General features: G+C 70.1%; 830 protein-coding genes, 3 tRNA genes, 11 pseudogenes and 2 riboswitches (1 of these 846 running past the window's edge). Of the genes and pseudogenes, 421 read left to right on the forward strand and 423 right to left on the reverse strand.

Features of this window, described 5'->3' with window-relative positions; translation table 11 throughout:
- A protein-coding gene (locus KIK09_RS03450) for a hypothetical protein (protein WP_214317135.1) crosses the window boundary here: on the forward strand, nt 1-16 show its final stretch. 404 nt of this gene lie to the left of the window's left edge; 16 of the gene's 420 nt are visible here — the last part of the coding sequence; its start codon lies beyond the left edge, outside the window; it ends in the stop codon at nt 14-16.
- A gap of 32 nt (nt 17-48) precedes the next feature.
- The gene (locus tag KIK09_RS03455; RefSeq protein ID WP_372455495.1) at nt 49-1,521 is read left to right on the forward strand and encodes a helix-turn-helix domain-containing protein; all 1,473 of its coding nucleotides are present in this window, start codon (nt 49-51) and stop codon (nt 1,519-1,521) included.
- Here the strand turns inward: KIK09_RS03455 and KIK09_RS03460 are convergent.
- Nucleotides 1,511-2,299: a hypothetical protein gene (locus tag KIK09_RS03460; protein WP_214317137.1), complete on the reverse strand. Its 789-nt coding sequence runs from the start codon at nt 2,297-2,299 to the stop codon at nt 1,511-1,513. The genes KIK09_RS03455 and KIK09_RS03460 overlap by 11 nt on opposite strands.
- Nucleotides 2,300-2,385: 86 nt before the next feature.
- Between KIK09_RS03460 and KIK09_RS03465 the strand changes: the two genes are divergently transcribed.
- Nucleotides 2,386-3,312, forward strand: a complete 927-nt coding sequence (locus KIK09_RS03465) for a glucosyl-3-phosphoglycerate synthase (RefSeq protein WP_214318012.1) — start codon at nt 2,386-2,388, stop codon at nt 3,310-3,312.
- A gap of 176 nt (nt 3,313-3,488) precedes the next feature.
- Here the strand turns inward: KIK09_RS03465 and aceA are convergent, their stop codons facing one another.
- Nucleotides 3,489-4,775, reverse strand: coding sequence for an isocitrate lyase (gene aceA, locus KIK09_RS03470; protein ID WP_214317138.1), 1,287 nt, complete (start codon nt 4,773-4,775; stop codon nt 3,489-3,491).
- Nucleotides 4,776-4,997: 222 nt separating this feature from the next.
- On the opposite strand from aceA, the gene KIK09_RS03475 reads away from it, so the two are divergent.
- Nucleotides 4,998-6,431: an OmpA family protein gene (locus KIK09_RS03475; protein WP_214317139.1), complete on the forward strand. Its 1,434-nt coding sequence runs from the start codon at nt 4,998-5,000 to the stop codon at nt 6,429-6,431.
- On the opposite strand, the gene KIK09_RS03480 is transcribed toward KIK09_RS03475, so the two are convergent.
- The 4 genes from KIK09_RS03480 to KIK09_RS03495 all read right to left on the reverse strand — a co-directional run bounded on the left by KIK09_RS03480 (nt 6,415) and on the right by KIK09_RS03495 (nt 10,847).
- On the reverse strand, nt 6,415-7,248 hold the full coding sequence (locus KIK09_RS03480; RefSeq protein ID WP_214317140.1) for a M50 family metallopeptidase: 834 nt from the start codon (nt 7,246-7,248) through the stop codon (nt 6,415-6,417). The two genes, KIK09_RS03475 and KIK09_RS03480, sit on opposite strands and share 17 nt — an antisense overlap.
- 54 nt (nt 7,249-7,302) lie before the next feature.
- A complete protein-coding gene (locus KIK09_RS03485; RefSeq protein ID WP_214317141.1) occupies nt 7,303-8,796 on the reverse strand; it encodes a serine/threonine-protein kinase in 1,494 nt (497 codons plus the stop codon).
- Nucleotides 8,797-8,984: 188 nt separating this feature from the next.
- Nucleotides 8,985-9,824, reverse strand: coding sequence for a siderophore-interacting protein (locus KIK09_RS03490; protein WP_214317142.1), 840 nt, complete (start codon nt 9,822-9,824; stop codon nt 8,985-8,987).
- 54 nt (nt 9,825-9,878) lie between these two features.
- Nucleotides 9,879-10,847, reverse strand: coding sequence for an alpha/beta hydrolase (locus KIK09_RS03495; RefSeq protein WP_214317143.1), 969 nt, complete (start codon nt 10,845-10,847; stop codon nt 9,879-9,881).
- Nucleotides 10,848-10,933: 86 nt separating this feature from the next.
- On the opposite strand from KIK09_RS03495, the gene KIK09_RS03500 reads away from it, so the two are divergent.
- Genes KIK09_RS03500 through KIK09_RS03515 form a run of 4 tightly spaced genes read left to right on the forward strand, consistent with a single transcriptional unit; the run spans nt 10,934 to nt 13,696 of the window.
- Nucleotides 10,934-11,317 carry a DUF3052 family protein gene (locus KIK09_RS03500; RefSeq protein WP_214317144.1) on the forward strand — a complete coding sequence of 128 codons (384 nt, stop codon included), beginning with the start codon at nt 10,934-10,936 and terminating at the stop codon, nt 11,315-11,317.
- Nucleotides 11,318-11,377: 60 nt separating this feature from the next.
- Nucleotides 11,378-12,175 carry an ABC transporter permease gene (locus KIK09_RS03505; RefSeq protein WP_214317145.1) on the forward strand — a complete coding sequence of 266 codons (798 nt, stop codon included), beginning with the start codon at nt 11,378-11,380 and terminating at the stop codon, nt 12,173-12,175.
- Nucleotides 12,168-12,956, forward strand: coding sequence for an ABC transporter permease (locus tag KIK09_RS03510; RefSeq protein ID WP_214317146.1), 789 nt, complete (start codon nt 12,168-12,170; stop codon nt 12,954-12,956). Before KIK09_RS03505 ends, KIK09_RS03510 begins: the two co-directional genes overlap by 8 nt.
- A gap of 2 nt (nt 12,957-12,958) precedes the next feature.
- A complete protein-coding gene (locus tag KIK09_RS03515) occupies nt 12,959-13,696 on the forward strand; it encodes an ABC transporter ATP-binding protein (protein ID WP_214317147.1) in 738 nt (245 codons plus the stop codon).
- Here the strand turns inward: KIK09_RS03515 and KIK09_RS03520 are convergent.
- On the reverse strand, nt 13,690-14,163 hold the full coding sequence (locus KIK09_RS03520; RefSeq protein ID WP_250572499.1) for a hypothetical protein: 474 nt from the start codon (nt 14,161-14,163) through the stop codon (nt 13,690-13,692). The genes KIK09_RS03515 and KIK09_RS03520 overlap by 7 nt on opposite strands.
- A 132-nt stretch (nt 14,164-14,295) precedes the next feature.
- Between KIK09_RS03520 and KIK09_RS03525 the strand changes: the two genes are divergently transcribed.
- Complete coding sequence (locus KIK09_RS03525) at nt 14,296-14,898, forward strand: MFS transporter (RefSeq protein ID WP_214317148.1); 603 nt, start codon at nt 14,296-14,298, stop codon at nt 14,896-14,898.
- 46 nt (nt 14,899-14,944) lie between these two features.
- Nucleotides 14,945-15,658, forward strand: a complete 714-nt coding sequence (locus KIK09_RS03530; RefSeq protein ID WP_214317149.1) for a YcnI family copper-binding membrane protein — start codon at nt 14,945-14,947, stop codon at nt 15,656-15,658.
- A 40-nt stretch (nt 15,659-15,698) separates the two neighbouring features.
- Here the strand turns inward: KIK09_RS03530 and KIK09_RS03535 are convergent, their stop codons facing one another.
- From KIK09_RS03535 to KIK09_RS03545, 3 genes are read right to left on the reverse strand one after another with little or no spacing between them, the layout of a single operon-like run.
- Nucleotides 15,699-16,652 (reverse strand): ABC transporter permease, encoded by a 954-nt coding sequence (locus tag KIK09_RS03535; protein WP_214317150.1) that lies wholly within the window; start codon nt 16,650-16,652, stop codon nt 15,699-15,701.
- Nucleotides 16,639-17,613: an ABC transporter ATP-binding protein gene (locus KIK09_RS03540; protein ID WP_214317151.1), complete on the reverse strand. Its 975-nt coding sequence runs from the start codon at nt 17,611-17,613 to the stop codon at nt 16,639-16,641. Before KIK09_RS03540 ends, KIK09_RS03535 begins: the two co-directional genes overlap by 14 nt.
- Entirely contained in the window at nt 17,610-18,770 is a 1,161-nt protein-coding gene (locus tag KIK09_RS03545; protein ID WP_214317152.1) for a LolA family protein, read from the reverse strand. Before KIK09_RS03545 ends, KIK09_RS03540 begins: the two co-directional genes overlap by 4 nt.
- Before the next feature lie 128 nt (nt 18,771-18,898).
- Here KIK09_RS03545 and KIK09_RS03550 point away from each other — a divergent pair, with 128 nt between their 5' ends.
- Nucleotides 18,899-19,573, forward strand: coding sequence for a response regulator transcription factor (locus tag KIK09_RS03550; RefSeq protein ID WP_214317153.1), 675 nt, complete (start codon nt 18,899-18,901; stop codon nt 19,571-19,573).
- A complete protein-coding gene (locus KIK09_RS03555; RefSeq protein ID WP_214317154.1) occupies nt 19,566-20,912 on the forward strand; it encodes a sensor histidine kinase in 1,347 nt (448 codons plus the stop codon). The genes KIK09_RS03550 and KIK09_RS03555 overlap by 8 nt, the downstream gene beginning before the upstream one ends.
- A gap of 70 nt (nt 20,913-20,982) precedes the next feature.
- Here the strand turns inward: KIK09_RS03555 and folP are convergent, their stop codons facing one another.
- Nucleotides 20,983-21,825, reverse strand: a complete 843-nt coding sequence (gene folP, locus KIK09_RS03560) for a dihydropteroate synthase (RefSeq protein WP_214317155.1) — start codon at nt 21,823-21,825, stop codon at nt 20,983-20,985.
- Between the two features lie 829 nt (nt 21,826-22,654).
- The gene (locus KIK09_RS03565) at nt 22,655-23,524 is read right to left on the reverse strand and encodes a LysR family transcriptional regulator (RefSeq protein ID WP_214317156.1); all 870 of its coding nucleotides are present in this window, start codon (nt 23,522-23,524) and stop codon (nt 22,655-22,657) included.
- Nucleotides 23,525-24,095: 571 nt separating this feature from the next.
- Here KIK09_RS03565 and KIK09_RS03570 point away from each other — a divergent pair.
- Both KIK09_RS03570 and KIK09_RS59890 read left to right on the forward strand, forming a co-directional pair.
- Nucleotides 24,096-25,106: a neutral zinc metallopeptidase gene (locus tag KIK09_RS03570; RefSeq protein WP_250572500.1), complete on the forward strand. Its 1,011-nt coding sequence runs from the start codon at nt 24,096-24,098 to the stop codon at nt 25,104-25,106.
- Nucleotides 25,107-25,241: 135 nt separating this feature from the next.
- Nucleotides 25,242-26,756 (forward strand): LCP family glycopolymer transferase, encoded by a 1,515-nt coding sequence (locus tag KIK09_RS59890; protein ID WP_214317158.1) that lies wholly within the window; start codon nt 25,242-25,244, stop codon nt 26,754-26,756.
- 438 nt (nt 26,757-27,194) lie between these two features.
- Here KIK09_RS59890 and KIK09_RS03580 read toward each other — a convergent pair whose 3' ends face one another.
- Both KIK09_RS03580 and atpB read right to left on the reverse strand, forming a co-directional pair.
- Complete coding sequence (locus KIK09_RS03580; RefSeq protein WP_250572501.1) at nt 27,195-27,635, reverse strand: PaaI family thioesterase; 441 nt, start codon at nt 27,633-27,635, stop codon at nt 27,195-27,197.
- Nucleotides 27,636-27,906: 271 nt separating this feature from the next.
- On the reverse strand, nt 27,907-28,668 hold the full coding sequence (gene atpB, locus KIK09_RS03585; protein ID WP_214317160.1) for a F0F1 ATP synthase subunit A: 762 nt from the start codon (nt 28,666-28,668) through the stop codon (nt 27,907-27,909).
- A gap of 84 nt (nt 28,669-28,752) precedes the next feature.
- Here atpB and KIK09_RS03590 point away from each other — a divergent pair, with 84 nt between their 5' ends.
- Nucleotides 28,753-29,454 (forward strand): TetR/AcrR family transcriptional regulator, encoded by a 702-nt coding sequence (locus KIK09_RS03590; protein ID WP_214317161.1) that lies wholly within the window; start codon nt 28,753-28,755, stop codon nt 29,452-29,454.
- Here the strand turns inward: KIK09_RS03590 and KIK09_RS03595 are convergent.
- A complete protein-coding gene (locus KIK09_RS03595) occupies nt 29,443-31,479 on the reverse strand; it encodes a spermidine synthase (protein WP_214317162.1) in 2,037 nt (678 codons plus the stop codon). The two genes, KIK09_RS03590 and KIK09_RS03595, sit on opposite strands and share 12 nt — an antisense overlap.
- A gap of 182 nt (nt 31,480-31,661) precedes the next feature.
- Here KIK09_RS03595 and KIK09_RS03600 point away from each other — a divergent pair, with 182 nt between their 5' ends.
- Both KIK09_RS03600 and KIK09_RS03605 read left to right on the forward strand, forming a co-directional pair.
- The gene (locus KIK09_RS03600; RefSeq protein WP_214317163.1) at nt 31,662-33,020 is read left to right on the forward strand and encodes a S8 family peptidase; all 1,359 of its coding nucleotides are present in this window, start codon (nt 31,662-31,664) and stop codon (nt 33,018-33,020) included.
- A gap of 4 nt (nt 33,021-33,024) precedes the next feature.
- Entirely contained in the window at nt 33,025-33,255 is a 231-nt protein-coding gene (locus KIK09_RS03605; protein WP_214317164.1) for a hypothetical protein, read from the forward strand.
- Here the strand turns inward: KIK09_RS03605 and KIK09_RS03610 are convergent.
- Both KIK09_RS03610 and KIK09_RS03615 read right to left on the reverse strand, forming a co-directional pair.
- Nucleotides 33,236-33,958 carry an ABC transporter permease gene (locus KIK09_RS03610; protein ID WP_214317165.1) on the reverse strand — a complete coding sequence of 241 codons (723 nt, stop codon included), beginning with the start codon at nt 33,956-33,958 and terminating at the stop codon, nt 33,236-33,238. The genes KIK09_RS03605 and KIK09_RS03610 overlap by 20 nt on opposite strands.
- On the reverse strand, nt 33,951-34,682 hold the full coding sequence (locus KIK09_RS03615; RefSeq protein WP_214317166.1) for an ABC transporter ATP-binding protein: 732 nt from the start codon (nt 34,680-34,682) through the stop codon (nt 33,951-33,953). The genes KIK09_RS03610 and KIK09_RS03615 overlap by 8 nt, the downstream gene beginning before the upstream one ends.
- A gap of 66 nt (nt 34,683-34,748) precedes the next feature.
- Between KIK09_RS03615 and KIK09_RS03620 the strand changes: the two genes are divergently transcribed.
- Nucleotides 34,749-35,429 carry a TetR/AcrR family transcriptional regulator gene (locus tag KIK09_RS03620; RefSeq protein WP_214317167.1) on the forward strand — a complete coding sequence of 227 codons (681 nt, stop codon included), beginning with the start codon at nt 34,749-34,751 and terminating at the stop codon, nt 35,427-35,429.
- Here the strand turns inward: KIK09_RS03620 and KIK09_RS03625 are convergent.
- Complete coding sequence (locus KIK09_RS03625; protein ID WP_214317168.1) at nt 35,372-35,686, reverse strand: DUF4190 domain-containing protein; 315 nt, start codon at nt 35,684-35,686, stop codon at nt 35,372-35,374. The genes KIK09_RS03620 and KIK09_RS03625 overlap by 58 nt on opposite strands.
- A gap of 100 nt (nt 35,687-35,786) precedes the next feature.
- Here KIK09_RS03625 and KIK09_RS03630 point away from each other — a divergent pair, with 100 nt between their 5' ends.
- Both KIK09_RS03630 and KIK09_RS03635 read left to right on the forward strand, forming a co-directional pair.
- Nucleotides 35,787-36,260 (forward strand): nitroreductase family deazaflavin-dependent oxidoreductase, encoded by a 474-nt coding sequence (locus KIK09_RS03630; RefSeq protein WP_214317169.1) that lies wholly within the window; start codon nt 35,787-35,789, stop codon nt 36,258-36,260.
- Nucleotides 36,261-36,307: 47 nt separating this feature from the next.
- Nucleotides 36,308-37,114: an ion transporter gene (locus KIK09_RS03635; RefSeq protein WP_214317170.1), complete on the forward strand. Its 807-nt coding sequence runs from the start codon at nt 36,308-36,310 to the stop codon at nt 37,112-37,114.
- Here KIK09_RS03635 and KIK09_RS03640 read toward each other — a convergent pair.
- Both KIK09_RS03640 and rpsD read right to left on the reverse strand, forming a co-directional pair.
- Complete coding sequence (locus KIK09_RS03640; RefSeq protein WP_214317171.1) at nt 37,078-38,310, reverse strand: low temperature requirement protein A; 1,233 nt, start codon at nt 38,308-38,310, stop codon at nt 37,078-37,080. The two genes, KIK09_RS03635 and KIK09_RS03640, sit on opposite strands and share 37 nt — an antisense overlap.
- A 2-nt stretch (nt 38,311-38,312) precedes the next feature.
- Nucleotides 38,313-38,927, reverse strand: a complete 615-nt coding sequence (gene rpsD / locus KIK09_RS03645) for a 30S ribosomal protein S4 (protein ID WP_214317172.1) — start codon at nt 38,925-38,927, stop codon at nt 38,313-38,315.
- A gap of 68 nt (nt 38,928-38,995) precedes the next feature.
- Here rpsD and KIK09_RS03650 point away from each other — a divergent pair, with 68 nt between their 5' ends.
- The 4 genes from KIK09_RS03650 (at nt 38,996) to KIK09_RS03665 (ending at nt 42,971) form a co-directional block, all read left to right on the forward strand.
- On the forward strand, nt 38,996-39,697 hold the full coding sequence (locus KIK09_RS03650; protein WP_214317173.1) for a DUF2470 domain-containing protein: 702 nt from the start codon (nt 38,996-38,998) through the stop codon (nt 39,695-39,697).
- A gap of 89 nt (nt 39,698-39,786) precedes the next feature.
- On the forward strand, nt 39,787-40,272 hold the full coding sequence (locus KIK09_RS03655; protein ID WP_214317174.1) for a hypothetical protein: 486 nt from the start codon (nt 39,787-39,789) through the stop codon (nt 40,270-40,272).
- Nucleotides 40,269-42,395, forward strand: a complete 2,127-nt coding sequence (locus tag KIK09_RS03660) for a bifunctional polysaccharide deacetylase/glycosyltransferase family 2 protein (RefSeq protein ID WP_214317175.1) — start codon at nt 40,269-40,271, stop codon at nt 42,393-42,395. Before KIK09_RS03655 ends, KIK09_RS03660 begins: the two co-directional genes overlap by 4 nt.
- Nucleotides 42,396-42,452: 57 nt before the next feature.
- Nucleotides 42,453-42,971 (forward strand): hypothetical protein, encoded by a 519-nt coding sequence (locus tag KIK09_RS03665; protein WP_214317176.1) that lies wholly within the window; start codon nt 42,453-42,455, stop codon nt 42,969-42,971.
- Nucleotides 42,972-43,365: 394 nt separating this feature from the next.
- Here KIK09_RS03665 and KIK09_RS03670 read toward each other — a convergent pair whose 3' ends face one another.
- Nucleotides 43,366-44,553: an ROK family transcriptional regulator gene (locus KIK09_RS03670; protein ID WP_214317177.1), complete on the reverse strand. Its 1,188-nt coding sequence runs from the start codon at nt 44,551-44,553 to the stop codon at nt 43,366-43,368.
- A gap of 142 nt (nt 44,554-44,695) precedes the next feature.
- Between KIK09_RS03670 and zwf the strand changes: the two genes are divergently transcribed.
- From zwf to eda, 4 genes are read left to right on the forward strand one after another with little or no spacing between them, the layout of a single operon-like run.
- The gene (gene zwf, locus KIK09_RS03675; RefSeq protein ID WP_214317178.1) at nt 44,696-46,141 is read left to right on the forward strand and encodes a glucose-6-phosphate dehydrogenase; all 1,446 of its coding nucleotides are present in this window, start codon (nt 44,696-44,698) and stop codon (nt 46,139-46,141) included.
- Nucleotides 46,141-48,084, forward strand: a complete 1,944-nt coding sequence (gene edd, locus KIK09_RS03680) for a phosphogluconate dehydratase (protein ID WP_214317179.1) — start codon at nt 46,141-46,143, stop codon at nt 48,082-48,084. The genes zwf and edd overlap by 1 nt, the downstream gene beginning before the upstream one ends.
- Nucleotides 48,081-49,088: a glucokinase gene (gene glk, locus KIK09_RS03685; RefSeq protein WP_214317180.1), complete on the forward strand. Its 1,008-nt coding sequence runs from the start codon at nt 48,081-48,083 to the stop codon at nt 49,086-49,088. Before edd ends, glk begins: the two co-directional genes overlap by 4 nt.
- Nucleotides 49,075-49,686, forward strand: coding sequence for a bifunctional 4-hydroxy-2-oxoglutarate aldolase/2-dehydro-3-deoxy-phosphogluconate aldolase (gene eda / locus KIK09_RS03690; protein WP_214317181.1), 612 nt, complete (start codon nt 49,075-49,077; stop codon nt 49,684-49,686). Before glk ends, eda begins: the two co-directional genes overlap by 14 nt.
- A 14-nt stretch (nt 49,687-49,700) precedes the next feature.
- On the opposite strand, the gene KIK09_RS03695 is transcribed toward eda, so the two are convergent.
- Nucleotides 49,701-50,957 (reverse strand): MFS transporter, encoded by a 1,257-nt coding sequence (locus tag KIK09_RS03695; protein WP_214317182.1) that lies wholly within the window; start codon nt 50,955-50,957, stop codon nt 49,701-49,703.
- 186 nt (nt 50,958-51,143) lie between these two features.
- On the opposite strand from KIK09_RS03695, the gene KIK09_RS03700 reads away from it, so the two are divergent.
- The gene (locus KIK09_RS03700; RefSeq protein ID WP_214317183.1) at nt 51,144-52,850 is read left to right on the forward strand and encodes a serine/threonine-protein kinase; all 1,707 of its coding nucleotides are present in this window, start codon (nt 51,144-51,146) and stop codon (nt 52,848-52,850) included.
- On the opposite strand, the gene KIK09_RS03705 is transcribed toward KIK09_RS03700, so the two are convergent.
- From KIK09_RS03705 to KIK09_RS03740, 8 genes are all read right to left on the reverse strand, one after another.
- The gene (locus tag KIK09_RS03705; RefSeq protein WP_250572687.1) at nt 52,847-53,707 is read right to left on the reverse strand and encodes a D-isomer specific 2-hydroxyacid dehydrogenase family protein; all 861 of its coding nucleotides are present in this window, start codon (nt 53,705-53,707) and stop codon (nt 52,847-52,849) included. The genes KIK09_RS03700 and KIK09_RS03705 overlap by 4 nt on opposite strands.
- 41 nt (nt 53,708-53,748) lie before the next feature.
- Nucleotides 53,749-54,450: a FadR/GntR family transcriptional regulator gene (locus KIK09_RS03710; protein WP_214317185.1), complete on the reverse strand. Its 702-nt coding sequence runs from the start codon at nt 54,448-54,450 to the stop codon at nt 53,749-53,751.
- A complete protein-coding gene (locus KIK09_RS03715; RefSeq protein WP_214317186.1) occupies nt 54,447-55,067 on the reverse strand; it encodes a bifunctional 4-hydroxy-2-oxoglutarate aldolase/2-dehydro-3-deoxy-phosphogluconate aldolase in 621 nt (206 codons plus the stop codon). The genes KIK09_RS03710 and KIK09_RS03715 overlap by 4 nt, the downstream gene beginning before the upstream one ends.
- A gap of 7 nt (nt 55,068-55,074) precedes the next feature.
- A complete protein-coding gene (locus KIK09_RS03720) occupies nt 55,075-55,992 on the reverse strand; it encodes a sugar kinase (RefSeq protein WP_214317187.1) in 918 nt (305 codons plus the stop codon).
- A 126-nt stretch (nt 55,993-56,118) separates the two neighbouring features.
- Entirely contained in the window at nt 56,119-57,438 is a 1,320-nt protein-coding gene (locus KIK09_RS03725; RefSeq protein ID WP_214317188.1) for an MFS transporter, read from the reverse strand.
- 64 nt (nt 57,439-57,502) lie between these two features.
- Nucleotides 57,503-58,369 (reverse strand): carbohydrate kinase family protein, encoded by an 867-nt coding sequence (locus KIK09_RS03730; protein WP_214317189.1) that lies wholly within the window; start codon nt 58,367-58,369, stop codon nt 57,503-57,505.
- Entirely contained in the window at nt 58,366-59,391 is a 1,026-nt protein-coding gene (locus KIK09_RS03735) for a LacI family DNA-binding transcriptional regulator (protein WP_214317190.1), read from the reverse strand. The genes KIK09_RS03730 and KIK09_RS03735 overlap by 4 nt, the downstream gene beginning before the upstream one ends.
- 5 nt (nt 59,392-59,396) lie before the next feature.
- On the reverse strand, nt 59,397-60,857 hold the full coding sequence (locus KIK09_RS03740; protein WP_214317191.1) for a glycoside hydrolase family 13 protein: 1,461 nt from the start codon (nt 60,855-60,857) through the stop codon (nt 59,397-59,399).
- A gap of 252 nt (nt 60,858-61,109) precedes the next feature.
- Here KIK09_RS03740 and KIK09_RS03745 point away from each other — a divergent pair, with 252 nt between their 5' ends.
- Both KIK09_RS03745 and KIK09_RS03750 read left to right on the forward strand, forming a co-directional pair.
- Entirely contained in the window at nt 61,110-62,390 is a 1,281-nt protein-coding gene (locus tag KIK09_RS03745) for an ABC transporter ATP-binding protein (RefSeq protein ID WP_214317192.1), read from the forward strand.
- Between the two features lie 230 nt (nt 62,391-62,620).
- On the forward strand, nt 62,621-63,244 hold the full coding sequence (locus KIK09_RS03750; RefSeq protein WP_214317193.1) for an FMN-dependent NADH-azoreductase: 624 nt from the start codon (nt 62,621-62,623) through the stop codon (nt 63,242-63,244).
- On the opposite strand, the gene KIK09_RS03755 is transcribed toward KIK09_RS03750, so the two are convergent.
- The 5 genes from KIK09_RS03755 to KIK09_RS03775 form a co-directional block, all read right to left on the reverse strand.
- Nucleotides 63,241-64,419: a hypothetical protein gene (locus KIK09_RS03755; protein ID WP_214317194.1), complete on the reverse strand. Its 1,179-nt coding sequence runs from the start codon at nt 64,417-64,419 to the stop codon at nt 63,241-63,243. The genes KIK09_RS03750 and KIK09_RS03755 overlap by 4 nt on opposite strands.
- A gap of 109 nt (nt 64,420-64,528) precedes the next feature.
- Nucleotides 64,529-65,683 carry an acyl-CoA dehydrogenase family protein gene (locus KIK09_RS03760; RefSeq protein ID WP_214317195.1) on the reverse strand — a complete coding sequence of 385 codons (1,155 nt, stop codon included), beginning with the start codon at nt 65,681-65,683 and terminating at the stop codon, nt 64,529-64,531.
- 2 nt (nt 65,684-65,685) lie between these two features.
- Nucleotides 65,686-66,204, reverse strand: a complete 519-nt coding sequence (locus KIK09_RS03765) for a MaoC family dehydratase (RefSeq protein WP_214317196.1) — start codon at nt 66,202-66,204, stop codon at nt 65,686-65,688.
- Nucleotides 66,205-66,402: 198 nt separating this feature from the next.
- Complete coding sequence (locus tag KIK09_RS03770) at nt 66,403-67,017, reverse strand: ACT domain-containing protein (protein ID WP_214317197.1); 615 nt, start codon at nt 67,015-67,017, stop codon at nt 66,403-66,405.
- A gap of 115 nt (nt 67,018-67,132) precedes the next feature.
- Nucleotides 67,133-68,050, reverse strand: coding sequence for an ROK family protein (locus KIK09_RS03775; protein ID WP_214317198.1), 918 nt, complete (start codon nt 68,048-68,050; stop codon nt 67,133-67,135).
- Between the two features lie 53 nt (nt 68,051-68,103).
- On the opposite strand from KIK09_RS03775, the gene KIK09_RS03780 reads away from it, so the two are divergent.
- The 6 genes from KIK09_RS03780 to KIK09_RS03805 are packed head-to-tail and all read left to right on the forward strand — an operon-like array spanning nt 68,104 to nt 74,785.
- Nucleotides 68,104-69,297 (forward strand): ABC transporter substrate-binding protein, encoded by a 1,194-nt coding sequence (locus KIK09_RS03780; protein ID WP_214317199.1) that lies wholly within the window; start codon nt 68,104-68,106, stop codon nt 69,295-69,297.
- Nucleotides 69,290-70,183: a carbohydrate ABC transporter permease gene (locus KIK09_RS03785; RefSeq protein ID WP_214317200.1), complete on the forward strand. Its 894-nt coding sequence runs from the start codon at nt 69,290-69,292 to the stop codon at nt 70,181-70,183. The genes KIK09_RS03780 and KIK09_RS03785 overlap by 8 nt, the downstream gene beginning before the upstream one ends.
- Nucleotides 70,180-70,980 carry a carbohydrate ABC transporter permease gene (locus tag KIK09_RS57355; protein ID WP_214317201.1) on the forward strand — a complete coding sequence of 267 codons (801 nt, stop codon included), beginning with the start codon at nt 70,180-70,182 and terminating at the stop codon, nt 70,978-70,980. Before KIK09_RS03785 ends, KIK09_RS57355 begins: the two co-directional genes overlap by 4 nt.
- Complete coding sequence (locus tag KIK09_RS58955) at nt 70,980-72,008, forward strand: SIS domain-containing protein (protein ID WP_214317202.1); 1,029 nt, start codon at nt 70,980-70,982, stop codon at nt 72,006-72,008. The genes KIK09_RS57355 and KIK09_RS58955 overlap by 1 nt, the downstream gene beginning before the upstream one ends.
- Before the next feature lie 3 nt (nt 72,009-72,011).
- A complete protein-coding gene (locus KIK09_RS03800; protein WP_214317203.1) occupies nt 72,012-74,015 on the forward strand; it encodes a glycoside hydrolase 5 family protein in 2,004 nt (667 codons plus the stop codon).
- Complete coding sequence (locus KIK09_RS03805; RefSeq protein WP_214317204.1) at nt 74,012-74,785, forward strand: GntR family transcriptional regulator; 774 nt, start codon at nt 74,012-74,014, stop codon at nt 74,783-74,785. The genes KIK09_RS03800 and KIK09_RS03805 overlap by 4 nt, the downstream gene beginning before the upstream one ends.
- On the opposite strand, the gene KIK09_RS03810 is transcribed toward KIK09_RS03805, so the two are convergent.
- Nucleotides 74,778-76,289: a hypothetical protein gene (locus tag KIK09_RS03810; protein ID WP_214317205.1), complete on the reverse strand. Its 1,512-nt coding sequence runs from the start codon at nt 76,287-76,289 to the stop codon at nt 74,778-74,780. The genes KIK09_RS03805 and KIK09_RS03810 overlap by 8 nt on opposite strands.
- Before the next feature lie 82 nt (nt 76,290-76,371).
- Here KIK09_RS03810 and KIK09_RS03815 point away from each other — a divergent pair, with 82 nt between their 5' ends.
- From KIK09_RS03815 to KIK09_RS03825, 3 genes are read left to right on the forward strand one after another with little or no spacing between them, the layout of a single operon-like run.
- On the forward strand, nt 76,372-79,470 hold the full coding sequence (locus tag KIK09_RS03815) for an AfsR/SARP family transcriptional regulator (protein ID WP_214317206.1): 3,099 nt from the start codon (nt 76,372-76,374) through the stop codon (nt 79,468-79,470).
- 38 nt (nt 79,471-79,508) lie between these two features.
- The gene (locus tag KIK09_RS03820) at nt 79,509-80,672 is read left to right on the forward strand and encodes an FAD-dependent monooxygenase (protein WP_214317207.1); all 1,164 of its coding nucleotides are present in this window, start codon (nt 79,509-79,511) and stop codon (nt 80,670-80,672) included.
- 35 nt (nt 80,673-80,707) lie between these two features.
- The gene (locus KIK09_RS03825) at nt 80,708-81,496 is read left to right on the forward strand and encodes an SAM-dependent methyltransferase (protein ID WP_214317208.1); all 789 of its coding nucleotides are present in this window, start codon (nt 80,708-80,710) and stop codon (nt 81,494-81,496) included.
- Between the two features lie 3 nt (nt 81,497-81,499).
- Here the strand turns inward: KIK09_RS03825 and KIK09_RS03830 are convergent, their stop codons facing one another.
- Both KIK09_RS03830 and KIK09_RS03835 read right to left on the reverse strand, forming a co-directional pair.
- Entirely contained in the window at nt 81,500-81,895 is a 396-nt protein-coding gene (locus KIK09_RS03830) for a VOC family protein (protein WP_214317209.1), read from the reverse strand.
- A gap of 64 nt (nt 81,896-81,959) precedes the next feature.
- A complete protein-coding gene (locus KIK09_RS03835; protein WP_250572502.1) occupies nt 81,960-83,186 on the reverse strand; it encodes a right-handed parallel beta-helix repeat-containing protein in 1,227 nt (408 codons plus the stop codon).
- A 126-nt stretch (nt 83,187-83,312) separates the two neighbouring features.
- On the opposite strand from KIK09_RS03835, the gene KIK09_RS03840 reads away from it, so the two are divergent.
- From KIK09_RS03840 to KIK09_RS03850, 3 genes are all read left to right on the forward strand, one after another.
- Nucleotides 83,313-83,744, forward strand: a complete 432-nt coding sequence (locus KIK09_RS03840; protein WP_308163902.1) for a MarR family winged helix-turn-helix transcriptional regulator — start codon at nt 83,313-83,315, stop codon at nt 83,742-83,744.
- 198 nt (nt 83,745-83,942) lie between these two features.
- Complete coding sequence (locus tag KIK09_RS03845) at nt 83,943-85,154, forward strand: sensor histidine kinase (protein WP_250572503.1); 1,212 nt, start codon at nt 83,943-83,945, stop codon at nt 85,152-85,154.
- 14 nt (nt 85,155-85,168) lie between these two features.
- The gene (locus KIK09_RS03850; RefSeq protein WP_214317211.1) at nt 85,169-85,978 is read left to right on the forward strand and encodes an SAM-dependent methyltransferase; all 810 of its coding nucleotides are present in this window, start codon (nt 85,169-85,171) and stop codon (nt 85,976-85,978) included.
- A gap of 4 nt (nt 85,979-85,982) precedes the next feature.
- Here KIK09_RS03850 and KIK09_RS03855 read toward each other — a convergent pair whose 3' ends face one another.
- The 3 genes from KIK09_RS03855 to KIK09_RS03865 all read right to left on the reverse strand — a co-directional run bounded on the left by KIK09_RS03855 (nt 85,983) and on the right by KIK09_RS03865 (nt 88,379).
- Nucleotides 85,983-86,585, reverse strand: a complete 603-nt coding sequence (locus tag KIK09_RS03855; RefSeq protein ID WP_308163903.1) for a GNAT family N-acetyltransferase — start codon at nt 86,583-86,585, stop codon at nt 85,983-85,985.
- 129 nt (nt 86,586-86,714) lie between these two features.
- Nucleotides 86,715-86,785: transfer RNA gene (locus tag KIK09_RS03860), tRNA-Ala, on the reverse strand.
- A 271-nt stretch (nt 86,786-87,056) separates the two neighbouring features.
- Nucleotides 87,057-88,379, reverse strand: a complete 1,323-nt coding sequence (locus KIK09_RS03865) for a cation:dicarboxylate symporter family transporter (protein ID WP_214317212.1) — start codon at nt 88,377-88,379, stop codon at nt 87,057-87,059.
- A 125-nt stretch (nt 88,380-88,504) separates the two neighbouring features.
- Between KIK09_RS03865 and KIK09_RS03870 the strand changes: the two genes are divergently transcribed.
- The 5 genes from KIK09_RS03870 to KIK09_RS03890 are packed head-to-tail and all read left to right on the forward strand — an operon-like array spanning nt 88,505 to nt 94,983.
- Nucleotides 88,505-89,977, forward strand: a complete 1,473-nt coding sequence (locus KIK09_RS03870) for an ATP-binding protein (RefSeq protein WP_214317213.1) — start codon at nt 88,505-88,507, stop codon at nt 89,975-89,977.
- On the forward strand, nt 89,974-90,639 hold the full coding sequence (locus KIK09_RS03875) for a response regulator (RefSeq protein ID WP_214317214.1): 666 nt from the start codon (nt 89,974-89,976) through the stop codon (nt 90,637-90,639). The genes KIK09_RS03870 and KIK09_RS03875 overlap by 4 nt, the downstream gene beginning before the upstream one ends.
- A 60-nt stretch (nt 90,640-90,699) precedes the next feature.
- Nucleotides 90,700-92,736, forward strand: a complete 2,037-nt coding sequence (locus KIK09_RS03880; RefSeq protein WP_214317215.1) for an N-acetylneuraminate synthase family protein — start codon at nt 90,700-90,702, stop codon at nt 92,734-92,736.
- Complete coding sequence (locus tag KIK09_RS03885; RefSeq protein WP_214317216.1) at nt 92,733-93,713, forward strand: glycosyltransferase family 2 protein; 981 nt, start codon at nt 92,733-92,735, stop codon at nt 93,711-93,713. The genes KIK09_RS03880 and KIK09_RS03885 overlap by 4 nt, the downstream gene beginning before the upstream one ends.
- Nucleotides 93,714-93,741: 28 nt before the next feature.
- On the forward strand, nt 93,742-94,983 hold the full coding sequence (locus KIK09_RS03890) for an alpha-2,8-polysialyltransferase family protein (protein WP_214317217.1): 1,242 nt from the start codon (nt 93,742-93,744) through the stop codon (nt 94,981-94,983).
- 63 nt (nt 94,984-95,046) lie between these two features.
- Here the strand turns inward: KIK09_RS03890 and KIK09_RS03895 are convergent, their stop codons facing one another.
- Nucleotides 95,047-96,207, reverse strand: a complete 1,161-nt coding sequence (locus KIK09_RS03895) for a DUF6716 putative glycosyltransferase (RefSeq protein WP_214317218.1) — start codon at nt 96,205-96,207, stop codon at nt 95,047-95,049.
- Entirely contained in the window at nt 96,204-97,157 is a 954-nt protein-coding gene (locus KIK09_RS03900; RefSeq protein ID WP_214318017.1) for a hypothetical protein, read from the reverse strand. The genes KIK09_RS03895 and KIK09_RS03900 overlap by 4 nt, the downstream gene beginning before the upstream one ends.
- Nucleotides 97,158-97,223: 66 nt before the next feature.
- Between KIK09_RS03900 and KIK09_RS03905 the strand changes: the two genes are divergently transcribed.
- From KIK09_RS03905 to KIK09_RS03960, 12 genes are all read left to right on the forward strand, one after another.
- Nucleotides 97,224-98,048: an aldo/keto reductase gene (locus KIK09_RS03905; protein ID WP_214317219.1), complete on the forward strand. Its 825-nt coding sequence runs from the start codon at nt 97,224-97,226 to the stop codon at nt 98,046-98,048.
- Between the two features lie 5 nt (nt 98,049-98,053).
- Nucleotides 98,054-99,010, forward strand: a complete 957-nt coding sequence (locus KIK09_RS03910; protein WP_214317220.1) for a Gfo/Idh/MocA family protein — start codon at nt 98,054-98,056, stop codon at nt 99,008-99,010.
- Between the two features lie 75 nt (nt 99,011-99,085).
- A riboswitch (cyclic di-AMP (ydaO/yuaA leader) is annotated at nt 99,086-99,221 on the forward strand.
- Between the two features lie 13 nt (nt 99,222-99,234).
- The gene (locus KIK09_RS03915; protein WP_214317221.1) at nt 99,235-99,915 is read left to right on the forward strand and encodes a CHAP domain-containing protein; all 681 of its coding nucleotides are present in this window, start codon (nt 99,235-99,237) and stop codon (nt 99,913-99,915) included.
- Nucleotides 99,916-100,082: 167 nt separating this feature from the next.
- Nucleotides 100,083-101,321 carry an RNA polymerase sigma factor gene (locus tag KIK09_RS03920; protein WP_214317222.1) on the forward strand — a complete coding sequence of 413 codons (1,239 nt, stop codon included), beginning with the start codon at nt 100,083-100,085 and terminating at the stop codon, nt 101,319-101,321.
- 224 nt (nt 101,322-101,545) lie between these two features.
- A complete protein-coding gene (locus KIK09_RS03925; protein ID WP_214317223.1) occupies nt 101,546-102,865 on the forward strand; it encodes an ABC transporter substrate-binding protein in 1,320 nt (439 codons plus the stop codon).
- Nucleotides 102,866-102,937: 72 nt separating this feature from the next.
- On the forward strand, nt 102,938-103,876 hold the full coding sequence (locus KIK09_RS03930; RefSeq protein ID WP_214317224.1) for a carbohydrate ABC transporter permease: 939 nt from the start codon (nt 102,938-102,940) through the stop codon (nt 103,874-103,876).
- Entirely contained in the window at nt 103,873-104,703 is an 831-nt protein-coding gene (locus KIK09_RS03935) for a carbohydrate ABC transporter permease (RefSeq protein WP_214317225.1), read from the forward strand. The genes KIK09_RS03930 and KIK09_RS03935 overlap by 4 nt, the downstream gene beginning before the upstream one ends.
- On the forward strand, nt 104,700-106,061 hold the full coding sequence (locus KIK09_RS03940) for a GH1 family beta-glucosidase (protein WP_214317226.1): 1,362 nt from the start codon (nt 104,700-104,702) through the stop codon (nt 106,059-106,061). The genes KIK09_RS03935 and KIK09_RS03940 overlap by 4 nt, the downstream gene beginning before the upstream one ends.
- Complete coding sequence (locus KIK09_RS03945) at nt 106,033-107,040, forward strand: LacI family DNA-binding transcriptional regulator (RefSeq protein ID WP_214317227.1); 1,008 nt, start codon at nt 106,033-106,035, stop codon at nt 107,038-107,040. The genes KIK09_RS03940 and KIK09_RS03945 overlap by 29 nt, the downstream gene beginning before the upstream one ends.
- Before the next feature lie 42 nt (nt 107,041-107,082).
- Nucleotides 107,083-107,925, forward strand: coding sequence for an aldose 1-epimerase family protein (locus tag KIK09_RS03950; protein WP_308163904.1), 843 nt, complete (start codon nt 107,083-107,085; stop codon nt 107,923-107,925).
- A 17-nt stretch (nt 107,926-107,942) separates the two neighbouring features.
- Complete coding sequence (locus KIK09_RS03955) at nt 107,943-108,902, forward strand: phosphotransferase family protein (protein ID WP_214317229.1); 960 nt, start codon at nt 107,943-107,945, stop codon at nt 108,900-108,902.
- An 11-nt stretch (nt 108,903-108,913) separates the two neighbouring features.
- Nucleotides 108,914-109,708: a glycerophosphodiester phosphodiesterase gene (locus tag KIK09_RS03960; protein WP_214317230.1), complete on the forward strand. Its 795-nt coding sequence runs from the start codon at nt 108,914-108,916 to the stop codon at nt 109,706-109,708.
- Here KIK09_RS03960 and KIK09_RS03965 read toward each other — a convergent pair.
- Nucleotides 109,689-111,869, reverse strand: coding sequence for a M64 family metallopeptidase (locus KIK09_RS03965; RefSeq protein WP_214317231.1), 2,181 nt, complete (start codon nt 111,867-111,869; stop codon nt 109,689-109,691). The two genes, KIK09_RS03960 and KIK09_RS03965, sit on opposite strands and share 20 nt — an antisense overlap.
- A gap of 77 nt (nt 111,870-111,946) precedes the next feature.
- Between KIK09_RS03965 and KIK09_RS03970 the strand changes: the two genes are divergently transcribed.
- Complete coding sequence (locus KIK09_RS03970; protein WP_214317232.1) at nt 111,947-112,918, forward strand: LysR family transcriptional regulator; 972 nt, start codon at nt 111,947-111,949, stop codon at nt 112,916-112,918.
- On the opposite strand, the gene KIK09_RS03975 is transcribed toward KIK09_RS03970, so the two are convergent.
- Nucleotides 112,865-113,659: an anti-sigma factor gene (locus KIK09_RS03975; RefSeq protein ID WP_214318018.1), complete on the reverse strand. Its 795-nt coding sequence runs from the start codon at nt 113,657-113,659 to the stop codon at nt 112,865-112,867. The genes KIK09_RS03970 and KIK09_RS03975 overlap by 54 nt on opposite strands.
- Nucleotides 113,660-113,833: 174 nt before the next feature.
- Here KIK09_RS03975 and KIK09_RS03980 point away from each other — a divergent pair, with 174 nt between their 5' ends.
- Entirely contained in the window at nt 113,834-115,039 is a 1,206-nt protein-coding gene (locus KIK09_RS03980) for an FAD-dependent oxidoreductase (RefSeq protein WP_214317233.1), read from the forward strand.
- Nucleotides 115,040-115,092: 53 nt separating this feature from the next.
- Here the strand turns inward: KIK09_RS03980 and KIK09_RS03985 are convergent, their stop codons facing one another.
- Nucleotides 115,093-116,352: a S53 family peptidase gene (locus KIK09_RS03985; protein WP_214317234.1), complete on the reverse strand. Its 1,260-nt coding sequence runs from the start codon at nt 116,350-116,352 to the stop codon at nt 115,093-115,095.
- A 119-nt stretch (nt 116,353-116,471) separates the two neighbouring features.
- Complete coding sequence (locus KIK09_RS03990; RefSeq protein WP_308163905.1) at nt 116,472-117,122, reverse strand: carboxymuconolactone decarboxylase family protein; 651 nt, start codon at nt 117,120-117,122, stop codon at nt 116,472-116,474.
- A gap of 73 nt (nt 117,123-117,195) precedes the next feature.
- Here KIK09_RS03990 and KIK09_RS03995 point away from each other — a divergent pair, with 73 nt between their 5' ends.
- From KIK09_RS03995 to KIK09_RS04005, 3 genes are read left to right on the forward strand one after another with little or no spacing between them, the layout of a single operon-like run.
- Nucleotides 117,196-117,792, forward strand: a complete 597-nt coding sequence (locus tag KIK09_RS03995; protein WP_250572504.1) for a TetR/AcrR family transcriptional regulator — start codon at nt 117,196-117,198, stop codon at nt 117,790-117,792.
- Between the two features lie 30 nt (nt 117,793-117,822).
- Nucleotides 117,823-118,413: a TetR/AcrR family transcriptional regulator gene (locus KIK09_RS04000; protein WP_214317237.1), complete on the forward strand. Its 591-nt coding sequence runs from the start codon at nt 117,823-117,825 to the stop codon at nt 118,411-118,413.
- 10 nt (nt 118,414-118,423) lie between these two features.
- Nucleotides 118,424-119,278 carry an NAD(P)-dependent oxidoreductase gene (locus tag KIK09_RS04005; RefSeq protein ID WP_214317238.1) on the forward strand — a complete coding sequence of 285 codons (855 nt, stop codon included), beginning with the start codon at nt 118,424-118,426 and terminating at the stop codon, nt 119,276-119,278.
- Here the strand turns inward: KIK09_RS04005 and KIK09_RS04010 are convergent.
- Entirely contained in the window at nt 119,275-120,543 is a 1,269-nt protein-coding gene (locus KIK09_RS04010) for a pentapeptide repeat-containing protein (RefSeq protein WP_214317239.1), read from the reverse strand. The genes KIK09_RS04005 and KIK09_RS04010 overlap by 4 nt on opposite strands.
- Before the next feature lie 220 nt (nt 120,544-120,763).
- On the opposite strand from KIK09_RS04010, the gene KIK09_RS04015 reads away from it, so the two are divergent.
- The 3 genes from KIK09_RS04015 (at nt 120,764) to KIK09_RS04025 (ending at nt 124,000) form a co-directional block, all read left to right on the forward strand.
- Nucleotides 120,764-122,410 (forward strand): ExeM/NucH family extracellular endonuclease, encoded by a 1,647-nt coding sequence (locus KIK09_RS04015; RefSeq protein ID WP_214317240.1) that lies wholly within the window; start codon nt 120,764-120,766, stop codon nt 122,408-122,410.
- A 665-nt stretch (nt 122,411-123,075) separates the two neighbouring features.
- Nucleotides 123,076-123,459, forward strand: a complete 384-nt coding sequence (trxA, locus tag KIK09_RS04020; RefSeq protein ID WP_214317241.1) for a thioredoxin — start codon at nt 123,076-123,078, stop codon at nt 123,457-123,459.
- A 70-nt stretch (nt 123,460-123,529) separates the two neighbouring features.
- A complete protein-coding gene (locus KIK09_RS04025; RefSeq protein ID WP_250572505.1) occupies nt 123,530-124,000 on the forward strand; it encodes a LysR family transcriptional regulator in 471 nt (156 codons plus the stop codon).
- A gap of 235 nt (nt 124,001-124,235) precedes the next feature.
- Here the strand turns inward: KIK09_RS04025 and KIK09_RS04030 are convergent, their stop codons facing one another.
- The 7 genes from KIK09_RS04030 to KIK09_RS04060 all read right to left on the reverse strand — a co-directional run bounded on the left by KIK09_RS04030 (nt 124,236) and on the right by KIK09_RS04060 (nt 129,776).
- Nucleotides 124,236-125,501 (reverse strand): MFS transporter, encoded by a 1,266-nt coding sequence (locus tag KIK09_RS04030; RefSeq protein WP_214317243.1) that lies wholly within the window; start codon nt 125,499-125,501, stop codon nt 124,236-124,238.
- Nucleotides 125,502-125,513: 12 nt separating this feature from the next.
- Nucleotides 125,514-126,839, reverse strand: a complete 1,326-nt coding sequence (locus KIK09_RS04035; RefSeq protein WP_308163906.1) for a class II 3-deoxy-7-phosphoheptulonate synthase — start codon at nt 126,837-126,839, stop codon at nt 125,514-125,516.
- A 116-nt stretch (nt 126,840-126,955) separates the two neighbouring features.
- Nucleotides 126,956-128,002, reverse strand: coding sequence for a S8 family serine peptidase (locus KIK09_RS04040; RefSeq protein WP_214317244.1), 1,047 nt, complete (start codon nt 128,000-128,002; stop codon nt 126,956-126,958).
- A complete protein-coding gene (locus KIK09_RS04045) occupies nt 127,996-128,634 on the reverse strand; it encodes a hypothetical protein (RefSeq protein ID WP_214317245.1) in 639 nt (212 codons plus the stop codon). Before KIK09_RS04045 ends, KIK09_RS04040 begins: the two co-directional genes overlap by 7 nt.
- A 24-nt stretch (nt 128,635-128,658) precedes the next feature.
- Nucleotides 128,659-129,102, reverse strand: coding sequence for an SRPBCC family protein (locus tag KIK09_RS04050; RefSeq protein WP_214317246.1), 444 nt, complete (start codon nt 129,100-129,102; stop codon nt 128,659-128,661).
- Nucleotides 129,095-129,412 carry an ArsR/SmtB family transcription factor gene (locus KIK09_RS04055; protein ID WP_214317247.1) on the reverse strand — a complete coding sequence of 106 codons (318 nt, stop codon included), beginning with the start codon at nt 129,410-129,412 and terminating at the stop codon, nt 129,095-129,097. The genes KIK09_RS04050 and KIK09_RS04055 overlap by 8 nt, the downstream gene beginning before the upstream one ends.
- Before the next feature lie 10 nt (nt 129,413-129,422).
- Nucleotides 129,423-129,776: a VOC family protein gene (locus KIK09_RS04060; RefSeq protein ID WP_214317248.1), complete on the reverse strand. Its 354-nt coding sequence runs from the start codon at nt 129,774-129,776 to the stop codon at nt 129,423-129,425.
- A gap of 94 nt (nt 129,777-129,870) precedes the next feature.
- Between KIK09_RS04060 and KIK09_RS04065 the strand changes: the two genes are divergently transcribed.
- Nucleotides 129,871-130,530, forward strand: a complete 660-nt coding sequence (locus tag KIK09_RS04065) for a permease prefix domain 1-containing protein (RefSeq protein WP_214317249.1) — start codon at nt 129,871-129,873, stop codon at nt 130,528-130,530.
- Here the strand turns inward: KIK09_RS04065 and KIK09_RS04070 are convergent.
- Nucleotides 130,514-130,849 carry a helix-turn-helix transcriptional regulator gene (locus tag KIK09_RS04070; RefSeq protein ID WP_214317250.1) on the reverse strand — a complete coding sequence of 112 codons (336 nt, stop codon included), beginning with the start codon at nt 130,847-130,849 and terminating at the stop codon, nt 130,514-130,516. The genes KIK09_RS04065 and KIK09_RS04070 overlap by 17 nt on opposite strands.
- A 73-nt stretch (nt 130,850-130,922) precedes the next feature.
- Between KIK09_RS04070 and KIK09_RS04075 the strand changes: the two genes are divergently transcribed.
- From KIK09_RS04075 to KIK09_RS04110, 8 genes are all read left to right on the forward strand, one after another.
- Nucleotides 130,923-132,080, forward strand: a complete 1,158-nt coding sequence (locus KIK09_RS04075; protein WP_214317251.1) for a cytochrome ubiquinol oxidase subunit I — start codon at nt 130,923-130,925, stop codon at nt 132,078-132,080.
- Nucleotides 132,081-132,090: 10 nt separating this feature from the next.
- Nucleotides 132,091-132,846, forward strand: coding sequence for a cytochrome d ubiquinol oxidase subunit II (locus KIK09_RS04080; RefSeq protein WP_214317252.1), 756 nt, complete (start codon nt 132,091-132,093; stop codon nt 132,844-132,846).
- A 30-nt stretch (nt 132,847-132,876) separates the two neighbouring features.
- Nucleotides 132,877-134,508, forward strand: a complete 1,632-nt coding sequence (gene cydD / locus KIK09_RS04085; protein WP_250572506.1) for a thiol reductant ABC exporter subunit CydD — start codon at nt 132,877-132,879, stop codon at nt 134,506-134,508.
- Nucleotides 134,505-136,187, forward strand: coding sequence for a thiol reductant ABC exporter subunit CydC (cydC, locus tag KIK09_RS04090; RefSeq protein WP_214317254.1), 1,683 nt, complete (start codon nt 134,505-134,507; stop codon nt 136,185-136,187). Before cydD ends, cydC begins: the two co-directional genes overlap by 4 nt.
- Nucleotides 136,188-136,260: 73 nt before the next feature.
- Nucleotides 136,261-136,878, forward strand: coding sequence for a hypothetical protein (locus tag KIK09_RS04095; protein WP_214317255.1), 618 nt, complete (start codon nt 136,261-136,263; stop codon nt 136,876-136,878).
- Nucleotides 136,866-137,183, forward strand: coding sequence for a transcriptional regulator (locus KIK09_RS04100; RefSeq protein ID WP_214317256.1), 318 nt, complete (start codon nt 136,866-136,868; stop codon nt 137,181-137,183). The genes KIK09_RS04095 and KIK09_RS04100 overlap by 13 nt, the downstream gene beginning before the upstream one ends.
- Entirely contained in the window at nt 137,180-138,073 is an 894-nt protein-coding gene (locus KIK09_RS04105; RefSeq protein ID WP_214317257.1) for an ABC transporter ATP-binding protein, read from the forward strand. The genes KIK09_RS04100 and KIK09_RS04105 overlap by 4 nt, the downstream gene beginning before the upstream one ends.
- Nucleotides 138,066-138,806 carry an ABC transporter permease gene (locus KIK09_RS04110; protein WP_214317258.1) on the forward strand — a complete coding sequence of 247 codons (741 nt, stop codon included), beginning with the start codon at nt 138,066-138,068 and terminating at the stop codon, nt 138,804-138,806. The genes KIK09_RS04105 and KIK09_RS04110 overlap by 8 nt, the downstream gene beginning before the upstream one ends.
- A 72-nt stretch (nt 138,807-138,878) precedes the next feature.
- On the opposite strand, the gene KIK09_RS04115 is transcribed toward KIK09_RS04110, so the two are convergent.
- A complete protein-coding gene (locus KIK09_RS04115; protein WP_214317259.1) occupies nt 138,879-140,123 on the reverse strand; it encodes a S1C family serine protease in 1,245 nt (414 codons plus the stop codon).
- A gap of 246 nt (nt 140,124-140,369) precedes the next feature.
- Between KIK09_RS04115 and KIK09_RS04120 the strand changes: the two genes are divergently transcribed.
- Nucleotides 140,370-141,977, forward strand: a complete 1,608-nt coding sequence (locus KIK09_RS04120; RefSeq protein WP_214317260.1) for a tyrosine-type recombinase/integrase — start codon at nt 140,370-140,372, stop codon at nt 141,975-141,977.
- Nucleotides 141,978-142,006: 29 nt separating this feature from the next.
- On the opposite strand, the gene KIK09_RS04125 is transcribed toward KIK09_RS04120, so the two are convergent.
- A complete protein-coding gene (locus KIK09_RS04125) occupies nt 142,007-142,297 on the reverse strand; it encodes a hypothetical protein (protein WP_214317261.1) in 291 nt (96 codons plus the stop codon).
- A 57-nt stretch (nt 142,298-142,354) separates the two neighbouring features.
- Here KIK09_RS04125 and KIK09_RS04130 point away from each other — a divergent pair, with 57 nt between their 5' ends.
- Nucleotides 142,355-142,861 carry a helix-turn-helix domain-containing protein gene (locus KIK09_RS04130; RefSeq protein WP_214317262.1) on the forward strand — a complete coding sequence of 169 codons (507 nt, stop codon included), beginning with the start codon at nt 142,355-142,357 and terminating at the stop codon, nt 142,859-142,861.
- The gene (locus KIK09_RS04135) at nt 142,858-144,117 is read left to right on the forward strand and encodes a PBSX family phage terminase large subunit (protein WP_214317263.1); all 1,260 of its coding nucleotides are present in this window, start codon (nt 142,858-142,860) and stop codon (nt 144,115-144,117) included. Before KIK09_RS04130 ends, KIK09_RS04135 begins: the two co-directional genes overlap by 4 nt.
- A 526-nt stretch (nt 144,118-144,643) precedes the next feature.
- On the opposite strand, the gene KIK09_RS04140 is transcribed toward KIK09_RS04135, so the two are convergent.
- Nucleotides 144,644-144,805, reverse strand: coding sequence for a hypothetical protein (locus KIK09_RS04140; RefSeq protein ID WP_214317264.1), 162 nt, complete (start codon nt 144,803-144,805; stop codon nt 144,644-144,646).
- Between the two features lie 111 nt (nt 144,806-144,916).
- Between KIK09_RS04140 and KIK09_RS04145 the strand changes: the two genes are divergently transcribed.
- Nucleotides 144,917-146,497 (forward strand): hypothetical protein, encoded by a 1,581-nt coding sequence (locus tag KIK09_RS04145; protein WP_214317265.1) that lies wholly within the window; start codon nt 144,917-144,919, stop codon nt 146,495-146,497.
- Entirely contained in the window at nt 146,497-147,621 is a 1,125-nt protein-coding gene (locus KIK09_RS04150) for a phage minor capsid protein (protein ID WP_214317266.1), read from the forward strand. The genes KIK09_RS04145 and KIK09_RS04150 overlap by 1 nt, the downstream gene beginning before the upstream one ends.
- On the opposite strand, the gene KIK09_RS04155 is transcribed toward KIK09_RS04150, so the two are convergent.
- The 4 genes from KIK09_RS04155 to KIK09_RS04170 form a co-directional block, all read right to left on the reverse strand.
- On the reverse strand, nt 147,618-148,667 hold the full coding sequence (locus KIK09_RS04155; RefSeq protein ID WP_214317267.1) for a hypothetical protein: 1,050 nt from the start codon (nt 148,665-148,667) through the stop codon (nt 147,618-147,620). The two genes, KIK09_RS04150 and KIK09_RS04155, sit on opposite strands and share 4 nt — an antisense overlap.
- Complete coding sequence (locus tag KIK09_RS04160; protein ID WP_214317268.1) at nt 148,664-149,488, reverse strand: hypothetical protein; 825 nt, start codon at nt 149,486-149,488, stop codon at nt 148,664-148,666. Before KIK09_RS04160 ends, KIK09_RS04155 begins: the two co-directional genes overlap by 4 nt.
- Nucleotides 149,489-149,709: 221 nt before the next feature.
- Nucleotides 149,710-149,913: a hypothetical protein gene (locus tag KIK09_RS04165; protein WP_214317269.1), complete on the reverse strand. Its 204-nt coding sequence runs from the start codon at nt 149,911-149,913 to the stop codon at nt 149,710-149,712.
- A complete protein-coding gene (locus tag KIK09_RS04170; protein WP_214317270.1) occupies nt 149,910-150,098 on the reverse strand; it encodes a hypothetical protein in 189 nt (62 codons plus the stop codon). The genes KIK09_RS04165 and KIK09_RS04170 overlap by 4 nt, the downstream gene beginning before the upstream one ends.
- Before the next feature lie 179 nt (nt 150,099-150,277).
- Here KIK09_RS04170 and KIK09_RS04175 point away from each other — a divergent pair, with 179 nt between their 5' ends.
- Nucleotides 150,278-150,520 (forward strand): GntR family transcriptional regulator, encoded by a 243-nt coding sequence (locus KIK09_RS04175; protein WP_214317271.1) that lies wholly within the window; start codon nt 150,278-150,280, stop codon nt 150,518-150,520.
- A 227-nt stretch (nt 150,521-150,747) separates the two neighbouring features.
- On the opposite strand, the gene KIK09_RS04180 is transcribed toward KIK09_RS04175, so the two are convergent.
- The 7 genes from KIK09_RS04180 to KIK09_RS04210 all read right to left on the reverse strand — a co-directional run bounded on the left by KIK09_RS04180 (nt 150,748) and on the right by KIK09_RS04210 (nt 157,917).
- On the reverse strand, nt 150,748-152,277 hold the full coding sequence (locus tag KIK09_RS04180) for an acyl-CoA synthetase (RefSeq protein WP_214317272.1): 1,530 nt from the start codon (nt 152,275-152,277) through the stop codon (nt 150,748-150,750).
- A 92-nt stretch (nt 152,278-152,369) separates the two neighbouring features.
- Entirely contained in the window at nt 152,370-152,945 is a 576-nt protein-coding gene (locus tag KIK09_RS04185) for a hypothetical protein (protein WP_214317273.1), read from the reverse strand.
- 107 nt (nt 152,946-153,052) lie between these two features.
- Nucleotides 153,053-153,883: a MetQ/NlpA family ABC transporter substrate-binding protein gene (locus KIK09_RS04190; protein WP_214317274.1), complete on the reverse strand. Its 831-nt coding sequence runs from the start codon at nt 153,881-153,883 to the stop codon at nt 153,053-153,055.
- A gap of 9 nt (nt 153,884-153,892) precedes the next feature.
- A complete protein-coding gene (locus KIK09_RS04195) occupies nt 153,893-154,549 on the reverse strand; it encodes a methionine ABC transporter permease (RefSeq protein WP_214317275.1) in 657 nt (218 codons plus the stop codon).
- 37 nt (nt 154,550-154,586) lie between these two features.
- Nucleotides 154,587-155,537 (reverse strand): methionine ABC transporter ATP-binding protein, encoded by a 951-nt coding sequence (locus KIK09_RS04200; RefSeq protein WP_214317276.1) that lies wholly within the window; start codon nt 155,535-155,537, stop codon nt 154,587-154,589.
- A gap of 264 nt (nt 155,538-155,801) precedes the next feature.
- Nucleotides 155,802-156,950, reverse strand: coding sequence for an alpha-amylase family protein (locus tag KIK09_RS04205; protein WP_214317277.1), 1,149 nt, complete (start codon nt 156,948-156,950; stop codon nt 155,802-155,804).
- The gene (locus KIK09_RS04210) at nt 156,934-157,917 is read right to left on the reverse strand and encodes an FUSC family protein (protein ID WP_214317278.1); all 984 of its coding nucleotides are present in this window, start codon (nt 157,915-157,917) and stop codon (nt 156,934-156,936) included. Before KIK09_RS04210 ends, KIK09_RS04205 begins: the two co-directional genes overlap by 17 nt.
- 86 nt (nt 157,918-158,003) lie before the next feature.
- Here KIK09_RS04210 and KIK09_RS04215 point away from each other — a divergent pair, with 86 nt between their 5' ends.
- The 3 genes from KIK09_RS04215 (at nt 158,004) to KIK09_RS57365 (ending at nt 162,844) form a co-directional block, all read left to right on the forward strand.
- Entirely contained in the window at nt 158,004-158,444 is a 441-nt protein-coding gene (locus KIK09_RS04215) for a MarR family winged helix-turn-helix transcriptional regulator (RefSeq protein WP_214317279.1), read from the forward strand.
- A gap of 96 nt (nt 158,445-158,540) precedes the next feature.
- The gene (locus KIK09_RS04220) at nt 158,541-159,236 is read left to right on the forward strand and encodes a hypothetical protein (protein WP_214317280.1); all 696 of its coding nucleotides are present in this window, start codon (nt 158,541-158,543) and stop codon (nt 159,234-159,236) included.
- Between the two features lie 83 nt (nt 159,237-159,319).
- Nucleotides 159,320-162,844, forward strand: a complete 3,525-nt coding sequence (locus KIK09_RS57365; RefSeq protein ID WP_250572508.1) for a histidine kinase — start codon at nt 159,320-159,322, stop codon at nt 162,842-162,844.
- Between the two features lie 76 nt (nt 162,845-162,920).
- Here the strand turns inward: KIK09_RS57365 and lon are convergent, their stop codons facing one another.
- A complete protein-coding gene (gene lon, locus KIK09_RS04230) occupies nt 162,921-165,281 on the reverse strand; it encodes an endopeptidase La (protein WP_214317281.1) in 2,361 nt (786 codons plus the stop codon).
- 165 nt (nt 165,282-165,446) lie between these two features.
- On the opposite strand from lon, the gene KIK09_RS59895 reads away from it, so the two are divergent.
- From KIK09_RS59895 to KIK09_RS04260, 6 genes are all read left to right on the forward strand, one after another.
- Nucleotides 165,447-167,282, forward strand: a complete 1,836-nt coding sequence (locus KIK09_RS59895) for a sensor histidine kinase (protein WP_214317282.1) — start codon at nt 165,447-165,449, stop codon at nt 167,280-167,282.
- Nucleotides 167,279-167,941 carry a response regulator gene (locus KIK09_RS04240; RefSeq protein ID WP_214317283.1) on the forward strand — a complete coding sequence of 221 codons (663 nt, stop codon included), beginning with the start codon at nt 167,279-167,281 and terminating at the stop codon, nt 167,939-167,941. Before KIK09_RS59895 ends, KIK09_RS04240 begins: the two co-directional genes overlap by 4 nt.
- 9 nt (nt 167,942-167,950) lie before the next feature.
- Nucleotides 167,951-169,351, forward strand: a complete 1,401-nt coding sequence (locus KIK09_RS04245; protein ID WP_214317284.1) for a phenylacetate--CoA ligase family protein — start codon at nt 167,951-167,953, stop codon at nt 169,349-169,351.
- Nucleotides 169,352-169,420: 69 nt separating this feature from the next.
- On the forward strand, nt 169,421-170,134 hold the full coding sequence (locus KIK09_RS04250) for an alpha/beta hydrolase (protein WP_214317285.1): 714 nt from the start codon (nt 169,421-169,423) through the stop codon (nt 170,132-170,134).
- Nucleotides 170,127-171,194, forward strand: a complete 1,068-nt coding sequence (locus KIK09_RS04255) for an acyltransferase family protein (protein WP_214317286.1) — start codon at nt 170,127-170,129, stop codon at nt 171,192-171,194. The genes KIK09_RS04250 and KIK09_RS04255 overlap by 8 nt, the downstream gene beginning before the upstream one ends.
- Before the next feature lie 25 nt (nt 171,195-171,219).
- Nucleotides 171,220-171,864: a biliverdin-producing heme oxygenase gene (locus KIK09_RS04260; protein WP_214317287.1), complete on the forward strand. Its 645-nt coding sequence runs from the start codon at nt 171,220-171,222 to the stop codon at nt 171,862-171,864.
- Here KIK09_RS04260 and KIK09_RS04265 read toward each other — a convergent pair.
- A complete protein-coding gene (locus KIK09_RS04265) occupies nt 171,835-172,356 on the reverse strand; it encodes a TetR/AcrR family transcriptional regulator (RefSeq protein WP_214317288.1) in 522 nt (173 codons plus the stop codon). The two genes, KIK09_RS04260 and KIK09_RS04265, sit on opposite strands and share 30 nt — an antisense overlap.
- Before the next feature lie 126 nt (nt 172,357-172,482).
- Between KIK09_RS04265 and KIK09_RS04270 the strand changes: the two genes are divergently transcribed.
- Both KIK09_RS04270 and KIK09_RS04275 read left to right on the forward strand, forming a co-directional pair.
- Nucleotides 172,483-173,079: a TetR/AcrR family transcriptional regulator gene (locus KIK09_RS04270; RefSeq protein WP_214317289.1), complete on the forward strand. Its 597-nt coding sequence runs from the start codon at nt 172,483-172,485 to the stop codon at nt 173,077-173,079.
- A 13-nt stretch (nt 173,080-173,092) separates the two neighbouring features.
- Entirely contained in the window at nt 173,093-174,490 is a 1,398-nt protein-coding gene (locus KIK09_RS04275; RefSeq protein ID WP_214317290.1) for an MFS transporter, read from the forward strand.
- Here KIK09_RS04275 and KIK09_RS04280 read toward each other — a convergent pair.
- A complete protein-coding gene (locus tag KIK09_RS04280) occupies nt 174,472-175,701 on the reverse strand; it encodes a cytochrome P450 (RefSeq protein ID WP_308163907.1) in 1,230 nt (409 codons plus the stop codon). The genes KIK09_RS04275 and KIK09_RS04280 overlap by 19 nt on opposite strands.
- A 66-nt stretch (nt 175,702-175,767) precedes the next feature.
- Between KIK09_RS04280 and KIK09_RS04285 the strand changes: the two genes are divergently transcribed.
- Nucleotides 175,768-177,141, forward strand: a complete 1,374-nt coding sequence (locus tag KIK09_RS04285) for an FG-GAP and VCBS repeat-containing protein (RefSeq protein ID WP_214317292.1) — start codon at nt 175,768-175,770, stop codon at nt 177,139-177,141.
- Here the strand turns inward: KIK09_RS04285 and KIK09_RS04290 are convergent.
- A complete protein-coding gene (locus tag KIK09_RS04290; RefSeq protein ID WP_214317293.1) occupies nt 177,134-177,517 on the reverse strand; it encodes a PPOX class F420-dependent oxidoreductase in 384 nt (127 codons plus the stop codon). The two genes, KIK09_RS04285 and KIK09_RS04290, sit on opposite strands and share 8 nt — an antisense overlap.
- Before the next feature lie 31 nt (nt 177,518-177,548).
- Between KIK09_RS04290 and KIK09_RS04295 the strand changes: the two genes are divergently transcribed.
- Nucleotides 177,549-178,184: a maleylpyruvate isomerase N-terminal domain-containing protein gene (locus KIK09_RS04295; protein WP_214317294.1), complete on the forward strand. Its 636-nt coding sequence runs from the start codon at nt 177,549-177,551 to the stop codon at nt 178,182-178,184.
- A 308-nt stretch (nt 178,185-178,492) separates the two neighbouring features.
- Nucleotides 178,493-179,170, forward strand: coding sequence for an RraA family protein (locus KIK09_RS04300; RefSeq protein ID WP_214317295.1), 678 nt, complete (start codon nt 178,493-178,495; stop codon nt 179,168-179,170).
- Between the two features lie 440 nt (nt 179,171-179,610).
- Here KIK09_RS04300 and KIK09_RS04305 read toward each other — a convergent pair whose 3' ends face one another.
- The 6 genes from KIK09_RS04305 to KIK09_RS04330 form a co-directional block, all read right to left on the reverse strand.
- The gene (locus KIK09_RS04305) at nt 179,611-181,053 is read right to left on the reverse strand and encodes a sensor histidine kinase (RefSeq protein ID WP_214317296.1); all 1,443 of its coding nucleotides are present in this window, start codon (nt 181,051-181,053) and stop codon (nt 179,611-179,613) included.
- A gap of 374 nt (nt 181,054-181,427) precedes the next feature.
- The gene (locus tag KIK09_RS04310; protein WP_214317297.1) at nt 181,428-182,120 is read right to left on the reverse strand and encodes a response regulator transcription factor; all 693 of its coding nucleotides are present in this window, start codon (nt 182,118-182,120) and stop codon (nt 181,428-181,430) included.
- Nucleotides 182,117-182,602, reverse strand: coding sequence for a hypothetical protein (locus tag KIK09_RS04315; protein ID WP_214317298.1), 486 nt, complete (start codon nt 182,600-182,602; stop codon nt 182,117-182,119). The genes KIK09_RS04310 and KIK09_RS04315 overlap by 4 nt, the downstream gene beginning before the upstream one ends.
- An 11-nt stretch (nt 182,603-182,613) precedes the next feature.
- Entirely contained in the window at nt 182,614-183,849 is a 1,236-nt protein-coding gene (locus KIK09_RS04320) for an ABC transporter permease (RefSeq protein WP_214317299.1), read from the reverse strand.
- Entirely contained in the window at nt 183,846-184,577 is a 732-nt protein-coding gene (locus tag KIK09_RS04325; RefSeq protein WP_214317300.1) for an ABC transporter ATP-binding protein, read from the reverse strand. Before KIK09_RS04325 ends, KIK09_RS04320 begins: the two co-directional genes overlap by 4 nt.
- Entirely contained in the window at nt 184,574-185,665 is a 1,092-nt protein-coding gene (locus tag KIK09_RS04330; RefSeq protein WP_308163908.1) for an efflux RND transporter periplasmic adaptor subunit, read from the reverse strand. The genes KIK09_RS04325 and KIK09_RS04330 overlap by 4 nt, the downstream gene beginning before the upstream one ends.
- Before the next feature lie 147 nt (nt 185,666-185,812).
- Here KIK09_RS04330 and KIK09_RS04335 point away from each other — a divergent pair, with 147 nt between their 5' ends.
- Nucleotides 185,813-187,135, forward strand: a complete 1,323-nt coding sequence (locus KIK09_RS04335) for an efflux RND transporter periplasmic adaptor subunit (RefSeq protein ID WP_214317301.1) — start codon at nt 185,813-185,815, stop codon at nt 187,133-187,135.
- Nucleotides 187,136-187,165: 30 nt separating this feature from the next.
- Here the strand turns inward: KIK09_RS04335 and KIK09_RS04340 are convergent, their stop codons facing one another.
- From KIK09_RS04340 to KIK09_RS04360, 5 genes are all read right to left on the reverse strand, one after another.
- A complete protein-coding gene (locus KIK09_RS04340) occupies nt 187,166-188,656 on the reverse strand; it encodes an alkaline phosphatase D family protein (protein WP_214317302.1) in 1,491 nt (496 codons plus the stop codon).
- 84 nt (nt 188,657-188,740) lie between these two features.
- A complete protein-coding gene (locus KIK09_RS04345; protein WP_214317303.1) occupies nt 188,741-190,456 on the reverse strand; it encodes a hypothetical protein in 1,716 nt (571 codons plus the stop codon).
- On the reverse strand, nt 190,449-192,224 hold the full coding sequence (locus KIK09_RS04350; protein WP_308163910.1) for an HSP90 family protein: 1,776 nt from the start codon (nt 192,222-192,224) through the stop codon (nt 190,449-190,451). The genes KIK09_RS04345 and KIK09_RS04350 overlap by 8 nt, the downstream gene beginning before the upstream one ends.
- 254 nt (nt 192,225-192,478) lie before the next feature.
- The gene (locus KIK09_RS04355; RefSeq protein ID WP_214317305.1) at nt 192,479-193,060 is read right to left on the reverse strand and encodes an HAD family hydrolase; all 582 of its coding nucleotides are present in this window, start codon (nt 193,058-193,060) and stop codon (nt 192,479-192,481) included.
- Nucleotides 193,057-193,611: a PadR family transcriptional regulator gene (locus KIK09_RS04360; RefSeq protein ID WP_214317306.1), complete on the reverse strand. Its 555-nt coding sequence runs from the start codon at nt 193,609-193,611 to the stop codon at nt 193,057-193,059. Before KIK09_RS04360 ends, KIK09_RS04355 begins: the two co-directional genes overlap by 4 nt.
- Before the next feature lie 46 nt (nt 193,612-193,657).
- On the opposite strand from KIK09_RS04360, the gene KIK09_RS04365 reads away from it, so the two are divergent.
- On the forward strand, nt 193,658-194,362 hold the full coding sequence (locus tag KIK09_RS04365) for a bleomycin resistance protein (protein ID WP_214317307.1): 705 nt from the start codon (nt 193,658-193,660) through the stop codon (nt 194,360-194,362).
- A 63-nt stretch (nt 194,363-194,425) separates the two neighbouring features.
- Here KIK09_RS04365 and KIK09_RS04370 read toward each other — a convergent pair whose 3' ends face one another.
- Nucleotides 194,426-195,244, reverse strand: coding sequence for a hypothetical protein (locus KIK09_RS04370; RefSeq protein WP_214317308.1), 819 nt, complete (start codon nt 195,242-195,244; stop codon nt 194,426-194,428).
- Nucleotides 195,245-195,401: 157 nt separating this feature from the next.
- Between KIK09_RS04370 and KIK09_RS04375 the strand changes: the two genes are divergently transcribed.
- The gene (locus tag KIK09_RS04375; protein WP_214317309.1) at nt 195,402-195,674 is read left to right on the forward strand and encodes a helix-turn-helix domain-containing protein; all 273 of its coding nucleotides are present in this window, start codon (nt 195,402-195,404) and stop codon (nt 195,672-195,674) included.
- Nucleotides 195,675-196,407: 733 nt separating this feature from the next.
- Here KIK09_RS04375 and KIK09_RS04380 read toward each other — a convergent pair.
- On the reverse strand, nt 196,408-197,181 hold the full coding sequence (locus KIK09_RS04380; RefSeq protein WP_214317310.1) for a hypothetical protein: 774 nt from the start codon (nt 197,179-197,181) through the stop codon (nt 196,408-196,410).
- Between the two features lie 125 nt (nt 197,182-197,306).
- Here KIK09_RS04380 and arfB point away from each other — a divergent pair, with 125 nt between their 5' ends.
- The 3 genes from arfB (at nt 197,307) to KIK09_RS04395 (ending at nt 199,677) form a co-directional block, all read left to right on the forward strand.
- Entirely contained in the window at nt 197,307-197,714 is a 408-nt protein-coding gene (gene arfB / locus KIK09_RS04385; RefSeq protein WP_214317311.1) for an alternative ribosome rescue aminoacyl-tRNA hydrolase ArfB, read from the forward strand.
- 389 nt (nt 197,715-198,103) lie between these two features.
- On the forward strand, nt 198,104-198,754 hold the full coding sequence (locus KIK09_RS04390) for a RibD family protein (protein ID WP_214317312.1): 651 nt from the start codon (nt 198,104-198,106) through the stop codon (nt 198,752-198,754).
- Complete coding sequence (locus KIK09_RS04395) at nt 198,751-199,677, forward strand: GTP cyclohydrolase, FolE2/MptA family (protein WP_214317313.1); 927 nt, start codon at nt 198,751-198,753, stop codon at nt 199,675-199,677. Before KIK09_RS04390 ends, KIK09_RS04395 begins: the two co-directional genes overlap by 4 nt.
- 609 nt (nt 199,678-200,286) lie before the next feature.
- Here KIK09_RS04395 and KIK09_RS04400 read toward each other — a convergent pair.
- On the reverse strand, nt 200,287-200,856 hold the full coding sequence (locus tag KIK09_RS04400) for a dihydrofolate reductase family protein (protein ID WP_214317314.1): 570 nt from the start codon (nt 200,854-200,856) through the stop codon (nt 200,287-200,289).
- 78 nt (nt 200,857-200,934) lie between these two features.
- Here KIK09_RS04400 and KIK09_RS04405 point away from each other — a divergent pair, with 78 nt between their 5' ends.
- The 3 genes from KIK09_RS04405 to KIK09_RS04410 are packed head-to-tail and all read left to right on the forward strand — an operon-like array spanning nt 200,935 to nt 202,812.
- Complete coding sequence (locus tag KIK09_RS04405) at nt 200,935-201,864, forward strand: FAD-dependent oxidoreductase (protein WP_214317315.1); 930 nt, start codon at nt 200,935-200,937, stop codon at nt 201,862-201,864.
- A 4-nt stretch (nt 201,865-201,868) separates the two neighbouring features.
- Nucleotides 201,869-202,186 carry an aldo/keto reductase gene (locus tag KIK09_RS61000; RefSeq protein WP_250572510.1) on the forward strand — a complete coding sequence of 106 codons (318 nt, stop codon included), beginning with the start codon at nt 201,869-201,871 and terminating at the stop codon, nt 202,184-202,186.
- The gene (locus KIK09_RS04410; protein ID WP_250572511.1) at nt 202,186-202,812 is read left to right on the forward strand and encodes an aldo/keto reductase; all 627 of its coding nucleotides are present in this window, start codon (nt 202,186-202,188) and stop codon (nt 202,810-202,812) included. Before KIK09_RS61000 ends, KIK09_RS04410 begins: the two co-directional genes overlap by 1 nt.
- Before the next feature lie 126 nt (nt 202,813-202,938).
- Here KIK09_RS04410 and KIK09_RS04415 read toward each other — a convergent pair whose 3' ends face one another.
- Nucleotides 202,939-204,873: an ABC1 kinase family protein gene (locus tag KIK09_RS04415; protein ID WP_214317316.1), complete on the reverse strand. Its 1,935-nt coding sequence runs from the start codon at nt 204,871-204,873 to the stop codon at nt 202,939-202,941.
- A 9-nt stretch (nt 204,874-204,882) separates the two neighbouring features.
- Complete coding sequence (locus tag KIK09_RS04420; RefSeq protein WP_308163911.1) at nt 204,883-205,797, reverse strand: acyl-ACP desaturase; 915 nt, start codon at nt 205,795-205,797, stop codon at nt 204,883-204,885.
- Between the two features lie 63 nt (nt 205,798-205,860).
- Here KIK09_RS04420 and KIK09_RS04425 point away from each other — a divergent pair, with 63 nt between their 5' ends.
- On the forward strand, nt 205,861-206,304 hold the full coding sequence (locus KIK09_RS04425) for an NUDIX domain-containing protein (RefSeq protein ID WP_214317318.1): 444 nt from the start codon (nt 205,861-205,863) through the stop codon (nt 206,302-206,304).
- Here KIK09_RS04425 and KIK09_RS04430 read toward each other — a convergent pair.
- Together KIK09_RS04430 and KIK09_RS04435 are read right to left on the reverse strand one after the other, a co-directional pair.
- A complete protein-coding gene (locus tag KIK09_RS04430) occupies nt 206,301-206,918 on the reverse strand; it encodes a hypothetical protein (protein WP_250572512.1) in 618 nt (205 codons plus the stop codon). The two genes, KIK09_RS04425 and KIK09_RS04430, sit on opposite strands and share 4 nt — an antisense overlap.
- Nucleotides 206,919-206,954: 36 nt before the next feature.
- A complete protein-coding gene (locus tag KIK09_RS04435) occupies nt 206,955-207,734 on the reverse strand; it encodes an HAD-IIA family hydrolase (protein ID WP_372455554.1) in 780 nt (259 codons plus the stop codon).
- A gap of 61 nt (nt 207,735-207,795) precedes the next feature.
- On the opposite strand from KIK09_RS04435, the gene KIK09_RS04440 reads away from it, so the two are divergent.
- Genes KIK09_RS04440 through KIK09_RS04450 form a run of 3 tightly spaced genes read left to right on the forward strand, consistent with a single transcriptional unit; the run spans nt 207,796 to nt 209,675 of the window.
- The gene (locus KIK09_RS04440; protein WP_214317320.1) at nt 207,796-208,989 is read left to right on the forward strand and encodes a M20 metallopeptidase family protein; all 1,194 of its coding nucleotides are present in this window, start codon (nt 207,796-207,798) and stop codon (nt 208,987-208,989) included.
- Between the two features lie 49 nt (nt 208,990-209,038).
- A complete protein-coding gene (locus tag KIK09_RS04445) occupies nt 209,039-209,359 on the forward strand; it encodes a hypothetical protein (protein ID WP_214317321.1) in 321 nt (106 codons plus the stop codon).
- Nucleotides 209,360-209,363: 4 nt separating this feature from the next.
- On the forward strand, nt 209,364-209,675 hold the full coding sequence (locus KIK09_RS04450; protein WP_214317322.1) for a hypothetical protein: 312 nt from the start codon (nt 209,364-209,366) through the stop codon (nt 209,673-209,675).
- On the opposite strand, the gene KIK09_RS04455 is transcribed toward KIK09_RS04450, so the two are convergent.
- The gene (locus KIK09_RS04455; protein WP_214317323.1) at nt 209,672-210,145 is read right to left on the reverse strand and encodes a GNAT family N-acetyltransferase; all 474 of its coding nucleotides are present in this window, start codon (nt 210,143-210,145) and stop codon (nt 209,672-209,674) included. The two genes, KIK09_RS04450 and KIK09_RS04455, sit on opposite strands and share 4 nt — an antisense overlap.
- Before the next feature lie 46 nt (nt 210,146-210,191).
- Between KIK09_RS04455 and KIK09_RS04460 the strand changes: the two genes are divergently transcribed.
- The 8 genes from KIK09_RS04460 (at nt 210,192) to KIK09_RS04495 (ending at nt 218,552) form a co-directional block, all read left to right on the forward strand.
- The gene (locus tag KIK09_RS04460) at nt 210,192-210,932 is read left to right on the forward strand and encodes an aminotransferase class IV (protein WP_214317324.1); all 741 of its coding nucleotides are present in this window, start codon (nt 210,192-210,194) and stop codon (nt 210,930-210,932) included.
- Nucleotides 210,917-211,897: a zinc-binding alcohol dehydrogenase family protein gene (locus tag KIK09_RS04465; RefSeq protein WP_372455555.1), complete on the forward strand. Its 981-nt coding sequence runs from the start codon at nt 210,917-210,919 to the stop codon at nt 211,895-211,897. The genes KIK09_RS04460 and KIK09_RS04465 overlap by 16 nt, the downstream gene beginning before the upstream one ends.
- A gap of 125 nt (nt 211,898-212,022) precedes the next feature.
- Entirely contained in the window at nt 212,023-213,840 is a 1,818-nt protein-coding gene (locus tag KIK09_RS04470) for an ABC transporter substrate-binding protein (protein ID WP_214317325.1), read from the forward strand.
- 3 nt (nt 213,841-213,843) lie between these two features.
- Entirely contained in the window at nt 213,844-214,854 is a 1,011-nt protein-coding gene (locus tag KIK09_RS04475) for an ABC transporter permease (RefSeq protein ID WP_214317326.1), read from the forward strand.
- A complete protein-coding gene (locus tag KIK09_RS04480; protein ID WP_214317327.1) occupies nt 214,851-215,750 on the forward strand; it encodes an ABC transporter permease in 900 nt (299 codons plus the stop codon). The genes KIK09_RS04475 and KIK09_RS04480 overlap by 4 nt, the downstream gene beginning before the upstream one ends.
- A gap of 2 nt (nt 215,751-215,752) precedes the next feature.
- Nucleotides 215,753-216,727, forward strand: a complete 975-nt coding sequence (locus KIK09_RS04485) for an ABC transporter ATP-binding protein (protein WP_308163912.1) — start codon at nt 215,753-215,755, stop codon at nt 216,725-216,727.
- Nucleotides 216,724-217,734: an ABC transporter ATP-binding protein gene (locus tag KIK09_RS04490; RefSeq protein ID WP_214317328.1), complete on the forward strand. Its 1,011-nt coding sequence runs from the start codon at nt 216,724-216,726 to the stop codon at nt 217,732-217,734. The genes KIK09_RS04485 and KIK09_RS04490 overlap by 4 nt, the downstream gene beginning before the upstream one ends.
- On the forward strand, nt 217,734-218,552 hold the full coding sequence (locus tag KIK09_RS04495) for a GNAT family N-acetyltransferase (protein ID WP_214317329.1): 819 nt from the start codon (nt 217,734-217,736) through the stop codon (nt 218,550-218,552). Before KIK09_RS04490 ends, KIK09_RS04495 begins: the two co-directional genes overlap by 1 nt.
- A gap of 2 nt (nt 218,553-218,554) precedes the next feature.
- On the opposite strand, the gene KIK09_RS04500 is transcribed toward KIK09_RS04495, so the two are convergent.
- A complete protein-coding gene (locus KIK09_RS04500; RefSeq protein ID WP_214317330.1) occupies nt 218,555-219,658 on the reverse strand; it encodes an exo-beta-N-acetylmuramidase NamZ family protein in 1,104 nt (367 codons plus the stop codon).
- 57 nt (nt 219,659-219,715) lie between these two features.
- Between KIK09_RS04500 and murQ the strand changes: the two genes are divergently transcribed.
- The 3 genes from murQ (at nt 219,716) to KIK09_RS04515 (ending at nt 222,325) form a co-directional block, all read left to right on the forward strand.
- A complete protein-coding gene (gene murQ, locus KIK09_RS04505) occupies nt 219,716-220,627 on the forward strand; it encodes an N-acetylmuramic acid 6-phosphate etherase (RefSeq protein ID WP_214317331.1) in 912 nt (303 codons plus the stop codon).
- Nucleotides 220,620-221,651, forward strand: a complete 1,032-nt coding sequence (locus KIK09_RS04510; RefSeq protein WP_308163913.1) for a serine hydrolase domain-containing protein — start codon at nt 220,620-220,622, stop codon at nt 221,649-221,651. The genes murQ and KIK09_RS04510 overlap by 8 nt, the downstream gene beginning before the upstream one ends.
- Nucleotides 221,652-221,848: 197 nt before the next feature.
- Nucleotides 221,849-222,325, forward strand: coding sequence for a cupin domain-containing protein (locus tag KIK09_RS04515; RefSeq protein ID WP_214317332.1), 477 nt, complete (start codon nt 221,849-221,851; stop codon nt 222,323-222,325).
- Here the strand turns inward: KIK09_RS04515 and KIK09_RS04520 are convergent.
- Nucleotides 222,310-223,614 (reverse strand): FAD-binding oxidoreductase, encoded by a 1,305-nt coding sequence (locus KIK09_RS04520; protein WP_250572513.1) that lies wholly within the window; start codon nt 223,612-223,614, stop codon nt 222,310-222,312. The genes KIK09_RS04515 and KIK09_RS04520 overlap by 16 nt on opposite strands.
- A gap of 70 nt (nt 223,615-223,684) precedes the next feature.
- Nucleotides 223,685-224,575: a TIGR03619 family F420-dependent LLM class oxidoreductase gene (locus tag KIK09_RS04525; protein WP_214317334.1), complete on the reverse strand. Its 891-nt coding sequence runs from the start codon at nt 224,573-224,575 to the stop codon at nt 223,685-223,687.
- A gap of 18 nt (nt 224,576-224,593) precedes the next feature.
- Between KIK09_RS04525 and KIK09_RS04530 the strand changes: the two genes are divergently transcribed.
- Both KIK09_RS04530 and KIK09_RS04535 read left to right on the forward strand, forming a co-directional pair.
- The gene (locus KIK09_RS04530; RefSeq protein WP_214317335.1) at nt 224,594-225,445 is read left to right on the forward strand and encodes a phosphotransferase; all 852 of its coding nucleotides are present in this window, start codon (nt 224,594-224,596) and stop codon (nt 225,443-225,445) included.
- 32 nt (nt 225,446-225,477) lie between these two features.
- Nucleotides 225,478-225,741 carry a TFIIB-type zinc ribbon-containing protein gene (locus KIK09_RS04535; protein WP_214317336.1) on the forward strand — a complete coding sequence of 88 codons (264 nt, stop codon included), beginning with the start codon at nt 225,478-225,480 and terminating at the stop codon, nt 225,739-225,741.
- Nucleotides 225,742-225,777: 36 nt separating this feature from the next.
- Here the strand turns inward: KIK09_RS04535 and KIK09_RS04540 are convergent, their stop codons facing one another.
- The 4 genes from KIK09_RS04540 to KIK09_RS04555 form a co-directional block, all read right to left on the reverse strand.
- Nucleotides 225,778-226,767, reverse strand: a complete 990-nt coding sequence (locus KIK09_RS04540) for a hypothetical protein (RefSeq protein WP_214317337.1) — start codon at nt 226,765-226,767, stop codon at nt 225,778-225,780.
- Between the two features lie 37 nt (nt 226,768-226,804).
- Nucleotides 226,805-228,397 (reverse strand): ABC-F family ATP-binding cassette domain-containing protein, encoded by a 1,593-nt coding sequence (locus tag KIK09_RS04545; RefSeq protein WP_214317338.1) that lies wholly within the window; start codon nt 228,395-228,397, stop codon nt 226,805-226,807.
- 201 nt (nt 228,398-228,598) lie between these two features.
- On the reverse strand, nt 228,599-229,120 hold the full coding sequence (locus tag KIK09_RS04550) for a CGNR zinc finger domain-containing protein (RefSeq protein WP_214317339.1): 522 nt from the start codon (nt 229,118-229,120) through the stop codon (nt 228,599-228,601).
- 164 nt (nt 229,121-229,284) lie between these two features.
- Complete coding sequence (locus KIK09_RS04555) at nt 229,285-230,928, reverse strand: flavin monoamine oxidase family protein (protein ID WP_275955991.1); 1,644 nt, start codon at nt 230,926-230,928, stop codon at nt 229,285-229,287.
- Nucleotides 230,929-231,076: 148 nt separating this feature from the next.
- Between KIK09_RS04555 and KIK09_RS04560 the strand changes: the two genes are divergently transcribed.
- The gene (locus tag KIK09_RS04560; RefSeq protein ID WP_214317340.1) at nt 231,077-232,828 is read left to right on the forward strand and encodes an AMP-dependent synthetase/ligase; all 1,752 of its coding nucleotides are present in this window, start codon (nt 231,077-231,079) and stop codon (nt 232,826-232,828) included.
- Between the two features lie 155 nt (nt 232,829-232,983).
- Here KIK09_RS04560 and KIK09_RS04565 read toward each other — a convergent pair whose 3' ends face one another.
- From KIK09_RS04565 to meaB, 5 genes are all read right to left on the reverse strand, one after another.
- The gene (locus KIK09_RS04565; RefSeq protein WP_214317341.1) at nt 232,984-234,075 is read right to left on the reverse strand and encodes an acyltransferase family protein; all 1,092 of its coding nucleotides are present in this window, start codon (nt 234,073-234,075) and stop codon (nt 232,984-232,986) included.
- Nucleotides 234,072-234,692, reverse strand: a complete 621-nt coding sequence (locus tag KIK09_RS04570; protein WP_214317342.1) for a TetR/AcrR family transcriptional regulator — start codon at nt 234,690-234,692, stop codon at nt 234,072-234,074. The genes KIK09_RS04565 and KIK09_RS04570 overlap by 4 nt, the downstream gene beginning before the upstream one ends.
- 48 nt (nt 234,693-234,740) lie before the next feature.
- Nucleotides 234,741-235,685 carry an acyltransferase domain-containing protein gene (locus KIK09_RS04575; RefSeq protein ID WP_214317343.1) on the reverse strand — a complete coding sequence of 315 codons (945 nt, stop codon included), beginning with the start codon at nt 235,683-235,685 and terminating at the stop codon, nt 234,741-234,743.
- Nucleotides 235,686-235,689: 4 nt separating this feature from the next.
- Nucleotides 235,690-237,735: a CehA/McbA family metallohydrolase gene (locus KIK09_RS04580; RefSeq protein ID WP_214317344.1), complete on the reverse strand. Its 2,046-nt coding sequence runs from the start codon at nt 237,733-237,735 to the stop codon at nt 235,690-235,692.
- Between the two features lie 90 nt (nt 237,736-237,825).
- Nucleotides 237,826-238,791: a methylmalonyl Co-A mutase-associated GTPase MeaB gene (meaB, locus tag KIK09_RS04585; RefSeq protein WP_214317345.1), complete on the reverse strand. Its 966-nt coding sequence runs from the start codon at nt 238,789-238,791 to the stop codon at nt 237,826-237,828.
- A 105-nt stretch (nt 238,792-238,896) separates the two neighbouring features.
- On the opposite strand from meaB, the gene KIK09_RS04590 reads away from it, so the two are divergent.
- Together KIK09_RS04590 and KIK09_RS57380 are read left to right on the forward strand one after the other, a co-directional pair.
- Nucleotides 238,897-240,342, forward strand: a complete 1,446-nt coding sequence (locus KIK09_RS04590) for a serine/threonine-protein kinase (RefSeq protein ID WP_214317346.1) — start codon at nt 238,897-238,899, stop codon at nt 240,340-240,342.
- Nucleotides 240,342-241,847, forward strand: coding sequence for a serine/threonine protein kinase (locus KIK09_RS57380; protein WP_250572514.1), 1,506 nt, complete (start codon nt 240,342-240,344; stop codon nt 241,845-241,847). Before KIK09_RS04590 ends, KIK09_RS57380 begins: the two co-directional genes overlap by 1 nt.
- A gap of 34 nt (nt 241,848-241,881) precedes the next feature.
- Here KIK09_RS57380 and scpA read toward each other — a convergent pair whose 3' ends face one another.
- From scpA to KIK09_RS04625, 6 genes are all read right to left on the reverse strand, one after another.
- Nucleotides 241,882-244,017, reverse strand: a complete 2,136-nt coding sequence (gene scpA, locus KIK09_RS04600) for a methylmalonyl-CoA mutase (RefSeq protein ID WP_214317347.1) — start codon at nt 244,015-244,017, stop codon at nt 241,882-241,884.
- Nucleotides 244,014-245,669: a methylmalonyl-CoA mutase family protein gene (locus KIK09_RS04605; protein ID WP_214317348.1), complete on the reverse strand. Its 1,656-nt coding sequence runs from the start codon at nt 245,667-245,669 to the stop codon at nt 244,014-244,016. Before KIK09_RS04605 ends, scpA begins: the two co-directional genes overlap by 4 nt.
- A 45-nt stretch (nt 245,670-245,714) precedes the next feature.
- Complete coding sequence (locus KIK09_RS59900) at nt 245,715-246,485, reverse strand: peptidoglycan recognition protein family protein (RefSeq protein ID WP_214317349.1); 771 nt, start codon at nt 246,483-246,485, stop codon at nt 245,715-245,717.
- Between the two features lie 85 nt (nt 246,486-246,570).
- A complete protein-coding gene (mtnA, locus tag KIK09_RS04615; RefSeq protein ID WP_214317350.1) occupies nt 246,571-247,494 on the reverse strand; it encodes an S-methyl-5-thioribose-1-phosphate isomerase in 924 nt (307 codons plus the stop codon).
- A 30-nt stretch (nt 247,495-247,524) separates the two neighbouring features.
- Nucleotides 247,525-249,978 (reverse strand): excinuclease ABC subunit UvrA, encoded by a 2,454-nt coding sequence (gene uvrA / locus KIK09_RS04620; protein WP_214317351.1) that lies wholly within the window; start codon nt 249,976-249,978, stop codon nt 247,525-247,527.
- 555 nt (nt 249,979-250,533) lie between these two features.
- Nucleotides 250,534-252,399: a CASTOR/POLLUX-related putative ion channel gene (locus KIK09_RS04625; RefSeq protein ID WP_214317352.1), complete on the reverse strand. Its 1,866-nt coding sequence runs from the start codon at nt 252,397-252,399 to the stop codon at nt 250,534-250,536.
- Between the two features lie 80 nt (nt 252,400-252,479).
- Between KIK09_RS04625 and KIK09_RS04630 the strand changes: the two genes are divergently transcribed.
- Nucleotides 252,480-253,916, forward strand: coding sequence for a serine/threonine-protein kinase (locus KIK09_RS04630; RefSeq protein WP_214317353.1), 1,437 nt, complete (start codon nt 252,480-252,482; stop codon nt 253,914-253,916).
- Between the two features lie 613 nt (nt 253,917-254,529).
- Here the strand turns inward: KIK09_RS04630 and KIK09_RS04635 are convergent.
- Nucleotides 254,530-255,711, reverse strand: coding sequence for an amidohydrolase (locus KIK09_RS04635; protein WP_214317354.1), 1,182 nt, complete (start codon nt 255,709-255,711; stop codon nt 254,530-254,532).
- A gap of 74 nt (nt 255,712-255,785) precedes the next feature.
- On the opposite strand from KIK09_RS04635, the gene KIK09_RS04640 reads away from it, so the two are divergent.
- From KIK09_RS04640 to KIK09_RS04655, 4 genes are read left to right on the forward strand one after another with little or no spacing between them, the layout of a single operon-like run.
- Entirely contained in the window at nt 255,786-256,898 is a 1,113-nt protein-coding gene (locus KIK09_RS04640; protein ID WP_214317355.1) for a DUF5925 domain-containing protein, read from the forward strand.
- A 50-nt stretch (nt 256,899-256,948) separates the two neighbouring features.
- Nucleotides 256,949-257,992, forward strand: coding sequence for a C39 family peptidase (locus KIK09_RS04645; RefSeq protein ID WP_214317356.1), 1,044 nt, complete (start codon nt 256,949-256,951; stop codon nt 257,990-257,992).
- Between the two features lie 7 nt (nt 257,993-257,999).
- Complete coding sequence (locus KIK09_RS04650) at nt 258,000-259,850, forward strand: S9 family peptidase (protein ID WP_250572515.1); 1,851 nt, start codon at nt 258,000-258,002, stop codon at nt 259,848-259,850.
- Nucleotides 259,847-261,109 (forward strand): M20/M25/M40 family metallo-hydrolase, encoded by a 1,263-nt coding sequence (locus KIK09_RS04655; protein ID WP_308163915.1) that lies wholly within the window; start codon nt 259,847-259,849, stop codon nt 261,107-261,109. Before KIK09_RS04650 ends, KIK09_RS04655 begins: the two co-directional genes overlap by 4 nt.
- Here KIK09_RS04655 and KIK09_RS04660 read toward each other — a convergent pair.
- On the reverse strand, nt 261,102-263,750 hold the full coding sequence (locus KIK09_RS04660) for an AfsR/SARP family transcriptional regulator (RefSeq protein WP_214317357.1): 2,649 nt from the start codon (nt 263,748-263,750) through the stop codon (nt 261,102-261,104). The genes KIK09_RS04655 and KIK09_RS04660 overlap by 8 nt on opposite strands.
- Nucleotides 263,751-263,816: 66 nt before the next feature.
- On the opposite strand from KIK09_RS04660, the gene KIK09_RS04665 reads away from it, so the two are divergent.
- A complete protein-coding gene (locus tag KIK09_RS04665; protein WP_214317358.1) occupies nt 263,817-264,935 on the forward strand; it encodes a serine hydrolase domain-containing protein in 1,119 nt (372 codons plus the stop codon).
- 4 nt (nt 264,936-264,939) lie between these two features.
- Here KIK09_RS04665 and KIK09_RS04670 read toward each other — a convergent pair whose 3' ends face one another.
- The 6 genes from KIK09_RS04670 to KIK09_RS04695 form a co-directional block, all read right to left on the reverse strand.
- Nucleotides 264,940-265,761 carry an alpha/beta fold hydrolase gene (locus KIK09_RS04670; protein ID WP_214317359.1) on the reverse strand — a complete coding sequence of 274 codons (822 nt, stop codon included), beginning with the start codon at nt 265,759-265,761 and terminating at the stop codon, nt 264,940-264,942.
- Nucleotides 265,762-265,832: 71 nt separating this feature from the next.
- Nucleotides 265,833-266,231 (reverse strand): TIGR03668 family PPOX class F420-dependent oxidoreductase, encoded by a 399-nt coding sequence (locus KIK09_RS04675; protein WP_214317360.1) that lies wholly within the window; start codon nt 266,229-266,231, stop codon nt 265,833-265,835.
- Nucleotides 266,221-267,132: an ABC transporter permease subunit gene (locus tag KIK09_RS04680; RefSeq protein WP_214317361.1), complete on the reverse strand. Its 912-nt coding sequence runs from the start codon at nt 267,130-267,132 to the stop codon at nt 266,221-266,223. The genes KIK09_RS04675 and KIK09_RS04680 overlap by 11 nt, the downstream gene beginning before the upstream one ends.
- Before the next feature lie 10 nt (nt 267,133-267,142).
- The gene (locus KIK09_RS04685) at nt 267,143-267,511 is read right to left on the reverse strand and encodes a YciI family protein (RefSeq protein WP_214317362.1); all 369 of its coding nucleotides are present in this window, start codon (nt 267,509-267,511) and stop codon (nt 267,143-267,145) included.
- 11 nt (nt 267,512-267,522) lie between these two features.
- Nucleotides 267,523-268,266, reverse strand: coding sequence for a DUF427 domain-containing protein (locus KIK09_RS04690; protein WP_214317363.1), 744 nt, complete (start codon nt 268,264-268,266; stop codon nt 267,523-267,525).
- Nucleotides 268,267-268,294: 28 nt separating this feature from the next.
- On the reverse strand, nt 268,295-268,882 hold the full coding sequence (locus KIK09_RS04695) for a hypothetical protein (RefSeq protein WP_214317364.1): 588 nt from the start codon (nt 268,880-268,882) through the stop codon (nt 268,295-268,297).
- 23 nt (nt 268,883-268,905) lie between these two features.
- Between KIK09_RS04695 and KIK09_RS04700 the strand changes: the two genes are divergently transcribed.
- A complete protein-coding gene (locus KIK09_RS04700; RefSeq protein ID WP_214317365.1) occupies nt 268,906-269,862 on the forward strand; it encodes a helix-turn-helix transcriptional regulator in 957 nt (318 codons plus the stop codon).
- Here the strand turns inward: KIK09_RS04700 and KIK09_RS04705 are convergent.
- Complete coding sequence (locus KIK09_RS04705) at nt 269,859-270,284, reverse strand: ATP-binding protein (protein WP_308163916.1); 426 nt, start codon at nt 270,282-270,284, stop codon at nt 269,859-269,861. The two genes, KIK09_RS04700 and KIK09_RS04705, sit on opposite strands and share 4 nt — an antisense overlap.
- 162 nt (nt 270,285-270,446) lie before the next feature.
- Here KIK09_RS04705 and KIK09_RS04710 point away from each other — a divergent pair, with 162 nt between their 5' ends.
- Nucleotides 270,447-270,911, forward strand: a complete 465-nt coding sequence (locus tag KIK09_RS04710; protein WP_214317366.1) for an adenylyltransferase/cytidyltransferase family protein — start codon at nt 270,447-270,449, stop codon at nt 270,909-270,911.
- A gap of 116 nt (nt 270,912-271,027) precedes the next feature.
- A complete protein-coding gene (gene thrS, locus KIK09_RS04715) occupies nt 271,028-272,227 on the forward strand; it encodes a threonine--tRNA ligase (RefSeq protein WP_214317367.1) in 1,200 nt (399 codons plus the stop codon).
- On the opposite strand, the gene KIK09_RS04720 is transcribed toward thrS, so the two are convergent.
- From KIK09_RS04720 to KIK09_RS04745, 6 genes are all read right to left on the reverse strand, one after another.
- On the reverse strand, nt 272,205-273,176 hold the full coding sequence (locus KIK09_RS04720; protein ID WP_214317368.1) for a magnesium transporter CorA family protein: 972 nt from the start codon (nt 273,174-273,176) through the stop codon (nt 272,205-272,207). The genes thrS and KIK09_RS04720 overlap by 23 nt on opposite strands.
- Nucleotides 273,177-273,890, reverse strand: a complete 714-nt coding sequence (locus KIK09_RS04725; protein WP_214317369.1) for a DUF72 domain-containing protein — start codon at nt 273,888-273,890, stop codon at nt 273,177-273,179.
- A 41-nt stretch (nt 273,891-273,931) separates the two neighbouring features.
- On the reverse strand, nt 273,932-274,756 hold the full coding sequence (locus KIK09_RS04730) for a sugar ABC transporter permease (protein ID WP_308163918.1): 825 nt from the start codon (nt 274,754-274,756) through the stop codon (nt 273,932-273,934).
- Nucleotides 274,753-275,655 carry a carbohydrate ABC transporter permease gene (locus KIK09_RS04735; protein ID WP_308163919.1) on the reverse strand — a complete coding sequence of 301 codons (903 nt, stop codon included), beginning with the start codon at nt 275,653-275,655 and terminating at the stop codon, nt 274,753-274,755. The genes KIK09_RS04730 and KIK09_RS04735 overlap by 4 nt, the downstream gene beginning before the upstream one ends.
- Complete coding sequence (locus tag KIK09_RS04740; RefSeq protein ID WP_214317370.1) at nt 275,655-276,944, reverse strand: extracellular solute-binding protein; 1,290 nt, start codon at nt 276,942-276,944, stop codon at nt 275,655-275,657. The genes KIK09_RS04735 and KIK09_RS04740 overlap by 1 nt, the downstream gene beginning before the upstream one ends.
- Before the next feature lie 88 nt (nt 276,945-277,032).
- Nucleotides 277,033-278,259 (reverse strand): amidase, encoded by a 1,227-nt coding sequence (locus KIK09_RS04745; RefSeq protein ID WP_214317371.1) that lies wholly within the window; start codon nt 278,257-278,259, stop codon nt 277,033-277,035.
- Between the two features lie 147 nt (nt 278,260-278,406).
- Between KIK09_RS04745 and KIK09_RS04750 the strand changes: the two genes are divergently transcribed.
- Complete coding sequence (locus tag KIK09_RS04750; protein WP_214317372.1) at nt 278,407-280,572, forward strand: peroxidase family protein; 2,166 nt, start codon at nt 278,407-278,409, stop codon at nt 280,570-280,572.
- Between the two features lie 51 nt (nt 280,573-280,623).
- Nucleotides 280,624-281,433, forward strand: a complete 810-nt coding sequence (locus KIK09_RS04755; RefSeq protein ID WP_214317373.1) for a response regulator transcription factor — start codon at nt 280,624-280,626, stop codon at nt 281,431-281,433.
- 83 nt (nt 281,434-281,516) lie between these two features.
- Here the strand turns inward: KIK09_RS04755 and KIK09_RS04760 are convergent, their stop codons facing one another.
- Both KIK09_RS04760 and KIK09_RS04765 read right to left on the reverse strand, forming a co-directional pair.
- Nucleotides 281,517-282,866: an FAD-dependent oxidoreductase gene (locus KIK09_RS04760; RefSeq protein ID WP_214318032.1), complete on the reverse strand. Its 1,350-nt coding sequence runs from the start codon at nt 282,864-282,866 to the stop codon at nt 281,517-281,519.
- A gap of 3 nt (nt 282,867-282,869) precedes the next feature.
- Entirely contained in the window at nt 282,870-283,475 is a 606-nt protein-coding gene (locus KIK09_RS04765) for a PadR family transcriptional regulator (protein WP_250572516.1), read from the reverse strand.
- Between the two features lie 89 nt (nt 283,476-283,564).
- Between KIK09_RS04765 and KIK09_RS04770 the strand changes: the two genes are divergently transcribed.
- From KIK09_RS04770 to KIK09_RS04795, 6 genes are all read left to right on the forward strand, one after another.
- Nucleotides 283,565-284,404 (forward strand): DUF72 domain-containing protein, encoded by an 840-nt coding sequence (locus KIK09_RS04770; protein WP_250572517.1) that lies wholly within the window; start codon nt 283,565-283,567, stop codon nt 284,402-284,404.
- A gap of 48 nt (nt 284,405-284,452) precedes the next feature.
- Nucleotides 284,453-285,112, forward strand: coding sequence for a hypothetical protein (locus KIK09_RS04775; RefSeq protein WP_214317374.1), 660 nt, complete (start codon nt 284,453-284,455; stop codon nt 285,110-285,112).
- A gap of 301 nt (nt 285,113-285,413) precedes the next feature.
- Entirely contained in the window at nt 285,414-286,937 is a 1,524-nt protein-coding gene (locus tag KIK09_RS04780) for a TIGR02677 family protein (RefSeq protein ID WP_214317375.1), read from the forward strand.
- Entirely contained in the window at nt 286,934-288,172 is a 1,239-nt protein-coding gene (locus KIK09_RS04785; protein WP_214317376.1) for a TIGR02678 family protein, read from the forward strand. The genes KIK09_RS04780 and KIK09_RS04785 overlap by 4 nt, the downstream gene beginning before the upstream one ends.
- Nucleotides 288,169-292,323, forward strand: a complete 4,155-nt coding sequence (locus KIK09_RS04790) for a TIGR02680 family protein (RefSeq protein ID WP_214317377.1) — start codon at nt 288,169-288,171, stop codon at nt 292,321-292,323. The genes KIK09_RS04785 and KIK09_RS04790 overlap by 4 nt, the downstream gene beginning before the upstream one ends.
- A gap of 65 nt (nt 292,324-292,388) precedes the next feature.
- Complete coding sequence (locus tag KIK09_RS04795) at nt 292,389-293,597, forward strand: TIGR02679 family protein (RefSeq protein WP_214317378.1); 1,209 nt, start codon at nt 292,389-292,391, stop codon at nt 293,595-293,597.
- Between the two features lie 105 nt (nt 293,598-293,702).
- Here KIK09_RS04795 and pruA read toward each other — a convergent pair whose 3' ends face one another.
- Nucleotides 293,703-295,328 (reverse strand): L-glutamate gamma-semialdehyde dehydrogenase, encoded by a 1,626-nt coding sequence (gene pruA, locus KIK09_RS04800; protein WP_214317379.1) that lies wholly within the window; start codon nt 295,326-295,328, stop codon nt 293,703-293,705.
- Between the two features lie 3 nt (nt 295,329-295,331).
- Nucleotides 295,332-296,249: a proline dehydrogenase family protein gene (locus tag KIK09_RS04805; RefSeq protein ID WP_214317380.1), complete on the reverse strand. Its 918-nt coding sequence runs from the start codon at nt 296,247-296,249 to the stop codon at nt 295,332-295,334.
- A 76-nt stretch (nt 296,250-296,325) separates the two neighbouring features.
- Here KIK09_RS04805 and KIK09_RS04810 point away from each other — a divergent pair, with 76 nt between their 5' ends.
- Nucleotides 296,326-297,375 carry a PucR family transcriptional regulator gene (locus KIK09_RS04810; RefSeq protein ID WP_214317381.1) on the forward strand — a complete coding sequence of 350 codons (1,050 nt, stop codon included), beginning with the start codon at nt 296,326-296,328 and terminating at the stop codon, nt 297,373-297,375.
- On the opposite strand, the gene KIK09_RS04815 is transcribed toward KIK09_RS04810, so the two are convergent.
- The 4 genes from KIK09_RS04815 to KIK09_RS04830 all read right to left on the reverse strand — a co-directional run bounded on the left by KIK09_RS04815 (nt 297,360) and on the right by KIK09_RS04830 (nt 301,799).
- The gene (locus KIK09_RS04815; RefSeq protein WP_214317382.1) at nt 297,360-298,079 is read right to left on the reverse strand and encodes a glycoside hydrolase family 16 protein; all 720 of its coding nucleotides are present in this window, start codon (nt 298,077-298,079) and stop codon (nt 297,360-297,362) included. The two genes, KIK09_RS04810 and KIK09_RS04815, sit on opposite strands and share 16 nt — an antisense overlap.
- A gap of 59 nt (nt 298,080-298,138) precedes the next feature.
- The gene (locus KIK09_RS04820; RefSeq protein ID WP_214317383.1) at nt 298,139-298,732 is read right to left on the reverse strand and encodes an FMN-binding negative transcriptional regulator; all 594 of its coding nucleotides are present in this window, start codon (nt 298,730-298,732) and stop codon (nt 298,139-298,141) included.
- A gap of 81 nt (nt 298,733-298,813) precedes the next feature.
- Entirely contained in the window at nt 298,814-299,875 is a 1,062-nt protein-coding gene (locus tag KIK09_RS04825) for a glycosyltransferase (protein WP_214317384.1), read from the reverse strand.
- A gap of 103 nt (nt 299,876-299,978) precedes the next feature.
- Nucleotides 299,979-301,799, reverse strand: coding sequence for a SpoIIE family protein phosphatase (locus KIK09_RS04830; protein WP_214317385.1), 1,821 nt, complete (start codon nt 301,797-301,799; stop codon nt 299,979-299,981).
- Nucleotides 301,800-301,857: 58 nt separating this feature from the next.
- On the opposite strand from KIK09_RS04830, the gene KIK09_RS04835 reads away from it, so the two are divergent.
- Nucleotides 301,858-302,574 (forward strand): ANTAR domain-containing protein, encoded by a 717-nt coding sequence (locus tag KIK09_RS04835; RefSeq protein WP_214317386.1) that lies wholly within the window; start codon nt 301,858-301,860, stop codon nt 302,572-302,574.
- Here the strand turns inward: KIK09_RS04835 and KIK09_RS04840 are convergent.
- Nucleotides 302,571-302,900, reverse strand: a complete 330-nt coding sequence (locus KIK09_RS04840) for an STAS domain-containing protein (protein ID WP_214318035.1) — start codon at nt 302,898-302,900, stop codon at nt 302,571-302,573. The genes KIK09_RS04835 and KIK09_RS04840 overlap by 4 nt on opposite strands.
- A gap of 178 nt (nt 302,901-303,078) precedes the next feature.
- Between KIK09_RS04840 and KIK09_RS04845 the strand changes: the two genes are divergently transcribed.
- On the forward strand, nt 303,079-303,840 hold the full coding sequence (locus KIK09_RS04845) for a SigB/SigF/SigG family RNA polymerase sigma factor (protein WP_214317387.1): 762 nt from the start codon (nt 303,079-303,081) through the stop codon (nt 303,838-303,840).
- Nucleotides 303,837-304,244 (forward strand): ATP-binding protein, encoded by a 408-nt coding sequence (locus KIK09_RS04850; RefSeq protein ID WP_308163921.1) that lies wholly within the window; start codon nt 303,837-303,839, stop codon nt 304,242-304,244. The genes KIK09_RS04845 and KIK09_RS04850 overlap by 4 nt, the downstream gene beginning before the upstream one ends.
- A 37-nt stretch (nt 304,245-304,281) precedes the next feature.
- Here the strand turns inward: KIK09_RS04850 and KIK09_RS04855 are convergent, their stop codons facing one another.
- The 5 genes from KIK09_RS04855 to KIK09_RS04875 form a co-directional block, all read right to left on the reverse strand.
- The gene (locus KIK09_RS04855) at nt 304,282-304,719 is read right to left on the reverse strand and encodes a hypothetical protein (RefSeq protein WP_214317388.1); all 438 of its coding nucleotides are present in this window, start codon (nt 304,717-304,719) and stop codon (nt 304,282-304,284) included.
- A gap of 605 nt (nt 304,720-305,324) precedes the next feature.
- Entirely contained in the window at nt 305,325-305,516 is a 192-nt protein-coding gene (locus tag KIK09_RS04860; RefSeq protein ID WP_214317389.1) for a hypothetical protein, read from the reverse strand.
- A 6-nt stretch (nt 305,517-305,522) separates the two neighbouring features.
- Complete coding sequence (locus KIK09_RS04865; RefSeq protein ID WP_214317390.1) at nt 305,523-306,104, reverse strand: hypothetical protein; 582 nt, start codon at nt 306,102-306,104, stop codon at nt 305,523-305,525.
- Between the two features lie 7 nt (nt 306,105-306,111).
- On the reverse strand, nt 306,112-306,657 hold the full coding sequence (locus KIK09_RS04870) for a hypothetical protein (RefSeq protein WP_214317391.1): 546 nt from the start codon (nt 306,655-306,657) through the stop codon (nt 306,112-306,114).
- A 58-nt stretch (nt 306,658-306,715) separates the two neighbouring features.
- A complete protein-coding gene (locus KIK09_RS04875) occupies nt 306,716-307,141 on the reverse strand; it encodes a helix-turn-helix domain-containing protein (RefSeq protein ID WP_214317392.1) in 426 nt (141 codons plus the stop codon).
- A 94-nt stretch (nt 307,142-307,235) separates the two neighbouring features.
- Between KIK09_RS04875 and KIK09_RS04880 the strand changes: the two genes are divergently transcribed.
- The 3 genes from KIK09_RS04880 to KIK09_RS04885 all read left to right on the forward strand — a co-directional run bounded on the left by KIK09_RS04880 (nt 307,236) and on the right by KIK09_RS04885 (nt 308,652).
- Nucleotides 307,236-307,312: transfer RNA gene (locus KIK09_RS04880), tRNA-Pro, on the forward strand.
- A gap of 258 nt (nt 307,313-307,570) precedes the next feature.
- Nucleotides 307,571-307,696, forward strand: coding sequence for a hypothetical protein (locus tag KIK09_RS58960; protein ID WP_275955993.1), 126 nt, complete (start codon nt 307,571-307,573; stop codon nt 307,694-307,696).
- Nucleotides 307,690-308,652, forward strand: a complete 963-nt coding sequence (locus KIK09_RS04885) for a helix-turn-helix domain-containing protein (RefSeq protein ID WP_214317393.1) — start codon at nt 307,690-307,692, stop codon at nt 308,650-308,652. Before KIK09_RS58960 ends, KIK09_RS04885 begins: the two co-directional genes overlap by 7 nt.
- Before the next feature lie 3 nt (nt 308,653-308,655).
- On the opposite strand, the gene KIK09_RS04890 is transcribed toward KIK09_RS04885, so the two are convergent.
- From KIK09_RS04890 to KIK09_RS04900, 3 genes are all read right to left on the reverse strand, one after another.
- Nucleotides 308,656-312,165, reverse strand: a complete 3,510-nt coding sequence (locus tag KIK09_RS04890) for a S8 family peptidase (RefSeq protein ID WP_214317394.1) — start codon at nt 312,163-312,165, stop codon at nt 308,656-308,658.
- A gap of 100 nt (nt 312,166-312,265) precedes the next feature.
- A complete protein-coding gene (locus KIK09_RS04895; protein WP_214317395.1) occupies nt 312,266-312,925 on the reverse strand; it encodes a DUF3159 domain-containing protein in 660 nt (219 codons plus the stop codon).
- A 51-nt stretch (nt 312,926-312,976) separates the two neighbouring features.
- Entirely contained in the window at nt 312,977-314,218 is a 1,242-nt protein-coding gene (locus KIK09_RS04900; RefSeq protein ID WP_214317396.1) for an alkyl sulfatase dimerization domain-containing protein, read from the reverse strand.
- Nucleotides 314,219-314,339: 121 nt separating this feature from the next.
- On the opposite strand from KIK09_RS04900, the gene KIK09_RS04905 reads away from it, so the two are divergent.
- The 5 genes from KIK09_RS04905 (at nt 314,340) to KIK09_RS04925 (ending at nt 319,346) form a co-directional block, all read left to right on the forward strand.
- Nucleotides 314,340-315,506 carry a PucR family transcriptional regulator gene (locus KIK09_RS04905; protein ID WP_214317397.1) on the forward strand — a complete coding sequence of 389 codons (1,167 nt, stop codon included), beginning with the start codon at nt 314,340-314,342 and terminating at the stop codon, nt 315,504-315,506.
- A gap of 82 nt (nt 315,507-315,588) precedes the next feature.
- Complete coding sequence (locus KIK09_RS04910; RefSeq protein WP_214317398.1) at nt 315,589-316,374, forward strand: alpha/beta fold hydrolase; 786 nt, start codon at nt 315,589-315,591, stop codon at nt 316,372-316,374.
- Between the two features lie 129 nt (nt 316,375-316,503).
- Entirely contained in the window at nt 316,504-317,058 is a 555-nt protein-coding gene (locus KIK09_RS04915) for a WD40 repeat domain-containing protein (protein WP_214317399.1), read from the forward strand.
- A gap of 244 nt (nt 317,059-317,302) precedes the next feature.
- Nucleotides 317,303-318,787 carry a serine hydrolase domain-containing protein gene (locus KIK09_RS04920; protein WP_214317400.1) on the forward strand — a complete coding sequence of 495 codons (1,485 nt, stop codon included), beginning with the start codon at nt 317,303-317,305 and terminating at the stop codon, nt 318,785-318,787.
- Nucleotides 318,788-318,935: 148 nt separating this feature from the next.
- A complete protein-coding gene (locus tag KIK09_RS04925) occupies nt 318,936-319,346 on the forward strand; it encodes a DUF6234 family protein (protein WP_214317401.1) in 411 nt (136 codons plus the stop codon).
- Nucleotides 319,347-319,397: 51 nt separating this feature from the next.
- On the opposite strand, the gene KIK09_RS04930 is transcribed toward KIK09_RS04925, so the two are convergent.
- The 6 genes from KIK09_RS04930 to KIK09_RS04955 all read right to left on the reverse strand — a co-directional run bounded on the left by KIK09_RS04930 (nt 319,398) and on the right by KIK09_RS04955 (nt 327,521).
- Nucleotides 319,398-319,940 carry an SMI1/KNR4 family protein gene (locus KIK09_RS04930; RefSeq protein ID WP_308163922.1) on the reverse strand — a complete coding sequence of 181 codons (543 nt, stop codon included), beginning with the start codon at nt 319,938-319,940 and terminating at the stop codon, nt 319,398-319,400.
- Nucleotides 319,941-320,035: 95 nt separating this feature from the next.
- A complete protein-coding gene (locus KIK09_RS04935) occupies nt 320,036-322,738 on the reverse strand; it encodes a bifunctional YncE family protein/alkaline phosphatase family protein (protein WP_214317402.1) in 2,703 nt (900 codons plus the stop codon).
- Between the two features lie 89 nt (nt 322,739-322,827).
- Nucleotides 322,828-324,171, reverse strand: a complete 1,344-nt coding sequence (locus tag KIK09_RS04940; RefSeq protein WP_214317403.1) for an ABC-2 transporter permease family protein — start codon at nt 324,169-324,171, stop codon at nt 322,828-322,830.
- Entirely contained in the window at nt 324,168-325,139 is a 972-nt protein-coding gene (locus KIK09_RS04945) for an ABC transporter ATP-binding protein (RefSeq protein ID WP_214317404.1), read from the reverse strand. Before KIK09_RS04945 ends, KIK09_RS04940 begins: the two co-directional genes overlap by 4 nt.
- Nucleotides 325,140-325,335: 196 nt before the next feature.
- The gene (locus KIK09_RS04950; RefSeq protein WP_214317405.1) at nt 325,336-326,166 is read right to left on the reverse strand and encodes a carbohydrate deacetylase; all 831 of its coding nucleotides are present in this window, start codon (nt 326,164-326,166) and stop codon (nt 325,336-325,338) included.
- A complete protein-coding gene (locus KIK09_RS04955) occupies nt 326,163-327,521 on the reverse strand; it encodes an MFS transporter (RefSeq protein ID WP_214317406.1) in 1,359 nt (452 codons plus the stop codon). Before KIK09_RS04955 ends, KIK09_RS04950 begins: the two co-directional genes overlap by 4 nt.
- Before the next feature lie 116 nt (nt 327,522-327,637).
- Here KIK09_RS04955 and KIK09_RS04960 point away from each other — a divergent pair, with 116 nt between their 5' ends.
- From KIK09_RS04960 to KIK09_RS04975, 4 genes are all read left to right on the forward strand, one after another.
- On the forward strand, nt 327,638-328,234 hold the full coding sequence (locus tag KIK09_RS04960) for a PadR family transcriptional regulator (protein WP_214317407.1): 597 nt from the start codon (nt 327,638-327,640) through the stop codon (nt 328,232-328,234).
- A 133-nt stretch (nt 328,235-328,367) separates the two neighbouring features.
- The gene (locus KIK09_RS04965) at nt 328,368-329,498 is read left to right on the forward strand and encodes an ROK family transcriptional regulator (RefSeq protein ID WP_214317408.1); all 1,131 of its coding nucleotides are present in this window, start codon (nt 328,368-328,370) and stop codon (nt 329,496-329,498) included.
- Nucleotides 329,499-329,778: 280 nt separating this feature from the next.
- Nucleotides 329,779-330,507, forward strand: a complete 729-nt coding sequence (locus KIK09_RS04970; protein WP_214317409.1) for a PIG-L family deacetylase — start codon at nt 329,779-329,781, stop codon at nt 330,505-330,507.
- A gap of 27 nt (nt 330,508-330,534) precedes the next feature.
- Nucleotides 330,535-331,287: a DinB family protein gene (locus KIK09_RS04975; RefSeq protein ID WP_214317410.1), complete on the forward strand. Its 753-nt coding sequence runs from the start codon at nt 330,535-330,537 to the stop codon at nt 331,285-331,287.
- A 26-nt stretch (nt 331,288-331,313) separates the two neighbouring features.
- Here the strand turns inward: KIK09_RS04975 and KIK09_RS04980 are convergent, their stop codons facing one another.
- Nucleotides 331,314-332,693 (reverse strand): extracellular solute-binding protein, encoded by a 1,380-nt coding sequence (locus KIK09_RS04980; protein ID WP_214317411.1) that lies wholly within the window; start codon nt 332,691-332,693, stop codon nt 331,314-331,316.
- Nucleotides 332,694-332,771: 78 nt separating this feature from the next.
- Between KIK09_RS04980 and KIK09_RS04985 the strand changes: the two genes are divergently transcribed.
- From KIK09_RS04985 to KIK09_RS05020, 8 genes are read left to right on the forward strand one after another with little or no spacing between them, the layout of a single operon-like run.
- Nucleotides 332,772-334,397, forward strand: a complete 1,626-nt coding sequence (locus KIK09_RS04985) for an ABC transporter substrate-binding protein (protein ID WP_214317412.1) — start codon at nt 332,772-332,774, stop codon at nt 334,395-334,397.
- A 3-nt stretch (nt 334,398-334,400) separates the two neighbouring features.
- Nucleotides 334,401-335,390, forward strand: coding sequence for an ABC transporter permease (locus tag KIK09_RS04990; protein WP_214317413.1), 990 nt, complete (start codon nt 334,401-334,403; stop codon nt 335,388-335,390).
- Nucleotides 335,387-336,223, forward strand: coding sequence for an ABC transporter permease (locus KIK09_RS04995; RefSeq protein WP_214317414.1), 837 nt, complete (start codon nt 335,387-335,389; stop codon nt 336,221-336,223). The genes KIK09_RS04990 and KIK09_RS04995 overlap by 4 nt, the downstream gene beginning before the upstream one ends.
- Nucleotides 336,220-337,170, forward strand: a complete 951-nt coding sequence (locus KIK09_RS05000; protein WP_214317415.1) for an ABC transporter ATP-binding protein — start codon at nt 336,220-336,222, stop codon at nt 337,168-337,170. Before KIK09_RS04995 ends, KIK09_RS05000 begins: the two co-directional genes overlap by 4 nt.
- Nucleotides 337,167-338,099, forward strand: coding sequence for an ABC transporter ATP-binding protein (locus KIK09_RS05005; protein WP_214317416.1), 933 nt, complete (start codon nt 337,167-337,169; stop codon nt 338,097-338,099). Before KIK09_RS05000 ends, KIK09_RS05005 begins: the two co-directional genes overlap by 4 nt.
- Nucleotides 338,096-339,037, forward strand: coding sequence for a glycoside hydrolase family 3 N-terminal domain-containing protein (locus tag KIK09_RS05010; protein ID WP_214317417.1), 942 nt, complete (start codon nt 338,096-338,098; stop codon nt 339,035-339,037). Before KIK09_RS05005 ends, KIK09_RS05010 begins: the two co-directional genes overlap by 4 nt.
- A 44-nt stretch (nt 339,038-339,081) precedes the next feature.
- A complete protein-coding gene (locus KIK09_RS05015) occupies nt 339,082-340,269 on the forward strand; it encodes a glycoside hydrolase 5 family protein (protein WP_214317418.1) in 1,188 nt (395 codons plus the stop codon).
- Nucleotides 340,266-341,489, forward strand: coding sequence for an alpha-L-fucosidase (locus KIK09_RS05020; RefSeq protein ID WP_214317419.1), 1,224 nt, complete (start codon nt 340,266-340,268; stop codon nt 341,487-341,489). Before KIK09_RS05015 ends, KIK09_RS05020 begins: the two co-directional genes overlap by 4 nt.
- A 132-nt stretch (nt 341,490-341,621) precedes the next feature.
- On the opposite strand, the gene KIK09_RS05025 is transcribed toward KIK09_RS05020, so the two are convergent.
- On the reverse strand, nt 341,622-342,206 hold the full coding sequence (locus KIK09_RS05025) for an ArsR/SmtB family transcription factor (protein ID WP_214317420.1): 585 nt from the start codon (nt 342,204-342,206) through the stop codon (nt 341,622-341,624).
- 219 nt (nt 342,207-342,425) lie between these two features.
- On the opposite strand from KIK09_RS05025, the gene KIK09_RS05030 reads away from it, so the two are divergent.
- The 3 genes from KIK09_RS05030 to KIK09_RS05040 all read left to right on the forward strand — a co-directional run bounded on the left by KIK09_RS05030 (nt 342,426) and on the right by KIK09_RS05040 (nt 345,387).
- Nucleotides 342,426-343,643: an MFS transporter gene (locus KIK09_RS05030; protein ID WP_308163924.1), complete on the forward strand. Its 1,218-nt coding sequence runs from the start codon at nt 342,426-342,428 to the stop codon at nt 343,641-343,643.
- Between the two features lie 57 nt (nt 343,644-343,700).
- On the forward strand, nt 343,701-344,507 hold the full coding sequence (locus KIK09_RS05035; RefSeq protein ID WP_214317422.1) for a serine/threonine-protein kinase: 807 nt from the start codon (nt 343,701-343,703) through the stop codon (nt 344,505-344,507).
- Between the two features lie 85 nt (nt 344,508-344,592).
- On the forward strand, nt 344,593-345,387 hold the full coding sequence (locus KIK09_RS05040; protein ID WP_214317423.1) for a hypothetical protein: 795 nt from the start codon (nt 344,593-344,595) through the stop codon (nt 345,385-345,387).
- Here the strand turns inward: KIK09_RS05040 and KIK09_RS05045 are convergent.
- The 4 genes from KIK09_RS05045 to KIK09_RS05060 form a co-directional block, all read right to left on the reverse strand.
- The gene (locus KIK09_RS05045; protein WP_214317424.1) at nt 345,377-348,904 is read right to left on the reverse strand and encodes an NACHT domain-containing protein; all 3,528 of its coding nucleotides are present in this window, start codon (nt 348,902-348,904) and stop codon (nt 345,377-345,379) included. The two genes, KIK09_RS05040 and KIK09_RS05045, sit on opposite strands and share 11 nt — an antisense overlap.
- Nucleotides 348,905-348,968: 64 nt before the next feature.
- Nucleotides 348,969-350,321: an MFS transporter gene (locus KIK09_RS05050; protein ID WP_214317425.1), complete on the reverse strand. Its 1,353-nt coding sequence runs from the start codon at nt 350,319-350,321 to the stop codon at nt 348,969-348,971.
- A gap of 56 nt (nt 350,322-350,377) precedes the next feature.
- Nucleotides 350,378-351,124, reverse strand: coding sequence for a lysophospholipid acyltransferase family protein (locus KIK09_RS05055; protein ID WP_214317426.1), 747 nt, complete (start codon nt 351,122-351,124; stop codon nt 350,378-350,380).
- The gene (locus KIK09_RS05060) at nt 351,117-352,301 is read right to left on the reverse strand and encodes a cytochrome P450 (protein WP_308163926.1); all 1,185 of its coding nucleotides are present in this window, start codon (nt 352,299-352,301) and stop codon (nt 351,117-351,119) included. Before KIK09_RS05060 ends, KIK09_RS05055 begins: the two co-directional genes overlap by 8 nt.
- A gap of 18 nt (nt 352,302-352,319) precedes the next feature.
- Here KIK09_RS05060 and dhaK point away from each other — a divergent pair, with 18 nt between their 5' ends.
- From dhaK to KIK09_RS05075, 3 genes are read left to right on the forward strand one after another with little or no spacing between them, the layout of a single operon-like run.
- A complete protein-coding gene (gene dhaK / locus KIK09_RS05065) occupies nt 352,320-353,300 on the forward strand; it encodes a dihydroxyacetone kinase subunit DhaK (RefSeq protein WP_214317427.1) in 981 nt (326 codons plus the stop codon).
- Nucleotides 353,300-353,914 carry a dihydroxyacetone kinase subunit DhaL gene (gene dhaL / locus KIK09_RS05070; protein WP_214317428.1) on the forward strand — a complete coding sequence of 205 codons (615 nt, stop codon included), beginning with the start codon at nt 353,300-353,302 and terminating at the stop codon, nt 353,912-353,914. The genes dhaK and dhaL overlap by 1 nt, the downstream gene beginning before the upstream one ends.
- Before the next feature lie 5 nt (nt 353,915-353,919).
- Nucleotides 353,920-354,285: a PTS-dependent dihydroxyacetone kinase phosphotransferase subunit DhaM gene (locus tag KIK09_RS05075; RefSeq protein WP_308163927.1), complete on the forward strand. Its 366-nt coding sequence runs from the start codon at nt 353,920-353,922 to the stop codon at nt 354,283-354,285.
- Here KIK09_RS05075 and KIK09_RS05080 read toward each other — a convergent pair.
- The 10 genes from KIK09_RS05080 to KIK09_RS05125 all read right to left on the reverse strand — a co-directional run bounded on the left by KIK09_RS05080 (nt 354,279) and on the right by KIK09_RS05125 (nt 363,973).
- A complete protein-coding gene (locus KIK09_RS05080; protein ID WP_214317430.1) occupies nt 354,279-355,937 on the reverse strand; it encodes a thiamine pyrophosphate-binding protein in 1,659 nt (552 codons plus the stop codon). The genes KIK09_RS05075 and KIK09_RS05080 overlap by 7 nt on opposite strands.
- Nucleotides 355,934-356,707 (reverse strand): cyclase family protein, encoded by a 774-nt coding sequence (locus KIK09_RS05085; RefSeq protein WP_214317431.1) that lies wholly within the window; start codon nt 356,705-356,707, stop codon nt 355,934-355,936. Before KIK09_RS05085 ends, KIK09_RS05080 begins: the two co-directional genes overlap by 4 nt.
- A gap of 38 nt (nt 356,708-356,745) precedes the next feature.
- Complete coding sequence (locus tag KIK09_RS57390) at nt 356,746-357,558, reverse strand: carbohydrate ABC transporter permease (protein WP_214317432.1); 813 nt, start codon at nt 357,556-357,558, stop codon at nt 356,746-356,748.
- Nucleotides 357,555-358,463: a carbohydrate ABC transporter permease gene (locus tag KIK09_RS05095; protein ID WP_214317433.1), complete on the reverse strand. Its 909-nt coding sequence runs from the start codon at nt 358,461-358,463 to the stop codon at nt 357,555-357,557. Before KIK09_RS05095 ends, KIK09_RS57390 begins: the two co-directional genes overlap by 4 nt.
- Nucleotides 358,460-359,722: an ABC transporter substrate-binding protein gene (locus tag KIK09_RS05100; RefSeq protein WP_214317434.1), complete on the reverse strand. Its 1,263-nt coding sequence runs from the start codon at nt 359,720-359,722 to the stop codon at nt 358,460-358,462. The genes KIK09_RS05095 and KIK09_RS05100 overlap by 4 nt, the downstream gene beginning before the upstream one ends.
- A complete protein-coding gene (locus KIK09_RS05105) occupies nt 359,719-361,002 on the reverse strand; it encodes an alpha-glucosidase/alpha-galactosidase (RefSeq protein ID WP_214317435.1) in 1,284 nt (427 codons plus the stop codon). The genes KIK09_RS05100 and KIK09_RS05105 overlap by 4 nt, the downstream gene beginning before the upstream one ends.
- Nucleotides 360,999-361,898, reverse strand: coding sequence for a carbohydrate kinase family protein (locus KIK09_RS05110; protein WP_214317436.1), 900 nt, complete (start codon nt 361,896-361,898; stop codon nt 360,999-361,001). Before KIK09_RS05110 ends, KIK09_RS05105 begins: the two co-directional genes overlap by 4 nt.
- The gene (locus tag KIK09_RS05115) at nt 361,888-362,748 is read right to left on the reverse strand and encodes an endo alpha-1,4 polygalactosaminidase (RefSeq protein WP_214317437.1); all 861 of its coding nucleotides are present in this window, start codon (nt 362,746-362,748) and stop codon (nt 361,888-361,890) included. Before KIK09_RS05115 ends, KIK09_RS05110 begins: the two co-directional genes overlap by 11 nt.
- A 210-nt stretch (nt 362,749-362,958) precedes the next feature.
- The gene (locus tag KIK09_RS05120) at nt 362,959-363,522 is read right to left on the reverse strand and encodes an Rv1352/Rv1906c domain-containing protein (RefSeq protein WP_214317438.1); all 564 of its coding nucleotides are present in this window, start codon (nt 363,520-363,522) and stop codon (nt 362,959-362,961) included.
- Between the two features lie 22 nt (nt 363,523-363,544).
- The gene (locus KIK09_RS05125) at nt 363,545-363,973 is read right to left on the reverse strand and encodes a CBS domain-containing protein (RefSeq protein WP_214317439.1); all 429 of its coding nucleotides are present in this window, start codon (nt 363,971-363,973) and stop codon (nt 363,545-363,547) included.
- A 196-nt stretch (nt 363,974-364,169) separates the two neighbouring features.
- On the opposite strand from KIK09_RS05125, the gene KIK09_RS05130 reads away from it, so the two are divergent.
- A complete protein-coding gene (locus KIK09_RS05130; protein ID WP_214317440.1) occupies nt 364,170-365,513 on the forward strand; it encodes an aminopeptidase P family protein in 1,344 nt (447 codons plus the stop codon).
- Here KIK09_RS05130 and KIK09_RS05135 read toward each other — a convergent pair.
- Complete coding sequence (locus tag KIK09_RS05135; protein ID WP_214317441.1) at nt 365,510-366,334, reverse strand: phytanoyl-CoA dioxygenase family protein; 825 nt, start codon at nt 366,332-366,334, stop codon at nt 365,510-365,512. The genes KIK09_RS05130 and KIK09_RS05135 overlap by 4 nt on opposite strands.
- Before the next feature lie 55 nt (nt 366,335-366,389).
- Between KIK09_RS05135 and KIK09_RS05140 the strand changes: the two genes are divergently transcribed.
- The 12 genes from KIK09_RS05140 (at nt 366,390) to KIK09_RS05195 (ending at nt 377,240) form a co-directional block, all read left to right on the forward strand.
- Nucleotides 366,390-367,232, forward strand: coding sequence for a helix-turn-helix domain-containing protein (locus KIK09_RS05140; protein ID WP_214317442.1), 843 nt, complete (start codon nt 366,390-366,392; stop codon nt 367,230-367,232).
- A gap of 234 nt (nt 367,233-367,466) precedes the next feature.
- Complete coding sequence (locus KIK09_RS05145; RefSeq protein ID WP_214317443.1) at nt 367,467-368,258, forward strand: MlaE family ABC transporter permease; 792 nt, start codon at nt 367,467-367,469, stop codon at nt 368,256-368,258.
- On the forward strand, nt 368,258-369,112 hold the full coding sequence (locus KIK09_RS05150; protein ID WP_214317444.1) for an ABC transporter permease: 855 nt from the start codon (nt 368,258-368,260) through the stop codon (nt 369,110-369,112). Before KIK09_RS05145 ends, KIK09_RS05150 begins: the two co-directional genes overlap by 1 nt.
- Before the next feature lie 4 nt (nt 369,113-369,116).
- On the forward strand, nt 369,117-370,136 hold the full coding sequence (locus KIK09_RS05155) for an MlaD family protein (protein WP_214317445.1): 1,020 nt from the start codon (nt 369,117-369,119) through the stop codon (nt 370,134-370,136).
- A complete protein-coding gene (locus KIK09_RS05160; protein ID WP_308163929.1) occupies nt 370,109-371,197 on the forward strand; it encodes an MCE family protein in 1,089 nt (362 codons plus the stop codon). The genes KIK09_RS05155 and KIK09_RS05160 overlap by 28 nt, the downstream gene beginning before the upstream one ends.
- The gene (locus tag KIK09_RS05165; RefSeq protein ID WP_214317446.1) at nt 371,197-372,222 is read left to right on the forward strand and encodes an MlaD family protein; all 1,026 of its coding nucleotides are present in this window, start codon (nt 371,197-371,199) and stop codon (nt 372,220-372,222) included. The genes KIK09_RS05160 and KIK09_RS05165 overlap by 1 nt, the downstream gene beginning before the upstream one ends.
- A complete protein-coding gene (locus KIK09_RS05170) occupies nt 372,219-373,259 on the forward strand; it encodes an MCE family protein (RefSeq protein ID WP_214317447.1) in 1,041 nt (346 codons plus the stop codon). The genes KIK09_RS05165 and KIK09_RS05170 overlap by 4 nt, the downstream gene beginning before the upstream one ends.
- Entirely contained in the window at nt 373,256-374,287 is a 1,032-nt protein-coding gene (locus tag KIK09_RS05175; protein ID WP_214317448.1) for an MCE family protein, read from the forward strand. The genes KIK09_RS05170 and KIK09_RS05175 overlap by 4 nt, the downstream gene beginning before the upstream one ends.
- Nucleotides 374,284-375,636: an MlaD family protein gene (locus KIK09_RS05180; protein WP_214317449.1), complete on the forward strand. Its 1,353-nt coding sequence runs from the start codon at nt 374,284-374,286 to the stop codon at nt 375,634-375,636. Before KIK09_RS05175 ends, KIK09_RS05180 begins: the two co-directional genes overlap by 4 nt.
- Nucleotides 375,633-376,436 carry a hypothetical protein gene (locus KIK09_RS05185; RefSeq protein ID WP_214317450.1) on the forward strand — a complete coding sequence of 268 codons (804 nt, stop codon included), beginning with the start codon at nt 375,633-375,635 and terminating at the stop codon, nt 376,434-376,436. Before KIK09_RS05180 ends, KIK09_RS05185 begins: the two co-directional genes overlap by 4 nt.
- Nucleotides 376,437-376,446: 10 nt before the next feature.
- Nucleotides 376,447-377,058, forward strand: a complete 612-nt coding sequence (locus KIK09_RS05190) for a 4'-phosphopantetheinyl transferase family protein (RefSeq protein WP_250572519.1) — start codon at nt 376,447-376,449, stop codon at nt 377,056-377,058.
- 5 nt (nt 377,059-377,063) lie between these two features.
- Nucleotides 377,064-377,240: a hypothetical protein gene (locus KIK09_RS05195; RefSeq protein WP_214317451.1), complete on the forward strand. Its 177-nt coding sequence runs from the start codon at nt 377,064-377,066 to the stop codon at nt 377,238-377,240.
- Here KIK09_RS05195 and KIK09_RS05200 read toward each other — a convergent pair.
- Nucleotides 377,233-378,153 carry a cation diffusion facilitator family transporter gene (locus KIK09_RS05200; protein ID WP_214317452.1) on the reverse strand — a complete coding sequence of 307 codons (921 nt, stop codon included), beginning with the start codon at nt 378,151-378,153 and terminating at the stop codon, nt 377,233-377,235. The genes KIK09_RS05195 and KIK09_RS05200 overlap by 8 nt on opposite strands.
- A 34-nt stretch (nt 378,154-378,187) precedes the next feature.
- Between KIK09_RS05200 and KIK09_RS05205 the strand changes: the two genes are divergently transcribed.
- The 3 genes from KIK09_RS05205 to KIK09_RS05215 are packed head-to-tail and all read left to right on the forward strand — an operon-like array spanning nt 378,188 to nt 380,865.
- Nucleotides 378,188-378,646, forward strand: coding sequence for a MarR family winged helix-turn-helix transcriptional regulator (locus tag KIK09_RS05205; RefSeq protein WP_214317453.1), 459 nt, complete (start codon nt 378,188-378,190; stop codon nt 378,644-378,646).
- A gap of 60 nt (nt 378,647-378,706) precedes the next feature.
- On the forward strand, nt 378,707-379,348 hold the full coding sequence (locus KIK09_RS05210; protein ID WP_214317454.1) for an LppX_LprAFG lipoprotein: 642 nt from the start codon (nt 378,707-378,709) through the stop codon (nt 379,346-379,348).
- Nucleotides 379,345-380,865: an MFS transporter gene (locus KIK09_RS05215; RefSeq protein ID WP_214317455.1), complete on the forward strand. Its 1,521-nt coding sequence runs from the start codon at nt 379,345-379,347 to the stop codon at nt 380,863-380,865. Before KIK09_RS05210 ends, KIK09_RS05215 begins: the two co-directional genes overlap by 4 nt.
- On the opposite strand, the gene aspS is transcribed toward KIK09_RS05215, so the two are convergent.
- Nucleotides 380,857-382,086: an aspartate--tRNA(Asn) ligase gene (gene aspS / locus KIK09_RS05220; protein ID WP_214317456.1), complete on the reverse strand. Its 1,230-nt coding sequence runs from the start codon at nt 382,084-382,086 to the stop codon at nt 380,857-380,859. The genes KIK09_RS05215 and aspS overlap by 9 nt on opposite strands.
- An 897-nt stretch (nt 382,087-382,983) precedes the next feature.
- On the opposite strand from aspS, the gene KIK09_RS05225 reads away from it, so the two are divergent.
- A complete protein-coding gene (locus tag KIK09_RS05225) occupies nt 382,984-383,427 on the forward strand; it encodes a DUF6220 domain-containing protein (protein WP_214317457.1) in 444 nt (147 codons plus the stop codon).
- Between the two features lie 149 nt (nt 383,428-383,576).
- Nucleotides 383,577-385,532, forward strand: a complete 1,956-nt coding sequence (locus KIK09_RS05230; protein WP_214317458.1) for a multicopper oxidase family protein — start codon at nt 383,577-383,579, stop codon at nt 385,530-385,532.
- A gap of 1 nt (nt 385,533) precedes the next feature.
- Here KIK09_RS05230 and der read toward each other — a convergent pair whose 3' ends face one another.
- Nucleotides 385,534-386,925 (reverse strand): ribosome biogenesis GTPase Der, encoded by a 1,392-nt coding sequence (gene der, locus KIK09_RS05235; RefSeq protein ID WP_214317459.1) that lies wholly within the window; start codon nt 386,923-386,925, stop codon nt 385,534-385,536.
- Nucleotides 386,926-386,955: 30 nt separating this feature from the next.
- Nucleotides 386,956-387,591 carry a (d)CMP kinase gene (gene cmk / locus KIK09_RS05240; RefSeq protein WP_214318041.1) on the reverse strand — a complete coding sequence of 212 codons (636 nt, stop codon included), beginning with the start codon at nt 387,589-387,591 and terminating at the stop codon, nt 386,956-386,958.
- Nucleotides 387,592-387,709: 118 nt separating this feature from the next.
- Here cmk and KIK09_RS05245 point away from each other — a divergent pair, with 118 nt between their 5' ends.
- From KIK09_RS05245 to KIK09_RS05255, 3 genes are all read left to right on the forward strand, one after another.
- Complete coding sequence (locus KIK09_RS05245; RefSeq protein WP_214317460.1) at nt 387,710-388,852, forward strand: NAD(P)/FAD-dependent oxidoreductase; 1,143 nt, start codon at nt 387,710-387,712, stop codon at nt 388,850-388,852.
- A 105-nt stretch (nt 388,853-388,957) separates the two neighbouring features.
- Nucleotides 388,958-389,575, forward strand: coding sequence for a TetR/AcrR family transcriptional regulator (locus KIK09_RS05250; RefSeq protein ID WP_214317461.1), 618 nt, complete (start codon nt 388,958-388,960; stop codon nt 389,573-389,575).
- On the forward strand, nt 389,572-390,942 hold the full coding sequence (locus KIK09_RS05255; protein WP_214317462.1) for a carotenoid oxygenase family protein: 1,371 nt from the start codon (nt 389,572-389,574) through the stop codon (nt 390,940-390,942). Before KIK09_RS05250 ends, KIK09_RS05255 begins: the two co-directional genes overlap by 4 nt.
- 317 nt (nt 390,943-391,259) lie before the next feature.
- On the opposite strand, the gene KIK09_RS05260 is transcribed toward KIK09_RS05255, so the two are convergent.
- The 10 genes from KIK09_RS05260 to pyrG form a co-directional block, all read right to left on the reverse strand.
- Complete coding sequence (locus KIK09_RS05260) at nt 391,260-392,339, reverse strand: prephenate dehydrogenase (protein ID WP_214317463.1); 1,080 nt, start codon at nt 392,337-392,339, stop codon at nt 391,260-391,262.
- A 30-nt stretch (nt 392,340-392,369) separates the two neighbouring features.
- A complete protein-coding gene (gene aroH / locus KIK09_RS05265) occupies nt 392,370-392,729 on the reverse strand; it encodes a chorismate mutase (protein WP_214317464.1) in 360 nt (119 codons plus the stop codon).
- Between the two features lie 65 nt (nt 392,730-392,794).
- Nucleotides 392,795-394,642, reverse strand: a complete 1,848-nt coding sequence (locus KIK09_RS59905; RefSeq protein ID WP_308163930.1) for a pseudouridine synthase — start codon at nt 394,640-394,642, stop codon at nt 392,795-392,797.
- Nucleotides 394,639-395,223 carry an SMC-Scp complex subunit ScpB gene (gene scpB, locus KIK09_RS05275; RefSeq protein ID WP_214318043.1) on the reverse strand — a complete coding sequence of 195 codons (585 nt, stop codon included), beginning with the start codon at nt 395,221-395,223 and terminating at the stop codon, nt 394,639-394,641. Before scpB ends, KIK09_RS59905 begins: the two co-directional genes overlap by 4 nt.
- A 664-nt stretch (nt 395,224-395,887) precedes the next feature.
- Nucleotides 395,888-396,700, reverse strand: a complete 813-nt coding sequence (locus tag KIK09_RS05280; RefSeq protein ID WP_214317465.1) for a segregation and condensation protein A — start codon at nt 396,698-396,700, stop codon at nt 395,888-395,890.
- Complete coding sequence (locus KIK09_RS05285; RefSeq protein WP_214317466.1) at nt 396,697-397,638, reverse strand: ParA family protein; 942 nt, start codon at nt 397,636-397,638, stop codon at nt 396,697-396,699. Before KIK09_RS05285 ends, KIK09_RS05280 begins: the two co-directional genes overlap by 4 nt.
- A gap of 115 nt (nt 397,639-397,753) precedes the next feature.
- Nucleotides 397,754-398,659, reverse strand: a complete 906-nt coding sequence (gene xerD, locus KIK09_RS05290; RefSeq protein ID WP_308163931.1) for a site-specific tyrosine recombinase XerD — start codon at nt 398,657-398,659, stop codon at nt 397,754-397,756.
- 5 nt (nt 398,660-398,664) lie between these two features.
- Complete coding sequence (locus tag KIK09_RS05295; protein WP_214317468.1) at nt 398,665-399,276, reverse strand: NUDIX domain-containing protein; 612 nt, start codon at nt 399,274-399,276, stop codon at nt 398,665-398,667.
- A 22-nt stretch (nt 399,277-399,298) separates the two neighbouring features.
- Nucleotides 399,299-400,528: a TIR domain-containing protein gene (locus KIK09_RS05300; protein WP_214317469.1), complete on the reverse strand. Its 1,230-nt coding sequence runs from the start codon at nt 400,526-400,528 to the stop codon at nt 399,299-399,301.
- 87 nt (nt 400,529-400,615) lie between these two features.
- Nucleotides 400,616-402,277 (reverse strand): CTP synthase, encoded by a 1,662-nt coding sequence (gene pyrG / locus KIK09_RS05305; protein WP_214317470.1) that lies wholly within the window; start codon nt 402,275-402,277, stop codon nt 400,616-400,618.
- A gap of 110 nt (nt 402,278-402,387) precedes the next feature.
- On the opposite strand from pyrG, the gene KIK09_RS05310 reads away from it, so the two are divergent.
- The 4 genes from KIK09_RS05310 to KIK09_RS05325 are packed head-to-tail and all read left to right on the forward strand — an operon-like array spanning nt 402,388 to nt 407,204.
- A complete protein-coding gene (locus tag KIK09_RS05310; RefSeq protein WP_214317471.1) occupies nt 402,388-403,026 on the forward strand; it encodes an acyltransferase in 639 nt (212 codons plus the stop codon).
- Between the two features lie 9 nt (nt 403,027-403,035).
- Nucleotides 403,036-404,160, forward strand: coding sequence for an NAD(P)H-dependent flavin oxidoreductase (locus KIK09_RS05315; RefSeq protein WP_214317472.1), 1,125 nt, complete (start codon nt 403,036-403,038; stop codon nt 404,158-404,160).
- A 34-nt stretch (nt 404,161-404,194) separates the two neighbouring features.
- Nucleotides 404,195-404,941, forward strand: coding sequence for a GntR family transcriptional regulator (locus KIK09_RS05320; protein WP_214317473.1), 747 nt, complete (start codon nt 404,195-404,197; stop codon nt 404,939-404,941).
- Between the two features lie 10 nt (nt 404,942-404,951).
- The gene (locus KIK09_RS05325) at nt 404,952-407,204 is read left to right on the forward strand and encodes an ATP-binding cassette domain-containing protein (RefSeq protein ID WP_214317474.1); all 2,253 of its coding nucleotides are present in this window, start codon (nt 404,952-404,954) and stop codon (nt 407,202-407,204) included.
- Nucleotides 407,205-407,208: 4 nt separating this feature from the next.
- Here KIK09_RS05325 and KIK09_RS05330 read toward each other — a convergent pair whose 3' ends face one another.
- Complete coding sequence (locus KIK09_RS05330) at nt 407,209-409,266, reverse strand: ATP-binding protein (RefSeq protein ID WP_214317475.1); 2,058 nt, start codon at nt 409,264-409,266, stop codon at nt 407,209-407,211.
- Complete coding sequence (locus KIK09_RS05335; protein ID WP_214317476.1) at nt 409,263-411,590, reverse strand: ATP-binding protein; 2,328 nt, start codon at nt 411,588-411,590, stop codon at nt 409,263-409,265. The genes KIK09_RS05330 and KIK09_RS05335 overlap by 4 nt, the downstream gene beginning before the upstream one ends.
- 155 nt (nt 411,591-411,745) lie before the next feature.
- Between KIK09_RS05335 and KIK09_RS05340 the strand changes: the two genes are divergently transcribed.
- Nucleotides 411,746-414,073: a LuxR C-terminal-related transcriptional regulator gene (locus KIK09_RS05340; protein ID WP_214317477.1), complete on the forward strand. Its 2,328-nt coding sequence runs from the start codon at nt 411,746-411,748 to the stop codon at nt 414,071-414,073.
- A 113-nt stretch (nt 414,074-414,186) separates the two neighbouring features.
- Here KIK09_RS05340 and KIK09_RS05345 read toward each other — a convergent pair whose 3' ends face one another.
- From KIK09_RS05345 to KIK09_RS05355, 3 genes are all read right to left on the reverse strand, one after another.
- Nucleotides 414,187-414,621, reverse strand: coding sequence for an ATP-binding protein (locus KIK09_RS05345; RefSeq protein ID WP_214317478.1), 435 nt, complete (start codon nt 414,619-414,621; stop codon nt 414,187-414,189).
- On the reverse strand, nt 414,618-414,812 hold the full coding sequence (locus KIK09_RS05350; RefSeq protein ID WP_214317479.1) for a DUF5999 family protein: 195 nt from the start codon (nt 414,810-414,812) through the stop codon (nt 414,618-414,620). Before KIK09_RS05350 ends, KIK09_RS05345 begins: the two co-directional genes overlap by 4 nt.
- A gap of 128 nt (nt 414,813-414,940) precedes the next feature.
- Complete coding sequence (locus KIK09_RS05355) at nt 414,941-417,295, reverse strand: GcvT family protein (RefSeq protein WP_214317480.1); 2,355 nt, start codon at nt 417,293-417,295, stop codon at nt 414,941-414,943.
- A gap of 104 nt (nt 417,296-417,399) precedes the next feature.
- On the opposite strand from KIK09_RS05355, the gene KIK09_RS05360 reads away from it, so the two are divergent.
- Together KIK09_RS05360 and KIK09_RS05365 are read left to right on the forward strand one after the other, a co-directional pair.
- Complete coding sequence (locus tag KIK09_RS05360; protein ID WP_214317481.1) at nt 417,400-418,305, forward strand: choline kinase family protein; 906 nt, start codon at nt 417,400-417,402, stop codon at nt 418,303-418,305.
- 4 nt (nt 418,306-418,309) lie between these two features.
- Nucleotides 418,310-418,921 carry a DUF4126 domain-containing protein gene (locus KIK09_RS05365; protein ID WP_214317482.1) on the forward strand — a complete coding sequence of 204 codons (612 nt, stop codon included), beginning with the start codon at nt 418,310-418,312 and terminating at the stop codon, nt 418,919-418,921.
- On the opposite strand, the gene KIK09_RS05370 is transcribed toward KIK09_RS05365, so the two are convergent.
- Genes KIK09_RS05370 through KIK09_RS05380 form a run of 3 tightly spaced genes read right to left on the reverse strand, consistent with a single transcriptional unit; the run spans nt 418,890 to nt 421,384 of the window.
- The gene (locus KIK09_RS05370; RefSeq protein WP_214317483.1) at nt 418,890-419,684 is read right to left on the reverse strand and encodes an alpha/beta fold hydrolase; all 795 of its coding nucleotides are present in this window, start codon (nt 419,682-419,684) and stop codon (nt 418,890-418,892) included. The two genes, KIK09_RS05365 and KIK09_RS05370, sit on opposite strands and share 32 nt — an antisense overlap.
- A 1-nt stretch (nt 419,685) precedes the next feature.
- Nucleotides 419,686-420,609 carry a LipP1 family hormone-sensitive lipase gene (lipP1, locus tag KIK09_RS05375; protein WP_214317484.1) on the reverse strand — a complete coding sequence of 308 codons (924 nt, stop codon included), beginning with the start codon at nt 420,607-420,609 and terminating at the stop codon, nt 419,686-419,688.
- Complete coding sequence (locus KIK09_RS05380; RefSeq protein WP_214317485.1) at nt 420,599-421,384, reverse strand: glucose 1-dehydrogenase; 786 nt, start codon at nt 421,382-421,384, stop codon at nt 420,599-420,601. Before KIK09_RS05380 ends, lipP1 begins: the two co-directional genes overlap by 11 nt.
- A gap of 83 nt (nt 421,385-421,467) precedes the next feature.
- Between KIK09_RS05380 and KIK09_RS05385 the strand changes: the two genes are divergently transcribed.
- Both KIK09_RS05385 and KIK09_RS05390 read left to right on the forward strand, forming a co-directional pair.
- On the forward strand, nt 421,468-422,073 hold the full coding sequence (locus KIK09_RS05385) for a hypothetical protein (protein WP_308163933.1): 606 nt from the start codon (nt 421,468-421,470) through the stop codon (nt 422,071-422,073).
- A gap of 207 nt (nt 422,074-422,280) precedes the next feature.
- Nucleotides 422,281-423,162: a serine protein kinase RIO gene (locus KIK09_RS05390; RefSeq protein ID WP_214317486.1), complete on the forward strand. Its 882-nt coding sequence runs from the start codon at nt 422,281-422,283 to the stop codon at nt 423,160-423,162.
- Here KIK09_RS05390 and uvrB read toward each other — a convergent pair.
- Nucleotides 423,159-425,267 (reverse strand): excinuclease ABC subunit UvrB, encoded by a 2,109-nt coding sequence (gene uvrB / locus KIK09_RS05395; protein WP_308163934.1) that lies wholly within the window; start codon nt 425,265-425,267, stop codon nt 423,159-423,161. The two genes, KIK09_RS05390 and uvrB, sit on opposite strands and share 4 nt — an antisense overlap.
- Before the next feature lie 145 nt (nt 425,268-425,412).
- Between uvrB and KIK09_RS05400 the strand changes: the two genes are divergently transcribed.
- The 3 genes from KIK09_RS05400 to KIK09_RS05410 all read left to right on the forward strand — a co-directional run bounded on the left by KIK09_RS05400 (nt 425,413) and on the right by KIK09_RS05410 (nt 430,335).
- The gene (locus KIK09_RS05400; RefSeq protein ID WP_214317487.1) at nt 425,413-426,957 is read left to right on the forward strand and encodes an SPFH domain-containing protein; all 1,545 of its coding nucleotides are present in this window, start codon (nt 425,413-425,415) and stop codon (nt 426,955-426,957) included.
- A complete protein-coding gene (locus KIK09_RS05405; protein ID WP_214317488.1) occupies nt 426,957-428,174 on the forward strand; it encodes an SPFH domain-containing protein in 1,218 nt (405 codons plus the stop codon). The genes KIK09_RS05400 and KIK09_RS05405 overlap by 1 nt, the downstream gene beginning before the upstream one ends.
- Before the next feature lie 109 nt (nt 428,175-428,283).
- Entirely contained in the window at nt 428,284-430,335 is a 2,052-nt protein-coding gene (locus KIK09_RS05410; protein WP_214317489.1) for a phosphocholine-specific phospholipase C, read from the forward strand.
- On the opposite strand, the gene KIK09_RS05415 is transcribed toward KIK09_RS05410, so the two are convergent.
- From KIK09_RS05415 to KIK09_RS05435, 5 genes are all read right to left on the reverse strand, one after another.
- Complete coding sequence (locus tag KIK09_RS05415; protein ID WP_214317490.1) at nt 430,322-430,459, reverse strand: hypothetical protein; 138 nt, start codon at nt 430,457-430,459, stop codon at nt 430,322-430,324. The genes KIK09_RS05410 and KIK09_RS05415 overlap by 14 nt on opposite strands.
- Entirely contained in the window at nt 430,456-430,716 is a 261-nt protein-coding gene (locus tag KIK09_RS05420; RefSeq protein WP_214317491.1) for a hypothetical protein, read from the reverse strand. Before KIK09_RS05420 ends, KIK09_RS05415 begins: the two co-directional genes overlap by 4 nt.
- A gap of 81 nt (nt 430,717-430,797) precedes the next feature.
- Nucleotides 430,798-431,610 (reverse strand): inositol monophosphatase family protein, encoded by an 813-nt coding sequence (locus KIK09_RS05425; protein ID WP_214317492.1) that lies wholly within the window; start codon nt 431,608-431,610, stop codon nt 430,798-430,800.
- 9 nt (nt 431,611-431,619) lie between these two features.
- Nucleotides 431,620-432,234 (reverse strand): hypothetical protein, encoded by a 615-nt coding sequence (locus KIK09_RS05430; RefSeq protein WP_214317493.1) that lies wholly within the window; start codon nt 432,232-432,234, stop codon nt 431,620-431,622.
- Nucleotides 432,231-433,283: a hypothetical protein gene (locus KIK09_RS05435; RefSeq protein ID WP_308163935.1), complete on the reverse strand. Its 1,053-nt coding sequence runs from the start codon at nt 433,281-433,283 to the stop codon at nt 432,231-432,233. The genes KIK09_RS05430 and KIK09_RS05435 overlap by 4 nt, the downstream gene beginning before the upstream one ends.
- Before the next feature lie 205 nt (nt 433,284-433,488).
- Here KIK09_RS05435 and KIK09_RS05440 point away from each other — a divergent pair, with 205 nt between their 5' ends.
- A complete protein-coding gene (locus KIK09_RS05440; RefSeq protein WP_214317494.1) occupies nt 433,489-434,328 on the forward strand; it encodes a PIG-L family deacetylase in 840 nt (279 codons plus the stop codon).
- A gap of 5 nt (nt 434,329-434,333) precedes the next feature.
- On the opposite strand, the gene KIK09_RS58965 is transcribed toward KIK09_RS05440, so the two are convergent.
- Together KIK09_RS58965 and KIK09_RS05450 are read right to left on the reverse strand one after the other, a co-directional pair.
- Nucleotides 434,334-434,720, reverse strand: a complete 387-nt coding sequence (locus tag KIK09_RS58965) for a LuxR C-terminal-related transcriptional regulator (protein WP_308163936.1) — start codon at nt 434,718-434,720, stop codon at nt 434,334-434,336.
- Between the two features lie 33 nt (nt 434,721-434,753).
- The gene (locus tag KIK09_RS05450; RefSeq protein WP_214317495.1) at nt 434,754-434,969 is read right to left on the reverse strand and encodes a hypothetical protein; all 216 of its coding nucleotides are present in this window, start codon (nt 434,967-434,969) and stop codon (nt 434,754-434,756) included.
- A 177-nt stretch (nt 434,970-435,146) separates the two neighbouring features.
- Here KIK09_RS05450 and KIK09_RS05455 point away from each other — a divergent pair, with 177 nt between their 5' ends.
- Complete coding sequence (locus KIK09_RS05455; RefSeq protein WP_214317496.1) at nt 435,147-435,890, forward strand: dienelactone hydrolase family protein; 744 nt, start codon at nt 435,147-435,149, stop codon at nt 435,888-435,890.
- 718 nt (nt 435,891-436,608) lie between these two features.
- Here the strand turns inward: KIK09_RS05455 and KIK09_RS05460 are convergent.
- Nucleotides 436,609-437,775, reverse strand: a complete 1,167-nt coding sequence (locus tag KIK09_RS05460) for an ArsB/NhaD family transporter (protein WP_308163937.1) — start codon at nt 437,773-437,775, stop codon at nt 436,609-436,611.
- Between the two features lie 57 nt (nt 437,776-437,832).
- Here KIK09_RS05460 and KIK09_RS05465 point away from each other — a divergent pair, with 57 nt between their 5' ends.
- Nucleotides 437,833-443,385, forward strand: a complete 5,553-nt coding sequence (locus KIK09_RS05465) for a WD40 domain-containing protein (RefSeq protein WP_214317498.1) — start codon at nt 437,833-437,835, stop codon at nt 443,383-443,385.
- Here the strand turns inward: KIK09_RS05465 and coaE are convergent.
- Nucleotides 443,362-443,961, reverse strand: coding sequence for a dephospho-CoA kinase (gene coaE / locus KIK09_RS05470; RefSeq protein WP_214317499.1), 600 nt, complete (start codon nt 443,959-443,961; stop codon nt 443,362-443,364). The two genes, KIK09_RS05465 and coaE, sit on opposite strands and share 24 nt — an antisense overlap.
- A gap of 9 nt (nt 443,962-443,970) precedes the next feature.
- Nucleotides 443,971-444,417 (reverse strand): GNAT family N-acetyltransferase, encoded by a 447-nt coding sequence (locus KIK09_RS05475; RefSeq protein WP_214317500.1) that lies wholly within the window; start codon nt 444,415-444,417, stop codon nt 443,971-443,973.
- 27 nt (nt 444,418-444,444) lie between these two features.
- On the opposite strand from KIK09_RS05475, the gene KIK09_RS05480 reads away from it, so the two are divergent.
- A complete protein-coding gene (locus KIK09_RS05480) occupies nt 444,445-445,191 on the forward strand; it encodes a maleylpyruvate isomerase family mycothiol-dependent enzyme (RefSeq protein WP_214317501.1) in 747 nt (248 codons plus the stop codon).
- A gap of 176 nt (nt 445,192-445,367) precedes the next feature.
- Here the strand turns inward: KIK09_RS05480 and rpsA are convergent, their stop codons facing one another.
- The 5 genes from rpsA to KIK09_RS05505 all read right to left on the reverse strand — a co-directional run bounded on the left by rpsA (nt 445,368) and on the right by KIK09_RS05505 (nt 451,082).
- Nucleotides 445,368-446,846 (reverse strand): 30S ribosomal protein S1, encoded by a 1,479-nt coding sequence (gene rpsA / locus KIK09_RS05485; RefSeq protein ID WP_214317502.1) that lies wholly within the window; start codon nt 446,844-446,846, stop codon nt 445,368-445,370.
- Between the two features lie 202 nt (nt 446,847-447,048).
- Entirely contained in the window at nt 447,049-448,101 is a 1,053-nt protein-coding gene (locus KIK09_RS05490) for a polysaccharide deacetylase family protein (RefSeq protein WP_214317503.1), read from the reverse strand.
- A gap of 130 nt (nt 448,102-448,231) precedes the next feature.
- A complete protein-coding gene (locus tag KIK09_RS05495) occupies nt 448,232-449,356 on the reverse strand; it encodes an alpha/beta hydrolase family protein (protein ID WP_214317504.1) in 1,125 nt (374 codons plus the stop codon).
- Between the two features lie 23 nt (nt 449,357-449,379).
- Nucleotides 449,380-450,174 (reverse strand): ABC-2 transporter permease, encoded by a 795-nt coding sequence (locus KIK09_RS05500; RefSeq protein ID WP_214317505.1) that lies wholly within the window; start codon nt 450,172-450,174, stop codon nt 449,380-449,382.
- Nucleotides 450,171-451,082 carry an ABC transporter ATP-binding protein gene (locus tag KIK09_RS05505; RefSeq protein WP_214317506.1) on the reverse strand — a complete coding sequence of 304 codons (912 nt, stop codon included), beginning with the start codon at nt 451,080-451,082 and terminating at the stop codon, nt 450,171-450,173. The genes KIK09_RS05500 and KIK09_RS05505 overlap by 4 nt, the downstream gene beginning before the upstream one ends.
- A gap of 124 nt (nt 451,083-451,206) precedes the next feature.
- Between KIK09_RS05505 and KIK09_RS59910 the strand changes: the two genes are divergently transcribed.
- From KIK09_RS59910 to KIK09_RS57410, 3 genes are all read left to right on the forward strand, one after another.
- Nucleotides 451,207-452,427, forward strand: coding sequence for a sensor histidine kinase (locus KIK09_RS59910; RefSeq protein ID WP_214317507.1), 1,221 nt, complete (start codon nt 451,207-451,209; stop codon nt 452,425-452,427).
- Complete coding sequence (locus tag KIK09_RS05515) at nt 452,424-453,074, forward strand: response regulator (protein WP_214317508.1); 651 nt, start codon at nt 452,424-452,426, stop codon at nt 453,072-453,074. Before KIK09_RS59910 ends, KIK09_RS05515 begins: the two co-directional genes overlap by 4 nt.
- Before the next feature lie 336 nt (nt 453,075-453,410).
- The gene (locus tag KIK09_RS57410; protein ID WP_308163938.1) at nt 453,411-453,617 is read left to right on the forward strand and encodes a DUF6247 family protein; all 207 of its coding nucleotides are present in this window, start codon (nt 453,411-453,413) and stop codon (nt 453,615-453,617) included.
- Between the two features lie 231 nt (nt 453,618-453,848).
- Here KIK09_RS57410 and polA read toward each other — a convergent pair whose 3' ends face one another.
- Nucleotides 453,849-456,539: a DNA polymerase I gene (polA, locus tag KIK09_RS05525; protein WP_214317509.1), complete on the reverse strand. Its 2,691-nt coding sequence runs from the start codon at nt 456,537-456,539 to the stop codon at nt 453,849-453,851.
- A 140-nt stretch (nt 456,540-456,679) separates the two neighbouring features.
- Here polA and KIK09_RS05530 point away from each other — a divergent pair, with 140 nt between their 5' ends.
- The 6 genes from KIK09_RS05530 to KIK09_RS05555 all read left to right on the forward strand — a co-directional run bounded on the left by KIK09_RS05530 (nt 456,680) and on the right by KIK09_RS05555 (nt 461,944).
- Complete coding sequence (locus KIK09_RS05530) at nt 456,680-457,024, forward strand: PaaI family thioesterase (RefSeq protein WP_214318048.1); 345 nt, start codon at nt 456,680-456,682, stop codon at nt 457,022-457,024.
- 424 nt (nt 457,025-457,448) lie between these two features.
- A complete protein-coding gene (locus KIK09_RS05535; RefSeq protein ID WP_250572520.1) occupies nt 457,449-458,777 on the forward strand; it encodes a branched-chain amino acid ABC transporter permease in 1,329 nt (442 codons plus the stop codon).
- Between the two features lie 10 nt (nt 458,778-458,787).
- Entirely contained in the window at nt 458,788-459,777 is a 990-nt protein-coding gene (locus KIK09_RS05540) for a branched-chain amino acid ABC transporter permease (protein WP_214317510.1), read from the forward strand.
- Nucleotides 459,767-460,702: an ABC transporter ATP-binding protein gene (locus KIK09_RS05545; RefSeq protein WP_214317511.1), complete on the forward strand. Its 936-nt coding sequence runs from the start codon at nt 459,767-459,769 to the stop codon at nt 460,700-460,702. The genes KIK09_RS05540 and KIK09_RS05545 overlap by 11 nt, the downstream gene beginning before the upstream one ends.
- A complete protein-coding gene (locus tag KIK09_RS05550) occupies nt 460,699-461,484 on the forward strand; it encodes an ABC transporter ATP-binding protein (protein ID WP_214317512.1) in 786 nt (261 codons plus the stop codon). Before KIK09_RS05545 ends, KIK09_RS05550 begins: the two co-directional genes overlap by 4 nt.
- A 58-nt stretch (nt 461,485-461,542) precedes the next feature.
- Nucleotides 461,543-461,944, forward strand: a complete 402-nt coding sequence (locus KIK09_RS05555) for a hypothetical protein (RefSeq protein ID WP_214317513.1) — start codon at nt 461,543-461,545, stop codon at nt 461,942-461,944.
- A gap of 45 nt (nt 461,945-461,989) precedes the next feature.
- Here the strand turns inward: KIK09_RS05555 and KIK09_RS05560 are convergent, their stop codons facing one another.
- The gene (locus tag KIK09_RS05560; RefSeq protein ID WP_214317514.1) at nt 461,990-463,285 is read right to left on the reverse strand and encodes an ABC transporter substrate-binding protein; all 1,296 of its coding nucleotides are present in this window, start codon (nt 463,283-463,285) and stop codon (nt 461,990-461,992) included.
- A gap of 187 nt (nt 463,286-463,472) precedes the next feature.
- Here KIK09_RS05560 and KIK09_RS05565 point away from each other — a divergent pair, with 187 nt between their 5' ends.
- Nucleotides 463,473-464,315 carry a hypothetical protein gene (locus KIK09_RS05565; RefSeq protein ID WP_214317515.1) on the forward strand — a complete coding sequence of 281 codons (843 nt, stop codon included), beginning with the start codon at nt 463,473-463,475 and terminating at the stop codon, nt 464,313-464,315.
- A gap of 3 nt (nt 464,316-464,318) precedes the next feature.
- Here KIK09_RS05565 and KIK09_RS05570 read toward each other — a convergent pair whose 3' ends face one another.
- The 3 genes from KIK09_RS05570 to KIK09_RS05580 all read right to left on the reverse strand — a co-directional run bounded on the left by KIK09_RS05570 (nt 464,319) and on the right by KIK09_RS05580 (nt 467,776).
- On the reverse strand, nt 464,319-465,614 hold the full coding sequence (locus KIK09_RS05570; RefSeq protein WP_214317516.1) for an ABC transporter substrate-binding protein: 1,296 nt from the start codon (nt 465,612-465,614) through the stop codon (nt 464,319-464,321).
- A gap of 173 nt (nt 465,615-465,787) precedes the next feature.
- Complete coding sequence (locus tag KIK09_RS05575) at nt 465,788-467,074, reverse strand: ABC transporter substrate-binding protein (RefSeq protein WP_214317517.1); 1,287 nt, start codon at nt 467,072-467,074, stop codon at nt 465,788-465,790.
- 111 nt (nt 467,075-467,185) lie between these two features.
- Complete coding sequence (locus KIK09_RS05580; protein ID WP_250572761.1) at nt 467,186-467,776, reverse strand: ANTAR domain-containing response regulator; 591 nt, start codon at nt 467,774-467,776, stop codon at nt 467,186-467,188.
- Nucleotides 467,777-467,811: 35 nt separating this feature from the next.
- Here KIK09_RS05580 and KIK09_RS05585 point away from each other — a divergent pair.
- A tRNA-Leu gene (locus KIK09_RS05585) sits at nt 467,812-467,885 on the forward strand.
- Nucleotides 467,886-468,550: 665 nt separating this feature from the next.
- Here the strand turns inward: KIK09_RS05585 and KIK09_RS05590 are convergent.
- The 4 genes from KIK09_RS05590 to KIK09_RS05605 form a co-directional block, all read right to left on the reverse strand.
- Nucleotides 468,551-468,928: a hypothetical protein gene (locus tag KIK09_RS05590; protein WP_214317518.1), complete on the reverse strand. Its 378-nt coding sequence runs from the start codon at nt 468,926-468,928 to the stop codon at nt 468,551-468,553.
- 92 nt (nt 468,929-469,020) lie between these two features.
- The gene (locus KIK09_RS05595) at nt 469,021-470,145 is read right to left on the reverse strand and encodes a DUF4236 domain-containing protein (protein ID WP_214317519.1); all 1,125 of its coding nucleotides are present in this window, start codon (nt 470,143-470,145) and stop codon (nt 469,021-469,023) included.
- Nucleotides 470,146-470,443: 298 nt separating this feature from the next.
- A complete protein-coding gene (locus KIK09_RS05600) occupies nt 470,444-470,713 on the reverse strand; it encodes a sulfurtransferase TusA family protein (protein WP_214317520.1) in 270 nt (89 codons plus the stop codon).
- The gene (locus tag KIK09_RS05605; protein WP_214317521.1) at nt 470,710-471,354 is read right to left on the reverse strand and encodes an ArsR/SmtB family transcription factor; all 645 of its coding nucleotides are present in this window, start codon (nt 471,352-471,354) and stop codon (nt 470,710-470,712) included. The genes KIK09_RS05600 and KIK09_RS05605 overlap by 4 nt, the downstream gene beginning before the upstream one ends.
- A gap of 49 nt (nt 471,355-471,403) precedes the next feature.
- Between KIK09_RS05605 and KIK09_RS05610 the strand changes: the two genes are divergently transcribed.
- From KIK09_RS05610 to KIK09_RS05665, 12 genes are all read left to right on the forward strand, one after another.
- The gene (locus tag KIK09_RS05610) at nt 471,404-472,666 is read left to right on the forward strand and encodes an MBL fold metallo-hydrolase (RefSeq protein ID WP_214317522.1); all 1,263 of its coding nucleotides are present in this window, start codon (nt 471,404-471,406) and stop codon (nt 472,664-472,666) included.
- Nucleotides 472,663-473,874, forward strand: coding sequence for an MFS transporter (locus tag KIK09_RS05615; RefSeq protein WP_214317523.1), 1,212 nt, complete (start codon nt 472,663-472,665; stop codon nt 473,872-473,874). The genes KIK09_RS05610 and KIK09_RS05615 overlap by 4 nt, the downstream gene beginning before the upstream one ends.
- 40 nt (nt 473,875-473,914) lie before the next feature.
- A complete protein-coding gene (locus tag KIK09_RS05620; protein ID WP_214317524.1) occupies nt 473,915-474,265 on the forward strand; it encodes an aminotransferase class V-fold PLP-dependent enzyme in 351 nt (116 codons plus the stop codon).
- Complete coding sequence (locus KIK09_RS05625; protein ID WP_250572762.1) at nt 474,163-474,960, forward strand: cysteine desulfurase family protein; 798 nt, start codon at nt 474,163-474,165, stop codon at nt 474,958-474,960. Before KIK09_RS05620 ends, KIK09_RS05625 begins: the two co-directional genes overlap by 103 nt.
- 131 nt (nt 474,961-475,091) lie before the next feature.
- Nucleotides 475,092-475,421: an ArsR/SmtB family transcription factor gene (locus tag KIK09_RS05630; protein WP_214317526.1), complete on the forward strand. Its 330-nt coding sequence runs from the start codon at nt 475,092-475,094 to the stop codon at nt 475,419-475,421.
- Between the two features lie 14 nt (nt 475,422-475,435).
- On the forward strand, nt 475,436-476,638 hold the full coding sequence (locus KIK09_RS05635) for a GNAT family N-acetyltransferase (protein WP_214317527.1): 1,203 nt from the start codon (nt 475,436-475,438) through the stop codon (nt 476,636-476,638).
- 54 nt (nt 476,639-476,692) lie between these two features.
- Nucleotides 476,693-477,037, forward strand: a complete 345-nt coding sequence (locus KIK09_RS05640) for an ArsR/SmtB family transcription factor (protein WP_214317528.1) — start codon at nt 476,693-476,695, stop codon at nt 477,035-477,037.
- Nucleotides 477,034-477,744, forward strand: coding sequence for an aquaporin (locus KIK09_RS05645; protein WP_214317529.1), 711 nt, complete (start codon nt 477,034-477,036; stop codon nt 477,742-477,744). The genes KIK09_RS05640 and KIK09_RS05645 overlap by 4 nt, the downstream gene beginning before the upstream one ends.
- 33 nt (nt 477,745-477,777) lie before the next feature.
- The gene (locus KIK09_RS05650) at nt 477,778-478,449 is read left to right on the forward strand and encodes an arsenate reductase/protein-tyrosine-phosphatase family protein (RefSeq protein ID WP_214317530.1); all 672 of its coding nucleotides are present in this window, start codon (nt 477,778-477,780) and stop codon (nt 478,447-478,449) included.
- A gap of 3 nt (nt 478,450-478,452) precedes the next feature.
- Nucleotides 478,453-479,103, forward strand: coding sequence for an arsenate reductase ArsC (locus tag KIK09_RS57415; RefSeq protein ID WP_214317531.1), 651 nt, complete (start codon nt 478,453-478,455; stop codon nt 479,101-479,103).
- Between the two features lie 13 nt (nt 479,104-479,116).
- The gene (locus KIK09_RS05660) at nt 479,117-479,515 is read left to right on the forward strand and encodes an arsenate reductase ArsC (RefSeq protein ID WP_275955995.1); all 399 of its coding nucleotides are present in this window, start codon (nt 479,117-479,119) and stop codon (nt 479,513-479,515) included.
- 174 nt (nt 479,516-479,689) lie between these two features.
- Entirely contained in the window at nt 479,690-480,436 is a 747-nt protein-coding gene (locus KIK09_RS05665; protein WP_214317533.1) for a PIN domain-containing protein, read from the forward strand.
- 3 nt (nt 480,437-480,439) lie between these two features.
- Here KIK09_RS05665 and KIK09_RS05670 read toward each other — a convergent pair whose 3' ends face one another.
- The 9 genes from KIK09_RS05670 to KIK09_RS05710 form a co-directional block, all read right to left on the reverse strand.
- Entirely contained in the window at nt 480,440-480,727 is a 288-nt protein-coding gene (locus KIK09_RS05670; protein ID WP_214317534.1) for a hypothetical protein, read from the reverse strand.
- Nucleotides 480,711-481,823, reverse strand: coding sequence for a M28 family metallopeptidase (locus KIK09_RS05675; RefSeq protein ID WP_214317535.1), 1,113 nt, complete (start codon nt 481,821-481,823; stop codon nt 480,711-480,713). Before KIK09_RS05675 ends, KIK09_RS05670 begins: the two co-directional genes overlap by 17 nt.
- Complete coding sequence (locus KIK09_RS05680; RefSeq protein WP_214317536.1) at nt 481,820-482,032, reverse strand: hypothetical protein; 213 nt, start codon at nt 482,030-482,032, stop codon at nt 481,820-481,822. The genes KIK09_RS05675 and KIK09_RS05680 overlap by 4 nt, the downstream gene beginning before the upstream one ends.
- A gap of 74 nt (nt 482,033-482,106) precedes the next feature.
- Nucleotides 482,107-483,114: an ArsO family NAD(P)H-dependent flavin-containing monooxygenase gene (locus KIK09_RS05685; protein ID WP_214317537.1), complete on the reverse strand. Its 1,008-nt coding sequence runs from the start codon at nt 483,112-483,114 to the stop codon at nt 482,107-482,109.
- Nucleotides 483,111-483,431 carry a metalloregulator ArsR/SmtB family transcription factor gene (locus KIK09_RS05690; protein ID WP_443678874.1) on the reverse strand — a complete coding sequence of 107 codons (321 nt, stop codon included), beginning with the start codon at nt 483,429-483,431 and terminating at the stop codon, nt 483,111-483,113. Before KIK09_RS05690 ends, KIK09_RS05685 begins: the two co-directional genes overlap by 4 nt.
- A 20-nt stretch (nt 483,432-483,451) precedes the next feature.
- Nucleotides 483,452-484,705, reverse strand: coding sequence for an MFS transporter (locus KIK09_RS05695; RefSeq protein ID WP_214317538.1), 1,254 nt, complete (start codon nt 484,703-484,705; stop codon nt 483,452-483,454).
- Nucleotides 484,702-484,971 carry a hypothetical protein gene (locus KIK09_RS05700; protein ID WP_214317539.1) on the reverse strand — a complete coding sequence of 90 codons (270 nt, stop codon included), beginning with the start codon at nt 484,969-484,971 and terminating at the stop codon, nt 484,702-484,704. The genes KIK09_RS05695 and KIK09_RS05700 overlap by 4 nt, the downstream gene beginning before the upstream one ends.
- Before the next feature lie 14 nt (nt 484,972-484,985).
- Complete coding sequence (locus KIK09_RS05705; protein WP_214317540.1) at nt 484,986-486,371, reverse strand: FAD-dependent oxidoreductase; 1,386 nt, start codon at nt 486,369-486,371, stop codon at nt 484,986-484,988.
- 71 nt (nt 486,372-486,442) lie between these two features.
- Nucleotides 486,443-486,736 carry an ArsR/SmtB family transcription factor gene (locus KIK09_RS05710; RefSeq protein ID WP_214317541.1) on the reverse strand — a complete coding sequence of 98 codons (294 nt, stop codon included), beginning with the start codon at nt 486,734-486,736 and terminating at the stop codon, nt 486,443-486,445.
- A 55-nt stretch (nt 486,737-486,791) separates the two neighbouring features.
- Between KIK09_RS05710 and KIK09_RS05715 the strand changes: the two genes are divergently transcribed.
- The gene (locus tag KIK09_RS05715; protein ID WP_214317542.1) at nt 486,792-487,823 is read left to right on the forward strand and encodes a flavin-containing monooxygenase; all 1,032 of its coding nucleotides are present in this window, start codon (nt 486,792-486,794) and stop codon (nt 487,821-487,823) included.
- Here KIK09_RS05715 and KIK09_RS05720 read toward each other — a convergent pair.
- Together KIK09_RS05720 and KIK09_RS05725 are read right to left on the reverse strand one after the other, a co-directional pair.
- On the reverse strand, nt 487,820-488,392 hold the full coding sequence (locus KIK09_RS05720) for a hypothetical protein (RefSeq protein ID WP_214317543.1): 573 nt from the start codon (nt 488,390-488,392) through the stop codon (nt 487,820-487,822). The genes KIK09_RS05715 and KIK09_RS05720 overlap by 4 nt on opposite strands.
- Nucleotides 488,374-488,706: a PadR family transcriptional regulator gene (locus tag KIK09_RS05725; protein WP_214317544.1), complete on the reverse strand. Its 333-nt coding sequence runs from the start codon at nt 488,704-488,706 to the stop codon at nt 488,374-488,376. The genes KIK09_RS05720 and KIK09_RS05725 overlap by 19 nt, the downstream gene beginning before the upstream one ends.
- A gap of 86 nt (nt 488,707-488,792) precedes the next feature.
- Here KIK09_RS05725 and KIK09_RS05730 point away from each other — a divergent pair, with 86 nt between their 5' ends.
- Genes KIK09_RS05730 through KIK09_RS05745 form a run of 4 tightly spaced genes read left to right on the forward strand, consistent with a single transcriptional unit; the run spans nt 488,793 to nt 491,994 of the window.
- Nucleotides 488,793-489,275 carry a DUF2306 domain-containing protein gene (locus KIK09_RS05730; protein ID WP_214317545.1) on the forward strand — a complete coding sequence of 161 codons (483 nt, stop codon included), beginning with the start codon at nt 488,793-488,795 and terminating at the stop codon, nt 489,273-489,275.
- A complete protein-coding gene (locus tag KIK09_RS05735; protein ID WP_214317546.1) occupies nt 489,272-491,278 on the forward strand; it encodes a PEP/pyruvate-binding domain-containing protein in 2,007 nt (668 codons plus the stop codon). Before KIK09_RS05730 ends, KIK09_RS05735 begins: the two co-directional genes overlap by 4 nt.
- A gap of 9 nt (nt 491,279-491,287) precedes the next feature.
- Complete coding sequence (locus KIK09_RS05740) at nt 491,288-491,614, forward strand: hypothetical protein (protein WP_214317547.1); 327 nt, start codon at nt 491,288-491,290, stop codon at nt 491,612-491,614.
- Entirely contained in the window at nt 491,611-491,994 is a 384-nt protein-coding gene (locus KIK09_RS05745) for a MerR family transcriptional regulator (RefSeq protein ID WP_214317548.1), read from the forward strand. The genes KIK09_RS05740 and KIK09_RS05745 overlap by 4 nt, the downstream gene beginning before the upstream one ends.
- 3 nt (nt 491,995-491,997) lie before the next feature.
- Here the strand turns inward: KIK09_RS05745 and KIK09_RS05750 are convergent, their stop codons facing one another.
- The 4 genes from KIK09_RS05750 to KIK09_RS05765 all read right to left on the reverse strand — a co-directional run bounded on the left by KIK09_RS05750 (nt 491,998) and on the right by KIK09_RS05765 (nt 496,489).
- Nucleotides 491,998-492,330: a YnfA family protein gene (locus KIK09_RS05750; RefSeq protein ID WP_214317549.1), complete on the reverse strand. Its 333-nt coding sequence runs from the start codon at nt 492,328-492,330 to the stop codon at nt 491,998-492,000.
- A gap of 469 nt (nt 492,331-492,799) precedes the next feature.
- Nucleotides 492,800-493,165, reverse strand: coding sequence for a hypothetical protein (locus KIK09_RS05755; protein WP_214317550.1), 366 nt, complete (start codon nt 493,163-493,165; stop codon nt 492,800-492,802).
- A gap of 1,162 nt (nt 493,166-494,327) precedes the next feature.
- The gene (locus KIK09_RS05760; protein ID WP_214317551.1) at nt 494,328-494,699 is read right to left on the reverse strand and encodes a hypothetical protein; all 372 of its coding nucleotides are present in this window, start codon (nt 494,697-494,699) and stop codon (nt 494,328-494,330) included.
- Between the two features lie 503 nt (nt 494,700-495,202).
- Nucleotides 495,203-496,489: a hypothetical protein gene (locus KIK09_RS05765; RefSeq protein WP_214317552.1), complete on the reverse strand. Its 1,287-nt coding sequence runs from the start codon at nt 496,487-496,489 to the stop codon at nt 495,203-495,205.
- 187 nt (nt 496,490-496,676) lie between these two features.
- Here KIK09_RS05765 and KIK09_RS05770 point away from each other — a divergent pair, with 187 nt between their 5' ends.
- From KIK09_RS05770 to KIK09_RS05790, 5 genes are read left to right on the forward strand one after another with little or no spacing between them, the layout of a single operon-like run.
- On the forward strand, nt 496,677-498,734 hold the full coding sequence (locus KIK09_RS05770; protein WP_214317553.1) for a metallophosphoesterase family protein: 2,058 nt from the start codon (nt 496,677-496,679) through the stop codon (nt 498,732-498,734).
- Nucleotides 498,731-502,063: a DUF6603 domain-containing protein gene (locus KIK09_RS05775; RefSeq protein WP_214317554.1), complete on the forward strand. Its 3,333-nt coding sequence runs from the start codon at nt 498,731-498,733 to the stop codon at nt 502,061-502,063. Before KIK09_RS05770 ends, KIK09_RS05775 begins: the two co-directional genes overlap by 4 nt.
- On the forward strand, nt 502,063-504,585 hold the full coding sequence (locus tag KIK09_RS05780; protein WP_214317555.1) for a hypothetical protein: 2,523 nt from the start codon (nt 502,063-502,065) through the stop codon (nt 504,583-504,585). The genes KIK09_RS05775 and KIK09_RS05780 overlap by 1 nt, the downstream gene beginning before the upstream one ends.
- Nucleotides 504,582-508,196, forward strand: a complete 3,615-nt coding sequence (locus KIK09_RS05785; RefSeq protein ID WP_214317556.1) for a hypothetical protein — start codon at nt 504,582-504,584, stop codon at nt 508,194-508,196. Before KIK09_RS05780 ends, KIK09_RS05785 begins: the two co-directional genes overlap by 4 nt.
- A gap of 8 nt (nt 508,197-508,204) precedes the next feature.
- Entirely contained in the window at nt 508,205-509,677 is a 1,473-nt protein-coding gene (locus KIK09_RS05790; RefSeq protein WP_214317557.1) for a hypothetical protein, read from the forward strand.
- Nucleotides 509,678-509,716: 39 nt separating this feature from the next.
- On the opposite strand, the gene KIK09_RS57420 is transcribed toward KIK09_RS05790, so the two are convergent.
- A complete protein-coding gene (locus tag KIK09_RS57420; protein WP_250572522.1) occupies nt 509,717-510,040 on the reverse strand; it encodes a hypothetical protein in 324 nt (107 codons plus the stop codon).
- 1,057 nt (nt 510,041-511,097) lie between these two features.
- Complete coding sequence (locus KIK09_RS05800; RefSeq protein WP_214317558.1) at nt 511,098-511,754, reverse strand: class I SAM-dependent methyltransferase; 657 nt, start codon at nt 511,752-511,754, stop codon at nt 511,098-511,100.
- 518 nt (nt 511,755-512,272) lie between these two features.
- Here KIK09_RS05800 and pstS (KIK09_RS05805) point away from each other — a divergent pair.
- The 4 genes and pseudogenes from pstS (KIK09_RS05805) to KIK09_RS05820 all read left to right on the forward strand — a co-directional run.
- A complete protein-coding gene (gene pstS, locus KIK09_RS05805; protein ID WP_214317559.1) occupies nt 512,273-513,328 on the forward strand; it encodes a phosphate ABC transporter substrate-binding protein PstS in 1,056 nt (351 codons plus the stop codon).
- Between the two features lie 248 nt (nt 513,329-513,576).
- A complete protein-coding gene (locus KIK09_RS05810) occupies nt 513,577-514,185 on the forward strand; it encodes a TetR/AcrR family transcriptional regulator (RefSeq protein ID WP_214317560.1) in 609 nt (202 codons plus the stop codon).
- Nucleotides 514,182-515,084 (forward strand): alpha/beta fold hydrolase, encoded by a 903-nt coding sequence (locus KIK09_RS05815; protein WP_214317561.1) that lies wholly within the window; start codon nt 514,182-514,184, stop codon nt 515,082-515,084. Before KIK09_RS05810 ends, KIK09_RS05815 begins: the two co-directional genes overlap by 4 nt.
- Nucleotides 515,085-515,154: 70 nt before the next feature.
- Nucleotides 515,155-515,513: pseudogene (locus KIK09_RS05820) on the forward strand (helix-turn-helix domain-containing protein); the annotation flags it as partial.
- Here the strand turns inward: KIK09_RS05820 and KIK09_RS05825 are convergent.
- Nucleotides 515,514-515,993, reverse strand: coding sequence for an integrase core domain-containing protein (locus KIK09_RS05825; protein WP_214317562.1), 480 nt, complete (start codon nt 515,991-515,993; stop codon nt 515,514-515,516).
- Nucleotides 515,994-516,490: 497 nt separating this feature from the next.
- On the opposite strand from KIK09_RS05825, the gene KIK09_RS05830 reads away from it, so the two are divergent.
- The 3 genes from KIK09_RS05830 (at nt 516,491) to KIK09_RS05840 (ending at nt 518,222) form a co-directional block, all read left to right on the forward strand.
- A complete protein-coding gene (locus KIK09_RS05830) occupies nt 516,491-516,988 on the forward strand; it encodes a hypothetical protein (protein WP_214317563.1) in 498 nt (165 codons plus the stop codon).
- A gap of 62 nt (nt 516,989-517,050) precedes the next feature.
- Nucleotides 517,051-517,557, forward strand: coding sequence for a hypothetical protein (locus tag KIK09_RS05835; RefSeq protein WP_214317564.1), 507 nt, complete (start codon nt 517,051-517,053; stop codon nt 517,555-517,557).
- A 200-nt stretch (nt 517,558-517,757) separates the two neighbouring features.
- Nucleotides 517,758-518,222: a hypothetical protein gene (locus KIK09_RS05840; RefSeq protein WP_214317565.1), complete on the forward strand. Its 465-nt coding sequence runs from the start codon at nt 517,758-517,760 to the stop codon at nt 518,220-518,222.
- A gap of 87 nt (nt 518,223-518,309) precedes the next feature.
- Here the strand turns inward: KIK09_RS05840 and KIK09_RS05845 are convergent, their stop codons facing one another.
- Nucleotides 518,310-518,447 (reverse strand): hypothetical protein, encoded by a 138-nt coding sequence (locus KIK09_RS05845; protein WP_214317566.1) that lies wholly within the window; start codon nt 518,445-518,447, stop codon nt 518,310-518,312.
- A gap of 513 nt (nt 518,448-518,960) precedes the next feature.
- Here KIK09_RS05845 and KIK09_RS05850 point away from each other — a divergent pair.
- From KIK09_RS05850 to KIK09_RS05880, 6 genes and pseudogenes are all read left to right on the forward strand, one after another.
- Nucleotides 518,961-519,461 (forward strand): sigma factor-like helix-turn-helix DNA-binding protein, encoded by a 501-nt coding sequence (locus tag KIK09_RS05850; RefSeq protein WP_214317567.1) that lies wholly within the window; start codon nt 518,961-518,963, stop codon nt 519,459-519,461.
- Nucleotides 519,462-519,501: 40 nt separating this feature from the next.
- Nucleotides 519,502-520,770: an IS630 family transposase gene (locus KIK09_RS05855; RefSeq protein ID WP_250572523.1), complete on the forward strand. Its 1,269-nt coding sequence runs from the start codon at nt 519,502-519,504 to the stop codon at nt 520,768-520,770.
- Between the two features lie 419 nt (nt 520,771-521,189).
- Nucleotides 521,190-521,624 (forward strand): annotated as a pseudogene (locus KIK09_RS05860) (transposase); the annotation flags it as partial.
- Between the two features lie 177 nt (nt 521,625-521,801).
- Nucleotides 521,802-522,176: a DUF6193 family natural product biosynthesis protein gene (locus tag KIK09_RS05865; protein WP_214317568.1), complete on the forward strand. Its 375-nt coding sequence runs from the start codon at nt 521,802-521,804 to the stop codon at nt 522,174-522,176.
- A 374-nt stretch (nt 522,177-522,550) separates the two neighbouring features.
- A pseudogene (locus tag KIK09_RS57425) lies at nt 522,551-523,154 on the forward strand (recombinase family protein).
- A 76-nt stretch (nt 523,155-523,230) separates the two neighbouring features.
- Complete coding sequence (locus KIK09_RS05880) at nt 523,231-525,006, forward strand: serine/threonine-protein kinase (RefSeq protein ID WP_214317571.1); 1,776 nt, start codon at nt 523,231-523,233, stop codon at nt 525,004-525,006.
- A gap of 108 nt (nt 525,007-525,114) precedes the next feature.
- On the opposite strand, the gene KIK09_RS60510 is transcribed toward KIK09_RS05880, so the two are convergent.
- Complete coding sequence (locus KIK09_RS60510; protein WP_214318053.1) at nt 525,115-525,360, reverse strand: integrase core domain-containing protein; 246 nt, start codon at nt 525,358-525,360, stop codon at nt 525,115-525,117.
- A 445-nt stretch (nt 525,361-525,805) separates the two neighbouring features.
- Between KIK09_RS60510 and KIK09_RS57430 the strand changes: the two genes are divergently transcribed.
- The gene (locus KIK09_RS57430) at nt 525,806-526,147 is read left to right on the forward strand and encodes a hypothetical protein (RefSeq protein ID WP_250572526.1); all 342 of its coding nucleotides are present in this window, start codon (nt 525,806-525,808) and stop codon (nt 526,145-526,147) included.
- 76 nt (nt 526,148-526,223) lie between these two features.
- Here KIK09_RS57430 and KIK09_RS60515 read toward each other — a convergent pair.
- Nucleotides 526,224-526,469, reverse strand: a pseudogene (locus KIK09_RS60515) (transposase); the annotation flags it as partial.
- 110 nt (nt 526,470-526,579) lie between these two features.
- Between KIK09_RS60515 and KIK09_RS05895 the strand changes: the two are divergent.
- The 6 genes from KIK09_RS05895 (at nt 526,580) to KIK09_RS05920 (ending at nt 536,264) form a co-directional block, all read left to right on the forward strand.
- A complete protein-coding gene (locus KIK09_RS05895) occupies nt 526,580-526,744 on the forward strand; it encodes a response regulator transcription factor (RefSeq protein WP_214317573.1) in 165 nt (54 codons plus the stop codon).
- A 447-nt stretch (nt 526,745-527,191) separates the two neighbouring features.
- Nucleotides 527,192-530,095, forward strand: a complete 2,904-nt coding sequence (locus tag KIK09_RS05900; RefSeq protein WP_214317574.1) for a TIM-barrel domain-containing protein — start codon at nt 527,192-527,194, stop codon at nt 530,093-530,095.
- Between the two features lie 2 nt (nt 530,096-530,097).
- Complete coding sequence (locus KIK09_RS05905) at nt 530,098-531,930, forward strand: DUF4091 domain-containing protein (protein WP_214317575.1); 1,833 nt, start codon at nt 530,098-530,100, stop codon at nt 531,928-531,930.
- A gap of 14 nt (nt 531,931-531,944) precedes the next feature.
- The gene (locus tag KIK09_RS05910; protein ID WP_214317576.1) at nt 531,945-535,022 is read left to right on the forward strand and encodes an alpha-N-acetylglucosaminidase; all 3,078 of its coding nucleotides are present in this window, start codon (nt 531,945-531,947) and stop codon (nt 535,020-535,022) included.
- A gap of 152 nt (nt 535,023-535,174) precedes the next feature.
- Nucleotides 535,175-535,951, forward strand: coding sequence for a hypothetical protein (locus KIK09_RS05915; RefSeq protein WP_214317577.1), 777 nt, complete (start codon nt 535,175-535,177; stop codon nt 535,949-535,951).
- A 37-nt stretch (nt 535,952-535,988) separates the two neighbouring features.
- Nucleotides 535,989-536,264: a hypothetical protein gene (locus KIK09_RS05920; RefSeq protein WP_214317578.1), complete on the forward strand. Its 276-nt coding sequence runs from the start codon at nt 535,989-535,991 to the stop codon at nt 536,262-536,264.
- A 4-nt stretch (nt 536,265-536,268) separates the two neighbouring features.
- Here KIK09_RS05920 and KIK09_RS05925 read toward each other — a convergent pair whose 3' ends face one another.
- Nucleotides 536,269-537,495, reverse strand: coding sequence for a tyrosine-type recombinase/integrase (locus KIK09_RS05925; protein ID WP_214317579.1), 1,227 nt, complete (start codon nt 537,493-537,495; stop codon nt 536,269-536,271).
- Between the two features lie 473 nt (nt 537,496-537,968).
- On the opposite strand from KIK09_RS05925, the gene KIK09_RS05930 reads away from it, so the two are divergent.
- Nucleotides 537,969-538,307: an SbtR family transcriptional regulator gene (locus tag KIK09_RS05930; protein ID WP_214317580.1), complete on the forward strand. Its 339-nt coding sequence runs from the start codon at nt 537,969-537,971 to the stop codon at nt 538,305-538,307.
- A gap of 6 nt (nt 538,308-538,313) precedes the next feature.
- Here the strand turns inward: KIK09_RS05930 and KIK09_RS05935 are convergent, their stop codons facing one another.
- Nucleotides 538,314-539,063: an IclR family transcriptional regulator gene (locus KIK09_RS05935; RefSeq protein WP_214317581.1), complete on the reverse strand. Its 750-nt coding sequence runs from the start codon at nt 539,061-539,063 to the stop codon at nt 538,314-538,316.
- A gap of 87 nt (nt 539,064-539,150) precedes the next feature.
- On the opposite strand from KIK09_RS05935, the gene KIK09_RS05940 reads away from it, so the two are divergent.
- From KIK09_RS05940 to KIK09_RS06000, 13 genes are all read left to right on the forward strand, one after another.
- Nucleotides 539,151-539,798, forward strand: coding sequence for an ABC transporter permease (locus KIK09_RS05940; protein ID WP_214317582.1), 648 nt, complete (start codon nt 539,151-539,153; stop codon nt 539,796-539,798).
- The gene (locus KIK09_RS05945) at nt 539,791-540,735 is read left to right on the forward strand and encodes an ABC transporter ATP-binding protein (RefSeq protein ID WP_308163941.1); all 945 of its coding nucleotides are present in this window, start codon (nt 539,791-539,793) and stop codon (nt 540,733-540,735) included. The genes KIK09_RS05940 and KIK09_RS05945 overlap by 8 nt, the downstream gene beginning before the upstream one ends.
- A complete protein-coding gene (locus tag KIK09_RS05950) occupies nt 540,725-541,444 on the forward strand; it encodes an ABC transporter permease (RefSeq protein ID WP_214317583.1) in 720 nt (239 codons plus the stop codon). The genes KIK09_RS05945 and KIK09_RS05950 overlap by 11 nt, the downstream gene beginning before the upstream one ends.
- A gap of 10 nt (nt 541,445-541,454) precedes the next feature.
- Entirely contained in the window at nt 541,455-542,372 is a 918-nt protein-coding gene (locus KIK09_RS05955; protein ID WP_214317584.1) for a glycine betaine ABC transporter substrate-binding protein, read from the forward strand.
- The gene (fae, locus tag KIK09_RS05960) at nt 542,372-542,857 is read left to right on the forward strand and encodes a formaldehyde-activating enzyme (protein ID WP_250572770.1); all 486 of its coding nucleotides are present in this window, start codon (nt 542,372-542,374) and stop codon (nt 542,855-542,857) included. Before KIK09_RS05955 ends, fae begins: the two co-directional genes overlap by 1 nt.
- Nucleotides 542,854-543,960 carry a mandelate racemase/muconate lactonizing enzyme family protein gene (locus tag KIK09_RS05965; protein WP_214317586.1) on the forward strand — a complete coding sequence of 369 codons (1,107 nt, stop codon included), beginning with the start codon at nt 542,854-542,856 and terminating at the stop codon, nt 543,958-543,960. The genes fae and KIK09_RS05965 overlap by 4 nt, the downstream gene beginning before the upstream one ends.
- On the forward strand, nt 543,960-545,369 hold the full coding sequence (locus KIK09_RS05970) for an aldehyde dehydrogenase (RefSeq protein ID WP_214317587.1): 1,410 nt from the start codon (nt 543,960-543,962) through the stop codon (nt 545,367-545,369). The genes KIK09_RS05965 and KIK09_RS05970 overlap by 1 nt, the downstream gene beginning before the upstream one ends.
- On the forward strand, nt 545,366-546,229 hold the full coding sequence (locus tag KIK09_RS05975) for an NAD(P)-dependent oxidoreductase (RefSeq protein WP_214317588.1): 864 nt from the start codon (nt 545,366-545,368) through the stop codon (nt 546,227-546,229). The genes KIK09_RS05970 and KIK09_RS05975 overlap by 4 nt, the downstream gene beginning before the upstream one ends.
- Entirely contained in the window at nt 546,226-547,326 is a 1,101-nt protein-coding gene (locus KIK09_RS05980) for an iron-containing alcohol dehydrogenase family protein (RefSeq protein WP_214317589.1), read from the forward strand. The genes KIK09_RS05975 and KIK09_RS05980 overlap by 4 nt, the downstream gene beginning before the upstream one ends.
- Nucleotides 547,323-548,696, forward strand: coding sequence for an NAD-dependent succinate-semialdehyde dehydrogenase (locus KIK09_RS05985; RefSeq protein WP_214317590.1), 1,374 nt, complete (start codon nt 547,323-547,325; stop codon nt 548,694-548,696). Before KIK09_RS05980 ends, KIK09_RS05985 begins: the two co-directional genes overlap by 4 nt.
- A gap of 396 nt (nt 548,697-549,092) precedes the next feature.
- A complete protein-coding gene (gene pstS, locus KIK09_RS05990) occupies nt 549,093-550,139 on the forward strand; it encodes a phosphate ABC transporter substrate-binding protein PstS (protein ID WP_214317591.1) in 1,047 nt (348 codons plus the stop codon).
- A 472-nt stretch (nt 550,140-550,611) separates the two neighbouring features.
- Nucleotides 550,612-552,213, forward strand: coding sequence for an FAD-dependent oxidoreductase (locus KIK09_RS05995; protein WP_250572527.1), 1,602 nt, complete (start codon nt 550,612-550,614; stop codon nt 552,211-552,213).
- A 35-nt stretch (nt 552,214-552,248) separates the two neighbouring features.
- On the forward strand, nt 552,249-553,466 hold the full coding sequence (locus tag KIK09_RS06000) for a cytochrome P450 (RefSeq protein ID WP_214317592.1): 1,218 nt from the start codon (nt 552,249-552,251) through the stop codon (nt 553,464-553,466).
- A gap of 393 nt (nt 553,467-553,859) precedes the next feature.
- Here KIK09_RS06000 and KIK09_RS06005 read toward each other — a convergent pair.
- A pseudogene (locus KIK09_RS06005) lies at nt 553,860-554,138 on the reverse strand (AMP-binding protein); the annotation flags it as partial.
- Between the two features lie 74 nt (nt 554,139-554,212).
- Here KIK09_RS06005 and KIK09_RS06010 point away from each other — a divergent pair.
- The gene (locus tag KIK09_RS06010) at nt 554,213-555,118 is read left to right on the forward strand and encodes an AraC family transcriptional regulator (protein ID WP_250572528.1); all 906 of its coding nucleotides are present in this window, start codon (nt 554,213-554,215) and stop codon (nt 555,116-555,118) included.
- Between the two features lie 17 nt (nt 555,119-555,135).
- Here KIK09_RS06010 and KIK09_RS06015 read toward each other — a convergent pair whose 3' ends face one another.
- The 6 genes and pseudogenes from KIK09_RS06015 to KIK09_RS06040 all read right to left on the reverse strand — a co-directional run bounded on the left by KIK09_RS06015 (nt 555,136) and on the right by KIK09_RS06040 (nt 559,680).
- Nucleotides 555,136-556,479 (reverse strand): xanthine dehydrogenase family protein molybdopterin-binding subunit, encoded by a 1,344-nt coding sequence (locus KIK09_RS06015; protein ID WP_214317593.1) that lies wholly within the window; start codon nt 556,477-556,479, stop codon nt 555,136-555,138.
- Nucleotides 556,368-556,895, reverse strand: coding sequence for an FAD binding domain-containing protein (locus tag KIK09_RS06020; RefSeq protein ID WP_214317594.1), 528 nt, complete (start codon nt 556,893-556,895; stop codon nt 556,368-556,370). The genes KIK09_RS06015 and KIK09_RS06020 overlap by 112 nt, the downstream gene beginning before the upstream one ends.
- A pseudogene (locus KIK09_RS06025) lies at nt 556,892-557,426 on the reverse strand ((2Fe-2S)-binding protein). The gene KIK09_RS06020 and the pseudogene KIK09_RS06025 overlap by 4 nt, the downstream one beginning before the upstream one ends.
- On the reverse strand, nt 557,423-558,622 hold the full coding sequence (locus KIK09_RS06030; protein ID WP_214317595.1) for a low temperature requirement protein A: 1,200 nt from the start codon (nt 558,620-558,622) through the stop codon (nt 557,423-557,425). Before KIK09_RS06030 ends, KIK09_RS06025 begins: the two are co-directional and overlap by 4 nt.
- 19 nt (nt 558,623-558,641) lie before the next feature.
- Nucleotides 558,642-559,265 carry a class I SAM-dependent methyltransferase gene (locus KIK09_RS06035; RefSeq protein ID WP_214317596.1) on the reverse strand — a complete coding sequence of 208 codons (624 nt, stop codon included), beginning with the start codon at nt 559,263-559,265 and terminating at the stop codon, nt 558,642-558,644.
- A gap of 109 nt (nt 559,266-559,374) precedes the next feature.
- Entirely contained in the window at nt 559,375-559,680 is a 306-nt protein-coding gene (locus tag KIK09_RS06040) for a putative quinol monooxygenase (RefSeq protein ID WP_214317597.1), read from the reverse strand.
- A gap of 287 nt (nt 559,681-559,967) precedes the next feature.
- Between KIK09_RS06040 and KIK09_RS06045 the strand changes: the two genes are divergently transcribed.
- Nucleotides 559,968-560,570: a ferritin-like domain-containing protein gene (locus KIK09_RS06045; protein WP_214317598.1), complete on the forward strand. Its 603-nt coding sequence runs from the start codon at nt 559,968-559,970 to the stop codon at nt 560,568-560,570.
- Here the strand turns inward: KIK09_RS06045 and KIK09_RS06050 are convergent.
- From KIK09_RS06050 to KIK09_RS06060, 3 genes are all read right to left on the reverse strand, one after another.
- On the reverse strand, nt 560,548-563,289 hold the full coding sequence (locus KIK09_RS06050; protein ID WP_214317599.1) for an AAA family ATPase: 2,742 nt from the start codon (nt 563,287-563,289) through the stop codon (nt 560,548-560,550). The genes KIK09_RS06045 and KIK09_RS06050 overlap by 23 nt on opposite strands.
- A 344-nt stretch (nt 563,290-563,633) precedes the next feature.
- Nucleotides 563,634-564,398 carry a LuxR C-terminal-related transcriptional regulator gene (locus tag KIK09_RS06055; RefSeq protein ID WP_214317600.1) on the reverse strand — a complete coding sequence of 255 codons (765 nt, stop codon included), beginning with the start codon at nt 564,396-564,398 and terminating at the stop codon, nt 563,634-563,636.
- 506 nt (nt 564,399-564,904) lie between these two features.
- On the reverse strand, nt 564,905-565,465 hold the full coding sequence (locus KIK09_RS06060; RefSeq protein WP_214317601.1) for a TetR/AcrR family transcriptional regulator: 561 nt from the start codon (nt 565,463-565,465) through the stop codon (nt 564,905-564,907).
- 175 nt (nt 565,466-565,640) lie between these two features.
- Here KIK09_RS06060 and KIK09_RS06065 point away from each other — a divergent pair, with 175 nt between their 5' ends.
- Nucleotides 565,641-566,846, forward strand: a complete 1,206-nt coding sequence (locus KIK09_RS06065) for a trypsin-like serine peptidase (protein ID WP_214317602.1) — start codon at nt 565,641-565,643, stop codon at nt 566,844-566,846.
- Between the two features lie 302 nt (nt 566,847-567,148).
- Here KIK09_RS06065 and KIK09_RS06070 read toward each other — a convergent pair whose 3' ends face one another.
- From KIK09_RS06070 to KIK09_RS06080, 3 genes are all read right to left on the reverse strand, one after another.
- A complete protein-coding gene (locus KIK09_RS06070; protein WP_214317603.1) occupies nt 567,149-568,429 on the reverse strand; it encodes an MFS transporter in 1,281 nt (426 codons plus the stop codon).
- Entirely contained in the window at nt 568,426-568,965 is a 540-nt protein-coding gene (locus KIK09_RS06075; RefSeq protein ID WP_214317604.1) for an ArsR/SmtB family transcription factor, read from the reverse strand. The genes KIK09_RS06070 and KIK09_RS06075 overlap by 4 nt, the downstream gene beginning before the upstream one ends.
- Nucleotides 568,966-569,442: 477 nt before the next feature.
- Entirely contained in the window at nt 569,443-570,273 is an 831-nt protein-coding gene (locus KIK09_RS06080; protein ID WP_214317605.1) for a phytanoyl-CoA dioxygenase family protein, read from the reverse strand.
- 182 nt (nt 570,274-570,455) lie between these two features.
- On the opposite strand from KIK09_RS06080, the gene KIK09_RS06085 reads away from it, so the two are divergent.
- The 4 genes from KIK09_RS06085 (at nt 570,456) to KIK09_RS06100 (ending at nt 579,353) form a co-directional block, all read left to right on the forward strand.
- Nucleotides 570,456-571,226 (forward strand): helix-turn-helix domain-containing protein, encoded by a 771-nt coding sequence (locus KIK09_RS06085; RefSeq protein WP_308163974.1) that lies wholly within the window; start codon nt 570,456-570,458, stop codon nt 571,224-571,226.
- 503 nt (nt 571,227-571,729) lie between these two features.
- Complete coding sequence (locus KIK09_RS06090; RefSeq protein ID WP_214317607.1) at nt 571,730-574,048, forward strand: glycoside hydrolase family 20 protein; 2,319 nt, start codon at nt 571,730-571,732, stop codon at nt 574,046-574,048.
- 281 nt (nt 574,049-574,329) lie between these two features.
- The gene (locus KIK09_RS06095) at nt 574,330-578,706 is read left to right on the forward strand and encodes an alpha-L-fucosidase (RefSeq protein ID WP_214317608.1); all 4,377 of its coding nucleotides are present in this window, start codon (nt 574,330-574,332) and stop codon (nt 578,704-578,706) included.
- Between the two features lie 227 nt (nt 578,707-578,933).
- The gene (locus KIK09_RS06100; RefSeq protein WP_214317609.1) at nt 578,934-579,353 is read left to right on the forward strand and encodes a hypothetical protein; all 420 of its coding nucleotides are present in this window, start codon (nt 578,934-578,936) and stop codon (nt 579,351-579,353) included.
- 51 nt (nt 579,354-579,404) lie between these two features.
- Here KIK09_RS06100 and KIK09_RS06105 read toward each other — a convergent pair whose 3' ends face one another.
- The 3 genes from KIK09_RS06105 to KIK09_RS06115 are packed head-to-tail and all read right to left on the reverse strand — an operon-like array spanning nt 579,405 to nt 580,889.
- Nucleotides 579,405-580,148, reverse strand: a complete 744-nt coding sequence (locus KIK09_RS06105) for an SDR family NAD(P)-dependent oxidoreductase (protein WP_214317610.1) — start codon at nt 580,146-580,148, stop codon at nt 579,405-579,407.
- On the reverse strand, nt 580,145-580,300 hold the full coding sequence (locus KIK09_RS06110; protein ID WP_214317611.1) for a hypothetical protein: 156 nt from the start codon (nt 580,298-580,300) through the stop codon (nt 580,145-580,147). The genes KIK09_RS06105 and KIK09_RS06110 overlap by 4 nt, the downstream gene beginning before the upstream one ends.
- 49 nt (nt 580,301-580,349) lie before the next feature.
- Nucleotides 580,350-580,889, reverse strand: a complete 540-nt coding sequence (locus tag KIK09_RS06115) for a ricin-type beta-trefoil lectin domain protein (protein WP_214317612.1) — start codon at nt 580,887-580,889, stop codon at nt 580,350-580,352.
- A gap of 428 nt (nt 580,890-581,317) precedes the next feature.
- Here KIK09_RS06115 and KIK09_RS06120 point away from each other — a divergent pair, with 428 nt between their 5' ends.
- Together KIK09_RS06120 and KIK09_RS06125 are read left to right on the forward strand one after the other, a co-directional pair.
- Nucleotides 581,318-582,457, forward strand: a complete 1,140-nt coding sequence (locus KIK09_RS06120) for a sensor histidine kinase (protein WP_214317613.1) — start codon at nt 581,318-581,320, stop codon at nt 582,455-582,457.
- Complete coding sequence (locus tag KIK09_RS06125) at nt 582,445-583,098, forward strand: response regulator (protein ID WP_214317614.1); 654 nt, start codon at nt 582,445-582,447, stop codon at nt 583,096-583,098. The genes KIK09_RS06120 and KIK09_RS06125 overlap by 13 nt, the downstream gene beginning before the upstream one ends.
- A gap of 118 nt (nt 583,099-583,216) precedes the next feature.
- Here the strand turns inward: KIK09_RS06125 and KIK09_RS06130 are convergent, their stop codons facing one another.
- The 3 genes from KIK09_RS06130 to KIK09_RS06140 form a co-directional block, all read right to left on the reverse strand.
- Nucleotides 583,217-584,377: an alpha/beta hydrolase gene (locus KIK09_RS06130; RefSeq protein WP_214318057.1), complete on the reverse strand. Its 1,161-nt coding sequence runs from the start codon at nt 584,375-584,377 to the stop codon at nt 583,217-583,219.
- Nucleotides 584,378-584,724: 347 nt separating this feature from the next.
- Nucleotides 584,725-585,837: a Gfo/Idh/MocA family protein gene (locus KIK09_RS06135; RefSeq protein ID WP_214317615.1), complete on the reverse strand. Its 1,113-nt coding sequence runs from the start codon at nt 585,835-585,837 to the stop codon at nt 584,725-584,727.
- Nucleotides 585,822-586,490, reverse strand: a complete 669-nt coding sequence (locus tag KIK09_RS06140) for a ThuA domain-containing protein (protein WP_214317616.1) — start codon at nt 586,488-586,490, stop codon at nt 585,822-585,824. The genes KIK09_RS06135 and KIK09_RS06140 overlap by 16 nt, the downstream gene beginning before the upstream one ends.
- A 148-nt stretch (nt 586,491-586,638) precedes the next feature.
- Between KIK09_RS06140 and KIK09_RS06145 the strand changes: the two genes are divergently transcribed.
- Nucleotides 586,639-587,754, forward strand: coding sequence for a LacI family DNA-binding transcriptional regulator (locus KIK09_RS06145; RefSeq protein WP_214317617.1), 1,116 nt, complete (start codon nt 586,639-586,641; stop codon nt 587,752-587,754).
- A 62-nt stretch (nt 587,755-587,816) separates the two neighbouring features.
- Here KIK09_RS06145 and KIK09_RS06150 read toward each other — a convergent pair whose 3' ends face one another.
- Nucleotides 587,817-589,163, reverse strand: a complete 1,347-nt coding sequence (locus tag KIK09_RS06150; RefSeq protein WP_214317618.1) for an aminotransferase-like domain-containing protein — start codon at nt 589,161-589,163, stop codon at nt 587,817-587,819.
- A 145-nt stretch (nt 589,164-589,308) separates the two neighbouring features.
- Here KIK09_RS06150 and KIK09_RS06155 point away from each other — a divergent pair, with 145 nt between their 5' ends.
- The 4 genes from KIK09_RS06155 to KIK09_RS06170 are packed head-to-tail and all read left to right on the forward strand — an operon-like array spanning nt 589,309 to nt 593,215.
- Nucleotides 589,309-590,208: an ABC transporter substrate-binding protein gene (locus KIK09_RS06155; RefSeq protein WP_214317619.1), complete on the forward strand. Its 900-nt coding sequence runs from the start codon at nt 589,309-589,311 to the stop codon at nt 590,206-590,208.
- Between the two features lie 22 nt (nt 590,209-590,230).
- Nucleotides 590,231-591,208 (forward strand): amino acid ABC transporter permease, encoded by a 978-nt coding sequence (locus tag KIK09_RS06160; RefSeq protein ID WP_214317620.1) that lies wholly within the window; start codon nt 590,231-590,233, stop codon nt 591,206-591,208.
- The gene (locus KIK09_RS06165; protein WP_275955996.1) at nt 591,205-591,969 is read left to right on the forward strand and encodes an amino acid ABC transporter ATP-binding protein; all 765 of its coding nucleotides are present in this window, start codon (nt 591,205-591,207) and stop codon (nt 591,967-591,969) included. The genes KIK09_RS06160 and KIK09_RS06165 overlap by 4 nt, the downstream gene beginning before the upstream one ends.
- Before the next feature lie 25 nt (nt 591,970-591,994).
- Nucleotides 591,995-593,215, forward strand: coding sequence for an amidohydrolase (locus KIK09_RS06170; protein WP_214317621.1), 1,221 nt, complete (start codon nt 591,995-591,997; stop codon nt 593,213-593,215).
- 232 nt (nt 593,216-593,447) lie between these two features.
- On the opposite strand, the gene KIK09_RS06175 is transcribed toward KIK09_RS06170, so the two are convergent.
- Nucleotides 593,448-593,855, reverse strand: a complete 408-nt coding sequence (locus KIK09_RS06175; protein ID WP_214317622.1) for a hypothetical protein — start codon at nt 593,853-593,855, stop codon at nt 593,448-593,450.
- 12 nt (nt 593,856-593,867) lie between these two features.
- Between KIK09_RS06175 and KIK09_RS06180 the strand changes: the two genes are divergently transcribed.
- The gene (locus KIK09_RS06180; RefSeq protein WP_214317623.1) at nt 593,868-594,047 is read left to right on the forward strand and encodes a hypothetical protein; all 180 of its coding nucleotides are present in this window, start codon (nt 593,868-593,870) and stop codon (nt 594,045-594,047) included.
- A gap of 149 nt (nt 594,048-594,196) precedes the next feature.
- On the opposite strand, the gene KIK09_RS06185 is transcribed toward KIK09_RS06180, so the two are convergent.
- The gene (locus KIK09_RS06185; protein ID WP_214317624.1) at nt 594,197-594,922 is read right to left on the reverse strand and encodes a DUF998 domain-containing protein; all 726 of its coding nucleotides are present in this window, start codon (nt 594,920-594,922) and stop codon (nt 594,197-594,199) included.
- A 115-nt stretch (nt 594,923-595,037) separates the two neighbouring features.
- Between KIK09_RS06185 and KIK09_RS06190 the strand changes: the two genes are divergently transcribed.
- Both KIK09_RS06190 and KIK09_RS06195 read left to right on the forward strand, forming a co-directional pair.
- Nucleotides 595,038-595,928 (forward strand): alpha/beta fold hydrolase, encoded by an 891-nt coding sequence (locus KIK09_RS06190; protein WP_214317625.1) that lies wholly within the window; start codon nt 595,038-595,040, stop codon nt 595,926-595,928.
- The gene (locus KIK09_RS06195) at nt 595,925-596,581 is read left to right on the forward strand and encodes a TetR/AcrR family transcriptional regulator (protein ID WP_214317626.1); all 657 of its coding nucleotides are present in this window, start codon (nt 595,925-595,927) and stop codon (nt 596,579-596,581) included. The genes KIK09_RS06190 and KIK09_RS06195 overlap by 4 nt, the downstream gene beginning before the upstream one ends.
- A 328-nt stretch (nt 596,582-596,909) precedes the next feature.
- Here KIK09_RS06195 and KIK09_RS06200 read toward each other — a convergent pair whose 3' ends face one another.
- From KIK09_RS06200 to KIK09_RS06235, 8 genes are all read right to left on the reverse strand, one after another.
- Nucleotides 596,910-597,908, reverse strand: a complete 999-nt coding sequence (locus tag KIK09_RS06200) for a hypothetical protein (RefSeq protein WP_214317627.1) — start codon at nt 597,906-597,908, stop codon at nt 596,910-596,912.
- Nucleotides 597,909-598,046: 138 nt separating this feature from the next.
- The gene (locus tag KIK09_RS06205; RefSeq protein WP_214317628.1) at nt 598,047-599,195 is read right to left on the reverse strand and encodes an alcohol dehydrogenase catalytic domain-containing protein; all 1,149 of its coding nucleotides are present in this window, start codon (nt 599,193-599,195) and stop codon (nt 598,047-598,049) included.
- Nucleotides 599,195-600,049, reverse strand: coding sequence for a DMT family transporter (locus KIK09_RS06210; RefSeq protein ID WP_308163943.1), 855 nt, complete (start codon nt 600,047-600,049; stop codon nt 599,195-599,197). Before KIK09_RS06210 ends, KIK09_RS06205 begins: the two co-directional genes overlap by 1 nt.
- A 270-nt stretch (nt 600,050-600,319) precedes the next feature.
- On the reverse strand, nt 600,320-600,931 hold the full coding sequence (locus tag KIK09_RS06215; protein ID WP_214317629.1) for a glycerol-3-phosphate responsive antiterminator: 612 nt from the start codon (nt 600,929-600,931) through the stop codon (nt 600,320-600,322).
- A gap of 9 nt (nt 600,932-600,940) precedes the next feature.
- Nucleotides 600,941-602,491 (reverse strand): FAD-binding oxidoreductase, encoded by a 1,551-nt coding sequence (locus tag KIK09_RS06220; protein WP_214317630.1) that lies wholly within the window; start codon nt 602,489-602,491, stop codon nt 600,941-600,943.
- Entirely contained in the window at nt 602,488-604,161 is a 1,674-nt protein-coding gene (locus tag KIK09_RS06225) for a glycerol-3-phosphate dehydrogenase/oxidase (protein ID WP_214317631.1), read from the reverse strand. Before KIK09_RS06225 ends, KIK09_RS06220 begins: the two co-directional genes overlap by 4 nt.
- Nucleotides 604,158-605,693, reverse strand: a complete 1,536-nt coding sequence (locus KIK09_RS06230; protein ID WP_214317632.1) for an FGGY family carbohydrate kinase — start codon at nt 605,691-605,693, stop codon at nt 604,158-604,160. Before KIK09_RS06230 ends, KIK09_RS06225 begins: the two co-directional genes overlap by 4 nt.
- A 39-nt stretch (nt 605,694-605,732) precedes the next feature.
- The gene (locus KIK09_RS06235; RefSeq protein ID WP_214317633.1) at nt 605,733-607,169 is read right to left on the reverse strand and encodes an MFS transporter; all 1,437 of its coding nucleotides are present in this window, start codon (nt 607,167-607,169) and stop codon (nt 605,733-605,735) included.
- Between the two features lie 196 nt (nt 607,170-607,365).
- Between KIK09_RS06235 and KIK09_RS06240 the strand changes: the two genes are divergently transcribed.
- Both KIK09_RS06240 and KIK09_RS06245 read left to right on the forward strand, forming a co-directional pair.
- A complete protein-coding gene (locus KIK09_RS06240; protein WP_214317634.1) occupies nt 607,366-607,659 on the forward strand; it encodes a putative quinol monooxygenase in 294 nt (97 codons plus the stop codon).
- A gap of 236 nt (nt 607,660-607,895) precedes the next feature.
- Nucleotides 607,896-609,182: a cation:proton antiporter gene (locus KIK09_RS06245; protein ID WP_214318060.1), complete on the forward strand. Its 1,287-nt coding sequence runs from the start codon at nt 607,896-607,898 to the stop codon at nt 609,180-609,182.
- A 33-nt stretch (nt 609,183-609,215) separates the two neighbouring features.
- Here the strand turns inward: KIK09_RS06245 and KIK09_RS06250 are convergent, their stop codons facing one another.
- The 9 genes from KIK09_RS06250 to KIK09_RS06290 are packed head-to-tail and all read right to left on the reverse strand — an operon-like array spanning nt 609,216 to nt 637,760.
- Nucleotides 609,216-610,574: a DHA2 family efflux MFS transporter permease subunit gene (locus KIK09_RS06250; RefSeq protein WP_214317635.1), complete on the reverse strand. Its 1,359-nt coding sequence runs from the start codon at nt 610,572-610,574 to the stop codon at nt 609,216-609,218.
- Complete coding sequence (locus KIK09_RS06255) at nt 610,564-610,962, reverse strand: hypothetical protein (protein ID WP_214317636.1); 399 nt, start codon at nt 610,960-610,962, stop codon at nt 610,564-610,566. Before KIK09_RS06255 ends, KIK09_RS06250 begins: the two co-directional genes overlap by 11 nt.
- Nucleotides 610,963-610,966: 4 nt before the next feature.
- Nucleotides 610,967-611,716, reverse strand: coding sequence for a thioesterase II family protein (locus KIK09_RS06260; RefSeq protein WP_214317637.1), 750 nt, complete (start codon nt 611,714-611,716; stop codon nt 610,967-610,969).
- Complete coding sequence (locus tag KIK09_RS06265) at nt 611,713-612,870, reverse strand: acyl-CoA dehydrogenase family protein (protein WP_214317638.1); 1,158 nt, start codon at nt 612,868-612,870, stop codon at nt 611,713-611,715. The genes KIK09_RS06260 and KIK09_RS06265 overlap by 4 nt, the downstream gene beginning before the upstream one ends.
- Nucleotides 612,854-614,071: an FAD-dependent oxidoreductase gene (locus KIK09_RS06270; RefSeq protein WP_214317639.1), complete on the reverse strand. Its 1,218-nt coding sequence runs from the start codon at nt 614,069-614,071 to the stop codon at nt 612,854-612,856. Before KIK09_RS06270 ends, KIK09_RS06265 begins: the two co-directional genes overlap by 17 nt.
- Nucleotides 614,072-614,084: 13 nt before the next feature.
- Nucleotides 614,085-621,353 (reverse strand): non-ribosomal peptide synthetase, encoded by a 7,269-nt coding sequence (locus KIK09_RS06275; protein WP_214317640.1) that lies wholly within the window; start codon nt 621,351-621,353, stop codon nt 614,085-614,087.
- Nucleotides 621,350-624,523, reverse strand: coding sequence for a non-ribosomal peptide synthetase (locus KIK09_RS06280; RefSeq protein ID WP_214317641.1), 3,174 nt, complete (start codon nt 624,521-624,523; stop codon nt 621,350-621,352). Before KIK09_RS06280 ends, KIK09_RS06275 begins: the two co-directional genes overlap by 4 nt.
- Nucleotides 624,520-631,833 (reverse strand): non-ribosomal peptide synthetase/type I polyketide synthase, encoded by a 7,314-nt coding sequence (locus tag KIK09_RS06285; RefSeq protein WP_214317642.1) that lies wholly within the window; start codon nt 631,831-631,833, stop codon nt 624,520-624,522. Before KIK09_RS06285 ends, KIK09_RS06280 begins: the two co-directional genes overlap by 4 nt.
- Nucleotides 631,830-637,760, reverse strand: coding sequence for a non-ribosomal peptide synthetase (locus tag KIK09_RS06290; RefSeq protein ID WP_214317643.1), 5,931 nt, complete (start codon nt 637,758-637,760; stop codon nt 631,830-631,832). Before KIK09_RS06290 ends, KIK09_RS06285 begins: the two co-directional genes overlap by 4 nt.
- A 215-nt stretch (nt 637,761-637,975) precedes the next feature.
- On the opposite strand from KIK09_RS06290, the gene KIK09_RS06295 reads away from it, so the two are divergent.
- The 5 genes from KIK09_RS06295 (at nt 637,976) to KIK09_RS59915 (ending at nt 642,745) form a co-directional block, all read left to right on the forward strand.
- Nucleotides 637,976-638,983: a methyltransferase gene (locus KIK09_RS06295; protein WP_214317644.1), complete on the forward strand. Its 1,008-nt coding sequence runs from the start codon at nt 637,976-637,978 to the stop codon at nt 638,981-638,983.
- A gap of 18 nt (nt 638,984-639,001) precedes the next feature.
- The gene (locus KIK09_RS06300) at nt 639,002-639,523 is read left to right on the forward strand and encodes a flavin reductase family protein (protein ID WP_214317645.1); all 522 of its coding nucleotides are present in this window, start codon (nt 639,002-639,004) and stop codon (nt 639,521-639,523) included.
- Nucleotides 639,520-640,311, forward strand: a complete 792-nt coding sequence (locus KIK09_RS06305; RefSeq protein ID WP_214317646.1) for a tryptophan 2,3-dioxygenase family protein — start codon at nt 639,520-639,522, stop codon at nt 640,309-640,311. The genes KIK09_RS06300 and KIK09_RS06305 overlap by 4 nt, the downstream gene beginning before the upstream one ends.
- Before the next feature lie 13 nt (nt 640,312-640,324).
- Nucleotides 640,325-641,872 carry a tryptophan halogenase family protein gene (locus KIK09_RS06310; protein ID WP_214317647.1) on the forward strand — a complete coding sequence of 516 codons (1,548 nt, stop codon included), beginning with the start codon at nt 640,325-640,327 and terminating at the stop codon, nt 641,870-641,872.
- A gap of 231 nt (nt 641,873-642,103) precedes the next feature.
- Nucleotides 642,104-642,745 (forward strand): response regulator transcription factor, encoded by a 642-nt coding sequence (locus KIK09_RS59915; protein ID WP_214317648.1) that lies wholly within the window; start codon nt 642,104-642,106, stop codon nt 642,743-642,745.
- A gap of 6 nt (nt 642,746-642,751) precedes the next feature.
- Here the strand turns inward: KIK09_RS59915 and KIK09_RS06320 are convergent, their stop codons facing one another.
- Nucleotides 642,752-643,363 (reverse strand): class I SAM-dependent methyltransferase, encoded by a 612-nt coding sequence (locus KIK09_RS06320; RefSeq protein WP_214317649.1) that lies wholly within the window; start codon nt 643,361-643,363, stop codon nt 642,752-642,754.
- Between the two features lie 229 nt (nt 643,364-643,592).
- Here KIK09_RS06320 and KIK09_RS06325 point away from each other — a divergent pair, with 229 nt between their 5' ends.
- Nucleotides 643,593-644,309: a helix-turn-helix transcriptional regulator gene (locus KIK09_RS06325; protein ID WP_214317650.1), complete on the forward strand. Its 717-nt coding sequence runs from the start codon at nt 643,593-643,595 to the stop codon at nt 644,307-644,309.
- Nucleotides 644,306-645,508 carry a kynureninase gene (gene kynU, locus KIK09_RS06330; protein ID WP_214317651.1) on the forward strand — a complete coding sequence of 401 codons (1,203 nt, stop codon included), beginning with the start codon at nt 644,306-644,308 and terminating at the stop codon, nt 645,506-645,508. Before KIK09_RS06325 ends, kynU begins: the two co-directional genes overlap by 4 nt.
- A 115-nt stretch (nt 645,509-645,623) precedes the next feature.
- Here kynU and KIK09_RS06335 read toward each other — a convergent pair whose 3' ends face one another.
- Nucleotides 645,624-646,472 (reverse strand): D-alanyl-D-alanine carboxypeptidase family protein, encoded by an 849-nt coding sequence (locus KIK09_RS06335; protein WP_214317652.1) that lies wholly within the window; start codon nt 646,470-646,472, stop codon nt 645,624-645,626.
- Between the two features lie 199 nt (nt 646,473-646,671).
- Here KIK09_RS06335 and KIK09_RS06340 point away from each other — a divergent pair, with 199 nt between their 5' ends.
- The 3 genes from KIK09_RS06340 to KIK09_RS06350 all read left to right on the forward strand — a co-directional run bounded on the left by KIK09_RS06340 (nt 646,672) and on the right by KIK09_RS06350 (nt 649,578).
- Nucleotides 646,672-646,959 (forward strand): hypothetical protein, encoded by a 288-nt coding sequence (locus KIK09_RS06340; protein ID WP_214317653.1) that lies wholly within the window; start codon nt 646,672-646,674, stop codon nt 646,957-646,959.
- 55 nt (nt 646,960-647,014) lie between these two features.
- Nucleotides 647,015-649,084 carry an acetate--CoA ligase gene (locus KIK09_RS06345; RefSeq protein WP_214317654.1) on the forward strand — a complete coding sequence of 690 codons (2,070 nt, stop codon included), beginning with the start codon at nt 647,015-647,017 and terminating at the stop codon, nt 649,082-649,084.
- Between the two features lie 161 nt (nt 649,085-649,245).
- Nucleotides 649,246-649,578 (forward strand): ArsR/SmtB family transcription factor, encoded by a 333-nt coding sequence (locus KIK09_RS06350; protein WP_214317655.1) that lies wholly within the window; start codon nt 649,246-649,248, stop codon nt 649,576-649,578.
- Between the two features lies 1 nt (nt 649,579).
- Here KIK09_RS06350 and KIK09_RS06355 read toward each other — a convergent pair whose 3' ends face one another.
- The 4 genes and pseudogenes from KIK09_RS06355 to KIK09_RS06370 form a co-directional block, all read right to left on the reverse strand.
- The gene (locus KIK09_RS06355; RefSeq protein ID WP_214317656.1) at nt 649,580-650,089 is read right to left on the reverse strand and encodes a universal stress protein; all 510 of its coding nucleotides are present in this window, start codon (nt 650,087-650,089) and stop codon (nt 649,580-649,582) included.
- A 54-nt stretch (nt 650,090-650,143) separates the two neighbouring features.
- Complete coding sequence (locus KIK09_RS06360) at nt 650,144-651,811, reverse strand: SulP family inorganic anion transporter (protein WP_214317657.1); 1,668 nt, start codon at nt 651,809-651,811, stop codon at nt 650,144-650,146.
- A gap of 5 nt (nt 651,812-651,816) precedes the next feature.
- Nucleotides 651,817-651,948, reverse strand: a pseudogene (locus KIK09_RS06365) (transcriptional regulator); the annotation flags it as partial.
- A gap of 2 nt (nt 651,949-651,950) precedes the next feature.
- A complete protein-coding gene (locus tag KIK09_RS06370; RefSeq protein ID WP_214317658.1) occupies nt 651,951-652,133 on the reverse strand; it encodes a hypothetical protein in 183 nt (60 codons plus the stop codon).
- Nucleotides 652,134-652,285: 152 nt separating this feature from the next.
- Between KIK09_RS06370 and KIK09_RS06375 the strand changes: the two genes are divergently transcribed.
- Nucleotides 652,286-652,438, forward strand: coding sequence for a DUF3073 domain-containing protein (locus KIK09_RS06375; protein WP_214317659.1), 153 nt, complete (start codon nt 652,286-652,288; stop codon nt 652,436-652,438).
- Between the two features lie 514 nt (nt 652,439-652,952).
- On the opposite strand, the gene KIK09_RS06380 is transcribed toward KIK09_RS06375, so the two are convergent.
- The 6 genes and pseudogenes from KIK09_RS06380 to KIK09_RS06400 form a co-directional block, all read right to left on the reverse strand.
- On the reverse strand, nt 652,953-653,645 hold the full coding sequence (locus KIK09_RS06380; RefSeq protein ID WP_214317660.1) for a chromate transporter: 693 nt from the start codon (nt 653,643-653,645) through the stop codon (nt 652,953-652,955).
- A 53-nt stretch (nt 653,646-653,698) separates the two neighbouring features.
- Nucleotides 653,699-654,142 carry a chromate resistance protein ChrB domain-containing protein gene (locus KIK09_RS06385; protein WP_214317661.1) on the reverse strand — a complete coding sequence of 148 codons (444 nt, stop codon included), beginning with the start codon at nt 654,140-654,142 and terminating at the stop codon, nt 653,699-653,701.
- Nucleotides 654,139-655,311, reverse strand: coding sequence for an MFS transporter (locus KIK09_RS06390; RefSeq protein WP_214317662.1), 1,173 nt, complete (start codon nt 655,309-655,311; stop codon nt 654,139-654,141). Before KIK09_RS06390 ends, KIK09_RS06385 begins: the two co-directional genes overlap by 4 nt.
- Complete coding sequence (locus KIK09_RS06395) at nt 655,308-655,559, reverse strand: chromate resistance protein ChrB domain-containing protein (RefSeq protein WP_214317663.1); 252 nt, start codon at nt 655,557-655,559, stop codon at nt 655,308-655,310. The genes KIK09_RS06390 and KIK09_RS06395 overlap by 4 nt, the downstream gene beginning before the upstream one ends.
- A pseudogene (locus KIK09_RS60520) lies at nt 655,541-655,603 on the reverse strand (chromate resistance protein ChrB domain-containing protein); the annotation flags it as partial. The pseudogene KIK09_RS60520 and the gene KIK09_RS06395, both read right to left, overlap by 19 nt.
- Nucleotides 655,604-655,628: 25 nt before the next feature.
- Nucleotides 655,629-656,069 carry a Chromate resistance protein ChrB gene (locus tag KIK09_RS06400; RefSeq protein WP_214317664.1) on the reverse strand — a complete coding sequence of 147 codons (441 nt, stop codon included), beginning with the start codon at nt 656,067-656,069 and terminating at the stop codon, nt 655,629-655,631.
- Between the two features lie 318 nt (nt 656,070-656,387).
- Here KIK09_RS06400 and KIK09_RS58970 point away from each other — a divergent pair, with 318 nt between their 5' ends.
- Nucleotides 656,388-656,510, forward strand: a complete 123-nt coding sequence (locus KIK09_RS58970; RefSeq protein ID WP_275955997.1) for a hypothetical protein — start codon at nt 656,388-656,390, stop codon at nt 656,508-656,510.
- Here the strand turns inward: KIK09_RS58970 and KIK09_RS06405 are convergent.
- Together KIK09_RS06405 and KIK09_RS06410 are read right to left on the reverse strand one after the other, a co-directional pair.
- On the reverse strand, nt 656,497-657,180 hold the full coding sequence (locus tag KIK09_RS06405; RefSeq protein ID WP_214317665.1) for a response regulator transcription factor: 684 nt from the start codon (nt 657,178-657,180) through the stop codon (nt 656,497-656,499). The two genes, KIK09_RS58970 and KIK09_RS06405, sit on opposite strands and share 14 nt — an antisense overlap.
- Before the next feature lie 174 nt (nt 657,181-657,354).
- Nucleotides 657,355-658,290 (reverse strand): sensor histidine kinase, encoded by a 936-nt coding sequence (locus tag KIK09_RS06410; protein WP_214317666.1) that lies wholly within the window; start codon nt 658,288-658,290, stop codon nt 657,355-657,357.
- 274 nt (nt 658,291-658,564) lie between these two features.
- On the opposite strand from KIK09_RS06410, the gene KIK09_RS06415 reads away from it, so the two are divergent.
- Both KIK09_RS06415 and KIK09_RS06420 read left to right on the forward strand, forming a co-directional pair.
- Entirely contained in the window at nt 658,565-659,641 is a 1,077-nt protein-coding gene (locus KIK09_RS06415; RefSeq protein ID WP_214317667.1) for a lipocalin-like domain-containing protein, read from the forward strand.
- A 629-nt stretch (nt 659,642-660,270) separates the two neighbouring features.
- Complete coding sequence (locus KIK09_RS06420; protein WP_214317668.1) at nt 660,271-661,173, forward strand: LysR family transcriptional regulator; 903 nt, start codon at nt 660,271-660,273, stop codon at nt 661,171-661,173.
- Here KIK09_RS06420 and KIK09_RS06425 read toward each other — a convergent pair.
- Nucleotides 661,159-661,947 (reverse strand): SDR family NAD(P)-dependent oxidoreductase, encoded by a 789-nt coding sequence (locus KIK09_RS06425; RefSeq protein ID WP_214317669.1) that lies wholly within the window; start codon nt 661,945-661,947, stop codon nt 661,159-661,161. The genes KIK09_RS06420 and KIK09_RS06425 overlap by 15 nt on opposite strands.
- A 222-nt stretch (nt 661,948-662,169) precedes the next feature.
- Here KIK09_RS06425 and KIK09_RS06430 point away from each other — a divergent pair, with 222 nt between their 5' ends.
- From KIK09_RS06430 to KIK09_RS06440, 3 genes are all read left to right on the forward strand, one after another.
- On the forward strand, nt 662,170-662,376 hold the full coding sequence (locus KIK09_RS06430; RefSeq protein ID WP_214317670.1) for a Rossmann-fold NAD(P)-binding domain-containing protein: 207 nt from the start codon (nt 662,170-662,172) through the stop codon (nt 662,374-662,376).
- Between the two features lie 84 nt (nt 662,377-662,460).
- Nucleotides 662,461-663,669, forward strand: a complete 1,209-nt coding sequence (locus KIK09_RS06435; protein ID WP_214318061.1) for an ATP-binding protein — start codon at nt 662,461-662,463, stop codon at nt 663,667-663,669.
- Complete coding sequence (locus tag KIK09_RS06440; protein ID WP_214317671.1) at nt 663,666-665,348, forward strand: tetratricopeptide repeat protein; 1,683 nt, start codon at nt 663,666-663,668, stop codon at nt 665,346-665,348. Before KIK09_RS06435 ends, KIK09_RS06440 begins: the two co-directional genes overlap by 4 nt.
- Before the next feature lie 349 nt (nt 665,349-665,697).
- Here KIK09_RS06440 and KIK09_RS59920 read toward each other — a convergent pair whose 3' ends face one another.
- From KIK09_RS59920 to KIK09_RS06460, 4 genes are all read right to left on the reverse strand, one after another.
- Nucleotides 665,698-666,399, reverse strand: coding sequence for an integrase core domain-containing protein (locus KIK09_RS59920; RefSeq protein WP_214317672.1), 702 nt, complete (start codon nt 666,397-666,399; stop codon nt 665,698-665,700).
- A 122-nt stretch (nt 666,400-666,521) separates the two neighbouring features.
- The gene (locus tag KIK09_RS06450) at nt 666,522-666,797 is read right to left on the reverse strand and encodes a hypothetical protein (protein ID WP_214317673.1); all 276 of its coding nucleotides are present in this window, start codon (nt 666,795-666,797) and stop codon (nt 666,522-666,524) included.
- Nucleotides 666,798-666,823: 26 nt separating this feature from the next.
- Nucleotides 666,824-667,090, reverse strand: a complete 267-nt coding sequence (locus KIK09_RS60525) for a bifunctional DNA primase/polymerase (RefSeq protein WP_214317674.1) — start codon at nt 667,088-667,090, stop codon at nt 666,824-666,826.
- 144 nt (nt 667,091-667,234) lie between these two features.
- Nucleotides 667,235-667,801, reverse strand: coding sequence for a hypothetical protein (locus KIK09_RS06460; protein ID WP_214317675.1), 567 nt, complete (start codon nt 667,799-667,801; stop codon nt 667,235-667,237).
- 67 nt (nt 667,802-667,868) lie between these two features.
- Between KIK09_RS06460 and KIK09_RS06465 the strand changes: the two genes are divergently transcribed.
- Nucleotides 667,869-668,039, forward strand: coding sequence for a hypothetical protein (locus tag KIK09_RS06465; RefSeq protein ID WP_214317676.1), 171 nt, complete (start codon nt 667,869-667,871; stop codon nt 668,037-668,039).
- 51 nt (nt 668,040-668,090) lie between these two features.
- Nucleotides 668,091-668,384: a hypothetical protein gene (locus KIK09_RS06470; RefSeq protein ID WP_214317677.1), complete on the forward strand. Its 294-nt coding sequence runs from the start codon at nt 668,091-668,093 to the stop codon at nt 668,382-668,384.
- Nucleotides 668,385-668,728: 344 nt separating this feature from the next.
- On the opposite strand, the gene KIK09_RS06475 is transcribed toward KIK09_RS06470, so the two are convergent.
- The gene (locus KIK09_RS06475; RefSeq protein WP_214317678.1) at nt 668,729-669,109 is read right to left on the reverse strand and encodes an adenine nucleotide alpha hydrolase family protein; all 381 of its coding nucleotides are present in this window, start codon (nt 669,107-669,109) and stop codon (nt 668,729-668,731) included.
- Nucleotides 669,110-669,246: 137 nt separating this feature from the next.
- On the opposite strand from KIK09_RS06475, the pseudogene KIK09_RS06480 reads away from it, so the two are divergent.
- A pseudogene (locus KIK09_RS06480) lies at nt 669,247-669,447 on the forward strand (cytochrome P450); the annotation flags it as partial.
- Between the two features lie 284 nt (nt 669,448-669,731).
- Here the strand turns inward: KIK09_RS06480 and KIK09_RS06485 are convergent.
- From KIK09_RS06485 to KIK09_RS06500, 4 genes are all read right to left on the reverse strand, one after another.
- Nucleotides 669,732-670,085 (reverse strand): hypothetical protein, encoded by a 354-nt coding sequence (locus KIK09_RS06485; protein ID WP_214317679.1) that lies wholly within the window; start codon nt 670,083-670,085, stop codon nt 669,732-669,734.
- A gap of 320 nt (nt 670,086-670,405) precedes the next feature.
- Nucleotides 670,406-672,583: an MMPL family transporter gene (locus tag KIK09_RS06490; protein WP_214317680.1), complete on the reverse strand. Its 2,178-nt coding sequence runs from the start codon at nt 672,581-672,583 to the stop codon at nt 670,406-670,408.
- A 64-nt stretch (nt 672,584-672,647) separates the two neighbouring features.
- Nucleotides 672,648-673,220, reverse strand: coding sequence for a QcrA and Rieske domain-containing protein (locus tag KIK09_RS06495; RefSeq protein WP_214317681.1), 573 nt, complete (start codon nt 673,218-673,220; stop codon nt 672,648-672,650).
- On the reverse strand, nt 673,217-674,368 hold the full coding sequence (locus KIK09_RS06500) for a monooxygenase (protein ID WP_214317682.1): 1,152 nt from the start codon (nt 674,366-674,368) through the stop codon (nt 673,217-673,219). Before KIK09_RS06500 ends, KIK09_RS06495 begins: the two co-directional genes overlap by 4 nt.
- Nucleotides 674,369-674,685: 317 nt before the next feature.
- On the opposite strand from KIK09_RS06500, the gene KIK09_RS06505 reads away from it, so the two are divergent.
- The gene (locus tag KIK09_RS06505; RefSeq protein ID WP_250572536.1) at nt 674,686-675,900 is read left to right on the forward strand and encodes a sensor histidine kinase; all 1,215 of its coding nucleotides are present in this window, start codon (nt 674,686-674,688) and stop codon (nt 675,898-675,900) included.
- Nucleotides 675,897-676,595, forward strand: a complete 699-nt coding sequence (locus KIK09_RS06510; RefSeq protein ID WP_214317683.1) for a response regulator transcription factor — start codon at nt 675,897-675,899, stop codon at nt 676,593-676,595. The genes KIK09_RS06505 and KIK09_RS06510 overlap by 4 nt, the downstream gene beginning before the upstream one ends.
- A 172-nt stretch (nt 676,596-676,767) precedes the next feature.
- Here the strand turns inward: KIK09_RS06510 and KIK09_RS06515 are convergent, their stop codons facing one another.
- Nucleotides 676,768-677,142: an integrase core domain-containing protein gene (locus KIK09_RS06515; protein WP_214317684.1), complete on the reverse strand. Its 375-nt coding sequence runs from the start codon at nt 677,140-677,142 to the stop codon at nt 676,768-676,770.
- Between KIK09_RS06515 and KIK09_RS06520 the strand changes: the two genes are divergently transcribed.
- The gene (locus KIK09_RS06520; protein WP_214317685.1) at nt 677,141-677,554 is read left to right on the forward strand and encodes a hypothetical protein; all 414 of its coding nucleotides are present in this window, start codon (nt 677,141-677,143) and stop codon (nt 677,552-677,554) included. The two genes, KIK09_RS06515 and KIK09_RS06520, sit on opposite strands and share 2 nt — an antisense overlap.
- A 696-nt stretch (nt 677,555-678,250) precedes the next feature.
- On the opposite strand, the gene KIK09_RS58975 is transcribed toward KIK09_RS06520, so the two are convergent.
- Nucleotides 678,251-678,469: a transposase gene (locus KIK09_RS58975; RefSeq protein ID WP_275955998.1), complete on the reverse strand. Its 219-nt coding sequence runs from the start codon at nt 678,467-678,469 to the stop codon at nt 678,251-678,253.
- Nucleotides 678,470-679,377: 908 nt separating this feature from the next.
- Here KIK09_RS58975 and KIK09_RS57445 point away from each other — a divergent pair.
- Nucleotides 679,378-679,563, forward strand: a complete 186-nt coding sequence (locus KIK09_RS57445) for a helix-turn-helix domain-containing protein (RefSeq protein ID WP_275955999.1) — start codon at nt 679,378-679,380, stop codon at nt 679,561-679,563.
- A gap of 45 nt (nt 679,564-679,608) precedes the next feature.
- Here KIK09_RS57445 and KIK09_RS06530 read toward each other — a convergent pair whose 3' ends face one another.
- From KIK09_RS06530 to fdxA, 4 genes are all read right to left on the reverse strand, one after another.
- The gene (locus KIK09_RS06530) at nt 679,609-679,878 is read right to left on the reverse strand and encodes a cupin domain-containing protein (RefSeq protein ID WP_250572537.1); all 270 of its coding nucleotides are present in this window, start codon (nt 679,876-679,878) and stop codon (nt 679,609-679,611) included.
- Nucleotides 679,879-680,011: 133 nt separating this feature from the next.
- A complete protein-coding gene (locus KIK09_RS06535) occupies nt 680,012-680,407 on the reverse strand; it encodes a hypothetical protein (protein ID WP_250572538.1) in 396 nt (131 codons plus the stop codon).
- Between the two features lie 75 nt (nt 680,408-680,482).
- Nucleotides 680,483-681,214 carry a helix-turn-helix transcriptional regulator gene (locus tag KIK09_RS06540; RefSeq protein ID WP_250572539.1) on the reverse strand — a complete coding sequence of 244 codons (732 nt, stop codon included), beginning with the start codon at nt 681,212-681,214 and terminating at the stop codon, nt 680,483-680,485.
- Nucleotides 681,215-681,221: 7 nt separating this feature from the next.
- Nucleotides 681,222-681,566 (reverse strand): ferredoxin, encoded by a 345-nt coding sequence (fdxA, locus tag KIK09_RS06545; RefSeq protein WP_214317688.1) that lies wholly within the window; start codon nt 681,564-681,566, stop codon nt 681,222-681,224.
- Nucleotides 681,567-681,622: 56 nt separating this feature from the next.
- Between fdxA and KIK09_RS06550 the strand changes: the two genes are divergently transcribed.
- From KIK09_RS06550 to KIK09_RS06560, 3 genes are all read left to right on the forward strand, one after another.
- A complete protein-coding gene (locus tag KIK09_RS06550; RefSeq protein WP_214317689.1) occupies nt 681,623-682,216 on the forward strand; it encodes a DUF2249 domain-containing protein in 594 nt (197 codons plus the stop codon).
- 81 nt (nt 682,217-682,297) lie between these two features.
- Nucleotides 682,298-683,149, forward strand: coding sequence for a class I SAM-dependent methyltransferase (locus KIK09_RS06555; protein ID WP_214317690.1), 852 nt, complete (start codon nt 682,298-682,300; stop codon nt 683,147-683,149).
- A gap of 16 nt (nt 683,150-683,165) precedes the next feature.
- Nucleotides 683,166-683,558, forward strand: coding sequence for a hypothetical protein (locus KIK09_RS06560; RefSeq protein ID WP_214317691.1), 393 nt, complete (start codon nt 683,166-683,168; stop codon nt 683,556-683,558).
- A 630-nt stretch (nt 683,559-684,188) separates the two neighbouring features.
- Here KIK09_RS06560 and KIK09_RS60960 read toward each other — a convergent pair.
- The 8 genes from KIK09_RS60960 to KIK09_RS06600 form a co-directional block, all read right to left on the reverse strand.
- Nucleotides 684,189-685,466, reverse strand: coding sequence for an aldo/keto reductase (locus tag KIK09_RS60960; RefSeq protein WP_214317692.1), 1,278 nt, complete (start codon nt 685,464-685,466; stop codon nt 684,189-684,191).
- 91 nt (nt 685,467-685,557) lie between these two features.
- Nucleotides 685,558-689,076, reverse strand: a complete 3,519-nt coding sequence (locus KIK09_RS06570) for a discoidin domain-containing protein (RefSeq protein WP_214317693.1) — start codon at nt 689,074-689,076, stop codon at nt 685,558-685,560.
- A 75-nt stretch (nt 689,077-689,151) separates the two neighbouring features.
- The gene (locus KIK09_RS06575) at nt 689,152-689,925 is read right to left on the reverse strand and encodes an RraA family protein (protein ID WP_214317694.1); all 774 of its coding nucleotides are present in this window, start codon (nt 689,923-689,925) and stop codon (nt 689,152-689,154) included.
- A complete protein-coding gene (locus KIK09_RS06580) occupies nt 689,922-691,901 on the reverse strand; it encodes a DUF8034 domain-containing protein (RefSeq protein WP_214317695.1) in 1,980 nt (659 codons plus the stop codon). Before KIK09_RS06580 ends, KIK09_RS06575 begins: the two co-directional genes overlap by 4 nt.
- 65 nt (nt 691,902-691,966) lie before the next feature.
- Nucleotides 691,967-693,271, reverse strand: coding sequence for a Gfo/Idh/MocA family protein (locus KIK09_RS06585; RefSeq protein ID WP_214317696.1), 1,305 nt, complete (start codon nt 693,269-693,271; stop codon nt 691,967-691,969).
- Between the two features lie 8 nt (nt 693,272-693,279).
- Complete coding sequence (locus KIK09_RS06590; RefSeq protein ID WP_214317697.1) at nt 693,280-694,113, reverse strand: carbohydrate ABC transporter permease; 834 nt, start codon at nt 694,111-694,113, stop codon at nt 693,280-693,282.
- Complete coding sequence (locus tag KIK09_RS06595) at nt 694,110-695,087, reverse strand: carbohydrate ABC transporter permease (protein ID WP_214317698.1); 978 nt, start codon at nt 695,085-695,087, stop codon at nt 694,110-694,112. The genes KIK09_RS06590 and KIK09_RS06595 overlap by 4 nt, the downstream gene beginning before the upstream one ends.
- A 31-nt stretch (nt 695,088-695,118) precedes the next feature.
- The gene (locus KIK09_RS06600) at nt 695,119-696,426 is read right to left on the reverse strand and encodes an ABC transporter substrate-binding protein (protein WP_214317699.1); all 1,308 of its coding nucleotides are present in this window, start codon (nt 696,424-696,426) and stop codon (nt 695,119-695,121) included.
- Between the two features lie 158 nt (nt 696,427-696,584).
- Between KIK09_RS06600 and KIK09_RS06605 the strand changes: the two genes are divergently transcribed.
- Nucleotides 696,585-697,778 carry an ROK family protein gene (locus KIK09_RS06605; RefSeq protein WP_214317700.1) on the forward strand — a complete coding sequence of 398 codons (1,194 nt, stop codon included), beginning with the start codon at nt 696,585-696,587 and terminating at the stop codon, nt 697,776-697,778.
- 326 nt (nt 697,779-698,104) lie between these two features.
- Here the strand turns inward: KIK09_RS06605 and kstD are convergent, their stop codons facing one another.
- The gene (gene kstD, locus KIK09_RS06610) at nt 698,105-699,880 is read right to left on the reverse strand and encodes a 3-oxosteroid 1-dehydrogenase (RefSeq protein ID WP_308163945.1); all 1,776 of its coding nucleotides are present in this window, start codon (nt 699,878-699,880) and stop codon (nt 698,105-698,107) included.
- Between the two features lie 248 nt (nt 699,881-700,128).
- On the opposite strand from kstD, the gene KIK09_RS06615 reads away from it, so the two are divergent.
- On the forward strand, nt 700,129-700,608 hold the full coding sequence (locus KIK09_RS06615; RefSeq protein WP_372455559.1) for an ABC transporter permease: 480 nt from the start codon (nt 700,129-700,131) through the stop codon (nt 700,606-700,608).
- Nucleotides 700,609-700,687: 79 nt separating this feature from the next.
- On the opposite strand, the gene KIK09_RS06620 is transcribed toward KIK09_RS06615, so the two are convergent.
- Nucleotides 700,688-701,611: a GlxA family transcriptional regulator gene (locus tag KIK09_RS06620; protein ID WP_214317702.1), complete on the reverse strand. Its 924-nt coding sequence runs from the start codon at nt 701,609-701,611 to the stop codon at nt 700,688-700,690.
- A gap of 74 nt (nt 701,612-701,685) precedes the next feature.
- Here KIK09_RS06620 and KIK09_RS06625 point away from each other — a divergent pair, with 74 nt between their 5' ends.
- Complete coding sequence (locus tag KIK09_RS06625; protein ID WP_214317703.1) at nt 701,686-702,279, forward strand: MBL fold metallo-hydrolase; 594 nt, start codon at nt 701,686-701,688, stop codon at nt 702,277-702,279.
- On the opposite strand, the gene KIK09_RS06630 is transcribed toward KIK09_RS06625, so the two are convergent.
- Together KIK09_RS06630 and KIK09_RS06635 are read right to left on the reverse strand one after the other, a co-directional pair.
- On the reverse strand, nt 702,276-702,419 hold the full coding sequence (locus tag KIK09_RS06630; protein ID WP_214317704.1) for a hypothetical protein: 144 nt from the start codon (nt 702,417-702,419) through the stop codon (nt 702,276-702,278). The two genes, KIK09_RS06625 and KIK09_RS06630, sit on opposite strands and share 4 nt — an antisense overlap.
- Before the next feature lie 313 nt (nt 702,420-702,732).
- The gene (locus KIK09_RS06635) at nt 702,733-703,686 is read right to left on the reverse strand and encodes an NAD-dependent epimerase/dehydratase family protein (RefSeq protein ID WP_214317705.1); all 954 of its coding nucleotides are present in this window, start codon (nt 703,684-703,686) and stop codon (nt 702,733-702,735) included.
- A gap of 778 nt (nt 703,687-704,464) precedes the next feature.
- Between KIK09_RS06635 and KIK09_RS06640 the strand changes: the two genes are divergently transcribed.
- A complete protein-coding gene (locus tag KIK09_RS06640; RefSeq protein WP_214317706.1) occupies nt 704,465-705,343 on the forward strand; it encodes a potassium channel family protein in 879 nt (292 codons plus the stop codon).
- 32 nt (nt 705,344-705,375) lie between these two features.
- Here the strand turns inward: KIK09_RS06640 and KIK09_RS06645 are convergent, their stop codons facing one another.
- Nucleotides 705,376-706,251, reverse strand: a complete 876-nt coding sequence (locus tag KIK09_RS06645; RefSeq protein WP_214317707.1) for a hypothetical protein — start codon at nt 706,249-706,251, stop codon at nt 705,376-705,378.
- A 163-nt stretch (nt 706,252-706,414) separates the two neighbouring features.
- Between KIK09_RS06645 and KIK09_RS06650 the strand changes: the two genes are divergently transcribed.
- From KIK09_RS06650 to KIK09_RS06670, 5 genes are all read left to right on the forward strand, one after another.
- Nucleotides 706,415-707,143, forward strand: coding sequence for an SDR family NAD(P)-dependent oxidoreductase (locus KIK09_RS06650; RefSeq protein ID WP_214317708.1), 729 nt, complete (start codon nt 706,415-706,417; stop codon nt 707,141-707,143).
- 87 nt (nt 707,144-707,230) lie between these two features.
- Entirely contained in the window at nt 707,231-707,650 is a 420-nt protein-coding gene (locus tag KIK09_RS06655) for an SDR family oxidoreductase (RefSeq protein WP_250572795.1), read from the forward strand.
- On the forward strand, nt 707,647-708,867 hold the full coding sequence (locus KIK09_RS06660; protein ID WP_214317709.1) for an NAD(P)/FAD-dependent oxidoreductase: 1,221 nt from the start codon (nt 707,647-707,649) through the stop codon (nt 708,865-708,867). The genes KIK09_RS06655 and KIK09_RS06660 overlap by 4 nt, the downstream gene beginning before the upstream one ends.
- 129 nt (nt 708,868-708,996) lie before the next feature.
- Nucleotides 708,997-709,554 carry a sigma-70 family RNA polymerase sigma factor gene (locus KIK09_RS06665; RefSeq protein ID WP_250572540.1) on the forward strand — a complete coding sequence of 186 codons (558 nt, stop codon included), beginning with the start codon at nt 708,997-708,999 and terminating at the stop codon, nt 709,552-709,554.
- A 138-nt stretch (nt 709,555-709,692) separates the two neighbouring features.
- Complete coding sequence (locus tag KIK09_RS06670) at nt 709,693-710,037, forward strand: NAD(P)/FAD-dependent oxidoreductase (protein WP_214317710.1); 345 nt, start codon at nt 709,693-709,695, stop codon at nt 710,035-710,037.
- Between the two features lie 741 nt (nt 710,038-710,778).
- Here the strand turns inward: KIK09_RS06670 and KIK09_RS06675 are convergent.
- Complete coding sequence (locus tag KIK09_RS06675) at nt 710,779-711,630, reverse strand: SDR family NAD(P)-dependent oxidoreductase (RefSeq protein ID WP_214317711.1); 852 nt, start codon at nt 711,628-711,630, stop codon at nt 710,779-710,781.
- A 251-nt stretch (nt 711,631-711,881) separates the two neighbouring features.
- On the opposite strand from KIK09_RS06675, the gene KIK09_RS06680 reads away from it, so the two are divergent.
- The 3 genes from KIK09_RS06680 (at nt 711,882) to KIK09_RS06690 (ending at nt 715,549) form a co-directional block, all read left to right on the forward strand.
- Nucleotides 711,882-712,820: an RNA polymerase sigma-70 factor gene (locus KIK09_RS06680; RefSeq protein ID WP_214317712.1), complete on the forward strand. Its 939-nt coding sequence runs from the start codon at nt 711,882-711,884 to the stop codon at nt 712,818-712,820.
- 430 nt (nt 712,821-713,250) lie between these two features.
- Nucleotides 713,251-714,195 (forward strand): hypothetical protein, encoded by a 945-nt coding sequence (locus tag KIK09_RS06685; RefSeq protein ID WP_214317713.1) that lies wholly within the window; start codon nt 713,251-713,253, stop codon nt 714,193-714,195.
- Between the two features lie 130 nt (nt 714,196-714,325).
- Complete coding sequence (locus KIK09_RS06690; protein ID WP_214317714.1) at nt 714,326-715,549, forward strand: cytochrome P450; 1,224 nt, start codon at nt 714,326-714,328, stop codon at nt 715,547-715,549.
- Nucleotides 715,550-715,632: 83 nt separating this feature from the next.
- Here the strand turns inward: KIK09_RS06690 and KIK09_RS60540 are convergent.
- Nucleotides 715,633-715,815: pseudogene (locus KIK09_RS60540) on the reverse strand (hypothetical protein); the annotation flags it as partial.
- 184 nt (nt 715,816-715,999) lie between these two features.
- Between KIK09_RS60540 and KIK09_RS06700 the strand changes: the two are divergent.
- The 6 genes from KIK09_RS06700 to KIK09_RS06725 all read left to right on the forward strand — a co-directional run bounded on the left by KIK09_RS06700 (nt 716,000) and on the right by KIK09_RS06725 (nt 722,910).
- Nucleotides 716,000-716,386 carry a VOC family protein gene (locus KIK09_RS06700; protein ID WP_214317715.1) on the forward strand — a complete coding sequence of 129 codons (387 nt, stop codon included), beginning with the start codon at nt 716,000-716,002 and terminating at the stop codon, nt 716,384-716,386.
- Nucleotides 716,387-716,999: 613 nt separating this feature from the next.
- The gene (locus tag KIK09_RS06705) at nt 717,000-717,515 is read left to right on the forward strand and encodes an IPT/TIG domain-containing protein (protein ID WP_214317716.1); all 516 of its coding nucleotides are present in this window, start codon (nt 717,000-717,002) and stop codon (nt 717,513-717,515) included.
- A 10-nt stretch (nt 717,516-717,525) separates the two neighbouring features.
- Entirely contained in the window at nt 717,526-718,233 is a 708-nt protein-coding gene (locus KIK09_RS06710; protein WP_214317717.1) for a hypothetical protein, read from the forward strand.
- A gap of 3 nt (nt 718,234-718,236) precedes the next feature.
- Entirely contained in the window at nt 718,237-718,593 is a 357-nt protein-coding gene (locus KIK09_RS06715) for a hypothetical protein (protein WP_214317718.1), read from the forward strand.
- Nucleotides 718,594-718,631: 38 nt separating this feature from the next.
- Nucleotides 718,632-721,337, forward strand: a complete 2,706-nt coding sequence (locus tag KIK09_RS06720) for a hypothetical protein (RefSeq protein ID WP_214317719.1) — start codon at nt 718,632-718,634, stop codon at nt 721,335-721,337.
- A gap of 1 nt (nt 721,338) precedes the next feature.
- Nucleotides 721,339-722,910 (forward strand): hypothetical protein, encoded by a 1,572-nt coding sequence (locus tag KIK09_RS06725; protein ID WP_214317720.1) that lies wholly within the window; start codon nt 721,339-721,341, stop codon nt 722,908-722,910.
- A 462-nt stretch (nt 722,911-723,372) separates the two neighbouring features.
- Here KIK09_RS06725 and KIK09_RS06730 read toward each other — a convergent pair whose 3' ends face one another.
- From KIK09_RS06730 to KIK09_RS06765, 8 genes are all read right to left on the reverse strand, one after another.
- Entirely contained in the window at nt 723,373-723,987 is a 615-nt protein-coding gene (locus KIK09_RS06730; protein WP_214317721.1) for a M48 family metalloprotease, read from the reverse strand.
- 17 nt (nt 723,988-724,004) lie between these two features.
- On the reverse strand, nt 724,005-724,880 hold the full coding sequence (locus KIK09_RS06735; protein ID WP_214317722.1) for a CU044_5270 family protein: 876 nt from the start codon (nt 724,878-724,880) through the stop codon (nt 724,005-724,007).
- A 2-nt stretch (nt 724,881-724,882) separates the two neighbouring features.
- Nucleotides 724,883-725,467, reverse strand: a complete 585-nt coding sequence (locus tag KIK09_RS06740; RefSeq protein WP_214317723.1) for an RNA polymerase sigma factor — start codon at nt 725,465-725,467, stop codon at nt 724,883-724,885.
- Between the two features lie 252 nt (nt 725,468-725,719).
- Nucleotides 725,720-727,027 (reverse strand): formimidoylglutamate deiminase, encoded by a 1,308-nt coding sequence (locus KIK09_RS06745; protein ID WP_214317724.1) that lies wholly within the window; start codon nt 727,025-727,027, stop codon nt 725,720-725,722.
- Nucleotides 727,024-728,172, reverse strand: coding sequence for an allantoate amidohydrolase (locus tag KIK09_RS06750; RefSeq protein ID WP_214318065.1), 1,149 nt, complete (start codon nt 728,170-728,172; stop codon nt 727,024-727,026). The genes KIK09_RS06745 and KIK09_RS06750 overlap by 4 nt, the downstream gene beginning before the upstream one ends.
- A 35-nt stretch (nt 728,173-728,207) precedes the next feature.
- On the reverse strand, nt 728,208-729,881 hold the full coding sequence (gene hutU / locus KIK09_RS06755) for a urocanate hydratase (RefSeq protein WP_214317725.1): 1,674 nt from the start codon (nt 729,879-729,881) through the stop codon (nt 728,208-728,210).
- A 70-nt stretch (nt 729,882-729,951) separates the two neighbouring features.
- Nucleotides 729,952-730,812 carry a MurR/RpiR family transcriptional regulator gene (locus tag KIK09_RS06760; RefSeq protein WP_214317726.1) on the reverse strand — a complete coding sequence of 287 codons (861 nt, stop codon included), beginning with the start codon at nt 730,810-730,812 and terminating at the stop codon, nt 729,952-729,954.
- A 14-nt stretch (nt 730,813-730,826) separates the two neighbouring features.
- Nucleotides 730,827-732,332, reverse strand: a complete 1,506-nt coding sequence (locus KIK09_RS06765; RefSeq protein ID WP_214317727.1) for an aromatic amino acid ammonia-lyase — start codon at nt 732,330-732,332, stop codon at nt 730,827-730,829.
- A 101-nt stretch (nt 732,333-732,433) separates the two neighbouring features.
- Between KIK09_RS06765 and KIK09_RS06770 the strand changes: the two genes are divergently transcribed.
- The 5 genes from KIK09_RS06770 (at nt 732,434) to KIK09_RS06790 (ending at nt 737,737) form a co-directional block, all read left to right on the forward strand.
- Nucleotides 732,434-733,522, forward strand: a complete 1,089-nt coding sequence (locus KIK09_RS06770; protein WP_214318066.1) for an ABC transporter ATP-binding protein — start codon at nt 732,434-732,436, stop codon at nt 733,520-733,522.
- On the forward strand, nt 733,519-734,166 hold the full coding sequence (locus KIK09_RS06775; RefSeq protein ID WP_214317728.1) for an ABC transporter permease: 648 nt from the start codon (nt 733,519-733,521) through the stop codon (nt 734,164-734,166). The genes KIK09_RS06770 and KIK09_RS06775 overlap by 4 nt, the downstream gene beginning before the upstream one ends.
- Nucleotides 734,163-734,825 (forward strand): ABC transporter permease, encoded by a 663-nt coding sequence (locus KIK09_RS06780; RefSeq protein WP_308163946.1) that lies wholly within the window; start codon nt 734,163-734,165, stop codon nt 734,823-734,825. The genes KIK09_RS06775 and KIK09_RS06780 overlap by 4 nt, the downstream gene beginning before the upstream one ends.
- Before the next feature lie 10 nt (nt 734,826-734,835).
- On the forward strand, nt 734,836-735,768 hold the full coding sequence (locus KIK09_RS06785) for an ABC transporter substrate-binding protein (protein WP_214317729.1): 933 nt from the start codon (nt 734,836-734,838) through the stop codon (nt 735,766-735,768).
- A 139-nt stretch (nt 735,769-735,907) separates the two neighbouring features.
- Nucleotides 735,908-737,737 (forward strand): ABC transporter ATP-binding protein, encoded by a 1,830-nt coding sequence (locus tag KIK09_RS06790; protein ID WP_250572543.1) that lies wholly within the window; start codon nt 735,908-735,910, stop codon nt 737,735-737,737.
- Nucleotide 737,738: 1 nt separating this feature from the next.
- Here KIK09_RS06790 and KIK09_RS06795 read toward each other — a convergent pair whose 3' ends face one another.
- The 7 genes from KIK09_RS06795 to KIK09_RS06825 all read right to left on the reverse strand — a co-directional run bounded on the left by KIK09_RS06795 (nt 737,739) and on the right by KIK09_RS06825 (nt 747,094).
- Nucleotides 737,739-740,708, reverse strand: coding sequence for an aminotransferase (locus KIK09_RS06795; RefSeq protein ID WP_214317730.1), 2,970 nt, complete (start codon nt 740,706-740,708; stop codon nt 737,739-737,741).
- Nucleotides 740,709-740,766: 58 nt separating this feature from the next.
- Nucleotides 740,767-741,207, reverse strand: coding sequence for an Lrp/AsnC family transcriptional regulator (locus tag KIK09_RS06800; protein WP_250572798.1), 441 nt, complete (start codon nt 741,205-741,207; stop codon nt 740,767-740,769).
- 120 nt (nt 741,208-741,327) lie between these two features.
- The gene (locus KIK09_RS06805) at nt 741,328-743,097 is read right to left on the reverse strand and encodes an HAD-IA family hydrolase (RefSeq protein WP_214317732.1); all 1,770 of its coding nucleotides are present in this window, start codon (nt 743,095-743,097) and stop codon (nt 741,328-741,330) included.
- Nucleotides 743,098-743,138: 41 nt separating this feature from the next.
- On the reverse strand, nt 743,139-744,239 hold the full coding sequence (locus KIK09_RS06810; protein WP_214317733.1) for an ABC transporter ATP-binding protein: 1,101 nt from the start codon (nt 744,237-744,239) through the stop codon (nt 743,139-743,141).
- A gap of 7 nt (nt 744,240-744,246) precedes the next feature.
- On the reverse strand, nt 744,247-745,083 hold the full coding sequence (locus tag KIK09_RS06815) for an ABC transporter permease (protein WP_214317734.1): 837 nt from the start codon (nt 745,081-745,083) through the stop codon (nt 744,247-744,249).
- On the reverse strand, nt 745,071-745,961 hold the full coding sequence (locus KIK09_RS06820; protein ID WP_214317735.1) for an ABC transporter permease: 891 nt from the start codon (nt 745,959-745,961) through the stop codon (nt 745,071-745,073). The genes KIK09_RS06815 and KIK09_RS06820 overlap by 13 nt, the downstream gene beginning before the upstream one ends.
- A complete protein-coding gene (locus KIK09_RS06825) occupies nt 745,958-747,094 on the reverse strand; it encodes an ABC transporter substrate-binding protein (RefSeq protein ID WP_214317736.1) in 1,137 nt (378 codons plus the stop codon). The genes KIK09_RS06820 and KIK09_RS06825 overlap by 4 nt, the downstream gene beginning before the upstream one ends.
- 325 nt (nt 747,095-747,419) lie before the next feature.
- On the opposite strand from KIK09_RS06825, the gene KIK09_RS06830 reads away from it, so the two are divergent.
- On the forward strand, nt 747,420-747,860 hold the full coding sequence (locus tag KIK09_RS06830; protein ID WP_214317737.1) for an Lrp/AsnC family transcriptional regulator: 441 nt from the start codon (nt 747,420-747,422) through the stop codon (nt 747,858-747,860).
- A 17-nt stretch (nt 747,861-747,877) separates the two neighbouring features.
- On the opposite strand, the gene KIK09_RS06835 is transcribed toward KIK09_RS06830, so the two are convergent.
- From KIK09_RS06835 to KIK09_RS06845, 3 genes are read right to left on the reverse strand one after another with little or no spacing between them, the layout of a single operon-like run.
- A complete protein-coding gene (locus tag KIK09_RS06835) occupies nt 747,878-749,113 on the reverse strand; it encodes a hypothetical protein (RefSeq protein WP_214317738.1) in 1,236 nt (411 codons plus the stop codon).
- Complete coding sequence (locus KIK09_RS06840; protein WP_214317739.1) at nt 749,106-751,031, reverse strand: NAD(P)/FAD-dependent oxidoreductase; 1,926 nt, start codon at nt 751,029-751,031, stop codon at nt 749,106-749,108. The genes KIK09_RS06835 and KIK09_RS06840 overlap by 8 nt, the downstream gene beginning before the upstream one ends.
- Nucleotides 751,028-752,137, reverse strand: a complete 1,110-nt coding sequence (locus KIK09_RS06845; RefSeq protein ID WP_214317740.1) for a molybdopterin-dependent oxidoreductase — start codon at nt 752,135-752,137, stop codon at nt 751,028-751,030. The genes KIK09_RS06840 and KIK09_RS06845 overlap by 4 nt, the downstream gene beginning before the upstream one ends.
- Nucleotides 752,138-752,476: 339 nt before the next feature.
- Here KIK09_RS06845 and KIK09_RS06850 point away from each other — a divergent pair, with 339 nt between their 5' ends.
- Nucleotides 752,477-754,282 carry a glycoside hydrolase family 15 protein gene (locus KIK09_RS06850; RefSeq protein ID WP_214317741.1) on the forward strand — a complete coding sequence of 602 codons (1,806 nt, stop codon included), beginning with the start codon at nt 752,477-752,479 and terminating at the stop codon, nt 754,280-754,282.
- 63 nt (nt 754,283-754,345) lie between these two features.
- Here KIK09_RS06850 and KIK09_RS06855 read toward each other — a convergent pair whose 3' ends face one another.
- The gene (locus tag KIK09_RS06855) at nt 754,346-754,693 is read right to left on the reverse strand and encodes a hypothetical protein (protein WP_214317742.1); all 348 of its coding nucleotides are present in this window, start codon (nt 754,691-754,693) and stop codon (nt 754,346-754,348) included.
- Between the two features lie 272 nt (nt 754,694-754,965).
- Nucleotides 754,966-756,363, reverse strand: coding sequence for an FAD-binding oxidoreductase (locus tag KIK09_RS06860; RefSeq protein WP_214317743.1), 1,398 nt, complete (start codon nt 756,361-756,363; stop codon nt 754,966-754,968).
- 683 nt (nt 756,364-757,046) lie between these two features.
- On the opposite strand from KIK09_RS06860, the gene KIK09_RS06865 reads away from it, so the two are divergent.
- Nucleotides 757,047-758,513 (forward strand): serine/threonine-protein kinase, encoded by a 1,467-nt coding sequence (locus KIK09_RS06865; RefSeq protein ID WP_308163947.1) that lies wholly within the window; start codon nt 757,047-757,049, stop codon nt 758,511-758,513.
- 360 nt (nt 758,514-758,873) lie between these two features.
- On the opposite strand, the gene KIK09_RS06870 is transcribed toward KIK09_RS06865, so the two are convergent.
- Nucleotides 758,874-759,830 carry an alpha/beta hydrolase gene (locus KIK09_RS06870; protein WP_214317745.1) on the reverse strand — a complete coding sequence of 319 codons (957 nt, stop codon included), beginning with the start codon at nt 759,828-759,830 and terminating at the stop codon, nt 758,874-758,876.
- Between the two features lie 213 nt (nt 759,831-760,043).
- Between KIK09_RS06870 and KIK09_RS06875 the strand changes: the two genes are divergently transcribed.
- The 4 genes from KIK09_RS06875 (at nt 760,044) to KIK09_RS06890 (ending at nt 764,701) form a co-directional block, all read left to right on the forward strand.
- Complete coding sequence (locus KIK09_RS06875) at nt 760,044-760,745, forward strand: 2-phosphosulfolactate phosphatase (RefSeq protein WP_214317746.1); 702 nt, start codon at nt 760,044-760,046, stop codon at nt 760,743-760,745.
- A 448-nt stretch (nt 760,746-761,193) separates the two neighbouring features.
- Nucleotides 761,194-761,949: an SDR family oxidoreductase gene (locus KIK09_RS06880; protein WP_214317747.1), complete on the forward strand. Its 756-nt coding sequence runs from the start codon at nt 761,194-761,196 to the stop codon at nt 761,947-761,949.
- 49 nt (nt 761,950-761,998) lie between these two features.
- Nucleotides 761,999-762,418 carry a cupin domain-containing protein gene (locus tag KIK09_RS06885; RefSeq protein WP_214317748.1) on the forward strand — a complete coding sequence of 140 codons (420 nt, stop codon included), beginning with the start codon at nt 761,999-762,001 and terminating at the stop codon, nt 762,416-762,418.
- Nucleotides 762,419-762,904: 486 nt separating this feature from the next.
- A complete protein-coding gene (locus tag KIK09_RS06890; protein WP_214317749.1) occupies nt 762,905-764,701 on the forward strand; it encodes a glycosyltransferase in 1,797 nt (598 codons plus the stop codon).
- A 276-nt stretch (nt 764,702-764,977) separates the two neighbouring features.
- Here KIK09_RS06890 and KIK09_RS06895 read toward each other — a convergent pair whose 3' ends face one another.
- Both KIK09_RS06895 and KIK09_RS06900 read right to left on the reverse strand, forming a co-directional pair.
- Complete coding sequence (locus KIK09_RS06895) at nt 764,978-765,667, reverse strand: nitroreductase (protein ID WP_214317750.1); 690 nt, start codon at nt 765,665-765,667, stop codon at nt 764,978-764,980.
- 228 nt (nt 765,668-765,895) lie between these two features.
- Complete coding sequence (locus KIK09_RS06900) at nt 765,896-766,585, reverse strand: TetR/AcrR family transcriptional regulator (RefSeq protein ID WP_214317751.1); 690 nt, start codon at nt 766,583-766,585, stop codon at nt 765,896-765,898.
- 85 nt (nt 766,586-766,670) lie between these two features.
- Here KIK09_RS06900 and KIK09_RS06905 point away from each other — a divergent pair, with 85 nt between their 5' ends.
- Entirely contained in the window at nt 766,671-767,684 is a 1,014-nt protein-coding gene (locus KIK09_RS06905; protein ID WP_214317752.1) for an amidohydrolase family protein, read from the forward strand.
- Nucleotides 767,685-767,711: 27 nt separating this feature from the next.
- Here KIK09_RS06905 and KIK09_RS06910 read toward each other — a convergent pair whose 3' ends face one another.
- On the reverse strand, nt 767,712-769,046 hold the full coding sequence (locus tag KIK09_RS06910) for a helix-turn-helix domain-containing protein (RefSeq protein WP_214317753.1): 1,335 nt from the start codon (nt 769,044-769,046) through the stop codon (nt 767,712-767,714).
- Nucleotides 769,047-769,057: 11 nt separating this feature from the next.
- On the opposite strand from KIK09_RS06910, the gene KIK09_RS06915 reads away from it, so the two are divergent.
- The gene (locus KIK09_RS06915; RefSeq protein ID WP_214317754.1) at nt 769,058-769,711 is read left to right on the forward strand and encodes a DUF4267 domain-containing protein; all 654 of its coding nucleotides are present in this window, start codon (nt 769,058-769,060) and stop codon (nt 769,709-769,711) included.
- Nucleotides 769,712-769,842: 131 nt separating this feature from the next.
- Entirely contained in the window at nt 769,843-770,409 is a 567-nt protein-coding gene (locus KIK09_RS06920; RefSeq protein WP_308163948.1) for a cupin domain-containing protein, read from the forward strand.
- A 397-nt stretch (nt 770,410-770,806) separates the two neighbouring features.
- Here the strand turns inward: KIK09_RS06920 and KIK09_RS06925 are convergent, their stop codons facing one another.
- Nucleotides 770,807-771,685: an MBL fold metallo-hydrolase gene (locus KIK09_RS06925; protein WP_214317755.1), complete on the reverse strand. Its 879-nt coding sequence runs from the start codon at nt 771,683-771,685 to the stop codon at nt 770,807-770,809.
- 12 nt (nt 771,686-771,697) lie between these two features.
- Nucleotides 771,698-771,765: riboswitch (guanidine-III (ykkC-III) riboswitch) on the reverse strand.
- Between the two features lie 574 nt (nt 771,766-772,339).
- Here KIK09_RS06925 and KIK09_RS06930 point away from each other — a divergent pair.
- Genes KIK09_RS06930 through KIK09_RS59925 form a run of 3 tightly spaced genes read left to right on the forward strand, consistent with a single transcriptional unit; the run spans nt 772,340 to nt 774,153 of the window.
- Nucleotides 772,340-773,134, forward strand: coding sequence for an alpha/beta hydrolase (locus tag KIK09_RS06930; protein ID WP_214317756.1), 795 nt, complete (start codon nt 772,340-772,342; stop codon nt 773,132-773,134).
- Nucleotide 773,135: 1 nt separating this feature from the next.
- Complete coding sequence (locus KIK09_RS06935; protein WP_214317757.1) at nt 773,136-773,897, forward strand: oxidoreductase; 762 nt, start codon at nt 773,136-773,138, stop codon at nt 773,895-773,897.
- 10 nt (nt 773,898-773,907) lie between these two features.
- The gene (locus KIK09_RS59925) at nt 773,908-774,153 is read left to right on the forward strand and encodes an MmyB family transcriptional regulator (protein WP_214317758.1); all 246 of its coding nucleotides are present in this window, start codon (nt 773,908-773,910) and stop codon (nt 774,151-774,153) included.
- 2 nt (nt 774,154-774,155) lie between these two features.
- Here KIK09_RS59925 and KIK09_RS06945 read toward each other — a convergent pair whose 3' ends face one another.
- From KIK09_RS06945 to KIK09_RS06960, 4 genes are all read right to left on the reverse strand, one after another.
- Entirely contained in the window at nt 774,156-776,906 is a 2,751-nt protein-coding gene (locus KIK09_RS06945; RefSeq protein WP_214317759.1) for a helix-turn-helix transcriptional regulator, read from the reverse strand.
- Between the two features lie 78 nt (nt 776,907-776,984).
- Nucleotides 776,985-779,696, reverse strand: coding sequence for an ATP-binding protein (locus KIK09_RS06950; RefSeq protein WP_214317760.1), 2,712 nt, complete (start codon nt 779,694-779,696; stop codon nt 776,985-776,987).
- Nucleotides 779,697-779,894: 198 nt separating this feature from the next.
- The gene (locus tag KIK09_RS06955) at nt 779,895-780,383 is read right to left on the reverse strand and encodes a DUF5946 family protein (RefSeq protein WP_214317761.1); all 489 of its coding nucleotides are present in this window, start codon (nt 780,381-780,383) and stop codon (nt 779,895-779,897) included.
- A 168-nt stretch (nt 780,384-780,551) separates the two neighbouring features.
- The gene (locus KIK09_RS06960) at nt 780,552-780,899 is read right to left on the reverse strand and encodes a helix-turn-helix transcriptional regulator (RefSeq protein ID WP_214317762.1); all 348 of its coding nucleotides are present in this window, start codon (nt 780,897-780,899) and stop codon (nt 780,552-780,554) included.
- Between the two features lie 181 nt (nt 780,900-781,080).
- Between KIK09_RS06960 and KIK09_RS06965 the strand changes: the two genes are divergently transcribed.
- The 4 genes from KIK09_RS06965 (at nt 781,081) to KIK09_RS06980 (ending at nt 784,201) form a co-directional block, all read left to right on the forward strand.
- On the forward strand, nt 781,081-781,440 hold the full coding sequence (locus KIK09_RS06965) for an STAS domain-containing protein (protein ID WP_214317763.1): 360 nt from the start codon (nt 781,081-781,083) through the stop codon (nt 781,438-781,440).
- A 283-nt stretch (nt 781,441-781,723) separates the two neighbouring features.
- The gene (locus tag KIK09_RS06970; RefSeq protein ID WP_214317764.1) at nt 781,724-782,113 is read left to right on the forward strand and encodes a PPOX class F420-dependent oxidoreductase; all 390 of its coding nucleotides are present in this window, start codon (nt 781,724-781,726) and stop codon (nt 782,111-782,113) included.
- A 187-nt stretch (nt 782,114-782,300) separates the two neighbouring features.
- Nucleotides 782,301-783,110, forward strand: a complete 810-nt coding sequence (locus KIK09_RS06975; protein WP_214317765.1) for a maleylpyruvate isomerase family mycothiol-dependent enzyme — start codon at nt 782,301-782,303, stop codon at nt 783,108-783,110.
- Between the two features lie 170 nt (nt 783,111-783,280).
- Nucleotides 783,281-784,201 carry an alpha/beta fold hydrolase gene (locus tag KIK09_RS06980; RefSeq protein WP_308163949.1) on the forward strand — a complete coding sequence of 307 codons (921 nt, stop codon included), beginning with the start codon at nt 783,281-783,283 and terminating at the stop codon, nt 784,199-784,201.
- Between the two features lie 4 nt (nt 784,202-784,205).
- On the opposite strand, the gene KIK09_RS06985 is transcribed toward KIK09_RS06980, so the two are convergent.
- Nucleotides 784,206-784,514 carry a hypothetical protein gene (locus tag KIK09_RS06985; protein WP_214317767.1) on the reverse strand — a complete coding sequence of 103 codons (309 nt, stop codon included), beginning with the start codon at nt 784,512-784,514 and terminating at the stop codon, nt 784,206-784,208.
- 63 nt (nt 784,515-784,577) lie between these two features.
- Between KIK09_RS06985 and KIK09_RS06990 the strand changes: the two genes are divergently transcribed.
- From KIK09_RS06990 to KIK09_RS07015, 6 genes are all read left to right on the forward strand, one after another.
- Complete coding sequence (locus tag KIK09_RS06990) at nt 784,578-785,213, forward strand: TetR/AcrR family transcriptional regulator (protein ID WP_308163950.1); 636 nt, start codon at nt 784,578-784,580, stop codon at nt 785,211-785,213.
- 214 nt (nt 785,214-785,427) lie between these two features.
- A complete protein-coding gene (locus tag KIK09_RS06995; RefSeq protein ID WP_214317769.1) occupies nt 785,428-786,609 on the forward strand; it encodes a lanthionine synthetase C family protein in 1,182 nt (393 codons plus the stop codon).
- Entirely contained in the window at nt 786,606-786,821 is a 216-nt protein-coding gene (locus KIK09_RS07000; RefSeq protein WP_214317770.1) for a hypothetical protein, read from the forward strand. The genes KIK09_RS06995 and KIK09_RS07000 overlap by 4 nt, the downstream gene beginning before the upstream one ends.
- Complete coding sequence (locus tag KIK09_RS57455) at nt 786,821-788,269, forward strand: class III lanthionine synthetase LanKC N-terminal domain-containing protein (protein WP_214317771.1); 1,449 nt, start codon at nt 786,821-786,823, stop codon at nt 788,267-788,269. Before KIK09_RS07000 ends, KIK09_RS57455 begins: the two co-directional genes overlap by 1 nt.
- Nucleotides 788,270-788,531: 262 nt before the next feature.
- Nucleotides 788,532-789,254, forward strand: coding sequence for a DUF4142 domain-containing protein (locus KIK09_RS07010; RefSeq protein ID WP_214317772.1), 723 nt, complete (start codon nt 788,532-788,534; stop codon nt 789,252-789,254).
- Complete coding sequence (locus tag KIK09_RS07015; RefSeq protein WP_214317773.1) at nt 789,239-789,853, forward strand: class F sortase; 615 nt, start codon at nt 789,239-789,241, stop codon at nt 789,851-789,853. Before KIK09_RS07010 ends, KIK09_RS07015 begins: the two co-directional genes overlap by 16 nt.
- 169 nt (nt 789,854-790,022) lie before the next feature.
- On the opposite strand, the gene KIK09_RS07020 is transcribed toward KIK09_RS07015, so the two are convergent.
- Nucleotides 790,023-790,718, reverse strand: coding sequence for an SDR family NAD(P)-dependent oxidoreductase (locus KIK09_RS07020; protein ID WP_214317774.1), 696 nt, complete (start codon nt 790,716-790,718; stop codon nt 790,023-790,025).
- A gap of 86 nt (nt 790,719-790,804) precedes the next feature.
- Between KIK09_RS07020 and KIK09_RS07025 the strand changes: the two genes are divergently transcribed.
- Nucleotides 790,805-791,404, forward strand: coding sequence for a TetR/AcrR family transcriptional regulator (locus KIK09_RS07025; RefSeq protein ID WP_214317775.1), 600 nt, complete (start codon nt 790,805-790,807; stop codon nt 791,402-791,404).
- A 440-nt stretch (nt 791,405-791,844) separates the two neighbouring features.
- Here KIK09_RS07025 and pafA read toward each other — a convergent pair whose 3' ends face one another.
- A complete protein-coding gene (gene pafA / locus KIK09_RS07030) occupies nt 791,845-793,203 on the reverse strand; it encodes a Pup--protein ligase (protein WP_214317776.1) in 1,359 nt (452 codons plus the stop codon).
- A 656-nt stretch (nt 793,204-793,859) separates the two neighbouring features.
- Between pafA and KIK09_RS07035 the strand changes: the two genes are divergently transcribed.
- Entirely contained in the window at nt 793,860-794,816 is a 957-nt protein-coding gene (locus KIK09_RS07035; protein WP_214317777.1) for a C40 family peptidase, read from the forward strand.
- Nucleotides 794,817-794,907: 91 nt separating this feature from the next.
- On the opposite strand, the gene KIK09_RS07040 is transcribed toward KIK09_RS07035, so the two are convergent.
- From KIK09_RS07040 to KIK09_RS07050, 3 genes are all read right to left on the reverse strand, one after another.
- Complete coding sequence (locus tag KIK09_RS07040; RefSeq protein WP_214317778.1) at nt 794,908-795,504, reverse strand: dihydrofolate reductase family protein; 597 nt, start codon at nt 795,502-795,504, stop codon at nt 794,908-794,910.
- A gap of 74 nt (nt 795,505-795,578) precedes the next feature.
- Nucleotides 795,579-796,421 carry a helix-turn-helix domain-containing protein gene (locus KIK09_RS07045; protein WP_214317779.1) on the reverse strand — a complete coding sequence of 281 codons (843 nt, stop codon included), beginning with the start codon at nt 796,419-796,421 and terminating at the stop codon, nt 795,579-795,581.
- Nucleotides 796,422-796,556: 135 nt separating this feature from the next.
- Nucleotides 796,557-796,976, reverse strand: a complete 420-nt coding sequence (locus KIK09_RS07050; protein WP_214317780.1) for a MarR family winged helix-turn-helix transcriptional regulator — start codon at nt 796,974-796,976, stop codon at nt 796,557-796,559.
- A gap of 61 nt (nt 796,977-797,037) precedes the next feature.
- Between KIK09_RS07050 and KIK09_RS07055 the strand changes: the two genes are divergently transcribed.
- Nucleotides 797,038-797,790 (forward strand): alpha/beta fold hydrolase, encoded by a 753-nt coding sequence (locus KIK09_RS07055; RefSeq protein ID WP_214317781.1) that lies wholly within the window; start codon nt 797,038-797,040, stop codon nt 797,788-797,790.
- Between the two features lie 73 nt (nt 797,791-797,863).
- On the opposite strand, the gene KIK09_RS07060 is transcribed toward KIK09_RS07055, so the two are convergent.
- Nucleotides 797,864-798,256 carry a DUF1003 domain-containing protein gene (locus KIK09_RS07060; RefSeq protein WP_214317782.1) on the reverse strand — a complete coding sequence of 131 codons (393 nt, stop codon included), beginning with the start codon at nt 798,254-798,256 and terminating at the stop codon, nt 797,864-797,866.
- A gap of 317 nt (nt 798,257-798,573) precedes the next feature.
- Between KIK09_RS07060 and KIK09_RS07065 the strand changes: the two genes are divergently transcribed.
- Nucleotides 798,574-799,347, forward strand: coding sequence for an oxidoreductase (locus KIK09_RS07065; protein WP_214317783.1), 774 nt, complete (start codon nt 798,574-798,576; stop codon nt 799,345-799,347).
- Nucleotides 799,348-799,387: 40 nt separating this feature from the next.
- On the opposite strand, the gene KIK09_RS07070 is transcribed toward KIK09_RS07065, so the two are convergent.
- On the reverse strand, nt 799,388-800,782 hold the full coding sequence (locus KIK09_RS07070) for an FAD-dependent monooxygenase (protein ID WP_214317784.1): 1,395 nt from the start codon (nt 800,780-800,782) through the stop codon (nt 799,388-799,390).
- Nucleotides 800,783-800,825: 43 nt separating this feature from the next.
- Here KIK09_RS07070 and KIK09_RS07075 point away from each other — a divergent pair, with 43 nt between their 5' ends.
- The 4 genes from KIK09_RS07075 (at nt 800,826) to KIK09_RS07090 (ending at nt 803,765) form a co-directional block, all read left to right on the forward strand.
- On the forward strand, nt 800,826-801,410 hold the full coding sequence (locus tag KIK09_RS07075) for a TetR/AcrR family transcriptional regulator C-terminal domain-containing protein (protein WP_308163951.1): 585 nt from the start codon (nt 800,826-800,828) through the stop codon (nt 801,408-801,410).
- A gap of 60 nt (nt 801,411-801,470) precedes the next feature.
- Nucleotides 801,471-801,911, forward strand: coding sequence for a hypothetical protein (locus KIK09_RS07080; RefSeq protein WP_214317785.1), 441 nt, complete (start codon nt 801,471-801,473; stop codon nt 801,909-801,911).
- A 58-nt stretch (nt 801,912-801,969) separates the two neighbouring features.
- On the forward strand, nt 801,970-802,491 hold the full coding sequence (locus tag KIK09_RS07085; RefSeq protein ID WP_214317786.1) for an HdeD family acid-resistance protein: 522 nt from the start codon (nt 801,970-801,972) through the stop codon (nt 802,489-802,491).
- A 290-nt stretch (nt 802,492-802,781) separates the two neighbouring features.
- Complete coding sequence (locus KIK09_RS07090; RefSeq protein WP_214317787.1) at nt 802,782-803,765, forward strand: alpha/beta fold hydrolase; 984 nt, start codon at nt 802,782-802,784, stop codon at nt 803,763-803,765.
- Here the strand turns inward: KIK09_RS07090 and KIK09_RS07095 are convergent.
- The gene (locus KIK09_RS07095; protein ID WP_308163952.1) at nt 803,743-804,606 is read right to left on the reverse strand and encodes a helix-turn-helix transcriptional regulator; all 864 of its coding nucleotides are present in this window, start codon (nt 804,604-804,606) and stop codon (nt 803,743-803,745) included. The two genes, KIK09_RS07090 and KIK09_RS07095, sit on opposite strands and share 23 nt — an antisense overlap.
- A 123-nt stretch (nt 804,607-804,729) precedes the next feature.
- Here KIK09_RS07095 and KIK09_RS07100 point away from each other — a divergent pair, with 123 nt between their 5' ends.
- From KIK09_RS07100 to pstS (KIK09_RS07120), 4 genes are all read left to right on the forward strand, one after another.
- On the forward strand, nt 804,730-804,945 hold the full coding sequence (locus KIK09_RS07100; RefSeq protein ID WP_214317789.1) for a tautomerase family protein: 216 nt from the start codon (nt 804,730-804,732) through the stop codon (nt 804,943-804,945).
- A gap of 34 nt (nt 804,946-804,979) precedes the next feature.
- Nucleotides 804,980-805,342 carry a DUF1304 domain-containing protein gene (locus KIK09_RS07105; protein WP_308163954.1) on the forward strand — a complete coding sequence of 121 codons (363 nt, stop codon included), beginning with the start codon at nt 804,980-804,982 and terminating at the stop codon, nt 805,340-805,342.
- Nucleotides 805,343-805,935: 593 nt separating this feature from the next.
- Nucleotides 805,936-806,109 (forward strand): hypothetical protein, encoded by a 174-nt coding sequence (locus KIK09_RS07115; protein WP_214317790.1) that lies wholly within the window; start codon nt 805,936-805,938, stop codon nt 806,107-806,109.
- A 135-nt stretch (nt 806,110-806,244) separates the two neighbouring features.
- The gene (pstS, locus tag KIK09_RS07120) at nt 806,245-807,381 is read left to right on the forward strand and encodes a phosphate ABC transporter substrate-binding protein PstS (RefSeq protein ID WP_214317791.1); all 1,137 of its coding nucleotides are present in this window, start codon (nt 806,245-806,247) and stop codon (nt 807,379-807,381) included.
- 59 nt (nt 807,382-807,440) lie between these two features.
- On the opposite strand, the gene KIK09_RS07125 is transcribed toward pstS (KIK09_RS07120), so the two are convergent.
- The 4 genes and pseudogenes from KIK09_RS07125 to KIK09_RS07135 form a co-directional block, all read right to left on the reverse strand.
- Nucleotides 807,441-808,697, reverse strand: coding sequence for a glycosyltransferase (locus tag KIK09_RS07125; RefSeq protein WP_214317792.1), 1,257 nt, complete (start codon nt 808,695-808,697; stop codon nt 807,441-807,443).
- A 308-nt stretch (nt 808,698-809,005) separates the two neighbouring features.
- Entirely contained in the window at nt 809,006-809,218 is a 213-nt protein-coding gene (locus KIK09_RS57460) for a hypothetical protein (RefSeq protein ID WP_250572858.1), read from the reverse strand.
- A 46-nt stretch (nt 809,219-809,264) separates the two neighbouring features.
- Nucleotides 809,265-809,372: pseudogene (locus tag KIK09_RS57465) on the reverse strand (SDR family NAD(P)-dependent oxidoreductase); the annotation flags it as partial.
- Nucleotides 809,373-809,507: 135 nt separating this feature from the next.
- Nucleotides 809,508-809,873, reverse strand: coding sequence for a winged helix-turn-helix transcriptional regulator (locus KIK09_RS07135; RefSeq protein WP_214317793.1), 366 nt, complete (start codon nt 809,871-809,873; stop codon nt 809,508-809,510).
- A gap of 105 nt (nt 809,874-809,978) precedes the next feature.
- Here KIK09_RS07135 and KIK09_RS07140 point away from each other — a divergent pair, with 105 nt between their 5' ends.
- Nucleotides 809,979-810,914, forward strand: a complete 936-nt coding sequence (locus KIK09_RS07140; RefSeq protein WP_214317794.1) for an NADP-dependent oxidoreductase — start codon at nt 809,979-809,981, stop codon at nt 810,912-810,914.
- A gap of 110 nt (nt 810,915-811,024) precedes the next feature.
- On the opposite strand, the gene KIK09_RS07145 is transcribed toward KIK09_RS07140, so the two are convergent.
- Complete coding sequence (locus KIK09_RS07145; protein ID WP_214317795.1) at nt 811,025-812,248, reverse strand: esterase-like activity of phytase family protein; 1,224 nt, start codon at nt 812,246-812,248, stop codon at nt 811,025-811,027.
- A gap of 302 nt (nt 812,249-812,550) precedes the next feature.
- On the opposite strand from KIK09_RS07145, the gene KIK09_RS07150 reads away from it, so the two are divergent.
- The gene (locus KIK09_RS07150) at nt 812,551-814,110 is read left to right on the forward strand and encodes an alkaline phosphatase PhoX (RefSeq protein ID WP_214317796.1); all 1,560 of its coding nucleotides are present in this window, start codon (nt 812,551-812,553) and stop codon (nt 814,108-814,110) included.
- 517 nt (nt 814,111-814,627) lie between these two features.
- Here KIK09_RS07150 and KIK09_RS07155 read toward each other — a convergent pair.
- Nucleotides 814,628-814,930 (reverse strand): hypothetical protein, encoded by a 303-nt coding sequence (locus KIK09_RS07155; protein ID WP_214317797.1) that lies wholly within the window; start codon nt 814,928-814,930, stop codon nt 814,628-814,630.
- 611 nt (nt 814,931-815,541) lie between these two features.
- On the opposite strand from KIK09_RS07155, the gene KIK09_RS07160 reads away from it, so the two are divergent.
- Nucleotides 815,542-816,900, forward strand: a complete 1,359-nt coding sequence (locus tag KIK09_RS07160) for a sialidase family protein (protein WP_214317798.1) — start codon at nt 815,542-815,544, stop codon at nt 816,898-816,900.
- Between the two features lie 57 nt (nt 816,901-816,957).
- On the opposite strand, the gene KIK09_RS07165 is transcribed toward KIK09_RS07160, so the two are convergent.
- Both KIK09_RS07165 and KIK09_RS07170 read right to left on the reverse strand, forming a co-directional pair.
- Entirely contained in the window at nt 816,958-819,210 is a 2,253-nt protein-coding gene (locus tag KIK09_RS07165) for a leucine-rich repeat domain-containing protein (protein ID WP_214317799.1), read from the reverse strand.
- A gap of 73 nt (nt 819,211-819,283) precedes the next feature.
- Nucleotides 819,284-820,171, reverse strand: coding sequence for a LysR family transcriptional regulator (locus KIK09_RS07170; protein WP_214317800.1), 888 nt, complete (start codon nt 820,169-820,171; stop codon nt 819,284-819,286).
- Between the two features lie 72 nt (nt 820,172-820,243).
- Here KIK09_RS07170 and KIK09_RS07175 point away from each other — a divergent pair, with 72 nt between their 5' ends.
- On the forward strand, nt 820,244-820,834 hold the full coding sequence (locus tag KIK09_RS07175; RefSeq protein WP_214317801.1) for a short chain dehydrogenase: 591 nt from the start codon (nt 820,244-820,246) through the stop codon (nt 820,832-820,834).
- 102 nt (nt 820,835-820,936) lie between these two features.
- On the opposite strand, the gene KIK09_RS07180 is transcribed toward KIK09_RS07175, so the two are convergent.
- Nucleotides 820,937-821,932 (reverse strand): SDR family oxidoreductase, encoded by a 996-nt coding sequence (locus KIK09_RS07180; protein ID WP_214317802.1) that lies wholly within the window; start codon nt 821,930-821,932, stop codon nt 820,937-820,939.
- A gap of 302 nt (nt 821,933-822,234) precedes the next feature.
- On the opposite strand from KIK09_RS07180, the gene KIK09_RS07185 reads away from it, so the two are divergent.
- On the forward strand, nt 822,235-822,531 hold the full coding sequence (locus tag KIK09_RS07185; protein WP_214317803.1) for a hypothetical protein: 297 nt from the start codon (nt 822,235-822,237) through the stop codon (nt 822,529-822,531).
- Between the two features lie 37 nt (nt 822,532-822,568).
- On the opposite strand, the gene KIK09_RS07190 is transcribed toward KIK09_RS07185, so the two are convergent.
- Nucleotides 822,569-823,126, reverse strand: a complete 558-nt coding sequence (locus KIK09_RS07190) for an SRPBCC family protein (RefSeq protein ID WP_214317804.1) — start codon at nt 823,124-823,126, stop codon at nt 822,569-822,571.
- A gap of 215 nt (nt 823,127-823,341) precedes the next feature.
- On the opposite strand from KIK09_RS07190, the gene KIK09_RS07195 reads away from it, so the two are divergent.
- Nucleotides 823,342-823,686, forward strand: coding sequence for an STAS domain-containing protein (locus tag KIK09_RS07195; RefSeq protein WP_214317805.1), 345 nt, complete (start codon nt 823,342-823,344; stop codon nt 823,684-823,686).
- A 12-nt stretch (nt 823,687-823,698) separates the two neighbouring features.
- Here KIK09_RS07195 and KIK09_RS07200 read toward each other — a convergent pair whose 3' ends face one another.
- The 4 genes from KIK09_RS07200 to KIK09_RS07215 form a co-directional block, all read right to left on the reverse strand.
- Nucleotides 823,699-824,073: a low affinity iron permease family protein gene (locus KIK09_RS07200; RefSeq protein WP_308163955.1), complete on the reverse strand. Its 375-nt coding sequence runs from the start codon at nt 824,071-824,073 to the stop codon at nt 823,699-823,701.
- 150 nt (nt 824,074-824,223) lie between these two features.
- Nucleotides 824,224-824,460 carry a hypothetical protein gene (locus KIK09_RS07205; protein ID WP_214317806.1) on the reverse strand — a complete coding sequence of 79 codons (237 nt, stop codon included), beginning with the start codon at nt 824,458-824,460 and terminating at the stop codon, nt 824,224-824,226.
- 29 nt (nt 824,461-824,489) lie between these two features.
- Complete coding sequence (locus KIK09_RS07210; RefSeq protein WP_214317807.1) at nt 824,490-825,143, reverse strand: DUF6766 family protein; 654 nt, start codon at nt 825,141-825,143, stop codon at nt 824,490-824,492.
- Nucleotides 825,144-825,225: 82 nt separating this feature from the next.
- Complete coding sequence (locus KIK09_RS07215; protein WP_214317808.1) at nt 825,226-825,585, reverse strand: hypothetical protein; 360 nt, start codon at nt 825,583-825,585, stop codon at nt 825,226-825,228.
- A gap of 206 nt (nt 825,586-825,791) precedes the next feature.
- On the opposite strand from KIK09_RS07215, the gene KIK09_RS07220 reads away from it, so the two are divergent.
- Complete coding sequence (locus KIK09_RS07220) at nt 825,792-826,163, forward strand: hypothetical protein (RefSeq protein WP_214317809.1); 372 nt, start codon at nt 825,792-825,794, stop codon at nt 826,161-826,163.
- A gap of 296 nt (nt 826,164-826,459) precedes the next feature.
- Here KIK09_RS07220 and KIK09_RS07225 read toward each other — a convergent pair whose 3' ends face one another.
- Nucleotides 826,460-830,020 (reverse strand): WD40 repeat domain-containing serine/threonine protein kinase, encoded by a 3,561-nt coding sequence (locus tag KIK09_RS07225; RefSeq protein WP_250572546.1) that lies wholly within the window; start codon nt 830,018-830,020, stop codon nt 826,460-826,462.
- A gap of 49 nt (nt 830,021-830,069) precedes the next feature.
- On the opposite strand from KIK09_RS07225, the gene KIK09_RS07230 reads away from it, so the two are divergent.
- Nucleotides 830,070-830,240: a hypothetical protein gene (locus tag KIK09_RS07230; protein WP_214317811.1), complete on the forward strand. Its 171-nt coding sequence runs from the start codon at nt 830,070-830,072 to the stop codon at nt 830,238-830,240.
- Here the strand turns inward: KIK09_RS07230 and KIK09_RS07235 are convergent.
- Nucleotides 830,237-831,046 carry an MBL fold metallo-hydrolase gene (locus KIK09_RS07235; RefSeq protein ID WP_214317812.1) on the reverse strand — a complete coding sequence of 270 codons (810 nt, stop codon included), beginning with the start codon at nt 831,044-831,046 and terminating at the stop codon, nt 830,237-830,239. The genes KIK09_RS07230 and KIK09_RS07235 overlap by 4 nt on opposite strands.
- A gap of 75 nt (nt 831,047-831,121) precedes the next feature.
- Between KIK09_RS07235 and KIK09_RS07240 the strand changes: the two genes are divergently transcribed.
- Nucleotides 831,122-831,619, forward strand: coding sequence for a winged helix-turn-helix transcriptional regulator (locus KIK09_RS07240; RefSeq protein ID WP_214317813.1), 498 nt, complete (start codon nt 831,122-831,124; stop codon nt 831,617-831,619).
- A gap of 25 nt (nt 831,620-831,644) precedes the next feature.
- Here KIK09_RS07240 and KIK09_RS07245 read toward each other — a convergent pair whose 3' ends face one another.
- The 10 genes from KIK09_RS07245 to KIK09_RS07290 are packed head-to-tail and all read right to left on the reverse strand — an operon-like array spanning nt 831,645 to nt 836,792.
- Nucleotides 831,645-831,962, reverse strand: a complete 318-nt coding sequence (locus KIK09_RS07245; RefSeq protein WP_214317814.1) for a gas vesicle protein K — start codon at nt 831,960-831,962, stop codon at nt 831,645-831,647.
- Nucleotides 831,963-831,972: 10 nt separating this feature from the next.
- Nucleotides 831,973-832,206 (reverse strand): gas vesicle protein, encoded by a 234-nt coding sequence (locus KIK09_RS07250; RefSeq protein ID WP_308163956.1) that lies wholly within the window; start codon nt 832,204-832,206, stop codon nt 831,973-831,975.
- Complete coding sequence (locus KIK09_RS07255) at nt 832,203-832,976, reverse strand: GvpL/GvpF family gas vesicle protein (RefSeq protein ID WP_214317815.1); 774 nt, start codon at nt 832,974-832,976, stop codon at nt 832,203-832,205. Before KIK09_RS07255 ends, KIK09_RS07250 begins: the two co-directional genes overlap by 4 nt.
- Nucleotides 832,966-833,307 (reverse strand): gas vesicle protein GvpJ, encoded by a 342-nt coding sequence (gene gvpJ / locus KIK09_RS07260; RefSeq protein ID WP_214317816.1) that lies wholly within the window; start codon nt 833,305-833,307, stop codon nt 832,966-832,968. The genes KIK09_RS07255 and gvpJ (KIK09_RS07260) overlap by 11 nt, the downstream gene beginning before the upstream one ends.
- A gap of 11 nt (nt 833,308-833,318) precedes the next feature.
- Nucleotides 833,319-833,657, reverse strand: coding sequence for a gas vesicle protein GvpO (gvpO, locus tag KIK09_RS07265; RefSeq protein ID WP_214317817.1), 339 nt, complete (start codon nt 833,655-833,657; stop codon nt 833,319-833,321).
- Nucleotides 833,658-833,661: 4 nt separating this feature from the next.
- Nucleotides 833,662-833,910 (reverse strand): gas vesicle protein GvpG, encoded by a 249-nt coding sequence (locus KIK09_RS07270; RefSeq protein WP_214317818.1) that lies wholly within the window; start codon nt 833,908-833,910, stop codon nt 833,662-833,664.
- Nucleotides 833,911-833,913: 3 nt separating this feature from the next.
- Nucleotides 833,914-834,672 (reverse strand): GvpL/GvpF family gas vesicle protein, encoded by a 759-nt coding sequence (locus KIK09_RS07275; protein ID WP_214317819.1) that lies wholly within the window; start codon nt 834,670-834,672, stop codon nt 833,914-833,916.
- Between the two features lies 1 nt (nt 834,673).
- Complete coding sequence (gvpJ, locus tag KIK09_RS07280) at nt 834,674-835,072, reverse strand: gas vesicle protein GvpJ (RefSeq protein WP_214317820.1); 399 nt, start codon at nt 835,070-835,072, stop codon at nt 834,674-834,676.
- 19 nt (nt 835,073-835,091) lie between these two features.
- Complete coding sequence (locus tag KIK09_RS07285; protein ID WP_214317821.1) at nt 835,092-836,321, reverse strand: SRPBCC family protein; 1,230 nt, start codon at nt 836,319-836,321, stop codon at nt 835,092-835,094.
- 6 nt (nt 836,322-836,327) lie between these two features.
- Complete coding sequence (locus tag KIK09_RS07290; protein ID WP_214317822.1) at nt 836,328-836,792, reverse strand: hypothetical protein; 465 nt, start codon at nt 836,790-836,792, stop codon at nt 836,328-836,330.
- A gap of 255 nt (nt 836,793-837,047) precedes the next feature.
- Between KIK09_RS07290 and KIK09_RS07295 the strand changes: the two genes are divergently transcribed.
- The 3 genes from KIK09_RS07295 to KIK09_RS07305 all read left to right on the forward strand — a co-directional run bounded on the left by KIK09_RS07295 (nt 837,048) and on the right by KIK09_RS07305 (nt 838,798).
- Nucleotides 837,048-837,233, forward strand: coding sequence for a hypothetical protein (locus KIK09_RS07295; RefSeq protein ID WP_214318091.1), 186 nt, complete (start codon nt 837,048-837,050; stop codon nt 837,231-837,233).
- A 69-nt stretch (nt 837,234-837,302) separates the two neighbouring features.
- Complete coding sequence (locus tag KIK09_RS07300; protein ID WP_275956002.1) at nt 837,303-837,824, forward strand: DUF6328 family protein; 522 nt, start codon at nt 837,303-837,305, stop codon at nt 837,822-837,824.
- 59 nt (nt 837,825-837,883) lie between these two features.
- Nucleotides 837,884-838,798, forward strand: coding sequence for a cation diffusion facilitator family transporter (locus tag KIK09_RS07305; protein WP_214317824.1), 915 nt, complete (start codon nt 837,884-837,886; stop codon nt 838,796-838,798).
- 88 nt (nt 838,799-838,886) lie between these two features.
- Here KIK09_RS07305 and KIK09_RS07310 read toward each other — a convergent pair whose 3' ends face one another.
- The 16 genes from KIK09_RS07310 to KIK09_RS07385 form a co-directional block, all read right to left on the reverse strand.
- A complete protein-coding gene (locus KIK09_RS07310; protein WP_214318075.1) occupies nt 838,887-840,464 on the reverse strand; it encodes a dipeptide ABC transporter ATP-binding protein in 1,578 nt (525 codons plus the stop codon).
- Nucleotides 840,464-841,267, reverse strand: a complete 804-nt coding sequence (locus KIK09_RS07315; RefSeq protein WP_214317825.1) for an ABC transporter permease — start codon at nt 841,265-841,267, stop codon at nt 840,464-840,466. Before KIK09_RS07315 ends, KIK09_RS07310 begins: the two co-directional genes overlap by 1 nt.
- A gap of 6 nt (nt 841,268-841,273) precedes the next feature.
- Nucleotides 841,274-842,179 (reverse strand): ABC transporter permease, encoded by a 906-nt coding sequence (locus KIK09_RS07320; RefSeq protein WP_214317826.1) that lies wholly within the window; start codon nt 842,177-842,179, stop codon nt 841,274-841,276.
- Nucleotides 842,176-843,771: an ABC transporter substrate-binding protein gene (locus KIK09_RS07325; protein WP_308163957.1), complete on the reverse strand. Its 1,596-nt coding sequence runs from the start codon at nt 843,769-843,771 to the stop codon at nt 842,176-842,178. The genes KIK09_RS07320 and KIK09_RS07325 overlap by 4 nt, the downstream gene beginning before the upstream one ends.
- Entirely contained in the window at nt 843,768-844,862 is a 1,095-nt protein-coding gene (locus KIK09_RS07330; protein ID WP_214317827.1) for an LLM class flavin-dependent oxidoreductase, read from the reverse strand. The genes KIK09_RS07325 and KIK09_RS07330 overlap by 4 nt, the downstream gene beginning before the upstream one ends.
- Complete coding sequence (locus tag KIK09_RS07335; RefSeq protein WP_214317828.1) at nt 844,859-845,893, reverse strand: LLM class flavin-dependent oxidoreductase; 1,035 nt, start codon at nt 845,891-845,893, stop codon at nt 844,859-844,861. Before KIK09_RS07335 ends, KIK09_RS07330 begins: the two co-directional genes overlap by 4 nt.
- A complete protein-coding gene (locus KIK09_RS07340) occupies nt 845,890-847,023 on the reverse strand; it encodes an LLM class flavin-dependent oxidoreductase (protein WP_214317829.1) in 1,134 nt (377 codons plus the stop codon). The genes KIK09_RS07335 and KIK09_RS07340 overlap by 4 nt, the downstream gene beginning before the upstream one ends.
- Nucleotides 847,020-848,339 (reverse strand): NtaA/DmoA family FMN-dependent monooxygenase, encoded by a 1,320-nt coding sequence (locus tag KIK09_RS07345; protein ID WP_214317830.1) that lies wholly within the window; start codon nt 848,337-848,339, stop codon nt 847,020-847,022. The genes KIK09_RS07340 and KIK09_RS07345 overlap by 4 nt, the downstream gene beginning before the upstream one ends.
- Nucleotides 848,336-849,247 carry a glutathione S-transferase C-terminal domain-containing protein gene (locus tag KIK09_RS07350; protein ID WP_308163958.1) on the reverse strand — a complete coding sequence of 304 codons (912 nt, stop codon included), beginning with the start codon at nt 849,245-849,247 and terminating at the stop codon, nt 848,336-848,338. The genes KIK09_RS07345 and KIK09_RS07350 overlap by 4 nt, the downstream gene beginning before the upstream one ends.
- A 15-nt stretch (nt 849,248-849,262) precedes the next feature.
- A complete protein-coding gene (locus KIK09_RS07355) occupies nt 849,263-849,553 on the reverse strand; it encodes a flavin reductase family protein (RefSeq protein ID WP_308163975.1) in 291 nt (96 codons plus the stop codon).
- 433 nt (nt 849,554-849,986) lie between these two features.
- Nucleotides 849,987-852,305 carry a cation-translocating P-type ATPase gene (locus KIK09_RS07360; RefSeq protein ID WP_308163959.1) on the reverse strand — a complete coding sequence of 773 codons (2,319 nt, stop codon included), beginning with the start codon at nt 852,303-852,305 and terminating at the stop codon, nt 849,987-849,989.
- A complete protein-coding gene (locus KIK09_RS07365) occupies nt 852,302-853,096 on the reverse strand; it encodes a universal stress protein (protein ID WP_214317831.1) in 795 nt (264 codons plus the stop codon). Before KIK09_RS07365 ends, KIK09_RS07360 begins: the two co-directional genes overlap by 4 nt.
- Nucleotides 853,093-854,478, reverse strand: coding sequence for an MBL fold metallo-hydrolase RNA specificity domain-containing protein (locus KIK09_RS07370; protein ID WP_214317832.1), 1,386 nt, complete (start codon nt 854,476-854,478; stop codon nt 853,093-853,095). Before KIK09_RS07370 ends, KIK09_RS07365 begins: the two co-directional genes overlap by 4 nt.
- A gap of 71 nt (nt 854,479-854,549) precedes the next feature.
- Entirely contained in the window at nt 854,550-855,644 is a 1,095-nt protein-coding gene (locus KIK09_RS07375) for an acetate/propionate family kinase (protein ID WP_214317833.1), read from the reverse strand.
- Nucleotides 855,641-856,609 carry an Acg family FMN-binding oxidoreductase gene (locus KIK09_RS07380; RefSeq protein ID WP_214317834.1) on the reverse strand — a complete coding sequence of 323 codons (969 nt, stop codon included), beginning with the start codon at nt 856,607-856,609 and terminating at the stop codon, nt 855,641-855,643. The genes KIK09_RS07375 and KIK09_RS07380 overlap by 4 nt, the downstream gene beginning before the upstream one ends.
- 50 nt (nt 856,610-856,659) lie before the next feature.
- Nucleotides 856,660-858,936, reverse strand: a complete 2,277-nt coding sequence (locus KIK09_RS07385) for a phosphoketolase family protein (protein WP_214317835.1) — start codon at nt 858,934-858,936, stop codon at nt 856,660-856,662.
- Nucleotides 858,937-859,104: 168 nt separating this feature from the next.
- Here KIK09_RS07385 and KIK09_RS07390 point away from each other — a divergent pair, with 168 nt between their 5' ends.
- Together KIK09_RS07390 and KIK09_RS07395 are read left to right on the forward strand one after the other, a co-directional pair.
- On the forward strand, nt 859,105-860,148 hold the full coding sequence (locus tag KIK09_RS07390; RefSeq protein ID WP_214317836.1) for a zinc-dependent alcohol dehydrogenase family protein: 1,044 nt from the start codon (nt 859,105-859,107) through the stop codon (nt 860,146-860,148).
- A gap of 100 nt (nt 860,149-860,248) precedes the next feature.
- Nucleotides 860,249-860,776 carry a DoxX family protein gene (locus KIK09_RS07395; RefSeq protein WP_214317837.1) on the forward strand — a complete coding sequence of 176 codons (528 nt, stop codon included), beginning with the start codon at nt 860,249-860,251 and terminating at the stop codon, nt 860,774-860,776.
- Between the two features lie 83 nt (nt 860,777-860,859).
- Here the strand turns inward: KIK09_RS07395 and KIK09_RS07400 are convergent, their stop codons facing one another.
- Nucleotides 860,860-861,255: a pyridoxamine 5'-phosphate oxidase family protein gene (locus KIK09_RS07400; protein WP_214317838.1), complete on the reverse strand. Its 396-nt coding sequence runs from the start codon at nt 861,253-861,255 to the stop codon at nt 860,860-860,862.
- Between the two features lie 146 nt (nt 861,256-861,401).
- On the opposite strand from KIK09_RS07400, the gene KIK09_RS07405 reads away from it, so the two are divergent.
- Together KIK09_RS07405 and KIK09_RS07410 are read left to right on the forward strand one after the other, a co-directional pair.
- Nucleotides 861,402-862,241 carry a universal stress protein gene (locus KIK09_RS07405; RefSeq protein ID WP_214317839.1) on the forward strand — a complete coding sequence of 280 codons (840 nt, stop codon included), beginning with the start codon at nt 861,402-861,404 and terminating at the stop codon, nt 862,239-862,241.
- A 5-nt stretch (nt 862,242-862,246) separates the two neighbouring features.
- A complete protein-coding gene (locus tag KIK09_RS07410; RefSeq protein WP_214317840.1) occupies nt 862,247-862,897 on the forward strand; it encodes a CBS domain-containing protein in 651 nt (216 codons plus the stop codon).
- An 8-nt stretch (nt 862,898-862,905) separates the two neighbouring features.
- On the opposite strand, the gene KIK09_RS07415 is transcribed toward KIK09_RS07410, so the two are convergent.
- From KIK09_RS07415 to KIK09_RS07430, 4 genes are all read right to left on the reverse strand, one after another.
- Nucleotides 862,906-863,532 (reverse strand): CBS domain-containing protein, encoded by a 627-nt coding sequence (locus tag KIK09_RS07415; RefSeq protein ID WP_214317841.1) that lies wholly within the window; start codon nt 863,530-863,532, stop codon nt 862,906-862,908.
- A 3-nt stretch (nt 863,533-863,535) separates the two neighbouring features.
- The gene (locus tag KIK09_RS07420) at nt 863,536-864,216 is read right to left on the reverse strand and encodes a CBS domain-containing protein (RefSeq protein WP_214317842.1); all 681 of its coding nucleotides are present in this window, start codon (nt 864,214-864,216) and stop codon (nt 863,536-863,538) included.
- 88 nt (nt 864,217-864,304) lie between these two features.
- Nucleotides 864,305-866,908: a bifunctional acetate--CoA ligase family protein/GNAT family N-acetyltransferase gene (locus KIK09_RS07425; RefSeq protein ID WP_214317843.1), complete on the reverse strand. Its 2,604-nt coding sequence runs from the start codon at nt 866,906-866,908 to the stop codon at nt 864,305-864,307.
- Between the two features lie 121 nt (nt 866,909-867,029).
- Entirely contained in the window at nt 867,030-867,608 is a 579-nt protein-coding gene (locus KIK09_RS07430) for a TetR/AcrR family transcriptional regulator (RefSeq protein WP_214317844.1), read from the reverse strand.
- Between the two features lie 75 nt (nt 867,609-867,683).
- On the opposite strand from KIK09_RS07430, the gene KIK09_RS07435 reads away from it, so the two are divergent.
- Entirely contained in the window at nt 867,684-868,652 is a 969-nt protein-coding gene (locus KIK09_RS07435; protein WP_250572547.1) for an alpha/beta hydrolase, read from the forward strand.
- A gap of 10 nt (nt 868,653-868,662) precedes the next feature.
- Here KIK09_RS07435 and KIK09_RS07440 read toward each other — a convergent pair whose 3' ends face one another.
- The gene (locus KIK09_RS07440) at nt 868,663-869,019 is read right to left on the reverse strand and encodes an ArsR/SmtB family transcription factor (RefSeq protein WP_214317846.1); all 357 of its coding nucleotides are present in this window, start codon (nt 869,017-869,019) and stop codon (nt 868,663-868,665) included.
- Nucleotides 869,020-869,066: 47 nt separating this feature from the next.
- On the opposite strand from KIK09_RS07440, the gene KIK09_RS07445 reads away from it, so the two are divergent.
- Nucleotides 869,067-870,128, forward strand: coding sequence for a cation diffusion facilitator family transporter (locus tag KIK09_RS07445; RefSeq protein ID WP_214317847.1), 1,062 nt, complete (start codon nt 869,067-869,069; stop codon nt 870,126-870,128).
- On the opposite strand, the gene KIK09_RS07450 is transcribed toward KIK09_RS07445, so the two are convergent.
- A complete protein-coding gene (locus KIK09_RS07450) occupies nt 870,115-870,648 on the reverse strand; it encodes a TetR/AcrR family transcriptional regulator (RefSeq protein WP_214317848.1) in 534 nt (177 codons plus the stop codon). The two genes, KIK09_RS07445 and KIK09_RS07450, sit on opposite strands and share 14 nt — an antisense overlap.
- A gap of 127 nt (nt 870,649-870,775) precedes the next feature.
- Between KIK09_RS07450 and KIK09_RS07455 the strand changes: the two genes are divergently transcribed.
- Nucleotides 870,776-871,447 carry a class I SAM-dependent methyltransferase gene (locus tag KIK09_RS07455; RefSeq protein WP_214317849.1) on the forward strand — a complete coding sequence of 224 codons (672 nt, stop codon included), beginning with the start codon at nt 870,776-870,778 and terminating at the stop codon, nt 871,445-871,447.
- A 96-nt stretch (nt 871,448-871,543) separates the two neighbouring features.
- Here the strand turns inward: KIK09_RS07455 and KIK09_RS07460 are convergent, their stop codons facing one another.
- The gene (locus KIK09_RS07460) at nt 871,544-872,107 is read right to left on the reverse strand and encodes an RICIN domain-containing protein (protein ID WP_214317850.1); all 564 of its coding nucleotides are present in this window, start codon (nt 872,105-872,107) and stop codon (nt 871,544-871,546) included.
- A gap of 279 nt (nt 872,108-872,386) precedes the next feature.
- Nucleotides 872,387-873,172: a helix-turn-helix transcriptional regulator gene (locus KIK09_RS07465; RefSeq protein WP_214317851.1), complete on the reverse strand. Its 786-nt coding sequence runs from the start codon at nt 873,170-873,172 to the stop codon at nt 872,387-872,389.
- A gap of 87 nt (nt 873,173-873,259) precedes the next feature.
- Between KIK09_RS07465 and KIK09_RS07470 the strand changes: the two genes are divergently transcribed.
- Nucleotides 873,260-873,652, forward strand: coding sequence for a nuclear transport factor 2 family protein (locus KIK09_RS07470; protein WP_214317852.1), 393 nt, complete (start codon nt 873,260-873,262; stop codon nt 873,650-873,652).
- 135 nt (nt 873,653-873,787) lie between these two features.
- Here KIK09_RS07470 and KIK09_RS07475 read toward each other — a convergent pair whose 3' ends face one another.
- The gene (locus tag KIK09_RS07475) at nt 873,788-874,423 is read right to left on the reverse strand and encodes a response regulator (RefSeq protein WP_308163960.1); all 636 of its coding nucleotides are present in this window, start codon (nt 874,421-874,423) and stop codon (nt 873,788-873,790) included.
- A complete protein-coding gene (locus KIK09_RS59930; protein WP_214317854.1) occupies nt 874,410-875,588 on the reverse strand; it encodes a sensor histidine kinase in 1,179 nt (392 codons plus the stop codon). Before KIK09_RS59930 ends, KIK09_RS07475 begins: the two co-directional genes overlap by 14 nt.
- A gap of 160 nt (nt 875,589-875,748) precedes the next feature.
- Between KIK09_RS59930 and KIK09_RS07485 the strand changes: the two genes are divergently transcribed.
- From KIK09_RS07485 to KIK09_RS07500, 4 genes are all read left to right on the forward strand, one after another.
- On the forward strand, nt 875,749-876,462 hold the full coding sequence (locus KIK09_RS07485; protein ID WP_214317855.1) for an ABC transporter ATP-binding protein: 714 nt from the start codon (nt 875,749-875,751) through the stop codon (nt 876,460-876,462).
- Nucleotides 876,459-877,253, forward strand: coding sequence for a hypothetical protein (locus KIK09_RS07490; RefSeq protein WP_214317856.1), 795 nt, complete (start codon nt 876,459-876,461; stop codon nt 877,251-877,253). The genes KIK09_RS07485 and KIK09_RS07490 overlap by 4 nt, the downstream gene beginning before the upstream one ends.
- Before the next feature lies 1 nt (nt 877,254).
- The gene (locus tag KIK09_RS07495) at nt 877,255-878,502 is read left to right on the forward strand and encodes an erythromycin esterase family protein (RefSeq protein WP_214317857.1); all 1,248 of its coding nucleotides are present in this window, start codon (nt 877,255-877,257) and stop codon (nt 878,500-878,502) included.
- Nucleotides 878,503-878,600: 98 nt separating this feature from the next.
- The gene (locus KIK09_RS07500) at nt 878,601-879,155 is read left to right on the forward strand and encodes a putative immunity protein (protein ID WP_214317858.1); all 555 of its coding nucleotides are present in this window, start codon (nt 878,601-878,603) and stop codon (nt 879,153-879,155) included.
- A 12-nt stretch (nt 879,156-879,167) separates the two neighbouring features.
- Here the strand turns inward: KIK09_RS07500 and KIK09_RS07505 are convergent, their stop codons facing one another.
- Both KIK09_RS07505 and KIK09_RS07510 read right to left on the reverse strand, forming a co-directional pair.
- Nucleotides 879,168-879,929, reverse strand: coding sequence for an SDR family oxidoreductase (locus tag KIK09_RS07505; RefSeq protein ID WP_214317859.1), 762 nt, complete (start codon nt 879,927-879,929; stop codon nt 879,168-879,170).
- Nucleotides 879,916-880,596: a VOC family protein gene (locus tag KIK09_RS07510; RefSeq protein WP_308163961.1), complete on the reverse strand. Its 681-nt coding sequence runs from the start codon at nt 880,594-880,596 to the stop codon at nt 879,916-879,918. Before KIK09_RS07510 ends, KIK09_RS07505 begins: the two co-directional genes overlap by 14 nt.
- A 155-nt stretch (nt 880,597-880,751) precedes the next feature.
- Here KIK09_RS07510 and KIK09_RS07515 point away from each other — a divergent pair, with 155 nt between their 5' ends.
- Nucleotides 880,752-881,099, forward strand: a complete 348-nt coding sequence (locus KIK09_RS07515) for a luciferase domain-containing protein (protein WP_214317860.1) — start codon at nt 880,752-880,754, stop codon at nt 881,097-881,099.
- Here the strand turns inward: KIK09_RS07515 and KIK09_RS07520 are convergent.
- A complete protein-coding gene (locus KIK09_RS07520) occupies nt 881,096-883,792 on the reverse strand; it encodes a helix-turn-helix transcriptional regulator (protein WP_214317861.1) in 2,697 nt (898 codons plus the stop codon). The two genes, KIK09_RS07515 and KIK09_RS07520, sit on opposite strands and share 4 nt — an antisense overlap.
- A gap of 93 nt (nt 883,793-883,885) precedes the next feature.
- Between KIK09_RS07520 and KIK09_RS07525 the strand changes: the two genes are divergently transcribed.
- On the forward strand, nt 883,886-885,013 hold the full coding sequence (locus KIK09_RS07525) for an epoxide hydrolase family protein (RefSeq protein WP_214317862.1): 1,128 nt from the start codon (nt 883,886-883,888) through the stop codon (nt 885,011-885,013).
- Between the two features lie 55 nt (nt 885,014-885,068).
- Here the strand turns inward: KIK09_RS07525 and KIK09_RS07530 are convergent, their stop codons facing one another.
- Nucleotides 885,069-887,975, reverse strand: a complete 2,907-nt coding sequence (locus KIK09_RS07530; RefSeq protein WP_214317863.1) for a DUF11 domain-containing protein — start codon at nt 887,973-887,975, stop codon at nt 885,069-885,071.
- A gap of 153 nt (nt 887,976-888,128) precedes the next feature.
- Between KIK09_RS07530 and KIK09_RS07535 the strand changes: the two genes are divergently transcribed.
- Complete coding sequence (locus tag KIK09_RS07535) at nt 888,129-889,283, forward strand: glycoside hydrolase family 15 protein (protein WP_214317864.1); 1,155 nt, start codon at nt 888,129-888,131, stop codon at nt 889,281-889,283.
- A gap of 7 nt (nt 889,284-889,290) precedes the next feature.
- On the opposite strand, the gene KIK09_RS07540 is transcribed toward KIK09_RS07535, so the two are convergent.
- The gene (locus KIK09_RS07540; RefSeq protein WP_214317865.1) at nt 889,291-890,613 is read right to left on the reverse strand and encodes a chloride channel protein; all 1,323 of its coding nucleotides are present in this window, start codon (nt 890,611-890,613) and stop codon (nt 889,291-889,293) included.
- A 141-nt stretch (nt 890,614-890,754) separates the two neighbouring features.
- On the opposite strand from KIK09_RS07540, the gene KIK09_RS07545 reads away from it, so the two are divergent.
- The 4 genes from KIK09_RS07545 (at nt 890,755) to KIK09_RS07560 (ending at nt 894,713) form a co-directional block, all read left to right on the forward strand.
- Nucleotides 890,755-892,272: an FAD-dependent monooxygenase gene (locus tag KIK09_RS07545; RefSeq protein ID WP_214317866.1), complete on the forward strand. Its 1,518-nt coding sequence runs from the start codon at nt 890,755-890,757 to the stop codon at nt 892,270-892,272.
- A complete protein-coding gene (locus KIK09_RS07550; RefSeq protein ID WP_214317867.1) occupies nt 892,242-892,838 on the forward strand; it encodes a TetR/AcrR family transcriptional regulator in 597 nt (198 codons plus the stop codon). Before KIK09_RS07545 ends, KIK09_RS07550 begins: the two co-directional genes overlap by 31 nt.
- A 90-nt stretch (nt 892,839-892,928) precedes the next feature.
- Nucleotides 892,929-894,215, forward strand: a complete 1,287-nt coding sequence (locus KIK09_RS07555) for a glucose-1-phosphate adenylyltransferase (protein ID WP_214317868.1) — start codon at nt 892,929-892,931, stop codon at nt 894,213-894,215.
- 135 nt (nt 894,216-894,350) lie between these two features.
- On the forward strand, nt 894,351-894,713 hold the full coding sequence (locus KIK09_RS07560; RefSeq protein WP_214317869.1) for an isoamylase early set domain-containing protein: 363 nt from the start codon (nt 894,351-894,353) through the stop codon (nt 894,711-894,713).
- Between the two features lie 203 nt (nt 894,714-894,916).
- Here the strand turns inward: KIK09_RS07560 and KIK09_RS07565 are convergent, their stop codons facing one another.
- The 6 genes from KIK09_RS07565 to KIK09_RS07585 all read right to left on the reverse strand — a co-directional run bounded on the left by KIK09_RS07565 (nt 894,917) and on the right by KIK09_RS07585 (nt 899,998).
- Nucleotides 894,917-896,344, reverse strand: a complete 1,428-nt coding sequence (locus tag KIK09_RS07565) for an MFS transporter (RefSeq protein ID WP_214317870.1) — start codon at nt 896,342-896,344, stop codon at nt 894,917-894,919.
- Nucleotides 896,345-896,491: 147 nt separating this feature from the next.
- Nucleotides 896,492-896,752 carry a DUF6069 family protein gene (locus KIK09_RS60545; protein ID WP_372455580.1) on the reverse strand — a complete coding sequence of 87 codons (261 nt, stop codon included), beginning with the start codon at nt 896,750-896,752 and terminating at the stop codon, nt 896,492-896,494.
- A 107-nt stretch (nt 896,753-896,859) separates the two neighbouring features.
- Nucleotides 896,860-898,095 (reverse strand): RNA polymerase sigma factor, encoded by a 1,236-nt coding sequence (locus KIK09_RS07570; RefSeq protein ID WP_214317871.1) that lies wholly within the window; start codon nt 898,093-898,095, stop codon nt 896,860-896,862.
- Nucleotides 898,092-898,415, reverse strand: coding sequence for a YciI family protein (locus KIK09_RS07575; protein WP_214317872.1), 324 nt, complete (start codon nt 898,413-898,415; stop codon nt 898,092-898,094). The genes KIK09_RS07570 and KIK09_RS07575 overlap by 4 nt, the downstream gene beginning before the upstream one ends.
- A gap of 52 nt (nt 898,416-898,467) precedes the next feature.
- Nucleotides 898,468-899,064, reverse strand: coding sequence for a dihydrofolate reductase family protein (locus KIK09_RS07580; RefSeq protein WP_214317873.1), 597 nt, complete (start codon nt 899,062-899,064; stop codon nt 898,468-898,470).
- A gap of 235 nt (nt 899,065-899,299) precedes the next feature.
- On the reverse strand, nt 899,300-899,998 hold the full coding sequence (locus KIK09_RS07585; RefSeq protein ID WP_214317874.1) for an SDR family NAD(P)-dependent oxidoreductase: 699 nt from the start codon (nt 899,996-899,998) through the stop codon (nt 899,300-899,302).
- A 70-nt stretch (nt 899,999-900,068) separates the two neighbouring features.
- On the opposite strand from KIK09_RS07585, the gene KIK09_RS58985 reads away from it, so the two are divergent.
- The 9 genes from KIK09_RS58985 (at nt 900,069) to KIK09_RS07630 (ending at nt 906,725) form a co-directional block, all read left to right on the forward strand.
- Nucleotides 900,069-900,533 carry a LysR family transcriptional regulator gene (locus KIK09_RS58985; protein WP_214317875.1) on the forward strand — a complete coding sequence of 155 codons (465 nt, stop codon included), beginning with the start codon at nt 900,069-900,071 and terminating at the stop codon, nt 900,531-900,533.
- Complete coding sequence (locus KIK09_RS07595; protein ID WP_214317876.1) at nt 900,533-900,754, forward strand: LysR substrate-binding domain-containing protein; 222 nt, start codon at nt 900,533-900,535, stop codon at nt 900,752-900,754. Before KIK09_RS58985 ends, KIK09_RS07595 begins: the two co-directional genes overlap by 1 nt.
- Nucleotides 900,745-901,164, forward strand: coding sequence for a pyridoxamine 5'-phosphate oxidase family protein (locus KIK09_RS07600; protein WP_214317877.1), 420 nt, complete (start codon nt 900,745-900,747; stop codon nt 901,162-901,164). The genes KIK09_RS07595 and KIK09_RS07600 overlap by 10 nt, the downstream gene beginning before the upstream one ends.
- An 18-nt stretch (nt 901,165-901,182) precedes the next feature.
- The gene (dapD, locus tag KIK09_RS07605; RefSeq protein WP_308163962.1) at nt 901,183-902,130 is read left to right on the forward strand and encodes a 2,3,4,5-tetrahydropyridine-2,6-dicarboxylate N-succinyltransferase; all 948 of its coding nucleotides are present in this window, start codon (nt 901,183-901,185) and stop codon (nt 902,128-902,130) included.
- Between the two features lie 493 nt (nt 902,131-902,623).
- Entirely contained in the window at nt 902,624-903,472 is an 849-nt protein-coding gene (locus KIK09_RS07610; RefSeq protein ID WP_214317878.1) for an NAD(P)H-binding protein, read from the forward strand.
- Between the two features lie 111 nt (nt 903,473-903,583).
- Entirely contained in the window at nt 903,584-903,913 is a 330-nt protein-coding gene (locus KIK09_RS07615; RefSeq protein ID WP_250572838.1) for a YciI family protein, read from the forward strand.
- On the forward strand, nt 903,906-905,138 hold the full coding sequence (locus tag KIK09_RS07620; protein ID WP_214317880.1) for an RNA polymerase sigma factor: 1,233 nt from the start codon (nt 903,906-903,908) through the stop codon (nt 905,136-905,138). Before KIK09_RS07615 ends, KIK09_RS07620 begins: the two co-directional genes overlap by 8 nt.
- A gap of 84 nt (nt 905,139-905,222) precedes the next feature.
- Nucleotides 905,223-905,855 (forward strand): DUF998 domain-containing protein, encoded by a 633-nt coding sequence (locus KIK09_RS07625; RefSeq protein ID WP_214317881.1) that lies wholly within the window; start codon nt 905,223-905,225, stop codon nt 905,853-905,855.
- A gap of 87 nt (nt 905,856-905,942) precedes the next feature.
- Nucleotides 905,943-906,725, forward strand: coding sequence for a class I SAM-dependent methyltransferase (locus tag KIK09_RS07630; protein ID WP_214317882.1), 783 nt, complete (start codon nt 905,943-905,945; stop codon nt 906,723-906,725).
- 8 nt (nt 906,726-906,733) lie between these two features.
- On the opposite strand, the gene KIK09_RS07635 is transcribed toward KIK09_RS07630, so the two are convergent.
- Complete coding sequence (locus tag KIK09_RS07635; RefSeq protein ID WP_214317883.1) at nt 906,734-907,837, reverse strand: ABC transporter substrate-binding protein; 1,104 nt, start codon at nt 907,835-907,837, stop codon at nt 906,734-906,736.
- Nucleotides 907,838-908,029: the final 192 nt, after the last annotated feature.

The following is a 908,029-nucleotide window of genomic DNA, read 5'->3' on the forward strand; positions in this document are numbered from 1 at the left end:
CTGCGTAGGAGGCTAGAAAATGGGCGGAATTTCTGTCTAAGATTCCCTATGGCCTCCTTGCTCGGTGAAGAACCGCTGTCTTTGACGCAGGAGCTGGATCTCATCGCGTTTGGGCAGCGGCTTCGCCACCTGCGCAAACAGCGCGGCCTCACCCTGTCCGACCTGGGTGAACGCGTGCACAGGGCGCCGAGCCAGCTGTCGCTGCTGGAGAACGGCAAGCGCGAGCCCAAGCTGTCGCTGCTCAAGTCGCTGGCGACCGCGCTCGGCGTCCCGGTCGAGGAGCTGCTGCGCCGCCAGCCGCCCAACCGCCGCGCGCAGCTCGAGATCGCGCTGGAGGAGGCCCAGCGCGACCCGATCTACAGCGCGCTCGGCCTGGCACGGCTCAAGGTCTCCGCGCGCGTGCCCAACGACGTGCTCGAGCACATCCTCGGCCTGTACGGCGAGCTGCGCGCGCGGCAGGCACGGGGGACGGCGACGCCGGAGGAGGCCAGGGTCGCCAACGCCGAGCTGCGGCGCAGGCAGCGGGAGCTGGGCAACTACTTCCCCGACATCGAGAAGGCGGCGGCCGAGGCGCTGTCGGCGGTCGGCTACCGTACCGGCGCCCTGTCGCAGAGCACGGTGCAGGCGCTGGTCACCCACTTCGGGTACACGGTGCACACCGCGCAGGACCTGCCCAGGTCGGTGCGTTCCATCACCGACCTCCGCAACCGCCGCGTCTACGTCAAGCACGAGCAGCTGGGCATGCACACGCCGCGCACGATCCTGCTGCAGACGCTCGGCCACCTGGCGCTCGGCCACGGCAAGCCGCGCGACTTCGCCGACTTCCTGCGCCAGCGGACCGAGGCCAACTACTTCGCCGCCGCGGTGCTCGTGCCGGAGAAGGCGGCCGCGCTCTACCTGCAGGAGGCCAAGGCCGACAGGGCGCTGTCGGTGGAGGACCTGCGCGACGTGTTCGCCGTCTCCTACGAGATGGCCGCGCACCGCTTCACCAACCTGGCCACCCACCACCTGGATCTGGTCTGCCACTTCGTCCGCAACGACGCGGGCGGCACGATCTACAAGGCGTACGAGAACGACGGGATCGTCTTCCCCGCCGACGAGCAGGGGGCGATCGAGGGTCAGCGGATGTGCCTGCAGTGGTCGGGACGGCAGGTGTTCCTGTCGCCGGACAGGTTCTCGGTCTACTACCAGTACTCGGACTCGCCGACGGGCACGTATTTCTGCGTGGCGCACGTGGATCCGTCGCGGGAGCGGGACTTCGCGATCACGCTGGGCGTGCCGTTCAAGGAGTCGCGCTGGTTCCGCGGCCGGGAGACGACGAACCGCACCAAGTCCAACTGCCCCAACGGCGACTGCTGCCGCCGCCCTCCGGCGGAGCTGGCGGAGCGCTGGGAGGGCTACGCCTGGCCCTCGGCCAGGGCCAACTCCCACGTCCTCGCCGCACTTCCGCCGGGCTCGTTCCCCGGCGTCGACGAGGCGGACGTCTACACCTTCCTCGAACGCCACGCCATCACGGGATAGCCGCATCGGCGTTGATCACGGCTCGGCTGCCCAGCGGCGCCTTCAGCGTCACCGTGCGCGTGTCGATGCGGAGCATCATGTCGCACATGGTGTCAGGAGCGGACATCCGAACCTCGGCCCCGACGACCACCACGTCGCTCTCCTCACGCACGAAGATCCTCCGCACGCTATCGCACGACCCGTGGGTGACCTCAAAGGTCAGCGTGGACCCCGGGCCTGGGCGGTAGCTCCGGAAGGGCATGGCATCTCTCGAGACAGCGATCCTCTCCTCATCCACGGCCGCCTGGTAGACCGTGCCGGGGACACCCTTGACCCAGAGCCGCCAGGCGGGCACGGTCGCGGGGCCGCGGTTCGTCTCCACCCGCATCGTGGTCATGTGGGCCCTGGTCACCTCGTAGATGTCACATTCGGGTGGGCCGCAGATCGGCCTCGGCGCGCTCTGCGCGAGCTCGGTTACCACGTAGCCGGCCGTGAGAAGAGGGACGCGCAGACTGGAGCCGTCGTCCCAGCGGATCTCGCCGTAAGCCGGGCCGCGGGGGTTCCCGGCGCGCAGCCGCCACGTGAGCTCGTCCTCCAGGGCCTTGGCCGTCCTCGGGGACATCGCCGTGGTGTCGCCGACCGGGACGTAGCCGTGCCGCCAGGTCTCGGCCGCGCCGCTGCTGCGCCAGCGGGCGATGGCGGCGTCGGCGCGCTGGGAGAAGGTGGGTTCGGGGATCGCGCTCGCGCTGGCCGTGGCCGCCAGAAGCGTGAGGATGCACGCAAGCACGTGTCTGATCATCGCGCCAGACCCTACCGCGTGCCTGGTCACGTCCGGGTGCTGCGTAAGGTTGGGGCGTGACTGACGGGGTATCGGGGTGGCACGGCATGCCGGCTGAGGTGGAGGCCTGGCTGCGACGCCGTACCTCGGCGACCGCGGACTGGCCGCTGGGCGCGCTGATCGAGGCGAAGGCCGCGACGTCCGTGAGCGTGGTGCTGCCCGCGCGCGACGAGCAGGAGACCGTGGGCGAGATCGTCGAGGCGATCCGCCATGAGCTCGACCGGGTCGTGGACGAGGTCGTGGTGATCGACTCGCGTTCGCGCGACGACACCGCGCAGGTGGCCTCGCGGGCGGGGGCCAAGGTGTTCGCCCAGGACGACATCCTGCCGCACCTGGCGCCGCTGGACGGCAAGGGCGAGGCGCTGTGGAAGTCGCTGGCCGTCACCTCGGGCGACGTGCTGGTCTTCGTCGACGCCGACATCCGCAACTTCCAGACCTCGCTGGTGACCGGCCTGCTCGGGCCGCTGCTGACCGACCCGACCGTCGCGTACGCCAAGGGGTGCTACGACCGCCCGCTGCGCGGGGCCCCCACGGGCGGCGGCCGGGTGACCGAGCTGGTGGCGCGGCCGCTCATCAACCTGCACTGGCCGCAGCTGGCGGGGTTCATCCAGCCACTGGCCGGTGAGTACGCGGGCCGCCGCTCGGCGCTGGAGCGCGTGCCGTTCATCACCGGCTACGGGGTGGAGCTCGGCCTGCTGGTGGACCTGCTCGAGCTGGCGGGGCTGGACGGGCTGGCCCAGGTGGACCTCGGCGCGCGCGAGCACTCGCACCAGTCGACCGAGGCGCTGGGCGGGATGGCGGCCCAGATCATGCTGGCCGCCTGGTCGCGGCTTGAGCGCCAGGGCAAGATCCACGCCTCTCACGAGCCCGCGGTACGGCTGGCCCAGTTCCACCGCACCGATTCCGGTTACGAGGCCTTCACGAGGGACGTCTCGATCGACGAGCGCCCCCCGATGCTCACGATCCGCGCGTAAAACCACAAAGGACCCACCCAGGTGGGTCCCGTTCGTGACGTTACGGTGCTCGCCTGCGCGCCCGAATGGCGTGGAAATGACGGGCGGGCAGGGCGTCGGCGGGGGGTGGGTGGTGCGGCCCGCCGTACAAGATCAGCGGGCCGCATCAGCGACATCAGTCGGCCGCAGCAGCGAGATCAGTGGGCGGCGGCGAACTGCTCTTCCTCGGTTGAGCCCTTGAGGGCCGTGGTGGAGGAGTCGGGGGCGATCGCGGTGCTGACCAGGTCGAAGTAGCCCGTGCCGACCTCGCGCTGGTGGCGGGTGGCGGTGTAGCCGCGCGACTCGGCGGCGAACTCCGCCTCCTGCAGGTCGACGTAGGCCGTCATGCCGTCGTTGGCGTACCCCTGGGCCAGGTCGAACATCGAGTAGTTCAGCGAGTGGAACCCGGCCAGGGTGATGAACTGGAACTTGTACCCCATGTGCCCGAGCTCCTTCTGGAACTTGGCGATCGTGGAGTCGTCCAGGTGCTTCTTCCAGTTGAACGACGGCGAGCAGTTGTAGGCCAGCATCTGGTCGGGGTACTCGGCCTTGATCGCCTCGGCGAACTCGCGGGCGACGTCCAGGTCGGGCGTGCCGGTCTCCATCCACAGCAGGTCGGAGTGGGGCGCGTAGGCCAGGCCGCGCGCGATGCAGGCCTGCACGCCGTTGCGCACCCGGTAGAAGCCCTCGGCGGTACGGTCGCCGGTGGTGAAGCGCTGGTCGCGGGGGTCGACGTCGCTGGTCAGGAGCGTCGCGGCCTGAGCGTCGGTCCGCGCGATGATCAGCGTCGGCACCCCGCACACGTCGGCCGCGAGGCGGGCCGCGTTGAGGGTCTTGATGTGCTGGCCGGTCGGGATGAGCACCTTGCCGCCCAGGTGGCCGCACTTCTTCTCAGAGGCCAGTTGGTCCTCCCAGTGGACGCCCGCGGCACCGGCGGCGATCATGCCCTTCATCAGTTCGAAGGCGTTGAGCACGCCGCCGAACCCGGCCTCGGCGTCGGCCACGATCGGCGCGAGCCAGTTACCCGGGTTGCCCTCGGACCAGGTGATCTGGTCGGCGCGCAGCAGCGCGTTGTTGATGCGGCGCACGACGGCCGGCACGGAGTTGGCCGGGTACAGGCTCTGGTCGGGGTAGGTCTGCCCGCCGAGGTTGGCGTCGGCCGCCACCTGCCAGCCGGACAGGTAGATGGCGCGCAGCCCCGCCCTGACCTGCTGCACGGCCTGGTTGCCCGTCAGCGCGCCGAGCGCGTGCACGTAGTCCTCGCTCTGCAGCAGGTCCCACAGCCGGTTGGCGCCCAGCCGCGCCAGCGTGTGCTCTTCCTGGACCGTGCCGCGCAAGCGGATCACGTCTTCGGCGCTGTAGGTGCGCTCCACGTTCTGCCAGCGGGGGTCGTTGTCCCACTCGTCCTGCAGCTGCTCGGCAGCTCCCTTGAGGCGATCGCTCATTATCCGCTCCTTTGTCGTCCCCTGGGGCTTGTGTCGAGTCTGTGCCCTCGCCTGGCCTGTCGATAAGCCACGATGCGCGAGAAGATTCGCGAATTTTCTCGCCAGGAAATGACTGGCCGGTATTCAGTAGAGAAGAATTTGCAGGTTTTCCCGATGGACTAGACCAATGTCGTGAGACGCCGGTGAGACGCCCGTGGAACGGCCCGCCGACACGCTGAAGCAATGCGAACTCTCACCGCGCCGCTCGCCTGCGGAGCTGCGCTCGTGCTCGGACTTACGGCCTGCAACCCGGTACGGCAGGCCCAGCCTGAACCGCCGACCAGCCAGTCCCCCGCCAAGGCCGCCTTACCGCCGGACAAGACCCCGGACGCCCCCGCGACCACCCCCTCGGCGCAGCAGGCGGAAGGCGTCACCGCGGGTCCCGTCTCCACCGCCTACCCGGTGGAGGGCAGGAACCTCAAGCTGGTCAGAACCGGCGACACCCTGGCGCTGCAGTTCGACTTCTACAACGGCACCCAGGACCCGCTGTCGATCGACAGCTTCGGCCTGGACGCCCGCGAGCAGCTGATGGCCCTGGTCGACCTGCCCAGGGGCACCGCCTACGGCCCGGTCGGCGACTCGGGCGCCGACGCCCGGGTGGCCGCCTCCTCCGACGAGCGGATCGAGCCGGGCGGGTCGGTCACGGTGACCGCCGTGTTCGCGGCCCCGCCGAAGGAGGCCAGGGAGATGCTGGTGCTGCTGGACGGGCTGCTCCCGGTGAAGGTCCCGATCACGGAGGGCGGCCTGGCCGACAGCCCGGCGCTGCACGGCGGCCCGGCGGACAAGCCGCGGACGGGTCCGTTGCTGTGCAAGGCGAGCGGCCCGCAGACGGAGACGTTCAAGCTGCCCAGCGACGTGCTGTTCGCCTTCGGCAGCGCCCAGCTCTCACCGGCGGCCAAGGCGGCGCTGGCCGCGCTGCGCAACCGGGTGGAGGCCGAGTCCGGCTCCGTCACGGTCAACGGCCACACCGACGCCATCGGCGACAACGCCTCCAACCAGCGCCTGTCGCAGCAGCGCGCCGCCGCCGTCGACCAGGCGCTGCGCGCGGGCCTGGGCGGCGAGTTCAGCTACGCCGACAAGGGCCACGGCGAGAGCGAGCCCGTCGCCCCCAACACGCTGCCCGACGGCAGCGACAACCCCGACGGCCGCGCGCAGAACCGCCGCGTCGAGGTCGAGATCAAGAGCGGCACCCAGGTCAAGCAGCGCACCACCGACACCTCGCTCAGCGACGCGGGCCTCGACGTGCAGGTGGCCGGCCTGCGACGGATGTCCGGCTACGTACTGGCCGGCGTCAAGGTCACCAACCCCGGCTCCGAACCCGCCATGATCGACTACGACAACTCGTTCACCCCGCACGAGCTGACCGCCGGGCAGGTGTCGCTGGCGGGCAAGTCCGGCACCTACGACCTGTGCGCGTTCGACCCGCCGACGTACTTCGACTTCATCGGCACGCTCAGCCAGCGCTTCAGCCCCGGCAAGCTCGGCATCATCCCCGCCGGGGCCAGCGTGACGCTGTGGGGCCTGTTCCCCGCCCCGCCCGCCGCCACCACCTCGTTGCAGGTCCAGATCGGCGGGTACGGCGAGCGGCTCCCCGCCGAGATCACCCAGGAAGGGTGAGCCCCGGCCGCAGCACCAGCAGGTAGAACGCGACGATCGCGATGTACAGCACGAACCCCCAGGCGGGAGTGGGCCACTCCGCCCGCTCCCCCGCCCGCGCGGGCCGCTCGTAGGGCCGCCTCGCCCACATCGTCATGAAGCCGACCAGCGCCATCCCCGGGCCCCAGCACCCGAACAGCCCCACCAGCACGATCACCGGGTCGCCGCCGATCCCTGCGGGGATCAGCAGCACGAACCCGATCAGGTAGGGGATCCACAGCCGGCTCACCGTCCGCCGCCGGTCGTCCGCCGTGGTCAGCGGCACCCCGGCGGGCAGCGTGTCCAGCCACATCGTGGCCAGCGGCCGGCAGGCGAAGTACAGCGCGACCATCGACCCTGCCGCGATGACGTACCTGGCCACCACCGGGATGCCGAAGGTGTCGGCGATCACGGCGGTGTCGCCGATGGTCAGGAACGGCATCACCACCACGTAGCCGACCGCCGACACGATCCCGGTCATGGCCAGCCACATCATCAGCATCCCGCCGAAGCCGTGACGCCGCGACGGCCTGCGGTACACGGCGCAGAACAGCAGGCCGACCACGAGGCTGCCGACCGGCCCCGCCGCCGCGATCACCGCGTGCGCGCCGGACGTGGAGCCCTCCACCGTGGAGTTCTCCACGAATTGGCCGATCGTCGGCGGGTAGCCCAGCACCAGCGCCGCCACGGCGTGCGACCCCTCGTGCAGGAAGACCTCGATCAGCTGCGCGATCGCGAAGGTCAGCGCCAGCGGCACCCACGAACGGGTGCCCTGGGAGGTGCTCACAGTGGTGGTCATGCCACGGACGCTAGCCACCCCCGACATCCCAAAATATCCACCGATCGGTGGACGTCACTGTCCGGTCGAGGGCGCGGTAGCCGTGGGCGTCTGCGACACCGTGGGCGTCACCGAGGGCGACTCGCCGGGGCCGTCCTGCGGGATCGTGGTGATCGACGTCGAAGGCTGCGGGCAGTCGTGGCGGGCCGACTTGCCGCGCTGCTTGCCCGCCGGGTTCATGCAGTCGCCCTGGTCGCCGGTGCCCGGCTCGCCCGGCCGGTTGTCGACCACGGGCGGCTGGCCGCCCTGCCGGTCGGGCGTCGGGATCAGGGTGGTGACCATGCCCCTGGTCGGCGACTGGGTGACGAACACCGTGGGCGCGGTGGCGGTCGCGGTGACCGTGCCGTAGGAGGCGGGCAGCGGGCTCGTCGGGCGCAGCGTGGAGTCGACGGTGCCGTGCGGCTGCACCATCGGCGGTACGGCGGGCAGTTGCGAGCTGCCGCCGATCCGCATGCCGTCGCCGGTGCCGGCCGCGATCACGGTCACGGCCGCGATCGACACGGTGGCCAGGGCGGCGAAGCTGGCGTGCGACAGGTGGGCTCCCGCCTTGGCCCTGCGGCGACGGGGCGCGGCGGTCTCCTGCTCGGCGGCGGGTCGCGGCGCCAGCCGTACCCTGCCCGCACCGGCCGGATAGGGGACGGGCGTCCAGATCTCCTCCAGGACGCCCGTCACCGCGTCGCGCAGGTCCCAGGGGTCGCCGACACCCCCGGCGGCCAGCAGCGCGCGTAACAGGTCGGCCGCCTTGGGCCGCTCGGCGGGCGCCTTGGCCAGCGTCGCCTCCACGGCGGGCCGCAGCAGCGCGGGCACGCCCTCGAGCCGCGGCGGCTCCAGCAGGATGCGCCGCGTCAGCACGTCCGCCTCGCCCCCGCCGAAGGGATGCTCGCCCGAGGCGGCGAAGGCGACCAGGCACCCCCAGGAGAAGACATCGGAGGCCGGTACGGCAGCGCCGCCGGTGAGCCGCTCGGGCGCCACCCAGCCGGGGCTGCCCATCACCTGGCCGGCCTGCGTGTGCGCGGCGAGCGTGTCGACGTCGCGGGCGATGCCGAAGTCGATCACGCGCGGCCCGTGCGTCGACAGCAGCACGTTGCCCGGCTTCAGGTCGCGGTGGACGAGCCCCGCCTCGTGCACCGCGACCAGCGCGGCCGCCACGCCCAGGGCCACGCCGTAGGCCAGATCGGGGGTCAGCGGCCCGCGCGCCATCACCACCTGTGACAGCGCGGGACCCGGGATGTACTCGGTGACCAGGTAGGGCCGGTCCTTGTCGGTGCCGTCCTCGATGACCGCGGCCGTGCAGAAGGGCACCACTCGCCGGGAGAAGGACACCTCCTCGGCGAAGCGGGCCCGCAGCGTCGGGTCGTTCAGGTGCACCGCGTGCGGGGTCTTCAGCGCGACCAGCCCGCCCTGCGGGTGCTCGGCCAGGTAGACCACGCCCATGCCGCCTGTGCCCAGGCGGCCGAGCAGGAGGTATCGGCCGATGATGACCGGGTCGCCCACCGTAAGCGGTCGCACGCCTGGAGGCATGTCGCTCGAACCACGCGCCATCCGGTTTTCGCCTCTCCTGTCTGGGACACGGCAAAGCACACTGTGGTCCCAACCGAGAGGCGATTCCGCATGTCTTTCACAAGGGGTATCGCAGGTAAGGCGTTCCTACCCTCCAGGTAAGTAAGAGCTGTGACTCGACGGTCTGAAGTGGCGTTTTACGACGAAGCGAGCTCCGCCGACTCCTCCGCCTCGATCTGTCGGTTCCAGTCCTTCTTGACCGCGCGCCAGCCCTCGTCGTCGACGCCCAGCCGCCAGTAGCCGGAGATCGACAGCCGCTCGGCCGGGACCCGCCGCTCCACCCGCAGCAGGTGCCGCAGCTGCTTGACGAAGGCCGCCTCGCCGTGGACGAAGGCGTGTACGTCCTGGCCAGGGAACTCCAGCTCCCGCACCGCGGCTACCAGCGCCTCGCCCGCCTTCGCGCCGCGCCTGTGTACCCAGGTGATGCGGGCGTCGGCGGCCGTCTCCAGCTTCTGCTCCTCCTCCGACGCCTCCACCTCGACGAACACGTGCGCGAGCGCGCCCGCGGGCAGCGCCTCGAGCGCGGTGGCGATCGCGGGCAGCGCGCTCTCGTCGCCCGCCAGCAGGTGCCAGCCCGCGGCGGGATCGGGCGCGTAGCCACCGCCGGGGCCGAGCATCATCAGCACGTCGCCCGGCTTGGCGTTGGCCGCCCACGGGCCCGCCAGGCCCTCGTCGCCGTGGTAGACGAAGTCCAGCGTGAGCTCGCCCGCGTCGGGGTCCCAGGCGCGCACGGTGTAGGTGCGCAGGCGCGGCCACAGCTCGCGGGGCATCGTCTCGCGCACGTTGCGCACGCTGAACGGCTCCGGGTAGTCGACCCCCTCGTGCGGGAAGACGAGCTTGACGTAGTGGTCGGTGAGCCCCTCGGTGGCGAAATCCTTCAGCCCGTCACCCCCGACCACGACGCGGATCATGTGCGGAGTGATCCGCTCTGTACGCAGCACGATGCCGCGGTGGTGGTCTGTGGGCTTGTCGGCCATCCCGTGCTCCTCCGGCTAGTTAGGCTTGCCTAACTCAACCGTACCGTACCGCGATCAGGCCGCGGCAGCCGTATTCTCGCCCGCGGGCGGTTCGAGCGCGGACAGGAAGCCCGCCATGTGGCGGAAGGCCAGGCGCGCCTCCGGCAGCACGTCGGCCAGGATCGGGAACACGTGCGGCATCCGCGGCCACTCCTCGTAGGTGACCGGCACCCCCGCCTGGCGGGCGCGCAGCGCCACCCTACGTCCCTCGTCCCGCAGCACCTCCGTCGAACCCGTCACGATCATCAGCGGCGGCAGCCCCGTGTAGTCGCCGAGCACCGGCGAGACCAGCGGATCGCGCGCATCCAAGCCGGCGGTCCAGCGCCGGGCCAGCCAGCGGATCCTGCTCTCCGGCAGCATCGGGTCCTGCCACCGGTTCGCGCGGCGCGGCACGTCGGTCAGGTCCGCCCACGGCGACAGGCAGATCGCCGCCGCCGGCACCGGCAGGCCGCGGTCGCGCAGCGCCAGCAGCGTCGCCAGCGTCAGGTGCCCGCCGGCAGAATCCCCGGCTAACAGCACGTCACCCGGCTCGTAGCCGCGATCGAGCAGGCAGCGGTAGGCCTCGACGGCGTCGCTCAGCGAGGCCGACAGCGGGTGCACCGGCCCTTGCCGGTAGTCCAGCGCCAGCACCGGGCGCCGCGCGGTCACCGACAGCCGCCAGGTGATCGGCCGGTGCGTGCGCGGCGAGCAGGCGAAGTAGCCGCCGCCGTGGAAGTACAGCAGCACCTTGCGCTCGTCCAGGCCCTGCCCGGCGCGGATCCACTCGCCGCCGCACGCCGTGAATCTGGCCGGCGCCACGCCCACGTGCGCCGGCAGCGGCAGCGGCCTGGCCAGGCCGCCCAGGCGGGAGGCCCCGTGCAGCGCCAGCGGATGGCGCATCAGCAGGCTCGAGGCGGGCTTCAGCGTGGTACGCATCAGGCCCGTGAGCGCACGGGCCTGCCAGCTGAGGGGGTAGTCGGGGATCACGTCCCTGTCGATCTGCATGGGATCCCTCCGATGAATATCCTTCCCCGTAGAACATCGCTCTACTCGTTACGCGCGGATTTCGGACGTGTGCCACGCTGTCCTTCATGGCCGGATACTCGGGGACTCCCCTGCCGCGCAAGCTGGGCATCAAGGACGACTCCCGCGTACTCGCCGTCGGCATGCCCGCCGGGCTCGACGTCGGCCTCGTCGACGAGCGTCCCGACGGCCTGCCGTACGACGTCATCCTGATCTTCTGCCCCGACGAGGCGACGCTGCGCGCGGAGTTCCCCTCGGCGGCCGGGCGGCTGGTCAAGAACGGCGGGCTGTGGGTGTGCTGGCCCAAACGCTCCAGCGGCGTGCCCACCGACCTGTCGGAGAACCCCATCCGCGACTACGGGCTGTCCATGGGCCTGGTCGACAACAAGGTCGCCGCCGTGGACCAGACCTGGTCGGCGCTGCGTTTCGTTTATCGCGTTGCGGACCGCTGACGACCCGGCGGATAATTCCACCTCCCCATCGATCGGCCCGCGCGAAAGCGTCGTGCCGTCATGCCCTGGAGGTGCGCCCTCATCCCGTTGTACGTCCGGCTCGTCCGGTACGGCTTCCGCAAACACGCCACCTACGTCTGGGCGGCGCTGGCAGGCGCGTTCACCAACAGCGTCTTCGGCATCCTGCGCGCCTACATCCTCATCGCCCTCTGGCAGGCCAGGCCGGGCCTGGCCGGCTACGACGTCACCGACGCCGTCACCTTCTGCTTCCTCACGCAGGCCTTCATCGGGCCGATGCAGCTGTTCGGCGGCGGCCTGACCCTTCCTGAGCGCATCCGCAGCGGCGACATCGCGCTCGACCTCGTCCGTCCAGCCTCGCTGCAACTGTGGTCGCTGGCCGAGGACCTGGGCAGGGCGGGCTACCTGTTCCTGGTGCGCGGCATCCCGCCGACGCTGCTCGGCGCGGTCGTGTTCGGCATCACGCTGCCGCGCGAGCCGGTCGCGTTCCTGGCCGGCTTCACGCTGGGCGTGCTGGTCAGCTTCGGCTGGCGCTACCTGGTGGCGCTGTCGGTCTGCTGGCTCGTCGACGACCGCGCGGTGTCCACGCTGTCGCTGGTGCTGACCACGTTCATGTCCGGGATGATGATCCCTCTGGCGATCTTCCCCGGCTGGGTGGGCGAGACGGCCAGGGCGCTGCCGTGGGCGGCCATGGTCCAAGCGCCATCCGACCTGTATCTCGGCAAGGCTCCCGCCGGGCAGACCCTGGCCTTCCAGCTGTTCTGGGCCGTCGCGCTGCTCGCCCTGGGCGCGCTCGGCACCCGCGCGATCCGCCACAAGGTGGTGATCCAGGGTGGTTAGAAGCTATGTCCTGCTGGCCTGGACCTGGACCCGCGCGGCCTCTGGGTATCCCGTGTCGTTCGTCATGCTGCTGGTGACCGGCTTCGTCATCGCCGGCCTGGACCTCGGCGTCATCCTGGTGATCTTCGCCAACACCACGACGCTGGCCGGCTTCTCCCGCGAGGAGGTCCTGTTCCTGTACGGCACGGCGATGGTCGCCTTCACCGTGGCCGACACGTTCTTCGGCAACCTGGACCGGATCAGCATCCATATCAAGGCGGGCACGCTCGACACGATGCTGATCAGGCCCGTCAGCGCGTGGATCCAGGCGGCCACCGACCGGTTCATGCCCACCCGGGCGAGCCGCGTCCTGCAGGCGCTGCTCGTCCTGGGATATGCCATGTCCGCGCTGCGCCTGGAGGCCGGGCGGCTGTGGATGATCCCGGTGATGATCGGGTGCGGGATCGTCATCTACGCCTCGCTGTGGACGATGGCAGGGGCGGTGCAGTTCGTGCTGACCGACGCGCCCGAGGTGGTCAACGCCTTCACCTACGGCAGCGGGGAGATGTCGCAGTACCCGTTCAGCGTCTACGGGCGCGACCTGGTGCGCGGCGTGACCTACGTGCTGCCGCTCGCCTTCATCAACTGGCAGCCGGCGCTGTACGTGCTGGGGCGCGAGGACCCGTTCGGCACGCCGTACTTCATGCGGTTCCTCGGGCCCGTCGCCGCCCTGCTGCTGGCCGTGCCGGCCGGGGCGGCCTGGCGGTGGGGCATCCGCAAGTACCGATCGACGGGGAGTTAGGGATGATCGAACTCGAAAAGGTGGGACGCTCCTTCAAGGTCAAGGGCGAGCTGGTGCACGCCGTACGAGATCTGAGTTTCAGCGTGGACGCCGGGGAGTTCGTCGGCTACCTCGGGCCGAACGGCGCGGGCAAGTCGACCACGATCAAGATGCTGTGCGGCATCCTCACGCCCTCCTCCGGGCGGGTGCGGGTGGCCGGGCTGGATCCCTCGCGCAAGCGGACCGTGCTGGCCCGGCGCATCGGCGTGGTTTTCGGGCAGCGCACCACGCTGTGGTGGGATCTGCCGCTCAAGGACAGCTTCGAACTGATCCGGCTCCTTTACAAAGTAGATCGCAAGGTGTTCCGCGACCGGCTCGACGAGCTGACGCAGACGCTGGACCTGGGCGGGTTCATGGCGCGGCCGGTGCGCCAGCTCAGCCTGGGCCAGCGCATGCGCGGCGACCTGGCCGCCGCGCTGCTGCACGAGCCCGCCATCCTGGTGCTCGACGAGCCCACGATCGGGCTCGACGTGGTCAGCAAGGCCGCCATCCGCGAGTTCCTGCAGCGGCTCAACGCCGAGAACGGCACCACCGTGCTGCTCACCACGCACGACCTGGGCGACATCGAGCGGCTGTGCCGCCGGGTCATGCTGATCGACCAGGGCCGCCTGGCCTTCGACGGCACGCTGGAGGACCTGATGGCGGGCGAGACCTCACTGGAGGAGGTCATCACCCGCCTCTACACCGCCGGCGCTCAGTAGTAGCTGCCCTCGGGGGTCGCCTCGTACTCCTCGTCCACGTCGTAACGGCTGCGCGCCCAGCGGGACGGGATCAGCACGGGGATGAACATGGCGACCCCGAGCAGCGCGAACACGCCCGTGGTCAGCAGTGTCTTGTCGCCGAACCCGGCGTCCCTGATGATCGCGTTGACCGAGGGCTGGTCGGGGATGAAGGACAGGGCCCTGTTCATGTCCAGGGCGTACACGACGGTCCAGGCGAGCAGGACCAGGGACGGGACGAACGTGGCCAGCGGCGAGACGCGCCCCGCCACCACGAGTCCGACGATCAGGCCGACGGCCGCCATCGCGCCGAGGGCTATCCAGAGCTTCTGACCCCCGGCCGGGCTGGCGGCGGCGCTACCCAGGGCCTGCTGAACGGCCCATCCGCCGCCTCCGAGCAGGGCCGCGGTAGCGACCAGACCGATGATTAATCCAGCAAAGTGCCGCAACGTCATCACCTTCTATGTCAACGAGGTCGGCACGACCCTAGCGACAAATGGCACAAATCGACCAGGCATTGAGCAGCTTGGGCGTCGAAGTCCACCCCACCCCTGCCCCGTGAGACGATGGCCCACACACCCATGCGCGCACGACTACCCTTCCGGCTCACGCGTTCGGCCGCCTTCGCCGCCGTCTGCGTGGGTCTCGGCGCGCTCGCCCACGTGGTCGGCGGCGGTTCGAGCCCCGGTCCCGCGGCCGTCGTGGTGGCGCTTCTCGCGGCATTCGCGCTGGCCCTGGCCGTGTCCGGGCGCGAGCGGTCGACCGCGGCGATCAACGTGGCGCTGGTGGGGGCACAGGTCGTGCTCCACGAGCTCTTCGCGATCACGGGCTCGCTCGAGGCGTCTTCCGGACTCGACGGGCTCAGGGGGGCTCTGCTCGGGCGGTTCTCGCCCGGAGGGATCTCCCAGGTCGCCGACGGGCACGCGCAGGGGCTGAGCGTCGGGCTGGGGATGTGGGTGGCGCACCTGCTGGCCACGCTGGTCACCGGCTGGTGGCTGGCGCGCGGCGAGGCCGCGCTCTGGTCGCTGCTGCGCCGCCTCGGCCGCCGGCTCACGCTGCTGCGGCCGCTGCCCAGGATCCAGCCGGTACGGCGGGCCGTGCCGTACTTCTACCTGCTCGCGGTGCCGATGCGGGCGCCAGTCGAGCACTCCGTCAGCAGGCGTGGTCCTCCGCTCCCCGCCTGATCCTCTGACGCCCCTTTTCTTTCGTTTCTTCGAGTGGAGTTCCACCATGTCCATGCTTCGCCGTGGCGCGACCGTGCTGGCCGCCGCCACCGCCGTCACCTTCGGGCTCGCCGTACCGGCGCTCGCGCACGTCACGATCAATCCGGGCACCGCCGAGCAGGGCGGGTTCACCAAGGTCGCCTTCCGGGTGCCGAACGAGCGGGACGACGCCTCCACCGTCAAGGTGGAGGTCGCCTTCCCGACGGATCACCCGCTGCTGTTCGTCTCGGTCAAGCCCGTGCCCGGGTGGACCGTCAAGGTCGTCGACGGCAAGCTCCCGCAGCCGGTCAAGACCGACGAGGGCACGGTCAACGACGCCGTCACCAAGGTCGTCTGGTCGGGCGGGAAGATCAACGCCGGCGAGTTCCAGGAGTTCGAGGTGTCGATGGGCCAGATGCCCAAGGACACCTCCGAGCTGACGTTCCCCACGACCCAGACGTACTCCGGCGGTGAGGTCGTCAAGTGGGCCGACCCGCCCAAGGCAGACGGCTCCGAGGCCGAGCACCCGATCCCGACCCTCAAGCTCGTCGCCTCCACCGGCGACGACGACCACCACGCGGCGGCGCCGTCCACCGCGGCGGCCGCTCCCACGGTGAAGCAGGTGGCGACCGCATCCTCCACCTCGGACGGCACGGCCCGCGTCCTGGGCGGCGCGGGCGTCGTCGTGGGCGCGATCGGTGTCATCGTCGCCCTGCTGGCCCTGCGCCGCCGCCCCTCCTGACGCCCGCGGGGGTGGGCCGCACCTGGCCCGCCCCCCTGCGTCAGCTCGTGATGTCCTTGCCGGAGAAGCGGGCCCAGGCGATCGAGAAGAACAGCACGATGTAGGAGCCGAACGCCAGCAGCCCCTGCGCGAGGTCGCCCACGGAGATCGGGCTGCGCAGCACCGCGTCGAAGCGGGTGAACCAGGTCGGCAGCAGGTACGGCGTGAGCCCGTCGAGCTGCGGGATCGCCCGCAGCACCTGGCAGACGATGACCAGGACCATGGTGGCCGCGATCGCCCCGATGGACACCTCGGTGAACGTCGACAGCGCCAGCGCGACCGCGGCCAGCGCCGCCATGCCCGCGCCCACGTAGCCGATGGTGATCAGGATCCGCAGCAGCCCGTCGGCGACCGAGATCGTCGTGCCTGACAGCAGCGTCACCTCCCCCACCGGGAACAGCACCAGCCCGGTCAGCAGCGCCGACAGCGCCACGACGGCGGTCACCGCGTAGGCGAACACGACCGCGTTCAGGTACTTCACCACCAGCAGCCGCGTACGGCCGGCCGGCGCGGCCAGCAGGTACCGCAGCGTGCCGCCGCCCGCCTCTCCCGCGATCGAGTCGCCGGCCACCACGCTGACCGCGACCGGCATCAGCAACAGCACCAGGAACGAGAACGACAGGAACGTCAGCATCAGCCCGTTGCCCGCCACGGCGCCGATCAGCCCGCCCATCCGGTCGTCACTGCCGGCGGCGAGGCGCAGGCCGACGCCGAACAGGATCGGCACGCAGGCGAGCACGGCCAGGATGCCCAGGTTGCGCGGCCGGCGGAACGTCAGCCCCAGCTCGGAGCCGAGCAGCCGCCAGAACGCCCACGGCGTGCGCGCGGGCGGCAGCGGCGCGACGGCCCCCTCCTGCGGGTGCCGCTCGGCGGTGCGCAGCGTCTCGACCACGGGCACCAGGCCAGGCGTGCGCCGGGTGTCCACGTCGGCGTGCGCCGTCTCAGCCGTCGACATCGAAGCCCTCCCCCGTCAGTCCGACGAACACGTCCTCCAGGCTCGGCCGCACCACGGACAGCCCGCGCACGGCCACGCCCTCGCCCACCAGGGCGGCGTTGACCCGTTCCGGCGCCTGGGCGCCCAGCTCGGCGGTGACGTCGGCCGTCCCGGCGCGCACGTCCTCGAGCCCGAGCGAGCCGAGCACCCGGGCGGCGTCGGCCACGTCGGGCGTCTCGATCCTGATCCTGACCGTCTGCCCGCCGTTCAGCGAGGCGATCGTGCCCTGCGCGACGAGCTTGCCCGTGCGCATGATCGCCGCGTGCGTGCACATCTGCTCGACCTCGGCCAGCAGGTGCGAGGAGACGAACACGGTGGTGCCGTCGGCGGCGATCTCCTTGACCAGCGCGCGCACCTCGCGGGTGCCCTGCGGGTCGAGCCCGTTGGTCGGCTCGTCCAGGATGAGCAGCTCGCGCGGCCCGAGCAGGGCGGCCGCGATGGCCAGGCGCTGGCGCATGCCGAGCGAGTAGTTGCGGTAGCGCTTGCCCGCGGCGGCCGACAGGCCCACCCGCTCGAGCGCCTCGCCCGCGCGCCTGCGGGCGGTGCCGCCCGGCGCGGTGGGGTCGGCGGCGTCGTAGCGCAGCAGGTTGGCCTCGCCCGACAGGTACGGGTAGAAGGCCGGGCCCTCCACCAGGGCGCCCACCCGGGGCAGCGCCTCGGCCAGCGGCAGCCCGAGCATCGCGTGCTCGCCCGAGGTGGGCGAGATGAGGCCGAGCAGCATGCGGATCGTGGTGGTCTTGCCCGAGCCGTTCGGCCCGAGGAAGCCGTAGACCGATCCGCGCGGCACGACCAGGTCGAGCGCGTCGACCGCGACCTGCCCGCCGTGGAAGCGCTTGGTCAGGCCGCTGGTGACGATCGCGGCATCGGCGGCGGGCGGGGCCGCCCCGAAGGGCGACCCCGCTTCCTGCGTGAGAACACTCACTTGATCCCTGCCGCCTTCTCGATCTCCGCCGGCGTGACCGCGCCGACCAGCAGGCGGCCGTCGTCGGTCAGCAGGGCGGTGACGAGCTTGGTGGTGATCAGCTTGCCCGACCCCCACGATCCGCTCACCGGGGTGGCGGTCTTGAGCACGGTGTCGGCCATGGACCCGAAGTCGGGCGCCTTGCCGTCCCACTTGTCCTCGCCGCCCTTGTCGATGCCGCCCTGGTCCTGCTGCGGCTTGGCGGCCAGCTCGGCGGCCGACACCGGCAGCACCGCGACCGTGGTCCAGCCCTCGCCGACGGACTTGACGGCGCCGCGCGCCTTCTCCGCCTCGGCGTGCTCCTTGCCCAGGTCCTTGCCGGAGATCGTCTTGTCCTCCACCTTGGCGCCGGCGGGCGGGGTGAACCGGAAGTTCTCCTCCGCCGGGGCGCTGAAGGTCACCTGGGTGAAGCCGACCTGGAAGGCGGGCTCCGCCGACCCCTTGGCGTACACCTGGACCTGCAGCGGGACGTACGTCTCGCCGTCGAGGGCGATGCGCACCTCCTGCACCAACGAGCCCTCCTCCTTGGGAGCCAGGACGAGCTGGTAGGCCGGGCGGCCGGCGACCTCGGCGTTGTTGATCACGCGGATCGCGGTGTGCTGGTCGGCGTTGGCCAGCAGCCGCTCGGCCGCCTGCTGCGGCGTCAGGTCGGTCGGCCGCGGCGCCAGGTCCTCGGGCTTCTGCGTGCCGGCGTCGAACTTGAGCTTGGTGGCCGTCTTGGTGCTGCTGTCCCAGTACCAGGTCTGGTCACCGTTGACGATCAGGTTGGACTCGCTCATCTGGGTGGGGAAGGCCACCCTGAGCTTGTTCCGCGCGCCGTACCAGACCTTCACCTCGTGCGAGCCGGACAGCAGGTTCAGCGGCGAGCTGCCGCCCGACTCAGGCAGCGCCGGCAGGCCGAGCGACGCTGTCTGCTGGACGGTGCCCGACATGGGCGGCGGGCCGCCGGCCTTGTGGCTGGCCGCGACCGCGTCGGCCAGCAACTGCTGGGCCGAGCGCTCCGGCAGCTGCGGGTCGCCGCTCACCGCCGCGATGACCGGGCCGGCTCCGATCGCGCCGCCGATCACCGCCGCCACGGCGATCGGGACTCCCCACCTCACGAACGTGCCTCTACGCATGTCACTCCTTAACCGTATGTCGATGACTCCAGAGTGCGTGGGGCATCCTTAGGCGAGCCTGAGACAGTCTGAGATGGCTCTCAGGCTTCTCAGCGTTGTCTCAGGCGGGGCAGTGGAGGATCGCAGGCATGAGAGTACTTGTCGTCGAGGACGAGCGGCGGATGGCGGCCGCGCTGCAGCGCGGGCTGCAGGCCGAGGGCTTCGCCGTGGATCTCGCCCACGACGGCGAGCAGGGCCTGCACCAGGCCAGGCACGGCGAGTACGACGTGGTCGTGCTGGACATCATGCTGCCCAGGCTGTCCGGCTACAACGTGTGCAAGCAGCTGCGCGCGGAGGAGAACTGGGTGCCGATCCTGATGCTGTCGGCCAAGGACGGCGAGTACGACATGGCCGACGGGCTGGACCTGGGCGCCGACGACTACCTGACCAAGCCGTTCTCCTACGTGGTGCTGGTGGCCAGGCTGCGGGCGCTGCTGCGGCGCGACTCGGGGCGCCGGCCCGCGGTGCTGACGGCCGGGGACCTGACGCTCGACCCGGCGCGGCGCAAGGTCGAGCGCGCGGGCGGTCCCGTGGAACTGACTCCGCGGGAGTTCGCGCTGCTGGAGTTCCTCATGCGCAGGCGGGACGAGGTGGTGTCGAAGGCCGAGATCCTCGAGCACGTGTGGGACACCTTCGACACCGACCCGAACGTGGTCGAGGTGTACGTCGGCTACCTGCGCCGCAAGATCGACACCCCGTTCGGCAGGAACGCCCTGCAGACCGTGCGCGGCGCGGGTTACCGGCTGGCCGGCGACGGTGGCTGACTCCCCGCTGACCTGGTGGCGGCGGCAGAGCCTGCGCTTCCGGCTGACCTGCGCGGCCGCCGCCGTGCTCGCGCTGGCGCTGGCCGTGTCGGCGTCGGTGCTGCTCAGCGTGCTGTCCAGGACGCTGATCGACGGGGTGGACGACTCGACCAGGCAGCAGGCGCAGACGGTCAGGGTGCAGGCCGACGCCGGCACGCTGACCACCCCGATCGGCGCCCACGACGGCACGATCGTGCAGGTCATCGACGCCAAGGGCCAGATCACCGACGTCACCTACGGAGCCGACCGGCTGGTGCCGCTGCTCGGGGCGCAGGCACGGGCGGAGCTGCTGCGCACCGGGGAGGCGGCCTACCTGGACGGCCGGCCGTACGCCATCCCGGGGCCGCTGCGCGTGGTGGTGATCAGCGCCGACCACGGCGTGACCGTGCTGGCGGCCAGGCCCATCAGCGAGATCCAGAAGAGCCTGGGCACCGCGGGGCGGGTGCTGTTCGTCGGGACGCCGCTGCTGATCATCCTGCTCGCGGCGGCCAGCTGGCTGATCATCGGCAGGACGCTGCGGCCGATCGCGGCGCTGCGCAGGGGCGCGGCCGACATCACGCACACCGCGCGCTCGCGGCGGCTGCCCGTGCCTGAGGCGCGCGACGAGGTGCATTCGCTGGCGACCACGCTCAACGACATGCTGGCCCGGCTGGAGGAGGCCGAGCAGCGGCAGCGCGCGCTCGTCTCCGACGCGGCGCACGAGCTGCGCAGCCCGCTGGCCAGCATCCGGCTGCAGCTGGAGGTGGCGCTCGGGCATCCACAGGGCCAGGACTGGCAGGAGACGGCCGAGGGCGTGCTGGAGGACGCGATGCGGCTGTCGCGGCTGGCCGAGGACCTGCTCGCGCTGGCCCGCCTGGACGAGCGCGGCGGCGTGCCGGGGCGGCGCGAGCCGGTGCAACTGGACACGGTGGTGCGGCAGACGGTCGAGAGGTACGGCGAGGCCCGCCTGACCGTGTGCGACCCGGTGCTGGTGACCGGGGACGCGCTCGACCTCTCACGGGTCCTGACGAACCTCGTCGACAACGCGATCCGCCACGCCTCCGGCAAGGTCGAGGTGGCGCTGACGGCCGACGGCGTCCTGACGGTGACCGACGACGGGCCCGGCATCCCGCCTGAGGACCGCGAGCGGGTCTTCAACCGTTTCACCCGGCTCGACTCGGGCCGCAGCCGGGACGAGGGCGGGGCCGGGCTCGGGCTGGCGATCGTCAGGGAAACGGTCCGCGCCCACGGCGGCACGGTCCACCTGGAGGACGCCTCCCCCGGCCTCCGCGCGGTGGTACGGCTACCGCCCGTCCGGTAGGCGGCGCTTCCTGCCGCCACCTGTCCATTAGGCGGCTGCTTCCTGCCACCGCCTTTCCGGTAGGCGCCTCTTACCGCCTTTCCGGTAGTAGGCGGGTCACTTCCGCGAGAGCCGTACGGGCGGAGGCGGCGTCGTGGACGCGGAAGACCCTCGCGCCCTGCAGGGCGGAGACGGCCAGGGTGGCGATCGTGCCCGCGTGCCTCTGATCGACAGGGAGCCCGCCGAGCGTCTCGCCCACGAAGTCCTTGTTGGACACCGCCACCAGCACCGGCCACCCGGTGGCGGCCATCTCGTCCAGCCGACGGCTCACCTCGAGCGAGTGGAAGGTGTTCTTGCCGAAGTCGTGCGCCGGGTCGATCAGGATCGCCTCGCGCGCCACCCCCGCGGCGACGGCCCGCTCGGCCAGCTCCGTGGTGTAGGCGATCACGTCGGCCACCACGTCGTCGTAGGCGATCCTGTGCGGCCGGGTCCGCGGCGTGACCCGGCCCGCGTGCGCGCACACCAGCCCGATCCCGTGCCGCGCCGCCACCTCGGCCAGCCCCGGGTCGACCCCGCCCCAGGTGTCGTTCAGCAGATCGGCACCCGCCGCGGCCACGACCTCGCCCACCTCGGCCCGCCAGGTGTCGACGCTGATCACCAGCCCGGGATGCCGCTCGCGCACGGCCGCCACCAGGTCGGCGACCCGCCGGATCTCCTCCTGCGCGTCCACCTCGTCGCCGGGCCCCGCCTTGACGCCCCCGATGTCCACGATGTCGGCTCCACCGGCCACAGCGGTGTCCACGGCCCGCATCGCGGCGTCGAAGCCGTAGGTCCTGCCCTTGTCGTAGAACGAGTCGGGAGTGCGGTTGACCACCGCCATGATCGCGTACTCCCCCGGCGGAAACTCCCGACGCCCCAGGCGCAAAGTGCTCATCACCGGCGACACTACCTCCCCACCCCCAAACCCCAACCACCCAGCACACCTGAGACCGGCAACCCTCAGCGCTCGGCCACGCGACCACGCGACGCACGCGGAGCGCAACGCACGCGGAGCGCAACGCACGCGGTACCGCGAAAGCACGGGCGCGGAACCGCAGTGAGCGCGTGGATCGCCGGAGCGCGGAGAACGCCGCAGGACCGCGAGCCCGGAAGCGCGGGCGCGCGCGCTGCCAGGCGCCGGGTCGGCGGGGAGGTGTACGGCGAAGTGGGCGCCCTGTACGGCGAGCAACAACGTGGGCGCGGGCAGGGTTCGTGGGGCCTCGGGTGCGCACATTGCGCGTGGAGCGGGGAAGCGCGGAGGCGCAAGCGTGGAGGAGCGGGGAAACCCGGAGCGGCGGAGGGTGCGGACGCGAGGAACCCGGGAGACGCGGCAAGAGGCGCGAGCGTGGAAGCGGCGAATGGGGCGCGGAGCCAGGAAGCCATGCTGCGGGGCGCGGACGCGAGAAGCGGAGGCGTGGAGGGTGGGTTTGAAGCGTTCAGGTGGGTAAGGGCGGAGTCGTGGCGGCGGGAAAGGGCACCGACTCGCCGGAAGCGCCGGTCGCGGGTCCTCAGCCGGAGTACGGCGGGCGGCCGGTTGGGCGGCTTGCCGTACAGAATCAGGAAGGCTGTGCCGTACAGAATCAGAAGGCTGTGCCGTACAGATTCAGGAAGGCTGTGCCGTACAGCATCAGGAAGAGCCGTACAGAAGAAGTGCCGTACAGGGGCGAGAAGTCGGGGACCGGGTGGCGCGGGACCCGGTCCGTGGGGGCCGCAACCCCCCGGGGTCAGGCCGCTGAGCCGCGTTCCGCGGTGGCCAGGAAGTCCTGGGCGATGAGCGGGAGGCGGCGGCGGGCGTGGATGACGGCGATGACGCGGCGGACCGCGGGTTCGAGCGAACGGACCACCAGTCCGGCCCGGCTGGCCTGCTCGGCCAGGCCGCGGTACCACAGCAGGGATGCCTGCCCGTTGCGGACCGCGTTGAGCCAGCCGTTGCGCTCGTCGGTTTCCAGGACGACCACGGGGTTGACGGCGTACTTGCCGAACATGGCGTCGAGCTCCCTGCGGCGCAGGCTGCCCCTGGCCGGAAGTGCGAGGCGCATGCCGTCGAGGTGGCGCATCGGCACCGGGTTCGGCAGGTCCAGGCCCGGCGGGGAGATCAGGACGATCTCCTGTCGTTCGAGCGGATGGGTGATCAGGTCGGTGGGCACCGGCAGGTCGGTCAGGCCGAGATCGGCCCGCTGGTCCCTGATGGCGCTGACGACGGCGTCCCTGCCGTCGCAGCGCACGATGTGCACGCGGACTCCCGGATGCTCGGCGGCGTAGGCGGGCAGCAGCCGCCCTGCCAGACCGGGCTCGAGGCTGGGGGTCGAGGCGATGCGGAGTTCCGCCTCGGTGGCGCCGCCGTGGTTGGCCAGGCCCTCGATCTCGTGTACGGCGTCGAGCGCCTCCCTCGCCAGCTTGACCACTCGGCGGCCTTGCGCGGTGACCACCACACCGCGTCCTGAACGGGCGAACAGCGTCATGCCGAGCTCCCGCTCCAGATCCCGGATCGCGCGCGAAAGCGCAGGCTGCGCGATGTAGAGCGACCTGGCCGCGTCAGTCATGGTGCGGTGCTCCGCAGTCGCGACCACGTAGCGGAGCTGCTGCAGATTCATGTCATTGAAGCTAGGACACCGCCTGCCGCGCGGTCCGGGACATAGCGGAGATCACCTCGAATGATTTCGGACTGTAACCGAGTACCGCTACATCCGTGACGGGTGATAAATCAGTATGCTTCTGCCCCAAATTCGGCAAAGGTCCGGAGAGTGATAGTCCAAGTCCACTCATTACGGACAACCGCGTAAAGGGGGATACACGGTGACAGGCAACGGGCAGTACCCACCCCCGCCACAGGGGCCAGGGCAGCCCCAGCGGCCACCGTCGCTGCCCTGGCCTCCGCCGGGGCACCGCCAGCCGCAACCTCAGGGGGGTGGGTACGGCCAGCCGTACCCACAGCAGGCGCCTCCTCAAGGCCCGCCGTACCCGCCGCAGGGACCGCAAGGCCCGCAGTACCCGCCGCAGGGACCGCAAGGGCCGCAGTACCCGCCGCAGGCGCAGCCGTACCCGCAGCCGTTCCAGCAGCAACCCCCGCCACAGCAGTGGGCGACGCCACCACCGCCGCCGCCACCGATGCCGCCGGGCCCGCCGCGCGGGCCGTGGGGGCCGCCGCCGCGCAGGAAGAAGGGGATGGGCGCGGCCGGGATCCTGGGCATCGTGCTGGGCTCGGTAGCCGCGTTATTCGTGCTGATCGTGGTCGCGGGGGCGATCTTCAAGAGCGCGAGCCACCCGATCTACCAGCCGGTGGCGCTGCCGACCGAGAGCTCGTACGACCCGTACCACCCGCCGACCGAGTACTCGACGCCGACGCATTCGACGGCGCCGACGGAGGACTCGACGCCGACGGAGGACTCGACGCCGACGCAGACGCCCACCCAGGACACGAACCCGCCGCAGCAGGTCACCGTGAACCGGACGCTGAAGGGCAACACGCTCTACCGCGCCGGTGGGCTGCCGAAGTCGAGTTGCCCCGCGGGCAACGGCAGCATCTTCAGCCACAGCCAGCTCAAGGCGCTGATCATCAAGACCGGGCAGTGCATGAGCCGTGTGTGGGGCCCGGCGCTCCAGCGCCAGGGCATCCAGTTCCGCGCGCCGAACTACGCGATCACCCCCAAGGGTGGCAGGGGCGCGTGCGGCGACTTCCCCTCGCCGGGGAGCATGGTGCCCTACTACTGCCCGCGCAACAACACGATCTACGCCTCCACCTCGGCGATGGCCAGGGGCAACGGCAACGCCCGCGGCTACGGCGAGATCATCCAGTGGAACGGCGGGATCATCAGCATGATGGCCCACGAGTACGGTCACCACGTGCAGGAGATGGCCGGAATCATGGACTCCTGGTGGGACAAGACGCTGGACTCCTCCAACCAGAGCGCGAAGCTTGCGCTGAGCAGAAGGTTGGAGCTCCAGGCTACGTGTCTCGGTGGCATGTGGATGAGGTCCGTGGCGGACTCCTATCCGGTCAGCCCGGCCAACCGCAGCCGCCTGTTCACGTTCTACGGTCAGGTGGGCGACTACCCCGGATGGCCCCGCGACCACGGGGCTCCCGTCAACAACAACCGGTGGTTCCGGCAGGGGTGGCTGCGCAACCAGGCCTACCAGTGCAACACCTGGGCAGCCGACTCTTCCACGACGTCCTGAGGCCATGTGGCGTTCATCTCAGGTTGGGCACATGTCTCGGATGTCCCTATATGGGGGCTAGAATCCTGGCAATCTTCTGTCCAACGGGGGGCAAAACCACGTTTTGCCAGGTAGGCGTGTGAAGGAGCCGATGGGGTGGACTCAACCAGAAAACGGCGAGCGCCCCGGCGCACGTCCGCTCCGGCCGCCCCACGGTTCGCCAGACCGCTGACGCTCGGCTCCGTCATCGGCTGGACAGCCCTTTCGGTCATCCTGCCCGGCGCCGCGCATCTGCGGGCCGGGCATCGCCGTACCGGGATCGCGCTGGTCGGCGTCTACGCCGTACTGCTCCTGACCGCCCTGGCCTACGGCCTGACCAGGAACATGGACAACCTCACCGCCTTCGCCGGTGAGGGCGCGCAGACGGCGGTCATCGCCGTCGCGTCCGGGCTGGCGCTGGCCTGGTTCGCGCTGATCGTCGTTTCCTACGTGGTGCTGCGGCCCAACCGGCTCCCCCAGCTCGGCCAGATCCTCTCCGGCTTGGCCGTCGGCGTGCTGAGCGTGGCGGTGATGGCGCCGTTCGCCCTGACCGCCAACACGATGCTGACCGTCAAGGACACCATCGACAACATCTTCCCCTCGGGCAACGACGCCGAGGCAGCGCCGGTGCCCACGGACCCGGCCAACCCGTGGGAGAGCAGGGATCGGGTCAACTTCCTGCTGATCGGCGGCGACGCGGCGGGTGACCGTACCGGCGTGCGGACCGACAGCATGACGGTGGCCAGCGTCAACACCAAGACCGGCAACACGGTGCTGCTGAGCCTGCCGCGCAATCTGCAGCACGTGCGCTTCCCGCCGACCTCGCCGCTGCACAAGCAGTTCCCCAACGGCTTCATGGCCGAACTGCCCAACGGCGGCCTGCTCAACGAGGTGTGGCAGTACGCCAACGACAACCCGCAGCTCATGGGCGGCAAGAACAAGGGCCCGCGCGCGCTGATGGACGCCCTCGGCTACACGCTCAACCTGAAGATCGACTACTACGCCCTGATGAACATGTACGGCTTCGCCGACCTCGTCGACGCGATCGGCGGGCTCAAGATCCGCGTCGAGCGCGATATCAAGTGGGGCGGTCACTTCGGTACGGCCGGCACCATCAAGGCCGGTTACCGGCGCCTCGGCGGAGAGGAGGCGCTCTGGTACGGCCGCTCCCGCGTCGAAAGCGATGACTTCTCCCGCATGGCCCGCCAGCGCTGCGTCATCGGCGCCTTCGCCCAGCAGGCGACGCCCGACAAGATCCTGCTGAACTTCTCCAAGATCGCCAAGGCGACGAAGCGGCTCGCCCAGACCAACATCCCCAAGCCGCTCGTCCAGCCACTCGCGGAACTCGCGGTCAAGGTCAAGAACGCCCGCATCACCAGCCTGCAGTTCGTGCCGCCCGAGTTCTACTCGGGGCGCCCAGACTGGGTCAAGATCCGGCGTGCCACGGCCAAGGCCATCCAGGACTCGGGCAGGCCCACCCAGCGCGCCCAGGCGGCCGACGTCACGGCCTCCCCCGGCCAGCCCACGGCCACCCCCACCCGCACCCACCTGGCCCAGCGCCCCTCCGAGACGCCCACCCAGAACGGCAGCAGCAAAACAGCCAAGAGCCTCAGCGAGGTCTGCGGCCTCTGAAGGCTGTTTCACACGGTCCGCACCCCGTGCCGCGCAGACGGACTTGATGCCGCGGAAACGAATCGCGTTGGCTCGCCCGTCGTGCCTATGCTTGTCCCGCCGTCACGGGCAAAGGCGAATGGGAAAGTTCGTTACTAACGCCTCACAGCGTTAACGCTCAGTAAAGAGATGAGCCGGTTCGAGTCCGGTAGCCCGTGACGGACACCCTTGCCAGGCCACGGGCAACGACCCCGCGGGAACCGCGCAGGGGGCACTAGATCGCCCCATAGAGGGCAATACGCGGAGGCAGAACCCGCTCGGCCCGCGTCCTCGGCGGAAGCGGCCCACGGCCCGTCACGCCCTGACCGAGCCGCACCCAAGGCCGCCACGACCCTGCCGGCAGTAACCGCAAGACGTACCCCGAAACGCCACGTCCCCGGGCGCGCCAAAGCCTGGGTCTTACGGGCGGACCGTTTGGATCCTGGTTGTGGCCGTGGCTGTGGCCACGAGCTTTCCGTCGGGGTCCACGAGTTCCCCGGACAGGAAGCACACCTCCTTGCCCCGTTGCACGACCCGCCCCCGCCCCACCAGTCGCCCGGGCCGCGCCGGGCGCAGGAACTGCACCTGCAGGGCCAAGGTGGGCGCGAACTTGTCCGGCGGCAGGGTCGCCACCAGCGCGGGCCCGAGCGTGTCGTCGAGCATCGCGGCGAGGAACCCGCCCTGGATCACCCCCACCGGGTTCGCGAACTGCTCACTCGCCTGGAACGCCACCTCGATGGTCCCCTGGTCGGGGTCGATCTCGACGAGCTCCCACCCTAAGAGCCGCGCCGCGGGCGGCTGCGGGGCCCGCCCTTCGAGCATGTCCCAGAACGGGCCACTCCTCTTGGTCTCCGTTTCCATGCGGGCCATTGAACAAGACCCCACCGACAATTCTCGGAGCTCGGACTGCGCCCCCACTCCATGACAAGCCGATGCCGTCACGCGCCCAGGCCTCCGCGAGCAGGACTCGCGCGGCCGGCGAACACGAGCAGGCGACGCCCAAGAGCCCCACTGATCATCAGCGCTTCGGAGTGCCACGGCCGGCCGCCGAGTTGGCAGCGCTCGATGGGCGTGACAGGTGCCGGGCTCGCCTGGCGCCGGCCGTACTGGATCATGTGGCAAGCCCTGGGGGTCAGTGGGCGGGGCGGAGGGCATCGCCCAGGTACATCGCGGCCAGCATGGTGAACAGGTAGGCCTGCAGGAACTGGATGAACATCTCGAAGGCCGTCAGTAGGCACGTCACCGCCACCCCCAGGACGCCGACGGGGAAGCCGGGCAGTGTGGGGTGGGCGATGGTGAACCAGAAGCCGACCGCGCTGAAGAACGCCAGCAGCATGTGCCCGGCGAACATGTTGGCGAACAGCCGCACCGCGTGGGTGAACGGCGCCGTGACGAAGATGTAGATGAGCTCGATCGGGGCGTAGAGCACCAGCGCCAGCGCCTTGGGCAGCCCGGGAGGGAACATCGCGTTCCTGAAGAACCCGGCGAAGCCCTGGTGTTTGAAGCCGAGGTACAGCTTGATCGCGTACACGACGGCGGCGAGCACGGCGGGGAAGGCGATGTGGGAGGCGACGGGGAACTGGATCAGGGGCACGACGCCCATCAGGTTCCAGGTCAGCGTGAGCAGGAACAGGGTGAGCAGGAACCCCATCCAGCGGTCGGCGTCCGCGCCGAGGAACGGCCGGGCGATCTGGTCGCGGACGAAGACGTAGGCGTACTCCCCCGCGTTCTGCAGGCCGCGGGGCACCAGGCGCGGGCGGGCGAAGGCGGCCCACCCCAGGCCGCAGACGATCACGGCGGCGAGTAAGGCGAGCAGCACGGGCTTGGTGAGCCAGGCGGGCGCGCCGTCCCACAGGGGAGGGAACTCGAACAGGTCCGTGCCGGGGATGGGCATGGGCGGCTCCAGGTAGAAGGGGGAACCGAGTACGCCGTACCCGGTTTCTGCGACCAGCCTACAAAACCGGGTATGTTGTACGCAATGACGAGCGTGTGGATGCGGCCCGAGGAACCCGCGCGGGGGCCGAGGCCGAGCTTCAGCAGGGCGCAGCTGACCGAGGCGGCGATCCGGGTGGCCGACGCCGAGGGGCTGAAGGCGATCTCGATGCGGCGGGTGGCCACCGAGATCGGCTCGGGCACGATGTCCCTGTACCGGTACGTGTCAGGCAAGGACGACCTGATCGACCTGATGCTGGACGCGGTGGCCGTGGAGTACATGCCCGCCGAGGTGAGCGGCGACTGGCGGGCGGATCTGCGCGGGCTCGCCGTACGGACCAGGCAGGTGATGCTGCGGCACCCGTGGATCGCGCCGCTGACCGTGGGCCGCCAGGCGGCGGGGCCGAACCGGATCCGGCTGATGGAGACCGGCCTGCGGATGGTCGACGGGCTCGGGATCTCCATCGACGGGATGCTGACGATCACCGGGACGGTGATGGCGTTCGTCAGCGGGTTCGTCTCGGCCGAGGTGGCCGAGGTGGAGGCGTCGCGGCTGACGGGGATGGACGTCACCGAGTGGATGGCGCGCCAGGCGCCGTTCATCCAGTCGCTGCTCGAGACGGGCGAGTATCCGCTGTTCTCCCGCATGACCCAGGAGGCAGGGCGGCGCTACGTGAGCTGGGACGAACGGTTCGCCTACGGGCTCGATCGCCTCCTGGACGGCGTGGCCGCCCGGCTACCCGGCTGAAAGACGCCGGGGCTTCAGCGCGAAGGCCCCCAGGTACAGGACGGCCGCGACGATGAGCAGGCCGCGGTAGCCGATCACGAGGGCCAGGTACTCCAGGCAGCCGCCCACCATCGCGCCGAGCAGGTTCGCCCCGAACGACGTGGTGGCGTCGGCCGTGTCGGAGAAGCGCTTGGCGAAGACCACGTTGGCGGCGAAGATCGGCAGGAACGCCACGACGACCGCGGCCACGGCCCGCACGGGCAACGGCAGCGACAGCAGCCACGCGTTGGGCACCAGCCAGGCCAGCGCCAGCCCGGCGAGCAGCACGCCGTACATGACGGGCAGCGGCGGCGTGCGGAAGCGGCGCGTCACCTCGACGGCGGCCAGCACCGCGACCAGTACTCCGGCGAAGACGATCGCGTTGACCACCCACGTGGTACCGAACAGCAGCGCGAACCCGGTCACGCTCTTGGTCTCCAGCAGCATGAACGCCACGCCCAGCAGGAACAGGTCGGCGTAGGGACGCATCCGCGCGAAAGGTCCGGCGACCACGCGCACGGCCAGCAGGCTGACGATCAGGATCAGGCCGAGCGTGATCAGGTAGATCGAGGGGATGTTACGGTCCTTGAGGTACAGGAAGGGCCGGTCGTCACCGGTCGGCGCGGGCGTGCCCGCCGCGGCGCCCGCCCACTGCGTTTCGCACCGCTGCGCGGACGGCGAGGCCCCCGCGGTGATGACGGCCTGCTGCCCGGCCTGGCTGACGACGTCGACGCACGGCTTGTGGCCGAAGGCGGCCTGCACGGTCGAGGCGAGCCGGTCCACCAGCCACGGCTCGCGGTAGTAGTTGTACATCGAGAACGCGCCGCCGGGCTTGAGGTGGGCGCGCGCCGCCTTCATGGCCTCCTCGGTGAACAGGTAGCTCTCCAGGCGCAGCGAGCTGGCGCCCGACACCAGCGTCAGCGAGTCGGGCAGCGCGAACAGGATCAGGTCGTACTTCTTGGAGGTCCGCTCCAGGTAGGCGCGCCCGTCGGTGATCGTGGTGGTCACGCGCGGGTCGGCGTAGGGCTTGTCGGGATGCACCGAGCCGCCCAGCTCGCGCAGCTTGGGGTCGATCTCGACCGCGTCGACGTGCTTGGCGCCCTTCAACAGCGCGATCGCCACGTCGGTGCCGCTGCCCGCGCCCACGATCAGCACGTCGTCGAGCGGCGCGCTCGACCGCTCGTACGGCAGGCCGTACTGCCGCTCCCACTGCAGCCGCGCGGCGGCGGGGACGGCCTGCTGGTGCGGGATGCCGTTGACCGAGATGTCCGTGACGGGCACCCCCAGCTGCCGGAACTGCTGGAAGGTGACCTTGTAGTAGGGCGACCAGATCGCGCCCGCGGTGAGCGTCTCCGACAGCAGCAGCGTGACGATGGCCAGCGACGGCACCGTGACCAGGAACAGGTAGTACGCCAGTGGCCTGGGCGTCAGCAGCAACCCGTAGCAGATGGCCACGACGAGCCCCCAGAACACCGGCGGCGCGCTCAGGTACGACAGGGCGGTGAACGCGGCGATGCCGCTGAGGCTGCCGATCAGGTCGTAGCGGTAGGCCTCGAGCCGCGGCAGCTCGGGGAAGCAGCGCCCGACCAGCTCGGCGGGCCCCATCAGCGTCAGCGCGGCCGCCGCGAAGATCACCGGCAGGATCGCCCACGCGGGCGGCCCGGTGGTCGCCAACGACGTCCAGTACAGGACGCCCTCGGTGTTCCTGTCGACGGTCACGGGGAACATCAGCACGACGACCACGAGCCCGAACAGCACCACGGGCGAGTAGTACGGCTGGCGCCGCGACCTGCCCACGCGCAGGAACCCGAGCCCGATGCCCAGGAACGAGCCGAGCAGCACGAAGTTGGTGAAATAGCTCAGGTGGACGATGTTCGACCCGGTCCACCGGATCAAGGCCAGCTCCAGGAAGAGCATGAAGGCGGAGGCCAGGACGAGCCGTGGCCGCACGGCCAGCCAGTGCTCACGGGTGGGCTGCGAAGGGGCCAGCGAGGCCTGCGCCGTCATGGTGATTCACCGTAGTGAACAGACCGAAATCACGGAAGCATGATGGCCGAGATTGAATGTCGCCCGCTTCGCGCATTTTGCGGCATTCCAGCAGGTCAGAAACCCTTCGATGTGCTGGACGCGCCCCCGCCGATGAAGGAATGTTGGTGCGTTCGTTCCCTCCAAACGTTCGGTGGTGCCTCATGCGCGTCCTCATCCAGCTACGCCCCTCTCCAGATCTTGTGGCGGCCGTCGCCGATCCCGGCCAGACGGCCACCACGGCCGACGTCGCCGATTCCCTGCCGGGGGTGGAGCTCGACTCCGCCTTCACGCCGGTGGCCGTCCCCCGCCCGATCCCCGCGGCGGGCGGCGACCCGCTCTCGCTCAACCAGCCGCTCGACTTCTCGCTGGCCGCCGAGGACGCCTCGGTGCTGGTGCGCGGCACGATCTCCGACGACGAGCTGGCCACCAGGGTGACGCTGCTGCCGACCCTGCGGCCCGACGTGGTCGGCGTGTTCGCCGACCCGGTCGTGCAGTCGTCGCTGACCTGCGGCGGCGATCCGCCGCTCGGCGACTGGCACGACGTCGAGCGCCTGCTCAACGTGGCGGGCCTGCACGCCGAGGGCCTGGACGGCGCCGGGGTGCCGCTGGCCGTCTGCGACACCGGGATCAACGCCGCGCACGTGGCCAGGCAACTGGGCAGGGGCGTCACGCTGGACGCCGAGCGCAGCTGGAACCCGGCCGGCGTCAAGGGACGCCCCGGCGAGTTCGAGGTCGACCACGGCAGCATGTGCGCCTTCGACGCGCTGATCGGCGCGCCGCAGGCCTCGCTGATCGACATTCCCGTGCTGCGCTCCACCCGGCCGGGCGGCTCGGCGATGGACGGGCTGCTGTCAGACGCGGTGGCCGCCTTCGCCCACCTGCGGGACGTGCTCGACCTGCAGCCCGCGGGCACCAGGACGCTGGTGGTCAGCAACTCCTGGGGCTCGTTCTCCCCCGAGTGGGACTTCCCCGTCGGGCATCCGGGCAACTACTCCGACAACGCCGCGCACCCGTTCAACCTCATCGTGGCCAGCCTCGACAGGGCCGGCGCCGACGTGCTGTTCGCGGCGGGCAACTGCGGGCGCGAGTGCAAGGACGCCCGCTGCGCCTGGCCGACCAGGCCCATCGGCGGGGCCAACTCCCACCCGCGGGTGCTGTCCATCGGCGGCGTCGACACCAACGGCGAGCGGGTGGGCTACTCCTCGCAGGGGCCGGGCCGGCTGACCGCGCGCAAGCCGGACGTGTGCGGGTACACGCACTTCTCCGGCTCCAAGGCCTTCGGCGACACCGAGCCCGACTCGGGCACCTCGGCGGCCACGCCGGTCGTGGCGGGTCTGGTGGCGGCCATCCGCTCCCACTGGCCCGCCTCGCGGCTGTCGCCCGCCCAGTTGCGCGCGTTGCTGCGCCGTACCGCCGAGGACCGCAGCGACGTGGGTTTCGACTACGACTACGGCTACGGGATCGTGGACCCGGCCGGCATCATCGCCGCGCTGCAGCGAAGGGCCAAGAGCGTAGCGTGAGGGTATGGTCCTCATCACGGTACGGCTTCCGCGGGGCGCCACCCTCGCCGACGCGATCGACCGGCTCGACCTGGCCGAGGAGGACGTCGACACCTCCTACGGCCTGGTCGCGGTCGACCCCGACGAGGGGCTGTACGCGCTGCGGGTGACCGACAGGGCGGGCCGCAAGGCGGGCCCGCCCTTCGCCGATCCCAAGATCGAGCCGTTCGGCCCGCCTAGGCGTTCTCGCGATTGAACACCCGGGTCCCGATCCACAGGCTCGCCACGGCGAACACCGCGGTCACAGCGACGCCGGCGATGACCGTGCCGGTCAGGTAGCGCCCGGCGAACAGGTCGCGCATGGCCTCGAGCACGTAGCGGAACGGGCTGGCGTGCGAGATGGCGTTCAGCCAGGCCGGCGCCATCGACATGGGCAGGAACGAGCCCGACAGCAGCACCAGGGGCACCACGACGGTGGTCATGATCGGCGCGAAGAGCTGGTCGTTCATGGTCAGCGCGACCGCGTAGGACAGCGAGGCGAGGCTGACGCCGAGCACGACCATCAGCACGAGGCTGACCAGCACGCCCAGCGGAGCCGCCCGCAGGCCGAACGCCACCCCGGCGGCGATCAGCAGCACCGTCTGGATGATCAGCGTGACCGCGTTGTTGAGCACGCGGCCGAGCAGCAGCGACAGCCGCCCTGCCGGGGTGACCCGCATCCGCTCGAGCACGCCGGAGCGCTTCTCGAAGACGACGCCGAAGCCGGCCAGGCCGGTGCTCAGCAGCCCGAGCTGGATGATCAGGCCGGGGACGAGCGTCTCCCAGGTGCCGATCGTGGCGAAGATCGGGCCGAACAGCACCAGGAAGAGCAGCGGCTGGACCGCGCCGAAGACGATGCCCACCTTCTGCTGCAGCGTGATGCGGAAGTTGTGGTGGAACAGCACCCAGGTGTCACGCAACGCCTGCCTCCTCGCGCAGGGAGCGGCCGGTGATGTCGAGGAACACGTCGTCGAGCGTGCGCCCGCCGGTCTTGAGCTCGGCGGGGGTGCCCTCGGCCACGATCCGGCCGTGGTCAATGATCAGGAGCCGGTCGCAGAGCGCGTCGGCCTCGTCCAGGTAGTGGGTGGTCAGGAACACGGTCGTGTCCAGCGCCCTGATGTGGTCCCACAGGTTGGCCCTGCTCTGCGGGTCCAGACCGGTCGTGGGCTCGTCCAGGAAGATGAGCGGGGGCCGGTGCAGCAGGCCGAAGGCGATGTCGAAGCGCCGCCGCTGGCCGCCGGACAGTGCGCCGCCCGGTCTGCTCTCCATGCCTGACAGCTCCAGTTTCGCCAGTACCTCGGCGGTCCTGGTCTCCGCCTCGGCGCGGCGCATGCCGTACAGCATCGCCTGCAGGATCAGTTCCTCGCCGACCGGGGTGACCGGGTTGATGCCGCCGCCCTGCGAGACGTAGCCGATGCGGCGGCGCACGCCGCGCGGGTCGGCCAGCAGGTCGTGGCCGGCCACCGTGGCCGTGCCCGACGTGGGGGTGAGCAGCGTGGTCAGCATGCGCATGGTCGTGGTCTTGCCGGCGCCGTTGGGGCCGAGGAACCCGACGATCTCCCCCGCCTCCACGGATATGTCCACGCCTTTGACGGCTTCCACGCCGCCTTTGAAGGTCTTGCTCAGACCCGAAGTCTTGATCATTTCATCGCCTCCAAATTTAGAGTAACTGAAAGTTTGGACTGACTGCAACATTGGTAGCATGGAGGCGTGGAAGAGGGACTGCGGGAGCGGAAGAAGCGGGAAACCCGGCAGCGCATCGCGGACATGGCGATGGGCCTGTTCATGATTCACGGCTTCGACAAGGTGACCGTGGCCGACGTGGCCAGGGCGGCCGACGTGTCGGTGAACACGGTGTTCAACTACTTCGGCACCAAGGAGGACCTGTTCCTCGACCGGCAGTCGGAGGTCGGGTTCCTGCCGAGCGGTGTGGTGCACGGGCGCAGGCCGGGCGAGAGCGTGGTGGCGGCCTTCCGCCGCGACTTCCTGCAGGCCATCGAGGAGCGCGACTGGCGCTACGGCCTCAACGACGGCTCCGACGTCTTCGGGCGCCTGGTGGGCGACAGCCCGTCACTGATGGCGCGGATGCGGGAGCTGGAGCACGAGCGCAACACGAACCTGGCGAACACGCTGGCGGAGGTCACCGACGCCGACCCGGACGACCTGACGCCGCAGCTCGTGGCGGCGCAGATCCTGGAGGCGACGCGGCTGCTGTCCAGGAACGCGGTGCGGCGCAAGCTGGCGGGTGAGAGCTGGAGCGAGATCCTGCCGTGGCTGCGCGAGCAGGCCGAAGCGGTCTTCGACCTGCTGGAGAAGGGGATCGGCGACTACGGTCAGGTGTTGGCGGAGAAGATCGCGAGCCCGCCGAAGAAGACGAACATGAGCACATAGAGGCCCACCACGCCGATCATCAGCCAGGTGGCGACCATGCCGCAGATGCGGCCGGCCTGGATCTGGCCGCGGTTCTCGTAGTAGTAGCCGCTGCCGTCGATCTCGCGCAGCGCCTTGTTGCCCATCGACCAGGCGAAGGGGCCCAGGATCGAGCAGATGACCAGGCTGAGGATGCCCAGCACGAGGATGGTCGTGCCGTTGGGGTGCGTCTGCTGCGGCGGACCGTAGTAGGACGGGCCGTAGTTCGGATACGACATGCTGGCTCGGGACCCCCGTCGGATGCGCGATTTTAGGTGGGTTTTATACCACAGGGCCGAGCCTGCTCGCATTTGACCTAGCGCTTGCTACACTCCCGGCATGCTCGGGTTCCTCAAGCCCTTCTTCCAGTGGTTGGCCGGGACCGACTGGTTCATGCGGGTCGGTCCGCGATTCGTGCCGCAGCTCGACCGGGCGGTGCACCGGATCTTCAAACGGCTGGGCAGCAGCCAGGTGATCCCCACGCTGGTGCTGTTCCACACCGGCGCCCGCAGTGGACTGCCGCGCAGTACGCCGCTGGCCTGCCTGCCGGTCGACGGAGGCTTCCTGGTCGTGGGGAGCAACTTCGGGCTCCCCCAGCACCCGGCCTGGACGGCCAACCTGCTCGCCGCGCCGCAGGCCAGGGTCAGCTACGCGGGGCGCGAGTTCCCCGTCGAGGCCAGGCTGCTGACCGGGGCCGAGCGGGAGGCGGTCTGGCCGGGCCTGCTCGCGCTGTGGCCGGTGTACGCGGCTTACACCCGCAAGTCGGGGCGGGAGCTGCGGGTTTTCCGATTGACCAGCTGTCAATCCGGATAAGCCATGATTGGGGGGCATTTGATCAAGAACTAGTAGGAGTCCCCCAAGTGCGCGACCGTGTCCGCCATGTCATCGAGCATCCGCGCTTCCAGCGGTTCATCGTCGGCCTGATCCTCGTCAACGCCGCCACGCTGGGCCTGGAGACGTTCCCGGCCGTGCTGAGCCGCTTCGGCGCTGAGCTGCACGTGATCGACCACGCGGCCCTGTACATCTTCGTGGCCGAACTGCTGGCCAAGATCTACGTCGAGCGCTGGCGCTTCCTGCGCGACCCGTGGAACATCTTCGACGCCCTGATCATCGGCATCGCCCTGGCACCGGCCACCGGTGAGCTGTCGGTCCTGCGCTCGCTGCGCATCCTGCGCGCCCTGCGCCTGCTGTCGGTCGTCCCCAGCCTGCGCCGCGTGGTCTCCGCCCTGCTGCGCGCCCTGCCGGGGATGAGCTCGATCGTGGTGCTGCTGTCGCTGGTGCTGTACGTGGCCGGCGTGATGGCCACCAAGATGTTCGGCGGGGCCGCGCCCGACTACTTCGGCTCGCTCCAGACCTCGCTGTTCACCCTGTTCCAGACGATGACCGGCGAGGCGTGGCCCGACATCGCGCGCGAGGTGATGTCCGCGCACCCCTCGGCGTGGATCTTCTTCGTGGTCTTCATCCTGATCTGCTCCTTCGTGGTGCTCAACCTGTTCATGGCGGTCGTGGTGAGCGCCATGGAGGAGGAGTCGGCCGAGGAGCGGGCCGAGCTGGAGTCGGACTCGGCCACCTCGACGCAGCTGATCCTGGACGAGCTGGCGGCGCTGCGCCAGGAGGTGGCCGCCCTGCGTCAGGCCTCGGCGGGCGCGGGCGTGGACGCCCTGTAGATCACCCGCCACAGGGCGACCAGGGCTAGCAGTGCCACCACGAGCCACGCCTGGACCAGCCCCGCGATGGCGGCCACGACCGGCGGAGCGACCACCGTGGGCAGCGCCCAGCCCCACAGCCAGCGCCGCTCCGCCCGGTTGGCCACGCCGAGCACGGCCGAGGCCAGGAAGTACAGGGCCAGCCCGCCGCACAGCACCCAGACGATGCCCCCGTGCAGGTGCGCGGACGGGGCCTCGGCGACCACGCCGAGGCCGGCGGCGGTGGCGGTGATCCCGGCGGTCATCACGTAGTGCGCGGGCAGCGCGACGGCGGGTTTGAGCCCCTTCTCGCTGGCGTCGGGCACGGCGCTCAGCCCGTACTGCAGCGTCAGCCACCACAGCGCCACGATCAGCCCGAACCCGCCGAGCGCGGCCAGGCCGAGCTCCTTGACCCAGCTCTTGCCCGAGGCGGCGACCACCACCTGCATGACGGCCTCGCCGAGCACGATGATGACGAACAGGCCCAGCCGCTCCCCCAGGTGCGCCGGGTGCAGGATGGCGGCGGTGGGCACCGTGATCTCCTGGGTCCGCAGCCCGTGCCCCCTCCTGCTCTCCTCCCGCTTGCGCAGCCGCTCGGCCTGCTCCTGCGCCTGCTTCACCACCCTGTCCGGGCTCAGGCTCGCGTGGATGGTGAAGGTGAGGTCCAGTACGACACCCAGCCCCCACAGCACGTACCGCCACGCCACCGGGTCGCCGGGGGCGGGCGGGTCGATCCAGAGCGAGGCCACCCACGGGATCACGCCCACGCCGATGTGCACCGAGGGCCAGGAGATCAGGATATTGCCGGACCCCTGCAGGGAGCGGGCCGCGACGGCGCGGCAGAAGACGTAGGCGGCGATGAACCAGGGGTCGTGGGTGTTGTCACCGGTGCCGGAGCCCAGCGCGTGGCCGACGTCGGGTGCGGCGGCGGCCATGACCGCGATGCCGAACATGCACAGGAGCATGCTGCGCACGCGCGTCTTGTCGCCCCTGACGTTGGCGTAGAGCGACATCGACGTCCAGACGCTCCACACCGCGTAATACAGCAAGGCGAACAGCGCCACGTCGAGCCAGGTCGGATGCTGCAGGCGGTGCGCCAGCTGGGCGACCGCCACCACCGCGACGAGGTCGAAGAAGAGTTCCAGCCAGCTGGCGTGCCGCTCACCCGGGTCAGTCACGGCTAACGAGAATAGAACTCAACCACGAGTTGCTCATCCACGGGGACCGCGATCTGCTCGCGCTCGGGCCTGCCGGTCAGCGTGAAGCGCAGCTCGGCCAGGTCGACCACCAGGTAGGGGGCGGTCCGCTCGTCGGCGTGGACGCCTTCGGCGGCGGCCACGAACGGCTGCATCCTCTTCGATCGCTCGCGCACCGCGACGACCTGCCCCGGCTTGACCAGGTAGCTGGGGATGTCGACCTTGCGGCCGTCGACGGAGATGTGGCCGTGGCTGATGTACTGCCTGGCGGCGTAGATCGAGGGCGCCAGACCGGCCCGCAGCACCAGCGAAGCCAGCCGCGACTCGAGCAGCGTGACCAGCTCCGCGCCGGAGGCGCCCGGCTTGCGGACGGCCAGGTCCCAGTAGCGGCGCAGCTGGCGCTCGGACACGTCGTAGTACCAGCGCAGCTTCTGCTTCTCCATCAGGCGCATGCCGTAGTCGCCGGTGCTGCGGCGGTTGGTCTTGCGGCCGTGCTCGCCCGGCGGGTACGGGCGCTGCTCGAAGTAGCGGACGGCTTTCCTGGTCAGCGGCACGCCCGCGCGACGCGACAGCCGCACCTTCGGACCGGTGTAGCGCACATTCACCTCAATGTGATTAGGTAATCCTTACTTAGGTAAGCCTAACCTAGCATGCCAAGGAGTCACCCATGCTGCCGATCCCCGAGCGGATCCGCACCCTCGCCGCGACCGCGAGCCTCGCCCGGCTGTCCGTGGACGGCGTGCCCTCCCCCGCCCGCGGCGGCGTGGACGGGCGCGGCCGCCCCGTGCTGCTGGTGTGTCCGGGCGAGCCGCTGCACGGGCTGCGCGAGGACGCCGTGGTGTCGGTGAACCTGACGGCGATGCGCCTGCTCGGCGAGGTGGAGCACCCGCGCGGCCTGCTCGAGGTGCAGGGCTGGATCGAGCCGGTGCCCGCGGAGCAGGCGCGCGAGGCGGCCGTCTCGGTCGCCGCCCGCCATGCCGACGAGAGCCTGTTCGACGCACTCGAGCGGTACGGCGAGCCGGACGTGCCCCGCCTGCTCAGGCTCGACGTGGGCCAGGTCGTCTACCTGACGGGGCAAGAGTCCGGCGTGCTGGACGCCGACGACTACCTGGCGGCGGCGCCCGACCCGCTGACGGAGACCGCCGAACGGGTGCTGGCCCACGTCAACGGCTCGCACCGGGCGCAGCTCGCCATCGGCGTGGCCAGACAGCTCGGCGAGCACGTGGGCGAGGCGTGGCTGTGGGAGCTGGACAGGTTCGGCGCGACGGTGCGCGCGGACGAGGCGCTGATCCGCTTCCCCTGGCCCACACCCGCGCACAGCGCCCCCTGCCTGGAGACAGCCCTGCGTGGCCTGCTGTGCACGTGCTGATGAGCGAAGCTGAAGATTCGCTGTGAATCAGCCAAGGGTCCTGTCACTTTGGCCGGATCCGTCCCCACCTGTCACTAGCATCTCCGCCTGTGAACGACCCCCACCCCACGGCTGTCTTCGTCGACCACAGCGGCCGGCGCAGGCGCCTGCTGATGGTGGCAGCCGTGGCCGGCGCCATCCTCCTGCTGGGCATGGCGGCGATCCTGATCGGCGGGGCGTTCTCCAACACCACCCTGGACGTGGTGGGCTGGCCCGGCGGGGGCCCGCAGGGTAAGCCGGTTCCCGGCGCGAGCACGTCGGCGCCCGCCACCCGGACCCCGACCCGCCGCCCCACCTCCTCGCCGGCACCTGAGCCGACGCCCTCGCGGTCCCGGAGCACCACGCCCACACTCACGCCGACGCCGTCCAGGAGTCGCACGCCGACGCGCACGCCCTCCCCGACGCCCACCGCCAGGCGGACCTCGGCCACTCCGACGCCCACGCCCACGCAGACGGCCACCACGGACCCGCCGCCCGGCAGGACCAAGGAGCCTCCGGGCCTGGACCCGACCAAGACGCACGGCCCGAAGAAGTGAGCACGACCGCCACCACGCGGCTCCAGGCTCCGCGCAGGCAGCCGGACCCGCGCGGTCACTGGTTCCTCGTCCTGACCGGCCTGCTGCTGATGACCGGCGCGCTGGTGCTCAACGGTTACGCCACCAACGCGGTCGGAGAGACCCACGCCGCCCCCGCGGCCTCCGCCGACGAGGACCTGGCGGGTGTCGACCGCGGCGGCCCGCTCGTCAACCTCACCGGCAAGGGCTCGCAGAGCGCGCGCGTGCCCGCCAAGACGGTCGCGCTCACCTTCGACGACGGGCCCGACCCCGTCTGGACGCCCAAGCTGCTCGACGTGCTCAAGCGCCACGGCGCCAAGGCCACGTTCTTCGCCGTCGGAGCCCGGGTCGCCGAGAACCCCGACCTGGCGCGGCGCATCGTCGCCGAGGGGCACGAACTGGGCAACCACACCTACGCCCACGCCGACCTCACCGGCGTGTCGGCCTGGCGGCTGCGGCTGGAGGTGTCGCTCACGCAGAAGGTGATCGCGGGCGCCACCGGGTTCCAGACCAGGCTGGTGCGCCTGCCGTACTCCTCCACCCCGGAATCCGTCACGGGCCCGCAGGTGGCCGCGATGCGCGAGCTGGGCAGCGCCGGTTACCTGGTGGCGCTGGCCGACCTGGACACCAAGGACTGGAGCAAGCCGGGCGTCGACAAGATCGTGAAGGCCGGGATCCCGTCGCAGGGGCGCGGCGCGGTGATCATGATGCACGACTCGGGCGGTGACCGCGCGCAGACGGTCGCCGCGCTCGACCGGCTGCTCACCCGGCTCGACCGCGACGGCTACCGCGCCACGACGCTGACGCTGGCGCTCGGGCTCGGCTCGGCCTACCTGCCCGCCGGCGGGTTCGACCGGGTGACGGGGTCGGCGCTGAGCGACGCGCAGCGCGTGTCCGCCGCGTTCACCCTCACGCTGTCGTGGGTGCTGGCGATCGCGGGCGTGCTCACGCTCGCCCGGCTGCTGTTCTTCCTGGTGCTCGCCTGGCTGCACGTACGGCGGGCCAGGCGCGGCAGGCGCCGGGCCGGCGCGGCCCCGCCCTGGCCCGCACCGCCGGCGGTCAGCGTGATCGTCCCCGCCTACAACGAGGAGGTGGGCATCGAGGCGACCATCCGCTCGCTGGTGAACACCGCCTACCGCGGGCCGGTCGAGGTGATCGTCGTGGACGACGGCTCCAGCGACGCCACGGCCGAGCGGGCGACCGGGCTCGGCCTGCCGCAGGTCCGGGTGCTGCGGCAGCCCAACGGCGGCAAGCCGGCCGCGCTCAACACCGGCATCGCGCACGCCTCGCACGAGATCCTGATCATGGTGGACGGCGACACCGTGTTCCAGCCGGACACCATCGGCCATCTGATCGAGCCGCTGCGCGATCCCGGGGTCGGCGCCGTCAGCGGCAACACCAAGGTGGGCAACCGGCGCGGGATGCTCGGCCGCTGGCAGCACATCGAGTACGTGATCGGCTTCAACCTGGACCGGCGCGCCTTCGACCTGCTGGGATGCATGCCGACCGTGCCCGGCGCCATCGGCGCGTTCCGCCGGACGGCGCTGGCCCAGGTGGGCGGGCTGAGCGTGGACACGCTCGCCGAGGACACCGACCTGACGATGGCGATCTGCCGGGCCGGTTGGCGGGTGGTCTACGAGGAGAAGGCGCTGGCCTGGACCGAGGCGCCCACCTCGATCGGCCAGCTGTGGCGCCAGCGCTACCGCTGGTGCTACGGCACGCTGCAGGCCATGTGGAAGCACCGCAGGGCGGCCGTGGAACGCGGCACGTTCGGCCGCCGCGGGCTCGGCTACCTGACGCTGTTCCAGGTGCTGCTGCCGCTGCTGGCGCCGGTCGTGGACGTCATGGCGGTCTACAGCGTGCTGGTCGGCGACCCGCTGCCCGTCGTGGCGGTGTGGGCGGGGTTCGTGCTGGTACAGGCGCTGGCCGGCTGGTACGCGCTGCGGGTCGACAGGGAGCGGGCCTCGGTGCTGTGGGTGCTGCCGCTGCAGCAGTTCGTCTACCGCCAGCTGATGTATTTCGTGGTGATCCAGTCGGTGGTCACCGCGGTGCTCGGCGTGCGGCTGCGCTGGCAGACGATCCGGCGCGAGGGCACATTTTCTTGATCACGATTAGCCCGGTCCGGTGCCATTCGGTGCGCGGCGTCACTATCATCGACGGTCGTGGGACTGACCGAGCAACGCAGACGCATCGTGATGGCGGTCAGCGTGCTGGTCGGCACGCTCATGCTGGCCTTCTCCGCGGTCCTGGTCGGTGAGGCGTTCACCGGCACCTCGCTCAACCTGATCGGGATGCCCGGCGCCGATTCGCCCCGGAGCCACCGCTCGGAGGCGGCCGCGATCGAGTCGAAGTCGGGCTCCTCGCCGCGCACGTCTCCCGCGCGCCGCCAGCCGGCCGTACCGCCTGCCACGATCAGGAATCACACGCGGGCCACCCAGCAGCCCGACCAGCCCCTGCGGACCGTCTCCCCCCGGCCTGCCGCCACGCCCAGCCCGGTGGGGACCACGCCGCGGCCGGTGTCGGCCGCGCCGATCCCGCCCGGGCAGGTGACGTTCCTGCCCGCGCCGCAACGCACCGTCAAGCCGCGCAAGTCCCCCAGCCCGAGCCCGTCGTGGACGCGCCGCCCCAGAACCCCCAAGCCCACGACCAAGCCCCGCGTCCAACACGAAAGCGACGAGTAACCCCAGGCGCCGGCTCTCGCCGTACCCCGGCTCTGCTTGCCCGCCGCACGGGCGCCGACCTTCGCCCTACCGCGGGCCCTGGTTGCTCGCCGTACAGGGCGCCGGTCTTCGCCATACCTCGACTCGCCGACGCGGCGCCTGGCCATGCTCGGGGCCGAGGGAAGCTGCGGCGCCTGCTCGTCCCGGGAGCGTGGAGCGCGGTGCAGGGTGCCGATTTCGCCCTACTGCGGGGTCCTGGTTGCTCGCCGTACAGGGCGCCGGTCTTCGCCGTACCACGGCTCGCCGACGCGGCGCCTGGTTGGGCTCGGGCCGAGGGAGGCTGCGGGGCTCCCGGCGTTCGTTGCGGGAGCACGGGGCGCGGTGCAGGATGCCGACCGCGGGCTCTGGTGTGGGGCTAGACGACCGCGGGGCGGTGGGTGAGGGAATCGTCCACCGCGTCGGGGGAGAGGACGTGGTCGAGGACCATCACCGCGCATCCGGTGATGCCGGCGCCCGAGCCCATGCGTGACGGCTCGATGCGCAGGCGGCGGGTCGCCAGGGCGGTCGAGCGGCGGTAGACGACCTCTCTGATGCTGGACACCAGCGGCCCGAACGCCTCGGCCACGTCGCCGCCGAGCACGACCACCGACGGGTTGAGAATGTTGACGGCCCCGGCGAGCACCTCGCCGATACGCCGCCCGGCCTCGCGCACGATCGCCATCGTGCCCGCGTCGCCCGCGCGCACCAGCTTGGTCACGTCGGCGATGGTCTTGACGTCGCGCCCGGCCTCGCGCAGTTCGCGCAGCAGCGCCGTACCGCTGGCCACCGAGTCGACGCAGTCGATGTTGCCGCAGCGGCACAGCACGCCGCCGCCGTCACGCACGGGGATGTGCCCGATCTCCCCCGCCGCGCCGAGCGCTCCGCGCAGGATCTCGCCACCCGCGATCACGCCGGCGCCGATCCTGGTGGAGACCTTGACGAACATCAGATCGCCCAGCTCCGGATAGACGCCGCGGTGCTCGCCGATGGCCAGCACGTTCACGTCGTTGTCGACCAGCACGGGCACGTCGAAGCGGGCCCGGATCAGCGGCGGGATCACCACGCCCGTCCACGAGGCCATCACCCTGGCGCTCTCGGTGCGTCCCTCGGCGAACTCGACGGTGGCGGGCACGCCCATCCCCACGCCGCGCACCATCGCGTGCGGCCGGTCGCCGAGCAGCTCCTCCCAGGTGTCCATGAGCAGCGGCAGGACGACTTCCGGCCCCTCCTCGACGTCGATGGCGAAGTCGCGCCCGTCGATCTCGCGCCCTGCCAGATCGCAGACCGCCACCCGGGTACGGCTCGCGCCCAGCGCGGCCACCAGCACCACGCCGCCCGCGGCGTTGAACTCGAGCCTGACGGGCGGCCTGCCTCCGGTGGAGGGGGCGTCGGCACGCTCGACGACCAGGCCGCGTTCCAGCAGCTCACCCACCCGCAGCTGGACCGCGGGACGGGACAGGCCGGTCACCCTGCCGAGGTCGACCCGCGTGACGGCCTCACCCGTGCGGATGAGTCGGAGCACGTCGCCGCTGGTGGCCAGGTGCCCGGAGGTACGTCGAGACATCGGCTAAGTGAATCACAAGAGGTTAGGTCATGAAAAGTCGCTACTTTCTTATCTCAAATAGCAAAACTCTGCTTGTGTGGGCACTAAACCCTCGCTAGTGTCCGTTCTGTCCTTGCTTGGTAGATCATCGGAGTTCTCTGCCATGTCCTCCCCCTCCGCGCACGCTGTCGATTTGGTGGTTTTCGGCGGCACAGGCGACCTGTCCATGCGCAAGCTGATCCCCGCCCTGTACCACTGCGACAGGGACGGACGGCTGGCGCCCGAGTCGCGCATCGTGGCCATGTCCCGTGGCGGCCTGACCGACGCCGACTTCCGCGGCAAGGTGGACGCCGAGGTACGCGGCCTGGTGCCCGTTGACGACCCCGAGCTGTGGGACCGCTTTCTCGGCCGGTTGCACCACGTGTCGGTGGACGTGGGAGGTGCGGACAAGTCGGGATGGGCCGCGTTGAACGCTCTGCTCGGCGGGTTCGAGCAGCGTGACAGGGTGTTCTATCTGGCGAGCCCGCCGATGACGTTCGGGCCGTTCTGCCGTGAGCTGGAGGCCGCCGGGCTGGTGACGCCGCGCTCGCGGGTCGTGCTGGAGAAGCCGCTGGGCCGTGACCTGCACAGCGCGCAGCTCATCAACGACGAGGTGGGCGCCATCTTCGACGAGCGGCAGATCTTCCGCATCGACCACTACCTGGGCAAGGAGACCGTGCAGAACCTGCTCGTGCTCCGCTTCGCCAACGCCTTCCTCGAGCCGATCTGGAACTCGCTGTGGATCGACCACGTGCAGATCACCGTGGCCGAGACCGTGGGCACGCCGGGCAGGCGCGGCTACTACGACCAGGCGGGCGCGCTGCGCGACATGGTGCAGAACCACCTGCTGCAGCTGCTGTGCCTGACCGCGATGGAGCCGCCCGCGCGCAACGACAAGGAGGCCATCCGCGACGAGAAGGTCAAGGTGCTGCAGGCGCTGCGGCCGCTCGACGAGGCCTCCGAGGCCGCCCGTTTCACCGTGCGCGGCCAGTACGACGGCTACCTGGACGAGCCGAGCAGCACGCCGCCGACCGCCGCCTCCAAGCGGGTGGAGACGTTCGTGGCGATCAGGGCCGAGGTCAAGAACTGGCGATGGGCCGGGGTGCCGTTCTACCTGCGCACCGGCAAGCGGCTGCCCCGCCGTACGTCGGAGATCGTGGTGCAGTTCAAGGACGTGCCGCACTCCATCTTCCCCGGCGGGTCGCCGAACCGGCTGGTGCTGCGGTTGCAGCCGGAGGAGGGCATCCAGCTGCACATCATGGCCAAGGAGCCGGGCGCGGGCGAGGTGGCGCTGAAGCCGGTGCCGCTCAAGCTCAGCTTCGGCGAGACGTTCACCACGCGGGTTCCCGAGGCCTACGAGCGGCTGCTCAACGACGTGCTGGCCGGCAATCCGACGCTGTTCATGCGCCGTGACGAGGTGGAGGCCGCCTGGCGCTGGATCGATCCGATCCTGGCCGCCTGGGAGTCGTCCGGCGACCTGCCCGAGCCCTACGCCCCCGGCACGGCCGGTCCCGCCGGCGCCCACGAACTGCTCGGCCGCAGCGGTCGCGCCTGGCACGAGGAGGCCTGATGAACAGCGTCATCCAGGAGATCACCGACCGGATCGCCGAGCGCAGCGGCGCCAGCCGTACCGCCTATCTCGCGCGGATCCGCCGCGAGGGCGAGGCGGCGCGCGCCAAGGGCCCGGCCCGCGCGCATCTGGGCTGCGCGAACCTGGCGCACGGCTTCGCGGCCGCGCCGGATGAGGACAAGAACCTGCTCAGGGGTACGGCCAAGCCGGGCGTGGCGATCGTGACCAGCTACAACGACATGCTCAGCGCCCACCAGCCGTACGAGACGTACCCGGCCGAGCTGAAGCGGGCGGTGCGGAAGGCGGGCGGCGTGGCGCAGGTCGCGGGCGGCGTGCCCGCGATGTGCGACGGCATCACGCAGGGCCGTGCCGGCATGGAGCTGTCGCTCTACAGCAGGGACGTGATCGCGATGTCCACGGCGATCGCACTGTCGCACGACATGTTCGACGCCACGCTGCTGCTCGGCGTCTGCGACAAGATCGTGCCCGGCCTGCTGATCGGGGCGCTGCACTTCGGGCACCTTCCGGCGATCTTCGTGCCGGCCGGGCCTATGACCTCGGGCCTGCCGAACAAGGTCAAGGCCCGCACCCGGCAGTCCTTCGCCGAGGGCAAGGTCGGCAGGGAGGAACTGCTCGACGCCGAGGCGAAGTCCTACCACTCCCCCGGCACCTGCACCTTCTACGGCACGGCCAACTCCAACCAGGCGCTGATGGAGGTCATGGGCCTGCACCTGCCCGGCTCGACGTTCGTCAACCCGCACACCGAGCTGCGGCACGCCCTGACCGAGGCGGCCGGGCGGCGGGCGGTGGAGATCACCGCGCACGGCGGCGAGTACACGCCGGTCGGCGAGCTGGTCGACGAGCGGGCCATCGTGAACGCCTGCGTGGCGCTGCTGGCCACCGGCGGGTCGACGAACCACACGATGCACCTGGTCGCCATGGCGGCCGCCGCCGGGATCGTGCTGACCTGGGACGACCTGGCGTGCCTCTCGAAGGTGGTGCCGTCGCTGACCAGGATCTACCCCAACGGCCAGGCCGACGTGAACCACTTCCGCGACGCGGGCGGCATGCAGGTGCTCGTCGGCGACCTGCTCGACGAGGGGCTGCTGCACGCCGACGTGCTGACCGTGGCGGGGCGCGGCCTCGACCACTACCGTGAGGCGCCCTGGCTGGAGGGCGGGGAGCTGGCCTGGCACCGGGTCAACGGCGGCAGCGCCGACCCGGACGTGCTGCGGCCGGTGTCGGACCCGTTCGCCTCCGACGGCGGCATCCACATGGTCTCCGGCAACCTGGGCACCGCGGTGTCGAAGGTGTCGGCGGTCAAGCACGAGCACCTGGTCATCGAGGCGCCGGCCAAGGTGTTCGACGATCAGCTCGAGCTGCTGGCCGCCTTCGAGGCGGGCGCGCTGGACGGTCAGGACTTCGTGGCCGTCATCCGTTACCAGGGGCCCTCGGCCAACGGCATGCCCGAGCTGCACAAGCTCACGCCGCCGCTGGCCGTCCTGCTCGACCGGGGCCAGCGGGTGGCGATCGTCACCGACGGCCGGATGTCGGGCGCGTCGGGCAAGGTGCCCGCGGCCATCCACCTGTCGCCGGAGGCGGCCGACGGCGGGCCGATCGCGCTGGTCCGCGAAGGCGACGTGATCAGGCTCGACTCGGCCGCGGGGACGCTGGAGCTGCTGGTGCCGGCCGAGGAGCTGGCCAGGCGCGCGCCCGGCGGGCGGCCGCTGAACGACGCCGAGTGGGTGGGGACGGGGCGCGAGCTGTTCGCCGCGTTCCGCCGCATGGCCGGGCACGCCGAGCAGGGCGCGGGCATCTTCGGCGTCAGCGGCGCCGAGTCGCCCGACCACGGTCCCGGTCTCGCCTTCGTGGCCCAGGCGGGAACCTCCCACCTGGAGACCGGCACGCCGGCGCACGCGAGTCCCGCCGGGGTCGCCCGATGAACCGGATATATCCGGAAAAGGGCGGTGCGCTGCCCTGGCTCGTCGCCGACATCGGCGGCACCAACGCCCGGTTCGGGCTCGTCACCTCCCCCGGCGCGGCACCCGAGCGGATCGCCGTGCTCGCGGGGGCCGACCACGCCACCCTCCCGGAAGCCGTAGCCGCCTATCTCGCGGATCACGCGGGCGGAGTGCGGCCGGGGGCGGCCTGCGTGGCCGTGGCGGGTCCCATCGAGGGCGAGTCCTACCGGCTGACGAACCTGCCGTGGGAAGGGTCGGTCCGCGACCTCGGCATCCCGTACGCCGTGCTGCTGAACGACTTCGAGGCGCTGGCCGTCTCGCTGCCGCACCTGTCCGGCGACGACCTGGTCTCGCTCGGCGGTCCCGCGCCGGCGCACGGCGTGAAGGCGGTGCTCGGCCCGGGCACCGGGCTGGGCGTGGCGGGGCTGGTGCCGGCCGAGCACGGCTGGACCCCGATCCCCGGCGAGGGCGGCCACGTCACCGTGCCGGTGCTCGAGGCCCGCGAACTGGAGATCGTGCGCGTGCTGCACGCGCAGGGACTGACGCACGTGCAGGCCGAGCACGTGCTGTCGGGCCCCGGCCTGGTGCGGTTGCACCGCGCGCTGGCCGCCGTCAACGGCGTGGCCGCACCCGAGGTGAGCGCTTCGGACATCGTGGCGCGGCTGGACGACTCGCTGTGCGCCGAGACCGTCGAGGTGTTCTGCGCGATACTGGGGAGCTTCGCCGGGAACGTCGCCCTGACGCTGGGCGCCCGCGGGGGCGTCTATCTCGGCGGCGGCGTGCTCCCCCGTATCGTGGACCGCGTGCGCGCCAGCCACTTCCGCGCCCGCTTCGAGTCCACGCCCAACCTCACCGACTACCTGTCGGCCATCGCGACGACGCTGATCGTGGCGCCGCAGCCCGCGCTCACCGGCGCGGCGGCGTGGCTGACCCAGCAGCTGACCCCAGCCCCCACCCACCGGAGGAAGACCTATGAGCCTGCTTGACCTGGCCCCCGTGATCCCTGTCGTGGTGATCGACGACGCGGCCGGCGCCGTGCCGCTGGCCAGGGCGCTCGTCGCGGGCGGCCTGCCGGCGATCGAGGTCACCCTCCGTACGGCCGGCGGCCTGGAGGCCATCGCCCGCATCGCCGCCGAGGTGCCGGACGCCGTGATCGGCGCCGGGACGGTCCGCACGCCCGCGGACGTGGCGGCGTCGGTGGCGGCGGGCGCGAAGTTCCTGGTCTCCCCCGGCACGACCCCGGCGCTGGCCGACGCGATGGCCGCGAGCGGCACGCCGTTCCTGCCCGGCGTGGCGACGGCCTCGGAGGCCATGGCGCTGGCCGAGCGGGGCATCACGGAGCTGAAGTTCTTCCCCGCCGAGGCGGCCGGCGGCCGGCCGTACCTGAAGTCCCTGGCCGGGCCGCTGCCGGAGGTGCGCTTCTGCCCGACGGGCGGGGTGCGGCCCGAGACCGCGGCCGACTACCTGGCGCTGCCGAACGTGGGCTGCGTGGGCGGCACGTGGCTCACCCCGGCCGACGCGCTGGCCTCCGGCGACTGGTCGCGCATCGAGAAGCTGGCGGCCGAGGCCGCCGCCCTCCGCTAGACGAGGGCGACGATCTAGCGGCCCAGGGTCGCGGCGCGGATGCCGCGGCGGAACAGGGCGGGCAGGCACAGCACCGTGCCCAGGCCGCCGATCCAGACCGCGCCGCGCAGCCCGGTCAGCTCGATCGCCAGCGAGGCGAGCAGGCTGCCGAGCGCGATGGCACCCCAGATGAGGAAGCGCTGCACCGAGGCGACCCGGCCGAGCAGCTCGGCCGGCGTCTCGGTGTGCCGCTGCGTGACGGAGGTCGGCCCGAACGCCCCGTCGCCCACGCCGTGCAGGATGCTGCCGGCCACCAGGCCCACGGTGCCGAGCAGCCCGCCGTACGAGCCGAACAGCGGCATGAGCACGATGCCGGACACCGACACCGAGGCGGCCACCACCAGGCCGCGTGCGGTGCCGAAGCGGCGGATCAGGCGGGCCGACAGGATGTTCCCGATCGGGAAGCCGGCCGCGGCGGCGCCCACCACGACGCCGATGCCCAGCGTCGACAGGCCGAGCACGTCGCGGCCGTAGAGCACCAGGCTGGTCTCGATCATGCTGAGGAACAGCACGTACACGGTGCCGCACGTCAGCACCGGCTCGAGCAGCGGGTGGCCGATCGCGAAGCGCAGCCCGGCGGCGATGTCCCTGCGCAGCCAGCCGCGCTCGCGCGCCACGGCGGCGGGCCGCTCCTCCCTGTGCCGGATCGACGTCAGCGACAGCACCGAGACCAGGAAGCTGACCGTGTTCGCCGCGACCGCCCCGGCCAGCCCGATCACCGCGATGACGGGGCCCGCCACGATCGGCCCGACGGCCTTCGCGGTCGACTCCGACAGCGCCAGCCGCGTGTTGCCGCGGTGCAGATCACGCTCGTCGTGGAACAGCGAGGGCAGGTAGGAGGTGTAGGCCACCTGGAAGAACACCACCGCCGACCCGCTCAGCAGCACCAGGCAGAACAGCAGCGGGAACGTCAGCGCGCCCGTCGCGGCGAGCACGAAGATCGAGCCGAACGCGACGATCTGCACACCGTCGCACACGAGCATCGTCGTCCTGCGCGGCAGCCTGTCCACGATCGCGCCGGCGGGCAACCCGAGCGGCAGGAACGGCAGGAACAACGCGAACGGCAGCAGCGCCGCCTGCGCGGGCGACGCCCCGAGCAGCGTCACGGCCAGCAGCGGCAACGCGAGCGTCATGAACTGGTCGCCGAACAGCGAAAGGGACTGCCCGGCCCACAGCAGCGCGAAGTCGCGCCGGACGGTCGGCACGCGGGGAGTCATGGTCACGGTGGTCATGGATCAAGTTTCCGCGCAGGCCAGGATGGCGGGCTGGCGGGAATCGGACGCTGCGGCGCGAGGTCCGATTCCCGCCAGGGCCCTCGAGGCGCGTTCCTCCGTTAGAGTCTTGGGGGAAAAGGGCATGCCGGGCGGAGGATCGGTCGGTTGAGGCGGCGGGATCACGACGTTGAGAGGACGAAGACGTTGGGGCAGCAGGGGCGCTCCGCCGGTTCGCCGCTGACGCCGGACGACCCGCCGGGGATCGGCCAGTACGAGCTGGTCAGCCGGCTCGGCTCGGGCGGCATGGGCACCGTCTACCTGGCGCGCGCCGCCGACGGGGCGAAGGTCGCGGTCAAGGCGATCCGCCGCGACTTCACCGCCGACCCCGTCTACCGGGCGCGGTTCCTCGAAGAGGTGTCCAACGCGCGCAAGGTCGCCTCGTTCTGCACCGCCCGGGTCCTGGACCACGGCGAGGACGCGGGCAGGCTGTTCCTCGTCACCGAGTACATCGACGGCATCTCGCTCGAGGACCAGCTGATCGAGCACGGCCCGCTGCCGCATTCGGTGCTGCACTCGATGGCCGTGGGCGTGGCGGCGGCGCTGACCGCGATCCACGCCGCTGGCCTGGTCCACCGCGACCTCAAGCCGGCCAACGTGATGCTGACGCTGGCGGGGCCGCGGGTGATCGACTTCGGGCTGGCCAGGTCGACGCACGTCAGTGGCGGCCACACGAACGCCGGGATGGTCATGGGCACGCCCGGCTGGATCGCTCCCGAGCAGGTCTTCGAGGGCCGCACCAGCCCCGCGGGCGACGTGTTCGCCTGGGGCTCGCTGGTGGCCTACGCCGGGCTGGGCGGGCACCCGTTCGGCGAGGGCGACGCGTACGTGATGGCGGCCAGGGCGCGCACCGCGCCGCCCGATCTGCGGGGCCTGCCCGCGCCGCTCGACCGGCTGGTGGCCGCGGCCATCCACCCCGATCCCGCGCGCCGGCCGCCGGCCAAGCAGCTGCTGCTCGAGCTCGTGGGCGCCGCCGACGAGCCGGCGGCGCAGCTGGCCGCCACGCGCCACCTGACGAACTCGTGGAACCCGGCCGCGTTCCCGCCTCTCAACACCCAGGTACGGCCGGCCGCCCCGCCGCCCCACCCGAACCAGACCGCCAAGGGCCCGCTGCCCCCGCCACCGAACCAGGCCCCCCAAGGCCCGCCACCGCCGCCGAACCAGGCCCCCCAGGGCCCGCCACCGCCGCCGAGCCAGACCGTCAAGGGGCCGGTTCCCCCGCCGTCCGGCCAGACCGGCCAGGGGCCGCTTCCTCCGCCGCCGAGCCGGACCGTGCAGGGACCGCCGCCCCCGCAGCACCCGAACCAGACCGGTCAGGGGCCGCTGCCGCTGCCGGGCGGTCACACGGGCCGGGTGCCGCTGCCGCCGTTCACCCCGCCGAGGCAGAAGCGCAGCGTGCTGGGCGGCTGCATGACGGCGCTGGTGATCGTGGTGGTGCTGCTGCTGTTACTGGTCGCGCTGGTCATCTGGACCTTCCGTCCGCCCGAGGTCAGCGCGACGGGCCCGGTACAGGACGGCAAGCTGACGTTCACGGTGACGGGCACGAACTGCCTCAAACCCGCCAAGCAGGCCACGCAGCGCTCCTGCCGGATCGCGCTGAAGGTGGGCAATGGCGGCATCGAGGGCCGCGTGCTCTACCCGGGCCAGCAGAAACTCCGCGACGAGGACGACGGCCAGTACGCGGCCACGAAGCTGCTCGACAGGAACGGCACCGAGATCACGCCGATCAGGATCGGGCCGGGCGAGTCGTTCGTCGGCGCGCTCCAGTTCGATCTGCCCAAGACGGCCAAGCCGGCCTCGGTGGAGCTGCACGACTCGGCGCTGAGCACCGGCGCCCAGGTCAAGCTGGACTAGAAGCCCTCAGCCGGGGAGACCCTGCCCTCGAGCGGCGAGCCCTCGCCCAGGTGCCTCACGTTGGCCGTGACGCGGCCGGCCAGCCCGCGCCAGTAGGACGAGCGCGGGTTCGCGGCGTGCGGCGTGATCAGCACGTTCTCCAGGTCCCACAGCGGGTGCCCGGCGGGCAGCGGCTCGGGGTCGGTGACGTCGAGCGCGGCGCCGCCGATGACGCCCTCGCGCACCGCCGTGACCAGGTCGTCGGTCACGACCAGGCCGCCGCGGGCCACGTTGACCAGCCAGGCGTCCGGCCGCATCAGCGCGAACTCGGGCGCGCCCATCATGCCGCGCGTGCCCGGCGTGGCGGGCGCCGACATGACCACGTAGTCGGCCCATGGCAGCACCTTGCGGTAGGCGGCCCTGGGCACGACCCGGTCGGCGCCGTCGACGTGGCCGCTGTCGGTGACCGCCAGGATGTGGCAGCCGAACGGCTGCAGCAGCCGGATCAGCGTCCGTCCGATGCCGCCGCAGCCGACGATCGCCACCGTGGACCCGGCGAACTCCCTGGTCTGGTTCGGCCCCCAGCACTTGGCTCCCGCGAGCCGGTGCAGGTCGCGGGCGGCGGAGAGCATCATGGCCAGCGCGTGTTCGGCGACGGCCATGCCGTACGAGCCGGTGGCGGCGGTGAAGACCGGGTGCTCGGCGATCACTCCGGCGTCGGCCCACTTTTCGATGCCGGCGGCCGGCAACTGAACCCAGCGGATCCGCTCGTGCAGCATCGAGCGGATCTCCTCGGGGTCGTCGTTGCCGAAGTAGACGATGGCCTCCGCCTGCTCCAGCGGGACCACCTCACCCCCGGCCCGCAGGACGGCGTCCATCAGCAAGGGCACAGGTTCAGGTCCGACATGTACAGCAATACTCACAGCAGGGACTCCACCTCGTGGTCGGCGATTGCCAGAAGGGCGCGGACACCCGCGGCCGCCCCTGCGGCGTCCGCGGCGTGGATGGCGTCGGCCACGAACCGGTGCTGGTCGACGGCCGTGAGGGAAAGATGTTGCGGCAGCAGGGAGAGTTCCTCCCTGGATTCGAGCAGTTCCTGGGTGACCTCGGCGAACTGGGCGAACATGCCGTTGCCCGAGGCGGACAGCAGCACCCGGTGGAAGGCGGCGTCGGCGGCCACGTACCCCTTGCGGTCGCCGGCCGTCGCCGCGGTCCCCATGGCCCCCGCGTGCCGGTAGAGGGCCTGTCTGGCCAGATCGTCGGCGTTGGAGGCGGCGAGTATGGCGGCTGACACCTCCACGGCCGCACGCAGCTCCGACAGCTCGCGCAGCTGCTCGGCCCGGTACGGCGAGGCCAGCCGCCACCGGATGATCTGCGGGTCGTACAGGTTCCACGCGCTCAGCGGCAGCACGGTGACGCCGATGCGCGGCCGGCTGGTGACCACCCGCATGGACTCCAGCACGCGCACCGCCTCGCGGGCCACGGTGCGGGAGACGCCGTAGTTCTCCTGGACGTCCTCCAGGCGCAGGACGCCGCCCTCCGGGATCTGCCTGGCGGCCAGGGCGCGGCCGATGCGGTCGACCACCTGCCCGTGCAGGCCCTGCAGTCTCGTCCCGTTCATCGCGCCCTCGCCAGCCGGTCGAGCAGCGCGGTCACCCGCTCGCCCGCCGCGTGAGCTCCGCCCGAGGTCAGGGCCGAGCCCATGCCGCAGGCGACGGCGCCGGCCGCGATCCAGTCGGCCGCGTTGTCGATCGTCACGCCGCCGGTGGGGATCACGGGTGCCTGCGGCAGCGCGGCGCGCACGTCCTTCAGCCATGCCGGGGCGAGGCCGGAGGCGGGGAAGAGCTTCAGCGCGTCGGCGCCCTCCTCCAGGGCGCGCACCATCTCACTCGGCGTCGCGGTGCCGGGGAAGACCGGCACGCCGTACCTGTGACCGGTGCGGATCACCGCGGGGTACAGGCCGGGCGAGACCAGGAAACGGGCGCCCGCCTCGATCGCGGCGCGCGCGGCGGCCTCGTCGAGCACGGTGCCCGCGCCGATCAGCGCCTCGGGCCGTTTCTCGGTGAGCCTGGCGAGCGCGCTCACGGCGCCGGGCGTGCTCAGCGCCACCTCGACGGCGCGCAGCCCGGCGTCGAGCACGGCCTCGGCGGCGGCCACCGCCTCCTCCGGCCGCGCGGCACGGACGATGCCGAACACGCGCTGCGCGGTGACGGCCGCCACGATCTCCCAGCGGTACATCCCTCTCCTATCGGTGAACCATCTCGGCGCCGGCGAACGCCGCCAGCGCCCGCTCGAGCTCTTCGCGGTGCGGCAGCCCGTCGGTGTCGTCGGCGCACTGCACGACCAGCGCCGCCACCGCCGCCGCCTCCCGCAGGCAGTCCTCGTACGGCAGGCCGCGCAGCATCCCCGACAGGAACCCGACGGCGAACCCGTCGCCCGCCCCGACCGGATCGGCCACGGTCACGGGGAACGGCTCCTGCCTGATGCCCTGGCAGGTGGCGGACTTGTCGCGGTGCTTGACCACGAGCAGGGGCCCTGGGCCGGGCTCGCCGACCAGCTCCAGCTCGTCCTCGCCCGCCAGCACCACGTCGGCCATGGCCATCAGCGGCGCGATCCGCTCGCGCCACCGGGTAGGCGTGCCGAGCTTGAGCCGGACATTCGGGTCGAAGCTCACGGTGGCTCCGGCCTCGCGGGCCAGCTCGACCAGGCGCAGCGCGGCCAGGTGGGCGGACTCGGAGAGCATCGCGGTGATGCCGGTGAAGTGCACCAGCCGGGCTCCGGCCACCATCTCGGCCGTCAGCTCGCCGGGGCTCAGCCGCGAGGCGGCCGATCCTGCGCGGTAGTACTGCACGTCGATGCCGCGCGCCGGATGGCTGTCACGCAGCAGCAGCCCGGTCGGCGCGTCCCGGTCGACGACGGCGTGGGAGGTGTCGATGCCGTCGGCCCGCAGCCGAGCCAGCACCGAGCGGCCCGCCGGGTCGGCGCCGACGCGGCCCAGCCAGCGCGTCCGGTGGCCGAGCCTGGACAGCCCGGCGGCCACGTTGGTCTCAGCTCCGGCGACCGATGCGCGGAACGCGCGGGCGCGCTCCAGCGGGACTCCCGGCTCGGAAACCATGAGCAGCATCGCCTCGCCGCAGACCACGACCTCGGGGGGCACAGACATCCTCCTTAATGGTGCTATCAAATGACGATACCGGCATTTAATGGTGCTATCAAATGATGATGCCGCCTCCCGGGACATGGCGGCGGCGCGAGACAGGGTCCCGCGCCGCCGTGCCGTACGAGAAGGTCAGGTGGTGTAGGCCGCCTCGTCGCTGATGTCGATCTTGGAGCGGTCGGGCAGCGCCAGCGTGGCGAGGAAGCCGATGGCCGCACCGATGATCATGAAGATGGAGATGGCCTGCCACCCGAAGCTGTGCAGCAGCCACACCGCGATGAGCGGCGCGGGCCCGCCGGCGACGACCGAGGCGAGCTGGTAGCCGAGCCCGGCCCCGCCGTAACGCAGCCCCGTGGGGAAGCTCTCGGCGATGAGGGAGGCCTGCGGGCCGTACTCCATCGAGTGCTGCACCTGCGTCACCATGATCGTCAGCAGGATGACGATGGCGATTCCGGTGTTGAGCAGCATGTAGTAGGGGAACGCGACCACTGCCAGCAGCGCGGCCCCGATCAGGTAGATCCGCCGGCGGCCGACCCGGTCACTGAGATGACCGAAGTACGGGATGGCGAACAGCTCCACCGCGGCCGCGCAGGAGACCGCCAGGAACGCGAACGTCCTGGACATCCCGATGTCCTCGGCGGTGATGTAGGTGATGACGAACGTGGTGTAGAGGTAGAACGGCATCTGCTCCGAGAACCGCAGCAGGGCGCTGAGGACGACCTCCTTCGGGTGCTTCTTGAGCACCGCGACCACCGGCAGCTTCGCGATCTGCCGGGTTTCCAGCGCCCGGGCGAACATCGGCGTCTCCAGCACCCGCAGCCGGACCCACAGCCCCACGCCGACCAGCACGAGGCTGGCCAGGAACGGGATGCGCCAGCCCCAGTCCGTGAACGAGTCGCCCGCCGCGGCGGCAAGCAGCGACATCATGCCGGTGCCGAGTATCAGCCCGATGGGGACGCCGACCTGCGCCCAGCTGGCCATCAGGCCGCGCCTGCGCTGGTCGCCCCACTCCATCGACAGCAGCACCGAGCCGCTCCACTCGCCGCCGACCGCGATGCCCTGCAGGATGCGCAGGGCGACGAGCAGGATGGGCGCCCAGACCCCGATGGCGGCGGTGCCGGGCAGCAGGCCTATCAGCGCGCTGGAGACACCCATCATGACCAACGTGACGATGAGCGTGGCCTTGCGCCCGATGCGGTCGCCCCAGTGGCCGAAGATCGCCGCACCGATGGGCCTGGCCGCGAAGCCGACGGCGTAGGTCGCGAACGCCGACAGCGTTCCCGCGTAGGGAGAGGACTTGGGGAAGAAGACCTGGGCGAAGACGGTCGCCGCGGCCGTGCCGTAAAGGAAGAAGTCGTACCATTCGATGGCGGTTCCCACGACGCTGGCCGTGGCCGCCTTCCGGATCTGGGAGCGGTGTTCTTCGGCTGTGAGTCCGCTGGTGTCACTCATGTGCGCCTCCCGCTTTGAGGCTTACCCCCGGTAGTGGGGTGTGCACAAGTGCGTTGTCAGATCGTTAGAAGGCCCGCTCGAGCAGGGCTTCCTCGGTGATGGGCGCCTCGTGGGTGCCTGGAACGGTGCAGGCGTGCGCCCCGGCGACGGCGCCTTTCCTGACGCACGACTCCAGCGGCTCGCCGCGCAGCATGCCGTACAGAAAGCCGGAGACGAACGCGTCGCCGGCGCCGTTGGTGTCGGCGATCGGCCCCGGCGCGGGCACGGCGGGGAAGGCGCGCAGCGGCCCCGAGCGGGTGAGCGTGAGGCAGCCGCCGGCGCCGCGGGTGCAGACGACGGTGTGGGCGCGGCCCCTGTCGAGGATGGCGCGCATGGCCGCCTCGGGGTCCCGCAGCGCCGTGGCCGACAGGAAGACCAGGTCGGAGCGGTGGGCGAAGTCCTCGTGGTAGGGATTGACGCCGTCCCAGTCGTGCAGGTCCGTGGAGGTCGGCGTCCCGTCCAGGTCGGCGTAGACGTGGCGGGCGAAGTCGGTGATCGAGACATGGACGTGCCGCGCGGGCACCCGGTAGAGCGCGGGGTCGAGCCGCTCGCCCGGTGTGGCGCGCGGGTCGAACAGCGACGTGCGCCGGCCGTCGGGTCCCACGAGCAGCACGCTGCGCCGGGTCCCGGCCGCCGCGGGGCCGAAGCGGCACTCCACGCCGGACAGGGCCCGCCGTACCAGCTCGCCCTGCGGGTCGTCGCCGACGAGGTCGGCGAAGGCGACCTTCAGCCCGAGCGCGGCGCAGCCGAGCGACACTCCGGCGCCGGTGTTGCCGATCCTGTCGATCACCGGCGGCACCGCGTAGGTGTCGGCGTACGGCAGGGGCAGCTCGGGCACGTAGACGGTGGTGTCGACCCCGGCACCGCCGATGACCAGGACGTCGCGCGTCACCGGTTCACCAGCGGCCCCGACCCGGTGGAACCGCGCACCACCAGCTCCGGCTGGAAGATCAGCTCGACGTGCTTGGCCTGGGTGCCGTTGACCTCTTCGAGCAGCGTCTGGACGGCGGCGGAGGCCATCGCGCCGATCGGCTTGCGCACGGTCGTCAGCGGCGGGTCGGTGAAGGCGATCAGCGGCGAGTCGTCGAACCCGACCACCGACACCTCGCCCGGCACGGCCATCCCCTTCTCGCGGCAGGCCCTGATCGCGCCGAGCGCCATCAGGTCGCTGGCGCACACGATGCCGGTGCACCCGCGCGACAGCAACTGCGCGGCCGCCGCCTGGCCGCCCTCGACGGAGAACAGCGAGTGCGCGATCAGGTCGTCCACGTCGGCCGCGCCGAGCAGCTGCGCCATGGCCTGACGGTAGCCCTCGATCTTCCTGATCACCGGGACGAACCTGCGCGGGCCGAGCGCCAGCCCGATCCGCTCGTGGCCCAGGTCGACCAGGTGCTGCACGGCCAGCCGGGCCGCGAGCCGGTCGTCGGGCGAGATGAACGGCGCGTCGATGTGCTCGCTGTAGCCGTCGACCAGCACGATCGGCAGGCCGCGGTCGACGAGGCGGGTGTAGCGGTCCATCCGCGCGGTGGTGTCGGCGTGCAGCCCTGAGACGAACACGATCCCGCTGACGCCCCTGTCGACCAGCAGCTCGGTGAACTCGTCCTCCGGCGCGCCGCCCGGCAGCTGGGTGCACAGCACCGGCGTGTAGCCGTGCTGGGTCAGCGCCTTCTCGATGGCCTGCGCGAAGGCGGGGAAGATGGGGTTGTCCAGCTCGGGGGTGACCAGGCCCACCAGGCCGTTGCTGCGCTGGCGCAGGCGTGGCGGGCGCTCGTAGCCCATCAGGTCCAGGGCGGTCATCACCGCCTGCCGGGTGCCGGAGGAGACTCCCGGCTTGCCGTTGAGCACCCGGCTTACGGTGGCCTCGCTCACCCCGGCCTGGGCGGCGATGTCGGCGAGGCGAGCGTGACCGTTCATGGCGCTTACTTTACTTTCCACCAGGCCGCAGAATCGGGTGCGCCGGGCGTGTCCGACGCGATCACGAGTTCACCGTCGATCGCGAAGTCCACCGGCTCGCCCGTCAGGTTGACGGCGCAGACATGGTCGCCGCGCGAGAAGAGCAGCGTGCCCGCAGGTGACTCGCGCCAGACCAGGTCGCCCTGGAGCTCGCGCCTGGCGTGCAGCGCCGTCCTGTAGAGCTCCAGCGTGGAGGCGGGGTCGCCGGTCTCGGCCTCGACGCTCAGGTCCGACCAGTCCGACGGGATCGGGAGCCAGGGGTTCCTCCAGCCGAGGTCGCGCGTCCAGGGCAGCGGAACGCGGCAGCCGTCGCGGCCGCTGTCGGGGTCGCGCAGCCGCTGCGGGTCCTGGCACACCTCGGCGGGCAGGTCGAGCACCTCGGGCAGGCCGAGCTCCTCACCCTGGTAGAGGTAGGCCGAGCCGGGCAGCGCCAGCGTCAGCACCGCCGCGGCGCGCGCCCTGGCCAGGCTGCCGTAGCGGGTGACGTGCCGCTTGACGTCGTGGTTGGACAGCACCCAGGTGGTGGGCGCGCCGACGGAGCCGGAGGTGGCCAGCGACTCGTCGATCGCCCTGCGCAGCTCCGCCGCGTCCCACGGCGCGAACAGGTAGTGGAAGTTGAAGGCCTGGTGCAGCTCGTCGGGCCGGATGTAGAGGGCCAGCCGCTCCGGGCTGGGCGCCCACGCCTCGGCCACGCCGATCCGCTCGCCGGGGTAGGAGTCGAGGATGCGCCGCCACGAGCGGTGGATGTCGTGCACGGCGTCGTTGTCGAAGTAGGGGACCTTCTGGCTGCCGACCATCCGCACCTGGTCGGGGTGGCCGATGTCGGGCAGGTCCGCGGGCTTGACCATGCCGTGGGCGACGTCGACGCGGAAGCCGTCCACTCCCAGGTCAAGCCAGAAGCGCAGGATCTGCTCGAACTCCTCGCGCACCGCCGGGTTGTCCCAGTTCAGATCGGGCTGCTCCGGCGCGAACAGGTGCAGGTACCACTGCCCGTCCTCGGTCTGCGTCCAGGCGGACCCGCCGAAGATCGACTCCCAGTCGTTCGGCTCGTCGCGGAAGATGTAGCGGTCGCGCAGGCCTTCCTGGAACCACGGGTGCCGGTCGGAGGTGTGGTTGGGCACGATGTCCACGATCACCCGGATGCCGAGCCCGTGCGCGTCGTCGACCAGCGCCTTGAAGTCGCCCAGCGTGCCGAACAGCGGATCGACGTCGCGGTAGTCGGCCACGTCGTAGCCGAAGTCGGCCATCGGCGAGGGGTAGAAGGGGGTCAGCCAGATCGCGTCCACACCCAGGCTCTTCAGGTACGGCAGGCGATCACGGACCCCGATCAGGTCACCGACGCCGTCACCGTCGCCGTCGGCGAAGCTGCGGACGTACACCTCGTAGATCACGGCGTCACGCCACCAGGCGGTCACATCGGCCCCCATAGGTCATATTTACGGCAAATTTCCGCAAGAGATTACAGCATCGGGCACCCTGCCATATAGCTGGGAAAGCGCTGTTACGTAACCGCTGGTAAGTGGATGGTGCGCCTCCGTACGGTCCGACCGAAAACCAGTCCGAAAACCGACTAGAAGGAGATTCTTCAGGCCAAGGGTGGACATGCGCCGTAAGGGCGCGATGTACTACCTCTTCAATCAGCCCCCGTCACTGGTGACACGCGTGCAAGGTGTGGGCCCATGAGCTCGGTCGTTCTGGACAAAGTGACCAAGGTGTACCCGGGCGACCACCTCGCGGTCGACCAGCTGAGCCTCAAGGCGGGGGACGGCGAGTTCCTGGTGCTGCTCGGGCCCTCAGGTTGCGGAAAGTCCACGCTGCTGCGGATGATCGCCGGGCTGGAGGAGATCACCGAGGGCGACCTGTGGCTCGACGGCCAGCTCGCCAACCACCTGGCTCCCCGCGACCGCGACGTGGCCATGGTTTTCCAGAACGGCGCCCTCTACCCGCACAGGACGGTCCGCGGGAACATCGCCTTTCCTTTAGAGATCGCCAAGTCGGACCCGGCGACGGTGCGCGAGCGGGTGACCGAGCTGTCCAAGGCGCTGCACATCGACGAGACGCTCGAACGCCGGCCGGGCACGCTGTCGGGCGGGCAGCGGCAGCGGGTCGCGATGGGCAGGGCGATCGTGCGGCAGCCCAAGCTGTTCCTCATGGACGAGCCGCTGTCGAACCTGGACGCGGGCATGCGGACCGAGCTGCGGATGGAGATCTCCGCCCTGGTCAGGTCGCTCGGCGTCACCACGATCTACGTCACCCACGACCAGGTCGAGGCGCTGACCCTGGCCGACCGCATCGCCATCCTCAACCGCGGTGTGCTGCAGGACGTCGGCACCCCCGCGCAGATCTACAACGACCCCGCCACCGCCTTCGTCGCCGCGTTCCTCAACTCGCAGCAGCTCAACCTGCTGGCGGCCACGGTTCGCACGCCGCAGAACCAGTACGTGCTGCTCGACTTCGGGCCGCACCGGCTGACGATCCCGTGGAGCGATCCGCGGGCCTACGCCATCTCGCAGCACACGGGCGGGCAGGTCCTGATCGGCATCCGGCCTGACGGCCTGGCTCCGGTGCCGGAGTCCTACGACGGGCCCTCCTTCTTCGGGCGGGTGCGCACGCTGGAGTACCACGGGCACGAGTGGCTCGCCTACGTCGAGTGCGGGGTGCCCTCGGCGCCGGTGCCCGAGCCACCGGACACGCGCGCCCGGCTCAACGGGAACGGCAGCGGCTCCGGCGGGCTCGGTGGCCTGGTGCGCCGCCTGTTCGCCAACCGCGAGGAGCACCAGGAGCAGGAGCACGTCGGGCCGCACGCGGGCAGCGGCATCCACCGCCGCGCCGACCTCATCGTCCGCCTCGGCGGCCGGCCCGCCTGGCGCCCCAACGACGCGGCCCGCGTCGGGGTGGACCTCTCCCGGATCATGATCTTCACCGAGTCGGGCGCCCGCATCGACCCTCCACGCCGCTGACTCTCATCTCTGGATCATCAAGGGCTTGATCCTGTACGGCGAGCCGCGCCACCGCCAGTCACCGCACTTCGGCTGAGGACCTCCAGGGATACGCCCGCTGACCGGGTGTCGGCGGGCCGCCGTCACGACTCCGCCCTGGGCCTTTCCATGCACCCCTTGACCAAGCGGACCACAGTCCGTATCTTTGCATGTGCATCGATAACCGGACCGCAGTCCGAAAGGAAGCATTGATGAGCAAGTTGCTGCATGTTTCAGCCTCGCCACGGGGCGAGGAGTCGATCTCGAGCGCCATCGCGGAGGTCTTCGTCGAGGAGTACCGCCGCACGCACCCGGGGGACGTGGTGGACCGGTTCGACCTGTGGGACGGGTCGCTGCCGGAGTTCGGGCCCGACGCGGCGCGGGCGAAGATGACGGTCTTCGGCGGTGGCACGCCCGAGGGTGCGCAGAAGGCGGCGTGGGACGCGGCCATCGCCACGTTCGAGCGCTTCGACGCCTACGACAGGTACGTGTTCAGCGTGCCGATGTGGAACGCGAGCGTGCCGTACAAGCTCAAGCAGCTCATCGACGTGATCAGCCAGCCGGCCAGGATCTTCGACGTGCATCCGGAGACGGGCTACCGCGCGCTGCTGACGGACAAGCGCGCGGCCGTCGTCTACACCAGCGCGGTGTGGGGTCCCGGGCTCGGCTCGGAGTTCGGCACGAACTTCCAGTCGACGTTCTTCGGCGACTGGCTCCGCTGGGCCGGCATCACCGACGTCCAGGAGGTCCGCCACCACCCCACCCTCACCGGCGACTACGACGAGGCCCGCAAGCAGGCCGACGAGTCCGCCCGCCACATCGCCCGCACCTTCTAGGACCAGCGCGTGCCGTCGGGGGTGTCCTCGACGGTGATGCCGCCGGCGAGCATGGCGGTGCGGAGGGCGTCGGCGAGGTCGTAGGCGCCGTCGCGGCGCAGCCGGTCGCGCAGGGTCAGGAGCGGCTCGACCAGGACCCGGACGCGTTTGGCCGAGGCGAGCTCGCCGAGCTCGCCGATGAGCAGGCGCAGGAGCTGGCGGGCCTCGTCCACGCCGCCCGCGTCCTCCTCGGTGTCGGCGGCCCAGGCGACGAGCGCCGCCTCCAGATCGAGCACCGCCCTGGCGCCCGCGACCGGGTCGGCCTCCTCCGCCGCCCGCCTGAAGCCCTTCTCGCACGAGCCGCAGACCTCGGCCAGCGTCTCCTGCGGAGCCGCGGCGGTGGCCGGGACCCGCGCCGGGGCCGGCCGGGCCGTGGTGGAGCCCCGGGCCAGGCGGCGGACCTCCTCGAGCGAGGTGGCCGTCCCCGCGGGCAGCACGACCTGCGAGCCGCGCACCCGCACCGTGAGCCGGCCCCGCCCGGCCACCTCCACCTCCCGCGTGCGCAGGTCGACCAGGACCGCGGTGTGCTCGTCGACGCCCAGGACGGCGGTGCCGTCAGGCAGCTCCCGCTCCATCTTCGCCAGGCGGCGCTCACCCAGATAGCAGTAGCGCGTGTCGTGGGTGCCGCCCTCGGCGTTGTCGTAGTGCGGGATCAGCACGGCCCGCAGGTCCAGCTCCGCCAGCAGGTCGAGCCCTGGACACCAGTGCGGCTCCGCGCCCACCTTGTAGATCTCGTAGACGGGCACCGTGGCCGCGCCCGCCGTGCACGCCGCGGCCGAGGCCAGCACGGTCACCCCGCGCCCCGCCCGCACGCGCGCCCGCAGGTCACCCGCCACCGGCGTGGCCAGCCACCGCTCGAGCGCGTAGGTCGGGCTGCCCGGCCCGGAGAACACCCAGTCGGCGCCGGCCACCTCGGCACCGACCTCCACCTTCAATCCGACGCTGCGCGCGAAGTACGCGCGCGCCCTGGCCGAGATGTCGTCCGCGTTCTCCTGGAAGGCGTAGGGCGTGTCGAGCAGGATCGCGCGCGGCCCGGGACGCAGCGAGCGCACCGCCCGGCGATGGATCTCCACCATCGTCGGGCTGGTCTCGCCCGAACCCATCAGCACCAGCAGCCCCGGTTGTTCGCGCATCACGGGCGCCTCTTCTCACACACTCTTTCGACTACAGCGACCCGAGCCGAACTCTTCAAGGGGTGGCCGCTTGATGCGAGAAGAATGCTGCTGCGAATCAAAGGCACAAACCTCACCAGCCGATGTGCCCCTTGCCCGACACCAGGGACTTGGCGATGACGAGGCGCTGCACGTCGTTGGTGCCCTCGCCGATGGCCATCAGCGGCGCGTCGCGGTAGAGCCGCTCGACCACGAACTCCTGCGAGTAGCCGTACCCGCCGTGGATCCGCATGGCCTCCAGCGACGCCTTGAGCGCGACCTCGGAGGCGAAGTACTTGGCCATACCGGCCTCCATGTCCACCCGCTTGCCGCCATCGGCCTGCGAGGCGGCCCAGTACGTGAGCAACCGCGCGGCCTGGATCTCGGTCGCCAGGTCGGCGATCTTAAGCTGGATGGCCTGGAAGTCGGCGATCGGCTGCCCGAAGGCGGTCCGCTCACGCGCGTAGGACAGCGCGGCGTCGTAGGCGGCCTGCGCCACCCCGACCGCCCTGGCGGCGATGTTGATCCGCCCGATCTCCAGCCCGCCGAGCACCTGCTGCATGCCGCGCCCCTCGACGCCGCCGAGCAGGTTGGCCGCGGGCACCCGCACGTCCTCGAGCACGACCTCGCACGTCTCGGTGCCCTTGTAGCCGAGCTTGGGCAGGTCGCGGCTGACGCCGAAGCCCTCGTCGATCAGCAGCACCGACATGCCCTTGTGCGCGGGCTCGGTGATCGAGGTCTTGACCAGCACGGGCAGCGGCGAGGCGTGCCTGGCGTTGGTGATCCACGTCTTGGTGCCGTTGACCACGTAGTGGTCGCCGTCCCGTACGGCGCGCGTCTGGATCCCCTGCAGGTCCGTGCCCGCGCCGGGCTCGGTCAACGCCAGCCCGGTACGGCGGGCCCCGGTGGCCAGGTCGGGCAGGTAGCGCCGCTTCTGCTCCTCGGTGCCGTGGCGGGCGATCATCCAGGTGGACAGCGAGTGCGAGCCGATCGTGCCCGCCACGCCCATCCAGCCCCTGGCGATCTCCTCGAAGACCAGCGCGAAGGAGACCATGTCCGCGCCCAGCCCGCCGTACTCCTCCGGCACGGTCAGCCCGAACAGGCCCATCTCCTTCATCTTCTCGACGATCTCCGTGGGATACCGGCCCGAGTGCTCCCACTCGGTCGCCACGGGCACGATCTCCTTGTCCACGAACGCGCGCAGCGTCTCGCGGAAGGCCTTCTGCTCCTCGTTCAGCTCGAAATCCATGGCTATCGCTCCAGGGGTCCGGTCTTGGCGCGCGGGAAGTAGCCCTTGTCGTGCGGGGCGTCGCGCTTGTAGACCATGACGGTCCGCGTCCACGACATGAGCTCGTCGCCCTCCTGGTTCAGCCCGCGGGTGCGGCAGGTGACGATGCCCGCGTACGGCCGCGACTTCGACTCCCGCTTGGCCACCACGATGGACTCCGCGTACAGCGTGTCGCCGACGAAGACCGGATGGGTGAGCCTGATCTCGTCCCAGCCGAGGTTCATGATCGCCGTCTGGCTCACGTCCATGACCGACAGCCCGAGGACGATCGCCACCGACAGGCCGGAGTTCACGATGATCTTCCCGACCGGGGCCTTGGCGGCGAAGTGGGCGTTGAAGTGGTTCTGGTTGGTGTTCATGGTCAGCAACGTGAACCAGGTGTTGTCGGCCTCGCTGATCGTGCGGCCGAGCGGGTGCTGGTAGACGTCGCCGACCACGAAGTCCTCGTAGTAGCGGCCGATCTGGGCTTCGTGCAGCGTCACGGGCGGCTCCTCGCGCATCCAGGTTCCAGAACATTGTTTCAGTCCTGGTCCCGCGCGGCAACGAACCGCGCCCGCGACGCGCGCGCCGTTACGGCGGGCCACCGTCACCGACTCGCCGTCAGCGCCGGTCACAGGCCCTCGGCTGGAGTACGGCGGGCGGCCGGTGGGCGGCCCGCCGTACAAGAGGACCGGCCCGCGTCAGGACGGCGGGGCGAAGGTCGGGGTCAGGGCCGCGACGATGCTGACGATGCGCGAGGCGCGGTCGAGTTCGGCGCGGTGGAAGCCGGGCCCCTCCGAGCGGGCGATCACGAGGTGCAGCCCCTCGCTCTCCACGGGCAGCAGCATCAGGCGCAGGTCGTCCGAGGTGCGGATGGTGGGCCGCATCGGCGGGTCGGGCAGGGTGAAGACGTCGGGCGCCGACAGGCTGGCGTGGCGCACCGCGTCACCGGCGAGGGCGAGCGACCACTCGGCCCCGCAGAGCCCCGGCAGGGCGTCCACCAGCGTGGCGAACCCGCGGCCCGGCTCGGCCACGACGTGCATGAGCAGGTCGTAGTCCGGCGCGGACCCCGGCACCTCCTTGGTCGGCCAGACCCCTTCCACGCGCACGCCCGGCACGGCCGACATCCTGTCGCGCACCTCGGCGGATGTGGCGTTGCCCGGCCACGACACGGTGAAGTCGTCGACGGCCCGGCCGGCTTCGCGTTCGAGCACGGTCACCTGCATGATGTCCGCGCCCAGCGCGCCCAGCGCCCGCGCCACCTGGCCCAGGCCACCCGGCCGGTCCGGCAGCGATACCCTCAGTCGTAGCAGCATGCGTGCCTCCTTCCAGGTGGTCCACAGTGCCCTGGCAACGTTTCGGAAATGTTCCACGGACATTTCCGGCATTTCCCAGGATGAAGATGCCCTTTCGGATTGCCGATAACCCGGCTCACCACTGTGTTCTGCTCAGGGCGACCAGCGGGATCGCGCCGAGCAGGCCGCCGTCGGCACCGAGGGCGGCGGGGACGATGCGGGTGTCGCGGGCGGCCGCGCCGTAGGCGTGGCGCCGCACGGCCCGGCGGGCCGGGTCCAGGAGGCGTTCGCCCTGGCCCTCGGCGACACCGCCGCCCACCACGACCAGCCCCGGATCGTAGGCGTTGACCAGGCCGACCAGGCCGGCGGCGAACGCGGTCCTGGCCCGTTCCATGATCGCGGCGGCGGAGGCGTCGCCCTCGAGTTCCCGCGCCGCGACCGTGGGCGCGGGCACGCCGCCGGCTGCGGCGATCCCCGAGCCGGACGCCAGGGCCTCCAGGCAGCCGTGATTCCCGCAGCCGCACCGCGGCCCGCCAGGGTCGACGGGGAAGTGGCCGAGCTCGCCCGCGTACCCGTGGACGCCGGTGAGCAGCCGCCCGCCGTACACGATCGACGCGCCGATGCCGGTGGAGACGGTCACGTAGGAGAAGTCCTCGGCGCCGCGGGCCGCGCCGAAGGTCCCCTCGCCGAGCGCGGCCACGTTGGTATCGCGTTCGACGACGACCGGCGGCCCGAGCGCGCCGAGCGGTTCCGCGAGCGGCACGGCGGGCAGGTTGGCCGACACCTCGATCGCCCCCGAGGCCCGGTCGAGCGGCCCGGGCGCGGAGACCCCGATGGCCAGCAGCCCGGGCCGCAGCAGGGCCCTGGCCTCGGAGACCACCTCCTCGACCAGCTTGGCCGCGTCCCCGGGCGTGGGGGTCTCGCGGCGGTGATGGACGGTTCCCGCGCCGTCGACGACGGCGGTCCTGACGCGGGTGCCGCCGATGTCGATCGCGAGGACCAGGCCGTCGAGCGGCGGCGCGGGAAGGAACAGGGGCTTGACGTAGCGACGCACGGCGCCAATGCTATGAAGCTCATAAGCTTCTAATCAATACCCCAGGAGATCCCATGCACCGCAGCATCGGTGCGCTGGCCCTGCTGACCTGCCTGGCCGCGTGCGGCACGGCGACGCCGCAGAAGGGCCCCACGACCATCACGGTCTGGGACTACTACGGCAGTTCCACGCCCATCAAGCCGGTCGTCGGGGAGTTCGAGCGCACCCACCCGGGCATCAAGGTCGACTACCAGGCCTACGACTACGAGACGATGCGCCAGAAGTACGCCACCGCGGTCTCCAGCGGCACCGCGCCCGACGTGGCGACGCTGGACATGACGTGGATCCCGGCGTACGCGGCGAAGAAGACACTGGCCGAGCTGCCGGACAAGCCGCTGGACACGCTCTACGGCAAGGGCGCGCTGGAGGCGATGCGCTTCGACGGCCACTTCGTGACCGCGCTGTACGACTTCGACGCCTACGCCCTGTACTACCGCAAGGACCTGATCAAGGATCCGCCGAAGACCTGGAACGATCTCATCAGCACGGCGTCCAGCCTCAGGAAGGGGAAGTTCCAGGTACTCCCGGACACCTTCCACTTCGCCCAGTTCCTCTACCAGGCGGGCGGCGACCTCGTGCAGAACGGCAAGGCGGTCTTCCAGGGCCCGCAGGGCGTCAGGGCGCTGACCCAGCTGCGCGAGCTGCTCAAGCGCGGCGGCGTCTACTGGGGCGACGACCAGGGCGACTCCAGCGGCATCGCGGGCGTGAAGGACGGCAGGATCGCCATGTTCCTCAACGGCCCGTACATGATGGGCGTGCTGAAGGACGGCGCGCCCGACCAGAAGGGCAAGTGGGCCATCGCGCCCGCCCCGATCGACGTCCAGCCCGGCTCCTACCTCGGCGGCACCGGCCTGAGCATCCCCGTCTCCTCCGAGCACAGGGACGCCGCCTGGCAGTTCATCCAGTTCCTGCTCCAGCCGCCGCAGCAGGTCAAGGTCTTCACGCAGGCGGGCGCGGCGCCCGCGACCGAGGCGGCGCTCAAGGACCCGGCCCTGACCATGCCCGACCCGTACTTCGGCGGCCAGCAGACCTTCCCGGTCTTCCAGCAGGCGCTGGGCACCGCCCACCACTACCCCTACGTCAAGCAGTGGACGGACGTCGACAGGGCCGTCCAGGACGCGGTCACCGCCGCGCTGCTCGACAAGAAGTCCCCGCAGCAGGCGCTGTCGGACGCGGCGAAGGAGGTCGACGATCTACTCGTTGACTGAGCCGGCCGTCCGCCCGGCGAGCAAGCACCGCGTGACGCGCAAGAAACGACCCGACCCGACGCCCTACCTGCTCATCGCGCCCGCACTCCTGGCCGCGGCTGCCTTCCTGTACCTGCCGATGATCGTGTCCGCCTACTGGAGCATGACCGACTACAGCGGCGTCACCGCGCCCGTCTTCACCGGGCTGCAGAACTACGCCGAGCTGTTCGGCTCGGCCAGGTTCCGCCAGGCGCTGCTCAACACGGCGGTCTTCACGATCGTCGGCATGGGCGTCGGCCCCGCGCTCGGCCTGGGCGCCGCCCTCCTGCTCAACCAGCGGATCAAGGGGGTCGGCTTCTTCAGGACCGTCTACTTCCTGCCGGTGACCACATCGCTGGTCGTCACCGCCACGGTCTGGAAGATGATCCTCAACGAGGACGGCATCCTCAACACCGCCCTCGGCCTGTTCGGCGTGCCCGGCCACCCCTGGCTGGCGGATCCGTCCACCAGCCTGCTCGGCGTCGCCGCGGCCAGCATCTGGCAGGGCTTCGGCTTCGAGACGGTCGTCTTCCTGGCCGCGCTGCAGTCCATCCCGCGGGACCTGTACGGCGCGGCAGCGGTGGACGGCGCCGGCGCGCTTCGCCGCTTCTGGCACGTCACGCTGCCGGGCCTGCGGCCCACCCTGCTGTTCGTGTACGTGATCGGCGTCATCGGCAGCTTCCAGGCCTTCGACCAGATGTTCGTGATGACCCACGGCGGTCCCGCGGGCTCGACGACCACGCTGGTGTACTACCTGGTCGACCGCTTCAAGGACCTGGAGCTCGGCAAGGCCTCCGCGGTGGCGTACGTGCTGTTCCTCATCCTGGCCGTGCTGTCCTACCTGCAGCTCAGAGGGGAGCGTCGGTGAAGCGCGCGCTCGTGTACGCCACGCTGGCGCTCACCGCGGTGGCGATGGCCTGGCCGTTCCTGTGGATGGTCCGCACCTCGCTGCGCACCCCTGCCGACGTGTGGACGCCCGGCTGGCTGCCGCAGACCTTCGACGCCTACGGGCGGGTGTTCACCGAGCTGCCGTTCGGGCGCTTCCTGCTGAACAGCTCGATCGTGACGGCGGCGGTGGTGCTGCTGAACGTGGTGTTCGACACGGCCGCCGCCTACGCCTTCGCCAAGCTGCGCTTCCGCGGCAGGACCGCGCTGTTCTGGCTGCTGCTGATCACGCTGATGGTGCCCTTCCAGGTGAACCTGGTGCCGCTGTACCGGCTGATGGTGGAGCTGCACGCCACCGACACCTACTTCGGGCTGATCGCGCCGAGCGCCGTGCAGGTGTTCGGGGTGTTCCTGATGCGCCAGTACCTGCAGTCCATCCCGGACGCGGTGCTGGAGTCGGCCCGGCTCGACGGGGCCAGGGAGCTGCAGATCCTTCGCAAGATCGTCTTTCCGGTGGCCAGGCCCGCGATGGCGGCGCTGGCCATCTTCACCTTCCTCGGCGCGTGGAACGACTTCCTGTGGCCGCTGATTGTGACCGATTCGGAGCAGATGCGCACGCTGCCCGTCGGGCTCGCCCTGCTGGCCAGGAAGAACAGCGTGAGCTGGACCGACAGCATGGCCGGGGCCGTGATCACGATCCTGCCCATGGTGGCGTTCTTCGCGGTGCTGCAGCGCCGCTTCGTCGAGGGTCTTACCGCAGGCGCAGTAAAGGACGGCTGATGCACGACATCTTCCTCAACGAGATCCTCGGCCAACCGGCCGCGATCGAGCGCTCGGCGCGGGCGCTGGAGTCCCAGCGCCCGCAGCTGGTACGGCTGGCCGCGCTGGCCTCCGGGGCGCGCCACGTCCTGCTGACGGGCATGGGCGCCTCCCACGACGCGTGCCTGGCGGCGGCCAGCGTGCTCGGCTCGGCCGGGATCCTGGCCACCACGGTCAACACGGCCGAACTGGTCCACTTCCGGCTGCCCGCGCTGTCGGAGGACACGCTGGTGGTGGCGATCAGCCAGTCGGGCCGCAGCGCCGAGCTGGTCCGCCTGACCAGGTCCGGCATCCGCGCCCGCCTGGTCACCATCACCAACGGCGTGGACAACCCGCTGGCGGCCGCAGCCAACGTCGCCCTGGACACGGCGGCGGGTCCCGAGCTCGGCCCGTCCACGATGACGTTCGCGGCCACGTTCCCGACGCTGGGCGCGGTGGTGGGCGCGATCACGGGGGCCGGCTCCCAGGACCCGGCGGCGGCGCGGGTGGCTGCGGACGCGGCGCGGCGGGTCCTGGACAGGCCCGACGAGCTCGCCGCGACCATGGCGGGGTGGGCCGGCGATCGTCAGGGAGCCGTGCTGGTGGGGCGCGGCACCGCCAGGGCGGCCGCCGACCTGGGCGCGCTGGTGCTGAAGGAGGCTGCGGGGTTCGCCGCGGAGTGCCTGGACGCGGCGGAGTTCCGGCACGGGCCGCTGGAGCTGGCAGGCCCCGGGCTCGCGGTGGCCGTGGTGGCCACGGAGCCGGAGACGTTCGCGCTGGACGTGGCGCTGGCGCGGGAGGTGGCCTCGCACGGCGCCGCCGTACTGCTGCTGGCGGGCGAGCCGGTGGAGGCGGGGGTCAGCGTGGTGCCGGTCGGCACGGCGGACAGGCTGCTGATGCCGGGGGTGGCGGCGATCCCGTTCCAGGTGCTGGCCTGGCGGCTGGCGGTCGCGCAGGGCCGCGATCCCGGCCGGTTCACGGTGGGCAACAAGATCACGACGAGGGAGTAGAGGTTGCGTTATCTGCAGATCGACGGGCGTCCGATCATCCCGGTGGGCACCCACGTGGTGCCGCCCGAGGGGCCGGACTGGCCGTGGCGGACCTCGGCGAAGGCGTTCGACGAGGCGTTCGCCCGGATGGCCGCGCTGGGACTGAACATCGCCAGGATCGACCTGATCTGGGCGGCCGTCGAGCCCTCCCCCGGCAGCTACGACGAGGAGCACGCGAAGGTCCTCGACGAGATCCTGGAGTCCGCCGGGCGCCACGGCGTGTACCTGCATCCGACGCTGTTCGTGGGCGGCGAGGTCGGCGACGCGTTCTGGGACGTGCCGTGGCGCGAGGGCCGCAACCCGCACGCCGACGCGGACCTGCGCGCGGCGCAGGAGGCGCACGCCAGGCGCTTCGCCGAGCGGTGGGCGGGCCATCCGGCGATCATCGCGTGGGACCTGACCGACGAGCCGCCGTTCTGGGCCGTGGAGGGCACCACCGACGACGACGCCAGGGCCTGGACGTCGGGCCTGGTCGAGGCGCTGCGCCCGGCGGGACACCCGATCACGGTCGGCACCGCCTCGCAGGAGGTGGACCACGGGCCGTTCCGCGCGGACGTGGTCGCGCCGCTGCTCGACTTCGCCTGCGTCCACCCGTATCCGATCTACTCGCCCGAGCTGTACCCGGACGGGCTGCTCGACCCGCGGATGACCCACGCCGCCGCCTTCGAGGTGGCGCTGGCGGAGGGGGCGGGCAGGCCGGTGATGCTGCACGAGTTCGGCGCCTCCTCCACGCAGTTCGACCCGGCCCGCATCGCCGCCTACGACCGGCTGCTGTGCTGGTCGGCGCTCGGCCGCGGGGCGATCGGGTTCGTGTCGTGGTGCTGGAGCGACTGCGAGCCGGCCGCGTACCGCCGCGTGCCGTACTCGCGGATGCCGCACGAGACCCAGTTCGGCATGGTCACCGCGGGCGGCGAGCTGCGCCCCCGCGGCCAGGTGCTCGCCGACCTGGCCGCCACGCTGCAGGACCTCGACCTGGTACGGCACGCCGCCCACGGCCCGTCACCGCGGGCCGCGATCATGGTCCCGCACGAGTACGTCCACCCCTACGACCCCGCCTCCTACGGCCTGGAGGCCCCGCACGGCCCTTACGTGCCCGCCGAGCTGACCTGGCGCCCGGACCCGAGCGTGAAGCCTCTGGTCCGGGCCTGGCTCAACGCGTTCGTGCTGGCGGCGGGGGCGGGCATGGCCGTCTCGTTCCCCCGGGAGCGCCTGGACGAGGTGTGGCCGTCGGAGCGCCTGGTGATGCTGCCCGCCCCGCTGGCCTCCACCACGACGTCGCTGTGGCACGTGCGCGCCTCCTTCTGGGACGGCGCGCCCGCGTACCTGGCCGGCGGCGGCACGATCTACGCCTCCCTGTCGGCCGACGTCGCCATCCCCGACCTGGACCGGCTCACCGGCTGCGCGATCGCCGACCGCGCCCCCGCCGCCGACACGGTCACCCTCCGCTTCGTCGAGCCGTGGGGTCCGCTGGAGCCGGGCGCCGTCCTCACGCTCCCCGCGGCCGACGACGACCCGACCCTGCGAGGGGTACGGCTGGCCGTCACGGACCCGTCGGCCCGGGTGGTCGCCGTCGACGCGGACGGCGAGCCGGCCCTGGTCGTTTCGCCGGGGCAGGAGGCCGGCCGGGTCGTCCTGTGCGCCTACCCGGTCGAGCTCCTGCTGGCCCGCGTCCCGGACGCCCACCGCCGCCACGCCGGGTGGAAGGCGCTCTACCAGGGCCTGGCCGACCTGGCCGACGCCCGCGAGGAGGCCTGGGCCGAGGGGGTCACCGGTGGCGCGCTGCACGGCCCCGAAGGCGGGGTGCTCGCCCTCACCAACCACTCCCCCGATCCCGTCGAGGCCACCCTCCACCTGCCCGGGGCGGCGAAAGCCGTACATCTCCTCGAACCCCACGGGAGGCGGCCGATCGGCGAGGCGCGCGTCCGAGTGGCGGGGCACGGCGCCGCTCTGGTTGTGTGGGACACGTGAGCGTCTTCAGCGGCGGACCCATCAAGCTCGAACAGGGTCCGATCCCCCTGCACTACCAGGTGTACCAGCACATTCGCGACGCGCTCGACCGCGGGGCGCTCCGCCCGGGCGACCGGCTGCCCGGCGAGCGGGAACTGTGCGACTTCTACAGCTGCAGCCTGATCACCGTGCGGCGGGCGCTGGACGAGCTCACCCGCGACCGCCGCCTGGTGCGTATGCGCGGCCGCGGCACCTACGTCACCGAGGCGCCCGTCGAGCGGAACCTGCAGCTGCTCGGCTCGTTCACCCAGGAGATGCGCGCGGCCGGGATCGAGCCCTCCTCCCGGCTGCTGGCCGCCCGCGAGGAGCCCGCCTCCGGCGTGGTGGCCGCCGCGCTGCGCCTGGAGCCCGGCGCGGCCACCATCTACCTGGAGCGGCTGCGGCTGGCCGACGGCGAACCCCTGGTGGTCGAGGAGGTGCACCTGCCCGCCGCCCGCTTCCCCGGGCTGCTTGAAGAGGACCTGGAGGGCGGCTCGCTGTACGGGCTGCTGGCCGACCGCTACGACACGCGGCTCGACCACGCCGAGGAGACCATCGAGCCGGTGGCGCTCGGCACCCGCGAGGCCGAGCTGCTCGACCAGCGGCGCGGCAGGCCCGCCCTGCTGATCGAGCTGCTCGCCTTCGACCAGCAGGGCAGGCCGGTCGAGCACTGCCGCAGCGTGGTGCGCGGCGACCGGGCCCGCTACCGGGTCGCCGCGCAGGGTTCACGCGCGATCCTGGACCTCAGGTGAGCCGGTCCGTCACGCCGCGGATGGCGGACTGAAGCTGGGAGTCGCCCGGCACCTCCTGGACGAAGTACCACCAGAAGCAGCCGCCGACGCTGCGCGCGTAGCCGAGGGCGGCGGCGTAGTACTGGGCCGCCACCGCGCGCCTGCCGGCCAGTGTGTCGCTCTGGTTGAAGGCCCAGTACGCCTTGGTCGTGTCGGACGACCAGTAGTCGAGCTCCCCGACCGCGATCTTCTGGGCGGGGAACTCGGCCTGCATGGCCCGCATGACCTGGTCGAAGGCCAGCCCCATGGGCGCGTCCTCGACGTAGGTGGACAGGGTGACCACGTCCAGGTCCTGCCGGGTCGAGGCGGACAGGTTGGCCCGCGCCCAGTTGAACGTCGACCACTTCGCCGCGTCCGTGCCCAGCTGCCAGTACAGCGTGAGCACCACCTTGGCCGAGCCCTTGGACCTGATGTAGGCGGCCGCGTCGGCGATCTTGTTCTTGATCCGGTCGTTGGCCGGCACCAGCGTGCCGTTGCAGGTGCCGGAGCTGTCGGTGTAGCCGTCCACCCAGCAGCCGTTGACCTCGTTGGCCACCTCCCACGCCTCGACGCCCGGGTAGGCGTCCACGTAGGCCTTGATCCGCGCCAGGTACTGGGCCCGCGTGTAGCCCGAGGCGAAGGCCGAGTCGATGGGCTGGGCGACGACCTTCAGCCCGGCCGCGTGCGCGGCGTTCACGGCGGCCCGGTAGTGCTCGACGTCGCCGTGGTCCACGCCCGGGTCGAACACGATCCGCACCCAGCCGAACGGGCTGGTCAGCGTGCCGGCCAGCGACGCCCAGCCGGGGTAGGCGGTCACGTTGTCGACGGTCAGCCCCATCCACGGGTCCGTGCCGTGCGCCTTGGCGTAGGCCGGGCCGTACTCGCTCAGCAGCAGGTCGTAGGCCGTGTTCACGGCGCTCAGGGCCCGCTGGCCGTATTTGCCCCTGTCGGCGTCGGTGGTGGCGGCGTCGGCCGAGCCCAGGTTGCTCGCCGCGCTGGCGTAGGCGTTGTCGAAGGCGGCCGAGTGCACGTAGTCGGTCCGTACGGCCAGCGCCGCGTCGAGCCGCCGCTTGGCGTCCTTGGCGGCCTGGTGGTTGAACACGATCGTGCTGCCCGAGGTGAAGCCGCCGCCGCCGTTGTCGACGATGACGGTGGAGTAGCCGCGCGTGGTCGGCCAGTTCACCGCGAAGGCCACCGCCTGCCCCGGGATGTCGAAGCGCCAGCGGGCCGGCGATCCGCTCTTGTACAGCGGGTACTCCGTGACGTCCTGCAGAGTGGCGGGGTCGAGCAGCGCGTCGCTGTCGCTGCCGCCGCTGCCGTGCATCGCGGTCTTCACCTGGGTGGCGGTCAGCTCGGTGCCGTTGCCGGCGGTGTCGTAGAACTTCAGCACCACCGTGCCGCTCGCGGCGTTGGCCGCCAGCGTGTTGGCCTGGGCGGCCACGAGGGCCGCGACCAGGAGGATGAGAGCGAGTAAGGCGCGTCTCATGCGATCATCTCCCTTCGATCGCATCGAAGATTATAAGTTTATGAGAAGGATGCCTAGCCCCCCATGCGGCAGAATCGGCGTCGTGCGATTCTGCGTCCTGGGTCCCCTGGAGGTGCGCTCGTCCGACGGAGAGCTCCTCCCCCTCGGCGGGCCCCGGCCGCGCGCCGTCCTGGCCATGCTGCTGCTCGAGGCCGGGCGGATGGTGCCGGTCGAGCGGCTCATCGACGGCCAGTACGGCCAGGAGCCCCCGGCGGGGGCCGCCAACGCGGTGCAGGCGCAGATCTCCAGGATCCGCCGCAACCTGCCCGCCGACCTGGTCGAGTTCCACGGCACCGGCTACCGGCTGGCGGTCGAGCCGGAGGACGTTGACGTGCACCGCTTCGAGCGGCTTGCCCGCGAGGGGCGGCGGCTGCTGGCCGCCGGGCAGCCCGCCGCGGCGGCGGCCGAGCTGCGCGAGGGGCTGGAGCTGTGGCGCGGCCCCGCGCTGGCCGACGTGGCCGACGTGCCGTTCGCCGCCACCCAGATCACCAGGCTGGAGGAGCTGCGGCTCGACGCCACCGAGGACCTCCTCGAGGCCGAGCTGGCCCTGCCTGACGCCAGTCCCGTCGCCGGGCTCCAGCGCCTGGTCGCCGAACACCCGCTGCGGGAGCGCCCGCGCGGGCTGCTCATGCGCGCCCTGCACGCGGCGGGCCGCTCCTCCGAGGCGCTGGCCGGCTACGAAGAGGCGCGCAAGCTGCTGGCCGAGGAGCTGGGCGCCGACCCGTCACCCGAGCTGCGCGCCGTCCACCTGGCGATCCTCCGCGGCGACCAGCAGCGCGAGCGCGCCGCCCGCCCCGGGCTGCCCACCCAGCTGACCAGCTTCGTCGGCAGGGAGCGCGAGCTGGCCCGCCTCGCCGAGCTCGGCCAGGCACGGCTGATCACCATCACCGGGCCAGGCGGCACCGGCAAGACCCGGCTGGCGCTCGAGTACGCCGCCGCGCGCCACGGCGAGGCCTGCCTCGTCGACCTGTCCCTCGTGGACGACCCCGGGCAGGTGGCGCCGGCCGTGCTCGGCGCGCTCGGGCTGCGCGAGAGCGGGCTCGGCCCGCCCGCGCCCAGCGGCGCGAGCGCCACCGAGCGCCTGCTGGCGGCGCTGGCCGGGCAGGAGCTGCTGCTCGTGCTCGACAACTGCGAGCACGTCATCGACACCGCCGCCACGCTGGCCCGGCGCCTGCTGGCCGCCTGCCCGGGCCTGACCGTGCTGGCCACCAGCAGGGAACCCCTCGGCCTCACCGGCGAGCACCTGCTCCCCCTGCAGCCGCTGCCCCTGCCTGCCGAACCTCCCGGCGAGGCCGGGGCCGCGCTGGCCTTCCCCGCGGTGCGGCTGTTCGCCGATCGGGCCTCGGCCGTGCGGCCGGGGTTCCAGGTCGAGCCGGGCAACCTGGCCGCGGTGCTGCGGATCTGCACGGCGCTCGAGGGGCTGCCGCTGGCGATCGAGCTGGCCGCCGCGCGGGTGCGCACGTTCGCGGTGGAGGAGATCGCCGCCCGGCTGGCCGAGCACGGCCGCTTCCGACTGCTGTCGCGCGGCGACCGCACGGCCGCCGCGCGCCACCGGACGCTGCACGCCGTGGTCGAGTGGAGCTGGGACCTGCTCGACACCGACGAACAGACACTGGCCAGGCGCTTCTCGGCGTTCTCCGGCGGCGCGCGGCTGGCGGCCATCGAGCGGGTGTGCGGGCGGGACGGGGCCGATCTGATCGCCGACCTCGTCGACAAGTCGCTGGTCGAGACCGACGGCGAGCGCTACCAGATGCTCGACACGATCCGGCTGTTCTGCGCCGACCGGCTCGCCGAGTCCGCCGAGCACGACCGGGTACTCGCCGCGCACGCCGCCTACGTCCTCGACCTGGCCGAGGGGACCGAGCCGCACCTGTTCACCGCCGACCAGCTGGACTGGCTGGCGCTGCTCGACGCCGACGAGGCCAATGTCAGGGCCGCGCTGCGCTGGACCGTGCGGCACGACCACGAGACGGCGCTGCGGCTGATCACCACGCTGGCGATGTACTGGTGGCTGAGCGGGCGCCGCGGCCAGGCGGTACGGCCTGCCGTACGGCTGCTCGAGGAGCTGGGCGAGACGGTGCCGGCGGGCATGGAGGAGGAATACCTGGTCACCGTGCTGCACGCGGGACCCGAGGCCGGGGCGCGGTGCTGGGAGCGGGCGAGGGCCATCGTGCGCGAGCGTGACGCGCCGCCGCGCCACCCGTTCTCCGCGGCGCTGTGGGGAATGGTGGCCGGGCCGCCCGAGGAGGGCACCGAGATAGCGGCGCTCGGCTCCGACCCGTGGAGCAGGGCGCTGGAGCGGCTGAGCGTCGGGCTGCTGCGGACGCTGAGCGGGGAGATCGCCGACGCCGAGCCCGAGCTTGCGGCGGCGCTGGCGCAGTTCAGGGACGTGGGCGAGCGATGGGGCACCGCGCAGGCGCTGGACGCGCTCGCATCACTGGCCGGCTGGCGCGGCGAGTGGGAGCGGTCGCGCGCCCTCTGGGACGAGGCGCTTGACCTGCTGGGACAGCTCGGCGCCGACGAGGAGATCGTGGACGTGCTGTGCCGCCAGGCCGACGGGCTGTGGCGGTCGGGCTCGGCGCAGGCCGCGTGGGCGGCCGCGCATCGCGCGCTCGAGCTGGCCCGGCGCACGGGCAGCGCGTTCAGCGTCGCCGTGGCGCAGCTCGCCCTCGCGGAGCTGGCCCGCTGGCAGGCGGACCATGCCCAGGCCGCCGAGCGCTACGACGCCGGGCTGGCCGCGCAGGCGGGCGGCTTCACCACCGGCGGGCTCAGGGCGCGTTGCTTCCTCGGCCACGCCCGGGTGGCGCAGACCCGGGGGGACCTGCGAGAGGCGGAGCTTCGCCTCCGCCAGGCCCTGGAAGAGGCGAGCGGGTCACCGATCACCTCGGACCAGGCCGCGGTCGCCGAGGGGATGGCCGGGCTCGCCCTGCTGGAAGGGGCCGCGGAGCGCGCCGCCCTGCTGCTCGGCATCGGCGTGGCCCTGCGGGGCACCACCGTGGCGGGCGACCCCGACGTGGCCGCGGTGGCCGGGCAGGCCACCGCCGCGATCGGCGCCGAGGCCTTCGCCGCCGCCTACGCTACGGGCTCGGCGATGACCCGCGATGAGGCCCTGACAGTGCTCGGGGCGACTGTCAGCCGGTAGTCCATGGGCTGTCAGCGGGGGCGGCGAACCTTCATGGCATGAAGAACACCAACGTCCTCATCTCCGGCGCCAGCATCGGCGGCCCCGCCCTGGCCTACTGGCTCACCCGCTTCGGCTTCAACGTCACCGTGGTCGAGAAGGCCCCGTCCCTGCGGCCCGGCGGACAGAACGTCGACTTCAAGGGCGGCCCGCACTTCGAGGTCCTGACCAGGATGGGCGTCCTGGACGAGGTCAGGCGGCTGCAGACCGGCGGGATCGACGTGGAGATCATCGACGCCGACGGCCGCAGGCTGACCCTGATGCCGGGCGAGTTCACCGGCGGCGAGCTGGAGATCCAGCGCGGCGACCTGGCCCGCGTCCTGTACGACAGGACCAGGCAGACCTGCGAGTACGTCTTCGGCGACTCGATCACCTCGCTCACCCAGACGCCCGGCGGCGTGCACGTCACCTTCGAACGCGGCGGGCCGCGCACCTTCGACCTGGTCGTCGGCGCCGACGGCATCCACTCCAACGTGCGCCGGCTGGCCTTCGGCCCCGAGTCCGACCACGTCCGCTTCCTCGGCCACTACTACGCGCTGGTGGACATCTCCGCCGGCGACTTCGGCCCTGTCGGCAAGATGTACAACGAGCCCGGCAGGATGGCCTCCCTCGGCGGCCCGAAGGCGCCCGGGTTCTTCGTCTTCCGCTCCGAGCCGCTCGAGTACGACCGCCACGACATGGAGGAGCAGCGCCTGGTGCTGCTGCGCGCCTACGAGGGCCTGAAGTGGCGGGGCCCGGCGATCCTCGAGGCGATCAAGGAGTCCAAGGACGTCTACCTCGACACCGTCAGCCAGGTCAGGGTGGACACCTACGGCAAGGGCCGGGTCGCGCTGCTCGGCGACGCCGCCTACGGCAACACCCTGGCCGGCTTCGGCACCGGGCTGGCCCTGGTCGGGGCGTACGTGCTGGCGGGCGAGCTGGCCCTGGCGGGCGGCGACCACCGAGTGGGCTTCCAGCGCTACCACGACGAGTTCAGCACCTACGCCAAAATCTCCAAGAACGGCAACGCGGGCCCGTTCCTCGCGCCCGCCACGCCGGCCAGGATCCGGATGCGCAACCTGATGTTCAAGAGCAGCTTCGTCTTCGGGGCGATGATGAAGCTCACCGACAAGTTCGCCACCAACATCACACTGAAGGACTACGAATCGCTCCTTTCACGCTAAAGTCGATCATCGCGATGATCGTGAAGGAGCCCCCCATGGCCGACCCGACCGGGATCGACACCACCCGACCCAGCATCGCCAGGGCCTACGACGTGGTCCTGCACGGCAAGGACAACTTCGAGGTCGACCGGGCCTTCGTCGCCGAGATCGTGAAGGTCGTCCCGGAGATCTACGACGTTGCCGCCTACAACAGGCAGATGCTCGGCAGGGGCGTGCGCTACCTGGTCGGCCAGGGCCTGACCCAGTTCCTCGACCTGGGATCCGGCCTGCCCACCGTGGAGAACACCCACCAGGTGGCCCAGCGCGCCGACCCAGGGGCCAGGACCGTGTACGTCGACAACGACCCGATGGTCCTGGCGCACGGCCGGGCCCTGCTGGCCGACAACGACAGGACCGCGGTCCTGGCCTCAGACCTGCGCGACCCGGCCGCCATCCTGGCCGACCCCAAGCTCCAGCGCCTGATCGACCTGGACAGGCCGGTGGCCGTCATGCTGGTCGGCATCCTGCACCACCTGCACGACGACGAGGACCCGCGCGGCATCGTCGAGGCCTACATGGCGGCCGTGCCCTCGGGCAGCCACCTGTTCATCACCCACTTCTGCGACTCGAGCCAGGACGCCCGCGACGCCGAGCGCAAGTTCCTCGCCCTGCTCGGCACCGGCCGCTTCCGCACCCCCGAGGAGATCACCGCCTTCTTCGACGGGTTCGACCTGGTGGAGCCGGGTGTGGTGGCGCTCCCGCGGTGGCGGCCTGAAGAGCCGGTGCCGAGCGAGCTCACGGTCGGTCAGCGCCTGATGTACGGCGGCATCGCCCGCAAGCCCTAACCGTCAGCCCTGCTCCTGCAGGATCCAGCCGTTGCCGTCCAGATCGTTGAAGAAGACGAAGGAGTTCCACCGCTCGCCCCTGCCCTCGGACAGGGTGCCGTCCTTCTCGTAGTGCTTGACCGGGCTGACCTCCACGCCCCGCTCCGCCAGCTCGGCCCTGGCGGCCTCGATGTCGTCCACAACGATCTGCACCCCCTGCACCGATCCGGGCGCCGCGCCGGTGGGGACGCCGATGACGATGGAGCACCCCGACCCGGGCGGGGTCAGCTGCACGAACCGGTTGTCCTGGTTGACCTGGGTGTCGTGGTCGACGTTCCAACCGAGCTTGTCGCTGTAGAACGCCTTGGCCTTGTCGATGTCGGTGACAGGGATCGGGATGACCTCGATCTTCCACTTCATGCCTGTGTCCTTTCTCTCTGACCATGCGTCGAACGACAGGCGGGGCAATCGACAGCGATTCCCATCAATGTTGGTAGGCGCCCGCGTCCGGGGTGGAGGGCAGCGCCTTGGACAGGGACGACTTGGCCCCGCCGTACCAGTCGGGCGACAGGGAGACGCCGCGGCCGATCGCCGGTGAGCCGGAGCGCAGGTGCAGGTCGGACGTGGAGACGAAGCGCGGGTCTGCCTTGACCGACCTGGGGCCGAGCTTGAACTTGAAGCTGCGGGCCTGGTAGACGCTGCCCGCCTCATCGGCGCCCTTGCCGTCCTCGTACCCGGCCTGGCCGCCGACCGAGATGACGTTGTTGCGCAGCTTGAGTATCGAAGGGCCGCACCCGTCGCCGCAGGACCAGCCGATCGTGTCGCGGGCGGGCAGGGAGACCGAGTTCTGCACGGCGATCGTGCCGAGCACCGGGCCGACGACGTGGCCGGAGCCGCGGGTGACCAGGAAGGAGCCGCGTTTCCTGGTGGAGGTGACCACGTTGAAGGCGAACACGTTGCCGGTGGCGGTCCTGCCCTTCTGCGCGCCCAGCTCGGTGAAGGTCTCGTTGTTCCTGGCGATGTTGTGCAGCACCAGGTTGCGGTCGCCGTTGAACACCTCGACCGCGGCGCCGTCGGTGCTGTAGTCGTGGCTGCTCGCGTAGCTGCCGGTGATGGTGTTGCCGGTGACCAGGTTGTCGTCGCCGTTGAGCAGCACGCCGAACGCGCCGGAGTCGTTGTCGGGTGTGTCGTCGTCGACGCTCATCCTGTTGTTGCCGGTGAGCTTGCTGTCACGGATCGTGTTGTGCGTCCCTGACGGCGTGACCCAGACCCCGGCGATGTTCTTGTCGGCCTGGACCTCGCTCAGCACGTTGCCGTCGCCCGCGACCTCGAAGCCGGCCCAGCGGCAGCCGGTGGCGCGCAGCCCGCTGATGCGCCAGTGGGAGCCGTCGACCAGGACGCACTCCCCCGTGATCTTCGCCAGCGGCCCCTTGCCGTAGGCCTGCGCCACGATCGGCCTGGCCGCGGTGCCCTTGGCCGACAGCTTCAGCTCGCCGTCGAAGCTGCTGCCGCGCTTGAAGCTGATCGCGTCGCCGGGCTTCAGATCGGCCGCGTTGACCTTGTCCAGCGACTTCCACGGCGCCGTGGCACTCGTGCCCGAAGCGTTGTCGCTACCCGCTCTGGAGTCGACGTAGTACGTGGTCCCGGCCCGCTGCTGCAAGGGGACGGCCGGCAGAAGCGCGGCCATGACGGCCACGGACAGCAACCTCATGAGAGCACACCACTATCCAGTTTGGAACGAGAGAAAACGGCAGGCGCCAACGGTAGCGTGATCACCCCTGTACCGCCATAGCTCCGTTCAGCCCTTGAATGATATTTGGGCGATACCATCGGTTCCGTGAACCGAGTCCAGTCGACCTACTCCTTCCGCATGGGCGTGCTGGGGGCGATGGCCGAGGCGCGCTTCGCCGCCCGCATCGACGCGCTGGCCCTCAAGCCCAAGCACGTCGGGCTGATGCTGGCGCTGCAGACCGGCGGGCCCGCCGTACAGCTGGACGTCGCCAGGCGGCTCGGCGTGGCGCCCAGCCTGGTCGTGTCGCTGGCCGACCATCTGGAGGCGCTCGGCGCGATCCAGCGCGTGCGCGACCAGGACGACCGGCGCCGGCAGCTGCTGTCGATCACCGAGGAGGGCGGGCGACTGCTCGGCCGGTGCGCGGAACTGGCCGCCGAGCTGGACGAGGAGCTCACCGAGGGGCTCAGCGAGGCCGAGCGGGACGCGCTCGACGGCGCCCTGCGGACGCTCGCCGCGCGGGCAGGGCTGCCCGCCTGACCCAAGGGCTCATTGAGGAAACTTTTCTTTCTCTCGACATCCGGCTGGGATACCGATTAGTAGCCTCGGGACGTGTCACGCATATGGGCGAGGTCCCTCCGTGGACGGGTCACGCTCATTGCGACCGCCGTAGCCGCGTCCGTCCTGATTCCCGTCGGGGTGGGCGGTGTTCTTGTCGCCCGGTCCGTGGTGGCCGGCATGGTGTGGAAACAGACCAGGGACGCCGCCGCCCACGTCACGTCCGAGCTCAGGGACGGCGACCTTCCCTCCGGCCTGATCCCGCTGTCGGACTCCAGCGTGGATCTGCTGCAGGTGGTCAACCCGGGCGGCACGGTGGTCGCCACGAGCGAAGCGGCGCGAGGGCTCCCGCCGCTCAGTGACGTATGGCCGAGTCCGGACGACCGGATCGTCAGCACCACCAACTGCCTGCGTTCCCGGTGCTTCCATCTCACGGCCGTCCGCCTCAACACCGCCGCCGACTCACCTGTCGTCTACGCCGGACGCACGACTCCCGGCATCCTTTCCACTCGCGTACTGGAGGCCATCGTCTTCATCCAGGTCGCCATACTGACCGGCATCGCAGCCTGGGCCACCTGGCTGGTGACCGGCCGCGCGCTGCGTCCCGTCGCCGAGATGCGCTCGGAGCTGGACGAGGTCAACGCCAGCGACCTGAGCCGCCGCGTCACCGAGCCGTCGGGCGAGGACGAGGTGGCTCAGCTGGCCCGCTCGATAAACGGCACGCTGGCCCGGCTGGAACGTTCCGCCGAGCAGCAACGCCAGTTCGCCTCCGACGCCTCGCACGAGCTGCGCACCCCCATCGCCGGGCTGCGCGCCCAGCTGGAGAGCGCCCAGCTCTACCCCGAGGACACCGACATCAACATCCTGGTGGAGAGCGCGCTGCGCGACACCGACAGGCTCGAGGCGATCATCACCGACCTGCTGCTGCTCGCCCGCATCGGCTCGCGCGTGGACGTCGTCAAGGAGCGGGTCGACCTGGGGGGCCTGGTCCGCGAGGAGCTGTCCGGCCGCGACGACAAGCATCCCGTACGGCTGGCCGTGACGGACGGCGTCATCGTGGAGGGCGTCAGGCTCCAGCTGGCCCGCCTGCTCACCAACCTGCTCGACAACGCCGAGCGGCACGCCGAGTCGCTGGTCACCATCGAGGTCGCGCGGGTGGACGGCACCGCGATCCTGGCCGTGGAGAACGACGGCTCGAAGATCGCCCCTCAGGACCGCGACCGGATCTTCGAGCGGTTCACCCGCCTGGACGCCGCCCGCAGCCGCGACGCCGGCGGCACCGGGCTGGGGCTGGCCATCGCCAGGGACGTGGCACTGGCCCACCGCGGCACGATCACGGCGGAGGAATCGACCCTAGGGCCCCGTTTCGTGCTGCGCCTGCCCGCCGTATAGGGAAAAATGAGGGGATGATCCCCCGCGGCGTGGACCCGCACATCCCCAACGCGGCCCGCATGTACGACTACTTCCTCGGCGGCAAGGACAACTTCCAGGCCGACAGGGACTTGGCCGAGCTGGTCTTGAGCGTGCTGCCCGACGCCAGGGAGGGCACCAGGCAGAACCGCAAGCTGATCGGGCGGGTGGTCCGCTACCTGGTGGAGGCGGGCGTCAGGCAGTTCCTCGACCTGGGCTCAGGGCTGCCCGCGGCGGAGAACGTGCACGAGGTGGCGCAGCGGTACGCGCCGGACGCCCGGGTGGTGTACGTGGACGTCGACCCCGTCGTGTGCGCCCACGGCCGCGCCCTGCTGGCCGGGCCCGGCCAGGTGGCGATGGTGGAGGCGGACGCCAGGACGCCCGCGGCCATGCTCGGGCATCCCGCCGTGCGCGAACTGCTCGACTTCTCCCAGCCGGTCGCGGTGCTCATGATGTTCTTCCTGCACCTGGTGCCCGACGAGGACGAACCGCAGAAGTTCGTCGCCGCCTACCGCGAGGCGCTGGCGCCGGGCAGCTACCTGGCGATCTCGCACGTGGGCTCCGACACCGCGCCGGAGCGCACGACCCGCATCACCGACTTCTACCGGCAGGCCAACCAGCCCTTCTGCCCGCGTCCCCGCGCCGAGATCGAGGCCTTCTTCGGCGACTTCGCCTTCATCGCGCCCGGCCTGGCGACGGGGCTCGGACCCGAGGTCGTCTGGCCCTTCGCCGACCGTGACGACATGCTCTTCCTCGACGAGGAGCTGGCCCGCATGGGTTACGCCGGCATCGCCCGCAAGCCCTGACCGGTCAGCGGGGCGGCAGGCTGGCGTGCGGGGTCCAGGAGGCGTCGCCGGCCATGATGCCGGTGATGGCCCAGCGCTCGTGGTCGCGCCAGGCGCCGTCGATGAACAGCAGGTCGGGCGAGACCCCCTCGTAGCGGAAGCCGAGACGCCTGACGAGCTTGATGGAGGCCTGGTTGTCCGGCTGGATCTGCGCCTCCAGCCGGTGCAGCCGCAGCTGCGAGAAGGCGTAGCCGAGCACCAGCCCGACCCCCTCGGCCATGAGCCCCTGCCCGGCCGACGGCGCGAAGGCCGCGTAGCCCAGGGAGCCGTTCTGGAAGCGGCCGCGGATGATGCTGTTGATGTTGACCGATCCCGCGATGGCGCCCGTGTCGCGGCGGCAGACCAGCAGCCCCTGGTTGGTCGTGTGGTCGAAGCGCCGCAGGTAGGTCTGGAACTCCTCGGCCGTGCCCGGCAGCGACATCCACGGATGGTGCAGCGCCGTGCTGGCGTGCACCAGCTCCACGAACTCGTCCTGGTCCGCCGGCCCGATCGCGCGCAGCGTGACCCGCGAACCGTCGTCCACTCCGGCCAGAAAGGCCTCGATCTCCCGTGCCGTCTCAGAATTCACAAAACGGCATGGAACCAGAGACGCGGGTGAGAGTCGAACTCGTTCAGGCCGCGGTCGCGGGCGGGTGGTTACGGCGGTGCCGTGGTGACCATCCTTCGCCGGCCGTGCACCTGTCGGCGACCGCGGCAGTGGATCGGCAGGGACTCGAACCCTGAACTCCTGCTTGCAAGGCAGACATGATTCCTTTTCACCATCGACCCAGGAGAATGCCCGTCGCGGATCCCGGCCGATCGGGTCCCACGGGCTCTGCCTCAGAGACGGCAGCTTCCGAGGTGGCAAAGACAAAGCCGCCCGGAGCGGTGCTCCGGGCGGCTTCGCGATGACGTCATCGGGTCATACGGAAGCTCTCCGGAGCATGCGGCCGCACGCGTGTTCGGCGCTCAGCGGGAAGGCCGGGTTCGGCACGGTCAGCTCCTTTCCTGTAAGAACGTGATCTACGGTAGCCCCGGGATTCCGCGGCCCGCCACGCATTTATCGCGCGGCGGCGGTGACTAGTTCCGGCTTGTCCTCGGGTCCCTCGTCCAGCAGGGTCGCCTCGTCGAAGGGCAGGTCGCCCGCGAGCACCCGGTCGAGGCGTTCGCGGTCCAGCTCGCGGGTCCAGGTCCCGATGAGGACGGTGGCGACCGCGTTGCCCGCGAAGTTGGTCAGCGCCCGCGCCTCGGACATGAAGCGGTCGATCCCGACGATGAACCCGACGCCGTCGACCAGGTCGGGCCGGTGCGACTGCAGCCCGCCGGCGAGCACGGCCAGCCCGGACCCGGTGACGCCGGCGGCGCCCTTGGACGCGATGACCATGAACACGAGCAGCCCGACCTGCTCGCCGATCGCCATCGGCTTGCCGCTCGCCTCGGCGATGAAGAGCGTGGCCATGGTCAGGTAGATGGCGGTGCCGTCCAGGTTGAAGGAGTACCCCGTCGGCACGGTGATCCCGGCCACCGTACGGCTGACGCCCAGGTGCTCCATCTTGGCGATCAGCCGTGGCAGCGCGGCCTCCGACGAGGAGGTCGACAGGATGAGCAGGAACTCGCGGCCCAGGTACCGCAGCAGCGACCAGAGGTTGATCCGGGTCATCGCCCACAGCAGGCCGCCGAGCACGACGCCGACGAACAGCAGGCAGGTGACGTAGAAGCCGATCATGATGATGGCCAGCGACTTGAGCGCGTCCAGCCCGGTGGCGCCGACCACGGCCGCCATGGCGCCGAACGCGCCGACGGGCGCGGCCCACATGACCATGGCCAGGATGCGGAAGACGAGCCGCTGGACGTGCTCGACGGCGCGCAGGATCGGCGCCCCCTTCTCGCCGAGCGCCAGCACGGCGAAGCCGGCCAGCAGCGCCACCACCAGCGTCTGCAGCACCTGCCCCGAGGTGAACGCCGACACCAGCGTGGTCGGGATGATGCCGAGCACGAACGTGGTCGTGTCGGTGGCGCCGCCCTCGGCGGCCGAGGACTCGGCGACCTTCTTGCCGGCGTCGGTCAGGTGGAGCGTGGCGCCCGGCTCCAGCACGTTGCCGACGAGCAGGCCGATGATCAGCGCGACGGTCGACATGACCAAGAAGTAGCCGATGGCCAGTCCGCCGACCTTGCCGACGCGGGCGGCCTTGGTGACCGAGCCGACGCCGAGCACGATCGTGACGAAGATGATCGGGCTGATCATCATCTTGATCAGCGAGACGAAGCCGGTGCCGAGTGGTTTGAGCGCCTTGCCGACATCCGGCCAGATGAAGCCGACGAGGATCCCGAGCAGGACCGCCGCGATGACGGCCAGGTACAGGTAGCGGGTGCGATCACGCATGGGGGGTTCTCCGGGCTGTGCGGGAAGTTCTGGCGCTGCGACTATGCGCCCGGGCGTGACGCAGGTCACCATTGCGTAAGTTTCGTTCACAACCGGACCCGTGAACGCGTGAAGGGAGGGGTCGGATGCGCCGCCTGAGCCTGGCGGGACAGATGCTGGTCCTGCAGTTGCTGGTGGTCGCCGTGGCCGTCGTCGGCGGCGCCGTGCTGGCCCTGGTGCAGGCGCACGAGCTGCTCACCGACGAGGCGGGCGGTACGGCTCGCGCGGTCGCGGTGAGCGTGGCGAACTCCCCCGAGGTGCTGGCCGCGCTCGACGAGCCCGACCCGACCGCCGAGCTGCAGCCCTACGCGGAACGGGTGCGGCTGGCGACCGGCGTGGACTTCATCACGATCATGAAGCCGGACGGCACCCGCTACACGCACCCGAACCCTGCCGAGATCGGCAAGCGGTTCCTCGGCCACACCGAGGCCGCGCTGGCGGGCCGGACGTTCACCGAGACGTACCGGGGCACGCTTGGCCCGTCGCGGCGGGTGGTGACGCCGGTCATGCGGAACGGCGAGGTGCGGGCGCTGGTGAGCGCCGGGATCAGCATCGACCGCATCAGCGCGCGGCTGCGCGGCCAGCTGGCCTGGGGCGCGCTGATCGCGCTGCTCGCGCTGGCGTTGGGCGCCGGGGGCACGTGGCTGGTGACCGTACGGCTGCGCAGGCAGACGCACGGGCTCGGCCCGGTGGAGCTGGGGCGCATCCACGGGCACCACGACGCGGTGCTGCACGCCGTACGGGAGGGTCTGCTGCTGGTCGGCAAGGACGGGACACTGACGCTGTGCAACGACGCGGCCAGGACGCTGCTCGACCTGCCGCCCGACGCGGAAGGGCGGCCCGTGGCGGAGCTGGGACTGCCCGACCACGAGGAGGAGCGCATCCTGCTGATCGGCGAGCGGGTGCTGGCCGTCAACTCGGCGCCCAGCAGGCTCGGTACCGTGGTCACCGTGCGCGACCACACCGAGCTGCAGGCGCTGACCGGGCAGCTGGACGCCGAGCGCGGCTTCGCCGACTCGCTCAGGTCGGTCGCGCACGAGTCGGCCAACCGGCTGCACACGGTGATCACGCTGGTGGAGCTGGGGCGGTCCGGCGAGGCGGTGGCGTTCGGCACCAAGGAGCTGCGCACGGCCCAGCAGCTGACCGACAGGGTGATGGGCGCGGTGCGCGAGCCGGTGCTGGCCGCGCTGCTGCTCGGTAAGAGCGCCGAGGCGGCCGAGCGCGGCGTGGAGCTGGTGATCGGGCACGACACCGAGGTCGACGACGTGGGCGTCGACCCTGGCCAGCTGGTGACCATCGTCGGCAACCTCCTCGACAACGCCATCGACGCCGCGTCCAAGGTCGAGGTGGACATCCAGGTCAAGGCCGAAAATTTGATCATAAAAGTCAGCGACGACGGTCCTGGGCTGACGGGGTCCGACGCCTTCACCAAAGGGTGGACGACCAAGGGCGACGGGCACGGGCTCGGGCTCGCCCTGGTGGGGCAGGCGGTCAGGAAGCTGGGCGGGACGATCGAGGTCGCCGGGTCGGCCTTCACCGTGAAGGTGCCGGTCGGATGATCGACGTGCTGGTCGTCGAGGACGAGGAGATCACGGCCGAGGCCAACCGCATCTACATCGAGCGGGTGCCGGGCTTCCGGGTGGCAGGGGTGGTCCGCTCGGGCGGGGAGGCGCTGCGCTTCCTGCGGCACACGCCCGTCGACCTGATCCTGCTCGACCTGTACCTGCCGGACATGCACGGGCTGGAGGTGTGCAGGGCGGTGCGCGCCGGCGGGCTGATGTGCGACGTGATCGCCGTGACCTCGGCCCGCGACCTGGCCATGGTGCGTTCGGCGGTGTCGCTGGGCGTGGCGCAGTACCTGCTCAAGCCGTTCACCTTCGGCGCGCTGGCCGAGAAGCTCACCCGCTACGCCCGCTTCAGGCAGGAGGCGGGGCAGATCGTGGCGCAGGGCGACGTGGACCGCATGCTGGCGACCCTGCGCGGCAGCTCGGAGCTGCCGAAGGGCATGACGCGGGACACGCTCGACACCGTCGCCGCCCACCTGCGCGACCACCCCGACGGCCTGTCGGCGCAGGCCGTGGCCGACGCCACCGGGGTCTCCCGGGTGACGGCCCGGCGGTACCTGGAACATCTGGTGGACACGGGCGCGGCGGTACGGCTGCCGCGCTACGGCGGGGTCGGACGGCCAGAACTGCTCTACCGGATGCCCACACGCAGTTAAGACGCAGTTAAATTCGGGCCGTTAGCTTCCCAGTGCACGTAACGCACTTGAGGAGTCACATTGCGAGTCCTGGCCGTAGTTCCCGCCCGCGGAGGTTCGGCGGGCGTACCCCTGAAGAACCTCGCACCGGTCGGGGGGATCCCGCTGGTGGCCCGCGCGGTTCGGGCGTGCCTGCGGGCCGAGCTGATCGACCGGGTGGTCGTCTCGACCGACCACGCGGGGATCGCCGAGGTGGCCCGGGAGGCCGGGGCGGAGATCGTGGAGCGGCCCGCGGAGCTGAGCGGCGCGACCGCCTCCAGCGAGTCCGCCGTGCTGCACGCGCTTGCCGCGATGGACGAGGAGCCCGAGGTCGTCGTGCTGGTGCAGTGCACCAGCGCGTTCATCAACCCGGCCGACCTGTCGGCGGCCGTGCGCATGGTCCTGGACGGCGAGGCCGACTCGGTGGTGTCGGGCCTGCCCACGCACGAGTTCCTGTGGACCGCCGCGGGCACCGGGATCAACCACGACCCGGCCGTCCGCCCGCGCCGGCAGGACCGCGAGACCCAGTTCAGGGAGAACGGCGCCTTCTACGTGATGCGCACCGCCGGACTGCGCGAGTCGGGCCACCGCTTCTTCGGCAAGGTCGCCGTCCAGCCCGTGCCCGCCCAGCACGCCATCGAGGTGGACGACCCCGAGGACCTGGAGCTCGTGCGCGCCCTGGCGCCGTTCCTGGACGAGCCCGAGCCCATCGACGTCGACGCCGTCATCACCGACTTCGACGGTGTGCACACCGACGACCGCGCCTACGTCGACTCGGACGGGCGCGAGATGGTGCTGGTCAGCCGCTCCGACGGGATGGGCATCGCGCTGCTGCGCCGCTCCGGCGTGAAGCTGCTCGTCATGTCGACCGAGCACAACCCGGTGGTGGCCGCGCGCGCCCGCAAGCTGGGCGTGCCCGTGCTGCAGGGCCTGGCCGAGAAGCGGACCGTGCTGCGTGACTGGCTGACCATCGAGGGCCTCGACCCGGCGCGGGTGGCCTACGTCGGCAACGACGTCAACGACCTGGGCCCGATGGCCGAGGTGGGCTGGCCGATCGCGGTTCCCGACGCGCACCCCCGGGTCCGGGCGGCCGCGCGCGTGGTGCTGTCCAAGCCCGGCGGCGAGGGAGCCGTACGCGAGCTGTGCGACCGGGTGATCGCGGCGCGGCCCGAGCCGCCCGTGGCCGAGGTCAAGACGCGGCCCAGACTGGGCCCGGTGGAGATCGGCGACGTGCGCGTGGGCGACGGCGAGCCGGTCTACATGATCGGCGAGATCGGCATCAACCACAACGGCGACCTGGACATCGCCCGCAGGCTGATCGACGTGGCGGCCGACGCCGGCTGCCAGGCGGTCAAGTTCCAGAAGCGCACGCCGGAGATCTGCGTGCCGCTGGAGCAGCGCGACCAGATCAGGCAGACGCCGTGGGGCGAGATGACCTACCTGGAGTACAAGAAGCGGACCGAGTTCGGCCGCGACGAGTACCGCCAGATCGCCAAGTACGCCGACGAGCGCGGGCTGCACTGGTTCGCCTCGCCCTGGGACGTCCCCTCGGTGGAGTTCCTTGAGGAGATGGACGTCCTGGTGCACAAGGTGGCCTCGGCCAGCGTCGCCGACCACGAGCTGCTCCGGGCGCTGGCCGCCACCGGCAAGCCGATCATCCTGTCGACCGGCATGTCCACGCTGTCGGAGATCGACGCGGCGGTCGAGATCCTCGGCACCGACAAGCTGATCATGATGCACTCGACCTCCACCTACCCGCTGCCTCCCGAGGAGGCCAACCTCCGCACGATCACCACGCTCAAGGAGCGGTACGGCGTGCCGGTCGGCTACTCCGGGCACGAGCGCGGCCTGCAGATCTCGCTGGCCGCGGTCACGCTGGGCGCGGTCTGCGTCGAGCGGCACATCACGCTGGACAGGACCATGTGGGGCTCCGACCACGCGGCCTCGCTGGAGCCGGCCGGGCTCGAGCACCTGGTGCGCGACATCCGCATCATCGAGCAGGCGCTCGGTGACGGCGTGAAGCGGGTCTTCCCCGGCGAGGAGGCCCCCAAGGCCCGGCTGCGCAGGGTCACGGTGTGATCGCTCTTTCCGTCGTCGTCCCGGTGCGTGACGGGGAGCGCTTCATCGCCGACGCGCTCGGCTCGCTCTGCCGCAACACGCGCCGGGACTTCGAGTTCATCGTGGTGGACGACGGGTCGGTCGACTCGACCGCGGCGATCGTGGAGGACTTCCGCGCCGACCTGCCGGGACTGTCCATGATCCGCAACGCGTCCCCGGTGGGGCTGGCCGACGCCCGCAACGTGGGCCTGTCGGCCGCCACCGGCCGGTACGTGACGTTCATGGACGGCGACGACTGGCTCGCCCCCGGCTACCTGCACGACCTGGTCGCGGCCATCGACGGCCTGGGGTGCGACTTCGTCCGCGCCGACCACGTGCAGGTGGAGGGCCGCAAGCGGGTCGTGCACCGCGCTCCGCTGGCGCGGCGGGGCGTGGTGCTCGACCCACGCGAGGCGATCCTGCCCGCCGGGGTGCGGACCATGGTCGACTACCCCTACGCCTGGGCCGGGGTCTACCGCCGCTCGCTGCGTGACCTGCTGCAGTTCCCCGGCTCGCTGCACACGGCCGAGGACCGGCCGTGGATCTGGCGCCTGCACAGGGAGGCGGCCACGTTCGCCGTGGTGTCGCTGGCCGGGGTGTTCTACCGCAGGCAGGTGGCCGGGTCGCTGACGCAGGTGGGCGACGAGCGGCAACTGCACTTCTTCGACGCGTTCGAGCTGGTCTTCAAGGACGTGGAGCCGGAGTTCCTGCCGAAGGCGGCCAGGAACTTCCTGGCGCTGCTCGCCCACCATCTGGAGATCGCCGACCGGTTCACGCCGCCGCTGCGCGCCCGCTTCACCGAGCGCGGCGCGGCGATGGTGCGGGACATACCGGTGGAGCTGGCGGTGGAGGCGATCTCGCGGATGGCGGTGGAGCGCGAGACCGCGATCCGCGCGCTGGTCCCCGACCTGCCGCCGGGCCCGTCGGTGCGGGTACGCCGCGACAAGGAGGAGCCGTGAGCGGCACGGCGACGACGAGGGGGGCCTCATGACGCAGGTGTTCTACGCCTCGACACTGTTCGGGGCGATGTCGCTGGCGGCCGCGATCGACGCGGGCGAGTTCGGCCCGCCGGAGCGGCGGCTGCTGATCGTGTCGACGAACTCGGCGATCCCCGAGGTGACCGTGCCGCTGGACCGCACGCCCGGCTTCGCGGTGCTGCGGTCCCGCTTCGCCGAGGTGCACTCGTGGAACGACCTGATCGCGCCGCTGCACCCGTCGGACTGGAAGGCGCGGATCATCGAGGTGCCCATGCTGGAGCGCCTGATCCGTTCCCACCTGAAGCTCGACGAGGTCAACGAGCTGGTCCTGGAGTCGATCGCGGTGCCTCCTGCGCGGACGATCGCCGGGCTGGTGCGGGACTGCCCGATCACGGTCTACTCCGACGGGCTGATGAGCTACGGCCCGACACGCGACCCGCTGCCCGCCGAGATCTTCCGCCGCATCACCCGCCTGCTCCACCTGGACCTGGTGCAGGGGCTCAAGCCGTTACTGCTCAGCGAGTACGGCGTGCCCGCCTCGCCGCTTCCCGACCGGGCCTTCCTCGAGGTGGTCGACCAGGTGGCGGCCACGGCGCCCGACATGATGGCCGGGCAGGCGGTGATCCTGGGCCAGTACCTGTCGGCCCTGGAGATCGTCACCCCCGAGGAGGAGGCCGGCCTGCACGAGTCGATGCTGCGCGGCCTGGCGGCCAGGGGGTACGCGACCGTGGTGTTCAAGCCGCATCCCGCGGCCGGGCGCCGCCACGCGCAGTTGCTGCGGGGCGTGGCCGACGAGCTGGGCGTGAAGCTGGTCGTGGCGGGCGAGAGCGTGCCCGCCGAGGTGTGCTTCTCCGCGCTGCGGCCGGACCTCGTGGTGGGCTGCTTCTCGACCGGGCTGGTCACGGCCAGGCGGCTGTTCGGGCTGGAGGTGGCCGCGCTGGGCACGGAGCTGGTGCTCGATCGGCTCGCGCCGTACGAGAACAGCAACCGCGTGCCGGTCACCATCGTGGACGCGATGCTGCCGCGGCTGGCGGCCGACGGGTCGATCAGGCAGCCGCCGCCCGTCGACCTGGCGCGGCTGGTGCACGCCGTCGGCTACTGCATGCAGGCCGAGGCGTACCCGGAGCTGCGGCCGGAGGGGATGGAGCTGGATCCCCGCTACTTCAAGCGCAAGCGGCTGGAGACACTCGGACTGGCGCCCAAGCCGTCCACGATCACCCGCCTGCGCAGGAAGCTCACCTCGACGCGCTGAGCAGCCGGGCAACGCGAACGGCGGCGACCGGAAAGGTCGCCGCCCTTCGCGGGGCCGGGGAGGTCAGCGCCGGACGATGTACCGCGTGATCTTGCGCTTGGCCCGGTAGCCGACGCGCAGGAGCCCTGGCCGCACCTCCACCCGCAGCCGCGCCCTGCGCCGGGCGGCGGCGTGCTCGGGGCCGTCCATGAGCGAACGGGCGGGCACGAGCGGCCCGATGACCAGCGCGGTCAGCAGCGCCACCCAGCTGTCGCGGTCCGCGGGGTGGAAGTAGTTGGCCGCGCACCAGGCCGGCGAGGCCGTCCTGAAGTCGCCCCGCTCCAGGTCGTCGAGCGTGCCGAGCACGCCGCTGCCCTCGAACACCAGGTTGATCATCTCGGCGCTGACGCCGAAGTCCTCCAGGACCAGCAGCGGCACGTCCTGCGCGATGGCCTCCAGCGCGGCCGTGGAGCTGACGGTGACGAAGCCCTCCGCCCTGGAGAGCTGCTCGTGCATCGGCCCGGCCGCGAAGGCCAGCCTGCCCGGCTCCCCCAGCTCGCGCCAGAGCCGCTGGTAGTGGTGGCGCTCGTTGTGCGTCTGCCGCTCGTCCTCCAGGGCGCGCAGCTTGACCACGACCTCCAGGTCGGGCCTGCGCTCGGCCAGCGCCGCCAGCGACAGCAGGATGCGCTCGCGCTCCTCCCGCTCGCGCGGCACCTTCGCCTGCGTGGCGAACACCACCCGTTCCTTGGTCCGGCCGCCGGCGGCGGCGCGCAGGAACGGCAGGCGGGCCATCCCCACCGCCCCGCCTCCCCCGAGCCTGGCCGCGATCTCGCCGAACTCGGCCACCTCCCGCTCGCTGTGCACGACGAACAGGTCGCAGCCGCTGCGGTAGAGCCAGGCCTTCTCGGTGGCGGGCACGGAGATGCCGGGCAGCCCGGTCACGAACACCGGCCGCGGCCGCAGCCCGGCCAGCACGTCGGCGGCCAGCACGTCCACCACGGGTCCCGTGCAGGCCAGGATGATCACTTCGGGTCTGTCGCGTTCCGCCGCCCGCCTGAGCGCGCGCGCCGACAGCACCGGCGGCACGGGCCGCTCGCCCACCGCGGCGGCCAGCTGCGCGGGCGAGGGCGCGATCGGGGTGCGCACGACCGCCAGGTCGGTCACGCACCCGTCGGGCAGATCGTCGAGCAGGCTGGCCACCCACTTCAGATACGAGTCCGAGTCGGCAACGGCCAGCACTCTCACCTGGGCACTCCTGTCAAATGCGATCTCAGGGCCGGGGCGGCCCTGCTGGTCCACCACTCGTCGGGCACGTCCACCGGTTCGACCGCGACGCCGCGCGGCCCGAGCAGGACCCGCAGCGAGGTGATCGCGGTGGACGGCAGGCTCACCACCCGCTGGCCCGCCTCCAGCCCGCGCAGCGTCAGCTCGGCCGGGGCGCCCGCCTCGTGCACGGTGATGCCGGGCCGGTCGCGGATGATCGCCACGTCGCCGGGATCCTCGCGCCGGTGCGGGAAGTAGGCCAGCGGCTCGCTGTCGGCCAGCTCGGCCAGCCAGCGCAGGTAGCTGTCGCGGTGCACCAGGCCGTTGCGGACCAGCGAGGTGCCGAGCACCACGGTCCGCTCGGGCGGCGTCGGCGTACTCTGCGGCTGCGCGCGCAGCCAGCCGAAGTCGTGCTTGACCAGGTTCACCCCGGCCGCCGCGACGCCCTGGGCCAGCTCGGCGGGGACGGGCAGGGCGGTGAAGACCGACACGCGGCTGGCGTGCAGCCGGATCGCCGCGGCCAGGCCGAGCAGCTTGCGCAGCCGTCCCGGCTGGGCGCGCGCCCGCAGCAGCGGCTGGTACGGCCCGGCCGCCAGCAGCTCGAGCAGCCGCAGCGTCGCCAGCCCGTCGTCCACGATCACGATGGGGCCGGGCCCCGAGAGCAGCCAGCGCACCTGCACCCGCCCGGAGAACGCGTCGCCCACCGCCTGCACCTTGCGCGGCATCCGCTCGAGCGGCTCGGCCAGCTCCAGCCCCTTGGGCAGGGCGAGCTTGGCCAGCTCCCTGCGGGTGACCTTGAGCGGGCGCAGCCCGGCGCGCGGCACCACCCTGGTCTCCTGGCCGAGCAGTCCGGCGTGGTGGGCCTCGACGGCGCACAACATCTGCAGCGGCGACTCCACCCAGGCCGACGCCGGCTTGCCCCATTGGTTCATCACGACGGCCCCAAGGTAGCCAGGTCACCTGAAGCCGCAGGGAACGCCGCGTGAACAATGGATCGCATGAACTCGCTCATGCTCAACACCGACGGCGTGCAGATTCCGCAGCTCGGGTTCGGCGTCTGGCAGATTCCCGACCAGGAGGCGGAACACGCGGTGACGACCGCGCTCGAAGCGGGTTACCGGCACATCGACACCGCCCGCATCTACGGCAACGAGGCGGGCGTCGGCCGGGCCATCGCGGCATCGGGCATCCCGCGCAAGAAGCTGTTCGTCACCACCAAGCTCTGGAACACCGACCACGGCAGGGTCGAGCAGGCCTACGACGAGAGCCTGGCCACGCTCGGGCTCGACTACGTCGACCTGTACCTGATCCACTGGCCGGCACCCAAGCAGGACCGATACGTGCAGGCTTGGCGAAGCCTGGAAAAGATCTACCGCGAGGGCCGGGTCAAGGCCATCGGTGTGTCGAACTTCACTCTCGACAACCTGGAGCGGCTGGACCGCGAGGCCGAGCTCACGCCGTCGATCAACCAGATCGAGCTGCACCCGTACTTCCCGCAGAAGCAGTTGCGCGCCTACCACACCGCCAACGGCATCCTCACCGAGGCGTGGAGCCCGCTCGGCCAGGGCCGCGGGCTGCTCGAGGAGCCCGCGCTGACCGTGCTCGGCGACAAGCACGGCAAGTCGCCCGCCCAGATCGTGCTGCGCTGGCACCTCCAGCTCGGCAACGTGGCGATCCCCAAGTCCGCCACGCCCTCGCGGATCCGCGAGAATGTCGACGTCTTCGACTTCCTGCTCGACGACGAGGACATGGCGGCCCTCGGGGCGCTGAGCAAAGGCACACGGCTGGGGCCCGACCCGGCGACCTTCAACTGGATGGGCTGATCTACATGGCGGACTTAGGGTGGGGCATCGCGGCGACCGGCGGCATCGCCAGGACGGTGGCCGAGGTCATCGCGGCCGAGCCGGGGATGCGGATCGCGGCCGTCGCGTCGCGCTCCCTGGAGCGGGCGGCCGCCTTCGCGGCCGAGTTCGGCGGCACGGCGTACGACTCCTATGACGAGCTGTGCGCCGACCCCGCGGTGGAGGCCGTCTACGTGGCCACCCCGCACGCCCAGCACCTGGCGGTGGCCGAGGCCGCGATCGCGCACGGCAAGGCCGTGCTGTGCGAGAAGCCGCTGACCACCTCCGCCGCCGACACCGAGCGCATGGTACGGCTGGCCCGCGAGGCCGGGGTCTTCCTGATGGAGGCCATGTGGATGCGCTTCAACCCGCTGATCCGCCTGGTCAAGGAGTCCGTGACCGACATCAGGTCGGTGCAGGCGTCGTTCGGCTTCGCGCTGCCCTTCGACGCGGCGCACCGGCTCTACGCGCCGGAGCTCGGCGGCGGTGCGCTGCTCGACCTGGGCATCTACCCGTTCGGGCTGGCGCAGCTGCTGCTCGGGCAGCCCGCGTCGGTGCACGTGACCGGTTCACCGGCACCCACGGGGGTGGACGCGGAGGCGGGCGGCGTGCTGATCTACCCGTCCGGCGCCCGGGGGCTCGTGGACGTTTCTTTGCTCGCCGACTACCCGAACACGGCCAGCGTCGTGGGAGCTTCCCTGCGCGCGGAGATCGACGCGCCCTTCTGGGCACCCCGCCGGATCGTGCTCTCAGGGCCCGGCGTGGAGCCGTCCGAGCACCTGCTCGATCCGGCCCAGAACGGCTACGTGGGCGAGGTTCGCGAGGTCCGGGACGCACTGGCCGAGGGACGCACGGAAAGCCCTGTCATGCCGCTTGATGAGAGCCTCGCGATGGCCCGGTTGCTGGACGACGCCCGAGGTCAAGTCTCTAAACTTTACCTTTAGGGATTTGTCATCCTCTTGCCATCTGTATTACTTTTTCCAAGTCCGGGCAACCAATTCGTTGCCACATCACAGGAAACCCTGTGACCGCTGAGTCCGCCAAGTGCGGAGCCGGGGACCCACGTCCTTGGGGTGAATCGGCACCACGGTGCCGTAGGGCAGCTTCCACGCCCGAACCCGTCAGCTAACTCGGTAAGCGGCATGGAAGCAAGGAGAACCCCCACCAGATGGTGAAGCATCGTCTTACTCGTGCCCCCAAGCTTGGCTACGCTCGCGCCGTTCTCGGAGCAGCGGTCCTGACCACCGCCTTCGGCGCCCACGCGGCCGCCCCCGCCAGCGCCTCGGTGAAGTCCCCCGCCGCGTACGTGATCACCGACGAGAAGCACACCACCCAGTCGCACACCCTCAAGGCCAAGGTCACCGCGGCCCAGGTGCTGTCAGTGGCTGCCAAGCAGATCGGCACGAAGGAAAACGCCAACGGTGGTGGGACCAAGTTCCAGAAGTGGTACATGAACTCCCCCCGGGCCATGGAGACCGTCAAGCGTGACGGCGGCAGCAAGCGGGACTACCTCAACGCCGCCTGGTGCGCCATGTTCGTCTCCTGGGTGGGCGAGCAGACCGGCGCCCGTCCCACCGTCGGCTGGGACGCCTACACCGTCACCTACGCCAAGTGGTTCAAGAACAACCACCGCTGGGGCCAGACCCCCAAGCCCGGCGCGGTCGTGTACTACGCCTGGAGCGGCAGCAAGGACCTGGACGACATCGACCACGTCGGCTTCGTCGTCAAGAACAACCACAACGGGACCATCACCACGATCGAGGGCAACACCGGCAACGGTGAGGTCGAGCGCCGCGTCAGGCCCACCTCCCAGGTCGTCGGCTACGGCTACCCCGACTACGCCTCCTGACTTCCCCCGCTTCGAGCCCCCGGCCTGCCCCCAGGCTGGGGGCTTCTGGCTGAAAAGAGCCCCTCGAGGCGTCCTCCCAGGGTGTCCTGCCGATCGAGATCCTGTCGCCCCGTACCAGCGCGGGCTCGCGGTTGCCAGTGGGGGCGGTGAGCTGCTGAGATGGGCCGGTGACCGACGCTCATCGCACGGTTGAGGCCGTCTGGCGGGACGAGGCGGCCAGGCTGATCGCCGGGTTGACCGGGCTCGTGCGGGATCTGGGGCTGGCCGAGGAGCTGGCGCAGGACGCCCTGGTGGCCGCGCTCGAACAGTGGCCGGAGACGGGCGTGCCACGCAACCCGGGCGCGTGGCTGATGACGGTGGCCAAGCGGCGGGCGATCGACCTGATCAGGCGGCAGCAGAACTACGAGCGCAAGCTGGCCGAGATCGGTCACGCCCTCGACGACTCCGAGCACCTGCCCGAGGTCGACGAGATCGAGGACGACCTGCTGCGGCTGGTGTTCACCGCCTGCCATCCGGTGCTGTCGACCGAGGCGCGGGTGGCGCTCACGCTCAAGGTGCTGGGCGGCCTGACCACCGAGGAGATCGCCCGGGCGTTCCTGGTGCCGGAGCCGACGGTGGCCCAGCGGATCGTGCGCGCCAAGCGGACGCTGGCCGACAAGGGCGTGCCGTTCGAGGTGCCGCAGGGCGCGGAGCTGGCGGGCCGGCTCTCGTCGGTCCTCGAGGTCATCTACCTCATCTTCAACGAGGGCTACTCGGCGACCGCCGGCGACGACTGGATGCGGCCCGGGCTGTGCGAGGACGCGCTGCGCCTCGGCCGGGTGCTCGCCGGGCTGATGCCCAAGGAGTCCGAGGTGCACGGGCTGGTGGCGCTGATGGAGATCCAGCAGTCGCGTTCGGCCGCCCGGTCGGGACCGTCGGGCGAGCCCGTGCTGCTGCTCGAGCAGGACCGCACCCGCTGGGACCGCCTGCTCATCGCGCGCGGCCTGGAGTCGCTGGAGCGCGCCGAGGGGCTCGGTGGCGGGCACGGCCCCTACGCGCTGCAGGCCGCCATCGCCGCCTGCCACGCCAGGGCGCTGACGCCCGAGTCGACGGACTGGCCGCGCATCGCCGCCCTCTACGAGGAGCTGGCCCACCTGTCGCCCTCCCCCGTCATCGAGCTGAACCGCGCGGTCGCGCTGTCGATGGCCTACGGCCCGGCCGTGGGGCTCGAGCTGATCGACCAGCTCGTGGACGACCCCTCGCTCAAGGCCTACCACCTGCTGCCGAGCGTCCGCGGCGACCTGCTGTTCAAGCTCGGCCGTCTGGCGGAGGCACGCGCGGAGTTCGAGCGCGCGGGCACGCTCACACGCAACGAGCGCGAGAAGGCACTCCTCGCCGCCCGCGCCGAAGCCTGCGACCCCGCCTGACCCACCGCCCTGGCGCGGATGCGCGGTAACAGCACGAATGAGATGGGAGCGCTCCCAACTACATCTTTGGGGCCTTTCTCCCCAAATCTCCTGTTCGATGGCACGTTCGGTAACGGTTGCGTTGCGGTGGATTGACGTGTCTGGGCGTCGCGGGCACTCTTGCTGGGAGCGCTCCCAACTCCTCCCACCTCCCACCCACGACCCACCCAGAGGGGCAAGGAATCATGACCTACAAGCGCTTTGCCGCGGCTGGAGCCGTGGTCGCCGTGCTTGCCGCCACCGTCTCGTGCGGCAGCGGCTCCACCTCCGCACCCAAGACCTCCGCGGCGGCCGCGCAGCCAGTCACGATCCGGGTGCAGACCTTCGGCGGCGGCAGCAACTTCGGCTACAAGAACGCCATCACCAAGTGGAACGCCGAGCACAAGGACATCCAGATCAAGGAAGAGCACCTGACCGACCAGTTCGAGCAGCAGTACTGGCCGCAGATGATCCAGTGGCTGCAGGCCGGCAACGGCGCCGGCGACGTGGTCGGCATCGACGAGGGCGGCATGGGCCTGGCCAAGGCGCACCCCGAGTGGTGGGCCGACCTGAAGGAGTACGGCCTGGACGCCCGCAAGGCCGACTTCCCCGCCTGGAAGTGGGAGAACGGCGTCAGCGCCGACGGCAAGCTGTTCGGCCTGGGCACCGACATCGGCGGCATGAGCGTGTGCTACCGCACCGACCTGTTCAAGAAGGCGGGCCTGCCCACCGACCGCGAGAAGGTGAGCGCGCTCTGGCCGACCTGGGACGACTTCATCAAGGTCGGCCAGCAGTTCCAGGCGAAGGTCAAGGACAGCAGGTTCGCCGACGGCACCAACACCCTCTACCAGGTGGTGCTCTACCAGGAGGCCGCGAAGAACGGCAACGTCATGTACTTCGACACCTCCAACAACCTGATCGTCGACAAGAACCCCGCGGTCAGGACGGCCTTCGACTTCGCCACGAAGATGAGCAAGCTCGGCCTGACCGCCAAGCTGCGCAACTTCACCGACGAGTGGGCCGCGGGCACGCAGAAGGGCGCCTTCGCCACGCTCGGCTGCCCGTCCTGGATGCTCGGCGTGGTCAGCGGCAACGCCGGTGACGGCGGCAAGGGCAAGTGGGACGTGGCCGCGGTCCCGGGCGGCGGCGGCAACTGGGGCGGCTCGTGGCTGGCCGTACCCAAGCAGACCAAGCACCCGAAGGAGGCCGCGCAGGTCGCCGACTACCTGACCAGCGCGCAGACCGAGGCGAGCATCTTCACCGACTTCGGCAACATGCCCAGCAACGCCAAGGCGCAGCAGGACGCGGCCGTGCAGGGCGCGAAGAACGAGTTCTTCAACGACGCGCCCGTGGGCGACATCTTCGCCAAGTCGGCGGCCTCGCTGCAGCCGGTGTTCCTCGGCGTCAAGCAGGCGCAGGTCAAGAACGCCATCGAGTCGGTGATCCAGGGCATGGACGACGGCTCGGTCGCCTACGACAAGGCCTGGCAGCAGCTCGTGGACGACGCGGTCAAGGCCGCGGGCTGACGGGTACGGCGGACCGCTCCCCATCGTGGGAGCGGTCCCACCCAGTTCCCACCGCGCACCGAAAGGTCTTCCATGAGCCTCGACACCCTTCCCAGGGCCGCACGCCAGCACCGCCCGGCCCCGCGGCACCGCTGGCGGTCGACGCTGGATCTCAGGGCCATGCCGTACGCCCTGGTGTCCCCCTACTTCCTGCTCTTCGCCGCGTTCGGGCTCTTCCCGCTGGCCTTCACGCTGTGGTACTCCCTCTACGACTACGACCTGGCGGGCACGGTCACGTGGGCCGGGCTCGGCAACTACGCCAAGCTGCTGGCCGATGAGGACTTCTGGAATGCCGTGGTCAACACGGTCGGCATGTTCGTCCTGGCCACGGTCCCCCAGCTGCTGCTGGCGCTGCTGCTCGCCAACGCGCTGAACAAGCGGCTCAGGCTGCGCCTGGCGATCCGGATGAGCGTGCTGCTGCCGCTGGTCACCTCGGTGGTCGCGGTCGCGGTGGTGTTCACCCAGCTCTACGCCCGCGACTGGGGGCTGGTGAACTGGATGCTGAGCTGGTTCGGCGTGGAGAGGACGAATTTCAAGGCCGAGCGGATCCCGTCGTGGATCGCGATCGCCACGATGGTCGACTGGCGCTGGACCGGCTACAACGCGATCATCTTCCTGGCCGGGATGCAGACGATCCCGCGCGACCTGTACGAGGCGGCTGCCATCGACGGGGCCTCCAGGCGCAGGCAGTTCTGGCAGATCACGCTGCCGATGCTGCGCCCGACGATGATCTTCGTGGTGCTGAACTCGACGATCGGCGGGCTGACGCTCTTCTCCGAGCCGACCACGTTCTACGGCGGCAACGTCGACGGCGGCTCGCAGGGCCAGTTCCAGACGGTCGCGATGTTCATCGTCAAGCAAGGCTTCCGCGAGTTCGACTACGGCTACGCGGCCGCGGCGGCGTGGCTGCTCTTCCTCCTCATCCTGATCGGCGCGCTGATCAACTTCCTTCTCGTCAGGGGCAGGCGATGAACACCTGGTCTCCCACGCTCATCACCCGGGTCATGCTCGCGGTCGCGGTCGTGCTGTCGGCGTTCCCGCTGTACTGGATGCTGGTGATCGCCTCGCGCGACAACGCCGACGCGGTGGCGGTGCCGCCGCCGCTGCTGCCGGGCGGCAACCTCGGCGAGAACATCCAGGCGGTGCTGAACAACGAGGACGCCCACTTCCTGCTCGGTCTGACGAACTCCTTCGTGGTCGCCTCGATCGTCACGGTCTCCGTGGTGGTCATCTCGACGCTGGCCGGGTTCTCCTTCGCCGCGCTGCGCTTCCGCGGGCGCAACGTGCTGCTGGTGGCGGTCCTGCTGACGATGGCGGTGCCGCTGCAGCAGATGGGCGTGGTGCCGCTCTACCGGCTGATGGTGGCGCTGGGCTGGACGGGCACGCTCAAGGCGGTCATCCTGCCGTTCCTGCTCAACGGGTTCGGCGTGTTCCTGATGACGCAGTACACGCGGCAGGCCGTACCGGCCGAGCTGGTCGAGGCGGCCAGGGTGGACGGCGCGGCGACGCTGCGCATCTGGTGGAACGTGGTGCTGCCGGCGGTGCGGCCGGGCATGGCGGTGCTCGGGATCAACACGTTCATGCTCATGTGGAACGACTTCATGTGGCCGCTGATCGTGCTGACCCCGGACAACCCGACCGTGCAGATCGCGATCACGTCGCTGAACGCGCGGTACTCCACCAACTACACGCTGATCTTCGCGGGGACGGCGCTGTCGATCATCCCGCTCGTCGCGGTTTTCGTCGCATTCGGCCGCCAGATCGTCGGCGGACTCATGGAAGGTGCTGTCAAAGCGTGAGGACACAGTTTCCCGCCGGCTTCGCGTTCGGGGCGGCCACGTCGGCCTACCAGATCGAGGGCGCGGTGGACGAGGACGGCCGGGGGCCGTCCATCTGGGACACGTTCGTCAGGCGACCGGGGCGGGTGGTCGGAGGGCACCACGGGGACGTGGCCATCGACCACTACCACCGCTTCGCCGAGGATGTCGCGATCATGGCGGAGCTGGGGCTGACGGCCTACCGGTTCTCGGTGTCGTGGCCGCGCATCCAGCCTGACGGGTCGGGCGGCATCAACCCGAAGGGGCTCGACTTCTACAAACGCCTGATGGACGAGCTGCTGGCCAGAGACATCCAGCCCTGGCTGACGCTCTATCACTGGGACCTCCCCCAGGCCCTGGAGGACAGGGGCGGCTGGCCGGAGCGCGACACCGCCTACCGCTTCGCCGACTACGCGGCGGCCGTGCACGAGGCGCTGCACGACCGGGTGCACACCTGGGCGACGGTGAACGAGCCGTGGTGCGCGGCGTTCCTGGGCTACGCCTCGGGCGAGCACGCGCCGGGGCGCAGGGAGCCGGGCAACGCCCTCATGGCCGCCCACCACCTCAACCTGGCCCATGGGCTGGCCGTCCAGGCGATCAGACCGTCGCGGGTCGGCGGCTGCGTCAACCTCTACGCCATCACGCCCGCCGGCGACGACCCCAGGGACGTCGCGGCGGCCAGCAAGATCGACGGGCTGCAGAACCGCCTGTTCCTGGACGCCCTCCTCACCGGCCGCTACCCCGACGACATCCCGATGCGTCCCCGCGAAGGGGACATGGAGCTCATCAGCGCGCCCATCGACGTGCTGCTGGTCAACTACTACAGCCGTTACACCGTCTCGGGCACCGCGCCGGGCAGGGCGTCGGCGAGCGCCGCCCCCACCGACGCGGGCTCCCCCTGGGTCGGCGCCGAGGACGTGGCCTTCCTCGACGGCGGCCGGCCGGTCACCGCAATGGGCTGGGAGATCGACGCCGACGGCCTGCGCGAGGTGCTGGCCAGGGTCGCGCGCGACTACCCGCCGATCCCGCTGGTCGTCTCCGAGAACGGCGCCGCCTTCGACGACGTCGTCGAAGGCGGCCGGGTGCGCGACCCCGACCGCATCGCCTACCTGGAGGCGCACCTCGAGGCCTGCCGCCGGGCGATCGACGAGGGAGTCCCGCTTGAGGGCTACTTCGCCTGGTCCCTGATGGACAACTTCGAGTGGGCCTGGGGGTACGGCAAGCGGTTCGGACTGGTACACGTTGACTTCCAGACGCAGCGGCGCCTGCCCAAGGACAGCGCCCGCTGGTATGCGCAGATCATCCGGCAGAATGGGCGCCATGAACCGACCGACTCTTGAGGCCGTGGCCGCCCTGGCAGGGGTGGGCCGGGGGACCGTATCGAGGGTCATCAACGGCTCGCCCAACGTCAGCAGGAAGGCCCGCGAAGCGGTACAGCACGCCATCGAGGAGCTGGGCTACGTCCCCAACAGAGCGGCCAGGGCGCTGGTCACCCGCCGCACCGACACGGTCGCGCTGGTCGTGTCGGAGTCCGAGCTGCGCGTCTTCGACGAGCCGTACTTCGCGGGCACGATCCGCGGCATCGGCTCGGCGCTGTCGGAGACCGGGCTCCAGCTGATCCTGGCCATGGCCCAGTCGCGCGAGGAGCACGCGCGGCTGGAGCACTACCTGACCAGCCAGCACGTCGACGGGGTGCTGCTGCTGTCGCTGCACGGCGCCGACCCGCTGCCGGGCAGGCTGGAGGCGATGGGCGTGCCGACCGTGCTCGGCGGCCGCCCCGTCGGCCTCGACCCCTACAGCTACGTGGACATGGACAACAGGGCCGGCGCCCGGCAGGCGGTGAAGTACCTGGCGGGCCTGGGCCGCACCAGGATCGCCGCGATCGCCGGTCCGCAGGACATGGCCGCCGGTGTCGACCGTCTGGCGGGCTACCGCGACGTGGTGCTGCCCGCCGGCCTGCCGGAGCTGGTGGCCTACGGCGACTTCTCCGAGGACAGCGGGGTCGCCGCGATGCGGGAGCTGCTTGCGGCGCATCCCGGGCTTGACGCGGTGTTCGCCGCCTCCGACCCGATGGCGATGGGCGCGATGCGGGCGCTGCGGGCGGCCGGCCGGACCATCCCCGGCGACGTGGCCGTGGTCGGCTTCGACGACTCCAAGGCGGCCGCGCACACCGAGCCGCCGCTGACCACGGTCCACCAGCCGACCGAGCTGATGGGCCGGCAGATGGCGCAGCTGCTCGTGGCCCGGATCAACGGCGAGGAGCTGCGCCAGCCCGTCGTCATCCTCGACACCCACCTGGTGCGCCGAGAGTCGGCTTGACCAGCGGATATGCTGCACTTGAAAGATCGAAAGGATTCCCCTGTGCCCGAGCTCGTCGGCGGCGGCTACACCGCGCGCATCAGCGAGCGCGGCGCCGCGCTGAGCATGCTCAGGCACGGCGGCCGTGACCTGATCACCACCTGGCCCGATGACGGGCCGATCCCCTTCTTCGCCGGCACGATCCTGGCCCCCTGGCCCAACCGGGTGGCCCGGGCCCGCTACACCTTCGACGGCCTTGCCCACGAGCTGGCCGTCTCCGAGCCGTCGCGCGGCCACGCCCTGCACGGCCTGGTCGCCTCGGCGCGGTGGCGGGTGGTGGAGTGGCTGGCCGCCGAGGACGACCACGCCTTCGTACGGCTGGCCCACACCCTCACCGGCGCTCCCGGCTACCCGTTCCCGCTGGCCCTGCAGGTCACCCACCGGCTCGACCGGCACGGCCTGACCACGACGGTCACCGCCGAGAACGTCGGCGACCGGCCCGCCCCCTACGGCTGCGGCCCGCATCCGTGGCTGCTCGGCGAGCACGTCCAGGTGCCCGCCTCGAAGGTGCTGCTGACCGACGACGACCTGCTCCCCGCCGAGGTGGCCGGCGTCGCTGGCACGCCGTACGACCTGCGTGAAGGCCGTCAGGTGGCGGGGCTGGAGGTCGACCACGCCTTCACCGGGCTGTCGGAAGGGTGGGCGCGGGTGGGCGACGTGCGGATCTCGTGGGATCCGGCGGTGCTGCCGTGGGTGCAGGTGTGCGCGGGGGAGCCGCTCGGCTACCAGGGGGTGGCGGTGGAGCCGATGACGTGCCCGCCGGACGCGTTCAACTCCGGGGTCGATCTGGTGACGCTCAAACCGGGCGGCCGCCACGAGGCCCGCTGGACGATCTCCGTCGCCTGACGACAGAATGCCCTTCCGTGGATAGCAGGACGAAGCGCCGCTTAACGCCCGGGCAGCTGGACAATCTGGCGCGCCGGGCCCTCGGCGTGGGCGCCGGGGTCATCGAGGAGCTGACCGACGGCTTCGCCAACGCCGTGTGGCGGCTGGAGCTGGACGACGGCAGGGCCGTGGTGCTGAAGGTGGCGCCGCCGCCAGAGCTGGAGCAGCTCAGCTACGAGCGCAACCTGCTGCGCATGGAGGCCGCCGCGCTCGAGCTGGCCGGGGCGGCGGGCGTGCCGGTGCCGCGGCTGCTGCGGGCCGGGTTCGACGATCCGATGCTCGGCGGCGACTACCTGGTGCTCGAGGCGCTCGACGGTGTGCCGTGGAACCGCACGCAGCCCGCCGACCAGGACGGGCTGCGCAGGCAGCTGGGCAGGCACCTGGCCGCGCTGCACTCGGTGACCGGCGAGACGTTCGGCTACCCGCACGCCGGGATCACCGGCTCGACCTGGCGGGAGGCCTACCTGGCGATGGTGGGGGCGCTGCTCGACGACACCGAGCGCTATCCCACGCCGCTCCCCCGGCCCGCGGGCGAGATCCGCGCCGTCATCGAGGCCGCCTCCCCCGCGCTCGACGAGGTGAGCGAGCCGCGGCTGGTGCACTTCGACGTGTGGCCGGGCAACGTGTTCCTGGACCTGTCGGGCACGCCCAGGATCCAGGCGGTCATCGACCACGAGCGGGCCTTCTGGGGAGACCCGCTCGCCGAGCTGATCACGCCCACCATCTTCGGCGAGCTGACCGAGGACGATCCACTGCTGGCCGGGTACCGCGAGGTGCGGCCGCTGGAGCTCTCCCCGGTCCGGCTCGACCTCTACCGCGCCTACCTGTACCTGATCCTGCTGGTGGAGAACGGTCCCCGGCAGTATCCGGAGGACGACTACGCCCCCTTGCGCGACCTCGCCACGGCCTCGCTGGTGAAGGCCCTCGACCGACTCTGAAAGGCCCGCTCTTGGCATTCCCCCACGCGGTGGCCGCGATGGCCCTGCTGACCTCGCTCACCCCCGCGACCTCCGCCCAGCTGCCGGCGTGCCCGCAGATCTTCGGGCACGGCGGCTACCCCACCGGCGCGAACGGCTGGCAGCGCGACCAGGTCCGCCAGCCCAACAACCCCACCGCGATCAGGCAGTACCGGGCATGGGGCGCCGCGGGCGTCGAGGCCGACCTGCAGCTGACCAAGGACGGCACCAAGGCCGTCATGTGGCACAACACCTCGACCTGGGGGCTGAGCGGCCCCAAGCGGGACGTCAACGCCATCTGGTGGGCCGCGGGCGCCGACCAGCTCAAGGGCCGCACGATCACCCGAGGGATCTTCAAGGGCGAGTCCGTTTACACCTTCCGCGACTGGCTGACCGCGATGAAGGAGAACGGCATGGTCGCCCTGGTGGAGATCAAACCCGAGACCCGGCAGTCGCTGCTCAGCGCCGACGCCTCGATCAGCTCGCGTGCCTGGTCGGAGGTGCTCGGCCCGGTCAAGGAGCACTACACGGGCCAGGAGTTGATCCTCTACTCGCACGACACGGGCATCGCCGCCGAGCTCAGGCGGCGGGTCCTGGCCGCGGGCCTGCCGTCGAAACTGCTGACCGGCGGGCCCGTCTGGCCCGAGGTGACCAAGTGGGAGGAGCCGCCGCCCTCGTGGACCCTCAACAAGGGCGCGTGGGCGGCGGCTCTCAACGGCGGCGCCAGGCGGATCGCGACCGACTACACGCCGCAGTTCGCCGCATGGCTCAAGGGGAAGTGCCGCTGACCACGGCCGCGTAGTCCTGCTGCTGCTTGTCGGCCTTCTGTACGGCGCAGCCGCCCGTGCTCGCCGTGTTCGGCACGCCGAGGTCGTCGGCTCCGCCGGTGCACGACAGGGCGCCCTTGACCGTGGCGCCCGACAGGATGCCCGGACCCGTGAAGGCGGCCGCCCCGCGGATCTGGGCGCCGACCACGGTGTAGGGGCCGGAGGCGATCAGGGCTCCGTTGAGCGTCGCCTTCAGCAGCTGCACCTCGCCGGCGGCGTTCAGCGCGCCGGTGATCGAGCCGCCGTTGACCACCAGGGTTCCGCCCTTCTTGACCGTCACGGGGCCGTTGACCTGGGCGTTGTCCAGGCAGGTGATCCCGTTGGCCACGGTCAGGGTTCCCGCGTACGCGCCGGTGACGGTCCTGGCGCAGGCGGGCGGGGGCGCGATGGTGGTGACCTTGAACGTGCCCGCCTCACCGTGGTTGCCCGCGGCGTCGGTCGAGCGGTACTCGATCGTGTGGCGGCCTCGGGGCAGCTTGCCGTACACGAGGTGGTCGATCTCGGTGCCGGTCTCGCTGAACGTCCAGGGCAGGGCGGAGGAGGTCGGCCAGCCGAAGTAGTCGAACCAGCCGTCGCCGTCGACCCGCGACTCGGACACGACGTAGCCGGGGCGCTCGTCGGTGCCGGTCAGGCGCATGGTGAACGGGCCGTTGTAGACGTAGGTGTCGCCGGAGCGGGCCAGCGGCTCCGACAGCTCGTACCCGGTCTTGGGAAGTGCGCCGTCGATCGTCCAGGTGAGCGTCTGGCCGCCGAGCGACGCCGTCAGCGTGGTGCCGGTGAGCCCGGACAGGTTCAGGTCGCTGCCGGAGTCGCCGACCTGCTTGCCGTCCAGGCGCCAGGTGACCGCGGGGACGGTCGCGGCCGGATGGGTGGTCTCCACGTAGACGACGTCGTTCTTGCCGACGGGCCTGCTCGTCGGGGTCGAGGAGACGAATCCCGGGGTGAGGCCGTCGGGCGGGGTGGTGATCGAGGTGTCGACCGTCCACGTGCGGGTCCTGGTCATCGCGGCGCGGATCGCGGGGTCCCTGACGAAGTCCGTCGGGTCGGTGACGGTGGCGGACACGGTGTGCGTGCCAGGTGTCAGGCCCAGGGTGCGCAGGTCGAGCGCCTGTTCGTGGCCCGCCTGCTTGCCGTCGACGGTCCAGGCGACGGTGAGGGCGTGATCGACCGGGCGCATCGGCTCCACCCAGAGCACGCGGTCGGCGCCGACCGGTGCGCCGGTGGGCGTGGAGTCCTGCACGACGTCGGTCTTGGCGGTGATACGGCGGGCCATCACCTCGCGGCCGACCTGGTCGTAGTAGTAGCCGAGCGTCTTCATCATCGAGTGCCTGCTCGGGCGCCAGATGCCGGTCTGGTAGTACATGCCGCCCTCGTAGCGGCCGATCGGGCCGCCGGCCTCGCTGGGCTCGCCGAGCCAGCGCCACCACTTCTTCTGCTGGTCGCGCATCTGCTGTTCGGTCAGCAGCGTGTGGTGGGCGCTGGACGGCTCGGGGCCGGTGTAGGCGCCGCCGGGCACGCCGCGCTGGTAGTAGTCGTACTCGTCCTGCAGGCCGCCGAGCGAGTGGCCCAGCTCGTGCGGGCTGATCAGGGCGGACATGGCGTTGCTGCCTGAGGCGGTGGCGTAGGAGCCGCCCGCCCCGCCGTAGGTGCCGCTGTTGGCCAGCGCCAGGATCTGCCGGTTGCCGCTCGTGGTGCCGGTGACCAGGTTGGCGTACTTGGTGGCGGCCGTGTTGTCCATCGTGATGAGGCGCTGGACGCTGCCGGGGTTGCACTGACCCCAGAAGCCCATGCTGAGCGGGGTCGTCTTCTTCGGGCTGGTGAGGTCGGGGTCGCAGCTGATGCCGGACTCGCCGGAGACGATGTCCACCCGGTAGACGTTGATGTAGTTCCGGTAGGTCTTGAACGGCTCGAGAGACCACATCACGTTCAGGTGCCGGTCCACGTCGGCCTGGAACTTGGCCTGTTCGGCCTGGGTGTAGCCGTCTCCCATGATGATCAGGTTGAACCGCTTCGCGGGCGCGCCCGTGACCTGCACCGGCGTGACCGTGGCGGTGCCGGGCTCGGCGGCGGCGGGTGTCTGTAAGAGGCTCGCGACGAGCGTGAGGGCGGCGATACTTCGCATGTCATGCACTATCGGCCGCTTCGCGCCGCTGGTCTCATCTCATCTGGGTATAACTCGGGCGTGATACCTTCGGCGGCGTGCAGCTGGAGCTGAGGCACCTGAGGACGCTGCGGGCCATCGCCGACCAGGGCAGCGTCACCAAGGCCGCCGCCGCGCTCGGCGTTTCCCAGCCCGCGCTCACCGCCCAGCTGCGCCGCATCGAGCGGCTGCTCGGCGGCGCCGTGTTCACCCGCGACCACCGCGGCGTGACGGCGACCGCGTTCGGCGAGTTCGTGCTGGCCAGAGCGCGGGCGGTGCTGGCCGGGGTGGACGATCTGCTGGCGGCGGGGCCCGACGAGCTGGCGGGCAAGGAGATCAGGGCGGGTAGCTTCGAGCATCCCGTCGTGGTGCCGCTGGTCGACCGGCTGGCCGCCGCGCTGCCCGAGGCGCGGATCACACTGCAGACCGAGCACTTCGTCAGGGTGCTGGTGGACATGGTGGCCAACGGGCGGCTCGACGTGGCGCTGGTGGCCGACTACCCGGATCACGAGCTGCGGCCGAACCCGTCTTTCGGCATGGGGGTGGTGGCGGTCGAGCCGGTGTTCGTCGCCGTGCCCGCCTCGCATCCGCTCGCCGTACGGGAGGAGCTGGAGCTGGCCGATCTGGCGCACGAGCCGTGGGTGGTGCCGCCGTCGGACGGGATGGGCTGGCCCGAGCACCTGCTGGAGGCGTGCGAGCGGGCCGGGTTCGCGCCACGGGCGCGCTACCAGCTGGTCGAGGCCGGGGTGCGGCGGGAGCTGATCGGGTCGGGGCACGCCGTGTCGGCCTGCCAGGCGCACTACGAGCCCGGCGAGCGGGTGGCGGTGCTGCCGCTGCGCGGGGATCCGCTGTGGATGCGGCAGGTGCTCATCTGGCGGCACTCGCTCGCGGCCCACGCGCCCGCGCTGCTCGAGGCCGCCCGCGCGGCGCACACCTCGGTGGCCGCGCGCGGCGCCGCCTACGCCGCGTGGCTGGGCTCACGCGGCCGGAAGGTCGGCGAGCATGACGGGCTGGGTGGTCGGCCGCTCTGACCCGCCGGCGGGCTCGACGGTGAGGCCGATCCTGGCGTCGTCGCCCGCGGGGCGCAGGATCAGCACGTCGCCCGCGGCGACCAGCCCGGCGGCCCGGGCTCCCGCGGGGCCCATCAGCCACAGCTCGTAGACCTTCGCGGCGGGCGGCCTGGGCAGGTTCGCGGCGGTGAAGACCATGCCGCCCCGCCTCCTGGACAGCAGGACCGCCGCGGTGCCGCCGCCGGTGACGGGCTGGGTGATCGTCTCGGCGTCCGGGGCCGACAGCAGGGCGAGCATCGTGTCGTCGCGCCTGGCCAGGTCGCTCAGCTCGCGCCTGGCCTGGATGGTCAGGACGCCGAGCGCGACCGCCGCCGCCGCTGACACCGCCGCCAGTCCCGCCAGCACCCTGGTACGGCGGCGCGGTCGCAGCGGGGTGACGCCGGGCTCCGGCGTCACCGGGATCTCGGGGAGCAGGATGACCGTGCCACCGCCGCGGCCGTGCCAGACCGTGGCGTCGCCCGGCTCAGGATCCCCGACCGCCTGCCGTACGTCTCGGGCGGCGGCGAGCACGCGGGCGCGCAGGGCGGGGGGCGGGGCCTGGGCGGTGGCCTGGGCGAGGCGGGCGGCGGTCTCGCGCAGCGCGCGGACCTCGGCCGCACAGGAGGGGCAGCCGGCCAGGTGGCGCTCGAACGCCTTGCCCTCGGCGGCGGGCAGGGCGTGCACGGCATAGGCGCCGGACAGAGCGTGGGGTTCGTCGGTCATCGGACGGCTCCCGGGAGGTGGTTCGGAGCGTCGGGAGCACCCGGATTCGGCGGCGTGTGCTGGGGTATCCGGTGGGTGCTCACGTCTGTACTTCGGCGCGTCGGACTCGCCGGATGATGGCGGGGGCTTTGCTCATCTCCCGGCATGTGCGAGAATCTCATCAGGTGATGAATTATGCGTTGTGTGATCGCGGGCGGTGGGCCCGCAGGCGCCGTGCTGGCGCTGCTGCTGGCCAGGGCCGGCGTCGAGGTGACGTTGCTGGAGAAGCACGCCGACTTCCTGCGGGACTTCCGCGGGGACACGATCCACCCCTCGACGCTGCAGGTGCTCGACGAGATCGGGCTGGCCGAGGAGTTCATGAAGATCCCGCACAGGAAGACCTACCAGATGGATCTGGTGGCCGACCGGGGCAAGGTGACGCTCGCCGACCTGCGGGGGCTGCCAGGGAAGTACAACTACATCGCGTTCGCTCCGCAGTGGGACTTCCTCAACCTGGTCACGTCGGCCGCGGCGCGGTACCCGTCGTTCCACCTGCTGATGGAGGCGGAGGCGTACGACCTGATCCGCGAGGGCGGCGTGGTCAGGGGCCTCCGGTATCGCGACAAGTCGGGAGAGCATGAGATCCGGGCGGATCTGACCGTGGCGGCCGACGGGCGGCACTCCACGTTGCGGGCCGCCGCCGGGCTTGTGCCCCAAGAGCTGGGCGCGCCGATGGACGTGCTGTGGTTCCGGCTGCCGCGCGAGGACTCCGACCCCGGCGAGACGTTCCTGCGGGTGTCGGCCGGGCACCTCATGGTGGCGATCAACCGGGAGACGTACTGGCAGCTGGCCTACGTGATCCCCAAGGGCGGCTACTCGCGGCTGCGGGAGCAGGGCCTGGAGGCCTTCAGGCAGCCGGTGGTGGAACTGCTGCCGTTCCTGGCGGGGCGGATCGACGAGATCAGGTCCTACGACGACGTCAGCATGCTGACGGTCGCGCTCAACCGGCTGCGGCGCTGGCACAGACCCGGCTTCCTGTGCATCGGGGACGCGGCGCACGCCATGTCGCCGGTGTTCGGGGTCGGCATCAACCTCGCCGTCCAGGACGCGGTCGCCACCGCCAACCTGCTGGCCGGCTCGCTGCGGTCGGGCGCGCCGATCCCCGAGTCGACGCTCCACCTGCTGCAGAAGCGCCGCATGACGCCCACGCGGGTGACGCAGTTCGCCCAGCGCGTGGTCCAGAACCGGGTCATCAGCCCCGCACTGGAGAACAAGTTCAAGACCCCCGAGATCCCGCCGAACCTCTCGCGGATCCCCGTCCTCAGCCCCCTGCTCCGCCGTTTCGTGGGCACGGGCATCCGCCCGGAACACGTCACGACCCCAGAGGTACGGCAGGCCTGAACCCGCCCAGGCCGGGCCCGGCGCGACGTGACCGGGCCCAGCCGCAGGAGGCCCTACCCGGCGTAGCCGGCCAGGGCGGGGACGAGGTGGGCGGCGTCCACGGTGCCCAGCCCCGACGCGAGGTCGTATCCGGGCCGGGCCGGGTGCCCGTGCTTGCCGTTCGTCCCGGTGGTGATGTCGACGATCCCGGCGTTGCGCGCGTTGGCCAGGTCGTACAGGGCCGGGTTGAGCGAGCCGAGCCGCTTGCCCGCGTGCTGGGCCGCCAGCGCGACGACACCGGCGAACATGGGCGTCGCCAGGCTCGTGCCGTACACCGGCCACCAGGAGGCGGCCTTGTCGTCGGTGAGGTAGGCCATCGTGCTCCCGTCGCCGGCCGCGCTGAGCGAGATGTCCGGCACGGCGCGCCGCCCGGTGGCCACGGCGGCGACGGTGCGCTGGTAGGCGGGCCGGGTGAAGATGGCCGACAGCCCGCCGCCCGAGGCGCCGCCCTCGTCGCTCCACACGGTGTCGGGCTTGCGCCGCTTGCCGGCGTCGTCGAGGTCGAGCCGGGTCCCGCCGACCGCCGTGACGAGCGGGTCGCTGGCGGGCCAGTCGACGGAACGCACCTGCTTGTCGCCGGTGCCGTCGAACGCGCCGCCGTCTCCGGCCGCCGCGACCACCGTGATGCCCTGGCGGGCCGCGTCGGCCAGCAGGCGGTGTCCCTGCTTGATCCTGGCGGCGTTTTCGCCCTTGGCGCCGCCCTCGGGCAGCCCGAAGCTGATCGACACGACGTCGGCCATGTGCTTGCCGATGATCTGCTTCAGCCCTCTGAGGACGTCGTCGAAGTCGTCGCGCTTGGCGGTGACGTCCACCTGGTAGAGGAGCAGGTCGGCCTCGGGGGCCATGGCGTGCGCGGCCTGCACGTCCATGGTCGCCTCGCGGGCCATGCCCGTCAGTTCCTCGTCCTTCCAGTCGATCTTCGAGGCCTTGCCGTGTGACGGCTTCTGCTCGACGATCTTCAGGTGGGGCTTGGGCAGGCCCAGCTGGGTGCTGGCGGCCTCCAGGTCGGTCCGCAGGTGCGGCGCGCCGAGCGGCGCCAGGATCGCGATGGTCCTGCCCTTGCCGGTGATGCCCTGACGCTGGAGCGCGTCGACGCCGTAGGCGGCGCGCACCTGGTTGAAGGTGTAGCAGGCCGTTTTGGTCTCGGCCTGGCAGGCCTTGCGGTCCATGCCTGCCTGCTGCTTCACGGGCTGCTCGGCGGCCTGCTGGGCGGACTGCTGCTGCCCGCCCGACGAGCACCCGGCCGCCAGGGCCAAGGCCACGACCACCAGCATGTGTTGACGATGTATCACGAGAAACTCTCCCCCCGTACTCAAGGGGGGACTTTCCGCAGCTTAGGCCGTGTGCGCTCGCGATCTCTGCACAAGCGCGGGCGTGTCGCCAAACGCACGTTTCATGACGAGGCGGCCAGGAGGCCGTCGACCACGTGCAGAGCACGCCACGCCTTGGTCATGCCGAAGCGGGCCGAGAAGCGGACGACGGCGCGGACCGCCTCCGGCGAGGCGCCGGCCGACAGAGCCCGCCCGACGTGCGCCCGCAGGCTCTCCTCCAGCGTCTGGAACAGCACGTCCACCGTGATCGTGGCGAACGCCCGCTCCCTGACGGCCAGCAGACTCATCCCCGCCCGCATCCGCGACTGCAGGTCCATGTAGTCGCCGAAGCGGTCGTCGAGCGCGTGCACCTCGTCCCTGATCTGGGCCGGGATTGGGCTGCCCGTCCCGGCGAGGTCGAGGTCGTGCCCCCGGCCGGTCGGCTGCGGCAGGCCGTACTCCTTCTCGATCTCCTCCAGCCTGGCCAGCGCCGCCCGCGCGGCCGGGTAACCGCTGTCGTAGGCGATGAAGCGCAGCAGCTCCCGCAGGTCGTCGGCGCCGACCCCGTGCTCGTGCGCCATCCGCACGTGCTGCTCGTACGGCTGGCCGAGCGTCTGCAGGCAGACGTCGGCGACCAGGCTGAGCAGGACCTTCTCCCGCATCGACAGCTCGGGCTCGCCCTCCCACAGCTGCCGGTCGGTGGCCAGGCTCATCTCCTCGAAGATCGCGTCCACGATCGCACTCCTTAAGTTAACGACTGTAGCGCTACGACTGTAGCGCAACGGCTGTCCCTCTACAATGGGCGTCATGAACGCGACCCGTGGCCGCAACCGGCGTGGCGAGGGCGAGCGGCTGCGGGAGGACATCCTGGCCGCCGCGATCCGGCTGCTCGACGAGCTCGGCGACGACCAGGCGCTGTCCTTGCGGGCCGTGGCGCGCGACATCGGCATCGCCGCCACCTCCGTCTACATCCACTTCGGCGACCGCGACGAGCTCGTGCTGGCCGCGATGGAGCGCTGCCACGACGACCTGCTGAGCGCGGTCGAGCGGGCCGAGGAGGTCTCCGACGACCCGGTGGCCAAGCTGCGCGCCCGCACGCTGCTGCTCGGCCGGTGGGCCTACGAGCACCCCGGCCTGTACAAGGTGATGCACGAGAGCCTGCTCAACCGGAGCGGCACGGCGCCGTTCCGCGAGGAACTGGGCGAGCGGACGGCCGCCGCGATCCAGCGGTGCATGGACGCCGGGCTCGCCGCCGACGGCGACGCCGCCACCGCCTCGCTCGATCTGCGGGCGGCCGTGCACGGCGCGGTGTCGATGCGGCTCAACCGGCCCGACCGTCCGTGGCAGCCGCTGGAGGAGCAGGTCGAGCGCTTCCTGGTCAAGCTCGTGGGCATACCTGACTGATCGTTCCAGATACTTGCTAGAGTGGGCCGCATGGCCAGGACGAGGGAGTTCGACACCGAGGCGGCCGTCGAGGCCGCCATGGGCGTCTTCTGGCGCAAGGGCTACGCGGCGACCTCCATCCACGACCTGGTGGAGGCCACCGGCGTGGGGCGCGGCTCGCTGTATGCCGCCTTCGGCAGCAAACAGGGCCTCTACGAGGCCGCGCTGACCCGCTACGCCGAGCGTTCAGGCGCGGCCAACGCCGCGCGGCTCGATCGCGCGGCGCCGGTCCGCGAGGTCCTGCGCGGTCTGCTGCTGGCCCTGGTGGACGCCACGGTGCTGGATCCGGAGCGGCGCGGCTGCCTGATCACCAACACCGCGACCGAGCGCGTGCCGCATGATCCGGTCGCCGCGCGGGTAGTGGGACAGGCACTGGACCGGCAGGCCGAGTCTGTCACCGCCGTGTTGCGCCGCGCCCGCGACCAGGGCGAGCTGGCGCCGGGCACCGACGTGACCGCGCTGGCCGACCTCGTCGTCACGACCGTGCAGGGCGTGCGCGTCCTTGGCAAGGCCGGCGCCGACAGGCGCCGCCTGGTCGCCGTCGTCGACCTGGCCCTATCTGTACTGCCCGTTAAAGATTAGGAGTTTCGAGATGACCACCGTCGCGCTGCTCGGCACCGGCATCATGGGTGCCGCCATGGGCCGCAACCTGCTCAAGGCCGGCCACGACCTGCGGGTGTGGAACCGCACGATGGAGAAGGCGCGGCCGCTCGAGGCCGACGGCGCCACGCTTGCCGCCGATCCCGCGGAGGCCGTGGCGGGCGCCGACGTCGTGATCACCATGCTGAACGACGGCGACGCGGTCCAGCAGGCCATCGAGGCCGCCGCTCCCGGGTTGCGGGCCGGTCAGGTGTGGGCGCAGATGAGCACGGTCGGCGTGGCCGCCGTCGAACGGCTCGCCGGGTTCGCGCGCGAGCACGGCCTGGTGTTCGTGGACGCGCCCGTGCAGGGCACCCGGCAGCCGGCCGAGGCCGGCACGCTGGTCGTCCTGGCCGGCGGGCCGGCCGATCCGCGGCTCGACCCGGTCTTCTCCGCGGTCGGCAGCAAGACGCTGTGGGTGGGCGACGTGGGCGCGGCCACCCGGCTCAAGCTCACCACGGTCGGCTTCGGCATCGCGCTGACCTCGGTGCTGGCCGAGGTGCTCGGCCTGGCCAAGGGCCTCGGGGTCGACGTCGGGCACTTCCGTGAGGTGATCACCGGCGGCCCGATGGACAGCCCCTACCTCCAGGCCAAGCTCAAGGCCATCAGCGAGGGCGACTTCACGCCGTCCTTCTCGGTCACCAACGCCGAGAAGGACACGCGTCTCATCGCCGAGGCCGCCGAGCAGGCCGGCGTCGCGGTGGACCTGGCCCGCGCCGCCGGCGACCGCTTCCGCCGCGCCGAGGCCCAGGGCCACGGCGAGGAGGACATGGCCGCCTCCTACTTCGCCGGCTTCCCCACGGCCTAGGTGTGAACGGCGGGGCGGGGATGGGAGGCCCGCGGGGCGGCGTGGGAGGTGGAGGTCCACAGGAGGGCTCCCCCGGTGATCGCCGCGATGAGGGTCACCCAGGCCGCCGCCCTTCCCATGCGCATGCCGTACCCCCAGAGCAGCCATGACAGGGACAGCCACCAGTGGCGGCTGGCCTTGCGGCGCATCTCCATCGCGGCGAAAGCGAAGTCGGCCGAGGTGCCCGAGTCGTCGACGTGGGGCCGCAACTCGGCGTAGAGGGTGGCCAGCCGGTCCGCGGTGGCCTGGCGGTCGGCGGCGGCGGCCGAGTCGGCGGCGCTCCAGCCGCGCAGCCCGTGCTCGTCGGCCAGCGCGCGGCGCCGGGAGAACCAGCGCAGCATCGGCCAGCGCAGGCTGAGCCGCACGCCGCGCGGCGTGAGCGCGAACGTGCAGTCGCGCAGCCGGACCCCGGCCGGATGGGCCAGCCCGGCGAAGCGGCAGGCCGACAGGTCGAGGGCGGCCAGTTCCAGGCTGGGCGCCTCGACGTGGCGCAGCGAGCTCACCATGGCGCGCCCGCGCCCCTTGATGGCGGCGTGGCCGCGCAGCACCGCGCCCTCCAGGTCCGCCTGCGAGTCGGCGAGCCTGATCGTGGTCGTCCCGGCCACGTCGATCCTGCGCAGGTCGACGCCGCAGTCCTCCACGGACAGGTCGAGGACGCCGTCCGCGCGGCACCGGGCGGCCGAGAAGCGTCCGGTGCCCGACAGGTAGGCGTCGGCGGCGAAGTGCGCGCCGTCGAACCAGGCGGACCCGGCGACCTTGCGGAAGGAGACCGTGCGCCCGAACCTGGCGCCGCGGAAGACGGCCCCGCCCAGCCTGGCGCCGTCGAAGGTGGCGTAGCCGTCGAAGCGGGACCGCTCGCACGACAGCCCGTGGCCGAACCCGGCCTGGCTGAACAGCGCGTCGCGGGCCATGACCGCCCGGTCCAGCCGCACGTGGCCGTGCACCCGCACCCCGTGGAAGGACAGCTCGCGCCCGAAGCGGGCCCCGGCCAGCGACACGTTCCCCTCGAAGCGGGTGCCGAAGAACGAGGCGAGCCTGTCGAACCTGGCCTCGTCCAGCGTGACGTCACCGGAGAACGTCACCCCCGCTAAGCGGACGTCGCCCGTGAAGCGCACCCGGTCGAGCTTGGCCCGTCCCGGGCGATGACAGGTGGCCTCGAGCACGCGGGCCAGCAGGTCGCTCGTGAGCGTGGTCCCGCGCAGGTCGAGCAGGCGGCCGGGAGACATCTCCGCGAGCTCCCTGTCGAGATCATCGGGCGGCAGGTGTGACAGACAGAGACCGTACGGCTGACGAGCGATTCCTGTGCAGGCAGCCGAATGTGCGCAGGTGACCCAGTCCATGCTGTCGTCATACCCGCAAAGCCGTGCTGTCAAGGTTCGATAATTTAACGCTCTATCCACTTTCTTGGCGAAATATGCAAGCACTAAAACCTCTAAAGTGCCCGTCATGCGCCTTTTATCCGTGACAACAATTACCGCCCTCGTCCTGTCCGCCCTCGCCGCCCCCGCCCACGCGGCCACCGCGACCTCCTGCGACGCCCCGCCCACCCAGCGGATCTCGCAGGTCCAGGGCGGCGGCGAGGCCAGCCCGCTGGCCGGGCAGACCGTCAGGGTCGAGGGCGTGGTCACCGGCGACTTCCAGAAGAGCGACCAGCTGAGCGGATTCTTCCTGCAGGATCCGAAACCCGATTCCGACCCCGGGACCTCGGAGGGGCTGTTCGCCTTCGCCCGCGAGTCGGTCAAGGACGTCAAGGCGGGCGACCGGGTCCTCGTCACGGGGAAGGTGACGGAGTTCAACGGGCTGACCGAGCTGTCGCCCGTCTCCGCGATCGACGTGTGCGGCACCGGGTCCGTGGCGGCCCTGCCGTACAAGGTGCCGGTGGACGAGTCGGTGGAGGGCATGCTGCTGACCTTCCCGCAGCCGCTGACCGTCACCGAGCACTTCAACCTGGGCCGCTTCGGCGAGGTCACGGTCTCGGAGGGCGGCCGGCTGTTCCAGTCGACGGACCGGCCAGGCGTGCCCGCCAAGCAGGGCAGGCTGCTCATCGACGACGGATCGACCAGGGAGAACCCGGCGACGCTGCCGCCGATCGTGCGGACCGGCGACTCCGCCACGGGGATCACCGGCGTGCTCGGCTACGGGTTCGGCAGCTACCGGCTCGAGCCCACCAAGCCGATCGACTACCGGAAGACGAACCCGCGTCCCCTCAAGCCTGCGCCCGTCGGCGGGAACGTCCGGGTGGCCAGCATGAACACGCTGAACTGGTTCACCACGCTCGGCTCGCGCGGCGCGAGCAACGCCGAGGAGCTCAAGCGGCAACTGGCCAAACTGGTGGCGGCGCTCAAGGGCCTGGACGCCGACGCGGTCGCGCTCATGGAGGTCGAGAACAACGGCGGCGCCTCGGTGCAGGCCCTGCTCGACGCGCTCGGCTCCGGCTACACCGCGATCAAGCACCCCTACCCCGGCACGGACGCCATCCAGGTCTCGATCATCTACAAGAAGGATGTCCTGTCGCCCGTGGGCGAGGCCAGGTCGTCGCAGGACCCGGTCTTCAGCCGGCCGCCGCTGATCCAGACGTTCCGCAGGTCGGGGGGCGGCCAGCCGTTCACCATGGTGGTCAACCACTTCAAGTCCAAGGGCAGCTGCCCCGCCGACGGCCCCGACGCCGACCAGGGCGACGGGCAGAGCTGCTGGAACCCCACCCGCGTCAAGCAGGCCCAGGCCGTGCTCGGCCTGATCGCCGACCTGCCCAACCCGCTCGTCCTGGGCGACCTCAACGCCTACGGCGAGGAGGACCCCATCCACACGCTGGAGCACGGCGGCCTGACCAGCCTCACCAAGCGCTTCGTGCCCGCGCCGCAGCGCTACAGCTTCCTGTTCGACGGCCTGGCGGGTGAACTCGACCACGCCCTGGCCGGGCACCAACTCGCCAAGCGGGTGACAGGCACCACGATCTGGCACATCAACTCCGACGAACCCCGCATCCTCGACTACAACACCGAATTCAACCCACCCGCCCTCTACCAGCCCGACGCCTTCCGCGCCTCCGACCACGACCCCCTCCTGCTCGGCCTCAACCTCCCCGGCCACTGACCTCCCCTTCTCTCGTACGGCAAGCCCCAAGGGGCCGGGAGCCCGAGAGCTCCAGGCCCCACCGGGTTTCCCGGCGCCGGGGTCACGAGAGCTCCGGACCCCGCCGGGTTTCCCCGCGCCGGGGTCGGCGAGCCGAGGTACGGCGGTCGTCCGGCGCCTCGTACGACGGCCCAGGAACCACGGTGCCCGGCCAACGAACCGCCAAGACGCCCGCCCGCGTGAACACACAGCACCCCAGGCCGGGAGCCCGGGACTCGCGTGGATTTCCCGCGCCGGGGTCGGCGAGGCGTGGTGCGGCGGAGGGCCGGCGCTTCGTACGGCGAGATAGGGGGCCGTGGTGCCCGGTTGCCGGACGTCGTTACGGCGGGCGAGGATCATCGACTCGCCGGAAGCGCCGGGCACGGGTCCTCAGCCGGAGTACGGCGGGCGGCCGGGGGGCGGCGGCCTGCCGTAGGGCAGAAAGCTCGCCGCACGGCAGAAAGCTCGCCGCAGAGAGAAGGCTCGCCGTACGGCAGAAGCTCGTCGTAGAGGGGGATGGCGTTGTAGGAGAGGAAGCTTCTGGGGGTGGGGGCGTGAGGACGCGGGTGGAGTGGGAACGTGGAATGCTGTGGCGGGGTAGGTGGTTTACACCGTTGCAACTTCAACGACGATATGAGGAGCCACTTGTGGCGACCATCGAAGTAACCGAGAAGAACTTCAACGACATCGCCGACAAGGGGATCGTCCTGCTCGATTTCTGGGCCGAGTGGTGTGGCCCGTGCCGTATGTTCGGGCCGATCTTCGAGAAGGCGTCGGAGACGCATGACGACATCACGTTCGGCAAGATCGACACTGATGCGGAGCAGGCGCTGGCTCAGGGGTTCGACATCAACTCGATCCCGACGCTGATGGCCATCCGCGATGGCATCGTGGTCTACGCCCAGCCGGGGGCGATTCCGGCGCCGGCCCTTGAGGACCTGATCAGCCAGGTGCGGGCGCTCGACATGGACGCGATCCGTTCCGAGCTGGCCGAGGAGCTCAAGCAGGCCGAGGAGCAGAGCAACAACTGACCTCGTCCCGGGCCCCGCATGCGTAGCGGGGCTCTCGACTGTCACGGGGATCGCTGTGGAGCCACGGCAGTTGACCTATTTCGTGGCCGTGGCGGAGGAGTGCGGCTTCGGCAGGGCGGCCGAGCGGCTCCACATCGTGCAGTCGGCAGTGAGCCAGCAGGTCTCGCGGCTCGAACGCGAGCTGGGGGCCCTCCTGTTCGACCGCTCGACGCGGCAGGTCCGGCTCACGGAGGCGGGTGAGCGCCTGCTGCCCGAGGCGCGCAACGTCCTGGCCGCCGCCGACGCGGCCCGCCGGGCCGTCGCGGGACGTATCGAGCCGGACACGCTCCGGCTCGGCACCAGCCGCGCGCCTGGCCAGCGCCTCTACCCGCTGCTCGACCAGCTCGCGGCGATCGCGCCCGACCTGCGCGTGCGCCTCACCAAGGCGCCCGTGTCAGAGCGCCTGGCCGCCGTCCGCTCGGGCGCCCTGGACGCGGCCTGGTCCGCTTCGTCGACGCGGCCCCCGGCCTGGAGATGCTCCCCATCTGGTCAGACCACCTGATCGCTGCCTTTGCGGCTGGCGGGCAGGGAGCGTAATCCGCCCTTCCACGACCTTGTCACGACCGCGCTGGGCAAGGCTGGGGTGGCGCCGCCTGCGGGGCCGGCTTTCACCGGGCTTCAGGACACCCTCATCGACCTGGCCGCCGCCGCGCCGTCGTGGACGCTCTTCTACCCGGTCGGCGAGCTGCCCCCGGTGCGCGGCGTGGCCTATCTCCTGCTCGAGGAGCCTGTCGCGGTCACCTATCTCGCGGTGCCCCCGGGCCCTCCGTCGCCTCGGGTACGCCAGTTGCTGCGGGCTCTGCGGCACCTCCCGGCACTCTCGCCCGCCGCAGCTCCCGGCTCCCCAACGCCACCACCCCCGTCAGAGCCACCAACCCGCCCGCCAGCGTCATCGTCGGCGCCAGTCCGAGCCCGTCGATGAGCACCCCTGTCACCGCGAACGAGAACGCCACGAGCCCCTGCAGGGCGATCGACATCAGGCTCATCACCCGCCCGAGATACTCCCGCTCGGCACTTGCCTGCAACACCGGTATGAAGATCGATCCCAAAGCCCCCGCTACCGACCCGGCCACGACGACCAGCAGCGCGGTACCCACCAGCTGGGTCCCGAACCCGAGCCCCACGTAACAGGCGGCCACCACGAGGCACCCGGTCAGCGCCGGTCCTCCCACCCTGCCGAGGCGCCGGTTGAGCAGCGTCACGGCGAGAGTCCCCGCCAGCGTGCCCACCCCGAGCGCCGACATCAGGACGCCCTGGCCCGAGGCGCCCCACGCGTGCGCTCTGGCCATCACGGGGAAGCCCACGTTCACCGGCCCGCTCAGCGCGAACTCCAGCACGGCGAAGAGCACCAGCGTCACGCGGATCAGCGGCTGCCTTGCCACGTAACTCAGCCCGTCCCAGGTGTCGCGCAGCACGCCCGTGCCCCGCGGTTGCGGTGTGATGTGCACCCGGAGCGTAGCCAGGGTCACCGCCGAGACCGCGAACGAGGCCGCGTCCACCCCGAAGGCGAGTGCGGCCCCGCCGTACCCGACCGCGAAACCCGCGGCGGGCGCGCCGGCGATGAGGGCGACCCTGGTCAGTGAGGTCCTGATTCCCTGCAGCCTGGTCAGCTGACCCTCGGCGACGAGGTGGACGGGCAGGGTGTTGGTGGCGGGCTGGAAGACGGAGTCGACCAGCCCGAACACCAGCGAGAACGACGCGAGCACCACGACGCTCGGCGCGTTGAACTGCGCGTAGACCGCCAGGCCCGCGGCCAGTGCGGTCCTGACGGCGTCGCTGCCGACCATGAGCAGCCGGGGCCCGAGACGGTCCACGAAGGCGCCGCCGAAGAGCATCAGGACGATCTTCGGCAGCGTTCCGACCGTCAGCACCAGGGCGGCGCCGCGGGCACCGGCCGCCATCGTGGCGATGTAGGTGACCGCGACGATGTAGAACTGATCGCCGAGGTTCGACAGGAACTCGCCGCTCAGCCAGCCGATGACCCGTTTGTCACGTAAGCCCACCGGCCGATTGGATCACCCGCGGTAGAGCTCCGCCACCCGGAATGCCAGATCGAGCGACTGTCCGCGGTTGAGGCGCGGGTCGCAGGCCGTCTCGTAGCGCAGCGCCAGGTCGTCCTCGGCGATCTCCCGGCCGCCGCCGACGCACTCGGTGACGTCGTCGCCGGTGAACTCGATGTGGATCCCGCCGGGGTGCGTGCCGAGCGATCGGTGCACCTCGAAGAAGCCCGCCACCTCGTCGAGCACGTCGTCGAGCCGACGCGTCTTGTGACCGCTGGGCGCCTCGAAGGTGTTGCCGTGCATCGGGTCGCACACCCACGCGATCTGCGCGCCCGACGCGGTGACCTCCTTGACCAGCGTCGGCAGGTGCTCGCGGATCTTGGAGGCGCCCATCCGGGTGATGAACGTCAGCCGTCCGGGCTCGTTGTCGGGGTTGAGCTTCTCGACCAGCGCCAGCGCCTCGTCCGTCGTGGTCGTCGGGCCGAGCTTGACGCCGATCGGGTTGCGGATGCGCGAGAAGAACTCGACGTGCGCCCCGTCGAGCTGCCGCGTGCGCTCGCCGATCCACACCATATGGGCCGACACGTCGTACGGCCGGCCGGTGCGGGAGTCGATGCGGGTGAGCGCCCGGTCGTAGTCCAGGATCAGCGCCTCGTGCGAGGAGTAGAACTCCACCGTGTGGAACTCCTCGGGGTCGGCCCCGCAGGCCCGCATGAAGGCGAGCGCCTGGTCGATCTCCCTGGCCAGCTGCTCGTAGCGGCGCCCGGCAGGCGACTCGGCCACGAAGTCCTGGTTCCAGGCGTGGACCTGGCGCAGGTCGGCGTAGCCGCCCTTGGTGAAGGCCCTGGCCAGGTTGAGCGTGACGGCCGAGGAGTGGTAGGCCTTCAGCAGCCGCCACGGGTCGGGCATGCGCGACTCGGCGGTGAAGTCGAACCCGTTGACCATGTCGCCCCGGTAGGCGGGCAGCTCGACGCCCTCGCGGGTCTCGGTGCCCTTGGAGCGCGGCTTGGCGAACTGGCCTGCCAGCCGTCCGATCTTCACCACCGGCACCCGGCCGGCGTAGGTGAGCACGATCGCCATCTGCAGCAGCGTCTTGAGCTTGTTGCGGACGTTGTCGGCGGTCGCCCCGGCGAACGTCTCGGCGCAGTCGCCGCCCTGCAACACGAAGGCCTCGCCCCGGGCCACGGCGGCCAGCTGGTCCTTCAGCTGGTCGCACTCGCCCGCGAAGACGAGAGGGGGCAGGCCGCCGAGTTCGGCGACGACCTTCTCGAGCTCACCCGGGTCGGGCCACGTGGGCTGCTGTGCCGCCGGGAGGGTACGCCAGGAATCGAGGTTGCTCACGGCATACGAGGGTATTCCACCGCGCACCCTGCACCGCCTCCTGTGTCCACGGATTGAGAACGGACTTTTCCCTTGACACGCATGAAATTGACCCAAGGTTCACCGCGACCTGGTCATCAGAGCCTTCGGCGCCTCAACCAGGCCAGCCCGAGCGCGGCGAGCCCGAGCAGGATCGCGGCCGAGTAACCGGCGACCTTCAGCGGATCCGGCCGCACCACCGTGATCGCCTCCGGCGGCCGCCACCGGACCGGCTCGGCCGCCGGTTTCATGGCGGTGAGCCTGCCCGCCTCCTCCAGCGCCCCGGCGGGATTGACCAGCCCGAAGCCCCCCGCGGGATCGTAACGGTGCCCGGCGCCGCGGGCCGAGGCACCGAGCGCGGAGGCGACCAGCGCGGGCCGCAGGCTGGGGAACTTGGACTTGACCAGCGCGGCGGCAGCCCCCACGTGGAGCGAGGCGGCGCTCCCTCCCCACATGGTCCACGACGTGCCCTCGGGGCCGGCGGCGTGGATCTTGGCACCGGGCGCGGAGACGAGCACGGGGTCGGTGCGCTCGCGGCTGCCGAGCGCGACCACGCCCTTGCCGTTGGCGGTGCCGACCTCGATCGCGCCCGGCAGGTCCAGCGAGCGGGGGTAGTCGTCAGGATCGTTGCCGGGCTTGGCCACCCACACGGTGGCCGCCGCCACCACGACGGCGCCGTGCTCGGCCGCGTAGTCCACGGCGTCGGCCGCTTCGGAGTCGTAGCCGTCCGGGCCGTAGTCGGTCCAGATCACGTTCGCGCCGTGGTCGGTGGCCCACCGGACGCCCGCGGCGAAGATCTTGTCGCCGAAGACGTTGTCGCTCCACTTCCTCAGCCCCTTGGCCCCGTCGGGGAAGTCCTCCTCCTCGGGCCGGATCCGTACGGACAGCAGCCGGGCGCCGGGCGCGAGGCGCGACAGCACCGACGCGGCGAGCGTGCCCGAGATCCTGGCCTCTCGTGGCCGCTTGACCAGGTCCTTGCCGCGGTCCAGGTTCCTGAGGCCGGGCCGTACGCCTGCCGACAGGACGGCAACGGTCGTCCCGCGCCCGTCGGTCGTGCGGCGGGCCTCGGCGAAGTCCTCTGACAGTTGCTGGGCGGGCGACACCATCAGGGCGCACAGCCCCGCGGCCACGAAGGTGGTCAGCATTCCACTGGCTCCTTGGCAGGGCACGGCACGTCCAGCCGCGCGGCGAGGTCCTCGACGGCGATGACGGAGCCCGGCATGTCCTCGTACTCGCCCTCCGCGCTCCCCCTGCCGTCGGCGAAGCCGGCGGTGGAGAGCACGAGGTATGAGCCCCGGTGGTCCACCGCGTAGCCCTGGCGCTGGGCGTCGCCGAACCGGTGGGCCAGGGTCCCCGGCACGGTGAGCGCCCGGACGCCGCCGTCGAGCCAGTTCCCGGCGAACCTGGCTTCGGAGGCCGCGGTGGGGTCCCTCATCGACAGCACCACGACGGTGCCGACGACCAGGCCTGAGCTGTCGGCGTAGGTGGCGCGGACGGCGCCGCGGCAGCCGAACTTGCGCGCCAGCGGCAGCTTTTCCGTGTCCAGCACGGCGTCGCACGTGGTCTGCTGGACGGCGCCGAGCCGGGTGGCGTCGTCCAGGACAGCAGGGAAGATCTTGTCAGGCGGCCAGCGCCGCCAGCGATCGGCCTTGGCCGCCTTGGCCGCCGCGGCGAGTTCCGCCCCGGTGGGCGCTCGGGTCATCTCGTGTAACAGTCCGGCGATGCCGGCGCCGGTCGCGGCGAGGCCGAGGAGGACGAGCGCGATGATCATTCGCACGAATCCCGCATCCTAGGCGGGCGATCATGCCGCGTCCAGGTCCTCCAGGATGGCTTCGATGGCGCGGAAATGGCCCGAGCGCCAACCGCCGCCCATGATGCGGCGCGACATCTGCTGCACAGGATCGTCGGGGTCGAAGCCCTCGTGGTCGAGGAAGAGGCGCGTGCCCTTGCCCTCGGCCTCCAGGCGCCAGGTGACGGTCCAGTCGGCCTTCCCGCCGTCGCTCCAGCTGATCTTGAGCAGCCGCTCCGGATCCAGCTCGAGCACCTGGCAGTACACGATCCCGTCGAAGCCCGCGTTGGGCCGCGGATGGGTGGTGAAGGTGAAGCGGTGACCGACCTCGGCCCTGAAGTCGTTGGGCATCAGCCAGCGGGCCAGGAGCTCGGGTTCGGTCAGCGCCCGCCACACCTTGGCGGGCGGGTGCGCCAGGTACTGGTCGAGCCGGATGGCGCGGAGCTCGTCAGTCATCCAGCGAGTCCAGCAGGCTGTCGAGCGAGGAGAGCTTCTCGCGCCAGAAGCGCTCGTAGGGCGTGAGCCAGTCGCGGATCTCCATGAGCGGCGCCGCCTCGAGCCGGTAGTGCCGTTCCCTGCCGTGCCGGGTCTCGGCGACCAGCCCGGCGTCCTTGAGCACCTTGAGGTGCTCGGAGACGCTGGGCCGGCTCATGTCGAAGTGCTCGGCCAGGCGCCCGGCGGGCTGGGCTCCCTCCTCGCGCAGCAGGCGAAGGAGTTCCCTGCGCGCCGGGCTGGCGAGCGCGGTGAACACGTGGTCGGCGGTCACACGGGAGATCCTATGGCTGGGTGACGGCGTACCCGTTGCCGAAGGGGTCGTGGAAGAGCAGCTGGCGGCCCCAGGGCTCGTCGGTGGGCCCCTCGAGGTCCACGCCGTTGTCGCGGAGCCTGGCGGCGAGCCCGTCGATGTCGGAGGTGTACAGCACGGTGCCGCCGAGCGGCTGCTTGCCGGGGAACCAGGAGGCAAGCAGCAACGTGGTCTCGCACCCCTTGGGCGCGACGGTTAGCCAGCGCCCGTGCGGGAACGGGTTGTCGGACCGCACTTCGAACCCGAGCACGTCGCTGTAGAACTCGAGCGCCCGGTCCTGGTCGGAGACGGGCACCGTCAGCGCGGCTATGGAGGAGATGTACATGCCGACCAATATACGTAGGAAAATTCCTACACATCAAGCATCTCAGGGAAAACCCGGATGGATCTCCGAACCCACCCTCCGTAGACTTGTCCCCATGCTGATCGACGACTACATGGCCGATCTCGGGCGAGCTCTGTCAGGACCGGAGGGCCCCAAGCGCGACCTGGTCGTCGAGGCCCGTGACAGCCTGGCCGACGCCGCGGAGGCGCTGGAGGCCGAGGGGCTCGACCGGCTGGAGGCCGAGCGCCGCGCGGTCGCCGACTTCGGCGCCGTGGCAGAGATCGCGCCCGGCTACCAGAGCGAGCTGACCGCCTGCGCGGGGCGGCGCATGGGGCTGCTGCTGTTCATCAGCGTGCCGCTCACCGTGATCATGTGGTCGGTGGTCTGGCGCATCTTCCCCGGCGACCCGGTGGCGTGGGCGCACAAGCCGGGCTGGTACTCACTGGTCTCCCGCCTGATCGACGTCCTGCAACTGGCCACCGGCCTGTACGGCGGGCTGGCGCTGCTGGCGCTGGCCAGGGGCGCCCGCTGGATCCGCAGGCCGCACCTGGTGACGCGGTCGCTGGGGATCCTGGTGTGGGCGATGCTGCCGATCGTCGGAGGGCTGGGCCTCCTGCTGTCGTACGGCCCTGGCGTGCCGCCGAACGCCTCGACCTTCCTGCCCGCGCTGCTGGCGAACCTGGTCACGTCCGCCTTCTGGGGCCTGCAGCTCTACGGCGCGGTGCGCTGCATGCGCATCACCCGGACGGCTTGACCTCCGGCCCGAGCACGCTCCCGATCACCGCGGTGAACTCGGCCCAGGCCGACCGCTCGCCCTCCAGTTGCTTCCTGCCCGAGTCGGTCAGCCGGTAGGTGCGCCGCTTGCGCCCGCCCACCGTGGCCCACTCGCTGGCCAGGAACCCGATCCGCTCCAGCCTGCGCAGCGCGGGATACACCGTGCCCGTCGGCACACTCAGCGCTCCCCCGCTGCGCTCCTGCAACGCCTCGATGATGGCGTAGCCGTGCAGCGGCTCGTGCTCCACCACTGACAGCAGCAGTGCGTCCATGTGCCCGCGGAGCGCATCCGAGTTCATGTGTGCATCTTATAGCCTCCCTACATGTAGGCTACCTACATGTAGACAGGCACACTGAAGACGGAGTGACGCGATGGATGTACTCGATCTGGCGCGGTTGCAGTTCGCGGCGACGGGAAGCCTGCACTTCCTGTTCGTCGTGCTCACGTTGGGGCTGGCGCCGCTGGTGGCGTTGCTGAACACGCGCTGGGTGCTCACGGGCAGCCCCCTGCACGAGGGCATGACGCGGTTCTGGGGACAGATCTACGTCGTCAACTACGCGCTGGGCATCGTCACGGGGCTGGTGATGGAGTTCCAGTTCGGCCTGTCGTGGGCGGGCCTGTCGCACTACGCGGGCGACGTGTTCGGCGCGCCGCTGGCGATGGAGACGCTGGTGGCCTTCTTCCTGGAGTCCACGTTCCTGGGATTGTGGATCTTCGGCTGGGGGCGGCTGCCCAAAAAGCTGCACCTGGCGTGCATCTGGCTGGTGACGCTGACCGCCTACGCCAGCGCCTTCTACATCATGGTCGCCAACTCCTTCCTGCAGAAGCCGGTGGGCGCCGTGCAGGTGGGCGACCGGCTGCAGCTGACCGACTTCGGCGCGCTGCTGACGAACTCGACGCTGGTGGCCTCCTTCCCGCACGTCATCGGGGCCGCGATCTTCACCGGCGGCATGGTGATGGTGGGCGCCAGCGCCTACCAGTTGCGCCGCCGTACCGAGGAGAAGGTCTTCTTCACCAAGTCGATGCGGACGGGCGTGGTCACCGCGGCGATTGGCATTTTCGTGGCCGTCGTCGCCGGATACGCCCAGTTCGTCGGGCTGCAGGAGGGCAAGTTCAAGGAAGGCTCGATGGGCGGGATGCCGCTGGCCATCATGCTGCTCGCGGGCGACCTGCTGATGCTCCTCGTGCTGTTCGTCATGCTGCCGCTGGTGTACTTCCTGCCGCGCTGGCGGTGGACGCACCCGCTGCTGATCGGGCTGACGCCGGTGCCGTTCCTGGTGTCGACCCTCGGCTGGCTGGCCAGGGAGCTCGGGCGGCAGCCGTGGATGGTGTGGAAGAAGCTCAGCGTGGCGGACGCGATGACGCCCGGGTTGACGCCGGGCATGGTCACGGTCTCGCTGGTCGGCTTCGTGGGCGTGCTCGGGCTGCTCGCGGTCGTCGACTACCTGCTCATCGCGCGGCTGGTACGGCGCGGCCCTTCGAATCTGTCACTGGGCACCGCCGTGGAAGAACCGGCGCTGAGCTACTAGGAGGTTCACGATGGAAGCGGTGTGGTTCGTCCTGTTCGCGGTGCTGCTCGGCGGCTACTTCGCGCTCGAGGGGTTCGACCTGGGGGTGGGGCTGCTGCTGCCGTTCCTGGGCGAGTCGAAGGCCGACAAGGACCGCATGGTCGCCTCGATCGCGCCGTTCGTGCTGGCCAACGAGGTGTGGCTGGTCGCGACGGCGGGCGCGCTGCTCGGCGTCTACCCGATGCTCGAGGGTGAGATGCTGTTCGGCCTCTACCCGGTCGTGGTGGGGATGCTGGTCGGCTGGATCCTGCGCGATGCCGGGCTGTGGTTCCGCCGCAGGATCGACGCGCCCGGCTGGCAGCGGTTCTGGACCTCGATGATCACGCTCGGCTCGCTGGGGCTGGCCTTCGGCTGGGGCGTGGCGCTGTACGGCGTGGCCACCGGGTTCGCCGCCTGGCCCGTCGCGTTGATGAGCGGGCTGGTCACGACCGGGCTGTTCGCCTTCCACGGGTGGACGTTCCTCGGCTGGCGGCTGCCCGGGTTCCTCGGCCTGGGAGCCGACCGGTCAGGCAGGGCCCTGGTGGTCTCCGGGTTGCTGGCGGCGGCTCCCGCGCTGGTGGTGCTCGGCGCCGCCGCGCCGTACCTGGTGGGGCACAGCGCACCGGCGGAGACGCTGAATGTGCTCAGTGTCATGGCGTTGCCGTTCGCGCCCATCGTGCTCATCGCGCAAGTATGGGTGTGGCGCACCTTCGCCAAGGGCGCCGTAAGGACACCGTCGTTCTTCTGAGGGCACGTGCATAAAGATCTTCTGCGGCTCATGCGAGCCGAGCAGTCGGTGCGACGCCACCTGATGGTGACGCTGGCAGCGGCCGTACTCGCGGGCCTGCTGGTCCTGGTGCAGGCGGAACTGCTGGCCGGGGTGCTGTCGGGCAGGTTCACCACCGTGGCGCTGGCTGGGCTGGCGGCCGTGGTGGGCGTGCGGGCACTGCTGGCCTGGACACAGGGCGCGTTCGCGGGGCGCACCGCCACCGGCGTGAAGTCGGCGCTGCGCGGACGGCTGCTCGGCAGGCTCGGCGAGCTGGGCCCCGCCCGCCTGGCCGGCCACCGCTCCGGCGAGCTGGTCACGCTCGCCGGGCGCGGCCTGGACCGGCTCGATCCCTACCTGACCGGCTACCTGCCCTCGATCGCGGTGGCCGCGGTGGTGCCGCTGGCGGTGCTGATCAGGCTGTTCGCCGCGGACCTGACCAGCGCGCTGATCGTGCTGGTCACGCTGCCGCTGATCCCGATCTTCGGCGCGCTGGTCGGCATGACCACCAAGACCGTGACGGAGCGGCAGTTCCACGCGCTGTCGCGGCTGGGCGGCCACTTCCTCGACGTGGTGCGCGGGCTGCCCACGCTGCGCGCCTTCGGCCGGGCCCGCTACCAGGCCGAGGTGATCAGGCAGGTCGCAGACGCGCACCGCTCGGCCACGATGCGGACGCTGCGGGTGGCGTTCCTGTCGTCGCTGGTGCTCGAGCTGTGCGCGTCGCTGTCGCTGGCGCTGGTGGCGGTCCCGATCGGGCTGCGGCTGCTCGGCGGCTCGCTCGACCTGACCACCGGGCTGCTGGTGCTGCTGCTCGCCCCGGAGGCCTACCTGCCGCTGCGCATGATGGGCACCCGCTTCCACGCCTCGATGGAGGGCGTGGCCGCGGCCGACGCCGCCTTCGCCGTCCTGGACGCCTCCGCGCCGGACCAGGAGGGGACACTGCCGAGCCCCACGGGCACGCCGGAGATCCGGCTGGAGAACGTGACCGTCCAGTACCCCGACCGCGACGCCCCCGCCCTGGAGGACGTCTCGCTGACGATCTCGCCGGGCGAGCGGGTGGCGCTGGTGGGCGAGAGCGGCGGCGGCAAGAGCACGCTCCTGCATCTGATCCTCGGCTTCGTCATACCGACGCGGGGCCGGGTGCTGGTCGACGGCGTCGACCTGGCCACGCTCGACCTGGACTCCTGGCGGGCCCGGCTGGCGTTCGTCCCGCAACGGCCGCACCTGTTCACCACGTCCGTCCTGGACAACATCCGCCTCGGCGCCCCCTCCGCCTCCCTGGAGTCGGTACGGCAGGCCGCCGCGGCCGCCCACGCCGCCGGCTTCGTCGAGGCCCTGCCCGGCGGCTACGACACCGTGGTCGGCGAGCGCGGCGCGAACCTGTCGGCGGGACAGCGCCAGCGCATCGCCCTGGCCAGGGCCTTCTGCCGCCCCGACACCTCGGTGCTGCTGCTCGACGAGCCCACCGCCCGCCTGGACGGCCGCAGCGAGGCGGCCGTCGTCGCGGCCACCAAGGCGCTGGCCCAGGACCGCACCGCGGTGATCGTGGCCCACCGGCCCGCCATGATCGACCTGGCGGACCGGGTGATCCGCATCCATGAGGGCCGCGTGGTCTCCGGGACGACCGCGGGGAGGACGGCATGAAGGGCCTGCTGAAGGGGATGGGCCGGCGGCTGGTGTGGGCCGTGCTGGCCGGGGCCGCCGCCGATCTGGCTGGGCTCGGCCTCATCGCGGCGGCGGCGTGGCTGATCACGCGCGCCGCCGAGCAGCCGCCGCTGGCCGCGCTCAGCGTGGCGATCGTGGCGACCAGGGCGTTCGCCACGAGCAAGGGCGTCTTCCGCTACGCCGAACGCCTCACCGGGCACGACGTCGCGCTGCGCGCCCAGGCGGGCACCCGCGAACGCCTCTACCAGGCGCTCATCCCGCCCAGGCAGCCCCGCCAGGGCGGCGCCGACCTGCTCAGCCGGATGGTCGACGACACCGAGGCGGCCCAGGACCTGCTGGTGCGGTGCCTGCTGCCCGCCTCGGCCGCGCTGATCGCGGGGCTGGCCGCCGTCGGCGTCGCGCTGTCGGTGCTGCCGGTCGCCGCGCTGGTGCTGCTGGCCGGGCTGGCCCTGGCCGGGCTGCTGCTGCCCGCGCTCACCGCGGCCGCCGCGCGCCGCTGGGCCTCCAGGATCGCGCCCGCCCGCGCCGCGCTGGCGGCCCGCGTGGCCGACCTGGTGCACGGCTCGGCCGACCTGGCCGCCTACAACGCCACCGACCGCGCCCGGGCCCAGGCCATGGACGCCGACGCCGAGCTGGCCGCGCTGGAGAAGCGCCAGGCCCGCGTGCACGCGCTCGCCCTGGGCGGCGGGACCCTGCTCCAGGGCCTGACGGTGGCCGCGATCGTGCTGCTCGCCCAGTCCACGGGCGCGGACACCGTGGCCACGGCCGTGCTGGCGCTGACCGCCCTGGTTTCCTTCGAGCCGGTGCTGCCGCTGGCCGCCGCCGGCGAGCGGCTGGCCGGGATCACCGCCGCGCTGCGCCGCCTGCGCGAGATCGGCTCCGCCCCCGCCGCGATCACCGAGCCGGCCTCCCCGGCGCCGGTCCCCGCCGCGCCGCTCACGGTCGAGGTCCAGGACCTGGTCGTACGGCACGCCGAGACGCTCGCCGTGGACGGGGTGTCGCTCACGCTGACGCCGGGCAGGCGGGTGGCGATCGTCGGGCCGAGCGGGGCGGGCAAGAGCACGATCCTGGCCGCGCTGATGCGCCTCGTCGAGCCCGAGTCCGGAAATATCCGGATCAATGGGGTCGATGCTCGCGCGCTGGACTCCGACGACATCCGGACGCTGATGACCGGGCTCACGCAGGACCCGTACATCTTCCAGACCACGCTCAGGGACAACCTGCGCCTGGCCGGTCCCGGGTCCGGCGACGGCGAGCTGGCGGCAGCCGTACGGGATGCCCGGCTTGACCGGTGGGTCGAGCGGACGGGATGGGACGCGCAGCTGGGCGAGGACGGCAGGACCGTGTCCGGCGGGCAGTTGCAGCGGCTGGCGCTGGCCCGCGCGCTGCTGTACGACCCGCCGGTGCTGCTGCTCGACGAGCCCGCCGAGGCGCTGGACGAGCAGACCGCCGACGCGCTGATGGCCGACCTGCTCGACGTGACGCACGACCGCACGACGCTGCTGGTCACGCACCGGCTCAAGGGGCTCGAGCAGGTCGACGAGATCATCGTGCTCGAGGACGGGCGGGTCATCCAGCGCGGGCGGCACGACGAGCTCGTGGCCGTCCCCGGCTACTACCGCGACCTGTGGGAATCCGAGGTCCTGACCCGGCGGTGACAGCCTGGTATCTCCCGGCTTGAGTTTGCGATGCAGGCAGGTTTATATTGCAAACCAGTTTGAGGAGGTTGTCGTGAACGATCAGCTGCCGTCGACTCCGGCGGAGATGATGCGGCTCATCGAGCAGCAGCAGGCAGAAGCCGTGCGGCGGCTGTCGCCCGACCCGCTGCTGACGTACGTGCCGTGGGGCGTGGCCTGGCTGGTCGGCTTCGGCGCGTTCTTCCTGACCTACGGCCTCGACGGGCACGCACTGGTCCCGATCGGCTGGCAGCTCTCGCTCACGGTGCTGATGGGCCTGCAGGTCGTGGCGCTGGCCGTGATGATCCTGGCCATCCGCCGCTCGGCGGGCCGCATCCGTGGCGAGTCCTCCAAGAGCTGGGCGATGTGGGGCTCGATCTGGATGGCGGGCTTCCTCGTCGTCGGCTTCGTCGACATGCGCCTGGGCCCGATGCTCTCCGACACCCAGATGGCCCAGATCTCCACCGCGCTGGCCATGCTGGTCACCGGGATGCTCTACATGGCGGGCGGCGCGCTCGGCCGCGAGTGGCCGATGTTCCTGCTCGGCTGCTGGGTCATGCTGGTCGACGGGGTGGCCGTCAACTTCGCGCCGGGCGTGCAGGCGCTGCTGCTGTCGCTCCTGACGGGCGGCGGCACGATCGTGGCGGGCAGCCTGATGCGGTGGCGGGCGTGATCCCGGAGCTCGACCCGGTCATTCACGCGCAGGCCAGGCTGCGCGTCGTGGCCACGCTCAACACGCTCGCCGAAGGCGACAGCCTGGCCTTTCCCGGGCTGAAGGACGTGCTCGGGATGACCGCGGGAAACCTCTCGGTGCACCTGACCAAGCTGGAAGAGGCCGGCTACATCGAGATCACCAAGACGCACAAGGGCCGCACCCCCGTCACCTACATCGCTCTCACCCGCCGCGGACGGCTGGCCTTCGAGGAGTACACGCTGGCCATCCGCGCCCTGCTCGACACCGCTGGAGGTACCCCTTGACCACATTGGCCAGGACCGTCGAGGTCAGCCGCCGCTACGGCGACGTGCTCGCGCTCGACCGGGTCTCGCTCGACATCCGCGCGGGCGAGCTGGTCGGCTTACTCGGCCCCAACGGGGCGGGCAAGTCCACGTTGATCAACCTGTTCGTCGGCCTGCGCAAGCCCACGTCCGGGCAGGTCGAGCTGCTCGGCGGCGCGCCGTCGGACCCCGCGGTACGGCGGGGCATCGGCGTGACGCCCCAGGAGACCGGGCTGCCCGAGGCGCTGCGCGTGGGCGAGGTGGTGGACTTCGTGGCCGCCCACTTCTCCGGCGCCGGCCGTACGCCGGAGGCCAAGGCCGCGCTGCTGGCCAGGTTCGGGCTGGAAGACCTGGTGAAGCGGCAGATCGGCGGGCTGTCAGGCGGGCAGAAGCGGCGGCTGGCGGTGGCACTGGCCTTCACGGGCGAGCCCAGGATCGTCTTCCTCGACGAGCCCACCACCGGCCTGGACGTCGAGGCCCGCCGGGCGCTGTGGGACGGGATCAGGGCCTTCCACGCCGACGGCGGCACCGTGGTGCTGACCAGCCACTACCTGGAGGAGATCGAGGCGCTCGCGCAGCGGGTGGTGGTCGTGGGGCACGGCCGGCTGCTGGTGGACGACACCATGCAGGCCGTGCGCGACATGGCGGGGGTGCGCAAGGTCACGCTGAGCGCCGACAGCCTGCCTCCGCTGCCCGGCGTGCTCGGCTCCACCCGCGAGGACGGGCGCTTCCACCTGGTCACCGGCGACTCCGACCGGCTGGTGGTCGACCTGGTGCGCAGCGGCGTGCCGTTCACCGGGCTGGAGATCCAGCCGACCACGCTCGAGGACGCCTTCCTCGCCATCACCGCCAAGGAGACCGCCGATGTCTAGCCTGATCCTCAGCCACACCCGCTACCAGTTCCTGGAGCAGCTCAGGGTGCCGATCGGGATCGTGGCGAGCGCGTTCTTCCCCGCGGCGGCGATGCTGGCGTTCGTGGTGCCCTTCGCGGCCGACGATCCGCTCGCCTCGACGCTGGCCACCGGGTCGATGATGGCCTTCGGCGCGATGTCGTCGTCGCTGATCGGGCTGGGCATCTCGGTGGCGCAGGACCGCCTGCAGCCGTGGGACGCCTACCTGCGGACGCTGCCCGCCGGCCCGTTCCCGCGCTTCGCCGGGCGGATCCTGACGACGATGGCGATCTCGCTGCTGTCGGTCATCCCGGTGCTGGTGATCGCCGGGGTGCTGACCTCGGCGCGGATCACCGTGCTCGGGCTGGTGGCCGGGGTGGTGGCGCTGCTGGCGGGGTCGGTGCCGTTCATGCTGCTCGGGCTGCTGGTGGGCTACCTGCTGCCGCCCAAGGCCGCCATCGCGGTCTCGCAGATCCTGTTCTTCCCCATCGCGATCCTGGGCGGGCTGCTCGGCAACCCGATGCAGATGCCGTCGCTGATCGCCGCCGTGTCGCCGTACGTGCCCAGCCGCGGCATGGTCGAGCTGATCTGGTCGGTCACCACCGACCACCCGGTCAAGGCGCTGCCCATCGTGATGCTGGGAGTGTGGACCGTGGTCGCCGGGGCGGCCGCCGCCTGGGCCTATCGCCGTGACGAGGGCCGCCGCTTCTCGTGAGACCGCTTACGGGGGGTGCGTCGCCGAGTCCGCAGCGATCTCGACGACGCACCCGTCCATGAGGGGGTCCAGTTATTTCTTCTCTTCGAGGGTGACGGTCACCTCGTTGGGCTTGCCGTCCCTCATATATGTGATCTTGACCTGTTGGCCCGGTTTGAAACCTCTGACCTGGCCAACAACGGTATCGCCACCGTCAACCGTCTTGTCGCCAATCTTGGTAATCAGGTCGCCTTGTTTGAGGCCCGCCTTGTCGGCGGGGCTTCCCGAGGTGACCTGACGGATCAGCGCTCCCGGCACGTCGCCCGTGGCGTCGGTGACGCTGACGCCGAGGAAGGCGTGGGTGGCCTTGCCGTCCTTGACCAGCTGGTCGGCGACCTGCTTGGCCGTGTTGACGGGGATGGCGAAGCCGACGCCGATGTTGCCGGTGCTGCCCTGCGTGGCGATCGCGGTGTTGATCCCGACGAGCTGCCCGGCGGCGTTGACCAGGGCGCCGCCGGAGTTGCCCGGGTTGATGGCGGCGTCGGTCTGGATGGCGTCGCCGATCGTGGTCGGCTGCGACGGTTCCTGCTGCTGTTGCTGGGACTGCCCCCAGCCCGGCGGCACCTGCTGCTGCTGCTCGTCGTCTCCCTCCCTGAGGGTGCGGTTGAGCGCGCTGACGATGCCGGCGGTGACCGACCCGTCCAGGCCGAGCGGGCTGCCGATGGCCAGCACCGCGTCACCGACCTTGAGGTTGTCGCTGTTGCCCAGCGGGAGCGGGGTCAGGTCGGAGACGTCCTGCGCCCTGATGACGGCCAGGTCCGTGGCCGGGTCGGTGCCGACGACCTTCGCCTTGGCGGTCTTGCCGTCGCTGAACTTGACCGTGATGGGGCTGCCGTTGGCCGCCGAGGCCACGACGTGGTTGTTGGTCAGGATCAGGCCGTCCGGGGACAGCACCACACCCGAGCCGCCCACGTTGGCCAGCTGGATCGCCACGACCGACGGCTGCACCTTGGCCGCCACCTGGGCCACGGTGTACTGGTTCGACGCCGACTTGAACACCGGGCTCGGCGCCGCGGCCACCACGGGCTCGCTGCGGAAGGAGTTGGCGACGACGGCCCCTGCGACGCCGCCGCCGAATGCCACGGCCGCCAGCGCGAGCCCGGCGACCGCCTTCTGCGTGCCCGTGAAGCCCGGCTTCCTCGGCGGCGCGGGAGGCGGCGGCGCGGGCACGTCCATGATCACCGTTTCCCGCCGGGGGAAGCCCCCGGCGGAGGGCGGCGTGGCACCGAACTGGCTCCAGCCGCCCGTCCCCTGCTCGTGAGGCTCGTTCGCGTTCATCTCATCTCCTCAAGTCCCGATGACCCAAGGGTGTCAAGAGCCGCGTAAGTGCAGGTTAAACCGTTGATCGGAGGAGTCTGAGAGCCCTGACGCGGTTCTTATCGTGCCTGGTCGAGGGCAGCATCCGGGGCGCAAATCGCCTCCAAGAATTTTGGCGGCGAGTCGCACACAGGTGATGGAACGAATAATCAGCCCTCCCCGGCTTAAGCGAAAACCGGTCCATCGCCACGACACGAGGAGCCGAGCATGCCCGACAACGTCATCGACTTCGTCTCGCGCGAACGCCGCCGCCCCGCCAAACGCAAGCAGCCCACCGTGCCGCGTGGCACACCCATGAGGGCCCTGATCCCCTCGTGGGAGCTGGCCCTGCGCGCCGCGAACAAGGCCCCTACCACGATCGAGGCGTACCTGCGGGTCGCGTACCGCTTCGCGGGCTTCCTCGAGGACCAGGCCGCCGTGGACGACGCGGAGCGCGTCGCTGCCGACGAGGTGCGCGCGTTCCTGGTGCATGAGCGGGAGCGGGCCGGCCTGCCGACAGCGGCGGCCGCCCACTCGTACCTCGGTGTGTGGTTCTCCTGGATCATCGCCGAGGACGAGCGGAGCACCTTCTCCCCCGTGCTCAAGGCCGACCGGCCGCGCGTGCCGCGCAAGGCCCGCAAGTACCTCACTCTCGAGGAGATCGGGCGGCTCCTGGAGGTGTGCAAGGGGCGCGACTTCGCGTCTCGCCGCGACACGGCGATCATCCTCACGCTGATCGACAACGGTATGCGGGTGAGCGGGATCGCCGGTCTCCGCCTTGACGATGTAGATCTGCGAGGCAAGCGGCTGTGCATCACGGAGAAGGGCGGAGACGAGCACTGGGCGCCCATCGGCAACACGACGGCTCAGAGCTCGGCGAGTTCAGCATCGGCCCGGCGCCGGCCCCGCCCGGCCTGGGCAACCTCGACGCCCGCCCGTACCTCGCTTACGCCCGCGCCCGCCTGGTCGACGAGCACGACGACCTCGGCGAGCCCGGCCCATGGCACGACTGGGCCGAACCCCGCATCCACGGCATGTACGAGCAGGTGGCCCGAGCGTTGGCCATGCTCTACACCGGCCAGCTGGTCAGGGTGGTCTGCCCCTGGTGCGGCGGCCGTACGCCCGAGACACCCGCCGGCGGCACACACACCTGGCGCGTGGTCGACCTTCCCGGCGGCCAGATCGCCATCGTCTGCCACGGCATCTGTGAGCCGCCCCAGCGCGAGGTGGGCACGTGGTGGGCGGGCAACCCTGCTGGCCGATATCGGAATGGGCACGGTTGGCGAGACACGTGCGCGCTGCAGAGACGGACCGAGGACATGCCAGGACGATTACCTCATGAACCTCGTGTCGTTAGCTGCAACTGCGGAACCGGACGCGTTCGCCAGGATCCTTGGAGCCGCAGGCATCCTGATCGCAGCAGGAAGCTTTTTCGTCGCATGGCTCGCGTTCAAGCGAGGCGGATACAAGATCAAAGTGTCTGCGACAGCTACGACCGAGACGCTCGAAGACTATCCCCATGGTTCACGCCGAATGACGTACGTCAACGTGATCGTGAGCAACCACCGCGCCGGAGAAGTCCAGGTCGTACGATTCCACGGTGATGACGGCCTCAACCCGCCGCGCGAGATCGGCCTGATCGGCGACACCCAGCACACGCTCAAGGGGATTTCGCAAGCCAAGTGGCGCACCCACGGGGTCGAATCTCCGGCCCATCCCGCCCATGGCGGGCGTTGCCGCATCGGCGTAGAGCTGGCGAATGGCCGGATCGTCTGGAGCAACTGGATGACGATGGGCTCTGAAGCCACCAAGCAGGTGCTGACTTCCAGGTACTGATGTGGCTTGACACCAAGCCTGTGGATAACTCATGATCGAGGCGTCTTCGGCGTGCGCGAAAACGGGCCGGTGTAGTACGACTGCTCCGGTTCCGGCGGTCGCGGCGTTCGATCCCGCCACACCCGAGGCAGCCCACCACCTCGGCAGTGCTCATCGAGCGAGTCCCACAGCGTCTTGACCGCCGCAGCCAAGATCATCAGCTCCGCAACTTCCTCATCATCGCCCTGGCGAGCATCGTCGAGCAGATCCAGACGTCGGCACAATTCTGCGATCTCCGTGTCGAGGCGGCCGTAGTTGGCATCGGGCATGTTGAAGGCCATGTTCGAACGTAACTCGGCATGGGACCTGCTCGCTTGAGAACTAGGCAGGAGGTGCACGTGGCCTCCACCCCCCTCACCGACGACGAGCGCCAGCAGATCCGCGACCTCCACGCCGCGGGCCACGGCTGCAACCAGATCGCGAGAGAGCTCGGCCGCGACCGCTCCACCATCAGCCGAGCCGCCGCCGACATGAGCCTGAGCTTCGACCGCAAGCAGACCCGGCAAGCCACGCAGGCCCGCGTCGACGACGCCCGCGCACGCCGCAGCAAGCTCGCCCTCGACCTCCTCGGCGACGCCGAGCGCCTCCGCAAGCAGCTCTGGGAACCCTGCACCATCCACTCGTTCGGCGGGCGCGAGAACGTCTACAGCAGCGAGCTGGTCAACGAGCCGCCATTCCGCGATAAGCGCGACATCCTCGCCAGCGTCGGCCTTGCCGTCGACAAGAGCATGCGCCTCCTCGACTACGACGCGAACAGCGGCGCGAGCGAAGCCCGCAGCATGCTCAGCGCGATCGCCGAGGCGCTCGAGGTGGCCGCCGAGCACCTGCCGCCGGACGAGGGATGAACCTCGACAAGCTCGGCCGCGTCCTGTCGCCCAAGCAGCTGCGCAGCGTCGTCGGCGCCCTGGCCACGCCGCAGATCGCGCTCTGGGCCGGCGCCGTCTCCTCTGGCAAGACCATCGCCTCGCTCCTGGCCTTCCTGATCGCGGTCATGCGCGCCCCCGACCACGGCCTGGTCGTCATCGTCGGCCGCACCCTGCAGACCATCGAGCGCAACATCATCGACCCGCTCCAGTCCAGCGTGCTGTTCGGCTTCCTGGCCGGGCAGGTCCACCACACCACCGGCTCGACGACCGCGGTCATCCTCGGCCGCACCGTCCACCTCATCGGCGCCAGCGACGTCCGCGCTGAAGGCCGCATCCGCGGCTCGACCATCGCGCTCGCCTACGTCGACGAGGCCACGCTGGTGCCGCAGTCGTTCTGGATGATGCTGCTCTCCCGCCTGCGCGTCCCGGGCGCGAAGCTGCTGGCGACGACGAACCCGGACGGGCCGGCGCACTGGTTGCGCACCGACTTCATCCTCCGCGGCGCTGAGGTCGGGGTACGGCACTGGCACTTCACGCTGCACGACAACCCGAGCCTGGAGCGGTCGTACATCGACCTGCTCATGGCCCAGTACGTTGGCCTGTGGCGGCGCCGGTTCATAGACGGCGAGTGGTGCCTGGCGACGGGCGCTATCTACGACATGTGGGACCCGGCCCGGCACATCGTCAGTGTGGTGCCGCCGATCGTCCAGTGGATCAGCGCGGCGGCCGACTATGGCACGACGAACCCGTTCCACGCCGGGCGGCTCGGCCTCGCGGCGGATGGGCGCCTGTACCTGACCCACGAGTGGCGGTACGACAGCAAGCGCCAGTACCGACAGCTGACGGACGTCGAGTACAGCTCCCGATTCCGGGCCTGGCTCGACTCGACTGGGGAGCGCCCACCGTACGTCGTCGTCGACCCGAGCGCGGCAAGCTTCCGGGTTCAGCTGCACCAGGACGGGCTCGCCTCAACGCTCGGGGACAACGAGGTGCTGCCCGGCCTCCGCACCGTGGCCTCGCTGCTGGCCACCGACCGACTGAAGATCGCCGCCACGTGCCCGGAGATCATCGCCGAGTTTCCTGGCTACTCCTGGGATGAGGAGAAGGCCGAGAAGGGCGAGGACGCGCCCGTGAAGGTGGCTGACCACGGCCTGGACATGATCCGGTACGCGGCTCACACGACGCAGTCGATCTGGCGCCACCATCTGCGCGAGCCCGTCCTCGCCACTGCCTAGGTCGGTGCGGGCTAGAGCATCCTCATAAGCTGCACCCCGTTCCACAAGATCGTCAGGAGCGCCGCAGTGACCTGGACGGCTACCCAGAGGCGCCTCCGCCAACGGGCCCGGCGGGCAGCGACCTCGACGGAGACAGGACGACTACGACCCCAGAACCCGTGCATGACGCACACCTTCCGTTGGGCCACGCCGAATTGGCCGTGGCTCATCGTGGTGTGTGTCTCGCCTGCCTATCGGGGATGGACGGTCGCTCACTCGGCAGCTTGATCACATCACAGGACATCGTCGGTCGCAGTTGTGCTCCTGGTGACCGATCCCCTCGTCACCTTCAGCATGGAGGACGCGCAGAGTGTGCGCGTGCCGAGTAACTGGACCGTGGCTGCGCGGCCAGACGGGCATTAAGCGAGCACCGCTCTACGCGCCGGTAACTTGGGGAATCTTTACTTCCCGCAAGCAATCCCCAAGGCCATGAAGTCCGAGGTCGGCCGACACCCACAGCGTCGGCCGACCCGAATTCGGTGGCGGACTACCCGAGCTGCGTGATGCCGTCGACCGAAGCCCTCCGGACGCTCTTGACCACCTGACCGTCGCGGTAGAAGTCGTAGAAGCCGTACCGCGGGTCTACGCGGTCGGCCTGGACCCTCTCCCGGCGACGAGGCGAGCGCCACAGAATTTCAAAACAGTGCATTTTCGAGTTCCTATTCAATTGCGCTAATAGAACGCCTTAATTGTCCCGGGAATTCGTTGAAAATTGATAGTGTGCGGCATCGCCGCAGCTCAGCCTCTCTAGGAGAACCCGATGCCGCTGCCGAGCGGCGGCACCTGGCCGCCCCCAGCAATCGCACCCATCATCCCCAAGCTCGCCGAGTGGAGCGCCTGGTACAGCGGCGACCCCGACGCCCTCGCTGGCGTCTACGGCGGCCAACGCGCCAACGACACCACCGGATTCTTCGCTAGCGAGCGCGGCGGCTGGCGGGCCACCGTCGGACGCAAGCTGGAGCGCTGGTTCTGGGGCACCCGCCCCACCGGAGCCCAGCCCCGCACGAAACTGCACGTGCCGCTGGCGAGCGATATCGCGGCCACCAGCGCGAACCTGCTCTACGGCGAGATGATCTCCATCAAGTCAGACGACAAGACCACCCAAGCCCGCCTGGAACAGCTCATCGAGGACTCAGACCTCCACTCCACCCTCCTGGAGTCCGCCGAGCTCGCCTCAGGCCTCTCCGGCGTCTACCTGCGAGTCTGCTGGGACAAGAAGCTCCGCCCCGAAGGCCCATGGCTCGCCGCCGTCCACGCCGACAGCGCCATCCCCGAGTTCCGCTACGGCGTCCTCACCGCGGTCACGTTCTGGCGCGTCCTAGCCGACGACGGCGACATCGTCGTCCGCCACCTCGAGCGGCACGAGCCGGGCGTGATCCTGCACGGCCTGTACGAAGGCACCTGTGACGACCTCGGCCACCAGATCCCGCTCACCGAGCACGAGGCCACCGCCTACCTCGCCGAAGTGGTGACGGAGCAGGGCGCGATCGAGACCCGCATCCCGATGCTGACCGCCTCCTACATCCCGAACATCAGACCCAATCGGATCTGGCGCAACGTCCCCGCCGCGGCCTATCTCGGCCGCAGCGACCTCCAGGGCATCGAGCCCATGCTCGACGGCCTCGACGAGGTTTACTCCTCCTGGCGCAGGGACATCCGCCTGGCCAAGGCGAGACTGATCGTCCCGACCTCGTACCTGCAGAGCCAGGGCCGCGGCCAGGGCGCCGCGTTCGACGTCGAGCAGGAGCTGTACGAGAGCCTCAACGTGCTCGGCGGCGACGACAAGATGGAGATCTCGCCGCAGCAGTTCCTCATCCGGCACGAAGAGCACCGCGCCACCGCCGCCGACTGGCTGGAGCAGGCCGTGCGCGGCGCCGGCTACTCGGTGCAGACCTTCGGCGGAGAGGGCGACGCCGCCGTCACCGCCACCGAGGTCGTCGCCCGGCAGGAGCGCTCCTACACGACCCGGTCGAAGAAGATCGGCTACAACAAGCGCGGCGTCGGCGACGCCGTGACCGCGTTGCTCGCCATCGATGACGTCATCTTCGGCTCCGGCGTCGTCCCCGAGCGGCCGTCTCTGGAATGGCCCGACGGGGTCGCCACCGACCCGAAGGCGCTGGCTGAGACGCTCAATCTGCTCGCGCAGGCCGAGGCGGTCTCCACCGAGATCAAGGTCAGGCTCCTCCATCCGGACTGGGATGACCCCGAGGTGCAGGAGGAAGTCGACCGGATCACCGAATCGCAGCAGGCCATGGTTCCCGATCTGTCGACGGCCTTCCAGCAGGATCCTGGCCAGCAGACCGGGCCGCCGCAGCAGGATAGACCGCCTGAGGGGGCGTGATGGCCGCGCCCACCGTCGACGACCTCGTCGCCACCCTCGTCGAGCTGTACCAGCGCGCCGAACTCCGGCTGGCCCGCGACATCGCCACCTCGCTCAAGGCCGGGATCGACTCGCCACGTTGGGCCTCCGAGAAGCTCATCGCGCTCACCGCGCTGCGTATGCAAGCCCAGCGGATCCTCGCCAAGTTGGCCATCGACTCAGACGACGCTGTACGGCAGGCCATCGCCCTCGCCGTACAGCGCGGCGGACGGCGGGCCGACGAAGAGCCCGGCCGCCTCGGCGACACCCCCGCGCGCGGCCAGGGCGCCCGGCTGGTACGGCAGGCGCTCCCCGGCAACCCGGCCCTGGTACGGCTGGCACGCGAGCTGGCGCTGACCCTGCGTTCCACACATGTGCAGATCCTGCGCTGGCAGCTCGACGCCTACCGCAAGGTGATCGCCGAGGCTGCACTCCCCGACGTGCTCCTCGGCCTCCAAACCAGGCGGCAGGCCGCCCAACACGCGTGGGAGCGGCTGCTTGACCGCGGCATCGCCGGGTTCGTCGACCGCGGCGGGCGCCGGTGGGAGCTCGCCTCCTACGTGGAGATGGCGGCACGCACCGGTACCATGGCCGCTGCGGTCCAGACTCACGCCGACCGGCTCATCGAGGCTGGCGACGACCTGGTCATCGTGTCCGATAGCCCGCGCGAGTGCCCGAAGTGCCGCCCGTGGGAGCGCAAGGTGCTCTCCCTCTCCGGCAAGAACCGCGGCGATGTCCAGGTCGAGCACGCGACCCGCGACGGCGAGATGGTCACCGTCCACGTGGCCGGATCTCTGGTTGAGGCGCGCGCGGCCGGGCTCATGCACCCCAACTGCACACACTCCGTGAGCCGCTGGACGCCCGGCATCACCAAGGTCGGCAACGCGAACTCGAACCCGGAAGGGTATGAGGCCAAGCAGAGGCAACGCGCCATCGAGCGGCATATCCGCCGGTGGAAGCGCCGCGAGCAGGCGGCGATCGACCCGGCCGCCGAGAAGGTCGCCCGCGCGAAGGTCCGCGAATGGCAGGCCGCGTTGCGTCAGCACATCGACGAGCACGGGCTGAAGCGTCTGCCGTACCGCGAGCAGATCGGCCGCGCCCGCTAGCGGCACCACACCTTGACCGCCTTGATCACCTGCCGAGCCTGTGCCTGGTCGATCGTGGCGTTGCCGCCGGACAACTCCTGCACGACGTACTGCTCGAGCGTCAGCTTGCCGCCATCGGCCCCGTCCAGGATCCGGCCACAGATGTTCTCGGCACGACGGATCGCCCGCTCGGTGTTCACCACCAGGCCCGGATCGATCGCCTTCAGCTTGGCGAGGTAGACGCGCTCCTGCGCCTCCGACGGCGTGCGCGACGCGACGCTCGGCTGCGCTCGCGGGCTCGGCGTCGACTGCGGCAGCGAGGCGGCCAGCTTGGCGAACACCTGCGCCATGACAACCAGGCCGACGAGCAGCACGACGACGAAGATGGCCAACCTGCCCGCGTGCTCATCGATCAGCTCGAACACCACCTGCGACTCGCCGGCGCCGAGCGCGGACGCGAAGTCGGCCTCTCTCCCCAGTGCGCTGCGGGCGCGTTGGCCGGGCGGCAGCTGCAGGATGGTCGACCAGCCGCCGTCCTCGGTGAGCACGGGCGCGGCCAGGCGCATGCCTTCGGCGCGGCCGAGCTTGGCGTCGATCGCTGCGCGCACCACCACGCTCTCCTGCGGGGTGCCGCCCTTCCGGCCGGGAATCTTGAACGGGATCGGCCGCGCCGCGATCCGCTTGTGCACCTCGACCACGGTGCCGAGCCCGGCGACGGCGGCGAGCGCCACGAGCGGCGTCGTGGTGCTCCACCAAGCGGTGCCCGCCGCGGTCGAGCCGAGGTAGGCCAGGCCGAGCATCCACGCCTGTCGGCGGCGGCGGGTGCGGACGCTCTCGCGGAAGATGTGGTCGTCGGTGCCTGCGTAGTCGTCGGCGCGGATCCACCGCCAGGCGGTGGTCGCGAGTCGTGCGGTCCCGGCCGCGGGGGCGGTGGTGGAGCGGGCGACGAACTTGATGGTGCGCCTGCCGTACTTGCCTTGGCGCAGGAGGTGGACCACGCGCCGGGTACGGCTGGGCTTGACCCAGAACTCGGGCGGTGTCTGGGGGCGCTCGAAGGTGTCGCTCACGGAGTCACCGCTAGCGCCTCGCGCCGGTCGACGAGTGCGGACAGGTACGCCTGCACCTGGGCGGCACGGTCCTGGCCGATCCGAAGCTCCTTCTTCAGCTGCCGGATCGACGGAATCTCTCCTTGCGCGAGCATCGCCCGGTAGTGGTGACCTGCGGAAGTACACACTTCGTCGACCTCGGGTACAGGGTCGAGTACGCGCACCTCTCCAAGCGGCGGGAGGGGCGGGATGCCGCCGCTGACGCGGTGCGTCCAGGCGATCAGATCCTCGACTGCGCGGGCCGCCTCGGCATCGTCCGGGCCCGGCTGCGCCGGCTCGGATACGTCCACGGGTACGGCCGGTGCGGGGTCGGGTACGGCTGGCGCGTGCAGATCACGGCTGATCATGTGGGAGAGGCCGGCGCCCATCCCGAGCACCAGGACGGGCAGCGCGGACACCGCGGTGGTCACTTCCCAGGGGGCGAGAGCCTGCTGGAAGACCTCCAGCAGGTGGTAGGCGACCTGGCCGAGCATGCCGAGCACCAGCGACCCGATCGCGGACCACTTGGCGAAGCGGCGGGTGCCGTCGCTGATCCGCGGAGACCGGTTGAGCCAGGCGCCGAGCGCGTAGGCGGCGTACGTCTCGACACCGATCGGCAGGGTGACCGCGGTGTTGATTTCCAGTGAGTCGAGGATGCCGGGCAGCGGCTTGACGAGTCCGAATCCGGTGCGTTCGCCGAGGCCGACCCAGCCAGACCAGGTGGCGACGCCGGCGGGGAGGGCGAGAAGGATGAGCGGCCAGCGTGCTGGCGCACGGCCGGAAGCGATCGTAAGGTCTTGCATGGCGAGGACTCCTAGTCAGATTAGGCGTCTGAGCTGGAAGAACCCCACCGGCGCTCCAACGCCGGTGGGGGCCTTCTGTTGTCTGGGGCCTCCGCCCAACCCGGAATGAGCGGAGGCCTACCCGCGGCGCCCTCGACTGCGCGTAAGGGTGCGCGGGCGTGGATGCCCGGCCGCCGCGGAGCTATGGGTGTGGCCAACGCGGCGACCGGGCGGCTCAGGGGTCAGGCGGGCGTGTGCTCTCCGAACGTCGAGCGGTAACCGGCGACCGGCTTCCCGGGGCATTCGATCGGCAGCGCGACGCCCTTGGCGGGCGGCTCTCCGAGAGGGGTGGACCAGTGCCCGCCCACGAGACCGTTGACCCTGACGATCTCGTATCCGCAGTGCGCGCAGATCTCCGCGCTGTTCGCGTCGTCGACGATAGTCACGCGGCGCTCCAGGTTCTGGCGATGCCGAGCGCGGTGGCCCAGATGTGGGCGGCGCGCCAGCTGGCGGCGACGGTGGAGCGGCCGGCCACGATGTAGGTCACGCGCACACGGCCGTCGTCGAGCTCCTGTGTGGAGCAATCGGGGATGTATTGGGGGACCGTGAGGGTCGTCGTAGGCTTTGCCACGGGTCGCACTCCGATGCGATCAAGGGCCCGGAGTCCAGGCGTTCGCGCGCCTGCCGGGCCCGCTCTATTGCAGGGCCTTTCGATCGGATGCTACGCCTCTTCATCATGGTTCACCATGGTGAACCTTGGTGATGTGTGGGTATCCGCAGGTCAACAGGGATGCCTACTGTTCGACTGTGATGATCGAATGGCGTCTGAATGCACCGAAGTGGGAGCAGGTCGCGGACGTCCTGAAGGCCAGGATCGCCGACGGCACGTACCCGGTGGATTCGCCGCTGCCGTCCGAACACCAGTTGGTCGCCGAGTTCGACATCGCCCGCGGCACGGCCCGCAAGGTGCTGGTGCGGTTGCGCGAGGAGGGTGTGGCGTACTCGGTGCGCGGGATCGGGACGTTCGTCAAGGCACCGAAGGACGAGGACTGAGCAGCGGCTTGACGTGCGGTGACACGCCCCTAACCAAGATCGGTTAGGGGCGGCTTAATTGTTCCGCTTTCAGGTGGGGCCGTTCCTGCTTACACTCCTGAGTGCACACTGGTTGCTGCCCACTAAGTGCAGGCTAAGGCGCTGATCAGAGCTTCCTGAGAGCTCTCACGGGATTCTTATCGGTGCTGCTCAGGGACACGGCGCCCGAGGCCGCCGCACCAAGAAATTCACGAGGTTTTGCCAGGCCAGTACTCTTCACGCAGGAGGCGCTTGTAGAGCTTGCCCGTCGGGTGGCGCGGGAGTTCCTCGCGGAAGTCGACCGACTTGGGGCACTTGTAGTGGGCCAGGTGGGCTCGGCAGTGGGCGATGAGCTCCGCCTCCAGGGCCGGGCCCGCCTCCTTCAGGTCGGCGGGCTGGACGACGGCCTTGACCTGCTCGCCCATCTCCTCGTCCGGCACGCCGAACACGGCCACGTCGGCGACCTTGGGGTGCAGGGCGAGCAGGTTCTCCGCCTCCTGCGGGTAGATGTTCACCCCGCCGGAGATGATCATGTAGGAGCGGCGGTCGGTGAGGTAGAGGAAGCCGTCGGCGTCGAGGTGGCCGATGTCGCCGAGCGTGGTCCAGCCGCGTCCCTGCGGATCCTGGACCGACCTGGTCTTCTCGGGGTCGCCGTGGTACTCGAAGCGGGCGCTGTCGGCGAAGTAGACCGTGCCGTCCTCCCCGGTCGGCAGGTCGTTGCCGTCCTCGTCGCACACGTGCACGGTGCCGAGCAGCGACCGGCCGACCGTGCCCTTGTGCGCGAGCCAGTCCTGGGAGTTGGTGTAGAGGAAGCCGTTGCCCTCGGTGCCCGCGTAGTACTCGTGGATGATCGGCCCCCACCACTCGATCATCGCCTCCTTGGCGGGGATCGGGCAGGGCGCGGCCGCGTGGATGGCACATCGCAGCGACGAGACGTCGTACTTGGCGCGGGTCTCCTCGGGCAGTTTGAGCATCTTGATGAACATCGTGGGCACGAGCTGCGAGTGCGTGACCCGGTAGCGCTCGACCGCCTCCAGGTAGCGCTCGGGATCGAAGCGTTCCATCACCACGACGGTGCAGCCCAGCCGCTGGAACTGCATGCTGTAGCGCAGCGGCGCGGCGTGGTAGAGCGGCGCGGGCGAGAGGTAGACGCTGTCGCCGGTGGGCGCGAACAGCCCCTGAATCAGCCTCAGCAGGACGCTTGGCTCCTCCAGCGGCCGGCCGCCGAGGGCGGGCTTGACGCCTTTGGGGCGACCGGTGGTGCCGGAGGAGTAGAGCATGTCGCCGCCCTGGACCTCGTCCTCGATCGGCGTGACCGGCATCCCGGCCACCGCCTCCTCGTAGGACTCGAAGCCCGGCGTGACGCCGTCGAGCATCAGCTTGCGCTCCACCCGGGGGCCGATCGCCTCGATCGACGGCGAGAGCGCGGCGGAGGTGACGAAGATCCTGGCCTCGCAGTTGTCGACGATGTAGGCCAGTTCGTCGGTCTGCAGGCGGGAGCTGATCGCGGTGTAGTACAGGCCTGCCCGGTGCGCGGCCCAGGCCACGGCCAGGAACAGCGGATGGTTCTCCAGCATGAACGCCACGTGGTCGCCGGGCCGCAGCCCGGCCGCGCGGAACAGGTGGGCCAGCCGGTTCGACTCCTCATCCAGCCGGCGGTAGGTGACGACCTGCCCGGAGCCCGCCAGGATCACAGCGGGCTTGTCGGGGGTGACTGCTGCGATGGCTCCCGGATGCATGAACCGAACACTATTCGGTTATCTGCCGGCCCGAAAGGCCTCCGGGTACGGCGAAGCCGCGGCCCCCCTCCGAGGCCGCGGCTTTGCGCGGGTCAGGCGTGATACACGTCCATCCAGCCCGAGTGGTACCCGGTCGGGTGGAACTTGTTCCCCCGGCTCACGTCCACCCAGATGTGGGCGGCGTTCTTACCGGAGAAGGAGTAGTCCTGCGGGTACGACGAGCAGTTGTAGAAGCTCTTGAAGTAGGAGGAGCCGTCGTAGTTCACGACCTTGAACGTCTCCCACGCGCACTTGTTGTAACCCCACCACTTGTAGTCGGTGAGAGTGCTGTCGACGGTGTAGAAGTAGTTGTACTTCCACACCCACACGTGCTTCTTGATCTTCTTGACCACGATCTTGCAGTGCTGATTGCCGTGGCTGTCGAACCAGCAGACCTTCTTCTTCACGAAGAACGTCTTCCAGTACCAGTACTTGTAGGCCTGCTTGTCCACGGTGACGTGGCCCTCGGCACTGGCCTTGTGGTTACTGGAGTAGTACGGCCCCCAGTCGGCCTCGTAGAAGTGGGACGAGGTCGTGGAAGCGGGCGCCGCGTTCGCGGCCACCGGGGCGCCGACCGCCATTGCTGTGACGGCTGCGACACCGATGAGGATTCGTGAAACGAATCGCACTTTGGGGCCTCCTCGGGAGAGGTGGAGTTGTCCCCGTATTCGTACGCCTCGCGAATTGCTGCCCGCTTACAAAGCACTTGATAAGGTCGTTTTCCAGATTTATCCCACTATTCTGCGGGAATCACTGAACCCTCATACTTCGTCTTGATGAACTCCTTGACCTTCGGGTCCTGGAGCAGCTTGCCCAGGGTCACGATGTTCGGGTCCTTCTCGTGCCCCGCCTGCACCACGAGCCCGTTGGCGTACGGGTTGCCCTCGCTCTTCTCCAGCAGCAGCGCCTGGGAGGCGGGCTTGAGCCCGGCCTCGATGGCGTAGTTGCCGTTGATCACGGCGGCGTCCACGTCGTCGAGGGCGCGCGGCACCTGGGCGGCCTCCAGCGGCTTGAACTCCAGCTTCTTCGGGTTGCCCGTCACGTCGCGCTCGGTGGCGGCGGTGCCGGCGCCCTCCTTGAGGGTGATGATCCCGTTGTCGGCCAGCAGCTTCAGCGAGCGGCCGAGGTTGGTGGCGTCGTTGGGCACGGCCACGGTGGCGCCGTTCGGCAGCGCGGCCACGCTGGTGATCTTCTTGGAGTACAGGCCGAGCGGCTCCAGGTGCACCGGGGTCACGAAGCTGAGCTTGGTGCCCTTGGAGGCGTTGAAGTCGTCAAGGTAGGGCTTGTGCTGGAAGAAGTTGGCGTCCAGCTGACCCTCGTTGAGCTGCACGTTCGGCTGCACGTAGTCGGTGAACTCCACGACCTCCAGCTTCAGCCCTGCCGCGGGGGCCAGGTTCTGCTTGACGAAGTTCAGGATCTCCGCGTGCGGCACCGGGCTGGCGCCCACCTTCAGCACGGCGTCCGCGGGTTTCTCCGGCGAAGCGCTGTTCGTCGCGGACTGCGACGTTCCGCATGCGGCGAGCAACAGCGACAGGCCGATAGCGCCCACAAGGCTACGAAGCTTCATGATTTTTCCTTACTTGTGTGATAGCCGCCGGGCGACCAGGTCGCCCAGGCTCTGGATGAGCTGCACGATCACGATGAGCAGCACAACGGTGACGATCATGACCAGCGTCTCGAAACGCTGGTAGCCGTAGCGGACGGCCAGGTCCCCCAGCCCGCCGCCGCCGACGGTCCCCGCCATCGCGGAGTACCCGATCAGCGCCACGACGGTCACGGTCAGCCCGGCCACCAGCCCCGGCAGGGCCTCGGGCAGCAGCACCTTCCGCACGATCGCGGTACGGCCTGCGCCCATGGCCTGGGCCGCCTGGACCACGTCGGTGCCGACCTCCCGCAGCGCGGTCTCCACCAGGCGGGCGAAGAACGGCACGGCGCCCACGGTCAGCGGCACGACCACGGCGGCGGTGCCGATGGTGGTCCCGACGACGAGCCGGGTGAACGGGATGATCGCGATCATCAGCACGATGAACGGCAGGGATCTGCCGACGTTGACGATCATGCCGAGGACGGACTTGACCGCGGGTGCGGGCGCCAGGCCGCCCCGGTCGAGCACGACCAGGGCGACGCCGAGCGGCAACCCGAAGATCACGGTGAACAGGGTGGACCAGCCGACCATCACCGCGGTCTCGCCCGCCCCCTCGATGAGCAGGGGCCAGATCTCGTCCCAGGTCATGCGCCCTCCCTCGAGGCCTGCCGTACGGGGTGAGAAGTCATGCGGCGACCTCCACCAGCAGGCCGCGGCTGCGGAAGTGGTCGAGTGCGGCGGGGACGTCGCCGGTGAGGGCGACGCGCAGGCGGCCGACGGATCCGGCGGGGAGCTCCTCGATGGCGCCGCCGAGGATGCTCAGCTCCACGTCGAACTTCCTGACCACCTCGGACACGACCGGCTGTTGCGGGTCTCCGGTGAAGGTGAGGGTGACCGAGCCCGAGGGGGCGGGTTCGGGGAGCGGGAAGATCTCGCGGGTCAGCCGCGAGCCGGGGGCGCGGATCAGGTCGGCGATCGTCCCCGACTCCTCGATGCGGCCGCCCGCCATGATGGCCACCGAGTCGCAGACGGCCTTGACGACGCTCATCTCGTGGGTGATGAGCAGGATCGTCAGGCCGAGCTCGGTGTTGAGGCGCTTGAGCAGGGCCAGGATCGACTGGGTGGTGGCCGGGTCGAGGGCGGAGGTGGCCTCGTCCGACAGCAGCACCGACGGGTTGCCGGCCAGGGCGCGGGCGATGCCGACGCGCTGCTTCTGGCCGCCGGACAGCTGGTGCGGGTGGTCCTTGCCGCGTCCCGCCAGGCCGACGACGTCGAGCAGCTCGGCGACGCGGCGCTCGCGCTCGGCCCTTGGCACGCCCATGACCTCGAGCGGGAAGGCCACGTTGCCCGCGACCGTGCGGGAGGACAGCAGCGCGAAGTGCTGGTGGATCATGCCGATGCGCTGGCGGGCGCGGTTGAGCTCGCGGCCGCCCAGCGCGGTCAGGTCCTGTCCTGCCACGGTCACCGTGCCTGCGTCGGGCCGCTCGAGCAGGTTGACGCAGCGCAGGAGCGTGCTCTTGCCCGCGCCGCTCTGGCCGAGCACGCCGTAGATCTCACCCTCGCGCACGTGCAGGTCGACGCCGTCGAGCGCGACGGTATCGCCGTACAGCTTGCGCAGGCCTGAAGCCTGGATCACCGAAAAATCCCCACGAAGTAGCTGTTAAACAGAAATTTCGAGCTTTGGTGGGGTGTGTTAGTGCGTGCCGGGGTGGAAGGGCAGGTGTGACAGCCTGCGCAGCACGAAGCTGGGAACGATCATGGTCTACCTATCGACGATGGGCGGGCGGATTGCTCAGCGGGCTCGACAGCCCGTGGCGCGCATTCGTCGACACATCTCGTTCACGTGCGTGCTAACGATCCCTTTACCCACCGATATTCCCGGGAATTGGTGTGAGCTGAGTCACGCCAGGTGCCAGGCGTGCGGCGGCACCTCGATCCCGTCGATCACCTGGGCTTCGTCGTCGAGGTTGAGCAGCAGCCGCACGTCGGCGGTGGTGAGCGAGGCGGTCCTGTTGGTGAGGTGGTCGACCTTCGTGCGTGCCCTGACGACGCCGGGGTGGCGGCGCCGGTTGCCGATGAGGCGCTGGTGCAGCCGGAAGACAGGCCCCCGTTCGCCGGGGGTTTCCGGGAAGGCGGGCCTGATCGCGTCGTCGCCGCCCTCGCGTTCCTCCTTGAGCCCGGTGAGGCCCTCCTCGTCGCCGTAGTACACGCTCGGGATGCCGGCCACGGTGAACAGGATCGCCAGCGCGTGCCCGAGGTGGCGGGGGTCCTCCAGGCGGGTGGCCAGCCTGGAGACGTCGTGGTTGCCGGCGAAGGTCTGCGGCACGAAGGTCTCGAGCATCCCGTTGTGCCGGTCGAGCGCCCAGGCCAGCTCGAACAGGTTCCTGTCGTTGAGCGAGCTCCAGATGGCCTTCCACAGCTCGTACTGCGTGACGGAGTCGAGGCCCGAGCGCTCGACGTATCCGGCGTAGTCGCCGTGGATCATCTCCCCGACGAACCAGCTCTCCGGGTGCCGGTCCCTGACCTGCGGCAGCACCCCCGCCCAGAAATCCGCGGGTACGGCATAGGCCGCGTCGAGCCGCCAGCCCGCCGCTCCCCTGCCGAGCCAGTGGTCCATCACCCCCGCGACGTACTCCTGTACGGCGGGCCGCCCGTGATCCAGCACCACCAGCCGGTCATGCCCCTCGAAGGCGCGGTCCGTCAGGAACTCCCGCGGCCCGGCGAAGGAGCGGCCGACGTGGTTGAACACGCCGTCGAGCACGATCCTGAGCCCCCGCTCGCGGGCCTGCTCGACCAGGGAGTCGAAGTCCTTCTCGTCCCCGAGGCGGGGGTCGATGCGGAAGTGGTCGACGGTGTCGTACCCGTGGGTCTCGGCGGCGAAGATCGGCCCCAGCATGAGGCCGGAGCAGCCGAGCTCGACGGCGTAGTCCAGCCACGGCTCCAGCCGCCGCAGCCGGTGCACGACGCGCTGCTCGGCCTGCTTCGGGGCGCCGGTGAAGCCCAGGGGGTAGACGTGCCACCAGATCGCGTGGTCAGTCCACGACGGCATGTGCTCTCCTTCTGATCGTCCAGGGGAGATACCCGATCGCGAGCGCCACCGCGCATCCGATGACGGTGTCGGCGAGCCGGTATCCGATGGTGGCGAGCGTGATGCCCGCGCCGCCCTGCATCAGCAGCAGCACCAGCGGGGTCATGACCATCGCGTACAGCGTGTAGTTCCGCTCCTTGAGCAGCGGCCTGACGCCCGCGAGCACGGCCACGACGGGCACCAGCGTCCAGGCGGGCGGCACCCACAGCAGCATCGCCGATCCGGCCGCCACTCCGACCGCGGTCCCCGCCGCGCGCTCGACCGGCCGCCGCAGCGCGCCGTCGGTGTATCTGCCGACCACGATGACCACGGTGACGGTGATCCAGGCCGGGCTCGGCTGCGGCCACAGGACGGCGGCCACTTCGGCCGCGGCCAGGCAGAGGGCCAGCCGTACCGGGTACTGCCATCCGGCCCACGTCCCCAGCCGCCCCCACCACAGCCGCACGATCCCCCGCCACCGGCGCAATCCGGCCCGCGGGCCCAGTACCTCGGGCTTCGGGGAGCCGTCATCCCTGTTCCCGGCGAGCAGGCCGGTGAGAGCCGCCCAGGCGGCTCCCCCGCCGACCAGCACCGCGACACCCAGCGGGTGGCCGCCGAGGCCGGTGGCGATCACCATGAGCGTCACGAAGCGGACGCTCAGCTCCGCCGCCGGCCTACTCATCCCGCCGAGCAGCACGACGAGCCCCACGACGGCGACCACGGCCCAGCCGTGCCCCGCGAGCGCGGCCCCGAGCCCGCCCGCCAGTGCCGCGCAGGCCACCCGCCCCACCGCGTTCCCCACCCCGGTCCGCGCCGATCCCACGGTCATGGCGCCGATCGCGGCCAGGGTGCCCAGCGCGGGGTGGCCCACCAGGACGCCCCAGGCGACGGGCGCGCCCATACCGAGGGCCGCCACGCCCATGCTGCGCGCCTCCCGTAGAACAGCCATGACATCAGATCGTACGCCATGCGTAGTTAATTCCGCCTGAACAGCAGGAGATAGGGGCGAAGTCAGTAAGTGCTAGCGTAGTAAATGTGAACGACGAGCAGACGGCCGTAGCCCTGCGCAGAGCGGCCACCGCCCTGGGCAGACGCCTCAGGGAGGAGCGCGCCGCCGAAGGCCCGGGCAGGCTGGGCCTGGCCCTGCTCGGCCACCTGCACAGGCGGGGCGCGATGACGGCGGGCGAGCTGGCCGCCGCCGAGCACCTGCAGCCCCAGTCGGTGACCCGGGTCCTCGCCTCGCTCGACGCCCACGGGCTGATCCGCCGCTCCCGCAACCCCGACGACCGGCGGCAGCACCACATCGTCATCACCGACCAGGGCTCGGCGGTGCTGCTGGAGCAGGTGGCCGACTCCGACCGGTGGCTGGCCCGCCGGATGGCCGAGTCGCTCACTCCCGCGGAGCGGCAGATCCTCCAGATCGCCGCCGACCTGCTCGGAAAGCTCCTCGACCGGCCGGGTCCGCCGGGAGGGTGAGGCCCGGTCGGCCACGCGGGGGACGCGGCGGGCGCGACTGGAGGCCTACCTTCCAGGCTGACGCAAGAAAAGCCCGTTCGTGTGAGGACCCCTGCCATGCTCGACAACCCGGTCACCCCTCGGCCGACCCTGCTCCGCTCCCCCGCCAGGTTCCGGCGGATCGCCACCGGAACGCTGCTCATCCTGGCCCCGCTGCTGGCGCTGGTCGCCGTCGTGGTCGACCCCGGCACGTGGGGCGACGACCGCGAGACCGTCAGCTACGGGGCGAACCCGGCGATGGCCCAGCTCGAGTCGGTGCTCTATCACTGGAGCTGGCTGCTCACGGCGCTCGCCGTGATCGGCATGCTCCGCCTGCTGTCCCGCAAGTGGGTGGTGTTCGGCCACGTGGTCGGGGCGCTGACCGTGCTGGGCGCGATCAACCTGTCGGCGATGATGCTGACCGACCCGGTGGAGTGGTGGTTCGGGCAGCACTATCCGCCCGCGGAGGCCGAGCGGCTCACCGAGGAGATGCTCAGGCTGCCAGGGACCACGTTCGGTTACCAGGTCCCGTGGATGTTCTTCGCGGTGTTCGGGGTGCCGCTGCTGGTGGTGGCGGTGTGGCGGGCGGGGTTCGCGCACTGGTGGGTGCCGCTCGCCGCGGTTGTCGCCTACCTGGGATTCATGTTCGTCCCCTACGGCCCGGCCAGCGTGGCGCTCATGGTGCTGGCGGTGCTGGCCCTGGGCACGATCGGGCTGCGCGTGCTGCGGATGCCCGAGCTGGAGTGGGAGTCGCTCCCCACCGGGTCCAGATGAGCCACGTGCCATGACCGGGTGAAGAAGTGAGCGCACCCTACCCTGCCGTCAAGGCACCCACGACCCCTATGATCTCGCCTGAAATGGGGCGGAAATTCATCCTGGGAGTGACGGCTGCCGCCGGCCCGCTGATGGGCCTGGCGGCGGCCGTCTTCCTGCTGCGGACACCTTGGGGCGTGATCCACGCCTTCTCCTGGACCCTGGCCGTGGGCGGTGTGGTCCTCCCCGTGGTGGGGTTGCTGCTGCTGGCGGCCAGGCCGCGCCTGGTGACCGGCCCGCTGCTGCTGGTGTCCGGGCTGAGCTTCGCGGCCTGCACGCTGGCCACCGCCCTGCCGGTCGCCGGGTGGCCGGCCTCCTGGCTGTGGGTTCCCGGGTACGTGCTGCTGTGCGGGCCGCTGCTGCTGACGTTCCCCGACGGGCGGGGCCCGCGGCGGGTGATCGCGGCCGTGCTGGGCTTCGGCGCCCTGCTCACGACGGCCGTGGTGATCACGCCGGGCCGTTTCCCGCCGGAGTCCGTCACCTCCCTCGGGGACATCGCTCGCCTGGGCCTGCTCGTGCCGCCCGTCGTGGGGCTTGCGGGGATCGTCGCCAGGGCCTGGCGCTCCGACCGGACGGTCAGGCGGCAGATCGCCTGGCTCTGCTATCCGCTGCTGGTCGGCGGCATGATCGCCGCCCTGGCCCCCGAGCCCGTCGGCTCCATCGCCGGGATCGCCACCGCGGTGGCCGCGCCCGTCGCGCTCGCGGTCGGCATCCTGCGCTACCGGCTGCACGCCATCGACGTGATCATCAACCGCACGCTGGTCTACACGGTGCTGGCCGCGGTCATCGGGGCGGTCTACTTCGGGCTGATCGCCCTGGCTCGGCTCGCCGGGGTCGGGCTCGGCTCGGGCGAGGGCCTGGTGGCCGCGCTCGCCGCGGGCGCGCTGTTCCATCCGGTACGGCGGCGCCTCCAACTGGTCGCGGACCGCCTGTTCAAGGTGGAGCGCGACCCGTACCGGCTGGTGGACGCGGTCAGCCAGACCGTGCAGACGGCCGGCGGGCCCGCCGAGGCGCTGGCCTCGGGCGCGGCCGCGATCAGGCAGGCGCTGCGGGTGCCGGGCGTCAGGGTCGAGGTCGACGGCGCCGACGCGGTCACCGACGGCGTCCTCGAGGGCGATCCGGTGGTGACGCCGCTTGTGTGGCACGGCCGCGCCGTCGGGCGCCTGCTGGTGTCCGGGTCCCCGCGGCGCGCGGCGGCCGGGCTGCCCGACATGCTGGCCAGGCACCTGGCCGAGGTGGCGCACGCCGTACAGCTCACGCAGGAGCTGCGGCGGTCGCGCGAGAAGCTGCTGGCCGCGCGCGAGTTGGAACGTGCCCGCCTGCTGCGCGTCCTCGGCGACGGGCTCGGCACGACGCTGGGGACCCTGGCCACCGAGGTCGGCACCACCCGCGCCCGGCTCGTGGAATCCGCCGCCTCGCGGGCGGACGGCGAGCTGGAGCGGGTCGACGGGGTCCTGCGGCGGGTGCGCGAGGAGCTCGCCGGGGCGGTCACCGACGTCCGCGACCTGGTGTACGGGCTCCATCCGCCCGCTCCCGGCGACCGGCAGGCACCGCCCTCGCGGCCCGCACGGCCGACACCCGAACCGGAGGAACCCGAGGAGGAGGAGCAGGGGCGGCCGTGGGTGCGGCGGCTGGTGGTGGGGATCGCGTGGGCCGGAGGCGTGCTGGCGCCGCTGGCCGTGCTCGCCGCCACCTGGATGGCCTGGAAGACGAACTGGCCGGGCGGGCTGCAGCCGCTCGACCCGCTGGGCACGCTGTTCCCCGCGGGGGGCGCGTTCGTCATCACCTTCCGCAGGCGCCTGCTGGTCCCCTGGCTCATGTGGAGCGTGGGCGTGACCTGGTCCTTCTACGAACTGGTCTACACGCTGTCGCACTGGATGTACCACGAGACACCGGGCAACCCACTCCTCCCCTACCTCAGCTGGGTCTCGATCTTCGGCTGGGTCTACCCGTTCATGACCTTCAGCGGGATCATGCCGCTGCTCTTCCCTGACGGCCGGCTGCCCTCGCGTCGCTGGCGGTTCGTCCTGTACGGCCTGCTGGCCGTGATCGTGGTCCATACGACCGAGATGGCGCTGATGCCCAACTCGCAGCTCGAGACCGAGCTCCCCCTGGCCAACCCGTTCGGCGTCGAGGCGCTGGGCGGCTTCCCGTGGTGGATGGAGCAGAACCTCGGCTGGGTGTACCTCCCGCTGTGCCTGGCGGCCATCGGCTCGGTCGGCATCAGGTACTGGAAGGGCGACAGCGTCACCAGGCGGCAGATCGCCTGGTACGTCGCCACCATGGTCGGCTACGCGGTCGTCTGGGTGCTCAGGCAGCCCCTCGACTTCGGCACGACCGCGGTCTTCGTGCATCTGATGATCACCGCGGGCGTCCCCATCTCCGTGGTCGCGGCCGTGCTGCGGCACCGCTTCTACGGCATCAGCGTGATCCTCAACCGCGCCCTGGTCTACGGCGCGCTCGCCACCCTCCTGACCATCCTGTACGCCGCCCTCATCTGGGCCGGAGACCGGCTGGCGGGCGAGCTCGGCCCGGGTGCCGGGCTGGTGGCCGCCCTGTCGGTCGGCGCGCTCTTCCATCCCGTGCGGCTGCGCCTGCAGCGGTCCGTCGACCAGTTGCTCGGCGTCGAACGCGACCCCCATCGCGCCGCCGACAAGCTGAGCAGGAGCGTGCAGCAGGCGGACGAGCCCTCCGAGGCGCTGGCCACCGCCACGTCCCTGCTGCGCTGGGCCGTCGGCGCGCGCGGGGCGGGCGTGGAGGTGGACGGCGAGCTGTACGCCGACGGGCGGCTCGGCCGTACCCCCGAGGTGGTCACGCTGGCCTGGCAGGGCGAGCCGGTGGGCAGGCTGCTGCTGAGCAGGTCCCGGCTGGCCGGCGCCAGGCGGGAGCCGCTGGAGGTGATGGCCAGGCACCTGGCCGAACTGGCGCACGCCGTCCATCTGGCGGCGGACCTGCGGCGCTCGCGCGAGCGCATCGCGGCGGCGCGCGAGGAGGAGCGGCGGCGCCTGGGCAGGGAGCTGCACGACGGGCTCGGCCCCGCGCTGACCAGCGTCACCATGACGCTCGACGCGGCCCGCCGGTCGCTGCCCGGCGACCCGGGGCGGGCGGCCGAGCTGCTCACCCTGGTGTACGACGGGATGGGCGCGACGCTGGTGTCGGTGCGGGAACTGGTGGACGGGCTGCGCCCGCCCGCGCTGGACAACCTGGGGCTGGCGGGCTCGCTCATCGAGTTCGCCAAGGCGCCGGGGCCGCGGGTGGAGGTCCAGGTGAGCGAGCGGCTGGGCGAGCTGCCCGCCGCCGTCGAGCTGGCCGCCTACCGGATCGTCCAGGAGGCGCTCACCAACGTCAGGCGGCACGCGGCGGCCGACTCCGCCCGCGTGCACCTGAGCAGGACCGCCGACGCGCTGCACATCTCGATCCACGACGACGGCGCGGGCCTGCCCGCCGCCCCGAGAACCGGCGTCGGCCTCACCTCGATGCGGGAACGCGCCACGGAGGTGGGCGGCTGGTGCGACATCGCCTCCCGCACCCGCGGAGGCACCAAGGTCACGGCCCGCCTTCCCCTGTGACCCGGCTCTCCCGCGCTGTCGCCGTACGAGAAAGACCCCGCCGCGCAGGACGCGGCGGGGTCTTCTCTGTGGACGCTCAGGCGGCGACGGTGGTCGGCACCTGGGCGGGTGAGAGGGCGATATCGAGGACTTCCTTGACGTCGCTGACCGCGTGGATGGTCAGCTCGTTGCGGACCTCCTCGGGCACGTCGTCCAGGTCGGGCTCGTTGCGGGCGGGGATGAGCACCGTGGTGATGCCCGCCCGGTGCGCCGCCAGGAGCTTCTGCTTGACGCCGCCGATCGGCAGGACGCGGCCGGTGAGGGAGATCTCACCGGTCATCGCCACGTCGCCGCGGACCTGCCGGCCCGACAGCAGCGAGGCCAGCGCGGTCGTGAGCGTCACACCGGCCGAGGGACCGTCCTTGGGCACGGCTCCCGCGGGGAAGTGGACGTGCACCGACCGGTCCTTCAGCGCGGTGACCGGCAGCTCCAGCTCCGCGCCGTGCGAGCGCAGGTAGGACAGCGCGATCCGCGCCGACTCCTTCATGACGTCGCCGAGCTGGCCCGTCAGGGTCAGTCCTGTCTCGCCGGTCTCCGGGTCGGCCAGGGACGCCTCGACGTAGAGGACGTCGCCGCCCGCTCCCGTGACGGCCAGGCCGGTGGCCACGCCGGGCACCGAGGTGCGCTGCTTGGACTCCGGCAGCGACGACTCCGGCACGAACCGGGGCCTGCCCAGGTAGTCCACCAGCGACTCGGCGGTCACCGTGACCGGGGTCTCGTCCTTGGCCGCGACCTTGCGGATCACCCGGCCGACCGCCCGCTCCAGCGAGCGGACCCCGGCCTCGCGGGTGTACTCGGCCGCCAGGCGGCGCAGCGCGTCGTCCTCGAAGGCGATCTCCGCGGGCTCGAAGCCGGCCTGCTTGAGCTGCTTGGGCAGCAGGTGGTCGCGGGCGATCGACAGCTTCTCGTCCTCGGTGTAGCCGTCGAGCGTCACGACCTCCATCCGGTCGAGCAGCGGCCCGGGGATGGCCTCGAGCACGTTGGCGGTCGCCAGGAACAGCACGTCCGACAGGTCCAGCTCGACCTCGAGGTAGTGGTCGCGGAACGTGTGGTTCTGCGCCGGGTCGAGCACCTCGAGCAGGGCGGCCGTCGGGTCGCCGCGGTAGTCGGCGCCGACCTTGTCGACCTCGTCGAGCAGCACGACCGGGTTCATCGAACCCGCCTCGCGGATCGCGCGGACGACGCGGCCGGGCAGCGCGCCGACGTAGGTGCGCCGGTGGCCGCGGATCTCGGCCTCGTCGCGGACGCCGCCCAGGGCGACGCGGACGAACTTGCGGCCCATCGCGCGCGCCACGGATTCGCCGAGCGAGGTCTTGCCCACGCCGGGAGGTCCGGCCAGGGCGAGTACGGCGCCGCTGCGCCTGCCCCCGACCACGCCGAGACCCTTGTCCTGGCGGCGCTTGCGCACGGCCAGGTGCTCGATGATGCGGTCCTTGACGTCGTCGAGGCCGGTGTGGTCGGCGTCCAGCACCGCGCGGGCGCCGGTGATGTCGTAGTTGTCCTCGGTCCTGGTGTTCCAGGGGATGTCCAGGACGGTGTCGAGCCAGGTGCGGATCCAGCCGGTCTCGGGGGACTGGTCGGAGGTCCGCTCCAGCTTGTCGACCTCCTTCAGCGCCGCCTCGCGCACCTTTACGGGCAGGTCGGCGGCCTCCACGCGGGCCCGGTAGTCCTCTTCCTCGGTCTCGGCGGAGTCGCCCTTGAGCTCCCTGAGCTCCTTCTGGACGGCGGCGAGCTGCTGGCGCAGCAGGAACTCCCGCTGCTGCTTCTCCATGCCCTCCTGGACGTCCTTGCGGATCGTCTCGGCCACGTCCAGCTCGGCCAGGTGGTCGCGCGACCACTCGACCAGCTTGGCCAGCCGGTCGGCGGGGTCGGCCGCCTCGAGCAGCTCGACCTTCTGCGCCGTGGTCAGCCACGGGGTGTAGCCGGAGCTGTCGGCCAGGACGGACGGGTCGTCGATCTGGTTGACCTGGTCCACGACCTGCCACGCGCCGCGCTTCTGCAGGATCGTGGTGGCCAGCGACTTGTACTCCTTGGCCAGTTCCTGCGCGCGCTCGCCGGACTGCACCGGGTCGATCGTGTGGACCTCCACCCACAGCGCCGCGCCGGGGCCGGTCGTGCCGGTGCCCACCTTGGCCCTGTTGACGCCGCGGACCACGGCGGCGGGCTCCCCGCCGGGAAGCCTTCCGACCTGCTCCACCACTGCCTGCACGCCGATGGCGCCGTACCGTCCGTCGATGCGGGGAACGAGCAGGACTCGTGGCTTGTTACGCCCAGTGGCCTGTGCCGCGTCTATGGCCGCCCGCACCTCAGAGTCGGACAGATCCAACGGAACGACCATGCCGGGCAGCACGACCTCGTCGTCCAGCGGCAGGACCGGGAGGATCAAGCTCTCACTCATGCGAACTCCAAAGGGTTGAGTTATACGGACTCAAGTCATTGGAGTCCAACATTGTTCCCAAGCTTGCCGATGTTCGCTCACGGCGATCGTAATCATGTAAGCGATACCCCTGGGTTAGCTCCCGGGGGTGACGTCCCGCAGGTCGATCGGCCATAGGGTGGACAGGTGATCGCGGCAGTGGTGAGGCCATTCCGGCTCGCCCTGTTCGAGGGCGAGGCCGATCCGCCTCCTGCTCGTTCCCGCGTCCACGTCGGCACGCTCCAGGTCCTCGACCTGGTGCTGGCGGTGATCCTCTATGCAGTCGTCGCCACCCATTCCTCCGCCGACGCCAACGACACCCTGACGAACATGATCGCGATCGCGATCGCGCTGCCGATCGTGCTGCGCGGCCGCTGGCCGCTCGGAGCCTGGCGGACGAGCCTGGCCCTGCTCCCCCTCATCGCCATGGCCGCCGGTCTGGGCAGCTCAGCCTCCTTCGCGCTGTGGCCTGCCGCCATCATGTACGGGCTGGTCATGTACGCCGTGGGGGTGCGGTGCGACCGGCGGGTCACGATCGCCGCGGGCGCCGTCACCATGGTGGGCATCCTGGCCGCCGCCCCGTCCAGCGCGCTGATCGGGGCGACTGTGGTGGCGGTGGCGGGGCTGTTCAGCCACGGCGTCCGCGCCATCCGCGAGGAAACCCCCATCCCCGCCCCGTCGCAGCCGGTCCTGTGGACGTGGCCGGGCAAGCTGAAGCGCAGGCTGGCGGCGGCGATCCTGCCTTTCAGGCTGGCCCTGTTCGAGGGCGACGCCGACCCGCCACCTCCGCGCGGACGGTGGCTGCGGGTCCCGCTGCCGAGCTGGGCCCCCGCCAGATCCTTCGACCTGGTGCAGGCGCTGGACCTGGTGGCGATGTGGGTGCTGTTCGGCACGACGCTCAGCGAAGCGCTGATATGGAACGAGGGCCCCCCGTTCCAGCTCCCGTTCCGGCTGCCACTGGGCCTGGTCTACTTCGCCGCCGCGGCCGTCTCGCTGCCACTCGGGTTGCGCAACCGCTGGCCACTGGCCGCCTGGCGGACCGCGCTGGTGATGACGCCGCTGGCCCTGTACGTGCTCGGGAAGCTCGGCGGCGGGCCGTACATCGCGCAGATGTCGATCATGTACCTGCTCGTGACGTACGCGGCCGCGGTCCGGAGCGACCGGAAGATCACGATCGCCATCTGGTTCATCACGTTCGCGGTCACCTGGATCGTCGATCCGAACTCCATGCCGATCACCATGGTCGTGGTCAGCATCGCCCTGCTGTTCGGCTACAACGTGCGCGCCCGCCGCCTGGCCGCCGCCCGCCTGAGCGAGGAGGAGCTGAAGACCCACCAGGCCGAGGAGGCGCAGGCCGTACTGGAGGAGCGCGCCAGGATCGCGCGCGAGCTGCACGACATCGTGGCGCACCACATGTCGGTGATCGCGATCCACGCGGAGGCGGTGCCGCTGAAGGCGGCCGGCGACCCGGCGCAGCTCGAGGCGGGGCTGGCCGAGATCAGAGGCCTCTCGCTCGACGCGATCGCGCAGCTGCGGCAGGTGCTCGGCGTGCTGCGCGACGAGGAAGGCCGCGTCGACACCGCGCCCCAGCCCGGGCTGGACCGCATCGAGGAACTGGTGGCCAACGCGCGCGCCACGGGGCTGAAGGTGCGCGTCGAGCAGCCGGACTCGGACGGCGTGCCGCCCGCGGTCGGGCTGTCGGCCTACCGGATCGTGCAGGAGTCGCTGAGCAACGCCATGCGGCACGCGCCCGGCGCGACGGTGACCGTCCGGATCGCCCGCGAGCAGGGAGAGATAAGGCTGAGCGTCGCCAACGGCCCTGGCACGCGTCCCGGCGGGCCCGCGGGGGCCGGGCAGGGCGTGGTGGGCATGCGGGAGCGGGCGGTGCTGCTCGGCGGCACACTTGAGGCGGCGCCGAGGCGGGACGGCGGCTTCGAGGTCCTGGCCGTCCTGCCGGTCGCCGACGAGATGGAGGACAAGTGACGATCCGGGTGGTGATCGCCGACGACCAGGGGATGGTCAGGACCGGCTTCACCGTGTTCCTGGCCAGCCAGGGGGACATCGAGGTGGTCGGCGAGGCGGCCGACGGCGCCGAAGCCGTCGCGCGCGCCCGCGAGCTCAAGCCGGACGTGATCCTCATGGACGTGCGGATGCCCGTCATGGACGGGCTGGAGGCCACCCGGCAGATCACCGCCTCCCCCGACCTGTCGGCCAAGGTGCTGATCCTGACGACCTTCGACCTGGACGACTACGTCTACCAGGCGCTCCGGGCGGGGGCCAGCGGCTTCCTGCTCAAGGACGCCTCGGCCGCGCAGCTCGCCGAGGCCGTCAGGATCGTGGCCGCCGGCGACGCCCTGCTGTCCCCCGGCGTGACCAAGCGCCTGATCCACGAGTTCGCCCGCCTCGGCGCGCCGCGCGCGCCCACGACCCGGCGCCTGGCCGACCTCACCGAGCGCGAGACGGAGGTGCTCTCGCTGGTCGCGCAGGCGCTGTCCAACCAGGAGATCGCCGGCAAGCTGGTGGTGGCAGAGCAGACGGTCAAGACGCACGTCGGGCGCGTGCTGATGAAGCTGGGGCTGCGCGACCGGGCCCAGGCGATCGTCTACGCCTACGAGACGGGCCTGGTGCGCCCCGGGGAATAGAGTCGACGGGTGGACCCCGTCGAGCTCTTCCACCGCGTCGCGGCGACCGTGCCGGCGTACCAGGAGTTTCTCGCCGAGCACGGCATCAAGCCCTCCGAGATCACGACATTTCAGGACTTCAAGCGGCTGCCCTTCACCACGAAGGACAACTACACGCGCCGCCACCCGCTCCCCCGGCTGTGCCGTGACGGCGTGATCGGCGACGTGATCGCCGTGTCGTCGGGGTCGACGGGCGTGCCGTCCTACTGGCCGCGCTCCGCGGCCGACGAGCGGGTGATCGCCGACCGCTTCGAGGAGGTGTTCCGCGACGCCTTCCGCGCCCGCGAGCGCACCACGCTGGCCGTCGTCTGCTTCGCGCTCGGCACCTGGGTGGGCGGGCTGTTCACCCTGAACTGCCTGCGCCACCTGGCCGAACGCGGCTACCCGATCACCGCCGTCGCGCCCGGCAGCGACCGGCGCGAGATCGCGCGGGTCCTGCCCGACCTGGCGCCGCACTTCGACCAGGTGGTGCTGCTCGGCTACCCGCCCTTCCTGAAGGACGTGATCGACTCCTGCGCCCTGCCGTGGGCGGAGTGGGACGTCAAACTCGTCACCGCGGGCGAGGTCTTCAGCGAGGAGTGGCGGACGCTGATGGCCGAGCGCACCGGCATGGCCGACCCCGTCCACGGCACGGCCTCGCTGTACGGCACGGCCGACGCGGGCGTGCTGGGCAACGAGACGCCGCTGTCGATCGAGATCCGCCGGTTCCTGGCGGGCAGGCCCGGCACGGCGCGCGAGCTGTTCGGCGAATCCCGGCTGCCGACCCTGGTGCAGTACGACCCGGACGTGCGCTTCTTCGAGGAGCACCAGGGCACGCTGCTGTTCTCGGGCGACAACGGAGTCCCGCTGGTCCGCTACCACATCGCCGACGAGGGCGGCCTGATCGAGCACGGCCGGATGCTGGAGTTCGTGCGCGGGCACGGCTTCGAGCCGGAGGCGACCGGCCCCGAGCGGCCCTTCGCCTACGTCTTCGGCCGCAGCCACTTCACCGTGTCCTACTACGGCGCCAACATCTACCCGGAGAACATCGCGATCGGCCTGGAGCAGCCCGAGGTGGCGTCCGCGGTGACCGGCAAGTTCGTGCTGGAGGTGCTGGAGGACGCCGAGCGCGCCAGGCACCTGACCGTCACGGTCGAGCTGCGGCCCGGCCTGGCGGGCGACGAGGACGACCCGCCCCCGGGCGTCCCGTCCGACGGCGAGCTCGCCGACATCGTCGCCCGCGTGATCATGCTCCAGCTCCAGCGGCTCAACAGCGAGTTCGCCGCCTACGTGCCGGTCGAGCGGCAGCTCCCCGTCGTCAGGCTGCGCGCCGCGGGCGACCCCGGCTACTTCCCGCCCGGCGCCAAGCACCGCTACACGCGATCATCCTAGGGAGCTACCCGCAGAGATCACTCCTGCTGGTGACGCCGGATACGGGGCGCCGTTCGTAGCGTCGCCGCCATGCTCAGGAACTTCGTCGTGGCGGCGGCCACGCTAGCGTGCCTGACCGCGTCCGTCCCCCAGCCGCACGGCGAGCGGCTGGTGCGGGTGTACGGGGATCTGGCCACCGCGGACCACGTGGCGATCTACGTGCCCGGGTCCGACACCACCGTCGCGACCTTCGACGACAGCTTCCGCCGTCCCGGCGGCGCCGCCCGCGCGCTGCTGGCCGAGGCGGCGCGGCTGGATCCCTCGGCGCGGGTCGCGGTGGTGGCGTGGCTGGGCTACGACAGCCCGCGGATGCTGAGCCTGGACGCCGCGACCGACGTCGCTGCCGCCGGCGGAGTCGCCGCGCTGCGCAGGACCGTGGCGGACCTGCGCGCGCGCACCTCGGCCCCGATCACCCTGCTGTGCCACAGCTACGGCTCGGTCGTGTGCGCCGAGGCGGCGCCCGGGCTGCCGGTCAGCCAGGTGGCGGTGTTCGGCAGCCCCGGTCTGGGGGTGACCGGCCGTACCGGGTTCTGGGTGGGGCGGGGGGCGCGGGACCTGATCAAGTACGTCCCGCACGTCAAGCTCGGGGCCCTCGGCTTCGGCGCGGACCCGATGGAGACGGAGTCGCGGATCTTCGACGCGGGGTCCGGCGGGCACAGCGACTACTTCAGGCCGGGCGGCGTGTCGCTGCGCAACCTGACGCTGATCACGCTGGGCAGGACCGGCGAGGTGACCCGTGGCTGAGCTCGGCTTCGCCCAGCGGATCGAGGCGGCCACGCCGGCCGGGCGTGACCGCGGCATCGACGCGCTGCGCGCGGTGGCCATCGGGTGCATCGTGCTGGGCCACTGGCTGGGCACGGCGTGGGAGCTGAACCCGTACCTGGTGATCTCCAGCCCGCTCGCCTACCTGCCCGGACTGGCGCCCGCCACCTGGGTCTTCCAACTGCTCTCGGTGTTCTTCCTGGTCGGCGGCTATGTGGCCGCGCGGAAGGCCCGCCCGCTGACGGCCCGGCTGCGCAGGCTGCTGCTGCCCGTCGTGCCGCTGCTGCTGGCCTGGGCGGTGCTGGCCGTGCTCCTGGTCGAGCTGAACGGCCAGCCGCTGCGGACCGTGCGGGTCGTGGCGATGCCCGCGCTCGGCCCCCTGTGGTTCCTCGCGGTCTACACGGCGCTCACCGTGGCGACGCCGCTGCTGGTCAGGGCCCGGTACGGGCTGGTGATCGCAGCCGTGTGCGCGGTGGCCGCGGCCGACGCGGGCAGGTTCTGGCTCGGCGGGCCGCAGTGGCTGGGCTGGGTCAACGTGGTGGCCGCGTGGGCCGTGCCGTACCAGCTGGGGGTGATCTGGGGGCGCGGCGGGCTGCGCGGGCGCGGGACGGCGCTCGCGCTGCTGGCGGGAGGCTTCTGCGCGGCGGTGGCGCTGGTCGTGTGGGCCGGCTATCCGGCGAGCATGGTCGGCGTGACAGGGGCGCCGCTGTCGAACCTGTCGCCGCCCACGCTGGCCGCGACCTGCTTCGCCGTCGGCCAGGTGGGGCTGGCGCTGCTGCTGAAGGATCCGCTGGCCCGGCTGATGCGGCGGCCGCGGCTGTGGGCGGCCACAACGCTGGTCAACCTGGAGGCCATGTGGATCTTCCTGTGGCACCAGACGGCGCTGGTGCTGGTCGTGGTGGTGGCCTTCCAGCAGTTCGGCAGGCCGGACTCGGCCGGATGGATTCTGCAGCGGCTGGCATTGATTCCGGTCTTCGCGGGCACGCTAGGTTTGATGACATGGTGTCGCCATCGGTTTGACGGGAGGACCCCGCGTTTGTGACACTGTGTCATGAAAGGGGTGTGCGGTGACGTCGTTCTCTGAGATCTTGAAGAGTGCCACCTGGGGCGATCACGAGTCGGCCGAGTCCGAGAGCTATCTCACGGAGCTGATGGCCGGCCGATTGGCGCCGCAGGAGTACGGGGAGATGGTGGCCCAGCACTACTTCGCCTACATCGCCCTCGACGGGGCGGCGCGGGGGCTGGCCGGCCACCCGGTGGCGGGCCGGTTCGTCTTCCCCGAGCTGTACCGGGAGGAGGCGCTCGAGCGGGACCTGCACGCCGTCTACGGGCCGTCGTGGCGCGACAGGATCGCCCCCTCGCCCGCCACCCGGACGCTGGTGGCCAGGATCGAGCAGGTGGCGAACTGGCCAGGCGGCTACATCGCCCACCACTACACCCGCTACATGGGCGACCTGTCGGGCGGGCAGTTCATCCGGCAGGAGCTGCAGAAGATCTACGGCTACACCAAGGGCGGCGGCGGCATCGACTTCTACGTCTTCGACGAGGTCGGCAGCCTGCCCCGCTTCAAGAACGAGTACCGCGCCCGCCTGGACGCCCTCGACCTGGACGAGCGCGAGCGGCAGCGGATCATCCGCGAGGTGCACCTGGCCTACCAGCTCAACACCGAGGTGCTGGCCGAGCTACTGGACGTGGTCAAGGCCGCGGCGTAGCCGCTGCGGCTCGTCACAGGCCAGCAGGTCGAGCAGGAGCCCGCGCAGCAGCGCCAGCGTGCGCGTCGCCCGGGCCTCCGCGACGTCGGGGGCCGCGGCGGGCTGCGCCTCGCGCAGCAGCCGCAGCCAGTCGCGCACCGACTGGTGGGCGAAGTCCTGCCAGGGTCCGGGATCGGCCGACAGCGAGGCCACGTACGCCTCGAAGAACAGCCTGACCGTGCCGCGCCGCTCGTCGGCCGAGATGTGCTCCCACAGCCGCTCGACCACCTCGTCGAAGGGCGCCCCGCGCAGCGAGTCGAGCAGCGTGAGCTGGTCCCGCCGCCCGCGCGCCAGGATCTCCCGCACCAGCTCGTCCTTGGAGCCGAACAGGTACAGCAGCACCCGCGGGCTGGTGCCCGTGGCCCTGGCCAGCGGGCGCAGCGACATGCCCGCCAGGCCGTGCTCGAGCACGTAGGTGTAGGCCGCGTCGAGCAGCTCCGATCGACGGGTCATGGTCACGGATCCGTATCCCTCCGGTCACAGAGACGAACGCCAGGAGGGTATACCGAACCGCCCTGGTCAGGGGTGCGGGACGGCGAGTCGAGATAGATGACGACCTTGTGAAATAGCATGGGGCCTATGCCCCGGATCTCCGCCGCCACGATCGGCGAGCACCGTGCCCAGACCCAGGACAAAATCCTGCAGGCCGTCGCGCGGTTGTCGCGCGTGCAGGGGATCGACGGCATCTCGATGACCGACGTGGCCAACGAGGCGGGCATCACCCGCACCGTCCTGTACAACTACTACCCGGACAAGGCCGCGCTGCTGCTGGCCTTCACCGAGCGGGTCACGCGCTACTTCATCGACAGCTACGAGCGTGACCTGCCGGAGGGCGCCTCTCCCGCCGAGCGGCTGCGCGCGTTCGTCCGCCTGCAGCTGGCCGGGCTGCTCGCGCATCCGCACCCCGGCGCCGCCGACCTCAGCGCGGCCCTGGGGCCCGATGCCTACCAGCAGCTGGCCGAACACGTGGCGCCGATGCAGCGGATCCTGGTGGAGATCCTCGACAGCGGCGTCGAGTCGGGCGACTTCCGGGTGGCGGAGGTGGCGGCGACCGCCAGGATGATCCTCGCGGTCATCGGCGCGGAGCGGCTGCCGCTCATCAGCGGCGCCGTGACCGTCGAGTCCGCCACCGAACTGGTGTCCGGATTCGTCCTGCGCGCACTGGGCAGCGCCTGACAGGATTGCCCCCATGGACAACGGCCACATCGTGCTCAAATCCGCCCAGGGGCGATGGATCCTCGGGGCGACCGTGCTCGGCTCGGGGCTCGCCTTGCTCGACAGCACGGTGGTCAACGTCGCTCTCCCCTTTCTCGGCAAGGATCTGCACGCCGGCATGGCCGGCCTGCAGTGGACGATCAACGCCTACACCCTCACCCTCGCCGGGCTGATCCTGCTGGGCGGCTCGCTGGGCGACCGGTACGGCAGGCGCAAGATCTTCCTGATCGGCACGGTCTGGTTCGCGCTCGCCTCGGCGATGTGCGGCCTGTCGCCGAACATCGAGTTCCTGGTGGCGGCCCGCGCGCTGCAGGGCATCGGCGGGGCGCTGCTCACGCCGGGTTCGCTGGCGATCATCCAGGCGTCCTTCGCCAAGGCCGACCGGCCGCGCGCCGTCGGCGCCTGGTCCGGGCTTGGCGGCGTGTCCGCCGCCATCGGGCCGCTGCTCGGCGGCTGGATGGTGCAGACGGCGGGCTGGCGGTGGGCGTTCCTGATCAACCTGCCGTTCGCGGCGATCGTGGTGCTCGTCACGCTGCGGCACGTGCCGGAGACCAGGGACGAGCAGGCGGCGGGCAAGTTCGACGTGCTCGGATCGGTGCTGGCCGCGCTGGCGCTGGCCGGGGTCACCTACGGCCTGACCGAGAAGGGCGCCGCCGTCCCGCTGGTCGCCGGCCTGGCGCTCGGCGCGCTGTTCGTCGTGGTCGAGATCCGCAGGTCGCCGGACGCGCTGGTGCCCGTCGGGCTCTTCCGCAACCACGTCTTCGCCGCGGTGAACGTCGTCACCCTGATCATGTACGCGGCCATGGGCGTGGTGTTCTTCCTGCTGGTGGTGCAGCTGCAGGTGGTCTCGGGCTTCAGCCCGACCCAGGCGGGCCTGTCGATGCTGCCGACCACGATCCTGATGCTGCTGCTGTCGGCCAGGGCGGGCGAGATCGCCAAGCGGATCGGGCCGCGCCTGCCGATGACGGGCGGGATCCTGGTGGCCGGGGTCGGCTTCATCTGGATGAGCACGATCGGCCCGAGCGCCAACTACCTGCTGCAGGTCCTGCCGGCCGTGACGATCTTCGGCCTGGGCCTGTCGTTCGCGGTGGCCCCGCTCACGGCCACCGTCCTGGCCACGGCCGACGAGCGCTACGCCGGTACGGCCAGCGGCGTGAACAACGCGGTGGCCCGCACCGGCAGCCTGCTGGCCGTGGCCGCGATCCCGCCGCTGGTGGGCCTGGTGGGCAACGCGTTCCAGGACCCGGCCCAGTTCAACGCCGGGTTCCACAGCGCGATGGTGATCAGCGCGGCGATGATGGGCGTGGCGTCACTGATCACGTTCTTCACGATCAGGACGAACGTCCTCGACCCTCAGAACGTGAACGCCTGACTGCGGACGCTGTTGTCGAAGTTCGACAGCAGCAGCTCGGGCTCGCCCACCGAGCGGATGCCGGGCAGGCGGGTCAGCAGCTCGCGGAACATGGTCCGCATCTCCTGCCTGGCCAGGTTGGCGCCCAGGCAGAAGTGCGGGCCCGGCCCGCCGAAGCCGACGTGCGGCTTGGTCTCGCGGGTGATGTCGAAGCTGTCGGGATCGGGGAAGACGCTCTCGTCGCGGTTGGCCGAGCCGTAGAAGAGCACGACCTTGTCGCCCTGCTTCAGCTCCAGCCCGCGCAGCGAGTAGTCCTGGGTCAGGGTCCTGCGGAACTGCATGATCGGGGAGACGAAGCGGACCATCTCCTCGATGGCGTTGTTGATCCGGCCGTCGAAGTCCTCCATCAGCAGCTCGCGCTGGGCCGGGTTCTCCGTCAGCAGCCTGATGCCGTGCGCCATCGTGTTGCGGGCGGTCTCGTTGCCCGCCACCAGCAGCAGCGCGAAGAACGAGCCGAGCTCCTTGTCGGTGAGCTTCTCGCCGTCGGGGTTGGCGTTGACCAGGAGCGAGACCAGGTCGCCCGTGGGGTCGGCGATCCGCTCGTGGCCCAGCCTGATGACCATGCGCTGCAGGGCGAGCAGGGCGAGCATGTTCTGCCCGGCCATCTGCACGCTGCGGGCCAGGCTCGGCCGCACGCCGGTGTAGGCGGTGGAGATGTCGACGTGCTGGTGGACCTTCTCCCGCAGCTCCTCCGGGATGCCCATCATGTCGCAGATGACGTGGATGGGCAGGCGGGCGGCCACCTGCGAGACGAAGTCGCGCGGGCCCTGGGCCACGACGTCGTCGACGATCGCGGCGCATGCCTTCTCGATGTCGTCCTGCAGCCCGGCCAGCAGCTTCGGGCTGAACGAGCGGGTGACGATGCGGCGCAGCTTGGCGTGGCGCGGGTCGTCCATGTTGACCATCGACTCGCCGAACACCTGCTTCACCCAGCCGGGCGGCTCGGGGTTGGTGACGGCGGGCTCGCTGGAGAACACCTTGGCGTTACGGCTGGCCTCCACGACGTCGGCGTGCCGGACGAGCGCGTAGAAGCCCTTGCCGGAGCGCAGCAGCGGCACCTTCTTCTCGGGGAAGAACACCGGATGCTCCAGCTGGCGGAGCCGGGCGAACGCCTCGTGTCGTTCCTTGAGGGGTTTGCGCCAGAAGTCAAGGTCCGCGAGGTCGATGTCCACCCGTCTATCCTGGCACGTTCCCGCGGTGTTAAGGCCGGGTTGGGATGCGTTGGACATGACTGAAGCATGAACGCTCTGCTGGCCGCCTGCCTGGTCATCCCGCTGGCCGCCAACCCCTCGCACGCCGCCGCCCGCTCCTGTGGCGGCTTCCCCTCCGACTTCGACGGCGACGGGCGCGCGGACCTCGCGGTGGCCGCCCCCTACGACAACGAGCGGGCCGGATCGGTGACCGTCATGTACGGCGACGGACGCTCGGACAAGCTGGCGCAGGGCTCTCGCGGAGACTCGTTCGGCTCGGCGCTCGCGGTGGGCGACTTCGACGGCGACGGCTGCGCCGACCTGGCGGTGGGCGTTTCCGAAGAGGTCGCGGGTAAGCGGCAGCCGGGGGCCGACGGGCACGGTGCGGTGCGGATCTACCACGGTTCCGTGGGCGGGCTGCATGCCGGTGAGCGGCTGGCGCTGCCCGGTGTCCACGGCGACCGGTTCGGCGCGGCGCTGGCCGCCGGGGATTTCGACGGCGACCATCGGGACGAGCTGGCCGTGGGCGCGCCGGGTCTCGCCACCGGCGGAGGGGTCACGATCTATTGGCTCAAGGGGCGCAAGCCGTACACGATCACTCAGAAGACCGGCTGGGTGGGACAGCGCGCGAACGTCACCGACCAGTGGGGGGCGACGCTGGCGACCGGCGACTTCGACGGCGACGGGGTCGACGAGCTCGCGGTCGGCGCGCCCACCGACACCGTCACGCTGGACGGGCAGGGCTCGGTCACGCTGCTCGACCCGCATCGCCGGGAGGCCAGGCAGCTGACACAGAGCACGCCCGGCATCACGGGCAAGTCCGAGAAGTGGGACTCCTTCGGGGCGGCGCTGGCCGGCGGCGACTTCAACGGCGACGGCCGCGCCGACCTGGCCGTCGGCGTGCCCGGCGAGGGGCTCAGCGCCAACCAGCGGGAGATGGACTACGGCGACGGCACGGTCGACGTGCTGTACGGCACCGCGCACGGGCTGAGCGCCTCCCGCAGCGAGGCGTGGTCGCAGCGTTCGCTGGAGGGCGTGCCGCGCTACTACGACCGGTTCGGCGCGGCGCTGGCGGCGGCGGACCTCAACGGCGACGGGTTCGACGAGCTGGCCGTGGGCGTGCCCGGGGAGCGCGGCGTGCAGGTGCTGGCGGGGTCGAAGTCGGGCGGCCTGACCCATAAGGGCAACCTGCTGATCAAGGGCAAGGGGCGGGACTTCGGCGCCACGCTGGGCACGCTGCCCGCCACCGGCGGGCGTTACCGGCTGCTGTCCAAGCAACCCTCTTCCTACGGCCTGGTCGTGGCCTCACCGGACAACGGGACGGTCTCCTACCTGCCGCTGCGGCAGTCGTCCCGGCTGCGTCCCGGCAAGCTGCGGCCGCTGGGCACCGGGTTCGGGCTGTTCGGCTACGCGCTCAGCTGATGCGCTCGGGCTTGATCACGAAGATCACGCGTTGCTGGTCACGCCCGCCGTACCAGGGGTAGGGCTTGCCCAGGTACTTGTGGGACAGCCGCTCGATGTGGTCGGCCGCGCCCTCGGTGGTGATCTCGACCACCACGCCGCGCACCTGGAAGTAGCGTGAGGGCCTGCCCGGGTCGGAGATCGCCAGCGCCACGCGCGGGTCCCGTTCCAGGTTGCGGGTCTTGACGTGGGTGCGGACGCTGTTGATCAGCACGTGCTCGCCGTCGGTGTCGACCCACGTCTGGGTCACCTGGGGCGAACCGTCCGGCATCGACGTGGCCAGGAAGCATAGGCTGGGCCGGCGCAGCAGCTCGAGCTGCTCTTCATTGAGTATCACAACGGTTCCCACCTTACTCAGGAGTGTCGCCATGGCCGGAGTCAGGGACGATTTCCTCGCCACGGCCCGCGCGGCCGCGCTCCTGCTGCGCGATCCCGCTGTCCTGGCCGCGTGGGACGAGCCGAGCGCGCTGCCGGAGTTCAGCGTGCGCGGGCTGGCCGGACACCTCGCTTACCAGGTCCTGGCCGTCTCCCAGGCGCTCGCGGAACCTGCGCCCACCGAGCCGGTCGTGCCGCTGCTCGAGCACTACGCGCGGGTGGCGTGGATCGGCGCGGACCTCTCCGCCGACATCAACGTCCGCATCCGCGACGGCGGCGAGGCCCTCGCGTCCGACGGCCCATCCTCTCTTCTCGCGCGGGTGGACTCGGCCCTGTCGTCCCTCGAGCACGACCTGGCCGCCGCGGGCGGGCCCGTCCGGATCCCGCTGTGGGGACCATGGGCTCTCACCCTGGACGACCTGCTGATCACCCGCATGATGGAACTCGTGGTCCACACCGACGACCTCGCGGTCTCCGTCGACATCCCCACCCCTCCGGTGCCGCCGTCGGCCATGGAAACCGTCCTCGACCTCCTGACCCGCCTGGCCGTACGCCGCCACGGCCCCACCAACGTCCTACGCGCCCTCACCCGCACCGAACGCGCCCCCACTACGATCACCGCCTTCTGACTTCGCCGAGAGCGGTGTGCGGTCGGCGGGGCCAGTGCGCAACCCCGCAGTGCGGGGGCAGCTGGCGGGCGGCGGTGTCCTGGGAGCGGGGTTGTGCGGTGTGCGGTCGGCAGGGACGGTGCCCTACTCGCGGCGCGGGGGTCAGCGGTCGAGCAGCGGTGTCCTGGCAGCAGCGTTGCGCGGTGTGGGTCGGTAGGGACGGTGCCCAGCCTGCAGTGCGGGGGTCAGCAGGCGAGCGGCGGTGTCCTGGCAGCGGGGTTGTACGGACGGCGGTGTGCGGAGCGCGGTGTGCGAGGCTGGTGGGCGTGATGTTCGAATCGCTTACCACTGCGCACCTGGCTGACGCGTGCATCCGCGCGCAGGTGCCCGTCCGTACCCTCTCGCTGCGGGCCGTGACGCCGGGCGATCGGGTGGCGGGCCGGGTACGGCCTGCCAGGCATGTCGGCAGCGTCGACGTCTTCCTGGAGGCCTACGAGCTGGCCGAACCGGGCGACGTCCTGGTGGTCGACAACGGCGGGCGACTGGACGAGGCCTGCGTAGGCGACCTGGCGGTCCTGGAGGCCAAGGGCGCAGGCTTGTCCGGCGTGGTGATCTGGGGCCTGCACCGCGACACGGCCGACATTCGCGCCATCGGCCTGCCGGTCTTCAGCCTCGGCTCGATCCCCACGGGCCCCCTGAGCGTCGGCGACCGCCCCAAGGACGCCCTGGAATCAGCCACCGTAGGCCCCTGGACCGTCACAGCCGACGACCTCGTGGTAGCCGACGACGACGGCGTAGTCTTCCTCCCTGCCTCCCGCGCCGCCGAACTACGCACTCTGGCCGAATCGATCCGCGACACAGAACGCCGCCAAGCAACCCGCATCCAGTCGGGCGAGTCCCTACGCAGCCAGGTCCGCTTCACCGACTTCCTAACAGCCAGAAACCACAACCCATCCCTCACCTTCCGCCAACACCTCCGCACCATCGGCGGCGCCATCGAGGAATAACCTCCCGACTCCCCTGCATGCGCCTTCGCCACCCCATCCCCGGCACGGCGCACGGGCCGGGGCCCCAAGCGCCCACCCCTCACCCGCCTCGCCACACACCCCACCCCCGGCCCCCTCACCACCCACCACGCCAGCCCTCCGGCAACCCACCACCCCGAGTCCTGGGGTGCCCGCCGTACAAGGCGCCGACCCTCGCCGCACCACGTCCCGCCGACGCGGCGCCTGTGCCGGGCGCCGTACGCGCACGCCCGTGCCCGCCGCACCGTGCCCACCACGACGTGCCCGCCGCGACGGGCCCGTCGCGGCGTCTCCGCCGCCGGACCCCCGCCGCGCCGTGGCCGGGTCCCTCGGGTGCTCGCCGTGCGAGGGGGCGGGCTCGCCGTACCGCCTCTCAGGGAGTTAGGGGTGGGTCAGACTCCGGCAAGGGAGGTGCTCACCTGTCAGGGGGTGGGGAGGGTTATGCGGAAGAGGGCGCCTTGGCCGGGGGTGGCGGTGGCGGTGATGGTGCCGGAGTGGGCTTCTATGAGGGTGGCGGCGATCGAGAGGCCGAGGCCTGAGCCGCCGGGGCTGCGGGCGGGGTCGGCGCGGTAGAAGCGTTCGAAGACGCGTTCCGCGACCTCGGCCGGGAAGCCGGGGCCCTCGTCGGCGACCTCCACGACGGCTTGGCCGTCGAAGACGCCTACGCCGACCGTGAAGGGGGTGCCGGGTGGGGTGTGGGTGAGGGCGTTGGTGACGAGGTTGTTGAGGACCTGGGCCAGGCGCGGCTCGTCGCCCGTGACCAGGACGGGTCCCTCGCCGCCGTCGAGGCGTAGCAGGTCGATCGTGCGGTCGGGGGCCAGGGTCTGCGCGTCGATGACCGCGCTCGCGGCCAGGCTCAGCAGGTCCACGGGCCGCGGATCGAGCGGGCGGCGCTGGTCGAGGCGGGCGAGCTGGAGCATGTCCTCCACCAGCAGGCCCATCCGCGCCGCCTGGTCCTCGATGCGCTGCAGCAGCCGTACCGCCTCTGCCAGGTCCTGCTCGCCGCTCAGCCGGTAGAGCTCGGCGAAGCCGCGGATGGAGGTGAGCGGGGTACGCAGTTCGTGCGAGGCGTCGGCCATGAAGCGGCGCATCAGCTCCTCCGACCGCCGCGCCTGGGTGGCCGACTCGCGCGCCGAGACGGCCGCCGCCTCGCGTTCGCTGACGGCCTCCTCGATGCGGCCCAGCATGTGGTTGAGGGTACGGCCGAGCCGCCCCACCTCCGTGGTCGCCGGCCACAGCGGGACCCGGCGGGTCAGGTCGCCGTGGGAGATGTGGCGGGCGGTGCGTTCGATGGTGGCCAGGGGGCGCAGGCTCCGCCGTACCAGCCAGAAGCAGGCGAAGCCCAGGACGGCCAGCGTCGCGCCGCCGCCCACCACCACGATGAGGGCGAGCTGGGAGACCGTGGCGTCGACCTCTCCGAGGCTGACCGCGATGACCCGGGTGCCCTCGGGCACGAAGAAGGCGATGACCCGCCAGGCGGGGCCGCTCGGGGAGTCGACCGTGAAGGGACGCTCGGCGCGGCTGGTCACGTCAGCGGCGGTCAGCCTGGGCAGGCGGGGGGTGCTGTCCTCGGTGGACTCGGCGTCGGTCCTGATGAGGGAGCCGTCGGCGGCCAGGACCGAGGAGTGGAACAGGCCGGGGAACCTGCGTGGCTTGGGATCGGGGCGGAGTTCGAGCTTGGGCGGGCGTGGTGAGTGCCACGGGATCGTGGCGGCGTGCAGTTGCCGGTCGACCCGCTCGACCAGGTATCCGCGCAGCAGCCGCACGGCGAACAGGCCGGTCAGTGTGATGGCCAGCGTCACCAGCAGCAGGGTCGCCGTCACCAGGCGCAGCCAGATGGGGGCCCGGGCCAGATACCTCCGCACCCTGGCCAGCCGCTTCCTGACGCCCGCGAGTCCCCTCCGCCCGGCGGCCCCGCGTGTTTCCTTCCCGCCGGATGACGCCGCGGACCCACCGGAGAGCACCGGTCCGCCCGAAGCCGCGGGACCGCCCGTGACCGCAGGAGCGCCCGATTCGGTGGCCGACTCCCCAGGCGCCGACGTGGACGCGTCCGAGAACGCGGTAGGCGTACGCGAGGGCGCGGACGGGCTGGGGCGTGGGGTGGGCGTGTCAGAGGGCGGGGTGGGGTGGGGGCGCGCGTTGGGGGGCCGCGGCGTGAGGTGGGGCGCGGCGGCGGGTGGGTGGGTGTTCGGTTGTGGGGCGGCGGGGTTGGGGGCCGCGGGGTGGGTGGGGTTGGTGGTCATTCGCGTGGGGGACGGAGGATGTAGCCGACGCCGCGGAGCGTGTGGAGGATGCGGGCATCCTCGGTGTCGATCTTGCGGCGCAGGTAGGACACGTACGATTCGACTAGTCCGACGTCCGTCCGGTCGTCCGCGTTCCACACATGGTCGAGGATCTGCGTTTTGGACAGCACCCGGCCCGCGTTGAGCATGAAGTAGTGCAGCAGGCGGAACTCCGTGGGCGACAGCCTGACCTGCGTCCCGGCCCGCCAGACTTCGTGGGTCTCCTCGTCGAGCTCCAGGTCGGCCAGGCGGAGCCGGTTGGGCGGCGGCGCGCCGCGGCGGGTCCTGCGGAGCACGGCGCGGATCCTGGCGATGACCTCCTCCAGGCTGAACGGCTTGGTCACGTAGTCCTCGCCGAGCCCGAGCCCGGCGATGCGGTCCTCGGGCGTGTCCTTGGCGGTCACGAAGAGCACGGGCACGCGACGCCCGCCCGAGCGGAGCCGTCCCGCCACCGCCAGGCCGTCCAGGTCGGGCAGCATCACGTCGAGCATGACCAGGTCGGGCGCGCTCTGCTCGGCCACCCGCAGCGCCTGCCTGCCGTCGGCGGCCGTCAGCACCTCGAACCCGGCCATGCGCAGGCTCGCGGAGAACAGCTCCCTGATGTTGGGCTCGTCGTCCACGACCAGCAGCCTGGCCTCAGGTACGGTCACCTCCCGCCTCCCCCCTGGCTGATGGACACGGCCGAGACGGACCCATCGGCCGCCTTCTGCCCGCGGACCACGATCGTGCCGCCGGTCTTCAGGTCGGACAGCTTGCCGGGCCGGGCGATCTCGACCGTGGTCGCGCCGGTGGTGGTGACCTTGACCGTGGAGCCGTCCATGGTCCTCAGGTATACCTGTTCGCCGGATATCTTCTCGACCGTTCCCACAGTGGCCCCGCCGAAGCCCTGCCGCCCGCCGAAGGACTGCCCACCAGGAGACTGCCCGCCGTACCCGGAAAAGCCGGAAAAGCCGGAACGCTGACCAGAGGGCAGAGCGGACGAGCCGAAAGCCTTCTGCGCCTGGATCCCGATCAGCACCCCGGCCACCAGCACCACCGCCGCGGCCAGGGCGAGCGTCAGCCTGGACGGCCCGCGGCGCGGCGGCGCGACGGGCAGGTCGTCGGGGAAGGGCGAGGCGTCCAGCTGAGCCATGAAAACTCTCCTTACTCGTGGCGCAGGGCCTGGATGGGCCGGAGCTTGGCGGCTCGGTTGGCGGGGTAGCTGCCGAAGAACAGCCCGATGGCCACCGAAACGCCCAGCGCAAGCGCCACGGACGAGGGAACGAGCACCGGTTGGATGCCCGCGACGGTGAAGCGGGTGCCGACGAAGGCGACCAGTACCCCTGACAGCCCGCCGACCAGGCTCAGCAGTGTGGCTTCGAGCAGGAACTGGCCGAGTATGGCGCCGCGCGGCGCCCCGATGGCCTTGCGGATGCCGATCTCCCGGGTCCGCTCGGTGACGGTGACGAGCATGATGTTGGTGATCCCGATGCCGCCCACCAGCAGCGAGATGGCGGCGACCGCGGCGAGCAGCACGGTGAAGGTCCCGGTGGCGGCGCTGACGGTCTCCTGCAGCGTGGCCTGGTTGAGGATGCGGTAGTCGGCGGTCGAGGTGGCGGTGATCCCGTGCCGCTGGTCGAGGATCGCGGTGACCTCCGACTGCGCGGCGGTGGTCGTGCCGGACCCGGTGGCCTGCACGACGATCGAGTTCAGCGAGGTGAACCCCGTCAGGCTCTGCTGTACGGCCGGCAGCGGCGCGATGGCGACGTCGTCGGCGTCCTGCATGCCGGTGGACCCGGCCTCCTTCAGCACACCGACGACCGTGAACGGCACGCCGGAGATCGTGACCTGCCTGCCGACCGGGTCGAGCGCGCCGAACAGGTCCTCGACCACGGTCTGCCCGAGCACGACGACCTTGCGGGCGGCCGTCACGTCGTCGTTGAAGAAGTACGTGCCGCGGGTGACGGGCTTGTTGGTGGCCTCGAAGTAGCTGGGGTAGGTGCCGACGAGCTGGGCGATGGTGTGCGAGGAGCCCTGGTAGGCGGCGGTGGCGGAGGAGGCCCCGACCACGGGCGAGACGGTCTTGACCGACGGCGCCAGCGTCCTGTCGGTCATCGTCTTGGCGTCGGCCAGGGTCAGCTGCCTGGCCTGGGAGCGGGGCCCGTTGTTCTCGCCGCCGCGCCCGTTGAAGGTGGGTGAGATCGTCAGCGTGTTGGCGCCGAGGCGCTGGATGTTGCGCTGGATGTTGCGCTGGATGCTCTGCGACGAGCCCTCGCCGACGGCCACCAGCATGATGACCGCGGCCACGCCGATGAGGATGCCGAGCGTGGTCAGGGCGCTGCGCAGCTTGTTGGCGGCCAGGCCGCGCAGCGCGAAGCGCAGGACGTCGATCGGGTTCATCGGCCCGCCTCCGCCGGCCGCGGCGGCGGCCCGTCCACCGGCGCGCGCCTGCGGTCCTCGACGATCTCGCCGTCGACCAGCCGGATGACGCGCTTGGCGTGCGCGGCCACGTCGTTCTCGTGGGTGATCAGCACGATGGTGCGTCCCGAGTCGCTCAGCCTGTCCATGATCTCCAGTACGTCGGCGGTCGAGGCGGTGTCGAGGTTGCCGGTGGGCTCGTCGGCCAGCAGCAGGGCGGGCGCGGTCACCAGCGCCCTGGCCAGGGCGACGCGCTGCTGCTGGCCGCCGGACAGCTGGTTGGGCTCGTGGTGGGTCCTGTCGCTGAGGCCCACCTGCTCCAGCGCCTCCAGTGCCCGCTTGCGGCGCTCGGCCATGCCCAGCCCGCCGTACACGAGCGGGAGCTCCACGTTGGCGAGGGCGGTCATGCGCGGGATGAGGTTGAAGGACTGGAAGACGAACCCGACGCGACGGTTGCGCAGCACCGCGAGCTGGTGCTCGTCGAGGCTGCCGGCGTCGGCGCCGTCGATCAGGTAGCGGCCGGAGGTGGGCACGTCGAGGCAGCCGAGGATGTTCATCAGCGTCGACTTGCCCGAGCCGGAGGCGCCCATGATGGCGACGTAGTCGCCGCGCTCGACGTCCATGTCGACGCCGCGCAGGGCCTGGACCTTGGCGTCGCCCTCGCCGTACTCCTTGACGAGGTCGCGCACGCGCAGGACGGGAGCGCTCATCGGCCGCCTCCCGGGCCGGGCCCGCCGCCGCCGGGGAAGAACCGGAACCCGTTGCCGCCGGTGGTCGAGGTGGCGGGCGGGACGAGCTGGTCGCCTTCCTGCACGCCGGACTTGATCTCGGTCAGCGACGTGCCCTTGACGCCCACCTCCACCGGGGTCCGCACCTGCTGGCCGCCCCGCAGCAGAGTGACCGTAGTCTGGCCGCCGGCGGTGGAGACCGCGGTGGAGGGGACTGCGATGACGTTCTCCGCCCTGCCTGTCTCCACCTCGACGGTGGCGGTCTGGCCGAGCCGTACCCGGGCGGGCACCTTGGTGAAGGAGATCGTCACCGGGTACTGGACGACGTTGTCGCTCGTGGCGGCCGTCGGGTCGATCTGGGTGATCTTTCCGGTGGCGGTGACGCCCGGCAGCGCGTCGAAGGTGACGGTGGCCTGTTCGCCGACCTTGAGCCCGGCCACGTCGGACTCGGTGAAGGAGCCGACGAGCTGCAGCTTGCCGGTGTCGGCCAGGTCGATGAAGCCACCGGAGGCCGTCTGCGTCGAAGCCTGAGCGGTCTGTCCTGACTGGCTGGACTGCGCGGATGAGGATCCGCCGACGCTGCCGTTGACCGCGGTGACCGTGCCGCTGAAGGGCGCCCGCAGCACCGTGCCCTGCACCGCGCGTTCGGCCTCCCGGTAGCCGTTGCGGGCCTTGACGTAGGCCGCGTGCAGCTGGGCGGTGGAGGTCCCGTCGTCCTGCGCGCTCTGGTAGGAGGCCTGGGCCGCCGACAGGCTGTCCCTGGCCGCGTCGTCGTCCACCTTGGCCAGGATGTCGCCCTTGGACACGGTGTCCCCGGCCTTGACGTAGATCTTCTCGACGGTGCCCGAGGTGGCGAAGTTCAGCGAGCGGCTGCGGGAGCTCTCGATCGCGCCCGAGGCCGACACTGCGGCCACGACCGCGCCGCGGGTGGCGGTCACGGTTCGCACGCTCGTCCGGCCGGCCGCGCCTCCCGTGCCGAGCTGGGCGTAGGCGAGCGCGAGGCCGCCCAGCAGGAGCACGCCGAGCGCCCCGTTGGTCATCAGCGCTCTGCGCCTGGTCGACACCTTCACAGCCGGTGACCCTGGCACACCAGACTGGTGCGCAGCCGGGAGTCGGCTGAAGGTTCGCTGACAGCCCCGCCCGCCCCCGGCCGCCCACAGGTAACTCTGAGTTCGCTCGCAGCCCGCCTCGATCCCTGCCCGGCATGCTGGTCGCCCATGAAGCTGATTACGGGCGGGCTCGCGCTGGCGGTCCTGGCGGCCGGGTCGGGCCTGGCGTTCGCGATGCGTGACGACTCGCCGCCGCCCGTCCAGGTACGGCTGGCCACCGCGCAGCGCGGCACGGTCACCTCCACGGTCACCGCCGCGGGGAACACGGCCGACGGTTCCCGCCGCGACCTGGCCTTCGGCACGCCCGGCACGGTCACCAAGGTCTACGTCAAGGTGGGCGCGCACGTGCGCAAGGGCCAGGTGCTCGCCCGCACCGACAGCCGCGCCGCCCGCGAGTCCTACACGGCCGCGGAGGCCGACGTCAGCGCCGCCCGTGAGGCGCTCGACAACGCCTGCTCCAGTACGGCGGGCGGCGCCCTCGGCCCCTCCTCCCCGCCCCAGACAGAGCACCCGACGCAGCCCCCGACCCTGGCTCCCACCGACGAGCCGGAGCCGCAACCCACGGTCACCGTCACCGTGACCGCCACGGAAACCGTCACCGTCACGGCCACCCCGAAGCCGTCCGCGACGGGAAGGCCCACGCCGACGGGGAAGCCCACCCCCAAGCCCTCAGGAACGGCGAAGCCGGCCGTCCGTCCCTCAGGCAAGCCGTCCACCCGCCCGTCAGGCAAGCCGAGCGCCCGCCCGTCAGGGCAGCAACCCACCGGATGCGCGAAGGGCGCCCTCACGCCGGACCAGGCCCAGGCCAACCTCGACCGCGCCGAGTCCGCCCGGGAGCAGGCCGCCGACCAGGTGCGCGGCGCCAAGATCGTGGCCCCCGCGTCAGGCACCGTCCTGTCGCTGGCCGCAGGGGCGGGCGACGCCTCGGGCAGCGGCACCTTCGTCAGCCTCGGCGACCTCAACGAACTCCAGGTCGAGGCCATGGTCACCGAGTCGGACGTGAACCGGCTCAAGCTCGGCCAGCACGCCCAGGTCACCCTGGCCACCAGCCCGTCGGACGCCCGTCGCGCCACGGTCACCCGCATCGCGCCGACGGCCACGGTCTCCGACCAGCTCGTCCGCTACTCGGTGACGCTCTCCTTCGACGCGCCGCCGAAGGGCCTGATGCTGGGCCAGACGGCCGCGGTGTCGATCACCACGGGCACCGCCGAGGACGCGGTCTACGTCCCCGCCCAGGCGGTCCACCCTCGCCAGGACGGCAGCTCGGAGGTCACCGTGCGGGCCGCGGGGCGGGACACGGCCAGGGCGGTGCGCACCGGGGTCCGCTCGGACCAGTACGTGCAGATCACCGACGGGCTCGCCGACGGCGACCAGGTGGTGCTGCGGAGCGGCACGTCAGGGGAGTTCCCCGACGGCTCCTGGCCGGATTGAGCGGATCTTCAGCGACTTCACAGGCGGCTCTCAGGCTTGCTCGGCCGGGATCACGACGGTCCTGGCGGTCTTGGCGGGCGCGCCGCGGCGCGAGATGTAGTCCAGGGTCCTGAAGTCCACGGAGATCTCGGACGCGGTGAGCCTGCCGTACAGGTAGCCGCGCCGCTGGTCGATGAAGGAGATGTGCGGGTTCTCCGCCAGCGCCTCGGCGATCCACGTCTTGTCCCGGTAGCCGTCGCCGTCGCTGGCGATGGAGGTGGTGACCAGTTCCTTGGCCACGACGGGCGAGTCGGGGTCGTCGAAGTCGGTCTTCAGGTCGGCCAGGTGGTGCATGTGCGCGTCGCCGGTCAGCACGACCGGGTTGGAGGTGGCCGCCAGGTGCCCGAGCACCCTGGTCCGCTCGGCGGCGTAGCCGTCCCACGAGTCGAGGTTGACCTCGCGGCCCGGCCCCACCTTGTAGTCGCGCTGCGCCATGAGGATCTGCTGGCCGAGCAGGTTCCACCGGGCGTCGGAGCCGCGCAGCCCCTCCTCCAGCCAGCGCCACTGGTCGGCGCCGAGCAGCGTCCGCCTGGCTGACAGCCGGTCGTCGCAGCCGGCCCGCACGCCGTCCATGCAGGCCTGGTCGTCGCGGAACTGCCGGGTGTCGAGCAGGTGGAAGCGCGCCAGCGTCCCCCACGAGATCCGCCTGTTCACCCTGAGCACCGCCCCCTGCAGCGCGGTACGGCGCAGCGGCATGTTCTCGTAGTAGGCGCGGAACGCCTCGGCCCTGCGCCGCTTGAAGTCGGGGGCGAAGGTGCTGGAGATGCCGCTCGCCCAGTTGTTCTCCACCTCGTGGTCGTCGAAGACGACCACCCAGGGCGCGACCGCGTGGGCGTGCTGCAGGTCGTGGTCGCTCTTGTACTGCGCGTGCCGCAGCCGGTAGTCGGCCAGCGTCGCGCACTTGCCCGGCGTGTGGGTGCGCACCCGCCCGGCCAGCGCCGTGTAGCCGCTCGGCCCGTACTCGTACATGTAGTCGCCGAGGAAGACGACCAGGTCGGGCTCCTGCTCGGCCAGGCGCCGGTAGGCGGTGTAGTAGCCGTGCTCGTAGTGCGCGCACGCCGCCACGGCGAACGCCAGCGGCGAGGCCCCGCTCGGCGCGGTCCTGGTACGGGCGGCGGGCGAGAGCCGTCCTTCGGTCTTGAAGCGGTAGAAGTAGTCGCGCCCCGGCTGGAGCCCCGCCACCTCGACGTGCACGCTGTGCGCGTCGGCCGCCCTGGCGGTGGCCGTGCCGGACTTGACGATCGTGGCGAAGCGCTCGTCGGCGGCGACCTGCCAGTCGACGTCGAGGTCGCGCCCGGGCATGCCGCCGCGGCCGTCGCCGGCCAGCGGCTGGAGGGCCAGGCGGGTCCACAGCACGAACCCGTCGGTGGACGGGTCGCCCGAGGCGACGCCGAGCGTGAACGGGTCCGCGCTCAGCGCCCTGGTCTTGGGGGTCGGCAGGAGGAGAAGGGACGCGGCTGCGAGGAAGGATCTGCGGTCCACGCTCCAGGTATGTCCGTCTCCGCTGACACGGCCATGACCCCTGAGTCAAAGGTGGATGAACAACGCCAGTCGGGTCATCTGACGTCAGTCGTCCTGCTGCTCGATCCACTCCCTCGCCACGCGCTCGTCCTCGGCCAGCTCCTCGAGATCCCCGGCGGCCGCGTCGCCCGCGGCGGCCAGCGCGGCTCTGGCCCGGTCGTAGGCCGCCATGATCTCCTGGCTGTCGTCGGTCGCGTAATAGACCGACTTGGCGTGCCTGGCCAGCGCCCGCCCGGCGGCGAGCGGGTCGCCCTCGGCGTCGAACAGCCGCGCGGCGCGGTCGAAGGCCTCGGCCGCCTCCTGGTCGCGGTCCAGGTCGCTGAGCAGCTCGGCCGCCTCGAGCAGGTCGGCGCCCCGCGCCAGCCCGGTGTAGGCGGCGACGGCGCCGTCGTGGTCGCCGAGCTCGCGCAGCGCCCGCGCCAGAGTACGGCGGGCCCTGGCGACCGCGTCGGTCTCGGAGGCGTCGAGCAGCGCCAGCGCCTCCTCGGCGGTCTCGGCCGCCTCGTGCTCGCGCCCGTCGTCCAGGTAGGCCTGGCAGAGGTCGGCCCTGGCCAGGGCGGCCTTGCGCAGGTCTCCCCTGGCCGTGAACCCGGCCACGGCGTCGGCCAGGTCGTCCACGCCGCCGGCCCGTCGCCAGCTGGCGTCGGGGTCGCCGCCAGGGTCGCGGCGGGCGTGCGGCACCAGCGGCAGGTACTCCACCAGCGGCTCGGCGGCCAGCGTCCGCTCCAGCCTGGCGGTGTTCACGGTGCCGCCGTTGCGGGCGTCGAACCTGGCGGCGATCGCGCGCGCCCCGGCCTCCAGCTCGGCGCGCAGCTCCCGCACGGGCACGTCGCGCTCGGCCCGCCGTACGGTCAGGTCCGCGTAGCCCGTCTCCTCCAGGCGGCGCAGCACCAGCGCGGCGCCCGACATGAAGCGCCGCGCCGCCGCCGGCGAGGGCGCGCGCTCGAGCAGCGGCAGCTCGCGCCGCAGGATCTCCAGGCCGCGCGCGTGGTTGCCGGTCAGCGCGAGGAACTCCAGATGGTCGCCGAAGTCGTCGAGGTAGCCGGGCTTGCCCTGCACGATCCGGTAGGCCCTGCGGTGCGCGGCCGCGGCCTCCTCCAGGCGGCCCGCGCGGACGTAGGGCAGGAGCAGCGTGCACAGCACGCCCTGCGGCTGGGAGCTGCAGGTGATCTCCCCCGCCAGGACGGGCCCCGCGGCTTCGACGGCCTCGGCGTCCCTGCCCAGGCCCGACAGCACGTACGCGCGCCCGCTCAGGTCGCACGCCTCGCAGTCGGACAGGTCGTCGCGCGGCGTCGTCTCCCAGCGGCGCAGCCACGCCCGGGTCTCGTCCTCCTCGCCCAGGTGCCAGGCGATCAGGCAGCGCTGGGCGTGCACGGCGTGCAGGGTGCCGCCCGCGATCCGGTAGCGGCGTTCCATGTCGTCGAGCGCGTCCATGGCGCGTGACAGCGGGATCTCGGGGAACTTCCGCATGTCGTTCATGATCCACTTGAACTGCCAGAGCAGCCGCCAGGCCTGCCACTCGCCGAACGAGCCGGGATTCGCGTCGTAGGCGGCCACGTTGCGCGAGAACGTGGCGAACGACTTGGCCGGCTCACCGCCGTGCTGGTAGGCGGCCGTCAGGTCGAACCTCGCCTCGACGATCAGCTCGGCGTCGCGCCCGGCCTCCGCATCCTTCAGCGCCCGCTCCACCAGGATCGTCCTGGCCTCGCCGTACGGCATGCCGCCCGCCCGCGCGAGCAGCGCCTTGACGTCCTCAGCCACGCTCCTCACCCCCGACGGCCCAGTCGAGCAGGCCCAGGAAGGACCTGTTGAGCGCCGCGGAGTCGGCGGGACGCAGCGGATGATGCCCGTGCAGCAGCGCCATCCCGTACAGCGCCTGCACGGCCGTGGCGGCCAGCGACAGTTCCGGCAGTCCTGTGACCCGGCGAACCAGCGGGTTGCGGTGGTTCAGCACCAGGCGGGGCCGGTCGGCGGCCATCGTGCGCTCGAGCGCGCCGAGCACGTCGGCCCACAGCTCGTCGCCGGCGTCCCTGGCCTCGCGCAGCTCCGCGTGGTGCTCGGCGGCACGGCTGGTCAGGTAGAGGGCGGGCAGCGAGGCGGGATCGAAGTCGCGCAGCACGACCTCGCACCCGAGCGGGTCGAGCGCCTTGGCCGCCGCCTCGAGGAACGGCCGGGCGGCCAGCTCCTCGCGCGGGTCCACCGGGCCCAGGTGGGTGGCCAGGTCGGCCGGGTCGAGGGGTTCGAGCCGGGCGTCGGGGTCGATCCTGGCCAGGCGCTGGAGGATCTCGCTGTCGTAGACGTAGCCGCCGTTGACCAGGCCGACGCCCTGCGCGCCCGACACTGCGGCGAGCTGGCGGAACTCGTCGACGCTCGCGGTGTAGCGGCCGCCGGGGTGGCGGGTGCGGAACTGGGCCAGCGTCATCGGGCCCGCGCTGGTCTCGAACTCCAGCCAGCGGTCCACCAGCCTGAGCATGTCGTCGTCGTGCAGGGCCAGCGCCTTGACGCCCAGGTGGTGCAGGCGCAGGAAGTCGCGCAGGCCGTCGGGGTCGGTCTCGGCCAGCCGTACCAGCCACAGCCGCAGCGCGCGGCCCAGCTCCTCGCGGGTGTGGTCGAGCAGGTCGTCCTCGTAGAGCGCCTCGCGGCTGGCGGTGGGGCGCAGCTCGGCGGCGTCGACCACGCAGCGGGCGAAGAACGCCCAGTCGGGCAGCAGCCCGTCGGCTCGCTCGGTGAGCAGCATGCGCTTGAGGTAGACGCGGTGGGCGCCGCGCACGGCCGGGTTGGCGGGGCTCGGCAGGATGAACGCGACGCCCGTCAGGCCCGCCTCCTTGACGTGGAGGTCCACCAGGTCGAGCGGGCGGAAGCCGAACAGCCGCTCGCCGTGGTCGAGCAGGGCGTCCCGCCTGGCGTCGGGCGTGGCGTGCCGCTCCGCCCACGGCAGCGCCTCCAGGGTGGTGCGGCGGCCGTTCACCGTGACGTCGATGGGCAGCAGGGAGCCGTACAGCTCGGCCAACTCGGTGACCGTCCGCGCGGTCACCCACTCGCCGGCGTCCTGCCTGGCCCGCAGGGTGACCGTGGTGCCCGGCTCGTCGCGCTCTGTCTTTGTGACCTGGTAGCGGCCATCGGAGCGGCCGGTCCACAGGACGGCGGGGCCGCCCTTGGCCGAGCGGGTCTCCACCTGGATCTCGTCGGCCACCAGGAATCCGGACAGCAGGCCGATGCCGAACTGGCCGAGGAACTCGTGCCGGGCGAAACCGAGCTCGTCGCGCTTGGAGGAGCGCCCGATCGTGGCCAGCAGCGTGTGCACCTCGTCCTCGGTCAGGCCGATCCCGGTGTCGCGCACCTCGACCTCGCCGTCGCCGACGCGGATCTGCACCCTGGCCTCGGCGCCGGGCTCCTCAGCACGTCTGGCCGTGATCGCGTCGGCCGCGTTCTGCAGGAGTTCTCGGACGTAGACGCGGGGGCTCGAGTACAGGTGCCTGCTCAGCAGGTCTACGACGCCTCGTAGGTCGACTTGGAACGCATTCTCCACCCGCGTCACCATAAATCACATAACCGACACTCTGCCCCTGATTTCCCCGCACCACGCCCTGCCCCGCCACCGTGCCACGCCCTGCCCTGGCTACCGTGCCACGCCCTCCCCTGGCCACCGTGCCACGCCTATCGGGCGCCGTAGCGGCGGGTGAGCATCCCCGACTCGCCAGTAGCGCCGGTCGCGGGCCCTCAGCCGGAGTACGGCGGGCGGCCGGTGGAGCGGCCCGCCGTACAAGCGCCTAAAAAGGAGGCCTAAAGAGAAAGCGCCGCGCGGAGGGAGGGCGCGTCGGTGAAGTGGTGGGCGGTGAGGCCGGCGCGCTCGGCGCCCTCGACGTTGTCCTTGCGGTCGTCGATGAAGACGATGTCGGCGGGGGCGGCGCCGAGGCCCTCGGCCAGGGCGGCGTAGATCTCGGGGTCGGGCTTCACCAGGCCCATGCGGGCGCTGTAGAAGCGGTGGCCGATGGCGGCGATCCAGGGCAGGCGGTCGAGGCCGTCGGCGATGCAGGCGGGGGCGTTGGACAGCAGGGCCACGCCCGAGCCCCCGGTGAGCAGCGCGTCGAGGATCGCGACCGTGCCCTCGTCGGGGTGCGACCAGCTGGCGACGTCCAGCTCGACGAGCCTGGCCACCTCGGCCGCCGTCGCGGGCCGGCCGAGCACGGCGCTCCAGTACGTCTCGGGCGTCAGCGTGGCGCGGTCGAAGTCGAGGCGGTGGTCCCAGTAGCCGCGCTTGAACGTCTCCGGGTCGGCGCCGACTGCTTCGGCCATCGCGTCTGCGTCGGACTCCGGCTGCGGCAGCGACAGGACGCCGCCGTAGTCGAACACGGTCCACCTCATGCAGGCTCCCCTTCGAATCTGTAGGCTCCGGCCTCGATCCGCCGGATGAGGCCCCGGGTCCAGTCGGCACCCGCGTCGGCCGAGTGGACCCAGAGGTTCATGATCTCATCGATGTGGTCGGCGGGCTCGGGCCCCTGGTAGTAGCGGGCGACGGCGGCGTGCCAGGCCTCCAGTCCCTGCACGCGGCGTCGCAGCAGGTCGAGTACCTCGTCACGTGACAGGTCGACGATGAAGCCGAGCGCCGCCGACAGCACGTCCAGCTGGGTGTCGAAGGTGGACAGCGCCGTGCGGAGCAGGGCGAAGTACTCCTCCTCCCCCTTGCCGGTCAGCTCGTACTCGGTGCGCGGCGGGCCGGTCGTCGAGGGCGCCGTGTCGTGGGCCAGCAGGAGTCCCTGCTTGGCCAGTTGCTTGAGCGCGTGGTAGATCGAGCCGGGTTTGGCGTTGGACCACTCGTGCGCGCCCCACGACTCCAGGTCGCTCCGCACCTGGTAGCCATGGGTCCGGCCGTGCCGGCGCACCGCGCCGAGGACCAGGAGCCGGATCGCCGACATGCCCTTCACCGTATCGGTAGTCAAGTTTGACTAGTAGGCTCGGGGCATGGCTGAGAAGTTGTCCGCGATGCTGCCGTGCCCCTCGATCCGCGAGATCGTCGACTTCTACGAGGCGCTCGGCTTCTCACTCACCTACCTGCAGGAGCGTCCCTACGGCTACGCCGTCGTCGCGCTCGGGGAGATCGAGCTGCACTTCTTCCCGATCAAGGGCTTCGACCCCGCGGCCTCCTACGGCGCGTGCTACATCATGACCACCGACGTCGACGACCTCTACCGGCGCTTCCGCGAGGGGCTCAAGCAGGCGCTCGGCCGGGTGCCGACGCGCGGGATCCCCCGGATCGGCCCGCTCAAGAACACCGCTTACGACGTCCGGCAGTTCATCATGGCCGACCCCGGCGGCAACAGCATCCGGGTCGGCCAGCCGATCCCGTCCGCGCCGCCGCCCACGGATCCCGTGGCGCGGGCGCTCAGGCTCGCCTCGCTCCTGGGCGACTCCAAGGAGGACTACCCGGCGGCGGCCCGCATCCTCGACCGCCTCCTCACCGGCGACGCCCTCCCGGCGGCGGACCGGGTCCGCGCCCTCATCCTCCGCGCCGCCATGGCCATGCACCTCGCCGACCCCACCCTCGCCACCCACCTCCTCAACGAAGCCACCCAGATCCCCCTGGACACTCCCACCCGCCAATCCCTGACCGACGACCTGACCCGCGCCCAAGACCTCCGCACAACCCTCAGAGACCTCCCCTCATGAGCAACGACCAGCCCTCACCACCACCCACACCCCGGCCGAGAACCCGCACCCCGGATCGGAGGGCTAGGCGAGGAAGGGCTGGAGGTAGGGGGTGAGGGCGGGGCAGCCGAGGTACTTCTCGGCGGTGTGGAAGTCGATCCAGTCGAGGTTGACGAGTTCCTCGACGTCGATGCCGTCGAAGCTGTCCCGTAGGTCCGGGGGGATGGCGGCGATGTCGTCCTTGTCGGCGATGTTGACCCAGCGGCCCACGCCCTTGGGACGCTCCCCGCGGCCGTTGATGGGCGCCGGCAGGAGGCGTTCGAAGACGACGTTGCGCATGCCGAGCGGGCTGCCGAGGGTGATGAGGAGGTCGACCTGGAGATCCGGGTTCGCCCACAGGGTCTCGTAGGTGACGACGCTGCCGAGTGAGTGCGCGATGAGGACCTTGGGCTGGTTCCGCCGGATCACGTCGGCCACGATCGCCTGGGCCTTCTCGCGCTTGGCCGGGTTGGTCAGGTAGGCGGCCACCTCGGGCGCGAACAGCTTGGCGAACGAGGCCGACCTGCTGTCGAGCTTGGCCAGCAGCCAGCCGGTGAACGCCTTGAGCGACCGCGTCAGATCCTCGCCGAGCCCCAGGTGCTTGGCCCAGTCGATGAGGACCTGGTGGGTGGGCGCGTCCATGGCCGCGAACCCCAGTGGGTGCCCGCCGGCGGGCCCGTCGTGCAGGACGTGGGCGTAGTAGGCGACCTCGCTGAAGTAGTCCTCGGTCTCGCCGCCCTGGGAGACGTGCAGGTAGCGGTCCCATTTCTGGCGCATCGCCTCGGCCGCGCCGCCGACCGACTGGCCCGCCTCCATGAAGTACTTGTACTTGCCGATCCCATGCACGCCGACGATGCCCGCCATTACGGCCTCCCCACCTTGATCCGTAATTTCACGCGATAGTGACATACGCCACTTGCATCCGGACGTCAACCCGCCTGCGGGGCTTTAGGCTTGCCTAAAGGTTTAGATAGAGCTAAAGTCAAGGCATCGAGAGCTGACCGGCGAGAGCGAGCCCGCTATGGCCTTCCGTCGCAACACCCCGGACGTCGACACGGGCAGGCCAGGAGGCCTCACCGCGGAAGTGGTCGACGAGATCACCTGGTACATGCGGGAGCACAAGATCACACGCGCGGATCTGGCGGCGTCCATGCACGTGTCTCCGGGCCGGGTCAGCCAAATCCTCTCGGGCGACGAAAACCTCACCCTCAAGACACTCAGCGCCGTCATCGACGCCCTCGGCGCCCGCCTCGACCTCACCCTCACCGACCTCGAGCCCCCAGACCTGACCTAGCTTCGCCCACCGCACGCCAAGCCCCCTTCCTCACACCCAAAGGCCTTTCCCTGCTACGGCGAGCTTCGTGCGCCCACACAGGCCTTTCCCTGCTACGGCGAGCTTCGTGCGCCCACGCAGGCCTTGCGCTGTTACGGCAAGCCGCCCCACCGGCCGCCCGCCGCACTTCGGCTGAGGACCCGCGACCGGCGCTTCCGGCGAGTCGGTGACAGTCACCCGCCGCCACGACGCTTCCTTCACCGGGCACCGTGGCTCCACCGGCCCCACCGTCCATGGCGCCGAACCCCACTTGCACACCACCTCACCGCCCCGGCGCCTGCAAGGCGACCCGCGGGCTCTCTACTCCCCGAGCTCACCGCGTCCCGAGACGGGTCCCGTGGTGCGTTGGGTGATCGTGGTGTCGTGGCCGGCCGGGGCGTGCCGTGGTTGGGCTGGGGACCGTGGTGCCTGGGCTTCGGGCGTCGTTGCGGTGGGTGAGGTGGCCCGACTCGCCGGAAGCGCCGGGCGCGGGCCCTCAGCCGAAGTGCGGCGGGCGGCCGGTGGGGCGGCTTGCCGTAACAGCGCAAGGCCTGCGTGGGCGCACGAAGCTCGCCGTACGGAAGAAGATCCCGCGACACAGGACAGGGCTATGGGCGGCGGCTCGCCGTACAGGAGACCTCGAGACAAGGCCGTACAGAAGGCCCCGACACAAAAGCCCTACAGATCGCGGCGCAAGAGAGACGCAAGGCAGTGGCTACGGGTGGGGGCGGTCGGTGGTGAGGGTGGCGCGGGCTGGGGGCGCGAAGACGGGCAGGGAGCGGTAGCCGGCGCGGAAGGCGATCGCGAGCAGGCGGAGGAGTTCGTTCTCCGCGTCGTGGCGGAGGATGCCGTGCATGCGTGTCAGGTCGTTGAGGTAGCGCTCGTAGCGGGGCGTCTTGGTGTGGCGGGAGCCGCGCAGGGCCGTGACGACCTTGGATCTGGGTGCGCCGTCCTCGATGAGGGCGGCGACGTCGAGGCGGCGTTCGATGGCGTCGAGCCGGGCGTGGATGCGGGCACGGCGGCGTTCCTCGGGCGTGAGGCGCTCCCTGATCCGCTCGTGGTAGCGGAAGGCGGCGAGGCTGAGTTCGTAGACGCTCCAGGAGTCGTCGACCCGCCGCTCGCACCACACCAGCTGGTCCTCGGCCATCGCCTGGTCCAGCCGGGCCAGCAGCGTCACCAGCCAGAACGTGGCCGCCTCCCTGGCCAGCGACCGCCGGTCCTCCTCGCGCTCCCGTACCTGGCTCAGCCAGAGTCCGCTGGGCGCGATCGCCCCCAGGGCCGTGGACAGGTACTGGTTGAGCAGGAACCCGCTGGCCAGCGCCACGGCGGCCGACGCGCACCCCGTCAGCAGGACCACCGATAAGGCCAGCCAGCGCGCCTGGGGGCCGAAAGGCCGCCCGCGCGCCTGGCACCGCAGCAACAGGAACGCCACCGCCGACAGGATCGCCAGCCCCGCGGTCAACCCGATCTGCCCCGGACTGACCTGCATGGAATCCGCCTCTCCCCCAGGGTGTTGCCTCCATAGTCGCAGCGGCAACGGATGTTGAAAATCCCGTTGCCGTCGGCATATGTCCCTCAGATACGGTGAAAACCCACCACAAAGGAGTTCATGCCATGCCCGGCCCGCTGATCGTCAACGACTCGGTCGTCATCCCCGACGCCGAGCTCATCTGGCGTTTCTCGCGTTCGTCGGGCCCCGGCGGCCAGGGGGTCAACACCACCGACAGCCGGGTCGAGCTCACCTTCGACGTGGCGGCCACGACCGCGCTGCCCGACGAACTCAAGGCCCGCGCGCTGTCGCGCCTGCCAGGCCCCACGATCACGATCGCCGCCTCGGAGTACCGTTCGCAGCTGCGCAACCGCGAGGCCGCCCTGCAGCGCCTGGCCCAGCGCCTGCGCGAGGCCATCGTCCCGCCGCCCAAGCACCGCCGCGCCACCAAGCCCACGCGCGGCTCGGTCGAACGCCGCATCGCCACCAAGAAGCAGCGCTCCGACCTCAAACGCCTCCGCCGCTCCCCGTAGACGCCACTGAAGGCGCGCCCCTCCGCAAAGGCCACGCCGTACGGCTAACGCCGCGCCTGTCCCACAAAGGCCATGCCGTACGGCCGCCGCCGCGCCTATCCCGCCGCCTCCGTAGTGGCCACGTAGTACGACCACGGCTGTCCCACAAAGGCCATGCCGTACGGCCACCGCCGCACCGCCTCCGTAGTGGCCATGCCGTACGGCTGCCGCCACCCCCGCCCACCCCCCGCCGCCGTGCGCGGGCGCCTGTCCTTCACGCCACTCCGGTGATGACGCGTCCCGCCGTTACGCCGTCACCGAAACCACCCCCCGGGACCGCCGGGCACTCGTGGCACCGCAATACAATCCACAACTGTGTTGTATTGAAAGCCCGAGAGAAAGGTGCCGAAGTGGCGACCGATGACGAGGAACGACCCAGGGTGGCCGTGTGCCTGGCGGGCTCATTAGACGGCCGCATCTGGCATCCCGACCAGCAGGTGCTGGGCAGCCGCCGTGACCGCCTGGTCCTCGAGCGGCTGCGCTCCCAGGCCGACCTGCTGCTCTACGGCGCGGGGACCGCCCGCGCCGACCGCAGGGAGATCCGTTTCACGTATCCGGGACTACGGGCGGAGGTGCCCCCGATCGCCGTCGTGGCCACGCGGGCGGACTTCGACTGGGAGAATCCGTTCTGGTCCACCAAATCCCGAAAAATCCTGGTATTGCCGAAGAAGGCCGAGGTCCCGCCCGGCATCGAGGTGCTCGAGGTGGACGACACCCAGGACCTGGCAGGCGTGATCGAGCGCCTCGGTTTCCGCCGAGTGCTGTGCGAGGGCGGCGGGCGCCTGTTCGCCTCGCTCGCCCGCCAGAACCTGGTGGACGAGCTCTTCTACACCGTCACCCCGTGGCTGCTCGGCGGCGACGCCACCCCCGCGGCCGCGTCCGGCCTCGCGCCCCACCGCTACACCCTGGTCGAGGCGAACGTCGCCGACCAGGAGATCTTTCTCCGCTACCGCAGCCCCAACGGCCGTGCCTGGCCGATCGAGGAGGACCTCCGACCATGACCGTTACCACCCAGCCCTATACCGACGACTTCTACGACGTGCCCGCCCAGCAGCCCGCCGTCGGCATCGCGCTCGACCGGGTGGGCGTGCACGGCCAGCGCGCCAGGATCAACGCGGCCGACGACCTGTTCGGCGGCCCGTTCGACCTGCTCTGTGACGTGAACGCCGAGGTCAGCCTGGGTTCCGACCAGCGGGGCATCCACATGTCCCGCATCGAGCGCGCCATCGCCGGGGCGCCGACCGGCCTGTCGCTGCCCGCCGCCGCGCTGGCCATCGCCCGCGAGGTGCGCGACGGCCAGGCGCAGGACTCGGCCCGCGTCACGCTCGCGGCCACGGTCCCGCTGTCCACGCGCACGCCGGTCACCGGCCAGCTCTCCCCCGACACGGCCGACGTCTCGGCGCTGGCCGTCGCGGGCCCGAACCCGTACGTCGAGCTGGCCCTGTCGGCGACCAACATCACCGCCTGCCCCTGCATGCAGGGCTACGCCCTCACCGAACTCGTCACCGAACTGGGCCTCTCCCCCGACGACGGCCGCGCACTGCTCGGCCGCATCCCGATCGCCACCCACAGCCAGAAGGGCAAGGTACGGCTGGCCGTCCGCGCCCCCGCCCCGGAGCAGCTACCCGACTACGCCCTCCTCTACCGAACGCTGTCCGAAGCCACAGCGCTGACGCAGGAACTACTGAAGCGCCCCGACGAATACGAACTGGTCAGGCGCTCCCACCTACGCCCCCAGTTCGTCGAGGACGTAGTCCGCACGACCACCCTCACCCTGGCCCGCGCCCTGTCGAACTCCCCCGCCGACGACATCGAACTCAACATCTCAGCAGAAAGCCACGAATCCATCCACGGCCACAACATCCACGCCACCCTCCACCTCCCCCTCTCCACAGCCCTCACCCACCTCAGCCCCTCGTCCTAGAGCCAGCGAGACGGCATCCGCCCCGGGTCGGCGAACAAGGCGCAAGGCAAACATCCAGCGCCCGTACGGCGGACCAGGACAACCAAGACCACGGCACGGGAGACCACTTCCCGCGCCGGGGGACGGCGAGGACACATGCGGCGGTCGTCTCGCGCCCCGTACGGCGACCCAGGACGACGCCAACCCCGGCACGGACGCTACCCGCGCCGGGGACGGCGAAGAGACGTGCGGCGGTCGTCCGGCCCCCCGTACGGCGGGCCAGGAGGATCACTGTCACGGCACGGGAACCACCTCCCGCGCCGGGGTCGGCGAAGAGCCGTACGACGGTCGTCCGGCGCCCCGTACGGCGGGCCAAGACGACCGGTGTTGCGATGCGGGAGCCCGCCCCCACGCCGAAGGACGGCGAGGAGGGCGGCGGGCGTCCGGCGTCCTGTACGGCGGGCCGTGGGGGCCGGGGTGCCTGGGGTGCGAAGCGCCGTGACGGCGAGAAAGGGGCATCGACTCGCCGGGAGCGCCGGGCGCGGGTCCTCGGCCGGAGTACGGCGGGCGGCTGGTTGCGGCGGCCTCGCCGTACCGGCAATCGCTCAAACTCGCCGTACCGGCGATCCCTCAAGGGCGCGCGTAGGCGGCGATGGTGACGCCCGTGGGCGTGGTTGAGGACTCGGTCAGGCGTAGGGACGTGTACGGAGCACCGTCGGGGAACAGGCGGCGCCCCTGCCCGAGCACCAGCGGGTGGATCATGAAGAGGTATTCGTCCACGAGGTCGTGCCGCATCAGCGTGCGGACCAGGTCGCCGCTCCCGAACACGATCAGCGTCCCGTCGAGCTTGCCGACCGCCTCGGTCACGTCGCCGCGCAGCAGCGTGGAGTTGGCCCATGGCAGCGGCTCGGCCAGGGTGGTCGAGGCGACGTACTTGGTGACGCGGGTGAGCGCCTCGCTGAACGGGTTGCTCTGCTGCGCAGGCCAGAAGGCGGCGAAGTCCCCGTAGGTCCGCCGCCCGGCGAGCAGCGACCATGATCGGCCCATCCGGCGGCCCATGGCCTGCTGCATGGCCGGGTCGTTGCGCTCGGCCGCCCATCCGCCGTGCGGGAAACCGTCGCGCGGGTCCTCGTCGGGCCGTCCCGGGCTCTGCATGACTCCGTCGAGCGTCAGGTGCTCGATCACCACGATCCTGTTCATGCCTCCTACACGAATGTCCTTCTTCCACATCGACACGCCGCCCCGAAAACGTCAGTGGTCTGTGGTGAGGTGGGCGGTATGACGGGCGTGGTGGTGATCGGGGCGGGTGTCAGTGGGCTGACGACGGCGATCTGTCTGGCCGAGGCCGGGGCCGAGGTGCGGGTGTGGGCCGAGCGGCCGCCGCTCGAGACGACGTCGGCGCTGGCCGGCGCGATGTGGGGGCCGTCGTTCCAGCAGCCGGTGGACAAGACGCCGGCCTGGACCGAGCAGTCGCTGCGCGACTTCACCGCGCTGGCGGGGGTGCGGGGCAGCGGCGTGCGGATGGCGCCGGTGCTGACCGTCGGGGAGCTCCCCCCGGTCGACCAGTTGCCGCCGCAGGCGACGATGATCCCCGGCCTGCGGTCCTGTACGGCGGGCGAGCTGCCGGACGGCTACCCGGCGGGCTTCCGCGCCACGATGCCGGTGATCGACATGCCCGTCTACCTGCGTTACCTGACAGGCAGGCTGGCGGAGGCCGGCGTGGAGATCGAGATGCGGCGGGCGTCCGCGCTGTCCGAGGCGGGACCCGTCGTGGTCAACTGCGCGGGGCTGGGCGCCAGGGAGCTGGCGGGCGACGACAGCGTCCGCCCGATGCTCGGGCAGCTGGTCGCCGTGGCGAACCCGGGGCTCGACGAGGTGTTCCTCGAGCTGGCCGCGGCCCGGGAGACCACCCAGTACGTGCCGCACCACGACCGTGTGGTGTGCGGCGGCATCGCGGTGCCCGACGTGTGGGACACCACCCCCGACCCCGGCGTGACCGAGCGCATCCTGGAGCGCTGCGGCCGGGTCGAGCCCCGGCTGCGCGAGGCGAAGGTGCTCGATGTCTGGGTGGGCCTGCGTCCCGACCGGCCCGCCGTGAGGGTGGAGGCCGAGGGCGGCGTGGTGCACAACTACGGCCACGGCGGCAACGGCGTCAGCCTGTCGTGGGGCTGCGCCAGGGAAGCGGCGGCGCTGACCCTGCAAGGATGATCACATGCGATACACCCGCGTAGGTTCCTCCGGGTTGTCGGTGTCGCGGATCGGGCTGGGCATGATGAGCTACGGCGACCCGACCGCCCAGCCCTGGTACCTGGACGAGGAGGCCGCTGAACCGATCGTGCGCAAGGCGGTCGAGTCGGGCGTCACGTTCTTCGACACCGCCGACATGTACTCCGACGGCGCCGGCGAGCGCGTCACGGGACGCCTGCTGGCCCGGCTGTTCCGCCGCCGCGACGACTACGTCCTGGCGACCAAGCTCTACTACCCGACCGGCGCGGGCCCCAACGACCGGGCCTGTCGCGCAAGCACGTGATGGACGCCGTCGACGCCTCGCTGCGCCGCCTCGGCACCGACCACATCGACCTCTACCAGGTGCACCGCTGGGACGACGGCACGCCGATCGAGGAGACGATGACCGCGCTGCACGACGTCGTGCGCGCGGGCAAGGTCCGCTATCTCGGCGCGTCCCTGATGTACGGCTGGCAGCTCGCGAAGGCGCAGTTCACCGGCCCGATCGGGTTCGTGGCGATGCAGACGCGTTACAACCTGCTCTACCGGGAGGAGGAGCGGGAGGTCGTGCCGTTCTGCGCCGACCAGGGCATCGGCGTGCTCCCCTACAGCCCGCTGGCGCGCGGGCGGCTGGCGGGCGTGCGCGACACGGCCCGCGCCCGGCACGAGTCCCCGGCCGAGGCGGGACCCGGGGGCGCGGACATCCTGCGCGCCCTGGACAAGGTCTCCTCCGAGCGGGGCGAGCCGCATGCCCGGGTCGCGCTGGCCTGGCTGCTCGCCCGCCCCGTGGTGAACGCCCCCATCATCGGCGCCACCAAGCTGTCGCACCTGGACGACGCGGTCGCCGCCGTCGACCTGCGCCTCTCGGAGGAGGAGATCGCCGCCCTGGCCGCGCCGTACCAACCTCGCACCCCGTTCGGCTACACCTGAGAAAGACCACCCCCGAGAAAGGCGACGCCCTGAGAAAGGCGACGCCTTGGGGAAGGCCACCCCTGGGGAAGACCACCCCCTGGGGCGGGGCACCGCCTTGAGGGCGGGCATGGCCTGGGGCTGGGGCTATGTTCTGGGGCGGCGGAAGACGACGACCAGGACGCGTAGCGCCAGAATGGCGGCGATGACCAGCAGGTTGTAACCGATCAGCTGGTAGAGGGTGGTGCCCGCGGTGGTCAGGACGGGACCGCCCTCGATGCTGAGCAGGAGCACGCCCATCAGGCCGGACGTCGCCCCCAGCACCGTCAGCAGCACCTGGTGCACCAGGCCGGTGAGATAGCCGCGGTCCCGCTCGTCGGCCAGGAGGCGGACGTTCATGGAGAAGCGGCCGTGCTCGGCCGCGCTGGCGATGCGCTCGACCCGGCGCGGCAGGCGGCGCAGCATCGGCAGCAGCGCCGCCACCTCCTGCGACACCGCCTCCTTGACCCCGCCGGCGGCGGTGAGCTGCTCGGTCAGCGCCCGCTCGCCGAACGCGCGGGCCTCGCCGATCAGGTTGAAGCCGGGCGAGAGGGACACCAGCGTGCCCTCCAGCGTGGCCAGCGCCCGGAAGACGGCCGCGACCTCGGGCGGGATCGACAGGCCGTACTCCGACACGATCCTGAACAGGTCGGTGAACATCTGCACGCTGTCGGTGCCCGGCGCCAGGTGCCTGGCCATGAACTGCCCGAGCGCCCGCTCGAGCGCGGCCTCGTCGATCTCCTCGGGCCTGGGCACGACCTCGAGCAGGGCGTCGGTCACAGCAAGCGGGTCCTGGCGGTTCATCGCCAGCAGGAAGCGCTGCAGCGCCGAGCGGACCGAGGCGTCCAGGCGCCCGACCGAGCCGAAGTCGAGCAGCCCGAGCGTGCCGTCCTGGAGCAGCAGCAGGTTGCCGGGGTGCGGGTCGGCGTGGAAGACGCCCTCGAGCAGGATCTGCCGCAGCAGGCAGTCGAGCAGGTCGCGGGCCAGGCCGGGCCCCTGCTCGCGGGTGGCGTTGATGACCGCCCGGCCCGACAGGCGGGTCATCACGAGCACGCGCTCGGTGCACAGGGCGGGGACCGGCGAGGGGTAGGTGACGGCGCCCGCGCCCGAGGCGGAGACGGCGGCCATGTTGCCCGCCTCGACCCGGAAGTCCAGCTCCTCCCTGATCGCCACCGCGAAGCCCTCGGCCAGGTCGCGCATGCCCAGCGTGCTGCCCCAGCGGGTGCGCGACTCCAGGGTGGCCGCCAGGCGGCGCACGATGTCGAGGTCCTTGGCCACGACCCGGCCGATGCCGGGCCGCTGGACCTTGACGACGACCTCCTCGCCCGAGTGCAGGCGAGCCGTGTGGACCTGCGCGATCGAGGCGGCGGCCAGCGGCGTGCGGTCGACGGAGGCGAAGGCGTCGGCGCCCAGCTCCTGCCGCAGCACCGCCTCGATCTCCTGCCACGGCACGGGCGCCACCTGGTCCTGCAGCTTGCCGAGCTCCTCCACGAACTCCTGCGGCAGCAGGTCGCGCCGGGTGGACAGCACCTGGCCGAGCTTGACGAAGGTCACGCCGCCGTCGTCCAGCGCCTCACGCAGGGATACGGCCAGCCGTACCTTGCCCGAGCGGTCGTCGACCCGGTCGCCGCGCCCGCGCAGGTAGGGGCCGAGGCCGTGGCGGAAGGCGATCCTGGTGATCTGCGAGTAGCGCCTGGCCCGGGAGATCCGGCCGCGCAGCGACCGGAGGAACTCCACGGGCCCCGGGATGGAGCCGGGCGGGATCAGGGCCTCGGCGATCACCAGGACGATCATCGGGATCAGCACGACGCACATGACCCCGAGCAGCAGCACCCACACCGCGCCGACGCCCGGCGCCTGATCGGTATCCGGCTTGCCGAACAGCGAGAAGATCGGCGTCAGCACCGGCTGGGCGATCGAGAACGCCAGCAGCGCGGCGAGGAAGGTCCTGACCGCGCCGAAGCGCACCCCGAGCAGGCGCTGCGCCACGACGGCCAGCGCGATGATCGTGAGGAGTGCGAAGAAAGAGACGATCAGACCCATGAGTCCCGATCATCCCATGCGGGCGCGGCGCTCTTCCCTTCGAGCGACGAAACGGGCGGCCGTCGTCTCGGTCCTCTCCAGGAACGCGGCCAGCTCCTCGCGGGCCTGCTCGCCCTCGGCGTCCAGACCGGTCTTGTCGAACACCGACCACTGCCGCAGCACCGGCATGAGCACGTCGTCCAGGTGCAGGCGCAGGTCATAGATGCCCTCGTTGGCGATGATCATGGCCTTGCGGGTGAAGCCCTCGATGGTGGAGCCCGGCATCTGGAAGGTGGTGACGACGTCGGTGACGGCCCGCATGGTCTGATTGGGGTCCAGCTCGAAGGCCGCGTTCAGCAGGTTGCGGTAGAAGAGCATGTGCAGGTTCTCGTCGGCGGCGATCCTGGCCAGCAGCCGCTCGCAGCCCTCCTCGCCGGAGGCCTTGCCGGTGTTGCGGTGCGCGATGCGGGTGGCCAGCTCCTGGAAGGAGACGTAGGCCAGCTGCCCCAGCATCGTGGTGTACTCGGTCTGGAAGCCGCCCTCCATGTGGACCATGCGGGCGCGCTCGAGGGCGACGGGGTCCACCGCGCGGGTCACGGTGAGGTAGTCGCGGATGGCCACGCCGTGCCGGTTCTCCTCCGCCGTCCAGCGGTGCACCCAGGTGCCCCAGGCGCCGTCGCGGCCGAAGGTGGTGGCGATCTCGTGGTGGTAGCTGGGCAGGTTGTCCTCGGTCAGCAGGTTCACGATCAGTGAGATCCTGGCGGCCTCGGGCAGCTTGGAGTCGCCCTCTTCCCAGGCCCTGCCGCCGTAGGGGCCGTCGAAGTCGCGGCCCTCGCTCCACGGGATGTACTCGTGCGGGAACCACTCCTTGGCCACTTTGTGATGGCGGTCGAGCTCTCCGGCCACGACCGGCTCGAGCTCGTGCAGCAGTTCCGTCTGAGTCATCGCCATGAAGATCGTCTCCCTATGTGGTTACGGGACCGTAGGTAAGGGTACCCTACGGACATTATGCGACCCAGTGTCCGAGGTGTCCTACTTGATCGTGACGAGCAGCTGATCATCTTCAGACGCCTCGTCCCCGACCGCGAGATCTACTGGTCGATCCCCGGCGGCCACGTCGAGCCCGGTGACGACTCGCTGGAGCATACTTTGCGCCGCGAGCTGCTCGAGGAACTCGGCGCGACCGTCACGGGCGTGACCCCGCTGACCTCGCTCAGCTACCCCTGGAAGGACGAGGTTAAAACCCAGCACGTGTACGGCTGCCGCCTGGCCACGCTGGATCCGTCGCTGCGCCACGGTCCGGAGTTCGAGGATCCCTCGCGCGGCGTCTACGAGGTCGTCCGCGTCCCGCTGGATCCGGTGGAGATCACCTCGCGCCACCTGATCCCCGAGCCGGTCGCGGCCTACCTGGCGGAGAACATCACGTCGTTACCCCGGCTGATCCGCACCTAGACCGACTTGTCCTCGATCTCCCACAGGTGGTCGATGACGTGCCAGGCGGTACGGCGCAGCGCGTACGGGACCGGCCAGCCCGTCTCCCCGGGCGGGCGCAGGAACGCCCCCACGAGCTCGGCCCGCATGACGTCGCGGTCGGCGACCGACTTGTACGGCTTGTGGCGGACGCCGAGCTTGCGGGCGTAGGCGCGCTCCGCCTCCGTGACATGGTCGACGACCTTGTCGCGGTCGCGCCCGCCGCCGCGCGGCCCCTTGCGCAGCTCGGCCGGGGCCGTAGCGGCGACCTCGTCGAACAGCTCCCAGGCCGCGCGCAGCAAGGCGACCTGCCGCTCGGCGGCCTGCGGCGACAGCGGCTCGCGGTCGAGCTCCGGGACCGCGAAGGGGGCGCCGAAGTCGGTCATCTGGCTGCCGGGCACGCGCTCCACCACGACCGGGTCTCCCGGCGCGAAGCCGACCCCCGCGCGGGCGGCGATCAGCGCGTAGCGGGGCACGTAGTCCATGAACGTGTCCAGCGCCAGTTCCTCGGACTTGCCGATCCTGCACCAGCCGGGCCAGTCGGCCGAGCAGGCGAACACTTTCTTGGGTCCGAGCTCCAGGTACACGCGGTTCATGCGGCTCAGCCTGCCAGCCATACCTGTCAGGGTGTGTCAGATCAGGTCGATGAGGTCGGCCACCGACTCCACCACCAGCGACGGCCGGTAGGGGAAGCGGTCGATCTGGTCACGCTGGGTGACGCCCGACAGCACCAGGATCGTGTAGAGGCCGGCCTCCATGCCGGAGACGATGTCGGTGTCCATCCGGTCGCCGATCATCGCGGTCGTCTCGCTGTGGCCCTCGATGGCGTTGAGCGCGGAGCGCATCATGCGCGGGTTCGGCTTGCCGACGAAGTACGGCTCCACCCCGGACGCCTTGGTGATCATGGCGGCGACGGCGCCGCAGGCAGGCAGGGAGCCCTCGGTCGAGGGGCCCACCGGGTCGGGGTTGGTGGCGATGAAGCGGGCGCCGCCCTCGATGAGGCGGATGGCGCGGGTGATCTGGGTGAAGCTGTAGGTCCTGGTCTCGCCGAGCACGACGTAGTCAGGGTCGAGGTCGGTCAGGATGTAGCCGACCTCGTGCAGCGCGGTCGTCAGCCCGGCCTCGCCGATCACGTACGCCGAGCCGCCGGGCCGCTGGTCGTCCAGGAACTGGGCGGTGGCCAGGGCGGAGGTCCAGATCGACTCGGGCGGGACCTCCAGGCCCGCCTGGCCGAGCCGCACCGACAGGTCGCGCGGCGTGTAGATCGAGTTGTTGGTCAGCACGCGGAACTTCTTGTCCGAATCGCTCAGCCGCTTGATGAACTCCTCGGCGCCGGGAACCGGCCGCCCCTCGTGCACCAGGACGCCGTCCATGTCGGACAGCCATGAGTCGATCCGCTTACGCTCGGTCACCCGCCCATGGTAGCGAGCCACACATATCGACATTGGTACCGGCATATGAAGAATGTTCTCCATGTCGTTCACTGAATCCGCGCAGGACCTGCGCGACGAGCTCGTCCAGCTGCGCCACTCGCTGCACACCACGCCGGAACTCGGGCTCCAGCTCCCGATGACCCAGGAGAAGGTGCTCGCGGCGCTGGACGGGCTCCCGCTGGAGATCACCACGGGCACGGCGCTGAGCTCGGTCACGGCGGTGCTCCGTGGCGGCGGGAACGGCCCCGCCGTACTCCTGCGTGGCGACATGGACGCACTGCCGGTCACCGAACGTAACGATCTGCCCTTCATCTCCCGGCACGAGGGGCAGATGCACGCCTGCGGGCACGACCTGCACACCACGATGCTGGTCGGCGCGGCCAAGCTGCTCAGCGCCCGGCGCGAGGAGCTGGCCGGGGACGTGGTGTTCATGTTCCAGCCGGGCGAGGAGGGCCATGAGGGCGCCAAGGTCATGATCGAGGAGGGTGTGCTCGACGCGGCAGGCGAGCGGGTCGTCGCGGCGTACGGCATGCACGTGGTGTCCTCGATGCTGCCGCCGAGCCTGTTCGCCAGCCGGCCTGGGCCGGTCATGGCGGCGGCCGACGTGTTCGAGGTGACGGTGAAGGGCCGCGGCGGCCACGGCTCGAGCCCGCACCGGGCGCTTGACCCGATCCAGGCGGGCTGCGAGATGGTGGGCGCGCTGCAGACGATGGTGACCAGGACGTTCGACGTGTTCGACCCCGTCGTGGTGACGGTCGGCAGCTTCCACGGCGGCACCGCCGACAACGTCATCCCCGACGAGGCCCGCTTCGAGGCGACCGTGCGCACCTTCTCCAAGGAGAACCGGGCGCTGGTCAAGCGGCGGCTGGTGGAGGTCGTGGAGGGCATCGCGGCCGCGCACGGGCTGAGCGTGGATGCCTCGTTCGGCATGGGCTACCCGGTCACGGTCAACAATCCGGGTGAGGCCGACTTCGTGGCCGGCACGGCCGACGAGCTGTTCGGTCCCGGCCGGTTCCTCGTCACGCCGAACCCGGTGATGGGCTCGGAGGACTTCTCCTACGTGCTGGAGAACGTGCCGGGGGCCTTCGTGTTCCTGGGCGCGTGCCCGCCTGACAGGGATCCGGCGACGGCCCCCTACAACCACTCCCCGGAAGCCAGGTTCGACGACGCCGTACTGCCCGACGGCGCCGCCCTCTACGCCGCGCTGGCGGCGGGCAGGCTGGGCAGGGGCTGAGTAGCCCCTACTCATGACGGTGGCCCCGGCCTCCGCCGACCATCGGGGCATGGCATTCGCAGACGAGTACGCCTCGAGGCTGGCGGACGCCGGGATCAGCGTGGACCCGGGGTCACTGCCCGACGAGGAGACGGTGAGGCAGTCGCTCGACGCCTGCTTCACCTGGTTCTTCGCACTGAATCCCGCGCTGCGGGAGGGGTTCGACGAGGGCACGGTGGAGTTCGCGCTGTGCCACGTGCTCGCCGAGCCTGAGTTGAACGTCGCGCCGGCCCTGGCGGGCCTGTTCGAGGCGTTCGATCAGGTCTCCGGCAAGTCGCTGTCGGAGCTGCTGCAGATCGCGAACGACGCGATCCCGTCCGGAGTGGGGTGAGGACATGGCCGTCCAGGAATTCGGCGAGTGCTACGCCGAGCGCGTCGGCACCACCGTCGACTCGATCATCGACGACCTCAACCGGGCGGGCGCCGAGGACATCAAGCGCTTCCTGACCTGGTGGCGCAGCCTCAGCGACGCCGACCGCGCGCTGGCAGGAATCCTGGCCAGCATCGCGACGGCGGTGCTGCTGAAGGTGCTGACCAAGGCCGTCTCGCAGGTGCTCGGGATGTGCATCCTGGGCCTGCTCGGGGGCGCCTCCTGGGTCCTGCTGATCAAGTCGGCGGTGGAGTGCGAGCCCAGGCTGGACGTCTAGCTCTTGGCGAAACGCTCCAGCGCCTCACCGTCCAGGCGGCACGGGACCCACTCGGGCAGCTCGCGGGCGCCGATGGCGCGGTAGAAGTCGCGCGAGGGCGAGTTCCAGTCCAGCACCTGCCACTCGAAGCGGCCGTAGCCGCGCTCGACCGCGAGCGCGGCAAGCGCCTTCAGCAGGTCCCTGCCGAAGCCTGAGCCGCGGTGCTCGGGCCGCACGAACAGGTCCTCCAGGAACAGCGTGCGCAGCCCGGTCCAGGTGGAGAACGTGACGTACCAGAAGGCGAACCCCGCCACGCGCCCGTCCTCGACCTCGGCCAGGTGGCAGCCGGCCACCGCCTGCGGCCCGAACAGCGCCCCTGCCAGCTGATCCTCGGTGACCCGCACCTGGTGCGCCTCGCGCTCGTAGGCGGCCAGGTCGGTGATCAGGCCGCGGATCGCGGGCACGTCATCGGGCGTTGCGGGACGAATCATGCCTACCAGGACACCCGGCTCGCCCGGCTGGCGTCAAACTGGAGACATGATCGATCGTGTCGCCATTGACGGACGGCCCGCCGGCGCCGCCGACCTGGGCCTGGCCGTCTCGGCCCGCTGGGGCCACTTCACCGCCATGCAGGTACGGCAGGGCCGCGTACGAGCCCTGGACCTGCACCTGGCCCGCCTGGAGGCCGCCAACCTGGAACTGTTCGGCGAGCCCCTGGACACCGGGCTGGTGCTGGAGTCCATCAGGCAGGTGCTGGTGCCCGACGCCAGCGTCCGCGTCTACGTGGTGGACCGGGGCGGCCTGCACATCGTGGCCACCGCGCAGCCACCGCGCGGCTGGCCGGACGGGCCGCTGACCACCTCGACCTACGGCTACCAGCGTTTCGTCCCGCACATCAAGCACGCCAGCGGCTTCGCGCAGAGCTACATCGCCCGCCGGTTCCCCGCCGCCGACGAGGTGCTCCTCACCGCCCAGGACGGGCGCATCTCGGAGGGCACGATCTCCAACCTGGGCTGCTTCGACGGCGAGCGGATCGTCTGGCCCGACGCGCCGATGCTGCGCGGGATCACCATGCAGATCCTGGAGCGTAGCCCGCTGGAGTTCGTCCGCCGGCCGCTGACCGCCGCCGACCTGCCAGGCTTCCCCGCGGTCTTCTTGACCAATTCCTGGGGCGTGGTCGCGGTGGGCCGGGTTGACGATCTCGCGCTGAAGGTGGACGAAGGAGCCATGGGACGAGTGATCGAGGCGTTCGAGAGCACACCGTGGGATCCGATCTGATGCGCGCCTGGGCCGTCTCCGGCGACGACAGGCTGCTGGAACCGCTCGAGCGCCCGGTGCCGGAGCCGGACCCCGGCGAGGTGCTCATCCGGGTGGAGGCGTGCGCGGTCTGCCGCACCGACCTGCACCTGGCCGAGGGCGACCTGCCCGCGAGGAAGCCGCTGACGACTCCCGGCCACGAGGTGGTCGGGCGGGTGGTCTCCGGCCCGCGGCGGGGCGAACGCGTGGGCGTGGCCTGGCTCAGGTCCACCTGCGGCAGGTGCCGCTACTGCCTGCGCGGCGACGAGAACCTCTGCCCGTACTCCACCTACACCGGCTGGGACGCCGACGGCGGGTACGCCGAGTACCTGACCGCCAGGCCCGACTACGTCTACCCGCTGCCGGAGGACGTGCCGGCCGAACGGCTGGCGCCGCTGCTGTGCGCGGGCATCATCGGCTACCGTGCGCTGCTGCGCTGCGACCTGCCGGAGGGCGGCAGGCTGGGCATCTACGGCTTCGGCGCCTCGGCACACCTGACCGCGCAGGCGGCCATCGCCCAGGGCGCCACCGTGCACGTGGTGACCCGGGCGGCCGCGGCGCGCACGCTGGCCCTGGAGCTGGGCGCCGCCTCGGCCACCGCGGACGAGCCGCCCGAGCCGCTGGACGCCGCGATCCTCTTCGCCCCCGTCGGCACCCTGGTACCTCCGGCGCTGGAGGCGCTGGACCGCGGGGGGACGCTGGCGGTGGCCGGGATCCACCTGACCGACATCCCGGTGCTGAACTACGAGCGGCACCTGTTCCAGGAGCGGACGCTGCGCAGCGTGACCGCCAACACGCGGGCCGACGGGCGCGCCTACCTGCGCCAGGCGATCGCCCATCCGCCCGAGGTGACCACGACGCCCTATCCGTTCGAGGCCGCGGACCGCGCGCTGGCCGACCTGGCCGGCGACCGCGTCCGTGGCGCCGCCGTACTGCTGCTGTCGTGACATGCCCGGACGTCCATGAAGGAAAGTTACATTCACCTCACAACATCTGGAGATTATTGACGCAACCGTTGCGTGACCATAGGGTCCGGGTCATCCCCAGGAACTAACCCCCGGAGCCGTACAAGATGAAGCGACTAGCAGCGGTAGTGGCGTTGCTGGGCATGGCCACCGCAACGGCGGCGTGCAGCGGTGGATCCACCGGCAAGTCCCCCTCTGGCGGCGGTGGCGGGCTCTTCACCGCGATCGACGTGAACCGCCCTGGCATCGACGCCAGCGCACCGGCGAACCCGTACAACCCCAAGGGCAACTCGTTCTTCGGTTACAACGGCTGGAAACTCGCCTGGTACAAGAACGACCTGACCAACCCGAACGTGTTCAACCCGGGTGCGGCGGCCAGCTGGGACATCGCTCCGGACAACTCCTCGGTCACCATCCACCTGCAGCCGGGCGGCAAGTGGTCCGACGGCAAGCCGGTCACCGCCGAGGACGTCAAGATGTCCATCGGCATCGCCTACACCCAGGGCAGCACCGCCTTCTCGATCACGCCTGGCGCCGCCGGCGTGGCCGCCGACGTGCAGGTGGTCGACGACCACACGGTCAAGGTCACCCAGGACATGAAGAACCCGAGCGTGAAGTTCGCCAGGGGCGTGCTCGACATCTGGGTCCTGCCGCAGCACGTCTGGAGCAGCCAGCTGCCCGCCGACTTCTGGGACAAGCTGAAGGCCGCCCGCGGCACCGGCGCCGACGCCGACAAGGCGCGCGAGGAGGTCCAGGGCCTGGCCGAGAAGATCATCGCCTTCAACCCCGGCAAGGACGTCACCGCCGGCCCGTTCGTCCTCGAGCGGGTCAACCCGGGCGAGGCACTGCTGGTGAAGAACAAGAACTTCTACAACGCCGCGAACGTGGCGCCCGACCAGGTCAAGATGCTCAACTACTCGGGCAACGAGCAGATCTGGAACTACCTGATCGCCGGCAAGCTCGACCACGTGGGCTTCACCGCGGCCCCGGCCGACGTGATGAACCGCATCAAGCAGGCGCCCGGCAGCAACATCATCAAGGGCTTCTCCCCGGTGTCGGTGGGCATGGCGTTCAACCAGTCCAAGAAGCCCTACGACAACGTGCACGTACGGCGCGGCCTGGCCTACCTGATCGACCGCGACCAGGTCACCAAGGTGGCCTCGCCCGAGGGCGGCACCCCGGCCGCCACGACCTCCGGCATCCACCAGAAGCCGGCCCAGGCCTGGCTGGACGGCGAGCTGTCCAAGCTGAACCCCTACCAGCACGACCAGGCCAAGGCCGAGGAGGAGTTCAAGGCGGCCGGCCTGCAGAAGAAGGACGGCAAGTGGGCACTTGCCGACGGCACGCCGTGGAAGGTCTCGATGACCGCGCCCAACGGCTTCTCCGACTGGATCTCCGCCCAGGACAACATCAAGAGCCAGCTCATCGCCGGCGGCGTCGACGCCGAGGTCAAGACCGTCGCCGACTACCCGCTCTACCTGCAGGAGCTCTCGGCAGGCAAGTACGACGTCGGCTTCTGGCTGATCGCGCTCGGCCCCGCGCCGTACGACATCTTCGCCCGCCTGTACGGAGTCTCCAACGGCTGGACGAACGTGGCAGGCAAGATCGCGCACAGTGCGCCCGGCAAGGGCGGCAACTGGATGGGCGGCCCGGAGACGATCGACGTCGACGGCGTCGGCAAGATCAACCCCGGTGAGCTCGCCGGCAAGCTGAACAGCGTCTCCGCCGAGGAGGCCAAGCCGGTCATGCTGCAGCTGGCCAAGGCCGCCAACCAGGACCTGCCGGTCATCCAGCTCTGGGACTACATCAACACCCAGTTCACCAACACCAGCCGCTGGACCGGGTGGCCCGAGCAGGACAGCGACATCCTCCGCACCCCTGCGGGCGTCTGGATCGCGCTCGGGATGATCAAGAAGAAGCAGTAGTTCATGACGGTTCTCATCAGGCGCCTCGCGGGCCACCTGGCCCGCGGGGTCGTCATGATCCTCGTAGTGGCGACGATCAGCTTCTTCATCGTGCGGAACATCCCCGGTGACCCGATCGCCGCCCACTACCAGAAGCTGGTCGAGACGGGCATGTCGCCGGAGGCGGCCAAGCAGGCCACCGCCGTCATGTACGGGTTCCTGCCCGACGGCAGCATCTGGGAGCAGTACCGCGACTTCATCGGCGGCCTGTTCAGGCTGGATCTCGGCGTGTCGGTCACCCACCCGGGCCAGCCGGTCACCGCGGTGCTGGCCGAGGCCACCAAGTGGACCGTTCTACCGGTGCTGGCGGGAACGCTGCTGAGCTTCCTGGTCGGCATCATCATGGGCGTCTACGCCGCGATCAAGCGCACCGGCAAGCTGGGCGACGCGCTGGCCATCTCCGGCTCGCTGCTGCACGGCATCCCGCAGTACGTCATCGCGCTGGTGCTGAGCGCCATCTTCGCCACGCTGATCCCGATCCTGCCCGCCGACGGCCCGGTCGACATCCTGTACGAGCCGGGCTTCAACGCCGGGTACATCGGCTCGCTGATCCAGCACGCGATCCTGCCGGTCTGCACCTACGCGCTGTCGGCCTACGGCGGCTGGATCCTGGCCATGAAGTCCAGCGTCGTCACCGTGCTCGGCGACGACTTCATCCTGGCCGCCGAGCTGCGCGGGATGAAGCGGTCGATCGTCTTCCGCTACGTGGCGCGCAACGCGATCCTGCCGCTGTTCACGATCCTGGCGCTCTCGCTCGGGCTGCTGCTTGGCGGCGCGGTGTTCATCGAGCGGATCTTCAACTACCCGGGCCTGGGCCAGCTGCTCATCGACAGCATGAGCGACCGCGACTACGCCCTGATGGGCGGCGCGTTCCTGCTGATCACGGTGGCCATCATCGTGGCCAACATCCTGGCCGACCTGTTCTACTCGGTCATCGACCCGCGGGTCCGCTCCAGCGAGGAGGTCAGCTCATGAGCGTTCTGTTGGAGAGCTCGGCGACGGCCTCGACGCTGCGGCGCAACTTCTGGGCCGGCGTGTGGCGGGTGATGAGGCGCAAGCCCAGCCGCATGGTGGGCGTGGTCATCCTGGTCGGCTTCGTGTTCATGGCCGTGTTCGGGCCGATGTTCTACCCCGACCACCTGCCCGGCGATCCCAACCAGATCACCAGGCCGCCCAGCGCGGAACACTGGCTCGGCACCGACGACCAGGGGCGTGACGTCATCGCCCTGGTCATCACCGGCTCCCGGTACGTGCTGACCGCCGCGCTGGTGACCGCGGTCATCACGGTCGTGCTCGGCACCGCGATCGGGCTGTTCTCCGGCTTCAAGCGCGGCCGATGGGACACCGTGCTCATGCGGCTGACCGACATGAAGCTGACCATCCCCGGCCTGCCGCTGCTGCTGGTGCTGTCCACGGTGTGGAAGTTCGGCAGCGCGCTCACCATGGGCCTGGTGCTTGGCCTGCTCAGCTGGGGCGGCGTGGCACGAGCCGTACGGTCGCAGACGCTGTCGCTGCGCGAGCGCGGCTTCATCGAGGCGGCGCGCGGGCTGGGGCTGTCCACGAACCACATCGTGGGCAAGGAGCTGCTGCCGAGCATGGCGCCCTACATCGCGATGAACATGCTCATCGCGGTAACCGGCGGCGTCTACTCCCAGGTCGGCCTGTTCTTCCTCGGCGTGCTGCCCTATGAGGCCAACAACTGGGGCCAGATGCTCAACACCGCGGTCTTCCGCTCCGGCGCGCTGACCACCCCGCAGGGGCTGGGCTTCCTGCTCGGCCCGCTGCTGGCGATCCTGCTGCTCACGCTCGGCATCGTGCTCGTGGTCGACGCCATGGACGAGATCTTCAACCCCAGGCTGCGTGAGGAATAAGAGTGACCGAACAAGCACCGGGAGTGCGGATCAGTGGCCTGACGGTCACCTACAACGACCTGCCCGCCGTCCGCGACGTCAGCCTGACGCTGGAGCCCGGCTCGATCACCGGCATCGTCGGCGAGTCGGGTTCCGGCAAGTCCACGCTCGCGCTGTCGCTGCTGAACGCCGTGCAGCCGCCCGGCAGGATCGCGGCGGGCAGCGTGGAGATCGACGGGCTCGGCGACGTGGTCGGGTTCCGGGGCGAGCAGCTGCGCAAGGCCAGGGGCGCCAAGATCGGGTACGTCTTCCAGGCGGCGCAGAACTCCCTCAACCCGCTCAAGACCGTCGGCAAGCAGCTGCTCGACCTGGGCCGCTCGCACGGCGTGGAGGACCTGCGCGGCCTGGTCAGGGAGGCCAAGGAGCTGCTGGCCAGGATGGGCCTGGACGGCGCCCGCGTCCTGGACTCCCACCAGCACGAGCTGTCGGGCGGCATGCGCCAGCGCGTCGGCATCATGCTCGCGCTCGTTCTCAACGCCCACCTGGTCGTGCTGGACGAGCCGACGACCGCACTCGACATGATCACACAGGCCAACATCCTGAAGATCGTCCGTGAGGTGCACGCCGAGCGCGGCCTGACCACGCTGGTCATCACCCACGACATCGGCGTCGTCGCCGAGGTCGCCGACAGGCTCGCGGTCATGTACGGCGGGCGGCTGGTGGAGCAGGGACCCACCCGCGACGTGCTGGCCAAGCCCAGCCACCCCTACACCGCGGGCCTGATCCGCGCCATCCCGCGCCTGGTCGGCGACCTGGACGAGGCCAGGGCGCTGCCCGGCAGGCCGCCCACGCTGGCCACCGTGCCCAAGCAGGGCTGCGTGTTCAGGGAGCGCTGCGCGCTGCGGATGGACGTGTGCGACACCGTCGACCCCGACGCCGTCGCGCACGGGCCGCGGATCGTGGCCTGCCATGCGGTGACCGTGAAGGAGCACGCGTGATTACCGGCGAAGGCATCGTCAAGACGTTCAAGCAGCGCGGCAAGGTGCTCGGCGCACGCGAGGTGCGGGCGCTGCGCGGCGTCGACTTCGCCATCCCCAAGGGCGGCGCGGCCTCGTTCATCGGCGAGTCCGGGTGCGGCAAGACCACGCTCGGCCGGATCATCGCCGGGCTGGAGACCTACGACGGCGGCGAGATCACCATCGACGGCACCGCGATGTCGCCGCTGAAGCCCAAGCGGCGCCAGCCGCACTTCCGCAAGATCCAGATGATCCACCAGGACCCGTACTCGGCGCTGAACCCGACGCGGACCATCCATCAGACGCTGCACGCGCCGCTGAAGCTGCGCGCCGGGCAGACGGGGCGGGACGCCCGCTGGATGGAGGAGCGGGCCGCCGAGGTGCTTTCGCTGGTCGGGCTGGACCCCGGCACGGTGCTGTCGCGGTATCCGCACCAGCTGTCGGGCGGCATGCGCCAGCGCGTGGTGATCGCCCGCGCGCTGACCGTCGACCCGGAGATGCTCGTCGCCGACGAGGCGGTCTCCATGATCGACGTCTCGCTCCGGCTCGGCATCCTGGGGCTGCTGAAGGACCTGCGCGAGCGGCTCGGCGTGAGCGTGCTGTTCATCACCCACGACGTGGCCACCGCCCGCTACATCGGCGGCGACGGCGAGCTGTACGTCATCTACCGCGGCCAGGTCGTCGAACGCGGGCCCGTCGACACGGTGATCGCCGACCCGGTGCACCCCTACACGCAGTCGCTGCTGTCGGCCATCCCGGTGCTGCACGGGCTGGAGCGGCCCGGCTCGCAGCCGGTCACGCCGGTCGAGGCGCTCGACGCCGACCAGGAGCCCACCGGGTGCCTGTTCGCCAGCCGCTGCCCCTTCAGCACCGAGCGGTGCGTGTTGGAGGCGCCGGCCCTGGGGATCTCCGACGGGTACCCGCAGGAGCACGCCTGCTTCTACCCCGAGCGGCGCGACGTGATCGCCCGTCCGATGAGCGAGGTGTGATGGAGGCCGCCGACATCGCACGGGCGGCGCTGGTGTTCGACGCCGACTCCGCCGCCGCCCTCCCCCGCCGGCTGGGCGCGCCCCCGGACGGGCGGCGGTGGACCTCCGTGGTCACCGACGCCGGGCTGGTGTTCGCCTCGGTGTCCGGGCGCGACCCCGGGGTCGGGCACATCGACCTGCTCGCCGTACATCCCGATCAGCAGGGCAAGGGGCACGGGCGGGAGCTGGTGCGCGCGGCCGAGGAGTGGCTGCGCGCGCAGCCGGTCAACGAGGTGCGCTTCGCCGGCAATCCGCCGTGCTACGCCTGGCCGGGGATCGACGTGCGCTACACCGCCGCCGCCTGCCTGGCCGAGAGCCTGGGCTACGAGCGCTACCACGTCGCCTGGAACATGACGGCCGACCTGAGCGCGGACCTGTCCGTCGAGGACGACCTGGTACGGCTGGCCGCGCAGGGCGTGACGGTGGGCAGCGGGGAACGCGAGCGGGTGGCCGAGTTCGCCCGCGAGCACTGGAACGACAACTGGGCCTGGGAGGCCGCCAACGCGGCCGGGCTGCACCACGCCGAGCGGGACGGGAAGATCCTGGCCTTCGCCGCGTGGGGCGCGCGCCCGGCGTGGTTCGGGCCGATGGGCACCGCGCCCGAGGCCCGCGGGCTGGGCCTGGGCGGCGTGCTGCTCAAGCGCTGCCTGGCCGAGCAGCGCGCCGCCGGGCAGTCCCACGCCCAGATCGGCTGGGTCGGGCCGCTGCGGTTCTACTCGCGCGCCGTGGGCGCGCGAGCCGAACGCGTCTTCTGGCTCTACCGTCGCGAACTGGCGTGATGTCAGTAGAGGAGCGGTCCATCGGGGTGGGAGGGCGCCGGGCACAGGTCCCGTGGGTCCTGCCCGGCGTCCAGGCTTCGGGTGAGCGTGTCCGAGCCCCACAGGTGGTCCATGAACAGCTCGGGCCCCCACCAGGCCAGCTCGCCCGGGTAGAGCGTGCGGGCCACGTGCAGCATGGACAGCCCGGTGTGCACCGGCCTGAAGGCGGACCTGTCCGTCACGTGCAGCTGCACCCCGCGGACCGGCACGCCGGCGTGCTTGTGGAAGGTGGGCGTGAACCACGTCTCCCTGAAGCGCACCCCGGGCAGGCCCAGCTCGTTGAGCGCGGGCGCGAAGCGCTCGTCCACGTACGGGGCGCCGATCAGCTCGAACGGGCGGGTGGTGCCGCGGCCCTCGGAGAAGTTCGTCCCCTCGAACAGCCCGGTGCCCGGGTAGACGGTGGCGGTGTCGACGGTCGGCATGTTGACCGACGGCATCACCCAGGGCAGCCCGGTCTCCGCATACGTCATGTGCCGCAGCCAGCCGCGCATCTCGATCACCTCGGCGCCCAGCCCGAAGGCCAGCGCCAGCTCGCCGGGGGTCCTGCCGTGCCTGATGGGCAGCGGGAAGCGACCCACGAAGCTGGCGAAGGCGGGATCGAGCAGGGGGCCTTCGGCCACCTCGCCGCCCAGCGGGTTGGGCCGGTCGAGCACGACGAAGCGGACGCCGAGCCTGGCGGCCGAGGCCATCAGGTCGTACATGGTCCACACGTAGGTGTAGAAGCGGGCGCCCACGTCGGCGATGTCGAACACCAGCGTGTCCACCCCGGAGGCGGCCACCACCTCGTCCAGGGCCTCGCCCTCGACCTTGTGGGTGTCGTGGACGGGCAGCCCGGTCCCCGGGTCGACGCCGTCCGGCTCACTGCCCGCGGCCTGGGCGGTGCCGCGCATCCCGTGCTCGGGCCCGAACAGCGCGGTCAGCGGCACGCCCGCCGCCAGCAACGCCCGCGTGGTGGGGGTCAGGTCGCGCAGCACGCCCGTGGGGTTGGTGATCAGTCCAAGGCGGCGGCCACCGGCCAGTCCGGGATCCGCGGCCAGCCGTTCGGCTCCGGTTCTCACATATGACACTCGGGTATTGTCTGAAAGATATTTACAAAAGAGAAGCAGAGGGTGGAAATTAGCGTCATGATTGATCCGCTACGCGAGCCGTCCACCGAGCAGAGCGACCCCCGCTACAGCCAGATCGACCGGCTGCCGACCGAGCAGATCGCCCGCTTGATGAACGAGGCCGACGCCGCGGTGCCCGCCGCGGTCGCGGTGGTCGTGCCGGCCATCTCCGCGGCCGTCGACGCGATCGTCGCGCGCATGGCCTCGGGCGGGCGCCTGCTCTACGTCGGCGCCGGCACGTCAGGACGGCTCGCGGTGCTCGACGCCTCGGAGTGCCCGCCCACGTTCGGCACCGACCCGTCGCTGGTGCAGGGCATCATCGCGGGCGGGCTCGACGCGCTGACCCGCTCGGTCGAGGGCGCGGAGGACGACGCGGAGGCGGGCGCCGCGGCCATCGCGGAGCTGGCGGTCGGCCGGCTCGACAGCGTGGTGGGCATCTCCGCCAGCGGACGGGCCCCTTTCGTGCTGGGCGCGCTCGCCGAGGCGACCCGGCGTGACGCGCTGACCGTTGGCCTGTCGTGCAACGAGGAGGCGCCGCTGTCGGCCGCCGCCGAGCACGGCATCGAGGTCGTGGTGGGACCCGAGGTGGTGACCGGCTCGACGAGGCTGAAAGCGGGCACCGCGCAGAAGCTGGTGCTCAACATGATCTCGACCATCTCCATGATCAAACTTGGCCGGACCTATGGCAACAAAATGATCGAGATGTCGGCCATGAACTCCAAGCTGGCCGAACGGGCCGTGCGCATGGTCGCCGACATCACCGGCACCGACGCCGACACGGCCCGCAAGGCGCTGGACGAGGCCGACGGGCAGGCGAAGGTGGCGGTCGTGATGATCGAGCACGGGGTGGCGGCCGACGCCGCGCGCGCCCTGCTCGAGTCGCACGGCGAACGGCTCGGCGAGACGCTGGAGCAGGTGCAGGGTGGCTGACCGGCTGGCGGAGATCCTGGCCGACGCCGTGCCGCGGGTCGCCCCGGCCGCCGTCGCGCTGATCGCCGTGGACGGCGCCGTGGTGGCCTCGCACGCCGCCGGCGAGCTGGTCCGCTACACCGGCACCGACTTCACCCTGGCCGCGCAGCGGCCGCCCGCCGGGCGCGACTCCGTCTTCGACCTGGCCTCCATCAGCAAGCTCTTCACCACGGCGGCCATCCTGTCCCTCGTCGAGGACGGCGTCCTGGCCCTGGACACGCCCGTCGCCGAGTGGCTGCCGGGCCGCGACCCGCGCATCACGCTGCGCCGCCTGCTCACCCACACCGCGGGGCTGCAGCCCACCCGCCGCATCGACCTGGAATTGCCCGACGCCGACCCGGCCACCCGGATGGCCGCCATCGTCGACACGCCCGTCACGGGGCCGGTCGGCGGGCCGTACCTCTACACCGACGTCGGCATGGTCACCGCGGGACGCGTCGCCGAGATCGCCGCGGGCCTGCCTTTGGACGAGCTGGTGCGCGCGCGGGTCACCGCGCCGCTCGGCCTGGACGACACCGGCTACCGGCCCGGCGCCTCGCCGCGGGTGGCGGCCACCGAGTGGAAGCCCGAGCGCGGCGGCATCGTGCGCGGCGACGTGCACGACGAGACCGCCTACGGCCTGGGCGGGGTGGCCGGGCACGCGGGGCTGTTCTCCACCGCGGACGACGTGCTGCGCTTCGGCGAGACGGTGCGGCTGGGCGGCGGGCCGATCCTGCGCCCCGCGACGGTCGCCGAGATGCTGCGCGACCAGGGCGCCGAAGGCGCGGCCTTCCGGCACGGGCTGGGCGTGCGCCTCGGTGATCCGGCCATCGTGGGGCCGCTGACCGATGCGTTCGGGCACTCCGGATTCACCGGCACCTCCCTGGTCGTCACCGCCCGCACCACGGTCGTCCTGCTCACCAACGCCGTCCACCCGATCCGCGGCCGCGACGGGATCCGCTCCCTGCGCCACGCGGTCGCCGCCGAGGCCGCGCGTCTCTCCTGAGGTACGGCGAGCCCCCGCCACCGGCCGCCCGCCGTACTCCGGCTGAGGGCCCGCGACCGGCGCTCGCGGCGAGTCGGGGATCCTTGCCCGCCGTCACGGCGATGCGTGATCCGGGCACCACGGTTCTCCTGGCCGGCGTGTGCCGGTGACGCGGCTAGGGTGGCCGGTGTGGAGTCGGTGATCGTGAAGGAGCAGGCATGACGTACGCGAAGGACATCGGTGAGGTCTCCGCCGCCTTCCACCCCGTGTCGAAGGTCCGCTCGCTCACCAGCAAGGCGGGCACCGTGATGCGCTTCGTGGCGCCAGGCTCGGCCACCGAGGGCCGCTACGGCCTGTTCGAGTGGAACATGCCCGCCCAGGCAGGCGGCGCGGGCCCGCACTTCCACAAGACCTTCTCCGAGGCCTTCTACGTGATCTCCGGCACCGTCGGCCTCTATGACGGCGCCTCCTGGGTGGACGCCACCCCGGGCGACTTCCTGTACGTCCCCGAAGGCGGCGTGCACGGGTTCCGCAACGACCACGACGAGCCGGCCAAGATGCTGATCCTGTTCTCCCCCGGCGCGCCCAGGGAGAAGTACTTCGAGGAGCTCGTCGAGGTGTCGCTGTCAGGCCGCACGCTGTCGGAGGAGGAGTGGCGCGAGCTCTGGGCGCGCCACGATCAGTTCCCCGCCTGAAGGTTGCGGTTGAAGCGGAACAGGTTGGCCGGGTCGTGGGTGGCCTTCAGCTCGAGCAGCCGGTCGCGGGTCTCCGGCGCGTAACCGGAGCGCGGGTCGGCCACGCCCTGCCCGTAGACGAAGGTCATGGCCTGGCCCAGCGTCCACGGCGCGAGCGCCTGCCGGATCTCGGCCTGCCTGGCGACGTCCAGCGTGATCACCCGCACCGCGTACCCGGCGTCCCTGTGGTCGACGGCGATCTCGCCCTTGCCGCGCTCGCGCAGCTCGCCGCCCAGGTGGCGGATGTCCAGCACGCACGGCTCGGCCAGCGGCAGCAGCGTCTCCAGCGCCTCGGGGGTGAGCTCGCCGAGCAGCGCGTTGGTCGCCGCGTAAGGGTGCGGGAAGTCGGGGTCGCTGTGGATGGTGTGGCTCTCGGCGTACGGCATGGCCCGCAGGTCGTCCCTGACCCGCTCGCCGACGGCACGCAGCGGCGCCACCAGGCGCTCCCCCTCCTCGGCGGGGCCCGCGTAGGCGATGCGGACGGAGGCCACGTAGCGTCCCCGCAGCGGCTCGGGCACCTGCGGGATGTCGGGGAAGCGCATGACCGTCACCGAGGAGGTCAGCTCGTAGGGCACCCCGGCGGCCGTCCAGGCCCGCCACGCCTCCACCGCCCGGTGCACGAGCGGCTCGCCGAAGACCAGCTGCCCGCCGTACACGTGCGTGATCGGGAACAGCTCCACCTCGAGCGCGGTCACCACTCCGAAGTTGCCGCCCGTGCCCAGCACGGCGCCGAACAGCTCGTCACCCGGCTCGAGCCGCCGCAGCCGCCCGTCGGCCGTCACGATCTCAATCGCGAGCACGTGCTCGGCCGCGTAGCCAACCCGCCGCGCCAGCAACCCGAACCCGCCTCCCAGCGTGTATCCCACCACGCCTACCGACGGTGACGACCCGTTCAACGGCGCGAGCCCGTGCGCGGTGGCCGCCTCGATCAGGGCGCCCGCCCGCACGCCTGCGGCCACCCTGGCCGTCCTGGCCTCCGGGTCGACGCTCACCTCGGTCATCCTGCGGGTGCTGATCAGCACGCCGCCGTCGGCCGCGGCCGACAGGCCGTGCCCGGTGGCCTGCACCGCCACCGGCGATCCCGTGGCGGCGGCGTACTCGACCGCCAGCCGTACGTCCTCGGCGGAGGCGGCGCCCACGACCAGGGCGGGCCTGTGCGCGTAGGCGGCCTGGAACCCGGAGACCTCCTCGTCGTAGCCGGCGTCGCCGGGACGGAAGATCGGACCCTCGAAAGCTGGAATCTGAGTCATAGATCCCAGCATGCCCAGAAGGCGACCCATAAGTCCAAGACCTAGTTCGTCCACGAGCCAGAAGCGACGCTTATGGAGCGAGCGCCTCCAGAGCCTCCTCCGCGCGGCGCATGGCCTCCTTGCCGTCCATCGTGACGATCTCGGGGTCGAAGTTGAGGTCGTGGAAGACGTCGGTCACGCCCTGCTCGGCCAGGGCCTCGACGTCCGCCCTGATCTCCTTGTAGGAGCCGGTCAGCGGGGGCCTGTCCGGGTCGCCCGCCGGTCGTACGCGGGTGACGCCGCGGCAGACGAAGCGGAAGCCCGAGGGGTCACGCCCGGCCTCCCGGGCCGCCTCCTTTACAATGTAGATTCTTTCGGCGATGCCGGTCAGGTCCTCGCGGCTGGCGCTCACCCAGCCGTCGCCGATCCGCCCCGCCCGCCGCAGCGCGCGCTCGTCCATGCCGCCGAGCAGGATCGGCGGGGGCGAGTCCGGCCTGGGGTCCTGGTGGGAGGGCGGGATCTGGTAGAAGTCGCCCTGGTGCTCGACCACGTCCTGGCTCCAGCACTCGCGCAGCACCTCGACGAACTCCTCGGCGCGGCGCCCCCTGCGCTCGAACCCCACGCCCGCCGCCTCGAACTCCTCCGGCAGCCAGCCGAGCCCCACCCCGGCCGTCAGCCTGCCGCCGGAGACGATCTGCAGCGAGGCCAGCTGCTTGGCCAGCACGACCGGCTGCACGAAGGCGTTGACCACGGCGAGGCCGAGCCTGATCGTGCCGGTGATGCCGGCCACGTACGACAGCGTCACCAGCGGATCGTGGACGCTGCGGTAGGTCGGGCCCATCGGGTGGCCGACCGGGTAGAGCACCCGCTGGAAGGTCCAGAGTTCCGAATAGCCGAGTTCCTCGGCCCGCACGGCGACCCGGCGCATGTTCTCCGGCGTGGCCCACGGCCCTGACTGCGGTACGGCGAAGCCCACTCTCATGGCCCCTAGTCTGTACCAGTGACACTCCAGGACGAGCTGGCGGGGGTTGCCGCCGCCCACGGCGGTTCCGGGCCTCCCGCCTTACACCCCACCAGGACCGACGTGCTGGTGGTGCGCAGGGGCGAGGTCGTGGTCAAAGCCCACTCGGTGCGCGACGACCCGGTCGCGCTCGGCGTCCGGCTGCGGGCCGCCGCCTCGGCGGCGCTGCACGGGCTGATGCTGGCGCCGCTGCGCCAGGAGGTGCTCACGGTCCAGGGCCGCGCCGTCACCGTGTGGCCGGCCGGCACACCCGTCTCGCACGACGACCCAGGCTCGGCTCCCTGGGAGGAGGGCGCGCGCCTGCTCGCCATGCTGCACGCCGTACCGCTGACCCCGCTGCCCGAGCTGCCCGCAGCGGGAGGTCCCGCGCGGGCGGCGCGCGCGGTGCGGCGCATGACCGGCGACGGCGCCGTCGAGCGGCTGGTACGGCGGGCCTTCACCGACCTGCCGCAACCCGGAGCGGCACCGGGGCTGCTGACCCACGGCGACTGGCACCTGGGCCAGCTCGTCCACCGCGACAGGTGGCTGCTGATCGACGTGGACGACCTGGGCGTCGGCGACCCCGCCTGGGATCTGGCCAGGCCGGCCGCCTGGTACGCGGCGGGCCTGCTCGAGCCGGAGGTGTGGGAACGCTTCCTGGGCGCCTACCTGGCCTCGGGAGGGCCGGCGCTGGGGGCGGGCGACCCGTGGGCGCGGTTGGACGTGCCCGCCAGGGCGCTGACCGTCCAGCTGGCCGCGGTGGCCGTGGTCAACGCGGAGCGTGAGGGCCGGGAACTGGACGAGGTGGAGCATTCGTTGGTCGAAGCGTGCGACAGAATCGTCAGAACCTGACGATGAACCCTTACCGCTAGGAGACCGAGCAGATGCAGTGCCCCAAGTGCCGCGGCAACATGCGCACCTACGAGCGCAACGGCGTCCACATCGAGCAGTGCGACAACTGCCGCGGGATCTTCCTTGACTACGGCGAGCTGGAGACGCTCTCGTCGATGGAGTCGCAGTGGCACGGCGGCCCGCCGCCCGCGCCGCGCGGACCGTCCTGGGGCGCGCCGCACCACGGCGGCCACCACGGTGGCCACTACGGCCGTCACCACCAGCGCAGCTGGATCGGGATGCTGTTCTCGAGCTGATGTCCCAGGCGAGGGCCCGCGCCGCGGGCCCTCGGCTCACTTGGGGAAGGAGTCGGGGTCGACGTCGTCGGTCTTGGCGTTGCCCCCGGTGATGGCGTGCAGCGTGACCGTCCAGTCGTGCCAGCGGATCTGCGTGGCCGTGTAGGTGGTCTTGAACTTCACCGACTCCTGGAAGCGCTCGTAGCTGCACCGCCGGGTGAAGGAGCGCGCCTTGCCGTCCCAGTCGACGCCGTGCGTGAAGAAGATCTTGTACGTGCCGTCGCGCACGCCCCTGACCTTGAACTTGGACCTCTTGCGCACGTAGACGGTGAAGGCCTTGCTGCCGCCGCGTATCAGCGTGACGACCGCGTCCCTGGTGGCGCCGTTGTCGATCTCCAGGAAGCTGCGGCCGGTCAGGCTGTCGCGCTTGATGAACGCGCCGTTGCTCAGCCGCCTGTTCTGCTTGGCGCCCGCTTTCACGGTCACCACGTCGGCCGGGTAGTCCCCCGCGCCCTGCAGCGCCTGCCCGGCGGTGTCGAGCGTCTTCAGCGGGGCGCCGAGGTCGCTGAGCACGGCCGCGGAGGTGCACAGGTCGCGCCCGCTCACCTTGCCCGCGGTGGAGCCGAGCTCGCTGGCCAGGTCGCGCAGGCCCGCCACGTAGCTGTCGTGCTGGGCGCGGATCTCGGCCGGCGGCGTCACGGCCGACAGCGCGTCGGCGGCCTCGTTCAGCGCCGTCTCGGCACGTTCCACGTTCTGGTTGAGCGACTTGGGGGTGCGCGCGCCGGCCATCGCGTTGATCGCGGCGAGCACGGTCTTGCGCCTGCTGTCGAGCTCGCCGCGGTACGCCTCGGCGGTCAGCGGGCTGGCGCTCGGGCTGGCCGCGGGCTCGCTTCCCGCCGGTGCCGAGGCCGCCGGGCTCGCGCCCGCGCCGGCGATGCCGCTGGCGGTCGGCTCGCCGCCGACCGGGCCGAGCTGCGGAGAGGTGCAGCCGGCGAGCGTCAGCGTCGCCAGGGCGAGGGTGCAGGAGATCAACCGGGGGGCAGCCACCTGCCACACTATCGCCCGGTTGATCCCCACACGTCAATCATGATTCGGACACTCCGGCCTCCCTGTTCTGTTCGAGCCGGCGGGTGATCCCCAGCGTCTCCAGGAACGGCAGGTCGTGGCTGACCACGATCAGCGCGCCCCGGTAGGCCGACAGCGCCTGCGACAACTGGCGGACACTGGCCATGTCCAGGTTGTTGGTCGGCTCGTCGAGCAGGAGCAGCTGCGGAGGCGGCTCGGCCGACAGCAGCGCGGCCAGCGTGGCGCGGAACCGCTCCCCGCCCGACAGCGTCGCCACCGGCCGCAGCGCGCGGTCACCGCGGAACAGGAACTGCGCCAGGAGCCCGCGGACCTCGGTGACCGTGGCGCCCGGAGCGTGCGCGAGCACGTTGTCGACCACGCTCAGCGAGTCGTCAAGCAGGTCCAGCCGCTGCGGCAGGTACCTGACGGGCACGTTGGCGCCGTGCTCCAGGATCCGCCGCAGCAGCGTGGTCTTGCCCGAGCCGTTGCGCCCGAGCAGCGCGATCCGCTCGGGGCCCTGGATGACCAGGCGCTCCAGCGGGTGCGTCCCCGCCTCGGGTTCGCCGGCCGCACCGGGATCGAGGGGCAGGTCCAGGACCACGCGGCCGGCCGGGACCGCGGTGCCGGGCAGCTCGATGCGGATCTCCGCGTCGTCGCGCACGGCCTGCTCGGCCTCGGTCAGCCTGTCACGGGCCTCCCCCAGCTTCTCGATGTGCATGTTGCGGTGCTTGCCCGCCGCGACCTGGGCCTGCCGTTTCCGCTCCTGCATGATGATCTTCGGCTCGCGCTTGTCGGCGTACATCTTCTTGCCGTAGCGCTGCCTCCTGTCCAGCTTGGTCCTGGCCTCTACCAGTTCGCGTTGCTGGCGTTTGACGTCGGCCTCCGCCACGCGGACCATGCGCTCGGCGGCCTCCTGCTCGGCGGCCAGTTGCTCCTCGTAGGCCTCGAGGTTGCCGCCGTACATGCGGACCGTGCCCTCGCGCAGGTCGGCGACCTGGTCGACGAGCTCGAGCAGCGCCCGGTCGTGGCTGACGATCACCATCACCCCCGGCCAGGCCTGCACCGCGGCGTACAGCCTGCGGCGCGCGTCCAGGTCGAGGTTGTTGGTGGGCTCGTCGAGCAGCAGCACGTCGGGCCTGGCCAGCAGCTTGGCGACCAGCCCCACCAGCACCACCTCCCCGCCCGACAGCGTGGCGACGGTCCTGTCGAGGCCGACGTGATCGAGCCCGAGCCGGTCGAGCTCGGCCCGCGCCCGCTCCTCGACGTCCCAGTCGTCGCCGATGACCGTGAAGTGCTCCTCGGCGACGTCGCCGCTCTCGACGGCGTGCAGCGCCCGCCGCTTGTCGCTGATGCCCAGCAGGTCGCAGACCGTGTGGGCGGCGGCGAGCGGCAGGTTCTGTGGCAGGTGGCCGACCTCGCCCGCGACGCTCACGGACCCCGACTGGCGCCTGAGCTCGCCGGCGATGATCCGCAGCAGCGTGGACTTGCCCGACCCGTTCGTCCCGATCAGCCCGGTACGGCCGGCCGGGAAGGCGGCGTCGAGGTCCTTGAGCACAGGGGTGCCGTCGGCCCAGGCGAACGAGACATCGTCTACGACGATAGAAAAAGACATAAGGCGGTCTCCCATCACAAAAATCGAAATTTCGTGACTTAGCGGGAAACACCGCACGACGCACGCGAAGCGTGAGGCATGTACCGAGGTCCGAGTGCGCCGATGTCACAAAGACGGCGCGGTGCCCGCGACCTCAGTTCCTCACGTCAACTGCCCCCAGGGCTCGGCGATACGACGTCGAAAACGGTACTCGACCCAAGATTATCCGGCAACCCCTCGCGCTCGATGCGCCGCCACGTTGACCCGGTTGGCGCAGTTCAGCGAGCAGAACCGGCGCCTGCCGTTGCGCGAGGTGTCCACGTACACGGTCTCGCATCCGGGCCGGTCGCAGCGGCCGAGCCGCTTGCCGTCGGAGAAGGAGATGGCCATGGCCAGCCCGCCCGCCGTGGTGTCCTTGGCCCTGGCCACGATGTCGGCGTCGATGGAGAAGAAGTGCAGGTGGGGTTCCTTGCCGTCGTGGGCGCTGACGTAGGGCTTGGAGGCGGTGACGTCGAGCAGGTCGTTGATCAGCTGGATCTGCCTGTCCTGGTCGAGTTCGCCGAAGACGGGATCCAGCCGGCGGGCCCAGTCACGCAGCACCTCGGCCTGGGCGGGGGTGCAGGCCGGGCGGAGCATGCCGTTGGCCGACAGCACGGGCTCCAGGCTCTCGGGGCTGAAGTCGGTCAGGTTGACCAGCGCCGCCGCGAGGGCCGCCCCGTTGCCGCCGTAAGCGTTGAAATGCACAAGGCCATTACATCAGGCTTGAGTCATGCACTCCAGACCTCCTCACGAGACCACCCTCGTCTCCTCGCATCCCACCTCCGACGGCCTGGTGTCCTACCTGCGCTGCGAGTGCGGGGCGTGGGAGGTGCGCACGTCCACGATGGTCGTGAGCACCTCCCCGCGCCCTAGCGCAGCTTCGCGATGACCTCGTTGGCGGCCCGCTCGCCCTCCACGGCTCCGCCGTTCATGTAGCCCTGGAAGTCGTAGGAGGTGTGCTCGCCCGCGATGTGCACGTTGCCCTGGGCGACGCCCTCGTAGCCGGCGTAGCGGTGCAGGTAGCCGACGGGCCAGTAGGAGTAGGCGCCCAGCGAGTAGGGGTTCTTGTGCCAGGCCGACAGCTGGGCGCGGCCGTTCCACTGGGCCTTGGTGCCGGGGAAGACCTTCTCGACGCCGGTGAGGACGTTGCCCACCAGGGTGCGGACGTAGGGGTCGGAGTCGGTGGAGAACGGCCCCGCCGGGTTGAGCGCCTTGGCCAGGCTGCCGCCGCCGTACTGGAGGAGGATGCCGGTCGACCCCGGCTGGCACTTGGTGGTGTCCCACACCTGCTGCCAGGACTCGTCGGTGAAGCTGTCACCGGCCGAGATGCCGGGCCAGGGACCGGTGCCGACCCAAGGGCGAGTGTTGAACTGCATGTTGAGCTTGGTGCAGTAGCCCATCCGCGCGTCGCGCAGCAGGTTCGTCATCCGGGCGTCGAAGCCCGCCCTGGACAGGTCGAGCCCCTGCAGGATCGGCAGCGGCACGGTCAGGATCGTGTGGTCTGCCGTGACGGTCTTGGTGGTGCCGCCGTTGTCGAAGGTCAGCGTCTGCGTCCCGTCCGCGTTGGCCCGTACGGCCAGCAGCTTCCAGCCCATCTGGATGCTCCCGGACGGCATCGTGGCGGCGATGGCGTTGGGCACCTGGTCGTTGCCGCCGACGACGTGGTAGCGCTCGTTCGACAGCCCCCAGACGTTGAAGTGGCCGGGGTTGGGCTGGAAGCCGAGCAGGAGCACGAGCGCCAGCGACGACTGATCCACGCTGTCGGCCCCGTACTCGACGTTGTAGGCCACGTCGAGGAACTGGCCCAGGGGCGAGGTGTGGCCGCCCGGCACCCGGGACTCGATCCAGTCGTAGAGGGACAGGTTGTCCAGCGCGATGCCCTCGGGGGTGGCGCTGTTCCACATGACGTCGCCGGCGCCGACCAGGTCGGCGTGGAGCTGCTGGTAGATGTCCTTGAAGTCGGCATCGGCCTGGTCACGCGGGTAGTACTTCCCGTCGATCCGGAGGATCTCCTCCGCGCCGCTGGGCCCGGAGTGCACGAAGTCCACGACGGGCAGGTTGAACCGGCGGCACAGCTCCAGCATCTTCTTGTGACCGGTGTCGATCAGCTCGCCGCCGATCTCGGACGTCTGGCCGTTCAGCCAGATCGACCGCTGCGAGTACATCCGGCCGCCCACCCGCGACGGGTTGGCCTCGTAGACGGTCGGGTTGCCGCCCGCGTCGCGCAGCGTGAGCGCCGCCGTCAGCCCGGCGATCCCGCCGCCCACGATGGCGATCCTGGCGGGCTTGATGGGCTTGGCCACCACGTCGGCGCGGGCCGGACGCGGGAGTGCGGCGGCGGCCGTGACGCCGAGGCCGAGCAGCGCGGCCCGCTTGAACAGCTCGCGGCGGCCGAGGCCGGTGGGGTCGGCGCGCAGGCCGCGCAGCTCCGCGACCGGCATGCCGAGCTTGGCGGCGTCGTGGTGCTCGGCGGCGAGGCGCTGCAGGGCGCGCAGTGAAGAGGTACGTGGCATGGGGGGTGCCCTTTCCTGCTCGATTTTCCCAACAGCTTGAAGATCGGCGGCAGGCATCGGAAGTCGGCAGGGCGTAACCGATCGGGACCATCGACTGACACTGTGCGTTCGCCTATGGTCGGCAGATCACCCCCTTCAGGAGGTCAGGATGTCGAGCATCCCCGCCCTGCTGCGCGACCGGATCGCGGCCACCCCGGACGCGGACGCGTACCGATTCCCCGACGGAGAGCAGTGGAGGTCGCTGTCCTGGCGGGAGGTGGGCGAGCGGGTGCGGCCGCTGGCGCTGGGACTGGCCGCGCTGGGCGCGGGCCCCGGCAGGCGGGTGTCGATCCTGAGCTCGACGCGGCTGGAGTGGGTCCTGGCCGACCTGGCGGTGCTGGCGACGGGCGCCGCCACGACCACGATCTATCCGTCGAACACCGCGGCCGAGTGCGCGTTCGTCATCAACGACTCCGGCAGCACGATCGTGGTGGCCGAGAACGACGACCAGGTCGCCAAGCTCCGCTCGGTGCGCGAGGAACTGCCCGGCGTCACGCACGTCGTGGTGATCGACGGTACGGCGGGCGACGACGGCTGGGTGGTGCCGCTGTCAGGCGTCACCGGCGAGGGCGACTACGACGCCATGATCGACAAGCTCGGCCCCGAGGACCTGGCCACGCTCATCTACACCTCCGGCACGACCGGCCGGCCCAAGGGTGTGGAGCTGACCCACGACAACTGGCTGTACGTGGCGGGCGCGGTGCGCGAGCTGGACCTGATCTCCGGCTCCGACCTGCACTTCCTGTGGCTGCCGCTGTCGCACTCCTTCGGCAAGCTGCTCGAGGTCGTGATGATCGACATCGGGGTGCCGACGGCGATCGACGGGCGGCTCGACCGGATCGCCGCCAACCTGGGCGAGCTTCGGCCCACGTTCATGGCGGCCGCGCCGCGCATCTTCGAGAAGATCCACAACACGGTGGTGGCGACCGTGCGCGGCGACGGCGGCCTCAAGTTGCGCATCTTCACCTGGGCGCGGGCCACGGGCCTGCGGGTCAGCCGGGCCAGGCAGCTCGGCGCGCGGATCCCGCTGACGACCCGGCTGGAGTACGCGCTGGCCGACCGGCTCGTCTTCGCCAAGCTCAGGGCCCGCTTCGGCGGGCGGCTGCGCTACCTCATCTCCGGCGCGGCGCCGCTCTCGCGCGACGTGGGCGAGTTCTTCGACGCGGCCGGGCTGACGATCCTCGAGGGGTACGGCCTGACCGAGTCGTCGGCGGGCAGCTGCATCAACCGGCCCGGCTCGGTACGGCTGGGCACGGTCGGCCCGCCGCTGCCCGGCACCCAGGTCCGCATCGCCGAGGACGGCGAGATCCTGCTGGGCGGCCGCGGCATCATGCGCGGCTACCACGGCCTGCCGCGGGAGACCGCCGAGGCGCTCGAGGACGGCTGGCTGCTCACCGGCGACATCGGCGAACTCGACTCCGAGGGCCGGGTGCGCATCACCGACAGGAAGAAGGAGCTCATCAAGACCTCGGGCGGCAAGTACGTGGCGCCCAGCTACCTGGAGGGCAGGATCAAGGCGGCCTGCCCGTACCTGTCGCACGTGTTCGTCCACGGCGACCTGCGCAACTACTGCACGGCGCTGGTGACGCTGGACATGGAGGTGGCCGGGCCGTGGGCGCGAGCCGAGGGGCTGCCCGACGACGCCGAGGCGCTGCGCGAGCACCCGCGCATGCGCGAGGAGGTCCAGCGGGCCGTCGACCAGGTCAACGCCGACCAGGCGAGCTACGCCACGATCAAGAAGTTCGCCATCCTGGCCGACGACTTCACCGTCGAGTCGGGCGAGCTCACCGCCAGCCTCAAGATCAAGCGCAAGTCCGTCGAATCCCGCCACGCCGCCGTCCTCGACGCCTTCTACACCTGACAGCCAGGCTGTACGGCGGGCCAGGAGAACCGTGGTGCCCGGATCACGCATCGCCGTGACAGCGAGCAAGCGTCCCCGACTCGCCGGAAGCGCCGCCCGCGGGCCCTCAGCCGAAGTACGGCGGGCGGCCGGTGGCGGCCGCCCGCCGTACAAGATCAGAGAATCCGCTTGGCGCCGGGGATCGAGCGGGCCAGGTAGGCCAGGCCCCAGCAGAGCGGCAGCGCGATGAGCGACAGGATCGCGAACTTGACCACCGCGATCGTGTGCAGGTCACGCAGCCCGACCGCGACGCCCACCAGCACCAGCGGATGGAGGATGTAGACGGTGTAGGCCTGCCCGGACAGGAAGGCGCCGAAGCGCCCCTGGTGGTTGAAGCGCTCGCGGAACAGCACCACCAGCCCGATGACGATCGCCGTGGCGAACGTCGACTCCCACGTGGCCTCGACCAGGTCGGCGAGCATCCCGCTTGTCACCGACTTCAGCGGCAGCAGCACGGCGGTGTTCGCGCCCGCCGCCGCGAACCCGATCCAGCCCGCCCGCGGCGACAGCGTCGCGTACCAGCCGCGCCTGACGGCCAGCACGCCCACCGCGAACATCGCGGCATACTGCGGCAGGTAGTCCGGCGTGGGCAGCCCGAGCACCGGGATCATGGTCCCGGTCGGCACCAGGAACCGCCACAGCCAGGTGGCCACCGACAGCCCGAACGCGAACAGCACGATCGTGCGCCCCCGCAGCACGCTCGCCCGCTCCCCCACCGGCTCGGCCGTCCTCACCCGCCGGTTGAGCACGTACAGCGCGGCGAAAACGATCAGCACCTCGACGAACCACATCGGCCCCGGATCCCACGAGCCGATGTAGAACTGCCAGTACGGCAGGTCGGACATCCGCCCGTAGATCGGCATCAACGCGAACGGCCGCAACACCAGCAGATAGACCAGCAGCGGGATGCCCAGCCTGGTCAGCCGGTCGCGCATGAAGGCGCGCCCGCCCTTGCGGTCGTAGGAGCCGGGCGTGAAGAACCCGGAGATCAGGAAGAAGAACCCCATGAAGAACGCCTGGTCGAAGACGACCAGCACGTCCAGCAGCCCGCCCGAGGGGTCCTTGGGCGGCTCGTTGTAGTACCAGACGGGGATGTTGCCATAGGTGATCGCGGCGTGGTGCAGCACCACGAGCGCCGTTAACACGATCCGCAGGTTGTCGACCGCGTACAGCCTGGTCGTGGCCGCAGCGCGGGTCTCGGTCTTCACTTCTTCACAGCCCTTTCGAACAGATCGGCCAGCTCGTTGGCGTGCGCGTCGAGGTCGTGCTCGGGGTAGGCCACCCAGTAGGCGAACATGCTGTCGATGGCCGAGGAGTGCGTGACGGCCATGACCCGGGTGTCGAACTCGCGGAACTCCCCGTTCTGCTGGCCGAGGCGGTAGATGCTCTCCATCGCCTCGTAGACCGCCTCGTTGGCCTTGACCCCGTAGCGCGGCTGGCCGTCGGCGGTGCGCAGGTTGTAGAAGATCTCGCCGAGTGCCTTCAGCTGTGTGCGGTGCCCGCGCATGTGCTCGGCGACCGACAGGATGTGCCCCCTGAGCAGCCCGGTAGCGGACTCGACGCCCTCGATCTTGGCCATGACGTACTCGGCGATGGCGTGGTAGGTCCGCTCGACGACCTCCTCCATCAGCTCGTCCTTGCCGGCGAAGTGGTAGGAGATGACGCCCTTGCTGATGCCCGCGTGCTTGGCGATCTGGGCCAGGGAGGCCCGGGCGAACCCCAGCTCGGCGATCACCTCGACGGCCGAGGCGACGATCTGCGCCCGCCTGGCCTCCTCGATGAACGAGCGGTCCTTCTGGCCGCTCGACTTATTTTCTGACCGCATGGCCAAAATTTAGCACATGCGGTTAAGCGACGCGCGCGGGGTGAGTCGTCAGACCCTGATCCAGCCCGCCCTGCCGTACCAGGTGCCGCCCGCGGCCAGGTGCCCGGCGATGATCCGCTCCAGGCTGGTACGGCGGGGCAGCTCGGGGTCGTGGGCCTGCCCGCCGTACACGAAGGCGAGCATGTCGCTCTCGTCGAAGCGCTGCAGCAGCCGGAAGCGGCGCTGGAAGGAGAGGATGTTGGAGCCGGCCGGCAGGTGGTCGGCGAACTGGTCGTCGAGCAGCCAGGAGTGGCAGGTGAAGACCTGCGGCTTCTCCTCGGGGAAGTGCCGCGGGAAGAAGCTCCTGGCCTGCTCGAACGACTCGTCGCACGCCCGCGGCGTCATCGGCCCGAGGAAGTCGGGGATGTGCACGGCCAGCGACGGCTCGCCGGGCAGGCCGGGGCCGCCCTCCGCCCTGATCGCCTGGCCGGTGGTCTCGCCGAGCCTGGCCCTGGCGAACTGCAGCCTGCCCAGCTGGTAGAGGCTGCCGACGGCGTGCTGCTGGAACCACCACGGCGCGTGCAGCCCGCCGGCGCCGTGCCGCTTGCGGTGCACGGCCATGTTCCGCCCCAGGTCGGCGAGCGTCGCGTCGGACACCTGCGCGGAGATCCCGCGCTCGCGGTGGAATTGCCTGGTGTACGGCAGGGCCGCCAGGTAGACGTGGACGTAGAAGTAGCGGCCTGCCTGCGGCAGTTCGGGGAACATGGGCGGCCTGTCGACGCGGCCCATGGCCTCCACCAACGAGTGCACGCAGCGTTCGAGCAGCCACCAGTGCGGCGTGCCCGGCTCGGGGCGGCCGGCGATCACGGGGCCGATGTCCTCGTGCGGGACGGTCAGCCGGAGCAGTTCGCCTGCCATGGCCGTGGGTTCGGGCAGCCTGATGTCCAGGCCGCCGAGGGATTCGAGGTGGTCGAGCCAGTGGGGGTGGGAGAGCCTGAGCGCCGAAAGGTCCACGGGATCAGCGTAACCGGGCCCGGTAGACGGCCCTGGCCTGATCGAGGAGGGCCAGGTGGTCGGCGAGCCGGTCGCGGGAGTCCAGGCGGGCGTGCCGTTCGATCAGGTCCTGCAGCAGGTCGAGCCACTCCAGGCACCAGCGCACGTCCTGCGGCCTGGCCACCCGCCTGCCGCCGACGTCCACGAGCACGGGACTGGTCAGTGCGTGGCCGATGGCGGTCTGGGTGCGCGGGTGCGGCTCGCACAGCGCCTCGGCCAGCACGTAGGTGGGCTCGGAGGCCTCCAGCCTGACGGTCACCGACAGCGCCTCGCCCGGCCCGGTGGCCAGGCATTCGGCGCCCGCGATGACGCCCGAGGCGGTCCTGACGCGCACGGCCCGCACCTCGGGCCCGATCGCCGAGGCGGTCACGGTCAGCCGCTGTCCCGGGCGAGCGTCGACGACGTGCCCGGGGCCGTGCCCGTCGACCGACAGCTCCAGCCACGGGCCGGTGGTGGCGAACGTGCGGCCCGCCCTGACCGCCTCGGCGAAGGACGCCGCGGTCAGCGCGCCGTCCACCCGGGCGTAGACGCGGGCCCAGCCGGGCGGGCTTGACTGCCGGTCGGCCCTGGTGAAGGAGAGCATCGTGTCGGTGCCCGCGGTGACGGCCAGCCGGTTGCCCGCGCCGATCAGGCGGCGATAGACGGCCGCGCTTGCGGCGATGTCGGCGTGGGTGAGCACGTCCATGCTGTCGACCAGGCCGAGCGCGGCGTCGGCGACCAGCTCGCGGGCGGCGCAGGCGCGCGGGACGGGCCCGATGACCGCCGACGGCGGGTCCTGCTCGCCGATCGCCAGGCTGAAGGGGTGGCTGTAGCCGACGAGCGCGCCCAGCTCGCGCAGTTCCCGCAGCCCTTCCGCGTTGGGCGGCCAGTCGGCCTGGCCGTCGAACCCGGTGTGGAAGCGGCCCGGCACCTTGTCGGGAGCGAAGGCGGAGACGTGGCCGAGCAGGTCGTTGCGGTACTCCACGCCCATCCGCGCCACATGGGTGGCGTCGGACCAGGGCAGGTCGCGGCCCACCCAGTGCTCGAGCGCCGCCAGGTCGTGGACGCGGGCGCCGGACACGTTGCCGGCCAGCAGGTTGAGCACGTGCAGGTCCTCGCCGTGCTGGGCGGCGGCCGCCGCGGAGGGCGCGGCCACGGTGTCGCCCGCCCAGTTCAGGTGGACGTGCAGGTCGCCGCCGTACCAGCCGCGGGCGGCGGCGTCGTAGATCCGCCGCGGGGTGAGCTCGACGGTGGTGGGCGGCCGGACGGTCGCGGTGGCCTCGCCGTACTCCATGCCCCTGGTGACCGTGACGGTCAGCGGCTCGTCGGGGACCTCCAGCTCCAGGTCGTCGCCGTGGAAGTACGGCCGGCCGCGGAAGTCGTGGCGGTGCGGCACGCCCGCGGGGAACCAGCCCTGGCCGTCCTGGCTTGTCACGCTCCACCGGCAGGGGAACCCGGCCCGCACCCTGAGCCTGGCCGGGCGGGCGGTCCTGTGCAGGCCACCCAGCCGCACCCGGGCGCCGTCGACGGTGACCTGGCTGCCCGGACCGACCTCGACCAGCCAGGCGCCGCCTGCGCGCAGCTCCCTCGCCGTGCCGTCGACCTCGACCTCGACGGGGCTGTCGCGGCGCACGTCGATGAGCAGGGGGACGCGCTCGCCGGGATCCCTTCCCTGGAGCACGGTGTGCGTCCCGCCGGCGAGCTCGACCCCGCCGCCGGTGATCCGCAGGGCCGCCGCGTGCGCGGGCAGCGCGCCGTCGAGCGTGTCGCGCAGCACCTCGTCGTAGTCGGCCTCGGCCAGCAGGGCGCCGAGCTCGTCCGGCGGCCGGCCGGGGTGGCGCCGGGCCAGCGCGCGGAAGGCCACGACCCAGAAGCGGCCGGACAGCTCGGGTGGCAGCACCCGGCGCGTACCGAACAGCTTGACGTAGAAGTTCTCCGGCTCGCCCCTCGTGATGCCGTGCCGGTCCAGCAGGTCCTGGTACTCCCGTAACGCCCCCGCCACCGTCTCAGGCAGCATCGGATCCTGTGTCATGCGCGCCATGCTTACATGGATCATGCCGGGTCTGCCGAAGGCCGGATGGGCATCTTTCCCCTGTGGGGGAGGTATTTCCGCCCGAGTGCGTCAGCGGGGTTGTTTGAAGGCCTCCAGGAGGCGGTCGGCGGCCAGGGCGGGGGTGAGGGTGCCCTCCTGGACCTCGCGTTCCACGTCGGCGGTGATGGCGGCGACCGCGGGTGAGGCGTGCAGCTCCGACAGCAGGCGGTTGCGGACCAGGGTCCAGGTCCACTGGACCTGCTGGCCACGGCGCTTGGCGGCCAGGTCGAGGCCGTCCTGGTGGGCCAGGACGTGCCGCCACAGCTCGTCGAGGCCGGCGCCCGTCAGTCCGCTGCAGGTCAGGACCGGGGGCGGCACGCTGTCGGAGCGGAGCATGCGCAGCGCCCCCGCCAGTTCCCTGGCCGCCTTGCGGGCGGCGGGCTCGTGCTCGCCGTCGGCCTTGTTGACGGCGATGACGTCCGCCAGCTCCAGGACGCCCTTCTTGATGCCCTGAAGCTGGTCTCCCGTGCGGGCCAGGCTGAGCACCAGGAACGTGTCGACCATGTCGGCGACCGCGGTCTCGGACTGCCCGACGCCGACGGTCTCCACCAGCACCACGTCGAACCCGGCCGCCTCGACCACGACCATGGCCTCCCTGGTGGCCTTGGTGACGCCGCCGAGCGTGCCGGAGGTGGGCGAGGGGCGGATGAAGGCGTGCGGGTCGGTGGCCAGGCGCATCATGCGGGTCTTGTCCCCCAGGATGCTGCCGCCCGTCCGTGTCGAGGAGGGGTCGACGGCCAGCACCGCCACCCGGTGGCCGTCGCCGGTCAGCATGGTGCCGAGCGCGTCGATGAACGTGGACTTGCCCACGCCGGGCACGCCCGAGATGCCGACCCGCCTGGCGTTGCCCGACAGCGGGGTCAGCTCGACGAGCAGGCGCTGGGCCAGCGCGATGTGATCGGGCCTGGTCGACTCGACCAGGGTGATCGCGCGGGCGATCCACGTCCGGGATCCGGACTTCACGCCGTGGACGTAGTCCTCAAGCGAGCGCGTCATTCCCCGCCTTTCTCCCGCTTGTCAGCCTAACTTCCGACAAATCCTTACTTTTGCCGCTAGGGTGCGGAAGGTCTGATCACACCTGTCACAGGAGTCCCTCCCCTCATGCCCCACGTCGAACCCCTTCGCGAGGGCGATCCGGCAGCGGTGGGACCCTACCGGCTCATGGGCCGGCTGGGCGCGGGCGGGCAGGGGATCGTCTACCTCGCGCAGGGCCGCAACGGCGTGCCCGTCGCGGTCAAGGTGCTGCGTGACGGGCTGGCCGACGACCGCTTCGCCAAGGAGATCGCCGCCGCGCGGCGGGTGGAGCCGTTCTGCATCGCCCAGGTGCTCGACGCGTCGCTGGGCGGCCGGCCGTACATCGTGACCGAGTACGTGGAAGGGCCGTCGCTGCAGCAGGCGGGGCGGCACGGCGGCGCGGAGCTGCAGCGGCTGGCGGTGGCGACGGCGACCGCGCTGGCCGCGATCCACCAGGCGGGCGTGGTGCACCGCGACTTCAAGCCGGCGAACGTGCTGCTCGGCCCCGGCGGGCCGCGGGTGATCGACTTCGGGATCGCGCGGGCGGCGGACGCGGGGCTGACGGCGACAAGCAGCATCGTGGGCACGCCCGCGTACATGGCGCCCGAGCAGCTGGCGGGCGCGGCGGTGGGTCCGGCGGCGGACGTGTTCGCGTGGGCGTCGGTGATCGTGTTCGCGGCGAACGGGACGCCGCCCTTCGGCGACGACTCGCTGCCGGCGGTGATCAACCGGATCCTGCACAACGAGCCGATGCTGGGCGACCTGCCGCAGCCGCTGCGCTCGATCGTGCTCGGGTGCCTGGCCAAGGATCCCGCGCGGCGGCCGCCGATGCAGGAGGTGCTGCTGCAGCTGCTCGGCGGGCAGGCGCCGGCCAGGCCGGGGCCGACCACGGTGCCGACCAAGGTGCGCGGGGGCACCAGGACGGCCGTCATCGCCGGGTTCTCCGGGGTGTCGGCGCTGGCGCTGGCGGGCGCGATCGTCTGGCTGACGCCCACGGTCGCCGCGCCGCACTCGGGCAACCCGTCGGTCGCGAACACCTCCACAGGCGTCGCCATCTCGCAGCACTCCCCCACCGACGGCAGCACGCCCCGGCATCGTCCCAGGCGGACCAGGACCCCTCGATCGACCCCGTCCACGTCTCCGTCCACGTCGCACACCGCGACGCCCACGAAGTCCTCGACCCCGACGGCCAGCCCCAAGTCCAGCTCGTCCGGTGGCGGGTCCCTGCGGATCGTGTGGGTGCACGTCCAGGGCGCCCGCAAGGCCAACACGCAGGACTGCGAGATCGGCGAGTCGCTCACGTCCGGCCTGGTCGAGGGCACCAAGCTGCACACGCTCTTCCGTTACTCGTGGATCATCGACGGCCGCGTGAAGGAGAGCTCGGAGGCCTACATCGCCGACTCCTACACCCAGAACCTCACCGGCCCCAACATCAAGACCACCGGCGTGCACACGGTGACCCTGCGCCTGACCTCGCCCAGGACGATCAGCAAGCAGGTGACGGTCAAGATCTGCCCTGTCGGCACCGAGTGATGGCGCCGCTCCAGCCCGATGACCCGCCCGGCGTCGGCCCCTACCGGCTGCTCGGCCGGCTCGGCGTGGGCGGCCAGGGCGTGGTCTACCTGGGTGAGGCCCCGGACGGGCGGCGGGTCGCGGTCAAGGTGCTGCGTGACGGGCTGGCCGGGGACGGGCGCTTCGCCAAGGAGATCGACGCGGCCAGGCGGGTGGAGCCGTTCTGCATCGCGCAGGTGCTCGACGCCTCGCTGGGCGGCATGCCGTACATCGTGACCGAGTACGTCGAGGGGCCGTCGCTGCAGGAGGCCGGGCGGCACGGCGGGGCAGACCTGCAGCGGCTGGCGGTGGCGACGGCGACCGCGCTGGCGGCCATCCACCGGGCGGGCGTGGTGCACCGCGACTTCAAGCCCGGCAACGTGCTGCTCGGCAGGGACGGGGCGCGCGTCATCGACTTCGGCATCGCCCGCGCCGCCGACGCCTCGCTCACGGTGACCAGCAGCATCGTCGGCACGCCCGCCTACATGGCGCCCGAGCAGCTGGCGGGTGTGGCGGTGGGTCCCGGGGTGGACGTGTTCGCCTGGGGATCGGTGATGGTCTTCGCCGCCACCGGGACGCCGCCGTTCGGCAACGACTCGCTGCCCGCGGTGATCCGGCGCATCCTGCACGACGAGCCGATGCTGGGCGACCTGCCGCAGCCGCTGCGCGCGATCGTGCTCGCGTGCCTGGCCAAGGACCCGGCCGCGCGGCCCGCCATGCAGGACGTCCTGTTCCAGCTCATCGGCGCCCAGCCCCCGCCCAGGGGTACGGCGGTCCGCTCCCGTACCCGCCGCCCCGCACGGGCGCTGCTGGTGGGCGCGGGCGCGGTCGGGCTGTCGGCGGCCCTGGTGGCGGGGGCGGTGGCCTGGGGCTCCTCGGGCGACGGCCACGTGACCGCGGGCCAGTTCTCGTCATCCCCGGGGTCGGCCGCCCCGCCCACGTCCCCCACGGGCAGTCCGACCAGGACGCCCGGCGGCAAGCCGCACAGCACGCAGGGCAGCAAGCCCCACGGCTCTCCCACCATCAAGCCCACCGCTACCGCGAGCGGCAAGCCCACCGCCACCGCGAGCAGCAGGCCCCGGACCACCCCCACCTCCCACCGGCCCACCGCCACACCCACCCCGACGAAGTCGACGGCCAAGCCGAGCACCTCCCCCACCCGCGCGACCGGCACCTTCCGCGTGGCGTCGATCAGCCTGAACGGCGCGCAGGGCACCGGGAAGTCGTGCTGGACCTCCAGCGTCTACCCCGAGGTCGTGATCACCGGCCCGTCGGGCAGGCAGGTCGAGTACACCTACCGGTGGATCATCGACGGCGAGGACTCGGGACGCACCACCGGCTGGCTGAGCGGCGGCAGGGGCAAGGTCGAGCACGGCGTCGGCAGCGCCTTCGAGGAGGGCAGGCACACGGTCGTCTTCCGGCTGGTGTCACCGTCGGCCTCGTCGCGCAGCGTCAGCTTCACCGTGTGCCCGCCCTACACGCACTAGCCCTCGCCGAGTACGGCAAGCCGCCCTTCGGGGGCTAGTGGTGGCGGAGTTGGGTGATGAGGTCGAGGGCCGCGTCGGCGATGACCGTGCCGGGCGGGAAGATCGCGGCGGCGCCGGCGGCTCGGAGCTCGTCGAAGTCGCCCGGCGGGATCACGCCGCCCACGACGATCATGATGTCGGCGGCGTCCAGGTCCGCGAGCGCCCGCCGCAGATCAGGCACGAGCGTGAGGTGCCCGGCCGCCAGCGACGAGACGCCGACGATGTGCACGTCGGCCTCGACGGCCTGACGGGCGACCTCCTCGGGCGTCTGGAACAGCGGGCCGACGTCCACGTCGAACCCGAGGTCGGCGAAGGCGGTCGCGATGACCTTCTGGCCCCGGTCGTGGCCGTCCTGGCCCATCTTGGCGACCAGGATGCGCGGCCGCCGCCCCTCGGCGCGCTCGAAGTCGGCGCACGCCTGCCGCGCCCGCTCGATGTTGGCGGACGGGCCTGCTTCGTCGCGGTACACCCCGGAGATGGTACGCACCTGCCCGGCATGCCTGCCGTACACCTTCTCCAGCGCCTCGGAGATCTCGCCCACGGTGGCCTTGGCCCTGGCGGCGTCGACCGACAGCTTGAGCAGGTTGTGCTCCAGGCCGGGCGCCGGGTTGTCGGCGGCCTTGGTGAGCGCGTCGAGCGCCCTGGCGACGGCGTCGGGATCGCGTTCGGCGCGCAGCCTGCGCAGCTTGTCGGCCTGCTGGGCGCGGACGGCGGAGTTGTCCACCTTGAGCAGTTCGGTGGCCATGTCCGCCTCGGCGCGGTACTTGTTGACGCCGATCACCGGCTGCCTGCCGGAGTCGATCCTGGCCTGGGCGCGCGCGGCGGCCTCCTCGATGCGCAGCTTGGGCAGCCCGGCGTCGATCGCGGCGGCCATCCCGCCGGCGGCCTCGACCTCCTGGATGTGCGCCCAGGCCCGCGCGGCCAGCTCGTGGGTGAGCCGTTCGACGTAGTACGAGCCGCCCCACGGGTCGGCCGGCGCGGTCGTGCCCGACTCCTGCTGCAGCAGCAGCTGGGTGTTGCGGGCGATGCGGGCGGAGAAGTCGGTGGGCAGCGCGAGCGCCTCGTCCAGGGCGTTGGTGTGCAGCGACTGGGTGTGGCCCTGGGTGGCGGCCATGGCCTCGACGCAGGTGCGGGCCACGTTGTTGAAGACGTCCTGGGCGGTCAGGGACCAGCCGGAGGTCTGCGAGTGCGTCCGCAACGACAGCGATTTCGGGTTCTTCGCCCCGAAGCCGGAAACGAGCTCGGCCCACAGCAGCCGGGCGGCGCGGAGCTTGGCGACCTCCATGAAGAAGTTCATGCCGATGCACCAGAAGAACGACAGCCGCGGCGCGAACCGGTCGACGTCCATGCCCGCGGCGACGCCCGCCCGCAGGTACTCCACGCCGTCGGCCAGCGTGTAGGCCAGCTCCAGGTCGCAGGTCGCCCCGGCCTCCTGGATGTGGTAGCCGGAGATGCTGATCGAGTTGAACTTCGGCATCTTCTCGCTGGTGTAGGCGAAGATGTCCGAGATGATGCGCATGGAGGGCGCGGGGGGATAGATGTAGGTGTTGCGGACCATGAACTCCTTGAGGATGTCGTTCTGGATCGTCCCCTGGAGCTGTTCCGGCTTCACCCCCTGCTCCTCGGCGGCCACGATGTACAGCGCGAGGATCGGCAGCACGGCGCCGTTCATCGTCATCGACACCGACATCCGGTCGAGCGGGATCCCGTCGAACAGCTGCCGCATGTCGTAGATCGAGTCGATGGCCACGCCCGCCATGCCCACGTCGCCCGCCACGCGCGGGTGGTCGGAGTCGTAGCCCCGGTGGGTGGCCAGGTCGAAGGCCACCGACAGCCCCTTCTGCCCGGCGGCCAGGTTGCGCCGGTAGAAGGCGTTGGAGTCCTCGGCGGTGGAGAAGCCGGCGTACTGCCTGATCGTCCACGGCTGGGTCACGTACATGCTGGGGTACGGCCCGCGCAGGAACGGCGCGATCCCCGGGTAGGTGTCCAGGAAGTCCAGCCCGCGCAGGTCGCCGGTCGTGTACACCGGCTTGACCCCGATCCCCTCGGGCGTGTCCCAGATCTCGCCCCCGGGCAGGGCGTGCTCGCCCGCGGGCCCGTCGAGCGGGATCTCGGTGAAGTCCGGGATCATCGGGCCACCTCCAGGTCGTCGAGGGTCGTGCGCAGGACGCCGAGCGCGTCGCACCCGGTGAACAGGTGGCCGTCGACGCCCTCGTAGTCACCCTTCCCCGCCAGCCACACCCTTCTCGCCCCGGCGCGCCTGAGCGCGGCGGCCACGGCCTCGGCGTGCTCGCCGTACAGCCTGTCGCTCGAGCACAGGCACGCGACCGTGGTGCCGCTGACGGCGAAGGCGGTGGCGATCTGCTCGGGGTCGGTGGACACGCCGGCCGTCTCGGTGGCCAGCCCGCCGGTGGCGAAGAGGTTGGCGGCGAACGCGGCCCTGGCCGTGTGCTCGGCCAGCGGCCCGATCGTCGCCAGGAACACCTTGGGCCGCTCGAGCTGCGCGTCCGCCAGGTCTCTGAGCCGCTCGTACGGCTCGGCGTAGCGGTACCCGGCCGGCAGGGACCGCACGGGCCCCTCGGCGAGGTCGGGGAACTCGCTCACGCCGGTGATGGGGAAGCGCCGGTGGGCGATGTCGTCGTGGCGGCGGGCCCTGGTGGCGGCGATGCGCTCGGCGGCCAGCGCGGCCGGGTCGGCGGCGGCCTCCAGCTCCTGGAACCAGGCCCAGGCCCGCTCGGCCAGGTCGGCGGTGCGCCGCTCGACGTACCAGGAGCCGCCCGCGGGGTCGGCGACGTGGCCGACGCCCGCCTCCTCCAGCAGCAGCGCCTGCGTGTTGCGCGCGATCCGCCGGGAGAAGGCCTCGGGCGGGCGCAGGCAGGCGTCGTAGGGCTGCGTGGTGACCGCGTCGGCCCCGCCGACCCCGGCGGCGAAGGCGGCGACCGTGGTGCGCAGCATGTTCACCCACGGGTCGCGCGCGGTCATCATGGCCGAGCTGGTGACCGCGTGCTGCGCCTGGGCCGCGGCGTCCGGCGCCCCGCAGGCGGCGGCGACCCTGGCCCACATCCGGCGGGCGGCCCGCAGCTTCGCGATGGTGGCGAACTGGTCGTCGGTGGCCGCGTAACGGAACTCCAGCTGCCCGAGCGCCTGCTCGAGGCTCATCCCGGCGGCCGTGAGCACCCGCAACTGGGCGACGCCCGCGGCCATGGAGCAGCCCAGCTCCTGCGCGTCGCTCGCGCCCGCGTCATGGTGGGGCAGCGCGTCCACGGTGATCGCCCTGAGCCCCGGATGGTCCGCGGCGCAGATCAGCGCCAGCTCGACGGCGACCTCGTCGGCGGCCGGGTCGCCGGAGATCGCGGCGCCCAGGTTGCCCCGCGGGCTCAGATCCCGGGACGCGGCCAGGCCGAACAGGGCGTTGGCCGCCTGGCCGGTCAACGGACCCGCGTCGAGGACGATGGGCGCGAGGTCCAGGTAGACGTCCTTCAGCACCTGGCGCAGCGCGGAAACCGGGATCGCGTCGGGGCCCACCACCAGCCACAGCGAGGTGACCCCGTTCTCCAGGTCGGCGAGCACGGCCTCGGCGTCGGCCACCGCGTGCCGCTGCCTGACGTCCCAGCCCGTGCCCGCGCGCACCACGCGCGGGGCGGCGGGCAGGTCGGAACGGTCGTAGAGGGGCGCGATGACGAGGCCGTCGTAGGTGGTGCGGGACAGGTCCGCCTCGGGCACCCCGACCAGCGCCCGCCACTCCTCGCGGCTCGTGGGGGGAAACTCCGCAGCCAGTTCCATGTCTGGGATAGTAAGCGGAGTCCGTACAGAACAATCCTTCGGGGGTTAGGGGAGCGGAGCCTCCCAGGCCAGCCGCCAGGTCTGCGGTCCGACGACGCCGTCGTCGGGGATGCCCTGGTTGCGTTGGAAGCGGCGGCACACGTCGCGCGAGTCGGGCCCGTAGGCGCCGTCGACGGCGATGTTCCAGCCGCGCTTGTGCATCTGCCGCTGCCAGGTCTGGACGTCCTCGCCGGTCATGACCGGCGGGTACTTCAGCAGCCGCCCGGGGAACGGCGGCGCGGTGGGCGGAGGGTGCGGGGTGCCGCCGTTCGGGCGGGGCGCGCCCTTCTTGATCCACGCGTAGAGCGGGTCGCCGGGGCAGTCGGTCTGGAAGCCGTCGCGGTGTCCCTTGATCTCGCGACCGGCGTTGCCCCTGTCGCGGCAGTACTGGATCGCGTCGAGGATCCCGCTGAGCACGCCGTCGGGAGGCTGGACGAGCCCGGCGTTCCCGACGAGCCCGAGGACCGCGTAGTGGCCCGCGTTCAGCCCCGCGCCATTCGCCGCAGGCAAATGGTGCAATCCCCGGCCTTCAAAGACTTTTTCGTGCGGGCAGGCGATAAACGAATAACCAATGTCTATCCATCCATTGCCGTCCATGTGGAAGTTCTGAATGGATTGGACGAGCTCGACGCAGCCCTTGTGCTCGCGCACGATCCCCGGGTCGACCTTGCCACCGGTGTAATGAACCTTCACGCCCTTGGTGGAATCGAGCTGGGTGTAGTCGCCACGCGGGTCGCGGGCGTGCCAGTCGCGCCTTAACACGAGGTCGATGGCCACGATGATCTCCGGGGATCGGTGAATTGTGCCGACCGGAGCGTAACGCGCGCCACACGGACGAGTCCGTGGAATCCCGATAATCGGTCTAGGGCCGGATCACTCGCGATTCCGTGACGATCGCGGTAATCAGATCGTGCGGTGTCACGTCGAAGGCCGGGTTCAACGCCTGAGTGCCCTCGGGGGCCAGCCGTACACCTCGGATCGCGATGATCTCCTCGGTTCCGCGGTCCTCGATCTCGATGTAGTCGCCCGACGGCGTGGCGGCGTCGATCGTGCTCTCGGGGGCCACCACGTAGAAGGGCACGCCGGCCCGTTCGGCGCCGAGCGCCAGCGCGTACGAGCCGATCTTGTTGGCGGTGTCGCCGTTGGCGGCGATCCTGTCGGCGCCGATGAGCACCGCGTCCACGCCGCCCCTGGCCAGCAGGTACGGCCCGGCCGAGTCGGCGACCAGCCGGTGCGGCGCGCCCATCCGGCCCAGCTCCCAGGTGGTGAGCCGGGCCCCCTGCAGCAGCGGGCGCGTCTCGAGCGCGTACACCTCGGCCAGGCGGCCCTGCTCGTGCAGGGTCTGGACGACGCCGAGCGCGGTGCCGCGCTCGACGGCGGCCAGGCCGCCGGTGTTGCAGACCGTCATGATGCGCAGCCGCTCGCCCTCGATCAGGCCGGCGCCGCGCTCGCCCATCGCCCTGCAGGCGGCGATGTCCTCGTCGCGGATGCGCAGCGCGGTGGCCAGCGGGTCGGCGGCGGCGCTCGCCTGGTCCACGCCCCAGGCGAGGTTGACCGCGGTGGGCCTGGCGGCGCGCAGCCGGGCGACCGCCTCCTGGTCGCCGCGGGCCAGGGCCACGCCGAGCGCCCCTGCCACGCCCAGGGCGGGGGCGCCGCGCACGGCCAGCCGTCTGATGGCCTCGACCAGCTCGTCGACGGTCTCGACGCGGAGCAGGACGTACTCGTCGGGCAGCCGGGTCTGGTCGACGAGCTCGATGGCGCCGTCCACCCAGTCGATGGTCCTCACCCGACCATTGTCGGCTAAAGAAACTGTCCGCTAAAGAAACGGTCCGGTCTTCGATCCCGCGGCGGCGGCGACCCGCGCGGGCGGCCCTTCGGCCACGAGCTCGCCTCCGGCGGCGCCGCCCGCGGGGCCGAGCTCGACCACCCAGTCGGCGGCGCGGATCACGTCCGGCTCGTGCTCGATGGCGATCACGGTGTTGCCCGCGTCGACCAGCCGCTGCAGGACGCCGAGCAGCCTGGCGGTGTCGGCGGCGTGCAGCCCGGTGGTGGGCTCGTCGAGCAGGTAGAGGGTGCGGCCGGTGGCGCGGCGGCCCAGTTCCTTGGCGAGCTTGACGCGCTGGGCCTCGCCGCCGGACAGCGTGGTGGCGGGCTGGCCGAGGGTCAGGTAGCCGAGCCCGACGTCGGCCATGCGGCGCAGCCGCGACGCGACCGCGGGCACGTCCTCGAACAGGGCCAGGGCCTCCTCGACGGTCTGGTCGAGCACCTGGGCGATGTCGTGGCCGCGGTACTCGACCGCCAGCACCTCCCGCTTGAAGCGCCTGCCGTGGCAGGCCGGGCAGCGTACCTCGACGGCCGGCAGGAAGTGCATCTGTACGGCCAGCACCCCCGCCCCCTGGCACCGCTCGCACCGCCCTCCGGCCACGTTGAAGGAGAAGTGGGCGGGCGTGAGCGTGGCCGACGCGGCGGCGAAGACCTCCCTGATCGGGGTGAAGGCGTCGCAGTAGGTGGCGGCGTTGGAGCGGGGAAGCCGGCTGATCGCCTGCTGGTCGATGGTGACGACCTTGTCCAGGTGCTCCCAGCCGTCGATGCCGTCGTGCTCGGCGGGCGGCTGGGCGGCGCCGTGGAAGCGCTGCCTGGCGGCCCGGTCGAGGATGTCGAGCAGCAGCGACGACTTGCCCGACCCGGACGGTCCCGCCACGGCCACGAGCACGCCGAGCGGCAGCCGTACCGTCAGGTTCTTGAGGTTGTGCGCGCGGGCGCCGCGGATGACCAGGTGCCTGCCGTCGCCGAGGCGGCCGCGCGAGGCGGGCATGGGCAGCCGTCCTGCCAGGTAGTCGCCGGTGAGCGAGCCGCCGGTCCCGGCCACCCGGTCGGGCGGGCCGGCGGCCACGACGCTGCCGCCGTGCCGTCCTGCTCCCGGGCCGATGTCGACGAGGTGGTCGGCGGCGCGCAGCACGGCCAGGTCGTGCTCGATGACGAGCACGGTGTTGCCCAGGTCGCGCAGCCTGCGCAGCACGTCGATCAGGCGGCGGGTGTCGGAGGGGTGCAGGCCGATGGTGGGCTCGTCGAGGACGTAGAGCACGCCGGTCAGGCCGGAGCCGAGCAGGGCGGCCAGCCGCAGGCGCTGGGTCTCGCCGGCCGACAGGCTGGGCGTGGCCCGCTCCAGCGTCAGGTAGCCGACTCCGACGTCGACCAGGCGGCGCACCCGCTCGCTCAGGTCGGCCACGATCGGCTCGGTCAGCGCGTCGAGCGGCAGCCCGTCGATCCAGGCGGCGAGCCGGTCGAGCGGCATCCTGGCGGCCTCGACGATGCCGATGCCCGCCACGGTGACGGCGCGGCTCTCGGGGCGCAGCCGGGTGCCGCCGCAGTCGGGGCAGGTCCTGTTGACCAGCAGGCGCTCGGTCTTCTCCCGGTAGCCGGCGTCCTCGATGCGGTCGGCGTAGCGGCGCAGCACGTTGGTGGCCACGCCCTCGAAGCGGCCGTCGGAGACGCGGGCGGGCGGCTCGGTCCCGGCGAAGCGCGGCGCCTCGACGCCGTGCAGCAGCAGGTCGCGCTGGGCCTCGCCGAGGTCGCCGACCGGCAGGTCGGGGTCGAAGTCGAAGCCGTAGTGCTTGGCTGCGGCGCGCAGCACCGGGATGTTGCGCTCGGTCAGCACCGGGTGCCAGCCGAGCACCGCGCCGCCCGCCACGCTCTTGCCGAGGTCGACCAGGCGGTCAGTGTCGGCCTGGAACACGGTGCCGATGCCGGTGCAGGTTGGGCAGGCGCCCGCGGGCTTGTTGAAGGAGAAGTTCCCCATGACCAGCTCGGGCACGGGGGTGCCGCAGTGCGGGCAGGGCACCGACTGGCCCTCCTCCTCGTCCCAGGCCTGCTCGCCGCCCACGTCGTGAAGCGGGGCGAGGTCCTGGCCGCAGCCGGGGCAGGGGCGGTGGCCGAGCCGGGCCCACAGCACCCGCAGGTAGGTGAACACCTCGGTGACGGTGCCGACGGTCGAGCGCGGGCTGCGGTTGGTCAGGTGCTGGTCGACGCTGATCGACGCGCACAGGCCGGTGATCGAGTCGACCTCGGGCTTGCTGGCTCCCCAGGTGACCATGCCGACCGATTCCAGGTACTGCCGCTGGCCCTCCCTGTGCAGCGTGTCGAGGGCCAGGGTGGACTTGCCCGAACCGGACAGGCCGGTCAGGACGACGAGTTTGTTCTTGGGTACGGCGAGCGTGACGTTCTTGAGGTTGTGCAGGCGGGCGCCCTTGATGAGAATCTCGTCAGCCATGGCTTCAAGTATTTCATTGAAGTTCCCATTGAGACTTCGGCGCGCATATCGCGCAAACGATCGGCTAAACCCTCAACAAGAGGTGATGGCGGTCTGCTCGGTCGCCCTCGCGAGACAGGTGCGATTGGGAGTGCGCCTCGCCCCTCGGAAGCGCGCCGCGCCTCAGGTGTGTGCCGCGCGCTCGGGAGTGCGCCGCGCCCCGGGGGTGTCCCGTCTCAGGAGCGTGCCGCGCGCCGGGGAGTTTCCCGCGCCGGGGTCGGCGAGGAGGTGGACGCCGTCGTCCGGCGCGTTGTACGGCGGGGCGGGGAGACCGTGGCGCCCGGGAAACGCGAGGCGGCCAGGGTGGCGGCGCCAGGGACCGTGGTGCCTGGTTACCGGATCGCCGTGACGGCGGGCAAGGATCCCCGACTCGCCGTAAGCGCCGGTCGCGGGCCCTCAGCCGAGGTACGGCGGGCGGCCGGTGGCGGCGGCCCGCCGTACAAGATCACCGCGAAGATCGGCCCCAAGCCAAGGTACGGCGGGCGGTGGCGGCCCGCCGTACAGCAGAAGAGACGGTCACCCCTCGGAGAGGACGATGACGGAGTCGCGGTCGGTGAGGGTGATCTTGGCGGATTTGGGTGGGTTGAGGACGATCCCATAGCGGGGCGGCGTGTTCATGCCCGCCGCGTTCCGATACCCGATCGCCGTCTCCCCGCGCCGGCGGGCCGACTCGACGACCGTGGCGAAGGTGACCGGCGTGCCGGTCTTGACGTAGTCGGAGGCCGGCCGCGGGTAGATCTCCGAGCCGCTGGAGTCGAAGAGGTAGCCGAAGACGTCGGCCAGGTGCCGGTTCTCCGCCAGCTGGGCCAGCAGCAGCCCGATGACCGTGTCGCTGATCACGATGTCGTCCGCCTCGGTGACCTCGGCGAGCGTGCGGTTGTTCTCGTCGTGCATCTCGCTGACGATCGAGTAGTGCTCGCCGAGCGTGCTCTGCATGTCGCGCAGCTGCAGCAGCGTCATGAGCGTGCGCGTGTCGGCGTGGTCCGGCCTGAACCGGTCGTCCGACAGCACGATGACGTGCTGGAACAGCCCGAGCCCCAGCGACTCCAGCTCGTGGCGGTCGGTGGTGTCGCACTCCTTGACGTTCACCGTGAGGTTGCGCAGCCCGCCCAGGTTCATCCCGGCCTTGGGGTGGTCGGCGGCGACCTCGAGTACGGAACCCTGCGCCACGTACCCGTCGAGGTAGCGGATGATCTGCTCGGCGCGGCCGTTCCAGTTGAGCAGCAGCGTACGCTCCGGCGTGAGGTTGGCACGTTCCGTGTCGACCATCGCGGACTCGTCAAGCGACGGCTTGCCCGTCGCCAGGCCGATCGCGGAGTCGTCCTGGGCGATCACGACGACCTGGTCCGCCGCCTCGATCACGGTGTCGGCCGGCGGGTTGAGCGCGACGCCCGACGGGCGGCGCAGCCCGAGCACGGTGGCGGTCTGGTAGGCGTGCAGCGCCTGGCCGTAGGTGCGCCCGGCCAGCTCGGCGCCGGGGCGCAGGTAGATCTCGCCGCCGTCGAAGTTCAGCAGGTCCATGCAGACCACCGACATGCCCGACTGGCGCGAGGACTGCACGATCAGCCGGGAGGCGGTGTCGTCGGAGTCGACCAGGTGCACCTCCTTGCCGCCGGCCAGCCTGGCGGCGGCCAGGTTGCGGCTGGAGGCCAGCGCGGCCACCACCGGCGGGTGCGGTCCCGTCCGCTTGTTCAGCGCCAGCAGGATCTTGATGACGTGCGCGTCGGGGTCCTCGCCCTCCGGCGACAGCACGACCACCGAACGGGCCGTGGCCAGGTTCATCAGGCCCAGGTCGCGCGGCTCCGTCGGCCGTCCGGTCCTGCACACCAGCCGGGTCGCGCCCAGGTCTCCGACGCGCTCGCGCAGGTCCTCCTCCATGGCCAGCTTGTCGTGCTCGGCCAGGATCGCGATGACCGAGCCCTTCTGGCTGGCGTGCGCCTTGGCCAGTTCGGTGACGATCGTGAAGACCTGGTCCGACCAGCCGAGCACGACCGTGTGCCCCGACTCGACGATGCGCGAGCGGCCCCTGCGCAGCCGGTCGACGCGCAGCTTCAGCCCGTTGGACAGCAGGCCGACGAGCATGCTCACGATGAAGATGCCGCCGAGCGACCCGACGAACATGACCGCCATGTACGCCAGCGAGCCCTTGTCGCTGGCCACCTTGGCCGGGCTGAGCGCGTGCATGAGCGCGATCCAGAGGACCTTGCCCGGCCCGTCGATCCCGTCCGGCTCGCCGGGAGCCAGCCACAGCGTGAGCCCGGCGACCACGGCGATGAGGGCGATCGACACCAGCGCCAGCCAGCCGATCAGCGAGGCGGTCCCCCGAGACATGGTGTTGTCGAACCAGTACCGGACCCGCTCACGGAACGTCACCCTCGACACCCCGAAACCTCCACTTGAACCCCATTTGCCCCAGCGCACAAAGATACTTGGCGATCAGCCAACGCTGTAACGTATCCGCCATGGTGACCCCCTTGACGCCGGATGATCCGGTAGAGCTGGGTTCCTACCGGCTGGCCGGCAGGCTCGGCGAGGGTGGCCAGGGGGTCGTCTATCTGGGCTTCGACGCCATCGGCGAGCGGGTCGCGGTCAAACTCCTCAGCACGGGCGACCCGCAGACGCGGGCGCGCCTGGCCCGCGAGCTGTCCGCGCTGGAGAGCATCGCCTCGTTCTGTACGGCACGCGTCCTGGACGCCGCCACGCAGGGGCAGCGCCCGTACGTGGTGAGCGAGTTCGTCGACGGCCCCTCGCTGTCCGACCGGGTCCGCGAGCGGGGCCCGCTGCGCGGCGGCGAACTGGAGAGGCTGGCGGTCGGGACGGCCACCGCGCTGGCGGCCATCCACGCGGCAGGGGTGGTGCACCGCGACTTCAAGCCCGCCAACGTACTGCTCGGCCCGGATGGGCCGCGGGTGGTGGACTTCGGCATCGCCCGCGCGGAGGACGCGGCGACGCACACCTCGGGGCTCATCGGCACGCCCACGTACCTGTCGCCCGAGCAGATCGGCGGCTCGCCCGCCACGGCCACGTCGGACGTGTTCGCCTGGGGCGCCACGATCGTCTACGCGGCCACCGGCGCCAGCCCGTTCGGCGCGGACACGGTGCCGGCGGTGCTCCACCGGGTCCTGCACTTCGACCCCGACCTGTCGGCGCTCCCGCCGCGCCTGCGCGCCATCATCGCCTCGACCCTGTCCAAGGACCCCACCCGCCGCCCCACGGCCCGCGACCTCATGGTCTCCCTGGTCAACCCCACCACCCCACCCCACCAGCCACCGCCCGACCCCCATCCGTTCGACGGCACGCATCCCCGCGCGATAGCCACCACCGGCCTCCCACGCCGCCGCACCCTCCTCTTCGGCACGGTGGCCGCCGCCTTAGCCCTGGCAGCAGGCGGCGCCACCCTCTGGTGGGCCAACCGCTCCCCCGCGACCGGCACCACCACGACCACGCTGTCCCCGGCGCCCAAACCCTCGACATCGAAACCCCAGGACACCGAACCCTCGGACCACCCCACTCAGGCTCCGCAACCGAACGCGAAGATCCCCGCCGCGTTCGCAGGCACCTGGAAGGGCACCGCCAGCGGCAAGATCCTTGACCGTGAGTTCAACAACGACCCGGTGACCCTCACGCTGCACGCCGGAAAGCCCACCGGCACCTGGGAGTCGCCGGGCGAGGACCCCGGTTGCAGCAAGGGCACGCTCACGCTCACGCGCGTGACAGCGGCCAAGCTGACCTTCACTCTCGGTGGCCTCGGCGGCAGCTGCTCGATCATCGATGAAGCGGGCGCGATCGGCGGAATCGTGGTCACCGTGGCGAAGAAGGCCCCCGACACGGTGGCCTACTCACTCACGTTCTCGATGCTGGGTGACAGCAAGGGCGACCTCAACCGGGCCGGCTCGTAAATCGTCTGCCCGCCCCAGGCCGTTGCCAGGGGCAGGCGGCGAACAACTGCATGTACGAGCGCGCTCCTCCTGCCGAAACAACGCTTCGGGAGCCTAAATGCCACATGCCGCCGTGGCATGCTTAACTGCCACGTTCAGATCACGCAGAATGGTGTAACAGGTACCAGGATCGCCATTTTGGCGAGCCCGGCACGCGGCCTTCGATCCCGAGCCAACGGAGTACCCGTAGTGCTTCAGTACAAATACGCAGTACTCGTAGGCAGTAGCCGCGGACGCCGGAGCAGGCGCGGACGCGGTGTACAGGATCGGGCCTGCCAGAGTGGCCGCCAGTACGCCGGCGAGCTTGGTACGGAACCTCAAGGAGTCTCCTAAGATCGCTGACACATGTCGGCTTTGACCATAATCGTGGCGCTTGAGGCTGACAAGACTCTTTGTTTCATTGACTCTTTATCAGGACATCGGAGCTGATGGCGTCCATCACATTGAGGCGCCAGTCAGGAAATCCGTCGAAGCCTTCTCTCCGGCAAGACAAGCAGGCGTTGCGAAGCAGCGAAACAGGCGTCTTTTCACACGCCCGCTGTTCCGAACGCAAAGCATGATCTGACAGCTCGAACTAGCAGAGCTGACCGTCGCGGGCGACGATGCGGCCTGACTTGACGACCAGGGAGCGGGTGGGGCGCAGGCAGACCGCTTCGGCGGGGGTGCGGGTGTCGAGGGCGACGAAGTCGGCGGGGGCGCCGGGGGTGAAGCCGGCTCGGCGGCCGGCGAGCTTGGCGCCGCCGTACGTGGTGATCTCGAGGGCGTGCTCGAGCTCCTCGTCCCGCACGAACCGGGAGCGCTGCGCCAGGAAGAGGGCGCGCTCCAGCATGTCGCCCGTGCCGTAGGGGCTCCACAGGTCGCGGACGCCGTCGTTGCCGGCCCCGACGGGGACTCCGGCCTCGCGCAGCCGTACCAGGGGAAGGGGCGCGGCGGAGGCGGGGGCGACGGTGGCGAGGGAGACGCCCGCCGAGGACAGGCCGTCGATGAGGCGGTCCTGCTCGGCCAGGGGGAGCTCGCCGAGGGCGTAACCGTGGGAGATCGTGACCTTGCCCGCCAGGCCGAGCGCCTTCGTGCGCTCGATGATGAGGTCGTACTGCCAGCCGCCGAGGGGGCCGCCGTCGTGCAGGTGGATGTCGACGCCCGCGCCGTGCTTGTCGGCCAGGCCGAAGACGAGGTCGAGGTGGCGTACCGGGTCGCCGTCGAGGCCCGCGGGGTCGATGCCGCCGACCAGTTCGACGCCTTCGGCGAGGGCGGCGTCCATGAGCTCGGCGGTGCCGGGGCTGATCAGCACGCCGGTCTGGGGGAAGGCGACGAGTTCGGCCGTGATGCGCCCGTCCATGCCCGCCAGGGCCTCGCGCAGGGCTTCGACGCCCTTGAGCCCGACGGCGGGGTCGATGTCGACGTGCGACCTGACGTGCGTGGTGCCGTCGGCGACCATCCGCTCGAGCAGGGCCGTCATGTAGCCGGCGCTGGGGATGCCCAGCTCGGCGCGGCGCTCGACGCCGTTGCGGATCTTGCCGGCGAGGCCGGGAGGCGCGTCGTGCGGCACCCACGGGCCGCCCCACAGGGTCTTGTCCACGTGCGCGTGCGCGTCGACGAACCCGGGTACGAGCAGCTTGCCCCGCAGGTCCTCGACGGGCGCGCCGCCGGGGTGGAGTCCCGGCCCGGTGGCGGCCACGACGCCGTCGCGGATGAGCAGGTCGGTGGCGGTGGCGGAACCCCACAGGCGGGCGTCGCGGAGCAGCAGGTCGGTCATGACTTAACGGTATACCATTGTGATTCGGGCAAATGGTTCGACAGGCACGCACGTTGACCAGGATCATTGACGGCATGTCTGTGATCAGGGAGGTGCCCTTCCCCAGCCAGGACTCGCCTGACCTGCCGATGAACATCTGGATCGACGACGCCGACACCACGCTCGACGTCATCGACGCGCTCGCGCTTTCGCCGTTCGCGACCGGCGTGCAGCCGTGGGCCAGGCAGGCCAGCCTCGAGCGCGTCCGTCCCGACGCCCCGCTGCGTCCCGCGCACGGCCGCGTCGTGCGCACCGCGCAGGTGGAGGAGGGCTCGGAGTCCCGGCTGATCTGCGGTGACGGCTGGACCCTGCGCGTCCTGCGGCACCGCAACCGCACCGCCCTGGTCGCGGTCACGGCGGTCAGCGAGGAGCTGGCCCGCTCGGTGCTCAAGGAGTCCGTGGACGGCGCCGAGGAGCCCGAGCCGGAGGCCGACCACGTCGAGATGGGCTTCTGGTGGCGCGGCGCGCACGGCGGCACCCGCTCGGACAAGCCGATCACCGCCCAGCCGTGGGAGGAGATCAGCGGCAACTACTCGGGCAAGGTCCGCACCCAGATCGACCGCCTCATGAAGGTGACGCCCGCCGAGATCAGCGGCCGCCTCATCCTGCTGCACGGCGCCCCGGGGACGGGCAAGACGACGCTCCTGCGCTCACTGGCCAAGCAGTGGAGCTCCTGGTGCCAGGTCGACTGCGTGCTGGACCCCGAGCGGCTCTTCGACGAGCCCGGCTACCTCATGGAGGTGGCGGTCGGCTACGACTGCGACGAGGAGGAGGAGCAGCGCTGGCGCCTGCTGGTGCTGGAGGACTGCGACGAGCTCATCCGCGCCGGCGCCAAGGCGGCCGCGGGCCAGGGCCTGTCGCGCCTGCTCAACCTCACGGACGGCCTGCTCGGGCAGGGCCGCGACGTGCTCGTCGCGATCACCACCAACGAGGACCTGGCGCACCTGCACCCCGCTGTCGTACGGCCGGGCCGCTGCCTCACCCAGCTGGAGATCGGCCCGCTCACGCGCGACGAGGCGGTCTCCTGGCTCGGCACCACGGAAGGCGTGGGCCCCTCGGGCGCCACGCTCGCCGAGCTGTACGCGACCCGGGCGGGCCGCACCGTCTCTCCGATGGTGTCCACCGAGTCGACCGGGCTCTACCTGTGACGAGGGGTTACGTAAACCGTCCGATGTGAGGGTGTGCGGCGGGCACCAGAATGGGTCCGGTGCTGACCGTCGATCTGGCGCGCGTGGCGTTCGCGCGTTTCTCCGTCTCCGGGCAGGCGTGGACCGGAGATGAACGCCGGATCGGATTCGCCGCCACGCAACTGGTGGCCTCGTGGACCGCGCACACCCCGCCGGGCACCTGGGTCGAGGTGGAGCTGCAGGCCAGGAGCGCCGCGGGGACGCTGACCAAGTGGTACGTGATGGGGCGCTGGTCCAGCGACGACGCGTTGCGCACGTCCGTGCCCGGGCAGGGCGACGACGACGGGGACGTGGCCGTCGACTCGTTCGTGGCGCGCCGGCCCGTGGTGGCCTACCGGGTGCGCGTCACGGCATACGGGCAGGGCGCGCGGGTGAACGAGCTGGCCGTGATGGCCTCCGCCGTCCCGCAGCGGCCCGCCGTTCCGAGCCGGGCGGGTACGGCGTGCGGGGTCGAGCTCGCCGTGCCGGCCAGGTCGCAGCACGCGCACGACGGCAGCCACACCGAGTGGGACGGCGGCGGCGCGAACTGGTGCAGCCCCGCCTCGGTGGCGATGGTGCTGGAGTACTGGGACCGCTCCCCCGGCCCGGCCGAGCTGGCGTGGATCCCGGCCGGCGACCCGCATCCCGGGCTGGTGCACGCGGCGCGCGGCACCTACGACCCCAGCTACCAGGGCACGGGCAACTGGCCCTTCAACGTGGCCTACGCGGGTCTGTCCGGCCTGACCGGGTTCGTGACCAGGCTGAGGTCGGCGGCCGAGATGGAGCGCCTGGTCGCCGCGGGAGTCCCGGTGATCGCGTCGCTGTCGTTCAAGGAGCACGAGCTGCCCGGCGCCGGGTACTCCACCGGCGGCCACATCCTGGTCGTCACCGGGTTCACCGCGGAGGGCGACGTCATCGTCAACGACCCGGCCGCGCCGGTGGACGCCGACGTGCGCAGGGTGTATCCGCGGGCGGCCTTCGAGCACGTGTGGCTGCGGGCCTCCGGCAGCGGCGGTGTCGTCTACGTGCTGCATCCGCCAGGGCACCCGCTCCCCCCGTCCGACGGCAATTGGTGAGAGGTTCATGAGTATTCGTCCGATCGATGTGGCCAGGACCGACGGCGGCCCCCAGTGGGTGGAGGCGGTGGTCACACCCTCGGGAGTAGAGGTGTGGTGGGATGAGCCGCGCCCGCACGAGGGCGGCCGCCGCTGCGTGGTCCGCCGCCTGCCGGGCGGCGCCCGCGCCGACGTCCTGCCCGAGGGCTGGAACGCGCGCAACAGGCTCGTCGAGTACGGCGGGCGTTCCTGGCGCCCGCTCCCCGGCGGTGGCCTGGTCTTCACCGACTGGCAGGACCAGCTCGTCCACCGCCTGGACCCGGGAGAAGAGCCCGTGGCGATCACGCCGGAGGGCAGGGCCAGGTACGGCGACCTGTATCTGCCGCCCGGCCGCGCGGAGGTGTGGGCGGTCAGGGAGCTCGACGACGTCAGGGACCTGGTCGCGATCCCGCTGCACGGCGGCCGGGTGCGGGTGATCGCCAAGGCCCAGCACTTTCTGATGAACCCGCGTATGTCCCCGGAAGGCGGCCACGTCTCCTGGATCGGCTGGGACCACCCCAACATGCCGTGGGACGGCACGGAGCTCTGCGTGGCCGCGCTGGACGGCGACGGGACGGCCGGGCCGTACCAGGTGATCGCGGGCGGCCCGGAGGAGTCCGTGGTGCAGGCCGAGTGGCGCGACGAGGACACCCTGTACGCCATCACCGACCCGCAGGGCTGGTGGAACCTGCACCGCGTCGCCCGCGACGGCTCCGGGGCGCGCAACCTCGCCCCGATGGACGCCGAGTTCGGCGGCGCCCCGTGGAAGCCGGGCAACACCTGGTTCGCGGTCACGCGCCAGGGCCTGGTGGCCACCTACGGCCCGCCGCACGATCGCCGCCTCGGCCTGATCGACCCGGACCACGGGACGATCAGGGACCTGGGCGGCGCCGCCACCCACTGGGGCCCGACGGTCTCGGCGGTGGACGGCACGGCGGTGGGGGTGGCGGCCACGCCGTACTCCCCCATGGAGGTGACGGCGATCGACCTGGCCACCGGCGAGCACGCGCCGATGTCGGCGCCCAAGCCCGTCCCCGACCGGGCGCTGCTGCCCGAGCCGCGGCCGATCGTCGTGGAGGGCGTGCACGCCCACGTCTACCGGCCCGAGCGCTCCCCCGCCCCCTACGTGATCTTCGTGCACGGCGGGCCGACCGGGAACCACCCGGTCATGCTGGACCTGGAGATCGCCTACTTCACCAGCCGCGGGCTGGGCGTCGCCGTGGTCAACTACGGCGGCTCGACCGGGTACGGCAGGGCCTACCGGGAGCGGCTGCGCCACCAGTGGGGCGTGGTGGACGTGCACGACTGCGCCAGGGTGGCGCGCGGCCTGGTCGAGCGCGGCCTGGCCGAGGCCGCCAGGATCGCGGTCAGGGGCGGCAGCGCGGGCGGCTGGACCACGGTGGCGGCGCTGGTGCACAGCGACGTGTTCGCCGGCGGCGTGGCCCACTACGCGATCACCGACCCGGAGAACTGGGCCGCCGAGACCCACGACTTCGAGTCGCGCTACCTGGACGGCCTGGTCGGGCCGCTGCCGGAGACCCGCGCCCGCTACGCCGAGCGTTCGCCGCTGCTGCACGCCGGCCGCGCGTCGGGGCCGTGCCTGATGCTGCACGGCCTGGAGGACGCGATCGTGGACGTCGGGCAGGCCGAGCGGTTCGTCGCGGAACTGGACAGGCACGGCAAAGAGTGGGCATTACTCACGTTTCCCGGCGAGCAGCACGGCTGGCGCAGGGAGGAGACTATCGTCGCCGTGCTGGAGGCCGAGCTGGCCTTCTACGGATTGATCTTCGGGTTCGAGACGCCCGAGGTGCCACCGCTCAAGCTCGAGGGGAAGCCGTGAAGAGCGTTGCCGAGATCTGCTCGGATCTGATCAGGTTCGACACCACCAACCCGGGTTCGGGCGAGCGGCCCGCCGCCGAGTACGTGGCCACGCTGCTGGCCGACGCGGGGCTCGAGCCGGAGGTGTTCGAGTCGGCGCCCAGGCGCACCACGGTCGTGGCCAGGATGGAGGGCGAGTCGAAGGACGCGCTGCTGATCCACGGCCACCTGGACGTGGTGCCCGCCGACCCGGCCGAGTGGGAGCTGCACCCGTTCTCCGGCGAGATCGTCGACGACTGCGTCTACGGCCGGGGCGCGGTCGACATGAAGGGCTCGTGCGCGATGACGCTGGCCACCGTGCTCGGCATGCGGGCGGGCGGGGTACGCCCGAAGCGGGACCTGGTGCTGGCGTTCCTGGCCGACGAGGAGGCGACCGGCGACTACGGCTCGCGCCACGCGGTCACCGAGCACCGCGAGCTGTTCGACGGCGTCACCCAGGCCATCTCCGAATCCGGCGGCTTCTCGGTGCAGTCGGGAGACGTCCGGGTCTATCCGGTGGCGGTGGGCGAGCGCGGCACGGCCTGGATGAAGCTGACCGCGCACGGCGTGGCGGGCCACGGGTCCCGCCCCGCCGTCGACAACCCGGTCGCGACGCTGGTGCACGCCCTGTCCAGGATCGCGAGCCACCGGTGGCCGGTACGGCTGACGCCGTCGGTGGCCGCGCTGCTCGACAGCCTGTCGGAGATCACCGGGCAGCCGATCGACCTGGACCGGCTCGACGCGGAGGCGCAGCGGCTCGGCTCGCTGGGCAGCCTGTTCCGCGGGCAGATCCGCAACTCGGCCAACCCGACGATGCTGGAGGCCGGTTACAAGGTGAACGTGGTGCCCTCCACCGCCGAGGCCCACGTCGACGGCCGGTACCTGCCGGGGCTGCAGGAGGAGTTCCTGGCCACGATCGACGAGCTGCTCGGCCCCAAGATCACGCGGGAGTTCGTGAACCTGGAGGACGCGCCGGCCGCGCCGTACCCGTCGGTGTTCTTCGACGAGCTGGCCGCCTCGCTGGTGGCCGAGGACCCGCTGGCCAGGCCGGTGCCGTACGTGATGAGCGGCGGCACGGACGCCAAGTCGTTCGCCAGGATCGGAATCGAGGGGTACGGCTTCGCGCCGCTGATGCTCCGGCCGGACCTGGACTACTTCGGCATGTTCCACGGCAAGGACGAGCGGGTGCCGGTGGAGGGCCTGGAGTTCGGCACCCGGGTGCTCACCCGCCTGCTCACCTGAGCCCGCGCAGCGCCCTGGCCTGCTCGGGGCGCAGGTCCAGCTCGCGGGCCAGCGCCAGGGCCGCGCGGTGCTGCTCGGCCGCGCCGTCGGGGTCTCCCGCGGCCCGCAGGGTCTCGGCCAGGCCGTTGAGCACGACGGCCTCGCCGGTCCTGTAGCCGATCTCGCGGTGCAGGCTCAGGGCCCGCCGGTGGTGGCCGAGCGCCTCGTCGTGGTGGCCGCGGCGCCGCTGGACGGCCGCCAGCCCGTCGAGGGCGTCGCCGATGCCGCCGCGGTCGTCCAGCTCGCGGTACAGCTCGAGCGCCTGGGCGTGGCGGGCGGCGGCCTCGTCGGGCCGGTCGAGCCGTTCGGCGGCCAGGCCGAGGCCGACCAGCGCGCCCGCGGTGCCGATCCGGTCGCCGAGCTCGCGGTAGAGGTCGAGGGCGCGCACGAAGTCGGCGTGGGCGTCCTCGTGCTCGCGGCCGCCCGCCTGCTCGTCGCCGCGGCGCAGGCGGACGTGGCCGAGACCCTGCAGCGCCCTGGCCTGGCCGTACCGCTCGCCGATCTGGCCGCTGAGCTCGAGCGCGCGCTCGAACTCCTCCGCCGAGTGGTCGTAGTCGGCGTGCCGCCACCGCACCCAGCCCAGGTCGATGAGCGTGCGCGCCTCGGCGGAGCGGTCGCCGCGGGTGCGGGCTGCCTCCAGCGCCCCGGCGTACAGCGCCAGGGCGTCGGCGTGGGCGCGGTCGTAGAGGTGGCGGTGGAGCGCGGTCACGTCGTGGCCGGTGTCGCCGGGCAGCTCGTGGTCGGTGGCGTGGACGGCCACCGCGATGAGATTGGCCCGCTCGGCCTCCTGCCAGCTCTCCCCGCGGGCGGTGACGCCGCGCAGGTAGTGGCCGAACAGCCGGGCCAGGGCCTGCTCGCGCTCGCCCTCGTCCTCCTCGGCGGCGGCGGTCTCGCGGGCGTGCTCGCGCAGCAGGTCGTGGAAGGTGTAGCGGCCCGGTTCGTGCTGCAGCATGACGTGCGTGTCGAGCAGTCCCTCCAGCAGGTCCTCCGCCTGGTCCTGTGAGAGATCGGCCAGCGCCGCGGCGGCCTCGGCGTCGACGTCGGGCCCGGGGTGCAGGCCGAGCAGCCGGAACATGCGCCGCTGCGCGGGCTCCAGGTGCTCGTAGGACAGCGCGAACGCGGCCGCGACGCCCTTGTCTGAGGTGGACAGTTCCGACAGTCGGCGCCGGTGGTCGCGCAGCCGGTCGGCCAGGTAGGCGACGGTCCAGCGGGGCCGGTGCTGCAGTCTGGCGGCGGCGATGCGCACGGCCAGCGGCAGGAACCCGCACAGCCGCAGCACCTCCAGCACGGCCTCCGGCTCGGCCGCGGCACGCTCGCCCACGATGTCGCCGAACAGGGCGCGGGCGTCGCCGTCGGGCAGGACGTCGACCGACAGGGCGTGCGCGCCGTCCAGGCCGGTCAGCCTCCTGCGGCTGGTGACCAGGACCAGCGCGGTGGAGGCGCCGGGTAGCAGCGGCCTGACCTGGTCGGCGTCGGCGGCGTTGTCCAGCACGACCAGGACGCGGCGGCCTGCCAGCTCGGCCCGCCACAGCGCGGCCCGTTCCTCGGTCGTGGGCGGGAGCCGGTCGGCGGGCACGCCGAGCTGCCGAAGCAGGGTCTCCAGCGCGCCGCCCGGGTCGAGCGGCGACTGCCCGGCGGTGTGGGCGCGCAGGTCGACGAAGAGCTGGGCGTCGGGGTAGCGGGCGGCGAGCCGGTGCGCGGCGTGGACGGCGAGCGTGGTCTTGCCGCTGCCCGCCATGCCGTCGACGGTCCACAGGGTCACGCCGTCGCCGGCGGGCGCGATGCCGGCGAGCTCGCCGGAGCGCCCGGTGAAGTCAGGGGTGTCGTAGGGCAGGTGGTTCGCGCTCCTGGCCGCGGGGGGCGCGTCCATGACGGGGTCGTCGCGCAGGATGCCCTCTTCCAGCGCGGTGAACGCGCGGCTGGGGTCGAGCCCCTGCTCCTCGGCGAGCGTCGCCCTGAAGGTCCTGGCGACCGCGAGCGCGTCGGTCTGGCGGCCCGAGCGGTGCAGGGCGAGCATGAGCTGGCCGTTCAGCTTCTCGCGCAGCGGGTGGGCGGCGACCTGGGCGAACAGCTCGTCGACGAGCTCGGCGTGGTGGCCGAGGTCCAGCTCGAGGTCGGTCAGGCGCTCCACGGCGGCCAGGCGCCGCTCCTCCAGGCGGGCCCTGGCCGACTCGACGTAGTCGGCGTGCACGTCGGCCAGCGCCTGGCCGCGCCACAGCCCGAGCGCGGCGCGGATCCGCCGGGCGGCCTCCTGCTTGTCGTCCACCTTCTGGGCGGCGGCCACCTCGGCGGTGAACTCGGACAGGTCGAGCCGTTCGGCCGCGATGACGTATCCGGCGCTGCGGGTCTGCAGCAGCTCGGCCGCGCCCGCCTGGCGCAGCACCCGGCGGATCACCGCGATCGTGGCCTGGATCTGGGCGCGGGCGGTGTCGGGCGGCGTCAGGCCCCACATGGCGTCGGCGAGCTGGTCGGCGCTGATCACCGTGGGCGCGTTCAGCAGCAGGTAGGCCAGCACCGCCCGGTGCCGGGGCGCCACGGCGGGTAACGGCCGCCCGTCCGCCGTGATCTCAACGGGCCCCAGGACGGCGAACCGGACGCCCAACTCTGCTCCCTCGACGTATGGCGATCGCATGGCGAATGTATCAACCCGCAGCCGGACGATCGTCGCATGGAAGCACTGATGAACCAGGTGCACGGCACTGTCGCGCCCGGATACGAGACGGTTCTGGAAAAGTTCGCCGCGGTGGAGCCGGGCGCGCAGCTGGCCGCCTACGTGGGCGGCCGGCAGGTGGTGGACCTGTGGTCGGGCGAGGGCGTCGGCGGCGACTCGCTGACCGGGCTGTACTCCTCCACCAAGGCGGCCGCCTACCTGGTGGTGGCGCTGCTGGTGCGGGAGGGCGCGCTCGACCTGGACCGTGCGGTGTCCGCGTACTGGCCGGAGTTCGCCGCCGCGGGGAAGTCCGCGATCACGCTGCGCGAGCTGATCAGCCACCGGTCGGGGCTGGTCAACGTGGACGGCGGGTTCACCGTCGCGGAGCTGGCAGACGATGAGCTGGTAGCCGGGCGGATGGCCGCCCAGCGGCCCCTGTGGCGGCCCGGCACGGCCTACGGCTACGGCGGCTTCGTCATCGGCGCCATGCTGGGCGAGGTGGTGCGCCGGGTCACCGGGCGCTCGATCCAGCGGCTGTTCGAGGAGCGCGTACGGTCACCGTACGAGCTGGACCTCTACCTGGGGCTGCCCCAGGAGCTGGAGCCGCGCTTCCTCCAGGTGCTGCCGTGGATCGCCACGCCCGAGCAGGAGGCCGCCTTCCAGGCGTACGCGCCGGGGCCCGACAGCGTGGCGGGCATGGGCTACAACCTGAACGCGACGCCGCCGTTCAACCCGCTCGACTTCCCCAACCACCGCGTCGTGCGGGCAGGCGGCCAGGCCTCGGCCGGTGGGGTGGGCAGCGCGCGCGGACTGGCGGGCATGTATCAGGCGATCCTGGACGGGCTGCTGGATCCGGGCACCGTCGCCGAGTTCGCCACGATCCACTCCACCGGCGGCGACCTGGTGGGCGGGCCCGGGGTGAGCTACGCGCTCGGGTTCCAGGCCAAGGGGCTGGAGTACCGGTGCCTGAGCGCGTACGCGTTCGGGCACAGCGGGTCGGCAGGGTCGGACGGTTTCGCCGATCCGCGCCGGGGCATCGCCTACGGCTACACCAGGCGGCGGGCGGCCTTCGGCTACCAGGCGCCGGAGAACCAGCGCCTGGCGGCCGCGATCGCCGAGGCGGCCGCCCGCGCCTAGCGGGTCAGGACTCGCGCAGCACCCGGTCGAGCACGGCGGCGAAGCCCTCGGGCTCGCCGCCGAAGCCGCCGTGGTCGCCGGGGAAGACGGCCGGCTCGCTGCCCAGCCTCTCGGCCAGCGCGACGCCGGTGTTGTAGGCGAGCTGCCCGGCCGAGGTGGTGCCGATGCCGACGACCACCCGGGGCGTGCCGGAGCGCAGCGTTTCCACGTCGGGCTCGTAGTGGGCCAGCGACATGCCGTGGCTGAAGAAGTAGTCCATGTTGCCCATCATGCGGTTCATGCCCTCCTGGACCTCGGGGGGCAGCTCGCCCTGCGGCGGCTCGTAGTCCTCCATGCCGATGAGCTTGTTGAAGATGGCCCCGGCCGCCATCCAGCCGGTGGTCCTGCTGGTCTCCTGGACCTGCTGCATGCCCTGGAGGATCTCCTCGGCGTCGGGCAGCAGGCGCACGCAGGGCGGCTCGTGGGCCACCAGGGTCCGTACGTGCTCGGGGTACAGCGCGGTCAGCGCGAGCGCGATCTGGGCGCCGCCGCTGCTGCCGAGCACGTGCACGGGCCCGCCGCCGATGGCCTCGATGAGCCGGCGGGCGTCGTCGGCGTGCTGCGGCACGTCCTGGTCCTGGGGCGGGCCGTCGAGCGTGCTGCGGGAGTTGCCCCGCGGATCGTAGACGACGGTCGTGTAGCGGTCTTTCAGGTAGGGCACCAGCATGTCGAAGGCGCCGGTGTCGGACGGGCCGCCGGGGATGATCAGCAGCAGCGGGCCATCGCCCTGCACCTCGTAGTAGATCTGCGCGCCGGGGACCTTGATGGTGTCGCTCTTCTTCGCCATTGTTCGCCCTTTTCCGGGATGGGATGTCGTCTCTTCGTTGCCCCCGATCCTGCTACCGACAAACTTTTTTGTCAAGCTTCCCATCCGCTCCAGCGGGTCACGGTGATCGCGAGGAAGGGGCCGGGCGGCGGCCGGTCGCGGTACTGCGGGTACTTGCGGACCAGCGCCTCGACGCCGTCCGGCGGCGTGGCGAGCACCTCGGCGAGGCCGTCGGCGCGGACCCACCACAGCCGGGTCCAGTCCTCGTCGTAGTGGTCGGCCAGCAGCGCCACGCGGGGGTTCTCGCGGATGTTGCGCAGGCGGCGCAGCGCCCTGGTGGTCTTGGGCTTGTCGTCGACCGCCGACACGACCAGGTCGCCGACCACCGCGAACGTCACCGGCACCAGGTGCGGCTGCCCGTCCGCGCCGGTGGTGGCCAGGTGCGCCACGCGCGCCCGGCCGAAGAGGCTCCTGGCCCGGTCAGGGTCCATCGCCGGGCCGCAGGCTTTCGACGCCTCGGTTGACGACCAGTCCCAGCGCCGCCGCCAGGCCGGTGACCAGGAGGGTGATCCAGGTGGGCACGGCGTGGTAGGCGAGCAGCGTGCCCGCCATGGCCAGGATCAGCACGCCGAGCAGGGTGCCCGCGATGCCGCCTCGCCTGCCGTACAGGCTGACGCCGCCCAGCAGGACGGCGGCCAGCGCCGCCGCGGTGGTGGCCCAGTCGGCGGTGGGGACGGAGATCTGCAGGCGCATCAGCTGGGCGAGCCCGCCGAGCCCGGCCAGCAGGCTGGAGCCGGTCAGGCCGATCAGCGCGCCGATGCCGGGGCGAAGGCCGGCCCAGCGGCCCTGGTCGCCCTCGCGGCGGGAGGCGGACAGGGTGTCGCGTACGGGCTGGACCAGCCAGAGCAGCCCGCCGCCGACCGACACGACCGCGAACAGCGCGAACCACGTGTAGGACGGCACCGATGGCGGGAAGGTCCAGGTGCGCGGACCCTCCTGGGTGAGCCCGAGCAGCAGCCCCTGGCACATGACCGCGGTCACGATGGAGGCCGCCCAGGCGGGCACCGAGACGACCGCGACGAACAGGGCGAGGACGATGCCGAGCACCAGCGCCACGAGGATCGCGATGGTCAGCGCGACGGGCTGCGGCCAGCCGTAGCCGCCGCCCAGGTAGGCGGCGACGGCGCCGGTGAGGGCGGCGAGCGGGCCGACGGCCAGGTTCGGCGTGGCGGTGCGCAGCGACAGCGCCAGCCCGGTGGCGATCAGCCCGGCCGGCGCGGCCTGCGCGAGCACGACCGAGAACCCGGCACCGGTGGCCACCACCGCGACGGCGAGCGCGACGGCACAGAGCGCCAGCACGCCTTCCCAGATGAGATGAACGCCCAAACGCACGCGATCAAGCCTAGTCGGGCATGTCGAAGACTTCCCGGACTTCCACCACAGCTTCCTGGCCCGGTTTGATTGCCAGCTCGACCGGGACGCGCCGAGCCCACTCCACGGCCTCGGCCAGGGAGGCGGCCCTGATCAGGTAGTAGCCGGCGATGAGCTCCTTGGACTCGGCGAACGGCCCGTCGATCACCCGCTTGGCGCCGCCGGACGCGATCACGCGGGCGGCGCTCGCGGCGGTGGGCTGCAGTCCCTCTGCGGCGATGAGCGCCCCGGCGTCCTCCAGCTCCTTGCTGAAGCGGTGCATCGCCGCCACGACGTCCGAGTCGCGGGCCGCCACCTCGTCGGGTTGCGGATCGCCTTTGAGGATCAGCATGTAGCGCATGCCACAGGAACCTAGCTGAACTTGGTCCTCGGGCGCTCCTGCAGCACCTCGTCGACGTAGATGTCGACCTTCTCGTTGTAGAAGGACACGAGCCCGGCGATCTTCTGGCTCTCCGGCAGCGGGGTGCGGTAGGACCAGGCCAGGTCGGCGTGGCCGTTGACCGACCAGTACTCCGCGGTCCCCTTGTACGGGCAGTGCGTCGCGGTGGCGGTGGACTCGAGCACGTCGAACGTGATGTCGGTCTTGGGCAGGTAGTAGCGGGCGGGCAGCCCCGTCTCGAACAGGATCCTCGGCCTGACGGAGTCGGCAACGGTCACGCCGTCCACCTCCACGCGCACCCGCCGGGAGCTGGGCAGGATGTCGACCCTGGTGTAGGGGTCGCGCGGGTGGAAGAAGACCTCCTCGTCCTCCTCGAACCAGGCGTCCATGCTGTCCCAGTCGAAGCGGACGTGGCCGCGGATCTCCTCCAGCGGCGACTCGGGGTAGGCCAGCGCCGCCTCGGCGGCCTGCTTGCCGCCCGCGGTGACCGTGTAGACGACGGCCTCGCCGCGGCTAGGCGAGTGCTTGCCGGTGCCGGTCTCCTTCAGCGCGCCCTGGTCGACGTCCTCCAGGGGGATGTAGTACGCGGGGTAGTAGGGGATCTCCCAGACCAGCAGGGCCCGGGTGGTGTCGGCGACCACGCGGCCGCCCAGGTAGGTTCTGACGCGCTTGCCCGTGCGCTCGACGCGCACCCGGCCGCGGTTCGCAGCATCCATGCACGCCGCAACCAGGAGGCGTGCCCGGCTATTCCAGCCCGAACGCGGCCAAAGTACCCCAGGTCGCCGCTACGCCCACGAGCGCGCCCGCCAGGACCTGCGGCCACGTGTGGTGGGCCAGCCGTACCCTGGCCCAGCAGATCAGCCCCACCACCAGCACCCCCGCCGCGACGACGGGTACGGCGGGCAGCACGTGCGCGACGACCACCACCGTGCCGGAGGAGACGGCGGCGTGGAAGGAGATCTTCCAGCGCAGCGTGATCGGCACGGTCACGGCCAGCGCCACCAGCATCGCGGTGACGGTGGCCACCAGCAGCCGGGGCGCGCCCAGCGTCACCAGCAGCACGAGCGCGGCCACCACGGCGGCGACTGCGGCCAGGAGCGGCCCCGTGCGCCGGGCGCGCTCCACGATGTGGTGGGAGTCCAGGCGTCCGGAGCGGACGCCCGCGGCGATCACCACGGCGGGCACGCCGCCGCACAGCAGCGAGGCCATCAGCCCCCACGCGGCGCCATTCCAGCCCTGGCCCAGCAGCCCCACCACCGGCGGCATCGCGATCACCAGCACCTGCGGCGCCAGCAGGTCGGTGACCCTGCGCGCCAGGGCATCCCCAGTCATGGGTCGAATGGTATAAAAACCGAGTGGCCGAGATCCCCTTGCTGCAGGCGTTCGCCGAGGTCGGCTACCAGGTCGCGGGCGGCGGGGGACACGGCGCGATGGCGGCGCTGCGGCGGGTGGTGCCGGTGGACGCCTACGAGTTCGTCGCCTACGACCCGGCCACCGGCCGGCACCAGAGCGTGTTATCCGACGGCCACCGGCGCATCGACGGCGACGCGGCGCAGGAGTACGCGGGGCTGGCCGCCTACCGGCGGGCGATGGCCACCCGGTCGCCGGTGCTGATGCCGCAGCCGGGCACCGAGCGGTACTTCCGCCGCCACCTGGAGCCCTACGGCTGGCGCTGCGGGCTGACCGCGCCGCTGTTCCTGGCCGAGGGGCGCTACACCGGGCTGCTGCACCTGGCCTCGCGCGACCGTTTCCGCGACGGCGCGGCGGACCTGGTTGGGGCGGCCGCGCCGATGCTGGCGCACGTCACGGACCTGACCAGGTGCGTGATCGACCCGGTCGGCGTGCCGCCGGGCTTCCGCGCGGCGGCCTTCGACCGGCTGGGCACCACGCGCGACCTGCCGGGCGTGCCGGGGTCGCCGGACCTGGCGGGCGAGCCCGCGATGGCGGCCTACGCGCGGGAGTTCATCGACTCGCGGGAGCTGAGCAGGCGCGGGCTGTGGCTCGATCGGCGCGGATGCTGGCACGAGGTGCACCTGACCAGGGCGGGAGTCGGGTTCCACGGGAAGCTGCAAGGAACGGTGGTGGCCGAGCGGGTGTGCGGCCTGCCGTACGAGCTGACCGGGCGCGAGGTCGACGTGCTGACACGGGTGGCGGCCGGCGACTCCAACCCGCAGATCGCGGCGGCGCTGGTGCTGAGCGTCAGGACCGTGACCACGCACCTGGAGCACATCTTCGCCAAGCTCGGCTGCGACAGCCGTACCCGCCTGACCACCAAGGCGCTGGCCGAGGGCCTGTGCCGCCTGGACGTCTAGCTCGTCGTGCAAACGAGGGCGGGCACGGCGACAGGAACCAGCTCGAACCAGACCGTGGTGGTGCCGTTCTCGCGGGTGTAGCCCCAGCGGTGGCTCAGCGCCTCGATCAGCGGCAGCCCCCGCCCGCTCGTGGCCTGCAACCCGGTCGTACGGCAGGCGCACGGCGGCCCGTCCGATCCCCCGTCCTCCACGCAGACCCGCACCAGCGTCCCCGAGGCGTGCACGCTCACCGTGAACGAGCCGCCGTCGCCGGACTGGGAGTGCAGGATCGCGTTCGTGGCCAGCTCGCTCGTCAGCAGCACGCAGTCGTCGTACAGCGGATGATCACGGCCGAGCACGGCGGCCACCACTCCCCTTGCCTTCGACACCTGCGCGGGGACCCCCGGGAGCCGGACGACGAGATCGTTGCGGGATTCCGACACGATGACCTCCCCCGATTGGCGAACGTTATGAGACGCGCCACACCGAGGCCGCGGACTATCGCGAAAAGGTAGGAATGCCCTTTCCCATGGTCACGTGCGCGACCGCTGCCGGGGGTCGAGTACGCTGCGATCGACGCGTCGACAAGGAGGGGTGCCTGCCGGATGAGCAGCCTGGAGGCCGTCTGGGTGCGGCCGTACGACCAGCCGGGGGCGGCGATCGTGACCGGGGTGTTCGACATCCTGCACGTGGGGCACGTCCGCTTCCTCGACGCGGTCGCCGAGCGGGGCTTGCCCCTGATCGTCGGCGTCGAGGACGACTCGCGGGTGCGGGCGTGGAAGGGGCCGAGCAGGCCGGTCAACACCGCCGCCGAGCGGGCCGAGGTGCTGGCGGCGCTGCGCGCCGTGCAGGGCGTGTTCATCGTGACCGGGCCGCCCGAGGCGCACGGGCCCGAGGACTACATCGACCTGCTCGTGCCGATGGGTCCCGGCGCGCTGGCGCACACCGCCGGCGATCCGCACGCGGGAGGCCGGTGCGCGGCCGCCGCGCTGCTCGGCGCCGAGTGCTGGGAGCTCGAGGCGATTCCCGGCCGGTCCACCACGCGGATCGTGAATTCGATACGCTACTGAGCATGCAGCGCGCTTACGTCACGACGACGCCGGACACCGTCCCGGCGCGCTGAATCCTGTTGCCCCGGGCGAACGCCCGGGGTCTGGTCGTTCGCCCTTTTCCGTAAAGGATGATCATGAACGACCATCGCAGACTCGGCCGCGAGCTCGACCTGTTCGACACCGACCCGCTGATCGGCTCCGGCCTGCCATACCTGTTGCCCGACGGCGCGGCCGTCCGCAAGGCCGTCGAGGACTACGTCTTCGAGCTGGAGCGGCGCCACGGATACCGGCACGTCAGCTCGCCCGTCCTCGGCAAACGCGAGCTGTACGAGCGATCGGGCCACTGGTCGCACTACAGCCAGGACATGTTCCCGCCGATGGAGGTGGGCGGCGAGCAGTTCGTGCTGCGGCCCAGCCTGTGCCCGCACCACGCGCTGATCTTCGCCGCGCGTCAACGCAGCCACCGCGACCTGCCGCTACGCCTGGCCGAGCTGGGCGGCCAGTACCGCGCGGAACTGTCGGGGGTGCTCGGCGGGCTGGTCAGGGTCAGGTCCATGCAGCTCAACGACGGGCACGTGTTCTGCCCGCTGGACCGGGCGGCCGAGGAGATCTCCGCGGCGCTCGACCTCATCCAGGCCGCGCACGCCCAGCTCGGCGTGCGCGCCTCGCGTTACCGCCTGTCGCTGGGCGGCGACGGCGCCAAGTACGTCGACGACCCGGCGCTGTGGGCCCGCGCGGAGGCCGTCCTGCGCGACGTGCTCGCCCAGCGCGGCCAGCCCTACGACGAGGAGAAGGGCGAGGGCGCCTTCTACGGCCCGAAGATCGACGTCCAGCTCGTCGACCCGTCTGGCCGGGAGTCGTCCATCGCGACCGTGCAGGTGGACTTCTTCCAGCCGGGCCGCTTCGACCTGAGCTACGTCGGCCCCGACCAGCGCGACCACCGTCCCGTGATGGTGCACCGCAGCGTGATCGGCAGCGTCGAGAGGATGCTGTCGCACCTCATCGAGGTGCACGGCGGCGCGTTCCCCGCGTGGCTGGCACCCGTGCAGGCGGTGGTGCTGCCGGTCTCCGACGCCGAGCTGCCCGCGGCCCGGGATCTGGTACGGCGGGCCGTCGAGGCCGGGCTGCGGGCCGAGCTGGCCGAACCGGACCGCGGCAGCCTGGGGGCCAGGATCCGCGCGCACCGGCTGGTGCCGTACCAGCTGGTCGTGGGCGCGCGGGAGGCGGCGGCGGGGTCGGCGGCGGTGCGGCTGCGCGACGGCTCGCAGGCCGGCGAGCTGCCGGTGGGCGAGCTGGTCGCGTTCCTGCGCGCTAGAGCCACTCCTTCTTTTTGAACACGGCGTACAGCCCGACGGAGGTGAGCGCCACGACGACGGTGGACATCCAGAACCCCCACGGCTGTCCCTCGCCGGGATAGGGCACGTTCTGGCCGTAGAAGCCGGTGATGGCGGTGGGGACCGCGATGATCGCCGCCCAGCCGGTCAGCCGCTTCATGATCTCGTTGAGCCGGAAGCCCTGCTGTGACAGGCGGGTCTCGCGCAGGTTGGCCAGCAGGTCGCGCAGCGAGTCGACCCACTCGGTGGTGCGCAGCACGTGGTCGTTGACGTCCTCGAAATAGGGGGTCAGCGCCTCGTCGGCCACCACCACGTCCTGGTCGCGGCGCAGCAGCCTGCTGACGACCTCGCGCATCGGCATCGTGATCTTGCGCAGCCGGACCATGTTCTTGCGCAGCGTGAACATGGTCCGCTGCATCTCCCTGGCGTTGGTGGGCACCTCGTCGAACAGCGCCTCCTCCAGATCCTCGGCGTGCGTGTCGAGGTCCTGGACGTAGTCGAACTGGCCGTCCACCACGTAGTCGAGCAGGCCGTGCAGCAGGAACGCCACGCCGTGCACGGCCAGGTGGGGGCTGGCGTCCCAGCGCCTGACGACCTGCTCGATGTCGAAACGGTCGCTCTCCCGTACGGTGACCAGCGCGTTAGCCGTGACGAAGGCGTCCACCTCGACGGGATCGAGGCTGTCGTCCTCGACGTGCACGCCGTAGACGACGAGGAACAGGTGGTTGTCGTAGACGTCGAGCTTGGGGCGCTGGTGGTGGGACAGGACGGCGTCGACGGCCAGCTCGTGCAGGCCGAGCTCCTCGCCGATCACCTTCAGGTCCTCGGCCGTGGGCGAGCAGAGGTCGAACCAGACGACGCAGCCGGGCTCGGCCAGGTGATCGGAGACCTCCTCGACCGGGAAGCCCTCCTTGTCCAGGACACCATTCCTGTAGAGACGCGTATGCACCTACAGGAGTGTGGCAAAGCGGCGGGCGTTGCGCACGGCCGCTCCCCCGAAATCGTTGTTGAAGTACACGTACGCCTCGTGCCATCCCGCCTCGCTCAGCCGCTTCGCCCACGTCCTCAGCGCGGCGTCGCCGTACTCGGGGTAGGGGGTGGCGCGGCCCTCGTGCAGGCGGAGGTAGCCCCAGCGGGCGGTGCGCCAGAGTGGGCTCAGCGGGCGGCCGCCGCGGTCGGCCCAGCACAGGGCGGCGCCGTGGTCGCGCAGGACGCCCTCGACGTCGGCGGTCCACCAGGAGGGGTGGCGCGGCTCGACGGCCACGCGCACGTCGTCGGGGAAGCAGGCCAGGCAGCGGGCCAGCTTGTCAGGGTCGGCCTTGAGGGTGGGCGGGAGCTGCAGCAGGATCGGGCCGAGCTTGTCCTTCAGCCCGGAGGCGGCCTCCATCAGGCGCCTGACCGGCTCCTGCGGGTCGGCCAGGCGCTTGATGTGGGTGAGGTAGCGGCTGGCCTTGACCGCCATCACGAAGCCGTCGGGGGTGCGATCGCGCCAGCCGGCGAAGTTCTCCTCGGTGGGCAGGCGGTAGAAGGCGTTGTTGCTCTCCACGGTGGGGAACGTCTCGGCGTAGGTCTCCAGCCACAGCCGCTGCGGCACCCCTTCGGGATACAGGACGCCGCGCCAGTCCCTGTACTGCCAGCCGGACGTGCCCACGAGCGTTCCCATGTCGAGGGACCTACCCGTGGGGTCTCGACCGAATCAGCAGGTCAGGCCTTCGTGGACCCGGCGGTCAGGCCGGTGACCAGGTGCCGCTGCACGAGCAGGAACACCGCCGAGGCCGGCAGCGCGATGAGCACCGAGGCGGCGGTCATCAGCCCCCACTCGGTCTTGAACTGGGCCACGAACGTCTGCAACCCGACGGCCAGCGTGTACTTCTCGTCGCCCGTCATGAAGGCGGTGGCGTAGGCCACCTCGCCCCAGGCGGTGACGAAGGAGTAGAACGCCGTCACCGCCAGTCCCGGCTTGGCCAGCGGCAGGATCAGCCTGGTGAACGCCCCGAAGGGGGTGAGCCCGTCGACCATCCCCGCCTGGTCGATCTCGTAGGGAACGGTGTCGAAGTAGCCCTTCATCATCCACGCGCAGAACGGCACCGCCACGGTCAGGTAGCAGACGGTCAGCCCGGCGAACTGGTTGATCAGCCCCAGCCTGGCCAGCAGGTTGTACAGCGGCACGATGAGGATCGCCACCGGGAACATCTGCGTCACCAGCAGCATCCACAGGAACGGCCGCTGCCCGGGGAAGCGGAAGCGCGAGGCGGCGTAGCCCGCCGAGGCCGCCAGGATCACCCCGATCACCATCGTCAGCAGCGACACCAGCAGCGAGTTGCCCGCCCAGCGCAGGAACGGGCTGCGCGTCAGCAGGTCGGTGTAGTTGGACAGCGTCGGATCGTGGAAGAGTTCGATCTCGGTGGAGGTCCACGCCCCGCGCGGCTTCAGCGACGTCAGCACGAGCCACAGCAGCGGGAACACCGAGATCAGACTCGCCGCGATCAGCGTGGCGTGCAGCGCGACCGACCGTACCCGGCTTCTCACCAGACCTCCCCTTGCTTGCGCAACGACCGGCTGTAGACCACGGCCATCAGCACCAGGATCAGCAGGATCAGCACGCCCCAGGTCGCCGAGCCCGAATAGTCGCGCAACCCCTCGAAGGCCTGCCGGTAGGCGTAGGTCACCAGGATCTCGGTCGAGTCACCCGGACCGCCCCTGGTCACCAGGAAGATCACGGCGAACATGTTGAACGTCCAGATCGTGCCGAGCAGGATCACCGTGTTGCTGACGCTGCGCAGCCCGGGCAGCGTGATGTTGACGAAGCGCTGCCAGGCGTTCGCGCCGTCCACCTCGGCGGCCTCGTGCAGTTCCTTCGGGATCGACTGCAGGCCGCCGAGCATGGCCAGCATCATGAACGGCACGCCCAGCCAGACGTTGACCCCGATCACCGCGATCTTGGCGGTCAGGGGCTCGTCCAGCCAGCCGATCCTGGGCAGGCCGAGGCCGTCGAGCATGGCGTTGAAGACGCCGTAACGGCTGTTGTACAGGTAGCGCCAGGCGAAGGCGGACACGAACGGCGGCACCGCCCACGGCAGGATGAGCAGCACCCGGTACAGCCCGCGCAGGCGCATCGGCCGGTTCAGCAGCATCGCCAGGCCCAGCCCGATGCCGTAGTGCAACCCCACGCAGGCCACGGTCCACACGATCGTCCAGCCGAGGCGGCCGCCGAACAGCCCGCTGGTGAGCGTGTCGACGTAGTTGTCCAGGCCGACGAAGTGGAAGCGGTCCGGGATCACGTTGGCGCCGATGGTCCTGCCCACGTTGGACTCGCGGGCGTCGGTGAAGGACAGGTAGACGCCGCGCACCAGCGGATAGCCGACGAGGACCCCCGTCACGATCACGACGGGGGACACCATCGCCCAGGCGTACCAGTGCCTCTTCACTAGCTCCAGCCCTGCAGGAGCTTGCGGTACTCGTCGGCGACGCCCTTCAGCGCGTCGGGCGCCTGTGCCTGCCCTGACATGATCTTGGCGTAGGCCTGGTCGAGCGGGGTGAACAGCTGGCCTCCCTCCGGGATCCACGGCCGCTCGTGCGCTCCCTCGACCACGGGCTTGAACTGGCCGACCATCGTGTTGGCCGTCACCTGCGGGTCGGTGTAGGCCGACGTGCGGGCGGGCAGCAGCCCGAGCTTCCCGGCGATCTTCGCCTGGCTCTCGGCGGAGGCCATGAAGCGGACGAACTCATACGAGGCGTCCAGCGACTTCGAGCCCGCGTAGACCGCGTACCCGTGCCCGCCCACCGGAGCGCCGGACTTGCCGGAGCCGCCGGTCGGGACCGTGGCCACGCCCAGGTTCTCCTTGTCCTTGAACGCCTTGCCCGTCAGGTCGTCGGCCACCGACCAGGGACCGTTGAAGATCATCGCGACCTTCCCGTCCTTGAAGGCGGTCTGCACGTTGGCGTAGCTGTCCTGGATGGTGGGCTTGGCCGCGGCGCCCGACTTGACCAGGTCCTGCACGCGGGCCACGGCCGCCTGCGCCTGCGGGGAGTCCACGGTCACCTTCTTGCCCGCCACGTCGAGCAGGTCGCCGCCCTCGCCGTAGATGAACGGCAGCAGGAAGTAGCCCTGGACGTTGACGCCGAAGCCGTCCGCGCCCGCCTTCTGCTTGACGTCGAGGGCGACCTGCTTGAGCTCGTCCATCGTGGTGGGCGGCTGGTCGTGGCCGGCCTTCTTCAGCAGGTCCTTGTTGTACAGCAGCGCCAGCGAGTCGGTCACCTGCGGCACCGCGTAGGTCTTGCCGTCGAACTTGACGCTGGCCGCCGGGACCGGCAGGAAGTCCTCGGGCTTGTCCAGCGCGCGCGTGCCGTCGAGCGCCTGCAGGTAGCCCAGCGAGGCGAACTCCGGCGTCCAGGCCACCTCGGACCTGATCACGTCGGGCGCGCCCGCGCCCGACTGGGCGGCGGTCTTGAACTTGTTCTGCGCCTCGCCGAAGGGGACGTTGACGTAGTTGACCTTGATCTTCGGATGCTGGGTCTGGAAGGCGGCGATGAGATCCTGGAACGCCGGGGCCTCGTTCGTCGCGTCGGAGGTGTCCCACCAGGTGACTTCTCCGGAAATGTCGGTTGGACTCTTGGGCGGCGGGCTCGCCGTCTGGTTACCCGCGCTTCCGCCGCACCCTGAGAGCGCCAGCGTGAGGGCCGCGACGATCGCCGCAGCCGGTAAGACTCGCCGCATGTCTTACTCCTAGATCTGGGGAACGGAGGGACAGTACGTCGAAGCGCGGGCCCATTGAAAGAGTCTTGCAGGAATTTCTGAAATTTCGTTACAAAGACCGATCCAGGGCGTTCTCCAGCCACGCGGCCGCGGCCAGCACCCTGGTCTCGTCCAGGCCCACGACCTGAAGGCCCGCGGGCAGCGGCCCCTCGACCGGCATCGGCAGGCTGACGGCCGGGAGCCCGGTCAGGCTGGCGAACCTGGTGTTGCGCAGGAGTGCCGGCCGTACGCCCGGCTCCCCGAGCAGGGGCGCCAGGATCGGCACGGTCGGCATCACCACGGCGTCGACGTCTTTCAGCGCCTCCTCGGCCGCCCTGACGATCTGCCTCCTGCGTTCCAGCGCCCGCACGTACCGCCATCCCGGCACCTGTCTCGCCGCTTCGAGCAATGCGCGGGTCTCGGCCTGATAGTCATCCGCTTTCTCCGGAAATATCCCTGCATGTACGGCTGCCGCCTCGGGGCCTTGCAAGTCCGTCAGCGCCTCCTCCGCGTCGGGCAGCCACACCTTCTCCGTCACGAACCCCGTCGCCCTCGCGAACGCCTCCGCCACCTCCGGCGCGCACTCCTGACTCCGCGCCGGTACGGCCAGCCGCGGCGTGATCGGCCCGCGCCCGCCCACCAGCCGCCCGAGCACCCGCACGGCGTAGGCCGCGTCCTCGACGTTGCCCGCCAGCACGCCGACGTGGTCGAGGCTGGGCGCGAGCGGGAACACCCCCCGGGTGGGCAGCGTGCCGAAGGCGGGCTTGACGCCCACCACGCCGCACAGCGCCGCCGGGATCCGCACCGACCCCGCCGTGTCAGTGCCAATGGCCAGCGGCACGACCCCGGCCGCCACGGCCGCCGCGGAACCGGAGCTGGACCCGCCGGCCATCCTGGTGCGGTCGCGCGGATTCCTGCACGGGCCGCGCCGGTTCGCCGCGCCGGTGCAGCCGTAGGCGAACTCGTGGGTATAGGTCAGCCCGATCACCACCGCGCCGGCCGCCCTGAGCCGTGCCACCATCTCGGCGTCGGCCTCCCCGACCCGGTCGGCGAAGACGTCCGAGCCGCAGGTGAACGGCAGCCCTTCGACCTCGATGAGCTCCTTGACCAGCACGGGGACGCCCGCCAGCGGCCCGCTCCGTACCTGCCTGGCCGCCCTGAGCGCGCCTTCGGGATCCAGGTGCACCACCGCCCCCAGGTCGGCCGCCCGTTCGGCTCTCGCCAGGGCGTTCTCGGCCAGCTCCACGGGGTCGATGTCACCGGCCCGCACGCCGCGGGCGATATCTTGCAGTCGCATGAGCGTAGGGGAACACAAATCCCTTAGAAGCGCATATATCTCTTAAGAGGATTGCCCGGAGATCGCGACCGGCCGGACACTGCGCGCGCGGTGCTACCCCTCACGCAGGCCACCCCCCACCTGCGGGCGCCGCGACGGAGGTCGAGTATGCACACCGGCAAACTCGCCACGGCTCTGGTGCTGACCCTCGCGGCAGCCGTACCCCAGGACGTCCAGAGCCTCGACGGCAGCGGCAACAACCAGGCCAACCCCACCTGGGGAAAGACAGGAACCCCCTACGCGCGGATCGCGGCGCCACGCTACGCCGACGGCAGCGGCGCACCCGTCACCGGGCCCAACGCCCGCCTGATCAGCAACCGGATCTTCAACGACACCAATCAGAACATCTTCTCCGAGCGGCGGGTGAGCCAGTGGGGCTTCACCTGGGGCCAGTTCCTCGACCACACCTTCGGGTTACGCGACGGCGCCGGCGAGACCGCCGACATCCCCTTCGACTCCCACGATCCGCTGGAGAGCTTCACCAACACGCTCGGCCACATCCCCTTCGCCCGTTCCAAGGGCGTCGGCTCTCCGCGGCAGCAGATCAACACCGTCAGCTCCTACCTCGACGCGTTCGCCGTCTACGGCGGCACGCAGGACCGGCTGTCGTGGCTGCGCGACGGCGCCAAACTGCTGATGCCGGGCGGCTACCTGCCGCGCAGGGACAGCCGCGGCGATCCCGCGTCCGCGCCCCCGATGGACGTGGACGGGCGGCTGCGGGCGCAGCCGAACAGGGCGGCGGTCGCCGGTGACGTGCGCGCGAACGAGAGCCTGGCGCTGACCGCGACGCACACGCTGTTCGCCCGCGAGCACAACAGGATCGTCTCGCTGCTGCCGGGCAGCCTCACGCAGGAGCAGAAGTTCCAGATCGCGCGGCGCGTGGTCATCGCCGAGCAGCAGTACATCACCTACAACGAGTTCCTGCCCTCGCTCGGCGTCCGGCTGCCCCCGTACTTCGGCTACCGGCCGAACGTGAACGCGAGCCTGGGCAACGAGTTCGCCACGGTCGGCTACCGGGCGCACAGCATGATCCACGGCGAGGTCGAGGTGAAGACCGAGGCCGCCCGCTACAGCTCGGCCCAGCTGGACGCCTTCCGCGCGCAGGGCATCGAGGTGGAGCCCGACGGCGACGAGGTGGAGCTGACGATCCCGCTGAACGTCGGGTTCTTCAATCCCGACCTGGTCCCGTCCGTCCAGCTGGGGCCGCTGCTGAAGGGGATCGGCGCCGAGTCGGAGTACAAGAACGACGAGCAGATCGACAACCAGCTGCGCAGCGTGCTCTTCCAGATCCCCGTCTCCGGCAACCCCGACTGCCTGGACGGGCCGACACTCCCGCAGTGCTTCAAGGGCGTGCTCGACCTGGGCGCCGTCGACATCGAGCGCGGCCGCGACCACGGCATGCCCAGCTACAACCAGCTGCGCTCCGCCCTCGGCCTGTCCACCAGGAGCAGTTTCGCCGCCGTCACCGGCGAGGGCACCGAGACCTTCCCCTCTGATCCGCTGCTGACCCCCGGCAACGAGATCAACGACCCGAACAGCCTCGACTTCGTGCGGCTCTTCGACATCAACGGCAAGGAGGTCGCGCTCACCGATCCCAACGCCAACAACGTCGCCACCCGCGGCGTCCGGCGCACCCCGCTGGCCGCCCGGCTCAAGGCCGTCTTCGGCGGCGTCGACCAGCTGGACGCCTTCACCGGGATGCTGTCCGAGTCGCACCGGCCCGGCACCGAGTTCGGCGAGCTGCAACTGGCCCTGTGGCAGAAGCAGTTCCAGGACCTGCGCGACGGCGACCGCTTCTTCTACGGCAACGACCCCGGGCTCAGCACGATCCTGCGGCAGTACGGCATCGACTACCGGCGTACCCTCGCCCAGGTCATCGCCGCCAACACCGACATCCCGCTGTCGCAGCTGAACCCCAACGTGTTCTTCGCGCCCGGCACCCCCGCGCCTTCCTGCAAGGTCGCGTACTCGGTCGACAGCCAGGTGGGCGGCGTCTTCGCGGGCTCGGTGGTCATCACCAACACCGGCTCCACGCCGATCGACGGCTGGACGCTCGAGTGGAACTACGCCAACGGCCAGCGGATCTTCCTGCTCTGGGACGGCATCGCCACCCAGGGCGCGGCCAACGTGCCTGTCACCAACGAGTACTACAACCGCGTCATCCCCGCGGGGCGCAGCGCCTCGTTCGGCTTCCTGGCGACCTCGAGCGGCTCCGTCAACGCGCCGCCGACCGCCTTCACGCTGAACAACCAGCCGTGCGCCCTGACCTCGTGACGCAAGAATCCTTTAATGGACAAGTAATGTAATAGTTAGGATAATCGGGCCATGACCGGCATCCGCGTGGCGGTGCGATCCTTGGATCGGCTGTATCGGGAGGCGCTCGCCACGCTGCTGGCCGGTCAGGAGGGCATGGTCGTCATCGGCGCCACCGGCGACCTGGCCGAGTTCTCGCGGCTGTGCCGGCTGTGCCCGCCGGACGTCGCGCTCATCGACTTATCCTGCGCCTCCTCCGGCCTGGGTGAGCTCGCCGAGGTACTGCCGCTCCTGGAGGACGTGGGGATCGTCCTCACCTACGAGCGGCTGTCGGAGGAGGCGGTAGCGACGATCACCCGGGCGGGCCTGACCAGGCTCGTACCCCACTCGCGGGGCCTGACCGCGGTGATCGTCGCGGTCCGCGAGGGCCGCGGCGAGTCCCGGCCCCGGCGCCCGCGCCCACCCGGGCTGACCGAGCGGGACCTGGAGGTCGTCGCGCTGATGAGCGCCGGGTACTGCGTGACGGAGATGGCCGCGGCGCTCGGCATCTCGCCCGCCACGGTGCAGAACCACAAGCGGCGCATCTTCACCAAGATGAGCGTCGGGAGCCAGGCGCACGCGGTCTCGCTCGCCGCCCGTTGCGGCATCCTGTGGTCGCAACGCCGCACGGTGGCCGACAGGTCGGGCCTCACGCCCCGGGAGATCGACATCCTGCGCTCGATCGCCCGCGGCCACTCGGTCAGGCAGACGGCGGCGGCCCTCGGCATCAAGAGCAAGACGGTGGAGGCCACCCAGGGCCCCCTGTTCCGCAAACTCTCGGTCCACAACCGCGCCGAAGCCCTGGCCGTCGCCTACGACCTCGGCCTGGTCCACGACGCCTGACCCCGCGCTCCCCTCCCCCTTCAGTGGGTCAGGTCGTCAGCGCCACGGGTCGGGGGTGGCGAGCCGTGGGAATCCGGCGACTTTCAATCCTCGCGGCCCTCGCCGCGGTAGGCGGCCTGGGACTGTTCCATCTTGCGCTTGACCGGCGGCAGATGGTTGATCGTCCGCATCGCCGTACGCATGCCTGCCAGCGCCAGCCGGCCGATGACCGGCCTGTGGACGGGGCCGTCAGCGCTCATCTGCTTGCGCGACTCGCGGACGGCGTCGAAACCGTACTCGCGCATCCGGTCCTCGTAACCGCCGACCGCCTCAAGGAGCGTGGCCTCGCCGTCGCGGACGCCCGCCAGGTTGCGCGCCAGCAGGCGGGCATCGCGTAGTGCGGTGTTCGCGCCCACGCCACGGCCCGGGGTCATGGTGTGGATGGCGTCGCCGATCAGGGTGACGTTGCCGGCCGGCCACGGGCCGGGCGGGACCGAGGTGCGGATGTTGATCGGGAAGCAGCTGCCGGGGTCGGCCAGCTCGAACAGCCTGCGCAGGTTGGGATGCCATCCCGCGGTCCGCTCCAGCACGAGCCTCTGCAGGTCGGGGCCCTTGAGGTCGAGCACGTCCGCCGGCAGCCGGCGAGCGGCCGCGGCCCAGCCCCACATGATGTAGTCGCGCGTGTTGTCGAAGGTGAGGCCGGGCCAGCCGGAGATGAGCCGGGCGTCGGTCGCGCCGATGCCTTCCCTGGGCCGTCCCCGCTCGTCCCACGGGAACTCCATGACGTGGTAGACGCAGAAGTAGCCCTTGGGCGCGAACACCATGGACACGCCGTGCAACATCTTCGGCGTGACCAGCTCGCGGGTCTCCGCCGTCAGCGCGATCTTGCCGGTGATGCCGACCAGCCCTGAATCCTCCAGTACGGCGTGCGGCAGGTACTGCCGGCGCACGCGCGAGTTCGTCCCGTCGGCGCCCACCAGCAGATCACCGGTGGCCTGGGTGCCGTCCTCGAAGAACGCGGTGACGGTGCCGTCGGCGTCGCGCTCGTACCCGCGGAAGACCTTGTCGAAGTGGACGACGTCCTCCAGCCCGGTGAGCAGCACCTGGCGAAGCGTCATCCGCGACACCGACTTCTCGCTGTCGACGGGGTCGTCGCCGGGCGGGCGGCCGTCGCCGAACGACAGCACTTCCCTCAGATTCTCGGTGAGTATGTTCGAGTAGCGCGGCGGCCGCGCGCAGGTCGCCAGGAACGTCTCGTACAGCTCGGGCGGCAGGCAGTCGTGCAGCGCGCGGCTGCCATCGGGGCTGATGCCGACGCGGTAACCCTGCAGCCCGTCGGCGCGGGTGCGGTCGCGCTCGTAGACCGCGACCTCGATGCCCGCCTGCTTGAGCCCGTGTGCCAGGCACAGCCCGCCGGTGCCTGCGCCGATGACGATGACCTTGATCGTGGGCATGGTTCAGTCCTCCGGGATCTCGAGATGGTCGGAGGCGAAGGCGCGCAGGCGCTCCTCGCTCCAGGTCAGGCGGCCGGCGCGCAGGTCGTCGAGAACTCCGGCGACCCAGCGCAGCTCGGTCTCCGTGGCGGCACGCAGGTACTCGGTCTCCAGCAGCGAGACCCGGGGCACGCCCGCCTCCCCGAGCGCCGCCTCCAGTTGGGCCAGCCGTACCTGGAGGAGGTCGTGGCGCTCGCGCAGGAAGGCCAGCGTCTGCTCCGGGGTCAGTATCGGCAGGATCGACAGCGCGGCGGGGAACTCGGGGAACTCGTTGCGTGGCGTCGTCAGCATCTCGCCCATCCACCGCTGGAGCGCCTCGCGGCCCTGTTCGGTGAGCGCGTAGACGGTGCGCTCGGGGTACTGCTGGTCGCGCTCGGTCTGGTGGACGGTGATCAGGCCCGCGTCGTGCAGCCGGTTGATCGTCTTGTACAGCGTGGTCCGCTGACCGACGTTGATCACCTCGTCCTTGCCCCACTGCTTGATCAGGGACTGCATGCCGTACGGATGTAGCGGCTGGTAGGCGAGAAGGCCGAGGACGGCCATCGCCAGCGGTGATCGGCGTGTGGTCATAGTGAAAAGATAACTAGTGTTCTGGACACTATGCAAGCCGGACGGTGGGTGGGTCTGCGGTGGATGGGGGTTTTCGGTAGCGTCGGGGGATGCGGCTTCATGTGGGGGGTGCGATGTGGACGCACGCGGCGTGGCCGGTGGCGGCGGAGCCCGCGGCCTCGCGACTGCGCGCGTACGCGGGCTGGTGTGACGCCGTCGAGGGCAACACGACCTTCTACGCCACGCCCTCCAGGAGCACCGTCGAGTCCTGGGCGAGCCAGACCGACCCGGACTTCCGCTTCGTCGTCAAGCTTCCCAAGGTCATCACCCACGAGCGCCGGCTGAACGGCATCGACGAGGACGTACGAGCCTTCCTCCACGCGATCGAGCCCCTCGGGCCCCGAGCGCACGCCCTCTGGATCCAGCTCCCACCCGCCTTCGCGCCCACCGACGTGGCCGCCCTGGCGGCCTTCCTCCGCCGCCTCCCCCGCACCTACCGCTACGCCGTCGAGGTCCGCCACCGCGCCTTCTTCGAGGACGACCGCTCGATCTCCCTCCTGGAACGAGCCCTGGAAACCGTCGAGGCCGAATGGATCCCCTTCGACACCACAGTCCTGTTCGCATCCCGCCCCACCAGCGACGCCGAACGCGACGCCTGGACCAAGAAGCCCCGAGTCCCCCGCCGCACCCGCGCCCTCACCGCCCACCCCATCATCCGCTACCTGGGCAGAGACGACCGCGAAACCACCATCGACGGCTGGCGCCCCTGGATCACCACGGTCACCGACTGGCTACGAGAAGGCCGCTCCCCCACCGTCTTCATCCACACCCCCGACAACGCCCAGGCCCTCGACCTGGCCCGCCTCTTCCATACCCAGGTCCGCACCACCCTCCCCACCCTCACTCCCCTGCCGGACCCCCCACCCACCGAACCCCTCACCCTTTTCTGACCTGAACCCTCTCGCCACGGAATCGGCCCCTCGCCTAGAGTTCCCGGCGTGATCATCAAGCCTTCCCTCCTGGCCACGGGGCTCGTGGCCGGGGCGCTCCTCATGCCTCCACCCGCGGCCTCGGCCACATCTCCGTCCCCGGATCAGCTCAAGGCGGCGCTGCTCACGCCGGAGGATCTGGGTTCCGACTTCACCCGCACCACCCTGTCGCCGCTGAGTCCGCTCGACTCCTCGGACGCTCACACGAAGTCCTGCACCAGAGCGGTCAAGAGCATCGCCCCGCTCCATCGGACCAAGATCGCGGCAAGGTTCGAGCGCGCGGACGGCTGGGAGTGGATCAGCGAGTACCTCGTGAGCGGCACTCGAGGCAAGATCTCCAGACTGGAACGCTCGGCCAAGGCCCTGACCCGCGACTGCCCGGGCGTCAGGTTCGTCACGAAGGACACCAAGGACACGATCCGCAAGCTTTCTGTCGGAAGGCTCGGCGACGCCATGTACGCGATCAGGTACCGCAGCGGGTTCCCGGACAGCGACCTGGACAAGGACTCGATGGTCGCGACCGACATCGTGATCATCAGAGTACGGAACACCATGATCACGCTGGCCCACACGGGCAACGTCAACGCCTTCGACCCCGCTGCCACCAAAACCGCCGCCGAAGCGGCAACCCGCCGCCTCCAGAGCACCCTCGAGCAGACCACGGGCTGAGCCCCGAGCCGGGCTCACCCGCTCAACAGGCCGGCGTACGGCGGGCAGCCATGAGCGCCTACACCACGATCACCGCCAACCGCGACGGCATCCCCACCACGTTCGGCGGCAGGAACTAGGTCGAGCCATGGCTGTGGCACCAGGTCGACGGGCCCGCCGTCCTGGCCATCCGCCTCTGGCTGTCCTGGACGAACAACTTCCTCAGCCCCGACATCTCCTGGTGACATCTATTTCGGCGGTAATTGTCAGTCTGTCGTTTTAAGGTCTCTCTTGAAATCGCGATGACGCGGCTGGGAGGGGCATGGCCGACCACGACGGAGCACCATTCGATCCTCGACTGGATTTGTACCGCTACGCGATCGCCGATAAGTGTGCCGACGAGTACATCGCCTTGATGCGCCTGTTCACCGAGACGCTGCTCACGGATCTGTCCGCCCAGGAGGCCGCGGCTCTGCTGGCCGACAGGGGATTCGAACTGTCATCGGACAATGTCGAACTCCGCTGTCGCCAGCTGGAGAAGTGGGGAAATCTCGTGCGATCGGTGCGCGATGCCCGGGTGGCCACCGTGGCCGAGTGGGTGCGGTCGCGGTCCCGCTACCAGGTCTCCAAGCTGGGTGGGCGCGTCCACCGGCAGGTCGAGGAGATTCTCCGGGCAACCGACGGCGCGCGGGAGGTCGCCCGTGAACTCCTGGGCGGAACGGTGGAGATTCTCGACCGCATCATCGGCAGGCTCGAATCCGGCGACCCGATCGACGCCGATGCCATGGCCGCCGATGTCACCACCGTCTTCAATAACCAGCGCTTCTTCACCGACAGCGTCCGCGATTTCTATGCGTATCTGCATCAGGTGCTGTCGCGATACGACCTGGTCGGCGCGGAATACGGCGAATTCAAATCTCTGCTTTTGGACTACGTCGATCTCATAACGGCGGATGTCTCCCGGCACGCCCCCGCGGTCGCCGACCGGGTCGCGCGCATCATCCCGCGCCTCGACCGCATTCTCCAGGCGTTCACCCAGCTGCCCGCACTGACCAGTCAGGACGGCAGTCCGGCGGAACGGTCGCCGGGCCGTACGCACGCTGAATGGGAGGAGCTGGCGGCCTGGTACGGCGCGCGGGATGGGCGCTCGGGTCCTGTCCAGCTGCGCGCCGCCGCGGAACAGGCTCTGGGGCAGCTGATCGCGAACGCCAAGCGGATGCTGGCCGCCTCGAGCACGGGCGTGTCCCGGCGGGCCGATCTGCTGCGGCTGGCCCGCTGGTTCGCCGAGGCGGACACGAAGGCGGCGCACCGCATCTTCGCCGCGGCGTTCGGCGCCTACCCCGCACGGCATCTCCTCATGGGCCCGGACGAACCGGACGCGCACGTGACGGCCGCGACGTCGTGGTGGGAGGCCGCTCCCGTGCACGTCCCCGTCTCGCTTCGCGAGCGCGGCGATCGTGCCGCCCGGGGTCGGACGTCCCGTGTTCCCGACCCCGGGCTCGAGCACGAGCTCATGCGCCGCCAGGCCGAGCAGGCACACGCCCGCTCCCTCACCGCGGCGACGGAGTTGATCGCCGTCGGCGACCTGCGTCATGCTCACATCTCACCGGCCGCCAGGAACCTCCTGCTCGATCAGCTGGCCCAGCTGTTCGCCACCGGCTATGACGGGACGACTCCCCGGAGCGCGCAGAACTCCGACCTCGGCTTCGCCCTCCATGCCTGCCCCAGCAGCGGCTCGCTGACCGTCATTCACAGCGAAGACGGCGATCTGACAGTGCACGACGTGATGCTCAAGGTCACCGAATGGCCGCAGGCAGGTTCGGCCGTGCGGGAGGTCCGGAGATGACCACCGCGGCCCTGGCCGCCGAGGAACGCCGGACCGCGGCGCGTGCCCTGCTCAGCATGCCGATTCTCACCGCACACCGCCATCCTGACGAGTTCACGCTGGTCCGCCGCCATGCCTCGGCGCTGAAGTCCACGTTCGCGACGCTTCTCGGCTACACACTCGTTGTCGAATCCCGCTTCGCCCGCCTGGTGAAGGCGCCGCTGGCGCCGCACGCGCCGGTCCGTCCCGTGCGGCGCCCGTCAGGCAGCGAGTTCAGCCCCAGGACCTACACCCATCTTGCTCTGGTGTGCGCGGGCCTGCTGGCTCCTGACGTCGGCGCGCAGATCCTCATGTCGCAACTGGTCGAACAAGTACGGGCAGATGCCGTCACCGCGGGTATCACGCTCGACGACACCCTGGCAGAGCGACGCAGTCTCGTCGCCGCGATCGAGTTCCTCATCGACGCGGGAGTGATCATAGAGACGGACGGCACCGTTGTGGGATGGGGAGAACGAAAGGACGAGGCACTGATCACCGTCACCAGGGGGCTCCTCCCGTACCTGGTGACCAAGCCGCTCCACGCTTTGGAGAGCCCCGAGCAGCTGTGGGCGACCGTACCGGAAGACCCGGAGCAACCCAGACGGACACTCCGCCGCAAACTCGTCGAGAATCCCCTGATCCACCGCGTCGATCTGAGCGACGCCGAGCGGGACGTCCTCAGCCGCGAGCGCACGGAGCTGACGCGGATGCTGGATGAGGCCTTCGGGCTGAGCCTCGAAGTCCGGGCCGAAGGCGCGCTCGTCTACGATCCCGACGAATCTCTGTCCGACCTCGAGTTTCCCGGATCGGGCAGCGTACGGCAGGCGGCGCTCCTCCTCACCGACGCCCTCATCACCCGCATCAGCCCGAAAGCCGGCACGCACGTCGATCTCGAGGGGCGCCGAGTACCCGGTGTGCCGGCACCCTGGCCGTTGGTCGACGAGGCTCTGCGGGCCCTCACCAAGGAGCACGCGAAGGCGTGGCGAACCGATGCCCAGGATGATCTCCCGCGCCTGCGGGCCGATGTGGTCGCCGTGCTGGAAGCCATGGGCCTGGGGACCGAGACGCCCGCCGGGCTGGTGCTGCATCCGGCCGCTGCGCGCTACCGCCCGCAGGTCCGGCTCGCATCCCCGGTCACGCGTGCGAGGCGGCGCCTCGACGAACCGCAAGCCGCAGCGACAGAGCCGCTGTTCCCCCTCGACGAGGAGCCCACGTGACGGCCGGATCGATCGACCAGACGGCGCCCAAGCATCACCCCGACCGGCTGAGGCTGAACCGGGCCGGGATCGTCAACGTCTGGTACTACTACAACACGGAGTTCGCGATGACGGGCGGCCGGCTCGTCCTGCGGGGCACCAACGGATCGGGCAAGTCCCGTGCCCTGGAGATGCTGCTGCCCTTCCTTCTGGACGCCGATCGGCGCCGGATGGACGCGACAGGCTCGGGCCGGGTCCGGCTGGAAGAGCTGATGCGCAGCGGCGGCGAGGACCAGCCCAACCGGCTCGGCTACCTGTGGCTGGAACTGGTTCGCCACGCACCCGAACCCGAACACCTGACGCTCGGCGCGCTCATCCGCTTCGCGCACTCCACCGGCGAAGCCAAGGTCTGGTACTTCACCACCCCGCTACGCGTCGGACACGAGCTCATCCTGCTCGGCGATGATCGAACGCCGCTGTCCAGGGAAGGGCTCGCGGAGGTGATCGGCGCAGACCGCATGACCACCTCGCCGGAGGTCCACCGGGATCGGGTCCGCGGCACGGTCTTCGGGCTCGCAGGTGAGACCGGCGGTGACCGATTCGGCGGCCTTCTTCAACTGCTGCGCACGCTTCGTGCGCCGGACATGGGCAACCGCATCGACGAAGGCAAGCTGCCGCAGATCCTTTCCGACGCGCTTCCCCCGCTCGGCGAGACCGCGATACTCCAGGCGGGTGAGAAGCTCGACGGGCTCACCGAGACCCGAGCGGCGCAGCAGCGGCTGGCCGCCGCTCACCGGCAGGTGGCGGACTTCCTGGCGGTCTATCGGCGATACGCGGCCGGTGTCCTGCGTGCCGCGGCGGGCGACGCCCGCGACGCCGCGCACGCCAACAGCCAGGCTGCTCAGGACGAGGTGAAGGCCAGACAGGACCTCGATGACCTGGTCACTCAGCAGGGGAACCTGAAGCGCAAGCTCGAGGAGCTCGACGACCTCGCGAGCGAACTGTCGAACACCATCATCGGCATCCGGGAGTCCAAGGAGTACGCCGCCGTCCGTGACCTCGACGACCGCGAGAAGAAGCTCGATGCCCTGGGCAGAGCAGCCGGATCTGCCATCGGGCTCGCAGCCCACACGCGCGACGCGGAAACGGGCAAGGCGACCGACGCCGACAGGCGCGGCGACGAGGTCGTCGCGGCCGCGAGGACCGCGTCCCGGGTCCTGACTGAGGCTCGCGCGATCCTGCTGGCGGCGGGCATCCATCCGACGCTGCCGGACGCGATCAGCGCCGAGCCCGTTCAGCAGCCCGCGGTGGTGGATGTCGTCCGCACCGATCTGCTGAGAGACCCGGAGTCCGTGGTACGGCCCGCCCCTTGCCGGATCGTGGTGGCTCCGTCCGATCTGGAGACCGCTGTCACGCAGGTGACCCGTGTGGAGAAGGCCGCCAAGGAGTACGCGGCGCACGCGGAGACGCGGCGGCAGCAGGCACGTGTCGTGGACAGAAAACGGGCCGAGGTCAACTCGGCCGACAAAGCCGCCGAGGACGCGGGTCAGCTGGCCGAAGACGAACGATCGGCGATGGCCGCAGCGCAGGCCGAGCGCGACGAGGCCGCGCTCGCGCTCGCGCGTTCCTGGCGGACGTGGGTCGCGAGCGGATCGACGCGGAGCCTGCTGCCCGACGTGGACTGGGCCGGGACGGCGGCAGGACCGCTCCTCGCCGACGTGGCCGCTCTCCTCGGCGAGGACGCACTCGTCTTGCTGCCGGAGCTGGACGAGGCCGCCCGCGAGGCCGCCCTCACCGCGCAGAACCGTTTCGCCAGGCTCCTGAGCGAACTCGAGGCAGCGGAAGGGATCGATCGCGAGAAGCGCGACAAATTGGCCGCGGAAGCAGACGGACTCCGCGACCAGCGCGACCCCGACCCGCCGGCCCCGCCCTGGGTGCGTCAGGGGCACGCCGGCCGACCCCCGCTGTGGCAGATGATCGACTTCGCGCCGCATCTCGATGCGGTGCAGCGTGCCGGCCTCGAGTCGGCCATGCTCGCCTCGGGCTTGCTGACCGCCACGCTGGCATCGGACGGTGGGCTGGCCGTGCAAGAGGGCGATCTCCTGGTCAGCCCTGTCGGCCCCGTCGCCGAGACGCCGCTCGGCGCGGTGCTGGTTCCTGATACGGCTTCCGTGACGACCGCACAGCGGATATCGGCGGTCCTGGCCCGGATCGCCTTCGGCGCCGGTGACCACCCGATCTGGGTGGATGCTCAGGGGAACTGGCGCAACGGGCCGCTCAGCGGACGGCATGTGGCCCCGGCGGCCCGCCACATCGGAGCCGCGGCACGTGCCGCGGCTCGAGCGGCGCGGCTGGCGGAGATCGAGCAGCTCCTCGCCGAACTCGAGCAGACCTCGACCGCTCGAGAAGCGGAGCGGGGAAGACTCCGGGACGATCAGGAGGCGCTGAATCTGCACCTGAGGAGGGCACCGAGGAGCCAGCCGCTCCAGACCTCGCACGCTCTGGTCGTCGAGGCTGCCAAACGTGTCGCGACCGCGGAGGAGAACCACCGGAGACTGGCCGCATCGGCGCGCGAGCTCCGCGACGCATGGACCACGATGCTGCGAGCTCACCGCAGCGCGTGCCAGAACTTCGGCCTGCCGCACGAAGCGGAGGCACTCGAGGCCGTTCAGAAACGAGCCGAGGAAGGGGCCGGAGCCTGCGACCGCGCCGCGGAACGCCTCCGCGAGCTACGCGAAAGGATCGCCCGGCATGACGCGGTCGTCGCGGAGTGCGAAGGCAAACGTGAGGGCCGGCGCGAAGCCGAGAACGCCGCCGACAGTGCCTGGCGCGACTGGCATCTCGAGGCCGCCGAGCTGGCCGCGATCCGAGATCACCTCGGTGCGAGTGCCGAACGAATCCGTGCCGAACTCGAGGCCGCGGAACGGGAGTACAACCAGTGCGACCGCCAGCAGAAAGGCCTGCGCAGAGCGGTTTCCCAGATCGATGAGAAGAAGGGGGCTGCCTCGGCCCAGGTCGCGTCCGCCCAGGACAAGGCCCTCAGCACGCGGGTCACGCTGACGCAGGCCGCTGGACGGCTGACGACGACACTTCGGCTGCCGGGGGTCTTCGACGCGGTCACCGACACGCCGCCGTCCGCGGCCGATCCGCGGGAGATCGACTCATCGACGGTCCTGGCCTTCGCCGACGCCGTCATCGCCGCCGTGGGCCCGGCGGGCGCTCCCGTGGACGAAACCACCCTGGTGCGCGCCCAGCAAGTCCTCGAGCGCGAACTCGCGGGCGGCTTCGACGTCATTCCCAGCGTGCAGGACGGAGTCCGGTTGCTCGCGATCGCCGACGGAGCGGGGCAGCACACGCTCCGGCAAGCCGCGGACGACCTGCGGCGCAGGCACGAGGAAGGGCAGATCGCGCTCAGCGAGCACGAGCACCTGGTGTTCACCGAATTCGTCCTCGGCGGTGTCGCCGAAGAGCTGCGCAATCGCCTCACCCAGGCCAACGACCTCATCAAGGCGATGAACGCCAGCCTGGCCGGCATCCGTACCAGCCATGGCATCGGCGTCAGGCTGCGCTGGAACCTCGTCGACACGGCGGGGGCCGACATCGCCCGCATCCGCACGCTGGTGGCCACCGCGGGGGAGGTCCGCACACCGGAACAGTCGGCCGAGCTGATCGAGCTCATGAACGCCAGAGTCAACCAGGAGTTCACCACCGATGAGACCGCGGGCTACGCCGCCCACCTGAAGGCCGCGCTGGACTACCGGGCCTGGCACGAGGTCGAGGTCGTGATCACCGGGCCGGAACCCGGCCGTGAACGGCGGATCAGCCGGCGGGCCAAGCTCAGCCAGGGCGAGACGCGCTTCGTCTCGTATGTGACCTTGTTCGCCGCGGCGGACGCCTATCTGTCGAGCCTGCCGGACACGGCACGCGCGCTGCGGCTCATCCTGCTCGACGACGCCTTCGCCAAGGTCGACGAGCAGACCATCGCCGAGCTGATGGGTCTGCTCGTCAAGCTCGATCTCGACTTCGTGATGACCGGGCACGCGCTCTGGGGGTGCTATCCCCAGGTACCCCGGCTGGACTGCTACGAGATCATGCGAGGCGACGGCACCGCCGCCGGCGCAGCTCACACGCATTGGGACGGGCGCAACCGCCACCTGCGGGCCGCCACATGAATGCGATCCCGGACGATCTTCACCGTTATCTGGCGCATCCGGGGCTTGAACCGTTGTGGGAGGCCGTGCGCAGGAAGCTGGAGCGCGATCGCCTGGCCGTGCGCGGCCATGTCTCCATCGCCCTGGACGAGAACGGGGCGAGCAGGCTGTCCGGGCTGCTTGCCGAGCCGATCTCGGCAGGCCGTGTCAGGGTGTCCCTGGCGGCGCTCGACCATGCCCTTCGCTCCTCCGCCGCGGCTGCCGGGCTGGTTTCGGTCACAGCTCAGGTGACGGGCCACGCAATGGTGGACCGGGTGGCGGCGCGCGACGCGGCACGCGCCACGTGGGCGGAGGTCTGGACCCGGGTCGATCAGATGCTCGAGAAAGCCGGCCTCGCGACCTGCGGGTGGGCCCAGGAGTACGTGGCAGGACTTCGGCGCTCCGGTCTGCTGACACGGGCGGGGCCGGATTCGGCGATGGCCGCCGTCGACCAGGCCGGGACTGTGCTCGCCACCGTTGCCGCGGTCGAGCCGACCGGCGACCGCTGGCCGGAACCGCGATGGGAGCTGGCGGAGCTGGCCGCACGCTGCCTGGGGGACGCGCATGGCCTGGACGAGGGCCGGCTCGCCGGCCTGCTCGTGTTGCGGGCCGTTGCGGCCGCGCACGGCGTCCCCGCTCCTGAGTCCGCCGCGGCGCGGCGTGACCTGTGGGCTCGCGTCGGTGTGCTGCCGGATCTCGTCTCGGGAACGGTCCTGGTCTGGGAACTGCGCCCGCCTGGTGGCGACGCCTGGTCGGCGATGATGCGGAGCAGGGCCGACCTGGGGCTCGTCACCCACCTGACGATGCAGGAGTTGCGGCTGGCCGACGTCCCGCCTGCAGGTCCCGGCGACCTGGTGCACGTCTGCGAGAACCCTCAGGTGCTGCAGGCCGCGGCCCGAGCAGGCGTTCCCCGTTCCCTGATCTGCCTGTCAGGTAACCCTGCGGGAGCGGGGACGACGTTGATCCGAAGGCTGTGCGCCGGGTCCGCGGTGGTGCGATATCACGGGGACTTCGATTGGCCGGGAGTGGCCATCGCACGCCGCGTGTACGCCATGGGGGCGGTGCCGTGGCGCATGGCGGCCTCGGACTACGAGGAGGCCGTCATGGCGGGACCGCGGGTGCCGCGGCTGGCCGGGGAACCGGGGACGACGCCGTGGGATCCGGGGCTGGCAGCGGCGATGGCGCATCATGACATCGCGGTTCACGAGGAGACGGTCCTCCCCGTCCTGCTCAGCGATCTTCAAACTCCCGGTTGACAAGCTGACGCCCCCGGGCTCGGCAGGGAGCCCGGGGGCGTCGGGTGGGCGGTGCGTTCGGGGTGCAGGAAGGTCCCCGAAGGCGCCGGCCGTACAGGAGAAGCGTCAGCCCATGTGCGGGTAGCGGTGGTCCGTGGGCGGGACGAAGGTCTCCTTGATGGTGCGGGCGTTGACCCAGCGGATCAGGTTGAAGATCGAGCCCGCCTTGTCGTTGGTGCCGGAGGCGCGGGCACCGCCGAAGGGCTGCTGGCCGACCACCGCACCGGTGGGCTTGTCGTTGACGTAGAAGTTGCCGGCCGCGAAGCGCAGCCGCTCGGAGGCCGAGGCGATGGCGTAGCGGTCCTGCGCGATGATCGAACCGGTCAGCGCGTAGGGCGCGATGCCCTCCATCTGGTCGAGCACGCGGTCGAAGTCGGCGTCGTCGTAGACGTGGACGCCGAGGATCGGGCCGAAGTACTCCTTGACGAAGATCTCGTCGGTCGGGTCGGCGCACTCCAGGATGGTCGGCTTCACGAAGTAGCCGGTGGTGTCGTCGTAGGACCCGGTCAGGACGTTGATGTCCGCCGCGGCGCGGGCCCGGTCGATGGCGGCCTTGTGCTTGGCGAAGGCCCGGTCGTCGATGACGGCGCCCATGAACGTCGACAGGTTGGCGGCCACGTCGCCCACGGTCAGCGACTCGGAGGCGGCGACGAAGTCGTCGCGCATCCTGGACCAGACCGAGCGCGGCACGTAGGCCCGCGAGGCGGCCGAGCACTTCTGGCCCTGGTACTCGAAGGCGCCGCGGACCAGCGCGGTCGCCAGCACCGCCGGGTCGGCCGACGGGTGGGCGAGCACGAAGTCCTTGCCGCCGGTCTCGCCGACGAGGCGCGGGTAGCCGTGGTAGCCGGTGATGTTGGCCCCGATGGTCGACCACAGGTGCTGGAAGGTCGCGGTGGACCCGGTGAAGTGGATCCCGGCCAGCGCCGGGTGGGTCAGCGCGACCTCGGACACGGCCTGGCCGTTGCCGGTGACCATGTTGATGACGCCCGGCGGGAGCCCGGCCTCCTCGAGCAGCCGCATCGTGAAGTGCGCCGCGAACTGCTGCGTAGGCGAGGGCTTCCAGACCACCACGTTGCCCATCAGCGCCGCGGCGGTCGGCAGGTTGCCGGCGATCGCGGTGAAGTTGAACGGCGTGATCGCCAGGACGAAGCCCTCCAGCGGCCGGTACTCCATCCGGTTCCACACGCCGGGCGAGGAGATCGGCTGGTCGGCGTAGAGCTGGCGGGCGAAGGCCACGTTGAAGCGCAGGAAGTCGATCAGCTCGCAGGCCGAGTCGATCTCGGCCTGCTGCACCGACTTGGACTGCCCGAGCATGGTCGCGGCGTTCAGCGTGGCGCGCCACGGCCCGGCCAGCAGGTCGGCCGCCTTGAGGAAGATCGCCGCGCGCTCGTCGAAGGACAGCGCCCGCCAGGCGGGGGCCGCCTCCAGCGCCGTGGAGATGGCGTCCTGCACGTCCTGAGCCGTAGCGTCGTTGGTACGGCCCAGGACGGAGGCCTTGTTGTGCGGCTGCACGACGTTGATCGGCACGCCGCCGCCCATGCGCTGCTCGCCAGCGATGGTCATCGTCAGGTCGATCGTGGTCCCGGCCAGCTCCTTGACCCGGTTCTCCAGCGCGGTGCGCTCGGCGCTGCCCGGCGCGTAGCCGTAGATCCGCTCGTTGCCCGGCACGGGAACGTTGCTGATGGCATCCATGTGTTACTTACCCCCAAGGGCGCGAAGGAAGAAGGCGACGTTGGCCGGGCGCTCGGCGAGGCGGCGCATGAAGTAGCCGTACCAGTCGTCGCCGTAGGGAACGTAGACGCGGACCGTGTGCCCGGCACCTGCCAGGGCCTCCTGCCGGTCGGTCCTGATCCCGTAGAGCATCTGGTATTCGTAGTCGCCGACGGTGCGGCCGAAGCGGTCGGCGAGGAGTTCGGTGATGGAGATCAGCCGGTCGTCGTGCGTCGCCACCATGGGGTATCCCTTCCCCGCCATGAGGATCCGCAGGCATCGCACGTAGGCCTTGTCCACCTCGCCCTTGCCCTGGTGGGCGACGGAGGCGGGCTCGCGGTAGGCGCCCTTGACCAGGCGGACCCGGGAACCCTCGAGGGCCAGGTCGCGGCAATCCTGCTCGCTCCTGAACAGGTAGGCCTGGATGGCCACGCCCGTCGAGGGGAAGTCCTCACGCAGCTTGCGCAGGATCTCCAGGGTCGAGTCGACCGTGGTGTGGTCCTCCATGTCGAGCGTGACGGTCGAGCCGTTCAGTGCGGCGGCTTCGCAGATCTGACGGGCGTGTTCGAGCGCCATCCCGTCGTCGAGCGCCTGCCCCACGGCCGACAGCTTCACCGACACCTCACCACGCGTGCCGAGCTCGAGCGGCCGCAGCGCCTCGAGAAGCTCGACGTAGGCGTGTGCGGTGCCCGCGGCGGCGCGAGCGTCGCGGACCTCCTCGCCCAGGTGGTCGACGGTGACGGTCAGCCCGGCGTCGACGAGCCGCTCGATGGCGTCGCGCGCTTCAGCGGCGCTCTCCCCGGCGACGAACCGGTCCACCACCTTGCGTGTGAGCGGGAATCCTGACACGGAGCGGCGTACGAGCCTGCTCCTGGATGCCGCGAGTAGCAGTTGACCGAGCATGAATCCAGCGTAAATCCGCTGTTCACGGGGCAGCCATCGACGTAAGTAACGCGGGTTGTGGCAGGCTGTCATACACATGTACAACACGGCCGATCTACAGGAAACCGTCGACGAGATAGCCCGCGTCCTGGGGGCGTCCGCGACGCTGGAGGACCGTTCGTTCCGGCTGCTGGCCTACGGCGCGCAGCACGGCGACATCGACACGGTCCGCCAGGAGTCCATCCTGCGCAGGCGCGCCTCACGGCAGGTGCGCGACTACTTCGAGGGCTTCGGCATCGCCACCGCCGACGGCCCCGTCAGGATCCCCGCCTCGCCCGAGGTCAGGGCCCGCGTGTGCTGGCCGCTGCGGCACCGCGAGGTGACCTACGGCTATCTGTGGCTGCTCGACTCGGGCGAGCTCTCCGACGCCGTGCTGCACAGGGCCGCGCCGCTGGTGGCCAGGGCGGCCGCCCAGCTCGCCCAGGAGGCGCGCAGCCGCCAGGACCTCGGCCGTGACCTGCTCGCGCTGCTGTCCGCCGACCCGGAGGAGCGGTCGGCCGCCTCGATCGAGCTGCGCGGGCCCATCGCCGCGATAGCCGTACGCGAGTCGTCCGAGCGCGTGGCCGAGCTGTGGACGCTGCCGCGCGGCGTGCTGGCTCGCGCGGGCTCGCCGGTCGCGGTGCTCGCCCCGGCGCACCTGGCGGGCGAGGTCGCGCAGACCCTGCAGGCGGCGTACGGCACGGCCGCCGGGCTGGGCGCCTCCCGCCCCGACCCGTCGGAGGCGTGGCAGAGCTGGCGCGAGGCCCGCCAGGCGCTGCGGATCGCCGAGCACTTCCCGCGCTTCGCGCCGATCGCCCGCTGGGAGGACCTGGGCGTGCACCGGCTGCTGGCCAGGCTGGGCCAGGCCGACCTGCGCGAGCTGGCGGCGGAGGCGGTCGCGCTGGACGACGAGCTCGCCCGCACCGTCGAGATCTACCTCGACCACGGCGGCCACGCCCAGAAGGCCGCGGCCGAGCTGGGCATCCACCGCCAGACCCTGTACTACCGGCTGGGCAAGGCCGAGCGGCTGCTCCACCGCGACCTGTCAGAGGGCGACGACCGGCTGGTCGTCCACCTGGCGCTGAAGGCCGCTCACCTGGCCCTGTAGATCTTCACCCAGTCGACGTACATGGAGACCGTGGCGGGGGTGGAGGCGTCGCGGCACCTGGGCTCGCACACCACGTCGTTCTGCAGCGCCAGCCCCATCCTGCTGCCCTGCGGCACGTTCGGCCCGCGGTAGTCCCACACCTTCGCGCCGTCCAGCCAGAACGTGAGCCGCCCCGGCAGCCAGTCGACCGCCACCGTGTGCCAGCGGGTGAAGTCGGTCCGCAGCTGGTGCTGGGAGCGGGAGCGGCCGCTGTGCACGAAGATGCCGCCGCCCTGCCGGCGCGGGTCGACGATCTCGGCGAAGTCGATCTCGGCGTAGCCGGAGCCCTCGCTCTGCGCGGTGGGCCACAGCAGCGCCACCGGCGTGTACCCGGCGCCCGCCTCGGAGCGGAACCTGACCTCCCACCGGCCGTACTCCTGTGCCAGCTTGCTGGCGATCCCGCCGGACAGGTCCCGCCCGCCGTACATGCCGCCCTTGAGGCGCAGCACCCCGTTCAACACGGTCGAGGCCCGGCCGGTGCGGGGGTTGGTCTGCGCGGTGGGCGAGTGGTAGATCATCCACTTGCCCGTGTCGACCGAGGTGCCGTCGAAGTTCTCCACCAGGACCGGGGATCCCCAGTCCTGCGCCTGTGCCTGCGCCGTCTGCGGGAGGCCTGCCACCGTCACCAGCGCGGCCGCCGCCAGGATCGAACTGCGTCTGGACATGCCGCCTATGGAAGCAAAGATTTCACTCTCGTAACAGAGATATGGAATTTTCGCATCTGTCAGCCCAGGTAAGGCAGCGCCGCCGCGTCGCCCGGCCCGCGCCGCTCGGCCAGGCGCTCGGCGACCCTGGCGCGGTGCGCGGCGTCCTTGTGGCCGTCGTACTTGAACTTGCCGCGGACCTCCTCGATCGCCAGGCGCAGGCCGCGGATGCCCGTCAGCAGCCGCGGCATCGCCGACGGGTCGCCCTGGCCGGGGTCCAGGTCCGCGAGCTGGCCGCGCAGCACGTCCAGCTTCTCCTCGGCCTCGGTGAGGATCTCGGCCCGGCACAGCAGCTGGACCGCCGAGTAGTACGTGGTGGGCACGCCCAGCTCGGGATCGGTGCCCGGCTCCGCCCGCCACGACCCGGGGATGTAGGACCACGGGCCGGCCACCGACAGCACCACCTTGGGGTTCTCCTCGATGGCCGCCCAGACCGGGTTGGGCCGGGCCAGGTGCAGCACGACCGTTTCGTCGTCGGCCAGCAGGAACTGCGTCGGCACCACGACCGGCACGTCGCGCCCGCGGCCCGCGGCGATGAGCTGCCCGAACTGGTTGGCCCGGACAAAGGCCAGCGACTGCTCCTCGGTGCCCGCATCCCAGGGGTGAATCAGCATGCCGATAACCCTATCCACGCCATGCTTTATCCCGATTTGTACGGCTTGGCGCATGATCGGGTCGCGGGTTGTACGGTCCCGTCAGGCGCGGGCCGACTCGTAGACCCGCAGCAGCTCCTGGCCGACCCGCTCCCACGAGTAGCGCGAGCGGGCGCGGTCGGCGCCTGCGTAGCCGAGCGCGGTGCGCAGCGTCTGGTCCGACAGCAGCCTGCGCGCCTGCTTGGCCACCAGGTCGGGCCGGTCGGGCGGGACGAGCAGCCCGGTCACGCCGTCGACGACGGAGTCGAGGTGCGCGCCCACGGCCGAGGCGATCACCGGGACGCCGCAGGCCATGCCCTCCATCGCCACGACGCCGGAGGTCGCCTGCCTGGGCACCGTGATCAGGCAGTCGGCGCTGCGCATGAGCTTGGGCACGGAGGCCGGCCGTACCCGGCCGAGGAACGTGATGCGGTCGGCCACGCCCAGTTGCCGGGCCAGCGAGCGCAATCCGGCAGCGTCCCTGTCCTGCTCCAGTTCGCCGAGCTCGGGGCCGCCGGCCAGCACCAGCTCGGCGCCGGGCAGCGTGGGCAGCGCGCGGACGGCGGTGTGCGCGCCGCGCTCGGGAGACAGCGGGCCGACGTGCAGCAGCCGGTGCCGCGCGTCGCGCGGGGCTGCGGCGCCCTGGCGCTGGAACCTGCAGGTGTCGACACCGCAGGGCACGACGACGATGTTGGCGCGGGGCACGCCCATCCTGATGAGCACGGCCTCCTGGTCGCCCGAACCGGCGATGACCGCGTCGGCGCGCCGGCCGAGCGCCCGCTCCACCTTGAGGCGGCCCGCGTCGAAACGGTAGAAGGTCTGCGTGATGGGCACGTCGAGGCCCTCGGCGCCGGCGATCGAGACGAGCCCGGCGCTCCACGAATGGGCGTGGATGATGTCCGGGCGCTCCCTGCTCCAGCGCTCGCGCAGGTACTCGCCGACCTCGCGCAGATCACCCATGTCGAGCTGGTCGACGGTGACGCCGTGCGCGACTCGCGTCCTGGGCCTGCGCTCGGAGCCGCCGTTGTAGACGGTGACCTGGTGCTCGCGGCCGAGTTCGCGGGCCGCGGCGAGAACATGGTGACGCTGGCTGCCTGAGACGGGGGCGACGATGGCGATATTCATGGCACACCTCAGCGTGGAAGCTGTTCAAGGTGTGCCTGCGTCTTAGGCACAAGAGCTACCCGTTACTTTACCCACCCTGTGCCTGGCCGCAAACCTTTCCTGGTCAGACCGCCCGCAGCGCCAGGATGACGATCTCGTCCCACACCTCGCCGCCGGAGAAGGCCTGCCGGTCCGCCTCCACCGCCTTGATCACGGTCGCCGGGGGCTGCCCCGCGAAGCGGCCGAGCACGTCCGCCAGCCGGTCCTCGCCGTACAGCTCGCCCGCGGTGTTGCGGGAGGAGATCAGGCCTTCGGAGTAGAGCACCAGCGTCTGGCCGCGCGCCAGCGTGACCTCCTCCACCTCGGTGGCCGCCTCGGCGCCCAGGCCGAGCGGCACGCCGCCGCCCTTGGCGAAGCGGACGCCGCCGCCCTCCGGATACACCAGCGCCGCCGGGTGGTGCCCGGCCGCGGACAGGCTGATCTCGCGACCCCGCACGAAACCGGCGAGCGCCATCACGAACATGCCGCTGTCCTGCGCGAACAGCGCCTCGTTCACCTTGCGCATCACCTCGTCGGGATCGGACTCCCAGACGCTCAGCACCCGCAGCCCGCCCCTGACCAGCGCGCTCACCGAGGCCGCCGCCTCGCCCTTGCCCACCGCCCCGCCCACGGCGAACCCCCAGCCGCCGGCCACGGGGAACACGTCGTAGAACTCGGCGCCCACCGACGAGCCCGGACGGTAGATCGCGGCTGCCTCGAATCCCGGCACGTCGGGCAGGTCGCGGGGCACCACGCTGGCCGACAGCGCGTCGGCGGCCCGCGAGCGGCTCTGGAAGCTGTCCTGGGCGCGCAACGCCAGCCCCAGCGCCGTGCCCACCTCCTGCATCACGCCGAGGTCGGCCAGCGCGTACGGCTCCTTGTCGTGCGCCCGTACCAGCGTCAGCACGCCCTGGCCGGTGCCGATCGGCACCGACAGCAGCGAGCCCGCCTCCATCGCCGTCAGCAGCGGCCCTTCGGCGGCCGAGCCGAGCAGCGTCTCGTCCTCGACCATCTCGTGCACCACGCCGGAACCGCGCTCGAGCACCTCCGCCACCAGCGGCGCCGCCCCCGGGTCCGCCGCCTCCACCTGCCTGGCCAGCTCGCCCAGCGGCTGGTCCCTGGGCGCCACCACGATCGCGCGGCGCGCCTGGCGGTCGCGCACCACGTCGGCGACGACCCAGTCGGCCCAGTCGGCGGCCAGCAGCCTGGTGGCCCGCGGCAGCGCCATCTGCTTCTGCAGCCCCTCGTCGTCGAGCAGCAGCGCGATCATCCTGGCCAGCAGGTCCTGCCGCCTGGCCGCCGCCACCAGCAGTTCGCCGTCGGCCAGCCCCAGCCGTTCCCTGCCGGGCCGGGGCGGCTGCACCTCGATCGGCAGCGCCACGGCGGCCACCATGTGCCGCGCCTCGCCCGGCATGGTCAGCCTGGTCAGCGCGAGCTGGACCGTGTGCGCCCTGCCCTGGTGGGCCAGGCGCGTCTCCAGCGCCGACGGCTGCCCGGTCTGCAGCACTGACGTCAGGTGGGACCGGAATGCCGCCCGCCGCGACACGTCCACGAGCAGCGGGAACGAGCGGCCCACCAGGTAGCCCTCGGGGCTGCCGAGCAGGCGCGAGGTCTCGGGGTTGATCCGCCTGACCATGCCGCCGCCGTCGAGCAGCACCACCGGCACGGGGAACGCGCGGAACACCTGGCGCAGCAGCTTCAGCTCGCGCTGCGGCCCGTCAAGCCTGCCCCGCGGCTTGGCCTTGGCCAGCTCGGTGCGGGCCTCGGCCAGCAGTTCCACCGCCGTGTCGAGCTCGGCGAGCGCCGCCTCGAGTGTCGGCTCGAGGTCGGCGGGATAGGCCGACCTGGCCTCGCGCAACGAGGCCACGCGCGCGCCCAGCGCATCCAGCGCCTGCTCGAGATCCATTCTTCGACGCTACGCCATCGCGGATAAACCCATCCAGACAGGGAAGGGGCCTGTTGCCATGGAATCCACGTCTCTGATCACGGCCTCGCTGGCCCGCGACCTGGCCAAGCTCGGACGGCTCGGCGAGGACACCTCGACCGAGACCCTGCTGCGCGATCTGACCACCGCGCTGGCCTGGGGCGTGCCAGGCTGCTCAGGCGGTTCGGCCGAGCACTGGCGGGACGAGCGGGTCCTGGTCTCCGGCTCGCACAGCGAGCTCATCATGCTGGTCGAAGGCGAGCGCGAGCTCGGCGCCGGCCCTTCGATCGAGGCGCGCGCCCACGCCTGCCGCGTCATCGTGGCAGATCTGCTGCGCGACGCGCGCTGGCCCCTCTACGCCCGCCTGGCCACCTGCTGCGGCGTCCGCTCCGCCCTGATCGTGCCCGTCCCGCTGGCCCAGTCCATGGTGGTGGTGGGGCTCTACTCCGTACGGCCCGCCGCGTTCGCGCCGCCGTACTCGCATGCCCTGGCCGACATGCTCACCCAGCAGGTGGGCGTGGCGATGGCCAATCTGTGGGACTTCGACGAGGTGCGCACCGGCGCGGCGCAGATGCAGGAGGCGCTGGCCGGGCGGTCGGTCATCGACCAGGCCAAGGGCATCATCATGCAGACCAGCGGGTGCACCGCCGAGGCCGCCTTCGAAGAGCTGCGCAGGATCTCGCAGCACCACCAGGTCAAGGTGGCCGACCTGGCCAGGCTCCTGGTCGAGGAGCACCAGCGCAAGTCGCGCGGCTAGCCGAGCGCCTGCAGCGCGTCGTCGAGCGTGTCGTACAGCGGCAGCCGATCGGCGAGCCCGGTGATCCACATCACCTTGGACCTGGCGTAGTCCACCCCGATCAGGGCGAAACGGTTGTCGCTCGCGAGGCTGGTCTGCCAGGTGTGCACGATCAGGCCGAGCGCCCTGGAGTCCATGAAAGTCACACCCGACAGGTCGAGGATGAGATCGGCGCCCGCCGAGGCGAGGAAGTCGGCGAACTGCTCGCGGGTCGTGGCGTCGAGCACGCCGTCCACGCGCACCACGGTGATCCCGTCCGTGGCCGACGAACTCAGGGTGAGCGGCATTGTCACGTGGCAACCCTACTGTCACCGGCCCAGGGTGGAATACATCGCCGGAGAGGGGGGATACTGGCAGTGAAGTCCAGCAGAGGGCTTCCGGCTCTGAACCTGAGCAAGGTGTGCCTCTGCCTGGGCTTTTGTCGTTTAAGGCGGAGGTCACCTGCCCATCCATAAGGGAGCAGCGATGACTGTCCTAGTCGAGGAGATGACCGCCGAAGACCTGCTCGCCGAGATCAACGCCGAGCACACGTCGGAAGACCAGATGGAACGGCTGCGCGAGCGCATCGTCGAGCTGCACAGGCCGCTCGCCGTCGAGATCGCCCGGCGCTACCGCTACCGCGGCGAACCCATGGAGGACCTCCTCCAGGCCGCCTACGTGGGCCTGATGAAGGCGGTCAACGGCTTCGACGCCTCACTCGGTCATGCCTTCCGCGGCTACGCCGTGGTCACCATGACCGGCGAGGTCAAGCGGCACTTCCGTGACCGGACCTGGGCCATCAGGGTCCCCAGGCTCTTCCAGGAACGCCGTTCCGAGCTCAACCGGCTCGTCGGCGACCTGAGCCAGGACCTGGGCCGCTCGCCCACCGTGGCCGAACTGGCCGCGCGGATGAACATCAGCGAGGAGGACGTCCTGCTCACGCTCGACGCCTCCGCCGCCTACAGCACGCTCTCGCTGGACGCGCCGCTCGGCTCCACCGACGACGCCACGTCACTGGGCGATGTCATCCCCGAGGACGACGACACGCTGACCACCATGGTCGACAGCGAGTCGGTCAAGCCGCTCATCGACGCGCTCCCGCAGCGTGAGAAGCGCATCCTGCTGTTGCGGTTCTTCGGGAACCTGACGCAGGCCGAGATCGCCGCCGAGTTCGGCATCTCTCAGATGCACGTCTCCCGGATCCTGCGCAAGGTGCTCGACCACCTGCGCGGCGAACTGGTCGGGTGAGTGGGCACGAGGCCTTCACGGCGGGCCGCGCCGGCCCGCCGTTCGGCATGCCCATCACCTTCCGGCTGCCGGACCTGCCGCTGGTGCGGCACCTCGCCCAGGACTACGCGCGACGGCTCGGGCTGGACGAGGAGACCGTGGGCGACCTGGTCATCGCCGTCAACGAGGTGGCCACGAACGCCGTCACCCACGGCTCCCAGGCCGGGCGGCTGCGCACCTGGCTGGACGGCACCGACCTGGTCATCGAGATCCACGACGACGGGACGTGGAAGCCAGGCCCCAAACCGGGGGCCGTCGGCGGGATGGGACTGTGGGTGGCCAGGCGGCTGTCCGCGCACCTGACGGTCCGGGCCGGCGCCGCGGGCAGCACCGTGGTGATGCGCTTCCCCGCCAGGACGCACTGAGCCCGGACCCTTCCGGTTGCTTACTGGTCGGCGACACTCAGCAGGTGTCGAAGTAGCGCTGCTTGACGATGCTCTCTCTAACGCGGTTGCGGCCGCTCTCGGCTGAGCTCGAGTCGGCGGATGTGCCGGTTACCGTGAAATAGACCGGGGATATCTGGTTTGGGCTGTAGTTGGTCTGTGCCGGGGTGTAGGAAACCTCGACCATGGTGGTCCAGTCGCCGCTTCTGCCCAGAACGGCGTTGGGCGTGGTGTAGATGGCGACAAAACTGTTGTTCTCCAGCGCCCTCTTGGCGAACGAGCGGGCATCCTTGGGGCACATGTTCTTGGCGAAGTAGCCCGCGTGCCAGGCCAGCGTGGCGCTGTTCGTGGTCGTCGAGGTGGTAGCGGTGGCGATATTGGTCGCGGCACTTGCCGAGACGACCGCAGTGATCGCCGCGAAAACCAGCGTCAGGTGGGACCTTTGGCGGATGTTCATCGGTTGCTCCGTCCCTTCGGCCAGCGTGATCTGACAGCCTTATTTGATTTGATGAGCCAAGGATGAATACGTCCGATCCGGTAGGCGTGAGAGGCGTATCGCTACGCAATCAATTACGCTCATGGCCGCCTGAGGCGGTCAATGACGAAAGAGTAAAACGGCAACCAATGCTGAGCAAGTCTGCGGCTCGGCAATTATTGAGCCTGGAATTGTTTACCCGTTGCCCGGCTGCAAGCTTTTGGCTATCAATTCTGTTGGACATCCTTTGTGGTCGAGCCGTTCAGGGTGATGCAAAATCGCTTGCATAGCATCGTCGCTACCGTTCGAATGGCTCAAGCCTTTGACAGTGCTTCAAAGAGATCGTTCATATTGACTTTTGCCTCACGCGGATTGTCCAGCATCTCAATCGGGATATCACCGTCGACCTCTGCACGGACCCGCCACACGGCGAATCAGCAGGCGTCTGCCGTGAAACGTCAGCCGGGCGTTGGCGTGACACACCAAGACCTCCGAGCGTTGGTGAAGCGGCAAGCTCCACTACGCCCGGAGGTCTTCATGATCAACGCACTATCGCCAGGCTTCATCAAGATCTTGGCCAGGTACGGCTAGCGCCTGGCCCTGCTCCGCCAGCCGGAGCCGCGGAAGCTGGCCGTACCGATGCCCGCCTGGTGTAGCGCGAGCAGCGTCAGTCCGAGCAGCACCAGCGTCATGCCGCTGATGCCGCCGGGGATGCGGACGTTGACCAGGTCGAGCAGGAAGCCAAGACCGAAGATGATCGCCGCGACCACTGCGAGCATGGCAGCTCACCTCGTCCCTGACAGCGTCATGAGGCGCTCCAGGACGCCACGGTAGTCCTGCAGGGCCTGTCGCATCTGCTCGGTGTCGCCGTCCCGCCAGCTCTCGCGCAGCCTGCTGGTGCGGGCGTGCAGCGAGCTGGTCAGCGACTCCACGACCTCCTCGACCAGGCCGTCGGCCTGCTGGACGGCTTCGGTCGGGTTGTCGACGAAGGCCGACTGCACGTCCCGCCAGCGCTGCTGCAGCACCTCGGGGTCCTGCTCGATCAGCTGCGCCTCACCCGTCATCCCCTCGTGCTCTCCCATGTACGGCATGCCCGTCGTGTCCCGGTCGGCTTCCGCGTACGGCATGTCCGGGTCGGCTTCGGCGTACGGGTCGGCGTCGTCCTCAGGTTTTGCCTGCGGTGTGCCGAGCGGCTCCGGGTCCGGGTCCATCCGGGGTCTGGCCTCGGGGCCGGAGTGCATGCCTGATTCGGGCTCGTGGTCCGGGTCCCTCCGGGGCCGCGCCTCCGGACCGTTGTCCAGGACGTCGCCCGGCTGGTCGTAGTCGTCCGTCCGCTGGGGCGGGACCTCGTACTCTTCCCTGCGCATATGTTCGTCACCGTCCTTGGGTGGTCTCTTGGAGCAGCTCGTCGAACAGCACGCGGTAGTGCACCATCGCCTGGCGGAGATCCTCGGTGGAGGCCTCCTTCCTGGCGGCGTGCCCGCTGATCTCGTGAGCCTTCCTGTAGTGGTCGAGCGTCTCCGCGTGCCCGACCGACAGGTCGGACAGTTTCTGCTCGAAGTTCTCCGTCGGGTATCCGCGCTCGGACATGACGGCCGTGACCAGCTGGTCGGCCTCGGTCACCGCGAACCCGGGCGCGTCGACGAAGCGCTCCTGCACCTCGCTCCAGCGCTGCGCGTAGCCGTCGCGTGACTCCTCGGCCAGCGGACGGATGTCCAGCTCGGAGTGGCGTTGCTCGCGGGCGAGGAGCTCCTGCTCCGCCTCCCGCCTGTTGTCGTGCTCGGCGATCAGCCGGTCGTATTCGGGGCCGAAACGTGAGCGCAGCTGGTCGCGCCGCCGCTGCCTGATGACGAGGGCCGCCACCAGCGCCACGGCGACCAGCGCGATCACGACGACGGCCACCCAGATCAGGGTGGTCATATCGGTTCGCCTCCCGGTCGTTTCCCTGAACCGGGCGACTGCCCTCAGAAAGCCGGAACTAACGCTCTTCGAGCCCTCGTTCGGCCGCGTCCAGCACGGCTGCGATGTGAGAGCCCGATGGTGCCGCCGGGACCTCGACGAATCCCCCGGCCGGGTCGTAGTCGACGTCCAGCCCCGCCTCGACCAGCCGCCGCGCCCACCGCAGCGCCGTGTTCAACCGCTCGGCCGCCGGCGCCTTCCCCTGCGCCGCGGCGGACAGGTTCCGCAGGTTCGTGGCGGGCCCCGACTGGGAGTGCGCCCGCGTCAGCTTCCACGGCAGGGCGGCGCTGTGGTCCAGCATCGGCTTGGCCAGCCCCGCGGCACGCTTGGCCTGCAGCACACCCGACTCGCTCACGCCGAAATGCGCGGCCAGCTCCTGCACGCTCATGCCCCTGGCCACCAGCCGGACCAGCTCGTCCCGATCGATGGTCGCCCTGCGCCCCACCGCCACCTCCGCTCGCTCCCGCCGTTGTACGCGGGTGGTTCCGATGTGCGCTAAGGTTATGACGTCCCGCCCCGCAGGGGGCGCCGGACACGACCGGGACGTAGCGCAGCTTGGTAGCGCACTTGACTGGGGGTCAAGGGGTCGCAGGTTCAAATCCTGTCGTCCCGACCAGGTTTTCACTGGTCGAGCAGGGTGTCGCCCATCAGGGTGGCACCCTTTCGCATTGCTGAGTGACCAACTGGGTGACCATCACTTGAAGATCTTGCCCATCGCCGCAGCTCCGTCGACGATCTGCTTGCGTTAGACGGTCTCACGCGAGGATTCAGGCCGCGCCGGCCTCGTGAAGCTCCCTGAGGACGGTGGGTTACGGCCGTGCGAGGCCAAGCTCGCGGTGGCGAGGTGCCAGCACATCCCGCTTAACATGCATGGATGAGGTTTTCGCCAGGCGCACTGTTCGAAGTCGAGGCCACCGTGTCCGCCTGGCGGCAAGGCGACGCCCGGCTGACGCTGACCATGCGGGAGATCCTCGACGGAATCTCCCGACCGACGTGCTGAGCGCGGCAGGGCTGAGCGTCGAGGAGGAGGCCGCCTACCGGCTTCTGGTCAGGACCGCCGGGGTCGAGCCCGCCGAGCTGGCAGAAGAGCTCGGCGTCGAGAGCGAGGCGGCGCGACGGGCGCTCGGTTCCCTGCTCGCCAAAGGCCTGGCACGCGCCATACCGGGAGAGCCCGACAGGTTCACCGCCGTCGCACCCGACGTCGCGCTCGCGGCCCTGCTGCACAGGCGGCAGGAGGAGGTGGACCGGGCCAGGCAGGCCGTGGAGCAGCTCACAGGGGAATACCTGGCCCATTCGCGGCGCCGCGAGGCCGCCCAGCTGATCGAGGTGATCACCAGCAGGACGGCGCTGCGCGAGCAGTTGCGCCTGCTGCAGGACAACGCCCGCCACGAGGTCGTCAGCCTCTGCCGGGCTGGGCACGTGGCGATGACCTCGCAGGAGAACACCGAGGAACTGGCCGCGCTGCGACGTGGGGTGGGCTACCGCGTCCTGTACGAACGCGCCCTGCTCGAGGAGCCTGGCATGCTGATCAACCTCGCCGACGGGATCAAGCTGGGCGAGCAGGCGCGTGCCCTGCCCGCCCTGCCCGTGCGGATGATCATCGCGGACGGCGAGCTGGGCGTGCTCCCGCTGATCCAGCACACCGGTGGGCTGACCCAGCTCACCGCGGCGCTGATCAGGCCCAGCAGCCTGCTGGACGCGCTCAAGGCTCTGTTCGAGAGCCTCTGGGAGCGGGCCACCCCCGTCAGTCTCACCACGCCAGGCAGCCCGCTCGACTCCGACCACCTCTACCTGCTGTCGCTGCTGGTGGCGGGTGTGCCTGACAAGTCGATCGCCACGCAACTGAAGGTGTCGCACAGGACCGTCCAGCGCCGGATCACCCACCTGATGGAGCAGGCGGGCGCCCAGACCAGGATGCAGCTGGCCTGGCACGCCGCCCGCGAGAACTGGCTGTGACGGTCAGTACGCCCTGATCACCGTCTGCGTGACCTGGTTGCCGCCGGAGTCGGTGGCGGTGACGCGAAGTGACGGATGCGGGCGGAGGACGACCGCGTTGTAGCGGCCGTGGCCGAGCGGGAGAACCGCCTGCCTGTGCCAGGTCGCGCCGTCGTCATAGGACAGCTCCAGCCGCAGGTCCTTGGCGGTCAACCCGCTCACGCCCTGCTGGTGCCGTACGGCCAGGCCGAGCAGGCCGGGCCGCACGTCGTAGTCGACCTGCAGCAGCGGCAGCACCTGCTGGCCCTGCTTCGACCTGAACGTCCAGGCTGTCTCTGTCGCGATCGCCCGCGTCCATTCCTCGGAGGTCCGCTTGGTGGACAGTTCGAGGCGGTATTCGGCCTCCTGCGGCACGGCGGGGAAGGCGCCCCAGGCGGCGTCGCGTTCCTCGACGAGCTTGCCGTCCCTCAGGAACCTGGCCGAGGTGCTGTCGTTGTCGACCCCTGCGCGGGAGACGTGGCCGGAGGCGTCGACGAACTCGGGGACGCGGATCTCCAGGGTGTCGCCCTTGCGGATCGAGGGGGCCAGCCAGTCGGGGATGGCGGGCCGTACAACGGGCGCGTGCCAGCTCTCGCTGACCTGCTGACCGGGCTGGTAGGTGCGGGGCGGCTCGGTCAGCCCGTCCCGCAACTGGTTCATGTCGTCCCAGATGAACTGGTGGTTGACGATGTGCTGCCAGAAGGAGCCGTCCGCGCTGACGTACTCGGCCCGTCGCAACGGCGTCTTCACGATCCGCTGCGTCTCCATCTGGTTGCCCAGGGAGTAGGCCTGCCAGGGCCGCCAGCCGAACCGCTGCTCCTTGGCCCACTCGAAACCGCCCGTGTCCTGATATTTCGTATCCACGCGTGCGGTGTTGCGGTTGCTCACCTCGTGCACGATCTTGTCCGGGATGTGCCCGCTGGAGACCTGCATGACGTCATAGAGGTACGGCGAGGCCATCGTCCCGCTGATGTCCAGCAGGGCGTGCCCCTTCCTGACCTGTTCGAGCAGCCGTTGCCCGTGATCGTTGGTGATCAGCATGACCGGGATGGGCAGCGACACGTTCTTCGGGTTCCATCCACGCGCGAGCGCGTCGTCGGGACTCATCACGATGATCGCGGCGACCGCTCCCGCCTTCACCGCCGCCTCAGCGGCGTCTTCCCAGGTAACCGACGGGTCGCTCATCACGGCGACCTTGCCCCGAGCGCCGTCCGCCCCCTCTGCGAGCTGCCACAGGTGACGGCCCTCCAGGCCGGGCGAGCCGCCCAGAAAGCCCATCGGGTACGAGGTGGCCGCCACCCGCGCGGAGATCTTCGGCGCGACCAGTTGCCAGCGGGAGGCGAACTCGAACGTGCCCTCGCTGACCGGCTGGGTCGGCGAGACGTTGAGCCCCTCGACGACGTCGAAGTCCATGACGCCCTGGGAGATCTTGCGCGAGCCGAAGGCGCGGTAGGTGAAGTAGGTGAAGATGCCCACCTGCTCCGCCGGCTCGCTCACCTTGACGGTGACGGGGCTGGTCTTGCGGTAGTCGAGGACCACTTCCAGGTCGCGGTCGACCTTGAGCTCAGGAATGACGACGAGCCCGTCGCGCGGGTGCATGCGGCCCCACCCCCCGCTCGCGAGGTTGATCGCCTGTGTCATGTACGTGCCCTCGGAGACCTCGACGGTCAGACCCTGCTCGGGCACCCAGGTGAAGACGTCGTCCTGCTGCGAGGCGCCGAACATCGACAGGGTGTCGGTGCCGGTGGGCTTGCCGGCCGCGTCCACGGCGGTGAAGTGGACGCTGTGCTGGGGCCCCTTCCAGGTGAGTGCGAGGGTGGTGTGCACGCTCTCGGACCCCGCGGTCGCGGTGACAAGCCCGCCGTACCTGCCGAAGGGCAGCTTGGCCAGGTCCACGCGGACCTGGACGTCAGCGGTGCCACCGGCCGCGACGGTGACGCTCTGCGCGCTGAGCACGGCGCTGTCGAGGGTGCTGGAGAGCGCAAGCGTGACCGGCGCCGCCGTGCCGTTGGTGTAAGTGATCGTGCCCTCGGCTGTGCCTGTGCCCTCACCCTTCTGGTGCTTGCCGAGGTTGACCACGCCCGTGGCCGTCACGCCCTGCCGTACTGCCCGCGCCACATCGAGCCTGCCCGCGCCCGCGTCGTCGACCTGCTGGCCGGCGATCAGCTTGGCCGAGTCCACCAGGGCGTCCTTGATCTGCCCCGCCTTCCACTCCGGATGGCGTTGCTTGAGGATCGCGGCGGCCCCCGCCACGTGCGGGGTGGCCATGGAGGTGCCCGACGCGGCCGTGTAGTTCTCGTCGACGGGCTGGCCCATGCTGGTGCCCTTCGCCCTGGCCGCGACGATGCCCACGCCCGGCGCCGTGAGGTCCGGCTTGGGCGCGTCGTCCAGACGCGGACCCCTGCTGGAGAAGGCCGCGAGGGCGTCGTTGCGGTCCACGGCGCCGACGGTAAGCGCGGAGGTCGCCGCTCCCGGGCTGCCCACGGAGTAGGACGTGCCGTTGTTGCCCGCCGCGACCACGAAGAGCGCACCGGTCCGCTCGGTGAGATTGTCGACGGCAAGGCTGAGCGGGTCTGTGCCGTCGGTGACGTCACCGCCGAGGCTCATGTTGATCACCGACGCGCCCTCGGCGGCGGCCCACTCCATGCCCTCGATGACGCCGGACATGGTGCCGGACCCGTCGTCGCCGAGCACCTTGCCGATGATCAGCTCGGCGCCCGGGGCAACGCCCTTCTTACCGTCCCCGCCCGCGATGGTGGCGGCCACGTGGGTGCCGTGCCCGTAGGCGTCGTTCACGTCCGGGTCGCCGGTGAACACCTTGGTCTCCTTGACCCGGCCCACGAGATCCTGGTGGGTCGCGTCGACTCCGGTGTCGAGTACGGCGACCTTGACGCCCTTGCCGTCGTAGCCGGCCTGCCATGCCTCAGGCGCGCCCACCTGCGGCACGCTGTGATCGAGCGAGGCCTTGACCTTGGCGTCGAGCCAGATCTTCGACACGCCCTGGGCCAGGCTCACCCGCTCCGCGTCCAGGGACTTCCACAGCTGGCCGATCGTGCGCTTGTCCGCCGAGACGGCGCGCCCGTTGATGCTCTCCAGCGGAGTGGTGGTCCTGGTGGACATGCCGTCGTAGACGAACAGCAGTGGCAGCTTGTCCGTCGTCGCGTCGTCGTAGCCCTGCTCGATCAGGTCGGTGACGGAGAACAGGCTCGGGTCCAGCCGCTTGGCCGCCAGGTAGGGCACCATGTCGGTCGGAACGACCCGCAGCTCGCCGTTCTCCTCGGTGGTCTGGAAGCCCATCCGGTCACGGCCGGGCCCTGGCTTCACCTCTACCGTGTGCCTGCCCTGCTCCGCCTCCCTGACGGTCACCACGTCGCCGGTGATCAAGGTGACGCGGTGGACATCAGAAGCGGCGGGCTGCGCCGCCGCCGGTAACGGGGAACTCAGCAGGGCGGCGGCGGATACTCCCACCGCCGCCACATGTGCGGACCAGTGCATGGGGGGTGAACCTCTCGTATCAACAACTAGTGATCACGAGAGTGGGCGATGGCGGACCTTGCTCGCCAGCACTCAGACCTGCCGTTTATCTGCCATGTCGCTAATGCGACAGCGTGGTCGTCATTCCGCCCCTCCCCCCGAGAGTGAGGTGATAGGGGCAGAGTTCGCCGTGGCAGGGGCGATTCGTGAGGCGCCGGTAGATCAGCCAGAGTACGATCGCCGCCAGAAGGTGGGCGGGCACCTCGACCAGGAGTTTGAACACGCCCATGGCCACCGCCTGGCCCTCGTGGTACAGCCGCAACTGGTTCGTGAGCAGTGATGCTTCCAAGGCGAACCAGATCGAGTTGACGATCGTGAAAGCCCGCAGGCGGACCGGGCACCGTCGCCAGGCGAGGCCCCGGCCGGTGATCAGCCCGGCCACCAGCCCGGCCGGGGGGAGCCTGAGCAGCATCAGGATCGGCGTCGCCACGGCGATCACGGTGCGGGCGACGATCAGCGGCAGGAAGTAGTCGGCCGCTTCCCCGGACAGCGTGGCCAGGGCTCCCGCGAGGGCGGCGAGGGAGAAGCCGCCGAGTGCCGGCCAGATACTGCGGGCCTGCCTGAGCCGGTAGAGGGCGACCAGCGCCGCCAGGAAGAGGGCGATGCACAGCGAGAGCAGCAGCTTGCCGGTCGTCGCGTACGACACGGTGAAACCCAGCGCCGGTGCCGCCGTCTCCGCCGTGTGGAGCCCTGCCTTGCGCAGCATGTCGGGGTGGTTCATCGGATTCCCATCCAGGTCCGGCCTCCTTCGAAACTCGCCATCGCGGTCGAGTCACTCCGAACGCTTGCGTGATTCGTTGGCGGCCCAGGTGAACACGCCCTTGGCCATCAAAGAGGCCTCGGACCGCGCACGCGCCGCGAACACCTCGGCCCGGATCCGGTGCAGGCCGGCGTCATCGGGGGCGGCCTGGACGGCCATCTCGGCCAGGTGCCCGGCGAGCCGCCGGTCTCCCGCCTCGAGCGCGCGCAGTGCCGCCTCGCCCACCTTCCCCGCGCCGCCGGCCAGTTCGGCCACCGCGCCGGCCAGCACGGCGTCCGGGGCAGGCTTGAGGTTGGCCGGGTTGCCGTCATACCAGCCGCCGTACAGCCGCCAGATGTTGCGCACGATGAACTCGGGCTCGTCGTAGTGCGGTCGCAGGTACGGCCGGCCGGCCAGGTGGGCCGGCGGCTTGACCTCCTGGACGACGGCGTCGAGCCTGGCCCCCTCGTTGAGCATGGCGAGCGTCTGCTCGATCAGGCTCTCCAGCCATTCGGCCGTCTCGATCAGCGCCTGCTCGATCCGGTCGGCGCCGAAGACGGGCGCGCCATGGCTGGGAAGCATGATCTCGGCGTTCAGCGCCGCCATCCTGCGCAGCGCGATCGCCCACTCGCGCGGGTAACGCTGCACCTTCTGCGGATTGCCGCAATTGGGGGTGAGCCAGATGAACAGGTCGCCGGGCAGCAGCACCCGCTGCTCAGGCACGAATCCGATGCTGGCGTCGTCGGTCTCGCCCTTGCCGTGGAAGAGCTCGAAGGGTCCGGCGGTCAGCGTGGAGCGGTATTCCACGTCCGGGTAACGGAACTCCGACGGCCAGCTGAGCTCATCCAGCTGGAACTGCCTGCGGTTGATCACCGCGTTGTAGCCGCGAGTCATCAGATAGCGGTCGAACCGCGCGGCCACGGCCTCGTGAGCGGCCACCACCGGCCGGGGGCGTCCGGCCGCGTCGGCCTCGGCGTCGAACGGGCCCACACCGGAGACGTGGTCGATGTGCCCGTGGGAGTAGACCACGGTCGTCACCGGATCGGCCGTCCACTTCCGTACATCCTGGTGAAGTCTCACCGTGTCGAAGTGGTTGCCCGTGTCGAACAGGGCCGCCTCGCCCTCGCCCCTGACGACGATCGTGTGGCCGAACCCGGTGCGGAAGCCCACGCCGTCCGCCACCTCGATGACGCCGCTCCCGGGCAATCCGACCTGCACGATGCTGTCGGTGACCGCCCCGGACCATACCTGGTCGGCGTATTTCACGATGTCCATCGGACGGCTCCTTCGTCGAGATCCGCGGGTGAGCCCACTGTGGCCGGCCAGATCAGGTGCACACAATCACCTCTGATCCCACCGCCGGCCCTCGCGGATTGTGAGATGTCACAATCACGAGATGGACGACGACCCGGCGCTCAGCGCCGCCAGGATCGCGGCCCGCTGCGAACCCGGAGTGAACCGGCTGACCCGGCAGATCGTCGCGGAGCAGGCGACCGCCATCCCCGGCCTCGCGATCCTGCCTGCGAGGCTGCGGGATGTGGAGATGGCGGCCAGCATCCGGCATGGGCTCCGCCTGTTCCTGCGCTTCGCCCAGGGCGGCGCCGCTGCCGATCGCGACCTGCGGCTGTTCCGCGAGCGGGCGGCGCAGCGGATGACCGAGGGCGTGCCGCTCGCCACCTTGCTCAGCGCCTACCTGCTGGCCTACCGGTCGATGTGGCGCACGCTGTGCGCGGCGGCGCTGCCCGGCGAGGAGTACGGCCTGCGCCTGCTCGGCGAGCTGATGTTCCAGACGCTCGAGCGGGTCACGAACGCGGTCAGCGAGGCCTATCTCGGCCAGGCCGCACTGGCTGAACGCGGCGAGGCGCTGCGGGCGGTGGCCAGGACCCTGCTGAGCGGTCAGTCCGCCGACGACGTGGCGGCCAGGCACGGGGTGCCCCTCGAACCCGGATATCGCGTGCTGCATCTGGCGATCGGCCCGGACGGGCTCTCTCCCGTGGAGGTACGGCGCCGCCTGCACACCGCCCAGGCGGAGCTCGACCGCCACGCCGGAGAACCGGTCATGACCTGGTTCGGCCCGGAGGGCGGCCACGCCCTGCTGCCCCTGCGGCTACCCCCTCCCAACGACCGGCTGCCCCGCCATCTCGCTGAGGCCGATGTCTGCGTCCACATCGGCCTGAGTGTCGCCGAGCGGCGCGAAGACGTCGCGGCCGCGGCCGGGCAGGCCACCAGGATCGCCGAGGTCGCCAGGGCGGCCGGCCGTCCCGAGGGCCTCTACGAGCTGAGCGACGTCCTGCTGGACTATCATCTGAGCGCGCCGGGCGCGAGCGGCGCGGAGCTGGCCGGGCTCCTGGACGTGCTCGACCCGTCGTTGCTGGAGACGTTGGAGGCCTACTTCGCCGCCGACTTCGATCGCCGCGCCACCGCGCGGGCGCTGAACGTGCACCCCAACACCGTCGACAACCGGCTGGCCAGGGCGAGTGCCCTGCTCGGCGCCGACCTGCGCGCCTCCCACGGCATTCTCCTGGTCGGCACCGCACTCACCACCCGCCGCCTCGCCGGCTGACTCGTCAGGTGGCGAGCACGCTTGGGGAGGCCGTCCCTTTATTGAGTGGGCACGTGCAGCGTCGTCCTGCGAGTATCGGCGGATGCTCACACTCGCTGATGATCTTGGACATCTTTCCTACGTCGTCGCCGGCGACGGACCGCCCGTCGTACTCGTGCACGCAGGCGTCGCCGACCACCGTATGTGGGACGCGGTCGTGCCCGACCTGGCAGAACGGCACACCGTCATTCGGTATGACCTGCGCGGCTTCGGGCAATCCGCACCACCGACCGGCCCGTTCAGCGAGACTGACGATCTACGCCGTCTGCTGGACCACCTCGGCTACGAACGTGTCCGGCTCGTGGGCTCGTCCTGGGGCGGCCGCGTGGCCGTGGACTTCAGCCTCACCCACCCGGGCCGGGTGCACTCTCTTGCGCTGCTCGCCCCGCCATGGCCGGGATACCACTGGTCCGCGGAAATGGTCGCGTACGACGAGGCGGAAACGGCGGCCCTGGCCTCGGGCGACGTGGACGCCGCCGTCCGCATCAACCTGGACATGTGGCTGCGCGGGCCGGCTCGAAGGTGGGAGGACGTCGCCGCTGGGCTGGCCGACCGACTCCGCGGCCCGATGCGAACGTCGCTGGTGAACCAGGGCATCGTCGCGGAGTATTCCCAGGGCGCCGCGGCGGGCGACATCGCCGCCATCTCCGTCCCCACACTGGTCGGAATCGGCAAGCTCGACGTCGCCGACTTCCAGGACATCGGACGGCGCTACGCCTCCGAGATCCCCGATGCCACCCTGGTCGAGTTCGCCACCGCTGCTCACCTCATCGCAATGGACGCGCCCGCCGAACTCACCGCGCTACTCGGCCCGTTTCTCGCCCGCTAGTGCTGTGACCTGAGCCGCTTCGGCAACGGGCCGCCCTCCCGGTCAGTCGGATCGAACGTCACCGCCCACCCGACGCCCTCGTGGCTCCCTGCCGAGCCCGGGGGCGTCCGCGTCCTCCCCACGAACGAGGTGACCCGCCGCAAGCCCAGGACCACGCGCGGCGGGAAGCCGGTGGCGGTCATCGCCGACATCGACGGGGTGATCGTCCACGACCTCGCCACGGGCAGGAAAGTCGACCAGGCCCCGATCCGGGTCTACGCCAGGGCCCGCATGTCGGCGGACGGTCCGGTCGTGGCCGCCATCTCGCGGGAAGGCGAGGCCATGCTCTGGGATCTGTCCGGGAAGGGCGGACTCAGGACACTGGAGGAGAGCGAGTACGTCGACGCTGTCGCCGTCGGCCGCGGCCTGGCGGCCACCGCTTCGGGCGATCGGATCCAGCTGTCGGACCCGGCCACCGGTGAGCGGTACGGCAAGCCGATCACGAGCCCGACCGAGGTGGACGCCATGGCCATCGGCCAGGTCGGCGACAGGACCATCCTGTTCACCAGGGGCCGCTACCAGCCCGAGTACGGCTACGTCCGCCTGTGGGACGTGGCCACCGGCAAGCCGTACGGCAAGGCGCTGGCCCTCAGGACCACCGCGATGGCGCTCGCGCGGGTGAAGTCCACGGCGTCTCGGTGGTGACCGCGAAGGGCCGGCCGATCGTCGTCTCCGCCGGCGCGGACGGCAGCGTGCGCTCCTGGGACCTGTCCTGACCACCCGCACTCGCCCGGACCCGCTGTTCAGCTGAGGATGGCCACCTGACGAAAGTCAGGGTGCGAGCTAGACGATAGTGCGCTGTGCCGTACCTGTGTGGACTTCTACCGTTTGGCTCCCGGTAAGCGGAGACCTCGGAAGGAACCCACTGAAGATGCGGAAGGTTGCGGCGATGGCCAGCCTGGCTGGTGTGCTGCTGGCGACGGGGATGACGGCGGCGCAGGCTTCGGCGGCGACGCCGCGGACCAGGGACCTGAGTCCGAGCGTGATCGACGGCTACCTGCGTGACTATGTCGAACGGACCCATCTGCCCGGCGCCATGATCGCCGTCACCAAGGGCGACCAAGTCGTTCATGTCGCGGGTTATGGCCACACGGCCGGCGGTGAGACGATCACGAAGGGCACTCCGATGCCGCTCGCCTCGCTCTCCAAGTCGTTCACGGCCGTCGCGGTGCTTCGTCTCGCCGATCAGCGCAAGATCAGCTTGGATGCTCCCGTACGGACCTATCTCCCCGAATTCACCATGGCCGACCCGCGCGCCGCGAAGATCACCGTGCGCCAGTTGCTCCAGCAGACCTCGGGGATGAGCGACCAGAGCTTCCCGGAGTTGACGCTCCCCGCACCGGACACGCTCAAGGACGCCGTCGGGATGCTGCGAACCGCCCGGCTGTCCACCGAGCCCGGCACCAGGATGGCCTACCACAACCCCAACTACGCCGTCGCGGCGCGACTCGTCGAGGTGGTGGCAGGAGTGCCGTTCGCCGACTACATGGCCGCCGCCGTGTTCCGGCCGCTCGGCATGACGCACACCACGACCGTGAACACCACCGGGGATCTCCCCGGCCAGGGTGCGGGTTACATCCGAGCCTACGGCCAGGTCATCGAGCGCCCCCATCCGAAATGGTTCCTCAATGGCTCCTTCGGAGTTGTCAGCACCGCCGAGGATCTGGCCAAATGGCTGATCGCACAGAACGGCGCCGGCCGTACCCTGCCCGAAAAGATCTTGAAGACCGCCCAGACCCCGTCCGGCGTGGCCGGCAGCGGGTACGGCATGGGCTGGTACGCGGGGAAGACCGAGGGCGGGGCGCCCCAGCTTCAGCACACCGGCTGGCTGCTCACCCACAACTCCGCGCAGACACTCCTGCCCGAGAGCAAGTACGGCATCGCCGTCGTCACCAACACAGGGATGATCTCCGGCGACGACGCGCTCCTCATCACCAACGGCCTGATCGACATCGTTGAGGGCCGCCCCGACGCGGGAGCGGCGCCCTTCACCATGACCGCGGACCTCTGGCTGGCCGGCCTGACCGTGCTCAACCTCGGACTCGGTGTCCTGGGGGTCTGCCGTGCCCGCCGTTGGGCCCGCCGACGCGAGGGCCGCGCTGCCTGGCGGGTGATCGTGAGGCTGATTCCGTACGCGGTGCCGATCGTGTTCTTTTTCGGCCTCGCGGACCTGAGCGAGCTCGTGATGCACAGGGTGGGCACGCTGGAGCTGATCACCTACGTGTGGCTCGCGCTGTATGTCTGGGCTGCCACAGGCGCGCTCGCCGCTGCCGTCGTCGTGGTCTCTCGTTTCATCCACGTCGTTCGAGGCCTCTCGTGGACGCACCGGCGGGTCACATCCGGACCGGGGGAAACGATCACGTCCCGCGCGTGAAGGGTGCTTTCGCCCTTGAGCTCCTCAGGGTCGCCGACGCCTGCTCGCCATGACCGCGACCTGCCAGACCGGTCCGATGTCATGCCGTGTCCGTGTTGATGCACAACGCTGCTGGTCACCGCAGTGCGCGGAGCACACACTTTCGATCATGGGGACGGTTGTCGGGGACAGACGACGGGCATGGGGGGATGGCATCCTCGTCATCCTGACCTTCGCGTGGCCTCTCGCATCGGTGTGGTTGATCCAGGCGCTCATCGCCCAAGGGCTCGGAGCAGCCCTCGGCGGACCGGTCGACGAGCGGCAGACCGCGGCCTACGTAAGGACACTTGCGATCGTCGTGGTGGCGGGGCCGGCGCTGGCGACCCTCACGGCCATCATCATCCGCCGCCGCGTGGCCGTATGGATCTATGGACTGATCGCCACGTGCTCGATCCTTGCGGTCCTGACTCTCGTCAGCATGGACGCCTACTACGCCAACCGGCACCGACCGCCCGAGCCGCTCCCGTCCGGCTACTGCGCCGCCTACAGCGGCGGCACCAACCACTGCCCCGGAGGGTGATCGACGACAGGACAGGGGCCCTCCGACTCGTACCGGTCGCCGAGATCCCGCTCAGCGGCACATCGCGTCGATGAGATCCGAGAAATGCGGGAACTCTGCTCGTGCGGCAGCCACGATCTGGGTGGGGGAACGGCGGCGGCCGGGTGCGTGTCGCTCGGCGATGGCGGTGAAGGCCTCGTTCGGCTCTACGGAGGAGTCGGGGTCGTCGAAGGCCTCGGCAGGGCCCAGACCGGCGGCGAACAGCCAGAGGAGGTCACCGAGATCGCGGGCGATCACACCACGCTCACCCTCGGACCCGATGTAGACGACGGGCTGGTCAGTGATCGCCGCATCGGGCCGTACCAGCCAGAACCCGGTGTAGTCACCCGCCCCGGTCGTGCCGAAGAAGCGGAACTCGCTGCCGTCGACCTCTTGGTTGCCGGTCCACAGGCGGAACCACCATGCCGTCCTGCCGGGCTCCTCGAACTGCGCGTAGGGCTCGAAGTCGCAGCCGCGGGCTTCGTCGGCGTCCTCGTCCCATTCCCACTCGAAGCCGACCTCAGCCACCTCCGCCAGGGCAGCGGGCAATGCGAGATCCTCAGACGTGTTCGCCACCCCCGAAAGATTAGACGATCACTGGAGACGTGGTGCCAACGCGTCGGCCGGGATTCGACCGACCTCCGCGGGATGGCGGAGGTCGGTCTTGGCGGTCAGCCGTCGCGCTCGGACGACGGCAGGAAGCCGCCGGGCACCTCGACCGGGGTGAGGATCCTGACCTCACCCGGGTAGGGGGTGTCCCAGTTGTGCGCCTGGTACCAGGTGAAGTGGTCCATGAGCGCGGGGCTGGCGTAGTCGGGGATCGCGTTCTTCCCGGTGAAGCGCTGGTCCTTCTGCCAGGCGGTCCACTTGTCGATGGCGTCCTGCTTGTCGGAGGACACCGTCGAGGCCGTGGTGGTCGCCGAGGCCGTGGCGTTCCCGCCCGGGTTGTCGTTGCCACAGGCCGGCGGGGTGGCCAGGCCGTCGGTGAGCGGCACCTGGTTGGGCACCACGGAGTACGGGGTGAAGTCGGGCTTGTGGGTGAAGGCCCGGCTCATCGGAGTGGCGGCGCTGTCCTTCTGGTTCATCGGCTGGATCCCGAGGATCTGCTCGATGGTGCGGATCATGGTGATCTGCGTGTAGTAGTGGCTGTCCACCTTGCCGTGCTGGGCCCAGGGGCTGATGATCTGCACGGGCCCGCGCGCGCCGTCGACGTGGTCGACGCCGTTCTGCGTGTCGTCCTCGATCACGAAGATCGCGGAGTCCTTCCAGTACGGGCTGTGCGAGATGGTGTCGACGATCTTGCCGACGGCCAGGTCGTTGTCGGCGACACCTGCCACCGAGTTCGGCGGCCCGCCGGTGTGGTCGCTGGAGAGCCAGAACATGTTGAGGTTGGCGGGGCCGTTGGCCTGGAAGTCGCGCTTCCAGATCTCGTACCGGTAGATGTCGGGGATGTTCAGGTCGTACTTCGGATACGCGTGCACCGTGATCGCGTTGAGCGACGGGATCGGCGACTGGGTGTCGGTCTTCATGGCGGTGTCCTGGCCGGTGGTCGCCATGTTCTTGGCGTCGCAGTAGAACTGCTGCCACGTCGCGCCGGGAGGAACGGTCTCGAACATGGTGAACTCGCCGAAGTTGCGGGCAGTCTTGCCCGCGGCCTGGGCGCCGGTCCACAGGAAGCCGGTCCGCTGGTGACCCAGCGCGTCGTCCTCTGTGTCGTAGCTGCGCTGGTACAACCCGGCGCTGGACTCGGTGTACTCCGGGTTGTCGGCCTGCATCAGCCAGTTGTGGCCCTCGGCGGAGTTGGTGCCGATGTCGTAGGTGTTGTCGTAGAGGCCGAACTGGCGGGCCAGGGCGTGCTGGTTCGGCGTGACCTTCTGGCCGAACTGCGCCAGCGACGGGTCGCCGTTGCCGCGCGGGTCGTCGCCGAACACCTGGTCGTAGGTGCGGTTCTCCTTGACCAGCAGGAAGACGTGCTTGATGGTCGAGGGGTCGCCCAGGCGCTTGGGGACGGGTACGGCGTGCTGCTTGTTTCCCTCGGCCTGCTTGACGTCGTGCCTGCCCCAGCCGTTCTGGGTGAAGACCGTGGCCGTGGACCTGGCGATCACCTGGTCGGCCGGCAGCTTGAAGCGGAGCAGCGAGCCGGTGGAGTCGTGGGTGTTGTGGCCGGTGGCCGGGGTGGTGCCCGGTCCCTTGTCGATGGTGCGGGTCGGGCCGCGCTCGCCGATGCCGCGGAGGTTGGTGACGATCACGTCGTCGCCGACGGTGGTCACCTCCTCCGGGTAGTAGTCCGTCGGGAGCAGGCCGATGTAGCTGACCGGCTCCTGCGGGCTGGTGTAGCGGTAGACGGCGACCGCGTTGGCCCGGCCGAGCGTGACCAGCAGGTGACCGTCCTTGGTCAGGGTCACGCCGTTGGGGGCGTAGCCGACCTTGGACTGCGGCCACGGCTGGGTGGCGATCGTCTGGACGACCTTGTCACTGGCGGTGTCGATGACCGAGACCTGGTCGTCGAAGGTGTTGGTGACGAACAGGGCACCGCCGGCGGCGTGCAGCGCGGTCGGGTGGAGGCCCACGTCGATGGAGGCGACCGCGGCGGCCGGGTCGGCGACGTTGATCACGCTCACGGTGCCGGTGGTCGTCGCTCCGGTGACCGGGTTGGCCGGCACCTGCGTGCCGTAGGAGTTCATGGTCGTCTCGCCGGGGTTGGCCGGCCGGCCGCCCTCGTTGCTGACGTACAGCTTGTCGCCGACCAGTGCCAGGCCGCGCGGCGCGGTGCCCACCGTCCAGCTCCGCTGGATCGCGCCGCTCGCCGCGTCCATGGCCACGACGCGGTTCTGGCCGTTGACGGCGGCGTACACGGTCTTACCGTCAGCAGAGAAGATCGCCTGGGCGGGCAGCGCCCGCTTGGCGCCCTGCGCGGCGATGGTGATGAACGTCGGCGCGCCGAGGGTCCCGTCGGCGTTGACCGGGAAGCGGTTGAAGCCGTTGATCTGCGGCAGCCACAGGGTCTTGCCGTCCGGGGAGTAGGCGGGGCCCTCCTGGCCGACGTTGTCGTTGGAGATGCGCACTCCGGCGGTGGCAGCGGTGCCCGCCTGCTGCAGCACCTTGTAGCTCTGCAGGTCGACGATGGTCAGCGCGATCGAGCGGTCGTTGGTGAGCGCCGCGAGGAAGCGGCCGTCCGGGCTGATGGTCGAGGCGAGCAGCTTGCCGTTCTCCACGAGCAGCCGGCTGCCGATCGACGCGATGGTCTGGTCGCTGGCGAGTTGCAGGCCGTTCTTGTACGTGGATCCGACCTGCTGGGAGTCGAACACCTCGGTGGAGGCGTAGGCGATGCCGCCGCCGGTGACGGCGAGGGCCACGGTGCCCGCGACCGCCATGCGGACTCGGCGGCCGGAGCGCCACGCTAATAAACGTCGGGAGTTCTTGGTGATGCGATTGCGCGTGACGTGCACGGATCATCCGCCCTTCAGCGTGCTCGTAGCAGGTCGAGGTTCACGTCGAACTGCCACAGGGGGTTGGGCGCGTCCCCGGCTGGGGTGCGTACCTGGAAATAGCCGTTGACCTCCTTGGGGCCGTCGCCGTCGGCGATGTAGCGGCCGTCAGAGGTGATGTCGAGCTGGTAGATGGCGCTGCCGAGGGCGGTGGCGCCGGGCAGATGCCAGGAGACCACGCACCGCCAGTCGTTGCCCGCGTCCTCGTCCAGGACCCGCGAGCCGCCCTTGTCACAGGAGGCCGACGCCTGCAGCTGCGCCTCGGTGACGTCGGGGCGGTGCAGCTCGCGCGTCTGCAGCCGGTAGAGGTGGGCGAATGCCGTGGCGAGCGAGTCCTGCACCTTCGTCTTCTCGATCCCCGAGCCCGTGGCCGGGGTCGCCACGGCGATCACGCCGTAGGCGACCACGACCAGCGCGGCCACCGGCAGGACCCCCGCCAGGATGTTCCTGGCCGACCCGTCGTAGGTCAGGTCGGTGAAGTCGCGGCGCAGGAACAGCCGGTAGGCGAGCGCGGTGGCGGTGACCGTCCAGGCCAGGCTCACCAGCAGGCCGATGAGGAGGGGTCCTGTCTGCGCCGGGGAGGTGAAGAGCCCGCGCCAGGCCAGGAAGCCCTCGCTCGGCAGGGCCAGCCGTACGGCCGCCGGCAAGGGAAGCAGTTGCGCGAGCTGGAGCACCAAGGCCAGCAGCGCGGGCACCAGCAGGCCCATCGGGGAACGTCCCAGGACGATCGAGCCGAGGAGTCCGACCGCGGCGAAGGCGAGCGTGGGCGCCAGCGCGCAGGCCCAGGCGAGCAGGACCGTGCTTGCCGCGTCCGCCGGGAGGATGAGGTGGCCGTCCAGGCCGACAAGCTGCCCGTTGCCGACCGCGGCCAGGCCGCCGGCGATGCCCGAGGCGGTCAGCCCGGCCACCAGCAGCAGGATCACGGTGAGGCTGGCCAGGCTCTTGGCCACGAAGATCCGGCGCGGGGAGCGTACCGCCACCAGCAGGTGGCGCCACGTGCCGAGCCGGTCCTCCACCGCGAAGACGTCGCCGGCGACCAGCGAGGTCAGCAGCGGGAGCGCCCAGGTGCAGGAGAAGTCCAGCACGACCAGGGATCCGGCCCAGCCGGTCGCGTTCATCCAGCGGCCGAAGACCGTGTCGGTGGGGAGCGAGCTCTGCAGGCTCACCACGGCCGCGAAGGCCGCCGGGCCGAGCCAGCAGACCGCGAGCAGCAGGCGGATCCGCCACTGGGACAGGAGTTTGACCAGTTCGAACCGGTAGCCGTTCAGGACGGGCGCGGGGCGGGCAGCGGCCCGGGGTTCGGCTAAGGCCGCGGTCATCGCGACTCCTCCTGACCGGTTTGTTGGGATAAGTCCGCAGGCTGTTCCGTCAGAGACAGGAAGGCGGCCTCAAGCGGCGGCACCACCGGTCCCAGTTCGCGGAGCGCCACCCCGGCCCCTACCAGCCGGACGACCAGCTCGTCCAGGGCGGGTGCCGGTCCATGCACGACGAGCTCGGCGTCCGTCCGGCGGCCGTCAGGGCCGGGCACCACGCGGAGCCCGGGCGTCTCCCCCGCCAGCCGCTTGGCGGCCTCGGGGTCGGTGGTGACCAGCCGGTAGTCCAGATCGCCGCTCTCCGCGGCCAGCTTGCTCACCGGCCCGGAGAACACGGCCCGCCCGGTGGCGAGGATCGTCACCTCCGAGCACAGCGCGGCCAGGTCGTCCATCCGGTGGCTGGACAGGACCACCGCGGCCCCGTCCGCGGCCAGCTCGGTGATGACACGGTGCACGTGCCGCTTGCCGGCGGGGTCGAGGCCGTTGGCCGGTTCGTCCAGGACGAGCAGCCTCGGCCGGGTGAGCAGCGCGGCGGCCAGCCCGAGTCGCTGGCGCATGCCCAGCGAGAAGCCGCGGACCCGGTCGTCGGCGACGTCGGTGAGCCCTACCTGCTCCAGCGCCTCGCCCACGTCGACGGTGCTCACCGCGTCGTGGCGGCGCAGCGAGGCCAGGGCCGCGAGGTTCTGGCGGGCGGTGAGCGAGGGGTACAGCCCGGGTCCGTCCACGAAGCCCGCGACGCCGTCGGGTACGGCCGGCGTCCGCCCGACCGGCGTGCCCAGGATCTCCAGGCTGCCGTTGTCGGCGACCGCCAGGCCCAGCAGCAGCCCCAGGAGCGTGGTCTTTCCCGCGCCATTGGGCCCGACCAGCCCGTGGACCTGCCCGCCCGCCACGTCCAGGTCGACGCCCTCCAGTGCCAGTACCTCACTGAAGGCCTTGGTGATCCCACGTGCCCGGACTGCGGGGGGAATCTCCATGTCGGTCTCCCTGCGCTTGATCCTCAGCCTCAAGAAACGTAAAGATCGCAGTTAACCTGAGTTTGACATCCAGCTAAACGTTGGGCAAAAACACCAGATCAACGCTTTTAGGTCAGCCGGGCAGCGCGATGAGCGAGATCATTGACAGGGCCGGCGATGCTCAGCAGCGGCTGTGACCGGCGGCCGGCTCATGAGGTCAGGGCCACCAGCCTCTGACGACCTCGACGCCCTCGCTCTCGAGCGCGTCGTGCCACACCGGGTCACGCAGCAGCCGCGTCTCCCAGATCCGCACGATGCCGTCCGGTCCGGTGATCGCGTCCGCACGAGACGGGTGAAGGAACAGCTCGCTCGTGCCCTCGGGGAGAGCCGCGAGCCGGCGGAGGTAATCCTCACGCAGGTGCTCGTAGGCACCGAGGTCGTGCGCGCCGCGCCGGTTGGTCGCGATCGTCTGCGGGATGGCCACGCCGAGTTCGTCGGCCAGGGCGACAGCCTGCTCGTGCGCCGCCGCGAGTGGCGCTGGGAGTGGCCCGCCGAAGTACGGCCGCGCGTCGCGGGGCAGCCGGAAGGCGAGGCGGTGGCGGGCACACCACTGGAGCGCCTCCGCGAGCCACGATCTGCCGTGCAGGCCGTACAGGGTGCCGGAATGGGAGTCGGCCGCCGCAGGCATGAGGCCGTGCTCGTGCATCCACCGCAGTTGCGCGTCAGCCTCGCGCATGACGTCCGCGGTCTCGCCGCGGGCTCCGAGAACGAACGGATCGTCACTGAGCGTCCCGTCCGGATCGACGAGGCTCGCCGTACCGTCGAGAGGGCGCCAGCGCGGGAGCCCGCGCTCGCTCGTGAGCGTCACGTGCAGCCGCGGGACGACGCCGAGCGCCATGACCTGCTTCGCGGCCCGCTCCGCGGCCGGTGAGACGCAGATGAGCGTCGTCGCGCTGACGTGTCGCTCGGCGAGCAGGGCGAGGATGACCTCCGTCGATCCGGGTTCCCTGCCGAGATCGTCGGCTGTGATCACGAGGCGACGGGTCATCGGGGTCCCTCCGCCGGCTCCGGCTCGGCCGCCTCGGGCGGTGTTTCGATCGGGACCGAGATCAGTCGTGCCGCGACCGCGCCGATCGTCGTGAGCACGAACGGGTAGGCGCATAAGTACATCCGGAACGCGAGTCCTGGGTCGGCTCCGGGATCGTTGCCCGAGTTGTAGCCGAAGAAGACGCCCAGCGAGGTGAGCGCGAGTCCGGTCACGATCCCGTTGAGCCGGGTGAAGAAGCCGAACGCGGACAGGAAGAGCCCTTCGCGATGCTCCCCGTTACGCGCCGCGTCGGCGTCGAGCACCCGGGCGACGATGAGGTCGTTCGTCGCGAGCATCCCCGACCACCCGACCCCGACGAGCACCCCCGCGGCGATCGCGGTGATGAGGTCGGTGGCGAAGAACAGGGCCGCGAAGCTGACCGCGAGGAGCGGGAAGGCGAGCCGCCAGGCCCACAGGGCACCGCGGCGGGCGACCACGCGCGTCCACACCGCGAGGCCGCCCGCCGAGATGAGGATGACGATCCCCTGCAGGTAGAGGGCGTTCCCGACGGGGAGCCCGAGCGAGTAGCGGACGTACAACTGGATGCCCGCGAGCACGAGCGCCATGGCTATCCCGTAGCAGGCGCCGGTGAGCCCGACCGTCCAGAACATCGGGTTGCGCACGATCGACCACACGCTCGGCAGCAGCGGCGGCCGCTCGCGCGTGGAGTAGCGGGGGTTCTCGCGCGCGCTGAGCGCCATGAACACGATCACGACGAGCGCGACCGCGCCATAGATGATCGCCGTGACCTGGAAGCCGTGGGTGGACTTCTCGGTGCCGAACACCTGCGTCGTGAGCAACGGGGTGACCGCGAGCGAGATCACCAGCGCCACCAGTTGGAAGCCCTGGCGCAGGCTGTTGGCGACGGCGCGGTCGCGTTCCCGCGGGTACAGCTCGGGGAGCAGCGCGCCGTAGTTGGCGTTGAGCATCGAGTCGAACGCCTCGCACAGGATCGCGAACACCGCGAACCACAGCACGAGGCTCATCCCCCGCAGAGAGGCCGGCGCGGAGAAGAACGCGATCATGCAGGCCGTGAGCATCGGCGCGCCGACGAGCAGCCACGGCCGGCGTCGCCCGAACCGGGTCCTGGTCCGGTCGGACAGATGACCGAGCAGCGGGTTGTCGAGCGCGTCGATGACCGCGTAGATCACCATGACCACGCCGTAGGCGCGGACGTCGAGCCCGAGGATGTCGACGTAGAAGAGGATCATCGATCCCTTGATCATGTTGATCGGGATGGAGGTGCCGAACATCCCGACGGCGTAGCGCCACGCTGGGGTCCGCCCCTGGGCGGAGGCCGTGCCGGCCTGGGACACGCGATCACCGTCCTTTCCGGTCCTGGTGATGCTGGTCCGCGATCCAGGACACGTCAAGAGATCTTGGGAGAGTCAACCCAGAGGTATATGTCTGCCAGACGCATTAGGCTGACCGCATGGCGGAAGACGATCAGCTGCCCGACCTGACCCCCACGGCGTGGGCGATCCTGGGGTTCCTGTCGCTGAAGGCGCAGACCGGCTACGAGATCCTGCGCGCGGCCAAGCGCTCGATGGAGGCGTTCTGGGGCATCAGCAACGGCCAGCTCTATCCCCAGTTGCACCACCTGGCCGAGCAGGGCCTGATCAGGCCCGCGGGCGAGGCCGAGGGGCCGCGCTCGCGACAGCGCTGGGAGATCACCGACGCCGGGCGGGCGGCGCTGCGTGCCTGGCTGGAGTCGCTGTCTGCGCCCGTGCAGATCCGCGACGAGAACCTGGTCAAGCTCTTCTTCGCCGGCGCGGCCAGCCCCGACCTGGTCGGCCGCCTGCTCGAGGAGCGCAAGCGGATCTTCACGCAGTTCGAGAAGGTGATCGACGCGGTGCTGCCGGGCGACCGGCTGCCCGAGGCCGAGGAGGCCGCCACGCTCGGCGCTCCCGAGCTGCTCTTCCGGTACGGCAAGCACTTCACCAAGACCACGATGCGCTGGATCGACCAGGAGGAGGCCAGGATGCTGGAGGCGCTGCGGCCGGACGGCGACCGGGACGAGAACTCCTGAGCATGGACGTCGACCTCCTCGCCCCGCTCATGCTCGCGCTCAACGCTGGTCGGCTTCGTGCTCGCGCTGCGCTCGCTGGCCCTGGTCTTCAGGCCCGGGTGAGCCTTTCTTTCCGCTAGAATCCGTAAGAACTATGACCAATCCGCGGACCGCCGACCCCATGCTGATGCGCCGCCTCAACGAGGTGGCGACCATGCGCGTCCTGCTCGGCCGGGGCGAGCTGACCATGAGCCGCATCCTCGAGCTCACCGGGCTGTCCCGCTCCACCGGCGAGGCCGTGCTCGAGACGCTCATCGCCGACGGCTGGGTCCGCGAGGTGCCCCCCGAGCAGCGTCAGGGCGTCCTGGGCAGGCCGGCCCGCACGTTCAGGTTCCTGGCCGAGGCCCGCCAGGTCATGGCGGTCGAGATCGGCGCCCACCACGTCGCGGCCATGGTCGCCGACCTGGACGGCACCGTGCGCGAGACCCGCCGCCGGCGCACCACGCGCTCGGCCTCCCGCGCCGAGCGGCTCGAGGCGGTCAGGACCGTGATCGGCACTCCCCCGCCGGGGCTGCTCGCGGTGGCCGTCGGCACGCCCGGCCTGGTCGGCGACGACGGCGCCATCCGGCTGTGCCGCGTGCTGCCGGAGTGGACGGGCCTGTCGCCGGCCGCCGAGCTGGGCGAGCTGTTCGACTGCCCGATCGCGGTGGAGAACGACGTCAACCTCTCCGCGCTGGCCGAGCGCTGGACCGGCGCCGCGGCCGGCGTGGACGACCTGGTCTGGGCGAGCCTCGGCCGTAGCACGGCGGCGGCGGTCGTGCTGCGCGGGCGGCTGCACCGCGGGGCCACGGGCGCGGCGGGCGAGCTGGGGTGGGTGCCCGAGCTGGGCTGGGCGCAGGTGCGCGACCATCCGCTCAGCTTCGCCGGGCTGACCGGGACGTCCCATGGCGAGCTGGCCGCCCGGCTCATCGACACGGCCAGGGCCGGGGACGCGGAGGCGCTGGCGGAGTTCGACCGCTTCGCCTCGCTCGCGGCGCCCGGGCTGAGCGCGATCGTGCTGGCCTACGACCCGCGCGCCCTCGTCCTTGGCGGGGCTCCCGCGGCGGCGCCCGACCTGTTCGTGCCCGCGCTGTCGCGGCACCTGGCGCCGCGCTGCCTCAGCATGCCGGAGCTGCACGCCTCGGCGCTCGGCGAGGAGGCCGCGATCACCGGCGCCCTCCGCCTCGCCCTCGACCGCGCCGAGGCCCGCCTCTACTCCACTGAGGAACGCCTCCTCCCCCGCTAGCCATACACCCTCTCTCTCCGGTACGGCGGGCCTCCGCGGCACGGCGGGCCTTTGCAGTACGGCGAGCCTCCGCGGCACGGCGGGCCTTTGCAGTACGGCGAGCCACCGCGCTTCGGGATGCCTCAAGCGCCCGTCTTGCGTGGCTTGTCGGGGTTTTCTCGTGGGTGGGGCTGGCTTGTGGCGGCGCTTCGTGTGATCGGGCTGTCTGGGAGAGCCGGGTTGGCTACCATGTCCCAATCTTTGGCGACCTGGCCTGTGAACAGGAGTGGTGGGGAGAGTCGTGAGCGAAGAGCGTGCGCCGGAGCCGAGCGTCCTGGCCGTGCACGCGCACCCCGACGACGAGGCGCTGTGGACCGGCGGTCTGCTGGCCACGCACGCCCGTGCCTCGGTGGTCACCTGCACCTGGGCGGCGGGCACCGAGCGCGTGGAGGAACTGGAGCGTTCCCTGGAGATCCTGGGCGCGGGCGAGCCCCGGCTGCTGGGTTACGCCGACATGAAGCCCGAGTCCGCCCCCGGGCGGCCGCGCTTCCGCGACGTGCCGTTCGACATGCTGGTCGAGCGGGTCGTCGAGCACATCCGCGACGTGAAGCCGGACATCGTGGCCACCTACGACGCCTACGGCGGCTACGGTCACCCCGACCACATCCTGGTCCACCGGGTCACGCTCGCCGCGGTGGAGGCCGCGGGCCACGACCAGCTCTACCGCTCCGCGGGCCCTGCCTGGCGCCCGTCGGCGCTCTACCTGGCGACGCTGCCCCGCACGTTCGTCGAGAGGATCTGGCAGGACGTCTTCGGCACCTCCCCGGACGGCCAGATACTCCCAGGCGTGCCCGACGCCCGCATCGGGGTGACGCTGGACATCCGGGAGGTGGGCGAGCGCAAGTGGGCGGCCGTCCAGGCGCACCGGTCGGAGATCGAGCGCGGCGGCAGCATGACGATGATCACCTCCCTGCCGGAGCATCTCAGGAACAACCTGCTCACCACCGAGTGGTATCTGCGCCGCAACTAGCAGAACAATATTCGGTACGCTGGGTGCGTGACGGATGTCTTCGATGACCTGGCTGCCGAGTACCGGCAGCTGGATGCCGTGCTGGAGAAGCTGACCGACGAGCAGTGGGGCGCGCCCTCCGCCGCGAAGGGCTGGAGCGTGGCCGACGTCGTGCTCCACCTCGCCCAGAGCGAGGAGGTGATCGCCGCCCCCACAGGCGCCGCCGCAGGCGCCCCCGCCGGCGCGCCCTTCCTGCCCGCCGACTCGCCGACCAGCATGGACGAGCTGGCCGAGCAGATGGTGGCGGCCGAGCGGGGCCTGCCCCCGGCGGACCTGCTGGCACGCTGGCGCGAGGCCGCCATGGCCACCCCGGACACGCTGCGCGACCACCCGCCGGGCACCCGGCTGCCGTGGGTGCGGACGTCGCTGTCGCCGCGCACGCTGGCGACCACCCGCCTGGCCGAGCACTGGGCGCACGCCCTGGACATCACGGTGCCGCTGGGTATCGCCTACCCCGACACGGACCGGCTACGGCACATCGCCTGGCTGGCCCACCGCACGCTGCCGTACGCGTTCGCCCTCGCCGGGCTGCCCGACGTGCCGGTCTTCTGCGACCTTGACGCGCCCGGCGGCGGGCGCTGGACCCTCGGCGACCCTGGCTCGGCCGCCCGGATCACCGGCCCCGCCGCCGAGTTCTGCCGCGTCGGCGCGCGGCGGCTCGCCCCGGAGGACAGCTCGCTCGTCGCCGAGGGCCCCGGCGCCGCCGACGTCCTGCGGGTGGTGCGCAACTACGCCGCCTGAGTTTTGCCATCCCACGATGGCAAAAGTCACGGCAGCGGGAGCGACGTGATCGCACTGATCATGTCGGCCGCCCTGGTCACCGCCTCCTCAGGGAGGCGGCGGCGGGACAGCACGTCCTCGCACATCGCCTGCAGGCGGGCAGAGACCAGCGCGTAGACGGGGCTGGGCGGGCGCAGGACCGAGTGCTCGAGGCGTTCTCCCGTCTCGGCGTGGAAGGGTGAGACCTCGGCGATCCTGCGCAGCGCCGAGAGCCTGGGAGGCAGCTGGCCTGTCTCGAGGCAGTGCCGTACCAGCTGGTCGGGGGCCAGGACGGCCTGCAGCATGCGCATCGCCAGGTGCGGGTGGCGGGCCTGGCGCGGGATGGCGTAGGCCATCCCGCCGCACAGGACCGCCGCGCGGCCGTGCGGGCCGCGCGGCATGGGCGCGAAGCCGAACTCCTCGCCGATGTGGTCGATCGGCTCGCCCGCCCATCCGGCCAGGTCGCTGGCCCCGACGCACAGGTCGGCCTCCCCGCGCGCGAGCAGCTCGACCGCGCGGTCGGAGCCGAAGCCGGTCACCTCGGGCAGGATGACGCCGTCGTCGAGCAGCGTGCGCAGGAAGCGCATCGTGCCCACGGCCGCGGGGCTGTCGAGCACGACGCTGTCCTGCGACATCACGGTGGCGCCGTTGGAGGCCAGGAAGGCCGCGAGCGCGTAGGTGGTGGTCTCGGCGGCGCGCAGCCCGCCGGGCATGACCAGCACGTGGCGGCCCGGCGGCCGGTCGAAGGCCAGGCGCTTGCCGAGCTCGTGCAGCTCCTCCCAGGTGCGCGGCGGCACGGGGACCCGGTCGCGGCGGTACCAGAGCCCGGCCACGTCGGAGGGCGCCTGGACGGCCATGACGGCGTCGCCGAAGCGGTGGGCCTTGGCGAAGGACGGCAGGAAGTCGGCGTCGTGCTCGTGCGAGACCCAGTCGGGATCCAGCTCGTTCAGCGGCCACAGGAACCCGGCGAACTCCGCGACCCACACCGAGTCGAGCACGACCAGGTCGGGCCCCTCCCCCGCGGCGATCGAGGACAGGAAGACCTCGTGCAGCTCGCCCAGCGACGGCCTGACCACCTCGAGCGACAGGCTGTCGCCGGCGGCCTCGCGCATCACCGCCGCCCACGTCTCGTCGGCGCCCAGCACCCGCAGCGTGGGCCTGGCCTGCTCGAACGCCGGGTTGACGAAGGTGCCGCGGCGCCGGTGGCGGACGATGACGCCCTCCTCGGCCAGCTCGGCCAGTGCCCGCGTCACGGGGGTGCGGCTCAGGCCGTACCGCTCGCACAGCTCGTGCTCGGTGGGCAGGCGCCCGTCGAGCCCGTAGACCCCAGCGGCGATCTCTTCCCGCAGCCGAGCCTTCAGTTGCCGGTAGAGCGGAGTGGGCTCCATCGGGCTCCTTTCCGGTTGCCTCTTGATCCTAGAAGCATTTTGTCATTATTGTCACGGCACCTCCAGAGAGGAGCCCCCATGCGACTCAGCCGAGCGCTCACCGCCGCGCTTGTCCTCTCCCTCGCCGCCTGCAGCAGCGGCGGCAAGACCGGCGGAACAGGCCCGAGCAGCAGCACAGGAAACGCAGGCACGACGCAGAAGCCCATGGTGATCGACGTCGGTTTCGGCGGCACCACGATCACCCGTAACTTCAGCCCGTTCAACATCCAGGCCACCCAGGGCATGAACGGGTACATCTACGAAAACCTGTGGACGTTCAACATCCTCAAGGGTGGCGAGTTCGTCCCCTGGCTGGCAACCAAGTACGACTGGTCCGCGGACGGCAAGAAGATCACGATTCACCTGGACCCGCGGGCGAACTGGAGCGACGGCACCAAGCTGACCAGCAAGGACGTCGTCTTCACGATGCAGTACGCCAAGGAGCACAAGAGCCAGACCAACGCGGGCTTCGAGTGGAAGACGGTCGGCGCCCCCGACGACCAGACGGTGGAGATCACCTTCGACGCGCCCGCGTTCACGCGGATCGACCAGATCGGCGGGATCCGGCCGGTGCAGGAGAAGGTGTTCAAGGACAAGAACCCGGATGAGTTCACCAACCCCGACCCGGTCGGGACGGGCCCGTACAAGCTCACCCAGTTCACGCCCCAGCAGCTGACCTTCACGGCCCGCGACGACTACTGGAAGCAGCCGGTGCCGGTCAAGACGCTGAAGATGCCGATCATCGGCGGCACCGGCGCGCTGCCCCGCCTGCTGTCCGGCGAGATCGCCTGGAGCGGCGGCTCGATACCAAATGTGATGAAAAGCTACGTGGAGAAGGACCAGAACAACCACGCCTGGTACCCCACCTACGGCGCGCTGGTCCTGCACCTCAACGTGGAGAAGAAGCCGTTCGACAACGTGCACGTGCGTAAGGCCATCTCGCTGGCGCTCAACCGGCAGGAGATCGCCGACGCCGGCAACCCCGGCCTGTTCCACCCGATCAACCTGACCGGCCTGGACCAGGACACGCAGAAGGACTGGATCGCCCCCGAGTACGCCGCCCTGGTCCAGAAGGGCGCCGACGGGGAGGCGGCCAAGCAGGAGCTGGCCAAGGCGGGGCTCAAGCCGCAGGACGTCTCCTTCGACCTGCTGGAGAACGCCGAGTGGCAGGACGCCATCCAGCGCGACAAGATCATCGCCCAGCAGCTCGGCGACCTCGGCATGAAGGTCACCGTACGCCCGCTGCCCGGCGCGCAGCTGACCACGATGAAGCAGAAGGGCGACTTCGAGGCGATCACCGGCGGCACCGTCTACGCCGGGCAGACGCCGTACACGTTCTACCGCTCGATCCTGGCCAGCGAGAAGATCGGCACCGAGTACAACTGGAGCCGGATCAAGAACACCGAGGTCGACGGCCTGATCGAGAAGATGGCCTCGACCGGGGACCAGGCGCAGATCAAGCAGTACGTGTACCAGATCGAGAAGTTCATGATCGATGAGATGCCGCTGATCCCGATCGCCAACATCGGCGCCTCGACCGAGTACAGCACCAAGGACTGGACGGGCTGGCCTGACGCCGCCAACCCGTACACGATCTCCGCGCCGTGGTCGGGCCCGCCCGACAACGTCTACACGCTGCTGTCGCTCAAGCCAGTCACGAAGTAGCGCATGTCACGCTTCCTCGTCCGCCGGGTCGCCTTCTACCTCGTCACCGGGTGGATCGCGATCACGCTCAACTTCCTGCTCCCCCGGCTGATGCCGGGCGACCCGGCGGAGGCCCTGATCTCGCAGATGTCGCGCACGATGCCGCTCACGCCCGAGCAGGCAGCCGCCATCCGCCAGATGTTCGGCGGCACCCAGCGCCCGCTCTGGGACCAGTACCTGGAGTACCTGGGCAGGCTGGCCCGCCTCGACTTCGGCGTGTCCACCTCGTTCTACCCGCAGCCGGTCTCCGAGGTGGTGGGCGGCGCGATCTGGTGGACGCTGATCCTCATCGGCACCACGACCGTGCTGGCGTTCCTCGTCGGCACCGGGCTCGGCATCGTCGTGGGCGGCAGGCCGGGCTCGCGGCTTGACTCGATCCTGACGCCGGTCTCGACGTTCCTGGGGTCGCTGCCGTACTTCTGGGTGGCGCTGCTGGCCGTCCTGGTGTTCAGCATGCGGCTGAAATGGTTCCCGATCAGCGGCGGCTGGGACGCCGACATCCCTGTCGGGTTCACGCCGGAGTTCATCGGCAGCGCCGTGCAGTTCGCGGTGCTGCCCGCGTGCACGATCCTGATCTCGTCGTTCAGCGGGTGGCTGTTCGGCATGCGGAACATGATGATCACGACGGCGGCCGAGGACTACGTGCTGCTCGGCACCGCCAAGGGGCTCAGGCCGCGCCGCGTGCTGTTCTCCTACGCCGCGCGCAACGCGATCCTGCCCAGCGTGGCCGGGTTCGCCACCTCGGTCGGCGCGGTGGTCGGCGGGTCGCTGCTCACCGAGGTCGTCTTCGTCTACCCGGGCGTCGGCACGCTGATGTTCAAGGCCGTCAGCAGCCTGGACTACCCCCTGATGCAGGCGCTGTTCCTGGTGATCTCGCTGTCGGTGCTGGCCGCCAACTTCATCGCGGACTCGGTGTACGGCCTGCTGGATCCCCGGGCCAGGGAGGTGCGATGAGGCGCAACCGCAAGGTCGTCGCGGGCGTGGTGATCATCGCCTTCTTCGTGCTGATGGCCGTGGCCGGGCCGTTCCTGGTGGAGGCGTTCGGCCTGTCGGCGACGCGGATGGACACCGCCAACCCGCTGCTCGCGCCGTCGGCGCGGCATCCGCTGGGCACCACGATGATGGGCGAGGACGTGCTGGCCCAGCTCGTGGTGGGCACCCGCACCTCGCTGCTGGTCGGCCTGGTCGCCGGCACGATCGCGGTGACGCTGTCGGTGCTGGTCGGCGTCACGGGCGCCTACCTGGGCGGCAAGGCGGACGCGGTGCTGACCACGCTCACCAACGTGTTCCTGGTCATGCCGGGGCTGCCGCTGCTGATCATCGTGGCCAGCTACGTGCGCGGGCGCGGCGGCTGGCTGCTGGTGGCGCTCATCATCGGGCTGACGGCCTGGCCGTGGGGCGCCAGGCAGAAGCGCGCGCAGACGCTGTCGCTGCGCAGCCGCGACTTCGTGATGGCGGCCGAGCTGAGCGGCGAGAGCAAGTGGCGGATCATCGCCTTCGAGCTGATCCCCAACCTGCTGCCGCTGATCTCGACCGGCTACCTGGGCGCGGTGATCGCCTCGATCTTCGCCGACGCCGGGCTGTCGTTCATCGGCCTGGGCAACATCAACATCACCAGCTGGGGCTCGATGCTGTACTGGAGCAACAACCAGCAGGCGCTGGTCCAGGGCGCGTGGTGGTGGTTCGTGCCGCCCGGCGCCTGCATCGCGCTGCTCGGTACCGCCGCCGGGCTGATCAACTTCGGCATCGACGAACTCACCAACCCGCGGCTGAGGGTGGCGAAATGATCCTTGACGTCTCCGGACTGCGCGTGGAGTACCCCGGCGGGCTCGCCGCCGTCGACGGCGTGTCGTTCACACTCGATCGCGGCGAGATCCTCGGCGTGGCCGGCGAGAGCGGCTGCGGCAAGTCCACGCTCATCACCGCGCTGCTGCGCCTGACCAGGCCGCCCGCCAGGATCACGGCGGGCTCGATCCGCTACCGCGACACGGACCTGGTGGGGTTGTCAGAGGAGGAACTGCGGAAGCTGCGCTGGGAGCGCCTGGCCATCGTGCTGCAGAGCGCGATGAACGCGCTCAACCCCGTGCACCGGCTGGCCGCCCAGTTCGTCGACGTGATCCGCGAGCACCGCGGCGGCAGCCGTGCGCAGGCGCTCGAGCGGGCCGCGCAGCTGCTCGGGCTGGTCGGCATCCCCGCCGACCGGCTGCGGGCCTACCCGCACGAGATGTCCGGCGGGATGCGGCAGCGCGCCACGATCGCACTGGCGCTGGCCTGCGAGCCGGACCTGGTGGTCATGGACGAGCCGACGACCGCGGTCGACGTGGTCATGCAGCGGCAGATCCTCCGCCAGATCCTGCGGCTGCGCGCCGAACTCGGCTTCGCCGTCGTGTTCGTCACGCACGACCTCGGCCTGCTCATCGAGCTCGCCGACAGGATCGCGATCATGTACGGCGGGCGGTTCGTCGAGGTGGCGCCCGCCAAGGAGATCTACCACTCGCCCCGCCACCCCTACACGCGTGGGCTGCGCGACTCGTTCCCGCCGCTCCACGGGCCGCGGCGCGAGCTGCACGGCATCCCCGGCTCTCCCCCGGACCTGCGGCGGCCGCCGCCCGGGTGCGCGTTCGCGCCGCGCTGCCCCGCGGCCTTCGAGACCTGCTCGTCGCACGCGCCCGCCCTGACCGATCTCGGCGGCAGGCAGGTGGCCTGCTTCCTGCACCACGGAGTGTCCGCATGACCGAACCAGTGCTCGAGGCGGTCGGCGTCAGCATGCGCTTCCCCGCCGGCCGTGGCCGCGCCGTACACGCCGTGGAGGAGGCCAGCCTGGCGCTGCACGCGGGACGGACCGTGGCGCTGGTCGGCGAGAGCGGCAGCGGCAAGACCACGCTGGCCAGGATCCTGGCCCGCTACTACCCGCCCACCTCGGGCGAGGTGATCCTGCGCGGCTCCCCCGGCAGCTCCTACAAGCGGCAGGTGCAGCTGGTCTTCCAGGATCCGTTCGCCTCGCTGAACCCGGTCCACCGGGTCGGCTACATCCTGGGGCGGGTGCTCCGCATCCACGGCCACGCGCGCGGCAGGGCCGCGCTGCGCGGGCAGGCGGCCGAGCTGCTCGACCGGGTGAACCTGCCCGAGGAGGTGCTGGACAAGTTCCCGCACGAGCTGTCGGGCGGGCAGCGGCAGCGGGTGGTGATCGCCAGGGCGCTGGCCGTACGGCCGCGCGTCCTGCTCGGCGACGAGCCGGTGTCGATGCTGGACGTCTCGATCCGGCTGGACATCCTCAACCTGCTCGCCCGGCTGCGGGACGAGGACGGGCTGGCGATGCTGTACATCACGCACGACATCGCGGGCGCGCGCTACTTCGCCGACGAGATCCGGGTGATGTACGCGGGCCAGATGATCGAGGGCGGTCCCGCCGAGGCGGTGACCTCCGATCCGCGGCACCCCTACACGCGGCTGCTGCTCGCCTCGGCCCCGGATCCCGACCGCACGGACTCCTTCGGCGAGGACGAGCCGGGCGAGCCGCCCAGCCTGATCGATCCGCCGGGCGGGTGCCGGTTCCATCCGCGGTGCCCGGTGGCGATGGAGGTGTGCTCGCGACGCTTCCCGCCGCGCAGCGGGGGCGAGCACTGGACGCACTGCTGGCTGTACGCGGAGGAGGACGCATGAGGGAACTGGTCGCACGCTGCCTGATGGCCGGGATTCCCGGTACGTCGCTTCCGCCGGGGCTGCTCGACCACTGCGCCGGTCTCATCCTGTTCACCAGGAATGTCGCGAGCGGTGATCAGGTGCGGGAGCTGACGTCGGCCGCGCGGGCCGCCCGGCCGGACGTGCTGATCGCGATCGACGCCGAGGGCGGGCCGGGAGGGCATCTCGCTGCCCTGGGCGCTCCCGAGGGCCTGGGCAACCGGGCGCTCGGCCGCGCGGACGACGTCTCCCTCACCCGGCGGGCCGGGGCCGAGATCGGGGCGGAGCTGGCCGGGCTCGGCATCAACGTGGACCTCGCGCCCTGCGCCGACCTGGACTCGCGCGCCGACAACCCGATCATCGGGGCGCGCTCGTTCGGGGCCGATCCCGCGCTGGTGGCGCGGCACGTGCTCGCGTTCGTCTCCGGACTGGAGAGCCAGGGGGTCGCGGCCTGCGCCAAGCACTTCCCCGGGCACGGCGGCACCTCCGCCGACTCGCACCTGGAGCTGCCGGTGGCCGCGCTGACGCCCGAGGACCTGGTGCCGTTCAGGGCGGCCGCCGGCGCCGGGGTGCCGATGATGATGAGCGCCCACGTCACCTACCCGGCCCTCGACGCCGCTCCTGCCACGCTCAGCCCCGCGGTGCTCACCCGGCTCCTGCGGGACGACGTCGGGTTCGGCGGGGTGCTGGTGACGGACGCGCTGGAGATGCGGGCGATCAGCGACCGGCACGGGTTCGCCGAGGCCGCGGTGCTCGCGCTGGCGGCCGGGGCGGACCTGGTTCTCATCGCCGTCGGCGACGCCGACATCGCCGGGGTGAACGACGCGGTCGTGGCCGCCGTGGAGTCGGGGCGGCTGCCGCGGTCCCGGCTGGAGGAGGCCGCCGCCCGCGTCAGCGCCCTGGCCCGGCGTTACCCCTGATCGCCCCGCGTTGGGCTTGCCGTACTTCACGAAAGGTTGTCTTCATGCGTTTTGGCGTGAACTACACGCCGTCTCGGGGATGGTTCCATCACTGGCTCGACCTGGATCCGGCGTCCGTGCGGAAGGACTTCGACCAGATCAGCGCCCTGGGGCTGGATCACGTCCGGATATTTCCGTTGTGGCCGCTGTTGCAGCCGCACAGGGGGCTGATCCGGCGAGCGGCGGTCGACGACGTCCTGCGCGTCGTGGACGTGGCCGGGGAGGCCGGGCTCGACGTGCAGGTGGACCTGCTGCAGGGGCATCTGTCCAGCTTCGACTTCTATCCGGTGTGGGTGCGGACCTGGCACGAGCGGAACATCTTCACCGATCCCGACGTGGTGGCCGCCCAGGCGGAGCTGGTGCGCACGGTGGCGGCGGCGCTGGCCGACCGGCCCAACCTGCTCGGGCTCACGCTGGGCAACGAGCCCAACAACCTGGTCGCGCACAACCCGGTCACCGCCGACGAGGTGGACGCCTGGCTCGACACCCTGCTGGCGGCCTGCGCGGAGGCTGATCCCGGGCACCCCCACGTGCACTCCGCCTACGACGCCACCTGGTACACCGACGACCATCCGTTCACTCCGCGGGCCAGCGCCACGAAGGGGGCGCTGACCACCGTGCATCCGTGGGTGTTCTCCGGCGACTGCGCGCGGCGCTACGGGCCGCTGTCGGTGGAGACCACGCAGCTGGCGGCGTACGTCGTGGAGCTGGCCAAGGCCTACGCCGACGACCCTGGGCGCCAGGTGTGGGTGCAGGAGATCGGCGCCCCCGAGCCCCACATCCCGGCCGGGGACGCGGCGGCCTTCGCCACGCGGGCGCTCCGCGCGCTCCTGGCCAGGCCGGGGCTGTGGGGCGTGACGTGGTGGTGCTCCCACGACGTGGACCGCGGGCTCATGGACTTCCCCGAGCTCGAGTACACGCTCGGCCTGCTGACCAACGACGGCCGCCCCAAACCCGTCGCCCACGCCTACACCGCCGCCGCGCGCGAGGAGCGTGCCGTGGGCCTGGGCGGGGACGCGCTGGTCTTCGGGGGGGTCCGGTCGGAATCGGCGCCGGGCGGTAGCTTCTTCGAAGCCTGGATGGCGCGGGCGGCGGCCGCGGGGCACGGGCCCGCGATCGTGCTGGCCTCGCGGGTGGACGACGCGGCGCACCTGGCCGGGCGCGGCATCACGAACGTTCTGGAGCTCTCATGACCATGCAGCCCTGGTTCCCCGACGCCAAGCTCGGGATCTTCGTCCACTGGGGGATCTACGCCGTCGACGGGATCGCCGAGTCGTGGTCGTTCTACAACGGGCAGATCAGCCACGAGGACTACATGAAGCAGATCCCGGGCTTCACCGCCTCGGCCTTCGACGCCTCCGCCTGGGCCTCCCTGTTCGCCGAGGCGGGGGCGCGCTACGCCGTACTGACGGCCAAGCACCACGACGGGTTCGCGCTGTGGCCGACGGCGCTGTCGTCGCTACGGACCGAGCGGGACCTGGTGGGCGAGTACACGGCGGCGATGCGGGCGCAGGGGCTGCGGGCAGGGCTGTACTTCTCGCATCTGGACTGGTCGCATCCCGACTACGCGAGCGTGGGATCGGGTGACAACCGCTTCGCGTATCCGCCGCCAGGGCAGGAGGATCCTGAGCGGTGGGAGCGCTTCCTGGCCTTCCATCGAGGGCAGCTGGCGGAGCTGCAGGAGCGTTATGCGCCCGACCTGTTGTGGTTCGACGGCGACTGGGAGCGTTCGGCGGCCTTGTGGCGGATGGACGCGCTGCGGGAGGAGCTGCAGGGCCGCCAGCCGTCCGTGGTGATAAATGGCCGCATGCAGGGCTTCGGGGACTATGCCACTCCGGAGCAGGGCGTGCCCATCGATCCGCCCGCCGGGCCGTGGGAGCTGTGCCTGACGATCAACGACTCGTGGGGGTGGCAGGAGAGCGACACCAACCACAAGTCGGTCAGGCAGCTCGTCCGCGTCTTCGCCGAGACGATCGGCGGCGGGGGCAACCTCCTGCTCGACGTCGGGCCGCGCGCCGACGGCAGCATCACCCCCGAGCAGCAGGTACGGCTGCGCGGCCTGGGATCCTGGATCCGCGCCCACGCTCCGGCCGTCTACGGCACGCTCCGCGGGCTGCCGCCCGGCCACTTCAACGGCGCCACCACGCTGTCTGCCGACCGGCGCCGCCTCTACCTGTTCGTCTTCGACCGCCCCAACGAGTACGTCGTCCTGCGCGGCGTGCGCAGCACGGTCACCGGCGTGCGGACGCTCGCGGGCAGGCCCCTTCACCACACCCGCTTCGGCGGCCTCGGGGAGGTGCCCGGCTGGGAGTACATCTACGTCGAGGACTCCGACCTGGACCCCCTCTGCACGGTCCTCGAGGTCGCCCTCGACTCCCCCCTCGAAACCTACCGAACCCACACCCGCGACTGACCTCCCCCGCCGCCGGAGGGACCCTTCCGCCGCCCCGGGGCCACTCCGCCCCACCCTCCCCGGGGTCACTCCACTTCACCCTCCCGGGGTCACTCCACCCCACCTTGCAACCACCACCCGCATCCCTGGGGGTTATTGGTCGGTGACGCCGACTGGGAAGCAGTCGAAGTGGATGACCACGTGTTCCGTGCTCGCGGGGGCGGAGCGTTTGTCGGAGACGGCGCGGTAGTGCTCGAGGATCTCGAAGACGTCGTCGCGCAGCTGCGTCGTCTCCTCGAGCGTGAGGCGTAGCGAGCGGCGGCCCAGGCTGCTGGCCAGCACCCACTCCTCGGGCGCGGTCGTGGACTCCTCCCGCCAGCGGCGCAGCTCGGCGCCCCGCTGCCGGAGCAGGTCGTCGAGCAGGAACTCGAACGCGGTCGAGGCCTCGGGATCGTCCTGCGGCGCGGGGCCGTAGGAGAAGCCGCCGGGGACGAGCCGCCAGTACTTCTCCTTGCCCTTGCCGAGCTCGGGAGCCACCTCGATCATGCCGTGCCTGGCCAGCTCGCGCAGGTGGTAGCTGGTCGCGCCGGTGTTCTGCCCGACCATGCCGGCGAGCTTGGTGGCGGTGGACGGGCCGTGCTCGTCCAACAGCTCGTACAGGCGCAGCCGCAGCGGGTGGGCGAACGACTTCAGCGCGCCCTGATCCAGAGTTCGCGCGGAAAAGGTCTTGCCTGCCATAGTGTGCACACCTATCTTTGCAAAGAAATCTATGCACAGATTCCCTTACACACTATCGGAGCTCTGATGACCCCGCCATCGCCCCGCCCGCACTCCCCGGCCCCCAAGCGTGACCGGTCGTCGACGAACCCCCCAGTCGGCGAACGCGACGGAGCGTCGAAGCGCCAGGAGCCCGCGTTCGACAGGAGGGGGCTTTCGTTTCTGTTGGGGTCGACGGGGGTGTCGAACCTGGCCGATGGGGTGCTCAAGGTGGGGGCGCCGCTGCTGGCCGTGAGCCTGACGCGCTCCCCTGTCGAGGTGTCGGTCATCGGGACGGCGACCACGCTGCCGTGGCTGCTCCTGGCCCTGCCGGCCGGCGCCGTCGCCGACCGCATGGACAGGCGGCGGGTCATGGTCGTGGCCAACGTCCTGCGCACCGGTGTGCTGCTGGGAATCGCCACGATCCTGCTGCTCGGCGTGCGGAACCTGTGGGTGCTGGCCGCGGCGGTGCTGCTCGCGGGCGTGGCGGAGGTGTTCGCCGACACGTGCGCGCAGGCGGTGCTGCCGATGACGGTGCCACGTGACCGGCTCGCCTGGGCGAACGGCCGCATCGTCGGCCTGCAGACCGTCGGCAACGACTTCCTCGGCGCGCCGCTCGCGGGCCTGCTCGTCGCCGCACTCCCCGCCGCGATCCTCGGCGCCCCGGCCATCCTGTACGGCGCCGCCGCCCTCCTCCTGGCGGGCATGCCGGGCCGCTACCGCTCCGCCCAGGGCAGGACCGCGGGCTCGGGCTCGGGCTCAGGCTCGGGCTGGAGGAAGGAGATCGGGGAGGCGATGCGGTTCCTGTGGGGGCACCGCTTCCTCAGGACGCTGGCGGTCTCGGCGGGGCTGCTGAACCTGTCCAGCGCCGCCTACTTCGCCGTGTTCGTGCTGTGGGCCGTGGGCGACGGGTCCGCGATCGGCATCCCGTCCAGCAGGTACGGCCTGGTGATGTCCGCGCTGGCCGCCGGAGCGCTGGTGGGGTCGCTGGTCTCCGCGAGGGTGACCGTACTGCTCGGCGAGGGCAGGACGCTCGTGGGTACGTGGCTGGCCAATGCCCTGCTGCTGCTCGTGCCGGTGATCGCGCCGGTGGAGTGGGCGCTGTACCCGACCGCGGTGTTGCTGGGCGTGTTCGGGGCGGCGGCCAACGTCCTGGTGATCTCCACCCGCCAGCGTCTGATCCCCGACGCGCTGCTCGGCCGGGTGAACTCCGTCTACCGCCTGATCGGCATGGGCGGCATGCCGCTGGGCGCGGCGCTCGGCGGGCTCGTGGGCGAGCTGGGGCTACAGATCGTCTTCTACGGGTCTGTCGGGGTCAGCTTGATCGCCGTGGGACTGGTCTGGCGCGCATTGACAGATCAAATTTCCGGGCCTCTGACCAGCGCACCCACAATTTCAGGCATATCCAGATCACGTTAAGTGCCCTATCCCCTGCACTGAGATGACATGATTTACCCCGAGCAATGAGGGGATGGCATGCGGGAGATCGGCGGACGGTACCTCCTGAACGAGGAGGCCGGTCGTGGGGGTATGGGCGTCGTGTGGCGGGCGTTCGATCAGCTGCTTCACCGTCAGGTGGCACTCAAGGAGCTGACTCTGTCCGGTGAGGCCGAGATGGTGCGCAGGCGGGTGCTCAGGGAGGCCAGGATGGCCGCCGGACTGACGCATCCCAACATCGTCACGGTGCACGACCTCATAGAGGAGAGCGGCAAGCTCTGGATCATCATGGAGTACCTGGAGGGGCTCTCCCTGCACCAGTTGCTCTCGCAGGTCGGCACGCTCCCCGCGCAGTCGGTCGCCGCGATCGGCCAGCACCTGCTCGCCGCGCTGCGCACCGCCCACAAGGCCGGCGTGTTACATCGCGACATCAAGCCGGCCAACGTGATGCTGACCGGTGACCGGGTGGTGCTCACCGACTTCGGCATCGCCACCGCCGAGGGCGACATCCGCATGACCACCTCGCGCAGGCTGCGCGGCACCCCGGCGTTCATGGCCCCGGAGAGGCTGTACGGCGGGCCTGCCAGCAAGGAGGCCGACATGTGGTCCTTCGGGGCCACCCTGTACAGCGCGGTCGAGGGGCAGCCGCCGTACCCGGGCCAGGACGCGGCGACCGTGCTCGGCATGGCGCGCAGCGGCACCTTCCCGACGCCGCGCCGGGCAGGCATCCTGCGCCCGCTCATCGAAGGCCTGCTCCACCACGACCCGGTGCGGCGCTACACGCCGGAGCAGACCGCCGGCCTGCTCGCCGGGATGCGGGCCAGCAACTACCCGGCCGCCATCTGAGGCCTTCAGGTTCCTTCAGCTCGGTTTCAGGCGCACCTGGCGAGCCTGTCGGGGGCACAGTCCCTGACTCTCGAGGAGCCCTGCGATGAAGAACCCCATGCTCGCCGCCCTGGTCGCGGCGGCGGCGCTGCTGTCCACGGCCACGCCCGCGTACGCCGAGCCCACGCCGTGGCCGGCCCCCACCCATGCCGAGCCGGCGATCCTCGGGGTTTCGGTGAGCCCGAACCCGGTGGTGCTGCGACCGGGCGAGTCCAGGACCGTCACGGTCACGGTGAACGGCAGGGACCTGCGCGAGGTGCGGATCTCGATCGGATCCGGCAGGTACGCGCCGCTGAGCGGCGGCTGGAGCGCGTCCACCACGGTCGGCTGGGACGACCCCGAGGGCACCTGGCCCGTGCACGTGTCGGCGACGGGCGCCGACGGCAGGCAGTACACGGCGGACTCCTCGTTCACCGTGCGCCACGAGGGCTACCGGAACCCGGGCCCGCGGGCGACGCGGATCGCCGGTTTCGACGCGAGCCCCGAACCCGTGCGCAAGGGCCGCAAGCTGACGCTCACCGGCGAGCTGCAGGTCGCGCAGTGCTACGGCGACAGCGACCACGTCTGGGACGGCTCGGGCAGGACCCGCGGCGACGACGACTACTGCCGGGACGACTCCTGGAACGACTGGCAACGCCTGGGCGGCCGGGAGATCGGCGTCTACTTCCTGCCGAAGGGCTCGCACCGCTGGCAGTACGTCGACACGATCGAGACCGACGACGACGGCTCCTTCGCCACCCAGGTCCGCGCCTACCGGTCCGGCACCTGGGGCGTCCGCTCCGGCGCCACCGGCGGCCTGGGCTCGTCCGAGGCCTACGACTACGTGCGCGTCAAGCGCTGACGCGCCGGGCCACCATGGCGATCACGGCCACGGCCAGGGCGGCCACCGCGAGGCCGCCGAAGGTGAGCCACGGCGCGAGCTCCCGCCCCAGCTCGTAGCCGACCGGCATGCTTCCGAAGACCGCGGCCGCCACCACAGCGGCCGCGAGCAGCGGGGACGAGCCGCGCGCGGCCGTGGCCGCCAGCAGCGCGGCCAGGCCAAGCACGACCAGCCCGATGACGGACCTGGAAGGGCTGGAGGCCGGGCCTTCAGCGAGGCCGCTCGGGCTCACCCTGGACATCAGCTCGTGGCCCACGGTGCCGTCGATGCGCTCCCCGAGCTGCAGGAGGGCGGCCACCCCCGCGAGCACGGCCACGGAGGCGGCGGCCTGGGCGCGCGCGACGGCACGCGCGGGCCCCAGGAGCGCGAGCAGCGAGGCGGGAACCGCCACGGCGGCCACCGGAACGATCAGCGCCCCCGGCGGTTCGAAGCCGGGGAGCGCCACGGCCACCACTTTGATCACCAGGTAGGCCGCGGCGGCGGCCACGGCCGGATGCCGATGCCAGGCGGCCACGACGACCGCCCCGCACGCGAGCACCGCGGTCCACGGCGCCCGCGACCCGGCCGGGATCAGCAGCGCACATCCCAGGACCGCGGCGCCGGCCACCAGAGCGCCGCCGCTCCCGCGCGCCCACCCCCGCACCGCCCGACCTGCCAGGGCCGGGAGAGCGCAGCAGAGGAGCGCCAGGACCACGACCACGGGCGGCCACGGCACATCGGTGACGGGCACCGCGCACACCACCGCGGCGATCGAGGCCACCCCCGCGAAGGTCACCAACGGCCCGCCGGGGAAGTCGGCGAAGGCGGCGGGCACGTAGGCCAGGGTCGGCACGCGCCGCCGCCACCGCAGCAGGACCACGGCCGCCAAGGCCGCACCACCCAGGACCCAGCAGGGCGCCAGGATCCACGGGACGTCGTCGGCATAGTGGTGGACGAGCACGAGCCACACCGGCGGCCCGGCGAAACAGGTGGCGGCCACGGCCGCGGCGATCCGATCCCTTCGCAGCAGGGCGACCACCACGAGCGCCACGGCCAGCGCGGTGCCCGCCCACACGGCGAATCCCTCCCACGCCGCGGGCACCAGCGTCAGTCCCGTGTCCACCGGATCCTGGGGCCGCGCCCCGGCCAACGCCGCCAGGGGGAGCGCCGCGAGCGTCAGAGGCCCGCCGTACAGGAAGGACAAGGAGGTGGCGGCCAGCAGCCGCGCGGTGCCCGACCACCACGCCAGGGCCAGCCCGGCCGCCAGGCACGCCACCAGCGGCCAGGTGGGGGACGCCTCGCCCATGGCCAGGGCGCCCGCGATCAGGACCGGCACGGCGAACCCGAGGGCGGCCCGCGTGAACAGCGCCGGGAGCAGCAGCGGGACGGCCAGCAGGAGGAACTCCCAGACCGACCGCGCGTGCGGGGCCACGAGCATGGCCGACATCGATCTCGAGCCGAGCAGCCCGGCGAGCAACCTGCCGATCACGACGAGCAGCACGGCCATCAGCAGGCCCAGCACGACCTGGGCGGTGTCCCGGCCGACGACGCGCACGACAGCGGAGTCGGGCCAGGTGTCGATCGTGTTCCGCGCCCGCACCAGCAGCACGACGACGCCGACCCCGAGCCAGATCGCGCCGAACACGACCCAGCCAGGCCTCATGAACGCGCCGGTGGTGACCGCCGCCGCGGCCACCAGGAGCAGCACGCGTCCCATCCGGTCCGAGGCGAAACGGAACGCGCGGTCGAGGGCCGCGCCTCGTGCGGCACGGCGTTCCGCGGCCAGCTCCCGTTCCTCGGCGTAGGCGGCGACGAGGTAGTCCATCACGTGGGCGTGGCGGAACTCGTAGACGGCGCCCGTCTGGCGCAGCACGCCCCGCCGGTAGGCGTCGTCCAGGAAGGCGGGCACCGCCCACGGCAGCCGCCCGGACAGCGGCAGCCAGAGCCTGGCCAGCACCAGCCACCTCCCCCACGGGCTGCACACGACAACGGCCGCGACCACCACCAGGACGCCAAGAACCGCGCTGTCCCAGAACGGCCCGCTGTTCACAACCGCGTCGATCACGCCGAACTCGAGCCCGAAGATCACCGAGCCCATCGCCATCACCATCAGCGTGCCCTTGCGGTGGGCGGCGAGCACCGACAGCGGCGTGGCCGTGGCCCCTCGTACCAGCACGCGGTCGAGGTCCGCCGAGGCCAGCCCGAGTCCGAGGAACGCGGCGAACCCGAAGGCCAGCCACGACCGGCTCAGCAGCCCGAACCCGGCGCCGAAGGCCACCGCCAGCACGTTCCTGCGCGTGCGGTCCGGCACGCGCGCCGCCAGGTCCCACCAGGCCACCACCCGGCCGTGGCAGGCCAGGTAGCCCAGCCACGAGCGCGCCCGCCGGTATCCCCACCGGGCTCCCCTGGTGCCGTAGACGGCCGGCAGGAACGCGCCGAACAGGTGCCTGCGCACGTCCTCGGCCGTGGCGAAGCCCTCGAGCTCGGCGGGGTCGCGGTCGCGGCCGTCGCTGTAGACGGTCCTGGCCAGCGTCACCAGCAGCGGCGTGTCGAGGGCGGCGGCCAGCGGCCCGTCCGGGCGGGCGCGCATCCGCTCGAGCACCGGCTCCCACGCCCCGGCCTTCCCGGTCCTGGGCAGGTATCCGGCCAGGTCCTCCATGTCGAGGGCGGCGAGCTCGATGCCGGCCGCCCAGCTGACCGGCCTGGCCTCGGCCACGGCCGCCAGGTACTCCTCGGGCCGCGTGGTCAGCAGCAGCGGCGTCGTGGTCTCGTTCAGCGCCTCGAGCGCCGGTAGCCGCCGTTCCTCGGCCAGCTCGTCGAACCCGTCGAGCACCGGCAGCACCGTCCCGCCCGCCACCAGCTCGGTCGCCTGCCCCGCCAGCCGCGGGTAGTCGCGTGCCAGCTGCCCGGCCATCCAGTCCTCCAACGGCTGCTCGACCGGGTCCCACTGCGCGATGCCGAACAGGACCGGGACCCGCCCGCCCGGCTCGCGGCCGTCCAGCAGGTCGAGCACCAGCCGCAGCGCCAGGATCGTCTTGCCGGCGCCCGCCTTGCCGAACACCACCAGCCGCCCCGACGGGATCCCGCCGTAGACGGCCGCGACCTCCTCCAGCCGCCCCGCCAGCTCCAGCGCCGGCGCCCGGTGGCCGGGCAGCGTCCGTGTCACGTTCAGCGGGTGGTCGACCAGCTGCGCGCCGGCGGGCCGCCACGTGATCTGCAGCGGGAACGGGTCGTGCACCCGCCGCTGGATCTCCTCCCTGCGCCACTGCGTCCCCACCGCTCGGGCCAGCGCCTCGGCCGCGTCCTCCCGCCGCGCCGCCGGCCTCCTGCCGACGGTCTCGGCCAGCAGCACGAGTACGGCCAGCACCCCCACGCCGGCCCAGACCCATCCCCGTAACCAGGGCTCGATCTGGACCGACCCGGTGGCAAGGTTGCCGGCGAGCCCGAGCAGGATCGCCGGCAACGCCAGCACGGTCGCCAACGCCGGCCGCCGTCGCACCGCCCCTCCCCCCGGTCGCTCACCGGTTGGATCGCCCGGCCCCGCCGCTCCTGTTACACCCCTCTCACCGAGACACGCCTACGGCCGGCCGTAGCGTGAGCGTGACGAGGAGGCCCACGGCGGCGAAGGCCACCCCCGCGGCGAAGCCGGCCGGGAAGCCGCCCACCACGATGGCGCTGGTGACGACGGCGGTGCCGATCGCGCCGCCGAGCTGGAAGGCGGCCGTGTTGATGCCGGAGGCCACGCCCGCCTCCGACTCCCGCACGCCCGACAGCGCCGCCGACGCCAGCGCCACCGTCCCGCCGCCGAGGCCAGGGCCGAACAGCAGCAGCCCGGGGAAGATGTCGGCGAAGTAGCCGCCGCCCGGCGACGCCCCGGTCAGCAGCAGCGCACCGGCCCCCAGCAGCACCATGCAGGCGGAGGCGACCACGGCCAGGCTGGTCCTGCGCAGCGCCGCCTGCGCGATCGCGGCGCCCGCCACGGCGCCCAGGGTGAGGACGGCCGTGCCGTACCCGAAGACCAGCGGCGAGAAGCGCAGCACGTCCTGCGCGTATCCGGAGACGGTGACGGACGTACCCCACGCGGTCATGCCCACCAGCAGCATCGCGAGGTTGCCGCCGACGAACAGCCGGGAGCGGAAGATCCGCAGCGGCACGAGCGGGGCGGCGGCCCGCCGTTCGGCCAGCACGAACACCGCCATCAGCAGGACGGCACCACCCGCCATACCCGCGGACCAGCCGTCGGCGGGCGCCCGCACGATCGCGGCGATCAGCAGCATCAGGGACGCGGTGACGGTGACCGCGCCGACGGGGTCGTAGCGGCGCTCGCGCACGGCCTCACGGCTCTCCACCAGCAGGACGGGTCCGAGCGCCAGCAGCACGGCGGCCACGGGCACGTTCAGGTAGAAGATCCACTCCCATCCGGGTCCGCCGGTCAGCGCCCCGCCGATCAGCAGCGCCGCGGTCGCGCCGAGCCCGCCGGTGCCCGACCACACGGCCAGCGCCCGGTCACGCGGGGCCCCTTCGGGGAACATCGTCATCAGGATGGACAGCGCCGTCGGCGCCATCAGCGCCGCGGACATCCCCTGCACCACCCGCGCGGCCACCAGCACCCAGCCGGCCCACGCCAGCCCGCACACCAGCGAGGACACCAGGAACAGCGTGGTGCCTGCCATGAACATCCTGCGCCGCCCCAGCAGGTCGGCCAGCCGCCCGCCGAGCAGCAGCAGCCCGCCGAAGGTCAGCAGGTAGGCGCTCAGCACCCACTGCCCGGGGCCCGGGTCGAGCCCGAGGTCCCGCTCGATCGACGGCAGGGCCAGGATCACGATCTGGGCGTCCAGGACGACCATGAAGTTCGCGGTGCACAGCAGCGCGAGCGCAGGCCAGGGGGAACGTACCTTCGTACGCGTCGTCGTCATGCGTGGTTAGACCAGGCGCGCCCCCGAAACTCGTCGCTCCACGCCGACGGGGCGGGTCAGGAGGACTTGGCGCGGGCTTCGGCTTCGGCCTGGTCCAGGGCGGCGGCCTCCTCTGGGGTCGGGGCGGTGCCGCCGAGGTGGGCGGGTTGCCACCAGACGCCCGGCGGGATCTCGGGGTAGGTGCGCTGCGCCCTGTCGACGAGGGCGGACATGCTGGAGTGGAGGTCGGCGACGTGCTGGTTGACGTCCTCGCCGCGCTTGGGGTGGAACGGCTCGCCGACCAGGATGGTGATGGGCACGTGGCGCAGCCCGAGCTGCTTGGGGCGGCCCTTGGTCCAGATGCGCTGGCTGCCCCACAGCGCGACGGGGATGACCGGCGTCTTGGTGGCCATCGCCATGCGGATCGCGCCGTTCTTGATGTCCTTGACGGTGAACGACCGGCTGATCGTGGCCTCGGCGAAGACGCCGACGACCTCGCCCGCCTTCAGCATGCGCAGCGCCGTGGCGTAGGAGCCGGCGCCCGCGCCCCGGTCGACCGGGATGTGGTGCATGCCCCGCATCAGCGGCCCTGAGATGCGGTGGGTGAAGACGGCCTCCTTGGCCATGAAGCGGACCAGGCGCTTGGAGGGCACCGCGGCGAAACCGGCGAAGATGAAGTCGAGGTAGCTGATGTGGTTGCTGACCAGGACCGCGCCCCCGCTGGTCGGGATGTTGGAGGTGCCCTCCAGGTGGAAGCGGTAATCCAGCACGCGGAAGAGGGTCCGCGCGGCGGCGATCACCGGCGGGTACACGATCTCAGCCATGCCCGAACCGTAGCGCAGGTGACACCGTGGTCGGGAGCGCGAGCATGCCCCTGACGTTGCCGTGGGCGGTCCTGACAATGCCGGAGGGGTCGATGGTGTAGTCGGGATCGACCATGGCGGTCAGCTCTTCCAGCGCGATCCGCGCCTCCAGCCGGGCCAGCGGCCCGCCCAGGCAGTAGTGCCGCCCCGCCCCGAAACTCAGCGTCCGCGACGTGTCCCGCGACAGGTCGTAGGTGTCGGGAGAGTCGAACACCGCCGCGTCCCGGTTGGCGGACCCGATCAGCAGCCACATCTTCGCCCCGGCGGGGACCCGCTCGCCGTACAGGGTGACGGAGGAGGTCAGGCGGCGCGCGAGGCCGTGCGCGGGGGTGTCGTAGCGCAGCGTCTCCTCCACCCAGGGCAGGATCGCCCCGCCGAAGGCGGCGGCGCGCTGGTCGGGGTTGCGCCAGGCCCAGTACCAGGCGGCGCCGAGCAGGTGCGTGGTCGTCTCCGCGCCCGCGCCGATCAGCAGGAACAGGAACGGGATGATCTCCTCGTCGCTCAGCCCGTCGTCGGCGACGAGCACCGAGACGAGGTCGTCGCGGGGCGCCCTGCGGCGTTCGGCGACGATCGAGGCGTAGTACTCGCCCAGTGACAGGATGTTCGTCAGCCCGTCCTCGGTCATGCGCCCTGAGGGGTCGTGGCTGAGCACGCTGTCGGAGCGGCGGCGGATCTCGGCCCTGTCGGACGGCGGCACTCCCATGAGCTCGGAGATCACGTCCAGCGGCAGCCTGGCGGAGAACTCGCGGGCGAAGTCGAACGTCCCCTTCTCCACCGCCCTGGTGAGGTGCTCGCGCGCGATCCGCCTGATCATCGGCTCGAGCGCGGCGACCCGGCGCGGCGTGAAGCCGCGCGAGATGATCGCGCGCATGCGCGTGTGGTCGGGCGGGTCCATCGCGACGAACGACAGGTATGTGCGCGCCCGCGGGCTCCACGCGCCGGGGTCGAGCATGGGGCCGTGGTCGCTGGAGTACAGGGCGGCGTCCGGCAGCGCGGCGGCCACGTCGGCGTGCCGTGACAGCGCCCAGAAGTCCAGGTCGGGGTTGTGGTAAAGGGGCGCCTCGCGCCGCATCCTGGCGTAGACGGGGTAGGGATCCTCGTTGACGGCGGGATCGTAGGGACTGTAGGCAAGCTTCACACAACGAGAATGGATCCGATGAAGAAGCTCATCAACACCGCAGAGACCGTGGTCGAGGATGCGCTGAAGGGCTTGGCCGCGGCCCACCCCTCCCTCAGAGTGCGCGATCAGGTGGTCTACCGGGCCTCCGGCCCTGTTTCCGGGAAGGTCGGGCTGGTCTCGGGGGGCGGCTCGGGTCACGAGCCGCTGCACGCCGGTTTCGTCGGGTACGGCATGCTCGACGCGGCCTGCCCGGGCGAGATCTTCACCTCCCCGGTTCCCGACCAGATCATCGCGGCCACCGAGGCGGTCGGCGGCGGCGCCGGGGTGCTGCACGTGGTCAAGAACTACACCGGCGACGTGCTCAACTTCGAGATGGCCGCCGAGCTGTGCGAGGGCGTCGAGGTGGCCAGCGTGCTGGTCGACGACGACGTGGCGGTCGAGGACTCGCTCTACACGGCGGGCCGCAGGGGCACGGGCGCGACCCTGTTCGTGGAGAAGATCGCCGGGGCGCTGGCCGAGCAGGGCGCGCCGCTGGCCGAGGTGGCGGGCGTGGCCACCGAGGTGAACGCGCGCAGCCGCTCCTTCGGCATCGCGCTGACCTCGGGCACCACCCCCGCCGCCGGCAAGCCCACCTTCGACCTGCCGGACGACCAGGTGGAGCTGGGCATCGGCATCCACGGCGAGCCGGGACGCAGCCGCGTGCCCGCCGCACCGGCCCGCGACCTGGCCGCGGTGGCGATGGACGCCGTCCACGGCGACCAGCCGCTGGCCGGAGACCTGCTGGTGCTGGTCAACGGCATGGGCGGCACGCCGCTCATCGAGCTGTACGTGGTGTTCGCCGAGGTGGAGGCCTACATCAGGGGCAAGGGGGCGCGGATCGCCCGCTCGCTCGTCGGCAACTACGTGACGAGCCTGGACATGCAGGGCTTCTCGGTCACGGTCTGCCGGCTGGACGACGCGCTCACCCGGCTGTGGGACGCGCCGGTCGAGACGCCCGGGCTGCGCTGGGGGCGCTGATGGAGACCGCGTTCGCCCTTGCCTGGGTCGAGGAGATCGCCCAGCGGGTCGCCGCCGCCCGCGACCGTCTCACCGAGCTCGACGCCGCCATCGGCGACGCCGACCACGGCGCCAACCTCGACAGGGGCTTCTCCGAAGTACGGCGGGCCCTGGCGGAATCCGTGCCCGCCACGCCCGCCGAGGCCCTGACCGCCACGGGCGCCACCCTGATCAGGAAGGTGGGCGGCGCCTCGGGCCCGCTGTACGGCTCGTTCTTCCGCTCGATGGGCAAGGCCCTGCAGGAAGGCGCGGACTTCGCCGAGGCCTTCGCCGCGGGCGTGGTCGCGGTGGAACGGCTCGGCAAGGCCGCCGCAGGGGACAAGACGATGATCGACGCCCTGGCTCCCGCCTCGAAGGCGCTGGCGGCAGCCGCGGGCGAAGGCGTGGAGCCCACGGAGGCGTTCGAGCGGGCGGCACGCGCGGCGGCCGACGGGGCCAGGGCCACGATCCCGCTCAGAGCCCGCCGGGGACGCGCCAGCTACCTCGGCGAGCGCAGCATCGGTCACGAGGACCCGGGCGCCGCCTCCTCGGCCCTGATCGTGGCCGCGCTCGGGAAGGCCGCGCCGGCGTGGTAGGGCTGGTGCTGATCTCGCACAGCGCGGGCCTGGCGGCCGAGGCCGCGGCGCTGGCCCGCGGCATCGCCGGGAGCGAGGTGCCGGTGGCCGCGGCGGGCGGCACGGAGGACGGCGGGCTGGGCACCAGCGTCGATCTGATCGAGCGGGCCGTGGCCGCGGTCGACCAGGGCGACGGCGTGCTGCTCATCCCCGACCTGGGCAGCTCGGTGCTGACGGCGCGGCTGCTTGAACAGCCGGGCGCGGTGGTGCTGGCCGACGTGCCGTTCGTGGAGGGCGCGATCGCGGCGGCGGTGACGGCGGGCGCGGGCGCCGGGCTGGCCGAGGTGCTGGCCGCGGCCGAGGAGGCCCGCGCCTACCGCAAGCTTCAATGACCCTTGAAGGCCTCCTCCAGCCACCACGACCCGCGGTCCCTGGTGACCTTGGCGTGCACGAGCAGGGCCCGGTCGCGCGGGCCTGACACCCACGCGGCCACGCCGGCCAGGTCGCCGGGCTCGGTCACGGTGATGGCGGCCAGGCCGTACCCGCGGGCGATGGAGGCGAAGTCGGTCGGCGGGAACGTCACCGTCTCCATGGGCTGCCCGGTGAAGTGGTGGACCTCGGCGCCGTAGGCCTCGTCGTCGTAGACGACGATCACCATCGGCAGGCCGAGCCTGGCCACGGTCTCCAGCTCCGAGATGCCCATCAGCGCGCCGCCGTCGCCGAGCGCGGCCACGGGCATCCGGTCGGGCCGCGCAAGCGCCGCGCCGATCGCGGTGGCCAGGCCGAGCCCGATCGACTGGAAGGCCTGGGTGAAGCAGAATCCCTGCTCGTCGGGGACGTCCATGAAGGCGGCCGGATATCCCATGAAGTTTCCCGAGTCGATGCTGAGGATGCGCTCCGCCGGGAGCGCGTCGTCCAGCCCGATGGTCAGGGTCCGCGGGTCGATGCGTCCTTCATGGCTGTCGTCCTGGTACGGCACGGCCCGCCACCGCCCCTCGGCGGCGATCCGCTTGGCCACCTCGGGCGAGCGGTAGCCGGGTCCCTGCTCGAGCAGCCCGGTGACGCGCAGCTCGTCCAGGATCCCGGCCGCCTGGCGGGCGACCACGGCGGTGTCGCCGGTCACGCCCAGCCGGATCGGACGGTGCGCGCCCAGGGCGTCCTGGTCCAGGTCGACCTGGACCAGCCGGGTCTCCGGGCCGATCAGCGTGCCGTGCCGGGTGGTCCACATGTTCAGCGCGCAGCCCCACCCGACGAGCACGTCGGCGGCGGTGATCAGCTCGGCGGCCAGCGGCGTGGCGAACCCGCCGCTCACGTCCAGGTCCCACGGGCTGCCGCGGAACAGCCCGCGCGCCACGGCGGAGGTGGCCAGCAGCGCCCCCGCCCGGTCGGCCAGCTCCTCCAGCTCCCGCCGCGCGTGCCTGGCGCCGCGCCCCGCGATGAACACCGGCCGCTCCGCCCCGGCCAGCAGCCTGGCCAGCTCGGCGATCCCGTCCGTCGCGGAAGGACCCGGCGCCCGTTCCTCGGCCGCCCTGGTCAGGTCGGAGATCTCCGCGTCGCCGGGCGTGTCCTGCGCCTGTACGGCCAGCGGCAGGTTGAGCAGCACCGCGCGCCGCTCCCGCCAGGCGGTGCCGAAGGCGTCGACGGTGTCCCGCACCGCCGACTCGGCCGTCCGCACCCGCATGGGCACCGCGCCGACGGCCCTGGCCAGGGCGTCCTGGTCGATGTGGAAGTTGGACAGCGGCTCGGTGACCTCCCCGGCCAGCACGATGAGCGGGGTCCGGCTCTTGGCGGCCTCGGTGAGGCCGGTCATCGCGTTCGTCAGCCCCGGACCCTGGTGGACCGAGACGACACCCACCCGGCCGCTCATCCGGGCGTAGGCGTCGGCCATGGTCGTCGCGCCGCCCTCGTGCCTGGCCGCGACGAACCGCACGCCGTACCGGCGCAGCGCGTTGGTGACGTGGAAGTTGCCGCTGCCGACCACGCCGAAGGCGGTGTCGACGCCCAGCGAGGCCAGCGCCCGCCCGACCGCCTCGGCGACGATCATCGCTCGACCAGAGCCAGCACCCGGACGGGCGAACCGGAGCCTCCCAGGATGGGCAGCGGCGGCGCGATCACCACCGCGCCCGTGATCGGCAGGCGGTCGAGGTTGCGCAGCTGGGTCAGGCCGTACTTGCCCGCGCCGAGCAGGAAGGAGTGGCAGGGGAAGGCCGGGTCGAAGGAGTGCGCGGCGCCCGCGTCGGTGCCGACGGTCTCCACGCCCACGCCCAGGATCGGCGTCTCCTCTGCCAGCCGGCGCGCGCACTCGACCGAGATACCCGGGGTGTGCGGTCCTGTCTCGTTGGCGTTGATGAAGGAGGCCTGGTCGGCGGCCCTGGCGTCCCAGCCGGTGCGGTACAGCAGCCAGCCGCCCTCGGGCAGCGGCCCGTTGGCCTGCTCCCACTCGCGCACGTGGGAGATCTGCAGCAGGAAGTCGGGGTCCTTGGAGGCCTCGGCGGAGAAGTCGAGCACCACGGCGGGGGCGAGCAGGCTGCTCGCGGGCACCTGGGAGACGTCCTGGCCGTCGCGTCCCGTCACCCAGTGGATCGGGGCGTCGAAGTGCGTGCCAGAGTGTTCGCCCGTATGGATATCGTTCCAGTACCAGGCGGGACCGCGGTCGTCGTAGCGGCTGATCTCCTCCAGTCGGAAGGGAATCGTGTTGCCGAACGGCTCGGGCAACTGGAGGATCGGCGTGTCCTGCGACAGGGGCGCGGTGAGGTCGACCACCTCGACGGCGCCGCTGCGCATGCTCTCCATCAGGCTCCGCAAGACCGACATGGCATCCTCCTCGATGTGGGCTGCCTGAATCGTACGGCTCAGCCCTTCAGCCCGCTGAAACTCATGGTGGCCACGAAGTGCCGCTGCGCCAGCACGAACGCCAGCACCAGCGGCAGCACGGCGACCACGTTGCCCGCCATCAGCGCCGACCATTCGGTGTGCCTGGCGCCCGCGAAGGTGGCCAGGCCGAGCTGCAGCGTGTAGCTGTCCTCTGAGGAGATCGCGATCAGCGGCCAGATGAGGTCGTTCCACGCCCCGAGCAGGGTGAAGACGACCAGGGTCGCCAGCGCGGGCCTGGCCAGCGGCAGCACGACGCGGAAGAAGACGCCGAGCCGGCCGCAGCCGTCGATGGTGGCGGCCTCCTCCAGCTCCTTGGGCAGCGACAGGAAGAACTGCCGCATCAGGAACACGCCGAAGGCGGAGGCCAGCCACGGCACGAACGCGGCGCCCAGCGTGTCGATCAGCCCCAGGTTCCTGAACAGCAGGAACGTCGGGATCATCAGCACCTGGGTGGGGATCATGATGGTGGCCATGACCGCGATGAAGGCGACACCGCGCCCGCGGAACGTCAGCCGGGCGAAGCCGTACCCGGCCAGCGAGCACAGCACCAGGTGCCCGAGCACGGCGGCGCCGGCCACGATGACCGTGTTGCCCAGCCAGCGCGGGTAGTCGTCCTCGGTGAAGATGCGGGCGAACCCGGCCAGGGTGAAGTGCTCGGGCCACAGCCTGGGCGGGTAGCGGTTGATGTCGGCGTCCGGCATGAACGCGGTGAGCGCCATCCACACCAGCGGCGCGGCGAACAGCAGCGCGATCGGCATCAGGAACAGGTGGGCCAGCCAGCGCCGCTTCACTTCGATCCCCTCCACAGCGTCAGCCCCGACACGGCCAGCGTGACGGCGAACAGGGCGTAGGCGACGGCCGCGCCGTACCCGGAATGGAAGAGCTGGAAGGCCTGCCGGTACAGGTAGAACACGATGACCGTGGTGGAGTCGAGCGGCTGGCCCTTGGTCGTGGTGTAGACGAGGTCGAACAGCTGCAGCGCGGTGACGACCTGCCAGATGGTCAGGAAGACCGTGGCGGGCCGCAGCTGGGGCAGCACGACGTGGCGCAGCACGTGCCTGCCGGTGCCGCCGTCGACCCTGGCGGCCTCGACCAGCTCGCGCGGGATGTCCTGGAGCGCGGCCAGGTAGACCACGGCGGGCATGCCGACCCCGCCCCACAGCGAGATGACGACCAGCGTGATCATCGCCTGGTCCGGGTCCTGCAGGAACCCCATGCCGGGCAGCCCGATCGCCTTGAGCCCGGCGTTGACGATGCCGAAGTCGGGGTCGAAGACGAAGTTGGCCAGGATGCCGGTGGCCGCGGCGGAGACCACGTAGGGCACGAAGATGCAGGTCCGGTAGAACCCGATGAGGCGGATCCGCAGGTTGAGCGCCAACGCCAGCGCCAGGCCGAGTATCACCGAGCCGGGCACGAACAGCACCGTGTACACCAGCGTGTGCAGGGTGGCCTTGCCCAGTTCGGCGTCGCCGAACATGTCCCGGTAGTTCTGCAGGCCGACGTACTCGCCGCCGGTGATGAGGTCCCCGTCCCGCAGCGACAGCAGCAGCGCCCACACCGCGGGGAACAGCCCCAGCCCCACGATCACCAGGGAGGCAGGCAGCACGAACCCCCACCCGGTCAGCTCGGGGACCCACCGCCGCCTGCGGATCCCCCTGACGCCGGAGCCGACCGTGACCCGCGCCAGGGCGGTCATCGCGCCCGCCCCAGGACCGTGTCGGCGTCGGCGGCGGCCTTCGTCAGCGCCTGCGCGGCGGGCGTGCTGCCCTGCAGCGCCTCGGCGATGGCGTTGCCCACCTTCTCGGAGAACTCCGGGTAGGAGGGCAGCTGCGGCCGGGCCTGTTTGGCGTTGTCGAGGTTCGCGGTGAAGACGTCCACGGACGGGAACTTCTTGGTGAAGGCCTGGTAGGCGGGCAGCGCCAGCGTGGCCTTGCGCAGCGGCAGGTTGCCCAGCTCGAGCGTCCACCTGGCGTCCTGCTCCGGCCTGGTGAGCCAGGTCAGGAAGTCGGCCGCGGCCTTGGCCCGCCGGGAGCCGTTGTTGAACACGACCCAGTTGTCGGGGCCCGCGATCGTCTCGTGGTTGCCGTTGTAGCCGGGCAGCACCTGCACGCCGTAGTCGACCTTGTGGTCGATGATGTCGAGCAGGGCCCACGGCCCGGCGATGACCATGGCCACCTTGCCGCTCTGGAACAGCGGCAGGAACTTCTCGCCGTTCTGGTCGAGGTAGACCGACTTGTCCTGGTGGGCCATCTGGGCCCACAGGTCGAGCGCCTGGGCGGTCTGCGGGGTGTTGAACGCCGACTTCTTGCCGTCGGGGGTGACGATGGCGCCGCCCTGTTGCCACAGCATGGGCCAGAAGCGCCACACCGTGTCCTCCGAGCCGGTCACCGGGTAGGCCGTGCCGTACACGCCGCCGCGGGTCAGTGTGCGGGCGGCGGCGCGGAAGTCGTCCCAGGTCCAGTTCTGGTCCGGGTACTTCACGCCGGCGGCGTCGAAGAGCTTCTTGTTGTAGATGACGGCGAGGTTGTCGACGACGGCGGGCACGCCGACGACCTTGCCGCCCACTTCCGAGACCGCCCGCTCGGACGGCCAGAAGTCGTCCCAGCCGAACGAGGGCGCCTTCACCGTGGAGGTGAGGTCGTAGACCTGCGGGTTCTTGGCCAGGTGCGGCATCCAGGTGCCGTACATGTAGGCGATGTCGGGCGCCTTGCCGCCGGCCAGGGCGGCCTGCACCTTCTGCAGCATGTCGTCCACGTTCGTGGTGCCGACCGCGGGCACGACCTTCACCCCTGGATGGGTCTTGTTGTAGTCGGCCGCCAGCTGCTCGACGACCTTGGCCTGGGATTCGACCTGGCCGTGCCACCAGGTCAACTCCACCGGGCCGTCCGCCTTCTCGGCGGAGCCGCACCCGGCCAGCAGGACGGACACCAGTATCAGCGCGGACAATCGTTTCATCGGACACCTCGCAACGGCTCGGGCAGCAGGTCGCCGTGCGCGGCCGTCAGTTCCTCGCACAGCTGCCAGATCTGCTCCACGGTGAGGGTGGCGGCGGCGTTCGGGTCGGCCATCACGGCGTGCCGCACGTGCTCGGGCCTTCCCTCGAGCGCCGCCCTGACGGTCAGCTCGTTGACGTTGACGTAGGCGCGGTTGAGCGCGGCGCACTGGGCGGGCAGGTCGCCGACGGCGACCGGCCGCACGCCGAGCGCGTCGGCCACGCACGGCACCTCGACCACGCAGCCCTCCGGCAGGTTGCCGATCAGGCCGCGGTTGACGACGTTGCCGTAGACGACCCGGCGCGTGCCGGTGGCGAGGCTGTGGATGATCTGCGGGGCGTACTCCATCGTGCCCTCCACCGGGATCGGCCTGCCGGCCCGCAGCGCGTCCCTGGTCGCCTGGTAGCGGCGCACGTTGTCCTCGCTGATCTCCAGGTAGGCGCCGACGGGGATGCGCAGCCGCTCGATCTCGGCCGGGTCGTGCAGGTACCACGGCACGTACTCGGCGGAGTGCTCGCTGGTCTCCGTCGGGTAGTAGCCCAGCCGCCGGTACATGTCGACCCGCACCCGCCGCAGCAGCCCCGGGTCGCGTTCGACGGCCTCGTCCAGGCGCGGGTAGAGGTCCTCGCCGCCGGCCTGCAGGCGCAGCATCCACGACTGGTGGTTGACGCCCGCCGCCAGGTAGGACACCTCGTCGTACGGCACGCCGACCAGCTCGGCCAGGTCGTGCGCCGTCCAGTAGATGGAGTGGCACAGCCCGACGACGTTGCGGACCGGGGTGGCCGCGTTGAGGTACCAGACGTTCATGGCCATCGGGTTGGTGTAGTTGAGCAGCCAGGCGTCGGGGCACACGTCCGCGATGTCGCGCCCGATGGCGTCCAGGACGGGGAAGGTGCGCAGCGCGCGGAAGATCCCGCCGACGCCGATCGTGTCGCCGATGGTCTGCCGCAGGCCGTGGCGGGCGGGGATCGCGAAGTCGACGCGGGTGGCGTCGATCATGCCGACCTGGATCATGTTGATCACGAAGTCGGCGCCCTCGAGCGACCTGCGCCGGTCGAGGTGTGCCTCGATCTTCACGTCCCGCCCTTGGGCGATCTGTCTCGCGGCGCCCCGCGCGGTCTCCAGCCGCTCGGGGTGGATGTCGTGCAGGGAGACCTCCAGCTCGTCGAGCATCCCGACCAGGTCGGCCAGCAGGCCCTGGGTGAACTCGACGCTGCCCGCGCCCAGGAAGGTGACCTTCACAGCTCCTCCCAGGCGGGCTGGGCGGCCGTGCCGCCGGCCGCGCGGGTGGACAGGCCGCCGCAGCGCACCGCCACCCGCAGGCACTCGGCCAGGGGCAGCCCGCGCAGCCGCGCCGCGACGAACCCGGCGTTGAAGCTGTCGCCGGCCCCCACGGCGTCGACGGCCTGCACCGGGATCGGGCCCTGCCGGACGACGTCCCCGCCGTCCCAGGCCAGGGCTCCGCGCTCGCCGTCCTTGACGACGACGAGCGTGCCCGTCTTGCCGAGCAGCGCGGCCGCCTCCTCGAGGGAGCCGCCGGTCCGCGACAGCGCCCGCGCTTCGGCCGCGTTGGGCAGGAAGACGTCGGTGACGCGCAGCACCTCGGTCAGGTCGGGCCACTGCCCCGCCGGGTCGTCGTTGGTGTCCAGCGAGGTCGTCGCCCCCGCCCGCTTTACGTCGGCGAACAGCTCCGGCAGCCCGGCCGCCAGCCGCGGCTGCAGGAAGTACGACGACACGTGCACGTGCCGCGCCAGCCCGCGCGGCACGTCGCCGGCGCCCAGGTACGGCAGGCAGCCGGGAGCCGTGAGGATGGCCCGGTCGGGCCCGTCGGCCAGCACGACGGTCATCGCCGTGGGCTCGGGCCCGATCGTGCAGCGGGAGACGTCCACGCCGCGCGAGATCAGCTCCTCCAGCACGAACCGCCCGGCGGCGTCGTCGCCCACCAGCCCGGCGAAGGCGGTGCGCAGGCCGAGGCGGGCGGCGCCGCACGCGGTGATCGCCCCGGAGCCGCCCAGCACCAGGGCCCCGGAGGAGACGAGGTGTTCCCGCTGGCCGTACGCCAACCCCCTGGGCGCCCCCGAGAGCACCACGTCGGGGTTGGCGTCGCCGACGACCAGCAGGTCGAACTCAGACCCCACGGCAGGGGACGCGGTAGGCGTCGAGCTCGAGCTTCTTCTTCAGCGAGTTGAAGCTCTGCGCGTTGGACTTGGCGCAGAACTTCGAGGTGGCCAGGCTGTACTCGACCTGGAACACGGCCTTGCCCGCGCTGACGAACTGGTCGTAGCCGTAGTCGCCGTTCTGCGCGGTGGTGCACTCCTTGTACTGCCAGCACTGCTCGTTGAGCGCGAAGTCGTAGTAGGGCAGCAGCTGGGGGATCTGCTGCGGGTCGTTCTTCAGCGCGATCGACATGCCCCGCCGGTGTGCCTCGTTGGCGAGCCAGGCGTTGTAGGCGAGCTGGTCGGCGGCCTTGAGCGGGAAGCCGGTGTCGTTGGTGTAGCCGTCGACGTTGTCCGGCTCGACCGCGTCGAATCCGGCCGCCTTGCACATGTCCAGGCGGGCCTTCATGATGTCGCCGAGCTTGCCGGTGTACTGCCTGATGTCCAGCCACTTCTCACCCGGCCAGCCGTCCAGGGGCTTGCCGAGCACGCTCGAGGGGAACTGGCCGGCGTCGGGCCGCCAGTCCTCGAACGAGCCGGCGCTGATGTAGCAGACGACCTTGCGGCCGGGCTTGTCGGCCTTGAGCGCCTTGACGATCGCGCCGTCCTTGGCGGCGAAGCCGTCGATGTCGTACATCTGCACGTCGGGGAACGGCTTGCCGGGCAGCGACGACAGCTGCCACTGCCAGCTGGTGTTCAGCGCCGGCTTCCAGCAGCCGTCACAGGCGGCGGGGGCGGGCAGGGCGCGGGCCTGGGCAGGGGTGGAGACGAGAGCAGTGGAGACGAGAGCGGTGGCGGCGAGAACGGTCGCCGCGAGTACCGGGGGACGCATGGTCACTCCTCGCGAACAGGGTTCGGGATTTGTGGCGACATGCGCGCTGTTCCGCACTCTCCTGTGATGCGTCCTCGCCACGGACGCCGGAGTGGCGTGGCCCATACCCGTAGGACTCGCGCCAGCACGCGGTCTGCGTGCCTCCTCTCTTCTTGCGGCATAGGATTGCGCGTTCCTGTGCGAAATTCAAGAGTTTCGCGCACGGACCTCTCAGGATCTTGTCCAGTCGGCGCAACCCATGGTCTGGAAGCCCTTGTCCGTCGGCAGGATCGTCACCGTGGCGGGCCCCTTGGGCATGTCGGCCGCGATGACGTCGGCCGGGTTCGGCGAGGTGCTCCTGAGCCTGGCCCAGAAGCACGCCGGCTGGCCCGGCGCGGGTCCCGCGGTGCGGTAGGTGCCCGGCTGGATGTCCCTGCCCACGACGAGCGTGCGTCCGGCCGACAGGGACAGCCCCGTCGCGGGAGGCGTCCCGGCCCCGGTCGGCACGGTCCCCGTCGGCACGGTCTGGGTGGGGGGCGTGATGAGGCCCGGCGGTGAGGTCCCGGAGAGCGGCGGAGTGGTGGCGGGAGTGGAGGCCTGCGGCGGCGCGGTGCCCTCCACGGTCACGGTGACCGTGGGGGCATGGGTGGGGGCGGTGGGTCCCTGGTCGAGTCCCATGCCGATGAACAGCCCGAAGAGCAGGCCGACGATCCCGGCCAGCCCGGACGCGAGCAGGATCAGCGTCGGACTGCTCGTCGCCCGGGGGAACTCCGGCGGTGGTGGCCCGTACATCACGGGCTCAAGGGTGCCACCCGTGTCAACGGTGCAGGTAGTCCACCAGGGACGCCTTCTCCGTCTCCAGTTCCTCGATCGCGCTCTTGACCACGTCGCCGATGCTCACGATGCCGACCAGCCGGCCGTCCTCCACCACGGGCATGTGCCGGAACCGGTGGGTGGTCATGGTCCGGCGCAGTTCCTCCACGTTGTCGTGCGGTCCGACGGTGCGGACCTCCGAGGTCATGATCGTGGAGACCGGCTGGTCCAGGATGCCGGCGCCCCTGTCGTGCAGGCGGCGCACGACGTCGCGCTCCGACACGATGCCGGTGATCGTCGCTCCGTCGACGGACACGACCACGGCTCCGATGTTGTGCTCTGCGAGCTTGGCCAGCAGTTCCCTGACGGTGGAATCCGGGGTCACAGTCGTGACGGCGTTACCCTTGTTGCGCAGGATCGTCCCGATGAGCATGTGCACCACCTCGGCTCTCAGTTAGCTAGGGACATTCCCCCGAGCGAGCCCCGGTTAAGCGCCCTTCTCTCCTACTCTTCAGGCAAGCAAGGCCGTAGGGACGCCGTCAAGGACTGTCGTAGGCTGCATGCCGGACACCATCCCTTTAATATGTGAAATACCACCCACTCACCCTGTCCGCGCGAGGGATCCCGACATGAGCGAGCAGCTGAACACCGGAAGCCACGACCTGCCCATCACCGAGGAGCTGGCCGCGTTCATGCGGACAGGCTGGGCCGACACCCGGCGCACCGACCTGTCGCCGCTGCCGATCGCGCCGTGGGCGGCCAAGCGCCGGGCGGCGCTGGCCTCGCGCTTCCCCGGCGAGCGGCTGGTGATCCCGGCGGGCGGGCTCAAGGTCCGCAGCAACGACAGCGACTACCGCTTCCGCCCGCACAGCGCCTACTCCTATCTGACCGGGGCGGGCGAGCCCGGCGACGTGCTGGTGATCGAGCCGTCGGGCGAGGCCGTGCTGTACCTGCGGCCGCGCTCGCCGCGCGAGGAGGGGCAGGAGTTCTACCGCGACCGCCGCTTCGGCGAGTTCTGGGTGGGGCGCAGGCCGGACCTGGCCGAGGCGGCACAGCTGTACGGGCTGGAGTGCGCGCACATCGACGAGCTCGACCCGCGCGGCAGGTCGCTGGACGACCCCGAGGTGGAGTCGTTCCTGTCGGAGATGCGCCTGGTCAAGGACGAGTGGGAGCTCGGCGAGCTGCAGGGGGCGGTGGACGCCACGGTCCGCGGGTTCGAGGACGTGACGCGCGCGATCCCTCAGGCGCTGGGGCACCGGCGCGGCGAGCGCTACCTGGAGGGCGTGTTCGGGCTGCGCTCGCGGCTCGAGGGCGACGCGGTCGGCTACGACAGCATCGTGGCCTCCGGCGCGCACGCCTGCGTGCTGCACTGGATCCGCAACGACGGACGGCTGAACAGGGACGAGCTGCTGCTGCTCGACGCGGGGGTGGAGGCCGAGACGCTCTACACGGCCGACGTCACCAGGACGCTGCCGCTGTCGGGCCGCTTCTCGCCCGTGCAGCGGCAGGTCTACGAGCTGGTGTACGAGGCGCAGGAGGCGGCCATCGCCACGCTGCGGCCCGGCGTCCGCTTCCGCGAGTTCCACCAGGCGGCGATGCGGGTGATCACGGCGGGGCTGGTCGAGTGGGGGCTGCTGAAGGGGTCGATCGACTCGCTCATGGAGTCGGGCCTGTACCGGCGCTACACGGTCTGCTCCAGCGGCCACATGCTGGGCATGGACGTGCACGACTGCGCCAAGGCGCGCGCCTCGCAGTACCTGGACGGCGTGCTGGAGGAGGGCCAGGTGCTGACCGTCGAGCCGGGCCTGTACCTGCAGTCCGACGACCTGACGCTGCCGGAGGAGTTCCGCGGCATCGGCGTGCGCATCGAGGATGACCTGGTCATCACGGCCGACGGCGCCAGGATGATGTCGGCGGGCCTGCCCCGCCACCCGGACGAGGTCGAGTCCTGGATGGCGGGACTGCTCGGCTAGCGGTCGCCGGGTTCGGCGGGGACCGGGTCGCCGACGCGGACTGGCGCGACCGGGCGCAGGACGCGGCGGCGGCGCTCCGGGAGGGAGTCCAGCCACGCCTCGTCGTAGACGTAGCCGTAGCGGCTGGCCGCCCAGATGGGGCCGTAGCGGTAGATGAGCACGCGGCGCTCGCCCGGGTTGGTCCTGGTCGAGCCGCCGTGCATCAGCCCGTCCACGAACAGCAGCGCGTCCCCGGCGTTCAGGTGGACGGGCACGGCGCCGGGGAGGTCGTCCATGCGGTCTCCCCGCGCGTAGTCGCCCGCCAGCGGGTGCGGGAGGTTCGACTTGTGCGAGCCGGGGACCACCATGGTCGCGCCGTCCCCCGCGCCGATCGCGGTCAGCGCGAGGATCACGTTGACCTGCCCGCAGCGGAACGCGCCGTGCGAGAGGCCGTAGCGCCCGCGCAGCGCGGTGCGGTAGCCGCCGGAGTGCACCGGGTGGTGCCCGCCCGACTCCCTGATGGAGGCGATGCTCTCGTCGATGAACACGCCGGGCAGGTAGCTGTCCTCCTCCCCGGCGAAGTGCCTGACCAGCGGGAACCAGCTCGGGTGGTCGATCAGCTCGGCGAACGGCTCGCCCGCGGCCACGGCTTGGTGCAGCTCGTAGCCGGTGTCGCCGGTGTAGTCCTTGCGCTGCGCTCCCCGGTACCACTGGCCGCGCGCCAGGTCGCGGGGGAAGGCGTCGAATTCGGCGTTGAGCCGGGCCAGCAGGTCCCGGCCGACGGCCTGCCGCAGGATCAGGTAGCCGTTGAGGTCGAACATGAAGTCGTCGAGATCGCTCATGCCCACGAGTCTCACGGCGCTCCCCCTGCCCCGGCATCCCGCGCGAGGGGCCGCCATGTCGCCGATCCTCAAGGTCTCTATCGTCGTGGGCGTGCCCCATGTCGCCATGCACGGACTGCTCGCCGGCCGCGGCGGCGCCGACCCGATGCCGCGCCCGCACCTGCACCCCGAGCTGGAGCTGAACCTCGTCCTGTCCGGCACGGTCAGCTACGCGATGCCCTTGGGCACGCTCACGCTGCCCCGGCGCCGCCTGGTCGTGTTCTGGGGCGGGTACCCGCACCGCCTGCTCGCCGACGGCGGGGCAGACTTCCTGTGGGCCACGATGCCGCTGAGCACCGTGATCGGCGAGCACGCCCTGCGCGCCGCCCTGGACCGCCTCGTCCGCGGCGAGCTGCTGTACGGCAGGCCGTCCGAGGCCCCGCACGACCGGTTCCTGCTGTCCCGGTGGATCGAGAACCTGTCGGGAACCCCCGATCCCACGGTGTCCGAGGTGTGCAGGTTCGAGATGTACGCCAGGCTGGCCCGGCTGGCGCACGAGGCCGGCCCCGCCGCGGGTGCGACGCCGATGCCGGCCCGCGCGGCCGAGCAGCTGCTCGTCGTGGCCGCCACGCGCTACACCGAGGATCTGTCCGTGGCGGAGATCGCGCGGGCCGCCGGGGTCCATCCGGTCTACGCGGCGCACACCTTCAAGCAGGTCTTCGGGATGCCGCTGTGGGAGTACGTCACCCGGCTGCGCGTGGCGCACGCCCGGCGGCTGCTGGCCGGCACCGGCTGGGGCGTCGACCGCATCGCCCACGCCAGCGGCTTCCAGACCCGCTCGGCCTTCTACCGCGCCTTCCGCAAGGAGCACGACGCGCCTCCCACGTCCTACCGCCTCGGACCGCCTGCGGCGGAGTAGCAGCGTCAGCCCAGGACGGCGGGCGGCTTGCCGTACCTGTCAGAAAACCGCACATCTCATAGTGATTACGTTTCGTGGTTGCGTGACAACAGGTGACCTGCGTCTCATACCTTTTCCTCAAATTCCATCCGAAGCATCGACTTACTGGACAACCCGTCAGTAAGGTATCGAATCCGTAGTCGGCCGGTTCCATGAGGTGGTCATGACGGCAACAAGCACGCGGGCGGGGTGCTGATGGCCCTGTCCGGATACGTCGGCCGCAAGGCCGGGTCCGTGCTGGGCCAGGTGGGTGACCTGTTCGTCATCGTCCTTGAGGGATTGCGCCGCAGCTGGGATGTCAGGAGCTGGTTCTGGGAGTTCGTCGACCAGTGCTGGTTCCTGGCGCGCGTCACCAGCGTCCCCGTGCTGCTGGTCTCGCTCCCGCTGGGCGCGACCGTGGCGCTGCAGGTGGGCGAGCTGGCCTGGCAGCTGGGCGCGGCCTCGGCGACCGGCAGCGCGGTGTTCGTGGGACTGATCCGCGAGGTGGCGCCGCTGGCCTCGGCGGTGCTGATCGCCGGCGCCGGCGGCAGCGCGATGACCTCCGACGTGGGCGCCAGGCACATCCGCGACGAGCTGGCCGCCATGGAGGTGATGTCGGTCAACCCGATCCACCGCCTGGTGACGCCGCGTATGTGGGCCGCCAGCACGATCGCCGTGTGCCTGTGCCCGCTGGTCATCCTGTCGGGCGCCGCGGGCGGCTACTTCTTCAACGTGGTCGTGCAGGGCGTCACGCCCGGCGCGTACTTCGACGGCGCGCTGTCGCTGGTGGTGGCCTCCGACCTGTACGTCACGCTGCTCAAGGCGTGGATCTTCGGCTTCATCGCCGCGGCCGTGGCCTGCTACAAGGGCATGACCTGCGAGACCAGCCCCGTCGGGGTGGGCCGCGCGGTCAACCAGGCGACGGTGATCACGTTCATGCTGGTCTTCGCCTTCAACTACGTGATCTCCGCCGTGTACTTCCTCGCCTATCCGCCCAGGTCGCTGTGATGGTCACGCGTACGGCAGGCCTCAGGATCGCCGGCTCGGGCCGGGAGCTGGCGGAGCGGTTCGCCAGGCTCGCCAACTGGCCCCTGTTCGTGTGGAAGGTGCTGTTCTACTCCGTCCGCGACATCGTGCTCAGGCTGAAGTACACCAAGGTCGTGCTCCGGCAGGTCAGCGACGTGGTGATCGGCGTCGGCGCCACGATCATCGGCGGCGGCATGATCTTCGTGGTGTTCACGATGGCCTTCGTCGTGGGCGCCACGGTGGGCCTGCAGGGCTACCAGGGGCTGCAGGCCATCGGCGCGGAGTCGTTCATGGGCCTGGTCGGCAGTTTCGCCAACGTCCGCGAGATCACCCCGATCATCGCGGCCACCGCGCTGGCGGCCCAGGTGGGCTCGGCCTTCACCGCGGAGCTCGGCGCGATGCGGATCTCGGAGGAGATCGACGCGCTCGAGGTGATGGGCATCAACGCCTTCACCTACCTGATCTGCACCCGGGTGGTGGCCGCGCTGCTGGCGCTGATGCCGATCTACCTGATCGCGCTGTTCGCCAGCTTCTTCGCCACCCGGCTGATGAGCACGGTGCTGTTCGGGCTGGCGCCCGGCGTCTACGACTACTACTTCTACCTGTACTTACCTGTGACGGACATCATCTACAGCGTCGCCAAGGTGGGCGTGTTCGCCTTCGCCGTCATCGTCATCCACTGCTACCACGGCTTCTACGCCTCCGGCGGGCCGGTGGGCGTCGGGGTTGCCGCGGGCCGCGCGATCCGGCAGTCGATCGTCACGATCGTCCTGCTCAACCTGCTCCTGTCGTACCTGTTCTGGGGTGGCGGCGGCAGCGTGAAGCTGACGGGGTGAGCCGATGGGTCGTTTCGAGCTCCCCCTGCTCACCCGGGTCGCCATCTCGCTGGTCGTGCTGCTGGTGTTCGCCGGTGCCACGTTCTTCATCGTCCGCAGCGCGCAGGAGTTGCGCGGCACCAGCATCGCCGCGGTGTTCGGCCGGGCGGGGCAGGGCATGGACACGCACTCCCCCGTCAAGATCCGCGGCATCACCGTCGGCAACGTGTCGAAGGTGTCGCTGGACGGCAAGGGCAAGGCCGTGGTCACCATGCTGGTGCAGCCCGGCGTGAAGGTGCCGCAGTCGACCGTCGCCTCCATCGAGCCGACCTCGGTGTTCGGCCCCAAGTTCATCGATCTCAAGCTCGGCTCCGGCGAGTCGACCGGCCCGTTCCTGGGGAACGGCGCGGTCATCACCAGCACCGAGGACCCGCTCGACCTGTCCGACACGCTCGGCGACGCCTACCGCGGGCTGAACGCGGTCGACCCGCGCGAGGTCACCGTCATCGTGCACACCCTGGCCCAGGGCCTGGACGGCAAGGGTGGCCAGCTGCGCGAGCTGATCGACGACGCCGGCACCGTGATCGGCGTCGCGCACCGGCAGCGCCAGCGGGCCAGGCAGTTCCTGCACGACGCGGCCGCCCTGTCCACCGCGCTGCAGGACAAGGGCGACGACATCGTCTCGATCTCCTCCGACGTCAACGTCATCACCCCCGACCTGCTCAAGCGGGCCGACAAGGTGCGGGCGCTGCTGGCCTACCTCACCTCGATCGCCGACCAGGGCACTGTGGGGCTGCAGCACCACCGGCAGGACCTGCGGGCCGGCGTGCACTCCGGCGAGCGGGTGGCCGCGCTCATCTACGCCCAGCTCGGCCTGGCCGGCGACGGCGTGCGCGGCTACAACAAGCTGGTCACCCTGCTCAACAAGCTCATCGAGGCCAAGGGCCCGGGTGACACCCGCCAGCTGCAAATCGAGGCGTTCGTCGCCACGGACGTGTGCGAGCTGATCGTCGGCTCGTGCGGGCCGACCACGGGGAGGGACTGACCGTGGCCGTCTCCAGGGTACGCAGGATCCGCCGGTGGACGCTCGTCCGCTTCGTGATCTTCCTCGCCGCCACGCTCGGCCTGGTCGCGCTGATCATCGTGCAGATCGCCCGCATCAACACCGGCGGCGGGTACGAGCTCATCGCGACCTTCGACGACGTGTCGGGCCTGCACGAGGGCGACCAGGTCAAGATCGCCGGAGCGCCGGTCGGCCAGGTGAACACCATCAAGGTGGTCAACGGCCGCGCCGAGGTCACCATGCAGGTGCAGGACGCGGTGAAGGTGCCCTCCGACACCGAGGCCGCCATCCGCTGGCGCAACGCGGTGGGCCTGCGCGTGGTCTACCTCATCCCCGGCACCGCCCAGGACAGGCTGGGCCCGGGCGCCCGCATCGCGCGTACCTCCTCGGTGGTCGACATCGGCCAGCTCGTCAGCGACCTCGGCCCGCTGACCAGGAGCCTGGACCCCGACCAGATCAACCAGCTGCTGACGGCCGCCGCCAAGGCCCTGCACGGCAACGACAAGAACATCCCGAGGCTGCTCGACAACGTCAACGACATCACCGGCACGATCAACGAGCGCAAGCAGACGATCCAGAAGCTGCTGAAGGACTACGGGACGGTGACAGGCGTGGTCGCCGCCCGCGACAAGCAGATCGAGCAGCTCGTCGACAACCTGGTCACGCTGTCGGAGGCGTTCAACGCCAACCGCAAGCTCATCGACGACTCGATCGTCGAGCTCACCACCACCTTCCACACCTCCAACGAGGTGATCGGCAAGAACGCCGACGAGCTCGGCGCGCTGGTCGAGCGGCTGGCGGGGCTGACCGGTGGCATCCGCAGGCACGTGGACGAGATCCAGAAGGTGGTCGACGCGTTCCCGCCGTCGCTGGCCCGCGGCTACACCACCGTCAACCGCGGCCACTACTTCGTCACCGCGGTGCCCTGCGTGGCGCTGGGCGAGGCGCCGTGCCCGTACCCGATGAGCACGCCGCCGCCGCTGCGCGGCAACACCAGGGTCCAGAGCACGAAGGACCTGCAGAAGCTCATGGTGGGTGAGTGATGGCGCTGAAGTCCTTCCGCGACCGCAACAAGATCGTCGTCGGCCTGGTGTCGATGGCGGTGCTCGCCACGGTCCTGGTGGGCACGTTCCTGGTCGGCAACCTGGGCCTGCTGGAGGGCGGCTACTACATGTCGGGCACGTTCGTCGACTCGGGCGGCCTGCGCACCGGCAACGACGTCCGGGTGGCAGGGGTGAAGGTCGGCAAGGTCACCGAGGTGCGCCCCGACTACGACCACGGCCAAGTCATCGTCATCTGGAAGGTCGACTCCGACGTACGGCTCGGCCGCCAGACGAGGGCGGACATCTCCCTGTCCAACCTGCTCGGCGGCCGCTACGTCAAGCTGACCGGGCCCGTGTCCGCCCCTTACGTCGACCAGTTGCCCGAGAGCCGGCGGCGGATCCCTGTCGAGCGGACCGGGGTGCCCACGCTCATCAACGACGCCATCAACGACGCCACCCACCTGGTGCAGAAGCTGGACAAGAAGCAGATCGACAACCTGCTCACCGAGCTCGGCAAGATCGACACCAGCAAGCGCGGGCGCATCACCAAGCTGCTGAAGAACATCGGCGACCTGTCCGACACCATCAGCAAGAGCGAACCCGACCTGCAGCGTCTCCTCGACAACGGCTCCAAGATCATGAAGACGCTGGAGAAGAAGGACAAGCAGATCGGCCGGCTCATCGACGCGATCTCGGCGATGCTCAACGAGCTCAAGCTCCGCCGCAACGAGCTGCGCCAGTTGCTCGGCGACGGCAGCGACCTGGTGCAGAGCACCACCCGGCTGATCAACGAGCACGAGAAGTCGCTGGTGCAGGTGCTGGACGACAACCGGGCCATCACCACCCGGCTCAGCACCGGGACCAAGCAGCTGAACTCGCTGCTCGGATGGGCGGGCCCGACGTTCTACGGGCTGTCCACCATGGGCGGCGAGGGCCCGTGGCTCGAGGCCATAGCCACGGGCCTCGGCCCCATCAACCCGGAGGTGCTGGCCGCCATCGCCAAGGACAGGAAGAACGACCGATGACCGGGACCCGGCGATTGCTCGCGACGTGCGTGGCGGTCATGCTCCTCGTGGCCACCGGCGGCTGCTCGTTCGTGGGGCGGGAGCCATACCATCTGGTGGCGATCTTCTCCAAGGCGCCGTCGCTGTACGAGCAGGCGCGCGTCAAGGTCATGGGGATGGACGCCGGATACGTGGAACGGATCCGGATCGAGGGCGACAAGGTGCGGGTGGACCTGTCGGTCAACCCGGAGGTGCCGCTGCCGTCCGACGTGAAGGCCGTGGTGGCGCCGCAGAACACCCTCGGCGAACGCAACGTGGTGCTCTACCCGCCGTGGAAGCCGGGCAACCAGAAGCTCGCCAACGGCGCGACGATCCCGCTGGAGCGGACCGACCTGCCGGTGGAGATCGACGACGCGCTCGACGCGTTCACCAAGCTGACCGACGCGCTGGACGCCAAGAAGCTGGGCAAGGTCGCGAGCAACATCGCCGACAGCGTCGACGGCCGCGGCAAGACGATCAACAACGCGATCGCCGACACGGCCAAGCTCACCGACACCCTGTCCAAGCAGGACCAGCAGCTCATCGACCTGGCCAAGGGCCTGAACAGGATCGCCACCAGCCTGAACAACCGCCAGGGCCAGGTGACCGAGGCCATCGACTCCTTCTCCCAGGCCAGCGCCATCCTGGCCGAGGAGCGGCAGCGCATCCGCGGCTTCATCTCCGGCATGGCCACCTTCGTCCAGCGCGGCGACATCATCATCGAGGAGTACTCCGAGCGGCTGCCGCAGGCCGCCAACACGCTGGCCGAGCTGGTGCTGACGGTGCGGGCCAACAGCGAGCACGCGGCCCAGGCGATCAAGGGCGCCGCCGACTTCGCCGACGTGATCGTCTCCTCCTGGGACAAGAAGCAGCACGTGCTGAAGATCAGAGTGGTGCTCAACGCGATGACCAGGGCGTGGCTGACCCCGCTGTTCCAGTCGCTGAACCTGGGCAAGGTGCCGTGCCTGCCCGGCGGCCTGAGCAACTGCCCCTTCCAGAACAAGCAGGGGGCACGATGAAGGCCCGCCTCGTGTCCGGGATCCTGGCGCTGAGCATCACCACGTCCTGCTCGCTCCAGACGCTCGGCTCGACCACCGGCGACCTGACGCTCAACGCCACCTTCGACGACGTGCAGAGCCTGGTGGCCGGGCACAGCGTGCAGATCTCCGACGTGCGGGTGGGCACCGTCACCGGTATCCAGCTGCAGGGCTACCAGGCCAAGGTGACGATGTCGATCGAGTCGGACCACCCGGTGCCGGTCGGCAGCACGGCCACGGTGGCCAAGACCTCGGTGCTCGGCGAGAACTACGTCGAGCTGACGCCGCCGCCGGGCAGGGACCTGTCGAGCGGGCCGTTCCTCACCAGCGGCGCCACGATCACCGAGACGTCCGTGGAGCCCGACATCGAGCAGGTCACCGAGAAGGCGGGCCCGCTCATCGAGGCGCTCGGCGCGCAGGACATCAACGCGCTGCTCGACGCGAGCTCCAAGGCGATCGGCGGCAAGGGCGAGGACCTCAACACGCTCATCAAGCAGACGGCCGAGGTCACCGACGCCTACTCCGCCGCCCGCAAGGACATGGCCACCACCATCGACGCCATCGCCAAGCTGGGCGACCAGCTGGCCAAGGGCGACAAGGAGCTGGACAGGCTGCCGGGCTCGCTGGCCGACGTGACCGCCCGCCTGGCGCACGGCCGTAAGCACATCAAGAAGGCGATCATCGCGCTGACGAACCTGGCCAAGGAGGCCAACCTCACCGTCTACCCGCGGCACGCGGCCAGGCTGCGCAAGCTGCTGCGCGAGATCGACGCGATCGCCGCGGCCATGCTGCGCGGCAAGGAGGACCTCAAGCGGCTGGTGTCCGGCATCCAGGAGTTCCTGGACTCGCCGCCCATCACGGTCAACGGGCAGGTGCTCATCTACCTGTGGCTGAAGGGCCTGCTGCTGCCCAAGCACAGCGGTCTGCTGCCGAACAGCCCCAAGCTCGACACCGGCCCGCTGCCCAACCAGCTCAAGGACTTCCGCCTGCTGTGGGAGCCGCCGAAATGAGACCCAGAATCTGGCTGAACCTCGGGTTCTTCGTCGTGCTCGGGATCGTGATGACAGTCTGGGCGTTCAGCACGATCATCAAGCTCGACGCGATCACCAAGCCCTACCGGATCTCGGCCGAGTTCATCTCCTCCCCCGGCCTGATCCGCGGCTTCGACGTCGCCTACCTGGGCGTCCGCGTCGGCAGGATCGGAGACGTACGGCTGGCCCCCGGCAAGATCGTGGTCGGGCTGGACATCGACAAGGAGATCCGCCTGCCCAAGGGCACCACCGCCGAGGTCCGCAGGAAGTCGGCGATCGGCGAGCCCTACGTGGAGCTGTCGCCGCCCAAGACCGGGGCGGGCGGGCAGTCACTGGCCGCGGGTGAGGTGATCCCGCTGACCAAGACGAACGTGCCGCTGGACTACAAGAAGCTCTTCCAGGGCGTGGGGAAGCTGCTCAACGCCGTCCCGCCCAAGGACGCCAAGACCATCACACACGAGCTGTCGGTGGCGCTGGAGGGCCGCGCACCGTCGATCAGGTCGATCATCGACGACGCGCACGACATCACGGGCACGCTGGCCGACAACTCCCAGCTGCTCGACGACCTGTCGGTGCAGCTCACCCAGCTCACCCACACCCTGGCGGGCAGGAAGGATGAGCTGGCCTCGGGCATCACCGACACCGCCACGCTCACGGCGGCGCTGCGCGAGTCGCGGGCCGACCTGAACACCTTCCTGGACCAGGGACCGACCGTGTTCGGGCAGCTCGACCAGGCCATCAAGAAGTCAAGGCCGGGCTTCTCCTGCCTGCTGACGGCGCTGGGGACCCCGCACAAGCCCCTCTTCTCCCCCGAGACGGCGAAGAACGTCAACCACCTGCTGGCCATCGTGCCCACCGCGCTGAGCCTGGCCGACGACATCAAGGACGTGCGGCCCGACGGCAGCGTCTACGGGCGCAGCTCCTTCATCTTCAGCGTCCCCGGCGCGCCCAAGCCCGCCGAGGAGTACGAGAACACGCTCGGCCAGCCGCGCATGGAGAAGCTGCGCTCGTGCCCGCCGCACGCCCCGGTGGACAAGACCGATCCCGCCGCCGTGGACGACGTGGCGCACGACGCGGCCAGGCCGTACCAGGACGATTCGACCGACCAGAACACCCAGCAGCAGGCCAGCGCCAAGCCGGAGCCGAGCAGGAAAGCCGAGGGCTCGCGTCCGACCGCGACCATGGCGGCCAAGGAGGCCGCCTCCCACACGCCGCTGAACACCGTGCCGCTGATTGTCGCGATATTCCTCGCGATCGCGGCATGCGGTGGCATCGTGGGCTGGATCGCGGTGGGCCGGGCCGCTCGCCGCCGTGAGGAGAACGGATGACCACGAAGCAGGATCTCGCCGAGACCGTCGCCGAGGAGGTCGAGACCCCGGCCCCCAGGAGGGTCGTCCGCAAGAAGTGGACGGCCGCCAAGCCCGCCCCGGCAGAGACCCCGGCCGCCGAGCCCGCCCCGGCAGAGACCCCGGCCGCCGAGGACGACCAGGCAGAGCCTAGCGACGAGACCGCGACCGGCACCGACAAGGCGGAAGCCGGGACGGCCGTGCGGGGTGGGCCGCGGAAGTCGTGGGTGTGGATGGTCGGGGCGGCCACCGTCCTGGTGGTGCTCGCGCTGGCCGCCACGACCGCGATCCAGTGGGTGTCCGCCGACCGGGCGCGCGAGTCGCTGGCGCAGCTGGAGACCGACAGGGCGCTGCGCCTGGAGGTGTCCAGGGCCGCCCACTCCTTCGGCCAGACGCTGCTGAGCTACGACTACCAGGACCTGCAGAAGACCAGGACGGCCCTGACCGCCATGGCGACGGGCGACTTCCTGGCCACCTACGACGAGGCGTTCGGCGGGGCGATGGCCCAGGTCATCGTCAAGCTGAAGGCCGTCTCCCAGGCCAACGTGCGCGAGGTCTACCTGGCCGACGCCGACGAGGGCTCCGCGCACGCCATCGTGGTGGTCGACCAGCAGGTCAAGACGTCGGAGGCGATCCGCTCGGTCAAGGACTCGCATCTGAAGATCACCCTGGTCAAGCAGCAGGGCGTGTGGAAGATCCAGGACGTCACGGTGCTCGGCGCGGCCAAGGAGGACCAGTACAACCTGGACGGCAGCAAGCCGACCGACCAGAAGAAGAAGTAACCTCACCCGCATGGGTGAAGCGGTGGCGATGGGCGGCAGGCCGCAGGAGGTCCGCGCGCCCGAGGCGTGGCTGACCGAGGTGGAGCGGGAGCGCGCGGCCCGGTTCAGGTTCGAGGCCGACCGGCTGTCGTTCGTCGCCGCTCACCTGCTGGTACGGCTGTGCGCGGCCGACCTCCTCGGCACCGACCCCGCGGGGCTCACCCTGCTGCAGCACTGCGACGTGCACGGGCCGGGGCACGGCCGGCCGTACCTGGCGGAGGAGCCGCTGATCGGCGTGAGCCTGAGCCACACGCGCGGCTACGTGTGCGCGGCCGCCGGGCCCGGCCGGGTCGGGGTGGACGCCGAGCGCGTGCCTGAGGGGCCGCTGGACGAGGCGCTGGCCGGGCGGGCGCTGACGGCGGGCGAACGGGCCCGGGTGACGGGCAACCGCGAGCTGATCCGCCTGTGGGCGCGCAAGGAGGCGCTGATCAAGCGCGGCGAGCTGACGCTGGACGCGATGGGCGCGCGGGAGCCCGACTGGGACGGGCTCCACCTGGTGGAGTGGGAGGAGCAGCCGGACATCGTGGTGACCGCAATCACTGACGTCCCGATAGGGAGGCGACCCATCCCGCGGATAGGCTGAATGGCATGTTCTACCGCAAACCCCTCGAAGAGCGCATTGCCGACCGGATGGCGACGCGTAGGCCCCTCGAGGAAGGCAAGACGTTCGAGCACGGGCCGGCGAAGTTCGTGTTCGTCTTCCTCATCGTCTTCGTCGTGCTCATGCACGTGGTCGGGCTCGCGATCGTGATGCACTTCAGCTAGCCCGGCGCCGGGTCGGCGTCGGGTCCAGGAACACCTGGGTGATCCCGGGGATGTGCTCGCGCAGCCGCCGGTCGATCTCATCACAGGCGATCTCCACCCCCGCGACGGTGGCCTCGTCGCAGAAGTCGACCTTGGCGGCCACCAGCAGGCTGCCTGGGCCCAGATACATCGTCAGCAGTTCGACGACGTCGTCCACCTCGGGCTGCGCGAGCAGCAGCGCGCGGATCTCCGTCACCCGCTGCGGCGGCGCGGCCTGCCCGATCAGCAGCGAGGCGTTGGCGGCGATGAGGCTGAGCGCGATCGCCAGCAGGAGCAGACCGATCGCGATGGAGGCGCCGCCGTCCCACACGGCCGAGCCGGTCAGCTGCGAGCCGAGCAGCCCGATGGCCGCCAGGATCAGGCCGATCAGGGCGGCGCTGTCCTCGAGCAGGACCGCCTTGAGCGCGGTGTCGGAGGTGCGCATGGCCAGCTGGACCGGGCCGACGCCGTGCCTGCCCGCCTCGGCGCGCAGTTGCGACAGGCCCTTGAGGAAGGAGACCCCCTCCATCACGAACGAGACGGCCAGCACGACGTAGGAGAGCCTGAGGTCCTCCAGCTGCTCGCCGTGGATGATCGTGTGCCAGCCGTGGGTGATGGAGAACCCAGCGCCGCCGACCAGCGTCGCCACGGCCGCGGTCATCGCCCACAGGAATCCCGCGGAGCCGTGCCCGAAGGGGTGGCGGCGGTCGGCGGGTTTGCCCGCTCGCCGTACCGACACGAGCAGGAGCAACTCCGTCACGGTGTCGGCCGCGGAGTGCGCCGCCTCCGATAGCATTGCGGCGGATCCGCTGATGAGGCCCGCCACGAGTTTGGCCAGGGCGATGGCCAGGTTCGCGGCCCCTGCCACCACAACAGTGCCCAGACTCTCACCCATATCGGATCACTCTACGTGCGCTAGATTGGGGATCATGAGCGCGCCTCGCTGGCTATCACCCGCTGAGCAGCGTGCCTGGCGTACCCACCTCGCCCTGCACAAGCTCCTCATGCACCGGCTCGACCGCGAGCTGCAGGAGCATGCCCTGTCGCTCAACGACTACGAGATCCTGGTCAACCTGTCGGAGAGCCCCGATCGGCGGATGCGGATGAGCGATCTGGCCGACGCCACGATCCAGTCGCGCAGCCGCCTGTCGCACCAGATCTCCCGGATGGAGGCCAAGGGCCTGGTGGCCAGGGAAGACTGCCACGACGACCGGCGCGGCACCTTCGCGGTGCTGACCGAGCAGGGCTGGGAGACGATCCGCAGGGTCGCGCCCGACCACGTGGTCAGCGTACGCGAGCACTTCATCGACCGGCTGACCGACGACCAGCTCGAGGCGATCGAGACGGCCTACGAGCCGATCGTGGAGCACCTGAAGAAGTTGCGCTGACACCTAACCGATATCGGCTTCGGCTCACGGCGGTGTCCGGGCGCTCGCTACGATCCGGGCATGCTGCGTAAAGCGCTGATCGTCTTGCTGTTCTCGCTCCTGACGGCCTGCTCGGGCGGGGGCTCGGAGCTCCCCGACGGGCCTGGTCTGATGCAGAAGTCCGCCGAGGCGATGAAGGCGGTCAAGTCGGCCAGCTTCTCCATCGCCACCGACGGCAAGCCCAAGGTGCCCGTGAAGAAGGCCGACGGCAGGCTCACCGCCAAGGGCGACGCCGACGGCACGATCACCATCGACGTGCTGGGCAACCTGCAGGAGATCACCTTCGCCGTGGTGGGCGACACCGTGCACTTCAAGGGCCCGACCGGCGGCTTCCAGAAGATGACCAGGAAGGACCTGGCCCAGCTCTACGACCCGTCGCTGATCCTCGACCCGGCCAAGGGCATCGCGCACCTGCTGTCCACGGCCACCGACCCGCGCGTCGAGGCCGAGGAGAGCGGCGCCTACCGGGTGGCGGCCACGTTCCCCGGACAGGTGATCGGCACGCTGGTGCCGGGCCTCACCCAGGGCGTCAACGGCCAGGTCTGGGTGGACAAGGCCTCGAGCAGGCTGACCAAGGTGAAGCTGCCGCTGCCGGACGGCACGGTGACCGTCACGTTCTCCGACTACGACGCGGCTGTCACGATCACTCCCCCGGCCGGATGAGACGCGCGGCCCTGGGCGTCGGCGGCGCGGTGGTGCTGCTGGCCGCGCTCGACGCGTACGTGGTGGTCACCGTCCTGATCGACATCGCGCAGGAGGTGGGCGTCCCGCTGAACCACCTGGAGCGGGCCACGCCGGTGGTGACCGGGTTCCTGCTGGGCTACATCGCCGCGATGCCGTTACTCGGCCAGCTGTCCGACAGGTACGGCCGGCGTCCCCTGATCCACGCCTGCCTGGCCGCCTTCGCCGCCGGGTCCGTGCTGACGGCGCTGGCCTTCGGCGAGACGACGGTGGTGGCCGGGCGGACCGTCCAGGGCATCGCCGGCGGGGCGCTGCTGCCGATCACGATGGCGCTGATCGGCGACCTGTGGGAGGTGCGTGACCGGCCGGTGGCACTGGGCGCGGTCGGGGCGGCCCAGGAGCTGGGCAGCGCGCTCGGCCCGCTCTACGGCGGGGTGCTCGCGCTCATCCCGGCGTTCTCGGTGCTCGGGGTGGAACTGGGCGGCTGGCACGCCATCTTCTGGCTGAACGTCCCGCTCTCCGCACTGGCGGCGGTGGCCATCCACCGCACGGTCCCGGCCCGTTCGGGTGCCGCCCCGGCGGCGCGGGTCGACACGGTGGGCGGGCTGCTGCTCGCACTGGCGCTCGGGCTGCTGGTCGTCGGCCTCTACAACCCCGACCCGGCCAAGGCGGCGCTGCCGCCGTGGGGCTTGCCGCTGATCGGCGCCGGGGTCGTGGCGGCCGCGGTGTTCGTGTGGTGGGAGGTCAGGGCGCCGGTGCGGCTGCTCGACCTCACCGGCGTGCGCAAGGGCCCGCTGCTGGCGGCGCTGGGCGTCAGCTTCCTGTCGGGCGCCGCGCTGCTGATCACCATGGTGTTCGTCCAGTTCGCCGCGCAGACGCTGCTCGACCTGGAAACACTGCCCGCGGCGCTGGTCCTGGCGCGCTTCCTGCTCGCGCTGCCGATCGGCGCCGTGCTCGGCGGGGCGCTGGCGCGGCGGCTCGGCGACCGGATCGTGGCGGTGGCCGGGCTGCTGGTGGCCACCGCCGGATACGCGCTGATGAGCCGGTGGCCGCTGGACCTGGCCGGCGCCGGGTTCGTGGTGGACGCCGACCTGATCGTGGCCGGGCTCGGGCTCGGCCTGGTCATCGCTCCGATCTCGGCCGCGGTGCTGCGGCTGACGCCGCCCGCGCAGCACGGGGTCGCCTCGGCCGGTGTGGTGGTGGCCAGGATGATGGGCATGCTGATCGGCATCGCCGCGGTCTCGGCGTGGGGCTTCCACCGCTTCCAGGCGCTGACGGCCCACCTGGACACGCCGCTCCCCTTCGGGGTCGACGCGGTCACCTACGCCAGACGGCTGGCCGAGTACACGGCCAAGGTGAACGCCGCCCTGCACGCCGAGTACACCGAGATGTTCCTGGTGACGGCGTTCATCTGCCTGGCCGGGGCGGCGGTGGCGCTCCTGGTGCCGGGGCGCCACCCCCGCCCGTCAGAGTTCGCTCCCGAGCTCTCGTCAGGGTGACAGGCGGTGCAGGTCACGCGGGAAGAGGGTGGCCTGGCGGATGTTGGGCGCGCCGGTCAGGCGGGCGGCCCAGCGTTCCAGACCCAGGGCGAAGCCGCCGTGGGGCGGCATGCCGTACGCGAAGGCCTGCAGGTAGCCCTCGTAGGGGCCCGTCTGACCGCCGAGCGCCCGCACGTAGTCCTCGTGGCGGTGCAGGCGCTGGCCGCCCGTGACCAGCTCCAGGCCGCGGAAGAGCAGGTCGAAGCTGTTGGAGTACTCGGGGCGGCCGGGCTCGGGATGGGTGTAGAAGGGGCGCTTGGCCATCGGGTAGCCGGTCACGAACAGGAACTCCGTGCCGTGCTCGCGCAGCGCCCACTCCGACAGCTCCCGCTCCCGCGCGGGTGACAGGTCGGGCTCGTCGCTGACCTCGGAGAAGTGCACGGCGGGGACCTCCCGCGGCACCTCGGGCAGCAGGCCGGCGGCGGCGGGCACGCGTTCCCTGGTCGACTCGACCATGCCGGCGACGGCCTCGCGCAGCACCGCCATGACGTCGCGGTGGTCGCGGACGAAGCCCAGCTCGGCGTCCAGGCTGGTGTACTGCGCCAGGTGTCGGGCGGTGTCGTGCGGCTCGGCGCGGAAGACAGGGCCGACCTCGTAGACGCGCTCGAACACGCCGACCAGCTGCTGCTTGAAGAACTGCGGCGACTGGGCCAGGTAGGCAGGACGGCCGAAGTAGTCGATGCCGAAGACGTTCGCGCCCGACTCCGTGGCCGACTCGACGATCTTCGGGGTGTGGATCTCGGTGAAGCCCAGCCCGTCGAGCGCCCCGCGGAAGCCGGCGACGCTCGCCGCGGAGATCTCGTGCGCCAGGCGCAGGCTCGGGTGCCTGAGCGCCACGGGCGCGTGGTCGAGGATCGTGGGCAGCGTCGCGGGGACGCCCGGCCTGTAGAGGTCGAACGGCGGGGCCTTCACGGGCTCCGAGAGCACCTCGAGCTCGGGGTCTGACAGCTCGAACCCGCCGGGGGCCTGCGGGTTCGAGGTCACGGTGCCGGTGACCTGGACGACGGTCTCCTCCCCCGGCATTTCCCGATTTTTCGCGACAACCTGGGCGAGGCCAGATCTGTCCCTGATGACGAGGAAGTTCACGGATTTCAGCAGCCGGCGGCGATGGACCCAACCGGCGATCGTCACTCGCTGGCCGGCGTGCTCCGAGAGCTCCGCCGACAGTACACGAGAGATCATTACAGCTCCTCACGGAAGTGCATGACCCCTTGGGAGTGCGGGGGAGAAGGGAACTCCCGGTGCCACCGCACTTTCGCCGCCCGCGATCGTGGCGGCCTCTACGACCCGATGACGGGGGTCAGACCGGCGGGGCATTTCCTCCCCGCGGCTCGGGAGTGTCTTCGTCGCGGACCGCTGGACCGCCTTCCCAGCTTCCGGCGGCTCTCTCCGACCAGCGTTCTCCGCGCCTACTCGTCTCCGTCGGCGCCTGTCCCGCCGATGATATCTCCCCCACCGATCTCCCTCCCACCCCTTTTCCCGCCGCTCTTCCTCAGGACCGTCCATACGGCATCTCCCCTGTCGCTCTTCCTCAGGGGCGTCCGTCCGACATCCCCACCGCTCTTCCTCAGGCGCCTGTACGGGCGTCTCCCCCACCGCTCTTGCCCAGGCGCCTGTACGGGCGTCTCCCCCACCGCTCTTCCTCAGGCGCCCGTACAGCGTCTCTCCCACCGCTCTTCCTCAGGCGCCCGTACAGCGTCTCTCCCACCGCTCTTCCTCGGAGGCGTCTGTACGGCAAGCCGCCCCACCCGCTTCTCGCCGCACCCGCCTCCGTCTGTCGCTTCCACGGCACTCAGGTGATGCGGGCCGGCCACCGTTACGGCCGCATTGTCGGCCGCCCGCGTGGGCGCGGGCGCGCAGGTCACCGGGGACGGGATCGGCCCGCACATCGACCTGCCGGACGAGGATTCCCTACCTGCGTGCGTGCTCCTCAAGGACCGGAGGTCGTGTCGAGCTCGCCTACGCTCCCGTCGTGTCGCCGTCCCGCTCGACCCGCCGACTCGGAACCCGCGGGGGCCGTTCATAGATGAGTAGGGGTTACTCATGTACGGAGGGGCAGGACGGGTTCACGATGGGCGCATGCGAAGAGTTCTCGTCTGGTTCACGATTCTGCAACTCGTCCTGGTGATCCTGCAGTTCTACCTCGCCACGTTCGGCGCGTTCCAGATGCCGCGCCCCACCACCCCCGAAGGCGCGGCCATCGGATGGCACGCGATGAACGGGATCATCGCCATCCCGGCCGCGTCGCTGCTGACCACGATCGTGGCGGCGATCGCCAAGGCGCCCGGCAAGCTGATCGGGCTGTGCGCGGCGCCGCTGGTGCTGGTGGCGATCCAGATCTTCGTGGTGTTCCCGCTGGCCGAGGTGGCCGGGGCAACCGAAGAGCGGACGACCACCGCCAGCCTGTTCGTGTTCGGCTTCCACGCCATCGTGGGGCTCGGGCTGCTCGGGGCGGCCATCGCCGCCTACCGGGGCGCCAAGCAGCACGCGGCCGCGACCGCCCAGGCCGTCGACGCGGTGTGAGCACGGCCGCGCTCCTCGCGCTCGACCGCCTCCTGGCAATCCTCACAGCCGTAACCTGGTTCGCCACCACCGCCTCCCACCTCCCCACCCCACCAAAGAAAAGCGCCACCGCCCCGCAGCACGTCACGTCGCCTGAGGGGAGCGTTGGGGTGGGGAGTGGGCGCCTGGGCACGGGTGGGGTCGCGGGCGCCCGTGGTCACGTTGCCGTGGTCGTCTTCGGGGCGGCGTTGGTGGTGACGGGGTTGCGGGTGGTGGTGGCGGTTGTGCTGGTGGGGCGTGGGTGGTGGTTCGGCGGGGAGAAGGTGCTGATCGCGCTTCCGCTGCTGGTGCCGCCCGCCGTGGGCGCGGGGGTGGCCACGGTGCTGCGCCGGCCCGTCGCGGCGGCCGTCTGCAGGCTGACCGCCTGTTACGCGGCCGTGGCCGGGGTGGTGGTCGTGCTGGCCGTGGGTTATCCGCCCGCGCCGTACCTGTCGGGGGTGCTCGTCGCCGGGGTGGCGCTCGGGGCGGCGGCGACGTGGTCGATGCTGACGAGGAAGGGCCCGCCGGGGCGGGCGTGGCGGATCGCTGGGGTCTCGGTCGCCGCGCTCGCCCTGGCCTGGACCGGCCTGAGCATGTGGAACGCCCGCCCCACGGAGATCCGCCTCGCGACCGGCCCAACGGACCTCACGACCCTCCGACCGGCCGACGCCACCCGACAACCGGCCACCACTCGGCAACCGACCGACGCCGGACCATCGGCCATCACCCGGCAACCGACCGACGCCGGACAACCGACCACCACCCGACAACCGACCGACGCCGGACAACCGGTCATCACCCGGCAACCAGCCGACGCGGGGCGGCCGGACGAGGCGGGGCAGGGGACGGTGCGTGGGAGTGGGCAGAGGCGGTTCACGCTCACCGCGGAGAAGGCCGTGATCACGCTGGCCTCGGGGAAGCGGGTCGAGGCGCTGACGTTCAACGGCAGCTCACCAGGACCGGCGATCCGGGTGCGCCAGGGCGATCTGGTCGAGGTGCGGCTGCGCAACCACCTGACCGACAGGGGCGTCACCCTGCACTGGCACGGCTACCGCGTCCCGAACGCCGACGACGGCGTGCCCGGCCTGACCCAGGACGCGGTCGAGCCAGGCGGCGAGTTCGTCTACCGCTTCCGGGCCGCCGAGCCGGGCAGCTACTGGTACCACACCCACGAGACCCCGAACGAGGGCCTGCGCCAGGGCCTGTTCGGCACGTTCACGGTAGATCCCGCCGCCCCGCAGGGCCTGGACGAGCCCGTAGCCCTGCACACCTACGGCGGCACCCTGACGGTCACCACGGACGGACCCCCTGCCGACGGCCTCGCCAGGCAGGTCGTGGCCCCGGGCACCAAGGTCAGGCTGCGCGTGGTCAACACCGACAACGGCCCGCACACGGTGGGCGTCAGCGGCACGCCGTACACCGTCGAAGCCGTCGACGGGGTGGACGTGACGGGGCCGCCGACCACCGAGCGGGCCCAGCTCGCCGCGGGCGGGCGCTACGACCTGGCCTTCACCATGCCGGACCGCCCCGCGCTGCTGTCGGTGGGTCTGCCGGGCACGGGGCTCCTGCTGACGCCGGGCGGCGGCGCCGCGCCGCCCGAGCCCGCCACGCCGGTGCTCGACATCACCAGGTACGGCTCGCGCGGGCCCGCCGTACCGGCGAGGTTCGACAGGGAGGCCACCTGGGTGCTGGACCGGCTGATCGCGCTGCGCGGCGGGCTGCCGCTGCTGTCGCACACGGTCAACGCCGAGGTGTGGCCGCACATCCCCGCCCAGCCGGTCAGGGAGGGCGAGTGGCTGCGGATCACGGTGGTGAACCGCAGCGGCGACCTGCACCCCATGCACCCGCACGGCCACCACGTGCTGGTGCTGTCCAGGAACGGCATTCCCGCCACCCCGGTGTGGATGGACAGCTTCGACGTGGCGCCGGGCGAGGTGTGGGTGGTGGCGTTGCACGCCGACAACCCGGGCGTGTGGCTGGCGCACTGCCACGAGCTGACGCACGCGGCCGAGGGCATGACGCTGCACCTGGCCTACGAGGGCGTCGGCAGCCGCTATGCCCTCGGCGGGCACAACCACCCGGAGTGAGCTACTTCTTCTCCTTGCGCTTCTCGCGGATCTTCATGGTCACCTCGATGGGCGAGCCGGCGAAGCCGAACTCCTCCCTGATGCGCCGCTCGATGAAGCGCCGGTAGGTGTCCTCCAGCCAGCCCGAGGTGAACAGCACGAACTTGGGCGGCTCGATGGAGGCCTGGGTGGCGAACAGGATCTTCGGCTGCTTGCCCCCGCGCACGGGCGGCGGCGTGGCCTGCACCAGCTCGGTGAGGAAGGCGTTGAGCCGCGAGGTGGGAACCCGGGTGGACCAGGCGTCGAGCGCCTTCTCCAGGGCGGGCACCAGCCGGTCGAGGTGGCGGCCGGTCTTGGCGGAGATGTTGACCCGCAGTGCCCACGGCGTGCGGACGAGCTGCCGGTCGATCTCCTTCTCCAGGTAGTAGCGGCGGTCCTCGTCGACCAGGTCCCACTTGTTGAACGCCACCACCATCGCCCGGCCCGACTCGATCACCAGCGAGATGATGCGCAGGTCCTGCTCGGTGAGCACCTCGCTGGCGTCGATCAGCACGACCGCCACCTCGGTGCGCTCCAGCGCGGCCCTGGTGCGCATGGCGGCGTAGTAGTCGGCGCCCTGCAGCTCACGGTCGCGCCGCCTGATGCCGGCGGTGTCGACGAAGCGCCAGGTCTTGCCGCCCAGCTCGATCAGCTCGTCGACCGGGTCGCGGGTGGTGCCGGCCATCGGGTCGACCAGGACGCGTTCCTCGCCCGCCAGCTTGTTCAGCAGCGAGGACTTGCCCACGTTGGGCTTGCCGAGCAGCGCCACCCGGTGCGGGCCGCGCTCGACCTCGAACGTCTGCCGCGGCGTCTCAGGCAGCGCGTCGAGCACCACGTCGAGCAGGTCGCCGCTGGAGCGCCCGTGCAGGGCGGAGACCGGGTACGGCTCGCCGAGCCCCAGATTCCACAGCGCGGCGGCCTCCAGCTCCATCTGCTGGTTGTCGACCTTGTTGGCGGCCAGGACGATCTTCCTGCCCGACTGGCGCAGCACCGAGCCCACGATCTCGTCGGCGTCGGTCGCGCCGACGGTCGCGTCGACCACGAACAGCACCACGTCGGCCAGCTCGGCCGCGATCTGAGCCTGCTCGGCGATACGCAGGTTCATCCCGGTCGCGTCGGGGTCCCAGCCGCCGGTGTCGACGACGGTGAAGCGGCGCCCGCGCCAGTTCGCGTCGTAGGTGACGCGGTCGCGGGTCACGCCCGGCACGTCCTCCACGACGGCCTCGCGACGGCCGATGATGCGGTTGACGAGCGTGGACTTGCCCACGTTCGGCCGCCCGACGATGGCCACCACCGGCAGCGGCACGGCGTGGTGTTCGATCTCGGAAATTTCGAGGTCGTCGAAATCAGCCTCGACCCAGTCCCCCGTTGTCACTATTTTTCATCCTTTGTGAGTACCGCACGCTCAGGTGCGCTCCTTGATCACGCTCAGCACCTCGGCGATGACCTCGTCCAGCGTGAGGTCGGAGGTGTCGAGCTCGATCGCGCCAGCCGCGACCGAGAGCGGATCCGTCTTCCTTGTCGAGTCCAGGGTGTCACGCCTGGCCATGGCCGCCTTCTGCGCCTCCACGGTGGTGCCCGCGAGCTCCGCCGTACGGCGGGCGGCGCGGGCGTGGGCGCTGGCGGTGAGGTAGAGCTTGACGGGCGCGTCAGGCGCGACCACGGAGCCGATGTCGCGGCCCTCGACCACAATGTCGCCGGAGCCGATGATCTCCTGCTGCATCGCGACCAGCCGCGCGCGCACCTCGGGAACCGCCGCGACCGCGGACACCGCCCCGGTCACCTCGGTCTCCCTGATCGGCCCCGCCACGTCGACGCCGTCGACGTGGATCGCCGGCCCGTCGGGGTCGGTGCCCGACACGATCACGGGCTCGCCGCACCGCGCGGCGATCGCGCCCGGGTCGCCCAGGTCGATCTCGTGCCGGAGCATCCACCAGGTCATCGCCCGGTACATCGCCCCGGTGTCGAGGTAACGCAGGCCGAGCGCTCGCGCGACCCCGCGCGACACACTGGACTTCCCGGACCCCGAAGGTCCGTCCATGGCGACGACCAGCCCGCCCACGGCCTCTCCCTCTTTACGGTTTCCAACCCGAGAAAGGGTATCGCCATTCCGCGGGCGTCATGTCACAACGCCGGGGCGACGATCCGTCCTTGGGGGCATGACTGAGATTCTGGTTCTTGGGGCCGGTTACACCGGCATGGCGGCGGCGATCAGGCTGGCCGCCAGGACACGCGCGCACATCACCCTGGTCAACGCCTCGCCCCGCTTCACCGAGCGGCTGAGGCTGCACCAGACCGCCGCCGGCGAGGGCCTGGCCGACCACGCCATCGAGGACGTGATCGCCGGGACCGGCATCGACTTCGTCCAGGCCCGGGTCACGGGCATCGATCCCGAGCGGCGCGAGGTCACCGTCGACGGCGGCCGGACCTTCGGCTACGACAAGCTCGTCTACGCGCTGGGCACCGTCACGGACCTGGCCGTGCCCGGCGTGGCCGAGCACGCCTTCGTCTACAACTCCTACCAGGAGGCGCGGCGGCTGGCCGTCCGGCTCGACGAGCTCGGCGGCGGCACCGTCGTGGTGGCCGGCGGCGGCCTGACGGGCGTCGAGTCGGCCACCGAGATCGCCGAGGCGCACCCCGGCCTGCACGTCGTGCTGCTGTCGCGGGGCCGCCCCGCCGCGATGATGGGCCGCGCCGCCCGCGACTACCTGATGCGGGCCATGGACCGGCTCGGCATCGAGGTCCGCGAGGGCGGCGGGGTCACCAAGGTGCTGCCCGATGGGGTCGAGCTGAGCGACGGCGAGATCATCCCCTCCGAGGCGACCCTGTGGACCGCGGGGACCAAGGGCCTGCCCCTGGCCGCACAGGCCGGGCTGACCGTGGACGCGCACGGCAGGATCGTGGTGGACCAGACGCTCCGCTCGGTCTCGCACCCCGACGTCTACGCGGTCGGCGACTCGGCCGCGATCGAGCAGTCCTACGGCGTGATGCACGGGACCTGCCAGGGCGGCATCCCCACCGGGCTGGCCGCCGCCGATTCGCTCGTCGCGACGCTGCGCGGCAGGCGGCCGAGGCCGTTCAGGTTCGGGTACTTCCACCAGCCGCTGAGCATCGGCCGCAAGGACGGCGTCATCCAGTTCACCCGTCCCGACGACAGCCCCCGCAGGGCCTACCTGAAGGGCTCGTGGGCGGTCCGCTACAAGGAGACCGTCAGCAGCAGCCCGCTGACCACCTACCGGCTGCTCGCCAAGGGCCTGGTGCCGGTGCGGCTGTACCTGCGGCTCGCCGGAATCGGTTCATGACGGATCGCCAAGAGCCCGGGAGGTTTCTCCCGGGCTCTTGACATGTCCGGGGCCGGGGCGTCCAATAGCGGTAACAGCGTTACCGCACAGAAACGGCGTTACCACATGAGCGTCTACCAGCTCGCCCAGCGGGAGGGGCAGGAGGTGGTCCGGGCCGCCATCCTGGACGCGGCCACCCGCCTGCTGGTCTCCGAGGGCGCGGCCGCGCTGACCGTGCGGCGCATCGCCGCCGAGGTCGGCTGCTCGACCAAGGTCATCTACACGCTCTTCGGCGGCAAGGACGGGCTGGTCGAGGCGCTGTGGCTGGAAGGCTTCGCCCGCTTCGAACGGCGGCTGTCGGCCGAGCTCGACACCGGCGATCCCCGCGAGCGGCTGCTGCGGCTCGGCGGCGTCTACCGCGCCTACGCCCTGGAGGAGTCCGACTACTACCGGGTCATGTTCCTCGGCGCGGTGCCCGGGTTCACGCCCAGCTCCGAGGCGGTCACGGCGGCCAAGCGGACGTTCCAGATCCTGGTCGACTGTGTGGCTGCCTGCCTGGATTGCGGGGCTCTGACCGGCGGCGCCGCGGAGGAGATCGCCGACCTGCTGTGGATGGCCGTCCACGGCGCCTCGAGCCTGGAGATCTCCGGCTACTTCGAGCCGCCCGTGGCCGAGCGGCGCTACCAGCGGTTGCTGCTGTCCGTGATCACTCCGTTCCTACCTGACGAGAGGAACCCGTCATGACCACGCCCTTCAGAGGCGGCTTCGCCCCCGTGTCCGAGGAGGTCACCGCCTTCGACCTGCCCGTCACCGGCGCCGTCCCCGCCGACCTCGACGGCCGCTACCTGCGCAACGGCCCCAACCCGCTGAGCCTCGACGACCCCACCGCGAGCCACCTGTTCCTCGGCGAGGGCATGGTCCACGGCGTACGGCTGCGCGACGGCCGCGCCGAGTGGTACCGCAACCGCTGGGTGCGCAACGCCCCGACCGCCACGCGGCTCGGGGAGGAGCCAAGGCCGGGGCCCGTGCACGGGGGCATGGACTTCGCCGCCAACACCCACATCATCGGCCACGCCGGCAGGACGCTGGCCACGGTCGAGGCGGGGCCCCTGCCGTACGAGCTGTCCTACGAGCTGGACACGATCGGCGCGTGCGACTTCGACGGCGGGCTGCCCGGCGGGTACGCCGCGCACACCCACGTCGACCCTGCCACCGGCGAGCTGCACGCGATCGCCTACACCTGGTTCTGGCAGCACGTCCAGCACATCGTGATCGACGCCTCCGGCAAGGTCGTCTCGACCAGGGACATCCCCACCGGCGAGTCGCCGATGGTGCACGACTTCGCCCTCACCCAGCGGTACGTGGTGATCTACGACCTGCCGGTCGTCTTCAGCATGGCCCACGCCGAGAAGGGCACCCTGCTGCCGTACGCCTGGGACGAGGCGCGTCAGGCGCGGGTGGGGCTGCTGTCGCGCGAGACCGGCGAGGTGCGCTGGGTGGAGGTCGGGCCCTGCTTCGTCTTCCACACGCTCAACGCCTACGACGACGGCCCGGACGTGGTGGTCGACCTGGTCCGCTACCCCAAGCGCTTCGTCGACGCCAGGCTCGACCTGGGCGGCGCGCCGACGCTGGACCGGTGGCGAATCTCCCCCTCCTCGGGCAAGGTCGTCGAGACCCGGCTGGACGACCGGGCGCAGGAGTTCCCGCGCATGGACGAGCGGCTCACCGGCCTGCCGTACCGCTTCGGCTACACGGCCGCGACCCGCGACCTGAACGACCTCGTCTTCCCCGGCGACACCGAGCTTGAGGACCTGCCCGACACGGCCTTCGACAACACGCTCATCAAGCACGACCTGGTCAACGGGACGCAGCAGGCCCGCAGGTTCGGCCGCGGGGCCTACGTGGGCGAGCCGGTGTTCGTGCCCTCGCTGTCGGGCACGGCGGAGGACGACGGCTACCTCCTGTCCTACGTCAACAACCCCGACCGCGGGGCTGCCGACCTCGTCATCCTGTCCTCCCAGGACTTCACGGGCGCTCCGCTCGCCACCGTCCACCTGCCCGCCCGCATCCCGCTCGGCTTCCACGGCAGCTGGATCCCTGACCCGTCTTGACGCTGTACGGCGAGCCGCCGCCCACGGCCGCCCGCCATACTCCGGCTGAGGGCCCGCGACCGGCGCTTGCGGCGAGTCGGTGCCGCTTGCCCGCCGTCACGGCGCTTCGAGACCCAGGCACCACGGTCCCCCTGGCCCGCCGTACATCGCGCCGGACGACCGCCGTACACCTCCTCGCCGACCCCGGCGCGGGAAAGCCCTCAAGCCCTGGCGTGGGAGGGCCCCCGGGGCCCGACACGCGAAAGCCCGGGCGCCCTGCGTGGGTGCCCGGGCCTACCGTGTTCGGCCTTGCCGAATCTCGCGCCGGAGGGACGAGGTCAGGGGACCTGCCAGCCTCGTTCGTGGAGGGCCTGGGTCAGGGTGGTGACCGCCTGGGGCTGGACCGAGAGTTCGGCCAGGCCCAGGGGGAGGCCGGGGGCGTGCTCGAGGCGGACGTCCTCGACGTTGACGCCGACCTCGTCGCACACCTGGAACAGATGGGCGAGCTGGCCGGGGCGGTCGCCGATGACCACCTGGACGACGGCGTAGGCCGCGGCGGGGCCGCCGTGCTTGCCGGGGATGCGGCCGTGGCCGGCGACGCCGCGCTTGAGCAGCTGCGTGAGGTCGGAGGTGGCGGTGCCGTCGCCCTCGGCAAGGGCGCGCAGCGCGGTGGCCGCCTCGGACAGGTCCTGGGCCACCGCCTCGAGCACCTCCGCCACGGGGGCGGCGTTGCCGGACAGGATGCCCAGCCACAGGCCCGGGTCGCTGCCCGCGATCCTGGTGACGTCCCGAACCCCCTGCCCGGCCAGGCCCAGCGCCACGTCGGGCGCCTCGGCCAGGCGGGCGGCCACCGCGGAGGCGGCCACGTGCGGGGCGTGCGAGACGACGGCGACGGCCTGGTCGTGCTCCTCCGCGGGAACCTGGACGGCGTTGGCGCCGCAGAGCTCGACCAGCGCGCCGAGTGCCGCCACGGCCTCGGGGGCGGCCTCGTCCGTGGGGCAGAGCGCCCACGGGCGGCCGAGGAACAAATCGGACCTGGCCGCTCCCGGGCCCGACTTCTCGCGGCCGGCCAGCGGGTGGGAGGCGACGTACGTGCTCATGTCGCAGCCGAGCTGGGTGGCCTTGGCGATGGGCTCGACCTTCACGCTGGCCACGTCGGTGTAGAACCTGGCCGCGCCGGCCTCCTGGAGCGCCAGCAGCTCGGTCGCCACGTGCGCCGGGGGGACCGCGATGACGGCGAGGTCGGCCTGCGGCCCGGCGGGATCCCATTCCTCGCCGGCGCCGAGCTCCCTGGCCAGCCGTACCGCCCCTTGGTCGCGGTCGGCGAGCAGGACGCGCACGTCCTTCTGGCGCAGGGCCAGCGCGATGGAGGTGCCGATGAGGCCGGTGCCGACCACGAGCACACTACGGAGTTCCATGGCCTTTTCCTGAACTGTTGAGCTCTGAAGTTATTGTGCTATGTCCTGGCGGAGCGCGACCGCGCCCCGCAGGTAGACGTGCTGGATCTCCGAGCGCGGACGGTCGGTCTCCACGTGCGCCATCAGCCGCACGACCCGGGGCAGCGCGCCGGGCACGTCGATCTCGGTGCAGCAGATCAGCGGCACCTCGTGGAAGCCGAGCTTGCGCGCGGCCAGTGCGGGGAACTCAGACGTCAGGTCGGGCGTGGCGGTGAACAGCACGCTGATCACGTCGTCGGTCGTCAGCCGGTTGCGCTCCATGATCTCGCTGACCAGCTCGGTCGTACCCTCGATGATCGCGTCGCGGTGGTTCGCGTCCACCTGGATCGCGCCGCGGATCGCCCGCACCATGTGAGTTCCCCTCGATATGGGTGGGAGCCCGCGCGTTCGCACGGGCTCCGCCGATTCTGCCCAGATTACAGCTTTACTGCCGCATAAAGGTCGCCGACTTCCTTCAGCGACAGCGCCCTGACCGTGCCCGGCTTGGTACGGCCCAGCTTGACCGGCCCGAACTCGATCCTGGCCAGGTCGATGACGCGGTGGCCGGCTTCCTCGAGCATGCGCCTGACGACGTGCTTGCGCCCCTCGTGCAGCACGACCTCCACCAGCGCCTGCTGGCCGTGCTCCTGCACGATCGAGAAGTCGTCGGCGCGGGCCAGGCCGTCCTCCAGCTCGATGCCCTGCTTGAGCCTGCGGCCCAGGTCGCGCGGGATCGGGCCCGGGACCTTGGCCCAGTACTTCTTCTGCACGCCGTAGCTGGGGTGCGTCAGCCGGTTGGCCAGCTCGCCGTCGTTGGTGAGCAGCAGCAGGCCCTCGGTCTCGGTGTCGAGCCTGCCCACGTGGAACAGCCTGGGCGCCAGCTCCTGGACGAAGTCGGCCAGGCACGGGCGGCCCTGCGGGTCGTCCATCGTGGACACGACGCCGATCGGCTTGTTCAGCGCGTAGTAGACCAGGTCGGGCGCGGTCGGGATGCGCTTGCCGTCGACGTGGATGACCTGCTTGGCGGGGTCGACCTTGGCGCCGAACCTGCGCACGACCTGGCCGTTCACGGTGACCCGGCCGTCGCCGATCATCTCCTCGCACGCCCTGCGGCTGGCGACGCCCGCCTGGGCCAGCACCTTCTGCAGCCGGACGCCGTCGGGCACCTCGGTGGTGTCGCGCTCGTCGGTGTAGCCCGGCTCGTAGAAGTTGCGGTCACGGATGGGCTGCTTGGCGGTCTTGAACGGGTTCTGCGGCTTCTGGGGGCTACGGTTCCCGCCGATCGTCTGCACGTCGTCGCGCCTGCCGGTACGGCTGGCCCGCACGGAACCCGTGTCCCGGCCGCCCGCCGGACCGTCGGCGCGCTTGCCGTAGCGGGCCCTGGTCGTCTCCGGACCGCGCGCGGGGCGCTCGGACGCGGATCCACGACCGTCACGCTCGAACCCGCGGTCCCGCCCGTAACCACGGTTACCGCGGTCGTCGGTACGGTTCCCCCGGTCGTCGGCCCGGTCCCGGCCGAAGCCACGGTTCCCACGGTCGTCGCGGCCCCCGCCGAAGCCACGGTCTCCGCGGTCGTCGCGACCCTGGCTGAAGCCACGGTTGCCGCGGTCGTCGCCACGGTCCCGGCTGAAGCCACGGTTGCCGCGGTCGTCGCGGCCTCCGCCGAAGCCGCGGTCGTCGCGGCCCGTGCCCCGGTTCTGGGTGTAGCCACGGTCGCGGCTACCGCCGCGGTCGTCGCGGTCCCGGTTGCCGCCGCGGTCGTCGCCACGGTCCCTGCCGAAGCCACGGTCTCCGCGGTCGTTGCGGTCCCTGCTGAACCCGCGGTCGCCGCGGTCGTCGCGGTCACGGCTGTAGCCGCGGTCGGAGGGGCGGTCGCCGCGGGAGCGGTCACGGGGGGCAGGCCCGCCGTACCGGGCGCGCGAACCTCCGCGGGAGTCGTCATCGCGACGCCCACCACGGAAGTCGTCGCGGCTACGGACGTCGTCCCGGTTGCGGGAGTCGTCGTCGCGACGCTCAGCGCGGAACGAGCCGCGGGAATCGTCGCTGCGCGGGCGGAACGAGCCGCGGGAGTCGTCACGACGGTCGGCGCGGAACGAGCCGCGGGAGTCGTCGCTGCGCGGGGCGCGGGGGGAGTCGTCATTGCGGCGGGCGCCGCGGCTGTCGGCGCGGAATGAGCCGCGCGTGTCGTCGGAGCGGAAGGCGGGACGGCCGCCCCGGCTACCGGAGCCGGTGGCGCGTCCGCGACCGCGTCCATCACCGGACGGGGTGCTTCGCCTGTTGATCACTTCGTTATCTCCTCGAGGTTCTCCACGTCGTCAGGGAGGAAAGGAGCGAGCTCGGGAAGCTCGCCCAGGTCCTTCAGTCCCAGACGCTCCAGGAAGTATGAGCTTGTCCGGTAGAGCACTGCCTGGCTCTCCGGGTCGGTGCCGGCCTCCTCGACCAGCCCCCTGGCGACGAGAGTCCGCATGACTCCGTCGCTGTTCACGCCGCGTACCGCGGCCACGCGGGCACGGCTCACCGGTTGCCGGTAAGCCACGACCGCGAGAGTCTCCAGCGCGGCCTGGGTCAGCCGCGTCTGCTGGCCGTCACGGACGAACCGCTCGACCAGGGCCGCGCAGTCGGCACGCGTGTAGTAACGCCAGCCGCCCGCGACCTCCCTCAGATCAAACCCCCGGCCCGCCTCGGTGTATTCCGCCGCCAGCTCACGAAGTGCCGCCGACACCTCATGGGTGGGCCGCTCGAGCACCTGCGCCAGCGTCACCTCGGCGACCGGCTCGTCCACCACCATCAAAATCGCCTCAAGCGCCGCCCGCAGGCCGGGCCCCGCCGCGCCCCCCACGACATCCTCGTCGCCCGCACCGCTCACGTCACCCGCGAGCTCATCCCCCGCCGCCACGGACGGGGCGTCCGCGGGTACCCAAGTCTCGGCCCTCACATCGCTCGCGTCACCCGCGAGCTCGTCGTCCGCCGCCGCGGACGGGGCGTCCTCGGGGGCCCACCGCTCGGGTTCGGAGTTCTCGTCCGTCGCCTCGGCGGGCGCGACCGGAGACTCCTGCTCGGGCGCGCGCCTTGCGCCGGGCACCGCCGCACCCAGACTCGCCGTACCGGCGTCAGGGAAACCGGCCGGCAGCGCCGGATCCTCACCTTCTCCCCCGGTACGGCCGACAGGCTCGAAATCCGCACCCTCGGCAGGCTCGGAACCCGCGCTCTCGGTACGGCCGACAGGCGCGGAAGCCGCGTCCCCGTCATGGTTGGCGGGCTCGGAACCCGCGTCCCCATCGTGGCCAGCGGGCTCGGGATCCACGTCCCCCGGCTCACCGAGACCCGCGATGCGGTCGTCGTGCTCGCCCCGGCGGGCGGCGGGTACGTCAGGAGCGGCGGGCGCGGGATCGGCAGGCTGCGGCGCGTCGGCGGGCAGGGGCTCGGCGGGGTCGGCGGGTGGCGCGGGCTCGGCGGGGTCGGGAGGGCCTGCCGTACCGGCCAGGGAGCCCGGGAGGGTCATCCAGGCGGGCAGGTCCGAGTCGCCGTGCTTACTCATCGGTTCGCTTCTCCGCGCTCTCTTCGTAGTCGTCGCCCACCGAGACGTCGCCCTCGTCCGCCCCCGTCCAGGTGACATGCAGGTCGCCCAGCGGCTCGAGCTGGTCGAACGTGACCGCCGACTCCCGGAAGAGCTCCAGCACGGCCAGGAAGCGGGCGATGATCTCGAAGGTCCCCTCGCAGTCGGCGACCAGGGCGCGGAAGGTCGCCTTGCGCATCCGCCGCAGCCGCTGGACCAGGATAGCCGCCTGTTCGCGTACCGAGGCGAGCGGCTGGTAGATGTGGCCGACCGAGACGGTGGGCGGCAGCTTGGGGGTGAAGGCCCTGGCGGCGATCCTGGCCAGCTCGTCGGGCCCGATGCCGAGCACCAGCTCGGGCAGGAGGTTGGCGAACTGCGGCTCCATGGGCACCGTACGGGGATAGCGCAGGGACTCCTGGGCCATCATCCCCGCGAAGACCTTCGCCACCTCCTTGTAGGCCTTGTACTGCAGCAGGCGGGCGAACAGCAGGTCGCGGGCCTCGAGCAGCGCCAGGTCCTCCTCGTCCTCGACCTCGCCGGAGGGCAGCAGCCGGGCCGCCTTCAGGTCGAGCAGCGTGGCGGCGACCAGCAGGAAGTGGCTGGTCTGGTCAAGGTCCCACTCGGGCCCGCGCGACTTGATGTAGGCGATGAACTCGTCGGTGACCTTGGAGAGCGAGACCTCGGTGATGTCCAGCTTGTGCTTGGAGATGAGCCCGAGCAGCAGGTCGAAGGGACCTTCGAAAACGTCCAGGTGGACCTGGAACCCCTGCTCGGCCGGAGATGTCACCTGGACATTGTCGCAGGCTGCGGCCAGCGCGACAGCACCTCTCTGGCCAGCTCCCGGTAAGCGTTCGCGCCGAGCGAGGACGGGTCGAACGTGGTGATCGGCTCACCGGCGACCGTGGCGTCCGGGAAGCGGACGGTCCTGTTGATCACCGTGTGGAAGACCTTGTCGCCGAACGCCTCGACGACGCGGGCGAGCACCTCGCGGCCGTGCAGCGTGCGGGCGTCGTACATGGTGGCGAGCAGGCCCTCGATCTCGAGGTCCTCGTTGAGCCGCTCCTGCACCTTGGTGATGGTGTCCATGAGCAGGGCGACGCCGCGCAGCGCGAAGAACTCGCACTCCAGCGGCACCATGACACCCGCCGCGCAGGTCAGCGCGTTGATCGTGAGCAGGCCGAGCGAGGGCTGGCAGTCGATCAGGCACACGTCGTAGTGCGGCAGCAGCGGCTTGAGCACCCGGCCGAGCACCTGCTCGCGGGCCACCTCGGTGACGAGCTGGACCTCGGCCGCGGACAGGTCGATGTTGCTCGGCAGCAGGTCGAGGCCATCGACGCCGGTCTCGAGGAGCACGTCCTCGGCGGTGATGTTCCTCTCCATCAGCAGGTTGTAGACCGTCAGGTCGAGCTGGAGCGGGTTGATCCCGAGGCCGACCGACAGGGCGCCCTGCGGGTCGAAATCGACCAGCAGCACCTTCAGCCCGCACTCGACGAGCGCGGCACCGAGGTTGATGGTGGTGGTCGTCTTGCCGACGCCGCCCTTCTGGTTGACCATCGCGACCACCCGGGCCGGTCCGTGCGTCTCGCGGGGCACAGGCTCGGGGAACGTCGGGCGGGGCCGCCTGGTCGGGCCCAGGTTCACGCCGCTGGATGGCGTGTCTGTCTTGGTGTCGCCCCAGGGGTTGTCGGGGGTCCCCGGGGTCGAACCGTTGGTCTTCACAGTCACCAGCTCGAACCTCCCTGACGATCCCGAACCGGACCGTCCGGACGGACACTATGGCGTCGGCACTTAACGCAGCAAGGCGGCACGCCGGAACCGCCGCACGTCGAAAGACTATAGATCACTGCCGGGCGCGGGGGTGCGCCGCGGCGTAGACCTCTCTGAGCTTGTCGACGGTGACCAGGGTGTACACCTGGGTCGTGGTCACCGAGGCGTGGCCCAGCAGTTCCTGCACCACCCTAACGTCGGCGCCGCCGTCGAGGAGGTGAGTTGCGAAGGAATGCCGTAGGACATGCGGGGAAATCCCCTTTAGCCCGGCGCGTTCCGCCGCGGCCTGCAGCACCTCCCAGGCGCCCTGCCGGGTCAGCCGCCCGCCGCGCGCGTTGAGGAAGATCGCGGGGGTGCCGCGCCCGTGCGCGAGCAGGCCGGGACGGGCGCGCACCAGGTAGGCGTCCAGCGCGCCCCTGGCGTACCGGCCGAGGGGGACGACCCGGGTGCGGCCGCCCTTGCCGCGCAGCCGTACCTGGTCGTGCTCGACGTCGTCGACGGCGAGTCCCACCGCCTCGGAGATGCGGGCGCCCGTGCCGTACAGCACCTCGAGCAGGGCGCGGTTGCGGAGGGTCAGCGGCGCGCCGTCGGGGCCCGAGGCGGCGATGAGGCGCTCGACCTCGTCGACCGTGATCGCCTTGGGCAGGCGGCGCAGCTGGCGCGGCGGCCGCACCTCGTGGGCGGGATCGTGCTCGGTCACCCCTTCGCGCAGGGCGAAGCGGTGCAGCCCGCGCACCGCCGAGACGGCCCTGGCGGCGGAGCTGGCCACCAGGGCGGGGTGCTCGCCGTCGCCCTCGCGCAGCGCGGCGAGGAAGCCGAGCACGTCGGACTCCCCCACGTCCGACAGGTCGGCGCGGCCGCGCGAGCGCAGGTGGTCGACGTAGCGGCGCAGGTCGCGCCGGTAGGAGGCGAGTGTGTTGGCAGCCAGGCCGCGCTCCACCGCCAGGTGGGCGAGGTAGCTGGAGAGCACCGCCTCCACGAAACTCACTCCTCAGGTGCGTCGGCGGGCCTCAACCGCGCGAAACCCTCGGCCGAAGCCGCGTATGCGGCGAGGATACCGGCCGCCGTCGGAGAATTGTGGATCATTCCCGCGAGCACGTGTTCGACCGCCTCCTGCAGCGGCATCCAGATCGTCGGCATGTCGGCCTCCTCGTGCTGGCGCACGAAGGTGATCTCCTCCTCGGGGATGGCGCTGAGGCCGCGGGCGAGGAAGATGCGCGAGCGCTCGTCGGAGGCGCCCGGGGTGATGAACAGGTCGAGCAGCGTGTGCCAGGTGTCGGCGCGGTAGCCGGCCTCCTCCTCCAGCTCGCGCGCTGCCAGGTCGACCAGCGGCTCACCCGGGCGGTCGCGCAACCCCGCCGGCAGCTCCCACAGCAGGTGCTTGACCGCGTGCCGGTACTGGCGCAGCAGCAGCACGTATCCCCGCTCGTCGAGCGCGACGACGGTGACCGAGCCCGGGTGTGAGATCAGGTCACGCTCCGCGACGTCGCCGTCCGGCATGCGCACGGCTTCCGTGGTGACCTTCAACAGCCGGGTGCGCAGGCGCTCGGTGGAGGATACGACCTCCCACTTGTCCGCAGTGTCACGTACGTGCATTCGCCCACCGTAACGCAGGCGATCATCCAAATCGTGCGGCGACCTCCCGTGTGACGGTGTCGAGATCCTCCTGGGCATAGCAGGAGATGTACACCTCGCGCAGATCTGGGACCAGCTCGACGTTGTCGGCCAGGGTCTCCAGCATCGGGCCGATCACCTCGATGGTCGCGGCTCCGCCCTGCCCGGTGCCGAGCAGCGGCAGGATCACGCTGCGCAGCCTGCCGTCGCCGAGTCCGGCCAGCCGTTCCTGTTCGCCGCGCTGCGGTGTGCCCGGTGGGGAGAAGACGCCGTCGGCGGCGTTGACGTCGGCCAGCGTGGCGAGCACCGAGCGGACGCACGCCTCGATCTGGTGCGGGTGCTTGTAGGGGATGACCTTGCTCTCGGCGTCGACGGCCTGCACGGCGGCCACGTGCAGGATGGCCCGCGCCTTGTTGACCTTGGCCAGCTCGCTGCCCGGGCCGCCGGCGCTGGTGGCGAAGACCTCCCCCGCCTGGACGGGTCTGCCGCGCTCGCGCAGCTGCCAGTCCAGCTCCTGCTGGATGGTGTCGACGTACAGCCCGGCCTTGATCGTCGCACCGCGCCTGCGCAGCAGCGAGGAGACGGTGTGGCTTTCGAAGAAGCGCGCCATCTGCATGTAGTCGTTCTCGGGGTTGACCAGCGCGTCGACGCCCCGGACCTTGGCGAGGTCGCCGCTTGCCAGGTGCAGCGCCACCCCGGCGGGCAGCGTGAAGCTGGCGGCCCGCTGGTCGTCCCTGGCCCTGGTACGGCGGGGCGGCCTCCTGCCCTGGCGCGCGGCGGTGGCGCGCCCGGCGTGCTGGAGCGCGGGGGCGAGCTCGGCGACCAGGGCGTCCCCGCGCGACAGGGCGAGGTTACGGGTCATGACGTACTGCCGGTCGGCGATGTTGAGCGCCTTGACCTCGGCGACCATCTCCTCGTCGGCGAGGTCGAAGCCGACGGGCACGATCGCCAGGCCGAGCGCCGTGGCAAGGGCGATCTCCCTGCGCACCCACTCCGACTGTGAGGTGCCGGGACCGACCAGCACCAGCAGCACGTCACTGGCCAGGATCTGCCGGTAGATCTCGGTCTCCCAGTGCATCCCGGCCATCAGCCGGGCGTCGTCCATCCACGGCTCGTACTCGGCGTGCTGGGCGAGGATGTAGTGCAGGATCTCGGCCTTGGTGTTGTCCTGCACCAGGCGCACGCCGCCCTCGTCGCGGAAGAGGTTCTTCTTGTAGCAGATGAAGACGCGCATCGGGCCCGTCCTTTGGCCACGGGGGTATGCCGTGATATTGCCAGAGACGGGCCCGGGCGGCCACTGCTCCGCCCCGCCGGGAGCGGCCTACTTGACGGTCTGGGCGACGCGGCTGTCGGCGAAGGCCAGGGCGGCGGAGATGAGGCCCTTGAACATCGGGTTGGCCCGGGTCGGGCGGGAGCGGAACTCCGGGTGCGCCTGGGTGCCGATGAAGAACGGGTGGACCTCGACGGGCAGCTCGGTGTACTCCACCAGGCGGCCGTCGGGCGAGACCCCGGAGAAGACCATGCCGACCTTCTCCAGCTGCTCGCGGTAGGAGTTGTTGACCTCGTAGCGGTGGCGGTGGCGCTCGTCGGCCTTGGCCCGCCCGCCGTACAGCTGCCTGGCCAGGGTGCCCTCGCCGAGCTTGGCGGTGTAGAGGCCCAGGCGCATGGTGCCGCCCATGTCGCGCTCGCCGGCGACGACGTCCTCCTGGTCGGCCATGGTGGAGATGACCGGGTGCTTGGTGTCGGGGTCGAACTCGGCGGAGTTGGCGTCCTCGATGCCGGCCAGGTTGCGGGCGGCCTCGATCACCATGCCCTGCATGCCGAGGCAGATGCCGAGCAGCGGGACCTTGTTCTCGCGGGCGTGGCGGATCGCGCCGATCTTGCCCTCGATGCCGCGCACGCCGAAGCCGCCGGGGACCAGCACGCCGTCGACGCCGTCGAGCTCGCGGGCGGCGCCCTCGGGGGTCTCGCAGTCGTCGCTCTTGACCCAGCGGATGTTGACGCGAGCGTCGTTGGCGAACCCGCCGGCGCGCAGCGCCTCGGTGACCGACAGGTAGGCGTCGGGCAGGTCGATGTACTTGCCGACCAGCGCGACCGTGACCTCCTTGGCGGGCCGGTGCACCCGGCGGAGGAGCTGCTCCCACTCCTTCCAGTCGACGTCCCGGAAGGGCAGCCCCAGCCGCCGTACTACGTAGGCGTCCAGGCCCTCGGAGTGGAGCACCTTGGGAATGTCATAGATCGAGGCGGCATCGATCGCCGAGACCACCGCGTCCTCGTCCACGTCGCACATCAGGGAGATCTTGCGCTTGAGCGAGGTGGTGATGGGCCGGTCGGAGCGGCAGACGATGGCGTCGGGCTGGATACCGATGCTGCGCAGGGCGGCCACGCTGTGCTGGGTGGGCTTGGTCTTCAGCTCGCCGGACGGCCCGATGTAGGGCAGCAGGGAGACGTGCAGGAAGAAGACGTTGTCGCGGCCCACCTCGTGCCTGATCTGGCGGACGGCCTCGAGGAACGGGAGTGACTCGATGTCGCCGACGGTGCCGCCCACCTCGGTGATGATCACGTCCACGTCGGGGCCCGCCATGCCGCGGATGCGATCCTTGATCTCGTTGGTGATGTGCGGGATGACCTGCACCGTGTCGCCCAGGTACTCGCCGCGGCGCTCCTTGGCGATCACGTTGGAGTAGATCTGGCCGGTGGTGACGTTGGCCGAACCGTGCAGGTCGGTGTCGAGGAAGCGCTCGTAGTGGCCGACGTCCAGGTCGGTCTCGGCGCCGTCGTCGGTGACGAAGACCTCGCCGTGCTGGAAGGGGTTCATCGTGCCGGGGTCGACGTTGAGGTAGGGGTCGAGCTTCTGCATGGTGACCCGGAGACCGCGTGCCTTGAGCAGACGGCCGAGACTGGATGCCGTGAGCCCCTTGCCGAGACTGGAGGCGACACCGCCGGTGACGAACAGATGCTTGGTTTGCGATGCGCTGCGCAAAGGGGCTCCCGTGGCTCGAGGTGTGGTCGAACTGTCCACGGGCTCTCAGGATATCAAAGAACGCCCCCGACATGCCCGAACGGCATGACCAAGCGGTAACTTTGGGCGCTATGTCACTAGTGGGCGCGCTGATTCACCGCGCATACGGGTTGGTCCGCAAGGCGGGCGCGATCAGCCCCGCCAACCCCGCCGGTTACAGTTTCCGGCGCCTGGGCGACGGTGTGAGCATCGCGTTCCCGCCCGGGGCGATCTTCGGCGAGCGGTGGATCGAGATCGGCGACCACACGCTGATCGGCGAGCGCGTCTCGCTCTCGTGCGGCATGGGCCCGGGGGTGGATCTCGGCCCCGACTCGATCCTGCGCATCGGCGGCAGCTGCTCGATCGGGCGCGGCAGCCACATCGTCGCCCACCAGTCGATCGACATCGGCGACCACGTCTTCACCGGGCCGTACGTCTACATCACCGACCAGAACCACGTCTACGACGATCCGGACATGCCGATCGGCAGGCAGTGGCCGCGCAACAGCCCGGTCTCGATCGGATCGGGCTCGTGGCTGGGGACGGGCGCGATCATCCTGCCGGGCACGCGGCTGGGCAGGCAGTGCGTGGTGGCGGGCGGCGCGGTGGTGCGCGGCGAGTTCCCCGACCACAGCGTGGTCGCGGGCGTGCCGGCCAAGCTCGTGCGCAGCTACGACCCGGACAAGGGCTGGCACACTCCCGAGGTGGACCTGGACCGAACATCGTTCTAGAGTCGTGTCATGCGGAGCGCCATCTGCGAACGGTTCGGTGTCGAGTTCCCGCTCTTCGCCTTCAGCCACTGCCGCGACGTGGTCGCCGCGGTCACCAACGCGGGCGGTTTCGGCGTCCTGGGCGCCGTGGCCTACACCCCCGAGCAGCTCGACACGGAGCTGACCTGGATCGACGAGCAGGTGAACGGCAGGCCGTACGGGGTCGACGTGCTCGTGCCCGGCAAGATCGAGGCGGCGGCCGTGGCCAAGGATGCCCATATTTCCGACTTCATTCCGGAACGGCATCGCGACTTCGTCGCCCACCTTTTCACGAAATATCAGGTCCGAGGCGATTCGGGCGGGCTGAGCGGCTCCGCCGACGAGTTCGGCAGGCGGGTGACCGCGGCGGGCGCCACCGGCCTGATCGACGCGGCTCTCAAGCACCCCATCGGCCTGATCGCCAGCGCGCTCGGCCCTCCCCCACCCGAGATGGTGTCGCTGGCCCGTGACCGGGGCGTCCCCGTCGCGGCGCTGGTGGGCACGGTCGAGCACGCCAGGCGCCAGGTCGCGGCCGGCGCGGACCTGATCGTCGCGCAGGGCACCGAGGCGGGCGGGCACACCGGCGAGATCTCCACGATGGTGCTGGTGCCGCAGGTGGTGGACGCGGTCGCGCCTGTCCCCGTGCTCGCGGCGGGCGGCATCGCCTCGGGCCGCCAGATGGCCGCGGCGATGGCGCTGGGCGCGGAGGGCGTCTGGTGCGGCTCGGTCTGGCTGACCACCGAGGAGGCGGAGACCGCGCCCGCGGTCAAGCGGAAGATGCTGGCCGCCTCGTCCCTGGACACCACCAGGTCCCGCTCGCGCACGGGCAAGCCCGCCCGCCAGTTGAAGTCCGCCTGGACCGCCGAGTGGGACGAGGGCGGGGAGAGCCCCGGCCCGCTCGGCATGCCGTTGCAGATGCTGGTGGCCGAGGGCGCGATGGCACGCATCAACGCGGCCGCCGAACGCGGCGTGCCCGGCGCGGTCGAGCTGGCCAACTACTTCGTCGGCCAGGTCGTCGGCCAGCTCAACCAGGTCAGGCCCGCCCGCGAGGTGGTCTACGACATGATCAGCGAGTTCTCCGAGGCCCTGGACCGCCTTTCGCGCATCACCGGATGAGCCGGTACGGCCGGCCGCGCCGTACCCTGGCTGGATGGGCAATCCGGCACCCGAGCTGCGTCGCGGAACCGGCGTGCCCGCGCACGTCCAGATAGAGCGCTGGCTGCAGGAGGCGATCTCCGCGGGCGAGATGGCGCCGGGCGACCGCCTGCCGGGCGAGCGGGAGCTGGCGGCGGGGCTGGGCGTGAGCCGGATGACGCTCAGGCAGGCGCTGGCCACGCTGGAGGGCAAGGGCGTGCTGATCAGGGTCCCCGGCAGGAACGGCGGGGCGTTCGTGGCCGAGCCGCGCGAGGAGTTCGATCTGACCGGGCTGGCCGGTTTCACCGAGCAGATGCGCAGGGCCCACCTGAAGGCCGAGGCCACGATCCTGGTGGCGGCCACCGTACGGGCTCCCGCGAAGGCCGCGCGGGCCCTGGAGCTGGCCCAGGGCAGCCTGGTGCACGAGATCGTCCGGATCAGGTCGGCGGGCGGCTCCCCCGTCGCGCTCGAGCACTCCTACTTCCCCGCCGAGCCCCTGCCCGGCCTCCTGGAGGAGGATCTGTCCGGCTCCATCTACGACATACTGAAACATCGGGATCTGTCGCCGCACACGGCCGTCGAATACCTGGATCCCGTCATCGCGACCCCCGACCAGGCAGGGCATCTCGGGATCGAACCCGGCGCCCCGCTGATGCGCATCGAACGCACGGCCCACACCGCGGCGGGAATTCCTGTCGAACACGCGCACGATTTGTTCCGGCCCGATAGAGTCCGTATCTCCGTACAGTGTACGACTCATTGAGGAGGCGCGCGTGGAGCGGGCGGCCGCGGACAGCCATGACGTCATCGAGGTCAGGGGGGCCAGGGAGAACAACCTCAAGGATCTCTCACTGGAGATCCCGAAACGCCGCCTGACGGTCTTCACCGGGGTGTCGGGATCGGGCAAGTCGTCGCTGGTCTTCGGCACCATCGCGGCCGAGTCGCAGCGGCTGATCAACGAGACCTACACCGCGTTCCTGCAGTCGTTCATGCCGAGCATCGGCAGGCCCGACGTGGACGCCCTGCACAATCTGAGCGCCGCGATCGTGGTGGACCAGGAGCGGATGGGCGCCAACTCCCGCTCGACGGTCGGCACAGCCACCGACACGCTCACGATGCTGCGGATCATCTTCAGCCGGATCGGCACGCCGCACGTCGGCACCTCGGGGGCGTTCAGCTTCAACCTGGCCGAGGGCATGTGCCCGGTGTGCGAGGGGCTGGGCCGGGTCTCGGACATCGACGTCGGCGAGCTGGCCGACAGGAACCTGTCGCTCAACGAGGGCGCGATCACGGTCCCCAACTTCGGCGTCGACTCCTGGTACTGGCGGGTGATGGCCGAGTCGGGGCTGTACGACCCGGACGTGAAGCTGAAGGACTTCACCCCGCAGCAGTGGGACGACTTCCTCAACAAGCCCAACACCAAGATCAAGATCGGCTCCCACAACATCAACTACGAGGGCCTGCTGGTCAAGGTCCGCCGCCTGTACGTGGACAAGGACCGCGAGAGCAACCAGGCGCACATCAAGGCGTTCCTGGAGCGGGCGGTGAAGTTCGCGCCGTGCCACGAGTGCGGCGGGGCCCGGCTGAACCAGGCGGCGCTGTCGTCCAGGATCGACGGCCGCAACATCGCCGAGTGCGCGGCCATGCAGCTCAGCGACCTGGCCGAGTTCATCAGGGCCATCTCCGACGCCGGTGTCGCGCCACTGGTGGCCACGCTCGGCCACACGCTCGACTCGCTGGTGGAGATCGGGCTCGGCTACCTGAGCCTGGACCGGGAGTCGGGCACGCTGTCGGGCGGCGAGGCGCAGCGCGTCAAAATGGTCCGCCACCTCGGCTCCAGCCTGAGCGACGTCACCTACGTCTTCGACGAGCCCACGGTCGGCCTGCACCCGCACGACATCGAGCGGATGAACAACCTGCTGCTGCGCCTGCGCGACAAGGGCAACACGATCCTGGTCGTGGAGCACAAGCCGGAGACGATCCAGATCGCCGACCACGTCGTGGACCTCGGCCCTGGCGCGGGCTCGAACGGCGGCCAGCTCTGCTACAGCGGCGACGTCGCGGGCCTGCGCGCCTCGGACACGCTCACCGGCCGCCACCTCGACCACCGCGCCAGGCTGCGCCCGCAGGTACGGCAGGCCACCGGCCACCTGCCGATCCGCGGCGCGGGCCTGCACAACCTGAAGGACGTCAGCGTGGACGTCCCGCTGGGCGTGCTGACGGTCGTGACCGGGGTGGCCGGGTCGGGCAAGAGCTCGCTCATCCACGGCTCGCTGTCGGGCAGGAACGGCGTCGCGGTCGTCGACCAGTCGGCCATCCGCGGCTCCCGCCGCAGCAACCCGGCCACCTACACCGGCCTGCTCGACCCGATCAGGACCGCCTTCGCCAAGGCCAACGGCGTCAAGGCGGCCCTGTTCAGCGCCAACTCCGAGGGCGCCTGCCCACACTGCAAGGGCATCGGCCTGATCTACACCGACCTGGCGATGATGGCCGGGGTCGCCTCGGTGTGCGAGGAGTGCGAAGGCAAGCGCTTCACGCCTGAGGTGCTGACCTACAAGCTCAACGGCAGGGACATCAGCGAGGTGCTGGACATGCCGGTCGCCGAGGCGGCCGCGTTCTTCCCGCACCCGATCCTGGACCGGCTGACCGATGTCGGGCTGTCCTACCTGGGGCTGGGCCAGCCGCTGACCACGCTGTCGGGCGGCGAGCGGCAGCGGCTCAAGCTGGCCATCCAGATGGCGGAGAAGGCCACCACCTACGTGCTGGACGAGCCCACGACCGGCCTGCACCTGGCCGACGTGGACCAGCTGCTGGCGCTGCTCGACCGGCTGGTCGACGCGGGCGACTCGGTGATCGTCATCGAGCACCACCAGGCCGTGATGGCGCACGCCGACTGGATCATCGACCTGGGCCCGGGCGCCGGATCCGACGGCGGGCAGGTCGTCTTCACGGGCACGCCGCACGCCCTGATCGCGGAGGCCGACACGCTGACCGCCCGCCACCTGCGCACCTACGTCGGCGGATGAGAGGTCAGGCGCCGACCGCGTAGACCGCCGTCCCGGGTTCCAGACTGTGTCTGGCGCCGTCGCGGAACGTGGCGGTGAAGGCGCGCTCGCCCAGGTGGCGGCGCGCCTGCTCGGTGCAGCGCTCGTGCCAGAACGCCTGGGGCGACAGTCCCGCCGGGGACACCTCGATCGCCTGCCACAGCGCGTGGGCCGCGCCGAGCAGCCAGGCGGCCCGCTGGTGATCCTCGCGAGCGCAGGCGGCCCACGCCAGCACCTCCAGGCACTGCGCCAGGCACCAGCGGTCGCCGACCTCCCTGGTGAACTCGGCGGCCTCGCTCACCAGTTCCTCGGCCCTGCGCCAGTCGCCCTGGTTCCATGCGGTGATGCCGAGCGAGAGCTGGGCGTAGCCGCGTGACACCACCGCGTGATGCGCCTCGCACAGCGCGAGGAACTCTTCGGCGGACGCGGCGGCCCGCACGGGGTCCTGCGCGGCTCCGAACATGGCCGCGTAGTAGAGGCTGAAGGCCGCGCCGTCGAGGTCGCCGGCGGCGCGATGGAGGGCGAGCGACTCCTCCAGGAGGGCGAGGCCACGCTCGGGGTCCCCGGTGGAGAACGCGGCGACGCCCGCGGTTCTGACGGCGAACGGCAGGACGCTCTCGTTGCCCGGCCGGCGCGCCAAGGTGCGGCATTCCTCGATCCTCGGCAGCGCGGCCTCCAGGTCGCCCTGGCGCAGGGCGAACATGCAGTCCACCCAGAGCGCCATCCCCCGGGCGGTGCCTGCCGGCACCAGGTCCAGGCCGCGCTCCAGCCAGTACCTGCCCTCGGTGAAGGAACCGGCCAGGAGCCAGTAGCCCCACAGGGCCGTGGCGGTCTCCAGTCCCTTGGTCGCGGTGCCCGGGGCGCTGAAGCACAGCTCGAGCGCCGCGCGCAGGTTGGGCACTTCCGCAAGGATGACCCGGACATGGTCGAGCTGGTTCGGTCCGATCTCGTCGATCCGGTTGCTCCTGGCCAGATCGAGGTAGTGGTCGAGGTAGCGTGCGCGCAGTGCCCGCGCCTCCTCCCGCTCCAGGCGCTCTGCCCCGTAGGCGCGGATGCTCTCCAGCATGCGGTACCTGAGCCCGGCCTCCCACGGCTCGCCGGCCAGCACCGACTTGTCGACCAGCCCGGCCAGCAGGTCGACCACGTCGGCGAGTTCGATCCCGTCGCCGGCGCACACCGCCTCGGCGGTGTCGAGATCGGTGCCGCCGGGAAAGATCGACAGCCTGGCCCACAGCCGTTGTTCGGCCTCCGAACAGAGCTCGAAGCTCCAGTCCATGGTCGCGCGCAACGTCCGGTGGCGTGACAGGCCGGAGGGACTCCCGCTGATCGGCACGTCGAAGCGCTCGTCCAGCTCGCCGACGACCTGCTCGAGCGGGCGGGTGCGCAGCCGTGCCGCGGCCAGCTCGATCGCCAGCGGGATCCCCTCCAGGCGCTGGGCCAGCCGCACCACGCAGGTGGCGTTGCCCGCGTCGAGCGAGAAGCCGGGCAGCGCGGTGGCCGCGCGCTCCAGGAACAACCGCACGGCGTCGTGCCGCGCGATGTCGCGGCGCGGCCCGCCGGCCTCGGGCACGGACAGCGGGGGTACGGCCAGCACCTGCTCGCCGGGCACCCCCAGGGTCTGCCGGCTGGTCGCCAGGATCCGCAGCCGGGGGGCGCCGCGCAGCAGCCGGTCGGCCAGGACGGCGCAGTCCTCGAGCAGGTGCTCGCAGTTGTCCAGCACGATCAGCATCCGCTTGTCCGACAGGAAGACCACCAGCGCGGCCAGCGGGTCGGACCCCGCGTTCCGCAGGCCGAGCGCCGTGGCCACGGCCGTCGCGAGCAGGTGGCCGGATTCCAGGCCGGCCAGCTCGATCACCTCGACGCCGTCCGGGTACTTGTGCGCGAGCGCTTCGGCGACCCTGCGCGCCAGCCGCGTCTTGCCGACGCCGCCCGTGCCGGTCAGCGTCAGCAGCCGCGCGCCGTACAGCATCCGCCTGACCTGCGCGGCCTCGTGCCTGCGCCCTACGAACGGGGCCTCGTCCGCGTGCCGGTCCGCGCGGCTCACGGCGTGTCCCCGGACGGGCCGCGGTCGTCGGCGGACCGCTCCTGCTCGCTGACCCACGCGGCGATCTGGACCCGCGAGTTGAATCCGAGCTTGGACAGGATGTGCTCGACGTGTCCCTCGGCGGTGCGCTGGGCGATCACGAGCTTGGCGGCGATCGCCTTGTTGCTCATGCCCTCGGCCACCAGCCGGGCGATCTCCATCTCCCTGCGGGTCAGCGGTGACGGCCGCCGCGACGGCTCGCCCTCCGGCGGCTCCTCCCGCATCGCGTACTCCACCACCTCGTCGGGTGTGAGCTCCATGCCCTTGCGCCAGACGGTATCGAACTTCCTGGCGCCGAGCAGGTCCCTGGCGGTCTTCTCACAGGCCTGGTGCGCCGACGCGAGGTAGCCGAACAGGGGCCCCCCGAAGGAGCGCCACATCTCCTTCAGCGCGCTCAGCAGCAGGGTCGCCCGCTCGCCGTCTCCGTCATCGCAGTACATCCACGACAGGGCCTCGACGCACAGGGCGAGGCCCAGCCGGTCGTCGAAGGGTTCCTTGAGCCGCAACGCCTGGCGTTCGAGCTCGACCGCCCGCTGCGTGTCGCCCTGCTTCCACACCTCGACCCCGTAGGCCCACAGCGCGTAGGAACGGAACCAGTTCTCCTGGCGCGGTTCGCAGATCGCCAGGACCTCCTCGAACGCCTCCATCGCCTGCTCGCGGAAGCCGAGCAGCGAGCGCACCGTGGCGACGTAGATCAACGAGTTGGCCACGCCCATCTGGTCGTCCGCCGCGCGCCCCAGCTCCAGCGCGTCGCTCAGTGACGACAGCGCCTCGGCGAAATCCTGCCGCAGCAGCGCGCTGAGGCCGGCGACGTAGGACACGCCACCCCGGATCGCCGGGTCGCCGAACCGGGAGGCCAGTTCCCTGCTCTCCTCCAGCAGCGCCGCGGCCACCGCGAAGTCGCTCTGCAGGACGGCGAGCCGCGCCTGCAGGCACAGCGCCGCGGCGCGCGCCGGGGCCGCCCCGGTGTCTGCGGCCAGCAGGCGCTCGAGCCAGCTCCTGCCCTCGTGCGGGGAGTTGGCCGCGATCCAGTAGAAGCGCAGCGCCGCGGCCAGGGCCAGGCCGGATTCCGCCTGTCCCGGCACGGCCAGGCAGTAGTCGAGCGCGGTGCGGAGGTTGTCGTGCTCGGTGCGCAGCCGTGCGTACCAGGCGACCTGGTCAGGGCCGAACCAGTCCCGCTGCGCGTGCAGGACCAGCTCCTGGTACCAGTCGCGGTGCCGGCGCCGCAGCCTGCCCTCCTGGCCGGACTCGCGCAACCGGTCCCTGCCGTACTGGCGGATCGTCTCCAGCAGCCGGAAGCGCACCGTCGAGCCCTGCTCCTCCCTGATCAGGATGGACTTGTCCACCAGGCCGATCACCAGGTCGACGATCTCGTCCCTGTCGATGCCGTCGCCGGAGCACACCTGCTCGGCCGCCTCAAGATCCAGGCTCCCCGCGAACACCGACAGGCGGGCCCACAGCGTCTGCTCCTGCTCGGCGCACAGGACGTAGCTCCAGTCGATCAGCGCCCGCAACGTGCGCTGGCGGGGCAGCACCACCCGCGATCCCGCGCTGAGTATCCCGAAGCGGTCCTCCAGCCTGGAGACCAGCTGCTGCACGGAGACCACGCGCAGCCGCGCGGCCGCGAGCTCGATGGCCAGGGGCATGCCGTCCAGGGCCCGGCAGATCCGGGTCACGGCGTCCCTGTTGCCGTTGGTGACGCTGAAGCCGGGCAGCACGCTGCCGGCCCGCTCGGCGAACAGCCGCACCGCGTCCGACTGCTCCAACGGCACGTCGGCGTCCGGCAGCGGCAGCGGAGGCACCACCATCGCCTGCTCGCCCGCGACGCCCAGCGCCTGCCTGCTGGTCGCCAGGATGCGCAGCTCGGGCGCGGCGCGCTCCAGGGCGTCGACCACGACGGCGCAGTCGTGCAGCAGGTGCTCGCAGTTGTCCAGCACCAGCAGCAGCTGCTTGTCGCGGACGTGTTCCGTGAGGATCTGCAGCAGGGGCCTGGTGGTCAGATCCGTGATCCCCAGCGCGTCGCACACCGCCTCGGTCAGCAGCTCGGGGCCGTCCAGCGCGGCGAGCTCCACCAGGCACACGCCGTCGCGGAAGGCCCGCCGTACGTCTGCCGCGACGCGCAGGGCCAGGCGGGTCTTGCCGACGCCGCCCACACCGATCAGCGTCACCAGCCTGGAACCTGCCAGTAGACGCTTGACCTCGGCTATCTCATGCCGCCGGCCCACGAAGCTGGTCAGCTCGACCGGTAGCCCGCGAACCTGCGGCCCCTTCGACGCCACCCGCATGTACGCTCCACCCGCTCGGGCCCTCGGGGACCTGAGCCGACAGAACCCAGATTACGCCTGGGCCGTATCCGCTTGTATTCGGGTGTAGACCTGCGCATACCCTGAAGGATGACGGTTCGGCACCGAGCCGCCGGTGGCCGGCCCGGCGAGATGACATGACTGCGACGACCAGCAGCGCCTCTCGCCGGCAGCAGATAGTCAGGCTGCCGGCCGAGGTGACCAGCTTCGTAGGGCGTCGGCACGAGGTGGCCGAGGTCAAACGTCGCCTGTCCATGTCGCGTGCGGTGACGCTGACGGGTGCCGGCGGCGTCGGCAAGACGCGGCTCGCGCTGCACGTCGCTCTGGAGGTGGCGCGCGACTTCCGGGGCGGCGTCTGGTTCGTGGAGCTGGCCGCGGTGGAGAACCCGGACGTGCTCCCCCAGATCCTGATCGAGGCCCTGGAGATCCGCGACCACAGCCGCAGTTCACCCGTGGACGTGCTCGCGGAGTACCTGCGGGACAGGCGGGCTCTGATCATCCTGGACAACTGCGAGCACCTGGTGCACGAGTGCGCGGTGCTGGCCGAGACGCTGCTGCGCCGCGCGCCCGAGCTGCGGATCCTGTCCACGAGCCGGGAGGCGCTCAGCTTCGCGGGCGAGCAGACGCTGGCGGTTCCGACGCTTCCGCTGCCCGACCTCGACGGCGCGAACGTGCCGGCCGAGGAGCTGGCCCAGGGTGACGCGGTCTGCCTGTTCGCCGAGCGGGCCAGGGCGGTCCTGCCCACGTTCGCCATCACCGAGGACAACAAGAACGTGGTCGTCGGCATCTGCCGGCGGCTGGACGGGCTGCCCCTCGGCATCGAGCTGGCCGCGGTCAGGCTGCGGGCGCTGTCGGTGCACCAGCTGTACGAGCGGCTGGACGACAGGTTCCGGTTGCTGACCGCCGGGTCGCGGGCCGTGCTGCCGCGCCACCAGACGCTCCGCGCGCTGATCGACTGGAGTCACGCCCTGTGCTCGGAGAAGGAGCAGCTGATGTGGGCCCGCGTGTCGGTGTTCGCGGGCGGGCTGGACCTGGAGGGGGCCGAGGCGGTCTGCTCCTTCGGCGGCATCGAGCGCGAGGAGGTCATCGAGCTGGTGAGCGGCCTGGTGGACAAGTCGGTCCTGATCCGGGAGGAGCACGGGTCGCGAGCGCGCTACCGGATGCTGGAGATCATCCGCCAGTACGGCCTGGAGAGGCTCGCCGACAGCGGCGAGGCGGCTCAGGTGCAGCAGCGGCACCGCGACTACTACAAGGCGCTGGCCGCCGAGGGACGGGAGCAGCTGTTCGGGCCTTCGCAGGTGGCCTGGTTCGCCAGGTTGCAACTGGAGCACGCCAACCTGCACGTCGCCCTCGAGCGGTTCTTCGACACGCCCTCGGACGCCGCCGCCGGCCTCGACATGGTCGCCGACCTCCTCTACCACTGGATCAGCGGCTTCTACCTGCGCGACGGCCGCCTGTGGCTGGATCGAGGGCTCGCCGCCACCCCGGAGCCGAGCGAGGTACGCGCGCGGGCGCTGTGGGCCAACGCCTGGCTGACCATCATCCAGGCCGACACCGCCTCGGCCACCAGGATGCTGGAGGAGAGCCGGTCCATCGGGGAGAAGCTGGGGCTCTCGCCGGTCCTCGCCTACGTGGCGCTCTTCTGCGGGATGATCGCCATGTACGGCGGCGACTCGGACGCGGCCATCGCGCACTACCAGGAGGCCCTGGAGCGGCACCGGGCCAACGACGACCCCGTGGGCACGGCGCTGGCGCTCATCCGGCTGTCGATGGCCCACTCCTTCCGCGGCGACTCGCCGACCGCCGTCGCGCTGGGCGAGGAGTGCCTGGCCGTGTGCGACGCCCACGAGGAGGGCTGGCACAAGGCGTACATGATGATGGCGCTCGGCCTTGAGGTCTGGCGCCAGGGCGACACCGAGCGCGCGACCAAGCTCGAGACGCAGAGCCTGACCTTCAATCGCGCGCTCGACGATCCGCTGGGGGTCGGCGTCAACCTGGAGGTGCTGGCCTGGATCGCCGCCACCGACAAGCAGTACCGGCGGGCGGCGGAGCTGCTCGGCATCCTGGAGACCATCTGGCACGCGATCGGGGCGCCGCTCTCCGGGTACGGGCACCTGGCGCGATACCACGACGAATGTGTGGCCATGACCGTCAAGGCGCTGGGCGACGCGGCGTTCGCCGCCGCGTTCAAGCGGGGCGCCCGGCTCTCCTACGGCGACGCGCTCGCCTACGCGCTCCAGGAGGACAAGCGCGTGGACGAGCGGTCTGCGACGCCGCTGACCCCGCGGGAGACGGAGATCGCCCAACTCGTGGCCCAGGGGTTGACCAACAAGGAGATCGCCGCCTCCCTGGTCATCTCGCAGCGCACCGCGGAGGGGCATATAGAGCACATACTTAGCAAGCTCGGCTATCGCTCCCGGGCCCAGATCGCCGTCTGGGTGAAGGAGCAGGACCGTCCTGACTAGTACGGCTTAGTACGGCAGGGGCCGTCCCGACGGAGTTCGCAGGTCAGGAGTGTCGGAGCCGGTCGGCCTGCGGGTCTTGCGGATCCGGATTCTTCTCACGCTCACGATTCCGTTCATGCTGTCACCGGAGTGGGAAGCTCGAACCACACGATCTTCCCCTCGGCTGTTCGGGCAGTACCCCAGCAGCAGGCCAGACCGGCCAGCAGCAGGTGCTCGCGCCCCACGCGGAGCCGGAGCCGTACCGGATCGGCCTGCTCGACCTCGCAGCGCAGCAACCCGTCCTCGGCGGTGAGCATGAGCCGGATCCTGTCGCGGCTGTGCCGTACAGCGTTGGTCACCAGCTCAGTGACGAGCAACTCGGCCGCGGACACGCAGTCGTGCAGGCCCCAGAGCGCCAGCCGGCTACGGGTGATGCGCTGTGCCATGATCACCGCGGCGGCCCCGGATGCGAGCACCCAGGACGCCGTCCGGCCCGACCCATCGTCGTCCGCGTCGTCGAACAGGCCGTCGGCCGGCTCCACGAGCTGGGTGGGCGGCGTGAGTCTCATGCCGTCCTCCCTGCGAGCACGGGCTCGGCGGAGCGGCTGGTGCCGTCGGGAAGCAACTCGCCGGCGTCGTCGAAGAGGACGACACCGTTGCAGAGCAGCCCCCATCCCTGTTCCGGATGGAACGCCACCAGGCGTGCGGAGTCGTGGTCGGGAGCGTCCGCGGGCGGACACTGTGGCCGGTGCTGGCACATGGCCCTTCACCCTTCTCGGTTGGTGAGCTCATGTCTAGGCCTCAGCTTGCCCCGGGGGCACCCACCAGCGAGACGGGATAAATCCCCATATAGGTACCCCTTACGTAGTGCGTAGGTACCTAGGGATGTCACAACGGGTTCTTGACCACTGTCCCAGGGATCCAGGCGCCGAAAACGTCGACCTCGACGCGGGTGCCGGGGTCCGCCTCCAGGTAGGCGTAGGCGATCGACCTGCGCGCGGTGTATCCGTAGCCGCCCGAGGTGACCCGGCCCACCACCTGGCCGTCCACCCGGACGGCCTCGTTGCCCAGGGCGACCGCCCGCGGGTCGTCGAGCGTGAGGCAGCGCAGGCGGCGCGCCGGGGCGGGGTCCAGGGCGTCCCTGCCGAGGAACTCCTTGTCCGGCTTGACGCAGAAGCCCAGCCCCGCCTCGTAGGGCGTGGTCTCGGGCCCGATGTCGGCGCCCCAGACCCGGTAGCCCTTCTCCAGGCGCAGGCTGTCGATCGCCTTGTACCCGCCCGCCACCAGGCCGTGGGGCTCGCCGCCCGCCCACAGGGTCTGCCACAGGGCTATGCCGTACTCGCTGGAGCAGTACAGCTCCCAGCCGTGCTCGCCGACGAACGTCACCCGCATGGCCAGCACCGGCACGTCGCCCACGGTGATCTCGCGGGAGGTCATGAAGGCGAAGTCCAGCGGATCGGGCGTCAGCGCGGACAGGATGTCGTGCGCCCGCGGCCCCCACAGGGCGAAGCAGGCGTACTGGCCCGTCACGTCGGCGATCCGCACGTCCGCGCCGCGCAGTCGGGCCTGCTTGCGCAGCCAGCCCAGGTCGTGCGAGCCGAACGCGGTGCCGGTGATGATCAGGAACTCGTGCTCGCCGCGGCGGGTGACCGTGAAGTCGCACTCGATGCCGCCGCGCCGGTTGAGGGCCTGGGTGTAGGTGACGGCGCCCACGTCGCGGGCCACCCGGTTGTCGCACACCCACTCCAGCAGCGAGGCCGCGTCAGGGCCGGTGACCTCGATCTTGGCGAAGGACGTCTCGTCGAACAGGCCTGCCGTCCGCCTGGTGGCCCGGTGCTCGGCGCCGATCGCGGGCGACCAGTGGCGCCCCGCCCAGCCTCCCGGCCGCTCGTCCTCGCCCTGGGCGCCGTTGGTCTCGTAGTAGTTGACCCGTTCCCACCCGGACTTCTCGCCGAAGCTGGCGCCGTGGCGGGTGTGCCAGCCGTACACCGGGGAGAGCCGCAGCGGGCGGCCCGCCGAGCGCTCGTGGCCGGGGTAGCGGATGTCGTAGTAGGTCTCGTAGTTCTCGATCGAGCGCTTCAGCGTGAACGACGGCGAGCGGTACTGGCGGCCGAAGCGGCGGATGTCCATGTGCCAGACGTCCAGCGACGGCTCGCCCTCGACGATCCACTCGGCCATCACCATGCCGATGCCGCCGGCGCCCGCGATGCCGTGCGCGCAGAAGCCGGCCGCCACGTACAGGCCGCCGACCTCGGTCTCGCCCAGGCAGAACTCGTTGTCGGGGGTGAACGCCTCCGGGCCGTTGATCATCTTGCGGATGCCGACCTCGGCCATCGCCGGGACCCGGATCAGCGAGTTCTCGGAGATCTCCGCGAACCTGTCCCAGTCCTCGGGCAGCAGCCGCCCGTTGAAGTCGGCCGGGATCGCGTCGTAGCGGTCGAAATCGGTGGTCCACGGCGCGCAGTGACGCTCGTAGCCGCCCATGACCAGGCCCTGGACCTCCTGCCGGTAGTACACGAGCAGGTCGGGGTCGCGCAGGGTGGGCAGCTTGCCGTACTCGTGGAAACCCTCGGTCACCACGTACTGGTGCGACATCGGCACGATCGGGATCCGCACCCCGGCCATCCGCCCGATCTCGGCGGCGAACATGCCGCCGCAGTTGACCACGATCTCGCAGTCGATCTCGCCCTGGTCGGTCCGCACCCGGGTGACCCGGCCGTCGCGCACGTCGATGCCCACCACCCGGGTGCCGGTCATGAACCTGGCGCCGCCCTTGCGGGCCGCGGCGGCCAGCGCGTAGCACAGCTGCGAGGGGTCGATCTGGCCGTCGGTGGGCAGGTAGGCGGCGCCGACCACGCCGGCGGGGTCCATCAGCGGGAACAGCTCGACCGCCTCGGCCACCGAGATCTCCTCCAGCGGCAGCCCGAAGGTGCGGGCCCAGCCGATCTGGCGGCGGATCTCCTCCATCCGCTCCGGCGTGGAGGCCAGCTTGATGCCGCCGCACTCGGTCCAGCCGGCGTCCAGTTTGCGGTAGAGGTCGACGGAGTGCTGGTTCATCCTGGTCAGCGTCGGGTCGGCGCGCAGCTGGCCGACCAGGCCCGCAGAATGGAAGGTGGAGCCGCTGGTCAGCTCGTCGCGCTCGAGCACGAGCACGTCGTGCTCGCCGAGCTCCGTCAGGTGGTAGGCGACGCTGGCACCGCCCACGCCGCCACCGATGATCACGATGCGCGCCGAATCGCTCATGGGGGTGAGGCTAACCCGACACGCCAAAAAGGTCTAGACCGTTTACGGCCCGCCGCCCGTGCTCTACGATCCCCGGTCAAGCACGCGTCCCTTTGGAGCCGCCCATGCACGTGCCCGAGGTCCTCGACCGGATCCCGCTGCTGTCCGGCTCGCCCAGAGCCGTCGAGGAGCTGCCCGGCGGGCTGACGAACCGGAACTACAAGGTGACCGTGCCCGGCGGCGTCTTCGTGGCGCGCGTGTCGGCCAGCGAGACGTCGCTGCTGGCGATCGACAGGGACGCCGAGCACCACAACACCATGGCCGCCGCCGAGGCGGGCGTAGGCGCGCCGGTGCACGCCTACCTGCCGGAGGAGGGCGTGCTCGTGGTGGGCTTCCTCCCCGGGCGGACCTTCACCGTGGACGACCTGCGCGACTCGGCCAACCTGCCCCGGGTGGCCGAGGCGTGCCGGCGGCTGCACGCGGGGCCCAGGTTCCGCGGGACGTTCGACATGTTCGAGCTCCAGCGCCACTACCTCACCATCGTCCAGTCACGAAACTTCCGCCTCCCCGCCAAATATCTGGACTTCATGGAAGATGTTGGAAAAATCAGGAAAGCGTTGGCGGTGCGGGACGAGGGGACCGTCCCCTGCAACAACGACCTGCTGCCCGGCAACTTCATCGACGACGGCGAGCGGCTCTGGCTGATCGACTACGAGTACTCGGGCAACGGCGACGCCTGCTTCGAGCTCGGCAACATCTGGAGCGAGTCGAACCTCACGCTCGACCAGCTCGAGGAGCTCGTCACGGCCTACTACGGCCGCCGCCTGCGCAACAGGATCGCCCGGGCGCGGCTGCTCGGCCTGATGTCCAAGTACGGCTGGACGCTGTGGGCCTCCATCCAGGACGGCGCCAACCAGGATCTCGACTTCGACTTCTGGTCGTGGGGGATGGAGAAGTACGAGCGGGCGGTGACCGAGTTCACCGGTTCTGGCCTGCCGTACCTCCTGGAGGAGGCGGTGCGGGCAGACTGAAGGTATGTTCGCCGCTCTGACCGGGCTGGGCCTGTCGACCGCCGCCGGGCTCAACGCCTACATCCCGCTGCTGATCGTGGGTGTGCTGGCCAACCTCACCGACAAGGTCAAGCTGCCCGACGGCTACGCCTGGCTGTCCAACTGGGGCGTGCTGGCCGTGATCGCGGTGCTGCTGGTCGCGGAGATGGTGCTGGACAAGGTCCCCGCCGTCGACTCGGTCAACGACACGATCCAGACCGTGGTACGGCCGGCCGCGGGCGGCGTGGTCTTCAGCGCCACGAACGCGGCGGCCGCGTTCGAGCACTCCACCTGGATGACGCAGAACCCGTGGGCGGGCTGGCTGCTGGGCATCGTGGTGGCGCTGCTGGTGCACGCGCTCAAGGCCACCGCCCGGCCGGTGATCAACGTGAGCACGGCCGGGGTGGGCGCGCCCGTGGTCAGCACGGTCGAGGACGTGGGCTCGGCCGGCGTCAGCCTGATCGCGATCTTCCTGCCGCTGCTGATCATCGTCGTACTGATCGTGCTCGCGGTGTTCGCCTGGTGGGTGCTGAGAAAGGCGCGCCGCTTCCGCGCGTCCAGAAGGGCTAGCCGCGCACCCAGGCCTCCAGGACGTTGACGAACTCGCCAGGGCGTTCCTCGTGCAGCCGGTGGCTGGAACCCTCCCAGCACACCACCTTCGACCCCGGGTCCTTCAGCAGGCCCGCCTCCCAGGCCGCCTGCGCCGGGTCGAACCAGATCGACAGCACCGGGCACCGCCTGCGGGCCAGGTACTCCTCCGAGGCGGGCCTGGTGCCGATCGAGCCCGGCAGCGTGAACATGCCCTCGAAGGCCTGCGCCAGCACGTGCGGCGCCATGCCGTACAGCCTGCGCTGGTGCCAGCGCCTGATCACGGCGGGGGTGGCAGCGTTGGTGCACCACTGGTCGATCTGGACGGCCACCGCGTGCGGATGCTCGCCCCGCAGCCCGGCGACCATCCGCGGGAATCCCCGCGCGACCTGCGCGGACACGCCGTAGCCCGGGTCCACGGCGACGAGCCTGGCCACCCGGTCCGGGTGCTCGACGGCCAGGATGGACACGACCTGCCCGCCCATCGAGTGGCCGACCGCGACCACGGCCGGGATGCGCAGGTGATCGAGCAGCTCGCGCAGGTCCTCGGCCATCCTGCGCGGCGTGTTGTCGGCCTCGGGCACCGAAGAGTAGCCGTGCCCGCGCAGGTCCACGGCCACGACCCGGTGCCCGGCGGCCAGCGCGTCCAGGTGCCACGACCACTGGTGGGAGTCGGCTCCCCAGCCGTGCACCAGCAGCAGCGGGGGGCCTTCGCCCGCGCCGTCGTCGGTGTAGAAGAGCCTGACGTCGCCGCCGACGCTCGCGTACGGCACCTCAGCCCAGGTTCCTGATCAGGGCGGAGCACGCCAGGTCGGTCGCCTGTTTCGTGGCGGGCAGCAGGTTCCCGGCGAGCGTGAAGAAGCTGTGGAACATCCCGTCGAAGCGGACGGTCTCCGCCTGGGTGCCCGCCTTCCGCAGGAGCCTGCCGTACTCCTCGCCCTCGTCCCTGAGCGGGTCGTGCTCGGCGGTGATCACCAGCGCGGGCGGCAGGTCCCCCAGGTCCGCGTGGATCGGCGAACTGTACGGCTCGGCCCTGCGGGAGCGGTCGGGCTGGTAGCTGTCCCAGAACCAGGCCATGTGATCGGCGGTCAGGAAGTACCCGGTGGCGTTCTCCCTGCAGGAGGCCGAGTCCTGCGCCGCGTCGGTGGCCGGGTAGATCAGTAACTGGAAGCGGATGGGCGGTCCCGCCAGGTCGCGGGCCTTCAGGCAGGTGACGGCCGCCAGGTTGCCGCCCGCGCTGTCTCCCGCCACGGCCAGCCTGGCGGGGTCGGCGCCCAGTTCGGCAGCATGCTCGTGCACCCACACGGTGGCGGCGTAGGCGTCCTCGACCGCGGCCGGGTAGGGGTGCTCGGGGGCCAGCCGGTAGTCGACGGACACCACCACGGCCCCTGCGCCCCCGCACAGCGTCCGGCACACCCAGTCGTGGGTGTCCAGCGTGCAGATGCTCCACCCGCCGCCGTGGAAGAACACCACCACGGGCAGCGGGCCCTGCCCGCCGTCGGGCCGGTAGACCCTGATCGGGATGTCGCCCGCCATCCGGTCCTCGACGCTCCGTACGGCAGGCGGCTCGGCGTCCAGTTTCGGGGCCTGCGCCAGGATCCGGCGCGCCTCGGCGGCGTCGAACACCTCGGTGCCCAGCTTCGGGAAGAACTCGCTCATCGCGTCGATGATCGCCCTGGTCATCGCGTCAACCGCCATCGCGCATCCCATCCGCTCCGCTCACGGCCCTGGCGGCGAGCAGCGGGAGCTCACCGCAGGTCCAGCCGCCGTCGATGGCCAGTTCGGCGCCCGAGACGTAGGAGGCCGCGTCCGACAGCAGGAACGCGATCGCCTCGGCCACCTCGGGCGGCTCGCCCCACCGGCCCGCGGGCGCCAGCGGGAAGCCGCCGTCGCCCGACACCGCGCCGAAGGGCTGGGTCATCGGCGTGACGATCATCCCGGGATGCACGGAGTTGACCCGGATCCGCGAGGCGCCGAACTCCTGGGCAGCGATCTTGGTGAGCCCGCGGACGCCCCACTTGGACGCCCCGTACCCGCCGGTGCCCGGCAGGGCCGTCAGCCCCGCCACGGACGACAGGTTGACGATCGAGCCGCCGCCGCCCGACCGCATCGGACCGAGCACGGCCTTCATCCCGAGGAAGACGCCGACCAGGTTCACCTTGAGCACGCGCTCGAACTGCTCGAGCGTGTGCTCCTCGATCAGCTGCGCGGTGGCGATCCCGGCGTTGTTGACCAGCCCGTCGATGCGCCCGAACTCCGCCGTCACCTCGCCGGTGACGCCCGCCCAGGCCTCCTCGCTGGTCACGTCGTGGGCGATGAAGCGGCCCTCGACGTCCTTGGCGGTGGCTTCGCCCTCCTCGACCAGGACGTCCGTCACCACCACCCGGGCTCCTGCGGCGGCGCAGCGGCGGGCGGTCGCGGCGCCCATCCCCCTGGCCCCGCCGGTGATGATCACTACCTTGCCCTCGAGCATGTGTGCACTGAATCACGTTCGGATGCCGTGTATCAAGAGCTTGCTTGGTTGACCGGGAGTTATGCTGCAAGAGATACGAGGAGGTGTCGGCGATCTCAACCGTGGTTTTCATCGTGCTCGCGCTGCTGGCCGTCATGCTGACCGTGGCGGGCGTCGGCATCTACTTCCTGGTCAAGCTGGGCACCAAGGCGACGACCAAGGCCAGGCAGACCGCGACCCGGATCACCACGCATGTCAACGCGATGGGCCAGGGTGAGGCCGCCGAGGCCGAGCGCCTGCGGCTCGACCTGCAGCGCGAGATCACCCTCACCCGCCAGGCCGTGGACCAGGCCCGCCGCCACGGCTGGGACCTGGGCGACCTACCCCACCTGCTGGGCGAGCTGACAGAGCAGGCCGGCATCCACGACGGCCAGCTCGCGATCTACGCCCAGCAGCTGCGCATGTCGCACTACGCCGACCATGCCACGCTGCAGCGGCTGCGCGAGCACCAGGCCAAGCTCACCTCGATGTGCGCCGGCATCCGCGCCGACCTGCTCGGCAGCCAGGTGCAGTACGCCTCGAGCGGCATCGACGACCTGAGGGCGCGCACGGAGCTGGAGATCGAGTCCCGCCGCCGCACCCCCGATCCGCTGGACGAGATCGACGAGCTCTACCGCAAGACCATGCAGGAGCGCGGCGAGCAGTCCTAGATCCACTCCTCGATGGAACCGGCCTTAATTCGGTTGCGGGCCCGGCGGCCCGCTCGGCATACTCGTCGGCGTTGATCGCCGAGACCCGGGAGGAGGCTGAGACCGTGATGATCCCTGTTTCGCGTGCCCTCAGACGCCTTCCCACCGGCGACGCAACGGCCTGATCATGGCGGCCGGTGGGCCCTTCCGACCTGGAGAAATCCCACCGTGCCCAAGCACAACGGCCGCCGCCGCGGCAGGAACGCCCTCGACGCCGACGACCTGGAGTGGGAGTCGCACGTCCCGGACGACGCCCTCGACACCGCCCTCGACGACGGCCCGCCCGCGGGCGACCGCTGGTCCACCTGGGACCAGAGCACCCCGACCGAGCGCGGCCCAAGCCCGCACCCGTCCTGGCTGGTCACCGAACTGGCCGCGGTCGACACCGAATTCGGCATCCTCAAGACCGGCAAGGAAGCCGACGTCCACCTGATCTCGCGGGGCATGCCCGGCACCGACCGGGTCTGCCTGCTGGCCGCCAAGCGCTACCGCTCGGCCGAGAACCGGCTCTTCCACCGCGACGCCGGCTACCTGGAAGGGCGCCGCATGCGCGACTCGCGCATGTCACGCGCCATGGCCGGCAGGACCGCCTTCGGCAAGCAGGTCATCGCCGCGCAGTGGGCCAACGCCGAGTTCGTGGCGCTGTGCCGGCTGTGGGAGCTGGGGCTGCCTGTGCCGTACCCGGTGCAGATCGTGGGCACCGAGGTCCTGCAGGAGTTCGTCGGCACGCCCGACGGACAGGCCGCGCCCCGCCTGGCCGCCGTCGCCGACGGCCTGCCCGCGCTGTGGGAGCAGCTGCTCGAGGCGATGCTCACGCTGGCCAGGTCGGGGCTGGCGCACGGCGACCTGTCGCCGTACAACCTGCTCGTCCACGACGGGCGGCTGGTCGTCATCGACCTGCCGCAGATCGTGGACGTGATCGCGCATCCGGCGGGCGCCGGGTTCCTCGACCGCGACGCCCGCAACGTGGCCACCTGGTTCGCCAAGAAGGGCGTGCCGGTGGACCCGGACGAGGTCTCCGACCTGGTCCTGCGGGAGGCGTTCGGCTAGGAGACGCCCGCCTCCTTCATGTCGCGCAGCTCCCGCTTGAGCTCCTTGATCTCGTCGCGCAGCCGGGCGGCCACCTCGAACTGCAGGTCGGCCGCTGACTGGTGCATCTGCTCGGTCAGCGACTCGATGAGGGACTCCATCTGCGCCCGCGGCATCTCCCCCGCGATCGCCTTGGCGTGCTGGCCCGCCTGCTTGGCCGCGAAGCCGGGCACCGGGGCCTTGCCGCGCGACTGGGAGCGGCCGCCGCCCAGGAGCTTGTCGGTGTCGGCGTCCTCACGGTTCAGCGAGTCGAGGATGTCGGCGATCTTCTTGCGCAGCGGCTGCGGGTCGATGCCGTTGGCCTGGTTGTAGGCGATCTGCTTGGCGCGGCGGCGGTTGGTCTCGTCGATGGCCCGCTCCATCGACGGGGTCACCTTGTCGGCGTACATGTGCACCTGGCCGGACACGTTACGCGCGGCGCGGCCGATCGTCTGGATCAGCGAGGTCTCCGAGCGGAGGAAGCCCTCCTTGTCGGCGTCGAGGATCGCCACCAGCGACACCTCGGGCAGGTCGAGACCCTCACGCAGCAGGTTGATGCCGACCAGCACGTCGAACTCGCCGGTGCGCAGCTCGCGCAGCAGCTCGATGCGGCGCAGCGTGTCGACCTCGGAGTGCAGGTAGCGCACCCGGATGCCGAGCTCGAGCAGGTAGTCGGTGAGGTCTTCCGACATCTTCTTGGTCAGCGTGGTGACCAGGACCCGCTCGTCGCGGTCGGCGCGCTCGCGGATCTCGTGCACCAGGTCGTCGATCTGGCCCTTGGTGGGCTTGATGACGACCTCGGGGTCGACCAGGCCGGTCGGGCGGATGACCTGCTCGACCACGTCGCCCTTGACCCGGCCCAGCTCGTAGGCGCCGGGCGTGGCCGACAGGTAGACCGTCTGGCCGATCCGGTCCAGGAACTCCTCCCACTTCAGCGGCCGGTTGTCCAGCGCCGACGGCAGGCGGAACCCGTGGTCGACCAGCGTGCGCTTGCGGGAGGCGTCGCCCTCGTACATGGCGCCGATCTGCGGCACCGTCTGGTGCGACTCGTCGAGCACCAGCAGGAAGTCTTCGGGGAAGTAGTCGAGCAGCGTGTTGGGGGCGCTGCCCGCGGCTCGGCCGTCCATGTGGCGCGAGTAGTTCTCGATGCCGGAGCAGGTGCCGATCTGCCGCATCATCTCCAGGTCGTAGGTGGTGCGCATGCGCAGCCGCTGCGCCTCGAGCAGCTTGCCCTGCTGCTCCAGCTCGGCCAGCCGGGCCGACAGCTCCTCCTCGATGCCGCGCACGGCGACGGCCATCCGCTCCTCACCGGCGATGTAGTGGGAGGCGGGGAAGATGTAGAGCTCCTCGTCGTCGGTCAGCACCTCGCCGGTCAGCGGGTGCATCGTCGACAACTTCTCGATCTCGTCGCCGAACATCTCGATCCGTACGGCGAGCTCCTCGTACTTCGGGATGATCTCGATCGTGTCGCCCCGCACCCGGAACGTGCCGCGGGTGAAGGACAGGTCGTTGCGCGTGTACTGCATGTCGACCAGGCGGCGCAGCAGCTGGTCGCGCTCGACCTCCATGCCGACGCGCAGGCGCGCCATCCGGTCGACGTACTCCTGCGGGGTGCCCAGGCCGTAGATGCACGACACGGACGCGACCACGATCGTGTCACGCCTGGTCAGCAGCGAGTTGGTGGCCGAGTGGCGGAGCCGCTCGACCTCGTCGTTGATCGAGGAGTCCTTCTCGATGTAGGTGTCGCTCTGCGGGACGTACGCCTCGGGCTGGTAGTAGTCGTAGTACGAGACGAAATACTCGACCGCGTTGTTGGGCAGCATCTCGCGCAGTTCGTTGGCGAACTGCGCGGCCAGCGTCTTGTTGGGCTGCATGACAAGCGCGGGGCGCTGCAGCCGCTCGACCAGCCAGGCGATCGTGGCGGTCTTGCCCGTGCCGGTCGCACCCAGCAGGACGTTGTCCTTCGCGCCCGCCTTGACCCGGCGCTCCAGCTCCGCGATCGCCGTCGGCTGGTCGCCGGAGGGAGTCATCTCGGTGACGACCTCGAAGGGCGCCACCCTGCGCTGCAAATCAGTAACCGGCCTCACGTGTCCAACTGTAGGTGCTCCCACCGACAGTTCTCCGCGTACGCGGAGCCTGCCGTTCCGACATCGGTTTGTAAGCGATCAGTAAGGCGCAGCCGATAACTTCGGAAACCTTCGGAAATCTTCGGTATTCGGTGAGAGAGGTGCGATGTCGCGACCGAGAGACGCGCTCATCCAGGCGGGACAGGGGATAGCGCAGGCGGTGGCCCAGGGCGGTGACCTCAGGCAGGCGGTGGGAGACGCGGTCGGCCAGGTGGCCCAGCAGGCGCCGAGCTTCGCGCTGAACCCGCACGACTTCGCCGCGGCCCGCGACGGCGCCTCCGTGGGCACGCAGATCGAGGCCAGGTCGGTCTCGCTCGGCGAGGCGGGCGAGATCGTCAACCGCAGCTTCTCCGAGAACGGCATGCACGTCATCTCGCCGGTGGTGATCCCGAAGAGCGGCACGGCCAAGGTCGTGGTCCCGCTCGGCATCCTGGTGGTGCTCGGCCTGATCGGCGCGCTGGGCAACGTCATCCCGGACACGGGCCTGGTCTTCGGCCCGCACTACTGGGTGGTGCTGGTGCTGGCGGCGGGCTTCCTGTGGTGGCGGCGCAGCGTGGTGATGGTGCCCGAGGGGTGCAAGGCGCTGATCACCAAGTTCGGCAAGCTGGTGCAGATCGCCGAGCCCGGCCGGGTGACGCTGTTCAACCCGTGGAAGCGGGTCAGCTACATCGTCAACACCACGCGGGAGTACCCGTTCAACGCGCCGATCCGCGAGGCGCCGACCCAGCAGGGCGTCAAGGCGAGCGTCGACCTGTTCCTGCAGTTCAGGATCGAGAACCCGGCCGAGTTCATCTTCGTGCTCGGCTCGGTCAGCGGCTTCCAGTCCAAGCTGCAGAACTCCGTCAGCGAGGTCACCCGCTCGCTCATCTACGGCCAGCGCGCCGAGGACATCTACGACCTGGTGGGCGAGAGCACGCAGGGCATCCTGGAGAGCCTGAACGAGCAGTTCCTGCCGGCCGTGCGCCTCACCGACGTCAACATCACCCACGCCGAGCCCTCCAGCCAGGAGTACCGGATGGACCTGGCGGCGCCGGAGATGGTGCGGGTGGCCAAGGAGGCCTACACCTACGAGTACGAGCTGCAGCTGCGCAAGGAGCAGAACGAGGGCGACCTGGTCAAGGAGCTGGCGGGCCTGCAGGAGACGCTGAGCGCCATCCAGGCGGAGATCGCCTCCTACCAGGCGCGCATGGACACCGCGCTGGAGCGCGCGGAACACCAGGCCAAGGCGCAGGCCAGGCAGCGCCTGGTCGAGGCGGAGTCCACCGCCAACGCCAACGCCGCGCTGCTCGAGGCCCAGGCGCTGGACATCAGGGCGCTCAGCGCGGCCGAGGCGCCGGAGATCCTCGAATACCGCTTCCAGCAGGACCTGCTCGACAAGCTCGAGTCGGTGTCGTCGCGGCTGCCCCAGGTGGTGCAGGTCGGCGACCATACCGACATCGACTACCTGGCGCTGGCCCAGCAGCTGGTCGGCGGGAAGGGCGCGGCGCTGTTCTCGCCCGACGACATGGCCGCCATCCGGGGACGACTGGCGGAGATCGCCGAACGCGTGGACGCACGCCAGGACGAGATCGCCGCGCTGCTGCGGAAGGCGACGCGCGAGGTCACCGAGCCGCAGGAGCTGGCGGCCGCCACGACGGAGGGTGAGGTCTGATGAGCCGCGAGTTCTCCAAGATCAAGGAGTCGCTTGCCTCCTGGTCCGACATCCGCCAGCTGCTGCGCGGCGGCGAGCAGGGCCAGCTGGTGCCCGTGGTGATCCCCAAGGACAAGCGCGGCTTCGCCTGGATGACGCTGATCTTCCTGGCGCTCTACTTCGCCGGGATGGGCGTCAGGTTCCCGCTGGCGTTCGCCGCGGCCGCCGCCTGCCTGATGCTCGGCCTGGTCTGGATGTGGCGCAAGGCCATCATCGAGATCGAGGAGGGCACCAAGGGGGTGCGCAGCCGCTGGGGCGCGATCACCGGGACGCTGGACCCAGGCCGCCACTACCTGTGGCTGCCGTGGGACCGGGTGGACGCGGTCGTCGACACCTCCACCGAGATCCCGTACTCGGCGCCCATCGTGGCCTGCCCGACGGCCGAGAACGTGCCGCTGAAGTCGATCGAGTTCTTCCTGAAGTTCCGCATCGTCGACCCGGTGGCCTTCGTCAGGACGATCGGCGCGGGCAACTTCGACCTCGTGCTCGCCTCGGCCGTGCAGGACGCGATCAGGCAGCGCAGCCGCCGCGTCAACACCGAGCGGGCCTACGACCTGCGCGGCTCCGACGTGGGCGACATGCAGGAGGCGCTCAACCGGCAGCTCGGCCGCTACGGCGTGCGCGTCACCGGCGCGAACATCCCCGATGTGCAGCTGCCCGACCAGTACCAGCAGCACCTGGCGACCAGGGAGAAGGTGGCCAAGGAGCTGTCGGCCTACGAGCGCGAGTGGGAGCTGACCCGCAAGCGCCGCATCGACACGCTGATGATGGAGATCGAGCGGGCCAAGAAGACCCGCGACGCCCGGGTGGTCGAGGTCAAGGCCGCGCACAACACGGCGCGCAAGGACGTGGCCAGGATGCTGGAGGAGCAGGAGACCGAGGCTCAGCGCGTCACCTGGGAGATCGAGGCGCGTGGCCGCGCCGAGCTGACGGCGGCCGAGAACGAGGCCAAGGCGCTGCGCAGGCTGGCCGACTCCTACCGCGACAACCGCGCGGTGCTGCAGTACGAGCTGGCGCGCCGCCGCCTGGACGTCGGCGCCAAGCTGGCCGAGAGCGCGCCGCAGCCGCTGGTGGTCCGCACGCCGGAGGGCGGGCAGGACTCGGCGCTGTCCACGCTGCTGGTCGCCCAGTTGCTGCCCCGGCTGTCGAACTCCAACGGCAAGCACAGCGATCAGTAGTCCCACGCCGGTCGCTGACGCGGCGGATACAGGAAACCCCCGGTTCACCTCTCACTGAGACGCTGTGCCGCGCTCGAACGCGTTCAACTTCTCGGAAAAAAGGTGCACCATGTCGCAAGGACCCTCCCGTCGTCAGTTTCTAGCTCTGGGGGCGGGGGTAGCGGCAGGGTCCCTGCTGCCGCCCTCCGTGCACCGAGCGATGGCGTTGCCGGTCCCGCAAGGAGGCCTGTCGGCGGTCAAGCACGTGGTCTTCCTCATGCAGGAGAACCGCTCCTTCGACCACTACTTCGGCACCATGCGCGGCGTGCGCGGCTTCGGCGACCGCAACGCGATCACCCAGCGCAACGGCAAGCCGGTCTTCGAGCAGAGCGGCGTGCTGCCCTTCCCGGTCCGCGAGGCGGCCGGCCACGTGGGCAAGGACCTGCAGTGGATCTCGGCGCTGGCGCACGGCTGGAACGACGGCCAGCAGGCGGCGGCCAAGGGCTGGCACGACGGCTGGATCAAGGCCAAGAGCCCGGCGACCATGACGTACTACACGCGGCCCGACATCCCCCTGCAGTACGAGCTGGCCGACACCTTCACCGTCTGCGACCACTACCACTGCTCGGTGCTGTCCTCCACCAGCCCGAACCGCAACTACCACGTCTCCGGCCACACCGGCTACGAGCCCGGCACCACCAAGCGGGCGATCGACAACGCCGCCTACGCCGAGGACACCCACCAGGGCTACACCTGGGCCAACGCCGGCGAGATCCTGGAGTCCGCGGGCCACTCCTGGCAGGTCTACCAGGAGTGGGACAACTTCGAGGACAACAACATCGAGTTCTTCGCCCGCTTCCGCCAGATCGCCCGCAAGGCCCTCCAGGGCGACTACAAGAGCCTGGACTCCTTCTACTACGCCCTGTCGCAGGCTCCCGACCCCCAGCGGATGCTGCAGCGGCTGGAGGAGGGCGTGGCCAAGCTGACCAGCGAGGAGCGGTCGCTGTACGACCGGGCGCTGCGCCGCGTGCCCAGCGGCGAGCTGGTCAAGCGCTTCCGCGCCGACATCGAGGCCGGCACGCTCCCCCAGGTCAGCTACATCGTCCCGTCGTCTGTCGACTCCGAGCACCCCGCCGACTCCTCCCCCATCCAGAGCGCCCGCATCACCTACGACCTGCTCGACGCGATCGCCTCGCATCCGGAGACCTGGCAGTCGACCGTCCTGTTCATCACCTACGACGAGAACGACGGCTTCTTCGACCATGTGCCGCCGCCGCTGCCGCCCGCCGAGCAGCGCGACGACTGGTACGACGGCAAGCCCATCGGGCTGGGCATGCGCGTGCCGATGACGGTCGTCTCCCCCTGGACCAGGGGCGGCTACACCTGCTCGCAGGTCTTCGACCACACCTCCACGGTCCGCTTCCTGGAGACGTGGCTCGGGGTGACGTTCCCCGACATCACCCCGTGGCGCCGCGCGGTCTCCGGTGACCTGACCTCCGCCTTCGACTTCTCCGGTACGGCGGAGCCGCCCACCCCCGCCGCGCCGGGCGCCGTGCCGCCCTTCACCGGCCGGTGGAGGCCCGCGCCCCCCGCCGAGCAGAAGATGCCGGTCCAGGAGGAGGGCACCAAGCCCGCGCGGGCCCTGCCGTACCAGCCGAACGCGTGGGCGAGGCTGCTCGGCCGCACGCTGGAGCTGACGCTGGCCAACAGCGGCGCCGACAGCGCGCACCTGACGCTGTACCCCTACGAGGGTGAGCTCGAGCTGCCGCTGCACCTGGACGTCAAGGGCGTGACCACGCGGAACGTGCAGGTCAACGGCGATGCCTACCGGCTGGCGCTGGTGGGGCCGAACGGGTTCCGCCGCGAGTTCGGCGGGACGCTGTCGGGGCCGGCGGCGCGGGTGCAGGTCTCGTCCGGCATCGACATCGACCCGCGCAAGCTGCGGCTGGAGATCACCAATCTGGGTGACACCCGGGTGAAGCTGGGGGTGCGGTCGCTGGCCTACGGCGACAAGGAGCAGGCGGTGCCGCTGGCGCCGGGGCAGTACAAGCAGGTGGTGATCCCCCTGGAGGAATCACAGGGCTGGTACGACGTGGCGGTCTCCTGCGAGCAGGACCCCGCGTTCAACCGGCGCTTCATGGGCCACGTCGAGAACGGCAGGCCCAGCGTCACCGGCCTGTAGCCGGGCGGCGGGACATGGTCAGCAGACGGGCGGCGCGGCGGCGCGCGCGGCGCCGCCCGTCCTCGTCCTCGTCGGGGGTCAGGGGTGCGATCAGTTCCGCGAACCAGGGATGCATCGTGATCACGCGGCCATCGCGTAGGTCCGGTAGGCGGAGCTGACGGCGTCCAGCGCCCAGCGCATCCGGGTGGCGTAGGACTCGGGGTGGTCGCCCGCCTCCTGCGCCACGTAGGCGGCGCACGTGGTGTGGTCGTCGCCGCAGGCGCACAGCCGGGCCTCGATGGCCGAGCGGATCTGCAGCGGCGACAGGGTCTGCGACGGCTGCAGCGCGGAGGTGAAGAGAACCTGCGCCAGTTCGGTCGTCGTCAGCGTCTGGTACGTCATGTCCGGCTCCTTCGTCCGTCCGTCTGCCTTTATAGACAACGACGTAACCGGAAACTCATCGGCGCTTCCACGTCGAATTACTCAGATCCCCGAAGAACGCACCAGACGCAGCACCGCGTCCAGCCCGGCCGGGTGCGCGGCCACGAAGCTGCGGTCCTCGGGGGTGCCGTCGATCCGCTCCTCGAACGGCCCGCCGTCCAGCGCGCGGATCTCCAGCCCCGCCTCCTGCGCGATCAGCGCGCCGGCCGGCAGGTCGACCGCCTCGGCCCGGTAGCCGACCACCGCGTCGATGTCGCCGCGGGCCAGCATCACCCACGACAGCAGCGGCGCCCACAGCTGCAGCACCCTGCGGGCGCCCAGCTCCAGCGCCGACTTCAGGGCCAGCACCGCGCCGTCGTCCCTGGCCACGCCGTACCCCTGCGTCCAGGCCAGCAGCGGCCCGTGCCGCGAGTCACGGTAGGGCGGCGCCAGCCGCACCCCTCCGCGGCCGCGGGCGCCGCGGCCGCGGATCGCCGACCAGGTCTGGGCGGTGACCGGGTCGTGCACGACGCCGAGCACGGGCAGGCCCGCCTGGCACAGCGCCAGTCCCACCACGTAGGCCGGCAGGCCGATGGCCACGTTGTTGGTGCCGTCGAGCGGGTCGACCAGCCACGTCCACTGGCCGCCCGAGGCGCCGAGCAGGCCTGACTCCTCGGCGACGACCGCGTGCGTGGGATAGGCGGTCAGTATCCGCTCCACGATGAGCTTCTCCGAGGCCAGGTCCAGGTCGGTGACCACGTCGCCGGCGTGGCCCTTGGGCCTGGTTCCCACCCTGCCCCTGGTGCCTTGGAGCAGCAGGTCGCCGGCGGCCTCGGCGGCCTCCACGGCCACCGCACGAGCACGGTCCAGGTCCATCGGCACCCCTCAGGTCAGGTGGGCGGCTATCAGGCGTACGGCTTGCGCGGTCTCGTCGGGGTCGAGCGCCTGCCTGGCCACGTGGTGGTCGCCGGCGGCCAGCGGGCCGAGCGACAGGTCGCGGCTGCCCGGCCTGCCCCGGCCGAGCGCGATCGTGGCGGCCTCCCCGCCCTCGGGGATGACGCTGCTGTGGAAGCGGTCGGCGGCCAGCGTGTAGGTGTCGCCGGGGCCGAACACCTCCACCAGGCCCGTCTCGTGCCGGACGGTGCGGCCCGTGGGCGTGATGCGGTCGCCGTCGGCGGCGCTGACCACCTCGAACACCCGGTGGGTCGCGCCGGCGGCGGCGTCGGTGACGACCGCGTGCACGTTGCGCACCTGCCCGTACAGCACGTGGCTGACCAGGTCCCAGCTGTGGCAGTGGATCTGCGACGTGGTGGCCTCGGCGTGCGCGAGCGCGCCCGACCACAGGTGAAGGCAGACGCCCTCGTCGCCGCTGCGCTCCAGCGGCAGGCAGACGAAACCCAGCGGGTGGCGCACGGCCTTGACGGGGCCTTTCAGCGCCTTCAGCGCCCAGTCTCGGCCCCTGCCGGCGACGACCTGCCGGTGCACGGCTTGATAGCTCATGGCGCGTACGGATCCTTGGCCCGCAAGGCCTTGCGGGTGATCTCGACGACATCGGGATAGGTGTAGGACTTGGGCAGCGGCAGCTCGATCCGCTCGAACAGCTCGCGCACCTCCTCCTCGGTGGGCTCGTCGCTGAGCGGCACTTCCTTGTACCTCTCCAGCGGCACGCGGCGGGCCTGCTCGAGGCTCAGCCGCAGCTCGGTGTCGCAGTTCTCGTAGTAGAACGTGTCGGCCAGCGCCGTCATGGCCCGGTTGGGGTCCTCGACCGTCATGATCAGGCGGGTGCTCGAGATGTCCCAGCGGAAGGTCGTCATCGTCCTGGACAGGCCGACGCCGATGTCGAGCAGGCCGTAGCGCTGGCGGTGCCAGAAGGCGGCCAGCACGGTGGCGTAGGACTCCATCCTGGCCCTGTCCGTGGTCCACACCTGGCCGGTGCCGTCGGGCGTGTCGGCCAGCGACCTGCGGTAGTGGGCGTACGACTCGCAGACCTCGCGGTTGGACGGGTCGATGATCTCGATCCTGACCGTGAGGTGCCGTTTGTCGCGCTTGGCCGCCGCCACGCACTCCGGCAGCGTCACGGCCCGCAGGTAGGTGCCGGTGCCGCCCTTGAAGCTCCACCGGGTGGCGTCCTTGCGCGCGTCGGTGTGCGCCTGGGCGATCTCCTGGGCGCTGCCGAGGACCCGGACCAGCTGGAGCGAGTCCAGGGCCTTGCGGGTGCCGCTGACCAGGGTCTCGATCTGTTCCAGCCGCGCCAGCCGTACCGGCAGCTGCGACAGGGCGCCTGAGGTGATGGCCTCCTCGACGGGGGCCTGGCGGGCGCGGTCGCGCAGCAGCGCGGTGGCCACCAGCGCCATGACCAGCAGGCTGCCCGCGTTGACGAGCTGGTCCTGCACCTCGCGGTCCACGTTGGGGATCAGGCCCACCGCGCCGACCACGACGGCGAGCAGCAGGGCGATCGCGCCGTCGGCGTTCTGCCCCGCCCATGGGGCCACTCGCTTCAACGCCGTGACTAGCCGTGCCATCGCCTCGCCCCGCATCTCGACGATCACTGTGTCCCCACCGTCATGGTAACGAGCACGTCATGCGACTGCCAGTGGACGGTAAGGGGCAAACCCCCTCCTTAGGTATGACCTAAGAATCGGCCTAAATACCAATGGGCGGCCTGTTCATCAACGCTTACCCTGAAGGTCACGGGGGTGGGAGTTGAAGGGGATACGTGCGCTTTCAGCGAGCCTTGGTGCGGTCGCGCTGGCGATGACGCTCGTGGTCTTCATGGTGTGCCCGGTGCCTCCGGGACAGGCGACCACGCTGGCCGACACGCCGGTACTCGGCGAGCGGTTCATTCAGGTCGTCGCGCATCCGGACGACGACCTGCTGTTCATGAGCCCCGACCTGTACGGCGCCGTGCGGGCGGGCGGACCCACCGCCACGGTCTACCTGACCGCCGGCGAGGGCATGGCGGGCCTGGACGACCACCACGACCCGCACCAGTACGCCCGCGAGCGCGTGGACGGCCTGCACGCCGCCTACGCCTACGTGGCCGGCGCGCGCGACGCCTGGACCACCACCACGGTGACCGCCGGCCGGATGCGGGTCCAGGTGGACTCCCTGGCCGACCGCCCCGAGATCCGCCTGGTCTTCGCCGGCCTTCCCGACGGCGGCGACCCGCGCGCCGACGGCGGCCGCGACGCGCTGATCCGCATCTGGTCGGGCGGCGCCTGCGTCCGCCCGTTCGCCTCCCCCGCCCCCTGCGCCGACCGCCCCGAAGTGGTGAGCATGCTCCGCGCCCTGCTGCGCCGCTTCCACTGCACGATCCTGCGGACCCTCGACCCTTACCCGCCGCACGCCCGCCTCGGCGACCACCCGGACCACGTCGCCTCGGCCCGCCTGGCGAACGAGGCCGCGGGCGGCCTCCCCGTCACGGTCGTGGCCTACCGCGGCTACCCGATGACGGGCTGGTCGCCGAACGTCGCCTTCCACATGCGCCAGTTCAAACGTGAGGTCTTCCGCCGCTACCGCGACCACGACTACCGAATCCGGTACGGCTGGCGGTACTGGGCGTGGCTGGAACGCATGTACCGCATCGCCCCCTGAGCCGGTTACCTGTCACCGGGCCGGGGCTCCTCGCGCGTGAGCAGCCCGGCGAGCGCGGCGCGGTCGTTGACGCCGGTCCGCTCGTACACCGCGACCAGGGTGTTCGCGACCGTGCGGCGCGACACGAACAGCCGCTCGGCGATCTCCTTGTTGGTCAGGCCCTGCACGGCGAGCAGGGCGATCTCGCGCTGCCGCGGGGTGAGCGTGACGGGTTCGAGGCCGGCGAGCGCGGGTGTGCGGGCTCCCTGGCAGCGGCCCGCCAGCCGCAGGGCCCTCGTCTCGGCCGCCCGCGCCTCCCGCGTCCGCCCCGCCTTCCGGTGGAGGCGGGCCGCCTGCGCCGACGCCTCGGCCGCGTAGAGGATCAGGCCGAGCTCCTCGAAGTCCGTGGACACCGCGTCCAGTTCCGCCGGCTTGCGCGCCGTCGCCTACCGGACGAACACGGCCGGCAGCGCGCCTTCCACGGGCAGCGCGGCCAGCCGCTCGGCGACCAGGTCACCCCGGACGCAGTCTCCCCCGCAACGCGGTGGACGGCGGCCCGCCAACGCGGCCCCCGGGTCTCGGGTGATCTGGGATGGTCTCGGGTGTTCTCGGGTGTTCTCGGGTGGGAAACCCGCGGGATGGCCGCCATCTGGCACTCGCATCAGACGATCTTCGCCGGGCAGGAGCGGATACTGCCGATCGTGGTATGTTCAGCGTCGCTGTGTGCATGCTGCGACCCGAGGAGGTGAGACCGATCAACGCTGTGACAGGTCGGGGCTCCCTCTATCGCAAGGCCTAGGGAGCGCCCGCAGAAGGCATCCCGAAAGGCTTGAAACGCCATGCGCTTCACCTCCCAGACGTCGTCCGCCGGCGTCACCGAACAGCTGTTCACCCTCACCTCCACCTTCGGCGAGATCCCCGGCGTGCTGTGGACACCGGACGCCGCCACCGGCACCCGCCCCCTGATCCTGATGGGACACGGCGGCGGCCAGCACAAGCAGGCCCCCGGCATGGTGGCACGCGCCCACCGCTTCGCGGCCGAGTGCGGCTTCGCCGTGGCGGCCGTCGACGCTCCTGGCCACGGCGACCGTACGAAAACCGAGGAACACAACCGGATCATCACCGAACTGCGCACCCGCGCGCAGTCCGGAGGGGACGTGACTCCCCTGGTCGCCGCCTTCCACACACTCCTCACCGACCAGACCGTCCCGGAATGGCGGGCGGTCCTTGACGCCCTCCAGCAACTCGACCACGTCGGGCCCGGTCCGGTCGGCTACTGGGGACTGTCGATGGGCTGCGGGCTTGGCGTTCCGTTCATCGCCGCGGAGCCCCGCATCCGCGCGGCGGTACTGGGCCTGAACGGCGCGGAAACCTCGGCCGAGGCCGCCGCCCAGATCACTGTCCCTGTGGAGTTCCTCGTGCAGTGGGACGACGAGATGGTGCCGCGGGCGGCGAGCCTGGCCCTGTTCGACGTCATCGCCTCACCGGAGAAGACACTGCACGCCAACCCCGGCAAGCACGGGGATGTGCCGATGTTCGAACTGGACAGCTCACTGCGCTTCTTCACCCGACACCTGACCTGACACCCGCGCGCCGTCCGCGCTGATCGGGCTCTCCGCCCGATCAGCGCGCCCAGCTCAGCGGGCGGTTCGGGAGATCAGCGATGACGAAGGCCGCACCCTGCCGCGGATCGCGCAACGCGGGACCGCGCGGCTGACGCCCTGGCGTCGACATCTCCCGCCCGGAGGGTCTCGGGCGGGAGTCCCACTCGGCAGGCGCCACTAGTCACCTGGCCGGGTCCGGGCGAGATCTCGCACCCAGACGCCAAAGCGGCTGAGCGAAGCGAGGGTCCCCACGGTCTCCAACCGTGCCTGCCGTCCACCCTCGGGGTGGGCATCAGGCGCTTTCCCACCCAGGCGGGTATCGGGCGGGAGACCGCGCCGCAGGCGCCAAGAAAACGCCCGAGCGAAGCGAGGACCACCATGGTGCCCGGCCGTGCCCGCCGACCGCCTCGGGGTGGGCATCAGGTGCTCTCCCACCCAGGCGGGTATCGGGCGGGAGACCGCGCCGGAGGCGCCATGAGCGCTGTCCTCGCGTTAGCGAGGGCCTTTGCGCGCCAAAGGCGCGGAACCCTCAATCAGTACAGCCCGAGCCGGAGGCGAGGTCGGCGCGGGTGCAGGGGCGCGCCCCTGCCAGGGGGTCGTGGGGGGCTTGGCCCCCCACTGAGAACAGCCCGCAGCTGATGGCGCGATAGCGCTGCCAGAAGCAAGGACCATGCCCTCAAAAGCCTGGAACATGCCCCTAGGTGGTGGCGGTGAGGGCCCAGGTGGTGGTGAGGAGGGCTATGACGGCCAGGCCGGCTCCTGTGGCGAGGAAGCGGCGCATCGGGACCTTGACGTCGTGGCGGCGGCAGGATTCGAACCAGAGGAGGGTCGCGAGGGAGGCCCACGGGGTGATGACGGGGCCGACGTTGGTGCCGATGAGGACCGCGAGAAGGCCGTCGCGGGTGGCGACGACGGGTTCGAGGGCCTTGTAGGCAGGCAGGTTGTTGATGGTGTTGGCCAGGCCGGCTCCGACGGCGGCGTTGCGGTAGGGGTCCTGGTGGGTGCCGAGCATCCACGTCATGAGGTCGGCCAGGCCGTACCGGCTGAGCGTGGGGACCACGAGGAAGAGGCCCGTGACGAAGATCAGCAACTGCCAGGGGATGAGGCCGAGTGTGAGCCGGCGCCGGTCGCGGACGAAGAAGGCGATGACCACCAGCAGCGCCGCCACCGCGGCGGCGATGCCGACCTGGATCTTGAGCAGCAGCGCGACGATGAACAGCAGGCAGGCGACGGCGGCCGTCCAGAACAGGACGGGGTCGGCGATGGGCTCGAGCAGGGGCGGGGTGTAGCGGGCCTCCCTGCGCCTGCCGCGCCGCCAGTAGTAGACCCACAGGAAGGCCATCGTCACCGCGATGGAGACGAGCTGTGGCGCCCACATGCGGGCGGCGAACTGCTGGGCGTCGAGGTCGATCTTGCCCATGGCCAGCAGGTTCGTGAGGTTGGAGACCGGCAGCAGGAGGCTGGCGGTGTTGGCCAGCCAGATGGTGGTCATGGCCAGGGGCAGCGCGTCGATCCTGGCCTTTGGCGCCAGCGCGAGCATGACGGGCGTGAGCAACACCGCAGTCGTGTCGAGATTGAGAAATATCGTGACAAAGGAGGCGAATGCGGTGCTGAGGAAGAACAAAGCCGTGTAGTTGCCGCGCCCGAACACCGCCATCCTGGCCGCGATGGCGTCGAAGACCTGCGCCTCCTTGGTCAACTCGGCCAGCACGATGATGCCGACGAGGAAGACCAGCAGCGGCCCGATGTCGTCGAGGCTCCCGAGAGCGTCCTGCAGCGGCAGTAACCCGGACGCCACGAAGATCAGACCGAGTGCCAGCAGACCGATCCTGATCCAGTCGAGCACGGAAAGACGCCGCAACACCTGACGATGATCGCACACTCGCTGCGAAACGCCGATTCCCCGGGAGATACTGGGCAGATGGCGCGTGACGGCAGGCCGACCGAGATCTTCGTCAGCTATTCCCCGGCCGACACGGCTTGGGCCACCTGGATCGCCTGGGAGTTGGAGGCGGCGGGTTACAGGACGATGATCCAGGCGTGGGACTTCGTCCCCGGCACCAACTTCATCGACTTCATGGACCGGGGCGTGAGCGAGGCCGCGCTGGTCGTGGCGGTGCTGTCGCGCAACTACCTGACCTCCCGCTACGGCCGCATGGAGTGGCAGGCGGCGTTGCGCGCGGATCCGGACAACCCCTCCAACAAGCTGGTGACGGTCCGGCTGGAGGACGTCCAGGTCGAGGGCTTATTGTCCACGATCACCTGGGTGGACCTGCTGGGCGTGACCGATCCAGGCCAGGCCAGGGCGCTGCTGCTCGGCCGGATCAGGGAGGCCATGGCCGGCCGCGCCAAACCCGACCATGCACCGATATTTCCGACTAATGCGACTACGCCGCCGATTCCCACCCTGCCGGCTCCCGAGGAGCGGTCGAGGGCCCGCCGTACCCCGGTGACGGCGCCGAAGTTCCCGCCCGCGACCGCCAAGTCCCACGAGAAGCGCGAGTCGCTGAGCGTGCTGCACATCGGCGGCCCCCGCTTCGGCCGGGCGCTGCCGGATCCCGGCGAGCCGTTCACCCCCGAGGACATCCAGGCCAGGATCTGGGCGGACCTGACAGGCCTGTACGACAGGGGGATGCCGCGCCCCGACCTCATGCTGGTCAGCGGGGACCTCACCGAATCGGGCAGCCTGGGGCAGTTCGGCCAGGCCACCCGCTTCCTGACCGACCTGCGGCACCTGATCGGCCTGGAACCGCACCGGCTGCTCGTCGTGCCGGGCCCGCGCGACGTGACCAAGGCGGCGGCCAGCGCGTACTTCCTGACCTGCGAGGCCGACGACGTCAGCCCGCAGCCGCCGTACTGGCCCAAGTGGCGCCACTTCGCCGGCCTGTTCGACGAGCTCTACCAGGGCCTGGACGACCGGGTGTTCGACGCCGGGCAGCCGTGGTCGCTGTTCGAGGTGCCCGACCTGAAGGTCGTGGTGGCCGGACTGAACTCCACCATGGCCATGAGCCACCTGGAGAAGGACGCCTACGCCCTGCTCGGCGAGGCGCAGGCGGCCTGGTTCTCCGAGCGGCTGCGCCCGTACGAGGAGTCGGAGTGGCTGCGCCTGGGAGCCATCGGCCACCCTCCCGCGCTGCTGCACGACACGCACACCTACGAGCGCCTCGTCTCCCACCGCCTCAACCTGCTCTTCCACGGGTATGGCGAGCCGAACCAGGGCGCCGTGGCCGCCCCCCGCCCCGGACACCACCAGGTGGTCGAGATCGGCCCCCGGGGCATGCGCGTCTGGCGCCCGGAATCGCCGCAACCCGAGCGGACCACGACGGCCTGGCGCGCGGCCCGGGCGCCGTTCCACGAGATCGAGGCCAGACCGGCCCCTGAGCCTGAACCGGACAGGCAGGAGCCGGGCCCCACCGACCTGCTGCTCGACCGCATCACCGAGGTGTGCGAGGCCAGGCACGAACGCGCCAAGATCCGCCGCTTCCCCGCGCATCTGGTCGTCACCCACCCCGAGGACGGCTTCGTGCGCCAGCTGATGATCGGCGCGCACGTGGGCGAGGTCACCGCCGACAACTCCGCGGACTTCGTACGGCAGGCCCACGCCACCGAGCTGTCCGCCGAACTGGTCTACCAGGGGCCGCCGCCCCTGCGGGCGCTGCGCGACGACCTGATGCGCCGGGGCGTGCGGCTGCGCAGCTTCACCGAGTTCCAGGGCCTGCTGGACCTGTCCGGTTACGTGGCCGAGCAGACGACCAGGCTCACCGCCGACCGCCGCTACCCGACCGACCTGTACGTGCCGCAGCGCTACCGGGACATGGACCGGCCAGGACACCAGGTCAAGCAGGGGCTCACGGACGAGCTCCTCAGGCTGCTGGCCGCCGACCACGGCCGGTTCCTGCTGCTGCTCGGCGACTTCGGCCACGGCAAGACGTTCGCGCTGCGGGAACTGGCCAGGCGCATCCCGCTCGAGCTCCCCCATCTGACGCCGATCCTGATCGAGCTGCGCGCGCTGGACAAGGCGCACTCGGTGGACGGGCTGGTGGCCGCCCACCTGGCCAACCACGGCGAGGAGTTCATCGACCTGAAGGCCTTCCGCTACCTGCTGCGGCAGGGGCGGATCGTGCTGCTGTTCGACGGGTTCGACGAGCTGGTCACCCGGCTGACCTACGACAGGGCCGCCGACCACCTGGCCACGCTGCTGGCCGCCGCCGAGGACAAGGCCAAGATCGTGGTGGCCAGCCGCACGCAGCACTTCAAGTCGCACACGCAGGTGCTCACCTCGCTCGGCGAGATGGTGGGCGTGCTGCCGCAGCGGCGGGTGCTGTCGGTGGAGAACTTCACCCAGGACCAGATCCGCTCCTACCTGGACAACCGCTTCGACGACCACGACGAGGCCTCGGCGCGCATGGCGCTGATGGAGGGCATCAAGGACCTGCTTGCGCTGGCGCGCAACCCGCGCATGCTCAGCTTCATCGCCGACCTGGACGCGGACCGGCTGCGCACGGTGGCGGGCGCGCGCGACGCGATCAGCCCCGCGCTGCTGTACGAGGAGATCCTCAGCTCGTGGCTGGCCTTCGAGGAGCAGCGCACCCAGGTGCCGGGCTCGCCCGCCACGCTCACCGTCGGGGAACTGTGGCGGGTGGTGACGGCGCTGGCGCTGCGGCTGTGGGAGACGGGCGAGGCGTTCCTCGGGCTGGCCGAGCTGACCGAGATCGCCGCCACGCTCACCGACCTGGCCGACGGGCAGCTCACCGGGGCGCAGACGGCGCACGCGATGGGCACGGGCAGCCTGATGGTGCGCACCGAGGAGGGCATGTTCGGGTTCATCCACGCCTCGGTGATGGAGTGGTTGATCGCCCGGCACATCGCGGCCACCATGGACGACCCGGTGACGCTGACACGCAGGCCGCTGTCGGCGCTGACCGTGGAGTTCCTGTGCGACCTGGCCGACATGCGGGCGCTGCGGGCGTGGGTGGACAGCCCTCCCGCCGACGACATCGCCAGGGCGAACGCGGTCAAGCTCGCCGCCCGGCTGCGCACCCCGGCGCGGGCCGACCTGCGCGGGGCCAACCTGAGGGGCGAGGACCTGTCGGCCAGGGACCTGCGGGAGGTGGATCTGACCGGCGCCGACCTGAGCGAGGCCACGCTGGTCGGCACGGACCTGTCGCGGGCCAGGCTGCGCGGTGCCAGGCTGGTCGGCGCCCGCATGGACGAGGCCAAGCTGATGGGCGCCGACCTGACGGGCGCCGACCTGTCAGGCGCCCACCTGGCCAGGGCCGACCTGAGCGACATCGCCGCCGACGGCGCCCGCTGGCACCGGGCCGCGCTCATCAACGTCAACGGCACGCTCCCCCACCTGCCCGGCGCGGCGGTCGTGCCGGGCCAGCCGATCGACGTGCAGCTCGCCCCGGCCGCGATCGGCGTGCCGTACGGCTATCACATGCAGACCAGCCGGCTGCCCGAGCCCGTCGCCTACAGCCCGGACGGCGCGACGCTGGCCATCGGCAACGAGGACGGCGGCGTCCTGCTGTGCGTCGACGGGTTGCCCGCGCGCACGCTGCAGGGCCACCGTGGCCGCGTCTACGCGGTCTCCTTCGCCGGTGACCTGCTGGCCACCGGCGCCAGCGACGGGCGCGTGCTGCTCTGGGACGCGCTGACCGGCGCGCTGCTGCGCGAGCTGACCGGCCACGCCGACGGGGTCTGGCCGGTACGGCTCAGCCCCCGCGGCGACCTGGTCGCGGCGGGCGGCGCCGACGGCGTGGTCCGGGTGTGGGAGACCGCCACCGGCTCGCCGAAGCAGATCCTGTCCGGTCACCAGGCGCCCGTCTACACCGCCACCTTCGGCCGGGCGGGCCTGGTCACGGGCGACGCGGCGGGCGTGGTCCGCGTCTGGGACCTGGAGTCGGGGCAGGTCGTGCGCACGCTGGAGGGGCACGGCGGCTCGGTCTACCGGGCCATCCACAGCGCCGACGGCTCGATGCTGGTCACCGGCGACGAGGCGGGCACGGTCCGCGTCTGGGACGCCGCCTCCGGCACGCTGCGCCACACGCTGACCGGGCATCCCGGCAGCATCTACAGCCTGGCCTTCGCCCCGTCGGCGACCCTGCTGGTCAGCGGCGACACGGCCGGTGTCGTACGGCTGTGGAATCCGGTGACGGGCGAGTCGCACGGCGTGCACACCACCCACGCGGGGGCGATCTACCGGGTGGCGTTCAGCCCCGACAGCGGGATCGTGGCGAGCGCCGACGCCAAGGGCATGGTCCGGCTGCAGGAGGTGGGCGGCGCCCACCGGGTCGAGCTGACCGGGCACCGCAGCTCGGTGTGGCCGTTCGCGTTCCGTCCCGACGGCAGGCAGCTGGCCACCAGCAGCAACGACGGCACGGTCCGCCTGTGGGACACCGCCACCGGGCAGTGCCAGAAGGTGCTGCGCGGCCACGGCAGGCGCATCGTCTCGGCCAGGTTCAGCGCCGACGGTTCGATGCTGGCCACCAGCGGCAACGACGGCGTGGTGCGCATCTGGGACCCGAACACCGGGCGGCGGCTGCGGGAGTTCACCGGCAGCGCCGACCGGCTGATCTCGGCCTCCTTCTCCCCCGCAGGGCCGGTGCTGGCCACCTCGAGCAACGACGGCGGCGTGCACTTCTGGAACGCCACCACCGGCGACTACGAGCGCGAGCTGAACGCCGAGACCGACCACGTCTGGGCCGAGGCCTTCAGCCCTGACGGCGACCTGCTGGCCACGGCCAACGACGACGACAGCGTCCGGGTCTGGTACCGGCCGACCAGCCGCCTGGTCAGCAACCTGGCCGACCACCGGGGACGGGTGCGCTCGATCGCGTTCAGCCCCGACGGCCGCTACGTGGCCACCGGGTGCGACGACCGGCTCGTCCGCGTCTGGCAGGTCGAGACCGGCGACCGGGTGATGACGCTGCAGGGGCACACCGACCGCGTCTACTCGGTGGTGTTCTCCCCCGACGGCCGCTACCTGGCAAGCGCCGGCAACGACGGGCTGGCCAAGATCTGGGAGCTGTCGAGCGGCACGGCGCTGCACACGCTCGCCGGGCACGCGGGACGGCTGTGGAGCTGCGACTTCGACCCGTCGGGCGCCCGGTTGGCCACCGGCGGCGACGACCTGGCCATCCGCGTGTGGGACACGGGCTCGGGCGCGCTGCTGCAGACGCTGCACGGGCACGCCAGGCGGGTCTGGTCGGTGGCCTTCAGCCCGGCCGGTGACCTGCTAGCCAGCGCCGGCGACGACGGCGTGGTCATCCTGTGGCACGCGGGCGAGCGTCACATCACGCTGCTCGGCCTGCCCGAGGGCTGGGCGGCGCTGTCACCCGACGGGCGGTACAAGGTCCAGGGGGAGGTGGCGGGGCAGTTCTGGCACGTGATCGGCACGTCCAGGTTCGAGCTCGGCGAGCTGGACCCGCACCTGCCCGCCGTACGGCAGCTACCGCTTGAGTCGCTGTTCTAGGTCCTGCCAGACCTCCTCGACGCGGGCGTCGAGCTCCTCGAGCGAGCCTTCGTTGGCGATGACGACGTCGGCGACGGCCAGCCGGTCGGCGCGGCTCGCCTGGGCGGCGATGCGGGCCTTGACGTCGGCCTCGGACATGCCGCGGATGCCGGTCAGGCGGGCAAGGCGCACCTCGTCGGCCGCGTCGACCACGATGACGACGTCGTACAGGGGGGCGAGCTTGTTCTCGGCCAGCAGCGGCACGTCGTAGACGAGGATCGACTCGTCGGGCGCCTGGCTCTGCAGCGCCGCGACCCGCTCGCCGACCAGCGGGTGGACGATGGCGTTGAGCGCGGCCAGCCGTTCCGAGTCGCCGAAGACGATCGTGCCGAGCTGCTCCCTGTCGAGGGTGCCGTCGGGGCGCAGCACGCCCTCGCCGAAGGCGGCCACGACGCGGGCCAGGCCCTCGGTGCCCGGCTCCACCACCTCACGGGCGATCTTGTCCGCGTCGATCACGACGGCGCCCCTGGCGGCCAGGCGCTTGGACACCTCGCTCTTGCCCGATCCGATACCGCCGGTGAGCCCGATCTTCAGCACCGGGCCAGCTTATCGCCGCATGTGCACCAGAGTGAGATGGTCGTCCATCCGTTCCCGGTGTGTCTCCCGGTATCCCAGTCTCCGGTAGAGGCGGAGGTTGCCTTCGGACAGGTGCCCGGTGAACAGGTCGAACGCGGTCGCCTCCGGCACCTGCTCGTGCAGCGCGGTCAGCAGCGCGGTGCCGATCCCCGCACCCTGCCGGTCGGGCGCGACGACGAGCCTCCCGACCAGGCACGTCGTGCCGGCCAGTTGCCCGCGCACGGCGCCGACGATCCGCCCGGCCTCGGTGGCCTTGAGCACGGTCGCGTTGTCGATGGCCTTGCGAACCTGCTCGGCCGACTCCACCAGCGGCGCGATGAACGGGTCGCCGTAGAGCTGGGCCTCGCTCACGTACGCCGCCCGCTGCAGGGTGAGGATCTCCCCCGCGTCCGCCGTCACCGCCCGTTCGATCTCCATCGGGGCAGTCTATGGTTAGCTCGGCCCATGCGAAGCGCTCGATACCTTGATTGCCTGCGGGCCGACGCGGCGCTGCTGCGCGCGGCCGCCGCCGCGGATCTGACCGCGGCCGTGCCGAGCTGTCCCGGCTGGACGGCGACCGACCTGGTGAACCATGTGGCCACGGTCTATCTGCACAAGGCGGAGACGATCCGCCAGGGCGCCTGGCCCTCCCCCTGGCCGCCGGACCTGTCCGGTGAGGAGCCGCTGGCGGTCCTGGACCGCTTCCTGGCGGACCTGCTGGGCGAGCTCACCGCCCACGATCCCGGCACCAAGGCGCTGACGTGGTACGACCCGGACCAGTCGGTCGGCTTCTGGATCCGGCGGATGGCGCACGAGACGGTCATCCATCGCGTCGACGCCGAACTCGCCCGCGGAGCCGGCGTTTCCGGCATTCCTGATGATCTCGCCGTCGACGGGATCGACGAGGTGCTGGTGACCTTCCTCGCCTTCGCCTCGACCGGCTGGCCGGAGGACTTCGGCGACGCCCTCCCGGCCCTGTCCGGCCGCGCGATCGCCCTCTCCGCGGGCGACCGGCACTGGGTCGTACGGCCGGCCGCCACGGGAGCCGAGGTCACCTCCGCCGCGGGGCCCGCCGACGTCACCATCACGGGTTCTCCCCAGGACCTCCTGCTGTGGCTCTGGCGCCGCGGCCCCGCCGACGGCCTGCGCGTCGAGGGTGACGCCGCGCTGGCCGAGGGGCTGTACGGGCTCATGCGGGACGCGACCCAGTAACCCGCCAGGCGGGTCGCCGGGCGTCGTCACGGCGCCCGGCCAGGTCCTGCTGGAGTGGCGTCTCCCTGGACGGGGCCCGGCCCCGTGCGGCGGGTGGCGGTGGGGTGGCCTGCCGTACAGGAAGCAAAAAAGAGGCCCCGCACCGGAGTGCGGGGCCTCTTCAGGCGTTGCTCAGATCAGCTCTGACCGCCGGCGAGCTTCTCGCGCAGAGCCGCGAGAGCCTCGTCAGAGGCGAGCGCGCCGCTGGCCGGAGCCGACGACGAGGTGGACGGCGCCTGGGTCTCACCCGAGTAGGACGAGGGAGCTTCCTCGCCCGCCTCGGCCTCGGCCTTGCGGGCCTCCTCGATCTGCTTCTTGTGCGCCTCGAAGCGGGTCTGCGCCTCGGCGTACTGGCGCTCCCACTCCTCACGCTGCTTGTCGAAGCCCTCGAGCCACTCGCCCGTCTCCGGGTCGAAGCCCTCGGGGTAGATGTAGTTGCCCTGGTCGTCGTAGGTGGCGGCCATGCCGTACAGCGTCGGGTCGAACTCGACCTCGGTGCCGACACCCTCGTTGGCCTGCTTCAGCGACAGGCTGATGCGACGGCGGTCGAGGTCGATGTCGATGATCTTCACGAAGATCTCGTCGCCGACCTGGACGACCTGCTCCGGGATCTCCACGTGGCGCTCGGCCAGCTCGGAGATGTGGACCAGGCCCTCGATGCCCTCTTCGACCCGGACGAACGCGCCGAACGGCACCAGCTTGGTGACCCGGCCGGGGACGACCTGGCCGATCTGGTGGGTGCGGGCGAACTGCTGCCACGGGTCTTCCTGCGTGGCCTTGAGCGAGAGGCTGACGCGCTCGCGCTCCATGTCCACGTCGAGAACCTCGACGGTGACCTCCTGGCCGACCTCGACGACCTCGGACGGGTGATCGATGTGCTTCCAGGACAGCTCGGACACGTGGACCAGACCGTCGACGCCACCCAGGTCCACGAAGGCACCGAAGTTGACGATCGAGGACACGACGCCCTTGCGGACCTGGCCCTTCTGCAGGGTGTTGAGGAAGGTCTGGCGGACCTCGGACTGCGTCTGCTCAAGCCAGGCACGGCGGGACAGGACCACGTTGTTGCGGTTCTTGTCCAGCTCGATGATCTTGGCCTCGAGCTCGCGGCCGACGTACGGCTGCAGGTCGCGGACACGGCGCATCTCGACCAGGGACGCCGGCAGGAAGCCGCGCAGGCCGATGTCGAGGATGAGACCACCCTTGACGACCTCGATGACGGTACCGGTGACGATCCCGTCCTCGTCCTTGATCTTCTCGATCGTGCCCCAGGCGCGCTCGTACTGGGCGCGCTTCTTGGACAGGATCAGGCGACCCTCCTTGTCCTCCTTCTGGAGAACCAGGGCCTCGACATGCTCGCCGACTTCGACGACATCCGCCGGATCCACGTCGTGCTTGATCGAGAGCTCACGCGAAGGGATGACGCCCTCGGTCTTGTAGCCGATATCGAGAAGGACCTCGTCCCGATCGACCTTGACGACGGTGCCCTCGACAATGTCGCCGTCGTTGAAGTACTTGATGGTCTCGTCGATCGCTGCGAGGAAGGCTTCCTCGGACCCGATGTCGTTGACCGCTACCTGCGGGGTGCTCGAGGTGGCCTCGGTGCTGCTCGTCATGTGTGGAATTGCTCCGAACGCGGACAGATGTCGATGTGGCGAACGCGCGGCAGGCCCTCTTCCGCATCAAGCCGAGGAATTACGACATCGACGTGACCGAGCGCGAGCCCGCTCCGTCTGAGGCGCGCGCGAGCCCACAGCGCAGCGATCAGCATATGAGACCTGGCGGGCGTGGTCAATCCGGGCGGCGTAAACGCCGCGGCTAATAGGCGTTGACCTGGGGTCTCCGCTTTGGATCGATATTACCTCGAAGTTTGGCGGGCACGGATATCCGGTTCGGGTCCCCGTCGGAGACATACCGCCAGCCAGGGTGCTTGTTCAGCCACTCCAGCCAGTGCTGGGAGCACCATTTGCGGCACTCGCCCTTCATGCCGTTGCTCTGGATCCGCTGGATCGCCAGCGGATCGAAGGCCTTCGCGAAGGGCGAAACCGAGGGCTCGGCCCCCGCAAGGAAAACCCCGGCAAAGCTGTAGGAGGTTCCGTCCCAAGTGCCGCTGCGCGCGATCTTGCGCGGGTGCGGCATCGCCCCGTACGGCAGGGCCAGGGTCTCGGCCGGGGGCGCCCCGAGCTTCTTCAGCAGCCGTGCGAGCCTGACGATCTGCTCGCGCACCTTCTTCTTCGAGATCACGGCCAGGTCGGCGTGCGACCAGGTGTGGTTGGCCACCTCGAAGCCGTGGTTCACCAGCCACTGCACGGCCGTGGCCTGCTGGTTCTGATCCTGCAGCCCGAACGGCGTCCGGTTGATCCAGAACGTGGCCACGGGCCGGAAGGAGGGGTACTCGGCGGCCACCCGCAGGATGATGTCGACGGCGGTGTCCTTGACGGGCGCGCCGTTCGCGTCCAGCCCGAAATGACTGGGCTGCCCGTCGTCGAAGGTGAGCACCACGGGGTAGCGCCCCGCGGGCACCGGCATGGTGCCGGTGGCGAACTCCCTGGCTGTGACGGGCACGTAGCCCTGTTTGGCCAGCGTCTCCAGCTCCTGCTTGAGCTGCGCGGGGGTCCGGTCGATGGAGGCCTGGCGCTTCTTGATGATCCGGTGGTACATCAGCACCGGCACCAGCCCCGCCTCGTTGGCCCTGATCTGCCTGGCGAACTCCGGGGTCGCCTCCACCCCCGGCGGCGTCGTGCTGACGGGCTGCGGCGAGGCCGCGGCATGCGGCGTACCGGGTAACGGGGTCCGCGCCGCGGCCAGCGGCACGGACCCCGGCCGGCCGGCCGAAGGCAACAGGATCAGCCCGACGACTGCCACGATCATCACCGCGATGTTCGCGATGCCGATGATCCGCGCGAGTGACGCTGAAGAAGGCACACAACTCCCGGCAGCTCGGCGAAAGTACGTCTCAGGATATGTCCGGCTGCCCCGCCGTACGCGGGATATACGCGCCCTATCGCGGGTTCTGGAAGACCACTTCCGGGTCGTGCTTGGTCGGGCCGTCGAGCACGGGCTGCTTCCTCCCCTTGAGTTGCAGGTCGAGGAAGGCCCCGACGTAGGTGCGGGTGATCTCCATGGCTCGCTCGGCGGCGGCCTGGCTCGCGCCTGGCAGGCCGAGCTGCGCCTGCAGGACGGGCAGGTCCTCGAAGCTGGCGTGGTCGGTGTTCTTGACGGTGAGCCAGCGCTTCCAGCCGTGCAGGCTCTTCCAGTCGCGGTCCCAGGTCTCGTCCTTGCCCGGACTGTGCTCGGACTCGGTGCCGAGCAGCAGGAAGGCTTGCTTCGTCGGGGTGACGGGCGCGTAGAACGTGCCGTCCATGTTCACCCCTGCCCGCACGCGGCGGTCGGCCACCATGGTGGTGGCCGCGGCGTTGCCGCCGATGGAGTGTCCCACCATGCCGATCCGCTTGAGGTCGACCATCCGGGCGTTTCGCCAGGAGGCCAGCTCGTCGATGACGAACGAGACGTCCTTGGCCCTGCTTCGTGCGATGGCCGGAGGTCCGCCCGCAGGAGGCTTCTCGCAGATCACGCAGGCGACCGTCCGGCCGTCGGGGAAGCTCGTGCCCGCCGACTCGTAGGGGTGCTCGACCTGCGCGACCACGTATCCGCGGCTGGCCAGGTCCTCCGCGAGCCCCGTCAGCGTGGCGCGCGGCAGCGTCAGGCCAGGTGAGAGCACCACCAGCGGGAACCTGCCCGCGGCCGGGCGAGCGCCCTGACGGGCGTAGGTGCGCACGTTCTTCACCACCTCGGCGGGGATGTTCGCCTGCGGCGCCTTGAGCTGCAGGAGCAGCTTGGCCTCTTCCACCGTCATGTACGGCGCGGCGGTGCCCGTGCCCTTCTTCGCCGGGTAGTACATCGACACCATCAGCTCACGCGCCGCCGCGGTCGCCACCCACGGGTCCCTGCGGCTCTTGTCGACGAGGTACAGCGTGTCGCGCCCCACCGCACGCGACCCCGTCGGCCTGGGCAGCTCGGGCTGTACGGCGGGCGTTCGCACGGCGGGCTTCGGTACGGCGGGGGCGGGTGCCGTGGCCGCCAGCAGTCCCGCGGCGAGCAGCGCGGGGATCGAACGAATATCCATGGGATTACCTCTCTCGAAACGGCTCAGACGTCGCGGTGGCGGACGGCGAGCAGGGCGATGAGCGCCGCGGCGAGCGGCCACAGCGCGAAGACCAGCCACGATCCGGTGACCGTGGGCAGGGCGGGGCTGTCGCGGGGATCCGTCAGCGACAGGCACGTCCGCCAGACGTAGAAGGGGAACAGTCCGTACAGGTCGTTGACCCACTGGTGGACGTTGGGCTTGAAGGACATCGGCAGGACCACCAGCAGGGCGCAGACCGCAACGACCGTCCCCGCGGTGTGCCGTAGCAGCGCCCCGAGGCCCATGCCGACGAGCGCGGACACGGGTGCGAGCAGCGCGTTCGCCGCGATGACGCGCGGCACTCCCGGGTCGCCGAGTGACAGCCCCATCCCGCGGCCCGCCATGATGGCCTGGCTCACCTCGAAGGTGGCCACGGCGACGAGCGCGCCCACGGTGAGCATGACGCCCGCCACGACCACGACCTTGGCCGCCACCACGCGATGGCGGGCGGGGACGGCGATGAGCGTGGTGCGGATCAGGCCGCTGGCGTACTCGCCGACGACGGCCAGCGCGCCGAGGCTGCCCGCACCGATCACGAGGAGGACCGCGCCGAAGCCGTTGAGCGCCAGGGTCATCGGGTCGAAGTGGGCCTTCTCCATCGGAGTGAAGCTCGGCCAGGCGTTGTAGCTGTCGACGGCGCGCTGGACGGATATTCCGATCATGACGAGCACGCCGAGCCCGATCACCCACCGGGTGGAGCGCAGCGACCAGAGTTTGATCCACTCGGCGGCGACCAGGTCACGCAGGCGCCCGGTCAACCGCGCTCACCCGCCAGGTACTCCACCCGGTCGCCGGTGAGCTCCATGAACGCCTCCTCGAGCGAGGCCGTCCTGGTGGTGAGCTCGTGCAGCATGATCCGCCGCTCGAACGCCAGTTCCCCGATGCGGGCCGCGCTCAACCCGGTCACCGCGAGGCCGCCGTCGTCGTCGCGCCACACCGAGCCGCCCGCCAGGGTCAGCACGGCCGCCAGCTCGCCGGGGTCCGGCGTGCGCACGACGACCCGGGTGCCGGTGCCTCGCGCCGCGAACTCGGCGAGGCTCGCCTCGGCGATCAGCTCGCCCCTGCCGATGACGACGAGCCGGTCGGCGGTGTTCTCCATCTCGCTCATCAGGTGGCTGGAGACGAGCACCGTCCGTCCCTCCCCCGCCAGGCGGCGGAACAGGCCGCGCACCCAGCGCACCCCCTCCGGGTCGAGCCCGTTGATCGGCTCGTCGAACAGCAGCACGGGCGGATCGCCCAGCAGCGCGGTCGCGATGCCGAGCCGCTGCCGCATCCCGAGCGAGAACCCGCCGATGCGCCGCCGCGCCGCACCGGCGAGTCCCACCTCGCTCAGGACCTCGCCGACGCGGCGGCGTGGCAGCCCGTTGCTGCGGGCCAGCGCGTGCAGGTGCGCCTGCGCGGTGCGTCCGCCGTGCACGTCGCCCGCGTCCAGCAGCGCTCCGACGTGCCGCAGCCCGGTCCGGTGGCGGGTGAACGGCCGGCCGTCGACGGTGGCGGTGCCCGACGTGGGCCTGTTCAGACCGAGGATCATGCGCAGCGTGGTGCTCTTGCCTGCTCCGTTCGGGCCGAGGAAGCCGGTGACGTGCCCGGGACGCACCGTGAACGTCAGCCCGTTCACGGCCGGCACGTCGCCGTAGCGCTTGGTCAATCCGTTGACTTCGATCACGCCGTGAACGTTCTCGCAGGCCAGACGCGGCGCACATCTGGCCACGGGCTCGTTCGCACTGGCCTGTGGGCATAGGCCTGAGGGCCGATGCCCGCCGTCAGGCCTGCTGGCTACCATCGGTCCCGTGCACGACGACCCGCCCCGGCCTCCCCTGCTGCAACGGATACCCCAGGCCGCGTGGACCGTGCTCACCTGGTGCGCGGTGGCCGCGTTCGCGCTGATGCTCTACAGCGCGCTGGTGGAGGGCATGCTGCCGGAGCGCGTGCGCAGGGTGTTCGCCGGTGAGGGCGCGATGCCGCGCATTCTGGGTGGCTGGCTGCTGGCGGACCTGTCCGTCGCCCTGGCGCTCCCCCTCGGCTGGGCACGGCGGCATCCGCCGGTCGTGCTCGCGGTGATGCTGGCCGAGCTGGCAGCCGCCGTAGCGCTGCTGGCGCCCGCTGTGCGGACCTGGCCGCTGTTCCTGGTGACGGACGCCCTGGTCATGCTCGTCACGGCCACCGCCTCCCGCCGTGCGGGGATGGCGGCCGCGGCGGCGACGTTCGCCGTACAGCAGGCCGCGTGGCAGCTCGACCTGTGGAGCGGCGGCGACTCGCAGCGCGCGTTCGCGCCGGGCTTCCTCGCGCTGACGGCGCTGATCGCGCTGAGCGTGCTGGTCGCGTGGATGACCGGCGCCTCGGTCCGCCAGCGCCGCGCGTACGGCGAGGCCCTGCGGACCCAGGCCGTCACGGCGGAGCGGCTCCGCATCGCACGCGAGCTGCACGACATGGTCGCCCACAGCATCGGCATCATCGCCATCCAGGCGGGCGCGGGACGCCGGGTCATCGACACCCAACCGGCGCAGGCCCGCGACGCGCTGGCCGCCATCGAGACCACCAGCCGCGAGACGCTCGGCGGCCTGCGCCGCATGCTCGCCGTCCTGCGCCGCCCCGACGCGGACCCCGCCCCGCCGGTCGGCCTTTCCGATGTCGTACGGCTGGCCGACACGACCGCCGCCGCGGGCGTCAAGGTGGACGTCCGCTGGCTCGGCGACCGGCGGCCCCTGCCCGCGTCCGTCGACCAGTCGGCGTTCCGCATCGTTCAGGAGTCCGTGACGAACGTGGTCCGCCACGCGCGAACCGGCCGCTGCCGCGTGACGATCGACTACGGAGAAACTGACCTGAACCTCGACATCACCAACGACGCCCTGCCGGGCGCCCTTCCCGCCGGCGAGGCAGGAACCGGGCACGGCATCCCCGGCATGCGCGAGCGGGCCGCCCTGCTCAACGGCGACCTGACCGCCGGCCCGCGCCCGGAGGGCGGCTTCCGGGTCGTCGCCCGCCTGCCCATTCCCGCGGAGCCCCGATGACCATCCGCGTCGTCCTGGCCGACGACCAGCCCCTGATACGCGCGGGCCTGCGCATGGTCATCGCCGACACCCACGACGTCGAGGTCGTGGGCGAGGCGGGTACCGGCGCCGAGGCGGTCCACCTGGCCAGGGACCTGCGCCCGGACGTGGTGGTCATGGACATCCGCATGCCCGGCATGGACGGCATCGAGGCCACCCAGCTGATCACCTCAGGCACTCCGGAGACCCGGGTCGTCATCCTGACCACGTTCGACGACGACGACAACGTCTACGCCTCGCTGCGCGCGGGCGCGAGCGGCTTCCTGGTCAAGGACATGGCGCTGGACGACATCCTCACGGCCGTCCACGTGGTCGCCGCCGGCGACGCCCTGATCGCCCCCGGCGTCACCCGCCGCCTCATCGAACACTTCGCCACCCGCCCGGTTCCCCGCACGCGAACGCTCGACGGCGTCACGGCCCGCGAACGCGAAGTCCTCATGCTGGTGAGCCGCGGCCTGTCGAACGCGGAGATCGCCGCCCACCTCCACATCAGCCCCGGCACGGCCAAGGCCCACGTGGCCAGCCTCCTCACCAAGCTGAACGCCCGAGACCGCGTCCAGCTCGTCATCACCGCCTACGAATCCCACCTCGTCACCCCACCCCCATGACCACCAGCCTCAAGGCCACTCGTGCCGCCCACCCCTCGCCCGTCCCGCGCACTCCGGCCTGGCAACCCCACAAGCGCCTCCCGCCAAGGCAAGTCTCGAGCGCGCCATCATCGCCCACGAGCCCAACTGGCGACCCGCTGAGGTGAACATGAAGCCCACCCGCATACGACCGGCTGCTCCGCGCTCCATGGGAGAGGGAAGGGAACAGGGCATGACCACAGAGCCGCAGGACTCCATCTCCGCCGGTGTTCCGCTGCTTGAAGGGAACCTGCGGGCTATTCGTGCCGCGCTGGTCGTCCCGGAGGATCTCGAAGCTTTGACGCCGGGCTGAAGGCTGTGCTTGACGAGGTAAGGGGGAGCCTGGATCTTGGAGCGCTCAACGCCTTCGTGCACCGCTGGTGGATCTCCGCGTGTGACACCGCGCAGGATCCCGAAGGACGCCGCCAGATGCACGTCCGGGCCGACCAAGCTCTGGCAGGCGAACCTCTTGCTCAAGGGAGGCCGTGGCGAGAGATCCTTGCCGCTCGTGGGATCGATGTCTAGGTGCCTCAGCGCGCGCCGCGCAGACGAGGTGCCATGCCCACCCGCCTCGAGCACTGTCGCCCCATCGCCTCCCGCCTCGGGGTGGGCGTCAGGCGGGTGGTGGTCCAGGTGGGGTTCGGGTGGGCCTTCAAGGAGGCACAGTCCGAGCTTTGGCTCGGGCCTTTGGGGGGTGCGGGGGCAGAGCCCCCGCCTTTGGTCGAACAGCCCGAGCCGGAGGCGAGGACCATGCCCCTAGTGGCCGGCGTCCTCCCAGGTGCGGCCGGAGCCTACGGAGACCTCCAGGGGGACGCGGAGGTGGTAGGCGGCGTTCATCTGGTCGCGGACGAGGTGGGTGAGGGCGTCGAGCTCGCCGGGCACCACTTCGAAGACGAGTTCGTCGTGGACCTGGAGGAGCATGCGCGAGCGGAGCCCCTCCTCGCCGATGGCCTGCCGTACGTTGAGCATGGCGACCTTGATGATGTCGGCGGCCGAGCCCTGTATGGGCGCGTTGAGGGCCATGCGCTCGGCCATCTCGCGGCGCTGGCGGTTGTCGCTGGTCAGGTCCGGCAGGTAGCGGCGGCGGCCCATGATGGTCTCGGTGTAGCCGTCGGTGCGGGCCTGGGCGACGATGGCCTGCAGGAAGTCGCGCACGCCGCCGAACTCCTGGAAGTACTCCTCCTTCAGCGCGCGCGCCTCGGCGACCGGGATGTTGAGCTGCCCGGACAGGCCGAAGTCGGACAGGCCGTAGGCCAGGCCGTAGTTCATGGCCTTGATGCGGGCGCGCAGCTCGCTGTCGATCTGCTCGGGCGGCAGGTCGAAGACGCGCGAGGCGGTGGCGGCGTGGAAGTCGTGGCCGGACTCGAAGGCGGCGATGAGCGACTCGTCGCCCGACAGGTGGGCCATGATGCGCAGCTCGATCTGGCTGTAGTCGGCCGTCAGCAGCGTCTCGTAGCCCTCGCCGACGGTGAAGCCCTGCCGGATGCGGCGGCCCTCGGCGGTGCGGATCGGGATGTTCTGCAGGTTGGGCTTCTCCGACGACAACCGGCCGGTGGCGGCGATGATCTGGTTGAAGGTGGTGTGGATCCGCCCGTCGTCGGCGATCTCCTTGATCAGGCCCTCGACCGTGGTGCGCAGCTTGGTCTGGTCGCGGTGGCGCAGCATGATCACGGGCAGCTCGTGGTCGGTCTGCGTGGCCAGCCAGGCGAGCTGGTCGGCGTCGGTGCTGTAGCCGGTCTTGATGCGCTTGGTCTTGGGCAGGTTGAGCCGGGTGAACAGGATCTCCTGCAGCTGCTTGGGCGAGCCCAGGTTGAACTGCTCGCCGACGGCCCGGTGGGCCTCCTCGACCGCGTGCTTGACGGCGGCGCCGAACTCGGCCTCGAGCGAGGCGAAGTATTCCGGGTCGACGGCGATGCCCGCCCGCTCCATCTCGGCCAGCACGCTCAGCAGCGGCAGCTCCACGTCGGCCATCAGCTGGGTGCCGCCGCGCCCGGACAGGAACTCCTCCAGCGAGCCGGCCAGCTCGAGCACCGCGTGGGCGCGCAGCGCCAGGTCCTTGGCGGGGGCGAGCTCGTCGTCGCCGAACAGCGCGCCCTGCCCGTCGGACTCTTCCTCGGCCCGCAGGTCGCGGTTGAGGTAGCGGCGGGCCAGGTCTTCGAGCGCGAACGTGCGCTGGCCGGGCATGGCCAGGTAGGCGGCCAGCGCGGTGTCGACGCTGAGCCCGTTGAGCTGCATGCCCTGCGCCCACAGCGCCAGGATCGGCCCCTTGGCGTCGTGGACGGCTTTGGGCTTGGCGTCGTCGGCGAACCACTCCCGCAGCGCCGCCTCGTCGGCCTCGGTCAGCTTGGTGGGGTCGATGAAGGCGGCCGTGCCGTCGGGGGCGGCGATGGCGATCGCGTCGACGCGCCCGGTGCCGCTGCCGTAGACGCCCTTGAAGGCGAGTCCGGCGCGGCCCTCGGGCAGCGCCGACAGCCAGCCGGCCACCCGGTCGGGGCCGAGGACGACGGTCTCCACCTCGAAGCCCTGCTCGGGCTCCTGCTCGCCGGTGCCGAGGACCTTGAACAGCCGCTCGCGCAGCTCGCCGCGGATCTGCAGCGAGTCGAGCAGCTTGTTGATCTCCTCGCGGTCCCACGCGCCCTGCGTGAGGTCGCCCAGCTCGGCCTCGAGCGGGACGTCGCGCAGCAGCTCGGTCAGCCGCCGGTTCATCAGCACCTGGGCCACGTGCTCGCGCAGCTTGTCGCCGACCTTGCCCTTGACCTCGTCGACCCGGTCGATCAGCGTGGTCAGCGAGCCGAACTCGCGCACCCACTTGGCGGCCGTCTTCTCCCCCACGCCGGGGATGCTGAGCAGGTTGTCGCTGGGGTCACCGCGCAGCGCCGCGAAGTCGGGATACTGCTGCGGCGTCAGCTCGTACTTCTCGAAGACCGCCTCAGGGGTGAAGCGCGTCATGTCGCTGATGCCGCGACGTGTCATGAGTACGGTGACCCGCTCGTTGACCAGCTGGAGCGCGTCGCGGTCACCGGTGACGATCAGGACGTCCATGCCCTCGGCGGCGGCGCGGGTGGCCAGCGTGGCGATCAGGTCGTCGGCCTCGAACCCGGCCTTGGACATCCGCGGGATGCGCAGCGTGTCGAGCAGCTCGAAGATCAGCTGCATCTGGCCGCGGAAGTCCTCCGGGGTCTCGCTGCGGTTGGCCTTGTACTCCGAGTACTCCTCGTGCCGGAACGTGGGCTCCGACCGGTCGAAGGCCACCGCCACGTGGGTCGGCTGCTCGTCGCGGAGGATGTTGGTCAGCATGGACGTGAACCCGTAGACCGCCTCGGTGTGCTGGCCGTCGGTGGTCATCAGGTTGGCGTCCTTGAGCGCGTAGAACGCTCGATACGCCAGGCTGTGCCCGTCAAGCAGCAGCAGGCTCGGTCGGGTGGGGGTCACTTCACTCTTCGGCACACCCGAAGCCTAGTCTCCATCTGCGACAGAAAACCTGAGCTCGGAAGACTGGAGACAAGCCCTTGACGCAGACACCGCAGACCGGCCCCCTCGACTTCGCCGCTCTCGGCGCGGTGCACGAGGGCACGCTCCCCCACCGGATGGGCATCGAGTTCGTCGAGGCCGGCGCCGAGCGGGTCGTGGGCCGCATGCCGGTCGAGGGCAACACCCAGCCGTACGGCCTGCTGCACGGCGGCGCGTCGGCGGTGCTGGCCGAGACCCTGGGCTCGGTGGGCGCCGCCATCCACGCGGGACCCGATCGGATCGCGGTCGGCATCGAGCTCAACGCCACCCACCACCGCTCGGCGACCTCCGGCTACGTCACGGGCGTCGCGACCAGATTGCACGGCGGCAGAACGCTGGCCACCTACGACATCGAGATCACCGATGACCAGGGACGACGGGTGTGCACCTCCCGCCTCACCTGTATGCTGCGGGATCGCTGAACGCCACGCGAGTTCCGTCCTCCCTTTGCACACCGACCCCGTGGGTCGCTACGGTTGTCCCCAGCAGAGCCCGCGGGGGAGGCTGAGTAGATAACGTGTAAGGCCGGGGAAGCCTTACATGGCCCCAAAGGTCATCCCCCGGGCTCGTCTCTCCCCCCACTTCACCATGGGCGAAAAGCGTCGCGCGCGACCACCCCGCCGACTCGCCGCCACTCCTCAAGCATTACGAGCAGATCGTTATTGCTTCGTTGTCAGGACCTGCCAGGCGTCTACCTCGATTTAGCCCCTGACCTGGCGTATTTTTTCCTCACGCAAGCGACACGCCCACGTCACTAATTGGTGACGAACGATACTGAAACGGGCGTTCCCGGAATAAGCTCCCGCCACAGCATCCCAGTTGTGCCTGCGATGCCCGCGTGTCGAGATGGAGGGGTCACAACCCCGCCTTGACCTAATTGAGGGAGCACCATTGCGCAGAGCCGTGATCGCGTTCACGGCCTTCCTGGGTGGACTCATCTTCCTGCTCGCTGCCCCCGCCCAAGCGGCGGTCGACGATCAGGGCCTGAGAGGGACACTCAAACTCCAAGGCCAGCCAGTGAACGGCGTGAAAATCGTCGTGACCACCGAAGACGGCAAACCCGTCAAGGAGGTTACAAGTAACGCCCAAGGCACATGGGAAGTGAAGGTCGACAAACCGGGCAAGTACAAGGTCACCCTGGATGTCAAGACCCTCCCCGCGAATGCCCAGGTAAGGGCCAACAACAACGTCCGCACGCCGACGGTATTCAGCGGGAACATGTCGACCGTCCTGTTCGTGCTCGAGCCCAAGGGCACCACGGCCGCCCAGGAGCAAGGCGGTGAAGGCAGTCCCTTCTGGGACACCGCGGCGCAGCTCACCTTCGAGGGCATCAACCTCGGCCTGATCATCGCGCTTGCCGCCCTCGGCCTCTCGCTCATCTACGGCACGACCGGCCTGACCAACTTCGCCCACGGCGAGCTCGTCACGCTGGGCGCCATCGTGGCCTACGCCTTCAACGTGGGCATGGGGATCCACATCATCCCCGCGGCGGTGCTGGCCGTCATCGTCTGCGGCGGGCTCGGCTACGCGCAAGATCGCTTCTTCTGGGGCCAGCTGCGCAAGCGGGGCACCGGCACCATCGCCATGATGATCATCTCGATCGGCGTCGCGCTCTTCCTGCGCTACACCTACCTGATCTTGTTCGGCGGGCAGAACGAGGCCTACGCGCAGTACACCGCGCAGCCGGGCATCCAGATCGGCCCGATCTCCGCAGCGCCGAAGAACTTCGTCGCCATCGGCATCGAGCTCGCGGTCCTCATCATCGTGGGCGTCGCGCTGCTGCGCACCCGCACCGGCAAGGCCGCCCGTGCGGTGGCCGACAACCCGGCGCTGGCCGCCTCCTCCGGCATCAACGTCGACCGCATCATCCGTATCATCTGGACGGTCGGCGCGGCCATCGCCGCGCTCGCGGGCGTCATGCTGGGAGTCTCGCAGAACCTGAAGTACACGATGGGCCAGGACATCCTGCTGCTCATCTTCGCGGGCGTCACGCTCGGCGGGCTCGGCACCGCCTTCGGCGCGCTGGTCGGCTCCCTCGTGGTCGGCCTGTTCATCCAGCTCTCGACCCTCTGGGTGCCGCCGGAGCTGAAGAGCGTCGGCGCGCTCGCCGTACTGATCATCGTGCTCCTCGTCAGGCCGCAGGGCATCCTCGGCCGCCGCGAGCGGATCGGCTGAGGGGGCTCACATGGACTGGCTCACCATCATCACCACCACCGTCAAGGCCGCCATCGGCGTCGAGACCGTGCTGTACGGACTGGCCGCGATCGGCATCAACGTCCAGTTCGGCTACACGGGCCTGCTCAACTTCGGCCAGGCCGCCTTCATGGGCGTCGCCGGGTACGGCCTGGCCGTCACGGTCACCGTGGTCGGCCTGCCGTTCTGGGTCGGGATCCTGGTCGGACTGGCCGCCGCGGTGCTGCTCGCCATCATCCTGGGCATCCCGACGCTGCGCCTGCGCGCCGACTACCTGGCGATCGTCACGATCGCGGCGGCCGAGATCGTCCGGCTCATCTTCCGTTCCGTGGCGTTCAAGAGCGTCTTCGGCGGCTCGGACGGCCAGCGCGGCTTCTCCGACGGCTTCTACGCGCTCAACCCCTTCCCCGAGGGGAACAATTACGGCATCGGGGTCATCACCTTCAACAACCGGGTCCTGTGGGTGCTGGTCGTCGGGTGGGCCCTGGTCGCCCTCACGAGCTTCCTGGTCTACCTGCTCATGAAGAGCCCGTGGGGCCGCGTGCTGAAGGCCATCAGGGAGGACGAGGACGCGGTCCGCAGCCTGGGCAAGAACGTCTTCTCCTACAAGATGCAGTCGCTGATCCTGGGCGGCGTGATCGGCTGCCTCGGCGGCTTCATCTACGGCCTGGCCTACGCCTCGGTACAGCCGGACATCTTCGGCACCGAGACGACCTTCTTCGCCTACACCATCGTGATCCTGGGCGGCGCCGCCCGCGTCATGGGCCCCATCGTCGGGTCGATGATCTTCTGGGTGCTCCTCGTCCTGGTCAACGGTGTGCTGAGCGAAGCGGTCCAGGCGGGGTACATCCCCTTCATGACCAGCATCCAGGTCGGCCCCGTCCGCTACATGCTCGTCGGGCTAGGCCTGATCCTGTTGCTCATCTTCCGGCCACAGGGCATCTTCGGCGACAAGAGGGAGATAGCAATCGATGCGCGCTGAAACGACGACCGATCGCAAGGCCGCCGCGCTGGCCGTCTTCAAGGACCTCGCGCGCGACCCCGGGGTGCCCAAGCCCGACCCGATCCTGGTGGTCGACAACGTGGTGCGGCGCTTCGGCGGTCTGACGGCCGTCGAGGTCGAGCACGTGGAGATCCAGCGCGGCTCGATCACCGCGCTCATCGGCCCCAACGGCGCCGGCAAGACGACGTTCTTCAACCAGCTGACCGGCTTCGACACCGCCGACTCCGGCTCGTGGACGTTCAACGGCCGCGGCATGAACGGCGTGCCCGCGCACAAGGTGGCGCGCATGGGCATGGTGCGCACCTTCCAGCTGACCAAGGCGCTGTCCCGGCTGACCGTACTGGAGAACATGCGCCTGGGCGCCCAGCAGCAGCGGGGGGAGAACTTCTGGCGGGCGCTGATCCCGAGCTTCTGGCGCAACCAGGAGGACTCGATCACCGAGCAGGCCGAGGAGCTGCTCGAGCGGTTCAAGCTCGACGCCAAGCGCGACGACTTCGCCGGCTCGCTGTCCGGCGGTCAGCGCAAGCTCCTCGAGATGGCCCGCGCGCTCATGGTGAAGCCGGAGCTCGTCATGCTCGACGAGCCGATGGCCGGCGTGAACCCGGCGCTCACCCAGTCACTGCTCGGCCACGTCAAGGACCTGCGCGAGCAGGGCATGACGGTGCTGTTCGTCGAGCACGACATGGACATGGTCCGCGACATCAGCGACTGGGTCATCGTGATGGCGCAGGGCGCGGTCATCGCGGAGGGCCCGCCGGACTCGATCATGTCCGACCCGCGCGTCATCGACGCCTACCTGGGCGCGCACCACGACGCCCCGCTGTCGGAGAGCGAGCTGGAGGCGCAGCTGCACGAGGCCGAGGCGGCGCTCGAGGCCGAGATCGAGGAGGAGACGCAGAAGTGAACGCCGTCCCCGAGTCCAAGCAGGCCGTCACCGACCGCAGCGCCCACCTCAAGGGCGCCGAGAACGCGGTGCTGCGCTGCGACGAGCTCATCGCCGGCTACCTGCCCGGCGTCAACATCCTCAACGGCTCCGACCTCTACGTGGGCGACGGCGAGCTGATCGGCATCATCGGCCCCAACGGCGCCGGCAAGTCGACGCTGCTCAAGGCCATGTTCGGGCTGGTCAACATCCGTTCGGGCACGGTCGTCCTCAAGGGTGAGAACATCACGAACATGAAGGCGCACTCGCTGGTCTCCCGCGGCGTGGGTTACGTGCCGCAGACCAACAACGTCTTCCCCAGCCTCACCATCGAGGAGAACCTCGAGATGGGCGCCTTCCAGGTGCCCGGCAAGTTCAAGGAGCGCTTCGACTTCGTCGCCGAGCTGTTCCCCGCGCTGAAGGAGCGGCGCAAGCAGCGCGCCGGCTCGCTGTCGGGCGGTGAGCGGCAGATGGTGGCGATGGCCAGGGCGCTGATGACCGAGCCGTCGGTGCTGCTGCTCGACGAGCCGTCCGCGGGCCTGTCGCCCAAGCTGCAGGACCTGGTGTTCATCCAGGCCCAGCAGATCAACAAGGCCGGCGTGACGGTCATCATGGTGGAACAGAACGCGCGGCGCTGCCTGCAGATCTGCCACCGCGGCTACGTGCTCGACCAGGGCCGCAACGCCTACACGGGCACCGGGCGCCAGCTCGCCAACGACCCCAAGGTCATCGAGCTGTACCTGGGCACGCTCGCCAAGGCGTAAAGATCTCGATCAGGAGAAGGGGCTCCCCTGGGGCCCCTTCTCTTCGTTTAATGGCTGGGTGAGACGTATAGCGGCAGTTGCCATCCTGCTCCCCATCCTCGTGGGCTGCCAGCACGCCCCGGCCGCCCAAGCCGAGAAGTACAGCACCGGCGGTGACCCCGACGACAGCCCATGCGCTCGCGTGGTCTCCGCGATCGGCTACGTCGGGCTGATGCTCAACCCGCGCGGCCAGGAGGACAGCCAGAAGATCGAGGACGCGCTCCTCGGACGCTTCGGCGAGCTGCGCGGGATCACGCTCCAGTTCGGTCCGCGGCTGCCGGAGTCGTTGCAGCCCGCCGTACAGACCATCAAGACCACCACGGCGGGGCTGGCGCGGGCGGACGTGCCACGGCCGCGGCAGATCGCGCTCATCAAGCAGTACAGGCCCGCCGCCGACCAGATCGTGGCGGACTGCAAATAGCGGAAGGGCCCGGTCACAAGACCGGGCCCTTCGCGTGAGAACCGGTTAGCCGGCGATGTTGCCGGTGCGGTACTCGAGCGCCTTGGTGGCGTACTTGTTGTCGGGGCCGTACTGGTAGATGCCGATCGTGGCGACCGCGGGGTCACCAGCGTCGTTGAACTCGACAGGACCGCTCACGCCGTCGTAGTCGATGTCCTTGCCGGCCTTCAGCAGCTCGTCGCAGGACTTGAAGTCCTTGCACTTCTCGCCGCCCTTGCTGACGTCGGACAGCTTGGCCGCGACGTCCACGCCCGCGTCGCTCTTGGCGGCCTCGGTCGCCAGCGCGATCAGGTTCATCGCGTCGTAGGACTCGGGCGCGTAGCTGAAGTCCTCAAGCTTGGGGTTGACCGCGAGCAGCTTCTTGCGGAAGTCGTCGGGCGCGTTCGCACCGGGGATGGTGCCCTTGACGCCCTTGAGGGTGCCCTTGGGCATCTTCAGGTAGTTGGTGTTGGAGGTGTTGCCGTCGACCATGTACCACTTGTGGGTGTCACTGGTGAGGCCCTGCTTGACCAGCTCCTGGATGACCTTGGCGGTCTCCTCGAACCCGATCAGCACGATCGCCTTGGGGTTCTTGGCCTTGAGCTTGGCCACGTCCGCGGAGAAGTCGGCCGCCTTCGGGTCGTAGTCGACCCGCTCGACCACCTGCCCGCCGCCGTCCTGGACGGTCTTGGAGACGTTGTCCGCCAGGCCGGTGCCGTAGGAGTCCTGCATCGCCAGGATGCCGACCGTGTCACTGCCGTCGGCGACGATCAGGTCACCGAGGACCCGGCCCTGCAGCTTGTCCGGCGGCGAGGTACGGAAGTACAGGCCGTGGTCGTTGATCGTGGTGAACTTGTCGGAGGTGTTGGCGGGCGAGAAGTGGATGACGCCCGCGCCGGTGATCTTGTCGATGACCGATTCCGACACCGACGAGGAAGCGGCGCCGATGATGGCGTCGGCCTTCTGCGTCAGCAGCTTGTCCACCGACTGCGAGGCGATGTTCGTGGTGGTGTCACCGGAGTCGGTGTCGTACTTGACGACCGGCTTGCCGAGCACGCCCCCGGCCTCGTTGATCTCCTTGACCGCCAGGTCCACACCGGCGAACTCGGGCGGGCCGAGGAAGGCGAGCGAGCCGGTCTGCGGCAGCAATGTGCCAATGGTCAACACGCCGTCGCCCTTGGCCGCGGGTGCGGCTGCTGAGGACGGCGCCGCCGATCCGGTCTGCTGCGTGGCGGTGTTGCTGCCACCGCCGCAGGCCGTCAGGGCAAGGCTGGCAACCGCTGCGACAGCCAGCACGCGCCCCGCGGGAGCAATGCGGATCATGAAGTGTCTCCTCCATCTCCAGGCCGGGATCCCATCAGCCATGCCGACGTTCCCGATCGAATGACGGAAACGTACAAAACCCCAGGCTGCTCCAACAGATGCCCTGCTGAACTGTCGGCACTTGGATGCTGAGTCGTAATCACTCCTCAACTTACGACGGGCGCTGACCACGCCTAATGTGCCTAGAGTGAAGCGTATTTCGGCCTTCCTGGCCCTCGCCGTCCTGCTCGCCGGCTGCGCCTCTCCTGAACCCGCGACGACCCCGCCCAAAGGCGTGTCGGTCTCGCTGGCGCAATGGCGTTCCGACGAACCGGTCCATGCCCTTGAGATCGCCGTCCGCAATACATCCGACAATCCGGTCTATTTCTCCGACGTTCAGCTCGTGACGCCCTCTTTCAAAACGCTCCCGCCGCAAAGGGCCGACGGCCTCATTCGGCATACCGACCGCACTGACCTTCGCATTCAGTACGGCGCGGCCAACTGCCTGCCCAAGGGACTTCCCACCGTGCAACCCGCCACGGTCGTGGCGCACGTGCGCGAGGGATCGTCGCAGGAGCTGCGGAAGGTGGTCTTCCAGGTGCCGCATCCCGACCCGCTGCTGACGCAGCTGCTGCGCGACGAGTGCTCGGCCTACCTCATCAAGGAGGCCGCCGACATCGAGTTCGGCGACGACTGGCACCAGGTCGGCAAGGTGATGACGGGGACGCTGACGCTCACCAGGAAGGGCGAGGGGGTCGTGGCGATCGACGACGTGGGCGGGACCACTCACTACATCGCCACGCCGGTGCCGAAGACCAAACCGCTGGCCGTACTGCAGGCAGGGGCGCAGCAGCAGACGATGCCGCTGCAGCTGACCCCCGGACGGTGCGACCCGCACGCCTTCGCCGAGGCCAAGAAGGCCTTCCAGTTCCCTGTGCGGGCCACCGTGGACGGGGGCCAGGAGCGGGTGCTCATCGTGGTGCCGCCCAAGCCGCTGCAGGATCGCCTGTGGAGCTACGCGCTCAAGACGTGCGGCCTGGGCGGCGGCTGAGGGCTAGCCCTCGATGTTGCCCTTGCGGTACTCCAGGGCCTTGGTGGCGTCGTACTTGTTGTCCGCGCCGTACTCGTAGACGCCGATCGTGGCGATCGCCGGGTCACCGGCGTCGTTGAACTCGATCGGGCCGCTGATGCCGTCGTAGTCGACGTCCTTGCCGGCCTTCAGCAGCTCGTCGCAGGACTTGAAGTCCGCGCACTTCTCGCCGCCCTTGCTGACCGTGACCAGGTGCTTGGCGATCTGCGCCGGGTCGTCGGTCTTGGCCTCCTGCGCGGCCAGCGCGATGAGGTTGGCCGCGTCGTAGGACTCGGCGGCGTAGGTGTAGTTGGTCAGCTTCGGGTCGATGGCCAGCAGCTTCTTCTGGAACTCGGTGGGGGCCGCCGCGCCGGGGATGGTGCCCTTGACGCCCTTGAGGGTGCCCTTGGGCATCTTCAGGTAGTTCGTGTTCGACATGTTGCCGTCGACCATGTACCACTTGTACTTGTCCGCCGTCAGGCTCTGCTTGACGAGCTCCTGCACGACCTTGGCCGACTCCTCGAACCCGATCAGCACGATGGCCTTGGGGTTCTTGGCCTTGATCTTGGCCACGTCGGCCGAGAAGTCGGCCGCCTTCGGGTCGTAGTCGACGCGTTCGACGATCTGGGCGCCGGCGGCCTCGGCCGTCTTGGTGACCTGGTCGGCCAGGCCCGAGCCGTAGGAGTCCTGCATGGCCAGGATGCCGATCGTGTCGTTGCCGTCGGCGGCGATCAGGTCACCGAGCACGCGGCCCTGCAGGCGGTCCGGCGGGGCCGTGCGGAAGTACAGGCCGTGGTCGTTGATCGTGGTGAACTTGTCGGAGGTGTTGGCCGGCGAGAACTGCACCAGGCCCGCGCCCGTCACCTTGTCGATGATCGACTCCGACACCGAGGAGGAGGCGGCGCCGATGATGGCGTCGGCCTTCTGCGCGATCAGCTTGTCCACCGACTGCGAGGCGATGTTCGTGGTGGTGTCGCCGGAGTCGGTGTGGATCTTGTTGACCGGCTTGCCGAGCACGCCACCGGCCTCGTTGATCTCCTTGATGGCCTGGTCGATGCCGGCGAACTCGGGCGGGCCGAGGAAGGCCAGCGAGCCCGTCTGCGGCAGCACGTCGCCAATCGTCAGCGTGCCGTCCCCCTTGGCCGCCGAGGCGGGTGCCGAGGAGGCGGGCTCGCTCTTTTGAGCGGCGGTGTCGCCGCCGCCTCCGCCACAGGCCGTCAACGCCAGACCGGCGACCGCCGCGACGGCCAGCAGGCGCCCGGCAGGAGCAATGCGGTTCATGAGAACTCCCCGATAAGTGCGATTTCCGAAGCTCAGCATGCCTGCAGGAACGTTCCGATCGGGGTTACGGCGCGGCTTTTATGCTGATTCGTAATGTCCTGACCGCCTGAGGTCATGGACTGTCACGGGGGAGTTACGGCCCCGATCCCTTTGCGGGATCGGGGCCCGAACGGTCATCCGGCGATGTCGCCCTTGCGATATTCGAGGGCCTTGGCGGCGTCGTACTTGTTGTCCGCGCCGTACTGATAGATGCCGATCGTGGCGACCGTCGGGTCACCGGCGTCGTTGAACTCGACCGGGCCGCTCACCCCGTCGTAGTCGATGTCCTTGCCCGCTTTCAGCAGTTCGTCGCAGGCCTTGTAGCTGGTGCACTTCTCGCCGCCCTTGCTGACCTCGGCCAGCTTGGCCGCGATGTCCACGCCCGCGTCGCTCTTGGCCGCCTCGGCAGCCAGCGAGATCAGGATCGCCGCGTCGTAGGACTCGGCCGCGTAGGTGTAGTTGGTCAGCTTCGGATCCACCGTCAGCAGCCGCTTCTGGAACGCCGTGGGCGGCGCGGCGCCGGGGATCGTGCCCTTGACCCCGGTGAGCGTGCCCTTGGGGTCCTTGGCGTAGTTGGTGTTCGACATGTTGCCGTCGACCATGTACCACTTGTGCTTGTCGGCCGTCAGGCCCTGCTTGACCAGCTCCTGGACCACCTTGGCTGTCTCCTCGAAGCCGATCAGCACGATCGCCTTCGGGTTCTTCTCCTTGATCTTGGCCACGTCGGCGGAGAAGTCGGCCTCCTTCGGGTCGTAGTCGGTGCGGGCGACCACCTGCCCGCCGTTCGCCTCCGCGGTCTTGGTGACCTGGTCGGCCAGGCCGCTGCCGTAGGAGTCCTGCATGGCCAGGATGCCGATGGTGTCGTTGCCGTCGGCCACCACCAGATCCCCCAGGACCCGCCCCTGCAGCTTGTCCGGCGGAGCCGTGCGGAAGTACAGTCCGTTGTCCTTGATCGTGGTGAAGTCGTCGGAGGTGTTGGCCGGCGAGAACTGGATGACCCCCGACCTCGTGATCTTGTCGATGATGGCCTTGGACACCGTCGAGGAGGCGGCGCCGATGATGGCGTCCGTCTTCTGCGCCAGCAGCTTGTCGACCGACTGCGAGGCGATGTTGGTGGTGGTGTCACCGGAGTCGGTGTCGATGGAGACCACCGGTTTGCCGAGCGCCCCGCCGGCGTCGTTGATCTCCTTGATGGCCAGATGGATCCCGGCGAACTCGGGCGGGCCGAGGAACGCCAGCGAACCCGTCTGCGGCAGCACGTCGCCGATCGTCAGCGTGCCGTCGCCCTTGCCCGCCGCCGACTGCTGCGTGGATGCCGAGGCGGTGGCGTTGGGGGCGCCGGACTTGTTCGGGGTGGAACAGGCCGCCAGCGCGAGGCTCGCCGCTGTGGCGACGGCCAGCGCGCGGGAAATACGGATCATCGAAAGTGTCTCCCTTCGGTCCGCCCACAGGATGGGGCGGTATCCGCCAGGGGAGAGATTCCGACGCCGGTTGGATGCCCAGTCGTGACCGTACGGCGCTTTTTCGTGCCCTCAGTTGCGCTCGGCGGTGTCGTCTATAACGATCTGGGCAACCTCTCGCATGCTCAGCCGGCGGTCCATGGACGCCTTCTGGATCCAGCGGAACGCCTGCGGCTCGCTCCAGCCGTGGTCGCTCATGAGCTTGCCCTTGGCCCGTTCGACCAGCTTGCGCGTCTCCAGCCGGTCGGAAAGGTCGGAGACCTCCTTGGCGAGCGCCACCATCTCCTCGTGCCGGCTGACCGCCATCTCGATCGCGGGCACCAGATCACTCTTGGTGAACGGCTTGACCAGGTAGGCCATCGCGCCCGCGTCCCTGGCCCGCTCGACCAGGTCACGCTGGGAGAAGGCGGTCAGGATCAGGCACGGCGCGATCCGGTCGGCCACGATCCGCTCGGCCGCCGAGATGCCGTCGAGCACGGGCATCTTGACGTCCAGGATGATCAGGTCCGGCCTCAGCTCGGTGGCCAGTTGGATCGCCTGCTCGCCGTCTCCGGCCTCGCCCGCGACGACGTAGCCCTCCTCCTGGAGCATCTCTTTGAGGTCCAGGCGGATAAGCGCCTCGTCTTCCGCGATCACCACTCGCCGCTGCGTAGTCACGAGCAGAAGGGTACCGAGGTCCGATACATTAGATCCACGTCGCCCCGATAGACCAACCGGCAGAGTCGATGGCCTCAAAATCCATTCAGTGTGGGTTCGAATCCCACTCGGGGCACCCCCACCCTCCACACGGGCATCCGCTTCCCGCGGATGCCCGCGTCGGTGGACCATCCCGCTGTCGAGCGTGATCTTGGTCTGTACGACCCCGGCGGCCGGGTCGTAGGTGATCGCGAGCTGGAAAACCCCGAAGAGCTCCCGCTGAAGATCTTCTGGAAGTTGGTCAAACCTTGCTGGGAGCATCGGCATCCGGTCCAGCAGATCTGCCTGCTGGTTCTCCACCGCTCGCCACCTGCCTGGACTGCTGCCGTATGCGCCTGATCAGACGGGGGGCAGCAGTCCTCTGGTCTCCTCGATGACCTAGGGTGATTAGGTGTAAGTAGTTAGGCGTGCGTTTCGGGGGAGGCGCCTGATGCCGAGGACACCAGCTGACCTGGTTCAGCACTACCAGGCATCGGCGCGCGCACACCAGCAACTGCGGCGGCACTTCGTGAACCCCGTAATCGGAGCAGCCGCAGCGGCGTTCGTCCTGGCAGGGTGCGGCCATGGCCCCGCGCCGGCCTTGCTCGCCGCCACGACCACGGCTGACGCCACCTCCGTCGTCACGGCGCCTCCTGACGGAGGGCTTCCGCCCTGGCCGGTCCCGGCCGATCCCGCCCTCGGAGTCAAGGCCGCGGGCCTGAGCATGGGGCCTGAGCAGGGCATGGCCGAGCACTACCACGCTCACCTGAGGTCGACCGCTCCCCTGCTCAGCACGACCCGGGCCTCGCGTCCGGGCATGCAGTAGGCCACCGGCACGGCGCTGGGCAGAACGTAGGCGTCGTGGGCGGGCGAGTAGTCGGCGGTCAGGTCGACGAGCAGGCGCTGGCGCCGCCGCTCGGCCAGAGTGCCGACGATGGTACGGGCCGTGGTGGCGAGCAGCCACGCGACGAGACCCACGGACCACAGGAGCGCGACGCTCATCCCGGCCTGCCACTCTCCGCCGAGGAGCCGGTGGCTCAGCGTGTGGGCGCCGTGCGGGAACGCCGTGGCCAGCGGCCAGACCGCGGCCACCAGACCGATACCGGCGCCACCCAGACCCGCCGCCGCGCCCTCGCCCATACATGCGCAGGACGCGATCTAAAAGACAGGGACGATGAGCCTGGCGGTGATTGGCCGACCTGCCGGCCACCACGCGAAGCGGCGGCTCTCAGCTATCGAGTGGTCAGCTCCGTCAAGTCAACGGCATTCACGAGCGCCTGGAGTTCGGGCTCGGCGTGGAGATCGAGCGGGTACAACTCTTTGGCTGCCCCCTTCTGCTTGATCAGCAGGTTGCCGGCTGTGTCGTTAACGATGGCAGCCGCATCCGCGGCGTCCCAGCGGATGCCGTCAAAGGACCTCCGCTCGAATCTTCCGGCAAGCATGCACTCCAGCCGAACTCGACCATAGGCGTCGATCCGGTCGGTCCGCAGCACGACCGCCCGTGCAGAGCCGAGACCGGGGGCTACAGCAAACGTCTCGCGCAGCGTCACCAGTAGGTAGCCACACAACGTTAGCGCGTAATAGCTGGCGCGCTCCGTCTTGGTGAGCTTCTTCAGGGAGAGGTTCCCGGCTGCAGTGCGTGCCGGTATGCGCTCAGGAACGAAGTCCAGCCCCGGAGCCAAGATCACAATGGAGACCTCGGAACCCGTCAGCGCCACAGGCACCGCGGGCGCTTCATTGTCCTCGAACGCATCCGCAAGGACCGCCAAGACCATCGCTGGATCGTTTCCACACAACCGCTGCCATTGCTGGTTGAGCTCCCACTGGTGTCGGTCACGCTCAGCATTGGCCTGCATCCACCAACGGTGCATGTCGGCCTCCGCGTAGTGCCGCGCACGCTGCTTGGCTTCAGCACGTGCCTTACGTTGAAAAAGGCCGATACCAGCCAGCGTTTCCTGCTCTCGAGGCGCCAGAAACGTGGCCAGAATCGGCTGTGGAACGGGCGGCGCGACAGGCGGCTGCGCGGGAGGAAACTCAGCCCGGTGCAGGTTGAGGATCTCCATAAATGCGTTGGCCAGCCGTCCTGCCTCAACGGCCTTCTCTGTTTGCGCGGCCGCGTGCCGAGCCTGGGCGACCTGTCGCTGCCTACTAGCGGCCGAAGAACGGTATGCGCTGGAGGAGCGACGCCGCTTGCGCCCGAGGCTCGTATAGAAGCCGACGGGGCCGACCGAGGAGGACAGCCCGGTGCGACCCGCTCCCACGTGCATGCGTGCGAAGCCAGGTCCGATTCCGGCCCGAAGGCCCCGGCTGCTGACCTTGAGCCGCACCCCTGGCATGAGTTTGAACGAGAAGCCCACGTTCACGTTCCTTTGCATCACGCCCGCTTACAGGCACCCCATCACTTCCACGCCTACTTCGGAACGGTGCGCGCGTCTGTTACTGACAGAGTGCATGGCGGCCAGTCATCCGACCGGTGCCAACCCGGCGGCGCCCGCATGCTTGACGCAGCAAACGCAGGGGCAATGCCCCGTACCCGCCCAAGGGTTAAGCACCCTCGAGCGTCGCGCTGGGCCCGAGCTTCTCGTGGCCCACCCGTCCTGGACCCCGACGGCAACGGCGTCCACCTCTACAGCCCGCTGCCCACGAGCTGACCGATCAGGTCAGGTGCCAGGGACTCATCGAATCCGTCGCCGGGCCGGCGGCGGCCACACGCAGCGCGTAGGTCGCCCGACCAGCGCCCGGCACCCTGCCCAGATAGGTGTGGCCGGTCAGGTGACACCACGCAGGTAGGTCGAGCGGCGCCGCCGGGTCGGAGGCGATGAGGTGGATCACCGCCCCAGGCCCCGCCGCCTCGACATGGTCACGCAGCTCGATCAGCAGTTGGACGCAGAGCCGGTCGCCGCCGTCCACCACCAGCGGGGTCATGCGACGGGGAGGTGGGCCAGGCGCCATTCGAGCATGCCGTCCTCCAGCCGTACGGCGTCGCGACCGTGCGACAGCAGCGTCCTGACCGCCTCGTGGGAGAAGACGCAGTAGGCGCCCCGGCAGTAGGCCACGATGGTGCCGTCCTCGGGCAGGTCGGCCAGGTGGTCGAGCAGTTCGTCGACAGGGATCGACAGCGCGCCGGGGATGTGCCCGGCGGCGTACTCCTCGCGCGGCCGTACGTCGATCACCGTGACGTCGCCGTCCTGGATCCGGCGCAGCAGTTGGTCCCGCGTGAGCTCCTGGGTGTCGGCCGGGCCGAGGTAGGCCTCACGCGCCCGGTCCACCTCGGCCAGATGTGTGGCGGCGACCTGGCGGAAGGTCGCCCACAGCGCGGCGACGTCATCGCCCGCCAGCCGGTAGAAGACCTTCGTGCCCTCCTTGCGGGTGGCGACCAGGCCTGACTGCCTGAGGACCTGCAGCTGGTTGGAGGCGGTCGTCAAGCCGAGTCCAGCCGCTGCGGCCAGCACCTCCACCGATCGTTCGCCCTGCGCCAGCAGCTCGATCAACTCCAGCCGCTTGGCGCTGCCGAGAGCCTTGCCCACCTGAGCGAACGCATCGAAGAGCGCGGTTTTGTGCTCCATTGACAGTCCTCCATATATTCATGGAATAGTGTAGCAGGAGGAGGCACTCATGGTGATCCCTGTGCGCGACGAGGGCTTGGGCAACACGTCGTACCTGGTCGACCTGGGCGACGGCCGCGCGCTCGCAGTCGACGCGTCCCGAGACTTGCGCGCCCTGAAGGCCACGGCGGTACGGCGGGGCCTGCGGATCGCGTTCGCCGCCGACACCCACCTGCACGCCGACTTCCTGTCCGGGGCGGTGCAGCTGGCGGCCGACGACGGGGCGCGGGTGCTGGCATCCGCGCCCGGCCGGCGCGCCTTCGATCATCGGGGACTGCGTGACGGCGACGAGGTGGATCTGGGCGGGCTGACCATGCGCGCGTGGGCGACGCCGGGGCACACGGGCGAGCACCTGGCGTTCCTGCTGCTCGACGGGAACGCGATCCAGGGCGTGTTCACCGGCGGGTCACTGATCGTCGGCGGCGCCGCCAGGACCGACCTGATCAGCCCGGAGCGGACCGAGCCGCTGGCCCGCGCCCAGTACCACTCGCTGCGCCGCCTGGCCGAGCTGCCGGACGCCACCGCGGTGTGGCCGACGCATGGCGCGGGCTCGTTCTGCTCGGCCGTGCCCGGGGCCGATCATCTGTCCACGATCGGCGCGGAGAAGACTGCCAACCCGCTGCTGCGCGTGGCCGACGAGGACGCTTTCGTCAAGCAGTTGCTGGGCGGGCTGGGCAGCTTCCCTCCCTACTTCCTGCGCCTGGCAGAGCTGAACCGGCGCGGTCCTGCCTTGGTCGGCGACCCCGCGCCGTCTCAGGTGCCGTTCTCGGAGGGGATGCTCGTGATTGATGTGCGGCCTATCGAGGACTTCGCCCAGGCGCACATTCCCGGCGCGATCTCCATCCCGCTACGCGACCAGTTCGCCACCTGGCTGGGCTGGGTGATCGAGCCTGACACGCCGTTCGCCCTGGTCCGCAACCCGGACCAGGACCCGGACGAGATCGTCTGGCAGGCGCGGAAGATCGGCCACGACGGCCTCCTCGGCGAGCTCGAGCCGTGGGACGGGCCCACCGAGAGCATCCCGCTGGTCGAGCCCGACCAGGTGCGCGGGCGGGTGCTGGATGTGCGCCAGGACTCCGAGTTCACGGCCGGGCATGTGCCCGGGGCCGTGCACGTCGAGCTGGGCGAGCTGGCTCGCCGTACCCTCTCGGATGAGCCGACGGTGGTGATGTGCGGGCACGGCGAGCGCGCCATGACCGGCGCCAGCCTGCTTGCCCGCGCCGGCCACAGGCAGGTCAGCGTGCTGGACGGCGGCCTGCAGGACTTCTCATGACCATCAAGCTGGGCCTGCGGGCGAACCTGGCCCAGTTCACCCTCCTGGTCGCGGTGAACGCGCTGGTCGGCGGCATGCTCGGCCAGGAGCGCGTAGTGGTGCCGCTGCTGGCCGAGCAGACCTTCGGCCTGACCGCGGCCACCGGAGCGATGACCTTCATCCTCACCTTCGGCCTGGTCAAGGCTGCCACCAACTTCTTCGCCGGAACGCTGTCCGACTGCTACGGCCGCAAACCCGTGCTGGTCGCGGGCTGGCTGGCCGGGCTGCCGGTGCCGCTGCTGCTGATCTGGGCGCCGAGCTGGGGCTGGGTGATCGCCGCCAACGTGCTCCTCGGCGTCAACCAGGGCCTGACCTGGTCCACCACCGTCATCATGAAGATCGACCTGGCCGGGCCAGCGCGGCGCGGCCTTGCGATGGGCCTCAACGAGGCCGCCGGGTATCTCGCCGTCTCTGCCACCTCCCTGGCGACCGGCTACCTGGCCGAGCAGTACGGCCTGCGCCCCGCGCCGTTCCTGCTCGGCCTCGCCTACGCCGCCCTCGGCCTGGGCTTGTCGACCCTGGTGGTGAAGGAGACCCGCGGCTACGTCCACCACGAGGCAGGCACTACGCAGAGTCCCCTCACCACCGGCCAGATCTTCGTCCTGACCAGCTTCAAGGAGCGGGCTCTGTCGGCGGTGAGCCAGGCCGGGCTGGTCAACAATCTCAACGACGGGCTCGCCTGGGGGCTGCTGCCGATCATGTTCGCCGCGCGCGGGCTGTCGATCGGCCAGATCGGGTTCCTGTCAGCGCTGTACCTGGCGGTCTGGGGGTTCGGGCAGCTGGCCACCGGGGCGCTGTCGGACCGCTGGGGACGCAAGTGGCTGATCGCCTCGGGCATGCTCGCCCAGGGCGTGGCCCTGGCGGTCATCGCAGCAGCGTCAGGGTTCGCCGTCTGGTCCGCCGCGCTCGTGCTGCTCGGTGTCGGGACCGCGATGGTCTACCCCACCCTGCTGGCCGCCATCGGCGACGTCGCCCATCCCTCCTGGCGCGCCCGCTCCGTCGGCGTGTACCGGCTCTGGCGCGACGGCGGCTTCGCGGCTGGTGCCCTCGTGGCCGGGGGCGTCGCCGACCTGTTCGGCATCCCCGCGGCAATCTGGACCGTCGCCGCGCTCACCGCCGCCTCCGGGCTGGTCGTCGCGGTCCGGATGTATGAGACGAGAAGGCCATGATCTATCTGGACCACAACGCCACCACCCCCGTGGACCCCGCGTGGTCGAGGCGGCCCTGCCGTACCTCACCGAACACTTCGGCAACCCCTCCAGCACCCACCACTACGGACGCCGGCCGCGCGAGGCCGTCGCCCGCGCCCGCCAGCAGGTCGCGGCGCTCATCGGCGCCAGGCCGGAGGAGATCGTCTTCACCAGCGGCGGCTCCGAATCCGACACCCTGGCCATCCGCGGCATCAAGGCCGACCACGTCATCACTCAGCCCACCGAACACCCGGCGATCCTGGAGGCCTGCCAAGGCCTCGACACCACCCTGCTGCCCTCGACCAGCTCGGCCGTGTCGACCCGGCCGACCTCGACGCGACGCCCACCGGCCGGACGACGCTGGTGTTGATCGCCCACGCCAACAGCGAGACCGGCACCATCCAGCCCATCACCGAGCTGGCCGCGACCGCGCACCGCCACGGCGCGCTCTTCTACACCGACGCCGCCCAGACCGTCGGGAAGATCCCCGTCGACGTCCAAGACCTCGGCGTCGACCTGCTGACCGTGGTCGGCCACAAGATGTACGCCCCCAAGGGCATCGGCGCCCTCTACATCCGCACCGGCATCCCGCTCCGCCCGGTCATCTTCGGCGGCGGGCAAGAACGCGGCCTGCGGTCCGGCACCGAGAACGTCGCCTTCATCGTCGCCCTCGGCGCCGCCGCCCAACTCGCCCAGGAGGATCTCGTCGCGACAGCCGTACGGCTGGCTCACCTGCGCGACCTCCTCCACCACGAGCTCGACGCGGCGTTGCCGGGCCGGGTCCACCTCAACGGCGACCCGGACCACCGGCTGCCGGGCACGCTCAACGTCAGCATCTCCAGCGTCGACTCCCGCGCGCTGCTGGCCGCGATCCCCGATCTGGCCGCTTCCACCGGCTCGGCCTGCCACGACGGGCCATCGCCGGTGCTGGCCGCGATGGGGCTGTCCGCACGGTCGGCGGTACGGCTCTCGCTCGGCCGCTCCACCAGCGAGGAGGAGGTCAAGCAGGCAGCACGTCTGCTCGCCGATCAGGTCCTGGCCACTCCCAGCATGTGTAAGGAGTAGGGCGTCCTGGTTTCGGGAAACAGGAACCTGTCCAGCTTGTCGACGGTGAATGCGGCTACAAGGTACGCGAGGACGGCCAGGCCGCTATCAGGGTTCACAGGCCGAACTTAATCGACTATCGTCGATTGTCGATGGATGAGAAGCCGCTGGCCCGGGCCGAAGCCGAGGAGTACGCGAGCTGGTTCAAGGCGCTCGCCGACGCCACCCGTATTCAGATCGTGTCCCTGCTGGCCAGAGCCCGAAGGCCGATGACCGTCGGGGAGATCGTGACCGCCTCCGGCGTGGGCCAGTCGACCGTGTCGCACCACCTGAAGATCCTGGCCGAGGCGCGGTTCGTCCTGCTGGACAGGCAGGGCACCTCGAGCCTGTACCGGATCAACGAGAACTGCGTGAGCTGCTTCCCCACCGCCGCCGACGTGGTGATGGGCAAGCCCGTACCCGACCCTCCGGTCTGTGACTAAGAAGGAAGCCCGCGATGGCACATGACGAGGTCGTCGACCGCTACTCCGGACTCGCCCGCGCCGCCCTGTCGGGCGAGAAGATCGTCGACTGCGACCCCGGCGAGTTCGACCAGGGCTGCTTCGGCGCCGCCGCCTATGACGACACCACCGGCCTCCCGCAAGGTGCCCTGAACGCCAGCCTGGGCTGCGGCAACCCCGTAGCCGTCGCCGAACTGCGCGAAGGGGAGACCGTGCTGGACCTCGGCTCGGGCGGCGGCATCGACGTGCTGCTGTCCGCGCGCAGGGTCGGCCCGTACGGCAAGGCCTACGGGATCGACGCCAGCCAGGACATGATCGACCTCGCCCGGCGCCACGCAGAAGGCGTGCCCAACGTGGAGTTCCTGCACGGCACCATCGAACACATCCCCCTCGACGACCAGGCCGTGAACGTCGTGATCTCCAACTGCGTGGTCAACCTGTCCGACGACAAGCCCGCCGTGCTGGCCGAGGCATTCAGAGTGCTGCGCCCGGGCGGCAGGCTCGGCATCAGCGACGTAGTCACCGTCTCTCCCCTTGATCCGGTACAGCGAGCCGCCGCCGAGCAGCGGGTGGGATGCGTGGCTGGGTCGCTTGAGGTCGAGGAGTACCGGGAGTTGCTGCACCGCACCGGATTCATCGGCGGGAAAATCACCCTCACCGCGGATCACGGCGACGGAGTCCACTCGGCCATCGTCCAGGCCGCCAAGCCCGCCATCGGCCCCGGCCTGGAGATCCGCCCCATGCGCGATGCGGACGCCGATCAGGTGCTGGCCATCTACCAGGCAGGACTCGACACCGGCCAGGCCAGCTTCGAGACCGTGGCACCGAGCTGGGAGGGCTTCGCCGCGAGCAGGATCCTGCGCTACGTGGCCGTCGACACCGAAACCGATCAGGTGGTCGGCTGGGTCGCTGCCACCCGGGTCTCCTCCCGACCCGTCTACAGCGGCGTGGTCGAGCACAGCGTGTACGTCCACCCCGGCTGCCAGGCGCACGGCATCGGGCGCGCCCTCATGACCGCCTTCATCGGCGCAGCCGAGGACGCCGGGATCTGGACCATCCAGTCGGGCGTCTTCCCGGAGAATGCCGCCAGCCTCTCGCTCCATCAGGCGCTCGGCTTCCGTATCGTCGGCACCCGCGAACGCATCGGACAGCACCACGGCACCTGGCGTGACGTCCTGCTCATCGAACGCCGCAGTTAAGAGTTCACCAAGGCGTCACCCTGCGGATATTCATCGATGCCAATATCGACGCCCATGGAAGTGACGCTGCTGGACTGCTGTGCGCCCCTGGCGCGTGAACCACTGACGGAGGAGAAGGCGACAAACCTCGCCCGAACCTTCAAGGCGCTGGGGGACCCGATCCGGCTGCGCATCATGTCGATCGTGGCCAGCCACGAAGGCGGCGAAGCCTGCGTGTGCGACCTGACCGCAAGCTTCTCCCTGGCTCAGCCGACGATCTCCCATCACCTCAAGGTGCTCAAGGACGTCGGCCTGCTCACCAGCGAGCGGCGCGCCTCCTGGGTGTACTACCGCATCGTGCCCGAGCGACTCGCCGAGCTGTCGGCCCTGCTCACCGCCCCCGAGCAGGTGGCAAGGTGAGGCGCCGTCTGCTGGCCGAGTTCCTCGGCACCGCGCTACTGGTGACGGTCGTGGTGGGCTCGGGCATCATGGCGCAGACGCTGTCGCCCAACGACGTGGGCCTGCAGCTGCTGCAGAACTCCACTGCCACCGTGTTCGGCCTCGGCGTGCTCATCCTCGTGCTCGGCCCGGTCTCCGGCGCCCACTTCAACCCGGTGGTGTCGCTGGCCGACTGGTGGGAGGGACGCCGCGGCGGCCACGGCCTCACCGCGGGCGAACTCGGCGGCTACATCATCGCCCAGGTGCTGGGCGGCATCATCGGCGCGATCCTGGCCAACCTGATGTTCGCCAAGCCCGCGATCACCTGGTCCACCACCGAGCGCTCCAGCCCACACTTGTGGCTGGGCGAGGTGGTCGCCACCGCGGGCCTGGTCCTGGTGATCTTCTGTCTGGTCCGGTCGAGCCGTACGGCTGCCGCCCCCGCCGCCGTGGGCGCCTACATCGGCGCCGCGTACTGGTTCACCTCCTCCACCAGCTTCGCCAACCCCGTGGTCACCATCGGGCGTGCGTTCAGCGACACCTTCGCCGGCATCGCGCCCGCCTCGGTGCCCGGCTTCGTGGCCGCCCAGCTGGTCGGCGGCGTCATCGGCATGCTGCTGGTGCACGGCCTGTTCGGCAACCCGCGAGCGGAGACACCGGAACCCGTGGTGCCGCGCTCGACCTCTTGACGCCGCGCCATTGGCTCAATAATTATTGAGTCAATGGACGCTGACTCGTTGGAAGCACGCGCCCGGGTGCACGCGGCACTCGGCGACCCCGGCCGCCTGGCCATCGTCGACCGGCTCCTGCTCGGCGACGCCTCCCCCGGCGACCTCGGGCGCGAGCTCGGCCTGCCCACCAACCTGCTGGCCCACCACGTCAAGCTCCTCCAAGAAGCCGGCATCGTCGAACGGCACCGCTCCGAGGGCGACCGCCGCCGCACCTACCTGCACCTGATCCCGGGATCGCTGGCAAGTCTCACACCGCTCCTGGCCGTGCCCGCACCTCGCATCGTGTTCGTCTGCACGCACAACTCCGCGCGCTCACAACTGGCCGCCGCCCTGTGGCGTCGAGCCAGTACGGTGCCCGTCACCTCGGCGGGCACGCATCCCGCCCCTCACGTCCACACCCGCGCCATCAGCATCGCTCGACGGCACGGCCTGGACCTCGGCAAAGCCGCTACCCGCCACATCGACCAGACGCTGCGGCCAGACGACCTGGTCGTGACCGTCTGCGACACCGCCCACGAGGAGCTCACCGAGGTCGAGCGCCTCCACTGGTCCGTCCCCGACCCGGTCCGCACCGGGACCGACGACGACTTCGAGCGGGCCTACGCCGACCTCGCCGCCCGTGTCCACCGCCTCGCGCCCGCCGTACACCCCCCGCAGGAGTGAGCCATGTCCCACACCTATCCACACCCAGACCTGTCCGTCGACCAGCAGCACGCCCTGTTCACCGCCGCCCGCCGCCTGGCCGACGAATTCACCGGCGTCTTCGGCGCCGAGACCATCCAACGCTTCCTGCACACCAGCTACGACCAGTTCGCCGTCCACGGCACGATCCCCAACTACCTGCCGCTACTGGCCGAGCGCTTCGCCCGCCAGCGCCTGCACGCCCTGGCCCGCGTCGAAGGCCGGCACGACGGCCGGCCCGTCGTACTGTTCCTGTGCGTGCACAACGCCGGACGCTCCCAGATGGCACTCGGCTTCTTCCAGCACCTGGCCGGCGAGCGCGCGGTGGCCTGGTCAGGCGGCTCGGAATTCGCCGCCGAGATCAACCCGGCCGCCGTGGCCGCCATGGCCGAACGCGGCATCGACATCTCCCGCGAGTACCCCAAACCCTGGACCGAGGAGATCGTCCGCGCCGCCGACGTCGTGATCACCATGGGCTGCGGCGATGCCTGCCCGATCTACCCCGGCAAACGCTACGAGGACTGGGAGCTCGACGACCCCGCGGGCCAGGCGGTGGACGGCGTTCGCCCCATCCGCGATGAGATCGAACGCCGCGTCCGCAACCTCCTCGAACAGCTCAGCATCCCGACCGCATGAAAGGAACCCGCTCTTGAGCGACCGCCCCAGCGTCCTGTTCGTCTGCGTCCACAACGCCGGACGCTCCCAGATGGCCGCCGGATGGCTCACCCATCTCGCCGGAGACCGCATCGAAGTCCGCTCCGCCGGATCCGCGCCGGCCGACCAGATCAATCCGGTCGCCGTGGAGGCCATGCGCGAGGTCGGCATCGACGTCACCACCGAGCAGCCCAAGCTCCTCACCGTTGACGCCGTGGAGGCGTCGGACGTGGTCATCACCATGGGCTGCGGCGACGCTTGCCCCATCTTCCCCGGCAAACGCTACGAGGACTGGAAACTCGACGACCCCGCCGGCCAATCCCTGCCCGCCGTCCGCCCCATCCGCGACGAGATCCGAACACGCGTGGAGGAGCTGATCGCCGAGCTGACATGACGTGGTTCTGTCAGCTCTACCTGCCATGCTGGCCGGGTGCTCGTAACTCCTCTGCCGGGCGCGGATCGAAGGAACGTCCGCCAAGCACTTCGTGAGGCATATGCGCTCGCGGTCAGCGGGCGCGCTGCTGGTGGTACCACCTACGACCAGTGCGTCCACTACTTGCAGTGGTCCATGGAAGCTGTGACGCTTCTACGCAACCAAGTCAGTGCGGAAGATCTTGACCGCCTCGTGATGACGAGGCGGTACTGGTCCTTGCAGCAGGGGATCGCTTCTGCGGATCTGACTAAGGAGCGAGGGGCGTCCCTCGCAGCCCTGGTCGATCTTGAACTTGAGGAGCGCGAAGCCGATCTCAAGGGCGCGCTCGACGCTTTCGAACAACAGGTGCATCGCTGGTCGCGTGCAGGCCGCTTCGTTGTCGCGGACACCAGCTTCTACATCCAGCATCCGCAGAAGCTCGAAGAGCTGAACCTCGGTTCTGTCGTGAAGGTGTGGGGGGACGAGCCGGTTCATCTCCTGTTTCCCATGGTCGTCATCGACGAACTCGACAACCTGAAGCAGCAGGGCAAGAACCATACGCGTTGGCGCGCGCAGTACACCCTGGCGGTCATCGACCGACTGCTCAACTCCCCCAACGACATCGGTGTGCTGCGCGAGCGAGACGCGCACGCTACCGATGATGAGGGCAGGCAGATCAGCCCGGTCACCGTCGAGGTCGTCTTCGATCCTCCATCTCATCGTCGCCTGCCGATCAACGACGATGAGATCGTGGACAGGGCCGTAGCCATCGAGGCCCTGGCTGGTCGGCAGATCACGCTGATCACGTACGACACCGGCCAGGCCACACGCGCTCGCCAGGCCGGACTCAACGTCGTCAAGCTGCAGCAGAAGCTCGAACCGAACGAACCACCGCGCACCTAGCCGCTACTCGATCACGAGGTTGGCTCGGGTCAGGCCGGTCGGGGCCAGCCAGGTGCCGACGAGGTTGGCGGCGATCAGCGTACGGTTCTCCGGATCCCACAGCAGGATCGACCTGGCCTGGATCAGGGCCATCAAGGCGGTCGTCGATGCCGGGCTGGGTGAGATCGTGTGGCGCTGGTCGTCCTCGGTGACGATCATGAGCTCGAAGCGGCCGTCGTCACCGTCCTCTCCGGCTACCCAGTTCGCGTTGACTACCTTGACGGGGCGGGTCTGGTCACTGGCTCCTGGCATGGCGCAACATCCTCACGGTGGTGACGACGAGCCGGACGGCCGCCAGCAGGGTTTCCGATTCGACCCGGTCGGGGGTTTCAGCCGGGGTCTGGTAGCCCGGGATGCCCATGCCGATGCCGATGGCGGCCAGTCCGGCTGCGGCGTAGCGGCGGTTGTCGGAGGCGACCGGTGCGCCGCGCAGCGGCACGCCGACCTGCTTTCCAGCCTGATCGAGTACGGCGAGCAGCGCGTGGGCCGGTCCGCCGGCTTCCACTGAGGCCGTGGGGCCGAGCTTGGCGGCGCCGTCAACGTTGATCACGACAGTGTCGGCGGGCACGTGGGATGCGTGGTGGGCGGAGCCGAGCGCGCCGGCTTCCTCGGCGTCCAGCAGAGCGACGCTGACGCCGAGCAGGCGAGCCGCCTCCAGGACGACGGCCACGCCGGAAGCGTTGTCGGCAGCTCCAGGTAGCTGGATCTCTGGATCGTCCCCGACGCCGTCATAGTGCGCGGTCAACAAGATGCCAGCGTCGGGGAAGCTGCCATGGAGGTTGCGCCCGGTCGCCTCGACAGTCCGCATCGGTACCGAGGCTGTGACCGTTCTGCCCGCGAGCTCCGCGTGCAGGTCCGAGCGAGCGCTCAGGATGGGGATCCGCCTGGGTGAGGGGCCGGTGATCATCTTGGGCATCCAGCCGTCCGCATCGGTGCCTCGGGGAAGGATCACCCCAGCGGTCTGCTCGGCCTCCGCCCTGTCGAGGATGCTGACCGAGGTTGCGAGCACCCACCGATTCCGCAGGGACGGGGCGTCCTCCTGGGCCCCGAGGGCGGTGCGGGGCTCGGCCAGCTCGCCGGATGCGACGTGTTCGGCGAAGTCCCGGCGGTGCTCCAGCGGGCGTCCGATGTGCATGATCGGGGTCTCGTACACCTCCCGGACACCGGCTGCGCGGAAGTGGTCCTCCCGGACGTCGGCTCCGAGCCCGCGTAGCTGGTCGGCGAGCCAGTCCCCGGCCAGCCGCGCGCCCGGGGTGCCGACCCGCCGACCGGCGAACTCGTCCGATGCGAGGGCGTCGATCGTGGCCCGCATCCGGTCGAGGGAGATCTTTGTCTCCAGGGTGGTCATCCGCAGCACCGGCTGGCGCCGGCGGCGACCTCGGCTTCGGTGGGCACGGGGCCACAGCACTCGGCCGCCGCCTCTGCCGTGGTCCCGCAACAGACCACCTCGCCGGTGGGCTCTGTCGCTGCCTCTGCAGCCGGTGCGCCGCAGCAGCCGCTCGCGTTGGGCGGGTTGAAGGCCTCGGTCGGGTCGCTGACGAATCCTCCGGTGGTCATGCGTCCTCCTGGATTAGATGGATGTCTAAGCAGGATGGCACCTTGATTAGAGAATCGTCAATATAGAAGTTCATCTAATTAGCGAGTTGCTTGACCATGTCTCGAGCCGTACGGCCGGCGCCGATAAGGGTGGCGGAGGCAGGGCCGGTCCAGTCGCCATAGCCGAGCAGGTGGAGGCGGGGTTCGCCGAGTGCGCGGGTGCCGTCGGTGGGGATGAGGCCGTCGCGGGTGCGGAGTTTCAGCGGCGCGAGGTGACTCAGGGCGGGGCGGAAGCCGGTGCACCAGATGATGGTGTCGCACTCCAGGGTGCTGCCGTCCTTCCACGTCACGCCGGTGGGAGTGAGGCGGGCGAACATGGGTTCGGCCTTGAGGACGCCGCGGTCGCGGGCCTCGCGCACGGGTGGGACGGCGACGATGTCGCCCAGGTCGCTGATGCCTGCACCGCCCTGGGTGCGGCGGGCGGCAAGCGCGAACAGGGCCCGGCCGTCCACGTCGTCCGGCAGCAGCCGGGGCGGGCGCAGGGTGACCCAGGTGGTGGTGGCGACCAGGGAGAGTTCGGCGAGGATCTGGGCGGCGGAGTTGCCGCCGCCGACGATGACGACCCGCTGACCGGCGTACGGCTCGGGCCCGCGATAGTCGGCGGCGTGCAGCTGGCGTCCGGCGAAGGTGCCCGGGTAGTGCGGGATGAAGGGGCGACGCCAGGTGCCGGTGGCGCTGATGACGGTGCTGGCCTGCCGGGTGCCGGTGTCGGTCTCGACCACCAGGCCGTCTGGTGCTCGCCGTACGGCGTGCACAGTCGTGGACCGGATCACCGGGAGGTCGTAGCGGCGTTCGTAGTCGGTGAGGTAGGCGACCGTGTCGGTGGCGGTGGGGTAGCCGCCGTCGGCGGGAATGGGCATCATCCGGCCGGGCAGCGAGCTGTACTGGGCGGGCGAGAACAGGCGCAGCGATGGCCAGGCGTGCTGCCAGGCGCCGCCGGGCTGGTCCTGGGCGTCCAGGATGGTGAAGTCGAGGCCGGCGCGGCGCAGGTAGTACCCGGCTGCCAGGCCTGCCTGGCCGGCGCCGATGACGACGATGCTCAAACGGTGGCGAGCGGGGTGAACAGCTCTCCCAGCCGGGCCACGGTTTCGGGGATGATGCGGTAGTAGACCCAGGTGCCGCGGCGTTCGCCGTCGATGAGGCCGGCCGTACGGAGCACCTTGAGGTGGTGGGAGATCGTGGGGGCGGTCAGGTCGAAGGCATCGGTCAGGTCGCAGACGCAGGCCTCGCCGCCCGCGTGGGAGCCGATCATCGACAGCAGGCGCAGCCTGACCGGGTCAGCGACGGCCTTCAGCAGAGTGGCCAGTTCGGCGGCGTCTTGTTCGCCGATGGGTTCGCGGGCGATAGGGGCGCAGCACACGACGGGGAGAGAGGTGGTGGTCACGACGGCGCCTCCTGGTTCGACATCTGTCGAAATGATACGCGGTGGTAGGCGACCAGTGCGAATGCGGCGATCACGCTGGCGATGGCGACCGCGGTCATGACCCAGGTGTAGCCGATGGCCCGGGCCAGGGCGACGGCGCCGAGGGGTGCGAGGGCCTTGTCGGCGACGGAGAAGACGGCGATACGGCCGGAGATGGAGGCGTAGGCGGCGGTGCCGTACTGCTTGACCAGCAGTTGCGGCAGCGTGATGGAGGCGATCCCGAAGCCGAGCCCGAACCCCAGGACGCAGGCGATCGCGCCCGGGACGGTCCTGCCTGCGAGCGGTAGCAGCAGGACGGCGACGCCTTGGAGCGCGAAGATCGTGGCGGCGATGAGCGCGACGGGCAGGCGGGTCTGCAGGCCGGTGGTGACCAGGCGTCCAGTGACGGACAGGACGCCGAGCAGCCCGGCGAGCGTGGCGGCCAGGACCGGTGCGTGGCCGAGGTGGATGAGGTAAGTGACGAGCAGGACCGCCATGACCGACACGGCGCCGCCGTTTGCGGTGAAGGCGATCACCAGCAGCCAGAACGGCCGGCGGCGGACGGCCTCCTTGACGATCTCGGCGCGGTCCTCGGTGACCTTGCGGGCAGTCGAGGTGCGGCGCACGACGAGCCCATGCAGCGGGATCGCGGTTACGGCGTAGATCAGGGCGAGCGCGACCAGGGCCAGGCGCCAGCCGTAGGTGGCCACCAGCAGGCCGGTCAGTGGGATGAAGATGGACGAGGCGAACCCGGCGACGATGGTGACCGCCAGGAGCGCGTTGCCGCGGGCCTTGCTGTCGAACCAGGAGAGGACGACGGCGAAGGCGGCCTCGTACAGGACCATCGAGCAGGCGATGCCGATGGCGGCGAAGACGGCGTAGAGCTGGAGCAGGTTGTGCACTTGTGACCAGGCCAGGACCGCGACGGCGCCGAGCATCGAACCCGCGGTCATGAGGCCGCGTCCGCCGTGAGTGTCCAGCCGGCGTCCGACCAGCGGGGCGCACAGGGCCGCGATGAGGACGGACAGGGTGAGAGCGGTGGCGATCTGGGTGTGGGAGGCGCGCAGGTCGCGGGCCATGGGGGTGAGGAAGACGGAGAAGGCGTAGTAGAGCACGCCGTATCCGATGGTTTGGGTGATGGCCAGCGCGGCAACGATCCGCCAGCCGTGCCGGGAACGCGGGTGACCGTCGCCTCTGGTGTCAGGGGCGGCGGTCCCAGCGGTCGAGCTCACGCCGGCTCGCCGGTACAGCCGACGAGCGTCCGGCCTTGAGCGGTGGTTGCCCACATGCCGTTGGTCTCGTTGATGAAGCCCTGGGACTCCAGGCGCCAGGCCAGCATTCCTGCCATGCGGGCGATCGCCTTCGCATAGCCGGGATTGCTACTGGTACGGCGGGCCGCGACCAGATACCGGCTGAGGTTCTGGCTGTCGATGGCGGGGTGGTCGCAGATGATCTGCAGCGCCTCGCGTTGAGCGGCGGTGGGGTAACCATCTGACATGTCGATCTCCCTGGTCAGCCGCAGCAGCTGCCGCCGCCCTCGGTGACGGACACCAGCGGAAGCGAGGTGGACAGCAGGCCGCCGCTGATACCGGTGGCCAGGCCGACGCGCTGTTCCTGGGCTTCAGCCAGGTTCGAGGAGCAGACGCCGGTCTCGGGGAGGTCGAGCTGGACGTCGCGGGCGGCTTCCCAGTCCCCGGCCAGGGCGGCGACGACCGAGCGGATCTGCTCGTAGCCGGTGGCCATGAGGAAGGTGGGGGCGCGGCCGTAGCTCTTGACGCCAACGGCGTAGTAGCCGGGCTCGGGGTGTGCCAGCTCGTCCACGCCGTGGGGCGGGACGGTGCCGCAGGAGTGCTGGTTGGGGTCGATCAGTGGAGCCAGCGCTCGGGTCGAGCCCAGGATCGGGTCCAGGTCCAGGCGCAGCTCGCTCGCGATCGAGTGGTCGGGACGGTAGCCGGTGGCGGCGACGATCCGGTCGGCCGTGACCCGCTGCTCGTGACCGGACGGATCGCGGCTGATCACGGTGCCGTCGGGGGTGACGGTGTGGGCGTAGAAGCCGGTCAGCAGCCGGATGCGGCCGGATTCGACGAGGGCGTGCAGGCGGGTGCCGAGCGCGCCGCGTGCGGGGAGCGCGTCCGCTTCGCCGCCGCCGTAGGTACGGGTGGCGCTTCCTGCCCGGATCGCCCACGTGATGGGGGTGTTCTCCAGCTGGGCCAGGCCGAGCAGGGTGGTAGCCGCAGAGTGACCGGCGCCGACGACCAGAACGTGCTTGCCCTCGTACCGTTCGCGGTCGGCGCCGAGCACGTCGGGTAGGGCGTGGTCGACTTCGACGAGGTCTTCGCCGTGGGCGGGCAGGCCGCTGGCGCCCAGCACGTTGGGGCTGGTGTAGGTGCCGGAGGCGTCGATGATCGCGCGGGCCTGTAGCTCTTCACCAGTGTCGAGACGGACGAGGAAGGGCACGCTCTCGCGACCGTTGGTGCGGACCCGGTCGTAGCCGAGGCGGCTGATGGCGGTGACGCCGGCGCCAAGCCGTAGGCGGTCGTCGAACGCCTTGCCGAGCGGGGCCAGGTAGTTCTCGATGAGCTCTTCGCCGGTCGGCAGCCACTCGCCATCGGGCGCCTCCCACCCGGTGGCGGCCAGCACGCGGCGGGCGGCGGCGTCGATGTTGTACTTCCACGGGCTGAAGACGCGGACGTGCCCCCACTGCGCGACCGCGGCGGCGACCCGGGTTCCGGCTTCGAGGACCAGGAAGTCAATGCCGCGTTCGGCCAGGTGCGCCGCGGCAGCCAGCCCGACGGGGCCCGCGCCGATCACCACGACCGGAAGGGCGCTGGAGTCGCCGCTCAGGGAGACCTGCTCAAGCTCAAGGGATGTGGTGGTGCTGCAGCATCCGTCGCTCATGACGGCGCCTCCTGTTTAGAAGCTTGTCGAAGTAGTAGGCAGCATGCACCCCTGATTAGAGGATTGTCAAATCAGCATGATGGGCAACAGGACTGCAGCGCGGCTCGCAGATCGGTCAGCGCCTGGTCGATGCCCTGCGGGTTGACCCGGTAGTAGACGGTCTTCCACTCCCGGCGGGCCAGCAGCACACCGCTGTCGCGCAGGGTCGCCAGGTGGGTCGAGGTCGCCGACTGGGCCAGCCCGAGGCGCTCGGCGACCTGGTTCACCGTCAACTCCATCTCGCCGCTGAACAGGAACATGATCTGTTGGCGGGTCTCGCTGGCCAGCGCCTTGAGAAGGCCCCGCGCCGCTTCGGTCAACTCCATGACCGCATCCTATCTCATATTGTCATTTCGCGATTTGACGATACGATATGGCGACATGGACACGATCGTCATCGGCGGCGGCCAGTCCGGCCTCACCGCCGCCCGCGCCCTCAAGACCGCAGGACTCGACCCCATCGTGCTGGAAGCAGGCGACCAGCCCACCGGCTCCTGGTCCCGCTACTACGACAGCCTCACCCTCTTCTCCCCTGCCCGCTACAGCGCCATCCCCGGCCACCCGTTCCCCGGCGATCCCGACGGATATCCGCATCGTGACGAGGTCGTCGACTACCTGCAGCGCTTCGCCGACAGCCTCGACATCGAGATCCGCACCAACACCCGCGTCACCCGGGTCGAGCCGGGGTTCGTCGTGCACACCGCCGACGGCCAGCAAATCCCCGCCGCGGGAGTCGTAGCCGCCACCGGCTCCTTCGGCAACCCCTACGTGCCCGACCTACCCGGGCACTTCACCGGCCGCAAGCTGCACGTCGCCGACTACCGCAACCCCAAGCAGCACCAGGGCGAACGCGTCGTCGTCGTCGGCGCGGGCAACTCCGCCGTCCAGGTCGGCTACGAACTCGCCGAGGTGGCCACCGTGACCCTGGCCACCCGCTACCCGGTCCAACTCGTGCCGCAGATGATCGGTGGCAAGGACATCCACTACTGGCACACCACCACCGGCTTCGACACCCTCCCACCCGCCTGGCCGGCCCGCATCGCCCAGCACACCCTCGTCCTGGACACCGGCGACTACGCCGCTGCCCTGCAAGACGGCCGGATGGATCGCCGCGAGATGTTCACCGCCTTCGACGACGACGCGATCATCTGGTCCGACGGCACGCGGGAGAAGGTCGACACCGTCATCTTCGCCACCGGCTACCGGCCCGACCTCGGCTACCTGGCCCCGCTCGGCCCCGTCGAGCACGTCGGCGGCATCTCCACCTCACACCCCGGCCTGGCACACGTCGGGCTGGAGTTCCAGCGCTCCTTCGCCTCCAACACCTTGCGCGGCGTCACCGCCGACGCCGACCACATCGCCGCACCACTGGCTGCCTGGGCTGGCGGCGCGCTCGCTGCTTACGGGCTCTAGGACCGCAGGACCGTCGGAAGTCCCTGGGCGGTCAGTGCCATGCGGAACAGGCTCGCGGCCACCCCGATGATGAGCGGCCACGCCAAGTGAGAGCTCAGCGCGAAGGCCACCATGAGTCCGTCCAGGACCATCGTGCCGACCGACGCCCCCACAATCGCCCTGCGCGCTCGGCGGTAGGCGCGCTTCTCGCGGATCGTCAGGAGCAGAGTGGCCACCACGGCCAGCAGCACGGCGCCGTACAGGACGCGGCCTCCCAGGGGCGGCGCCCAGGTCCACACCCGGGAGCCGATCAGTACCGAACCCCAGACCAGCCCGACGAGCGGCCCGATCGTCACCAGCAAGAGCGCGGTCTTACGTGAGGGCGAGTCGCGGATGAAGGCGGCGGTGATGGTGTCGGCGTCGCCGAACTCGGCGATAGCCGTGCGAGCCGCCTGATCGGGATTCCCGGTTCTGGCCAGGTGAATCGCGTAGGTCTCCTCGAGGCCGTCGGCGAGTTCGTCGACCGCGGGGGCGGGCAGCCGCTCGGCCAGGATCGTCAGCTGATCGGCGATCAGCTGGTGGCCGGCCATGGTCCCAGTGCCGCGCTGACGGCGCTCGCGAAGTCGCGCCATCCGGCTCGCTCGCTGTTCAGTGCCTCGCGGCCGCGTGCGGTCAGTTCATAGGTACGGCGGCGCCGCCCGTCGACCACCGACCAGCTCCCGGCGATCAGCCCGGCCCGCTCCAATCGGTGCAACGCCGGGTACACAGTGCCGGTGGGCAGGTCGATGCGGCCCTGGGTGGAGTCCCGCAGGGCCTCCTTCACGGCGTAACCGTGGCGCGGGCCATCCTCAAGCGCGGCCAGCAGCAGCCCGTCCAGGTGGCCTTTGAGCGTTTCCGCCCTCATAGGTAGTAACGCTACATCGGGGCTTCCTGGCGGGCAATCGCCGGAGTAGCGTTGCTATATATAGCGTTGCTACCTATGGAGGTGGCATGGACCTCCTCGGCCTGCCCATCCCATCCACCGGGCCACTCTTCCTGACCGCGCTTGCCATCCACATCACCACCGGCCTGACCTGCGTCATCTGCGGCGCGTTGGCTGCCCTGTCTCGCAAGGGTTCGCGGCGACATCGTGCCGCCGGACGGGTCTATGTCTGGGCGATGTGCGCGGTCTTCGCGAGCCTGACCACGATGGCGGTCATCCGCTGGCCGTACGACATCCACCTACTCGTGATCGGTGCCGTCGCACTAGCCGCTGCCCTGGCCGGGTACCTGAACCGGCACCGCAGCCGCCGTGTGCACGGCGCCGGGATGGGCGCCTCCTACATCGCGCTGCTGACCGGCTTCTACGTCGACAACGGGCCGAACCTGCCCGGTTGGGACCTGCTCCCCACCTGGGCCTTCTGGGTCTTGCCCAGCCTGATCGGCATCCCCATCCTGCTGCGGGCTCTCCAGCGGACGAAGGTGACCTCATGATCATCAACTTGCGGGACGCGGCAGACCTGGACCGGGCCGTGATCGGGACCAAGGCGGCCAACCTGGCGCTGCTCGCCGCGGACGGCTTCGCCGTACCGGACGGATTCGTCATTCCCGCCGACGAGAGGATCGGAGAGCTCGCCAGGGTGACCGGCACCTTCGCGGTGCGGTCGTCGGCCGTGTCGGAGGACCTGGCCGAGGCGTCCTACGCCGGTCTGTACGAGACGTACCTGAACGTACCGGCCGACGAGTTGATAGACGCCGTACGGCGGTGCCGCGCCTCCGCCGCAGCCGAGCGAGTGGCCGCCTACGGAGCCTCCAGCGGCGTTGCCGTGTTGGTGCAGCGCATGGTCGACGCCGAGGCGGCTGGGGTGGCGTTCACCGCCAACCCGGTCACCGGCGCGCGTGACGAAGTAGTGATCACTGCGGTTCGTGGGCTGGGCGAGGCCCTGGTGTCCGGCCGAGTGGTCGGCGCGGAGTGGATCGTGCGCGGCGGCCAGGCCTCAGGGCATGAGGTGCTGACTCCTGAGCACGCCATGGCAGTCGCCGAGCTGGCGCTGAGGGTGCGAGAGCAGTTCGGCGACGAGCAGGACATCGAGTGGGCGATCGAGGACGGACAGCTCTACCTGCTGCAAGCCCGGCCGATGACCGCCCTGCCCGAGCCGGTCGCATGGCAGCCGCCGGGACCCGGGCTGTGGGTGCGGAACTTCCGGATCGGCGAATGGCTGCCCGACCCGGTCACCCCGCTGTTCGCCGAGTGGCTGCTCGAACTGCTCGACCAGGGCTTCCGCGAGGGGATACGCGAAACCACGGGCAGCGAGGCGCACTTCCCCTATGCCATCGTCAACGGCTGGTACTACACCCGCCCCATCCCGTCACTGAAGCACCTGCCCAACCTGACCTTCATGGTCAACGCACTGATCCGGACGGGACGAGACCCGGCCGGTGCCGACCGTGCCCTGCTCGGCGACATGTACCAACGCTGGCACGACGAGCTGTTGCCCGCCTACCGCGCTGCGTCTGGAGTCGATGAGATCGGCCGGATGGCCGGACGGCACCTGTGGTACCTGGCCGTGGTCGGCGGCGCCGCCTGGAAGATGGAGGCCTGCCTGGCCCGCTTCATGCGCCGTCACCATCTCGGTGATCCCGCACCTCTGCTGCGCGGCCTGCCGCACACCGACCTCAGCCTCGCACCGCACGCCGTCTACAGCCTCGACTGGTACCACCCCACCGCCACCACCCAGCCCGCCCCGCCACCCCGGCAGAACCTCGTCGACGAACGGCTCGCAGCCGAACGCGCCTGCCTCGACAGGCTCAAGCCCGGCCTGCGCCCTCGCTTCACCGCGATGCTGCGCACAGCGCAGCGCTATGCGGTGATCCGCGAAGAGCAGGCCGGCCTCCTCACCCTCGGTTGGCCCCGCCTCCGCGCAGCGATCCTGGCGATCGGCCGGCGCCTGACCGATGACGACCTCCTCGAGACGCCTGCGGATGTGTTCTTCCTGACCCAGGAGGAACTGTCCACCGGCGGACCCGCGGGCAAACGCCGACGAGTCTGGGAACGGCAGCGCCGCCTGGTCGCCCCGCTGTCCCTCGGCTCCCCGCCGCCCCTCATCGGCCGCCACCTCGCCCGGACGCTCGGTGTGGCTCGCCGTACCGGGTCCGAACTGTACGGCCAGCCCGCCAGCGCCGGACGCGCAACCGGACCGGCCCGCATCGTGCTCGACCCCGGCGATTTCGCCAAGGTCAAGCCCGGAGACGTGCTCGTCGCCCGCACCACCGCACCCGCCTGGACACCACTCTTCAGCCGGGTCGTCGCCGTGATCACCGACGGCGGATCGGCCGCCGCGCACGCCTCGCTGATCGCCCGCGAGTACGGCATCCCCGCCGTCGTCGCCACCGGCGACGCCACAGTACGGCTGCGCGACGGGCAGCCCGTAGCCGTGGACGGCTCGCAGGGCGTTGTCCAGACCGGGCTTGCATCCGGTACCGAGGTACAGGCTTAACGTCGAAGCATGGACCTCCAACCTTGGGTACCGCCGCAGGCGTGCACGCTGCCGACCGAGGAGCAGCCGCTGCGAGTTGCCGAGTTCGATGCCTTGTTCTCGCAGGCCGTCCTGTCAGTGACCCGGCCGCGGCCGGAACTGCTGCGGCTGGGCCTGACCCGCGATCCCGAGACCGCGGCGCGATCGGCCGAGCTGGCGACCAGGGAGAACCAGTGCTGCTCCTTCTTCACCTTCACGCTGACCATCTCTGACGAGCTGACCCTGGACGTGGCCGTACCCTCCGAGCACGTCCCGGTGCTGGACGCGCTGGCCGCCCGCGCGGAGGCATCCGCATGACCGTGTTGCGCAGCAGCCAGCTCGCCCAGGCAGCGGGGGTGAACCCGCAGACCTTGCGCTACTACGAACGGCGCGGCCTGCTGCCAAAACCGGACCGGACGCTCGGCGGCCATCGCCAGTACCCGGCCGAGACCGTGACGCTGCTGCGAGCGATCAAAGCCGCGCAAAGGCTGGGCTTCAGCCTGGACGAGGTGGCCGATCTGCTGGGTCACCATCATGGCAACCTCCAGGAGCAGGCCAGGGTCAAGCTGGCGGAGGTCGAGGAAAGAATCATCGACCTGCAGGCCACCGCGGGCACGCTACGGACAGCGATCCACGCCGGATGTGACGATCTGGTCGCGTGCGCAAAGGAACCACGCTGCCCGCTGCCGCTCAGCTGACGGTCAGGTGCGAGGCGCATACATGATGACCGCGACCCCGATCAAGCAGATGACCGCGCCGATGATGTCGAAGCGGTCCGGGCGGAAGCCGTCGACCAGGATGCCCCAGGCCAGCGACCCGGCGACGAAGATGCCACCGTAAGCGGCCAGGATACGGCCGAAGTGCGGATCGGGCTGGAAGGTCGCGACGAACCCGTAAAGCCCGAGCGCCACGATGCCCGCGCCGATCCACAGAACACCGCGCTGCTCACGCCAGCCCTGCCAGACCAGCCACGCACCGCCGATCTCGGCGACCGCCGCCAGCACGAACAGGGCAATGGAACGCAACACGACCATGACGACGACCCTACGGCCAGGTCAGCCGATGAGGCGCGTCACGGGCGGCCAGTTCGTGCTGCGAGATGACGATCTGTCATAGTCCGCGGCCTGCAGCCGTCGTGACGCTTATGGCCTAAGCGTCGCCGCTGCCCAGCCGAGTTCGGTCATAGCTCGCCGTACCATCTCGAAATCCTTGGCGATGGGCTCGACCTGGCCCTGCGGGTTGTGTGCCAGCCGGTCGGGGTCACAGTGTTCCTCCGTTGCAGCGAGGCCTGTTGATGCGACGGTAGGAACTCCCCTCTGGGGTGAGGGTCAAGCCGTTACCGGAGGCGCTGTTCTGGTAGGCGGCCTCGAAGGCGTCCAGGCGGCGCAGGGTTTCCTGCAGGTCGGCGGGCGTGCAGGCGTTCCCGCGATGACTGGAGCCGGTCGGCCAGTCGTGGTCCGAAGGGCTGGCCGGAATGCGCCACGTCGCGGATCTCGGCGATGGTCAGTTCATGCGCGGCATCCGGATACCGGTGAGCACGGTCTCGATGCCAGCGTCGGACAAGATCTCGTCCATGAGGGCCGGGAACTTGGCATCCCGGTCTCGGATCAGGTAGCGCGCCCGGCAGCCCGCCCCTTCCAGATCCCTCACAAGATTCCTGATCGCCTGGATGACCCAGCTCCCGTTCGGATGCGCGGTGGTGCCCAGCACGCGGATCCGCCTGCTGGCGTGCTCAATGACCGCCAGGCTGTACCGGCGCTGCCCGTTCAAAGTGATGGCCTCGATGAAATCGCAGGCCAGCATGGCGTCGACCCGCGAGCGCAGGAATTCGCCACGTGGTGGTGGACGCCCGCTCAGGCGCCGGATCAAGCCCTTCCTGCTTGAGGATCTCCCAGACCGTGGGCGGGCGACCTCGCCTGTTCGGCCGGCAGGTACGCGCGTGACGCCGTTTCATCAGATCGCGGTGCCAGCGCAAGACGGTATCCGGCCAGACGAGCAGCCGTAGCCGGCGCAGGACCTCACGTGGCAACGATGTCAGGAGCGCGGCGAAGAAGGTCCGGTCCTCGAGCGCGAACCTCGCCCTGGCATCGGCGCCGAGTTGCCGTTCAATCACGGTGATCTGATGGCGCAGGGCGAGTATCTCGACGTCCTTTTCCCGATCGCCCATGGGTAGCAGCCGCAGCGCGGCGAAAGCGTTCGTAGCGGTGAGATAGGCCAGTCGAAGGAGCACGGTCGATCATCGTGCCGCATGTGTCTGCCTCTGCTGAGGGCCGGAGCTCGCGCACGCCATCCCAAGCTCGCAGCCCGTGAGCTGGGCGGACGCAATTTTCGACAGGCGCAGAGCGTTGTTGCCCGTTGGCGCCGACACCGCCGCCCGCCGTTACCGCACCTGACCGCCGCAGACGGAGATCGCCGAGCAACGGAAGTAGTAGCCCCACTAGGTGCCGGTGACGGGCTGGGGAGTAGGTGATGGAGGCCCGCCCACCGGGGTAGATCGGGAACTTACCTGTTAGCGGTCACTCGTTCTGTCCATGAAACGTCACTCAGGGCGAGCATGAGACTGACGATCGTGGCGGACCGAATCTCTGTGTAGATGCTCACGCTGTCGCCGTGCTGCTCGCCGTGGAGACGTGCCCCCTGGCCTCCGCCGACCGATTGCATTGATGATTGTCGCGGTTCCGGTGTGGTCAACGGGTTATGGACTGGGGTTCCGGGACGGGGTTTGCCCACGTCGTCTGCGGCGTCCGGGAACGTACACCTTCCCGGACAGCACAAAGGCATGGGTGGACATCGTCCAGCGACCACTGTCTGGGGGCCCCGCTGCGCGTCGTGCCCGATCCAATCACAGATCCAGGGCGAATCGCCGCTTTGGACATACGCCGAAGAGACCGGCTCGGCGGAGTCCTCCACGAGTACTCATGTGCCGCGCGACCTGCATGGATGGAATTTCGGCAGGTGCAGAGTTCGGCCGCCCTCGCGCCTTACCAACTTCCTAGACGCCGTGGCCAACTAAAGCCCTGACAGCGCCAGGCTATTCCTCGGAGTACCATTGAAAGCTTGTGGATACGGCGATTGAGCCACTGTGGTGCCCGAACGGAAATCCGCCGGCAGCCTGCGTGAAGACCTCAAAGATGATATTCGCCTCTGTGATCCTCACATTCTGTACATACGCGAGACCGCGGGATACGGTGTACTCCTGATCAACGCTGGCCGGGATAATTTTGGCCGAATCGGGCGCCCCGAACTGCTCAGGCCTGAACTCTATGAGCGTGGTCGTGTCGGTATTGACGCCCGAATTGTCTTGATTGTAGACTATCGGTCCAACCGTTGCGGTCCGATAAGGCATAATCGTCCTCCATTTTGTGATCACCCATAAATGGACACCTTGATCGATGCTTGTCAATCTTTCCGTTATAGCATCTGAATTACTTGCCTGCACTCGGGAATGCTTGGCGCTTCGATTCCCGGCTTACATAGGCGGGACCTTGGATATCTTGCGCCGCACCCATTTTACCTTTCTGGAAGCCCAACAATACCTCCATGAAGCAGTGCGTCAAGAGAGGCGGCATGCGTGTCCGAATGTGGCCACGACACAACTTTTCGGTTTCCGCATTCGGGACTTTGGGATGCCGACAATGATTCCCCGACAATGATTCCGGTGACGCCTCTGAATACTGCGCGACGCCGTGGGGATCGCTTCAGTCGGCTGATGACCACTTGGCAAAGGCACGCGATTGGTGTCACTGGCCTGACTACAGAGGTTGAAGAGGTTGAAAGGTCAGGGTTCATAGTGGATCACTGGTGAGGGTCAGGCCGGTGTGAGTGACGAAGGCGTCCAGCAGGCTGGATCGGAACTACATCCGCTTGAGCCGGGTGCGGCCCTGCCCATCTGACGCAGCGCGGAATTCACTGCACTGTGTTGCTGGCCCAGATGGGTGTTCCGTCCGGGCGGTAGATGACCAGATTCCCGTCGTCCTGCATGACCAGGTGGCTGCCTGGGTTTCCGTCTGTGTTGCTGGCCCAGACCGGCTGGGCGCTCGCGTTGTAGACGACAAGGTTTCCGTCGTCCTGCATGATGCACACCCCGACGCCGCCGGGCTTGGGGCGCGTATCCCACAGTGCCAGCACCTCGGGGTCGCGGTAGAGCACGAGGTTGGCGTCGTCCTGGTACGTCAGGCGAAATCGCCCGCTGGCCGACCCGATGGAGGCGTTCGAGGTCAGTACCTCACCCGGCTGCATGTCGTCACCGGCGGCTGGCGGGCCTGTCGGTAGCGATGGCCAACGGCGGGTCACTTCGTTGACGGTGTATTCCAGGATGTAGTCCTGCGGCAGCGCGGGCATGTGGCCGTGGCTGAACCAGTACCGCACGTAGCTCGTCTCGTTCATCCACTTGGCCAGCCAGTACGAGGTCTCCTGACCCGCGGCGAAGAACGGCTGGTTGGTGAAGGGGTTGATCAAGGTGAATTGCAGGCGGGCGCTGAGTTCAGGTGCGGGCCACCACAGGTCGTTGTCGGTCAGGCTCGCCAGGTGGCTGAGAACGAAAGCTTCGAGAGGTGCGGGCAGGAAGGGTAGGGAGGTGGGGCGGAGCTTTCCAGGGATGCGCCGGTAGATGCCCACCTCCGCGCCGATGCCGCCGGGGAAGCTGGGGATGCCGAGGAACTTCTGGCACCATCCCTTCCATAGTTGGATCACCACTGGCTGGCCGTCGATGACGGTCTCGACGATGGTCGAGGCGTACCCGGGCCACTGCAGGGCCAGGAAGCACGGCAGGGCGGCGCAGAGTTCCTTCCACCGCTCTGACGTCTCGACATAGGAGTAGCCGTCGACGATCTGGATCGTTGGGGTGCTGAAATCCTGGACGCTGTCCGACGCCCACAGCGCATTCCCCGCGCCGTCATAGATCACGAGGTTGCCGTCATCCTGGAGAACCAGCCGGGCGCCAGGGTGGCCGTCGGTACCGGCAGCCCACAACGGCACTCCCTGAGGGTCGTAGAGCACCAGGTTGCCATCGCCCTGCATGATCGCCATAGCCGCCGGTTGGCCTGCGGTGTCGGACGCCCACAGCGGCTGTCCGACCTGGGCGCGGTAGAGCACCAGGTTGCCATCGCCTTGGAGGATGAGCCGGAGCCAGCCGTTGTTCGACTCCAGCGTCTCGTTGATCTTCAGGCTCTGGTCGGGTAACAGATGGTCCATCGGGCCTTCTTCCGTAGAAACCGAGAATGCGCTCAACGGCATGGGTACGCAATCGCTCCGGCGTTGACAGCGCGGGGGTCACCGTTGACCATCGATCGGTATGGGCCTGGATGCGGTTCCGCTCGACCTTGGCTCGCTTCCGGCCGTACTGGCCGGGCCTATTGTGCGACGGCTGACTCGCACGCAAGTGTCGGTGTGGGTGGCCCTGTCGCGCCCGGACGATGTCACGCTGCACGTGCAGGGGCAGCCGGATGTGACCGTGACGCCGGTTCAGGTGGGCGTTCATCTCTGGCTGGCGGTGCTCACCTCGATGGGTGACTTCACCGCCGGATCGATCTTCCCCTACTCGCTGTCGTCACCAGGCTGGACGGCCACACCGAACTGGGCTGATTTCGGCATCGGCGCACCGCTGCCCTCCTTCCCAGGGCTTCCCACGGCGCTGACAGATCTGGCGGTGCTGCACACGTCGTGCCGCAAGTTCCATGGGAACGCCCGGGACGGTTTGACACTCGCACCGGATCTGATCGCCGCGTCGCCTCGGCCGAACCTGCTGCTGCTCACCGGAGACCAGATCTACGCCGACGACGTGCCCGCGGTGCTGGCGCCGCGCATCCGGCGGATCGCGGCCGATCTGGTCGGGCGGGACGAGAGTGCGGTGTTCGGGCCGCTGCCGAAGATCGGCGGGCGGCAGGCGCCGGGTGAGGCGTTCGGGCTCACGTCGTCGGACGCGTCAGACCATCTGTGGGCCTTCGGCGAATACCTGGCCGTCCATCTGCTGGCGTGGTCGGATGTGCTGTGGCCTGCAGCGCTGCCGCCGTGGTCCGCCGTCGATCCGGCGGTGGATCTGGATCCTGCGTTGGGCATGACCGAAGCCGATTGGAACGTTCTATCGAGCAAGGTGACGACGTTCCGGCAGGGACTGCCCGCCGTACGCCGGACGCTGGCGAACGTGCCCACGCTGATGGTCCTGGACGACCACGAGGTGACCGACGACTGGAACCTGAACTTCCGGTGGGCTGCCAAGGTCTACGCCGACCCGCGCGGTCGTCGCCTTGTCGCCAATGCGCTGCTCGCCTACAACCTGTGCCAGCACTGGGGCAACGTGCCTGACCGGTTCGCCGCGGCGGGGACGCCGGAAGCGCAGGTGCTGGCCGATCTCCAGCCGGACCTGGCCAGGCTGGGCGTCCCGGTCGGGCCGCCCGCAGCGCCGCCGAGCGCGTTACGCGATCCCTCGCCCACGTCGATCCGGTACGACATGACGCTGGGCCCGGCCGAGGGTCTGCCGATACGGCTGACGTTGCTCGACGAGCGCACCATGCGGGAGTTCCCCGATGACAGGGGACCCGCCGCGCGGATCTCGCACACGGCGCTGGCCGCCATGCTCCCAAGTGGGACGCCGGGACCGACGATCGTGGTCGCGCCCTCCCCCGCGTTCGGCACGCATGTGGTCGAGCACGTCATCCAGCCAGCGGCGAACCTGTTCCCCGGCGGCGCGGTGTTCGCCGACTACGAGTCGTGGCCGGGGGTCACCGCGAACTACGCGGACTTCCTGGCCCGGCTGGCCGCGCTCGGTCCGGTGGTGGCCTTGTCGGGTGACGTGCACTACGGCGCCGCGGCCGGCTTCGACTACGACGCCGCCCGGGCGGGAGCGGGGCTCACCTGCAGCGGGGCCAAGAACGCCGACTCGATGACACTGGCGCTGCATCTGGCCGGGGACTTCGCCATGAAGGTGGGCCTGGAGCGGGCGAGGTCGTTCTCCGGGTTCCGCGATCTCACCCCGGCGCAGCGGGCCTCGCTGGCCGCGCCGCCTGCGGCAGGGACGAGCCTGCCGTACGACGATGTGGCGGACATCGCGGTCGGACGGGTGCTGCGCGCGGGTCAGGAGAGCCCGGCCGTGCTGGCCGCGCAGGTAGCCACGGCGTACGGGCTCGGTCCCGCGGACTTCCGTTACACCATCACCCCGGTGGACGACGAGCGCATGCCGGACTCAGGACCGCTGCTGACCGACATGCTTGCGGCTCCGGCGCCGTGGACGGGCTGGGACCCCGCCAAGTCGGTGCAGATGCTCCACGCGCTCCGCGCCGGCGACCTGCACCGCATCGGGCACATGTTCAGCGGGCTTCCGCAGGTCGCGCTCGTCTGGTTCACCGGCGGCCCGCTCACCGTCCACCAGCGGCTGTACGGCGCGGCCGGCGAAACAGGCACCGCCCAGCAGGTCACCGAGGTGATGGTGAGGCTCGCATGACGGATTCGCTGTTCACGGACCTCACCGATCTCGTGGTCGAGGCGGTGGAGTCGGCCCTGGCGGGGCGCACCAAGACGCTGGCGGCCTGGACGCCGCCCGATCCGGCGCAGGTCCGTTCCCGGCTGGCGGACCTGGCGGCCCGGGCGGCTCAGACGGGTTCCGCAGGGGATCCCGGGGCTTGGGTCAGCGCGGTGAACGCGTGGTGGCAGGGCCTGGACGACCTGGCCTCCGCGGCGGGCGTGAGCCGTGACGCGCTTGTCGTGCGCGTGCTGCAGGAACGGCTGCCGCGGCTGGCCGCGTTCCTCATGGTGACCGGGGTGATCGGTAAGGACACGATCGACCGCGACCGAGTACGGCAGATGCTCACCGATCCGACGGTGCTGGTCAACGAGCAACTGTGGGACGCACTCGGCGGCAGCGACACGCTGCCCGCGGTGATCGTCGGACTGCTGGTGATGTTCCCGCAGACGATCATCGCCTTGGCTCGAGGCGACCTGCACGTCCTGGCTCCGGATCCGCCGGGCACGTCGGCTCCTGGTCAGTGGCGTGACTATCGGGCCACCACGCGGACGTGGCTGTCGATCACGGTCCCGATCGGCGATCCAGCCTCGGCCAATCCCCACCCGGCCAGCGCGTACGACTGGGTCGGCGGCATCCTGCCGGACTTGTCGGCGACGCTGGCCTTCCGAGGCAGCCGCCGCGCTCGTGGAGACGGATCTCGCGGCACCGACTTCGAGGCCTGGCTGGCGTTGGCGGTCGACCAGGACCGCTGGCAGTACAACCTGGGCAAGGGCTGGTACGTGCGGGTGGAGCCAGGGATCACGGCTGGATTCGGCCACGATGCCGGGAACCAATCCGGCCAGGGGACCTGGCATGGGGCGTTCCGGCCGTTCTCCACCACGCACCGGCCGGAGGGTCCCACGGATCCTGTCGAGGTGTCGATCGGTCGGGAGCTGCCAGGCGGGGCCCCCGACATCGCGTTCGGCCCGCCGTACGACACGCGGTTCGTCATCAAGGACCTGGGCGCGTACCTGAGGCTGCGGGAGGCGCACCCGATCTTCGAGATCGGCGTGTTCGTCAAGGAGCTGTCGGCGGTGCTGACCAACCGGTGGTTCCGGACGTTCGGCGCGACCGACAACACCTTCGGTGAGGGCCTTCGGGCAGAGCTCGATCTCGAGGCCGCCTACGCCGAGGGCACCGGGTTCCGGCTGAATCTGGGGGCGGGATTCGACGTCCTGATCCAGCTGGACAAGACGGTGCTGGGCGATCGGGATCCGGCCAAACGCGCCTTCGACCTGACCCTGCACAGCATCCGGCTGACCGTGCCGCTGCGGGCGACGGCCGACGACTTCGACATCCGCCTGGAGGCCCGCTTCCATGTATCCCTGCGGATCGGCCCGGTCACGGTGGTCGTCGACGGCGCGGGCGGCTGGGTCGGCTACTGGAACGAACCCGGCGAGGGCAAGCACTATCTGGGTCTGCTCCCACCGACGGGAGTCGGTCTGCAGATCGCGGCCGGCCCGTTCACCGGCGGCGGTTTCCTCGACTTCACCGGTGGGCCGAACGACATGTACGCGGGGCTGGTCTACGTCAAGATCGGCGCTTTCGAGATCACCGCGTTCGGCATCCACGAACTGACCACGGGAACGCCGCGGCGCACCTCGTTCATCATGGTGCTCGGCATCCGCTTCTCCCCTGGCATCCAGCTCGGCTTCGGCTTCGAGATCTCCGGGTTCGGCGGCCTGGTCGGCATCAACAGGCGGGCCGACACCGACGCGCTGCGCGAGCGGCTCACCTCCGGCGCGGCGGGCAACGTGCTGTTCGCCGAGGACCCGATCCGCAACGCGCCGGCGATCCTCGGCGATCTGGGCGCGCTGTTCCCTCCGCATGCAGGGACGTACGTCTTCGGGCCGACGGTCCAGATCTCCTGGCTGAACATCGCGGGCAACAAGCTCGTCCGCTTCGATCTCGGGATCTTCTTCGAGTTCCCGGGCCCCTCGAAGATCATCATCTTGGGCTCGGTGCGAGCCGAGATTCCCGGCGCGGCCGAGCTGTTGCATCTACGGCTCGATCTGGTCGGGATCCTCGACTTCGTGCACCGGACCATCGAGTTCGACGCGACCCTGATCAACTCGAAGGCGCTGGGCGTCTTCGTCGTGACCGGCGACGCCGCCTTCCGCTCCTCCTACGGCGACCCCGCGTACGTGATGCTGACCCTCGGTGGGTTCCACCCGCGCTACAAGCCGGAACCGGCCATCTTCCCGGAGCTGACGCGGGTGGCGCTGACCTTGAAGCAGCCGTCGAACTCGCTGTTCCTCCGCTTCGAGGCCTACCTGGCGGTGACCACCAACACCTTCCAGGTGGGCGGCAAGCTGGAGGTCGGGATCAAGGCGGGACCGCTGAACGCGATCGGGTTCGTCGCCCTCGACGCGCTGATCCAGTTCACGCCGTTCTACTTCGACGTGGAGATCTCCGCCGGGTTCCGGATCCGATGGAACGCGATCACGCTGGCCGGCGTGGTGATCAGCGGGCGGATCACCGGACCCGGGCCGGTGACCGTATCCGGCAGCTTCTGCTTCGAGCTGCTGTTTTTCGACATCTGCTGGAGCGACTCGTTCACGATCGGCGATTCCGGCGACCCACCGCCCCCGCCGGTGGGCAGCGTCTCGCAGGCGCTGCGGCAGGAGCTGACCCAGCCGGACAACCTGGCCGCGCGTGGTGGCGACGATCCGCACGCGGTCCAGAAGGTGCGCGGCGCACCGGCCCGCCCGGTCGTCTCACCGCTCGGCACGCTGGAGTGGACCCAGAAGCGGGTGCCGTTCGACCTGCTCATCGAGCGCTTCGAGGGCCGTCCCCTGGCCGCTCGGCAGTCGCTGGTGCTGGAATGCCCGCAGGCGCAGGGCACCGTACGCGACCGGTTCGCGCCCGGCTCGTTCTGCACGCTCACGCAGTCGGATGCGCTGAACCGGTCCGCGTTCGAGAACCTGGACGCCGGGATCGTCCTCGGCTTCGCCCAGCAGTCGGCGGCAGGGGTCGCACACCAACGCACGATCGTCGAGATGCGGCTGCCCAAGCCGGACACCTTCGCCGGGGCGATCTTCGCCTTCCCCAAAGTGGTGCTCGCGGGGACACGTGAACGGCAGGCCCCCTCGGACGTCCGGACGAAGGCGGCCGCCGTCTCGGTCCGCGACGAGACCTTCGAGGTACGCGACGCGACAGGGACCGTGCAGGCCGCCAGGCGTAGCGCGGCCGACGCGCACCAGCGGGCGAAGGTGTACGGCGGCACCGCGACGGCCACCGGCGACGTCGTGGATATCGGAGGGATCTGATGGCCGACCTGAGGTTCCTCGGCTGGCGGCGGTCCGGCGTGTACGCGCGGGTCGCCGGCGACACGCTGACCGGCGGCCGGCTCACCGGATCGGCCGAGCTGACCATCCGCAACACCGAGCAGGCGGGCGACCAGGTCACCGAGACCGTCCGCTTCGACATCATGGGGCCGGGCGACGTACCGGAGGTGCGCAACGGGTTCGCCTGGCATGAGGCGCCCGCGCCGGGCGCGGCCGACGCCGAGACGACCAAGTGCGTGCAGGTGGAGCTGGCCGCCGACGACCTGCCCTGGCGCTACACGCCGCAGCGGGCGGTGGGAGAGGTGCTGCGGCCGTGGCTGGCGCTGGTCGTCGGCACCGCCGGCGAGGTGGCCATCCAGCCCGGCGGCCAGGTCACGTTGTCGGGGGTGGTGCTCACATCGCATCCGCTGGGCCCGTCGGCCCGGTGGGCGCACGTGCAGGAGGACGCTGACGGGCATCCGCCGGTGGCGCGGCTGCTGTCGGCACGGCCGCTGGAGGCGCTGACGTCCTACACCGCGGTCGTGGTCCCGGCGTTCACACCCGACGGGCAGCCGTCGTGGGGGCCGACGACGGCGTCCGTGACGCTTCCCGTGCACCATGCGTGGACGTTCCACACCGGTGACGGCGGCGACTTCCCATCGCTGGCCAGGAAGCTCCACCCGGTCGCCCCACCAGACCTGGGCCGGGCGCCGCTGACGTACCAGCCGCTACCCGGTGCGCAGCCGATGGCGGTGCGCGGCGCGCTCGCGCCCGTGGGCAGCGCCGATGCGGCCGTGCCGCAGCCGATCGCCGACGACGTCGCCCTGCTGACCACCGCTCCGGTCGACCCGCGCCGCCCGGTCATCTCCGTCCCCGCGTACGGCTCCGCGTGGGTCACCACCCCGTCGACGTGGGCCGGCCAGTTCCACACCGACCCGCGACACCGCGGTGTCGCCGGACTCGGCCTACGGATGGGGATCGAGGAGCAGGACAAGCTGGCCGACGCGGCCGCCACGCAGGCGGGAGCGCTGCGGGCGGCCGCACAGCGCATCCGCGACCTCACCGCCGGGCTGGAGGCGGCCCGGTCGCTGTGGAACCGGCGGCTGCCGCAAGACCCGATCCGGCGGCTGGCGATATTCGGACCGGCACTGCGCGGGATGATGACGGCGACCGGCAGCGTCCGTGATCGGGTGACCGCGCCAGGGCGGCCGCTGCCGCCGGCGATCTTCGCAACCGCAACACGGCGCGCGCTTCGCGGCCACGACCCGGCGAAATACCTGGCCAAGGCCAACACCTGTCCTCCTCCCCCGCCGCTCAACCCCCACGGCCTGCCGTACATCAAGCTCCGCCCGGCAGACGTCAGCGCCGATCGGTTCAAGGACCTCTTCCGCCAGTTCGACCGCCGCCCCTACAACCAGGACCTTGTCACGCGCTTCGACCGCCAGGTCTCGGCGGCGATCGAACGACTCGGCCGGGACGGTGCGCCCGCCCTGGTGCTGGTCGAAATCCTCGACCCGGTGTCCGGCCGACGGCACTCCGCTGAAGAGCTGCGATCGCTGCTCGACCGGTTGGACAGCGCAGGAGACAGCCGCGAGCTCGCCGATCTCGGTAAGGCCGTCGGTGGCACGCGGCCGCCCGAGCGGCCCTGCGCTCCCGTCGACCTGCAAGGGTTGGCCACCGCGGTAGGGGCGGCGATCGACCCGACAGGCAGGCCGTTCGTGGTGGACCGGGTGCTCGGCACCATCGACGGCCTGGACGATCAGCCGCTGACTCCGCCGGAGCTCTGTCCCGACCTGGACATCCCTGCCTGGAAGATGCTGCGTGATCACGCGCCCGACTGGCTGCTGCCCGGCGCGGGGACGCTGGACGAGCACGCGGTGACCGGGATGGCGACCAATCCGGCGTTCGTGGCCGCCTTCCTGCTGGGGCTCAATACCCAGACTCTGGGCGAGCTGCGGTTCCGCAACATTCCCGTGATGAGCGGGTGCACGCCGCTGCGGCAGTTCTGGTCGCGGGCCGACCCTGCGGCCGACAGCTACGTCGACGACATCCAGGGGATCGCGAACTGGCCCGCGAACGGGCCACTCGACGATCCGCTACTGCAACCGGTGAAGGCGCGCGGCACCGACCTCGTGGTCGTGTTTCGCACGCCGTTGTTCCGCCGTTATCCGGCGACGATCGTCTACCTGGCCCCTGCCGCCATGAGCGGCGGTCAGCCCGACTGGGAGGCAGAACCAGACTTCGCCAACCGGCTGTGGCCCATCTTCCAGGGCGCGGTCACCCCGGAGATCGTGTTCTTCGGCTTCGCCCTGGATCCGGCCGCCGGGAAACGGCACTGGGTCGTGCTCGAGGAGCCGCCGCCGGGCTTCCGCTTCTTCAACGTGGTCCAGCCGGAGTGGGACGCCGCCCGCAGGTCGAGCTTCACGGGGGCGACGGACGGGGGCGGCTTCGCGGCGGCGGCGTTCGCCGACCCGTTCCGGGTGATGATCCGCGGTTCGTCCCTGATCCCGGGAGGCGCCCCGTGACGGTTGTCGGTGTTCTGCTGCCGCTGCGGCTGGAGACCCGTTTCTTCCCCGTACCGGGCGGATGGCAGCTGTGGCTGCGGATCGTCCCCGATGCGGCCAGCCTGGACCGGCATGATCCGCTCGCCACGGTCCAGGAGGTCGACTCCGTACGGGAGCTGTGGCGGGCCACCGGCGGCACCATGCTCGCCGAGCACTGGGACCGGTTCGCCGGGGTGCACGGAGCCGCCCGGGCGGCCTATCTCGTGCAGACCTTTCCCCCGATGACCAGACCCGACGGCACGATCGACGTGAACGCGCCCGCCACGTACCGGGAAGGCCCCAGGTTCAGCGTGCTCAGAGGCCTGCCCGCCCGGCTCGAGGTGTGGCTGGCCCGGGGCGGGCACCCGCCCACACTCGCGGCGAGGACGGCCGTCGATCCGACGCGGCTGTCACTCGAGGTCCCGCGGCCGGGAGAGGAACGCTGGTGGAACTCCTGGCGGGAGGCCCTCCTCGCCGGCCTCGGCACCATCGTGGACCTCGGTCCCACGGCCGACGACATCGACGTCCTGTACGTCGTCGGGCTGGACGGCGGTGACCCCGGCGACCTGTTCGCCGCCCACCGGGCCGCGGGCAACCTCGGCACACTGGCGATGGGCACGGCGACCAACAGCGTCGACGGGCAACCGGCCGCGGATCTGGCCCGCGATCCGGACACCTGGCGGCGCATCGCGACAGGCGAGGACCCGAGCGGACCCGCCGGACAGCGGGTCAGCACCGCCCTCACCGGCGCTTTCGACCGGCTCGGGCCGCTGCCGGGAAGCCCGGACGTCCCGAGCGAGATCGGCCTTGCCCTGGTCCGTGCCCTCTACCCCGCAACAGCGGGCCACGCGATCAAGGACATCGCCGGGCTCGGCGGAGTGGCCATGCCCATCGGACCGTGGGTAGGCAGCTACGTCTTCCCCGAGGGACCGTTGCCCTCGATCCGGATCGGCGACCAGCCATATGGGCTGCTGCCGGTGACCTCTCTCAACGCGTGGGTGCCCGCGCCAGGGGACCCGCCCGTCGAAGCCGGGCTCGCCCCCGTGCTCGCCCGGCTCAGGAACGACCTCGCAGCCTCGGCCGAAGCGAAGGGAACGGCATTCGGGGCGGACACCGATCGGGTGCTCGATCTGATCGCCCGCACCCCACGCTCGACCGGATACGCCTGGCGGTACTTCCTGCCGCTGGAGGTGCTGCGCGCCCTGCTCGCCATGTACGGCTCGCCCACGACGTCCGCCGAGCTGATGGCGCTGTGGACCACGTCCGCCAAGCCGTACCTGGCGCTCGGCGCGAGGCCGGTACGCGCCTACGGCACGCTTGGCTGGCCCCAGGATCTGGAACTCGCCCTGGTCATGCCGACCAACCTGACCGCGAGCTGGCGGTTCCCCAAGATCATCGAACGCCTGCTGGCGGCCCCGATCCGGCTCCTGGCCGACGAGCGGAACGTGCGCGAGCTGTTCGGCGCCATACCGGACAGCCTGCTGGTGCGGCTGCTCATCCACGCGCTGCTGGTCAGCGCCGCCGAAGTGGCTCGAGCAGCGCTCGGCGGTGCCTCGATCCGCCTGGAGCCGCTGTCCGCGCCTGACACGCAGCAATCCGAGCTGGTCCGGTGGGCTCTGCAGTTCCAGAACGGCATGCTCGGCGGCGATCCGGCCAGCGAGGTCTTCCTGGGAGTACGGGAAGGCATCAAGGCGCTGGCCGGCTTCGAGATTCCCGTACTGGAACGGGCCCTGCGGGCGACGCTGGACACCGCCTCGCACCGGGTGGACCCGTGGATCACCGGGCTCGCCTGGCGACGGCTCGACTCCCTTGCCGGCGCGCAGCGGGTGCTGGGCGTTTACGGCTGGGTCGACCGGCCGCGCCCCGGTCCGCACCAGCCCGGCGAGGTCCTGCACGCCCCCTCATACGCGCAGGCGGTCACCGCGGCCATTCTGCGCGACCGGGCACGCTCGGACCCCGAGGCGGACCGCTGGCACATGGATCTGACCTCAGATCGGGTACGGCTGGCCGCGTCGATCGGGGCGGAGGTCGCCCTCGGCGCCCACCTTTCGGAGGTCATCGGGCGGCTGGTCGAGCGGGAGGCGGGCGCGCAAACCGTCGTGGAGCAGCTGCGCAAGGACTTCCCCATCCGTACCGAGCACGCGGGCCGGCGTGTCTGCGACGGCCTTGCCGTCCTGCACGACCTCAACGGGCTCGACCCGGTCCTGGCGGCTCGGTTGGCGCCGCTGCGTGAGGCCCTCGACGCCTACGGGGATCTGCTCGTCGCCGAGGCCGTCTTCCATGTGGTGTCCGGACGTGGCGAGGTGGCCGGCGCGGCGATGGACGCCGCGGCCGGGCTCGCCACCCCGCCGACCCTGCAGGCGATCAGGACACCGCGGGGCGGGCGGGCGGTTTCCACATCAGTGGTCGCGGTGCTGCCCGACGCGCCCGACCCGGGTCCGACGTCCAGCCCGGGAGAGGTCGCCGACCCGGCCGTCGCCGCCTTCCTGGCCGGGCCGGCCGACCCCGACGGGCCCGACTGGACCTGGCAGACCAGTGCCGGTCCCGTCACGCTCACCGGCCTCGGCCTGTCCCCCGTCGACACGATCGCGCTGTCCGGCGCCGACCTGCTGTCCCTGGCGGGAGGCGGCACCGACCCACCCGCGCGGGAACGAGTGCGGCGCATGGCCGACCTGCTGGGCCGCCAGCCCGCCGTACCTGTCGATCTGGCCTCCGGGAGCGACAGCGCGGCAGCCGTACACACCGACCTGCTCGACCGCTACACCCGCGTGCGGGCACTGGCAGGTTCACTGCAAACAGAACTGCAGACGGCAACCTCCGACGCCGCCCGGCAGACCGCGCTGCGGCACGCCGTGCGGTGGGGCATCACCCCGCTGACCGACGACTCCCCCACCCTCGCCACCCAGGTGCAGCGGGCCGCGGGAGCGCTGGCCACCCGGGTGGCGGCCGCCCCGGCGGACGGCTCTGCGCTGTCGGTGGCCGAACTTGCCCGGGCCATCGCGGAACTGGTCTCGCCGGAAGGGCGTATGCCGGTGCTGTCCCGCCTCGACCTGCCGCCGCTCACCGCCGATCCCCAGGAGATCGAGCCCGGCTGGCTGGAGGTCGTCGCCGCCGTGCGTGCACCTCTTGCCCGCCTCGAAGCCCATCAGTGGCTGGAGCGCGCCGCCGGCCGTACCCCGTTCAGCGCCTGGACGTCACGGCCGGGAGACGTGTGGCAGCGGACCGCGCCGGACGTCCCAGGACTGGCAGGTCCGTCCAAGCTGGTCGCCGCCTTCGGACCGCCGGGAGTGGTCGGCGCGGGACCGCGGGCGGTCGGGTTGATCGACTCGTGGAGCGAGGTCATCCCCGCCACGGACCACGCCACGACGGCGGCCGTCTACCACGACGCCCCCGGGTCACGGGCCCCGCAGGCCGTGCTCATCGCCGTACCGCCCGATCTGAACGCTCCCCTCGACACAGCCGCGCTGGTCCGGATCGTCGCGGAGACCCGGCTGCTCGCGCACGCCCGCGCCGCCGGGCCGGACGACCTCGACCCACTGTCGGGAGGGCTGCCCCTGATGATGCTGCCGTCTTCAGTCCGACTCACACCGTAGGGGCTCGCATGCGCTTCGACCTGTATGGACGACTGGAGCCCATCCGTCCTGACGGCTCGCTCGACGAGGGGTTCCGCGCCGAGGTGGCCGACCCTGCCTGGTTCCTCGGGCAGCAGTGGCTCATGGGCGAGCACCAGGGTGAGGACGCGGCGTCGCCGGTCATGGTGACGCACACGACCAGCCACACGGCCATCGACCCCCTCGACGGGGAGGACCCGGGCGTCACACCCGCGGAGGTCATCGTCGAGGCCGGGCCGGGCGACTGGTGGACTCCCGGACGCAGGCTACGGCTCGGCGCGGCCGCCGCACCCTTCCTGGCAGGCCGCTCCGACCTGCGGTTCGGGGTGCTCCCGCCGCCGTATGACGGGCTGGCGGATGCCTACGACGGCTGGGCCGTCTTCCGTCTGGCCAGGGCCGAGGTCCCCGCGTCCGTGTTCGCCGAGGTACCCGCCGAGGCCACCGACATGTGGGACTACGCCGAACTCGTGCACACCGCGACGTTCACCGCCGGAGGATCGGCTCTCGAGATCCCCCGCCACGACGGCGGCGATGTGGACTGGTATTCGGTTCACACCTCGGGGCCGATCACCACGCCCGCGCCGCGGCAGACGTCGGTGATCCCGTCGCGGCTGACCTACCCTGGCGCGCCACATCCCCGCTGGTGGCAGATCGAGGACGCGCACGTCGACATCGGCGGGGTGCCTCCCGACCGCAGCCACTTCGCCACCATGCTCCTCACCGACCTGGTCATCTCGCACGCCGACGACTGGTTCACCTTCCCCATCGACTGCGCGGCCGGGTCTGTCGTGACGCTGCACTCGGTCGAAGTGCGCGACGCCTTCGACCAGGTGTCCGTGCTGAACGTGCCCGCCGACTGGACGCTGTACGCGGTCACCGGCCTGGCGCCGTCATCGCTGCTCGTGTGGCCGACGGTGACGCTGCCATTGCGCGGGTCCTCGCTCGACGACGTGGTGGTGGGTGTCGATGAGGACGCGAACCTGCTGTGGGCGGTCGAACAGCGCGCCGACGGGCGTGAACTGGCACCACCGCCTCCGCCAGTCCCGCCGGATCAGCCGGTCACCGGCACCCTGCGGGCGGACGCACGCAACGAGTACGGTTACCGGCCGAGCACTCGGCTCCCGCGCTACTGGCATCCCTACGAGATCCATGAGATCGACGGACGACGCCGCTACGTCCAGGCTCGGCTGGCCGACCTCGAACTCCGCCCTCCCGGCCTGCTCCCCCAGCCGGTCAGCCCGCTGCTCACCGACCCCGCCGCACCTACGAACGGGCCGGCCCACCAGATCGAGCCCGCCACGATACCCACAACCGGCCTGCGATTGGACCGCCGCTACGTCCTGGGGCGCCGCACCACAGGAGAACCGATCCTGTGGCGACAACGGTCGCGGATACCGCTACTGACACCCCCGGTTAGTGCACTACGCTTCGACGTCCTGGAGGAGCAGTCCCGCCCAATCTGACCTTGGCCACGGCAGGGCCCGGGCGGAACAACCATGCGTTCATTGGACCAACTGGATACGGATGGGTGTTGACTCCAGCAACATCGCGAGTTCGGCGGGTACTCTGGTGCCCGAGGCCTGACCTTCCACCTTTACCTGGGACTCGTTCCGCGAGACCAGGTGGCATACCAGGCTCGTTCGCGACGCAAGCCGGTCGCGCAAGCGGCCAGACCGCGGATGAGCTGGCCGGGTGCCGGTATAGCGCTTGTTGCTCTCCGGCCGGGTCTTCTCCAGCGTGAGCAGGCCCCATCCCTTCTCCGGGAGATAGCAGTCCTTCTTGCGCAGGCCCGACGCCTCGCCAGGGCGTAGGCCGCCGAAGTACATGCCCGCGAACAGCGCCGAGCCGGGGACCTCGACCGGATGCTACGCCAGCGCTACCGCCGCGAGACCCTCGCCCAGGAGTTCCACGAACGCTTCGTCACCGCCCGCATAGCGCTCACCGGCCGCCGTCCCGACCTCGACTGAAGTTCTCACTCATGACGCAAACCCCGGAACGCAACTCGCTCCAAACTCTCCAGCCGAACGCCAGCCCCGGTGTAAACAGCTTGGATGAGCTCGACCAAATGGAGCGCTGAGGCCGAAAACTGTGTCCGCATGGTCGTCACACCACGCTACGACGGGCTTGGGATCTGCTACAGGTCCCGTGAAATGCACGAGGCTGACGTACCACAGGTTGCGCACAAACTGATCGCGCATACGAAACTCCAGGTCTTGGACGCCCCGGCGTTCCAGCCCGAGAGCTAAGCGCTGTTGCAACCTGACCATGGAGTCATCAACGGGATATCCGCACACAAGAACTCCCCCAGCGTGCGGACTGACTCCTCTCACCGTCACGTTGATCGACGGCAATCCTTCGGCGGCCTCTTCGAGGGCCTCGCGATAGAGCAACCGGAGCGGATCATCGGCTGGGATGGCGCTCCTGTAGTTCTCCAGGGACCTAAGGGTGAAGTGCAACGCATGGCGATCGTGGACCCAATGCCCTTGCCCAACAGCAGCTCCCACCTCCCGCGCCAGGTCGGCAAGCTCCTGACTCACCCCTGGCTCAGGGCGGAGAACGGCTGCAGCACCCCAGCGGGATCCACCCTCTGCCATAGGTTGCTCGTGCTTCGTTCGGCCAGCGAGGAGCGCCTTGCGACCGCGGTCAAAGAACTCCGCAAAGTCGGACATCCGGCCAGTATGCCAGTGCGCAACTCAGGCCAGATTCGCACCAGCAGCCACGTCCAGAGGCCGAAATTGATCTCATAAGGATCAAGGCGACGAACGGCGGCGGGACTCAGGGCCGCCCGCCGCACACAGCACCCGCCGCGCCAAGCCGCACCGCCGGCCTGGGACGCGCCGTCGCCCACACGGGCACATGGCCACAACCGCCTGAGGAAATTCCTCAGGTCTCGACGTTCTCGGTTCTAAGCACGTCGTAGCCGACGAAGCTGAACATACGCCGTCCCGAGATCAGGGGGCGGGACTGACCCGTGAAGCGGTGCACACCGACGCCGAAGCCGGCATCCGGCTCCGACAGCCACTCGCGATTGAAGCCGCGCTCCTCAAACCAGCGACAGATCCACGGCACTCGATCAGGAGCCGCGCGGTGCCGAGTCCAGATAACCGTGCCGCCGGTCTTGCACAACTGGCCACAAGTGTCGATCGTGCGCTCGATGTCCTCGTCCGTAATGTTGCCGAACAACCCACAGACGAGCACGATGTCGGCAGGAACCATACCTCGGTAGTGGTCAGTGAGCGCGGCATCAGCTGTGACCACTTCGACCTGTCCGAGTCCCGCCGCTTTGATCGCATCCTCGGCGATGGCGGTGTTGCCCGAGTCCAGCTCGACCAGACGCGCCCGAACATCGTCACGACGGGGGTGATCGGTCAGCATTTCCAGTACGTCGCGGCCCTGGCCCGAGCAGAGACTGACGAGTTGCAGAGGGCCGGACGGGCAGCTGTCTAGCGCCAGCCGTATCCGCTCCTGGACGACTTGCAGCCGCCGCGCCAACCGTGAACCTGGGACGTCGTAGTCATCGTGCCAACCCTGCCAATCCATGAACGAACCCTACGAGGGCACCTGACCCAAAGGCTCACCCCTTTTGCCTCCGGCGGGGGCCTCAGGCTCCGAGATGATCGCGACACGGGCAGGGTGGTCACGGGGCTGGAGTAGAAGCCTGATCGTCCCGTCGCCGCCGCCGACCGCATACGGCATGGGCGTGACGCGCTGCAGGTGTCGGCGCCGCCTACCTCACCTTCACCCCGCTGGCCATCGGCGCGCGAACGGAGGTCGCGGCCTGCATCGAGCTGGCGGACGGCAACCGGAAGCTTCGCCGCATGGTCCCGCCTCTCCAGCAGGTCGAGGGCGTCGAGCAGAGTTTTAGAGAAGACCGCCGCATCCAGGCGGCCGCTGCGGCCGTCGGTTCTGGGCGGCGACATCGGCGCGCCATACCACAACCGATCGACCCGAACCCCGGGCGCTGACCCGCCGCCTTGACCGCTCGCCGACCGTTCGTTGTTGTCAGCTTTGCCGCACGTTGTGCCACCCCATCGTCATCGCTACATAGCGTCGATGGTGTGCGACATGCGACCAGGAGCGTTGGGGCCGCCATGCTGGTGGCCCTCGCCTTGGCCGCGTGCGGCGCCGACCGAGAGTCGGCCTCGAAGACACCGAGAGAAACCCCGACGAGCACCGCGGTCATCGCCTCGGGCTCGTCGGCGCAGCTCGGCGCGATGAATGCGTGGCGTACGTTCTTCCGCGAGATCGCCCCTGATGCTGTGATCACCTACCGGCCCGTCGGCTCGGGCTCGGGCGTGCGTGAATTCATCCAGGGCATGACCGCGTTCGCCGGCTCCGACGTCGTGATGACGTCGCAGCAGCACGCACAAGCCGACAGGCGTTGCGGCAGCCCCGCGCTCCACCTGCCGATGGTCGTGGGCCCCATCGCGGTGATCTACAACCTGGAGATAGCCGACCTCAAGCTGTCACCCGCCACCATCACCGGCATCTTCAGCGGGAAGATCACCAAGTGGAACGACCGGGCGATCGCCGCCGACAACCCCCGAACCTCCCTGCCCCGCGCGGACATCCTGGCCATCCATCGCGCCGACGAATCCGGCACGAGCGAGAACCTCACCAAATACCTCAAGGCTGCGGGCGGCTGGCCGTACCCGCCCTCGACGAAGTGGCCGATCTCCGGCGGTCAGGGCGTCGAGGGGTCAGCCGCCATGACCGAGGCGGTAAGGACGACAGCGGGCGCGATTGGGTACGTGGAGTACGGCTACGCCAGCGGCCACGAGTTGTGGACCGCCAGGGTGAAGAACGCCACAGGCGAGTCCGTCCCGATCACGCCGGACAGCGCAAGCAAGGCGCTCGTCGGCGCCAAGATCGTCGGCAGAAACGGCGACCTGGCATTGAAACTGGACTACACGACCACGCGGCCAGGCACGTACCCGATCATCCTGGTCACCTACGAGATCGCGTGTTCCAAGGGCTCGCCGCCGCTGGTCCGGCGCTTTCTCCGCTACGCCGCGAGCAATGCGGGCCAGACGAATCTGACCCCGCTCGGGTATGCACCGCTGCCACCCGACCTGCTCGTCAAGGTGCGCACCTCGATCGAGGCCATGAGCTGAGGCTGTCCCGGGTTCGACGGCTATCCGTGCCTGGCCTGCCCCGGCGCGACGCAATGCCCTGTCTTGTCTAGTGCCGCGCCAGGCAACGTTCGCCCTCTAGTTGTACTGACCGGAGACGTAATTGATGGAGTTCAGCCCTGTGCATTACGATACGGGGCGTGACGTATCGAAATACTGGTGAGGGGGCGGCGCGCGGCCGTCCCCGTGATGCGGCTCTGGATCAGCGGATCACTGCTGTCGTACTGGAGGTGCTGGCGGAGTCCGGGTACGAGGGGGTGTCCTTCGAGGAGGTCGCCCGACGGTGCCAGACATCCAAGGCGAGCCTGTATCGACGTTGGGGGTCCAAGCGGGAGATGGTGATCGCTGCGATCAAGGCTGGGCCCGCACAGCGCGAGGCCGGCGAGCCGATCGACACGGGCACCCTGCGCGGGGACGTGTTGAGCCTGTGCCGGCGCCTGGACCAGACCATGCGCGCTGCGGACAGTCAGACCGCGATGCTGCTCTTGCAGGCGGGTCTGGAGGACCCGGACCTGTGCGAGGCCATCGAGAACGCCGTCGGCCCGACAGGAGCTCGGTTGCCGCGACAGGTCATCGACGCCGCGATCGCACGCGGCGAGTTGCCCGACGGCGCGGACCCTTTCGCCTTCGAGGAGGTGGTCGGTGCCGCCCTCCTGCTGCGACGGGTCAACGACCTCGCAGTCGACGAGGAGTACCTGTCCGCACTCGTTGACACCATCGTCATCCCAGCCCTGAAGGCATCGTCCGGGCGGGCCCCCCTGCCCGCCGGGATCTTCTCCGGCCACCCGGCCCCCACCGCCCATGAGACCGCCGCGCCTGACGCGAAGGAGAACGCATGACCAGCCGACTGACGATCAACGGCTTCGACTACCAGGCCATCCCCGGCACCAACGGCGTCAACCTCAACGTCGCCGTCGGTGGGAGCGGGCCGGCCGTGGTCCTCCTGCATGGGTTCCCGCAGACCCACTACATGTGGCGCCACGTCGCGGCGAAACTCGCTGACGACCACACGGTTATCGTCCCTGACCTGCGCGGATACGGCGACAGCGACAAGCCGGACGGGAGTGACCCCGCCACGTACTCCAAGCGCACGATGGCTCAGGACATCGTGACGGTCGCGTCCGCCCTCGGCGTGGACCACTTCGGGCTCGTCGGGCACGACCGCGGTGCACTGGTCGCCGTCCGCGCAGGCTTGGACCACCCCGCCGTCGTGGACTACCTGGGGATCCTCGACGTCCTGCCCACCCTCGACACGTGGGCCGTTCTGCAGGGAGTCGACGCCAAGGTCGCCTGGCACCTGTACCTGATGGCTCAGCCCATCGGGCTTCCCGAGAAGATGATCCGCGCAGTCGCTCCGGAGTTCTTCGGCTCCTTCCTGGACGCATGGGACCCCAGCGGCACGACTTTCACCCATGAGGAGCGCGCCTACTACATCGACAGCTCGGTCGCCGCGATCGACTCCATCGTGGCCGACTACCGGGCCACCGCGAGCATCGATATCGAGATGGATCGAGCCAACCGTGAGCGTGGCGCGCAGCTCGCGATGCCGGTTGGCGTCATCTCGCAGGACTGGGGCTCCCAGCTTGGCTTCGACGCCGCATCGCTGTGGCGGGCCTGGGCGCCGGACCTGACCTACCAGCCGACCGCATCCGGGCACTTCATGGCCGAAGAGAACCCCGACGAGATCGCCACCTTCATCACCACCCTTGCGACGCGCCCGAGCGCGCGGAACCACTGATCGCACCCGCATCACCGCACCGAGGGGTCCGCCACCATCGGCGGGCCCCTCGACCTATCGACTGGACGCCATGCCCCACCCAAACGCAGCCCTGACCCCACGCCACCGCTTGAAGATGGGCTCGCCTCGTCGTCGAGGACGGTTGGCCCGTCGGTGAGGTCGCCGCTCGGTTCCAGGTGTCATGGCCGACCGTGAAGCGGTGGATCGACCGCTACCTGGCCGGCGCCCATGCATGACCGCTCGTCCCGGCCGAAGTGGTCGCCGAACAAGACGTCCAAGGCTGTGTCGAAGCGGTCCGTGAGCTTGCGAATGCGGTTGCGGGAAGGGCCCGTTCAGCTCGCCGCGCGGCTCGGGATCGCGCCATCGACCGTGCACTGCATCCTCACCGCGGCGCGGCTCAACCGTGTGGGTGCCAAGAACTCGGCTACCCTATGCGACCTGCGCGTATTCGTGGATCAACCCACCGAGATGGTCACGTCGTATGACCTCGATATCGCCCTCGACCGGCTCGGGAAGGGCTCGTAGCGGGGCGGCCTGGCCCAGGGAGCGATGCGGGCGATGCTCATTGAAGTGCGTCTCGTAGATGGCCACCACGCGTCGTAAGTGGCGGGCGTTGACGATGAGGATCCGATCGAGGAGTTCTCGGCGCAAGCCGCCGATCCAGCGTTCGGCGAACGCGTTCGCCCGCGGAGCCCGAGGCGGCGTCTTGAGGATACCGATGCCCTCGGCCGTGAAGACTTCGTCGAACAACGCGGTGAACTTCGTGTGCCGATCACGGATGAGGAACCTGAACCTCCCCGCCCTGTCCCCCAGCTCAATCATCAAGTTCCTGGCCTGCTGCGCGACCCAGAGCCCAGTCGGATGCCTGGTCACGCCGAGGACGTGCACCCGGCGGGTCCTGAGCTCCATGACGACCAGGCAATACAGGCGTTGGACCAACACGGTGTCGCAATGGAAGAAGTCGCACGCCAAGATCCCCGCAGCTTGAGCACGCAGGAACTCTGCGCCTGCCGAAAACTACATCCATGCACGTCAAGCAGGCTGCGCATCACATTCGAGACCAACTGCAAGGAGCCCTCACTCGCGGGCGGAAATCGATGGCCGAAGCTGCTCGGCGGCTGCTCGTACGCGTTCGATCTGCGTAGACCACTTGGGCCTCATGGCGAAGGCATGGCCCTAGGCAGCAGTCCCGAGAGGGACAAATAGCACAGAGTGTCGATGGTCAAGCGCGCATGGTTGCTCGGTGATTGCTCGCGTGAACGCGATACGGCGCGGCACGCATCGGCACTGACCGGCATTGGCTCCCTGTCCCCCCGTCACCATGAGGGCCCGGCGCCACACCACGGTTGGGCACCGGGTCCGAGATCGGCTTGGCTGGTCCCGCTGGCTGCTTCTACGCTCCGATCATGGCGGATATCAGCCTCATCGATGCGTGGGGTCTCTGGCTGGACGGGAAGTCCACGCTCGGGTACAGCCTTTTCGGGATCCCCATGGTGTGGATCGGCCGCGCGGGCAAAATCGTCTCGTTCCTGAGCGCGCTGGCCGTGGTGCTGGAAATCGTGGGTGTTGAGCGATTACCGCTGCTCGCCGATCTCATCTCCGATCTTGATGATCGGCCCGGAGAAACGCCGATGATCGCCTACATCATGGCCTACGGGTTCATCGGAGTCCTTGCAGGCACCGGATTTGCGGTCTGGCGCATCATTGGTGTGCCGTTCGACAAGCCCGTGCCAGGCGGCGGCCTGATCCTGGGGTTCGGGTTCATCGTGGTACCGCTGATTCTTGGCTTCGGCCCTCGAGCGATGGCATGGTTGCTGGGCATGCCGTGGTTCCCCACTGCGGTCCGGGTCCTATCGTTCTTGACCCTCGCCATTGGCTTCCACTTCGACCTGCTCGCTTCCTAGTTCCCCGCATGGGAATGCACCGGGCGCTGGGCAGCGGCCGAGGCCACGCCTACGCTCCGGTCATGGCGGACCTCAGTCTCATCCAGGCCTGGCAGATGTGGTTGGACAACGTCCAGGTGAGCCAGGACACGCTGTACGGCTGGTCGATCCTGGCGCTTGGCCGCATGGGCAAGGTCGTGGCGTTCTTGTCCGGGTTGACGGTCGTCCTCGACATCATCGGCCCGGAACGTCTGCGGCGCTTCGGCGCGAGGACCGCCGACTCAGATCCAGTGATATCCAGATGGCTGTGGGTGCTAGCGGTCGGAGTGTTCGTTGTCTCCATCCCCGTGTTCAACTTGATTCCGACGCTGATCGAGTGGGGCGTCTTATCGGACAGCCGGCGACTCCACGACCTGATGGTGGCGTTGGCCGTCTTCTTCGTCATCGTCATGATCGTTGCCGGGTACAGCAAGGTGGCGATAGTGGGATTCGCCTGGGTCTTAGCAAGGCCGATGTTCGAACGCATCTTGCGCTGGCTGTCGGTAGCGGGCCTGATTATCGGCTTCCACTTCGACCTGCTCGCGTCGTAGCCACAACGGATCCGCCTACCTGCGGTCCTTCCGCATGCCGAGGGGGTGGCCGTGTCCGATGTCCGGGCCGGAAGCGGACCCTTTCCCCGGACCACAGATCGGCCCGCGCCGAACCGCGGCTGAGCTCCGAGCTCGCGACACGGGCCGCATCCGCGCGGTCCTTCCGCATGCCGAGGGCCGGCCGCTTCTACGCTTCGATCATGGGGGACATCAGCTATCTCCAAGCGTGGCAGATGTGGCTGGACGGCAAGTCCACGCTCGGCAGCACCCTGTGGGGCGTGCCGATGATCTGGTGGGGCCGCGCAGGCAAGATCCTTACGTTTCTGTCAGGTGCCGTGGTCATCATCGACCTGGTCGGGGTGGAACGGCTCTCCCGGTACGGCGATCGCCTAGTACGGCTCATGGCCGCCCACGGCTCCCTACCCTTCATCGCTGGGCTTTTCGCCGGGGTAATCGCAGGGTGGCTCACCGTCGCGGCCACTGCGTCAATGGGAACTGACTCCCAACTGCGCTCCTGGCTCGTGATAGTGGTCGGCGGCGCAGCAGGCGGGTTCACGACCATGATCGGCTTCGCACTCCAGCATCGTAGATTCGCCTCGATGGCGAGGTGGGTATCCCTGGGGCTGCTTCTGATCGGCTTCCACTTCGACCTGCTCGCTTCGTAGCCCCCCAGCAGGCCCTGCCACTATGCGGGCCCTTCGCATGCCGAGGAGGTGGCCGTGTCCGACGTCCGGCCCCCGGGACTTCTAGGGTCAGCCTAAGATCATGTGCCAGATCGCATAGCCAAAGCCGTACAGGATCGCCAGGCCGAACGCGAGCCCGATCAGCGCCGGCAGAATCGCCAAGAACATCACCGACAACGTCACCGCCAGATAGAGGATCGTATTCACGACCCGCCATACGACGCACAAGATGCCGAATACGACTCGGAAGAACGTCCCGATAACTCCCGTGAATCCATGACCCCACAGTGGCTTACCCCAGCCTGTAGCCACAGCATCGGCCCACCGCCCCAGCAACCGACCCAGCCCCTCCAGGTCCTTGTCGCTGGCGCTGGAGGCCCGAGTAGATCCTGCCGCACGAACAGGGCCGACGCCCACGCTCCCGAGCACGCGCCCCCCGCTGGAGGCGCCCACACGGACGGGGCCGAGACGAACCGAGAACCACATCGCGGACCTCCGGGGGAATGACGAATTCTTGGTGAGTACGACGAATGACGGACGCTCTTTGTTTGGCAATATTCAAAATGATTCACGGGATAAAATTCACGAAATATGAAGAATTATGCAAAGCGGCCATTTCGGTCGTGAAGCATGATCGCCAAGCTGCCCACCCCCTCCCCAGGGGCGCGAGCCGTTACCTACGCTGAACCCATGAGCCACTTGACGTAAGGAGCGCTTGACATGGGTTGGTCACCAGCGCAGAAGGAGGACGCCGCTCGCCAGGCCGCTGAGGTGATACACCTGCGCCGGCGCGGGGAGACGTTCGAGGCGATTGGCGAGCAGCTCGGCGTTACCCGGCAGCGTGCTCATCAGATCTACTCCAAGGCGCTGAAGGAGATCCCGGCGCAGGAGGTGGCCGAGTATCGGGCCGAGCAAGCCGAGCGGCTGGACGAGATGCTGAGGGCCGCGTACGCGGTGCTGGAGCGCGAGCACGTCACGGTGTCGCAGGGCAAGGTCGTGCGGATGGGCCGCCCGTTCATCAACGACGACGGGTATGCGGACGTCGATGAGAACCGCGGCGAGGTCGTCAAGGATGACGGGCCGATCCTGATGGCGATCAAGACGATTCTGCAGATCGAGGAGCGGCGGGCGAAGCTATTCGGCCTGGACACTCCAGTCAAGCAGCTGGTGGGCGGCGAGGTCGAGGTGACATACAACTTCGAGGGCGTGGACCTAGTGTGATGCGCCTGAAATTAGGCGGATAAGTATCTATCCTGAAACAATGGGAAACCGTGGGCCGTCTGCAGTAGAGATCGAATTAACAGACATCGATCGCGCCCGGCTGGTCGGCATGACAGCGGAGCCGTCTGGGCTGGGTAGCAGGGCGCGGATTGTGTTGGCTTGCGCTGAGCCTGCGGTCAGCAACGCACAGGTGGCGCGTGATCTCGGGCTGACGGTGACAACCGTACGCCGGTGGCGGGCGGCCTTTGCGCGTGGCGGGATCGATGCCCTGCTCGACAGTCCTCGGACCGGGCGACCGAAAGCCGAATTGACGGTGAGTGACTCCGAACGTGCGGCTCTACAACGATGGGCACAGCGGGCGAAGTCAGCGCAGGTCCTGGCGATGCGCGCGAAGATCGTGCTGGGTTGCGCCGATGGCAAGGCCAACCTGCAAATCGCTGCCGAACTACGGGTGCACCCCGACACGGTGTCCAAGTGGCGCTCGCGGTTCTTGCGGTTTCGGCTGGATGGGCTGATCGACGAGCAGCGGCCAGGCCGACCTCCTTCCATCACGCTGGACCAGATCGAACAGGTCGTCGTGGCGACACTGGAGGAAACGCCCAAGGGCGCCACCCACTGGACGAGGGCCTCGATGGCCAAGCGCAGCGGCCTGTCCAAGTCGACCATCGGGCGGATCTGGCGCGACTTCGAACTCAAACCGCACCGAACCGACACCTTCAAACTGTCCACCGATCCGCTGCTGGTGGAGAAGGTCGTCGATGTTGTCGGGCTCTACCACAACCCGCCCGAGCGCGCGGTGGTGCTGTGTGTGGATGAGAAGTCCCAGATCCAGGCCCTCGACCGCTCCCAGCCGGTACTGCCGATGATGCCCGGCATGCCCGAACGGCGCACCCACGACTACCTCCGCAACGGCATCACCAGCCTGTTCGCCGAGTTCAAAAAGTTCCTGGCCACCATCGACAAGAGCGTGCCGACCGAGCTGGACATCCACCTGATCTGCGACAACTACGGCACCCACAAAACTCCGGCGATCAAGGCCTGGCTGGCTCGCCATCCCCGCTTCCACATGCACTTCACCCCGACCGGCTCTTCCTGGATCAACCAGGTCGAGCGCTGGTTCGGCTATCTGACTGACCAGCTGATCCGCCGCGGGGTCCACAAAAGCGTTCAGGCGCTGGAGAAGGACATCCGCGCCTGGCTGGCTCAGTGGAACGCCGATCCCAAGCCGTTCGTGTGGACCAAGACCGCCGAAGAGATCCTCGAATCCCTCGCTAAATATTGCCGACGAATTTCAGGCGCATCACACTAGGCGACCTTCGGTGAGGTGCGTGGTGGGAAGCTAGTTAGCTCTGCGTTTGCTACATCCACGAATCGCTCATGAGCCTTCGTGTGGGCTGTCAGCGCTGCCATGAAGGCTTGATTCCATTCGTTAGGGTCAGGAGTGGGATCGAGGCTGGCGTAGGCAAGGACCGCTTGGGTCAGATCCGTACTCGCCTGACGGACTGCAGTCGATCCCGCAAGGATCTGCACAATGGCCTTCTGGCGAGCCATGCGCATTGGGGCTTCCGGCCCAAACTGTCCCGTGAGCTGGTCACTGTAGGGCTGGTTGGCCAAGCCTTGGGCCATCCGCTGACGGTCCAGCGCTTCCTGCGTCAGCCTGCTTCCGGCGTCACTCGCGGCGGCCAGGAAGGCGGCGTAGATCTCTCTCCGTGCCTCGGGATCTGAGCGCTGCGCTTCACCGACATCGACGGCCACCGCTTCACCAGCTTTGTCACCGGCACCCGCCCGGGTGGCGGCCGAGGCCAGCTGGCCGACCTGGAACTGCGCCACCGCCGCCGCGCCCGCTGCGAAGACCGCATCCGCGCCGCCAAAGACACCGGCCTGCGCAACCTGCCCCTGCACTCCTTCGCCGCCAACCAGATCTGGCTCGAACTCATCGCCCTGGCCTGCGAACTGATCGCCTGGGCCCAGATGCTCGCCTTCGACCCCACGCAGCCGGCCCGCCGGTGGGAACCCAAACGTCTGCGGCTACGGATCTTCTCCGCCGCCGCGCGCCTGGTCACGGGCGGACGACGGCTCCGGCTTCGGCTGGCGCACCGCTGGCGATGGGGTGAATTGATCGCCACCGCGATCACCCGGCCACAGACCCTGCCCGCGCCCTGATCTCAGCTTCCCCATCCCGACGACCAGAGAATGGAGACATTCGGGCCCGTGGAACCCCGCCCACCCGACGCGACAGTCGGGTGGGCGGCTGACCAATCACCGAGAACGATAGGTAGCCGAGCCGCTACGAACCCCGATCACCGTCACGAAAGATCGAGGCTAACCGGGCGTTTCGAGGTGCCCGACAATAACCCCACCGACGTCATCGCGTCGGAATGGCAGTGGCTGCTCAAGGACGCCCGCGACGCAGACTGGCCCCAGTACCAGGCGCTCATCGAGGCCGCCTACGACCAACCGAAGCTACGCAGCCTTTACCCCTTCACCAGCCACTGGGCACTGAGCTTCTCTGCCACACCCGACTACCCGTTCTCTCCGAGCTTCGTCTCGGTCGACTCCCCCCGAGGAGACGGTGGCTACACCATCAGGGAATGGGGGAACGGCCCGGCTCTGACCCAGGTCCCCACCCCCACCGAAGCGATCTCCATCGCCGTAGACCGCATCCCTGCCGAGTTCTTGCAGATGTCTTCTGACATCGCTGCAGAGGACTCCTGAAATCGACAGCCGTTGTCAGTTTCCGAAGTCGCGTGCACGCGCGACCTGGGGAAATAGTGTCGCACGCAGGGGAGTACGGACATTTGCGCAGTCCGTAATCGTGTGCACGACCCAACGGCTTCGTACGTACTCCTATGCACGAACAGTGACGCTTGTCGACGATCTTGGGTCCCCGCAGTCCTGCTGGCGGGACGTGAACGAACTGACCGGCGCCCAATGGGCCGTTCCACTTCCATGGAAGTGGAACGGTTGAGGCGCGATCTCGCCGGGCCCGGTGAATTCGGACACCGGCGGACACGATTCGTTCCGGAAGTCGTTCCGCAAGAGACGTTCCAGAAGCCCCGTACGGAGACGAATTCCGCTATGGTCCGAGGATGGGATCCGGCAGCGATCACCCCCACGGCGGACTCGAACTCGGATACGCCCACGTGTCGACCACCAAGCAGTCCCTGGAACGGCAATTCGACGCCCTGGCCGCCGCCGGGATTCCAGACGATCGGATCTACGTCGACAAGAAGACCGGCACCACCATCGACCGCGACGGCCTCAACCGGCTGCTCGCCTACGCCCGACCCGGCGACACCGTCGTCGTGCACACTCTGGATCGGCCGCATCCTGCGCGAGGTCCTCAACCTCGTCCTCGACCTGTCGGAGAAGAAGATCGGGGTACGATCGCTGGCCGACCCGTTGCCGATCAACACCGCCGACGAGGGCATGGCCCGTATCGCGTTCCTCCTGCTGGCACTGTTCGCTGAGATGGAACGCACCTTCACCGCTGAGCGCGCCGCCCATGCCCGCGCCGTCGCCGAGGCCAACTATGGGCAGATCGGACGGCCCCTCGCCCACCCCGAAGACAAGATCGAGTATGCGCGGCTGCTGAAGGCCCAGGGCGACTCCCTCGGCGTCATCGCCTCCAGGACCGGCATCCCCAAGACGTCGCTGCACAGCTACCTCACAGCCGCCAAGGCGGCCGGATGAGCCAGGAGGCGGAGCGACCATCGCGAGCGCGTCGGATCCTGTGCGGCATGACGGACAGCCCCGTTACAAGGCTCGGATGAAGCTCGGGCAAGAGCTCGCGGGCCGGTATCGGCTGGCCGAACGGCTGGGCCGCGGGGCGATGGGCGAGGTGTGGCGAGCGACTGACCTGCGTCTGGAACGCGAGGTCGCGGTGAAGGTGATGCTGGCGAACTGGACCGGCGAAGCCGTGGACACTGCGCTGACGCGGTTCCGGCGTGAGGGCAAGGCCGCTGCCCGCCTCAACCACCCCAAGATCGCCACTGTCCACGACACCGGTGTACACGATGGTCAGCTCTTCCTGGTGCTGGAGTTGCTCAAGGGCCCGGACCTGGCCGCGCTGCTGCGCGGCCATCCCGGCGGGCTGCCGATCGCGATGGTGCTGGAGTACGGCGCGCAGGCCGCCGAGGGCCTGGCGGCCGCCCACACGGCCAGGGTGATCCACCGCGACATCAAACCGTCTAACCTCATGCTCGCCGGCAACGGGACACTGAAGATCTGCGATTTCGGGATCGCCCGGCTGGGAGGCGCGACCGCTGGCCTGTCAGCGACCGGCGCCGGGATCGGCACCCTCGCCTACATGCCACCTGAACAACTGCTCGGCGAGCCCGTCACCGGTGCCGCCGACGTCTACGCCCTGGGCGCCACCCTGTTCCACCTGCTCACCGGCCATCTGCTGTTCCCCGCCGACGACCTGCGCGCCATCACGGGCCAGATCCTGCACAAGAACCCGCCACCACCCAGCAGCCTGCGGCCCGCCATCCCCCAAGCCCTCGACACCTACCTGCTCACCCTCCTGGCCAAAGACCCCTCCGCCAGGCCCGCCGCCGACACCGTCGCCGCCAGACTCCGCGCCCTCACCACCGACGAGCCGAGAGCCGACGTGCTCCTCGCCGACGCCGAAAATCTGGCCCGTGCTGTTCCCGACATGATTGCCGGTACCCCCCACGTGCAGGCCGGGATTTTGGCGGAGATCGCCAGAGTGGTGGGCGTGCGGGATCCCGTCAGGGCCAGAGAATTGATCGCTGAGGCCGAACAACTGGCGCACAGCACCCGCTTCGGGGAGCGCAAGTTCGAGATCGGCGAGCTGCAACGGATCCAGATCAAGGCCCTGGCCAAGGTCGCCCGGGCGGCGCTCGAGTGGAACCCCGCCAGGGCCGGGCAGGTGATCGTCGACGCCGAACGCCTGGCCCGCGCCATCCCCTCCATACGTGAACAAGGCGCAGCGATGAGGGGCCTCGCCAGACTGATTGAGGAGCGGGAGCCCTACGAGGCATTTCTGCTGACTTCCGGCTACGAAACCACGGTCCGGCTTATCCGCGACTTCCACACGGACGCCGACGAGCGGCGCGAGCTCGCCGGGCTGCTGGCAGTGCACAACCCCTCCTTCGCCGTTTCGGAAGCCCGCACCATCAGAGACCCCTACCTGCAGGCCGAAGCGCTGGTGGAAATCGCCAAGGTGGTGAATAGGCGCGACCCTGCCCAAGCGAAGGCGCTGCTGTCAGACGCCCTCACTCTGGCCCGCACCATCAGCGACCCCTACCAGCAGATCGAGACGCTATGCAGGATCGCCACCGCGGCTGCGGAACGCGACCCGGCCCAAGCGAAGGCGCTCCTGTCGGACGCCCTCCGTCTGGCCCCCATCCCCTATAGGTCCGCCGATCCAAGCCGGGAGCTATGCACGATCGCCAAAGCGCTGGCCGCACTGGATCCTGCCGCCGCCGAACGCCTGGCCCGTACCATCAGCAACCCCTACCTCCAGGCCGAAGCGCTGGTGGAGATCGCCAAGGTCCTCATAGAGCAGCGCACTCGTTAACACCCACGGCATTGCACGGGAGTTCGGGAATCCGCGCACACGACTTCGGAAATCGACAGCCGTGATCGTGTACCGCTCGAATATTGGGTTACGTGGCCTGAGCTGCGGTTAAGCGACGTGACGGTACTCGCTGATCATGCCTGTGACGACGGGTTTTCGGCGGATGAACCGCATGTCGTTGAGTTCAGTCACATCCCGGGCGGGCTGCGTTGCGGCGTCCGGAGGGCATTGTTGCCGGGACTGGTGCGGCCGGTGTCTGTTGTAGTGGATCAGGTATTCGTTGAGCACGAGGGCCAGGTGGCGCTCGCTGAGGATCAGGATCCGGTCCAGGAGTTCGCGGCGGAGGGTGCCGATGACCCGCTCTGCGCCTGCCGAAAACTACATCTATGCACGTCAAGCAGGCTTTGCCTCGCATCCGCGATCGACTGCGATTCATCCTGCTTCGCGGACGCGAATCGCCGGGCGATGGCCACTCGTACGCGTCGAGCCGGTGCCCCTCGAGGTGCAGCAGCGCGCCCGTGACACCTATCGGCACCCGTCCACCCACACCCGCACGCGGCACCGCCCTCGGCATGCCCGCTGCGCTAGTCATCCGCGTTTCCTTCTGAGAAGGCATCCGAAAAGCGAAGTTCATGATTGATTGCCGGTTACGCGTCTCGCCAGGTTGGGGTGATCCGCCGGGTGAGGTAGTCGATCGATGCGATGCGGATCATGGCTGCGGCGTGGTCGGCACTGCAACCGCCAGGGTGTCGGCTCAATCCCCTCAGCCTGACGGCGCGCCGGTGCCATCATGGTCGCCATGTCTTCACAGACCTTGCAGCGGCTCGCAGAGCGGGACGGCATCCGCATCTACAGCGCCCAGTCAATGCCCGGAGGGTGGAACGTCCACCTGACCTACCCCACTTCGAAGTTCGAAGAACTCGGGGCAGCCCCGAACGATCCGATTTGCATTCCCGCGTGGCCCTGCCTGGCACGCCACTCGCCCAGTGTAGGAGACGTGCTGGCGGAATGGTTCGCCACGATCGCCGGTCAGGGCCCGGAAAGGCCACCGCGCGAGGTGGTGGCCGCGCTGAACAAGGACATCCAACTCCTGCTGGGCGACAAGTACAACGAGTACAAACGCGCATCCCGGCACGCGTAGGCCGGTCACGAAGCGCAGCGGGACCAGGCACCGGTATCCCCCCGGGCGGCAGCACAACATGGGTAAAGGGCGGTTCACCACCGGGTGTGCGGACGTAGGCCACATGCACGATGTTGATGCCGTTGTCGATGCCACCCGCGCAGCCCATGTGCTGACGTTTGAACCCGGCGGTGGCGGTGCCCTTCTTCTCTTGGCCGGACTCATCCAGCACTCCCACGGTCAGGCTGCCGGGCCGGGCGGCGGTGTCCAAACGGGCGATGGCGAAGCGGCGGATGGCGCTCATCGCGCCCGGTGTGTCCCAACTCGCGCGATTCAACAGCCGCCCCGCACACCATCTCCCTGGACGTGAACCTCTGCTGAGGCCGGAGTTCGCGCACGCCATCCGACGCTCACAGCCCGTGAGCTGGGCGGGCGAAATTTTCGGTAGGCGCAATGTCCAACGGTGAGATCACGGCCCACCTGCACATCAGCACCGGCACCGGCACCGGCACCGCCAAGGCTCACGTGGCGAGCCTGCTCTCCAAGCTCGGCGCCCGCGACCGCATCCAGCTCGTCATCATCGCCTACGAGGCCCGCCTGGTGGCCCCATCCCGGTGACAGAACACGCCTGGACCAGGACACCGCGTTCGAAGTCACACACAAGCGCAATCCCCCCAACCTGGAATTCCCAGTTGGACGGCCAGAGGACACCACGGCGCAGTCGCATGCCCACGCTCTCCCCGTTTGAGAGGGTGTGCGAGCCAAGCTCAACGACAGGAACAGAAATGCCGTTGAGTCGCGAAATCCCAGATCAGTGCACGAATCACCGGTATCCGCCGGAAGTCGACTGGCGCCGGGTCCGGCCCGCCGATGGTCTCGCCGCGTGGCCGGCCCGCTCCGGACACTGCGAAAAGTTCATGAGCCACCCCGTTGACAGGTTGCGCATTTCGGATTGATGATCCCCGGGACCGAGCATAATATTGCACTTCCGGCAGAGAGTACCTAAGCGTGCGCACACGATCCTTAGTCCTCGGCGTGCTTCCAGCCGCCACCGCACTCCCTCTGATGCTGTTACCGCCCGCGCAAGCCGCCACGGACGACTCCCCCAAGGTGAGCCAGAGCCAGGGTGCGGTGACCATCTCCGTACCGGCCACGCAGTCCTCCCCCGGCTACACCATCGACCTCGCCACCGACGTGCTGACCCTGACCACCAGACGCGCGGGAAAGACTGTGCTGGACAGCCCCGGAGGTGACGCCGGTGGCCTGCGGTTCAGGTCCGGCGGACAGTGGCAGCACGCCACCAGGGTCACCGGCTGGACGTGGCGGGACGGCGCTCTCATCGTCACCTCCGACAGCACTCTCCAGGGTGCCACCGTCCAGGCGCGGCTGACGCCCAAGGCCGACCGCTACCAGCTGAGCTGGGTGGTACAGGGCGGTAGCTCGGACCGGCTCGGGCTCGCCTACGATCTGAAATCCGCAGGTCACTGGTACGGCCACGGCGAGACAGAGACTCCGCAAGGCGGCCCCTACACCGACCAGCCTTGGCCGCTCAGCAGCGGGACGGTCAAGCACGCGGCCTTCGGCCCCGCGTCCTACGAGATGCTCGACCCGTTCTGGTACACCTCCAGCGGGGCGGGTTTATGGGTCGACACCGGTGCCACCATGGACGTGTCGCTCAACGCGGGAGAAGGCCAGTTCGTCGTCGAATCTCCCAACCGCTACCAGGCCACGGTGTTCGTCGAGGCCAACCCTCGAGAGGTCTACCGCGACTACATCGGCATCGTCGGCAAGCCCCGCCAGAGCGATGCCACCTACGAGCAGTACGCCAAGCCGCTGTGGAACTCGTGGGCGCAGTTCTACACCAAGGTCAACCAGGAGAAACTGCTCGACTACGCCACCGACCTCCACGACAGCGGCCTGGGCGGCCACGCCATCCAGCTCGACGACAAGTGGGAGTCCAAGTACGGGAACCTGACCTTCGACGCCACGGCCTACCCCGACCCCAAGGGGATGTCCGACAAGATCCACGCCATGGGGTTCGACTTCGGCGTCTGGGTCACTCTGTGGATCAACCTCGACTCCGACAACTACCAGTACGCGGTCGACCACGACTACCTGCTCAAGGACGCGGGCGACAGCACCAAGCCGTGCACGGTGACCTGGTGGAACGGCACCGCGGGCATCGTCGACCTGGGCAACCCCGAGGCCAAGGCCTGGTATCAGGGCAAGCTCAAGGCGCTCATGGACGCCTACGACATCGACGGGCTGAAGTTCGACACCCGCTTCTTCGACGAGAAGTGCTCGCCACGTGGTGATCTCCAGGCCACGGACTACCAGAAGCTGGGCGCCCAGCTCGCCGACGAGTACGACCTGCAGGGCGCCGGGATCCGGGTGCACTGGGACCAGACGGCGCACAGTTCTGGTTTTGTGACCCGTCAGGTGGACAAGGGCACCGGCTGGAGTTCCCTGCGAGCCTCGGTATCCCAGAACCTGGCGATCTCCACCATCGGCTACCCGTTCGTCGAGTCCGACATGATCGGTGGCTCGGGCAGCCAGCCCCCGCCCACCAAGGAGGTACTGGTGCGCTGGGCGCAATCCGCCTCACTGATGCCGCTGATGTACGCCTCGACCTCGCCCGTGGACACCAACGACGTCACGACCGGCAAACAGGTCCGCTACGACAAGGAGACCGTGGACCTCTACCGGCAGGCCATCAGGACGCACGAGCGGCTCGCGCCCTACATCTGGGACCAGGTGCAGGAGACCCTCAAGAGCGGCGATCCCGTCATGCGCCCGCTGTTCTTCGACTTCCCGCAGGACGAGGGCGGATACACCGTCCCTGACGAGTGGATGCTCGGCCCCGCCGTACTGGCCGCACCTCAGCTGTCCACCGGCGGCACCCGCGACGTCTACCTGCCCTCCGGCCACTGGTACGACGTCAACCAGGGCACGACGATCAAGGGTCCCGCCACGCTCAAGGGCTACGCGGCGTCGCTCGGCGTGACCCCGGCCTTCGTCAACCTCCGGGCCGCCGGCGCCGACAAGGCGATCGCCGCGCTGAAGCGCGATGACGTGCCGGCCGTGTCCGTCCAGGTCGGCGCGGCGGATGTGGTGGCCAGCCCCGGTCAGCCGTGCGAGGTCAGCACCACGGTGACCAACTGGAGCGACACCACGCTCACGAACGTCACGGCAGGTCTGGAGGTGCCGGCCGGATGGAAGGCCGAGGTGACCGACGCGGCCACCGCAGGGTCGCTCAAGCCCCGCCAGACGCTGACCACCACCTGGAAGGTGACTCCCGCCGCGGACGCCCGCTGGGGCGGCTACCCCGTCACCGGTACGGCACAGCAGGTCTCCGAGATCGTTCAGGTACAGGTCAAACCGGCCCCCGGCAGCGTGCAGGCCCCCTACAAGACCACCGCCACGACCGCAGGCGCCAAGTTCGCGCAGAGCGGCGATCAGTTCGCCATCTGGGCGGACGGACAGGACCTGTCCGGGTGGAAGGACGAGAAGGGTGTCATCTACCTCGACGACGCGGTGAGCGAGAGGTCCACCGTGCAGGCCACGGTGGTCTCCCAGACCAGCGTCTCGCCCGCGGGCAAGGCCGGCATCGCTGTCGCAAACGATATGACAGCGCAGGACAAAGGTGGCTACGCGGTGCTCGTCATGACCCAGAACTACGGCCTGGAGTTCATGACCGACAGCAACGGCGACGGCAAGCTCGACACCTGGGCGGGCGGCGGCCCCAGCTTCCACCCGGCCCAGCTGAGGCTCACCCGTGACGGCACCACCTATACCGCGCAAGTCAGCAAGGACGGCGAGACCTGGACCCAGGTCGGCACCGCCGTAGTGCCCTCGGCCACCGGCCAGGGGGACGCGGGGCTGATTGGCAGCGCTGTCAACGCCAACTACCCCGGCACCACGATCGAGGCCTTCTTCACCGGATTCTCCGCCGAAAGCCAGGAGCGCTGAACATGGCTCGCATCCCCTCATTCGTCGCGGGCATGATCGCCGGCGCCCTCGTCGCGGCGAGCACCGCCGCGGTAGCCGTCACCAGTGGCGCTGACCAGGACACCACCCCGTGGTTGACCGTCAAGGTCGCCGATGCCATGGGCACGAGGGACACCATCACCTGGGTACCCACCGGGTCCTTCGCCTCCTCATCACAGCAGCGGGTGCCCCGCTATCCGATGACCGCCATCCAGGGAAAGGACACCAGGGACCTGAAGCTCGCCGGGGTGCGCAACGAACAGGTTTCCGCACAGCTGGCGATCGCTTCCGGACATCGCCTCACCGATGTGGAGGCCGTGGTCGGCGACCTGACCGGCCCCGGCGGCGGGAAGCTGTCGGCGAAGGTGCGGTTCGTCACCTACGTGCCCGTGCAGCGCTCCAAGAGCGAGGTCGACTGGTCGGCCACCATCGACCAGGTCAGCTCCGCCAAGGAGATCTCCGGCGACCGCAATCCGGATGTGGTGGGCGACGCCCTCGACGAGCGGAGCTCCATCGACGTGCCCGCCTACGCCGCCCAGCCGATCTGGTTCACCTTCCGCATTCCCAAGGACGCCAAGCCGGGCACGTACTCGGGGACGGTGACCGTTCGGGCCGACGGCAGTAGCCAGGCCAGCTACCCGCTGACCATCGAGGTCGCCGACGTCGCCGTGCCCGACCCCGCCGGCTACCGCTTCTTCCTGGACGTGTGGGCGCAGCCCGAGACCATCGCCCAGGCCCACGGGGTCAAGCTCTGGTCCGACCGGCACTGGAGCCTCATCGAGGCCTACAACAAGGATCTGGCAGACCGAGGCCAGAAGGTCATCAACACCACCATCGTGGACAACCCCTGGCATCACCAGTGGTCGCTGGGCACCCGGCAGTCGCAGACGGCCATGCCGTACTCCAGCATGGTGGGCTGGGCCTGGGACGGCGAGAAGTTCACCTTCGACTTCTCCCGCTGGGACCGCTACGTCGAGACCGCGCGCAGAGACGGGCTGGGGCCCGACATCGGCGCCTACTCGATGCTGGCCTTCCAGGATCGCGAGCACCTCACCTACACCGACACCCGCACAGGCAAGACCGTCAACGAGTACGTCGACCTGGGCGGCGAGCGCTGGCGCCTGGCGTGGGGCACGTTCCTGCGCGCCTTCGAGCAGCACGTGACAGCCACGGGGTTGCTGGAGCATACCTGGCTGTCCTTCGACGAGCGCCCGAGCGACATGATGAAGGTCGTCAAGGACTTCGTGCACGAGGTCGCCCCGGCCTTCGACAACCGCATCTCGGTCGCCGGATCGATCAACACCGAGGCGATCGCGTCCAACCTCTCCGTCGACTGGGGCGGCATCGACCAGATGACCCCGGAGAAGGCGGAGGAACGGCGCAAGGCCGGCAAGACCACGACCTTCTATGTGTACGGTTGGCCGCCGCACCCCAACACCTTCTCGTACTCGCCCGCCGTCGAGGCGCGGATGCTTCCGTGGATCGCCGCCCAGCGGCACCTGGACGGCTTCCTGCGCTGGTCCTACAACAGCTGGACCAGCCACCCCTTCGAACAGCCGGTCCACATCTTCACCCAGGGCGACGAGTACCTCGTCTACCCCGGCCTGAACGGGCCGATGTCGTCCATCCGCTGGGAGCAGCTGAAAGACGGCATCGAGGACTACGAACTCGTCGCGCAGCTGCGCGAGAAGTCCGGAGACAGCGACACCCTGACTCAGGCCCTGGCCATCGCGACCAGAAACCTCGACGGCCGCGGCAAGGACGTCACCGACATCGGGACCGCGCGCGCGGCCGTGGTCAAGGGGCTGACCTCATGACTGAAGGAACGTTCATGACCGAACTCACCCGCAGGCGGATGCTGACCGGGATGGCCGTGCTGGGCGGTGCGATGCTGGCGGCCCCCGCGCAGCACGCCCGCGCGGCAACGGCTGACCAGGGCTTCGACACCACCGCCGCCGCGGACGCGCTGCGGCGGCTCGTGCCCGACCACCACCAGCAGATCACCCTGCGGGCCGTCGGCGGCCAGGATCGCTTCAAGGTCACCGGCCGCACCGGGCAGATCACCCTGGAGGGCACCAGCAACGCGGTGCTGCTCACGGCCTTCAACGCCTACCTCCACAAGGTCGCCCTGGCGGACATCTCCTGGAATGGCGAGCAGGTCAACCTGCCCAAGCAGCTGCCCGCCCCCGCCAAGGAGATCACCGGAGCGGCGAACGTCCCGCACAGGTTCGCCCTCAACGACACCAACGACGGCTACACCAGCCCGTATCGGAGCTGGGAGGCCTGGGAACGCGAACTCGACGTGCTCGCCCTGCACGGCATCAACAACGTCCTCGTCTACATCGGCGGCGACGCCGTCTATTACGACACGTTCCGCGAGTTCGGCTACTCCGACGAGGAACTGCGAGCCTGGATCCCTGCTCCCGCCCACCAGCCGTGGTGGTTGCTGCAGAACATGTCACACTTCGGCGGCCCCGTGTCGAGGCAGCTCATCGAGCAACGCGCCGCCCTCGCCAAGAAGATCATCAGCCGAGTGCGAGAGCTGGGCATGACACCGGTCTTACCCGGCTATTTCGGCACCGTGCCTGACGACTTCGTCCGCCGCAATCCGGGCGCGTCCGTCGTCCCGCAGGGCAGTTGGGGATCCTTCGCCCGCCCCGACTGGCTCGATCCGCGCACGGACGCCTTCACCGACGTCGCCGCGGCGTTCTACAGCAAGCAGCGGGATCGCTTCGGCGACAGCACGATGTACAAGATGGACCTGCTCCATGAGGGCGGCAACCCCGGCGACGTGCCGGTCAGCGAAGCCGCCAGAGCCGTCGAGACGGCTCTGGCGGCGGCCCGCCCCGGGGCGATCTGGGTGATGCTGGGCTGGCAGACCAACCCGCGCAAGGAGATCCTCGATGGGGTCCACAAGAGCAGGATGCTCATCGTCGACGGTCTGTCCGACCGCTATCCCACGGTCACCGACAGGGAAAGCGACTGGGGCGGCACTCCGTACACGTTCGGCAGCATCTGGAACTTCGGCGGCCACACCGCGATGGGCGCCAACGCTCCCGACTGGGTGAGTCTCTACCCGCAGTGGCGCGGCAAGAAGGGCAGCGCGCTGGCGGGGATCGCGGCGATGCCGGAGGGCGCCGACAACAACGCTCCCGCGCTGGCGTTGCTCACCGAGCTGGCCTGGACGTCCGACACCATCGACCTGGACGAGTGGTTCGCCTCGTATGCGACCTCCCGGTACGGCGGCGCGGACCCTCACGCCACGGCGGCCTGGCGGACGATCCGTGCCACCGCGTACGGCACGAGCCGCGCGGACGGGTGGAGCGAGGCGCCCGACGGGCTCTTCGGAGCCCGGCCGAGCCTGGGCGCGGACAAGGCGGCGGCGTGGAGTCCAGCGGCAGACCGCTACGACACCACCGCCTTCGACGCGGCGCTGACCTCGTTGCTGCAGGTCGCGCCGAAGCTGCGGGACAGCTCGGCCTACCGGTACGACCTGCTCGACGTGACCCGCCAGGTACTGTCCAACCGCAGCCGGGTGTTGCTGCCGCAGATCAAGGCGGCATACGAGGTCGGGGATTCGGCCTTGTTCACCACGCTCAGCCGGACCTGGCTCGGCTGGATGACGCTGCTGGACGACGTACTGGCCACCTCCGACCAGCACCTGCTTGGCCGATGGTTGGCCGACGCCCGATCCTGGGGCTCCGCTGCGGAGGAGAAGGACCAGCTGGAGTACGACGCGCGATCGCTCATCACCACCTGGGGCGGCCGTCAGGCCAGTGAGGAAGGGCTGCACGACTACGCCAACCGGGAATGGTCCGGCCTGGTCACAGGCCTGTATCTGACCCGGTGGAAGACCTTCTTCAGCGCGCTCTCCGCAGGCCGCCGGCCTGCCGACATCGACTGGTTCGAGGTGGAGGACCGGTGGGAGCACCAGCACGACACCTACCCCACCAGCGTCAGAGGCGACATCCAGCAACTGGCGAAGCAGGTGCGCGACACGCTGGCCGCCGACCCGTACCAGGTCGCGCTTACCGCCTCCGGCGACAGGGGGGCGGTCGCGCAAGGCCGCCCCGTCACCGTCACCGTGTCCTTCACCAACCGCAACGGGTTCGCCGCGGCCACGAATGTGACGCTGTCCGTCACCCCTCCGAAGGGCCTCGTCACGAAGCCGGAAGGCGTGGTGACCGCCGCGTCGGTCGCCTCTGGAGAGACCTTCCGGGCCCGCTTCACCGTCACGCTCACCGGGCCGGCCGACACTGTCGTGGCACAGATACCCGTGGGCGCCTCGTACCAGATGGGCGGCACACCCGGGTCGGCCGTCGCGGCGCTCCGCCTGCTGGCCGGGACCGGGGTGACGGAGCCGTACCGGAGCGCGAGCTTCAACGACGCGGTCTTCGGCCAGGCAGAGGCAAGCCTGGGCATCGAGGGCGGCGGCGCCGACCTGTGGGGCGGCACCAACGAGTTCGGCACGATCTATCGGGCCGGAGCGTACGGCGTGGCCTCTGTCGCCACGGTGAAGGTCACCCTGCAGGACAACACCGGCGGCTGGGCCCGCGCTGGACTGATCACCCGCAACAGCCTGCCGGAGCAAGGCGGAGGCGGATATGTCAACCTCGCGGTGACCCCGTCCAACGGATGCGTACTGGCCTGGGACGCCGACGGGAACGGCACGTTCGACTCGATCAGCCTCGCCGACTCGTACACCGCCCCGGTGTATCTGCGGCTGACACGCTCGGATGCCACCTATACCGGCGAGTGCAGCCCAGACGGCATCACCTGGACCACGGTCGGCAAAGCCACCCCGGGCGGCCCTGCGGCCAACCAGGACGTCGGCGTCTTCATGACGGCCGCGAACGGCTGGACCGGAACCCGTGGTGTCGCCGAGTTCCAGGACTTCACCGTTTCCTGATCGCCGCTGTCGCCCCCGCCGACGCCCGCACCCCCGGCCGAACCCTGGACCTGGGGTGCGGCGTCGGCGGCCGCGCCCCACCTAGAGGCGGGCGCAGCTCCTCGTCCGGCCAGCCCGGGTCGCCTGGATCATGTTTCGTGATCTTGTCCACGGTGTACGCCGTCACCCGGCGCCTGCTTGTGGGTGCCAAGAACTCGGCCACCCTATGCGACCTGTACGTATTCGTGGATCAGCTCACCGAGACGGTCACGTCGAATGACCTTGATATCGTCCTCGACCGGGTCGGGAAGGGCTCGCAGCGGAGCGGTCTGGCCCAGGGAGCGATGTGGGCGATGCTCATTGAAGTGAGTCTCATAGGTAGCCAGCACTTCTCTGCACCTGTCAAGTCGAACTTGCCCGTGTCGCGGTTGTCGCAGTTGTGCGACGATCACACGATGTTGCGCAGCCTTGAGATCGGCGCGGTCCTGTCCGAGATCGACCAAGCTCACCGGGATCGCTTGTTCTGGAAGCCAAAGATCGCTTTGAGCCTGGACTGCTTCGTCTGTGAGCGGGTCGGCCGAACGACCTTTCTGGAGTGGGGTGCTGAGCGGGCCGTCTGCATGAGTGGAAGGAACGAGCAGCATTTCACCGCAGCACGGATCGCGGCGTTCGACGTCACGAGCCAGGACGACCGGTTGATGTTGAGGTCCGTGGTGGACTTCTGGTGGGCGCCGTTCAAGGACGCCAAGCGAGGTGGGCCGTCGAAGCCCGTGAGTGATTGGGTCCGTCTCCACTACGGGTGCTACTGCCCCAATCAGGAGCACCAAGAGACGCCTGACGACGGTTCGATCCAGACGAACGTCAGGCGTCCCAGCAAGCTGCGTTGCGGGGAGTGCAAGGCAGAGATCGCGGTGGATGCGGAGGTCCCGTCGATCCGGCTGCTGACGTGAACGGCGGGCCGTTCTTGCTCGTCGGTAGGGTCTTGCCGTGACCGGGCGGAAGGGCCGGTGGCCGAAAGCTGACCAGGGCCGCGGCATCGAGGACGCGGCGCTGCTCATCTTGGAGTGGCTCGCGGAGCAGGGCGTGAATGCGATGCTCAGGGTGGATGCTGAGAGGCTGGCCGAGGGCCGCCCTGCTTGGACGTTCGCAGCGAGTGGCGGGCCGCTGGTCTCGGGCATGAGGGCGGACGGTCCCAGCGCTGAAGTGTGCTTGTTGTTGGCGGTGGCCAGGTTGCGGGACCTCGGCGTTGACGTGCCGTTCTGATTGATCATGCGGAACCCCTGGGGGTAGGTAGGCCGAGGCTGACGGGGCCGATCCGGCTTAGGCGGAGGGCTTCTTCTCGTTTGCCGACGAGGAAGCCGAGGGTGAGGTCGAGTCCTTCGAGTTCACCCAGCCAGCCTTCGGCTTCGGAGCGGGCTCGGCGGGCGAGGAGGTCGGTCTCGATCTCGTCGAGTCGGCTGATCATCTTGGGGTCGACGTGGAGCATGGGGCAGCGGATGCAGGCGTGTTCGTGGCTGCACGGGGTGGCGTAAGGGCGTCCGCAGTTGCCGAGTTCGAGCTTGCGTTTGTCGAAGTGCTCTTCGAACTCCTGCCATTCCTGATCGGTGGTCGGCCGGTACTCCTCTTGAGGGCGCATCGCGCGGCGGCGTGCGAGGTGGCTCTGGTAGCGGCGGACGACGTCTTCGTTGAACACGGCGACGTAACCGCGGGTGGTCTCCAGGTTGAGGTGCCCGAGGAGAGTGGCGCCGATGTGGATGGGCAGGCCGCTGTTGACGAGATCGGTCGTGAACAGGCGACGGAAGTCGTGCGGGACGAACTTCAGGCCGGTGAACCGGTCGTCTTGTTCGGCGAGCCGTAGGCAGACACGGTCGAGCATGCAGCGGACCGCTCCGGTGGTCATGACCTCGTTGCGTTGGCCGATGTGCCGCTGGAATAGAAACGGTTGGGGTTCGGTGGTGACCCGTTCGTGCTCGTCGTAGCGGGTGGCCAGCGGCACCGTCGGGCGGCCGGTCGTCAGCCGCCGGATGATGCGGGCCAACACGTGGAACAGCTCGGCGGAGACCGGGATCACGCGTTCGCGGTCGGTCTTGGAAGGGGCGATGACCAGGAGCGCGACGACTTCGCCGTTGGGCCGCCGGTATTGGCGGATGCTGAGCTGGGAGAGCTCCAGGAGTTCCTCGATCCGCACTCCGGTGTGCCGCAGGGTCTCCACAATCGCCCACTGCCAGAACATGGTGTCCTCGGCCAGCGTGACGTTGATGGCCTTGCCGGTCGCCTCGTCGAGGAACCGGATGTTGGCGAACCCGTGCATTTGTTCGCGTCGCCGGTCCGCGTTGGTGAACAGGCGCCGGTAGATACGCGAACCGACCGCCACGACCTCGCCGGGCGGGGTGTCGGCCGCGGCCAGGAGCGCGGCCATGGTGGCGTGCGCGTCTTCGACGTAGCGCGTCAAGGCGGGCAGCAGTGGTTGCAGCTGGCGGGTCTGGTCAGCCATCCGTTCCCGGGTCCGGCGCCGCCGCTTGGCTCCGGCACGCAGTTCCTGATGCGGGATCGGGCAGGGCGCGGCCCAGTGGGCCCATCGCTCCGCTTCGTGCGCTGACCAGGCCTGGATGTCAAAGTAGAACGCGCGGACGGTCACCAGGATGGAGTCGAGGTTCTGGCGGGGCTTGATTGAAACCAGCGATGTCGAACCGTTCCTGCCAGGTCGCGCCGGGATGCTCCGCGAGGTGCCCGAGCTGCGCGGCCTGGCCAACACCCTGGCCTACCTCTTCTGGAAGAAGATCGAGACCTTCAACCCCGAACAAGCCGACCTGCACCTGACCGAGGACATCTATCTGCGGTGGCGGGAGGCGCTCGAAACCCTCGACAACGGCTCGTCGACCACTATCGCGTCCGGAACGAGAAGGTCACTGACCTGTTGGTCCAGTACCTGGAGCGGCGCAGCCACGACATCGACTACAGCAGGCGTTGGCCGACGACGACCCCTGGCAGGCACTGGTCAGCTTCCTGTCCCACACCATCCAGGCACAGGTCACCGACGCTTCCCTGGCCCCGGTCACCGCCGCGTCCGCGGACGCACTGCCGCGCACCACCGAACTGAAACGGACTCTCTGGTCGGCCGGCGAACGGCTGCTCAAGCGGGCCCGCGACGCCGGTGTCGTGCGCGCTGACCTGACCTCCAGCGACCTGGTCCCGCTCATGTGCGGAATCGGCTACGCCGCGAACGTCCACGGCAGCAGTCCCGCGGCCCGTACCGAAACCGCCCACCTCTATCTCACCATGCTGCTGGAGGGTCTCCACGCCTGACCCCAGTCATGAGGTCAGGCGGGCGGTCAACTCCCCCGCGATCTTGGCGGTGAGGCGTCCAGCAGCGTCGAGTTTGTCGCCGAGCCGCCCCTTGGGCGCCGCCACGTTGATCGCCGCCACGACTCGCCCGCGGAAGTCGCGCACCGGCGCCGAACACCCCACCACCCCCACCTCGAACTCCTCGTCCACGGTGGCGTAGCCGCGCACCTTGATCCGGGCGATCTCCTCCAGCAGAGCGTCGGTGTCGCCGAACCTGACCGCGCCCGCGGCGGCCAGCCGTTCCGGCGTGAACCAGTCGCGGATCACGGCAGGTTCCCAGTCTGAGATCAGCACGCGCCCCGCCGAGGTAGTCGGGACGGCGACGCTGATGCCCTCCCAGCCGACCCCGCGGAAGGCGTGCGAGGGCGACTCGCTGAGCAGGGTGAGAACGTCGCCGCCGCGCAGCACGCACAGGTGCGCGGTTTCATGGATCTGCGCGACCAGTTTGCGAAGGTACGGCCCGGCCACCGCGACCAGGCGCGCCTCGCCGGTCCGGGCGGCCAGCGCGTACAGCCGCCAGCCCAGCCGATACCCCAGCGTGTCGGGGTCGCGCTCGACCAGGCCCTCCTCGGCCAGCGAGGCCAGCGCCCTGGAGACCTGCGTCTTCTCCCGCCCGACCAGTTCGGCCACGCGCATGACGCCGACCCCGCCGTGGTCGGCGAGCACGTCGAGCAGTTCGAGGTCGCGCCGCAGGCCCGAGGCGTTGGTCCGGACCATGAAACCTCCAGGTGCCATATGGACAACAAGTGTTGCGTTCAAGGTTTGCACACATTTAACGTCATCGGCACCTGAACGGGAGGAGATATGGACTTCTCCAGATATCTGGAACGCCGGTGGGACAACCTGCTGGAGATGGCGGCGCAGCACGCCGCCGTGGTGACGCTGTCGGTCCTGCTGGCCACCGTGATCGGTGTAGTGGTGGGCGGGCTGACCTGGCGCAGCGAGCGAGCCGGTACGGTCGCCGTCTCGACGGCGGCCACGCTGCTCACGATCCCCTCACTGGCGCTGCTCGCGCTGCTGATTCCCCTGCTGGGGCTGGGATGGGCGCCGACGATCGTGGCGCTGGTCATCTACAGTCTGCTGCCGATCGTGCGCAACACGATCGCCGGACTGCGGAGCGTGGATCCGGCGATCCTGGAGTCGGCCAGGGGCATGGGGCTCACCGACCGGCAGGTGGTCGCCAGGATCCAGCTGCCGCTGGCCTGGCCGGTGATCATCACCGGGATCCGGGTCTCGACCCAGATGCTGTTCGCGATCGCGACGATCGCCGCCTACGTGGCGGGGCCGGGGCTGGGCAACGAGATCCTCTCGGGCCTGGCCAGGCTCGGTTCGGCCAACGCGCTCAACCAGGCCGTCGCGGGCACCCTCGGTGTGGTCCTGCTGGCCCTCCTGTTCGACCTCGCCTTCGTCGGCCTCCGCCGCATCACCACCCCCAGGGGGCTCCGTGTCTGACATCCAGCTCATCCAGGTGACCAAGCAGTACGACGGCCAGCCGCATCCGGCCGTGGACGAGGTGACGCTCGACATCCCGGCCGGGGAGCTCGTGGTCTTCGTCGGCCCGTCGGGCTGCGGCAAGACCACCACGATGAAGATGATCAACCGGCTGATCGAGCCGACCAGTGGACAGATCCTGCTGGGCGGTGAGGACGTGCTGGCCAAGGAGCCCAACGACCTGCGCCGCCACATCGGGTACGTGATCCAGCAGATCGGTCTGTTCCCGCACCTGACGATCGCGGACAACATCCAGCTGGTGCCCGGCCTGCTCGGCTGGAGCGCCGATCGGCGCCGCAGACGGTCCGACGAGTTGCTCGACCTGGTCGGGCTCGACCCGGCGAGCTTCCGCGACAGGTATCCGCGGCAGCTCTCGGGTGGCCAGCAGCAGCGGGTCGGGGTGGCCAGGGCGCTGGCCGCGGATCCGCCGGTGATGCTGATGGACGAGCCGTTCGGCGCCACGGACCCGATCACCAGGGAGCGGCTGCAGAACGAGTTCCTGCGACTGCAGGCCGAGCTGCGCAAGACCATCGTCTTCGTCACCCACGATTTCGACGAGGCCATCAAGCTGGGCGACCGCATCGCCGTGCTCAGGGAGCGCTCGCGGATCGCGCAGTACGACACCCCCGAGCGGATCCTGGCCGACCCCGCGGACGAGTACGTGGCGGGCTTCGTCGGCTCGGCCGCGGCGCTCAAGCGGCTGGCTCTGATCCCAGTGGCCAAGCTCGCGGTCCGGCCGGGCCCGCAGAACGGGCTGCCCGCCGTACCGGAGGACGCGACGGCGCGGGACGCGCTGGACCTGATGATCCGGCACGGAACCTCAAGCGTGCGGGTCGCGGGCGGGACCGTCGACTTCGCGACGATCAGCGGCCTGCTCGGGGGCGGCGATGGCCGCTAGGAGGAACATCGGCATTCCCCTGCTGTTGCTGGCGGCGCTGGGCGTGACCTACCTGTGGGTGTCGGCGCAGGACCTGGACAGCATGGAGGCCCGGGTGCTGAACGCGTCCTTCATCCGGGACGCCACCGTCTCCCACCTGTTGCTGACCGCAGTTGCGGCGGCGCTGGTCGTGGTGATCGCGATCCCGCTCGGCGTGCTCCTCACGCGGCCGTTCGCGCGCCTGCTCACGCCGGTGGTCATGGGCGTGGCCAACGTGGGCCAGGCCGCCCCGGCGCTCGGTGTGATGGTGCTGCTGTCGATCCTGTTCGGCATCGGCACGAAGATCGCGATCGTCACGCTGGTCTTCAGCGCCGCGCTGCCCGTGCTGCGCAACACGATCGTCGGCATCCAGCAGGTCGATCCCGCGCTGCTGGAGGCCGGGCGCGGCATGGGCATGAGCCGCGGGCAGATCCTGCGCAGGCTGGAGCTGCCGCTCGCGGTCCCGATCGTGATGGCAGGACTGCGCACCACGATCGTCATCTGCGTCGGCATCGCGACCGTCGCCACGTTCATCAACGCGGGCGGCCTCGGCGACATCATCGTCGCCGGGATCAAGCTGCAGCGCACCCCCATCCTCGTCACCGGCGGCGTGCTGACCGCCGTCATCGCCCTCGGCCTGGACTGGCTGGCCGGGCTGGCAGAGAAGTACGTCCGCCCCCACGGCATCTGATGGAGCACTCATGTTCAAACCCCTCGTCCTCGCGGCCGCCGCGCTGCTGGCCCTGACCGCCTGCGGCGGCGGGTCCAAGCCATCCCCTGGTACGGCAGGCGGTCTGCAAGGCGCCTCGATCGTGGTCGGCGCCAAGGACTTCTCCGAGCAGAACATCCTGGCCAACATCACCGCCGAACTGCTGAAGGCGCACGGCGCCAACGCCGAGGCCAAGGAGATCAAGGGCTCGGCCAACACCCGCAAGGCCCTGGAGGCCGGGGAGATCCAGCTGTACTGGGAGTACACCGGCACCGCGTGGATCACCTACCTGGGCAACGACAAGCCGATCCCGGACGCCGCCCAGCAGTACGACGCCGTGGCCAAGGCCGACAAGGACAAGAACGGCATCACCTGGCTGCCCGCGGCGGGCTTCAACAACACCTACGCCCTCGCCGTGGCCAGCGAGAAGGCCGGCCAGCTCGGCGTCGCCAAGCTGTCGGACCTGGCCAAGGTGGACAAGCCGACGATCTGCGTGGAGAGCGAGTTCTCCACCCGCAACGACGGCCTGCCCGGGCTGCTGACCGCCTACGGCCTGAACGTGCCCAAGAACGACATCAAGCTCCTGGACACCGGTGTCATCTACACCGAGACCGACAAGGGCCAGACCTGCACGTTCGGCGAGGTCTTCACCACCGACGGCCGGATCAAGTCGCTCGGCCTGACCGTGCTCGACGACGACAAGAAGTTCTTCCCCGTCTACCAGGGCGCCCCCACGCTCAAGACGGAGACGCTCACGAAATATCCGCAGATCGCCCAGATCCTCGCCCCGCTCACCCAGAAGCTCACCACCGAGGTCATGCAGGGGCTCAACGCCCAGGTTGACGTCGACGGCGAGGACGCGGCGGACGTGGCCAAGGACTGGCTGGACAAGGAAGGACTGCTCAAGTGATGCAGATCGGGGAGAGCTTCGTCGGGGAGGGAGCGGAGGCCGCGCACGTCAACACCGTGCTCGGCGACCGCTCCGGCCCGGCGGGCACGGCCTGGGCCACCGCCCTGGCCACGCCCAGCCAGGGGCACGCGCCGTTCGTGGCCGTCCTGAAGCCGGGGCTGCCGGTCAAGCCGCTGACGCTGTTCGTCAACAAGGCCGCCATCGCCGGGGCCGGCCACGGCACCCTCACCTGGGGACCCGCCCAGGCCGGGGTGGCCGCCGGGGTAGCGGACGCTGTCGCGGACGGGATCGTGAATAATCCCGATGAGCTGGTCTTGATCGCCGCAGTGTGGGTGAATCCCGAGGCCAAGGACGCGGACGCCGTCTACGTCAACAACCGGGTGGCCACCAGAGAGGCGCTGGAAGCCGGGGCCACGGGAATGCCCGCGCTGGACGACGTGCTCGCCGCCAGGCACAGCCCGGCCAACCCCTTCTACACCCCATGAAGATCACCAGCATTCGGCTCGACCGGCTCCGCCTCCGGCTCGACCCGCCCTTCCACGCCGCCTGGGACCCGGTGCCGCGCCGCCACTTCGATGCCACCATCGTGCGGGTCGAGACCGACGAGGGCGTGGTCGGGATCGGCTCGGGCGACACGATGGATGGCTTCGAGGCCTTCGAGCACCTCTTCCTCGGCACCGACCCGCTCGACATCATCCGCCACGTGCGGGCCATCGAGACGATGAACTTCCACTCCGGCCGCTACTGGCCGCTGGAGGTGGCGCTGTGGGACATCATCGGCAAGGTCGCCGGGCTCCCTGTGGCCACCCTGTTCGGCAACGTGCACAAACGGGTGCGCGCCTACGCCTCCAGCGGCGAGCTGAAGTCGCCCGGGCAGCGGGTCGAGTCGGCGCTCGCCGCCCGCGAACGCGGCTTCGGCGCCATGAAGATCCGCATTGACCGCGACGGCCTCGATGAAGGCATCGAAACCGTCCGCCTGGTGCGCGAGGCGCTCGGCGAAGGCTTCGAGATCATGGTGGACCTCAACCAGGCCTGGCGGATGGCCGGGGACGTCGAGCCCGCCCTCGACTTCGCCTCCGTCCGGTCCACCGTGGAGCGGCTGCGGGATCTGGGCGTCTTCTGGGTGGAGGAGCCGCTGCCGTACCAGGACATGGCCGGGCTGCGGACGCTGCGGGCCGAGACCGGGATGCGGATCGCGGCGGGTGAAATGCTGCCCTCCACCAGCGACCTGCTGTCCTACCTGGAACACGACGCGCTGGACGTCTATCAGATGGACGTGGTGCTGGCCGTCGGCATGCACCGTGCCCGCACGATCGCCGAGGTCGCCCAGCTGCGGCACCGCATGTTCACCCCGCACAGCTGGACCAACGGCATCGGCGTACTGGCGAACCTGCACGTCGCGGCAGGGGTCGGCGGCGGGCCGTACTTCGAGTTCCCCTACGATCCGCCTGGATGGACACCCGAGCGGCGGGACTTCATGCTCACCGAGCCCGTGGACGTCACCGCGGACGGCTACGTCGAGGTGCCGCAGGTGCCCGGCATCGGCGCCGTGCTGGACGAGAGAGAAATGGAACGTTGGAAAATCTGATGTTCATCGACGGCGCCTTCGTCGAGGCGGCGAGCGGGGAGACCTTCGAGGACCGCACGCCCCGCGACGGCTCGGTGCTGGCCCAGGTCGCCGCCGGTGACGCGCCCGACGTCGACCGGGCGGTGACCGCCGCCAGGCGTGCCTTCGACGACGGCCGCTGGCGCGACCTGCCGCCGCGCGAGCGCAAGCGGGTCCTGCTGCGCTTCGCCGACATGCTGCGCGAGCACCGCGAGGAGCTCGCCCAGCTCGAGACACTCGACGTCGGCAAGCCCATCGGCGAGTCCCGCCGGGTGGACGTCGAGGGCGCCGCGACCTGCCTGCAGTGGTACGGCGAGGCCGTCGACAAGACCTACGACGAGATCGCCCCCACAGGCCGCGACGCGCTCGCCCTGGTCACCAGGGAACCGCTGGGCGTGGTCGGCGCGGTGGTGCCGTGGAACTACCCGATGATCATCACCTCATGGAAGATCGCCCCCGCGCTGGCCATGGGCAACAGCGTCGTGCTCAAGCCCGCCGAGCAGTCGCCGCTGTCGGCGCTGCTCATGGCCCGGCTGGCGAGCGAGGCGGGCCTCCCTGACGGGGTGCTCAACGTGGTCACCGGCTTCGGCGAGACCGCCGGAGCCGCCCTGGGCCGCCACCCCTCCGTCGACAAGATCGCCTTCACGGGCTCACCCGAGGTCGCCCGCTATTTCCTGAAATATTCGGCGGAGTCGAATGGCAAGGCCGTGTCGATCGAAGCGGGCGGCAAGTCCCCGCAGGTCGTGCTGGACGACGTCGGCGACCTCGAGGCGGCCGCCTCGGCCATCGCCTGGGGCATCTTCTACAACGCCGGCCAGACCTGCAACGCCGGATCCCGTGTGATCGTCTCCGAGCGCATCAAGGACGACCTGCTCGAGGCCATCGGCAAGGTCAGCTTCACCGTCGGCGACCCGCTCGACCCCGCCACCACCATGGGCCCCCTGGTCGACCAGGCCCAGGCCGACCGGGTCATGGGCTACATCGACCTCGGCGTCGAGGAAGGCGCCCACCTGGTCTCCGGCGGCCAGGCCGACGGACTCTACGTCCAGCCGACGATCTTCGACGGCGTCCGCAACGACATGCGCATCGCCCAGGAGGAGATCTTCGGCCCGGTCCTGTCCGTGATCACCTGCTCCTCCGAGCAGGAGGCCGTACGGCTGGCCAACGACACCCGCTACGGACTGGCCGCCAGCGTGTGGACCCGCGACGTGAGTCGCGCCCACCGGGTGGCCCGGCAGTTGCGCGCGGGCACGGTGTGGGTCAACACCTTCGACGCCAGCGACGTCATCACCCCCTTCGGCGGCTTCAAGGACACCGGCACCGGACGGGACAAGAGCCTGCACGCCCTGGACGCCTACTCCGCACTCAAGACCACCTGGATCGCGCTGTGAACATCGCCTTCATCGGCCTGGGCCACATGGGCGGGCCCATGGCCCGCAACCTCCTCAAGGCCGGATATTTCCTGACCGTGCATGATCTGCGGCGAGAGGCCGCGGCCGAGCATCTCGACCTGGGCGCGCGCTGGGCGGACTCAGTCACCGAAGCCGTCGCCGACGCCGACGTGCTGATCACCATGCTCCCCGGGCCCAAGCAGGTCACCGCCGTGATGAGCCAGGTGACGCTCAAGCCGGGCGCCACCTGGATCGACATGTCCACCTCCACACCCGAAGCCGCCCGTGTCTTCACCGTGGACCGGCTGGACGCGCCGGTCAGCGGCATGGCCAAGGGCGCCCAGAACGGCACGCTGCAGATTTTCGTCGGTGGACCCGAGCCGCTGTTTGAGCGATTTCTGCCGATATTCCGGGCTATGGGGTCGACGATCCTGCACGTCGGCCCACACGGCGCCGGCTACACCGTCAAGCTCATGATCAACCTGCTCTGGTTCGCCCACCTGGTGGCCACCACCGAGGTCCTCACCATGGGCGCCAAGGCGGGAGTCGACCTCGGCGTCCTGCGTGACTCTTTGATCGCCAGCCCCGCCAACAGCACCTTCCTGGAACGCGACGTGCTCAGCGTGCTGCGTGACGGCGACTACGACGAGTCCTTCGCCCTGGCGCTGGCCTGCAAGGACCTCGGCCTGGCCGTCGACCTCGGCCGCGACGTGGGCGTCCCGGTGGAGCTGTCGGCGCTGGTGGAGCAGATCTACCGGCGCGGCCGTGCCCGCTTCGGCGACCTGGCGGGCGAGATGGCGCCCATGCGGCTGTACGAGGAAGTGGCAGGACTCGACCTGCGCATCGGAGACGCGGCATGACCTTCACGCTCACCCCCACCGGGACCATGCACTTCGGACCCGGATCGCTGGTCGGACTCCCCGAGGCGGTCGGATCCGCACGTGCCTTCGTCGTCACCGACCCGGGTATCGCCGCGGCGGGAATCCTGGACCGAGTGCTCGCCGTACTGCCGGAAGCCGAGGTGTTCGCCGAGGTCGAGCCGAACCCGTCAGTGAACACGGTGGCCCGGGCCATCGCCGCGAGCGGGCGTGCCGAGGTGGTCGTGGCGCTCGGCGGCGGGTCGAGCCTGGACGCCGCCAAGGCCGTGGCACTCGGCGCGGCCAACCCGGGCGTGGCCGCGGCCGACCTCGACTACCGTGCCGAAGGACTACGGCCGGGCCTGCCGATCGTGGCGATCCCCACTACCGCCGGCACCGGCGCCGAGACCAACGGCTTCGGCGTCATCGAGGACACCGCCGCCCACCGCAAGATCTACCTGGGCAACTCCAGCACCCAGCCGATCGTCTCCATCCTCGACCCCGAGCTCACCGTCGGCCTGCCCGCCCGCGCGACCGCCGCCACCGGCGTGGACGCGCTCGTGCACGGCATCGAGTCGCTCACCTCCCGAAGCCGCAATCCGATCTCCGAGGCGTACGCGCACCAGGCCGTCCGCCTGGTCTACCGGTGGCTGCCGGTGGCCGTGAAGGACGGGACCGATCTGGAGGCGCGTGGGCAGCTGCTGCTCGGCGCCCATCTGGCGGGGTTGGCGCTCAGCATCTCCGGGCTCGGGCTGGTGCACGGCCTCGCGCACGCGATCACCGCGCGGACCGGCGCACCGCACGGGCTTGCGCTGGCCTCGGTGCTCAGGGAGGTGCTGGAGTTCAACGTGCCCTCCTGCGGCGAGCCGTACCGGCGGATCGCCGTGGACCTGGAGCGGGACGACCTGGTCGAGGCGGTGCGGGAGTTCGTGGAGACGGTCGGAGCCGCGACGACCCCGGCCGAACTCGGCTGCACGCCTGACATGGTCGCGGATCTCGCCGCGGTCGCGCTCGCCGACTCCGTGACCGCCAACACGCCGCGCATACCCACCGAGAATGAACTGCGCGACCTGCTCACCACCGCAATGGAGGGCCGATGAGCTTCGCCGTACGGGATCCAGCAACAGGCGAGGTGCTGGACGAAGTTGCCGATGCCGGTCCTGACGAGGCGACCGCGGCGCTGGACGCGGCAGTGGACGCGCAGGAGGCGTGGGCGGCCACCCCGCCCAGGGAACGCGCCGCCGTGCTGCTACGGACCCGCGACATGCTCCTGACCAGGATCGAGGAATTCGCGCTGCTCATCACGCGGGAGATGGGCAAGCCGCTGGCCGAGTCGTGGGCGGAGGTGCAGTATGCGGCCGACTTCCTGCAGTGGTTCGCCGAGGAGGCCGTCCGGATCTCTGGCGAGTACCGGGTCAGCCCGGGCGGCGACTTCCGCATCGTCACCACGCGCCAGCCCGTCGGGCCCTGCCTGCTCATCTCGCCGTGGAACTTCCCCCTCGCGATGATCACCCGCAAGCTCGGCCCAGCGCTGGCCGCAGGGTGCACGGCTGTGGTCAAACCCGCCGAGGACACGCCACTGTCGTGCCTGCTGCTGACCCAGGTGCTCGGCGAAGCCGGTCTCCCGCCCGGCGTGGTCAACGTGGTCACCACCAGCCGTCCCGCGCCGCTGGTCGAGCGGCTGCTGGCCGACCCGCGGCTGCGCAAACTGTCCTTCACCGGCTCCACCCAGGTCGGACGCCTGTTGCTGGCCCAGGCGGCGGGCAACGTGCTGCGCACCTCGATGGAGCTCGGCGGCAACGCACCCTTCCTGGTCTTCGCCGACGCCGACCTGGACGCCGCCGTCGAGGGAGCCCTGCTGGCCAAACTGCGCAACGGCGGGCAGTCGTGCGTGGCCGCCAACCGCTTCCTGGTCGAAGAGCCGGTGGCCGAGGAGTTCGCGACCCGCTTCGCCGACAGGATGTCTGATGTACGGCTCGCACCGGGCACCGACCCCGGCTCCCGGCTCGGCCCCCTCATCAACGCTCGCCAGGTGGAGCGGGTCGCCGGGCTCGTCGACGACGCGGTGACCCGCGGGGCCCGCGTCCTGACCGGCGGTCGGGCGGCCGGGCCGTACTTTCCGGCGACCGCGCTGACCGACGTGCCGCCATCCGCCCGCATCCACCACGAGGAGATCTTCGGGCCGGTCGCGCCTATCACCACCTTCAAGGACGAATCCGACGCGCTCGCGATGGCAAACGACACTCCCTACGGGCTCGTCGCCTACCTCTACACCCGCGACCTCGGGCGCGCTGTGCGGGTGGGCGAGCGCCTCGAGACCGGGATGGTGGGGCTGAACCGTGGCCTCGTCTCCAACGCCGCCGCGCCGTTCGGCGGCGTGAAGTCCTCCGGGCTCGGCAGGGAGGGCGGCTTCGAGGGGATCGAGGAGTACCTGTCGACCAAGTACCTCGCACTCGATCTCACATCTTGACGGCTCGCGGTCGTGCGGGCGGCGGTCAGTGGAGGAACAGCCGGCCGCCGTCGATGTCGTAGGTAGCGCTGTGTTGGTCTTGGTGGGCCTCACTGTAGAACCCAGACACGACTGATCCACACTGGTTGACATGGTCACCACGGTGCCCGAGGGCACGTCGGATGACGAGGTCGGCCGTGGCCATTCCTGCGCGCCGAAAAGCGAATGGACACCCCGTTCTGCGACGTGTACGAGCTGTCTGACGGAATCCCTCACATATGCGACCGCGCTCTCCGCAAGCGCCGACGCACCGCCTCGACGCACCCATCGTCGCGCTCGAAGCCTTGACCCTTCCTTCTCGTCTGCTTTGCTATGGGATGCGCACATCCTGAAGCGCGCATTCCTAGCGTCATAGCTGTGCGAGGTGCGACAGCGGCCGGGGCGGCCACCCTGCTTGTAGCTGCCCTCCTGGCCGCATGTGGCGACGAGCAGCAGGTGAGCTCGATGCCAGGCCAAGCCGCGACGATCATCGGCTCTGGCTCCACGGCACAGCTCGGCGCAATCGATGCCTGGCGTGCGGGATACGCCAGGACCGTCCCAGGTGCGCGCATCATCTATCGGGCCAACGGCTCCGACAACGGCATACGCGACTTCATCCGCGGCGACACAGCATTCGCCGGGTCCGACGTCGCGATGAATCGCGAGCAGAAGGCTCAGGCCGACAAGCGCTGCGCCGGCCGGGCACTCCATCTACCTATGGTCGTGGGGCCGATCGCCGTGATCTACAACCTCCCGGCAATAACCGCATTGCGCCTCTCGCCCACCACCCTCACCGGCATCTTCAGCGGCAAGATCACCACCTGGGCCGACCCCGCGATCGCCCGGGAGAACCCAGGCGTCAACCTGCCCCACACAGGCATCCGGGTATTCCATCGATCAAACGGCTCGGGAACCAGCAAGAACCTGACCCGCACCCTGCGAGCGATGGGCGGCTGGCCGTACAAGCCCTCGACACACTGGTCCGCGCCCGGAGGAGAGGACGTCCAGGGATCAGCAGAAATGACCGACAGCGTGTCACGCACGGAAGGTGCGATCGGTTACGTGGAGTACGGATATGCCAGCGGCGCGGGATTGCGCACAGCCAAGATCCGGAACGCTGCAGGTGAATACGTGGCGCTGTCGCCGGAGAGCGCGAGCAGGAGCCTGTCCGGGGCTGAGGTCGCCGGCACGGGCGGAGACCTGACGGTCAAGGTCGATCCCACCGTGAAGAGGTGGGGAGCGTATCCAATCGTCCTGCTCACATACGAGATCGTCTGCGACAAGGGCTCACCCGCTCTCCTTCGAGGCTTCCTCCGCTACATCGCCAGCGACGCCGGGCAGTCCAACCTGTCGCTGCTCGGCTACGCCCCGCTGCCTCCGGAACTGCTCGCCAAGGTCCGCGCGTCGCTCGCCACCATGACGTAAGAGCGTCGGAGGCGTAGCCCGTTCCCCGAACGTCCACGGCTCCTGCGTGAGCCCGGTGACGCGGTGGCCCCGCCGTGGCGACTGCTTCACGTGCTCTTCGACCAGTTCCTCCGTGCGGCCTGCGGCAGGGCCGGCGTGAAGGGGAACGGGGTGTCCAGTGGAGCGAAGTTCATGCGAACTGCTTTCCGCGCCGGGGCGGTGTTCGCCGGGCATCGCACGGCTGGCGTTGGCGGTGGCTCAGCTGCGCGGGGGCGTTGCCGACGTCGCGACGTTCACGGCTGGGTGTCAGGTTTCGATGGGCCTGGTCGGCGGGTAGGCAAAGCGGTACGTCCGGGGGAGATCCTTCGGCGAGGATCGGCATCGCATCAGATGCCAACGCCATGGCCGTTCTCATGTTCGGGGGCTTGGACGGCCGGGTCCGGTCTCGCCTGCGGGCGTCCGATGTGTGCCCCCGGTCTCAGCGGGGGTTGTGATGCGCGTAGTCGTCGATCTTACGCGGTGTCAGGGGCATGGCCAGTGCGTCTTCGCGGCGCCCGGCGTCTTCGCCATGCACGGGCAGGAGGCTCTGGTCTACGACCCGAACCCGGACGAGGCCGAGCGTGATCGGGTACGGCGGGCGGTGGCGGCGTGTCCCGTTCAGGCCATCCACGTCGGCGGACCCGCGACCCACGTGGCGAACGGGAAGGCGACCGCCCAGGACGCCCAGGGCCCCCGGTGGGAGGGGCGCATCGTCATCGTCGGCGCATCGCTGGCGGGCCTGCGGGCCGCCGGTGTGCTGCGGCGGGAGGGGTTCACGGGACCGTTGACGCTGATCGGGGACGAATCACACGAGCCCTACGATCGGCCGCCGCTGTCCAAACAGGTGATGGCCGGACAGGTCTCGCCCGAGCACACCCTGCTGCCCCGATTGGGCGAGCTGGACGCCGAATGGCTGCTGGGCCGGCGGGCGACAGGGCTGGATCTGCCAGGCAGGCAGGTGTTGCTCGCTGATGGCCGGCAGGTGGGATTCGACCGGCTGCTGATAGCCACGGGGGTTCGCGCCCGGCCGTGGCCGAAGCCAGATGAGGCCGCTCTGGACGGGGTGTTCGTGCTGCGCACGATGGAGGATTCGGCCCGGTTGCGGCAGCATCTGGCCGCCAGTGACGGGCGGGTCCTGATCATTGGCGCCGGGTTCACCGGATCGGAGTGCGCTTCTGTCTGCCGCGAGCTGGGCCGTACGGTGACGGTCGTCGAGCGGGGTCCGACCCCGCTGTTCGGCGCCCTGGGCGGGGTGATCGGCGCGATAGCGGCCGACATCCAGCGCGAGCACGGCGTGGACCTGCGCTGCGGCACCTCGGTCACAGCTCTGGAGGGCGACTCGGATGGCCGGTTGCGCTCCGCGCGCCTGTCCGACGGCAGCACGCTGGAAGTGGACACGGCGGTGGTCGCGCTGGGCGGAATCCGTAACGTCGAGTGGCTGGACGGCTCTGGTCTTGCGGCCGGGGTGTGGGGGGTGGCCTGCGACGCGGGCTGCCGGGCCGTCGATGTCAACGGCGTCGTCACCGACGACATCTTCGTCGCCGGGGACATCGCCCGCTTCCCGCACGCGGTCTACGGCTACCAGTTCGTGACCCTGGAGCACTGGGGCAATGCGGTCGCGCAGGCGGAGGTCGCCGCCCACAACATGCTGAGCGACCAGAGCCAGCGCTGGCCGCATCTGTGGCTGCCCGTCTTCTGGTCCAGCCAGTTCGGCCTCAACATCAAATCCGTCGGGGTCCCGACCTTCGCCGACGAGGTCGTGATCACCCAGGGTTCGGTCGCCGACCGGCGGTTCGTCGCCGCCTACGGCTATCAAGGGCGCACTACCGCCGCAGTCACCTTCGACCAATCGATGTGGCTGGACTTCTACCACCGCCTGATCGAGCAGGCGGCGCCGTTCCCGCCCGAGCTCGCCACGGCCGAGGGGCCGGTCGAGCTGCGCCCGGTTCCCGCCGAAGTCCCCGACCACGTCGCGGCCACGCAGAACGCCACGGTCGTGGTGACCGGCCACGACCCGGGCGAACGCCGCGCCACGCTGGTGCTCCGCCACTCCTGATCGGCCACGAACGACTCCGCAGAAGGAACGTCACCATGACCAGCGTCTACGAGCAGATCCTGGACCAGTCCAACCGCGCCAACCCCTACCCGTTGTATGCCGAACTGCGTAAGACGCCCGTGGCTCGGCAGGATGACGGCAGCTACGTGGTCAGCACCTACCGGGAGATCGTCGCGCTGCTGCACGATCCGCGCGTCAGCTCCGAACGGCTCAGGGCCCCGGACGGCAGGCCACAAGGAGCCGAGGAGGGCGCGGCGGATATGCCGGCCTCCTTCATCAACCTCGACCCCCCTGCCCACGACGCGTGCCGGCGTGCGCTGATGCGGCACTTCGGACCGCCTGAGACGCCTGACCGCATCGAGGGCTTGCGGGGCCGGACAGCCGAGATCGTCACGACGCTGATCAACGGGTTCGGTGACAGGAACCAGGTGGACATCGTCGACGACTTCGCCTACCCGCTGCCAGTCACGGTGATCTGCTCGTTGCTGGGCGTCCCCCGCGAGGACGAGCCGCGTTTCAGCAAGTGGGCCAACGCGCTCATCGAGGGGCTTGATCCCAGGACCGAGGATCCGGTGCGACTGCTCACCACCACCGAACGCGAGATGGGCGCGTACCTGAACGACGTGATCGAGAGCCACCTGCGGAACCCGGGTGACGACCTCCTCTCGGCGCTGGCCGGCGAGGATCCCGCGCGGGGAGGGCTGTCGCGCGAGCAACTGCTGGTCAACGCCATCTTGCTCTTCGTGGCCGGCCATGAGACCACCGTCAACCTCATCACCAACGGGATGCTGACCCTGCTTCGCCATCCCGGCGCCCTCGACAGGCTGCGCGAGGAGCCCGATTCGGTCGACCGCATCGTCGAAGAGCTGCTGCGCTACGAGCCGCCGGTGCACTTCGCTCTGCGGCGTATCGCTCTGACCGACATCGAGATCGCCGGCACCACCATCCCCAAGAGCGCCACCATCATTCTCGCGTTGGCTGCCGGCAGCCGTGACCCCGACCGGTTCGACGATCCCGACAAGTTCGACCCCGACCGCGAGGACAACGAGCACCTGGGCTTCAACAGCGGCATCCACTACTGCTTCGGGGCGCCCCTCGCCCGGCTCGAAACGCAGCTCGCGCTGACCGAACTCGCCCGCCGGTTGCGGAATCCGCAGCTGGTCACCGACCCGCCTCCCTACCGGCCCAACCCGCGCCTGCGCGGTCCCCGCCACCTCCTGGTCACCTTCGACGAGATCGCCCCATCCTCCTGATCCTGTGCCGCTCGCCGCAGCCGCTTGGTTGTGTCGTCCCGGACCTTCGCCACCAGCCTGGCCAGAGTCGGACGCGGCGCGACCGGCCCGGGCCCGCAGCAGCGTGGTCTTCTCGCTGCCCGCGGGCGCGCAGATGATCGTCACCGTCTTCCGCGCGGCGTGGTCCAGCGCGGCCGTTCTGCGACGGCACCCACCTGAGCATCGACTTCGACAGACGCCGCCGTCGAACGCTGAGGCCGTCACCGGGCGAAGCGGCTCACGTCCACCACCTCCATCGTGCCCTCGGCGTACCGGGCCGTCGCACTTACCGACGCTGGTGTGTGGCGTGGCGTGCGTGAACGCCCAGCGTTCAGGCACTTGCCCGTGCGCGACGTCCTCCCCCAGATAACGTCCGGTGACCCAGGGCCCGCGGACTTCCAACTCCCCCACACTCCGGCCTGCTCCTCGTGCCGGCTCATGACGCGCACCTCGACAGCCGCGACCCTGCGTGTACCGGTAGGTCCAGGTCTCCTCGGGCGACAACCCGGCCGGCGGCCGGGCGACCGATCCGAGCGGCGACGTCTCGGTCATGCCCCAGGCCTGGATGACCTCGATCCCGTACCGTTCGGGGAACGCGCGAATGAGCGACGGCGGGCAGGCCGAGCCGCCGACGATGGCGATCGCGACCAGCATGCTGACCAGCCAGTTGCGCAGGTCATCGATGACCAGCGCCGCCCGGTTGTCGCCGAGCCTCACGTGGTGTTTTGATGGAGATCATGGCCCTCGACGAGCTACGCGACCTCCTCAATCGCCATGCTCGACCCGATCTCAGAACTCCCATCGAGAATGTCCTGATCTTCAAGGCCGAGCACCCCCAACCCCCGACACCAACGACCTACGGCAAGGTGTTTGCCGTTGTCGCCCAAGGCACGAAACGGTTCGCGCTGGGCAACCACGTGTACGAGTACCGCGAGGGCCAGTACCTCATCGCCTCGGTCGACCTGCCCGTGACGAGCCATTTCGCCAGGGCCAGTCCTGAACTGCCGGGACTCGGGGTAGGGCTGACCCTGCACCAGGCGACCATCGCCGAGCTGCTGCTGCAGGCGGCCCCGGGTGACCTCCCGGACCTGGCCGAGGGCGCGCCGCCCGGCCTGGCCGTCAGCACCGCCTCCGCCGAGCTTCTCGACGCCGTCGTCCGCCTGCTGCGCCTGCTCGACCACCCCCGTGACATCACCGTCCTGGCGCCCCTCATCAAGCGAGAGATTCTCTGGCGCCTGATCACCAGCGACCAGGGCGCGATCGTTCGCCAGTTCGGTCTCCCGGACAGCAGCCTCAGCCACGTTTCACGCGCCGTCCAGTGGATCCGAGACCACTACGCCCAGCCTTTCCGCATCGAGGACGTGGCCAAACTGGCGGGGATGAGCGCCTCCGCCTTCTTCCGCAACTTCCATGCCGTCACCGGGATGAGCCCGATCCAGTTCCAGAAGCAGATCCGCCTCCAGCAGGCCCGGCTCCAGCTCACCGCGACCCCGAGCGACATCGCCACCGTCAGCCGCCGCGTGGGCTACGACAGCCCCTCGCAGTTCAGCCGGGAGTACCGTCGCCAGTTCGGCGCACCCCCCAGCCAGGACGCCGTGCGCCTGCGCGGCTCGGCTACGGGGACCGCCGGCTGACCGCGGTCCCCTGCGGCTCAGGCCTCCAGAACGCGGTCGAGCCAGATCGGCAGGGATCGTTGCCTGACCCCGGTGGCGTGCCAGACGGCGTTGGCGATCGCGGCAGCCGTACCGACGTTGCCGATCTCACCGGCGCCCTTGACCCCCATGGGGATGCCGGGTTCGTAGTCGGGCACGAAATCGGCTTCGATGTCAGGCACATCGGCATGCGCGGCGATGGGGTCGCCCGCGAAGTCCGCGTTGACGTGCCGTCCCGAGACCGGATCGCGAAGGCCCTCCTCGTGCAAGGCCATCGAGAGCCCGCCGATCATCCCTCCGACAACCTGGCTGCGCGCCATGAGCGGGTTGATCACGCGGCCCACGGCGAACATCCCGAGCAGCCGCCGCACGCGCACCTCACCGGTAGCCGGGTCGACGGCGACTTCGGCGAAGACGGCGCTGTAGGAGTGCCGTTCCCTGGAGGGAAGGTCGCCGAGCAACGGTGTGGTGTCGACCGTGACCGTCCCGCGGCACGCCTGGCCGCGCAGCTTCGCGGCCGCCTCGGTGATCGCCCAGGCCCAGGAGGTAGTCCCCCGGGACCCGCCCGCGCTCCAGACGGGACCGAGGTCGCTGTCGGAGATCCTGAGCCGGATCCGGTCGGTGCCGACCGCCAGCGCGTCGGCCGCGATCGCGGTCAGCGCGGTGCGGGCGCCCGTGCCGAGGTCGGTGGCGCCGATGGCCACCGTGAAGGTCCCGTCCTGCTCAGCGGTGATCGACGCCGACGACGGGAACGCCCCGGCGCTGAAGGACGTAGCGGCCAGTCCCGTGCCGGCCAACAGCGGTCCTTCCCGCCGCCGTCGCGGCCAGTGATCGCGCGTGCCCCAGCCGAACCTGCGCGCGCCCTCGCGCAGGCACGCGACGAGGTTCCTGTTGCTGTACGGCAGGCCGGACACGGGCCCGACGGCCGGCTCGTTGCGCAGCCGGAGCTCGAGCGGGTCCATCCCCAGCCGCTCCGCCAGCTCGTCCGTGGCCGATTCGTGCCAGATCGCCCGCAGACGGCCATCGGCGTCGGCGCCGATCCGGATCAGCTGATCGGTCGCCGGCCGCATCGCGGTCGCCAGGAACACCTGGGCCCGGGTGAGCGTGACCCGCACGGGCCGCCGGAACCGCCGCGCGGCCATCACGGCCAGGATCAGCTGCGGCCCGCACAGCCCCTTGGACCCGAACCCGCCACCGACGTGCTCAGTACGGATGTGTACCCGATCAAGGCTCAGGGAGAACAGCGTGGCCAGCACGGCGGCGATGGTGAACGGCCCCTGGTTGGAGTCGATGGCCTCCAGACGCTCGCCCTCCCACCACGCGGTCGCCGAGTGCGGCTCCATGGCGCTGCAGTGCTCCTCGGGCGCATGTTGCAGGCCTGCGAGGGGTCGGCGAAGTAGGCGCACCGGGTGCGCTGCAGGAGGTTGCCGCCCACCGTGGCCATGTTGCGGAGCTGGCCCGACGCGCCGGCCAGCACGGCCTGGCTAAGCGCCGGGTAGCGTCGCCGCACCTCGGGATGGGCAGCGAGGTCGCTGTTGGTCGTCGTGGCGCCGATGACCAGTCCACCGTCCGCCGCCTCGCGGATGCCGGCGAGCGGCAGCCGCCGTACATCAACGAGCCGGGTGGGCGCCTCGATGCCGCCTTTCATCAGGTCGACGAGGTTCGTGCCACCAGCCAGGTAGCGGGCGCCGTCATGTTCGGCGACCGCCGCCAGCGCCTCACGGACCCGGGTCACCCGCTCGTAGGCGAACTCCTTCATCTCCCCGCCTCCTCGAGCACCGCCCGCACGATCGCCGGATACGCGCCACAACGGCACAGATTCGCTCATCCGCTCACGGACCTCGGCCGCGTCCAGCGCCGGCGCCGGACCGTACGGGTTCCCGCCGGCCGTGACCGCACTCGGCCAGCCCGCCGCGTGCTCGGCCAGCATGCCCACAGCCGAGCAGAGCTGCCCGGACGTGCAGTATCCGCACTGGAAGCCGTCGAGCCGGATGAACGCCTCCTGCAGTGGCAGCAGCGCACCGTCGCCCGCGAGACCCTCGACGGTCGTGATCTCGGCACCCTCGGCGGCGACCGCCAGCGTGAGGCAGGACACCACCCGCCTGCCGTCGATCAGCACGGTGCATGCGCCGCACTGCCCGCGATCGCACCCCTTCTTCGACCCGGTGAGGCCGAGGCCCTCGCGCAACGCGTCCAGCAGGGTCGTGCGATTGTCCACGCTCAACCGGTGGGTCACGGCATTGACCAGCAGCGAGATCGTGCTGCGCTCTTCCTTCCTGGACGCGCTCAGGTGCCCCGGAGGCTTCGCCGTACCTGCGCATATCGAACGGTCTCGACGACGATCAGCACGGTCAGAATCCCCACCACGCCGGCCAACCCGGTCAGCGGCGGGAGGGCCACGGCGGCCGGGGCGGCCGCGAGGACGGCGCAGGCCGCCAACAGCTGCGGGCGGCCCAGCACGCGGTGCATGCGGAGCCTGAACAGCAGGTGCCCGACGAGGTACAGCGCGACGCCGCCGTAGAGCGCGAGCCCGGAGAAGGCCCCCAGGGGCATGCCGTCGGCGGCGTGCGCGACCACGCCCTCGATGCCCAGGGCAGTCAGCACGATCCCGGCGATGATGGGGAAGTGCCCGTAGGTGTAGGCCTCGACGGCCAGGTTGATCCTCGCCGCGCCGCGCACCCGGCTGAGCCGGTTCTCGGCGGCGCGGGCCACCACGTCGAAGTACAGCCACCACAGGCACACCGCGACGGCGATGCCGAAGATGGCCGCGAGCAGCAGTGACGCGCTGATGGGCCGGCCCGCGGCGCCGACACCGATGGCGATGACCGACTCGCCGATGGCCAGGATCATGAAAAGGCCATGCCGCTCGGCCAGGTGCGCCGGGCTGCGCAACCGCCAGTCGCCGTGCCTGGCGGTGAGATAGATGCCGACCCAGTCCACCAGGAGGGCGATGGCGAACAGCAGCACCTGTGTCCCGCTCCCCAGCAGCGCCCCGGACACCAGCAGGGCCGCGCCCGCCATCATGGGCAGCCAGGTGATGGCGATCTGGCGCCGCAGACCGGCATCACCGGCCGCCGCCACCGCGTAGATCGTGAGGTGCACCAAGCGGACCAGCAGGTAGGCGACCACCAGCACGAGAGGGCCGGTCAGGTCGCCCTGCCCATCGGCCCATGCTTCAGGGATGGTCAAGGCGACCACGAACATCGCCGCCATCGCGACGACCATCCCCGCCCGCAGCGGCCCCTCGTCGGCCCGCGAATGGTTTCCCAGCCAGGTGTAGCCGGACCAGGTGCCCCACAGCAGTGCGAGCATCAGCAACCCCTGCAGCACGCCTTCGCCGCTGTGCTCGCGTGCCATGGAGCCGGTGAGCTGCGTTATCGCGAAAACGTAGACAAGGTCGAAGAACAGCTCGAAGGGCGTCGTCCTATGGTCCTCGTCGGTGGAGCGTACGGCCGGCAGGCTCTTGCCACGTCGTTGCGCAGTCATGATCCACTCTTCTCGCTGTCTAGCCGGAGACCAGAGTCCGCGGCCGCGCCGGGACCCGGGGCCTGCGGCAGAAGTAGGCGAACGCGGGCGGCAGGTTGGCCCACACCACCCGGCTGGCCACGACCTCCTCGAACCCTTCGTCCAGGGACCGCCGCAGCCGGCGGGCGGGCGGAGCCCACCGCGTGTGAAGGTAGGCGAACGTGGTGAACGCCCCATGCGGCGCGAGGACCTCGGTGACCGTGCCGAGGAGGTCGTCCTGCATGCTCGCTCCGAACGCCACCCAGGGCAGTCCGCTCACGATCACGTCCGCATGGTCGTGGCCGCGCCCGGCCAGGATCTCGCGCAGGCTGCGGGCGTCGGCCACGGCGACGTCGACCTGTGGATAGCGGGCGCCGAGAGACCGCGCGAACCGCGGGTTGACTTCGACCGCCAGGTGGTGGCCGCGGCCGTTGAGCCTGCGCTGAATGGCTGCCGTGAAGGCGCCCGTGCCGGGACCGAGCTCGACGACCAGCGGGGCGCCGCCGCGTGGCACGGGCGCGGTGACTAGGTTGGCCAATGGCTCGCCGCTCGGGGTGACGGCGCCAACGGTGAAGGGAGCACGGAGGAACTCCTGCAGGAACGCGGCACGCTCGCGGGCGCTCATCGCACCGCTCCATCTGACGGCAGGTCGGCGAGGAGCACGCGCGGTTCGGGGTCGAGGTGGGGTCGGGCCAGAACCATGGTGGGTCCCTTTCGCTGAGGTCGGTAGGCCTTCACAGGGCGGCCTTGCCGCCGACGGGGACCTCGTCGATGTACTGGGAGTCGCCGGCCAGCAGGGGCTGCAGCGCGGCGACCATCGCCTGCGCCTGCTCGGTCGCGAAGAACCTGGCGTGGGCTTCCCGGCTGACCCAGCCCTCGGTGACGTGGACGATGTCCGGGTTGCCGGCCGAGCGGCCGACCAGGAAGACAACGCAGTCCTCATTCGGCAGGGACGGCGCGTTGAGCAGCGCCTCGACCAGTTCGTCACCCTTTCCTGGCTGCGCGGTCATGGTGGCGTGGAAGCCGTGCTCGATGGTCATGGGATGACTCCTCGTTTCGTGGGCGGCCTGCGGCTCGCTGCCCGCAAGCCCACTGTCGGCGCCGTCCAGCCGCCCCCACATCAGTCATCCGACTACGGCGATGAGGGCCGCCGGCGACCGACGACCTAACCACCGATGACATAACGGCCAACAGGCGAACCCCATGACTCTGTGCCGCCGGTACGGCGAGGCCACGGCTGCGCAGGCGCTCCAAGCAGCCCGGATCCCGGGCCGGTTAGGTCATCTGACAGATGCACCGCCCAGGCACCTGCCCGACCATCGGACACGTGACGATTCCTCAAGGGCCGGCGCACCCCGCGTCGCCGCCGGCCATGCTGCGCATGCGCGATGTCCGCGACCGAGCATTGTTCGACCTGGCCGACGGGCCGGTCACCCCGTCGAACCGCGCCGAGCTGACAGGGGTCGCGCAGCTGCTGAACGCGCTGCTGGCCAGCATGGTCGTCTCCTCCTTGCAGTACGAACAGCACGCTCTCCTTGTCCGCGCGCCGTCAGACCGGCCGGTCGCGGAGTTCCTCTACGCCTGCGCCGACCGTGACCGCGCCAACGCGCGCCTGCTGGCGACCCGCATCGGGCAACTCGGGTTCGTCGCCGAATACGACCCGCAGCACCTGCCGGCGTGGTCGCGCATCACCTTCCAGGCCTTCCCCGACGGAGGCCTCACCGGCCTCGTGACGCAGGACCTCGTGGGGGCGCGGATCCTCGTGCAGACGTTGCAGGAGGCGGTCCGCTGGATCGGGAGCGACGATCCGACCACCCGGCGCCTGCTGGAGCGCCTGTTGGAGGACAAGGAAGCGCAGGCCGACGAGCTCGGTGCGCAGTCCGATCCATCTCCTCGGGAGAGAGCGGCTACCGGGAAAGCGCATCCCTGAGCCCGGCGCGGGAGGTGACGCCGAGCTTGGGGAAGATGCGGTAGAGGTGCGCGCCGACCGTCCGGTGCGAGAGGTAGAGCCGCTCCGCGATCTGCTTGTTGGTCAGGCCGCTCGCCGCCAACCGGGCGATCTGCAGCTCCTGCGCGGTCAGGGCGACCGGGCCACCTGACGTTGTGTCGGCCAGCCGGTATCCGGCGGCGCGCAGCTCGCTCCGCGTACGCTCGACCCAGGGTTCGGCGGCCATCGCGGCGAACCCGTCCCGCGCCAGGAGAAGGTGCCGGCGGGCCTGCGCCGCCGATCTGGCACGACGCAGCCTCTCGCCGAGGACTAGCCGGACTCGGGAGACGTCCGGCAGCCACCGTTCCGCCACGGGACCCGACAGCAGCGACTCCAGCCGCGTCCTCGTCGCCTCGTCGTCGAACACCAGGAACTCCGCCGCCGCCTGAAGCAGCGTCATCCGGGTCGACAGCGCGGCCACGTCGGCCGCCCGCATCGCTTCGACGTGCGCCCTGGCCTCGACGGTACGCCCGGTCCGCATCGCCGCCTCGACGAGGTCGAACATGACCCACGTGCAGTGAGGGACATGCGAGACGAGGACACCGGGTGGGCTCATCGCGGCGGCGTGGAGGAAGGCGGCGTCGAAATCGCCCTGGCCCATCGCCGCGAGCGTGCGCGGGTGCTGGGCGAACAGGACCGCAGCTGTCACGCCGCGGGGAAGCGCCCAGTGAGTGATCTCGTCGGCGAGCGCGTACGCCTCGTCGAAGCGCCCCCGTCCGGCGGCGATGATCGCCCTGTTGTACAGGAAATACCAGGCGAAGAAGGAGAAGCCGCTGGTGTCGCAGACCCGCTGTCCTTCGAGGGCGAGCTGCTCGGCTTCGTCCCATCTGCCGACCAGGTAGTCGTCCAGGCACAGGTGCATCAGGGCGCCGAGGTGTCGGCGGGGCGCTCCTCCCTCGCGTCCCTGCTGGACCAGCCGCCACGAGGAATCGCGGCACTCCCCCAGACGATCCAGGTAGACCGAGGCCGTGCCGACCCGCATGATCCGGGTGGGGTCGGTTTCGTCCGCGAGCGTGTCGAGGATGGACTGGCTGCTCGCCAGCGCCGAGGCCCCTGTGCGGACCGGATCGGGAAAGGTCTTGCTCGCCAGCGCCAGGACGTCCGGTGGCTGCGGCTCCAGTTTCCCCAGCGCTCGGTAGAACGGTTCCCAGTACTCCGGGGCGCTGCCGTACCAGCACAACAGCATCAAGGTGTGCATGGCCTCGATGAGCGCGGGGTCCCGGGCCCGATAGCCGTGCTCCGCGGTTTCGATGGCGCCGACCAGGAGCCTGTGCGCAGTGGCGACATCGGCATCCCCGTTGATCATCAGGAAGGCGGCCGCGTTGGCCGCGTGGAGCGAGCCGGTGGAATCCGGGGTCGCCCGCCGCGCGTCGGTCAGGAGCGTCTTCGCATCGTCGATGGCGCCGCTCGCCTCGGCGCCGATGTAGGCGGCCTCGGAGAGCCGCCGCCCACGATCGGCGCTCGTCGCGCTCAGTTCGGCGGCGCGGATCAGCGCCGCGATCGCGGCGAACGCGTCGCCGCGGAGCATGACACGATGCGCCGAGTCCTCCAGCAGCGCCGCCACCGCCTCATCCGGGCCGACGGCGGCGGCGGCCAGGTGCCAGGCACGGCGTTCCTGGTCACCGGTCAGGGCACGGGCAAGGGCGAGATGCGCGATCCGGCGCTCCTCGTGCGTGGAGCCTGCCACGATCGCCGAGCGGATCAGCGGGTGCCGGAACGCGATCCGCGCCGTGGCGTCGTCCACGCGCACCAGCTGCGCCCGCTCCGCCGGGGCGAGGTCGGCCAGACCCGCCCCATCCGCCAGGGCGGCCCTGAGCACCCGGACGTCGCCCGTGCCCTCGAACGTGGCCAGCAGCAGCATGCCGCGGGTCGCTTCCGGTAAGTCGGCGATCCGCGCGGCGAACATCGCCTGGAGCCGGTCGCTGAGCGGGACCACCTCGGGTTGCGCCACCGTGTGCCGCACCGCGCCCAGCAGCGTGGAGGGCAACTCCGTCAACGCCAGCGGATTGCCCTGGGCGAGGTCGAGCAGCCGCTGCCGGACCCGAAGCGGCATCTCCGGAAAGTTGACGTCGACCAGCTGCCCGGCCGCCTCTCGATCCAGCGGCTGTACGACCATCTCGGTCAATCCGCGCGGAGCCAGGAAACCCAGCGTGCCCGTTCTGGCCGACATCAGCAGGCCGGCCCGGACGCCCTCCAGCCGGCGCGCGACGAATCCCAGCACGGTGGCGCTGGCCCGGTCGATCCATTGGACGTCATCCACCAGAAGGGCGAGCGGCACCTCGGTGGCGACCTGTTTGACGAGCAGAAGCGCGGCGTTGCCGACGAGGAGCGCGTCCGTGGGCGCTCCGACGCCGAACCCCAGCGCCACCGACAGCGCCTCCCGCAGAGATGGCGGTAGGAGCTCGATCTCGGCGTTCACCGGCAGGAGGAGCTGATTGAGGCAGGAGTAACTGACGTCGGCTTCGAACTCGGACCCGGAGGCGCGCAGCACACGCATCCCCGCCGTGACAGCCAGCTCGGCTGCGGCAGCCATGAGAGCGGATTTGCCCACACCGGGTTCGCCCCACATCAACCGCGCGTGACCCTGTCGCCGAGCGCTGTCGAGAAAGCCAGACAGCTGTTCGAGCTCGGCGCGGCGACCGAAGAGTTCAATGCTGGCCACAGATACCTCACGGTCGGTCAGTGCCTCACCAGCCCCGGTTACAGGCTGTTGCGAGCATAACCATCACGCGATCGACCTCAGGGCGTCCGTTCATCTCACCCTGCCGGAAAGGCGGGATTGGGCAAGAGATCGCGACAATCGAGCAAGTCCGCGGAGAGCTTACGCCGGTATCCGCGACCGACGGGCAAAGTCCGCGGTTCATCCCGGTGCGGGGCAAGCTGCCGTACGGCTTGCGGCGGCCGCGACGCCGTTTTGATCTTCAGGGTTGTGGTGATGCATTCGGTACCGGTTCGCGCGGGCGCCCGCCTCGCGCAGGAGGACGCCGGTCGCCAACTCCAGGGGCGTCATGGGAGGTGATCGCGTAGCTGGGCACGTGAGGTGATGCCGAGCTTGCGGAAGGCGCCGTACAGGTGCGTGCTGACGGTTCGATGGGACAGGTACGGCTGCTGCGCGATCTCGCGGTTGGACAGGCGGGCGATGTGCAGTTCTTGTGGCGTACGCAGTGGCGTTCTCGCCTCCAGAATGCGGCGACGGCGGCGCAGCCAAGCCCCCGTAAGCCAGCAGCGCGCGACCCCGCGCTCGGCCTCCGCCACATCGTGATAGCCATCGGTGAGTCCGTCAGGGCCGGACGCCGAAAGGGCCGAGGATCCCGGTGTCGATGCGCAGGGATTCCAGGAGGATCCACGGTGAAGACATCGGCGGCGAGGAGACCGGTGTACTTCGCGGTCACCGGGGCCGCCGCGGTCTGGGCGACGGCGTCGAGGTAGGTCTTGAAGATGGCCCCAGGCGTTGCCCTGGGCACCGTACTTAGTGAAGAACGGCGTCGGATCGACCGAGGTGATCGCGGCCCGGGTGCTCGCGTCCAGGTCGTTCATGTACTGGATTTGCAGCTCGCCGTCGGCGCGGGTCCCGAGGCGCCCGAGGTGCCCGCCGACGAGTGTCTGCCACGGATAGTGCATGGCGATGCGCTGTGCTTTGACCCAGTGGGGGATGTCCTGCGAGACGGCCAGGTTCTTGAACGGCGCCCAGCCTGGGAACAGGACGTCGACCACCATGATCGTGGTGTAGTCCGGAGCGTAGATGAAGATGTTGCCCGGCGCCTGCTGCATCAATCAAGGCCGCGTGGAAGGCGACCGCCTTCCCACCTCAGCACGTCGCCTGACCGGACTGCTACTGGCCAACCCCACCGCCCTCACTGCCGAACAGCGCAACCTGCTCGACCACCTGACCTCGGCCTGCCTCGCGATGATCGCCCTGTCCGGGCGCATCAGCGCTTTCGCCCGCCTGCTCACTCCGCACCCCGACAACAGCGAACTCCTGGAGCGGTGGATCGCCTCCGTCGCCGCCGACGCCTGCACGCCTTCCTCCGCGGCCTACACCAAGTCCGCGAAGCCGTCCATGCCGCGCTCTCCCACCCCCACCACAACGGCGGAACCTAGGGCGTCAACACGAAACCAAACTGATCAAGCGCCAGATGTACGGCCGGGCCGGATTCACCCTGCTCCGCCACCGCGTCCTTCTCGGATGACGCCACGCGCTTCGTATGCGACAGAGCCGAAAGAAGAGAGACAGAGCCTCGGGAGGGCTCACGCCTCAACTGGGTGGATGGTGACGGTCACAGGGTTGGATGGGTGGGTTCTCGTAGCAGGAGCTGGAAGAAGGCGTCGCGCAGGTCGTCGCGGCGGTGGCCGTCGAAGAGTTCTTCGAGGCTGACGTCTCCGACCATGGTGACCATCATTCGGGCGACCGGTTCGGGTGGGTCCCAGCCGATGGCAGCAAGGTCATGGACGACCAGGGCGGCGATGTGGTCGTTGCGGGCGCGCATTTCGTCGAACAGGTCGGCATCGGTGCGGGCCTGCACCAGCATGGCCCGGGTGGCACGGGTTTTCAGGCACATGTCGAGGTGGAAGGTGATGCCCTGGATCAGCCGTTGCCGCCCGGGAGGTAGGTGGCCCACTGCGGCGACCAGTCGCTGTTCGGCCTCGTCGTGGTAGAGGCGGTGCAACGCGCGCAGGAAGTCTCTGCGGTCGGTGAAGTGCTGGTAGAAGTTCCCCTTGGACATTCCGGCCGCCTCAACCACAGCGTTGACCGACATCCCGGTCAACCCGCGTTCCTGGGCGACGTGGAGTCCCGCACGCAGCAGCGCTTCACGTCCTGGGCCTGCGGGCCGCGCCATAAGCCACGTCCTTCCCGACGCTGCCGCACCACTGTGATGTCGGCCACACATCCTTGACGATCGATCCATTCCCGATCAGTGTATGGCCGGTCTGCTATGACCGACCGGTCGGTCAAAGATGGGAGCCGCCGTTATGACGTCGATACCCACGCGGGTAGGCACCTTCGCCGCCACGATGCTGCTGGCCGCGACCGCTGGCGGCGGTCTCGCACCGGCCGCGCACGCCAACACCACCCCGTACGAAATGACCCGGATGGTGCCGGCCGGGGCGGGCTATCAGAGCGCCTTACGGGCGGAAATCAACCATTGGACCACAGGCAGGATCGCGGCGGCCGCCCTCAACGACGACACCGGCAACGCCATCGGGCGTGGCTCGGACGCGGTGCCCCCCGCCGACGGCTGGAATGACCTGGCCGCGCCCTGGAAGGGACAAGGCCTGATCACCAGGACCGCAGGGAAACTGCTGCTGCGGGTCAACAACGCCGCCACCGGCCAGTTCGACCATCTGGCGGCCTGCACCGCCACAGTGGCGCAGAGCGCCAACCGTAGCGTCGCGGTCACCGCCGGGCACTGCTTTCGAGAGCAACTGGGCAGCAACTTGGGCGGGCCGAACCACATCGCGGTCAATGCCGTGTTCATCCCCGGCTTCGACGGCACACACCTGACCCGTATCCCCGCCAACCTCACCGACCCGCAAGCCATCAATGACTACGTCCAGAACACGCCGCTGCCCAGCCCGGACATCGCCCCCTACGGCGTGTGGGGCGTCACCCGGGTATGGCTCACGAACACCTGGGCGTGGAACAAGAACAACTTCAGCGGCAACGACATGGCCGCGTTCCTGGTCGACAACCCCGATGCCACCGCTCCGATCCAGGACATCACCGGCGGGCAGGCAATCGCATTCGACCACCCACGCGGCCAGTTCGTGACCGCGTTCGGCTACCCCACCTTCAACCGGGTCTCGTCCTCCGGGTCGGCGCAGTGGTACGCCCCGCAGTACGACGGCAACAACCTGCCGCTGTTTGGCGTGCCCGGAGCCAACGGCGTCCCCGCCGGCCAGGTACGCACCTACGACGGCCGGACCCTGTTCGCCTCCCGCGGCGCCACCACCCTCGACACCGGCGGCAACGTCGACGACATCATGCCCATGGCCCAGGCCCAAGGCTCTAGCGGCGGACCCTGGTTAGACACCTTCGCCCCGGCCACCGGCACAGGCACCCTCATCGGCGTCATGTCCCACTTCGTTTCCAGCAGCTCCGGCGGCTTCGGCTTCGACCAGATCTGGAACCCCGCCCGGCCCTATATGGCCGGTACCCACTTCGCCGACCAAGAACGGGCGGTCTACCAAACCGCCTCTGCCGCCACTCCGCGCGCGTAGTCGCCCATTCCTCACGGCTGCACGGAAATCGGTGCCGGTCGAGGAAAAGCTGCGCGATCCGAGCCTCCAGCAGGGCTGCTTTGGTGCCCCGCTGGCACCTTCGCCACGCTGCGGTTGTTGTCGACGGGCGATCGGGACAAGGACGTCGAGATCCTTGCCTGCGTCATCAGATCACCGTTCTTGAACTACGGGCCTCGAGGTCCCTGGCTGCAACGGCGCGCCCCTGGCTGGGTCTGTGCCGCCGGAGCGGCGTTGCTCGGGCTGGGCTTCGGACTTACCGCCATCGACCACTCGAACCTCGCCTATCTCGGCACGGTCTCTTTGGCGGGGTGCTGGTCGGCCGGGTCGGCTTCCGGGTGCGTGTTGCGCAGTGCGGCCTCGACGCGGCGGTTGCTGGTCATCGTCGCGGTGACGGCGGTCATGGTGAGGAGGAGGCCGGCGGCGGCGTACAGCGGGGTGCGCAGGTCGTAGGTGTTGGCCAGCCAGCCGCCGAGGAAGGCGCCGAACGGGGCGGCGCACATGGCGAGCATGCGGGAGGTCGAGGCGACCCGGCCCATCAGGTGGGCCGGGACGATGGCCTGCCGTAGGGAGGGTCCGAGCACCATCGTGGCGCCCATGCCCGCGCCGCAGACGGCGAGCGCGATGCCGGCCACGTACGCATTCGGCGCGGAGGCAAGCCCCAGGATGGCGAGGCCCTCGATCGCGGCGGTGCAGGTCAGCGCGGTGCCGGTGCCCAGGCGCCGGCCGAGGAAGGAGGCGATGCCCGCGCCGAGCAGGCCGCCCGCGGCCTCTGCGGTGAGGAGCAGGCCGAAGCCGAAGGTGTCGATGCCGAGACGTTCGCGGGAGAAGAGGGCCAGGACGGTCTCCACGGCGAGGAAGGCGATGTTCCCGACCGCCGGACGCAGCGCGAGCCCGAGCAGCAGCCGGTCCCGGAAGACGTAGGAGGCCCCGGCCCGGGCTTGGCGGAGCAGCGACTCGCGTGCGCTTGCGGCGGGCCTCGGCATGGCGGGCAGCGACCGTACGAGTAGTGCGGACAGCGCGAACGACACCGCGTCGGCGAGCAGCGGAACCGAACGTCCGAGCGCGAGCAGCGCACTGCCCGCGGGTGGCCCGGCGAAGCCGGACGCTGCAGTCTGGGTGCCGCGCAGGCGAGCGTTGGCGCGCTCCAGCTGAGCGGGGTCGCGGCCGAGCAGATCCGGCAGGTACGCCGTGGCGGCCGTGTCGAAGAACAGCCCGCCGAGGGCGAGCAGGAACGCGACGGCCGCCAGCAGCGGGATGCTCAGCACGTCGAGCGCGGCCGCCGCAGCGGGTACGGCGAGCAGCACCGCACGCGCGGCGTCCGTGACCCACATCGTGCGGCGGCGGTCCCAGCGGTCCACCAGCGCACCGCCGAGCACCCCGAACAGCAGCCACGGCAGCGTCCCGGCGGCCGTGACGACCGCGAGAGCCATCGGATCCCGCGTCAACGTCAACGCGAGCAGCGGCAGCGCGGCATGCGTCACCCCGTCGCCGAGCGAGGACACCGTCTGTGCGGTCCACAGCCGCCCGAATCCGGCCGGCAGGTTCCTTGAATCCAAGGTCACGAAGACTCCTTCCCCGCCTGCGCCCGAGCCGCCGGCCGGAACAGCGCGAAGGCCAGCGATGCCTCCGGCAGTGCTGGATCCGACAGCGCCTGGTACTCATCCGCCAGCGCCTCCAGCCGCGCCCCCAGCTGCGCGAACTGCTCATCGGTGAGCCGCAGATGCGCCATCCGCACGTGCCGCTCACCGTCCGCCGGCGCCGCCTCCAGGTCCGCCACCGCGTGCCGCATCAGCACATCCGGCTGCCCCGGGACGGGATCCGGCAGGACGATCGCCCGCGCGGCCATCGCGTAGTACCGCTCGGTGACCCCCCGGACCTTCCGCGTCCGCACCACCTTCACCAGGCCGGCCCGCTCCAGCAGCCGCACGTGATAGCTCGAACTGCCCTTGGCCAGGCCCACCTGTTCGGCGATCTGCGTGATCGTCGCAGGCTCGGCGCGGAGCACGGCCATGATCCGGTGCCGCGTGAGATTGGAGACAGCACGCAACTGCTCGTCAGTGGAGACGTGAAACGTCTCTGGAAGATCGTTGTCAGGCATGCGAACAATGGTCAACGATTCTTGACCATTGCGCAAGGGGTTTATCTCGGTTCGCGAACCTATGACCGTCGGACGCGAGGAGCCCTCGCTCCCCCTCAAGGTGGCCGCGCCGCCGGGTCGGCGCTGCACTCCCACCCGCCGGCCAGCCATAGCCCTCGGCACCGTACGCCGGGGTAGCCCCACTCCCAAGGCCTGGCGGGGCGTACGGCCAGCCATCGGAAGCCGCTCGTGGGCTACCTTGCCCCTGGTACGTCGATCCTTATCTCGCGAAGGTGACCCAGGCCCCAAAGTAGGTCTTCGCGATCAGCTGGGCCGGGGGTGGCGGAACCGGTTGATCGGGCAGGAGGTCGGCCGGCGCGGTTCGGATCGCGGCTAGTGGGGATGTCGGCGAGTTACTGGTCGCGGGATGATCAGGGTCTCTGGATGCCGTCGCGGGCGGGCCATGACTATGCGGTCGATGATGTGTGGTCCATTAGCTCAACGGGCCGGTGGCCACAGGCGGGGACACACATCGGGATCGGCGTAGTCGGGGGCACCGTCCGGGCGGGGAGCGACCAGACGGTCGTTGTTATGGGTGGCGATGTGGTGGTTGTCGCCAGGTTGCAGGTGGATGGCGATCGACCGGCGTGCTTCGCCGCTGTGGTTGGGGCCGCTGCCGTGGATGGTCTTGCAGTGATGAAAGCTGACCTGGCCGCGAGAGAGCGTGGCGGTGACGATGCGCAGATCGTGCTCGGCGACGTAGTGGTCGATCGTGGTCAGATCCTGGTCGAAGAAGCTGAGGTCAGCCTGCTCGTCCCTGCGGTGGCTGCCCGCCACGAACATGACGGGCCCGTGGGCCTCGGTGATGTCGTGGAAAGGCACCCACGCGGTCAGCATTTCCTGGCTGGAGCAGCCCCGCCAGTAGTGCCGGTCGGTGTGCCAGCCGACGTTGCCCTGCCGATTCGAACCGCTTGGCTTGTACAGCAGTTGGTCGTGCCACAGCCGGATCTCCCCCGCATCAGCGAGCCGGGCGGCGCACCCGGCGATGACGGACTGGCTGACCAGGTGCGCCAGCTCCGTGACCCGCAGCGAGGCGTAGTCATTCTTGCGCAGCACGTCGCCGTCGGCGGGGCGCCACCCCCAGAAGCTCCTGTCCGGGTCGCCGGGTACCTCGCGGTCGATATCACCGGCGTAGTGGCGGCGCATACCATGTTCGGCAGCGTCCAGCATCTCGTCGGAGAGGACCGGCGGCGAAATCCAGTAGCCGTTCTCCCGGTAGAACGCCACGTCGTCGTCGGTCGGCAGCAGAGTGAACGGTTCGTTCGTCATACCCGGAACGCTAAGAGAAGCGACCCTGCTCCAGCGTGCGGGAGTTTCGGGCACATGTACATAATTCTCGGGTGTCCATCGACCGTCCCACGGGCCTCAGTGCCGGATTTCATGCGCACCTGCGGCAAGCCGGAGTACCCGGACTCCTCCACGCTGGGGATCAACACGCCCCCACCAGCTGGGTGATCCGCCCCCATACTCACGACGTCTGGGAGTTGTACCTGCAAGTGGCCGGTCCACCGACCTGCTGGACTGTGGCAGACGACACGTGGCATGTTCCCTCACGCGGCATGCTGGCGGTGCCTCCAGGAGTGCCGCACGCGATGGCGGCCTCCAGCACGGCGCCCTACCACTTCTATTTTGCCGCGCTCGCACCCGCGGATATCGTGCCGCCGGGTGATCTGCACCCGCTCTGGCGGCAACGGCAGCCGTTCGTGATCACGGATGCCGGATCGATGGTCACGCCGTTCGAGCTGTTCCTGCGGGAGGTCACCACGTACCAGCCGCTGCGCACGGCCGGATTGACCTACACCGCTGCTCTGCTCGTGATCGAAGCCTCCCGGCTGGCCGACGGCCGGCAACCGGGCCGCCACCTGGCCATGCACCCGGCCATCGCAACGGCCAAGCGGCTCATCGAGAACCACCTGGCCGAGGGCCTCACAGTCGATGACCTGGCTGCCGCCGTGCACCTCTCGCCCGCGCACTTCGCCGAACTGTTCCGCGCCGAGATCGGTGAGACCCCTGGCCGGTACCGTACGCGCCTGCGCGTGGAACGCGCCCGGCTGCTGCTCAGTGAGACCGACCTGCCGATCACCACAATCGCAACCGATCTCGGCTACTCCTCATCGCAGCACTTCGCCACCGTCTTCCGCCACGGAACCGGCACCACACCAACGCGGTACCGTCACAAGATCACCGGCCGGGCGCACCACTCATCCGTACAGGGACTGTAAGAAAACGTCCCGAAATCAGTGGTGGCGCTTACCGCAGCAGGGTGCGGTAAGCGCCCGCTGCCCAACGGATGGACATTCCGGGTACCGAACGAGCCAGGCAGAGCGAGCAAGCCGCATGACCTGCGCGGATGACGGTTGATCGACAAGACCGGCATGCGTTGTCCGTCAGCCACCGCCTGAGCCGCAGACATCGGACCTCTGCTGGATGGACGGAACCGCATAGCCGCAGCGCCCGCGTCCCCGCTTGCGGCGACCTCTTGTGAGCAGGGCATACGCCTGATCGACCCCTATCTCGCGACCGGAAAGGGGCAAGCAGTCACGCGATCCGGTCTAGACCATCAACTTGCCTCGGCATCGAACATCCTGGCGCCAACAGCATTGCTGGTCTATACCGACTACCGAGTTTGGGGTATAAGTCTTTCAATCCCGCTCGAAAGTAGGTTGAAGTCCGCATGAATCGCCATGCTCCTCGATTGGTCGGATGGGTGACGCTCGTGTTATCCATGTCCCTCCTGGTAGTCCCGCCCGCGGTGGCCGACACCGCCCCTACGAGCACTGCCCCCAACGCCAAGCCCGTCGTGGTGCCCGCTCTTCAGCAGTGGGAGGGCGGAACGGGTTCCTTCGAGTTGCGCAAGCACAGCCGGATCGTGCTGGCCAAGAAGCAGGTCGACGAGCTCGACGACCAGGGTGCGCGGCTCTCCGCCGAGATCGAACAGGTGACAGGGCACAAGCTGGACGTCTCTCCCCGGATCCCGCAGGACGGCGACATCGTCCTGTCGATCGATCCCTCCCTCACCGACGCGACGGGTGGCGCCCGGTTCGCCGAGGAGGGCTACACCTTCACGGTCACTGATCGCAACGTGACGATCGCCGCGCCGACCGCGCAGGGTCTCTACTACGGCACCCGCAGCCTCCTGCAGATCCTGCTGCTCGACGACGGCCGCGATTCGGTCCCCGTGGGCACGGCCGTGGACTGGCCGAACTACAAGGTCCGCGGGTTCATGCTGGACGTCGGACGGCGCTTCTTCACCGCCGACTACATCCGCGACTACCTGCGGCTGATGGGCTGGTTCAAGCTCAACCAGCTGCAGTTGCATCTCAACGACAACGGTTTCAAGGGCAGCAAGCCCTCCTGGAGCCAGGTCCAGGCCGGCTTCCGGCTCAAGACCGGCAACCCCGAACTGGCCGGGCTGGCCTCCGCCGACGGGTCCTACGACCGAGCGGACTGGGACTCCTTCGAGGACACCGCCGCGGCGAACGGCGTCACGATCATTCCCGAGATCGACGCGCCCGCCCACTCCCTGGCGTTCATCCGGTTCCGCCCGTCGCTCGGCCTCAACAACGGCGAGTCCGACCACCTTGATCTGTCCAAGCCTGCGACCACCGCGTTCATGAAGTCGGTGTTCGACGAGTTCGTGCCCTGGTTCCGCGGTCCCGACGTGCACTTCGGCGCCGACGAGTACACGGTGGACAAGCCCCGCTACAAGGTCTACTTCAACGAGATGGCCGCCCACATCCGTGCGCTCGGCAAGCAGCCGCGGGCCTGGGGCAGCCTGTCGGTCATGGCCGCCAACGCCGACGGTTACGACCGCGACGTGACCATGAACAGCTGGAACAACGGCTGGTACGGACCACAGGCGCTCAAGCGGGACGGCTACTCCTTCATCAACACCAATGACGCCCTGCTCTACATCGTCCCGTTCGCGGGCTACTACCACGGCCACGGGCTGGACGGGAAGTACCTCTACGACCAGTGGGAGCCGCACGTCTTCCCCGGCGGGCAGAGCGTCACCCCTGGTGACCCGCAGCTTCTCGGCGCCATGTCGGCCGTGTGGAACGACCTGACCGAGGCCACCTACTCGGAGCTGGACGTGCACGGGCTGGTCGAGCCCACGTTCGGCGTGCTGGCGCAGAAGATGTGGAGCGGGGCCAAGTCAGGCGTGCCGTACAGCGCCTTTCTCGGCACTGTGCGCAAGCTCGGGGTGGGCACTGGGCTGACGAAGGTTGCCACGACGCTGGCCACGGCGGCGTCGGGAGAGGTGAGCGTGGGCAAGGAGGCGTCCGCCTCCGCGGGCGAGGCGGCCGCCGCGTTCGACGGGGTGCGCACCACCAAGTGGAGCAGCGGTCCGGGAGACGAGGCGTGGCTCCAGGTGAACCTTGGCAAGCCCTTCGCGATCAGCAAGGTCGAGCTGGATTGGGCGCCCTCCTATGGCCGCGACTACGAGGTCCAGGTGTCACGGGACGGCGAGAACTGGACCACGGTCGCCACCCGCACAGGCCGCGAAGCCGCCGGAACCGACACTCTCGTGTTCGACCCGGTCACTGCACGGCACGTACGGCTCGTCGGCACGCAGGCGGGGGCGAAGCGGAACGGGTACGCCCTGTGGAGCATGCGCGTCTTCGAGGTGCCGGACCTGGCGCTGCATCAGCCGACCACCGCGTCGTCGTCCGAAGTGGCGAGCCTGGGCCCGGAGAACGCCACCGACGGAGATCCCAAGACCCGATGGGCCAGCGCCTACCGCGACGGTGAATGGATCCAGGTGGACCTCGGTTCCCCGCAGACCGTCCAGCGCGTCCTGCTCGACTGGGAGGCGGCCTCCGGCCGCGATTACGACATCCAGGTCTCCGACGATGCCGCCACCTGGAAGACGGTGGTCCCGGTCCGGGACAAGCCGGCGGGCGCCCGCGTGGACGAGATCACCGTCGCCCCGGTGACCGCTCGATATGTGCGGATGCAGGGGATCAAGCGGACCACCGGCTTCGGCTACTCCCTTTGGCGGTTCGAGGTCCGTTCCATGAGCCCCGAGCCCGACCCCGCGTAGCCCGCGCCGATGTTCTGAGATCACGAGGGGTCGGTGTCGTGAGAGCGGCATGGCCGAAGAAAGATAGGAGGTTTTGGCCTCCGCTCTCCTTGTACGTCAACTCGTGGCCGAGCACTGCGCGCGATAAATCGTACATCTACCAGCGTTCATATGGCAGAAGCCCCGCTCTTGCGTCCATGCGATGCCGATATCTCTGGTCCTTATTCATCGGGTCTTTCTCTGGGTCTGGGCCGTATCTGTCCGACACCAGAGGTGGCTTCCCATCCCCCCAGGAGCTGCGTGTGAGACGAATCACCGGGCCCGCCGTAACGGGCGCCCTGGCACTGATCCTTACGGCAAGCCCATCGACCGCCTCCGCATCCGGCAACACCCCAGCCGACCGCTACACCGGCGACTATGCCTCGCTGGAGAAGCACCCCACACCGCAGTGGTTCGATGACGCGAAGTTCGGCATCTTCATCCACTGGGGCGCCTACAGCGTCCCCGCATGGGGGCCCCGCCGGAGCTACGCCGAGTGGTACGGCAACTACATGAACAGCAAGAACTCGGCCACCTACAACCACCACCGGGCGACCTATGGCGAGGACAAGAACTACGACTCGTTCATGGACGACTGGAAGGCCGAGAACTACCGGCCGGCCGAGTGGGTCAAACTGTTCAAGGACGCGGGCGCCAAGTACTTCGTGCTGACCTCCAAACACCACGAAGGCGTCGCCCTGTGGGACACCAAGCAGAGCACCCGCAGCGTCGTGCATCACGGCCCCAAGAAGGACCTGGCCAGAATGCTGTTCGACGCCGCCGAGGGCTCGGGCCTGAAACGGGGCTTCTACTACTCCAACTACGAGTGGTACAACCCCAACTACACCGGGCGGCAGCCGACCAACCCGTATACGGGTGCGCAGATCCCCTACACCGGTGTCACCACCGGGGAGGACTACGTCTCCGACTACATGCTGCCGCAGATGAACGAGCTCATCGACGACTACGATCCGGACATCCTGTGGTGCGACGGTGAGTGGGAGCGGGACGCGAGCTACTGGAAGATGGGCGACACGATCGCCCACTTCTACAACCAGGCGGCCGATCGCCCCGAGCCGAAGGAGGTCGCCGTCGCCAACCGGTGCAGGGTCAAGCCCGGCGGCTACCGCGGCGACCAGCTCGACTTCGAGACGCCCGAATACGAGAAGGTCCCGAACATCAGGGTGAACAAGTGGGAGTCCAGCCGCGGGATCGGCTTCTCCTACGGGCTCAACAAGAACGAGCCGGTCGAGGACTACATGTCCTCCGCCGAGATCGTCCATGACCTCGTCGACATCGTCAGCAAGAACGGCAACCTGCTGCTCGATGTGGGGCCGGACGCCGACGGCACGATCCCCGAGGCCCAGGCCTCCCGGCTGCGCGATGTCGGGCGCTGGCTGAAGACCAACGGGGAGGCGATCTACGGCTCGACGTACTGGACGCGCGCCGAGGAGCCGGCGAGCGCCGTCCCCGTCCGCTACTCCGTCAACAAGGGGGACCTGTACGCGACCGCGCTGGCGTGGCCGGGGAGCACGCTGACGCTCGGCGGCGACGTGCCGGTGAGCGCCAACACCAAGATCACACTTGTCGGCGGCGCGTCCCAGGCGGCGCTCAAATGGAGCCGCAACAGCGCGGGGAACATCGTGGTCACCATGCCGGAGGGGGGCAGCGCGGTCGACCCTCTCGGCAGCGCCTACTCCTTCAGGATCCACACCCCGAACGCGCCGATCGTCGTCCGAGGTCTGCTGGACCTGCCGGCGCGGATCTCCGCCGGTGCCACCGTGGACGCCACGCTGTCGTACACCAATGTCGGGGAGACCGCGCTGACCGGTCTGACCGTCACCGGTGTCACGCCGGAAGGCTGGAGCATGACAGGAGCTCGGCCGGTGGCGTCCCTTCAGCCGCGTGAGACGGCCACACTCCCCGTGCAGGTCACCGTTCCCGCTGGTGTTCCGCTCGGCAGGGTTCCGGTGACCGTGACCGCGTCTGTCTCCGGGCGCACGGTGATCGCCTCCGACACGGTCGAGGTGGCGCCGGTCAACCTGGCGTTGGGCAAGCCGGTGACCCAGAGCAGCCTGAGTTGGGGCGGAGTGCCGGAAAGGGCGGTGGACGGCAACACCAGCGGCGTGTTCGGGCAGGGCTCGGTGACCCACACCGCCGAGCCGTCCAACCAGGCGTGGTGGCAGGTGGACCTGGGAACCGCCCGCGACCTGGCCGAAATGCGCATCTACAACCGGACGGACTGCTGCGCGGACCGGCTGCGCAACTACTGGGTGATGACGTCGGAGCAGGAGATCCGCGGACAGACCCTCGATGAGGCGAAGTCCTCGCCCGGCGTGACCGCGATCCGGCAGGCGGCGACGGCCGGAACGCCCAGCGCCATCGACCTGGGCGGCGTCAAGGGACGCTACCTCCGGATCCAGCTCGAGTCCGCGACCGATCCGCTGAGCCTGGCGGAGGTGGAGGTCTACGACCAGAAGTCCGCCGCGGCTGCGGTGCCGGGCGTGGTGCCGCAGCTGTCGAGCTGGACGGCGGGCTCCGGCACGTTCACCCTTCCCGAGAACGCCGGGGTGAGTTATCCGGCGAACCAGAAATCCCTGTCGACGACCGGCGTGACAATGCCCGGTCTCGCCGACCGGACGCTCGCCCAGGTGGCCGAGACGACAGCCGCCGACTTCACGACCGTGACCGGGCGGCCGGCGGAGGCCCGCACGGGCGCACGGGAAAGCGACCACGGGATCCGCCTGCGGCTCGTCGAGGAGAACGAGCTTGGCCCCGAGGGCTACCGGCTCACCATCGACGATCGCGTCACCATCGAGGCGAACACCACCGCCGGCCTCTACTACGGCAGCCGGTCGGTGCTGCAACTGCTGCGCCAGGACGAGGGCCGTGCCCGCCTGCCCAAAGGCCAGGCGGTCGACGTCCCCAGCAAGCCGCAGCGGTGGTTCGCCATCGACGCCGCGCGTAAGTACTGGTCGCCCGACTACATCAAGGACACCATCCGGGAGATGGGCTGGACCAAGCAGAACATGCTGCTGCTGCACCTGGAGGAGCCGGAGGGCTTCCGCCTCCACAGCGACAACCTGCCCGGTCTCACCTCGGAGAAGTTCGCCTACACCCGCGAGCAGATCCAGGAGTTCGTCGAGCTCGGCCGGGAGAACAACGTGCAGGTGGTCCCCGGCTTCGAGTTCCCCGGCCACGCCGACCCGGTGTCGAACTACTTCAAGGTCGGCATGGGGCACGGGCCCAACCCCGATGGGTCGGGCGCCACGGCGGACAACTCCTGCGGCCAGGACTACACCTACGGCTGGGTGACCCCCAGCTTCGCGATGAACATCATGCGGCCCGAGGCCGTCACCGCCGCCAAGCGGATCCTCGATGAGTTCATGCCGTGGTTCTCCAGCCCGTACGTCCATCTCGGCGGAGACGAGATGCCGACGAACCTGGCCAACTGCCCCGCGGTCAAGAAGTTCCTCGCCGACAACTCCGAGCGGTACAGCACGTTCGGCGACCTGTTCAACGACTACGTCAACAAGGTGAACGACCACGTCGTCGCCAAGGGCAAACGCTCGATCATCTACAACGGATTCGAGCACTCCAGCGCCCCCAAGCAGAAGGTCTCCACCGACGTCATCGTCATGGACTGGCTCGGCAACGCCGACGACCCCGAGCTGGCACCGTACGACCTGATCCAAGCGGGGCCGTCGAGCAACCTCTACGTCACCGCCAATGCGGTGCACAGGCTTTACGGCAACCCGGCGTGGGCGCACACGTCCTGGCGCCTCAAGGCGAGCCCCGAACTGCTCGGCGGGGTCGTGCACGTGTGGAACGACTATCAGATGTGGGCGCCGGACGCGTACTCCGACCAGTACTCCGCACCACTGCGTGACGCGGCCGGCAACACCATGTGGCACAACGCCGCTCCTGCGACCACCTATGCGGAGTTCGTTGAGCTGAAGCGCGAGATCGGCAAGGCGCCGGGATGGAAGGGCTTCGAAGCACGCCGGCCCACCACGGACGGCAAGCCGATCCACACCTACTCCTTCGAGCCCGCGGCGTACCCCGAGGGCTGGCACGATGGCGCACCTGGCATGAACGTCCGGCCGGTGCTCGACGGAACCGGATCCCTGCACATGTCGACCCAGATCATCGGTCTGCCCTCCTACGTCGACGGCCGATCGGGCAAGGCGTTGAAGTTCAAGGGCCAAGGTGACGGGCTGGGCATCGGCGGCCTCGACATCTCCGGACCGTGGACCTACACCCAGTGGGTGCGTAAGGACGGAACGCAGAACGACGCCAACCTGCTGGGCTCCCGGCAGGGCAACATCAAGCTGGAGCAGTACGGCACCGGCGGCAAGGTCGGCTTCACCCAGGTCGGCGTGAAGGACTACGCGTTCGACTACGCGGTACCGCTGGGCCGATGGACGCAGCTCGCCTTCGTCTCCGACGGCACGGCCACCACCCTGTACGTCGACGGGGAGCGCCGCCAGACATTGCCGCAGACCATCCCGCTGCCTCAGGCGTACTTCGGCCAGCTCAACGGCACCACCCTCAACGGAGCGGTAGACGACGCCGCCGTCTACGCACAAGCGCTGACCGAGGAGCAGGTCCGGGCTCAGTACGCAGCCTCGACGAGCTGAGCCGAACCCGCGCCGCCCGCATGTGGCGCACCGGTTCGACCCTCGTGACAGGTGAAGCACCGGCACGGTGACCCCTTGATCACCGTGCCGGTCCAGACCACGCAAGATCACGTCGGCCACCATCGAGCACCCGAAGGCGTCTCCGGCTTGAGGGTGGTGCCGGCACCACCCTCAAGTGGGAACGCAGCACCATCGTCGCCCGGGCCGCGAATTCCTAACTTTGAGGCATGAAGAAGATCCTCGGAGTCACCGCCCTGCTGGCTGCCGCGATCGCCGGGGGCGCGGTGCTGATCCACGGCAACAGCCGCGAGCCGGTTGTGCCCGCTTCGGAGAGCACCCACGGCACGTACTTACTGACCGGAGACGAGCTGGAGGTCGACTCCAGCGGCCCGGTGACGATCACCGTGGTCACCGGGCCGCCGGGCGAGGTTGTGGTCGACCGCAGACTGCGCTGGACCGGCCCCAAGCGCCACAGCGAGTCGTGGAACGAGCACCGCATGACCATCGACTACGAATGCGGGGGCGGCGACTGCGGCGCTGGAAGCATGAATCGCCCACTCCAGAGGCCGCGCCCCGTGCCGCCGGGCGTGCCGTACCACCAATATGCGCGGGCCGTTCCACCGCTCAGGCAGCAACCGCAGCAGTAGCGCGCCCGGCGTTGACGACGTCCACCCTCATCAGGAGGCGGACCGCCATGTTCAGGCTGCGCTGCCGCCATCGACCACCAGATCGGTGCCGACGGCGTAGCCCGCCTCGGGCGAGGCCAGATAGAGCACGGCACCGGCGATCTCCTCCACGGTGCCGACGCGCCCGCTGGGGTTGACCGCTTTGAGCCGCTCAGCCCGATCCGCCTCCCTCTCCCCCGGCCACCTCGACATCGCAGTGTCACAGAGCCCTGGACTCACGGCGTTGATCCTGATCCCGTCGCCGATGTACTCCAGCGCCGCCGTCCTGGTCAGCGCGCTCACGGCAGCCTTGGAGGCGATGTAGGCGCCCAAGCCCGGCTGGCGGCGATGAGCGCCGAGGTTGGAGGAGTTGTTCACGATGATCCCGCCGCCCTGCTCCCGCATCCGCGCGATCTCGTACTTCATCGACAGCCACACGCCCGTCAGGTTGACCGCCAGCACCCGGTCCCAGATCTCCCTGTCCATGTCGGCGACGTGGCCGAGGGTGCCGATGCCCGCGTTGTTGAAGGCGATGTCCAACCTGCCGTGCCGCTCGACGACCGTCGCCACCATCCGCTCGGCGTCCGCCTCGTCCGTCACGTCCGCGACCACCAGGCTCGCGTCCCCGCCGACCGATTCGACGGTCTCGGCCAGGCTCTTCTCGGTACGGCCGGCCACCACCACGGTGGCGCCCTCCCTGCCGAACGCTCGCGCCGTGGCCTGCCCGATCCCGGACCCACCCCCAGTCACCAACACCACTCGATCATGAAATCTCATGACGTTCGGGCCGGTCGCTGATCGCCCATCATGGTCGTCGGCACCTTCTCGGTCTCGATCTCCCACTGCGGCCACTGGAACTGCACTGCGATCTGTTTCCTTTCTGCTCTGCGGTCGGTCTGCTCATCGAGGGCGGCTCTGTCGAAGCGCATACCGCCTGCCGACACCTGCGGCTCGACGCCGCGCCTGGGGTCTGTCCGCTCAGCCGCTCGTGCTGGCCGACCAGGCGTAGTAGCCGTTCGAAATGTCCGTCTTAATTCTTTCGTCGGTGTAGACCGAACCGGCCGACCCCGGCGATGTCCTGGCCTGGGTGCCCCAGTAGGACTCGAGATAGCCATAGCCCGCGCCGTCGGTCAGGTAGTCGAAGCGCCATTTCTGGTTTTTGTCGCCCTCGTCGCAGCTGCTCTGCCAGACCGCGTTGGCCCTGGTCGCGCCCGATGCGTAGTCGGTCGTCAGGCAGCGGCCGGTTGCGCTGTTGACCAGCAATTTCAGGTTCCACGAACTGGAGGAGACCCAGTGCCACTGCTGCGCACCGTCCGAGTTACGGCATGGGCCCTCAAAGACGGCGTTCGATGAGGTGCCGGCCGTGAGGCAGCCCCGCTCATAGTTGTCGAACCGCCAGTACGTCGTGGCCGCATAGGCGGGCGACAGGGACGACGACGTCCAGAGCAGGGTGGCACTGAGGCCGGCGAGGAGGGCCCCTCGCCAAGATCGACCGCGGACGCCCACTTGGGTGCTCACGTATATCCACCTTCCTTTCGCTGCAGAAGAAATGATCAAGCTGATTCGCCCTCTGACAAGTCAGCGCGTCGCGGCGGCGCGAGGGCGAACGACATGCAAGACGCGACGAAGCTGGCGGTCCGCAGACAGCCGATGGCCGCGTTCATCGAGTGCGTGCCCTACGGCGGTACGGCCTGCCGGTTCCTCTCAAGGATGGAGCTTCACGTCCGACAGCGTGCCGCCGAGGTGTGCGGGGCCGCATCCGGCACGCGGTCGCGGTGGCTCCTTCCGTGGTAGAGATGGGCTCCTACTTTGGTAGGTGCCAGAGCCGGCGTTAGCCTGTGGCGCAACCCTTGGGTCGAGATCGTTGCTGTCAGCGTGTGGGACGGCCTCGCCAGGTGGACTTTGGTAGGTGACGGCTCTGCCCCACCGGCGGTTAGCCTTGGCCGATGAGCGAGATCCGGCCCCCGCGACCTGCCGCCGTGGCAGGCGTGATCGCCAGCGTGGGTGTGCTTGCTGCCGTGACGCTATGGGCGCGGGCCAGCACGCACACGTCCATGCTCGGTCTGGACATCGCGGTCGCGGCGGTGAGTCTGGTCGCGGCGCTCGCCCAGTTGTGGTGGCCGGTGGCGGGCGCGCTGGTCGCCACCTTGCTCGCGGTGGTGTCGCCGGTGGCGACCCCGGCGGCGACGTTGGGGGCCCTGCAGGTGGCGCGGCGCCGGCGACTTCCCGCCGCGGCCGCGGTGGCGGCGGCTGGTATCGCGGCGCACCTGGTGCAGGGGCTGTGGCGGCCGAACGCCGGCATCTCTCTCGGCTGGTGGCTGGTGCTGACCTGTGTGGGATACGGCGCGCTGCTCGGCTGGGGCGCGCTGGCTCAGGCACGCCACGCGCTCCTCATCTCCTTGCGCGAGCGCGCCCACCGCGCCGAAGCTGAGCAGGGCCGGCGGATCGCCGAGGCCAGGATGGCCGAGCGGAACAAACTCGCCCGTGAGATGCACGACGTCCTGGCCCACCGGCTGTCGTTGGTGGCCACCCACGCCGGCGCGATGGAATACCGGCCGGACTCCTCGCCCGAGCAGCTCGCCCGTGCGGCGGGCGTGGTCCGCGCCGGCGTACATCAGGCGTTGGAAGAACTGCGCCAGGTGATCAGCCTGCTCCGCGACGAGGACGATGGGCACGAGGTCGACACGGCCCAGCAGCCCACGCTGGAGGACCTGCCTGGCCTGGTGGTCGAGGCGCGCCAGGCCGGAGACCAGGTCCGGCTGCAGGACGAGGTCGTCGACGCCGGCTCCTTGCCTGCCGCCGCAGCCCGGACCGTCTTCCGCCTCGTACAGGAAGGGTTGACCAACGCCCGCAAGCATGCCCATGGCCAGCCGGTCGAGGTATCCCTGCACGGCAGTCCCGGGACACGCCTCCTTGTCACCGTCCGTAACCCGCTCCCCGAAAGAGGCTCGGCGCCCACTACCCCTGGTAGCGGCACCGGCCTGATCGGGCTGACCGAACGGGTACGCCTGGCGGGCGGGCAACTGGACCACCACGCCACCGGCGGGGAGTTCCGGCTGCAGGCTTGGCTACCATGGCCAGCGTGATCCGCGTGCTTCTGGTGGACGACGACGCCCTGGTCCGGGCAGGGCTGTCCATGATGCTGGATGGTGCCGGTGACATCAGCATCGTTGGCGAGGCCGCCGACGGCCAGGAGGCGATCACGGCCGCCGACGCGCACGCCCCCGACGTCGTCCTGATGGACCTGCGGATGCCGCGCGTGGACGGCATCACCGCTACCCGCCGATTGCGCGACCGGGCGCACCCGCCGGACGTGATCGTGCTGACCACTTTCGACACCGACGAGAACATCCTGTACGCGCTGCGCGCCGGAGCCAGCGGGTTCCTGCTCAAGGACACCCCGCCCGCACAGATCGTCGAGGCGGTCACCCGGGTCGCGGCCGGAGATCCGATACTGTCGCCGCGGATCACCCGCAGGCTGATGGACCGCACCGTCGCGCAGGCCGGAGCCTATGAACGCGCACGTGCCGTGCTGGGCGGCCTCACTTCGCGGGAACACGAGGTGGCCCTTTCGATCGCGCATGGGAGAACCAACGCCGATATCGCCGCGGAGCTCTTCATGAGCGTCACGACCGTCAAGGCACACGTCTCCAGCATCCTCACCAAGCTCAGCCTGGACAACCGCACCCAGATAGCGCTCCTCGCGCACGACGCGGGCCTGGCCTGATCGTTCGTCGTCCGCTACCTGGATGCGGGACGGCAGAGCTGGGCGTCTCCTGGCCTCGGTCAGTCAGCACTTGGCTTTCGCCGCCGGACGTCACTCCCACGGTTGACCACGCTCGTGGTCACTGCACCTGGCCGCGTGATCTGACCCAGGCGGTGAACGCCTCGATCGCGTCCACGACCTGTGTGAAGCGGAAGGATTGGAACAGATCGAAGGCGTGCTGCGCGCCGGGCAACTCGGCGTAGACGACCGGATGGGCTGACACGCTGCGTAGCGTGCCAGCGAACTGTCTGGCCTCCTCGACGAAGACGTACGTGTCGTGGTCGCCATGGGCCATGAAGATCGGCGGGCAGTCCTGGGTCACGTAGGAGATCGGTGAGGATTCGGGTCCCTGGCCGTAGTAGTTGCCGTAGTAGCCGTACAGGCTGATCGCAGCGGTGACTGTGGTGTTGACGTGCTCAAAGCCGGGCTGGAATGCCGGGTGATCGGGGGTGAGCGCGCACAGTGTGGCCAGGTGGCCGCCCGAAGAGCTGCCCGCGATGAAGATCGACGAAGGGTCGGCGCCGTATTCCTGGCCGTTCTCGCGCACCCAGGCGATCGCCCTTTTGGCGTCGATCAGGTGGTCGGGGAAGGTGACTGACGGCCGCAGACGGTAGTTGGCGCTGAAGCACACCCAGCCTTGGCTGGCCAGCCGGTAAAGCAGGGGCCGTGCCTCCTTGTCCTTCCTGCCGGTGAAGTAACCGCCGCCGTGGAAGTAGACCAGCGTGGGGCCGTCTGGCTTGTGAGTGCGGTGGTGGTAGACGTCGAGCGTGTTGCGCTTGCCTGCCGGGCCATAGGAGATACCGGCGAGCCTGCGCACATCCCGGCGGCGCACGAAGATGGGTCCGAGCAGGATGCGAGCCAGCGGCAGCCGGCGGCGAAGCCGTACTGCGAGCACGTCGGCGATGTCACCGTGCCAGCTTTCGCCGAGCGCGTCTGCCATGGCCGCGTCGAGGACCGGCCCGGCGCGCACTCCGCGGACGAGCAGCACGGTGAGACCCGCCATTGTCAGTACGGCTACCGCCGCCGTCGCCATGCCTCCAGGCGTGTCGAGGTCGCCTTGCTGAAATGCCAGCAGCGTGGCGGCCAGCAGTAGGTAGAAGGCGACGTGCGGCACCTCGTTGATCACGATACCGAGGCGAAAGCTGATGGCGGCCAGCAGCGGCGTGCGACGCGGCGCTACCAGGGCGAACCACATGCACAATGCGACGAGCAGGGTGGGCAGCAGATAGCCGAGGGGCATCTTCACACAGGCAGTGTCGCCGCGGCGCCTGGACGGCCGCATCGGACGCGTGGCCGCACCGGATACGACAGGTGGAGGGCCGCACCCCGACTTTAGTAGGTGCCGGTCTGTGCGGAAGCATGGCGACCTTGCATGCAGTGTCGCGGTAGGCCGGATCGCCCACGTCATAGCAAGCACAGGCACGATGGGTTCAGGTCACCGTCGCCGGCATCGCACGGCAGCAGCATGCTGCACGGGCGCGAGGCGGAGCAGGCGGTGATTCAGTCCTTGATCGCTCCTGGAGCTCCAACAGAATGCCACGCACTGGTCGTGGAAGTTGATGGCGGAACGCAGTGGCGCACGCCCTACTACCGGCTCGGCGCCGGGCCGAATCCGTGCTCGTCCAGTGGTACGAGCGCCGGCACCTCGCATCGGCTCCGCACGTCCAGAGTGGTGCGTCTGTCCGCCGCCTCCAGCAACGTGTACGAGCAGTCGAGGACATGATGGGCGAGGTCGGCGGAGGCCCGATGCGGCCCGCCGTCACGGATCGCCCGGGCCATCTCCGCGAGACCGAACCCACGGCGTGCCCCGACGTATCCCGCGGATGGCGGTAGCACGCGCCAACCGCCGTTGTCAGGGTTCCACATCTCGCAGTCGCCGTCGAAGCGGTTCGGATCCGGGACCACGAGCGACCCCGCGCTGCCGTGGACCTCGATGTGGGACGCCTTCGAGGCCGCCACGTCGAAGCTCATGATCAGGGTCGTCAGCGCGCCGTTCTCGTGCTCCAGGATGCCGGTGAAGTGCGTGTCGACGCTCGTCTCGAATGCCGTGCCCGCTCGCGGACCCGTCGCGATCGTCCGTAGCGGGCGGGGTCGGCTGCCGAAGCCCGCGACGGACCTCACCGGTCCGAGCAGGTGGACGAGGGCCGACAGATAGTAGGGGCCCATGTCGAGCAGGGGCCCGCCACCGGGCAAGTAGTAGAACTCGGGGTCGGGGTGCCAGCGTTCGTGGCCGAAGCCGACCATGGTCGCCGTCGCCGAGGTCGGCGTCCCGATCAGACCATCCTCGATGGTTCTGCGCGCGGTCTGGACGCCGGTGCCGAGCACTGTGTCCGGCGCGCACCCGACGCGCAGCCGAGCCTTGTTCCCCGCCTCGACCACGGCCGCCGCGTCGGCCGGGTTCGCCGCGAGCGGCTTCTCGCCGTACACGTGCTTGCCCGCGGCGAGCGCCGCCAGCGCGACCTCCGCGTGGGCTCCGGGCGTTGTCAGGTTCAGGACGACGTCGATCTCCTCATCGGCCAGCAGTTCGTCCAGCGTGACGGATCTCGATCCGGGCATCGTCTCCACCGCGGCGAGAGCGCGTCGCCGGTCGCGGTCGCTCACTGCGACCACGCTCAGGTCGGGCAGGGCACCGAGCGTCTTCAGATACGCGCCGCTGATGTTTCCGGCGCCGACCACGCCGACGTTCAACGGCTCGCCCACAGCAGGCCCCTTTCGATGATGGTGCGGATCTCGGGCACGTCGAGCGTGGGCAAGTGGTGGCCGGGAGTGCAGACGAAGACGCGGCCCGCCCCCCAACGCCTGGTCCAGACGGCGGGGACGGTGACCGACGCGCCCCACGGGTCGCCCTCGCGGACCGGCACGGTGGTCGTGGCCAGCACCTCGCTGTGAGGGTCGGACAGCACCCAGTACTGCTCATCCTCGACGGTGATGGACGCGGGCAGACCCCTGACGATGTCGTGATCGCTCCGGGCGGGCACGACATCGACGGTGTAACGATGGACGTCTCCGGGATGAGCGGCGAACTGGGCTCCCGTGAGCTGGAGATACTCAGTCGACGCGCGGAACGAGTCGACGATCCCGCCGTGCCATCCGGCGAGTCCGACACCGGACTCGACCGCGCCGCGCAGTCCCCGCGCCTGGTCCCGGTCGAGCGAACCCATCGTCCAGCATTGGAGAATCAGGTCGGTCCCGGCCAGGAGCGCCGCGTCCGTGTAGCAGTCCAGGTCCTCGGAGACGACGACCTCGTACCCGTGCTCCTTCAGGAACGGGATGAAGCGTTCGGTGGCGTCGGTCGGGAAGTGGCCGTCCCAGCCGCCGCGGACGACGAGCGCCCGTTTCCGTGGTTCAGGCATCGAGGTGATCGTTCGGCATGCTTACCTCTTCTGAGTTGCGCAACTTCTTCTGCTGCATTCAGCTGTCCTGGCAGGCTATCCCAGGCTGTCTCTGTGCCACCAGGACGAAAAGTTGCGCAACATCACTGAGGTCTTGCATGCTGGAGGCATGAAGCAGCGCGCGTGGCGCAGGCCGCCGGGATCGCTGACGCTCACCCAGATCGCCCGAGCCGCGGGCGTACCCGTCACCGTCGTGTCGAAGGTGCTGAACGGCCGGAGCGACGTCTCGCCGGCCGTCCGCGAGTCTGTCGCGGCCCGTCTCCAGGAGGCTGGATACACGCTGACGGTTCCGGAGGGAGCCTCGGCACTGGACGGTCTGGTCGACCTGATCGTCTCCGGCGTCCAGGGAACCTGGGCGAACGTCATGCTCTCGGGGATCGAGCGGGCGCTGTCGAGGACGGGTCACGACGTGGTCGTCGTGGTCGCCCGAGAGGGGGAACCGGACGGGCGCGACTGGGTGCAGCGCCTGATCGCCCGGGGCAGCCGGGGGGCGGTGATCGCACTCGTCACACCGACGACCGCGCAGCATCGCCGGCTGGCCGCGGCCGGAGTGCACCTGGTCGCGCTGGACCCGCACAAGCCGCTGCCCACTGGGATCCCGACGGTGGGCGCGACCAACTGGACCGGCGGCCGGCAGGCCGCGGAGCATCTCATCACTCTGGGACACACGCGCGTCGCCGCGATCGGAGGCGTGGCGCATCACCATTACAGCCAGGCGCGCCTCGACGGATTCCGTTCGGCCCTCACGGCCCATGGTCTCGATGAGAGTTCCACCGAACTGGTGCGCCACGGGAACTGGAGCCGTCGGGGGGCGGCCGAGGCGGCCAGGGAACTGCTGGATCTCCCGAACGCGCCGACTGCCGTCTTCGCGTGCTCCGACCGCATGGCGCTCGGGATCTTCGATGCGGCAGCCGAGCTAGGGCTGCGGATTCCGCGCGATCTCAGCGTCGTGGGGTTCGACGACCTTCCGGAGGCGTGCTGGCTCACTCCGGCGCTCACCACGGTTCGTCAACCGGTGAGTGAGATGGCCGAGTTGGCCGCCGACACGCTCCTGCGCCTGATGGCCGGCGAAGCGGTCCGGGCTCCCCGCGTCGAGCTCGAGACGCGGTTGATCGAGCGCGGGAGTACCTGTTCCCTTGCAGGATCGGTGCACCGCCAGCACCAGCCACCGGCAGCCCCAACTCTGGGTTCCCAAGTCGGACCACCCGGCGGGCCCGCGGGCTGACCTTGCCTGACCGGCTCATCCACCGGTCGCCGGCACCTCTCAGAGTGCTGTCGCCGCCCGTGCTAGCGGGGCCGGGAGCGTCTGCCTGCGCGGGCGGCGATCGCGAGGTGGTGGGCCAGCTCTGCGTGGCCCGTGGCAGCGAGGCCGACGGCGATGCGCACGTGCGGGATCTGGCCGGGGCTGAGGTCGATCATGAATCCGGTGCCGGCTATCGCGCCGATGCCGTGGCTGGCCAGGCTGATCAGGGCGACCTGCTCGTCGTGCACAGGCAGCCACAGGTTGATGCCGTCGCCTGGGGCGAGCTGGATACCTTCGACGGCGAGGGCCTCGGTTACCGCGTCGCGGCGGCGCCGGTATTCCTGCCTGGCGTGTTGGACCTGCGCGACGGAGTGTTCGTCCGTGAGCAGGTTCAGGAGCAGGTTCTGCAGGAGGCGGCTGGTCCAGCCCTGGCCCAGTAGGCGCCGTTCGACGACCGGTCCGATCAGAGTCGCTGGTCCGCCCATCGCGGCCAGCCGTAGCTCGGGCCCGTAGGCCTTGGAGAAGCTGTGGATGTGGATGGTGCGGTCGGGCAGCCAGGTGCCGAGACTGATCGGCGGCGCGGCGGCGACGTCGCCGCCCGCGTCGTCCTCGATCACGACCGAGCCGGGGAACTCGGCGAGCACGGACGCGAGTTCGGCGGCTCGCTGCGGGGTCCATGAGATGCCGGCCGGGTTGTGGGCGCGGGGTTGCAGGAAGACCGCGGCCGGCTTGCTGCTCTCGAGGACGTCGCGCAGCCGGTCGGGTCGGGGCCCCTCGCCGTCCAGGGGTACGCCGATGACCTGCGTGCCCAGCACGTCGAGTAGATCTATCAGGTGGGGGAAGGCGGGATCCTCCACCACCACGCGATCGCCGATTCTCAGTAGGGACGCGGCTAGCAGGTCCATGGCGTCCATCGCGCCGTCGACGACGGTCAGCTGTTCGACGGGGTACGGCCATCGTTCGCGGAGCAACCCCTCGAGCGCGGGCAGCACCGAGTCATCGAGGTAGGCGCCTGGAGGCGTGGTGTGCAGCCGGCTCAGCGCGGGGCCCAGGTCTGGCAGTAGGGCCGGGTCTGGCTCGCTCGTGGCCAGGTCGAGCCCGATGTCCGCCACTCGCCCGCCCGCCTGCCAGTAGCGGCGCGGGCCGGTGGGGCGAGGATCGGCGACGGTGGTGCCGCGCCGGCCGTCGGCGTGCAGGACGCCTGAGCGGGCAAGCAGTTGCCAGGCGGCGTTGACCGTCGTCGGGGACAGGCCCAGGCCGTCGGCCACCTGCCGGACGGGCGGAAGCTTCGTACCGGGGATGAGCACCCCGTCTCTGATCGCCTGGTTGACCGCGCCGGCCAGACCCCGAGCGGTGTGTTCCGCGATTCGTTCCTTGATCTCCGCAATCACTTTTGTAACGTAACAAAAAGTACTTTGTTTTGGCTAGAGCTGTCACGTAATCTAACCGCCTGACGGCCAGCGATTTGTCTACCTGCCGTACCAAAACACCCCATTCCTCACCTTTTTTGGGCGCGCCTCTGAAACGGAGAGACACATGAATGCACGTACAGGGCTGCGGACGCGCATCACGATCACAACGGTCGGTACGGTCGCCGTGATGGCCACCCTTGCCGGCTGCGGCAGCGGAGAGAAGAGCTCCAGCGCCACTACGGCGCCAGTCGCCGCCGACGCGTCGCTGGCCGCGAAGGTGCCATCCACCATCAGGTCGGCAGGCAAGATCGTGGTCGGCACGGACGCGACCTACGCGCCGAGCGAGTTCCTCGACACCGACGGCAAGACGGTGGTCGGGTTCGACGTGGAGATCTTCGACGCCGCGGCAGCCAAGCTGGGTCTGAAGACCGAGTGGCACCCGGCGAAGTTCACGGACATCATCCCAGGCGTCCAATCCACCAAGTACAACATCGGTGTCTCGTCCTTCTCCGCCACCCCTGAGCGGATGAAGACGCTGAACATGGTCACCTACTTCTCCGCCGGCACCCGATGGGCGCAGCGGCCAGAGTCCGCGATCGACCCGGACAACGCCTGCGGCAAGAAGATCGCCGTGCAGGTCGGCACCGTCTCACTGGACGACGCCACCGCCCGATCAAAGAAGTGCGCAGCCTCCGGCAAGCCCGCCATCGCCATCGACCAGTTCCAGGCGCAGAGCGACGCGACCGCCGCGGTGGTCTCCGGCAAGGACGACGCGATGATCGCAGATGCGACGGTCACCGCGTACGCCGTAAAGCAGGCCAACGGCAAGCTCGCGTTCGCCGGCCAGGAGTACGACGCCGCGCTCTACGCCTACGTGCTGCCCAAGGACCAGACCGAGTTCGCCGGCGCGATCCAGGCCGCCGTACAAGAAATCATCGCCGATGGCACCTACCGGAAGATCCTGACGAAGTGGGGCGTCGAGGCCGGTTCGATCACCAACCCGGCGGTTAACCCCTCCGCCTGAGCAGGAACCCTGAGCAGAAACAATGACACAACAAGCAAACTCTGCCCGGAGACGGCCCGAGCCGATCAAGGCCGTGCCCGTCAGGCACCCCTGGCGATGGGTAACCGTCGGCGTGTTGGCGGTGCTGGCCTCGATGTTCGTCAACGTGCTGGCCACGAACGAGAACTTCCAGTGGCGGTTCGTCTTCGAGAATGTCCTGTTCGCCCCGCCGGTCCTGGAGGGCCTGCGCGGTACCGTCCTGCTGACGGTCTCCTCCATGCTGATCGGGGTGGCGCTCGGCGTCGCGCTCGCGGTCATGCGGCTGTCGGCCAGCCCGGTCCTGCGGCTGGTGTCCTGGGGGTACACCTGGTTCTTCAGGGCAGTCCCCCGGCTGGTGCTGGCGGTGCTCTTCGGCAACCTGGGCATCCTGTGGTCCAGGATCGGGCTGGGCGTCCCGTTCGACCGCGAGCTCGGCGCGCTGTTCGGCATCGCCGACTTCCACGCCCAGTTCTGGAGCATCAAGGCCACCGATCTGCTCACCGGATTCGTAGCGGGCATGCTCGCGCTGGGGCTTTCTGAAGCGGCCTACATGGCCGAGATCGTCCGGGCCGGCATCGAATCGGTGGACAACGGGCAGCCGGAGGCCGCACAGGCACTAGGACTGACCCGCGGCCAGACGCTGCGTCGCATCGTGTTGCCGCAGGCGATGCAGGTGATCGTGCCGCCGACTGGCAACGAGACCATAGCGATGCTCAAGGACACGTCCCTGGTGGCGTTCACGCCGGTCAGCATGGAGCTGTTCTTCCAGCTGCAGGCGATCAGCTCCCGCACCTATCAAGTGTTCCCGGTGCTGGTCGCGGCGTGTCTGTGGTATGTGGTCCTGTCCAGCGCGCTGATGGTGGTCCAGCACTTCGTGGAGCGGCACTTCTCCCGCGGGTACGGCACGCGGGCCCGCGTGCGGACCCGGTCGCCAAGGCGTCTGTCGGCCACTCAGGACACGACCGTGAGGAGCACCGCATGAGCGAGTTGATGGTCCTGGCCGACAACGTCCACAAGAGCTTCGGCCACCTGGAGGTGCTCAAGGGCGTCGACCTCGAGGTGCGCCCTGGCCAGGTGTGCGTGATCATCGGACCGTCCGGTTCGGGCAAGTCCACCTTCCTACGGTGCGTCAACCACCTTGAGAAGATCAACGGGGGCCGCATCCTGGTGGACGGCGAGCTGATCGGCTACCGCGAAAGCGGCGACAGACTCCACGAAATGCGGGAGAAGGAGGTGGCCACGCAGCGACGCTCGATCGGGATGGTGTTCCAACGTTTCAACCTCTTCCCGCACATGACGGCGCTCGACAACGTCATGGAGGCGCCGCTCTTGCTCGGCAACGCGCCCAGAGTCCAGGTCCGCAAGGACGCCGAAGCGCTACTGCGCAGGGTGGGTCTCGGCGACAAGTTCGACGCCTATCCAGCACAGCTCTCCGGCGGTCAGCAGCAGCGGGTGGCCATCGCCAGGGCGCTGGCGATGCGACCCAACCTGATGCTCTTCGACGAGCCGACCAGCGCGCTGGACCCGGAGCTGGTGGGCGAGGTGCTCGACGTGATGAAGGACCTGGCTCGTGACGGGATGACCATGATCGTGGTGACCCACGAGATCGGATTCGCCCGCGAGGTCGGCGACACATTGGTCTTCATGGACGGAGGCGTCGTGGTCGAGGCGGGTACCCCCCACGAGGTGATCGCCGACCCGCAGCACGAACGCACCAAAGCCTTCCTCGCGAAAGTGTTCTGACGCACGCGTACCTGGAGCATCCCCCTTGCACTCCGAAACACCATCTGGCCAGCGCATCAGCGCCCATATCTCCGCCCTCGCCGACAGGCTGTGGGAGATCAGCCTCGAACTGCACCGGAATCCGGAGCTGTCCTACCGCGAATACCGGGCGGCAGCACTGCTCGCAGGCGAGCTGGAATCGTCTGGATTCGCCGTGGAACGCGAAGTCGCGGGACTGCCCACCGCCTTTGTCGGCAACATCGGGAGCGGTGACTCACCCCGCGTGGCACTGCTCCTGGAATACGACGCACTGCCAGAGCTGGGGCACGCCTGCGGCCACAACCTGATCGCCACCGCGGGACTTGGCGCGGCGCTGGCACTCCAGCCGCTGGTCCAGGCCACCGGCGGCACCCTGCTGGTGGTCGGTACGCCGGCGGAGGAGGACGGCGGCGGGAAGATCGCAGAAGTCGAGGCAGGAGTCTTCGAAGGCGTCGACGCGGCGCTGATGTTCCACCCCGGCGTGTACAACTGGTCGTGGGCCCCGCTGACCGCCATGGTGGAACTCCGGATCGCCTTCCACGGCAAGGCTGCGCACCCCACCGGCAACCCGCAGGACGGCGTCGACGCGCTCGGTACCCTGATCCGGACGTTCAACGAGTTGGAGGTCCTGAGCCAGAGTCTGCCGGACGGCTCCCACGTGCAGGGCATCATCATCCGCGGTGGAGAGGTCACGAACATCATCCCCGACTTCGCGGAGGGACGCTTCGGCCTGCGCGCGTTGACGACGTCCGCGCTGGATCGTCTCCTCGACCAGGTCAGAGCGTGCGCCGAGCAGGCGGCCCGGGAGACCTCCGCCGCGGTGGTCATCGAGAAACTGGGCGCGACCTACACCCACTTCCGCAGCAACCCCGTACTCGCCGGGACCTTCTCCCGGCATTTGGCCCGCCTCGGAATCTCAGCGACCGAACCCCTGCCCGGCGTCTATCTCGGGTCATCCGATATCGGCAATGTCAGCACCAAGGTCCCGACAATCCACCCATTTCTCCAGATCCTCCCGCCGGACCAATCCGACCATACGCCGGCTTTCACCGCCGCCGCCGCCGGAGAGTACGGCAAAGCCGCCATGTTGGCCGCGGCGGAGGCACTGGCGTTCACGGCATTCGACGTACTCAGCGACCCAGCTGTGGCAGAGCAGGCATGGACCGCCTTCAGAAACCAAGCGGCATCAGAGCAGTCAGGGCCTCAGCTACGACAGCACGCCATGTAGAACCACCCTCCGCGACGATCAGACCGCGCCGGCCAGGGATTTCCAACCCGTTTTCGCAGGTAGGAAGGTCTGGCCGGTCAATCCTCTGGAAGCGTGGAGACGGTCCTATGCCACAGCGATCCTTAGGCCGGGCCGATGAGGCTTTCCTCTTCTCGATCATGTGATGTTCGAATGTGATGGGCGACAGGCCATCGATGGCGGACAGCCCCTCAGCACCGGGGTCCATACGGGATCAGCCGGAAGTCTTGGCCGCCTCGTCCGCCTCGGCCCTGGCCAGGACTGCGTCCAGGGTGGCGTACTCGGCCTCCTCGATGGCTGACAGGGCGAAGTCGATGGCGGCGCTGGCGTACGACTCGGCGTCGGCGGCCCTATCCTCCGCCATCGACCGGTCCCAGGCCGCCTGCTGCTCCTGGATCTTGTTCTTGACGGCGGTGACGTGCTGCTCCCACTTGACCTGGACCTCGTCCCAGGTGGACTTAGCACCTGCTTTGACCTGGGCGGCGTCTTCCTTGAGCTTCTGCGCGCCGTCGGCGGCCTTGCCCTTGGCCTGCTCCACCGCGGCCGACAGCTTCTTCTGGTCCTCGGCGAGGGCCTGCTGCACGTTCTGCTGAGCTGTCCGCGTTTGCCCAAGCCAGCGCATCGAACGTGCCCCATGCTGAAGACGATCGACCGCATCGAGGAGAAGTACTTCTCCGCCGACGCCACGGTGGCGCCGGGAGGCCACCTTCGTGCAGTGGCAGTTGCAGCACCAGCCTGCACGACCGATCATCATGCCGCTGGCACAGCGCTCGAGGTGCACACCCGCGGGACTGAATCATCAACCAGCCCTTGACCTGCACGGATGAAGATTCAGCACCCGCAACCCGGAGATTGCATCTGGTTGGAGTGACCGTGAACCCGACCGGGGCATGGACGGTGCGGCAGGCCCACGACACGAAACCGTGTTTCCGAGCAGGACATGATGTCGATGGGACAGGATAACTAGGCGGTGTCGCCGGCCGGTCGCTGGGATGGTTGATCGGCGACTCGGAGGGGCGGTGTGTGCTCGCTGTCACGAAGCAGCCGTGCCGAGTACAAGGCGTACCAGCCGAAGCCGATCGCCTGGCTGATGCGCTGCCACAGGCCGTGGCCGTTTCCGGAAAGGGTGTCGTAGCTGAAGCGCTGTGCCGCGATGTACAGCGTCAGCGGGGTCAAGATCCCGGCGATGATGGTGGTGAGGATCCAGGCCAGAGCTTCCTTGCGGACGATGGCCCGATAGGCGGCCATGAGGATGGCTGCCGTCAGTGCCGCCCAGGCCGGGAAGAGGTTCAGGTTGTGGATCCAGCCGTGCAGGGTGGGTTCGGCGGGTGGCTGTACGCCGGGCGGGAAGCCCGGGTTCGGATCCGTGACGAACACTCCGCCGACGATCAGGCAGAGCCCGAGGATGCCGGTGAAGATCGGTATCGCCTTCGAACCTGGACCGCTGCCCAGCGCACGGTGTATCCCGGCGGCGAACGCCATGGTCAGCAGGCCGGTGACGACGAAGTTGGCGATCTGGATCCAGCCCCCATCGCCATTGCTGAGCTCGCTGCCCCAGCGGTTGATCGGGTCGTAGCCGGGCTGCAGCGCTCCGTTCAGGAGGATCACCACAACAAACACCAGCGGGGCGAACCCGCAGGCCAGGAGTATCCGGGTCCACCCTTGCGCGGATCTTCTCGAGTCGGACATCACATCTCCTTGAGTAGAGACCCCCACTTGTGTCTACAGTGTAGACAGAGGCTACGGTATAGGTGTCGGCTACGTTGTAGCGAATGCGCCTATGAAGCGACAAGGGAGAAGCATCGTGAGTGACACGGTCGTCGTGCCGGGGGCACGGCTGCATGTCGAAGGGGCCGGCGACGGGCCCGGGCTGCTGCTGGTCTCCGGTGGCGGAGGCGACGCCGCCGCGTACGCGGACGTGGTCCCGTTGCTGGCGAAGACCTTCACCGTGGTCACCTACGACCGGCGCGGCAACTCACGCAGCCCGTTCACCGACCCGGACGCCCCGATCGACCCCGCCACACAGGCCGACGACGCGGCCGCCGTCCTCGACCACTACGGTCTGGAGCGCGCGTACGTCTTCGGCAACAGCGGTGGCGCGATCATGGCCTTGGAGATGGTGGCCAGGCATCCCGGCCGCCTGCTGGGGGCGGTCGTGCACGAGCCGCCGCTGGTGCAGCTCCTCCCCGCAGACTCCGCCGAACGGCGGGAGATCGAACACATCGGCCGTCTCGCTCGGGATGGGCACCTGATGCGGGCCTACGCGGCGTTCGGCGCGATGACGCTGCCGGACCCGCCGCGGATGTTCCTGTCACCCACCGGTCAGGCCGTCATCGCCGCCGGCACCCACCTCATGCTCGCCGCCGGCGGCCTGGCGCGGAAGGTCACCCGGCGCGAGCCGGACGTGATGACCCGCCAGCTCCGCAACGCGGAACTGACCATGACCCGCGAGCTGCCCGTTTTCTGCTTCGACTACCAGCCCGACCTGGCCGCGCTGGCGGCCAGCACGGCGCCGTGGTGCCTGGCCACCGGCCGCGACAGCGTCGGCAAGCCCTACTACGCCCCCGCGCACCTGCTGTCGAAGCGGCTTGGCGTACCCTGCCAGGAGTTCCCCGGCGGCCACGTCCCGTACATGCAGCACCCGGAGGAATTCACCGCGACACTCACCACGATCCTGGAGGGCTTCGAGGCATGACAGCCGACCCCGGCCCGCCGGGCAGGATGCCGGAGCCGCCCACCCGGCCCACCCTGACCCGCGAATACCTCGCCGCCGCCGCGCTCGCCCTCATCGACACCCACGGCCTGCGCAAGTTCTCCATGCGCAAGCTCGGCACCGCAGTCGGCTTCGACCCGATGGCCGCCTACCGCTATTACGACGACCAGGAGGACCTCTTCGACGGCATCGCCGAGGCGCTCTTTACCGAGGTCGACGTCGACACCCTGCCCTGGGACGGCCCATGGCGGGAGCTGGCGCGGGAGTACTGCCTGCGGTTGCGCGACACCCTCCTGCGCCATCCCCACGCCGTGCAGGTGTTCGCGACCCGGCCGGTGCGCTCGCCCGCCTCCATCGACACCGGCGTCAAGATGATCGCCAAACTCCATGCCGACGACGGCATCCCCCCGGCACAAGCCCTGCGCATCGCCCGCTGCCTGCGCGAGTTCACCATCGGCCACGCCCTGTCCATCGCCGTGACCAAGCTCGGCGCGGGGCGGCGCAGCCGCAAACCCCGGCCTGGCAGCTCGGACTACAACCTGCTCGCCGAAGCCGCCGACGCCACCACCCTCGACGACCATTTCGAGGTGGGGCTCACCGCGATCCTGTGCGGCTTCCAGCACTCCACCGGCTGAGAAGGCCGCCATCACGTGTGGACGCCACGCGAGCGGCAACGGTTGTGGAACGGACGTAGTTATCCAAGCTCCAGCCCTTGATCATCCATGTTTGGGTACTGGTGACACGTTTCGTTGACAGGGCCAGCGCGGTCTCCGCGCGGAACAGTCTTTATCCTCGCTGTGAAAATGGTCGGCCACTGCCCACCACGACCTCGGTCGCTCCTGCTGGAGAAATGCCTGATGCGTACGGCAGTCACGGTAGGTGCGGCTCGGCGACCGGCGCTTCTCGATTCCTGGCCGGTTGGTCATGGGCGGTCCAGCAGGACGCGAGCTCCTCGAACCAGGTTCAGGCGGGCTCGGAGATCGGCAGGGGTGCGGGGCGGGCAGTCTGGCCTCGGTAGGGGTCGATGTGGTTGAGGGCGTTTCTGGGGATCTGCCGGATGTCGGCCTCGGTGAAGTTGTCGGGCAGCGGTAGGCCCAGCGAGACGAACAGGTCCTTGGTCTCTTCGATCGTCGGCCGCTCGCTGAGCGGGGTACCGTTCTCCAGCGGCACCCTGCGGGCCTGGATGAGGCTGGTCCGCAACTCGATTCGCCAGAGGTTGTAGTGCGGGCTCTCCTTGTCGAACTGGACGGCCGGGAAGCTCGGGCCGCGCTGGGTGATGATCAGGCGGCTACCGGACAGATCCCAGCGGAAGAGCGTCATCGTGGGCGAGAGCCGTACCTCCAGATCCAGGAGTTGCTGGCTGCGCTGGTGGTACCAGGCGCAGGCCAGGATCGTGGCGTACAGGTCCTTGCGGGTGTCCTTGGGGGTCCATTCCTGCTCCTCGGCGTTGCCCGGTGCCAGCTCCTGGTGCAGCCGGGTGTAGCGGGCGCAGAGGTGGGCGTCGGCGGGGTCGAGGATCTCCAGCTTGAACTCCAGCGGGCGGCGGGCGCGCTGCGCTGCGGCGACGCATTCGGGCAGCGTGACCGCGCGCGTATAGGTGCCGGTGCCGCCCTTGAACATCCAGCGATCGGTGTCCTGCCTGGCCTCCTGCAGCGCGTTGCCGATCTCGGTGCCGACCAGCGTGCGCCCTCCCCCGCCGGCCGTCAGCAGGTTCCTGATGTCGTCGGTCGCGCCCTTCACTGACTCCACGCGCGCGGCGGCCTCGGTGTTGCGGTGCCGGTCGCGCAGCCACGCGAAGGCCAGTACGGCCAGCACGGGCAGGATCGCGCCGGTGGCCTGGACACCGTCCACGTTGAGCAGGTCGAGCGCACCGATCACGAGCGCGGTGACGAGCACCGCCAGGAGGTCGAGGTTTTCCCAGATCGTGCGGAGAAAACGCAGGAGCCATTCACCGATTCGCATTCGCCACCTTCGTGACCGACCCGCGACTGTGTGATCAACTGGAATGTTAACCCGCTCACCCCACGATGGCGGGAAAAGCGAAACTTCGCCACCCAGCACACACACTGCAGAGAAACCGCGGAAACGCCGGACCCCAGATCAGCCCGCCGGCCGAGTTTCGGGCACCCCCAGGGGCTTGTTCTCGCCGAACACGATGACCTGCCGAACGGCCTTCCCGTCGGCGAGCTGGTCCATCGCCTCGTTCACGGCGGAAAGCCCGATCCTCGCCGACACCAGCGCGTCGACCGGGAGCCTGCCTTCACGCCACATCTGGGCGAAGAGGGGGATGTCACGGGCCGGGACCGCTGAACCGAGATAGCTTCCGATGATGGTTCGTCCCTCCGCCACGAGCCCGAGCGGCGAGATCGACGATCGGGCGGAGGGCGCTGGAAGCCCCACGGTGACGGTGCGGCCACCGGGGGCGGTCGCGGCGACCGCGCTCTCGAAAGCGCGTACGTTCCCGGCCGCTTCGATGACGACCGACGCCTTGATCTTGAACTCGGCGACCTCGGCGGGGCTGTAGGTCGCGTGGGCGCCCAACTCCCGCGCGGTGTCGAGCTTGTCCGGATTGCCGTCGACACCGATGACCGTGACGCCGTCCAGGGCAAGGGCGGTGATCAGCGCGGCCATGCCGACTCCGCCGAGCCCGATGACCATCACCGTCTGGCCGGCGACGGGCGCGCCGGCGTTGATGACCGCGCCGCCGCCGGTGAGCACGGCGCAACCCAGAACCGCGGCGACCTCGGGCGGGACGTCGTCGTCCACCGGGACGACCGAGCGCCGGTCCACGACCGCGTGGGTGGCGAAGGCCGAGACCCCGAGATGGTGCAGGACCCTGACGCCGTCACGGTGCAGGCGGATGCCACCGGTCAGCAACGTTCCCTCGTTGTTGGCCGCGCTTCCCCGGACACAGGGCATCACACCGTCGGTGGCGCAGCCCTGGCACGCGCCGCAGCGGGGCAGGAAGGCCATGACGACCCGCCGGCCGATCGCGATGTCGTCGACGCCGTCGCCGACCTGCTCCACCACGCCGGCCGCCTCGTGTCCCAGGAGCATGGGTACGGGCCGCACCCTGTTCCCGTCGACGACCGACAGATCAGAGTGGCACACACCGGCCGCCTCGATCCTGATGAGGAGCTCGCCGGGGCCGGGCGGGTCCAGGTCGAGCTCGCAGATCGACAGCGGACGGGACTCGGCGTACGGGCGCGCCCGGCCGATCTCCTCCAGGACGGCTCCGCGGATTCTCATCACTTCACCTCTCCAGAGGCTTCCAAGGTGGGCTCTCTCACGCCGTGATTGGCGAGCAGGACACCGGCGCCGCCGAGAACGAGCCCGGTGACGGCGAGCGGGTGCAGCGACTGGCCGGCCAGGAGCCAGGCAAGCACCGCCGTCACCGAGGGGGTCAGGAAGAACACCGTGCTCACCCTGCTGGCGGACGAACGGAGCAGCATCCGGTTGAGCAGGATGAAGGCCGCGATGGAGTTGACCAGCACCATCCAGGCCACGGACGCGCCGAAGGCCGCCCAGTCCGACACCCGCGGGGTCTCGACCGCCACGCAGACCAGCCCGACCGCGGGGGCGCTGACGAGAAGCTGCACCGCGGTTCCGGTGCGCACGTCCATGCCGGGGACGAACCGCTTCTGGTAGAGGGTGCCGGCGCTCAGCCCGAGCAACCCGACCAGGCACAGCAGCACGCCCCAGACGGACAGGCTCACCCGGTCGGCCACCGCGAGGACGACACCGGCCGCGCCAAGGGCGAAGCCGAGCCCCTGGCGCCGGGTGACCGTCTCGCCGAGCAGGCGTGTGGCCAGCACGATGACGACGGGGCTGAGCCCCTGGACGAGGGAGACGACCGCGGCGGGAAAGCCCATGCCGAGCGCGGTGTAGAAGCTGCCGAACTGCACGGCCTGGATCAGCAGACCGGAGACGGCGATGTGCGCCGCGGCCCACCCGCGCGGCCAGGGCGCGCGGATGATCAGGGCGTAGCCGGCGAGCAGCACCCCGGCCAGGGCGAAGCGCGCGAACATCAGCAGCAGCGGCGGAGCGGCCGCGACCCCCGGAATGCCCGCGATGAAGGCGCTGCTCCAGAGCACGACGAACACGGCGGGCGCGACCGCCGTCAGCCGCGGGCCACGGCCCGCGCGCTCTCTCCTTGCGGCTGCGCCGTTGGGCGGACCTTCGGCCGTGCCGTCTGGCGGTGCACCGGATGGCGGCCCGGGTGGGGGTCCGGACAGGTCCGGGGTGACCGGCGTCAACGAGTCGTCCTTCCGTGAGGCCCACCCGTGAGAACACGCGGCGGCCAAGGGTTGCCGGCGTCTGCCCGTACACACGTCGAAGCAGACAGCGGGACAGACAGACGGCGGGAGGGTGGTTCAGGAGGCGCGCAGGGCCGACCGGCGCAGTTCCCACAGGGCCTTGTCCGAGGTGCAGACCCCGGCGGCGCCGTGGCGGAGCGCCTCGACCACGTCCGCCTCGCCCTGGACGAACCCGGCGGCCAGGTACGGCACCCCGAGGTCCCTGGCCTGCTGCTCCACGTAACGCAGCACGACCGCGGGCATGAGCTGGACCAGGTCAGGACGGGATCGGGCGACGCCCTGAAGGCTGCGGTGCAGGTTGGAACGATCGGTGACGAACACCTTCTGCATGGTCAGCAGGCCCAGGCTGCTCGCCCGTTCGATGATCGCCGCGCGGGTGGAGCATATCCCGATGGCCCCGATTCCCTTGAGGTAGGCCAGGGCGCCGGGATCATGGCCCAGACCGGGCGTCGAGTCCATGTTGACGAACACGATCTTGCCCGCGGCGAGGGTCCGCTGGACGGTCGCCTCCAGATCCCCGAGCGGGACGGAGGCGAGAATGCCGAGCGGAGTCGAGGTGGTGGTGAACCGGTCCGCCATCTCCACACCGACCAGCGACGCCAACACGGGATGCTCCGCGAGCGAGGCCAGCAGGCGCCGGTCCAGGGGACGTTTCGGACGTTGGTTCACCGGTCCACCTTATGCGTTGGCCTGGAATCGGCTGGGCAGCCCCAGCTTGCCCGGGTTCATGATCCCCTCGGGATCGAGGGCCTGCTTGACCGCCAGCAGGGTGCCGAAGCCGCTGCCCAGCGAGCGTTCGACGTACGGCGAGCGCAGCAGCCCGACGCCGTGGTGGTGGCTGATCGCGGCGCCGTGCCGGATGAGCACCTCGTTGGCGGCGTCCCAGGCGGCCTGGTACCACTCGCGGCGGCGAGCCCGTTCCACCTCGCCGCGCAGCGAGAAGTACAGGCAGGCGCCGTCGGTGTAGGCGTGCGACTGGTGCGCGGAGGCGCGCAGCGTTCCCGGAACCGCCTCGATGGCCGCCACCACCTCGTCGTAGATCGTCGGCAGCGACGACCACGGCGCGGCGATCTCGCAGGTGTCGGCGACGAAGCCGGGGCCCTTGGCGAAGCCGTCGCCGGACTTGCCGACGAGCATCCGCTCGTCCAGCCAGCGGGCGAGGACCGCGTCGCCGTCGAGCGTCACCGCCGCCCGCTCGCCGCAGACCTTCTCGACCACCGCCATGGTGGCGTCCACCAGAGTGGGGTCTCCCTCGTCGGCGATGAGCAGCAGGTTGGTGTCCCGCTCGCCGAAGTGGGTGCCGCTCTCTTGGGCGTCATACAGGCGTAGCACCGCCGGGGTGGCGCCCCGCTGGAGGATCTCCCTACAGACGTCGAGCCCCTCGGCGAAGGTGTCGAAGCCGTACGCGAGCCCCACCGCGTAGTCGGGTAGCCGGTGGGTGCGCAGCCGCAGCCGGGTGATCACACCGAGCGTGCCTTCGGAGCCGATGAACAGCTGGCGCAGGTCCGGGCCGACGGCGGCCCGCGGGTAGGTGCCATAACTGGCGGTGTTCCCGTCGGGCAGCACCACGTCCAGCCCGACGACCATGTCCTCGATCTTCCCGTACCTGGTGGACAGCTGGCCGGCCCCCCGGCAGGCCGCCCAGCCGCCGACCGTCGAGATGGCGAAGGCGGACGGCCAGTGCCCGGTGGTGGCGCCGTGTGCCTCCTGCAGCTCCTTCTCGAAAAGGTCGCCGAACATGCCGGCCTGCACCTCGACGATCATCGACTCGGCGTCGAAGGAGATGATCCGGTTGAGCCGGCAGACGTCCAGCACGACCCCGCCGAAGACCGGCAGGGCGGCGCCGAGGACGTTGCTGCGGCCGGCCGAGACCGTCAGGGGGATGCCGTGCGCGTGGCAGAGCCTGACGACCGCGGCCACCTGCTCCTCGTCCGCCGCCTCGACGATCACGGCGTCGGGGGTGGCCGGGTGGCCGTCCGTCTCGCCGATGGACGTGCCCGCCCACCAGTCGCGGGTGCGCACGATCACCTCGTCCCGTTCGGTGTGCACGGCGGCGGCGATCGCGCGCAGCTCGTCCACCACCGGGCCGGGCACCGCTACCGCGGCGGTCTGCAGGCTGGCCTTCCCCGCGCCGGGCGGGCAGTCGGCGGCCCAGCGCGGCGGGGTGGGCGCGCCGACGACGTAGTCGCCCCGGTTGAACGGGTGGGTGATGGTCTGCCTGCTGATCATGTAAGTGCCTCCATCAGTACGGTCTTCTCGCGGTCGATGCCGCGGACGTAGTCGTCGACCTGCCGGGCGACCTCGGCGTCGGACAGCCCGAGCTCCCTCTGGAGCAGCCGGCCGACCTCCGGGGCCGCCTTGACCGACAGGTCACGGGCGAACACCCGCATGCGGGTACGGCGCGACAGCACGTCGTCGACGGTCCGCGCCAGCTCGCACCTGGCCGCGTAGACCACCTCGGCCCGCAGGTGCGCGGTGCCCTCGACGATCGGCTCGGCCAGGGAGGGGTCCTCGCTGAGGAGGTCGGTGACGAAGCGGGCCTCGGTTCCGTACCGCTGTCCCAGGTGGGCGCCCAGCCCTCCGGTCGCCGAGGTGGCCTCCGCGTCGTAACCGGCGCCCCCCAGCAGGGGCAGGCGTGCCGTACGGCATCGGGCCTTGCGGCCGAGCACCTTCAGTGCCGCGTCGACGACGAGCTCGCCCATGTGGCGGCTGGTGGTGAGCTTTCCGCCGGTGACGGTGACGAGCCCGTGCGCGTCGGTCGAGATGTGATGGTCGCGGCTCATGTCGAGCGTGGCCCCCTCCTTGCCGCCGACCAGGGGGCGGAGCCCCGCGATCGAGCCGACCACGTCCTCAGGGCCGAGGCCGGCGTCGAAGGCGGTGTTGGCCCCGTCGAGGAGGTACTGCATCTCCTGCCTGGTGCACAGCACGTGCTCCAGGGAGCCGTCGTAGTCGGTGTCCGTCGTCCCGACCACGACCACGTCTCCCCAGCGGGTGCAGGTCGCGCGGCGGGCCCGGCCGGGGATGGGCACGGTCACGGTGCCGTCGATGGGCAGCCGGGTCCAGGGCACCACGATGTGCACCCCTTTGGCGGGACGGATCCGGGGCCGGTGGCCGGGGTCCGACATGGCGTCGAGGGTGTCCGACCAGACTCCGGTGGCGTTGATCACGACGCTCGCCCGCACGTCGATCTCCCTGCCGTCGACCTCGACGGTCGCGCCGCGTACCCTGCCGCCCTCGCGGACGAGGCCGCGGCAGGCGGCGCCGTTGAGCACGGTCGCCCCGAAGTGCGCCGCGGTACGCGCGATCGTCAGGGTCAGGCGCGCGTCGTCTGTGCGGCTGTCGTAGTAGAGCAGTCCGCCCTTGAGCTGTTCGGCGCGTAGCCGCGGGGCGCGGGCGAGGACCTCGGGCACGCTGAGCCGCCGGTGCAACCTGCCGATGCGCCAGCCTCCCGCGAGGTCGTAGGTCCACAGCAGGCCCTCGAAGGCCTTGGCGATGCGTGCGTCGAAGACGCCGTCCTGGGCGAGCACGGGGAAGACGAAGGGCAGTCGCTGCACCAGATGCGGCGCGTTGTGACGGAATCGCTGCCGCTCCAGCAGCGAACGCCGGACCAGCGGCAGGTTCCCCTGCTCGATGTACCGCAGGCCGCCATGCACCATCTTCGACGACTTGGACGACGTGCCCGACGCGAAGTCGTCTCGTTCCACGAGCGCCACGCTCAGGCCGCGGGTGACGGCGTCCAGCGCGGTGTAGCAGCCGGTGACGCCGCCGCCGACGACGAGGACGTCCACGGGCCGGGAGGCGAGCCGTTCGATCTGCTCCCGGCGGTCGAGTGCGAGCGCGGTACGGCGGATGGCGCTCTTCGCCTCTGACCTCGCCGTGCGTTCGGGAAGCCGGATCACGACGGTGATTCCTCCTGTGTGTCGGGTCCGAGACCGGTGTGGCGGGCCAGCAGGTCGCGCCAGGCGGCGCGGGCCTCCATGCGCTCGGCCTCGGAAAGGGTGGGTTCGAAGACGGGGGGCGGCTGGAGCCCGGCGACGGCCTGCGAGATGCTCGGCCACAGTCCGGCCCGTACGCCGCCGAGGTAGGCGACGCCGCGGAGGCTGGCGGTCTCGTGATCGCGGGCACGCCGTACCGGCCGGCCGATCAGATCCGCCTGGGCGGACATCAACACGTCGCTGCCGGCGAGCCCACCTCCGCAGAACAGGTCGGTGACCGGCCCGCCCATGACCTCCTCCACGCCTTCCAGCAGGTCGCACACCGAGTGCGCGAAGCCGTTGAGTACGCCGCGGGCCAGCTCCGCCCGGGTCGTGGACAGGCTGAGCCCGGTGAGGATTCCCGTGGCCGCCGGCGACCAGACAGGTGTCCGCACACCCGCAAGCGCGGGCAGGAACATCACCCGGGTCGGCCCGGTGTGCTCGCGGGCGAGTTCGGCCAGCTGGGCAGGCGAGTCGAACAGCCCGATCTCCTCGCACAGCCACCGCATCGCCGACCCCGTCGTCGAGGCGTAGCCCTCCAGGCTGAACACGGACGTGCCCCGCGACCGCCAGCCGACCAGAGTGAGCACCCCCGGCACCTGGCGGAGATGGACGGGAGGCCGATCGCCCGCGACGGCGTCGAGGAACGTTCCGGTCCCGTGGACGGTCGTGGCCTGGCCTGGCCGATGAGCCCCGAGCGCGATCATCGCCGCGTGCTGGTCGCCCATGACGGACAGGATGGGCAGCCGCACGCCGAGAACGGACGGGTCGGTGGCGCCGAAGTCGCCGTCGTCGTCGACGATCTCCGGCAGCACGTCGCGCGGGCAGCCGAGGAAGGCGACCCACGGCTCGTGCCAATCGCCGGTCCGCAGATCGTAGGCGCCCGCGGCCACGGCGTTCGTGGCCGACATGACGTGGCGCGCACCCCCGGTGAGCTTCCAGACCAGCCAGGTGTCGATGGAGCCGAAGGCCAGCCTTCCCTCTCTGTGGGCCCGGCGGGCGGCCGCGTTGCCGGCGATCTCCTCGGCCGCCCACAGCAGCGGCGCCCGGGAGCCGACCGGCCGGCCGGTGTGCTCGACCAGGCGCGCGTCCCACTGCGGCTCCCATTCCCGCAGCCGGACGGCGTAGCGGCGGTCCTGCCACACCACGGCCTGGCTCAGCGGGGAGCCGGTCACCGTGTCCCACAGCAGCACCGTGGCGCGCTGGGTGGAGATCGACACCCCGGTGATCTCCACCCGGTGCGCGGCCGCCCAGTCCAGCGCCTCACGGCAGACCCTGACGGTGTTCGCCCAGATCTCCGTCGCGTCCTGCTCGACCCGCAGATGGTCGGGCGAGCGGACCGAGAGTGGCAGGTACGCGGGTGGTGCGGCGCCGCCGTCGTCGAGGACGACGGCGGCCCGGGTACCCGTGGTGCCCTCATCGATGCTGAGTACGCCTCGGCGGCGTTCCCTTGTCATCCGCGAAGGTCCTTTCATCGCGTCCGAGCCGGACACCGTTCAGGCCGACACCGTCGTGCGCTGCGGGAGGCTGATCGCCTCTCCCTCCAGGTTCACCGCGACGCGGGTCGGGTCCCACTTGATCGCCACGCAGGTGAGCAGGCCCACCAGCGGCACCACCGACAGGACCATCAGGCTGCTGCCCACTCCGATACCCGCCTGGAGCTGCGGGAACAGATACAGACCCGCAACCGATCCGAGGCTGCCGAGCATGCCGGTCACGCCGGTGCCCAGCGTGCGGAGGTCGCTGCGGTACGACAGCGCCGCGATCGACTTGCCGTTGGGGCCGGGGCCGGCGGAGTGGAAGAAGATGAACAGCACCGGCAGCAGCGCGGCCAGCCCGATGGGCAGCTGCTTGAACGTCGCGCCCATGACCAGCAGGGCGACGAACACCATGGCGTAGCCGGCCATCGAACTGACCCGCAGGCCGAACCGGCGGCCCGCGTAGGCCGACAGGCAGCCGCCGACGATGCCGACCGCGTTGAAGGCCATGGAACCGAACGTCGCCTTCTCGAACTCCTTGCCGAACAGCTCGAGACTGATCACCGGCAGGTACCAGCCCACGGCGAAGTACTGCATGGCCTGGGTGAGGGAGATGGCGGTCGACAGCACGGTCCTGGGCAGGTACGGCTTGCGGAACAGGACGCCCGCGTCCCGCAACCCGACCTGGCGGGCGGGGTCCTGCGCGGGCCCGGTCTCCTGTGTTCCTTCCTGCACGGCGAAGCCGTACATCCGGCGCAGGTTCGCCGCGGACTCCCGCAGCCTGCCCTTGGCGGCCAGCCAGGTGGGGCTCTCGACCAGGAAGACCAGCTGCAGGACGAACAGGACGAGCGCGAAGGCGGCCGAAGAGCCGACGGACCAGCGCCAGATGTCGGCGCCGACGTCGAACTTGTAGAACAGCAGGGTAAGCAGGAGGTTCGTGGTCGTCGCCGTGTACCAGACGCCCTGCCAGAAGTTGAGTCTGCCCTTGAGGGAGGCGGGGGTGTACTCGGCGAGCAGCGCCATCGCCACCGCGAAGTCGATGCCGTAAGCGATGCCCACGAAGGCCCGCCCGGCGAAGACCGTCTGGAAGTCCGAACCGGCCGCCGTCAGCACCGCGCCGATCGCGAAGACGACCTTCGTCATCAGCAGCGGCCTGACCCGGCCGATCCGCGCGGCGAGCCAGCCGCCGAAGGGATTGGAGACGATGGCGATCGCCGGAGCCATCGCGGTGAGCACGCCGACCTGCGTGGGCGACAGGCCCAGCTGCTTCACCATGGGGGCCAGTCCTGCTCCCAGTGCAGCGTTGGAGTAGGCGTCGAGGAACAGGCCCGCCAGGGCGAGGAACCAGATCCAGTTCGCCCTGCCGGTCAGGCTCTTGAGGGTGTCGATGAGGTTGGCAGCGTCGCCCGCGTTGCCGATGACCGTTGTTCTCGTGTGAGCGGAGCCGTCGTTCATGCTCAGCCGCCTTTCGGGGGGTGTTGTCCCTTGCCAGCGGTCCGAGAACGACAAAAAGCACAGACGAAGACCACTGACAGGGATGTCTTCGTCTGTGCCTGTCGGTTGACGGGACGTTATTTGCGGTCTGTCCGTTTTGTCAAGTGGTGCAGGCTGGTTGTGAGATGTTGCGGCCTTCGCCCTAAAGTCACCTGGCATGGCTTATGTCGTGCAAGCTGTGTGGATCGCCTGCGACGGCGAGGAGACCGCCGTCGCGGACATCATCCGGACCATCACCCCACTGTCGCGCCAGGAACCGGGCAACCTCGGCTACCAGGCCCATGTCTCCATCGACGACCCTCGACGGTTCATGATCTACGAGCAGTACGTCGACGCCGCGGCCTTCGAGGCGCACCGCGCCTCCGCCCACTTCCAGCAATACGTCGTCGGCGACTGCCTGGCCCGCCTCGCCTCCCGGGAGGTCGTCGCCTACGAACTCCTCGACCCCTGACCGCGCCGGCCGCCACGACGCCAAACGCCTCCAACGCCCACGGAGGATGGCAGCCTCCGAGAAGACCGAGCGGGCCGGGCGCGAGAGGTGCCCTTTCGGAGTGACCGGTCGGGGCTCTCATCTGCCAGGTTGGGCGAGGCTTCACCCCGCCGGGTCCGCGCCACATCCTGGCAGGGATATCCCGCTGATCGACGGGAGGAACGCGTGGCCGGAAAGAACGCACGGAGCCGGTCGTGATGATGCCACCGCCAGGCCCGCAACAGGTTCTGACCTTCCTGCTCCAGCTCGCCGTACTGCTGATGGTCGCCCTGTGCATGGGGCGGCTGGCGATGCGGCTACGGATGCCCGCGGTGGTAGGCGAGCTGCTGTCGGGGGTGCTGCTGGGGCCCACTCTGCTGGGACGGCTGGCGGCCGACGGCGGGGCGATGCCGCTGGTTGACGCGGTCGGCCAGCTCGGCATGCTGTTGCTGGTCGGCGTGTGCGGGGCACAGCTGGACACGACGATGCTGCGGCACCGGGCCGGGACGGCGGTGCGGGTCAGTCTCGCCGGGCTGCTCATTCCGCTCGCGCTGGGGGTGGCGGCGGGGCTCGTGTACGGGAAGGTGGTACGGACGCCGGGAGATCCAGTGGTGTTCGCGCTGTTCCTCGGTGTCGCCATGTGCGTGAGCGCGATCCCGGTGATCGCCAAGACGCTCACCGACATGAACCTGCTCCACCGCGACCTCGGACAGCTCACGCTGACGGCGGGGGTGTTCGATGACGCGGTGGGCTGGTTCCTGCTGACGGTGGTGTCGGCGATGGCCACGGCGGGCTTGCGGCCCGGCCAGGTGGGACTGTCCATCCTGTACGTGTGCGGGTTCGTGGTGGCGGCGTGGGCCGTGGGCAGGCCGCTGGTCAGGGTCGCGTTCCGGGTGGCACGGCGGGCCGGTGATGCGGCACCGTCGATCGCGCTGGCGGTGGTGGTGATCCTGCTTGGCGCGGCGGCGACCCAGGCGATGGGGATGGAGCCGGTGTTCGGGGCGTTCGTGGCGGGGCTGCTGCTCGGCTCACCCGGCGCGGCCGAGTTGAGGGCGCTGGCGGCGTTGCGGACGACCGTGTTCGCCGTGCTGGCACCGATCTTCCTGGCCGCGGCCGGGCTGCGGGTGGATCTCACGGCGCTCGGTAACGGGCGGGTGCTGCTGCTCGCGGTGGTGCTGCTGGTGGTGGCGATCATCGGGAAGTTCGCCGGTGCCTACCTGGGGGCGCGGCTGAGCGGGCTGAGCCGCTGGGAAGGGCTGGCGCTGGGGGCAGGGATGAACGCCCGCGGGGCGGTTGAGGTGGTGGTCGCCATGGTGGGCCTGCGTCTGAGGATCCTGGACGTCGCCGCGTACACGGTGGTGATCCTGATCGCCGCGGTCACCTCGCTCATCGCGCCGCCGCTGCTGCGCCTGGCCATGAGCCGGGTACACCCCCCGACGCCCGACGAACGCCGGCGCGGAGAGGAGTTGAGCGCACTGGCGTCGGCCGATGGCACGCGCCGATGACAGCGGCCCAAAGCCGCCGATGGCCCACGGGGGTCAGGTGCGGACGCGGCGCCGCTCGCGCATGAAGGCGAAAGCGATGACGGCTCCCACCAGGAAGGCGGCACCGGCGATCAGGAACGCCCGATGCATCCCGAGAACGAATCCTCCGGCCGCACCGACGACGGAGCCGAGCAGCGCGATACCGATGAGGCCGCCCACCTGCTGCATGGTCATGCCGACCGCCGAGGCGAGCCCGGCCTGCCGCTGGTCCACGGCGCCGATGATGGCGGCGTTGGTGGGCGACATGGTGAGCCCGAGCCCGAGTCCGAACAGCACGAGCACCGGCCACCAGCTCCCGTACGGCGTCCGCTCCCCGACCGTGACTAACAGCAGCAGCCCGGTACCGGCGAGGGCGAGCCCTGCGGTCATGGGCGCGCGGCTGCCGACCCGCCCGGCCAGCCGCCCGGCGATCGGGGCGGCGACGACGACAGCGGCCATGGCGGGCAGCAGCCGCACGCCGGATTCGGCCGCCGAGTAGCGCTGCACCTGCTGGAGGAAGAGCGACAGGAAGAAGAACGACCCGAGCAGCCCGAACCCGACCAGGAAGATCACCGCGGTCCCGGAGGCGAAGCGCGGCCTGGCGAACAGCCGCAACGGCACCATCGGATCGGCGGCCCGCCTCTCGACGAGCAGGAACCCGGTCAGCGCCGCCACCGCCACCCCCAGCGCGCCCAGGATGAGCGGCGACGTCCACCCTGCCCGGCCCCCCTCGATCAACGCATACGTCAGCGCGGCCAGTCCGGCGATCGCCAGCACCTGCCCGGGCACGTCGGCGCCGCGGCGCGGGTCGCGCGTCTCGGGGAACACGCGGGCGGCGAGGAAGATCGCCACTGCGCCGAGCGGCAGGTTCAGGTAGAAGACGCTGGGCCAGCCGGCGAAGTGCACCAGCGCGCCTCCGGCGGGCGGCCCGAGCAGCAGCGCCAGTCCTGAGGTGCCCGACCAGATGCCGATCGCCTTGGCCCGTTCGCGCTCGTCGGGAAAGGCGGCGGCCAGGATGGACATGGTGCCGGGCAGCAGCGCCGCGGCCCCCATGCCCTGGACCATCCGCCCGGCGACGAGCACGGCCAGGCTCCCTGCCAGCGCGCACACCAGCGAGCCCGCGCAGAACACGACCATCCCGGCGATGAACACGCGCCGGCGCCCCCAGCGGTCGCCGAGGGCGCCGGCGCTCAGCAGGAGGCTGGCGAAGACCAGGATGTACGCGTCGATGATCCACTGCAGGCCGGCGATCCGTACGTCCAGGTCTTCGGCGATGGCCGGGAGGGCCAGGTTCACCACGGTGGAGTCGAGCAGCGTCATGAACAGCGCCAGGCAGAGGCCCACCACGGTGAGCGTCCTGGCCCTAGCTTCCATGGGGATCACCTCGTTGTCGGGTGGACCGGCCTCGAAAAGATCGGAGGGACCGCAGCCGGAAGCGGAGCGCCCGCCGGTCCCGCCAGAGGTGGACCGCGAGCGCGATGGTCAGCAACCACGACAGGCCGCCGTGCCACGGCGCCGCAGTCTGTGATCCAGCGAGCTGGAAGGCGCCGCTGACCAGCACCACCAGCAGGCCGGCCAGCAGGGCGGCAGTGAGCCGGCGGTCGCGGGCGGCGCGGTCGCGACGCTGCCAGAAGTGCAGCGCGACGAGCCCGGCGAACGCCGACCCGACGATCGTGTGCGCCAGGAACGGCGTCCCGATCAGGACGAACCCGAGCACGAACGCGGCAAGCAGCCCGGCCTCGACGAGCCCTCCCCGCTTCATCGCCTCACCTCAGTACGTCAGCCAGCGCGGCGAGCAAGGCGTCCTGCTGGGAGTGCAGGAAGAAATGATCGTCGGGCAGCACGCGCAGGGTGAACCGTCCGGTGGTCTGCTCGCGCCAGGCGGCGACATCGGCGGGCGGCGCCTCGGGATCGTCCGCTCCGGCGAAGGCCGTGATCGGCCAGCTCACCCGGGCGCCCTGCTGGTGCCGGTACGTCTCGGGCACGGCCAGGTCGGCGCGGAGGATGGGGCCGACGATGTCCATGAGCTTCTCGTCGGCCAGCACCGCCTCGGGCGTGCCGTTGTACTCCCTGAGCCGGGCGCGGAACTGCGGCTCGGGCAGTGTGTGATCCGGGATCCCCTTCCTCGGCAGGTGCGGCGCGCGGAACGCGCACACGACCAGGTGCCGTGGAGCGATCTGGTACCGCTGGGCCAGGAGGCGGCCCGCCTCGAACGCCACCAGCGCACCGAGGCTGTAGCCGAACAGCGCCACGGGAGCGTCGGCGCGGGCCAGAATACCGGGCAGCAGGTCCTCGACCAGCGGGGCGAGGTGATCGTGAAGAGGGTCGCCGAAGCGGGCGCCCCGGCCGGGCAGCTCGACGGGGCACACCTCCATCCCCTCGGGGAGCCTGTCGTTCCACCCGTTGAAGATCCGGGCGGAGCCTCCCGCGTACGGGAAGCAGAACAGGCGCAGGGCAGGTGGCGCCTTGCGCTCGGTGCCGAGCGCGGCGCTGACGGATGTCGGATATGGAGTCATGACGGGAACAGGGTCGCGGCTATGGTCCGGAACTGCATGTTGGACGTGCCTTCGTAGATCTTCCCCACTTTGGTGTCGCGGTAGAACTTCTCGGCGAGATGCCCGGTGGTGAAGCCGTTGCCGCCATGGGTCTCGACCGCGTGCGAGGCGGCCTGTTCGGCCACCTCCGAGGCGACGTACTTGGCCATGGCCGCGGCTCGCAGCCGCGGCTCAGGGGCGTCGTCCCTGGTCAGGAGCGCCACGGTGTCGTACACCAGGGCGCGGGCGGCGGCGATCCGGGCGGCGAGCGCGGCCAGCGGGAAGCGGACCGCCTGGAAGTCGGCGATGCGCTCGCCGAACTGGCGGCGCTCGCGGGCGTAGGCGACCGCCAGGTCGAGCGCCCCTTGGGCGGCGCCGACGAGCTGGGCGGCGATGCCCGCCTTACCGATGTTGAGCGTGTCCACCATGAGGTGGCTGCCGCCGCCGACCCCGCCGAGCACGTCGCGCCGCCCGACCGGGGTGCGGTCGAGGACGACCTCGCACGTGGAGCTGGCCCTGATGCCGAGCTTGGAGATCGGCGGGCCGACGGTGAGCCCGGGCGCGTCCCGTTCGACGAGGAACGCGGTGAGCGCGTTGTCTCCGGTGCGGGCGAACACGAGCAGCAGGCCCGCCTCGGCCGCGTTGGTGATCCAGCACTTGCGCCCGGTCAGCGCGAACCCGTCGCCGTCCGGCTCGGCGGTGGTGGCCAGGGCGAACGCGTCGCTGCCGGCCTGTTCCTCGGAGATGGCGTACGCGCCGATCGTGCCGGCGGCCAGCCGCGGCAGGTAGCGGCGCTTCTGGTCGCCGCTGCCGTGCCGCACCAGGGCGCTGACCAGCAGCGCGTTCTGGACGTCCACGAGCACGGCGACAGCGGGGTCCACGCGGGCGAGCTCCTCGATGGCGAGCGCGGTGTGGATCAAGCCGCCGCCCGCGCCGCCGTACGCGCTGGGCACCTCGATGCCCATCAGCCCGGCCTCGACCAGAGCGGCGATCACCTTGTCGTCGAACCTGGCGCGGTCGTCCATCTCTCGCACGTACGGGGCCACGGCGGTGGCCGCCATCTCGCGTACCTTGGCCGCCCAGGCCAGCTCCTCGGGGGCGAGCCGGGCGGCGCCGTCCTCAGCCTGTACGGACATCGCCCGTCCTCGGCTGGGAGAGATCGCGCATCGGGGGCGGCTTGAGCAGCTCGCGCCACATCTTGGGCTGGGCTTTGGCCACGATGCGCTTGGCCAGGGCGTCGACGATGCGGCGTACGACCGCGTTCTTGGCGGGCTTGACGCGACGCATGCGGTAGACGCGGTCGTGCACCCAGCGCACCCGCGGCATGCGCAGCCGCTGGTAGGCGAGCAGCGCGGCGGCCGGGTCTGCGTGGTCGGCGACCTGCTCGGCCAGGACGACGGCGTCCTCGATGGCCTGGCAGGCGCCCTGGCCGAGCTCGGTGGGCATGGCGTGGGCGGAGTCGCCGAGCAGTGCGACGCGGCCGCGCACCCAGGTGTCGCTCCAGCGGCGGACCATGATGTCGGTGCGGATGACGGCGTCGAGCGGGGTGCCCTCGACAACAGGCCTGGGTGGGCCGTTCACGCCGGTGAGCAGGTCCAGCGCCCTGGCCTTCATCCGGGCGCGGTCTTTCTCGTGCTGCCCCGGGGGCGCGTACGTCGACACGCTCCACGACGTCTCCTCGGGACCGATCGGCCATGCGCCACCCGCCACCTTGGCGTCCAGGCCGCGGAACAGGTAGATCGTGCCGTCGGGCAGACCGCCGGAGTCCGGGCTGATGCCCCGGTAGCTGGTGATGCCGAGCGGTACCGGGCCGCCGTCGTCGATCAGCTGGGCCCTGATGGCGGAGCCGATGCCGTCGGCGCCGACGAGGAGCGCGCCGGTGACCTGGCGGCCGTCCTTGAGGTGCAGGGTGACGTTGTCGCCGTGGTCGGTGTATCCGGCGCACGGGCTGTCGAGATGGACGGTGACGCCGGCTCGCTCGCAGGCGTCCATGAGCACCCGGCACAGGCCGCCGCGGCGCACCGCCATCGACGGGTGACTGCCCGGCCACTCGTACTCGCGCAGGTCGGTCTGGAACAGCAGGGTGTCGCGCTCGGTACGGCTCTCGGCCCGGGTGACCACGACGCCGCAGGTCTTCAGGCCCTCGGCGAGGCCGAGGCGGCTCAGCGCGGTCGTCGCGTTGCTGTAGATCGTCTGCCCGGTGCCGCCGCTCTCGATATCGCGGTCGGGGCGGCGCTCGTACACCTCGACGGGGAAGCCGTGCAGCCGCAGCGCTAGCGCCGCGGTCAGGCCGCCGATGCCGCCTCCGGCGATCAGGATCGGATCATGGTCGCTCATTGCAGTCGTCTCCTCAGGTTCGACCTGCGGGGGCGGGCAGGAAGCCCGTGGCGATCATCCGCTCCGCGTACCGTCTCATGATCACTTCGTCGACTTGGGGGAGCAGCGCGTCGTGACCCAGCAGGCGCTCGGTGTTGGCGATGTCGAGCACGGGCTCCCTCTTACCCTCGGTGTGGTGCGCGATGCGCCGCCGGAACATTTCTCTCTCTGTGCCGGATACCGCCCCGTCCGCGCGCGCGTCCCATTCGGCCACAGGCACCTTGTCGACCTGGTGGCCGATGGCATTGAGTACGTCCACGAACTCGGTGACCGCGACGGGCTTGGGCGCGCGGAAGTGGAACGTACGGCCGGCCGCCTCCGGACTGCGTGACAGGCGCACGATGGCGTCCGCCAAGCCGTCCACGGGCTGCATGTCGGTGGCCAGGTCCACGTCCGGGGCGGCACCCGCCAGCACGAACGCGCGGATCAGGCGGCACACCATGTCGTCGGTACGCCACACGCCTGCGGCCGTGTCGCCGGTGATGCGTCCGGGCCGGTAGACGGCGACCGGCAGGCCGCGTTCCCTGGCCAGGCGGACGACGTGCTCGGCGGCCCACTTGGCCTGGTTGTAGGCGATCTCTGGGGGCGGGGGGTCGTCGGGCAGTTCGGACTCGGTCCGCACCGGACCTTCCGCGCCGCCGAGGGGGAACACCGAGGTGGTGGAGACGTGGTGCACCGTGGTCAGCGGGCCGGTGGCGGCCAGCCGCAGCACCTCGCGGGTGCCGTCGACGTTGGGGCCGCGCAGGTCGGCGTAGGAGTGCAGGAGGTTCACGCTCGCGCCGACGTGATAGATCGTCGCCAGTTCCCCCGCCAGCGCGGCGAAGTCCCGCTCCGCCAGCCCGAGCAGGGGCTGCGCCAGGTCTCCCGGCACGGCCCGCAGCCGGGTCCGCCACGACTCCTGCCAGGTGCCCTGGGCGGCGAGGTGCTCCGCGAGCCGCGCCAGGCCGGTCTCCGGGTCCGGCGCGCGCACCAGGCAGACGATCTCGTCGTCGCCCTCGGCCAGGAGCCGGGCCAGCAGAAAGCCGCCCAGGAAGCCGGTGGCTCCGGTGACCAGCACCGTTCCGTCCATCCGTGCCTGGTCGCCGGGCAGGATCTCGGGGTCGAGCCTGATGTCGGCGCGGACGTCCGGTTCGCCCTGCCCGTCCGCTTGGGCGAGGTCGGCGGCGGTCGGGTGCTCGAAGAAGCGGCGGATCGGGATGTCGAGGCCGAGCCGATCGCGGGCCTCCTCCAGTACGCGCACGGCCATCAGGGAGTGGCCGCCCCTGGCGAAGAAGTCGTCGTCGCGTCCCACTGATTCGACGCCCAGCGCGGCGGCCAGAATCTCGCACAGGACCCGCTCGACGTCGTCCCGCGGTGCCTCTCCCCCGGATGGATGGTCGAGGGTGCGCGGGTCGGGCAGGGCGTCGCGGTCCACCTTCCTGCTGGGGGTCAGCGGCAGCTCGTCGAGGGGGACGATCACGGCGGGCACCATGTACTCGGGCATCCGGGCCCGCGCGAGCCCGCGCAGCGCGTCCGTGTCCAGGGTGCCGTCCGGCACCACGTACGCGACCAGCCGTTCGTCGCGCACCGCGGCCACGGCGTCGCGCACGGCCGGGTGCTCGCGCAGCACCTGCTCGACTTCGCCCAGCTCGATCCGATACCCGCGGAGCTTGACCTGGTGGTCGATCCGGCCGACGAACTCCAGGTTCCCGTCGTGGCGGTAGCGCACCAGGTCGCCGGTACGGTAAACGCGCTCCCCCTCGGGCCCGGCCACGAACCGCTCGGCGGTCTGATCGGGCCGGTTGAGGTATCCCAGCCCCACACCGGGCCCGCCGACCAGCAGTTCGCCGGGCACCCCTATCGGCGCGGGAACGTTGCCGCCCGGGGCCACGACGTGCAGCCGGGCGTTGGTCACCGGCCATCCGATCGGCGGGTGCCCGGGTCGGCTCACCGGATCGGACAAGGTGGCGTACACGGTGACCTCGGTGGGCCCGTAGGCGTTGATCAGCCGGGTTCGGGCCGACCAGCGCTCGGCCACGGCCGCCGGGCAGTCCTCGCCGCCGGTGACGAGCGTCCTGAGCGTGGGCACGTCCTCGGGGTTCAGGTGGGCGAGCAGGGAGGCGGGCAGGAGCGTGATGGTGACCTGGCGCCGGGAGATCACCTCCGCAAGGCCGGTGCCCACGCGCGGCTCGTCCGGCGCCGGGATGACCAGGGTCGCGCCGCCGAGCAGGGCCATCACCATCTCCCACACGGAGGCGTCGAAGCTGAAGGCGGCGAACTGCAGCATGCGATCGTCCTCGCGCATGCCGACCAGGTCGCGGGTCAGGTGGAGGTTGGCCACGCCCTGGTTCGACACCATCGCCCCCTTCGGGCGGCCAGTGGAGCCGGAGGTGTAGATCACGTACGCGAGGTCGCCCGGACCCGCCGCCCGGGTGGGAGCTCGTCCCGGGCGACGGGCGATCTCCGCGGCGTCCCGGTCGAGGCAGACGACGCGGCGCCCGGCCTTGGGCATCCGGTCCAGCAGGGTCTGCGTCGTCACGAGCACCGGAGCCTGGCTGTCGGCCAGCATGAACTCGACCCGCGCGGGTGGGTACTCCGGGTCGATCGGCAGGTAGGCGCCGCCGGACTTGAGCACGCCCAGCACCGCGACCGGGAGGTTCGCCGACCGGTCGAGCCCGAGTCCGACCAGCGTGCCGGGCCCGGCGCCCAGCTCGCGCAGCAGGTGTGCCAGGCGGTTGGCGCGGGTGTCCAGCTCGCGGTAGGTGAGCCGGTCCTCGCCGCACTCCACGGCGATCGCGTCCGGCCGGGCCCGCGCCTGCCGCTCGAACAGCTCCGCCGGCGACATCTCGGGCAGCGGAAGCTCGGGGCCGCGGCCCCACCGCTCCAGCAGAGCGCGCTCGGCGGCGGTGAGCGGCGGCAGGTCCGACAGGCGGCGGCCGGGCTCGAAGGCGTCCAGCACCAGCACGAGCTGGTCCAGCAGGCGGCCGATGGTCTCGGCGTCGAACAGGTCGGTGTTGTACTCGGCGGCCACGCGCAGCCCGTCTCCGCGCGGGGTGGCCAGCAGCGCCAGGTCGAACTTGGCCGTGCCCGCGTCCACGTCCAACGGCTCGACCGTGGCCTGGCCCAGGCGGCCTCCGGGCAGCGGGTTCTCCCCCGCCGACAGCGCCACCTGGAACAGCGGGGTGCGCGACAGGTCGCGCACCGGCCGTAGCTCCTCGACCAGCCGCTCGAAGGGCACCTCGGCGTGCGCGTACGCGCCCAGGCAGACGTCACGGGCACGGCCGAGCAGCTCGGTCACGGTGGGGTCGCCGTCCAGCCGCATGCGCAGGACCAGCGTGTTGGCGCAGAAGCCGATCAGGTCCGCGGTCTCGGGGCGCTCGCGTCCCGAGACCGGGGAGCCGACGACGACGTCGTCCTGGCGGGCGTACCTGCCGAGGACTACCGACGTGGCGGCGAGCAGGATCATGAACTGGGTGACCTGGGCGGAGTCGGCGAGCCGGCGCAGCCGTTCGAGCGTGCGGGCAGGCAGGCGGGTCTCCAGCGTGGCGCCCGCGAAGCTCTGCACGGCCGGTCGGGGCCGGTCCGAGGCCAGGTCGAGCACGGGCGCGTCGGCGAGCTCGTCCCGCCAGTAGGCGAGCGCCTCGGGCTCGGGCCGCGGCTGCGCGAGATCGGCGTACTGGATCTTGAGCTCGGGCAGCCCGTCGGGGGTGCCGGTGGTGTAGCAGTGGACCAGCTCGCGGACGAGCACGCCGGTGGACCAGCCGTCGCAGACGCCGTGGTGCAGCGCCATCGCCAGCACGTGCTCCTCCGGGGCGAGCCTGATCAGCGTCACGCGGGCCAGCGGGGCCTCGGTGAGCGTGAACGGCGTTCTGGCGTCCTCCTTGAGCAGGTGTTCCAGATCGTCGGGGTCGAGGTCGAGGCGTCTGATGGGGATGCGCAGGTCGGGCCGTACCTGCTGGTGGGGTTCGCCGTCGCGCAGGGCGAACGCGGTACGCAGCGTCTCGTGGCGGGCCACGACCGCGTCCAGCGCGCGCTGGAGCCGGTCCGGATCGAGCGGGCCTGTGAGGCCGACGGCACCGTGCATGACGTACGCGGCGCCGCTGCCCGGCTCCAGTTCCTGCAGGAACCACAGGCGGCGCTGCCCGGCCGAGGCGGGCAGGAGGTAGGACCCGTCCGGCTCGGGCACGCGCGGCCTGGGCTTGACCTGCTCGCGGGTCTCGCCCGTCTCTTCGAGCAGCCCGGCCAGCGAGGCGACGGTCGGCCGTTCGAACATGGCGCGCACCGGGATCGGCGCGTCGAGCGCGGCGACGACCCTGGTGGCCAGCAGCGAGTTGCCGCCGATGGTGAAGAAGTCGTCGTCGCGGCCGACGCGGTCCACGCCCAGCACCTCCTGCCAGACGCGGGCGACGCGCCGCTCCGGCTCGGTGGCGGGCGGCTCGTACTGGCTCGCCCCGGTGGCCGCGGTGCGGCCGGGGGCGGGCAGGGACCTGCGGTCCACCTTGTTGTTGGGCGTGCGCGGCAGCCGTTCCAGCACGGACAGAGAAGAAGGGACCATGTAGCCAGGCAGCCGCGCACGCAGCTTCTCCCAGATCTCCCGCTGCGGGATGTCCCCGTCGGCCGGCTCCGCGTACGCGGCCAGCCGCCGGTCCCCGGGCCCGTGCTCGGCGACGGTGACGGCCGCGTCGCGCACCGACGGGTGCTCGCGCAAGACCGCCTCGATCGCGCCCGGTTCGATCCGGTAGCCGTGCAGCTTGATCTGGTCGTCCAGCCGTCCGAGGAACTCCAGCCTGCCGTCGGCGCGCAGCCTGGCGGCGTCGCCGGTGCGGTAGAGGCGGCGTCTGGGGTCGCGGGGGTCGGGGACGAAGCGTTCGGCGGTGAGGCTCTCACGGCCGTGGTAGCCGTGGGCCAGGCCGTCCCCGCCGATGTGGATCTCGCCGGGGACGCCGGGGGGCACGAGGCGGCGGCGGTCGTCCAGGACGCGCAGCTCGGTGCCGGGGATCGGCTCGCCGAGCGGCACCAGGTCCTCGGTCCCTGTCAGGGGACAGCAGCTCGACCAGACGGTGGTCTCGGTGGGGCCGTACATGTTCCACACGCGCGCGCCCGCGGCGCTCAGCTCGCGTACAAGGTCGGCGGGTACGGCCTCGCCGCCGACGAGGGCGGTGAACGGGCCGTCGGCGCGCCAGCCCGCGTCCAGCAGGAGCCGCCAGGTGGTGGGCGTGGCCTGCATGACCGTGACGTGGCGCTCGCGGAGCCGGGCGGCGAGCAGCGTGCCGTCGGCGGCAGCCGTACGGTCGATCATCTCGACGCGGGCGCCGGCGAGGAGGGGCAGGAAGATCTCCAGGGCGGCGATGTCGAACGACACCGTGGTGACGGCGGCCATCACGTCGTCGGCCGCGATGCCGGGCCGCACGGCCATGGAGGTCAGGAAGGTGGTCAGGGCCCGGTTGGGCACCAGCACGCCCTTGGGGCGGCCGGTGGAGCCGGAGGTGTAGATCAGATAGGCCAGATCCTCGGGGCCGGCCTCCGACGGGATCGGGCCGGCAGGCCCGCTCTCGCTGACCGTCGGGTCCACGATCTTCCCGGAGAAGCCGCTGCTCCGGTCGGTGACCAGCGCGGCGGCGGCCGAGTCGGCGAGCATGTACGCGATCCGCTCCTCCGGCAGCTCGGCGTCCAGCGGCAGGTACGCGGCTCCTGCCCGCAGCACCCCGAGCAGGGCCACCACCAGCCCCGTCCCCCGGTCCAGGTGGACGGCCACCACGTCGTTGCGCCCGACACCGAGACCGCGCAGGTGGCGGGCGAGCCGGTTGGCGCGGGCGTCCAGCTCGGCGTAGGTGAGCGTGCCGACGGCGACCGCGTCCGGCGTGCGCGCGGCCTGCTCGGCGACCAGTGCGGCCACGCCACGGGAATCAGCGGTTGCCTGCGGTCCGACGCCTTGGCGGTCGAGCAGCGCCCGGTCCTCGTCGGTGATCATCGCGGCGGGCGCAAGCGGCCGGTCCGGGTCGTCCGCGGCCGACTCCAGCAGCGCCGTGTAGTGGCGCAGCAGGGCGTCGATCGTGGCCGCGTCGAACAGGTCGGTGTTGTACTCCAGCGTCACCTCGATGCCGTCCCCGACCGGCAGCAGCATCAGGAACAGGTCGAACTTGGCGGTCCCCGGATCCACGCGGAGCATCTCCACGCTCAGCCCGGCGTCCTGCGTGGCGGTCAGCGGCACGTTCCCGAAGACGAACATCACCTGGAACAGCGGGCTGCGCGAGAGGTCCCTGGCCGGGCGCAGCTCCTCCACCAGGCGGTCGAACGGCACGTCCTGGTGCGCGTACGCGTCCAGGCACGTCCTGCGGACGCGGCCGAGCAGCTCGCGGAACGCGGGACTGCCGGACAGATCGTTGCGCAGCACCAGGTTGTTGACGAAGAAGCCGATGAGGTGCTGCAGCTCGGGCAGGTCGCGCCCGGCGATCGGGGACCCGACGGCGACGTCGTCCTGTCCGCTGTGGAACGACAGCACGGCGGTGAACCCGGCCAGCAACGCCATGAACGGAGTGGCGTTCTCCCCCCGCGCGATCTCCTCCAGCCGGGCCACGAGCCCGCCGTCCAGCCTGACCGTCCTGGACGCGCCGCCGAACGTCTGCATGGCCGGCCTCGGCCGGTCGGTGGGCAGGTCCAGTGGTGCCATGCCGTCGAGCTGCCGCTTCCAGTACGCCACCTGCTCGGCGCGCTCGCCGGCCGCCGCTTCGAGTTGCCAGGCGGCGTAGTCGCCGTACTGGACCGGCAGGTCGGGCAGGTCCGGCTCCTCGCCCCTGGTCTCGGCCGCGTAGCAGGCCAGGAACTCGCGCAGGAACACGCCCGCGGACCACTGGTCGTACACGCTGTGGTGGAAGGCTGCGACCAGCACGTGCTCGCGCGGCCCGACGCGGATGAGCGCCACCCTGAACAGCGGCGGGACGGCCAGGTCGAAGGCGCGGCGGGTGATCGCGCGCACCGCCTCCGCCAGGTCGCGCCCGTCCAGCTCGACCCGCTCCAGCGGGACCTGGAGGGTCTCGGCGACGATCTGGACCGGCTCGCCGTCGTGCGCGTCCAGGCAGGTGCGCAGCGTCTCGTGGCGCGCGACGAGCCGGTCGAGTGCCCGCTGGGCCGCGTCAGCGTCCAACTCGCCGCGCAGCCGCAGCGCGCCGTGGTCCACGTACGCGGCCGTGCTGGCGGGGTCGAGCTGGTGCAGGAACCACAGCCGCCGCTGGCCGAAGCCGGCAGGCAGGACGAACCGGGTCATGACGGGATCTCCACCCTCGGGCGAGCAATGATCGTGGTCGCGCCGGCCTCCGCCTTGCCGCCGTCCAGCGTCTCGGCGAGGGCCGCCACGGTCGGGTGCTCGAACAGCGTGCGCACCTGGACCTCGATGCCCAGCTCCGCGCGGAGCCCGAAAGCGACGCGGGTGGCCAGCAGCGAGTGTCCGCCGAGCGCGAAGAAGTCGTCGTGGACGCCCACGCGATCCACGCCGAGCACCTCGCTCCACACGCGGGCCACGCGCTCCTCCACCTCGGTGCGCGGCGCGACGTACTCGCCGACGCCCGCCCTGGTGCCGCCGGGCTCGGGCAGGGCCGCCCGGTCCACCTTGCCGCTCGGGGTGAGCGGCAGCTCGTCCAGCAGCACGAAGTAGGCGGGCACCATGTACTCGGGCAGCCTCTCCTGGACGGCCGTGCGCAGGTCGGCCTCCTCCACCGACGTGGACGGGACGACGTAGGCGGCCAGGCGCACGTCGCCGGGGGCGTTCTCGTGGGCGGTCACCACCGTGTCCTTGACGGTGTCGCAGGAGCGCAGCACGGACTCGACCTCGCCGGGCTCGACGCGGAAGCCGCGCACCTTGACCTGGAAGTCGATCCGGCCGAGGAACTCGATGTCGCCGTCCTGCGTGCGCCGGGCCAGGTCGCCCGAACGGTACATGCGCTCGCCGAGCACGAAGGGGTCGGGCAGGAAGCACCGCTCGGTCAGCTCGGGCAGGTTCTGGTAGCCGTGCGCAACGCCGGGACCGCTGATGCACAGTTCGCCGGGCACCCCTGCCGGAACCGGCCGCAGGTGCTGGTCGAGCAGGTGGATGCGCAGGTCGGCGAGCGGTTTGCCGATGTTGCTGCGGGTCGGGCGGTCGAGGTCGGCGCGGGTGATGCGGTGGTAGGTGGCGTACACGGACGCCTCGGTGGGCCCGTACATGTTGACCAGGCGCGGGCGCTCGTCGCCGAAGCGGGTCAGCCACGGCTCGACGGTGCGGCCGTCCAGGTACTCGCCCGCCAGCACGATGTGCCGCAGATCGGCGGGGCGGTCCTGGTCTGTGCCCTCCAGCAGGTACGCCTGCCATGAGCGGAACGCCGACGGCGTCTGGCACAGGATCGCCACGCGGCTCTCGCGCAGCAGCTCGTCGAGCAGGTCGGGCGAGCGGGTGACCCACAGCGGCACGATCACCAGGCGCCCGCCGGTGGTCAGGGCGCCCCACGTCTCGAACACCGACACGTCGAAGGTGTAGGCGTGGAACATCGCCCACCCGTCGCCCGGCAGCCGGTCGAAGTGCTCGCCGGACGCCGTGAGCAGCCGGGACACGTTGGCGTGGGTGACCAGCACGCCCTTGGGGCGGCCGGTGGAGCCGGAGGTGTAGAGCACGTACGCGAGGTCGTCGGCGGTCCCGCGCGGTTCGTGCCGCGCCGGTTCGGTGGTGCCGAGCGTGTTCAGGTCGATCACAGGGACGTCGGATCCAGCAGCGTGGCCATGCGTGACCAGGGCGCGGGCGGCGGAATCGCCGATGATGTACTCCAGGCGCTCGCGCGGCTCGTCCACGCCGAGCGGCACGTACGCGGCGCCCGCGCGCCAGGTGCCCAGGATCGCGGCGATCAGGTCCGTCGAGCGCTCCACCAGCAGCGCCACCCGGTCACCCGGGCCGATGCCGTGGTCGATCAGCCGGGCGGCGAGCCGGTCCGCGCGTTCGGCCAGCTCGCGGTAGGTGAGCCGGTCTCCGTCGCACTCCACGGCCACCGCGTCGGGCGTGCGCGCGGCCTGCTCGGCGAACATCTCGTCCACGCGGCGTGGGGTGGGCTGCGGCGTGGTGGTGTCCAGCAGTCGTCGCTCTTCCTCCGGCAGCATCTCGACCTCGCCGATGGCCCGTGTGGGGTCTTCGGCGATGCTGTCCAGGATGGTGTGGAAATGACCGAGCAACCGTTCGACGGCGGGCTCCGGGAAACGGCGGGCGTCGAACACCATGCGCGGCGGCAGCCCCTCCCCCGGCACGATGATCATGATGATGGGGAAGTGCGGGCGGCCGTCGTAGGTGGACTCCGCGATGCGCACGCCGTACAGCTCCATCTCGGGGACCGGCACGTTCTCGAAGGCGAGGTCGGTCTCCAGCAGCGGCACCGAGGCAGGCAGGCCCGCGCACGCCCTGATGTCGGGGACGGAGATGTTGCCGTGCTCGCGCGCCTCCGCCATGGACGCCTGCAACCGCCGCAACCACGCGACGAGCTGTTCGTCCTGGTCGAGGGTGGCGCGCACGGGGATCGTGGCCAGCATCGGCCCGATGATGTGCTCGGCCCCCGGCAGCCCCGACGGCCGCTGGGTCCCGGTGGACCCGGCCACCACGTCGTCGTGGCGCAGGTACCTGCTGAGCAGGATGCTCCACGCGCCCTGCATGATCGTGTTCAGGGTCAGGCCATGCTCGCGGGCCACCTTGTCCAGCTTGGGTACGAGATCGCCGAGATCGACATCGGGCACCACCCGGTGCGTCGGCTCCTCGCCCGGGCTTCCCGCGTCCGCGGAGCCCAGGTCGAGCGGGGACGGCGGCTCGAATCCTGCGAGGTTCTCGCGCCAGAACGCCTCGGCCTGGCTGGTGTCCTGGCGCTGCCACCAGGCGACGTAGTCGCGGTAGGAGCGGGCGGGCGTCAGATCGGGCTCCCGGCCCTGGGCGAAGGCGTTGTAGCCGTCGGCGAACTCCTGGAAGGCCAGGCCGAACGACCAGCCGTCCATCAGGATGTGGGCGAAGCTCCAGAAGAACAGCCGGCGGCTGTCCGCCAGGCGGATCAGCGTCATCCGCATGAGCGGCGCCTCGGTGTAGTCGAATCCCTGCAGGCGGTCGGCCAGCGCCAGCTCGCGCAGCCTGCGATCCTGCTCGTCAGGAGGCAGCGGGCTCCAGTCCAGGTCCACGATGTCCAGGTCGGCGCGTTCGTGGACCACCTGGACGGACTTGCCGACCTCGCGCCAGTGGAAGCTGGTACGGAAGATCGGATGCCGCTGGATCATGCTGTGCCAGGCGCGGTCGAAGGCCGAGCGGTCGAGGTTCCCCTCGAAGGTCATGGTGATCTGCTCGACGTACACGCCGGTGCCGGGCTCGTACAGGTTGTGGAAGAGGATGCCTTCCTGCAACGGTGACAGGCCGTAGATGTCCTCGACGCCTTCGAGTTTCATCGAGTCTCCTCGTTCTCGGATTCGGTCCGGCGGGCCGAGAGTGTCGCCGCGAAGGCGCTCAGCTCGTCCTCGCCCAGCCCTGCCAGGGGGAAGTCGCTGGCGCTCACCGCGCCCGCGCCCGGGGTGCGGCAGTGCTCGGCCAGCGACCGCGCCGCCTCGGGCAGCGCCCTGGCCAGCTCGCAGAACTCCTGCTCGTTGCCGTCCCCGGCCAGCTCGATACGCAGCCCGGCGTCGCTCTCGTAAGAGGTCACCGTGGTGGTTCCGGCGGGGCAGTGGACGTCGCCGTCGAGCCGCCCGAGATGCCGCACCAGTACGCCGGGCACGCCCGGCCCTGGCTCGGCGGCGCGGTAGTGCTCCTTCACCGCCCGCAGGAGTTCGGCGGGATCGTCGGGCATGGTGTCGCCCAGGTCGATGGGGAGGATCCGGGCATACGGGCCCACCACCCGGTCGGCGTCGCGGGGGTCGATCTCGGCCGAGATACGGTCCGACCGGCCGCTGTCGCGCAGTGCCGCCGCGGTGACGGCCGCCATCACCTCGGACGGCGTCATGCGGTAGGCGCGTTTGGCGCCGCCGAACAGGGCTTCGGCGTCCGGGAGGGTCCCACCGGCCCGCCGCACGTCGCCGACCGCGATCGTCACCGCATCCGCGCTGCCGTCCGACGAGGGCTTCTCCGCCGCGGCGGTCCACCGGGCCAGGTGCGTGCCGGAGGGGTCAGGGACGACGGTGGGGCAGGCGCCCCCGGCCGCCAGGTCGCTCATGAGCAGCGGCCAGGACGGACCGTCCACCACCAGCTCGTGGGCGAGGAACACCAGGCGGCGATCGTCGTCCCCGAGCCTGAAGACGGCCGCCTGGACGACGGGGCCGCGGCACGGGTCCAGCTCGCCCGCCAGCTCGTCGGTCATCTGCCGCATCGCCTCGTCGCCGGGCAGTGCACGCAGGTCGATCTCCGGCGTATAGCCCTCGTCGCCGGCCTCGGTCACGTACTGTGCCCAGGCGCCGTCCTCCGCGCGGGAGAAGCGCAGGCGCAGTACGGCGTGCCGTTCGACCAGTGCGCGGACGGCCTGACCCGCCTGCTCCATGTCCTGTACGGGCAGCTCGGCGCGGTAGGCGCCGCTGGGCGGCTCGGTCGTGTCCGGTCCCAGCAGGCGTCGCTGGTACGGCGTGAGCGGCAGCGGGTCACCTGGCGCGGGCGCTCCGACGCCGCCGCGGTCGGCGAGCACCACGGCCAGCTCGGCGGCCGTCTGGTAGGTGAAGATGTCGGCGGGGCTGAGGTCGAAGCCTTCGGCGTTCGCGCGGGAGACGATCTGGATGCCCATGATCGAGTCGCCGCCGAGCGCGAAGAAGTTGTCCCGGGCGGAGACCCGCTCCACGCCGATCACCTCGCCGACGATCTCGGCGATGCGCGTGGCCAGGCCGTTCTCCTCGCCGTCGTCGGTCTCGGTGGCGACGCCGGGCTCGGGCAGCGCCGAGCGGTCCACCTTGCCGTTGGCGGTCAGCGGGAGCCGGTCCAGTACCGCGAACGCGGCCGGCATCATGTAGCCGGGCAACCGCTGCTCCACCAGCGCCCGCACGTCGGCGAGGAGCCGCTCCTCGTCCGTTCCAGAGGCGGGCACCAGGTAGGCGACGATCCTGCGGTGATGGCGGTCGGGGCCGACTGCGGCGGCGACCGCGGCCTCCACCGCGTCGCAGGCCAGCATGGCGGCCTCGATCTCGCCCAGCTCGATCCGGTACCCGCCGATCTTGACCTGGAAGTCCTCGCGGCCGAGGAACTCGATGTCGCCGTCGGGCAGCCGCCGCCCCAGGTCGCCGGTGCGGTACATCCGCTCGCCGGTCTCCGGATGGACGATGAACGCCGCGGCTGTGCGTTCCTCGTCGGCCCAGTAGCCCTCGGCCACGCCCGCGCCGCCGATGTACAGCTCGCCGGGCACCCAGACCGGGCACTCCCGCAGCCGGTCGTTGAACACGTGGAAGGTCTGGTTGCGCAGCGGGCGGCCGTACGGGATGGAGTCCCACGCCCGGTCCACCTCGCCGATCGGGTAGTAGATGGACCAGACGGCGGCTTCGGTGGCGCCACCGAGACTGATCACCTCGATGCCCGGGGCAGCGGCGCGCAGCCGGTCGGGCAGATCCACCGGGATCCAGTCGCCGGACAGCATGGCCAGCCGGAGCGGAACGTCGGCGTCGCCCGTGACGTACTCGGCGAACATCTGGGCCAGCGCGGGCACCGAGTTCCACACGGTCACCCGCCGCTGTGTGACCAGCTCCAGCCAGCGGGCCGGGTCGCGGCGGGCGTCCGGCTCGGGCAGCACCAGCGCGCCGCCGGCGCCCAGCACGCCGAACACGTCCCACACCGACAGGTCGAAGCTGAGCGACGACAGGCCGAGCACGCGGTCGTCCGGCCCGACCCCGAACCGCTCGTTGATGTCGAGCAGGGTGTTGAGCGCGGCCCGGTGCGTCAGCATGACGCCCTTGGGCAGGCCGGTGGAGCCGGAGGTGTAGATGACGTAGGCCAGGTCGTACGGGGACTGCACGGTCTCGGGGGGCTCGGCCGCTGTGGGCAGCTGGTCGAGGTCCACCGCGATCGTGCGCACCCCCTCACGGTCGGTGGCCTCCCGGCACAGGACGATCCTGGCGCGACCGTGTTCGAGCAGGTGGTCCTGGCGCTCGGGCGGGTAGTCGGGGTCGATCGGCAGGTACGCGCCACCGGCGAGCAGCACGGCGAGCGCGGCCACGATCTGCTCGCAGCCCTTGTCGACCAGCACACCGACGAGCTGTCCCGGACCGACGCCGAGGCGGCGCAGCCGGTGCGCGAGCTCGCAGGCCTGCCCGTAGAGCTGCCCGTACGTCAGCTCCCTGTCGGCCGCGGCGACGGCGAGGCGTTCCGGGTGGGCGCGGGCCTGCCGCTCCAGCGGGGCGTACAGCAGTTCGTCGGGCAGCGGCCCGGCCGTGTCGTTGACGGCCGCCACCAGGTCGCGGTCGCGGGCGGGCGGATCGGTGCGGAGCGGCCGGTCCCAGGCGGCGTCGCCCTCGGCGAGCTCGCGCAGCCGCTGCTCGAAGGACGCGAACATGTCGTCGAACATTCCGGACGGGAACAGGTCCTCGATCCCGTGCCAGCTCAGCTGGACGCCACCGGCCGCCTCCAGCACGCCCGCGTCCATCCAGACCTGCGGGGTCTGGGCGATCTCGTGCGTCATCTCGCCGAGCCAGCCGAACATCGACTCCGAGCCCGGCTCGCTCCGCTGGACGAGGGTGCTGGTGAAGACGATGGGCATGACGGCGCCCGCGGCGCCGCCGCGCTGGCGGGCCATCTCCCTGAGCACGTCCACGCCGTTGACGTGGCGGTATTCGAGGTCCTGCCAGCTCTGGTCGCGCAGCCGGGCGGCCAGCCCGGCGATGCCCTGGTCCGTGGTGAGGTCGACGGGCAGCAGGTCGAACGAGGCGAACTCGCCGACCAGGTCGGCGACCTGCTCGTGCACCTCGAACCGGTTGGTGACGGTCACGTTCAGGGTGAACCGCCCGGATCTGCACCAGGTGCCGATCACGTCCGCGTACACCGCGAGCAGCACCGACGACGGGGTGAGGCCGCGCCTGGCCGCGCCTTCGGCGACGCGGTCCCAGCAGTCGGACTCCAGCAGAGCGCGGCGGGCGGTGAACCGAGGCTGCTCCACCTGCTCGGGCGAGCGGGCCAGCGGCAGGTCGGGCGGGGGCGGCAACTCGGCGACGCGTTCGCGCCAGTAGCGCATCGCACGCTCGTGCAGCGGGCCGGTGCGGATGGTCTCGGCCGCCAGGATGTAGTCGCGGTACGACAGTTCCAGCGGCTCCGGTTCCTCGCCCGCGTACAGCCTGCCCCAGTCGCGCAGGAGGAGCCTGATGCTGCCGATGTCGGCGATCAGGAGGTCGAACCCCAGGTGCAGCCGGTGTCCGCCGCCGGGCAGCTCGCTGACCGTGATGTCGAACAGCGGCCAGCGGTCCGGCGGGCCGGAGGCGTGGGACAGTGCTTCGCGCAGCTCCAGCGGGTCACGGTCCGGGCGCTCGAAGCGGTAAGGGCCGGCGTCGGGGAGTATGCGCTGGTGGCCGTCTTGGGTGACGACGGCGCGGAGCATGGCGTGGCGGTCCATGAGCCGGTTCCAGCTTCGCTCCAGCCGGTCCAGGTCGACGTCGTCCCGGACGTCCACCTCCCAATAGACGTGCGCGCCGACGCCGCCGCCGCGCATGCCCGCCAGGCGGCCGATCCACTGGGCCTGCTGCATCTCGCTGAGCGGGAACGGCTCGTGCAGGTGCTCGGGGTCGGGGGTGGCGGCGGGCAGCCCGGGATCGGTCTCCTCAGGGGCGCCGCCGATCAGCTCGGCCAGCCCGGCGACGGTCCGCTTGTTCAGCAGGCGGCGAATAGGGATGGATACGCCCAGCTCGGTCTGGATGGCCGTGGCCAGCCGGGTGGCCAGGAGCGAGTGGCCGCCGAGCTCCAGGAAGTCGTCGTTCGCACCCACGGGCTCGACGCCGAGCAGCCGCTGCCAGATGGCGGCCAGACGCCGCTCGGTGTCGTCGCGCGGCTCGACGTAGGGGGCCGAGATGTTCGGACGGGTGGCCCGTACGTCCAGGTCGCCGAACTCGTCGGCGGTGTCAGGGGCGTCGATCTCCAGCTCACCCGCGCCGCCTGCGGCGCGGCCCTCGATCCAGTACCGGCCGCCCTGGAACGGGTACGGGGGCAGCTCGACGCGGCGGCGGCCGGCGCCGTGCAGGCGCGCCCAGTCCACCCTGCCGCCGCCCGCCCACGCCAGGCCGACGGCGCGCAGCAGGTGCTCACGGTCGTCCGCCTCCTGGTCGGGGGCGCGCAGGGCAGGAACGGCCGTCGCCGACTCCGCCGCCGGGTTCTGCCTGGCCAGCGTGGCCAGGGTGTGTCCGGGTCCGACTTCAAGCAGGACCCCCACGCCGCTCTCGGCCAGCACGCCGACGGCGTCGCCGAACCGTACAGGCTCGCGGGCCTGGCCGGTCCAGTACGCCGGGTCGACAGCCTCCTCCGGCTTGATCCACTGCCCGGTACGGCCGGACGCGAACGGGACACGCGGCTCGCGCATGCGCACCTGGCGCAGAACGTCGGCCAGGCCGGGCAGCATCGGGTCCATCATCGCCGAGTGGAAGGCGTGCGAGGTGCGCAGCGGGCGACAGGGCACGTCCCCCTCGTCCAGTCGCCGTCGCAGCTCATCAACGGGTGCGGCGGGTCCGGATACCACGCACAGGCCGGGGGCGTTGACGGCGGCCAGCGACAGCTCGGGCGCGAGCAGGCCCTTGACCTCGTCCTCCGGCAGGGCGACCGAGAGCATCGAGCCCGGCGGCAGCTCCTGCATGAGCCGGCCGCGGGCGGCGACCACGCGCAGGCAGTCCTCCAGCGTGAACACCCCTGCCAGGCAGGCCGCGGTGAACTCGCCGACGCTGTGCCCCGCCATCACGTCAGGGGTGACGCCCCAGGTGCGCAGTAGCTCGGCCAGCGCGTACTCGATCGTGAACAGGGCGGGCTGGGCGATCGCGGTCTGGCGCAACCGGTCGGCGGCGTCCGGGTCGTCCGGGTCGGCGAACAGCAGGGTGCGCAGGTCGAGCCCCACTTCGGGGCCGAGCAGCTCGGCGCAGGCATCCACGCGATCACGGAAGACCGGCTCGCTGTCGTACAGTCCGCGGCCCATGCCGGGGTACTGGCTGCCCTGGCCGGTGAACAGGAAAGCCGTGCGCGTGTCGCGCGCGGCCGGCCCGTCGCCGGTCCTGGCGGCGTCGCGCTCCTCCAGGGCCCGCGCCGCCGACGCCGCATCCCCGGCCACGACGATCCGCCTGCGGGGCAGGTCACGCCGCCCGGACTGCAGGGTGTACGCGACGTCGGCCAGCTCCAAAGCCGCGGCGTCGTCGCGGAGGCGGGCGGCCAGGGACGCGGTCAGCTCGTCGAGGGCGCGCGGGTCGCGCGCGGACAGCGGCAGCACCTGCACCGGGCGCTCTGCCCGCGCGCGGGGCGGCCGCTCGGGGGCCTCCTCCAGCACCACGTGGGCGTTCGTGCCACCCATGCCGAACGAGCTGACGCCGATGCGCCTGGGCGTGCCGTTGGACTTCCACGGCTGCGCCTCGGCGGGCACGTAGAAGGGGGTGCGGGCGAAGTCGATCTCGGGGTTGGGCGACTCGAAGCCGGGGATGGGCGCCAGCTCGCCCTCGCGCAGTTGCAGCACGGCCTTGATGAGCCCGGCGACCCCGGCCGCGCTGTCCAGGTGCCCGATGTTGGCCTTGACCGCGCTGAGCGCGCAGAATCCGGTCCTGTCGGTACGCGAACCGAACACGTCGGCCAGCGCCCGCACCTCGATGGGATCCCCCAGAGGCGTGCCGGTGCCGTGCGCCTCGATCGCGGTGACCGTGGCCGGCTCGACCTCGGCCACGCCCAGCGCGTCCGCGATGGCCCTGGCCTGCCCGTGCACGCTCGGCGCGGTGTAGCCGACCTTGTCGGCGCCGTCGTTGTTGACCGCCGTGCCCCGGATGACCGCGAGGACGTTGTCGCCGTCGGCCACGGCGTCCTCCAGGCGGCGCAGCACCACGGCGGCGACGCCGTTGCCCGCCACCGTGCCGTCGGCCCTGGCCTCGAAGGGACGGCAGTGCCCGTCCGCGGAGAAGATCATGCCTTCCCGGTAGAGGTAGCCGCTGCGCTGCGGCAGCCGTACGGTCGCGCCCCCGGCCAGCGCCATGTCGCATTCGTCCGCGAGCAGCGCCTGCGCGGCCAGGTGCACCGCCACCAGGGAGGACGAGCAGGCGGTCTGCACGGTCACGGCCGGGCCGTCCAGGTCGAGCTGGTAGCTGACGCGGCTGGCCAGGTAGTCCTTGTCGTTGGCGGTGACCAGCTCCAGCGCGTCGCCTCCGGACGGCAGGGCGCGCCCGCCCAGCAGGTTGACCAGCAGGTACGTGGAGATGTTGGAGGCCCCGTACACGCCGATGGAGGGCCCTTCGCGGCCGGGCCGGTGCCCCGCGCTCTCCATGGCCTGCCAGCAGGTCTGCAGGAACAGCCGCTGCTGCGGGTCGATCAGCGCCGCCTCGCGGGCGCTGTAGCCGAAGAAGGGCGCGTCGAACAGATCCACGCCGTCCAGCGGGAACCCGGCCTTGACGTAGCCCGGCGAGTCCAGCAGCTCCCGCGGCACCCCTTCGGCCAGGATCTCCTCCTCGCCGAAGCGGACCAGCGACTCGACGCCGCCGCGCAGGTTCGCCCAGAACTCCTCCACCGAGGCCGCGCCGGGGAAGCGCCCCGCCATGCCGATGACGGCGATGCCCATGCCCGCGTCCATGCTCATGTCTCCCTACGTCCGTCCCGGCCGCCTTTCCGGCCGTCCATGCCGCGGCGGCGCGCGCGGCGTCTCGCCCGTTCGAAGCCCGCCTGTACGGGCGCCGGATCGGTGTCCAGGCCGTCGGACAGGTGTGCGGCCAGGCGCCTGATGTTCGGGTACTCGAACATGGTCAGCAGCGGGAACTCGCGGCCGAGCGCGGACTGCAGCCTGCGGTGGACCTTGACGATGGTGGCCGAATCCGCGCCCAGCTCGGCGAAGTTCCGCAGCACGTCCACGTGCTCGGCGCCGTCCAGCGCGTCGGCGAACACCGACACCATCATCTGTTCGGCCTCCGTTTCCGGGGCCGGTCCGCGCCTGGTGGGGTCCGCGTTCTCGGCCAGGTCGCGCAGCGTCAGCCGGTCCACCTTGCCGCGCGAGGTGAGAGGGATGCGGTCCACCACGTGCACCGCGGACGGCACCATGTAGCCGGGCAGCCGCGCGGCCAGGTGCCGCCGCAGCGTCTCGCGCAGATCGCCGTCGCCGTTCTCGTCGTCGGCGAGCGGGCCGCCGACCAGGCCGTGCAGCACCTCGTGGCCACCGTCCAGCGCCAGGGCCGCGCGCAGCTCCGGCGTGTCGCGTACCAGGCCGACCTGGCAGAGGCCCAGGTCGTGGCCGGGCGCGGCCAGTTCGAGCAGCTGGGCCATGAGCCCGGCTTCGAGCAGGCAGAAGTCCCGGGTGCGGGCCCCGTACATAGGCTCCATGGCGGCACGCTGCGCCACCAGGAAGATCGCGAACGAGCCCGCCTCGAACAGCGGCCGGTTGGAGGCGGCCTGCACGTCGGCGGGCAGTTCGCCGTCGCCGGTGCTGACCAGCTCGTGGGTCGCCGGGTCGTGGTAGTAGGCGCCAGGCCCAAGCCCGCGCACCCTGCCCGGCGGCACGTACAGGTACGTCTGCACCGGGTAGAGCGACCCGGCCGAGCCGTAGCGGTGCTTGGGCCAGGTGCCCCCCTCCTGGCCGGCCAGCACACCGAGCAGCCCGCCGACCTCCTCCCGTGACACGGGACGGTCGGCGAACGCCCGGTGGCTGGCCCGACGCTCGGCCGCCTCGTCGGACAACGGCGGCGTCAGAGGCAGCCGTTCCCCCTCCAGGTCGGTACGCCGTCCCGGTCGCCTGGCCTTGAACGCCAGCCGTTCCATCGGGTCGACGATCTCCGCGTCGAGCTCGTCGTCCTTGGCCTCGTGGGCGGCGACGAACGCGACGAGCAGGCGGCGGGCACGATCGGCCACCACGGCCGCCTGCCGTACCGACGGGTGCGCGGCGAGCGCGTTCTCGATCTCGCCGAGCTCGATGCGATTCCCGTTGATCTTGACCTGGAAGTCGTCGCGGCCGAGGATCTCCAGCGTGCCGTCGGGACGCCAGCGGCCCAGGTCGCCGGAGCGGTACAGCCGCTCCCCCGTCCTGGGGTGGGTGACGAAGGCGGCGGCGGTCCGCTCGGGGTCACGCCAGTAGCCGTCGGCCAGTCCCGCGCCGCCGATGTACATCTGGCCGGGGACCCACACGGGGCATGGGGCCAGCGCTTCGTCGAGGATGTGGATGGTGTGGTTGCGCATGGGCCGTCCGTACGGGATCGACTCCCAGGCAGGATCGACGTCACCGACGGGGAAGGCCACGCACCAGATGGCGGTCTCGGTCGGACCGCCGGAGGCGATGATCCGCGCGCCGGGGGCGAGCGACCGGACCCGGCCGGGCAGGTCCAGGGGGATCCAGTCGCCCGACAGCCAGACGGCGCGCAACCCCGCCATGGCGTCCGGGGTCGCGCCGCCATCCTCCACGTGCTCGACCAGCATGCGCAGCAGGGCGGGCACGGAGTTCCACAGCGTCACGCGGTGTTCGGCCATCAGCTCGGCCCACCGGCCCGGGTCGCGGGCGGCGTCCGGCTCGGGCAGGACCAGGGCGGCGCCGGCGCCGAGCGCGCCGAACACATCCCAGACCGACAGGTCGAAGCCGAGCTGGGACAGACCGAGCACTCGGTCGTCGGGTCCGGCCTGCATGCGGTCGTTCGCGTCGGCCAGGGTGTTGAGGGTGGCGCGGTGGGTCTGCGCGACGCCCTTGGGCGTGCCGGTGGAGCCGGAGGTGTACAGGACGTACGCGAGGTCGGTGGCCTGCTGGACCGGCTCGGGGTCGGGGGCGTCCGTGACCGGCGCGTCCAGGTCCACAGGGATCACCGTGATCCCTTCCGGCCAGGCGCGGCCGCCCGGATGCGCGAGCACGGCGGCCACCTGGCCGTGGTCCAGCATGAAGTCCTGGCGCGCCTCGGGCAGGTCGGGGTCGATCGGCAGGTAGGCGGCGCCGGAGCGGAGCACGCCCACGGCCGCCGTGACCTGCTCGGCGCCCTTGGGCAGGCAGACGCCGACGAGCTGGTTCGGCCGCACGCCCAGGTCGCGTAGCCGCCGGCCGACCCGTCCGGCGTGGGCCCACAGCTCGGCGTACGTCAGTACGCGGGCGGCGGTGATCACGGCCGGTGCCCCGGGCCGGGTCCGTGCCTGCTCATGGAGGCCGGAGATGAGCAGGCCGTCCGGCACGGGGCCGGCCGTGTTGTTGGCGGCTTCGATCATCCGGCGTTGGCCGGTGGGCAGCGGATCGAAGCCGCCCGGCTCCCAGGCGCGCTCGCCGTCGGCCAGCTCGGTGAGCAGCCGGCAGTACGCGCCGAACATGTCCTCCACGAAGCCCGGTGGGAAGGCCGCCTCGACGGCGTCCCAGTTGAACGCCAGCGCGCCGTCGTCCTCGTACACCTGGTGGTCGAGCAGGACCTGCGGGGTCTGGGTGATGGCATGGTCCAGGTCGCCCAGCCAGCGCGACCCCCACTCGCCCTGGCTGAACTCCTGGTCGCGGCCGTGCTCGCGAACGCTGGCGAACACGACCGACGCGAACTCGCCGGGCGCGAGGCCCTGGGCCCGCTGGGCGTCCCGCATGACCTCGGTGCCCGGGTAGAAGCGGTGCTCGACGTCCTGCCAGAGGCGGCGCTGGAGGCGGCGGGCCAGCCCGGCGACGCCGTCGCCAGGACGCAGGTCCGCCTCCAGCAGCGTGACGGAGGTGAAGTCGCCGAGGATGTGCTCGATGTCCGGGTGCAGGGGGTAGCGGCTGAACAGCGGCACGTCCAGGGTGAAGTGCCGCGACCCGCTCCAGGCCGACAATGTGGTGGCGTACACGGCCAGCAGCAGCACAGACGGTGTGACGCCGAGCCCGGCCGCCTTGGCGCGCAGGCGGCTCCATCGTTCGGCGTCCACGGTGTGCCTGTGGCGGTGGCGGCGCGGTGGCCCGGCGTACGCGACCCGCGGGAAGCTGGGCGCGGGCGGGAGGTCGGCGGCGCGCGCCCTCCAGTAGGCGCGCGAGCGGCGATAGGCGTCGGAGTGCTTCAGTTCGGCGGCGGCCAGGACGAAGTCGCGGAAGGAGACGCCGGTCTCGGGCAGGCGGGCGTCCAGGTCGCGGTACAGGTCCCCCCATTCCAGGAAGAACAGGCGGACGCTGGCCACGTCGAAGCAGAGCAGGTCGAGGCTGACGTGCACGCGGGAAGTGCCGTCCGGCAGCCAGGTGAGGCGGATGTCGAACGGCGGCCACTCCCCCAGCGGCAGCACCTGGTGGTCCAGCTCGGCACGTACGCGGTCCAGGTGGGCGCCGACCTCGGCGTCGGTGGCCTGGCGCAGGTCGTACTCGGGAACGGCCACCGGCGGCGCCTGCGGCAGGATGCGCTGGGTGCCGTCGGGCATGATCACGGCGCGGAGCATCTCGTGCCTGGCCACCAGCCGCTCCAGGGCGGCGCGCAGGCGGTCCGCGTCCAGGCCGGGGGCGGCGTGGTGCTCGGCGTACAGGTGGATGGAGGTGCCGCCGAGGTCGAACGTCGAGGCGCGGCCCACCAGGTAGGCGTGCTGGATGTCGGTCAGGGGGAACGGCTCGAAGCGGTGCTCCGTGCCGTCGGTGAGGGACGGCCAGGCCATGTCAGCGCGTTCGGCGTCGATCACGGCCCTGGACAGGTCTCTTGCGGTGCCGCCGAGGACGTCGGTGAGGGACAGGGTGACGCCGAAGTCGCGTTCGAGGGTCTGCCGGAGCGTGATCGAGCGCACCGACTCCAGGCCAAGCGCGACGAGCTGGGCATCGGCGTCCACATCGCCGACACCCAGCACGTCGCCGACCCGCCGCAGCACTTCCACCTCCAGCTGGGCGGGTGGCAGGGCTCTGACGTCCACTCTTCCGCGCTCGGACCGGGGCGCCCGGCCGGCGGTCAGGCGGCTCAGCGGGCGCAGCCGGCCGGCGAGATATGCCTGGCGGGAGGCGGCACGACGGACCTTGCCCATCCCGGTGCGGGGCAGGTCGCCGGGGTCGACCACGAGCACGTCGCGCGGCTCGACGTCGTGGGCGCGGACCACCGCGCTCCTGACGGCCGCGGCCACGTCATCGGGGGCCTCGCCGTTGCCGACCGGCTGGACGACGACCAGTTCCTCGCCCTCGTCCCCGTCCACGGAGAAAGCGGCGCCGGACGCCTTCAGGGTGGGGAGTGCCTGCGAGGCGGTCTCCTCGATGTCCTGGGGATAGAGGTTGCGCCCGCGGATGATCACCAGTTCCTTGAGCCGCCCGCACACGTACAGCTCGCCTTCGTGCAGGAAGCCCAGGTCACCGGTGCGCAGGTACGGCCCCTCGCCGGAGGTCAGCCGGGCGCGGAAGGTCTCGTCCGTCTCTTCGGGCCGCCGCCAGTAGCCGGGGCAGACGACCTCGCCGGCGACCCAGATCTCCCCCACCCGTCCGTCGGCGCACGGCCGCCGGTCGTCCGGGGACACGATGCGCACCTCGGCGTTCGGTCCCGGACGGCCGCAGGGGACCAGCCGCCGTGCGCCGGGTCCGTCAGCGGTGACCTCCGGGGTGACCAGGGCGTGGCCGTGGTCGAGTTCCGTGGCGTCCACGGCCAGGCTCGGGGCCCCGCCGGAGTGGCCGACGACGATCTGCATCGTCTCGGTCAGTCCGTACGCGGGGAAGAACGTCTCCCGCCGGAAGCCACACGAGGCGAACGTGTCCGCGAAGCGGTCCAACGTGGCGGGCTGGATGCGCTCCCCACCTACCAGGGCCGCGTGCCAGCCGTCGAGCCGCAGCCCGGGAAAGGCGGCGGGGTCGACGAGGTCCACGCAGCGCTGGTAGGCGAAGTTGGGGCCGCCGCTGAGCACGGGCCCGTCCAGGGCGGAGATGGCCGCCAGCCACCGCTGCGGCTCGGCCACGACGTCCTCGGGCGCGAGCGACACGGCCTGGCCGCCGGTGAGCTGGGGCAGCAGCAGATGGCCGAGGCCGAGCGCGTGCGCGGCGGGCAGCCAGTTGACCGTGTTCCCGCCGGCCGGCAGCCCGGCCAGCGCGCGGAAGTTCTCCAGCTGGGCCAGCATCGCCTCATCCGACACCATGATCGCCTTCGGCGCGCCTGTCGAGCCCGACGTGTACATGAGCAGGAGCAGCTCGCCTTCGGCGCGCGGCGACCAGCCGTCGCCCTCGGAGTCGGGAATGGCGTCCACGTCCAGGTGGGGAAGCCCCTCGAGCACCGGGCCCTCCCCCTGTTCGGTCAGCACGGCGCCCGCGCCGCAGTCCCCGGCGATGCGCTGGAGCACCTGGGGGCTGCCCGCGGGGCAGGGGACCGCGGGCAGGCCCGCGTACAGGCAGCCGTAGAAGGCGGGGACGAAACCCCTCCCTGACGGCAGCACGAGCAGCACCGGCGCCCGCTCCAGACCGAGCGCGCACAGCCGGGCGCCGATGGCGCGGGCCCTGCGGTCCAGCCCGCCCCTGGTCAGCGAGGTACCCGCGGCACCGGGGACATGGCCGGGGTCGAGAAACCGGTAGGCGACACTCTCGGGGTCGCGCTCCGCAAGGTTTCTGACGACATCGAAGAACCCCTTGACTCGGCTGTCCGCCAACTCCGTCACCGATCGCTCCGATCACTGCAGGCAAGACGTACGGCCACGAGCCTGCTAAGCGGACGCCGGTCACGGAAACCTCGATCGGCGTGGGCGACCGGGCAACAGCCGGGGCCTCCGGATGGCTACCCCAGAGCTGCACCTCTGATTGAGGCCCCTGATGAGGGCTATGCCGCCGAGGTCGCCACGGCAGTCTGGACGCGAGCCGACCCGAGGGAGGAGCCGTGCAGCCCAGCGCGCAATGGATCGTCGACGACCTCTGGGCCGCCCGCGAGGCGCAGACCCTGATCACAGGGACCGAGCTGGGCGTCTTCACCCTGATCGCGAACGGCCACACCACAGCCGACGGCGTCGCGGCCCAGCTCGGCGCGCCTGTACGCGGGGTGCGGCGGCTGCTCGACGCCCTGGTCGGCATCGGCTACCTGACCAAGGACGGCGGCCGGTACGGCCTCGAACCCCTGTCCGAGCGCTACCTCGTCCAGGGCGGGGAGGGCTACGTCGGCGACATGGTCTACGAGATGAAGCTGCTGTGGACGAGCTGGGGCAGGCTGGCCGAGGTGATCCGCAGCGGCGAGCCGGTGCAGCCGTGGGATGAGGAGGAGACGGGCCGCCGCCTGTTCCCGCAGCTCGTCGCAGCGCTGTTCCCGATGAGCCTGAACTCCGCCAAGGCCGCGGTCGCCGCGCTCCCCGACACCCGGGACACTCCCATCGTCTCGGTGCTGGACGTGGCCGCCGGATCGGCCGTCTGGTCGATCCCCTTCGCGCAGGCGGACCCCCGGGTCCGGGTGACCGCCGTGGACTACGCGGAGATCACCCCCATCACCCGCCGCTACACCGCCCGGCACGGCGTCGCCGGCCAGTACACGCACGTCGAAGGCAACCTCCGCGAGGTCGAGCTCGGGGACGGCGTCCACGACCTGGCCATCCTCGGCTACATCGTGCAGACCGAGGGCCCGAAGTGGGGGCAGCGCCTGATCGAGCGGTGCTTCCACGCACTGCGGCCCGGCGGGCAGCTCCTCATCGCCGACATGATCCCCAACGACGCGCGCACCGGCCCGTCCGCGCCCCTCGTCTACGCGCTCGAGATGGTGCTTCACACCACCGAGGGCGACGTGTTCACCTTCGCCGAGTACCGGCAGTGGCTCACCGAGGCGGGGTTCGGCCGGGTGGAGCGCATCGACATCCCGGCTCCGTGGCCGCTGGTGCTGGCCACCAAGCCGGCCGCTCTCTGACGGATCGGGATACCCACCATGTCACAAACCACCGTACGAGCCAGGCCCGTGAACGGCGACGCGTTCAGGGACCTGATGGGCGCCTTCCCCAGCGGCGTCTCGGTCGTCACCACGGCCGACACGGACATGACGCCGTACGGGTTGACCTGCTCGTCGCTGTGCAGCGTGTCGGTCTGCCCACCGACGCTGCTGGTCTGCATCGACAACCGCAGCGGCACGCTGGCCGCGCTGCTGCGCAGGGGCACCTTCGCGATCAACTTCCTGCACAGCGAGGGCTGCAGGGCCGCGCGGCTGTTCGCTTCGGGCGACCCGGACCGGTTCTCCGGGGTGGTCTGGCGGCCGTCGCCGACGTGGAGCCTGCCGTACCTGGTAGAGGACGCGCACGCGATCGCCGAGTGCGAGCTGCTGCGCACGGTCGTCGCCAGCGATCACACGGTGGTGCTGGGCCACGTCATGGACATCGACCGCCGTCCGGCTCCCCCGCTCCTGTACGGCTTGCGGAGGTTCGCGCCATGGCCCTGCGAGGGAGTGCTGCCATGACGGACCGGCAAGCGGTCGCGCTGGCCTCTCGGGACCTCACGTACCACTCCTACCTGCGGCTGCGCGACCTGCTCAGCCTGCAGCGGCCGTTCAGCGACGACCCAGGCGAGCTGCACTTCATCGTTGCGCACCAGTCCATGGAACTGATGTTCAAGCTGATGCTGGCCGAGCTGCGGAACCTGGTGGCGCTGTTCGACGCCGACAAGTGGTGTGCCACGCTGCCGTGCGCGCAACGGCTCAACCACCAGGCGCAGCTCGCCCTTGAGCACATGCGCAGCCTGCGCGACCTGCCCGTGACGAGCTTCCACGGCTTCCGCGGGCTGCTGGGTACGGCCAGCGGGGCGCAGTCCACGCAGTTCCGGGAGATCGAGGTGCTGTCGGGGCTGCGCGACCCGGGATACCTGGCGGTGCAGCGGCGGCTGGCGGGCGGCAGGCTGCCCGACGAGATGGTGCGCGCGCTACAGGAGCGGGACCTGGCCACCGCCCACCAGGCGGCGGCGCGACGGCTGGGCGTGACCGACTGGGCGCGCCTGTACCGCGAGGAGGGCTGCTCGTCACCCTGCTACCTGGTCTCCGAGTGCCTGCTCGACTACGACGATCTCTTCCTGGCCTGGCGCAACGAGCACCTGGCGCTGGTGGAGCGGATGCTCGGCTCACGCGTGCGCGGCACCGCGGGCACCGATCCGCTGTCCTTCCTGGAGCGCACCCGGCGATATCGCTTCTTTCCCTATCTGTGGGAGATGCGCAGCGACCTCGCGGCCGACGCCGGCGGCCGCTTGGTGGACTGAGAGAGAGGATCCAATGATCGACAACGTACTGATCGTCGGCGGCGGAACCGCCGGGTGGATGACGGCCACGTACCTCAAAGCCAGCTTCGGCGACCGGGTGTCGGTGACGCTGGTGGAGTCGAAGCGGGTGGGCACGATCGGGGTCGGCGAGGCCACGTTCAGCACCATCCGGCACTTCTTCGACTACCTCGGGCTGCGGGAGACCGACTGGATGCCCCGCTGCAACGCCACCTACAAGCTCGGCATCCGCTTCGAGGACTGGCGCTACCCCGGCCATCACTTCTACCACCCGTTCGAGCGGCTGCGCGTGGTGGACGGGTTCACGCTGGCCGACTGGTGGCTGGCCGACCCGTCGGACCAGCCGTTCGACCGGCGCTGCTACGTCATCCCGGCGCTGTGCGACGCCAGGCGCTCGCCCAAGCACTTCGACGGCGAGCTGTTCGAGCGCTCCCTGGCCGGACGCGACCACCAGGGCCGCAGCACGATGAGCGAACAGGACACCCAGTTCCCGTACGCGTTCCACTTCGACGCCGACCTCCTGGCCGCCTTCCTGGCCGAGCACGGCACCGCGCGCGGCGTGCGGCACGTCGTGGACGACGTGGTGGACGTCGGCAGGGACGAGCGCGGCTGGGTCAGCCACGTGCGCACCCAGGAGCACGGCGACCTCACCGCCGGCCTGTACGTGGACTGCACCGGCTTCCGCGGCATGATCATCGACAAGGTGCTGGGCGAGCCGTTCATGTCGTACCAGGACTACCTGCCCAACAACCGGGCGGTCGCACTGCGTGTGCCCGCCGACATCGAGCGCCAGGGCATCCGCCCCTACACGACGGCCACCGCGATGGACGCCGGATGGATCTGGCGCATCCCGCTGTTCGGCAGGGACGGCATGGGCTACGTGTACGCCGAGGAGTTCTGCGACCGCGACGAGGCGGAGCAGACGCTGCGAGCGTTCGCCGGTCCTGCCTCCGACGGTCTGGAGGCCAACCACATCACGATGCGCATCGGCCGCCACCGCGACTCGTGGGTGGCCAACTGCGTGGCCATCGGCCTGGCCAGCGGCTTCGTCGAACCCCTGGAGTCGACCGGGATCTTCTTCATCCAGCACGGGGTGGAGCAGCTGGTCAAGCACTTCCCCGACGGACAGTGGAGCTCCGAGCTGCGCGAGGCCTACAACGCCCGCGTGGCGCGCGTGCTGGACGGGGTGCGCGAGTTCCTGACCCTGCACTACCGCTGCGCGGCCCGGAACGACACCCCGTACTGGAAGGCTGCCAAGGACCGGGATCTGCCCGAGGGGATGGCCGAGCGTCTCCGGGTCTGGCAGGCGCGACTGCCCGACGGTGAGAACGTCTGGCCGTACTTCCACGGGTTCGAGCCGTACTCGTACTGCACGATGCTGCTCGGGCTCGGCGGCGTGCGACCCGATCAGCCCCGGCCCGCGCTGCGCCTGATGGACGGGCGCCGCGCCGCCGCGGAATTCGTCAAGGTCCAGGAGCAGGCGCGCAGGCTCGTCGAGTCGCTGCCGAGCCAGTACGACTACTTCGCCCACATGCGCAAGTAATCCTTGTTTCGGGGCGACCGAAAACTTCTCGAACTACGTTTCTCGCGGCCTTTTCCCAGAATACATGGGGAATTAGTTGTGCCGTCGCCGAGTGACGCCGAAAAGCAGCGCGATTTTTGCGGTACGTTGGTAGCGGATAGTCCGTCCAAATCGGCTGAGTCTTCGGGAGACCTGGTGATGGCCCAGGAAAACCCCAGAACGCATGCTCTGCACACGGATGAGGTCCTCAGGGTGGTGATCGTCCACCCTAATGAGGTGCTGGGCACGGGGCTGGCGGCGATACTCGAGGGGCTGCGGGATCCGGTGCAGGTGGCCCTGTGCGAGTGCCCGCGCTCCGCGCTCGACCTCATCGAGGAGAAGGGCGCCGACGTCGTCGTCATGGCCGCGGAGGCGCAGGACGCCGCGCATCAGCAGCGGCTCGCCGAGCACGCCGCGCGTACAGGGACCAAGACCCTGCTCCTGGTGAAGTCGGCGGACCGGGAGACGGTCTGCAAGATCGCGGCCGTCCCATGCGACGGCGTCCTGGTGGAGGAGGGCATCACCTCGGCGGCCATCGAGGAGGCGCTGAGCCGCTGCCGCCGAGGCGACATGCCGGTGCCGACCACGGTGCTGCGCGGCCTGCTGTCGGAGGTGCGCAACCTGCGAGATCACGGCACGGCCACCGGCTCGGCCCTCTGCCTGACGCCGCGCGAACAGGCCACGCTTGAGTTGCTGGTGCACGGGTTCAGCAACAAGGAGATCGCCAAGCGGCTGGACATCTCGCAGCACGGCGCCAAGCGCCACGTGGCCAACATCCTGGCCAAGCTCAACTGCCCGAACCGCACCCTGGCCGCGGCCCTCGCCATCCGCGAGGGCCTCGTGGAGCCGCCTTGAGGGCTCTCACCTGCGGGTCATGAAGAAGCACGCGATATGCGTCTCCGGGGCGGGCTCGGGCAGCCGCTCGATGTCGAACGCGTCGCCGAACAGCTTGGTCTCCTCGCCCGGCTCGACCACCGCGTGCATGCGCGAGACGCCGTTGAACTTCAGCAACGGCAGATCGTGCTTGTCGCCGTAGAAGCACCACATCACGAACACCGATCCGGACGCGGACAGACGATGGACGTTGTCCGCCATCGCCTGGCGCCCCTCTGGCCTCATGTCGTCGAGGGTGCCGAAGTCGAGCAGCAGGTCGAAGGGCTCCTCGTGACTCAGCAGCGCCGGGTCGGTCACGTCGCCGCTCACCACCCGGCAGCGCTCGCCCACCCCGGCCCTGCCCACGCGCTCGTGGGCGCGGCGCAGCGCGATGGGCGTGAAGTCGACCCCGACGACGTCGAAGCCGCGTTGAGCCAGGAAAACGTCGTTGTCGCCGCTGCCGCACCCGAAATCGAGAACGCGCGGCTGCTTTTCCGGCAAGATACGACCAGATTCAATCAATTGCCGCAACTCCGGCCGTACTCCGATCTCCCACGGAGCGCCGATCTTGTAGAGAAGCGTATAGACCCAGGGCTTCATCTGCGAATCTCCCGCATATTGCCAGATGTTTTCTGCCCAGCTTGTGGGTTATTCACCGGCCTCGGAAGCCTCGTACGGGAGGGCCGGCGGAGCGATGTCAACGTGCCCAAACGGGCACCCCGATCCGGTACGTCGAATTACTTCATTGAAAGCGCTTACGCCGACGATACGCGGGGTAGCCGACCCTGACGAGAAGTGGGGAGCCAACCCAGCACGAGGAGGGGAAGAAATGGTGCTCAGTAGCGCGCATGCGGCGGAAGGAGCGTCACGTTTCTGCACGGCGCCGCTCATGGTGCTCGTCACCCACACCAACGAACTGATCAGACGCGGCGTCGGCGCCATGATCGCCTCGATCGGGCCGGCCGTGACCGCGTCGGAGGCGTCCACCTACGCCGACGCCGAGCGCCAGGTGCGCCAGGGCCAGGCCCAGGTGCTGATCCTGCCCTGCCAGCCCTACGACGCCAGCCGCAGACTGGCCGACACGGCAGCGGCAGCCGGCGTCAAGGTTCTGGTCCTCCTGCACGATCCCGATCCCGACCACCTGGCCCTGGCCGCCGAGCTGACCGTGGACGGCTTCCTGCTCAGCTCCGACCTGACCGCGGACTCGCTGGAGGCCGCCGTCACCCGGCTGGAGGACGGCGAGATGCTGATGCCATCGACACTGGTCAAAAAGCTGGTCTCGGAGCTGCGCAACCGTTCCCCGGCCCGGCGCGATCCACGCCCGCTGCTCCTAACGCCCAGGGAGCACCAAACGCTCGAACTGCTCACCCAGGGCCTGGGCAACAAGCAGATCGCCCGCCGGCTCGGCATCCGCGAACACGGCGCCAAACGCCACGTGGCCAACGTCCTGGCCAAGCTCAACTGCCCGAACCGCACCCTGGCCGTGGCCCAGGCACTACGCGACGGCCTGATCGAGCCCCAGACACCTCCGGCGGACAGCCCATGAGAACCGGGACGATCACGCGCGCCGACTGCGAGGCGCTGGACCGCACCGACCCGCTGGCGAGTATGCGCAAGCACTTCACACTGCCCGCGGACCTGGTCTACCTCGACGGCAACTCGCTCGGCGCGCTGCCACGCGCCGCCCGCGCGCACGTGGGCCGCATGATCGACGACGACTGGGGACAGGGGCTGGTGCGAAGTTGGATGACGGCCGGCTGGTACGAGCTGCCGCGCACGCTCGGCGACCGTCTGGCGCCCCTGCTCGGCACCGGCCCTGGGCAGGTCGTGGTCGGCGACTCCACCTCGGTCAACGTGTTCAAGGCGGTGACAGCCGCGCTCCGGCTACGCCCCGACCGGGACGTCGTGGTGAGTGATCACGCCAACTTCCCCAGCGACCTGTACGCCGTGGAGAGCGCCGCCTCGCCGCACCACGCCGAGGTCCGGCCGCTGATCGACCCCGACCGGCTGGACCTCGACGAGCGGGTGGCGGCCGTGGTGATGGGCCACGTGGACTACCGCACCGGCGCGATGCGCGACATGGCGGCGGTGACCGAACGGGTCCACCGGCACGGGGCCCTGATGATCTGGGACGTGTGCCACTCGGCCGGAGCCATGCCCCTCCACCTGGCCTCCTGTGACGTGGACTTCGCGATCGGCTGCACGTACAAGTACCTCAACGGCGGCCCCGGCGCTCCCGCGTTCCTGTACGCGGCGCCCCGCTTCCACCAGACGGCGGAGCCGTCGCCGCAGGGCTGGTTCGGCCACGCCGATCCGTTCGCCTTCGACACCCGCTACACGCCCGCCCCCTCGGTGTCCCGCTTCCTGGTGGGCACCCCGCCGCTGCTGGCGTACGCGGCGTTGGAGGGCAGCCTGGAGGTATGGGAACGCACGGACCTCGGCACCGTGCGGGAGAAGAGTGTCGCGCAGACGTCCCTGTTCATCGACCTGGTCGAGGAGCGCTGCGGCGACCGGCTTGAGCTGGTCACCCCGCGCGACCCGTCCGTCCGCGGCAGCCAGGTCTCCTACCGCCACCCCGCCGCACCCGCCCTGGTGGAGGCGCTGGGCGAGCGCGGCGTCATCGCCGACGCCCGGCGACCCGACATCCTGCGCTTCGGCTTCGCCCCGCTTTACGTGACGTACGCCGACGTGTGGCGCGCGGCCGAGACCCTCGCCACAGTCGCGGGCCGCCACGATCGGGCCTAGATGTACGCGGGACACAGCCGAATGATCTTGTCATGGGCGAGGGTCTCCGGGTTCGGTGTGGATTGCGACATGAACGAGTACGGAGACCTGGCCCCTAGCCACGTGATCTACGTGGTTAGCCGTTGCCTTCAACCGGGTGCTTCGCTGCCCACTTCAGCAGCGATCGGGCGGTGTCGAAGCGGCGGCTCGAGTCTGTCTCGCCGAGGATCACCCCGACCAGCCTGCGTCCCTTGCGGTCGGCGGCGAAGGCCAGGTTGAATCCCGCCGCACGGGTGTAGCCGGTCTTGACCCCCAGCGATCCGGGGGCGTCGAGCATCCGGTTGGTGTTGGTCCAGGAGTAGGCGCGGTGGTCGGCGGTCGAGGCCACCGTACGACTCTTCGTCGACGTGACCGACCGGAACGTGGGGTTGCGCAGTGCGGCCGCGGCGAGGCGAGCCTGGTCGCGGGCGGTGGAGTAGCCGTCGCCGCCACGGGCGGGCAGCCCGTCCGCGTTGACGTAGGAGGTGTTGGACAGGCCCATGGCCTTGGCAGTGGCGTTCATCTTGGCGGTGAACCCGTCGACGCCGGGACCGTAGGTGCGGGCCAGCGCGTGTGCGGCATCGGCCCCAGAGGGAAGCATCAGCCCGTAGAGCAGTTCCTTGACCGTCAGCCGATCGCCCGGCCGCAGATCAGCGGTGGTGGCTCCCCCGCGTTCCGCATAGCGCACGTCCTTGGCGGTGATCCGGACCTTGTCGGTCAGTTTGGCCTGGCCGAGCACGACATACGCCGTCATGATCTTGGTGAGGCTGGCTATGGGCACGCGCTTGTCGGCCCGCTTACTGATCATGGCCTTCCCGGTGGACTCGTCCAGCAAGTACGAAGCCCGGCCGTAGGTGGATGGAGCAGGGGAGTCGGCGAAGGCGGGGGTGGAGACAGTCAGACCTACGAGCGCGCAGGCGACGATGACAGCTGTTCGGTTGCCCATCCCATGAGATTGACATGACCTTTGGGGTGTTTTGTCCGTATTTAGGTAAAGGTCTTCGCGGACTGGCCCGCGAAGCCGCCGCGCAGAGCGATGGCGCGATCATGCCGATAGGCTCAAGATCGTCGACCCGCTCGGGCTCGTGAACGCGCCCCGTGCCGAGTTACGCTGGTGTTCTCCCAGGATCTGGGAGGAGGCGGCCATGACGCAGCAGTATCTCGCGGGCGAGTTGTCGCTCCTCCTCGGCCGACTGCAGGCCGTCACCACCGGCACGACGTCGGAGAAGGACGTGGCCGACCTGCGCCACGAGGCGGAAACGGTGCCCGTGTGGGCGTTGCCATCGATAGCGGCGCGCGCGCTGATGCTGACGGATGCCCTGTGCTGGGAGTCGTTGTCACGCGCCGATGCCGTCGCCTTCTCTCACCAGGCCAAGATCAGCGCGGACCTGTTCGAATTCAGCGTCTGCGCCGGCCTGCTGGAGGAGCTGTGACCCGGGACGCACCCATGCCAGTGGAGGTCGAGCCATGACATCAGGACAGATCGCTGTGCATTGGAAGGAAGAGGGCTACATCGCGCCCCCGGCCAGGTTCATCGGCCAGGCCAACGCCGCCGATCCGGATATCTTCCAGCGCTTCGCCGAGGAACGCTTCCCTGAGTGCTTCAAGGAGTACGCCGACCTGCTCGACTGGGACGCGTACTGGCACACCACGCTCGACACCTCCGACCCGCCGTTCTGGAAGTGGTTCGTCGGCGGCAGGCTCAACGCCTGCCACAATTGCGTCGATCGTCACCTGGCGACCCAGCGCAACAAGGCCGCGCTGATCTGGGTTCCCGAGCCGGAGTCCGAGGCAACGCTGGCGATCACGTATCAGGAGCTGCACAAGCGGGTCAACGAGTTCGCCGCGCTGCTGCGCGACTTCTGCGAGCTCAAAGCCGGTGACCGGGTCACCTTCCACCTGCCGATGGTGCCCGAACTGCCGGTCTCGATGCTGGCCTGCGCCCGCCTCGGCGTGATCCACTCCGAGGTGTTCGGCGGCTTCAGCGGTACGGCGTGCGGCGACAGGATCGCCGATTCCGGCAGCCGCGTCCTGGTCACCATGGATGGCTACTTCAGAAACGGCGAACTGGCCGACCACAAGGTCAAGGCCGACGAGGCCGTCGACGCGGCCGCCAAGCTCGGGGCCGACGTGGACAAGGTGCTCGTCTGGCGCCGCCGACCCGGCGCGTACGCGTCGCAGAGCCCGATGGTCGACGGGCGTGACTTCTTCGTCGACGACCTGCTCCAGACCTACCGGGGCAAGCAGGTGGAGCCGGTGTCGATGCCCGCCGATGCGCCGCTGTTCCTCATGTACACCAGCGGCACCACCGCCCGCCCCAAGGGCTGCCAGCACAGCACCGGCGGCTATCTCGCCTACGTCACCGGCACCTCGAAGTACTACCAGGACATCCACCCCGACGACACCTACTGGTGCATGGCCGACATCGGGTGGATCACCGGCCACTCCTACATCGTCTACGGCCCGCTGGCACTCGGCACCACCAGCGTCATCTACGAAGGCGTCCCCACCTACCCCGACCCGGGTCGCCCTTGGCGCATCGCCGAACGGCTGGGCGTGAACATCTTCCACACCGCCCCGACAGCCATCCGCCTGCTGCGCAAGCTCGGCCCGGACGAACCCCGCAAGTACGGCTACCGCTTCAAGCACATGACCACCGTCGGCGAGCCCATCGAGCCCGACGTCTGGCGCTGGTATCACGACGTGGTCGGCAAGGGCGAGGCCGTCGTCGTCGACACCTGGTGGCAGACCGAGACCGGCGGCTTCCTCGGCAGCACCCTGCCCGCGCTCCAGCCGATGAAGCCCGGCAGCTGCGGTCCCGGCGTGCTCGGCGTCTACCCCGTCATCTATGACGAGGACCGCAACGTGGTCGAGGCCGGCAGCGGTAACGCCGGCAACATCTGCATCCGCAACCCTTGGCCCGGCATCTTCCAGACCATCTGGGGCCAGCCCGAACGCTTCGTCGACCTCTACTACCGCAAGTACTGCGCCGACCCCGACAGCAAGGACTGGCACGACTGGCCCTACCTGGCAGGCGACGGCGCCATGCTCGCCGACGACGGCTACTTCCGCATCCTCGGCCGCGTCGACGACGTCATCAACGTGGCCGGACACCGCCTCGGCACCAAGGAACTGGAATCGGCGGCCATCACCGTCGAGGAGGTCGCCGAAGCGGCCGCCGTACCCGTGCTGGACGAACTCCGCGGACGAGCCGTGGAGATGTACATCTCCCTCAAACCCGGCATCACCGGCGGTGATGACATCCGGGGCAAGGTGATCGCCGCCATCGAGACCCAGATCGGCAAGATCGCCCGCCCGCAGAACGTGTGGATCGTCTCCGACATGCCCAAGACCCGCTCCGGCAAGATCATGCGCCGGGTCATCGCCTCGATCTCGAACTTCGCCGACGTGGGCGACACCACCACGCTGTCCAACCCCGAGATCGTCGATGACATCCGCCACCAGGTGCAGAGCGAGAAACTCGCCCGCGGCGAAGCCCCGCGCCCGCTCACCCCGGAGGAGGAAGCCGAAATCAAGGCTTTCGGTCGTACTGAGTAGCCGTGCCGCCGCCTTCGAGCGGGTCGCCGCCCGACCGGCATGAGCCACGTCGGCGCGGAACCTGGAAGGCAGCACGTGATTGCTAAAATTAGCAATTGCCGAGAATGCTGCTCTTGGGCGGTCTCCAGCGTCGGCACGCACACGAGAGAGGGCGTACGCCGGTGGCCCAGCCGCTGTACCAGCTCAAGGCGGAGTTCTTCAAAACGCTCGGGCACCCCGCTCGTATCCGGATCCTGGAGCTCCTCAGCCAGCGCGAACACTCGGTGGCCGAGATGCTCCCCGAAGTGGGAATCGAGCCTGCGCACCTGTCCCAGCAACTGGCGGTGCTACGGCGGTCCAATCTGGTGGTCGCACGCAAGGAAGGCACGACGGTCTACTACTCGATCACCAGCCCGCAGATCGCCGAACTGCTGACCGTGGCCCGCTCGATTCTCACCGGCGTGCTCACCGAGCAGGCGGAGCTGCTGGAGAGCCTGCGCGCCTCCACCACGTGAGTCATTCGTGCCGGAGTCGTCGCGTCCGTCTGGCCGAAGGCTCGGGTTGGTCGGGAGCGCGGGGCGACGAGACAATGATCATCGTGGCGTTCGCATGGCGGGCGCACCTCCGGCGGGTGGAGGTGAGCACCAGGCGGATCCATCCTCGCCGAGCCCCACGCCCGAGGACCAGCAGATCGCCGGGGCGGGCGAGCTCGACCAGGTGTTGCCACGGCTCACCCAGCAGGCCCATGCGCACCACGTGCACATCCCCCGGGATCCCACCCGCCACGTCGACGAACAGGCTGTCGATCAGATCCCGGCTCTTGGCCGCCTCCTCCAGCCGGGCCGGATAGTCCAACGGCAGCGCTTCGGGAACCGTACAGACAGGCGCTCGGCTCACATGTACGGCCAGCAACGGCATCCGGCGCAGCCGTGCCTCACCGATCGCCCAGGCCAGCGCCCAGCGCGAGGCCGGGGAATCGTCCAGGCCCACGACGACGCGTGGACCGTAAGGCAGCTCCTGGTCCATCGAGGCTCATCTCACCTCCATGGTGCGCGCGTTCACGCAGGTCCGTCCAGCAGTTCAGACCTTCACGCGGATGTCGGGGTCCTGGCCGAGCAGGCGGTGCGCGTGCGCGATGGCCGCGGGTGTGTCGCGGAAGATGAGCCCGTCACGGCGCAGGTGCTCGGCCACGCCCAGCGCGGACAGCACCTGGTCGTGCCCCGGTTTGATCCCTGACAGCAGCACGGTGATGCCGCGCTGCTCCAGCCGCGTGATGGCGTCCCCGAGCACCTGGGCACCGGTGGCGTCGACGGTCGAGACGCGCGACATCCGCAGGATCACCACACGCACGTCGGCGACCTCCGACAGCTCCAGCAGGAACCGGTGCGCGGCGGCGAAGAACAACGGCCCGTCGAAACGGTAGGCCACGATGTGCTCATCCAGCAGCCGCCGCTCCTCCTCGCTGTGATCCCCACTCTCCAAGGGCACCTGCTCGACCTTGACCGTCCGTGCCACCGCACGCAACGCCAGCAGCACGGCCACGCCGATGCCCACCGCGACCGCGGTGACCAGGTCGAGCGCCACGGTGACCACGAACGTCAGCCCCATCACCAGCGCGTCCCCGCGGGTGGCGCGGGCGATCGCCCGCAACGAGCCGACCTCCACCATCCGCACCGTGGTGGCCAGCAGCACGCCCGCGAGCGCCGCCAGCGGGATCCGCCCCACCAGGCCCGAGGCCGCGAAGACGATCACGCCCAGCACGACCGCGTGGGTCACCGCCGCGATCCGGGACCTGGCTCCGGAGCGAACGTTGACCGCGGTCCGCGCGATCGCCGCCGTCGCGGGCACCCCACCGAACAGCGGCGCGACCAGGTTGGCGATGCCCTGCCCGAACAGCTCCCTGTCCGGGTCGTGCCGCTCGTTGACGCTCATCGCGTCCGCCACCGACGCGCACAGCAGGCTCTCCAGCGCGGCCAGCGCCGCCACGGCCAGCGCCGACGGCAGCAGTACGGCAAGCGCCCCGGTATCCAGGAACCCCAGCGACGGCGCCGGCAACGTGGCAGGCAGCGCCCCGATCCTGGCCACGTCCAGCCCCGCCAGCTCGGTCACCACCGTGGCCAGCACCACACCGATCAGCGAGAACGGCAGGCCGGGCCGCCGGCGGGCACCGGCCAGCATCAGCGCCGCCACCGCCAGCGCCATCACCAGCGGTGCGGGATCGGGGTCACTCGCGTACCGGGCGATCGCCGCCGCCGCCGTCTGCCAGACCCGCTCGCCGCCGACCCCGGTGACGCCCAGCGCCGCGGGAACCTGCTGCAGCGCGATCACCACCGCGATCCCCGCCGTGAACCCTTCGATGACCGGGGTAGGCATGAACTGGGCGAACCGCCCCACCCGTGCTACCGCCAGCGCCACGAGCACGATCCCGGCCAGGAGCCCGACGGTCAGCACGCCGCTCGCGCCGTACTGATGCATGATCGGCACCAGCACCACCGTCATCGCCCCGGTCGGCCCCGAGACCTGCAGGTTGCTGCCGCCGAACACGGCGGCCAGCACACCGGCCACGATCGCGGTGGCCAGCCCCGCCTGAGCGCCCAACCCCGAGCTGACGCCGAAGGCCAGCGCCAGCGGCAACGCCACGATCGCGACCGTCACGCCGGCCAGCAGGTCGCGCCGCGGATCACGGCGCGCCGCCGCCCAGTCCGACCGCCGCGGCACCAGGGCGAGCAGCCTGGAAAGCACTGTCATCTACAGGCCTCCGCGCGCAGTTCGGCCAGCAGCTCACGCACCGGCAACGGCCCATCCTGCAAGAGCTCGCGGATCCTGGCGGGATGGCCCAGCGTACGAAACAACTCGGCCTTGGCCTCGTACAGCGGCGGGGACACGATCACTGGGCCCAGTCCGACGGATAACGCACATCGACGTGATGCTGATCGGCGATGCGCAGCAGGTTCTCCAAGCGGCCGGTCAGCACCTCCACCGCATGATCGTCAAACGCCGCGTGTGCCCGCATCAACTCGGCGTCCACCTCGTCAACCCTGGCCTGAAGCTCCGCAGCGAACTCGCTCAACCCCAAACTCCTTCGGCAGACTGGCATGCAACGTACTTATGATGTTACAAATTGCATAATTCTTCAAATTCTAAGGTCTTGGGGTAGCGTGAGCGGCTGACACAGCAGGAGGGCGAGCGGGCCGCATCGGCCCAGATGAAGGAGTGCAGCCGATGGGGCGGGGGCGCGCCAAGGCCAAGCAGGCGAAGGTGGCTCGGGAGCTGAAGTACACCAGTCACGACATCGACCTGGAGCGGCTCTGCCGCGAACTCTCCCCTGCGAAGGACAACCAGCGCGAGAGCCGGGCAACCGAGGAACCCGCCTGAAGCGGGTCCGCCTCCGGCGAGCCGAACACTCCGTCGCGCGACGTGCGTGTGCCTAGGGCGACTTCAGTCAGCTTCGCCAGTTCGAAGCCTGTGTCGATCTTGGGCTGAGCGCCTGCTCGTAACGCTCTGTGCACACCTGGCCCGAGAAAGAACAGTCCTGTGTACGCGCCGCATTTCGATCTCCACGATGAACAACACGTACAGGCGCTGGAGGAAGACCGTATCGGCGTGAAGAAGGTCGCACGCCAGGACGCCGGAGGCCTGAGAGATGAGGAACTGACGCCACGTCGGTGAAGCCCGGCGCGGCGCGGGCCGGCTGATCACGCGCAAGCTCGTAGGCTACGCACAGTTCGTCCACGCGCCTCGGCAGCGCATGAGCCAGGACGGCGCCATCTGCCGTACTGTGATCAATGGCCCGCTTCACGATGTTGAGCCAGCGAATCTCGCTGTTCCGATACTCTCGCCAAGCTCTGCAGAAGCGCACCAGCGATCGCTAGGCCCTCCTCACCAAGATCTAGCGTTCGCGCCAATCTTCGCGCTTGGCGACATAGCTGGGCTGGGTATTCACCGTGCCCCAGAAGGGGACTCTGGGAGTGGCGTGGTGCAGCGTGTCGTCGGGGATCAATGGCGGCGGCCCGCCGTCGCCACCGTGCCCGTTGCCTCGTTGGAAGGCGCGGGGCACCAGGCGGTGGATCAGCCAGCCGCCCACCGCCGCGGCCGCGATCACGAGGGGGAACGGCACGGCGAACAGGGCGAGCGCGGCGAACGCCAGGACGGCCAGGGCGATCAGCGCCGGGTGGGTGAGCGAGCGCTTGGCGACCCGGATGACGGCTTGGGCCACGATGGCCAGCACGGCCGGGGCGATCCCGGCGAACAGGGCGGTGACCACGGTGGTGTCCTGCCACAGGACGTAGATCGCCGACAACGCGAGCAGGGCAAGGACACCGGGGAGGACGAACAGGGCGCCGGCGACCAGGCCACCCCGCGTGCCGTTGAGCAACCAACCGACATAGATGGCGAGCTGCTGGGCCTCGGGACCCGGCAGCAGCATGCAGTAGTTGAGTGCGTGGTTGAAGCGCTGCTGGCCGATCCAGCGTTTGTCCTCGACCAGGGTGCGCTGCATGACGGCGATCTGCCCGGCAGGGCCGCCGAAGGTCTGCAGCGAGATGCCGAACCAGGCGCGTACGGCCTGGCCAAAGGGGATCACGTCCTCGGGCTGATGAGAGTCGGCGGGGCTGGCAGCAGGAGGATGACGGTGGTTCATGCGCGGCTTTCGTCCGAGTTGTGCAGGCACCAGGCGTAGAGCGCGTCGTAGACGAACAGCCCGCGCTCCAACAGCCGCGCGTCGTCGGCCTCGACCAGTGGCCCCGCCTCACCTATGGCGCGCAATGCCGCGCCGAAGGGGTGGGAGCCGACCTCGGTAGCGATGTCGGCGGCGTGCACGATCTGGGCCAGGCAACCGAGCCCCGGCCGATCGACCAGGCCGTACTGGTCGATGAGGACTTCGAAGGTGCACTTGCCGTCACGGTGGTCGTAGTCGGCGCCGGGCGCGTCGAAGGAGTATCCGCCCAGCTCCCGAGCGGTGGCCAGGACTTGGTCGGCTGGAACGTAGACGATCTCGGCGTCGTGGTCGATGAAGCGGCGGATCAGCCAGGGACAGGCGATCCGGTCGGTCTTGGGCCGTGCGCGGGTGGTCCATTTCATGACGGGTCTCCGGTGGGGAGCTGGACGCGCCGGAAGATGCGCCACAGGGTAAGGTCGTAGATGCTCTTGGTGACCCCGGCGATCAGGAACGGCAGAGCCAGGCTCAACGGCTGGAGCAGTCCGGCGAGCACGGGACCCGCGGGGCGGGTGACGTACCGGGCGGTGTTGGTCAGTGCCGCCGTCGATGTGCGTTCCTCAGCGGGGACCATGGCCATGACGTAGACCTGACGGGTGGGCACATCCATCGACGACAGGCAGGCCCGGGCCAGCAGCAGGGCCGCCGCCAGCCCGAACGAGGGCGCGAAGGCGACGCCGATCAGCAGGAGATTGCTGGGCAGGTGGGTGAAGACCATCGTGGGCAGCAGCCCGATCCTGGCCGCGATGACGGGAGCGAGCAGGAAGGAGGCGGTCTGCAGCACGGCGATCCCGGCGAACAGCAGGCCGATGCTGGTGGTGTCGGCCTGGTAGCGGACGCTCAGCCAGTAGGCCAGATACGCCTGCACCACGAATCCGCCGGCCAGGCTGTCGACGGCGAACAGGGCGGCAAGCCGTACGACTTCTGGACGCGGCCGGACCGGCGCGGACGTTCGAGGAGCGTGCACCTCGGCGGCGGCGGGCAGTCGCGAGGCCAGCGCCGCTCCCGAGGCCCCGACGGCCAGCAGTGTCCCGCCGAGCAGGAACCGATCGGGTGGGAGCGTGCCGAGCAATGCCCCGGCCGTCCCGGCGGTGGTGGCGACGGCGTTGTAGAGGCCGAAGCCGCGCACCACCTGCCGGTCGGCGACGCCGGTCCCGGCGAGCATGACCTGCTCCAGGGTGGTGAACGGCCCGGATTCGATCACCTCGACCGACATCGCCCCGGACAGAGCGCACAGGCTGAGCAGCCATACCGGCGCCCCGCTCGCGATGAGCGCCCCGCACCCGGCCAGCGCCAGGTACAGGGCGGCATAGGCGCAGCGGCGGCCGATCCGGTCGCCCCACCGGCCCAGGGCCAGGCTGGCCAGTGCGCCGCCCGCCACCACGGCCGTCAGCACCAGCCCCACCCCGGCGGCCGACAGGCCGTCCGCGCGCAGGAGCGTTGTCAGCTGCACCGCGGCCAGCCCGTAGGCCAGGCCGCGCAGGGCCTGCGCCGTGATCACCAGGCGCGCCACCCGCAGCCGGACCTCGCTCACGCGGGCTCCCTGCCCAGCAGCAACCGGCGCCGGATGAACTCGTACAGGCCGTCGAACAGCGGGCCGGTCAGTTCCAGGACGCGGTCATCGCCGCAGACCATCGACAGGCCGCGCAGGACCATGTCCAGGCCCGGCGCCTCGGGAGCGTCGTAGCGCTCGTCGTCGATATCGGCCTCCCCTGGGCGGGGTCGTCCACGAAGACGAACTCCGCCTTGTCGTCGACGTGACGGCGGATCAGCCAGGCGCACGCGGCTCGGTCGATGTGCACCCCGGCACGGGCGGCCCATTTCATTCGGCCTCCTGCATCTGAGTCTCGGTCAGAGCGTGTACGGCCTGCCGGGCGGTCTCGCGCTCGGCGGGCGGGAAGAAGTCCCTGCGGTTGATCCGGCGCAGTTCGGCGCGGAGCCGTCCGGCGGCGCGGGCTCGTTCGCCGGGTGCGGCCTTGGCTGCGGAACGCGCTTGGTCATCACGGCGCGGTACTCCAGGATCCAGGCCGCGCGCATGGCCCTGGCGATCGGGCGCTCCTGCGCGACGCTGGCCGGCTCGGCCAGCCACACCATCGCCGAGCCGTGCGCTTCGAGGATCTCCTCCGCGATCCATTCCAGCTGCTCGCGGGTGCGGGCGTCGGCAGGCAGGCCGGCCAGCCCATCGCCCAGGCGGGCGACGCCGAGCCGCTCGAACTTGCGCCAGATGGCGATCCGCGGCGTGGAAGGCTGCCGGGGAATCTTGTAGGCCGGCAACACCCACTGTCCAGTCACGTAACCATGGTTTCAGCAACCACGGTTACACGGCAATGGCGTCGACCACCGACGGCTGCTCAGGAGGTCTGTGCCCTGCTTGGAGAACATCGAACCGGTCGTCCGCGAGAACGCCCTTCTCATGCACAGCCAGGGCGGGCACGAGCACGAGGACGAACAGCAGGACGACTCCGACGCCTGACGAGGACGCGAAATTGTTTCTTCGACGCGTTCCCGAGCTCGCGGTGGAGTGGGACGACAAAGGGCTGATACTGCGTGACTGCACGCGCCCCAATAAGTATCGGGCCGGTCCGCACGTCTGTCGCCCTGCTCTCGAATATGAGCGAATGGGTGTGCAAGAAGAAATTGCTCGAAGGCATGGCCGACGTCCGCGACTCCGCGCAAATCCTGCGGGAGCTCGCGGACATCGGTCTGGTCGAAGCGCCTCTTATTGGGGGCTGACCAGTCCTGTTTGGTAGGCGATGACGACCAGTTGCGCACGGTCGCGGGCACCCAGTTTCGCCATCGCGCGGCTGACATGGGTGCGCACGGTTGCCGGGCTGAGAAACAACTCGGCACCGATCTCGTTGTTGCTCAGGCCCTGTCCCACCAGGGCTAGTACTTCGCGCTCGCGCTCGGTCAGCACCGCGAGCCGGTCGCCCGCAGCCTGGGCAGCTCTATGGTGCGCGGTGAACTGGCCGATGAGGCGTCGGGTGATCCGTGGCGCGAGCAGCGCGTCTCCGGCAGCGACCACCCGGATGGCATGCAGAAGCTCGGCCGGTCCGGCATCTTTGAGTAGGAAGCCGCTGGCGCCGGCGTGCAAGGCGTCGTAGACGTACTCATCGGTGTCGTAGGTAGTGAGGATGAGGACGCGGACCTGCTCCAACCCGTGCGTCTCGGCGATCTGAGCGGTGGCTTGAATCCCGTCCAGCTTGGGCATGCGGATGTCCATCAGGACGACGTCGGGGCGGGTAGCGCGGGCCCGCTCGACGGCTTCGGCGCCGTTAGTGGCCTCTCCCACCACCGTGATGTCGTCCTCGAGGTCGAGCAGGACCTTGAACCCGGAACGCACCAGACCTTCATCGTCGGCGACCAGCACCTTGATGGCCTCGGTCGATGGTGACGCGTTCACAGGCGTGTCCCTGTCGGCGCGAGGGGCAGTCGTGCGCTGACTTCAAACCCGCCGCCCGGAAGCGGTCCGGCACGGAGTTCTCCACCCAGCAGCTGGCAACGCTCGCGCATGCCGAGGATCCCACGGCCGGGCCCGGCCGAACCATGGATGCTGGCCCCAAGTGCACGGCGGCCCTCATCGGTCACGCGGATCTCCAAGTCCTCGATCCCGGGGTTCAGCGCCACCCCTCACCCGAGTCGGGCCGACGTGGCGGATCACATTCGTGATCGATTCCTGAACGATCCGGTAGGCAGCACCGCCCACCGCGCTCGGCAACGGCGCCACCGGCGAGCTCTCCTCAACCTCTATGTCGAGCCCCGCCTCGCGCGCCTTGACGGCCAGTTCGCCGATCTGCCCCAGCCCCGGGTACGGCACGCGCCCGTCCTCGTCATCACGCAGCACCCCCAGGATGGCCCGCATCTCCCGCAGCGCCCGAGAACTGGTCTGCTCGATCGCGCGCAGCGCCTCTCGTGCCACCTCCGGCTTCTTGTCCAGCACGTGCGCGGTGACACCGGACTGGACATTGATGACCGCGATGGCGTGAGCGACGGTGTCGTGGACCTCGCGCGCGATCCGGAGCCGTTCGGCGTCGACACGCGCCCGCGCTTCTTCCTCGCGCGTGCGTTCAGCCAACTCAGCGCGCTCCAGGGCCTCGGCCGCGATGACCCGCCGGGATCGGACCGACTCGCCAAGGGCCGCACTCATGACCGACGCACCGATCCGGAAGAACACCCACCCGATGGCGGCGCGCGGCTCGATGTCGGCCGCCGCGACCAGCCAGCTGACGGCGAGCACCGTGGTCCCCACGCCGGCCACCACCAGCGACCGGCGCCCGTCACCGTAGGCGGCCAGGGTGTAGAGGGCAACGAACACCGGCACCGGCCACCGACGGCGGACGGCAACGACCACACCACTCACGATCAGCAGGACATAACCCAGGTATCCGAGGTCGGTGAGGGGCCGCGACGCCCCCTCGGCGGCAACGCGAGTCACAGTGCCCTGAACCTGCATCACGGTGACGAAGAGCGCGAGCAGCACCTCCTGCGCCGGCACAGGCAGGCGATGTTTCATGCCGCGATCCTACGGTTCTCACACGAGAGAACCCTCCACCTGGACGCGCGACCGCCCTACCCCGACGAGGGTACGTAGGCACAAGGCATCTACGCAGAACTGCGTAGATGCCGCCACCTCCTGTCGGAGGCCTGGCCGCCTCGAAGGCGCGACGATCGATTCCGCGACCCCCAGGCGATCGCCACTGGCACCTCGTCCGGCACAGGCCGAACCCAATCGCGCTCCGGCTCGCCCAAGACCACGGCACCCGGACATCGCGGGATCCCGGCGCTGAGTGAATTCCCGTCAGCAAGAGATGAGAACGAAGATGCAAATGCAGCAACGTCGATCAACCGCGGCAATCGCCACCCTGGTGTTCAGTGCAATGCTGGCCGTCACGGCGTCGTCGGCAGCCCCAGCGATCGCCAAGACCAACTCCTACACAGCGGCCACGCCCACACCCGCCTTCCCGACGTTCGTGCATCTGCCGGCCGATCAGGCGGCGCATCCGGACGCACGGCAAGAATGGTGGTACGTGATCGGCCACGTCGAGGCCCACGGCCACCGGTTCGGCTACGAGGTCACCATCGGCGGCGGCAAACAGCCACAGGCCATAGTCTCGATCACCGACAAGACCAGCGGCACCTACTACACCAAGAGCCAGAGTTACCCGCTCGACCAGACCACCTTCTCCACCACCGAACTCGACGTCCGCACACCGTCGGCAACGCTGTCCGGGCCGATGGACGAGATGCGCCTGCACGCCACGCTGCCGGCCGGCCAGATCGATCTGACCCTCAGCGCGAAGGGACCCGCGCTGTACAACAACGGGACCGGGCTGATGCCCTTCCTCGGCGGCACGAGCTACTACTATTCCCTGCCCAGCCTGGCGACCCGGGGAACGCTCAAGGTGAACGACCGCACCTACCCGGTGACCGGCCAGTCCTGGCTGGACCGCCAGTGGGGCACCTGGGACTGGAGCACCATGCGGAAGTGGACCTGGATGCCGTTGCAACTGTCCAACGGCGACCGGGTCAACCTCTGGGACCTGTTCGCCGAGGGCACGGAGTTCTCCTACGCGACCGTGCTACGCCCCGACGGAACCCACCAAATCGTCGCGGTGAACCCGCTCGCCGACACCACCTCCGGCTACTGGACCAGCGCGACCACCGGGAACCGGTACGGCACGCGGTGGACCGTGAACATCCCCGCGCTGGAGGCCAGTCTCACCGTTGTCGCCCGGCCACAGGGCCAGGAACGCGTGGGAACCTTCGGCGGCACCTACGAAGGCGCGGCGAGCGTCACAGGGCAATACCGGGGCAAGCCGGTCACCGGACAGACCTACGTCGAACAGAACGGCAACTGGAGATAGCACTTCACCACCTGCCCGGATCAGAACCGCCCGCTAAAGGCGGTTCGGCCGCCCGATCTTCACATCGACGACCTGGACGGATGCCGGGGCCCGGGGCAGCGGTGGAAGGCTGCGACACGAAAAGACGACCTCCGCTGCCCTCAAAACCCAGCCACGATCCTGGCGTGCGTCGGCGCCAGCAGATCAGCGGTCACGTCCCGCGAGGTGGTGTAGATCGTCTCGCGTGAGGCTCTGCTGGTTGACTATGCCGCCAGGAGTTCGGGGTGGCGTTGGTGGGCTTGTCGGTCAGCAGCGCCATGAAGACCATGTCGGGTGGAAGCGCTGGCGACCGACGCGCGCCCGACTAGATCGCAGACCCGTCCAAGCACTGGTCAAGCCTGTGGGTGCCGAAATTGGTGTCACCCTAAGCGACCTGCTCATTCTCATGGATCAGGCCACCGAGGTGATCTCTGCATACCAGCCGAGTGCGAGAATGCCCGACGGGAATCCACAGCACCTCGTATGCCCCCGCTGTCCGAGGGACGCATGCCAGGTCAGAGCAGGTGACACTCTGGCAGGACCCGACCCACCTGCCCGGCCTCTCTTATAAGGAAAAGATAGAGAGAATGCTCTCGCGATAGTGTTCCCTTATGGAGCTACGGCAGCTCGCCTACTTCGTCGCGGTCGCGGAGGAACAACACTTCACGCGCGCAGCCCAGCGGGTGAAGGTGGCGCAGCCAGCGGTCAGCCAGCAGATCATTCGGCTGGAGCGTGAGCTCGGCGAGCAGCTGCTCATCCGGACGCCGCGAGGCGTGCAGCTCACCGGTGCCGGCAGGGCATTCCTGCCGCATGCCCGGGCCACACTCGCGGCCGCACAGAGCGGACGCGATGCGCTTGCCTCAATGCGCGGCCTGCTCGCCGGGCGGCTTTCCGTCGGCACGCTTGTGCCGGCGCCGCAGGAACTGCCGTCGCTGCTAGGCCGCTACCGCCGTGACCACCCTGGAGTCGAGCTGCGCCTGCGCGACGGACACACCACCTCGCTCATCAGCGAGGTCGACGAAGGAACACTCGACGTGGCCGTCATTGGGCTCGGTGCCCGCCAACCGGTGCCCGACAAGGTCGACTCACAGGTGATCAGAACAGAACCGGCCGTCATCGTGGTCTCCCGCGACCACCCGCTCGCCGCCTCTCACTCCGTCCCATTCGCGCAACTCCGCGACGAGCCCATGGTGACCCTTCCGCCGGAAAGCGGGCAACGCATGGCACTGGACGCGGCCGCGCGCACTGCGGGATTCACGCCCCGCATCGCCGCGGAGTCGAGCGACCTGGGGATCCTCGTCGATCTCGCCGCCGAAGGCGTAGGAATCGCGCTCGTGCCACGCTCTGCAGCACCGACGTCAGAACGGCTCGCGATCATCCAGCTCAGCCGGCCGAAACTGACTCGGCGACTGATCTTGATCTGGCAGAAGGACGGCCTTTCACCCGCCGCGCGAGCATTCCTGCCCTACGCCAGAACCACTCTGGCTGACCCAGACGATTCAGTGGAGGTATAGGCCGCCGTCCACGACCAGGGTTTGGCCCGTGACGAAATCCGACGTTGGCCGGCACAGGAAGAGCGCCGCGCCGACGAGGTCCTCGGGCTGCTGGTCGCGTTTGATCGCACGGGCGGAAACGGCCGCGCGGCTGAGCTGATCAAGCACCGCGTCGTGCTCCAGGACGCCCGCGCTGAGGGTGAAGCCGGGAGCGATGCAGTTGACGTTGATGCCGTCGGGGCCCAGTTCCTTCGCCAAGGCGCGGGTGAAGGCGATGATCGCCCCCTTGGAGGTCACGTAGTGCAGTCGGAGCGGAACCCCTAGAAATGGCGTTGCTGACGAGATGTTGACGATCTTGCCGCCGCCGCGCTCGCGCATGTGCGGCACGACGGCCTGGCAGGCGAGAAACATCGAGGCGACATTGACGTCCATGACACGCCGCCATTCGGCAAGGGGAATCTCCGTGAACGGTCTCATCACCAGCGAAGCGAACAGACCCGCGTTGTTGACGAGCAGGTCAATCCCGCCGAAACGCGTGATTGTCTCTTCGGCCATGCGCGCCACCGCATGCTCGTCCGCGACGTCCACCTCGATGCCGGCGCTTTTCTGCGGAAGGGCCTGAGCCGCTTCCTCGGCGCCGTGGAGATCGGCGATGACGACGTGCGCGCCCTCAGCGGCGAGGCCATGCGCGATGGCGTTGCCTATGCCCTGCGCTGCACCGGTGACGATCGCGACTTTCCCCTCAAGTGGGGCGGCGGGACGAGCATCTTGCGACTTTTGGTTGGTCGTCGACATGGCGCAAAGCTAGCCGCCATGTCCGCTATAAGTCCAAGACATGATAGAGCTGGAAGCAAGACCAATTGCTTATCACAACGAATCCGGCCAGTCCCGATGATGCCGAGCGGCCCTGACGCCGGAGTACGCGCCACCCGCGACCGCATCTGGCGCCACCAGGCCCGGATCCACCGTGGTTTCGACCGCCAACGCTGGTGTGACCGGGCTTGTCCGCACCCTCGTGTGGAGCTCGCGCCCATCCGGGTCAACGCGGTCCACCCCGGCGTCATCGGTGAGAGCCCCTCCTGGCGCGACAAAGACCTGACCACCGTCATCGCCCGCACACTGACCAGGCGGCTCGCGACGATGCGCGACATCGTCGCCGCCGTCGCATTCCTGCTGCGCAACCGCTCGGTCCACGGCATCGACTGCGGCTGGCAACTCGTCTGACACAGGGCGGTCCATAACGCCGACGGGTCCTCCCTGGCATGCCGTACGGTGATCAATGGCCCAACCGTTTCGATTGTGGGTGATATGGAAAACACTGGATTGCCTGCCGTGGTGCGGAGTCTCCTCGCGGCGGTGGAGGACCGCCCAGATGACGTGGCTCTCCGCGTTCATGTCGCTGGACTGCTCGTCACCCTGGGGGATCCGGCGGCCGCGTTAGCACACTGCGCCGCCGCGCTCGAGCGCGATCCCGGCAATGCCGAGGCACTCACCGTCCTCTCCAAAGCGACGAACCAGCTGCGGGGAGCACCGGCGGAGGGCGCCCCGAGCCAGTTCGACTGGAGCGCTGCGGAGAACGAGATGGCGGCCATCGTCCAGCCCGCGCTGGTCGAAGACCCCGCACCCCACCCGGACGACGACACGGTGGAGCCTCCCGGCCTGACACTGTCAGACGTCGGCGGGCTTGAAGAGGTGAAGCGGCGTCTGGATGCGGCGTTCCTGGTTCCCATGCGCAACCCGGAGATGCGCCGCCTTTACGGCCGGAGCCTGCCTGGCGGTCTCCTGTTGTACGGTCCCCCAGGCTGCGGCAAGAGTTTCCTCGCTCGTGCGATCGCCGGCGAGCTGGGTGCTCGTTTCTTCACGGTGTCGCTGTCCGACATCCTGGACGTCTGGGTCGGTTCCAGCGAACGCAACCTCCACGAGATGTTCGAGATCGCGCGCCGTAACGCACCGTGCGTGTTGTTCTTCGACGAGATCGACGCGCTCGGGCAGAAGCGCGTGCATCTGCGGACGAGCACCGCGATGCGCGGTACGGTGAACCAGCTGCTGACCGAGCTGGATTCGGTGAAGAGCGCCAACGACGGCGTCTTCGTGCTGGGCGCGACCAACCACCCGTGGGACGTGGACACCGCGTTGCTGCGGCCGGGACGGTTCGACCGCCTGCTGCTGGTGGCCCCGCCCGACGGTCCCGCGCGCGACGCCATCCTGCGGTATCACCTTCGTGATCGGCCGCTCGAAGGCATCGAGATCGCGAAACTCGTCCAGCGCAGCGAGCATTTCTCCGGCGCCGACCTGGCACACCTGTGTGACACCGCCGCCGAGCACGCGATGCTGGAGTCGGTCCGCACCCAGCAGGCGCGGCCGATCCGCATGACCGACTTCGACCAGGCGTTCGGCGAGGTGAAACCCTCGATCGGCCCGTGGCTCCAGGACGCTCGCAACGTGGTGATGTTCGCCGACGCGGCCGGCAAGTTCGACGATCTCCTCGCCTACCTCAGGCAGCGAGGGATGGCATGAACGATGGCCAGAAGGCCCTCCTGACCGCCCGCAGCCTCGTCGAAATGGGGCGATGGCGAGACGCGGCACTGGCCTTGGAGCCGGCGCTGGTCTCGGAGGAGACCGCTTACGATGCGCTCTGCCTTCGCGCTCACTGCCTCCTCAACGCCGGATCCGAGCTGAGTTCCCGGTGGGAGAGGGAAGCCCGCGAGGCGGCGGAGGCAGCCCTCCGCCTGGACCCTCACAGGTCGTGGGCACATAGGCTGATGGCCTCACTCCTTCTGGGGGATCAGCGGTACGGCGCGGCTCTCCGGGAGGCCGCGGAGGCGGCGAGGCTGGCTCCGGACGAGGTATGGACGCTTGACCTGCTGGCGAGGTGCCAGCTGGCGGTCTTCAGGGTCGACGAGGCGCAGCGCACGGCGCAGGCGGCAGTAGAGGCGGACCCGCAGGAACCGATCGCGTACCTCACCCTTGCCGACGTGGCCCGTACCCGCAACGACTGGGCAGCGGCGGAACACGCCTACCGGAACGGCCTCCGGCTCGATCCAAACCATGAGCGCCTGGCCATGGGACTTGCCGACCTGCTGTTTCTGCTACGTCGTCCTCTCGAGTCGGCGACTGTCTATCTCGCGGCCGCTCGCATCAATCCGAGAAATGCCGCACTCCGCAAGGCGCTCGGCGAGATCTGGTGGCAACTCGAAGCCCTCAAACACAAGTGGCAGCTGAACCCCAGATCGATGGACGCCCCAGAGCTCGACCGCCTCGCCGAGCTCATAAGCCCAGCTTGCTCGCCGCCGATCGAGGCGGCTGTCCGCGATCTCCTGAGCGCCGCCTCAGAGGCTCGCGCCGAGGTGGAGAAGCTGCTCGAGCGAGCCCTCGAGGTGTTCGCCAAAGTCGCCAGATCGCTTGGTGCGAAACTGTACAAGAGCGGTGCGTCGCTTAATCCGCTGAAGATATTCGATCATCCCGGGCCGGTGCCCCTACGACCCGTCGAGCGCTTGGATTGGCGCGTTCTGGACATGGAAGGCGACCCTGTCCCCGGTGACGTCTCGGGGTTCGGCCTGGTGGTCACCACGTTCAACTTCGAGGCCGAGCGCACGGCCGACTACGCAGGCGACTTCGATGCGGTGGCCGGCGGGAGCGGAGAGCTACGCGTACAAGACGGCGATGGCTCCGACTTCCATGAGCTCATGGTGGAGATCCGCACCGAAACAACCAGACTCGCCACGGCATATAGCGCGGGTGCCGACGCGTTATCGGCATTTGCCGACAGCGTGAGGCTGGCCAGGCAGCAGGCATCCGGTGCGCAGGTCTGGGCTCGGAACGCGTACCGCCGGCATGAGTGGGCCGTCACAAGCTTCCGCTCCCTTGTGCCTGCGGCGGTTGGGCCGGAAGACGGCGAATGGCGCACCTTGGACGAGTCCATGGCAGAGGAGCTCACCCGGGACATCTCAGATCCGGACACGAAAGAGCGCGCCATCGACACCGCGCGCGAGGCGCGCGAGTGGGAAAGGGAACGCCAGGAGGCCATACGTTCCGCGCTCACCGCGGTCAACATCCGCAGCAAGGCCGAAGCCGACTGCGTAGCGGCGATACGCGCCACACTGCCGATTCCTCCGGCAACCGATCGGCAGCACGACGATTCACCGGCGATCGACAAGGTTCCCGATGCGGCACGAATCTCACACCTGCTCTCGTAGCCGCGCCAAACCTGATCACCCCCCAAGGCGTGCCTCCTGACGCGTCGTCCGACGGCTCGGCATGGTGCTCCGCAAGGCCGGGGACGACCTCCTGCCCGAGCTCGCGCCGCAACACCGCGTCCGGATCCGGCCTCGTCAAGGACACTCATAATCCGTGGGTCGTGGGTTCAAGTCCCACCCGCCCTACTCTCATATACCCCGCCCGACCTGCGATTTCTCGGTTCTCGCGAGCCTCCGACCTCGTTGTCGATCATGGTTGGTTGCTCGGTGGTTGCTCTTGTGTACGGACCGTGTATCGCGGTAGATCATTTAGCAGCTCTGCGGCTGCCGAAAATTACATCCATGCAGTTCAAGCTGCATGTGAGTATTCGTGGAGGGCGCCGCCGAGCCGGTCTCGTCGGTGTATGTTCAGGTCGATGATTCGCTCGGGATCCGTGATCGGATCCGGGACAGTACGCAGCGGGGCCGCTTGGGCCAGAGCTTGATGGGCTCGGTGCTGGTTGTAGAACTGTTCGTACTCGCCCAGGGCGTGCCGCAGGTGGCGTTCGTTCCACAGTAAACAACGGTCCAGCAGCTCACGGCGGCACGACTGCACCCACCGCTCCATGATCGAGTTCATCCGCGGCATCCGGATACCAGTAAGCACCGTCTGGATACCTGCCTCGGCGAGGATCTCGTCCATGACAGCGGGGAACTTCCCATCCCGGTCTCGGATCAGATAGCGCGCCCGGCAGCCCCCATCCTCCAGATCCATCACCAGATTCTTGATCGCCTGAATGACCCAGCACGCGTTCGGATGCGCGGTGACGCCCAGCACTCGAACGCGCCTGCTGGCGTGCTCGATGACCGCCAGGATGTACTGACGGTGCCCATCGAGGGTGACGGCCTCGATGAAATCGCAGGCCAACAGAGCGTCGGCCTGCGAGCGCAGGAAGTCGGCCCACGTGGTCGACGCCCTCTCGGGTGCCGGATCAAGCCCTTCCTGCTTAAGGATCTCCCAGACCGTCGACGCAGCCACCTTGATGCCGAGCGTGGTGAGCTCGCCATGCACTCGCCGATATCCCCACGATGGATTCTCGCGAACCAAGCGCAGGATGAGGACACGAATCGACCGCACCGTGGGCGGGCGACCTCGCCTGTTCGGCCGGCAGGTACGGGCATGACGCCCCTTCGTCAGATCGCGATCCAGCGCAGAACGGTATCCGGGCGGATGAGGAGCCGCATTCGGCGCAGGACTTCACGAGGCAGTGGTGCCAGGAGCGCGGCGAGAAAGGTCCGGTCCTCAGCAGCGAATCTCACCCGGACGTCGGCACCGAGCTGCCGTTGAAGAACGTTGATTTGGTGGCGCAGGGCGAGAATCTCGATGTTCTTGTCCCGATCGCCCATGGGCAGCAACCGCAGCGCGGCGAAGGCGTTCGTGACGGCGAGATAGGCCAGGCGAAGCAGCACGGCCGATCATCATGCCGCACAGATTGTCATTCCTGGTGACGGAAGATTGCCCAGGCCAGAGAAGAATGCCTGCACGGCCAGTGACCTGGCCGGATGACATTTTCGGCAGGCGCAAGGTCCAGGTCGATGACCAGCAGGTTGGAGGGGCCGCAAGCAACACCGACGTTGATGGGCGCACGGCGCCACCAGGCCGCCAGCCGGGCGGGGTGTGTGGTGGCGTTGTGCTCCCAGCGGGTGAAGCCGCGGGCAGGGGTATTTCCCGCCTGGAGTGAGCGGGAAAACGTGCCAGCCACGCCGGGCGGCGCCGGTGGCGGCGGTGAGCAGGTCGTTCATCATCGCACCTTTCGTTTGCGGAGGTCACAGGCTTGATCGGGTGGAGATTCCCCCAACTGGCGGCTTGTCGGATGGCCGGTAGGGCCACCAGCTGGGGGGCGGGGTCAGGCGGCCTCGTAGGTGACCTGATCGCCGCGACAGCTCCAGGGAGAGCACCCGTCAGGTGCGCCTTCCTCGGCGTCGTCGCTCGCGTCGTCGGCCAGGGCGTCGAACAGGTCGATCTGGCGCTGTTTCCATTCGGCGCGGGTGACTTTGTCGATGGGTGCCTGGTCGAGGGGCAACAGGCTGCGGTGCAGGAACGGCTGTTCTTTGATGCCGCGCAAGGTCATCTCGCGCAGGCTGCGGTCGAACGCGACCGCGTCGGCCCATTCGTCGGGGTAGTTGTCACGCAGCTCGCGCCACTGGCGGTTGCCGTGGAAGGGGCAGCCGATACAGGCGCTCTTGGGAGTGTCTGGCCATCCGTGGGTGCGCAGGTAGCGCAGGCAGTCGTTGCGGGTCCAGCCGGGCCGGCCATCGGCGGCGCCGTCCATGTCGAGCAGCGGGAAGGCGTTGCGCAGGTAGCGCACGTGGGCATCCTTGGCTCGGTGGAACTCATCGCGGCTGATGCCGATCCACTGTTCGGCGAACACGGCGGCGGGCACTGGGCGCGGGTGCGGGTAGCCCAGCAGCATCTTCTGCCTGATCGAACGTCAGGTCCGCCACGACCTGACCGCCCAGGGCGCGACCAAGGTCGCAGGGTTGTACGCCGGTCGCCCCGCCATCCCCACCGGCAAGCTCATCCTCGACGCCCTGGCTGGCATCCGGCTGATCTCGGGCACCGGCCAGTCACCCCCGACCATCCCGCAACCCACCGACCTCCAACTCCATCTCCTGGACCTCCTCGACATCGATCCACGAGACCTCCGCTGAAGATCACTCAAGTGCGGAAAACTGGGCTGGCGTGCCACCAGAGGAGGAGACGTGATCAAACCGCTCGTGGTGCTCGACGTCCGCGAACAGGGCCACCTGCTCTTCGCGGCGGCCTTCCATTCGCGCCTGCTCGACTGGCTCTACGACAACGGGCTCAACCCGTACAGCATCTACCGGCTCGAGGTCTACCTTGTGGACTGCCCGTCAGCACGTGTCTACGAGTACGCCAGGGACGAAGACGGACGCCTGATAGTCGACCGCGAGCGTGAGGACGTCAGGCGACGGCCGCCGCGCGACGTGGTCCTCTCAAGCCTGCCGCCAGCTCTTCCCGAGGAGGAGACGTAACCCATTCCCGCGTCGCGGTCACTGTCCCCGCCGGATTGCCAACCCAATCAGCATCCCGAAACCGACTGAGACGCCGAATCCCACAATGAGACCCACCGGGATAGCCACCCACAGCGAGCCGGTTACAGCCCACATCCCATACCCGACCCCCCACATGATGATCAGTCCGATGAACCATAAGACGTTCCGTAAGCAACCCAGCATGAGGGAAGAATCTCAAAGACGGATGAACCGTGCTAGCGCTAGCGTCCTTATGGGTTCATGGATCAAGAAACGGGACACGAGGCCGTCCACATCATGAAGTCATCATTGGACCGGGCACCCCGGCTAACCAGAACACGAACCTAACGAGACACGCCTTTTGCCGCGACAACCTCGGTGCACTGGCGACGCACCATCGCCGTGCCGGTTCCGTTGCGGTCGCGCACGAATACGGGCATGCGCACGAACGCGCCGGGGGTCAGTGAGTCGGTGCGAAGGTTCCCGGTGATTCCCGCCGGAGCAGTTTCGGGCACCGTGCCTTCAACGTGACCTGCCCGCACGCGCAGGATGGGGATACCGGCAGGGTGAGCAACCTCGCGTTCGAGCCGGTCGAGGTGGGCGTAGACGGCTTTGGGCTCCCATCCGGTATCGGCGAAGATGGCGGCGTCGATCTTGGGGAGCCGACCTCGAGCGGACAGCAAGAGCAAGGTGGTGGACTGCACACCCGCGCCGAGGCTGAGCATGCGAAGGGCGGTAGCGTCTGATGGACAGGTAGAGACGTTCATGATCAAGGGCCTTCCTGGTCTGCTGGCTGGTCATGGTGTGGGTCATGCGGCTTGCGCCATCGGGTGGTCCTCGGCGGCGGGCAGGTCGCCCCAGCCGCCCCAGCGCGCACGTCGCCTTCGGGCACGGCATCCACCAATGCCTCGGCCAGCAGCTGGCACGCATGGAGCTCCGCGTCGCCCTGCCGGCCCTCCTGCGCCGCTTTCCCACGCTACGGCTCGCCGTGCCCTATGAGGAGCTGCGCTACCGCGAGCTAGCACCCGTCAACGGCGTGCTCTCCCTGCCGGTGACCTGGTGATCACCATCGACCGGGAACGGCAGGCAAGGTCGGCTGCGGTGGTTGCGCGTTTGCGGGCGGGGTAGGGGGCGCGGACCGGCTGCTCGTACCGCTGCCTTTGCCGTCGAAGGCCCCGACGAGCCGGTGGGTACCTGGCCGAGCCAGGTCGATGGGGTGACCGTCGTACTCCCTGATCGGGGCTCGGGCCGGGCAGGGCCTCCGCCTCGGCAGGAGTACGGGCAGCGAACAGCCAGAGATTCTCAGCGCCGCGTCCACGCCCAGCAGCCGCGGCGCCTGCCGTCCGGTCATCGTGACGGCGACGCCGTCTCAGTGCGGCTGACGGACCAGGCCCGTGCCAGCTGCACCATGCTCACGCCGAACATCAGCACCCCGAGCGGCACGTGCAGACTCTTCACGTGTGCCATGCCCAGCGCCATCTGGGCCAGCGTCATCATCAGCATCCCAGCGGCGCGCACGATGGCGCCTATCCGCCGTGACACCAGCGCGGCGATCAGGCACAGCAGGACGGTGACCACGACACCGGGGGCCGTGGCACGGTGCGCCGTCCAGCCGCCGGGCGAGGCTAGCAGCAGCCCGGCGGTCACCGCCTGGAGCAGCAGGGCAACGGTCTGGGCGGTGACCGCGATGCGCAAGAACATGATTCTTCCTTAGCAGGTAGAGGGTCGGGCAACGACGGCGACAGTGACGATGAGGACGAAGGCGCGGTCAGGGTGCGGGACGGCTCTTGGCTCTGGAAGACCTCGGTGGAGCCGCCAGGGCAGGCCTGGGCCAGCGGCCGCTCACGGTCGGGGCGGGCGGCCTTGCGTACGTTCCGTTCATGCCGAACGCGCGGGTCACCTCGGCCGGTACGGGAACCCGGAGCGCTGCTGCTCGGGAGCGCGGTCGCCACGGTTCTGGAGTACGAGACCGACGTGCCGCAGTTCTCGGTAGGTTTCCCGCACGCCGGTTCGGCGAGGGGTCAGACTCCGGCCTGTTCTTCGAGCCTGGCTCCTGCGGCCGGGGTCGGCTTCGATGCGCGGCGTCCGGGCATCCACCAGTTGGCCTTGCCGAACAGCTCCATGACGGCGGGAACCAGGATCATCCGGACGATGGTGGCGTCGATGAGCACGGCGACGGCCATGCCCAGACCTCCCTGCTTGACGGCGATGTCAGGGCCGAGTAGGGAGGTGGTGAAGACGGCGATCATGATCGCGGCGGCGGCCGTGATGACCTTGGCGGTCCCTGCCAGCCCCCGGGCAACGGCCGTGCGGGTGTCGCCGGTTCGCTCGTATTCCTCACGGACCCGGGAGATCAGAAAGACCTGGTAGTCCATCGACAGGCCGAACAGGACCGGGAACATCATCATCGGGACCCAGGTCGTGACCGGCATGGCGGCGGGAAAGCCGAGGGCGGGGCCGAACCATCCCCATTGGACGACCGCGACGATCACACCGTAAGCGGCGCCGATGGACAGCAGGTTCATGACCGCGGCCTGCAGGGCGATCGTGACCGACCGGACCAGCGCAATCAAAAGGACCATGGAGATCGCGATGACGACCGCGATCATCAGGGGCAGGCGGGAGCCGGACTCCTCCGCGACGTCGATGGTGGCGGCGTTCGGGCCGCCGACGAGGACGTGCCGGCCGCCGGGTGCGCTGGGCAGCACGTTGTCGCGGAGCTTGTGCACCAGGTTCGCGGTCGCCTCATCCTGGAACCCGGTCGCAGGGAAGGCGATGAAGGTGGCGGCCTGCCCATCCTTACTGACCCGAGGTGGCGTGACGTAGGCGATGCCGTCGGTGTTGCGGACCGCTTCGACGACGGGACTCAGGTCGGCGTCGGTGGAGTCGACCTGCGTGGTGAAGATCAGCGGTGCGCCGTAGCCGGGCCCGAAGCCTTCGGAGAGGATCTTGTAGGAGGTGTAGCTGCTCCTGTCGTGGGGCTGAACGCTGGCGTCAGGCTGGCTCAGCCGCATGGACAACGTGGGTGCGGCCAGCACCAGCAGAACCGCGCCGGCCAGCGTCGCGGCGATCATCGGCCTGCGCTGCACCGTGCCGGCCCAGCGCTCGGCGGGGGTACGGCGCTGCCGGGACGGACCGGTGACGGACTGGTTGCCGCGCGGCGCGCGACGGGGCAGGCGCAGCGAGTTGATCTTGTAGCCGGTGAAGCCCAGGAACGCGGGCAGCAGGGTCACCGCGGCGATCATCGTCACCAGCACGATCATCGACGTGGCAACGGCCACCCCGGTCATCAACCGCTGTCCCATGACCACCAAGCCGAGCAACGCGATCACGACGGTGACGCCGGCGAACAGCACCGCGTGACCGGCAGTGGTGAGGGCCTTGACCGTGGCGCTCTCGGGGTCATCGCCCTCCTGCAGGCTGTCCTTGTACCGGGTCACGATGAACAGGGCATAGTCGATGCCGACCCCGAGCCCGATCATCGCGCCGAAGACCAAGGTGAAATCCGGCCCGGGAACCAGGTACCCGACCAGCTTCATCAGCGCGAGGCCGGCCACGATCGCCAGGAGGGCGGTCACGATCGGCAAGCCCATCGCCACCAGCGAGCCGAAGGCGATGAACAAGATCACCGCTGCCGCCAGGAGGCCGACGCTTTCGGCCGGACCTTGCGGGGGCGTCTCGGCCTTTTCCGCCATGTACCCGCCCAGGCCAAGCGTGACGCTGTCGTCGGAGGCCGCCTTGACCATGTCCACCAGGGGCTTGACCTCGGTCTTGTCCACCTCCTTGTCGCTCAGCGGGATCGTCGTGCGGGCGATCCGACGGTCCGCCGTCACCAGGCTCTTGTCGTCATACGGCGACGTCATCGGTCCGGTGACGGCAGAGTCGGCGAGCCCGGCGAGGACCTTCTCGATCTTCTGCCGGGCGGCGGGATCATCGATTCCCTTGTCCGCCTTGATCGCGAGGGTCAGCGTGTCGCCTTGCTGCTCGGGGAAATGCCGCTCGATCAATTCCTGCGCCTTGGCGGATTCGGAGTTTCCACCGGTGAAGTCGTTGTCGGGGGCTGCGCCGTACCCGAAGCCGACCAACGCCACGGCGATCACGCCGACGATCCAGGTGAGCAGGACCAGACGGCGGCGCCGATAGCAGAATCGGGCCAGCCTCGCCAGGGCTCCATCGGTATGGGAAGTCTCGGTTCTCAATTCTTCTCCTCAAAGTCGTTCTATTCATCGGGCTAGGTCCATCCGGAAGTTGGCGGTTGGACCTTCAGGCGATCGTGATCTGGCCGTCGATGACCTTTACTGGGATTTCGATCAGCGATGCGCGCGCCGGCCCTCCGGTCACCTGACCGTTCTCGTCGAAGGTCGAGCCGTGGCAAGGGCAGCGAAATCCGGGGCCGACGTAGGAGATCGGGCAACCCTGATGGGTGCAGGTGGCGTTGAACGCCAGGAACGTGTCCGGGGTCGGGCGCAGGAGATAGGCAGGTGCCCCATTCGGCGCGGTGAAGGGTTTCGCCGACCCGGCGGCGATGTCGGCGGCGGCAGCGATCACCGGCCCTGTGCTCGCCGAGTCCCTCGGGGAGGTCACGGGGCGCCGGGCGAGTGCCAGCGCGCTCCCCGCGGCCACTCCGACAGCGGTCGTCGCGGCCGCGATCAGACCGCCCCGTAGCGCGGTACGGCGCTTGATGTCGTCCTGTACGGCAGTCCTCTCATCCGGCGTGCCGCGCGTCGGTAGACCGAGTTTGTGACGCACCCTCGCCTGCAGCCAGGCGGTCAATGACAACACGGTGCCACCGAGAAAGGCGCGCAGCGGCAGCAGCGCCCGGCGCATCATCTTCATGCGGCAGCCGAGGTGATCATGAAGCCGGTGCACATTTCATCGCTTGAGCCGTCACCCCAGACCACGTATCGCGGTGGGAGTTTGCTCAGCGCCGGCAGTTGCTTCCGCAAAGTGGCGTCGTGAGTACAGGTGACCCGCAGCGTATCTCCTGGCTTGACGTCGACAGGGGTGGGCAATGGCCAGGTTTTCTGATTGTCGAAGTCGAAGTTGGGGACGTCGAGCAAGGTCTGGGCCTGGGCGGTGCCGGGATTGAGCTCGACCTTGATCGAGCGCCCGAGCATGTGCATGTGTCCCAGCGCCGCGTACACCGTCATGGGCTGCCGTATCGGATAGTCACAGCGCTGGGTGTTGCCGGGCATCGGCTTGCCCTTGCCGCAGAGTTCCAGCAATTGCTGCGCGATACCCCCGACCCTGTCACCGAAGCGCTTGGTGACATCCGCGACCGAGGCGGCGCGGTCGCACAGCACACCGGACTCCCCACTGGCGCAGGGCAGTTCGATCGGCGCCTGCAGAGGGAGCGTGCGCAGGGGTTTGGTGGCCGCCGTGCCGTCGGTCAGTCGCAACCGGACGCTGGACCGGTCCGTTTCGCCCGTGCGGCCGTCCGTGGCCAGCAGGTTGTAGTGCGCCTGAACGACGATCAGGCTGCCGGGCTTGACGGGGAAGCCGACATCCTGCTTGAGAACGCTTTCTGTGCCGTTGGGGGTCCACGCGCTGGCGTAGGTTCCCGCTACTCGGCCCAACCCGGTATCGCCGAAACAGGTCCAGCCGGGGCCCTGCGTCTCGGCGTCCTTGGCGTGCGCCCGTGCTGCGGCCTCGGGTGCCACCACCTGGACGACGGCGTGGTGCACGATCTTCGCATTCTGGGGCTGGAAGAGGGCTCCGGTCAGGAACATCGGCTTGGTCACGTGTGGATCGATCAGCAGGCACCGGTAATCATCGGTGCCGCCATGGGGAGCGGACGGCGTATACGACTCCGGCATGGTCAGGTTGACGAACCGCTCGCCGGTTCGCAATGGCTGCGAGGCCGCGGGCGAGGAACTGCCATGGCCATGGTGCGGCGCCGGGTCTGCCACAGAATCCGCGGAGTCCGACGCGCAGGCGGCGAGCCCCATCACCATGGCCACCGAACCCGCTGCCAGGGCAGTCATACGCTGGTGCCTCATCCGTTTCCTCATGATGACCTTTCGTGTCTGGCACGGGCACGCCCATCCGGCGGAGAACTGTGCTGCGGGTGAAAGCGCTAAGCACGACACGCGTCCAGCTGACGGGCTGCCCTCATGGAGGTGTTCGCAGGTCTTTCGCGGACTCCATCGTCGCGTTGCCGAGCCGCCGTGGGCCTCCGGCAACGGGCGGCAGCGCCTACGCAGGTCTGTGTAGGCGCCTCGTGCCCGGCTACATCCGTCGTCGTAGGCGCTCGCGCAGCTGGGCGGAGTGTTCTCGCGGACGGGAACCGTAGGATCGCAGCATGGAACACCGCGTGATGTCGTTGCGTCTGCCGGCGCAGGCGCAGGACGTGTTGCTCGCGCTCTTCATCACCGTGATGCAGGTTCAGGGCACGATCGTCCGCAATACCGGTGAGGTGGTGCAGCGCCCCCTCACCGACCTCGGAAATCTGGGATTCGGCCTGCTGATCGTGAGCGGCGTGGTCGTCGCCGTCCGCCGCCGATGGCCGGTGCTGGTGTTCGTCACCGCCGCGCTCGCCAGCTCGGTGTACTACAGCCTTGACTTCCCGGACGGGCCCGGCTGGCTCGGACTCTTCGTCGCCCTGTACACCCTCGCCGCCTACGGTGACGGGCGCCGGTCGCTGGTGATCGCTGGTGTGGGCACCTCGATGCTCACCGTCGTCTGGCTGGTCGCCGCTGCCGACATCGAGCCACGCGCCGCCATCGGGTGGGTGTTCTTCCGGATCGGCGCGTCGGTCATGAGCGCGGCGCTCGGCGAGTCCGTTCGGTCCCGGCAGGTCATCGCGACCGAAGCTCAGGAGCGCGCCGAGTTGGCCGAACGGACGCGCGATGAGGAAGCGCGAGCGCGGGTCGACGCCGAAAGGCTCCGGATCGCGCGCGAGGTCCACGACACCGTCGCGCACGCCATAGCGATCATCAACGTCCAGTCCGGTGTCACCGCGCACGTGCTCGACAAGCGGCCGGACGTGGCGCGCGAGGCGCTGCGCGCCATCGAGCAGACCAGTTCCCGGGCGCTCCAGGAGATGCGGGCCATCCTCGGGGTGCTCCGCGACGACAACGGCAACGACGACGGGCGCGAGCCGTACCCAGGTCTGGGGCAAATCGACGAGCTGGCCGCCAAGGCACGTGAGGCCGGGCTCGAGGTCGAGCTCGAGGAGACCTCGCCCGCGGCCCCGTTGCCCAGCGCGGTAGGGAGCGCCGCCTACCGCATCGTTCAAGAATCGATCACCAACGTGGTCCGCCACGCCGGTCCCACCAGGGTGACGGTCGCGCTGAACCCCGGGATCGAGGCCCTGGAGATCCGCGTGACCGATGAGGGAAGCCGTGCCGCCCCAGGCCATCACTCAGCGGATCCGCGCCCAGCGGGTCGCGGGATTCTCGGCATGCGCGAACGCTGTCAGCTGCTGGGCGGGGAGCTCCACGCCGGGCCGCTTCCGGGCGGCGGGTTCGAGGTCAGGGCACGACTGCCCCTCGCGCTGACCGGGGCGCGCCTGTGAACGCGGCCGCCGGCTCACCGTTGACCGACGCTCCGATCAAGGTGCTGCTGGCCGACGACGAGAGGCTCGTGCGATCCGGGTTCAAGGTCCTGCTCGACCTCGAGGAGGGCATCACGGTGGTGGGCGAAGCTACCAACGGCGCCGAAGCCGTCGAAAAGGCTCGCGCCACCCGCCCCGACGTCGTCCTCATGGACATCCGCATGCCGAAGCTGGACGGGATCCAAGCCACCGCCCAGATCACCGGGACGCGCGGGTTGGAGCAGGTGCGAGTCCTCATCCTCACCACCTACGACACCGACGAGTACGTCCTCGACGCGTTGCAGGCCGGCGCCAGCGGCTTCCTGCTCAAAGATGCCGGACCGGCGGAGCTCCTGCACGCCATCCGGGTGATCGCCGCCGGCGAGGCGCTGCTAGCGCCGCGGATCACCCGGCGCCTCATTGGCCGGCTCACCGCTCGACGAACAGTTGCCCGGGTCGCGGAGGACCGGCTCGCGGTGCTGACTGATCGCGAGCGCGAGGTCCTGGCCCTGGTGGGGCAGGGCCTGAGCAATCACGAGATCGGCGCCGCGTTGTTTCTCAGCCCGGCCACCGCGCGCACCCATGTCAGCCGCGCGATGGCGAAACTGGAGGCGCGCGACCGTGCGCAACTGGTCTTCATCGCTTACCAAACAGGACTGGTCAGCCCTGGCATGTAAGGCAGGCAACGCCCGCGTTCGCGCAGTGCCTAGCAAGGGCAGCGACCGGAAATGATCACGGGTCGGCGTTTGGACGCTTCTGCCGGTTGGATAGGTCGATCACGGTCGATCCTGTGGGTGCCAAGAACTCGGTCACCCTATGCGACCTGCGTGTATTCGTGAATCAGCCCACCTAGGCGGTCACGTCGGATGACCTTATATCACCCTCAGCAGGGTCAGGAAGGGCTCGTAGCGGAGCCGCCTGGCCCAGGGAGCGATGTGGGCGATGCTCATTGAAATGGGTCTCGTAGGCAGCCAGCACGAGTCGTAAGTGGCGGGTGTTGACAATGAGAATCCGATCGAGAAGTTCGCGGCGCAGGCCGCGGATCCAGCGTTCGGCGAACGCGTTGGCGCGCGGAGCTCGAGGCGGTGTCTTGATGATGAGGATGCCCTCAGCCGTGAAGAGTTCGTCGAACATCGCGGTGAACTTCGTATCCCGATCGCGGATGAGGAACCTGAACCCCTCCGCCCTGTCCCCCAGCATATTCGACCTGGTGAGATCCACCATGGAACGGCTCGACCTGCGCGAGGCGGTCGCAGACGCCTCCAACGGCGACCAGTATCTGGTCACCGACATCAGCGGTCCGCGTTTCCACATGAACGACAGTGGCTTAGTCCCGGTGTATCTGCGGACCACCGGCGATTCCGAGCGTCTGAGGCCACTGATCGAGCTGCAGATCATCTGCACCAGCCGCGTGGATGTGCGCCCGGTGAACCTGACGGGCGGCGAACTGCAGGGCACAGCGTACGCATACGGTTCAGGACGCGTGGCCGGTCTCGACGCGCTCCTGGTCTTTACCGAGGACGACGACAGCGAACAGTTCATAGTCCGGCTCGCCGACGGAGCGGGCACCGTGATCGACTTCACCGCTGACCGGGAACGGCAAGAGCTTCTTCCGCATAGGCCCGACGCAGATTAAGCGACACTCTGGTCGACGTCGCTGCCAGCCTTCGCTGGCTTCCTCCGATACTTCTCGGGCATCACCGCTGCGTGGCCATATGCGGACAAGATTTCCGTTTCGGCGGCGTCTGCGTGGAAACCGCGTAGGCTCGGCGCCTCAGTTCACCGTGGATGCGCCGGTGGGCCCCAGCGGGGATTCTCCGCGGCCATGCGCAGGATCAGGGCCTTGACCCCAGCCGCGGTGGATGGCCGTCCGGGACGGCGACGGTTGCTGTAGTCCCACTTCATCGCCACGAGTTTGCGGTGCCAGGCCAACAGGGTGACTGGGGTTATCGGGAAGATCTTCCCCCATTGGCTGCGGGGTATCAGGTGCGAGAGCGCCGCGAACCACAAGCGGTCGGCTGGTTCATAGCGCACCCGTGGGCACCTGGCGGCGTAGGACCGCGTTCTGGTGTCGTAGTACCAGCAGTTCCGCCTCCTTGGAGACGCTGCTCCGTAGCAGAAGTGCGGGCAGAGACAGCAGGCGCCGGGCCACGGCGTACACCGTGGACAAGATCACGAAACATGATCCCAGGCGACCCGGACCGGCCGCTCGGCGCCCTCAGCCCCTCAGCCCCTCAGCCCCTCAGCCCATGCGCCCACCGGACGAAGGGCTCTGCGCTGCAAGTGATTCGAGTTTTTGAGCCCCACACGATCCGCTCGGCGGCCTCGTCGCTCACCCCGACGGGTGGCCGTCTACGTGGGGTATCAAGCAGGCCGTCGGCCTGGCTGGCTCCTCACCTCGGCGGGCGCGCGCCCGCAGCACCCACTCGCGTAGGCTTCCCCGGCTCACGCCTAGATCAGCGGCGATGCCCTTGCAGGTCGCGCCAGGGGTGGACTCGTACAAGGCCACAGCATCGGCCTTGAACTCCTCCGAGTAGTCCTTCATCGCCATCGGCGGTGTCTCGCTTCCTCCGGATCAAGCAAGATCCAGTATCAGCGTGTCCACCAACCGGGGGAAGTTCCGCATCCCGTCGGCCAGCCCTGGCGCCAGCTATTGGCCACAAAAGCGAATAGATGGCCCGTGCGGCCACGGACGTTAGATCCTGATCTCGTTCGTCATCGGCGAGCCCCGCTGTTCAGCCTGGCTCTAGCGCCGGCCGAGTGCCGTGCCCAAAAGAAGCCAGCGCCTGATCATCGCGGTGGCCGATGTGAGCTGATGAAGCAATTGTTGGCAGAGTTCAACGTCCCGGCCGTGTCGAAACCCTTGAGAGGTAGTGCCATGAGAATCAGCCTTCAGAGCGCGGTGGCGGTCGGGGCAACTGCCTGCATGGCAGCGATGCTGATGTCGGCACCCGCTCACGCCGACGATTCCTGTCGCACCACCGGTCCGGCGGACTTCAATTATGGATACAAGACCAATCCGTGCATGCGTGTGCTTTCTAATGGAGTTTACGGATACGCAAACTACTGGAATGGGGGCACCGATGTCCGCATGTATGTTGAGGTGGGGCGGCAAAGGGCGCCGTACGGACAAGGGTCTGGCCCCGTCTACTGGCTCGATTCCACGACCGCCAATGCGGTTACCTACCGCGGTCGCGATGGCTCATATCTTGGATACGTTCAGTCATATATGCCCGATTTCCAATTGGGAACCTGTTTCTACGCCCGCACCTGGATGACTAACGCCGGGAAACCCTACAACGAAGCCGAGAGTGGTCCTGTGTGCTTCGGCGGAACGCCAAGCTGGTAGCAAATCCGGCAGATATCTACCGCGTTCTCGGACCGCTACAGAGGTTGAAAGGTTGAGGTGACTCGGCGTGGTTGCGTGCCTTTCGCCTGCTCGGTGACTATGCCGGTGGGATGCGGTATCCGGATAGTGGTGGTCTGACCCCGGCCGCCCGAGCCAAGCGCGAGCAGGTGCGCATGCAAGCCGCGGAGTTATTCGCTGCCGGCGTGGCGCCCTGGTTGGTGGCCAAGCAGCTGAGAGTCTCGCGGAAGTCCGCCTACGCCTGGTATCGAGCCTGGCAGGCCGGAGGACTCGTCTAGTTCCGCTCGGAAAGCCGTCGCGAACCTGGACGTTCCCGGCCACGCTCAGTTCTGATGGGTTGACGCATCCTTGGCAGGTGTGTCGGCCGGGCCGACGCGTACTGCCACGGTGAGCAGAACGGCGGAGTCGTCGATCGCGGTCAGGCTGTGGCGCTCTGGCGGTATGACGAGGAAGTCGCCTGCCTTCCCTTCCCAGGTATGGTGGCCGCTCGCGAGGCGTACGCGTCCGTGCAACACCTGCAAGGTGGCCTCGCCGGGGCTCTCGTGCTCGTCGAGGCCATGGCCGGCGGCGATCGCGAGCAGCGTCTGGCGCAAGGAGCGCCCGCGTCCGCCGTGGATGGTGTGGGCACTGCGTCCACTTGTGCTTTGTCGCGCTGTGGTCAAGTGCTCGGCTACCAGAGTGGTCAGTGAGATCGGCCGCATGACGTGCCTTTCGGTACTGGGTGGTTCATGTCACCAGCAGCAGGACGCCGGTGGTGAGCAAGGCTGTGACTTTGACGATCTCCAGGACGACGTAGGCGTGGTGGCTGCCTGATCGTGGGGCGTCTTCACCGGCGAGGATTCGGTCGGAGCGCCGGGTCAGTCGCGGCCGGATGAGGCTGAGTTGCGCCCCCAGAATCGTGGCCGCGACGACAGTGGCAGTCATGGCCCGGATCGACGGTGCGCCGATGATGGTCACGACGATGAGCGCCCCAGCGAGGGCAGCTTCGACGGTGTTGAGGGCGCGGAAGACCAGTCGGCCGATCCCGAGTCCGATCTGCGGGTCCACGCCGGGTGCGCGGAACCTGAGCGGTGCCTCCAGGAATGAGATGGCCAGCACCATTCCGAGCCAGGTGAACGTCATGCCGGTGGCGATGGCCAGTACCGGGGTCATCGGCAGGCCCTTCCTTTCTTCAGGTCGTATGGCCTACGCGGCTGGTCATGGCGTGCCGCCCGCTGTCGTGAGGTGCGCGAGGCACAGGTTGGGCTCGGCGAATGGGTCGAGCCGGCCCACCGTCACATCAGCGCCGAGTGCTTTCATCGCCCCTTGCATGAGTCCGAGGTGCAGCGGGCAGATGACCTTGGCCTGAGTCTCGACCAATTCGAGGAACGGGCAGTGCCGCAGCCCGATCTGTCTGTGGCCACCCGCTGATCGTTGTTCGGGGGCGAACCCGAGGTCGTCGAGCACGCGTATCAATTGGCGGACCGCCTGCTCCTGCGTGAGGGGAACCGGCGGAGCCGGTCGATCGATCAAGAAACTGCCCCATGCCCGTCCGGCTTCGGTCGCCCTGGTGACAGGCTCCGGTTCGGTGGCCAGGTTGACGGCAAGGATCTCGGCCAGCAGGCGATAGTTGCGCGGCCCACCGGGGTCCATCCCCGGCCGCGCCCGGAACGCCAGGGGCGGTCGACCGGGACCCGCCGGTGCGGCGTGAACCCGCTCGATCTGGCCAGTTTCGGCCAGGGCGTCGAGGTGGAACCGCACTGTGTTGAGATGAATGTCGAGCCGCTCAGCGATATCGGCCACACCGAGTGGCGAATCGGATTCGCGAAGCATCGTCAGGATGAGTGATCGACGGCCGGTCACCGGTGCCGCGGGCTGTTCGGCAGATCGTGCGGACGTCGCGCCGCCTGAGACGTCACCGGCTCCCCGGGCTTTGCGCCGCTCGGCCATGGTCGGCTCACGCCCCCTGCGGTGGCAGCGCCGCGACCATCTCGGTGTCGGCTCTCAGCGCACCGAGCTTGGCCGCACCACCCGGCGATCCCAGAGGCGCATCCTGGCCAGGAAGGGTTTCGGTGAAGAACCGATCGTTGTCGGCCAGATAGGCGCCCAGCGAGTCGGGAAGGTCGTCCTCGTAGTAGATCGCCTCGACCGGGCACACCGGTTCGCACGCGCCACAGTCCACGCACTCGTCCGGCTGGATGTACAGACTCCGGCCGCCCTCGTAGATGCAGTCGACCGGACACTCCTCCACACACGCCCGGTCCTTCACATCCACGCAGGGGAGCCCGATCACGTAAGTCATGGCTTGAGTTTACACAAAGCGAACTTGTATAAATAGGGCTGACGAGAGGAAACACCATGTCCGACCAGGAACTCGACGTACGACCGCTACGCAAGCCCGACAAGCACCCCCGAATCTTCCAGGAGTTCGACAGCCTCGCCGTCGGCGAGTCCTTCGTGCTGGTCAACAACCACGACCCGAAACATCTGCGGCAAGAGTTCGAACTCGACCACCCAGGCGCCTACGGCTGGGACTATCTCGACAAGGGGACGGAGGCCTGGCGGATCCGGATCAGTAAACTCGCCTCCACCCCGTTGCCGCGGATCCTGGCCGACGCCCACGCCGTCGCCGCCGGCCCCCACGACCCCGACACGGCGGGTGCGGTGTGGAAACTGCAGATGAGCCGGCGCGACCTCGACTCCAACATCATCCACCTGCAACCCAACGCCACCATCGAGGCGCACGCGGGGCCCGATCTCGACGTCCTGCTCCTCGTACTCAGCGGAGCCGGTGAGCTGGAAACCGAACTCAACGCGCTCACCCTGCGCCCCGAATCACTCGTCTGGCTGCCCCGGCACTCGCGACGCAGGTTCACCGCTGGGGCGAACGGCCTGACCTACCTCACCGTCCACCAACGACGCCAGCCACTGGTCCTCGACGTCGCCAGCTGAAGCTGAACCGACAGATCGGCCACCCGCCGTACGGCCGAGCACGGCCAGCGGAGGAGAAGCACCTCACAGAAACGATGAACGATGGAACATACGCCGCAACGCGCCTCACATGAGCGGCGCGACACCCAAGCACCACTGGATGAACGCTCCGACGCGGACATCCAAGGGCACCGGCTACTGGCGCGACTGGGCAAGCATGTCCTCCGCCCTGGCGGCGCCGAGCTCACGAAGATCCTCCTGGCGTGGGCCGGCGTGACCGGGGCCGATGTCATCGAACTCGCGCCCGGCCGGGGACTGACCGCACGCGAGATCATCGACCTGCGTCCGCGCTCCTACGTCGGCATCGACAGCGATCCGCAGGCAGTCGACGCGGTACGCGGTATCGTCGCCGAACACGGCACCGTAGCTGTGGCCGATGCCGCAGCCACCGGACTCCCCGACGGATCCGCCGACGTCGTCCTGGGTGAGGCCATGCTCACCATGCAGGGTGACAAGGCGAAGAACGCCATCGTCGCCGAAGCGGCACGCATCCTGCGCCCCGGTGGGGGTTACGCGATCCACGAACTCGGGTTGACACCTGACGCCTTGCCCGGCGATGTGAAAGCCAGAATCCGACAGACCCTCGCCCGCTCGATCAAGGTGAACGCACGCCCCTACACCATCGCCGAATGGCGATCCCTGCTCGAAAGCCACGGCCTCGTCGTCGAACACGTCGCCACTGCAGCCATGGCCCTCCTGCAGCCACGGCGGCTGGCTGCCGACGAAGGGGTATGCGGTGCCGCCCGCTTCGCCAAGAACCTGCTCACCCACCCCGACGCCCGTAGGAGAGTGCTCTCCATACGACGCGCGTTCCGAACCCATCGGAACTACCTGATCGGCGTCGCTATCGTTGCTCGCAAAACCGGCACACGCGCGCCAAGGGCCGCAACCTAAGCTGATCCAGTTCGCCATGTGGGTCCATCGCCGCCACGACGACTCCCCGTCAGCCGCTCGCGCTCTGGAGGAGACGGTCGTCATCGAGCGAGCGTCAACCAAGGCCGAGGTGTTCGACTCCTCTCGTGCCGTTACCTGCGCGGGTGAAGCTGACCCGTTCGCCGAACTCGATCGCCGGACGCGCGAAGGGGTGGCCGCCACCCAGCGCGCCTCCTACGCGGCAGCTGGCCATGCGGCCTACGTGATCCAGCGCAGTCTGCGGCTCACCTCCAAGCCGTTGTACGGCGCCGCCTACGCCCAAGCCTTGACCACCTGGTGGACACAGCGACCGAGCAGATTCGCACCCAGCGCCTGTTCGCCCAACACTGCGCCTGCCGAAAACTACATCCATGCACGTCAAGCAGGCTGAGCATCACATCCGAGACCAACCGCAAGGAGCCCTCACTCGCGGACGGAAATCGATGGCCGAGGCTGCTCAGCGGCTGCTCATATGCGTTCGATCTGCGTAGACCACTTGGGCCTCATCGCGAAAGCATGGCCCTAGGCAGCAGTCCCGACAGGGACAAATAGCACAAAGTGTCGATGGTCAAGCACGCATGGTTGCTCGGTGATTGCTCGCGTGAACGCGATACGGCGCGGCACGCATCGGCACTGACCGGCACGACGACGGGGAGAATCCCGCTCACAGCGACACAAAACAACACTCCACGACACCGGACGACACCAAAGGAACCGACTCATAATCCGTAAGTTCAAGACCGGTGCCTCAGACACCGTCAACCCGCGTCTCATCCCATGTCCGGGACGCGACCCGTTTGGCTGGCGCAGTCCTGATTGGCCCTCAGCTCCCGAACGTGTCTCCGCCGCCAGGTAGCTGATCTACGGGTCTTCGGAGGCTCGCCCGAAGAGGGCCGGGAATGAGCTGGACCTGATCGGGATCCGACAGTCCTGCCCATTGCTGGCAACGCAAATGATCGAGTTGGGTGGGCAGGACGGTGAAGACAATTCCGGACGGATCGTGATCCTGCCCGTGTGGGGCTCAATAATAGGATTCGGTGTTTGACCTGCCGGTTCTCGTCGGTTTCAGCTGGCGACCTGGTACTCGTTGATGAGGCCGCCGAGGATGGAGCCGCGGTGGACTCGGTGGCCGGCCAGGTCGATGGGGGTTGGCGGTCCGGTTTCGGCTTGCAACGGGGACAACTGTCCGATGCCGCGGTGAGGCCGAGCCGTGTTGTAGTGCTCCAGGTAGCGGGTGAGGGTTCGGCGTAGATGGCGCTCGTTGAGGATGAGCATCCTGTCCAGGAGGTCGCGGCGTAGGGTGCCGATCATCCTTTCGCAGTGCGCGTTCGCCTTCGGGGCCTGCGGTGGGCTCTTGATGACGCGCAAGCCGGCGTCGGCGAAGACCGCATCGAAGGCATCGGTGAACTGGCCGCCACGGTTGCGGATCAAGAACTTCAGCTTCGTCATGTCGATGGCGATGTCGATGAGGCAGCTGCGGGCGCCCTATGACGACGCTGTGGACGGCCGGGTGCGCCGGCGGCAGCTGGACGGCGGCGGCCTTGAGCGGCACGCCGTGTGCCGCGCAGTGCTCCCGCAACGCGACGGCCCTCTCCAGCACCGCCTCGGGCGCGGAGGCGTAGTTGTACTTCGCGCCGGGTCGGGGGTCGGCGAGCAGCCCCGAGTTGTAGATCCCGCCGACGATGACGCCGACGCCGTGGTCCAAGCAGAGCGGCAGCAGGTCCCGCAGCGCGGGCTGTTCCAGCAGGGTGTCCCGCCCCGCGATCAGGACGTAGTCGATGCCGGTGTCCGGGACGAACTGGGTGAGCAGCCCGCTGTCGTTCATGCCGACGCCGACGGCCCGGATCACCCCCGCGGTGCGCAGCGCCAGCAGTTCCTGAAGCGCCTCGTCGAGCGCGGGGCCGAGGTGGTCGTCGGGATCGTGGATGTGGACGAGGTCCACGGCGTCCACGCCGAGCCGGTCCAGGCTCGCCGCGAGCGAGGCCGCGACCCCCTTCGCGGAGAAGTCGGGATGCTCCGCGCCGTCGTCGTCGAGCAGCCAGCCGACCTTCGTGGAGATGACCACCTCTGTCCTGTCGGCGTCGCGCAGCGCCCGGCCCAGGCGACGCTCGGCCAGTCCGGCACCGTAACGGGGAGCCACGTCGAACAGCCTGATGCCGAGGTCGAGGGCGCGGTGCACCGTGGACAGCGCCTGCGCATCGGTGAGCCGCTCGTACAGGTCGCCGATCGGCGCGCAGCCGAGGCCGAAGGCGGGCAGGTCAAGGGGGTTGGGCCGTTGTGGCGGGCCGAGGCTCGTCACCGTGTCTCCTCGTCAGGGCGGGCTGGAACGTGCGCGGTGGGCGGGGAGGCCGCCGGCTCATGCCTGGCGGGCGGCCTCCCCGATCGGTCGCTCAGACGGCGACCAGGTCGAACTCCTCCCACGGGCCGATGGCGGTGCGGTTGGCGATCAGGGGCGACGCGCCGGCGTCGGCAGCGGTCACGTAGCGGTCGTTGGACAGCGACTTCAGGCTGACGCTGCCGTCCGCGTTGCGGATCAGCTTGTACGTCTCCCACGGGCCGACGGCGGTGCGGTTGGCGATCAGCGGGGACGCACCGCCGTTGTCAGCGCACACGTACTTTCCGTTCGCGTGCGCGCGCAGCGCGATGTCGCCGTTGCCCTTGTCGATCACGTCGAACACGCTCCACTGGCCGACGGACGAGCTGTTGGCGATCAGCGCGGACGCGCCGCCGCTTGCCGCCGTGACGTACGCGCCGTTCGCGTGCGCCCGCAGGACCACACCGGTCTTGGCCGCGCCGTCGTCATATACCTGGAGCGAGTACAGGGAGTAACCCCACGACGTGCCGCGGGCGGTCCCGTACATCCGGACGTAGCGTCCGCCGGCGGTGAACCCGCTCAGCGTGTCGGTGCCGCCCGATCCCCCGGTGCGCGTGGCTACGGTGGTCCAGGTGGTGCCGTCGTTCGAGGTCTGGATCTGGTAGTCCTTGCCGTACGCGGCCTCCCACGCCAGCACCACCCGGTTGAAGGTCTTCACCGACCCGAGGTCGACCTGAAGCCAGGTCGGGTCGGCGTACTGGCTGGACCAGCGGGTGGCCGGGTTACCGTCGGTGGCGTTCGAGGCCGGGAACGACGATGTCTCCACGGTGGAAGCGGTGGCCGGCGCGTTCTGCGCCAGGTCGATCGACGGACCGGGCAGTGCGGGGGCGGTTCCGGTGCCGGTGCCACCGTGGACGGAGACCCGGTCGTAGAAGGTGATGCCCTTGCCGTCGGCGTTGCCCAGTTCCAGACGGCTCACGCCGGCGAGCCCGCCGACCGTGCCGACGACGGTGCCGTCGATCGAGACCGTGGCGCCGGTCCCGCCGGTGTAGTCCCAGGTGAACCGGTGCCAGCCGTAGGTGCGCGGCACGGTGGTGGCCGTCTGCGTCGAACCGTTCTGCAGGACGTAGGCCGTAGAGCTCACCGCGGTGTCCACGCCGAGGCCGACGACGCGCTGCCCGTCGTCCGCGCGGGCGAACGACCTGACCGTGGTCGGCCGGGGAACCCCCGAGTTGTACGTCGCCAGAACCGAGCTCTGCCGGTCGAAGAAGTCGACGGTGACGATCCGCTGCAGCGGCTGGCCGAAGTCGCGGACGAGGACAGGCTTGGCCCCGGACGGAGAGTTGTCGCTGTCGAGCTGCAGGGACCGCTTGCCGCCGAGGACGCCCTCGGCGATGAACTCCGTGGAGATCTGCGGCGCCGCGCCGCGGTAGGTCCACTTCGTCAGATCGAGCCCGGACTCGAAGGCGTCCTGGAAGTAGACGTTCGACGGCGGAACCGGAGTGGTCACCTGCGGCCTGTACCCGCTCGGGAACGACGCCGTCAGCCCGATGTTCGCGTAGTCCATCTTGGTGTCGTCGAACGTGGCCAGCTGGTTGACGGCCGAGCCGTAGTCGATGTTCGTGTTCGTGAGGCTGATGACGTCCGAGTACTGCTCGATCGTCATCAGCTCGGCGTTGAAGTTCTGCGGATTGACGGCCTTCAGATTGCTGATCGTGAAACCGGAGCAGCCCATGTCGAGGTTGAGGTCGTTGGGCGCGTAGTCGGCCATGGACGGGTTCGCGCCGACGTCGTCGATCAGCATCTGGTCGATGGTGTTGACCCGGTTCGCGGTGGCACCGTCGGTGCCCCGGTAGAGCATCGCGCAGAAGAACCCGCCGTCGTCGCCGCCGTCCTGCTGGAGGTCGTGCAGGTAGTTGCGGGTGAAGACGTTGTGGTGGGCGTACAGGTCCGTCATCCGGTTGTAGCCCTTGTCGTTGGGTGTCGCGGTCCCGGTGTTGCGGGGCCAGCCGCCCATGATGAACAGCCCGCGGCGTGGGGAGTTGTAGATCTCGTTGTTTGACACCGTGGTGGCGGTGGCGTTGTTGATCGTGATGCCGGCGGTCTGGCCGACGAGCTGTCCGACGTCGTGGATCAGGCTGTTGGTCACCGTGTTGTCGGTGGTGTACCCGTTGCCGGAGGCGTCTCCGCCTGTTCCGGGGTATCCGCCTTCGACGTTGACGCCGCCGTGCCCGGTGGCCTCGATGAGGGAGTTCGAGACCGTGACATGGTCGACGCCGAGGTAGAGCTCGACGCCGAACATCCCGGCGTTCTTGATGTGCGCGTTCGTCACCGTGATGCGGCTGGCGTTCGTCATCACGATGTTGCCGGTCTGGAACTCCACCCGCTCGGTGGACTCGCTGTAGGACGGCAGGGTGGCGCCGGCCGCCTCCGGCGGGTAGGTGCCCATGCCAGCGCCGGCGTCGCCCCAGTTCCAGCCGTAGGAGTAGTAGTCGGGGAAGTCCGTGCCCTCGAACGCCAGACCGTCGAAGGTGATGTTCGACGCCTGGTTCGTCCGCGAGGCCCCGGCGACCCGGAGGATGCTCTCGGTCGTGGGGACGACGATCGACTGCTGGTTGGGGTCGGCCCCGTTCACGGGGTAGTAGTAGAGGTCGCCGGTCGTCTTGTTGTAGTAGTACTCCCCCGGCGCGTCAAGGAAGCCCAGGTTGCCCTGCACGAAGTAGCGCGATCCGCTCGCCATCGGGTACTTGGGCCGGTTGAGCTCGGGATGCCCGGCGACCGCCTTGAAGGCGAAGGTGCGGGTGGACGTGGTGACCGACCCGAGGGGGATGGTGTCGGTCATCCAGGCCTTGCCGTAGTCCCAGGCGACGAGCTGGGCGTCGAGCTGGCCGGCCTGCTGCGCGCCGGTCAGCCCCTTGATGGAGGCAGAGGTGGTGGGCAGGTCGGTGGCGCTGTAGACCAGGCTGGTCATGCCGCCGCCGGTCGCGTTGAAGTAGCCGCCGAGCGCCGAGGGGAAGCGCGGGTCGACGGCCCGGTTCGGCGTCCTTGCCGTCGTCGCGCGGGTGCCGTCCACGTAGAGGGTGTTGAAGGGGGTGCCGGTGCCGACGTTGGTCTTGTACACGCGTCCGGCGGCGCTCGCGGGCAGGGCCGCGTCACTGCCGGTGGCGGCGGTGACGAGGTTCCAGGCGGAGGTGATCGGGTTGCCGCCGACGAACCTCGCCGAGCCGACGGCGCTGCCGGGCGCGTTCCGGTAGATCACCTGGAAGCCGCCGGTTCCGGAGTCGGCGTCGGTGAACTCCACCGGTGCGGGGGTGTAGTAGGTGCCGGGGCCGATGTTGACCACGATGTCGCCGGTCTGCGTGCCACCGGCCCGGAGGCTGTTCACCATCTGCCGTGCGTGGTTGAGCGTGGCGAACGGGTGCTGCTGGTCACCGGCATTGGTGTCGCTGCCCGGTGTCGTCGGATCGTTGGGCGGGGCGACCCAGAAAGTCGTCTGGGTCGCTGCCTGGGCCACGGGGTGACCCGGGACCATGCCGACGAGCACGAACAGCCCGAGTAAGCCGGCCGTGCCACGGCGTAAGCGGAACGTCGTCATTGCCGAGGACTCCTCATCACTGGTGCCGACGATGTGCTGGACCGGGGCGGCGTCGGCGGCCGGATCCCGTTCGCATCAGCGCCCGTCCCGCCGCCACTGCTCGTATTCGGCGCGGGTGGCCTGGGTCAGCGGGTAGTAGTCGCTCAGCCGTGCGCCCTCGTCAATCCGCCGGCGGCTGAACACCTCCCACTCCTCGTGGTCGCGGGCCTCGGCGACGACCGCGGCAGCCTTGCCCGCCGGGACGACCACGGCGCCGTCGTCGTCGGCGACGACCAGGTCACCGGGGAGGCACAACACGCCGCCGACCGCGACGGGGACGTCGTAGGCCCACGGAAAGAGCTCGGATTGGGAGGCGTAGTGCGGGGTCGTGCCCCGGCACCAGATCGGGACGCCGAGCTGCCGGACGCGTGGCGCGTCGCGGATGTAGCCGTCGACGACGATCCCGGCGCCGCCCTTACGTTGGAAGTAGCGGACCAGCATGTCCCCGAAGCACCCGGAGAAGGGGCTGCCGAAGGCCTGCACGACCAGGACGTCGCCGGGTTCGACGACCTCGAGCACCTCCCACAGGGCGGTGTGTTTCTCCACGTCCTCCTGCCCCAGTCCGGTCGCCACGTCTTCGCGTTGGGGCATGAACTGGAGCGTCCGCGCGACCCCGGTGACGCGGTGTCCGTCGACGAGCGGGACGGGCCCCTGTACGAAGGTGCGGCGGATGCCGTCCGCGTGCAGCTTCGCGCAGGCCGTGGCGGAACTGACCCGGGCTAGTTCGGCGACCAGGGCCGGGTCGGGCGTTGCGGGGCGCGTGCCGCGCACCGGGATGGGCCACGCGGCGTCGGCCGGATGGGTGTTCACGCGTTGTTCTCCGAAGGTCTGATCGCGTCGAACGTCTGATGCCGCGGCGGGTAGGCACGCAGTGTCATGTCCAGTTCGAGGCGGATGGTGTGGGCCGGCGGCAGGGACACGACGAGCCTCGGGCCGTCGACGCTCTCGCTGAACCGCTCTGCGGCGGGGGCGGGCAGCGCGTAGCCGAGCGGATCTCCGGGGTGGCTGTCTTCACGGCGGTCGTAGGTCACCCGGTCGATGCGGTGCTCGCCGAAGGCGCCCGCGCTGAGCCACAGCAGCCGGGGCCGGGTCGGGCTGAGGTTCACCAGGGTCACGTGCGTCGAGCGGTCGTCGAGGTGGTCGATCAGGGCCGCGACGTCCGGCGGCAGGCCCGGCCGGCCTGCTTCTGCGTCGCCGTAGCGCAGGCGCGCGTGCTGGAGCCCGCCGTTGTAGAGCACCTGCGGGGCGCCGGTGGTCAACTGCGTCAGGACTTCGGTGACCACCGGGTTCTTCCGCTGCCACCAGTGGATGTCCTCGACGTCCCGCTCGTCGTCGGCGGCGACGAGCGCCAGCCGGTGCGCCGCCTGGGCCGCCGCCATGGCCAGCGCTTCCTCCGGATAGCGCGGGTTGTCCCCGTTGAGGTAGGCCAGCCACGGCGCCTCGTGCCCGGCCTCCTCCTTGTCGCGGAACGCGCGCACCCGGGCCCAGTCGTACCCGCTGCGCGTACGGATGTCCCGCAGCACCTCGGCGTCGCCCTTCTCCATCGAGTACCACCACAGCCACGTCGGGAACGCGGTCTGCATCGGCTGGAAGTCGAACCACCCCGACGGGCCGTGGCGGTGCGGGTACAGCATCACCGGGAGCTTCGCCTCGTCGGCGAGCCGCTCGGTCCAGGGCCGGCGCTGGCTCATCTCGGTCTCCGGCACCACGCCGGGGCGGCGTTGCTCCATCACCTGACGCAGCGGAAGCCGGGCGAGTTCCAGGAACCCGGCGTCGCCGCTCACGAAGGCCGCGTTCATGCCGCCGATCAGCGCGGCAGCGCCGACGGTGTGGTAGCCGTGCGGCCAGGTCCACCCGTAATGCCCGCCGTACCAGCGGCCGTCGTGGTACTCGCCGACCTTTCCCGACAGCCCCACGTTGTCGGGGAAGACGCCGCCGAGGTCGCGGCTGCGGGAGAACCATCCGCTTACGTAGGTGGTGATCCACTCTGCGTAGGCGGCATCGTTGCCGTACAGCCAGGCGTTTGTCAGCAGGGACGTCGCGCACAGGTTGATCGCGGTGTCGCCGCGGCCCAGGCGCTCTCGCATCGCCTGCCCCATGGTCCGCGCCTTGACGTCGTCGGCGAGGTCGTCCCACTCGGTGATGCCCGGCACGTCGTGCAGCGGCAACCCGTAGGGGTGGAAGATGTCCGCGTCGGGCGGGAAGGCGTCCATCTCCTCGCCGAGGCCGGGACGGGGTCCGTCGGCGCCGTTGTGCGGGGCCCTGATGATGTTCAGTTCGGCGTCGTAGTTCCCTTCCGGCGCCCCGGCCAGGTACAGACGGGCGAAACGCTCGGCCCGTTCCCGGAAGTCCGGATCCCGCGGGTCGGCCGCGCAGATCCCGTAGAGGAACAGCAGCGACTCGCCCTGATGGAACCAGTCATAGCCGCGGTCGAACTCGTCCTTGAGCAGGCCGAGCTCGGTGAGCTGCGCGGTGACGCCGTTCCAATGGCGTTTGGCCGCGTCCAGTACATCGGAGGAGCCGCCGAGCAGGTACAGGGCGGGCCAGTTGAAGAAGGGTTCGTAGAAATCGTCCGCACCGTCCCGGCCCATCGGACGGTCGCGGTAGGCCAGCCGTCCGTCCGGCTCGCAGTAGCGGTGCTCGAAGACCCGCCATGCCTCGTCGAGCACGTCGAACAACCGGCGCTGCGACACCGCCCAGGTCGGTGGGGATCCCAGCGGGACGGTCGCTGCGACGCGAACCTCCGCCCCGGATCGCGGCTCCTCGACCGCCAGGTCGTCACCCATGTCTGATCAATGTCCTTTCACCATGCCGGGCAGTTCATTTCAGGAGCTCTCGCCGAACGCCTGAATCACGTCTCCGCCGGCAGTTCGATGACGGTCCCCGCGGCCCGCGCGCGTTCCGCGGCGAAGACGACCCGGTGGCTGGCCAGGCTCTCCTTCAGGCCGGACGGGATGTCCCCGGCTGTGCCTTCGCGCAGTCCGCGGACGAATGCCTCCAGCAGCGCGCGGTCGCCTCCGCCGTGTCCGTCGGCGGCCGTGTGGCCCGTGCCGGTGTCGGAGTCGATCACCGTGGTCCGCTCCGACAGGAAGTCGAACAGCTCGAGGTATCGCCCGTCGCCGGTGATCTGACCCCGGGTGCCGAATACGCGGGTCTTGCGATTGGTGCCCTCGGCGAACGCCGTCAAGGTGAAGCTCACCGTCGCACCGCCGTCGAATTCCATCTGGACTGCCTGATGATCCACGACGTCGTTGTCGCTGGCGTAGACACACCGTCCGTACGGTCCGTGCGCCAGCGCGTCCTCGACCGCTTCGGCGGTGAGCTGGCCGGCCATCACCAGCGCGGTGTAGCCCTCGAAGGAGTCCGGGGCGGCGACGCCCCGGCGGTAGACCCGCGCGGCGGAGAAGGCGCAGTCCGGCTCGATCGAGCAGTCGACACACCGGTCGGCGGCGCCCTCGGGCCGGTTCGCGGCGTTGAAGTGCTTCAGGCTGCCGAACGAGGAGACCCGCTTCACCGGGCGGCCGATCAGGGCCATCAGCCAGTCGATGTCGTGACAGGATTTCTGCAGAAGCAGCGGGCTGCTCTCGTCGGCGCGGCGCCAGTTGCCTCGCACGAACGAGTGGGCGAAGTGCGAGTGCCCGATCGGCTCCAGGTGCTCGATCGAGACGATCTCCCCGATCGCGCCGTCCGCGAGCAGCTTCTGCAGCGCGACGGTGTAGGGCGTGTAGCGGAGCACGTGGCACACCGCCGCGTGGACGCCGGCCGCCTCGACGGCCTCCAGGATCCTGACGCAGTCCTCCTCTGTGGTCGCCATCGGCTTCTCCAGGAGGATGTGGTAGCCGCGCTCGGCGAAGGCCAGGACGGCCTCCACGTGCTGGTGGTCGAGCAGGCTGACGACCACCATGTCGGCGAGCCGGGGCGCCGCGGCCAGGTCACGCCAGTCCTTGAAGACGTTGTCGGCGGGTACGTCGAACCGGGCGGCGAACCGTCCGCGCGCGATCGTGCGAGGTTCGGCCACCGCCACGACGCGCACCGGGCCGGACAGGCGGACCGCGGTGTCGGCGTAGGCGAAGCCGCGCGCCCCTCCGCCGGCCACCGCCATGGTCAGGACCCTGCCAGGCGAGTCGACGACATTGGTGAACTGCGAGCCGGACATGCTGTGGATCATCCCTTCGTGGCCCCGCCGAGCAGGCCTTTGACGAAGTAGCGCTGGAAGAACAGGAACAGGATCAAGATCGGGATGGTGGACAGCACCATGAACGCGAACACCGCTCCGAAGTCCGAGACGTGCTCGCTGATCTGGCGGTACATGCCGACGGTCACGGTGCTGCCGTTGGCCGGGCCCAGCACGATCAGCGGTGTGATGAAGTCGTTCCACACGCTGACCGCCGTGAAGATCAGGACGCTGGCCGCGGCGGGTCGCAGCAGGGGGAAGACGATGGACCAGAACGTCCGCAGCGGCCCGGCTCCGTCGAGGGCCGCGGCCTCCTCGAGATCCAGCGGGATGTTCTTGATGAAGCCCATGAACAGCAGGCAGCCGAACGGCAGGTTCGCCGCGACGTTGACCAGTACCAGGCCCAGAACCGTGCCCATCAGGTGCAGTTGCCCGAGCACCTCGGTGATCGGTTGGAGCGTGACGGCGCTGGGAATCATCAGGCCGGCCAGGATCAGGACAGCGATGAAACGGACGCCGCGGGTCTTGGTACGCACCAGGTAGTGCGCCAGCATCGCCGAGAAGATCGTGGAGAAGACCACGGACAGGGCCGTGACCTGGACGCTGTTCAACAGTCCCGCCCAGAACAGGTGGTCGGTCCGGCCGGTGACGTTCCGGATGTTGTCCAGCGTCGGGTGCAGGGGAAGCGTTCCGGGGTGGGCGAAGATCTCCGTGCCCGGCTTGAAGGTGTTGGCCAGCACCAGGTAGACGGGCAGGATGAACACCGCCGTCACCGTCAGGGCCGTAAGGGTCCGCACGGGGCCGGTCCAGGTCCGCGTGGTCACAGTTCGACCTCCCGGCGGCGCAGCAGGCGGAGCGCGGCGAAGGAAACGGCCGCGATCAGCACGAGCATCAGCGTGGCCTTGGCAGCGCCATATCCGATGTGCGCCCCGTCGATGCCGGTCGCGACGACGTCGAAGGCCAGGGTGGTGGTGGTGCCGATGCCAGGGCCGCCGTTCGTCATGACCTTGACCTGGTCGTAGGCCTTGAATCCGCCGATCATGAGCAGGACGGTGCAGATGGTGACGGCCGGGGCGATCATCGGCCAGGTGACCGCGCGGAAGCGGGTCACCGGGCCGGCGCCGTCGATGGCCGCGGCCTCCATCAGCTCCTGTGGGACGCCTTGCAGGCCCGCCAGGTAGATGACGACGCACAGGCCGAGCATCTGCCAGCACATGATCGAGGCGACGCTGTACAGTGCGATTCCCGGATCGGACAGCCACCCCGGCGGTTGCGCGACGCCCAGGCCGCGCAGGACAAGGTTGAGCAGTCCGTCATCGGTGATGATCGTCTCCCAGATGACGCTGACCACGACCGAGGACAGCACCACCGGGACGAAGAACACCGCGCGCATCGCGTTGAAGGCCCAGCCGCGCCGGTCCAGCAGCTGCGCGATGGCCAGCCCGAGGACGTTCGGGACGATCGTGACGATCGCGGTGAGGATCAGCGTGTTCCGCAGGGTCTGGAGATACGCGGGGTCGGAGAACAGGTCACCGTAGTTCCGCAGGCCGACGAAGTGGGTCGCGGGGCGGAACCCGTTGCGGTCGGTGGTGCTCGTCCCGATGGCCATCACCATCGGGACGAGCACCAGGCCCACGTAGACAGCCGCGCCTGGCAGCGCGAACACCAGGAAGCGGTAGGTTCCACCTCCCAGCCCGCGCCGCGAGGCGCCGATCGGCGGTCTTGCCCGCTCCACCGATCCGAACGGTCCCCGCGGTCCGGCCGCGGTCGGCCGATCGTGGTTCTTGACGCCTTGCATGTGCGGCTCCAAGTTCAGGTCCCGATGGGAGCTAGCGCGTCGCCGCGGCGTACCGCTGGTCGAGATACGCCGCGAAGGCCTGCGGCGACTTGCGCCCGGTGATCAGGTCGACGATCGCCGCGTTCAGCTGGTCGGAGAAGCCCGGCGGCAGGGAGCCGTCGCCGGCCGTGTTCATCCAGGCCGGTACCGTCTGGCCGCTCTGCTGCGCCTTCTGGTAGATGTCGAGCGTCTGCGTGTACATCGCCCCGACGTTGGTCGGCGGCGTGTAGCCCTTGATGCCGATGATGAGCCCGTCGGCCAGGACGCTGTTGTCGAGATTGGTCTTGTCCTCGGCGAACGCCAGGGCCCACTTCTTGGCGAGGCCGACGTCCTTGGCCTTCGAGTTGACCATCAGACCGCCGCCGGTGACGACCGGGACGACGTTCTGCCCGGCGTCGCTGGGCCAGCCGAAGACGCCGACGTCGAACGACGGCTTGGTCTTGTCGAGGGAGGCCGAGAACCACGAGCCCATCGGGTACATGGCGGCCTTCTTGTCACGGAACGCCTGCTCGACGTCGGCGTAGGAGCGGCTGAGCCCGGCGGTGTCGATGTAGCCCTTCTTGGACAGGTCCGCGGCCTTCTGGGCGGCCGCCACGAAGTCCGGGTCGGTGAATTTCACCGTGCCGGCGGCGCGCTTGCTGAACCAGTCAGGAGTCTTGGTCAGCATGTCGGACGACACGATGGCCCCGACCCCGAACGCCGCCGCCCAGGTGTCCTTGCCTCCGCCGCCGATCTCCAGTGGGGTGATCCCCGCCGCCTTCAGCTTCGCGCAGTCGTCGAGGAACTCCGCGTAGGTCTTGGGCGCGGCGGTGATGCCCGCCTTGGCGAAGTCGTTCTTGTTGTAGTAGACGAGGGGGATCGGCTGCACGTTGAACGACAGCGCGTACGTCTGGCCCTTGATGGCGCCGGCGTGCGGGTCGATGAAGTTCTTCATCTCGTCCGCGCTCCACGCCACCAGCTCGCCCTTCTGCGCGAAGCCGTCCGGCGAGATGCTCGTCATGATGTCGGGCGCCTGGCCGGACGCGTAGAGCTGCTGGAGATAGGCGGTGCTGTTGGTGCCGACCAGCTTCTTGATCGTCACCCCGGGCACCTTCGCACTCGCGCGGGCGATCGCGGCGTCCCAGTACTCACTGGTCAGGTTGGGATTCTCGAACGTGAGGAACGTGAGCGTGACGGCGCTGCCGCTGCCTGACGCCTTGGTGACGTTCCCGCCTCCGACGGTACAGGCGCTGAGCGCCAGCGCCGCGGCCACCGCGACCGCCGCGGTCGTACGAAGCCTGGTTCCACGCGGTACATACATGCTGATGCTCCTCGAAGGGGGGCGGGCCGCCGAAATCCGGCGGAGGCTGGGCCTTCCCCGCGGCGCCAGGCGGGGGGCAGGTATATAAATAAAGTTTGTTTTATATCCTGGATGGCTGGTAGTGTTGCAGCTCACATAGGGACCGTCAAGAGGTGGAGATGGCTGGTCTGAACGGGGATCCCTCGGTGCTCCGCAAGCTCAACTCGGCGGCGGTGCTGCGCGTCCTGCACGGCGCGCTACTGTCCGGGTCCGGCACAACGACGCAGCCTGGTTCGATGACGCTCACCGAGATCACGAAGGCGATGAGCGTCTCCCGGCCCACCGTCGAGGATGTCGTGGAGTCGCTGCTGGAGCAGGGTCTGCTGAACGATCTGGAGCCGACGGGCGGGACGGGCCGCGCGGCCGGCCGGCCTGCCCGGCGGTTCGGCTTCCGGGCCGACGCCGGCCACGTTGTCGGCGTCGATGTCGCCCCCGACTGGGTCCACGTCCTGACGGCCGATCTGGTCGGCACGATCGTGGCCTCCCACCACGCGCCGGTGTCCCGGCGGGCCGACGGACCCGAGCGGCTGGAAGCGGTCCGCCGCGCCGTGGCACGGGTCCTCGACGACGCCGCGCCCGGACGGCGACCCGTCCTGGGCGCGGCGGTGGCGACCACCGGCATCGTCGACGCCGCCGGCCGCGTCGTGCTGTCCAATCTCCCCGGCTGGACCGGCATGGACCTCTCGGCGGAGCTCGGCGACATCATCGGCGCGCCGATCGTCGTGGAGAACGACATGCGGGCCGGCGCGGCCGCCGAACGCTGGATCGGGGCGGCCATGGCCGCCGACAATGTCGTGTATCTTCACGCCGGGCTGCGTATGGGCACCGGCTTCCTGATCGACGGCCGCATCCCGAAGGGCCACCACGGCGGCGCGGGAGAACTCACCCGGGCAGGTGGGAAGCGGGCGCTCAAGGCGTACCGCCGCCTCCTCGATCACCTACCGCCCGTCGACCCCGAACACGGCAGCGGGGCAGACGACCCCCCTCGGGATGTGCGGCCGTTGTTCGAGGCCGCCGCCCGCCACGAGCCCGCCGCCGAGTCGGCGGCGAAGGACTTCGCCCGCCGTTTCGTCAAGGCCGTCGAAGGCCTCATCGTCTCGATAGACCCCGAGGTCGTGGTCGTCGGCGGCAGCCTGGCTCTGGCGGGCGACATCGTGGCGGAACCGATCCGCAACCACCTGGCCAAGGCATGCGTCTTCCCCCCGCGCATCGAGGTGTCCGGACTGGGCGACGACTCCGTCGCCCAGGGGGCCATCCGGATAGCGCTGGACCAGGTCGAGGCTCAGCTGTTCCTCACCGGGAACGGTCAATAAGATCGCGACGCCCGCCTGGGGCACCCTCCCCGCCGGAGCGGATCTGGAGGCGATCATCGACCGGCTTCGAGAGTCCAGGACATGAGCAGGTTGGCCGAGTCATCCTCGATATCTGGCACGGCCTCGGCGGCCGGCCGCTCGTAGCGTAGATCGGCCGGCGTGATCCACAGCGCGCCGTCGGCGGCCAGCCTTGCCGGGAAGATGTCGCACTGTCGGCTTGTCCCAGACGCGACTCAGGACGAAGCTAGATCCCCAGGCAATGGCAACCCGCAGGCGCGCAATTTCGCGATCACCCTGCCCAACGATCGATGCCCGAGGGCGGTTCCTCAGGGTGTGTCGGCTATGTCGTTGGCGGCGACGTAACCGAAGGTCATGGCGGGCCCGATGGTAGAGCCGGCGCCGGCGTAGCTGTGGCCCATGACCGCGCCACTCGCGTTGCCCGCCGCGTACAGCCCGGGGATGACCGAGCCGTCGGCCCTGAGCACGCGTGCCCGGCTGTCCGTACGCATCCCGCCCTTCGTGCCGAGGTCACCAGGGACGATCTTGAATGCGTAGAACGGTGGTAGCAGCAGCGGGGCGAGGCAGGAGTTGGGGAAGACGGCCGGATCCGTGTAGTAGTGGTCGTAGACGCTGTCGCCGCGATGGAAGTCGGGGTCCTTGCCCATCACCGCGAAACCGTTGAACCGCCTGATCGTGTCGCACAGCGCCGTCGGCGGAAGGCCGATCTTCGTCGCCAGGCCCCCGACCGTCCAGTCCTTGAAGACGGCGCCGCTCTGATACCACGCGTCGGGCAGCGGCAACGTGGGCGCCACGTCCTTGAACAGATAGCGGTTGCGGTAGTTCTGGTCGGTCACCAGCCAGGCCGGGATGTCCGGCGCGACCACGTTGCGGTCGTACATGACGTGCACGACATCGCTGTACGGCGCGGCCTCGTTGACGAACCGCTCGCCGTTGGCGTTGACCAGGATGCAGCCGGGCAGGGTCCGTTCGGCCAGGCAGAAGTACGGCTGGCCGGGCAGTGGGATCGCGGGCCCCCACCACGCGTCGTCCATGAGATCCAGTGCCGCCCCGGCCCGTTTGCCCGCCTGGATGCCGTCGCCGGTGTTCTCCTTGGCGCCTACCGTCCAGTCGGTGCCGATGGGCTGCCGCTGGAACTCCGTACGCATGCCGAGGTTGTGCTCGAAACCGCCAGAGCCGATGATCACGCCACGGGTGGCTCTGACCAGCGTCGGCGTGCCGTTCTGGGTAACGATCACCCCCGTGACGCGGCCGCTGCCGTCGAACTGCAGGTCGACGAAGGGGGTGTTCAGCCATACCGGGACGTCGGCGGCCAGCAGCCCGGCGCGCAGCGCGCCCGCCAGGGCCTGGCCCATCGTGAGCGGTTTCTCGCCGCGGAGCACGGCCGCGGAGTACCTGCTGACGCACTCCAGGGAGACGGCCAGGCCCTTGGCGTTGACCGCGGAGAGGGTGAGCCACTTGTAGTCCGAGCTGAAGACCGTCATGCCGGCAGGGGTGGGGATGTACGACGGGTTCAGGTGGGCGAGCTCGGCGCCGAGCAGGTTGCCGTCGAACTGGTCCGGTTCGATGGAGCGCCCGTTCGGCATGCCGCCGGGCAGCTCGGGATAGTAGTCGGCGTAGCCCTGCATCCAGCGGAACCGCAGCGGGCTGTTCCGCATCACGAAGGAGATCATGGCGGGCCCGTTGGCCAGGAACGCGGCCTGCCGGTCTGCGGGCACCGTGCTCCCCACCACCTTGGCCAGGTAGGTGGCGGCCTTGGCGGGGGTGTCGGGCACTCCGGCGGCCAGGATCACCTCGTTGCACGGGATCCAGATCCCGGCGCCCGAGCGGGCCGCAGAACCACCGAAGGTGGGCGCCTTCTCGATCACCACGGTCCGCAGTCCGCGCTTGGCCGATGTGAGCGCGGCCGTCATGCCCGCCGCTCCCGAGCCGATCACCACGACGTCGTACTCCGCCACGGCGGCGTGGGCGGCGGACGCGAAGCGGTCCAGGCCCAGGACGACACCGGCGCCCGCGGCTACCGCGCCCTGCAGTAATCGCCTTCGGGTGTGGAGGGGTGGGTGGGGGTTCTGATTCGCGGGCACGGTGATTCCCTTCGACGAGAGGCGGACCGTGACGGCACCTCGCGCCTGGCACCCGCACCGAAGCATGCGCTTGGTTGGTGTCGATGTCAACTGAGTAGGGGACCTACTCTCGCCAGAAGCTCGACCTGACCGCACACTGCGCTGCGCTGGTCGGCTGGCCCGCCGCCCGCTCCTATCTGGATTTCGACGGCCATCCCACGACCGTCTACACGCGCACAGCCGACACCGCCGTCGAAGCGGTGCGATCGGTGCTCGCGGCCACCGCCAACCCGCAGGCGCCCAATGAGGTCAAGGTGTCCAGGCCGTCGGACGCACTGGCCGCCCGTCAGGCCACTGACCGCGCCTTCACCGGCCTGCTGCTGGGCCTGGGGGCTGTGGCCCTGCTGGTCGGCGGAGTCGGGGTAGCCAACACCATGGTGATCTCGGTGCTGGAACGCCGTTCCGAGATCGGTCTGCGGCGCTCTCTCGGTGCGACCCGCGGGCAGATCAGGCTCCAGTTCCTGGCTGAGTCTCTGCTGCTGTCGGCGATGGGCGGCCTCGGTGGCATGCTGGTCGGCGCCGCCGTGACCATTCTCTACGCCACCACCCAGGCATGGCCGGCCGTCGTACCCGCGTGGGCGAGCGGCGGCGGCCTGGCAGCCACACTGCTCATCGGCATGATCGCAGGCTTGTATCCGGCGATCCGCGCCGCCCGCCTGGCACCGACCGAAGCCCTCGCCACAACCTGATTCATCGGATCAGCACGGCAGGAGGCCCTGCACGGAAACGTGGGGAACGCCATCGCAAGAGGGGCCGCCGCCGACCTCGTCAAACGTGGAAGGCGCGCCGGTAGTCGCGGGGCGGGACGCCGCGCCGCCGGACGAACTGCTCGCGCAGTTCCGCTCCGCCGCTGTAGCCGACGCGCCTGGCCACCTCCTCGACCGGCAGGTCGGTCGTCTCCAGCAGTTCCTCGGCCCGGTTGAGCCGCTGCGCCCGCACCCAGGCGTGCGGGGTCGTGCCCGTCGCGGCGGTGAAGCGGCGGATGAAGGTCCTGCGGCTCATCAGCGCCCGCGCCGCCAGCCGGTCCACGGGCAGCGGCTCGCCCAGGTGCTCCAGCGCCCAGGCGAGCACCCCGGCCAGCCGCTCGTCGTCGGCGCCGCCGGGGATCGGTGTGGCCAGGTACTGCGCCTGCCCGCCCTCGCGGTGCGCGGGGACCACCATCTCCCTGGCGATCGCGTTGGCCGCGGCCGCGCCGTGCTCGCGCCTGATCAGGTGCAGGCACAGGTCGATCCCGGCCGCGGCGCCCGCCCCGGTGAGCAGGTCGCCCTCGTCGACGTAGAGCACGTCGGGCTCGACGGTCACCGCGGGGAAGCGCTGCGCCAGCCGGTCGGCGAACCGCCAGTGCGTGGTGGCGCGCCTGCCGTCCAGCAGCCCGGCCGCGGCCAGCGTGAACGCCCCGACGCAGTGCGAGGCCACCAGCGCCCCGCGCTCGCTCGCCGCCCTGAACGCCTCCAGCGCCCGCGGCGAGGCCGCGTCGGGAACGGCGCTCGGCAGCGCCAGCACCAGATCGGCCCCCGCCAGCGCCTCCAGATCCCCGCAAGCCTGTACGGCGAGCCCCAGATCCGTGGTCACCACCTCCGCGTCGGCGCACACGGTGAACGCGAACCGGCCGGTGAAGACCTCGCCCACGAGCCCGAGCCCGAACGCGGTCACGCCGCCGGGCGCGTAGGCCGCCACGGATCGGAATCCCATGCTGGCACGATAACCGCCATAGATGGCATCCGTGCCAGCGGCCCCAAAGAGCCGCAATATCCAGACTTATGGCCATGAGCGACGCACCCACCGGCCGCGAGGCCGAGTTCCAGGTCCTGACCACCGGTTACACCGGCTCCACCGGCCCCGGCGTGGCCGCCACCGTCTCCCACGTGGCCGACGGCGACCTGCGGATCGTCTTCGACCCCGGCATGGTGGACGACCCGAAGTCGATCACCGGCCCGCTGGCCGAGCTCGGCCTGACGCCCGAGGACATCACCGACGTGGTCCTGAGCCACCACCACCCGGACAACACCCTCAACGCCGCGCTGTTCTCCCGCGCGCGCATCCACGACCACAAGGCCGTCTACACCGGCCACACCTGGACGACCAGGGACGCCGAAGGCTACGAGTTCACCCCGTCCATCCGGCTGCTGTTCACCCCCGGGCACAGCCACGAGGACCTCACCATGCTCGTCGGGACCCAGGACGGCGTCGTGGCATTGGCCGGAGACCTGTGGTGGCGCGCCGACGGCCCCGCCGACGACCCGGTGAGCCCCAACCGCGACCAACTGCGCGCCAGCCGCGAGCGGGTCCTGGCGGTAGCCGACCTCGTGGTCCCCGGGCACGGGGCCCCGTTCGTCCCGAACGCCGCCACCCCGCGCTAGCGGCCCCGGTAGCGCTCGGTGGCCGCGCGGATGGCGGCCTCGGCTGTCTCATAGGTGCGCTGGGCCATGAAGGTGCAGTCGACCAGCGCGAAGCGCATCTGCGGGTAGCCGCCGAAGCAGACCGCCATGACCGTGCGCACGATCGTCGCCTCGCTGACAGAAGCTGGCGCAGTGGGTGCGCGACACCGGAGCGTACCTGAAGGCGCGCCGCGCCCAGTTGCTGACCGAGCGCGCCCAACTGTTGACCAGGCGCGAGGAGCTTCTGCTCCCCGCATGGCTACCCGTCGAGGGCATCTTCGACGGGAGTGTCCTCGGCCGCCAACGAGTGCGTCACGAAGATCTCCGGTCCGCAGGCCCACGGGCAATCAGGCACTCGCTCTGCCCGAGACGGGCGGCCTGCAGTCGGTGCGTCCCGGTGGAGAGAATGCCTCGACCGGCGAGCATCCCGCTGTGTCAGCCAAGCAGGCGGAGCAGGTCGGCTTCTTCGGCGGGCGTCAGGCCGGCTCGGCTCACGGTGTGGCCGGACGCGCGCTGCCAGGCGAGCGTGTCACGGGCCGTGTCGGCGACTGGGCGGATGCGCAGGCCGGCGGCCAGCGTGGCAGAGGTGTCGCGGGTGAAGCCGGCGTACTCCGGCAACGGCAGCCACATCGGCAGGGACCGCGGCCCCATCCACGGCGCCACCTTCTGCACGGCAAGGAACTCCTGACCGGCCCAGACCAGCTCGGGCCGCACGCCCAGGCCCGCAGCGATCTCCGCCAGCAGCATGCCGCGGCCGAAGGGCAGGGAGATCGCATCGTACGGCCCGGCGAGCCCTCTGCCCGCCGCCTCGAGCGTCCAGGCGGCCAGATCGCGCACGTCGACGAGCTGGACGGGATCGTCCGGCGTCCCGGGGGCCAGGACGGGGCCGCCACGGGCCAGCCGATCGACCCAATAGGTGAAGCGGTCGGACTGGTCCTCCGGACCCACGATCAGCCCGGCGCGCACCAGCAGCGCGTCGTCACCGACGATCTGCTCGCATGCCACCTTGGCCGCACCGAAGTTCTCCGGGGCCGTCTCGTCGGCGCCGGCGGCCAGCGGCTCGTGCAGCACGTGGTCGACCCGGCTGAAGTCGGAGTAGACGCTGCGCGACGACACGAACGTCCAGTGACCGGCACGGCCCGCGAGCTCCGCGACGGCCCGCCGCACCAGGCTCGGATAACTGGCGACGTCGATGACGAGGTCGAACGTCCCCTCCACCGGCGCCAGCCCGCCGTCCTCACTCCGATCGACCCGGACGAACTCCACGCCCGGCGGCGGATCGCCCGCGAGACCCCGCGCCGCGCACACCACCTCGTGCCCGCGATCGCGCGCCTGCCGCGCGATCTCTCTGGACAGGAACCTCGTACCACCCAGAACAAGTGTCCGCATGTCCCCATCCTGACCCACCTGTCCCAGGTGAACTCCATCGCTTCACTCCCAGCACAAGAACGGCCTGCCCATGTGGTGGACGCCCTCTCGGGAGCCGGATCAAGCCCTTCCTGCTTGAGAATCTCCCAGACCGTCGACGCAGCGACCTTGATACCGAGCGTAGAAGTCAGCAATCCAGGTGGCGATCTTCAGGCGCCATCGCCCGCGAGCTCTACCAAATCATCACCAACAACGATCATGAACAACTCGCTTCACATCAATATGGCCGAGGCTGCTCGACGGCTGCTCATACGCGTTCGATCTGCGTAGACCACTTGGGCCTCATCGCGAAAGCATGGCCCTAGGCAGCAGTCCCGAGAGGGACAAATAGCACAGAGTGTCGATGGTGCCCGCGACGACGGGTCTTCGGCGTGTCAACGGCCACTTCTCCATGCCACGGACACTGCGCCTGCCGATATTGCCAACACGTCTGGGCAAGATCCTGCCTCTCGTCGGCATCGATCTCGCGGACGCGTACTCGTCCTGCCATCTGGCCCCCTGGCGACACCGCGCCGTCCGGACCATCATCCGAACGGCGCATCATCGCACCACGTGGCAAATGTTCTCCGCTCAACATTGCAGCCTGGCTGCACCTGCCATGGATACGGCGAGTCTGCGTTCACCAACGGTGCCTGCAGCCTAGGCTCCAAGCATGGCCCGGCTCGGGCGGCAAGCCACCCGGCCCTGGCTGCACGGGTCGCCCCGTCGCTCCACGGGACAGTCACTGCGGGAGAGATGAATGGAGTGGTTGGTCTCGCTGCTCGGAGCCGCACTCATCATGGCCGCCCTACGAGACCTGTTCCACACTCTCTGGCACCCCACCCGCCACGGAGGCCTAAGCCGACTCGTCATGGCGGCGTTGTGGAAACTGGCCCGGCATCTCCGAGCGCGCAGGCGTGTGGTGGGGCTCGTCGGTCCGCTCGCCATGGTGACGGTAGTCGGCATGTGGGCGGTCACCATCATCCTGGGCTGGGCCATCGTCTACTGGCCCCACATGCCGGAAGCGTTCGCCTTCGCACCCGGCTCCGGACTGTCGCAGGAGCCGGCATTACTCGACTCCATCTACCTGTCGCTCGTCATGGTCGCCACCCTCGGGCTCGGAGACATCGTGCCTGCCGAAGGCTGGCTACGCCTGGCCTCGCCCTTGGAAGCTCTCATCGGCTTCGTCCTCCTGACGGCCACCGTCTCCTGGGTGCTGGAGATCTATCCGACGCTGACCCGCCGACGGGTACTCGCGATCCGGTTGGCGCTGCTGCACCGCTCGGACCCCTCCGTGCAGCAACTCGACTCCACTGCAGGTGCGTCACTGCTGGGAAGCCTGGCCACCGAGGTGGTACATGTCCGTATCGACCTCACCCAGTACGCCGAGGCCTACTACTTCCATGACGGTGAGGACCACTCGTCCCTGGCGGCCACGATCTCCTATGCCGTTCACCTCGCCGAGCGCGGGCAGGCAGCCCGACGAGCAGATGTACGTTTGGCGGCCGACCTGCTCGCTGGCGCGTTGGAAGATCTCGCCACCATCCTTGACCAGCGTTTCCTCCGAACGGGTGGAACACCGGCGGAGGTATTTGCTGCGTACGCAGCCGACCACGGTCGCGCCGTCACCGGAGCCTGAGCCTGCGGGTGCCGATTAATCATCCGGCCAGCTCAAGCCACGTGTCGGTATTGCTTCATGACACCTCCGAGCCGATCACGTCGACGGGTGTCCACCGAGGTGATCGAGGCCGGGTTGATGTCGGGATCAACGAGTGGTCGAAGCGGGGCAGTCTGTTGGAGAGCCCAGTGGAGCCGGTGTTCGTCTCGAACTCGCGCAGAGCATGCAGAAGGTGGCGCTGGTTGCAGAGCAAGGTTCGATCCAGCAGCTCGCGCCGACAGGTCTGGATCCATCGCTCCATGATGGCGTTCATCCGCGGCATACGGACGCCGCTTTTGATGATGCGCACTGCAGCGGGTGGCGTGCTCGATGACCGCCAGGACGTACAGTCGCGCCCCCACCAGCTTGCGGACCTCGAAGGAGTCGCAGGCCAACAGCACGCTGGCCTGACTGCGTAAGAAATCCGACCAGGTGGTGTGCTCCCGGTCCGGAGACGGATCGATGCCGTGGTCTTTGCGGATCTCCCAGACCGTGGAAGCCGCGACCTTGATACCGAGCGCAGCGAGCTCGCCGTGGATGCGCCGGTAGCCCCACGAGGAGTTCTCGCGGGCCAGCCGCAGCACCAGCATGCGGATGGACCGGACTGATGCCGGATCTCGATGTCCTTGTCGCGATCGCGTGCAGACAACAACCGCAGGAACGAGAAGACGGTCGTCACCATGAGTTAAGCCAAGCGCAGCAACACGACCGATCATGCCGCTGGCACAGCGCTCGAGGCGCTCACCCGAGGGGTGAATCATCCACCAGCCCTTGACCTGCACGGATGAATATTCGGCACCCGCAGGTTCGCCAGCCAAGTCTCGATCGTGGTTGCGGTGGGCGACGAACGCCCCGATGGCGCCGTCCGCCTGGTCGCTGCCCTTACGCATTGCCGGCCCTGCACGCTGATCTCGACGGTGCCTGCACGCAAGACGCAGATCCCGCCGGTTGGTGACCACCGCCGCCGGTGGCCTACATCACACCTCGGCAGTGTCACAGAAATCGGGTCGGCACCGCCACATGGTCGTAGGCACAACGACGTCAGGAGAGAACATGACCTCAGTATTGATCACTGGAGCGAACAAAGGCCTGGGCTATGAGACGGCGCGTAGGCTCGGCGAGCTGGGTTGGAGGGTCTTCCTCGGCTCACGCGACGAGGGCCGGGGAAGGGCCGCCGCGCAGAAGCTGGCCGCCGACGGCGCACACGTCATCATGGTCCCATTGGACGTGACCTCGGAGGAGTCGGTGGCCGGGGCTGTGCGGCTAGTCCGGGAGCACACCGACCGGATGGACGTGCTGATCAACAACGCCGGCACGCCGGGCGGCGGTATCAACCCGGCGGACGCGACGGCCAAGGACATCCACGCCGTCTACGACACCAATGTGTACGGGCCGGTCCGGGTCACGCACGCGTTCCTGCCGCTGTTGCAGGCGGCCGATAACCCGCGGGTGGTGATGGTCACCGGCGCCGGGGGGTCTATCGCGGTCGTGACTGACCCCGGGCAAGCCGTCTCGACGATGTACGAACTCGCCTACACCTCGTCGAAGGCGGCACTGAACATGATCACCGTCCGATACGCCCAGGCGCTGCCGGCCATCAAGTTCAACGCCGTGACCCCCGGCGAGGTCGCCAACGGCAGGTTCACCGCCACCGACATGAACATCCACACCGGCGAGCTGACAGTCACCGAGGGCAGTGATCCGATCATCGAGCTCGCGACACTCGCCTCCGACGGGCCGACCGGGATCTTCATCGATCGCCTCGGCCCCATCGCCTGGTAAACATCCCAGAACGGCGAGACAGATGAGCAAGTTTGGTTCCTCACAGGCTCCTCGCGCGGCCTCGGCCGTACCTTCGTCGATGCCGCTCTGGCTCGCGGCGACAAGGTGGCCGCGACCACCCGCAGCGCCGCAAGCCTTGATGCGCTGGTCGCGGCCTACGGAGACGCGGTGCTCCCGCTTGAGATGGACGTGACCGACAAGGCCGCCATCTACGACGGCCTTCGCCGGCGCATCACCGCGTTCGCGGGCAAGCAGCCCGCCGGCGACCCGGCCGCCGCGGCCCAGGCACTCCTCAAGACCGTCGACTCCGACAACCCACCCCTGCGGATTCTCTTCGGGCAGGGCTTCTACCCGATGCCCCAGCAGGTCTACGCCGACCGGCTCAAGCCTGGGCCGACTGGCAGGACCTCTCGGCGGAGGCTCACAGCAACCTCGATCAAGAAAATCGGCGACCCAGGGCCGAGTCAACTCACCACAAGCAAGCGAACCGACAGGAGCAACACATGAAGCACCGCATCGTCGTCCTCGGCGCCGGCTATGCCGGGGCCTACACGGCCGGGAACCTGGCCCGCCGGCTGTCCCCGGCGGACACCGAGATCACCGTGGTCAACGCCGTGCCGGACTTCATCCAGCGGCAGAAGGGGCACCAGATCGCGGTCGGCCAACAGATCGAGGCTCCGAAGCTCGCCGACGTCTTCGCGGGCACGGGGATACGGCTGCGCCTGGCCCGCGTCACCACCGTCGACCCCGAGCGGCAGATCGTCGCCGTGGCCGACGCCGACGGCGGCGGCGAGCTCGGCTACGACACGCTTGTCTACGCGCTCGGCAGCCACGGCGACGTCGAAGGCGTCCCCGGCGCGGCCGAGCACGCCTTCGACATCGCCGGCCAGCCCTCGGCGCTGCGCCTGCGCGAACGCCTGGACAGCCTGGGCAGGCGGGGCGAAGGCGGGAGTGTGCTGGTCGTCGGCGACGGGTTGACCGGCATCGAGACCGCCACCGAGATCGCCGAATCACGGCCCGGCCTGTCGGTGGCGCTCATCGCCCGCGGTGAGCTGGGCGCCCGGCTCTCCGCCGGAGCCCGCAGCTACCTGCGCCAGGCCTGCGACCGGCTGGGCATCACCGTCCTGGAGCACACCAGCGTCGAAGCCGTCGAAGCGAGGCGGGTGCTGTGCGCCGACGGCACCGCCCTGGCGTCCGATGCAACCGTGTGGACGGCCGGGTTCGCGGTCAGCCCCATCGCCGCCGCCGGCGGGCTGGAGGTGACCGAGAACGGTCGGATCGTCGTCGATCGCATCATGCGGTCGGTCTCGCACCCGAACGTCTATGCCATCGGTGACAGCGTCTACGCCCTCGGCGACAACGGCCGGCCGCTGCCGATGTCCTGCGGCTCAGCCGGCTACACCGGCGATCAGGCGATCGAGGCGATCGTGGGACGCCTGACCGGCCGCGAGATCGCGAACACCAAGCTGGTCTACACGTACTACCACATCAGCCTCGGGCGGCGGGACGGGATCCTGCAGCTGGTCGACGACGAAGGGCAAGCAAAGCCGAAGTACATGGGCGGCCGGAAGGCCGCGCGGATCAAGTCGGGCCTCCACAAGATGTCGCTATGGGCCATCTCGCATCCCACGTTGGGCGTGCCCAAGCGCAAGCACCGCCTGGCCTCCGCGCCGGACGCGACCGCCAAAAACGCCGTCGCGTCCGCCGGGAGGGCGGGCGCGTAGCCGCCTATGGTGGTCGCGTGGACGGCACCGCCACAGATCGCTTCGACACCAGCCGGTTCGAGGCCAGCCGGAACCGGCTGGCCTCACTGGCGCACCGGCTGCTGGGCTCCGCCGAAGACGCCGTGCAGGATGCGTTCCTGCACTGGCAGGCCGCCGACCCGGCAGCGGATCAAGGTGCCGGAAGCATGGCTGACCAAGGTCGTCACCAACCTGTGCCTCGACCGGCTCCGCTCGGCACAAACCCGCCGTGAACGCACCGTCGGCGCCTGGCTGCCCGAACCGCTCCTCGACGGCGACCCGATGCTCGGCCCGGCCGACACTTTCGAGCAGCGCGAATCGGTCTCCCTGGCCGTGCTGACTCTCATGGAGCGCCTGTCACCCCTCGAGCGGGCCGTCTACCTCCTGCGCGAAGCGTTCTCCTACAGCCACGCCGAGATCGCCGAGATCCTCGACATCACCGAGTCCGCAAGCCAGCAGCACCTCCACCGGGCCCGGCGCCGCATCGCCGCCGCGCACCGCGGCGGCGAAGTCGACCCGGCATCCGCCCGCAGGATCGTCGAGGAATTCCTCGCCGCTGCCTCCTCGGGCCGCACCGAACGGCTGGCAGCGCTGCTACCGCTCTCCGGCTTCGGACGCCACCAGCCGCATGCGGACAGCATGCAGCAGCTCGCTGCCATAACGCGCTGAGAGCCCTGCCAGTCACCGCCAAGGGGATGAACTGGCTCACGTGCTGTCACAGCTGCCGGTCACGCGGTGTCTCGAGACCGCCCCTGGAAAACGGAGCAGCCACCCATAGCTGAGAACACCGATGTCGTCGTCGACAGCGTGACCCGGATCGACGCCGCCCCGGTGACCGTCGTCGGAGCCGGACCGACCGGCGTCGAGACCGCCGCCGAGCCGGCGGAAGCCGGCCGCCAGGTGACAACGGTCTGCGGCGGTGACCTCGGCCCCTACCTGCACCACAAGCGGCTCGCCAGGCTCGGGCTGACTGTGCTCGACGGCCCCCGCACGAAGGTCACGGCGGTGACCCGCAACGCCGTGCACCTCGATGACGGCCGCGAGCTGCCGAGCGCGCTCACCATCTGCACCGCTTGCTTCGGCGTATCGGATCTGGCCGCGCGCAGCCGACTGAGCGCCGACGCGGTGGGCCGCCTGCTCGCGGACGAGTAGCCGACCAGCGTCGACGACTAGCACATCGTCGCGGCCGGAGATTCGGCGGGGTTGAGCGAGTCGAGGATCAGCTGCTGGTGCGGGGGCGAGCAGGCTGGTGATCTGGGCGATGGCAACGGCTGAGGGCTTGAAGTAGCAACGCAGGTTCTCGGGCTCCTTGGATTTGGCCATCAGCATCAGGAGGCTCGTGCTTGCCTCGCCCAGGTGCGTCAGTGCCGAGTGGCGGAATTCGTGCAAGTCCCAGCCGCTGCCGGGGCCTGCGGGCGCGGTGTGCTCGCAGGGGCTGACGACCTTGCCCGGGGGCCGGGGCGGCGGCGGGTGACGAAGACAGGCCCGCGGATGCGCCCTTTGAGCAGGCGGGCGGCCGCCGGCGTCCCAGTAGACGGTCTCCAGCAGGAAGTCCTCCCGCGCTTGGCCATGACGGCGGGCCTTGGGCAGGCACCGTGTCCTGCTTGGCGCAGATAACAGGGCCGTGCCCGGCCGGACGCGGGTCGCGGCAGGTCGCGATCAGTGATGCCGCAGAGCATGATCTGTACGGCAGGGCCACAATCTCTTCCGGGGCCAGGCACCGTCCAGAAATCTCTATCCCAAAAGCTGTACGGCTGGCGCAAGCCGTACAGCTTTCGCACTCGCGACCGGGACGCCCGTTCAGCAACCTTGTCGAGCGCCGAACTCCAACTGTGAGCGCGTCGGGTCGAGAAGGACGACGCAGCTCAAGGCTCGAAAAGCTCGAACCGAGGGTCACCGATCTTCTTGATTGAGGTTGCCGTGAGCCTCGGCCGAAAGATCCTGACAGTCGGCCCAGGTCTTGAGCCGGTCGGCGTAGACCTGCTGGAGCAGCGGGTAGAAGCCCAAGCCGAAGAGCACCCGCAGCGGCGGGTTGTCGGAGTCGACGATCTTGAGGAGTGCCTGGGCAGCGGTGGCCGGGTCACCGGCGGGCTGCTTTCCCGCGAACCCGGCGATGCGCTGGCGGAGACCGTCGTAGATCGGGTTGGGCTCGGCCATGTGGCCGTTGGCGAGAGGATCGGGGTTCTTGCCGGAGCGGGTGGCGAAGCCGCCGGGCTCGATCACGGTCACCTTGATGCCGAAGTCGGCGACCTCCTGGGCGAGGGTTTCGTTCAGGGCTTCCAGGGCCCATTTGGAGGCCTGGTACGCGCCGCCCAGCGGCATTGCGATGAGCCCGGCGGCCGAGGACAGCTGGATGATGTGCCCCGCGCCCTGCTCGCGCAGGTAGGGCAGCGCGGCCTGGATCACCCACATCGCGCCGAACAGGTTGGTCTCCAGTTGGTCGCGCAGGTGCTCCTCGGTCAGCTCCTCGATCGCCCCCATCTGGGCGTAGCCGGCGTTGTTCACGACGACGTCGAGCCGGCCGAAGTGCTCCTTGGCCCGCTGCACGCTCGCGAAGACGGCGGCCTTGTCGGTCACATCCATCTCCAGCGGCAGCACCGCATTACCGTAGGCGGCGACCAGCTCGTCGAGGCTCGCGCTGTTCCGGGCGGTCGCGGCCACCTTGTCGCCGCGGGACAGGGCGGCCTCGACGAAGTGACGGCCCAGGCCGCGCGACGAGCCGGTGACGAACCAGACCTTGCTCATGATGTATTTCCGTTCTTCGGCGGTGGCGGTCGCGCGGCGGTGACCACGCGACGGGCCAAGGCGATCACTCATGGAGTCCTGTGCCGCCGTTTGTTCGCGCGGCATCCTGACGAGCATGAGACGTCGGCGACCCGAGTCTTGTGACAGTGCGGGCGTGTGACGTACGCCACCACTCATGGGTGTCACACATCGGCGAGAGCCGACGCCTTATGCATGGAGCAAGTCGAAAAGCGCACAGGTGGGAGCCGTCCATGAACGAGCACAGCGAGCCGGCGACGGGCGCACCCGGACCGCCCGCCGATGGCGACCGGACGGACTCCACCGAGGCGTTCCTCACCCACCGCAACCTGCTCTTCACCGTCGCGTACGAGATGCTCGGATCGGCGGCCGATGCCGAAGACGTCCTGCAGGAAGCCTGGCTGCGGTGGGTGAAGGTCGATGTGGGGCAGGTGCACGATCAGCGCGCCTACCTGGTCCGGATCACGACCCGGCGGGCGCTCGACCGGCTGCGCGTGATGCGGCGCCGCAAGGAGGATTACGTCGGTTCCTGGCTGCCGGAGCCGCTGCTCACCGCGCCGGACGTGGCCGAGGACGTCGAGCTCGCCGAGAGCGTGTCGATGGCGCTCATGCTCGTCCTCGAAACGCTGTCGCCGACCGAGCGCGCCGTCTTCGTCCTGCGCGAAGCCTTCGATGTCAGTTACGACGAGATCGCGGCCGCCGTCGGCAAGAGCCCCGCGGCCGTCCGCCAGATCGCCCACCGCGCCCGACACCACGTCGAAGCCCGCCGCCCTCGCGAGGCGGTCTCCCCCGGCGAGGCCCGGGCGGTGTTGGAGTCGTTCCAGCGTGCGCTCGAAACCAGGGACCTGCAGGGCCTGCTTGACGTGCTCGCCCCCGAGGTCATGGCCATCAGCGACGGCGGCGGCGTCAAGCAGGCCACGCCGCGTCCGATCATCGGCGCCGACAAGGTGGCCCGCTTCATCGTCGGCGGCCTCGGCAAGGCCCAAGTCGCGCTCACCGGAAACCCCACCGTAGTGAACGGCAACCCGGCACTCGTCCTCCGTGTGGACGGCGAGATCGACGGCGTCATAGCGATCCGTGTTGAGGACGCCCGCATCACCGGCCTGTACTACGTCCGCAACCCGAAGAAGCTGACCCACCTCGAAGCCGAAACCCCGCTCACCCTGAGATGAATACGCCGGACTCCCCAGGCACAAGAGCACGCGTGATGTACGGCCCTCGATGCTGTACGTGCTCGCCGCGATCCTGGCGCCCGGGTGGCGGATGGCCCCGCCCGTACTCCACGCCTCCGGCTTCCTTGCCCTCGCCTCGGTGCAGGTCGCGCTGGGCATCGCACACATGCCGTCGCTCCATGCCCCCTGGGGGTTCTCATATTGGGCCTCAGCACGCTGGCGCTGGGCCAGATGGTGGGTGCCTTTCAGCACCCGGTCGTGGCCGTCCCACGAACCACCGTCGCCACAGTTCCGCCGGAGCGCCGTGATCATGCGAATCGCGACAGCGCGGAGCACCCGGGCGAAGGCTTCCGCTCATCGGTACAAGCGTGTACCGGCCCGGTCCCCGTCACCACGTAAAGCACGCAAACGTTCACTACGAGGAGTAGATATGGCCGCGCAGGCCCCGCTGGCAGCCGACACACCGCCGTCACCCTGGCCAACGGTGGCCAGGGTAGTCGTCCTGCTCGCGGTGATCATCTCCGTGTTGCTCACCGCCTTCGCCTGGCCGTCGGTGCGCTCGTCGGTACACGATGTGCCGATCGCCGTCGCCGGCCCGGCCGCCGCGGTCGAGCAAGTCAGCACCGCTCTCGACCAGCGCCTACCGGAAGGCTTCGAGACCACTGAGGTCGCCGACACCGCAGCCGCCGAACGGTTGATCCGCGACCGGGAGGTGTACGGGGCGATCGACGTCAGCTCCGGCACCCCGCAGGTCATCATGGCTTCCGCCGCCAGCACAGCGGTCGCCCAGACCCTGCAGCGCCTCGCGACCGCGCTCAGCCAGGCGCAGGCACAGGGCACCAATGCGGCCGTCGCCGTCCGCGACCTCGTCGCCTTGCCTGCCGACGACCCGCGCGGCGCCGGCGGGCTGGCCCTGGCAGCAATCCTGCAGTACTGGCTCGGCTCGCTCAACGGCGCCTACTGGGGCAACAGCGGCGCTATCGCCCTGACCATCGCGGCCACCTCCCTGAGCATCCTCGGGCTGGAGTCACTGCTCGGGTACGTCGGCTTCGGTCTCGGCGCCATCGCCATGATGCTCGTCGGCAATCCCCTGTCAGGTACTTCGACCGCACCCGAAATGCTGCCCGGCTGGTCCGGCTTGCTTGGCCAGCTGCTGCCGCCCGGGGCGGGTGGGCAGTTGTTGCGCTCTACCGCGTTCTTCGACGGTCGCGGCGCCACCCACTCCGTTATCGTCCTGGTCACCTGGCTCGTGTTCGGTGTGGTGCTGTGCCTGGCCAGCGGCCTGCGCGCGCGACGTGCCGCCACCGTTGCGTCGGGACTATTGAGGACGCCCGAATCGCCAGTCTCTACTACGTTCGCGACCCCCACGAACTGACCCGCATCGAATCCGCGACCCACTCGCCCTCGGCGGGAAGCCTGACGCGGTGCCTGGTCAGCCGCCGCCGGTGTTCACCGAAGAACAGCCCCGAACAAACTCAACCAGATCCTTGACCAGGAGGTTATTGATGACGAAGAGCGTTGTCGGCGAACTCGCCGGATTGGAACTGCCGGTCGAGCGGGGCTGCCCGTTCGCCCCGCCCGCCGCCTACGAGCGGCTGCGCGAGCAGGCGCCGATCAGCAAGGTCCGCCTGACCAGCGGCGGCGAGGCGTGGTGGGTGTCCGGGCATGAGGAGGCCCGTGCCGTCCTCGCCGACGGCCGCTTCTCCTCCGACAAGCGCAAGGACGGCTTCCCGCTCTTCACCCTCGATACGGCGACCCTGCAGCAGCTGCGCAGCCAGCCGCCGTTGATGCTCGGCATGGACGGCGCGGAACACTCCGCGGCCCGGCGTCCGGTGATCGGCGAGTTCACCGTGAGGCGGCTGGCCGCGCTGCGCCCGCGGATCACGGACATCGTCGACCACTTCATCGACGACATGCTCGCCACCGACCAGCGGCCGGTCGACCTGGTGCGGGCGCTGTCGCTGCCGGTGCCGTCCCTGGTGATCTGCGAACTGCTCGGCGTGCCGTACACCGATCATGAGTTCTTCCAAAGCCGCACCACCATGTTGGTGCGCCGGACCTCGCTGGAAGACCGCCAGCGAGCCTTCGCCGAGCTGCGCGCCTACATCGACGACCTGGTCACCCGCAAGGAGTCCGAACCCGGCGACGACCTGTTCAGCCGGCAGATCGCCCGGCAACGCCAGGAGGGCACCGTCGACCACGCGGGCCTGGTGAGCCTGGCCTTCCTGCTGCTGACCGCCGGACACGAGACCACGGCGAACATGATCTCGCTCGGCGTGGTTGGGCTGCTCACCCACCCGGACCAACTGGCCCTGATCACAGCCGACCCGGGCAGGACGCCCATGGCCGTGGAGGAACTGCTGCGCTACTTCACCATCGCCGACGGGGTCACCTCCCGGCTGGCCACCGAAGACGTGGAGATCGGCGGAGTGAGCATCAAGGCCGGCGAGGGCGTCATCGCCTCGACCCTGTCGGCCAACTGGGACCCGGCGGCGTTCAAGGATCCGGCCGAACTGGATGTCGAGCGCGGGGCTCGCCACCACCTCGCCTTCGGATTCGGCCCGCACCAGTGCCTCGGCCAGAACCTGGCCCGGATGGAGCTGCAGATCGTCTTCGACACGCTGTTCCGCCGCATCCCCACCCTGCGGTTGGCCGCACCGGCCGAGGACCTGCCGTTCAAGACCGACGCCGTCATCTACGGCGTTCACGAACTCCCGGTCACCTGGTGAGCAGGACATGATGCGGACACCGGCCTGACCGAGCCGGCCGTCATCGACCAAGACGACGACGGCATCGTGGCCCTGCTGACCGATCACCCCGACGACCAGAGCGCAGCACAGGCGCGCAACGCCGTCACCCTGTGCCCGTCCCGAGTCCGTTCGAGTTGCCGCCCGGCAAGCGCAGTGGTTGCCGCACCGGCAAACAGATCGAGAACTGTGCCGCCGGGGCGGCAACCGGCGGCAATGGCGCGAAACGTGATGTCGATCGGGAATGCCGCGAAGTGTGCCGCCTACGCACGCCAAGCCGGTGTCACCAAGGTCTCGGCCAGGACGTGTACCTATGGTTCGGCGGGATGGCCGAGGTGGCGCCGGTTCGAGATTCTGCCGAATCCACTCGCTCATGGAGGAGATCGGACCCGACCGGGTGTCCTCGCCGCCGTACGGGGGAAAGGGGGCGACATGGAGGTGTTGAGCAGCCGCGTGCTGCTGCGTCCACGTGACCTCGCGCGCAGCCGGCACTTCTACGGCGAGATACTCGGCTTGGCGGTCTATCGCGAGTTCGGCCCGGCCGGTCAACCCGGAACGGTCTTCTTCCTGGGGCAGGGATTCCTTGAGCTCTCCGGGCACTCCAACGGCGAGGCCGGTTCGGCGATGTCCCTCTGGCTGCAGGTGCGCGACGTGGCCCGCGAGGAGGAACGCCTTCGCGGGGCGGGCGTCACCGTACTGCGCGAGGCCCGCCTGGAGCCGTGGGGTCTCACCGAGCTGTGGATCGCGGACCCCGACGGCCATCGCATCGTCCTGGTGCAGGTCCCGCCCGACCATCCCTTGCGCCGCGACCCGCGCTGACCCGGAAGCTCCGGTGCTCATGCCGCCAAGGCGAGTACGGCGCGCGTCCAGATCGGATACCCATCCGGGGCGGAGCCGTTGGGACCGGGGGTCGAACAGCGGCCGGTATGGCGTTGTCCCTGGTCGGCTTCGCGATGCGGGTGTCGTTCAGGAACCAGCGGATGATCAGGAACGCCTGTTTGAACGGCCCCAGCGCCAGGATGCCATTGCGCGTGCAGCAGCTGGCCAGGCACCTCCCGCCGTATGTCCAAGGTGGCGCCATATGTGGCGCTGCCGGGCACGTGAGGCCCTCTCGGTACAAAGTTGATCTCCAGTCAGGAGCGTCTTTACCGGAGGGCGTCCTGTGAGGCGCTTTCATCCGCGGAGTCGCCGCCACTTCGGCTGTGCAACGTCACCAATCATTGCCGACAAGGTTTCAATGAAGGAAAACGGGATCCCGCAGAGCCGAACCAAGAAATTAACCGGCATTTGCCATCCCACTCACCGGCATTCGATTGCCAATCGTTTACGACCCGGCGTCTAGTGCCTGCTGGAATCGTGTGACATTCTCTTCAAGTCGGCCTTATGTGCGGACGCGCCCACAAGGGGAATCAACGGACACAGGGGGATTGAAATGCCGCTCAGGATCGGGAATTTCCATCCGGACCGTGGCAAGCCGCGGGATCTGATCAGGATTACGGGCGAGGGCTTCGTACCCGGCACCCGGGTCATATTCTTCCAGGACAGGGACGGATACGACGTGACCGTGAGGACCGCGGAAGAACTGACGGTCAGGGTGCCGGAGGTAGCCGAAACCGGCGTCATCCATCTCCAGAACCCGAACGGCGAAAGGAGCTCAAGCTCGTCATCTTTCACTGTTGAAGAGCCACCTATCTACATCACGAACCTCAAGCCGACGAGCGGGGAAGTCGGCGAGCAGATAACCATTATGGGGCACGGGTTCGATCTCGGCCCCACTCGACGAGGGACCGTCAAATTCGGCACTTATAGCGCCACCCAGATAAACTGGAGCAGCGATATCATCGTCAGGGCAACAATACCGGCGACCGCCAAACCCGGGAAAGTGTATATCGAGGTCACCACCCATCGAGGCACCGCCAGGAGCCCACAGCCTTTCACCATCACGTGAGGACCCGCAGATGACTGGGGCAGGTGACTGGCAAGCCATCGTTACTGCGGGCTGGGACAGCATCAAGGCGAAGATTGCCGCCGAACTTCCCAAGGCGGTAGTCGGGAAACCACTGTCCGACCATACCTACAACGAGCAACTCGGCGTCTGCGCGCTGCTCAACGGGCCGAACACGGGCGCCGCGGTCTGGAACGACGACGGCCCGGGCACCGTAGCGCTGACTTCGCTGCGGGTAAGCGATTTCACGTCGGTCTCCGGCCAGAACGCGAAGTTCGGGAACCTCCAGGTCGAACTGCCGCTGTCGTTCGCGCTGCTCGCGGCGAGCGGCCGGTACGCCTACGTCCAGCCGTGCGCCCAGTTCAGCCTCGGCAAGAAGGGGGCTCCGGCCAGGTTGAACGGCGCCGGCAAGATCAGCGCCAGGTCGGAACGCGGCAGCCTTACGTATCAGCTGAAGGTCGTCGATCCGGACAAGGCGCTGCATCTCGAGCTGACCGGGGCGAAGGTCGACGGCCAGCGAAGCATCAACCTTGAGGCCGACGGCCAGCCGAGCAACGCGCTGCTTCGCATCCTGCTCGGGTCATTCAGCACGGGCTCGCAGCGGCTGATCATCTCGTCGGCGCTCGACTCGTTCTTCTCCCACGGCGAGTTCGGCCGGGACATGGTGAACGAGCTGAACCGGATCATCGGCGCGGCCCTCCCGCAACGTGCACAGAGGTGAGGCATGGCCACGATCGAGGGCATCTACAAGGCGACCGTCACGGTCGGCGAGACCGTGAGTCCCGTGCTCTTCATCCTGAAGGCGGGCCGGTTCGAGGGGTTCGACACCGACGACCGGCGGTTCACTGGCACCTATGCCGCGGACCCCGCCACGCTTGAGGTGCTGCTGACGGCGCAGGTGTCGTACTTGACGCCGGTTCTGGCGGGAGAGGAGCCGGTGCGAGCGACCGCACCGTTCACGGCTCGCGTCCCGGCACCGCCCGACGGGGTCGGCGTGGCTATCGCGGCCGACCTGAACCTGGACGAGACCGTCGGCAGCGTGGTCATCGAGCGGCTGAGCACGCTCGACTTCCTGAAATGAGGGAGTCTGGCCCGCTGCCCGACGCGGGGATGTACCGGATGTTCGACGGATACCTGGTGACGCCCGACCGCACCGGCTCAGGGTCCGCGTTCTCCCGCATCGCGTTCCGGCTGCCGGAGGTCGGGGCGGTGGCGAGCGGAACCGGCGACGCGGACGACATCCCCGCCGTGCGGATCGCGGTTGCGGACAGCATCCCCTTCCCCGCGTACGGGGAGGTGGTCGCCTCTTCCGTCGTCGGCGATTCCCGCACAGGCTGTCAGCAGGTGTGGTTCGTCCGGCACGTCGGCGGCGGCGTGTTCCTGGATCGCGTGTCGCTCGGTGCCGGGGCCGGTCAGGCTCTCGGGCGGACGACCTTTCCGCTGGAGGCGACCTGGGTGCGGTCGATCGCCGGCGAAGCCGTGCTTGCCACGGAGACCCAGGCCCTGCTGGTCGCCGGAGCCTCGGACCAGGGCGTCGTGGTGGGCGCCTTCGACGCGTCATCGGGGAAGCTCACGGGCACCTGGACGCTGCCAGGCTCGCCCGTCGGTCCGCTGGTCGGCAGCTGGATCGTGGTGCAGGACTTCACGACCTGGCTGTTCGTCACTGTCCGCACGGCCGGGGCGTTGTCGACCCTCGCGGTCCCCACGACCGCGCTCAGCCCCGGTAAACAGCTTCCGGCGGCCGATGTGCATCACCTGCCACGGGTGGACATCGCCACGGGATCGAGCGTGGACGCGACGCTCGGGAGGATGCTGCCCGGATCGGCCGGGAGCCAGCTCATCCTGGCCGCCGTCGGGCCGTCAGGTTCCCCGTTCGTGGTCATGCAGGGGTTCGATGCGGGCAAGCCGGCGCAGACCGCCGTCGCGGTGATCGATACGGCGTTCGCCAAGCCCAGGTCAGGACAGTATCGGGTGACCTGCGCTGATCTGGACAACAACGGTCAAGAGGAGCTCGTGCTTGCCTACCCGGCCGACTACGGCGGCGTGGCGGGTGCGGCCGCCTTCGTGCTGCTGCGCTTCGACGCGCACCGCAGCCGGTTGGAGGCGAGCAGCCGGTATGTCGCGGCAGGGCCAAGCGGGGCTCCGCTCGCGAGCCTGGACCTGCGGCTCGGCTCGGGCATTCTCGGCGACGCGGTCACCAGCGGCGTGTTCGTCCTCGGCGCCGGGGGCGATATCTCGCACATCATGAAGGGCGAGGTGCAGGTCTTCGCGGGCATCGTGCCCGTCAATCCGGTCACCCTGCGTTTTCCGCCCTATGCCGAGACCCCGGCCACGCTGCCCGCGGTAACCCAGGTCGCGGTCACGGGGCTGAAGGCACCTGGAATCCTCGGGTCGGTGGTGGACCTGGCCGGGCTCAGCGTCACGCTCGGATCGCCCGAGCTCACCCAACTGTCGTCGCGTGGCCAAATGCTCGCGATTCTGCAGGTCCCGCCATTCGACCGGGAGAATATCACCATAGCGCCGTCGCTCACCTTCTCCGAGTCGGACAACAAGGTGAAGGGGCTGTCGGTCACCTCGTCCAAGGACTGGGTCATGTCGGACGACGCCGGATTGTCGCTCGGCATCAGCAGTTCGACGCTCAATTTTCACCTGAGCAAGACGTACGGCCGCGGCTTTTCTCATACGGATGACAGCAGCACGTCGATCGGTGTCGCGATCAGCCGGACGCCGACACAGCTCGACCGGCTCGTGACGATGTCCGTCGACTATTCGGTCTGGCGTTACCCGATCATCCGCCGGTCCCGTGGCTCCGGGTCGGGCGGGACGCTGATGGTCATCTTTCCCGGTTCTTCGATTCCGGTGCAAGCCACTCCCATCGCCTACGACCCGCAGTTCGGATACCGCACCGCGTATGAGCCGGGAGCGCTCCTGTCGTACATCAATGCCGATCTCGACGGCTGGGACGAGACCAAGCAGGGTGAATTGCTGCTTTTCACGCCGCTGGTCAGCCTGGAAGTCACCAATGACCAGCCCGATGTCAATACCTACGACCGCAGCGATGCCAATCAGGGCACCATCGGCAAGCATTACTTCGTGGCGACATCAACGACCACCAGCGCGAACCTGCTCTCGAACACGAACTTGTTCAGTTATCTACCTGCATCATTCGGGTTCAACCTGGGCACCGGCGAAACCTACTCCGACAGCGCAATGGAGATGACGTCCTTGTCGCGGACCGAATCCCTGTCGATCAGCGTCAGCGGGGGCACCGTTCCCGATGCCAGCTTCCGATATACGGTGACGCCGTATATCTACCAGCACGCCGGCCTCGGCTCCCTGGTCGTGGCGTTCAAGGTCGGAAACCTTGGTCCCGGATGGCGAACCCGGTACGCGAAGCCCTATCCGATGCTGATCTTGCCCTTCCGGCACTTGAGCCTGGATCCGCTCGAAAGGATCTTCAGCCGCAGCATCAGCTTCGAGAAGCAGCCCGACGGAACCGTGCACATCGTGGTCGAGGTCTTCAACCATGGCTTCACCGATGCCGAGATGGTCACCGTACGGGCGCACCTCGGCAAGCCGAAGTTCGACGGGAACGGGCGCCCGGTCATCCCGGCGGACGCGCCCATCGGCGAGGTGCAGGGCCGCGTCGTGGCGCTGGGCCGGCAGCGGCTGCGGGTGAAGTGGGCTCCCCCGGCTGGGTCCTCGCACATCACGGCGGTTGTCTGGGGCGGACCGCGGACCATCGAGTTCGCGGAGATCGCGTGGAACATCTACCCCGAGTCCGCGTTCGAGAGCCTCGGCCTGCCAGGGATCAGGGACGCCTGAGGTGCCGCCGCGCCCCCTGATCACCGGGCACGCCCGAGCCGAGGCGGTGGCGCGGCCGGCACGCGAGCCGGCCTTGGCCGGATACGAGAGTCCCGTTGCCGACCACGAGATCGGCAAGCGACGCAGGGCGCAGGACTCCCTGGCACGCCGGCTGTACCCGGCCCTGCACGCCGTCGCCCTCGCGTGCTCCCGCCTCGGCCCTCGCCGGGCGGACAAACGCACCGGGCTGGTAGTCGCGACCTCGGCTGCCGACCGGCACGCCGTAGCGCGGTCCCCGCAGGCGTTCCTGCCGCCGATCGCCGGGGCAGCCGCTCAGCAGTCACGCCGGCTGGATGTGCTGCTCGCCGTGTCGCGCTTCGTATCCGGCGGCCTGGCACAGGACGTGGCCGCGATGCTCGGCACGCGCGGCCCCGAGCTGTGCCTGCCAGGCGACTGCGGGCTGACGCCGCTGGCGGTCGCCAGGCTGTTCATTGATTCCGGGCGGGCCGACGCCATGGTCGTGGTCTGCGTAGAGCCCTGGGCGGACGATCCCGGCCGGCATGAGGCTGTCGCCGTGGTCATCGAGCGGACGGCGGCCGCCGGGATCGCCGTACCATCCCCGTCGGCCGCGCTGGCCACCGACATAGCGGCCTGCGTGCCGACGATCGAGAACTACCTGCTCGCGTTCAGCCACAGTGAAAGCCGAGCCGACGCGCCGAGAACCCCGGGGACCGGCTGCGCCGTTCGCTGGGCCGCACCGACCGCACCCGCACCCGTCGACCCCGAAGCCTTCGTCGACCGCGGCCTGAGACTGCTTGATGAGAGCCTCCGCGCGGCTGGGTCGCGGGAGCTCGGGGTGGTGGTCGCAAGCCTGCTCGACCTGTCCCCCGAGCACGCGCTCGCCGCGATCGAGCGCGGAGCCGCGACACCGGAGGTCGCCGACGAGGCCGGCCGGATGACATTCGCCGGCAGGTTGCGGCAGCACCACATCGACCGGGGGCTGCGTGGCCCTTACATCGCGGTGACCGGAATCCCCGGCGCCTCGCTGCTCTCGCTGGCGATCGCCGAGGACCTGATCAGCCAGGGCACCGTGCCGGCCGTCGCGGTCATCGCCGGCGACTGGGTCGGGGCGGGTGCCGCTCGCGCGCTCGCCGTGCTCGACTGCCCCGACCGGCCGTACCTGCGATCATCGGTATCCGCGCTGGTGCTCGGGCCGGCCGACGATCATGCCGGCGGGCGGAGGATCCGGAGCCTGGTCGCCCGCCGCGACGCCTGCGACGAGTTCGGTGCCGAGCTCAGTGCGCATGCGCCGGATGACACGATCGCCAGCGGCTGCACGAGTGAGGATCTGGCCATGGCCCTGGCCTTCATCGGGCGGTCATCGCTGCCCGCCGGATCCGTCCGCCCGTCCACCTCTCGTTTTCTCGGTGCCGACGCGCTGGCGTGCGTAGCCGACTCTCTTGACCTGTCGGGGCGTACGGCGGTGTCGGTCCGCAACGCGCTCGGTGGATCCGGGGTCGTGCTGGTGGACGCCCCGAGTGAGGCGCTGGAGCGGGACCATTACTTGCGGCCGGGATTGCGTGACAGAGAGTAGGGAAATGCCTACCTTGTGTGCTGGTCGGCGGCGCGGGCACTTGGGCTCGCACTGATCATCTTCCTGTCCGGCGTCGCCGGAGGGGTGGCGAGCGCCGGAGCGCTCGGTGTGGGCGCTGCCGCGCCGTTGTCGAACGCCGAGGTGGCGCACACTCACCCGGAGCACCACTCTCACTCGGAGGACACCCACCAGGACGCCGCCTGCCCGCGTTCCGCGGCGCGAACGGCCTCTCGGCCGAGGCTCGGGTTCGAGGCGGTACGACCGTCCGTCAGCCCGGTGTCGCGCGATGAGGTCTCCTGGCGGGCATGCCGTGGAGGTCGTTCGCCGGGCACGCGGCTGCGTCTCAGTCTGAGCGTCGCCCGCACCTGAGCATTCCCGCTGTCATCTGCCGAGATCGTCGATGGAGCGGGGATTCCTCATGCGTACCCAAGAAACACACGTCCTGGCCCAGACCTGGCAGCTCTACTGCCTGGACTGCCTGCAACTGCACCAGGAGCACTTCGAGACATGGCACGGCAAGGGCGACACCATCGCCTGGCGCCACCACGGGATGCCCAGCCAACCACCGTGGATCGATCCCAGCTGTCCGGGATGCCGTGGCCTCCGAGTCAAGGTGCTCCCGACCAGGTCGTTCATTCCACGGCAGAGCTGAGACCCGGCGGGCGACGCGGAGGCCTGACCGGGATCCGCCGCGACCGGAACGTTGGGCCCGGCGGCGAGCGGGGCAAGGGCCATGGATACGTAACCGGCGGTCAGCAGCGCCAACCCCGAGGCGGCCACGAACGGCCCAGCGCCCAACACCGAGCGTACGGTGCCATCCGCGATCCCCCGGAGCCTGTCGATCCGAAGAGGGGTGGGTGAGTGTGTCTTCCCCATGACGCACATGTCCTGCGCGAACAACCGGCCGCGGCTCAATCGGGTGTTGCCGGCGGACATCATCCCGAGCAGCCTTGCCGCGTGGTCCGGCCGCCCGGTCATGGTGGCCGCGATCAGGTCAGCCGCGGCATGACGCTGGCGACTCAAACCGTTGTGGACCAGATTCGACAAACCAGTCAGCAGCAGCGGAACGTCCACCATGCCTTTGACCTGCCGGCCTAGTGGGCTACCTCGGGCAGGTCGTCCGTCCACTCGGCCGCCTCCACGGCTATGGTGCCGGAAGGCTTCCCTGGGCCGGTGAAGGCCGACTCTCGTAGCCGCGCTGCCTCCGGATCCACGACGACTCGGACCTCCCCGTCCGGATAGCTGATCGCCAGCCCTTCGCCCCCGTTCACCGTGCCGAGGCTCCGGACGTTGGGTGACGAGGCGAGCGCGCGGAAGGCGGCCGCGCGCACCGCGGGTGGTGCGGGCATGCTGGAAAGCACGTTGATCAGCGGGACGATGCGGCGGGTCTCCGGCATCGGCGGCTCTCCAGCGTGCTGGACAAGCCACGTCACCAGTGCCTCCGGGTCCGTGGGAAGCCGCTGGATCTGCTCGTAGCTCAGCCTCTTCTCCCCCAGATCGAAACCGTCGGACCAGTGCCCACCGCGTTCGTTGTCCTTGGCCTTGTCTTCCCCGCCTTCCCTCACCCAGGAGCCGCCGTCGCGCCGCGTCCAGGTCTCGATCGACGATCTCCCCGTTTGGCCGTTCGCGGTCTTGGTGTACGTGGTCTTGACGTACCAGTAGGTGCCCGACTCCTCCGGAGTCGTCGCCGCGGCCGTCGCGGCGGCGAGCAGGATCTGCCGCCCCGACTCCTGCACGCCGTACGACGGGTCCGCGGGCGGCGTCGAAGCGGTGGCGATCACCGTCGCGACAGCTGCGGTCCCAGCGGCCAGCGCCACGAAGGCCAGCTTCATCGCCGGCACCCGCCGGCGCGACGCGGGCGCCGGAGCGGCGGCGCGCTCCAGAAGGGCGGCGCGGGCGGAGCTGTACGCGGCGTGCGAGGGACCTTCGGGCCGCGGCCCTGCCGCGCGCAGAATTTCCAGGTCGTCCATGGTCAGCAGTCCTTTCCGAGGATCGTCAGCCCGGCGCGGATCGTCTTGCGGGCCCGGTGCAGCCGGGAGCGGACGGCGGCGGTGGTGATGCCGAGCGCCTCGGCCACCTCCTCGTAGCTCAGCCCGCCCCAGGCGACGAGCAGCAGCACATCGCGATGGGAGTTGGAGATCTTCGCCAGCGCCGCCATCAACGGCGCCCGGTGCGCCATGGCGTCGATTCGGCCGGCGACCTGGTCGGCGTGGCCGTCGTCGGCCTCCGCGAGAGGTGTGCGGGAGAGCGCCCGATACCAGCGGGCCTCCGCCCGGTGATGGCGCGCGATCAGGTTGGCGACGATCCCGTAAAGCCAGGGCCTGGCGTCCTTGCGAGACAGGTCGTAACGGTCGCGCCGGTCGAACGCGATCAGGAACGTCTCCGCGGCAACGTCGTCGGCCAGGCTGGAGCCCAGCCGCTGGGCGGCGAAGCCATGGATCTGGAAGTAGTAGCGGTCGAAGACCGCGGCGAAGCGTTCAGGGTCTCGCCAGGATTGCTCGATGATCGCCGCGTCGCTGACCCCCTCGGCGGGAAGCGCCCGGGTCACTGCGACCATACCCAGATCTTTCGTATCATCGTCTGCCTTCCGTAGCGTGAACGGTCACCCTCCTTCACCGATAGACGGATAAGCGTTTCATCGGCCGTCGCGGGAACGCCTGCTGCTTCCCTCCACGCCTGCTCAAGGACCTGTGCGATAAAACGGGCTCGATCGGGCCACCGAGTATTTGCGGTGTCCGGGCGGAGGCCAGGAGCGCGGCGAGAGCGGCGGATGTCGGCGCAGAGCTGACGGGTGGGGCAGGGGCGTTGGTTACGCCAGGGCCTGGTTCAGCGCACCGGCGACATCGGGAACGAGTTGGTGCGTGCCGTGCTGGACGATCACTCGGCCTCCGACGACGACGTCGGTGACGTCGGCGGCGGTGGCCGCGAACACCGCGGTCTCCGCGCCGTGCAGCGGTCCCGCGGTGCGTACCGAGTCGAGGGACACGGTGACGAAGTCGGCCAGGGCGCCCGCTTCGAGCCTGCCCGCCTCCGGCCACCCCAGCGACGCGTGGCCGTCGGCGGTGGCGGCCCTCAGGAGCGCGTCCGCGGTCCAGTGTCCACGGCGGCGGGTGCCCAGCCGTTCGTTGAGCTCCATGGCGCGGGCCTCCTCGAACAGGTCGATGACGGCCTGGCTGTCGCTGCCCAACGTCAGCGGTGATCCGGCGGCTTGCACGTCCCGTGCGGGTCCGATGCCGTCGGCGAGATCGCGCTCGGTCGTGGGGCACATGCACACCGTGGTGCCACTGCTGCCGAGCAGCGCGATGTCGTCCGTGGTCAGGTGCGTGGCATGCACGGCGGTGGCGCGCGGGCCGAGAACTCCGTGATCGGTCAGCAGGCGCGTAGGTGTGACACCGTGCGCGGCGAGGCATGCCTCGTTCTCGGCGGGCTGTTCCGACAGGTGAGCGTGGATCGGGGCGTCCCGTTCCGCCGCCCATGCGGCCACCGTGCCGATCTGGTCGGCAGGTACGGCGCGTACCGAGTGGACGGCCGCGCCGACGCGGGCGTGGCCCCCCTGTTTCAACCCGGAGACCCGCTCGGCCCACGCATCGGCGGATCCGTCGCTGAACCTGAGCTGGGTCTCGTCCGGCGCGGCGCCGAACCCCGAGGAGAGGTAGCAGGCGTCGAGCAGCGTGATCCGGATACCGGCCTGGGCGGCGGCCTCGATGAGCGCCTCTCCCATCGCGTTCGGATCGTCGTAGGCGACACCTCCTGGCGCGTGGTGGAGGTAGTGGAACTCGCCGACGCAGGTGATCCCGGCCAGCGCCATCTCCGCATAGACCGCCCGGGCGAGGGAGAGGTACGCGTCGGGAGTGAGAGCCGCCGCCACCCGGTACATGGTGTCGCGCCACGTCCAGAAGGTGCCGCTGCCGACCTGGGCGGCTCCGCGCAGCGCCCGGTGGAAGGCGTGGGAGTGGGCGTTGGCCAGTCCGGGGATGACGAGGCCGTCCAGCACGACGGCGTCACCAGGGACGCTGCCTGCGGATAGCGATGAGATGCGGCCCGCGGAGACCTCGATGAGGACGGCCGATTCCAGGGCACCGGTCCAGGCGTGCCTGGCCCAGAACCGGCCGTTCACAGCAGGTCCTCCAGAACGGTGGCCAGGGCGGCCACGCCGGCGAGGCAGTCGGCCTCTTCCGCGTGTTCCGCCGGGGAGTGTGAGACACCGGTCGGGTTGCGGACGAACAGCATGGCCGTGGGCACGGCGGAGGCGAGGATGCCCGCGTCGTGCCCGGCGCCGGTCGGCAGGACGGGAACCCCGCCGAGCCGGGCGGCCAGGCGGTCCCTGAGCGGCCCGTCGAACTCGACCACCGGCGTGTACGACTCGCGGGTGACCTCCGCCCCGGACTCATGAATGATCTCTTTGACGAGCATGTCGAGGGTGGCGGCATCGGCGGCGCGGGAGTCCAGCCAGGCGGTCACCCGGGAGGCGATGGCGTTGGTGCCGTTGGGCTCGACCGACACCTTCCCGAAGGTGGCCAGCGCACCGGCGAGCCTGGCCCGCTCGCGGGCGTTCAGAACAGTGGCCGCGTAAGCGAGCATCGGATCCCGGCGATCCTCCAGGCGGGTGGTGCCCGCGTGGTTGGCCTGCCCGTGGAAGTCGAACCGCCAGCGTCCGTGCGGCCAGATCGCCGAGGCGACGCCGACGGGCGCCTCGCCCAGGTTCCTGCCCTGCTCGACGTGGAGCTCGACGTAGGCGTCGATGCGCGCGAGCCGCTCGTCGTCGCGGCCGATGGCGTCGGGGTCCTGCCCGGCGCGTTCCATCGCGGCGCCGAGCGTGACTCCGGCGGCGTCCTGGAGAGAGCGTGCGTGGCCGGGTTCCAGGGCTCCGGTCATCAGCCGGGACCCGGTGCAGGCGACGCCGAACCTGGCGCCTTCCTCATCACCGAAGTTGACGATCGCCAGCGGACGGCCACCGGTGGCGCCCCGTTCCTGGAGCGCGTCCAGGGCCGCGAACGCCGACACGACGCCGAGCGGGCCGTCGTAGGCGCCGCCGTCCGGCACGGAGTCCAGGTGGGAGCCGGTGACGATGGCGTTGCCTGCCATGGGGTCGCCCGACCAGGCCCACTGGTTGCCGTTGCGGTCGACCTCGTAGCTCAGGCCCCTCTTCCGCGCCTGTTCCTCGAACCAGGCCCGGCATTCGCCGTCGGCGGAGGTCCAGGCGTGGCGGCGATATCCGCCGGTCGGCTCGTGACGTCCGACGGGCAGCAGCTCGCGCCACATCTCGCGGAAACCGCCCTCGACCTGTTCGAGATCGATCACGCGTCGTCGCCTTCGCGCATCGGGGTCCGCACGCCGCGTTCCCTGGCAACCTCGGTGGCCCGGTCGTATCCGGCGTCGACGTGCCGGATGACGCCCATGCCGGGGTCGTTGGTGAGGACCTTGCGGACCTTCTCACCGGCGAGCGCGGTGCCGTCGGCGACGGTGACCTGACCGGCGTGGATGGAGCGGCCGATGCCGACGCCGCCGCCGTGGTGGATGGACACCCAGGACGCGCCGGAGGCCACGTTCACCATGGCGTTCAGCAGCGGCCAGTCGGCGATGGCGTCGGAGCCGTCGAGCATCGCCTCGGTCTCCCTGTACGGCGAGGCCACGCTGCCGCAGTCCAGATGGTCACGGCCGATGGCCAGGGGTGCGGAGATCTCGCCGGAGGCCACCATGTCGTTGAAGCGCTCGCCGGCCCTGTCCCGCTCGCCGTACCCGAGCCAGCAGATGCGCGCGGGCAGGCCCTGGAAGTGGACCCGCTCCCCGGCCATCCTGATCCAGCGGGCCAGCGGCTCGTTCTCCGGGAAGAGCTCCAGGATGGCCTTGTCCGTCTTGGCGATGTCCGCGGGGTCGCCCGACAGCGCCGCCCAGCGGAACGGTCCCTTGCCCTCGCAGAACAGCGGCCTGATGTAGGCGGGCACGAACCCGGGGAAGTCGAAGGCCCTGGCGTACCCGGCCAGCTGCGCCTCGCCGCGGATGGAGTTGCCGTAGTCGAACACCTCGGCGCCCGCGTCCTGAAAGCCGACCATGGCCTCGACGTGCTTGGCCATCGACTCGCGGGCCCTGGCCGTGAAGCCCGCCGGGTCCTTGTCCGCCTCGGCGGCCATGTCCTCGAACGCCACGCCGATCGGCAGGTACATCAGCGGATCGTGCGCGGAGGTCTGGTCGGTGACGATGTCGATCTCGGCGCCCCGCGCCAGCAGGTCCGGTACGGCTTCCGCCGCGTTGGCCACGACACCGATCGACAGCGGCTCGCGCTTGTCACGGGCCTGGTAGGCCAGCCGGAGCGCCTCGTCCAGCGACGAGGCCCGCACGTCGAGGTAGCGGTGCTCGATCCGGCGTTCGATGCTGCGCGGGTCGCAGTCGATGCAGATCGCGACGCCGCCGTTCATGGTGACCGCGAGCGGCTGGGCGCCGCCCATCCCGCCGAGGCCCGCCGTCAGCGTGATCGTCCCGGCCAGCGAGCCGCCGAACCTCTTGGCCGCGACGGCGGCGAACGTCTCGTAGGTGCCCTGCAGGATGCCCTGCGTGCCGATGTAGATCCACGAGCCCGCGGTCATCTGCCCGTACATGGTCAGGCCGAGCTGCTCGAGCCTGCGGAACTCCGGCCAGGTCGCCCAGTCCCCGACGAGGTTGGAGTTGGCGATGAGGACCCGTGGCGCCCACTCGTGCGTGCTCATCACCCCCACCGGGCGCCCGGACTGGACCAGCAGCGTCTCGTCGGCCTTCAGCGTGGTGAGCGTGCGGACGATCGCGTCGTAGGAGCGCCAGTCGCGGGCCGCCTTGCCCGTGCCGCCGTACACCACGAGCTTGTCGGGATGCTCGGCCACCTCGGGGTCGAGGTTGTTCATGAGCATCCGCAGGGCGCCTTCCTGCTGCCAGCCCTGGGTGTTGAGCGACTTACCGCGTGGCGCCCTGACAGGGCGAGGACCGCTGGTCTGGTCCATGTTCTTGACCTTCCGTCTGCAAAATCTATTCATTCATATCTAGCTTGAATGAATAGTTACAGTCAATGGCCTACTCTGAGAACAGCCCTCGTGCCGCCGCCGAATGCTCGAACGCCTCCAGTCGCGCCTCCGCGCCCGGGATCTCGTCGACCATCGCTTCCAGCAGGACCCGGCCGAGCATCATGGGGGCGCAAGCCGTATCGAAGACCAGCTGCGTACCGACCGGGGCGGGCAGCAGCACGTCGGAGAGCGTCGCCGCCGGCGCGAAGGCGTGGTCGGCGATGGTCACCACGCTCAGCCCGGCCTCCTTGGCGGCGGACAGCGCGTCCATCAGCTCGGCGGGATGGCGAGGCAGGGCGAAGCAGAGCAGGGCGGTCGCCCCGGCGCCCGCGGCCTGCTCGATGCGGTCGGTGAGCATGGTGCCGCCCTCGTTGAGCAGGCGCACGTCGGGGTGCACCTTGGCGGCGAAGTAGGCGAAGCCCGCGGCTTGCGCCGAGGAGGCACGCAGGCCCAGCACGGGCAGCGGCCGCGAGGGCGCGAGCAGCTTCGCGGCCTCGACGATCGCCCCCATGTCCGCCAGCACCCCGGCCAGTTGCTGGAGGTTGGCGATCTCGGCGAGCACCGCCCGCTGGAACTCGCTCAGGGGCGCGTCCCCGCGCTGTTCGGCCGGGACCGCCGATTCAGGCAGGCTGAGCTCCCGGATCTGCTTGCGCAGCGCGGGATAGCCGTCGTACCCGAGCGTTGTCGCGAACCTGGTCACCGACGGCTGACTGACTCCTGCCAGCTCGGCCACCTCCACGCTCGACAGGAAAGCCGCCTCCTCCGCGTGCTGGACCAGGCAGTGCGCGATCCGGCGCTGGGCGGGGGTCAGCCGATGGCCGTCGAAAAGGCGCAGCAGCCGGGCAGGCGGCGTGACATCGTCGGTGCTCATGACTCTCCTCGGGTTCACAGTTCGGCCAGCGCGTCGAGGAGACCGGCGGCGGCCGAGACGTCCGCGGTGAGCGGCCGGTCCTCCATCGACTGATCAAGTGTGGCCTCCGCCAGCGCGTACGCGCGGCCAACCGGCAGCGACAGGTCCTGCCATGTCGCCTTGTCCTGTTCCCGCTGGCGCAGGGCGCGGACGGCGGCGACCAGCTCGCAGCCGAGCACCAGCCGGTAGGCCTCCACTGCCCGCAGCATCTGGCGGGCGGCCTGCGAGGCGAAACTCCCTGCCTCCTCAACACCCCGCGACAGTACGGCGTGGCCGGCGGAAGCCGGGGTCGCCGCGTTGCGCAGCTCGGCGATGGCGGCGTTCGCGCTGTATTCGAGGATGAGCACGCCAGACCCCGCCGACACCGCGCCCGCCAGGAACGGCCGCAGTCCTGTGATGCCCGGCTCGTTGAGTGCCGCCAGCCGCGCCGCGGACATCCGCGCCGTCGGCAGCAGGGCGAGGCCGAGCTGGTCCAACGCGAGCGCCAGGTGCGCGGAGTAGAAACCGCCGTGATGGTAGGCCGCGGACCCGCCGTCCGGTCCTGCCCCGCTGATCAGCGGGTTCTCCGCGCCGGCGTTGAGCTCGATGGCCAGCACCCGCTCCAGCGCGTCGGCGGCCTCCAGGGCGGGCCCGTGGATCTGGGGGAAGCAGCGCAAGCCGTACGGGTCCTGGATGCGGCCCGTGGGCGGGGCGGGCCGGGCCGGGGCGCCGACGAGCCGCCTGACCTCGAAGGCGGCCCGCAGGTTGCCCGGATGCGGGCGCGCGAGGTGTACCGGCTCGGCGAAGGCCTCCAGCGAGCCCTCCACGGCGAGCAGCGAGAGGGCGGCCACCACGTGGGTGGCCCGCAGCAGGCGGTCCAGGTCATGGCGGGCCAGCGACGCCTGCCCCAGGGTGAGGGCGTTGCTGCTGATCAGCGCCAGCGCGTCACCGGTTTCGAGATTGATCGCGGGTGGCGGGGTGGAATCGCCGAGCCAGGGGTGTTCTCCCGCGAGGGCCAGGCCGAGCTGGGAGAGCGCGGCCAGATCGCCCGTGCCGACCGCGCCGTACTCGTTCACCAGCGGGTGCACTCCGGCCTCGATCGCCGCGGCGAGCGTCCGGACGACCTCGAGGCGGAGTCCGGCGCCGCCCACCAGGAGCTGGTTGAGCCGGACGACCGACATCGCCCGCACCTGACGCGCGGGCAGCGGCTCCCCGATTCCGCCCGCGTGGCTGCGAAGCAGCCGCAGACCGTGGAGGTCCAGGTCGGCGAGATCGACGTCCAGGACGCGGTTGGCGCCGACGCCGGTGCTGCGCCCGTAGACGCGCCGGTCGGCGACGAGCTCACAGGCCCGGCGCCACGACCGTTCCACCACGTCGAACGCGCCCTGGGGAACCTCCACTCGGGCCTCACCGTCGGCGATCAAGGTGACCGTGTCGCTGTCGAGACCATGCCCATCCAGCTCGATCCGTGGGACATCGATGCCTACGATCCGAGACGCCACGGCGCTCATCTCCCCTTCACCAGCGCATAACCCGAGTATTGACATATCTTCATTCATCCATGAGTCTGCATGACTACATACAGACGGGCAAGGTGGTGCCAGTGATCCGGTTCGACAACGTCACCAAGCGGTTCCCGAACGGCACAACGGCTGTTGACGGCCTCTCCGTGGACTTCCCCGAAGGCGGGATCACGGTGCTCGTCGGCTCCTCCGGCTGCGGCAAGACCACCACCCTGCGAATGATCAACAGGTTGGTCGACCCCACGTCTGGAACGGTCAGCCTGGGCGGGCGCGACGTGCGCGAACTTCCCGCGGCCCAGCTGCGGCGTGGCATTGGATACGTCATCCAGCAGGCGGGCCTGTTCCCGCACCGCACGGTGCTGGACAACATCGCCACCGTGCCGACGCTGCTCGGCTGGGGCCGGCGCAAGGCCCGCGCCAGGGCCGCCGAGCTGCTGGAGGTCGTCGGCCTGGCCCCGGAGTCCGGCAAGCGCTACCCGCACCAGCTCTCCGGCGGCCAGCAACAGCGCGTGGGCGTCGCCCGGGCACTGGCCGCCGACCCACCGGTGCTCCTCATGGACGAGCCGTTCGGCGCCGTCGACCCGGTGGTCCGCACCCTGCTCCAGGACGAGTTGCTGCGCCTGCAGGCCGAGCTGCGCAAGACCATCGTCTTCGTCACCCACGACATCGACGAGGCCGTACGGCTCGGCGACCGCATCGCGGTCTTCCGCACCGGCGGGCACATGGTCCAGTGCGCCCCGCCCGCCGAGCTGCTCGCCACACCGGCCGACGACTTCGTCGCCGGATTCCTCGGCGCGGAACGCGGGCTGAAACTGCTCTCGCTGGTATCGCTGAAGGACGTGCCGTACGAGCCGATCGCAGCCCTCAAGACCACGGCCACGGTGGCCGAAGCGCGCGCGGCGGCGACGGGCCGGTGGTCGCTCGTGCTCTCCCCCGACGGCAAGCCCGCCGGCTGGTTGGACGTCGACGCGCTCGACGGGGCGGATTCGATCGCGCAGGCGCCACTCGTCCCGGTGCGGGGGCTGACCGACACCGACTCGCTGCTCTCGGCGCTCAATGAGACCGTCTCCTCCCCCACCGGAATGGCGGTTCGGGTCGACGCTGCGGGCATGCTCGTCGGGGTCTCCAGGGACGACGTGGTCCACGCACATCAGCGGAGCCTGGCATGACCGTCGAATGGAGCTGGCTCACCACGCACACCGATGACCTGGTGACGCTCACCCTGGACCACCTGGCGACGGCGGTCCCCGCCGTACTGCTCGGGCTGCTGATCGCGCTGCCGCTCGCCGTGGTCGCCCACCGGATCAGGCCACTGCGCGGAATCCTGCTCGGGATCTCCAACATCCTGTTCACGGTGCCGTCTCTGGCCCTGTTCGTCCTGCTGCTGCCGATCACGGGGCTGACCAGGACGACCGCGATCGCCGGCCTGACCGTTTACACCCTGGTCGTCCTGCTGCGTAACACCGTAGAGGGACTCGACAGCGTGCCCGTCAAGGTCCGCGAGGCCTCCCTCGCCATGGGCAGGGGCAGGCTCGGCACCCTGGTGAAGGTCGAGTTCCCGCTCGCGATGCCGGTGATCATGGCCGGGGTCCGGGTGGCGAGCGTCATGACCATCTCGCTGGTCAGCGTGGCCAGCTACATCGGGTTCGGCGGAATCGGCCAGCTGTTCACCGACGGCTTCCAGCGCAGCTTCCCCACCCCGGTACTCGCGGGAGTCGTCCTCACGCTCCTGCTCGCGCTGGCCGTCGACGCAGTGCTCGTCCTCGTGCAGCGGCTCTGCACCCCCTGGACGCGCAAGGGAGTCCGCGCATGATGGATCTCTTCTCGCAGCTGGCCGCCTGGCTGACCAGCGCCGGCCAATGGGCCGGCCCGGAGGGCATCGCCCAACGGCTGCTGGAACATCTCGAGTACTCCCTTCTCTCCACAGTCGCGGCCGCACTGATCGCCCTGCCCATAGGGCTGTTCATCGGCCACACCGGCAAAGGCGCGTTCCTCGCCATCAACCTCTCGGGCTTCGGCCGTGCCCTCCCGACCGTGGGCATCGTCACGCTGGTCTTCCTGGTCGGCGGCCTGAGCATGACCCCGGTGTACGTATCCCTGGTCGCGCTGGCCATCCCCGTGATCGTGACCAACACCTACGCAGGCATGGCCGCGGTCGAGGCGGACACCAAGGACGCCGCCCGTGGCATGGGGATGACCGGGCTGCAGTCACTCCGGCGGGTGGAGATCCCACTCGCCGCCCCCCTGATCATGACGGGGCTCCGGCTGGCGACCGTACAGGTCATCGCCACCGCCACCATCGCCGCCTACGTCAGCTTCGGCGGCCTCGGCCGCTACATCTTCGACGGACTCGCCCAACGCGATCTCGCCCAGGTCCTGGGCGGCGCCGTGCTCGTCGCGGTGCTCGCCGTGGCCGTGGACCTCATCCTCGCCGGAATCCACCGCATCCTCTTCCGCCACCGCCTCACCTGAGGGAGACCTCATGAACCGCAGGAACCTCGTCGCGGGCGCGCTCGCGCTCGCCGTACTCCCCGTACTCGCCGCCTGCTCCGGCGGCACGACCAGCCTGAACACGCCGCCGTCCGCCGCCGGATCCGCCACGGGCGCGTCCGGCACGATCGTGATCGGCACGGCCAACTTCTCCGAGAACCAGATCCTCGGCTACCTCTACGCCGACGTCCTCAAGGCCGCGGGCCTGGAGGCGACGGTCAAGCCCAACCTGGGATCACGCGAGATCGTCCTGCCCGCCCTGCAGAACGGCGACATCGACCTGCTGCCGGAATACCAGGGCAACCTCCTGCTGTACTTGGACGCCAAGGCCACCGAGACCGACGTCGACGCCCTGCAGAAAGCACTCGCCGCCAAGATGCCGAAGGGACTCACGATCCTGCCGCCGGCGGCCGCCGAAGACGCGGACGTCTTCACCGTCACCAAGGAGACCGCGACCAAGTACGGCCTGGCCAGCCTCGACGACCTGGCCAAGTACAACGGCAAGCTGGTCTTCGGCGGACCGCCCGAGGTGAAGACCCGCCAGGTCGGCCTGGTCGGCCTCAAGCAGGTCTACGGCGTGGAGTTCAAGGCGTTCAAGGCGCTCGACGCCAGCGGCCCGCTCGTCAAGGGCGCCATCAAGAACGGCGACGTGCAGGTGGGCAACCTCTTCAGCACCGACGTGGACATCGCCAAGAACGGCTGGGTCATGCTGGAGGACCCGAAGAAGCTCATCCCCGCCCAGCGCGTCGTGCCGCTGATCCGCACCGACAAGGCCACCGACCAGGTCAAATCCGCCCTGGCCAAGCTGAACACGGCGCTGACCACCGAGGAACTGAGCAAGCTCGACTCACTCGTGGACAACGACCACCAGGACCCCGACACGGTCGCCGCCGAGTGGACCAAGGCTCACGGCCTGTCGAGCTGATCCGGTCCTGACCTGTACGGCTCGCGTCCGCCTTGCGCGAGCCGTACATCCTCAGGTCTGACCTGACGGAAAATCGTTCGCTCCTTCGTACCCCCTGCAGGCAGCATAGCCAGGCCGGTGTCTGCGTTCGGGAGGGCGGATGGCTGTGCTCGGATCACTCCAGGGTTCCAAAAGTGCTCCATCTGCGCGAAGGTCGGCGGTTCTGCTGGCACTGCGCTACTACTGCGGTGAGCTGATCCGCCAGTGGCCGATCGCGGTGCCCGCACTGACGCTTCCTGCGATAGGGAACATCTGCCTGTTCTACCTGGCACCGCTCGCGGTGGCCGGGCTGGTGGGGCATCTGGCCGGTGGCGGCGACGGCTCCGTCTCCGCGCTCCTGCCCTATGTGCTCGGCTTCGGCGCGTTGCTGCTGGCGGGTGAGGTGCTGTGGCGGGTGGGACTGCACTTCATGAACCGTACGGACGCCCGGGGCATCGAGCGCCTCGGCGTGGTGGGCATGGACGAGTTGCTGACCAAGGACGCCGCGTTCTTCCACAACAACTTCGCCGGTTCGCTGACCAAACGGGTGCTGGGGTTCTCGAGCCGGTTCGAGGAGTTCGCCGACACGCTCACCTTCTCGATCATGGCGAAGTTGGTGCCGCTGGCCTTCGCGTCGGTGGTGCTGTGGCGGTATCACCCGCTGCTGGTCCTCGTTCTCGTGGGTCTCATCATCGTCACCGGCGTTCTCGTGGCCCCGCTGATCCGCCGTCGCCAAGCGCTGGTCGACGAACGCGAGGCCGCCAAGGTGCTGGTGTCGGGCCACGTGGCCGATGTGCTGGCCAACATGGAGACGGTCCGTGCGTTCGCCGCCGAGGGTCGCGAAGCCGCCGAACATCGGGCCAGGGTCGCCGAGCAGCAGAGGCTCTCGCTGCGTTCCTGGGACTACGGCAACCTGCGGGTGGACACGGTCGTCGCCCCGATCTCGGTCCTCACCAGCGCCGTGGGCCTGCTCCTGGCCGTGGCGCTCCGGGGTGGTCTGGGTGTGGAGGCCATCATCGTGACGTTCTCCTACTACTCGAACACGATCAGCATCATGTTCGAGTTCAACCAGATATACCGGCGGATGGAGAGCGTGCTCACCGAGGCCGCCCAGTTCACCGAACTGCTCCTCGTCCCGCCGACAGTGGTGGATCCGGCCGAGCCGCAGCCGCTGCGCCCGGCCGACTCAGGCGTCCGCTTCGAGCGGGTCAGGTTCGCGCACGCCGAGGGCCCGCCCCTGTTCGAGGACCTGGACCTGGACATTCCCAGCGGCACCAAGATCGGGCTGGTCGGCCAGTCCGGCGGTGGCAAGACCACTCTCACCCGGCTGTTGCTGCGCCTCATGGACGTCGACGGAGGCCGGATCCTGATAGGCGGCCAGGACATCTCCTGGCTGCGCCAGGCCGATCTGCGCAGCCTCATCGCGTACGTCCCCCAGGAACCTGCCATGTTCCACCGGTCGGTGCGTGACAACATCGCGTTCGCCCGGCCGGGCGCCACCGACGACGAGATCCTCCAGGCCGCGCGGGCGGCGCATGTCACGGAGTTCGCCGAGTCCCTGCCGGACGGATTCGACACCCTGGTCGGCGAACGTGGCGTCAAGCTCTCCGGCGGCCAGCGGCAGCGCCTCGCTCTCGCGCGCGCCATCCTCCGCGACACCCCGATCCTGCTGCTGGACGAGGCGACCAGCGCCCTGGACTCCGAAAGCGAGAGCCTCGTTCAGGAAGCCTTGTGGCACCTGATGCGGGACCGTACCGCGCTGGTGGTCGCGCACCGCCTGAGCACCGTCGTCCGCATGGATCGGCTTGTCGTGCTCAACCGGGGACGCATCGTGGAGCAGGGCACCCACAGCGAGCTGCTCCAGGCTGAAGGTCCTTACGCCCGACTCTGGCGCCACCAATCCGGCGGCTTCCTGGTCGACGACGACACCCCCGACGCGCTCCACCGCTAGCTCAGTGGCCGTGCCCGGGGCCGTGGCCGAGGTCGGTGAGGGCGCGGGCGAGGGCGTCGGTGAAGAAGTCCACGGCGGCGGTGTCGATGCACAGCGGCGGCTTGATCTTGAGGATGTTGAGGTGGTCGCCCGTGGGCTGGACGACGACGCCGAGGTCGAGCATGCGGTCGCAGAGCTCGGCGGTCTCCTCGGTCGCCGGCTCCAGGGTCTCGCGGTTGCGGACCAGCTCCAGGCCGAGGTAGAGCCCGGAGCCGTGCACCGCGCCGACCAGGGCGTGGCGCTCACCGAGGGCCTCCAGCCCCGCCTTGAGACGGGCTCCGGTGCGCATCGCGTTGCCCTGGAGGTCTTCGTCCCGCAGGGCGTTGAGTACGGTGAGACCGGCGACGCTGGAGACGGGGCTGCCTCCGGTGGAGGAGAAGAAGTAGCCCTGGTCGCGGTAGCGGTCGGCCACGGCCTTCGAGGTGATCACGGCCCCCAGCGGGTGACCGTTGCCCATGGCCTTGGCCACGCAGACGATGTCGGGCACCACCTGCTGCTGCTCGAATCCCCAGAACCAGTGGCCCAGGCGCCCGTAGCCGACCTGGATCTCGTCGGCGACGGCCAGGCCACCGTGCCGGCGCACCGCCGCGTAGACCTTCCGCAGATAGCCGTCGGGCAGCGGCACGCCGCCCGCGTTGCCGTAGAAGGTCTCGCTCAGGAAGGCGCCGGCCGGCCGGCCCGCGGCGGCGAGCTCGTCGATCACCCGGACCGCTTCGGGCGCGTAGCGGGCGGCCTCGGCACCGCGGTGGCGGCCCCGGTAGGAGTTGGGCGAGTCCACGGTGTGCACCCAACTCGGCCGGGTGGCGAGCGCGTTGGGGTTGTCCTGGAGCGAGGTGGAGACCGCGTCGGAGGCGTACGTCCAGCCGTGGTAGGCCTCGCGCAGGGCGACGACGTCGTGCTGCCCGGTCGCGCCGATGGCCAGGCGGATACCCAGATCCACCGCCTCGGAGCCGGAGTTGACCAGGAAGACGGTGTCCAGCGGCTCGGGCAGCAGGGCCGCCAGCCGTTCGGAGAACTCCACCACCGAGGCGTAGTGGAAGCGCGAGTTGGTGTTGAGCCGGCGCAGCTGCCGGGACACGGCCTGCTGGACGCCGGGGTGGGCGTGGCCGAGCGGGGTGACGTTGTTGACGATGTCCAGGTAGGACCGGCCGTCTGTGGATACCAGGTGGTGCCGCCAGCCTCGTTCGATGCGCTGCGGGTTGTCGTAGTAGTGCTCCTGGACGGTCGCGAAGACGGCCTCACGTCGGCTGAGCAGGCCGGTCTGTGGCGTCGCGTCCGCGCAGGCGAGCCCGATGAGCGGGGACGGGTCGGCCGTGAGCGCGAGCCAGCCCGGCGCGTACTCGGGGCGGACGAGGTCCGCGACCGTGGGGCCGTCGAGTGGCTGGAGCGAGAGGTGTACGCGCGTTCCGCCGGGCAGCGCGGCCAGTTCGTCGCCCGCGCGGACCAGGGTGCCGACGGGCAGGCAGGTGACGGCGTCGGTGAAGGACAGGGTCAGCGTGTGCGTGTCGCAGGTGATCGCGGCACGGCCCGGCGCGGATTCCTTGATCAAGCCGGCGGCGGGCGCCTGCAGGACGGCCGGCGCGGCGAGCCAGAGGTCGAGTCCGGTGGCCACGGTCGCGGGTGAAGCGGTGGACAGGGCCGGGGCCGCGGTGAGTCGCGCCTGGGCGTACCGAGTGGTGACCGCTGCCGCGCCCTGCGCGAGGAGAGCGGCGGCGAGGCGGTCTTCCGTGCCTTCGTCGAGCCAGGCCCCGCGGTCCATGGAGTCGGCCTCGGCCGACAGGTCCAGCTCGGCGATGTCGGCCGGGACGAGGCCGCGCACCAGGGGGTGCGTCGGCACCGCGATGGGGGTGGGGCGTTCCTCATGGCCGACGGCCTCTTCGATGAGCCGGGTCATCACCGCCGGCGGCACGCGGGTGGCCTCCTCGAACATGCGCCACTCGCGCTCGAGCGCCGCGTTGGCGTACGCGTTGTCGCCGTCGATCGCGGCCTGGTGCCGGCCGCTGACGACGAGAACGGCGGCGCGCAGCACGACGAGCGGCCACAGTGCCGCGGCTTCCTCGGCGGACAGCGGACGGATGGCGTGGAAGGCGCGGACCGCGGGCAGGACGTGGTGCGGTTCCACGCCGTCGTGGTGAAGCATCGAGGTGAGTGGCATCGCGAGTTCGCCGACCGCCCAGCTGGTGGTCAGGTCACCGAAGTCGATCACCCCGTCGGGCAGCGGCAGGCGGCTGCCGGGTGAGCGGACCATGTTGTCGTCGGTCAGGTCCAGGTGGACGGCCTGGCGCGGCAGCAGCGCGGCCACCTTCTGGAGCCGCGTCCAGGCCTCGGCGGCCGCGGCCCGGACGGCGGCACGCCGGTCCGGCTCGGGGATGTGGTCCAGGAGCCTGTCGACGACGCGGTCGGCGTACTGCGGATCCCACTGCAGTACACGGTCCAGGCCCGGGTGTTGGAAGTCGCGGAGCGCGGTGGTGACGTGACCCGCGATCGCACCCATGGCTGCGACCGTGCGTGGGGAGAGGTACCGCGAACCGGAGAGCGTCCCACCGGGCAGATAGCGCAGGAGTCGCGTGGTGACCGGCCCGTGCTCGGTTTCCACGGTGGCGATCCGGCGAGCGCCGTCCGGATCACGCAGTACGGTCGCCAGACGCAGCTCGGGGTGGGCGGCGGCGGTCAGGTCGGCGGCGGCGTCCTGGGCGTCGATCTCGGTCGTGCCGAACGCCGGATTCGCGAGCTTGAGGACGGCCGGGGGTGTCCCGTCATCGAAGTGCAGCAGGAAGTTGGCGTCCTGCTGGCTCCCCAGCAGCTCGGCGCGCGCGGTGAGCCCGAAGCTCTCGGCAGCGATCTGTTCGGCCCGGGCAGTCGTCACCCGCGGAGCGGGGAGGGCCTCGTGGGTGAAGAAGTCGACGGTGGCGTGCTTGGTGCTGTGCGTCATGCCGGATTTCCTGGACTCGGAGTGCGGGGAGCGTGACAGGGGGCGGGCTGGGGATCGGTCAGCCGATGCCCCACAGGAATCGGTGAGTGTGGATCCCGAAGTACGGGAAACTCTCCACCGCTGCGACCCCATCGATCGGCCGCACAACGTCGTTGACGAAGTCCAGCAGGTCGTGGGGACGTCGGCAGACGACCTCGACGAACAGGTCGAAGGTGCCGGAGGTCAGGACGGTGTAGACGACCTCGTCGTGGTGAGAGAGCTCGTCGGCCACCGCCCGTGGATCGCCGTCGGCACGCAGGCCGAGCATGGCCATGGTCTGCCGGCCCATGGCCATGGGGTCGGTGACCCCCACGACCTGCACCACCTTGCTGTCGATCAGCCGCTGGAGCCGGTGTCGAGCCGCCGACGGGGACAACCCGACCTTCGGCCCCAGTTCGGCGTAGGGGATGCGCCCGTCGGTCTGCAGCTCAAGCAGGATGGCCCGGTCGATGTCGTCCATGGTCACGCGCCCTCCCTGTCTACAACAAGCTCGATTCCTGCGAAATCAGTGACCAATACAATCGATTCTATCGATACGAGAGTTGAATCGATCGTCCAGCCTCGAGACCGCCGTTGCCGCTCAGCGCAGAGTGAACGTGGTGATGACCGCCGCGTGGTCCGAGGGCCAGGTGTTGCCCGCGACGTCCGGCTCGGGCCGGGGCTCGCCCGTGACGTGGGTCATGGAGTCCCGCACCCGCAGCCCGCGCCCGGCGTAGAAGACGTAGTCGATCCGGTCCTGCGGCTCGGGCGCCGGGGTGACGGGTGACCACGTCGCGCCCGGTGCTCGCACGGGGTCGGGGTGGGCCTCGCGGTAGGAGTCGCGCAGCCCGGCCTCCTCCGCGGCCAGGGTGACGGGCCACGGTACGGGGCCGTAGCCGCCGTGCAGCGGCGCCGTCTCGTCGGTCCAGTCGAGGTGGGACGGCACGTTGAAGTCGCCGACGAGCAGCACGGGTGTGGTGTCGCGGGCCGCGAGGTCGTCGCCCATGGCGCGCAGGATCTCCTGGATCTCGCCGAGCCTGCCGGCGGCGGACTCGCGCTCGACCAGGACCTCGACCGGCTGCCGGTCGTGGATGGCGTCGTACGGGCCGTACGGCGTCCAGTTGAGGTGGGCGCTCCACACCGTGACATCGCTGCCCGGGTCGAGCCGGACCGTGGCGCTGATGGCAACGTGCAAGGCCGTCGCGGGCACGCCGTGGCGGGCGACGAGCGGGTATCGGCTGATGATGCCGAGGTTGTCGCCACCCTGGTGGTATTCCCAGCCCAGAGCCTCGGCGAGCTCCTTGGCGGAGTGGGCGTGGGCCTCCTGGAGACCGACCACGTCGACGTCGGACTCCAGCAGGATCTTCAGCTGCTTGTCGCGGTAGTCGTCGACCTGGGTGCCCCCGTCCCACAGATTCCAGCTCATGACGCGCAGTTCGCGCACCCGGGGCTCATCCTCGGCGACGACCGGCACGCGGACGGTGATCGTGGCCGTGCGCCCCTCGCCGTCCGTGGCGGTGACGGTGACGGCGCTCTCGCCTGCCGTGTCCGGGACGCCGATGATGCCGCCGTCGGCGCGGACCCGCGCCCAGGCAGGGCCGCCGGCCTTGGTATATGTCACGGGCGCGCCGCGCAGCAGCCCGGCGACGGTGGCCTGGAACGGCTCGCCGACGTGGACGCGGCGGGTGGTGAAGGCCGGCACCAGGAAGGCCGGCGCTCGCGAGACCAGCTCGTGCAGCAGGGTGACGTCGGCCTGCTCCAGGCTGCGAAGCACCGTGCGCCCGGCGCCCGGTGCGATGGGCGCGAGCGAGGGTACGGCCAGCACTCGGCAGCCCGCCGCCTCGGCGGAGGCGACGCCCGTAGGAGTGTCCTCGACCGCCACGCAGGCCGCGGGCTCGACGTCGAGGGCGCGGGTGGCGGCGAGGTAGGGATCAGGGGCGGGCTTGGTACGCGCGGTGTCGTCGGCGGTGAGGCAGACCGCGAACCGCTCGCGCCCCAGGACGTCCAGGACCATCTCCACCACGTCGCGCGGCGACGCCGTGACCAGTGCGACGGGGATGCGGTGCCGGGCCAGTTCGTCCAGCAGTTCCAGCGCGCCGGGCCGCGGCACGGCGCGAGCCGCGACCCGGGCGGCGAAGTCCCGATGCAGGTCGCGGGCGAGCTCGGCGACGGGCGTCGCCGTACCGGTCGTGCGCGCCAGATGCGCGGCGGTGTGTTCGACGGCGCGGCCGAGGACCTCGGTCACGTCCGCGTCGCCGAGCTCGTGCCCCAGCCCGGCGGCCACGCCTTCGACCGCCTGCCACCAGGACTCCTCGGTGTCGACGAGGGTGCCGTCCATGTCGAAGAGGACGGCCTGGAGCGGGTGGGTCATGGAACTCTCTTTCGTCGTGGGGAAGTCGAGGCGCCCCGGGGTCACACGGCGCGCGCGGTGACCAGGACGGGCCGGTCGGGCAGGGACACGGCGACGGTGGCGCCCGGCGGGAGCAGGGTGGCGTCGGCGCTGGGCAGGTCGACCTTGACGTCGGTGCCGCCGGGCAACCGTACGGTCACCCGGGTCGCCGCGCCGAAGAAGGCGGCCTCGACGACCCTCGCGTCGCCGTCGAGGGCGGCCGTGACGCGTACACCCTCAGGGCGCACCAGGACGTCGACGTCCGGGCCGGGTGGCACGGAGCCGTCGGCGGGCAGCCGGCGGCCCAGCACCTCCACCATGCCGTCCTCGCACAGGCGGCCCGGGATGCGGCTGTTGGTGCCGACGAACTCGGCGACAAAGGCGGTGGCCGGGTGGCCGTAGAGCTCGGCGGGGGCGGCGCACTGCTCCAGGCGGCCGGCGTTCATGACCGCGACGCGGTCGGCCATGGACAGCGCCTCTTCCTGGTCGTGCGTCACGAAGAGCGTAGTGATGCCGAGTTCGCGCTGGAGGCGGCGGATCTCCTCGCGCAGGTTCGTCCGCACCTTCGCGTCGAGCGCGCTCAACGGCTCGTCCAGCAGCAGCACCCTCGGCCGCAGCGCCAGCGCGCGGGCGAGGGCCACGCGCTGCTGCTGGCCGCCGGAGAGCTGGTGCGGGAAGCGTTGGGCATGGTCCGGCAGACCGACCAGCTCCAGCAGCTCGGCGGCGCGAGCGCGGCGCTGGGCGGTGCCGATCTTGCGCATCTTCAGGCCGAAGGCGACGTTGTCTGCGGCGCTCAGGTGCGGGAAGAGGCTGTAGGACTGGAAGACCATCCCGGCGTCCCGGCGGTGCGCGGGGATCGAGGTGACGTCCTTGCCGTCGACCAGGACCTGGCCGGAGTCGGGGTGCTCGAAGCCCGCGAGCATGCGCAGCGCCGTGGTCTTGCCGCAGCCGGACGGGCCGAGCAGGGCAAGGAGTTCGCCGGGCCGTACGGCCAGGTCGAGTCCGTCCAGGGCGGTGGCGGTACCGAAGGCTCGGCGCAACGCGCGGAATTCGACGGTTGCCCCGCCGGGGGCCTGCGGCGCGGCGCCGGTGACCGGGGCGGTGTCGGTCGTGGTGTCGGTCATGGTGTCGTTACTCCTGGGTGGTGGAACGCGATGAAGCGCGCCGCCCGCTGACGGCGGCGATGACCATGAGCAGCGCCCAGGTGAGGAGCAGGCTGAGCACCGAGACGGCCACGGACAGCTGCGCCTGCGAGCCGCCGACAGAGACGATCCACACGGCGAAGGGCTGGAAGCCGAGGAGCTGGGCGACGGTGTATTCGCCGAGCACGAGGGCGAGGGTGAGGAAGGAGGCGTTGAGCAGCGCCCCGCGCAGATTGGGCAGCACGACGCCGACCAGGGCCCGCGGCCAGTCGGCTCCGCAGGAGCGGGCGGCCTCCACCAGGGTGCGCAGGTCCATGGCCCGCAGGCCCGTGTCCAGCGCTCCTTGGACGAAGGGCAGCGCCATCACCACGTACGTGAGCACCAGCACGACGGGGAAGGACGGGTTCTGGATGGCCACGAAGGTCTGGAAGAAGGGCGTGCTGGCCAGGTGCTCGGGACCCCAGCGCAACACGTCGCTGATCCCCGCGACCAGCGCGATCGGCGGGATGACGAGCGGTAGCGAGCAGACCGTCTCGACGATCGGGCGCAGCCGTGGCGCGGTCAGTCGCAGTGCGACCATGGCCGGGACCATGAGCAGCAGGACGATGGCGATCGTCGCGGCCGACAATTCCAGGGCGAGCAGCAGGCTGGGGGTAAGGCCATCGGCGTCGAGGATGTGCGTGTACGCGTCCAGCGTGAGGCCCTGGTTGGGGACGTCCACGGTGAAAACCACCGAGGCGGCCATGGGCCCCAGGAAGTAGGCCGCGGCGCAGGCGAGGACGATGCCGCGCCAGGGCCGCGGTCGTGGGTGCTTCAGACGAGCCATCGCGCGCTCCGTCGTTGCAGGGGCAGGTAGACGGCCATGACCAGGATGGTGACGACGACCATGTCGAGGCTGAGGGCGAGCGCCACGTTCTCCTGCCCCACCAGGACGTTGCCGGAGATGGCGTCGGCGATCTGCAGGGTGACCAGTGGCACCGAACTGCTGACCATGGCGGCGGCGGTGGCGTAGGCCCCGAAGGCGCTGCCGAAGAGCAGGACCACGCCGCCCAGCAGGGACGGCGCGAGCACGGGCAGGGCGACATGCCGCCAGTACTGGGCGGTGGTGGCGCCGGTGTTCTGCGCGGCCTCGCGCCACTGCACCCGCAGCCCGTCCAGCGCGGGGGTGACGGTGAGCACCATGAGCGGGATCTGGAAGTAGAGGTAGACGATGACCAGGCCCCAGAAGCTGTAGAGACTCCAGCCTTTGTCGGCGAGGCCGAAGATACGGGTGAGAATGCCGGAGTTGCCGAGGGTGGCGACGAAGGCGAAGGCCAGCGGCACGCCGCCGAAGTTGGCGAGGACCCCGGAGGCGGTCAGCACGGCCTCGCGCAGCGCGCGGAAGCGCGAGGTGACCACGGCTTGCGCGAGCGGCAGCCCGAGCACGGCGCCGAGGACGGCGGAGACAGCCGACAGTTTCACGCTGCCCCACAGGGCGGTCAGGTAGGCACCCTGCACGGAGGCGGTCAGATTGGCCGTTGTGTACGAGGTGGCACCGGTGGCCGGGTCCTTGACGGTGAAGGCGCCGTTGAGCATGGCGAGGGCGGGGATCCCGAAGCTGATCGCCACGAAGACGAGCAACGGGGCCACCGCGAGCCAGCCCGCCGAGCGCCGCCGCTCCGGGGCTGCGGCCTTGGCGGGGACCGTGGCGACGGTCGCGGTCATCCGGAGATGGCCTTTCCCCAGCCACTGGTGACGGCGTTCTTGGCCTTGGCCTGCTGTTCCTCGGTCGGGAAGGTCGCCGTGCCGGAGACCTCGGGAAGGTTGGCGGCGGCCTTGTCCAGCGTGCCGGCCTTGTCCATGGCGGCCATCAGGACGGGGCGGGCGTATCCCTTCAGCCACAGGTTCTGGCCCTCGGCGCTGTAGAGGTACTCCTCCCAAAGGCGGGCGGCGGCGGGGTGCGGCGCGTCCTTGTTGATCGCCTGGGAGTAGAACAGGGAGAACTTGCCGTCGGCCGGAACCGCGACCTTCCAGTCCACGCCCTTGGCGGCGAAACTCTTGGCGTACCCGGCGTTGATGTAGTCCCAGTCGACGGTGATCGGCGTCTCGCTCTTCTCGACGGTCGCGGGGGTGGCTTCGACGGGGGTGTAGTTGCCGTTCTGCTTCAGCTTGGCGAAGAAGTCCACGCCGGGCTGGATGTCGTCGAAGGAGCCGCCGCCGGCCAGGGACGCCGCGTACAGGGCGGCGAAGGACGCGCCGGACTTGGTGGGGTCGCCGGGGATCGCCACCATGCCCTTGTAGTCGGGCTTGAGGAGGTCGGCGAAGGTGGTGGGGCAGGTCGTGACGCGCTTGGCGTCGCAGCCGATGGAGATGTAGCCGCCGTAGTCGTTGTACCAGCGGGCCTGCGCGTCCTTCTGCGTGGAGGGGATGTCGTCCCACGCGGCGACCTTGTACGGCGCGAGCAGCCCCTGCTGAGTGGCGCTGATCGCGAAGGAACTGCCGAGGTCGAGGACGTCCGGAGCGCGGTCCTGGCCCTTGCGGGAGGTGACGGCGCTGATCTCGTCCTGGCTGCTGCCGTTCGGGTTGTCGACCGTGACCTTGATGCCGTACTTCTTGGCGAAGCCGTCGATCAGCAAACCGTAGTTCGCCCAGTCGCGGGGCAGGGCGATGGTGTTGAGCGTGCCCTCCTTCTTGGCGGCGGCGATCAGGGCGTCCATGCCGCCGAGGTCCTGGGCGGAGGTCGCGGTCGCGGCGCTCATGCCGGTCGCAGAGGTCTGGGCGGAGGGGGCGGAGCCACAGGCGCTGAGGGCCAGCGCGGTCAAGGCGAGGGCCGCCGCTTTGGAGGGGGATGCGGGCACGATGCCTCCTGGGTAGGGGAAGTCGGGTCCTGAGCAGAACTTGTCTGAACAAGTCGCGCTCCATTACGCCGTACTTTCACGTCTGGCCAGCGAACGGGAAGTGAATCCTTCCCGACTTCTGAGGGATGTTACGACGGATCCAATCGTGTAAGCAACGGATTCGAGCGTGCCATGTGAGCTGCAGGCGTGATTCAATCAAGCTCTCTGCTGTATCGATCTCCGATGGGAAGCTCCCAGGTCCATGGACCGCAACGGCCATCGCGGCGCTCCCGCTGAGTGGGGCGTACGATCGAGCGCAGCCGTGCCGCGCTGGGATGCTGGCTCCATGGACGACACCGATCGCGCCATCCTGCGCGAACTGCAGATCGACGGCCGCATCCCCTACGCTGAACTCGGCCCCAAGGTGGGGCTGTCCCCGTCCGCGGCCCGCCAGCGCCTGCAGCGCCTGCTGGAGACGAAGGCCGTACAGGTCGTCGGCGTCACCGACCCCATCGCCATGGGCAATCAGGCCATGGCCCTTCTAGGGATCCGAGCCGACGCGGATCCGCGCGCGATCGCCGAGGTCCTCTCCCGGCAAGAGGAAGTCATCTACGTCGTCCTGACCGCCGGCCCCTATGGCCTCTTCGCCGAGGTCGTCTGCGCCTCTCCTCCCGACCTGCTCGACTTCGTCAACGACGTGGTCCGCGACATCGACGGCGTGATCGGCGTCGACGCCTTTCCCTACTTCGGCATCCACACCCACCGCTTCCTGTGGGGCGTGGGCTGAGAACGGCGCTGATGCGGCTAGGCAGGCTGGGCGAGGGTGGGGATCACCGCTGCCAGCAGCAGGACGAGGGTCCACAGGGCGGGGGCGGAGCTGAGGATCTGCTCCCGCAGGGCGGCAGCGCGCTCCACGGCGACCTGGTCGCGCGTGAGCCACCACGGGCTCGTCCGTTCCTCCAGCCGCTGGTAAGCGATGCCGAGGATCGCGCCGAAGAGGAGATGCGCGACCAGCTGGGAGCTGGTCGCCATTCCCTGCAGGTGCTCGAGGATCCACCAGAGGAACCCGTAGGACACTCCCCAGCCGATCCCCGAGGCGGGGTCGAAGCTGCGCCCGCGGAACGCGAGCGCGTACGTCACCCCGACGACGAGCCCTTCCGCGACGGCCGCGGGACCGGTGAAGAACGCCGCGATCACGCCTCCGGCGAGTCCGAGCACGGCCCCGTATCCCGCCGCACGAAGCCTGGAGATGCCGGACATGTCAGGGCGCAGCCGCCTGACGTCGTCTTCGAACAACACGCGCCGCAGATCGCCCAGCCAGGTGAAGACGGCGCCCGTGCCCGCGCCGAGCAGCAGGTACGCGGGCAGGATCGGCAACGTGGCGCGCACGGCCTCGATCGACCAGTCCAGCCGCCCCCCGGCCAGCAGCGGCGGAAGCGTGAGCGCGACCACGATCCACCACGCGAAGCCGTACACCATCCCCCTGATGAGCTCGGGCCCGGTGCCCTGCGACCGTCCGCCGAACAGCAGGGCGTATCCGGCGCCGACGCCCAGGGACACGAGCAGCAGGTCGCGCGGCAGCACCGCGGCGACGAGCAGCCCGGCCGCCAGGCCCCTGACCAGCGTGGCCAGGCCGATCCGCCGGGGCTCCGCCTGCCCCCATGCGTACACCGCGGCGGTGACCGCGCCGTAGGCGAGGTGGCCGAAGAAGCTCGGGGTCAGGCTCTGGCCGCTGGTGAGATCCCAGATGACCGGCCGGCCGAGCAGGATCGGCAGCAGGGTCAGCGGCCCCAGGAACCACCACAGCGCGCCGTACACCAGCCCCCAGAACAGCAGCTCGCGCGCCGCGGTGTGCTGGCGCTCGACCAGCAACCCGAAGATGGCGCCGATGATGGCCGCGAACAGCATGTGCACGGCGAACCCGAGCGCGACAGAATCGGTGCGGACGATCGCGGCGACGGTCGGCAGGAACCCGATCTGCGCCATGACGGCGCCGAACACCAGCCCGCCGACCAGCCCGGACACGGCTCCCCTAATCATGTGCGACATCCCTCGGGAAGGCCAGGTCGGTCAGGACCCTGAGCTTGTTCTCCAGCCTGGGCAGCTTGGCCAGGTAGACCAGCCTCCATACGGCCCACGCCGCGAAGCCGGACAGGCGTCGCCCGCGGATCTCCGCGACAGCGGTCCGATGGCCGAGCGCCACCAGGACGCCGAGCGACCGGTATCGGAACGCCGCGGGCTCGCGTCCCGACAGGACGGCGGCGACGTTGTCGGCCACGGCCTTGCCCTGGCGCAGCGCGTGCTGCGCCGTCGGCGGGTACGGCACGCCGTCAGGGCCGGGGATCCGCGCGCAGTCGCCCACGGCCCAGACCCCGTTCCCTCCGGGGACGCGCAGGCAGCCGTCGGCCTCGGTCCCGAGCGGGTGCGGCTGGTTGCCCGCCGTCCAGACCAGGGTGCGGGTCGCGATCTCGTCACCTTCGCGCAGCCGTACGGCTCGCGCCGACGCACCGCTCACGTGCCTGCCCAGCAGAATCTCGATGCCCCGCCGCGCCAGCTTCTCCCGCGCGTACGCCCCCAGCGACGCGGACAGCTCGGGCAGGATGCGATCACCCGCGTGCACCAGCACGAACCGCGGATCCTCGGGACGGATGCCGGGATAGCGATGGAGCACCCCGTGCACCAGGTCGAACAGCTCCGCGACCGCCTCGGCCCCGGCGAAGCCGCCACCGGCCACCACGAACGTCAGCAGCTCCGGCCGCTGCCCCTCGTCGAGGTCGGCGGCCTCGAGCAGGCCGAGCACGTGGTTGCGCAACCTCGCGGCGTCCTCGACCGTCTTCAGGGTGAACGCGTGCTCGGCCAGCCCGGGCAGCCCGTGGAACGACGGCACCGACCCCACTGCCACCACGAGCTGGTCGTACGGCACCGCCGCCCCGCCGGCCACCTGGACCGAGCGCGAGGCGGTGTCGATCTTCTCGACCCTGCCGTGCACGAAGGCCGTCCGCGTCAGCATCGCACGGACGGGCACGCTGACATGTCGTGGCTCGAGCGCTCCTCCGGCGACCCCGGCCAGCATCGGGGTGAACAGCATCGAGGTCGAATCGCTGATCAGCGTGACGTCGGCGCGCAGGCCCCGCGCCAGGAACCACTCCAGCCGCCTGGCGGCGCCCACCCCGCCGAACCCGCCGCCCACGATCACCACGCGAGCGATCCGTGCCTGCTCCGTGGCGGCCGGGGCCGGCGCCCGCCGCAGGGCCACGAAGAGCAGCGGACCGGTGAGCCCGCCGAGCAGGACCTCGCCGACCAGCGCACGGAAGTCCCCGCTCTGGATGGTCCACATGGGATGGCCGCCGAGCAGGACGGGCAGCAGGGTCAGCTGCCAGAGCACCCACGCCAGCAGCCCCACCAGCAGGCCGCAGGCGAACGCGTTGGCCAGGTTGTACAGGCGTGCGCCGAAGAACCCGCCGAGCACGGCGCCCAGCAGGGCCGCGTGGCCGAGGAAGAGCGCCCACTGCCCCAGGTCGATCATGCCGTTGACGGCCATCAGCGAGGCTACAAGCAGCCCCGCGGCCAGCCCTGCCAGCGAACCGAGCCCGACGGTCCTGCTCCGCAGCCGCGGCGCCAGGGACACGACCGCCAGGAACCCCATGACGAGCAGCAGGTTGCGGCCGTAGTCGAGCGGCAGGATCGACGGATTGTCCGGCCTCCTCCCCCAGGCCAGCACGGTCGGCAAGGTCGCCAGCAGCACCGTGCCCGCGACGATCAGCCCGGCGCGCACCCACCTGTCGGCCCGACTCACCAGCAGCCCCGCCAGCAGGACCACCGGCACGAGCACGGCGTCGTGCACGACGAGCACGCCGCCGAACCACAGGGCCCAGCCCTCCGGGTAGCTGTCCATGACCAGCCCGACCAGGCCCGCCACGACCAGCCCCGCGCCGAGCGCGTATCCGATCCACTTCATGCGACCCTCACCGTGCCGACCCACTTGGTCTGCATGACGCCGGGCCGGTTGGGCGCGATCAGCCGCACGGGGTAGCCGTGGTCGGCGTCGAGCGTGCGCCCGTTGATCGTCAGCGCCAGCAGGGTCAGCGGATCGTTCCAGTGCGGGGGACGCACTTCGCTGCTCCGGTAGTAGCCGGTCTGCTCAAGCGACTCCACGGTCACGAACGCCTCCGGGGACGCGCCCGCGCGCAGCAGCAGGTCGCGCAGCCGGACGCCCGACCACTCGCACTCGACGCTCCAGCCTTCCACGCACGAGATCGGCAACCTGACCGTGTGCTGCGGCAGCCGTACCAGCTCTTCGTAGGTCAGGGAGAGCTCGGTGCGGACGGCGCCCGTGACCACCAGCCGGTAGCCCGGGTCGCGGATCGCGTCGAGCACGCCGGCCGCGACGGCCGACCTGTTGACCGGCACGCCCTGGGGTCCGATGCGCGGGTTTCTGGGTGCCAGTACGGCCAGCCGTTCCAGCGGGGCGAAGGTCTCCCCGACGGTGAGCAGCGCGGCCAGGCCCGACGCCGCGGCGACCGTGGTCAGGAAGCGGCGCCGATCAGCGCCGTCCACCCTTGCCCACGCGTTCCTGCGGATCTTCGCCCATTCGTTGACGACATGGATGATCAGCGCGCCGTACACGATGAAGGCGGTCCAGTAGTGCGCCTGGATGAACCCGAACGGCCACAGGTAGCTGTAGGCGATGTTCATCAGCCCGGTGACCAGTTGGAACAGCGCTCCGGCCACCAGGAGCAGGACGAACAGCCGTTCCAGGGCATGTCCGACGGAGCGCAGCGGCGGCCACTGCCACAGCTTGGGATAGACCGTCCACAGCTTCGCCAGCAGCAGCGGGACCGTGGCTATCCCGCTGATGACGTGCAGGCCCTGGGTGATCCGGTAGAGGTTGACCGGCCGCGACGGCCACAGCAGCCAGGGGGGCGGGTGCTGCACGAAGTGGCTGAACAAGCCGGTGGCGAAGGCGACGGTGAAGCTGATGCCCAGCCACATGCCCAGCTTGGCCGCCACTCTTTCGGAGCGCAGACGGCTGGTGAACCTGGACGAGAGGTCCTGGACGAACATCGCCGCACCACCTCCTGCAGTGTCGGCCTTCTCTGCGACAACACTCCGAGCCTCGCATCACCCGGCCGCTATGAGGCCGCTACGACACGTATCGTCCGCACTCCGTAAGAACTCATCCTCGCAGGTCACGGTCCTCGTCGTGGACGTCGCCCCGCCTCGACGGAGACGGCGACAGAGGTCGGGCTAAACTGTATAAAAGGGGCATATCGGGCACATCTGCCCGCCTGACCGCTCTGGATTCGGGGTGATCCGCGTGCCAGATCAACCATCCAAGGGGGACGCCCAACGCGATCGGGCCCGGCCGAGCAGCGCGGTCCGGAAGCCACCGATGGGGTCCTCATGAGCACGCGACCGATCAGCGACCATGCCCTGCTGGGAGACTGCCGATCGGCGGCCCTGGTGACCACCGACGGCTCGGTGGACTGGCTCTGCGCGCCTCGCTTCGACAGCCCATCCATCTTCGCCAGGTTGCTCGACGAGGACGCCGGACACTGGTCGATCCGCTCTGCCGGCGCCTCAGAGGTCACTCGCCGGTATGTCGACGACACGCTGGCCTTGGAGACCACCTTCCACGGCCCGGACGGCACCCTCGTCCTGCTGGACACTCTCGCATTGGGCCGGGGCGAGCGCGGGCATTCGATGGGCGCTTCCTCCCCGGGGGTCCTGTTGCGCCAGGCCACCTGTACCGAGGGGCGCGTCACAGTGGAGATGGAGTACGCGCCCAGACCCGAGTTCGGGCTGGTCAAGCCGCTCATGCAAGCCGTTCCCGGCGGCCTGGTCGCACACGGCGGCGCCCACGTCCTGACCTTGTCCACGCCCGTCGACCTGCGGGTGCGCGACTCGGTCGCCGACGCCACCATCACCCTGCGCGCAGGCGAACACCTCGAGCTCGCCCTGCAGACCGGCCACGCCTGGGGCCCTGAACCACAACTGCACAAGCCGCGCAACATCCATCGCCGCCTCAAGGACACGCTCGCGGGCTGGCGTTCCTGGTCCCAGTTGCACGCCGCGTACCAGGGCCCCTGGCAGACCCAGGTGGGACTCAGCGGCAGGGTGCTGCGTGCGCTGACGTTCGCCCCCACCGGCGCCATCGTCGCCGCGGCCACCACCTCCCTGCCCGAGAGCGTGGGCGGCGAACGCAACTGGGACTACCGCTACACCTGGGTCCGCGACGCGAGCTTCACTCTCCAGGCACTCTCCACGGCGGCGTGCGAGATGGAAGAGACCGCGTTCTTCACCTTCCTCGCCCGCGCCTCGGCGACCCAACTCGACCACGGCACGGATTTGCAGATCATGTACGGCGTCGGCGGCGAACGGGACCTGAGCGAACGCCCGCTGACCCATCTGGCCGGATGGCGGGGCAGCGCGCCCGTGCGCGTCGGCAACGACGCGTGGTTGCAGCGCCAGACGGACGTCTACGGCGAGGTGCTCGACGCGGCCCACCAGATCTGCCGCGACTCCGGCACGCTCGACGCGCTCACGCGCTCCTTCCTGATCGGCGTGGCCGACGCGGCCGCGCGCAACTGGAACGAGCCGGACCAGAGCCTTTGGGAGATCCGAGGTCCCGCGCGGCACTTCCTCCATTCCAAACTCATGTGCTGGGTGGGGCTCGATCGGGCGATCGCGCTGGCGCCGCTGCTGGGAGCGGCCGACCGCGTCGACTCCTGGCGGCGCACCCGCGAGGAGATCCGCGCGGCGATTCTCACCCGGGGATGGAACGACGACCTCGGCACCTTCACCCAGGCGTTCGACGCTCCAGATCTGGACGCGGCCCTTCTCATGATGCCGCTGGTCGGCTTCCTGCCCGGCGACCATCCCCAGGTACGCGCCACTGTCAAGGCCGTGGCCGACCACCTCACGGACGCTCGCGGCCTGGTCCACCGCTACCGCGCCGCCGACGGGCTCCCTGGGGACGAGGGCACGTTCCTGCTGTGCACCTTCTGGCTCGCCCACGCCCAGGCACTGGCCGGCGATGAGGCTCTCGCGCGAAAGGCGTTTCAGACCGCGACCTCGTACGCCAACGACGTCGGGCTGCTGGCGGAGGAGGTGGACTCCGCCACGGGCGAACCGCTCGGCAACTTCCCCCAGGCCTTCAGCCACATCGGCCTCATCAACGCCGCCCGCGCCATCCGCGACATCGCCTAGTCGCCACTCCCGAGCGGAACGTGCCGGACCGATGCTTCGGTCCGGCACCACTGCTGTGACGTGTCAGGTCGCGCAGGTGACCTGTGCGCGCAGGGTCCAGGTGCCGGACTGGCCGGGAGTGGAGCGGTGCGCCCTGACGACGGTCATGTTGGGCTCGATGGAGCTGAAGAAGTACAGGTGGGTGTCTCCGGCGGTCTGCGGGATGATCAGCCCGCCCGTGCCGTGGACGGTGGTGCCCGACGGGCAGGTGGCCTGGGCGGCGCTGTCGTCCTGGCCCGCGGAGGAGGCGTCATGCTCGACCACCGCGTAGCCGGCGGGCCGGTCGGCGCACACGACGTGGGCGATCATGTCCCAGTTGCCGTTGAAGCCGCTGGTGACTTCCTCCCCAATGGCGAACGCGCCGACAGCCACTCACTCCCCGGAACCGGGACCAGCAACGGACCACGGGATGGGCTCACCCTTTCCATCCAGGGGGCCGCCCAGGGCGGGTTTCGGTTTTGCTACGAGGTCAGCCGAGCTTCACGAAGAACTTGTCCCAGGCGATTACCCGACTTCTTCCAGACCTACCTGGCCGATGCCAAGTAAACGTCCGGAAAGACAGCCGGGCCGAACGCGGCAGCCCGTCATGGCGGGCTGCCGACTAATGGTGATCGGTTGACTGACGACAACGATTCACCGGACGGCTATCGCTGGCCAGGGTCGTCGACACTGGCGGGCGGAACGTTCTGGTTGAGCCGGAAAAGGTTGTCGGGATCCCAGGTTCGCTTGACTTGGGCGAGCCGCTGGTAGTTGTCGCCGTAGGCCCGGCGAACCCCCTCAGAACCCTCGTCGGCGAGGTGATTGACTTCCACTCCGATGGCCCACGACCGTGTCTCGGCCCACAAGCGGTCAGCCCACTCGATGTGCCTCTGCGGGTTCTCGTCGTCCGCCGACCAGGCCGCCCCGACCTCCATGCAGTAGGACGCCTCCCGGTGCCGGAAGGCGGTGGCGTCGGCCGCGACTCGCGCCGCCGCGCCACCCATCGGCAGCAGAAGCACACCGTTGTTCGGCGAGCTCAGCCCGCCGCCGTGCTCGATCATCGCTGCGATGAGCTCCTCGGTTATCGCACCGCCCAGATGAGAGCGCATGTGATAGGGCGTGGACTGGCCCTGCGCGTCGAAGGTGTGTTGCAGTATCTCGAACGTCGTCGGTTCGACCAGGTCGGCGAACGGTCTGCCGAACCCGCGCACCGGCGCGAGCTCACGCTCCCCATCGGCGAGGGGCCCGACGTAACACATCGCCAGCGCGAGCACCGGCTTCCCGTGCAGTTCCTGGGGAACGAACGGCGCCGGCGGACCGGCGAGGATCGCCGACGCCACATTGACCTCGTCGGGGGCGCTCTGGCCGTACCCGGCGAGGAAGCGCAGCACGTCGGCGGCGTCCTCCAACCGGTGCAGGACTATCCCACCGAGCAGCCGGTCGACCGGGTGCAGGCGCAGCGTGAACTCGAGAACGATCCCGAGATTGCCGCCGCCGCCCCGCAAGCCCCAGTAGAGGTCTTGATTCTCGTCGGCGCTCGCGCGGACGATCTTCCCCGAAGCGGTAAGGACGTCGGCCGCGACGAGATTGTCGCAGGCGAGCCCGAAGATCCGCGCGAACCACCCGTTGCCCCCTCCGAGCGTCAGCCCGGCGACGCCCACATCGGCGACGTGCCCGCCGACCGGCGCGAGGCTGTGCTGTGCGGCGGCCGCGGTGAGCTCACCCCAGCGCACACCGGGGCCGACGCTGGCCGTCCGCCGCTCTACGTCGACGACTACCTGCTTCATGGGGCCCAGGTCCAGGACCAAGCCGCCCTCCGTCGTCGAGAAGCCGGGGAAGCTGTGCCCGCCGCCGCGCACGGCGAGCTCGAGGCCGGTGTCACGTGCGACCGCCAGTGCCGATACGGCATCGTTTCGGGTTCGGCAGCGTGCGATGGCAGCGGGTTTGCGGTCGATCAGTTGGTTCCAAACGCGGCGGGACGATTCGTAGTCGGCGTCCTCAGGCCGAATCACCTCGCCGTCGAAGCCGTCAGCCAACGCGCGTAGCGCGTCCTCAGGAGTCACGTCGCCTCCGATTTCAGCACACAGGGATGAACGGGTCGTATCACCTCCCACCAGGAAGTTCCACGCCTTGACTTTGCCAACTTTCGGACGTCGTCCTACAGCAACCGAAATCGCACCCATAAGCCGTCAAACTGTCGCGATGCCCCATGCCCGGTTCTCCCGATTAGTGCCTTAACTGGCCGACGAGTGCTAGCCATCGGCTGCGGACCAACGGGTAGAGCAGCAACAGCACCTTGAGATGATCGCAGCCATAGCGCTGATTCCGCAGGAAAACCCCAGCTCACAGCACAAAGAGGTACAGGGCTTCGACCCGCCCGTTTCCAGACGAAACCGCCAGCCCGCTACCGGGCCTCGGCGACTGATCGGCGGGGCGGGCTCCCCCGTTCGACACCAGTCCCGGATTACACCATGTTCAGGCAAGTTCTGGACCACACTCCCGACCTGTGCTCAAATTGCGCCCAACCCACCGTCTCAGGCCGATCCGGAGGTCAAGCACTCTGCGGCCCGGCTTCCTTCCGTGCATTCTGATGTGCGCGCACGCCGTGTCCTGTTATCGACAAAGCACCCATAGCTGGATCATTGGTTCGGACACCGGAAGCACGGGCTACGGTGGCGATCAACGATTCGGCGGTGAGGGGAAGAAGACGGGTGCTGAGCGAGACCAATGCGTGTGTGGAGGGACGGTGACACTACTCGCCGGCCGCTACAGGCTGCTGTCGCAGCTCGGCCAGGGCGGCATGGGCACCGTCTGGCTGGCGTCGGACGAGCTGCTGCGTCAGGAGGTGGCCATCAAGGAGGTCCGGTTTCCACCGGATCTCGACGCGGCCTCGCGGGGCGAGCTGGCCGAACGCACGCTCCGCGAGGCGCGGGCCGCGGCGCGGCTGCGCTCGCATCCGGCCATCGTCACCGTGCACGACGTCGTCCTGGACGGCGGGCGGCCGTGGATCGTCATGGAGCTGGTCCGCGGCCGTTCCCTCGACCGGGCCGTGCGCGACGGCGGGCCGCTGCCGCCCCGGCAGGTCGCCATGATCGGCTTACGGGTGCTCGACGCCCTCAGTGCGGCACACGCCTCGGGCATTCTGCACAGGGACGTCAAACCGGCCAACGTCATGCTCACCGACGACGGCCGGGTGCTGCTCACGGACTTCGGCATTGCGACCGTCGCCGGGGACGTCGTGCTCACCCAGACCGGGCTGCTGTCCGGCTCGCCCGGCTATATCGCCCCTGAACGCCTGCGCGGCGAGGTGGACGGCCCGCTCGCCGACCTGTGGTCACTAGGCGCCACTCTCTTTACCGCGGTGGAGGGCACGGCACCGTTCGCCCGCGAGAACCCTGCCGCCGCGATGGCAGCCGTGCTGATGCAGCAACCGGCCGCGGCTCGCCTGGCGGGCCCGCTCGCTCCTGTGCTGGCCGTACTCCTGGAAAAGGATCCGGTACGGCGCTGCCCGCCGGAGCGAGCGGCGCAGTTGCTGAACGCCGTCGCCCAAGGCGCTTCCACGACCGACCTGGGCCGGCGTCGCACGCTGACTGGATCCCGGCGCTGGAGTCGGCGGATCCTGCCCGGCGCCGTCCTCGCTGTGGTGCTGGCCGTGGCGGCCGGTGTGGTGATCGTGGTGCAAGTCCTGCCGAAAACCACCACCGCGACCAGCGGAACGCCCGCGCCCCCTGTCAGTTCCTCCCGGCCGACAACACCGGCCCCAGCGCTGTTCACCCGCGAGTTCGACGCCTGCGACCTGCTGACCGCGGCTCAGGTGCGCTCGCTGTTCGGCCGGTCGATGAAGCGCACTTTTGTGAACGCCACAGTGTGCACGTGGAGCAGACCCGACGGGACATACGTGAGCCTCTCGGCCTCACGTTACGAGCAGCTCGAGATGGCCCGTATCGCCCAGCGGAATGCGGTCAAGTCCATGAAGGAGGAGCCAAGGCGCACACCTGGCACCAAGCTCCGCAACGGACCAGACGTCGGCGACGAGGCCTACAGCTACACCCAGTACTCGCGTATCGGCGGCTTGCTGCTTCACCGCAGGCACATCTCCGTCCGCATCGCGAACGTCTGGCTGGTTCTGGATCACAACGGCCGCCAACCGGGATACGCCGTCGCCGACAAAGCGGCCGAACTCGTTGCCGCGGCCATCGACAAATACCGCTGACCAGGGCCGAAGCTGCCCTCAAGGGCGGTTGAAGTCGTCGCCGGGGCTTCTTGCCGAGGCCGATCATCCTCCCGGACGCTCGCCCGGCAATCTGCGTTCCCCAGTGATACGAACCCGAAAACCTCGTGGCTGTGCGCCTGCCGGATATCATCCAGAGGCGCGGGCGGGTAGTCGGTTCGGCCTTCAGGTGCGCGGGGGCGATGATCAGGCGCACGCCGATCGCCGCGAACACCGCATCGAAAGCAGCCGTGTATTTGGCATCGCGATCAGGAATTTTCACGCATCATCCCGAACGCCCGGACCGAAACTCATCGCAGAAGGGCGATCTTCTCCCGGGACCGATCCGGCCAGAAGATCATATTAAAGCGTGCCGAGTGCCTTGCGCAGCACGTGGACAGCCTGCTCGATGGCCGCTGTGGTGGCCTGGGTGGAACGCACCGGGTTCAGCATCATGAAGTCGTGGATGATGCCGTTGTACCGGACGCTCGCCGTAGGAACACCGGCCTGAGTGAGTTTGGCGGCGTAAGCCTCGCCCTCGTCCCTGAGGACGTCGTTCTGGTCGACGATGACCAGCGCCGGCGGAAGGCCCTCGAGTTCCTCGAGGGAAGCGCGCAGCGGTGACGCGGTGATCTCTTTGCGCTGTGCTCCGTCGCCCGGGATGTACGCGTCCCAGAACCAAGCCATCCCCCTTGCGGTGAGAAACGGCCCGTCGGCGAACTCACGGTAGCTGTCGGTGTTTTGCGCCGCGTCAGTGACGGGGTAGTAGAGCGACTGGTGCACGAACCGCACGTCACCGCGCTGCTTGGCCATAATCGCTACCGCGGCGGTCATGTTGCCGCCGACCGAGTCGCCGGCGATTGCCATGCGGCCGGCGTCGAGCCCTTCGCCGGCGCCATTCTTGGTGATCCACTGCGCGGTCGCGTACGCCTGCTCGATGGCGACGGGATAGTGCGCCTCCGGGGAGCGGTCGTACTCGACGAAAACCAGGGCCGCACGCGCACCGTTGGAGAGTTCGCGGATAAGCCGGTCGTGCGTGCCCGAGTTGCCGAGGATCCACCCGCCGCCATGGATGTAGAGGATCGTCGGCAGGAGGCCGGTCGCCCCTTCAGGCTTGATGATGCGCACCCGGACATCCCCGACCTCCGCCGGAACGGTGATCCACTTGTCTTCGGCGACGGGGAGCTTGTCGATCGGAGCGGACTGAATATCGTCGAGCACCTTACGGGCGCCCTCAGGTCCGAGTTCGTAGAGGAAGGGCGGGTTCGCGGTGGCATCCGCGATCTTCTGCGCTTCAGGTTCCAGCACGTGCTTGCTCATGTCTCGAATCCTTTCGGCGAAGTGCCGGGTTCAACCGCTCACGCGGTTAAAACCCGTTCAAATCCGCCCAATCGCCGCGATGGCTTCGGTTCCAGGCTCCGAGCGACGACTGTGAAGCCGAGGGCCATGGCGATGAACGGTGCGGGGGCGCGGAGTGCGATCTCCTCGGGGGCGAGCGGGGCCTCGGATCGGGCACGTGCGATCATCACCGGAATGGAAGCTCGGTTCCTTGGTATCGCTGATCTGGTCGAAGCCCCGTCCGTGGCGGTCGTGGTCGACGTCATGCGTGCCTTCACCGTGGCTGCCTGGGCCTTTGCCCAAGGCGCGGAAAAGATCGTTCTTGCGGAGTCCCTGGACGAAGCCCTGGCGCTCAAGGCTCGCCACCCGGATTGGGTGGCGCTCAAAGACGGTCCGCCCGCGCCCGGGTTCGACACCGTCAACTCGCCGGGACTGCTGCGGTCCGTTGACCTCGGCGGACGGACCGTTGTGCAGAAGACCACGGCGGGGACAGTCGGCGCCCTTGCGGTCAAGGAGGCGCCGCTGGTGCTGTGCGCCGGCTTCGTGGTGGCGGAGGCAACGGCTCGGCTCTTACGGACGCGCAAGAGTGACAGCGTCACGTTCGTGGTCACTGGCGAAGATGGGCAGGCCGATGAAGATCTGGCATGTGCCCAATACATCGCTCGGAGGGTCACCGAGGCTGGGGCGGATGCTGCTGAGTTCCTCCGCCGGGCTGCCGAGTCGCGCGCCGCCGCCGAACTGGCGGAGGGTGTGCGTCAAGGAGTCCATCCTGATGACGTCGCGCTCTGTCTTGAGGTCGACCGGTTTCCCTTTGCCATGGTGGCGACCTTGGAAGGTTCGCTCATGGTCCTGCGTCCACGCGCGGTGCCTTCGCTGACTGACGAGGACCCGGTCTGATCGGCGCCAGGTCATGACCACCGCATCGGTGGTCGGTCGCGTGCGTCGACCGCGGGCCACTACGCGCGGGCGCAGGCTCGCGTTTCCGCGGTGATCCGCCGTACGGTCGCCAGACCGGAATGACGCTGACCTTCCGGAGGCCCGGATCGAGCCGCACTTCTGGGGAACGTGTCCCCAGAGCGCTGGGTAATTCCGTGACACTGCCTTGGTCAACCTCGACGACACGCCAGGTCGCGTCCTTCCCTCCGGCGAGCTCGCAGTGGTCGTCCAACAGCGTCCACGCCGCGAGGGACATTGGCGACGGTTGCTGAAAGTTTGCCGCCCGGTATGGGGAAGTAGAGACAGGGCGGGAGACGCTGGAGGCGAGGCCAAAGAACTTCTGCCGGGGATCTGTCCTGGCGGGCGACCGGTTGGCAAAGGGGTGGCCCGGCAGGCAGGAAGGTTTGTCATGAAGATCGTGGTGGTGGGCGGGACCGGGCTGATCGGGTCGAAGCTGGTGGCCAAGCTCGGTGAGCACGGTCACGAGGCGGTGGCGGCGGCGCCGAGCACCGGCGTGAACACCCTCACCGGCGAAGGGCTGGCCGAGGTGCTGGCGGGCGCGTCGGTGGTGATCGACGTGTCGAACTCCCCCTCCTTCGAGGAGGCCGCCGTGCGGGAGTTCTTCGAGACCTCCACCCGCAACCTGCTCGCCGCGGAGACGGCGGCCGGCGTCGGCCACCATGTCGCGCTGTCGGTGGTGGGAACGGAGCGGCCGCCCGGGAACGCCTACTTCCGGGCGAAGACCGCTCAGGAGCAGCTGATCGAGAAGTCGTCGATCCCGTTCTCGCTCGTGCACGCCACCCAGTTCTTCGAGTTCGTCCGGAGAATCGCCGACGATGCCACGGACGGCGACACGGTGCGGATGCCACCCGTGCTCTTCCAGCCCATCGCGGGAGATGACGTCGCGCAGGCGATCGGCAGGGTCGCGGTGGGGACGCCGTTGAACGGCAGAGTCGAGGTGGCCGGGCCCGAGCAGTTCAGGATGGACGAGTTCTTCCGCGACGCGCTGGCCTCCTGGGGTGATCCGCGAGAGGTGGTCACCGACCCGCACGCGCACTACTTCGGAGCCGAGCTGCTCGAGCGGTCGCTGGTGCCGGATGACGGCGCCGCCCTCGGCCAGATCCGCTACCGCGACTGGTCCGGCCGGAACGCCGCGGGCAAGTAGCGCGCCCCGCCCGGGCTCTATCACCCATAGGTCACGAAAGGTACGTTCCATGCCCGATGACGACAAGCCGAGATCGAACGCGTGGCAGACGGCGATCACCATACTGCAGGAAGCAGAACCGCCCTTCATCCCGGCGGGCGCGCACGCGATGACCATCGTCGTCGAGTTCCCACCCGGCGACCCCGGCACGCCGCCACACCGGCACTCCGGGCCGGCGTTCGGCTACGTACTGGAAGGCGAGATGCTGTTTGAGCTGGAAGGCGAGCCGGAGCGGATCGTACACGCCGGAGAGACGTTCTGGGAGCAGGGTGGCGACGTGATCCACTACCAGGACGGCAACAACCGCGACGACATCCCGCTTCGCTACACCGTCACCATGCTGTGCGAACCCGGCAAGCCGATGCTCGTCCTGGTGGACGACGAAGAACTCGCCCAGCGCAAGGACCGCCGCGCCCCTCGTCCGGCCTGAGCGAGGGATGCTCGGCACTGCGCCTGCCGATAATGCCATCCACGCAGGTCATCATCATCCACGTACAAGTCCGCAGCGGCTACGAAAACCCGGAAGCATCGCCTGGGACTGCTCGCCGTATCGGAAACTCGGCAGCAGGATGCTGTCCTAAGACCGAGCTCCTGGACACTCGACCTGAGAGCACAGCGCGTAGGCCTATCGCCGCCTGGAGGGAACCTAATCAACGACCGTGGTGTCGGTGTGCAGTTCCGGCTGGCCGCCGGCACAGGTGATCCACACCTTGATCCTTCCGTTCTCCGACTCGAACTCCACCGACGCCGACGGGCTGCGCCCCGGTCCACCTCGTCGGCCGCGTAGCCCTGGGCGGGGCTCCACGACTGCAGCGTGGCCCGGTCGACTGACGGCCCGAGCCTGCCGCGCCAAGGTAAACGCCGCGCTTACCTGCTGCTCAGCCTGCGTTTGCCGGGCGCTTCCTACCGTGCTCGTATGAGGCGCGGCAGGATCTGGCTCTCCCTGACACTCCTGGTCACGGCCGTCGCCGTGGGCCTGGCCGCGCGCACGCCCGGCTGGACAGCGGTCGACGGGCACCTCGCCGCAGCCGTCGAGTCGGCTCGAACCCCATGGCTGACCGGGGTGGCGCAGGTGCTGAACGTCGGCTTCGGCACCGTCGTGGGAACGTTCCTGTCCCTGCTGCTCGTGGCAGGGCTGGCAGCGGTACGGCAGGCCAGGAAGGCGCTGCTGGCGGCGGTCGTGGTGGCCGCGGGCTGGGGCATGGGCACGCTCGTCAAGGAGATCGTGGCCCGCCCGCGGCCGCCCGCCGCCCACGCGCTGGTCCACGAGGTGGGCGCCGACAGCTTCCCCAGCGGACACGTCTGCCTGACCCTGTCGTTGGTGATCGCGCTGGCTTTGCTGCTCAGGAGGTGGCGGCGCCTGGTCGTGGCCTTGGGCGCCGTTCTGGTCCTGGCGCAGATGCTGGCCAGGGTCTACCTGGGCGCCCACTACCCCACCGACACGGTGGGCTCACTCATGGTGAGCCCGTCCGCGATCTCACTGGCGCTGGGGCTGCCCGCGCTCGGCCTGTCCCTGCTGCGGGCCGCCAACCGGCGCAGGGCGAGCGGTCCGGCCGACACGCGGCACGTCAGGTTCCTGCTGCTGCACGCCAACGGCATGGGCGGCACGATCAGGACCGTCTTCACCCTCGCGGGGAGCCTGGCGGCCGAGCACGACGTGGAGATCGTCAGCGTGATCAGGACCAGGCAGGAGCCCTTCTTCCCGGTGCCGCACGGGGTCCGCGTCTCCTACCTCGTCGACCTGGTGGGCAGGTCGCCACTCGGCCGTAGCCTGCTCATCCCGCCGGACGAGGCGGCCTACGCCAAGTTCGACCTGCGTACCGACGTTGCGCTCGTGCGGTTCCTGCGCGGGCTGCGCGGCGGCGTGCTGATCACCACCCGTCCCGGACTCAACCTGGTCGCGGCACTGCTCGCGCCGCCCGGGGTGCTCACGGTGGCCCAGGAGCACGTCGGGTACGGCACGCATCGGCCCGCCGTACAGAAGATGATCAAGAGGAGGTACGGCAGGCTCAGCGCGCTGGTGACGCTGACCGAGGCCGACCTCAAGGACTACCGGGTCGCGCTGGGCGAGCGGGCGCCCGGGCAGCTCGTGCGCATCCCCAACGCGACGCCTCCGCTGTCCAGCGGGCCGTCGCCGCTGACGGAGCCGGCCGTGGTGGCAATCGGGCGGCTCACCAAGGTCAAGGGGTTCGACCTGCTGCTGCGCGCGTGGGCGCGGGCCGTGGCGGAGCGCCCGGGGTGGAGCCTGCGGATCGTGGGCTCCGGTCCCCAGCGGTCCGCCCTGGCCGCGCTGGTCGACGAGCTCGGGCTGGGCGGCTCGGTCACGCTGACCGGGGCGTCGCGCGACATCGGCGCCGAGTTCGACCGGGCCTCGATCTTCGTGCTCAGCTCCCGGCACGAGGGCTTCCCGATGACGATCCTGGAGTCGCTGAGCAAGGGCGTACCCGTGGTGTCCTTCGACTGCCCCTACGGCCCCGGCGAGATCATCACCCACGACCACGACGGACTGCTCGTCCCGCCGGGCGACCTGAAGGCGCTGGCCGCCGAGCTGGGCGGGCTGATGGACGACCCGGCCGCCCGGCGACGGATGAGCGACCAGGCGCTGCTAACCTCACGGCTCTATGACCCCGAGCCCATCACCGCCGAGTGGGAGCGGCTGCTGACGGTCATAGGTCACGAAGCACCCTCAGCGGAGGCCGCGACGCGGCCTTGACCGCGACGGCCCCGGCCACCCAGGCCTAGGTACGTCCACGGGATGGCCAGGCTGTCGGGCGGCGGGTCGAACCGCCGCAGAAACCGGGTACGTGGCGCTGGACGAGCGTGCTCAACTGATACGGGCTCACCATGGCGGATCTACCAGGGCCCGACGACAGCTCGTCGTAGCGGCCGGGCCCACAGCCTCTACGGCTGGCCGTACTCGGGTCATTGTCGCCGTGAATCTCTGAGAGCGGTGCAGCCCGCACGGCCACGAGGGGCGGGTGACACCCCGTCACTCCGCACGCGATTGCAGCACAGAACCCTCGACGAACGTGACAGTCTCGTCGAGCGGCGCCCGGCCCGTACGGATGTAATCCACCGTGACGTCCTCGAAGCCGATCGACATGCCGCAGAAGAGGATCAGCTCGTCCGGGGGTGACAGGATCTCCGCGACGGTCTTGCGATACACCGACCACGCCATCTGCGGGCAACTGTGCAGCCCTTCGGCGCGCAGCAGCAGCATGACGCTCTGCAGATACATGCCGACGTCGGCCCATTGGGGCCGCCCCAGGTCACGGTCGATGTAGCAGAACAGGGCGGCGGGCGCGCCGAACGCCTGCCAATTGCCGGAAGCGGCCCTCTGGCGCGCCTCCCAATCCTCGCGCGAAACACCGAGTGCGCTGTAGCGCTCCTTGCCGAAGCGGGATCGGCGCTCACGGTACGGGGACTTCAGTGCGGCCGGGTACATCTCGTACTCCCGCTCGTCCCAAGGATCGCCTGCGGCCACCCGCCTGCCGGCGCGCTTCTTGAGCTCAGCCAGCGGCCCGCCGGTCAGCACGTAAGTGCGCCACGGCTGGAGGTTCGATCCGGACGGCGCCCAAGCCGCGGCGGACAGCACGCGCTCCAGCACCTCCCTCGGGACAGGCCGATCGGTGAATCCGCGCACCGCCCGTCGACTCGTGACCGCCTCATATACGTCCATGACCGCTATCCCCCTATCTGCTGAACGTGTCTACCAGCCCCATCTGCTCAATGTGTCTACCCAATTGACAGTCGGGGACAGGAGATGTCCAAAGGGACGCCAACACCTCATGACCGACAGTCGCACCGGTGCCATCACCCGTTTCCTGCGCGCCGCCGGTGTGTGCAGGATCAGGTGGTGAGTCCGTGTGCCGCAACTGAGGGCTACCCGCCGAGCCCCGGGCAGTTTCTAGCCTTTTGAGGCCAGGCGGTCGAGCCATTCGCTCAGCAGCCGCTCCTCCGCGCTGCTCAGCGTCGTCTGCTCGGGCAGGAGGGCAAGAAGGGTTCGAGCCGCGGCAGGCAGGCCGGCGTCCTGTACGACGGGTTCCTCGCGGGTGACGGCGGCGACCATCGATTCGCGCAGGGTGGTGAGCAGGGCCGGGTCGCGCTGGTCTTCGGGTAGTGACAACCAGGTGAGGACGGCGCCGCGTGCAGTCGCGTGGATGAGCGCGGCGGCGAGCTTCTCATCGACACGCAGCCAGCCGCCTGCGGCGAGGCGACGGATGCGCCCGAGCAGGATCTGCATGCCGGCGTGGAAGGCCTCCGAGTCCGTGCCGCGTTTGGGCTCGCCGTACATCAGCGCGTACAACTCGGGGTTGGCCAGTCCGAACTCGACGGCGAGGTTCCAGCCCGCCCGCAGATCATCGACGGGATCACCACACGCGTCCACGTGCTTGGCCGCGAGGAACGTGGCATAGCCGTACGCGGCGACCGCCTCCAGCAGCCCGTCCTTGTCGCCGAACAAGCGATAGATCACCGGTGCCTGCACCCCGGCCGCCGCGGCGACCGCGCGGGTGGTCACCGCCTCACGACCCTCACGGGCGAGGAGGTCGGCCGCTGCTTCGATGACGCGCGTCCGGGTGTCTGGTTCAGCCAGCATTTATCGATGCTAACACTCAAGTGTTTCCCTCGATAGTTTCCAGTGCTAACGTAAGGCTGCTATCACTGATAATCAGGAGGTTGACATGCGCATCGTGGCCCTTGAGGAGCACGTGGTACTGCCCGCGCTGCTCGACGCATGGACGAAGGCGGGAGAGCCGCAGATCCCGCAGCGCGGCTACGGCGACGACCCGCTCGCGCGGCGGCTGCGAGACGTCGGCGAGTTGCGCCTGGCCGACATGGACGACCAGGGCATCGACGTCGCGGTGCTGTCCCTGGCCTCACCGGGCGTGCAGAACCTGGCACCCACGGATGCCGTGAGCGTCGCCCGTGACGCCAACGACACGCTCGCCGAGATCGCCGCCGCCAACCCGCGATTGCAGGCACTCGCCGCCATTCCCACCCCATCCCCCGAAGCCGCCGCGGCGGAACTGGAACGCGCGGTCACCCGGCTCGGTTTCCGCGGCGCGATGCTGTACGGCCGCACCGGTACCTCACTCGCCGACGCGGCGGAATTCGACGACCTGTACGGCACGGCCGAGCGGCTCCGGGTGCCGCTGCACTTCCACCCACAGACCCCGCCGCGAGCGATCCAGGACGCCTACTACTCCGGCCTTCCGCACGGGGTGGGCCCCGCACTCGCGGGCGCCGGACTGGGCTGGTACTACGACCTCGGCGTGCAGTACCTGCGGATGGTCTTCTCCGGGGTGTTCGACCGCCACCCCGACCTGCAGGTGATTGCCGGCCACTGGGGCGAGGTCGTCCTGTTCTACCTGGACCACATCGGGGTCCTGCAGGAGATGGCGAAGCTGCAGCGGCCCCTGGCGGACTACTTCCGCCACAACTTCTGGGTCGCCGGCAGCGGCACGGTCAGCGAGCGCTACCTGCGCTGGACCGCGGAGGTCGTCGGAACGGACCGCATGCTCTACTCCACCGACTACCCCTACACCTTCGGCACTCGGCCCGGCGGCTTCCCGTTCCTGGACACCAGCGGCGGGGTCGCCCGCAAGTTCCTCGAGCAAGCGCCGTTCACCGCGGAAGAGAAGGCCGCCATCGGCTCCGGCAACTGGCAGCGACTGACCGGTAGTTCACCCGACTGATCACGGGTGCCGGTTGCCCAGCGCGCGTCAGACCTCGCTGCCCGAGGACCCTTCACGCGTCTGCGCCAGGGATTCGGCAGCGATTCGCCAGATCTCCGCGGCAAGGTCGATGTTGGAGTCTTGCTGGGCTCGCTGGGCGAGACTCCTCAATCCGGCCAGGCCTTCCTCAGCCTTGCCCTCGAGAAGGAGGACCTGATTGCGGAGGATGTCCAGCCTGATGCGTTCCCGGTAGCTCATGCGCAGGTCGGTCGCGGCGAGCCGATCGAGCAGGGCGTGAGCGTCCGTGACCCGGCCCTCCTGGACGGCGATGTCTGCCCGGATGGACATCAGTTGCTGCTCCAGAGCCGGTGTCCCGGCGAACGGGAGGGCCGCTTCGACCGCCTCAACGCACCGAAGGGCGAGATCTGGCTCGGGAGGGGTCTTCTGAAGATGAAGCCTGGCCGAGGCCGTCCGCAGGCGCAGCCACAGGGTGAGGTTCTCCCGGCCGTCGAAGCGCTCCAGGGCTTGGTCGAGCAGCGCCTGCGCGGTCGTGAGCTCGCCCTGAAAGACTCGGACTGCCGCCGCGGTCCACATGGCTTCGGCCCACAGCGCGTCGGACTGGCCCTCGACCAGAACGGCGAGCTCATCCGCATGCCTTCGAGCTTCGGACAGCCGACCCGACTCCGCCTCCACGGACACGAGTGCCAGCAGGGCCGTGGCCATGTCCCGTGAGGACAGCTCGCCATCCAGGGCCAGCCGATGGGCGACCGTGGCAGCCTCGACCGCAGGCGTGATCTCTCCAGAGGCCCGCATGCAGCGCGCGAGCTGGGTCAACGCTCTGACTCTCAGCTCTGGCAGCCCGATCTCGTCGCTGAGCCTGACCAACTCGTCAAGGTAGGCGCGCTCAGCAGGGTATTCGTTGTGCCGTCGTTTCCACTCGGCGACCCGCCACAGGGCCTGCCAGCGCAGCAAAGGGTCCTGGCCACGCGCGGTCTTCAGCGCCTCGGCCAGCAGCGCGGCCGTCTCGTCCGAGTCGAGGCCGGTGGCGATGGTCAGACTCTGTGCCAGCGGCGACGACGCGGACTCCTCGAACTCCGCCGGACTGATCCCGAGCTGGTTGGCCAGGTGCGCAACAGCACGCTCGGTGGGCTGGCGGGCTCCGGACTCCAAGCGCGAGAGGTACCCGGTCGACATGTCGTCGCCCGCGAGTGCACTCTGCGTGAGACCTCGCTCGGTCCTCAACTGCTTGAGCCGGCGGCCGAACTGCGGCTGCTGGAGCACGTACTTGCCCCCAAACATGTGTATCGACGACAGGTCCTGGCCAAGCCACCTTGCCATCGACGTGCCAAATGTGTCAGTGCTGTCGCGCTCGATCTTAGCCACCTCACACCTGCTTGGCAAACCTTTGCCAAGCAGGGCAAGCACTTCTGTTCCAGCAAGGACGACGCGACGCTGTTCAGCCAGCAGGCAGCATCGAGGTCGAGGTCGAGGTCGAGGTCGAGGTCGAGGTCGAGGTCGAGGTCGAGGTCGACAAGGAGGGTTCGCCGCATGACATTGTTGGCAAATCTCTTTGGCAAACTATTGCCAAGATGTTGGAGATGGTCGTAGATTCTCTGGCAACACGAACTTCTCAGGGAGACATCATGAAGAACCTCGCCACTGCCCTCGCCGTCATCGGTGGACTCTTCATCACCTACGTCGGCATCACCTATCTCCTGGACGGCCAGGCCACGGCCGCCGGTTTCGGTGTGCCCCACCCGCCCACTGGCAACGCCGGCGGCTACTTCGCCGTCAAGGGCGTGCGTGACATCGGACAGGGGCTCGTCATCTTCGCCCTCCTGCTGGCCGGCCAGCGCCGGACGCTCGGCTGGGCGATGCTCGCGGGGTCATTCGTGCCCTTCGGCGACATGATCATCGTGCTGTCGCAGGACGGTCGGGTGGCCGCGGCACTGGGCATCCACCTCGCCACCGCGCTCGTGGTAGCGCTCACCGGGGCGCTTCTCCTCCACACCAACCCTCGATCCCGCGCCGTCCCCGCGGTTGCGTAGGAACTGCGGCAGCGCTCACCCCCACGCCGCCTTCGCCAGCGGACGACCCTGCAACGGCGAGGGGTGGTCGACGTACTCGATCACCCGTCGCCGCGAATCCGCCAATCCCACACCGCACCCCGCCGATCGACGTGCGCGACCGTATCCGAAGCCGTCCATCACCGCTCGAGTTATCGATCGTCATCACGCAAGGAGTCTTGGAAATGTCGCTGGTCATGCCGAAATTCGACGACTCTGTGATCGTCCGCTCCGCCGAAGCCGAAATCATCGGTCGCGCCCCGACCACGATCCGGCTGCTGGCCGACAGCAGCTCGACCGGCGGTGCGCTGTCCACCCATCGGGTCAGCCTGACCAACGGCGCCAACGGCGCCAGCCCGCACCACCACTCCAACTCAGCCGAGCTGTTCTACATGCTCGACGGCACTGCCCAACTGCTGTCCGGCGAACAGGTCGTCACCGCTGAACGCGGCGACCTCGTCATCGTCCCGCCAGGCCTCGCCCACGCCTTCGCCGCCGCACCGGGCGAAGACGCCGACATCCTCATCGTCATTACTCCAGGGGTGGAACGGTTCGAGTACTTCCGCCACCTCGAACGCATCGCCTACGGCAAGGTCCCCCCAGAAAGCCTGCTGGAAGTCCAGGAGCTCTACGACACCTACTTCCTCAACAGCACAACCTGGAACAACGCCAGATCCTGAAGCCCAACCAGCGACAGCCGAGTCACGACGATGTCACTGACGCCCAAACATCCGAAACCAACCGTCAACGCCAGAGCTCGGAAATCAGACACAGAAGCCAGCCGGACCGGGACCCGATCGCAGCCGTCGAGATCGGCGAGTCAGCTCAAGCTCGGGAGGGAGCGAGTGCCCCTGGGGAGCTCCGGTGAGGCTGTCCTTGAACAGACCGTGGCGTATCACCCCGGCCTCCAGGAACGCCTTCACCAGCGCCAGAACGCGCTTGTCGGAAATCCTGGAGCGGATCAGCTCATTCCGGTACGGCGTGCCAGCTCCCCCATCACCGCGGCGAACGGATTGCCCAGCCCGTTGCCGGGATCGCCAGGATCGACGAAGGCCGACCCGAGCACCACCGGGCCGCTCACGCCTCGGGCCACAAGATGAAAAGCGGGAAGGCACACCGGGCGGGTTGGGCGCCGATCTCCTCCAGGGCCGCGCGAATCTCCCGCAGGTGTCCTGTGGTCATCTGCAGGGGTGGCTCCTCGGGCTGGTACGTCGTCCGGATCGGGTAATCCACGCCCGACCGCATGGTCATCTCGATGTGGCAGCCGAGCACGTGGGTCACCCGCCGGCGGCCGGAGAACTCGATCAGCCTGTCGATGGTGCGGGTGAATGCCGGCCAGTCCGTGATGTACAGCCGGCCCGGGTAGACCGTGTCACCGGTGAGCAGGAACCCGGTCCACGGGTCGTAGAAGGTGACCGCCGCCTCATGGTGGCCGGGGGTGGCCAGGCACTCCAGCGCCCGCCCGCCCAGGTCGACCTGCGCCACGGCGCCCGGATCCTGATCGAAGCCGAAGTACGGCCAGGCACTGGCCAGGTCCGCGCCGATCACCGTGGTGTCGGGGCGGCCGGCGAACTGGCCATCGCCCGCGACGTGGTCGCCGTGCGGATGGGTGTGCAGCACCAGCAGGTGGTACGTCCCCCGGGGGTTGCGAGCGAGCCACCCGCCGACGAGCTCGTCGACCACCCGGCGCAAAGGGAAGAACTCGGCCGACGCCGTGGCCCCGGTGTCGATCAGCATCGCCTGAGCGTTTCCGAACAGCAGGAACAGGAAGGGCGCCTCGTAGTTGATCGCCTTGTTCTGCCGCAGGATGAAGGTGTGCTCGTCGTAGGCGTGGACCTGGATGTCGGGGTCGGTGTTGTGCTTGGCCGATGGCGAGCCGTGGATCCACCGGACATCCAGCCCTTGAGGGGATGCGACCTGGCCGACGAAATCGATGAAAGATCTGCCCGCGTCCACGACGTCTCCTTGCGTGCGTCGTCTTGGCGGGCCGGGTACGGCGCACATCTCGTCCGGGGCAGGCAGGTACAAGCCTCCATCGCAAAAGTAGCACGGCACCGATCGGCAACCCCGGCGACGCAGGCGCTGCCTGTACCGAAACACGGGCCCTGCACGCCCACCTGCGCCGGCGCAACGCCCACACCCGCCACCCGACGTGTTGACAGCCCAACGCCGTGAACGCGCCCACATCCGCAGCGAGAGCTGGAACCTCCGCCCGATTCGTGGCCGGCGGGGCCTACCCGGCGGGCCCGTCTGCACAGACTGATCGCCAGGGCACGGGATTACCGTCCCTCTCTACCACCGCGCGATGGCTGGCGAGTCAGCCCAGCCCGTCAACGTGACCGAGATCGGCAGGATCCGCACCCTGAGCCAGATGCGCCCGGCGACACCGGCCACGTCACCGACAATCCCACGCACGGCGAGTTCTAGACCGCCGACTGGGCGCGAGGCCGGTGCGGGCGATTCCACCCATCCGGCGCGGGAGCCGGTAAGAGGTGCGACGTGGGTGTGCAGGCGTACCCCGTCCAGTCGCGGGTTTCGCACTGAGACTGTCGACGAAGACTGGGGTGTGACCCCGGTTCGACGAGCGGCACACGGGTGTGGGCTGGTTCCATGACCGCTACCCCTGTGATCTTCATTCATGGCCTCTGGCTGCACGCCACGTCCTGGACGCCCTGGGCCGACCTGTTCCGCGACGCGGGATACGACCCGCACCTGCCCGGCTGGCCCGGCGACCCCGACACGGTCGAGGAGGCCCGCGCCAACCCCGAGAGCATCGCCGACCACGGCATCGACGAGGTCGTCGAGCACTACGCGGACTACATCGCCAAGCTGGGCGTGCAGCCGATCCTCATCGGCCACTCCTTCGGCGGGATGATCGCCCAGAAGCTGCTCGGCCAGGACCGCGCCGCCGCCACGATCGCCATCGACGCCGCCCAGATCAAGGGCGTCCTGCCGCTGCCGCTCTCAGCCCTGCGCTCCACCCTCCCGGTGTTCAAGAACCCCGCCAACAAGCACCGCTCCGTCTCCCTCACCGCCGGCCAGTTCCGCTTCGCCTTCGGCAACGCGCTCCCTACGGAGGAGTCGGACATGCTGTACGAGCGCTGGACCATCCCGGCCCCCGGCAAGCCGCTCTTCGAAGCCGCGTCAGCCAACTTCGACCCCCACTCCCCCGCCAAGGTCAACACCGAGAACTCCGGCCGCGGCCCGCTCCTGCTCATCATGGGCGGCCGGGACCACACCGTCCCCGAGTCGGTCACCAAGGCAACACTCAAGCAGTACCGCCACTCCGAGGCCGTCACCGACCTCATCGAGTTCGCCGACCGCGGCCACTCGCTGACGATCGACCACGGCTGGCGCGAGGTCGCCGACACCTGCCTCGACTGGCTGCGCGCGCAGTCCCTCTGACATGAAATCCGACCTGTACGGCAAGCGCGCGATCGTCACCGGCGGCAGCCGCGGCATCGGCCTGGCCATCGCCCGAGCCCTCACCGACGAAGGCGCGTCGGTGGTCGTCGGCGCCCGGGAACGTCCGCCCGACCTGCCCTTCGTCGAAGCTGATCTGTCCGAGCCCCACGGACCCGGCGCCCTCGTCGAGACCGCGATCCCGCTCCTGGGCGGGCTCGACATCCTGGTCAACAACGTCGGGTCTGTCCGGCCACGGGTCAACGGCTTCCTGTCGGTCACCGACGACGACTGGACCACGACGCTGACCATCAACCTCCTGGCCGCGGTGCGGACCACCCGTGCCGCCCTGCCGTACCTGCTGGACCAAGGGCACGGCAGCGTGATCACCATCGCCTCGGTCAACGCCAGGCTCCCCGACCCTCTGGTCGTCGACTACAGCGCGGCCAAGGGCGCCCTGGTCAACTTCTGCAAGTCCCTGTCCAAGGAGGTGGCGGCGCGCGGCATCCGCGTCAACACCGTCAGCCCCGGTCCCGTCGCCACTGGCCTGTGGCTGGGCGCGGGCGGCGTCGCCGAGACCGTCGCCGGAGCGACGGGAGGTACGGCTGACGCGGTGGCCGCGCAGGCGGCGGGCGAGTCGATCACCGGGCGGTTCACCACCCCCGAGGAGGTCGCCGCGCTCGTCGTCTTCCTGGCCGGGGACGCCGCCGCCAACATCACCGGCAGCGACTTCACCATCGACGGCGGCCTCATCACCACGCTCTGACGTCGAGGTCGTGCAAGTCGGCGTCGGCGGGGACCAGGTAGCCGCCGACCGCGGCGACGTTCTCCTCGAGGACTGGCCCGAGACGGCCCGCGAGAACGTCGGCATGCTGCACCTGCACGCCAGCCACCACCCGCTCGCCGGGGACATCACGCTCGGCTTCGAGGCCTTCACACCCGCGGGCGACCCCGACCAGACCCTCGGCCTCTACACGGTCGAACCCGGATCACCGTCCGAAACAGCCCTACGCAGGCTCTGACGTCACGCGCCGGCTTCGCCTAGCTTTTGCCTGATCTGCTTGCGCGAAGTGAGGCCGAGCTTGCGGAACACCCTGCTGAGGTGGAACTCGACGGTCGAGGTGGTGACGAACAACCGGGTGGCGATCTCCGCGTTCGTCAGCCCGGACGCGGCCAGCCTCGCCACCTGGCGCTCCTGCGGGGTGAGATCGAACTGGTTCTCCACCGTCCGCTTGCGCGCGGACTCCCCCGTGGCCAGCAACTCCGCTCTCGCCCGCTCGGCGAACAACGCGGCCCCCCACGAGTCGAAGGACTCGTACGCGGCCCGCAGTTGAACCCTGGCGTCGGCACGCCGCTTCCGCCGGCGCAGCCATTCGCCGAACAGTAACCGCGACCACGCCTGCTCCACGGCAACAGGGACCTTACCCAGCTGCGCGATCGACTCCTGGTACAGCTGCTCGGCCCCGTCACCGTCGCTCATGAGGGCCCGGCCGCGGGCGAGCGACCCCAGCGCCCACGGCGTCCCGGCCAGCGAGGCGCGCTCCTCCATGCGTTCCAAGGCTCTGGCCGCGGCTGCCCGGTCACCGGCTCGCACCCCTGCCTCGACCAGGCCGGGCAGGTTGATGTCACCGAGCACCACCGGCTGCTCGAACGCCGGACGGAGCGCGTCGAGCGCCTCCTGGTAGCGCCCGCGGCCGATCTCGAGGATGCTCAGCGCCTGGCCTGCCCACCGGAAGATCGAACCGAGCCCCAGAGTCCGGCTCATGGCATCCATCGTCCCGAGGGCCGCCCGCAGCTCTGGTTCCCTGCCTGTCCACGCGTACAGCAACGCCTTGTTGAAATCCCCTGCCCCGCCGAACCCCATCGCGGTCATGTAGTCGTTGGCCTCGACGTAGCAGCTCTCCGCGGCGGCGAACCGCCCGTCCCAGATCTCGGCCGTGGCCAGGGCGATCAACGCCACGCTGAGCCCGTAGAGCGCGCCATGGCTCCTGCCCGCCGCCACCAGTCTTCCGATGAGTTCCCGCTTGGCTTCGATGTCCCACAGCTCATCGGCCGCGAGGCTGATCATGACGCTGAACGTACCGTGCTCGTGGAGTTCGTCGGCGGCGCGTAACCGGGCCAGGGCGGCGTGCAGCGCGGGGGCTCCTTCGGCGTAGCCGTACGCGATGTGGCGGGCGAGGCCCGCCATCAGCGGGGCGGGGCTCGGGGGCGGCGGCGCGGGATCATGCCAGGCGTCGGCGGCGGCCCTGGCGACCTCGCGGGGCGTCGTCCCGATGATCATCTGCCCGCCGATGATCGCGGCGTGCGTCGCGTCGGACAGCAGGTCCCACGCCATCGCCGGGTTCGCGGACCCGAGCTCGGCCACCGCTTCCAGCAGCATCGCGGGCACCGCGCCCGGGCGGGTATGGAACATCTCGACGGAGGCCCGCAGCCGTGTCGCGCGGACGCGGGCTTCTGGCCCGTTCAGGTCGGGGGTGGCCAGGTCGAGCAGGGTCTGGACAGCCGTGGGGTCGCCGGAAGCCAGGTGCGCCTCCGCCGCGTCGAGATAGCGCTCGGCTCGCTTGGCCGGGTCGGTGGTCAGCTCGGCCGCCCGGGACAGGAACTGGGCCTGTTCGGAGTAGCCGCCGCGCGACCTGGCCCGCTCGGAGACGGCTTCGAGCTGCGCCGCCACGTCGTCGTCCGGGCGGTCGGAGGCCTCGGCCAGGTGCCAGGCGCGGCGCTCGGGGGCGCTGGCGTCGGCGAGCGCGCGATGGATCCGCCGCCGTTCGTCGGCTCCCGCGGCCGCGTAGACCGCCGATCGGATCAAGGGATGGCGGAACTCGGCAGGTACGCCGCGCCGCAGGATGCCCGTGGAGATCGCCGGGGTCGCCGACCGGACGGACAGGCCCAGGAGGCCCGCGGCGCGCCACAGGGTCGCCTGGTCGTCGGTGGGTGTCGCGGCCATCAGCAGCAGCAGCGTCTGGGTGTCGGCGGGCAGCCGCGACGCCGCTCGCCGGAAGTGCTCCTCCAGCAGCCGGTTCACCGGCAGCGGTTCGGGCAGCGGGACGACCCCGGCCAGCTGCTCCGAGCCCAGGTTGACGGCGAGTTCCAGGAGAGCGAGCGGGTTGCCGCCGGTACCCGAGACCAGCCGGTCGGCGACCGCGTGATCCAGATGTCCCGACACGCCGCCGGCGAGGAGGGCCCTTGCCTCCACCGGTGGCAGGCCTTCGAGCCGGACCGTGTCCAGCGCGCCGAAGACGCCCGCGCCCTCCCGTACGGCGAAGAGCAGGCCGAGCGAGTCGGCGTACAGGCGCCTGCCCACGAAGGCCAACGTCTCGGCCGACTCGCGGTCGACCCACTGCACGTCGTCGACCAGGCACAGCATCGGCGTCTGCAGGGCCGCGCCGGACAGCAGGGTCAGGGCGGCCAGGCCGACGAGATAGCGGTCAGAAGGCGCGGCGTCGGCCAACCCGAACGCCGCGTTCAGCGCGTCGCGCTGCTGCCGCGGCAGGGTCTCCATCCTGCCGAGGAACGGCCGCAGCAGCCGGTGCAGCGCGCCGTAGCCCAGGCGGGTCTCGGCCTCGACGCCGACCAGCCGTACGACGGCCAGGTCGCCGGCCGTCTCGGCCGCGTACTCCAGCAGCCGGGTCTTGCCGACGCCCGCGTCTCCCGTGAGTACGAGCACCCCGCTGAACCCGTCGCGTACGGCTTCCAGCAGCCGGTCGATCGCCTCGCACTCGGCGTGACGGCCGACCATCGGCGGACAGGACGCACGGTGCAGGCCCCGCCACACCATGAGATCTCCTTTCGCGACGCCTGGACCTGATCCGACGTTAGGCACGCGGCATCGGGAGCAGCGAGCGTCACATGACGGTCAACGCAGCGCGCTGACCACGGCCCGCAGCTCGGCTCGGGAGACGACACCCAGCTTGGGGAAGATCCGGTGCAGGTGGGAGCTGACGGTGCGGTGCGAGAGGTAGAGCCGCTGACCGATCTCGCGGTTGGTCAGGCCTTCCGCGGCCAGCCGTACGATCTGCAGCTCGTGCGGGGTCAGCTGGTCGCGGGCGTCGGGGTCGCGGCGGCGGCTGGTCTCCCCCGCCGCGCGGAGCTCGCGGCGCGCCTTCTCGCACCACGGGATCGCGCCGAGCGCGTCGAACATGTCCCTGGCGACGCGGAAGTGGTCCCGCGACTCCACGGTGCGGCGCCGGCGGCGCAGCCATTCGCCGAAGGCCAGGTGAGTCCGTGCCCGGATCAGCGGCCAGGCGGCGAGATCGGCGCGCAGCGCCTGCTCGAACAGCGCTTCGGCCCCGTCCTCGGCCAGCAACGCCCGGGCCAGGCGGAGGTCGGCGTGCAGCACCGGCGCCGGGGTCACCGCCGCGATGCGCTCGAGTTCGGCCACGGTCGCCGCCACGGTGTCCGCGCGCCCGCAGTGTGTCGCCGCGTCGACCAGGTCCGCCGCCGTGGTGAGGCGCAGCGCGATCTGGAAGGCCGGGTCCGCGGGGTCGTGCAGCCGCCGGAAGTGGCCGAGGGCCTCCTCGAAGCGGCCCGCGCCCAGGGCGGTGAGCCCCCGCGCCATCAGCGCGGTGGCCAGCACGGGACGCGCCCCGGCGGGCAGGCCGATCCCCTCGGCTTCCTCCGCCAGCCGTTCGGCATCGTCATCCTCTCCGCGTAGGGCGGCGAGCTTCGCCGCGGTGGCGGTCATCAGCGCGTACATCATCGGCTGAGCCGTCTCGCGTGCCAGGCGGCGCGACTCCTCGGTGGCGGCGATGGCCGCGCCGAGGTCGCCGACGACGATGGCGCTCCACGCGTCCGCGCCGACGGTCCTGGCCAGCAGGCCCAGGCGGCCCTGCGCGCGCAGGGCCGTACTCCCGGAGGCGGAAAAGGCGCGCGCCGCGTCGAAGCCGCCGACGAGCAGCGCCGCGGTGCTGAGCATCCGGTAGGCGCGTCCGTCGTCGCCGTCTTTGGGCGTCATGTCCCTGGTGCGCTCCAGGACGAAGGCGCCTCGGTCGATCGGCGCGGCGTAGGCGGAGATGGCCAGCCGCCAGGGGTCGAGGTCGTCGAGTCCCATGCGTTCAACGGCGTCCAGCACCCCGCGGCGCCCGTCCTGGCCGGGTTCGGACCAGAAGCACAGCTGGGCCGCGCTCCACAGGATCCGCAACGCGAGAGACCTGTCGTCGGCGGCGAGGCTCTCGGCGAGCGCCGTCAGCGCGGCCGCGGTTCCCGGATGCCCCGTGAGCCCTTCGTCGAAGCTGCCGCGTAGCCAGACCACGGTGGCGTGCTGCCGCGGTGACAGCTCGCCGACCCGGGCCTGGTCGAGCAGCCGCGTGACGGATTCCGGCCGGCCGAGCTCGACGGCGAAGTCCGCGGCCCGCAGCAGCCGTTCGGTACGGCGGGCCGGCTCCTCGCTGAGGGCGGCGGCCTGTTCGAGGGCGGTGACGGCAGCCGAGATCCCGCCGCGGCGCGCGGCACGGTAGGCGACCTCCTCGAGCGCGGTGGCCACCGTCTCGTCCAGCGTCGAGGTGGCGGCGGCCCGATGCCACACCCCGCGGTCGGACTGGGCGCCGAGCACGGTGGCCAGGGCGGCATGGGCGGCCTGCCGTTCTGCCGTGGGCATCGTCTGCTGGATCGCCGAGCGCATCAGCGGATGCCCGAACCGCAGCTCGGTCCCCGCGACGGCGACGAGCCGCGCGCGCAGCGCAGGCTCGAGCTCCGCGGTCCCGACGGCGCCGCCGGTCAGCAGGCCGGCGGCGGTGAAGGTCTCCGACAGCGACGAGCCGTCGTTGAGCGCCGCGACCCGCAGCAGGCTCCGCGTGGCCGCGGGCAGGGTCGCGAGCCGGTCGGTGAACGCGCGCTCCAACCGCTCGGTGAGGGGCAGCGGCGTGCCGTCCGGATCGGCGGACTGCCCCAGCGCGCGCGAGAGCTCGGTCAGCGCCAGGGGGTTGCCCGCCGCCTCGGCGAGCAACCTGCGGTGTACGGCAGGGCGCAGGCCTGGGGCGTGGTCGGCCAGCAGCGCGGCGGCCTCGTCGTCCGTGAGCGGTACGAGCGCCAGGGTGGTGGTGAGCTCGTCAGGATTCAGCCGGGAGCGATAGCCCTCCCTGGCGGCGCCGACCATGACCACCGGCTCCGCGGCGACCCTGCGCGCCACGAAGGCCAGCACGCTGATCGTGGCGTGGTCGAGCCACTGCAGGTCGTCGGCGAGGATCAGGACCGGCGCGGCGGCCGCGGCGTCGGCGATGAGGTCGAGGGCAGCCAGGCCGACCAGGAAGACGTCGCGTACGTCGCCCTCGGCGTGACCGAGTGCGGACGCCAGGGCGAGCCACTGCGGCGCCCCTCCGGCCGGTACCGGGCCGAGCGGGCGGAGCAGCTGCTGAAGGCCCGCGAAGGGGATGTCGCTCTCGGCCTCGACGCCCACCGCGCGCAGCACCCGGAATCCCATCGACTCGGCGAGATCCGCCGCCGCGGCGAGCAGCGCGGTCTTCCCGATCCCCGGCGCGCCGCGGATCAGGATCGTGGCGCCCCGGCCTCCCGCCTCGGACAGGGTGTCGCGCAGCAGCCCGAGCTGTTCTTCCCGGCCGACGAGCTCCACCTGCCCTCCTTCGACCGGCCGTTCGGGCCTGTAGTGCCTGGAAGGCAAGCGTACTGCCGGGTGCACTCATGAATCCGCGCGGATGACGTCGTTTGATCGGGTACGGGCGGGGACGGTCCGCCAGCTCCAAGTCCGGTGGCATGATCTCGCCGATGGCGTTTCGCTTTTGGGGATGGCTCCTGTCGCGGCCTTCGGGTATCAGGCCTGGATAGATCTCCAGGACTCCACGGTCGCTTCGACGATGGTCTCGATGCGGTGTCCGTATGTCAGATGCCCATCAGAGACGAAGCTGCCGTCACTGAACGGCAAGCCGCAGAACGTGGCGCGGAAGTGCCTGGGAGGTCCGCCCGGCGGGAGCGGCTCGTATGCCGCCAGTGGCGCCATGTCGTAGCTCGACTGTGCCCTGTGTTTGTTCCGCGCCACCTGATGAGCCGCCACGCGAAGCAGCGCGTCAAGGCCCTTGTCCAGGTAGAGCTGCATTTGGCGGAATTGACCGTCAAGGTACTTCTCGTGAGCTCTGGAAGGATGTTGCAGGAGATACGCACAGACCACAGGCGCGTGCCACCTGTACATTTCAGGATCGGCTTGCTCTTCAGAGAGGATGGCGTGGTAGTAGTCCACGCATACGCCCAGCGGGCCGGCAACTGCGCCGCAGTCGCACTGACCGCCGGCTGAGCTCTCTGTCATGACCTGCAACATAGGTGGCCGGTAAGACCCTTGTCGACGGGATTTCGGCACCTACTGAGCAATATGCGGTAGGCAGACCCTGGAGTGCCGCCAGGCCGGCGGGCTCGCGGCTGCGCATCTCCGAGCACACGGAGACGCCCCCACCGTAGTGGTCGAGGGTCTGCGGCCTCAGCTGGGGCCGTGCAGGGAATCGATCGGTTCGGGCAGGGAATCGCCAGGGGCGTCCCGTTCGGTGAACATGTCGACGAGGACGCGGATGGGCAGGTCCGCCTCGGTCGGGTAGCGGAAGTGCTTGTCCATGTTCAGCCCGTAGTGGTTGCGCCGTCCGACCTTGGTGCGGGTCAGGTAGCCGCCGTCATGAAGGTCGCTCAGGATGCGGTGGGCTGCGCGTTCGGTGATTCCGATGGTGGCCGCGATGTCGCGCACCCGGATCTCTGGGTCGCGGGCGACCTCCACCAGGACACGGGCGTGGTGGGTAAGGAAGGTCCAGGAAGGGCGTTGTCCGTCTGGGTCCACGTCGGTCCACCTCCGGCATCCGTACAGCCTTGCCGTTAATCTACCAAGCCTGATTCATGACAGGTATTTCATGTATGGTGCTTCATGACTATTCTGACAGGAGGAGCTCTCCGTCCGCACCTGGGGAGGTTGCAATGTCCATCCCGCCCATGAGCACCCCCTGCCCCGCCGGAGCGCCACTGTGAAGCCGCGGCACCACGACGCGGGCCTGAGGGAAGCCGTTCTCTATGCCGACAGCCAACTGCGCATCACGCACAGACCGCAGCCTCACCGCGTCACCGTCCGATTGATCGGCGAGGTCGACGCGACCAACCACACGGCGCTAAGCCGCACCCTCACCCAGCTTCATGAGGGCACTCAGCAGGTGATCGTGGATGTTCAACTGCTGCGCTTCATCGACAGCCGCGGGCTGGTCATCCTGGATGACTTCAGCCGCAGAGGCTGGATCCATCTGGCCAACATGTCGCCGCAGTTCCGCCACCTCTGCTCGATCCTGCACATGACCTTCGAAGACTTCGGCGGAAAGTTCGCCATGGGCTAGCTCCCGATGGCAAGCGGGCCATCTGGCGGGATGCCCACGGCCGGCGCTCGCGGTTGGCTTCGCCGAGCGCGGCGTGTTGAGCGCCGTCGCGCGCGGGGTCGCGCATCCCGAGCGTGATCCTCACCGGGTGCGGGCCGCGCGAATGCGTGCTCAGCGCATCGAGTGGTCGACCGGCGGCCGTGCCGGGCGAATCGTGGCGTCGGCATTGCGGACGACTGAGCTGCAGTGGTTCACCGTGATCGGGCTTGACTGCCATTGACGTCAAGGTTCCAGACTGACGCGCATGATCTTCACCCAAGCCGAACTCGACTACCTGGCCACGCAGCGCATCGGGCGGCTGGCCACCGTCTCGCCGGACGGACAGGTCCAGAACAACCCCACCAACTTCTTCGTCGACACCGATACTGGCTTGATCGTCATTGGTGGGCACGCGCTGGGCACGTCCAAGAAGTTCAGAAACGTCCAGCAGGGCAGCACCGTCGCGTTCGTCGTCGACGATCTGGCGACGATCGATCCGTGGGCGCCCCGGGGCATCGAGATCCGGGGCACTGCAGTGGCGTTGACGGACCACGAGCCGCCCCTGCCGTACTTCTCCCGGGAGATCATCAGGATCACTCCCTTCAAGATCATCTCGTGGAACCTGGGCGGGCCGCGCGCGAGCCGTACGGCGTGAAGTCTCGCCAGGACGGAGTTACGCGAGGCGGAGGATGGCGATCAAAACGTCCTTGCCGCCACCGTTGACCGGCTCACCTTCGGCGGAAACATCAGCGAGACCGGCGCGTGGCCCCTGCGCGGCACTTGACCTTGACGCCGGCGTCAAGGGGTAGCGTCGCTGGCTGCCACGGATGCGGAAGTGGCCGATGGGTTTGTTTGACCAGCGTGGGAAGGGTGCGGTCTGTCTCGTGGCTCGTCTGACATATGAGCAGTACTGCGATGCGGTCGAGGCCACGGACGCGATCTTCGTCGAGTTGATGGCGGGCTCCGATCTGGAGACGCCGGTGCCCACCTGCCCCGGCTGGACGCTCGCTGACCTGATCAAGCATCACGGCACCACCCATCGATGGATGGAGCACCTGGTAAGCCACCGCGCGACCGAGCGCGTCTGGTCCCGGGACGTACCGGTCGACCTGCCGCAGGACACGGCGGCTTACCCGGCCTGGCTGGCGCGGAGCGCGGAGATGTCGCTGCGCACGCTTCGAGGCGCCGACCCTGATGCCCCGAACTGGACCCACGGGGCAGACCGGCATGTGCGCTTCTTCCCGCGCCGTCTGCTGTGCGAGGCGGTCGTCCATCTCGCCGACGCCGAGCTCGCTCTGGGGCGCACTCCGCGCGTCGCCCCTGGCATCGCCGCCGACGGCATCGATGAGTTCCTGGAGAACCTGCCTTACTACTCATGGATCGCCGAACCTGTGAGCCGGCTGGATCGCGATGGCGAGACGCTGCGGTTCTCCTCCACCGACACCGATGACGGGTGGCTGATCAAGCTCGGGGACGGCTGCGCCTGGCAAACCGATCGCGGTGCCGCTCAGGCGACGGTCACCGTACGCGGGGCCTGCGGCGATCTGCTGCTGCTGACGTACGGGCGGCTCCGGCCCAGCGATGCGGGGCGCTTCATCGTGACCGGGGACGTCGAACTGCTCAGCTCGTGGTTGGGAGCCACTGGGCTGTGAGATCGATGGCGATTCGTGCAGTTCCTCCTTGGGCCTGGGGGCACGACGCGGGCCTGAACCTTGGACCCACCACACGCGGCGGGCCCTCTTACTGCGGGACCCTGTTTTCTGTCCAACCTGGCCCGTCTATCAACGGATCATCCGGCACCACGCCCGAAGGAGACGTCATCGTGAGTGAAGTGCTGTCCGACGCTGAGTTGGCACGCTCGCTTGATGGTGGATTCGTCAGCAGTCACGCCGACGTCAACGGGACCCGTCTGCACTATGTGACCGGCGGGCATGGCGAGCCCTTGCTCCTGCTGGGTGGATGGCCGCAGACGTGGTGGCAGTTCCACAAGATCATGCCGCCTCTCGCCGAACGCCACCAGGTGATCGCCGTCGATCTGCGCGGCATGGGCGGCTCGGACAAGCCCTCCTCCGGGTACGACAAGAAGACGATGGCCGCCGACATCCTCGGGCTCGTGCGCCGGCTGGGGCACGACCGGGTGGACATCGCCGGCCACGACATCGGCGGCATGGTCGCCTACGCCTTCGCCGCGAACCATCCCGCCCACATCCGGCGCATCGCCCTGCTGGACATCGCCCACCCTGACGAGCGCTTCTACAACCACTCCCTGCTCCCCCGGCCCGGGCGCCAGCAGGTCGACGGCGAAATCCACGCCGGGCCGGGACGCTTCCTGTGGTGGTTCGCCTTCAACCAGGTGCCCGGCCTGCCGGAACGCCTGCTCGCCGGCCGGTCCCGCGAGCTGATCGACTGGATGTGCGACTACCTGATCGAGGATCCCGCCTCCATCAGCGACCGTGATCGCGACATCTACGCCCGCGCGTACTCCACTCCGGACGCGATCCGCGCGGGCAACGCCTGGTACCGGGCGTTCGGGCAGGACATCGCCGATGAGAAGACCTACGGCAAGGTGACCGCCCCGATGCTGGGCCTGGGCGGCGGAGAGGGAGGTCACCTGCTCCTCCAGGCGGTGCTGCCGGACAAGGGCACCGATGTCGAGGTGGTGCTCGTGCCGGACAGCGGCCACTACATTCCCGAGGAGCAGCCGGAGCTCGTCGTCAAGCATCTGACCCGGTTCTTCGCCTGACGACTCACGCGACCCCAGAACCTGGCTCTCCGATCCAGGCGTCGATGAGTTCGAGACGCTCGACCGGCGGCTCGGGCGGGCGGAAACCGAGCGCCTCGGTCACGACGCTGTCGACGACCGGGTGGAGGCGCTCCTCGACGAAGCTGTCCCAGTCGGCCTTGGACTCCCATACATCGACGTAGCGCAGGCCGCCCTCGACGCGGTAGGCCAGGTGCGCGATGAGCCCCTTGGGCGGTTCGGGGCCCAGCCCTTCCTTGATGCGGGCATACACGTCGGGCCCGATCGGAACGTCGTAGGTGAACGCGTGTGCCATGAGACCCTCCCCATCGCATTTCATCCGAAGCCACTTCGGACGGATATGGATAGCATGAGACCCGTGGCATCACAGGTCAAGAGGCGATACGACGCCAGCGGGCGACAGCAGGCGGCACAGGCCAACCGGCGGGCCATCCTGAACGCGGCCCAGGAGCTGTTCACCACCCGCGGCTACGCAGCCACGACGATGCACGACATCGCCGAGCGCGCCGGAGTCGCCCTGGACACCGTCTACGCCACGGTCGGCCGTAAACCCGCGGTCTTCCTGGAACTGGTGGAGACCGCGATATCCGGCACCGACCAGGTCGTTCCCGCCCGGCAGCGCGACTACGTGCGCGCCATCCGCGCCGAACCCGACGCGGCGCACAAGCTGGAGATCTACGCCCGCGCGATCGGCGACATCCACAGCAGGCTGGCCCCGCTGCTGCGCGTCGCCCAGACGGCGACCCACCCGGAAGTGCGCGAGGTCTGGCAGGACATCGCACGACGCCGCGCGGCCAACATGCGCGAGCTGGCCCAGGACCTCGCCGACACCGGGCAGCTCCGCCCCGACCTCGACCTGAACGAGATCGCCGACATCATCTGGGCCACCAACTCCCCAGAGTTCTACTGCCTCCTGGTAGAGGACCGAGGCTGGTCACCGGAGCGGTTCACCACCTGGCTGGGCGACACCTGGCGCCGCCTGCTCCTCGCTTGACGCCCCAAGTGTCAGCTCCTGAGATCACGATCCCGGGCCCTTCCACGGATCACGGTGACTTGAGCGTGGCAGACGCCCGAGCGGACAGATCGTCTCGGCATCCCAGATGATCCGGCTCAGCAGGTCGGGCGAAGCCGCCATTGGTCGGCGGAACGCGGTCGTCTGAGTAGGGGATACTCAGGGAAGCTCTGGCGAGCCGCCCTACATTCAGTACGTGGCGACCCTCCTGGAAGAGCGACGTGACGGGGCTCGCGCCCGGCTGTTGGCCGAGGTGCGCGACGTTCTGGAGTCGACCACCCGTCACACCGCGGGCAGCGCGGATGTCGGCCGCAGGGATCGGCTGTGGGCGGCTGATCCTCGGGTTCTGCTGACCAATCCTCTCAGCGTCGCCTATGGGGCCTGCGGGACGATGCTGTTCCTGAACACGGTCGCCGGCCCGCTGCCGGAGCGGCTGGTGCGGTGGCTGCTCGACCAGCCGCTCAGCACGCGTTCCTACCCGCCGGGGCTGTTCCTGGGGCTGGGCGGCATCGCCTGGACTCTGCGTGAGCTGGGCTGCGACGAGGCCGCTGACCGTGCGCTCGCCGTACTGTATCGATCGCCTTTGCTGTTCGAGGAGCCTCATCTGCTTCATGGCGCTTCGGGGTGGGGGCTCGTCGCGATCGATCAATTCCGCAGGACCGGTGACGAAGAGCATCTGGCGTGGGCGCTGCGGGCCGGCCGCTATCTGCAGCACACGGCTTGGCACGACGGGGATTCGGCTCATTGGCGGAGTGCGGGTGAGGAGAAGGTCCATTTCGGGTTCGGATTCGGCGCCTCGGGTGTCGCGCTATTCCTGCTCCAGCTCCACGCGGTGACGGGAGATGCGGAATTCGCGGAGCTCGCCGTACGGGCGCTGGATTTCGATGTGGCGCACCGGGTCGAGAACGAGCTCGGCTGGAACTGGCAGCGATACGAAGGCGACGCCCTGATCCGGCCGTACTGGATCGAGGGTGGCGCGGGCATCGGCAGCGTGGCCATCCGCGCGCACCACCTGCTCGGTTCGGCTCGCCATCTGGCCGTGGCCGAGCGGATCGCGCAGGACCTGTGTCTCAAATTCACCGTGACCCCGGGACTGTTCGAAGGGCTCACGGGAATCGCCGAGTTCATGCTCGACATGCATCGCTTCACCGGTGAGCAGGCCTACCTCGACCAGGCTCTGGACATGGCGGAGACGATCCTGTGGTTCAGGGTGCCCGCAGAGGGCGGGACGGCCTGGCCCGGGCGTTCACTGGACCGGATCACCCACGACTACGCCACAGGGGCGGCGGGCATCGGGCTCTTTCTGGCGCGGCTGTGCCAACCCGGTCCTCGCCTGTTTCTCGATATCGAAGGAGAAGGAAAAGGAGAGAGAAGATGAGCGAAGAGACGACCGGCCAGAGCACGCTGGAAGAGCGGCTGGCGAGAGTGGAGCAGGTTCTCGGCCTGCAGCGCCTGCAGGCCGACGACGGAGGAGATGGCGAGGACGCCGCGGGGTGCAGCGCGCAGTCGAACAACTGCAGCCACCACAGCAGCGCGAGCATCCTCTGCGGCGCAATCGACGAAGTCCCCGCTGTTCCGCTCAGGTTCTAGTGACCGGCACGACAGCAGGCGAATACGCTGACCGGCTGCGCGGACTTCTGCCTCCATCATGGACGCTGAGCCGGGATGCGATCTGGCTGCACGCCCAGCGCCCGCCCATCGTGGGCGGCGCTGGGACGGCCCCGATCGCCCAGGGCTTCAAGATCCACGTTTCCGTCGAGGAGACCGGCGTCTCGCAGGCGCTCGAACTGATCGTTCCCTGCTGTGTCGGGCACGGCGTCGAGTTCAAGATCGCCGCAGATTCCTCCGTCCACCAGCAGCTGAACGGGAAGTGGTATCCGCGCGGCTCTTCCGGCAAGTTCATGACGATCTATCCGCCGGACGAGGCGGCATTCATGGACCTGATCGAGCTCGTCCACCAGCGGACCAGACAGACGCCGCTCACGGGTCCGAGGATCCTCTCCGATCGCCGCTACCGGGACAGCCGCATTCTGTTCTACAGGTACGGCGGATTCCACCCGGCCCGGCGGGTCAATCTCGACGGTACCCATTCCACCTTCCTGGTGTCGCCAGAGGGGGAGCACGTGCTCGACGAGCGCCTGCCGTACTTCGAACTCCCTGCTTGGGTGCGAGACCCCTTCGAAGAGGTCACCGGCGTCGCGACAGGCGACCGGCTCCTGCGCGACCGGTATCGCATCGAGGGCGCGATCAGATTCTCCAATTCCGGCGGCGTCTACTACGGGACGGACACCCGTACGGCGATGCCTGTCGTCGTCAAGGAGGCCCGCCCGTCCACGAACGTCATGCGCGTGGGCGAGTACGCCACCGATGCGGTGACGCTGCTGACGCGCGAGTTCACGGTCCAGCGGGCGCTGCACGACCTGGCTTTCGTGCCTCGGGCGATCGAGCTGTTCACCGCCGGCGAGCACACCTTCATGGTTCAGCAACGCGTCGAGGGTGAAGGACTGCGGCCGTACTGGGCGCGCAACGAGCTCATCCTGGTGCCGTACATTCGCCGGCCCGGCCGGATCGCCCGCTGGGCTCCGCGGTTCAAGGCCGTCGCGGAAACCCTGCTGCGCATGGTCGAAGCTGTGCACGAGCGAGGGTTCCTGCTGGGCGATCTGTCGTCAGGGAATCTCATGATCGACGCATCGTCCGGGCGGATGTGGTTGCTGGACGTCGAGAGTGCCGTCGCGGTGGGCTGCTCGAGTGCCGAGATGCGCCATGCGGCGCTCTGGGGCACGCCTGGATTCCTGCATCCCGAACGGCGCTCGCGCGGGGAACTGCTTCCGGCGGACGACTTCTACGCCGCCGGCATGGTGCTGTGCGACGCGCTCGTTCCCGTGAGCTTCATCAGCCTCAATCCGGCCGCCCTGTCCCCCATCCTGGAGGAACTGGTGTCGCTGGGACTCCCTCCACAGGTCAGGGACACCATCTTCGCCCTCAGGCAGGGCGCGGTCGCGGAAGCGTCCGCGATCCTGGACGCCTGGCGAGTGTGATTCGGCCTGGAAGCGCTCCGCATCCCACCGCAACAGGGAGGACAGCGAGGTTCGCGCTTACCATGCGGCCGGCCGTACACAGATCCTCCCGAGCATGCAGACCGCGACGTGGGGGTTCAACGGAGCGTTCCTCGGGCCGGTCGAGGGAACACGGTCCAGGGCGGCGACCAACCTGCTGGCGTATCGTAATCGAACGGTCACTTTTAGTTAGTCTCCTCACGTTGGTGCACATGTGGTGCCTCTTGGCAGGGAATCGGTGAGCTTGAGCAATCTGTCCGATTCGCCCTTCTCGGAGGTAGTGATGTCGCTACGTTCTCGATGCGCCTCTTTTGTGGGGGGTGCCGCGCTTGTCGTGATGGCCATGGCCGGCGGAGCGCCCATGGCAGCAGCGGCTGAGGTGTCGGAGCAGGACAGTCAATTCCTGAGGCAAGCCCATCAGGGCAACCTTGCCGAGATCGCCCTCGGCAAGATCGCGCAGGAAAAAGGGGAGGCAGCCGTCGTCCGCTCGATCGGAGCCAGGCTCATCGCCGACCACACCAAGCTCGACGCCGCAGTGAAGGAGACCGCGCAACGCCTGCAGGTGTCGTTGCCCGCCGAGCCGTCCGCGCAGCACATGGCGGCGGCAGCGAAACTGGCCGCGCTGTCTGGTTCGGCGTTCGACCAGGCCTGGGTCGCTGCGATGATCGAGGGCCACCGGATGGCGCTGAAGATGGGGCAGCAGGAGCTCCAGGCCGGCACGGCGCCGGCGGCCAAACAGGCCGCCAAGTCCAGCGCGCCGATCATCCAAGGACACCTGGACATGTTGCTCGCGGCCCAACCGAAGCTCGGGATGCCACGTGCGGTTCCGGCCGGAGATGGCGGCCAGGCGTGGGACGACGTGATGGCGCGATCGCGGGGCTTCGGCTACGGAGCGCTCGCCGCCGGCCTGCTTCTCGCCCTGGCCGGACTCGCAATCTGGATCCGCCCCAGGTGGCGGCGACGCTGAAGGCCGCGAGCGCCGTGATCGTACTGCTCGGCACGGCGCTCGCCCTGGCCGGGGCCGCGGTCCTCACCGGCCGCCTGGAGGTTGCGCCCTCCCCTTCGGTGAACACCGGGCTCGTCCCCCCTGCCGTCTCCCTGCCGGCACCAGCTGTCGGTGACGGGATCCGGCCCGTACGCCTGCATATCCCTGCACAGCATGTCGATGCCGCTATCCGCCCCGTGGGGGTTGACGCGAACGGGACGTTGCGCGTGCCATCGCGCCCGGACCAGCTGGGCTGGTGGAGCGGAGGTGCGCGCCCGGGATCGGCAGCGGGGAGAGTGGTGATCGTCGGTCATGTGGACACCGCCGCATACGGGCCCGGCGCCTTCTTCCGGCTGGCGCACGTAGAAGTCGGGGACGAGGTGTACGTGCGTTTGGCTGACGGACAATCACGTAAATACCGGACCGTCGCCCGCCGCCTTTACCGCAAGGATCGCGTGCCCGCGCAGGTGTTTGCGCAGACCGGCCCTGCTTGCCTGGTACTCATCACCTGCGCGGGTCCGTTCGACCGCACTACCCGCCACTATCGAGACAATCTCGTCATCTACGCGCTACCGGCCTGAGCACCGCCAACCCGCCATCCATCGGGCCCGCGCCATGTTCACGCGGGCAGCGCAATCAGGCACGGACCCGGTGGTGACCGACAAGCTTCTCAGCTCGTTGTCGCACTCGCCCGGGGGCGTCTACAGGGTGCGCTGGTCGATCGAAGCGCACGCACTCGATGGGGAAGATCTACCACGGGACGATCTCGCCGTGGCGATCCAGGAACTGCAGGCCGGGGGCGCCAGCCTGCGCCTCGAGGATGTCGACGACGGCCGGGATGCTCTCCTGGGGGTTGAGGGGCGCGTCGGGTCCGCCGAGCTGGGTCTGGTTGTGGCCGGGGTCGATGAGCAGCTTGGTCTGTCCGTCGTCGGCATGGCGGGTGGCGTAACTACGCATCATCTGGTTGAGCGCGGCCTTGCTGGCTTTGTAGAGCTCATAGCCGGGCTCGGTGTTTCGCGAGATGCTGCCCTGCTCGGATGACATGACGGCGACGGTTCCGCCGGGCGCGACGAGTCCGCGGAGGGCCTCAAGGGCACGCAACGGGCTCAATGCGTTAGTGATCATCACTTCGGTGAACATGTCGGTCGGGACCTCGTCGATCGGCAGATCGCCTCGGTCGATCGCAGCGTTGACGAAGAGTAGATCGAGCCGACATCCGGCCAGGCGTTCACGCAGAGCCGCCAGCTGTTCGAAGCTTGTCATCTCCAACGATTCGACTCTGAGCTGTCCTTTCCAGGCATCGGCATTCGCTTGCAGCTCACCGCCGCTCTGGCGCGTCGTGGCGATGACTCGCCAGCCGCGTCGAACGAGCTCGCCGGCGAGGACGAGCCCCAACCCTCGAGAGGCTCCGATGATGAGTGCTTGGCGGTTGGACGTGGCGGACACATTCACTCCTTCGCATAGGGAAAACTAGTCTAGACGTGACGTTGCGTCTAGACTATATGAAGCATGCCGACGGGTATCGTGCTCGCATGCCCGCCGCGAACTCTCAACCCCGCAGAGCGCGCTCCGGCCCCCGGCGCGACGAGTCCGCACGCCTAGCCGTGCTTCATGCCGCGGACGATCTGCTCGTCGAGCACGGCTTCGGCACCCTGACCATCGAGGCGATCGCGCGTCGCGCCGGCGTCGCCAAGCAGACGATCTACCGCTGGTGGCCCTCGAAGGTCGAGATCCTCCTCGACACGCTCATCGAAGACAGCAACAAACTCTTTCCCGTCCCGACGGAGAAGCCCACGGCAGAGACCATCCGTGGCTACCTGCACGACTTCGCGCGATTCCTCACCAGCGACCCCGCCGGCAAGGTCCTGCTCGCACTCATCGCCGAGGCGCAGCACGATCCCGGCACTGCCACAAGCTTTCAAACGCGCTATCTCGGTCCACGCCGCGACCAAGAACGCGACCTGCTCGTACGCGCGATCGACGCCGGCGAGATCTCACCCAGCCTCGGCCCCGACGCAACGATCGACGCTCTTGTCGGCCCGCTCCTGTACTGCGCCCTGACCGGATCGAGTATCCCCCGCGATCTGGTGGACACCCTTGTCGAGGACCTGCTCAGGCCCCGCTCCAACTAGTGTCCGCTCAGCCCGGTCAAGCAGCCCGCCATTGGCGGCATACTCCCCGCCCGACGACGACACAAAGCCGTGACGGTCGACCTCGAGCTCCACCGCGAGGGGAGCCCAGGCCGTCGACTCGCTGGACGGCTTCAACCGAGCTGAGCGCGAAGGAACCCAGCTAGCAGGACCATGAATCCGCCCACCTCCGCGACGATGAGCAAGGTCATGAACACGCCGGTCCCCCGCGCCCGATCTCGGAACTGGTTGTCGGCGTCCCGCCTCCAAGTACCGGTGCCCAGGAGCCGATCGTGCGGGTGGTCACCTCGGTGGAGACGGCCGGGTCGGCCGAACCAGTCGGGCGGGGGCGTTGGCGATGATGAAGGTGGCACCGTTGTCGTCTTGTTTGACCCCCAGGTAGAGGAAGGTGCTGTGCTTATCGGTTCCCTCGCTCTGCTCGGTCACATGCCGGCGATCAGCTTGTCCACCCGCTCGTCGACGCTGCGGAACGGGTCCTTGCACAGCACGGTGCGCTGCGCCTGATCGTTGAGCTTCAGGTGCACCCAGTCCACGGTGAAGTCGCGCCGCTTCTCCTGCGCCTTGCGGATGAACTCGCCGCGCAGCCGTGCCCGGGTGGTCTGCGGCGGCACCGACTTGGCCTCGAAGATCCGGATGTCGGACGCCACCCGCTCCACCGCGCCGCGCCGCTGCAGCAGGTAGAACAGGCCGCGCTTGCGGTGCACGTCGTGATACGCCAGGTCGAGCTGGGCCACTCGGGGCGAAGACAGCGGCAGGTCGTACTTCTTCCGGTACCGCTCGATGAGCTGGTACTTGGTGACCCAGTCGATCTCCCGGGACACCATGTCCAGATCGCCGGTCTCCACCGCCCGCAGCGTGCGCTCCCACAGCTCCAGCACCCGCCGGGCGGTCGCGTCGCCGCCCCGCCGGTCCACGAAGTCCTTGGCCTTGCCCAGGTACTCCTGCTGGATCTCCAGCGAGGACGCCTCACGTCCGTTGGCCAGCCGGACCCGCCGCCGCCCGGTCATGTCGTGGGAGACCTCGCGGATCGCCCGGATCGGGTTCTCCAGGCTCAGGTCGCGCATCACGATGCCCGCCTCGACCATGCGCAGCACCAGGTCGGTCGCGCCCACCTTGAGCAGCATCGTGGTCTCGCTCATGTTGGAGTCACCGACGATGACGTGCAGGCGCCGGAACCGCTCGGCGTCGCCGTGCGGCTCATCGCGGGTGTTGATGATCGGGCGGGACCGGGTCGTCGCCGACGACACGCCCTCCCAGATGTGCTCGGCGCGCTGCGACACGCAGTACACCGCCCCGCGCGGGGTCTGCAGCACCTTGCCCGCGCCGCAGATGATCTGCCGGGTGACCAGGAACGGGATCAGCACGTCGGCCAGCTGCCCGAACTCCCTGTGCCGGCCCACACAGTAGTTCTCGTGGCAGCCGTAGGAGTTACCGGCCGAGTCGGTGTTGTTCTTGAACAGGTAGATGTCGCCGGCGATGCCCTCCTCGCGGAGCCGCTTCTCGGCGTCGACGAGCAGTCCCTCGACGATGCGCTCGCCGGCCTTGTCGTGGGTGACCAGCTCCACGACGCTGTCACACTCGGGGGTGGCGTACTCGGGATGGCTGCCCACGTCCAGGTACAGGCGGGCGCCGTTGGGCAGGAACACGTTGCTCGATCGGCCCCAGGACACGACCTTCCGGAACAGGTAGCGCGCCACCTCGTCCGGGGACAGCCTGCGCTGGCCTCGGAAGGTGCATGTGACGCCGTACTCGTTCTCCAGGCCGAAGATTCGTCGGTCCACTGCCTCACACTATTCCCCCCACGCCGATAGCGGGGAAGATCTTGGTTCGCGACACGCCCGGCCCGTGGGTACGGCCCTGCCCGGCCGGGCCCCGATCCCGGTGTCGAGGTACCCGTCGGGAGGAGCCGGTCGGCGGGGTGCCGCCCTCGCCGGCCAGGGGCCCGGCAGGGGGTGTAGAGGGGCGCCCCGTTTACGAGCCTTGCTATCTCGCGGGACGCTGATGGTCGGGCATCGGTCAACTGTCCACCACGGGCCGTGCAGGATCACGCTCGATGTCCCGCGGACGGGCGGAGACTCAGATGTAGTGGGTAAAGCGGCCGGCCACAGGTTATGCCGATGCTGCGGTCGGCCAATCCCGAGGGGAAGTCGACACAGGTCGCCATGGGCGCCGAGACCACAGCCGCGCCCATGGCACCTGACCCGACTCCATGGTCTTCGGCGGCATCGTGAACGTCGGCGTGCACATAGGCCATCGCCACAGTCTGAGGTGGCGGCAGCACGCCGACGCACGGCCGCGCCGTACCTCAGCCTGAAGAAGTCGACCGCGCGGACGCTCACGTTGAGGACCCAAGAGGTGATCCCCCTATCTCGGATAGTACGCATTTAACCGGGCGATTCGGGATAGCATGACGCCCCATGTACGAGGATGAATCGTAGTGCTGGCGTGGACGCTCGCCATCACTCTGTCGGCCTTCCCCGGCGGGGTCGTCGCCGCCGAGCCCAAGCCGACGATCGCTCAGGCCAAGGCCAAGCTGCGCAAGCTCAACGAGCGAGCCGACGCGGTGGTCGAGCGCTACAACCAGGCCGGCGAGCGCTATAAAGCGGCGAAGAAGAAGTACGGCGAGCTCAACGCCGACGTGACCCGGACGGGGGCCACGGCCGAGGCCCTGCGGGGCGACCTCGTCAGGATGGCGCTCAACAGCTACCAGTACGGTGACCCGACGGGCTGGGGCGGCCTCATGGCGCAGAGCTCCCCCGAGGCGACGCTGGGCAGCATGGCCTCCGTGGAGCTGATGGCGCGGGTGAAGCAGCAGCGGCTGCAGGCCTACGAGGACACCACCCGGGACCTGCGCCAGCGCTTCGCCAAGGCCAAGGCCGCACTGGGCGAGGCCGACCGCGCCCGCGACGCGGTGAGCGACGAGAAGAAGAAGGTCGAGCAATTAGTCAGTCAGCAGGTCGAGCTCCTGCGCAGGCTCGGCGCTTACAACCCGGGCGACCCCGACAGCAAGGGCGTCGAGTACACCGGGTCCGCCTCCGGCAACACCCGACTCGCGCTGCAGTTCGCCTTCGCCCAGATCGGCAAGCCGTACCAGTGGGGCGGCACCGGGCCGAACTCCTTCGACTGCTCCGGCTTCACCCAGGCGGCCTGGCGCCTGGGCGGCGTCGAACTCCCCCGCACGACCTACCAGCAGTGGGCCTGGGGCGCGCAGCGGCGCGTGCCGCTGAACGCGCTCCAGCCAGGAGACCTGCTCTTCAGCAAGGGCCTCGGCCACATGGGGATGTACGTCGGAGACGGCAAGATGATCCACTCGCCGCAGACCGGCGACGTGGTGAAGGTGAGCACTCTCGACGGCTACTGGCGCGGCCGGCTCCTCGGCGCAGTCCGGCCCTGACCGCTGTGTCACTGCGCGCTATTGCCATTCGACGCCCCTCGCCCAGGGACCCGCTTCACGATCTTGAGCGAATCTCCGCAGCCATTGGGGGCTAGCGGCGTACCTTGAACCTCAGGTGCAGCACCCCGTCGCCCTGGATGACCACGTGGGGATGCTCGAGGAGAAGCTGCCCGTCGATGCCGCCGAAGTAGCGTTTGCCTGACCCGAACACCACCGGCACCACGTCCATCGCCACCTCGTCCACGAGGCCGGCCGCGAGGATCTGGCTGCCCACGTCGCCGGCGTTCACAGCGACGGTTCGATCCCCGGCGAGCTCCTGGGCCTTGTCGATCGCGGCTGTCACGCCATCGACGAAATGGCACGAAGCCTCGGGGTGCCAGCCCTCGGGCTTGGGCCGGTGGGACACCACGACCACGTGGTCGCCCGCGGGCGGCCGCCCCTCCCAGCCGTTCACCAGGTCGAACAGGTTGCGGCCCATCACGATCACGCCGATCGCCGCCCACATCGGCCGGACGTACTCCGCCGATGCGCGTGAGACCTTGAAGCGGCTTCCAGCTCCGGAATGGTCGCCTTCGGTGATCGGGGTGTCCCCGTTGAAGTACCAATCGTGCAGTGGCCCGACGTCGTCGTTCTTGTCGGCGATGAAACCGTCCACCGACACCACGTTGTGCATGATTACCGTGCCCACAGGTTCTCCTCGATGCTCCTCGTGCGTTCGCCTCCGATCCTGTCGCCCCGCAGGGTGCCTGGGCTTGTAAAAAATCAATCAGCGGGCATCGGACCGCTGTCCGGCGGGAACCCCCGCTCGGCGGGGAATCGGCGCCGCAGGGCCAGGTATTCCGTCGGGGTGTGGCCGGTGAAGTCCTTGAACTCCCTGCTGAAGTGGGCCTGGTCGAAGTAGCCCGCCGTTTGGGCGAGCTGCGACCAGTCGACCGGACGGCGGGCGTCTACGGACACGATCAGCTGCGCGAAGCGGTAGATCCGCGCCACCCGCTTCGGAGTGACCCCGACATGAGACTTGAACTGCGCGGCCAGGTGATTGCCGCTCACCCCGGCGGCATCGGTCAGCGCACCGACCGGGACCGCGCCGTGGGAGGTCTCCAAACGCCCACCTGCGTGCCGGACCAGGTCGAGACCACGCGACGATGCCCAGGAAAGTCGCGATCGCAGTTCCTCCTCCAGTACCCGCAGTGTCTCGGTGGCCGATGCGAGGTCGCCGACCTGGTTGCGAATCCGGTCCACAGACCGCTGCCAGACGGCGTCGACCGGCACCCATCGGTCGCGCAGCTCAGTCAACGGCATGTCGACGAACGGCGACATCCCCCAAGGCTTGAAGTGCACCCCGACGAGCCGCACCCGGGCGGGGTACTCGACGAGAAAACGCCTGGTCCATACACCCATGAACCACCCATCGGTGAACAGCTCCGGCGGCACCGAAGGGTCGGAATCCCACAGGCGGGCGGGTTCGCCCAGGTTGACGAACAGGTGCGCCGACGGCATCGGCGGGACGTTCATCCGGCGGTGGCGCGGCACCCCGGTCAGGCAGTAGATGTCGTCGATGAACCGGTCGAGCGGCGGGGCGGGCACCCGGCCGACGTATTCCATGGACCCAGTGTGGCCTCCGGGGTGCCGATTACGCAGATCGATCTGGCGAAAGCAGCACCAGCGTGCTCTGCGCGCCACCGACCTGCTCACCTCGGAAAGCCTGCCGTGAAGTCTTCAGGGAGGCTGTGGTCGAACCTATTCGCCCTCCTCGCCGATGACGCGTCGCAGCAGACCGAGCAGGGCGGCGCGGTCGGCAGCCGACAGCGGGGCATAGCAGTCGGTGAGCACCTCGTCGGCGACCCGGTGTCCTGCCACCAGGATCTGCTCGCCGGAGGGCGTCAGGTAGTGCTCGATACGCCGGCCGTTCCCCGGGCGGCGTTCGATCAGCCCGAGGGCGGTCAACCGCCCGGCGAGCGTGCCGAACGCCTGCTCGCTCTGGAACGTCGCCTCGGCCAGCGCACGCGCCGAGGCCCCGGGCGAGCGGCTGATCGCCCGCAGCGCGTCCCACTGAGCCAGCGTGGTGCCGACCGCCGCGAGCCGGCTGTCGAGCGCCCGGTGCTGCCGGTACTGAACCTGTTTGACCGCTCTTCCCAGGACTTGCAGTTCATCGGGCATGCACCCAGCATAGACCAAACTAAGCTTGTTTATATAAACAAGCTTAGTTAGCGTGTACGGCATGCCGACAACCCCATACCTCTCCCTCTCCGAGGCCGGAACGGGCAGACCCGTCCTGATCCTGCACGGCGGCGGCGGACCTGCCACCGTCGCCGGCCTCGCGGCCCACCTCGCCCGCACCGCGCACATCCTCACCCCGACCCACCCCGGCTGGGACGGCACCCACCGCCCCGACTGGCTGACCGGCATCGACGATCTCGCCCTCGCCTACCTGCACCGCCTGCACGACCTCCGCCTTCGCGACGTGCTGGTCATCGGTTCCTCGCTCGGCGGCTGGATCGCCGCCGAGATGTCCGTCCGCGACACCGCCGGCATCATCACCGGCCTCGTCCTGATCGACGCCGTCGGCGTGCGTGTCGAGACCGAGCCCATCACCGACTTCTTCGCGCTCGACGCCCGCGGCGTCGCCGAGTACGCCTGGCACGACTCGGCTCGCTACTACCGCGACCCGGCCGCCATGTCCGCCGACCAGCTCGCCATCCAGCAGGGCAACATGGCCACCATGCGCGTGCTCGCGGGCGAGCCGTACATGCACGACCCCAAGCTGCTGCGCCGCCTGCAGCGCGTGGACCTCCCCGCCCTCCTGCTGTGGGGCGAGAGCGACCGCATCGTCACCCCTGCCTACGGCGCCGTCTACGCCGCCGCCTTCGCCAACGGCCGCCTCGAGGTCATCCCCGAAGCGGGCCACCTGCCGCAACTGGAACAGCCGGAAGCCACCTTCGCCCTGATCGACGCCTACCTACGCTCTCAGTGATCGCTCATGACGGTGAACAGATCACAAGGGTCAGGCGTCCAGCTTGGCGCGGACGATCGGGCCGTCGATGATCTCAGCCGCGATGGTCCGACCGGGTTATCGCGGCATGGATCTCCGAAGTGAGCTGGTGGATGGCCTCGGTGACCTCGGTGTTGTGGTGGAGCTCGAGCTCTTGGGCCTGGTAGTCGTGGTCGGCCTTGCGCCGGGCGAACTCGGCTTGCCGGTTCTGGCCGATCATCACGAAGGTGGACAGGAAGATGGCCTCCAGCGACACGATGAGCGTCAGCGTCTGCCAGGGGCTCTTCTCCAGCCAGATCATCCACGCGGCGAACAACAGCGCATGAATGTAGACGAAATGCATAGATCCGGCGAAACGGGTGATGGCGTCCGCGATGCGAAGCTGACGATCCTTGGCACGGGCCGCCTCGGCCTCCAGGAGGGCCGGGTGTTTGGGCATGGTGAGCATGACACCAGGCTAGAAAACGCCAGGAAGACCGTCTTGCGTCGATCGACTGGAGTGCTCCCACCCAGGCGGGAAGGACCAGTCCACCCGCGTCAGCCGCACCTCACCAGGATCTTCAGGAAGCTACGTTTGACCTCGCGTCGACGGCGGAGGGAGCATGGTGGGACTGGGGGTTTCATGACCGGCGGACAGGCCCGATCCAGCCTCCGCTGTCACCGACTTCATGGAGTTCCCCGACCGGGGAACTCCATGACCGTCGACAACGGCCGGCGGGAGGTCGCCGAGGCGGCTCTCGCCTGACTCAGGAACCGAGGACCGTGATGGATCTACACCTGTCCGGCAAGACAGCCGTCGTCACCGGCGCCGGCAAGGGCATCGGGCTGGCGATCACGCGGGCGCTGGCCGCCGAGGGCGTCCGCGTGGTCGCCGGGAGCCGGCATGTCGACTCGTCCGACGTTGAGGGGGTCCATCCGTACGCCGTGGACCTGGCCGACCCTTCAGGGCCGGCGGATCTCGTCGAGGCCGCCGTCTCCATCCTGGGTGGCCTCGACATCCTGGTGAACAACGTCGGAGGCGTCCACCCGCGCACCGGCGGCTTCCTGTCGGTGACGGACGACGACTGGATCGCCACGTTGACGATCAACCTGCTGTCCGCCGTACGCGTCACCCGGGCGGCCTTGCCGTACCTCCTGCGGCGAGAAGCAGGGACGATCGTGACCGTCAGCTCCGTGAACGCGACGCTGCCCGACCCTCTCGTGATCGACTACAGCGCCGCCAAGGCGGCGTTGTACAGCTTCTGCAAGTCGCTGTCGAAGGAACTGGGTCCGAAGGGCATCCGGGTCAACACCGTCAGCCCAGGGCCGGTGGCCACGGACCTGTGGCTGGGCTCGGACGGCGTGGCGGCCACCGTGGCCCAGTCCGGCGGCGGCGATCCGGAGTCGGTCGTGAAGGGCGTCGCCTCCCGGTCGGTGACCGGCCGCTTCACGCAGCCGGAGGAGGTCGCCGACCTCGTTCTCCTGCTCGCCAGCGACCGCGCGGGCAACGTCACGGGCGCCGACTTCGTCATCGACGGCGGCCTCATCACCACCCTCTGACAGGTTCACACGCTGCCGTTGGTGCCCGCGGCGGACAGCCTCACGTCCACCTCACCGCGACCGCCGCCTCAAGGTCGGCGGCCGGGTCGTCGCCGGCCCAGGCGACGTGCCCGTCGGGCCGGATCAGCGCCGCCGTCACGTCGTCCCACTCGTGATGCGGTACGGCGAGCGGCGCGCTGTGCCAGGTCACGTCAGGGACCGACGTGGCCTTGCCGGTCAGGTCCAGGAGCACATGGCGCCCGTGACGGAGCAGCGCGAACAGGGAGGTGTCACCGAGCCGCAGGTCGGGCGCGCGCCTTCCGGCGAGTCGATGTCCTCGGCGGGACGGGTAGGCGACCGACAGCGCGGACACCTGCTCGGCCAGCGCGAGCGAGAAGGCAGGCACGGTCGCGATCAGGTCGCTCAGTACGGCCCGCAGCGCCTGGCCTTCGGGAGTGAAGGTGGTCATCAGCGCCGTCTGCGCCTGGGTGCCGGTCAGCAGGGCGGCACCGACCGGGTGGCGTTCGTCGTGGTAGGTGTCCAGCAGGGCGTCGGGGGCGCGACCGGTGGCGACGGCGGCCAGCTTCCAGCCGAGGTTCATGGCGTCCTGGACGCCGACGTTGAGGCCGACGCCGCCGGTGGGGAAATGGATGTGCGCGGCGTCGCCGGCCAGCAGCACCCGGCCCTTGCGGTAATGCTCGGCCTGGCGGGTGGCGTTGCCGAAGCGCGACAGCCAGCGCGGGTCGCGCATGCCGTAGTCGCCACCTGCGATCGCGACCACCTTGGCGCGGAATTCCTCGAAGGTGGACGGCGGGTCGCCGGGGTCGCCGCCCACGATCCGATGCAGGCCGTCCGGGAGCGGGACCACCATGAGCCCGCCCGCCGTACTGGAAAGGTTGATCACGCCAGGCGGCGGCTGGTCCAGCACGACGTCGCCGAGCCACCCCCAGGCGGTGGAGTCGGTCCCGGGGAAGGCGATCTGGGCGGCCTCGCGGACGGTGCTGCGCGCGCCGTCGCAGCCGACCACGTAGTCGGCCTCGATCGTGTACGGCGGGCCGTCGAGGTGGACGCGCACCCGGTCGGGCTCCTCGGTGAGCCCGGTGACGCGGCGGCCGCGCCGTACCGACTGCTTGACGTGCTCTTCGAGCAGTTCCTCCGTGCGGGCCTGCGGCAGCGCGAGGGTGAACGGGAAGGGGGTGTCCAGCGGGGCGAAGTCCATGCGCTGGTCGAGCCCGCCGAAGTGGCCGTCCGGGATGGGGCGGCCCTCGGCCAGGAAGCGGTCGGCCAGGCCGCGGCAGGCGAGCAGCTCCAGCGTGCGCGGGTGGATGGTGAGGGCCTTGGAGTGCGGGTCGCGCTCCTGGCGGGCTTCCAGCACGGTGACCTCGGCTCCGCCCAGCCGGAGCTCGGCGGCCAGCCACAACCCGACAGGGCCTGCTCCCACGATGACGATCACCATGAACCTCCTCTTGGTCGGTGACCAACTGAAGTACACTTGGTCAGTGACCAAAAAGCAAGTGGAGATGGTCGAAGCGGCACTGGAACTCCTCGAGGAGAAGGGCGCCGAAGCCGTCTCGATCCGCGGCGTCGCCACCCGGCTGTGCGTGCGCATGAACACCGTGCTCTGGCACATCAAGTCCAAGGCCCGCCTGCTGGAGCTCATGGCCGACGCGATCGTCGCCGAGATCGACCTCGACGACCTGCCCGAGCAGTGGCAGGAACGGGTGCGCGAGCTGGCCCGCCGCTACCGCCAGGCCCTGCTGTCACACCGCGACGGCGCCGTGATCGTCACCGGCACCTACACCGCCGAACCCGCCACGCTCCGCTTCGCCGACACGATGATCGAGGCGCTGCTGGCAGGCGGACTCACCGAGCAGGAGGCGGCCTGGCGCTGCTGGGCCATCGTGTACTTCGTGCTCGGCCTGGCCCAGGAGGAGCAGGCCGCCGCCGACGCCGACGTCGAGGTGCTCGACCAGGCCCTGTCGGGCGGCCACTACCCCTCACTCGACCGCGTGCTGCCACACCTGCGGACAGGCTCCTTCGACGAGCGCTTCGAATACGGCCTCAACCTGCTAACCGCCGCGTGAACCGCACGCGGCTCCGGCTGACAACGCACACGCCTCCCGTGCTGCGAGTAGCGTCCTGGCATGCTTCTTGAAGACCAGCTGCGAGCCGTCGACCGGCTCCTCGCCCTGTCGTTCCCCACCGAGGACACGCGGGACGGCTGGCACTCCAGCGGACCCGCTCACCACGTCCGCGCGCTGCGGGTCAGCCAGGATTTCTGGGACGACGGGCTGGAGGTCGTCAAAGCGGTCTGGGAGGAGATGGATGCCGCGCGGGGCGAGCTGGCGGCCCTGCTGACCGCGCGATGGGGCCGACCTGAGGAAATCGAGCTGTGGTACGGCGAAGAGACCGCCGAGCCGATGATCGACCTCAGCCGGATGTGCGGACGTCTGAGCGTATGGCGTCCTCCGCACGGCAGCAGGTGGGTAGGACTCGCCACCGGCCAGGAGGACCGAGAGTTCCCGATTCTGCTGCTCGCCGCCATCGGCGAGCAGCCGACCCCCCACAGCACCAGCCAGGACTGACCCGTCTTTTCAGCCGGTTGACGGAAGCGGAGCATGTGCGTGGCAGACACGCGTCTCGGTGGCCTGGCCGGGCATCACCGTGGGCGCGTTCGTCATCCTGTTCGCCGTCTACGCCTTCCTGGCCGGCGTCATGGACTTCACCCGCGCCTTCAACAGCGACCGCGCCGGACCGGTCATCGGCTGGGTGCTGCTGGCCCTGCTGTCGATCGCCGCCGGCGTCGGAGCGCTGGTGTGGCCGGGACTCACCGCGTTCGTCCTGACCATCTGGGTGGCCGGCTGGGCGCTGGTCACCGGCGTCACCGAGGTCGTCATGGTCTTCCAGCGCGGCGAGAGCGGCGGCGAGCGCATCATGTGGGCGCTCAGCGGCCTGGTGTCGATCGCCCTGGCGGTCGTCCTCTTCGTCCGGCCCGACATCGGCGCCCTGTCGATGGCCTCCGTCTTCGGCCTGTTCAGCCTCGTGTACGGGGTCTCCGCGATCGTCGTGTCCCTCAGAGTCCGCAAGATCGGCCAGAGCCAGGGGTCGCAGCACGTCGAATCCGCGTGCCGACGCCAGCACATAAGAGCAGCGGGCGCGACCTGACGGGAGGCCCCGCCCGCCGGCCTGACCTCGAGCGCTGCCACCGACTGCGGACCCGCGGATTTCCTACTCCTTCGGCGGTTCCAAGGTGGGCTGATCCCCGCGGTCTTCACCTCTCACCGGAGGGGGCATGACCACCGGTAGAGCACCGCACGGCCAGCCTGTCGTCGTGATCAGGGCTTTGTCGACATCAGTGCTGCGGGACACGGCCCATCGACGGGCCGGCCGTACATCTCACGACAAACACCGCGCTGACCGGCACGGCGGACGGCAGCTGGCGGAATGGAGTTCCCATGACCACTCTGCATCGTCGCCACTTCCTGGGTCTGACAGCCGGAGCCGCCCTCGCCACCGGTCTCGGCGTGCCCGGGAAGGCGGGCGAGCCCTTCGGCCCGGTGAAACAGATCGACGCCGGTGTCCTCAGCGTCGGGTATGTCGAGGCCGGGCCCGCGGACGGGCCGCCGGTCATCCTCATGCACGGCTTCCCCTATGACATCCACAGCTATGCCGAGGTCGCGCCGCTGCTGGCCGCGCAGGGACACCGGGTCATCGTCCCGTATTTCCGCGGCTACGGGACGACCCGCTTCCTGGCGGACGCGACCCCCAGGAACGCCGAGCAGGCGGCGTTCGCCCTCGACATCATCGCCCTGATGGACGCCCTCAAGATCCGCGAACCGATCCTCGCCGGGTTCGACTGGGGATCCAGGACCGGCGACATCATCGCGGCCCTGTGGCCGCAACGCAGCAAGGCACTGGTGTCGGTGAGCGGCTACCTGGTCACCAACGTCGAGGCCAACCAGATGCCACTGCCACCGAGGGCCGAGTGGGCGTGGTGGTACCAGTACTACTTCGCCACCCAGCGGGGCGTGCTCGGGCTCGACAAATACCGGCGCGACCTGGCGGAACTGGTCTGGAAGTTCAGCTCGCCGACGTGGCACTTCGACGCGGCCACGTTCGAGCGGACCGCGGCGGCCTTCGACAATCCCGACTACGTGCGCATCGTGATCGGCAACTACCGCTGGCGGCTGGGCCTACTGAAGGGCGACCCGCGCTACGCCTCGATCGAGCGGCAGCTGTCCGAAGGACCCGCGATCGCCGTGCCCGCGATCACCATCGACGGACGCTACGACCCGTTCACACCACCCGGTAACGGCTCCGCCTACCGCGCCAAGTTCACCGGCAAGTACGAGCACCGGGTCTTCGACGTCGGCCACAACGTGCCGCAGGAGGCACCTCAGGCGTTCGCCCAAGCCGTCATCGACGCCAACCACCTGTAAGGTCCCGCTCGAGGTTCTGGACGCCGATCACGGCGAGTAGCCGCAACTGCTCGACCGCCGGGCTGCCCGCAGGAGCGGTGAAGAACTGCAGCCGCTGCCTGCCGTCCTCACTGAACAGGTTCTGGCAGTGGACGTCGACCACGCCCAGCGACGGGTGATTGATGCGCTTACGGTCCCCACGGCGTACGGCGACATCGCCGCTGTCCCACAGCTCGGCGAACTCCCGGCTCGTCCGACGCAGCCGGGCGACCATGTCCATGGACCGCGCGTCGTGCCCGCGACGCGCCACCGCCGCGCGCAGATCGTGGACCATCACCCGCGCATGGTGCGGATGCTCATCCTCCGGATAGATCAACCGGCTGCTCGGGTCGGTGAACCAGCGGTACACATAGCTGGCGCCCGGCCCGCTCGCGTGCGCGGGAGGGCCGAGCAACGCCACGGCCAGCCTGTTCTGGGCGAGGGTCTCGTGCAGGTCGGTGATGATCTGCGCGGGCGTGGAGTCGAGGCGGTCGAGCAGCGCCAGCATGGCCGGTTGCACGTGTACCGCCGTCCCTTGCGTCACAGGTTCGGTACGGCCGGCCAACCTGAACAGGTGGTCGCGCTCGTCACCGTCCAGCCGCAGCGCCCGGGCCAGAGCGGCCAGGATCTGCTCCGACGGCTGCGCGCCCCGGCCACGCTCCAGCTCGATGTAGTAGTCCACCGACGTACCGGCGAGCTGCGCCACCTCCTCGCGACGCAGCCCTGGAACGCGCCGCCGGGGGCCGCTGACCAGGCCGACCTCGGCCGGGGTGATCCGCGCGCGCCGGGTCCGCAGGAAAGCGCCGAGCTCAGACAGGTTCACCCCTCCAGTGTGTGGCCCGAGCGACCGGCGCAGCCAGGGGCCGCCAACCCCCGGGTGAGGAACGCCTGGATAGCCGTGCGGTACCCGGCCACCCTGGTGAATCATCGAAAGGAGAAAAACGACATGCCATTCGCCAACCTGAAGGTCCCTGCCGGAACGCTCACCGCCGAGCAGAAGCAGGACCTGGTCACCAAGGTCACCGACCTGTACTGCGAGACGTTCGGCGACGCCGTACGCGACAACACGATGGTCCTCATCGACGAGGTCGTCGACGGCGGCTGGGGCATCCGCGGCGAGGTCCTCACCCTGGCCAGGCTGCAGGGGGGTGACTCCCGCTAGTCCCATGGTGCGGGCGCACCGTAAGGTGTTCGGCGTGTCCGCCATCGCCATGGTCGCCGTCGTCGCGATCGCCCTGCTGCACGTCTACATCCTGGTCCTGGAGATGTTCCTGTGGACCAGCCCCCGGGGACGTGCGGCTTTCGGCACGACCGAGGAACTCGCGGTCTCGACCAAGGTGCTCGCCGCCAACCAGGGTCTGTACAACGGCTTCCTGGCAGCGGGCCTCCTGTGGGGCGCGTTCGCTCCGGACCCGGTCGGTTTCCAGGTGCGGATCTTCTTCCTGGCCTGCGTCATGGTCGCCGGGCTGTACGGCGCCGCGACCGTGTCGCGCAAGATCCTCTTCGTCCAGACCGTCCCCGCCCTGGCCGCGCTGACGCTGGTGGTCCTGGCCCACTGAGGCTCTGCGGCCAGGACGTAGGACGCCGACCATCGCCATGGCGTTGCCGTTCCCAGAGCGTCCCAGCTCGTGCTGGTGATACCTGCGGCTGACCGCACCCGTCATCGGCCGCCTCGGCCCCCACCTGTGGGAATCCGGCCAGGTCCACGCCTGCCGCGATCAAGCGTGGGTGTCGGTCCAGCTCGCAGCCGAACCCGACCTGGAGCTCCTCTTGGCCCTGACCAGCGTCGCGATCAAGGCTCACGCCACGACCTGAGCGACTCAAGCTGGATGTGAGCGACGTGGGTGCCGGAGCGCACGTCGAATGACGAGGTCGCCGACGTGCGCAAGCGCGAGGCGGCGCGGCTGGGGTCCGCGGCGTGCATCAGGTGGCCACTCGGCATCGCGCAGGGGCGGCGCCGCTGGTCAGCCAGAACCTCATCTCGGCAGCCGGCTTTAAACGTTGCTTCGAGCAAATACCCATAGATCGAACTCCACCCCAAGCTCCAGCCAACACTCCACATATCTAATGATGTGCTGGGTTTTGAGGATTAATGTCGCATTTGTCCGCATGTAGGTGCTCCCGACTCGGGAGCTGCTCATGAGGAGGAGTCATGGCACGTATGGGCTTCCGCGCCTGGAACAACTGGGATGACTGGGGCGGCGGCTGGGGCGGCGGCTGGGGCGGCGGCGGCTGGGGCTGGGGCGGCCGCAGACGCTGGTGGCGCCGGCGCAGGTGGTGGGGCGGAGGTGGCTGCGGCTGCGGCGGCGGCGGATGGTGGTGGTAACCCACCCTGGGAGAGTCGTCGGCCTGTCCGTCGGCTCTCCTGCTTCAGGACGTCGGTTCCTCAGACGGTCTTGACCGACAGGCCGCGGTAATGAACAGCAGCGCAACGGGATCGAGCGCGCTCTCGTGACCTGGCATGTCAGCGGCGACGCCGTTAAGCCTTGATGTCTGCTTTGCGATGGGATGCGGACATTCTGAAGCGCGCTTTCCTAGCGTCATAGTTGTGCGACGTTCGGCAGCGGCCGGGGCGGCCACCGTGCTTGTGGCTGCCCTGCTGGCCGCATGTGGTGGTGACGAGCAGCAGGTGAGCTCGATGCCGGGCCAAGCCGCGACGATCATCGGCTCGGGTTCCACGGCACAGCTCGGCGCGATGGAGGCCTGGCGTGCGGGATACGCCATGACGGTCCCGGGTGCGCGCATCATCTATCGGGCCAACGGCTCTGACAACGGCATCCGTGACTTCATCCGCGGTGACACAGCGTTCGCCGGGTCGGACGTTGCGATGAGTCCCGAGCAGAAAGCTCAGGTCTACAAGCGCTGCGCCGGCCGGGCACTCCAGCTGCCGATGGTCGTGGGGCCGATCGCCGTGATCTACAACCTCCCGGCAATAACCGAGTTGAGGCTCTCGCCCACCACCCTCACCGGCATCTTCAGCGGCAAGATCCTCACCTGGGCCGACCCCGCGATCGCCCGGGAGAACCCAGGCGCCGATCTGCCCCACAGAGGCATCCGATTGTTCCATCGATCCGACGGCTCGGGAACCAGCAAGAATCTGACCCGCACCCTGCGAGCGATGGACGGCTGGCCGTACAAGCCCTCGATGCACTGGCCCGCGCGCGGAGGAGAGGGCGTCCAGGGGTCAGCCGAAATGACCGACAGCGTGTCACATACGGAGGACTCGATCGGCTACGTGGAGTACGGCTACGCCAGCGGCGCGGGATTGCGCACAGCCAAGATCCGAAACGCTGCAGGCGAATACGTGGCGCTGTCGCCGGAGAGCGCGAGCAGGAGCCTGTCCGGGGCCGAGGTCGCAGGGACCGACGGAGACCTGACGGTCAAGATCGATCCCACGGTGAAGAGGCGGGGAGCGTATCCGATCGTGCTGCTCACATACGAGATCGCCTGCGACCGGGGCTCACCGGCTCTCCTTCGAGGCTTCCTTCGCTACATCGCCGGCGACGCCGGGCAGTCGAACCTGTCGCTGCTCGGCTACGCCCCGCTGCCTCCGGAACTGCTCGCCAAGGTCCGCGCGTCGCTCGCCACCATGACGTAACAGCGGCCTCACAGCGACTCGGACCGGACAACGCCCGGCACTCGTACGGCTTACGATGATCACGTCGCCCGCCGGTTCCTGGCTTGGGGCGTGGGCGGCGTTTCCCTGCTGGCTGTGTCGAGTAGCAGTTTCGCGGCCACCGTCGCCCCGTCGGTGCGGATTGTGCCGGCCACAGCTCTTGCTCGTGCTCGGGTCTCGGGGGTCAGGGCCGTGGTGAGCGCGGCGTACAGGGAGTCGACGGTCGGGGTCGGACCGTCGTGTGCCGCGCCGATGCCCAGCTCGGCCACCCGGGCGCCCCAGCGCGGCTGATCCACGATCTGGGGTACCACGACCTGAGGCGCGCCGGCCACGGCGGCCGTCGTCGTGGTGCCGGCGCCGCCGTGGTGCACGACGGCGGCAACCCTGCCGAACAATGCCTGCTGGTTCACCTCACCGACGGCGAAGCAGTCGTTCTGGTCGTCGATCAGGGCCAGGTCGGCCCAGCCGTGGGCGAGGAGTACGCGGCGGCCGTGCGCGCGGCTCGCTTCGATGGCCACCCGGGCGATGTCCTTCGGGGCGCGCGCGGCCATGCTGCCGAAGCCCACGTACACCGGTGGTGCGCCCGCGTCCAGGAAGGCCTCCAGTTCGGCCGGGAGCGGGCGGTCGTCGGGCAGGATCCACGCTCCGGTCTGCACGACGTCGAGGTCCGTCATGCCCTGTGACGGCCACAGGGTCGCGTCTGCCGCCAGCCACACCTGGTCGGTGAAGACGTGGTCGCGGACGTTGTCCACCGGTGGCAGGCCGATCGCCGCCCGGTGGCTGTTGAGCGCCTCGCCGTACAGCGCGTTCACCCGCTCGGCGTCCTGCTCCCACAGCACCCGGTTGTCGGTCTCGCCCTGTGGGGACGGCTTGCCCGGCCGCGCCGCCGGAGGGAAGTGCCGCGACGGCAGCCCGACGGTATGGAAGCAGGCGAACACGTAGCGGATGCCCAGCTTCTCGGCCACGTCCCGAGCGCCGGCCGGCATCAGGCCGGTCGCCAGCAGCGCGTCGCATCCCTCGGCGGCCGCGGTGAGCGTCTCGAACCGCGCGGCGACCAGCTCGGGAGCGAGCCGGAACGCGGCCTGCGCCGAGGGCGGCTTCGTGCCGGCCACCACCGAGCGCACCGTGGGGCCCAGCGGCACCAGCGGCACGCCGACACGCGCCAGCAGCTCGGCGAACTCCTCGTCCGCCGGCGCGCACACCCGCACCTCCGCACCGAGTTCCCGCAGCCGCACCGCGAGTCCCGCCAGAGGTTCGACGTCTCCGCGCGATCCCCACGTCGACAACACCACACGCATTTCGCGTCCCCCGTTTCCGCAGGTTCTGGCCCTTCGGTCGGCAATCATGAGGCACGACCCGGGTCTTGCCGCAAGCCCCCCGGTGCGCTATAGCTTGGAAATGCAGGGAGAAGACTTCCTTGCCGTTGCCTTTCGTCGTCCGCTGTGGGCCGACAGCCTGCGGACGAAGCGGCTTACTCCTCTCGTATCACCGCTGCTCGACGCAGCCATCCGCGCTGACTGACCGACCGCGCATCTGGAAGGGCACTCCCCCGCTGCGGGGATCTCTCAAACCACGGCGCCGACCCGCGTGCGCGCCCGGACCAGCATCATGCCCCCTCGGCGGTGAGCCGGCCGATGGCCCGGATGACCTGCCGCCGGGTCGCCAGCCGACGGCTGAGGAAGGCCATCACCCGGTTCAGGCGTCCCGCGATGACGCTGGGTGGTGCGTTCCGGCGGTCCAGGGTGGCCAGGGCAGTGCGGACGACCTCGGCCGGGGAGGCCTGGCGGGGTTCCTCCGGCGGCTTGCGTGCCGATGGCATCGAAGAACTCCGTCCGGGTGGCGCCGGGTGACAGGGCCATCACCCGCAGGCCGGTGCCGCGCGACTCCTCCCACAGCGCCTCGGTGAGGCTCAGCACGAACGCTTTGGTGGCGCCGTAGAGCGCCATGCGCGGGTTGGGCTGGTAGGCGGCCATGCTGGCGACGTTGACCAGCACGCCACACCCCGCCGTACGCAACTGCTCGATTCTCTGACGTCGCCGCCTTCCTGGCGTTGTCCCAGGATCGGCGATACCCCTCCTCCTGGAAGAGCGCGGACAGCCCAACGTGAGCTAGACGTAGGGCTTGATCTCGTCGAGATGCTGTTCAACCCACCCGCGCAGCAGCGCCAGGGGTACGGCCACGCTGCGGCCCAGGTCGGTGAGGGCGTATTCCACGTGCAAGGGGACGGCCGGATAGATGGTCCGGTCGAGGAACCCGGCTTCCTCGAGCCGTCGCAGCGTCTGGGTCAGCACCTTGGGGCTGACCCCTTGCAGGTGACGCTGCAGGGCGCCGAAGCGCTGCGGCCCGCCCTCCAAAGCGCCGATGACCAGGGCCGACCACTTGTTGGCGAGCAGGTCGAGCACGTCACGGCAGGGACACATCGCGGCGTAAACGTCGTGGTGGTCATGCCGACCGGTTTCACAGCGCAGAACCACGAAGACCTCCTTACTTCCCAAAGGATAGTAATACTCCTTGCGGGTTACTACCACCCGAAGGATAGCTTGCGATCGTCAATTCACAGGCGACCGAGGAGATCGGCCATGCAAGCCATCAGCCAGTCGGAGTACGGCGGCCCGGAGGTCCTGGAGCAGGTCGAAGTGGCCAGGCCTGAGCCACTGCCCACCGAGGTGCTCGTGCGGGTGCACGCCGCCGGCGTCAACCCGGTGGACTGGAAGACCCGCGCCGGGGGCGGCATGGCGGGAGTGCTCGGCGAGCCGCCGTTCATTCTGGGGTGGGACGTCTCGGGAGTGGTGGAAGAGGTCGGGTTCGGCGTCACGCGGTGGAAGCCGGGCGACGAGGTGTACGGCATGCCATGGTTCCCCCGCGCCGCCGGTGCCTACGCCGAGTACGTCACCGCCCCGGCCCGCCAGTTCGCCCGCAAACCCGCCACGATCAGCCACGAGCAGGCAGGCGCCGTACCGCTGGCGGCCCTGACCGCCTGGCAGGCCCTCGTCGACACCGCGAAGGTGGAGGCCGGACAGAGAGTACTGATCCTCGCTGGAGCCGGCGGTGTCGGCCACCTGGCGATCCAGTTCGCTCGCCACCTGGGCGCGTACGTCATCACCACGTCGACCGCCGGCAAGCACGGGTGGCTGCGCGAACTCGGCGCCGCGGAGACCGTCGACTACACCACCACCGCCTTCGATGAGGTGGTCCGCGACGTCGACGTGGTGCTCGACCTGGTGGGAGACGGACACCGCTCATTGAAGGTGCTGCGCCCGGACGGGCTCCTGGTCGCGATCCCTTCGGGCGTCTCGCCGGACCTGCTGGACAGCGCCCGGACCCTCGGAGTGCGAGCCACTCCGTTCCTGGTCGAGCCCGACGGGACCGCGTTGGCCCGCATCGCCGACCTCATCGACCGAGAGGAGGTCGCCGTCGAGGTCGAGGCCGTACTGCCACTCGAGCATGCCGCCGAGGCACACCGGCGCGGCGAGCAGGGTCACACCCGCGGCAAGATCGTCTTGAGCCTCCACTGACCTGCGGCGTCCCTCAGGTGCGAGGGACGGCTGGGCGAAACATCCCCTGTACGCGCAGCGCTTTCACGTTGAGGTGGCGCCGGACGGGGTCCGTCCGGCGCCTTGCGTTACTACTGCTTCGGGAAGCCGATCACGATCATCTCGGTCGCGTCCGGCTTGCCCGGGACGCGGCCGGTGCTGTCCGGGAAGTTGTTGTCCTGCATGACGGCGATCCTGTTGCCCGGCAGGGGAAGCAGGGCCTCCACGGACTGCAGGGGGAACTTGAAGGGGTCGCCGAGACCGTAACCCCCGGCGGGGTCGTTCGAGCCGATGTGGGCGGGGTTGCGCAAGTTCAGCAGGTCGGCGATCTCGGTCTTGACGAGGTAACCGTCCGCGTCGGTCTTGCGCCGGTCGATCAGGTAGACGCGCTTGAAGGTGGCCTTGGGCCCCTCGTCGTCCTCACGCTCGATCAGGATGGCCCGGTTGGCGTCGAGGGACTGCATGTCGGCGATGCGGTAGTCCTCGCCGTCCGTCCGGTACTGCCAGGAACGACCGGTGTATTCGTTCTTCTGGGTGTCGAACTCGTAGATGTAGCGCCGGAGCGGGTTGGCGTCGTTGGTCAGCCGGCCTTCCACCGCGGGGTAGAGGAACCGTCCGTCGGGAGAGGAGGCGAGAGCCTCGAAGCCGCGGCTGCCCTGCACCGTCGTGGGCTCGCCGTTCGCCAGCGTCGGGTTGTTCGGGGACTTGAGCGAGGGGTGGGCGATCGGGGCCTGCAGCAGCTTGCCGGTGCTGTCGAAGTGCAGGAGGAACGGCCCGAACTCGTCGCCGACCCACATCGACCCGTCGGGGGTCCTGGTCACCGACTCCACGTCGAAGTCGCCGCCGGTGAGCAGCCGGTCCGCGGTGCCGTCGTTGATGATCTTGAAGGGGATCTTGTGATCCGGGTCGCGAAGTGAGAGGAACCGGCCCACGTCGATGGTCCCGGCTCCGCCGCGGGCCGTTTCCCACTGCGGCGTGAAGTGGTAGAGCCGGAGCAGGAAGTCCACCGAGTTGCCCTTGGTCCCGAAACCGTTGTCGGGCATGGCCCAGAACGCGCCCTTGCCGTCGGGGAGCATGGACGAGATCCCGAGCACCAGCTGGCTGGGGTAGGGAGGCGTCATGCCGTTGTTCGGGTCGCTGAAGGCGCCGGTGGGCGGACCGGGAGCCGGCGTGTAGGCGGGCAGGGTGGCGCGGGCGAGCAGGGTCGCGCGCGCGGGGTCATCGGCGGGCGGGGCCGCCTTGCCTGCGGCGAAGGCCGGGGTACCGACCATCATGAGCGCCGCAGTGGCCAAGAGGACGAGAGGGCGACGTCGCACATTTTCTCCTGAGGAACAGACCAGTGATGGGGCCGTTGGCCCGTCGGATCAAATCGGTCATCCATTAACTGCTGTTACGGACTTGATGACGGCAAGCCGTAGCGGCGGCGAACTGCCGATGACATCCGCTGGTCGCGCGCCGTCCCGCCCTCGCAGGAGCCCTGAAAGTCGCACCGAGGAGCGGGTCTTCGCGCGCCGTTCACGTCCGCGTTCCCAGCCGTTGAGCGTTTCGGACTCATCGATCTCTAGCTTCTCAAAAGCCTCAAACGTAGCAACGGAACATCAAACGCCGGAGGAATCCCGTGCCTTCTTCCCACCTGCGCGCCACCTTCGTGGGCGCCACCGCGGTCGTGGCCGCACTGACCGGAGCGGGCACCGCCCTCGCCGCCCCTGTGACCGGCCCGACCGGTCCCAGCACCACCATCGCCCCGTACGTCCTGCCCGTCGCGAAGGGCGTCAGCATCACCTCCCTGTACACCGTCGGAGACAAGCCCGCGGGCAACGGCTTCCGGATGGTGGGCGTCCCCGACGGTCTCGGCGCCTACCAGGCCGGCGAAAACCTGGTCGTCTACATGAACCAGGAAATGGGCGGCTCAGCCGGCATCGTGCGCGCGCACGGCCAGAAGGGCTCCTTCGTCTCGAAGCTCGAGATCGACCCCTCGACCGGAAGCGTCACGAAGGGGTCCGACCTGATCACCTCCGTGCGCTACTGGGACTACGTCAAGAAGACCTGGGGGAACGCCCCGGTCGCCCCTGCGGGAGCGACCCACCTCCCGGCCTTCTCCCGCTTCTGCTCCGGCACCCTCGCCGAGGCCGGCCGGTTCGACTCCAAGAGCGGCAAGGGCTACGACGGCCGCGTCTACTTCGCCAACGAGGAGAACGGTGACGAGGGCCGTGTCTTCGGCGTCACCGACGACGGCGTCGCCACCCAGCTTCCGAGCCTCGGCCTCCACTCCTGGGAGAACACGCTGCCCGCGGCCAACAAGAGCGACACCACCCTCGTCATGGGCAACGAGGACGGCGGCTCCGCCCAGCTGTGGGTCTACGCCGGGCGCAAGCAGTCCACCGGCTCGCCGGTCGAGAAGGCCGGTCTGACGGACGGCACGCTGAACGTGATCGATGTCGAGGACCACGCTGTCGCCACCGACGCGCAGTTCCGCGCCACCTACGGCAAGGGCAAGCCTGTCAAGGTCACCCTCAACGAGGTCGACTCGACCGTCAGCGGCAAGCAGCAGAACGCCGACGGGGAGAAGGCGGGCCTCAGCCTCAGCCGGGTCGAGGACGGTGCCTTCGACCCCATCCACCCGAACGACTACTACTTCGCGACGACGTCGGGAGGCAAGACCTCTCCCGACCCGCAGGAGCCGGGCGTCTCCCGCGACGGCGGCGGCCTGTGGCGGCTGCGGTTCGCCGACATCGAGCACCCCGAGCGCGGTGGCACGCTGACCCTGCTGCTCGACGGCAGCGAGGCGCCGTACCTGAACATGCCGGACAACATCACGATCGACCACCAGGGCAACCTGCTCATCCAGGAGGACACGGGCAACAACCCGCACCTCGGACGGATCCTGGGCTACCGGATCTCCGACGGCGCCCTCGGCGTGATCGCGCGGTTCGACGCCAAGCAGTTCGGCCCGTCCGCGGACGCCGCCTCGTTCCTGACCCAGGACGAGGAGTCGAGCGGCATCGTCCCCGACCCGAGCGGCCAGGCCGACACGTTCCTCTTCGACGCCCAGGTCCACACCGCCAAGGGCCTGCCGACCGGCACCGGTGCCGGCACCGTTGAGGAGTACGTCGAGCGCGGTCAGCTCCTGCGCCTCCGCGTCCGGTCGTGGGGCCAGGTCTACACCGAGAAGAGCTGACCTCCGCCCGGCCGTCCTTGAGTGAACCACTCACGGGGCCGACCTCCGCGACGTCGTGCGGGTCCGCAGCAGCACGTCGTCGCGAGGTTCTCTCACCTGCCGCCGGCGCTCGACGCGCAGGCGGCAGGACGCGGCGACGAGGTCAGGCCCGGTGCCCGACGTTCGCGGCACCCGGAATGCCGGCGTGGGCGCCGGCGCCGCGGATGTCGTGGCCGAGCCACGCGGCATCGCGTTGACAGGTCATCGCGCAGTGCCGTCGACTCGGCCACGGGTCATGATCAGATGGGGCTTCGCGTGAGGTTGTACGGCACGGCCGTGCACCTTCGCGCATTGCGGTTGCTGCCCATGGACGATCGGACGTTGAGATTCTCGCCCTGCGTCACCAGAACCTTGAACGGCGGCTCGGTACCGACACCCCGGTGACATCAGGATCGGCCCTTCCTCGCCGTGCTCCTGACCTCGTTGCCGCGCGACGCCCCTCCACCACATCCACGCCGGTATCCGGCCCGCCACCTTTTCACTCTTCGCTGTCGTAGGCGCGCAGCTCGCGGCGCGCCTGGTGACGGCTGCGTCGGCGCGCTTCGCGTCGGAAGTAGTACCACTCGCGATTCCCACCCCTGGTGCCGCAACCGAACACGTAGAAGGTGGGGGCACCCCAGTGGCAGCCGCCCTTGCGGTAGCCCAGGGACGCGCTCTCGGCGGTGATCTCTTCCGGCAGCGTGCACGGCCCGAACCGATGATCATGCACGGGCAGGCAGGTCGCCATCGGCGAGTCCGCCATCCGCACCCACCAGGGCCGGGTCTTGTCGGTCTTGCTCATACGGTCACCTTTCGGCTCCGTGACGCCCCGGGATGGGGCCGTCATGGGACCGGGTGCATCGTGATCACCTCCGATTTCGCGCACGACATGCCGGGGCCGAAAGCGACGTCGCCGCTCGGAACCCGCCTCCGACGCTACCGTGAGGCGCAGGAACGCGCGCGTGACGAGACCGCGGGCACGCAGCCGGAAGCGCGGCGGTCACCTCCACCGGAGTCGCTCTACCGGCAAGCCCATCGCGCAGATCGAGGCATCGCAGCCGAACACGTGCACGTCAAGAGTCTCGGTCGAGCCCAGCCCTTGGGCCCGCAGGAGAGCAGCTCGTAGGCAGTACAAGACCCTGGGTGAAAGTGCAGTTCGGACGCACTCTCGACTGCGTCTGTGGGCAACTGGGCAGACGAAACTGATCATTTGACAGTAATCTGACATTGATCGTTTGCTGCCTCCAGGGGGCGCCCTCGAGGCGGTGACGTCGCCGGTAGATACGACGAAGATGAGGAAGACTTGTGATCCGACCCTCCAGGGTTTTGTTAGCCGCAACCGCCATCGTGCTCGCCTGCGCCGCCGCGCAGCCCGCTTCCGCGGATGGTGCCGCATCTCCTGAACCTGCCGTCGTGCGGCCGGTCTCGGGCGTCAGCCCGCTGCCCGCAGGCTGCGGACCTCCCCCGGCCGACGGCTACACGTTGCACCCGAACACCGAGGTCCTGCCCGTGCTGGCGCGGGACCCGAACCGTCCGTGGCACCTCGTCACGGTGTTCCAGCAGGATCGCTGGAACCGGTACGGCAGCAACGGCGCGGTCACCGCCGTGTCGGACGACTACGGCCGGACCTGGCAGCGGTCCGCCAACCTGCCCGCCTTCTCCCAGTGCAACGGCGGCACGACCGCCAACGGCGGAGACTACGACGTCACGACCGACCACTGGATCACGGTCACACCGTCGGGTGCGGCGGTGGCCTCGTCGTTCTCGCTGTCCCGCGCAGGCGACGTGACCGCCGTTCTGGTCTCCAGGTCCGCTGACGGCGGCCGGCACTGGGGCGCGCCTGTCACCCTGCAACGGGACGACAACCCGCGGTTCTTCAACGATCGCCCATCGGTGACGGCGGACCCGTACCACCCGGGCGTGGTCTACGCGGTGTGGGACCGCATCGACAACCAGTCGACCGACACAGAGGAGAACTGGGTACAGCCGATCTATCTGGCGAAGTCCACCGACGACGGGCGCACCTGGACCACGAGCAAGGTCTACGACGTGCCGACCAACAGCGGCGTCATCGGTACCCAGCTGGTGCCGCTCCCGAACGGGACGCTGCTGATCGGCATGCACCACGAGACGGACACCGACGGTGCCACCCAGGTCATCCGCTCGACCGACGGCGGCCGGACCTGGTCGGCGCCGACGCTGAACGTTCCGGCCCCGCTCGCGGTGGGCCCCCGCATCCCGGACCCGGACAACTCGGGTGACCCGGTGCGCAACGCCTCCCTGCCGCTCCTGGCCGCCCAACCGGGCACCTTGGTGGTGAACGCCGTCTGGCAGAGCCAGGACTCCGACGGCACCTTCCACGTGGCCTACTCGCGGTCGGCGGACGGCGGGAAGACGTGGTCCAGCCCGGTCCGCGTGGACAAGACGCCCACCGGGTCCGCGGCCGTGCCGGTCGTCGCCGTGTCACGGACGGGCACTGTGGCGGTCACCTACTACGACTTCCGCAACAACACGCCTGACCCCGCCACCCTGCCCGCCGACGTGTGGGCCGTCACCTGCACGAGCGACTGCACGCAGTCCGGGGCGTGGCGCGAGCAGCACCTCGAGGGGCCGTTCGACGCGCGGAAGGTTCCGGCGACGAGCGTGGGACGCCTGATCGGGGACTACACCGGCCTGGTCTCGGTCGGCGGAGCCTTCACGGCCGTGTACGGCGTGGCCACCGGCGATGCCGCCAACCCCGTGGACATTCACAGCGCGACCTTCTCCGGCTGAGCGATTGCCCGCCGCCGGCGGGGTTCAGCCAGACCGAACCCCGCCGGCTCTTGGGCGTCATGGGCGCTGGTTCTGGCGCCACTGCTGGAAGTCGGCTGAGGTGGCGAAGTCCGCGAAATCTCCGAAATCCGGGTCGCGGGTGAGCACCTGATCGACGATGACGTACGCCTGTGGGGCGTGGCCCATGGCGACCAGGATGCGTACCTTCGTGTCCCTGATGTAGTCGTACGCGGGCTCGGCGCTCACGGAGAGGGCACGATCGACGGCGTCCAGCGCGCGATCGAGGTCACCGGCCTCCATCAGATGCCATGCGAGCGCGTTGCCCGCCCGGCGCTTGACCTCCTCCTGGAAAGCTCCCTCGTCGGTGTAGTGCCAGATCAGGGCGGGCACCAAGGAAAGGGCCCGCTCGGCATGGCCGACGAGCCGGGCGACCATGGCGGAGCGGTCGTCCCCTGCCGTGTTGACCAGATGTCCGAGGGCGTCGACGAGGCCGTAGAGCGCGTAAAGGTGGTCGTAGTCGGAGAAGCACGCGCCGGGGACGCAGTGGGTGAGTGCCTTCTCGAACGCGGTGACGGCCTCCGCTCGCTCACCGCGCCGCAGTGCCGCGGCACCGCTCTTCACCAGCGCGTGTACGGCCTGCCAGGTGGGATCGTCGACGTCGGCCTTCGTCTCGACGGCGCGCAGGTCCATCCTGACCTCGGGGAAGGTGGCGCGAAGCCGGTCGAGAGTGGCCTTGCCGAGCTTGGTGTACTGAAGGTCGACATTCTCGAGCCGCTCCAGCCTGAAGAACGATTCGGGCAGCTCGGTGAGCTCGTTGAAGGACAGGTCCAGGCACCGGAGCCCGGGCATGCGTGAGAAGGCGTCATCCGGCAGAGCGGTAAAGGGAGGACGGTCGCCCCCGGTCTTCTCGTTCCACCGGTCGATCGCGAGCTGCTCCAGCGTGGTGATGGACCACACGCCGGCGAGCAGGTCGCGGCTGGGCTCAGGCTGAAAGGTCCACGGAGTGTTGCCGCTGAGCCGGAGCACCCGCAGGCGTGGCAGCCGCGCCAGGTCGGGCAGCCGTTCCAGCGTGGCCGACAGCGACCCGCTCAGGTCGAGTTCCTCCAGCTCGGTGAGGCGCAGCAGGTCGTCGGGGATCGACGACAGCCATACGTGGCTCAGGCTGAGGGACCTCAGACCGGTCAGGTGGGTGACGGGCAGTGGGAAGTCGACCTGGGCGTCGTACTCCCCCGGCTTCAGCCCGTACAGGTACAGCTCGCGCAGCTGAGGCAACCGGCCCAGTGCATCGGGAACCGGACACGTCAGGCGCTCCGCGCGCAGGATCTCCAGCCGGGAGAGGTCGCCGATCGAATCGGGAAGACTCTCGAACTCGTTGCCCGAGATGTCGAGGACGCGCAGGTCGCTGAGCTTGCCGATCATCTCGGGCAGGCTGGTCAGCCGCATCCCGGCGACGTTGAGCTCCTCCAGCGACGCGAACTCGCCGATGCGCTCGTCGAGTTCGCCGATGTCGTCGTTGCCCGAGAGGGAGAGCACGCGCAGATTGCGGAAGGCGAACAGCTGCTCGGGCAGCCGTCGCAGCTTGCGATCGGACAGGTCGAGCTCGGTGACCTCGTCGGCGCGACTCGACAGCGCCTCCAGCTCCTCGATCGCCGCCACATGACTCGGCCGCACGCCCGCGCGCAGGATCGGCCGGCCTTCTCGCAGCGCTTCGCCGATCTTGTCCGTGTCCGGCGTGCCGTCCTCGCGGAGCAGGTCGGGCAGCACCACACCAGACAGCTCGTCGTCGGTGAAGTCGACGGGGCAGCCGGTGCGATGGGGATCGGCCGCCAGCACCGCCTCCGGCTGACTGCCGAAGTGCATGTTGAAGTAGAGCGTGCTGACGATGATCTGGCCGCGGGTGCGGCCGAACACCGTCAGGAATCCGCCGTCGTCGCCGTATTTGCCCTGAATGCCGTTCTCGACGACCAGATCACCCCGGACGACAACGCACGGGCAACCGGAAAGGATCACGTTGCGCGCCCGCAGGTCGCCGGTGACCAGCAGGAAGTTGCCGCCGCTCTCGTCCCACCAGGAGAGGTCGCCCTCCACTGTCAGGTCGCCGTCCACGATCACGTTGTACGGCACCCAGTCGACGTCGTCCTCCGGCTGCAGACCGCCCGCGACGCGCAGGCCGCCCGCGTAGAGGCGGATCTCCTGCTCGTCGGTGAACTCCTGATACGGATACTCGACATCGTCCGAGATGCCGAAGCGTTCCTCCGCCTCTTCGGCGCTGATGACGCGGTATCCCGGGGGCGAGACGATCTCAGTCATGGGGGCGATGTTAGAGGGGCGCGCAGACATTCCCTGGCCCGTCCTGAGCTGATCGCCAGAACTCCATATCCGATCATGACGCGGTACAGGCGGGGATGGTGGAGGCCGTCTGGAGAGCGGCGGAGACGGCTGGGTGCGCCTGGGTTCCGGCGCGGATCACGGCCTCGATCGTGCGGCTCTTGCCGGGCAGCGGCAGGAGTGCGACCCCCGGTCGTGGACCGCACATCATCATCGGCAGGATGGTGACCCCCATCCCGGCAGCGACCAGCGCAAGCGCGGCCCTAAGGTCGTGGTAGGTGTGCTCGATGACCGGCGTGAAGCCGGCGCTCTGGCAGGCGTGCACGGTCACGTCCCGGCAGGCGCTCGGCGCCGGCGTGGTGATCCACCGGTGGTCGCGGAGCGCCGCGAGCCCGTCGATCGCGCGCAGTTCTTCCGGTACGGCCAGCATGAGCGGATCGTGGAAGAGCTTGTAGGCGAGCAGGCCCTTGGGCATCGGCATGCCCAGATGCGGATACCGGTAGGTCAGCGCCAGGTCGAGTTCTCGCTGCCTGAGCAGGGGCAACGACTGTTCCGGCTCGACCTCGACGATGCGCGGCCGCAGCCGCGGATGCGCGTCGGCCAACGCCGCGGCCAGCGGTGCGGCCAGCGTCTCCAGGCCGCTGGGCATGCAGCCGATCACCAGCTCGCCACTGACCTCGAGGTCGAACGCGCGTACTACGCCGCTCGCCTCCTCCAGCGCCGCGATCACGTGCTCGGACTGCGCGGCCAAGGCGGCGCCCGCGGCGGTGAGCCTTACGGAGCGGCCCTCACGGCGTAGCAGCGCGGCGCCTGCCTCCGTTTCGAGGGCTCGCAGCTGCTGGGAGACGGCGGAGGGTGTGATGTCGTGCACGTCTGCTACGGCGGTGACGGTGCCGTACTCGGCCAGGTCCCTGAGCAGCACCAGCCGCTTCACGTCAAGCATAAGCACATCTTAAAAGCATCTGAAGTAGAGGTAGCTGGACTTCACAACAGTCCCGCCGACAAGCTGGTGGGCATGAGAATTCTGCTGGTGGGTGCGACGGGAACCTTGGGTGGCAGCGTCCTGGAGGTCCTGCGCGGACGAGGACATGACGTCGTCACGGCATCACGCAAGGGCTCGGACGTACCGGTGGACATCACCCAAGCCGGGTCGATCCAGGAGATGTACGAGCAGGTGGGTACGGTGGACGCCCTCGCCTCGTGCGCCGGCAGCGTGCCGTGGCTGCCGTTCAGCGAGCTCAGCCGTCAGGACGTGCTGGACGGTATCGGCGGCAAGGTGCTCAGCCAGGTGGAGCTGGTGCGCCAGGGGCTGGCGCGGGTCACCGGTTCGTTCACGTTGATCACCGGCGTGCTGGCCAGGGATCAGCTCCGTACCGGGACCGTGGCCGCCCTGGCCAACGGGGCCGTCGAGGCCTTCGTGCGGGCTGCCGCCATCGAGCTGACCCAGCGGATCAACGCGGTGAGCCCGACCATCTTCACCGAGTCCGCCGACCACTACGGCGACCTGTTCGCCGGCTTCGAGCCCGTCCCTGTACGCCAGGCGGCGGGCGGGTACGTCCGCTCCATCGAGGGCCACCAGACCGGCCGGATCTACGAGATCGGCTGAAGCGCCAGGCCAAGGAGACGGTGAAGGTCTCCGGCGGAGCTCAACCACCCTGAGCTCTGCCGTGGGCGGCAGGCAGTCGTTATGGAGATGACCCGAGGACGGTCAGAGGCGCCAGATGAGGACGGCAGCGGCGGCAGCGCCGAGCGTGCCGAGAACGAGCCCTCGGTGCTGCGAGAGCCAGAGCTGCGGGCTGCGGGCGTGCGCACGACGGTCGAACCCACCGTGCGCGCCGTAGTCGCGCGACTCGTCGGCGGGCTCCCACAGGTTGGCCACGCCGGTCGGCGATTTCTCGTCCGTTTGCTGCGAGCCGATGCCAGTCCTGGCGAGGTAGCGGTCGACCAGGGCAGGCGCGACGCGTTGGGCGAGCAGCGTGACGACGGTGGGCATGCCGACCCAGTACTCCTTGCGCTCAGGGTGCTCGGCAGCGAACGCGAGCGCCCTCGCCGCCACCTCCGGCTGGTAGATGGGCGGTACCGGCTGCGGGTGGCGCCGCAGCCGCGACAGCACCCAGTCGAACTGCGGCGTGTTGAGTGCCGGCAGCTGGACCATCGTGACGTGGATGCCGCTCCCCTCGGCCAGCAGCTCCGTGCGCAACGACTCGGTGAAGCCCTTGATCGCGTGCTTGGCGCCGCAGTAGGCGGACTGCAGCGGGATCGCCCGCTGCGACAGCGCCGATCCGGCCTGCACGATCGCGCCCCTGTCGCGCGGCCGCATGAGGTCGAGGGCCACCTTGGTCCCCCAGACGTACCCCAGGTACGTCACGGCGGTCGCGCGCTCGAACTCCCCCGGCTGGATGTCCTGAAATTTCGCGAAAACGGAGGAGAAGGCGACGTTGATCCAGACGTCGATGGGTCCCAGATCCTCCTCGATCCGTTCGGCGACCTGCCGCATCTGGCCGTAGTCGGCCACGTCGGCCTCGTACACCAGGGCATCGCCGCCGGCGACGCCAACGTCGACCGCTGCCGCGCCCAGCCCCACCGTGCCCCTGGCAATGAGCGCGACACTCGCCCCGCGCTCGCCCAGCTCACGCACCAGCGCGCGGCCCACGCCGCCGCTGGCGCCGGTGACCACCACCACCTGCCCGCGAAGCCCGCTCATCAGCCTGTCTCCTCCAATTCGCACATGGTTCACGCCTTCCCTGGCGCCTTGCGGCCTAACGTCTGAGCCGTTCGCCCTCAGGCTCAGCGCCACGCTCCGCACCACATCGCAAGCAGAAGCTCGGGATACCTTTGCTCGATCGGGATGGATATAGCCGTGCCTGGGAGGCTTGATCCGGGTAGCAAATCGGCGTGAAAAGCAATATTTCGGACAAAAGGGAGCTCTTGTCCGAGCGGTGCGACTGGTGTGGCGCGGTGATCAGGGATGGTTCGGAGCACTACAGCCTGGCCCCTGATCCCTCCTTGATCCTCTCAAGCGACCCTCGGCTCGGCGATCGTCTCCCGAATGCCTGCTCCAAGGAGCACCTGGCCGCCCTGTACGACCACTACCGGCGTCGCCCGTTCGTCCAGGAAGAACTCTGGGCCGGACGGATCGCCCGGGCCCTGGAGAACACCACAGGAGAGCTCACTGCCAAGGATCTGACAGATGCCACCGGGCTGAACCTTGAGCAGATCGAGCGCTGCCGGGCCTGGCTGGAAGCTCAGCTGTACCGCCACGCCGCCGCACCCGGAGGCGCGGCCTCGGACACCCGCCGATGAGTCCACGCTCCCGGCCTGCTCGCCGTACAGAGCGCTCTCACGCTGGAGAAGCTCCCCCTGAGCCCTCTGGATAACCGGTGCCCGGCAACGGCGGTGTGTCGCTGTCGGCCGGTCGCGTGTGGGGCTGGGCACTCGCGCCGGGAGTATTCGGGACATCGCCCCGCCAGGCGCCGGTCTCGCTGCCCCGGGACTCGATGAACTCCTTGAAGCGCCGCATATCGGCCTCGACGCGCATGCGGACCAGCTGGAGCCAGTCGCCGGCGACCTCGACGAAACCTTCGGGGTCGTAGACCATCTCGAGCGTGATCCGGGTGACGGTGTCGTCGAGACGGTGGAAGGTGACGACGCCTGAGTGCTTCGGCTTGTCCAGGGTGTGCCAGGCCACGCGCTTATCCGGATGCTGCTCTGTGATCTCGGTCTCGAACTCGCGCTTGACCCCGGCGATCTCCGCCCGCCACGCGGCGCGGGTGTCGGTGAGTTGCTTGACCGACTCCACCCCTTCCATGAATTCAGGGAACGTCTCGAACTGCGTCCACTGGTTGTAGGCCACGCTGATCGGGACCCGGACGTCTACGGAATACTCGATTGTGCTCATGGGAGCGTTCCCTGCCCACCTCGCCTCAGGGCTAACGCACGCATCGAGTAAAGCAGTCTGTTGCCTGACATAATTTTCATGTATGCGAATTCAGGACTATCCTGTCACCAAGGCTCTCCGCCCGCATCCGGGGAGGTTCCCGTGACCATGAACAGTCCTTTCGCCACACCGGTACGGCCGGCGCCGACGTATCCAGCGACCGAGGCAGGTCTGCTGTGATCCCGCGGCAGCGCGGTGCGAGCTCCAGGGAAGCCGTTCTCTATGCCGACCACCAACTGAGCATCACCTACGTCCCGAGCCCCCTCATCCGGTTGATCGGCGAGATCGACGTGACCAACCGCGCCGCGGTAGCCCGTACTCTCATCCAGGCATGCCGGAGCGATGAGCAGTTGATCGTGGATGTCCGGCTACTGGAATTCATCGACACCAGCGGCGTGTGCGTCCTGGACAACTTCTGCCGTGAGGGCTGGATTCGCCTGGTCAACGTGCAGCCGCAGCTCCACCGCCTCGGCTCGATTCTGCGCCTCACCTTCAAAGGCGCGGACGCCGATCGGCCATGAGGGACGCCTGGGTCAGCTGCCTTCCTTGTTCTCCAACCCCACGGCGGCCCTCAGTTCGCGGATCTCGTCGTCGAGGCTGCGGTCGCCGCTGGTCTCGCTGAGGTGGGTCATGACCTGGGACAGGCCTTCCGCGATGGCGTTCAGCTTCTGCTGGGTGGCATGGTCGGAACGAGTCTGCGTGTTCTGCAACAGCGCCACCAGCAGGAACGTGACGATGGTCGTCAGGGTGTTGATGATGAGCTGCCAGGTGTCGATGCTGCCGACCAGGAAGTAGGAGGGCAGCCAGATCACCACCAGCAGCACGCAGAAGGCGAAGAACCAGGCCCGGGACACGAACCCGCCCGCCGCGGTGGCGAAACGATCAAAGAGCGAAAGGCCGGACCGCACGTCCGAAGGCATGGTCGGCGCTGGTCTTGTGGTTTCGGACATCATTCCTCCAGCGATACGTCCGACCAGTGCCCTTGCCCTCTTCTGCCAAACCCGCGTGATCAACGAGCTCCTGGGACAGCCTCGTCGTCATCGACATCGCGGCGGTGTCTACCATTCGCTCAGCGGAAGGTCGACCCCCGCGTCACGATCGAACACCGTGACTCCGTCGACCACGCGGACGACCTGGATGCTGCCGGCGCGGCTCCGTCCGGCGAGGTTTCGCGCGGCCTGCCAGGCCCAGGCGGCATAGCGATACTCGGTTTCCAGCTGCTGGTCGGCTTCCCGCCACGACAACACGTAGCGGGCGGGTGGGGCCGGACTCCCGTGGGCTGTTGGATCGGACACGGCTACCGGCTTCCTCCTTGCAGTCCAAGTCAGTTCTCGACGCCGGTGGCCGAGTGGGTGGCGCCGACGGGTTTGGACTCGGGGGAGCCGCTCTGCCGCAGGTAGATGGAGAACACCACCATGGACAGTACGGCCAGCAGCTCGGACTGCCAGTTCTGCAGGGTCCGGTTCCAGAAGTCCGCGGAGCTGACGTAGCCGCCCCAGCTGACCGGATCCTGCAACTGGGCGAGGCGCTGGTTGTCGTAGGCGGTCGCGCCGGCCACGGACTGGGCCAGCCACGACAGCACGAAGATCGCGCCCATCAGCAGCCCGAGCGAGTTCGCGTACAGCCGGCGCCGCCAGCCGCGAGCCCGGGCCCATGCCGGACTCCCCCGCCCGGCACTCCCGTCGTGAGCTCCCTCCTCACCTTGGCGCTTCGACTCGGGCGAGCCCCGCTGCACCAGCCACACCGTGACCATGATGAACAGCAGGAACTGCAGGTACTCCGACTGCCAGTTCTCCGCCACGTCCACCGCGAAGTCGGAGGACGTCACGTAGTCCGTCCACGACACGGCCGCCCCGCCCTCGGCCAGCTGCCGCGCGTTGTGGTCCGCCAGCCCGGCCATCGACTGCCCGGCCAGCGCCAGCAGGAACCCTGCCAGGAAGAACAGGCTGAGCGCGTTCTGCCTGATGAAGCGCCTCATCGGCCCAGCATCCCGATGGCGAGCATGTACGCCAGCCCCACCCCGATGATGACCAGCGTCACTGTGAACATCACTTTCACCGCTATCCCCCGATCTCGCACCGGTACGGCAGGCTGCCCCGCGGCACGCATCCCGCGGCATGCACCAGCCACCGGTCGCCGAACCGATGCAGGAACACGGTGTCGGCGGCCAGCCGTACCTGGGCCTCATCACCGAAGACCCGCGCATCGCGCGGCTGCCCGCCCGGAAGGCGCAGCTCGCGGATCGCATCCCCGCACGCGTGGCCGCCGGTCTCGAGCCCCTCCCGAGCCCGCTCGGACAGCAGGCCGCAGGCCTGCTCCGTCCGGCCGCCGGCGAGCGCGGCGTAGAAGCCGGTCGCCGCCGCCTGTGCGGAACCTGCCTCCTGCTGTGCGCACCCGGCGACGAGCACCAGCAGGAGCACGGTCCAGCTGATGCGGCGACCTGCCCGGACAACGGCTGACGATGGCCTCACCTCACCCCTCTTACCGACGTTCACCTGGCCAAACGCCTGGCGGACGGGGTCCCCTTCCCGTACGGCGAGCCGCGCGGCGGTTGCCCGATCGCACTGCCGTATCTGCTCCGGCCGTTCCTGGCAACCTTTACCCGGTGCAAGGTGAGCGTTTGCCTGTGACGGGCAGGGTGAGCCGAGAGGAGTCCATCCGCGAAAGGAACGCCATTATGCCGCGGGGATCGAGCTCGAAACGGGAACGGCAATACGAGCACATCAAGGACAGCGCCAAGAAGCGCGGGGAAAGCGACAAGCGGGCGAAGGAGATAGCCGCCCGTACGGTCAACAAGGAGCGCGCCCGGGCCGGCGAATCCAGGACGGCCAGCCGCACCTCCACACAGGACATCTCCTCCAGCCGCCGAGGCGGCCTGCGCTCGCACTCAGGTGCGGGGGGACGCACCCGCGACCAGCTCTACGCCGAAGCCAGAAGCCGCGGCATCAAGGGCCGTTCGAAGATGACGAAAGCCCAGCTGGAGAAGGCCCTGAGCTAGGAGATTCAGCGGTACTTCTTCAAGGTCGGGCTGGCTGACGGGTCTTGCTGGTCAGCCCGCCCCGCGAGCGACCCAGCTTGGCCGCCGTCAGCCGCAGCCGCAACCGCCTGCGCCCACCCCGTCCGCGCCTTCGCCGGGTTAGCCCTCTTGCGGGATTTGCCCCTTGATGCAGCCCCTTTTCCTGCTCGGCGCCCCCTCCAGCACCGCGACCAACTCGCCGTCCAAGACGATCCCAGCGGCGTGGCGATGGGTGCGGGCCGTGGCGGAGTCCACGCCGTGTTCGAGGTGGGCCTGGGCTAGCAGACCTTCCGGTACGGCACGCCGGGCAGATACTCCTGCCATTCCGCCGGGGTCAGCGACCGCCCGGCACGGGCACAGACGATCGCCGCAGTCTGCGCCGGATCGACGGACACGTCACGCAGGACGCCCGCATTGTCAATGGTGTGGAACACCGCGCCACCGGACCCGAACGCGGCACCCAAGAGATCCTCGTCCGCGCCTGCCATCGATGGTCCGAGCTTGCGCGGCGTAGCGAGGTCCCAGAGCTGTACCGCCCCTTCATCGACGGACGCGACCACGTCGCCCATGGGCGAGAAGAGGATCTCGTCGACCCCGTTGCGGTCGGTGGAGGACGGCCGGAATGTCGGGCCGTGCTTCTTGCCCGTGCGCAGATCCCAGAACGCGAGCTTGCCCGAGTAGTCGCCGGTGGCGATGATCGCTCCATCCGGGCTGAAGGCGATCGCATTGAGTTGGTTGGTGAGACCTCCAGGGCCGAAGGCGGGCCCGGCAGGCTGTCCGGTGGAGAGATCAATCAGGCGGTTGGCAGATCGGGTCACCGGAGCGATCATCGTGCTGTGCGGGCGAAGCACGATGTCCAGCAGGTCACCGGTCTCGACGGGTCGTATCCACCTGTGATGCGGCACGTCCCAGACGTACACGCGGCTTGGACCCGTCTCGGGGTCGTCGATGGTGTCCGCGGCGCCGACCGCGACAAGAGTCCCGTTCTCGTTCACCGCCAGGGTGGATGCCATCCAGTTGCCCGGCAGCCGGACCTTGGTCACCCGCGATGACTGCGAGACGTCCCACATCGTCAGGTGCTGCCCCATGCTGCTGATCGACGCGAGCAGGCGTCCGTCACCGCTGAACGCGGTGAGCAGGTCGCCGTCGCCGAGTCCTGTCTTCAGTGGGGATCCCAGTGGGCGGCGCTTCGCGGCGTCCCAGAGCACTAGCTGTCTGGATTCCTGCTTCTGGTGGGTGACCAGGAATCGCCCGTCAGGGCTGAACAAGGCGGTCTCCGGGGCGTGGCCGGGCAGCCGTACGGGGTCGAGCAGGTCGGAGATGTCCAGGCTCACCACGGTCTCGTCGACGAGGTAGCGCAGGGTCCGGTCGTCGAAGCCGACGTTCTGCAACTCCCCCCGGTAGGAGAGCAAGGTGTCCCCGTCCGAGACCCGGATGAGCTTGAAGCTGTTGTCGCCACCGGCCACGAGATACTGCCCGTCCGGGCTGAACCACATCCGGCCGCCGTTGGAGTCCCACCCGGCGGACGGCTGGTTGGTGGGGACGTCGCGCCCGGTGCGTACATCGAGGAGGGAGATGGCCGAATCGGTGGCGCAAGCGACGGTGTGACCGTCAGGGCTGATGGCCGCAGCCCGGATGAATTTGGCGCAGGTGCGGTATCCGTGCCAGGTCGCCACCCTCCTCCCGCTCGGCAGCCTCAGCAGGGTGAATCGGCCTTCGAGGCCCGCGTTCACGACCAGGTCGTTGGCGAGGGTGACAGAGGGTTCCAGCATGCCGTCCTTGGCGCCGATGTCCGCGCCGGTCTGCGTGTCCCACAGGCCTCCGGCCTGGGACCCCAGCACGTTGATGTACCGGTCGCCGGCCAGGAACTGGACCCCGTTGAAGTATTCCGGCGCCTCGATCCTCTTTCTGGCTCCGGTCTGCCTGCCGGTGCTCGTGTCCCAGACGCGGATCTCGTGGCCCGCGGCCACGGCCAGCAGTCGGCCGCTAGGGCTGAGACTGGCCCCCAGGAACTGCTCCCCGCCGATCTTCAGGTCGTCCCAGCCGCCGACCTTCCTGCCGGTCCGCAGGTCGTAGATCCGCACCCCCTGAGGGGACACGCTGACGAACCTGCGCCCGTCCCGGGTGATCTGCCGTACGGTCTCTGCGCCCGAGTCCGGGTCGGAGAACGACGCGCGCTCACGCTGCGCCCACGCATTCTGCAGCGTCGACCTCGTCGCGGCGACGGGAGACAGCCGCCAGGCGGCGACGCTGAGCAGCATCGCGCGCACCGGATCCGCCGTGCGTATGGTGTCGGCCAGGGTCGCCACCTTGCCCGCGACTGCCTGGTCCCGCTGCGTGGCCACGACCGCGCTCTGCTCCGACACGATGAGGCTCTGCCGTACGGCGACGCCACCACCGATCAGGGCCAGCACGAGCAGGGCGGACAGGGCGACGGTGAGGAGGCGGCGGCGACGGACCCGGTGGCGGGTGGCGGCGTTGCAGGCGTCAAGGAAGTCGCGTTCGAGCTTGCTGAGCGTGAGGTGGCGGCGTCCGGTGGCGGCCCAGCGCAGGGCCGTCTCCAGGCGGCTGCCCTGGAAGACGTCGCTTTCCCGGCGTCCGTGGGTGTTCCAGTGGCGCGCGGTGGTGCGGATCAGGTCGTGCGTGGGCAGGCCCTCGCGCTCGTCGCCCACCCAGGACCGCAGCCGGGGCCAGGCCTGGAGCAGGGCCGGCCGGGCCAGCATGACGTCGTCGCCGCGAACGGTGATCACATACGAGAAGACCTCGAGGAATCGTTCGAGCGCGGCCTGCTCCTGCGGCGTCCGCGCCTCGAACAACTCCTCACGCGACGCGGTGCGTACGGTCACCTGGCCGGTCTCGGTGACGGCCACCATGCGCAGGAACAGGTCGGGCACCAGGTCGCGTTCGGCGGGGGTGAGAAATCCGTAGGCGTCTTCCGCGAGCGTGCCGAGGGCGGGATCTGCTGGGGCTCCCCGGCTGAGCAGCCCTGCCTCGGCGCTGCCGACCGTGAGCAGGTCGGACTGGCTGCCCTGGAACCCGCTGATCAGGCCGACCAGCAGCTCGTGCGCGGTGGGCCGGGCGAGGGGATCCTTGGCCAGAGCCGCCGAGACCAGGGGCCGCAGCGAACGCGGCAGCGTGGCGAGATCGGGCTCGGCGGACAGGACACGATGCATCACCGCGCCCAGGCTCTCGGCCCGGAACGGGTCGTCACCGTTGGCCGCGTAGAGCACGATGGCGCCCCAGGAGAACACGTCGGCCGGGGCACCGGCGCGCTGGCCGGTGAACACCTCCGGGGCCATGTACGTCGGGGTCCCCGTCACCAGGCCCGTGACGGTCAGCGACATCTCCAGGGTCCGCGCCACCCCGAAGTCGATGACGCGGGGACCGTCGGGACCCAGCAGCACGTTGTCGGGTTTCAGGTCGCGGTGGATGACGCCCGCGTCATGAATGGCCGTCAGCGCCGTGGCCACCCCGGTGGCCAGGCGGTGCAGCTCGTCGCCGCTGAAGCGGCGCCCGTCGGTGACGGCCTGGCGCAGGCTCGGCCCTTCCACGTACTCGCTGACGATGTACGGCTTGGGCGCGTCCAGGTCGACCGCCAGCACCCGGGCGGTGCAGAACGAGGCCACCCGCCGGGCGGCGGTGGCCTCCTTGCCGAAGCGTGACCGCAGGTCCGGATCTCCGGCCGCGTCCCCGTGCAGCACCTTGATCGCCACCCGGGTGCCCTGCGAGTCGTACGCTTCGTAGACCACACCCTGCCCCCCGGCGCCCAGCCGTCCGGCCAGCCAGAGGTCCCCCAGCCGATGAGGGTCCCCAGGGAGCAAGGCCGAAGCCGAAGCCATCTCATCACCCCGTCATCTCGGATGGTCCACGCGCTTAGACGCGGCCTGGATGGCGGAAGTTCTCTGCCGCCTGTTGGGCTCGCCGTACCAGCCGGTGTACGAAGAGGTGGCGGCGGAGATGGCCGGAGCCGACGTGTTCGAGGAGAAGGGCCGCTCCTATGGCCTGTATGCACTGGCGGACTCCCGGGCAGGTGCGGCCGGTGATCGAGAAGCGGGCTAGCTTTGCCGGGCGAGGTGCTGGAGTTGCCGTTCGTGCACGCCGGGTACCCAATCGTAGGTGGCCGATGGGCCGACCCGCGGGTCGGTGGGAACCTGGGCGTCACGCAGGGCGTGCACGTACGCGCGATCCTGGTCGATCCGTGCGTGTACCTGATCAGCTCCGCCGATGGACCCGTGGCCGGGGACGAGGACATCGACGTCGTCCGCCGCGCCCTCCAGCAGTCGCAGCGCGGCGAGGTAGTCCTCGATCGGGTCCGCGGTGGCGTTCAAGTCGAGCATCGGAATCAGGACATCAGAGAGCATGTCGCCGGCGACGAGGACGCCGCGTTCCTCGATCAACAGTGCCGCATGGCCTGTGGCATGCGCCTGATGCTCGATGATCCGGACTTGAGGGCCGTCCCACGGAATCCGCGCGGTGTCGGCGGGCAAGCCGGTAACGAGGCCGAGCAGGTCCAGTGATACCTGCTCGGCGATGTCCGGCGGTATCAGTTGGGCGGCGATGCGGGCCTTGGCACCCGGGTCCGACAGCCGATCCCGGACAGTGGCCGCGCAGCGGGCCGTGCCGTAGCGAGGCGCCGCGCCGAGCTCGGCGTGCCAGAGCAGGTGATCCCAATGTGGATGCGTCGAGAAACCCGCCACAACAGGCTGGCTCAACTCGCGAAGGTCGTCCGCGAGGCAGGCCATTTCGTGGCCCTGCACCCCGGGGTCGATGAGCAGCACGCCGGCGCGGCCTTGCACGACAACGGCGTTGCTCTGGCAGAACTCGCTCTCGTGGATCAGCACGCCCTCCGCGACCTGCCTCAGCATGGCGGCCCCTTCCGCTTGTGATTTGCAACCACTTGTCGAGACGGTAGTACCGAGCGGTGGTAGATTGCAAGCAGTATGGGCGAAGCACATGAGCCGCGGTCGGAGTGCCCGATCAACGCCGCCATCGAGGCGTTCGGCGATCGCTGGACGCTGATCGTCCTCCGCGACATCGTCTTCGGAGACCGCCGCTATTTCCGAGAGCTGCAGGCCGGCTCGATCGAGGGGATCGCCTCGAATATCCTCGCCGACCGGCTCAAGCGACTCGTCAAGTCGGGACTGCTCACCCGCGAGGACACGCGACCCGGCCAGCGGGCACGCTATAGCCTGACCGAACCCGCGATCCAACTCGTACCCGTGTTCGCGCAGCTGGGCAGCTGGGGCCTTCGCCACCGACCCACGAGCAGCGCGCTGAACGCTCGCGCCGTGCTGCTCGAACAAGGCGGACCCGCGCTCTGGCAGGAGTTCATGGACGAGCTTCGCCGCGAGCACCTTGGCTCCGAACTCCCAGCGCGATCACCGAGCGTTCGCGAGCGCCTGAACGCGGCCTACCTCGCCGCCACCAACTCCTCGTAGCTGCCACGTGCCGGCACAGCTCCTGCTATCGCTGGTCGTCGCCGAGCAGGGTGCCCAAGGGGCCGAGGTCGAGGTTCAGGTCGGCCGGGGTGAGGTCGAAGCGTTCGCAGAGTTCGGTCATGGCCTCTTCGAGCCGCATCAGCGTCAGGCCCAGGACCTCGATCTGCTCGTCCGACAGGTCTCCCTGCTCCATGCGCCGCACGCACTGGCGCTCCACCAGCTGCCGGACGAGTTCGACGAGCGTCAGCACGAGGCGGGAAAGGTCACGCTCCACCGCCTCCCTGTCGGTCTCGATGCGCAGCCGGTTGGGCCGTGCCTGCCGTACCTGGTGGGCGCTCTGCACGGTCGGCTCGTCAGCGGGCCTGGTCGTAGCCGCCTCCTGGGGTGTCGGACTCGCGGATGGACATGATCAAGGCGCGGACGGAGATGCGGACGAGGTCGATGTCGGCGATGGACAGGACGATGTCCCCGCTCACGACGACGCCACCGGCGAGCAGCCGGTCCAGCAGGTCGACGAGTGCCACCCGCTCGGCCGGAAGCCGTCCTTCTGAGGCCAGGGCGGCGCCTCGTGGTTCCTGAACTGTCACTGCGGGCCTCCCTCCTCGAGAGTGGCGAACGAGTAGGGCGCCCAGGGGCCAGTGAGCTCCAGTTCGATGCCCTCGCCGCGCAGCCCCTCGACGGCGCGTGCGAACTCCTCGCGCCGGGCGTCGTCGACGAGGTAGGCGCCGTTGAGCACCATCCACTCGTCTCGGCCTGACAGCTCCGGGTCCTGCGCCCGGTGGCGCCGGCTCGCCACGGCGGTGGACGCGAGCGTGTCGTGGATGGCCGCGGCCCTTCCGATGGCCTCGCGCCACGCTTCCTCGCGGGTGTGCAGGCTCGCCTGACGCCGTTTGAGGTAGGCGGTTCCCGGGCTGGTCGTCTTCTCGCGACTCTGCTCGGAGGAGGGCGGCGCGGTGGTCTTGGCGTACGCCTTCACTCCCCATTCCCGCCGGCCGGCCACACGGGAGAGCATGTCGGCGAAGTCGTCGTGGCGCTGATCCAGGAGTTGCCGGATCTGCTCTTCCCCGCTGTACACGGTGACGAGGCGCACGGGGGCCGCGGTAGTGGTCTCCGCCACCGCCTCCACCACGTGGTGGTGCGCCCTGGCGGTCTCGCCGAGCCAGTCCAGATCCTCCATGGACCGCCGCAGCGGCTCCTCTCCGAACTGGTCCAGCGGGACGGTGCTGACGTAGGCGACGAGACCCGCGTGCGTGATCGTCCGCACGGGCTCGCCCGCCACGCCCCGCAGATCTCCGGGGCAGGCAAGGCCCGGGTCGCGCGCGACCGCGTACAGGTACGTGCCCGTGTCAGTCGTCATGCTCGACCTCCGCCTCGATGGAACGGCGTCGCGGACGGTCCTCCTCCAGCTCGGCGAGCCTGTCGCGGAGCCGGCGATTCTCCTCGATGAGGCCGCGGTCGTTGCCGGTGAGCCACGGGTCGTGCTCCCACCAGTCGATCCCCAGTTCCCTGGCCGTGTCGACCGAGGCGATGATCAACCGCAGCTTGATCGTGAGCAGCTCGATGTCCAGGAGGTTCACGCGGATGTCGCCCGCGATGATGATGCCTCTGTCCAGGACTCGTTCCAGGATGTCGCCGAGATTGGCCGGCTCCCGCCCTGAGGCCTGGCGTGCAAGGCTCGTTGATTGCATTGGCTCCGTCATCACGGCGCCTCTCCGGTGTCGCCGCCGCTACCGCGCCGGTAGCGCCGCAGCCTGCGGTAGGAGAGCAGGTTTCCCTCCTCGTCCAGTTCGGCTTCGTAAAGTGCGAGGATGTCGCTGGAGGAGGGGATGCGGCGGTCCTCGACCACCTCTACATCCACCACCCAGCCGTCCTCGTCCGGCTCCACCAGCGTGACGCCCTCCGGCTCTCTGGAGGTCAGGTCGGCGATGTGACGCAACCCCACTGCCCCCGCCGTCGCGGCTGACAGGCTCGCTTGGCTTTCCACGACGTCGTCGACGTCGTCTTCCCATTCCTCGCGCGCTTTTCGCTTGGCAGGCACGAGATCACCTCCTGCCTTCCTTTCTGACCGGCTTGCCGGTCATGCCCTCCAGGAGCTGTTCCGTCCGCTCCTTCTCCTGTTCCTCGGAGATCCGGCCCTCGGCCCTGGCGGCCTCGGTCTCCTCCAGCTTGCGCCGCACCACCGCCGGGTCTCGCAGCTCCCGCTCGGCCTCTTGCTGGAACAACTCCCCGAGCCGGATCACGCCGCGGATGGGCGCGAGCGGCCAGCCGAAGAGGATTCCGATCAGACCCATCTGTCAGCCCTCCTGCTTCGGTGTCGCCACGAAGTCCCAGGGCGCCAGCGGACCTCGCACCCGCATCTCGATGCGTCCCTCGTGGTCACCGGCGAACTCGTCCACGGCCTCCTGCAGCTCGTCCTGCCTCTCCCTCTCGACCAGGATCGCCAGGTGAGCGGCGTCGAGCTCGTGGGACGGCTCGCGCACGACGATGAAGTCGCTGAGTGGTTGGAGGGCCTCGAAGAGAGCCTGGGTGTCCGCCTCCCGTTTGGCGGCGATCGCCTGGTTCACGATCTCCCCGAGCTGGATGCGCGCTGCCCGGCTCGCTTCTTCTGGTTGCTTCTTGATGTTCTCGCGCAGCTCGGCGGCCTCGGGCGTCTCGTCGAGCACCTCCTTGAGCACGGCCCGCTCGACATAGCGGCCTTTGACCATGAACTCGGCGCGCTCCTCCAACTGCTCGAGTGCGTCCACGAAGTCGTCGTGATGGGCCGTCAGCAGCTCCTCAGTGACCGCTTCCGCACTCGCCAGCACGGCGCCGAAGCGGAAGGGGAGCACGGGCACCTCCGCCGCCGTGGCGTCCAGCAGGTGCTGATGTGCCGCCAGGTCATCGGGCCCGCCGAGCGGGCGGTCGACCGCGACGTCACTCACCAGGGCACCGATGTCGCCGTGCCGTACCACTGTCACCTTCGACGGGGGGTCGCCCACGCCGCGCGCGTCATCAGCCACCTCCACATCCGCGGGGACAACGCCATAGACATAGGTGCCGGTCTTGGAGGCCATCTCAGTCCTCCTCTTTCTTACGCCGGGACGACTTCTGCCCGTGCTCGTCCACGAAGCCCTGCAGCTTCTCCCCTGCGGCTTCGAGCACACCTTGGGTGACACCCTTGCTCTTGCCGCTGATCGCGCCCTTCTCCATGTTCTGCATGAGCTCGGGCAGCCCCTGCTGGTCGCCGGTCTCGGCGAGGTCCAGCCGGTTCACGGACTCAGCGAAGCGCAGGTAGGTGTCGACGCTGGCCACCACGACGCGGGCGTCGATGGTCAGCAACTCGATGCCGACCAGCGAGACCCTGACGTAGGCGTCGATGACCAGGCCCTTGTCGAGGATGGTGTCGATCACGTCCGCCAGTCCGGACGGAGACGGACGCTCGGCGATTCCACCCGTCGCGGGTTGCACAGTCATTCGCTCTTCCCCTCGATCGTCACCCGCGTTGAGCAGCCGCCCTGCGCCGAGTCGGCCGTGACGGCTCTTCGTCCTGCTGCCTCTGTCGACGCGTCGAACGCTTGGCGGATGCGGCACGGCGGCGGGGTCTGTCTTCCTCTTCTTCTTCTGGCTCCTCGTCTGTCTCCCGGCTCGTTGAACGCACGGTGCGTCCCCTGCCGGATGCGGCACGACGGCGAGGCTTCTCTTCCTCTTCCTCTTCCTCTGGCTCCTCCTCATCCGTCTCCCGGCTCGTTGAACGCGAGGTGCGTCCCCTGCCGGAAGCGGTACGACGGCGAGGCTCTTCCTCTTCTTCCTCCTCTTCTTCGGGTTCCTCTTCCTCCTCGAACTCCTCTTCCGGCTCTTCCTCTTCGAACTCCGCTTCCTCCTGCCCCTGCTCTTCCTGCTCCTCCCGCAGGGCGGTCTCGTGGTCCTTGACCACCTCTCCCTCGTGGATCACACCGCGCCAGCCGCTTCCCTCCATCTCGTCGGGGTTCAGCATGGTCCGCGTCATGACATGCCGGTGGAAGTGCTTGAGCTCAAGGCGTACGCGCCTGCCCTGCGCCCGCCAGAGGTTGCCCATCCGCTCGAACATGCCTTGCGGGTAGTACTCGAGGACGAGCACGACGCGGGTCAGATCCGGAGTGAGGGCGTGGAAGGTGACAGCGCCGTCGACGTGTCCCTTCTGCCCCTTCGACCGCCAGATGATCCGCTTGTCGGGTACCTGCTCGATGATCTGCGCCTCCCAGCCCCGATGGGACAGGAAGATCTGCGCCTTCCAGTTGATTTCCTCGTCGGATTCCTGCTCGACGTTCTCGATCTTCTTCATGAAGTTCGAGAAGTCCTCGAACTGTGTCCACTGGTTGTAGACGACCCGCACGGGTGCGCCGATGTCGATCGTCTCGACGATGTTGGTGACCTTCAGCTTGCCGCTCTTGCCGCTCTTGGCGCCGCCGACCTTGCTCTTGATCGCTTCCTTCGCCCCGCTGAGGAGCGCCGTGCCCGCGGACTTGCCGCCGTCCGACGATCCCAATCCGGTGAGGGCGCCGATGAAGCTGCTCCCGCCGCCTTCGTTGAAGGTGGTGAGCCGTTCGATCGTGGCCTCGACCTTGCCGGTGACGGCGGACAGCGCTCGCTCTGTCAGCGCCTGGGCCAGTCCCTGGAGCGCCGGTGTCAGCGGATTGGGCAGTGTCTCCATGGCCTTTCCTGCCACCTTGGCCTTGCCAGGCATCCGAATTCACCTCCGTCCCCTGGTCACCGGTGAACGGCGAGCCCTCGTGCGCTGCGCGCGGGGCCGTTCCTCGGCATGCTCTTCTTCGGTCTCTTCCTCGGTCTCTTCCTCGGTCTCTTCTTCGGGCTCTTCCTGGTCTTCCGGCTCCTCTTCCTCGCTTGACTGCTTGGGCTGCAGCGACTCGGCCCGATCACGGAGCTTCGTGGTCAGGGAATCGATCTGCTTGCCTGCCGCTGCCATGGCTGCCGCCTTGCCGACCTCCATCAGGTCTCCGCGCAGGCGGTCGGTGATCTTTTCGAGTTCGGGGGACGACCCCAGCATCTTGAGCCCCTGCTTCAGGAAGCCGTCCTCGCTCCGCAGCCCGCGGATGGCCCCGGCCGTAGCCAGGAGCGCCGCCGTGCGCAGCTTGTGACGTCGACCGAGGTAGTAACCTGCCGCCAGGGCCAGCGCCACCTGGGCCTTGCCATTCATCACTAGCCCTCCTTGTCGCCTTGTTGGCTTTGAGACGCCGACGTGCCCCCAAACCGGACCCCATAACGCATATCCGGAAAAAACGGACAGGCTTGACGTTTATGCAGCCCAGGGTTTAACGAGTCGGTTCGGGCTCGATCGGATCAACCGAAGCGCCACGACACGGCAATGATTGCTCTACGCAACAGGGGCACTAGCTGGATGGATCCGCGGGTAGCCGATTGTCGGCCACAGGCAAACGAAGGGAGAGTCATCATGACCGCCTTCCCCATCTGGTCCGTCGCCGGGCTGACCTTCGGCACGGTGCTCGGGGTGGCCGCCGCGTTCGGTGGCCTCAACGCCTTTCTCATCGTGCTCGTCCTCGGCGTTCTCGGCTTCCTGCTCGGACGTGCGCTTGAAGGTGGCTTCGACATGTCATCCATGCGCCCGAGACGCCAGTAGGCCACTCACCCCTGGCCGTTCCCTGGGCCTACCTGATCGGCTGTAGGCAGGCCCTCAGGTTTCGCCGGCATGGCCAGGGCAGGTGGTGGAAAACGGCGGAGGGTGGACATCATCAGAAGATCACATGCGTCCCAGTCGAACCCCGAGACCCAAGATGAGCGGGCCGACCGTAACTTCGTGGAGTTGCTTCAAGGGTTCCGCGTCGCCGTCACCGGTGTGCAGGTCCTGTTCGCGTTCCTGCTGACAGTGCCGTTCTCCATCGGCTTCGCCCGGCTCAACAGCACCGATCGGTGGTTGTACCTGCTCGCGCTGGTCTCCGCCGCGGTCGCCTCGGTGTGTTACATCGCACCGGCCGCACAGCATCGAGTGCTGTTCCGGCAGGGTCTCAAGGACGCGCTCGTCCGCCGCTCGAACAGATACGGCCTGCTCGGCGGGCTCGCCCTGATCGTCTCGATGACGACCGCGACCACTGTCGTGGTCGATTACCTGTACGGCGGGCCGCTCCCGGTGGCGATCGGCGCCGCCCTCGCGATGTTCGCCGGATGGGCCTGGTTCCTCCAGCCCGCCATCGCCCGCTCGAGGAACACCTAGATCAGGGCTTGGACAGTCCCGCATGCGTTTCCCGTCATACCGCTGGGCAGGGGGTGACTATGTCGGATTCCGGATCGAAGCGGGCGACCCTGGCGGCGCTGGCCGCCAACCTGGGCATCGCCGTGACGAAGGTGGTGGCGTTCCTCTTCACCGGGTCCTCGGCCATGCTCGCCGAGGGCATCCACTCCGTCGCCGACACCGCCAACCAGCTGCTGCTGATGCTCGGCCGCAAGCGCGCGGGACGGGAACCCAGCCAGGCCCACCCGTTCGGGTACGGCCGCGAGCGTTACTTCTACGGGTTCCTGGTGTCGGTGGTGCTGTTCTTCGGCGGCGGGCTGTTCGCGCTGTTCGAGGGTTACCAGAAGATCGCGCATCCGCACCCGCTGGAGAGCTGGCCGTGGGCCATCGGCGTGCTGGTGGCCGCGATCGTCATGGAGGGGCTCTCGCTGCGCACGGCCGTACGCACCTCCAACCGGGTGCGCGAGGGACGGTCGTGGGCGCGGTTCATCCGCGAGACGAAGGCGCCGGAGCTGCCGGTGGTGCTGCTGGAGGACACCGCCGCGGTGGCCGGGCTGACGTTCGCGGTGGTGGGCGTGGGGTTGTCGGCCATCACCGGTAACGGAGCCTTCGACGGGGGTGGCTCGGTCGCGATCGGCCTGCTGCTGATCACCGTGGCGGTGATCCTCGCCCGGGAGACCAAGAGCATGATCATCGGCGAGGCCGCATCCCCGGCCGTCCAGGGGAAGATCCGGGACATCCTCGCCAACGAGGCGTCCATCCGCGGCTACGCCCACCTGCGCACCCTGCACCTGGGGCCCGAGGACCTGCTCGTGGCCGCGCACGTCACGATGCGGACGGCGCAGAGCTCGGGAGAGGCCGCGCGGGCACTGGAGGAGGCGGAGCGGCAGATCCGCGAGCGCGTCCCGATCACCTCCGCGGTCTACCTCCAGCCGGTCCCCCCAACCGGGGAATGAGCCTTACGGCACAGACGAGCCCAACCCGGGGACCGGCGGGTTCAGAGACCACCATCCCGACCCGTGGATCCGGGCACTGGAGGCGGTGCTAGAGCGAAGGCACCCGCATCCGCGGCACCGCGGCGACCAGAGCCTGCGTGTAGGGGTGCCTGGGCCGGATGAACACCTCGTCGACGTCTCCCTCCTCCACCACGAGGCCGTCCTTCATGACGAGGACGCGGTCGGCGACATGGTGGACGACGCCCAGGTCGTGGGAGATGAACAGCATCGCGGTGCCGTACTCGGCCTGGATGTCGGCGAGCAGGTCGAGGACCTGGGCCTGGACGGAGACGTCGAGCGCGGAGACGGGCTCGTCGCAGACAAGCACGTCGGGGCGGGGTCCGAGGGCGCGGGCGATGGCCACCCGCTGGCGCTGGCCGCCGGACAGCTCCCGCGGGTGGCGGGCGGCGGTCTCGGGCGGCAGGCCGACGCGGGCCAGCAGGTCGAGGACGCGTTCCCCGCGTTCGGCCCGTGGCAGGCGGAGCGGTTCGGCGATCAGGCGGGCGACGGTGTGGCGCGGGTCGAAGGAGTCCAGCGGGTTCTGCGAGATGAGCTGGATCCTGGGCCGGAGCGGGCGGCGGGCGCCTTCGCGCTGGTGGCTCCATGGTCGCCGGTGCAGGGTGATCTGGCCGGCGTCGGGTTCGAGCAGGCCGAGGGCGAGACGGGCGAGCGTGGTCTTGCCCGAGCCGGACTCGCCGACGATGCCGAGGGTCTCGCCCTCGCGCAGCGTGAAAGTGACGTCGTCCACCACGCGGCGGGGGCCGTAGGAGCGGGTGAGCGCGGTCCCGGCGAGGACCTCGGTCGATGGATTGATGGCCGGGCGGGTTCGGGGGGTGCCGGTGGTGAGCCGGGTGCCTCGGGAGGCGGCCGAGGGGACGGCGGTCAGCAGCGCCTTGGTGTAGTCGTGCGCCGGCGCGGCCAGCACGTCTGCGGCGGGCCCCTCCTCCACGACCAGGCCGTCCTTCATGACGAGGATGCGGTCGGCGATCGAGGCGACGACGGCCAGGTCGTGGCTGATGAGCAGCAGTGCCGTCCCTGCGGCCTTACGCTCGGCGAGCAGGCGCAGGATCTGGGCCTGGATGGTGACGTCGAGCGCGGTGGTGGGCTCGTCGGCGATGATCAGCTCGGGGTCGGCGGCGATGGCGGAGGCGATCAGCGCCCGCTGCCTCAGCCCGCCGGAGAGCTGGTGGGGATGCTGCCGGGCCCGCAGCGCGGGCTCGGGCACACCCACCGCTTCGAGCAGCTCAAGCACCCTGCCCGTACGGCCGGCCCGGGGAACGACGTCGTGCTCGGCGAGCACCTCGGCGATCTCGGCGCCCACGGTGCGCAGCGGGTCGAGCGACCCGAGCGCGTCCTGGAGGACGAGGCCGGCGAACTTGCCGCGCAGCCGCCGCCAGTCGCGCTGGGTGAAGGCGAGCGCGTCCCGGCCGGAAACACGGAACGCCGTGGCTCGCACGGTCGAGCCCGGACCGGTCAGGCCGAGCAGGGTGCGCGCCGTGACGCTCTTGCCCGAGCCGGACTCGCCGACGATCGCCACGCACTCACCGGCCGCGACCGACAGCGACAGCCCGTGGACGACCTCGGTCCCGCCGAAGCTCACCCGCAGGTCCTCCACGTCCAGCAGCATCACGGTGTTCTCCCTTCGAAACGGCGTTGCAGGCGCCGTCCGACGACGGTCAGGCAGACAACGGTGAGCGTGATCGCCAGGCCCGGGAAGAGCGCCTCCCACCAGGCGACCCGCAGGTAGTTCCGGGCCTCGGAGAGCATCGCGCCCCACTCGGCGGACGGCGGCTGCGGCCCCATGCCGAGGAAACTGAGCCCCGAGCTGGCGATCACGGCCTGGCCGAGGCCGATGGTGGCCAGCACGGGAATCGGGCCGAGCACGTTGGGCAGCACGTGCGCGAGGCTGATCGCCAGGCGGGTCCGGCCGAACGTGAGCGCCTGCTCGACGTAGCCGGAGTGGCGGACAACAAAGGTCTGGGCCCGGATCACGCGTGCGTAGTGGGGGACCTGGGCGACGCCGATCGCGAAGATGACATTGACCGTGCCGGGGCCGGTGATCGCCACGACGAGCAGTGCGAGCAGCAGCTCGGGCAGAGTGGACAGAACGTCGAAAGAGCGGGCCAGCGCCTCGTCCAGCCATTTCGGCGACAGCCCGGCGGCCAGTCCCAGCAGGATGCCGGAGGCCACGGCCAGGGCGGTGGCGGCGACGCCGATGCTGATGGAGTGCCGGGCACCGTACACGACCCTGGTCAGCAGATCGCGGCCGAGATGGTCACTTCCCAGCCAGTGGGCGGCGCTGGGCGAGGCGAGCGCTTTCAGCGGGTCGGCGGCCAATGGATCGGTGGAGGTCAGGAGCCCGGGTGCGGCGACGGCGATCGCGAGCAACGCGAGGAAGGCCACCGGAAGGAGGGTCTTGGGACCCCGCATCGCCGATCAGCCTCGGATCCGGGGGTCGACGACCCGGTAGGCCAGGTCGAGCAGGGTGCTGATGGTCACGTACACGACCGCCGACAGCAGGACGACGGCCATCACGACGGGCATGTCGCGGCCCGTCACCGCCTGCGCGGCCACCTGGCCGAGGCCCGGACGCCCGAACAGCGCCTCGGTGATCACCGCGCCGCCCAGCAGGGTCCCGGCGAACCATCCGGCCAGCGTCAGGGCGGGGATGAGCGCGTGCCGCAGGGCGTGCCGGGCGACCAGGGCGCGTTCGGTGAGCCCGCGTGCCCTGGCCGTCACCGCGAAAGGCTGCTCGAGCGCCCGTTCCAGACCTGTGCGCAGCACCTGGCCGAGCACGCCGGCGATGGGGAGGCCGAGCGCGAGTGCGGGCAGTACCAGCGACTGCGGCCCCTGCGCGCCGGAGACCGGGAACCAGCCGAGCGTGAAGGAGAAGACCGACAGCAGCACGATCCCGATGAGGAACGGGGGGACGGACACCGACACCAGCTCGACCGCCGAGGCGGCGCCGCGCAGCCATCGGCCCTTGCCCGCGGTGACAATCGCGATGACCCCGGCCAGTGTCACCCCGGTTCCCGCCGCGGCGAGCGTGAGCTCCGCGGTCGGCCCGACCTGGGTGGCCAGGATCTCGCCGACGCCGCGCTGAAGCTGGTAAGAGCGGCCGAGGTCACCGTGGAGGAGCCGCCACAGATACGACAGGTACTGGACGATCTCCGGCCGGTCGAGCCCCCACTCGGCGATGATCCTGGCCCGGATCTCGGGAGTGTCCGGGCCGTCGCCGATCAGGATGTCGATGGTGTCGCCGGGGGCGAGCAGCAGCGCGACGTAGGAGGTCGTGGCGGCGGCCCATAAGACCGCCAGCCCGGTGCCCAGTCGTCTGATCATGTGGCGATCCGTACGTCGTACGCACTGGCCGGAGTGCCGGAGGCCGGATCGAAGCCGAGGCCCTGCACGCTCCTGTGCGCCGCGATCTGGTCGGCGGGCACGTAGAGGGGGAAGACGAGAATGTTGCCGGCCACGGTCGACTGCTGGACCTTCGCGTAGAGCTCCTTTCGCTCGGCCTGGTCCGTGGTGGCGGAGGCGGTGGCGAGCCACTTGTCCACCTCGGGGTCGGAGAAGTGGGTGCGGTTGATGGCGCCCCTCTCCGACAGGAGAAGGTTGAGCGCGGCGCCGGCGTCGGAGTCGCCCCGGGAGTTGCCGAAGAGCTCGTACTGGTCGTCGTCCAGAGCCTTCTGCGCGGCGCCCTGGTCCACGATCTTGACCTGGAAGTCGATGCCGGCGTTCTGCTTGACCTGGGCCTGGATGGCCTGGGCGAGGATGTCGCGGCGGTCCCTGACGAAGGCCGACGCGGCGACCTCGCGCACGGTCAGGCGCTTGCCGTCCTTGACCCGGTATCCCTCCGCGTCATGCTGCTTCCAGCCGGCGGCGTCGAGCAGGGTGTTGGCCTTGGCCAGGTCGGCGGTGTAGGCGCCCTCGAGGGCGGCGTCGTAGAACGGGCTCCTCTTGCCGACGATGCTCCACGCCCGGGTCGCGGTGCCCTGGTAGACGGAGCGCAGCACGGCCTCGACGTCCACGGCCTCGCGGAACGCCTCCCGCACCCGCTTGTCGTCGAAGGGCGCGTGGGAGGTGTTGAAGTAGTAGGAGTAGGCGGTGCCCGAGTTCAGCGACGTCTTCAGCACCAGGTCGGAGTCCTTCTTGATCAGGTCGACCTCGGTGGCGGGGACGCCCTCGATGACCTGCACCTGGCCGGAGGTGAGCGCGCCGACGCGGACCGCCGCCTCGGGCAACAGCCGGTAGGTGATCTCCGACAGGTAGGCGGGTCCCTGGTGTGCCGCCCCGGCGGGCGGCCACGTGTAGGCGAGATTGCGCCGGTAGTGGATCTCCTGCCCTTGGACGAACCGGTCCAGGATGAACGGCCCGGTTCCCACGAGGTCGGGACCGCCGAACTTCAGGTTCTTGGCGCTCTTCAGCGACTTCGGCGAGACCTGCCCGGAGTACGGCGAGGCGAGGAAGTCCAGGAACAGCCCGTCGGGCTCCCTCAGCGTGATCTTCAGCTGGTACCGCGACACGACCTCGGCCTTGTCGAAGGCTCGCAGTTGGATCGCGGCGACCGCGGGGTTGTAGCCGGACACCCGGAACTGGTCCAGGTTGGCCTTGACGGAGGCGGCGTCGAACGGCGTGCCGTCGTGGAAGGTGACGTCGTCGCGCAGGTCGAGGGTGTAGGTCAGGCCGTCGCCCGACACCTTCCACGACTTGGCCAGCCATGGACGGAACGAGCCGTCCTCGGCCTTGGACACCAGCGCGTCGAACTGGTTGAACACCAGCAGCCGCGCCTTGTTCTGCGCCCACAGCTGCGGGTTGAACGTGATCGGCTGCGTCTCGACGGCCCACGTCAACGCGTTGCTCGGGGAGGTCTGGGCGGGTTGCGCACCGCACGCGGCAACGGCCAGCAGGAGGGCGGGGATCAGGCGCTTCACGGGCGGTTCCAGGTCTCGGCGAGCAACTCGTAGGAGCGCACGCGGTCTTCGTGGTCATGGGTGATGGTCGTGATGAGCAGTTCGTCGGCGCCGGTCACGCGGCGGAGCACGCGCAGCCGCTCGGCCACCTGCTCGGGCGAGCCGACGAACTGGGTGTCGATGCGGTCCCTGACCAGCTCGCGGTCGGCGTCGGTCCAGACGTGGGCGTCCGCCTCCGCCGCCGTGGGGTAGGGCATCGCTCCTGCGCCGGTCCTGATGCTGCGGACCCACAGGCCGTAGCCTCGGGCCAGCTCGCGGGCGCGCGCCTCGGTCTCGGCCACCACCGCGTCCGCCGAGACGATCACGTACGGCTCGGCCAGCCGGTCCGACGGTTTGAAGGCCTCCCGGTAGGCGCCGACGGCCTCCAGCACCGATGACGGGCTGACGTGGTAGTTGGCGGCGAACGGCAGGCCGCGCTCCCCCGCCACCTGGGCGCTCTGCCCACCGCTGCTGCCGAGGATCCACACCTCCACCTCGGCGTGCTCGCCGGGGATGGCATGGGCCTGGTGCGTGCCGTACAGGAAGGCCAGGACGTCGTCGATCTGGTCGGCGAAGTCGGGAGTCCGGGCGCCGGGCTGCTGCAGCAGCGTCGCGTGATGGGCCAGGTGGGGATGCTTGGCGAGCAGCGACCAGTCGAACGGCGGCGGGATGAGCAGCCCGCCCACCACCTTGGCCTCCTTCCGCTCGAAGGCGGCGTTCTTGGCGAGTTCGGCGCGGCGCTGGCCGGAGCGGCCGATCCCGAGGTCGACGCGCCCCGGATGGAGCGCGTCGATGAGGCCGAACTGCTCGACCACCGACAGCGGCGTCTGGTGCCCGAGCTGGACGGCTCCCGATCCGACCCGGATCCTGGACGTGGCCGCGGCCACGAGGCCGATCAGCACGGCCGGGGCCGAGCCGGCGACGCCGGGCGCGAGGTGGTGCTCGGCCAGCCAGTAACGGTGGTAGCCGAACCTCTCGGCCCGGCGGGCGAGGTCGAGGGTGTTGCGCAGCGCGTCGCCCGCCGTGCCGCCCGACACGATCGGGGCGAGGTCGAGGATGGACAGCAACGTCATGCGGCACCTCCGGGGAACGGTCTGCTGGGGATCTCCGCCCGCAGCACGGGCGCGATCTCGGCCTGGAACAGCTCCAGCGCCTCGCGGTGCTGCTTCGGCGTGAGCCCGTCGGCGTCGGCGTGCAGGTGCATGACCTCGTGCCCGAACCGCTTGTGGTAGCGCAGCACCTTGTCGACGATCTGCTGTGGGCTGCCGACCAGGATGGAGCTGCGCTCGATGGCGTCCTCCAGGGTCGGGAAGACGATCGGCAGCCCGAGCCGGCGCTGGAAGGCGACGCGGGCGTCGAAGACCGGCCGGTAGGCGGCGATGGCCTCCTGCGAGGTCCTGGCGGCGTAGTAGCCTGCCGTACCCGCGCCCACCAGCGCGCCGGCCGGGTCGTGACCGTGGTGGGCCCAGCGCTCGCGGTAGTGGTCGATCAGCTCGGCATACGGGCCGATGGGGTTGGTGACGTTGGCGGAGAAGAGCGGGTCGCCGTAGCGGGCGGCCAGGTCCACCGACTCCTTGCTGGTGGCGCTGCCGTGCCAGACGCGGATCGGCCGCTGCAGCGGCCGCGGCCAGGTCTCGGCGTCGGTGAGGGAGGGCCGGAAGCGGCCGGTCCAGGTCACCTTGTCCTCCCGCCACAGGCGGCGGAACAGCTCGTACCCTTCCCGGTTGCGCTCCCACTGGTCCTCGGCCGTGACGTGGAACAGCTGGGCCTGCGCGGCGCCGTTCCCCTTGCCGATGATCAACTCCAGCCGGCCTTCCGACAGGTGGTCGAGCGTGGCGTAGTCCTCGTAGGCCCGCACCGGGTCCAGCAGGCTCAGCGTGGTGACGGCGGTGAACAGTCTGATCCTGGACGTCTTGGCGGCGATGTGGCTGAGCACCACCGGCGGCGAGGAGGAGATGAACGGCCGCTCGTGCCGCTCCCCCACGCCGAACCCGTCGAAGCCGAGCTCCTCGGCCAGCACCGCGTTGTCGACGACCTCGCGGAAGCGTTCGGTGGGTGAGCGATCGTCGTTGTGGACGATCAGCGTGATGGCAAGAAATTTCATGAAACCTCCGCGTAGCGGCTGGCCGGGCGTGGCAGGCCGAGCAGCCCGCGCAGCGTGGCGGCCTCGTACTCGTGACGGAACACCCCGCGCGTCCGCAACTCGGCCGTCAGCTCGCGGGTGATCCGCTCGAGGTCGTACGGCAGCGCGCCCGGCCGCAGCCGGAACCCCTGGATCCCGGCTCGCCGCCACTCCACCAGCAGGTCGGCCAGTTCCCCAGCGGTCCCGGTGAAGATCGCGGCATCGGAGACGAGTTCGGCCCCGTCCAGTTCGTCGAGCCGCGCCTTGCGCCCGGCCGCCTCCGGTCCCAGGAACACGACCAGGTCGGCGAAGATTTGCAGATCTTCCGAGAGTCCCCTGATCTCCCGGACGATCGCGTGGGCGTGCTCGGCCGAGCGCGGCGTGACGAACACCACGTCCGCGCTGCTCGCGGCGAACTCGTACGGCAGGCGCGCGTGCGCCAGCGCGGCCACCACCGGCTGGCCCTGCGGTGAGCGTGGCGTGATCGACGGCCCCTTGACCGAGAAGAACCGCCCGGCGAAGTCGATGTAATGAAGTTTGTCCCGGTCGATGAACCGGCCTGTCGGCACGTCGCGGATCTCCGCGTCGTCCTCCCAGCTGTCCCACAGCCGCCGCGCCACCTCCACCGCGTCGGCGGCCTCGGCGAACAGGTCCCGGACGTGCGGGGCCGCGGGATCCACGGCAGGGATTTCCCTCCGGCCGAAGTGCCGGGCCTCCGTGGCACGCGGGGAGAGCTGCGCCCGCCACCCCGCCCGGCCGCGACTGACGTGGTCGAGCGTCGCGATGCCGATGGCCACGTGGAACGGCTCGGTGTGCGTGGTGGTGGCCGTCGGCACCAGCCCGATCCTGCTGGTGAGCGGAGCGAGCCTGGCCGCGAGCAGCACCGCGTCGAAGCGGCCCCGTACCTGGTCGACGCGGTCGTCGGGGCCGTCGGGCAGAGTGGACTGCAGGGCCAGGGCGTCCTCGATGGTGACGAAGTCGAGCAGCCCGCGCTCGGCCTCGGCCACCAGATCCGCCCAGCGGCGGGCCGAGAAGACATCCGCGGGGGCATCGCGCCAGGCCGCGGGGTGCCAGCCCGCCCCGTCCAGTGCCACGGCAAGGTGCAACGTCATGCCAGCTCCAAATGATCACGGAGGGTGGTCCCCGCGTAGTCCGTGCGGAAGACGCCACGCTCCTGCAGCAGGGGGACCACGCGGTCCACGAACTCGTCCAGCCCGCCGGGCGTCAGGTGCGGCACCAGGATGAATCCGTCGGCGGCATCGGCCTGCACGTGCTCGTCGATCAGCCGGGCCACCGTCTCCGGCGTGCCGACGAAGGTCTGCCGCCCGGTCACCTCGATGACCAGCTCACGGATCGTCAGCCCCTTCTCCGCGGCCAGCGCCCGCCATTTGGCGGCCACGGCGGCCCGGTCCTTGATCGGCACCCGGCCCTGGGAGACGCCTTCGGATGGATCGGGGTCGACATCCGGCAGCGGGCCGTCCGGGTCGTAGGCCGACATGTCGCGACCCCACACCTGCTCCAGGAACGCGAGCGCGGTCTGCGGCCCGACCTGCAGGCGCCGGATGGCGGCGGCGTTGTGGGCGGCCTCCTCCTCGGTGTCGCCCAGCGCGAACGTCACCCCCGGCATGATCTTCAGCTGGTTCGGCCGGCGGCCGTACCCGGCCAGACGGCGCTTGACATCGGCGTAGAACCGCCGGCCGTCCTCCAGCTTGCCGTGCGGGGTGAAGATCACGTCGGCGTGGGCGGCGGCGAACTCGCGGCCGTCGTCGGAGTCGCCCGCCTGGATGATCACAGGGTGCCCCTGCGGGCTGTGGGGAAGCGTGAACCGGCCCTCGACCGTGAAGTGCGTGCCCCGATGTTCGACGGTTGCGATGGCGCCCGGCCGGACGAACGTGCCCGTTCCCGGGTCGGCGGCGATCGCGTCCGGCTGCCAGGAATCCCACAGCTGCCGTGCCAGCTGGACGAACTCGGCGGCCCGCCGGTACCGGTCGGCGCGGTCGAGGTACCCGCCCCGGCGGAAGTTCTCCCCGGTGAAGGCGTCGGAGGTGGTCACCACGTTCCACGCGGCCCGGCCCTCGCTCAGGTGGTCGAGCGTCGACAGCCGCCTGGCCAGCTCGTAGGGCTCGTTGAAGGTGGCGTTGACGGTCCCGGCCAGGCCCAGCCGATCCGTGACCGCCGCCAGGGCGCTGAGCACGGTGAGCGCCTCCGGCCGCCCCACCACGTCCAGATCGTGGATGCGGCCCTTGAGCTCGCGCAGCCGTAACCCCTCGGCCAGGAAGAAGAAGTCGAACCGGCCGCGCTCGGCGGTCCGCGCCAGGTGGACGAACGAGTCGAAGTCGATCTGGCTGCCGGACCGGGGGTCGGTCCAGACGGTGGTGTTGTTGACGCCGGGGAAGTGGGCCGCCAGGTGGACCTGCTTGCGCGTCATCGGCCACGCCCGTGCGGGGCGTCCCAGGTGGCAGCCAGCCCCTCGGTCGTCTCCCTGAAGGCGGGCCGCTGGTACAGGTCCCGCGCATACGGCCACAGGTAGTCGAAATCGGTCAGCTCGCGCTCGCTGATGAGGTGGCCGCGGTTGTGCTCGGCGTCGAACCTGGCCAGCGTCACCCACAGCCGCACGTCCGCCTCGGTGATCGTGTCACCGGTCAGGAAGCGCTGCTCGGCCAGGCGCTCGTCCAGGCGTTCCAGTGCCGCGACGACCCGGTGGCGCTCCTGCTCGCGATCGTCCTCGGCAGTGGCGCGGGCCACACGGGAGACGCCGGTGTTGATGTCGTGGTAGATCCACCCGTTCAACGTGTTGATCTCCGGCCGCAGCGCGTCCGGATACAGGTTGACGGAGGGGTCGGCCCACCGCTCGAACTGGGTGGCGAGGTCGATCGTGATGTCGGGGAAGTTGTTGCTGACGATCGTGCCGGTTTGCCTGTCCCACAGCACGGGGACCGAGATGTGCCCGCCGTACCCCCGCTCTGTCGCGTCGTAGGCCTGCTCCAGCAGCGTGAAGCCGTTCACCGGGTCGGGCCCGCGATGCTCGCGGAAGGCCCACCCCCGCCCGTCGCGCTCGTCGTCCACGTACGACAGCGAGACCACGTCCTCCAGGCCCGTGAGCCGGCGGACGATCGCGGCGCGGTGCGCGTACGGGCACACCCAGGCGACGTAGAGGTGGTAGCGGCCAGGTTCGGCGCGGAACCCGCTGGAACCGTCGGCGGTGATCCGGCCGCGGAAGGGATAGACCGGGCGGTTCCAGTCCGGGGAGAGATGCAGGCGGCCGGGGCCGTAGTGACCGTACGCGTCGTGATCGACGGGGCCGGCGTAGGCGGGCGTCTGCGTGGAGATGGGCACGGGGTCCTCCGGAGTTCAGGAGTCGGGATGGGCCAGGAAGCGCCCGAAGCGGCCCTGGTGGTAAAGGAGCGGGCGGCCTGGGGTGTGCACGTCGGCTTCGGCCACCAGGCCGACGACCAGGATGTGGTCGCCGACTTCGGCTCTCTCGTACGGCAGGCAGATCAGGTGCGCCGAGACCTCGAGCAGCAACGGCGCGCCCAGCGGTCCCGGTCGCCAGCGGGTGGGCGCGGCGAAGCGGTCGATGCTCCTGCGGGCGAAGCGGGCGGCGAGTTCGGCCTGGTCGCTGGACAGGATGTTGACCGCGATCGATCACCACGACCCCGCTGGCGTGTACGGCGAGCGCCTGCCTGAACTGGGCGGCCGCGACGGCGCGATCGGGCATGGTGTCGGTCATGCGGGCGTCCACGTGCGGGTTTCTGAAGGAGTAGAGGTCACTGATGGCACGATCACGAGAGGATTCCTCACGGAAGACGGCATGCTCACGCGAAGCCCGGACGGATGTCAGGGACGCGGAGGGCGGGGTCGTCGGAGGGAGCGTGGGCGGCGTCGGCCACGCTGGGAGCACGAGGGTCGGATGCTGCTGCTACGGATTCGTGATCAACGACACTGCGCGCTGGCGACGTGGCCGAAGTCCACGTGCGGGCGCCTGGTCAGGAGGAAACCCTGGCTCATACCTACGACGCTAAGCCGCGCTTCACCCGAAGTCAATATTTCCTACCTGTTTAGAAGGTAATTGCTCTCACTCCATGTGGTGGAGGATGCGGTCCAGGCGAACAGCCGCGTAGCCGAGGACCGACAGGGCCAGGACGATCAGCAGGTCGCCCAGGGCGAGCGGCTGGGTGCCGAGGAGCTCGCGCAGCGGCGGCAGGTAGAGCGCGGCCAGCTGGAGCAGCAGGGCGCCGCCGATGGCGAGCAGCAGCATCGGGTTGGCCAGCGTCCGGGGCCGGGCGCGGGAGCCGAGGCCGACGCCGAGCTGGGCGGCGCCGAGGGCGAAGAACGCCATGCTCTGCCAGGGCCGCCCGGTCTGCTGCGCCCAGACGGCGACGCCGAGCGTGACGAGGGTGAGCACGACGGCGATCCGGATGACCCGCTGCCACAGCCCGGCTCCGAGGATGCTCTGGCTGGGCGGCCGCGGCGGCCGTTCCATGGATCCCGGTACGGCGGGCTCGCCGCCCAGCGCCACGCCGGGCAGCCCGTGCGTGAGCAGGTTGATCCAGAGGATCTGGGCGGGCAGCAGCGGCAGCGCCAGCCCGGCGAACGGCCCGAGCAGCATGACGGCGATCTCCGCGGCTCCCCCGGACAGGGCGTAGACGAGGAAGCGGCGGATGTTGGCGTAGACCCTGCGGCCCTCCTCGACGGCCGCCACGACGGTGTTCAGGTCGTCGTCGGCCAGGACCAGGTCAGCGGCCTGCCGGGCGACCTCGGTGCCGCGCCGGCCCATGGCCACGCCGATGTCGGCGCGGCGCAGCGCGGGCCCGTCGTTGACGCCGTCTCCGGTCATGGCCAGGATGTCGCCCCGGTCACGGAGCTCCTGGATGATGTCGAGCTTGTGTTCCGGCGCGGCCCGGGCGTGCACCTCGTCGATCCCCAGCTCCGCGGCGACCGCGTGGGCGGTGCTCGGATGGTCGCCGGTGATGAGGACCGGCCTGATGCCCGCGCGGCGGCAGGCGGCGATGGTGGCGGCGGCCGCCTTGCGCGGCGGGTCCACGATGGCGACCAGGCCGAGCAGGGGCAGCCCGAGTTCCTCGATCGTTTCCGGGAGTGTGTCGAGGTCGGCGGCGGTGACGGCCAGGACCCGGCAGCCGGACCGGGCGTACCTGTCCGCCTGCTCGATCGCGGCCTGGTCCGTGAGGAGCACCTCGGGGGCGCCCTTGCAGATGACGCGGTAGCGGCCGTCGGGAAGGCGGTGCACGGTGGTCATGCGCTTGCGCACGCTGTCGAAGGGGCGCTCGGCCACCCGGGGGAAGCGGTCATGCAGCACGGCCCGGTCCAGGCCGTCCTCGGCCGCGGCGGTCAGCAGGGCCACCTCGGTCGGATCTCCCAGGGCCTGCCCGTCGGAAAGGCGCGCGTCGTTGCAGAGCACGGCGGCGGTCAGGAGTTCGGTGGTGCTCCGGGTCGGCCACAGGTGGCCCACCGTCATCTTGCCCTCGGTGAGGGTGCCGGTCTTGTCGGTGGCCAGGACGGTCACCGAGCCGAGCGTCTCGACGGCGGGCAGCCTGCGCACCAGGGCGTTGCGCGCGGCCATCCGGCGCGCGCCCAGCGCCAGGCTGAGGGTGACGACCGCGGGAAGCGACTCGGGCACCGCCGCGACCACCAGGCTGATCGCGGTCACCACCATCAGCTCGAGGTTCTGGCCCCGCGCGAGCCCCAGGGCCAGCACGACGGCGCACAGCAGGACGGTGACCGCGGCGAGCATCCGGCCGATGCCCACCAGCCGCCGCTGCAACGGCGTCAGGCCGGATCCCTTGACCATCATGGCGGCGATGCGGCCCATCGCACCGGCCGCTCCGACCGCGGTCACGACGGCGGTGCCGCGCCCGCGTACCACGACGGTGCCCGAGGAGACCTGGTCGGCTTCGCCCTTGTCGACGGGCACCGACTCACCCGTCAGCGCGGATTCGTCGACGAGCAGCGACTCGGCCCGCGTCACGGTGGCGTCGGCCGGGACGATGTCCCCCTCGGCCAGGACGACGAGGTCCTCCCGCACGATGTCGGCGGCGGGGATCTGCCGCTGGTGGCCGTCCCTGATCACCCGGGCGGCGGGTGCGGTGAGGCGCTCCAGGGCTCCGATGGCCTGGTCGGCGCGGATCTCCTGCACGACGCCGACCGTGGTGTTGACCACGACGACCAGCAGGATGACCGCCATGTCGGTCCAGTCGCGGGTGACGGCGGTGAGCGCGGCGGCGATCAGCAGGACGACGATCAGCGGGTCACGCAGCTGCGTCAGAACCCGCCGCCACCACGGCACCGGCGGTTTCCGCGGAAGCAGGTTGGCACCCTCCCGCTGGAGCCGTTCGGCCGCCTGGGCCGTGGTCAGGCCTGAAGTGAGAACCGTCACCGCCCTGCCTCCGAGGGCCCGACCACGGCCAGCGGGCACGAGGCGTGGTGCAGCAGGGCCTGGCTGACCGAGCCGAGGACCATCCCGGCCACCGCACCGTGTCCCCGTGAGCCGACGACCAGCAGCTCCGCTCCCGTCCCCGCCTCCCTCAGCACCGTGGCGGGATCCCCGTCCACCACCTGCTCGACGACGGCGACGCCTAGATGGCGCTCGCGCGACTCCGCCAGGAGCTTGAGCGCGTCCGGCGGCTCGTCCTCGGCCCTGACGTGTACGGCGAGCAGCCGGGCATCGCGCAGAGCCGCCTCGGCGAAGGCGAACTCCAGCGCGGCCACGTTCCCTGACACGCCGACCACCACCTCGTTCCGCGCCTCCCGCGGGAGCCCGCGTACGACGACCACGGGACACGGAGCGTGGCCGGCCACGCCGTAGGCGACCGAGCCGATCAGCAGCCCGCGCACGCCGCCGACGCCGTGGTTGCCGACGACCAGGAGCTCCGCATCGGCGGCCGCCCGGATGAGCGCCGTACGCGGATCGCCAGGCAGATAGCGGCTCGTCAGGGAGACCTCGGGGCGTTCCTGCCGGGCCCGCTCCGCCGCGGCCTCCAGCACCTCGGTCGCGCTCTGCCGCATCCACGCGGCGACCTCGGAGTAGCGGCCGCTGTCGGTCTCGCACGCCCAGCGCGGCATCGCGTAGGCGACGGTGAGATCGGCCCCTCGCAGGCCCGCCTCCCTCGCGGCCCAGGCAGCCGCTTCACGGGCGGCGTGCGATCCGTCGACGCCGGCGAGAATCATTGCTCCTCCCCCAGCAGCACGTGCTCGTCCTGTTTGGGGACCACGGCGTGCCAACCCAGCTCGGCGTCGATACGGTCGCGCAGGGTTCGGGCCGCGGCGGGCTCGCCGTGCACGACGTAGGTGACCGACGGTGGTCGAACGGCGGTCGACAGCCAGGCGATCATCTCGTCGGCGTCGGCGTGCACGGAGAACCCGGGCAGGTCGACGATCTCCGCTCTGACCGGCACGTACCGTCCGTGGATCTTCACCGAGGGCGCTCCGTCCACCAGGGCGCGTGCCCGGGTGCCGAGCGCGGCGAACCCCACGATCAGCACGCTCATCCGCGGATCGGGCAGGAAGCGCGCCAGATGGTGCAGCACGCGCCCGCCGGAGGCCATCCCCGAGGCGGAGATGACGATCGAAGGCTCGGCGGGGTGGTTCACCGTCTCCGACTCCTCGGCGGTGCGCAGCTCGCGCACCCAGCTGGGGTCCAGCGTGTCGGCGGTGAGTCCCGGGCGCAGCTCGTCCGCGCCGGCGGCGATCGCCTCGAGGTAGACGTCCCTGGCCGCCAGGCCCATGGGGCTGTCCACGTAGACCGGCACGGGCGGCACCAGGCCCGCCTGGCGCAGCTCGCGCAGCCGGTAAAGGATCACCTCGGTCCGGTCGACGGCGAAGGCCGGGATCAGAACCGAGCCGCCGCGGTCGATCGTCCTGGTGATCGCGTCCGCCAGGTCGCGCATCGTGGTCGCGTCGTCGTGCCGGCGGTTGCCGTAGGTCGACTCCACCAGCAGGACGTCCGCGCCCTCGAACGGCTCGGGGGGCCGCAGCAGCGGATGGGCCGCGCGTCCCAGGTCCCCCGTGTGCACCAGCCGCGTACCGCCTGCCAGCGTCAGCTCCACCCATGAGGAGCCGAGGATGTGACCGGCCCGGTGCATCCGCAGGCGCGCACCGTCCACGTCGGCGACGCCCTGTTCGGTCGTGACGATCAGGTCCAGCGCGCGGGCGACGTCCTTCTCGTCGTACAGGGGCAGCGCGGGCACGTGCTTGGACCAGCCGTTGGCGTTGGCGTTCGCGGCCTCATCCGCCATCAGGTGGGCGCTGTCACGCAGGACGATCGCGACCAGGTCCGCGGTGCGGGGCGTGGTGTGGACGGGTCCGGTGAAGCCCTGCCGTACCAGGGCGGGTAGGTAGCCGCAGTGGTCGAGATGGGCATGGCTGAGGATCACCGACGACACGCTGTCGGCCGCGAAAGGGAACTGCGCCCAGTTGCGCCGCCGCAGCTCCCGCTGTCCCTGGAACAGGCCGCAGTCCAGCAGGATGCGGCCGCCCTCCGCCTGGTCCAGGAGGAACTTGCTACCTGTGACGGTGCCGACCCCACCGAGAAAACGCAGAACAGACCTCATGCCACCAGGCTTCGCCCCGCCGGGCCGCGACGACAGGGCCAAAGGTCCCGAGCCAGGCCGCCGGTCGTCAGCTACGCCTGACCTGTCAGGGTGGCGGTCTGGTGGGCGATCTCCCATTCCTCGTCCGCGGGGATGATCAGGACGCGGACCTCGGAGTCGGAGATGGTCTCGCGGTGGGCGGCGTTGTGCCGTGGGTCGAGGTGGATGCCCAGGCGTTCGAGCCCGGTCAGGGACCCGGCGCGGATGCCGGCGTCGTGCTCGCCCACTCCCCCGGTGAGGACGATGGCGTCCACGTGGCCGAGCAGCGCGTAGTAGGCGCCCACGTACTTGCGGATCCGGTGGCAGTACACCTGCCTGGCCAGCAGGGCGTCCGGGTCGCCGAGCTCGGCGCGGCGCCGTACCTCGCGCATGTCGGCCGAGCCCGTCAGGCCGAGCAGGCCGCTGCGGCGGGTGAGCGCGTCCGCGCCCAGCTCGGCGGCCAGGTACGGGTCGACGTCTCCGCTGCGGGTGCCCATGACCAGGCCTTCCGCCGGCGTGGCGCCCATGGAGGTATCGATGCTGCGGCCTGCGCGGATCGCGGTGGCGCTGGCGCCGTTGCCCAGGTGCAGCACGATCAGGTCGGGTTCGGGGCGGCCGAGGATCTCGGCGGCGCGGCGGGTGGCGTAGGAGCACGAGGTGCCGTGGAAGCCGAAGCGCCGCACCCCTGCCTCGCGTGGCACGGCGTAGGTGTAGGCCTCGGGCGGCATGCTCTGGTGGAAGGCGGTGTCGAACACCGCCACCTGCGGCACCCCGGGGAAGGCCGTCGCGGCGGCCCGTATCCCGGCCAGGTTGACCGGGTTGTGCAGCGGGGCGAGCGGCGCGAGCTCGTCGATCGCCGCCATCACGGCGTCGTCGACCGGCACGGGCCCGTGGAAGCGGGTGCCGCCGTGGACGACCCGGTGCCCGATCGCGGCCGGCCGTACCTCTTTCAGCAGCTCCAACGCCGCGCCGAACGCGGCCGCGTGGTCGGCGAAGGGCCCCTCGCGGGTGTACGGCGGGCGGCCCTCGACCCGGTGCGTGAGCGACCCGTCGAGCTCGGCGAGCCCGCGGATCGGCCGGGTGTCCGCCTTCAGGTCGACCAGCTCGTACTTGACCGACGACGAGCCGGCGTTGAAGACGAGGATCATGAGTCGGTCAGGTCGGTGAGCGGGCGGCGGACGCCGTGGCCCTCCTCGGCGGTGATGCCGAGCCTCATGATCATCTGCGGGTAGGCGCCCGCGCATATCCGCTGCCGCAGGAAGTCGCGCAGGTGAGGTTCCTCCAGCGCCTGGGTGTGGAAGGCGGCGCTGATCCCGTGCGCCGCGGCGTGCAGCAGGACCCGCTGCAGCGCCTGCCCGGCCGCCAGCCACGCCTCGCGGGTGTCCTGGCGGGTGGTCAGCAGTGCCACCACCCCGGTGGCGCTGGACGTGCGCTGGTCGGTGTCGGTGCCCCACGGGTGCAGGTGGGCGTAGTCGCGCTGGGCGAACTCCCCTGCCGCCTGCTTCGGGTAGGCGTCGGCAGGCACACCGTCACCACGAGGGCTCCCTGGCGGGCGCGCCCACCGGATGACCTCGAGCGTGAAGGGCTGGTCCTGCGACTGGACGGCCTGGGCCGCCTCGGTGAGCGCGGCCAGGGCCCGCACGGCGGCGGGCGCCCCGACCGGCGTGAAGGTGGCCCCCTCGGCGGCGGCCTCGCGCTCCCACTGCTCCACCAGCCGCTCGGGCACCGGCGTCTCGGTGAATCCGGTCCGGTGCGTGCGCCGCCGCTCGATCTGCCCGGCCAGCATCCGGGTGTGCTCGTCCGGCTCGACGTCCGGGCCGAGCCGTACCGTGGCCATCAAGGAGGGCCGGTCGGGATCGGGCAGGATCCGCACGATCGGCTCGCGGCCGGCCTGGCGCAGCGCCGTGCGGAGGTTGAAGATGGCTGCCCCGCAGCTGATCTGCAGTTCCCTGCCGCCCGGGTCCTCCAGGGCCAGCTTGCGATCGGTGTCCGCACGGACGGCGATCTCCTCGCCCGAGACCGCGAAGGACCAGGGCTGGGTGTTGTGCACCGACGGCGCCCACCGCGCCGCCTCAAGCCCGGAGTGAATCGCCTGGTCAGCAGTGGTATTCATATCTTCACCTCAGCACCGGCCCTGCCCTCTGGGCAGGGCCGAAAGTCCCTTTATCGGGTGCCCCAGCTCCAATCGCGGATGTCGGGAGCGTCCTCACCGTGTTCGCGGGTGTGGGCGCGGGCGCGCAGCCGGGCCTCGGCCATCTCCTGGCGCAGGTGCGCCTGGGCGGTGGCCAGGCCGGGGACGCGGTCGATGACGTCCATGACCAGGTGGTAGCGGTCGATGTCGTTGAGCATGGCCATGTCGAAGGGCGTGGTCGTGGTGCCCTCCTCCTTGTAGCCGCGCACGTGCAGGTTCGGATGACCGTGCCTGCGGTAGGCCAGGCGGTGGATCAGCCACGGGTAGCCGTGGAAGTTGAAGATGATCGGCCTGTCCGTGGTGAACAGCGCGTCGAACTCGGCGTCGGTCAGCCCGTGCGGGTGCTCGGAGGTCAGCCGCATCAGGTCGACCACGTTGACGACCCTGACCTTCACCTGCGGCAGCCGCTCGCGCAGGATCGCGGCGGCGGCGAGGGTTTCCAGGGTGGGCACGTCCCCGGCGCAGGCCAGCACCACGTCGGGTTCGCTGCCGGCGTCCGTGGAGGCCCAGGGCAGGATGCCGATCCCGCGGGTGCAGTGGGCGATGGCCTCGTCCATGGTGAACAGGTCGAGCACCGGCTGCTTGCCGGCGACGATCACGTTGACGTAGTCGCGCGAGCGCAGGCAGTGGTCCGTCACCGACAGCAGGGTGTTGGCGTCCGGCGGCAGGTAGACCCGGACGACCTCGGGCTTCTTGTTGACGACGACGTCAAGGAAGCCGGGGTCCTGGTGGCTGAAGCCGTTGTGGTCCTGGCGCCACACGTGCGAGGACAGCAGGTAGTTGAGCGAGGCGACGGGCCTGCGCCAGGGGATCCTCCGGGAGGCCTCCAGCCATTTGGCGTGCTGGTTGAACATGGCGTCGACGATGTGGATGAACGCCTCGTAGCAGTTGAACAGGCCGTGCCGGCCGGTCAGCAGGTAGCCCTCGAGCCAGCCCTGGCACAGGTGCTCCGACAGCACCTCCATCACCCGGCCGCCGTGGGCCAGGTGGTCGTCGCCCGGCTGCAGCTCGGCGTTCCATGCCCTGTCGGTGACCTCGAAGACCGCGGTCAGCCGGTTGGAGGCGGTCTCGTCGGGGCCCATCAGCCGGAAGGTGTGCGGGTTGGCCGCGATCACGTCGCGCAGGAACGTGCCCAGGACGCGGGTCGGCTCGCTGGACTGGACACCGGGCTGCTCGACCTTGACCGCGTAGTCGCGGAAGTCGGGCAGCCGCAGCGGCGCGACCTGCGGGTTGGTGTGCGGGCTCGCGCTCATCGGTTTGCGGGGCACGTTGGCCAGCACCTGCTCGACTGGACGGCCGTGCTCGTCGAACAGCTCCTCCGGGTGGTAGGAGCGCATCCACCTCTCCAGCTGCGCCAGGTGGTCGGGGTTCTCCCTGACCTGGGCGAGCGGCACCTGGTGGGCCCGCCACGTGCCCTCGACCGGCAGCCCGTCGACGTACTCGGGGCCCGTCCAGCCCTTCGGCGTGCGCAGCACGATCATGGGCAGCTTGTCGCTGTAGCCGTCCCGGTGGACGGCGATCTGGTCGAAGGCGACGTCCAGCGCCCTGGCCATCTCCTCGTGCGACGGGCCCACCTCCAGGGGGCGGTAGCCGTACCCCTCCATGAGCTTGACCAGGTCGGGGAACGGGATGCGCGACAGCACCGTCGGGTTGGCGATCTTGTAGCCGTTCAGGTGCAGGATCGGCAGCACGACGCCGTCGCGGAGCGGGTCGAGGAACTTGTTGGCGTGCCAGCTGGCCGCCAGCGGGCCGGTCTCGGCCTCGCCGTCGCCGACGATGCAGGCCACGACCAGGTCAGGGTTGTCGAAGGCCGCGCCGTAGGCGTGCGCCAGTGAATAGCCGAGCTCGCCGCCCTCGTGGATCGACCCGGGGGTCTGCGGGGCGACGTGGCTGGGGATGCCGCCAGGGGCGGAGAACTGGGCGAACAGGCGCCGCATCCCCGCCGCATCCCGCGAGATTTCCGGATAAATCTCGCTATAGGTGCCCTCTAGCCAGGCGTGCGCCACTGCCGCCGGGCCGCCGTGCCCGGGGCCGGCGACATAGATCATGTCCTGGTCGCGCTCGGCGATGATCCGGTTCAGGTGCGCGAAGCAGAAGTTCAGCCCCGGCGTGGTCCCCCAGTGGCCGAGCAGGCGCGGCTTGACGTGCTCGGGCGCGAGCGGTTCGGTCAGCAGCGGATTGTCGCGCAGGTAGATCTGCCCGACCGACAGGTAGTTGGCGGCACGCCAGTAAGCGTCAACGGCATCCATGCCCCCACTGTCCGCCGCCATCACCGCCCTGCGGCACCAGCGAACGTCCCCTGCACCCGGGCCGAAAGTCCCTAGGTACGGCCGGCCCCCGCCTTCCGGGACCTTCGCCTCTACTGCTCGCGTGCCCCCTGACCTGCGATGGAAGAAACGAGACGAGGAGAGGTCATCATGAAGGGGCTGATCTACCAGGGACCGGGACACAGGTCATGGGGCGAGGTGCCCCGGCCGCAGGTGATCGACGCCACCGACGCCGTCGTGCGGGTGGACGCGGTCACCATCTGCGGCACCGACCTGCACATCCTCAAGGGCGACGTGCCTGAGGTCGAGCCTGGCAGGATCCTCGGCCACGAGGCCGTCGGCACCGTGACCGAGACCGGTCCGGCGGTGACGACGGTGAAGCCGGGCGACCGCGTGCTGGTGTCGTGCATCACGGCCTGCGGCCGGTGCGCGTACTGCAGGGTCGGGATGTACGGCCAGTGCCTGGGAGGCGGCGGCTGGATCCTCGGCCACCGGATCGACGGAACCCAGGCCGAGTACGTGCGGGTCCCGTTCGCCGACACCTCCACGCACCACCTGCCCGAGGCCGTGCCGGACGAGGCCGCGCTGATGCTGGCCGACATCCTGCCGACCTCCTACGAGGTGGGCGTGCTCAACGGCCGGGTACGGCCGGGCGACACCGTGGTCGTGGTCGGCGCCGGACCGATAGGCCTGGCCGCGATCATGACGGCTCAGCTGTTCACCCCGGGCCACATCGTGGCCGTCGACCCCGCGGCCGCCCGGCTGGAGGCGGCCAAGGCCATGGGCGCCGACCTCGTCGTCGGCCCGGCCGAGGCGATCGGCGCGGTGGAGGAGCTCACCGGGGGGCTGGGAGCCCACGTCGCCGTCGAGGCCGTCGGCATCCCGGAGACGTTCGAACAGTGCACCCGGCTGGTGCGCCCGGGCGGTCACGTGGCCAACATCGGAGTCCACGGCGCTCCCGCCGTGCTGCATCTGGAGCAACTCTGGATCCGCAACGTGACGATCACGACGGGGCTGGTGGACACCTATTCCACGCCGAGCCTGCTCGACATGATCGCGGCAGGCCGGCTCGATCCCGCGGGGTTCGTCACGCACCGGTTCGCGCTGGACGAGATGGAGGACGCCTACGCCGTGTTCGCCGCGCCGGCCGACACGGGCGCGCTGAAGGTGGTCCTGCACGGCGCGGACCGGTAGCGGTCGGGTCCAAGGTCCTTTCGCGCCGGGCCTTCCGGCACTGCCCGCGAAGCGATCTCAGCGGTGTCATTGACGCAGACCTCGACGAAGGGAGGCGGTCATGGCCGCCACGCACGCCAGGCCCGTGATGGACGCCGATCCGAACAAGAGCCTCTCCCGCCCTGTGGACTACGTCTGGGCGCTGGCGCGGATCTCGATCGGCTGGGTGTTCCTGTGGGCGTTCCTCGACAAGACCTTCGGCTGGGGATTCGCCACCCCCGCCGCGAAGGCCTGGATCAACGGCGGCAGCCCGACCACCGGGTTCCTCAAGGGCACCGCGCACGGCGCGCTCGGCGGGTTCTTCTCCGGCCTGGCCGGACAGGGCTGGGTGGACTGGCTGTTCATGGCCGGCCTGCTCGGCGTCGGGCTGGCACTGATCCTGGGCGTCGGCCTGCGGATCGCGGCCGTCGCCGGCAGCCTCATGCTGGTGCTCATGTGGGCGGCCGAACTGCCGCTGGCCAACAACCCGTTCATGGACGAGCACATCGTCTACTCGATCGTCCTGATCGGCCTGGCGATGAGCGGCGCGGGCCGCACGCTCGGCCTGGGCAACCTGCCGATCGTCCGGCACAACCCCATCCTCCAGTAGCCACACACCGCGATGGCCGCGGGCGGACCCAGCCGGCTGGGTCCGCCCGCGGCCATCGCGGGCTTCGCTACGAGCCGCGCGGTTCAGCCGGCGTGGATGCGGCGGCCGGTGATCTGGTGCGGGACGATCCTGACGTAAAGGGTCCGCTCGCCGCCGGCCCACGGTGTGACGTCCACGTCGGGTGCCTGGGTCAGGTGGTGGGCGGGGCCCTGGATCAGGACGCTCCAGCCCTCTCGCGAGGCCTCGTCGATGCTGTCGACCTCGAAGGCGACCTTGAAGTCCACACCCTCCAGGCCGGTGCGCAGGTCGTCGTCCATCGGACCGCGGTCGGCGGTCCTGAAGACGATCGCGTCCTCGTGGAGGGCGTAGTTCACCGGCAGGATCGTCGGCCCGTGCGGCCCGTCGAAGCCGACGCGGCCGATACCGCCCTTCTCGATCAGCCGCAGGCACTCCTTCGGGTCCAGCTTCTCCAGCACCATGATGCTCCTCCTCGGTCTCTTGTCTCCGACGCTACGGACGGGCCCGTGCGACCGGAACGGCCCTTGGGCCCGCGTCCGTGGGACTTCCGGCCCTATGCCTACCCCGGCTGACCTGGTGCGATAGAGGCGGACAAAGGAGGAAAATCATGATCGTGGTAGGGGTGGACGGCTCGCCTGAGGCCAAGGCCGCTCTGGAGTGGGCCGCCGACGACGCCTTCCGCATGCACCAGCCGTTGCGGATCGTGCACGCCGTGGACCGCTGGCCGTACCAGATCTCCAGGTTCCCTGACGTCGAGTGGTACGACGCGCTCACCCACGCCGGGCACAAGGTGCTCACGGAGGCGGAGACCATCGCGCGCGGCCGTCAGGCCGGCATCGAGGTGAGCACCGGGCTCGTCGAGGGCTCGCCCGCCGTCGTCCTGCGGGACGAGTCCGAGCAGGCCACCGAGGTCGTCGTGGGCAGCCGCGGGCTGGGCGGCTTCGCCGGAGCCCTGCTCGGCTCCGTCAGCATGAACGTGGCCGGGCACTCCCACAGCCCCGTCGTGGTGGTGCGTCCCGCGAAACGCGGCCCGTACGGGCGGGTCGTGGTCGGTGTGGACGACTCGGCCGCGAGCGATGCCGCGCTGGCCTACGCCTTCGAGCAGGCCGCGCTGCGCGGCAGCGAGCTGAGGGCCGTGCACGCCTTGCAGTTGCCGAGGGAAGCGTACGTTCCCGGCTTCCCGTACGACCTGGACGAGGTCCGGAAGTACCAGGACGAGATCGTCACCGAGAAGCTGGCGGTCTTCACGACCCGTTATCCGCAGCTGCCGGTGACCCAGGACCTGCCTCGCGCCCACCCGGTGGAGGCGCTGGTCAGCCAGGAGGCCGACCTGCTGGTGGTGGGCTCGCATGGACGTAACGCCCTGAGCTCGGCGCTGCTCGGCTCCGTCAGCCGCGGCGTGCTGCACCACGCCCGCTGCCCGGTGGCCGTGATCCGAGGCAGGTGAAAGACATGGCAATCGAAGTCAAGGACGTCATGGGCCGCGTGGCCATCGCCGTGCACGAGGACGCCTCCTTCGGCGACATCGTCGCCGCGATGAAGCGCTACGCGGTCGGCGCCGTCACGGTGATCGACCTCGAGCGCAGGCCGATCGGGGTGGTGTCGGAGGACGACCTGCTGCACAAGGAGACCGACACCGTACGGCACAGCGTCAGCATGTTCGAATCGCGCAGGCAACGCACCGAGCACGTGAAAGCACAGGCCGTCACGGCGTCGGAGCTGATGACCAGCCCGCCCGTCACCGTCACGCCGACCACCCCGGTGCGCGACGCCGCCCGGATCATGCTCGACAAGCGGATCAAGCAGCTTCCTGTCATCGAGCCGGTCACCGGCGAGATCATCGGCACCCTGCACCAGGCCGACGTGCTGCGGGTCTTCACCCGCCCCTTGGAGGAGCTGGCGGCCGACGTCCGCGCGCTGCTGCCCGAGGCCGTGTCGTTCGAGATCTACGACGGCGTGGTGACCCTCTCCGGCCGGGTCGCCCGCACCTCCGAGGGCATCGCGCTGATCGAGGCCGTGCGACAGGTCGAAGGCGTCATCGACGTCGCCTCCGAACTGGTCCACGACAGCGACGACCTCCTCATCGTCCCGCCGCAGTTCTGACGTGCGCGTCACGCCCGCGATGGCGGTTCCTGGGGCGAGCTCCTGAGGTGCTTCACCCGGACGATGCCGGGGACGGTTCTGGCGAGCACGTCGGCCACCTGGTCGGCGTACTCGTGCGGATCTCCGCTGAGCACGGCGACCCCGTCGACGACCTCGACGTGCCAGCCGGGTCCGAAGGGGTAGACGTCGCGGAGCGTGGCCTCGACCTCGCGGCGCAGGTCCTCGTCCGTCCTGACGAGGATGGTCAGCAGGTCACGGCGGGCCACGACGCCGACCACCCGGTCGCCGCGCATGACGGGCAGGCTCTTGAACCGCTTGCCCACCATGAGGCCGACCACGGCGGTGATGTCGGTGGTCTCCGTCACGGTGACCGGGTCGGGGCTCATCACGTCCTCCACCAGCCGCGGCGGCGGCTCGGTGAGCGCCTGCACGGGACGCGCGTGCGCGCGCGGATCGGGCCCGAACTCCCCGCACAGCAGATCCAGCTCGCTGACGATGCCGACCAGGCGGTTCTGCGCGTCCAGGACGGGGGCCGAGCTGATGGCGTGCTGGTAGAGCAGGCGGATGGCCCGCCGTACCGGCTCGGTGCGGCGGACCGTGATGGCCGGGCTCGACATCACTTCACGCACGAGCATGACCTACCGCCCTTCCCACTTGGCGTCGTCCTCTTTCCACGTGATCTTGTCGATCACGTCGACGACCCCGTTGACCCGCTGCGTCAGCCGTACGGCTATCGCCGCCTCGGAGCGCTTGCGCATCGAGCCGCTCAGCGTGACCACGCCGTCCTTGACCTCGGCCCGGACCTCGTCGGTGTCCATCCACAGCACCCGGCCCAGGATGTCGCCGAGGATCTCCGCGGCCAGATCGACGTCGGACCTGGTGAACACCTTGATCAGGTCGCGGCGGGAGACGAGCCCCACCAGCCTGCCTCCGGCGTCCACCACCGCCAGCCGCTTGACCTCCCGGGTCTCCATGATCCGGGCGGCGGAACCGACCGGCGCCTCCGGTGAGACGGTGATCGGCGGAGCGCTCATCAGCTCGCCCGCGGTGTCACCGGTGGCCTTCTCCCTGCCTCCGGGATGACGCAGCCGGGCACGCAGCGGCGGCTTGTAGCCCTCCCGGTAGAACTGCTCGCGGAACTCCTCCTTGCGCAGCAGGTCGGCCTCCGACACCATGCCGACCACCCGGTTGTCGTCGTCGACCACGGGGACGGCGCTGATGCCGTGCGCGATCAGGGTCTCGGCGATCTCCTTGAACGGCGTGTCCTGTTTGACCGAACACACCTGCGTGGTCATCACATCGGAAACGGTCACGTGCATCGCAGACCACCCCTTCTCGACATCCTTGTCTCTCTCCATCGCATCTCCGGGCTCGTCCGCCCGGTAGAGGCGGAAGTCCCGTCCTTGGTCAGCGCAGCCGCCGTCGCAGCGGAGAGGGCGGCGGCTCGCAGGCGACGACCCGGATCCGCGCGTCGACCGCGGTGGCGCCGCCGGGGGTGACGATGACCGGGTTCAGGTCGAGCTCGGCGACCTCGGGCAGGTCTTCCAGCAGCCTGCTCACCCGGGCCACCTGGTCGGCCAGGGCGGCGGCGTTCACGGGGGCTCGGCCGCGGTAGCCGTACAGCAAGGGCGCGCAGCGCAGCTCGCCGATCATCTCGGTGGCCTGCTCCCGGGTCAGGGGTGGCACCCGGAAGGCGCGGTCGGCGAGCAGGTCGGAGGTGACGCCGCCCATGCCGACCATGACCAGCGGGCCGAACGCCGGGTAGCTGACCCCGCCGACGATGATCTCGACCCCGCCGGGAAGCATCGGCTGCACGATCGCGCCGGTCATCTCCTCGCCGATGGTGGCGGCCATGTCGCGGTAGGCCTGCCGTACCTCTTCCTGAGTGCGCAGATCGAGCCGCACGCCGCCGACCTCGGTCTTGTGCAGCGGACCTGTCGCTTTCAGTACGGCGGGCAGCCCGACGAGGCCGGCGGCCTCGGCGGCCGTCTCGGGGCCGTCGACCGTGATCGTCTCGACCGTGGTGACGCCGTAGCAGCCGAGCAGCCGCTTGACCGCACGTGGGGACAGCCAGCGTCCGTCGGGATGACCTGCGAGTTCGGAGGCGACCAGGCGGCGGGCGGCCGCGGTTTCCGCGGCCATGGCGGGCGCGTCGACCGGCCAGGGACGGTGTTGCGCGTAGTCGGCGGCGTGAGCCAGGGCGGCCACGGCGTCCTCGGGGAAGGCGTAGCTCGGGATCCGGTCGTCGATCATGCCGTCGTGGCCCACCAGGCAGGCCAGCACGGTGTTGGTGGCGTGCCTGGTCGCGGCGGCGATGGCCCGCCGCGTGGCCTCCAGGCCGTCGCCGAACGGCGGCGTGTAGACCACCAGCACCGCGTCGACCTCGGCCGAGGAGGCCAGGGTCGTGACCGCGGCGCCGAGCTGCGCGGCGGACGCTCCCGCGGTGAGGTCGACCGGGTTGCCCAGCGCCGAGGCCTCCGCCTGGCCGTCGATCAGGCCCGCGGGCAGCTCCGGCACGCTCAGGCCGTGGCGTTCGCAGGCGTCGGCGGCCATGGCCTGTGGGCCGCCCGAGTTGCCGACGATCGCCACCCTGCGGCCCCGCGGCAGCGGCTGCGTGGTGAACAGCCGGACGGCGTCCAGCAGCTCCCGCACGCTGTCAAGCCGGATCACCCCCGCGGCCCTGACCAGCGCGTCCACCGCGACGTCAGGGGTGGCCGCGGCGGCGGTGTGGGAGCGCACGGCCCGCCCGCCGGAGTCCGAGCGGCCGCTCTTGACCAGCAGGATCGGCTTCTTGGCGCTCACCCGCCGGGCGATGCGGGCGAACCTGCGCGGGTTGCCGAACGACTCCAGATACAGCGCGATGACCCGGGTCTCGGGGTCGTCCTCCCAGTACTCCAGCAGGTCGTTGCCGCTGACGTCGGCCTTGTTGCCCACCGACACGAACGACGAGACCGGTGTCTGCTGAAGCAGGGCCGCGCCGATCGCCCCTGACTGCGACATCAGCGCCAGCGAGCCGGGAGCCGGGGTGCCCGGCAGGAAGCTGGCGTTCAGCCGGGCGGCGCTGTTGACCAGGCCCAGGCAGTTGGGGCCGATCAGGCGCATGCCCGCGGTGCGGCAGATCTTCACCAGGTCGTGCTCAGCCGCACGTCCCCCGCTCTCGGCGAAGCCCGACGACAGTACGGCCAGCCCGCGCACCCCCGCCTCCGCGCACTCGCGGGCCACGTCCAGCACGTGGACTGCGGGCACCGCCACCACCGCCAGGTCCACCGCGCCCGGCACGTCGAGGATGCTGGGGTAGCAGGTCAGACCGGCGACCTCGCGGCCCTTCGGATTGATCGGATAGATCGGCCCGGCGAAGCAGCCGTCGACGAGGTTGCGCACCACCTTGTGCCCGATCGCCGACGGATCGCGGCTCGCGCCGATCACGGCCACCGACCGGGGCGCCAGCACCCGGCGCAGCGACGCCCGCTCGGCCTCGTGGTCGCGGGCCTCGATACCGGCCACCAGCCGGGGTGTCGGGGTGACGCCGATCCGGACGTGAACGGTGCCGTCCTCGAAGCGGCGGCCCACGTCCAGGCCCAGGTCGGCAAGCACCTTGATCATCTGGTTGTTCTCGGGGAGGACGTAGGCGACCAGCTCGCTCACGCCGTGCTCGGCCGCGTCCAGGGCCACGTGTTCCAGCAGCAGGGTGCCCAGACCGTGACCGTGCACCGCGTCGTCGATCAGGATCGCCAGGTCCGCCGATCCGCCCTTGATCGGGATGTACTCGGCGATCGCGACCAGCCGCCCGTGCAGGACGGCGACCAGGGCGTGACCGGGGTAGTCCGGGCCGGTGATGCGGTCCATGTAGGCGTGCGCCGTCGCCTTTCCGCCGGTGAAGAAGCGCAGGTAGGCGGACCGTTCGGAGGTGCGCTCGACGAGTTCGTGCAGTGCCGCGCGGTCGGCCGGCGTGAGGGGGCGCACGTGGGCGATGCCGCCGTCACGCAGCAGGACGTCGTATCCGTCAGGCATGCCGCAGCTCCAGTTCCGTCACAGACCGATGCTCTGACGATCTCGCTGGAGCCGGCCTCCGGATAAGTGCCGAAGGTCCCACACCCTTGGGTCCCTTCGCCCTTTTCGAGGGCCTCGCGGTCTAGCTCGGAGCGGCGCCGTCGGCGAAGTGCGGCAGGACCATCTCGATCAGCGCGTCGACGTCGGCGTCGACCATCGGCTCGCCGGTCATGCCCATGCGGTGGAGCAGTGTTCCGACGACGACGTCGATGAAGAACAGGACCCGGTTCTCCGGCTCGCCGAGCGCGTCCTGGAGGGCGACCCGGTACGGGTCCTGCAACCGCGCGGACAGGATCTCGCGCACGGCCGGATCGCTGATGGCGTCACTGAACACGCCCGCGAACGCGTCGCCCACCCCGGGCTCGCCGATCTTCGCCGCGATCCAGCGGATGGCCGAGGACATGAGCTCGGCCCGGCCGGCGCCCTCCAGCGGCACCGGGCCGAACGCGTCAAGGAGGCAGTCCACGATCAGGGCCCCCTTCGACGGCCAGCGCCGGTAGATCGTCGTCTTCGCGACGCCTGCCGCGGCGGCGATGCGGTCGACGGTGGCCCGCGCGTAGCCGAGCTCGTGGACCGTGCTCAGCGTGGCGGCGAAGACCACGGCGTTGACGCCGGAGCGCGGGCGACCGGGTGGCCTGGCGGAGGTGGTCGCTTGGGTCATGGTCACACGATAGCCGTTTACGCTACCCTTGGTATCGATACTTGCGGTAGCGAAACTATGTGCCGAGGAGGAGACATGACCCGAACGGAGCGGCCCCCGCTGGGCGTCCGGTTGCTGCATGCCCTGGGAAAGGAGCCGGACTGGTTGGCGATGACGGCCGAGGAACTGGCCGCCTTCCGCGACGCGACGAATCGCAAGCGGTCGTCCCCGCTGGCGCGGCTGATCACCGGGTTTCCTGACCGCGGCGCCGCGATCCAGTGGCAGGAGGTGGCGCTGCCCGACCGCGTGATCCCGGTCCGGGCGTACCGGCCGTCGCCCGGGCGCGGCGCCGACCTGCCGCTCGTGCTCCACGTCCATGGAGGCGGGTTCGTGGGCACGGCGGTGCAGAGCGACTGGGTGAACAGCCACCTCGCCGCGCGGCTGCCCGCGGTCGTCGTCTCGGTCGAGCACCGCCTCCTCGCCCCGGAGACTCCGCTGCCGGCGGCCGTCGACGACGGCTGGGACGTGCTCCGGCACGTGGTGCGGCACGCCGCGCGGTGGGGAATCGACCCGGCCCGGACCGCCGTCTTCGGAGAGAGCACCGGCGGGTTGATCAGCGCCCTGTCCGCGATCCGGGCCAGGGACTCCGGCCTGCTCCTGCGGGCACAGGTGCTGGTCAACCCCGCTGTCGACCTGACCGAGACGGCGTTCGAGCACGCCTCGTTCACGAAGTACGCCCACAGCCCGACCCTCACCGTGACGCAGATGCGGCTGTTGCGCCGGCTGGCCGTTCCACCGGGAACGGATCCCCGTCCGGTGTCGCCGCTGTACGCCGATGACCTGGGCGGGCTGGCCCCCGCGCTCGTGGTGGTGCCGACCCTTGATCCGGTCTCCGATCACGGCCGCCGCTACGCCGAAGGCCTGGGGAAGGCCGGGACGCCCGCGCGGCTCACCGAATATCCCGGCGCGACACACGCGTTCCTCAGCATGCCGGGCGTGGTGCCACAGGCGAAGGCCGCACGGGCGGAGATCGTCGAGTTCCTCAGGGAGGCCCTGGCCGGGTGACGAGGCCCGGTCAGTCGTGGCGCGGGATGCCTGAGACCTCGTGGTCGGCGTGGAAGAGGGCCTCGTTGATCAGCCCGCGGACGTGGACGTCCCTGGCCCGGTAGAGCACGCGCCGGCCGTCGCGCCGGGTCTGCACCAGCCCTGACATCCGCAACTTGGCCAGGTGCTGCGAGACCGACGGCCTGGCCACCTCGATCTCCGCCGACAGCGAGTTCACGTCGTACTCGCCGTGGGACAGCAGCCACATCAGCCGCAGCCTGGTGGCGTCGCTGAGCATGCGGAACGCGTCGACCGCGGCGTCCACCTGCGCGCTCGTCGGTTGCTGTTGCGGCGAGGTCGCACCTGATTCGTTGTCGCGTGCGTACATGGCTACATATAATCGCGGCAACGACGTTCGACGCAAGTGAGGCACGCATGGCTGACCAGTCGCATGGGCACGGACATGGGCACGGACATGGGCACGGGCACGGGCACGGGCATGGCCACGAGGGCTCACTGAAGCGGTTCGTCTCGCGCGTCGGGCACGCCTTCACCCCGCACAGCCACGACAGCGCGGACAAGACCGACTCGGCCCTGGAGTCCAGCAGCCGCGGCATGCGCGTGCTGGCCGTCTCCTTCGCCGTCCTCATGGTCACCGCGCTCGTCCAGGCGGTCATCGTGGCCTTCTCCGGGTCGGTGGCGCTGCTGGGCGACACCCTGCACAACTTCGCCGACGCGCTGACCGCGGTGCCGCTCGCCATCGCCTTCTCACTGGGCCGGCGCGCCGCCAACCGCCGCTTCACCTACGGGTACGGCAGGGCCGAGGACCTGGCCGGGATCGTCATCGTGCTCCTGATCGCCGCCTCCTCAGCGCTGGCGGGCTACGAGGCGATCATCCGTTTGATCAACCCCCAGGAGGTCGCGGCGCTGCCGTGGGTGGCGGCGGCCGCCATCGTCGGTTTCCTCGGCAACGAGTGGGTGGCCCGCTACCGGATCAAGGTCGGGCGGGAGATCGGCTCGGCCGCGCTGGTCGCCGACGGTCTGCACGCCCGCACCGACGGGTTCACCTCGCTGGCCGTACTGCTCGGGGCCGGAGGCGCGGCGCTCGGCTTCCCCATCGCCGACCCGATCGTCGGCCTGCTCATCACCGTCGCCATCCTGTTCGTGCTGCGCGACGCGGCCCGCGAGATCTACCACCGGCTCATGGACGCCGTCGACCCCAGGCTGGTCGAGCACGCGGAAGCGATCCTGGCCTCCGTCCCGGGCGTCGTGCGGGCGGAGTCGGTACGGCTGCGCTGGATCGGTCACGCGCTGCGCGCCGAGGTGGACATCGCCGTCAGCCACGAACTCTCCCTGGTCGAAGCGCACCACGTCGCGGTCGAGGCGGAGCATCGGCTCATCCACGACCTGCCCCGCCTGCGCGCCGCCACGGTGCACGCCGACCCCGACGGCCCCGCGGGCATCGACCACCACGCCGACCTCATCACGCACCGATAGCGACACCCGCCGCGGCCTCGACACCAGGGATGATCACAGCGCGGAAGGCCGCGTCCAGCTCGGCGGGGGTCGCACTGATCTCGCCGTCCACCCACTTGGTGAGCAGCGCCAGGAACGCCCCGACCACGCAGGTCACCACAGGCTCGGGCGCCTGCCAGCCCCTGACCAGCAATTCTTCTCGGATGACGTCGCCGAGCAGCTTCTCGCCGTGCGCCATCACCGCTCCCCCACCACGCTTGCCCAGCAGGGCCCGGACCAGCTGGCGCTGCTCGGCCACGTGCTCGATCATCGGCAGGCTGAAGGCGAACAGCGGCCCCTCGGCGGCGGGCGCCGGATGCAGGAAGCCCAGCTCGTCGAGGTTGCTGCGCAGGACGTCCTGCTTGTCGGTGAAGTTCGCGTAGAACGTCGACCGGCCCACGTCGGCCCGCTCGATGATGTCCGTGACGGTGACCTTGTCGTAGCCCTTCTCCAGCAGCAGCTCGACCAGCGCCCCCTGGATCGCGCGTCTGGTACGCCGCACTCTCCTGTCCACTTCCGGCCTTTCTGTTCAGTACGGCACAGCTGCCCGGATCTGGTTGTTGACCCAGTCGCGACAGCGAACACACCATTCATAAGCGAACAGGTTGTTCGATAAGGAGGATATCGCGATGGGATTGGGCAAGCTGCTGCACCACCACACTGAAAGCGCCGATGCGGGCGGCACGATCGATCATCCCCGGGCTTACGAGTTGCTGGGCGCGGTGGCCTTCGCCGGGCGCCGGCGCGCGATCTTCACCCGCCTGGCCAGGCTGTCCGGCGCCCGCCCGGGCGACAGCATTCTCGACGTCGGCTGCGGCACCGGGTATCTGACCCGGATCCTCGCCCCGTTCATCGGCCCCCGTGGAAAGGTGATCGGCGTCGACCCGTCACCCGCCATGATCGACCACGCGGGCCGACGGGCTCCCGCGAACTGCTCGTACCTGGTAGGCGAAGGCCAGGCGCTCGACCTGCCTGACGCCTCACTCGATGTGGTGGTCTCCACCCTGGCCGTCCACCACATGCCCGCCTCGGAACGCGGCACTGCCGTACGGGAGATGTACCGCGTCCTGCGCCCGGGCGGGCGGCTGCTGATCGCCGAGTTCCGCCCGCCCGCCAACCCCCTGGCCGCCCACCTGATCGGCGCACTCACCGGCCCCGCCATGCGCCACAACCCCCGCGACCTACTCGCCGACCTCATCCCCGCGGCCGGATTCCACCCCCTGCACGAGGGCACCCTCAAGCCGTTCTTCTACTACGTTCAGGCCGTGCGCCCCAGGGGGGAGGACAACTCCAACGCCTGACGATGATGCCGAAGGGCTTGCGGCCTGGGCACGCTGGGATATGGCCCGCCCATGCTTTCCACGCGGCCCCCGAAACCGACCGGACTGGTCTGCCTCCTACTCCCAGGTGACGGCGACCCGTTTGAACCGCCACAACTGGTTGGGGCCGGACCCTGGACCTCCGCAGATGCCCTGGATGACGTTGGCTCCGTGTTCGAGGTGAGCGTTGGCCACGTCCAGGCACTTGCCGCTGTGCCTGGCGATGATCCAGGCGGAACCGCCACCGCCCGGTTTGTACGCGATGCGCCACTGCTGGTTGTAGGCGGCCGGGCCTCCGCAGGTCGCCTGGACGACGTTGGCCCCGTGTTCGAGGCGAGCGTAGGCCACGTCCAAGCACTTGCCGCTGTGCCTGGCGATGAGGCGGACATAGTTGCCCGAGGCTTCGCTGTTCACGATGCGCCACTGCTGGTTGTACCCGGCTCCACAGGCGCCTTGGATGACGTTGGCGGCGTGTTTGAGGCTGGCGTAGGCGACGTCCAGGCACTTCCCGCTGTGCTGCGCGATGATCTGGTACCAGTAGACGGGCCCGGATGACGAAGTCGATGCCGCGGCCGCGCTGGGAGCCGAGAGCGCGCAAGTGAGCAGGCTGGCTGTGGCAACGGCGAGTCGTGTGCCTTTCATCGGTCTTCCATGCCTTCCATGCCGGATCAGGACTGGACACGACCACTCTCGATTCGGCGGGCGTGACCTGTCATGAGTAACCCTTACTCACCCACCCCAAGACGAGCTGGCCCTTTTCCCCGAGATCGTGGCCACGCCACTACTCTCGGGTGATCGAGCACATGATCTTTCTGCCCTGATCACTACGCGTTGGGATTCGAGTTCCTGATCGGGATGCCACAATTCGGCGACCTTCTGCTCGTAGCTGTCTCCGGCGTAAGCAGAGCTACCCTCAGGTGGCTACATGTCGGCTCGAGGGTCGGCGTTGGGCTGGGTGAAGTAGGTGGCGGTCTCGGCGTCCGCGGGGTAGTACGACTCGATGGCGACCTCGTCCAGGGTGATGTCCGTGGGGGTGCCGAACGTGGTGGTGGTGGAGAACAGCCGTAGTTCTCTTTCGCCGAAGCGGAAGATCATCGGGGTCGCGACCTCGGACTCGATCGGGTGGCTCGCGTCCTCGGAGTCGGGTGCCAGCAGTTCCTCGTAGAGCGCGGTGAGCTCGGGGTCGGGCGCGGTGGCGAGCCGGCGCGTGATCCGGATACGGAGCAGCGATCGGACCTCGGCCAGATTGACGATCCGGGGAGCGAGGCCGCGCGGGTCCAGGCCCAGCCGCACCATGTTGATCGGCGGCCGGAGCAGGTCGGGGGCGACGTCCGTGAGGAACGGGTCGATGGCGCGATTGGTCATCACGATGTTCCATCGGCGATCGATGACCAGCGCCGGGTACGGCTCGTGTGCTCGCAGGACTCTCGCGATCGCGTCCCGTGCCGCCGACAGCGTCTCTCCGTCGAGCGGTCGCTCGGCGTAGCGGGGTGCGAAGCCGGCGGCGAGCAGCAGCCGGTTGCGCTCACGCAACGGCACGTCGAGCTGATCCGCGAGCCGGAGGATCATGTCGGCGCTCGGGTTGGACTTGCCGGTCTCCACCAGGCTGACGTGACGAGCCGAGACGTCGGCGGCGATCGCGAGATCGAGCTGGCTGAGCCGTCGGCGCTGCCGCCACTGCCGCAGCAGCTCCCCGACCGTGTACATGGCCGCCGATGCTACTCCTCGTGGAGCGAAGCGCCATGAAATGCGAGTTCATCGACAGCCGCCGCGACGGCGGAAACACTGCTTCCCATGACAACCACCGACAACAAGAGCATCGTCCAGCGGGCGCTCACGCAGCTGGTCTCCACCGGCGACGTCGACGCGCTCGCGCCGTTGCTGAGCGATGGCTTCGTCCATCACAGGCCGGATTCGACCTCCTCCACCAAGGCGGAATGGCTCGCCGCCATACGCACCGCGCTCGTCCCGCTCGCCGGCATGCAGGTCGAGATCCAGCACGTGCTGGCCGACGGCGATCACGTCGCGATGCACTCGCGGCGATGGCTTCCCGGTGCCGAGCCGGGGATCGCGGTCGTCGATATCTGGCGGCTCGACGATGGGCTGATCGCCGAGGCGTGGGAGATCATCGAGCCGGTAACCCAGGCGGCCGCCAACCTGGCGTGGTGGGAATCAGCTGATCACTGACCTGACCACGACCCGGAAGCCGGAGTGCTGGTCCGACTCTGGGGGTCCACGCTGGGCGGCACCGCCGGGAAGTTCGCCTCTCAGCTGTGAGGCACCGGCGTCATCCGCACCCACGCGCAGGGGACAGGTGCGCGTTCAGAGGAGACCGGCGTCGCGTACCTTCATGGCGACCTGGACGCGGCTGTCGGTCCCCAGCTTCGCGAAGATCCGGGTGATGTTCGCCTTCACGGTCGCGACGCTCATGTAGAGATGCTCGGCGATTTCGGCGTTGGAGTTGCCGCGGGCTACCTCGATCGCGACTTCTTGCTCGCGTTCAGTGAGTTTGGCCAGTTTCCACTGCGCCTCCTGACGCTGCGGTTCGCCTCCGCCGGTGGCCGCGGCGATCACCTGTCGTGCGACACTCGGCGACAGCACCGGCTCACCCTTCGCCACGGTGCGGACCGCCTCGATCATCTTCGGCGGAGGCGTGTCCTTCAGCAGAAAGCCGTCGGCACCGAGCTGCAGGGCTCGCAGCACCATGTCGTCGGCGTCGAAGGTGGTCAGGACTAGGATCCGAGGCGGATCCGGCTTGGCCAGCAGCAGCTCGGTGGTGGTCAGCCCGTCCTGGTTGGGCATCCGGATGTCCATCAACACGACATCGGGCCGCAGGTCACGGATCACGATCATGGCCTGCCGGCCGTCCGCGGCCTCGCCGACGAGGTCCAGGTCGGGCTCGCCACCGAGAATGAGGCGCAGGCCGGTGCGCACCATCGGGTCGTCATCCACGATCACCAGTCGCGTCATAGTGTGAAGCCTCCCACGGCAACGTGGCGTCGAGGACGAAGCGTCCGTCCTGCACGACATGGCGGAAGGTGCCGCTGGCCATCTCGATGCGTTCCGCCAGGCCGACCAGCCCCAGCCTGCCGCCAGGTCCCGCGGTCGTTGCGAACAGCACCGGGTTGCTCACCCGGATGCGCAGGCCGTGCCCCGGCCGCCCGGCGAGCTCGACCATCACCCGGCTGCCCGGCGCATGCTTGCGAGCATTGGTCAGTGCCTCCTGCACGATCCGGTATGCGTGCCGGCCGGACTGCGTCGGCAGCAGGTCCCTGTCGCCGATGGTGTCCTCCACCTCGACCTGCTGGCCAGCAGCACGCACCTCGTCGAAGAGTGCGTCCAGGTGGCTCAGGTTCGGCTGCGGGGCTTGTACGGCGCCGCCGCGCCGGAGCGTGCCGAGCACGGTGCGCAGCTCGTTCAGCGACTGGTGGGCGTTCTCCTGGATCGCCAAGGCGGCCTCGCGGGTCTGCTCCGCGGTGAGGTCCTTCCGGTACGCCAGGCCGCCGGCGAGCATGGACAGCAGAGAGATCCGGTGAGCCAGGACGTCGTGCATCTCCTGGGCGATCTTGAGCCGTTCCGCCAGTTTGGCCTGCTCGATCCGCTGCAGCTGCTGGTGTTCGGCCAGCATCGCCGCCTCCTGCCGCGAGGCCGCCAGGTCCTGGCGTCCGCGGAAATAGAGGCCGAAGACGGTCAGCCCGCCCAGGACGACGGTCCCGGTCACGATGGACACGTCGGTCGCCTCGGTGATGGCGGGCAAGGTGGAGAACGCCACCAGGCCCATCCAGGACACGGCCGCGACGGGGATGATCTGACGCCACCGACGATGCGTGCACAACGAGACGTACGCGACGTACGCGGGGCCGTTCGCCATGCTGGAGAACGCGCTCAGCAGTGCGGTGGCCAGGGCGATCTGCCACGGCCAGCGACGCCGCCAGCCCATCAGGACCAGCCCGATCACGCCGAGCCCCACATCGACCAACGCCACCGGGAGCCGGTCAGGGTGCCGGGAGACGTTCGCGCCGATGGCAGCCCCGTAGAACAGCATCGGCAGCAGAGCGCACACATAGCGCAGCGTGATGCCCCACTGGTCAGGAGACGGCCGGCTCTCCATACGGTCGTGCACATCGCACAGCCTAGACAGCACCGGGCCGATGCCTTAGCGACCCAGGTCTATATCCGGGTGGCCGCAGGTCTGCAATTGGGTCGAGTGAGCCGACCCTCCGGCCGGTCGCGTTCGACCTGGGTCCGATGACCGGCGCCGTCGCGTCCGGTGGACTTGATCCATGATCGAGTTCGACCACGTCAGCAAGTTCTACAAGGACGTGAAGGCACTTGACGACGTGTCCTTCACCGTCGAAGCGGGAAGCGTCACCGGATTCCTCGGGCCCAACGGCGCCGGGAAGTCCACGGCCATCCGCATCCTGGCAGGGCTGTCCCGCCCCACCTCTGGCTCGGCCACCGTGCTGGGCCGGCCATACATCGAACTGGACTGTCCGGGTTCCCTGGTGGGCCTGCTTCTCGACGCCGGCGCCCAGCATCCCGGCCGGACCGGCCGGGAGATCCTGACCCTGAGCGCGATACTGCTCGGACTGCCGAGGTCGCGGGTCGGGGAGGTCCTCGACATGGTCGGGCTGACCGCCAGGGAGAGCCGGCAGACGGTCGGTGGTTACTCGCTCGGCATGCGGCAGCGTCTCGGCCTCGCTCACGCCCTCCTCGGCCGGCCCGAGGTGCTCATCCTGGACGAGCCCGCCAACGGCCTCGACCCCCAAGGCATCCGATGGATGCGCGAGCTGCTTCGCGGCCTCGCCGACTCGGGTCACGCGGTGCTGCTCAGCTCGCACCTGCTGCACGAGGTGGAGCGGGTCGCCGACCGCATCGTGATGATCGGCCGCGGCCGCATCCTCGCCCAGGGCACTGTCGACGAGCTCGGCCAGGGACGTGACCTCGAGCAGGTCTTCCTCGAACTGACTGCGAACGCCGATCGGAGTGCGGCATGACCAACACCGGCATTTTCCCGGCCACGAGCGGCTCGAGGAGTACGGACATACACCGGCCCGGGACCTCGATCCCGTTCCATCGGCTGCTGTCGGCCGAGGCTCGCAAGCTCTTCGACACCCGCAGCGGCAAGATCATGACGGTGGTTCTGATAGCTCTGACCTTGGCGTCCATCGTGGCGCGCGGCGCCGTCTCCGGTCCGCGGCTGTACACCTTGATCGAGACCGCTGGAATCGGATTCGGCACCTTGCTCCCGGTGATCGGCATTCTCACGGTGACCGGCGAATGGAGCCACCGCACCGCCCTGACGACGTTCACGCTCGAGCCTCGACGCCTGCGGGTGCTGGCGGCCAAGTGCCTGCCACCGCTGCTCACAGCCGTAGCCGGGTCTCTGCTCGCGATGATGATCGCGGTGCCGGTGACGGCTGCCGTGGCCGGTGTCCAGGACGTCCCGGCCAACTGGGAGGTCGCCCCTGCCGCTCTGCTGGGCTGGACCACGACGAACGTCCTCGCGGTCGCGATGGGCCTCAGCGTCGGCATGCTGCTGTTGAACGCACCGGCCGCGATCGTGATCTGCCTGGCGGCACCGATGCTGTGGACCGTGGTCGCCCGGCTCAGCGCCACCGGCGAGGTCCTGGCCGAGTGGCTCGACCTGGGAACCACCGCCGCCCCCCTGATGTCCGGCGACCTGTCCGGGACCCAGGCTGCTCGACTGACCGTGTCGGTGATCTTCTCGATCGCGATCCCGATGACGCTCGGTGTGCTGCGCGTGATTCGCAAGGAAATGAACTGACATGCGGCGCAAGCTCGTCCGAACATTCCTGTGCGTCGCACTGATCGGCCTGCCGACGAGCGGCTGCGCGGGCGTGGACACGTCGGGAGTGACGCCCGACGCCGTGGTCCCTCTCGATCAGGCCTCGCTCGCCGACGCCGCCGCCAACCGGGTGGTCGGGATCGGTGAGGCCACTCACGGCAACAAGGAGTTCGTCGAGGCCCGCACATTGATCATCCAGAAGCTGGTGCGGGATCACGGCTTCCGCACCGTGGCTCTGGAGGCCGACTTCGGCGGTGCGGCCGCAGCCAACGACTATGTCATGAAGGGCCGAGGCAGCGCGCTGGACGCGGTCAGGGCGCTCGGCTTCGACATCTACCGGACCCGGGAGATGTCGAATCTGATCCAGTGGATCCATGACCACAACGCCGTCGTCCCTGACGCGGACAAGGTGTGTCTCTACGGCTTCGACATGCAGCGTTACGACCTGAACAAGGAGCGGCTGCTGCGCTATCTCGCGCTGGTCGACCCTGATCGGGTCCGCCCGGTCGAGGAGTCCTTGGCCGCCCTCACCGATGCCACCAGGTCTGAACAGGACCAGGAGAAGGTTGCCGCCGCCGCGACCGCCGCCGAGCGGCTCGTCGCCCAGATGAAAGGCAATCGGGAGAAGTATGTGAGGAGCAGCACCGAGGAGTCGTTCGTGCTCGCCGTGCATCACGCCGAGACCATCGAACGCGGCGCACAGTTGCAGATCTCCGGAAATGACTACGCCCGCAAGCGGGACTTCTGGATGGCCGAGAACGTCAGGTGGATCGCGGATGCCCAGGGGCGGAAGAAGATCATATTGGGCGGTCACAACGGCCACATCGACAAGAGTGGTGCGGCATTCGCCTACGAGTCGATGGGGCGGCTGCTGGCCAAGGCGTACGGCGAGGACTACTTCACGATCGGCACCGACTTCGGCACGAGTACATTCGTCAGCAAGGACGACGACTCCGGTGAACGCAAGCAGTTCACGGTGAGCCACGACCCGCCTCTGGCCAAGCTGTTCGGCGATGAGCCGTTGGGCTACGTGAACATCGCGCAGGCCTCGTTGAAGCCCGGCAACCGCCGATTGCTCACCTCGGAGGTCCCCATGGGCAACGTCGGCGACGGCTTCCGGTCGATCTACAGTCACCTGAGCTGGACCTACACAGTGAAAATGGTGCCCGCCAAGGCCTACGACGCTTTGGTGTACGCGCCGCGGGCCAGCCCGGTGACGCCGCTGTGACCAGGCCCGCGTCGAGGCCGTTTGAAGGTTTCGCATCGATACTCGGCCTGATATCGACGGAAGGTTTACACGGATGGTTCAACGATACCGTTGATGACATGACTGCTGGTTTCCAGAAGGATGACGGCACCACGATCGAACTCAGCCGGTCCGAGCTCCGCGCCGTCGCCGGCTACGCGGTGGCGTGCGCGCGGCCCGCATTGGCGATCTTCGAACGTGAACGCCCTGACGATCGCCGTCCGCGAGCCGCGATCGACGCCGCGCAGGCGTTCGTGGACGGAGCCGAGCGGACCAAGGCGCTACGTGACAGCGCGTGGGCGGCGCACCGGGCGGCGCAGGAGACCCGCGATGCGGGACAGGCCGCGGCCAGCGACGCCGCGCGCGCGGCCGGCAACGCGGTCGGTGCGGCGTTCCTCCACCCCCTGGCGAAAGCTACCCAGGTCAAGCACATCCTCGCATCGGCCGCCTATGCCGCACGAGCCTTCGAGCTCTCCGCCGGAGACGACCCTGCCGTAGGAGCCGACCACATCGCGCGGTCGCGGATCCTCGCGGATCCCGTCGTGGTGGACGTCCTGAGGCGCTACCCGGCCGCCCCACCCGGCGGTGGGCGGGTCGGAGAACTGATCCGTCAGCTGGACGCCTCGCTCCGATGATCCCCGCCTCGTCTAGATGAACTGCTGGCCGCCGTCGATGTCGTAGGTCGCGCCGGTGAGAGCCGTGTTGCTCATGATGTGTACGGCGAGCGCCGCGACATCGGCGGGGCCGACGACGCGGCCGATCGGGAGCGTGTCCCGCAGCTCGCTCCTGCGTTCCTCCAGCCGGTCCCCGAGCAGCGACGCCGACAGCGGCGTGTCCACGAAGCCGGCGGCGATGAGGTTGACGCGAACCGGCGCGACCTCCAGCGCCAGGGTCGCCGTGAACACGGGCAGCGCGGCGGTGGCGGCCGAGACGATCCCCAGACCGTGACCGATGCGCCGACCGCCGGTGCCGCCCATGAGCACGATCGAGCCCCCGGGCCGCATCCTGCCGGCCGCGTTGCGCGCGACCTCCAGCGCCCGCACGATGTGCCCGGTCATCGCCTCACGCACCTCGGCCGCGTCCATCTCCAGCACGGGGCCGTAATGCGGACCGCCGGCCGTGATCATCACGTGGTCGATGGGCGCGGGAAGATCCTGGAAGAAGCGCGCCAGCGCGGCCGCGTCGTCGGCGTCGAAGGCCGCGGTGCGTTGCGCGCCGACCTCCCGCGCCGCCTGCTCGAGCCGGTCGGGATCGCGGCCCGTGAGGATGACCTCGGCACCCTCGGCCCGGGCGCGCCGAGCCGTCTCGAGCCCGATGCCCGCACTTCCGCCGAGCACGACGACGGTCTGCCCGGCCAGTTCCGGCTCGCGCCGCGGCCAATCAGCGGCGCCCAGGTCAGACGACGACATGCTTGACCTCGGCCATGTAGCGCCCAGCGGCCGCGGAAGCCGCCTCCGGGTTGGCGCCGCCCTGGCGGGCGTCCAGATACGCCGCGTACCAGTCCCACCAGTCATGCGGCGGGGCCACCGCCTCGAACGCGCCGTGGTGTTCGGAGGTCTCGTGCAGCAGCCCGGCCAGGGCCGCGACGTCCGTCGACCACACCCGGCCCGGGCGCCGCTCCGTCACCTCCTGCAACAGCCAGGTGTTCCCGTCGGGGTCCGCGAACGACGCCCAGCTACTGTACGACCCGTGCTCCGGATCCGGGCCGGGCTCGCGTCGCCCCGCGCTGTTCACCCCGGGTCCGTGCCACACCTCGCTGACCTCCACCCCGTGGCCCATCAGCTCCTGCCTGGCGGCCTCGACGTCCTCGACGATCAGCATCAGGTCCTTGACCGAGCCGGGCGCGAGCGCCGTCATCCCCTTGCCGAACTGGATCGAGGCGGGCGAGTTGGGCGGGGTGAACTGGATCACCCGATAGCCGTCGTCCACCGCGATGTCGGCGTCCAACCGCCACCCCAGCTTCTGGTAGAAGGTCTTCGCCCGCTCGGCGTCGCCAACCGGCAGCACCGTAACCTCGAACTTCATATCCACGATGTCGAACCTCTCGTCCATGTCGGCGGACATCACACGCGCCACACAGGCCTCCCCCGAGCCGCCGCCACCGTGATTCCCCATCGCCGCCATCCGGTAACCAGCCCAAAGGCCAAGGACTGCAGCGACCGTGACCCCAGGGTGAAATAGAGGAAAACGGACAATGGACACATCGTGTACACAGAAGTGACACTGGAGGTGTGAGCGGACCTTATGTGGCTCGTGTCATGCGCGAGCTGCGCCGCTGGCCCAGCTTGGCCATGTGCGAGAGCCATCAGGGCGTCGCCTTCACGGTCCGCGGCACCGAGATCCTCTACCCGAGCGGTCACGACGAGATGCGCCTGCGGCTGACCGCGCCCGTCATCAGCCGCCTCGGCCCCCACCTGTGGGAATCCGGCCGGGTGCACGCCTGCGAGGACGGCGCCTGGGTGTCGGTCCAGCTCGAAGCCGAAGCGGATCTGGAACTGCTGCTCGCCCTGACCAGCCTCGCGATCAAGGCCCACCACGACCTGAACGCCCCCAGCCGGACCGGGCGGGGCGCCGTCTAGAGCATCAGCGCGGCGATGTCACCGCGCGAGCTGATCCCGAGCTTCGGATAGGCCTTGTACAGGTGGTGCGCGACGGTCTTGGGGCTGAGCAGGAGCTGGGTGGCGATCTCCCGGTTCGACAGGCCCCTGGCCGCCAGCCGTACGATCTGCAGTTCCTGCGGCGTGAGCCCGAGGAAGGGCGTCGGTACGGCACGCCGGGGCACCTCCGCGCCCGTCGCGTCGAGCTCGGCGCGGGCGCGCTCGGCCCAGGGAGTGGCACCGAGCGACTCGAACGTCTCCAGCGCGAACCGGAGCTGCGCGCCGGCGTCGGCCTTGCGGCGCATCCTGCGCAACCACTCGCCGAACAGCAGCCGGGTGCGTGCGTGGTCCATGGGCCGGCTGTCGCGCTCGTGCAGGCGCAGGGCCGCGACGTAGTGGCTCTCCGCCTCGGCGTCGGACGAGGTCAGGGCCAGGCAGCGGCTGACGATCGCGTCGACCGCCGGGCGCCGGATCCTGGCCGCCCACTCGCGGTAGACGGCCAGCGGCCGGGCCGTGGGCCGCCCGATCCGCGCGGCCACCTCGACGTAGTCCGGCAGTCCCCGCAGTGCCGGGAGGGTGTGGTTGAAACAGCCCTGCAGGCTCTCGTCGAATCTGGCCAGCGCCGCCTCGTACCGCCCCAGGCCGAGATCGAGCACGGCCCGCGCCCACGCCACCCAGGCCACGGTGAGCACGTTGCCGCTCTCGAGCGCCGCCTCCGCGTGCTGCTGGGTGGCAGGCTCGTCACCGGTCAGGGCGGCCAGGTAGGCCATCATCGCGGAGGTGTGGGTGACGACCGCGGCGTCGCCGACGTCGCGGGCCATCCGCTCCGCTTCGGCGAGGTGGATCTGCGCGTTGGTGTGCTGGCCCAGCAGGAGCGTGGACATGGCCAGCCGTATCAGGATCGCGGGGAGCCAGCGGATCTCGCCGCTCTCCCTGAGCCGGCCGAGGTAGTCACCCGCGAGTGTGGACGCCTCGTGGTCGTGGCCGATCAGCAGCAGCGCGCCCACGGCGGCGATCATGGCGCGCATCGGGCCGGCCGAACTGGTCGTCCTGGCGGCGTCGGGCAGCGTGCGCAGGTCCTCCAGCAGGTCCGCGACGGGCGGGAAAGTCTCGGTCTCGCGGCCGAGCACGTTGGCCGAATACCAGCGGTGCAGCCAGACCAGCGATGCGAGCGGGTCACCCGGCGGCAGGTCGAACGCGCCGAGCCGGTCGAGGTCGGCCGCGAGCAGCGCGGTGTCCTGCGGCAGGCTCCACGCGGTGTAGACGGTCTCGTTCAGCATCCAGAAGGCCTGTTCCCTGTCGGCCCGCCCGGCGGCCTGGACCTGCAGGTCGTGGGCCGCCCTGATCTCGCCGCGGTTGAAGGCGACGATGGCGCCCACGTGGTCGAGCCGGGCCACGAGCCGCGGGTCGACGGTGCTCGCGCGGGCCTGCTCGGCCAGCCGTTCGGCCTGCGGGATCACCGAGGCCGCCAGCGCGGCCTCGGCCGCCCGGGTGAGGCGGTAGGCGACCCGGGCGGGATCGGTGGACAGGGACGCCGAGCGCTCGTAGGCGGTCGCCGCCGCCAGGTGCCCCGATCGGGCGGCCGCGCGCGCCGCCGCCTGCTCCAGGGCCGCGGCCGCCGCCTCGTCGGGGCCCGTCGCCGCGCCGGCCAGATGCCAGGCCCGCCGGTCGGCCTGCTCGGGGTCGTCGAGGAGCTCGGCCAGTTTCGCGTGTACGGCCAGCCGGTCACTGAGCGGTGCACCGTGGTAGGCGGCCGCCCTGACCAGCGGATGGCGGAAGACGACGGTGCCCGCGAGGCTGATGAGACCGCGATCCAGCGCGGGCTGCAGGTCGGCGGTCGTGATGCCGAACGAGGCGGCGGCCCGCATCACGATCGCGAGTTCGTAGGTGTCGCATGCCGCCGCGATGAGCAGCATCAGCTGGGTGGGCCGCGGCAGTCGCCGTACCTGCTGCCAGAAGGCGGCCTGGATGCGACCGGTCAGCGGCACCGGCGTGAAGGCGTCCGCGGGCAGGTCGGCGGCGGTGAGCTCGATGAGCGCGAGCGGATTGCCCCCGGTCGCCGCGTACAGCTCGTCGAGATCGGCCGCGCGTCCGTGCTCGGTGAGCAACTCCCGCGCGGCGTCCCGGTCCAGGCCGGCCAGCCGCAGCACCGGCAGCCCCTGGCACTCCCCGTCGGAGCCGTCCTCGCGCAGGCCGAGCAGCATGACGATGCCCTCGTCGCCGAGCCGTCTGGCCGCGAACATCACCGCGTCGGCCGAGGCCTGGTCGAGCCAGTGCGCGTCGTCGATCAGGCACAGCAGCGGGCGCTCGCCCGCGACCTCCGACAGCAGCGTCAGTACGGCCAGGCCGACGAGGAACCGGTCGCCCGGCTCGGCCGCCGACAGGCCGAACGCCGCGCGCAGGGCGTCCCGCTGCCGCTCCGGAAGCAGGTCCACGTGGTGGAGCAGGGGCTTGAGCAGCAGGTGGAGTCCGGAGAAGGGCAGGTCGGCCTCGGATTCCGCCGCCGTGCAGCGCACGATCCGCATGTCGCCGGCCGATCGCGACGCGTACTCCAGGAGCGCGGTCTTGCCGATGCCCGGCTGGCCGATGACGGCGAGCGCGGAGCTCTCACCGGCGCGAGCGCCGCGCAGCATGCCCTCAAGCGCCGCCTGCTCCTCCGCCCGTCCCCATAGCATGCGGACAACTTACCTATAGCCCACCATCTGCCCACAAAAAGTACCGACGTTCTGACCGATTCCTCCGCGCGCGCTGCTCCCTAGGGTGGCCGCATGTCTGAGATCCGCCCATTCCGCATCGACATCTCCCAGGACGACCTGGACGACCTGAAGAACCGGCTGGCCCGCACGCGCCTGGCCGACGAGCTGCCGTCCGACGCGATCGCCGGCAAGGTCGACATCGGCATCCCCGTGCGGCCCGGCTGGGAGTACGGCGTGCCGCTGTCGTACGTCAAGCCGCTGCTGGAGTACTGGCGTGACGGGTTCGACTGGCGCGCCCAGGAGGCCAGGCTGAACCGCTTCGCCCAGTTCACCACCGAGATCGACGGGCAGAACGTCCACTTCGTGCACGTGCGCTCCGCTGACCCCGACGCGATCCCGCTGATGCTCCTGCACGGCTGGCCCAGCAGCTTCACCGAGTACGTGGGGCTCGTCGACGAGCTCACGGCGTCCGGCTTCCACGTGGTCATCCCGTCCTACCCGGGCTTCGCCTTCTCCGGCCCGACCACCGAGCCCGGCTGGCATCCCGTGCGCATGGCGGCCGCGTTCAACGAGCTGATGAGCAGGCTCGGCTACGACAGGTTCGGCGTGCACGGCAACGACGCCGGCGCCATCATCGCGCCCGAGATGGGCAGGCTCGCCCCGGACAGGGTCATCGGCGTGCACGTCAACCAGATCTTCTCCTTCCCCAAGGGTGAGCCGGGCGAGATGGACGGCCTCAGCGAGCAGGAGCTGATGTTCATCCAGTTCGGGCAGAAGTTCCTCGAGCACGCCATCCACGACTTCGCGCAGCGGGCACAGCCTCAGACGCTCGCGCACGCCCTGTCCGACTCGCCGTACGGCCAGCTCGCCTGGAGCGGCCAGCTGCTCGGCGACTCGCTGACCCCCGACGAGATCCTCACCAACGTCTGCCTCTACTGGTTCACCAACACCGCGGCCTCCTCGGCGCGTTTCTACTTCGAGAACCACCACTCCGAGCGGCCCTCGTCGCCGACGACGGTGCCCGTGGGGCTGGCGTCCTTCGGCTACGACTTCAAGGCGCCGCGGAAGTTCGCCGAACGCGACCACGCCGACATCGTGTCCTGGAACGAGTACGACCGCGGCGGGCACTGGAGCGCCCACGAGGCGCCCGACCTCCTGCTCGAGGACATCCGCGCGTTCTTCCGCAAGGTCGGCTCATGAGCTGACCTTGCGCGTCAGGAGGCCTGCACCCGCGTGGGGTGCAGGCCTCGAGGTGTCAGTAGGTTTCGATCTTGTTGGCGTTGACGTCGTCCAGCACGCCGATGATCCCGCTGTAACGGGACGCCGTGCTCGAGTCGACCGGCAGCGCCAGCGTGTCCTGGGCGTAGAGGGCGGCGCCCCTGACCGTGCCGAGCCCCAGCGGGTCGGTGATCACGGTGCCCGCGTTGATGCGCCTGGTGGCCAGGTTGAAGTACGTGCCCAGCAGGTGCTCGGACAGGACGCTCTTCGGCTCGTTCTGGCCGCGGAAGGCCGCGGTGATCTCGGCGGCCGAGAGCGCGCCGCTGCCGTCGGTGTCGTAGCGCTGGTCGGTGGCCTGGACCCGGGCCAGGTTCTCGGCCGTCCAGAGCTCCTGGTGGTTCTTCCAGAAACCCTTGGAGAGCGGGTCGCGCGTGGGCGGGACGACCGTGATCGTGGTGGTGGCCGCCGCCGTGACCGGGGCGTAGGTGCAGGCGCCGGTGGCGTTCTGGTAGGCCACGGACACCGCGGCGGTGTACGTGGTGCCGGCCAGGGCCAGGAGCGTCGGCCGGGCGGTGAACACGATCGTCCGATCCCCTGACGTGGCGGGCAACTGGTTCACGGCCCAGGTGAGGGTCGTGGTGCCGTCGGCGTTGCGCGTCACCGTGGTCGGCTTCGGTCCGCTGCCCAGGTCGAGCGCCTGGCTGTAGTAGAGGCCCGCCGGGAGCGTGGTGGTCAGCGCGACGTGGGAGGCCGCGCCGCCGCCGGTGTTGGCGTAGGTGATCCGGTAGGTGATCGCCTCGCCGGCGTTGACCGTGGCCGTGGCGGTCGCGCCCACCGTCAGCACAGGGGCCTGGACGGTGGTCGTGGCCTTGGCGGTGTTGTCGCTGACGTAGGGGTCGGGGATGCCGTTGGCGTCGTTGCCGGTGACCGTGACGGTGTTGGTGAGCGTCGTGCCGTCGGTGGTGTCGCACGGCACCTGGTAGGTGAACTTCGGTGTGACCGTGTTGACGGCGCCGTTGGCCAGGTCGGGCAGCGAGCGCTGCTGCTTGGTGCCGTCGGGCAGCGTGTCGGTGAGCGAGATGTCCTTGGCCGTGTCAGGGCCGAGGTCGGTGACGTTGACCGTGTAGCCCACGGTGTCCCCGCCGGTCGCTTCCGCCTGGTCGGCGGACTTGGTGACCTTGAGATCGGCCTTCTGCGCCATGGCCAGGATGGTGTCCTCGGTCAGTTCCTCCGGCAGGTCACCGCGCGCGCCGTCCAGGAAGAACGTGCCGTTGAGCCGGGGGTTGTACTGGAGGTTGGCCCAGTCGTCGAAGCCGTCGAGGGGCTGGTTGGGGCTGGTGGCCGCGCAGCCGTACTTGTCGGCCGGCTTGATGGATTCGATGTAGTTGATGTCGGCGGGGATGTCCGACTCGATGCCGTTCTTCTCGTTCCAGTCGAGGGCGCCGTTGGTCGCCGGCGCCACGCGTACCTTGCCGTTGACGCCGTAGACGGTGTTGCGTGCCGGGTTCGGCGTGCCGCGCACCCCGTTGTTCTCGTTGAGATGCGCCTCGTCGAGCCTGGGGAGGTCGGTGCCCCTGACCGCGCTGGAGTAGTCCAGCGGCCTGGCGGGGTCCCGGATGGTGAACTGCAGCGTGTAGTTCATCACGCTCAGGTAATTGGGCTTGCAGTTGGTGTAGTCGCCGCCGCCGTGCCCGAGGCCGAGCGTGTGGCCGAACTCGTGCATGAACGTGGCGGCCTCCGAGTTCCTGCGGCCGTTGAGGATGGCGGTCGCGGTGCCGCCGATGGCGCCGAGCGTGACCATGAAGTCGTTGCCGCCGTGCGGAGCGGTCTCCGCCCATTCCGAGATGCCCGACGACTTGAGGTTCTCCGCGTGGGTGTCCCCGAAGATCATGTAGCGGAACGCGTCGCGCTTCGCCTTCAGGATGAACTCGCAGTTCGAGTCGGCCCGATCCGCCACGGTGCCGAAGTGGCCGGTGCAGGGGCCGCGCGGCTTGGCGTTCTTCAGGTCGTTGAAATCGTCCAGCTTGTCCGTGCCGTCGGGGTTCTTGGCCGTCCCGTCTGTTTGGAAGAGGATCCCGGAGACCACCGGCAGGTTGCTCTCGTCGACGGCCGTGTGCAGGTTGACCCCGCGATACTTGGTCTTGGTGGCGTCCGCAGGGTCGGGATAGGGGTCGACAGGGGCGTCGGCGAAGGCCTTGACGACGTCGTCCAGCGCTCCCGGTTGCGGCGCGAACCCGGTCATCGCGTCCGCCTCGACGAACAGGTCCTTCCTGTACGGCAGGGCGTTGTAGGGCGGGTCCCCCAGCGCCAGGTCGACCTTGTCGTCCCCGTTGATGTTGTAGCCCTGCCCCGGAGTCTCCCAGGTGTTGAGGAGGCCGTCGTTGTCGCTGTCGGCGTCCTTGGCCACGTCCAGGCAGTGCGGCGTGGTGATGGTGAAGTACCCGCGCGCCGAGTCCGGTCCGCTGGTCTCGCTCTCCCCCGCCAGGCTCGGGATCCCGGCTCCTTGCTGCGCGGTCAGGCCGCCGCCGGTGAAGACGCACGTGTCCAGGTTGAAGTCCAGGTCGAGGTAGTCACCGGTCTTGGCCCAGTGGATGACGTCGTCCTGGGAGAGGTCGTCCTGGTCCCACAGCTCCAGATGGATGGCCACCGGATTGTGCGAGGTGTCGACGTTGACCTTGCGCACCCAGTTGGTACGGAAGTCGGAGCCGTGCGCGCAGCAGAAGTCGTCCCTGCCGTCGAACAGGCCCTGGTGATCGATCTCGAACTTCGGATAGTAGTCATTCCCGCACGCCTCGCCGGCGCCCTCGTCGCACGACAGCTCGACGACCCGGTACAGATGTACGGTCACCTCCACGGTGGCCGCCTGGGCCGGAGTGGTGCCCACGTACAGCACCACCATGAGCGTCGCGACCAACGCACGGAGTAACAGGCCAAACCTACTCATGACACCCCCCTCGGTGTGCAGCAGAAACAGGGCGAACGTATCCGCGCGGTCACCGGGTGTCGTGAGTACCCTCTACTCAGTCCGCGGAGGGCGAGCTGCCATGATCGCGCCCTTCGCGGGGTATGCAACGTGCATTCGGGTGGGGTGTTCGTTATGGCGGGGGACGGTTACCCGGCGATCTCCGACTACGCGTTCCTGAGCGACTGTCATTCGCTGGCGCTGGTGGGCCGGGACGCGTCAGTGGAGTGGGCGTGCTTTCACAGGTTCGACAGCAGCCCTGTCTTCGCGCGGATCCTGGACCGGGATCGCGGCGGCTACTTCCGGATCGCTCCCAGCGGGGACCATCGCGTCACGCGACGGTACCTGCCGCACACCAACGTGCTGGAGACCCGTTTCGAGACCGCGACAGGTGCGGCCGATCACCTGGAGGGCTACCGGGGCTCGCGCCCGGTGCGCATCGGCAACGGCGCGTGGAACCAGTTCCAGCTCGACATCTACGGGGAACTGCTCGCCGCGGCCTGGTTCGTCATGCAGCAGCATGGCTGGCGGCCCCGTGCCAAGGGGCGTTTCGCGTTCATCCGTGACGTGGTGGAGCTGAACATCCAGCGCTGGCGGGAGCCGGACGAAGGGATCTGGGAGGTCCGCGGCGGGCGCAGGGACTTCGTCTTCTCCAAGCTCATGGCGTGGCTCTGCGGCGACTGCGGCCTGCGGATCCTCGACCTGGTCCCGGATTCGGCCGCGGACACCGGACTCCGAGCGCGATGGGAGCAGGCGCGCGCGGAGATCCGGACCAGCCTGGAGAGCAGAGGAGTGGACCCCGAGACCGGGGCGTTCCTGCAGGCCTACGAGCACGACGCGCTGGACGCGTCCGCGCTGCAGGTCGGGTTGCGCGGGTTCCTGCCGTTCGACGACCCGCGGGTCCTGGCCACCATCGATCGGGTCGAGGCGGAGCTGGCCCGCAACGGCCATGTTCACCGCTACCTGAGCGACGACGGTCTCGCGGGCGACGAGGGCTCGTTCGTCTTCTGCACGCTCTGGCTGGTCAGCGCCCTCGCGCGCGCGGGGCGTGTCGAGGCCGCCGAGGCGTACCTGGCCCGGGTCCTCGACTGCGCCAGCGACCTGGGGCTGCTCGCCGAGGAGATCGACCCCGACACCGGCGAACAGCTCGGCAACTTCCCTCAGGGGTTCAGCCATCTCGGGGTCATCGCAGCCGTGCTGAACCTGGAATTCGCGCGGGATCACGCTGCCGGGGCCGCGTCGGTAGGCTCCCCGGTCACGGTCGGTACGGCCGGCCGTACCGACCCTTGACGAAGGCTCAGCCCTTGTCGCCCTGCGGCATCTTCCTGGGGCCGCGCAGCAACTCCGCGGCGGCGAACGCCACGACCGTGACGACGATCATCAGCGGCATCTGCTGCGCGGCGTCGCCTCCCATCAGGACCGTCGCCAGGACCAGCGCGGACACCGGGAGCCGCAGAGTCGCGGCGCCGCCTGCGGCCAGCCCCGCGGCGATGCCGGAGGCCGCCCCGAACCCGGGCAGCCCCGAGCAGGCGACCCCCAGCGCGGCGCCGAGCAGCAGCGCGGGGAAGACCGGGCCGCCGCGGAGACTGCCCAGCGAGATGCCCCAGCCGATCCCCTTGAACAGCACCAGCAACAGCAGCGCGGACAGCGCCCAGGATTGCGGCTGCGCGGCCAGCACCGTCAGGGTGGCCTGACCGGACAGGGCGGCCTCGGCGGGCGATCGGCCGGTGAGCAGCGCGTACGCGGCGACGCAGGCGCCGACCGCGATCGCGCAGCCGATCGTCCTGGGCACCGTTCGGGTCTGGGTCCAGTCGCCCAGCCTGCGGCCGAGCGCCATCATGGCCACCACACCGCACGCGATCAGCACCGCGAGGGGGACGCCCCACAGGAAGTCGCCCACGCCGAGCCGCTGCGCCGGCGGCACCGTGGGCAGCGCCAGGGCGCCGATGCCCAGCCCCGTCCAGTGCCCGAACCCGGTGAAGACCACCGCGCCGACACCGCTGGCCAGCAAGGAGGGCAGGATGATCGCGAACAGCTGCGGCCCGCCCACCCCCGCCACCTCGATGAGCAGTACCGCGGCGATGAGCGGGCTGCCGAAGATCGTGGAGATGGCGGCAGCCGATCCCGCGGTGCTCAGCACGGCGACCGCCTGCGGGGCCTCGGCGCGCCGCGCGGAGCGGATGGTCAGCAGCGCGAGCCCGCTGCCGAGCGCCATCAGCGGCGCCTCAGGACCGAGCACGGCGCCGAGCGGCAGGCTCGCCAGCGCGGCCAGCACCACTCCCGGCAGCGCCGAGGGCGGCGTCGGCCCACCACCCAGCCCGTGTGCCGGGACGTGACCGCCGTGACCAGGAAGCCGCGCCACCACCACCGCCACCAGCACGCCGGCGAGCGCGAGCGCGGGCAACGGCCACCACCACGGAGCGGTGGAGTATCCGGCCGCGTGGGGGAGCCGCGTCCAGACCCAGTCCTGCAGGGCATGCTCCAGGCCCACGAACCCGAAGGCCACGAGGGAGATCGGAACGCCGATCAACGCCGAGAGCAGCAGCAGCTTGAGATAGCCGGGGCTGCGCAGCAGGCGGTGGAGCTCGATGGGCTCGGACACCCCCACCTCCCCCGTCATCCGCTGACCACCTCGAACCCAAAGTAGGTCGGACCACCCGTTCGAGGCCGCACTCCCATGGGCTGAATCCCTCCCTCTCTTCGCAAACAAACAGCAAGCCCGGGTGGCTGAATTAGTAATCGGTACGGTACCGTTTATTAAATGACAGATACCGTACTCATCGCGGGAGCCGGGCCCACCGGGCTGGCGCTGGCCATCCACCTGGCGCTGCACGACATTCCCGTGCACGTCATCGACGCAGCCCCCTCCCCCGCCACCACGTCGCGCGCCCTGGGACTGCAGCCGCGCGGCGCCGAGGTGCTCGAGCGGATCGGCGCCCTCGGCGACCTGCGGGAACGCTCGCAGAGGTCGCTCACCATGTCCTACAACGAGGGATCGAGGACCGTGCTGCGCTTCCAGGTCGGCGCCGCCGTGGCCGACCTGCCCAAGCAGGCCCTGCTGATCTCGCAGGCCGAGGTCGAGGGCACGCTGCGCGAACGGCTTGCCGGCCTGGGCGTCGAGGTCGAGTGGGACACCCGGCTGGTAGCCGCGCAGCAGGACGGCAAGGGCGTCACGGTCACGGTCCGGTCGGCCGGCGGCGAGGAGCGCGAGCTGCGGGCCGACTGGCTGGTCGGCTGCGACGGCGCCCACAGCATGGTGCGCAAGCTGGCCGGGATCGCCTTCCCCGGACGCAAGCTCATCGAGCGCCTGCTGATGGTCGACGTGCGGGCGGCCTGGCCGTTCGACAGGAACGGCAGCACGACCTGGATGGAGGCAGGCCACATGCTGTCGGTGACCGCGCTGCCGGGCGACACCTGGCGGGTGTTCACCGAGCCGCCGCCCGGCCTGCCGGACGAGCTGACGGAGCAGGAGATCACCGAGCGGGTGCTGCAGGAGTTCTCCCACCGCAGCGGCGTCGGCCTCGACACGGTCTCCGAGGTGACGTGGGCCTCGGAGTTCCGCCTCCACCGGCGGCTCGCCGAGGCCTACCGCCGCGGCCGGATCCTGCTGGCGGGCGACGCCGCGCACATCCAGAGCCCCAGCGGCGGGCAGGGCCAGAACACCGGGCTCGGCGACGCGGAGAACCTGGCGTGGAAGCTGGTGCTGGTCGCGCGCGGCCGCGCCGACCAGCGCCTGCTCGACACCTACGAGGGCGAGCGCCGCCCGCTGGCCCGCAACGTCCTGCGGGCCACCAGCACGGCCGTGGACATCATGCTGCCCGACACCGCGTGGAAGAAGCTGCTGCGCGACCGGGTGGTGCTGCCGGTCTTCCGCCTGCCCGCGGTGCAGCGCCGGCTGTGGCTGGCCGCCTCGCAGCTGGGCATCAGCTACCGGGGCGGCCCGCTGGCTCCCTCCTCGCACCGCTGGTCGCCGGGTCCGCGGCCGGGCGACCGTATGCCCGACATCAGGTGCACAGGGCTCGACGGCGAGCAGACCACCTTCCACGCCGCGCTCGAGGGCCGCTGGGCGGTCGTCGCGGGCGACCGGCGGCAGGCCGTACGGCATGCCGAGGCGGCGGCCGCCCAGGTGGGCGCCGACCTGGTCGTCCCGCTGGTGCGCGCGCAGGGGACGTCGGAGGAGGTGGTGCTGGTCCGGCCCGACGGGCACGTCGGTTGGCGCGGCGGTCCGGCACCGGACAGACTGGCCGCATGGCTGAACCAGGTGCTGTGGCCGGCGTAGAGCGCGGCCGTCCCCGCGACCCCGGCAACGACGCCGCCATCCTGGAAGCCGCGCTCGACCTGTTCATCGAGCGCGGTGCCCGGGGCACCAGCATCGAGGCGGTCGCCCAGCGCGCGGGCGTGGCCAAACTCACCGTCTACCGGCGCTGGCGGTCCAAGGAGGACCTGCTGATGGCCGCGCTCGAGCACGCCCGCAACCCCGAGCTGGAAGCCGAGGCCACGGAGCGGAGCGTCGAGGACCTGGTCGCCTTCATCGCCGGGCTGCTGAGCAGGCCGCGCTTCCGCGCGCTCATGGCGCGGGTGATCGGCGCCTCGGTCGACCATCCGCAGCTGGTGACCGCCTACACCGAGCGCTACCTGCGTCCCAGGCTGGAGACCCTGCCGGAGATCGCGCGGCGGGCCGTCGACGGCGGGCACCTGCCGCCGGGCACCGACCCGGCCGTGCTCCAGGACGTGCTGTCGAGCTCGATCGCGTTCGTGCTGCTGAGCGCCGAGCAGGAGGTGACCGCCGAGCAGATCGAACACCGGCTGCGGAGCCTGCTCCGGCACATCGGTTACCGCACCTGAGAAACAACGGAACCAGTTTTGCCCATCAATAGCCGGGACCAAGAATTTTCTTGCGATAGGCCTGTGGAAAGGCCCGATAATGTCGACTCCATGACCTCGCTCAGAGTCCTGGCAGTTGTGCTGGCCGGCGGAGTGGGCAGACGGCTGATGCCCCTCACGGTGGCCAGAGCCAAGCCGGCGGTGCCTTTCGGCGGAATGTACAGATTGATAGATTTTGTCCTTTCCAATCTGACCAACGCCGGATATTTCAAGATCGTTGTGCTGACGCAGTACCAGAGCCGAAGCCTCGACAGGTACATCTCCCGCAGCTGGCAGCTGTCCCCGATCCTGGGCCACCACATCACCCCGGTCGCCGCCCAGCAGCAGCTGGGACCGCAGTGGTTCACCGGCTCCGCCGACGCGCTGTTCCAGAACCTGCACCTGATCAAGGAGGAGATGCCGGAGCACGTGCTGGTGTTCGGCGCCGACCACGTCTACCGCATGGATCCGCGCCAGATGCTGGCCCAGCACGCCGAATCGGGCGCCGACGTGACCGTCGCGGCCATCCGGCAGCCCCTGGCGCTCGCCCACCAGTTCGGCGTGATCGAGACCGCCGGCTGCGGCAGGCGGATCGCCAACTTCGCCGAGAAGCCGCAGAACGCGGTCGGGCTGGCCGATTCACCGGATGAGATCTACGCCTCGATGGGCAACTACGTGTTCAGGACCGAGGCCCTGATCGACGCGGTGTGCGCCGACGCGCTCGACGTCACCAGCAGGCACGACATCGGCGGTGACATCATCCCGATGCTCGCGGAGAGGGGCAGGGCGGACGTCTACGACTTCGCGCGCAACCTGGTGCCCGGCGCGCGCGAGCGCGAACGCGGCTACTGGCGCGACGTGGGCACGCTGGACGCCTACTTCGAGGCGCACATGGACCTCCTCCTCCCCGATCCGCCGTTCATCCTGCACAACGACGCCTGGCCGATCCGCACGTGGCACGACGTCCTGGCGCCGACCACGTTCCTGCGCGGCATGGAGGAGCGGGCGGGAAGGGCCGTCGACGCGCTGGTCTCCCCTGGGGTGACCGTCGCGGGCGGCGCCACGATCGAACGGTCGGTGCTGTCGCCGCGGGTGACCCTGCAGGCGCGCGCCCGGGTCGAGAACTGCGTGCTGATGGAGAACGTGCACGTGGGCAGGGACGCGATCGTCCGGCGCGCCATCGTGGACAAGGACGCCGTCATTCCTGACGGTGCCCGCATCGGCCTCGACCCCGACGAGGACCGCGCCAGGTACACCGTCACCGAGAACGGGATCGTCGTCATCGGCGGCGACGAGGGCGGTTTCCCCGGCAGCGGAATCGAAAGCATCGTCAATGTTCCGGCGACGTCGCCCGGCTGATTCCATGCGAAAGTTCAGACACAGGAAACGTCCATCAAGGCGCTTCTAAAGTTTCGGAGTTCGACCATTCGAGGGCGAGGACCCGGGTATGACTGAGCGCGGCGATGCCCATTTAGCACCATTCGGGGGAGAGCAATGATCACGCATGGAAAATCCACAAAAAAGGGGCATGTCGAGATTCTCTTCTCGCTGCCCGCTCACGTCGGCCCGGTCTCCGTCGTCGGCGACTTCAACGGCTGGGACCCGTTCGCGCATCCGATGAGGCTCGGCACCGACGGGCAGTACAGCGTCGCCGTCGCGATGCCGAAGGGCAAGGCCTACGCCTTCCGCTACCTGGGCGAGGGCGGCCACTGGTTCGACGAGGAGGCCGTCTGCGAGTACGACGAGCGCGGCGCGATCCTGCGTACCCCCACCCCTGCACGTCGCGCGGCCGTCGCCAAGACCGCGTCCACCAAGACCGCGACCAAGACCGCTCGCGCGAAGACCCGGCTCGCCTAGACCGGCCACTTGAGCCGTCGCCTCCCTGACGGGGCGACGGCTCAAGGTCGTTCCCAGGGGCCATCGCGCTGCTTCCCGAACACCTGCCGCTGCGCGCGGATCGCTTTGCGGTTGGCGGTGGTGGTCAGCCAACGCGGCGAGGATGGCCGGCCAACGGGTGGCACCCCGTCGGCCGGCCGTCCTCGCCGCGTTGGGCCGGTTGCTCACTGGGGTTCTGACGGGGCCTTGCGGGGCATCAGGGCGACGACCGGGAGGCTGAGGGCGGTGACGGCCAGAACGACGATAAGAGTGACTTTCATCGCGTGGTCCAGTCCGGAGGTCGCGGCTTGGAAGAAGATCGACGTGACCGCGGCCGAGCCGATCGCTGATGCGAGTTGCTGGATCGAGCTGAACGAGCCGCTGGCGCTGCCGGCTTCCTCAGGTTTCGCGTCGCCGAGAGCGACGACGGGGATCGTGGCGAAGCTGAGGCTGATGCCGACGCCGATGACGAAGAACGCCGGGGCCAGCGCCCAGAGGCTGACGTTCGTCCCGGAGTAAGCGACGAGGACCAGTACCCAACCGCAACCGACGAGGTCGACGGTGAGGCCGATGAAGACGAGCCGGCGACCGAGCTTGGCGACCAGGCCACCCATGGCGGCGAACCCGGCGGCGACGAGCCCCAGGGTGAGCGGCAGCAGACCGAGTGAGGTGTCCCCCGGGCCGGCGTGCAGCCCCTCCTGCAGGAACAGCGACAGCACGAAGAGCAGGCCGGTGCCGGCGGCGGCGGCGACCAGGCACACGAGCAATCCGGAAGTGAAACCCCGGTTCCGCAGGAGCGAGGGCGTGATGAGCGGGTGGGTCGCGGTGCGCTGACGGTAGGCGAAGGCAGCGAAGAACAGGACGCCGACGACGATCGAGCCGATCGAGATGACGCCCCAGCCGTTGCTCGAGCCCTCGATCAGGCCGTACAGCAGCCCGAGCATGGTAGCCCCGAGCAGGCCGGAGGCCCAGCCGTCGACGACGGTGGACCGGTCGCCTTCGTCGTCACGCGGAAGGATCTTGACGGCCATGATCAGCCCGACAAGGCCAAGGATGATGTTGATGAGGAAGATCGGGCGCCAGGACAGACCGAACACGTCGGCGCTGATGAGGAAACCGGCCAGGACAGGGCCGCCGACACTGGAGAGAGCGAGAACCGGGCCGAACAGCCCGAACGCCTTGGCGAGCATGTCGCGGTCGAATGCTTTCGTCATGATCGCCATGCCTTGCGGGATGAGCAGAGCCCCGAACGCTCCCTGAGCGACCCGGGCGACGATGAGCAGGGCCGGGTTAGGTGAGAACCCGGCGACTGCCGACGCCAGGGTGAACCCGCCCATGCCGATCAGTAAAAGCCTGCGCTGGCCGAACTTGTCGCCCAGCCGTCCGCCGACCACGAGCAGGACACCCATGGCGAGCATGTACGCCGGCCCCAACCACTTGATCAGGCTTTCACCGCCGTGGAGCTCGCGGGCGATGGTGGGGGCGGCGATGTTCGTGACGGTTGCATCGATCACGTCGAGGGCGTCGGCAAGCAGCACCAGCCCCAGGATCGCCCACATCAGGCGGCTGGAGCGGCGTGTGGTGACGGTGCTCGGCTCCGTCGAGGTAGTCATGAGGAGCGTCCTTCCCTTGCCCGAGGCGCCCCTCTTGGGCGGCCTCTCACCCGCACTACGAACACCCCCGACCCGATCCGACACCGCCCACAAAGATTTCGTCGAAATCTTCCGGCGCGCGAACCGACCACGGTGGTGTGGAGGCACCTACGCACGCTTCTCAGCCGCGTGCGACAGCTGGAGATGTCGCGGTGCTCTCCGGATCGCCCACGTCAGGCCCGGTATGACGATCGCCGCTGCCAGTACATGACCACCTGCGAGCAGGAGCCTGGCCGCTGTAGTCGTGTGGCTCGGAGCAAGCGGAAGCGCGAACGAGACCGCGGTCAGCGCGAGTACGACCCGGACGAAGGTCTGTTGCGGACGAGTCGCTCGCGTCTCTACGGTCGCCGCAACCCGGCGCCCCCGAATCCTGCGCCGTTGCTCGGCGAGAAGGGTTGGCGGCTGAACACGTCAATAGTGCGGCGTGCCACGTCGGCTTTCATCGCTGTGTCAAGTGCGCTCTTCAAACGCGGGCGCTACTGCAGTTGGTCGCGGCGGCGGGTGAGGTAGGCGGTCTCGCCGGTGTTGCCGGCCAGCTCGATGGCCCGGTCGTAGGCCGCGCGTGACTGCTGACTCCGGCCCAGCCGGCGCAGCAGGTCGGCGCGGGTGGCGTGGTAGGCGTGATAGCCGGCCAACGCCTCGGCCAGGCGGTCGACGATGGCCAGTGCCACCTCCGGCCCGTCGAGCTCGGCCACGGCGATGGCCCGGTTGAGGGCGATGATCGGCGAGGGGTCGAGGCGGACGAGCTGGTCGTAGAGGGCGAGGACCTGCGACCAGTCGGTGTCGCGGATGTCGCGGGCGGAGGTGTGCACCGCGTTGATCGCGGCGAGGATCTGATAGCGGCCCGGAGCCACCCCGGCGGCGGCAGCGGCCAGGCGCTCGCGCACCAGCCGATGACCTTCGGCGATCAGCGCCGCGTCCCAGGCCCCACGGTCCTGCTCGTCGAGAGCAACCAGTTCGCCGCCGGCCGAGACCCGGGCGGGGCGGCGGGCCTCGATGAGCAGCATCAGCGCCAGCAGCCCGGCCACCTCTCCGTCCTGCGGCAGGAGCGCGCGGATCAGGCGGGTGAGCCGGATCGCCTCGGTGGTCAGGTCGTGCCGTACGGGATCGGTGTCGGGGCCGCTGGCCAGGTAGCCCTCGTTGAAGACGAGGTAGAGGACGGCCAGGACGCCGGAGACGCGTGCCGGCAGATCGTCGGCGGACGGCATCCGATAGGGGATGCGCGCCGCCTTGATCTTGGCCTTCGCGCGGGTGATGCGCTGCTCCATGGTGGTCCCCTGCACCAGGAAGGCACGGGCGATCTCGGGCACGGTCAGGCCGCCGACCATGCGCAGCGTCAACGCCACGCGCGCTTCCACCGCCAGCGCCGGGTGACAGCAGGCGAAGATCAGCCGGAGCCGGTCGTCGTCGATGGCGCCCAGCGGCTCGGGTGGGGTGTTGTCGTGCAGCATCTGAGCCTCCTTGTGCTTGTCGTCGCGTTTGTTCTCGCGCCGGATCCGGTCGATGGCCTTGCGGTTGGCGGTGGTGGTCAGCCACGCGCCCGGGTTGGGGGGAACGCCGTCGGCCGGCCACCGCTCGACGGCGGTCGCGAACGCTTCGGCCGCCGCCTCCTCGGCGATGCCGAGGTCACCGAAACGCCTGGTCAGCGCGGCCACCACCCGCGCCCACTCGTCGTGATGGGCCCGGGTGATCGCCTCCTCGACGTCGCTCACAGGAACGGCCGCACCTCGATCTTCCGATCGCAGACCTTCGACGCCTCGGCGGCGAGCTTGAGCGCCACATCCAGATCGGGGGCCTCCCACACCCAGACGCCGGCGAGGTACTCCTTCGACTCCACGAAAGGCCCGTCGCTGAACACCGCCTGCTCGCCCCGGTTGTCGATGACCGTGGCCGCGTCGGTGTCCGCGAGTCCGCCCGCGAAAACCCAGTAGCCCTCGGCGATCAGTCGTTCGTTGAACGCGCTGATGGCAGGCTGCCTGTCCGTGCTGCCGGGATTGCTCTTGTCATCGATCACGGAAACCAGATACCGCATCTGAAGATCATCTCCTGTGGTGTCAAGACCGCGTGGTTCGTCGGTAGGGACTTCAGGCCGTCGCATACCGCGGGCGCCCGGCCGGCCGGTAGACCTGGATCGTCACGCCCTTCGAGTCGACCCGCGACTTGACCAGGTCGAGCGCGAGATCCGGACCGGTCTCCGGGAACAGTCTCGCGCCCTGGCCGAGGATCACCGGGATCACGATCAGAATCATCTCGTCGACCAGATCGTTCTCCAGCAGCCACCGGGTCAGGATGCCACTGCCGTGCACCTGCAGCTCACCCCCGGGCTTGGCCTTCAGCTCACTGACGGCCGCCGCGAGGTCACCACGGAGAACGGTCGTATTCTCCCAACGCGGCGCGGTGAGCGTGGTCGAGGCAACGTACTTGGGGGCCTCGTTCAAGGCCACGCCGATGGGATGTGGGTTTGATCCCCAGGAGGTGAACAACTCGTAGGTGCGCCGGCCGAACAGGAACGCGTCGGCGCGCTGGTAGGTCTGCGTGATGAACGTCCTGGTCTCGTCGTCACCCGCCCCCCGCGCCCATCCGCCGCGCTCGAATCCGTTCCTGCGGTCCTCATCCGACGCGCCGCCGTTTCCCTGCATCACTCCATCGATGGTGACCTGAGTCACGGTCGTCAGCTTCATGATCGCGGTTCCTTTTGCCTCGGCGCCGCCCCCTTGCGGGCGGCCTCACCCGCGCTACGAACGCCACCGCCCCGATCCGACACCGCCTCCCGGATTTCTTTGAAGAACTTTCCGGGACGCCGGTCGTCAGCGATCCGACGGCACGACAGTTTCGCGGCCATCTCCTCGAGCGCGCCCAGTGCGGACAAGCTCGATCGCGAGGCGTCGAACGGCCGTGTTCACGCCTTCCCACGGCCTACCAGGGGACCCGTCCGTTCTCGTCGAAGAAGCCGCCGGTCGGCCCGTCGGGCCCCACCGTGGCCAGCCGGACGACGGCCCTGGCCCCGTCCTGCGCCGTGCGGCCGAGGTCGAACCCCAGTCCCCTGGTGAAGTCGGTGTCGCAGGGCCCCGGCGTGACGGCGTTGACCAGGATCCCCTCGCCCGCCAGTTCCCTGGCGTACTGCACGGTGAGGGCGTTCAGCGCCGCCTTCGACGCGGGGTAGGCGGCCTGGGGCGGCAGGCCGTACAGGTAGTGGCCGGGGTCGGTCTGGTGGGTCAGCGAGCCGACGGCGCTGGAGACGTTCACGATCCGCGCGGCCGGGGAGCGGCGCAGCAGCGGGAGCATCGCGTTGGTGACCGCGACGACGCCGAGGACGTTGGTCTCGAACACCTCCCTGACCGACTCGACGGTCGTCGCGCCGGGCGGGCGTCCCGGCGTGTACCCGGAGATCCCGGCGTTGTTCACCAGCACGTCCAGGCGGCCGAACCGCTCCTCGATCCAGGCGGCCGCGGCCGAGATCGTCGCCGGATCCGTCACGTCCAGGCGTACCGACAGCTCTCCCGACGGGGTGCGCATCCCCGAGATCACGGTCATGCCGCGCTCGGCCAGACCCTCGGCGACCGCCCGGCCGACGCCCCTGCTTGCCCCGGTGACCAGGGCGATCCTCTCGCTCACCCGTCCATCACAGCAGGACGGCCCGAGGCGGGGCCAACACCGGCTTGGTCACGCGCAATACCCTGCGGGTATGGAGACGCGCGAGCTGTCGTACTTCCTGGCCGTCGCCGAAGAGCTGCACTTCGGCAGGGCGGCCGGGCGGCTGGGCATCGCGCAGCCGCCGCTGTCGCGGGCGATACAGAAGCTGGAGCGGCGTCTCGGGGTGCGGCTGTTCGAGCGGGCCGGCGGCAGGGTCACGCTGACCGAGGCAGGACGGGTGCTGGCCAGGGAGGCCGTGACGGCGCTCGAGGCGGTCGCGGCGGCCGAGCGGCGCACCCGCAGGGCGGGCCCCGCCGTTCCCGGGCTCGTCGTGGCGATGAAGCCCGGCGGCGACGGCGGGCTACTGCCCGCGATCCTGGCCGCCTACGCCGAACTGCCGGAGGCGGTGGAGGTGGAGGTGGTGCTGTGCGCGATGGGCGAGCGGGCGCGGCTGCTGCGGGACGGCACGGCCGACGTGGCGTTCCTGCACACGCCGCATGAGCCGCCGCGCAGCTGATGCAGCTGATCGCGCTCGGCAGGGCCGTGGCCGTGGTGCCCGAGTCGGTGCGCGGGCAGCTGCGCGCCGACCTGACCTGCGTGCCCGTGCTCGACGCCCCGCCCACCACGGTGGTGCTTGCCTGGCCTGAGCAGGCCCGCTCACCCGCGCTGGCAGCCTTCGTCCGCGCCGCCTCGGGTGTCTCACCGGCCGCACAGGGAATAGCCCCGGTATGCCACTGACCGAGACAGAGCGGCAGCGGTTCCTCGCCGAACCGCACATGGCCGCCCTGGCCATCGACGCCGAACCCGGCCGCGGGCCGCTGACGGTTCCGATCTGGTACGCCTACGAGCCCGGCGGCGACGTGGAGTTCCTGACCGTCGGCACCTCGCGCAAGGCCACCCTGCTCGCCAAGGCGGGGCGCCTGTCGCTGCTGGTCCAGCGCGATACGCCCACCTACCGGTACGTCTCTGTCGAGGGCCCGGTGATCGGCTCGGAACCGACGACAGAGGAGTTCATGACGCGCCTGGCCGCCCGCTACATGCCGCCCGAAGCGGTGCCCGGCTACGTGGAGAACTCCGACCTGGCCTCGCTCGTGACCTACCGCATGCACCCCGAACGGTGGCTCTCGGCCGACCTGGGCACCATCTGACCCGGTATTTTGTGGCACGTGACTGCAAACGTGACCGGCGCCCACGGTCTGGGCCTCGCCACCATCGCCGCTGACGGCACCGTCCTCGACACCTGGTTCCCGAGCCCCGAGCTGGGCGACCCGCCCGCCACGGGCACCATCCGCCTTGCCGACCCCGGCGAGTTCGCCGAGCTCGCCGGGCCCGACCCGGTCAGGGACGTGGAGGTGGTGGCGGTTCAGACCGGCATCGCCAAGCTGTCCGAGCCGCCGGTGGACGCCCACGATGCCTACCTGCGGCTGCACCTGCTGTCCGCGCGCCTGGTCAGGCCGCACGAGGTGAACCTGGACGGGCTGTTCGGCCTGCTGGCGAACGTGGTGTGGACCAGCCACGGCCCGTGCGCCGTCGAGGGCTTCGAGCGGACGCGGGTACGGCTGCGCGCCAAGGGACCGGTGACCGTGTACGGGGTGGACAAGTTCCCGCGCATGGTCGACTACGTGGTGCCGTCGGGCGTGCGCATCGCCGACGCCGACCGGGTGCGGCTGGGCGCCCACCTGGCCGCCGGCACGACGGTGATGCACGAGGGCTTCGTCAACTTCAACGCCGGCACGCTGGGCACCTCCATGGTCGAGGGCCGCATCTCGGCCGGCGTGGTGGTCGGCGACGGCTCGGACGTGGGCGGCGGCGCCTCGATCATGGGCACGCTGTCGGGCGGCGGCAAGGAGATCATCTCGATCGGCGAGCGCTGCCTGCTGGGCGCCAACTCCGGCGTCGGCATCTCGCTGGGCGACGACTGCGTGGTCGAGGCCGGCCTCTACGTCACGGCCGGCACCAAGATCGCGCTGCCTGACGGGCGCGTCGTCAAGGGCAAGGACCTGACGGGCTCCAGCGGCCTGCTCTTCCGCCGCAACTCCCAGACCGGTGCCGTCGAGGCCACCCCGCGCGAGGGCGCCAAGGTCGAGCTCAACGCGGCACTCCACGCCAACTGATCCGGTACGGCGGGCCCCCGAACCCAGGCAACCGGGTCCTGTGCGCCGTGGCGGCGGGCAAGTAGCCCCGACTCGCCGTGAGCGCCGGTCGCGGGCCCTCAGCCGAAGTGCTGAGTCGAGCGACTCCTCCTTGGTCAGCTTGACGGTGACGGTGCCATCGGCGTTGGTGTCGACCGAGAAGGCCGCCAGCCGCACGTGCACCTCCGGCGGCGCGTTCACCCGCGGCCCGCCCGTCACGAGCGTGACGCCCAGGCCCGTGGCCACGACCGCGCCGGTGAGCAGGCCCGCCGCCCTGCGGCGGCGGTGGGCTCTGCCCCGGGACCATCCCGAGGACCTCGGCGGTGGTCTCGGTGTCCAGGTCGAGGAACGCGCGCAGCGCGATCACCTCGCGCTGCCGCCGCGGCAGGCTCCCCATTCACGCACCGGCCGCTCCGGAGACTTACCGATCCAGGTGCTATGGTTTTCGTATTATATGGATTCCATAGGAGATGCCATGATCCTCGTCACCGGAGCCACCGGGCTCATCGGACGTCCCCTGATCGAGCGGCTGGTCGAAGCGGGCGCCAAGGTCCGCGCCGTCACCCGCGCCCCCTCGGCCGCCGTGCTCCCCGCGGGCGTGGAGGTCGTCCCCGGCGACCCGAGACAGCCGGAGACCATCGCGCTCGACGGCGTCACCAGCGTGCTGCTCAACCCCCGCGCGGTCGGCACCGCCGCACCCGAGCTGCTGCGCCTGGCCGCGCAGCACGGGGCACGCCGCGCCGTCGCCCTGTCGGCCCTCAACGTCGACCTCCCCCTCGAACGGCAGCCGTCGCGGCTGCGCGGCGACTTCAACAAGGAGGTCGAACAGGCGGCCGTGGAGTCGGGTCTGGAGTGGGTGAGCCTGCGCTCCGGCTACTACGCCGACAACACGCTCCGGTCATGGGGCGCGCAGATCCGCGCGGGCGACGTGGTCCGCGGCGCCCACCCGGAGGCGCGCTGGGCTCCTCTCCACGAGCTCGACCTGGCGGCGGTCGCCGCCCAGGCCCTGCTCACCGACACGCTCCTGTCCCGCAAACCCGTCCTCACCGGGCCTGAAGCCCTCACACCCCCGCAGCTGATCGCCCGCATCGCCGAGGCGACCGGCCGCCCCCTCCGCTTCGAAGAGGTCAGCCCTGACGAGGCCCGCCGCCAGCTGGAGTCGACCGGCGTCCCCGGCCAGGTGGCCGCCGCCTTCATCGCCCTCGAAGCGGACTCCTACGGCCAGCCGGACCTGGTGAGCCCCGAGGTGGAACGCGCCCTCGGCCGTCCTGCCCTCCCGTTCTCCCACTGGGCAGGCCTGCACAGGTCCGACTTCACCGGATGAGAGAGAATTCCTTGGCAGGCCGTGTCCATCCGGCCGGGGCTCGTTCGTGGTGAGGGTGTACGGCGGGCCCGCCGTACACCCGCATCGTGAGAGGGACGAACCGTGAAGTACATGCTCCTGATCAACGCCGGCGCCGACCAGGACAACCGGTGCACGGTCGAGGACTGGATGGCCTACGACAAGGCCGTCAAGGACGCGGGCATCATGGTGTCCGGCGAGTCCCTGGCCGACCTGGTGACCGCCACGACCGTCCGCGTCGGCAGCGACGGGACGCGGACCGTGACCGACGGCCCGTACGCCGAGACCCGGGAGGTCCTGGGCGGCTTCTACGTGATCGACGTGCCCGACCTGGACGTGGCGCTCGACTGGGCCGCCCGCTGCCCGGGTTCGCATGGCGGCGGTTCCGTGGTGGTGCGCCCCGTCGCCGACTTCGATGCGTGACGTCGAGGCGGTCTTCCGCGAGGAGCGCGGCCGGCTGCTGGCCGCGCTGGTGCGCCGGTTCGGCGATCTGGACCTGGCCGAGGAGGTGACCTCCGACGCCATCGAGGCGGCGCTGAAGCACTGGCCGGTCGAGGGGGTGCCGCCCAAGCCCGGCGCCTGGCTGATGACGACGGCGCGGCGCAAGGCGGTCGACCGGCTCCGGCGCGACCAGGCCTACGCCGCGCGGCTGGCGATCCTGCAGGTGGAGGCGGAGCGGGCCGCGACCGCCCCGTCCGCAGACGAGCACGACGACCTGCCGGACGAGCGGCTGCAGCTGTTCTTCACCTGCGCCCACCCGGCGCTGCCCGCCGAGGACCGCGGGGCGCTGACGCTGCGCTGCCTGGCCGGGCTGACGACGCCCGAGGTGGCGCGCGCCTACCTGGTGCCGGTCCAGACGATGGCCAAGCGGATCGTCCGGGCCAAGAAGAAGATCCGCGAGGCGCGCATCCCGTTCCGCGTGCCCGGCCCTGACGAGCTGCCCGAGCGGCTGCCCGGCGTGCTCCAGGTGATCTACTCGATCTTCACCGAGGGCTACGCGGCCAGCTCGGGTCCCGACCTGCAGCGGCTCGACCTCGCCGAGGAGGCCATCAGGCTGGCCAGGATCCTGCGCCGGCTGCTGCCCGCCGAACGCGAGGTGGCCGGGCTGCTCGCGCTGACGCTGCTGGTCCACGCCCGCCGCGACGCCCGTACCGGGCCCGGCGGCGAGGTGGTGCTGCTCGACGAGCAGGACCGCGGCCGCTGGGACCGCGCCATGATCGAGGAGGGCCAGGCGCTGGTCGTCACCGCCCTGCAGGGCGGGCCTCCGGGCCGGTACGGCGTGCAGGCCGCGATCGCCGCGCTCCACGACGAGGCGGCGTCCGTCGAGACGACCGACTGGCCGCAGGTCGTGGCCCTCTACGACGTGCTGCTCGCGCTCGACCCGTCCCCGGTCGTCGCCCTCAACCGGGCGGCGGCCGTCGCCATGCGCGACGGGCCCGAGGTGGGCCTGCTGCTGCTCGACGAGCTCGCCGGCGAGCCGCGGCTGCGCGACTACCACCCCTACCTGCTGGCCCGGGCCGACCTGCTGCACCGGCTCGGCCGACTCCCCGAGGCCGTCGCGGCCTATCGCGCGGCCCTCGAGGCTGCCGGGAGCGAGCCCGAGCGCGCCCACCTCCGCCGCCGCCTGGCCTCCGTCGAAGGATCCTGAGGATTCTCGCGGGTGGCTGTCCATCCGGCCACGTCCCGTTCGTAGCGATGCCGTACGGCAAGCAACGGACGAAAGGCCACACCGATGACCTCCACCCACCTCGAAACCGCTCGCCGCGGCCCGGCACTGCTGGACTGCGGCGTGGTCGCCGGATTCCTGTTCCCTGTCGCGTCGTTCGCGCAGGCGTTCACCCGCACCGGGTTCGACCTGCGGCGGCACGCGCTCAGCTCCCTGGACCTGGGTGACCTCGGCTGGCTGCAGATCGCGAACTTCGCCCTCACCGGCCTGCTGGCCTGCGCCTTCGCAATCGGCATATGGCGGGCCTCCCTGCCCGGACTGGCGGGAAAGGTGGGACCGATCCTGATCGGCGTGTACGGCGTGGCCATGGTCGGCGGCGGGGCGTTCACCCCCGATCCCGCGCTGGGCTGGCCCGTCGGAGCGCCCGAGGGGATCCCCGATCACCTCAGCACCCACAGCATGCTGCACAACGTCGTCGGAGCCACCTCGTTCTTCACGTTGATGCTGGCCGGGCTGGTGTTCTCGCGCGCCTTCCCGAGCCGTGGCTGGACGGTCCACTGCCTCGTGAACAGCCTGGCGACCTTCGTGATCACGGTGCCACCGTGGGGCGACGACAGCGCGAGCCTGCGCTTCGCCGCCGGGGCGATCCTCATCTCGAGCTGGCTGGCCGCCCTCGCCTGGCGCCTCAGAACCCGCTGACACCCACCAGGAGAGGACCCGATGCGGGGGTGGAACGGGTCACCGTACCGTGGCAGATCATCGACGAGACGACCCGGGGAGCACACCGTGACGGAACACGCCGAGCGACTCGACGGCATCGCCCGCGGCTGGGACGAGGCCGCGGAGGGCTACGAGGCCTACTACGTGCCGCGCTTCGCCCCGTGGGTGGAAGTGGCGGTCAGGGCAATCGCGGGGGCGTTGCCCGAAGGGCCGGTGCTCGTGCCGTGTTGCGGGACGTTCCCCGAGCTCGACGTGCTGATCGAGTACATCGGAGACCGCGAGATCGTGGGGATCGACCTGTCCGCCGGGATGGTCCGCCTCGCCACGGAACGCGCCGCCCGCCATCCGCGGGTGAGCGTGATCCAGGGCGACGCCTCGACGCTGGATCCCGCCTGGACGGGGAGGTGCGCGGCCGTGGTCTCGGTGTTCGGGCTCCAGCAGTTACCCGAACCCGACCACGCCATCGCGTCCTGGGCGGCGGCGCTGCGCCCCGGCGGGCGGCTGTCGGTCGTCTACTGGCCGGGCACGACCGAACCCGACGGTCCCTTCGCCCGCCTGGCCGCCCTCCTCGACCCCCACGACGACTCCTGGGAATCCAGCCTCGTCCCCGCCCTCACTGCCCAGGGCACCGTCCTCGACCGAGACGACAACCCCTCGTTCCGCATGACCCACCCGGACGCGGCCACCTTCTTCGACGCCCACACCCTCTCGGGCCCCCTGCGCCCCCTGGCGACATCCCGCGGCCGGTCCTTCATCACCGCCCTCCGCACAGCCTTCCTCCACCGATCCCCCACCGGCGAATGGCACCACCACCCCCAGGCCCGTCACCTCATCGCCCACAAACCGTGACCCGACTCTCAGCCGGTGTGGAGGATCCGAAGGCGATCGGGTTCCGCCGGATCTCGATCGACGACCTGGACCGGCGTCCAAGCCCATTGCCAAACGCTGATGCCGGGCATGCGGGAGAACCGGATCTGCCCGCGGGTGCCTTCGACTGCGACGCGCGGCCAGGATGCGGCGATGCGCGTCCGGTCCGCGCCGTGAGAACGCAGCACATCGGCGAGGACGGCGACCGTGTCGTAGCCCTCGAAGGCGACGAAGGAGGGCGCTGCGGCCAGCCGCTCACGAAGGGCCGTCTCGACGCGTGCACCGAGGGGGCTGAGGCGCTCGGGCAGGTAGCGCAGGAACGGGATCGCGGCGCTGTCGTCGCCCAGCAACGTCGCCCATTCGGCGAACTCCGGTTGCCCGGCCGGAGCACCGATCATGATCTCGGCGAGGCGCCGGTCGCGGCGGACAGACTTGACGATCGACACTGCCGGCTCCGGGTGGCCGACCAGAAGAAGGAGGGCCGTCGCGCGATTGTCGACGAGTTCGTCGCACACGGCCGCGGGGGCGAGCGCGCGCATGTCGAGTTCGATGACGGTGCCGCCGCGTGGAGCGAGGTAGTCCCGCAGGATGCGGGCCCCTGACGCCCAGTAGACACTCGGCTGAGTTGCCACGGCGATTCGGCTGTGGCCGGTGCCGAGGAGGAAGTCCGCGTAGATCTGCCAGCCGTGCGACTGCGCGGGGGCGAGGCGCGCGACCCATTCCGTCGGCTGTTCGGTGAGCGTGTCGAGAACCGCTGACGAGCAGAGGTACGGCAGGCCGAGGGCGTCGGCCCTGGCGGCAGCGGCACGAGCGACGACGCTGTGATACTCCCCCGCCAAAGCGGCCACGCCCAGGCGAGCCAATTCGTCCACGGCCGCCGCGGCCCTCTGCGGATCAGCCGCGGTGTCCCGGACCACCAGCTCGAGTGGTCTTCCGGCGATCCCGCCGTCGTCATTGACCTCGCGAACGGCCAGCTCGAGGCCGGCGAGCAAGTGCTGCCCTGCCTGGACCCAGCCAGGCCGGGTCAGCGGAACGAGAGCGCCGATCTGGACGGATGATCCGTCGGTCCGCTCCGCTCCAGGTGGCGTATTCATATGTCGGCGTCTCCCGAGTGGCGATTCGGTCGGTCAGTGGCGCCGAGAGTAGCCGAGCCGAGAATGGCCGGCTCCGGCGCCCCGCCCGTTGGCCGTCAGCCCGCCCTCACGCCGCCGATCGAGCCTGAGGGGCGATCGCATGAGCGCGAATCTCAAAGGCCGCCGGCGCCATGAAAGGCGTCTGCAAATCTT

Source organism: Nonomuraea sediminis (genome assembly GCF_018531495.1).
Classification (GTDB): domain Bacteria; phylum Actinomycetota; class Actinomycetes; order Streptosporangiales; family Streptosporangiaceae; genus Nonomuraea; species Nonomuraea sediminis.

What these genes read in the sequence shown, in the direction of transcription:
- KIK09_RS03455 (WP_372455495.1), top strand. Translation starts at nt 49, where the DNA reads ATGGCCTCCTTGCTCGGTGAAGAACCGCTGTCTTTGACGCAGGAGCTG.
- KIK09_RS03460 (WP_214317137.1), bottom strand. Translation starts at nt 2,299, where the DNA reads ATGATCAGACACGTGCTTGCGTGCATCCTCACGCTTCTGGCGGCCACG.
- KIK09_RS03465 (WP_214318012.1), top strand. Translation starts at nt 2,386, where the DNA reads ATGCCGGCTGAGGTGGAGGCCTGGCTGCGACGCCGTACCTCGGCGACC.
- aceA (WP_214317138.1), bottom strand. Translation starts at nt 4,775, where the DNA reads ATGAGCGATCGCCTCAAGGGAGCTGCCGAGCAGCTGCAGGACGAGTGG.
- KIK09_RS03475 (WP_214317139.1), top strand. Translation starts at nt 4,998, where the DNA reads ATGCGAACTCTCACCGCGCCGCTCGCCTGCGGAGCTGCGCTCGTGCTC.
- KIK09_RS03480 (WP_214317140.1), bottom strand. Translation starts at nt 7,248, where the DNA reads ATGACCACCACTGTGAGCACCTCCCAGGGCACCCGTTCGTGGGTGCCG.
- KIK09_RS03490 (WP_214317142.1), bottom strand. Translation starts at nt 9,824, where the DNA reads ATGGCCGACAAGCCCACAGACCACCACCGCGGCATCGTGCTGCGTACA.
- KIK09_RS03495 (WP_214317143.1), bottom strand. Translation starts at nt 10,847, where the DNA reads ATGCAGATCGACAGGGACGTGATCCCCGACTACCCCCTCAGCTGGCAG.
- KIK09_RS03500 (WP_214317144.1), top strand. Translation starts at nt 10,934, where the DNA reads ATGGCCGGATACTCGGGGACTCCCCTGCCGCGCAAGCTGGGCATCAAG.
- KIK09_RS03505 (WP_214317145.1), top strand. Translation starts at nt 11,378, where the DNA reads ATGCCCTGGAGGTGCGCCCTCATCCCGTTGTACGTCCGGCTCGTCCGG.
- KIK09_RS03515 (WP_214317147.1), top strand. Translation starts at nt 12,959, where the DNA reads ATGATCGAACTCGAAAAGGTGGGACGCTCCTTCAAGGTCAAGGGCGAG.
- KIK09_RS03525 (WP_214317148.1), top strand. Translation starts at nt 14,296, where the DNA reads ATGCGCGCACGACTACCCTTCCGGCTCACGCGTTCGGCCGCCTTCGCC.
- KIK09_RS03530 (WP_214317149.1), top strand. Translation starts at nt 14,945, where the DNA reads ATGTCCATGCTTCGCCGTGGCGCGACCGTGCTGGCCGCCGCCACCGCC.
- KIK09_RS03535 (WP_214317150.1), bottom strand. Translation starts at nt 16,652, where the DNA reads ATGTCGACGGCTGAGACGGCGCACGCCGACGTGGACACCCGGCGCACG.
- KIK09_RS03545 (WP_214317152.1), bottom strand. Translation starts at nt 18,770, where the DNA reads ATGCGTAGAGGCACGTTCGTGAGGTGGGGAGTCCCGATCGCCGTGGCG.
- KIK09_RS03550 (WP_214317153.1), top strand. Translation starts at nt 18,899, where the DNA reads ATGAGAGTACTTGTCGTCGAGGACGAGCGGCGGATGGCGGCCGCGCTG.
- folP (WP_214317155.1), bottom strand. Translation starts at nt 21,825, where the DNA reads ATGAGCACTTTGCGCCTGGGGCGTCGGGAGTTTCCGCCGGGGGAGTAC.
- KIK09_RS03565 (WP_214317156.1), bottom strand. Translation starts at nt 23,524, where the DNA reads ATGAATCTGCAGCAGCTCCGCTACGTGGTCGCGACTGCGGAGCACCGC.
- KIK09_RS03570 (WP_250572500.1), top strand. Translation starts at nt 24,096, where the DNA reads ATGGGCGCGGCCGGGATCCTGGGCATCGTGCTGGGCTCGGTAGCCGCG.
- KIK09_RS03580 (WP_250572501.1), bottom strand. Translation starts at nt 27,635, where the DNA reads ATGGAAACGGAGACCAAGAGGAGTGGCCCGTTCTGGGACATGCTCGAA.
- atpB (WP_214317160.1), bottom strand. Translation starts at nt 28,668, where the DNA reads ATGCCCATCCCCGGCACGGACCTGTTCGAGTTCCCTCCCCTGTGGGAC.
- KIK09_RS03590 (WP_214317161.1), top strand. Translation starts at nt 28,753, where the DNA reads ATGACGAGCGTGTGGATGCGGCCCGAGGAACCCGCGCGGGGGCCGAGG.
- KIK09_RS03595 (WP_214317162.1), bottom strand. Translation starts at nt 31,479, where the DNA reads ATGACGGCGCAGGCCTCGCTGGCCCCTTCGCAGCCCACCCGTGAGCAC.
- KIK09_RS03600 (WP_214317163.1), top strand. Translation starts at nt 31,662, where the DNA reads ATGCGCGTCCTCATCCAGCTACGCCCCTCTCCAGATCTTGTGGCGGCC.
- KIK09_RS03605 (WP_214317164.1), top strand. Translation starts at nt 33,025, where the DNA reads ATGGTCCTCATCACGGTACGGCTTCCGCGGGGCGCCACCCTCGCCGAC.
- KIK09_RS03615 (WP_214317166.1), bottom strand. Translation starts at nt 34,682, where the DNA reads ATGATCAAGACTTCGGGTCTGAGCAAGACCTTCAAAGGCGGCGTGGAA.
- KIK09_RS03625 (WP_214317168.1), bottom strand. Translation starts at nt 35,686, where the DNA reads ATGTCGTATCCGAACTACGGCCCGTCCTACTACGGTCCGCCGCAGCAG.
- KIK09_RS03630 (WP_214317169.1), top strand. Translation starts at nt 35,787, where the DNA reads ATGCTCGGGTTCCTCAAGCCCTTCTTCCAGTGGTTGGCCGGGACCGAC.
- KIK09_RS03650 (WP_214317173.1), top strand. Translation starts at nt 38,996, where the DNA reads ATGCTGCCGATCCCCGAGCGGATCCGCACCCTCGCCGCGACCGCGAGC.
- KIK09_RS03670 (WP_214317177.1), bottom strand. Translation starts at nt 44,553, where the DNA reads ATGTCTCGACGTACCTCCGGGCACCTGGCCACCAGCGGCGACGTGCTC.
- zwf (WP_214317178.1), top strand. Translation starts at nt 44,696, where the DNA reads ATGTCCTCCCCCTCCGCGCACGCTGTCGATTTGGTGGTTTTCGGCGGC.
- edd (WP_214317179.1), top strand. Translation starts at nt 46,141, where the DNA reads ATGAACAGCGTCATCCAGGAGATCACCGACCGGATCGCCGAGCGCAGC.
- glk (WP_214317180.1), top strand. Translation starts at nt 48,081, where the DNA reads ATGAACCGGATATATCCGGAAAAGGGCGGTGCGCTGCCCTGGCTCGTC.
- eda (WP_214317181.1), top strand. Translation starts at nt 49,075, where the DNA reads ATGAGCCTGCTTGACCTGGCCCCCGTGATCCCTGTCGTGGTGATCGAC.
- KIK09_RS03695 (WP_214317182.1), bottom strand. Translation starts at nt 50,957, where the DNA reads ATGACCACCGTGACCATGACTCCCCGCGTGCCGACCGTCCGGCGCGAC.
- KIK09_RS03705 (WP_250572687.1), bottom strand. Translation starts at nt 53,707, where the DNA reads ATGGACGCCGTCCTGCGGGCCGGGGGTGAGGTGGTCCCGCTGGAGCAG.
- KIK09_RS03710 (WP_214317185.1), bottom strand. Translation starts at nt 54,450, where the DNA reads ATGAACGGGACGAGACTGCAGGGCCTGCACGGGCAGGTGGTCGACCGC.
- KIK09_RS03715 (WP_214317186.1), bottom strand. Translation starts at nt 55,067, where the DNA reads ATGTACCGCTGGGAGATCGTGGCGGCCGTCACCGCGCAGCGCGTGTTC.
- KIK09_RS03720 (WP_214317187.1), bottom strand. Translation starts at nt 55,992, where the DNA reads ATGTCTGTGCCCCCCGAGGTCGTGGTCTGCGGCGAGGCGATGCTGCTC.
- KIK09_RS03725 (WP_214317188.1), bottom strand. Translation starts at nt 57,438, where the DNA reads ATGAGTGACACCAGCGGACTCACAGCCGAAGAACACCGCTCCCAGATC.
- KIK09_RS03735 (WP_214317190.1), bottom strand. Translation starts at nt 59,391, where the DNA reads ATGAACGGTCACGCTCGCCTCGCCGACATCGCCGCCCAGGCCGGGGTG.
- KIK09_RS03740 (WP_214317191.1), bottom strand. Translation starts at nt 60,857, where the DNA reads ATGGGGGCCGATGTGACCGCCTGGTGGCGTGACGCCGTGATCTACGAG.
- KIK09_RS03745 (WP_214317192.1), top strand. Translation starts at nt 61,110, where the DNA reads ATGAGCTCGGTCGTTCTGGACAAAGTGACCAAGGTGTACCCGGGCGAC.
- KIK09_RS03750 (WP_214317193.1), top strand. Translation starts at nt 62,621, where the DNA reads ATGAGCAAGTTGCTGCATGTTTCAGCCTCGCCACGGGGCGAGGAGTCG.
- KIK09_RS03760 (WP_214317195.1), bottom strand. Translation starts at nt 65,683, where the DNA reads ATGGATTTCGAGCTGAACGAGGAGCAGAAGGCCTTCCGCGAGACGCTG.
- KIK09_RS03770 (WP_214317197.1), bottom strand. Translation starts at nt 67,017, where the DNA reads ATGCTGCTACGACTGAGGGTATCGCTGCCGGACCGGCCGGGTGGCCTG.
- KIK09_RS03780 (WP_214317199.1), top strand. Translation starts at nt 68,104, where the DNA reads ATGCACCGCAGCATCGGTGCGCTGGCCCTGCTGACCTGCCTGGCCGCG.
- KIK09_RS58955 (WP_214317202.1), top strand. Translation starts at nt 70,980, where the DNA reads ATGCACGACATCTTCCTCAACGAGATCCTCGGCCAACCGGCCGCGATC.
- KIK09_RS03810 (WP_214317205.1), bottom strand. Translation starts at nt 76,289, where the DNA reads ATGAGACGCGCCTTACTCGCTCTCATCCTCCTGGTCGCGGCCCTCGTG.
- KIK09_RS03820 (WP_214317207.1), top strand. Translation starts at nt 79,509, where the DNA reads ATGAAGAACACCAACGTCCTCATCTCCGGCGCCAGCATCGGCGGCCCC.
- KIK09_RS03825 (WP_214317208.1), top strand. Translation starts at nt 80,708, where the DNA reads ATGGCCGACCCGACCGGGATCGACACCACCCGACCCAGCATCGCCAGG.
- KIK09_RS03830 (WP_214317209.1), bottom strand. Translation starts at nt 81,895, where the DNA reads ATGAAGTGGAAGATCGAGGTCATCCCGATCCCTGTCACCGACATCGAC.
- KIK09_RS03835 (WP_250572502.1), bottom strand. Translation starts at nt 83,186, where the DNA reads ATGAGGTTGCTGTCCGTGGCCGTCATGGCCGCGCTTCTGCCGGCCGTC.
- KIK09_RS03845 (WP_250572503.1), top strand. Translation starts at nt 83,943, where the DNA reads ATGGTGTGGAAACAGACCAGGGACGCCGCCGCCCACGTCACGTCCGAG.
- KIK09_RS03850 (WP_214317211.1), top strand. Translation starts at nt 85,169, where the DNA reads ATGATCCCCCGCGGCGTGGACCCGCACATCCCCAACGCGGCCCGCATG.
- KIK09_RS03865 (WP_214317212.1), bottom strand. Translation starts at nt 88,379, where the DNA reads ATGCGTGATCGCACCCGCTACCTGTACCTGGCCGTCATCGCGGCGGTC.
- KIK09_RS03870 (WP_214317213.1), top strand. Translation starts at nt 88,505, where the DNA reads ATGCGCCGCCTGAGCCTGGCGGGACAGATGCTGGTCCTGCAGTTGCTG.
- KIK09_RS03875 (WP_214317214.1), top strand. Translation starts at nt 89,974, where the DNA reads ATGATCGACGTGCTGGTCGTCGAGGACGAGGAGATCACGGCCGAGGCC.
- KIK09_RS03890 (WP_214317217.1), top strand. Translation starts at nt 93,742, where the DNA reads ATGACGCAGGTGTTCTACGCCTCGACACTGTTCGGGGCGATGTCGCTG.
- KIK09_RS03900 (WP_214318017.1), bottom strand. Translation starts at nt 97,157, where the DNA reads ATGAACCAATGGGGCAAGCCGGCGTCGGCCTGGGTGGAGTCGCCGCTG.
- KIK09_RS03905 (WP_214317219.1), top strand. Translation starts at nt 97,224, where the DNA reads ATGAACTCGCTCATGCTCAACACCGACGGCGTGCAGATTCCGCAGCTC.
- KIK09_RS03910 (WP_214317220.1), top strand. Translation starts at nt 98,054, where the DNA reads ATGGCGGACTTAGGGTGGGGCATCGCGGCGACCGGCGGCATCGCCAGG.
- KIK09_RS03915 (WP_214317221.1), top strand. Translation starts at nt 99,235, where the DNA reads ATGGTGAAGCATCGTCTTACTCGTGCCCCCAAGCTTGGCTACGCTCGC.
- KIK09_RS03925 (WP_214317223.1), top strand. Translation starts at nt 101,546, where the DNA reads ATGACCTACAAGCGCTTTGCCGCGGCTGGAGCCGTGGTCGCCGTGCTT.
- KIK09_RS03930 (WP_214317224.1), top strand. Translation starts at nt 102,938, where the DNA reads ATGAGCCTCGACACCCTTCCCAGGGCCGCACGCCAGCACCGCCCGGCC.
- KIK09_RS03935 (WP_214317225.1), top strand. Translation starts at nt 103,873, where the DNA reads ATGAACACCTGGTCTCCCACGCTCATCACCCGGGTCATGCTCGCGGTC.
- KIK09_RS03945 (WP_214317227.1), top strand. Translation starts at nt 106,033, where the DNA reads ATGGGCGCCATGAACCGACCGACTCTTGAGGCCGTGGCCGCCCTGGCA.
- KIK09_RS03965 (WP_214317231.1), bottom strand. Translation starts at nt 111,869, where the DNA reads ATGCGAAGTATCGCCGCCCTCACGCTCGTCGCGAGCCTCTTACAGACA.
- KIK09_RS03975 (WP_214318018.1), bottom strand. Translation starts at nt 113,659, where the DNA reads ATGACCGACGAACCCCACGCTCTGTCCGGCGCCTATGCCGTGCACGCC.
- KIK09_RS03980 (WP_214317233.1), top strand. Translation starts at nt 113,834, where the DNA reads ATGCGTTGTGTGATCGCGGGCGGTGGGCCCGCAGGCGCCGTGCTGGCG.
- KIK09_RS03985 (WP_214317234.1), bottom strand. Translation starts at nt 116,352, where the DNA reads ATGCTGGTGGTCGTGGCCTTGGCCCTGGCGGCCGGGTGCTCGTCGGGC.
- KIK09_RS03995 (WP_250572504.1), top strand. Translation starts at nt 117,196, where the DNA reads ATGAACGCGACCCGTGGCCGCAACCGGCGTGGCGAGGGCGAGCGGCTG.
- KIK09_RS04000 (WP_214317237.1), top strand. Translation starts at nt 117,823, where the DNA reads ATGGCCAGGACGAGGGAGTTCGACACCGAGGCGGCCGTCGAGGCCGCC.
- KIK09_RS04005 (WP_214317238.1), top strand. Translation starts at nt 118,424, where the DNA reads ATGACCACCGTCGCGCTGCTCGGCACCGGCATCATGGGTGCCGCCATG.
- KIK09_RS04010 (WP_214317239.1), bottom strand. Translation starts at nt 120,543, where the DNA reads ATGTCTCCCGGCCGCCTGCTCGACCTGCGCGGGACCACGCTCACGAGC.
- KIK09_RS04015 (WP_214317240.1), top strand. Translation starts at nt 120,764, where the DNA reads ATGCGCCTTTTATCCGTGACAACAATTACCGCCCTCGTCCTGTCCGCC.
- KIK09_RS04040 (WP_214317244.1), bottom strand. Translation starts at nt 128,002, where the DNA reads ATGCTGACCACCTTCGTGGCCGCGGGGCTGTGCGCCCTGATGGTGTCG.
- KIK09_RS04050 (WP_214317246.1), bottom strand. Translation starts at nt 129,102, where the DNA reads ATGACTGACGAGCTCCGCGCCATCCGGCTCGACCAGTACCTGGCGCAC.
- KIK09_RS04060 (WP_214317248.1), bottom strand. Translation starts at nt 129,776, where the DNA reads ATGTACATCTCCTCCATAGCCGCGCTGACGGTGCCCGTCTCCGACCAG.
- KIK09_RS04065 (WP_214317249.1), top strand. Translation starts at nt 129,871, where the DNA reads ATGCTGATCGACGACTACATGGCCGATCTCGGGCGAGCTCTGTCAGGA.
- KIK09_RS04070 (WP_214317250.1), bottom strand. Translation starts at nt 130,849, where the DNA reads ATGAACTCGGATGCGCTCCGCGGGCACATGGACGCACTGCTGCTGTCA.
- KIK09_RS04075 (WP_214317251.1), top strand. Translation starts at nt 130,923, where the DNA reads ATGGATGTACTCGATCTGGCGCGGTTGCAGTTCGCGGCGACGGGAAGC.
- KIK09_RS04080 (WP_214317252.1), top strand. Translation starts at nt 132,091, where the DNA reads ATGGAAGCGGTGTGGTTCGTCCTGTTCGCGGTGCTGCTCGGCGGCTAC.
- cydD (WP_250572506.1), top strand. Translation starts at nt 132,877, where the DNA reads ATGCGAGCCGAGCAGTCGGTGCGACGCCACCTGATGGTGACGCTGGCA.
- cydC (WP_214317254.1), top strand. Translation starts at nt 134,505, where the DNA reads ATGAAGGGCCTGCTGAAGGGGATGGGCCGGCGGCTGGTGTGGGCCGTG.
- KIK09_RS04110 (WP_214317258.1), top strand. Translation starts at nt 138,066, where the DNA reads ATGTCTAGCCTGATCCTCAGCCACACCCGCTACCAGTTCCTGGAGCAG.
- KIK09_RS04115 (WP_214317259.1), bottom strand. Translation starts at nt 140,123, where the DNA reads ATGAACGCGAACGAGCCTCACGAGCAGGGGACGGGCGGCTGGAGCCAG.
- KIK09_RS04120 (WP_214317260.1), top strand. Translation starts at nt 140,370, where the DNA reads ATGCCCGACAACGTCATCGACTTCGTCTCGCGCGAACGCCGCCGCCCC.
- KIK09_RS04125 (WP_214317261.1), bottom strand. Translation starts at nt 142,297, where the DNA reads ATGGCCTTCAACATGCCCGATGCCAACTACGGCCGCCTCGACACGGAG.
- KIK09_RS04135 (WP_214317263.1), top strand. Translation starts at nt 142,858, where the DNA reads ATGAACCTCGACAAGCTCGGCCGCGTCCTGTCGCCCAAGCAGCTGCGC.
- KIK09_RS04140 (WP_214317264.1), bottom strand. Translation starts at nt 144,805, where the DNA reads ATGCACTGTTTTGAAATTCTGTGGCGCTCGCCTCGTCGCCGGGAGAGG.
- KIK09_RS04145 (WP_214317265.1), top strand. Translation starts at nt 144,917, where the DNA reads ATGCCGCTGCCGAGCGGCGGCACCTGGCCGCCCCCAGCAATCGCACCC.
- KIK09_RS04150 (WP_214317266.1), top strand. Translation starts at nt 146,497, where the DNA reads ATGGCCGCGCCCACCGTCGACGACCTCGTCGCCACCCTCGTCGAGCTG.
- KIK09_RS04160 (WP_214317268.1), bottom strand. Translation starts at nt 149,488, where the DNA reads ATGCAAGACCTTACGATCGCTTCCGGCCGTGCGCCAGCACGCTGGCCG.
- KIK09_RS04175 (WP_214317271.1), top strand. Translation starts at nt 150,278, where the DNA reads ATGATCGAATGGCGTCTGAATGCACCGAAGTGGGAGCAGGTCGCGGAC.
- KIK09_RS04180 (WP_214317272.1), bottom strand. Translation starts at nt 152,277, where the DNA reads ATGCATCCGGGAGCCATCGCAGCAGTCACCCCCGACAAGCCCGCTGTG.
- KIK09_RS04190 (WP_214317274.1), bottom strand. Translation starts at nt 153,883, where the DNA reads ATGAAGCTTCGTAGCCTTGTGGGCGCTATCGGCCTGTCGCTGTTGCTC.
- KIK09_RS04195 (WP_214317275.1), bottom strand. Translation starts at nt 154,549, where the DNA reads ATGACCTGGGACGAGATCTGGCCCCTGCTCATCGAGGGGGCGGGCGAG.
- KIK09_RS04205 (WP_214317277.1), bottom strand. Translation starts at nt 156,950, where the DNA reads ATGCCGTCGTGGACTGACCACGCGATCTGGTGGCACGTCTACCCCCTG.
- KIK09_RS04210 (WP_214317278.1), bottom strand. Translation starts at nt 157,917, where the DNA reads ATGGCTGTTCTACGGGAGGCGCGCAGCATGGGCGTGGCGGCCCTCGGT.
- KIK09_RS04220 (WP_214317280.1), top strand. Translation starts at nt 158,541, where the DNA reads ATGCTCGACAACCCGGTCACCCCTCGGCCGACCCTGCTCCGCTCCCCC.
- KIK09_RS57365 (WP_250572508.1), top strand. Translation starts at nt 159,320, where the DNA reads ATGGGGCGGAAATTCATCCTGGGAGTGACGGCTGCCGCCGGCCCGCTG.
- lon (WP_214317281.1), bottom strand. Translation starts at nt 165,281, where the DNA reads ATGAGTGAGAGCTTGATCCTCCCGGTCCTGCCGCTGGACGACGAGGTC.
- KIK09_RS04250 (WP_214317285.1), top strand. Translation starts at nt 169,421, where the DNA reads ATGCTCAGGAACTTCGTCGTGGCGGCGGCCACGCTAGCGTGCCTGACC.
- KIK09_RS04265 (WP_214317288.1), bottom strand. Translation starts at nt 172,356, where the DNA reads ATGACCCGTCGATCGGAGCTGCTCGACGCGGCCTACACCTACGTGCTC.
- KIK09_RS04270 (WP_214317289.1), top strand. Translation starts at nt 172,483, where the DNA reads ATGCCCCGGATCTCCGCCGCCACGATCGGCGAGCACCGTGCCCAGACC.
- KIK09_RS04275 (WP_214317290.1), top strand. Translation starts at nt 173,093, where the DNA reads ATGGACAACGGCCACATCGTGCTCAAATCCGCCCAGGGGCGATGGATC.
- KIK09_RS04285 (WP_214317292.1), top strand. Translation starts at nt 175,768, where the DNA reads ATGAACGCTCTGCTGGCCGCCTGCCTGGTCATCCCGCTGGCCGCCAAC.
- KIK09_RS04295 (WP_214317294.1), top strand. Translation starts at nt 177,549, where the DNA reads ATGGCCGGAGTCAGGGACGATTTCCTCGCCACGGCCCGCGCGGCCGCG.
- KIK09_RS04300 (WP_214317295.1), top strand. Translation starts at nt 178,493, where the DNA reads ATGTTCGAATCGCTTACCACTGCGCACCTGGCTGACGCGTGCATCCGC.
- KIK09_RS04315 (WP_214317298.1), bottom strand. Translation starts at nt 182,602, where the DNA reads ATGGCTCAGCTGGACGCCTCGCCCTTCCCCGACGACCTGCCCGTCGCG.
- KIK09_RS04320 (WP_214317299.1), bottom strand. Translation starts at nt 183,849, where the DNA reads ATGAACCCGATCGACGTCCTGCGCTTCGCGCTGCGCGGCCTGGCCGCC.
- KIK09_RS04325 (WP_214317300.1), bottom strand. Translation starts at nt 184,577, where the DNA reads ATGAGCGCTCCCGTCCTGCGCGTGCGCGACCTCGTCAAGGAGTACGGC.
- KIK09_RS04335 (WP_214317301.1), top strand. Translation starts at nt 185,813, where the DNA reads ATGAAGCTGATTACGGGCGGGCTCGCGCTGGCGGTCCTGGCGGCCGGG.
- KIK09_RS04355 (WP_214317305.1), bottom strand. Translation starts at nt 193,060, where the DNA reads ATGAGGTGGACCGTGTTCGACTACGGCGGCGTCCTGTCGCTGCCGCAG.
- KIK09_RS04360 (WP_214317306.1), bottom strand. Translation starts at nt 193,611, where the DNA reads ATGTCGGCGATCCGGCTCCTGGTCCTCGGCGCGGTGCGCCGGCACGGC.
- KIK09_RS04365 (WP_214317307.1), top strand. Translation starts at nt 193,658, where the DNA reads ATGGCTGAGAAGTTGTCCGCGATGCTGCCGTGCCCCTCGATCCGCGAG.
- KIK09_RS04370 (WP_214317308.1), bottom strand. Translation starts at nt 195,244, where the DNA reads ATGGCGGGCATCGTCGGCGTGCATGGGATCGGCAAGTACAAGTACTTC.
- KIK09_RS04375 (WP_214317309.1), top strand. Translation starts at nt 195,402, where the DNA reads ATGGCCTTCCGTCGCAACACCCCGGACGTCGACACGGGCAGGCCAGGA.
- KIK09_RS04380 (WP_214317310.1), bottom strand. Translation starts at nt 197,181, where the DNA reads ATGCAGGTCAGTCCGGGGCAGATCGGGTTGACCGCGGGGCTGGCGATC.
- arfB (WP_214317311.1), top strand. Translation starts at nt 197,307, where the DNA reads ATGCCCGGCCCGCTGATCGTCAACGACTCGGTCGTCATCCCCGACGCC.
- KIK09_RS04395 (WP_214317313.1), top strand. Translation starts at nt 198,751, where the DNA reads ATGACCGTTACCACCCAGCCCTATACCGACGACTTCTACGACGTGCCC.
- KIK09_RS04400 (WP_214317314.1), bottom strand. Translation starts at nt 200,856, where the DNA reads ATGAACAGGATCGTGGTGATCGAGCACCTGACGCTCGACGGAGTCATG.
- KIK09_RS04405 (WP_214317315.1), top strand. Translation starts at nt 200,935, where the DNA reads ATGACGGGCGTGGTGGTGATCGGGGCGGGTGTCAGTGGGCTGACGACG.
- KIK09_RS61000 (WP_250572510.1), top strand. Translation starts at nt 201,869, where the DNA reads ATGCGATACACCCGCGTAGGTTCCTCCGGGTTGTCGGTGTCGCGGATC.
- KIK09_RS04410 (WP_250572511.1), top strand. Translation starts at nt 202,186, where the DNA reads ATGGACGCCGTCGACGCCTCGCTGCGCCGCCTCGGCACCGACCACATC.
- KIK09_RS04415 (WP_214317316.1), bottom strand. Translation starts at nt 204,873, where the DNA reads ATGGGTCTGATCGTCTCTTTCTTCGCACTCCTCACGATCATCGCGCTG.
- KIK09_RS04420 (WP_308163911.1), bottom strand. Translation starts at nt 205,797, where the DNA reads ATGACTCAGACGGAACTGCTGCACGAGCTCGAGCCGGTCGTGGCCGGA.
- KIK09_RS04425 (WP_214317318.1), top strand. Translation starts at nt 205,861, where the DNA reads ATGCGACCCAGTGTCCGAGGTGTCCTACTTGATCGTGACGAGCAGCTG.
- KIK09_RS04430 (WP_250572512.1), bottom strand. Translation starts at nt 206,918, where the DNA reads ATGAACCGCGTGTACCTGGAGCTCGGACCCAAGAAAGTGTTCGCCTGC.
- KIK09_RS04440 (WP_214317320.1), top strand. Translation starts at nt 207,796, where the DNA reads ATGTCGTTCACTGAATCCGCGCAGGACCTGCGCGACGAGCTCGTCCAG.
- KIK09_RS04445 (WP_214317321.1), top strand. Translation starts at nt 209,039, where the DNA reads ATGGCATTCGCAGACGAGTACGCCTCGAGGCTGGCGGACGCCGGGATC.
- KIK09_RS04450 (WP_214317322.1), top strand. Translation starts at nt 209,364, where the DNA reads ATGGCCGTCCAGGAATTCGGCGAGTGCTACGCCGAGCGCGTCGGCACC.
- KIK09_RS04455 (WP_214317323.1), bottom strand. Translation starts at nt 210,145, where the DNA reads ATGATTCGTCCCGCAACGCCCGATGACGTGCCCGCGATCCGCGGCCTG.
- KIK09_RS04460 (WP_214317324.1), top strand. Translation starts at nt 210,192, where the DNA reads ATGATCGATCGTGTCGCCATTGACGGACGGCCCGCCGGCGCCGCCGAC.
- KIK09_RS04470 (WP_214317325.1), top strand. Translation starts at nt 212,023, where the DNA reads ATGAAGCGACTAGCAGCGGTAGTGGCGTTGCTGGGCATGGCCACCGCA.
- KIK09_RS04475 (WP_214317326.1), top strand. Translation starts at nt 213,844, where the DNA reads ATGACGGTTCTCATCAGGCGCCTCGCGGGCCACCTGGCCCGCGGGGTC.
- KIK09_RS04480 (WP_214317327.1), top strand. Translation starts at nt 214,851, where the DNA reads ATGAGCGTTCTGTTGGAGAGCTCGGCGACGGCCTCGACGCTGCGGCGC.
- KIK09_RS04495 (WP_214317329.1), top strand. Translation starts at nt 217,734, where the DNA reads ATGGAGGCCGCCGACATCGCACGGGCGGCGCTGGTGTTCGACGCCGAC.
- murQ (WP_214317331.1), top strand. Translation starts at nt 219,716, where the DNA reads ATGATTGATCCGCTACGCGAGCCGTCCACCGAGCAGAGCGACCCCCGC.
- KIK09_RS04515 (WP_214317332.1), top strand. Translation starts at nt 221,849, where the DNA reads ATGACGTACGCGAAGGACATCGGTGAGGTCTCCGCCGCCTTCCACCCC.
- KIK09_RS04520 (WP_250572513.1), bottom strand. Translation starts at nt 223,614, where the DNA reads ATGACTCAGATTCCAGCTTTCGAGGGTCCGATCTTCCGTCCCGGCGAC.
- KIK09_RS04525 (WP_214317334.1), bottom strand. Translation starts at nt 224,575, where the DNA reads ATGAGAGTGGGCTTCGCCGTACCGCAGTCAGGGCCGTGGGCCACGCCG.
- KIK09_RS04535 (WP_214317336.1), top strand. Translation starts at nt 225,478, where the DNA reads ATGCAGTGCCCCAAGTGCCGCGGCAACATGCGCACCTACGAGCGCAAC.
- KIK09_RS04545 (WP_214317338.1), bottom strand. Translation starts at nt 228,397, where the DNA reads ATGTCTTTTTCTATCGTCGTAGACGATGTCTCGTTCGCCTGGGCCGAC.
- KIK09_RS04555 (WP_275955991.1), bottom strand. Translation starts at nt 230,928, where the DNA reads ATGCCACGTACCTCTTCACTGCGCGCCCTGCAGCGCCTCGCCGCCGAG.
- KIK09_RS04560 (WP_214317340.1), top strand. Translation starts at nt 231,077, where the DNA reads ATGTCGAGCATCCCCGCCCTGCTGCGCGACCGGATCGCGGCCACCCCG.
- KIK09_RS04570 (WP_214317342.1), bottom strand. Translation starts at nt 234,692, where the DNA reads ATGCGGTCAGAAAATAAGTCGAGCGGCCAGAAGGACCGCTCGTTCATC.
- KIK09_RS04580 (WP_214317344.1), bottom strand. Translation starts at nt 237,735, where the DNA reads ATGACACAGGATCCGATGCTGCCTGAGACGGTGGCGGGGGCGTTACGG.
- meaB (WP_214317345.1), bottom strand. Translation starts at nt 238,791, where the DNA reads ATGACGCGCTCGCTTGAGGACTACGTCCACGGCGTGAAGTCCGGATCC.
- KIK09_RS04590 (WP_214317346.1), top strand. Translation starts at nt 238,897, where the DNA reads ATGCCCCACGTCGAACCCCTTCGCGAGGGCGATCCGGCAGCGGTGGGA.
- KIK09_RS57380 (WP_250572514.1), top strand. Translation starts at nt 240,342, where the DNA reads ATGGCGCCGCTCCAGCCCGATGACCCGCCCGGCGTCGGCCCCTACCGG.
- scpA (WP_214317347.1), bottom strand. Translation starts at nt 244,017, where the DNA reads ATGATCCCGGACTTCACCGAGATCCCGCTCGACGGGCCCGCGGGCGAG.
- KIK09_RS04605 (WP_214317348.1), bottom strand. Translation starts at nt 245,669, where the DNA reads ATGGAACTGGCTGCGGAGTTTCCCCCCACGAGCCGCGAGGAGTGGCGG.
- uvrA (WP_214317351.1), bottom strand. Translation starts at nt 249,978, where the DNA reads ATGGCTGACGAGATTCTCATCAAGGGCGCCCGCCTGCACAACCTCAAG.
- KIK09_RS04630 (WP_214317353.1), top strand. Translation starts at nt 252,480, where the DNA reads ATGGTGACCCCCTTGACGCCGGATGATCCGGTAGAGCTGGGTTCCTAC.
- KIK09_RS04635 (WP_214317354.1), bottom strand. Translation starts at nt 255,711, where the DNA reads ATGACCGACCTGCTGCTCCGCGACGCCCGCCTGTGGGGTTCCGCCACC.
- KIK09_RS04640 (WP_214317355.1), top strand. Translation starts at nt 255,786, where the DNA reads ATGTCTGTGATCAGGGAGGTGCCCTTCCCCAGCCAGGACTCGCCTGAC.
- KIK09_RS04645 (WP_214317356.1), top strand. Translation starts at nt 256,949, where the DNA reads ATGGGTCCGGTGCTGACCGTCGATCTGGCGCGCGTGGCGTTCGCGCGT.
- KIK09_RS04650 (WP_250572515.1), top strand. Translation starts at nt 258,000, where the DNA reads ATGAGTATTCGTCCGATCGATGTGGCCAGGACCGACGGCGGCCCCCAG.
- KIK09_RS04665 (WP_214317358.1), top strand. Translation starts at nt 263,817, where the DNA reads ATGGAAGCACTGATGAACCAGGTGCACGGCACTGTCGCGCCCGGATAC.
- KIK09_RS04670 (WP_214317359.1), bottom strand. Translation starts at nt 265,761, where the DNA reads ATGGCGAAGAAGAGCGACACCATCAAGGTCCCCGGCGCGCAGATCTAC.
- KIK09_RS04675 (WP_214317360.1), bottom strand. Translation starts at nt 266,231, where the DNA reads ATGGACCCTGACCGGGCCAGGAGCCTCTTCGGCCGGGCGCGCGTGGCG.
- KIK09_RS04685 (WP_214317362.1), bottom strand. Translation starts at nt 267,511, where the DNA reads ATGCGCTACATGCTGATCCTCAAAGGCGATCCGCAACCCGACGAGGTG.
- KIK09_RS04690 (WP_214317363.1), bottom strand. Translation starts at nt 268,266, where the DNA reads ATGGATGCTGCGAACCGCGGCCGGGTGCGCGTCGAGCGCACGGGCAAG.
- KIK09_RS04695 (WP_214317364.1), bottom strand. Translation starts at nt 268,882, where the DNA reads ATGACTGGGGATGCCCTGGCGCGCAGGGTCACCGACCTGCTGGCGCCG.
- KIK09_RS04710 (WP_214317366.1), top strand. Translation starts at nt 270,447, where the DNA reads ATGAGCAGCCTGGAGGCCGTCTGGGTGCGGCCGTACGACCAGCCGGGG.
- thrS (WP_214317367.1), top strand. Translation starts at nt 271,028, where the DNA reads ATGAACGACCATCGCAGACTCGGCCGCGAGCTCGACCTGTTCGACACC.
- KIK09_RS04725 (WP_214317369.1), bottom strand. Translation starts at nt 273,890, where the DNA reads ATGGGAACGCTCGTGGGCACGTCCGGCTGGCAGTACAGGGACTGGCGC.
- KIK09_RS04740 (WP_214317370.1), bottom strand. Translation starts at nt 276,944, where the DNA reads ATGCGGCGAGTCTTACCGGCTGCGGCGATCGTCGCGGCCCTCACGCTG.
- KIK09_RS04745 (WP_214317371.1), bottom strand. Translation starts at nt 278,259, where the DNA reads ATGCGACTGCAAGATATCGCCCGCGGCGTGCGGGCCGGTGACATCGAC.
- KIK09_RS04750 (WP_214317372.1), top strand. Translation starts at nt 278,407, where the DNA reads ATGCACACCGGCAAACTCGCCACGGCTCTGGTGCTGACCCTCGCGGCA.
- KIK09_RS04755 (WP_214317373.1), top strand. Translation starts at nt 280,624, where the DNA reads ATGACCGGCATCCGCGTGGCGGTGCGATCCTTGGATCGGCTGTATCGG.
- KIK09_RS04760 (WP_214318032.1), bottom strand. Translation starts at nt 282,866, where the DNA reads ATGCCCACGATCAAGGTCATCGTCATCGGCGCAGGCACCGGCGGGCTG.
- KIK09_RS04765 (WP_250572516.1), bottom strand. Translation starts at nt 283,475, where the DNA reads ATGACCACACGCCGATCACCGCTGGCGATGGCCGTCCTCGGCCTTCTC.
- KIK09_RS04770 (WP_250572517.1), top strand. Translation starts at nt 283,565, where the DNA reads ATGCGGCTTCATGTGGGGGGTGCGATGTGGACGCACGCGGCGTGGCCG.
- KIK09_RS04780 (WP_214317375.1), top strand. Translation starts at nt 285,414, where the DNA reads ATGGCCGACCACGACGGAGCACCATTCGATCCTCGACTGGATTTGTAC.
- KIK09_RS04785 (WP_214317376.1), top strand. Translation starts at nt 286,934, where the DNA reads ATGACCACCGCGGCCCTGGCCGCCGAGGAACGCCGGACCGCGGCGCGT.
- pruA (WP_214317379.1), bottom strand. Translation starts at nt 295,328, where the DNA reads ATGGATGCCATCAGCAACGTTCCCGTGCCGGGCAACGAGCGGATCTAC.
- KIK09_RS04805 (WP_214317380.1), bottom strand. Translation starts at nt 296,249, where the DNA reads ATGCTCGGTCAACTGCTACTCGCGGCATCCAGGAGCAGGCTCGTACGC.
- KIK09_RS04810 (WP_214317381.1), top strand. Translation starts at nt 296,326, where the DNA reads ATGTACAACACGGCCGATCTACAGGAAACCGTCGACGAGATAGCCCGC.
- KIK09_RS04815 (WP_214317382.1), bottom strand. Translation starts at nt 298,079, where the DNA reads ATGTCCAGACGCAGTTCGATCCTGGCGGCGGCCGCGCTGGTGACGGTG.
- KIK09_RS04820 (WP_214317383.1), bottom strand. Translation starts at nt 298,732, where the DNA reads ATGCTGATTCACCCCTGGGATGCGGGCACCGAGGAGCAGTCGCTGGCC.
- KIK09_RS04825 (WP_214317384.1), bottom strand. Translation starts at nt 299,875, where the DNA reads ATGAATATCGCCATCGTCGCCCCCGTCTCAGGCAGCCAGCGTCACCAT.
- KIK09_RS04830 (WP_214317385.1), bottom strand. Translation starts at nt 301,799, where the DNA reads ATGGATCTCGAGCAGGCGCTGGATGCGCTGGGCGCGCGCGTGGCCTCG.
- KIK09_RS04835 (WP_214317386.1), top strand. Translation starts at nt 301,858, where the DNA reads ATGGAATCCACGTCTCTGATCACGGCCTCGCTGGCCCGCGACCTGGCC.
- KIK09_RS04840 (WP_214318035.1), bottom strand. Translation starts at nt 302,900, where the DNA reads ATGCCGCTCACCCTGAGTTCGTCGGCCACGGACGGGATCACCGTGGTG.
- KIK09_RS04845 (WP_214317387.1), top strand. Translation starts at nt 303,079, where the DNA reads ATGACTGTCCTAGTCGAGGAGATGACCGCCGAAGACCTGCTCGCCGAG.
- KIK09_RS04855 (WP_214317388.1), bottom strand. Translation starts at nt 304,719, where the DNA reads ATGAACATCCGCCAAAGGTCCCACCTGACGCTGGTTTTCGCGGCGATC.
- KIK09_RS04860 (WP_214317389.1), bottom strand. Translation starts at nt 305,516, where the DNA reads ATGCTCGCAGTGGTCGCGGCGATCATCTTCGGTCTTGGCTTCCTGCTC.
- KIK09_RS04865 (WP_214317390.1), bottom strand. Translation starts at nt 306,104, where the DNA reads ATGCGCAGGGAAGAGTACGAGGTCCCGCCCCAGCGGACGGACGACTAC.
- KIK09_RS04870 (WP_214317391.1), bottom strand. Translation starts at nt 306,657, where the DNA reads ATGACCACCCTGATCTGGGTGGCCGTCGTCGTGATCGCGCTGGTCGCC.
- KIK09_RS58960 (WP_275955993.1), top strand. Translation starts at nt 307,571, where the DNA reads ATGAGGTTTTCGCCAGGCGCACTGTTCGAAGTCGAGGCCACCGTGTCC.
- KIK09_RS04890 (WP_214317394.1), bottom strand. Translation starts at nt 312,165, where the DNA reads ATGCACTGGTCCGCACATGTGGCGGCGGTGGGAGTATCCGCCGCCGCC.
- KIK09_RS04895 (WP_214317395.1), bottom strand. Translation starts at nt 312,925, where the DNA reads ATGAACCACCCCGACATGCTGCGCAAGGCAGGGCTCCACACGGCGGAG.
- KIK09_RS04900 (WP_214317396.1), bottom strand. Translation starts at nt 314,218, where the DNA reads ATGGACATCGTGAAATACGCCGACCAGGTATGGTCCGGGGCGGTCACC.
- KIK09_RS04905 (WP_214317397.1), top strand. Translation starts at nt 314,340, where the DNA reads ATGGACGACGACCCGGCGCTCAGCGCCGCCAGGATCGCGGCCCGCTGC.
- KIK09_RS04910 (WP_214317398.1), top strand. Translation starts at nt 315,589, where the DNA reads ATGCTCACACTCGCTGATGATCTTGGACATCTTTCCTACGTCGTCGCC.
- KIK09_RS04920 (WP_214317400.1), top strand. Translation starts at nt 317,303, where the DNA reads ATGGCCAGCCTGGCTGGTGTGCTGCTGGCGACGGGGATGACGGCGGCG.
- KIK09_RS04925 (WP_214317401.1), top strand. Translation starts at nt 318,936, where the DNA reads ATGGGGACGGTTGTCGGGGACAGACGACGGGCATGGGGGGATGGCATC.
- KIK09_RS04935 (WP_214317402.1), bottom strand. Translation starts at nt 322,738, where the DNA reads ATGGCGGTCGCGGGCACCGTGGCCCTCGCCGTCACCGGCGGCGGCATC.
- KIK09_RS04940 (WP_214317403.1), bottom strand. Translation starts at nt 324,171, where the DNA reads ATGACCGCGGCCTTAGCCGAACCCCGGGCCGCTGCCCGCCCCGCGCCC.
- KIK09_RS04945 (WP_214317404.1), bottom strand. Translation starts at nt 325,139, where the DNA reads ATGGAGATTCCCCCCGCAGTCCGGGCACGTGGGATCACCAAGGCCTTC.
- KIK09_RS04950 (WP_214317405.1), bottom strand. Translation starts at nt 326,166, where the DNA reads ATGACCCGTCGCCTCGTGATCACAGCCGACGATCTCGGCAGGGAACCC.
- KIK09_RS04960 (WP_214317407.1), top strand. Translation starts at nt 327,638, where the DNA reads ATGGCGGAAGACGATCAGCTGCCCGACCTGACCCCCACGGCGTGGGCG.
- KIK09_RS04965 (WP_214317408.1), top strand. Translation starts at nt 328,368, where the DNA reads ATGACCAATCCGCGGACCGCCGACCCCATGCTGATGCGCCGCCTCAAC.
- KIK09_RS04980 (WP_214317411.1), bottom strand. Translation starts at nt 332,693, where the DNA reads ATGGAGCCCACTCCGCTCTACCGGCAACTGAAGGCTCGGCTGCGGGAA.
- KIK09_RS04985 (WP_214317412.1), top strand. Translation starts at nt 332,772, where the DNA reads ATGCGACTCAGCCGAGCGCTCACCGCCGCGCTTGTCCTCTCCCTCGCC.
- KIK09_RS04990 (WP_214317413.1), top strand. Translation starts at nt 334,401, where the DNA reads ATGTCACGCTTCCTCGTCCGCCGGGTCGCCTTCTACCTCGTCACCGGG.
- KIK09_RS04995 (WP_214317414.1), top strand. Translation starts at nt 335,387, where the DNA reads ATGAGGCGCAACCGCAAGGTCGTCGCGGGCGTGGTGATCATCGCCTTC.
- KIK09_RS05000 (WP_214317415.1), top strand. Translation starts at nt 336,220, where the DNA reads ATGATCCTTGACGTCTCCGGACTGCGCGTGGAGTACCCCGGCGGGCTC.
- KIK09_RS05005 (WP_214317416.1), top strand. Translation starts at nt 337,167, where the DNA reads ATGACCGAACCAGTGCTCGAGGCGGTCGGCGTCAGCATGCGCTTCCCC.
- KIK09_RS05010 (WP_214317417.1), top strand. Translation starts at nt 338,096, where the DNA reads ATGAGGGAACTGGTCGCACGCTGCCTGATGGCCGGGATTCCCGGTACG.
- KIK09_RS05015 (WP_214317418.1), top strand. Translation starts at nt 339,082, where the DNA reads ATGCGTTTTGGCGTGAACTACACGCCGTCTCGGGGATGGTTCCATCAC.
- KIK09_RS05020 (WP_214317419.1), top strand. Translation starts at nt 340,266, where the DNA reads ATGACCATGCAGCCCTGGTTCCCCGACGCCAAGCTCGGGATCTTCGTC.
- KIK09_RS05025 (WP_214317420.1), bottom strand. Translation starts at nt 342,206, where the DNA reads ATGGCAGGCAAGACCTTTTCCGCGCGAACTCTGGATCAGGGCGCGCTG.
- KIK09_RS05035 (WP_214317422.1), top strand. Translation starts at nt 343,701, where the DNA reads ATGCGGGAGATCGGCGGACGGTACCTCCTGAACGAGGAGGCCGGTCGT.
- KIK09_RS05040 (WP_214317423.1), top strand. Translation starts at nt 344,593, where the DNA reads ATGAAGAACCCCATGCTCGCCGCCCTGGTCGCGGCGGCGGCGCTGCTG.
- KIK09_RS05050 (WP_214317425.1), bottom strand. Translation starts at nt 350,321, where the DNA reads ATGACGACGACGCGTACGAAGGTACGTTCCCCCTGGCCTGCGCTCGCG.
- KIK09_RS05055 (WP_214317426.1), bottom strand. Translation starts at nt 351,124, where the DNA reads ATGGCTGAGATCGTGTACCCGCCGGTGATCGCCGCCGCGCGGACCCTC.
- dhaK (WP_214317427.1), top strand. Translation starts at nt 352,320, where the DNA reads ATGAAGAAGCTCATCAACACCGCAGAGACCGTGGTCGAGGATGCGCTG.
- dhaL (WP_214317428.1), top strand. Translation starts at nt 353,300, where the DNA reads ATGGAGACCGCGTTCGCCCTTGCCTGGGTCGAGGAGATCGCCCAGCGG.
- KIK09_RS05080 (WP_214317430.1), bottom strand. Translation starts at nt 355,937, where the DNA reads ATGATCGTCGCCGAGGCGGTCGGGCGGGCGCTGGCCTCGCTGGGCGTC.
- KIK09_RS05085 (WP_214317431.1), bottom strand. Translation starts at nt 356,707, where the DNA reads ATGTCGGTCTTGCGGAGCCTGATGGAGAGCATGCGCAGCGGCGCCGTC.
- KIK09_RS05095 (WP_214317433.1), bottom strand. Translation starts at nt 358,463, where the DNA reads ATGACCGCCCTGGCGCGGGTCACGGTCGGCTCCGGCGTCAGGGGGATC.
- KIK09_RS05100 (WP_214317434.1), bottom strand. Translation starts at nt 359,722, where the DNA reads ATGAAACGATTGTCCGCGCTGATACTGGTGTCCGTCCTGCTGGCCGGG.
- KIK09_RS05115 (WP_214317437.1), bottom strand. Translation starts at nt 362,748, where the DNA reads ATGCGTCCCCCGGTACTCGCGGCGACCGTTCTCGCCGCCACCGCTCTC.
- KIK09_RS05125 (WP_214317439.1), bottom strand. Translation starts at nt 363,973, where the DNA reads ATGCTCATCGGGACGATCCTGCGCAACAAGGGTAACGCCGTCACGACT.
- KIK09_RS05130 (WP_214317440.1), top strand. Translation starts at nt 364,170, where the DNA reads ATGAGCGAGCAGCTGAACACCGGAAGCCACGACCTGCCCATCACCGAG.
- KIK09_RS05135 (WP_214317441.1), bottom strand. Translation starts at nt 366,334, where the DNA reads ATGAGCGATCTCGACGACTTCATGTTCGACCTCAACGGCTACCTGATC.
- KIK09_RS05140 (WP_214317442.1), top strand. Translation starts at nt 366,390, where the DNA reads ATGTCGCCGATCCTCAAGGTCTCTATCGTCGTGGGCGTGCCCCATGTC.
- KIK09_RS05145 (WP_214317443.1), top strand. Translation starts at nt 367,467, where the DNA reads ATGGCCCTGTCCGGATACGTCGGCCGCAAGGCCGGGTCCGTGCTGGGC.
- KIK09_RS05150 (WP_214317444.1), top strand. Translation starts at nt 368,258, where the DNA reads ATGGTCACGCGTACGGCAGGCCTCAGGATCGCCGGCTCGGGCCGGGAG.
- KIK09_RS05155 (WP_214317445.1), top strand. Translation starts at nt 369,117, where the DNA reads ATGGGTCGTTTCGAGCTCCCCCTGCTCACCCGGGTCGCCATCTCGCTG.
- KIK09_RS05165 (WP_214317446.1), top strand. Translation starts at nt 371,197, where the DNA reads ATGGCGCTGAAGTCCTTCCGCGACCGCAACAAGATCGTCGTCGGCCTG.
- KIK09_RS05170 (WP_214317447.1), top strand. Translation starts at nt 372,219, where the DNA reads ATGACCGGGACCCGGCGATTGCTCGCGACGTGCGTGGCGGTCATGCTC.
- KIK09_RS05175 (WP_214317448.1), top strand. Translation starts at nt 373,256, where the DNA reads ATGAAGGCCCGCCTCGTGTCCGGGATCCTGGCGCTGAGCATCACCACG.
- KIK09_RS05180 (WP_214317449.1), top strand. Translation starts at nt 374,284, where the DNA reads ATGAGACCCAGAATCTGGCTGAACCTCGGGTTCTTCGTCGTGCTCGGG.
- KIK09_RS05185 (WP_214317450.1), top strand. Translation starts at nt 375,633, where the DNA reads ATGACCACGAAGCAGGATCTCGCCGAGACCGTCGCCGAGGAGGTCGAG.
- KIK09_RS05190 (WP_250572519.1), top strand. Translation starts at nt 376,447, where the DNA reads ATGGGTGAAGCGGTGGCGATGGGCGGCAGGCCGCAGGAGGTCCGCGCG.
- KIK09_RS05195 (WP_214317451.1), top strand. Translation starts at nt 377,064, where the DNA reads ATGTTCTACCGCAAACCCCTCGAAGAGCGCATTGCCGACCGGATGGCG.
- KIK09_RS05200 (WP_214317452.1), bottom strand. Translation starts at nt 378,153, where the DNA reads ATGGGTGAGAGTCTGGGCACTGTTGTGGTGGCAGGGGCCGCGAACCTG.
- KIK09_RS05205 (WP_214317453.1), top strand. Translation starts at nt 378,188, where the DNA reads ATGAGCGCGCCTCGCTGGCTATCACCCGCTGAGCAGCGTGCCTGGCGT.
- KIK09_RS05210 (WP_214317454.1), top strand. Translation starts at nt 378,707, where the DNA reads ATGCTGCGTAAAGCGCTGATCGTCTTGCTGTTCTCGCTCCTGACGGCC.
- KIK09_RS05215 (WP_214317455.1), top strand. Translation starts at nt 379,345, where the DNA reads ATGAGACGCGCGGCCCTGGGCGTCGGCGGCGCGGTGGTGCTGCTGGCC.
- aspS (WP_214317456.1), bottom strand. Translation starts at nt 382,086, where the DNA reads ATGATCTCTCGTGTACTGTCGGCGGAGCTCTCGGAGCACGCCGGCCAG.
- KIK09_RS05225 (WP_214317457.1), top strand. Translation starts at nt 382,984, where the DNA reads ATGCGAAGAGTTCTCGTCTGGTTCACGATTCTGCAACTCGTCCTGGTG.
- cmk (WP_214318041.1), bottom strand. Translation starts at nt 387,591, where the DNA reads ATGGACGGACCTTCGGGGTCCGGGAAGTCCAGTGTGTCGCGCGGGGTC.
- KIK09_RS05245 (WP_214317460.1), top strand. Translation starts at nt 387,710, where the DNA reads ATGACTGAGATTCTGGTTCTTGGGGCCGGTTACACCGGCATGGCGGCG.
- KIK09_RS05250 (WP_214317461.1), top strand. Translation starts at nt 388,958, where the DNA reads ATGAGCGTCTACCAGCTCGCCCAGCGGGAGGGGCAGGAGGTGGTCCGG.
- KIK09_RS05255 (WP_214317462.1), top strand. Translation starts at nt 389,572, where the DNA reads ATGACCACGCCCTTCAGAGGCGGCTTCGCCCCCGTGTCCGAGGAGGTC.
- KIK09_RS05260 (WP_214317463.1), bottom strand. Translation starts at nt 392,339, where the DNA reads ATGGAACTCCGTAGTGTGCTCGTGGTCGGCACCGGCCTCATCGGCACC.
- aroH (WP_214317464.1), bottom strand. Translation starts at nt 392,729, where the DNA reads ATGGTGCGGGCGATCCGCGGCGCGATCCAGGTGGACGCGAACCACCGC.
- KIK09_RS05295 (WP_214317468.1), bottom strand. Translation starts at nt 399,276, where the DNA reads ATGCACGTACGTGACACTGCGGACAAGTGGGAGGTCGTATCCTCCACC.
- KIK09_RS05300 (WP_214317469.1), bottom strand. Translation starts at nt 400,528, where the DNA reads ATGCGCGTCTTCATCTGCTACAAGAAGAACCTCTTCCGCGACGAGGGC.
- KIK09_RS05310 (WP_214317471.1), top strand. Translation starts at nt 402,388, where the DNA reads ATGTCACTAGTGGGCGCGCTGATTCACCGCGCATACGGGTTGGTCCGC.
- KIK09_RS05315 (WP_214317472.1), top strand. Translation starts at nt 403,036, where the DNA reads ATGCGGAGCGCCATCTGCGAACGGTTCGGTGTCGAGTTCCCGCTCTTC.
- KIK09_RS05320 (WP_214317473.1), top strand. Translation starts at nt 404,195, where the DNA reads ATGGGCAATCCGGCACCCGAGCTGCGTCGCGGAACCGGCGTGCCCGCG.
- KIK09_RS05335 (WP_214317476.1), bottom strand. Translation starts at nt 411,590, where the DNA reads ATGCGGGTGGCGTCGAAGGGGCCGCAGGTTCGCGGGCTACCGGTCGAG.
- KIK09_RS05340 (WP_214317477.1), top strand. Translation starts at nt 411,746, where the DNA reads ATGACTGCGACGACCAGCAGCGCCTCTCGCCGGCAGCAGATAGTCAGG.
- KIK09_RS05345 (WP_214317478.1), bottom strand. Translation starts at nt 414,621, where the DNA reads ATGAGACTCACGCCGCCCACCCAGCTCGTGGAGCCGGCCGACGGCCTG.
- KIK09_RS05350 (WP_214317479.1), bottom strand. Translation starts at nt 414,812, where the DNA reads ATGTGCCAGCACCGGCCACAGTGTCCGCCCGCGGACGCTCCCGACCAC.
- KIK09_RS05355 (WP_214317480.1), bottom strand. Translation starts at nt 417,295, where the DNA reads ATGAGCGATTCGGCGCGCATCGTGATCATCGGTGGCGGCGTGGGCGGT.
- KIK09_RS05360 (WP_214317481.1), top strand. Translation starts at nt 417,400, where the DNA reads ATGCACGTGCCCGAGGTCCTCGACCGGATCCCGCTGCTGTCCGGCTCG.
- KIK09_RS05365 (WP_214317482.1), top strand. Translation starts at nt 418,310, where the DNA reads ATGTTCGCCGCTCTGACCGGGCTGGGCCTGTCGACCGCCGCCGGGCTC.
- lipP1 (WP_214317484.1), bottom strand. Translation starts at nt 420,609, where the DNA reads ATGGCGGTTGACGCGATGACCAGGGCGATCATCGACGCGATGAGCGAG.
- KIK09_RS05380 (WP_214317485.1), bottom strand. Translation starts at nt 421,384, where the DNA reads ATGCTCGAGGGCAAGGTAGTGATCATCACCGGCGGGGCCAGGGGGATG.
- KIK09_RS05400 (WP_214317487.1), top strand. Translation starts at nt 425,413, where the DNA reads ATGTCGCGACCGAGAGACGCGCTCATCCAGGCGGGACAGGGGATAGCG.
- KIK09_RS05405 (WP_214317488.1), top strand. Translation starts at nt 426,957, where the DNA reads ATGAGCCGCGAGTTCTCCAAGATCAAGGAGTCGCTTGCCTCCTGGTCC.
- KIK09_RS05410 (WP_214317489.1), top strand. Translation starts at nt 428,284, where the DNA reads ATGTCGCAAGGACCCTCCCGTCGTCAGTTTCTAGCTCTGGGGGCGGGG.
- KIK09_RS05420 (WP_214317491.1), bottom strand. Translation starts at nt 430,716, where the DNA reads ATGACGTACCAGACGCTGACGACGACCGAACTGGCGCAGGTTCTCTTC.
- KIK09_RS05425 (WP_214317492.1), bottom strand. Translation starts at nt 431,610, where the DNA reads ATGGACCTGGACCGTGCTCGTGCGGTGGCCGTGGAGGCCGCCGAGGCC.
- KIK09_RS05430 (WP_214317493.1), bottom strand. Translation starts at nt 432,234, where the DNA reads ATGAGCTATCAAGCCGTGCACCGGCAGGTCGTCGCCGGCAGGGGCCGA.
- KIK09_RS05440 (WP_214317494.1), top strand. Translation starts at nt 433,489, where the DNA reads ATGACGCTCGTGGTCTTCATGGTGTGCCCGGTGCCTCCGGGACAGGCG.
- KIK09_RS05450 (WP_214317495.1), bottom strand. Translation starts at nt 434,969, where the DNA reads ATGCGAGTGCCAGATGGCGGCCATCCCGCGGGTTTCCCACCCGAGAAC.
- KIK09_RS05455 (WP_214317496.1), top strand. Translation starts at nt 435,147, where the DNA reads ATGCGCTTCACCTCCCAGACGTCGTCCGCCGGCGTCACCGAACAGCTG.
- KIK09_RS05465 (WP_214317498.1), top strand. Translation starts at nt 437,833, where the DNA reads ATGGCGCGTGACGGCAGGCCGACCGAGATCTTCGTCAGCTATTCCCCG.
- KIK09_RS05475 (WP_214317500.1), bottom strand. Translation starts at nt 444,417, where the DNA reads ATGGAGATCGAACGGGCGGTGACGGCGGACGCGGGGGAGATCCTCACC.
- KIK09_RS05480 (WP_214317501.1), top strand. Translation starts at nt 444,445, where the DNA reads ATGCGAAGCGCTCGATACCTTGATTGCCTGCGGGCCGACGCGGCGCTG.
- rpsA (WP_214317502.1), bottom strand. Translation starts at nt 446,846, where the DNA reads ATGACGAGCAGCACCGAGGCCACCTCGAGCACCCCGCAGGTAGCGGTC.
- KIK09_RS05490 (WP_214317503.1), bottom strand. Translation starts at nt 448,101, where the DNA reads ATGATCGTGGCAGTCGTCGGGCTGATCCTGTTGCCTTCGGCCGGCCGG.
- KIK09_RS05495 (WP_214317504.1), bottom strand. Translation starts at nt 449,356, where the DNA reads ATGGATATTCGTTCGATCCCCGCGCTGCTCGCCGCGGGACTGCTGGCG.
- KIK09_RS05515 (WP_214317508.1), top strand. Translation starts at nt 452,424, where the DNA reads ATGACCATCCGCGTCGTCCTGGCCGACGACCAGCCCCTGATACGCGCG.
- KIK09_RS05530 (WP_214318048.1), top strand. Translation starts at nt 456,680, where the DNA reads ATGGGCATCGAGTTCGTCGAGGCCGGCGCCGAGCGGGTCGTGGGCCGC.
- KIK09_RS05535 (WP_250572520.1), top strand. Translation starts at nt 457,449, where the DNA reads ATGGAGGGGTCACAACCCCGCCTTGACCTAATTGAGGGAGCACCATTG.
- KIK09_RS05540 (WP_214317510.1), top strand. Translation starts at nt 458,788, where the DNA reads ATGGACTGGCTCACCATCATCACCACCACCGTCAAGGCCGCCATCGGC.
- KIK09_RS05545 (WP_214317511.1), top strand. Translation starts at nt 459,767, where the DNA reads ATGCGCGCTGAAACGACGACCGATCGCAAGGCCGCCGCGCTGGCCGTC.
- KIK09_RS05560 (WP_214317514.1), bottom strand. Translation starts at nt 463,285, where the DNA reads ATGATCCGCATTGCTCCCGCGGGGCGCGTGCTGGCTGTCGCAGCGGTT.
- KIK09_RS05570 (WP_214317516.1), bottom strand. Translation starts at nt 465,614, where the DNA reads ATGAACCGCATTGCTCCTGCCGGGCGCCTGCTGGCCGTCGCGGCGGTC.
- KIK09_RS05575 (WP_214317517.1), bottom strand. Translation starts at nt 467,074, where the DNA reads ATGATCCGTATTTCCCGCGCGCTGGCCGTCGCCACAGCGGCGAGCCTC.
- KIK09_RS05590 (WP_214317518.1), bottom strand. Translation starts at nt 468,928, where the DNA reads ATGGGCGAGGGCGCGGCGGCGGGTCTGGGTGGCGCCGGTATCGGTCTG.
- KIK09_RS05600 (WP_214317520.1), bottom strand. Translation starts at nt 470,713, where the DNA reads ATGACCCCGCTGGTGGTGGACGGCGGCGACCGGCTCTGCGTCCAACTG.
- KIK09_RS05605 (WP_214317521.1), bottom strand. Translation starts at nt 471,354, where the DNA reads ATGGAGCACAAAACCGCGCTCTTCGATGCGTTCGCTCAGGTGGGCAAG.
- KIK09_RS05610 (WP_214317522.1), top strand. Translation starts at nt 471,404, where the DNA reads ATGGTGATCCCTGTGCGCGACGAGGGCTTGGGCAACACGTCGTACCTG.
- KIK09_RS05615 (WP_214317523.1), top strand. Translation starts at nt 472,663, where the DNA reads ATGACCATCAAGCTGGGCCTGCGGGCGAACCTGGCCCAGTTCACCCTC.
- KIK09_RS05630 (WP_214317526.1), top strand. Translation starts at nt 475,092, where the DNA reads ATGGATGAGAAGCCGCTGGCCCGGGCCGAAGCCGAGGAGTACGCGAGC.
- KIK09_RS05635 (WP_214317527.1), top strand. Translation starts at nt 475,436, where the DNA reads ATGGCACATGACGAGGTCGTCGACCGCTACTCCGGACTCGCCCGCGCC.
- KIK09_RS05640 (WP_214317528.1), top strand. Translation starts at nt 476,693, where the DNA reads ATGGAAGTGACGCTGCTGGACTGCTGTGCGCCCCTGGCGCGTGAACCA.
- KIK09_RS05650 (WP_214317530.1), top strand. Translation starts at nt 477,778, where the DNA reads ATGGACGCTGACTCGTTGGAAGCACGCGCCCGGGTGCACGCGGCACTC.
- KIK09_RS57415 (WP_214317531.1), top strand. Translation starts at nt 478,453, where the DNA reads ATGTCCCACACCTATCCACACCCAGACCTGTCCGTCGACCAGCAGCAC.
- KIK09_RS05665 (WP_214317533.1), top strand. Translation starts at nt 479,690, where the DNA reads ATGGAAGCTGTGACGCTTCTACGCAACCAAGTCAGTGCGGAAGATCTT.
- KIK09_RS05670 (WP_214317534.1), bottom strand. Translation starts at nt 480,727, where the DNA reads ATGCCAGGAGCCAGTGACCAGACCCGCCCCGTCAAGGTAGTCAACGCG.
- KIK09_RS05675 (WP_214317535.1), bottom strand. Translation starts at nt 481,823, where the DNA reads ATGACCACCCTGGAGACAAAGATCTCCCTCGACCGGATGCGGGCCACG.
- KIK09_RS05680 (WP_214317536.1), bottom strand. Translation starts at nt 482,032, where the DNA reads ATGACCACCGGAGGATTCGTCAGCGACCCGACCGAGGCCTTCAACCCG.
- KIK09_RS05700 (WP_214317539.1), bottom strand. Translation starts at nt 484,971, where the DNA reads ATGTCAGATGGTTACCCCACCGCCGCTCAACGCGAGGCGCTGCAGATC.
- KIK09_RS05705 (WP_214317540.1), bottom strand. Translation starts at nt 486,371, where the DNA reads ATGAGCGACGGATGCTGCAGCACCACCACATCCCTTGAGCTTGAGCAG.
- KIK09_RS05710 (WP_214317541.1), bottom strand. Translation starts at nt 486,736, where the DNA reads ATGGAGTTGACCGAAGCGGCGCGGGGCCTTCTCAAGGCGCTGGCCAGC.
- KIK09_RS05715 (WP_214317542.1), top strand. Translation starts at nt 486,792, where the DNA reads ATGGACACGATCGTCATCGGCGGCGGCCAGTCCGGCCTCACCGCCGCC.
- KIK09_RS05720 (WP_214317543.1), bottom strand. Translation starts at nt 488,392, where the DNA reads ATGGCCGGCCACCAGCTGATCGCCGATCAGCTGACGATCCTGGCCGAG.
- KIK09_RS05725 (WP_214317544.1), bottom strand. Translation starts at nt 488,706, where the DNA reads ATGAGGGCGGAAACGCTCAAAGGCCACCTGGACGGGCTGCTGCTGGCC.
- KIK09_RS05730 (WP_214317545.1), top strand. Translation starts at nt 488,793, where the DNA reads ATGGACCTCCTCGGCCTGCCCATCCCATCCACCGGGCCACTCTTCCTG.
- KIK09_RS05735 (WP_214317546.1), top strand. Translation starts at nt 489,272, where the DNA reads ATGATCATCAACTTGCGGGACGCGGCAGACCTGGACCGGGCCGTGATC.
- KIK09_RS05740 (WP_214317547.1), top strand. Translation starts at nt 491,288, where the DNA reads ATGGACCTCCAACCTTGGGTACCGCCGCAGGCGTGCACGCTGCCGACC.
- KIK09_RS05745 (WP_214317548.1), top strand. Translation starts at nt 491,611, where the DNA reads ATGACCGTGTTGCGCAGCAGCCAGCTCGCCCAGGCAGCGGGGGTGAAC.
- KIK09_RS05750 (WP_214317549.1), bottom strand. Translation starts at nt 492,330, where the DNA reads ATGGTCGTGTTGCGTTCCATTGCCCTGTTCGTGCTGGCGGCGGTCGCC.
- KIK09_RS05765 (WP_214317552.1), bottom strand. Translation starts at nt 496,489, where the DNA reads ATGGACCATCTGTTACCCGACCAGAGCCTGAAGATCAACGAGACGCTG.
- KIK09_RS05775 (WP_214317554.1), top strand. Translation starts at nt 498,731, where the DNA reads ATGACGGATTCGCTGTTCACGGACCTCACCGATCTCGTGGTCGAGGCG.
- KIK09_RS05780 (WP_214317555.1), top strand. Translation starts at nt 502,063, where the DNA reads ATGGCCGACCTGAGGTTCCTCGGCTGGCGGCGGTCCGGCGTGTACGCG.
- KIK09_RS05790 (WP_214317557.1), top strand. Translation starts at nt 508,205, where the DNA reads ATGCGCTTCGACCTGTATGGACGACTGGAGCCCATCCGTCCTGACGGC.
- KIK09_RS57420 (WP_250572522.1), bottom strand. Translation starts at nt 510,040, where the DNA reads ATGTACTTCGGCGGCCTACGCCCTGGCGAGGCGTCGGGCCTGCGCAAG.
- KIK09_RS05800 (WP_214317558.1), bottom strand. Translation starts at nt 511,754, where the DNA reads ATGGATTGGCAGGGTTGGCACGATGACTACGACGTCCCAGGTTCACGG.
- KIK09_RS05815 (WP_214317561.1), top strand. Translation starts at nt 514,182, where the DNA reads ATGACCAGCCGACTGACGATCAACGGCTTCGACTACCAGGCCATCCCC.
- KIK09_RS05825 (WP_214317562.1), bottom strand. Translation starts at nt 515,993, where the DNA reads ATGGAGCTCAGGACCCGCCGGGTGCACGTCCTCGGCGTGACCAGGCAT.
- KIK09_RS05830 (WP_214317563.1), top strand. Translation starts at nt 516,491, where the DNA reads ATGGCGGATATCAGCCTCATCGATGCGTGGGGTCTCTGGCTGGACGGG.
- KIK09_RS05835 (WP_214317564.1), top strand. Translation starts at nt 517,051, where the DNA reads ATGGCGGACCTCAGTCTCATCCAGGCCTGGCAGATGTGGTTGGACAAC.
- KIK09_RS05840 (WP_214317565.1), top strand. Translation starts at nt 517,758, where the DNA reads ATGGGGGACATCAGCTATCTCCAAGCGTGGCAGATGTGGCTGGACGGC.
- KIK09_RS05850 (WP_214317567.1), top strand. Translation starts at nt 518,961, where the DNA reads ATGGGTTGGTCACCAGCGCAGAAGGAGGACGCCGCTCGCCAGGCCGCT.
- KIK09_RS05855 (WP_250572523.1), top strand. Translation starts at nt 519,502, where the DNA reads ATGGGAAACCGTGGGCCGTCTGCAGTAGAGATCGAATTAACAGACATC.
- KIK09_RS05880 (WP_214317571.1), top strand. Translation starts at nt 523,231, where the DNA reads ATGAAGCTCGGGCAAGAGCTCGCGGGCCGGTATCGGCTGGCCGAACGG.
- KIK09_RS57430 (WP_250572526.1), top strand. Translation starts at nt 525,806, where the DNA reads ATGTCTTCACAGACCTTGCAGCGGCTCGCAGAGCGGGACGGCATCCGC.
- KIK09_RS05895 (WP_214317573.1), top strand. Translation starts at nt 526,580, where the DNA reads ATGTCCAACGGTGAGATCACGGCCCACCTGCACATCAGCACCGGCACC.
- KIK09_RS05900 (WP_214317574.1), top strand. Translation starts at nt 527,192, where the DNA reads ATGCTGTTACCGCCCGCGCAAGCCGCCACGGACGACTCCCCCAAGGTG.
- KIK09_RS05905 (WP_214317575.1), top strand. Translation starts at nt 530,098, where the DNA reads ATGGCTCGCATCCCCTCATTCGTCGCGGGCATGATCGCCGGCGCCCTC.
- KIK09_RS05910 (WP_214317576.1), top strand. Translation starts at nt 531,945, where the DNA reads ATGACCGAACTCACCCGCAGGCGGATGCTGACCGGGATGGCCGTGCTG.
- KIK09_RS05925 (WP_214317579.1), bottom strand. Translation starts at nt 537,495, where the DNA reads ATGGCTGACCAGACCCGCCAGCTGCAACCACTGCTGCCCGCCTTGACG.
- KIK09_RS05935 (WP_214317581.1), bottom strand. Translation starts at nt 539,063, where the DNA reads ATGGTCCGGACCAACGCCTCGGGCCTGCGGCGCGACCTCGAACTGCTC.
- KIK09_RS05940 (WP_214317582.1), top strand. Translation starts at nt 539,151, where the DNA reads ATGGACTTCTCCAGATATCTGGAACGCCGGTGGGACAACCTGCTGGAG.
- KIK09_RS05950 (WP_214317583.1), top strand. Translation starts at nt 540,725, where the DNA reads ATGGCCGCTAGGAGGAACATCGGCATTCCCCTGCTGTTGCTGGCGGCG.
- KIK09_RS05955 (WP_214317584.1), top strand. Translation starts at nt 541,455, where the DNA reads ATGTTCAAACCCCTCGTCCTCGCGGCCGCCGCGCTGCTGGCCCTGACC.
- fae (WP_250572770.1), top strand. Translation starts at nt 542,372, where the DNA reads ATGCAGATCGGGGAGAGCTTCGTCGGGGAGGGAGCGGAGGCCGCGCAC.
- KIK09_RS05965 (WP_214317586.1), top strand. Translation starts at nt 542,854, where the DNA reads ATGAAGATCACCAGCATTCGGCTCGACCGGCTCCGCCTCCGGCTCGAC.
- KIK09_RS05970 (WP_214317587.1), top strand. Translation starts at nt 543,960, where the DNA reads ATGTTCATCGACGGCGCCTTCGTCGAGGCGGCGAGCGGGGAGACCTTC.
- KIK09_RS05980 (WP_214317589.1), top strand. Translation starts at nt 546,226, where the DNA reads ATGACCTTCACGCTCACCCCCACCGGGACCATGCACTTCGGACCCGGA.
- KIK09_RS05985 (WP_214317590.1), top strand. Translation starts at nt 547,323, where the DNA reads ATGAGCTTCGCCGTACGGGATCCAGCAACAGGCGAGGTGCTGGACGAA.
- KIK09_RS05995 (WP_250572527.1), top strand. Translation starts at nt 550,612, where the DNA reads ATGCGCGTAGTCGTCGATCTTACGCGGTGTCAGGGGCATGGCCAGTGC.
- KIK09_RS06000 (WP_214317592.1), top strand. Translation starts at nt 552,249, where the DNA reads ATGACCAGCGTCTACGAGCAGATCCTGGACCAGTCCAACCGCGCCAAC.
- KIK09_RS06010 (WP_250572528.1), top strand. Translation starts at nt 554,213, where the DNA reads ATGGAGATCATGGCCCTCGACGAGCTACGCGACCTCCTCAATCGCCAT.
- KIK09_RS06015 (WP_214317593.1), bottom strand. Translation starts at nt 556,479, where the DNA reads ATGGAGCCGCACTCGGCGACCGCGTGGTGGGAGGGCGAGCGTCTGGAG.
- KIK09_RS06020 (WP_214317594.1), bottom strand. Translation starts at nt 556,895, where the DNA reads ATGAAGGAGTTCGCCTACGAGCGGGTGACCCGGGTCCGTGAGGCGCTG.
- KIK09_RS06030 (WP_214317595.1), bottom strand. Translation starts at nt 558,622, where the DNA reads ATGACTGCGCAACGACGTGGCAAGAGCCTGCCGGCCGTACGCTCCACC.
- KIK09_RS06035 (WP_214317596.1), bottom strand. Translation starts at nt 559,265, where the DNA reads ATGAGCGCCCGCGAGCGTGCCGCGTTCCTGCAGGAGTTCCTCCGTGCT.
- KIK09_RS06040 (WP_214317597.1), bottom strand. Translation starts at nt 559,680, where the DNA reads ATGACCATCGAGCACGGCTTCCACGCCACCATGACCGCGCAGCCAGGA.
- KIK09_RS06055 (WP_214317600.1), bottom strand. Translation starts at nt 564,398, where the DNA reads ATGCAGCAGGCGCCGGGCAACATCTTCATCTACGCTCCGGACTACACC.
- KIK09_RS06060 (WP_214317601.1), bottom strand. Translation starts at nt 565,465, where the DNA reads ATGGCGCGGCCCGCAGGCCCAGGACGTGAAGCGCTGCTGCGTGCGGGA.
- KIK09_RS06065 (WP_214317602.1), top strand. Translation starts at nt 565,641, where the DNA reads ATGCTGCTGGCCGCGACCGCTGGCGGCGGTCTCGCACCGGCCGCGCAC.
- KIK09_RS06075 (WP_214317604.1), bottom strand. Translation starts at nt 568,965, where the DNA reads ATGCCTGACAACGATCTTCCAGAGACGTTTCACGTCTCCACTGACGAG.
- KIK09_RS06080 (WP_214317605.1), bottom strand. Translation starts at nt 570,273, where the DNA reads ATGACGAACGAACCGTTCACTCTGCTGCCGACCGACGACGACGTGGCG.
- KIK09_RS06090 (WP_214317607.1), top strand. Translation starts at nt 571,730, where the DNA reads ATGTCCCTCCTGGTAGTCCCGCCCGCGGTGGCCGACACCGCCCCTACG.
- KIK09_RS06100 (WP_214317609.1), top strand. Translation starts at nt 578,934, where the DNA reads ATGAAGAAGATCCTCGGAGTCACCGCCCTGCTGGCTGCCGCGATCGCC.
- KIK09_RS06105 (WP_214317610.1), bottom strand. Translation starts at nt 580,148, where the DNA reads ATGAGATTTCATGATCGAGTGGTGTTGGTGACTGGGGGTGGGTCCGGG.
- KIK09_RS06110 (WP_214317611.1), bottom strand. Translation starts at nt 580,300, where the DNA reads ATGCGCTTCGACAGAGCCGCCCTCGATGAGCAGACCGACCGCAGAGCA.
- KIK09_RS06120 (WP_214317613.1), top strand. Translation starts at nt 581,318, where the DNA reads ATGAGCGAGATCCGGCCCCCGCGACCTGCCGCCGTGGCAGGCGTGATC.
- KIK09_RS06125 (WP_214317614.1), top strand. Translation starts at nt 582,445, where the DNA reads ATGGCCAGCGTGATCCGCGTGCTTCTGGTGGACGACGACGCCCTGGTC.
- KIK09_RS06130 (WP_214318057.1), bottom strand. Translation starts at nt 584,377, where the DNA reads ATGCCCCTCGGCTATCTGCTGCCCACCCTGCTCGTCGCATTGTGCATG.
- KIK09_RS06140 (WP_214317616.1), bottom strand. Translation starts at nt 586,490, where the DNA reads ATGCCTGAACCACGGAAACGGGCGCTCGTCGTCCGCGGCGGCTGGGAC.
- KIK09_RS06145 (WP_214317617.1), top strand. Translation starts at nt 586,639, where the DNA reads ATGAAGCAGCGCGCGTGGCGCAGGCCGCCGGGATCGCTGACGCTCACC.
- KIK09_RS06155 (WP_214317619.1), top strand. Translation starts at nt 589,309, where the DNA reads ATGAATGCACGTACAGGGCTGCGGACGCGCATCACGATCACAACGGTC.
- KIK09_RS06160 (WP_214317620.1), top strand. Translation starts at nt 590,231, where the DNA reads ATGACACAACAAGCAAACTCTGCCCGGAGACGGCCCGAGCCGATCAAG.
- KIK09_RS06165 (WP_275955996.1), top strand. Translation starts at nt 591,205, where the DNA reads ATGAGCGAGTTGATGGTCCTGGCCGACAACGTCCACAAGAGCTTCGGC.
- KIK09_RS06175 (WP_214317622.1), bottom strand. Translation starts at nt 593,855, where the DNA reads ATGCGCTGGCTTGGGCAAACGCGGACAGCTCAGCAGAACGTGCAGCAG.
- KIK09_RS06180 (WP_214317623.1), top strand. Translation starts at nt 593,868, where the DNA reads ATGCTGAAGACGATCGACCGCATCGAGGAGAAGTACTTCTCCGCCGAC.
- KIK09_RS06185 (WP_214317624.1), bottom strand. Translation starts at nt 594,922, where the DNA reads ATGTCCGACTCGAGAAGATCCGCGCAAGGGTGGACCCGGATACTCCTG.
- KIK09_RS06195 (WP_214317626.1), top strand. Translation starts at nt 595,925, where the DNA reads ATGACAGCCGACCCCGGCCCGCCGGGCAGGATGCCGGAGCCGCCCACC.
- KIK09_RS06200 (WP_214317627.1), bottom strand. Translation starts at nt 597,908, where the DNA reads ATGCGAATCGGTGAATGGCTCCTGCGTTTTCTCCGCACGATCTGGGAA.
- KIK09_RS06205 (WP_214317628.1), bottom strand. Translation starts at nt 599,195, where the DNA reads ATGAGAATCCGCGGAGCCGTCCTGGAGGAGATCGGCCGGGCGCGCCCG.
- KIK09_RS06220 (WP_214317630.1), bottom strand. Translation starts at nt 602,491, where the DNA reads ATGATCAGCAGGCAGACCATCACCCACCCGTTCAACCGGGGCGACTAC.
- KIK09_RS06230 (WP_214317632.1), bottom strand. Translation starts at nt 605,693, where the DNA reads ATGACAAGGGAACGCCGCCGAGGCGTACTCAGCATCGATGAGGGCACC.
- KIK09_RS06235 (WP_214317633.1), bottom strand. Translation starts at nt 607,169, where the DNA reads ATGAACGACGGCTCCGCTCACACGAGAACAACGGTCATCGGCAACGCG.
- KIK09_RS06240 (WP_214317634.1), top strand. Translation starts at nt 607,366, where the DNA reads ATGGCTTATGTCGTGCAAGCTGTGTGGATCGCCTGCGACGGCGAGGAG.
- KIK09_RS06245 (WP_214318060.1), top strand. Translation starts at nt 607,896, where the DNA reads ATGATGCCACCGCCAGGCCCGCAACAGGTTCTGACCTTCCTGCTCCAG.
- KIK09_RS06250 (WP_214317635.1), bottom strand. Translation starts at nt 610,574, where the DNA reads ATGGAAGCTAGGGCCAGGACGCTCACCGTGGTGGGCCTCTGCCTGGCG.
- KIK09_RS06255 (WP_214317636.1), bottom strand. Translation starts at nt 610,962, where the DNA reads ATGAAGCGGGGAGGGCTCGTCGAGGCCGGGCTGCTTGCCGCGTTCGTG.
- KIK09_RS06260 (WP_214317637.1), bottom strand. Translation starts at nt 611,716, where the DNA reads ATGACTCCATATCCGACATCCGTCAGCGCCGCGCTCGGCACCGAGCGC.
- KIK09_RS06265 (WP_214317638.1), bottom strand. Translation starts at nt 612,870, where the DNA reads ATGTCCGTACAGGCTGAGGACGGCGCCGCCCGGCTCGCCCCCGAGGAG.
- KIK09_RS06270 (WP_214317639.1), bottom strand. Translation starts at nt 614,071, where the DNA reads ATGAGCGACCATGATCCGATCCTGATCGCCGGAGGCGGCATCGGCGGC.
- KIK09_RS06275 (WP_214317640.1), bottom strand. Translation starts at nt 621,353, where the DNA reads ATGACCCGGTTCGTCCTGCCTGCCGGCTTCGGCCAGCGGCGGCTGTGG.
- KIK09_RS06280 (WP_214317641.1), bottom strand. Translation starts at nt 624,523, where the DNA reads ATGAAACTCGAAGGCGTCGAGGACATCTACGGCCTGTCACCGTTGCAG.
- KIK09_RS06285 (WP_214317642.1), bottom strand. Translation starts at nt 631,833, where the DNA reads ATGAGCATGGACGCGGGCATGGGCATCGCCGTCATCGGCATGGCGGGG.
- KIK09_RS06300 (WP_214317645.1), top strand. Translation starts at nt 639,002, where the DNA reads ATGTCACAAACCACCGTACGAGCCAGGCCCGTGAACGGCGACGCGTTC.
- KIK09_RS06305 (WP_214317646.1), top strand. Translation starts at nt 639,520, where the DNA reads ATGACGGACCGGCAAGCGGTCGCGCTGGCCTCTCGGGACCTCACGTAC.
- KIK09_RS06310 (WP_214317647.1), top strand. Translation starts at nt 640,325, where the DNA reads ATGATCGACAACGTACTGATCGTCGGCGGCGGAACCGCCGGGTGGATG.
- KIK09_RS06320 (WP_214317649.1), bottom strand. Translation starts at nt 643,363, where the DNA reads ATGAAGCCCTGGGTCTATACGCTTCTCTACAAGATCGGCGCTCCGTGG.
- KIK09_RS06325 (WP_214317650.1), top strand. Translation starts at nt 643,593, where the DNA reads ATGGTGCTCAGTAGCGCGCATGCGGCGGAAGGAGCGTCACGTTTCTGC.
- kynU (WP_214317651.1), top strand. Translation starts at nt 644,306, where the DNA reads ATGAGAACCGGGACGATCACGCGCGCCGACTGCGAGGCGCTGGACCGC.
- KIK09_RS06335 (WP_214317652.1), bottom strand. Translation starts at nt 646,472, where the DNA reads ATGGGCAACCGAACAGCTGTCATCGTCGCCTGCGCGCTCGTAGGTCTG.
- KIK09_RS06340 (WP_214317653.1), top strand. Translation starts at nt 646,672, where the DNA reads ATGACGCAGCAGTATCTCGCGGGCGAGTTGTCGCTCCTCCTCGGCCGA.
- KIK09_RS06355 (WP_214317656.1), bottom strand. Translation starts at nt 650,089, where the DNA reads ATGGACCAGGAGCTGCCTTACGGTCCACGCGTCGTCGTGGGCCTGGAC.
- KIK09_RS06360 (WP_214317657.1), bottom strand. Translation starts at nt 651,811, where the DNA reads ATGACAGTGCTTTCCAGGCTGCTCGCCCTGGTGCCGCGGCGGTCGGAC.
- KIK09_RS06375 (WP_214317659.1), top strand. Translation starts at nt 652,286, where the DNA reads ATGGGGCGGGGGCGCGCCAAGGCCAAGCAGGCGAAGGTGGCTCGGGAG.
- KIK09_RS06385 (WP_214317661.1), bottom strand. Translation starts at nt 654,142, where the DNA reads ATGAAATGGACCACCCGCGCACGGCCCAAGACCGACCGGATCGCCTGT.
- KIK09_RS58970 (WP_275955997.1), top strand. Translation starts at nt 656,388, where the DNA reads ATGAGCGAATGGGTGTGCAAGAAGAAATTGCTCGAAGGCATGGCCGAC.
- KIK09_RS06410 (WP_214317666.1), bottom strand. Translation starts at nt 658,290, where the DNA reads ATGAAACATCGCCTGCCTGTGCCGGCGCAGGAGGTGCTGCTCGCGCTC.
- KIK09_RS06420 (WP_214317668.1), top strand. Translation starts at nt 660,271, where the DNA reads ATGGAGCTACGGCAGCTCGCCTACTTCGTCGCGGTCGCGGAGGAACAA.
- KIK09_RS06425 (WP_214317669.1), bottom strand. Translation starts at nt 661,947, where the DNA reads ATGTCGACGACCAACCAAAAGTCGCAAGATGCTCGTCCCGCCGCCCCA.
- KIK09_RS06435 (WP_214318061.1), top strand. Translation starts at nt 662,461, where the DNA reads ATGGAAAACACTGGATTGCCTGCCGTGGTGCGGAGTCTCCTCGCGGCG.
- KIK09_RS06440 (WP_214317671.1), top strand. Translation starts at nt 663,666, where the DNA reads ATGAACGATGGCCAGAAGGCCCTCCTGACCGCCCGCAGCCTCGTCGAA.
- KIK09_RS06460 (WP_214317675.1), bottom strand. Translation starts at nt 667,801, where the DNA reads ATGCTGCTGGGCTACCCGCACCCGCGCCCAGTGCCCGCCGCCGTGTTC.
- KIK09_RS06475 (WP_214317678.1), bottom strand. Translation starts at nt 669,109, where the DNA reads ATGCTCAGCCTCGGCGCGGGTGTGCAGTCCACCACCTTGCTCTTGCTG.
- KIK09_RS06485 (WP_214317679.1), bottom strand. Translation starts at nt 670,085, where the DNA reads ATGTTCTTGCGCATCGCGGTCACCGCCCAGACCGTTGCCCTGCTGCTC.
- KIK09_RS06495 (WP_214317681.1), bottom strand. Translation starts at nt 673,220, where the DNA reads ATGAAGATGATGCGCCGGGCGCTGCTGCCGCTGCGCGCCTTTCTCGGT.
- KIK09_RS06500 (WP_214317682.1), bottom strand. Translation starts at nt 674,368, where the DNA reads ATGACTGCCCTGGCAGCGGGTTCGGTGGCCATGGTGATGGGGCTCGCC.
- KIK09_RS06505 (WP_250572536.1), top strand. Translation starts at nt 674,686, where the DNA reads ATGGAACACCGCGTGATGTCGTTGCGTCTGCCGGCGCAGGCGCAGGAC.
- KIK09_RS06520 (WP_214317685.1), top strand. Translation starts at nt 677,141, where the DNA reads ATGGAACGGCTCGACCTGCGCGAGGCGGTCGCAGACGCCTCCAACGGC.
- KIK09_RS06515 (WP_214317684.1), bottom strand. Translation starts at nt 677,142, where the DNA reads ATGGTGGATCTCACCAGGTCGAATATGCTGGGGGACAGGGCGGAGGGG.
- KIK09_RS58975 (WP_275955998.1), bottom strand. Translation starts at nt 678,469, where the DNA reads ATGGCGATGAAGGACTACTCGGAGGAGTTCAAGGCCGATGCTGTGGCC.
- KIK09_RS57445 (WP_275955999.1), top strand. Translation starts at nt 679,378, where the DNA reads ATGCGGTATCCGGATAGTGGTGGTCTGACCCCGGCCGCCCGAGCCAAG.
- KIK09_RS06535 (WP_250572538.1), bottom strand. Translation starts at nt 680,407, where the DNA reads ATGACGTTCACCTGGCTCGGAATGGTGCTGGCCATCTCATTCCTGGAG.
- KIK09_RS06540 (WP_250572539.1), bottom strand. Translation starts at nt 681,214, where the DNA reads ATGGCCGAGCGGCGCAAAGCCCGGGGAGCCGGTGACGTCTCAGGCGGC.
- fdxA (WP_214317688.1), bottom strand. Translation starts at nt 681,566, where the DNA reads ATGACTTACGTGATCGGGCTCCCCTGCGTGGATGTGAAGGACCGGGCG.
- KIK09_RS06550 (WP_214317689.1), top strand. Translation starts at nt 681,623, where the DNA reads ATGTCCGACCAGGAACTCGACGTACGACCGCTACGCAAGCCCGACAAG.
- KIK09_RS06555 (WP_214317690.1), top strand. Translation starts at nt 682,298, where the DNA reads ATGGAACATACGCCGCAACGCGCCTCACATGAGCGGCGCGACACCCAA.
- KIK09_RS06560 (WP_214317691.1), top strand. Translation starts at nt 683,166, where the DNA reads ATGTGGGTCCATCGCCGCCACGACGACTCCCCGTCAGCCGCTCGCGCT.
- KIK09_RS06570 (WP_214317693.1), bottom strand. Translation starts at nt 689,076, where the DNA reads ATGACGACGTTCCGCTTACGCCGTGGCACGGCCGGCTTACTCGGGCTG.
- KIK09_RS06580 (WP_214317695.1), bottom strand. Translation starts at nt 691,901, where the DNA reads ATGGGTGACGACCTGGCGGTCGAGGAGCCGCGATCCGGGGCGGAGGTT.
- KIK09_RS06585 (WP_214317696.1), bottom strand. Translation starts at nt 693,271, where the DNA reads ATGTCCGGCTCGCAGTTCACCAATGTCGTCGACTCGCCTGGCAGGGTC.
- KIK09_RS06595 (WP_214317698.1), bottom strand. Translation starts at nt 695,087, where the DNA reads ATGCAAGGCGTCAAGAACCACGATCGGCCGACCGCGGCCGGACCGCGG.
- KIK09_RS06600 (WP_214317699.1), bottom strand. Translation starts at nt 696,426, where the DNA reads ATGTATGTACCGCGTGGAACCAGGCTTCGTACGACCGCGGCGGTCGCG.
- KIK09_RS06605 (WP_214317700.1), top strand. Translation starts at nt 696,585, where the DNA reads ATGGCTGGTCTGAACGGGGATCCCTCGGTGCTCCGCAAGCTCAACTCG.
- KIK09_RS06620 (WP_214317702.1), bottom strand. Translation starts at nt 701,611, where the DNA reads ATGGGATTCCGATCCGTGGCGGCCTACGCGCCCGGCGGCGTGACCGCG.
- KIK09_RS06625 (WP_214317703.1), top strand. Translation starts at nt 701,686, where the DNA reads ATGAGCGACGCACCCACCGGCCGCGAGGCCGAGTTCCAGGTCCTGACC.
- KIK09_RS06635 (WP_214317705.1), bottom strand. Translation starts at nt 703,686, where the DNA reads ATGCGGACACTTGTTCTGGGTGGTACGAGGTTCCTGTCCAGAGAGATC.
- KIK09_RS06640 (WP_214317706.1), top strand. Translation starts at nt 704,465, where the DNA reads ATGGAGTGGTTGGTCTCGCTGCTCGGAGCCGCACTCATCATGGCCGCC.
- KIK09_RS06645 (WP_214317707.1), bottom strand. Translation starts at nt 706,251, where the DNA reads ATGCGTAAGGGCAGCGACCAGGCGGACGGCGCCATCGGGGCGTTCGTC.
- KIK09_RS06650 (WP_214317708.1), top strand. Translation starts at nt 706,415, where the DNA reads ATGACCTCAGTATTGATCACTGGAGCGAACAAAGGCCTGGGCTATGAG.
- KIK09_RS06660 (WP_214317709.1), top strand. Translation starts at nt 707,647, where the DNA reads ATGAAGCACCGCATCGTCGTCCTCGGCGCCGGCTATGCCGGGGCCTAC.
- KIK09_RS06665 (WP_250572540.1), top strand. Translation starts at nt 708,997, where the DNA reads ATGCGTTCCTGCACTGGCAGGCCGCCGACCCGGCAGCGGATCAAGGTG.
- KIK09_RS06675 (WP_214317711.1), bottom strand. Translation starts at nt 711,630, where the DNA reads ATGAGCAAGGTCTGGTTCGTCACCGGCTCGTCGCGCGGCCTGGGCCGT.
- KIK09_RS06680 (WP_214317712.1), top strand. Translation starts at nt 711,882, where the DNA reads ATGAACGAGCACAGCGAGCCGGCGACGGGCGCACCCGGACCGCCCGCC.
- KIK09_RS06685 (WP_214317713.1), top strand. Translation starts at nt 713,251, where the DNA reads ATGGCCGCGCAGGCCCCGCTGGCAGCCGACACACCGCCGTCACCCTGG.
- KIK09_RS06690 (WP_214317714.1), top strand. Translation starts at nt 714,326, where the DNA reads ATGACGAAGAGCGTTGTCGGCGAACTCGCCGGATTGGAACTGCCGGTC.
- KIK09_RS06700 (WP_214317715.1), top strand. Translation starts at nt 716,000, where the DNA reads ATGGAGGTGTTGAGCAGCCGCGTGCTGCTGCGTCCACGTGACCTCGCG.
- KIK09_RS06705 (WP_214317716.1), top strand. Translation starts at nt 717,000, where the DNA reads ATGCCGCTCAGGATCGGGAATTTCCATCCGGACCGTGGCAAGCCGCGG.
- KIK09_RS06710 (WP_214317717.1), top strand. Translation starts at nt 717,526, where the DNA reads ATGACTGGGGCAGGTGACTGGCAAGCCATCGTTACTGCGGGCTGGGAC.
- KIK09_RS06715 (WP_214317718.1), top strand. Translation starts at nt 718,237, where the DNA reads ATGGCCACGATCGAGGGCATCTACAAGGCGACCGTCACGGTCGGCGAG.
- KIK09_RS06720 (WP_214317719.1), top strand. Translation starts at nt 718,632, where the DNA reads ATGTTCGACGGATACCTGGTGACGCCCGACCGCACCGGCTCAGGGTCC.
- KIK09_RS06730 (WP_214317721.1), bottom strand. Translation starts at nt 723,987, where the DNA reads ATGGTGGACGTTCCGCTGCTGCTGACTGGTTTGTCGAATCTGGTCCAC.
- KIK09_RS06735 (WP_214317722.1), bottom strand. Translation starts at nt 724,880, where the DNA reads ATGGACGACCTGGAAATTCTGCGCGCGGCAGGGCCGCGGCCCGAAGGT.
- KIK09_RS06740 (WP_214317723.1), bottom strand. Translation starts at nt 725,467, where the DNA reads ATGGTCGCAGTGACCCGGGCGCTTCCCGCCGAGGGGGTCAGCGACGCG.
- KIK09_RS06750 (WP_214318065.1), bottom strand. Translation starts at nt 728,172, where the DNA reads ATGTGGCGCGAGCTGCTGCCCGTCGGACGTCACGAGCCGACCGGCGGA.
- hutU (WP_214317725.1), bottom strand. Translation starts at nt 729,881, where the DNA reads ATGGACCAGACCAGCGGTCCTCGCCCTGTCAGGGCGCCACGCGGTAAG.
- KIK09_RS06760 (WP_214317726.1), bottom strand. Translation starts at nt 730,812, where the DNA reads ATGAGCACCGACGATGTCACGCCGCCTGCCCGGCTGCTGCGCCTTTTC.
- KIK09_RS06775 (WP_214317728.1), top strand. Translation starts at nt 733,519, where the DNA reads ATGACCGTCGAATGGAGCTGGCTCACCACGCACACCGATGACCTGGTG.
- KIK09_RS06780 (WP_308163946.1), top strand. Translation starts at nt 734,163, where the DNA reads ATGATGGATCTCTTCTCGCAGCTGGCCGCCTGGCTGACCAGCGCCGGC.
- KIK09_RS06785 (WP_214317729.1), top strand. Translation starts at nt 734,836, where the DNA reads ATGAACCGCAGGAACCTCGTCGCGGGCGCGCTCGCGCTCGCCGTACTC.
- KIK09_RS06790 (WP_250572543.1), top strand. Translation starts at nt 735,908, where the DNA reads ATGGCTGTGCTCGGATCACTCCAGGGTTCCAAAAGTGCTCCATCTGCG.
- KIK09_RS06795 (WP_214317730.1), bottom strand. Translation starts at nt 740,708, where the DNA reads ATGACGCACAGCACCAAGCACGCCACCGTCGACTTCTTCACCCACGAG.
- KIK09_RS06800 (WP_250572798.1), bottom strand. Translation starts at nt 741,207, where the DNA reads ATGGACGACATCGACCGGGCCATCCTGCTTGAGCTGCAGACCGACGGG.
- KIK09_RS06805 (WP_214317732.1), bottom strand. Translation starts at nt 743,097, where the DNA reads ATGACCCACCCGCTCCAGGCCGTCCTCTTCGACATGGACGGCACCCTC.
- KIK09_RS06810 (WP_214317733.1), bottom strand. Translation starts at nt 744,239, where the DNA reads ATGACCGACACCACGACCGACACCGCCCCGGTCACCGGCGCCGCGCCG.
- KIK09_RS06815 (WP_214317734.1), bottom strand. Translation starts at nt 745,083, where the DNA reads ATGGCTCGTCTGAAGCACCCACGACCGCGGCCCTGGCGCGGCATCGTC.
- KIK09_RS06820 (WP_214317735.1), bottom strand. Translation starts at nt 745,961, where the DNA reads ATGACCGCGACCGTCGCCACGGTCCCCGCCAAGGCCGCAGCCCCGGAG.
- KIK09_RS06830 (WP_214317737.1), top strand. Translation starts at nt 747,420, where the DNA reads ATGGACGACACCGATCGCGCCATCCTGCGCGAACTGCAGATCGACGGC.
- KIK09_RS06835 (WP_214317738.1), bottom strand. Translation starts at nt 749,113, where the DNA reads ATGATTAGGGGAGCCGTGTCCGGGCTGGTCGGCGGGCTGGTGTTCGGC.
- KIK09_RS06840 (WP_214317739.1), bottom strand. Translation starts at nt 751,031, where the DNA reads ATGAAGTGGATCGGATACGCGCTCGGCGCGGGGCTGGTCGTGGCGGGC.
- KIK09_RS06845 (WP_214317740.1), bottom strand. Translation starts at nt 752,137, where the DNA reads ATGTTCGTCCAGGACCTCTCGTCCAGGTTCACCAGCCGTCTGCGCTCC.
- KIK09_RS06850 (WP_214317741.1), top strand. Translation starts at nt 752,477, where the DNA reads ATGAGCACGCGACCGATCAGCGACCATGCCCTGCTGGGAGACTGCCGA.
- KIK09_RS06870 (WP_214317745.1), bottom strand. Translation starts at nt 759,830, where the DNA reads ATGAGCAAGCACGTGCTGGAACCTGAAGCGCAGAAGATCGCGGATGCC.
- KIK09_RS06875 (WP_214317746.1), top strand. Translation starts at nt 760,044, where the DNA reads ATGGAAGCTCGGTTCCTTGGTATCGCTGATCTGGTCGAAGCCCCGTCC.
- KIK09_RS06880 (WP_214317747.1), top strand. Translation starts at nt 761,194, where the DNA reads ATGAAGATCGTGGTGGTGGGCGGGACCGGGCTGATCGGGTCGAAGCTG.
- KIK09_RS06885 (WP_214317748.1), top strand. Translation starts at nt 761,999, where the DNA reads ATGCCCGATGACGACAAGCCGAGATCGAACGCGTGGCAGACGGCGATC.
- KIK09_RS06890 (WP_214317749.1), top strand. Translation starts at nt 762,905, where the DNA reads ATGAGGCGCGGCAGGATCTGGCTCTCCCTGACACTCCTGGTCACGGCC.
- KIK09_RS06895 (WP_214317750.1), bottom strand. Translation starts at nt 765,667, where the DNA reads ATGGACGTATATGAGGCGGTCACGAGTCGACGGGCGGTGCGCGGATTC.
- KIK09_RS06900 (WP_214317751.1), bottom strand. Translation starts at nt 766,585, where the DNA reads ATGCTGGCTGAACCAGACACCCGGACGCGCGTCATCGAAGCAGCGGCC.
- KIK09_RS06905 (WP_214317752.1), top strand. Translation starts at nt 766,671, where the DNA reads ATGCGCATCGTGGCCCTTGAGGAGCACGTGGTACTGCCCGCGCTGCTC.
- KIK09_RS06930 (WP_214317756.1), top strand. Translation starts at nt 772,340, where the DNA reads ATGACCGCTACCCCTGTGATCTTCATTCATGGCCTCTGGCTGCACGCC.
- KIK09_RS06935 (WP_214317757.1), top strand. Translation starts at nt 773,136, where the DNA reads ATGAAATCCGACCTGTACGGCAAGCGCGCGATCGTCACCGGCGGCAGC.
- KIK09_RS06945 (WP_214317759.1), bottom strand. Translation starts at nt 776,906, where the DNA reads ATGGTGTGGCGGGGCCTGCACCGTGCGTCCTGTCCGCCGATGGTCGGC.
- KIK09_RS06955 (WP_214317761.1), bottom strand. Translation starts at nt 780,383, where the DNA reads ATGACAGAGAGCTCAGCCGGCGGTCAGTGCGACTGCGGCGCAGTTGCC.
- KIK09_RS06970 (WP_214317764.1), top strand. Translation starts at nt 781,724, where the DNA reads ATGATCTTCACCCAAGCCGAACTCGACTACCTGGCCACGCAGCGCATC.
- KIK09_RS06975 (WP_214317765.1), top strand. Translation starts at nt 782,301, where the DNA reads ATGGGTTTGTTTGACCAGCGTGGGAAGGGTGCGGTCTGTCTCGTGGCT.
- KIK09_RS06985 (WP_214317767.1), bottom strand. Translation starts at nt 784,514, where the DNA reads ATGGCACACGCGTTCACCTACGACGTTCCGATCGGGCCCGACGTGTAT.
- KIK09_RS07000 (WP_214317770.1), top strand. Translation starts at nt 786,606, where the DNA reads ATGAGCGAAGAGACGACCGGCCAGAGCACGCTGGAAGAGCGGCTGGCG.
- KIK09_RS07025 (WP_214317775.1), top strand. Translation starts at nt 790,805, where the DNA reads ATGCCCGCCGCGAACTCTCAACCCCGCAGAGCGCGCTCCGGCCCCCGG.
- KIK09_RS07045 (WP_214317779.1), bottom strand. Translation starts at nt 796,421, where the DNA reads ATGGAATACGTCGGCCGGGTGCCCGCCCCGCCGCTCGACCGGTTCATC.
- KIK09_RS07050 (WP_214317780.1), bottom strand. Translation starts at nt 796,976, where the DNA reads ATGCCCGATGAACTGCAAGTCCTGGGAAGAGCGGTCAAACAGGTTCAG.
- KIK09_RS07055 (WP_214317781.1), top strand. Translation starts at nt 797,038, where the DNA reads ATGCCGACAACCCCATACCTCTCCCTCTCCGAGGCCGGAACGGGCAGA.
- KIK09_RS07060 (WP_214317782.1), bottom strand. Translation starts at nt 798,256, where the DNA reads ATGCTCACCATGCCCAAACACCCGGCCCTCCTGGAGGCCGAGGCGGCC.
- KIK09_RS07065 (WP_214317783.1), top strand. Translation starts at nt 798,574, where the DNA reads ATGGATCTACACCTGTCCGGCAAGACAGCCGTCGTCACCGGCGCCGGC.
- KIK09_RS07070 (WP_214317784.1), bottom strand. Translation starts at nt 800,782, where the DNA reads ATGGTGATCGTCATCGTGGGAGCAGGCCCTGTCGGGTTGTGGCTGGCC.
- KIK09_RS07080 (WP_214317785.1), top strand. Translation starts at nt 801,471, where the DNA reads ATGCTTCTTGAAGACCAGCTGCGAGCCGTCGACCGGCTCCTCGCCCTG.
- KIK09_RS07090 (WP_214317787.1), top strand. Translation starts at nt 802,782, where the DNA reads ATGACCACTCTGCATCGTCGCCACTTCCTGGGTCTGACAGCCGGAGCC.
- KIK09_RS07100 (WP_214317789.1), top strand. Translation starts at nt 804,730, where the DNA reads ATGCCATTCGCCAACCTGAAGGTCCCTGCCGGAACGCTCACCGCCGAG.
- KIK09_RS07115 (WP_214317790.1), top strand. Translation starts at nt 805,936, where the DNA reads ATGGCACGTATGGGCTTCCGCGCCTGGAACAACTGGGATGACTGGGGC.
- pstS (WP_214317791.1), top strand. Translation starts at nt 806,245, where the DNA reads ATGTCAGCGGCGACGCCGTTAAGCCTTGATGTCTGCTTTGCGATGGGA.
- KIK09_RS07125 (WP_214317792.1), bottom strand. Translation starts at nt 808,697, where the DNA reads ATGCGTGTGGTGTTGTCGACGTGGGGATCGCGCGGAGACGTCGAACCT.
- KIK09_RS57460 (WP_250572858.1), bottom strand. Translation starts at nt 809,218, where the DNA reads ATGCCATCGGCACGCAAGCCGCCGGAGGAACCCCGCCAGGCCTCCCCG.
- KIK09_RS07140 (WP_214317794.1), top strand. Translation starts at nt 809,979, where the DNA reads ATGCAAGCCATCAGCCAGTCGGAGTACGGCGGCCCGGAGGTCCTGGAG.
- KIK09_RS07155 (WP_214317797.1), bottom strand. Translation starts at nt 814,930, where the DNA reads ATGAGCAAGACCGACAAGACCCGGCCCTGGTGGGTGCGGATGGCGGAC.
- KIK09_RS07165 (WP_214317799.1), bottom strand. Translation starts at nt 819,210, where the DNA reads ATGACTGAGATCGTCTCGCCCCCGGGATACCGCGTCATCAGCGCCGAA.
- KIK09_RS07170 (WP_214317800.1), bottom strand. Translation starts at nt 820,171, where the DNA reads ATGCTTGACGTGAAGCGGCTGGTGCTGCTCAGGGACCTGGCCGAGTAC.
- KIK09_RS07175 (WP_214317801.1), top strand. Translation starts at nt 820,244, where the DNA reads ATGAGAATTCTGCTGGTGGGTGCGACGGGAACCTTGGGTGGCAGCGTC.
- KIK09_RS07180 (WP_214317802.1), bottom strand. Translation starts at nt 821,932, where the DNA reads ATGAGCGGGCTTCGCGGGCAGGTGGTGGTGGTCACCGGCGCCAGCGGC.
- KIK09_RS07190 (WP_214317804.1), bottom strand. Translation starts at nt 823,126, where the DNA reads ATGAGCACAATCGAGTATTCCGTAGACGTCCGGGTCCCGATCAGCGTG.
- KIK09_RS07210 (WP_214317807.1), bottom strand. Translation starts at nt 825,143, where the DNA reads ATGAGGCGCTTCATCAGGCAGAACGCGCTCAGCCTGTTCTTCCTGGCA.
- KIK09_RS07225 (WP_250572546.1), bottom strand. Translation starts at nt 830,020, where the DNA reads ATGGCTTCGGCTTCGGCCTTGCTCCCTGGGGACCCTCATCGGCTGGGG.
- KIK09_RS07230 (WP_214317811.1), top strand. Translation starts at nt 830,070, where the DNA reads ATGGCGGAAGTTCTCTGCCGCCTGTTGGGCTCGCCGTACCAGCCGGTG.
- KIK09_RS07235 (WP_214317812.1), bottom strand. Translation starts at nt 831,046, where the DNA reads ATGCTGAGGCAGGTCGCGGAGGGCGTGCTGATCCACGAGAGCGAGTTC.
- KIK09_RS07240 (WP_214317813.1), top strand. Translation starts at nt 831,122, where the DNA reads ATGGGCGAAGCACATGAGCCGCGGTCGGAGTGCCCGATCAACGCCGCC.
- KIK09_RS07255 (WP_214317815.1), bottom strand. Translation starts at nt 832,976, where the DNA reads ATGACGACTGACACGGGCACGTACCTGTACGCGGTCGCGCGCGACCCG.
- gvpJ (WP_214317816.1), bottom strand. Translation starts at nt 833,307, where the DNA reads ATGCAATCAACGAGCCTTGCACGCCAGGCCTCAGGGCGGGAGCCGGCC.
- KIK09_RS07270 (WP_214317818.1), bottom strand. Translation starts at nt 833,910, where the DNA reads ATGGGTCTGATCGGAATCCTCTTCGGCTGGCCGCTCGCGCCCATCCGC.
- KIK09_RS07275 (WP_214317819.1), bottom strand. Translation starts at nt 834,672, where the DNA reads ATGGCCTCCAAGACCGGCACCTATGTCTATGGCGTTGTCCCCGCGGAT.
- gvpJ (WP_214317820.1), bottom strand. Translation starts at nt 835,072, where the DNA reads ATGACTGTGCAACCCGCGACGGGTGGAATCGCCGAGCGTCCGTCTCCG.
- KIK09_RS07285 (WP_214317821.1), bottom strand. Translation starts at nt 836,321, where the DNA reads ATGCCTGGCAAGGCCAAGGTGGCAGGAAAGGCCATGGAGACACTGCCC.
- KIK09_RS07290 (WP_214317822.1), bottom strand. Translation starts at nt 836,792, where the DNA reads ATGAATGGCAAGGCCCAGGTGGCGCTGGCCCTGGCGGCAGGTTACTAC.
- KIK09_RS07295 (WP_214318091.1), top strand. Translation starts at nt 837,048, where the DNA reads ATGACCGCCTTCCCCATCTGGTCCGTCGCCGGGCTGACCTTCGGCACG.
- KIK09_RS07300 (WP_275956002.1), top strand. Translation starts at nt 837,303, where the DNA reads ATGGCCAGGGCAGGTGGTGGAAAACGGCGGAGGGTGGACATCATCAGA.
- KIK09_RS07305 (WP_214317824.1), top strand. Translation starts at nt 837,884, where the DNA reads ATGTCGGATTCCGGATCGAAGCGGGCGACCCTGGCGGCGCTGGCCGCC.
- KIK09_RS07310 (WP_214318075.1), bottom strand. Translation starts at nt 840,464, where the DNA reads ATGCTGCTGGACGTGGAGGACCTGCGGGTGAGCTTCGGCGGGACCGAG.
- KIK09_RS07315 (WP_214317825.1), bottom strand. Translation starts at nt 841,267, where the DNA reads ATGCGGGGTCCCAAGACCCTCCTTCCGGTGGCCTTCCTCGCGTTGCTC.
- KIK09_RS07320 (WP_214317826.1), bottom strand. Translation starts at nt 842,179, where the DNA reads ATGATCAGACGACTGGGCACCGGGCTGGCGGTCTTATGGGCCGCCGCC.
- KIK09_RS07330 (WP_214317827.1), bottom strand. Translation starts at nt 844,862, where the DNA reads ATGACGTTGCTGTCCATCCTCGACCTCGCCCCGATCGTGTCGGGCGGC.
- KIK09_RS07335 (WP_214317828.1), bottom strand. Translation starts at nt 845,893, where the DNA reads ATGAAATTTCTTGCCATCACGCTGATCGTCCACAACGACGATCGCTCA.
- KIK09_RS07340 (WP_214317829.1), bottom strand. Translation starts at nt 847,023, where the DNA reads ATGACGTTGCACCTTGCCGTGGCACTGGACGGGGCGGGCTGGCACCCC.
- KIK09_RS07345 (WP_214317830.1), bottom strand. Translation starts at nt 848,339, where the DNA reads ATGACGCGCAAGCAGGTCCACCTGGCGGCCCACTTCCCCGGCGTCAAC.
- KIK09_RS07365 (WP_214317831.1), bottom strand. Translation starts at nt 853,096, where the DNA reads ATGATTCTCGCCGGCGTCGACGGATCGCACGCCGCCCGTGAAGCGGCT.
- KIK09_RS07370 (WP_214317832.1), bottom strand. Translation starts at nt 854,478, where the DNA reads ATGAGGTCTGTTCTGCGTTTTCTCGGTGGGGTCGGCACCGTCACAGGT.
- KIK09_RS07375 (WP_214317833.1), bottom strand. Translation starts at nt 855,644, where the DNA reads ATGATCCTCGTCTTCAACGCCGGCTCGTCGTCGGTCAAGTACGAGCTG.
- KIK09_RS07380 (WP_214317834.1), bottom strand. Translation starts at nt 856,609, where the DNA reads ATGAATACCACTGCTGACCAGGCGATTCACTCCGGGCTTGAGGCGGCG.
- KIK09_RS07385 (WP_214317835.1), bottom strand. Translation starts at nt 858,936, where the DNA reads ATGGATGCCGTTGACGCTTACTGGCGTGCCGCCAACTACCTGTCGGTC.
- KIK09_RS07390 (WP_214317836.1), top strand. Translation starts at nt 859,105, where the DNA reads ATGAAGGGGCTGATCTACCAGGGACCGGGACACAGGTCATGGGGCGAG.
- KIK09_RS07395 (WP_214317837.1), top strand. Translation starts at nt 860,249, where the DNA reads ATGGCCGCCACGCACGCCAGGCCCGTGATGGACGCCGATCCGAACAAG.
- KIK09_RS07400 (WP_214317838.1), bottom strand. Translation starts at nt 861,255, where the DNA reads ATGGTGCTGGAGAAGCTGGACCCGAAGGAGTGCCTGCGGCTGATCGAG.
- KIK09_RS07405 (WP_214317839.1), top strand. Translation starts at nt 861,402, where the DNA reads ATGATCGTGGTAGGGGTGGACGGCTCGCCTGAGGCCAAGGCCGCTCTG.
- KIK09_RS07410 (WP_214317840.1), top strand. Translation starts at nt 862,247, where the DNA reads ATGGCAATCGAAGTCAAGGACGTCATGGGCCGCGTGGCCATCGCCGTG.
- KIK09_RS07415 (WP_214317841.1), bottom strand. Translation starts at nt 863,532, where the DNA reads ATGCTCGTGCGTGAAGTGATGTCGAGCCCGGCCATCACGGTCCGCCGC.
- KIK09_RS07420 (WP_214317842.1), bottom strand. Translation starts at nt 864,216, where the DNA reads ATGCACGTGACCGTTTCCGATGTGATGACCACGCAGGTGTGTTCGGTC.
- KIK09_RS07425 (WP_214317843.1), bottom strand. Translation starts at nt 866,908, where the DNA reads ATGCCTGACGGATACGACGTCCTGCTGCGTGACGGCGGCATCGCCCAC.
- KIK09_RS07430 (WP_214317844.1), bottom strand. Translation starts at nt 867,608, where the DNA reads ATGACCCAAGCGACCACCTCCGCCAGGCCACCCGGTCGCCCGCGCTCC.
- KIK09_RS07435 (WP_250572547.1), top strand. Translation starts at nt 867,684, where the DNA reads ATGACCCGAACGGAGCGGCCCCCGCTGGGCGTCCGGTTGCTGCATGCC.
- KIK09_RS07440 (WP_214317846.1), bottom strand. Translation starts at nt 869,019, where the DNA reads ATGTACGCACGCGACAACGAATCAGGTGCGACCTCGCCGCAACAGCAA.
- KIK09_RS07445 (WP_214317847.1), top strand. Translation starts at nt 869,067, where the DNA reads ATGGCTGACCAGTCGCATGGGCACGGACATGGGCACGGACATGGGCAC.
- KIK09_RS07455 (WP_214317849.1), top strand. Translation starts at nt 870,776, where the DNA reads ATGGGATTGGGCAAGCTGCTGCACCACCACACTGAAAGCGCCGATGCG.
- KIK09_RS07460 (WP_214317850.1), bottom strand. Translation starts at nt 872,107, where the DNA reads ATGAAAGGCACACGACTCGCCGTTGCCACAGCCAGCCTGCTCACTTGC.
- KIK09_RS07465 (WP_214317851.1), bottom strand. Translation starts at nt 873,172, where the DNA reads ATGTACACGGTCGGGGAGCTGCTGCGGCAGTGGCGGCAGCGCCGACGG.
- KIK09_RS07470 (WP_214317852.1), top strand. Translation starts at nt 873,260, where the DNA reads ATGACAACCACCGACAACAAGAGCATCGTCCAGCGGGCGCTCACGCAG.
- KIK09_RS07485 (WP_214317855.1), top strand. Translation starts at nt 875,749, where the DNA reads ATGATCGAGTTCGACCACGTCAGCAAGTTCTACAAGGACGTGAAGGCA.
- KIK09_RS07490 (WP_214317856.1), top strand. Translation starts at nt 876,459, where the DNA reads ATGACCAACACCGGCATTTTCCCGGCCACGAGCGGCTCGAGGAGTACG.
- KIK09_RS07495 (WP_214317857.1), top strand. Translation starts at nt 877,255, where the DNA reads ATGCGGCGCAAGCTCGTCCGAACATTCCTGTGCGTCGCACTGATCGGC.
- KIK09_RS07500 (WP_214317858.1), top strand. Translation starts at nt 878,601, where the DNA reads ATGACTGCTGGTTTCCAGAAGGATGACGGCACCACGATCGAACTCAGC.
- KIK09_RS07505 (WP_214317859.1), bottom strand. Translation starts at nt 879,929, where the DNA reads ATGTCGTCGTCTGACCTGGGCGCCGCTGATTGGCCGCGGCGCGAGCCG.
- KIK09_RS07520 (WP_214317861.1), bottom strand. Translation starts at nt 883,792, where the DNA reads ATGCTATGGGGACGGGCGGAGGAGCAGGCGGCGCTTGAGGGCATGCTG.
- KIK09_RS07525 (WP_214317862.1), top strand. Translation starts at nt 883,886, where the DNA reads ATGTCTGAGATCCGCCCATTCCGCATCGACATCTCCCAGGACGACCTG.
- KIK09_RS07530 (WP_214317863.1), bottom strand. Translation starts at nt 887,975, where the DNA reads ATGAGTAGGTTTGGCCTGTTACTCCGTGCGTTGGTCGCGACGCTCATG.
- KIK09_RS07535 (WP_214317864.1), top strand. Translation starts at nt 888,129, where the DNA reads ATGGCGGGGGACGGTTACCCGGCGATCTCCGACTACGCGTTCCTGAGC.
- KIK09_RS07540 (WP_214317865.1), bottom strand. Translation starts at nt 890,613, where the DNA reads ATGACGGGGGAGGTGGGGGTGTCCGAGCCCATCGAGCTCCACCGCCTG.
- KIK09_RS07545 (WP_214317866.1), top strand. Translation starts at nt 890,755, where the DNA reads ATGACAGATACCGTACTCATCGCGGGAGCCGGGCCCACCGGGCTGGCG.
- KIK09_RS07550 (WP_214317867.1), top strand. Translation starts at nt 892,242, where the DNA reads ATGGCTGAACCAGGTGCTGTGGCCGGCGTAGAGCGCGGCCGTCCCCGC.
- KIK09_RS07555 (WP_214317868.1), top strand. Translation starts at nt 892,929, where the DNA reads ATGACCTCGCTCAGAGTCCTGGCAGTTGTGCTGGCCGGCGGAGTGGGC.
- KIK09_RS07560 (WP_214317869.1), top strand. Translation starts at nt 894,351, where the DNA reads ATGATCACGCATGGAAAATCCACAAAAAAGGGGCATGTCGAGATTCTC.
- KIK09_RS07565 (WP_214317870.1), bottom strand. Translation starts at nt 896,344, where the DNA reads ATGACTACCTCGACGGAGCCGAGCACCGTCACCACACGCCGCTCCAGC.
- KIK09_RS07575 (WP_214317872.1), bottom strand. Translation starts at nt 898,415, where the DNA reads ATGCGGTATCTGGTTTCCGTGATCGATGACAAGAGCAATCCCGGCAGC.
- KIK09_RS07580 (WP_214317873.1), bottom strand. Translation starts at nt 899,064, where the DNA reads ATGAAGCTGACGACCGTGACTCAGGTCACCATCGATGGAGTGATGCAG.
- KIK09_RS58985 (WP_214317875.1), top strand. Translation starts at nt 900,069, where the DNA reads ATGGAGACGCGCGAGCTGTCGTACTTCCTGGCCGTCGCCGAAGAGCTG.
- KIK09_RS07595 (WP_214317876.1), top strand. Translation starts at nt 900,533, where the DNA reads ATGCAGCTGATCGCGCTCGGCAGGGCCGTGGCCGTGGTGCCCGAGTCG.
- KIK09_RS07600 (WP_214317877.1), top strand. Translation starts at nt 900,745, where the DNA reads ATGCCACTGACCGAGACAGAGCGGCAGCGGTTCCTCGCCGAACCGCAC.
- KIK09_RS07610 (WP_214317878.1), top strand. Translation starts at nt 902,624, where the DNA reads ATGATCCTCGTCACCGGAGCCACCGGGCTCATCGGACGTCCCCTGATC.
- KIK09_RS07615 (WP_250572838.1), top strand. Translation starts at nt 903,584, where the DNA reads ATGCTCCTGATCAACGCCGGCGCCGACCAGGACAACCGGTGCACGGTC.
- KIK09_RS07620 (WP_214317880.1), top strand. Translation starts at nt 903,906, where the DNA reads ATGCGTGACGTCGAGGCGGTCTTCCGCGAGGAGCGCGGCCGGCTGCTG.
- KIK09_RS07625 (WP_214317881.1), top strand. Translation starts at nt 905,223, where the DNA reads ATGACCTCCACCCACCTCGAAACCGCTCGCCGCGGCCCGGCACTGCTG.
- KIK09_RS07635 (WP_214317883.1), bottom strand. Translation starts at nt 907,837, where the DNA reads ATGAATACGCCACCTGGAGCGGAGCGGACCGACGGATCATCCGTCCAG.